General features: G+C 62.3%; 817 protein-coding genes, 6 tRNA genes, 2 other RNA genes and 37 pseudogenes (2 of these 862 cut by a window edge). 468 read left to right on the plus strand and 394 right to left on the minus strand.

All coding sequences use genetic code 11. From position 1 onward, the window contains the following. Window positions 1–71 carry the final stretch of an ABC transporter substrate-binding protein gene (locus tag ACVW16_RS19730; RefSeq protein ID WP_456700809.1) on the plus strand. It extends 1102 nt beyond the left edge of the window, so the window shows 71 of its 1173 coding nt (coding positions 1103–1173); its start codon lies off the left edge, out of view; the stop codon is at window positions 69–71. A 126-nt stretch (window positions 72–197) separates the two neighbouring features. On the opposite strand, the gene ACVW16_RS19735 is transcribed toward ACVW16_RS19730, so the two are convergent. From ACVW16_RS19735 to ACVW16_RS19755, 5 genes are all read right to left on the minus strand, one after another. Next, window positions 198–2069, minus strand: coding sequence for a bifunctional sugar phosphate isomerase/epimerase/4-hydroxyphenylpyruvate dioxygenase family protein (locus tag ACVW16_RS19735; protein ID WP_456736597.1), 1872 nt, complete (start codon window positions 2067–2069; stop codon window positions 198–200). Then, the gene (locus tag ACVW16_RS19740; protein ID WP_456736596.1) at window positions 2066–3124 is read right to left on the minus strand and encodes a Gfo/Idh/MocA family protein; all 1059 of its coding nucleotides are present in this window, start codon (window positions 3122–3124) and stop codon (window positions 2066–2068) included. The genes ACVW16_RS19735 and ACVW16_RS19740 overlap by 4 nt, the downstream gene beginning before the upstream one ends. Window positions 3125–3212: 88 nt before the next feature. After that, window positions 3213–4091 carry a shikimate dehydrogenase gene (locus ACVW16_RS19745; RefSeq protein ID WP_456736595.1) on the minus strand — a complete coding sequence of 293 codons (879 nt, stop codon included), beginning with the start codon at window positions 4089–4091 and terminating at the stop codon, window positions 3213–3215. Between the two features lie 144 nt (window positions 4092–4235). Further along, window positions 4236–5174 (minus strand): LysR family transcriptional regulator, encoded by a 939-nt coding sequence (locus ACVW16_RS19750; protein ID WP_456700813.1) that lies wholly within the window; start codon window positions 5172–5174, stop codon window positions 4236–4238. Between the two features lie 197 nt (window positions 5175–5371). Then, complete coding sequence (locus tag ACVW16_RS19755) at window positions 5372–5548, minus strand: hypothetical protein (RefSeq protein ID WP_456736594.1); 177 nt, start codon at window positions 5546–5548, stop codon at window positions 5372–5374. 167 nt (window positions 5549–5715) lie between these two features. Between ACVW16_RS19755 and ACVW16_RS19760 the strand changes: the two genes are divergently transcribed. The 7 genes from ACVW16_RS19760 to ACVW16_RS19790 all read left to right on the plus strand — a co-directional run bounded on the left by ACVW16_RS19760 (window position 5716) and on the right by ACVW16_RS19790 (window position 11023). Continuing rightward, window positions 5716–6444: a helix-turn-helix transcriptional regulator gene (locus tag ACVW16_RS19760; protein WP_456736593.1), complete on the plus strand. Its 729-nt coding sequence runs from the start codon at window positions 5716–5718 to the stop codon at window positions 6442–6444. Between the two features lie 82 nt (window positions 6445–6526). After that, window positions 6527–7186 carry an acyl-homoserine-lactone synthase gene (locus ACVW16_RS19765; RefSeq protein WP_456739006.1) on the plus strand — a complete coding sequence of 220 codons (660 nt, stop codon included), beginning with the start codon at window positions 6527–6529 and terminating at the stop codon, window positions 7184–7186. 1 nt (window position 7187) lies between these two features. Beyond that, entirely contained in the window at window positions 7188–7406 is a 219-nt protein-coding gene (locus ACVW16_RS19770; protein ID WP_456700817.1) for a hypothetical protein, read from the plus strand. Window positions 7407–7698: 292 nt separating this feature from the next. Further along, window positions 7699–8616, plus strand: coding sequence for a branched-chain amino acid ABC transporter permease (locus ACVW16_RS19775; RefSeq protein WP_456736591.1), 918 nt, complete (start codon window positions 7699–7701; stop codon window positions 8614–8616). Then, window positions 8613–9557: a branched-chain amino acid ABC transporter permease gene (locus ACVW16_RS19780; protein WP_456736590.1), complete on the plus strand. Its 945-nt coding sequence runs from the start codon at window positions 8613–8615 to the stop codon at window positions 9555–9557. The genes ACVW16_RS19775 and ACVW16_RS19780 overlap by 4 nt, the downstream gene beginning before the upstream one ends. Continuing rightward, a complete protein-coding gene (locus ACVW16_RS19785) occupies window positions 9550–10317 on the plus strand; it encodes an ABC transporter ATP-binding protein (protein ID WP_456700820.1) in 768 nt (255 codons plus the stop codon). Before ACVW16_RS19780 ends, ACVW16_RS19785 begins: the two co-directional genes overlap by 8 nt. Next, a complete protein-coding gene (locus tag ACVW16_RS19790; protein ID WP_456700821.1) occupies window positions 10310–11023 on the plus strand; it encodes an ABC transporter ATP-binding protein in 714 nt (237 codons plus the stop codon). The genes ACVW16_RS19785 and ACVW16_RS19790 overlap by 8 nt, the downstream gene beginning before the upstream one ends. A 118-nt stretch (window positions 11024–11141) precedes the next feature. Here ACVW16_RS19790 and ACVW16_RS19795 read toward each other — a convergent pair whose 3' ends face one another. Both ACVW16_RS19795 and ACVW16_RS19800 read right to left on the minus strand, forming a co-directional pair. Next, complete coding sequence (locus tag ACVW16_RS19795; protein WP_456700822.1) at window positions 11142–12578, minus strand: glutamine synthetase family protein; 1437 nt, start codon at window positions 12576–12578, stop codon at window positions 11142–11144. Between the two features lie 73 nt (window positions 12579–12651). After that, window positions 12652–14010 (minus strand): aromatic ring-hydroxylating dioxygenase subunit alpha, encoded by a 1359-nt coding sequence (locus tag ACVW16_RS19800; protein WP_456736589.1) that lies wholly within the window; start codon window positions 14008–14010, stop codon window positions 12652–12654. A gap of 112 nt (window positions 14011–14122) precedes the next feature. On the opposite strand from ACVW16_RS19800, the gene ACVW16_RS19805 reads away from it, so the two are divergent. Next, window positions 14123–14908: an IclR family transcriptional regulator domain-containing protein gene (locus ACVW16_RS19805; protein ID WP_456736588.1), complete on the plus strand. Its 786-nt coding sequence runs from the start codon at window positions 14123–14125 to the stop codon at window positions 14906–14908. Between the two features lie 229 nt (window positions 14909–15137). Beyond that, window positions 15138–16277, plus strand: a complete 1140-nt coding sequence (locus ACVW16_RS19810; RefSeq protein WP_456738249.1) for an amidohydrolase/deacetylase family metallohydrolase — start codon at window positions 15138–15140, stop codon at window positions 16275–16277. Window positions 16278–16283: 6 nt separating this feature from the next. Here the strand turns inward: ACVW16_RS19810 and ACVW16_RS19815 are convergent, their stop codons facing one another. From ACVW16_RS19815 to ACVW16_RS19825, 3 genes are read right to left on the minus strand one after another with little or no spacing between them, the layout of a single operon-like run. Beyond that, complete coding sequence (locus tag ACVW16_RS19815) at window positions 16284–16868, minus strand: TlpA family protein disulfide reductase (RefSeq protein WP_456736587.1); 585 nt, start codon at window positions 16866–16868, stop codon at window positions 16284–16286. Beyond that, window positions 16861–17322, minus strand: coding sequence for a DsrE family protein (locus ACVW16_RS19820; protein WP_456736586.1), 462 nt, complete (start codon window positions 17320–17322; stop codon window positions 16861–16863). The genes ACVW16_RS19815 and ACVW16_RS19820 overlap by 8 nt, the downstream gene beginning before the upstream one ends. Before the next feature lie 16 nt (window positions 17323–17338). Then, window positions 17339–17764, minus strand: a complete 426-nt coding sequence (locus ACVW16_RS19825) for a DoxX family protein (protein WP_456700828.1) — start codon at window positions 17762–17764, stop codon at window positions 17339–17341. A gap of 103 nt (window positions 17765–17867) precedes the next feature. Between ACVW16_RS19825 and ACVW16_RS19830 the strand changes: the two genes are divergently transcribed. After that, complete coding sequence (locus ACVW16_RS19830) at window positions 17868–18749, plus strand: LysR family transcriptional regulator (protein WP_456736585.1); 882 nt, start codon at window positions 17868–17870, stop codon at window positions 18747–18749. Between the two features lie 107 nt (window positions 18750–18856). Here the strand turns inward: ACVW16_RS19830 and ACVW16_RS19835 are convergent, their stop codons facing one another. Further along, the gene (locus ACVW16_RS19835; protein WP_456736584.1) at window positions 18857–19582 is read right to left on the minus strand and encodes an alpha/beta fold hydrolase; all 726 of its coding nucleotides are present in this window, start codon (window positions 19580–19582) and stop codon (window positions 18857–18859) included. Window positions 19583–19708: 126 nt separating this feature from the next. On the opposite strand from ACVW16_RS19835, the gene ACVW16_RS19840 reads away from it, so the two are divergent. Next, the gene (locus ACVW16_RS19840; protein WP_456736583.1) at window positions 19709–20689 is read left to right on the plus strand and encodes a helix-turn-helix domain-containing protein; all 981 of its coding nucleotides are present in this window, start codon (window positions 19709–19711) and stop codon (window positions 20687–20689) included. Between the two features lie 6 nt (window positions 20690–20695). Here ACVW16_RS19840 and ACVW16_RS19845 read toward each other — a convergent pair whose 3' ends face one another. Together ACVW16_RS19845 and ACVW16_RS19850 are read right to left on the minus strand one after the other, a co-directional pair. Next, window positions 20696–21841: an acyl-CoA dehydrogenase family protein gene (locus tag ACVW16_RS19845; RefSeq protein ID WP_456700832.1), complete on the minus strand. Its 1146-nt coding sequence runs from the start codon at window positions 21839–21841 to the stop codon at window positions 20696–20698. 138 nt (window positions 21842–21979) lie between these two features. After that, complete coding sequence (locus tag ACVW16_RS19850; RefSeq protein ID WP_456736582.1) at window positions 21980–22924, minus strand: SDR family NAD(P)-dependent oxidoreductase; 945 nt, start codon at window positions 22922–22924, stop codon at window positions 21980–21982. A gap of 72 nt (window positions 22925–22996) precedes the next feature. On the opposite strand from ACVW16_RS19850, the gene ACVW16_RS19855 reads away from it, so the two are divergent. Then, a complete protein-coding gene (locus ACVW16_RS19855) occupies window positions 22997–23653 on the plus strand; it encodes a TetR/AcrR family transcriptional regulator (RefSeq protein WP_456736581.1) in 657 nt (218 codons plus the stop codon). A 64-nt stretch (window positions 23654–23717) separates the two neighbouring features. Continuing rightward, the gene (locus ACVW16_RS19860; RefSeq protein WP_456736580.1) at window positions 23718–24395 is read left to right on the plus strand and encodes an alpha/beta hydrolase family protein; all 678 of its coding nucleotides are present in this window, start codon (window positions 23718–23720) and stop codon (window positions 24393–24395) included. A gap of 3 nt (window positions 24396–24398) precedes the next feature. On the opposite strand, the gene ACVW16_RS19865 is transcribed toward ACVW16_RS19860, so the two are convergent. Beyond that, the gene (locus ACVW16_RS19865; RefSeq protein ID WP_456736579.1) at window positions 24399–25373 is read right to left on the minus strand and encodes a ketopantoate reductase family protein; all 975 of its coding nucleotides are present in this window, start codon (window positions 25371–25373) and stop codon (window positions 24399–24401) included. A gap of 151 nt (window positions 25374–25524) precedes the next feature. Between ACVW16_RS19865 and ACVW16_RS19870 the strand changes: the two genes are divergently transcribed. After that, complete coding sequence (locus ACVW16_RS19870) at window positions 25525–26328, plus strand: enoyl-CoA hydratase-related protein (protein ID WP_456736578.1); 804 nt, start codon at window positions 25525–25527, stop codon at window positions 26326–26328. A gap of 31 nt (window positions 26329–26359) precedes the next feature. Here the strand turns inward: ACVW16_RS19870 and ACVW16_RS19875 are convergent, their stop codons facing one another. Beyond that, window positions 26360–27244 carry a LysR family transcriptional regulator gene (locus tag ACVW16_RS19875; protein WP_456736577.1) on the minus strand — a complete coding sequence of 295 codons (885 nt, stop codon included), beginning with the start codon at window positions 27242–27244 and terminating at the stop codon, window positions 26360–26362. Between the two features lie 110 nt (window positions 27245–27354). On the opposite strand from ACVW16_RS19875, the gene ACVW16_RS19880 reads away from it, so the two are divergent. Genes ACVW16_RS19880 through ACVW16_RS19895 form a run of 4 tightly spaced genes read left to right on the plus strand, consistent with a single transcriptional unit; the run spans window position 27355 to window position 31356 of the window. Next, entirely contained in the window at window positions 27355–28719 is a 1365-nt protein-coding gene (locus ACVW16_RS19880) for an FAD-dependent oxidoreductase (protein WP_456736576.1), read from the plus strand. A gap of 33 nt (window positions 28720–28752) precedes the next feature. Next, window positions 28753–29757: an ABC transporter substrate-binding protein gene (locus ACVW16_RS19885; RefSeq protein WP_456700840.1), complete on the plus strand. Its 1005-nt coding sequence runs from the start codon at window positions 28753–28755 to the stop codon at window positions 29755–29757. An 11-nt stretch (window positions 29758–29768) separates the two neighbouring features. Further along, window positions 29769–30542 (plus strand): ABC transporter ATP-binding protein, encoded by a 774-nt coding sequence (locus ACVW16_RS19890; protein ID WP_456738248.1) that lies wholly within the window; start codon window positions 29769–29771, stop codon window positions 30540–30542. Further along, window positions 30535–31356, plus strand: a complete 822-nt coding sequence (locus ACVW16_RS19895) for an ABC transporter permease (RefSeq protein WP_456700841.1) — start codon at window positions 30535–30537, stop codon at window positions 31354–31356. The genes ACVW16_RS19890 and ACVW16_RS19895 overlap by 8 nt, the downstream gene beginning before the upstream one ends. Window positions 31357–31480: 124 nt before the next feature. On the opposite strand, the gene gtdA is transcribed toward ACVW16_RS19895, so the two are convergent. Next, window positions 31481–32521, minus strand: coding sequence for a gentisate 1,2-dioxygenase (gene gtdA, locus ACVW16_RS19900; RefSeq protein WP_456736575.1), 1041 nt, complete (start codon window positions 32519–32521; stop codon window positions 31481–31483). A 169-nt stretch (window positions 32522–32690) separates the two neighbouring features. Here gtdA and maiA point away from each other — a divergent pair, with 169 nt between their 5' ends. Together maiA and ACVW16_RS19910 are read left to right on the plus strand one after the other, a co-directional pair. After that, window positions 32691–33323 (plus strand): maleylacetoacetate isomerase, encoded by a 633-nt coding sequence (maiA, locus tag ACVW16_RS19905; RefSeq protein ID WP_456736574.1) that lies wholly within the window; start codon window positions 32691–32693, stop codon window positions 33321–33323. Beyond that, window positions 33313–33825, plus strand: coding sequence for a MarR family winged helix-turn-helix transcriptional regulator (locus tag ACVW16_RS19910; RefSeq protein WP_456736573.1), 513 nt, complete (start codon window positions 33313–33315; stop codon window positions 33823–33825). The genes maiA and ACVW16_RS19910 overlap by 11 nt, the downstream gene beginning before the upstream one ends. A 24-nt stretch (window positions 33826–33849) precedes the next feature. Here ACVW16_RS19910 and ACVW16_RS19915 read toward each other — a convergent pair whose 3' ends face one another. The 4 genes from ACVW16_RS19915 to ACVW16_RS19930 all read right to left on the minus strand — a co-directional run bounded on the left by ACVW16_RS19915 (window position 33850) and on the right by ACVW16_RS19930 (window position 37489). Continuing rightward, window positions 33850–35007 carry an FAD-dependent monooxygenase gene (locus ACVW16_RS19915; protein WP_456700845.1) on the minus strand — a complete coding sequence of 386 codons (1158 nt, stop codon included), beginning with the start codon at window positions 35005–35007 and terminating at the stop codon, window positions 33850–33852. 194 nt (window positions 35008–35201) lie between these two features. After that, entirely contained in the window at window positions 35202–35411 is a 210-nt protein-coding gene (locus ACVW16_RS19920) for a hypothetical protein (RefSeq protein ID WP_456700846.1), read from the minus strand. Window positions 35412–35501: 90 nt separating this feature from the next. Next, on the minus strand, window positions 35502–36338 hold the full coding sequence (locus tag ACVW16_RS19925) for a cysteine rich repeat-containing protein (RefSeq protein ID WP_456736572.1): 837 nt from the start codon (window positions 36336–36338) through the stop codon (window positions 35502–35504). Window positions 36339–36487: 149 nt separating this feature from the next. Beyond that, window positions 36488–37489: an NADP-dependent oxidoreductase gene (locus tag ACVW16_RS19930; RefSeq protein WP_456700847.1), complete on the minus strand. Its 1002-nt coding sequence runs from the start codon at window positions 37487–37489 to the stop codon at window positions 36488–36490. Window positions 37490–37700: 211 nt separating this feature from the next. Between ACVW16_RS19930 and ACVW16_RS19935 the strand changes: the two genes are divergently transcribed. Continuing rightward, complete coding sequence (locus ACVW16_RS19935; protein ID WP_456700848.1) at window positions 37701–38996, plus strand: dicarboxylate/amino acid:cation symporter; 1296 nt, start codon at window positions 37701–37703, stop codon at window positions 38994–38996. 12 nt (window positions 38997–39008) lie between these two features. Continuing rightward, on the plus strand, window positions 39009–39926 hold the full coding sequence (locus tag ACVW16_RS19940) for an amino acid ABC transporter substrate-binding protein (RefSeq protein WP_456736571.1): 918 nt from the start codon (window positions 39009–39011) through the stop codon (window positions 39924–39926). Between the two features lie 47 nt (window positions 39927–39973). Here ACVW16_RS19940 and ACVW16_RS19945 read toward each other — a convergent pair whose 3' ends face one another. Further along, window positions 39974–40774 carry an ATP-grasp domain-containing protein gene (locus tag ACVW16_RS19945; protein ID WP_456736570.1) on the minus strand — a complete coding sequence of 267 codons (801 nt, stop codon included), beginning with the start codon at window positions 40772–40774 and terminating at the stop codon, window positions 39974–39976. 371 nt (window positions 40775–41145) lie between these two features. Here ACVW16_RS19945 and ACVW16_RS19950 point away from each other — a divergent pair, with 371 nt between their 5' ends. Then, the gene (locus tag ACVW16_RS19950; RefSeq protein ID WP_456700851.1) at window positions 41146–41919 is read left to right on the plus strand and encodes a ferredoxin--NADP reductase; all 774 of its coding nucleotides are present in this window, start codon (window positions 41146–41148) and stop codon (window positions 41917–41919) included. Between the two features lie 205 nt (window positions 41920–42124). Further along, window positions 42125–43834, plus strand: coding sequence for an FMN-binding glutamate synthase family protein (locus ACVW16_RS19955; protein ID WP_456736569.1), 1710 nt, complete (start codon window positions 42125–42127; stop codon window positions 43832–43834). A gap of 113 nt (window positions 43835–43947) precedes the next feature. On the opposite strand, the gene ACVW16_RS19960 is transcribed toward ACVW16_RS19955, so the two are convergent. From ACVW16_RS19960 to ACVW16_RS19985, 6 genes are all read right to left on the minus strand, one after another. Further along, entirely contained in the window at window positions 43948–45246 is a 1299-nt protein-coding gene (locus ACVW16_RS19960) for a hemolysin family protein (RefSeq protein ID WP_456802393.1), read from the minus strand. A 102-nt stretch (window positions 45247–45348) separates the two neighbouring features. Next, a complete protein-coding gene (locus ACVW16_RS19965; RefSeq protein WP_456736567.1) occupies window positions 45349–46662 on the minus strand; it encodes an ABC transporter ATP-binding protein in 1314 nt (437 codons plus the stop codon). A gap of 13 nt (window positions 46663–46675) precedes the next feature. Next, on the minus strand, window positions 46676–48409 hold the full coding sequence (locus tag ACVW16_RS19970) for an ABC transporter permease (RefSeq protein ID WP_456736566.1): 1734 nt from the start codon (window positions 48407–48409) through the stop codon (window positions 46676–46678). Between the two features lie 29 nt (window positions 48410–48438). Beyond that, entirely contained in the window at window positions 48439–50394 is a 1956-nt protein-coding gene (locus ACVW16_RS19975) for a carbohydrate porin (protein ID WP_456736565.1), read from the minus strand. 434 nt (window positions 50395–50828) lie between these two features. Next, complete coding sequence (locus ACVW16_RS19980; protein ID WP_456736564.1) at window positions 50829–51092, minus strand: hypothetical protein; 264 nt, start codon at window positions 51090–51092, stop codon at window positions 50829–50831. Window positions 51093–51231: 139 nt separating this feature from the next. After that, window positions 51232–52038, minus strand: a complete 807-nt coding sequence (locus ACVW16_RS19985) for a creatininase family protein (RefSeq protein WP_456736563.1) — start codon at window positions 52036–52038, stop codon at window positions 51232–51234. Window positions 52039–52169: 131 nt separating this feature from the next. Here ACVW16_RS19985 and ACVW16_RS19990 point away from each other — a divergent pair, with 131 nt between their 5' ends. From ACVW16_RS19990 to ACVW16_RS20025, 8 genes are all read left to right on the plus strand, one after another. Continuing rightward, the gene (locus ACVW16_RS19990) at window positions 52170–53192 is read left to right on the plus strand and encodes an ABC transporter substrate-binding protein (protein ID WP_456700859.1); all 1023 of its coding nucleotides are present in this window, start codon (window positions 52170–52172) and stop codon (window positions 53190–53192) included. 11 nt (window positions 53193–53203) lie between these two features. Beyond that, window positions 53204–54019 (plus strand): ABC transporter ATP-binding protein, encoded by an 816-nt coding sequence (locus tag ACVW16_RS19995; protein ID WP_456700860.1) that lies wholly within the window; start codon window positions 53204–53206, stop codon window positions 54017–54019. After that, window positions 54016–54834 carry an ABC transporter permease gene (locus ACVW16_RS20000; protein WP_456700861.1) on the plus strand — a complete coding sequence of 273 codons (819 nt, stop codon included), beginning with the start codon at window positions 54016–54018 and terminating at the stop codon, window positions 54832–54834. Before ACVW16_RS19995 ends, ACVW16_RS20000 begins: the two co-directional genes overlap by 4 nt. After that, the gene (locus ACVW16_RS20005; protein ID WP_456700862.1) at window positions 54834–55823 is read left to right on the plus strand and encodes a 2-hydroxyacid dehydrogenase; all 990 of its coding nucleotides are present in this window, start codon (window positions 54834–54836) and stop codon (window positions 55821–55823) included. Before ACVW16_RS20000 ends, ACVW16_RS20005 begins: the two co-directional genes overlap by 1 nt. After that, window positions 55823–56515 carry an AprI/Inh family metalloprotease inhibitor gene (locus tag ACVW16_RS20010; protein ID WP_456700863.1) on the plus strand — a complete coding sequence of 231 codons (693 nt, stop codon included), beginning with the start codon at window positions 55823–55825 and terminating at the stop codon, window positions 56513–56515. Before ACVW16_RS20005 ends, ACVW16_RS20010 begins: the two co-directional genes overlap by 1 nt. Window positions 56516–56689: 174 nt before the next feature. Further along, on the plus strand, window positions 56690–57097 hold the full coding sequence (locus tag ACVW16_RS20015; RefSeq protein WP_092233222.1) for a YciI family protein: 408 nt from the start codon (window positions 56690–56692) through the stop codon (window positions 57095–57097). A 31-nt stretch (window positions 57098–57128) separates the two neighbouring features. Further along, window positions 57129–58409, plus strand: coding sequence for an RNA polymerase sigma factor (locus ACVW16_RS20020; RefSeq protein WP_456802394.1), 1281 nt, complete (start codon window positions 57129–57131; stop codon window positions 58407–58409). Between the two features lie 227 nt (window positions 58410–58636). Then, on the plus strand, window positions 58637–58942 hold the full coding sequence (locus ACVW16_RS20025) for a YMGG-like glycine zipper-containing protein (RefSeq protein ID WP_092233215.1): 306 nt from the start codon (window positions 58637–58639) through the stop codon (window positions 58940–58942). 141 nt (window positions 58943–59083) lie between these two features. Here ACVW16_RS20025 and radC read toward each other — a convergent pair whose 3' ends face one another. Further along, window positions 59084–59797, minus strand: a complete 714-nt coding sequence (gene radC / locus ACVW16_RS20030; RefSeq protein ID WP_456736561.1) for a RadC family protein — start codon at window positions 59795–59797, stop codon at window positions 59084–59086. A 297-nt stretch (window positions 59798–60094) separates the two neighbouring features. On the opposite strand from radC, the gene ACVW16_RS20035 reads away from it, so the two are divergent. Together ACVW16_RS20035 and ACVW16_RS20040 are read left to right on the plus strand one after the other, a co-directional pair. Further along, window positions 60095–60535 (plus strand): antibiotic biosynthesis monooxygenase family protein, encoded by a 441-nt coding sequence (locus ACVW16_RS20035; protein WP_456700866.1) that lies wholly within the window; start codon window positions 60095–60097, stop codon window positions 60533–60535. A 64-nt stretch (window positions 60536–60599) separates the two neighbouring features. Continuing rightward, window positions 60600–61514, plus strand: a complete 915-nt coding sequence (locus ACVW16_RS20040; RefSeq protein WP_456736560.1) for a sigma-70 family RNA polymerase sigma factor — start codon at window positions 60600–60602, stop codon at window positions 61512–61514. 18 nt (window positions 61515–61532) lie between these two features. Here the strand turns inward: ACVW16_RS20040 and map are convergent, their stop codons facing one another. Then, window positions 61533–62351 carry a type I methionyl aminopeptidase gene (gene map / locus ACVW16_RS20045; protein ID WP_456700868.1) on the minus strand — a complete coding sequence of 273 codons (819 nt, stop codon included), beginning with the start codon at window positions 62349–62351 and terminating at the stop codon, window positions 61533–61535. A 171-nt stretch (window positions 62352–62522) separates the two neighbouring features. After that, window positions 62523–63839 (minus strand): mechanosensitive ion channel family protein, encoded by a 1317-nt coding sequence (locus ACVW16_RS20050; RefSeq protein WP_456700869.1) that lies wholly within the window; start codon window positions 63837–63839, stop codon window positions 62523–62525. A 211-nt stretch (window positions 63840–64050) separates the two neighbouring features. On the opposite strand from ACVW16_RS20050, the gene ACVW16_RS20055 reads away from it, so the two are divergent. Then, on the plus strand, window positions 64051–65844 hold the full coding sequence (locus ACVW16_RS20055; RefSeq protein WP_456736559.1) for a potassium/proton antiporter: 1794 nt from the start codon (window positions 64051–64053) through the stop codon (window positions 65842–65844). A 381-nt stretch (window positions 65845–66225) separates the two neighbouring features. Further along, window positions 66226–66486 carry a PepSY domain-containing protein gene (locus ACVW16_RS20060; RefSeq protein ID WP_456736558.1) on the plus strand — a complete coding sequence of 87 codons (261 nt, stop codon included), beginning with the start codon at window positions 66226–66228 and terminating at the stop codon, window positions 66484–66486. Window positions 66487–66597: 111 nt separating this feature from the next. On the opposite strand, the gene modC is transcribed toward ACVW16_RS20060, so the two are convergent. The 7 genes and pseudogenes from modC to ACVW16_RS20095 form a co-directional block, all read right to left on the minus strand. Then, on the minus strand, window positions 66598–67260 hold the full coding sequence (modC, locus tag ACVW16_RS20065; protein WP_456736557.1) for a molybdenum ABC transporter ATP-binding protein: 663 nt from the start codon (window positions 67258–67260) through the stop codon (window positions 66598–66600). 2 nt (window positions 67261–67262) lie between these two features. Continuing rightward, window positions 67263–67958, minus strand: coding sequence for a molybdate ABC transporter permease subunit (modB, locus tag ACVW16_RS20070; protein ID WP_456700872.1), 696 nt, complete (start codon window positions 67956–67958; stop codon window positions 67263–67265). 5 nt (window positions 67959–67963) lie between these two features. Next, a complete protein-coding gene (modA, locus tag ACVW16_RS20075) occupies window positions 67964–68749 on the minus strand; it encodes a molybdate ABC transporter substrate-binding protein (RefSeq protein ID WP_456700873.1) in 786 nt (261 codons plus the stop codon). 186 nt (window positions 68750–68935) lie between these two features. Beyond that, window positions 68936–69451 (minus strand): hypothetical protein, encoded by a 516-nt coding sequence (locus tag ACVW16_RS20080; protein ID WP_456736556.1) that lies wholly within the window; start codon window positions 69449–69451, stop codon window positions 68936–68938. 213 nt (window positions 69452–69664) lie between these two features. Continuing rightward, window positions 69665–70609 carry a penicillin-insensitive murein endopeptidase gene (gene mepA, locus ACVW16_RS20085; RefSeq protein ID WP_456700875.1) on the minus strand — a complete coding sequence of 315 codons (945 nt, stop codon included), beginning with the start codon at window positions 70607–70609 and terminating at the stop codon, window positions 69665–69667. A gap of 165 nt (window positions 70610–70774) precedes the next feature. After that, the gene (locus ACVW16_RS20090; RefSeq protein WP_456736555.1) at window positions 70775–71929 is read right to left on the minus strand and encodes an acyl-CoA dehydrogenase family protein; all 1155 of its coding nucleotides are present in this window, start codon (window positions 71927–71929) and stop codon (window positions 70775–70777) included. Window positions 71930–72041: 112 nt separating this feature from the next. Beyond that, window positions 72042–72179, minus strand: a pseudogene (locus ACVW16_RS20095) (glycerol-3-phosphate acyltransferase); the annotation flags it as partial. Window positions 72180–72318: 139 nt separating this feature from the next. Here ACVW16_RS20095 and ACVW16_RS20100 point away from each other — a divergent pair. Further along, window positions 72319–72735, plus strand: coding sequence for an SRPBCC family protein (locus ACVW16_RS20100; RefSeq protein ID WP_456736554.1), 417 nt, complete (start codon window positions 72319–72321; stop codon window positions 72733–72735). A 270-nt stretch (window positions 72736–73005) separates the two neighbouring features. Here the strand turns inward: ACVW16_RS20100 and ACVW16_RS20105 are convergent, their stop codons facing one another. The 3 genes from ACVW16_RS20105 to ACVW16_RS20115 all read right to left on the minus strand — a co-directional run bounded on the left by ACVW16_RS20105 (window position 73006) and on the right by ACVW16_RS20115 (window position 74760). Next, window positions 73006–73395, minus strand: coding sequence for a carboxymuconolactone decarboxylase family protein (locus tag ACVW16_RS20105; protein WP_456700878.1), 390 nt, complete (start codon window positions 73393–73395; stop codon window positions 73006–73008). Window positions 73396–73585: 190 nt separating this feature from the next. Then, window positions 73586–74443 (minus strand): L,D-transpeptidase, encoded by an 858-nt coding sequence (locus tag ACVW16_RS20110; protein ID WP_456700879.1) that lies wholly within the window; start codon window positions 74441–74443, stop codon window positions 73586–73588. Window positions 74444–74550: 107 nt separating this feature from the next. After that, window positions 74551–74760, minus strand: coding sequence for a hypothetical protein (locus ACVW16_RS20115; RefSeq protein WP_456700880.1), 210 nt, complete (start codon window positions 74758–74760; stop codon window positions 74551–74553). A gap of 181 nt (window positions 74761–74941) precedes the next feature. Between ACVW16_RS20115 and ACVW16_RS20120 the strand changes: the two genes are divergently transcribed. Continuing rightward, window positions 74942–75631: an aspartate/glutamate racemase family protein gene (locus ACVW16_RS20120; protein ID WP_456736553.1), complete on the plus strand. Its 690-nt coding sequence runs from the start codon at window positions 74942–74944 to the stop codon at window positions 75629–75631. A gap of 161 nt (window positions 75632–75792) precedes the next feature. On the opposite strand, the gene ACVW16_RS20125 is transcribed toward ACVW16_RS20120, so the two are convergent. Further along, window positions 75793–76017, minus strand: coding sequence for a hypothetical protein (locus ACVW16_RS20125; RefSeq protein ID WP_456736552.1), 225 nt, complete (start codon window positions 76015–76017; stop codon window positions 75793–75795). A gap of 437 nt (window positions 76018–76454) precedes the next feature. Here ACVW16_RS20125 and ACVW16_RS20130 point away from each other — a divergent pair, with 437 nt between their 5' ends. From ACVW16_RS20130 to ACVW16_RS20140, 3 genes are read left to right on the plus strand one after another with little or no spacing between them, the layout of a single operon-like run. Further along, window positions 76455–77540: a cytochrome-c peroxidase gene (locus ACVW16_RS20130; RefSeq protein ID WP_456736551.1), complete on the plus strand. Its 1086-nt coding sequence runs from the start codon at window positions 76455–76457 to the stop codon at window positions 77538–77540. Between the two features lie 24 nt (window positions 77541–77564). After that, on the plus strand, window positions 77565–77885 hold the full coding sequence (locus ACVW16_RS20135; protein ID WP_456736550.1) for a plastocyanin/azurin family copper-binding protein: 321 nt from the start codon (window positions 77565–77567) through the stop codon (window positions 77883–77885). Between the two features lie 27 nt (window positions 77886–77912). Beyond that, window positions 77913–79571: a methyl-accepting chemotaxis protein gene (locus ACVW16_RS20140; protein ID WP_456700885.1), complete on the plus strand. Its 1659-nt coding sequence runs from the start codon at window positions 77913–77915 to the stop codon at window positions 79569–79571. A gap of 95 nt (window positions 79572–79666) precedes the next feature. Here the strand turns inward: ACVW16_RS20140 and ACVW16_RS20145 are convergent, their stop codons facing one another. The 3 genes from ACVW16_RS20145 to ACVW16_RS20155 all read right to left on the minus strand — a co-directional run bounded on the left by ACVW16_RS20145 (window position 79667) and on the right by ACVW16_RS20155 (window position 80894). Beyond that, complete coding sequence (locus tag ACVW16_RS20145) at window positions 79667–79903, minus strand: hypothetical protein (RefSeq protein ID WP_456736548.1); 237 nt, start codon at window positions 79901–79903, stop codon at window positions 79667–79669. A 19-nt stretch (window positions 79904–79922) separates the two neighbouring features. Next, window positions 79923–80213, minus strand: a complete 291-nt coding sequence (locus ACVW16_RS20150) for a hypothetical protein (RefSeq protein ID WP_456736547.1) — start codon at window positions 80211–80213, stop codon at window positions 79923–79925. A 72-nt stretch (window positions 80214–80285) separates the two neighbouring features. Next, entirely contained in the window at window positions 80286–80894 is a 609-nt protein-coding gene (locus ACVW16_RS20155; RefSeq protein WP_456736546.1) for a DinB family protein, read from the minus strand. Window positions 80895–80942: 48 nt separating this feature from the next. On the opposite strand from ACVW16_RS20155, the gene ACVW16_RS20160 reads away from it, so the two are divergent. Continuing rightward, window positions 80943–81881: a LysR substrate-binding domain-containing protein gene (locus ACVW16_RS20160; protein WP_456736545.1), complete on the plus strand. Its 939-nt coding sequence runs from the start codon at window positions 80943–80945 to the stop codon at window positions 81879–81881. Here the strand turns inward: ACVW16_RS20160 and ACVW16_RS20165 are convergent. Further along, complete coding sequence (locus ACVW16_RS20165; protein WP_456700889.1) at window positions 81855–82085, minus strand: hypothetical protein; 231 nt, start codon at window positions 82083–82085, stop codon at window positions 81855–81857. The two genes, ACVW16_RS20160 and ACVW16_RS20165, sit on opposite strands and share 27 nt — an antisense overlap. Window positions 82086–82298: 213 nt before the next feature. On the opposite strand from ACVW16_RS20165, the gene ACVW16_RS20170 reads away from it, so the two are divergent. Beyond that, window positions 82299–82574: a hypothetical protein gene (locus tag ACVW16_RS20170; RefSeq protein ID WP_456736544.1), complete on the plus strand. Its 276-nt coding sequence runs from the start codon at window positions 82299–82301 to the stop codon at window positions 82572–82574. A gap of 1270 nt (window positions 82575–83844) precedes the next feature. On the opposite strand, the gene ACVW16_RS20175 is transcribed toward ACVW16_RS20170, so the two are convergent. Together ACVW16_RS20175 and lepA are read right to left on the minus strand one after the other, a co-directional pair. Continuing rightward, a complete protein-coding gene (locus ACVW16_RS20175) occupies window positions 83845–84048 on the minus strand; it encodes a hypothetical protein (RefSeq protein WP_456700891.1) in 204 nt (67 codons plus the stop codon). A 376-nt stretch (window positions 84049–84424) separates the two neighbouring features. Next, window positions 84425–86236 (minus strand): translation elongation factor 4, encoded by a 1812-nt coding sequence (lepA, locus tag ACVW16_RS20180; protein WP_092233146.1) that lies wholly within the window; start codon window positions 86234–86236, stop codon window positions 84425–84427. Between the two features lie 126 nt (window positions 86237–86362). On the opposite strand from lepA, the gene ACVW16_RS20185 reads away from it, so the two are divergent. Continuing rightward, window positions 86363–87988 carry a glycosyltransferase family 39 protein gene (locus tag ACVW16_RS20185; RefSeq protein WP_456738247.1) on the plus strand — a complete coding sequence of 542 codons (1626 nt, stop codon included), beginning with the start codon at window positions 86363–86365 and terminating at the stop codon, window positions 87986–87988. A 9-nt stretch (window positions 87989–87997) separates the two neighbouring features. Here ACVW16_RS20185 and ACVW16_RS20190 read toward each other — a convergent pair whose 3' ends face one another. The 5 genes from ACVW16_RS20190 to ACVW16_RS20210 all read right to left on the minus strand — a co-directional run bounded on the left by ACVW16_RS20190 (window position 87998) and on the right by ACVW16_RS20210 (window position 92069). Beyond that, a complete protein-coding gene (locus tag ACVW16_RS20190; RefSeq protein WP_456700892.1) occupies window positions 87998–88315 on the minus strand; it encodes an HPr family phosphocarrier protein in 318 nt (105 codons plus the stop codon). After that, window positions 88312–88713 (minus strand): PTS sugar transporter subunit IIA, encoded by a 402-nt coding sequence (locus tag ACVW16_RS20195; RefSeq protein WP_007597752.1) that lies wholly within the window; start codon window positions 88711–88713, stop codon window positions 88312–88314. Before ACVW16_RS20195 ends, ACVW16_RS20190 begins: the two co-directional genes overlap by 4 nt. A 207-nt stretch (window positions 88714–88920) precedes the next feature. Next, window positions 88921–89385 carry an HPr kinase/phosphorylase gene (locus ACVW16_RS20200; RefSeq protein ID WP_456700893.1) on the minus strand — a complete coding sequence of 155 codons (465 nt, stop codon included), beginning with the start codon at window positions 89383–89385 and terminating at the stop codon, window positions 88921–88923. Then, the gene (locus tag ACVW16_RS20205) at window positions 89382–91172 is read right to left on the minus strand and encodes a stimulus-sensing domain-containing protein (RefSeq protein WP_456700894.1); all 1791 of its coding nucleotides are present in this window, start codon (window positions 91170–91172) and stop codon (window positions 89382–89384) included. The genes ACVW16_RS20200 and ACVW16_RS20205 overlap by 4 nt, the downstream gene beginning before the upstream one ends. A 195-nt stretch (window positions 91173–91367) precedes the next feature. After that, the gene (locus tag ACVW16_RS20210) at window positions 91368–92069 is read right to left on the minus strand and encodes a response regulator transcription factor (RefSeq protein ID WP_027535781.1); all 702 of its coding nucleotides are present in this window, start codon (window positions 92067–92069) and stop codon (window positions 91368–91370) included. A 240-nt stretch (window positions 92070–92309) separates the two neighbouring features. Here ACVW16_RS20210 and ACVW16_RS20215 point away from each other — a divergent pair, with 240 nt between their 5' ends. The 4 genes and pseudogenes from ACVW16_RS20215 to ACVW16_RS20230 all read left to right on the plus strand — a co-directional run bounded on the left by ACVW16_RS20215 (window position 92310) and on the right by ACVW16_RS20230 (window position 96158). Beyond that, entirely contained in the window at window positions 92310–93056 is a 747-nt protein-coding gene (locus tag ACVW16_RS20215; protein WP_456736543.1) for a HugZ family pyridoxamine 5'-phosphate oxidase, read from the plus strand. 74 nt (window positions 93057–93130) lie between these two features. Next, window positions 93131–93458 (plus strand): annotated as a pseudogene (locus ACVW16_RS20220) (tetratricopeptide repeat protein); the annotation flags it as partial. Next, a pseudogene (locus tag ACVW16_RS20225) lies at window positions 93454–94259 on the plus strand (CHAT domain-containing protein). The pseudogenes ACVW16_RS20220 and ACVW16_RS20225, both read left to right, overlap by 5 nt. Window positions 94260–94541: 282 nt before the next feature. Beyond that, window positions 94542–96158: a phosphoenolpyruvate carboxykinase gene (locus ACVW16_RS20230; protein ID WP_456700897.1), complete on the plus strand. Its 1617-nt coding sequence runs from the start codon at window positions 94542–94544 to the stop codon at window positions 96156–96158. Window positions 96159–96252: 94 nt separating this feature from the next. Here the strand turns inward: ACVW16_RS20230 and ACVW16_RS20235 are convergent, their stop codons facing one another. Together ACVW16_RS20235 and ACVW16_RS20240 are read right to left on the minus strand one after the other, a co-directional pair. Then, window positions 96253–97068 carry an acyl-CoA thioesterase gene (locus ACVW16_RS20235; protein ID WP_456736542.1) on the minus strand — a complete coding sequence of 272 codons (816 nt, stop codon included), beginning with the start codon at window positions 97066–97068 and terminating at the stop codon, window positions 96253–96255. Between the two features lie 95 nt (window positions 97069–97163). Beyond that, entirely contained in the window at window positions 97164–99689 is a 2526-nt protein-coding gene (locus tag ACVW16_RS20240) for a glycogen/starch/alpha-glucan phosphorylase (protein ID WP_456736541.1), read from the minus strand. Between the two features lie 337 nt (window positions 99690–100026). Between ACVW16_RS20240 and ACVW16_RS20245 the strand changes: the two genes are divergently transcribed. Further along, window positions 100027–100458, plus strand: coding sequence for a hypothetical protein (locus ACVW16_RS20245; RefSeq protein WP_456700900.1), 432 nt, complete (start codon window positions 100027–100029; stop codon window positions 100456–100458). Window positions 100459–100556: 98 nt separating this feature from the next. Here ACVW16_RS20245 and ACVW16_RS20250 read toward each other — a convergent pair whose 3' ends face one another. Together ACVW16_RS20250 and pyrE are read right to left on the minus strand one after the other, a co-directional pair. Continuing rightward, window positions 100557–101324 (minus strand): DUF2865 domain-containing protein, encoded by a 768-nt coding sequence (locus tag ACVW16_RS20250; RefSeq protein ID WP_456705137.1) that lies wholly within the window; start codon window positions 101322–101324, stop codon window positions 100557–100559. Window positions 101325–101492: 168 nt separating this feature from the next. Next, complete coding sequence (gene pyrE, locus ACVW16_RS20255; RefSeq protein WP_456700901.1) at window positions 101493–102056, minus strand: orotate phosphoribosyltransferase; 564 nt, start codon at window positions 102054–102056, stop codon at window positions 101493–101495. Window positions 102057–102230: 174 nt separating this feature from the next. Here pyrE and ACVW16_RS20260 point away from each other — a divergent pair, with 174 nt between their 5' ends. Continuing rightward, a complete protein-coding gene (locus ACVW16_RS20260) occupies window positions 102231–102857 on the plus strand; it encodes a glutathione S-transferase family protein (protein WP_456736540.1) in 627 nt (208 codons plus the stop codon). 39 nt (window positions 102858–102896) lie between these two features. Here ACVW16_RS20260 and ACVW16_RS20265 read toward each other — a convergent pair whose 3' ends face one another. From ACVW16_RS20265 to ACVW16_RS20280, 4 genes are all read right to left on the minus strand, one after another. Next, window positions 102897–103532, minus strand: a complete 636-nt coding sequence (locus ACVW16_RS20265) for a LysE family translocator (protein WP_456700903.1) — start codon at window positions 103530–103532, stop codon at window positions 102897–102899. 96 nt (window positions 103533–103628) lie between these two features. Continuing rightward, entirely contained in the window at window positions 103629–104162 is a 534-nt protein-coding gene (locus tag ACVW16_RS20270; protein ID WP_456802395.1) for an NADPH-dependent FMN reductase, read from the minus strand. Window positions 104163–104172: 10 nt separating this feature from the next. Continuing rightward, the gene (gene polA / locus ACVW16_RS20275) at window positions 104173–107223 is read right to left on the minus strand and encodes a DNA polymerase I (protein WP_456700905.1); all 3051 of its coding nucleotides are present in this window, start codon (window positions 107221–107223) and stop codon (window positions 104173–104175) included. A gap of 100 nt (window positions 107224–107323) precedes the next feature. Further along, on the minus strand, window positions 107324–108166 hold the full coding sequence (locus tag ACVW16_RS20280) for a LysR family transcriptional regulator (protein WP_456736538.1): 843 nt from the start codon (window positions 108164–108166) through the stop codon (window positions 107324–107326). A 97-nt stretch (window positions 108167–108263) separates the two neighbouring features. Between ACVW16_RS20280 and ACVW16_RS20285 the strand changes: the two genes are divergently transcribed. Then, window positions 108264–109235, plus strand: coding sequence for a quinone oxidoreductase family protein (locus tag ACVW16_RS20285; RefSeq protein WP_456736537.1), 972 nt, complete (start codon window positions 108264–108266; stop codon window positions 109233–109235). A gap of 5 nt (window positions 109236–109240) precedes the next feature. Here ACVW16_RS20285 and ACVW16_RS20290 read toward each other — a convergent pair whose 3' ends face one another. Next, a complete protein-coding gene (locus ACVW16_RS20290) occupies window positions 109241–110311 on the minus strand; it encodes an acyltransferase family protein (RefSeq protein ID WP_456736536.1) in 1071 nt (356 codons plus the stop codon). A gap of 191 nt (window positions 110312–110502) precedes the next feature. Between ACVW16_RS20290 and ACVW16_RS20295 the strand changes: the two genes are divergently transcribed. The 3 genes from ACVW16_RS20295 (at window position 110503) to ACVW16_RS20305 (ending at window position 115097) form a co-directional block, all read left to right on the plus strand. Next, entirely contained in the window at window positions 110503–111819 is a 1317-nt protein-coding gene (locus ACVW16_RS20295; RefSeq protein WP_456700908.1) for a UDP-glucose dehydrogenase family protein, read from the plus strand. Window positions 111820–111968: 149 nt separating this feature from the next. Further along, window positions 111969–114446 (plus strand): ATP-dependent helicase HrpB, encoded by a 2478-nt coding sequence (hrpB, locus tag ACVW16_RS20300; protein WP_456736535.1) that lies wholly within the window; start codon window positions 111969–111971, stop codon window positions 114444–114446. A gap of 129 nt (window positions 114447–114575) precedes the next feature. Further along, entirely contained in the window at window positions 114576–115097 is a 522-nt protein-coding gene (locus ACVW16_RS20305) for a TIGR02281 family clan AA aspartic protease (RefSeq protein WP_456736534.1), read from the plus strand. A 32-nt stretch (window positions 115098–115129) separates the two neighbouring features. Here ACVW16_RS20305 and ACVW16_RS20310 read toward each other — a convergent pair whose 3' ends face one another. Beyond that, a complete protein-coding gene (locus tag ACVW16_RS20310; protein ID WP_456700911.1) occupies window positions 115130–115756 on the minus strand; it encodes a transglutaminase-like cysteine peptidase in 627 nt (208 codons plus the stop codon). A 400-nt stretch (window positions 115757–116156) separates the two neighbouring features. On the opposite strand from ACVW16_RS20310, the gene ACVW16_RS20315 reads away from it, so the two are divergent. Further along, entirely contained in the window at window positions 116157–117656 is a 1500-nt protein-coding gene (locus ACVW16_RS20315; protein ID WP_456700912.1) for a phosphomannomutase/phosphoglucomutase, read from the plus strand. A gap of 165 nt (window positions 117657–117821) precedes the next feature. Here ACVW16_RS20315 and ACVW16_RS20320 read toward each other — a convergent pair whose 3' ends face one another. From ACVW16_RS20320 to ACVW16_RS20360, 9 genes are all read right to left on the minus strand, one after another. Further along, window positions 117822–118331 (minus strand): Lrp/AsnC family transcriptional regulator, encoded by a 510-nt coding sequence (locus ACVW16_RS20320; protein ID WP_456736532.1) that lies wholly within the window; start codon window positions 118329–118331, stop codon window positions 117822–117824. A 67-nt stretch (window positions 118332–118398) separates the two neighbouring features. Continuing rightward, window positions 118399–119352: a sugar kinase gene (locus ACVW16_RS20325; RefSeq protein WP_456736531.1), complete on the minus strand. Its 954-nt coding sequence runs from the start codon at window positions 119350–119352 to the stop codon at window positions 118399–118401. A gap of 8 nt (window positions 119353–119360) precedes the next feature. Then, window positions 119361–120299 (minus strand): NAD(+) diphosphatase, encoded by a 939-nt coding sequence (gene nudC / locus ACVW16_RS20330; protein WP_456736530.1) that lies wholly within the window; start codon window positions 120297–120299, stop codon window positions 119361–119363. A gap of 11 nt (window positions 120300–120310) precedes the next feature. After that, window positions 120311–120730 (minus strand): HIT domain-containing protein, encoded by a 420-nt coding sequence (locus tag ACVW16_RS20335; protein ID WP_456700915.1) that lies wholly within the window; start codon window positions 120728–120730, stop codon window positions 120311–120313. A gap of 123 nt (window positions 120731–120853) precedes the next feature. Further along, entirely contained in the window at window positions 120854–121981 is a 1128-nt protein-coding gene (locus tag ACVW16_RS20340) for a muconate cycloisomerase family protein (RefSeq protein ID WP_456736529.1), read from the minus strand. Beyond that, a complete protein-coding gene (locus ACVW16_RS20345) occupies window positions 121978–122733 on the minus strand; it encodes an SDR family NAD(P)-dependent oxidoreductase (RefSeq protein WP_456736528.1) in 756 nt (251 codons plus the stop codon). Before ACVW16_RS20345 ends, ACVW16_RS20340 begins: the two co-directional genes overlap by 4 nt. Beyond that, window positions 122733–123527: an amino acid ABC transporter ATP-binding protein gene (locus tag ACVW16_RS20350; RefSeq protein WP_456736527.1), complete on the minus strand. Its 795-nt coding sequence runs from the start codon at window positions 123525–123527 to the stop codon at window positions 122733–122735. Before ACVW16_RS20350 ends, ACVW16_RS20345 begins: the two co-directional genes overlap by 1 nt. Then, a complete protein-coding gene (locus ACVW16_RS20355) occupies window positions 123524–124186 on the minus strand; it encodes an amino acid ABC transporter permease (RefSeq protein WP_456700919.1) in 663 nt (220 codons plus the stop codon). Before ACVW16_RS20355 ends, ACVW16_RS20350 begins: the two co-directional genes overlap by 4 nt. A 184-nt stretch (window positions 124187–124370) precedes the next feature. Further along, on the minus strand, window positions 124371–125225 hold the full coding sequence (locus ACVW16_RS20360) for a transporter substrate-binding domain-containing protein (protein WP_456700920.1): 855 nt from the start codon (window positions 125223–125225) through the stop codon (window positions 124371–124373). A gap of 183 nt (window positions 125226–125408) precedes the next feature. On the opposite strand from ACVW16_RS20360, the gene ffs reads away from it, so the two are divergent. The 5 genes from ffs (at window position 125409) to ACVW16_RS20385 (ending at window position 128937) form a co-directional block, all read left to right on the plus strand. Next, window positions 125409–125505: signal recognition particle sRNA small type (gene ffs / locus ACVW16_RS20365), an RNA gene on the plus strand. A 94-nt stretch (window positions 125506–125599) separates the two neighbouring features. Continuing rightward, window positions 125600–127441: a DNA polymerase III subunit gamma/tau gene (locus ACVW16_RS20370; RefSeq protein WP_456700921.1), complete on the plus strand. Its 1842-nt coding sequence runs from the start codon at window positions 125600–125602 to the stop codon at window positions 127439–127441. A 110-nt stretch (window positions 127442–127551) separates the two neighbouring features. Continuing rightward, a complete protein-coding gene (locus ACVW16_RS20375; protein WP_456736526.1) occupies window positions 127552–127872 on the plus strand; it encodes a YbaB/EbfC family nucleoid-associated protein in 321 nt (106 codons plus the stop codon). A 1-nt stretch (window position 127873) separates the two neighbouring features. Beyond that, the gene (gene recR, locus ACVW16_RS20380) at window positions 127874–128476 is read left to right on the plus strand and encodes a recombination mediator RecR (protein ID WP_011090836.1); all 603 of its coding nucleotides are present in this window, start codon (window positions 127874–127876) and stop codon (window positions 128474–128476) included. Between the two features lie 26 nt (window positions 128477–128502). After that, on the plus strand, window positions 128503–128937 hold the full coding sequence (locus tag ACVW16_RS20385; protein WP_456739010.1) for a hypothetical protein: 435 nt from the start codon (window positions 128503–128505) through the stop codon (window positions 128935–128937). A gap of 126 nt (window positions 128938–129063) precedes the next feature. On the opposite strand, the gene ACVW16_RS20390 is transcribed toward ACVW16_RS20385, so the two are convergent. Both ACVW16_RS20390 and ACVW16_RS20395 read right to left on the minus strand, forming a co-directional pair. Next, window positions 129064–130428: an AmpG family muropeptide MFS transporter gene (locus ACVW16_RS20390; protein ID WP_456736525.1), complete on the minus strand. Its 1365-nt coding sequence runs from the start codon at window positions 130426–130428 to the stop codon at window positions 129064–129066. 196 nt (window positions 130429–130624) lie between these two features. Then, entirely contained in the window at window positions 130625–131827 is a 1203-nt protein-coding gene (locus ACVW16_RS20395; protein WP_456736524.1) for a DNA recombination protein RmuC, read from the minus strand. Between the two features lie 170 nt (window positions 131828–131997). Here ACVW16_RS20395 and def point away from each other — a divergent pair, with 170 nt between their 5' ends. From def to truA, 3 genes are all read left to right on the plus strand, one after another. Then, a complete protein-coding gene (gene def, locus ACVW16_RS20400) occupies window positions 131998–132522 on the plus strand; it encodes a peptide deformylase (RefSeq protein ID WP_456700927.1) in 525 nt (174 codons plus the stop codon). 193 nt (window positions 132523–132715) lie between these two features. Further along, window positions 132716–133651, plus strand: coding sequence for a methionyl-tRNA formyltransferase (gene fmt, locus ACVW16_RS20405; RefSeq protein ID WP_456700928.1), 936 nt, complete (start codon window positions 132716–132718; stop codon window positions 133649–133651). Continuing rightward, window positions 133651–134388: a tRNA pseudouridine(38-40) synthase TruA gene (truA, locus tag ACVW16_RS20410; RefSeq protein WP_456700929.1), complete on the plus strand. Its 738-nt coding sequence runs from the start codon at window positions 133651–133653 to the stop codon at window positions 134386–134388. The genes fmt and truA overlap by 1 nt, the downstream gene beginning before the upstream one ends. 86 nt (window positions 134389–134474) lie before the next feature. Here the strand turns inward: truA and dapE are convergent, their stop codons facing one another. From dapE to rpmH, 10 genes are all read right to left on the minus strand, one after another. Beyond that, window positions 134475–135641 carry a succinyl-diaminopimelate desuccinylase gene (dapE, locus tag ACVW16_RS20415; protein WP_456700930.1) on the minus strand — a complete coding sequence of 389 codons (1167 nt, stop codon included), beginning with the start codon at window positions 135639–135641 and terminating at the stop codon, window positions 134475–134477. An 8-nt stretch (window positions 135642–135649) separates the two neighbouring features. Continuing rightward, window positions 135650–136495, minus strand: a complete 846-nt coding sequence (gene dapD, locus ACVW16_RS20420; protein WP_456736523.1) for a 2,3,4,5-tetrahydropyridine-2,6-dicarboxylate N-succinyltransferase — start codon at window positions 136493–136495, stop codon at window positions 135650–135652. A gap of 104 nt (window positions 136496–136599) precedes the next feature. Further along, window positions 136600–137289 (minus strand): pyrimidine 5'-nucleotidase, encoded by a 690-nt coding sequence (locus ACVW16_RS20425; protein ID WP_456736522.1) that lies wholly within the window; start codon window positions 137287–137289, stop codon window positions 136600–136602. A gap of 14 nt (window positions 137290–137303) precedes the next feature. Continuing rightward, entirely contained in the window at window positions 137304–138290 is a 987-nt protein-coding gene (locus ACVW16_RS20430) for a DUF1036 domain-containing protein (protein WP_456736521.1), read from the minus strand. A gap of 68 nt (window positions 138291–138358) precedes the next feature. Next, window positions 138359–139246 (minus strand): acetylglutamate kinase, encoded by an 888-nt coding sequence (argB, locus tag ACVW16_RS20435; protein ID WP_456700933.1) that lies wholly within the window; start codon window positions 139244–139246, stop codon window positions 138359–138361. A gap of 94 nt (window positions 139247–139340) precedes the next feature. After that, window positions 139341–139700 carry a DUF423 domain-containing protein gene (locus ACVW16_RS20440; protein ID WP_456736520.1) on the minus strand — a complete coding sequence of 120 codons (360 nt, stop codon included), beginning with the start codon at window positions 139698–139700 and terminating at the stop codon, window positions 139341–139343. After that, on the minus strand, window positions 139700–140353 hold the full coding sequence (gene yihA, locus ACVW16_RS20445) for a ribosome biogenesis GTP-binding protein YihA/YsxC (protein WP_456700935.1): 654 nt from the start codon (window positions 140351–140353) through the stop codon (window positions 139700–139702). Before yihA ends, ACVW16_RS20440 begins: the two co-directional genes overlap by 1 nt. 92 nt (window positions 140354–140445) lie before the next feature. Beyond that, complete coding sequence (yidC, locus tag ACVW16_RS20450; RefSeq protein ID WP_456700936.1) at window positions 140446–142293, minus strand: membrane protein insertase YidC; 1848 nt, start codon at window positions 142291–142293, stop codon at window positions 140446–140448. Window positions 142294–142309: 16 nt separating this feature from the next. Next, the gene (gene rnpA / locus ACVW16_RS20455) at window positions 142310–142714 is read right to left on the minus strand and encodes a ribonuclease P protein component (protein ID WP_456700937.1); all 405 of its coding nucleotides are present in this window, start codon (window positions 142712–142714) and stop codon (window positions 142310–142312) included. Between the two features lie 28 nt (window positions 142715–142742). Continuing rightward, a complete protein-coding gene (gene rpmH / locus ACVW16_RS20460; RefSeq protein ID WP_008542748.1) occupies window positions 142743–142877 on the minus strand; it encodes a 50S ribosomal protein L34 in 135 nt (44 codons plus the stop codon). Window positions 142878–143319: 442 nt separating this feature from the next. Between rpmH and ACVW16_RS20465 the strand changes: the two genes are divergently transcribed. Both ACVW16_RS20465 and ACVW16_RS20470 read left to right on the plus strand, forming a co-directional pair. After that, the gene (locus ACVW16_RS20465) at window positions 143320–144762 is read left to right on the plus strand and encodes a sensor histidine kinase (protein ID WP_456736519.1); all 1443 of its coding nucleotides are present in this window, start codon (window positions 143320–143322) and stop codon (window positions 144760–144762) included. 162 nt (window positions 144763–144924) lie between these two features. Continuing rightward, a tRNA-Arg gene (locus tag ACVW16_RS20470) sits at window positions 144925–145001 on the plus strand. A 6-nt stretch (window positions 145002–145007) separates the two neighbouring features. Here ACVW16_RS20470 and ACVW16_RS20475 read toward each other — a convergent pair. The 4 genes from ACVW16_RS20475 to ACVW16_RS20490 form a co-directional block, all read right to left on the minus strand. Next, window positions 145008–146162 (minus strand): tyrosine-type recombinase/integrase, encoded by a 1155-nt coding sequence (locus ACVW16_RS20475; RefSeq protein WP_456802396.1) that lies wholly within the window; start codon window positions 146160–146162, stop codon window positions 145008–145010. A gap of 183 nt (window positions 146163–146345) precedes the next feature. Then, the gene (locus ACVW16_RS20480; RefSeq protein ID WP_456802397.1) at window positions 146346–147179 is read right to left on the minus strand and encodes a hypothetical protein; all 834 of its coding nucleotides are present in this window, start codon (window positions 147177–147179) and stop codon (window positions 146346–146348) included. Window positions 147180–147233: 54 nt separating this feature from the next. Continuing rightward, window positions 147234–147473: a hypothetical protein gene (locus tag ACVW16_RS20485; protein ID WP_456802398.1), complete on the minus strand. Its 240-nt coding sequence runs from the start codon at window positions 147471–147473 to the stop codon at window positions 147234–147236. Window positions 147474–148021: 548 nt separating this feature from the next. Continuing rightward, window positions 148022–148513, minus strand: a complete 492-nt coding sequence (locus ACVW16_RS20490) for a hypothetical protein (RefSeq protein WP_456802399.1) — start codon at window positions 148511–148513, stop codon at window positions 148022–148024. A 169-nt stretch (window positions 148514–148682) separates the two neighbouring features. On the opposite strand from ACVW16_RS20490, the gene ACVW16_RS20495 reads away from it, so the two are divergent. The 5 genes and pseudogenes from ACVW16_RS20495 to ACVW16_RS20515 form a co-directional block, all read left to right on the plus strand. Next, entirely contained in the window at window positions 148683–148979 is a 297-nt protein-coding gene (locus tag ACVW16_RS20495; protein WP_456802400.1) for a hypothetical protein, read from the plus strand. Continuing rightward, entirely contained in the window at window positions 148976–149446 is a 471-nt protein-coding gene (locus ACVW16_RS20500) for a hypothetical protein (RefSeq protein WP_456802401.1), read from the plus strand. The genes ACVW16_RS20495 and ACVW16_RS20500 overlap by 4 nt, the downstream gene beginning before the upstream one ends. Window positions 149447–149469: 23 nt before the next feature. Continuing rightward, window positions 149470–149625, plus strand: a complete 156-nt coding sequence (locus tag ACVW16_RS20505; protein ID WP_456802402.1) for a hypothetical protein — start codon at window positions 149470–149472, stop codon at window positions 149623–149625. A 777-nt stretch (window positions 149626–150402) separates the two neighbouring features. Further along, window positions 150403–150927: a pilus assembly protein N-terminal domain-containing protein gene (locus tag ACVW16_RS20510; RefSeq protein WP_456802403.1), complete on the plus strand. Its 525-nt coding sequence runs from the start codon at window positions 150403–150405 to the stop codon at window positions 150925–150927. A 251-nt stretch (window positions 150928–151178) separates the two neighbouring features. Next, window positions 151179–151291: pseudogene (locus ACVW16_RS20515) on the plus strand (IS1595 family transposase); the annotation flags it as partial. A 1030-nt stretch (window positions 151292–152321) separates the two neighbouring features. Here ACVW16_RS20515 and ACVW16_RS20520 read toward each other — a convergent pair. The 8 genes from ACVW16_RS20520 to ACVW16_RS20555 form a co-directional block, all read right to left on the minus strand. Continuing rightward, on the minus strand, window positions 152322–152858 hold the full coding sequence (locus ACVW16_RS20520; RefSeq protein WP_456802404.1) for an ImmA/IrrE family metallo-endopeptidase: 537 nt from the start codon (window positions 152856–152858) through the stop codon (window positions 152322–152324). A 374-nt stretch (window positions 152859–153232) separates the two neighbouring features. Beyond that, window positions 153233–154390: a hypothetical protein gene (locus ACVW16_RS20525; RefSeq protein ID WP_456802405.1), complete on the minus strand. Its 1158-nt coding sequence runs from the start codon at window positions 154388–154390 to the stop codon at window positions 153233–153235. A gap of 152 nt (window positions 154391–154542) precedes the next feature. Beyond that, the gene (locus ACVW16_RS20530; protein WP_456802406.1) at window positions 154543–154860 is read right to left on the minus strand and encodes a hypothetical protein; all 318 of its coding nucleotides are present in this window, start codon (window positions 154858–154860) and stop codon (window positions 154543–154545) included. A gap of 224 nt (window positions 154861–155084) precedes the next feature. Further along, on the minus strand, window positions 155085–156140 hold the full coding sequence (locus ACVW16_RS20535) for a phage major capsid protein (RefSeq protein ID WP_456802407.1): 1056 nt from the start codon (window positions 156138–156140) through the stop codon (window positions 155085–155087). Beyond that, a complete protein-coding gene (locus ACVW16_RS20540; protein ID WP_456802408.1) occupies window positions 156130–156831 on the minus strand; it encodes a hypothetical protein in 702 nt (233 codons plus the stop codon). Before ACVW16_RS20540 ends, ACVW16_RS20535 begins: the two co-directional genes overlap by 11 nt. Next, on the minus strand, window positions 156791–157138 hold the full coding sequence (locus tag ACVW16_RS20545) for a hypothetical protein (RefSeq protein WP_456802409.1): 348 nt from the start codon (window positions 157136–157138) through the stop codon (window positions 156791–156793). The genes ACVW16_RS20540 and ACVW16_RS20545 overlap by 41 nt, the downstream gene beginning before the upstream one ends. Window positions 157139–157643: 505 nt before the next feature. After that, complete coding sequence (locus tag ACVW16_RS20550; RefSeq protein ID WP_456802410.1) at window positions 157644–158030, minus strand: hypothetical protein; 387 nt, start codon at window positions 158028–158030, stop codon at window positions 157644–157646. Window positions 158031–158627: 597 nt separating this feature from the next. Then, complete coding sequence (locus tag ACVW16_RS20555) at window positions 158628–159794, minus strand: AAA family ATPase (RefSeq protein WP_456802411.1); 1167 nt, start codon at window positions 159792–159794, stop codon at window positions 158628–158630. A gap of 191 nt (window positions 159795–159985) precedes the next feature. Between ACVW16_RS20555 and ACVW16_RS20560 the strand changes: the two genes are divergently transcribed. The 3 genes from ACVW16_RS20560 (at window position 159986) to ACVW16_RS20570 (ending at window position 163770) form a co-directional block, all read left to right on the plus strand. Continuing rightward, window positions 159986–160231 carry a hypothetical protein gene (locus ACVW16_RS20560; protein ID WP_456802412.1) on the plus strand — a complete coding sequence of 82 codons (246 nt, stop codon included), beginning with the start codon at window positions 159986–159988 and terminating at the stop codon, window positions 160229–160231. Window positions 160232–160906: 675 nt separating this feature from the next. Next, window positions 160907–162589, plus strand: coding sequence for a tannase/feruloyl esterase family alpha/beta hydrolase (locus ACVW16_RS20565; protein WP_456736518.1), 1683 nt, complete (start codon window positions 160907–160909; stop codon window positions 162587–162589). A 263-nt stretch (window positions 162590–162852) separates the two neighbouring features. After that, window positions 162853–163770, plus strand: a complete 918-nt coding sequence (locus tag ACVW16_RS20570) for a carotenoid biosynthesis protein (RefSeq protein WP_456736517.1) — start codon at window positions 162853–162855, stop codon at window positions 163768–163770. Here ACVW16_RS20570 and ACVW16_RS20575 read toward each other — a convergent pair. Both ACVW16_RS20575 and ACVW16_RS20580 read right to left on the minus strand, forming a co-directional pair. Continuing rightward, complete coding sequence (locus ACVW16_RS20575; RefSeq protein WP_456736516.1) at window positions 163699–164796, minus strand: glycoside hydrolase family 3 N-terminal domain-containing protein; 1098 nt, start codon at window positions 164794–164796, stop codon at window positions 163699–163701. The genes ACVW16_RS20570 and ACVW16_RS20575 overlap by 72 nt on opposite strands. A gap of 203 nt (window positions 164797–164999) precedes the next feature. Continuing rightward, window positions 165000–166310: an MFS transporter gene (locus ACVW16_RS20580; protein ID WP_456700942.1), complete on the minus strand. Its 1311-nt coding sequence runs from the start codon at window positions 166308–166310 to the stop codon at window positions 165000–165002. Between the two features lie 110 nt (window positions 166311–166420). Here ACVW16_RS20580 and ACVW16_RS20585 point away from each other — a divergent pair, with 110 nt between their 5' ends. The 3 genes from ACVW16_RS20585 (at window position 166421) to ACVW16_RS20595 (ending at window position 167807) form a co-directional block, all read left to right on the plus strand. Next, the gene (locus ACVW16_RS20585; RefSeq protein ID WP_456700943.1) at window positions 166421–167017 is read left to right on the plus strand and encodes a TetR/AcrR family transcriptional regulator; all 597 of its coding nucleotides are present in this window, start codon (window positions 166421–166423) and stop codon (window positions 167015–167017) included. A 99-nt stretch (window positions 167018–167116) separates the two neighbouring features. Then, window positions 167117–167338, plus strand: a complete 222-nt coding sequence (locus ACVW16_RS20590) for a hypothetical protein (RefSeq protein ID WP_456700944.1) — start codon at window positions 167117–167119, stop codon at window positions 167336–167338. 7 nt (window positions 167339–167345) lie between these two features. Further along, window positions 167346–167807, plus strand: a complete 462-nt coding sequence (locus ACVW16_RS20595; protein WP_456739011.1) for a hypothetical protein — start codon at window positions 167346–167348, stop codon at window positions 167805–167807. 116 nt (window positions 167808–167923) lie between these two features. Here the strand turns inward: ACVW16_RS20595 and ACVW16_RS20600 are convergent, their stop codons facing one another. The 5 genes from ACVW16_RS20600 to ACVW16_RS20620 form a co-directional block, all read right to left on the minus strand. Continuing rightward, a complete protein-coding gene (locus tag ACVW16_RS20600) occupies window positions 167924–168313 on the minus strand; it encodes a response regulator (protein WP_456700946.1) in 390 nt (129 codons plus the stop codon). Beyond that, window positions 168310–171003, minus strand: a complete 2694-nt coding sequence (locus tag ACVW16_RS20605) for a GAF domain-containing protein (RefSeq protein ID WP_456802413.1) — start codon at window positions 171001–171003, stop codon at window positions 168310–168312. Before ACVW16_RS20605 ends, ACVW16_RS20600 begins: the two co-directional genes overlap by 4 nt. A gap of 1939 nt (window positions 171004–172942) precedes the next feature. Beyond that, the gene (locus ACVW16_RS20610) at window positions 172943–173464 is read right to left on the minus strand and encodes a c-type cytochrome (protein ID WP_456736513.1); all 522 of its coding nucleotides are present in this window, start codon (window positions 173462–173464) and stop codon (window positions 172943–172945) included. 303 nt (window positions 173465–173767) lie between these two features. Further along, the gene (locus ACVW16_RS20615; RefSeq protein WP_456736512.1) at window positions 173768–174790 is read right to left on the minus strand and encodes an LLM class flavin-dependent oxidoreductase; all 1023 of its coding nucleotides are present in this window, start codon (window positions 174788–174790) and stop codon (window positions 173768–173770) included. Between the two features lie 293 nt (window positions 174791–175083). Then, on the minus strand, window positions 175084–177105 hold the full coding sequence (locus tag ACVW16_RS20620; RefSeq protein WP_456736511.1) for a YgiQ family radical SAM protein: 2022 nt from the start codon (window positions 177103–177105) through the stop codon (window positions 175084–175086). Window positions 177106–177286: 181 nt separating this feature from the next. On the opposite strand from ACVW16_RS20620, the gene ACVW16_RS20625 reads away from it, so the two are divergent. Beyond that, window positions 177287–177514: a hypothetical protein gene (locus ACVW16_RS20625; protein WP_456700950.1), complete on the plus strand. Its 228-nt coding sequence runs from the start codon at window positions 177287–177289 to the stop codon at window positions 177512–177514. 4 nt (window positions 177515–177518) lie between these two features. On the opposite strand, the gene ACVW16_RS20630 is transcribed toward ACVW16_RS20625, so the two are convergent. Both ACVW16_RS20630 and ACVW16_RS20635 read right to left on the minus strand, forming a co-directional pair. Then, a complete protein-coding gene (locus ACVW16_RS20630; protein ID WP_456700951.1) occupies window positions 177519–178184 on the minus strand; it encodes a GntR family transcriptional regulator in 666 nt (221 codons plus the stop codon). Between the two features lie 8 nt (window positions 178185–178192). Next, a complete protein-coding gene (locus ACVW16_RS20635) occupies window positions 178193–179605 on the minus strand; it encodes an FAD-binding oxidoreductase (RefSeq protein WP_456736510.1) in 1413 nt (470 codons plus the stop codon). 163 nt (window positions 179606–179768) lie between these two features. Here ACVW16_RS20635 and ACVW16_RS20640 point away from each other — a divergent pair, with 163 nt between their 5' ends. Continuing rightward, the gene (locus ACVW16_RS20640) at window positions 179769–180653 is read left to right on the plus strand and encodes a dihydrodipicolinate synthase family protein (protein WP_456736509.1); all 885 of its coding nucleotides are present in this window, start codon (window positions 179769–179771) and stop codon (window positions 180651–180653) included. Between the two features lie 9 nt (window positions 180654–180662). Here ACVW16_RS20640 and ACVW16_RS20645 read toward each other — a convergent pair whose 3' ends face one another. Together ACVW16_RS20645 and ACVW16_RS20650 are read right to left on the minus strand one after the other, a co-directional pair. Next, window positions 180663–181892, minus strand: coding sequence for an MFS transporter (locus tag ACVW16_RS20645; RefSeq protein WP_456736508.1), 1230 nt, complete (start codon window positions 181890–181892; stop codon window positions 180663–180665). Window positions 181893–182350: 458 nt separating this feature from the next. Beyond that, a complete protein-coding gene (locus ACVW16_RS20650) occupies window positions 182351–182539 on the minus strand; it encodes a hypothetical protein (protein WP_456802414.1) in 189 nt (62 codons plus the stop codon). Between ACVW16_RS20650 and ACVW16_RS20655 the strand changes: the two genes are divergently transcribed. Together ACVW16_RS20655 and ACVW16_RS20660 are read left to right on the plus strand one after the other, a co-directional pair. After that, window positions 182492–184726 carry a TonB-dependent siderophore receptor gene (locus ACVW16_RS20655; RefSeq protein ID WP_456802618.1) on the plus strand — a complete coding sequence of 745 codons (2235 nt, stop codon included), beginning with the start codon at window positions 182492–182494 and terminating at the stop codon, window positions 184724–184726. The genes ACVW16_RS20650 and ACVW16_RS20655 overlap by 48 nt on opposite strands. Before the next feature lie 37 nt (window positions 184727–184763). Then, window positions 184764–185912: pseudogene (locus ACVW16_RS20660) on the plus strand (PepSY-associated TM helix domain-containing protein); the annotation flags it as partial. On the opposite strand, the gene ACVW16_RS20665 reads toward ACVW16_RS20660, so the two are convergent. Beyond that, window positions 185904–186767 carry a LysR family transcriptional regulator gene (locus ACVW16_RS20665; RefSeq protein ID WP_456736506.1) on the minus strand — a complete coding sequence of 288 codons (864 nt, stop codon included), beginning with the start codon at window positions 186765–186767 and terminating at the stop codon, window positions 185904–185906. The pseudogene ACVW16_RS20660 and the gene ACVW16_RS20665 sit on opposite strands and share 9 nt — an antisense overlap. A 158-nt stretch (window positions 186768–186925) precedes the next feature. Here ACVW16_RS20665 and ACVW16_RS20670 point away from each other — a divergent pair, with 158 nt between their 5' ends. The 5 genes from ACVW16_RS20670 to ACVW16_RS20690 all read left to right on the plus strand — a co-directional run bounded on the left by ACVW16_RS20670 (window position 186926) and on the right by ACVW16_RS20690 (window position 193168). Then, entirely contained in the window at window positions 186926–187822 is an 897-nt protein-coding gene (locus ACVW16_RS20670) for an alpha/beta fold hydrolase (RefSeq protein WP_456736505.1), read from the plus strand. An 83-nt stretch (window positions 187823–187905) separates the two neighbouring features. Next, window positions 187906–189138: a rhodanese-like domain-containing protein gene (locus ACVW16_RS20675; protein ID WP_456736504.1), complete on the plus strand. Its 1233-nt coding sequence runs from the start codon at window positions 187906–187908 to the stop codon at window positions 189136–189138. Window positions 189139–189336: 198 nt separating this feature from the next. Beyond that, window positions 189337–190581, plus strand: a complete 1245-nt coding sequence (gene serA, locus ACVW16_RS20680) for a phosphoglycerate dehydrogenase (protein ID WP_456700959.1) — start codon at window positions 189337–189339, stop codon at window positions 190579–190581. 109 nt (window positions 190582–190690) lie between these two features. Continuing rightward, window positions 190691–191710: a patatin-like phospholipase family protein gene (locus ACVW16_RS20685; RefSeq protein ID WP_456700960.1), complete on the plus strand. Its 1020-nt coding sequence runs from the start codon at window positions 190691–190693 to the stop codon at window positions 191708–191710. A 3-nt stretch (window positions 191711–191713) separates the two neighbouring features. After that, entirely contained in the window at window positions 191714–193168 is a 1455-nt protein-coding gene (locus ACVW16_RS20690) for a GntP family permease (protein ID WP_456736503.1), read from the plus strand. Window positions 193169–193282: 114 nt separating this feature from the next. On the opposite strand, the gene ACVW16_RS20695 is transcribed toward ACVW16_RS20690, so the two are convergent. Then, complete coding sequence (locus ACVW16_RS20695; RefSeq protein ID WP_456736502.1) at window positions 193283–194899, minus strand: MDR family MFS transporter; 1617 nt, start codon at window positions 194897–194899, stop codon at window positions 193283–193285. Beyond that, a complete protein-coding gene (locus ACVW16_RS20700) occupies window positions 194847–196094 on the minus strand; it encodes an HlyD family secretion protein (RefSeq protein ID WP_456736501.1) in 1248 nt (415 codons plus the stop codon). Before ACVW16_RS20700 ends, ACVW16_RS20695 begins: the two co-directional genes overlap by 53 nt. A 91-nt stretch (window positions 196095–196185) precedes the next feature. Here ACVW16_RS20700 and ACVW16_RS20705 point away from each other — a divergent pair, with 91 nt between their 5' ends. The 5 genes from ACVW16_RS20705 to ACVW16_RS20725 all read left to right on the plus strand — a co-directional run bounded on the left by ACVW16_RS20705 (window position 196186) and on the right by ACVW16_RS20725 (window position 201401). Then, window positions 196186–196845: a TetR/AcrR family transcriptional regulator gene (locus ACVW16_RS20705; RefSeq protein WP_456736500.1), complete on the plus strand. Its 660-nt coding sequence runs from the start codon at window positions 196186–196188 to the stop codon at window positions 196843–196845. Window positions 196846–196890: 45 nt separating this feature from the next. After that, on the plus strand, window positions 196891–197364 hold the full coding sequence (locus ACVW16_RS20710) for a MarR family winged helix-turn-helix transcriptional regulator (RefSeq protein WP_456736499.1): 474 nt from the start codon (window positions 196891–196893) through the stop codon (window positions 197362–197364). A 12-nt stretch (window positions 197365–197376) separates the two neighbouring features. Then, the gene (locus tag ACVW16_RS20715; RefSeq protein ID WP_456736498.1) at window positions 197377–198147 is read left to right on the plus strand and encodes an enoyl-CoA hydratase; all 771 of its coding nucleotides are present in this window, start codon (window positions 197377–197379) and stop codon (window positions 198145–198147) included. 120 nt (window positions 198148–198267) lie between these two features. Next, window positions 198268–200349 (plus strand): methyl-accepting chemotaxis protein, encoded by a 2082-nt coding sequence (locus ACVW16_RS20720; protein ID WP_456736497.1) that lies wholly within the window; start codon window positions 198268–198270, stop codon window positions 200347–200349. 113 nt (window positions 200350–200462) lie between these two features. Then, window positions 200463–201401 carry a dihydrodipicolinate synthase family protein gene (locus ACVW16_RS20725; RefSeq protein ID WP_456700968.1) on the plus strand — a complete coding sequence of 313 codons (939 nt, stop codon included), beginning with the start codon at window positions 200463–200465 and terminating at the stop codon, window positions 201399–201401. Between the two features lie 64 nt (window positions 201402–201465). Here the strand turns inward: ACVW16_RS20725 and ACVW16_RS20730 are convergent, their stop codons facing one another. From ACVW16_RS20730 to ACVW16_RS20740, 3 genes are read right to left on the minus strand one after another with little or no spacing between them, the layout of a single operon-like run. Next, the gene (locus ACVW16_RS20730) at window positions 201466–202164 is read right to left on the minus strand and encodes a DUF1045 domain-containing protein (protein WP_456736496.1); all 699 of its coding nucleotides are present in this window, start codon (window positions 202162–202164) and stop codon (window positions 201466–201468) included. 18 nt (window positions 202165–202182) lie between these two features. Beyond that, a complete protein-coding gene (locus ACVW16_RS20735) occupies window positions 202183–203376 on the minus strand; it encodes an alpha-D-ribose 1-methylphosphonate 5-triphosphate diphosphatase (protein WP_456736495.1) in 1194 nt (397 codons plus the stop codon). After that, window positions 203373–204029, minus strand: coding sequence for a transferase hexapeptide repeat family protein (locus tag ACVW16_RS20740; protein ID WP_456736494.1), 657 nt, complete (start codon window positions 204027–204029; stop codon window positions 203373–203375). The genes ACVW16_RS20735 and ACVW16_RS20740 overlap by 4 nt, the downstream gene beginning before the upstream one ends. Window positions 204030–204203: 174 nt before the next feature. On the opposite strand from ACVW16_RS20740, the gene phnC reads away from it, so the two are divergent. The 4 genes from phnC to phnE (ACVW16_RS20760) all read left to right on the plus strand — a co-directional run bounded on the left by phnC (window position 204204) and on the right by phnE (ACVW16_RS20760) (window position 207815). Beyond that, on the plus strand, window positions 204204–205013 hold the full coding sequence (gene phnC / locus ACVW16_RS20745; protein ID WP_456700972.1) for a phosphonate ABC transporter ATP-binding protein: 810 nt from the start codon (window positions 204204–204206) through the stop codon (window positions 205011–205013). A gap of 63 nt (window positions 205014–205076) precedes the next feature. Further along, on the plus strand, window positions 205077–206006 hold the full coding sequence (gene phnD, locus ACVW16_RS20750; RefSeq protein ID WP_456700973.1) for a phosphonate ABC transporter substrate-binding protein: 930 nt from the start codon (window positions 205077–205079) through the stop codon (window positions 206004–206006). Between the two features lie 85 nt (window positions 206007–206091). Continuing rightward, complete coding sequence (gene phnE / locus ACVW16_RS20755; RefSeq protein ID WP_456736493.1) at window positions 206092–206976, plus strand: phosphonate ABC transporter, permease protein PhnE; 885 nt, start codon at window positions 206092–206094, stop codon at window positions 206974–206976. After that, window positions 206973–207815, plus strand: a complete 843-nt coding sequence (gene phnE / locus ACVW16_RS20760; RefSeq protein ID WP_456736492.1) for a phosphonate ABC transporter, permease protein PhnE — start codon at window positions 206973–206975, stop codon at window positions 207813–207815. Before phnE (ACVW16_RS20755) ends, phnE (ACVW16_RS20760) begins: the two co-directional genes overlap by 4 nt. A gap of 7 nt (window positions 207816–207822) precedes the next feature. Here the strand turns inward: phnE (ACVW16_RS20760) and phnF are convergent, their stop codons facing one another. Further along, window positions 207823–208551: a phosphonate metabolism transcriptional regulator PhnF gene (phnF, locus tag ACVW16_RS20765; protein WP_456736491.1), complete on the minus strand. Its 729-nt coding sequence runs from the start codon at window positions 208549–208551 to the stop codon at window positions 207823–207825. Window positions 208552–208659: 108 nt separating this feature from the next. Here phnF and phnG point away from each other — a divergent pair, with 108 nt between their 5' ends. The 11 genes and pseudogenes from phnG to ACVW16_RS20820 all read left to right on the plus strand — a co-directional run bounded on the left by phnG (window position 208660) and on the right by ACVW16_RS20820 (window position 217240). After that, the gene (phnG, locus tag ACVW16_RS20770) at window positions 208660–209124 is read left to right on the plus strand and encodes a phosphonate C-P lyase system protein PhnG (protein ID WP_456736490.1); all 465 of its coding nucleotides are present in this window, start codon (window positions 208660–208662) and stop codon (window positions 209122–209124) included. A gap of 4 nt (window positions 209125–209128) precedes the next feature. After that, window positions 209129–209737, plus strand: coding sequence for a phosphonate C-P lyase system protein PhnH (gene phnH / locus ACVW16_RS20775; RefSeq protein ID WP_456700978.1), 609 nt, complete (start codon window positions 209129–209131; stop codon window positions 209735–209737). 4 nt (window positions 209738–209741) lie between these two features. Beyond that, the gene (locus tag ACVW16_RS20780; protein WP_456736488.1) at window positions 209742–210857 is read left to right on the plus strand and encodes a carbon-phosphorus lyase complex subunit PhnI; all 1116 of its coding nucleotides are present in this window, start codon (window positions 209742–209744) and stop codon (window positions 210855–210857) included. Next, entirely contained in the window at window positions 210854–211762 is a 909-nt protein-coding gene (locus ACVW16_RS20785; RefSeq protein WP_456700980.1) for an alpha-D-ribose 1-methylphosphonate 5-phosphate C-P-lyase PhnJ, read from the plus strand. Before ACVW16_RS20780 ends, ACVW16_RS20785 begins: the two co-directional genes overlap by 4 nt. Continuing rightward, window positions 211755–212552 (plus strand): phosphonate C-P lyase system protein PhnK, encoded by a 798-nt coding sequence (gene phnK, locus ACVW16_RS20790; RefSeq protein ID WP_456736487.1) that lies wholly within the window; start codon window positions 211755–211757, stop codon window positions 212550–212552. Before ACVW16_RS20785 ends, phnK begins: the two co-directional genes overlap by 8 nt. A 22-nt stretch (window positions 212553–212574) precedes the next feature. Continuing rightward, window positions 212575–213274 (plus strand): annotated as a pseudogene (gene phnL, locus ACVW16_RS20795) (phosphonate C-P lyase system protein PhnL). Window positions 213275–213278: 4 nt separating this feature from the next. Next, window positions 213279–214442 (plus strand): annotated as a pseudogene (locus tag ACVW16_RS20800) (alpha-D-ribose 1-methylphosphonate 5-triphosphate diphosphatase); the annotation flags it as partial. Then, window positions 214434–215030, plus strand: coding sequence for a phosphonate metabolism protein/1,5-bisphosphokinase (PRPP-forming) PhnN (phnN, locus tag ACVW16_RS20805; RefSeq protein WP_456700984.1), 597 nt, complete (start codon window positions 214434–214436; stop codon window positions 215028–215030). The pseudogene ACVW16_RS20800 and the gene phnN, both read left to right, overlap by 9 nt. A gap of 26 nt (window positions 215031–215056) precedes the next feature. Beyond that, entirely contained in the window at window positions 215057–215668 is a 612-nt protein-coding gene (locus ACVW16_RS20810) for a pyridoxamine 5'-phosphate oxidase family protein (RefSeq protein ID WP_456736485.1), read from the plus strand. A 372-nt stretch (window positions 215669–216040) separates the two neighbouring features. Beyond that, window positions 216041–216274, plus strand: a complete 234-nt coding sequence (locus ACVW16_RS20815) for a hypothetical protein (protein ID WP_456700986.1) — start codon at window positions 216041–216043, stop codon at window positions 216272–216274. Window positions 216275–216286: 12 nt separating this feature from the next. After that, the gene (locus ACVW16_RS20820) at window positions 216287–217240 is read left to right on the plus strand and encodes an aliphatic sulfonate ABC transporter substrate-binding protein (RefSeq protein WP_456736484.1); all 954 of its coding nucleotides are present in this window, start codon (window positions 216287–216289) and stop codon (window positions 217238–217240) included. A gap of 8 nt (window positions 217241–217248) precedes the next feature. Here the strand turns inward: ACVW16_RS20820 and ACVW16_RS20825 are convergent, their stop codons facing one another. The 3 genes from ACVW16_RS20825 to ACVW16_RS20835 all read right to left on the minus strand — a co-directional run bounded on the left by ACVW16_RS20825 (window position 217249) and on the right by ACVW16_RS20835 (window position 220445). After that, window positions 217249–218031 (minus strand): alpha/beta fold hydrolase, encoded by a 783-nt coding sequence (locus tag ACVW16_RS20825; protein WP_456700988.1) that lies wholly within the window; start codon window positions 218029–218031, stop codon window positions 217249–217251. 4 nt (window positions 218032–218035) lie between these two features. After that, complete coding sequence (locus ACVW16_RS20830; RefSeq protein WP_456736483.1) at window positions 218036–219331, minus strand: O-acetylhomoserine aminocarboxypropyltransferase; 1296 nt, start codon at window positions 219329–219331, stop codon at window positions 218036–218038. A gap of 106 nt (window positions 219332–219437) precedes the next feature. Further along, on the minus strand, window positions 219438–220445 hold the full coding sequence (locus ACVW16_RS20835; RefSeq protein ID WP_456736482.1) for an LLM class flavin-dependent oxidoreductase: 1008 nt from the start codon (window positions 220443–220445) through the stop codon (window positions 219438–219440). Between the two features lie 111 nt (window positions 220446–220556). Here ACVW16_RS20835 and ACVW16_RS20840 point away from each other — a divergent pair. Beyond that, window positions 220557–220858 (plus strand): annotated as a pseudogene (locus ACVW16_RS20840) (cyclic nucleotide-binding domain-containing protein); the annotation flags it as partial. A gap of 78 nt (window positions 220859–220936) precedes the next feature. Here ACVW16_RS20840 and ACVW16_RS20845 read toward each other — a convergent pair. After that, window positions 220937–221269, minus strand: a complete 333-nt coding sequence (locus ACVW16_RS20845; RefSeq protein ID WP_456705361.1) for a hypothetical protein — start codon at window positions 221267–221269, stop codon at window positions 220937–220939. A 222-nt stretch (window positions 221270–221491) separates the two neighbouring features. Between ACVW16_RS20845 and ACVW16_RS20850 the strand changes: the two genes are divergently transcribed. After that, complete coding sequence (locus ACVW16_RS20850; RefSeq protein WP_456700991.1) at window positions 221492–221728, plus strand: DUF3551 domain-containing protein; 237 nt, start codon at window positions 221492–221494, stop codon at window positions 221726–221728. A gap of 1030 nt (window positions 221729–222758) precedes the next feature. Here the strand turns inward: ACVW16_RS20850 and ACVW16_RS20855 are convergent. Then, window positions 222759–222833, minus strand: a tRNA-Thr gene (locus ACVW16_RS20855). Between the two features lie 318 nt (window positions 222834–223151). Here ACVW16_RS20855 and ACVW16_RS20860 point away from each other — a divergent pair. The 13 genes and pseudogenes from ACVW16_RS20860 to ACVW16_RS20920 all read left to right on the plus strand — a co-directional run bounded on the left by ACVW16_RS20860 (window position 223152) and on the right by ACVW16_RS20920 (window position 231977). Further along, entirely contained in the window at window positions 223152–223340 is a 189-nt protein-coding gene (locus ACVW16_RS20860) for a hypothetical protein (protein ID WP_456700992.1), read from the plus strand. Window positions 223341–223366: 26 nt separating this feature from the next. Then, window positions 223367–225074 (plus strand): annotated as a pseudogene (locus ACVW16_RS20865) (FAD-dependent oxidoreductase). A gap of 118 nt (window positions 225075–225192) precedes the next feature. Further along, on the plus strand, window positions 225193–225501 hold the full coding sequence (locus ACVW16_RS20870) for an EthD family reductase (RefSeq protein WP_456700993.1): 309 nt from the start codon (window positions 225193–225195) through the stop codon (window positions 225499–225501). A 189-nt stretch (window positions 225502–225690) separates the two neighbouring features. After that, window positions 225691–226200: a hypothetical protein gene (locus ACVW16_RS20875; RefSeq protein ID WP_456736412.1), complete on the plus strand. Its 510-nt coding sequence runs from the start codon at window positions 225691–225693 to the stop codon at window positions 226198–226200. Between the two features lie 26 nt (window positions 226201–226226). Beyond that, entirely contained in the window at window positions 226227–227051 is an 825-nt protein-coding gene (locus tag ACVW16_RS20880; protein ID WP_456736411.1) for an alpha/beta fold hydrolase, read from the plus strand. Window positions 227052–227343: 292 nt separating this feature from the next. Next, window positions 227344–227793 carry a DUF2948 family protein gene (locus ACVW16_RS20885; protein ID WP_456738243.1) on the plus strand — a complete coding sequence of 150 codons (450 nt, stop codon included), beginning with the start codon at window positions 227344–227346 and terminating at the stop codon, window positions 227791–227793. Window positions 227794–227937: 144 nt separating this feature from the next. Beyond that, window positions 227938–229233 (plus strand): histidinol dehydrogenase, encoded by a 1296-nt coding sequence (hisD, locus tag ACVW16_RS20890; protein ID WP_456736410.1) that lies wholly within the window; start codon window positions 227938–227940, stop codon window positions 229231–229233. Then, window positions 229230–229728, plus strand: a pseudogene (locus ACVW16_RS20895) (UPF0262 family protein). The gene hisD and the pseudogene ACVW16_RS20895 overlap by 4 nt, the downstream one beginning before the upstream one ends. A gap of 6 nt (window positions 229729–229734) precedes the next feature. Continuing rightward, entirely contained in the window at window positions 229735–230202 is a 468-nt protein-coding gene (locus ACVW16_RS20900; protein ID WP_456700999.1) for an arsenate-mycothiol transferase ArsC, read from the plus strand. A 156-nt stretch (window positions 230203–230358) separates the two neighbouring features. Beyond that, window positions 230359–230988: a Maf-like protein gene (locus ACVW16_RS20905; protein WP_028151428.1), complete on the plus strand. Its 630-nt coding sequence runs from the start codon at window positions 230359–230361 to the stop codon at window positions 230986–230988. A 116-nt stretch (window positions 230989–231104) separates the two neighbouring features. Continuing rightward, window positions 231105–231287, plus strand: coding sequence for a DNA gyrase inhibitor YacG (yacG, locus tag ACVW16_RS20910; RefSeq protein WP_456736408.1), 183 nt, complete (start codon window positions 231105–231107; stop codon window positions 231285–231287). Between the two features lie 163 nt (window positions 231288–231450). Further along, a tRNA-Phe gene (locus ACVW16_RS20915) sits at window positions 231451–231526 on the plus strand. Between the two features lie 100 nt (window positions 231527–231626). Further along, window positions 231627–231977 (plus strand): Arm DNA-binding domain-containing protein, encoded by a 351-nt coding sequence (locus ACVW16_RS20920; protein ID WP_456736407.1) that lies wholly within the window; start codon window positions 231627–231629, stop codon window positions 231975–231977. 11 nt (window positions 231978–231988) lie between these two features. On the opposite strand, the gene ACVW16_RS20925 is transcribed toward ACVW16_RS20920, so the two are convergent. From ACVW16_RS20925 to ACVW16_RS20935, 3 genes are all read right to left on the minus strand, one after another. After that, on the minus strand, window positions 231989–232456 hold the full coding sequence (locus ACVW16_RS20925; protein WP_456736406.1) for a hypothetical protein: 468 nt from the start codon (window positions 232454–232456) through the stop codon (window positions 231989–231991). A gap of 552 nt (window positions 232457–233008) precedes the next feature. Then, complete coding sequence (locus tag ACVW16_RS20930) at window positions 233009–234010, minus strand: ABC transporter substrate-binding protein (RefSeq protein WP_456736405.1); 1002 nt, start codon at window positions 234008–234010, stop codon at window positions 233009–233011. A gap of 292 nt (window positions 234011–234302) precedes the next feature. Continuing rightward, the gene (locus ACVW16_RS20935) at window positions 234303–235478 is read right to left on the minus strand and encodes an acyltransferase family protein (RefSeq protein WP_456736404.1); all 1176 of its coding nucleotides are present in this window, start codon (window positions 235476–235478) and stop codon (window positions 234303–234305) included. Between the two features lie 248 nt (window positions 235479–235726). Here ACVW16_RS20935 and ACVW16_RS20940 point away from each other — a divergent pair. Next, window positions 235727–236360 (plus strand): annotated as a pseudogene (locus tag ACVW16_RS20940) (tyrosine-type recombinase/integrase). Window positions 236361–236581: 221 nt separating this feature from the next. Continuing rightward, the gene (locus ACVW16_RS20945; RefSeq protein ID WP_456736403.1) at window positions 236582–237340 is read left to right on the plus strand and encodes a bestrophin-like domain; all 759 of its coding nucleotides are present in this window, start codon (window positions 236582–236584) and stop codon (window positions 237338–237340) included. Between the two features lie 171 nt (window positions 237341–237511). On the opposite strand, the gene ACVW16_RS20950 is transcribed toward ACVW16_RS20945, so the two are convergent. The 3 genes from ACVW16_RS20950 to ACVW16_RS20960 form a co-directional block, all read right to left on the minus strand. Further along, entirely contained in the window at window positions 237512–237799 is a 288-nt protein-coding gene (locus ACVW16_RS20950) for a hypothetical protein (protein ID WP_456701029.1), read from the minus strand. Between the two features lie 91 nt (window positions 237800–237890). After that, window positions 237891–238151 carry a GlsB/YeaQ/YmgE family stress response membrane protein gene (locus ACVW16_RS20955; protein ID WP_456738242.1) on the minus strand — a complete coding sequence of 87 codons (261 nt, stop codon included), beginning with the start codon at window positions 238149–238151 and terminating at the stop codon, window positions 237891–237893. A 351-nt stretch (window positions 238152–238502) separates the two neighbouring features. After that, window positions 238503–238892 (minus strand): hypothetical protein, encoded by a 390-nt coding sequence (locus ACVW16_RS20960; protein ID WP_456736402.1) that lies wholly within the window; start codon window positions 238890–238892, stop codon window positions 238503–238505. Between the two features lie 1021 nt (window positions 238893–239913). Here ACVW16_RS20960 and ACVW16_RS20965 point away from each other — a divergent pair. The 6 genes from ACVW16_RS20965 to ACVW16_RS20990 all read left to right on the plus strand — a co-directional run bounded on the left by ACVW16_RS20965 (window position 239914) and on the right by ACVW16_RS20990 (window position 246522). Further along, on the plus strand, window positions 239914–240087 hold the full coding sequence (locus tag ACVW16_RS20965) for a hypothetical protein (protein ID WP_456748953.1): 174 nt from the start codon (window positions 239914–239916) through the stop codon (window positions 240085–240087). 183 nt (window positions 240088–240270) lie between these two features. Next, entirely contained in the window at window positions 240271–241995 is a 1725-nt protein-coding gene (locus ACVW16_RS20970; RefSeq protein ID WP_456736400.1) for a SulP family inorganic anion transporter, read from the plus strand. Continuing rightward, window positions 241992–243428 (plus strand): DUF2252 domain-containing protein, encoded by a 1437-nt coding sequence (locus ACVW16_RS20975; RefSeq protein ID WP_456736399.1) that lies wholly within the window; start codon window positions 241992–241994, stop codon window positions 243426–243428. The genes ACVW16_RS20970 and ACVW16_RS20975 overlap by 4 nt, the downstream gene beginning before the upstream one ends. A 77-nt stretch (window positions 243429–243505) precedes the next feature. Further along, on the plus strand, window positions 243506–244171 hold the full coding sequence (locus ACVW16_RS20980) for a hypothetical protein (RefSeq protein ID WP_456736398.1): 666 nt from the start codon (window positions 243506–243508) through the stop codon (window positions 244169–244171). 423 nt (window positions 244172–244594) lie between these two features. Continuing rightward, window positions 244595–245530: a glutaminase A gene (glsA, locus tag ACVW16_RS20985; RefSeq protein WP_456736397.1), complete on the plus strand. Its 936-nt coding sequence runs from the start codon at window positions 244595–244597 to the stop codon at window positions 245528–245530. Window positions 245531–245610: 80 nt separating this feature from the next. Beyond that, window positions 245611–246522, plus strand: a complete 912-nt coding sequence (locus tag ACVW16_RS20990) for a transglutaminase family protein (RefSeq protein ID WP_456736396.1) — start codon at window positions 245611–245613, stop codon at window positions 246520–246522. Window positions 246523–246639: 117 nt separating this feature from the next. Here the strand turns inward: ACVW16_RS20990 and ACVW16_RS20995 are convergent, their stop codons facing one another. Both ACVW16_RS20995 and ACVW16_RS21000 read right to left on the minus strand, forming a co-directional pair. Beyond that, window positions 246640–246807, minus strand: coding sequence for a hypothetical protein (locus tag ACVW16_RS20995; RefSeq protein ID WP_456701037.1), 168 nt, complete (start codon window positions 246805–246807; stop codon window positions 246640–246642). A gap of 394 nt (window positions 246808–247201) precedes the next feature. Then, window positions 247202–248752, minus strand: a complete 1551-nt coding sequence (locus ACVW16_RS21000) for a winged helix-turn-helix domain-containing tetratricopeptide repeat protein (RefSeq protein ID WP_456736395.1) — start codon at window positions 248750–248752, stop codon at window positions 247202–247204. Window positions 248753–248923: 171 nt separating this feature from the next. On the opposite strand from ACVW16_RS21000, the gene ACVW16_RS21005 reads away from it, so the two are divergent. Further along, window positions 248924–249220: a DUF1127 domain-containing protein gene (locus ACVW16_RS21005; protein WP_456701039.1), complete on the plus strand. Its 297-nt coding sequence runs from the start codon at window positions 248924–248926 to the stop codon at window positions 249218–249220. Window positions 249221–249350: 130 nt separating this feature from the next. On the opposite strand, the gene ACVW16_RS21010 is transcribed toward ACVW16_RS21005, so the two are convergent. Both ACVW16_RS21010 and ACVW16_RS21015 read right to left on the minus strand, forming a co-directional pair. Beyond that, window positions 249351–249881, minus strand: a complete 531-nt coding sequence (locus ACVW16_RS21010; protein ID WP_456738241.1) for an ABC transporter substrate binding protein — start codon at window positions 249879–249881, stop codon at window positions 249351–249353. A 66-nt stretch (window positions 249882–249947) separates the two neighbouring features. After that, a complete protein-coding gene (locus tag ACVW16_RS21015; protein WP_456738240.1) occupies window positions 249948–250751 on the minus strand; it encodes a COG4705 family protein in 804 nt (267 codons plus the stop codon). Between the two features lie 1014 nt (window positions 250752–251765). Here ACVW16_RS21015 and ACVW16_RS21020 point away from each other — a divergent pair. The 3 genes from ACVW16_RS21020 (at window position 251766) to ACVW16_RS21030 (ending at window position 254244) form a co-directional block, all read left to right on the plus strand. Further along, window positions 251766–252065 (plus strand): hypothetical protein, encoded by a 300-nt coding sequence (locus tag ACVW16_RS21020; protein WP_456736394.1) that lies wholly within the window; start codon window positions 251766–251768, stop codon window positions 252063–252065. Window positions 252066–252096: 31 nt separating this feature from the next. After that, window positions 252097–252312, plus strand: a complete 216-nt coding sequence (locus tag ACVW16_RS21025) for a PRC-barrel domain containing protein (RefSeq protein WP_456736393.1) — start codon at window positions 252097–252099, stop codon at window positions 252310–252312. A 267-nt stretch (window positions 252313–252579) separates the two neighbouring features. Further along, a complete protein-coding gene (locus ACVW16_RS21030) occupies window positions 252580–254244 on the plus strand; it encodes a methyl-accepting chemotaxis protein (protein ID WP_456736392.1) in 1665 nt (554 codons plus the stop codon). A 34-nt stretch (window positions 254245–254278) separates the two neighbouring features. Here ACVW16_RS21030 and ACVW16_RS21035 read toward each other — a convergent pair whose 3' ends face one another. Beyond that, window positions 254279–254506 carry a hypothetical protein gene (locus tag ACVW16_RS21035; protein WP_456736391.1) on the minus strand — a complete coding sequence of 76 codons (228 nt, stop codon included), beginning with the start codon at window positions 254504–254506 and terminating at the stop codon, window positions 254279–254281. A gap of 146 nt (window positions 254507–254652) precedes the next feature. Here ACVW16_RS21035 and ACVW16_RS21040 point away from each other — a divergent pair, with 146 nt between their 5' ends. The 3 genes and pseudogenes from ACVW16_RS21040 to ACVW16_RS21050 all read left to right on the plus strand — a co-directional run. Beyond that, the gene (locus ACVW16_RS21040; protein ID WP_456736390.1) at window positions 254653–254874 is read left to right on the plus strand and encodes a hypothetical protein; all 222 of its coding nucleotides are present in this window, start codon (window positions 254653–254655) and stop codon (window positions 254872–254874) included. Further along, window positions 254871–255128: a PilZ domain-containing protein gene (locus ACVW16_RS21045; protein ID WP_456701044.1), complete on the plus strand. Its 258-nt coding sequence runs from the start codon at window positions 254871–254873 to the stop codon at window positions 255126–255128. The genes ACVW16_RS21040 and ACVW16_RS21045 overlap by 4 nt, the downstream gene beginning before the upstream one ends. Before the next feature lie 549 nt (window positions 255129–255677). Next, a pseudogene (locus ACVW16_RS21050) lies at window positions 255678–255887 on the plus strand (BLUF domain-containing protein); the annotation flags it as partial. A 144-nt stretch (window positions 255888–256031) separates the two neighbouring features. Here the strand turns inward: ACVW16_RS21050 and ACVW16_RS21055 are convergent. Continuing rightward, on the minus strand, window positions 256032–257165 hold the full coding sequence (locus tag ACVW16_RS21055) for a YihY/virulence factor BrkB family protein (RefSeq protein WP_456736389.1): 1134 nt from the start codon (window positions 257163–257165) through the stop codon (window positions 256032–256034). 162 nt (window positions 257166–257327) lie between these two features. Beyond that, on the minus strand, window positions 257328–257594 hold the full coding sequence (locus tag ACVW16_RS21060) for a hypothetical protein (RefSeq protein WP_456736388.1): 267 nt from the start codon (window positions 257592–257594) through the stop codon (window positions 257328–257330). Between the two features lie 173 nt (window positions 257595–257767). Between ACVW16_RS21060 and ACVW16_RS21065 the strand changes: the two genes are divergently transcribed. Then, window positions 257768–257959 (plus strand): hypothetical protein, encoded by a 192-nt coding sequence (locus tag ACVW16_RS21065; protein ID WP_456736387.1) that lies wholly within the window; start codon window positions 257768–257770, stop codon window positions 257957–257959. Here the strand turns inward: ACVW16_RS21065 and ACVW16_RS21070 are convergent. Beyond that, complete coding sequence (locus tag ACVW16_RS21070; RefSeq protein WP_456736386.1) at window positions 257956–260661, minus strand: bifunctional diguanylate cyclase/phosphodiesterase; 2706 nt, start codon at window positions 260659–260661, stop codon at window positions 257956–257958. The genes ACVW16_RS21065 and ACVW16_RS21070 overlap by 4 nt on opposite strands. Before the next feature lie 299 nt (window positions 260662–260960). Here ACVW16_RS21070 and ACVW16_RS21075 point away from each other — a divergent pair, with 299 nt between their 5' ends. The 3 genes from ACVW16_RS21075 (at window position 260961) to ACVW16_RS21085 (ending at window position 262390) form a co-directional block, all read left to right on the plus strand. Next, on the plus strand, window positions 260961–261308 hold the full coding sequence (locus tag ACVW16_RS21075) for a DUF3088 domain-containing protein (protein ID WP_456701050.1): 348 nt from the start codon (window positions 260961–260963) through the stop codon (window positions 261306–261308). 87 nt (window positions 261309–261395) lie between these two features. Then, complete coding sequence (locus ACVW16_RS21080; RefSeq protein WP_456701051.1) at window positions 261396–261971, plus strand: cysteine hydrolase family protein; 576 nt, start codon at window positions 261396–261398, stop codon at window positions 261969–261971. Window positions 261972–262078: 107 nt separating this feature from the next. After that, window positions 262079–262390 carry a hypothetical protein gene (locus ACVW16_RS21085; RefSeq protein ID WP_456701052.1) on the plus strand — a complete coding sequence of 104 codons (312 nt, stop codon included), beginning with the start codon at window positions 262079–262081 and terminating at the stop codon, window positions 262388–262390. A 34-nt stretch (window positions 262391–262424) separates the two neighbouring features. Here ACVW16_RS21085 and ACVW16_RS21090 read toward each other — a convergent pair whose 3' ends face one another. From ACVW16_RS21090 to ACVW16_RS21125, 8 genes are all read right to left on the minus strand, one after another. Continuing rightward, window positions 262425–263693 carry a flavin monoamine oxidase family protein gene (locus ACVW16_RS21090; protein ID WP_456736385.1) on the minus strand — a complete coding sequence of 423 codons (1269 nt, stop codon included), beginning with the start codon at window positions 263691–263693 and terminating at the stop codon, window positions 262425–262427. A 4-nt stretch (window positions 263694–263697) separates the two neighbouring features. Next, complete coding sequence (locus ACVW16_RS21095; RefSeq protein WP_456802415.1) at window positions 263698–264399, minus strand: RibD family protein; 702 nt, start codon at window positions 264397–264399, stop codon at window positions 263698–263700. 254 nt (window positions 264400–264653) lie between these two features. Continuing rightward, window positions 264654–265841: an ABC transporter permease gene (locus ACVW16_RS21100; RefSeq protein ID WP_456736383.1), complete on the minus strand. Its 1188-nt coding sequence runs from the start codon at window positions 265839–265841 to the stop codon at window positions 264654–264656. Window positions 265842–265845: 4 nt separating this feature from the next. Continuing rightward, window positions 265846–267006 (minus strand): ABC transporter permease, encoded by a 1161-nt coding sequence (locus ACVW16_RS21105; RefSeq protein ID WP_456701056.1) that lies wholly within the window; start codon window positions 267004–267006, stop codon window positions 265846–265848. Further along, window positions 267003–267704, minus strand: coding sequence for an ABC transporter ATP-binding protein (locus ACVW16_RS21110; RefSeq protein WP_456736382.1), 702 nt, complete (start codon window positions 267702–267704; stop codon window positions 267003–267005). The genes ACVW16_RS21105 and ACVW16_RS21110 overlap by 4 nt, the downstream gene beginning before the upstream one ends. Window positions 267705–267723: 19 nt before the next feature. Then, window positions 267724–268674, minus strand: a complete 951-nt coding sequence (locus tag ACVW16_RS21115; protein ID WP_456736381.1) for an efflux RND transporter periplasmic adaptor subunit — start codon at window positions 268672–268674, stop codon at window positions 267724–267726. A 158-nt stretch (window positions 268675–268832) separates the two neighbouring features. After that, window positions 268833–270002, minus strand: coding sequence for a helix-turn-helix domain-containing protein (locus ACVW16_RS21120; protein ID WP_456736380.1), 1170 nt, complete (start codon window positions 270000–270002; stop codon window positions 268833–268835). A 311-nt stretch (window positions 270003–270313) separates the two neighbouring features. Then, window positions 270314–271006, minus strand: a complete 693-nt coding sequence (locus ACVW16_RS21125; RefSeq protein ID WP_456736379.1) for a phosphatase PAP2 family protein — start codon at window positions 271004–271006, stop codon at window positions 270314–270316. A 681-nt stretch (window positions 271007–271687) separates the two neighbouring features. On the opposite strand from ACVW16_RS21125, the gene ACVW16_RS21130 reads away from it, so the two are divergent. Continuing rightward, on the plus strand, window positions 271688–271939 hold the full coding sequence (locus ACVW16_RS21130; RefSeq protein WP_456701061.1) for a histidine kinase: 252 nt from the start codon (window positions 271688–271690) through the stop codon (window positions 271937–271939). Window positions 271940–272169: 230 nt separating this feature from the next. On the opposite strand, the gene ACVW16_RS21135 is transcribed toward ACVW16_RS21130, so the two are convergent. From ACVW16_RS21135 to ACVW16_RS21155, 5 genes are all read right to left on the minus strand, one after another. Beyond that, complete coding sequence (locus ACVW16_RS21135) at window positions 272170–273468, minus strand: spermidine synthase (protein WP_456802416.1); 1299 nt, start codon at window positions 273466–273468, stop codon at window positions 272170–272172. Between the two features lie 960 nt (window positions 273469–274428). Beyond that, window positions 274429–274734, minus strand: coding sequence for a hypothetical protein (locus tag ACVW16_RS21140; RefSeq protein ID WP_456701063.1), 306 nt, complete (start codon window positions 274732–274734; stop codon window positions 274429–274431). Window positions 274735–275170: 436 nt separating this feature from the next. Beyond that, entirely contained in the window at window positions 275171–275566 is a 396-nt protein-coding gene (locus ACVW16_RS21145; RefSeq protein ID WP_456736377.1) for a lysozyme inhibitor LprI family protein, read from the minus strand. A 316-nt stretch (window positions 275567–275882) separates the two neighbouring features. Continuing rightward, window positions 275883–276386 carry a substrate-binding domain-containing protein gene (locus ACVW16_RS21150; RefSeq protein WP_456802619.1) on the minus strand — a complete coding sequence of 168 codons (504 nt, stop codon included), beginning with the start codon at window positions 276384–276386 and terminating at the stop codon, window positions 275883–275885. 28 nt (window positions 276387–276414) lie between these two features. Beyond that, the gene (locus tag ACVW16_RS21155) at window positions 276415–276867 is read right to left on the minus strand and encodes a LacI family DNA-binding transcriptional regulator (RefSeq protein WP_456802417.1); all 453 of its coding nucleotides are present in this window, start codon (window positions 276865–276867) and stop codon (window positions 276415–276417) included. 316 nt (window positions 276868–277183) lie between these two features. Here ACVW16_RS21155 and ACVW16_RS21160 point away from each other — a divergent pair, with 316 nt between their 5' ends. The 5 genes from ACVW16_RS21160 to ACVW16_RS21180 are packed head-to-tail and all read left to right on the plus strand — an operon-like array spanning window position 277184 to window position 284058. Further along, complete coding sequence (locus tag ACVW16_RS21160) at window positions 277184–278476, plus strand: ABC transporter substrate-binding protein (protein WP_456736376.1); 1293 nt, start codon at window positions 277184–277186, stop codon at window positions 278474–278476. 35 nt (window positions 278477–278511) lie between these two features. Continuing rightward, a complete protein-coding gene (locus ACVW16_RS21165) occupies window positions 278512–279552 on the plus strand; it encodes a carbohydrate ABC transporter permease (RefSeq protein ID WP_456802418.1) in 1041 nt (346 codons plus the stop codon). Between the two features lie 10 nt (window positions 279553–279562). Beyond that, window positions 279563–280618, plus strand: coding sequence for a carbohydrate ABC transporter permease (locus ACVW16_RS21170; protein WP_456705142.1), 1056 nt, complete (start codon window positions 279563–279565; stop codon window positions 280616–280618). A gap of 16 nt (window positions 280619–280634) precedes the next feature. Then, entirely contained in the window at window positions 280635–281717 is a 1083-nt protein-coding gene (locus ACVW16_RS21175) for an ABC transporter ATP-binding protein (RefSeq protein ID WP_456701068.1), read from the plus strand. Between the two features lie 19 nt (window positions 281718–281736). Beyond that, entirely contained in the window at window positions 281737–284058 is a 2322-nt protein-coding gene (locus ACVW16_RS21180; protein WP_456736375.1) for a TIM-barrel domain-containing protein, read from the plus strand. On the opposite strand, the gene ACVW16_RS21185 is transcribed toward ACVW16_RS21180, so the two are convergent. From ACVW16_RS21185 to ACVW16_RS21205, 5 genes are all read right to left on the minus strand, one after another. Continuing rightward, the gene (locus ACVW16_RS21185; RefSeq protein WP_456736374.1) at window positions 284051–284629 is read right to left on the minus strand and encodes a hypothetical protein; all 579 of its coding nucleotides are present in this window, start codon (window positions 284627–284629) and stop codon (window positions 284051–284053) included. The two genes, ACVW16_RS21180 and ACVW16_RS21185, sit on opposite strands and share 8 nt — an antisense overlap. Window positions 284630–284858: 229 nt before the next feature. Further along, window positions 284859–285602, minus strand: coding sequence for a CoA-transferase (locus ACVW16_RS21190; protein ID WP_456736373.1), 744 nt, complete (start codon window positions 285600–285602; stop codon window positions 284859–284861). Beyond that, complete coding sequence (locus ACVW16_RS21195) at window positions 285602–286420, minus strand: CoA transferase subunit A (RefSeq protein ID WP_456736372.1); 819 nt, start codon at window positions 286418–286420, stop codon at window positions 285602–285604. Before ACVW16_RS21195 ends, ACVW16_RS21190 begins: the two co-directional genes overlap by 1 nt. Window positions 286421–286659: 239 nt before the next feature. Further along, entirely contained in the window at window positions 286660–287682 is a 1023-nt protein-coding gene (locus ACVW16_RS21200; protein ID WP_456736371.1) for an aldo/keto reductase, read from the minus strand. A 159-nt stretch (window positions 287683–287841) separates the two neighbouring features. Further along, on the minus strand, window positions 287842–288267 hold the full coding sequence (locus ACVW16_RS21205) for a PaaI family thioesterase (RefSeq protein WP_456736370.1): 426 nt from the start codon (window positions 288265–288267) through the stop codon (window positions 287842–287844). Window positions 288268–288339: 72 nt separating this feature from the next. Here ACVW16_RS21205 and ACVW16_RS21210 point away from each other — a divergent pair, with 72 nt between their 5' ends. Together ACVW16_RS21210 and ACVW16_RS21215 are read left to right on the plus strand one after the other, a co-directional pair. Then, window positions 288340–288966, plus strand: coding sequence for an NUDIX hydrolase (locus ACVW16_RS21210; RefSeq protein WP_456701075.1), 627 nt, complete (start codon window positions 288340–288342; stop codon window positions 288964–288966). 55 nt (window positions 288967–289021) lie between these two features. Continuing rightward, window positions 289022–290239 (plus strand): hypothetical protein, encoded by a 1218-nt coding sequence (locus ACVW16_RS21215; protein WP_456736369.1) that lies wholly within the window; start codon window positions 289022–289024, stop codon window positions 290237–290239. A 125-nt stretch (window positions 290240–290364) separates the two neighbouring features. On the opposite strand, the gene ACVW16_RS21220 is transcribed toward ACVW16_RS21215, so the two are convergent. After that, a complete protein-coding gene (locus ACVW16_RS21220) occupies window positions 290365–290667 on the minus strand; it encodes a hypothetical protein (protein WP_456738239.1) in 303 nt (100 codons plus the stop codon). Between the two features lie 195 nt (window positions 290668–290862). Between ACVW16_RS21220 and ACVW16_RS21225 the strand changes: the two are divergent. After that, a pseudogene (locus ACVW16_RS21225) lies at window positions 290863–291343 on the plus strand (hypothetical protein). 113 nt (window positions 291344–291456) lie between these two features. After that, window positions 291457–292263 (plus strand): SDR family NAD(P)-dependent oxidoreductase, encoded by an 807-nt coding sequence (locus ACVW16_RS21230; RefSeq protein WP_456736367.1) that lies wholly within the window; start codon window positions 291457–291459, stop codon window positions 292261–292263. 21 nt (window positions 292264–292284) lie between these two features. Here the strand turns inward: ACVW16_RS21230 and ACVW16_RS21235 are convergent, their stop codons facing one another. Beyond that, on the minus strand, window positions 292285–293862 hold the full coding sequence (locus ACVW16_RS21235) for a cation:proton antiporter (protein WP_456701079.1): 1578 nt from the start codon (window positions 293860–293862) through the stop codon (window positions 292285–292287). Between the two features lie 71 nt (window positions 293863–293933). Between ACVW16_RS21235 and ACVW16_RS21240 the strand changes: the two genes are divergently transcribed. The 4 genes from ACVW16_RS21240 to ACVW16_RS21255 all read left to right on the plus strand — a co-directional run bounded on the left by ACVW16_RS21240 (window position 293934) and on the right by ACVW16_RS21255 (window position 298712). Continuing rightward, window positions 293934–294707 (plus strand): hypothetical protein, encoded by a 774-nt coding sequence (locus tag ACVW16_RS21240; RefSeq protein WP_456736366.1) that lies wholly within the window; start codon window positions 293934–293936, stop codon window positions 294705–294707. A 156-nt stretch (window positions 294708–294863) separates the two neighbouring features. Continuing rightward, window positions 294864–296249 (plus strand): tetratricopeptide repeat protein, encoded by a 1386-nt coding sequence (locus ACVW16_RS21245; RefSeq protein ID WP_456701081.1) that lies wholly within the window; start codon window positions 294864–294866, stop codon window positions 296247–296249. 216 nt (window positions 296250–296465) lie between these two features. Then, on the plus strand, window positions 296466–298388 hold the full coding sequence (locus ACVW16_RS21250; RefSeq protein ID WP_456736365.1) for a propionyl-CoA synthetase: 1923 nt from the start codon (window positions 296466–296468) through the stop codon (window positions 298386–298388). 63 nt (window positions 298389–298451) lie between these two features. Next, window positions 298452–298712 carry a hypothetical protein gene (locus ACVW16_RS21255; RefSeq protein WP_092226968.1) on the plus strand — a complete coding sequence of 87 codons (261 nt, stop codon included), beginning with the start codon at window positions 298452–298454 and terminating at the stop codon, window positions 298710–298712. Between the two features lie 109 nt (window positions 298713–298821). Here ACVW16_RS21255 and ACVW16_RS21260 read toward each other — a convergent pair whose 3' ends face one another. After that, window positions 298822–299517, minus strand: a complete 696-nt coding sequence (locus tag ACVW16_RS21260; protein ID WP_456701083.1) for a DUF1013 domain-containing protein — start codon at window positions 299515–299517, stop codon at window positions 298822–298824. Window positions 299518–299784: 267 nt separating this feature from the next. Between ACVW16_RS21260 and ispH the strand changes: the two genes are divergently transcribed. Genes ispH through rnhA form a run of 3 tightly spaced genes read left to right on the plus strand, consistent with a single transcriptional unit; the run spans window position 299785 to window position 302204 of the window. After that, window positions 299785–300753, plus strand: a complete 969-nt coding sequence (ispH, locus tag ACVW16_RS21265; protein WP_456701084.1) for a 4-hydroxy-3-methylbut-2-enyl diphosphate reductase — start codon at window positions 299785–299787, stop codon at window positions 300751–300753. A 6-nt stretch (window positions 300754–300759) separates the two neighbouring features. After that, window positions 300760–301743 carry a homoserine kinase gene (locus tag ACVW16_RS21270; RefSeq protein WP_456736364.1) on the plus strand — a complete coding sequence of 328 codons (984 nt, stop codon included), beginning with the start codon at window positions 300760–300762 and terminating at the stop codon, window positions 301741–301743. Next, window positions 301740–302204 carry a ribonuclease HI gene (gene rnhA / locus ACVW16_RS21275; RefSeq protein ID WP_456701086.1) on the plus strand — a complete coding sequence of 155 codons (465 nt, stop codon included), beginning with the start codon at window positions 301740–301742 and terminating at the stop codon, window positions 302202–302204. Before ACVW16_RS21270 ends, rnhA begins: the two co-directional genes overlap by 4 nt. Before the next feature lie 133 nt (window positions 302205–302337). Here rnhA and ACVW16_RS21280 read toward each other — a convergent pair whose 3' ends face one another. The 4 genes from ACVW16_RS21280 to ACVW16_RS21295 form a co-directional block, all read right to left on the minus strand. Then, window positions 302338–302823, minus strand: a complete 486-nt coding sequence (locus ACVW16_RS21280; RefSeq protein ID WP_092226973.1) for a peroxiredoxin — start codon at window positions 302821–302823, stop codon at window positions 302338–302340. Between the two features lie 223 nt (window positions 302824–303046). After that, complete coding sequence (locus tag ACVW16_RS21285; protein WP_456701087.1) at window positions 303047–304732, minus strand: long-chain-fatty-acid--CoA ligase; 1686 nt, start codon at window positions 304730–304732, stop codon at window positions 303047–303049. Window positions 304733–304940: 208 nt separating this feature from the next. Beyond that, the gene (locus tag ACVW16_RS21290) at window positions 304941–306437 is read right to left on the minus strand and encodes a D-alanyl-D-alanine carboxypeptidase family protein (RefSeq protein ID WP_456736363.1); all 1497 of its coding nucleotides are present in this window, start codon (window positions 306435–306437) and stop codon (window positions 304941–304943) included. Window positions 306438–306637: 200 nt separating this feature from the next. Then, on the minus strand, window positions 306638–308458 hold the full coding sequence (locus ACVW16_RS21295; protein WP_456736362.1) for a glucan ABC transporter ATP-binding protein/ permease: 1821 nt from the start codon (window positions 308456–308458) through the stop codon (window positions 306638–306640). A gap of 296 nt (window positions 308459–308754) precedes the next feature. Between ACVW16_RS21295 and ACVW16_RS21300 the strand changes: the two genes are divergently transcribed. The 7 genes from ACVW16_RS21300 (at window position 308755) to ACVW16_RS21330 (ending at window position 314322) form a co-directional block, all read left to right on the plus strand. Further along, window positions 308755–309117 (plus strand): hypothetical protein, encoded by a 363-nt coding sequence (locus ACVW16_RS21300; protein WP_456736361.1) that lies wholly within the window; start codon window positions 308755–308757, stop codon window positions 309115–309117. A gap of 112 nt (window positions 309118–309229) precedes the next feature. Next, entirely contained in the window at window positions 309230–309634 is a 405-nt protein-coding gene (hisE, locus tag ACVW16_RS21305; RefSeq protein WP_456736360.1) for a phosphoribosyl-ATP diphosphatase, read from the plus strand. Between the two features lie 34 nt (window positions 309635–309668). Beyond that, window positions 309669–310271, plus strand: a complete 603-nt coding sequence (locus ACVW16_RS21310; protein WP_456701092.1) for a YqaA family protein — start codon at window positions 309669–309671, stop codon at window positions 310269–310271. 55 nt (window positions 310272–310326) lie between these two features. Continuing rightward, complete coding sequence (locus ACVW16_RS21315; protein ID WP_456736359.1) at window positions 310327–310863, plus strand: hypothetical protein; 537 nt, start codon at window positions 310327–310329, stop codon at window positions 310861–310863. Window positions 310864–310892: 29 nt separating this feature from the next. Further along, entirely contained in the window at window positions 310893–312293 is a 1401-nt protein-coding gene (locus tag ACVW16_RS21320) for an aspartate ammonia-lyase (RefSeq protein WP_456701094.1), read from the plus strand. Between the two features lie 275 nt (window positions 312294–312568). Beyond that, complete coding sequence (locus tag ACVW16_RS21325) at window positions 312569–313537, plus strand: NAD(P)H-dependent flavin oxidoreductase (RefSeq protein ID WP_456802419.1); 969 nt, start codon at window positions 312569–312571, stop codon at window positions 313535–313537. An 11-nt stretch (window positions 313538–313548) separates the two neighbouring features. Further along, window positions 313549–314322, plus strand: coding sequence for a thioesterase family protein (locus tag ACVW16_RS21330; RefSeq protein WP_456701096.1), 774 nt, complete (start codon window positions 313549–313551; stop codon window positions 314320–314322). A 28-nt stretch (window positions 314323–314350) separates the two neighbouring features. Here the strand turns inward: ACVW16_RS21330 and ACVW16_RS21335 are convergent, their stop codons facing one another. Next, on the minus strand, window positions 314351–315124 hold the full coding sequence (locus ACVW16_RS21335) for an AraC family transcriptional regulator (RefSeq protein ID WP_456736358.1): 774 nt from the start codon (window positions 315122–315124) through the stop codon (window positions 314351–314353). Window positions 315125–315221: 97 nt separating this feature from the next. Between ACVW16_RS21335 and ACVW16_RS21340 the strand changes: the two genes are divergently transcribed. After that, window positions 315222–316142 (plus strand): DMT family transporter, encoded by a 921-nt coding sequence (locus ACVW16_RS21340; protein ID WP_456736357.1) that lies wholly within the window; start codon window positions 315222–315224, stop codon window positions 316140–316142. Between the two features lie 354 nt (window positions 316143–316496). Here ACVW16_RS21340 and ACVW16_RS21345 read toward each other — a convergent pair. After that, window positions 316497–317721 (minus strand): annotated as a pseudogene (locus tag ACVW16_RS21345) (AMP-binding protein); the annotation flags it as partial. A gap of 110 nt (window positions 317722–317831) precedes the next feature. Here ACVW16_RS21345 and ACVW16_RS21350 point away from each other — a divergent pair. The 4 genes from ACVW16_RS21350 (at window position 317832) to ACVW16_RS21365 (ending at window position 320786) form a co-directional block, all read left to right on the plus strand. Beyond that, on the plus strand, window positions 317832–318797 hold the full coding sequence (locus ACVW16_RS21350) for an NAD(P)H-dependent flavin oxidoreductase (RefSeq protein ID WP_456701099.1): 966 nt from the start codon (window positions 317832–317834) through the stop codon (window positions 318795–318797). Window positions 318798–318920: 123 nt separating this feature from the next. After that, window positions 318921–319169 carry a hypothetical protein gene (locus tag ACVW16_RS21355; protein WP_092226984.1) on the plus strand — a complete coding sequence of 83 codons (249 nt, stop codon included), beginning with the start codon at window positions 318921–318923 and terminating at the stop codon, window positions 319167–319169. Window positions 319170–319302: 133 nt separating this feature from the next. Further along, complete coding sequence (locus ACVW16_RS21360) at window positions 319303–320064, plus strand: hypothetical protein (RefSeq protein ID WP_456701100.1); 762 nt, start codon at window positions 319303–319305, stop codon at window positions 320062–320064. Between the two features lie 86 nt (window positions 320065–320150). After that, window positions 320151–320786, plus strand: coding sequence for a hypothetical protein (locus ACVW16_RS21365; RefSeq protein ID WP_456701101.1), 636 nt, complete (start codon window positions 320151–320153; stop codon window positions 320784–320786). A 94-nt stretch (window positions 320787–320880) separates the two neighbouring features. Here the strand turns inward: ACVW16_RS21365 and ACVW16_RS21370 are convergent, their stop codons facing one another. The 5 genes from ACVW16_RS21370 to ACVW16_RS21390 all read right to left on the minus strand — a co-directional run bounded on the left by ACVW16_RS21370 (window position 320881) and on the right by ACVW16_RS21390 (window position 327047). Further along, window positions 320881–321114: a hypothetical protein gene (locus ACVW16_RS21370; protein WP_456736356.1), complete on the minus strand. Its 234-nt coding sequence runs from the start codon at window positions 321112–321114 to the stop codon at window positions 320881–320883. 296 nt (window positions 321115–321410) lie between these two features. Continuing rightward, complete coding sequence (gene edd, locus ACVW16_RS21375) at window positions 321411–323240, minus strand: phosphogluconate dehydratase (RefSeq protein WP_456736355.1); 1830 nt, start codon at window positions 323238–323240, stop codon at window positions 321411–321413. A gap of 70 nt (window positions 323241–323310) precedes the next feature. After that, window positions 323311–324789: a glucose-6-phosphate dehydrogenase gene (zwf, locus tag ACVW16_RS21380; RefSeq protein WP_456738238.1), complete on the minus strand. Its 1479-nt coding sequence runs from the start codon at window positions 324787–324789 to the stop codon at window positions 323311–323313. 51 nt (window positions 324790–324840) lie between these two features. After that, a complete protein-coding gene (locus tag ACVW16_RS21385; protein ID WP_456701104.1) occupies window positions 324841–325800 on the minus strand; it encodes a carbohydrate kinase family protein in 960 nt (319 codons plus the stop codon). Between the two features lie 8 nt (window positions 325801–325808). Beyond that, on the minus strand, window positions 325809–327047 hold the full coding sequence (locus ACVW16_RS21390; protein ID WP_456701105.1) for an ROK family transcriptional regulator: 1239 nt from the start codon (window positions 327045–327047) through the stop codon (window positions 325809–325811). 204 nt (window positions 327048–327251) lie between these two features. On the opposite strand from ACVW16_RS21390, the gene ACVW16_RS21395 reads away from it, so the two are divergent. From ACVW16_RS21395 to ACVW16_RS21405, 3 genes are all read left to right on the plus strand, one after another. Beyond that, window positions 327252–328271 (plus strand): substrate-binding domain-containing protein, encoded by a 1020-nt coding sequence (locus tag ACVW16_RS21395; protein ID WP_456701106.1) that lies wholly within the window; start codon window positions 327252–327254, stop codon window positions 328269–328271. 106 nt (window positions 328272–328377) lie between these two features. Continuing rightward, window positions 328378–329460: an ABC transporter permease gene (locus tag ACVW16_RS21400; protein WP_456736354.1), complete on the plus strand. Its 1083-nt coding sequence runs from the start codon at window positions 328378–328380 to the stop codon at window positions 329458–329460. Continuing rightward, entirely contained in the window at window positions 329436–330248 is an 813-nt protein-coding gene (locus ACVW16_RS21405; protein ID WP_456701108.1) for an ATP-binding cassette domain-containing protein, read from the plus strand. Before ACVW16_RS21400 ends, ACVW16_RS21405 begins: the two co-directional genes overlap by 25 nt. A gap of 213 nt (window positions 330249–330461) precedes the next feature. Here the strand turns inward: ACVW16_RS21405 and ACVW16_RS21410 are convergent, their stop codons facing one another. Next, window positions 330462–331340: a GNAT family N-acetyltransferase gene (locus ACVW16_RS21410; protein WP_456736353.1), complete on the minus strand. Its 879-nt coding sequence runs from the start codon at window positions 331338–331340 to the stop codon at window positions 330462–330464. A gap of 334 nt (window positions 331341–331674) precedes the next feature. Here ACVW16_RS21410 and ACVW16_RS21415 point away from each other — a divergent pair, with 334 nt between their 5' ends. The 3 genes from ACVW16_RS21415 (at window position 331675) to ACVW16_RS21425 (ending at window position 334645) form a co-directional block, all read left to right on the plus strand. Beyond that, window positions 331675–332598: a 2-hydroxyacid dehydrogenase gene (locus ACVW16_RS21415; RefSeq protein ID WP_456736352.1), complete on the plus strand. Its 924-nt coding sequence runs from the start codon at window positions 331675–331677 to the stop codon at window positions 332596–332598. A gap of 13 nt (window positions 332599–332611) precedes the next feature. Continuing rightward, window positions 332612–332968 (plus strand): cupin domain-containing protein, encoded by a 357-nt coding sequence (locus ACVW16_RS21420; protein ID WP_092226994.1) that lies wholly within the window; start codon window positions 332612–332614, stop codon window positions 332966–332968. A gap of 219 nt (window positions 332969–333187) precedes the next feature. After that, a complete protein-coding gene (locus ACVW16_RS21425; RefSeq protein WP_456736351.1) occupies window positions 333188–334645 on the plus strand; it encodes an NAD-dependent succinate-semialdehyde dehydrogenase in 1458 nt (485 codons plus the stop codon). A gap of 132 nt (window positions 334646–334777) precedes the next feature. Here the strand turns inward: ACVW16_RS21425 and ACVW16_RS21430 are convergent, their stop codons facing one another. Next, window positions 334778–335467 (minus strand): haloacid dehalogenase type II, encoded by a 690-nt coding sequence (locus ACVW16_RS21430; RefSeq protein ID WP_456705144.1) that lies wholly within the window; start codon window positions 335465–335467, stop codon window positions 334778–334780. Between the two features lie 344 nt (window positions 335468–335811). On the opposite strand from ACVW16_RS21430, the gene ACVW16_RS21435 reads away from it, so the two are divergent. Further along, entirely contained in the window at window positions 335812–337188 is a 1377-nt protein-coding gene (locus tag ACVW16_RS21435) for an aminotransferase class III-fold pyridoxal phosphate-dependent enzyme (RefSeq protein ID WP_456736350.1), read from the plus strand. Window positions 337189–337204: 16 nt separating this feature from the next. Here ACVW16_RS21435 and ACVW16_RS21440 read toward each other — a convergent pair whose 3' ends face one another. Together ACVW16_RS21440 and ACVW16_RS21445 are read right to left on the minus strand one after the other, a co-directional pair. Then, window positions 337205–337681: an Lrp/AsnC family transcriptional regulator gene (locus ACVW16_RS21440; RefSeq protein ID WP_027544593.1), complete on the minus strand. Its 477-nt coding sequence runs from the start codon at window positions 337679–337681 to the stop codon at window positions 337205–337207. A 113-nt stretch (window positions 337682–337794) separates the two neighbouring features. Next, window positions 337795–339120 (minus strand): NAD(P)/FAD-dependent oxidoreductase, encoded by a 1326-nt coding sequence (locus ACVW16_RS21445; RefSeq protein ID WP_456736349.1) that lies wholly within the window; start codon window positions 339118–339120, stop codon window positions 337795–337797. 686 nt (window positions 339121–339806) lie between these two features. Here ACVW16_RS21445 and ACVW16_RS21450 point away from each other — a divergent pair. The 9 genes from ACVW16_RS21450 to ACVW16_RS21490 all read left to right on the plus strand — a co-directional run bounded on the left by ACVW16_RS21450 (window position 339807) and on the right by ACVW16_RS21490 (window position 350753). Continuing rightward, entirely contained in the window at window positions 339807–341495 is a 1689-nt protein-coding gene (locus ACVW16_RS21450) for an ABC transporter ATP-binding protein (protein ID WP_456736348.1), read from the plus strand. A 9-nt stretch (window positions 341496–341504) separates the two neighbouring features. Then, window positions 341505–343169, plus strand: a complete 1665-nt coding sequence (locus ACVW16_RS21455) for a peptide ABC transporter substrate-binding protein (RefSeq protein WP_456736347.1) — start codon at window positions 341505–341507, stop codon at window positions 343167–343169. A gap of 73 nt (window positions 343170–343242) precedes the next feature. After that, complete coding sequence (locus tag ACVW16_RS21460) at window positions 343243–344193, plus strand: ABC transporter permease (protein ID WP_456701116.1); 951 nt, start codon at window positions 343243–343245, stop codon at window positions 344191–344193. A 39-nt stretch (window positions 344194–344232) separates the two neighbouring features. Further along, window positions 344233–345111, plus strand: coding sequence for an ABC transporter permease (locus ACVW16_RS21465; protein ID WP_456736346.1), 879 nt, complete (start codon window positions 344233–344235; stop codon window positions 345109–345111). A 54-nt stretch (window positions 345112–345165) separates the two neighbouring features. Next, a complete protein-coding gene (locus ACVW16_RS21470) occupies window positions 345166–346476 on the plus strand; it encodes an NAD(P)/FAD-dependent oxidoreductase (RefSeq protein WP_456736345.1) in 1311 nt (436 codons plus the stop codon). A gap of 112 nt (window positions 346477–346588) precedes the next feature. Further along, complete coding sequence (locus ACVW16_RS21475) at window positions 346589–347191, plus strand: hypothetical protein (RefSeq protein ID WP_456736344.1); 603 nt, start codon at window positions 346589–346591, stop codon at window positions 347189–347191. Then, window positions 347163–348020, plus strand: a complete 858-nt coding sequence (locus ACVW16_RS21480) for a GNAT family N-acetyltransferase (protein WP_456736343.1) — start codon at window positions 347163–347165, stop codon at window positions 348018–348020. The genes ACVW16_RS21475 and ACVW16_RS21480 overlap by 29 nt, the downstream gene beginning before the upstream one ends. Before the next feature lie 26 nt (window positions 348021–348046). Next, complete coding sequence (locus tag ACVW16_RS21485; RefSeq protein ID WP_456736342.1) at window positions 348047–349216, plus strand: alanine racemase; 1170 nt, start codon at window positions 348047–348049, stop codon at window positions 349214–349216. A 76-nt stretch (window positions 349217–349292) separates the two neighbouring features. Continuing rightward, window positions 349293–350753 carry an aldehyde dehydrogenase family protein gene (locus ACVW16_RS21490; RefSeq protein ID WP_456736341.1) on the plus strand — a complete coding sequence of 487 codons (1461 nt, stop codon included), beginning with the start codon at window positions 349293–349295 and terminating at the stop codon, window positions 350751–350753. Here the strand turns inward: ACVW16_RS21490 and ACVW16_RS21495 are convergent. Then, window positions 350747–356632 carry an AAA family ATPase gene (locus tag ACVW16_RS21495; RefSeq protein WP_456736340.1) on the minus strand — a complete coding sequence of 1962 codons (5886 nt, stop codon included), beginning with the start codon at window positions 356630–356632 and terminating at the stop codon, window positions 350747–350749. The two genes, ACVW16_RS21490 and ACVW16_RS21495, sit on opposite strands and share 7 nt — an antisense overlap. A 476-nt stretch (window positions 356633–357108) precedes the next feature. Between ACVW16_RS21495 and ACVW16_RS21500 the strand changes: the two genes are divergently transcribed. The 5 genes from ACVW16_RS21500 (at window position 357109) to ACVW16_RS21520 (ending at window position 362139) form a co-directional block, all read left to right on the plus strand. Beyond that, window positions 357109–357660: a nucleotide-binding domain containing protein gene (locus tag ACVW16_RS21500; protein ID WP_456736339.1), complete on the plus strand. Its 552-nt coding sequence runs from the start codon at window positions 357109–357111 to the stop codon at window positions 357658–357660. Beyond that, entirely contained in the window at window positions 357657–358661 is a 1005-nt protein-coding gene (pdxA, locus tag ACVW16_RS21505; RefSeq protein WP_456736338.1) for a 4-hydroxythreonine-4-phosphate dehydrogenase PdxA, read from the plus strand. Before ACVW16_RS21500 ends, pdxA begins: the two co-directional genes overlap by 4 nt. Continuing rightward, complete coding sequence (locus ACVW16_RS21510; protein WP_456739016.1) at window positions 358661–359716, plus strand: cupin domain-containing protein; 1056 nt, start codon at window positions 358661–358663, stop codon at window positions 359714–359716. The genes pdxA and ACVW16_RS21510 overlap by 1 nt, the downstream gene beginning before the upstream one ends. 519 nt (window positions 359717–360235) lie before the next feature. Then, complete coding sequence (locus ACVW16_RS21515) at window positions 360236–361558, plus strand: NAD(P)/FAD-dependent oxidoreductase (RefSeq protein ID WP_456748957.1); 1323 nt, start codon at window positions 360236–360238, stop codon at window positions 361556–361558. A gap of 320 nt (window positions 361559–361878) precedes the next feature. Continuing rightward, window positions 361879–362139 carry a hypothetical protein gene (locus tag ACVW16_RS21520; RefSeq protein ID WP_456736336.1) on the plus strand — a complete coding sequence of 87 codons (261 nt, stop codon included), beginning with the start codon at window positions 361879–361881 and terminating at the stop codon, window positions 362137–362139. Between the two features lie 137 nt (window positions 362140–362276). Here ACVW16_RS21520 and ACVW16_RS21525 read toward each other — a convergent pair whose 3' ends face one another. The 5 genes from ACVW16_RS21525 to ACVW16_RS21545 all read right to left on the minus strand — a co-directional run bounded on the left by ACVW16_RS21525 (window position 362277) and on the right by ACVW16_RS21545 (window position 367229). Next, entirely contained in the window at window positions 362277–363122 is an 846-nt protein-coding gene (locus ACVW16_RS21525) for an ABC transporter permease (RefSeq protein WP_456701130.1), read from the minus strand. Between the two features lies 1 nt (window position 363123). Next, complete coding sequence (locus tag ACVW16_RS21530; RefSeq protein WP_456736335.1) at window positions 363124–363972, minus strand: ABC transporter ATP-binding protein; 849 nt, start codon at window positions 363970–363972, stop codon at window positions 363124–363126. After that, window positions 363969–365015 carry an ABC transporter substrate-binding protein gene (locus ACVW16_RS21535; protein WP_456701132.1) on the minus strand — a complete coding sequence of 349 codons (1047 nt, stop codon included), beginning with the start codon at window positions 365013–365015 and terminating at the stop codon, window positions 363969–363971. The genes ACVW16_RS21530 and ACVW16_RS21535 overlap by 4 nt, the downstream gene beginning before the upstream one ends. Window positions 365016–365082: 67 nt before the next feature. Next, window positions 365083–366297, minus strand: a complete 1215-nt coding sequence (locus ACVW16_RS21540; RefSeq protein ID WP_456701133.1) for a CaiB/BaiF CoA transferase family protein — start codon at window positions 366295–366297, stop codon at window positions 365083–365085. After that, window positions 366294–367229 (minus strand): hydroxymethylglutaryl-CoA lyase, encoded by a 936-nt coding sequence (locus tag ACVW16_RS21545; RefSeq protein WP_456736334.1) that lies wholly within the window; start codon window positions 367227–367229, stop codon window positions 366294–366296. Before ACVW16_RS21545 ends, ACVW16_RS21540 begins: the two co-directional genes overlap by 4 nt. Here ACVW16_RS21545 and ACVW16_RS21550 point away from each other — a divergent pair. Then, window positions 367206–368225, plus strand: coding sequence for a GntR family transcriptional regulator (locus ACVW16_RS21550; RefSeq protein ID WP_456736333.1), 1020 nt, complete (start codon window positions 367206–367208; stop codon window positions 368223–368225). The two genes, ACVW16_RS21545 and ACVW16_RS21550, sit on opposite strands and share 24 nt — an antisense overlap. Window positions 368226–368771: 546 nt before the next feature. Here ACVW16_RS21550 and ACVW16_RS21555 read toward each other — a convergent pair. Next, a tRNA-Leu gene (locus ACVW16_RS21555) sits at window positions 368772–368856 on the minus strand. Between the two features lie 157 nt (window positions 368857–369013). Here ACVW16_RS21555 and ACVW16_RS21560 point away from each other — a divergent pair. Beyond that, window positions 369014–369556, plus strand: coding sequence for a disulfide bond formation protein B (locus tag ACVW16_RS21560; protein ID WP_456736332.1), 543 nt, complete (start codon window positions 369014–369016; stop codon window positions 369554–369556). Here the strand turns inward: ACVW16_RS21560 and ACVW16_RS21565 are convergent, their stop codons facing one another. Genes ACVW16_RS21565 through ACVW16_RS21575 form a run of 3 tightly spaced genes read right to left on the minus strand, consistent with a single transcriptional unit; the run spans window position 369557 to window position 373102 of the window. Then, on the minus strand, window positions 369557–370288 hold the full coding sequence (locus ACVW16_RS21565; RefSeq protein ID WP_456701137.1) for an ABC transporter ATP-binding protein: 732 nt from the start codon (window positions 370286–370288) through the stop codon (window positions 369557–369559). Next, window positions 370285–372054, minus strand: a complete 1770-nt coding sequence (locus tag ACVW16_RS21570; protein WP_456701138.1) for a branched-chain amino acid ABC transporter ATP-binding protein/permease — start codon at window positions 372052–372054, stop codon at window positions 370285–370287. The genes ACVW16_RS21565 and ACVW16_RS21570 overlap by 4 nt, the downstream gene beginning before the upstream one ends. Before the next feature lie 7 nt (window positions 372055–372061). Next, window positions 372062–373102: a branched-chain amino acid ABC transporter permease gene (locus tag ACVW16_RS21575; protein ID WP_456736331.1), complete on the minus strand. Its 1041-nt coding sequence runs from the start codon at window positions 373100–373102 to the stop codon at window positions 372062–372064. Window positions 373103–373279: 177 nt separating this feature from the next. Here ACVW16_RS21575 and ACVW16_RS21580 point away from each other — a divergent pair, with 177 nt between their 5' ends. After that, the gene (locus ACVW16_RS21580) at window positions 373280–373801 is read left to right on the plus strand and encodes a MarR family winged helix-turn-helix transcriptional regulator (protein WP_456701140.1); all 522 of its coding nucleotides are present in this window, start codon (window positions 373280–373282) and stop codon (window positions 373799–373801) included. A gap of 315 nt (window positions 373802–374116) precedes the next feature. On the opposite strand, the pseudogene ACVW16_RS21585 reads toward ACVW16_RS21580, so the two are convergent. The 9 genes and pseudogenes from ACVW16_RS21585 to ACVW16_RS21625 form a co-directional block, all read right to left on the minus strand. Further along, a pseudogene (locus ACVW16_RS21585) lies at window positions 374117–375401 on the minus strand (glycerate kinase type-2 family protein). Between the two features lie 201 nt (window positions 375402–375602). Then, window positions 375603–376832, minus strand: coding sequence for an ABC transporter substrate-binding protein (locus tag ACVW16_RS21590; RefSeq protein WP_456701142.1), 1230 nt, complete (start codon window positions 376830–376832; stop codon window positions 375603–375605). Between the two features lie 225 nt (window positions 376833–377057). Then, a complete protein-coding gene (locus tag ACVW16_RS21595; RefSeq protein WP_456736329.1) occupies window positions 377058–378284 on the minus strand; it encodes an ABC transporter substrate-binding protein in 1227 nt (408 codons plus the stop codon). 119 nt (window positions 378285–378403) lie between these two features. Continuing rightward, window positions 378404–379633, minus strand: a complete 1230-nt coding sequence (locus ACVW16_RS21600) for an ABC transporter substrate-binding protein (protein ID WP_456701144.1) — start codon at window positions 379631–379633, stop codon at window positions 378404–378406. A 41-nt stretch (window positions 379634–379674) separates the two neighbouring features. Continuing rightward, window positions 379675–380694, minus strand: a complete 1020-nt coding sequence (locus ACVW16_RS21605) for a branched-chain amino acid ABC transporter permease (RefSeq protein WP_456736328.1) — start codon at window positions 380692–380694, stop codon at window positions 379675–379677. 2 nt (window positions 380695–380696) lie between these two features. Then, window positions 380697–381575, minus strand: coding sequence for a branched-chain amino acid ABC transporter permease (locus ACVW16_RS21610; RefSeq protein ID WP_456736327.1), 879 nt, complete (start codon window positions 381573–381575; stop codon window positions 380697–380699). A 12-nt stretch (window positions 381576–381587) separates the two neighbouring features. Beyond that, window positions 381588–382301 carry an ABC transporter ATP-binding protein gene (locus ACVW16_RS21615; RefSeq protein ID WP_456736326.1) on the minus strand — a complete coding sequence of 238 codons (714 nt, stop codon included), beginning with the start codon at window positions 382299–382301 and terminating at the stop codon, window positions 381588–381590. Next, window positions 382298–383095, minus strand: a complete 798-nt coding sequence (locus tag ACVW16_RS21620) for an ABC transporter ATP-binding protein (RefSeq protein WP_456701147.1) — start codon at window positions 383093–383095, stop codon at window positions 382298–382300. Before ACVW16_RS21620 ends, ACVW16_RS21615 begins: the two co-directional genes overlap by 4 nt. Before the next feature lie 66 nt (window positions 383096–383161). Next, window positions 383162–384028, minus strand: coding sequence for an IclR family transcriptional regulator (locus ACVW16_RS21625; RefSeq protein WP_456701148.1), 867 nt, complete (start codon window positions 384026–384028; stop codon window positions 383162–383164). A gap of 130 nt (window positions 384029–384158) precedes the next feature. Here ACVW16_RS21625 and ACVW16_RS21630 point away from each other — a divergent pair, with 130 nt between their 5' ends. From ACVW16_RS21630 to ACVW16_RS21675, 10 genes are all read left to right on the plus strand, one after another. Beyond that, a complete protein-coding gene (locus tag ACVW16_RS21630) occupies window positions 384159–386255 on the plus strand; it encodes a 3-hydroxyacyl-CoA dehydrogenase NAD-binding domain-containing protein (protein WP_456701149.1) in 2097 nt (698 codons plus the stop codon). Between the two features lie 223 nt (window positions 386256–386478). After that, the gene (gene pimA, locus ACVW16_RS21635) at window positions 386479–388155 is read left to right on the plus strand and encodes a dicarboxylate--CoA ligase PimA (RefSeq protein WP_456739019.1); all 1677 of its coding nucleotides are present in this window, start codon (window positions 386479–386481) and stop codon (window positions 388153–388155) included. Continuing rightward, window positions 388152–389339 (plus strand): acetyl-CoA C-acyltransferase, encoded by a 1188-nt coding sequence (locus ACVW16_RS21640; protein ID WP_456701151.1) that lies wholly within the window; start codon window positions 388152–388154, stop codon window positions 389337–389339. Before pimA ends, ACVW16_RS21640 begins: the two co-directional genes overlap by 4 nt. 16 nt (window positions 389340–389355) lie before the next feature. Further along, entirely contained in the window at window positions 389356–390546 is a 1191-nt protein-coding gene (gene pimC, locus ACVW16_RS21645; RefSeq protein ID WP_456701152.1) for a pimeloyl-CoA dehydrogenase large subunit, read from the plus strand. Window positions 390547–390637: 91 nt separating this feature from the next. Next, a complete protein-coding gene (gene pimD / locus ACVW16_RS21650; RefSeq protein WP_456736324.1) occupies window positions 390638–391780 on the plus strand; it encodes a pimeloyl-CoA dehydrogenase small subunit in 1143 nt (380 codons plus the stop codon). Between the two features lie 123 nt (window positions 391781–391903). After that, complete coding sequence (locus ACVW16_RS21655; RefSeq protein ID WP_456736323.1) at window positions 391904–392677, plus strand: SDR family NAD(P)-dependent oxidoreductase; 774 nt, start codon at window positions 391904–391906, stop codon at window positions 392675–392677. Window positions 392678–392883: 206 nt separating this feature from the next. After that, window positions 392884–394389 (plus strand): glycerol kinase GlpK, encoded by a 1506-nt coding sequence (gene glpK / locus ACVW16_RS21660; protein ID WP_456701155.1) that lies wholly within the window; start codon window positions 392884–392886, stop codon window positions 394387–394389. A gap of 68 nt (window positions 394390–394457) precedes the next feature. Then, complete coding sequence (locus ACVW16_RS21665; protein ID WP_456736322.1) at window positions 394458–396905, plus strand: penicillin acylase family protein; 2448 nt, start codon at window positions 394458–394460, stop codon at window positions 396903–396905. A 33-nt stretch (window positions 396906–396938) separates the two neighbouring features. Continuing rightward, a complete protein-coding gene (locus ACVW16_RS21670) occupies window positions 396939–397532 on the plus strand; it encodes a GNAT family N-acetyltransferase (protein ID WP_456736321.1) in 594 nt (197 codons plus the stop codon). A gap of 280 nt (window positions 397533–397812) precedes the next feature. Further along, window positions 397813–398442, plus strand: coding sequence for a glutathione S-transferase family protein (locus ACVW16_RS21675; RefSeq protein ID WP_456736320.1), 630 nt, complete (start codon window positions 397813–397815; stop codon window positions 398440–398442). Window positions 398443–398458: 16 nt separating this feature from the next. Here the strand turns inward: ACVW16_RS21675 and ACVW16_RS21680 are convergent, their stop codons facing one another. The 3 genes from ACVW16_RS21680 to metF all read right to left on the minus strand — a co-directional run bounded on the left by ACVW16_RS21680 (window position 398459) and on the right by metF (window position 404097). After that, entirely contained in the window at window positions 398459–399025 is a 567-nt protein-coding gene (locus tag ACVW16_RS21680) for a YbhB/YbcL family Raf kinase inhibitor-like protein (RefSeq protein WP_456701159.1), read from the minus strand. Between the two features lie 281 nt (window positions 399026–399306). Then, window positions 399307–403173: a methionine synthase gene (metH, locus tag ACVW16_RS21685; RefSeq protein WP_456736319.1), complete on the minus strand. Its 3867-nt coding sequence runs from the start codon at window positions 403171–403173 to the stop codon at window positions 399307–399309. Window positions 403174–403179: 6 nt separating this feature from the next. Beyond that, a complete protein-coding gene (gene metF / locus ACVW16_RS21690) occupies window positions 403180–404097 on the minus strand; it encodes a methylenetetrahydrofolate reductase [NAD(P)H] (protein ID WP_456701161.1) in 918 nt (305 codons plus the stop codon). 388 nt (window positions 404098–404485) lie between these two features. Here metF and ACVW16_RS21695 point away from each other — a divergent pair, with 388 nt between their 5' ends. Then, a complete protein-coding gene (locus ACVW16_RS21695; RefSeq protein ID WP_456736318.1) occupies window positions 404486–405502 on the plus strand; it encodes an LLM class flavin-dependent oxidoreductase in 1017 nt (338 codons plus the stop codon). 37 nt (window positions 405503–405539) lie between these two features. On the opposite strand, the gene ACVW16_RS21700 is transcribed toward ACVW16_RS21695, so the two are convergent. Both ACVW16_RS21700 and ACVW16_RS21705 read right to left on the minus strand, forming a co-directional pair. Then, a complete protein-coding gene (locus ACVW16_RS21700; RefSeq protein WP_456701163.1) occupies window positions 405540–406400 on the minus strand; it encodes a prephenate dehydratase in 861 nt (286 codons plus the stop codon). Between the two features lie 21 nt (window positions 406401–406421). Beyond that, a complete protein-coding gene (locus ACVW16_RS21705) occupies window positions 406422–407162 on the minus strand; it encodes a 3-deoxy-manno-octulosonate cytidylyltransferase (protein ID WP_456736317.1) in 741 nt (246 codons plus the stop codon). Window positions 407163–407381: 219 nt separating this feature from the next. On the opposite strand from ACVW16_RS21705, the gene ACVW16_RS21710 reads away from it, so the two are divergent. The 6 genes from ACVW16_RS21710 to ACVW16_RS21735 all read left to right on the plus strand — a co-directional run bounded on the left by ACVW16_RS21710 (window position 407382) and on the right by ACVW16_RS21735 (window position 415886). Further along, complete coding sequence (locus tag ACVW16_RS21710) at window positions 407382–407936, plus strand: c-type cytochrome (RefSeq protein ID WP_456701165.1); 555 nt, start codon at window positions 407382–407384, stop codon at window positions 407934–407936. 211 nt (window positions 407937–408147) lie between these two features. Next, entirely contained in the window at window positions 408148–410049 is a 1902-nt protein-coding gene (locus tag ACVW16_RS21715) for an ABC transporter substrate-binding protein (protein WP_456736316.1), read from the plus strand. 14 nt (window positions 410050–410063) lie between these two features. Then, window positions 410064–411950, plus strand: a complete 1887-nt coding sequence (locus ACVW16_RS21720; protein ID WP_456736315.1) for an extracellular solute-binding protein — start codon at window positions 410064–410066, stop codon at window positions 411948–411950. 3 nt (window positions 411951–411953) lie between these two features. Next, window positions 411954–413063: a microcin C ABC transporter permease YejB gene (locus ACVW16_RS21725; protein ID WP_456701168.1), complete on the plus strand. Its 1110-nt coding sequence runs from the start codon at window positions 411954–411956 to the stop codon at window positions 413061–413063. Then, complete coding sequence (locus ACVW16_RS21730; protein ID WP_456736314.1) at window positions 413063–414241, plus strand: ABC transporter permease; 1179 nt, start codon at window positions 413063–413065, stop codon at window positions 414239–414241. The genes ACVW16_RS21725 and ACVW16_RS21730 overlap by 1 nt, the downstream gene beginning before the upstream one ends. Before the next feature lie 7 nt (window positions 414242–414248). Then, window positions 414249–415886 (plus strand): ABC transporter ATP-binding protein, encoded by a 1638-nt coding sequence (locus tag ACVW16_RS21735; RefSeq protein WP_456736313.1) that lies wholly within the window; start codon window positions 414249–414251, stop codon window positions 415884–415886. A gap of 1414 nt (window positions 415887–417300) precedes the next feature. Here the strand turns inward: ACVW16_RS21735 and ACVW16_RS21740 are convergent. The 6 genes and pseudogenes from ACVW16_RS21740 to ACVW16_RS21765 form a co-directional block, all read right to left on the minus strand. Then, on the minus strand, window positions 417301–417600 hold the full coding sequence (locus ACVW16_RS21740) for a hypothetical protein (RefSeq protein WP_456701172.1): 300 nt from the start codon (window positions 417598–417600) through the stop codon (window positions 417301–417303). A 112-nt stretch (window positions 417601–417712) separates the two neighbouring features. Beyond that, window positions 417713–417916, minus strand: a pseudogene (locus tag ACVW16_RS21745) (hypothetical protein); the annotation flags it as partial. Window positions 417917–418317: 401 nt separating this feature from the next. Beyond that, window positions 418318–418914, minus strand: coding sequence for a c-type cytochrome (locus ACVW16_RS21750; protein WP_456802420.1), 597 nt, complete (start codon window positions 418912–418914; stop codon window positions 418318–418320). A gap of 58 nt (window positions 418915–418972) precedes the next feature. Next, window positions 418973–419563 carry a c-type cytochrome gene (locus tag ACVW16_RS21755; RefSeq protein WP_456736312.1) on the minus strand — a complete coding sequence of 197 codons (591 nt, stop codon included), beginning with the start codon at window positions 419561–419563 and terminating at the stop codon, window positions 418973–418975. Between the two features lie 72 nt (window positions 419564–419635). Continuing rightward, entirely contained in the window at window positions 419636–420406 is a 771-nt protein-coding gene (locus tag ACVW16_RS21760) for an outer membrane protein (RefSeq protein ID WP_456736311.1), read from the minus strand. Window positions 420407–420430: 24 nt separating this feature from the next. Beyond that, a complete protein-coding gene (locus tag ACVW16_RS21765) occupies window positions 420431–421921 on the minus strand; it encodes a cytochrome C (RefSeq protein WP_456736310.1) in 1491 nt (496 codons plus the stop codon). Between the two features lie 302 nt (window positions 421922–422223). Here ACVW16_RS21765 and ACVW16_RS21770 point away from each other — a divergent pair, with 302 nt between their 5' ends. Then, window positions 422224–422847 (plus strand): c-type cytochrome, encoded by a 624-nt coding sequence (locus ACVW16_RS21770; RefSeq protein WP_456701178.1) that lies wholly within the window; start codon window positions 422224–422226, stop codon window positions 422845–422847. A 52-nt stretch (window positions 422848–422899) separates the two neighbouring features. Here ACVW16_RS21770 and ACVW16_RS21775 read toward each other — a convergent pair whose 3' ends face one another. The 3 genes from ACVW16_RS21775 to ACVW16_RS21785 form a co-directional block, all read right to left on the minus strand. After that, window positions 422900–423574 carry a Crp/Fnr family transcriptional regulator gene (locus ACVW16_RS21775; RefSeq protein ID WP_456701179.1) on the minus strand — a complete coding sequence of 225 codons (675 nt, stop codon included), beginning with the start codon at window positions 423572–423574 and terminating at the stop codon, window positions 422900–422902. A gap of 126 nt (window positions 423575–423700) precedes the next feature. Further along, entirely contained in the window at window positions 423701–423841 is a 141-nt protein-coding gene (locus tag ACVW16_RS21780; protein ID WP_456736309.1) for a phage integrase N-terminal SAM-like domain-containing protein, read from the minus strand. 257 nt (window positions 423842–424098) lie between these two features. Further along, a complete protein-coding gene (locus ACVW16_RS21785; RefSeq protein ID WP_456736308.1) occupies window positions 424099–425499 on the minus strand; it encodes an invasion associated locus B family protein in 1401 nt (466 codons plus the stop codon). Window positions 425500–426513: 1014 nt separating this feature from the next. Here ACVW16_RS21785 and ACVW16_RS21790 point away from each other — a divergent pair. Beyond that, window positions 426514–427521, plus strand: a complete 1008-nt coding sequence (locus ACVW16_RS21790) for a cytochrome-c peroxidase (protein WP_456701181.1) — start codon at window positions 426514–426516, stop codon at window positions 427519–427521. A gap of 47 nt (window positions 427522–427568) precedes the next feature. Here the strand turns inward: ACVW16_RS21790 and ACVW16_RS21795 are convergent, their stop codons facing one another. After that, on the minus strand, window positions 427569–427730 hold the full coding sequence (locus ACVW16_RS21795) for a hypothetical protein (RefSeq protein ID WP_456701182.1): 162 nt from the start codon (window positions 427728–427730) through the stop codon (window positions 427569–427571). Between the two features lie 293 nt (window positions 427731–428023). On the opposite strand from ACVW16_RS21795, the gene ACVW16_RS21800 reads away from it, so the two are divergent. Next, on the plus strand, window positions 428024–429031 hold the full coding sequence (locus ACVW16_RS21800; RefSeq protein WP_456705145.1) for a hypothetical protein: 1008 nt from the start codon (window positions 428024–428026) through the stop codon (window positions 429029–429031). A 2-nt stretch (window positions 429032–429033) separates the two neighbouring features. On the opposite strand, the gene ACVW16_RS21805 is transcribed toward ACVW16_RS21800, so the two are convergent. Beyond that, a complete protein-coding gene (locus tag ACVW16_RS21805; RefSeq protein WP_456701183.1) occupies window positions 429034–429390 on the minus strand; it encodes a methylamine utilization protein in 357 nt (118 codons plus the stop codon). Window positions 429391–429601: 211 nt separating this feature from the next. Here ACVW16_RS21805 and ACVW16_RS21810 point away from each other — a divergent pair, with 211 nt between their 5' ends. Further along, window positions 429602–432538, plus strand: a complete 2937-nt coding sequence (locus ACVW16_RS21810) for an EAL domain-containing protein (protein WP_456701184.1) — start codon at window positions 429602–429604, stop codon at window positions 432536–432538. 1068 nt (window positions 432539–433606) lie between these two features. Here the strand turns inward: ACVW16_RS21810 and ACVW16_RS21815 are convergent. Together ACVW16_RS21815 and ACVW16_RS21820 are read right to left on the minus strand one after the other, a co-directional pair. Next, complete coding sequence (locus ACVW16_RS21815; protein ID WP_456701185.1) at window positions 433607–434449, minus strand: C40 family peptidase; 843 nt, start codon at window positions 434447–434449, stop codon at window positions 433607–433609. After that, the gene (locus ACVW16_RS21820) at window positions 434442–435815 is read right to left on the minus strand and encodes a leucyl aminopeptidase family protein (protein WP_456802421.1); all 1374 of its coding nucleotides are present in this window, start codon (window positions 435813–435815) and stop codon (window positions 434442–434444) included. The genes ACVW16_RS21815 and ACVW16_RS21820 overlap by 8 nt, the downstream gene beginning before the upstream one ends. A gap of 189 nt (window positions 435816–436004) precedes the next feature. Between ACVW16_RS21820 and ACVW16_RS21825 the strand changes: the two genes are divergently transcribed. Continuing rightward, a complete protein-coding gene (locus ACVW16_RS21825; RefSeq protein ID WP_456701187.1) occupies window positions 436005–436208 on the plus strand; it encodes a hypothetical protein in 204 nt (67 codons plus the stop codon). Between the two features lie 275 nt (window positions 436209–436483). Further along, window positions 436484–437296, plus strand: a complete 813-nt coding sequence (locus ACVW16_RS21830; protein WP_456736305.1) for a tetratricopeptide repeat protein — start codon at window positions 436484–436486, stop codon at window positions 437294–437296. A gap of 130 nt (window positions 437297–437426) precedes the next feature. Here the strand turns inward: ACVW16_RS21830 and ACVW16_RS21835 are convergent, their stop codons facing one another. The 9 genes from ACVW16_RS21835 to ACVW16_RS21875 all read right to left on the minus strand — a co-directional run bounded on the left by ACVW16_RS21835 (window position 437427) and on the right by ACVW16_RS21875 (window position 446307). Beyond that, the gene (locus tag ACVW16_RS21835; RefSeq protein ID WP_456736304.1) at window positions 437427–438401 is read right to left on the minus strand and encodes a type II secretion system F family protein; all 975 of its coding nucleotides are present in this window, start codon (window positions 438399–438401) and stop codon (window positions 437427–437429) included. A 9-nt stretch (window positions 438402–438410) separates the two neighbouring features. Then, complete coding sequence (locus tag ACVW16_RS21840) at window positions 438411–439388, minus strand: type II secretion system F family protein (RefSeq protein ID WP_092227291.1); 978 nt, start codon at window positions 439386–439388, stop codon at window positions 438411–438413. A 16-nt stretch (window positions 439389–439404) separates the two neighbouring features. Next, window positions 439405–440868 (minus strand): CpaF family protein, encoded by a 1464-nt coding sequence (locus ACVW16_RS21845; RefSeq protein WP_456736303.1) that lies wholly within the window; start codon window positions 440866–440868, stop codon window positions 439405–439407. Between the two features lie 21 nt (window positions 440869–440889). Next, window positions 440890–442155, minus strand: a complete 1266-nt coding sequence (locus tag ACVW16_RS21850) for an AAA family ATPase (RefSeq protein WP_456701192.1) — start codon at window positions 442153–442155, stop codon at window positions 440890–440892. Further along, window positions 442152–442886, minus strand: coding sequence for a CpaD family pilus assembly protein (locus tag ACVW16_RS21855; protein ID WP_456736302.1), 735 nt, complete (start codon window positions 442884–442886; stop codon window positions 442152–442154). Before ACVW16_RS21855 ends, ACVW16_RS21850 begins: the two co-directional genes overlap by 4 nt. A 20-nt stretch (window positions 442887–442906) precedes the next feature. Further along, window positions 442907–444382 carry a type II and III secretion system protein family protein gene (locus tag ACVW16_RS21860; RefSeq protein ID WP_456701194.1) on the minus strand — a complete coding sequence of 492 codons (1476 nt, stop codon included), beginning with the start codon at window positions 444380–444382 and terminating at the stop codon, window positions 442907–442909. A gap of 11 nt (window positions 444383–444393) precedes the next feature. Then, a complete protein-coding gene (gene cpaB, locus ACVW16_RS21865; protein WP_456701195.1) occupies window positions 444394–445191 on the minus strand; it encodes a Flp pilus assembly protein CpaB in 798 nt (265 codons plus the stop codon). A 125-nt stretch (window positions 445192–445316) separates the two neighbouring features. Continuing rightward, a complete protein-coding gene (locus ACVW16_RS21870) occupies window positions 445317–445841 on the minus strand; it encodes an A24 family peptidase (protein WP_456701196.1) in 525 nt (174 codons plus the stop codon). A 301-nt stretch (window positions 445842–446142) separates the two neighbouring features. Continuing rightward, a complete protein-coding gene (locus ACVW16_RS21875; RefSeq protein WP_092227069.1) occupies window positions 446143–446307 on the minus strand; it encodes a Flp family type IVb pilin in 165 nt (54 codons plus the stop codon). 255 nt (window positions 446308–446562) lie between these two features. On the opposite strand from ACVW16_RS21875, the gene ACVW16_RS21880 reads away from it, so the two are divergent. Both ACVW16_RS21880 and ACVW16_RS21885 read left to right on the plus strand, forming a co-directional pair. After that, the gene (locus ACVW16_RS21880; protein ID WP_456701197.1) at window positions 446563–447390 is read left to right on the plus strand and encodes a sterol desaturase family protein; all 828 of its coding nucleotides are present in this window, start codon (window positions 446563–446565) and stop codon (window positions 447388–447390) included. Between the two features lie 129 nt (window positions 447391–447519). Further along, window positions 447520–448020, plus strand: a complete 501-nt coding sequence (locus ACVW16_RS21885; protein ID WP_456802422.1) for a pilus assembly protein N-terminal domain-containing protein — start codon at window positions 447520–447522, stop codon at window positions 448018–448020. Between the two features lie 320 nt (window positions 448021–448340). On the opposite strand, the gene ACVW16_RS21890 is transcribed toward ACVW16_RS21885, so the two are convergent. From ACVW16_RS21890 to ACVW16_RS21905, 4 genes are all read right to left on the minus strand, one after another. After that, window positions 448341–448553 (minus strand): cold-shock protein, encoded by a 213-nt coding sequence (locus ACVW16_RS21890; RefSeq protein ID WP_456701199.1) that lies wholly within the window; start codon window positions 448551–448553, stop codon window positions 448341–448343. Between the two features lie 264 nt (window positions 448554–448817). Then, window positions 448818–449105, minus strand: a complete 288-nt coding sequence (gene infA / locus ACVW16_RS21895; protein WP_008131890.1) for a translation initiation factor IF-1 — start codon at window positions 449103–449105, stop codon at window positions 448818–448820. A gap of 23 nt (window positions 449106–449128) precedes the next feature. Beyond that, on the minus strand, window positions 449129–450679 hold the full coding sequence (locus ACVW16_RS21900; protein WP_456736301.1) for a DEAD/DEAH box helicase: 1551 nt from the start codon (window positions 450677–450679) through the stop codon (window positions 449129–449131). Between the two features lie 202 nt (window positions 450680–450881). Further along, window positions 450882–451094, minus strand: coding sequence for a hypothetical protein (locus ACVW16_RS21905; protein ID WP_456736300.1), 213 nt, complete (start codon window positions 451092–451094; stop codon window positions 450882–450884). 89 nt (window positions 451095–451183) lie between these two features. Between ACVW16_RS21905 and urtA the strand changes: the two genes are divergently transcribed. From urtA to ACVW16_RS21980, 15 genes are all read left to right on the plus strand, one after another. Further along, window positions 451184–452506: an urea ABC transporter substrate-binding protein gene (gene urtA / locus ACVW16_RS21910; RefSeq protein WP_237863100.1), complete on the plus strand. Its 1323-nt coding sequence runs from the start codon at window positions 451184–451186 to the stop codon at window positions 452504–452506. 82 nt (window positions 452507–452588) lie between these two features. Then, the gene (urtB, locus tag ACVW16_RS21915) at window positions 452589–454199 is read left to right on the plus strand and encodes an urea ABC transporter permease subunit UrtB (protein ID WP_456701203.1); all 1611 of its coding nucleotides are present in this window, start codon (window positions 452589–452591) and stop codon (window positions 454197–454199) included. Then, window positions 454196–455359, plus strand: a complete 1164-nt coding sequence (gene urtC, locus ACVW16_RS21920) for an urea ABC transporter permease subunit UrtC (RefSeq protein ID WP_456736299.1) — start codon at window positions 454196–454198, stop codon at window positions 455357–455359. The genes urtB and urtC overlap by 4 nt, the downstream gene beginning before the upstream one ends. Window positions 455360–455364: 5 nt before the next feature. Then, on the plus strand, window positions 455365–456126 hold the full coding sequence (gene urtD / locus ACVW16_RS21925) for an urea ABC transporter ATP-binding protein UrtD (protein ID WP_456736298.1): 762 nt from the start codon (window positions 455365–455367) through the stop codon (window positions 456124–456126). 87 nt (window positions 456127–456213) lie between these two features. Further along, window positions 456214–456909, plus strand: coding sequence for an urea ABC transporter ATP-binding subunit UrtE (urtE, locus tag ACVW16_RS21930; protein WP_456701206.1), 696 nt, complete (start codon window positions 456214–456216; stop codon window positions 456907–456909). A 53-nt stretch (window positions 456910–456962) separates the two neighbouring features. Next, on the plus strand, window positions 456963–457805 hold the full coding sequence (locus ACVW16_RS21935; protein ID WP_456701207.1) for an urease accessory protein UreD: 843 nt from the start codon (window positions 456963–456965) through the stop codon (window positions 457803–457805). A gap of 24 nt (window positions 457806–457829) precedes the next feature. After that, the gene (locus tag ACVW16_RS21940) at window positions 457830–458132 is read left to right on the plus strand and encodes an urease subunit gamma (RefSeq protein WP_007605424.1); all 303 of its coding nucleotides are present in this window, start codon (window positions 457830–457832) and stop codon (window positions 458130–458132) included. A 9-nt stretch (window positions 458133–458141) separates the two neighbouring features. Continuing rightward, the gene (locus ACVW16_RS21945) at window positions 458142–458447 is read left to right on the plus strand and encodes an urease subunit beta (protein WP_456736297.1); all 306 of its coding nucleotides are present in this window, start codon (window positions 458142–458144) and stop codon (window positions 458445–458447) included. 218 nt (window positions 458448–458665) lie between these two features. Beyond that, window positions 458666–459205, plus strand: coding sequence for an HD domain-containing protein (locus tag ACVW16_RS21950; protein WP_456701209.1), 540 nt, complete (start codon window positions 458666–458668; stop codon window positions 459203–459205). 34 nt (window positions 459206–459239) lie between these two features. Then, window positions 459240–460952 (plus strand): urease subunit alpha, encoded by a 1713-nt coding sequence (ureC, locus tag ACVW16_RS21955; RefSeq protein ID WP_456701210.1) that lies wholly within the window; start codon window positions 459240–459242, stop codon window positions 460950–460952. A gap of 139 nt (window positions 460953–461091) precedes the next feature. After that, entirely contained in the window at window positions 461092–461391 is a 300-nt protein-coding gene (locus tag ACVW16_RS21960; RefSeq protein ID WP_456701211.1) for a putative quinol monooxygenase, read from the plus strand. A gap of 6 nt (window positions 461392–461397) precedes the next feature. Beyond that, complete coding sequence (locus ACVW16_RS21965) at window positions 461398–462006, plus strand: urease accessory protein UreE (RefSeq protein WP_456736296.1); 609 nt, start codon at window positions 461398–461400, stop codon at window positions 462004–462006. Continuing rightward, window positions 461987–462715 carry an urease accessory protein UreF gene (locus ACVW16_RS21970; RefSeq protein ID WP_456705146.1) on the plus strand — a complete coding sequence of 243 codons (729 nt, stop codon included), beginning with the start codon at window positions 461987–461989 and terminating at the stop codon, window positions 462713–462715. Before ACVW16_RS21965 ends, ACVW16_RS21970 begins: the two co-directional genes overlap by 20 nt. 40 nt (window positions 462716–462755) lie before the next feature. Continuing rightward, entirely contained in the window at window positions 462756–463379 is a 624-nt protein-coding gene (ureG, locus tag ACVW16_RS21975; RefSeq protein WP_456701213.1) for an urease accessory protein UreG, read from the plus strand. Between the two features lie 299 nt (window positions 463380–463678). Beyond that, a complete protein-coding gene (locus tag ACVW16_RS21980; protein ID WP_456701214.1) occupies window positions 463679–465337 on the plus strand; it encodes a CHASE domain-containing protein in 1659 nt (552 codons plus the stop codon). Between the two features lie 10 nt (window positions 465338–465347). On the opposite strand, the gene ACVW16_RS21985 is transcribed toward ACVW16_RS21980, so the two are convergent. The 6 genes from ACVW16_RS21985 to ACVW16_RS22010 form a co-directional block, all read right to left on the minus strand. Continuing rightward, a complete protein-coding gene (locus ACVW16_RS21985) occupies window positions 465348–465707 on the minus strand; it encodes a RidA family protein (RefSeq protein WP_456738237.1) in 360 nt (119 codons plus the stop codon). Window positions 465708–465766: 59 nt separating this feature from the next. Beyond that, window positions 465767–466375: a TetR/AcrR family transcriptional regulator gene (locus ACVW16_RS21990; protein WP_456738236.1), complete on the minus strand. Its 609-nt coding sequence runs from the start codon at window positions 466373–466375 to the stop codon at window positions 465767–465769. 101 nt (window positions 466376–466476) lie between these two features. Further along, window positions 466477–467619 (minus strand): OpgC domain-containing protein, encoded by a 1143-nt coding sequence (locus ACVW16_RS21995; RefSeq protein WP_456736295.1) that lies wholly within the window; start codon window positions 467617–467619, stop codon window positions 466477–466479. A gap of 189 nt (window positions 467620–467808) precedes the next feature. Further along, window positions 467809–468261 (minus strand): hypothetical protein, encoded by a 453-nt coding sequence (locus ACVW16_RS22000; protein WP_456736294.1) that lies wholly within the window; start codon window positions 468259–468261, stop codon window positions 467809–467811. 90 nt (window positions 468262–468351) lie between these two features. Further along, window positions 468352–468717: a DUF883 family protein gene (locus ACVW16_RS22005; protein WP_456701218.1), complete on the minus strand. Its 366-nt coding sequence runs from the start codon at window positions 468715–468717 to the stop codon at window positions 468352–468354. A gap of 79 nt (window positions 468718–468796) precedes the next feature. Beyond that, on the minus strand, window positions 468797–469909 hold the full coding sequence (locus ACVW16_RS22010; protein WP_456736293.1) for an AI-2E family transporter: 1113 nt from the start codon (window positions 469907–469909) through the stop codon (window positions 468797–468799). A gap of 208 nt (window positions 469910–470117) precedes the next feature. On the opposite strand from ACVW16_RS22010, the gene ACVW16_RS22015 reads away from it, so the two are divergent. Together ACVW16_RS22015 and ACVW16_RS22020 are read left to right on the plus strand one after the other, a co-directional pair. After that, the gene (locus tag ACVW16_RS22015; RefSeq protein ID WP_456802423.1) at window positions 470118–470888 is read left to right on the plus strand and encodes a L,D-transpeptidase; all 771 of its coding nucleotides are present in this window, start codon (window positions 470118–470120) and stop codon (window positions 470886–470888) included. Window positions 470889–470905: 17 nt separating this feature from the next. Next, window positions 470906–471559: a DUF2865 domain-containing protein gene (locus ACVW16_RS22020; protein WP_456701221.1), complete on the plus strand. Its 654-nt coding sequence runs from the start codon at window positions 470906–470908 to the stop codon at window positions 471557–471559. A gap of 6 nt (window positions 471560–471565) precedes the next feature. Here ACVW16_RS22020 and ACVW16_RS22025 read toward each other — a convergent pair whose 3' ends face one another. Continuing rightward, on the minus strand, window positions 471566–473659 hold the full coding sequence (locus tag ACVW16_RS22025) for a methyl-accepting chemotaxis protein (protein ID WP_456736292.1): 2094 nt from the start codon (window positions 473657–473659) through the stop codon (window positions 471566–471568). A gap of 234 nt (window positions 473660–473893) precedes the next feature. On the opposite strand from ACVW16_RS22025, the gene ACVW16_RS22030 reads away from it, so the two are divergent. Further along, entirely contained in the window at window positions 473894–474049 is a 156-nt protein-coding gene (locus ACVW16_RS22030; RefSeq protein WP_008546817.1) for a Thivi_2564 family membrane protein, read from the plus strand. A 62-nt stretch (window positions 474050–474111) separates the two neighbouring features. Here ACVW16_RS22030 and ACVW16_RS22035 read toward each other — a convergent pair whose 3' ends face one another. The 3 genes from ACVW16_RS22035 to cysD form a co-directional block, all read right to left on the minus strand. Continuing rightward, the gene (locus ACVW16_RS22035) at window positions 474112–476277 is read right to left on the minus strand and encodes a malate synthase G (RefSeq protein ID WP_456736291.1); all 2166 of its coding nucleotides are present in this window, start codon (window positions 476275–476277) and stop codon (window positions 474112–474114) included. A 288-nt stretch (window positions 476278–476565) separates the two neighbouring features. Further along, complete coding sequence (gene cysC, locus ACVW16_RS22040; RefSeq protein ID WP_456736290.1) at window positions 476566–478482, minus strand: adenylyl-sulfate kinase; 1917 nt, start codon at window positions 478480–478482, stop codon at window positions 476566–476568. A gap of 20 nt (window positions 478483–478502) precedes the next feature. After that, window positions 478503–479297 carry a sulfate adenylyltransferase subunit CysD gene (gene cysD, locus ACVW16_RS22045; protein WP_456705148.1) on the minus strand — a complete coding sequence of 265 codons (795 nt, stop codon included), beginning with the start codon at window positions 479295–479297 and terminating at the stop codon, window positions 478503–478505. A 245-nt stretch (window positions 479298–479542) separates the two neighbouring features. Here cysD and cysG point away from each other — a divergent pair, with 245 nt between their 5' ends. The 12 genes and pseudogenes from cysG (at window position 479543) to ACVW16_RS22105 (ending at window position 490748) form a co-directional block, all read left to right on the plus strand. Beyond that, window positions 479543–480967: a siroheme synthase CysG gene (gene cysG / locus ACVW16_RS22050; protein WP_456736289.1), complete on the plus strand. Its 1425-nt coding sequence runs from the start codon at window positions 479543–479545 to the stop codon at window positions 480965–480967. Continuing rightward, complete coding sequence (locus ACVW16_RS22055) at window positions 480964–481281, plus strand: DUF2849 domain-containing protein (RefSeq protein ID WP_456701226.1); 318 nt, start codon at window positions 480964–480966, stop codon at window positions 481279–481281. The genes cysG and ACVW16_RS22055 overlap by 4 nt, the downstream gene beginning before the upstream one ends. Before the next feature lie 11 nt (window positions 481282–481292). Beyond that, on the plus strand, window positions 481293–482948 hold the full coding sequence (locus ACVW16_RS22060) for a nitrite/sulfite reductase (RefSeq protein ID WP_456701227.1): 1656 nt from the start codon (window positions 481293–481295) through the stop codon (window positions 482946–482948). After that, window positions 482935–483450 carry a DUF934 domain-containing protein gene (locus tag ACVW16_RS22065; RefSeq protein WP_456736288.1) on the plus strand — a complete coding sequence of 172 codons (516 nt, stop codon included), beginning with the start codon at window positions 482935–482937 and terminating at the stop codon, window positions 483448–483450. Before ACVW16_RS22060 ends, ACVW16_RS22065 begins: the two co-directional genes overlap by 14 nt. Further along, a complete protein-coding gene (locus ACVW16_RS22070; RefSeq protein ID WP_456736287.1) occupies window positions 483447–484172 on the plus strand; it encodes a phosphoadenylyl-sulfate reductase in 726 nt (241 codons plus the stop codon). The genes ACVW16_RS22065 and ACVW16_RS22070 overlap by 4 nt, the downstream gene beginning before the upstream one ends. A 112-nt stretch (window positions 484173–484284) precedes the next feature. Further along, window positions 484285–485287: pseudogene (locus tag ACVW16_RS22075) on the plus strand (sulfate ABC transporter substrate-binding protein). A gap of 36 nt (window positions 485288–485323) precedes the next feature. Next, window positions 485324–486160 carry a sulfate ABC transporter permease subunit CysT gene (cysT, locus tag ACVW16_RS22080; RefSeq protein ID WP_456736285.1) on the plus strand — a complete coding sequence of 279 codons (837 nt, stop codon included), beginning with the start codon at window positions 485324–485326 and terminating at the stop codon, window positions 486158–486160. Window positions 486161–486170: 10 nt separating this feature from the next. Next, the gene (gene cysW, locus ACVW16_RS22085; protein ID WP_456736284.1) at window positions 486171–487082 is read left to right on the plus strand and encodes a sulfate ABC transporter permease subunit CysW; all 912 of its coding nucleotides are present in this window, start codon (window positions 486171–486173) and stop codon (window positions 487080–487082) included. Beyond that, window positions 487072–488109, plus strand: coding sequence for a sulfate/molybdate ABC transporter ATP-binding protein (locus ACVW16_RS22090; RefSeq protein WP_456736283.1), 1038 nt, complete (start codon window positions 487072–487074; stop codon window positions 488107–488109). The genes cysW and ACVW16_RS22090 overlap by 11 nt, the downstream gene beginning before the upstream one ends. A gap of 90 nt (window positions 488110–488199) precedes the next feature. Further along, the gene (locus tag ACVW16_RS22095; protein ID WP_456701234.1) at window positions 488200–488703 is read left to right on the plus strand and encodes a CAP domain-containing protein; all 504 of its coding nucleotides are present in this window, start codon (window positions 488200–488202) and stop codon (window positions 488701–488703) included. Window positions 488704–488782: 79 nt separating this feature from the next. Further along, a complete protein-coding gene (locus ACVW16_RS22100; protein WP_456701235.1) occupies window positions 488783–489958 on the plus strand; it encodes a DUF3734 domain-containing protein in 1176 nt (391 codons plus the stop codon). 1 nt (window position 489959) lies between these two features. Next, a complete protein-coding gene (locus ACVW16_RS22105; RefSeq protein WP_456701236.1) occupies window positions 489960–490748 on the plus strand; it encodes a 3-hydroxybutyrate dehydrogenase in 789 nt (262 codons plus the stop codon). A 134-nt stretch (window positions 490749–490882) separates the two neighbouring features. Here the strand turns inward: ACVW16_RS22105 and ACVW16_RS22110 are convergent, their stop codons facing one another. The 3 genes from ACVW16_RS22110 to ACVW16_RS22120 form a co-directional block, all read right to left on the minus strand. After that, a complete protein-coding gene (locus ACVW16_RS22110) occupies window positions 490883–491707 on the minus strand; it encodes a sulfite exporter TauE/SafE family protein (protein WP_456802424.1) in 825 nt (274 codons plus the stop codon). A 196-nt stretch (window positions 491708–491903) separates the two neighbouring features. Beyond that, window positions 491904–493271, minus strand: a complete 1368-nt coding sequence (locus ACVW16_RS22115; RefSeq protein ID WP_456701238.1) for a lipopolysaccharide biosynthesis protein — start codon at window positions 493269–493271, stop codon at window positions 491904–491906. 111 nt (window positions 493272–493382) lie between these two features. Then, window positions 493383–494222 (minus strand): protein-disulfide reductase DsbD domain-containing protein, encoded by an 840-nt coding sequence (locus ACVW16_RS22120; RefSeq protein ID WP_456736282.1) that lies wholly within the window; start codon window positions 494220–494222, stop codon window positions 493383–493385. A gap of 142 nt (window positions 494223–494364) precedes the next feature. Between ACVW16_RS22120 and ACVW16_RS22125 the strand changes: the two genes are divergently transcribed. Continuing rightward, a complete protein-coding gene (locus ACVW16_RS22125; RefSeq protein ID WP_456701240.1) occupies window positions 494365–495009 on the plus strand; it encodes a YqgE/AlgH family protein in 645 nt (214 codons plus the stop codon). An 89-nt stretch (window positions 495010–495098) separates the two neighbouring features. Here the strand turns inward: ACVW16_RS22125 and ACVW16_RS22130 are convergent, their stop codons facing one another. Beyond that, complete coding sequence (locus ACVW16_RS22130) at window positions 495099–495986, minus strand: TauD/TfdA dioxygenase family protein (RefSeq protein WP_456802425.1); 888 nt, start codon at window positions 495984–495986, stop codon at window positions 495099–495101. A 98-nt stretch (window positions 495987–496084) separates the two neighbouring features. Further along, window positions 496085–496864, minus strand: coding sequence for an SDR family NAD(P)-dependent oxidoreductase (locus ACVW16_RS22135; RefSeq protein ID WP_456736280.1), 780 nt, complete (start codon window positions 496862–496864; stop codon window positions 496085–496087). A 116-nt stretch (window positions 496865–496980) separates the two neighbouring features. Here ACVW16_RS22135 and ACVW16_RS22140 point away from each other — a divergent pair, with 116 nt between their 5' ends. Together ACVW16_RS22140 and ACVW16_RS22145 are read left to right on the plus strand one after the other, a co-directional pair. Beyond that, window positions 496981–497718: an SDR family NAD(P)-dependent oxidoreductase gene (locus tag ACVW16_RS22140; RefSeq protein ID WP_456736279.1), complete on the plus strand. Its 738-nt coding sequence runs from the start codon at window positions 496981–496983 to the stop codon at window positions 497716–497718. Window positions 497719–497792: 74 nt separating this feature from the next. Continuing rightward, the gene (locus tag ACVW16_RS22145; protein WP_456701244.1) at window positions 497793–498167 is read left to right on the plus strand and encodes a CsbD family protein; all 375 of its coding nucleotides are present in this window, start codon (window positions 497793–497795) and stop codon (window positions 498165–498167) included. A gap of 157 nt (window positions 498168–498324) precedes the next feature. Here ACVW16_RS22145 and ACVW16_RS22150 read toward each other — a convergent pair whose 3' ends face one another. Together ACVW16_RS22150 and ACVW16_RS22155 are read right to left on the minus strand one after the other, a co-directional pair. Continuing rightward, window positions 498325–500058 (minus strand): SGNH/GDSL hydrolase family protein, encoded by a 1734-nt coding sequence (locus ACVW16_RS22150; RefSeq protein WP_456736278.1) that lies wholly within the window; start codon window positions 500056–500058, stop codon window positions 498325–498327. 146 nt (window positions 500059–500204) lie between these two features. Beyond that, on the minus strand, window positions 500205–501596 hold the full coding sequence (locus ACVW16_RS22155) for a lytic murein transglycosylase (protein WP_456738235.1): 1392 nt from the start codon (window positions 501594–501596) through the stop codon (window positions 500205–500207). 201 nt (window positions 501597–501797) lie between these two features. Here ACVW16_RS22155 and ACVW16_RS22160 point away from each other — a divergent pair, with 201 nt between their 5' ends. Next, window positions 501798–502673, plus strand: a complete 876-nt coding sequence (locus tag ACVW16_RS22160) for a UTP--glucose-1-phosphate uridylyltransferase (RefSeq protein WP_456701246.1) — start codon at window positions 501798–501800, stop codon at window positions 502671–502673. Window positions 502674–502852: 179 nt separating this feature from the next. Here ACVW16_RS22160 and ACVW16_RS22165 read toward each other — a convergent pair whose 3' ends face one another. After that, complete coding sequence (locus tag ACVW16_RS22165; RefSeq protein ID WP_456701247.1) at window positions 502853–504349, minus strand: sensor domain-containing diguanylate cyclase; 1497 nt, start codon at window positions 504347–504349, stop codon at window positions 502853–502855. 143 nt (window positions 504350–504492) lie between these two features. Here ACVW16_RS22165 and ACVW16_RS22170 point away from each other — a divergent pair, with 143 nt between their 5' ends. After that, entirely contained in the window at window positions 504493–504762 is a 270-nt protein-coding gene (locus tag ACVW16_RS22170; protein ID WP_456701248.1) for a DUF7662 domain-containing protein, read from the plus strand. A 50-nt stretch (window positions 504763–504812) separates the two neighbouring features. Here ACVW16_RS22170 and ACVW16_RS22175 read toward each other — a convergent pair whose 3' ends face one another. Together ACVW16_RS22175 and ACVW16_RS22180 are read right to left on the minus strand one after the other, a co-directional pair. Then, a complete protein-coding gene (locus tag ACVW16_RS22175; RefSeq protein ID WP_456701249.1) occupies window positions 504813–507689 on the minus strand; it encodes an EAL domain-containing protein in 2877 nt (958 codons plus the stop codon). A gap of 156 nt (window positions 507690–507845) precedes the next feature. Next, complete coding sequence (locus tag ACVW16_RS22180) at window positions 507846–508844, minus strand: NAD(P)H-quinone oxidoreductase (protein ID WP_456701250.1); 999 nt, start codon at window positions 508842–508844, stop codon at window positions 507846–507848. Window positions 508845–508958: 114 nt separating this feature from the next. On the opposite strand from ACVW16_RS22180, the gene ACVW16_RS22185 reads away from it, so the two are divergent. Next, complete coding sequence (locus ACVW16_RS22185) at window positions 508959–509150, plus strand: DUF1192 domain-containing protein (RefSeq protein WP_456701251.1); 192 nt, start codon at window positions 508959–508961, stop codon at window positions 509148–509150. 372 nt (window positions 509151–509522) lie between these two features. After that, entirely contained in the window at window positions 509523–510032 is a 510-nt protein-coding gene (gene rcdA, locus ACVW16_RS22190) for a protease adaptor protein RcdA (protein ID WP_456701252.1), read from the plus strand. Window positions 510033–510181: 149 nt separating this feature from the next. Here the strand turns inward: rcdA and rpmE are convergent, their stop codons facing one another. Further along, window positions 510182–510409, minus strand: a complete 228-nt coding sequence (gene rpmE, locus ACVW16_RS22195; protein ID WP_011084323.1) for a 50S ribosomal protein L31 — start codon at window positions 510407–510409, stop codon at window positions 510182–510184. A gap of 200 nt (window positions 510410–510609) precedes the next feature. Here rpmE and ACVW16_RS22200 point away from each other — a divergent pair, with 200 nt between their 5' ends. Continuing rightward, entirely contained in the window at window positions 510610–512436 is a 1827-nt protein-coding gene (locus tag ACVW16_RS22200; RefSeq protein WP_456701253.1) for an ABC transporter ATP-binding protein/permease, read from the plus strand. An 11-nt stretch (window positions 512437–512447) separates the two neighbouring features. Here ACVW16_RS22200 and ACVW16_RS22205 read toward each other — a convergent pair whose 3' ends face one another. From ACVW16_RS22205 to ACVW16_RS22220, 4 genes are read right to left on the minus strand one after another with little or no spacing between them, the layout of a single operon-like run. Further along, window positions 512448–512729, minus strand: coding sequence for a hypothetical protein (locus tag ACVW16_RS22205; RefSeq protein WP_456736277.1), 282 nt, complete (start codon window positions 512727–512729; stop codon window positions 512448–512450). A 23-nt stretch (window positions 512730–512752) separates the two neighbouring features. After that, window positions 512753–513199 (minus strand): GNAT family N-acetyltransferase, encoded by a 447-nt coding sequence (locus ACVW16_RS22210; RefSeq protein WP_456736276.1) that lies wholly within the window; start codon window positions 513197–513199, stop codon window positions 512753–512755. Then, window positions 513199–514227, minus strand: coding sequence for a peptidoglycan -binding protein (locus tag ACVW16_RS22215; RefSeq protein ID WP_456701256.1), 1029 nt, complete (start codon window positions 514225–514227; stop codon window positions 513199–513201). Before ACVW16_RS22215 ends, ACVW16_RS22210 begins: the two co-directional genes overlap by 1 nt. 24 nt (window positions 514228–514251) lie before the next feature. Further along, window positions 514252–515274, minus strand: a complete 1023-nt coding sequence (locus tag ACVW16_RS22220; protein WP_456736275.1) for a flagellar motor protein MotA — start codon at window positions 515272–515274, stop codon at window positions 514252–514254. A 237-nt stretch (window positions 515275–515511) separates the two neighbouring features. On the opposite strand from ACVW16_RS22220, the gene ACVW16_RS22225 reads away from it, so the two are divergent. The 5 genes from ACVW16_RS22225 to ACVW16_RS22245 all read left to right on the plus strand — a co-directional run bounded on the left by ACVW16_RS22225 (window position 515512) and on the right by ACVW16_RS22245 (window position 522751). Beyond that, window positions 515512–516543, plus strand: coding sequence for an SAM-dependent methyltransferase (locus ACVW16_RS22225; protein ID WP_456736274.1), 1032 nt, complete (start codon window positions 515512–515514; stop codon window positions 516541–516543). 227 nt (window positions 516544–516770) lie between these two features. Beyond that, complete coding sequence (locus ACVW16_RS22230) at window positions 516771–517964, plus strand: efflux RND transporter periplasmic adaptor subunit (RefSeq protein ID WP_456736273.1); 1194 nt, start codon at window positions 516771–516773, stop codon at window positions 517962–517964. 6 nt (window positions 517965–517970) lie between these two features. Further along, complete coding sequence (locus ACVW16_RS22235) at window positions 517971–521129, plus strand: multidrug efflux RND transporter permease subunit (RefSeq protein ID WP_456739021.1); 3159 nt, start codon at window positions 517971–517973, stop codon at window positions 521127–521129. Between the two features lie 124 nt (window positions 521130–521253). Continuing rightward, window positions 521254–522381, plus strand: a complete 1128-nt coding sequence (locus ACVW16_RS22240; RefSeq protein ID WP_456736271.1) for an AAA family ATPase — start codon at window positions 521254–521256, stop codon at window positions 522379–522381. Between the two features lie 118 nt (window positions 522382–522499). Next, window positions 522500–522751, plus strand: a complete 252-nt coding sequence (locus ACVW16_RS22245; protein ID WP_456736270.1) for a hypothetical protein — start codon at window positions 522500–522502, stop codon at window positions 522749–522751. Between the two features lie 44 nt (window positions 522752–522795). Here the strand turns inward: ACVW16_RS22245 and ACVW16_RS22250 are convergent, their stop codons facing one another. The 8 genes from ACVW16_RS22250 to tkt form a co-directional block, all read right to left on the minus strand. Continuing rightward, window positions 522796–523581, minus strand: coding sequence for an inositol monophosphatase family protein (locus ACVW16_RS22250; protein ID WP_456701263.1), 786 nt, complete (start codon window positions 523579–523581; stop codon window positions 522796–522798). 108 nt (window positions 523582–523689) lie between these two features. Continuing rightward, complete coding sequence (locus ACVW16_RS22255) at window positions 523690–524784, minus strand: HcpA family protein (protein ID WP_456736269.1); 1095 nt, start codon at window positions 524782–524784, stop codon at window positions 523690–523692. Further along, complete coding sequence (locus ACVW16_RS22260) at window positions 524781–525461, minus strand: thiamine phosphate synthase (protein WP_456701265.1); 681 nt, start codon at window positions 525459–525461, stop codon at window positions 524781–524783. Before ACVW16_RS22260 ends, ACVW16_RS22255 begins: the two co-directional genes overlap by 4 nt. Before the next feature lie 3 nt (window positions 525462–525464). Continuing rightward, on the minus strand, window positions 525465–526490 hold the full coding sequence (locus ACVW16_RS22265; RefSeq protein ID WP_456736268.1) for a class I fructose-bisphosphate aldolase: 1026 nt from the start codon (window positions 526488–526490) through the stop codon (window positions 525465–525467). Between the two features lie 286 nt (window positions 526491–526776). Continuing rightward, window positions 526777–527844: a class II fructose-bisphosphate aldolase gene (fba, locus tag ACVW16_RS22270; RefSeq protein WP_092227131.1), complete on the minus strand. Its 1068-nt coding sequence runs from the start codon at window positions 527842–527844 to the stop codon at window positions 526777–526779. Window positions 527845–527895: 51 nt separating this feature from the next. After that, entirely contained in the window at window positions 527896–529092 is a 1197-nt protein-coding gene (locus ACVW16_RS22275; RefSeq protein WP_456802426.1) for a phosphoglycerate kinase, read from the minus strand. A 138-nt stretch (window positions 529093–529230) separates the two neighbouring features. After that, entirely contained in the window at window positions 529231–530238 is a 1008-nt protein-coding gene (gene gap, locus ACVW16_RS22280; RefSeq protein ID WP_456701268.1) for a type I glyceraldehyde-3-phosphate dehydrogenase, read from the minus strand. A gap of 143 nt (window positions 530239–530381) precedes the next feature. Continuing rightward, window positions 530382–532370, minus strand: coding sequence for a transketolase (gene tkt / locus ACVW16_RS22285; RefSeq protein WP_456736267.1), 1989 nt, complete (start codon window positions 532368–532370; stop codon window positions 530382–530384). A 327-nt stretch (window positions 532371–532697) separates the two neighbouring features. Between tkt and ACVW16_RS22290 the strand changes: the two genes are divergently transcribed. The 5 genes from ACVW16_RS22290 (at window position 532698) to ACVW16_RS22310 (ending at window position 535264) form a co-directional block, all read left to right on the plus strand. After that, window positions 532698–532988, plus strand: coding sequence for a DUF4164 domain-containing protein (locus ACVW16_RS22290; protein WP_092227135.1), 291 nt, complete (start codon window positions 532698–532700; stop codon window positions 532986–532988). Further along, complete coding sequence (locus ACVW16_RS22295) at window positions 532985–533368, plus strand: cell division protein ZapA (protein WP_456701270.1); 384 nt, start codon at window positions 532985–532987, stop codon at window positions 533366–533368. The genes ACVW16_RS22290 and ACVW16_RS22295 overlap by 4 nt, the downstream gene beginning before the upstream one ends. A 148-nt stretch (window positions 533369–533516) precedes the next feature. Continuing rightward, window positions 533517–533677, plus strand: a non-coding RNA gene (gene ssrS, locus ACVW16_RS22300) — 6S RNA. A gap of 188 nt (window positions 533678–533865) precedes the next feature. After that, window positions 533866–534462 carry a 5-formyltetrahydrofolate cyclo-ligase gene (locus ACVW16_RS22305; RefSeq protein ID WP_456701271.1) on the plus strand — a complete coding sequence of 199 codons (597 nt, stop codon included), beginning with the start codon at window positions 533866–533868 and terminating at the stop codon, window positions 534460–534462. Then, window positions 534440–535264: a TIGR00282 family metallophosphoesterase gene (locus ACVW16_RS22310; RefSeq protein ID WP_456736266.1), complete on the plus strand. Its 825-nt coding sequence runs from the start codon at window positions 534440–534442 to the stop codon at window positions 535262–535264. The genes ACVW16_RS22305 and ACVW16_RS22310 overlap by 23 nt, the downstream gene beginning before the upstream one ends. Window positions 535265–535440: 176 nt before the next feature. Here the strand turns inward: ACVW16_RS22310 and ACVW16_RS22315 are convergent, their stop codons facing one another. Next, entirely contained in the window at window positions 535441–537183 is a 1743-nt protein-coding gene (locus ACVW16_RS22315) for a methyl-accepting chemotaxis protein (protein WP_456736265.1), read from the minus strand. A 209-nt stretch (window positions 537184–537392) separates the two neighbouring features. Here ACVW16_RS22315 and ACVW16_RS22320 point away from each other — a divergent pair, with 209 nt between their 5' ends. The 7 genes from ACVW16_RS22320 to ACVW16_RS22350 all read left to right on the plus strand — a co-directional run bounded on the left by ACVW16_RS22320 (window position 537393) and on the right by ACVW16_RS22350 (window position 542533). Continuing rightward, window positions 537393–538139 carry a YebC/PmpR family DNA-binding transcriptional regulator gene (locus tag ACVW16_RS22320; RefSeq protein WP_456701274.1) on the plus strand — a complete coding sequence of 249 codons (747 nt, stop codon included), beginning with the start codon at window positions 537393–537395 and terminating at the stop codon, window positions 538137–538139. Between the two features lie 79 nt (window positions 538140–538218). Then, window positions 538219–538746: a crossover junction endodeoxyribonuclease RuvC gene (ruvC, locus tag ACVW16_RS22325; protein WP_456701275.1), complete on the plus strand. Its 528-nt coding sequence runs from the start codon at window positions 538219–538221 to the stop codon at window positions 538744–538746. Then, entirely contained in the window at window positions 538743–539360 is a 618-nt protein-coding gene (ruvA, locus tag ACVW16_RS22330) for a Holliday junction branch migration protein RuvA (RefSeq protein ID WP_456701276.1), read from the plus strand. Before ruvC ends, ruvA begins: the two co-directional genes overlap by 4 nt. 20 nt (window positions 539361–539380) lie before the next feature. Beyond that, window positions 539381–540415 (plus strand): Holliday junction branch migration DNA helicase RuvB, encoded by a 1035-nt coding sequence (gene ruvB, locus ACVW16_RS22335; protein ID WP_456738234.1) that lies wholly within the window; start codon window positions 539381–539383, stop codon window positions 540413–540415. 130 nt (window positions 540416–540545) lie between these two features. Beyond that, entirely contained in the window at window positions 540546–541469 is a 924-nt protein-coding gene (locus ACVW16_RS22340) for a metallophosphoesterase (protein ID WP_456739023.1), read from the plus strand. A 68-nt stretch (window positions 541470–541537) separates the two neighbouring features. Continuing rightward, window positions 541538–541987, plus strand: coding sequence for a tol-pal system-associated acyl-CoA thioesterase (ybgC, locus tag ACVW16_RS22345; RefSeq protein WP_456736263.1), 450 nt, complete (start codon window positions 541538–541540; stop codon window positions 541985–541987). A 78-nt stretch (window positions 541988–542065) separates the two neighbouring features. Then, entirely contained in the window at window positions 542066–542533 is a 468-nt protein-coding gene (locus tag ACVW16_RS22350) for a nuclear transport factor 2 family protein (protein ID WP_456736262.1), read from the plus strand. A gap of 41 nt (window positions 542534–542574) precedes the next feature. Here the strand turns inward: ACVW16_RS22350 and ACVW16_RS22355 are convergent, their stop codons facing one another. Both ACVW16_RS22355 and ACVW16_RS22360 read right to left on the minus strand, forming a co-directional pair. After that, complete coding sequence (locus ACVW16_RS22355; protein ID WP_456736261.1) at window positions 542575–543279, minus strand: type 1 glutamine amidotransferase; 705 nt, start codon at window positions 543277–543279, stop codon at window positions 542575–542577. A gap of 44 nt (window positions 543280–543323) precedes the next feature. Then, window positions 543324–544238 carry a LysR substrate-binding domain-containing protein gene (locus ACVW16_RS22360; protein ID WP_456701281.1) on the minus strand — a complete coding sequence of 305 codons (915 nt, stop codon included), beginning with the start codon at window positions 544236–544238 and terminating at the stop codon, window positions 543324–543326. Window positions 544239–544503: 265 nt separating this feature from the next. Here ACVW16_RS22360 and ACVW16_RS22365 point away from each other — a divergent pair, with 265 nt between their 5' ends. The 8 genes from ACVW16_RS22365 to ACVW16_RS22400 are packed head-to-tail and all read left to right on the plus strand — an operon-like array spanning window position 544504 to window position 552287. Then, window positions 544504–545541 (plus strand): ABC transporter substrate-binding protein, encoded by a 1038-nt coding sequence (locus ACVW16_RS22365; RefSeq protein WP_456736260.1) that lies wholly within the window; start codon window positions 544504–544506, stop codon window positions 545539–545541. Between the two features lie 27 nt (window positions 545542–545568). Next, window positions 545569–546609, plus strand: coding sequence for an ABC transporter ATP-binding protein (locus tag ACVW16_RS22370; RefSeq protein ID WP_456736259.1), 1041 nt, complete (start codon window positions 545569–545571; stop codon window positions 546607–546609). Continuing rightward, window positions 546606–547481: an ABC transporter permease gene (locus ACVW16_RS22375; RefSeq protein ID WP_456701284.1), complete on the plus strand. Its 876-nt coding sequence runs from the start codon at window positions 546606–546608 to the stop codon at window positions 547479–547481. The genes ACVW16_RS22370 and ACVW16_RS22375 overlap by 4 nt, the downstream gene beginning before the upstream one ends. Then, entirely contained in the window at window positions 547478–548284 is an 807-nt protein-coding gene (locus ACVW16_RS22380) for an ABC transporter permease (protein ID WP_456736258.1), read from the plus strand. Before ACVW16_RS22375 ends, ACVW16_RS22380 begins: the two co-directional genes overlap by 4 nt. 8 nt (window positions 548285–548292) lie before the next feature. Further along, window positions 548293–549429 (plus strand): NAD(P)/FAD-dependent oxidoreductase, encoded by a 1137-nt coding sequence (locus ACVW16_RS22385; RefSeq protein ID WP_456701286.1) that lies wholly within the window; start codon window positions 548293–548295, stop codon window positions 549427–549429. 19 nt (window positions 549430–549448) lie between these two features. Next, window positions 549449–549745 carry a (2Fe-2S)-binding protein gene (locus ACVW16_RS22390; RefSeq protein WP_456701287.1) on the plus strand — a complete coding sequence of 99 codons (297 nt, stop codon included), beginning with the start codon at window positions 549449–549451 and terminating at the stop codon, window positions 549743–549745. Beyond that, a complete protein-coding gene (locus ACVW16_RS22395) occupies window positions 549742–551160 on the plus strand; it encodes an FAD/NAD(P)-dependent oxidoreductase (protein WP_456736257.1) in 1419 nt (472 codons plus the stop codon). The genes ACVW16_RS22390 and ACVW16_RS22395 overlap by 4 nt, the downstream gene beginning before the upstream one ends. Beyond that, entirely contained in the window at window positions 551157–552287 is a 1131-nt protein-coding gene (locus ACVW16_RS22400; protein ID WP_456739044.1) for an NAD(P)/FAD-dependent oxidoreductase, read from the plus strand. The genes ACVW16_RS22395 and ACVW16_RS22400 overlap by 4 nt, the downstream gene beginning before the upstream one ends. Before the next feature lie 4 nt (window positions 552288–552291). Here ACVW16_RS22400 and ACVW16_RS22405 read toward each other — a convergent pair whose 3' ends face one another. Beyond that, the gene (locus tag ACVW16_RS22405; protein WP_456738233.1) at window positions 552292–553158 is read right to left on the minus strand and encodes a LysR family transcriptional regulator; all 867 of its coding nucleotides are present in this window, start codon (window positions 553156–553158) and stop codon (window positions 552292–552294) included. 170 nt (window positions 553159–553328) lie between these two features. On the opposite strand from ACVW16_RS22405, the gene ACVW16_RS22410 reads away from it, so the two are divergent. The 4 genes from ACVW16_RS22410 (at window position 553329) to ACVW16_RS22425 (ending at window position 558185) form a co-directional block, all read left to right on the plus strand. Then, on the plus strand, window positions 553329–554684 hold the full coding sequence (locus tag ACVW16_RS22410; protein ID WP_456739045.1) for an MFS transporter: 1356 nt from the start codon (window positions 553329–553331) through the stop codon (window positions 554682–554684). After that, window positions 554681–555181: a GAF domain-containing protein gene (locus ACVW16_RS22415; RefSeq protein ID WP_456736254.1), complete on the plus strand. Its 501-nt coding sequence runs from the start codon at window positions 554681–554683 to the stop codon at window positions 555179–555181. Before ACVW16_RS22410 ends, ACVW16_RS22415 begins: the two co-directional genes overlap by 4 nt. A 12-nt stretch (window positions 555182–555193) precedes the next feature. Then, window positions 555194–556441: an amidohydrolase family protein gene (locus tag ACVW16_RS22420; protein ID WP_456736253.1), complete on the plus strand. Its 1248-nt coding sequence runs from the start codon at window positions 555194–555196 to the stop codon at window positions 556439–556441. 133 nt (window positions 556442–556574) lie between these two features. Next, window positions 556575–558185: an ABC-F family ATP-binding cassette domain-containing protein gene (locus tag ACVW16_RS22425; protein WP_456736252.1), complete on the plus strand. Its 1611-nt coding sequence runs from the start codon at window positions 556575–556577 to the stop codon at window positions 558183–558185. A 196-nt stretch (window positions 558186–558381) separates the two neighbouring features. Here ACVW16_RS22425 and ACVW16_RS22430 read toward each other — a convergent pair whose 3' ends face one another. Then, window positions 558382–559710, minus strand: a complete 1329-nt coding sequence (locus ACVW16_RS22430) for a dicarboxylate/amino acid:cation symporter (protein WP_456701293.1) — start codon at window positions 559708–559710, stop codon at window positions 558382–558384. Between the two features lie 124 nt (window positions 559711–559834). Here ACVW16_RS22430 and ACVW16_RS22435 point away from each other — a divergent pair, with 124 nt between their 5' ends. From ACVW16_RS22435 to ACVW16_RS22455, 5 genes are all read left to right on the plus strand, one after another. After that, complete coding sequence (locus tag ACVW16_RS22435; protein WP_456736251.1) at window positions 559835–561154, plus strand: solute carrier family 23 protein; 1320 nt, start codon at window positions 559835–559837, stop codon at window positions 561152–561154. A gap of 72 nt (window positions 561155–561226) precedes the next feature. Next, entirely contained in the window at window positions 561227–562063 is an 837-nt protein-coding gene (locus ACVW16_RS22440; protein WP_456701295.1) for an SDR family oxidoreductase, read from the plus strand. 45 nt (window positions 562064–562108) lie between these two features. Beyond that, a complete protein-coding gene (locus ACVW16_RS22445; protein ID WP_456736250.1) occupies window positions 562109–562930 on the plus strand; it encodes an NAD-dependent protein deacetylase in 822 nt (273 codons plus the stop codon). Window positions 562931–563070: 140 nt separating this feature from the next. Next, on the plus strand, window positions 563071–565155 hold the full coding sequence (locus tag ACVW16_RS22450; RefSeq protein ID WP_456736249.1) for a hydantoinase/oxoprolinase family protein: 2085 nt from the start codon (window positions 563071–563073) through the stop codon (window positions 565153–565155). Window positions 565156–565157: 2 nt separating this feature from the next. After that, complete coding sequence (locus tag ACVW16_RS22455) at window positions 565158–566816, plus strand: hydantoinase B/oxoprolinase family protein (RefSeq protein ID WP_456736248.1); 1659 nt, start codon at window positions 565158–565160, stop codon at window positions 566814–566816. A 54-nt stretch (window positions 566817–566870) separates the two neighbouring features. Here ACVW16_RS22455 and ACVW16_RS22460 read toward each other — a convergent pair whose 3' ends face one another. Continuing rightward, a complete protein-coding gene (locus ACVW16_RS22460; RefSeq protein ID WP_456701299.1) occupies window positions 566871–567515 on the minus strand; it encodes a glutathione binding-like protein in 645 nt (214 codons plus the stop codon). A 107-nt stretch (window positions 567516–567622) separates the two neighbouring features. Between ACVW16_RS22460 and ACVW16_RS22465 the strand changes: the two genes are divergently transcribed. Next, entirely contained in the window at window positions 567623–568276 is a 654-nt protein-coding gene (locus tag ACVW16_RS22465) for a TetR/AcrR family transcriptional regulator (protein ID WP_456736247.1), read from the plus strand. A gap of 5 nt (window positions 568277–568281) precedes the next feature. Here the strand turns inward: ACVW16_RS22465 and ACVW16_RS22470 are convergent, their stop codons facing one another. Both ACVW16_RS22470 and ACVW16_RS22475 read right to left on the minus strand, forming a co-directional pair. After that, the gene (locus tag ACVW16_RS22470; RefSeq protein WP_456736246.1) at window positions 568282–570249 is read right to left on the minus strand and encodes a cache domain-containing protein; all 1968 of its coding nucleotides are present in this window, start codon (window positions 570247–570249) and stop codon (window positions 568282–568284) included. 78 nt (window positions 570250–570327) lie between these two features. Next, window positions 570328–571293 (minus strand): 2-hydroxyacid dehydrogenase, encoded by a 966-nt coding sequence (locus ACVW16_RS22475; protein ID WP_456736245.1) that lies wholly within the window; start codon window positions 571291–571293, stop codon window positions 570328–570330. Window positions 571294–571436: 143 nt separating this feature from the next. On the opposite strand from ACVW16_RS22475, the gene ACVW16_RS22480 reads away from it, so the two are divergent. The 4 genes from ACVW16_RS22480 (at window position 571437) to ACVW16_RS22495 (ending at window position 574193) form a co-directional block, all read left to right on the plus strand. Next, a complete protein-coding gene (locus ACVW16_RS22480) occupies window positions 571437–571805 on the plus strand; it encodes a YciI family protein (protein ID WP_456701303.1) in 369 nt (122 codons plus the stop codon). Beyond that, the gene (locus tag ACVW16_RS22485; RefSeq protein WP_456736244.1) at window positions 571802–573097 is read left to right on the plus strand and encodes an RNA polymerase sigma factor; all 1296 of its coding nucleotides are present in this window, start codon (window positions 571802–571804) and stop codon (window positions 573095–573097) included. The genes ACVW16_RS22480 and ACVW16_RS22485 overlap by 4 nt, the downstream gene beginning before the upstream one ends. A 77-nt stretch (window positions 573098–573174) precedes the next feature. Next, entirely contained in the window at window positions 573175–573711 is a 537-nt protein-coding gene (locus ACVW16_RS22490) for an SRPBCC family protein (RefSeq protein WP_456736243.1), read from the plus strand. Window positions 573712–573773: 62 nt separating this feature from the next. After that, on the plus strand, window positions 573774–574193 hold the full coding sequence (locus ACVW16_RS22495) for a VOC family protein (protein ID WP_456701306.1): 420 nt from the start codon (window positions 573774–573776) through the stop codon (window positions 574191–574193). Between the two features lie 65 nt (window positions 574194–574258). Here ACVW16_RS22495 and ACVW16_RS22500 read toward each other — a convergent pair whose 3' ends face one another. From ACVW16_RS22500 to ACVW16_RS22510, 3 genes are all read right to left on the minus strand, one after another. Further along, a complete protein-coding gene (locus tag ACVW16_RS22500; RefSeq protein ID WP_456701307.1) occupies window positions 574259–574414 on the minus strand; it encodes a hypothetical protein in 156 nt (51 codons plus the stop codon). 640 nt (window positions 574415–575054) lie between these two features. Beyond that, window positions 575055–575492, minus strand: a complete 438-nt coding sequence (locus ACVW16_RS22505; protein WP_456736242.1) for a hypothetical protein — start codon at window positions 575490–575492, stop codon at window positions 575055–575057. 38 nt (window positions 575493–575530) lie between these two features. Then, window positions 575531–576319 carry an SDR family NAD(P)-dependent oxidoreductase gene (locus tag ACVW16_RS22510; RefSeq protein WP_456736241.1) on the minus strand — a complete coding sequence of 263 codons (789 nt, stop codon included), beginning with the start codon at window positions 576317–576319 and terminating at the stop codon, window positions 575531–575533. A 196-nt stretch (window positions 576320–576515) separates the two neighbouring features. Here ACVW16_RS22510 and ACVW16_RS22515 point away from each other — a divergent pair, with 196 nt between their 5' ends. From ACVW16_RS22515 to ACVW16_RS22530, 4 genes are all read left to right on the plus strand, one after another. Then, complete coding sequence (locus ACVW16_RS22515; RefSeq protein WP_456736240.1) at window positions 576516–576920, plus strand: YciI family protein; 405 nt, start codon at window positions 576516–576518, stop codon at window positions 576918–576920. Between the two features lie 18 nt (window positions 576921–576938). Continuing rightward, entirely contained in the window at window positions 576939–577301 is a 363-nt protein-coding gene (locus tag ACVW16_RS22520) for a hypothetical protein (protein ID WP_456736239.1), read from the plus strand. 95 nt (window positions 577302–577396) lie between these two features. Continuing rightward, complete coding sequence (locus ACVW16_RS22525) at window positions 577397–578137, plus strand: TetR/AcrR family transcriptional regulator (protein WP_456736238.1); 741 nt, start codon at window positions 577397–577399, stop codon at window positions 578135–578137. A 120-nt stretch (window positions 578138–578257) separates the two neighbouring features. Further along, a complete protein-coding gene (locus ACVW16_RS22530; protein WP_456736237.1) occupies window positions 578258–578749 on the plus strand; it encodes a DUF2852 domain-containing protein in 492 nt (163 codons plus the stop codon). A 175-nt stretch (window positions 578750–578924) separates the two neighbouring features. Here the strand turns inward: ACVW16_RS22530 and ACVW16_RS22535 are convergent, their stop codons facing one another. Beyond that, window positions 578925–580088, minus strand: coding sequence for an acyl-CoA desaturase (locus ACVW16_RS22535; protein WP_456736236.1), 1164 nt, complete (start codon window positions 580086–580088; stop codon window positions 578925–578927). Between the two features lie 245 nt (window positions 580089–580333). Here ACVW16_RS22535 and ACVW16_RS22540 point away from each other — a divergent pair, with 245 nt between their 5' ends. Beyond that, on the plus strand, window positions 580334–580540 hold the full coding sequence (locus ACVW16_RS22540; RefSeq protein WP_456736235.1) for a hypothetical protein: 207 nt from the start codon (window positions 580334–580336) through the stop codon (window positions 580538–580540). A gap of 49 nt (window positions 580541–580589) precedes the next feature. Here ACVW16_RS22540 and ACVW16_RS22545 read toward each other — a convergent pair whose 3' ends face one another. Beyond that, window positions 580590–580853, minus strand: coding sequence for a DUF2231 domain-containing protein (locus ACVW16_RS22545; RefSeq protein ID WP_456736234.1), 264 nt, complete (start codon window positions 580851–580853; stop codon window positions 580590–580592). Window positions 580854–581326: 473 nt separating this feature from the next. Here ACVW16_RS22545 and tolQ point away from each other — a divergent pair, with 473 nt between their 5' ends. The 11 genes from tolQ (at window position 581327) to ACVW16_RS22600 (ending at window position 594123) form a co-directional block, all read left to right on the plus strand. Beyond that, on the plus strand, window positions 581327–582043 hold the full coding sequence (gene tolQ, locus ACVW16_RS22550) for a protein TolQ (protein ID WP_027532430.1): 717 nt from the start codon (window positions 581327–581329) through the stop codon (window positions 582041–582043). Between the two features lie 43 nt (window positions 582044–582086). Next, window positions 582087–582539 (plus strand): protein TolR, encoded by a 453-nt coding sequence (gene tolR, locus ACVW16_RS22555; protein ID WP_092227175.1) that lies wholly within the window; start codon window positions 582087–582089, stop codon window positions 582537–582539. A gap of 4 nt (window positions 582540–582543) precedes the next feature. Beyond that, window positions 582544–583506 carry a protein TolA gene (locus ACVW16_RS22560; protein ID WP_456701316.1) on the plus strand — a complete coding sequence of 321 codons (963 nt, stop codon included), beginning with the start codon at window positions 582544–582546 and terminating at the stop codon, window positions 583504–583506. Between the two features lie 41 nt (window positions 583507–583547). Continuing rightward, complete coding sequence (gene tolB, locus ACVW16_RS22565) at window positions 583548–584894, plus strand: Tol-Pal system beta propeller repeat protein TolB (protein ID WP_456738232.1); 1347 nt, start codon at window positions 583548–583550, stop codon at window positions 584892–584894. A 241-nt stretch (window positions 584895–585135) separates the two neighbouring features. Beyond that, window positions 585136–587466, plus strand: a complete 2331-nt coding sequence (locus ACVW16_RS22570) for a putative bifunctional diguanylate cyclase/phosphodiesterase (protein WP_456736233.1) — start codon at window positions 585136–585138, stop codon at window positions 587464–587466. Between the two features lie 172 nt (window positions 587467–587638). Beyond that, entirely contained in the window at window positions 587639–588364 is a 726-nt protein-coding gene (locus ACVW16_RS22575; protein WP_456701318.1) for an N-acyl amino acid synthase FeeM domain-containing protein, read from the plus strand. A gap of 291 nt (window positions 588365–588655) precedes the next feature. Further along, a complete protein-coding gene (pal, locus tag ACVW16_RS22580; RefSeq protein WP_092227179.1) occupies window positions 588656–589144 on the plus strand; it encodes a peptidoglycan-associated lipoprotein Pal in 489 nt (162 codons plus the stop codon). A gap of 188 nt (window positions 589145–589332) precedes the next feature. Then, a complete protein-coding gene (ybgF, locus tag ACVW16_RS22585; protein ID WP_456736232.1) occupies window positions 589333–590361 on the plus strand; it encodes a tol-pal system protein YbgF in 1029 nt (342 codons plus the stop codon). A 64-nt stretch (window positions 590362–590425) separates the two neighbouring features. After that, complete coding sequence (tilS, locus tag ACVW16_RS22590; protein ID WP_456736231.1) at window positions 590426–591523, plus strand: tRNA lysidine(34) synthetase TilS; 1098 nt, start codon at window positions 590426–590428, stop codon at window positions 591521–591523. 242 nt (window positions 591524–591765) lie between these two features. After that, a complete protein-coding gene (ftsH, locus tag ACVW16_RS22595) occupies window positions 591766–593691 on the plus strand; it encodes an ATP-dependent zinc metalloprotease FtsH (RefSeq protein WP_092227182.1) in 1926 nt (641 codons plus the stop codon). 12 nt (window positions 593692–593703) lie between these two features. Continuing rightward, window positions 593704–594123: a DUF3052 family protein gene (locus ACVW16_RS22600; RefSeq protein WP_456701321.1), complete on the plus strand. Its 420-nt coding sequence runs from the start codon at window positions 593704–593706 to the stop codon at window positions 594121–594123. 228 nt (window positions 594124–594351) lie between these two features. Here ACVW16_RS22600 and ACVW16_RS22605 read toward each other — a convergent pair whose 3' ends face one another. From ACVW16_RS22605 to ACVW16_RS22615, 3 genes and pseudogenes are all read right to left on the minus strand, one after another. Next, window positions 594352–594675 (minus strand): hypothetical protein, encoded by a 324-nt coding sequence (locus tag ACVW16_RS22605; protein WP_456701322.1) that lies wholly within the window; start codon window positions 594673–594675, stop codon window positions 594352–594354. A gap of 220 nt (window positions 594676–594895) precedes the next feature. After that, window positions 594896–596701: a hypothetical protein gene (locus ACVW16_RS22610; protein WP_456736230.1), complete on the minus strand. Its 1806-nt coding sequence runs from the start codon at window positions 596699–596701 to the stop codon at window positions 594896–594898. 11 nt (window positions 596702–596712) lie between these two features. Then, a pseudogene (locus ACVW16_RS22615) lies at window positions 596713–598228 on the minus strand (hypothetical protein). 353 nt (window positions 598229–598581) lie between these two features. Here ACVW16_RS22615 and ACVW16_RS22620 point away from each other — a divergent pair. From ACVW16_RS22620 to ACVW16_RS22630, 3 genes are all read left to right on the plus strand, one after another. Further along, window positions 598582–598746: a Flp family type IVb pilin gene (locus tag ACVW16_RS22620; RefSeq protein WP_092227186.1), complete on the plus strand. Its 165-nt coding sequence runs from the start codon at window positions 598582–598584 to the stop codon at window positions 598744–598746. A gap of 184 nt (window positions 598747–598930) precedes the next feature. Further along, a complete protein-coding gene (locus ACVW16_RS22625; protein ID WP_456736228.1) occupies window positions 598931–600286 on the plus strand; it encodes a metallophosphoesterase family protein in 1356 nt (451 codons plus the stop codon). 162 nt (window positions 600287–600448) lie between these two features. Further along, window positions 600449–601129: a helix-turn-helix domain-containing protein gene (locus ACVW16_RS22630; RefSeq protein WP_194479640.1), complete on the plus strand. Its 681-nt coding sequence runs from the start codon at window positions 600449–600451 to the stop codon at window positions 601127–601129. A 50-nt stretch (window positions 601130–601179) separates the two neighbouring features. On the opposite strand, the gene ACVW16_RS22635 is transcribed toward ACVW16_RS22630, so the two are convergent. From ACVW16_RS22635 to ACVW16_RS22645, 3 genes are all read right to left on the minus strand, one after another. Beyond that, window positions 601180–602556 (minus strand): SagB/ThcOx family dehydrogenase, encoded by a 1377-nt coding sequence (locus ACVW16_RS22635; RefSeq protein ID WP_456738231.1) that lies wholly within the window; start codon window positions 602554–602556, stop codon window positions 601180–601182. 92 nt (window positions 602557–602648) lie between these two features. After that, a complete protein-coding gene (locus ACVW16_RS22640) occupies window positions 602649–604895 on the minus strand; it encodes a TOMM precursor leader peptide-binding protein (RefSeq protein WP_456736227.1) in 2247 nt (748 codons plus the stop codon). 247 nt (window positions 604896–605142) lie between these two features. Continuing rightward, on the minus strand, window positions 605143–605637 hold the full coding sequence (locus ACVW16_RS22645; protein ID WP_456701325.1) for a hypothetical protein: 495 nt from the start codon (window positions 605635–605637) through the stop codon (window positions 605143–605145). A gap of 179 nt (window positions 605638–605816) precedes the next feature. Here ACVW16_RS22645 and ACVW16_RS22650 point away from each other — a divergent pair, with 179 nt between their 5' ends. Further along, window positions 605817–606689, plus strand: coding sequence for a VOC family protein (locus ACVW16_RS22650; RefSeq protein ID WP_456802427.1), 873 nt, complete (start codon window positions 605817–605819; stop codon window positions 606687–606689). 66 nt (window positions 606690–606755) lie between these two features. Here ACVW16_RS22650 and pyk read toward each other — a convergent pair whose 3' ends face one another. Continuing rightward, the gene (gene pyk, locus ACVW16_RS22655; RefSeq protein ID WP_456736225.1) at window positions 606756–608192 is read right to left on the minus strand and encodes a pyruvate kinase; all 1437 of its coding nucleotides are present in this window, start codon (window positions 608190–608192) and stop codon (window positions 606756–606758) included. After that, on the minus strand, window positions 608189–608785 hold the full coding sequence (locus ACVW16_RS22660; protein ID WP_456736224.1) for a DUF1036 domain-containing protein: 597 nt from the start codon (window positions 608783–608785) through the stop codon (window positions 608189–608191). The genes pyk and ACVW16_RS22660 overlap by 4 nt, the downstream gene beginning before the upstream one ends. Before the next feature lie 168 nt (window positions 608786–608953). On the opposite strand from ACVW16_RS22660, the gene ACVW16_RS22665 reads away from it, so the two are divergent. From ACVW16_RS22665 to ACVW16_RS22675, 3 genes and pseudogenes are all read left to right on the plus strand, one after another. Further along, complete coding sequence (locus ACVW16_RS22665; RefSeq protein WP_456701329.1) at window positions 608954–609259, plus strand: DUF1244 domain-containing protein; 306 nt, start codon at window positions 608954–608956, stop codon at window positions 609257–609259. A gap of 196 nt (window positions 609260–609455) precedes the next feature. Further along, entirely contained in the window at window positions 609456–609728 is a 273-nt protein-coding gene (locus tag ACVW16_RS22670) for a DUF2312 domain-containing protein (protein ID WP_014492426.1), read from the plus strand. 103 nt (window positions 609729–609831) lie between these two features. Next, a pseudogene (locus tag ACVW16_RS22675) lies at window positions 609832–610258 on the plus strand (DUF1801 domain-containing protein). 17 nt (window positions 610259–610275) lie between these two features. On the opposite strand, the gene ACVW16_RS22680 reads toward ACVW16_RS22675, so the two are convergent. The 3 genes from ACVW16_RS22680 to ACVW16_RS22690 all read right to left on the minus strand — a co-directional run bounded on the left by ACVW16_RS22680 (window position 610276) and on the right by ACVW16_RS22690 (window position 616248). Continuing rightward, entirely contained in the window at window positions 610276–611889 is a 1614-nt protein-coding gene (locus ACVW16_RS22680; RefSeq protein ID WP_456736223.1) for a DUF882 domain-containing protein, read from the minus strand. Window positions 611890–612168: 279 nt separating this feature from the next. Beyond that, entirely contained in the window at window positions 612169–614403 is a 2235-nt protein-coding gene (locus tag ACVW16_RS22685; protein WP_456736222.1) for a L,D-transpeptidase scaffold domain-containing protein, read from the minus strand. Window positions 614404–614751: 348 nt separating this feature from the next. Continuing rightward, window positions 614752–616248, minus strand: a complete 1497-nt coding sequence (locus ACVW16_RS22690; protein WP_456802428.1) for a sigma-54-dependent transcriptional regulator — start codon at window positions 616246–616248, stop codon at window positions 614752–614754. Window positions 616249–616375: 127 nt separating this feature from the next. On the opposite strand from ACVW16_RS22690, the gene ACVW16_RS22695 reads away from it, so the two are divergent. From ACVW16_RS22695 to ACVW16_RS22735, 9 genes are all read left to right on the plus strand, one after another. Then, complete coding sequence (locus ACVW16_RS22695) at window positions 616376–618271, plus strand: M3 family oligoendopeptidase (protein WP_456736221.1); 1896 nt, start codon at window positions 616376–616378, stop codon at window positions 618269–618271. A 207-nt stretch (window positions 618272–618478) separates the two neighbouring features. After that, window positions 618479–618631, plus strand: coding sequence for an aa3-type cytochrome c oxidase subunit IV (locus tag ACVW16_RS22700; RefSeq protein WP_018317799.1), 153 nt, complete (start codon window positions 618479–618481; stop codon window positions 618629–618631). Between the two features lie 144 nt (window positions 618632–618775). Continuing rightward, window positions 618776–619903: a Re/Si-specific NAD(P)(+) transhydrogenase subunit alpha gene (locus tag ACVW16_RS22705; RefSeq protein ID WP_456736220.1), complete on the plus strand. Its 1128-nt coding sequence runs from the start codon at window positions 618776–618778 to the stop codon at window positions 619901–619903. Between the two features lie 11 nt (window positions 619904–619914). Next, window positions 619915–620232 carry a proton-translocating transhydrogenase family protein gene (locus tag ACVW16_RS22710; protein WP_456701336.1) on the plus strand — a complete coding sequence of 106 codons (318 nt, stop codon included), beginning with the start codon at window positions 619915–619917 and terminating at the stop codon, window positions 620230–620232. A 39-nt stretch (window positions 620233–620271) separates the two neighbouring features. Next, window positions 620272–621669 (plus strand): NAD(P)(+) transhydrogenase (Re/Si-specific) subunit beta, encoded by a 1398-nt coding sequence (locus ACVW16_RS22715; RefSeq protein WP_456701337.1) that lies wholly within the window; start codon window positions 620272–620274, stop codon window positions 621667–621669. A 21-nt stretch (window positions 621670–621690) separates the two neighbouring features. Then, the gene (locus ACVW16_RS22720) at window positions 621691–622491 is read left to right on the plus strand and encodes an alpha/beta hydrolase (RefSeq protein WP_456736219.1); all 801 of its coding nucleotides are present in this window, start codon (window positions 621691–621693) and stop codon (window positions 622489–622491) included. A 60-nt stretch (window positions 622492–622551) separates the two neighbouring features. Then, complete coding sequence (locus ACVW16_RS22725) at window positions 622552–623649, plus strand: calcium:proton antiporter (RefSeq protein WP_456701339.1); 1098 nt, start codon at window positions 622552–622554, stop codon at window positions 623647–623649. Window positions 623650–623674: 25 nt separating this feature from the next. Beyond that, on the plus strand, window positions 623675–623959 hold the full coding sequence (locus tag ACVW16_RS22730) for a cupin domain-containing protein (protein ID WP_456701340.1): 285 nt from the start codon (window positions 623675–623677) through the stop codon (window positions 623957–623959). Window positions 623960–624050: 91 nt separating this feature from the next. Further along, window positions 624051–625025 carry a hypothetical protein gene (locus tag ACVW16_RS22735; RefSeq protein WP_456736218.1) on the plus strand — a complete coding sequence of 325 codons (975 nt, stop codon included), beginning with the start codon at window positions 624051–624053 and terminating at the stop codon, window positions 625023–625025. 90 nt (window positions 625026–625115) lie between these two features. Here the strand turns inward: ACVW16_RS22735 and ACVW16_RS22740 are convergent, their stop codons facing one another. Both ACVW16_RS22740 and rpsU read right to left on the minus strand, forming a co-directional pair. Then, complete coding sequence (locus ACVW16_RS22740) at window positions 625116–625769, minus strand: tetratricopeptide repeat protein (RefSeq protein ID WP_456701342.1); 654 nt, start codon at window positions 625767–625769, stop codon at window positions 625116–625118. Between the two features lie 128 nt (window positions 625770–625897). Then, window positions 625898–626200, minus strand: a complete 303-nt coding sequence (gene rpsU, locus ACVW16_RS22745; protein ID WP_456736217.1) for a 30S ribosomal protein S21 — start codon at window positions 626198–626200, stop codon at window positions 625898–625900. A gap of 259 nt (window positions 626201–626459) precedes the next feature. Between rpsU and aqpZ the strand changes: the two are divergent. Continuing rightward, window positions 626460–627183: pseudogene (gene aqpZ, locus ACVW16_RS22750) on the plus strand (aquaporin Z). A 91-nt stretch (window positions 627184–627274) separates the two neighbouring features. Here aqpZ and ACVW16_RS22755 read toward each other — a convergent pair. Further along, window positions 627275–628381 (minus strand): 5-(carboxyamino)imidazole ribonucleotide synthase, encoded by a 1107-nt coding sequence (locus ACVW16_RS22755; protein ID WP_456701344.1) that lies wholly within the window; start codon window positions 628379–628381, stop codon window positions 627275–627277. Beyond that, the gene (gene purE / locus ACVW16_RS22760) at window positions 628378–628866 is read right to left on the minus strand and encodes a 5-(carboxyamino)imidazole ribonucleotide mutase (RefSeq protein ID WP_456701345.1); all 489 of its coding nucleotides are present in this window, start codon (window positions 628864–628866) and stop codon (window positions 628378–628380) included. The genes ACVW16_RS22755 and purE overlap by 4 nt, the downstream gene beginning before the upstream one ends. Window positions 628867–629007: 141 nt before the next feature. Between purE and ACVW16_RS22765 the strand changes: the two are divergent. Further along, window positions 629008–629716 (plus strand): annotated as a pseudogene (locus ACVW16_RS22765) (GGDEF domain-containing protein). 1 nt (window position 629717) lies between these two features. On the opposite strand, the gene ACVW16_RS22770 reads toward ACVW16_RS22765, so the two are convergent. The 3 genes from ACVW16_RS22770 to ACVW16_RS22780 all read right to left on the minus strand — a co-directional run bounded on the left by ACVW16_RS22770 (window position 629718) and on the right by ACVW16_RS22780 (window position 630534). Continuing rightward, window positions 629718–629969, minus strand: a complete 252-nt coding sequence (locus ACVW16_RS22770; protein ID WP_092227206.1) for a hypothetical protein — start codon at window positions 629967–629969, stop codon at window positions 629718–629720. Between the two features lie 29 nt (window positions 629970–629998). After that, entirely contained in the window at window positions 629999–630205 is a 207-nt protein-coding gene (locus ACVW16_RS22775; protein WP_456701347.1) for a hypothetical protein, read from the minus strand. A gap of 122 nt (window positions 630206–630327) precedes the next feature. Beyond that, on the minus strand, window positions 630328–630534 hold the full coding sequence (locus ACVW16_RS22780) for a YdcH family protein (protein WP_092227208.1): 207 nt from the start codon (window positions 630532–630534) through the stop codon (window positions 630328–630330). Between the two features lie 328 nt (window positions 630535–630862). On the opposite strand from ACVW16_RS22780, the gene ACVW16_RS22785 reads away from it, so the two are divergent. Next, on the plus strand, window positions 630863–631045 hold the full coding sequence (locus tag ACVW16_RS22785; RefSeq protein ID WP_092227209.1) for a YdcH family protein: 183 nt from the start codon (window positions 630863–630865) through the stop codon (window positions 631043–631045). A gap of 188 nt (window positions 631046–631233) precedes the next feature. On the opposite strand, the gene ACVW16_RS22790 is transcribed toward ACVW16_RS22785, so the two are convergent. Next, window positions 631234–632337, minus strand: a complete 1104-nt coding sequence (locus tag ACVW16_RS22790) for an NAD(P)/FAD-dependent oxidoreductase (protein ID WP_456701348.1) — start codon at window positions 632335–632337, stop codon at window positions 631234–631236. A gap of 205 nt (window positions 632338–632542) precedes the next feature. Between ACVW16_RS22790 and ACVW16_RS22795 the strand changes: the two genes are divergently transcribed. Genes ACVW16_RS22795 through ACVW16_RS22820 form a run of 6 tightly spaced genes read left to right on the plus strand, consistent with a single transcriptional unit; the run spans window position 632543 to window position 640194 of the window. Beyond that, window positions 632543–635227 (plus strand): sensor domain-containing protein, encoded by a 2685-nt coding sequence (locus tag ACVW16_RS22795; protein WP_456736214.1) that lies wholly within the window; start codon window positions 632543–632545, stop codon window positions 635225–635227. A 39-nt stretch (window positions 635228–635266) separates the two neighbouring features. Then, a complete protein-coding gene (locus ACVW16_RS22800) occupies window positions 635267–636736 on the plus strand; it encodes a glycerol-3-phosphate dehydrogenase (RefSeq protein WP_456736213.1) in 1470 nt (489 codons plus the stop codon). A gap of 52 nt (window positions 636737–636788) precedes the next feature. After that, window positions 636789–637958: an ABC transporter ATP-binding protein gene (locus ACVW16_RS22805; protein WP_456701351.1), complete on the plus strand. Its 1170-nt coding sequence runs from the start codon at window positions 636789–636791 to the stop codon at window positions 637956–637958. Next, window positions 637955–638866 (plus strand): ABC transporter permease, encoded by a 912-nt coding sequence (locus ACVW16_RS22810; protein ID WP_456701352.1) that lies wholly within the window; start codon window positions 637955–637957, stop codon window positions 638864–638866. The genes ACVW16_RS22805 and ACVW16_RS22810 overlap by 4 nt, the downstream gene beginning before the upstream one ends. 1 nt (window position 638867) lies before the next feature. Then, window positions 638868–639680 (plus strand): ABC transporter permease, encoded by an 813-nt coding sequence (locus ACVW16_RS22815; protein ID WP_456736212.1) that lies wholly within the window; start codon window positions 638868–638870, stop codon window positions 639678–639680. Between the two features lie 16 nt (window positions 639681–639696). Beyond that, complete coding sequence (locus ACVW16_RS22820; RefSeq protein WP_456736211.1) at window positions 639697–640194, plus strand: DUF6622 family protein; 498 nt, start codon at window positions 639697–639699, stop codon at window positions 640192–640194. Here ACVW16_RS22820 and ACVW16_RS22825 read toward each other — a convergent pair. The 4 genes from ACVW16_RS22825 to ACVW16_RS22840 all read right to left on the minus strand — a co-directional run bounded on the left by ACVW16_RS22825 (window position 640191) and on the right by ACVW16_RS22840 (window position 645508). Then, a complete protein-coding gene (locus tag ACVW16_RS22825) occupies window positions 640191–641057 on the minus strand; it encodes a carbohydrate ABC transporter permease (protein WP_456701355.1) in 867 nt (288 codons plus the stop codon). The genes ACVW16_RS22820 and ACVW16_RS22825 overlap by 4 nt on opposite strands. Then, the gene (locus ACVW16_RS22830) at window positions 641054–641926 is read right to left on the minus strand and encodes a carbohydrate ABC transporter permease (RefSeq protein WP_456701356.1); all 873 of its coding nucleotides are present in this window, start codon (window positions 641924–641926) and stop codon (window positions 641054–641056) included. The genes ACVW16_RS22825 and ACVW16_RS22830 overlap by 4 nt, the downstream gene beginning before the upstream one ends. A 98-nt stretch (window positions 641927–642024) precedes the next feature. After that, window positions 642025–643410 (minus strand): ABC transporter substrate-binding protein, encoded by a 1386-nt coding sequence (locus ACVW16_RS22835; protein ID WP_456736210.1) that lies wholly within the window; start codon window positions 643408–643410, stop codon window positions 642025–642027. A gap of 208 nt (window positions 643411–643618) precedes the next feature. Continuing rightward, window positions 643619–645508: an AsmA family protein gene (locus tag ACVW16_RS22840; RefSeq protein WP_456705154.1), complete on the minus strand. Its 1890-nt coding sequence runs from the start codon at window positions 645506–645508 to the stop codon at window positions 643619–643621. Window positions 645509–645794: 286 nt separating this feature from the next. On the opposite strand from ACVW16_RS22840, the gene ACVW16_RS22845 reads away from it, so the two are divergent. Both ACVW16_RS22845 and ACVW16_RS22850 read left to right on the plus strand, forming a co-directional pair. Next, complete coding sequence (locus ACVW16_RS22845; RefSeq protein WP_456701358.1) at window positions 645795–646502, plus strand: CoA transferase subunit A; 708 nt, start codon at window positions 645795–645797, stop codon at window positions 646500–646502. A 10-nt stretch (window positions 646503–646512) separates the two neighbouring features. Then, on the plus strand, window positions 646513–647163 hold the full coding sequence (locus tag ACVW16_RS22850; RefSeq protein ID WP_456701359.1) for a CoA transferase subunit B: 651 nt from the start codon (window positions 646513–646515) through the stop codon (window positions 647161–647163). Window positions 647164–647256: 93 nt separating this feature from the next. On the opposite strand, the gene ACVW16_RS22855 is transcribed toward ACVW16_RS22850, so the two are convergent. Both ACVW16_RS22855 and ACVW16_RS22860 read right to left on the minus strand, forming a co-directional pair. Further along, window positions 647257–647544, minus strand: coding sequence for a hypothetical protein (locus ACVW16_RS22855; RefSeq protein ID WP_456736209.1), 288 nt, complete (start codon window positions 647542–647544; stop codon window positions 647257–647259). Between the two features lie 83 nt (window positions 647545–647627). Then, complete coding sequence (locus ACVW16_RS22860; protein ID WP_456701361.1) at window positions 647628–648665, minus strand: AraC family transcriptional regulator; 1038 nt, start codon at window positions 648663–648665, stop codon at window positions 647628–647630. Window positions 648666–648866: 201 nt separating this feature from the next. Here ACVW16_RS22860 and ACVW16_RS22865 point away from each other — a divergent pair, with 201 nt between their 5' ends. Beyond that, window positions 648867–649487: a response regulator transcription factor gene (locus tag ACVW16_RS22865; RefSeq protein WP_456736208.1), complete on the plus strand. Its 621-nt coding sequence runs from the start codon at window positions 648867–648869 to the stop codon at window positions 649485–649487. 3 nt (window positions 649488–649490) lie between these two features. Here the strand turns inward: ACVW16_RS22865 and ACVW16_RS22870 are convergent, their stop codons facing one another. Continuing rightward, window positions 649491–649790 carry a hypothetical protein gene (locus tag ACVW16_RS22870; protein ID WP_456802635.1) on the minus strand — a complete coding sequence of 100 codons (300 nt, stop codon included), beginning with the start codon at window positions 649788–649790 and terminating at the stop codon, window positions 649491–649493. On the opposite strand from ACVW16_RS22870, the pseudogene ACVW16_RS22875 reads away from it, so the two are divergent. After that, window positions 649675–651361: pseudogene (locus ACVW16_RS22875) on the plus strand (mucoidy inhibitor MuiA family protein). The gene ACVW16_RS22870 and the pseudogene ACVW16_RS22875 overlap by 116 nt on opposite strands. 70 nt (window positions 651362–651431) lie before the next feature. Here ACVW16_RS22875 and ACVW16_RS22880 read toward each other — a convergent pair. The 4 genes from ACVW16_RS22880 to ACVW16_RS22895 all read right to left on the minus strand — a co-directional run bounded on the left by ACVW16_RS22880 (window position 651432) and on the right by ACVW16_RS22895 (window position 655906). Beyond that, a complete protein-coding gene (locus ACVW16_RS22880) occupies window positions 651432–652334 on the minus strand; it encodes a carbohydrate ABC transporter permease (RefSeq protein WP_092227225.1) in 903 nt (300 codons plus the stop codon). After that, window positions 652327–653283, minus strand: coding sequence for a carbohydrate ABC transporter permease (locus tag ACVW16_RS22885; RefSeq protein ID WP_456736206.1), 957 nt, complete (start codon window positions 653281–653283; stop codon window positions 652327–652329). Before ACVW16_RS22885 ends, ACVW16_RS22880 begins: the two co-directional genes overlap by 8 nt. 137 nt (window positions 653284–653420) lie before the next feature. After that, entirely contained in the window at window positions 653421–654764 is a 1344-nt protein-coding gene (locus ACVW16_RS22890; protein WP_456736205.1) for an ABC transporter substrate-binding protein, read from the minus strand. 98 nt (window positions 654765–654862) lie between these two features. Beyond that, window positions 654863–655906, minus strand: coding sequence for a C-terminal binding protein (locus ACVW16_RS22895; protein WP_456736204.1), 1044 nt, complete (start codon window positions 655904–655906; stop codon window positions 654863–654865). A gap of 257 nt (window positions 655907–656163) precedes the next feature. Between ACVW16_RS22895 and ACVW16_RS22900 the strand changes: the two genes are divergently transcribed. Continuing rightward, a complete protein-coding gene (locus ACVW16_RS22900) occupies window positions 656164–657849 on the plus strand; it encodes a methyl-accepting chemotaxis protein (RefSeq protein ID WP_456736203.1) in 1686 nt (561 codons plus the stop codon). Window positions 657850–657929: 80 nt separating this feature from the next. Here the strand turns inward: ACVW16_RS22900 and ACVW16_RS22905 are convergent, their stop codons facing one another. After that, the gene (locus ACVW16_RS22905) at window positions 657930–658865 is read right to left on the minus strand and encodes a DMT family transporter (protein WP_456736202.1); all 936 of its coding nucleotides are present in this window, start codon (window positions 658863–658865) and stop codon (window positions 657930–657932) included. A 120-nt stretch (window positions 658866–658985) separates the two neighbouring features. Then, on the minus strand, window positions 658986–659918 hold the full coding sequence (locus ACVW16_RS22910; protein WP_456736201.1) for a DMT family transporter: 933 nt from the start codon (window positions 659916–659918) through the stop codon (window positions 658986–658988). A gap of 438 nt (window positions 659919–660356) precedes the next feature. Between ACVW16_RS22910 and ACVW16_RS22915 the strand changes: the two genes are divergently transcribed. Beyond that, window positions 660357–661649 (plus strand): adenylosuccinate synthase, encoded by a 1293-nt coding sequence (locus tag ACVW16_RS22915; RefSeq protein WP_456736200.1) that lies wholly within the window; start codon window positions 660357–660359, stop codon window positions 661647–661649. A gap of 37 nt (window positions 661650–661686) precedes the next feature. Further along, window positions 661687–663270 carry a hypothetical protein gene (locus ACVW16_RS22920; RefSeq protein ID WP_456701371.1) on the plus strand — a complete coding sequence of 528 codons (1584 nt, stop codon included), beginning with the start codon at window positions 661687–661689 and terminating at the stop codon, window positions 663268–663270. A gap of 72 nt (window positions 663271–663342) precedes the next feature. Here the strand turns inward: ACVW16_RS22920 and ACVW16_RS22925 are convergent, their stop codons facing one another. The 3 genes from ACVW16_RS22925 to ACVW16_RS22935 all read right to left on the minus strand — a co-directional run bounded on the left by ACVW16_RS22925 (window position 663343) and on the right by ACVW16_RS22935 (window position 664404). After that, window positions 663343–663714: a hypothetical protein gene (locus ACVW16_RS22925; RefSeq protein ID WP_456736199.1), complete on the minus strand. Its 372-nt coding sequence runs from the start codon at window positions 663712–663714 to the stop codon at window positions 663343–663345. Between the two features lie 181 nt (window positions 663715–663895). Next, window positions 663896–664123, minus strand: a complete 228-nt coding sequence (locus tag ACVW16_RS22930) for a hypothetical protein (protein ID WP_456736198.1) — start codon at window positions 664121–664123, stop codon at window positions 663896–663898. A 35-nt stretch (window positions 664124–664158) separates the two neighbouring features. Then, window positions 664159–664404: a hypothetical protein gene (locus tag ACVW16_RS22935; protein WP_456701374.1), complete on the minus strand. Its 246-nt coding sequence runs from the start codon at window positions 664402–664404 to the stop codon at window positions 664159–664161. Between the two features lie 146 nt (window positions 664405–664550). Between ACVW16_RS22935 and ACVW16_RS22940 the strand changes: the two genes are divergently transcribed. Continuing rightward, window positions 664551–664976, plus strand: a complete 426-nt coding sequence (locus tag ACVW16_RS22940; RefSeq protein ID WP_456802429.1) for a DUF5413 family protein — start codon at window positions 664551–664553, stop codon at window positions 664974–664976. A 59-nt stretch (window positions 664977–665035) separates the two neighbouring features. Next, window positions 665036–665614, plus strand: coding sequence for a DUF4112 domain-containing protein (locus ACVW16_RS22945; RefSeq protein ID WP_456705155.1), 579 nt, complete (start codon window positions 665036–665038; stop codon window positions 665612–665614). A gap of 139 nt (window positions 665615–665753) precedes the next feature. On the opposite strand, the gene ACVW16_RS22950 is transcribed toward ACVW16_RS22945, so the two are convergent. From ACVW16_RS22950 to napE, 10 genes are all read right to left on the minus strand, one after another. Continuing rightward, complete coding sequence (locus ACVW16_RS22950) at window positions 665754–666047, minus strand: hypothetical protein (RefSeq protein ID WP_027532521.1); 294 nt, start codon at window positions 666045–666047, stop codon at window positions 665754–665756. Between the two features lie 212 nt (window positions 666048–666259). Further along, window positions 666260–666424, minus strand: a complete 165-nt coding sequence (locus ACVW16_RS22955) for a DUF3309 family protein (protein ID WP_177243031.1) — start codon at window positions 666422–666424, stop codon at window positions 666260–666262. Between the two features lie 133 nt (window positions 666425–666557). Then, window positions 666558–666977, minus strand: a complete 420-nt coding sequence (msrB, locus tag ACVW16_RS22960) for a peptide-methionine (R)-S-oxide reductase MsrB (RefSeq protein WP_456701376.1) — start codon at window positions 666975–666977, stop codon at window positions 666558–666560. Between the two features lie 32 nt (window positions 666978–667009). Continuing rightward, window positions 667010–667711 carry a peptide-methionine (S)-S-oxide reductase MsrA gene (gene msrA / locus ACVW16_RS22965; protein WP_456736197.1) on the minus strand — a complete coding sequence of 234 codons (702 nt, stop codon included), beginning with the start codon at window positions 667709–667711 and terminating at the stop codon, window positions 667010–667012. Window positions 667712–668039: 328 nt separating this feature from the next. Next, window positions 668040–669155, minus strand: coding sequence for an ATP-dependent DNA helicase (locus ACVW16_RS22970; protein WP_456701378.1), 1116 nt, complete (start codon window positions 669153–669155; stop codon window positions 668040–668042). Window positions 669156–669243: 88 nt separating this feature from the next. Next, the gene (locus ACVW16_RS22975; RefSeq protein WP_456736196.1) at window positions 669244–669909 is read right to left on the minus strand and encodes a NapC/NirT family cytochrome c; all 666 of its coding nucleotides are present in this window, start codon (window positions 669907–669909) and stop codon (window positions 669244–669246) included. Then, window positions 669906–670376: a nitrate reductase cytochrome c-type subunit gene (locus tag ACVW16_RS22980; RefSeq protein ID WP_456701380.1), complete on the minus strand. Its 471-nt coding sequence runs from the start codon at window positions 670374–670376 to the stop codon at window positions 669906–669908. Before ACVW16_RS22980 ends, ACVW16_RS22975 begins: the two co-directional genes overlap by 4 nt. Then, a complete protein-coding gene (gene napA / locus ACVW16_RS22985; protein ID WP_456736195.1) occupies window positions 670373–672886 on the minus strand; it encodes a nitrate reductase catalytic subunit NapA in 2514 nt (837 codons plus the stop codon). Before napA ends, ACVW16_RS22980 begins: the two co-directional genes overlap by 4 nt. A 16-nt stretch (window positions 672887–672902) precedes the next feature. Beyond that, entirely contained in the window at window positions 672903–673217 is a 315-nt protein-coding gene (locus ACVW16_RS22990; protein WP_456701382.1) for a chaperone NapD, read from the minus strand. A 25-nt stretch (window positions 673218–673242) separates the two neighbouring features. After that, window positions 673243–673428, minus strand: coding sequence for a periplasmic nitrate reductase, NapE protein (gene napE / locus ACVW16_RS22995; RefSeq protein WP_456701383.1), 186 nt, complete (start codon window positions 673426–673428; stop codon window positions 673243–673245). A gap of 241 nt (window positions 673429–673669) precedes the next feature. Here napE and ACVW16_RS23000 point away from each other — a divergent pair, with 241 nt between their 5' ends. The 9 genes and pseudogenes from ACVW16_RS23000 (at window position 673670) to ACVW16_RS23040 (ending at window position 682804) form a co-directional block, all read left to right on the plus strand. Then, window positions 673670–674875 carry an LLM class flavin-dependent oxidoreductase gene (locus ACVW16_RS23000; protein ID WP_456802430.1) on the plus strand — a complete coding sequence of 402 codons (1206 nt, stop codon included), beginning with the start codon at window positions 673670–673672 and terminating at the stop codon, window positions 674873–674875. Between the two features lie 274 nt (window positions 674876–675149). After that, window positions 675150–676049 (plus strand): NAD(P)/FAD-dependent oxidoreductase, encoded by a 900-nt coding sequence (locus tag ACVW16_RS23005; protein ID WP_456701385.1) that lies wholly within the window; start codon window positions 675150–675152, stop codon window positions 676047–676049. A 289-nt stretch (window positions 676050–676338) separates the two neighbouring features. Next, window positions 676339–677385: a transglycosylase SLT domain-containing protein gene (locus ACVW16_RS23010; protein ID WP_456736193.1), complete on the plus strand. Its 1047-nt coding sequence runs from the start codon at window positions 676339–676341 to the stop codon at window positions 677383–677385. A 95-nt stretch (window positions 677386–677480) separates the two neighbouring features. Continuing rightward, complete coding sequence (locus tag ACVW16_RS23015; protein WP_456736192.1) at window positions 677481–678647, plus strand: cytochrome P450; 1167 nt, start codon at window positions 677481–677483, stop codon at window positions 678645–678647. 464 nt (window positions 678648–679111) lie between these two features. Further along, window positions 679112–680275 (plus strand): FMNH2-dependent alkanesulfonate monooxygenase, encoded by a 1164-nt coding sequence (gene ssuD / locus ACVW16_RS23020; RefSeq protein ID WP_456802620.1) that lies wholly within the window; start codon window positions 679112–679114, stop codon window positions 680273–680275. Then, the gene (locus ACVW16_RS23025) at window positions 680272–681078 is read left to right on the plus strand and encodes an ABC transporter permease subunit (protein WP_456736191.1); all 807 of its coding nucleotides are present in this window, start codon (window positions 680272–680274) and stop codon (window positions 681076–681078) included. Before ssuD ends, ACVW16_RS23025 begins: the two co-directional genes overlap by 4 nt. 20 nt (window positions 681079–681098) lie before the next feature. Then, window positions 681099–681949 (plus strand): annotated as a pseudogene (locus ACVW16_RS23030) (ATP-binding cassette domain-containing protein). Between the two features lie 33 nt (window positions 681950–681982). After that, a complete protein-coding gene (locus ACVW16_RS23035; protein WP_456736189.1) occupies window positions 681983–682564 on the plus strand; it encodes a flavin reductase family protein in 582 nt (193 codons plus the stop codon). A gap of 84 nt (window positions 682565–682648) precedes the next feature. Next, window positions 682649–682804, plus strand: a complete 156-nt coding sequence (locus tag ACVW16_RS23040; RefSeq protein ID WP_177243026.1) for a hypothetical protein — start codon at window positions 682649–682651, stop codon at window positions 682802–682804. 110 nt (window positions 682805–682914) lie between these two features. On the opposite strand, the gene ACVW16_RS23045 is transcribed toward ACVW16_RS23040, so the two are convergent. The 9 genes from ACVW16_RS23045 to ACVW16_RS23085 all read right to left on the minus strand — a co-directional run bounded on the left by ACVW16_RS23045 (window position 682915) and on the right by ACVW16_RS23085 (window position 692555). Beyond that, window positions 682915–684063: a M20 family metallopeptidase gene (locus ACVW16_RS23045; protein WP_456701392.1), complete on the minus strand. Its 1149-nt coding sequence runs from the start codon at window positions 684061–684063 to the stop codon at window positions 682915–682917. Window positions 684064–684321: 258 nt separating this feature from the next. Further along, window positions 684322–685704, minus strand: a complete 1383-nt coding sequence (gene flbD / locus ACVW16_RS23050) for a sigma-54-dependent transcriptional regulator FlbD (RefSeq protein WP_456736188.1) — start codon at window positions 685702–685704, stop codon at window positions 684322–684324. Window positions 685705–685758: 54 nt separating this feature from the next. After that, window positions 685759–686109: a flagellar motor switch protein FliN gene (fliN, locus tag ACVW16_RS23055; RefSeq protein ID WP_092239456.1), complete on the minus strand. Its 351-nt coding sequence runs from the start codon at window positions 686107–686109 to the stop codon at window positions 685759–685761. 3 nt (window positions 686110–686112) lie between these two features. Next, complete coding sequence (locus ACVW16_RS23060; protein ID WP_456736187.1) at window positions 686113–686733, minus strand: FliH/SctL family protein; 621 nt, start codon at window positions 686731–686733, stop codon at window positions 686113–686115. Continuing rightward, entirely contained in the window at window positions 686733–687827 is a 1095-nt protein-coding gene (gene fliG / locus ACVW16_RS23065) for a flagellar motor switch protein FliG (RefSeq protein WP_456701395.1), read from the minus strand. The genes ACVW16_RS23060 and fliG overlap by 1 nt, the downstream gene beginning before the upstream one ends. 15 nt (window positions 687828–687842) lie before the next feature. Further along, window positions 687843–689456 (minus strand): flagellar basal-body MS-ring/collar protein FliF, encoded by a 1614-nt coding sequence (gene fliF, locus ACVW16_RS23070; protein ID WP_456736186.1) that lies wholly within the window; start codon window positions 689454–689456, stop codon window positions 687843–687845. Window positions 689457–689648: 192 nt separating this feature from the next. Then, window positions 689649–689924: a CtrA inhibitor SciP gene (gene sciP / locus ACVW16_RS23075; protein ID WP_002714638.1), complete on the minus strand. Its 276-nt coding sequence runs from the start codon at window positions 689922–689924 to the stop codon at window positions 689649–689651. A gap of 272 nt (window positions 689925–690196) precedes the next feature. Further along, window positions 690197–690919: a flagellar hook assembly protein FlgD gene (locus ACVW16_RS23080; RefSeq protein ID WP_456701397.1), complete on the minus strand. Its 723-nt coding sequence runs from the start codon at window positions 690917–690919 to the stop codon at window positions 690197–690199. Window positions 690920–690932: 13 nt separating this feature from the next. After that, window positions 690933–692555: a flagellar hook-length control protein FliK gene (locus ACVW16_RS23085; protein WP_456739050.1), complete on the minus strand. Its 1623-nt coding sequence runs from the start codon at window positions 692553–692555 to the stop codon at window positions 690933–690935. A gap of 347 nt (window positions 692556–692902) precedes the next feature. Between ACVW16_RS23085 and mnmA the strand changes: the two genes are divergently transcribed. The 4 genes from mnmA to ACVW16_RS23105 all read left to right on the plus strand — a co-directional run bounded on the left by mnmA (window position 692903) and on the right by ACVW16_RS23105 (window position 695487). Beyond that, complete coding sequence (gene mnmA / locus ACVW16_RS23090; RefSeq protein ID WP_456701399.1) at window positions 692903–694084, plus strand: tRNA 2-thiouridine(34) synthase MnmA; 1182 nt, start codon at window positions 692903–692905, stop codon at window positions 694082–694084. A gap of 20 nt (window positions 694085–694104) precedes the next feature. Further along, entirely contained in the window at window positions 694105–694743 is a 639-nt protein-coding gene (locus ACVW16_RS23095) for a class I SAM-dependent methyltransferase (RefSeq protein ID WP_456701400.1), read from the plus strand. A gap of 46 nt (window positions 694744–694789) precedes the next feature. Beyond that, a complete protein-coding gene (locus ACVW16_RS23100) occupies window positions 694790–695152 on the plus strand; it encodes a hypothetical protein (protein WP_456701401.1) in 363 nt (120 codons plus the stop codon). A gap of 258 nt (window positions 695153–695410) precedes the next feature. Then, a tRNA-Met gene (locus ACVW16_RS23105) sits at window positions 695411–695487 on the plus strand. On the opposite strand, the gene ACVW16_RS23110 is transcribed toward ACVW16_RS23105, so the two are convergent. The 3 genes from ACVW16_RS23110 to ACVW16_RS23120 form a co-directional block, all read right to left on the minus strand. Then, window positions 695444–697102 (minus strand): recombinase family protein, encoded by a 1659-nt coding sequence (locus ACVW16_RS23110; RefSeq protein ID WP_456705156.1) that lies wholly within the window; start codon window positions 697100–697102, stop codon window positions 695444–695446. The genes ACVW16_RS23105 and ACVW16_RS23110 overlap by 44 nt on opposite strands. A 386-nt stretch (window positions 697103–697488) precedes the next feature. Then, window positions 697489–697573 (minus strand) — tRNA-Thr (locus ACVW16_RS23115). A gap of 758 nt (window positions 697574–698331) precedes the next feature. Next, window positions 698332–698616: a hypothetical protein gene (locus tag ACVW16_RS23120; protein WP_456701402.1), complete on the minus strand. Its 285-nt coding sequence runs from the start codon at window positions 698614–698616 to the stop codon at window positions 698332–698334. Between the two features lie 240 nt (window positions 698617–698856). On the opposite strand from ACVW16_RS23120, the gene ACVW16_RS23125 reads away from it, so the two are divergent. The 3 genes and pseudogenes from ACVW16_RS23125 (at window position 698857) to ACVW16_RS23135 (ending at window position 702025) form a co-directional block, all read left to right on the plus strand. Next, window positions 698857–699258 carry a hypothetical protein gene (locus ACVW16_RS23125; protein ID WP_456701403.1) on the plus strand — a complete coding sequence of 134 codons (402 nt, stop codon included), beginning with the start codon at window positions 698857–698859 and terminating at the stop codon, window positions 699256–699258. A 134-nt stretch (window positions 699259–699392) separates the two neighbouring features. Continuing rightward, a complete protein-coding gene (locus ACVW16_RS23130) occupies window positions 699393–699869 on the plus strand; it encodes a hypothetical protein (protein ID WP_456701404.1) in 477 nt (158 codons plus the stop codon). A gap of 1208 nt (window positions 699870–701077) precedes the next feature. Then, a pseudogene (locus ACVW16_RS23135) lies at window positions 701078–702025 on the plus strand (IS630 family transposase). Here the strand turns inward: ACVW16_RS23135 and ACVW16_RS23140 are convergent. After that, the gene (locus tag ACVW16_RS23140) at window positions 702015–702410 is read right to left on the minus strand and encodes a hypothetical protein (RefSeq protein ID WP_456701405.1); all 396 of its coding nucleotides are present in this window, start codon (window positions 702408–702410) and stop codon (window positions 702015–702017) included. The pseudogene ACVW16_RS23135 and the gene ACVW16_RS23140 sit on opposite strands and share 11 nt — an antisense overlap. Window positions 702411–702677: 267 nt before the next feature. Here ACVW16_RS23140 and ACVW16_RS23145 point away from each other — a divergent pair, with 267 nt between their 5' ends. Both ACVW16_RS23145 and ACVW16_RS23150 read left to right on the plus strand, forming a co-directional pair. Further along, the gene (locus tag ACVW16_RS23145; RefSeq protein WP_456701406.1) at window positions 702678–703298 is read left to right on the plus strand and encodes a recombinase family protein; all 621 of its coding nucleotides are present in this window, start codon (window positions 702678–702680) and stop codon (window positions 703296–703298) included. Window positions 703299–703452: 154 nt separating this feature from the next. After that, window positions 703453–703938 (plus strand): restriction endonuclease, encoded by a 486-nt coding sequence (locus tag ACVW16_RS23150; protein WP_456701407.1) that lies wholly within the window; start codon window positions 703453–703455, stop codon window positions 703936–703938. Window positions 703939–704111: 173 nt separating this feature from the next. Here ACVW16_RS23150 and ACVW16_RS23155 read toward each other — a convergent pair whose 3' ends face one another. Beyond that, entirely contained in the window at window positions 704112–704861 is a 750-nt protein-coding gene (locus tag ACVW16_RS23155) for a hypothetical protein (RefSeq protein ID WP_456701408.1), read from the minus strand. A 385-nt stretch (window positions 704862–705246) separates the two neighbouring features. On the opposite strand from ACVW16_RS23155, the gene ACVW16_RS23160 reads away from it, so the two are divergent. Beyond that, the gene (locus tag ACVW16_RS23160) at window positions 705247–705564 is read left to right on the plus strand and encodes a hypothetical protein (protein WP_456701409.1); all 318 of its coding nucleotides are present in this window, start codon (window positions 705247–705249) and stop codon (window positions 705562–705564) included. Between the two features lie 638 nt (window positions 705565–706202). Here the strand turns inward: ACVW16_RS23160 and ACVW16_RS23165 are convergent. The 3 genes from ACVW16_RS23165 to ACVW16_RS23175 form a co-directional block, all read right to left on the minus strand. After that, window positions 706203–707393 (minus strand): ImmA/IrrE family metallo-endopeptidase, encoded by a 1191-nt coding sequence (locus tag ACVW16_RS23165; protein WP_456701410.1) that lies wholly within the window; start codon window positions 707391–707393, stop codon window positions 706203–706205. After that, window positions 707380–708021 (minus strand): hypothetical protein, encoded by a 642-nt coding sequence (locus ACVW16_RS23170; protein WP_456701411.1) that lies wholly within the window; start codon window positions 708019–708021, stop codon window positions 707380–707382. The genes ACVW16_RS23165 and ACVW16_RS23170 overlap by 14 nt, the downstream gene beginning before the upstream one ends. A 169-nt stretch (window positions 708022–708190) precedes the next feature. Next, window positions 708191–709576 (minus strand): tyrosine-type recombinase/integrase, encoded by a 1386-nt coding sequence (locus ACVW16_RS23175; RefSeq protein ID WP_456701412.1) that lies wholly within the window; start codon window positions 709574–709576, stop codon window positions 708191–708193. Window positions 709577–710188: 612 nt separating this feature from the next. Here ACVW16_RS23175 and ACVW16_RS23180 point away from each other — a divergent pair. From ACVW16_RS23180 to ACVW16_RS23190, 3 genes are all read left to right on the plus strand, one after another. Beyond that, the gene (locus tag ACVW16_RS23180) at window positions 710189–710419 is read left to right on the plus strand and encodes a hypothetical protein (protein ID WP_456739051.1); all 231 of its coding nucleotides are present in this window, start codon (window positions 710189–710191) and stop codon (window positions 710417–710419) included. A gap of 1692 nt (window positions 710420–712111) precedes the next feature. After that, window positions 712112–712579, plus strand: coding sequence for a hypothetical protein (locus tag ACVW16_RS23185; protein WP_456701414.1), 468 nt, complete (start codon window positions 712112–712114; stop codon window positions 712577–712579). A gap of 807 nt (window positions 712580–713386) precedes the next feature. After that, window positions 713387–713650 carry a hypothetical protein gene (locus tag ACVW16_RS23190; RefSeq protein ID WP_456701415.1) on the plus strand — a complete coding sequence of 88 codons (264 nt, stop codon included), beginning with the start codon at window positions 713387–713389 and terminating at the stop codon, window positions 713648–713650. Window positions 713651–715360: 1710 nt separating this feature from the next. Here the strand turns inward: ACVW16_RS23190 and ACVW16_RS23195 are convergent. Continuing rightward, a complete protein-coding gene (locus ACVW16_RS23195) occupies window positions 715361–715606 on the minus strand; it encodes a hypothetical protein (protein ID WP_456701416.1) in 246 nt (81 codons plus the stop codon). Window positions 715607–715747: 141 nt separating this feature from the next. Between ACVW16_RS23195 and panB the strand changes: the two genes are divergently transcribed. The 3 genes from panB (at window position 715748) to ACVW16_RS23210 (ending at window position 721263) form a co-directional block, all read left to right on the plus strand. Beyond that, window positions 715748–716620, plus strand: coding sequence for a 3-methyl-2-oxobutanoate hydroxymethyltransferase (panB, locus tag ACVW16_RS23200; RefSeq protein ID WP_456701417.1), 873 nt, complete (start codon window positions 715748–715750; stop codon window positions 716618–716620). A gap of 13 nt (window positions 716621–716633) precedes the next feature. Further along, window positions 716634–717485 (plus strand): pantoate--beta-alanine ligase, encoded by an 852-nt coding sequence (gene panC / locus ACVW16_RS23205; RefSeq protein ID WP_456701418.1) that lies wholly within the window; start codon window positions 716634–716636, stop codon window positions 717483–717485. 676 nt (window positions 717486–718161) lie between these two features. Next, complete coding sequence (locus ACVW16_RS23210) at window positions 718162–721263, plus strand: efflux RND transporter permease subunit (protein ID WP_456701419.1); 3102 nt, start codon at window positions 718162–718164, stop codon at window positions 721261–721263. Window positions 721264–721532: 269 nt separating this feature from the next. Here ACVW16_RS23210 and ACVW16_RS23215 read toward each other — a convergent pair. The 3 genes and pseudogenes from ACVW16_RS23215 to ACVW16_RS23225 all read right to left on the minus strand — a co-directional run bounded on the left by ACVW16_RS23215 (window position 721533) and on the right by ACVW16_RS23225 (window position 724037). Further along, window positions 721533–722538: pseudogene (locus ACVW16_RS23215) on the minus strand (GDP-L-fucose synthase family protein). Continuing rightward, complete coding sequence (gene gmd, locus ACVW16_RS23220; protein ID WP_456701421.1) at window positions 722519–723604, minus strand: GDP-mannose 4,6-dehydratase; 1086 nt, start codon at window positions 723602–723604, stop codon at window positions 722519–722521. Before gmd ends, ACVW16_RS23215 begins: the two are co-directional and overlap by 20 nt. 124 nt (window positions 723605–723728) lie before the next feature. Next, window positions 723729–724037, minus strand: coding sequence for a hypothetical protein (locus ACVW16_RS23225; protein ID WP_456701422.1), 309 nt, complete (start codon window positions 724035–724037; stop codon window positions 723729–723731). Window positions 724038–724503: 466 nt separating this feature from the next. On the opposite strand from ACVW16_RS23225, the gene ACVW16_RS23230 reads away from it, so the two are divergent. Both ACVW16_RS23230 and glmS read left to right on the plus strand, forming a co-directional pair. Beyond that, window positions 724504–724752, plus strand: a complete 249-nt coding sequence (locus ACVW16_RS23230; RefSeq protein WP_456701423.1) for a hypothetical protein — start codon at window positions 724504–724506, stop codon at window positions 724750–724752. Window positions 724753–724899: 147 nt separating this feature from the next. Then, entirely contained in the window at window positions 724900–726726 is a 1827-nt protein-coding gene (gene glmS, locus ACVW16_RS23235; protein WP_456701424.1) for a glutamine--fructose-6-phosphate transaminase (isomerizing), read from the plus strand. 436 nt (window positions 726727–727162) lie between these two features. Here glmS and ACVW16_RS23240 read toward each other — a convergent pair whose 3' ends face one another. The 5 genes from ACVW16_RS23240 to ACVW16_RS23260 all read right to left on the minus strand — a co-directional run bounded on the left by ACVW16_RS23240 (window position 727163) and on the right by ACVW16_RS23260 (window position 733685). Beyond that, window positions 727163–727549 carry a response regulator transcription factor gene (locus tag ACVW16_RS23240; protein ID WP_456701425.1) on the minus strand — a complete coding sequence of 129 codons (387 nt, stop codon included), beginning with the start codon at window positions 727547–727549 and terminating at the stop codon, window positions 727163–727165. 86 nt (window positions 727550–727635) lie between these two features. Continuing rightward, entirely contained in the window at window positions 727636–728319 is a 684-nt protein-coding gene (locus ACVW16_RS23245) for a response regulator transcription factor (protein ID WP_456701426.1), read from the minus strand. Beyond that, on the minus strand, window positions 728316–730991 hold the full coding sequence (locus ACVW16_RS23250) for a PAS domain S-box protein (RefSeq protein ID WP_456701427.1): 2676 nt from the start codon (window positions 730989–730991) through the stop codon (window positions 728316–728318). The genes ACVW16_RS23245 and ACVW16_RS23250 overlap by 4 nt, the downstream gene beginning before the upstream one ends. A gap of 832 nt (window positions 730992–731823) precedes the next feature. Further along, window positions 731824–733146, minus strand: a complete 1323-nt coding sequence (dctA, locus tag ACVW16_RS23255) for a C4-dicarboxylate transporter DctA (RefSeq protein WP_456701428.1) — start codon at window positions 733144–733146, stop codon at window positions 731824–731826. Between the two features lie 344 nt (window positions 733147–733490). Beyond that, window positions 733491–733685 carry a hypothetical protein gene (locus ACVW16_RS23260; protein ID WP_456701429.1) on the minus strand — a complete coding sequence of 65 codons (195 nt, stop codon included), beginning with the start codon at window positions 733683–733685 and terminating at the stop codon, window positions 733491–733493. A gap of 550 nt (window positions 733686–734235) precedes the next feature. Between ACVW16_RS23260 and ACVW16_RS23265 the strand changes: the two are divergent. The 14 genes and pseudogenes from ACVW16_RS23265 (at window position 734236) to ACVW16_RS23330 (ending at window position 748827) form a co-directional block, all read left to right on the plus strand. Further along, window positions 734236–734915 (plus strand): annotated as a pseudogene (locus ACVW16_RS23265) (molybdate ABC transporter permease subunit). Window positions 734916–735497: 582 nt separating this feature from the next. Next, on the plus strand, window positions 735498–736610 hold the full coding sequence (ald, locus tag ACVW16_RS23270; RefSeq protein ID WP_456701430.1) for an alanine dehydrogenase: 1113 nt from the start codon (window positions 735498–735500) through the stop codon (window positions 736608–736610). A gap of 700 nt (window positions 736611–737310) precedes the next feature. Beyond that, window positions 737311–737514 carry a 4Fe-4S binding protein gene (locus ACVW16_RS23275; protein WP_456701431.1) on the plus strand — a complete coding sequence of 68 codons (204 nt, stop codon included), beginning with the start codon at window positions 737311–737313 and terminating at the stop codon, window positions 737512–737514. 443 nt (window positions 737515–737957) lie between these two features. Then, a pseudogene (locus tag ACVW16_RS23280) lies at window positions 737958–738198 on the plus strand (SufD family Fe-S cluster assembly protein); the annotation flags it as partial. Window positions 738199–738621: 423 nt separating this feature from the next. Continuing rightward, a complete protein-coding gene (gene nifD, locus ACVW16_RS23285; protein WP_456701432.1) occupies window positions 738622–740124 on the plus strand; it encodes a nitrogenase molybdenum-iron protein alpha chain in 1503 nt (500 codons plus the stop codon). A gap of 66 nt (window positions 740125–740190) precedes the next feature. Then, window positions 740191–741747 carry a nitrogenase molybdenum-iron protein subunit beta gene (gene nifK, locus ACVW16_RS23290; RefSeq protein WP_456701433.1) on the plus strand — a complete coding sequence of 519 codons (1557 nt, stop codon included), beginning with the start codon at window positions 740191–740193 and terminating at the stop codon, window positions 741745–741747. 86 nt (window positions 741748–741833) lie between these two features. Continuing rightward, window positions 741834–743480: a nitrogenase iron-molybdenum cofactor biosynthesis protein NifE gene (gene nifE / locus ACVW16_RS23295; RefSeq protein ID WP_456701434.1), complete on the plus strand. Its 1647-nt coding sequence runs from the start codon at window positions 741834–741836 to the stop codon at window positions 743478–743480. Between the two features lie 9 nt (window positions 743481–743489). Then, entirely contained in the window at window positions 743490–744899 is a 1410-nt protein-coding gene (nifN, locus tag ACVW16_RS23300) for a nitrogenase iron-molybdenum cofactor biosynthesis protein NifN (protein WP_456701435.1), read from the plus strand. Continuing rightward, window positions 744896–745291, plus strand: a complete 396-nt coding sequence (nifX, locus tag ACVW16_RS23305) for a nitrogen fixation protein NifX (RefSeq protein ID WP_456701436.1) — start codon at window positions 744896–744898, stop codon at window positions 745289–745291. Before nifN ends, nifX begins: the two co-directional genes overlap by 4 nt. Before the next feature lie 6 nt (window positions 745292–745297). Then, window positions 745298–745756 carry a NifX-associated nitrogen fixation protein gene (locus ACVW16_RS23310; RefSeq protein ID WP_456701437.1) on the plus strand — a complete coding sequence of 153 codons (459 nt, stop codon included), beginning with the start codon at window positions 745298–745300 and terminating at the stop codon, window positions 745754–745756. A gap of 12 nt (window positions 745757–745768) precedes the next feature. Beyond that, window positions 745769–745969 (plus strand): CCE_0567 family metalloprotein, encoded by a 201-nt coding sequence (locus tag ACVW16_RS23315; RefSeq protein WP_456701438.1) that lies wholly within the window; start codon window positions 745769–745771, stop codon window positions 745967–745969. Between the two features lie 11 nt (window positions 745970–745980). After that, window positions 745981–746277 (plus strand): ferredoxin III, nif-specific, encoded by a 297-nt coding sequence (gene fdxB / locus ACVW16_RS23320; RefSeq protein WP_456701439.1) that lies wholly within the window; start codon window positions 745981–745983, stop codon window positions 746275–746277. Between the two features lie 848 nt (window positions 746278–747125). Then, complete coding sequence (locus tag ACVW16_RS23325) at window positions 747126–747968, plus strand: host specificity protein (RefSeq protein WP_456701440.1); 843 nt, start codon at window positions 747126–747128, stop codon at window positions 747966–747968. Between the two features lie 460 nt (window positions 747969–748428). Continuing rightward, window positions 748429–748827, plus strand: a complete 399-nt coding sequence (locus ACVW16_RS23330; RefSeq protein WP_456701441.1) for a Rieske (2Fe-2S) protein — start codon at window positions 748429–748431, stop codon at window positions 748825–748827. A 9-nt stretch (window positions 748828–748836) separates the two neighbouring features. On the opposite strand, the gene ACVW16_RS23335 is transcribed toward ACVW16_RS23330, so the two are convergent. After that, the gene (locus ACVW16_RS23335) at window positions 748837–749427 is read right to left on the minus strand and encodes a hypothetical protein (protein ID WP_456701442.1); all 591 of its coding nucleotides are present in this window, start codon (window positions 749425–749427) and stop codon (window positions 748837–748839) included. Window positions 749428–749681: 254 nt separating this feature from the next. Between ACVW16_RS23335 and ACVW16_RS23340 the strand changes: the two genes are divergently transcribed. From ACVW16_RS23340 to ACVW16_RS23380, 9 genes are all read left to right on the plus strand, one after another. After that, window positions 749682–750002 carry a HesB/IscA family protein gene (locus tag ACVW16_RS23340; protein ID WP_456701443.1) on the plus strand — a complete coding sequence of 107 codons (321 nt, stop codon included), beginning with the start codon at window positions 749682–749684 and terminating at the stop codon, window positions 750000–750002. A gap of 217 nt (window positions 750003–750219) precedes the next feature. Further along, complete coding sequence (gene nifS, locus ACVW16_RS23345; RefSeq protein ID WP_456701444.1) at window positions 750220–751392, plus strand: cysteine desulfurase NifS; 1173 nt, start codon at window positions 750220–750222, stop codon at window positions 751390–751392. A 5-nt stretch (window positions 751393–751397) separates the two neighbouring features. Then, window positions 751398–751622, plus strand: a complete 225-nt coding sequence (gene nifT, locus ACVW16_RS23350; RefSeq protein ID WP_456701445.1) for a putative nitrogen fixation protein NifT — start codon at window positions 751398–751400, stop codon at window positions 751620–751622. Between the two features lie 728 nt (window positions 751623–752350). Continuing rightward, window positions 752351–753868: a nitrogenase cofactor biosynthesis protein NifB gene (nifB, locus tag ACVW16_RS23355; protein WP_456705157.1), complete on the plus strand. Its 1518-nt coding sequence runs from the start codon at window positions 752351–752353 to the stop codon at window positions 753866–753868. Window positions 753869–753878: 10 nt separating this feature from the next. Beyond that, window positions 753879–754103: a 4Fe-4S dicluster domain-containing protein gene (locus tag ACVW16_RS23360; protein WP_456701446.1), complete on the plus strand. Its 225-nt coding sequence runs from the start codon at window positions 753879–753881 to the stop codon at window positions 754101–754103. Between the two features lie 48 nt (window positions 754104–754151). Continuing rightward, entirely contained in the window at window positions 754152–754466 is a 315-nt protein-coding gene (locus ACVW16_RS23365; RefSeq protein WP_456701447.1) for a nitrogen fixation protein NifZ, read from the plus strand. Window positions 754467–754713: 247 nt separating this feature from the next. Further along, complete coding sequence (locus ACVW16_RS23370; protein ID WP_456701448.1) at window positions 754714–755073, plus strand: DUF3024 domain-containing protein; 360 nt, start codon at window positions 754714–754716, stop codon at window positions 755071–755073. A 33-nt stretch (window positions 755074–755106) separates the two neighbouring features. Continuing rightward, a complete protein-coding gene (locus tag ACVW16_RS23375; protein ID WP_456701449.1) occupies window positions 755107–755376 on the plus strand; it encodes a hypothetical protein in 270 nt (89 codons plus the stop codon). 1111 nt (window positions 755377–756487) lie between these two features. After that, window positions 756488–756835 carry a (2Fe-2S) ferredoxin domain-containing protein gene (locus tag ACVW16_RS23380; protein ID WP_456701450.1) on the plus strand — a complete coding sequence of 116 codons (348 nt, stop codon included), beginning with the start codon at window positions 756488–756490 and terminating at the stop codon, window positions 756833–756835. A 261-nt stretch (window positions 756836–757096) separates the two neighbouring features. Here ACVW16_RS23380 and ACVW16_RS23385 read toward each other — a convergent pair whose 3' ends face one another. The 6 genes and pseudogenes from ACVW16_RS23385 to ACVW16_RS23410 all read right to left on the minus strand — a co-directional run. Then, window positions 757097–758521, minus strand: a complete 1425-nt coding sequence (locus ACVW16_RS23385; protein ID WP_456701451.1) for an SLC13 family permease — start codon at window positions 758519–758521, stop codon at window positions 757097–757099. A 1-nt stretch (window position 758522) separates the two neighbouring features. Beyond that, window positions 758523–758768 (minus strand): anion permease, encoded by a 246-nt coding sequence (locus ACVW16_RS23390; protein ID WP_456701452.1) that lies wholly within the window; start codon window positions 758766–758768, stop codon window positions 758523–758525. A gap of 58 nt (window positions 758769–758826) precedes the next feature. Beyond that, window positions 758827–759663 carry a citryl-CoA lyase gene (locus ACVW16_RS23395; RefSeq protein ID WP_456701453.1) on the minus strand — a complete coding sequence of 279 codons (837 nt, stop codon included), beginning with the start codon at window positions 759661–759663 and terminating at the stop codon, window positions 758827–758829. Window positions 759664–759678: 15 nt separating this feature from the next. Beyond that, a complete protein-coding gene (locus ACVW16_RS23400) occupies window positions 759679–761022 on the minus strand; it encodes a CaiB/BaiF CoA transferase family protein (protein ID WP_456701454.1) in 1344 nt (447 codons plus the stop codon). Between the two features lie 119 nt (window positions 761023–761141). Further along, window positions 761142–761444: a hypothetical protein gene (locus ACVW16_RS23405; protein ID WP_456705362.1), complete on the minus strand. Its 303-nt coding sequence runs from the start codon at window positions 761442–761444 to the stop codon at window positions 761142–761144. A 16-nt stretch (window positions 761445–761460) separates the two neighbouring features. Further along, a pseudogene (locus ACVW16_RS23410) lies at window positions 761461–761787 on the minus strand (hypothetical protein); the annotation flags it as partial. 1267 nt (window positions 761788–763054) lie between these two features. Here ACVW16_RS23410 and nifH point away from each other — a divergent pair. The 6 genes from nifH (at window position 763055) to ACVW16_RS23440 (ending at window position 769298) form a co-directional block, all read left to right on the plus strand. Continuing rightward, window positions 763055–763939: a nitrogenase iron protein gene (gene nifH / locus ACVW16_RS23415; protein ID WP_092235830.1), complete on the plus strand. Its 885-nt coding sequence runs from the start codon at window positions 763055–763057 to the stop codon at window positions 763937–763939. Window positions 763940–764043: 104 nt separating this feature from the next. Next, entirely contained in the window at window positions 764044–764775 is a 732-nt protein-coding gene (locus ACVW16_RS23420) for a nitrogen fixation protein NifQ (RefSeq protein WP_456701455.1), read from the plus strand. A 486-nt stretch (window positions 764776–765261) separates the two neighbouring features. Further along, window positions 765262–765603, plus strand: a complete 342-nt coding sequence (gene nifW, locus ACVW16_RS23425; RefSeq protein ID WP_456701456.1) for a nitrogenase stabilizing/protective protein NifW — start codon at window positions 765262–765264, stop codon at window positions 765601–765603. Between the two features lie 933 nt (window positions 765604–766536). Then, window positions 766537–767646 carry an electron transfer flavoprotein subunit alpha/FixB family protein gene (locus tag ACVW16_RS23430; protein ID WP_456701457.1) on the plus strand — a complete coding sequence of 370 codons (1110 nt, stop codon included), beginning with the start codon at window positions 766537–766539 and terminating at the stop codon, window positions 767644–767646. A gap of 11 nt (window positions 767647–767657) precedes the next feature. After that, window positions 767658–768965 carry an FAD-dependent oxidoreductase gene (locus ACVW16_RS23435; protein WP_456701458.1) on the plus strand — a complete coding sequence of 436 codons (1308 nt, stop codon included), beginning with the start codon at window positions 767658–767660 and terminating at the stop codon, window positions 768963–768965. Between the two features lie 36 nt (window positions 768966–769001). Beyond that, window positions 769002–769298, plus strand: a complete 297-nt coding sequence (locus ACVW16_RS23440; protein ID WP_456701459.1) for a ferredoxin family protein — start codon at window positions 769002–769004, stop codon at window positions 769296–769298. Window positions 769299–769510: 212 nt separating this feature from the next. Here ACVW16_RS23440 and ACVW16_RS23445 read toward each other — a convergent pair. Further along, window positions 769511–769817: pseudogene (locus ACVW16_RS23445) on the minus strand (carboxymuconolactone decarboxylase family protein); the annotation flags it as partial. Between the two features lie 90 nt (window positions 769818–769907). Between ACVW16_RS23445 and tnpA the strand changes: the two are divergent. The 3 genes and pseudogenes from tnpA to ACVW16_RS23460 all read left to right on the plus strand — a co-directional run. Further along, window positions 769908–770330, plus strand: coding sequence for an IS66-like element accessory protein TnpA (gene tnpA / locus ACVW16_RS23450; RefSeq protein WP_456701460.1), 423 nt, complete (start codon window positions 769908–769910; stop codon window positions 770328–770330). Next, window positions 770327–770680, plus strand: a complete 354-nt coding sequence (gene tnpB / locus ACVW16_RS23455; protein WP_456701461.1) for an IS66 family insertion sequence element accessory protein TnpB — start codon at window positions 770327–770329, stop codon at window positions 770678–770680. The genes tnpA and tnpB overlap by 4 nt, the downstream gene beginning before the upstream one ends. Before the next feature lie 69 nt (window positions 770681–770749). Continuing rightward, window positions 770750–771190 (plus strand): annotated as a pseudogene (locus tag ACVW16_RS23460) (IS66 family transposase); the annotation flags it as partial. A 172-nt stretch (window positions 771191–771362) separates the two neighbouring features. Here ACVW16_RS23460 and ACVW16_RS23465 read toward each other — a convergent pair. The 3 genes from ACVW16_RS23465 to ACVW16_RS23475 all read right to left on the minus strand — a co-directional run bounded on the left by ACVW16_RS23465 (window position 771363) and on the right by ACVW16_RS23475 (window position 776278). Continuing rightward, on the minus strand, window positions 771363–771917 hold the full coding sequence (locus ACVW16_RS23465; RefSeq protein ID WP_456705158.1) for a peroxiredoxin: 555 nt from the start codon (window positions 771915–771917) through the stop codon (window positions 771363–771365). A gap of 2834 nt (window positions 771918–774751) precedes the next feature. Beyond that, the gene (locus ACVW16_RS23470) at window positions 774752–775471 is read right to left on the minus strand and encodes a hypothetical protein (protein ID WP_456701463.1); all 720 of its coding nucleotides are present in this window, start codon (window positions 775469–775471) and stop codon (window positions 774752–774754) included. 57 nt (window positions 775472–775528) lie between these two features. Then, entirely contained in the window at window positions 775529–776278 is a 750-nt protein-coding gene (locus tag ACVW16_RS23475; protein ID WP_456701464.1) for a hypothetical protein, read from the minus strand. 1520 nt (window positions 776279–777798) lie between these two features. On the opposite strand from ACVW16_RS23475, the gene ACVW16_RS23480 reads away from it, so the two are divergent. Beyond that, window positions 777799–777984, plus strand: a complete 186-nt coding sequence (locus tag ACVW16_RS23480) for a hypothetical protein (RefSeq protein WP_456701465.1) — start codon at window positions 777799–777801, stop codon at window positions 777982–777984. A 409-nt stretch (window positions 777985–778393) separates the two neighbouring features. Here ACVW16_RS23480 and ACVW16_RS23485 read toward each other — a convergent pair whose 3' ends face one another. The 9 genes from ACVW16_RS23485 to ACVW16_RS23525 all read right to left on the minus strand — a co-directional run bounded on the left by ACVW16_RS23485 (window position 778394) and on the right by ACVW16_RS23525 (window position 788188). Then, window positions 778394–778885, minus strand: coding sequence for a tetratricopeptide repeat protein (locus ACVW16_RS23485; protein ID WP_456802431.1), 492 nt, complete (start codon window positions 778883–778885; stop codon window positions 778394–778396). A 27-nt stretch (window positions 778886–778912) separates the two neighbouring features. Further along, window positions 778913–781030: a type III secretion system export apparatus subunit SctV gene (gene sctV, locus ACVW16_RS23490; RefSeq protein ID WP_456701467.1), complete on the minus strand. Its 2118-nt coding sequence runs from the start codon at window positions 781028–781030 to the stop codon at window positions 778913–778915. A gap of 8 nt (window positions 781031–781038) precedes the next feature. Continuing rightward, a complete protein-coding gene (gene sctY / locus ACVW16_RS23495) occupies window positions 781039–781449 on the minus strand; it encodes a type III secretion apparatus assembly chaperone SctY (protein ID WP_456701468.1) in 411 nt (136 codons plus the stop codon). A gap of 20 nt (window positions 781450–781469) precedes the next feature. Beyond that, the gene (locus ACVW16_RS23500) at window positions 781470–781823 is read right to left on the minus strand and encodes a hypothetical protein (RefSeq protein ID WP_456701469.1); all 354 of its coding nucleotides are present in this window, start codon (window positions 781821–781823) and stop codon (window positions 781470–781472) included. A 221-nt stretch (window positions 781824–782044) separates the two neighbouring features. Beyond that, complete coding sequence (locus ACVW16_RS23505; protein WP_456701470.1) at window positions 782045–782935, minus strand: SctD/MshK family protein; 891 nt, start codon at window positions 782933–782935, stop codon at window positions 782045–782047. Window positions 782936–783050: 115 nt separating this feature from the next. Then, complete coding sequence (locus ACVW16_RS23510) at window positions 783051–783284, minus strand: nodulation protein NopA (RefSeq protein ID WP_456701471.1); 234 nt, start codon at window positions 783282–783284, stop codon at window positions 783051–783053. A gap of 71 nt (window positions 783285–783355) precedes the next feature. Then, a complete protein-coding gene (locus ACVW16_RS23515) occupies window positions 783356–783652 on the minus strand; it encodes a hypothetical protein (RefSeq protein WP_456701472.1) in 297 nt (98 codons plus the stop codon). 864 nt (window positions 783653–784516) lie between these two features. Continuing rightward, the gene (locus tag ACVW16_RS23520) at window positions 784517–786316 is read right to left on the minus strand and encodes an HrpF/NolX family T3SS translocon protein (RefSeq protein ID WP_456701473.1); all 1800 of its coding nucleotides are present in this window, start codon (window positions 786314–786316) and stop codon (window positions 784517–784519) included. Between the two features lie 1170 nt (window positions 786317–787486). After that, window positions 787487–788188: a secretin N-terminal domain-containing protein gene (locus ACVW16_RS23525; protein WP_456701474.1), complete on the minus strand. Its 702-nt coding sequence runs from the start codon at window positions 788186–788188 to the stop codon at window positions 787487–787489. Between the two features lie 187 nt (window positions 788189–788375). Here ACVW16_RS23525 and ACVW16_RS23530 point away from each other — a divergent pair, with 187 nt between their 5' ends. From ACVW16_RS23530 to ACVW16_RS23580, 11 genes are all read left to right on the plus strand, one after another. Beyond that, window positions 788376–788885, plus strand: a complete 510-nt coding sequence (locus tag ACVW16_RS23530) for a nodulation protein NolB (protein ID WP_456701475.1) — start codon at window positions 788376–788378, stop codon at window positions 788883–788885. Window positions 788886–788947: 62 nt separating this feature from the next. Further along, window positions 788948–789754 (plus strand): type III secretion system inner membrane ring lipoprotein SctJ, encoded by an 807-nt coding sequence (gene sctJ / locus ACVW16_RS23535; RefSeq protein WP_456705159.1) that lies wholly within the window; start codon window positions 788948–788950, stop codon window positions 789752–789754. Between the two features lie 19 nt (window positions 789755–789773). Further along, window positions 789774–790394: a nodulation protein NolU gene (locus ACVW16_RS23540; protein ID WP_456701476.1), complete on the plus strand. Its 621-nt coding sequence runs from the start codon at window positions 789774–789776 to the stop codon at window positions 790392–790394. Then, the gene (gene sctL / locus ACVW16_RS23545; RefSeq protein WP_456701477.1) at window positions 790391–791014 is read left to right on the plus strand and encodes a type III secretion system stator protein SctL; all 624 of its coding nucleotides are present in this window, start codon (window positions 790391–790393) and stop codon (window positions 791012–791014) included. Before ACVW16_RS23540 ends, sctL begins: the two co-directional genes overlap by 4 nt. Next, a complete protein-coding gene (sctN, locus tag ACVW16_RS23550; RefSeq protein WP_456701478.1) occupies window positions 791014–792366 on the plus strand; it encodes a type III secretion system ATPase SctN in 1353 nt (450 codons plus the stop codon). Before sctL ends, sctN begins: the two co-directional genes overlap by 1 nt. Continuing rightward, window positions 792342–792878, plus strand: coding sequence for a hypothetical protein (locus ACVW16_RS23555; RefSeq protein WP_456701479.1), 537 nt, complete (start codon window positions 792342–792344; stop codon window positions 792876–792878). Before sctN ends, ACVW16_RS23555 begins: the two co-directional genes overlap by 25 nt. A gap of 57 nt (window positions 792879–792935) precedes the next feature. Continuing rightward, window positions 792936–793991 (plus strand): type III secretion system cytoplasmic ring protein SctQ, encoded by a 1056-nt coding sequence (sctQ, locus tag ACVW16_RS23560; RefSeq protein WP_456701480.1) that lies wholly within the window; start codon window positions 792936–792938, stop codon window positions 793989–793991. Beyond that, on the plus strand, window positions 793984–794649 hold the full coding sequence (gene sctR / locus ACVW16_RS23565; RefSeq protein WP_456701481.1) for a type III secretion system export apparatus subunit SctR: 666 nt from the start codon (window positions 793984–793986) through the stop codon (window positions 794647–794649). The genes sctQ and sctR overlap by 8 nt, the downstream gene beginning before the upstream one ends. 1 nt (window position 794650) lies before the next feature. Then, complete coding sequence (locus tag ACVW16_RS23570; RefSeq protein WP_456701482.1) at window positions 794651–794926, plus strand: EscS/YscS/HrcS family type III secretion system export apparatus protein; 276 nt, start codon at window positions 794651–794653, stop codon at window positions 794924–794926. 636 nt (window positions 794927–795562) lie between these two features. Further along, window positions 795563–796378, plus strand: a complete 816-nt coding sequence (gene sctT / locus ACVW16_RS23575) for a type III secretion system export apparatus subunit SctT (RefSeq protein ID WP_456701483.1) — start codon at window positions 795563–795565, stop codon at window positions 796376–796378. Then, window positions 796375–797412: an EscU/YscU/HrcU family type III secretion system export apparatus switch protein gene (locus ACVW16_RS23580; protein ID WP_456701484.1), complete on the plus strand. Its 1038-nt coding sequence runs from the start codon at window positions 796375–796377 to the stop codon at window positions 797410–797412. The genes sctT and ACVW16_RS23580 overlap by 4 nt, the downstream gene beginning before the upstream one ends. 187 nt (window positions 797413–797599) lie before the next feature. Here ACVW16_RS23580 and ACVW16_RS23585 read toward each other — a convergent pair whose 3' ends face one another. From ACVW16_RS23585 to ACVW16_RS23600, 4 genes are all read right to left on the minus strand, one after another. After that, window positions 797600–798232 carry a CpaD family pilus assembly lipoprotein gene (locus tag ACVW16_RS23585; protein WP_456701485.1) on the minus strand — a complete coding sequence of 211 codons (633 nt, stop codon included), beginning with the start codon at window positions 798230–798232 and terminating at the stop codon, window positions 797600–797602. Between the two features lie 13 nt (window positions 798233–798245). After that, window positions 798246–799664, minus strand: a complete 1419-nt coding sequence (locus ACVW16_RS23590) for a type II and III secretion system protein family protein (RefSeq protein ID WP_456739099.1) — start codon at window positions 799662–799664, stop codon at window positions 798246–798248. A gap of 69 nt (window positions 799665–799733) precedes the next feature. Continuing rightward, the gene (locus ACVW16_RS23595; protein ID WP_092235790.1) at window positions 799734–800423 is read right to left on the minus strand and encodes a response regulator; all 690 of its coding nucleotides are present in this window, start codon (window positions 800421–800423) and stop codon (window positions 799734–799736) included. Window positions 800424–802003: 1580 nt separating this feature from the next. Further along, on the minus strand, window positions 802004–802972 hold the full coding sequence (locus ACVW16_RS23600; RefSeq protein WP_456701487.1) for a hypothetical protein: 969 nt from the start codon (window positions 802970–802972) through the stop codon (window positions 802004–802006). Between the two features lie 587 nt (window positions 802973–803559). On the opposite strand from ACVW16_RS23600, the gene ACVW16_RS23605 reads away from it, so the two are divergent. Next, entirely contained in the window at window positions 803560–804000 is a 441-nt protein-coding gene (locus ACVW16_RS23605; RefSeq protein WP_456701488.1) for a VirK family protein, read from the plus strand. A 539-nt stretch (window positions 804001–804539) separates the two neighbouring features. Here ACVW16_RS23605 and ACVW16_RS23610 read toward each other — a convergent pair. Then, on the minus strand, window positions 804540–806972 hold the full coding sequence (locus tag ACVW16_RS23610; RefSeq protein ID WP_456701489.1) for a hypothetical protein: 2433 nt from the start codon (window positions 806970–806972) through the stop codon (window positions 804540–804542). 309 nt (window positions 806973–807281) lie between these two features. Continuing rightward, a complete protein-coding gene (locus ACVW16_RS23615; RefSeq protein ID WP_456701490.1) occupies window positions 807282–808184 on the minus strand; it encodes a hypothetical protein in 903 nt (300 codons plus the stop codon). 1735 nt (window positions 808185–809919) lie between these two features. Between ACVW16_RS23615 and ACVW16_RS23620 the strand changes: the two genes are divergently transcribed. The 8 genes and pseudogenes from ACVW16_RS23620 (at window position 809920) to ACVW16_RS23655 (ending at window position 818510) form a co-directional block, all read left to right on the plus strand. Continuing rightward, window positions 809920–810441, plus strand: a complete 522-nt coding sequence (locus tag ACVW16_RS23620) for an LLM class flavin-dependent oxidoreductase (protein ID WP_456802621.1) — start codon at window positions 809920–809922, stop codon at window positions 810439–810441. Further along, window positions 810423–811268, plus strand: a pseudogene (locus tag ACVW16_RS23625) (LLM class flavin-dependent oxidoreductase); the annotation flags it as partial. The gene ACVW16_RS23620 and the pseudogene ACVW16_RS23625, both read left to right, overlap by 19 nt. 44 nt (window positions 811269–811312) lie before the next feature. Then, window positions 811313–812116 (plus strand): ABC transporter substrate-binding protein, encoded by an 804-nt coding sequence (locus ACVW16_RS23630; protein ID WP_456701491.1) that lies wholly within the window; start codon window positions 811313–811315, stop codon window positions 812114–812116. Then, on the plus strand, window positions 812113–812481 hold the full coding sequence (locus tag ACVW16_RS23635) for a pentapeptide repeat-containing protein (RefSeq protein WP_456701492.1): 369 nt from the start codon (window positions 812113–812115) through the stop codon (window positions 812479–812481). Before ACVW16_RS23630 ends, ACVW16_RS23635 begins: the two co-directional genes overlap by 4 nt. Window positions 812482–812639: 158 nt before the next feature. Continuing rightward, window positions 812640–813475 (plus strand): annotated as a pseudogene (locus tag ACVW16_RS23640) (pantoate--beta-alanine ligase). Window positions 813476–813838: 363 nt separating this feature from the next. After that, a complete protein-coding gene (locus tag ACVW16_RS23645; protein WP_456701493.1) occupies window positions 813839–815080 on the plus strand; it encodes a cytochrome P450 in 1242 nt (413 codons plus the stop codon). A gap of 290 nt (window positions 815081–815370) precedes the next feature. After that, a complete protein-coding gene (locus ACVW16_RS23650) occupies window positions 815371–815715 on the plus strand; it encodes a hypothetical protein (RefSeq protein ID WP_456701494.1) in 345 nt (114 codons plus the stop codon). A gap of 572 nt (window positions 815716–816287) precedes the next feature. Next, window positions 816288–818510: a hypothetical protein gene (locus tag ACVW16_RS23655; RefSeq protein WP_456701495.1), complete on the plus strand. Its 2223-nt coding sequence runs from the start codon at window positions 816288–816290 to the stop codon at window positions 818508–818510. Window positions 818511–819362: 852 nt separating this feature from the next. Here ACVW16_RS23655 and ACVW16_RS23660 read toward each other — a convergent pair. Beyond that, window positions 819363–820673, minus strand: a complete 1311-nt coding sequence (locus tag ACVW16_RS23660; RefSeq protein ID WP_456701496.1) for an MFS transporter — start codon at window positions 820671–820673, stop codon at window positions 819363–819365. A gap of 1229 nt (window positions 820674–821902) precedes the next feature. Between ACVW16_RS23660 and ACVW16_RS23665 the strand changes: the two genes are divergently transcribed. The 4 genes from ACVW16_RS23665 to ACVW16_RS23680 all read left to right on the plus strand — a co-directional run bounded on the left by ACVW16_RS23665 (window position 821903) and on the right by ACVW16_RS23680 (window position 826729). Then, entirely contained in the window at window positions 821903–822202 is a 300-nt protein-coding gene (locus ACVW16_RS23665; protein ID WP_456701497.1) for a hypothetical protein, read from the plus strand. 140 nt (window positions 822203–822342) lie between these two features. Then, window positions 822343–823215: an integrase catalytic domain-containing protein gene (locus tag ACVW16_RS23670; RefSeq protein WP_456701498.1), complete on the plus strand. Its 873-nt coding sequence runs from the start codon at window positions 822343–822345 to the stop codon at window positions 823213–823215. A gap of 103 nt (window positions 823216–823318) precedes the next feature. Continuing rightward, entirely contained in the window at window positions 823319–823876 is a 558-nt protein-coding gene (locus ACVW16_RS23675; protein ID WP_456701499.1) for a hypothetical protein, read from the plus strand. 729 nt (window positions 823877–824605) lie between these two features. Continuing rightward, window positions 824606–826729, plus strand: coding sequence for a prolyl oligopeptidase family serine peptidase (locus tag ACVW16_RS23680; protein WP_456701500.1), 2124 nt, complete (start codon window positions 824606–824608; stop codon window positions 826727–826729). A 778-nt stretch (window positions 826730–827507) separates the two neighbouring features. Here ACVW16_RS23680 and ACVW16_RS23685 read toward each other — a convergent pair. Beyond that, a pseudogene (locus ACVW16_RS23685) lies at window positions 827508–828142 on the minus strand (helix-turn-helix domain-containing protein). Between the two features lie 321 nt (window positions 828143–828463). Between ACVW16_RS23685 and ACVW16_RS23690 the strand changes: the two are divergent. After that, window positions 828464–828730, plus strand: coding sequence for a DUF3551 domain-containing protein (locus ACVW16_RS23690; protein WP_456701501.1), 267 nt, complete (start codon window positions 828464–828466; stop codon window positions 828728–828730). Window positions 828731–829346: 616 nt separating this feature from the next. Here the strand turns inward: ACVW16_RS23690 and ACVW16_RS23695 are convergent. The 6 genes from ACVW16_RS23695 to ACVW16_RS23720 all read right to left on the minus strand — a co-directional run bounded on the left by ACVW16_RS23695 (window position 829347) and on the right by ACVW16_RS23720 (window position 837096). Beyond that, window positions 829347–829787, minus strand: coding sequence for a hypothetical protein (locus ACVW16_RS23695; protein WP_456701502.1), 441 nt, complete (start codon window positions 829785–829787; stop codon window positions 829347–829349). Between the two features lie 795 nt (window positions 829788–830582). Further along, window positions 830583–830975 carry an avidin/streptavidin family protein gene (locus ACVW16_RS23700; RefSeq protein ID WP_456701503.1) on the minus strand — a complete coding sequence of 131 codons (393 nt, stop codon included), beginning with the start codon at window positions 830973–830975 and terminating at the stop codon, window positions 830583–830585. 771 nt (window positions 830976–831746) lie between these two features. Beyond that, window positions 831747–833405, minus strand: a complete 1659-nt coding sequence (locus ACVW16_RS23705) for an outer membrane protein (RefSeq protein WP_456701504.1) — start codon at window positions 833403–833405, stop codon at window positions 831747–831749. Between the two features lie 893 nt (window positions 833406–834298). Then, window positions 834299–834427, minus strand: coding sequence for an SET domain-containing protein (locus tag ACVW16_RS23710; RefSeq protein ID WP_456802622.1), 129 nt, complete (start codon window positions 834425–834427; stop codon window positions 834299–834301). 960 nt (window positions 834428–835387) lie between these two features. Next, a complete protein-coding gene (locus ACVW16_RS23715; protein ID WP_456802432.1) occupies window positions 835388–836314 on the minus strand; it encodes a hypothetical protein in 927 nt (308 codons plus the stop codon). Window positions 836315–836784: 470 nt separating this feature from the next. Then, on the minus strand, window positions 836785–837096 hold the full coding sequence (locus ACVW16_RS23720) for a hypothetical protein (RefSeq protein WP_456802433.1): 312 nt from the start codon (window positions 837094–837096) through the stop codon (window positions 836785–836787). Between the two features lie 680 nt (window positions 837097–837776). Here ACVW16_RS23720 and ACVW16_RS23725 point away from each other — a divergent pair. Beyond that, window positions 837777–838136 carry a hypothetical protein gene (locus ACVW16_RS23725; RefSeq protein ID WP_456701507.1) on the plus strand — a complete coding sequence of 120 codons (360 nt, stop codon included), beginning with the start codon at window positions 837777–837779 and terminating at the stop codon, window positions 838134–838136. 469 nt (window positions 838137–838605) lie between these two features. Here ACVW16_RS23725 and ACVW16_RS23730 read toward each other — a convergent pair whose 3' ends face one another. Next, on the minus strand, window positions 838606–839007 hold the full coding sequence (locus tag ACVW16_RS23730; protein WP_456701508.1) for a hypothetical protein: 402 nt from the start codon (window positions 839005–839007) through the stop codon (window positions 838606–838608). Next, a complete protein-coding gene (locus tag ACVW16_RS23735) occupies window positions 838994–839254 on the minus strand; it encodes a hypothetical protein (RefSeq protein ID WP_456701509.1) in 261 nt (86 codons plus the stop codon). Before ACVW16_RS23735 ends, ACVW16_RS23730 begins: the two co-directional genes overlap by 14 nt. Before the next feature lie 188 nt (window positions 839255–839442). Between ACVW16_RS23735 and ACVW16_RS23740 the strand changes: the two genes are divergently transcribed. The 9 genes from ACVW16_RS23740 to ACVW16_RS23780 all read left to right on the plus strand — a co-directional run bounded on the left by ACVW16_RS23740 (window position 839443) and on the right by ACVW16_RS23780 (window position 848178). Continuing rightward, complete coding sequence (locus ACVW16_RS23740) at window positions 839443–840828, plus strand: ABC transporter substrate-binding protein (protein WP_456701510.1); 1386 nt, start codon at window positions 839443–839445, stop codon at window positions 840826–840828. A gap of 65 nt (window positions 840829–840893) precedes the next feature. Further along, on the plus strand, window positions 840894–841856 hold the full coding sequence (locus ACVW16_RS23745) for a carbohydrate ABC transporter permease (RefSeq protein ID WP_456701511.1): 963 nt from the start codon (window positions 840894–840896) through the stop codon (window positions 841854–841856). An 11-nt stretch (window positions 841857–841867) separates the two neighbouring features. Beyond that, window positions 841868–842728: a carbohydrate ABC transporter permease gene (locus tag ACVW16_RS23750; RefSeq protein ID WP_456701512.1), complete on the plus strand. Its 861-nt coding sequence runs from the start codon at window positions 841868–841870 to the stop codon at window positions 842726–842728. A gap of 14 nt (window positions 842729–842742) precedes the next feature. Next, window positions 842743–843666 (plus strand): ribokinase, encoded by a 924-nt coding sequence (locus ACVW16_RS23755; RefSeq protein WP_456705161.1) that lies wholly within the window; start codon window positions 842743–842745, stop codon window positions 843664–843666. Beyond that, window positions 843663–844433 carry an SDR family NAD(P)-dependent oxidoreductase gene (locus tag ACVW16_RS23760; protein ID WP_456701513.1) on the plus strand — a complete coding sequence of 257 codons (771 nt, stop codon included), beginning with the start codon at window positions 843663–843665 and terminating at the stop codon, window positions 844431–844433. The genes ACVW16_RS23755 and ACVW16_RS23760 overlap by 4 nt, the downstream gene beginning before the upstream one ends. Next, window positions 844426–845253, plus strand: a complete 828-nt coding sequence (locus tag ACVW16_RS23765) for an HAD-IIA family hydrolase (RefSeq protein ID WP_456701514.1) — start codon at window positions 844426–844428, stop codon at window positions 845251–845253. The genes ACVW16_RS23760 and ACVW16_RS23765 overlap by 8 nt, the downstream gene beginning before the upstream one ends. After that, on the plus strand, window positions 845253–846365 hold the full coding sequence (locus ACVW16_RS23770; protein WP_456701515.1) for an ABC transporter ATP-binding protein: 1113 nt from the start codon (window positions 845253–845255) through the stop codon (window positions 846363–846365). Before ACVW16_RS23765 ends, ACVW16_RS23770 begins: the two co-directional genes overlap by 1 nt. 57 nt (window positions 846366–846422) lie before the next feature. Continuing rightward, window positions 846423–846965 (plus strand): phosphoenolpyruvate hydrolase family protein, encoded by a 543-nt coding sequence (locus tag ACVW16_RS23775; RefSeq protein WP_456802434.1) that lies wholly within the window; start codon window positions 846423–846425, stop codon window positions 846963–846965. Next, complete coding sequence (locus ACVW16_RS23780) at window positions 846919–848178, plus strand: phosphoenolpyruvate hydrolase family protein (RefSeq protein ID WP_456802435.1); 1260 nt, start codon at window positions 846919–846921, stop codon at window positions 848176–848178. The genes ACVW16_RS23775 and ACVW16_RS23780 overlap by 47 nt, the downstream gene beginning before the upstream one ends. Before the next feature lie 3 nt (window positions 848179–848181). Here ACVW16_RS23780 and ACVW16_RS23785 read toward each other — a convergent pair whose 3' ends face one another. Beyond that, window positions 848182–848718 (minus strand): hypothetical protein, encoded by a 537-nt coding sequence (locus tag ACVW16_RS23785; RefSeq protein WP_456701517.1) that lies wholly within the window; start codon window positions 848716–848718, stop codon window positions 848182–848184. A 1310-nt stretch (window positions 848719–850028) separates the two neighbouring features. On the opposite strand from ACVW16_RS23785, the gene ACVW16_RS23790 reads away from it, so the two are divergent. Then, window positions 850029–850949, plus strand: a complete 921-nt coding sequence (locus tag ACVW16_RS23790; protein ID WP_456736171.1) for a DNA-processing protein DprA — start codon at window positions 850029–850031, stop codon at window positions 850947–850949. Further along, entirely contained in the window at window positions 850921–851571 is a 651-nt protein-coding gene (locus ACVW16_RS23795; RefSeq protein WP_456701520.1) for a hypothetical protein, read from the plus strand. Before ACVW16_RS23790 ends, ACVW16_RS23795 begins: the two co-directional genes overlap by 29 nt. Window positions 851572–851896: 325 nt before the next feature. Here ACVW16_RS23795 and ACVW16_RS23800 read toward each other — a convergent pair whose 3' ends face one another. Next, entirely contained in the window at window positions 851897–852346 is a 450-nt protein-coding gene (locus ACVW16_RS23800) for a hypothetical protein (protein WP_456701521.1), read from the minus strand. Between the two features lie 105 nt (window positions 852347–852451). Between ACVW16_RS23800 and ACVW16_RS23805 the strand changes: the two genes are divergently transcribed. The 6 genes and pseudogenes from ACVW16_RS23805 (at window position 852452) to ACVW16_RS23830 (ending at window position 858581) form a co-directional block, all read left to right on the plus strand. After that, window positions 852452–853702 carry a Tm-1-like ATP-binding domain-containing protein gene (locus ACVW16_RS23805; RefSeq protein WP_456701522.1) on the plus strand — a complete coding sequence of 417 codons (1251 nt, stop codon included), beginning with the start codon at window positions 852452–852454 and terminating at the stop codon, window positions 853700–853702. Next, window positions 853695–854558 (plus strand): phosphoenolpyruvate hydrolase family protein, encoded by an 864-nt coding sequence (locus ACVW16_RS23810; RefSeq protein WP_456705162.1) that lies wholly within the window; start codon window positions 853695–853697, stop codon window positions 854556–854558. Before ACVW16_RS23805 ends, ACVW16_RS23810 begins: the two co-directional genes overlap by 8 nt. After that, on the plus strand, window positions 854551–856326 hold the full coding sequence (locus ACVW16_RS23815) for an FAD-dependent oxidoreductase (protein ID WP_456763493.1): 1776 nt from the start codon (window positions 854551–854553) through the stop codon (window positions 856324–856326). The genes ACVW16_RS23810 and ACVW16_RS23815 overlap by 8 nt, the downstream gene beginning before the upstream one ends. Before the next feature lie 208 nt (window positions 856327–856534). Beyond that, window positions 856535–857308: pseudogene (locus ACVW16_RS23820) on the plus strand (IS3 family transposase); the annotation flags it as partial. Next, the gene (locus tag ACVW16_RS23825) at window positions 857230–858216 is read left to right on the plus strand and encodes a transposase (protein WP_456701524.1); all 987 of its coding nucleotides are present in this window, start codon (window positions 857230–857232) and stop codon (window positions 858214–858216) included. The pseudogene ACVW16_RS23820 and the gene ACVW16_RS23825, both read left to right, overlap by 79 nt. Window positions 858217–858371: 155 nt before the next feature. After that, the gene (locus ACVW16_RS23830) at window positions 858372–858581 is read left to right on the plus strand and encodes a hypothetical protein (protein ID WP_456701525.1); all 210 of its coding nucleotides are present in this window, start codon (window positions 858372–858374) and stop codon (window positions 858579–858581) included. 50 nt (window positions 858582–858631) lie between these two features. On the opposite strand, the gene ACVW16_RS23835 is transcribed toward ACVW16_RS23830, so the two are convergent. From ACVW16_RS23835 to ACVW16_RS23845, 3 genes are all read right to left on the minus strand, one after another. Beyond that, the gene (locus tag ACVW16_RS23835; protein WP_456701526.1) at window positions 858632–859078 is read right to left on the minus strand and encodes a hypothetical protein; all 447 of its coding nucleotides are present in this window, start codon (window positions 859076–859078) and stop codon (window positions 858632–858634) included. Between the two features lie 368 nt (window positions 859079–859446). Continuing rightward, the gene (locus ACVW16_RS23840; RefSeq protein ID WP_456701527.1) at window positions 859447–860064 is read right to left on the minus strand and encodes a type II toxin-antitoxin system RelE/ParE family toxin; all 618 of its coding nucleotides are present in this window, start codon (window positions 860062–860064) and stop codon (window positions 859447–859449) included. After that, the gene (locus ACVW16_RS23845; RefSeq protein WP_456701528.1) at window positions 860054–860332 is read right to left on the minus strand and encodes a type II toxin-antitoxin system ParD family antitoxin; all 279 of its coding nucleotides are present in this window, start codon (window positions 860330–860332) and stop codon (window positions 860054–860056) included. The genes ACVW16_RS23840 and ACVW16_RS23845 overlap by 11 nt, the downstream gene beginning before the upstream one ends. A gap of 1068 nt (window positions 860333–861400) precedes the next feature. On the opposite strand from ACVW16_RS23845, the gene ACVW16_RS23850 reads away from it, so the two are divergent. The 7 genes from ACVW16_RS23850 (at window position 861401) to ACVW16_RS23880 (ending at window position 868668) form a co-directional block, all read left to right on the plus strand. Then, the gene (locus ACVW16_RS23850) at window positions 861401–862264 is read left to right on the plus strand and encodes a branched-chain amino acid ABC transporter permease (RefSeq protein ID WP_456701529.1); all 864 of its coding nucleotides are present in this window, start codon (window positions 861401–861403) and stop codon (window positions 862262–862264) included. Then, entirely contained in the window at window positions 862261–863481 is a 1221-nt protein-coding gene (locus ACVW16_RS23855) for a substrate-binding protein (RefSeq protein ID WP_456701530.1), read from the plus strand. Before ACVW16_RS23850 ends, ACVW16_RS23855 begins: the two co-directional genes overlap by 4 nt. Then, window positions 863481–864551: a branched-chain amino acid ABC transporter permease gene (locus ACVW16_RS23860; RefSeq protein ID WP_456701531.1), complete on the plus strand. Its 1071-nt coding sequence runs from the start codon at window positions 863481–863483 to the stop codon at window positions 864549–864551. Before ACVW16_RS23855 ends, ACVW16_RS23860 begins: the two co-directional genes overlap by 1 nt. Further along, window positions 864538–865272: an ABC transporter ATP-binding protein gene (locus ACVW16_RS23865; RefSeq protein ID WP_456701532.1), complete on the plus strand. Its 735-nt coding sequence runs from the start codon at window positions 864538–864540 to the stop codon at window positions 865270–865272. The genes ACVW16_RS23860 and ACVW16_RS23865 overlap by 14 nt, the downstream gene beginning before the upstream one ends. Then, on the plus strand, window positions 865265–865960 hold the full coding sequence (locus ACVW16_RS23870; protein WP_456701533.1) for an ABC transporter ATP-binding protein: 696 nt from the start codon (window positions 865265–865267) through the stop codon (window positions 865958–865960). Before ACVW16_RS23865 ends, ACVW16_RS23870 begins: the two co-directional genes overlap by 8 nt. 80 nt (window positions 865961–866040) lie before the next feature. Further along, window positions 866041–867297: an amidohydrolase family protein gene (locus ACVW16_RS23875; RefSeq protein WP_456701534.1), complete on the plus strand. Its 1257-nt coding sequence runs from the start codon at window positions 866041–866043 to the stop codon at window positions 867295–867297. A 150-nt stretch (window positions 867298–867447) separates the two neighbouring features. Next, window positions 867448–868668: a substrate-binding protein gene (locus ACVW16_RS23880; RefSeq protein WP_456701535.1), complete on the plus strand. Its 1221-nt coding sequence runs from the start codon at window positions 867448–867450 to the stop codon at window positions 868666–868668. A 57-nt stretch (window positions 868669–868725) separates the two neighbouring features. On the opposite strand, the gene ACVW16_RS23885 is transcribed toward ACVW16_RS23880, so the two are convergent. Continuing rightward, entirely contained in the window at window positions 868726–869508 is a 783-nt protein-coding gene (locus ACVW16_RS23885) for an enoyl-CoA hydratase-related protein (protein ID WP_456701536.1), read from the minus strand. Window positions 869509–870199: 691 nt separating this feature from the next. On the opposite strand from ACVW16_RS23885, the gene ACVW16_RS23890 reads away from it, so the two are divergent. Together ACVW16_RS23890 and ACVW16_RS23895 are read left to right on the plus strand one after the other, a co-directional pair. Further along, complete coding sequence (locus ACVW16_RS23890; RefSeq protein WP_456701537.1) at window positions 870200–871525, plus strand: MFS transporter; 1326 nt, start codon at window positions 870200–870202, stop codon at window positions 871523–871525. A 198-nt stretch (window positions 871526–871723) separates the two neighbouring features. Beyond that, entirely contained in the window at window positions 871724–874360 is a 2637-nt protein-coding gene (locus ACVW16_RS23895) for a CehA/McbA family metallohydrolase (protein ID WP_456701538.1), read from the plus strand. Window positions 874361–874510: 150 nt separating this feature from the next. Here ACVW16_RS23895 and ACVW16_RS23900 read toward each other — a convergent pair whose 3' ends face one another. Next, window positions 874511–875590, minus strand: coding sequence for a LacI family DNA-binding transcriptional regulator (locus tag ACVW16_RS23900; protein ID WP_456701539.1), 1080 nt, complete (start codon window positions 875588–875590; stop codon window positions 874511–874513). A 264-nt stretch (window positions 875591–875854) separates the two neighbouring features. On the opposite strand from ACVW16_RS23900, the gene ACVW16_RS23905 reads away from it, so the two are divergent. The 4 genes from ACVW16_RS23905 to ACVW16_RS23920 all read left to right on the plus strand — a co-directional run bounded on the left by ACVW16_RS23905 (window position 875855) and on the right by ACVW16_RS23920 (window position 880924). Beyond that, window positions 875855–877057: a CaiB/BaiF CoA transferase family protein gene (locus ACVW16_RS23905; RefSeq protein WP_456701540.1), complete on the plus strand. Its 1203-nt coding sequence runs from the start codon at window positions 875855–875857 to the stop codon at window positions 877055–877057. 259 nt (window positions 877058–877316) lie between these two features. Then, on the plus strand, window positions 877317–878468 hold the full coding sequence (locus tag ACVW16_RS23910) for a hypothetical protein (protein WP_456737447.1): 1152 nt from the start codon (window positions 877317–877319) through the stop codon (window positions 878466–878468). A gap of 141 nt (window positions 878469–878609) precedes the next feature. Further along, on the plus strand, window positions 878610–879539 hold the full coding sequence (locus tag ACVW16_RS23915) for a dihydrodipicolinate synthase family protein (protein ID WP_456701542.1): 930 nt from the start codon (window positions 878610–878612) through the stop codon (window positions 879537–879539). A gap of 482 nt (window positions 879540–880021) precedes the next feature. Further along, window positions 880022–880924 (plus strand): hypothetical protein, encoded by a 903-nt coding sequence (locus tag ACVW16_RS23920; RefSeq protein ID WP_456701543.1) that lies wholly within the window; start codon window positions 880022–880024, stop codon window positions 880922–880924. A gap of 363 nt (window positions 880925–881287) precedes the next feature. Here ACVW16_RS23920 and ACVW16_RS23925 read toward each other — a convergent pair whose 3' ends face one another. The 4 genes and pseudogenes from ACVW16_RS23925 to ACVW16_RS23940 all read right to left on the minus strand — a co-directional run. Beyond that, entirely contained in the window at window positions 881288–882190 is a 903-nt protein-coding gene (locus ACVW16_RS23925; protein WP_456737448.1) for an NAD(P)-dependent oxidoreductase, read from the minus strand. Next, window positions 882187–882873 carry an HAD family hydrolase gene (locus ACVW16_RS23930; protein ID WP_456701545.1) on the minus strand — a complete coding sequence of 229 codons (687 nt, stop codon included), beginning with the start codon at window positions 882871–882873 and terminating at the stop codon, window positions 882187–882189. Before ACVW16_RS23930 ends, ACVW16_RS23925 begins: the two co-directional genes overlap by 4 nt. Continuing rightward, entirely contained in the window at window positions 882870–883751 is an 882-nt protein-coding gene (locus tag ACVW16_RS23935; RefSeq protein ID WP_456802636.1) for a hypothetical protein, read from the minus strand. The genes ACVW16_RS23930 and ACVW16_RS23935 overlap by 4 nt, the downstream gene beginning before the upstream one ends. A gap of 63 nt (window positions 883752–883814) precedes the next feature. Beyond that, window positions 883815–884372 (minus strand): annotated as a pseudogene (locus ACVW16_RS23940) (class II glutamine amidotransferase); the annotation flags it as partial. 848 nt (window positions 884373–885220) lie between these two features. On the opposite strand from ACVW16_RS23940, the gene ACVW16_RS23945 reads away from it, so the two are divergent. The 4 genes from ACVW16_RS23945 to ACVW16_RS23960 all read left to right on the plus strand — a co-directional run bounded on the left by ACVW16_RS23945 (window position 885221) and on the right by ACVW16_RS23960 (window position 891501). Then, window positions 885221–886399: a pyridoxal phosphate-dependent aminotransferase gene (locus ACVW16_RS23945; RefSeq protein WP_456738342.1), complete on the plus strand. Its 1179-nt coding sequence runs from the start codon at window positions 885221–885223 to the stop codon at window positions 886397–886399. A gap of 1040 nt (window positions 886400–887439) precedes the next feature. Beyond that, the gene (nodU, locus tag ACVW16_RS23950) at window positions 887440–889101 is read left to right on the plus strand and encodes a nodulation protein NodU (protein WP_456701548.1); all 1662 of its coding nucleotides are present in this window, start codon (window positions 887440–887442) and stop codon (window positions 889099–889101) included. A gap of 1078 nt (window positions 889102–890179) precedes the next feature. Next, the gene (locus ACVW16_RS23955; RefSeq protein WP_456701549.1) at window positions 890180–890503 is read left to right on the plus strand and encodes a hypothetical protein; all 324 of its coding nucleotides are present in this window, start codon (window positions 890180–890182) and stop codon (window positions 890501–890503) included. Next, entirely contained in the window at window positions 890503–891501 is a 999-nt protein-coding gene (locus tag ACVW16_RS23960; protein WP_456701550.1) for an AAA family ATPase, read from the plus strand. Before ACVW16_RS23955 ends, ACVW16_RS23960 begins: the two co-directional genes overlap by 1 nt. Window positions 891502–891821: 320 nt before the next feature. Here ACVW16_RS23960 and ACVW16_RS23965 read toward each other — a convergent pair whose 3' ends face one another. From ACVW16_RS23965 to ACVW16_RS23975, 3 genes are all read right to left on the minus strand, one after another. After that, complete coding sequence (locus ACVW16_RS23965; RefSeq protein WP_456701551.1) at window positions 891822–894077, minus strand: di-heme-cytochrome C peroxidase; 2256 nt, start codon at window positions 894075–894077, stop codon at window positions 891822–891824. A 69-nt stretch (window positions 894078–894146) separates the two neighbouring features. After that, window positions 894147–895448, minus strand: a complete 1302-nt coding sequence (locus ACVW16_RS23970) for a hypothetical protein (protein WP_456701552.1) — start codon at window positions 895446–895448, stop codon at window positions 894147–894149. A gap of 170 nt (window positions 895449–895618) precedes the next feature. Then, window positions 895619–898840, minus strand: coding sequence for a hypothetical protein (locus ACVW16_RS23975; protein WP_456701553.1), 3222 nt, complete (start codon window positions 898838–898840; stop codon window positions 895619–895621). 529 nt (window positions 898841–899369) lie between these two features. Between ACVW16_RS23975 and ACVW16_RS23980 the strand changes: the two are divergent. Both ACVW16_RS23980 and ACVW16_RS23985 read left to right on the plus strand, forming a co-directional pair. Continuing rightward, a pseudogene (locus tag ACVW16_RS23980) lies at window positions 899370–899612 on the plus strand (integrase core domain-containing protein); the annotation flags it as partial. A 254-nt stretch (window positions 899613–899866) separates the two neighbouring features. Next, the gene (locus tag ACVW16_RS23985) at window positions 899867–901675 is read left to right on the plus strand and encodes a S8 family serine peptidase (RefSeq protein WP_456701554.1); all 1809 of its coding nucleotides are present in this window, start codon (window positions 899867–899869) and stop codon (window positions 901673–901675) included. A 336-nt stretch (window positions 901676–902011) separates the two neighbouring features. On the opposite strand, the gene ACVW16_RS23990 is transcribed toward ACVW16_RS23985, so the two are convergent. The 3 genes from ACVW16_RS23990 to ACVW16_RS24000 form a co-directional block, all read right to left on the minus strand. Further along, window positions 902012–903091, minus strand: a complete 1080-nt coding sequence (locus ACVW16_RS23990) for a hypothetical protein (RefSeq protein WP_456701555.1) — start codon at window positions 903089–903091, stop codon at window positions 902012–902014. A 433-nt stretch (window positions 903092–903524) separates the two neighbouring features. Beyond that, window positions 903525–906086, minus strand: coding sequence for an NACHT domain-containing protein (locus ACVW16_RS23995; protein ID WP_456701556.1), 2562 nt, complete (start codon window positions 906084–906086; stop codon window positions 903525–903527). Window positions 906087–906090: 4 nt separating this feature from the next. Further along, window positions 906091–906639, minus strand: a complete 549-nt coding sequence (locus tag ACVW16_RS24000; protein WP_456701557.1) for a hypothetical protein — start codon at window positions 906637–906639, stop codon at window positions 906091–906093. 300 nt (window positions 906640–906939) lie between these two features. Between ACVW16_RS24000 and ACVW16_RS24005 the strand changes: the two are divergent. Then, a pseudogene (locus ACVW16_RS24005) lies at window positions 906940–908134 on the plus strand (IS256 family transposase). Window positions 908135–908449: 315 nt separating this feature from the next. Here the strand turns inward: ACVW16_RS24005 and ACVW16_RS24010 are convergent. From ACVW16_RS24010 to ACVW16_RS24035, 6 genes are all read right to left on the minus strand, one after another. Then, entirely contained in the window at window positions 908450–908950 is a 501-nt protein-coding gene (locus ACVW16_RS24010; RefSeq protein ID WP_456701558.1) for a hypothetical protein, read from the minus strand. Between the two features lie 152 nt (window positions 908951–909102). After that, window positions 909103–909696 (minus strand): hypothetical protein, encoded by a 594-nt coding sequence (locus tag ACVW16_RS24015; RefSeq protein WP_456701559.1) that lies wholly within the window; start codon window positions 909694–909696, stop codon window positions 909103–909105. Then, a complete protein-coding gene (locus ACVW16_RS24020; RefSeq protein ID WP_456701560.1) occupies window positions 909693–910571 on the minus strand; it encodes a hypothetical protein in 879 nt (292 codons plus the stop codon). Before ACVW16_RS24020 ends, ACVW16_RS24015 begins: the two co-directional genes overlap by 4 nt. A 602-nt stretch (window positions 910572–911173) precedes the next feature. Further along, a complete protein-coding gene (locus tag ACVW16_RS24025; RefSeq protein WP_456802436.1) occupies window positions 911174–912361 on the minus strand; it encodes a radical SAM family RiPP maturation amino acid epimerase in 1188 nt (395 codons plus the stop codon). Further along, entirely contained in the window at window positions 912282–912632 is a 351-nt protein-coding gene (locus tag ACVW16_RS24030; RefSeq protein ID WP_456802637.1) for a hypothetical protein, read from the minus strand. Before ACVW16_RS24030 ends, ACVW16_RS24025 begins: the two co-directional genes overlap by 80 nt. Before the next feature lie 126 nt (window positions 912633–912758). Continuing rightward, a protein-coding gene (locus tag ACVW16_RS24035; RefSeq protein WP_456701562.1) for a Nif11-like leader peptide family natural product precursor crosses the window boundary here: on the minus strand, window positions 912759–912926 show its 3' end. 207 nt of this gene lie beyond the right edge of the window; the window shows 168 of its 375 coding nt (coding positions 208–375); the start codon falls outside the window, past its right edge; its stop codon occupies window positions 912759–912761.

Consider the following 912926-nt stretch of genomic DNA (forward strand, 5'->3'; position numbering starts at 1 on the left):
CGCTGAAGACCGTCGCCACCATCGTCACTGCTGATCAGGACCGCTTCCACGACAAGTGCCCGATGAAATGAGGTCCCCACCTCTCCCCGCACTTGTCCCGCCGGATCGGAAGGCGGATGCGAGGAGAGGAGTTCACCGCGCTGTCTTTTCCGTCATGCTTCGTCGCGACGCTCCTCGCAATGGCGGTTGGATGGAACCTACAGCCGCGGTATGCTCGCGGGCCGCACCTCGCGCGCCTGCGCGGCGAGCCTGATGCCGGCATTGGCCGCACCAAAGCCCTGATAGTTCCGCCGCTCGACGATCTCGAAGAAGAAGCGCTCGTCGAAGATGTGGGTGTAGACCTGGAAGAATTCGCCGTCGCCCTCGCGGTCATAGAGGATGTGGTTGGCGCGGAGCTTGGCCATGACATCCGGGGCAAGGTCGTATTTGGCTTCGATGTCGTCGTAGTAGTTATCAGGAATATCCAGGAAGCCCGCGCCGCGGGCGCGCATGGCTGCGACGGCGGCGAAGATGTCCTCGCACGCAAAGGCGACGTGTTGCACGCCTGAGCCGAAAAACTCCGAGATGAAGCGCGCCGGCAGCGTGCGGTTGGCGGAGGACCCGTTGACGACGAAGCGCAGGCTCTGGTCGCCATTGACGAGGGCCTGACTCTGCACGAGGCCGCGGGGGTCCGCGATCTCCATCTGCGGCAGCCGCGCGAGGTCCAGGATGCCGGTATAGAACAACAGCCAGGACAGCATCTCGTCATAGGGCATCGACTGCGCGATGTGATCGACCGCGAGCAGCGCATCCGCACCTGCGTCGCCCGCGACGGGTTCGAAATCCGTGTCCCAGTTCTTGCCGGCCTGGTCGAGGAAATAGAGCAGACTGCCGCCGACGCCGTGGATCGCGGGGATCTCCAGCTCGCCCGGCCCGACCGGCTGATAGAAGGTGCGCGCTTTCAGGGTCTCGGCGCGCTGCATGGCAAGGCCGGCATTGTCGACGTCGAGCGCGATGGCGCAGACGCCGGGGCCGTGCGTGACATAATGCGAATGCGCAAAGCCGTCGGTCTCGGAGTTGATCACGAGCTCGACCTTGCCCTGGGACCAGCGCTCCACAGCCTTGCTGCGGTGCTTGCCGCTTTTGCGGAAGCCGAGCTGTGACAACAAATGCGCGAGCTCGCCGGCCTTGTTCTCGTTGACGGCGAACTCGATGAAGCCCGTACCGCTGCTTTTCGCCTTCGGCGCCAAGGGCTCGCCGACGAGCCTGGGCCAATGCGGGGCGAGTTGGTCCTGTAACAGGATCAGCGAGCGCAGGCCGTCGACCGCGGTCTGCCCGGCCGAGCCGGCGCGGAATTGGTCGTTGAAAATCTCCAGCGACCACGGACCGGAATAACCGGTCGCGGCAATCGCCTGCATGAACTCGCTGACCGGCAGATCACCCTGGCCCGGGAAGGAGCGAAAGTGTCGGCTCCAAGACAAAACGTCGAGTTCGAGCTTCGGCGCGTCGGCGAGCTGGACCAGAAAGATCTTGTCACCGGGGATCGAGGCCATCGGCCGTACCGGGAAGCCGGGCGCCAGCGCGTGAAAAGAGTCGAGGATGACGCCGATCGCGGGATGATCGGCGCGCCGCACGATCTCCCAAGCGTCCCGATAATCGTTGACGTGCCGGCCCCAGGCCAGCGCCTCGTAGCCGATGCGCAAGCCCCGCCTGGCGGCGTGGTCGCCGAGCTCGCGAAAATCATCCGCGGCGCGGTCGATGCCGCCGAGCGAGGCAGGCGAGACGTTCGAACAGATCAGCAGCAAATCGGTGCCGAGCTCCTGCATCAGGTCGAACTTGCGTTCGGCACGGGCGAAATTGCGCGAGCGCTGCGGCTCCGGCATGCCTTCGAAGTCGCGGAACGGCTGGAACGCGCAGATCTCGAGATTGAGGTCCTTGCAGAGTTTTGCGATCTCGCGCGGCCTCGCTCCGAACGACAGCAAATCGTTCTCGAAGATCTCGACCGCCTCGAACCCGGCGGATGCGATGGCACGCAGCTTTTCGTCGAGGGCGCCTGAAAGGGAAACGGTTGCGATCGAGCGCTTGTTCATGCGGCCTGCTCCATGATGTGGCCCGGCGATATTTTTTGACCCGTGCGCGCGGCTTCGCCGACGGATTCGACGACGGCGAGCGTGGCCATCGCGTCTTGCACCGAGATCAAGGGCTGTTCGCGACCCGCGATCACCGCGCAGAAATGCCGGAGTTGCTCGGCCAGGGGATCGAATGCGGCGGGCGCGATCGTCGCGCGCGACAGCGGCGCGTACCAGCCGGGCTGCTGCGCATAGGTCCACAGCTCCATATTGGGCACCGACAGCGAACCCGCGGTTCCGGAGAAGATGTAGCAGGGCTGGTCTTGCTTCGGGTATGCAGCGTTCTCGCCGGACGCGAGCTCCCAGCTCCACGGCGCCGGCGTCGCATCCGACACGGTCACCGTTCCCAGTGCGTCATTGGCAAAGCGCAGCAGCAATGCAGCGGTGTCCTCGACGGCAAAGCCGCGAACCTTGTTCGACGTCAATGCCTGCACTTCGCTGATTTCGCCGCAGATGAAGCGGAGATTGTCGATGTCGTGGATGAGGTTGATGAGCAGCGGGCCGCCACCGTGCTCGCGTCGCCACGCCACATCAAAATATTCGTCGGGCTTTTTCAGCAGCCACAACCCGACCACGGCCGTGAGTTGGCCGAGCTTGCCGTCTGCCACCGTTTCGCGAGCGGCCTTGATGATGGGATTGTGCCGGCGGTGATGGCCGACCAGCATCGGCACGCCGGTCCGTTTGACGGCTGCGCACAGACGTTGCGCGGCAGCGACGGTGTCGGTCACCGGCTTCTCGATCAACGCCGGCACGCCGGCCTCGGCGCAGTCGAGGGCCATCTGGAGATGCAGGGCGTTCGGGGAAGCAATGATCAGACCGTCGGGTTGTTCCTGCGCCAGCAATGCGCGGTGATCTGTGTAGCATGGCACGTTGCGCGCCCGCGCATGATCGGTCGCAGCGGGTGAGGGATCGGCAATGCCGGCCAGCACGCAGTCTTGCGAGGCCTCGATCAGTTCTATGTGGCGGCGGCCGATCAAGCCGGCGCCGGCGACCGCAATGCGCTTTCGCGGGCTCATGCTGCGTTCTCCTCCATGACGCCACCGACGAAGAGCTGGCCGATCCTCGGATCGTTCAGGATGGAGGCGGCCTCGTCGACCATCCGCCTCAAGCTGCCCGATAGGCGGCGCTACGTGCCGCCATCACGGCATCAAAAGCCTCTCCCATGACTTCGGTCGAGGGGGTGAGGCCCGTGAACAGTTCGAAGGCGTCGGCAGCCTGGTAGATCGCAAGCTCCCGCCCGGTCATGATCCGGGCACCCTTCTCTCGCGCTGCGGCAAGAAGCGGCGTGATCAGCGGCGAATAGACGGCATCGGCGACCCACAGATCGGCTCGGAGCAGCACCGCGGGCACCGGTGTGTTGCGGTTCGGCAGCATGCCGACCGGCGTTCCGTTGATAAGCCCGGTCGCACCATCGAGCGCGTCCTCGACGCTTCGGGCCACCCGTGCGCCACCGTGCTCGGCCAGCAGGGTGGCAAGCTTCTCGGCTCGCGCCGATTCGCTGTCGAAGATGCGGAGGTCGGCGACCTTCAGGCTCGCCAGCGCAAACGCAATCGCTTTGCCGACGCCACCGGTGCCGATGACGGCCACCGCATTTCCGGAAGGGGCCAGCAGGGGCTGAACGGCATGTGCAAAGCCCGTGGTGTCGGTGTTGTGGCCGATCAGCCGCCCGTCCTTGACGACCACGGTATTGACCGCGCCCATGGCGGCCGCGCCCGGCGCCAGCTCGTCGAGCAGCGGCACGACGGCCTCCTTGTAGGGGAAGGTGACGTTGACGCCGGCAAAGCCGAGCCGCCGCACGCCCTCCAGCATCATGCTGAGCCCGGCCGTGTCGGCGCCCGCGACCTCAATGAGCTGGTAGTGGCCGCGCAGGCCCAGTGCCTCGGCTGCGCGCTCATGCATCGCGGGGGAGGCGGAATGGGCGATCGGCGCGCCGATCAGGCCGGTCAGGAGCTTTTGGGAGGCGGCAGGTCCGCGGTTAGACATGATCCGTTATGGTCTCTTGGTCGTCTCTTCGGGGCGCGTTGATGTCAGGCCATTAGCGGGAAAATCCGCGCAATTCCAACAGGAACGATAGTCAATCTCCTGCCTGACTCAATTACCCTTTCGTCCCGCAAGCCTAACATAATGTTATTTCTTCCGGGTCCGCGCGGCCGCGGCCTTGCCGTTGCCGCGGGACGGCTCGACGGCGCGCATCTCGGCGCGCAGGGACTCGATGAAATGTTCGACATGGAGCGACAGCGGCGCGCCGCGCTTGACCGCGATATAGGTCTCGAAACGGGTCGGCTCGGTGATCTTCAACAGCTCGACCCCGGGATAGCCGCCATGCGCCACCGTGAACTGGTCGATGATGGCGATGCCTAGCCCCGCTTTCACCAGCGCGCAGACCGTGGTGCCGAACCGCGCCCGGATGGTGATGTTGTAGTCGAGCCGGTGGCGGGCAAACATCTCGGCCATGATCCGGCCGTAAGGGTCGTTGGGATCGATGCCGATCAGAGGGTAGCGGGTGATCTCGGCAGCCGAGACCTGCTTGCGCCCCGCCAACTCGTGGCCCGGCGGCACGACGCAATAGAGCTCGCCCGAAGCGAGCGGCATGAAGTCGAGCCCGGAATGGTCCAGCCGGTAGCTCATGGCGACGCACTCGCCGCGGCCGAGCATGAGATAGTCGATTGCTTCCTCGAGCTTCAGGATGTTGATGTCGATGCCCAAATCAGGATAGCGGCGGCGCACGCGTTCGATCGCGCGGGGCACCATCACCTGCGAGATGCTCGGCACCGAGCCGATGCGCAATTCCGACAATCCGCCGCGGCCGATCTTGGAGATGAGCTCGGAGAGGTCGTCGACCTTCTTGTAGACGCCGTTGATCTGCTCAAAGATGTTCTCGGCTTCCGGCGTCGGGAAGTAGCGGCCGTTCCGGCGCTGGAAGAAGCGGATGCCGAGCGAGCGCTCGGTGTATTTGACCAGCCGGCTGATCCCCGGCGCCGACACGTTCAACAGTTTCGCCGCGCCGCCAATGGTGCCCGTCACCATCACGGCACGGATCACTTCAACCTGGCGCAGCGTCATCATGGTCTTGGCATCCGAGAGAGCTCGTGGCGACGATCATCTCACGAGAGCCGGGATGTCATCCAGCGGCAAAGTGAGGCTGGGGCGGAGCAGGGCGAGAGGTTTCGCGGCGGGGGTGTTTCGACCAAAATCGGCGCGTTCACAGGGAAGGGCATCGTCGGGCGGTCCATTGCATCGGGCCGTCTGCCGCAGCCTGGGTCTCAGCTACAAGGCCCTTCCGGCGAAACGCTGCCGGGCCGCTCCGCACGCTCGCTTTGCAGCACGTCGCGCGCGTACTCGATGATTTTCTGCTTGTTCGCGATATCGCGGACGGCGAAAAACACGCGGTTCAATTCCAGGCCGAGCACGCTGTTGAGGGCGATGTTCTCGTCTTCCATCGTAGCTTCTCGCTCTTGACGCCTTAGGCGTAACTGGACGTTAGTTCCTCCACAAGTAGATTAAATCTTCGATGCCAGCGCCACACCGGGGAATTACAGAGGGCAGTGAATTGAGGCACCCCCCTAAGACGTGCTATATCGAGCCGCGAGTGGCAGGGAATGCACAAATGTCCGTCGTGGATTATGGCCGCGAAGCGCTGGACTTCATCGAAGGGCTGGGAGCCTATGACAGGGTTCCGGCCGCCATGAATGCGCTCGAAGCGGCGTTCGGTCGCTTCGGCTTCGAAACCATCATCGTGACGGGATTGCCGAATCCCGACCAGCGGTTTGCACAGATGGTGCTCGCCAAGCGCTGGCCGGCGGAATGGTTCAGTCTCTACACTCAGAACAACTACGACCGTGCCGACCCTGTGCTGCGGTTGTGCCGACAATCGGTCAATCCGTTTGAATGGTCGGAAGCGCCCTATGATGCCGACCTCGAGCCGGATGCGGCCGAGGTGATGAATCGCGCCACCGATTTTCGCATGTCGCGCGGCTTCATCGTGCCGATCCACAGCCTCACCGGTTATGCGGCCGGCGTTTCGCTCGGCGGCGTGCATCTCGATCTCAACGCGCGAAGCAAGCCGGCGCTGCACCTGATGGCGATGTATGGCTTCGACCATATTCGCCGTCTGCTCGAACCGGCGCCGCATCCCTCGGCGCGCCTCACCCCACGCGAGCGTGAGGTGATGCTCTGGGCCTCGCAGGGCAAGTCGGCCTGGGAAATCGGCCAGATCCTGCACATCACGCAGCGAACTGCCGAGGAACATCTTGCAACTGCGGCGCGCAAGCTCGGCGCCGTCAACCGCACGCATGCGGTTGTGCTGGCGATTCGCCACAAGATCATCAATCCCTAAGCGACGTACTGGGAAATTTCCCAATATCGACTTCGCGCCTTTTTGAGGAGGCTACCTCCATTGAGGCTGGATGGGGGTTTTCATGATTCACGCAATTTCCGCAGTCAATCGCCACCTGTACGAAGACGTACTCGAACAGCATTTCCGGCTGCGCCACGACATCTTCGTCGAGGAACGGCACTGGGAAACCCTCCGCAGGCCCGATGGTCGCGAGATCGACTCCTATGACAACGAGGACACCGTCTATCTGCTTGCGCTGGAGGGGCGCCGCGTAATTGGCGGTCACCGGCTCTACCCGACCACCAAACCGTCGATGATGAGCGAGGTCTTCCCGCATCTGGCTGCGGTTCGCGGCTGCCCTGCCGATCCACTGATCTGGGAATGGTCGCGCTACTTCGTCGTACGTGATCGCCGTGACGGCGCTCTTAACCTGCAGCTGATGGCGGCAGTGCAGGAGTTCTGCCTCGGCCAGGGAATTGCGCAGATCAGCGCGATCATGGAAACTTGGTGGTTGCCGCGCTTCCAGGAGGCCGGCTTCGTCGTGACTCCGCTCGGCCTGCCGGCGCTGGTGGAAAACGCGTGGACCATGGCCGCCACAATCGACATTCGCCGGCAGACGCTCGATGCCCTGCATGATCGCATCGGCGTGGCTTCGATCGTGCGCCAGGACGGACCGCGTCTCGATTGCATCGCCCGTGCCAACACCTGCGGCCTCGCTGCCGCGCAACGAAAGACCGCCTGACATGTCGAACATGATGCGAGACGGCCAGATCATGGCGCAGACCAAGGACGAAAATCTCGGCTACATGTCGGACATGGCGCTCGAACTCGCGCAGATGGCGGACGATGCCGGATTGGTGACGCTCGCCTATTTGTTCCGGATGGCCGCGCTGGAGGCCTCGACCGCCAACAGCGAGCTCAACGAGCCGAACGATCTTCCCCGTCACATCACGTCACATTAGACGTCGCTTCCTCATCCCGGCCTCAACAGCTCCCTCTTCCCGGCAACGGGGAGGGTTTTCGCTTGGGTGCGGCAGGCTGCCCCATCCAGCGCGGCGGCCTCCTTGCATGACCGGCTCTGGTCGCATGCACCGGCATGCAACAAAGTGCATGTCTGGTGTGGAATCGCTCTTGCTTCGGAACGATACTGCCATTACCCATTTTTCTGCCTTGAAGAGGCAGGGGGAGCTCTTTCACTGATGGCGACTGTGTTCGAACATCGGCGCACGTCTGCGTGCTCCTGAAAGAGCGTTGATGCTGCTCGTCGTCGAACAGTTCTTGAACGGATTGCAGTTCGGCCTGCTGCTGTTCCTGCTCGCCGCCGGCCTGACGCTGGTGTTCGGGATCATGGATCTCGTCAACCTGGCGCACGGCTCGCTCTACATGATGGGCGCCTATTTCGCCGCGACCTTCGCGGCCTGGACCGGGAGCTTCCTGCTGGGGGCGCTGCTGGCGTTAGGGGCGACGCTGGCGCTCGGCATCGTTCTCGAGGTGAGTGCGCTGCGGCATCTCTACGGGCGCGATCATCTCGACCATGTGCTCGCAACCTTCGGATTGATCCTGTTCTTCAATGAAGCCGTACGGCTGATCTGGGGGCCGGCGGGCCTCGCGCTGCCACTGCCGGCCTGGCTCACCGTGCCGGTGCCGATCCTGCCAGGCATTCACTATCCCGCCTACCGCCTCGCCATCATCGTGGTCGCGCTGCTGGTTGCGCTGCTGCTCTATCTCGGCGTGATGCGCACGCGCATCGGCATGCTGATCCGCGCCGGTGCCTCCAGCCGCGAGATGATCGGCGCGCTCGGCATCAACATCAAGCTGCTCTACACGCTGGTGTTCGGCCTGGGCGCCGCGCTCGCCGGCCTCGCCGGGCTGATGCAGGCGCCGATCCTCACCGTGCAGATCGGCATGGGCGAGAACATCCTGATCCTTGCCTTCGTCATCATCGTGATCGGCGGCATCGGCTCGATCCGCGGCGCATTCCTCGCCGCGATCTTCGTCGGCATGATCGATACGCTCGGCCGCGCGTTCCTGCCCAATCTGTTGCGGCAGGTGCTGAGCGGCGCGGCTGCCTCCACCGCCGCGCCTGCGCTGTCCTCCATGCTGATCTATCTGCTGATGGCGATGGTGCTGGTGGTGCGGCCGGAGGGGCTGTTTCCGGCCAACCGTCGATGAAGGGCTTCTCGGTGAGCAAGGCCGTCACGGCCCTGATGCTGGCGGGCCTCCTGCTGCTGCCGCTCTATTCGTATCTGTCCGGCAACATCTTCATCCTGACGCTGTTCACGCGCATCGTCATCCTGGCGCTGGCGGCCGCCAGCCTCAACCTCATCATGGGCTTCGGCGGCATGATGAGCTTCGGCCACGCCGCCTATCTCGGCATCGGCGGCTACGCGGTCGGCATGCTCGCGCAGGAAGGTGTTGGAAGCGGCTTCATCCAGTTTCCGGTCGCGCTGGCGGCATCCGCCGTCTATGCGCTGGTGATCGGCGCGCTGTCGCTGCGAACGCGCGGCGTCTACTTCATCATGATCACGCTGGCCTTCGCCCAGATGGCCTATTACGTCGCCTCGGGGCTCGCGCGCTACGGCGGCGATGATGGCCTCACCGTCTACAAGCGCAGCGATTTCTCCGGCCTGGTCAACCTGTCGAACCGCACGCAGTTCTATTATCTCTGCCTCGCCTGCCTGTTCGGCGTGATCTTCCTGATCTGGCGCATCGTCAATTCGCGCTTCGGCCTCGTCGTGCAGGGGCTGCGCTCCAACGAGCAGCGCATGCAGGCGATCGGCTTCCCGGCAAAACGCTATCAACTCGTCTGCTTCGTCATCTCGGGCACGATGTGCGGCCTCGCCGGCGCGCTGCTCGCCAACAACACCGATTTCGTCAGTCCGGCCGTGATGTACTGGACGCGCTCCGGCGATCTCATGGTGATGGTGATCCTGGGCGGCATGGGCACGCTGTTCGGCCCTGTGGTGGGGGCGGTGATCTATCTCCTGCTGGAAGAGTTCCTGTCGCAGATTACCGAATATTGGGCGCTGATCATGGGCCCGCTGCTGCTGTTGATCGTGCTGTTCGGCCGCGGCGGTATCATGGGTCTGCTGGGGAGGCTCAATCGTGGCTGAACCGCTGCTCCGCGTCGAAAAGCTGGTGCGCCGCTTCGGCGGCATTACCGCAACCGACAACGTCTCGCTCGACGTCGCGGCAGGCGAACTGCACGCCATCATCGGGCCGAACGGCGCCGGCAAGACCACACTGATCAGTCAGCTCACCGGACACCTCGAGCCGCATTCAGGCAGCGTCTCGCTCGGGGGCCGCGACATCACCTATCTGCCGGCCTATCGCCGCTGCGCGTTGGGTCTCGCGCGTTCGTTCCAGATCACCTCGCTGCTGCTCGACTTCACTGCCGCAGACAACGTCGCGCTGGCCGCGCAAGCGCATGCCGGCCACTCGTTCCGCTTCTTCGCCGATGCACGCAAGGAAAGGGGTTTGCGCGATGCCGCCCGTGCGGCGCTCGATCGTGTCGGCCTGCTCGATCGCGCCGACGTCGTGGTGAGCAGGCTCAGCCATGGCGAGCGCCGTCAGATCGAGCTCGCGGTCGCGCTGGCGAGCAAGCCAAAACTGCTGCTGCTGGACGAGCCTATGGCAGGTCTCGGCGTCACCGAATCCCAGGGCATGGTGAAGCTGCTCCAGGAGCTGCGCAAAGAGGTCTCGATCGTGCTGGTGGAACACGACATGCCGGCGGTGTTCGCGCTGGCCGACCGCATCTCGGTGCTGGTCTATGGCCGTGTCATCGCCTCCGGCGATCCCGCCGCCATCCGCGCCAACGAGGACGTCAAGCGCGCCTATCTCGGCGACCAGCACGTGGTGACGCGCCATGGCTGATACGCTGCTCGAGGTCGACGGCATCGAGACCTGCTATGGCCTCAGCCAGGTGCTGTTCGGCCTGTCGCTGTCGATCAAGCCGGGCGAGATGGTTTCGCTGATGGGCCGCAACGGCATGGGCAAGACCACGACGATCCGCTCGATCATGGGCCTGACGCCGGCGCGATCGGGCAGCATCCGCTTTGCGGGTGCGGAGGTGCGGCAGCTGCCTTCGTACCGCATCGCCAAGCTTGGCATCGGCCTCGTGCCCGAGGGTCGCCAGATCTTTCCGAACCTCACGGTGCGCGAGAATCTCGTTGCCGCCGCCGCCGATCGCTTTGGCAGCGCCAATCCCTGGACGCTCGCTGCGATCTACGTGCTGTTTCCACGGCTCGCCGAACGCGCCGCCAACATGGGCAACCAACTCTCCGGCGGTGAACAGCAGATGCTCGCCATCGGCCGTGCGCTGATGACGAACCCAAAACTCCTGATCCTGGATGAAGCGACCGAAGGACTTGCGCCGCTGATCCGCGAGGAGATCTGGAACTGCCTGTCGATGCTGAAGCGCCGGGGCCAGTCGATCCTGGTCGTCGACAAGAACGTCGATCACCTCGCCCGCATCTGCGACCGCCATTACATCATCGAGCGCGGCAAGACGGTGTGGAGCGGGACATCGGACCAGCTGATGGCTGAGCCGGATCTGCAGCATAAATATCTGGGTATTTGAGCCGACGCATTCTCCACGTCATTGCGAGCGCAGCGAAGCAATCCAGAATTTCTCTGGGGAGGGATCCTGGATTGCTTCGTCGCTCAGCTCCTCGCAATGACGGAAGCGAGAGCGCAGCTCAAAACACCTCGAAATATTCGCGATGCTCCCAGTCGGTCACCTCCGCCAGGAAGCGGTCGATCTCGGCGTTCTTGATGTGGGTGTAATAGTCGACGAACTCCGTGCCGAATTTTTCGCGGAAGAACGGATCGTCCTTCAGCGCGCTGACCGCATCCCGCAGGGACTTCGGCAACGACGGCGCCTTGGTCTCGTAGGGCGTGTCGGCCGAGGGGCCCGGATCGAGCTTGCGGTCCACGCCGTCGAGGCCGGCGAGAATTTGCGAGGCCATGTAGAGATAGGGATTGGCCGCGGGCTCGCCGACGCGGTTTTCCAGGCGTGTGGCGGCATCGTTCGCGCCGCCCAGCACGCGGATCATCACGCCCCTGTTGTCGCGGCCCCAGATCGCCCGGTCCGGCGCCAGCGAATAGGAGCGGTAACGCTTGTAGCCGTTGATGGTCGGCGTCGTGAATACGGTGGCGGCGCGGGCGTGATCGAGCAGGCCGGCGAGAAACGCCTTGCCGAACGCGCTGAGCGCCTCTCCGCCGTCCTTCGCCATGAACAGGTTTTCGCCGCTCGCGCGCGAGACCACCGACTGGTGCAGGTGCCAGCCGCTCGCAAACAAATTCGGCAGTTTCGGCCGGCACATGAAGGTGGCGTGACAGCCGTGCCGGCGCGCAATCTGCTTCACGGCGCTGCGGAACAGCACCATGTTGTCGGCGGGCTCCAGGCCCTTCTTCGGCGCGAAGGTGAACTCACATTGGCTCGGCCCGAACTCGACTTCGACGGAGCGCAACGGCAGACCGAGCGCGACGATGTCACGGCGCAGGATCTCCAGCACCGGCTCCATCTGATCGAAGCGCTGTTCGGTGAGGTATTGATAGCCGTGGGAGAGCAGGCTCACCGAGGGCGGCGTGCCGGGCTGTCCGGCGTCCTCCGCGCGCATATGCGGGTCGTCGAGCCTGAAAATGTGGAATTCGACCTCGAGCCCCGCGACGAAATCATGCCCGCGGCGGCCGAGCTCGTCGAGGACCTTGCGATAAAGCCCGCGCGTCGCGAACGGAACGGGACGGCCGTCATTGAAATGGAGGTCGCATAACACCCAGCCCGTCGCCGGCGCCCATGGCAGCACGCGAAACGTGGTGGGGTCGGCGACCATCAGCACATCGGCCGCGCCTTCCATTTCCTTCATGCCGAAGCCGCCGCCTGACGTGAACACCGGAAAAACCGTGCGGTGCGAGGTGTCCTTGGCGAGCATCGTCGTGGTGATGGAGCAGCCGCTCTCCAGCGAGGCGAGGGCTTCCGAGGCAATAATGGTCTTGCCCCGCAAAATGCCGTGCTGATCGGGGAAGGCGAGGCGGATGACTTCGAGGTTCTGCTCCTCGACGATGCGGCGCATGCGCGCTGCAGCGTCCTTCTGCTCATCCGACCACAGCGCGTGACGCGCGACGAAAGTCACGTTGCAATTCCTCCAGTCGTGAGGCGCGAGCATGCGCCACATTCTCCTGCGCTCGCAATGACGCGGATAGACCTCACTCCGCCGCCGTCAGCCGATGCACCTGGCCTTCGCTTTCCTTCGGCACCGGCGCAGTCCATGGCGCGCCGCGGCGGCGCTTGACGTCGATTTCCATCCAGTAGGTCTCCCAGCCACGCGTCGGCCCGATGCCGTCCATCGTCGCCGGTCCCTGAATGCTGCGTGCGTTGGCCTCATCCAGGAACAGCATCGGCTTCTCGCCGCCTCCGACCTTCTCGATCTCCTGCCGCAGCAGGCGGCGATACTGCACGATCGCCTTGTCGCTGGTGCCGAGATGCTCCTTGGTGCGGTCCTGGATCGCGCCCATCGATTCCACCGCCCACTGGTCGTGGACGTTGATGTCGCTGCCCATCCCGGTATAGGTCGCGGTCTGCTGCTCGTGCGGATCGAAGCCGTATTCGTTGCTGCGATTCTTCCGCGAGACGTAATCCGGCAGCTCATAGAGTTCGAGCCGCTGGTCGCGCATTTTCTTCTTGTCGACAGGGTTCGCATAGCTGGTGAAGATCGCGTACCAGTAGCAGTTCTCGTCATCGACAGGCACATGCCACTGCGTGATCGTCATCTCCGTGCTCATGGGAATGACGAAGCCGTGCGGAAACAGCTGGTTGGTGACGCGCACATGCGTGCGCTCCTCGTCGATCTCGCGCAGCGCGATCAGCCGGAGCCCATACTCGGTGTGCTCGACGTTGATGATGGGGCGGTCATATTCGCGCAGGATCTTCGTCATCGGCAAATCGCTTCCCGCGGAGGCGCCGCGGAATTGCTTGCCATAGGCGGTCGAGGTGTCCTCGTCCTGGAAGAAGCGGTGCAGATAGGAGGCGTGCGCGGGATCGATGCCGACCTCGAGCGCCTGCAGCCAGTTGCAGGCCATGTGGCCCTTGAATGCGAACGTATGGGTGCCGGGTGCGACGAAGCAGTCGAGCTCCGGAAATGCCGGCGGCTCGCCTTCGCCCAGCCAGGCCCACAGGATGCCGCTCTTCTCCACCACCGGATAGGAGCGCTGGCGGATGTTCTGGCAGAGCTTTGAATCCCTGGGCTCGGCCGGCGTCTCGATGCACTGGCCAGTCGCGTCGAACAGCCAGCCATGAAAGGCGCAGCGCAGGCCGCCATGCTCGAGCCGCCCGAAGGCGAGGTCGGCGCCGCGATGGGCGCAGTGGCGGTCGATCAGGCCGTAGCGCCCGGTCTCGTCGCGGAACAGCACCAGGTTTTCGCCGAGCAGCTTGACGGGGCGGATCGGCCGCTGGCCCTCGAGCTCATCGACCAGCGCCGCCGGCTGCCAATAGCTCCGCATCAGCTTTCCGCACGGATCCTTCGGACCGGTGCGCGTGATCAGGTCGTTCTGCTCCTGGCTCATCATGGCGGGTGCATCCCTTGTGGAGTGGCGATTGTTCGCCTATTGAACGAATGGGCGAATTATGACATGCCTTGGATCGGCAGCAAGCACTATTTTGCAGGACTATCCGGAAGCCATGCCCAAGCTGAAGCGTAGCGAGACTGACGAGCGCGCGACGGATTTCGTCGAGGCGCTCGATCGCGGCCTGCGCCTGCTGCAATGCTTCGGCACCCACGCCGGCCCGATGACGCTGAGCGATCTTGCCCGCGCTGCCGACCTGCCGCGGGCCACCGCGCGGCGCATGCTGTTCACGCTCCAGCGCGGCGGCTTTGTTGCCGGCGACGGCAAGCTCTTCACGCTGACGCCGCATGTGCTGACGCTGGCGGCGTCCTATCTGCGCTCCAACCAGCTCGTCACGGTGCTGCAGCCGGTGCTCGATCGCGTCGCGACGGCGGCGAACGAAATCTCCTCGCTTGCGGTGCTCGACGGCGACGAAGTGGTGTTCATCGCCCGCAGCAGTCCGGCGCGGATGTTCTCCGGCGGTCTGGAGATCGGCTATCGTCTGCCGGCGTTCTGCACCTCCGTCGGCCGCGCCATGCTGGGCGAGCTCGATGATGTCGCGTGTCTCGCGCGCCTCGAGGCGATGAAGCGCGAGGCGCTGACGCCGCAGACGGTGACTGATCCGAAGAGGCTGCTGGCGCTTGTCGCGGCCGACCGCGCGCAAAACTATTCGCTGGTCGATCGCGAGGCCGAACCGCATTTCCGCTCGATTTCGGTGCCGGTGCGCCGCTACGACGACGTGATCGTCGCCGCCATCAACATGGGCGCCCATGTCGACCGCGTGCCGGTGCAGGAGTTGATCGATCGATTCCTGCCGCTGTTGCGCGGGGGGGCGGAGTCGGTGCGGTCGCAATTGTTGTAACTGCAGCGCCCCGGAGCAATTGAGCAGCGGCCCCTGTGAAGTCGATGATGATGGATTCGATGGGATGCGCCGGAGCGGCTGAAAGAGGCGCCGAAGGCGGCCCGCAGGCGCAATCGGCATTGAGCTCGGTTGATTTGCTTCGTCAGCGTGAAAATTGCTAACACATGCGGCCGGGCTGGAAGCGCAGCTTCCGGCCCGGTCCAAGCGTTGCTGATGCCCGGAGACGATGATGCCCTTCGATTTGATCCTGCGCGGCGGACGGGTCGTCGACCCCTCGCAGAAGCTCGACGCCGTGACCGATGTGGCATTTTCCGGAGGCAAGGTGGCTGCGATCGGCGCCGGACTCAAGGTGGATGCCGGCACCGAGGTCCGTGACGTCTCGCAGTTCATCGTGACGCCTGGGCTGATCGATCTCCACACCCATGTTTATTGGGGCGGCACCTCGCTGGGCATCGATGCCGAGGAATTCTGCCGCGCCTCCGGCGTCACCACTTCTGTCGACACCGGCAGCGCCGGCCCCGGCAATTTCGCCGGCTTTCGCAAGCACGTGATCGAGCGGAGCCAGGTCCGCATCCTCGCTTATCTGCACGTTTCCCATGCCGGCATTTTCGGCTTCTCGCACCGGATCATGGTCGGCGAGAGCGAGGAATTGCGGCTGATGAATCCGATCGAAGCGGCCAGGGTGGCGGACGCCAACCGCGACATCATCGTCGGCATCAAGGTGCGGGTCGGGCTGCACTCCTCGGGCACCTCGGGCGCCGTGCCGCTCGATATCGCGCTTCAGGTTGCCGATGAGGTCGGCATGCCCCTGATGGCACATATCGACCATCCGCCGCCGACCTATGAAGAGGTGCTGGCGCGCCTGCGGCCGGGCGACGTGCTGACCCATGCGTTCCGTCCCTTTCCGAATTCGCCGGCCACCGCGCAGGGTACGGTGAAGCAGGCTGTGCTGGACGCACGCGAGCGCGGCGTGCTGTTCGACATCGGTCACGGCAAAGGCTCGTTCGCGTTCAAGACCGCGCGCGCCATGCTGGCCAACGGCTTCCATCCGGATACCATCTCCTCCGACATCCACCAGCTCTGCATCGACGGCCCGGCCTTCGACCAGGTGACAACGATGTCGAAATTCCTCTGCATGGGCATGTCGCTGTCGGATGTGATCGCAGCCTCGACGGAGAACGCCGCGATGGCGCTGCGGCGGCCGGAGCTCGGTAGCCTCAAGCCGGGCAGCGTCGGCGATGCGACGCTGATCTCGGTAAAACAAGGCCAGTTCGATTATGAGGACGTCGTCGGCGAGCATCTGATCGGCGACAGGAAGATCGTCTCGGAGGGTGTCGTCATCGGCGGCCGCTGGTGGCATCCGAACTGATCGAGGTTATCCCTGCTCGCGATAGAATCGCAGGAGACGCGCGCCTGCCGGTGAAAGCCAGTCGGGGGCGCCAGCGATGTAGCCCTCGAGATGGCCGCTCGTCCCGACGAGATAGGTGATGGGCATGCCGAGGAGGGGAAGCATCTCCCTCGACGCTTGCGCCGCTGCTCCATAGGCATCGATGTAGCAGCCGAGGTTTTTCGCGGCGAGACCGTCGAGGAACGCGGTGATCTTTCGCAAGTCCTTCGTGTCGGTGCAGACGGCAATGACATCCAGTTGGTCGCGTTGCGATCCCGCGAGGCTTGCCAGCACAGGGAGATCGAGCCGGCAGGCCGCGCACCACGTCGCCCAGAAATTGACGAGGGTGATGCGACCCGGCTTCGCCGTCACCACCACGTCTTTTCCATGCAGGTCCTGAAGCCGCAGCGGTGGCATCGCGGCGCGCGGCCGCACCACCGTGAACTGGCTGCGGCCGGCTTCGAACACCGGCGGCCAGTCGTGCTGCGCACGAGCCGTGCGCAGCACAGCGAGACAGGCCGGCGCGGCGATCAGAAGCGATCGCCGCGACAATGTGCAAGGCCTCTCACGCATGGATATAGGCCCAGCCCCTGAGTTGCAGATCAACGACGCGTCCGATACCGAACGGCACGAGATTCGCGCCCGGAATCAGCGCGATCGAGACCTGCTCCTTGGCTTCCGCAATCGCCTTCGATGAAGCGCACATGCTATAAGTGAGATCAGGCAGCGACTGGCGCAACGTTGCCAGCGGCTCGACCAGCGGGGTCTTGTCCGCCCTGAAGACGTCGATGCCCTTGCCATTGGCGACGACCTCGACCAGCAGCCGCGCGCCCTTGTCGGCAAAGTGTTTTGCGAGATTGGCCGAGTAGCTGATCGCGTGTCCCATGACATAAGGCTCGTTGCTGTCGACCAGGATCACGACGCCATCGGCGGGACGATCCTCCTTGGCCGCGGCGGCGCCGCAGGCCGTGAGGATCGACGCGCCTGCGAGCAGGCCCCTGCGGGACCATCCGTTGCCAGAGATCATGGCAGCAGCCTGCCGGTTAGAACCGGGGCGTGATCGGCGCCTTGCTGTTGCGCCCCCACAGCACGAACAGGCTGAGCGCGAGCAGGACAGCGTTGAGCGGCGTCACCTCGGCCTCGCCGCGCGAGAGGTGAAAGACCAGTGCAAACACTTGCAGGACCGAACAGCCCAGCGCGGCCAGCACGGTCAGCCGCGGCAGGATCCGCGTCAGGGCCGGCAGCAGGATGCCGATCCCGCCGGCGAGATCGACCAGCGCGATCGAACGAACGAAGGTTTCGGAATACTGGCCGGCAAAGGGCATCGCCGCGGCAAGCTGCGGAATGGGGGTCAGCAGCTTGTATAGCCCTGCCGAGATGAAGACGAAGGCAACGAGAGCCTGTGCAGCCCAGAGGCCGATGCGAAGGGCGCGCCCGGGGGTAGCGGTCGCGAAGGTGGTGGCGGACATGGTGGTGCTCCAAAATGTGAGGGTTGCCACCATTTGATAGTTTCTCCATTTTTGATCATTATCGGTTCCGGGATTAGTTTGTTTCCTGGTTGTTGATGATCTGATGGATACGCTGATCAGCATGCGGGTGTTTTGCCTCGTCGCGGAGCTGAAGAGCTTTGCGGCCGCGGCCGAGCGCCTGCGCATCTCGCCCGCCATGGCGAGCAAGCACGTGATGCAGCTCGAGAAGCGGCTGGGCACGCGGCTGCTCAACAGGACCAGCCGCCGCGTCAGCCTGAGCGAGAGCGGCACGCTCTACTTCGAGCAGACGCGCCAGATGCTGGATTCGCTCGACGAGGTCGAAGCCGCCGTCAGCAAGGCGACCGTCGTTCCGCGCGGCACCCTGCGGCTGACTGCGCCGGTGTGGATGGCCAACACGATCTTCGTGGGCGTGCTGGCGGACTACCAGGCGCGTTATCCGGAGGTGCGCCTCGACGTCGATCTCAGCGGACGGCTGGTCAACCTGGTCGAGGAGGGATTCGATCTCGCCTTGCGCGCGACCGGCGAGCCCGACGAAGCGCTGATCGCGCGTCCCATCACGCGCGTCCCGTTCCACATAGTGGCCGCTCCCGCCTTCCTCAAACGCGCGGGCCGCCCGGCGACCTTCGCCGATCTCGCCGGCCAGGCCCTGTTGCACTACGCGCTCTATCCCGGCGAAAGCTTCTCCTACACCGGCGAGCAGGGTCCCGAGACCGTCAAGCTCAATCCGGTGCTGCGCAGCGCCAACGAAACGCTGCTGCATGCGGCGGCTCTGGAAGGCATGGGCCTTGCGATCCTGCCGAAATGGCTGGTGGCCGAGGACATCGCCGCCGGACGGCTCGAGCACGTTTTGCCCGAGCACATCGGGTCCGTAAAGCTGTTTGCGGTCTATCCCAGCCGCAAATATCTCTCCGCGAAGGTGCGGACCTTCATCGACTTCATCGCCGCTGACAAGCGGATGAAATAGCGCGCGCTAGAGCATGATCCGGACGAATGTGCAGCGGTTTTCCGCAAAGGTCATGCTCAAACACCAATCTAAAGCGCGATGGGGATTCATCCCAATCTCATCGCGCTTTAGTCGCGTCCCGCCTCCATGATCGCCTTGGCGAGGCGCGCCGGATCGGAGAAGCACAGCTCGTGGCTGCCCCGCACCTGCACGAGGCGGAACAGGCCGAGCTTTTCCGATAGCCGCGGATGCCAACCATGGCTGTGCGGCAGCGCGGTGTCCTCGGTGCAGTTGATGTAGGACTTTGCCAGCGGCATCTCGGCCGGGTTGCTCTTCAGCGCGATCTTGTCGCTGAAGGTTGCGAGCGGGTGCGGATTGAGAACGTCATAGGCCTTCTGCGCAAGCTCGGGGTCGGCATCGTTGATGAAAGCCTCGCGCCAGATCGGGAAAGGCAGCACCACCGAGCCATCGCCGCGCTCGGCCGCGATCGCATCGAACAGCCCGACATAGTGCGGCGGCACCATGTCATTGAGGCTCTCGCCGTTGTCGGGCACGAAGGCGTTCCAATAGACCAGGCGGCGGATGCGTTCGGGCGCGAGGTCGGCGACACCGGTGATGACCATGCCGCCATAGGAATGGCCAAGCAGGATGACGTCCTTGAGGTTGTTCTCGGCGAGATAGTCCACGATCGACTGGATCGCTTCCTTCAGCCTGGTCGTCTTGGCGTCCCCTGGGCGGTTGCCTTTGATCGTCGGCGTGTGGACCTGATGGCCATGGGCGCGGATCGGGGCCGCGACCGGCTCGAACTCGGCACCGGTGTGCCAGGCACCATGGACGAGAACGTAGGTCGACATGTTGTGGCTCCTCCCGGGGGTGTGGTTAGATCGTTGTTAAGGCGTGTGGCCGTCCGGCCCAATCTGGACCGGCAACGGATTTCGCGCTTGGCTGGAAGTGAACCGGATTGGTCTCGGAGTGAACCGATGCAGAAAGTCGCGCGCGCCGCTCCGTCCCGCCGAGCGGCCTGGGATACCGCGGAGATCAGACCGGGTGAGCAATTCGCCTATTACCGTGAGGCGATCTGCCAGGCCTTCATGAAGCTCACGCCGGAGCCGGCGGTCGTCTCGGGCTTTCCGGCCGCCGTCGAGCACATCCGTCTCGGCGATGCCGCGATCAACCGCGTCAGCTTTCCCGAGCATGTGGTGCGCCGCTCCGCGGCCGACATTGCGGCGTCTGATCGCAGCTGCTTCTATCTCAACCTGAAGCTGGCCGGCCGGTGCCGCATCAGGCAGGACGACCGCGAGATCAGCCTGTCATCAGGACAGGTCGGCATCTTCGACAGCGATCGGCAATTCGCGCTCCTGCACGACCGTGGTCCGCAATTGAAGGTGGCCTCGTTCTGGGTGCCGGCGGAGGCCTTGCGCGAGCGCTTGCCGGCCTCGTTCGACGTCACGGCAGCCCGCCTCTCCGACGATCCCTTTGTCGGTCACCTCATCGTCGAAACGGCGCGCACGCTCAGCGATGGTGCGCTGCGCATGACCGAGCACGAGGGCGTGCATCTGTTCCGGGCGCTGATCGAGCTGGTCGCCATCAGCCTGTCGCGGCAGAGCCGGTCGCACACCGCGGAGGCCGAGAGCCTGACTGATGCGACCATGCTGGCGCTGAAACGCGCGATTCACCGCAGGCTGCGCGAGCCCGGCCTCAGCGTGGCCGATGTCGCCGAAGCCGTCGGCATCAGCGAACGCTATGTGCACAAGCTGCTGGCGCGATCGGGCTCCGGCTTCACCGACTATGTGATCGACCGCCGCCTCGACGGCATCGCCAGGGATCTCGCGGATCCCGCGATGGTGGACAGCGCGATCGGCGCCATTGCGTTCGACTGGGGCTTTTCGGACCTGTCCCATTTCACGCGGCGCTTCAAGCAGCGCTTCGGCTGCCGGCCGCGTGATTGGCGGGCGCGGTAGCGTCGATTAGAGCGATCTCGCGATCAACAGCTTCATGATCTCGTTGGTGCCGCCATAGATCTTCTGGATCCGGGAATCGATGAAGATGCGCGAGATCGGATATTCCTGCATGTAGCCGTAGCCGCCGAACAGCTGCAGGCATTCGTCGGCAGTCTGCACCTGCTTCTCCGAGCACCAGTATTTCGCCATCGACGCGGTGACGGTGTCGAGGTCGCCGGCGACCAGGCGCTCGATGCACCAGTCGACGAAGACGCGGGCGATCATCGCTTCGGTCTTGCGTTCGGCGAGCGTGAAGGCAGTGTTCTGGAAATCCATCAGCGGTTTGCCGAACGCCTTCCGCTCCTTGGTGTACTCGGTGGTGAGCCTGACCGCGCGCTCCATCGAGGCCACGGCCCCGACCGCGAGCGCGAGGCGCTCCTGCGGCAGCTGCTGCATCAGCTGGACAAAGCCCTGGCCCTCCTCCTTGCCGAGCAGGTTTTCCGGCGGCACGGTCACGTCGTCGAAGAACAGCTCTGACGTGTCGGAGGCGTGCAGGCCGATCTTGTCGAGGTTGCGCCCGCGCTTGTAACCCTCGGCGCCGTTGGTCTCGACTACGATCAGCGAAATGCCCTTGGCGCCGGCATCACCGGTGCGCGCGACCACGATGACGAGATCGGCAGCCTGGCCGTTGGTGATGAACGTCTTCTGGCCGTTGATGACGTAGGAATTGCCCTGCTTCTTGGCGGTGGTCTTCACCGCCTGCAGGTCCGAACCGGTGCCGGGCTCGGTCATGGCGACCGCGCCGACCATCTCGCCGGAGGCCATCTTCGGCAGCCAGCGCTTCTTCTGCTCCTCCGAGCCGTAATTGAGGATGTAATGCGCGACGATGGCGCTGTGCACGGAGACGCCGGTCGTCAGTTCCGGCACCGTGCTTTCGAGGTCATCAAGCACGGCGGCGTCGTAGGCGAAGGTCGCGCCCAGTCCGCCATATTCCTCCGGCACGCTCGCCAGCAGCGCACCCATCTCACCGAGCCCGCGCCAGGCGAAGCGGTCCACCATCTTCTGCTCGCGCCATTTTTCGGCATGCGGCGCCAGATCCTTGGCGAGATATTTCCGGAACTGGTCGCGGAAGACGTCGAGCTCTTCGGTCATCCAGGAGGAGCGATAGGACATGGTCACCTCGGTCGATCTTCTCGTCAACGGCGCGCATATCACGCGTGCCACGACGGCCAAGGCGGGCGCAAGCCCGCCCGTCGTGGTACGCCAAGCCCGGGTGCCGATAATTGCGTTTTCCGGCTGCTGGCCCCGCCGTTATCCGGCCTGCGCGGTCTTGCCGCCGTCGATGACGAATTGGCCGCCAGTCGTATAGGGATGATCGTCCGAGGCGAGCACGAGCGCGAAGGCCGCGATCTCCTCCGCCGTTGCAACGCGTTGCAGACCCGGAACATGCGACTTGGCCCATTGCGCGATGGCCACGTGCCAGGCTGCGTCCGGCAGGCTCTCCATGCCGGCGAGACGGCGGATGAAGGGCGTATCGGTCGTGCCCGGGATCAGCGTGTTGATGCGGATGCCGTGTTGGGCATATTCCAGCGCTGCAGCCTGGACCAAGCCGACGAGGCCGCGCTTGGCCGCAGAATAGGCGGAGCGGTTGGGCGAGGTGGCGATGGCGTTGGACGACGAGGTGACGACGATCGATCCGCCTTTCTGCAACATATGCGGGATCTGGTACTTCATCGACAGGAACACGCCGCGCAAGTCGGTGCCGATGACGTCGTCGAACTCCGTTGCGCTCAATTGATGCAGGGGCTTTTCGATGGAGATGCCGGCATTGTTGAAGGCGACGTCGAGGCCGCCGTACAGGCCGATGGTCTCGTCGACCAGCGCCCTGACGTCGGCCTCGTCGCGGACGTCGGCGCGCATGAACGTCGCCTGGCCGCCTGCGGCTCTCGCCTCTGCTTCCACCTGCTGGCCGCGTTCGACATTGCGTCCGCAGAAAACGACGCGCCCGCCCTCGGCGGCGAACATCAGCGTGGCGGCGCGGCCGATGCCGGAAGTGCCGCCGGTCACGACGATGACCTTATCCGTGAAGCGTTGCCGGCCGCTCGGCTTTTGCCGCGGCAGCGCGGCGCCCTGGCCGAGCGCCACACCGCCGGCGAGACCGCCGATCGCGCTCGCCAGCATGCCGAGTGCGGCGCCGGCGACCAGATGGCGCCGTTTCACCGGAGAGGTTGCGGTGCTATGCTCCGTTTCGGTCATTGCGAATCCTCCGGTTCTCGATCTTAACGGTGTTAAGATCATTAGGCCTCAATCTAAACAGTGTCAAGTTACATGAAGAAAGCCATCGCGCGCGGCAATCCGAAGGGCAAGGCCCCAGGCAAGTCGGATACCGGCTACCATCACGGCGAACTCCAGGAGGCGCTGATCGCCGCGAGCGAAGCGATCCTGGCCGAGCACGGCGCCGACGGATTCACGCTGCGCGAAGCAGCGCGGCGGGCGGGCGTGTCACCGGCCGCCCCGTCGCACCATTTCGGCAATGCGCAAGGGCTGCTCACCGAGGTCGCGATCCGCGGCTATGAGGCGCTGGCCGCCGCGCTGCTTCAGGCCGCGTCCGGCAAGCGGAACGCGCGCGACAGGCTGCATGCGCAGGGACTTGCCTATGTCGAATTCGCGCTGACCCATCCGGGACGCTTCCAGATGATGTTCGCCAACAAGCGTCTCGTTGCGGACGACGAGCGGCTCAGAGCCGCAATCAAGGCTGCAGGCCGCGAATTCGAGCGCGTCGTCGCGGAGCTCGCCGGCGGTACGCCGAAGCAGACCGGGACCGCCGCGGCGGCCGCCTGGTCGACCGTTCATGGTTTCGCCAAGCTCGCGCTCGAAGGAAAGTTCGGCGCTGGCAATGACGAGGCCGGCCGACGCGAAATCATGCGCATGCTGGTTCAGGTGCTGAACTATCTGTGGCCACGGGATGCGCGGAATACCGCCTGAACACTTGCGTTTCCGCGCGGCTCGATGAATCTAGGCGGGCCAGCAGCAATCGGAACGCCGGGAAATGACCGTCAGCACGCGCGAGCTCAGGCTCGACATTGAACGCATCGGTGCAGTCTCCGCGATTCTGATGGTGCCGGCCGATGCGCGCGCCTGCTGCATCCTGGCGCATGGCGCCGGCGCGGGGATGCGGCATCCATCCATGGACAAGATTGCTGAGGGGCTTGCGAAGCGCGGGATCGCGACGTTCCGCTTCAACTTTCCCTACATGGAAAACAAGCAGGGCCGTCCCGACCAGCCTGTTGTCGCGCACGCCACCATCCGCGCGGCAGTGGAGGAGGCGACGCGACTTTGCCCGGGTGTGAAGCTCGTCGCGGGCGGCAAGTCGTTCGGTGGACGGATGACGTCGCAGGCGCAGGCCAAGGCCGCGCTGCCCGGCGTAAAGGGCCTCGCCTTCCTCGGCTTTCCCCTGCATGCCGACAAGAAGCCATCGACCGAGCGCGCCGAGCACCTTCAAGGCGTCGCCGTTCCCATGTTGTTTCTCCAGGGAACGCGCGACGGACTGGCCGACCTCGGCCTGCTGAGGCCCGTCGTCGCGGCACTCGGAGCGACGGCGACCCTGCATGAGATCGAAGGCGGCGATCATTCCTTCGCGGTGCTGAAGAAGTCCGGCCGCACCAACGAGGAGGCGCTCGCAGAAGCGCTCGATAGGCTCGCGGCATGGATCGATGAACTCGGCTGAGGTTCAGGCGGAGTAAAGCCCCTTGTCCCGCGCCTTCTGAATCGCGAGCGCGGCAATCAGGTCGAGCGTTGGAGTAGACAGGCCGGCGGTTCGCGCGAAAGCGGCCGGCGCCTTGACCAGCACGTCGATCTCCATGGCGCGGCCGCGCTCGTAATCCTGCAGCAGCGATGGCTTGTGGTTGGGCGCGGGACCACTGCGTGTCACGCGCTTGACTTCGGGGATGAAGTGCTGCGCGATGTCGTTGGCCTCATTCAACATCCGCGGGATGAGCTCGGAGAAGGCGGGATCGTCGCGCACGCCGCGCGCGGTCTGGCCTGTCAGCAGGCACAGCACCGACAGCGACATGTTGGTCAGCAGCTTTGACCAGATTGCCTCGCGGATCTCGGCCACCGGCGGCGATTCCAGCCGCGCGTCGTTGAAGACGCCGCGCAGTTTCGTGATGCGCTCGCAATTGCGGTCGTCGCATTCGCCGATCAGGAGGCGATTGCGATCCGGCGTCAGGTTCTGCACCACGCCGGGCGCGACGATCTCGTTGGAGGAGAAGATCACGCCGCCGATGATTCGCTCTTTCGGGATGCAAGCACGCAGGCGCCCTCCTGGATCGAGGAAGGAAATATCCGGCGGCGTCGGATGTCGCGGCGGCAGGCCGATCCCATACCACCAGGGAATGCCATTTTGCGCGAACACGATCGCGGTCTCGTCGTGCAGCAGCGGCTTGATGCTGGAGACCAGCCCGGTCAGCGCGGTCGCTTTCAGCGTCGAGACCACGACGTCCTGCTGGCCGAGCTGGGCCGGATCGCCAGTGGCGTTCACCTTGACGCCGACCTCGGAATCGCCGACGCGCAGCTTGATACCATTGGCGCGGACTGCCTCCAGATGCGCGCCCCGCATCACGCAACTGACTTCATGGCCGGCGCGCGCCAGCCGGACCGCGAGATGGCTGCCGACGGCGCCCGCGCCGAAAATGCAGATGCGCATGTGGTGTCTGGTCCCTGATCCCTAGGTGTCGCCTGGCGGCAGCATGACACAAGCCGCCATGCGATGGGCGCGGCCGCCCACGCTGGAAAGATATGGATCAAGACGCATTGCCTCGTCCATTATGCGCCGTCAGAATGACCGGAGATCGCCGATGACTGCCAGCCCCGTCCTGTGGAGCCTTGATGAACGTGGGGTCGCGACCGTCACGTTGAATCGCCCGGAGGTCAACAACGCCTATGACGGCGCGCTGATCGCGGGCGTGCTCGCGGCCATGGACGAGCTGGCCAAGAAGCCGAACTTGCGCGTCGTCGTGCTCAGGGGCAACGGCAAGCACTTCCAGGCCGGCGCCGACTTGAAATGGATCAACGGCGTGCGGCCGCAATCGCCTGAGGCCAACCAGTCGGCGTCGCGGGCGACGTTCGAAGCCGTGCAACGGCTCAACACCTTGCCGATCCCGACGCTGGCGCTGGTGCAGGGCGGCTGCTTCGGTGGCGGCACCGGCGTGATTGCGGCCTGCGATGTGGTGATTGCGGCCGACAACGCGCTGTTCTCCATCACCGAGGTGCGCTGGGGCCTGACCGCCGCGATCATCATCCCCCAGCTCTGCGATGCCATCAGTGTACGGCAAGTCCGCCGTTACGCGCTGACAGGTGAACGCTTCGGCGCCGACGACGCCCGCCGCATCGGCCTGGTCCATGAGGTGGTGCCGCTCGCCGATCTCGACGCCGCAGGCAGCAAGGTGGTCGAGCAGCTGCTCGCCAACGGCCCCGAGGCGATGGCCGAGACCAAGCGGCTCGCACTGGAGAGCTCGTTCGGTGGAATGGCGGTGGATGATGCGACCTACGCCCGGCTCCTCCAGCTGCATTCGCTCAAGCGCCAGAGCGCGGAAGCAGCGGAGGGGCTGGCGTCCTTTGCCGAGAAGCGCGCGGCGAAGTGGGGCGGCGGGAAGGGCTGAGTCTCAGCAGCTCGGCTAACAGCGCCGCAATTCACAGCGACGGCGCGAGTGACGCCTTCAGCAAGGTCAGCAGCGCCTGCACCGCGGCCGCATTGCGCCGGCGTTCGGGGATAGCCGCCTTCACCCACAATTCCGGGATCGGAAAGTCGCGGAGCACCGGTCTCAGCGTGCCGTCGCGCAACGAGTCCGCAACGAGATAGTGCGAAATCAGCGTGATGCCGTTGCCGGCGATCGCGCTGCGCACCAGCACATGGCCCTCGTTGGAGGAGAGCAGGGGGCTGACCTGGATGCTGATGCGGCCGCGCGGCCCGTCAAAGACCCATTCGGGGCCCGTCGGCATGAAGCTGAGGCAGCGATGCTGGACGAGATCGCGCGGATGCTTTGGCGTGCCGTGCTGCCTCAGATAAGCCGGCGAGGCGCAGAGCAGGCGCTTCAACGGAACCAGCGGCTCGTCGACCACGCCGCCGAAGGAATGCGGGAAGGCGCCGATCGCGATGTCGAAACCCTCGGTGACGGGATCGACCGGACGGTCGATCAGCACGATCTCGAGCTTCAGCCGTGGATTTTGCGTCTGGAATGCGCTGAAGGCGTCCGCAAGCCGCGCCACCGTCAGCGAGGTCGGCGCCTTGATGCGGAGGTGATCGACGAGATCGTGGCCCTTCTCGCCCATGCGTGAGAGCAGGTCGGTGGCGTCAGTGACGACGCCGCGGGCGCGATGCACGTAGCGCTGTCCGGCCTCCGTCAGCCGCAATTGCCGGGTCGAGCGATGAAACAGCGGCGTACCGATCCGCGCCTCCAGCTGCGTGACGCGCTTGGCCACGACCGAGGTCGAGACATCGAGTTTTCGCGCGGCGGCGGAGAATCCGGCTGCGTCGGCGGTGGCGAGGAAGGCCTGGAGGTTCACGAGGATGTCCATGTCGACCTTTCTCGATTCGCGAAAGCTGATCGCATATTTTGGTGGATTGTAGCCTGCCGCGCGTTAATTCATAGTCGCCTCCAAGCAAAGGATTTTGGGAAGGACGCGCCATGCGGGCCACGACGATCAACGAACCGGCACGGCAAGTGCCGCTCTACGGCGAATACGAGGTCGTCGTGCTCGGCGGCGGCCCGGCCGGTATCGTCGCTGCCGCCTCGGCCGCGCGCGCCGGGCGCAAGACGCTGCTGATCGAGCGCTACGGCTTCCTCGGCGGCATGGGCACCGCGGCCGGCGTCACCAATTTCTGCGGCCTGCACGGCAATGTCCATGGCGAAGCCGTCAGGCTGGTGCAGGGCATGGCGTCCGATCTGCTGGCCCGGATCGATCATCTCGACGGCCTCAACGCGCCGCATCTGATCCTCGGCAAGGTGTTCGCCCAGGCCTATGACACTGCGGCGTACAAGATCGCAGCCGACGAGCTGCTCGCCAGCCACAAGGTGCACATCCTCTTCCACGCCCTCGGCGCCGGCGTCGTGATGGGCGATAACAGCCGCATCGACGCGCTGATGGTCGAGACCAAGGCCGGCCGCCAGGCGGTGCGGTCGGAGATATTCATCGATTGCTCCGGCGACGGCGATCTCGCCGTCTGGGCCGGTGCGCCGTTCGAGATCGGCGACGAGCACGGTCATCCAATGTTCCCGTCGATGATGTTGCGCCTCAACGGCATCGACCCTGCAAGGGCGGGCGATGCCTGGCGGACGATCCCGCAATTGATGGAACAAGCCACGGCCGCCGGCACCCACAAATTCCCGCGCAAGAGCGCGATCGTGCGGCCGCAAAAATCCGGCATCGAGTGGCGGGTGAATTTCACGCAAGTCGCGCGAGAGGACGGCCATGCCATCAACGGCGTCGAGCCTGACGATCTCACCCGCGGCGAGATCGAAGGCCGCAAGCAGGCGCTCGCCGCCTTCGAGTTCCTGCGCACGGTGCCGGGCTTCGAAAAGTCCTATATCGTCGATTTGCCGCCGCAGCTCGGCATCCGCGAGACCCGGCGCATCAAGGGCGGCTACCAGCTCAGCGGCAGGGATGTGCTCGGCTGTGCCTCCTTCGAAGACTCGATCGGCGTCAATGGCTGGCCGATCGAAGCCCATGTCGCCGGTGATGTCATCTTCACCTTCCCGCCGATCCCGGAATCGCGCGGCTATAACGAGCTGCCGTACCGGATGCTGGTGCCCGAGGGCGTCGACAACCTCCTGGTCGCGGGCCGCTGTGCCTCGATGACCCATGAGGGTCAATCTGCGGCGCGCGTCTCCGGTGCCTGTTTCGCGATGGGGGAAGCCGCGGGTTCCGCAGCCGCGCTCGCGCTCTCCGGAAACCGGATTCCACGCGAAATCCCCATTGAAAAATTGCAGGAAAGGTTGAAACAACAGGGCGCCTTCATCGGGCGGGATCAGCCCGTGCCGAAAGGCCTGTAATGAACTGCAAGAAGAACCATTGGAGGAAGCGGGATGATCGGGATTGCGCGGGTCGCGGCACTTAGCCTTTTGGCTATGATGGCGATGGGCACGGCCCAGGCCGAGGACGCACTGAAGGCCAAGATCGGCGTGCTCCGCCTGTCATCCTCCGCGCCCGTCTTCATTGCGCAGGACAAGGGCTATTTCCGCGAGGCCGGCCTCGATGTCGACCTGAAATTCTTCGACGCGGCGCAGCCGATCGCGGTCGCCACCACCTCGGGCGATGTCGATTTCGGCGTCACCGCCTTCACGGCCGGGCTCTACAATCTCGCCGGCAAGGGCGTGCTGAAGGTGATCGGCGGCATGAGCCGCGAGACATCAGGCTATCCCCTGATCGGCTATTTCGCCAGCAACAACGCCTATGCCGCCGGACTGAAAACGCCGAAGGACCTCGCCGGCAAGCGCATCGCGGTCACGCAGGTCGGGTCATCCTTCCATTATTCGCTCGGCCTGCTCGCGGACAAATACGGTTTCAAGCTTTCCGACGTGAAGATCGTGCCGTTGCAGTCGTTGTCCAACGCAGCCGCGGCGCTGAAGGGAGAGACCGTCGATGCGGCGCTGCTCCCGATCTCCACCGCGCGAAAGCTGATGGACGAGGGCGGTGCGAAGTTTTTGGGCTGGGTCGGCGACGAGACTCCCTGGCAGCTCGGCGCGGTCTTCGCTTCGCCGAAGACGCTGACCAACAAGGCGCTGGTGACGAAATTCCTTGGCGTCCTCGCGAAAGCCGACCGCGAATATCACGATGTGATCCTCGCTTCGATGAAGGACGGCGTTGCGCCGATCAACGACCGGACAAAACCGCTGCTGGAGATCATCGCGAAATACACCAACCTGCCGGTCGAGCAGGTGGTCGGGAACTGCGCCTATATCGATCCCGACGGCAAGCTCGACGTCAAGAACGTCGACAACCAGATCAAATGGCTCCAGGAGCAGGGTTTCGTCGACAAGGGCTTTGACGCCGATGCGATCATCGCCAAGGATTACGTGAAGGCGGATTGAAAGAGCAGCTCGTGGACCTGATCGCCAACCGGATCTCCCATCATTTCGGCGATCTCGCCGTGCTCGACGACATCTCCTTCACGGTGGGCGCCGGCGAGGTGGTGGCGATCGTGGGTCCATCCGGCTGCGGCAAGAGCACGCTGCTGTCGATCCTCGGCGGGTTGCTGCAGCCGACCTCGGGCGCGCCCGAGTTGCGTGGGGCGCCGCCGGCGGACAGTCTCAATCCGTTGACCTTCGTGTTCCAGGATTTTGCGCTGCTGCCCTGGGCGACGGTGGAGGAGAACGTCGAATTCCCGTTGCTGCACACCCGGCTTTCGGCCATGCAGCGCCGCGCGCTGGTCGAAGACGCCCTGCGCCGCACCGGTCTGGCCGATTTCCGCAAGACCTATCCAAAGCAGCTTTCCGGCGGCATGCGTCAGCGCGTCGGCATTTCGCGTGCGCTGGCGGTGAAGCCGGCGATTCTGTTGATGGACGAGCCGCTCTCGGCGTTGGATTCGCAGACGCGCGAGCTCTTGATGGAAGATTTCGTCCGGCTGCTCGCCGACGGCGGCATGGGCGCGGCCTATGTCACGCACAATCTCGAAGAGGCCGCGCGGCTGGCCGATCGCATCGTGGTGCTGTCCCGGCGGCCGGGTCGCATTCGCGAGGTCGTGACGGTACCGATGACGCGCGCTGAGCGCGGCGAGACTGCCGCGCGGGAGAAGCTGCTGGCGCTGCAGAACCAGATCTGGTCGCTGATCCGCAACGAGGCGATCGATGCCGAGCGCGAGGTCCAGCATGCTTGATCGCGCGACTGATACATCGGCCAAGGACGACACGACGCGGCGCGTCCGCTTTCGCGGCGCGGGCTTCGTGCCGGCGTCCAGCCGTTTTGGTGGTTGGATCGCGCTCGCACTGGTCATCGCGATCTGGCAGGCCGCCGGCAGCGCCGGTATCGTCAATCCCTTGTTCCTGCCGGCACCCTCGGCGATCGTGCGCGCGATTTACGAGCTCGCGATGTCCGGTGCGCTCTGGCAGCATCTCTCGGCCTCGCTGCTGCGCATCGGCGTCGGCTGGCTGCTCGGCACCGCGGCCGGCGTCGTCGTCGGCTTTGCCATCGGCCTGTCCAGGCTCGCGCGTAGCGTCGGCATCACCTTCATCTCGGCGCTGTTCCCGATCCCGAAGATCGCACTGCTGCCGCTTCTGATCCTCTGGCTCGGCATCGGCGAAGAGCCGAAGATCGCGACCATAGCGCTCGGGGTGTTCTTCTCGACCGCGATCTCGGTCTATAGCGGCGTCGACGCCGTGCCGCGCAACCTGATCCGCATGGCGCAGAGTTTCAACGTCCCCTTCGCGACCATCGTCCGCAAGGTGGTCTGGCCCGGCGCGCTGCCGGCGATCCTCGCCGGCTTCCGCATCACGGCTTCTGTTGCGCTGCTGCTTGTCGTCAGTGCCGAGATGATCGGCGCGCAATACGGCATCGGCGCCTTCGTGCTCCAGGCCGGCAATCTGATGCAGACCGATCAGCTGCTCGCAGGCGTTGTGATCCTGTCGGTGTTCGGACTGGTGGTGGGGAAGGTGATCGGCTGGCTCGAGACGCGGTTGTTGCACTGGCGGTAGCCAAACTCACCGCTGCCGTAGGGTGGGGCAGCGAAGCGTAACCCACCACTTCCTTCGACGCGGAGGGACCGTGGTGGATTACGCCTTCGGCTCATCCACCCAACGAGCCCACGCCACGGGCCCCTCACGCGTTGCCGCGATCCTCGCGAAACAGATCCAGCTTCTGCTGCACCGGCCGATCCGAGAAGCTGAACAGCACGGCGTCGTCATCCGCCTCGTGCGTCACCCAGTGCCAGCTCGGCACCACGAACAGATCGCGCGGCCCCCATTCGAAAACGGCGTCACCGATGCGGCTGCGGCCACGGCCCTCGATCGGGCAGAATACGGTCGCATCGGTCGCGCGATAGCGCGCGGTCTTGAATGCCTTCGGCAGCAGCTGGATGAACGTGCCGATGGTGGGCATCGCGAAATCGCCGGTCTCGGGGTTGCTGAATTTGAGCTTCAGCCCGTGGCAGGCGTCCCACTCCTGGCTCGTCCTGGCTTTCTCCAGCGCCTCGCGGGTGTAGGCGTAGGGGTAGCTGAAGATCGGCGAGGTCTTCGATGACCGCTTCACGTCGACCGGGAGCAGATTATGGCCATAGCGGGCAAAGCTGGCGCCGGCGGGCTTTGTGATTTTCTGCTGGTCCTCTTTCGAGCCCTCCGCGAAGGAGCAGTCGAAGAACTGCACCAGGGGAATGTCGAGTCCGTCGAGCCAGAACATCGGCTCATCGGTTTCGTTGGAGTGATCGTGCCAGGTCATCGACGGCGTGATGATGAAGTCGCCTTGCTCCATCGCAGTGCGCTCGCCGTCTACGGCGGTGTGGGCCCCCCTGCCTTCGAGCACGAAGCGCAGTGCCGACTGGCTGTGGCGATGGGCGGGGGCGACGTCGCCCGGCACCACCATCTGCACGCCCGCATAGAGCGAAGTCGTGATCTTGGACTGACCGCGCAAGCCGGGATTCTCGAGCACCAGCACGCGCCGCTCGGCTTCTTTCGCCGTGATCAGCTTGCCGGCCTCGGTCATGTAGTCGCGGATGATGTCGAATTTCCACAGATGCGGCCGGCAGGCGCTCCTTGGCTCCGGTGTGATCAGGTCGCTCATCACTGTCCAGAGCGCGGTGAGATTCTCGCCGTCGATCTTCTTGTAGAACGCCTCGCGTTCCGGCGTCCTGGTCACGGCTTCCATATGAGCCTCCCGTTCGTTTTGTTGATTGACAGTATACTGACGATCTGGGTAGCGTCAATGCATGGGAACGTCATTCCGGGGCGCCCGAAGGGCGAACCCGGAATCTCGACAGTCCGGGTTCGATGCTGACGCATCGCGCCGGAACGACAAAGCAACAGGGAGGGTTCCGATGAAGCTGCACGGCTATTTCCGCTCCAGTGCCGCCTATCGCGTCCGGATCGCGCTCAATCTCAAGGGTCTCGGCGCCGAGCACCTGCCGCATCATCTACGAAAGGGCGAGCAATGCGCGCCTGCTTATCTCGCCATCAACCCGCAAGGCCTGGTGCCGGCGCTGGAGAACGATGCCGGCGCGGTGCTGACCCAATCGGTCGCGATCATCGAATGGCTCGATGAGACCCACCCCAATCCGCCGCTGTTGCCGAAGGATTCGCTGCAACGCGCCAAGGTGCGGGCGTTCGCATTGGCGATCGCCTGTGACACCCATCCCGTGCAAAATCTGAAAGTGCTGGCGCGGCTGCGCGAGCTCGGCCTCGCCGAGGAGAAGGTTCAGGACTGGGCTGCCTGGGTCAATCGCGAGGGCCTGTCGGCCTGCGAGACATTGATCAAGGACGGGCCGGGCCCGTTCTGCTTCGGCGACGCGCCGACGCTCGCCGATCTCTGTCTGGTGCCGCAGCTTGCCAATGCGCGCCGCTTCGGCGTCGACGTCTCGGCCTATCCGCGCCTGCTGAAGGCGGAAGCCGCGGCCAAGGCGCTGCCGGCCTTCTCCAATGCCGCGCCGGAGAAGCAGCCCGATGCCGAGTAAGGCGCTTCCTTCGATCACAATAGACGCGATCTATGCCGCGCCCGGTTATCTGTTCCGGCGCATGCAGCAGATCGCGGTCTCGATCTTCATGGAGGAGTGCAAGGCGTTCGACCTCACGCCGGTGCAATATGCGGCGTTGGTTGCGATCCACACCCATCCCGGCATCGATGCGACACGACTGTCTGCCGTGATCGCCTTCGACCGCTCCACCCTCGGCAGCGTGATCGAGCGGCTCCAGGCCAAGGATTTTGTCGAGCGTAAGCCGGCCGCGGAGGACAAGCGGATCAAGCTGCTCTACCTGACCAGGCAAGGAACCGCGACCCTGCGCGAGATCATCCCCGCCGTCGACCGCGCCCAGGCGAGGATGCTGGACCCGCTCAAGCCCGCCGAGCGCAAGGCGCTGATGCGGTTGATGTCGCGGCTCGTCGATCTCAACAACGAGGCCTCGCGCGTGCCGCTGCGGGCCCAGGATGCGCTGGAGCATTTGGGCAAGGCGGGGTGAGGTCGCCGGATGACCGGCTCTGGCTCATGCCGAGGCCTCACCGAGCGCTTCTCCGCCGCCGTTCTTGCCGGCCTCGTAGCGGGCCATGAAGGCCGGCGACATCGCACGCAGCCGGGAATCATCGATGCGGCCGGAGCGGGTGATGTAGCTATAGGCGAAGTCGAGCAGGTCGAGCTGCATGTGCTGGGCGAAGTGCTCGTACCAGAACGCGCTGGTGCGCGCGGCATTGACGAGCTTCTGCACCACCGGCTTGCGGGCCGCTTGATAGCGATGCAGCGCGGTCGACAGATGGGCATCCGATTCCAGCGCCTTGACCAGCGCGATCGCGTCCTCGATCGCGAGCCGCGTCCCCGAACCGATCGAGAAATGCGCCGAGTGCAGCGCGTCCCCGATCAGCACGATGTTCTTGAACGACCAGTGCTCGTTCCAGACCCAGGGGAAATTACGCCACACCGATTTATTCGAGACCAGACAATGGCCGCCGAGCGTGTCGGCAAACACCTCCTCGCAGACGCCCTTGGACTGCTCGACGTCCTTGTAGGCGAAGCCATAGGCCTGCCACGTAGCATGGTCGCACTCGACCAAGAACGTGCTCATCGTCGGCGAATAGCGGTAGTGATGGGCGTTGAAGGCGCCGCGATCGGTCTTCACGAAGGTCTGGGACAGCGTGTCGAAGCGCTTCGAGGTGCCGTACCACACGAACTTGTTGGACGAATAGGACAGCGAGGTGCCGAAATCGCCTTCATAGGCGCGGCGCACCAGCGAGTTCAACCCGTCGGCGGCGACGATCAGGTCGTGGCCGTTGAGCTGGTCGATCGCCTGGATCTGGGTGTCGAAGCGGGGGGTCACGCCGGCATCGAGCGCACGCTGCTGCAGGAACTGCAGGAGCTCGAGCCGTCCGATCGAGGAGAAACCGACACCGTCAATGACGACGCTGTCGCCGCCGTGGTTCAGCGTGATGTTTTCCCAGCTCTCCATATGCGGCGCGATCGCATCAACGGTCTCGGGGTCGTCGGCGCGCAGGAACTCCAAAGCCTGATCGGAAAACACCACGCCAAAGCCCCAGGTCGCGTCGGCCGGGTTCTGTTCGAACAGGTCGACTTGATCCTCGGGGTGACGCTTCTTCCAGAGATAGGCAAAGTAGAGGCCGCCGGGGCCCCCGCCAATCACGCCGATCCGCAAAGTCATCCTCCTGAATTGACAGTATACTTACTATCTCAGGGCAGACTCATCTCATCAGCTGCGGTCGCCTACGCCGGCGGAACCATCCGCAGGCGTAGCGCACCGCAACACCACTGCGGGCACCCGTCATGCGCATGCCCGAAATCGTCAGTTACGAATCATAGCCAAACCATGTCGGCTTGACCACCCGTGCCTCAGACGCAGCGCTTCACGTAGACGCCGTTCACCAGCACTCTGGTACAACGGACCGCAGGATGGCGGACCACGACCGCACCTCGCGCTCCGGCGCAACCGGCGCGGTAGACGCCGCGGGCGCACACCACCGCGTTGGCGTCGGATGGTTCGAACGTCATGGTTGCCACCAAGGCGAGCAGCGCGGAACCGATAAGCGGGACTGAACGCATGTCTTCCTCCCGGTCTTGTCGTCACTGAAATCGCTGATCGGCAGAAGATTGATCATCGCGGGCGCAGGAAAATTCAACAGCACGCGGCGCCTATCGCGCCGCGAATGGTGCAAGCACGTCCTTGCAGGCGGGCGACAGCGATGCCGCATTGCCGGCGATACACTGCACCACGCGTCCACCACCGGGCTGGACACCCGCGCAGAGCGAGCGGATGTCTGCGCCGCAGGCAGAGCGGATGACGAACAACTCCTCGCGCGGCCGCAACGGGCGCAGAACGATCGCAGCTGGCGCGGCCGCCGGTGCTGCAGCACCAGTCGCCGGTGCTGCTGTTGTCGCTGCGGCACTGCCGCCGGCCACAGCGGCCACGGCCTTCTCGCAAGCCGGCGATACCTTGGCCTTGTTCCTCTCGAGACATTCCAGCGCGGGGGCGCCGCCCGGCGGGACGCTGGCGCAAACCTTGGGGTAATCCGCGCGGCACGCGCTCTTGACCGCGGCAATTTGCGCGCTGCCTGGCTTCTTGGCTGCGGCAGCCTTCGGAGCGGCTTCTGCCGCCGGCCTCGCCGCGGGTTCGGCGGCGGGGGCCGCCTCAGTTTCTGCCGGTTCGGATTTGGCCGGTTCAGATTTGGTCGGTTCGGACTTCGCCGGCGCAGCTTCGGTCTTCGGCGCAGCCGCCGGCTCAACCGCACGAACCGCGGTCTGGCAGCCCGCTGACAGGCTCGACATGTGGCTTTGGAGGCATTGATACGCTTCCACGCCGCCAGGCGTTACGCTCGAGCAATGCGCGATGAAATCCGAGCGGCATGCGGAGCGGATGGCACTCTTCTGTGCCTCGGTCGGCGCTTGCGCGAATGCGCTTGTTGCAGATGCGAAGAGTGCTGCGGCGAACAACGCGCGACGCGTTGATGCATGTTTCAAGACGTTGAACATTTGGATCAATTCCTGCCCTGCCGGCAACGCCGACGCTCATTAAAACTGATGCAAACAATCATCGCGGGCGATGCCGCGCGTATATCTTGGCCGCATTGGCCGCCACCGCGAGCAAATATTATCAGTTTAATTGCGACGTAACTACGTCGTCACAGCTTCACCATCCGCTTGCCGCGGTTTTCGCCGGCGAGCAATCCGATCAGCGCCTGCGGCGTGTTCTGCAAGCCGTCGATGACGTCTTCCTGTACCTTCAGCCTGCCTGATTTGACCCAGGCCTGGAGGTCGGCGAGCGCACGCCCGCTCTCCGTCATGTAGTCCATCACGATGAAGCCCTGCATCACGAGCCGCTTCACCACGATCAGGCCGGGCACGCCGCGCGGGCCGTGCGCGGAAGGCGCGCCGTCATACTGCGAGATCGCACCGCAGCAGGCGATGCGGCCGTAATTGTTCATCTGTGGAATGCAGGCTTCGAGAATGTCGCCGCCGACATTGTCGAAATAGACGTCGATGCCCTTTGGCGCGGCCGCGCGCAGTGCCTTGAACACCGCGCCGTCCTTGTAGTCGACCGCCGCATCGAATCCGAGCTCGGATGTCAGCCAATGGCACTTGTCCGCTCCGCCGGCGATGCCGATGACGCGGCATCCCTTGATCCTGGCAATCTGTCCGACGATCGAGCCGACCGAGCCCGCGGCGGCCGAGACCACGACGGTCTCGCCTTCCCTGGGCTTGCCGATCTCGAGCAGGCCGAAATAGGCGGTGAGGCCGGCGATGCCGAACACGCTGAGCAGATGCGTCATCGGCTCGAGCTTCGGCATTTTCGTCAAATGCTTTGCCGCGACTGCGGCAAATTCCTGCCAGCCGGTGTCGCCGAACACGATGTCGCCGGCCGCAAGCCCCTCGGCCTTCGAGCTCACGACCTCGGCAATGGCACCGCCGGCCATCACGCTGTTGGCTTCGACGGCCGAGCGATAGGTTGCGCCGTGCATCCAGGCGCGGTTGGCGGCATCGAGCGAGATGTAGCGCACGCGCAGCAAGGCCTCGCCATCCTTCGGCTCGGGCCTCGCGCCCTCGACCATCTTGAAGTGCTCGAGACCGAGCTTGCCGCTGGGCTTCTCCACCAGAAGAATTTGGCGATTGACGCTTCCGGTCATGGCGTTCCCCCTTTTGATTGTTTGACGATTATTGATGCACTTGCCGCAAACAAAACATGCAGGCCGCATCCGTTGTGCGCTGCATGAAAGCTAGATCGGCGCGCTCGGTTTCGCAACCGGAACATCGACCTCGATCGGCCGCACGCAAAGCGTGTTGCGTCGCTGTCATATCTGCGACATCATGAAGCGGCCGGAGCAGTGGGGATTGTCAATGTCGAACAGGTTTACGCAATACATTTTGGCGGCGATGGTGCTCGGCATCATCATGGGCTCGGCGATCTACAATTTCATGCCGGAGACGCGCGGCGACTGGGCCGCCTCCATCAACCTGATCGCCGTGATCTTCCTGCGCCTGATCAAGATGATCATCGCGCCGCTGGTGTTTGCGACCCTGGTCGGCGGCATCGCCCATATGGGTTCGGGCGCGAAGCTCGGGCGTATTTTCGCCAAGACCATGGGCTGGTTCGTCAGCGCGTCCTTTGTCTCGCTGATGCTCGGCCTCATCATGGTCAACCTGCTTCAGCCCGGCGCGAATTTTCCCGGTACGCTGCCGGACAAGGCGCAATCGACCGGCCTGCCGGTGTCCGCCTTCTCGATCGAAAAATTCCTGACCCATCTGATCCCGACCTCGATCGCGGACGCGATGGCGCAGAACGAGATCCTCCAGATCGTGATCTTCGCCGTGTTCTTCTCGGTGGCGATGGGCGCGCTGCCGGAGCGCTCCAAGCAGATCCTGTCCCTGATCGACGATCTCGGCCACATCATGCTGAAGGTGACGAGCTATGTGATGATGTTCGCGCCGTTCGCGGTGTGGGCTGCGATCACGGCGACCGTCGCCAAGAACGGTCTGCTGGTGCTCTGGAAGCTCATCGTATTCATGGGCGGTTTCTATCTTTCGCTCTTCCTGCTCTGGGGTATCCTGGTGATCGTCGGCTTCATCGTGATCGGGCCGCGCTACAGCCATCTCCTGAGACTGATCCGTGAGCCGCTGATGATCGCGTTCTCCACGGCGAGCTCGGAAGCGGCCTACCCGAAGACGCTCGAAGGCCTCAACCGCTTCGGCGCCTCGTCGCGGATCTCGAGCTTCGTGCTGCCGCTCGGCTATTCGTTCAACCTCGACGGCACGATGATGTACTGCACTTTCGCCAGTATCTTCATTGCGCAGAGCTACCACATCGACATGCCGCTCGGCACGCAGCTCGCGATGCTGGCGACCCTGATGATCACGTCGAAGGGCGTTGCCGGCGTGCCGCGTGCCTCCCTCGTCGTGATCGCCTCGACGCTGTCGCAGTTCAACATTCCCGAAGCGGGCCTGTTGATGATCATGGGCATCGACACCTTCCTCGACATGGGTCGCAGCGCCACCAATGTGATCGGCAACACGCTGGCAACCTCGGTGGTTGCGAAGTGGGAAGGCGAGCTCGGGCCCGAGCACGCGATGGGACCAGGCGATGCCGTACCCGGCGACATGGTGCCGGGCGAAGTGCCTGCGATGGCCGGCCACTGACGGGAGTGCGTCATGCGCCCTTTGACGGCGATTTCGAGCGGCCTGTTGCTGGCGGCCTGCCTGCTGACGGCAGCCTCCGCCCAGACCGGCGGCAGCGAAGGGCTTAGCCCGACGCTGCTTGCCATCAAGAATGCGCATACCGTGCGGCTCGGCTATCGCGAAAGCTCGCCGCCGTTCTCCTTCCTCGACCAGGCGGGCCGGCCGATCGGCTATAGCCTCGAATTGTGCGAGGCCATCGTCGAGGAGATCGGGGTCGAGGTCGACGACCCCGATCTGAAGATCGAGTACGTCAAGGTCACCTCGGATGATCGCATCGATGCGGTGCTCCAGAACAAGATCGATCTGGAATGCGGGTCGACCACCGCCAATTCCGAGCGCGGCAGGCGCGTCGCCTTCTCGCCGCTGATGTTCGTGGCCGGCACCAAGCTGATGGTGCCGAAGGCCTCCAGCGTCCAACAGCTGACCGATCTGAAGGGCAAGACCATCGTGGTGACCAAGGGCACCACCAACGAGCAGGCGATCCGGGCGGCCGAGAAGAAGTCCGCGCTGGGGCTGAACATCGTCGTCGGCGCCGATCACGAGCAGTCATATCAGATGCTCGCCGACGGCAAGGCCGATGCGTTCGCGACCGACGACATCCTGCTCTCGGGCCTGATCGTGCGCCACAAGTCGCAGGACAAGTTCCGCGTCACCGGCGACTATTTGTCCTACGACCCCTACGGCATCATGTTCCGCAAGGGCGAGCCGCAGCTCGCCGCCGTGGTCGAGCGCACATTCCGCAAGCTCGGATCCAACCACGATCTCGTGCCGCTCTACAACAAATGGTTCATCGCGCGCATGCCCACCGGCGAGAAAATGAACGTGCCGATCTCGCTGCAGCTCGAGGAAGCGTTCAAGGCGATGGACGATTCCGCGAGCGCGAATAATTAGCCACAGTCTTCCTTGCCCTCCAGGGGAGGGGAAGGGCCCCGCGGTCGCTAGCTTCCCCCAAACACCCGATCCAGCGCCGCATCATACGTCGCCTGCACAAGCTCTGGATGCAGCTTGCCCAGCGCCTCCATCATCACGCCGGAATTGATTTCCAGCACGCGCCAGGAGCCGTCCACACGCACGACGTCGATTGACGCAAAGGTGATGCCGATGGAGCGCGCGGCATCGATCGCGAGCTTCACGCACGCGGTTCGAACCTCGCCATCCTCCAGCAACACCGGCTTTGCGCCGGCATCGAGGTTGTGCCGCCAATCCGCACCACGCTGCTTGCTGTACACCACGAGGGGCACATCACCGAGCAGGATCACACGGATCTCTTCCGCAATCGCGACGTAGGGCGAGATCACGAGGCCGACGCTCATCGAAAAAACCTCGCTCGCAGCGTGGTCGAGTTCGGCCTCCGTCGTGACCTTGAACACTGAGCGCCCCGATGTTCCTTCATTCGGCTTCACGACCACGCCCTGTGGGTGGGCGCGGAGCAGCTCAAGCATTGCATTTCGCCAGTCAGGCCCGACAACATCCTTGCCCAGCTTCGGGTTGAGGAAGAGGTGATGCGGAATTGAGGACACGCCCTCAAGCCACAGCGCCTCTGCTGTCGCCGATTTGTCGTTGGCGAGGCGGTGTGCAATCGCGCTGTTGAGGCCGATGTCATAGCCGAAGGCGAAGCGGCGGGTCTCGCCGCGACGCATCGCGATCAGCCAGCCGCCGGCGCGGACATCGACGTCGATGCCGTGGCGCGCACCATAGGCCTTGATGGCCTGGACGAAGATCCGCTCGCTGGTTGCCATGTCGTCGTCGTCCCAGGCGCCAAAAGCCGCGGAAATGCGGGAAATGGCGCCAAGCCGGGTGAAAATCAGAGCTATTCTTAATGAAATTCTCGCGAGCGTGATGGAAATTAAGTGCTGCAATTGCACCCGCAAGGGAAAAGAAATTGCCCTCTGCGCGCCCCCGACAGCAGATCCGTTAATGCTGTGACCAATTCCGCCGCAAATGCATGATGGCGCGGCATCAATTGCACCCGGAACGAGGTTGATTATTGGTCTCGATGGCGTAGATCAAACACGCGAAATCCTCCGCCATGGCAATGGTGTCCGCCCCGTTCTCGGGGCCGGGCAACGCTTTTGCCCTAAAACCGCAGTCATTCGGAATATCGAAAATCATGAGCGCGTTTTACCGAGAGAAAGTTGTTTCCGTCCAGCACTGGACCGACACGTTGTTCAGCTTCCGCGCGACGCGCGACACCGGCTTCCGCTTCCAGAACGGCCAGTTCGCGATGATCGGCCTCGAGGTCGACGGCCGTCCGCTGTTGCGCGCCTACAGCATGGCCAGTGCCAATCACGAGGAAGAGCTCGAGTTCTTCTCGATCAAGGTGCAGGACGGTCCGCTGACCTCGCGCCTGCAGAAGATCAAGGAAGGCGACACCATCCTGGTCGGCCGCAAGGCGACCGGCACGCTGATCACCGACAATCTCATCCCCGGCAAGCGTCTGATGCTGCTCTCGACGGGCACGGGCCTTGCGCCGTTCGCCAGCCTGATCAAGGACCCCGAGGTCTATGATCAGTTCGAGAGCATCGTGCTGGTGCACGGCTGCCGCCAGGTCTCCGAGCTCGCTTATGGCGAGAAGCTCGTGGCGAGTTTGCGCGAGGACGAGCTGTTCGGCGAGCTGCTCGCGGACAAGCTGATCTACTATCCGACCGTGACCCGCGAGCCGTTCCGCAACCGCGGCCGCATCACCGACCTCATCAGCTCCGAGCAGATCTTCAACGACATTGGGCAGGGCCCGCTCGACATCGAGACCGACCGCATCATGATGTGCGGCAGCCCGGCGATGCTGGAAGAGCTGAAGGTGATGTTCGAAGGTCGCGACTTCGTCGAAGGAAGCGGCAACAAGCCTGGCCATTTCGTGATCGAGAAGGCGTTCGTCGAGCGCTAGGCCACGCCTGGTCCTCTCCGCGTCGTCCTGGCTTTCGCCGGGACGACCGCGTAGCCCTCCCCGTCCCGGTCCTGCTGCACTGCAAAAGGCCCGCCCATCGGGCTGATTGATTTGTCCCGGCCGAATTCGCTAGCCTGAAACAAGCGCTACGTCATATCCGTATGACAGGGGTAGGCGTATCGTATCGCCTCATGCTGGCGAGAGGATGGGAATCGTGGCCGACAACAACACGCAGGAAGCGTCCAACTCCCCCTCACCCAAGCGCCTGCCGCTGGCGCAAGAGGGGATCATGGAAACCCTGCTGCTTCCATTCTCGCCTCGCTTCATCATCCTGACGATCTGCGCGGTGGTCACCGCGCTGTTGATCGGGATCGCCATCGCGGACCGCCGGATCTTCGACATCCTGCTGGTCCCGATCGCGATCTTCGGCGCCCTGACGCTGCTCGGCGTCCGCGACCTCATGCAGAAGGGCCATGCGGTTCTGCGCAACTATCCGATCTCGGCGCACATCCGCTTCCTGCTGGAAGAAATCCGGCCGGAGATGCGGCAGTATTTCTTCGAGAGCGAAAAAGACGGCATGCCGTTCTCGCGCGACATTCGCGCGGTGGTCTATCAGCGCGCCAAGATGCAGCTCGACAAGCGTCCGTTCGGGACGCAGGAGGACGTCTATCGCCAGGGGTACGAGTGGATGCATCACTCGGTGTCGCCGAAGGCGCATGCCGAGGAGAAGTTTCGCGTCACGATCGGCGGGCCGGATTGCGCAAAGCCCTATTCGGCATCGGTCTTCAACATCTCGGCGATGAGCTTCGGCGCGCTCAGCCCGAATGCGGTACGAGCGCTGAATGCCGGCGCGAAGAAGGGCGGCTTCGCCCACGACACCGGCGAGGGCGGCTTCAGCCCCTATCACGCCGAGATGGGGGGCGACATCATCTGGGAGATCGGCTCCGGCTATTTCGGCTGCCGTCATCGCGACGGCACCTTCGATCCGGATGCATTCGCGCGCGTCGCGAGCCAGGACCAGATCAAGATGGTGGAGCTCAAGATCAGCCAGGGCGCCAAGCCCGGCCATGGCGGCGTGCTGCCGGCGGCGAAGGTCTCGGAAGAAATCTCCAAGATCCGCGGCGTAGCGATGGGCGAGGATTGCATCTCGCCGGCCTCGCATCGTGCCTTCTCCACGCCATCGGGCATGATGGAGTTCATTGCCGAGATGCGGAGGCTCTCCGGGGGCAAGCCGGCGGGCTTCAAGCTCTGCATCGGCCATCCCTGGGAGTTTCTGGCGATCTGCAAGGCGATGCTTCAGACCGGGATCTATCCCGACTTCATCGTCGTCGACGGCAATGAAGGCGGCACCGGAGCGGCGCCGCTGGAATTCATGGACCATCTGGGCATGCCGATGCGCGAGGGCGTCAATTTCGTCCACAACGCGCTTGTCGGCATCAATGCGCGCGACCGCATCAAGATCGGCGCGTCAGGCAAGATCGCGACCGCCTTCGACATGGCGCGCGCCATGGCGATCGGTGCCGACTATTGCAATTCGGCGCGCGGCTTCATGTTCTCGCTCGGCTGTATCCAGTCGCTGAGCTGCCACACCGACCGTTGTCCGACCGGGGTCGCGACCCAGGATCCGACGCGGGCGCGCGCGCTCTACGTACCGCTGAAGATCGACCGCGTGCACAATTATCACCACGCCACGCTGCATTCGCTGACCGAGCTGATCGCCGCGGCCGGCCTGGAGCATCCGCAGCAATTACGCCCGATCCATTTCACCCAGCGCACCTCGACGACAGACGTGCGGTCCTTCGCCCAGCTTTATCCGGCGCTCCGCCCGGGCGAACTGCTCGAAGGCACCGAAGACCCGCGGTTCCGCGACGCCTGGCGGATGGCGCAGGCGTCGTCGTTTCAGCCGGCGCTCTGAGGGAGGATAGTCCACCGCATGAAACCGCCCGATCCCGACGTCAACCAGACGCGAGCCGGCTGCACCTTAAAAGCGGATCGGCGTGAAGTTCGGGTGAGGCGGCGCGAGCTCGCTTACCCCGTCTCCAGCTCATTCACCCGGCTCGCCAAAATCTTGTCGATCCTCCTGCCGTCGAGATCGACCACCTCGATTTGCCAGCCGGCGAACTCGAATGCGTCGCCGACGTCGGGCAGCACGGTGAACTGCTGCAGCACGAGGCCAGCCACCGTGTTGTAACGGTGATGGGGCGGCAGCTCGACGCCGAGCAGGTCGCCGAACTCGTCGACCGGCATCCAGCCGGAGACGAGCAGCGAGCCGTCCGCGCGCCTGACATAGGCGGGCTCCGGCGGCCCTTCCTCGGAGTGGAAGGCGCCGACGATCGACTCCAGAATATCCGCTGCCGTCACCACGCCTTCGAACGCGCCGTACTCGTCATGGACGAGGCCGATATGCACGGGCGCCGCCTTCAGGATCGCGAGCACGTCGCGCGCATCCGCCGACGCCGGGATGATCGGGGTCTCGCGCACGAGCGCTCGCAGATCGGGCGCACGCTCGCGCATGTAGGCAATCAGCAGATCTTTGGCCTGGAGCACGCCGATCGGCTTGTCGCGATCGCCGTCGCAAACGGGGAAGCGCGAATGCGGACTCTTGGCGATCATCGTCTGGATCGCTGCCCGATCGTCGTTCAGGTCGATCTCGTCGACCTCCGTGCGCGGCGTCATCACCGCGCCCACCGGGCGGTCGCCAAGCCGCATCACGCCGGCGATCATCTCCTTCTCGCCGGGCTCGAGCACGCCCGCGCTCTCGGCCTCGCTGACGAGATGATGGATCTCGTCCTCCGACACCTTCTCCTCGGCCTTGCCGCCGCGGCCGAGCAGCTTCAGGATCAGCTTGCCGGAGATGTCGAGCAGGAACACCAGCGGGAGCGAGACCCGCGCCAGCACGTGCATCGCCGGCGCGACCTTGACCGCGATGCTTTCGGGGTCGCGGAGCGCGACCTGCTTCGGCACCAGTTCGCCGACGATCAGGGTCGCATAGGTGATGATGGTGACGACGATGCCGACGCCGACGATATCGGCAATGCCCGGGGACAGGCCGAGCTCGAGCAGCCATTGTGTCAGCCGCTGTCCGAGCGTCGCGCCGGAGAAGGCGCCGGAGAGCACGCCGACCAGCGTGATCCCGATCTGCACGGTCGAAAGGAACTTTCCGGGGTCCGCAGCCAATGTCAGTGCGCGCTCGGCACCGCGCACGCCCTTGGCCGCGAGCAGCGACAACCGCGCCGGGCGCGATGAGACCACGGCCAGCTCCGACATGGAGAGCAGGCCGTTGATGACGATCAGGACGACGACGATGATGAGTTCGACAGACAACATTGCGCGCAGGGGAGAGGGGACATCAGGTCGACCGGACCAAGCCCGTTATATATGAATCCGAAGCGCGCCTGCCCGGTTCCGGCGAAATTGTCGCAGGTGGGCTCAGGAGCTTTCGCCGGGGTTTTCGAGGCTGAATGTCTCCGACTGCTCGTCATAGGCGAACAGCTCGGCATAGCGCCCCCACGACACCACCGTCTTCAGCGTCTCGTCGGCATAATCCTCCGACATGTAGTCTTCGAGCTCGTTGCGGAACCGGGCCGCGGGCGCGGTATGCGAGGGCCGTTCGTCGAGCACGCGACGGATCAATCCCATCACCGGCACATAGGTGACGAGATGCTCGGCGAACAGCGTCTTGCGCGCGTCGGTCTCGAGATGGGCGAAGCGCTTGCCCGCGTCGGTGAGCATCAAATCGCCTTCGCTGAGCTGGGCGAAGCGCAGCAATTGCAGCGACTCGCCGAGATGAAGGATTTCGTCGGCCTCGAGCCGAAGCTGGCTCGCCAGCACCGGCAGGTCGGCATGTCCGTTGTAGGGCGCGCCCGCCAACGTCTCGATCAGGCCGGACAGGACGTTGGACGATACATGGTGCAGGGCCATGCCGACGCCGGTGCCGGGGATGCCTTCGATTGTCGGCGCCTTGGGTTCGGCGCGCTGGGTCATGCGGGCATAAATGCTGTCGACGAGCTGGCGGAAATGCGGATCAAGCCGCTTACGCGGATGCGCGAGCTCGACCTTGATCTCCACGGCGACTCGTCCCGGGTTCGACGAAAACACCAGGATGCGGTCGCACATCAGGACCGCCTCCTCGATGTTGTGTGTCACCATGAGGATCGATTTGATCGGCAGGCGCCCTTCCACCCAGAGATCGATCAGGTCGGTACGCAGCGTTTCGGCGGTGAGCACGTCGAGCGCCGAGAATGGTTCGTCCATCAGGAGCAGATCCGGATGCACGACCAGCGCACGGGCAAAGCCGACGCGCTGACGCATGCCGCCCGACAATTCCTTGGGAAAGGCCGACTCGAATCCGTCGAGGCCGATCAGGTCGATCGCCGCCAGCGCGCGCTTGCGCCGTTCGGCAGCATCGACGCCAAGCGCCTCCAGCCCAAGCTCGACGTTTTGCAGCACCGTCAGCCAGGGAAACAGCGCGAACGACTGGAACACCATGGCGACGCCGTTCGGCGGTCCGGCGATGATCTCGCCCCGGCAGGTCGCCTGTCCCGTGGACGGAGCGATCAGGCCGGCGATGATCCGCAGCAGCGTGGATTTGCCGGAGCCCGAGCGGCCGAGCAGGCCGACGATCTCGCCGGAGCGGATCGTCAGGTCGACCTTCTCCAGAACCAGCAGCTGCTCGCCGCTGCCCTTCGGAAAAGACCGGCAGACACCGCGGATGTCGATGAGCGCAGGGGGGTGATCGAGCATGATGAACTCCTCGTCAGCCGAGCCGCAGGCGGCGCTCGCCGAAGGCGTAGAGCGGTCGCCAGACCAGACGATTGAACAACGTCACCAGGATGCACATCGCGGCTATCCCGAGAACGACACGCGGGAAATCGCCCGCTTCAGTCGCAGATGCAATATAAGCGCCGAGCCCGCTGGCGTTCAGATGCGTGTCGCCCCAGCTGGCGACTTCGGCGACGATCGATGCGTTCCAGGACCCGCCGGAAGCGGTGATCGCGCCGGTGACGTAATAAGGGAAGATGCCTGGCAGGATCACCTTCAGCCACCAGCGCCAGCCGCCGAGATGAAGGCTGCTCGCGGCCTCGCGCAGATCGCTCGGAAAAGCGCTGGCGCCGGCGATGACGTTGAACAGGATGTACCATTGCGTGCCCAGGATCATCAGTGGGCTCAGCCAGACGTTCGGGTTGAGCTTGAAGCTGACGATGGCAACGACGAAGACCGGAAAGGCAAGGTTGGCGGGAAACGCGGCGAGAAATTGTGCCAATGGTTGGATGCGCTCGGCCAGTTTCGGACGCAAGCCGATCCAGACGCCGATCGGCACCCAGATCAAGGTCGCAAGGCTGATCAGGACAACGACGCGCAGCAGGGTTATCAGGCCGTCGCGGATCACGACGAGCACGTCGCCGAGGCCAAGACTGGCCGAAAGATAGCGGTAGGTCAGCCACGCCGCGTAGGCCGTGCCGGCGAGGATGACGGCAAGCCAGAGCCCGTCGATCAGTCGAGACGGCTGGCTTTTGCTCTTCGTCGATCCCGCCGGTCTGGGCAGCGAGATGCGCAAATTCGAAACGAAGCGATTGATGGCGGAGAAGGGCAGCGTCACCGCACGCAGAGCGCGGGTCCGGCGAAACAGGTCCAGCATCCAGGAGGTGGGTGGCTCGCCAGACGCGGTCTGCTCAAAGCGGAATTTGTCGGCCCAGGCGATGATGGGGCGGAACAGCAATTGATCATAGGCGATGATGACGAGCAGCATCGCCAGGATCGCGTAGAAGATCGCCGGCAAATCGCGCTGCTGGATCGCGAGCGCGACATAGGATCCGACGCCCGGCAGGGTCACGGTGGTATTGCCGACGGTGATCGCCTCCGATGCGACGACGAAGAACCAGCCGCCCGACATCGACATCATCGCATTCCAGATCAGTCCCGGCATCGCGAAGGGCACGTCAAGGCGCCAGAAGCGCTGCCACCCGGACAGATGAAAGCTCTGCGTGGCCTCTTCCAGGTCCTTCGGTACGTTGCGCATCGACTGGTACATGCTGAACGTCATGTTCCAGGCCTGGCTCGTGAAGATCGCGAACACCGAGGCTAGTTCAGCGCCGAGCACCTGGCTCGGAAATAGATTCATGAAGAAGACGACGGTGAAGGTCAGGAAGCCCAGGATCGGCACGGACTGGAGGATGTCCAGCACCGGGATCATGACCATCTCCGCGCGCCGGCTCTTGGCCGCGATCGCCGCGTAGATGAAGGTGAAGACCGTCGAGCAGACGATCGCAAGCAGCATGCGCAGCACCGTGCGCAGCGCGTAGAGCGGCAGGTTCGCCGGATCGAGCGAAACAGGCGTGCGCTCAAGCTCGGACAGCGGCGCGGTGGTCTGTTCGCCGCCATAGACGATCAGTACCATGGCGCCGATCACGAGGATGAGTGCGACCACATCCCAGATATTGGGGCGCAGCGCCCGGCCGAGCGCGGCCGTGCGGATATCTCTCGGCTTCATGGGCCCGCCTCTGGGCAACAATCCTGGGGCTAAAACTCGGCGTGGAGCCGGCCCGAGAAGATCGAGACCGGCCCGCGATCGGCGTTATAGGCCGGGTTTGTGATCAATTGATAGTCGGCGGTCATCGTCACGCCCTTGATCACCTGATAATTGTAGTAGGCCTCGAGGATGCGTTCGGGGCTGTAGTTGAGCCGGCCGTCGCCGATCAACAGACCGGTGCCGCCCGCCGCGAGGAAGTCGCGATGTGCGGATGACAGGCCGTTGATGGCACCGCCGATGCCGATCGTGTCGTCGGCACGTCCCCAGCTTCTGCCCTTGATCGACAAACCGCCCGACAGGCTGCGGTCGATGTCGGTGAAGGACAGGATCTGGTTCTGTCCGTCGTTCCAGCTCGCCCGCGCGAACAGTCCGACGTCCTTGACGATCTGCTGCTCGAGATTGACGTAGAATCCGTATTTGAGCCGGTCGCGCTGATCTGCGTTGGCAATCGCGTTGATATCGAGTCCCGGGTTCGCTGCCGCCAGATCGAGGACCTCGCGGTAGTTGGCGGTATTGCCGCTGTTGGCGAAGACGCCGACGCGCAATTTGCCGGGCTGCTCGAGGATCGTATGACGCTCCTCGAACTCGACGACCGAGCCGCCGGTCTTGAACGTCAGCACGTCGCTGTTGGGCGCGGACGGCACCTGGAACAGGCCGGCGCGGATGGCCCAATCCTTGCGGTTGAGCTCGACCACCGCGCCGCGGGTATAGCCGGGCAGGTCGGCCGGGAAGTCGTAGGCTCCTGACGACCACATCGCCCAGTTCATGAAGTCGGCGCGCGGGTCTTTCGCATAAGAATTGCCGTCGAAGAAATCGCCGACGGCGAAGCGGCCGACGATCAAGGTGACGCGGTCGACATCGTGCTTGCCGGCAAGCTGGTTCGGCCCGTCCTCGACCGTTTCCTGCTCGCCGCCGAGCCCGAAGGTCTGCTTGAGGTAGTAGCGCTGCGCGCGGATCTTGGGGAATGCCGCGCCGGCCTTCTGCGCTTCGCCATTGGAGAAGCCGGCGAGGCCGAGCGTGCCGTTGAGACCAAAGCCCTGCGCGAGCTCGGGGTTGAAATAGAATTCGCCGCCGTCCCAGAGCCGCGCGCCAAGGAAGGCCGTGGTCGTCCAGGTCTCCTGGAATTGGCCGCCGCCCGGCAGGCTCTGCGGGCTCGCATAGGGCGAATGAATCGGCCCATAGCCTTGCGGCAGCACGGTCGTCTGCGCGTGGACGTTCCAGTCGTCGGATTCCGGAAGCTTGGGCTTGCCGGCCGTCGGCATCCACGGCGTATCGCCGAACTGATAGTTCAGGCCGAGCTTGAACAGGTGAATGCGCGGATCGACGTTGACGGTGCCGAGACCGAAGCCGCTGAGGTCGTAAGTTTTGCGCGAGAGGTCCACATATTCGTATTCCGCCTTGGCGGTCCAGTTGCCGCTGACGGCGTATTCGAGACCGAGGCCCGCAGTCCATCCGGCCTGGTAGTGACCGACCGGGAAGAGCGGCGTGACACCGTCGGTGTCGTTGACGTTGATGTGCGTGTGGCCCCAGGCAACGCCGCCGGTGACGTAGGGCATGAAGCGGTCGAAGGCATAGCCGGCGCGGCCACGCACGGTGCCGACATAGTCCATCGTGGTGTTGAACGGCACCGGTGAACGCGCCAGTGCCGGACCATCCGTCGGGCTTGTGAACGTCGCATCCGCCTCGATGCCGAGCACCACGCGATTGGAAAGTTGCCGGTTGTAGCCCAGCTGGTAGCCGCCGCTGAATCCGGTCGCGCTATGAGGCAGCAGCGCACCCTGCTCGGGCAGGGGATTGGAGCCGGGCCCGAAGCTCGCGTCGCCGTAGGCGACATGACCGCCGACATAGAAGCCGGTCCAGTCGTAGACGGTTTTCGCGGCGCGCGCCTTCAGCGGCAGGTCGGCGGCGAGGCTGGCAGCCGGCAAAGCCAGCACGCCCGAAGCCATCGCCGCCGCCGTCCGCAAAGACCTGTAACGGTGACCTCTCAACGTCAAAACCTGCGCCCCCAAGTCGCGACCGTGCCCCAACCGCCCCGCCCGACATCCCTGCCAATTCGCGGCGATGCTGTCATCAGGGTCTTGGCCGTTTACGCGACCTGACGAGATGAGCTCGCACCGGTGCGATTTCACCCCAGGATCGTGCCAAGTCCCTGCGCTTGTTGCGAAGCTTATTGCTAATAATTCGCAATAGCAACTAATGCGCGATGTCGCGTAGGATGGTTCGCATCATTGTGTGACGGGACTGCAACAAATTCCCGGACATCGAAAAAGGATGACCCCGCCCGGGGGGACAGCCGGGCGGGGTCGGGGCGCGACACGGGGTGGATGAGGCGCCCGTGTCGGACGCAGGATCCACGTCAGATCGGCCTCAAATACTCAGATCAGTAGCAAGTACGAACGCGGCCGACGTACTGGCCGAAGCCGTTGTACTGGGCGACCCAGCCGCAGCGGTGATAGCCGTAGTAATAGGGTTCGTTGCTGGCGGCGATCGCGGTGCCGACAATGGCGGCGGTGGCGATGCCGGCGCCGACACCCCAGCCCCAGCCGAGCGGCTTGGCTTCGGCCTGCGACGTGGTGGCGGCGATGCTGCCGGTCACGGCGAGGGCAGCGAGCGCGAGTGCGGCAATTCTGGTCTTGATCGACATCTGAAACTCCATCCGGGTTGAAGGCGGTCCGTTGTGGTCCGCGTGCCCAGTTGGACGGAGCCTTGCCGTATCAGGTTCGAAGCCGCCTCAGGCGGTTCCGGACTTTGCCAATTGTCGAATGATTACAGCTGGATATGAGTTAGCCGAGAGGACCCTTGGCGAGCCTGGTCACGTCGAAGTTATCGACCTCGTCAAGCAGCTCGCAAAACGCGCGCGCGCCCTGGTCGAGGAGCTGTTCGCCTTTCTCGGCCACGGCCAGAGTCGCATTGCCGACGGCGCCGCTGGCGTTGAGATCCTGCGCCTGCCAGGCAAACGGCGCAGGCCGCTGCGTCGACAGCCAGCGATATTGTTTTTCCATCGCGATGCTGCTCGCGGGAAAATCCGCGATCGCATGGGCGCGCACCTGGTCTGGATAGCGCGACAGCATGATCGAGGTCTCGACCGCGCCGCCGTGAATGCCGTGGCGCACTTCATCTGCCGGGAACAGTTTGTCCGCACCCGACAGCCGCGACCACGACGTCGTCACCACGAATAGTTTTCGATGCGCGCGAAGATCCTGCGCCACCAGCATCATCGCCGCGCTGTTGCCGCCATGGCTGGTGATGATGACGAGCTTTTTCACGCCGCGTCGAGCAACCTCCTCCCCGATCCCTGTCCATCGCTTCAGCGCCACCTCTGTCGGCAGCGTTTGCGTGCCCGGATAATCGATATGCTCGGTGGAGATGCCGACGGGTTCAACGGGCAGGAATGTCACGGGGGCGGTCGCAGGCAGCACCTCCCGCACGCGCGCAAGATAGGCCTCGGCAATCAGCACGTCGGTCTCAACAGGCAGATGCGGGCCATGCTGCTCGGTTGCCGCCAGCGGCAGCACCGCGATCCAACGCGAAATATCCGTGCGGCTGGCATCGGCCCAGCGGATCTCCGTCCAGTCGCGGGAAGGCGTCATCGAGGTTTCTTTGCCCGGATTTGTCACGTAGTTTGGGGTATCAGGGGACGCGGGCCCGGCCGGCCAGCGTCCCCTTGCGGTTCTATCGCGTTGCTTTCACATCGGCCAGACACGATCGACGGAGTGCATTCATGAGCCCCTCCCACCTGCGGCGAGCGTTAACGGCGGGCTTGCTGGCCACTGTCGTATCGGTCCTGCCGGCGCGCAGCGAGACCCTGGACAAGGTCAGCTTCGGCACCAATTGGGTCGCCGAGGCCGAGCATGGTGGTTTCTTCCAGGCGGTCGCCGATGGCACCTACAAGAAGTACGGGCTCGACGTCTCCATCGTTCCGGGCGGACCGAACGAGAACAACCGGATGCTGCTGATCGCCGGGAAGATCGATTTCTTCATGGCCGCGAACACGCTGATGTCGTTCGACGCGGTCGCCAACAACGTCCCCGTGGTGACGATCGCTGCGATGTTCCAGAAGGATCCGCAAGTGCTGCTGTCGCAGCCGGACGCGAAGGTCACCAGGATCCAGGACCTCAAGCCGCTGACGCTGTTCGTCTCCAAGGAGGGCATGAGCAGCTACTTCCAATGGCTGAAGTCCGAATACGGCTTCAGCGAGAAGAACGTCCGTCCCTACAATTTCAACCCGCAGCCCTTCATCGCCAATCCCAGGAGCGCGATGCAGGGCTATGTGACGTCAGAGCCGTTTGCGGTCGAGAAGGCCGCCGGCTTCAAACCGAACGTGATCCTGCTCGCCGATGCCGGCTTCAACACCTATTCGACCTTGATCGAGACCCGCCGCGACGTGGTCGAGAAGAAGCCTGATATGGTGCAGCGCTTCGTCGATGCCTCGATCGTCGGCTGGTACAATTACATCTACGGCGATAATTCCGCCGGCAACGCCATGATCAAGAAGCTCAACCCGGAGATGACCGACGATCTGCTCGCTTATTCCGTCGCCAAGATGAAGGAATACGGCATCGTCGATTCCGGCGACAGCCTGAACGCCGGCATCGGCGCGATGAGCGACGACCGCTACACCTCCTTCTTCAACAAGATGGTGAAGGCGGGCGTCGTCAAAGGCGATCTCGACTTCCGCAAGTCCTACACCCTGCGTTTCGTCAACAAGGGCGTCGGGGTCGAGCTGCGCCCCGCCAAGCCGTAACGCGAGCGTTGATGTCGTCACCCAAACCTTCGTCAGGCGTCGAGGCGAGCCTGACGGCGCTCGCCGTCAGCCTGCGCGGCGTGACGAAGGTCTATGACAACGGCGTCATGGCGCTCGGTCCGCTCGATCTCGCCGTGCGCAAGGGCGAGTTCATCTCGCTGCTCGGACCCTCCGGCTGCGGCAAGTCGACGGTGTTGAGGCTGATTGCGGGTCTCACTGCGCAGTCATCGGGCACGGTACGAATGTCGCGCCATGAAGGCCCGCCGCAGCCCGGCCATGGCATCGGCTTCGTGTTTCAGGAGCCGACCCTGATGCCCTGGACCAGCGTGCGCGAGAACGTCCGGCTGCCGCTTAGGCTTGGCGGCGTCTCGAATCCCGAAGGGCGGGCGCGGGCCGACGCTGCGCTGGCGAGCGTCGGGCTTGCCGATTTCGCCGACGCCGTCCCGCGCGAATTGTCCGGCGGCATGAAGATGCGGGTGTCGCTCGCGCGCGCGCTCGTCACCGATCCAGACATTCTTCTCATGGATGAGCCGTTCGCGGCGCTCGACGAGATCACGCGCTTCCGCCTCAACAATGATCTGCTCGCGTTATGGCGCAGCCTTGGCAAGACCATCATCTTCGTCACCCATTCGGTGTTCGAATCCGTCTATCTCTCGCAGCGCGTCGTGGTCATGACGGCGCGGCCGGGCCGCATCCAGGCGGACATCCGCATCGAGACCGTCGAACCGCGCAGCGAGGAGTTTCGCACCTCGGCGGCCTATTCCGATTATTGCCGGAAAGTCTCGGCCGCGCTGGCGCCGTCGTATCAGGGACAGTCGATGCTATGAACGCGCAAGCCGCCATTCCCGCAAAGCCATCAGGCGGGCAAGCCGCGATGCGCTTCGTACTTCCGATCGCCGTATTCGCCGCCGGCGTCGCGGCGTGGGAGCTCGTGGTTCGCATCAGGGATATCCCGCCTTACGTCCTGCCGGCGCCGTCGCTCGTTTTCCTGACCTTGATCAAGGACTGGGCGGTGCTGTCGCAATCGCTCGCCGTCACGCTGTTGACGACGCTCGAAGGCTTCATCGCTGCGGGCATCGGCGGCGTTGCGCTGGCGTTGCTGTTCAACCAGTCGAAATGGGTCGAATATTCGTTGTTCCCCTATGCCGTCGTGCTCCAGGTGACACCCGTCATCGCGATCGCGCCGTTACTCCTGATTTATCTGGAGCAGCAGACGGCGGTTGTCGTTTGCGCCTTCATCGTCGCCTTCTTCCCGGTGCTGTCGAACACCACGCTCGGGTTGAATTCGGTCGACCGCAATCTCGCCGGCCTGTTCCGGCTTTACGGCGCCTCGCCGCCGCAAACGCTGCGCTTTCTGAAATTGCCGGCGGCGCTGCCCTATATCCTGGGCGGGCTGCGCATTGCCGGCGGGCTCTCGCTGATCGGCGCGGTGGTGGCCGAGATCGCCGCGGGAACTGCAGGTGCGGGCTCCGGCCTTGCCTACAGGATCGCCGAGTCGGGCTATCGATTGAACATACCCCGCATGTTCGCAGCGCTGCTTTTGTTGTCGTTGGCCGGGATTGTCATCTATGGGGTGCTGGCGCTAGTTTCCCACCTCGTTTTACGGCGCTGGCACGAGAGCGCGCTTGGAAAGGAAGCCTGATGTCTACCGGTTCGATTTCGTCCGACAAGATCGACCTTCTGATCTATGGGCCGGTGCGGCCGATCCTCGAGAACGGGTTTTCCGATCAGTTCGTCGTTCACAAGGCCGAGACACGCGGCGACCTGGAGCGGCTGACGCCGGCGATCCGCGACAGGATCCGCGGTGTCGCGGTGACCTATCACACCGTCCGCGCCGACAAGGATTCGCTGTCGCAGCTGCCCAAGATCGAGATGGTGGCAAGCTTCGGCGTCGGCTACGACCATATCGACGCCAAATACGCTGCCGAGCACAACATCATCGTCACCAACACGCCTGACGTGCTGACCGAGGAGGTCGCCGACGTCGCGATGGGCCTGCTGATCGCCACCGTGCGCGAATTCATCAAGGCCGACCGCTACGTGCGCTCGGGCCTCTGGCAGAGCCAGAACTATCCGCTCAGCGTCGGCTCGTTGCGCGACCGCAAGGTCGGCATCGTCGGCATGGGGCGGATCGGCCAGGCCATCGCGCGCCGGCTCGATGCCTCGCTGGTGCCGGTGGTCTATCATTCCCGCAATCCGTCCAAGGAGGTCTCCTACGAGCATTATCCTGATCTGATCGAGATGGCGAAGGCGGTCGACACGTTGATGGTGATCGTGCCTGGCGGCGCTGCTACGGAAAAGATGATCAATGCGGAAGTGCTGAAGGCGCTCGGCCCGCGCGGCGTGCTGGTCAACGTCGCGCGCGGCTCGGTGGTGGACGAACAGGCGCTGGTCCAGGCGCTGAAATCGGGTGCCATCCTCGCCGCCGGCCTCGACGTGTTCGCGGCCGAGCCCAACGTGCCTGATGAGCTCAAGACCATGCAGAACGTCGTGCTGCTGCCGCATATCGGCTCGGCCTCTGTGGTGACGCGCAATGCGATGGACCAGCTCGTGATCGACAACCTCAAGTCGTGGTTCTCCGGCAAGGCGCCGTTGACGCCGGTCGTCGAAACGCCGTTCAAGGGGCGCTGATGTCGGTTCTTCGGGTCATTGCATTCGCCGTCGTGGCCCCTTTGGCCTCGCTCTGCATCGCACATGCGCAGGATGCCAAGGCCCTGAAGAAGGAAATGATCGGGCAGTGGGAGCTTTCGACCACGGAGCGCAGCAAGACCTGCGTCGTCACGATCAAGGGCGATCCCGTGGCGCAGGGCTTCAAGTTGGAGCTGGAGCCGGCCTGCAAGACCGCGCTGCCCTTCACCAAGGACATCGTCGCCTGGAGCATCAAGGGCCTCGACATCGTCCGCTTGCAGGATGCATCGGGCGAATCCGTGATCGACTTCACCGAGGTCGAGGCCGGCATTTTCGAGGGCCTGCGGCAGGGCGAGGGCGTCTACATCCTGCAGGACCTCGCTGCCGCGCGCTCGATGGCCAAGTCGATGGACCAGATGATCGGCGACTGGGCGATGGTGCGCGGCAACGGCCAGCCGATCTGCGGGCTGACGCTGACCAACACGGAAGCCGATCAGGACAATTTCCAGGTCTTCCTCAAGCCGAAATGCGATGCGGCGATCGCCCAGTTCAACCCGACGCAATGGCGTCTCGAGCGCGGCCAGATCATCCTGATGTCGAAATCAGGCGAGGTCTGGCAGTTCGAGGCTGACGACAATGCGCAATGGCGCCGGGTTCCCGATACCGCCGATCCCCTGATCATGCTGCGCCAATAGGCACCTCTCCGTTCCTGCAATTTGTCTTGCTGCCCGATTTTTCTTGCCGCCAATTTTTCTTGCCGCCAATTTTTCTTGCCGCCATGTCGATCCGGTCCCTGCCGGATCGTCATCTCTTGTAGCGAGCTGATCGCGGCCGAACCGGCAGAGTCTCGCCTGATCCAGGAGTTTTGCATGCGCTTCATGTACATCGTCACCTCCAGCCAGCCCATGAAAGGCCCGTCTCCGGCGCTGATGGAGGCCATGCAGAAAATATCCGAGCGGGAAATCAAGGCCGGCCGGATGATCGACAATGGCGGATTGATGCCGCTTGCGACCGGTGCCCGCGTGCGGATCGTCGACGGCGAGCTCAGCGTCATCGATGGTCCCTTCATCGAGGCCAAGGAAGTCGTCGGCGGCTATGCCATTTTCGAGCTGCGCGACAAGGCGGAGGCGCTCGCCATGGCCAAGGAATTCATGCAGTTGCACCTCGATCACATGCCGGGCTGGGACGGTACCTGCGAGCTACGGGCCTTCGCCACGCCGGGCGTCGATGGCGCCTGCGAGGTCGATTCGCGCGCAGGGGTAGCCGCGCACGCCTGATGCCCAGCAACGCGCGTCACGGTCGGCGGCGATGACGGCCGCCGACATCGATCAAACCGTCCGTGACACGATTCACGCAACCTGGCGCGTCGTGCAGCCGCGGCTGATCGCGACGCTGTCGCGGATGCTGCGCGACGTGCCGCTGGCGGAAGAGCTGACCCAGGATGCGCTGGTGGCGGCGCTGGAAGCGTGGCCCGGCATCGGCGTGCCCGACAATCCCGGGGCATGGCTGATGACGACCGCGAGGCGCCGTGCGCTGGATCATTTGCGCCGCGGCAGGATGCTCGGCGAGAAGCACGACATGCTGGCGCGGGACATGTTGCAGGAGCAGGAGACGGTGCCGGATTTCGATGCCGCGCTCGACGACGACATCGGCGATGAATTGCTGCGGCTGGTCTTCACTGCATGTCATCCGATCCTGTCGCGAGAGGCGCGTTCGGCGCTGGCGCTGCGCATGATCTGCGGCTTGACCACGTCCGAGATCGCGCGCGCCTATCTCGTGCCTGAGGCCACCATCTCCCAGCGCATCGTCCGCGCCAAGCGCACGCTGTCGAATTCCGGCCTCGCCTATGAGACGCCGGGCGGCGAGGCTCTGTCAGAGCGTCTCGCCTCGGTGCTGGAGGTCGTCTATCTGATTTTCAACGAGGGCTATCTCGCGGCGCGCGGCGAGGAATGGCTGCGGCCGCGGCTTTGCGAGGAGGCGTTGCGCGTGGGCCGTGTGCTCGCGGGCCTGGCGCCTGATGAGCCCGAGGTTCACGGCCTCCTCGCATTGATGGATCTGAATGCGGCACGGGCCCGCGCGCGCACCGATGCGAATGGTGATCCCATTCTGCTGATAGACCAGGATCGCACGCTCTGGGACTGGTTGCAGATCCGCCGCGGCCTGCGTTCACTCGAACGTGCCGGCGAGCTCGGCGGCTCCAGGGGATTCTACGCGCTCCAGGCCGCGATCGCGGCATGTCACGCCAGGGCGGAGACCGCTGCAGCGACCGACTGGCAGCGCATCGCGCAGCTTTACGACGAATTGGCGAAATTGGTGCGCTCACCGGTCATCGAGCTCAATCGGGCGGTGGCGGTCGGCATGGCCGAGGGGCCGCAGGCCGGACTTGACGTGCTGGACGCGGTCGCCGGTGCGCCGGCGCTGGCGGCCTATCACCATCTGCCGGCGGTTCGCGGCGACCTTCTGCAGAAGCTCGGACGCATCGCAGAGGCGCGGCAGGCCTTCGAAGCCGCCGCGCATCTGGCGACCAATGGGCGCGAACGCGCGCTGATGCAGCGCCGTGCCGCGGCGCTCGACGCCCAGAATATCTAGAGCATGATCCGGAAAAGTGTGAAGCGGTTTTCCGAAAAGGTCACGCTCAAGTAAAGAGCCCCGATTGCGATCATTCCGGGAGTGCAGCCGAGTGCCGTCGGTTTGAGACGCAATCATCGGATGCTTGTCGCGACAGGCCCGCCTTGGGCGCGCCGGGCCAAGACGATTGTTCTGGCCCGGGGGCGCTCGAAACGCTATGACTGCGCCGTCGGTCGGGAGGATTCGGAATGCTTCGACGCCTTGGAATTGCAGCGTGTTTCGCGGTCGCGATGGCCGTCCCGGTCCATGATGCCGTGGCGCAGGACGCCGTCGGCGGCGCCATCATCGGCGGCGTGGGCGGAGCGATTTTGGGTGGCGCGCTTGGCGGTGGCCGTGGCGCGGCCATTGGTGCGGTCGTCGGCGCCGGCACCGGGGCTGCGATCGCCTCCGAAGGCGAGCGGCGCCGCTCCGGCTATTACGCCTATCAGCGCGGCTGCTACATGCAGCGCCGGGACGGCCGTTACGTGCCGGTCGATCCGCGATACTGCTACTGAGCAGCCAACCGGCGCGGGCACGGCCCGCGCAGTCAGCTTCGTCCAGCCGGGACCTCCGGCATGATCTGGCGCAGCGGCTCCGGCGAGGTCGATGAAGCGACCATGACGCGCCATCTGGGTCGCGCCATCTGATTTGAGGTTTCAGATCAGCCGCATCCCCTTCAAACTCGCATGCCCGCTCCTGCCCACGATGATGTGGTCGTGCACGGCAATCCCCAGCGGCCTGGCGATGTCGATGATCGCCTTGGTCATCTGGATGTCGGCTTGCGAGGGCGAGGGATCGCCGCTGGGATGGTTGTGCACCAGGATCAGTGCGGTCGCCGAGAGCTCCAGCGCGCGCTTGATCACCTCGCGCGGATAGACCGGGGTGTGGTCCACGGTGCCGGTCTGCTGCACCTCATCGGCGATCAGCTGGTTGCGCTTGTCGAGGAAGAGCAGGCGAAACTGCTCCTTGTCGGCGAAGGCCATGCTGCTGCGGCAATAGGCGATCACCTCGTTCCAGGACGACAGCGCGTTGCGGCCGTTGACCTCGCCCTTGGCGACGCGGTGCGCGGCGGCAGCGATCAGCTTGAGCTGGTTGATCGCGGCTTCGCCGACGCCATCGACCTCGCGCAAGCGAGCCACCGGCGCATGCACGACCTCGGCGAACGAGCCGAACACCTTGATCAGCAGCTTCGCCAACGGCTTGGTGTCGCGCCGCGGCAGCGCCGGAAACAGTGCCATCTCCAGCAGCTCGTAGTCGCTGAGCGCATCCGCGCCCGCGCTGTAGAAGCGCTCGCGCAGCCGTTCGCGATGGCCGAGATAATGCGGCGCATTTTCGGGCGTGCTGTCGTCGGCGTCGGGCTTGGCAGGCATCGTCCGCCAGCATCGCTGTGGATTCCGGCTTTTGCAACCGCCAATTGCGACGGGGCCGGCAACCCCGTTTTGCCCCGGAACCGGCGAGGCCAGCGAAGCTCACCGTCGTCGCCTTCACCCATACCGGGCTGGAGGGCGGTTTCGACACCATCCCGAACGAAATTCGCGGTGCGTCCATGGGCAAAGCGGCCGAACGAAAAAAATCCGCGCCGACCGTTTCCTTTTCACCGCCTCGTTCGTCTCTGCGCTGTGGGCCTCGACGAGCGGCCGGCAGGGTTTTCGCAAAGGAGAATATTGATGTCAGAGATCAAAGCCACGCCATCGCGTCGTGCGGTCGTTGCCACCGGGCTCGGTGCCGGGGCACTGTTCGCCGCTCAAATCGACCCGTCCTTTGGCCACAACAGGAGTTCGAACATGGAAGCCACCATTCGCACCGGAAGCGACGTCACGACCCTCGTCAACGTCTTCACGGTCGAGCCCGACAACCAGCAGAAGCTGGTCCTGCTCCTGAAGGAGGGCACCGAGGCCTTCTTCAGCAGGCAGCCCGGCTTCATCTCGTCCAGCGTCCACGCCGGCAAGGAGGGTGGCCGCGCCATCAACTACTCGCAATGGCGCAGCGCTGCGGATATCGAGAATTTCCGCAAGGATCCGAAATTCGCGCCCTACGTCCAACGTCTTGCCGCGATCGCCAAAGCCGAGACGATCCTGTGCGAGGTCGTCGAGGTCAATCATGCCTGACCTTCGGCGTGTGGCGCCCCGATCCGGATTGACGTATCACGCTGACAGATGACGGGGGATTTGCTTGGCAGACGATGCGAGCAATGGAATAGGGGCGGTCCGCCAGACCGCCCAGCAGGCTCTCGAGCGTCTTGCGGTGGAGATGCGGCCGCAACTGCATCGCTATTGCGCGCGCATGACGGGCTCGGTCATCGACGGCGAGGATGTGCTCCAGGAGGCGCTGCTCAAAGCCTTCGAGGCGGCGCCGCGAATCGGAACGCTCGATAATCCGGAAGGCTGGCTTTTTCGCATCGCCCACAACGCGGCGCTGGATTTCCTGCGCCGGCGCGCCCGCTACAACGCGGTCCACACCGATGAAGATCTGGACATGATCCCCGCTCCGACCAGCGTCGTGACCGAACGTGAGATCGTGGCCGCAAGCCTCGGGACGTTCATGCGCCTGCCCGTGGCGCAGCGGGGCGCCGTGATCCTGCGCGACGTGCTGGGCTATTCCGTCGACGAGGTCTGCGCCATCATGGGCAGCAGCGTCCCGGCCACCAAGGGCGCGCTGCAACGCGGCCGTACCCGGCTTCGCGAACTCGCGGCTGAAACCGACGACATCAGGCCTCCCGAGCTGGAAGCCGCTGAACGCGTCCGCCTGATGCATTATGTCGAGCGCTTCAACGCGCGCGATTTCGATGCCTTGCGCGACATGCTGGCCGACGACGTATGCCTGGAGATGGTCAACCGGACCCGTCGAACCGGCCGCCGCGACGTCAGCGAATATTTCCATCGCTATGAGCAGACCAGCCCCTGGCGCTTCGTGCCCGGCTTTGTCGACCGCCGCCCCGCCATCATCGCGTTCGACCCGCAGGATCCGTCAGGTCCGCCGCGCTACTTCGTCCTGCTCGACTGGGACAACGGCAGCATCGTCAACATCAGGGATTTTCTGTTCGCGCATTACGCGATCGAAGGCGCGGAGCTGTTCACGCTGGAATGACGCCGGGGCGGCGGGCCATCACCCGATCTGCCTCTCGCCGTGCCGCTCCGACAGCGTGAAGATCTCGACGCCCGTCGAGGTCACGCCGACGGAGTGCTCGAACTGCGCCGACAGGGAGCGGTCGCGGGTCACCGCGGTCCAGCCGTCGGACAGGATCTTCACATGCGGCTTGCCGAGGTTGATCATCGGCTCGATGGTGAAGAACATGCCGGGCTTGAGCTGCACGCCTTCGCCGGGCCGGCCGATATGGATGATGTTGGGCTCGTCGTGGAACATGCGCCCCAGGCCATGGCCGCAGAAATCGCGCACCACGCTCATGCCCTGCGGCTCGACGAAGCTCTGGATGGCGTGGCCGATGTCGCCGGTGGTGGCGCCGGGCTTCACCGCGGCGATGCCGCGCATCATCGCCTCATAGGTCACCTCGATCAGCCGCTCGGCCTTGCGCGCGATCGGGCCGACCGCATACATCCGGCTGGAATCGCCGTACCAGCCATCGACGATGAAGGTGACGTCGATGTTGACGATATCGCCCTCCTTCAACGGACGGTCGCCGGGCATGCCGTGGCAGACCACGTGATTGAGCGACGTGCAGGTCGAGTAGCGGTAGCCGCGATACATCAGCGTCGCCGGATAGGCGCCATGGCTGAAGGCGAACTCGCGGACGAACTGGTCGATGCGATCGGTCGGCACGCCCGGGCCGACGATGTCAGTGAGCTCGTCGAGACACTTTGCCACCAAAGCACCCGCCTTGCGCATGCCGGCAAAGGCGTTCGGCCCATGCAGCTTGATCTGTCCGGTCTTGCGCAGGGAGGTATCGGTGGCTTCGACGTAGCTCATGCGTGTCTTGTCTTCTGGGGGCGGCGGAAGGGCTTGAATTCAGGCCCCAATTTAATGATTGCGGGCTCTCGTGCAAGCAGCCATGGCGTTTTCGAGCGAAGTGGCTGCCGGTTCGCGTGAAGAAAACGCGTCAAAACAAGAATCCTGCCCGTCATGCGTCCGAAAGCGGTCTCAATTCGGGACTTCTACGGTGGTTTCGACCGGCAGCGCGCCGCCGCGGACCCGGATTTCGCGGACAGGATAGGGAACCCGGATGCCCTCACGCTTGAAGGCGTCCCACAGCGCCAGCATCACGTCGCTCTTGACGTTGTCCATGCCGTCGGGGTCTGCGAGCCAGAGCGTCAGCGAGAACTTCATGCCGGCTTCGGCGAACTCGGTCAGGATGCAGTTCGGCGGCTTGGCCTTCTGCGCGCGTGGATGGGCCGCCGCAGTATCGATGGCTAGCCTGCAGACCAGCCGGGGATCGGCGTCATAGTTGGTGCCGAAGGTGATCTTCACCAGCGTGTTCTTGTCGGTATAGGTCCAGTTGACGACCTTCTGCGTCACCAGGTCCTCGTTCGGGATCAGGAATTCGCGGCCGTCGCCGGCGGCGACGGAAATGTAGCGCGTCTTCATCGCGCTGATGCGGCCGGTGTTGTCGCCGATGGTGACGAGATCGCCCGGCTTCACCGATTTGTCGGCGAGCAGGATGATGCCGGAGATGAAGTTGGCGACGATCTTCTGCAGGCCGATACCGATACCGACGCCGACTGCACCGGAGAATACCGCAAGCGCCGAGAGGTCGATTCCGACCGCGCCGAGCGCGATCACGATCGCGACGGCAAGAAGCCCGATGCGGATGATCTTGATCAGCAGCACCTGCACCGACGGCGTCAGATCGGCCGCCGAGTTGATCTTGCTCTCGGCGAAATTGCTGGCGATGTTGGTGAGCCAGAGCGCGATGATCAGCAGGGCGCCGGCCTTGATCACCAGCAGCGGCGTCAGCCGCAGACCGCCGAGCACGATGGCATAGGAGTCGAGCAGCTCGACCGTGGCGTCGAGCTGGCCGAGGATGGACAGCGCGGCGAAGAACCAAGCGGCAACCGACACCAGCTTGACGATGAAGGCATTGCGCAGCACCGAGGTCACGAGCCGGATCGCGAGCCATGCCAGACCCAGCTTGGCGGCGACCATCAGGAGATAGCTACGGCTCGGCCAGGTCGCGTGATACATCACGATGCGGGAGACGATCACGAGCAGGGTGAACACGGCTGTCGAGGCGCTGGCGGCCATCACGTGGACGAAGCGGCGAAGCGGCAGCGGCCAGCGCATGGCGAGCGAGGTCAGGTCGACGCGGCTGTGCGCCGTGGCTTCCGCCGCATAGGCGATCCCCGCCGCCGCCAGAATGAGCCCGAACTGCAGGTAGAACCAGGGCGAGGAGATTTCCGCCCCGACGCTGCGCGCAGTCGTCTGCACGAACTCCATGAGGTCTTTGAGGTCCATGTCCATCTGATGGTCTCTGGGAAGCGGTCGGGCGGGTTGATTCGGAAGTGCCGCAGAATCCCACAAAGGCCGCGACCGGGCCACCGATACACCGTGAAGTGAAGCGCGTTAAGGCCGTAAAATACGGGCAGATTGCCGCGCGCCGGAGAAAATGGGTTGGCGCGCCCGTGTGGCGACGATAAGGATGCAAGTCCAGCGATTTGTACCCGGAAGGTGGATGGCCTCCCTCGACTCCTTCAGCATCGCCATTTTGCTCGGCGCCGTCCTCGTCATGGCCGGTATCCTGTCGAGCCTGCTCGCGCTGCGCTTCGGTGCGCCGTTGCTGCTCGTCTTCCTTGCCATCGGCATGCTCGCCGGCGATGCCGGCCCCGGCCGGCTCCAGTTCAACGATGTCGGCACCACCTATCTGGTCGGCTCGGTGGCGCTGGCCCTGATCCTGTTCGACGGCGGGCTGAAGACGCGCTTTGCCAGCATTCGCACCGTACTCGCGCCTTCGATGGTGCTCGCGACCGTCGGCGTGTTGCTGACCGCGTTGATCACGGCACCGTTCGCGAAATTCGCGCTCGATCTCAACTGGGCGGAGTCGCTGCTGGTCGGCGCTGTCGTCGCCTCGACCGACGCGGCCGCGGTGTTCCTGCTGGTGCACACCCAGGGCCTGCGCCTGCGCCCGCGCGTCGGCGCGACCCTGGAAGCGGAATCCGGCACCAACGATCCGTTCGCGATCTTCCTCACGCTCATGCTGGTCGAGTACATCTCGCTGGGCTCGAGCACACCAGGCCATGTGGTGATGGAGTTCTTCCAGGAGGCGGTGCTCGGCGCCGTCGTCGGCGTGATCGGTGGACGTCTCGTCGTCATCGGCCTCAACAAGGTCGCGCTGCCACAGGGCCTGCACGCGCCTTTCGTCACCACGGCTGCGCTCGTGATCTTCGGCGGCTCGCAGATCATGCATGCCTCCGGATTTCTTGCGGTGTATCTCGCCGGCATCATCATCGGCAACCGGCCGACGCGCGCGCATAATTCGGTGGTGGCGTTTCTCGACGCCGCGACCTGGCTTGCGCAGATCGTGATGTTCGTGCTGCTGGGCCTGCTGGTGTCACCGAGCCGGCTCGGCTCCAGCGTGCTGCCGGCGGTTGCCGTCTCGCTGGTGCTGATGCTGGTGGCGCGGCCGATCGCGGTGTTCGTCTGTCTGGCGCCGTTCCGCTTCAACTGGCGCGAAAAGATCTTCATCGCCTGGACCGGCCTGCGCGGCGCGGTCGCGATCTTCCTGGCGTCGATCCCGATGCTGGTCGGCCTGTCGAAAGCCTATCTCTATTTCGACGTCGCCTTCGTCGTCGTGATCATCTCGCTGCTGCTGCAAGGCTGGACCTTGGCACCGGCCGCGCGAAAACTGCACGTGGCGCTGCCGCGCGCCGAGCGTGGGCCGCGTCGCGTCGAACTGGATCTGCCCGGGCAGCTCGAGCAGCAGCTGGTCGGCTATCCGGTGCGGCCGAAGAGCCTCTATTTCCGCCGCGGGCTGATCCCGTCCTGGTCCAAGCCGACGCTGGTGATCCGCAAGGAAAGCATCTTGACGCCCGTCGAAGCCGAGCCGATCGCGCCCGGCGACTACATCTATTTGCTGGCGCCGCCGGAAAAGGCCGAGGCGCTCGATCGTTTCTTCGTCGACATGCAGCCGAGCACCGCGCCCGATCCGCACCTGCTCGGCGACTTCATGGTATCGGGCGAGCACACGCTCGCCGAGCTCGCCGGGATCTACGGCGTGAAGGTCAGCGACGATGAAGGCACGCTCACGCTGGCCGATTATTTCGACGTCCATCTCGACCGCGCGCCGAAGGAAGGCGCCGAGCTTGCGCTGGATGAGATCGTGCTGGTCGCGCGCAGCATCTCCGGCGGCCGCGTCAACGTCGTCGGCCTGCGTCTGCCGGAAGAGGACGAAACGCCCGCGCCGCTGACCCGCAGCCAGGCGCTGCGACGCAAGCTCGCGGAGCTGTGGACCTCGGTGGCGGGGGTCTGACGGTGCCGTTGTCCTGACCAAATCCAGGACCACCGTCCGCAGTTTGGCGGGCGCAGCTAGCCCAGAACTGGTCATTGCGGGGAGCCCAGCGACAAAATTGCGTAGCAATTTTGCGCGGATGCGACGAAGCAATCCAGAATGTTTCCGGGAAGGGACTCTGGATTGCTCCGCCGCGCTCGCAATGACGCTGTTTGCTGACGCGCCATGTCCCAACGACGGCGTCGTGACTCGCGGGAACGGTATGTCGCCCGCCAGACAACCGCCACCAAATCGCCGCATCAGCCGAAGATTTGCGCGGCTTCGTGATCCCGGTTCCGGAACGCTCCGCGGCGTTGTCAGTTCTTAGCCGCGTAACGGTCAACGCATCTACAGGAGCAACCCATGCGTAAATTCATCTTGCCCGCCATCGTGGCAATCAGCTTGGGAGCGGCCGCACCGGCGATGGCCTATGACACGGGCGATCAGATCTCGATGCAGGCCGCGCTCGATGTCGCAACCGATATCGGCGTGATGACCATTTCGCACACCGAGTTCGCGGGCGATGAATGGCAGATCGAGGGCCGCGACCGCACCGGCCGCTGGATGGAGGTCGATGTCGATGCTCGAACCGGCGACGTGCGCAACGTCGATCGCGGCTGGTAGCCATAGCTCGTCATTGCGAGGATGCTCGCACAAAATTGCGTAGCAATTTCGCGCCGATGCAAGAAATCCGGAATCTTTGCGCCGGACCCCCTCGCAATGACGGGAAAGGCCTCACGTCAGCACCTTCACCCCGCCGAACGATGTCACGCGTCCCTGCCTCAGCATCACGATCTGCGTCGCGAGCTGGCGCAGTTCGGCGACATCGTGGCTGACATAGACCATGGGGACATTGGCCTCGTCGCGCAAGCGCACCAGGTATGGCAATATCTCGAGCTTGCGGGCTTCATCGAGCGCGCCGAGCGGCTCGTCGAGCAGCAGCAAGCGCGGCTTCGACAACAGCGCGCGGCCGAGCGCGACGCGCTGGCGTTCGCCCCCCGACAGCTTTCCGGGGCGACGGTCGAGCAGCGTGCCGATATCGAGCAGCTCGATCACGCGCGCGTGCTGCGCCCGATCGGGCGCGAGCCGGTTCATCCGCCGGCCGTAATCGAGATTCTGCGCGACGTTGAGATGCGGAAACAGCCGCGCATCCTGGAACACGTAACCGATGCGGCGGCGCCAGGTCGGCACATGAATGCCCGACATGGAGTCGTCGAGCGTCTCGCCGTCGATGACGATGGTGCCGCGGTCGGGCCGCAGCAGCCCTGCGATCATGTTGATCAGCGAGCTCTTGCCGGCGCCGGAGGCACCGAACAGGCCGGTGACGCGGCCTTCGCTCGAGAAAGACGCCGAGAGCGAAAACTCGCCAAGCTGTTTTTCGACATCGACGCGCAGCATGGTCAATTTCCGTGCAGGCGCGCCGTGGCGCGGCGAGCGAACCATTCGGCGGCGATGAGCGCACCGAGTGCGAGCACAACGGAGACGATCACGAGCCGCCCCGCGGCGGCGTCGCCATCAGGTGTCTGGATCAACGAATAGATCGCGGACGAGATCGTCTGGGTCTCGCCGGGGATGTTGGAGACGAAGGTGATGGTGGCGCCGAACTCGCCGATCGCCTTGGCAAAGCCCAGCACCATGCCGGCGAGCACGCCCGGCAGCGCCAGCGGCAACGTCACCGTGAAGAACACCTTGGAAGGCGCGGCGCCAAGCGTCTCGGCGGCCTGCTCCAGCCTGCGGTCGATCGCCTCGATCGACAGCCGCATCGGCCGCACCAGCAGCGGAAACGACATCACGCCGCAGGCGAGCGCCGCGCCGGTCCAGCGGAAGGCGAAGACGATGCCCAGATGATCGGCGAGAAAGCCACCGACGAGGCCGCGGCGGCCGAAGGTGAGAAGCAGCAGATAGCCCGTGACGACGGGCGGCAGCACCAGAGGCAGATGCACGACGGCATCCAACACCGACTTGCCCCAAAAATCCCTTCGGGCAAGCAGCCACGCCAGCGCGATGCCGAACGGCGTTGCCACCAGCGTCGCGATGATTGCGACCCTGAGCGAGAGCAGGATCGCCGTCCATTCGGCGGGAGAGATGTCGAGCACGAAAATCAGGTGGTCGGGCTGATCAAAAATTTGAAGCCGTACTTTTCCAGAATGGCCTTCGCTGTCGAGGTGCGCAGGAAGGCGAGATAATCGCTGGTCTCGCGCTTCGCCGTCGTGGTCGCCGCGACGGGATAGATGATCGCGGGATGCGAATCCGCCGGGAAGGTGCCGACGATCTTCACGCCGGGCTCGACCTTGGCATCGGTGGAATAGACGATGCCGAGATTGGCTTCGCCGCGCGCGACCAGGGTCAGAGCGGCACGCACGCTCTCGGCCATGGCGAATTTCGGCTCGGCGGCCTGCCAGGCGCCGAGCTTGTCGAGTGCCGCCTTGGCATATTTCCCAACCGGGACCGACTTCACGTCGCCGGTGGCGATCTTGCCGTCGCCGGCAAGCTTGGCGAGGTCGAAGCCTTGCGCGATCGTGACGTTGTCGATCCCGGAATCCTTCGGCGCGATCAGCACGATGCTGTTGCCGAGCAGGTTGACTCTGGAAGGTGCGTCGATGGTCTTCCTGGAAACCGCGTAGTCCATCCAGTCGGTGTCGGCGGAGACGAACACGTCGGCCGGTGCGCCCTGCTCGATCTGTTTTGCCAGAACCGAGCTCGCGGCATAGCTCGCCGTGATCTTGACGCCTGTTTTGGCGGTGTAGGCGGCATCGACCTCGTCGAGTGCGTTCTTCATGGACGCCGCGGCGAAAACCGTGATGGTCCTGTCCTCGGCGCCGGCCGGCGAGAGGGTCGTGCCTGCGAGCATCACGAAGGCAGTGAACAGTCCGGCGAGTCGATACATGGATGGCGCTCCGTGCGAGGGCCGCGCGCGCAAATGTACGCGCAAATCTGGCGTTGGGTGAGTTCAGGTCGCGATGACGGAAGCGCCGTTCCGGGTCTCCCCGCAACGGCTTACGGCCGGCGGAGATATCGCAGCTGCGAAGATAGCAGGCTGAGCCCTCGGGTCAAAGGCGACCGTTTGTCTAATTTATTGCGCGGGCAGGATCGAAATCGACATCGAACTGTCCTTGGCGCCGCTGACCTGAAGCACGAACGGCTTGTCCGAGAGCTGGTATTTCATGGTCTTGCGGATGCCGTCACAGTCGGTGGCGCCGCTGAAGGCGACAGGCTTGAGGAATTGTCCGTCCTGGACCAGATCGACCCAGGCGCCCGAGGACAGGCTGATCGTGTAGAGCCCGGGCTTCGCGGTCTTGACGCTGGTGAAGCCGGCAAAGGTGCCGTCCTTCGGCGCCCGCTCCGGCGGCGAGGGCAGCTTGGCCTCGGCAGGCGCGACCAGGTCCAGCGTGATGGCCGATGACGGCAGCGCGGCCTGCTCGGCCCCCGAGGCCAGCTTGGCACGGTCAGGCGCGGTCAGTGCGGCCCGGTCGCGCTCGATCGGCCATTTGAACTTGTCGCAGCCGCTGGGCTCTTCCGCGGCGAAGGCGGAGGTCGCGCTGATCGAGAGCCCGGCAAGGACGGCAAGGACGCGGATGTCAAGTCTCATCGTTGGCCGCGCCTGGGCGCGGTCCTGTAGCAATCAGGTTTCGTTGGCGAACGGGATGCGCATCCCGGAATGAGGCGGGCTTACGGCCACGCGACGGGGTGATCCTAGCGCAGTCGAGGCAACGGACCAACTCTCCAGTTCGTCATCCCGGATCTGCGCTTACGCTTGTCCGGGACGACGGCTGCGTGGCGACAGCCCACCCATCCACGTGCGTTAAGGCTTCGCATCGGGCGCGTGCAGCACGGCTTTGCAGGCCGCCGGCATCTGAGCCAGCGTCATCGGCGGCTTCGGTTTGGGCGGCTCCGGCGGCGGCTTCGGGTGCAGCACGCCCTCGCTGAACCAGTAGGCGAAATCAGAGGGCTTGCAGCCTTCGTCCTCGGATTGCGACGGCTGGCCCTGGCAATCGCTGGCGCCTGCCGGGCAGCGCATGCGGATGTGGAAATGATAGTCATGGCCCCACCAGGGCCGGATCTTCGATAGCCAGGAGCGGTCGCCCTTGGCCTCGCGGCACAGCGCCTTCTTGATCGCGGGATTGACGAAGATGCGCTGCACCGCCGGCTCCTGCGCGGCGTCGCGCAGCACCAGCACGTGGGCAGGCGTGAAGACCCGGGGATCGACGTCGAGCCGGTCTTCGCGCACCATCATCACCGCCGACATCTCCTCGCGCTCCTCCCGCGAGAGGCGATGGTCCGGCATCGGCGTCAGCCAGATATCGGCATCCAGCCCGATCTGGTGGCTGGCATGGCCTGACAGCGCAGGGCCGCCGCGTGGCTGGCCGATATCGCCGACCAGGATGCCCGGCCAACCCGCGTCCTTGTGCGCCTTGGCGGCCAGGCGCTTGATCAGCGCGATCATGTCAGGGTGGCCCCAATTGCGGTTGCGCGACAGCCGCATCACCTGCCAGTTCTCGCCATTGAGCGGCATCTGCTGGGCGCCGCCGATGCAGCCCTTCACATAGGAGCCGATGACATGGGCCGGCCCCTTCGACGGCAGCAGTTTTCGTGCGAACAGCTCCTTGGCGCCGATCCTGGGATCATTGGGGTTGGCCAGCGGCGGCAACGGCTTTGGGTTCACGCTGCCCTTGTCCTGGGCCAGCGCGCCGCTGGCGGTCAGGAGCGTCATGACAAACAGGAGAGGGGCGATGCGGCGGGGACTCATGCGAACGCGATTATACCCCAATGCCATCTCAGGGTCACTGAACGATGCGGCGCTTCACCCGGCCGCGTTCCCGACCGGAGATCCTGACCTGATCGACCCGAAACCGTCGCGACATAATCCGTCGCCAGAACAGGTTGCGATCCCGACCGTTCGTGAACTCCGGCATCATCGGCTTTCCGCCAAAATCATCTTCCCGACATCCTCAAAATGGGTGTCGCGCGCCTGGATCTGCTGGGTGATGGCGTGCATGTCGCGAAACCGTCGCTCGAACGGATTGCTGCGGAAGACGGCGGTGGCTCCGGCCATGCGATAGGCGGTGTCGACCACGTCAGCCGATCGCTGGATGGTCCAGGTCGCGGCGAGCCTGATGGCGCTGCGATGGGCGGTGCCGAACGTGCCCGTTATTGAGAGGTCGCTCCACATCGCGTTCGCCGTCGCATAGAGATAGGCGCGGGCGGCGCGCAAATCGCCTTCGGTGCGGCCGATCAGGCCCTGGACCGCCCCGTTGTCGCGCATCGCGCTGGTCGCCAGCGACTGATGCTTGGCGCGCGCCAATGCGATCGCCGCATCCAGCGTCGCGCGCGCGACGCCGAGCGAGACCGCGGCAAAGCCGAGGCTGAAGGCCGAGCCGGTGGGAAGCCGGTAGAGCGGGCCCGGCTCGCGCAAGGCGCTCGGCACGTCGCGGAACACGGCGAAGCGATCGGGGATGAAGAGGTCTTTCACCTCGTAGGAATCGGTGCCGGTGCCGGCCAGCCCGATCGCCTGCCAGACGTCGTGCAGCACCGCACGCGCAAGCGGGAACAGGATGGTGCGCAGCTCCGGCGAACCATCGGCCGCCTTGCGCCCCGTGCCGTCGGCATTGACGATGCGGACATGCGCCCCGAGCCAGCTCGCCTGCCGCGAGCCCGAGGCAAAATCCCATCGCCCGGTGACGCGGTAGCCGCCCTCGACCGCGCGCGCCTCATGCGCCACCGCGCCCCAGGCGAGGATGCCGGGCGCGGTGTTGAAGATCTCGCGCGCGGTGTCGTGGTCGAGCGCGGCCGCGATCATCGCGCAGACGCTGCATTGGCCGAGACACCAGGCCGTGGACGCATCGGCCTTCGCGATCTCCTCCAGAATCTGCATGAAAATCTCCGGCGGCGCCTCTGATCCGCCCAGGCTCCGCGGCAGCAGCGCGCGATAGAGCCCGTTCCCGATCAGCGCGGCCACGACACCGGGCGTCAGCCGTCGCGTCCGCTCGATCTCGTCGGCCTCATCGGCAATCAGTGGCGCAATCGCCCGCGCACGTTCGACCAGGCCAAACCCCGGAGTTGCGTCCATGTCAGCCTTTCCTCGCCCATTCTGCCGTGAGCGGTAAGCGCGGCGATGGTGGGCCATTTCGCGGAAGCGATCAAGCGCGGCCAGGAGGCGACGAGGCAGGCTCCGCTGCGTGCACATTGGTGGCGCCGGTGGATCTGGAGCCGTGCTCACGGATGTCGATGCCTTCGAGCAGTTTGCCTGCGAGATAGCCCGTGGGGATCGAGCCGAGCAGATAGGCGATGATCAATCCAGCTGCGCCTGCGATCCACATTGACGGCGCGTCCTCATGTCGGCATGGACTGGTCTCGATCGTCCTTGGGTGGACATCTCCTCTGATGTGCGGTGGATGGTCCCCGCAGAGGTGAAGTGATGTCATCTCGATCCGTCGAAATCGAACTGGAGCAATACCCATGAGGATCACCGTCGAAACCAGCGTCGCCGCTCCCATCGATCAAGTCTGGCGAGCCTATACGACGCCCGCCGACATCGTGAAGTGGAACGCCGCGTCGGACGACTGGCACACGACCAAGGCAGCGGTCGATCTGCGCGAAGGCGGCGCCTTCTCGTCGCGCATGGAGGCCAAGGACGGCAGCATGGGCTTTGATTTCGCCGGCACCTACACGAAGATCATCGAGCACAAGCGGATCGAATATGCCTTCGGCGATCGCAAGGCCGAAGTCGACTTCGTCCCGGGCGCGAGCGGCGTCGTGGTCCGCGTCGTGTTCGATGGCGAGCAGACGTACTCGGTCGAGCAGCAGCAAGGCGGCTGGCAGGCGATCCTCGACAGTTTTGCGCGCTACGTGGAAGCGAAGCAGAAGAAGTCGTAAGGGCGCAGGGGAGGGGATGGGGCAAGAGCCGGCGGACTCACGACGGGCCGGGCACATGCCCGGTCTTTCGTAGTCGCGAGCCAATGAGCGGCCGTCTTGCTCCATCGCGGTCTACACTGCCGAATGTCGCCTAAACTTGCGATCCGAGGCCATTCACAGCGGCGATCATGGCAACGCCGATCCCGGCGGCGAAGAGGCTGTATTCAATGCGACACGGGAAGCTTTTGGACGAACGTGAAAAGGAGGCCGCCTTCACCTCGGCGGCCTCACTCATTTCAAAGTGAAGACCGAGTCGGCATCGCGGCCGCCGTCCGAGCCCTGCAGCATAGTGCTGTTGAAACGGACGAGCGCGGCGGTTGCAATGGCCTCCTTTATCTGAGCATCGGTCGCACCAGCGGCTTTTGCCAATTTGGTGTGACCGTAAACGCAATATGCACAAGGAATCTGTGCTGCCACGGCGAGGCCAATGAGGTGCTTCGTTTTTCCGTCCAAAGCTCCGTTGGGATTCATCACGGCCAGCTGTTCGTCCCAATGCGGCTTCAGTGCCTGCTCAGGAAGTGTCTGTTTCATCCATTCAGGGGTCTCCTGCGCGCTGACGCTTGGCTCCGTTGCCAAGGCCAACAACAGCGCAAGACCGGCACTCGCGAGTAGAGTTCTCATGACGGATCTCCCACTTGGTGGCACGGGCCCGGCAGTGCGTGACACCGCCCGAGCAAGAGAGTTCCTTATTACTAGCATTTGCCCCAAACTCACGCTGCACCGCGGGATTTTGGAGCGGTCGACGTCGGCTGTGGGTCTTCTGCGTCGGTCGGGCCAAGGGGCGGTCGGCTTCCGGGGGCAGAGGACCGGGCTACTGGACCTCGGCGATCCTCGGTCCGGATGACAGTATCTGCGCGTTGGTTGCCGCGGGACGGCTCGAGGGCGCGGCGGGGTCCGGCGATCGGGAGGCGGCGTCGGGCGCTCCCTGGGATGGGCGATGGGCCGCATTTGCCGGAAGCACGATCACTTTGGCCCCGACCTTCACCCGCTCATAGAGATCCGCGACGTCGTCGTTGGTCAGGCGGATGCAGCCCGACGAAACCCGCTTCCCGATCGTATCGGGCTTGTTGGTGCCGTGAATTCTATATTCGGTGTCGCCGAGATACATCGCCCGGGCGCCGAGCGGGTTGGTGGGACCGCCTGCCATGAAGCGCGGCAGATAAGGCTGACGCACGAGCATCTCTGCAGGCGGCCGCCAGTCCGGCCATTCCGTTTTACGGGCCACCGTCTGTTCGCCGGACCATGCGAAGCCTTCGCGGCCGACGCCGATGCCGTAGCGCATCGCTTGGGTGTCGTTCAGAACGAAATAAAGGAATGTGTTCTTGGTGTCGATGATCACGGTGCCCGGCGTCTGGTGACTGGCGTAGTCAACCACCTGCCGAACGAATGCGCCGGGACCGTCAGCGGCTTTGGGTGGTTCGACCAGCGGTGCCGGGGTCTGAACCGGAGCCGGAGCCGGAGCCGATGCGTGAACCGGAGTTGCCACGTAAACCGGAGATGATGATGCCTGGGCCTCGTGCACGGACGGCTTCCGGACCGGCTGAACGGTCGCCGGGCGAGACCACAAGCCATACCCCAAGGCGGCGACGGCCACGGCGCCAATCGCAACTCTCCCGGCCATCGGCAATGCGAGTGTCTCCGCCTTTCCACGTTTGGCCCGCTTGCCCATATCTTTCTCCGGATCACGATGACCGGAAGAGGTAGCCAGCAAATTTTAAGAAACCTCGAAGCGATCTCCGTTGAGGCCGGAACCGTTAAACATCGTTAACGCTGAACTCAGACCGATGCCTTGCGACCGATCAGGCCTAACACGATCATGACGAGACTGATGCCGCCGACGGCGCCCGAGACCTCTCCGACCGTGCGCATCAGTGCGACCGGATCATTGGACCACAGCGTCATGTCACGCATCGACAGGAAGAACAGCAGGGCCAGCACCAGCATCACCGTGCCCACCGCAATCAATCGCCAGTTTCGTCGTCGCATGCGAGATGCTCCCCCGTAATCGCCCATGGAGGGCGAGACCGTCCACTCTGCAGGAGATAGTGTCGCCCGGACCGGAACGGGTTCAACCCAGCAGATCGCAATCGAGGTGCCCTGTCGCGATGGCGGGCGACGGCGTCTTCGTCTACGATCCGGACAAATCCTGATTTCGAAAGGCGCGGCGATGCGTACCATCGGGCTGATCGGCGGCATGAGCTGGGAGAGCACTGCGCTCTACTACAAGCTCATCAACGAACGCGTCCGCGACCGCATGGGCAAGCTGCATTCGGCGCCGGTGCTGATGTATTCCTACGACTTTCAGGAGATCAAGGAGATGCAATATGCCGGCCGCTGGGCGGAGGCGGCGGCTGATCTGGCGAAGGTTGCGCAGCGCCTCGAAAACGCAGGCGCGCGCGCGATCGTGCTGTGCACGAACACGATGCACAAGCTGGCGCCCGAGATCATCTCCAAGCTGACGATCCCGTTCATCCACATCGGCGATGCGACCGCGCAGCGCATACGGGCGAAGGGATACCGGCGGGTCGGGCTGCTCGGCACCATCTTCACGATGGAGGAAGAGTTCTACATCGACCGGTTGCGCGCGCATGATCTCGACGTCCTGACTCCCGACGCGGACGCGCGGGCCGACGTGAACCGGATCATCTACGACGAGCTGTGCCTTGGCGTCGTGGCCGAGGCTTCGCGCCGCCGCTATCAGGATGTGATGGCCGCCCTGGTCGGGCGTGGCGCGGATTGCATCATCCTCGGCTGCACCGAGATCACGATGCTGGTCGGCGCTGCCGATACGTCGGTCGAGACATTCGATACCACGGCGATTCATGCGGAGACCGCGGCGGACTTTGCGATCGGGTGAGGATGACGCATCGGAGCGGCGCGCGATGGCTCAACCGCGCTGCCTGCGTCCGGACTCCGCAACGGCGCGAACAACCAACCTAATGCGCCGTTCGCGCGCCGCGGGCATCTCTCTGAAGCCCTCGATCGCAACGGGGCGGCGGACCGTCACCGCGTAGCGTGCTAACCCGGGGGCTTGCCGCGCTTCTTCGTGGTGATACGCAGCGCGATGCCGTGCTGCCAGGCCCGTATTCGGACGGCGGCCTCGGTACGCTTCAACAGCTTCGCGATCTCACCTGGTCGGATACCGGCGGCGGCCAGCTGCTTCAGCCTTTCGTGCTCCTCCGCCGTCCATTTCTTCAACAATGGGTAGCTGCTCTGCGAGGAGCCGTCGCGTGGACCGGACATCTCGCTCATCTAGACCGCAGGGAGACGGACGCTGTGCGTGGCCGCCACCGTGATCAGGCGGTGGCCGGTGTTGCCAGGAGTTCCCCAGCCGAATCGCTGCATGTTCTTCATCACGACAGCCTAGGGCGGCACACAGTCGCGCGTAGCTAACCTTTGTTAGGTGCTTCGGCTCGAACCGGAAGAAAATCGGAGCTGCAGATGACGTTCGGCCGGCATGCGTCGTCGCGTTTGTTCCCGAATTCGAACTTGCGCGCAACCCTCCGCTGCTGCCTGTTTTTCCCGCATCCCATGATTGCCGAATTACCGAAATCCGCGGGCGCATCGCGCCATCGGGAAAACATAACTTAACGGTTTGCCTCCAAATTAATCACGCGTTCCATTGTTTGATCGTCTCGAACTTTTGCCGGTGTCGCAAATGACATCGCTTTGGATGTTTCATGTCGATATCAGGCTCCTGTCGTTCGGCCGTCCTCGTTTGCGCGATCGCGGCGGCTGGACTTGGCGTTTTCAGTCTCGGCACAACGGGCCATGCCGCCGCCGTCGTCGGCGAGAGCCGCAAGGTCGAGGTCACCCAGAAGGCCCCGAGCAGTGTCGACGCGTTGAAGGCGCAATATCGGCGGCCGGCAACGATCCCGTTCCCCAAGGACAATCCCTACACGCCTGAGAAGGCGGCGCTGGGCAAGAAGCTCTATTTCGATACCCGCCTGTCGGTGACCTCGGCGCAGTCTTGCGCCAGTTGCCATAGCCCGGGCTTCGGCTGGGGAGACGGGCTCGCGGTCGGCGTCGGCCACGGCATGGCGAAGCTCGGCCGTCACTCGCCGACCATCGTCAACGCCGCATGGAGCGACATCTTCATGTGGGACGGACGCTTGCCGACGCTCGAAGATCAGGCGCTCGGCCCGATTCAGTCGTCCGGCGAGATGAACATGAAGCTCGACCAGTTGATGGAGCGCCTCGCAGCCATACGAGAGTACAAGCCGATGTTCGACGCGGCATTCCCCGGCGAAGCCATGACGAGCAGGACGCTCGCCCGGGCGATCGCCACCTATGAACGCACGGTCGTTTCCGAGCACGCGCCGTTCGATGCCTGGATCGAGGGCGACGAGAAGGCAATCTCCACCGAGGCCAAGCGCGGCTTCGAGCTGTTCAACGGCAAGGCGCAATGCGCCGCCTGCCACGAAGGGTGGAACTTCACCAACGAGGGCTTTCAGGACATCGGCCTGCCCAGCAAGGACGTCGGCCGCGGCGAATATCTGCCGGCCGTCATCAAGATGCAGCACGCCTTCAAGACGCCAGGCCTGCGCGAGATCAGCCGCCGCAGCCCCTATATGCATGACGGCTCGCTCGCCACACTCGAGCAGGTGATCGATCACTACGATCATGGCGGCGTCGATCGCCCGAGCCGTTCGGATCTGATGCGGCCGCTCGAGCTGACCGCCCAGGATAAGACCGATCTCGTCGCGTTTCTAAAAACGCTCTCCAGCGATCTCAGCCCGACCGCGGTGCCGGTCCTTCCCCGCTAGCCAGCGACATCAAAGGATAATCTCATGCGCACACTCGCTACGCTCACGGCCGTCATCATCTGCGGGTTTTCGGTCGGGGCTTACGCCGCCACCGAAGTGATTCACCAGCAAGGCCGCGCCTTCTCGTCCGAGAGCATCTCGGTCAGGAAAGGCGATGCGGTCACCTTCCTCAACGACGACACCGTGCCGCACAACATCATGTCGGCCAGCAAGGGCAACGAATTCAACCTGGGTTCGCAGGCGCCCGGCACCTCGACCGACGTCACCTTCAAGGAAGCCGGCGACGTGCAGGTGATCTGCGCCATTCATCCTCGCATGAAGATGATGGTCAAGGTGACGGACTAACAGGCCGCCAGGCACCGGAGTTTGATGATGTCGATACGTTACAAGATCTTCGGTGCCTTCAGCGTCGTCGTCCTGCTCGCCTGCGCGATTGCATTCTACGGCATTCGCACCATCGGCAATTCCGGCGACGCGGTGGTCAAAATGTACGACGGGCCGCTGATGGGCATCAACCATGCGCGTTCGGCGCACGCTGCGCTGCACGAGGCGCGGCTGGTGCTGCAGCGCAGCCTCGTCGCGGGCGCTTCGAGTGACATGGTCGGAAAATTCGAGAGCCTGGTCCACGGCAGCTTCGAGGATCTCGACGTGGTACGCGAGCGGGTGCCTTCGCCCGCCGTTGCAGCCGCACGCGAGAAGGTGGAGAGCGAGCTCAAGGCGTGGTCGACGGCCGCGCTGAAGCTGCTCAAGCCGTCGCCCGGCGGCGTGACCGAAATTCCGACGAGCTTCACGCTGGCCCAGCAGGAGAACAAGCTGATCGCGTCGATCGACGATCTCGTCGAACTGGTCGCCGCCTACGGCTACGAGTACCGCATTTCGGCGGAAGCAGCCGTGCAGCAGGCCCGCACCACCATGCTTTTCGTTGCACTGGCGACGGTCGCGATCGGATTGGCCATCGCGCTGGCGTTCTCCTATTCCATGAGCCGGCCGATCTCGGCGGCGGTGCGCGTCGCCGAACGCGTTGCCGCCGGTAATTTCGGCGACGACATCTCGGTGCGCCGCCGCGACGAGCTCGGGCGGCTGCTGAAATCGCTTGCCGTCATGCAGGCCAGCCTCAAGGCCCGCGCCGAGGAGGATCTCGCGTTGATCGCAGCCAAGGACGAGAGCGGTGCGGCGCAGGCCAGCCGCCGCCAGCGCCTGGAATCCGAAATCGATGCGTTCCGCTCCGCCTTCAGCGCGGTGCTGAGCAATACCGACCGCATGACCGGCGAGCTCACGGACACCGCGCAGAACCTCGCTTCCACCGCGCGCACGGCCGGAACGCAATCGACCGAGGCTGCGTCGACGGCGCAGGAGACCTCGGCCAACGTGCAGACGGTCGCCAGTGCCGCGAGCCAGCTCGGCGAGTCCGTGCAGGCGATCACCTCGCAACTTGCCGAAGCCACCACCATCGTGAACCGTGCCTCCGAAATGGCGGAGGCCGCCAGTCAGACCATTGGCAGGCTCGCGGCCTCGGCGCAGCAGATCGACGAGGTGGTCGGATTTATCAGGACCATCGCGGGACAGACCAATCTCCTCGCTCTCAACGCCACGATCGAAGCGGCGCGGGCCGGAGAAGCGGGTCGCGGCTTTGCCGTCGTCGCCTCGGAGGTGAAGGCTCTCGCGACCCAGACCGCGAAAGCGACCGAGGAGATTTCCTCGCAGATCGCGGAGGTACAATCAGCCACGCGCCAGGCCGTCGACAATGTCGGTGCGATTGCCCTGGTCATCGGCGACATCGACAGCTTCACGGGCCGAATCGCCGCCGCGGTCGGCCAGCAGAACGCCGCGACGGGCGAGATTTCCCGCAGCATCGGCCAGGCTGCTGACGGCACCGCGTTGGTTGCGCGCAGCATCGCGGGCACGGCTGAGGCAACCGATAATGCCAGCCGCTCGGCCGGGATGGTGCTCGCGACCGCGCACGACCTCTCCAGTCAGGCAACGCAGCTCCGCGCGTCCGTGGACCGCTTCCTCGCGAACGTGGCGGCCTGAGGCAGGCTCGTATTCGAGCGTGGGCTCATCCTTCGAGCCGCCCGCTCGCGATGGCGCTGCATTTTCGGCCAGACGTGAGGGTTTCCGCGCCGATACTAACCCACGACATAGGCTTTCAGCCGAATCACCTTCATGCTCCGGTGCATGCTGATGTCGATCCGCCGACCGTAACGGTCAGACCGCACCCCTCCTGCGACGATTGCAGGATGCCCGCGATATTCAGGACCGAGATTGCTCAGCCGCAGTTCAGGGCGCGAGCGGTGCGCCTCTACCGGTGCGGCAATTGCGCAAAGGTCATTGGGATGAGTGAGCCAAGGGACTTGCTCGTCCATTGAGCTCAGCACGCAGACGTCACAGCCAGTTGTCTTCGACAAAGCACCAGATCAATCCGCAGGTGAGCGCCAGTCCCGCCAGAAGCTTATGCGGGCTGACGATCAGGATGCCGGGGATCGGCACCGCCCCATGGGACAGAAGCAGCCAGATCGCGATGGTCGCCAGCGGCACCACCACGAGCCCTTCGACTCGCCTGAATCCAAGCAGCCGATCGGGCAGCCAGAACACGGCGACGACCGCGAGCCCGATCGCTCCGATCAGGATGACGAGATAGAGGCCGTATGCAACGGCCATGGCGAGCGTGTGCATCGGTCGGATCCGGTGAAGATCGCGGATATCGTGGTGGCGCACCGGTTAACGACGCGTTCATGCTCGCCCATGTCAGGGGCGTGCCGCCGCGGACCCGCCCAGCTGTTCGGCCAGATTGGGAGGTGGCAGTCCTCGCTGGAACAGCAACAGATCGAGCGGTGGCGGCTCCTGCTTGGTCACGATTGACAGGCATGCGTGCGCCTGACCGCGATGATGCGTCTGATGATTGAAAAGATGCATCAAGATATCCGAGAGCGGTTGCTCTTGTGGCTTTCCGGAGGTCGTCTGGTAGGCGTGCGGGCGCGCAAGCGTCGCTTCGTCGTAGCCGCTGACCACGGCGACGAGACGCGAGTCTTCCGCGAGGCGGGCGCGCGCGAGCTCCAATCGGTCGCCATAAAGAATTCCGTCGAGACGCTTCGGCTGTTCGCCGAGGCCTGTCAGTCGGGTCAGCCAAAGCCTGTCCGTGAGAAGGATGTGATTGAGCGTCCCGTGAAGGCTCTGGAAGAACACGCCGACATTGGCTCGATAGAGCTCGTCCGGCAGCGCCAGTGCTTCTTCGTAAAGGCGGGCATTGGCCCAGGCGTTATAAGCGGCAAGTTGCCGAAACATATTTCTCATCGGAGATAGCTCCACATCGTCGACGGTTCCCCGGCCCTTCGATAGCAGTTTGCGAGGCAGCAAAAGGGTGAGATAATCTCACGCAATCTCACGGCTTGGGATGATTCAGGCATGCTCCCATCGCTCAAAGGCCTGCAGGCGCTTTCTCTGCTTTCCCAGACCGGCAGTCTCACGGCAGCGGCAGAATCTCTTGGCGTCAGCCGTTCGGCGCTGTCACATCGCATCGCAGATCTCGAGCACCAGCTGGGCATTTCCCTCGTCCAGAAGCAGGGGCGTCTTGTCGGGCCGACCGATGATGCCGAGGCCCTCCTTTTGGTGATGGGCGATGCACTCGAGCGCATCGAGGCCGCCATCGAACCGATCCGCCGACGACGCAGCCAGTTGCGCATCAGCACGGTCGCGACGTTGGCATCGCATTGGCTTCTGCCGCGGCTTCCGGAGTTCCGCAACTTGCATCCCGATATCGAGCTCGCACTGACGACGACGCGAAGGGTCGTTGATCTGCAGGCCGAGGATTTCGATTGCGCAATCCGTTATGGGTTGGGACATTGGCCCGGGTTGACCGCGACCCTGCTGTTTCACGAGACCTTGGCTCCGGTCGCAGCGCCCGGCGTCGACCACACTCTTGAAGGCTCTTCCATCATCCGCGCCCGCTCTCGCTTCCGCGACTGGTCCCTTTGGTGGACGGCATGCCGGCGAGCGGGGAAGCCGAGCGAAGGCGGCATCATCGTCGAGTCTCGTGCGCAAGCCCTTGAGATGGCGCTTGCTGGCGGCGGTGCCGCGATGATCGACATGGCCTATGTCGGCGCGCACCTTTCGAGCGGAAGGCTACGGCTGCTCGGGCCGCCGATCACGCTTGGCGAGGGGATTTACCTCGTCCGCCGCCCCGTGCGGCGCAATGATCGGTTCTTCAACGCTTTCAAGCAGTGGATCATCGCAGTTTCGCTACCGCAAAGGTCCGAGGCGTTGCAGCTGCCCCGGCTTTCCCCTCCTGAACGATCACATAGCAACTCGCAGGGTGAATCATATCCGGGCCTTGGCGACGTATGACCCCGCCACGCATTTGTAGCGATCGATGTGCCAGTCGTCGGACCCGTAGATGGGGTGAGCGGTCTTCCATTGCGCCAGGCTCGCTTGGCCGAGCATGCAGCCCTGCAAGGTGACGCTCTGGTCCAACGCGGAATTCGTGACGACCACCTCAGTACAGTCTTGCGCGGAGAGGTGACATAACACGGCAACGACGGTGACGAACATGATCGGAATCCAAAATTCGAAACGGCCGGAAAATGAACTGAATATGCGCCGAATTTAACAGATGCGCGGCCCGCCCGACAAGGCGCCATGAAGCGCCGCTGCTGACATACCAGCGGAAACCGACGTATGGGCGCAAGAAGCCGCGATGTCTTTGGAACGCCGTATCAGGGCAATAATTGAGCAGGCGGGGCGAAGCCTTGGAGGAGTAAGCGGATGCGTTCGATTCTGGCCTTGAGCGTTTTGATCAGCCTGTGCGGTGTCGCGAACGCGGCAGCCATGCATGATGGGCACCGCCGGCACGCGGTGGTTCGTCCCCATCATCACATGTACCCATCAGGTCCGGGCGCGGGTTTTGCCTACGCGCCGCGCCCGTACTATCGGTCCGCACCATATGGCCGAAGCTACAGCGAACCATATTATGGCGCTTCGCAGGGCTACGCCCCGGGCGAAAAGGAGCGATTTCTCGAAAGTGTGCTCAGCCCCTATTGAGAGCGCGTAGCGCCTGGGATGGGCAGAGCGAAAGCGAAACCCACCAGACTTCCGTCTTGTCATCGGAGCGAGCTGGACACTGCGCTCGTCCGCAAAGGATCCTTTGCGTCGAGCGGCGAAAAATCAGCGCTCTGGTGAGGAGCGCCGGAATCAGCAGTCTTTGCAGATCTTACCGACCGTTCGGTCGGCCTTGTTGTTCTCCTGATCTATCTTCGCGTCGCTGTCCTGCTCGTTCGTGGTTGCGGGCCGGCCAATGCCGCCGGCAGGCGCGGTACCTCGAGCGCTGACGCCAGGAGACCCCGCGGATGCCGCAGTACCCGCCGCGTTGGTACCGGGCGCCTGTCCACGCGTGGTTGAACCACTGCTTTCGACCGTTCCCTGGGTCCCTCCGGATTGGCGGGGGGCGGAAGTATTCAGGTTGCCCGAACTGCCGTTCGCAGCGCTGGGCGAGTTGGCGGTAGGACTAGAACTTACACCGGGACCGGTGGCCGCGCCGATGGCGCCTGCGGGAGCCGATGCCGCTGGGGTGCCAGCGGCACCAGATGGCGCACTGCCGCCGGTTGATGTGGCGCCTCCAGTTGCGCCACCGCCTCCCGATCCGCCGCTACCGCCCCCGCTGCCGCCACCACCACCACCACTTTGGGCGAAGGCCGCACAGGGCAGGCAAACGGCAATGACAAGGGCAAAGCGGGAGGCTCTCATGTCGCAATTCCTTTTGCGACCAAGAGGCGCGCCCTGGTTTGGTTCCTATCGCGTCGTCTGATCTTGGAGTACGAGTTTGCCGCCCGGCCGGAAAGCCGACGTCCGAGCGCTTTCTAGACGAAGGACAGCGAAGGGCCGCAACCTGACATCGCTCTTCGGAGCGTCGCGAACCGCCGAGGCCGCCCTTGCCCTGGTCGGTTACTTGATTATCTGCGGCTTTCGTTATGCAGGCGCTGGGGCCTTGGCGAGGCGTGCGGACGGTGTCCTACAGCCCGAAGCCTCGGCCGATGTCCCGCATGAGCCGGAGCGCGGCTTCGGTATTGCGGCCATAGAAGAGCGCTCGATCAAGCTGCGAGAAGATGCCCATTCCGAATAGCGCTATGGCGATGCCTCTAAGCATGGTCGTGGACCGGGTTTGAACGATGCTGTGAGAGTTCAAAACGGCCCCAGCCGCAGGATGGGGTAAACAGCCGGGGCCGGCATTCCCATTCCAATGTGCCGCAATCGGCGGTGAACGGCACTCATCAAGTTAGCCACACAGAAGCTAACAAACTGTTTTGTTTCGCAGTCACTCCGCGGGTTGAGTGATACTGTGCTCTCCAGGAAGCGGTGAGCAAACCGAGCATTGGTCAAAATGATCGAGCGCCGCATCATTGGCCAAATGGTCCCAATACTCCGCTTCGGCCAGCAGTTTCCAACTGCGATCAGGATGGCGCGCGGCTGTCTGACGGCACAACACTGCCATCGCGCGCAGGCGACCCGCAGTATCCATGTACTCCTCCCACCATTTATTCTTGTTGATGAGAGCCTATTTTCTTTTTTTGCGTCGGAGTCATCACGGTTATGATCCTGAACTAATTTTCAGCCTCGAAGCGCGCCTCGGCTTCGTTACACCTTCAAATCGCGTTCCGCGCACAACTGCTGCGATTGCAAACTCGCCTGCCGTAGATCTACGGGTGATCAGACATCGTCGCCTGGAGGTTGCAGCGCTGGCATGATGCCATCATGCGCCTGTTTTGCCCGACGAGTCAAACGATATTCGTAAAATACGAAACCGGATGCCGCCAGCAAAGGGCGGCTACGGTGCATGGGGTTGTTTTCGAGATTTGCGTTATCCGGCCTGACGTCCCGGGCCGCACCTGATCACCTCAGCTATCGACCTTCAGCGCGGCAATGAAGGCTTCCTGCGGGATGTCGACCTTGCCGAACTGCCGCATCTTCTTCTTGCCTTCCTTCTGCTTTTCCAGAAGTTTCCGTTTACGCGTGATGTCGCCGCCGTAGCACTTCGCGGTCACGTCCTTGCGCAGCGCGCGGACCGTCTCGCGCGCGATCACCTTGCCGCCGATCGCCGCCTGAATGGGGATCTGGAACATGTGCGGCGGGATCAGCTCCTTCATCTTCTCGACCATGGCGCGGCCGCGCCCCTCGGCGCGGGTGCGATGCACCAGCATCGAGAGCGCATCGACCGGCTCGGCGTTGACCAGGATCTGCATCTTGACGAGATCGGCCGGCTTGTAGTCGGTGAGATGATAGTCGAACGAGGCGTAGCCCTTCGACACCGACTTCAGGCGATCGTAGAAATCGAACACCACCTCGTTGAGCGGCAGATCGTATTTCACCATGGCGCGGGCGCCGACGTAAGTGAGCTCCTTCTGCGCGCCGCGGCGGTCCTGGCACAGCTTCAGCACGCTGCCGAGATATTCGTCGGGGGTGAGGATCGTGGCTTCGATCCAGGGTTCCTGGATCTCCTCGATCTTGACGACGTCGGGCATGTCGACGGGATTGTGGATCTCGAGCTCGCTGCCGTCGGTCAGCTTCATCTTGTAGATGACGCTCGGGGCGGTCGCGATCAGATTGAGATCGAATTCGCGCGACAGCCGCTCCTGGATGATCTCGAGGTGGAGCAACCCGAGGAAGCCGCAGCGGAAGCCGAAGCCGAGCGCGGCCGACGTCTCCATCTCGAAGGAGAAGCTGGCGTCGTTGAGGCGCAGCTTGCCCATCGCGGCGCGCAGCGTCTCGAAGTCGTCCGCATCGACCGGGAACAGGCCGCAGAACACCACGGGGATCGCCGGCTTGAAGCCCGGCAGCATCTCGCTGACCGGCTTCCTGTCATCGGTAATGGTGTCACCGACCCGGGTGTCGGCGACTTCCTTGATCGCGGCGGTGATGAAGCCGATCTCGCCGGGGCCGAGCTCGTCGACCTGCTGCATCTTCGGCGTGAAGAAGCCGACGCGCTCGATGTCATAGGCCGCCCCCGTGCCCATCATGCGGACGCGGCTGCCCTTCTTCATGACGCCGTCGACGACGCGGATCAGCACGACGACGCCGAGATAGACGTCATACCAGCTGTCGACCAGCAGCGCCTTCAAGGTCGCATCGCGATCGCCCTTCGGCGGCGGCAGGCGGGTGACGATGGCTTCCAGCACATCGGGAATGCCGAGGCCGGTCTTGGCCGAGATCATCACCGCGTCGGAGGCGTCGATGCCGATGACGTCCTCGATCTGCTGCTTGACCTTCTCCGGCTCTGCGGCGGGAAGATCGACCTTGTTCAGGACCGGCACGATCTCGTGATTGTTGTCGAGCGCTTGGTAGACATTGGCGAGCGTCTGCGCCTCGACGCCCTGACTGGCGTCGACCACCAGCAGGGAACCTTCGCACGCTGCCAGCGACCGCGAGACCTCGTAAGCGAAGTCGACATGGCCGGGCGTGTCCATCAGGTTGAACACGTAATCCTTGCCGTCCTTGGCGCGGTAGGCGAGGCGCACGGTCTGCGCCTTGATGGTGATGCCGCGCTCGCGCTCGATGTCCATGGAATCGAGCACCTGCTCCTTGCCCGCCATTTCGCGGTCGGAGAGGCCGCCGGTCATCTGGATCAGACGGTCGGCCAGCGTCGATTTGCCATGGTCGATATGGGCGACGATGGAGAAATTGCGGATGTTGGAAATGGGGACGGTCGTCATGGGCGCGGGATACCACTCACATCCCCGTGCGGCAACCATATTGCTGTATTTTCAGGGTCTTTCTTCACGCCAAGCTGATTCCAAGCGAGGCCAAAACGCGCTACGCAAGCGCCCATGTCCAGGCTCATGTCAACGACCTCGATCCCCTCCGCCCGGGCGCGCGCGAAGACCCGCTTCAGGTTTGACCGTTTCCCGGCCTGGCTGGTTGCCTCCGCGACCCACCCCTCGGTCCGGCTCTGGCTGGTGATCGAATTCGCGATCCTGCATGCGGTGATCTGGACCTTCATCCTGATCAATCTCAAGACCGCGCAGGACGTTCACATGGACGTCGCAGAAGCCTGGGGCTGGGGCCAGAAATTCCTGTGGGGCTACGGCAAGCATCCGCCGCTGTCCGGCTGGATCGCCGGGCTCTGGTTCATGGTCTTCCCCGCCACCGACTGGGCGACCTATGCGCTCGCGATGGCGACGGCCAGTGTCGGTATGGTGATCTGCTGGCTGATCGCGCTGCGCGTGGTGGATCCGCGCCGCGCGTTCCTGGTCGTGGTGATGGTCGCGCTCTACCCGATCTTCAATTTCAAGGGGTTCAAGTACAATCCCGATCTGCTGCAGCTCGTCACCCTGCCGCTGGTCGTGCTCGCTTATCTGAATGCTTTCGAGAAGCGGAGCTGGCAGTCCGGAATCTGGCTCGGCCTCGCCGGCGCGCTGGCGCTGATGACCAAATATTGGGTGCTGACGATGATCGGCGCCATCGGCCTTGCCGCGCTGATCCATCCGCAACGGATGCGTTTCCTGCTGTCGCCGGCGCCCTGGGTCGCGATCGCGACGATGCTGGCGGCGATGATCCCGCACATCGTCTGGCTTGCGGATGCGCATTTCGTGCCGCTGACCTATGCCGGCGACACCTACAGCATCGAGGATGTCGGCCTCGTGCATCAGCTCGTGTTCGGCTATGTCCTGCACAACGCCGCGCTGCTGGCGTTGCCGGTGGCGCTTGCCGCGCTCGCTATGGCGCTGGTGCGGCCGTGGCCGACGCTGCTTGTGCGCGCACCGCTGCGTATCGTCACGCGGGCTTGGGCACGGGGGGGCAATGCGGGCGTCAATGTCTCGCAGGCGCTGAACGTCTGGCTCATCCAGGTCATCGTCGCGGCCGGGCCGCCGCTCGGCGCACTGGCCTTCGGCATCTACATCAAGACCGATTGGGGCATCTCGCTGTTCTTCCTGGTGCCGCTCGCGCTGGTCGCGATACCGGCATTGCGGGTGCAGAGGGCCGTGCTGTTCAACATCGTAGCGATCTGGCTCGTGCTCAGCGTCGCGACGCTTTTCGCTTCGCCGTGGATCGCGGCGCGCGAGATGGCGCTGAATGCGGACAACACGGCGACCTATGGCGCGCGCTCCGAGCTCGCGCGCGAGCTGACGCAAGCCTGGCATTCGCGCTTCGCCTCGCGCTGGGCGATCGTCGCCGGCACCATGGAATCAATCCAGCCGATGGTGTTCTACAGCCCCGACCATCCGGTTGCGTTCATCCCGAACGAGGCCTGGTCCTCCGGGCTGACGTCGCTTGATGAAGTCAAGAAACATGGCTTCATTGGCGTGTTCGATCCGACCGACGGTCGTCTGCCTGCATTCGAAAAATGGGTGTCGGAGATTGCGCCGAAGGCCGAGCGCATGGTGATGACGACGCGCCGCTTCACCCATGGCAAGGCCGGTCCGTCGATGACGTGGAACATCTATATCGCGCCACCGGCGAAGTGATCGAGCAGCCTAAACGCCTTCCTCGTTGAACTTGCTTTCAACGAGCTCGGTGATCGCCGCAAGCGCGGCCTCGGCGTCAGCGCCCGCAGCGGCGACCGTGATGGTCGTGCCCGGTCCCGCAGCTAACATCATCAGGCCCATGATCGAGGTGCCTCCGACGGTTTCGCCGCCGCGCGTCACCCACACCTGCGCGCTGAAGCGCTCCACCGCCTGGACGAACTTCGCGGAGGCGCGGGCGTGCAGGCCTCGTTTGTTGATGATCAGGAGCTCTTTGGAAATCGCGCCCGCGGGCACGCCCGTCCCCGCTTGTGGCACGTCGTCACTCATTTGCCGGCGAGCACCCGGCTGGCGATGGTGACGTATTTGCGGCCGGCTTCCTGGGCCATCGCGATCGCGTCCGGCAGCGGACGCTCCTCGCGGACCTTGGCGAGCTTCACCAGCATGGGCAGGTTGATGCCCGCGAGCACTTCGACCTTGGGCCGGCTCATGCAGGAAATTGCGAGGTTCGATGGCGTGCCGCCGAACATGTCGGTGAGGATCGCAACGCCGTCGCCGGAATCGACGCGGTTAACCGCTTCGATAATGTCGCTTCGGCAGAGATCGGAATCATCTTCGGCGCCGATCGTAATCGCTTCGATTTGCTTTTGTGGGCCCATGACGTGTTCAAGCGCTGCCTTGAATTCGTCGGCAAGGCGCCCGTGGGTCACAAGTACTAGACCAATCATCGGAAAACTCCCGCGGGCGCTTTTGGTGCGCCGCACGAACGCGCCACTTTGACCATCCAGAGCCCTCGCGCAAGAGGGGATGTTGCGTATCTCCCTGAATCTAGACGGATCGATGAGGGGAGGTGCGCCGGTCTACTCGGTCGCGAGTGTGGGGTTCATATGGTTACCATTTCCCTTCAAACAATCGGCTGGGGGCTTAGCAGAAGGTTAACTCTTGGTAGTGGTTAAGGCCGCGACAACCAGCGGCACGGGCGAATAGCCGCGGCCAACAGGGATTCGCGGTATTTCGACACCGAAAATGGTGGTTTTCAGCGCTTCGGCCGCAGGCAGGCGCTCGACGTCGGATGCGTCGAGATCGACCACGAGGCCGACCGTCGCATGCTCCGCAAAGTCGCAGCGGCGGATTCCCAGTCCCCGGATTTCGATCAAGCCGGCCAGCGCGGGGGCGGGACGGACCTCAATTTCCTTGCCGACTGTCGCCAGATGGACACGGTCGTCGCCGACCAAAACGGCGCTTTCGACCACGCCCGCGCGCCCCGCGATGATCAAATCGAAGGCAAGGCGCGACTTACCTGCGCCCGAGGGCCCGCGGATCAGCACCGCCATGGGCCCGACCTTGACCGCGGAGGCGTGCACGCTCGGGCCGACTTCGTTCAAGGTGCCTTGGCTCATAGCGCCGGCAGCCTCACCACGAAGCGCGCGCCGGCAACGGTCGGCGCCCCGTCTTCGTCGGTGGGACCGGCGCGATTCTCGGCCCAGATGCGGCCGCCGTGGGCGTCCACGATCTGTTTGGAGATCGATAGTCCGAGGCCGGAGTTCTGGCCGAAGCCCTGGTGCGGCCGGTCGGTGTAGAAGCGCTCGAAGATGCGTTCCAGCGCATCGTCGCGGATGCCGGGGCCGTCGTCGTCGACCACGATCTCGATCTCGCCTCGCACACGGCGGCAGGTCAGGCGCACCTTGCTGCCGGCTTCCGAGAACGATTGCGCATTGGAGAGCAGGTTGGAAACCACCTGCCCGAGTCGCGAATCATGGCCCGTGACCGCGAACGTATCGGTCGGGCTGCGGCCTTCGAAGCGGGCCTCGACCGCGACGTCGTGGCCGAGCTTCGTTTCATTGGCAACCGCGACCAGCGTGCCGAGCAGCCGCCTGAGATCGACCGGGATCGCGTCCTGCCGTTGCAGCTCGGCATCGAGCCGGCTCGCGTCGGAAATATCGGAGATCAGGCGATCGAGCCGCTTGACGTCGTGCTCGATCACCTCGAGCAGTCGAGCGCGACTGCTCTCGTTGCGCGCCAGCGGCATCGTTTCGACCGCGGAGCGCAGCGAGGTCAGCGGATTCTTCAGTTCATGAGCGACGTCGGCGGCGAACATCTCGATCGCCTCGATCCGCTTGTAGAGCGCATTGGTCATGTCGCGCAGCGCGCCGGAGAGGTGGCCGATCTCGTCGCGGCGGCGGGTGAAGTCAGGTATCTCGACGCGGGACTTGATGCGGCGGCGGACGCGCTCGGCGCTGTCGGCGAGCCGGCGCACCGGACCGGCGATCGTGCTGGCGAGCAGCAGCGACAGCATGATCATGACGGCGGCCGCGACGCCGCCCACTTTAAGGATCGCCAGGCGCTCGGCTGTGACCATCTGATCGATTTCGTCACCCTGCGTCGACAGCATCAGCGCGCCATGGATGGCGCGTGAGCGCTGCACGGGGACCGCGACCGAGACGATCACCTCACCGCGCGAATTGACCCGCACCATCGAGCGTTTCTGGCCCTGGAGCGCATCGGCTACTTCCACATAGCCATTGCCGTTTTCGCGCCCGAGCTCGCGATAGAGCGGCAGGTCGCCGCGATTGAGCCAGGTGCGCACTGCGACCATCGCGCGTTCGAGCAGCCCCGGCTTGTCCGACAGCGGCGGCAGTGGAATGCCCCGCACAGTATCGAGATCGCGGCTGTCGAGCAGCACAGTGCCGTTGGGATCGAAAATCCGCGCGCGGGTCTTTGTCGGCGAGATCAGCGTGCTCAAGACCGGCGCCACGCGCTCGGGATTGATCGGAAAATCCAGCGAATCATCCATTCCGCCGTAGCTTTCGCCCAATTTCAGGTCGAGCAGCCGCTCAGGGTCGACGGTGATTGCGTTTGTCTGCACCGTTGCCGACGCGCCGATGGCGCCGGCGATGATCTCGGCCTGCACCAGCAGGCTCTGTGCGCGCGCATCGATCAGGCCGGCGCGGAACTGCGACAGGTAAAGGATGCTCGCCACCAGCGCCACGAGGCCGGCGAGGTTGAGAGAGACGATGCGGCGGGTCAGGCTCGAGAAGGACAGCGCGAAGAAGAACTGCCCGGCGCGCTTGAGCCAATTCAACGGCCCCCAGCCGTTCACAACGGGCTTGTCGTCATGATCCGGGGCGCCGTGGGATGCGATGTCCTCGGCGTTCGAACTCTGGTCAGGCTGCGTTCGGTCCAGCAATGCTTACGCCCGCGTTAGGACAGCTCGTGCGACGGTCCTTGCATCCTAGAGCATGATCCGGAAAACTGTGCAGCGGTTTTCCGAAAGATCATGCTCAAACAATAGCCTGAAGCGCGATTGCGCTTCAGGGCATGCCCGGTTCTGATGAAATCAGAACCGGCGCAGCCCTCATCTGCTGGGAAGGCGGCAGCCGCCTCAGGCTTCCTTGAAGCGGTAGCCGACGCCGTAGAGCGTCTCGATCATCTCGAAATCGTTGTCGACCACCTTGAACTTCTTGCGCAGCCGCTTGATGTGGCTGTCGATGGTGCGGTCGTCGACATAGACCTGGTCGTCATAGGCGGCGTCCATCAGTGCGTTGCGGCTCTTGACCACGCCGGGCCGGGTCGCCAGTGCCTGCAGGATCAGAAATTCGGTGACCGTCAGCGTCACCGGCTCGTTCTTCCAGGTGCAGGTGTGCCGTTCCGGATCCATGCGCAGCAGGCCGCGATCGAGCGCCTTGGCATCGTTCTCCTTCGGTGCGACGGTCGGATCCTTCGGCGCCGAGCGGCGCAACACCGCCTTGACGCGTTCGACCAACAGGCGCTGCGAGAACGGTTTGCGGATGAAATCGTCAGCGCCCATCTTGAGGCCGAACAGCTCGTCGATCTCTTCGTCCTTGGAGGTGAGGAAGATCACCGGCAGATCGGACTTCTGCCTGAGGCGGCGAAGCGTCTCCATGCCGTCCATGCGCGGCATCTTGATGTCCAGGATGGCGAGATCGGGCTGGGTGGTGCGGAAACCGTCGAGCGCAGAGGCGCCGTCGGTGTAAGTCATGATGCGGTAGCCTTCGGCTTCCAGCGCGATCGAGACGGAGGTGAGAATGTTGCGGTCGTCGTCGACCAAAGCGATTGTGGGCATGAGCCTCTGCTTTCTGCTTTCCGTTTGGGTCGTGGCTTAAAACGGCGAGCAATCCAGTGATGCGCCGCATACATGGGTGCCGAACTGGCGTTCGAACCGGGTCACCGAGCAATGCAAGCTGGGCTGAAGTGTGACCAAGTTCCACGACACGCGGCAGATTCGCCGCATGTCGACCCATAACCGGGCTCGGGTTTACCCGAAAAAAGGCCCGCCTTGCAACCACCTGAGCTGAGAAAGCCAATGCAACCGACCCCCGATTTCGCTCCTCAAAAGCTCGCCAAATCGCTGCTGCGGCGCTCGCGGCAGGGGGCGCTCGCGACGCTGATGCCCGGCAGCGGCGACCCCTATTGTTCCCTGGTCAATCTAGCGAGCCATCCCGACGGCTCGCCGATCCTGCTGATCTCTCGGCTGGCCGTTCATACCAAAAACATTCTCGCAGATAACAGGGTTTCCCTGATGCTTGATGAGCGCGCCACCGGCGATCCACTGCAAGGCGCCCGGATCATGCTGTCCGGCCGGGCCGAGCAGGCCGAGACTGAGAAAGATCTGCTCCAGCGGCGGTATCTGAATGCCCATCCGTCGGCGGAAGCCTTTGTCTCGTTTGAGGATTTCTCGTTCTTTCGGATTCGCCTAACGGGAATCCATCTGGTCGCAGGCTTTGGCCGGATCGTCGATCTGAGGCCGGAACAATTCCTCGTCGACCTCACCGGTGCCGAGGACCTGCTGGTCGCGGAGGAAGGGGCGGTCGCGCACATGAATGCCGACCACCGTGACGCCCTGAGCCTTTACGCAACGAAGCTTCTTGGCGCGGCTGAAGGTGACTGGCGCTGCACCGGCTGCGACCCCGAAGGTCTCGACATGCAGGACGGTCAGACCGCGCTGCGGCTGGATTTTCCGGAGCGGGTCACCACCGGCACCGCGCTGCGCAAGATGCTTGTCCGGCTGGCCGGCGAAGCGCGCACCAAGATCGACCAGAAGCCCGACTAGCTCCGTCACGTTGAACGCCGCCCCCGATCGCAGCGACCCAAGATCGAGAACGTGTGAGGTTGGCAGCGAGAGGGGCCGCGCTTGATCAGCGGCAGGGCCGCTTTGCGGATGCCGAACCGCTGTTCAAGCGCGCGCTTGCGATCCGCGAGAGGGTGTTGTCGCGTGAGCATCCCGATGTCGGCCAGTCGCTGAATAATCTCGCCATGCTCTATGTGAAGCAAGGAGCGGTTCGCGGAGGCCGAGCCGCTGTTTCAGCGCGCGATCGCGATATTTCAGAAGGTCGGCGGTCCCGAGCATCCTGCGGTCGCGACGCTCCTGAACAATCTCGGCCAGCTTGATCGTGACTTCGGTCGCGACGCGGGGGCCGCTTGCGAGTGGTCGCGCCCGCCTGTGCGTCGTGCTGCCGATCCTGTTTGCGGCGGGTCAGCAATCGCTGCTGACACAAGACAAGGCGCTGGACGGGGCGCTCGCGGCGGTCGCCAACGAGTCTGCTGATCCTCGCGCACCACGGGGCAAGATTGCCGCGCGAAGCGTCGCGACGTCAGCCTGTACCGAGTTTTGGCGCGGCGCGGGCGTAGATCGCGCGCGGCTGGCGCAGGCGCTGCCGCAACTGCCCGACACCGCGGACGAGCTGAACGCCGTGGCGAAAGACGTCGGCGTGCCCACCGCCGACATTCATCTCGGTCGTGACGCCAGCGAAACGACGCTCAAGCGCGCACCGCTTGCTCAAAACAGCATCATCTACTTTGCAACCCACGGACTCGTTGCGGGTGGTGTCAAGGGTGTGGGCGAACCGTCACGCCGCTTTCGATTCCAGATCAACCGTCCGAGCTCGACGACGGTCTGCTCACGGCGAGTGAGGTCGCGCAGCTCAAGCTCAATGCAGATTGGGTGGTGCTGCCGGCCTGCAACACGATTGCCGGCGACAAGCCGGGCGCCGAGGCGTTGTCGGGATTGGCGCGTGGCTTCTTCTACGCCGGCGCACGTGCGCTGCTGGTTTCGCATTGGGCAGTGGATTCGGAAGCTGCCACCCGCTTGACCACCTCGACTTTCGATTTGCTCGAAAACGAACCAGAAATCGGGAGAGCCGAAGCTCTTCGGCGCGCGATGCTGGCGTATGTTGATGACACCTCCTCGCCGCGCCATGCGTATCCTGCGATATGGGGGCCATTCGCACTCATCGGCGAAGGTGCGGTCCGATAGCGCTGAGCTGTGATTGTGCGTCGCAAAACATCGAGCAACACCGAAAAAGCCATTTGGTTGCGCGATCATCGATGATTTTAGCATGACCTGCTCGGTGCGGACATGCGCGACGTTTGGCGCCCTCGTTGAATAAACCAAATCCTGCTGGATCAGCTTGGCAACGCCAGCGTTCATCAGTATTAGGTCGTCCAGCCGAGGCCGGCCGGCCTGTAATTCACGGTTGACTGCGAGGCGCTGGTGCTTGGTGGCGCCATGTGTCGCGGGTTTCTAGGAGGATTTTTCGTGCAAGAGACGGGCGTGCGCAACGGTGCCTTCGGCGCCGACAAATTCGGCTTAAAGAATCTCAAGCAAGTTCACTGGAACCTCGGCGCGCCGCAACTGTATCAGTATTCGCTCTCTGCAGGCGAGGCGGTGCTCTCTGCAGATGGTTCGCTCTGCGCCGACACCGGTGAATTCACCGGCCGCAGCCCGAAGGACAAGTTCACGGTGCGTGACGCCACCACCGACAAGAAGATGTGGTGGGCCGGCAATCAGTCGATCACTGCAGAGCAGTTCGAAACGCTCTATCAGGACTTCCTCAAGCATGCCGAAGGCAAGCGCCTGTTCGCGCAGGATCTCTATGGTGGCGCCGATCCGTCCTATCGCATCAAGACGCGCGTCTTCACCGAGCTCGCCTGGCACTCGCTGTTCATCCGCACGCTGCTGATCCGCCCGGAGGCGATCGAGCTCTCGACCTTCGTGCCGGAGCTTACCATCGTCGACATGCCGAGCTTCCGAGCCGATCCCAAGCGTCACGGCTGCCGCTCGGAGAACGTCGTCGCCATCGATTTCGCCCGCAAGATCGTGCTGATCGGCGGTTCTTATTATGCCGGCGAGATGAAGAAGTCGGTCTTTACCACGCTGAACTATTACCTGCCCGAGCGCGGCGTGATGCCGATGCACTGCTCGGCGAACGTCGGCGCCAATGGCGACACCGCGATCTTCTTCGGACTGTCAGGCACCGGCAAGACCACGCTCTCGGCCGATCCGAACCGCACGCTGATCGGTGACGACGAGCACGGCTGGGGTCCGAATGGCGTGTTCAACTTCGAAGGCGGCTGCTACGCCAAGTGCATCAAGCTCTCGCGGGAAGCCGAGCCCGAGATTTACGCCGCGTCGACGCGATTCGGTGCGGTGCTCGAGAACTGCGTGCTCGACGAAGACACCCGTGTGGTCGACTTCGACAACGGCTCCAAGACCGAGAACACGCGCTCGGCCTATCCACTCGAGTTCATCCCGAACGCTTCGCGCACTGGCCGCGCGCCGCAGCCCAGGAACGTGGTGATGCTTGCCGCCGACGCCTTCGGCGTGCTGCCGCCGATCGCCAAGCTCTCACCGGCGCAGGCGATGTATCACTTCCTGTCCGGCTACACCGCGAAGGTCGCCGGCACCGAGCGCGGTCTCGGCAATGAGCCGCAACCGGAATTCTCGACCTGCTTCGGCTCGCCCTTCCTGCCGCTCGATCCATCCGTCTACGGCAACATGCTGCGCGACCTGATCGCCCAGCACAATGTCGACTGCTGGCTGGTCAACACCGGCTGGACCGGCGGCAAGTACGGCACGGGTTCGCGCATGCCGATCAAGGTGACGCGCGCGCTGCTGACCGCCGCGCTCGACGGCTCGCTGCGCAACGTCGAATTCCGCACCGACAAATATTTCGGCTTCGCAGTCCCGAACGCGCTGCCGGGCGTGCCGAGCGAGATCCTCAACCCGGTCAACACCTGGAAGGACAAGGACGAGTTCGACAAGACCGCGCGTCGCCTGGTCGGCATGTTCCAGAAGAACTTTGCCAAGTTCGAAGCCCAGGTCGACGCCGAGGTGCGTGCGGCGGCGCCGGACGTGAAGCTCGCGGCGGAGTGATTGCCCTGTCTTCAATGCAAAAGGGGCGGCCGAGAGGCCGCTCTTTTTGTTTTGTGCGCTCTTCCTTCCCCCCTTGTGGGAGAGGGTAAGACAGTCAGGCCTTGAAATACGCCATCTGCGTGCTCGTCGCGAGCAGCCGTCCGTCCGGCGACCACAGCTCGGCGTTCTGGTCGGCGTAGCTCTTGTGCATGATCTTCGAATCAGCCGTCGCGAGCACGCGCGTGATGTCCTCGGCCGCGAGCTCTTCGGCATCGGTGTGGAAATAGGTCGTCAGCGACACTGTGCCGAACGGCACCAGTTCGCGTCGTGCGTGGAAGATGCGGCCGAAGAAGGCGTCCGACATCGACATCAGCGAGAGCATGTCGAGCTTGCGCGGCTCGCGATCCGCAATCCAGATTTTCGAATAGGTGCTGGCGAGCTCGGCCTGCGGCGGCCCGAGGCGCATCTCGCCCTCGACGAAGCGGAATTCATACTGGTTGGCCCAGGACGCCTGGATGTTCGGGAACGGCAGCGTCTGCTCGAACGGCTTTGCATCCGGGGCCTTTGCCACCCTGTGCTCCCATGAGGGGCGGCGCTCGGCGAACACGGCGGTGGCGAGTGTCGCGACCTCGCCGCCGTCCTGCGACAGTTCGACGCTCCAGTGCTGGCTGGAGCGGTTGCCCTTCACCAGTCGCAGGTCGAGATCGAACGGACCCCTGGCGATCGGCGCGCAATAATTGACCGTCAGCGCCAGCGGATCGCCGGCGCGTTGCGGGTGTTCGATCAGCGCGCGCAGGATGGTCGCGGCCGTGACACCACCGAACGGGCCGACAAAGGCCCAGTAGTCGTCGCTCGTTCGCCCTTGCCAACGTGAGTCACCGGCGGTGATGCGCGTGGCGTCGTCGAAGGGGTGCGGGAGCTTGGCGTGCATGATCATGTCCGGCGTTCGATGACGGACGTCATATCACGTCCGCCGCCGGTCCGTGCAATTACCTGCGGGGTAGCCGATTTCACGCTGCGGAAAAATCAGCTCGCCGCGTCCCGCATGGTCTCTGCCATCTGAAACGGTGGCGCCGCCGGATTGACCGGCACGTTCCAGATCTCTTCGGCATATTCGCGGATGGTGCGGTCGGACGAGAACCACGCCATGCGGGCGACGTTGAGGATCGAGGCGCGGGTCCAGGCCGGTGAGACCAGCCAGCGCGCATCGACCGCGCGCTGCGCCTCGTAATAGGAATCGAAATCGGCGCTGACCATGTAATGGTCGAGATAGCGCAGCGCGTGCGCGATCGATTCGAAGCGGCCCGGATCGCCGGGCGAGAACTCGCCGGTTCCGATCGCATTGATGGCGCGCTGCAGCTTCGGCGAATTGCGGATCACGTCGGAGGCGTCCAGCCCCTGCTTGCGCCGGATCATCACGTCGCCGGCTTCCATGCCGAAGATCGCGATGTTCTCCACGCCGACCTGGTCGCGGATCTCGATGTTGGCGCCATCGAGCGTGCCGATGGTGATGGCGCCGTTGAGCGCCAGCTTCATGTTGCCGGTGCCGGATGCTTCCATGCCGGCCGTCGAGATCTGCTCCGACACGTCGGCTGCGGGGATGATCACTTCGGCAAGGCTGACATTGTAGTCGGGCAGGAAGACGACCTTGAGCTTGCCGCCGATCGCGGGATCGTTGTTGACGATTTCGGCGACGTCGTTGATCAGCTTGATGATGAGCTTGGCGTAGCGATAGCTCGCAGCCGCCTTGCCGGCAAAAATCTTCACCCGCGGCACCCAATTGCCATTCGGGTCATCCTTGATCGACTGGTACAGCGCGACGGTCTCGATGATGTTGAGCAACTGGCGCTTGTATTCGTGGATGCGCTTGATCTGCACGTCGAACAGCGCGGTCGGGTCGACCTTGATGCCGAGCCGCTCGCCGATCAGGCGCGCCAGCGCCGTCTTGTTGTGCAGCTTGACGCTCCGGAACTTTTTCTGGAATTCGACGTCGCTGGCCCGCGCCTCGATCAGCGAGAGCCGGGTCGGATCGTCGAGCACGGCTTCGCCGCAAGTCTCACGCAGCAGATCGGTGAGCTTCGGATTCGCCAGCATCAGCCAGCGGCGGAAGGTAATGCCGTTGGTCTTGTTGGTGATGCGGCCGGGATAGAGATGGTTGAGATCGTGGAACACGGTCTCGCGCATCAAATCCGAATGCATCGCCGAGACGCCGTTGATGCGGTGCGAGCCGACGAAGGCGAGCTGGCCCATGCGGACGCGACGCCCGCTCTTTTCGTCGATCAGCGAGACAGAGGCCCGGAAGTCGATGTCGCCGGGAGCGCGCGCTTCGGCCAGCGCCAGATGCTGGACGTTGATGCGATAGATGATCTCGAGATGGCGCGGCAACAGCCGCTCGAACAGCTCGACCGGCCAGGTCTCGAGTGCTTCCGGCAGCAGCGTGTGGTTGGTGTAGGAGAGCGTGGCGACGGTGATCTTCCAGGCCTCGTCCCAGCGGAAATTGTGGAGATCGACGAGGATGCGCATCAACTCGGTGACGGCGAGGCTCGGGTGTGTGTCGTTGAGCTGCACCGCGACCTTGGACGACAGGCTGCGCAGCTGGCCGTCGGAGGCGAGATGCCGCTTGATCAGATCCTGCAGCGAGGCGGAGACGAAGAAGTATTCCTGGCGCAGCCGCAGCTCGCGACCCGCCGGGCTCTCGTCGTTCGGATAGAGGAATTTGCAGATCGCTTCCGCGCGCGACTGCTCCGCGCTGGCGCTGACATAATCGCCCGAGTTGAAGGCATCGAGCTTCAACGGATCGGGCGAGCGCGCCGACCACAGCCGCAACGCGTTGACGTGCTGGCCGCGCCAGCCGACGATCGGCGTATCATAGGCGATCGCCTGCACCGTCTCGCTCGCGTGCCAGAGCGCGCGGTCGCGACCCCTGTCGTCGACATGCTCGACGCTGCCGCCGAAATTGACGTCGTAGATCACCTCGGGGCGCTGCAGTTCCCAGGGGTTGCCGAAGCCGAGCCATTCGTCCGGATATTCCTGCTGCCAGCCCTGATTGATGATCTGTCGGAACAGGCCGTAATCGTAACGGATGCCGTAGCCGATCGCGGGGATCTGCAGCGTCGCCATGCTTTCCATGAAACAGGCGGCGAGCCGCCCGAGGCCGCCATTGCCGAGCGCCGCATCGGGTTCGCATTTGCGCAACTCAGGCAGCGACACGCCGAGATCGCCGAGCGCCACATCGAAGATCTTGAGAAGGCCCATATTGTTGAGCGCATCGGTGAAGAGGCGGCCGATCAGGAATTCGAGCGAGAGATAATAGACGCGCTTGCGGCCGGCGTCGTAGCTGCGCTTTTCGGCCGAGAGCCAGCGATGCACGATGCGATCGCGCAGCGCCAGCGCTGCGGCCTGGTACCAGTCGTGCTTGGTCGCCATGCCCGCATCCTTGCCGATGGCAAGGCGCAGCTTCGCCAGGATCGCGCCCTTGATCTCCGACAGCGCGAGTTCGTCGATAGGCTGACCGGGGGCGGGGACGTTGGGTTGGAACGATTGATCTTGCAAAGCCGTCACTTCCTGGTCGACAGAAACACCATTAACACCTACGCGTATTTCTCCCGAACCGGAACCATCGCTGGTCCGGCAAGGGCACTGCGCTGCCGTAAAATTATGCAAAGAACGGGCCGCTTTGGGAACCCGGGCCAGCACGGAGGAACGCTGATTCGGTGCCGGATCGGGTACCGATTCAGCTACCGCCGGGGAAAGCCGGGACGACGAGCCCAATCGTCAGCGGCGCATCCGGAACAAATTAAGAACAATTTAGCAAGTCTTTGATATATCATTGTGATTCGGCACCTTGCCGACACAACATCTAGGGTCTGACGTCAGTCGCGAGGACTACATGTCCACCATTGCCTTCGATCAATTTGCCCTCACCCGGATCGCCGATTTCGCGCGGTCGCTGTCACGGCTGCATCAGGCGGCGCGGCGCTATGCCGTCGATGACGACCAGTTCGACCGCGAGTTCAACGCGGTGTGCCAGTCGATCTGGGGCTACACCATCGACGACATCAGCGACGATCTGTTCGCGGCCGAGGATCACCACTTCCTCGACACGCTTGACGAAGCGCATGCGCGCATCTTCGCGGCCGAGCAGGGCTATGACCTCGTCGGCGAGACCGGCCTGCTGACCGATTGGTGGGGTTTCTGCTGGATGATCCTGGCCGAGAAGCGCGGCCTGCTGACGCCTGACAACCGTGCCGCCGCGCGTGCGGCGATCGAGGAGAAGTATCTGGCGGCGCCGAACGTGATCGGAGTGATTATCGGAAGATAGGGCCGCATCCACTGTCATTGCGAGGAGCTCGCGACAAAAATGCGAAGCAATTTTGCGCCCAAGCGCGAAGCAATGACGACTTGGATACGGTCCGGACCCTAATCCAATCCTGCTCGCTTCGCCGACTTCGCCGTCGTCTTCGGCACATCAGTCACATCAGGCAATGCCTCGCGCACGATCTCGGCCGCCGGGGCATCGGCTGCCACTGTCTCCGCGCGCACCGGCGCCACCTTCATTTCCCCGAGTCGGGCGCGGACCTGCGCGGTGAGGCCGGGATAGGAGGCCACCGGGGTGAACTCGGCGGTCTGGTCATTGCCGAGACGAACGCCCGTATAGGCGACGAGGCCATCGCTGGTGGCGATGACGTCGCCGGCCTTCAGCGAGCCATCCAGCGTCAGATCGACCGGAGCGAGGCCTGCCGGCTCGCGGCCGTTGCAGGTGCAGTCCGCGCGCAGCGCCTTGCGATAGGCGAAGGCGTTTTCGCTGTCGGCGTAGCGCTCGCCGGTCTGGCTGTAAGCGTAATCGATCGAGGAGCCGAAAAACACTTTCGTGGTGCTGGCGGGACAGAAGGCCTGACACATCTGCGCCGGCGAGGCGAGGCCGCGCATCAGCGGAAAATATTTGCCGTCGCAGCTGCGCACGCAGAAGGCCGGGCCCGAACCGCCAGCCGACGCCGAGCGTGTCGTCGGCTGAGTGGCCGGATTCTGCTGATTGCCGAACGGATCGACGAAGGAGCTCGACGGTTGCGGAATATCCCGTTGCGGCCGCTGTTGGGCGCCGCCGAAGAAGAAGTCGAACAGGCCTTCGGCCGCAACCGGGGCCGGGCTCGCAAGCAGCGGTGCTGCAAGGGTGGCGGCCATCAGCATCGCGCAACGCCGCAGGCGCGCATGGGACACATTCGTACGCAACGCTTACTCCACCCGACGCTACTGACCTGGCCGGAACCTCTGGGGTTTCGGCACATGATTTACCATAAAGCGGGATGGTAAACGAGGAGTTGCTCCAGCTCGCTCCGCTTGCGGGGAGAGGAGAGATCACGCCTTCAGGAATTCCGAGGCCTTGTACAGCGAGCGGAACGGCAGGCCGGCCGCGCCAAATGTGTCGGTAGCACCTTCCTCGCGGTCGACCATGGTCAGCACCAGCACGACTTCCGCGCCGGTCTCGCGCACGGATTCCACGGCCTTCATCGCCGAGCCGCCTGTCGTGGTGACATCCTCGACGATCACGACGCGCTTGCCGTCGAGCGTCTCGCCTTTCGGCAGACCTTCGATCGCGAGCCTGGCACCGTGCTCCTTCGGCTTCTTGCGCACGAAGAAGGCCGCGATCGGATGGCCCTTGATCCAGGAGATCTGCGCCAGCGCGCCGGCGAGCGGCACTGCGCCCATCTCGAGCCCGCCAATGAAATCGAGATTGTCGTCCTTCAGCGTCTCATAGGTCAGCTCGGCGAGCAGCGTTGCGCCCTCGGGGTCGAGCATGGTCGGCTTGAGGTTGAAGTAGAAATCGCTCTTGCGGCCCGATGCGAGCGTCACCTCGCCCCGGCCGAAGGAACGGCGGCGGATGATTTCGAACAGGCGGGCGCGGGAGGCAGATTTCGACACGGGGGTCCCTCGAACGGGGTTTTCAGAAGTGGCGGAATTTATCCGCGACGGCCGTGACATTCCAGAGGGGGGCGCCCCCGTCAACAGGGATCGGCCATCCCGGTCCGCCGGTTGTGGCTGTGCAACTATCTGGGGTAGGTGGATGCCTGGTATCCCGGGAAGGAAAACAGGCCAATGATCATCGAGCTGCACACCTGGAACACGCCGAACGGCCGCAAAATTTCGGTCGCGCTGGAGGAAATGGGACTGCCCTACAAGGTGGTCCCGGTGAACATCACCAAGGGCGAGCAGATGGCGCCGGGGTTCCTCAAGCTCTCCCCCAACAACAAGATCCCTGCGATCGTCGACCCCGAGGGCCCGGACGGCAAGCCGGTCAGCATCTTTGAATCAGGCGCGATCCTGCTCTATCTCGGCGAAAAGACCGGCAAATTCCTGCCCAAATCGCTCGGTGCGCGTATCCCCGTCTATGAATGGCTGATGTGGCAGATGGGCGGCTTCGGCCCGATCCCGGGCCAGGTGCATCATTTCATCGCGCTGGAGAACGAGCAGGACCGCGCCTACGGCTTGAAGCGCTACATGGCCGAGACGCGCCGGCTCTATGGCGTTCTGGACCGTCGCCTGGACGGGCGCGATTTCGTCGCCGGCGATCTCTCGGTCGCCGATTTCGCCATTCTGGGCTGGGCTTGGCGGCATCCCCGCCACAAGGTCGAGCTCGCCGACTTCCCCAACGTCAGGCGCTGGTACGACGCCCTGATGGCGCGCCCGGCCGTGAAGCGGGGCATGGACGCGAAGCTGGATTGATCTTCTCTTACCCTCCCCTCAAGGGGAGGGTGGGAAAGCTCACGCCTTCCGCGCTTCGACCGCCATCCGCACCGCAAGCCCGGCCAGCACTGTGCCCATCAGCCAGCGCTGCACCAGCATCCAGCTTGGCCGGCTCGCCAGGAACAGCGCGATCGATCCGGCCGCCAGCGCGATGATCGCATTGACGCTGACGCTGATCGCGATCTGGATCGCGCCCAGCACCACCGACTGCGCCAGCACGCTGCCGGCGGCGGGATCGATGAACTGTGGCAACAGCGCCAGATACAGCATCGCGATCTTCGGGTTGAGCAGATTGGTGACGAGCCCCATCGCGAACAATTTGGGCGGGCTGTCGATCGCGAGCTGCTTTACCTGGAACGGCGAGCGACCGCCCGGCTTCACCGCCTGCCAGGCGAGCCAGAGCATGTAGCCGGCGCCGGCAAAGCGCAGCGCGTCATAGGCGAAGGGAATCGCAAGCAGCAGCGCCGTGATGCCGAACGCCGCGCACAGCATGTAGAACACGAAGCCCAGCGCGACGCCACCGAGCGAAACGATCCCGGCCGCCGGCCCCTGCGTGATCGAGCGCGAGATCAGATAGATCATGTTCGGTCCCGGCGTGAGCACGAGACCGAGGCAGACGAAGGCGAAGCCGAGCAAGGCTGAGGTGTGGGGCATGATCCAACCGGTGCGGGAGCGGCGCTGGTTTTAATATGCACGGCGATGCGACGCCATCGCGCAATTGCACGGAGGACAATTCGTTTGGTCCGACGCCTAGGCCCGCGCGGTGTTGATGAAGGCCGCAAAACGCTCCATCGCCACGCGCAACGGTTCTGCGAGGGCGGGATCAGCGGCGATGCTGTGCTCGTCCCAGGCTCCGCCGAGCAGCGGCAACGTCAGGCAGGCGTCCGTGGCGAGCCGGGCCGACATCGTCTCGAGCGTCAGCGTCAGGGCGGCCAGCGCGTGTGTCGCACGCGGCGACGTGTTGATCAGCGCGACGGGCTTATCAGGAAATTGGTGGCTGCCGACAAGCCAATCGAGCGCATTCTTCAACACGCCAGCGACGCCGCGGTTATATTCAGGGCTCGAGATCAGGAGCCCGTCGACGCCGCCGATCATCTCGCGCATTGCGCCGACCGGTGCAGGCACGTTGTCGCCATCGAGATCCGGATTGAAGAAAGGCAGGCCTGCAATCCCTTCGAACTGGATCACCTCGACACCATCCGGCGCGAGCCGGGCCGCTGCGCGCAACACGGCTGTGTTGCTCGAACCCGCGCGCAGGCTGCCGGACATGGCGGCGATTTTCATCGGGACGGCCCTAATGCGCCTCGTCCCAATTGTTCGCCGCGCGCGCATCGACATGCAACGGCACCGACAGCAGCACGGCCGGGAACGGTGCGTCCTGCATCACGTGTTGCACGACGGGCAACGTCGCCTCGACCTCGGCGTCGGGCACCTCGAAGATCAATTCGTCATGCACCTGCAGGAGCATCCGCGCCGAGAGCTTCTTCTGCGCCAACGCATCCTCCACCCGCGTCATCGCGCGCCGGATGATGTCGGCGGCGGTGCCTTGCAGCCGCGCGTTGATCGCGGCGCGCTCGTTGAAGGCGCGCACCGAGGCGTTGGAGGCCTTGATGTCGGGGTAGTGGCACTTGCGGCCGAACAGCGTGGTGACATAGCCGTGGTTCCGGCAGAAATCTCGCGTCTCGTCCATATAGGCGCGAATCCCGGGGAAGCGCTCGAAGTATTTCTTGATGTAGGCCGACGCCTCTTCGCGCGCGATGCCGAGCTGGTTGGCGAGGCCGAACGCCGAGATGCCGTAGATGATGCCGAAATTGATCGCCTTGGCGCGGCGGCGGATTTCGCTCGGCATGCCCTTGATCGGAACGCCGAACATTTCCGACGCGGTCATCGCGTGAATGTCGAGGCCGTCCTTGAACGCCTGTTTCAGCACGGGGATGTCGGCGATTTCGGCCAGCAGCCGCAGCTCGATCTGCGAATAGTCGGCCGAGACGAGCTTGTGGCCCGGCGTCGCGATGAAGGCGCGCCGGATCTTTCGGCCGTCCTCGGTGCGCACCGGAATGTTCTGCAAGTTCGGCTCGTTCGAGGACAGCCGGCCCGTCGTGGTCGCGGCCAGTGCGTAGGTCGTGTGCACGCGATGGGTCTGTGGGTTGACATAGGTCGGCAGTGCGTCGGTGTAGGTCGATTTCAGCTTGGAGACCTGGCGCCACTCCAGAATCTTGCGCGGAAAATCATGGCCCTGCTCGGCCAGCTCGTCGAGCACCTGCGCGGTGGTCGACCACGCGCCGGTCTTGGTCCTGGTGCCGCCTGGCAGGCCCATCTTGCCGAACAGGATGTCGCCGATCTGCTTGGGGCTGCCGACATTGACCGGCTCGCCCGCGATCTGCTGGATTTCGGCTTCGACGCGCGCCGCGGTCTGGGCGAAGTCGCCGGATAGCCGCGACAACACCTGCCGGTCGATCGAGATGCCGCGCCGTTCCATGCGCGCGAGCACCGACACCAGCGGACGCTCGAGTGTCTCGTAGACGGTGGTCATGTGCTCGGCGACGAGTCGCGGCTTCAGCACGCGCCAGACCCGCAAGGCCATGTCGGCGCCCTCGGCGGACAGCGGCGCTGCCTTGTCGATCGGCACCTGGTCGAAGGTGATCTTGCCCTTGCCGCTGCCGAGCAACTCGCTCTCCTTCAGCATGGCGTGGCCGAACCAGCGCTCCGAGAGCGATTCGATCGCATGCGAGCCGCGGCCGGCGTCGAGCACGTAGGAGATCAGCTGTGCATCGTCGGTGTTGCGCAAGGTGATGCCGTGCTGCGCCAGCATCACGGCAGTGAACTTGACGTCGAAACCGATCTTGAGAATGCCCGCCGATTCCAGCACTGGCCTCAGCGCTTCGATGGCGTCGGAATGCTTGACCTGGTCCGGCGCAAGGCCGGCGTCGAACAGGCCGGCGCCGCCGCCGGACTGCTTGTGCGCGAGCGGTACGTAGCAGGCCTCGTTCGGCGCCAGGGCCAGCGCGATGCCGCAGAGATCAGCCTGCATCGGATCGATCGAGTTTCCTCTCGTCTCGATTGCGACATGGCCGGCGTCGTGAATGCGGCTGATGAAGGCGTTGAGCTCTGTGACCGATTTGATCGCCTGGTACTTGCTGCGGTCGACCGGCAGCTTGCGCAGCGCCTCCTCGCGCGCAACCGCGAGCGAAATCGGCGCGCCCTTCGGACTCGCCGCCTTGTCCTCCTTGCCCGCCGACGTGTTGCGCTCGCTCGGCCGGGCCTGCGCCGGAGTGCCGGCCCCCGGGGCGGGCACGACGTCCGAGGGCGGCAGCGGCGAGAACACGCTGGCACCGCTCGCATAGCCGGGATCGGCATCGACGCTGGCGAGGTCGATCTGCGAATAGTCGGCGACCCGGCGCGTCAGCGTGGTGAATTCCATCGCCTTCAGGAAGGCGACCAGCTTGCGCGCGTCGGGCTCGTGAACGGCGAGATCGTCCAGCGGCACCTCCAGATCGACCTTGTCGTCGAGCAGCACGAGCTGGCGTGAGATCCGCGCCTTCTCGGCATTCTCGATCAGCGCCTCGCGCCGTTTCGGCTGCTTGATCTCGGAGGCACGGAACAGGAGCTGTTCAAGATCGCCATATTCGACGATCAGCTGCGCGGCGGTCTTTATGCCGATGCCGGGAACGCCGGGCACGTTGTCGGTGGAATCGCCGGCCAGCGCCTGCACCTCGACGACCTTCTCCGGCGGCACGCCGAACTTCTCGATCACCTCGGGAATGCCGATGCGGCGATCCTTCATGGTGTCGTACATGGTGACGCAATCGGTCACGAGCTGCATCAGGTCCTTGTCGGAGGACACGATGGTTGCGCTCGCGCCGCGCTCGCAGGCCTGGCGCACATAGGTTGCGATCAGATCGTCGGCTTCGTAGCCGACCTGTTCCAGGCAGGGCAGGTCGAAGGCGCGGACGGCTTCGCGGATCAACGAAAATTGCGGGATCAGGTCATCGGGCGCCGGCGGCCGGTGCGCCTTGTAGTCGGGATAGATCTTGTTGCGGAAGGTGACCTCCGACTTGTCGAAGACGATCGCCAGATGCGTCGGACGGTTGTCCTCGGGCATGTCGCGGAGCAGCTTCCACAGCATGTTGCAGAAACCGAGCACGGCATTGACCTGCAGCCCGTCCGACTTGCGGTTCAGCGGCGGCAGCGCGTGATAGGCGCGGAAAATGTAGGAGGAACCGTCGACCAGGAAGACGTGGTCGCCTTTTCCAGCCGCCTTGGCTGCGACCGGTTTGGCAGCAGCTGTCGCGGCAGCGGGCTTGGTGTCGGCTTTGGCTGATATCTTCGAAGAGGTTTTTGGCATGGCCGCAATGTATGAATTTTTGCGGCAAAAGACAGCCTCGGCATCTAGCAATTTTGCCGACTCGCACAGACAAATCATGCGGCCGGCAAAGGCTGTGAGATCAGGCCAGGCAGCTTTCGATGAAACTTGCGACCGCGCGTATCGCGGGCGTACGGCGCAGGTCGCGATGCAGGACCAGCCAGATCTCGCGCCCGACGGGGCGCCCAGCGACGTCATGACGTTCCAGCCGTGGGTCGGGCTCGCCAAGGAATTTTGGCAACGCCGCGAGCCCAATTCCGGTCCTGGCGGCAGCGGCCTGGTTCTCCAGATCGTTGGTGCGAAGCACGATCTCGCGCGTGCCGGCGAAGCGCATCAGCCATCGCTGTTGCGGAACCTCGTCCATGCTGGAATCGTAGGCGACGAAAGCGAAAGCATGCGCGGGCGTGGCCTTCAGATAGTCGGGCGAGCCGTAGAGGGCGAACTCGAAATAGCCGACCTTGCGGGCAACCAATCCCGGCTCCGTCGGCCGCGACAGCCGAAGCGCCAGATCAGCCTCGCGGCGATTGAGTGAGGCCGTGCGCTTCTCGCCGATCAGCTTGATCCTGATGCCCGGATGCTGCTGTCGCAGCCGCACCAGCCGCGGCGCGATCAGGAGGTTGGCGAGCGACGGCGGCGCGCTGATCGTGATCTCGCCGCCGATCTCGGATTTCGAGGCCAATGCGGCGCGCTCCACCGCAAACGCCGTCTCGGCCATCGGTGCGCCGATCTCGGCAAGCCGCTTGCCGTCTTCGGTGAGCTCGTAGCTGCGCGGCCTGCGGTCCACGAGCTTGAGCGACGTGGAGGCTTCCAGGGCAGCGACGCGGCGCGCCACGGTCACATGGTCGACGTCGAGGCTCCTCGCCGCGGCAGACAAGGTGCCCTCGCGTGCGAGCGCCAGGAAGTGCTGCAGGTCGCTCCAGTCCATCTGTGCAAATTCTCACAACGTGATCTCAGTATTGAGCAGTTTCGCAGATTCGCGCGGGGTCCCATAGTCCTTCCGTCATCGACAGGAGGACTCGGACATGGCCGTGATCGTGAGATTGAAGGCGCCCGGCGGCGTCGAGCAGCTCGAACTGGCGAGCGCCGATCTGCCGCCGCCGGGGCGCGGCGAAATCCGGCTGCGGCAGACCGCGATCGGCGTCAATTCCATCGACATCTATCAGCGCATCGGTCTCTATGCGCTCCCGCCCGAGCGGATTCCCGGCGTCGAGGCGGTCGGCGTCGTTGCGGCTGTTGGTACCGAGGTGACCGGCTTCGAGCCCGGGGACCGCGTCGCCTACGCGGGCGCACCGGTTGGCGCCTATGCCTCCGAACGCAACCTGCCGGCCTGGCGCTGCGTGAAGCTTCCGGCGAGCTTGCCGGATGAGGCGGTTGCCGCGGCGTTCGTCAAGGGCATTACAGCCGACATGTTGCTCACGCGCATTTTCCCCGTCGGCCGGGCTACGACGATCCTCGTGCATAGCGCAGCCGGCGGGCTCGGTCAGGTGCTGACACGCTGGGCCAGTGCGCTCGGGGCGGTCGTGATCGGAACGGTCGGCTCGCCGGCGAAGGTCGAAATTGCCCGCGCTGCCGGGGCCTCTCACCTGATCGTCGGGCGCGACGCCGATTTCGCCGCAGCCGTCGCCGATCTCACGGCCGGACGTGGCGTCGATGTCGCCTATGACGGGGTCGGCGGGACGACGTTGCAGAAGACGCTTGGCTGCGTGCGGCCATTCGGCGTCGTTGCGAGCATTGGTCAGTCCGCCGGGCCGATCCCATCACTCAATGTCCATGATCTCGGGCCGCGGCGCAGTCTGATGCTGGCGCGGCCGAGCGTCATGGCCCACATGAACGATGCCGAGGCATACGGCCGTTCCGCCGGGCGTGTGCTGGCCGCGATGACCGACGGTGTGCTGCAGGTGAGCGGGACGGCCTACAGCCTGCGGGACGCCGCGCTGGCGCAGGCCGACCTGGAAGCCGGCCGGACGACCGGAGCCCTGTATCTCCGACCGTGAGCGGTCTATTCGGCGGCCTGCAACACCGCGCCGGCTTTGCGCGGGGCGATCCGGAATGCATCCGGGCGCTCGAACAGGAAGTCCGCGTGCAGCCGCAGCGCGGCCTGCCAGATCGCGAGCGATCCCAGCACGCCGAGAACCGTGACGATCAGCGACACCGTGCCGATGTCGGCGATGATGCCGCTGTGCAGCAGCAGCGTCCGCGTCGCCGCCATCGGCAGGAAGAAGGCGAGATAGATCACGATTGAATGCTCGCCGAAAAAGCGGAGGAAATTGCACCAATGCGCGCGTGCCAGCAGCGTGCCGATCGCGATGATTGCGCAGGCACCGGCAAAGCCGAGCATGAGCGAGACGATCTTCCATTCGCTGGCGCCTGATAGGACGAGGCCGGCATCGACCAGCGCCCACGTCGCGAGTGATGCAAGCGCAAGCGCGGGATGCTTCCTGGCGCGATCCGACAGTGCAAACACGTGAGGCGCGAACAGATAACCGGAATAGAAATAGACGAAGCGCGCGCAGAATTCGTCGATCGCGGTCCAGCCGGTCGTGACGCGGGCCGTCTCCAGCGCGGCAGCGGCCAGCCAGATCGCGAGCGGCGGGAATTGGCGTGTCACTTTCGTGACGATGAAGAAGACCGGCAACAGGTAGATGAACCAGAGCGTGCCGAACGGCTCGATGAAGGATTCGAGATACAAGAGGCCGACCTCGCGCCACCCGGTTTCAGCGGCGAAGGCGGGCGCCTTGAAGCCGAACTGGATTGTCACCCAGACGACATAAAAATAAGCGAAATGCACCACCTTGCGGTCGAGATAGGTTCGCCAGTCCCGATCGATCACCAGCGGCAGGAACAGGCCGGAAATCAGGAAGAAGTCCGGCATCCGGAACGGCTTTGCGAAGGCCACCAGAACATGCATGAAACCGGTCTTGCCGGCGGCAAGCTCGACCCCCAGCACCGAATGCATCGTCACCACCATGACGATGCAGATGCCCTTGGCATAGTCGACCCAATCGACACGCGCGGCAGCGGAGGCTTTGAAAAGCCCCCCGCTGGCAGCTGACGTGTCCGATGCTGTCATATGTCTCTTTTCGAGGCGTGTTCCGCCCGGTATGTACGGTTGTGGGGCAGTGTGGGCCCCAGTGGTTTCCGACTTCTTTACCGATACAAATCCCGTGCCGGTTTCTGAGCGCGGGCTCTTCCTTCCCGACGGGAAAATGCTAAACCGCTCCTGGATTGGGTTTCGTTAACCAAGCTAGAACAGGGATTTTCATGCGCATCGCGATGATCGGCACGGGCTATGTCGGACTGGTGTCCGGCGCCTGCTTTGCGGATTTCGGTCACGACGTCACCTGCGTCGACAAGGACGAGAAGAAGATCGCGGCGCTCCATCGCGGCGAGATACCGATCTACGAGCCTGGCCTCGACGAATTGGTCGCCACGAATGTGAAGGCCAAGCGCCTCGACTTCACGACGGATTTGTCGAAGCCGGTGGCTGATGCCGATGCCGTGTTCATCGCGGTCGGCACGCCCTCGCGCCGCGGGGACGGTCACGCCGATCTCTCCTATGTCTACGCCGCCGCGAAGGAGATCGCACAGTCGCTGTCCGGCTTCACCGTCGTGGTGACGAAGTCGACCGTGCCTGTCGGGACCGGCGACGAGGTTGAGCGCATTATCCGCGAAGCCAATCCCGGGGCCGATGTGGTCGTTGCCTCGAACCCGGAATTTCTGCGCGAGGGCGCGGCGATCCGTGATTTCAAATTCCCTGACCGCGTCGTCGTCGGCACCTCCGACGAGCGCGGCCGCAAGGTGATGGGCGACATCTACCGCCCGCTGTCGCTGAACCAGGCGCCGCTGATGTTCACCGCGCGCCGCACCGCCGAGATGATCAAATACGCCGCCAACGCGTTCCTCGCGACCAAGATCACCTTCATCAACGAGATCGCCGATCTCTCCGAAAGAGTCGGCGCCAACGTGCAGGAGGTCGCCCGCGGCATTGGGCTGGACAACCGGATCGGCACCAAGTTCCTGCACGCCGGTCCCGGCTTCGGCGGCTCATGTTTCCCGAAGGACACCAAGGCGCTGATCAAGATCGCGCAGGACTACGACGTGTCCTTGCGCATCGTCGAATCCGTACTGGCCGTGAACGAGAACCGCAAGCGCGCGATGGCGCGAAAAGTGAGCCAGGCGCTCGGCGGCTCCTTGCGCGGAAAGACCATCGCGGTGCTCGGCCTCACCTTCAAGCCCGACACCGACGACATGCGCGATGCGCCGTCGATCCCGCTGGTCACCGGCCTGCTCGACATGGGCGCGAAGGTGAAGGCGTTCGATCCCGTCGGCATGGAGCAGGCCAAAAGCGAGCTGCCCAGCATCACCTATTGCGAGGATGCCTATTCTTGCGCCGAGGGCGCCGACGCGCTGGTCGTGGTTACCGAGTGGACCCAGTTCCGCGCGCTCGATCTGGACCGGCTGAAGGCAACCATGGTGCAGCCCGTCATTGTCGATCTGCGCAACATCTACCGTCCCGAGGAAATGGCTGCGGCCGGCTTCGTCTATGAGAGCGTTGGGCGCCCGCCGGCACACGGCTGACGTTCCACCATCGTGCACAATTCCGTCGTGGCCGGGCTTGTCCCGGCCATCCACGTCTGTTTTCTAGGCGGGTCAGACGACGTGGATGCTCGACATTGTGCGAAGACGCGCTTCGCGCTTTTGGCCGGGCATGACGAACGGATAGAATCTTGCCCCGCAATTTCGACACGCCGCTCCCGATCGATGCCGTGCTCGGCGACCTCGCGCGCGCGCTGGAGGCGCACAACGCGGCCGTGTTGGTGGCTCCCCCCGGCGCGGGCAAGACCACGCGGGTGCCGTTGGCACTGCTCGATGCGCCCTGGGCTATCGGCAAGAAGATCATCGTGCTGGAGCCGCGGCGCATCGCCGCGCGCGCCAGCGCGGACCGGATGGCCAAGTCGCTGGGCGAGCGCGCCGGCGAAACCGTGGGCTACCGCGTCCGCTTCGGCTCGAAGATCTCACGCGCCACGCGCATCGAGGTCGTGACCGAAGGCATTTTCACCCGCCAGATTCTCGACGATCCCGAGCTCTCAGGCGTCGCCGCCATCCTGTTCGACGAATTCCACGAGCGTTCACTCGACGCCGACATGGGCCTGGCGCTGGCGCGCGATGCGCAACTCGGCTTGCGCGAAGATCTCCGCATCCTCGTGATGTCGGCAACACTGGACGGCGCGCGCGTCGCAAAGCTGCTTGGCGAGGCGTCGATCGTCGAGAGTGAGGGGCGCGCCTTTCCAGTCGAGACCCGTTATCTCGGCCGTAAGGCTGATGTGCCGATCGAGCGGCAGATGGCCGATGCGATTGCCTCGGCGCTGCGTGCCGACAGCGGCTCGGTGCTGGCCTTCCTGCCGGGCGCCGCCGAGATCCGCCGGACCCAGAATTTGCTCGGCGAGCGCGTGCAGGATGCCTCCATCGAGATCGTGCCGCTGTTCGGTGCGCTCGATGCCGCCGTGCAGGATCGCGCCATCTCGCCCGCACCGAAAGGCATGCGCAAGGTCGTGCTGGCGACCTCGATTGCAGAGACCTCGCTCACAATTGAGGGCGTCCGCATCGTGGTCGATTCCGGGCTCGCCCGCGTGCCGCGCTACGAGCCCGACATCGGCCTGACCCGGCTCGAGACCGTGCGCGCTTCGCGTGCCGCGGTGGATCAGCGCCGCGGCCGCGCCGGCCGCACCGAGCCCGGCGTGTGCTACCGGCTCTGGGACGAGCCGCAGACCGCCTCACTAGCGCCCTACACCCAGCCTGAAATTCTCAGCGCTGACCTGTCATCGCTCGTGCTCGATCTCGCGCAATGGGGCGTGAGCGATCCGGCCGCCTTGTCATTTCTCGATCCGCCGCCTCAGCCCGCGCTGAAAGAGGCAAAGAGCCTGCTTGCCGAGCTCAACGCGCTCGATGCCGATGGCCGTATCACGGCGGAAGGCAAGAGCCTGCGCGCGCTGGCGCTGCCGCCGCGGCTCGCGCGCATGATCGTGGATTCGCATCGCGCCGGTGGCGGGGAGGCTGCGGCCGAAATCGCCGCCATCCTCACCGAGCGCGGGCTCGGCGGCGACAGCGTCGATCTCGATCACCGTCTCGATCAATTCCGCCGCGACCGCTCACCCCGTGCCACCAGCGCCCGCGACCTCGCACGGCGCTGGGCCTCGCAAGTCGCGTCATTCGAGAAGGTGATGCCGGGGCAGGGCGACTTGCGAACGGGCATCATGCTCGCCTACGCCTTCCCCGACCGTGTTGCCCGCAATCGCGGCAACGGCAGCTTCGTGCTGGCCAACGGCCGCGGCGCGGTCGTCGAGCAGACGTCTTCGCTGGCGCGTGCGCCTTATGTTGCGGTGGCCGAGATGACGGGCGCGGCGGCGAGCGGGCGCATCCTCCTTGCCGCGCCGATCAGCGAGGGCGACATCGAAGGTCATTTCGCCGAGCACATCGAAACCTCGGACGAGGTTTCCTTTGATCGCGGCGCGATGGCGCTGCGCGCGCGCCGCAAACGCGCGCTGCATGCCATCACGTTGTCTGAGGCGCCCCTCATGCTCACGCCGTCCGAGACGACGGCCCGCATCCTCGCCGACGGCCTGATCGCCGCCGGCCTCGACCGGTTGCCCTGGTCGAAAGCCGCCCTCCAATGGCGCGACCGCGTGATGTTCCTGCGCAAGGCCGAAGGCGGGAGCTGGCCAGATCTGTCCGACGACGCCCTGATTGCGAGGCGCGACGACTGGCTGGTCCCTGCGCTTCATGACAAGACGGCGCTCAAGGACGTCTCCGCCGGCGACCTCTCGGAGGCAGTGATGGCGCTGTTGCCCTGGGAGCTGCGCGCGCGGCTCGAACGCGAGGCGCCTACCCATTTCGAGGCACCGACCGGGACGATGCTCGCGATCGACTATGAGGCCGAGCAGGGGCCGACCATCGCGGTGCGGCTCCAGGAACTGTTCGGCCTCGGCACCCATCCATCGATCGCGGGCGGCAAGGTGCCGCTCGTTCTGGAACTGCTGTCGCCGGCACAGCGTCCTGTACAGGTGACACGCGATCTGCCCGGCTTCTGGCGCGGCAGCTACGCCGCCGTGCGCTCCGACCTGCGCGGGCGCTATCCGCGCCACCCCTGGCCGGACGATCCCGCGAACGCGCTGCCCACCCGGCGGGCGAAGCCGCGCGGCACCTGAGACAGCACCGCCGCGCATTAACCGTACGCTCATCCTTTTCGTCAAAATAGCACCGGCCCTGCCGCGGCTTCGCTCGCGGACGAGCCTGCCGCGTGGTGAAATCGGGCTTTCCGGCTCGGAAGTGGTGTGATGCGTAACGTAGTGATCTTCGCGGTCGTGATGATCGGCCTCGGTACATTCATGGCGCAGATGGCGGACAAGATGAGCTCCGCGTCCGCCACCTCGGTGCCGCGCACCACAGTCGCGCTCGCGACGGCTGCGACGGCTGCGCCGGCCGGCGGCCGCAGCGTCAACATCCCCCGTGACGGCCGCGGTCATTTCCAGACCGAAGGCCGCATCGACGGTCAGCGCATCGGCTTCATGATCGACACCGGCGCTTCCGTGGTGGCGCTGAACGAGACCTCGGCTGCTCGCTTCGGCCTGCGGCCGTCGCGCGGCGATTACAACGCGAACGTCACCACCGCCAACGGCACCATCAAGGCCGCGCGCACCCGCATCGCCATGCTCGACGTCGGCGGCCTCATCGTTCGCGACGTCGATGCCATGGTGCTGCCGGACGGGGCGCTGTCGGAGAATTTGCTCGGGCTCTCCTTCCTGTCCAAGCTGAGGCGCTTCGAATACGCCAACGGCCAGATGGTGCTGGAACAGTAGGCGAGCGCCTCGGTCGAGCCGGACGCGGAGCCCTACACGGTGCGCGGAGCGACGATGTTCCAATATCGCGGGTTGCTCGGCGATTGAATTCGAAACCACCGGTAGGGTGTACGCGTCCAGGATACGATCTGCGGACTCAAACTATCCAGCACCAGGTCTCCGCGTTCCGTGCGAACGACCAGAACCAAGTGATGCTTGTCTCGGAAGGTCACGACCTCGGCGAGCAGAAGCGCCTGCTGGGGCCAGCCTCGGCTCGAAAGCCTGTGGCGCTTGCTGACGGCGTAGTCGTTGCAGTCGCCGCGCTTGGGATCGATGAGCCAGACTTCCGCTGCCAGACCCAGCTCGTTCGATTCCGGGATGATGGCATTGTTCACGGTCTCGTTGACCTCATTCAATTCTTTCCATCGTGCCTCGGTCAAGTGAACCGGGCCGCTACGAAACAGCTGGCGGGGGTGGCATTCGTCCGGGTACTGCAGACAGAACATCGTATGCGTCATCGGCGGAAGCGTCGGATCGCCAAACCTGAGGTGCAGAGTCGTCGGCGCAGGACTGATCGGCAGGTCCGACAACCTCTCGTTTGCCGGTTGAGCGTCCGTCATTTGGCAGATCGACGCGATCATGCCGGCCGCAATCGCAGCCAGGATCGAGGCCGTGCGCATGCTTTGTCACCTACGCGTCATGTCGTGGAGAGAGCGCGAGACAGGATTGAATCAACGCTCGGATTTGATCAGGCAGGCCGCATCTTGCGCCATGGCGATTGTGGAATGTTCACCGGGCGAGACGGAGTAATCCGGAGTGGATAAGCGCGTTGCGGCCGGTTGATGTCAAAACCAGACCGCGAGTTGCGGGCATGAACTGCGCATCCGCGATGGAGCGGGTCGATCGTGGCCGAGAACTTTGCCGAAGCTTTTGCGCGCTCCGAGCCGCGCCGAGTAAGGTTTCTCCGTTACCAAACCGCCGCAATTGCCAGCCATAAGCCGCCACTCCCGCCTTCCGCTCGGCCTGCGCATTCGCTGGCCCTGCGGTATATTCCTTCCGCCAGTGAACGAGACCGTCTCAATGTTTCCCAAGCCGAAATCCGTGTTGATGCCCAACACCTACGCCTTCGAATCCGAGCCGATGGTGAAGCCCACCGGCTTTCGCGAATATGACGCGCGCTGGCTGTTCCAGAAGGAAATCAACCTGATGGGGGTCCAGGCGCTCGGCATGGGGTTGGGCGCGCTGATCGCCGAGCTCGGTGTCCCCAGGGAGATCGTCACCGGCCACGATTTCCGCGGCTATTCTGCCTCGATCAAATATGCGCTGATTTCCGGCCTGATGGCTGCGGGGTGCAAGGTCCATGACATCGGGCTCGCGGTGACGCCGATGGCCTATTTCGCGCAATTCGATCTCGACGTGCCTGCTGTCGCGATGGTGACCGCCTCGCACAATGACAACGGCTGGACCGGCGTGAAGATGGGCGCCAATCGCCCGCTGACCTTCGGTCCCGACGAGATGACGCGGCTCAAGGAGATCGTGCTGAACGCCGAATTCAAGAACCGGGACGGTGGCTCCTACCAGTTCCACGAGAATTATCCGGCGCGCTACATCGCCGACCTTACCCATCGTCCGAAGCTCAAGCGCAAGCTGAAGGTCGTCGCGGCCTGCGGCAACGGCACGGCGGGCGCGTTTGCGCCGCAGGTGCTGGAGGCGATCGGCTGCGAGGTGATCCCGCTCGACACCGAGCTCGACCACACCTTCCCGAAATACAATCCCAATCCCGAGGACATGGAGATGCTGCACGCGATCCGCGACGCCGTGCTGCATCACAAGGCCGATGTCGGGCTCGGCTTCGACGGTGACGGCGATCGCTGCGGCGTGGTCGACAACACCGGCGAGGAGATCTTTGCCGACAAGGTCGGCGTGATGCTGGCGCGCGACATGTCGGCGATTCACAAGGACGCGCAGTTCATCGTCGACGTCAAGTCGACCGGACTGTTCGTCACCGATCCAGTGCTGCAGAAGCAAGGCGCAAAGACCGCCTATTGGAAGACCGGCCATTCCTACATGAAGCGCCGCACCAACGAGACCGGCGCGCTCGCAGGCTTCGAGAAATCAGGCCATTTCTTCTTCAACAAGCCCTATGGCCGCGGCTATGACGACGGTCTCGTTTCGGCAATCGCGGTCTGCGACATGCTCGATCGCGCGCCCGGCAAGTCGATGGCCGACCTCAAGAACGCACTGCCAAAAACCTGGTCGTCCCCGACCATGTCGCCGCATTGCGCCGACGAGGTGAAATACGGCGTCATCGACAAGGTGGTGAAGCACTTCGAGGACTTGCAGGCGAAGGGCGCCAAGATCGGCGATCAGGCGATCCGCGATCTCGTCACGGTCAACGGCGTGCGGGTCACCGTCGAGGACGGCAGCTGGGGCCTGGTGCGCGCGTCCTCGAACAAGCCCGAGCTCGTGGTCGTGGTCGAGAGCCCGGTCTCCGAGCAGCGCATGCACGACATGTTCGAGATGGTGAACAGCGTGCTGCGCACCCATCCGGAAGTTGGCGAGTACAATCAGAAGATTTGAGGTTTGGCCGCGGCGCTCGCGCCTGCCGCATTCGCTGCTGTCATCACCCGCGAAAGCGGGTGATCCAGTATTCCAGAGGCGGTCGTTGGATACGGAGAGTCACGGCGGACTGCATCGCCCGGTCAGGCCGGGCGATGACAGTTTTCGTGTGGTGAGCTCTGAAAGCTACGCCGCCACCACGGCCGGGATCGGCAACGCCGTGACCGACTTGATCTTCTCCATCGCGAAGCGCGAGGTGACGTTCTTCAGCGGCACGGCGGCGATCAGCTTCTTGTAGAACACGTCATAGGCCTGCATGTCGGCGACCACGACGCGCAGCATGTAGTCGACGTCGCCCGCCATGCGGTAGAATTCCATCACCTCGGGCATGGCGCTGACCGCTTCGGCGAACTTCTTCAGCCAGGCGTCGGAATGATCGGAGCTCTCCACCGAGACGAACACGGAGATGCCGAGCCCGATCTTGTTCTGATCGACCAGCGCCACCCGCTTCAGGATCACGCCATCAGCCTCCAGGCGCTGGATGCGCTTCCAGCAGGGGGTCGAGGACAGGCCGACGCGGTCGCCGATCTCGGCGACGGACAGGGAGGCATCCTCCTGGAGCACCATCAGGATCTTGCGGTCGATGGCGTCGAGGCGGCGGCTGGTCTCGGGGACCTGGACAGCGAGGTCAGTCATTTGAAGAACTTTGTTCCATTTCAGGGGTCAATTTCCCTGATATAGAGAAAATCCTTCTATTGCAAGTCTATAATCGTGTCGGCCGGCCATGCGTGCGCTGTCGGTGGTCGCGCAAAAGCTCTTCAACTTCAACGCGTTGCGGAGCGGCCAGACCGCCGCCATGGCGGGTGCATTTCAGAGCTGCGGCAGCCGCGGCGAATCGCAGCGCGTCCCTGAGGGCCCCGCCCTCGGCGAGCCGGAGCGTGAAGGCGCCATGGAAGACGTCGCCTGCGCCAAGGGTATCCACGGCCGCGATCGGAAACGCAGGCGTCTCCTCCAGCGTATCGGCCTCGCTCAGCCAGATCGTGCCGCGCGGGCCGCGGGTTGCGGCGAGGAAGGCGGGCGTCAGCTTGGCCAGGCGCTTCAACGCCTCGCCGTCGTCGGCGATTCCTGCGGTCTCCTGCACCTGCTCGCTGGCAAACAGCAGATGCGAAGCAGCCGTGAGCAGGCCGTCGGTGAGCGCCATCGCGCGATCGACGCTGACGATGACGGGAATGCCGCGCCGGCGCGCCTCGGTGCAGACATCGATGCAGAAGGTGCCGCAGCGGCTCTCGACCAGGACAGCCCCACAATCGGCGAGGAGTTCGTCCGCCTCAGGCAGCTTCACGCTCCACAGCGCTGGATCGCGATAGATCGTCAGCGTCCGTTCGCCTGATGCGTCGATGATGATCGCGGAGACGGGTGTGGCCGTACCGGATATGCGCACGATGTGCGCGGTCTCGATGCCCTCGCTGGTCATTCGCTCGAGAATGAAGCTGCTCGATGTCTCCCGCGCATCGCCCATCGGCCCTGCAAACGCGACGCGGCCGCCGAGCCGCGCCATCGCGATCGCGGCATTGAGCGCGTTGCCGCCGCAGATCTCGGCGAGGTGCGTCGCGTTGGCCTTGCTTCCGCGGTCCGGCACGGCCTCGACCCGAAAGCTGAGGTCGCGCACGGGAATGCCGATGCACAGGATGCGGGGCGCGATCCCTGATGCAGCCATCGGCGCTCCTAGCTCTTGTCGTGCACCCAACGGCCGAGCAGATGATGCGCGATTGCAAACGGGTGAGGTCCGGCGAGGCCGTCGGGATGGGTTCGCGTCAGCATCAGCGCGGCTTCCTCGCGCGTGAACCAGCGGGCGTCCTCGAGCTCGGAATGGTCGACGACGATGTCTTCGTTCAGCGCCCGCGCGCTGCAGCCGATCATCAGCGACGACGGATAAGGCCAAGGCTGCGTCATGTAATACTGCACGTCGCTGCAGCGAATGCCTGACTCTTCCAGGATCTCGCGGCGGACCGCGTCCTCGATGGTCTCGGCGGCTTCGACGAAGCCCGCGAGGCAGGAATACATGCCCGGCGGAAACTGCTTCTGGCGGCCGAGCAGGCATTTGTCACCGGAGGAGACGTGCATGATCACGACCGGGTCGGTGCGCGGAAAATGCTCGGCCTTGCACGCCGGGCACTCGCGCTTCCAACCGCCTTCCTTCATCGCGCTGCGCGTGCCGCAATTGGCGCAATAGCCGTGGCGCTGGTGCCAGCCGACCATCGACTTCGCCATCGCGATCGCCGACAGTTCCTCGGGCGGGATCGCGCCCTGCATCGCCATGCCGCGCAGCTCGGTGACGGTGTAATCCTCGCGTCCGACAAGCTTTTCGGCCGCAGCCTGCGCGAGGCCCATGCCGAAGATCGCGGCACCGTCGCGCAAGCCCAGAAAGATCGTGCCGGGATTGGCGCCGCACTTCAGCGCCTCCTCGATCGAGAGCAGTGCGCGGGCCTTGTCGCCGTCGCGCTTCACCAGCAGCGAGTCGCGGTAGACGACATAGGCGCGCGACGACGGCTTCTGCTCCATCGCGAACAGTTTTTCGTCGTCGCGGCGCAGATGCGCGGCGCGATCGAGGATGTTGCTGACGAAGGCCGGTTGTCCAAGCGGGAAGGAGTCGAATGCTGACATTTATTGTTCTTTCAACCCAACCAGATTTTTCGGCGAAGCGCGCTGATGAAATTCTGCACCTCGGTGGCGTCATGCGCCAAGGGGGGCATCACGCCCCACACCGGCCGCGGCCAGGCGGCGTCGCCGGTGCGGCGTGCGATGATGTGGACGTGAAGCTGCGGCACCAGGTTGCCGAGCGCTGCGACATTGAGCTTGTCGCATTTGGTGATCTCTTTCAGCGCGCGCGAGACGCGGGAGATTTCCGTCATCAATTGCGCCTGTTGTACCTCGTCGAGATCGATGATCTCGATCGCATCTGCGCGCCGCGGCACCAGCAGCAGCCAGGGATAATGCGCGTCCTTGATGACAAGCACTTTCGACAGCGGCAAATCGCCGATGTCGATGGTGTCCTCTTTCAGGCGGGAGTGCAGCGACCAGGCGGGATCGGACATGGAGGTTTCCGGATGGCCCGGCGGGAGGCGGGCGTCTTGGGTCCAACCATACGATACCGATTCCGGTAGGGGAAGGATCGGGCTGCGCAGGGGCCTTATGCTCAAGTTGTCGTTCCGGCGAACCTAGGCCTCTCCCAACACCCGCGCATTGGCGCGAATGGAGGCTTCGCTCACGCGAATCCCGAGTCCGGGTCCATCCGGCACGACGACGTGACCCGCGCGGTTGGCGACGCGTTCCTCGAGCACGTCCTCGGTCAGCACGTGATGCGGCATATAGAACTCGCAGCCGAGCGAGATGCCCGGCGTCGCTGCGATCAGCTGCGTACCGGCGGCAAGGCCGATGCCGCCCTCCCACAGCGTGCCGCCATAGCCGGGCAGGCCGGCGATGTCGGCGACCGCCATGATCGCCTGCGCCTCGAACAGGCTGCCAGCCTTCATCAGCTTGATCGAGACGGCATCGGCCGCCTCGCGGCGCACCACCTCCATCATGTCGCGGCGATCGAAGCAGCTTTCGTCGGCAAGCACGGGCGTTTCCAACGCCGCGGTGAGCTGCGCCATCACATCGAGAAATTTGCGCGGGACCGGCTGCTCGATGAAGGTCGGCGCGAACTCCTCGACGTCGCGCAGGATCTTGATCGCGCCGAACGGCGCCAGGGCCTGGTTGTAGTCGACGCGCAGATCGACCTTGTCGCCGAATTCTTTCCGGATCGCTTCGAGATGATCGAGATCCTCGCGATGCGGCTTCACGCCGGTCTTGACTTTGTAGATGACGTTGCCGTCCGGAACCATTTTCCGCATGCGTTCGAGGTCGGCAGCGAAATCGGGGTCGGCGATCGAGAACGACAGCGGTATCGTGTCGCGCACGCGGCCGCCGAGGAGATCGGCAACCGACAGCCCCGACGCCTTGCCGACGATGTCGAGCATTGCCATCTCGATTGCGACCTTGGCCTCCCCATGGCCGACCAATGCGCGGTCGAGCTCCGCCATCAGCGCGCGGATACGACGCACGGATTTTCCGCGCAGGATGGGCCTCAAGTAGATGTCGAGGGCGGAGAACGCCGCTTCAGCAGTTCCCGTGAACACCTCCCAAGGTGCCGCCTCGCCCCAGCCGGTCACGCCGTCGCTCGAGGTCAGTTCGATCAGCACGCGCTTCACGGTGCCCTTGACGTTGCCGACACCTTGCAGGCGCGCCATCCTGATCGGGCTCTCGATCAGGAACAGCCTGATGCGTTCGATGGTCGCTTCGGTCATGTCAGGCCTCCATCGACGTGCCAGACCTGGCCGGTGACGTAGGATGCTTTCGGGGACGCCAGGAAGGCGATGATCTCGGCGACTTCCTGCGGTCGTCCGCGGCGGCGCATCGGGATCAGCGCCTCGGTCGCCGCGATCTGCTCGGGCGACAGCCGGCTCTCGCTCGGCTTGTCCTTGACGATCAGGCCCGGTGCAACCGCGTTGACGGTGATCGCGTCTTTCGCGAGCTCGACGGCGGTGAGCCGCACCAGCGCTTCCAGCGCGGAGCGGCTCGCGGCGGTCGCTGCGAACGGCGCAAATTCGGGCCGGATCGCATGCGCGACGAAGGATGACACCGCGACGATGCGCGCGTCTTGCCCCGCACGCAGCAGCGGAAGCGCGGCCTCGACCATTCGCGTGAACGCCAGCGCCGATTCATCCATCGCCTGACGAAACTGATCCGCCGGCGTGCCGACGGCGCTGCCACGGCGGGCGTGGCCGCCGACAAGGATCAATCCGTCCAGTCGGCCGAAGAGGCGTTCGGTGGCGGCGATGGCATCGGTGACGGCTGCTTGCTCAGCGAGATCGCCGAGGCACTGTTCGACGACAGCGCCCGTCGCTTCGGCTTCCGCAGCGGTGGCATCGAGACCTTCTGCATTCAAGCGCGTGTGGAGCAGCAGAGCCGTGCCCGGTGCCGCCAGCAGCTTTGCGGTGGCGCGACCGATGCCGCTGGCGGCACCGGTGACGAGATAGGCGCGTTCGATATCTGGCATCACGGTGTCGCGTTGGCCGGCGGCAGCGCGCCGGTGCGGTGGAAATGACTGAGGAAGGCGCGCGTCGCGGCCTGCTGCGGATTGTCGATCACTTGCCGCGCCGGCCCTTCCTCGACGACCACACCGTCGCGCATGAAGATCAGGCGGTCGGCGACCTCGCGGGCAAAGGCGATCTCGTGAGTGACGATCACCATGGTCATGCCTTCGGAGGCCAGCTGCTGGATCACGTTCAGCACCTCGCCGACGAGCTCGGGATCGAGCGCGGAGGTCGCCTCGTCGAACAGCATCACGTCGGGCTCCATCGCCAGCGCGCGCGCGATCGCGACGCGCTGCTTCTGGCCACCGGAGAGCGTCGCCGGATACTGGTCCGCCTTCTCGGCAAGGCCGACCTTGGCGAGTTGCGCGCGCGCAAGCTTCGCGGCGGCCGCCTTGGCCATGCGCCGCACCGTGACGGGGCCCTCCATCACGTTCTCGAGCGTCGTCATGTGCGGAAACAGATTGAAGTGCTGGAACACCATGCCGGTGGTGGCGCGGAATTTTGCGAGTGTCTTCACATCGGGCAGCTTTGTGCCTGCGCCGAATGAAAAACTGGTATCGCCGACCCGGACGCTGCCGCCGTCGGGCACCACCAGAAGATTGATGCAGCGGAGAAGCGTCGACTTGCCCGAGCCCGAGGGCCCGATCAGCGCGACCACGCCGCCCTTGGCCACGTCGAGGTTGATGTTCTTCAGGACCTCGTTGCTGCCGAAGCTCTTGCGCAGGCCACGGATCTCGATGTTTTGCGTCTCGCTCATTCGCTGACCGCCAGTCGCTTCTCGCCGCGGCGGACGATGATGGTGAGCGGAATCAGGATCGCAGCGTAGGCGACCGCGACCGCGGTGTAGGTCTCCAGCGGCCGGTAGCTGTCATGGGCCGCGACCTGGCTCTGGTAGACGAGGTCAGGCACCGCGAGCACCGAGACCAGCGAGGTGTTCTTGAACTGGATGATCGACTGGTTCATCAGCGCGGGAATCATGCGCTTGATCGCCTGCGGCAGCACGATGCGGCGCATGCTCTGGCCCGGCGTCATGCCCAGCGCGGCGCCGGCTTCCGATTGGCCCTTGTCGATCGAGATGATGCCGCCGCGGATGATCTCAGAATAGAACGAGCCGCCATAGAGCGAGAGCGCCAGCGCGGAGGCCGTGATCGGCGTCATCTCGACGCCGGCGAGGATCGGCAGCGCGTAATAGAACCAGATCAGCTGCACCAGGATCGGCGTGCAGCGGAACGCTTCGATGAAGCTGAGGGCGACGAGACGCAGCGGCTTGAAGCGCGACAGGGCGCCGAACGCGCCGAGCAGGCCGAAGACGAGCCCGAGCAGCACGATCACCACGGTGAAGCCGACGGTGACGCCGAGGCCGTCGAGAAAGAGCCAGCGATAGCTCCAGAGGATGCCGAAGTCCCACTGATACATGCGTGTTCTCTTGCTTCACCTCTCCCGCTTGCGGGAGAGGTCGCATCGCATCGAAGATGCGATGCGGGTGAGGGCTCTTTCCTCCGGGGGAGTCTTGCCAGCGGAGACACCCTCACCCCGACCCTCTCCCGCAAGCGGGAGAGGGAGCGCAGCGAGGATGCCGATGCCGCGACGCTCAATCACCTTACAACGAAACGCCCGGCGGAATGTCCGCTTCGGTCACGCCCACCAGCTCCATGTTGGTGATGATGGCGTTGCGGATGAAGCCGAGGCCCTTGTTGAAGTCGATCCAGGTGTTGACGTAGTCGCGGAAGGTCTTGTCGTTCTCGCGGCGGAAGCCGGCATTCGAGGTTGTCGCGAAGATCGGCGTCGGCAGCACGAACTGGCCGAGGGACGGGTTCTTCTTCAGGACCGTCAGCGACAGCATGGTGATCAGGCACTGCGCGTCGACGCGGCCGGTCTGCAGCGCGGCGGTGGCATCGTCGGCGGTCTTGAGGCGTGAGATCTGCGCCTTCGGCGTCAGGCGGCTGACGACCTGGTCGTGCGACGAGCCCTGGTCGACCGCGATCTTGACGTCAGGCGAGTTCAACTCGGCCCAGGTCTTGGGCTTGAAGTCCTTCTTGCAGAGGATGCCGAAGGCGTTGTTGAACACAGGCACCGAGAAGTCGACCACCAGCGCGCGCTTCGGGGTCGGATTCAGGCCGAAGAAGATGTCGATCTTGTTGGACTGCAGATCGAGCACCGAATTGCCCCAGGTTGTTTCGGTGATTTCGAGCTCGGCCTCCATGTCGTCGGCGAGCGCCTTGGCGATGTCGACGTAAAAACCCTTCCACTGGCCGCTGGAAAGATCCTTCATGTAATAGGGCGCGCCGCCGCCGACCGCGCCGATCCGCATCTTCTTGGTGCGGCGGATGCGGGCAAAGGTCGATTCGTTGGGATCGGCCGCCTGGGCCACGGCCTTCGAGGCCAGCGCGCCGGCGGTTGCCGCGCCGATGGCGCCGAGTCCGACAATCGATGCAACATCACGACGTGTAACCATTGGGGTCAATCGCTTTTCTGGTTGGGTGGAGTTCCGGCAGGGTTCTTAGCAAGGCGGCGGAGCCCGCGAAAGCACAGCCTATCGGCTGGGCAGACCCGGAATTGCCCGGATGCTGGGCAAGATCAAGCTGGACAATGTGATACCCGCTTGCGTTCCGGTCCTTTTGGCTCCAAATAGGGACCGGGAGATTGGCGGTGGACGAGCCACTCGCCAACCGGGTCAGGTCCGGAAGGAAGCAGCCCTAACGAGGTCCGGATCGGGTCGCTCGTCAGTCTCCTACCTGTTTTTTCGAGCAATTGCGCCGGCGGGGGTGCCCCGCCTGCGCGCTCCTTTCCGCAAAAGCCGGTGAGAGACATTTCATTGCGGATCGACCGATGACCGACGCTGGCGCCCCTCCGAACCCTGACAGCGCCGGCCAGGCCGCCAACGCGCCTTACCGGGTCCTGGCACGCAAATACCGCCCTTCAAGCTTCGACGATCTGATCGGCCAGGAAGCCGTGGTCCGCACCGTCTCCAATGCGTTCGAGACCGGGCGGATTCCACAGGCCTGGATCCTCACCGGCGTCCGGGGCGTCGGCAAGACCACCACCGCGCGTATTCTTGCCCGTGCGCTCAACTACGAGATGCCGGACGGTTCGGTAAAGGGGCCGACCATCCACATGCCGACGCTTGGCGTGCATTGCCAGGCGATCATGGAAAGCCGGCACATGGATGTGCTGGAGATGGACGCGGCATCGCACACCGGCGTCGACGACGTCCGTCAGATCAATGACAGCGTGCGCTACGCGCCGGCCAGCGCCCGCTACAAGGTCTACATCATCGACGAAGTCCACATGCTGTCGACGGCGGCGTTCAACGCGTTCCTGAAGACGCTGGAGGAACCGCCGGAGCACGCCAAGTTCGTGTTCGCCACGACCGAGATCCGCAAGGTTCCGGTCACCGTGCTGTCGCGCTGCCAGCGCTTCGACCTGCGTCGTGTCGAGGCCGACGTGCTGATGAAGCACCTCGCCAACATCGCCGCAAAGGAAAACGTCGAGATCGAGCCGGAAGCGCTCGGCATCATCGCGCGCGCCGCCGAAGGCTCGGTGCGCGATTCGCTGTCGCTGCTCGACCAGGCCATTGCGCATGCGGCCGGCGCCGTGAAAGCCGATGCGGTCAGGCAGATGCTGGGGCTTGCCGACCGCACCCGCGTCATCGATCTCTTCGATTCGCTGGCGCGCGGCGACATCGCAGCCGCCTTCAGGGAATTCCGCGACCAGTATGATGTCGGCGCCGATCCGATCGTGGTGCTGTCGGACCTCGCCGAATTCGTCAATTTCGTCACCCGCGTGAAGATCGTGCCGGCGACCGCGGACAATGTCGCCTATGGCGAGACCGAGCGGGTGCGCGCGAAGGATTTCGCCTCGAAGATCTCGATGCGCGTGCTGTCGCGGATGTGGCAGATGCTGCTCAAGGGCATCACCGAGGTGCAGGCCGCCACGCGGCCTGCGGCGGCCGCCGAGATGGTGCTGGTGCGCATCGCCTATGTCGCTGATCTTCCGACGCCTGATGAAGCGATCCGGATGCTGGAGCAGAACGGTGGCAGCTCGCCGGTGGTGAACGCCGGGGGTGCCGCGGGTAGCGGTGCGCCGGCGGCTCCGATGGCCTCCGCGGCGCCGGTTGTCTCAGCCCCGCCGGTTCGCATGCCGACATCGTCGCCCTCCGCATTCGGCGGTGCGGCGCGGCCACAGATGGCGGCGCCTGCGCCGGATCCGCAAGCGGCTGCGCCTCAATTGCGCATCACGAGCTTCACCCAGCTCGTCGCGCTCGCCAGCCAGAAGCGCGACGTCATGACCAAGGCCGCGCTCGAAGGCGACATGCGCCTCGTTCGTTTTGAGGAGGGCCGGCTCGAAATCGCGCTCGAGCCGAACGCCTCAAAGACCATGATCACCGAATTGGCGCGAAAATTCGAAATGTGGACCGGCCGACGCTGGACCATCATCGTGTCCAACGAGCAGGGTCAGCCGACGCTGCGCTCGATGAATCAGGCGGCCAAGCAGGAGCATGCGCGCACCGCCGAGGCCGATCCGCGCGTGCAGGAGGTGCTATCGCGCTTCCCCGGTGCAAAGGTCGTCGAGGTCCGCAGGCTTGCCCCCGAGGCGCCGGACTCCAATATTAATGCCGACTACGGCTCTGACGATCCGCTCGACGGTTCCGACGCCGACGACGATCTCTAGAGCCATGATCCGGAAAACTGTGCAGCGGTTTTCCGATAGGATCATGCTCGAACAAAATGCTAAAGCGCGTTTAATCGCGCTTTAGCCACTCTTTCCAAGGACGGACACCCATGGCTGACTTTCTCGGCATGATGAAGCAGGCGGCGCAGCTGCAATCCAAGATGCAGGAGATGCAGGAATCTCTCGCCAACGTAGAGGTCGAAGGCATCTCCGGCGGCGGCCTCGTCGCCGTGCGCATGACTGCGAAGATGGACGTCAAGGGCATCAAGATCGATCCTTCGCTGATGAAGCCCGAGGAGCGCGAGGTGCTGGAGGACCTGCTCGTCACCGCGCTCGGTGATGCCCGCCGCAAGGCGGAGACCGCGATGCAGGAGAAGATGCAGTCGCTCACCGGCGGGCTCGGCCTGCCGCCGGGGCTGTTCGGCCAGTAAGATGGGCGCGGTTGCCGGTCCTGAAATCGAGCGGCTGGTCCAGCTTCTCGCACGGCTGCCGGGTTTGGGCCCGCGCTCCGCGCGGCGCGCGGCGCTGCATCTGATCAAGAAGCGCGAAGCGCTGATGATGCCGCTGTCGTCAGCCTTGCAGGTCGCGCTCGACAAGGTCCAGGTCTGCAAGACCTGCGGCAACATCGACACGCAGAATCCCTGTACCGTCTGCACTGACCCCAAGCGTGATCCGGCGATCATCGTCGTGGTTGCCGACGTCGCCGATCTCTGGGCGCTGGAGCGGGCCAATGCGACCCAAGGACGCTACCACGTGCTGGGCGCGACGCTGTCGCCGCTCGACGGCGTCGGTCCGCAGGACCTCACCATCGATGCGCTGGTCGCGCGTGCCCATGCCGCCGAGGTTCACGAGGTCATTCTGGCGCTGAATGCCACAGTCGACGGCCAGACCACGGCGCACTACATCACCGACCTGCTTCAGGACGCCAACGTCAAAGTGACCCGGCTCGCCCATGGTGTGCCCGTCGGGGGCGAGCTTGATTATCTCGATGAGGGTACGCTATCGGCCGCCATGCGGCAGCGGACCCTGTTCTAGCCATCCAGACTTACGGAACGGACGACATGACGAAACTTTTCGCCACACGCCTGGCTTTGCTCGCGACGATGCTGCTGGTCGTCACACCGGCCGTCTCTGCGCAGCAGGACGATGAGGCGACGCCGGCTTCAAAGCCCGGCAGGCCGATCAGCACCGGCGAGGTGCTCTCGGGCGAGCTGAACGCCATGAAGATTCGCGACGTCAAGAACGCCGGCAAGCGGGTTGCGATGTACCAGATCACCTCCGAGCCGCGCCGCCTGCCGGCGCCGAGCGGGCTGTGCGATCTCGAGACGGGGCCGGAGACGTTCCAGCTCGTCACCTCCAGCGACGCGCAGGCCTCGCAGCTGAAATCGTTCGTCGGCAAGGAGATCTCGGTCAAGGTCGATGAAATCGCCTGCGCCAGCGATCCCGGCCAGATGAGCGAGGCCGTCGTGACGAAGTGGAGCCTGGTGAAGAAGTAGGGAGCGCGACAGCTCTCGCCGTCGTCATGGCGAGGAGCTCTTGCGACGAAGCAATCCAGAGTGTTTCCGCGGAAAGTTTCTGGATTGCTTCGCTGCGCGCGCAATGACGACGGCGAGAAGGCGGGCCTACACCGTTACCGGCCCCAGCGTCTCGAAATGCCCGCGCTTCTGCAAGTACGTCAGCAGCACCAGGCTCGGGATCGCCACCAGCACGCAGATCAGGAAGAACAGCGGCCAGCCGGTGGTGTCAGCCACGAAGCCGGCGCCCGACGACAGATAGGTCCGCCCCACCGCCGCGAGCGCGGTGAGCAGCGCATATTGCGTCGCCGTGTGCAGCGGGTTCTGGCACAGCGCCGAAAGATAGGCGACGAAGATCACCGTGCCGATGGCGCTGGTGAAATTCTCCGCGCAGATCGCGAGCGCCAGCGCCCATTGATTGGTGCCGACCACGGCAAGCCAGGAGAAGGTCAGGTTGGCCAGCGCCTGCACCACACCGCCGATCCAGAGCGAGGTCGCCAGCGAGTAACGCCGCGCGACAAAGCCGCCGGCAAAGCCGCCGATCAGGGTTGCAGCGAGGCCGACGCCTTTCACGATTGCCGCATAGTCATTGCGGGTGAAGCCGAGGTCGATCACGAACGGCGCGGTCATGGTGCCGGAGAACGCGTCGGTGAACTTGAACAGCACGACGAAGGCAAGCGCGGCGAGCGCGTCCTTGCGCGACAGGAATTCGGAGAAGGCACCGATCGCCGCGTGCAGCACGCGCGTGAACGCGGTTTCTTCGTGCGTTGCGGCTTCCGCCTGCACTGATTTTTCGGGCTCGGTCGCGGCGAGAGCCGTGATGGTCCCGATCAGCACCATCGCCGCCATCACCACATAGCCCCACATCCACGCCGATGCGCGGGGAATGCCGGTCCCTTCGAAGCCGGACACGATGAACAGCGCGCCGGCGGTCGAGACCAGCATGCCGATGCGATAGGCGGCGACATAGGCCGCCATGCCGGCCGCCTGTTCGCTTTCAGGCAGGCTCTCGACGCGGAAGGCGTCGACCACGATGTCCTGCGTCGACGACGTCGTCGCCACCAGCAGCGCGCCAAGCGCGACGAAGAATGGCGAGCTTGCAGGATCGGTCATCGCCAGCAGCAGAATCGCCACGATCAACAATATCTGCGAGAACAGCAACCAACCGCGCCGCCGCCCGAAGGCTTGCGTGAACAGCGGCACATGCAGCGCATCCACCAGCGGCGCCCACAGGAACTTCAGCGTGTAGGGCGTGCCGACCAGCGCAAACAGCCCGATGGTCTTGAGATCGACGCCAGCCTCGCGCATCCACACCAGCAGCGTCGAGCCCGACAGCGCCAGCGGCAGCCCCGACGAAAAGCCGAGGAACAGCACGATCAGCACCCGCGGTTGCAGGTACACGGCGAGGCTGTCGCGCCATGAAGTCGCAGGGGCATCGGTGCCGGCGGGGGACGTCGCGTCGGGTGCGGTCATGGGGAGGTGTTAGCAGATTCTGGGGGCGCGAGGGACTGTCGTTGCCGCCGGCCACAAACGAGGTGTCGTCGCCTTCTCCGCTGTCATCGTCCGCGAAGGCGGACGATCCAGTAGTCACCAGCACCTCGGCTCAACAATGACCGTCACGGCGTACTGGATACCCCGCCTTGGCGGGGCATGACAGTGTGCCCCGAGGTCACTCCCCCGCCTGGAGCTTCCGCGGAAACAGCTCGCCAGCGCCCGTCGCCACCAGCCGCGGGCCCTCCGCCGGCGCATCGCTCTTGCTGAAATCGAGTTCCTCGATCCGTCCCGCCCGCTTTTCGATCTTGTCGGCGGAGATCAGGATCTGGCGGACGTCCTCGTTGGCGTCGGCAAAATGCTTCTGCAGCTTCAGCACGCGGTCGCGCAGGCGACCGAGATCGTCGCCGAGCTTGATCACCTCGGTCTGGATCTGGTCGGCGGCATCGCGCATCCGCGCGTCCTTCATGATCTGCTGCATCACCTGGATCGCGAGCATCAGCAGCGAGGGCGAGACCAGCACGACCTTGGCGCGATAGGCCTTCTGGATCACGTCGTCGAAGCCGTCATGGATCTCGGCGTAGACCGATTCCGACGGCACGAACATCAGCGCCATCTCCTGGGTCTCGCCGGGGACGAGGTATTTTTCGGCGATGTCGCTGACATGTTTCATCACGTCGCCGCGCAGCCGCTGCGTGGCAGTGCGTCGCTCCTCGTCGGTGCGGGCGTCGTGCAGCGCGGTCATCGCTTCCAGCGGGAATTTCGCGTCGATGCAGAGCGGGCGCTGGTCGGGCAGGAAGACGACGCAGTCGGGCCGTTTTCCCGTCGAGAGCGTGAACTGGAACTCGTAAGCGCCCTTCGGCAGGCCGTCCTGGACGATCGCCTCCATCCGCGCCTGGCCGAAGGCGCCGCGCGACTGCTTGTTGGCGAGCACGTCGCGCAAGGTCGTCACCTGCGTGGTCAGGTCGGTGAGGTTCTTGTGCGCGCTGTCGATGATGCCGAGCCGCTCGTGCAGCGCGCGCAGGCTCTCCATGGTGTTGCGGGTCGAGTGTTCCATCGACTGGCCGACGCGATGGGTCACCGAATCCAGCCGCTCGTTGACGGCCCGCGCCATCTCGGCCTGGCGTCCAGCCAGCGCCTCCGTCATGGCGTCGACCCGGCCGGAGGCCTCAGCTTGGGCGTGCAGCACCTGGGCGAGCCGCTCCTCGAGCTCGTCGGCCCGGATCGCCCCCGCCATCGCCAGTTCCGCGCCGCGACGCCCGGATCTGGCGACCACGACGGCAATCACCACCAGCAGGATGAGGACGAGGGTGCCGAAGCCGATCAGCGCATCGAACCCGCGCACCGGCCAGTCGCCCAGCATGAAAATGATCTCGTTCATGCCTGTCCTTCTAGCCGATTCGCCACGGGCCACGAACGAATAGCGAACATTTACGTTGATCGATCCCTCATTTTTTATGGTTAACCAAAGGTGAAGTTTATGGTTAGCGGAGGGTTAACGCGTTCCCGGCCGCATTGACCCGATGTCGCGCGCGGCTTAAATCGCCCGGCATGGCCCTCAGAGAAATCATCATCCTGCCCGACAAGCAGCTGCGTCTGGTCTCCAAGCCGATCGAGAAGGTCACGGCGGAGATCCGCAAGCTTGCCGACGACATGTTCGAGACGATGTATGACGCGCCCGGCATTGGCTTGGCGGCGATCCAGATCGCGCAACCGCTGCGGCTGATCACGATGGATCTCGCCAAGCCCAACCAGGACGGGGAGACCAAGCCGGAGCCGCGCGTCTTCATCAATCCGGAGATCATCGCCTCGTCTGAAGACCTGTCGGTCTACGAGGAAGGTTGCCTGTCGATTCCCGAATATTACGAGGAGGTCGAACGTCCCGCGAAAGTGCGTGTGCGCTTCACGGACCTCGACGGCAAGCTGCACGAGGAGGACGCCGAAGGCCTCTACGCCACCTGCATCCAGCACGAAATCGACCATCTCAATGGCGTGCTGTTCGTCGACTATCTCTCGAAGCTCAAGCGCGACCGCGTGATGAAGAAGTTCGAGAAAGCCGCCAAGCGCGCGGAGTAGAGTTTTTGGTGCTGCGCCACACTCCCCTGGGCTCCCTCCCCCCTTGTGGGGGAGGGCGGGGGAGAGGGGTAGCCGAGGAAATGGTCTAACGGGGAAGAAGAACCAGTCCGCACTCTCGTCGTGAGAGCGCGTCGTGTGGCACCCCCCTCCCTAGCCTTCCCCCACTGGGGAGGGAACGTACAGAGTCCCTGTCATGCCCCTTCGCCTGATTTTCATGGGCACGCCCGATTTCTCCGTGCCGACGCTGCTCGAACTGGTCGCGCATGGCCACGAGATCGTGGCCGTCTATACGCGCGCGCCGAAGCCGGGCGGCCGGCGCGGGCTGCAATTGCAGCCGACGCCCGTTGAAGAGGCCGCGCGAAAACTCGGTGTGCCGGTGCTGACACCGAGGACGTTGAAGACCCAGGAAGCGCTGGACGAATTCAGCGCCTTTGACGCCGACGCCGCCGTCGTCGTCGCCTATGGCATGATCCTGCCGCAGGCGATCCTCGATGCGCCGAAGCTCGGCTGTTACAACCTTCACGCCTCGCTGCTGCCGCGCTGGCGCGGCGCCGCGCCGATCAACCGCGCGATCATGGCCGGCGATGCCGAGAGCGGCGTGATGGTGATGAAGATGGATGTCGGCCTCGATACCGGCGATGTCGCCATGGCCGAGCGTCTCGCGATTTCAGACAACATGACTGCGCTGGATCTGCATGATCGCCTTTCCCGGCTGGGCGCCGATCTGATGGTGCGCGCCATGGCCGCCCTTGACCGCGGCGGCCTCCAGCTGAAAAAGCAGAGCGAAGAGGGCGTCACTTACGCCGCCAAGATCGACAAGGCCGAGGCCCGGATCGACTGGACAAAGCCTGCGCACGCCGTGCTGCGCCACATCCACGGTCTGTCGCCGTTTCCCGGTGCCTGGGCGGAGCTTGCCGGCGTCAGCGAGAATGCGCGAATCAAAATCCTGCGTTGTGAGCTTGCCAAGGGCTCCGGCGCGCCGGGCGAGGTGCTCGACGCCAAACTCACGATCGCCTGCGGCGAGGGCGCGATCCGCATCCTCGAGCTGCAGCGCGAGGGCAAAGGCCGGATGCAAGCGGCGGACTTTTTACGCGGCGTGAAGGTCGAGCCGCCGATGCGGCTCTGCTGATGCCCCGCTACAAGCTCACCCTCGAATATGACGGCGCGCCGTTCTTCGGCTGGCAGGTGCAGGACACGCTGCCGTCGGTGCAGGGCGCGCTGGAAGCCGCGGTGAAGGCGATGACCGGCGCGGATGTGCGGGTGCATGGCGCCGGCCGCACCGATGCGGGCGTGCACGCGCGTGGCCAGGTTGCGCATGTCGATATCGACAAGCAGTTTCCGCAGGGCCGTTTTCGCGATGGCCTCAATGCGCATCTGCGCCCGCATCCGGTGGCGGTGCTCGAAGCCGAGATCGTCCCTGACACGTTCGAGGCGCGCTTCTCGGCCGTGAAGCGTCACTATCGCTATCGCATCATCAACACCCGCGCCAATCTCGCGCTCGATGCCGGCCATGCCTGGCGCGTGCCGCGCCGGCTCGACTCTGAAGCGATGCATGCGGCCGCCCAACGCCTGCTCGGCAAGCACGATTTCACGACGTTTCGCGACACCGAGTGCCAGGCCAAATCGCCGGAGAAGACGCTCGACCAGCTCGACGTGCTGCGCGACGACCGCGAGATCATCATCGTCACCTCGGCGCGATCGTTCCTGCACAGCCAGGTGCGCTCGATGGTGGGATCGCTGGTCTGGGTCGGCGAGGGCCGCTGGAGCGCCGACGATCTCTCCGCAGCGCTCGCGGCGCGCAACCGCTCTGCCTGCGGCATCGTCGCTCCGCCCGAGGGGCTGTATCTGATGAAGGTGGATTATTAGAGCGTGATGACGCCCCGGCGTCATGGCGGCCGGGCAGGCGGGACAAGCCCGGACATGACGGCGGAGGGTTTGGCGATAGTGGTCTCTTAGCCAAAATACCGCGTCAAAATCCCGCGATAGACCTTGGTCAGGTTCTCCAGGTCCGTCACCGGCACGCGTTCGTTGACCTGGTGCATGGTCTGGCCGACCAGGCCGAACTCGATCACCGGGCAATAGCTCGAGATGAAGCGCGCATCGGAGGTGCCGCCTGATGTCGACAGCTCCGGTTTGCGGCCCGTCACCTCTTCGATCGCGGACACGGCGAGATCGGTGAACGGCCCCGGCTTGGTCACGAACACGTTGGAGTTCGATGGCTCCCAGACGATGCGAGCCTTGATGCGGTTGCCGCAGGCTTTGGCGAGACGCGACTCGACCAGCTCGCGCAAGGATGCCTGCGTATGGTTGTCGTTGTAACGGATGTTGAATCTGGCGCGGGCCTCGCCGGGGATGACGTTGAAGGCCTTGTTGCCGACGTCGACCGAGACGAATTCGAGATTGGAGGCCTGGAATTGCGCGCTGCCATTGTCGAGCGGCTCGTCGCTGATTGCCACGATCAGGCGCGAGATGTCCGGGACCGGATTGGCCGCGCGGTGCGGATAGGCGACGTGGCCCTGCACGCCGTCGACATAAAGCGTGCCGGATTGCGAACCGCGGCGGCCGACCTTGATGGTATCGCCCAGCGTCTCGACATTGGAGGGCTCGCCGAGCACGCAATGGTCGAACGTCTCGCCGCGCTCGGCAGCCCATTTCAGCAGCTTGATCGTGCCGTTGATGGAAACGTCTTCCTCGTCGCCGGTGATCAGGAACGAGATCGAACCCTTGCCGTCCGGGCGTGGCTTGCCGCCGTTCGCGGCGAGATGCTCCAGTACGGCGGCGACCGAGCAGGCGATGCCGCCCTTCATGTCGACCGCGCCGCGGCCGTGCAGAAAACCGTCCTTCACCTCGCCGGAGAATGCGCCGACGCTCCAGGCGCTCTCGTCGCCGGGCGGCACCACGTCGGTATGGCCCGCAAAGGTGATGTGCGGCCCTTCAGCACCGATCCGCGCATAGAGATTGTCGATATCGGCGGTCCCGTCCTCGCTGAAGGTCACGCGGTGACAGGTGAAGCCTGCAGCGTTCAGCACCCTTTCAAGCACGCCGAGTGCGCCGGCGTCTTGAGGGGTTACCGAGGGGCAGCGGATGAGGTCGCGGGCAATGGAGAGGGCATCGGTCATGTGCCGCCTTAATCCCGCAGCAGCTCGTTGATGCTGGTCTTCGACCGCGTGCGCTCGTCGACGCGCTTGACGATCACGGCGCAGGCGGTGCTCGGGCCGATCTGGCCGTTCTTCATGGGCTTGCCGGGCAGCGCGCCGGGGACCACCACTGAATACTCGGGCACCTCCCCCATGAAGATCTCGCCGGTCTCGCGATCGACGATCTTGGTCGAGGCGCCGAGGAACACGCCCATCGACAGCACGGCGCCCTTGCGCACGATGACGCCCTCGGCGACCTCGCTGCGCGCGCCGATGAAGCAATCGTCCTCGATGATCACGGGCTCGGCCTGGAGCGGCTCGAGCACGCCGCCGATGCCGGCGCCGCCGGAGATATGCACCCGCTTGCCGATCTGCGCGCAGGAGCCGACGGTGGCCCAGGTGTCGACCATGGTGCTCTCATCGACGTAGGCGCCGAGATTGACGAAGGACGGCATCAGCACCACGTTCTTGGCGATGAAGGCGGAGCGGCGCACCACCGCGCCCGGCACCGCGCGAAAACCGGCGTCGCGAAAACGGTTCGGGCCCCAGCCTTCGAACTTCGAGGGCACCTTGTCCCACCAGTTGGCCTGGCCCGGGCCGCCGGGAATGACGTCCATGTCGTTGAGACGGAAGGACAGCAGCACGGCCTTCTTCAGCCACTGGTTGACCTTCCACTTGCCGTCGGCGCCGCGCTCGGCGACGCGGGCCTCGCCCTTGTCCAGTGTCTCCAGCGCCTGGGTCACGGCCTCGCGGACTTCGCCCTTGGTCGAGGTCGAGATGGTCTCACGCGCGTCGAAGGCGCTGTTGATCGTGGACTCCAGGGCGGACAAGGACATCGGGATTTCCTCTAGGTATCGGGAATTTTGATGGATTGGGGGCTTTTTCGGGATTTGGAGGGGCGAAGTCAAGGCATACTCCACCACCGTCCCGGGCTACGACTCTAGCGAGACAGCCCGGCCAAAAACGCCGCCAGATCATCCGTGACATAGTCCACATGGGCGGCATCGCGGCCTTCCAGCTCCCAGTCCTCGCGTACCACTTCCTTGGTGCCGTCAGGCACCACCAGCACCGTGGTCATGCCGAGGTCATGCGGGACGGTGAGGTTGCGGGCGAGATCTTCGAACATGGCTGATCTGGTCGGGTCGACCGCATGGTGGCTGAGGAATTTCTGATAGGTCTGCGCCGCCGGCTTGGGCTCGAATTCGGCGGCGATGATGTCGAACACGCCGTCGAAATGCGAACCGAGGCCGAGCCGCGCCAGCACCGCATCAACATGGTCGACCGAGCCGTTGGTCAGGATCAGCTTGCGGCCCGGCAGCTTTGCGATGGCCGCCCCGAGCGCCGGGTTCGGCTCCAGCGGCGAATGATCGATCTTGTGGACGTAAGCCAGATAGTCGTCGGCGCGCACGCCATGCAGGGTCATCATGCCGCGCATGGTGGTGCCGAAGCGGCGGTAATAATCCTTCTGGATCTTGCGCGCTTGTTCCGGCGTGACGTTCAGCCAGTTGCAGACGAACTCGCCGATTCTGGCATCGACCTGCTGCCACAGGTTGACGTGATGCGGGTAGAGCGTGTTGTCGAGGTCGAACACCCAGGTGTCGACATGGGCAAAGGCGCGGGGCGATTTCATCAAAATTCTCTCGATCACGGCAACGCAAAGCGCAACGTCTTGCCGCCGCTCGACATGTCCACGGCGCCGAATCCGGTCGCTGCAAATCCGCGCGCGCCGCAATCGGTCTGCTCGACGGTCTCGAACTTGGTCTCGCGGGTGCAGAGCTGCTTGTCGCCGCCCCAGTTCAGCGGCCTGTCCTTCAGCTTGATGGCGCGGTTGTCGCCGTCGACGGCTTCCGCGAAGCTGAAGATCTGCTTCGGCTGCCCGGTCACGTCGGGATGCAGGCACGTTTTGGGGTCGATGCGATACCAGCCGCGGCTCGTCACCGCCTTGCCGTCGTCGGTGGCGACCGCTGCCATCACCTTGTGCGGCGTGTCGTTGCACCAGGTGAGACCACTCGGGGACGGCGTCTGCGCGGCTTCGACCATGGTCTTGAAGAGATTCGGCGAGGAGACCACGTCCGGGGACAATCCGCGGCTCTTCAGGAAGGCTGCGAGGGCGGCCTGCGTCTTCGGTCCATCGACGCCGTCGATCGCGCCGATATCGTAGCCCGCGATCACCAGCAGCCGCTGGATGCCGGCAAGCCGCGCCTGTTCGTCGTCATATTCGGAATCCTCGGCGAGATAGGCGACGAGATTGCCGTCGTCGCCTGTCGTCGGGGTGATCTGGGTAAAGGGTGCTTGCGTCTGGCCGCTGCGGCACTGGCGCGCCGCGGCGATGACGAAATTGTCCGGCGCCACGCACAGCATGTCGCTGCCGTTCTGCGGGATGGGAGACGCGCCATAGATGCCGAGCGCGCGGGCATTGAGGAGGATGCGGTCGGCGGTGAGCGTTCCCTGCACCACCACGCGGCAGGTCGCGGGATCGATCCTGAACCAGCCCCGCGTCGCGGTGGCCGCCCTGTCGTCGATGCCGATCGCGGCCTCGACCACATAGGACATGCGGTTGCAGATCTTGAGATCGGCAACGGCCGGTGCGGAGGAGAAGACGAACGACACCGCCGCGGCCGGCAGCGTCATGAGGAAGCGCGCGAGGGCAGAGCGGCGCGCGCGCCGCTCTCCCGGCTCCGTTCCTGTCCGCTCCCGCTTCACTTGTGGATCAGCGTTCCCGTGCCCGTGTTGGTGAAGAGCTCGAGCAGCACGGCGTGCTGCATCTTGCCGTCGATGATGACGACGCCCTCGACGCCCTGCTCGAGCGCGTAGATGCAGGTCTCGACCTTCGGGATCATGCCGCCGGAAATGGTGCCGTCGGCAATCAGCTTGCGCGCGTCCTTCACCGAGAGCTGCGGGATCAGCTTTTTCGACTTGTCGAGCACGCCGGGCACGTCGGTGAGCAGCAACAGGCGTTTCGCCTTGAGCGCGCCGGCGACAGCGCCGGCAAACGTGTCGGCGTTGATGTTCAGCGTCTGGCCCTCTTTCGAGGTCGCGAGCGGCGCCAGTACCGGGATCAGTTCGTAGCCGATCAGCTGGTTGAGCAGCGTCAGATCGACCTTCTCGGGGTCGCCGACGAAGCCGAGATCGACGGCCTTCTCGATATGCGAGTCCGGGTCGATGATGGTGCGCGTCGTCTTCGTCGCCTTCACCATGTTGCCGTCCTTGCCGGAGAGACCCACGGCCTTGCCGCCGGCTTCGTTGATGTAGCCGACGATCTGCTTGTTGACGGAGCCTGCCAGCACCATCTCGACGATCTCGATGGTCGCGGCGTCGGTGATGCGCAGGCCGGCTGCGAATTCCGAGACGATGCCGAGGCGCTTGAGCATGGTCGCGATCTGCGGCCCGCCGCCGTGCACGACCACCGGATTGATCGCAGTCTGCTCCAGCAGCACGATGTCGCGCGCAAAGTTCTTCGCGGTCTCCTCGTCGCCCATGGCATGGCCGCCATATTTGATGACGATGGTTTCTTCGTCGTACTGCTGCATGTGCGGCAGCGCTTCGGACAGGATGCGGGCCTGGTCGAGCGGGGAGATTTCGGTCATGAGGCGGATCTCGCTGGCGGGACAAACGCGGGTTCGCGTTCTATCTGATTGGCGGGCGAGGCGCAAAGTGGGGTTGGCATGCCGCCGTTACGGATCAGCGCGCAGGCACCACCGCCGCCAGCATCACCGCCAGCCAGCTCAAGATCATCAGCGTTCCGCCTGACGGTGCAGCCATCGGAAACAGCTGATGGCCGGCATATTGCCGCAAGGTGAGGTCGCCCGCGAACAACGCCGCGCCGATGACGAAGCCGAATGCGGCGATCAGGCCAATTCCGCCGTGCAGAAGGCCGCGCGCGAGCAAGGCTGTCACGGCCAATATGGCAGTTGCATGAAACAGCAGCATGGCGCTGGCCGAGGCAAGCCGGCCGGCGTCCGCGCCGTGGGCGGCGGCGGCGGCCAGCGCGACGCCGGCGGCGCCCATCAAGCCGGCGAGCGCGATCAGCAGGCGCGCCATCACTTGGTCCGCTCTTCCAGCAGCTTCGCCATCGCGGCGCGCAGCTCCGCCATGCCGGTCGATGAGCGCGACGAGGTCGCGATCACGTTCGGGAACGCAGCCGGATGTTTCGCGAGCGCGGCTTCCGTCTCCGTGATGCAGGACTGGAGTTCGGAGGCCTTCACCTGGTCGGCCTTGGTCAGCACGACCTGGTAGCTGACGGCGGAGCGGTCGAGCGTCTTGAGGACTTCGAGATCGACGTCCTTCAGTCCATGCCGCGCATCGATCAGCACATAGACGCGCGCGAGCGAGGCGCGGCCGAGCAGGAACGTGTGGATCAGCTCGGTCCAGGACGCGACCTGGCTCTTCGGTGCCTTGGCATAGCCATAGCCGGGCATGTCGACGAGCCGCAGGTCGGTCTTCCCTGGAACCTCGAAGAAGATCAGCTCCTGCGTGCGCCCGGGCGTATGCGAGGTGCGCGCCAGCGCGTTACGCCCCGTCAGCGCGTTGATCAGGCTCGATTTGCCGACATTGGAGCGTCCGGCGAAGGCGATCTCCAGCCCTGCCATCGGCGGCAGCGTCTGGATCGAGGGCGAAGCCCAGATGAACTGCCAGTCGCGCGCGAACAGCTTGCGCCCGGTTTCGATCAGCTTCGCATCTTTGTCGTCGGTCATGCGAAGGCTCGCTGTTTCCCCGCGTCATTGCGAGCGACTTGTCCGCCGTAGCTCGAACAGCCAAGGCGGAAGCGAGGCGCGCGCAATGACGGCTACGTCGCCTTCCTCGCGAACGTCGCCTTCAGATTGTCGAACAACTCCACCTTCACCCCATTGCGACGCATGATGAAGCTCTGCTGGAGCACGGAGAGCGTGTTGTTCCAGGCCCAGTAGATCACCAGCCCAGCGGGGAAGCCCGCCAGCATGAAGGTGAAGATCACCGGCATCCAGTTGAAGATGACCTGCTGCGTCGGATCCGGCGGCGTTGGGTTCAGCTTCATCTGGAACCACATCGTGACGCCCATGATGAGGGGCCAGATGCCGAGATGCAGATAGTGCCCGAACAGCGGCAGCGCGGTCGGATCGTAGTGCAGCAGGCCGAACAGCGTGAACAGATTGGTCGGATCGGGTGAGGAGAGGTCCTTGATCCAGCCGAAGAACGGCGCGTGCCGCATTTCGATGGTGACGAACAGCACCTTGTAGAGCGAGAAGAACACAGGGATCTGGATCACCACGGGAAGACAGCCGGCGACCGGATTGATCTTCTCCTTCTTGTAGATCTCCATCATCTCCTGCTGCTGCTTCACCTTGTCGTCGGGGTAGCGCTCTTTCAGCGCCTGAAGCTGCGGCTGGACCGACTTCATCTTCGCCATCGAGGCGTAGGACTTGTTTGCCAGCGGGAAGAACAGCAGCTTCACGATGACAGTCACGAGCAGGATCGAGATGCCGAAATTGCCGAAGAAGCGGTAGAAGAAGTCGAGGCCGAGGAACATCGGCTTGGTGATGAAGTAGAACCAGCCCCAGTCGATCAGAAGATCGAAATGATTGAGGCCGAGCGCCTTGTTGTAGCCGCCGAGCCCCGCGAACGGGAACACGCCGACGACGCCGGCTTCCTTGGCACCGGCGAACAGCCGCGCATTTGCGGTCGCGGTGCCGCCGATCGCGACCGTGACGGGGTCGAGCAGATAGTCGGTCTGGTAGGTGTGGACGTTGCCGGTGAGGTTCGAGGAGAACTTCGCCTGGAGCTGCGCACTGGTGTCGGGCAGCAGCGCCGAGGCCCAGTACTTGTCGGTCATGCCGAGCCAGCCATTGGTCGCCTTGAAGCTGACCGACTTGGCCTCGTCGATCTTCTTGTAGGCGTATTCCTGCAAGCCATCGAGATAGCCGATCAGGCCTTCATGCAGGATGTAGTAGCCGGAGACCTGCGGCGTGCCGTGACGGGAGATCAGGGCGAACGGATAGAGCGTCACCGGCGCGTTGCCGACATTGCTCACGTCGTCCTTGATGCTGAAGAGATAATGGTCGTCAACCGAGATGGTGCGGCGGAAGCTGAGACCTTCGCCATTGTCCCACTTCAGCACGACAGGGGTCGTCGGCGTCAGGCTGCCGCTGCCGTCCTGCTGCCAGACGGTCTGGGCATCGGGCATCTTCGACGTCACGCCCGTCGCGGCCACCCAGCCGAACTCGGCGTAATAGGGCTCTGCCGTGCCGGAGGGCGAATAGAGAATGATCGGCGGCGACTGCGGATCGACGGTCTCGCGGAATTGCAGCAGCGCGAGGTCGTCGATGCGGCCGCCCTTCAGCGAAATGCTGCCGGCGAGACGCGGCGTATCGATCTTGACGCGGGGGCTGGCGGCAATTGCGGCCTCGCGGGCCACGACCGGCTGGGCCGGCTGGTTTGCGCCCGGCGCGGTGGTCGGCGTCGTCGTGCTGCCGGCCTGCGGCGTGGCGCCCGGCGTCGCGGAGGCCGTCGGTTGCGGATTGGCCTTCTGCAGCTCGGCCTGCGCCTGTTGCTGGGCGCGCTGCTTCTCCATCGCCGGCACGTTGTAGAAGTACTGCCAGGCGATCAGCACCAGGCCGGACAGAATGACGGCGAGGATGGTATTGCGATTGTCGGTCATCACTATTGTCTCGTCATCAATCCGGTTTGCGGCTGGTCGCGGGAGCTGGACCGTCGGTTCTTGGGCCGCGTCGTTTTTGCGTATGCCGCGCGGGTTTCGCGAACGCCATGCGCAGATCGTCGAGCATGGTCGTGAAGTCGCGCGAAAGCGCGTCCCTGCGGCCGACTAGCACGTAATCATGATGGGGATGCATCGATACCGGATCGAGCCGCTTCACCAATTCGCGAAGCCGGCGCCGGATGCGATTGCGCTCGGGGGCGTTGCCGTTCTTTTTGGTAACGGTGAAGCCGATCCTGACGGGGCCAAGATCGTCGCGGTCAAGGCTTTGTCGGTCAAGGCTTTGCAGGACGAACGCGGGACTATTCACCCGCGCGCCATTGGCAACGGCGAGGAAATCCGCTCGCTGCCTCAGCCGATCCATGATGAAATCCCGGGAAAGGGGGTCCGGCTCAGGCGCTCAGACGCTTGCGGCCGCGGGCGCGGCGGGCGGCGAGAACCTTGCGGCCGCCGGCAGTCGCGAGACGAGCACGGAAGCCGTGACGGCGCTTGCGCACCAGTTTGCTGGGTTGATAAGTCCGCTTCACGGGTTTTTCTCCGCTGACCGGGCAATGTGCCTGTAGAATTGATGATAAAGTCCGGAAGATGCGGCCCCAAACGAGCCATTTCCGGCCCCAGAAGAGCCGCTCCCGGTGTCGCACCGGGTCATCGCGGACAATTTGCGCGGCTTATAAGCGAGCGTCTTGTTTTCGTCAACGCCGCAAGATCGCCCGGTTCCGTTGAATATCACTGTTTCGTTGGGGTTTTTAACTCTTGAGGTGGCGGATAGCCGGATCAGCGCCTACATCCCACCTCGGCAGATTAGCGATCCGTAATTTGACCGGCCCCCGGGCGGGTCGCATCCTCCACCAGCCAATGCCAGCAGGGGCGAATTCCGTGGCAGCGACGGACCTTCAGCAGCGGACCCAGGATCTGGAGCAAGCTCTGGACCAAGATCTGGATCGGCCAGCGGACCAGCCGGATTCGGCGATGCGGTCCCGTGGCCCGGGCGGGCTTGGGCTGTCAGGCAAGCTGTTGCTGCTGACCGTCCCCCTGGTGATGATCGCGGCCGTCCTGCTCTACGTGCCTGCGATCGCGAACTTCTGGGTCAACCGGCTCAACGACCGCGTCGCCGCGGCCAACACGGCGGCGCTGGTGCTCGATGCGGCGCCGCTCGGCATGGTGCCGGATTCGCTGTCGCGGCAGATCCTGAAGAGCATCAATGCGCGCGCGGTCGCAATCAAGATGGGCCAGCAGCGCCGCCTGCTCGCCAGCGACAATCTGCCGGCGACGATCGAGCACGACGTCGATTTGCGTGACCTGACGGTGTGGCAGGCCATCACCGGCTCGTTCCAGATGATGCTGGAGACCGGCAACCAGCCGATCCGCATCGTCGGCCCCGGCGTCGGCGACGCCCAGTTCATCGAGATCGTCACCGACGAGCAGCCTTTGCGGCAGTCGATGTACCGCTTTTCCCGCAACGTCGTGGTGGTCGCGCTGATCATCGGCGTCCTGACCGCCGGCCTCGTCTATCTCGCACTTCATTATCTCTTCGTGCGGCCGATGCGGCGGCTGACCGCGAGCCTGGTGGGCTTCCACGAAAACCCCGAAAGCTCGGCGCGGATCATCGTGCCGAGCCAGCGCAGCGACGAGATCGGCGTCGCCGAGCGCGAACTGTCGGACATGCAGCGCGACCTGATGTCGATGCTGCATCAGAAGAGCCGGCTCGCCGCGCTCGGCCTCGCCGTCTCCAAGATCAATCACGATCTGCGCAATCTGCTGGCCTCGGCGCAGCTGCTGTCGGACCAGCTCGCCAGCGTGCCTGATCCCAGGGTGCAGCGTTTTGCGCCGAAGCTGGTGCGTTCGCTCGAGCGCGCCATTGCCTTCTGCCAGTCGACGCTGTCCTACGGCCGCGCCCAGGAGGCCGCGCCCGATCGCCGCATGATGCTGGTCGAGCCTGTCGTGCTCGAGGTGCGCGAGACCGCGGGTCTTGCCAATGACGCAACGATCGCCTGGGTCGCCGCGATCGAGCGCGGCCTCGCGGTCGACGCCGATCCCGACCAGCTGTTTCGCGTGCTGCTCAACCTCGTGCGCAATGCCGCCCAGGCGCTGGAGAGTCATGCCTCCGGCGACGGTGGTCCGCAGCAGATCCGGATCACCGGAAAGCGCGAAGGCGCGGTTGCCATCCTGGAAGTCTCCGATACCGGCCCGGGCGTGCCCCAGAAGACCCGCGAGCACCTGTTCGAGGCGTTCCAGACCTCCGGCCGTCCCGGCGGCAGCGGGCTCGGCCTCGCCATCGCCGCCGAGCTGGTGCGCGCCCATGGTGGCGACATCCACCTGGTCGAAGGCACCATCGGCGCCACCTTCCGGATCGTCATCCCCGACCGCCCCGTGGAACTCCTCTCCATCCGCAACGAGCGGGCGCGGGCGTAGTCGGCCAGAGGCCGATCCAAAAACCGTCATCTCTCTGCAAAATCTCCCCCTCCCGGACCTTGCCAACGCCGGCAAGAGCGGTTAGTCAGAGCGCTCTTTCGCACCCCTCCGGCGCTGTCCGGAGGCTGCCTGCGGGCCCAGCCCGCACTGTCAGCGAAAAACGCGCCCGTAGCTCAGCTGGATAGAGCATCAGACTACGAATCTGAGGGTCGGACGTTCGAATCGTTCCGGGCGCGCCATCTACGCTATTGATGGGTATCATGTTTTCTCTTTCTGCCTGATGCCTTGGCGGTGCTGGTTTGCAGCTGGTTTGCAAACTTTGTTCGGGGGCTGTTCTCGAAATTGAATATCGCCTGCTCAGCGAGACCGCGCGTCCTAGCGAGGTAGCGCTCCAAAATTAGGTGCACCGTCTTTAGGCTGTGGCCCGTGATGGTCGCGATCTGCTGATGAGTGCAGTCAGCCTCCGACAATAGCGTGACGGCGGTTCCGCGCAGGTCGTGGAAGTGGAGTTCAACAGGCTGGTCCAATCCCGGCAGCGCTACAGTCTGCAGGCCGGCCTTGGTCATGGCCTTGTCCCACATCGCGGCAAAATAACGCGCCTTGAATGATTGCCCCGTCTTTGTCGTGAGGATCAACGGCGAGGCCCGCTCCATGCCGTCGAGCATCCGGCGCAGCGCGGCCGTACATGGGATCTGTATCAGTGGCGCCTGCTTACCGTGACGACGCGCCTTGCCCTGGCGCAACTCGATATAGTCGCCCTTATAGGCCGACCACGGCAGGCGCAGCAGATCGCCCTCGCGCTGACCTGTATGGAGGGCAAGGATCAACGCGCGCTGCATCTCGATGGGCGCCACCTTCATAAAGGCGGCAATGTGCTCAGGCAGCCAAATGACCTCAGAGCGATCGGCGTGATAGAGCCGCTTGAAGCCTCGAATGTGATTAGCGGTTATCGTTCCACGATCGACGCACCATGTGAGCATCGCCGATATTGCAGAAAGCCGGTTGTCGGCTTCGCGTTGCCCCGAATCGCGCGCAATCTTCTCGCGCCAGTCCAATAGATCTTTGCGGACGCGCGGATCATCGAGTGCAGTGTTCGGCATCGTGCCGAACTCGCTCTCCGCTTTTGTCAACATTCGCTTGTATTCGGCCTGAGTCGAGGGCGCGAGCTTCTGCTCGAATTCGACGGACGTTGTGTAGGATCTAACCAGTCCGTTGAACGTGCCGCTGTGGCGATCGCGGATAAGCTTCTCAGCCGCGGCGTAGTCCGCGATGAAATCAGGAGAACCTGGCTCTCCGCGGAGAGGTTTGCCCGTGGCGCGGTGATACCAATACCTTTTGCGCGTGCCGTCTTTCAGGTTCTTATATGTCGGGAAAACGCCCTGTATTTTAGCTCTTACCACGGCTAGCCCTCCACGCATCTAGCGCAGTCTTCTCCGGCTCAAGATCGACCACGCCACCAGGAATAACCACCACCTTGCCTGCGACATGGTCTATCTCGATCTTCCGAGTGCCGACACCTGCGGCCTGAAACGCCTTGAGCGTCCGGATGATTGCGGCCTGAGTGATAGCGGGGCGCCTTGACATCAGGCACCCTTCCAATTCGACAGGATTGTTTGCAGCGACTCCAGTTCGGCCGCGTTCACGACCTCGCAGCGCTTCCATGCGACCGGCTCAATCAGTTCCTCAATATGGCGTTCGACGCATTCACGCAGGTCGCGCGGGTCCATCGCGTCAAGCTCCCAGCAATGGTCGCCGGAGCTACCGACGAACCAGCTATGCCGCGGGTCCTTGCGTTTGTCGGTGGCTGGAAATGACGGCAGACCCAGCGTCTGGGACGGCGTTAGCGCAATGCGCTTGAATCTGATGTGCTCACCGCCGTAGCCGATGAGCCGCCGCGGTAGGTCGCACTCCGACATGTACAGGCCGCTAGGATCGAAGTCGCCGACGTAAAGCACGACCAGCTCGCGGCCGTCGTCGTCCTGGGCGACGTCGTTGACGTTGGTGGCGCTGGTAAATCCATGCATGACTCGAAAGCCGACAGCGTAATTGTCTAGGACCGGCTTCAGCACGCCGCGGATGGTGCCCTTCTCACTCCAAACCTCGACACGGTATGGCTGCTGATCCCAAAAATCGCGGCGATAGGATCTGGCCACCGCGCGCGCGTATTGGGCGGTATCACTCCAGGTCGAAACCCGCTCCAGCTCGCGCGTCTCGTCGACAATCCACTCCCACGGGATGGCGTTCTGCTCGCGGGCGATCCGCAGCAGGCGATAGACCTTCTGCATGTCGTTGGTTGACATCGAGGGTATCAGGCCAGCCGTGAACAGCTTATAGCCGATACCGCGTCCCGTGACCGGCTGAACCGCCTCGGCAATGTTGCGCATAGCCCCGATCAGGTCGAGCGAGGCTTGAGCCATGCCCCGCCCCCGCTTTTTTATTCCTGTTTGAAAATACTCTTCCGATCGAGACACCTAGGTTCGCCTCGCTGTGTTCAAACCCTTCGCTCGGGATTCAGCGTCTAGGCCCATGTCGACGAGACGACTAATTGCTTCGATCTGCGTCAAAGATGGATTCTGCTTCTTGATCCATTTCTTCATCCGCTTTAGCTGGTCTGGCCGAAGAACACGCTTCACGGCCTGCTCGTCCATTTTGCTAAGCACAGCTTCGGCGAGTCGTTGATGGACCCGGATGTCAGTTTCGAGATGCTTCATCACGCAACCTCCGGTGCCGTCGTGGGCGCGTGCCGCTCGGCTTCCATACGATGCCTAACTGAGCGGACGATTTCGGACGTCTGCGAACTGAGGTTGTATGCGGCCTCGCGCTCGAGCCACGCCTTCACGTCAGATGGCAGGCGAACTAGGAGGGTCTTAAAAGCTTGCGGTTCGTTCATCGCTCTTTCCTCTCGCTATATCTGAGTAGATCAGGCGGCATCTAATTGGACGTATGAGCCTATATGCCCTGCCGCGAAGAAAAGGGTCGGCCAAGCTCCTGGGTTATCCACACTCCTAACCGGCGATACTTTTTCGAAGCTCGCGAAAACAATGACTTAGATGGGCCTGTTCCGACTTCAGAAATATTGACGGGTGCATCGAGCTGGTGGGTGAACGGACGTCAAACTTAAGGCAAATGTGATTCGCGGATAAAAAGCCCACCGGCGGAAGAGCCGATGGGCCCATATGGCAATGCTACGTCCCATCGCTTGTCCGAAGATTGGACAAGCTGACCAAGACCTTCTTCCTGCGCGGAAGAAGGTTGGCACTCAGGCGAACTGGTCCCGCATCGATGCCGCCGCGTCCCCGCCAACGAGGTCGATCAGCAATTGGCGAGCCATCAGTGGGCGCCAATCCATCTCCTCGTCCCGATCTCGCCAGTCCATCACGCAGGCGATTAGGACCCACGCTTTTGCCTTTCGGCCGGCCTCGGCATGCGCGGGAATGTCCCACATCTTCTCGACAAGCCCGAACATCGCCGACCAGTTCTGATCGCTCAGTGTCACCAGCCGATCGAGTTCTTGGCCCTCCGGGGTGGCGTAGTATTGGAGCCACCGCTCGCGCTCATCGAGGTCTCGGCCTGCCGCCGACGCTTCCTCGATCAGGCGTCTGTGCACATCGCTGCGCGACTCGCTAAGCCGCGCGATTTCGTCGTTGTGGGCGTTAGCGGCATGCCAATGCTTGAAGACCTCCTCCTCAAGCCGCAGTAGTGCGCTGTCGTCGCCCGGCGCCGCGGCGAGCGAGGTTGCGGGTATGGCCACCGCACCCGCCCCAGCGCCCGCCGTAGCCGCCGCCAGCCATGTTGCGAATTGCCTGCGCGTGGTAGTTTTCGAATTAGCCTGCATCACGATCACTCCCGTGTTGTGGGTTAGAGCCGAGGAGGAAGCTGAACCCTTCCCCTCGGCTTGCTTTTAAGATAATCTTTTAATCATGGCGAAGTCAATAAAAGATAATCGTAAAATTGGACGCGGCCGGCCAGCCACTGGCACCGCGCCGCTGGTTGGCGTCCGAATGCCAAAGGAATTGCAGGTCGAGATCAGGGCTTGGGCGAAAGATCAGCCGGACAGTCCCAAACTCGCGACGGCCATCCGCCAGCTCGTCGAGATCGGTCTAGCGGCCAGCACGACGAAGGGGACGAAGCTTGACCCGGGCGCTCTAAAGAAAGCGGCGGATACAATGGCTCGGATGTCGGCTGCGATGGTCGAGATCGGACGGAAGGCGAAATGACCCTACCGCAATGGCTGATACAGTTGGGCTCGATTGGCGGATTGCTGTCTTTTTCTGTCACCGCGTGGGACCGGCTGTTCTCCGAGCGCCCGCTGGTCTGGATCAGTCCATCGGAGTATGGCAGCCGAAACCTTCACTTCAAGAACATGTCCAAGTCGGACGTTACGATCAGAAAAATAAAATGCCTCCCCGCAGGCGTTGGGGTTTCTGAAGACGATTCAATCCGATCGATCGCCAAGGCTGCAATTGGCGATTCATTCGTGGCGCTGTTGCGCACTGAAGAGGAGAGCCAATTTCCTATCATTTTTAGACGCGGTGAGCTCTTCGATGAAGACAACAGGGAAATGGCGCCTTTCTGCATCCTAGTTTTCTGGCGGAACCAGTCGCAGTGGCTCCCTCAAATACCGAAAGTAATCTTCTCATCCGTTCGCACATTGCGGCTGCTGCAAAAAGCCAAAAAGCTCTAAGGGCGTGTCGGTGTCCGAAAGGAATGAGCGAGCTTACCGGGCTGCTGCAGACGCTGGAGCCCGGACATTGGCTGATAATCGCGGGTGGCATCTTCGTGCTCATCGGCACATTCGGCCTGCTGATCGGGCGGTCTCGCCGGACTGGCTCTGAAGTCGATGATCCCGCAGAGGCGGATTAGGACACTCCGAAATGAGTGCTCCTTTGTTGCAATCATCGTTATGGCAGAAAGGCGTACAGTTTGGTGGCGTTCGGGCTCGGCAGCCCCAGAGCCCGTTGAGCAGGCGGCCCCGCCATGTGTAACAGCGTTGGCGGGGCCGCTGCTTTGGGCGCGCAGAGGGATTTTAGGACTCTCCTCTGGAGCGGCCTAGTTCCTCGTTAGAGGCTTCGACCGTTCTGCCGAGATCGTTTCCGTTTTCAGATGAGGCGAAAGATGCCTTTCAAATCGCAGCCCCTGCCGGTGCACGCGACAGGGGCTGCGGAGGTGGATGGCGCGAGGCTCGCGGACGAGGTGTCGCACCAAGGACCCGCTTCACGGTAACACAGGTCGGGGAAGCCTCGGGTATACGAAGGTTTGTTCAGATAAGTTGCAGCAACGACATGCGGGAACTAGAAGAAACGGCTGTGAGGCTACTGGAGGCCACCGCTCGGAAGCTTCCGCAGGGGCCGGACCGCGACGAATTACTGCGAGATATTGCCGGATTTCGTGCAGAGCTAGCGGCCGGGCTACCAACATCCTCGCACGCGCCGAGTGCTCCGAAATCCGAGCAAGGGTCCAAGTAGCGAGACTTAGCCGCCATTTGCCGGCAAATCTGAGTTACGCCGATTGCTCAATCGCAGGCCCGGCGGCCGTGAGGCAATGTCTGCCTGGGCCGATGTTCCGGTCGGCTTGGAAATCGTCCTCAACTATGAGCCCACGCTCGGCGGCTCATATTTAAACTGACTAGCGAGATCAGCCATGCGCCGTTTATTTCTCGGCTGCGCGGTCTGCGCCGCCATTTTCGTCGGCCAAGCGAATGCTCAGGCCCCCAAGGAGATCGTCTCTACCGATACTATCGAGGTTCGGGCCGATCAGTCTCGCACATTCATGTTCGATGAGCCCGTGGGCAGAATCGCGATGTCTGTCGATGGCGTGGCGCAAGTTACGCCGGATACTGATCGAACGTTTACCATTCGCGGGCTGCAGCCGGGCGAAACCCTGCTAACCTTCTACGGTCCAGATGGTCACGTCGTTCACCGCTCGAGCATTATCGTCCAGCAAAGCAGGGGTTTTGTTCGGATCTACGGGGTAAGGGACGGTCGGGGTGATCTGCCCCGTGAGTTCCTGGGCTTCTACTGCACCAGCAACGGCTGCGGGCGTATCGATCCCGACCGGGTGCCGGAACCCCAGCAGGTTACCCAAGGCCGTCAGTTGGGTGTCGACAGCACGACGATCGAACAGGAGCGCCGCGGCCCCGGTCCGGCCGGCGCCGGTAATCGCTAGGGCTTGCGCCTGGAGGGCTTGGTTTCGAAACGGCTACCGTTTCCGAATCGAGATCCGACGAATTTCTATGTCCAACGATCGCGCAACAGCACGGCCCTGGTTGCCGGAAAAAAGCTTATACTCTGCTCACACCTCAACGATGGCGTCCAAGCTGACGAAATCGCCAAACGCCTCGGAAGGGTCCCGCCAGGCGATATTCGGCCGTAAACTCAGCGCTTTCGCAGTGAACGACCGGCTATGGCTCGGCGCGAAACAACCGTCGCATCAGCAACGGCGAGCAGTTACTTTGATGGCTACAGACGCTGCCCTTCAGCATCCGGTTTCGCGTCGGTGGAAAGGCCACTGGCAGCGCCGCTTGCGCTAACACCTTCAACGGGCTGTACGATCTTTTCGAACGCGTCTTCTACGTTCTGCGGAATGCCACCCGTCCCATCGACTGGACCCGCGGCAGCATTCTCTGCTGCGCCCCGTTGTGTCTCTTCCTTCGCGAGCGGCTCCCACTGCGCGCAGAAATCTACGTATGCCTGCGGAAGCGGGGAAGGAGCACCCTCTAAAAGAAGGCTATCCATTTCCTCATCTTGCATAAATCTCCGCAGAAACTCTCCCAATTTCAGCGGTTTTATATTTCGGTTGATGGTGATGTCCATCTCCAGGTCAACAACGTGCCTGCGGACGGCCCTTCGTTCGGTGTATACGGCTACTATTGGATAAGGGCGTCCGTTCAGGACACCCTTCAATTCCTCTCGCCCGAGATAATGAAAGCTCCCCCGGAAAATTTCCGTCACGGAGATTGAATCACAAAGCTCTAAGGCGAGTTCTACCGACAACGTCAGTTTGTCAGCGGAAGAGAACTTCGCGAGGCGAAATCCACAGTCAATATTCTTGCCAAGAAAATCAAACCTGTGCGGAGTTTCATCGGCCACAAGCTCCATTTCTTCAGACGGGATGTCGAATGCCTCAACTCGCTCAATCGGAACGGTTACATTTGGCGCGGGAAAGGACGCGAGCCACGCCGTCCCCTTCACGTCAAGATGTTTGCCACGTTCTTCCAATCTATGTCCGTACTCTCGCAGAGCCTCGGTGAATGCCTGCACGATGCAAGCCAGATGATTGCGCGATAGGACGCGAACACAGAATACGATTTCATCGCCAATGGTTTTCCATAGGCGGGGCCAGTTTGATTGAATATCTTCGTCACCGTGGGTGACGTGGTTGTACCGTCCGCGCAGAAGCAGCGGGAAGTCAGCGTAGAATTTCCGGGTTTCATCAACCCATTTCGGGTAAGCGGCTTGGCCGGTAGGTTTACTGCCTTCCCCAGCCTTGAACGCTGTTGAGCCAACCAGGTCAACGGACAGAAATGCCCTCGTCCGGTATTTCGGACATTCCAGCAAGTATCACCACCCTAAACTTTTAGCCCTTACCTCAGCGGCTTGGACACTTACAGCGAAAATTTGGGCGGCTCTTTCAACCTGCTTGAACCTAGTCATGGTCTCAATGAACATCTGCGCAGGCATCAAAAACGCTGCCGCAAACCAATTCGCTTCCCATTCAGCGCGCTGTTGCTCGCGATCGTTTTCGTCCACCCAACGCGTTGCAACCATCGGAACGCCCGGGGCTTCCTCGGCTGCGCGGGGGTAATGCAAAAAGAAATGGCCAAGCTCGTGCGCGACCGTAAATCGATCACGTACCGAGGATGTCATAGAGGGCAGGAAAATCGTGAAATCATTCCGCGAGCGGACGACAATCGACTCTGGAAGTCCTACGTCACGAAACGAGGGATTCTTGTACTCAATCCGCCCACCCAAGCGAGCCACAACAGGCTCAACCGGATCTGCCGCCTTAAAGTTGAGCGCGTGCGCGACGCGTTCGGCATAGGACCAAACGCTCGCTTTGGTCGCGTTTAAAGGCTTCGGGCTTACTGAAGCCGACATGACACACAACCGATCATTGATTCGTCCCCGCCCGATGCGGAGACCCTAATTCCTTTAGTATATCAAATATATGCGTGTTCACCTTGCGTTCTCTGTCGTGCGACAATACGCCGCATCCCAATTAGTTGCAATGATTCACAGCGACTCCGCAAGGCTTAGCGTTCGGTCGACCAAAGCCTGTACTGGCCTGGCCACTTGGCTCGAACCGCACAATACCATTTTCTCGCTGAGTCTGAAGCGCGACTCAGACCCGCTTGGACGTCAACCGCAAGAGCCGCTGATGGTTCTTCTCCGAGGCCCTCTCCACCAGGAGTTCTGCGGTAACAGGCCGCCGGCATACTCCCACAAATGTCGTGGCGCCTACGTAGACAATTTCAGGACCCGATGACGTAGCCAACGCTTCCGCCGCCACCCCCACCGCCGCCAGACGTTCCGTCATCAAAGGACGTTCCGTCATCAAAGGCGCTGACGAGCAGCCCGACGTAATAGTGATCGAGACTTGAATTCGCGTTGGCAAAGGCGCCAGACGCTCGGCTAATGCCATATCCACTCGTGCCCCACGGATCGGAGACGCGTTGGCTCGCGCTCGCCACCGTCTTGTAGTAGGCGTTCACATTGCTAGATCCGGGCGTCAGCACCGCACCGATTGGTTGGTTCGCTGAAACGGAGTACGGCGAAGAGAACATTCGATAGAAAAAGCCGCTATTCGACGAGAGTGTTTTTGCGACGATCGACGCTGACTTCTGCGCGACTGGCGTACCGAGTGGGTCGGTATATAGATTTAGCGTCACGTCGTTGCTAAACGACCCCCAGCCGTACATTCCGAAAATCTTCATCGGCACAGGCATCTGGTATAGCTGCCCATATTCCTTAGTTGCTGAGCCGCTGTTCCAAAGTCTGGCGCTCATGGTCGACGCAACGTCGCCGCCCTGAAACCAGCCGGTGGCCCCGTCAGCAAACGTGATGAAGAGATTCGGAATAGACGCGGCCTGCCCTGTGTACGAGCTGCCATTATACGTCGTCACCGTAGGCGACATGGTTCCTACGGTAGCTGGACCGGGCAGATCGACGCGGACAATGTCTGACCCGCCACGTGCGGTCATCTGAATGGCGAAAGCAACCAAGTCACCGTGGGCGATCGTCTTAGATCCAGTGGTTGGCACGCTGGTCTGCCAGGCGCTGTCGGTGATTCCGCCACCGCCGCCAGCGTATACTGCTGCTACATCAAACGTAACCACGCCGGCTGAATTTACCGCGCGCCCTGGTTGACCATTGCTTGTATCGACAGCAGCTAGCCCGACTGAAACCGAGGTGCTCCCGCTGGCAAACGTAATGCCATCGGAGCGCCAACCGATCGATGAAGAACCGGTCGTGTTGATCGTGTGTGAACCCTGATCCGACGTTTCAATCTGGCCAATACAGATCACAGCTTGATTGAGCAAGCCCGCGCTAAAAGATCCAAGCCCGTTGATCGGGTTGAAGTTTGGACTAGGACCGAGAAACGTAGGTCTTGCGAGCGCTTGAAGCGTCATTTTTCTAGTGCTCCGTTAGCTAAGCAATTGATCTGGGATGGCGTTGATGTAGTGACTCCGGGCTGAGCTAAGCTTGCGCCCGGCTCAGCCCGGTCTACCGAGGCTGGTACATCCGCAGCCGCAGTTTCGTCCTGATGCTTGGCGATGGATCTCTAGTGCAGGACATCCGGCACGCTGTCCCACTCACGGCGGAAGCGTGCACGCTCGAGGAACGCGTCGACCTCGGCCCGACGATTGATGGTCGGACGTGAGGAGGACCAATTCACCGTGATCTTTTCCTTCGTCGCGCTCGCAATCAGCTCGCGACTGAACGCGCGATATCCATCAAGCCAGTCGTTCGGGGCTTTGCCGTTCTCGATACAGACAACGGTGTCGCGACTTTCAAAGTCGATGCGGCCACACCATCCGTCGGACATACGAACGGCAAGGCCCTTTCGCCTGCAGTTCAACTTGTATTGTCGTCGTCGCATGATCAGACCTCACGGAACCAATGGTGGAGGCGGCGAAGCAGGAGGTGGGTTGCACACCGGCCGCACAGGCGCACTCGGCGGCGGAACGACCTGCATATCCGGCATCGAAGGCGTCGGTGGATTTACATTGCCGAACACATTCGATGGATCTTTAGGCGGAATGGGGCCGTCAAACGTCGCCCTCCGCTTGGGCGGCATATTCCCGGCTTTAGAACGCCTCTTCATCATGCGGTCCCCACGAGCATCGCGACCGATCCGCGTGTGTTCGCGTCACCAACGGAATGATTGATGACGTCGCAGCGCTGGGTGCCCCGAACGAGAACCTGATCGGTGTCGAGCGCGCGGTCCCGGCTAATCGAAAGGATGGTCTGTTGTTGTCGTTCAACGAGAACGCTGGACTGCGACAAGTCGCCGAAGAACAGCATCGCTTTTCCAGTCAGGCTCGTCGTAACATCTGGCAGTTTGCTGCTGAACACGACGGGGAAGCCGAGATAGCAGGGCGTCAGCTTGCCGTCGATGATTCGCGTTTCCATATATCCGCCGCCGCTGGTGGCAAGACGGCATAATCCCTGGGCGTAACCCGTGGCCGACGTGTACCATGCCGCGCCCGGGATTGCGGTTGCGAGAACACCCGCCACCATATTGGTGAGGTCCGTACCGTCAATTGTCGCGAAGGTATTGTGGCCAGCGGCGGCTGCGATCGAGGATTTCATGCCGACCAGCTTCGTCGAAAGGCCACTGATGCCGGCAAAAGCCGACGTGCCATCGCCGTTGAAACCGCAATCATCTTCCTTCGCGGCGAACGCGTAACCGACTTCCGAAGTGATAAACTCGCCGAGATCAGCGGCGCTGTCCTCGAACAGTTCCGAACTAGCACGGCCTAGAATGGCAAGCTTTTTTAGAGCGCTCTCGACCGCGTCGAGTTGGAACGAACTTTCCGGAATGGTCGCGCCCTCGGCGACAAAACTAGCCGTGAGGCCACCGATGCGGCGCGGTCTGACTTGACCGTCGGACGCAGATGGTCGCTTGTCCGCTCCCCGTCGGAATGCTCCGACAGTTTCGCGCACCGCAATAATTGCGGCGTCGAAATCCACGGGCGCTAGGAAGCCTCCCATAGAGTTCACGGTCTCGTTTGTGGCCCTGGTGAAGCCAATGCCCTTCTCGACGCACCAATCGCGCGACTTTGAGACACCCAACACAGCCTTGAACCAGTGACCGACGCGCTCTGCGCGCTGCTCGGCATCTGGTCCCGTGAATGCTTTGACTCGATTAGCGTACATTGCTTGCCTTCTTGATATCCGCGTTGCTGACGATGCCTTGCTGTAGAGCTTCGGCGCGGTAGTCCGAGAGCGGATCGCCGACGCCCAGGATGGAGAACCCAGATCCGACCGTGCTCGCCATTGCGAGCTTCAAGCCGAAGCGCCCCACAATCGGCGCAAGCATCTCGCGTGCACGAACCTCGAGGCTTTCTAGCCGCACCGCAGTTAGGGTGATATCGCGACACAACGCGCGCCACTCGGCTTCGTGTTCGTCGACGTATTGCTGAGCTTCGCGATCGAGCGCGTCATCCAACTGCTTCGCCCAGTGACGTTCGGCAAATGCGATTGCATCGAGCTCGGCGCGGATTTGTTCGTCACGGGAGACCGCTGGCGTTAAGAAATGGGCCGGCGTAGCGCCGTTCATCAATTTCTGGAGGTGTTCGCCGACGCGCCGCTCATGGTCAGTAGCTGGCCGAGGTGGCGGGCTGCCCTTCAAAAAAGCGGCATAGTTCTGCGCGCCTTCGGTCTGAAGTGCACGCTGCCGCTCGGAAAGCCCGCGCAGGAATTGCATGATTCCGGCAGAGGTCGTCGGATGATGGTCGTTCGGTTCGGTGTGCTTCGCCATACGCCGAACATAGGCCGAGAAACTTCCGGAGAACGAACCGGGCTCGTTATTTTTTTCGAGGTCGCAGCCACGCTTTGCGACGCTCACGTCGCCGCGCTTTGCGATACCGCTGTGCCGCCATCTTGCGTTTGTGTGGGTCCCTGAACCTCTGCCTAGCGACCAGCATGGCGGCGTCGCGGCCGTTGCCGAGCGCCTCCATCCTAGCTAGCGCGCTTTCGGTCTCTAGCCGGTCGCGGTCGGATTTTCGCTCGCCGTCGTCGATAGACAGGATGATACGCTCAAGCCGCGCGACGCCGCGCGACAGAGCGACTTCCGGCGCAAGCTGCTTGCGGCGGACATCGTCGATGATATCTCGCACCGCATCCGCAAGGCGCGGGTCGCGGGAGTTGCTCATGGCGCGTGACACACTCAACTGTCGAAGAACTCATCGAGGTCTTCGGGCGGGTCGATGGCGCGCTTTCGTTCATCTGTGAGGCCTAACTCGGACATGTAAGCGCGCATTTGGCTGTGCTTCGCCGCCTGGAAGCGTGCTGGAGCCGCGCGCATCTCTGCCCAAAGTTCGCAGAACGCAATTGCGGCCGGCTCGCGTGACGTGTCGAGCCAAGATGCCGGCGCGATGTAGCGCTCCCATGCTTCTTTGGCGAAACGCCTCAGACATGTCGGCCGCGTCAGCGGACCGAATTCGCCAGCAGCCGCTGCCTTCAGCCGATTCGGCCCACCGTGCCGATCGGCTCGGTACGTCCCCTCCACGAGTCTTAGATGGGTCGGCCGAGGCTTACGTCCTCTAGTTGTCATTTTGAGCAATCCGCAATTTTAATTTGCCAACACATGCATGTTGGCGCCGGTCCCCGCAGGAAGCCGATCACAGGCAACAAACCGCCATCCGACTCTTATGCCGTTCATGGCAAGTGCTCATCTCGCTCAGGCCACGTTTCGCCTGGTGGCGGACCCGGATCGAACAGAGAAGCGAAATACTTTGGATGCCGCCACTTTGCTGAATCTAGTCCGGCAACGATGGCCTGCACGAGCATGAGATCAACTGGCGGCCGAACCGCGCGCTCATCGACAGCGATGTCAACCATCGCCTCAAGCTTCGCCGCAGCCAGCAACCGGGCTTCCGGCGGCCAGTGTGCGTCGCGAGCGATCTCGAAAAGCCGGTCAATATCGCTCACATCAAAAACGTCATCGATTGCGCGTCGCACCACGTCCAGCCGTTGCGGAGACTGCCCATCGTGAAGCCCGACACCCCGGTGGAGCGCGACGATTGGGATTCTATCATCGTTCATGCCTTACCTCCTGAAAGGATCCGAAGCGCCCGCCGAGCGACGACGTCATGCTGCTGTTGATCGCCCTTTTGCTGATCGCCGCCTTTCTGCTCCGCTACCAGCAATGCTTTGGCCGCCGCCACGCGCGCCGAAGCCGGCGCGGACTCGTCGGCCGCGATTGAGCGCAAAACGGATGTCGGGTCGACGGCTGCGATATCCACGCCAGCAAGCGCTGATTGGCTCGCTTCTCGGCGCGACGGCCGACCCCGCCGCCGCTTAACTCGCTTCGTCAACTGCGCCTCCTGTCATTTTCTGGGAAATTCCGCCGCGCGCGCACGTGGTACGCGTGACTGCCCATGCGGTTGCTGCTCCCAATGCTGAACAGGAAAAAGATACCGCCATCCCGGGAGGCCGATCTGGGCATTGCCCAGGCCAAGGCAGAGAAGCCGTCAGCGGCCCTCCAAGGCCGCGGCGGACGGCTTCGATCGCCATAGGGGTATGGGGGGATCGAACACACCCGATCGAAGGGGCGATCGAACCCGATCGAAGGGGCGATCGAATAGGCGATCAAATGGGCGTTTGAACCGATCGAAGACCGATCGAAGGGGCGATCGAAGATCATGTAATGGCCCTCGCGATGTGCTTGGTGCGCCTGCTGGGTGGGCCGCTCTCGACGATCTGGATCCTGCCAGCCGTCAATAGGCGGGCCATGGCGGCTCGGAATGCCTCGGTCTTGATACCGCCTGCGTCTGGTTCGTCGGCCATCTCGGCCGGTGCGCTGCCGCGGCCGGTGCTCGGCCTCACGGTGCGGCCCTGTGCAGTGAATCGGTCGAGCAGCCGGAGAAAGGCCTCGTCGACGTCACGATCAGCCGCAGCTCGGTGCGGGGATGCTTCGCCGGCCATGGCCGTGGTGAACGTCAACCCAGACCAGCGAAGCGTGACTTTCTCGCCAGAGCGGCCGTAGTTGCTCTTTTTCACCTCGAGCATCCGAAGGTCACGGTCCTCCTTATCCGGGTCGGAGAGGTGGAGCATCGAGCGAACCGAGTTGCGCCAATCCACCGAGTTCGCAGTGCCGCTGCCATCCGCCATGCCGCGAACGCTGGGATGATCGAGCAGCACGATCGCGACGTCGTGGTCCCTCGCAAGCTTACGGAGCATCGCCAAGAACGCGCGGACCTGCCGACGGGCGATAGCCTCGCCGTCGAATACCGCGGCGATGGAATCGATGACGACAAGGCGAGGCTTGTTCGCGGCGATCCAGCTTTCCAGCGCAAGAAACAGCGCGGTCTTGATCACACGGCCGAAGCGGTCGACCGTGACAAGCCATGTCTCCTCAAGGTCGGGAAAGTGGAGGTGAAGATCAGGAATTGCATGCGGATCGATGCTGCGATCCTTGCAGATGCGCTCGATGCGCTCCCTGATATTTTCTTCGGGCTCCTCGCAGGACAGGAACAGCGCCAATCCATTCTCGATGACGCAGCCAAGCCAATCGCCAAGTCCGGCGGCGAGATAGACCAGCAACTGAACGACGGTCTCCGTCTTCCCGGCGCCGCCGTTGCCGGAATACAGAGTTAGATCGCCGCAAGGGATACGGCCACTAGCCAGCCAGCGTTGCGCAGGCGGCTCCGTGCCTTTCCATGCCATGGGAGTGACTGTGATTAGGCATGGGGCAGGGATCTCGATATCGGCCGCCGGAGCCACCGACAGAGGGTCGGTAGCGCTCCGCGCAATATTCATAATCGCCACTTCCTGCTCACTGCCAGGCTCTCCAGCGAGGCCATGCATTTGCGCGACCTCGTAAATCTTGTCCTTCACAACGGCTGGATTAAGCCAGCCATCTGCAACGAACGGGCGCACGTTTGCTGCGGCCGTGTGGAGCGCGGCCAGCCGATTGTCCCGCGGAGCGATTGCCACGTCTCGAGCAACGTTCCTCAATGCGCGCTGAGCTTCGCTAACGGGTCCTGGTGCGTTCATCTTTGCACCTCCGAACCCGTGAACTGGGCAAGAACCTCTGCGGCCTGGAAAGCGGAATTTTCGTCAGCGATCGGCCGCGAGACGAAGGCGACATCGCCGCCGCGGGAAACGTGCCGAACCGTGAAGTGGGTCGCACCGTCGACGAAATCCCGGCCGGCTGCGATCGTGACGACGCCGCCGAGCTGGCGGACATCGCTCGCGAAGATTGGTCGTATGCGGCGGACGGTCATCGCACCCCCGCTGCATAGGCGAGCTCAGCGACGACATAAGCAGCGCTCGCTGTGAAAGCGTAGAGCCGACGAAGTCGTTGCGCCTGCAATTCAGTTGGGGTAATTTCCGGGTGCTGAATATCGTCTTTGCGATTTGCCCGTGCACGGTTGCGACCCGTGTGCGGGCTCCGCGTTTCCGGGCTAGACGGAGGCATACGGGGCCTCCATGTCAGCCACCGCGGCTGCAAAGTTCCAGGTCTCAAAATGAACGATCTCAGCGGTCCATTTTTGGTTTGCAAAGGTACCGCTAACCCATTGATCGATAGATGTTGGTTTGGTGCTCGGTTTGCAGCAATTACGAACGAGTTCAACGGCCTGGGTTAGACTACGAATCTGAGGGTCGGACGTTCGAATCGTTCCGGGCGCGCCATTTCGCAATTGCCGATTTTCCAAGCAGCAAGCGGGGTGGGGCTGTCACCGCAGGCCGCAGGCGGTGAATAAAGCCGCGTCTCGACCGCGCCATACGGCCGCTGCGCGGGCGCTCGCCAGGCGGAGCACGCGTAAAGCGCACTATTCCCGTCATTCACCTCATCCGGCGCGCGCCCCCCACCTCCATAAGCGGAATCATGTCGGGCCTTCAGATTCTGAACGCTTGTCAAAATAGCGGAGTGAAGTAATAATTATAGAAGATAATTAATATGGGAGGGACCCGCCGTGAAGACTGGCTTGATATCGACCGCCGCGCTGGTTGCGCTGTTGGGATCTACGGCTCTGGCCCGCGCTGATGGAGAGGCCTGCTCAAAGGTCACCACCGCGTCGCTGGCCATCGCCGGCGTCGAGATCACGGGATCGAAGATGCAGGAGGCCGCGAATGGGCTGGCCCGGCATTGCATCGTGACGGGGCTCGCCAACAGGCGCACCGGCGCCGATGGGAAATCCTATGCCATCCAGTTCGAGCTTCGCCTGCCGGCCGAATGGAACGGCCGCTTCCTGCATCAGGTGAACGGCGGCAATGACGGCATCGTCGTGCCGGCGCTCGGCGACAAGCCTGATGGATTTGCCTCGGGCGGCATGGTGCCGCTGGCGCGCGGCTTTGCGGTGCTGTCCTCCGACAGCGGACATTCCGGCGCGGACCCCGCGAACCAATCGTTGGGCCTCGCCGCGGGCGCGGCCTTCGGCCTCGATCCACAGGCGCGACGCGACTATGGCTATGCCGCCGACATGACGCTCGCGCCGGTGGCGAAGCAGATCATCGCGCTGCATTACGGCCGCAAGCCTGATCGCTCCTACATGGCCGGTTGCTCCAATGGTGGGCGCCACGCCATGGTCGCGGCCTCGCGCATGCCGGAGAACTACGATGGCTTTCTTGTCGGCAATCCCGGCTTCGATCTGCCGCGGGCTGCGATCCAGCACGCCTGGGACGTGCAGGCCTTCCTGAAGGCCGATACGGATCTGCGCAAATCGATTACGAAGGAGGACGCGCAGCTCATCGCGTCCCGCATCACGGAAGCCTGCGACGCGCTCGACGGCGTCAAGGATGGTCTGACCGCCAATCTCGCCGCGTGCCAGAAGGCCTTCGATCTCAAGAGCCTGACTTGCACGCCGGGCCAGACCAATGCGTGCCTGCCCGAGGCCAAGGTCGATGCGCTCAAGATGAGCCTCGCCGGGCCGAAGAACTCCAAAGGCGAGGCGCTCTATTCCGACTGGCCTCTCGATGGCGGCATCGGCACCGGAAACTGGCGAGCCTGGAAGATCGAGAGCCCGGTCGCGCCCTGGAACAATTATCCGATCATCGCCACCATGGGCGCCGCATCCTTGAACTACATCTTCTCCACGCCGCCGGTGGCGGTCGAAGGCAGCAACGACAAGCTGATCGATGCGCTCAAGGCCTATGATTTCGACAAGGACGCGCCAAAGATCTTCGCCAGGAACGATACGTTCACGGAATCGGCCATGGACTTCATGACGCCGCCCGACATCGACGATCCCAAGCTCGCGGCCCTGCAAAAGGCCGGCGGCAAGATGCTGATCTATCACGGCCAGGCCGATCCGGTGTTCTCGGTGAACGACACCATCCGCTGGTACGACCGTCTCGACAAAAACCTGCAAGGTCATGCCGACGGCATCGCGCGCCTGTTCACCATCCCCGGTGAAACCCATTGCGGCGGCGGCGTCGCGCTCGACAAGTTCGATGCGCTCACCGCGCTGACCGATTGGGTGGAAAAGGGCAAGGCACCCGACCGCATCATCGCCTCCGCCAATCCCGCGAACAAGGAAGTGCCGGCCTCCTGGAGCCCGACCCGCACGCGTCCGCTGTGCCCGTATCCGAGCTATGCCGCCTATTCGGGTCAGGGCGATAGCGAGGACGCCGCGAACTTCGTCTGCAAGACGCCGTAGCGTAGCCATCCTCGCCTCTCCGCTTGCGCGGAGAGGCGAGGATTGCATCGAGGTGCGATCCGGGTGAGAGAAGCTTTCGTCAGTCGCGCGCCCTCTGTAGTCGCTCCGCTCGCAATGACGGGAAGGCGCGACACCGGCCCTCTTATCCAGCCGTCCAATCGGGCAGCAACTCCGCCGCGTCGGTCCCTTTCTTGCGCTGCTTACCCGGCGCTACCCATGCTATGCACCGTTCTCTGCCATCGATAACTGACGGATCGCACGCAATGACACCACGCAATGTCGGCCGCAGCCGGCAGGACATCGCGCTTTGGCTGGCGATCGGCGGCATTCTTGCAACCGCTATCGGGTTTTCCTGGAATCCAACCCCGTTTGCGCAGGCGCTCGCGGCTGTTTTCATTGCCTGCGCACTGGTCCACGCCGCCTTTGCCTATGGCGCGCGGCGCGCCTTGATCCTGTTCGTTGCTTGCAATGCAATTGCCTTTGCGATGGAAAACCTCGGTGCCGCCACGGGCTTTCCATTCGGCGTCTATCATTTCGAGGTCGGCGCGGACTTGCCGCATGTCGGACTCATTCCGATCATCGTCGGTCCGCTATGGTTCGGGGCGGGCTATTTTTCGTGGGTGGTCGCGTCAGTTCTGCTTGATGGCGCCGACCGTCAGCTCGATCGCCCTTTCAACCTGATCGCGCTGCCCCTCGTCGCCGCGTTCGTGATGACCCAATGGGATCTCGTGATGGATGCCCCCAACGCGACGATCGCCAGGGTCTGGATATGGCACGACGGCGGCGGAGTATTCGGTGTTCCTCTCTCCAACTTTGTTGGCTCGCTTTTCACGTCATGGCTGATCTTCCTGGCCTTCGCACTCTACCTGCGCACCGGACTCCGGCCGGATGCAAGCATTGGCCACAGGTTGCCAGCGACCGGCATCCTTTTCTATGTCGGCGCCGGCCTCACGCACCTCGTGCCCTGGATCATGGGACAGACCGGCGAAGCCGTCGATGCCAGGGGGTATGGCTGGCAGGTTCACGACATCCGCGAAGCCACTGTCGCGATCCTGCTTCTGACGATGGTCTTCACCGCGTTGCTGGCGACGCTACGAGCCGGGCTATCCCTAGACGACCTCGACGGTTGCCGCCTCGAACTGGGTGCCGGCCGTACGATGGCGGGCGAGAACCTCGCCTGACAGCTCCGTGACCTCGTTCTGCGCGGTGCCGTCGAGCATGGTGCGGACGCGCCGGCTTGACGCCTCCAGCACATCAGGATCGAGCTTGCCGGAATCGACGCCGTTGATGATCGATTGCGCGAGGAAGCGGGCGCGTTCGGTGTCGGTCAGATGCGAGCAGATCATCAGCATGTCGTTGCCGGCAGCCATGAACCGCGCGCCGGCATCAGGCGCATCTAACCGGCCCGCCATCGCGCGCATGCCGACGTCGTCGGACACGATCACGCCGCGGAAATTCATCGCCTCCCGCAGCAGCCCCTGCGTGATCGCGCGCGACAGCGTGACGGGATCGTTGGGGTCGAGCTTCCGGTAGAGGATGTGCGACGTCATCATCATCTCGATGCCGCCCTCGATCGCCGCGGCGAAGGGCTTCAGCTCGCGCGCCTTGATCTGGTCGAGGTCGAGGTCGAGCACCGGCAATTCGTGATGCGAATCCACCTGGGTGTCGCCATGTCCCGGGAAATGCTTGCCGCAGGCCCGGACGCCGCGGCGTTCCATGGCCCTGGTGAACGGCAGCATCGATTTGATGACTTCGTCGGCGGTGCGGCCGAAGGCGCGCTCGCCGATCACAGGGTTGGCGGGATTGGAATGAATGTCCAGCACCGGCGCGAAGTTCAGGTTGCAGCCGAGCGAGGCAAGCTCGGCGCCCATGGCGTCGCCGACCTGCTCAGCGGTGCCGGCCCAGCGGGCCGCATAGGAAAAGCGCGTGATTGGCGCTGGCGTGCGGCACACGCGCCCGCCCTCGTGATCGATCGCGATGAACTGCTTGTCGCGCTGCGAGGCGTCGCGAATGGCGGCGATCAGGTCGCGGTGAACAGACAGCCAGTCCCGATAGGGCAGATCGTGACGGAAATTGCTCTTGTAGAGGATGACGCCCGCGGGCCTGAGATCTCTCAACAGCGCGCGATCGCGGTCATCGAGGACGCTCGCCGGCTTCAGGCCGATGAAGAAATGGTCACCGACCGTTGCAAGAAGGGAATCGCTCATCCGCCGGGCCGCCACAGATTGCTGGGGTTGATTGAGATGGAGCTGGACGCGACGCCAACAATCAGCTCCTGCACGAGCCGTCGAACCGCCCGCGTCGCCAGTATATTATTTCAAATTCCTTAACGGAATCAATCTTCAAATCAAAGGCGGGGACAGCTTCGCCGGCAAGGTCAGTGTTGAGTGGCCTGCCGGCGCAGCATTTTTCACGCAGCAGCGAGCGCCGGCTGCACCGGCTTGCGGCCGATCATCAGCGACAGCACGGCCGCGACGATGCCGGTTGCGCCGGCGATCATGAAGGCCTGCAGATAATCGCCCTGCGACGAGCGCATGAAGCCGGCGAAGAACGCGGCGCAGGCCGCGCCCAGCTGATGCCCGGCGACGACCCAGCCGAAGATCAGCGGCGCATTCTTGTCGCCGAAGGCCTCGTTGGCGATGCGCACGGTCGGGGGCACGGTCGCGATCCAGTCGAGGCCGTAGAACACCGCGAACACCGACAGGCTGACGAAGGAGAAATCCGAGTAGGGCAGGTAGATCAGCGAGAGCCCGCGCAGGCCGTAATAGAAGAACAAGAGCTTGCGCGGATCGAAGCGGTCGGTGAGCCAGCCCGACAGCGTGGTGCCGAACAGGTCGAAGAACCCCATCAGCGCCAGCAGGCTCGCGGCCTGCACCTCGAAGATACCGTGGTCGCCGCAGAACGCGATCAGATGGGTGCCGACGAGGCCGTTGGTGGTGAAGCCGCAGATGAAGAAGGTCGCGAACAGGAACCAGAAGGTCGGCGTCTTCGCGGCGCGCAACAAGTTGCTGATCGCTGCGACGAACGGATTGCCCTGCGCCGGCGCCGCGGGCTGGTCCTCGTGCGGGCTGCCGTAGGAGCGCAGGCCGATCGCGGCGGGGCGCTCCGGCACCAGAAAATAGACCAGCGGGATCAGCGCCGCGCAGCATGCCGCCACCGTCAGCACCACAGGCCTCCAGCCGCCCCATTCGACCAGGCTCGCAAGCCCCGGCATGAAGATCAGCGTGCCGGTCGCGGTGCTCGCCGTCAGCAACCCCATGACGAGGCCGCGATTGGTGGTGAACCAGCGATTGACGATGGTGGCGCCGAGCACGTTGGCGACCGCGCCCGAGCCGATGCCGGACAGCAGTCCCCAGGTCAGGAACAACTGCCAAGGCGCGGTCATGAAATAGCTCGCGGCCGTCGCGGCCGACATCAGCGCGAGCGCCCCGAGCACGGTGCGGCGGATGCCGAAGCGCTGCATCACGGCCGCGGCAAAGGGACCGGCAAGGCCATAGAGGAAGATGCCGATGGCGGCCGACGACGAGATCACGCTGACGTCCCAGCCGAAGGCTTTCTGCAGCGGCAGCATCAGCACGCCCGGCGTCGCGCGCAGGCCGGCGGAGGCGAGCAGCGCCAGGAAGATCACGGCAACGACGACGAAGGCGTATTTTGCGCCGAACGGCCGCCGCGAGACCGGCGAGGATTGAACCGGGGCTCGTTGAAAAGCAGGATTGGGCATGTTACTTACCGGTACGTATTGGGGTGCCGTAGTAATACGTACCGGTCAGTAACATTGTCAAGCCCAAGATCGAGCCAAATCAAGCCATGCCGAAGCACGAACAAAGCCAGATGCCGAAAAACGCCGAAAAGCCCGCACGCACGCCGCTCCGGGCCGCCGACCGGATCAGGGCCTCCGCCAGCGAATTGTTCTATCGCGAGGGCATTCGCGCCGTCGGCGTCGACGAGGTGGTGGACCGCGCCGGCGTGACCAAGCCCAGCCTCTATCGCAGCTTCGCCTCCAAGGACGATCTCGCCGCCGCCTATTTGCGCGATTACGATCTGAGCTTCTGGGAGAACTTCGAACGCCCCGGGGGCAAGACCTATAGCAATGCGCGCGACCACGTGCTCGCCTATATCGGCCAGCTTGCGCCGCGCGCCGTCGCCAAGGGCTATCGAGGCTGCGGCCTCAGCAACGCCGCGGTGGAATATCCCTCGCGCGACAATCCCGCGCGCCAGGTCGCCGAAGCCCACAAGAAGGTCTTCCGCAGGCGCCTGCGCGAGCTCGCGGCGCAGATGGGCGCGCGCCAGCCGAACGTGCTCGGCGATGCGCTGCTGCTCCTGATCGAAGGCATCTACGTCACCGGTCAGCAATCCGAAGACGGCCCGGCGCAGTCGGCGCTTGCGGCGGCAAAGCTGTTGATCGATGCGAGCGTGAAGGCGGGATGACGTATCCCGTGAACACCGCGTTAGGCAGCCGAACCGCGGGAACTTCCACTTTTTCCCGACGTTAGGCTGGCGGCACGTACGAGCGGCCGGCTTCGCGACATGAAGAACTTTGCCAACGCAGAATTTTCCCCGGAGGTGATCGAGCTCATGACAATCGCCCTGGAAGCCGCGGTCGCGACCCTGCCGGAACCCGTGCATTCCTCGCATGTCACCGCGCTCGCCGAATCCATCCTGCGCACAGCAGGCGCGGGAGAGCGTGATGTGGCGAACTTGCAAAGGGTCGCCTTGCTGGAGCTGCAACTGGCGCCGCGGAACGGATGAGACCGACATGAGGACGCTGGCCGCCGCTGTCATTGCACTCTCTGTCGGGTCGGCGGTGCCTGCCCAGGCGGACACCTGGACGACCTATCGCATTCCCGAATCCGGAACCTCGGTCGACATCCCCGTCTCGATCTTCACTGAACCGGCCGGGAAGCCCGACGGATATGGTCAGAAATTTCGTACGCCGGATGGCAGCGCCGATCTCACCATACAAGCCGTTCGCCGAGGCCGCGGCATGTCGCCCGCCACGTTCCTCGCTGCGAAGGACCCGCCGTCGGCGATCGTCTACAAGCGGGTCGCACCGGACTTCTTCGTGGTCTCCAGCATCAAGCGCGACAAGATCTGGTACGACCGCTGCAACTTCTCGCGCCGCTATGTGCATTGCGTGCTGATCAACTATCCAGCGGCCGAGAAGCGGCAATGGGACGAGGCCGTCACGCGCATCAGCCACAGTTTGAGCGGGGGCTGACCGTCACCGGCAAAGGGACTGCCGGCCCGGACCGCCGCGCTCGCGGATTACGGGCAAGCCGTCGGCCCGCATCAACCGGAACGCAACATCGTCATCGACCGCAGGGATGGTGTCGGTCATGCGGCCTGCTCGAGCCTCGCGTCAATCTCCTGGCGGAGCGCCGCGAAATCGATCGGTTTGGTCAATAGGCCGGTCGCGCCTTTCTCCAGCGCCTTGCGTTTGGTTTCGGCATCGCCATAGGCCGTGATCATGATGACGGGGACATCGGGTCGGGCCGAGCGCACGATCGGCAGCATCTCCAGCCCGCTCATCCCGGGCATGTTGATATCGGACAGGATCAGGATGAGGGTGGCATCGCGAATCTCGAGCGCGCGTTGCAGCGCGACCGAGGCCGAAGGCGCAAACTCCATGAGAAAACGGCCGCGCCGCAGATCGCCCCGGAAGTGCTGGCGGAACAGCATTTCCACGTCGGGCTCGTCATCCACGACCAGGATATAAACGCTCAACTCTTGCCTCCGGTCTGCAGCGGTGCGGTCGCGGTGCGCGGCAGCGTGATGATGAATTCGGTAAAGGCGCCAGGCTCGGTATCGACGTCGATCCGTCCGCCATGCTGCTTTACGATGATGTCATGGCAGATCGAAAGGCCGAGCCCCGTTCCTTCGCCGGCCGGCTTGGTGGTGAAGAATGGGTTGAATATGTTTTCCTTGACCTCGGCGGGAATGCCGGTGCCGTTGTCGCGAAACCGGATTTCAACGGCGCTGCCGAGATTTCTCGTTGTCGCGCTGAGCCTTGGCTCGAAACCGTCGCCTGCGCCTTCCTTGCGCTTGGTGGCTGCGTAGAAGCCGTTTGCAATCAGGTTGAGGAACACGCGCGTGACGTCCTGCGGGTAGAGATCGATCCTCTCCGTGCTGGGGTCGAGGTATCGCTCGAGCGTGATGTTGAAGCCCGGTTTCTCCGCACGCGCACCGTGATAGGCGAGGTTGAGACTTTCCTCGACGATCGCGTTGATGTCGGCGGGACGACGCTCGCCAGAACCTTGGCGCGAATGCTGCAGCATGTTCTTGACGATGGAATCGGCACGCTTGCCGTGCTGGACGATCTTGCCCAGATTGGTGCGCAGGGTGTCGGCCAGTTCCGTAATCTCGGAGCGCGCATTGTCGTCGAGCGTCACTCGGCCGAGCGCCTCATGCAGTTCGTCGATCAATTCCATCGATACGCTCGAGAAGTTGTTGACGAAATTGAGCGGGTTCTTGATCTCGTGCGCGATGCCCGCCGTGAGCTGACCAAGTGAGGCGAGCTTTTCGGTTTGGACCAGGCGATCCTGAGCCGCCTGCAAGTCACGCAATGCAGCCTCGGCGGCATCGCGTGCCGCGCGAATAGCTTCCTCTGCCCGCTTTCGCTCCGTGATGTCGGCATAGATCATCACGAAGCCGCCGTCCGGCACCGGATTGCGGCGCACCTCGACGACGCGACCGTCCGGACGTGTCCGCTCGTAACGCATTTCGTGCCTCGTATCTTCGAGGTAGCGGCTCAGTTGCGTTTCGAGTTCGGTCGAGCCGAACTCCCCGCGTGCAGCGAGATAGTGGAAAAATTCGGCCAAGCGCGGCCGTGCGGCAAGCAGCGATTCCGGCAGGTCGAGCATCTCCTGCAAATTGTAGTTCCATGCCGCCAGGCGACCCGTGGCGTCGAACATTGCAACGGCGTCACCCATGTTGTCGAAGGTGGTGCGCAGTTCGGCCTGGCGCTCGCGCAACTCGCCCAACAGCCGCGCATTCTCGATCGCGATCGCGGCTTGTGCGGCAAATCCCTCCAAGATGGCGATCGCGTCGTCGGTGAAGGGCCTGACTTCGCGTCGGCCGCACACGATCATTCCCAGAAGCGTCTCGTGGCGGCGCAGCGGCACGAACAGCGCGGTGCGAATCCCGGCAAATTCGACTGCGCCTTGCATCACCGGATGGTCGATTTCCGCGCAGTCGGTCAGGTGCACCAGGCGCTCTCCGGCGAGCAGGCGCCGGCCTACGGGATGATCCGATGCTTGAAAGCCCCGCCGCAGGATGTCGGCGAATTGTTCCGGCAGATCATGCACCGCGACGGCCCGGAACCGATCGCCGTCGAAGACCTGCAGGCTTCCATAAGCGACCTCGCAGAGGCGATGTGCCTTCAGCAGGATGGTATTGAACACCGGCGCGAGATTGCCCGGCGATGAATTGATGACTTGCAGCACTTCGGCGGTCGCGGTCTGTCGCTCGAGCGCTTCGCGCTGCTCGGTCAGGAGCCGCACATTTTCGATCGCGATCACCGCCTGGTCGGCAAAGGTTCGCACCAACTCGACGTGCCGCTCGGAAAACCGTTCGGGGCGCTGGCGTGCCAGCATGATGAGGCCGATCGGCTCGCCGTCACGCAGCAGCGGAACGCCGAGGACCGCGCGGACTTTCGCGAGCCTGAAGGTTTCGGGGAATCGGTATTCCGGATCGGTGGTGATGTCGGCGATTTGCACGGCGCCGCGTTCCGCCATCACCCGGCCGGTCATCGTGCGCCGGTCCGGAGCTGCGGAAACCGGATGACCAGCGAGGTACTGCTGGAATCTGATGGCATCAGCCGCCGCTTCTGACGTCGAGCCGACTGCCGTGACGTAGCGGAAGACGTCGCCGTCGCGCTGCGCGAGGAACGCCATCTCGGCCTCGCACAACTGCGCCGCGGTCCGGGCCACCGTTGCCAGCACGGGCTTGAGGTCGAAGGTCGAGCGGCTGATGATCTTCAGCACATCGGCGGTGGCGGTCTGGTGCTGCAAGGATTCAGTCAAGTCGGCCGTACGCTCGCGCAGCTCGCCCAACAGCCGCGCATTCTCAATGGCGATGACGGCTTGAGCAGCAAAATTCCGCACCAGCGCGATCTGCTTGTCGTCGAACGGGCGTACTTCCTGCCGGAAAAAGATCAGCCCACCGATGATGTTGCTCTCCTTGAGCATCGGCACGGCCAGGACGGTGCGATAGCCGCCGAGCTCGGCGGCTGCCACCGCCAGAGGGTCGCCTTGAAGGTAAGGCTGCTCGATGGTGATGTCTGTCGTTTGCGCAACCTGCTTGGTTGATGTCGCGCGGCCGAAGGTTATGTGCGGGACTGGGCCGCACCGGCGCCCGCAGCATGAAATCGGCGAATGCTTGCGGCGCGTTGTGGGCCGCGCCCAGTCGAAAAGCATCGCCTTCCGCCAGCATCAGGATGCCGAACTTGGCTTCGCAAATGCGTGAGGCGTTTTCCAGGATCGCAGCAAACACGGGCTGAAGATCGCCCGGGGAACGACTGATGATCTGGAGCACTTCGGAGGTTGCCGTGCGCTGCTCCAATGCTTCTGCAAGTTCATCGGTGCGCTGGCGCAGTTCGCCCAGGAGACGCGCGCTTTCGATGGCAATCAGGGCCTCCCGCTCATGTGCTTCTTTCAGCTCGCGGGTGCGCGCGGCTAGTTGCTGTTGCAGGTCGGCAATGGATGGGGCTGCGCTCGGCGGGTTGGGCACTTTGCGCCCGCTCGCGCGCCGCTCCTTGATCGGATGCTCACTTCCGCTGCGTCGCCGCATTCGCTCCCCCGGGTGGGTCAGAACGATGCTTGAGCTTACACAAATCCGGAGTTTCGCGCCATGGCCGGAAGCCGCTATGGGTCAAAAGGGTGGACGTGGGCCCTGCCGTTTGTAATTGGCCTTACGCCAAGACCACACGCGACGACAATCTGGCTCAGGGGCCGCAATGAGCCCGCTGCGGAGTCCGCATCGGTCTGAAATGAAAGAGGCTTGTTGACTGGGGCGGCCTTACTCCTTGGGCTTCGCTGTCGGGGACCCTGTCCGCTCCATATTGTCGGCCATCTTCCGGTACTCCTCCGCCATCTCGCGGAGAGTTTTCTTGGTCTGGGCGGAGGAACTGAGTGCGGCCTGCCGCTCGCAGTCACGTTGAAGTTGCCGGTAATTGTCCATCAGCGCCAATCCACAACCGGAAGCGACCGTTCCAAACTTAGCAGATTGGGACGTTGACTCATTTAACTTACGATATCGCGGATAGCCAATCTAACCTACGACGCTGGGGATAGAGGCGGACCGGCACGTCCCCACCTGCTCTTCGATTCAGGACGGGCGCACCCACGAATTGGCAGGGCCGCCTTCCCACGGCGCCAGTGGCCCTGCGACACGTCCCTCATTGAGACGGCGCCGTCCTCCAGTTGTGCAAAGCTGCTGGACTTCCGCTGAGGAGCCGATAGGTCGGCCCGACCGCAGCGGACGCTGGAAGCCTGCCAGGTCTAAGGCTCAGGTGCGTTCTGCTTTTCACGATGTTGGCGTTCGCCGCCGTCTCGTGGCCGCTCATCTATTTCTTCCCGGCTCCCCCTCGATTGTCACGATCGCCACCGCCTTCAAGGGCGCCAGCTTCGATTAGCCGCAACATCGAGGCTCGGCGATGCTTCGCGTTGAATTGTCGCCCTCACCGTCGATAATAACGGTAGGGCGGTTCGAATACGAAAGTCGAGCCATAGCGATACGGCAGGGGATCATAGCCAATCAAATATGCTGCTCTTATCCGCTGGTAGTGTCTGATCCGGAGCGTTCGGACCGCCCCAAATGATGTGCTGCATACGCACCGCTGCCGGGAGCTGAAGTCTGACAACCGACCGTGCTGCGTGCTCGTCTGAACTGCGGAAGCTGCATTTGGAACAATGCAAAAAGCGCAAAGTGCGGAAAGCACAAGCATCCGAATCATATCGCTCATCCCGATCACAACGGTGCACGCCGCGACAACGGCCTGGAAATACGTAAGTTCCACGCCGTCAATGCTGCGACGCCGGCGGGCCGGGGTTGCCGGCGGCGCATTCGGCGGGTGAACGAGAGCGGCTCCGGCTGCCTGGGGCCTGCAGGGAGTTTGCAAAGGGCCGGAGCCGCTTTCCGCCTCAGCGCGGACAGCTACCCTGCGCGCTTCCGGCTGAGCCGGCATTAAAGCAGGTGAAGCGATTCACAATTGCGCTGTCCGAGCTCGGTCCCCCAGCCGGACAGCGGCCATTCTGATGCCAAAGAGCTAAGCGCCTCACAAGCGGAACGCAGGGTGGGCACGCAGCAGGCAAGTGACGGCTAGCGTTGCGCAGCGGCGCAATACCCGTGCGTAGTTCATTTGACCGCTGGCGGCTTCGGCATGGAAGGAAAGACTTCCCCAGGGACGAGAACGAACGTCAATACGCTCGGTGCTTCATTTGGACTAAAGGGACCTGGCACCGCACGCCTCACCGCCGGAATGCTCTGGAGATAGGAGGCGATGGCATCCTTGTCTGCATCCGTCAGACGCGAGAAAGCCTCCCACGGCATGATCGGTGCCAGCTCTCGGCCATCTGGACGCTTCCCGGTTGAGAAAGCGGCGATGATCTGCTCTTTGGTCCAATTTCCCAGACCGGTTTCCTTGTCCGGGGTAAGATTTCGACCAACGTAAACCCCAGTCGGAAGAGACAGGCCGACATCCGACCCACCGAGGTATTGCGACATGTCCGGCTTTCCAAGGAAATATCCCGGAGTATGGCAATCATGACATCCGCCAAGATTGACCAGATATTTTCCTCGTTCGATTTGCGTTTCGTCGGCGATCGCTGGAGATGCCAAAGCAGTCGATGCAACTAACACGGCAAGCGCGGTCTTCATGGCTGTCCTCCTCTGGAAGCGTCGGCCGCCAACCTATGCGAACGGTTAATACCAGCGCACTCCGTTCCGGAGCGATAAAGAGGGTTACCCCGACCGCTCACTTGAAAGGTCGGGGGGTCAAGGCCGCCGTCGGTCGCCCCTTTTGAGCAAGATCGGTTCATCTCCCGGAAGCGGACATGCGTGCTCGGGACCGGCCATGGGCCAGAAGGGCATTGCGCGTACGAGCCAACGCCCCGGGCGCCTCAGCTCCCCTTGATCGATTGAGCGCAACGCCAAAGAGCTTTGCGCGGAGCCGCTGGCAAGTCAGCGCCACCCCAGCGCCGGCGCGACGTGCTTCAAAATCGCATCGAGCGCATGTGCGCAGTAATCAACGCCAAGCTGGTTGGGGATCGTCAGCAGCAGCGTGTCGGCTTCGGTGATCGCCTCGTCCTGCTTGAGCTGATCGATCAGCACATCCGGCTCCGCCGCATAGGAGCGGCCGAAGATCGCGCGGGTCTGCGGGTCGATGAAGCCGATCTGGTCTTGCCCGCCGCGCTCGCCGCCGAAATAGGCGCGGTCGCGATCGTTCATCAGCGCGAAGATGCTGCGGCTGACCGAGACGCGCGGCTCTCTGGCGTAGCCTGCCTCCTTCCACGCGGCGCGATAGGCGCGGATCTGCGCCGCCTGTTGCACGTGAAAAGCTTCGCCGGTCTCGTCGTTCTTCAGCGTCGAGCTTTGCAAATTCATGCCGAGCTTGGCTGCCCACACCGCGGTCGCGTTCGAGCCCGCGCCCCACCAGATGCGCTCACGCAAGCCCTGCGCATGCGGCTCCAGGCGCAGCCGCCCGGGCGGATTCGGAAACATCGGCTGAGGATTGGGCTCGGCAAAACCTTCGCCCCGCAACAGGTCGAGAAAGACTTCGGCATGACGCCGGCCCATGTCGGCATCGCTCTGGCCTTCGGCCGGGCGATAACCGAAATAGCGCCAGCCGTCGATCACCTGCTCGGGCGAGCCGCGGCTGATGCCGAGCTGCAGTCGCCCGCCGGCGATGAGATCGGCGGAGCCCGCGTCCTCGATCATGTAGAGCGGGTTCTCGTAACGCATGTCGATCACGGCCGTGCCGATCTCGATCGTGCTGGTCCTGGCGCCGACGGCCGCAAGCAGCGGGAAGGGCGACGCCAGCTGCCGCGCGAAATGATGCACGCGGAAATAAGCGCCGTCCGCCCCTAACTGCTCGGCCGCCACCGCAAGCTCGATCGATTGCAGCAGCGTATCTGCCGCCGAACGCGTCTGCGATTGCGGCGAGGGTGTCCAATGTCCGAAGGACAGAAATCCGATTTTCTTCATGGGGACATTCTATGGAGGGTGGGGAGGGGTTCGTCTTCTGACATTCAGGTGAGACGGACGATGCGCGACGGGGAAGCCTGCGTCCCCGATGATGTCACCATGCGCCTGTTTTGCCCGACGGGTCAAGAGCTCTTGCGGATTTTCGGAAGTGGGGGCGCCGGGGCAATGCGCCTTGGGCGCGACGACGGGCCGCATCGTGCCTTGAGCCCTCGGTTTGGCCGCCCCGGCTACTGTGCATGGGGTTGTTTTCGAATTCCTGCGCGGCGCGCCAGCCAATCGATCGCTCTCGCCCGCTACTTCATCAACCTGATGCCCTTGGTCGTGAACTTCTGCATCTTGCCGCCTGATCGAAGCGGACGCTTGGTGCCGGCGGCCCTGCCGGTGCCGGGCGGCTGGTGCGCTGGGACCAACTGGTGGGGCTGCGAGCCGATCAGGTCGCGGCGGCCCATCTCGATCAGGGCCTCGCGGAGAACGGGCCAATTGTCGGGGTCGTGGTAGCGCAGGAAGGCCTTGTGCAGGCGGCGCTGGCGCAAGCCCTTGATCGCCTCGACCTTGTCGCTGCCGCCGCGGCGCACCCCGCGCAACGGATTGACGCCGGTGTGGTACATCGCGGTCGCGGTCGCCATCGGCGAGGGCAGGAAGGTCTGCACCTGATCGGCGCGATAGCGGTTCTTCTTCAGCCAGAGCGCGAGGTTCATCATGTCCTCGTCGGTCGTGCCCGGATGCGCCGCGATGAAATAGGGGATCAGGTAATATTTCTTGCCGGCCCGTTCCGCGGCCTCGTCGAACATCCGCTTGAATTTGTCGTAGGCGCCGATGCCCGGCTTCATCATCTTGTCCAGCGGGCCGCGCTCGGTATGCTCTGGGGCGATCTTCAGGTAGCCGCCGACGTGATGGGTGACGAGCTCCTTGATGTATTCGGGGCTCTCGACCGCAAGGTCGTAGCGCACGCCCGAGGCCACCATCACCTTCTTGATGCCCTTGGTCTCGCGCACCTTGCGATAGAGCCTGATGAGATCGTCATGCGAGGTGTTGAGGTTCGGGCAGATCTCGGGGAAGACGCAGGACGGCCGGCGGCACGCGGCCTCGACCTTCGGGTCCTTGCACGCCATCCGGTACATGTTGGCGGTGGGGCCGCCGATGTCGGAGATCACGCCGGTGAAGCCCGGCGTCTTGTCGCGGATCTTCTCGATCTCGCGCAGGATCGAACCTTCCGAGCGGTTCTGGATGATGCGGCCTTCGTGCTCGGTGATCGAGCAGAAGGTGCAGCCGCCGAAACAGCCGCGCATGATCGTGACCGAGAATTTGATCATGTCCCAGGCGGGAATTTTTGCCTCGCCATAGGAGGGATGCGGCGCGCGCGCGTAGGGCAGATCGTAGACCGCGTCCATCTCCTCTGACGTGAGCGGGATCGGCGGCGGGTTGAGCCAGAGGTCGCGGTCGCCGTGGCGCTGCACCAGCGGCCGCGCATTGCCGGGATTGCTTTCACGGTGCAGCACGCGCGAGGCGCGCGCATAGGCGTCCTTGTCCTGCTCGACCTGCTCCAGCGCCGGCAGCCGGATCACGGTCAAGCCCTTCTGGCGCGTCGCGCCTTCATCGGCGGAATCGAGATCGTCGGCGTGCAGCTCGGCGTAGCCTTCGGGCACGCGGCGGAACAGCGCGACGCCCCTGATGTCGTCGAGCTCGCGCGGCGCTTCGCCGGCGGCGAGACGGTGCGCGACTTCGACGACGGCGCGTTCGGCATTGCCGTAAAGCAAGAGGTCCGCCTTGGCGTCGGCCAGCACCGAGCGGCGCACCTTGTCGGACCAGTAGTCGTAATGCGCGATCCGGCGCAGCGAGGCCTCGATGCCGCCGAGCACGATCGGCACGTCCTTGAACGCCTCGCGGCAGCGCTGGGCATAGACGATGGTGCAGCGATCCGGCCGCTTGCCGCCTTCGCCCCCGGCGGTATAGGCGTCGTCATGGCGGAGGCGGCGATCGGCAGTGTAGCGGTTCACCATGGAATCCATGTTGCCGCCGGTGACGCCGAAGAACACTCTTGGCCTGCCTAGCGCCTTGAACGGCTCGGCCGACTGCCAGTCCGGCTGGGAGATGATGCCGACGCGGAAACCTTGGGCCTCGAGCAGCCGGCCGATGATCGCCATGCCGAAACTCGGATGGTCGACATAGGCATCCCCCGTTACCAGCACGATGTCGCATTCATCCCAGCCGAGCGCATCCATTTCGGTGCGGCTCATGGGCAGGAACGGCGCGGGCTTGCGCGGGCGCGCCTGCGCCATCAGGGGCTTTTCGGCGGTGATGATCTGGGTGTCCATGGCGCCTACGCATAGGGCTCCGGGGGCGCGAATACAACCGACGGACGCGTGAAAGATTAACGTTCCGCGACGGTGCCGGACCTAGCCTGCGCAACAGTTCCCTCGCGACGTGCCGCGGTTCATCCCTAGGAACCATCCGCCCTCGTGAACATTTGACCCAAGGGATCGCACCGAGCCCGGCTTGCGCGCGCCCGCGTCCAGCATCTGGATGACCTCGATGTTCGCCTCGGGCGATGGGGGAGCTGTGAGTACAGTCATAGAGAACTTGCTGTTGCGAAAGCAGAAGCTCGTGGAACAGCTCGAGAAAGCGCAGGCGGTCGAGGACCGCGACAAGATTGAGCACCAGCTCGAACAGATCAACACGGCGCTGGATTTTCTGGACAGGCCGGGATCGAGAGACGCGCGTTAGCCGCTCAGTCCACTTTCAGCGCTTTGGCGTAGACCACGCCCGATCTGGTGATGTGCGTCGTCATCAGCGATTCGAACGCGTCGAACTCGCCGCGCGTGAACAGATCGAGCAGCTTGCGGTGTTCGTCGAATGACGATCGGGTGCGCACGTCGATCGGCGAGGTCAGATTGGTGCGCAGCGCGGCGACGCGGCCCGCGACGAGCTGATAGGATTCGGCGAGGTAGCGATTGCCGCAATGAGCGAACAGGCCTTCGTGAAAGCCGGCGTCAGCGCGGCCATAGGCGATGTTGTCGCGCGTCTCGAGCGCCGGCTCCATCGCTGCGATCGCCTCGCTCATCGTCGTGATCGCGGCGTCGCGGTCGTGGCGAAAGGCGAGCTCGGCCGCCTTGGGTTCGAGTGCAATACGGAAGGTGCACAGCGCGGTAATGTCCTCGGCGCTCGGCGTGAATACGAAGCTGCCGACCTGCGGCCGGATCACCACCAGGCCCTGCGCCTGCAGTTGGCCCATGGCCTCGCGCACCGGCGTGCGGCTGACGCCGAAGGAATTCGCCACCATCTCCTCTGAGATCGCGGCACCAAGCGCGAACTCGCCCTCGATGATAGCCTGCCGCAGCCGCAGCATCACCCGCTGCGACAGCGATTTCGGCGCATCGAGCTTCAGCGAGCGCATGGATGCTCTCAGATCACCTTGCCGGGGTTGAGCAGATGATCGGGATCGAGCGCGGTCTTCAGCGTCCGCATCAGCGCGATCTCGCCCTCGCTGCGGGCGTGTCCGAGCCATTTCTTTTTCAGCGTGCCGATGCCGTGCTCGGCGGAGACGCTGCCGCCCATATCGCGCACGAGTCCGTAGATGATCGCGTCGATCTCCTCCTTGGGCTGCTGCTCGACCGGGAGACCTGTGACCCAGGAGACGAGGTGCAGATTGCCGTCACCGATATGGCCGTAATAGACGCTCTCGCAGCCCTTGATGCCGGCAGCCAACGCCGCCTTGCAGCGCGTCGCGAACTCGTCCATCCGCGCAACCGCGAGGCCGATATCGTAGGAAATGTGCGGACCCAGCACCTGGCCGAATTCGGCGCAGATGTCGCGCACGCGCCAGAACGCCTGCGTCTGCGCCAGCGATTGCGCCACCGCTGCGTCCGCCAGCAGTCCGCGCTCCATCAGTTCTTCGAGCCAGGCCTGGAAGCGCGGCGCATCGACGCTCTCGTCGGTGCCCTGCGCTTCGACCAGCACGTAGAGAGCCTTCCCGGCGGCGACCGGCGGCTTGACGCCCGCGCGCGTGGTGATCACGTCCCAATAGTCCGGCCACATCACCTCGAAGGCCGACAGCAGCGGACCGAGCCCGCCGCGCGCAGCGCCGAGCAAGTCGATCACCGCGGCGTAGTCTTTCAGCGCACAGAGTGCAGCCATGGTCGAGCGCGGCTTCGGGAACAATTTCAGAACCACGCGGGTGATGATGCCGAGCGTGCCTTCCGAGCCGATGAAGAGATGCTTCAGATCGTAGCCGGCATTGTTCTTCATCAGCTTGTTGAGGCTGGTGATGATGGTGCCGTCGGGCAGCACCACCTCCAGCCCGAGCACCAGTTCGCGCGTCATGCCGTAGCGGATGACGCGATTGCCGCCGGCATTGGTGGAGAGATTGCCGCCGATGGTGCAGGAGCCGCGCGAGCCGAGATCGAGCGGAAAGAAGAACCCGGCTTCGTCCGCGGCCTTCTGGATCGTCTCCAGCGGCGTGCCCGATTTCACCGTCATCGTCATGGAGGCGCGATCGATCTCCTCGATGCCGGTCATGCGTTCGAGCGAGATTGCGACCCAGCCCGTTTCGGGCGAAGCGCCGCGGCAGAGCCCGGTCAATCCGCCTTGCGGCACAAAGGGCAGGCGTGCCTGCCGACAGGTCGCAATGGCATCAGCAACGCCCTGCGCATCGAGCGGGCGGATCACCGCGAGTGGGGTTTGCGGCAGGCTCGCGCTCCAGTCGTTACAATTGCGCGCGGGCACGTCGCTGCCGGTGAGCACGGCGGCCGCGCCGAGCTTGTCGCGCAAGGCCGCGAGCAGCGGCCCGGGATGTCCGATCGGGGTCACCATGTTCATGCGAGACCTCCTCTGGATTTGCGCCGTAACGACGGAAAGGATTTGCGTCGTTCTTGTATGTAAGGTACAACATGGAAAGTAAAGTAAAAACAAGGCCCGGCAAGTTCTCTGGGATTATTGGAGAACAGAGGCTCATTCGGGAGCCGCAGCGATGGATGGTGCTATGACCGAGGCAATTCGCGGGTTCTGGGTAGCGTCGGCGACGCCGCTGGCGGCGGACGGCAGCGTGGATTCCGCCAAGCTCGCCGGCCATGCCAAGCAACTCTTCAGCAAGGGCGTAGACGGCGTCGTTCTGTTCGGCACCACGGGCGAGGGCACCTCGTTCAATGTCACCGAACGGGTCGCGACCATCGAAGCCGTGCTCAAGGCCGGCGTGCCGGCGGAGCGGATCGGCGTTGGCGGCGGCTTCCCCGCCATCAGTGACAGCATCGCACTGACGCGCGCCGCGCTCGGCCTTGGCTTGCGCCACGTGCTGATCCTGCCGCCATATTTCGATCGCAGCGTCACGGCCGAGGGCATCGAGGATGCATTTGCTGCGATCATCGACGGTGCAACCGACGACCGCCTGCGCGCCTATCTCTATCATATCCCGCAGATCTCGGGCGTCGCGATCCCCACCACCGTCGCCGCGAACCTGCGCAAGCGTTACGGCAAGGTGCTTGCGGGTCTGAAGGACTCCAGCGGCGACTTCAAGCAGTTTCAGGCGTTCCGCGCGGCCGCGCCCGAGCTCGCCATCACGGTCGGCAATGAAACCGACATCGCCCGCGCGATCGCCGGCGGAGGTGCCGGCACCATCTGCGGCATGGCCAACATCACGCCGGAGCTGGTCAAGGCGATCATCGACGGCAAGGACGTCGAGGCGCGCATGCAGGCCGCCGTCGATATCGTGGTGAAGTCGGCATCCTTCCTGACGACGCTGAAGGCCATTCTCGCCGCGCAGACCGGTGATGCGGGCTGGTTGCGGGTACGCCCGCCGCTGCGTGCGCTGTCGGACGGCGCTGCGCTCAAGGCGAAGCTGGACGAACTGACCAGCCCGGCGATAGCGTAAGAACGCGTTTCATCTGCCTTGATCGTCGGCAGCGCGCGCTGACATGGTCCGAGCCGCGACGAGCGCGGCCGCAAACCCGGCCGCAGCACCGACGCCGAGCGCCCAGCGCGGACCGAGATTGTCTGCCACCCATCCGACAATGGGTGCGCCGATCGGTGTGCCGCCAAGGGCGACGCCGAGTCGCAACGCCATGACGCGTCCCCTCATCCGCGGCTCGGTGGAGAGTTGCATCATGGCATTCGAGGTGTTGGTCACCGTGAGCGCCGCCACGCCGATCAGGACGAGAGTGCCTGCGAACAGCCAATAGCTGGGCGCGAGCGCGGCCAACGTGCACCCAGCCCCAAACGTTGCGGCTCCAGACAGCAGCGAGACGAATTTCGGCTGCGCACGGCCGGCAGCCAGGAGTGCGCCCGAGATCGTGCCGACCGCCATCGTCGACGACAACAGGCCGAATCCGCGCGCATCCGTGTGGAAGACGCTGACTGCCATGGTCGAGATGAAGATCGGGAAGTTCAGCCCGAACGTGCCGATCAGGAACAGCATGATCATGATCGCGCGGAGATCGTTGCGCGACCACACGTAGCGAAAACCCTCCGTCATTCCGCCCGGAGCGCGGTGCGCCCGCGCATTCGGGCGCAACTCCGCGGTGCGCAGCAAGGCAAGCGAGCAGAGCACCGCCATGAAGGATGCAGCGTTGAGCAGGAAAGCCCAGCCGGTGCCGATCGAAGCGATGACCATCCCTGCGACCGCGGGCCCGACCATCCGCGCGGCGTTAAAGGACGTCGAGTTCAGGGCGATCGCATTGGAGAGCTCGCCGTCGCCGACGAGCTCGGCCACGAATGTCTGACGCACCGGGGCGTCGAAGGCCGCAGTGCAGCCAAACAGGAAGGCGAACACATAGACGTGCCAGAGCTTCACCAGGCCGGAGACCGTGAGAAGGCCGAGGACGAACGCCAGTGCGCCCATCGTTGCCTGGGTGGCGACCAGCAACCTTCGCTGGTTGAAATGATCAGCGGCAAAACCCGTCCATGGCATCAGCAGCAGTTGCGGTCCGAACTGCAGCGCCATCACCACGCCGACGGCCGACGCATTGTGCCGCGTCAGCTCGGTGAGAACGAGCCAGTCCTGCGCCGCGCGCTGCATCCACGTTCCCGTGTTGGACACCAGCGCGCCTGTAGCCCAGACGCGGTAATTATAGTTTCGCAGTGAGCGAAAGGTGCCCGCGACCGGCACGCTCACCAATCCCTTGCGAACGTGGTCCGGATTGGCTCCCCGCGCAGGCCGCTCACGCGCTTCAGCTTGCCCATCGGCGAATGGAGGTCTTCTGCGAGCGCGCCGGCGCGCGGACGAGACGGGCGTTGGTCGGACGAACTGGTCATGGTGGAGTGAATGACATCCATGAAGCTGATCTGTAAAGAAGAACTGTGCAGTTGACCTGAACAAAGACGTGAGCGGATCCGCCGGTTTGGGCGTCGTGAAGCTCACGCACCGCGCGGTCCTCGTGCGACATGGCGTCGCGCCGAGGGCGCACGATGAGCGTCCGATCTATCCGGCAACCGTGCTCATCTCGACTGCATTCAATTGCAATGCTTGGTTCCCGCTCAGGGCCCACCATAGTTCGGGTCGCAGCGATCGAGCGATCAAGGTTCTTAGAACGATTCGACACTAGAGCGATTCAAGTCGCCGCCATGTTCTCTTCAATCGCAGCGGCTGGTAGATGCGCCGGCTTCAACGCTGTGATCTGGAAGTGAATTGAAAGTGCATGCCTCTCTGCGGATGACCATCAGGTCGGTGCTCGTCGAAATCGCGCCGGCAAGGGCCGCGCTGGCCTTCTCGTCCTGCTGCTCGCCGAATGTCCCTTCAACACCGGCATCGCACAGGCGCAAACGGCCCTGCCGCCGGTGACTGTGGATGCGCCGGCGCAGCGGCCGAAGCCGGCGCGCGCTTCAGGGCAATCTCAACGCCGCACCCAGGCTGTACGCCGGAGCTCAGTTGCCGTGCTGCCCGCAGCCGCAATCCCATCCGAGCGGGCGGCGGCTGAGGCCGCCGCGCAACAAGCCGCAAGGCTCGGCTATCGCGCGCTGCCGAGCGCGTCCACGTTGCGCTCGGGCGCATCGCCGCTCGACACCTCGCAATCCGTCAACGTCGTGCCCGCACAGGTGCTGAAGGACCAACTGCCGCGCAATATCGACGATGCGCTGGTCAACATCAGCGGCATCACCCAGACCAATACACTCGCAGGCACCCAGGATGCGGTGATCCGTCGCGGCTTCGGTGACAATAGGGATGGCTCGATCATGCGCAACGGCATGCCGCTGGTGCAGGGTCGGAGCCTGAACGCGGCTGTCGACAGCGTCGAGGTGCTGAAGGGGCCGGCATCGCTGCTCTATGGCATCATGGATCCCGGCGGCGTCGTCAACACCATCAGCAAGCGTCCGGAGCTCTACCAGCACGGCTCGGTCACGCTGCTTGGCTCGACCTACGCCAACAACCGCAACGGTGCCGACGGTACCGTTGATGTCACCGGTCCGATCGGCGACGGCGGGCTTGCCTATCGCTTCATCGGCTACGGCGTCAGCGAGGATTATTGGCGCAATGTCGGCCGCCATCGGGAAATGCTGGTGAACCCGTCGGTCGCCTGGTACGGCGAGACCACAACGGTCCAGCTCACCTATGAGCATCGCGAGTTCATCTATCCCTTCGACCGCGGCACCGCCTTCGTCAACGGCGCGCCATTGGCAATCCCGAAGACACGGCGGCTCGACGAGCCCTTCAACAACATGTGGGGCACGTCGGAGCTCGTGCAGGGCTCGATCGAGCAGAAGCTCGACGATAGCTGGAAGGTCTCGGCGGCCTACAGCTACAACACCGAGACCTACACCGCGAACCAGCTCCGCATCACCGGCGTCAATACTGCCAGCGGCGTCGAGACCCGCAGCAATGACGGTACCCGGAACTCGCTGAGCAACGCCAGCTACGGCACCTCCTACATGCAGGGCGACGTGTGGGTCGGTGGCTTCCGCAACGAGGTCCTGTTCGGCGGCGAGGCGATGTATCGCACCATCGATCGCCGCGACCTGATTCGCCAGGCGACGGCGAGCTTCAATGTCTACAATCCGGTTTATGGGTTGGTCACACCGGGCAGCACTATTTCGCCTGTTGACAGCGAACAGACCGACAAGCTCGGCACCCGCGGCTTCTTCGCCCAGGACACGTTCCATCTGACCAACTGGCTGTCCGCAGTCGGCGGCATGCGCTGGATGCAATATGAGCAGCTCGCCGGAAAAGGCCGGCCTCTGTTCGTCACCAACACCAACCTCTCGGGCGACAAGGTGCTGCCGCTCGGCGGCGTGATCGTCAAGCTGAGCGAGGAGCTTTCTTATTATGTGAGCTATACGCAGTCGCTGAAGCCAACGTCGACGATCGCGGCGTTCACCAACGGCTTCGTCGTCGATTCAACCATCGCGCCCGAAGAGGCAACGCAATGGGAGACCGGACTGAAGTTCGACGTCAATAAACGGCTCTCGGGCAGCTTTGCGGTCTACGATATCCAGAAAAAGAACGTGTTGGTGCTGAACGACATCGGCGGCGGCAAGTCGGCGGCGCGCGCCTCCGGCGCTGCGCAATCGCGCGGTGTCGAACTGGACGTCAGCGGCCGGCTGACCGAGGAATGGAGCATGATCGGTAGCTACGGCTATACCGACGCGCGCCTGATCAACGATCCTCTCGTTGGTAACGCAAAGCTGCTGAACGCGGCGATGAATACGGCGTCGCTGTATCTCGTCTACGATTTCGGCGACCGGTTGCCTGGTCGCCTGCGGCTCGGCGGCGGCGCGCACTATGTCAGCGACCGGCCCGGCGACACGGCCAACACGTTCTTCCTGCCGGCCTACACCGTCGCGGACATCTTCGCGACCTACGACACCAAGGTCGACAAAGTGCCAGTGGCCTATCAGTTCAACGTCAAGAACCTGTTCGACAAGGTCTACTACACCTCCACCACCGCCAGCGCATTGAATGTCGCGATGGGTGAAGGGCGGCGTATCTCGCTGTCGGCAACGGTGAAGTTCTAGACAGTCATGCGACACCACCACGCGAGGGCCTGCGCCGATGCATAAGGTCTGGCCCGCAATCAAGGCCGCGCTGCTCCAGCTTCATTCCATAGCCGGTCTCCTGCTCGCCCTGTTGCTCTCCCTGATCGCGCTGACCGGCGCGATCATGAGCTTTGAGGACGAGATCGTCGAGCATCTGAACGCCGACATCATGCAGGTCGCGACACGGAGGACGCCGGCGCTGACGCCGGACGAGCTGGTGGCGCGCCTCAAGGCAGTGCCGGATGCCGGCAAGGTCGCCGCCATCACGTTGTCGAGCGATCCGTCGACCGCTGTGCACATCCGCTTCGTCCGCGACGAGCAGGGTTCGCGGCCATCCTCGTTCTATGTCGACTCCTATGACGGACACGTGCTTGGCGTGGCGCGTGGCGAGGATTTCTTTGCGACGGTGCGCCGGCTGCATCGCTGGCTGCTGATACCGGGCGATGCCAAGGGCTGGGGCCGCCGGATCACTGGCGTGGCCGCGCTGGGCCTGATCGTGATGCTGATCTCGGGTTTTGTGCTGCGCTGGCCGCTTCGGGCCAGCAGCCTGAAGATGTGGCTGAAGCCGGATCTTGGGCTCAGAGGCCGGGGGCTGCATCGCTCGCTGCACGCCGTCATCGGCACCTGGGTCCTGCCCATCTATCTGGCGATGACCCTGACCGGGCTTTGGTACTCGTTCGACTCGTACAAGGACGGCGTCCTCTGGCTGCTGTCGCGCCCACATGTGGCCGCGGCAAAGACGCAGCCGAAGCAGCCACGTCCGCCCGGCCGCGCCGAGCCGGCGCAGCCGATCGGCTTCGACCGCGCGTGGTCGGCCCTTCGGCGCGAGGAGGCCAACGGCTTCGCCAAAGCGCAGCTGGCCCTTCCTGCCGGGCCGGGCACAGTGATCCGGATCCGGGCGTGGGGAAAGGACTCCACACTCGAGTCCATGCGCGATGAGTTTCGCATCGATGCTGTGAGCGGCGAGGTCATCTCCGCGGAGCGCTATGCCGACAAGACGCTGGGTGAGAGGGCCATTGCTGGTGTCCTCGATATCCACCGCGGCGCTGTTCTGGGCTGGCCCGGCAGGCTCATCTTCATGATCGCAGCCGCGCTGATGCCGCTGTTCGCGATCACGGGCGTATTGTTGTACCTGTCGCGCCGCAAGCTGCGACCGTCACGCCAGCGCGCAACGCTCGGCGATAATGCCGCCGATCGCACGGGCGAACGGCAGGTTGCAGCTTTGAGCGACACCAAGGGCAAGCTCGACCGCGTTGAGCTGCGGCAGGTCCGCCAGATCGCTAGCGTGCCGCAGCGACTTGCGCTCGCCGAGCCTGACGGGCAGGGCGGCAAAGCCGAGGCCGGCCTTGACGGCGCCGACCAGCGCAGAGAGGCTGCGCGCCTCACAGGCGATGGTCCATTCGCGCCCGACCAGGTGCAGGCTGCGCAAGGCTTCGCCGCGATAGGCGCAACCGTCCGCGAAGGAGACCAACGGAACAGCATCGCGGGACCGGTCTGACCGTGCGGCCGTGCCGAACCAGGCCATCGGTTCGAACGCGATCGCGGCGTCGGCGGCGTTCGAGGGCAGACGCTTGTAGAGGGCGAGATCGAGGCAATCGCGACCGACGTCCTCGGCGAGCCGGGCCGACAGGTCGGTGTGCACTGATAGCCTCGCCTTGGGGAAGCGTGAGCGGATTTCGTCGACAGCCGACGTGAAGTCGCGCTCGAGAAAATCTGCGGGCATGCCGAGCCTGATCCGCTCACCCGATGCCGGCCGGCGCATCGCCGCGACCGCGCGCTCGTTGAGCGAGATGATCTCTCGCGCATGCGCGATCAGCTCCGTGCCTTTCACCGTCGGCCCGAGTACCCGGCCACGGGCCCGTTGCAACAGGGGATGGCCGACCAGGGCTTCGAGCCGGGCGATCTGGAGGCTGATCGCGGATTGCGATCGTCCCAGTTGATCCCCCGCACGCGAGAAGCTCTTCAGCTCGACGATGGCAAGCAGCGCCCGCAGGGTGTCGATATCAAGGGTCGTCGGCATGGAGGACTCCGGACGATGCGCCGGACAGGCTCCAGCGAGGGGGCAGTCAGAATGAGATTTATCAATCAACCGATTGCAGAAATCAATTTCTCGCGCGCGGGGCCTGCGCGCTATCAGTCAGGCAGCGCCGGCCGCAATCGAAGGCGCGGAGGAAACACATGCAACGTCGCGACGTTCTGAGAAGCCTGGGCCTGACGGCCGCTGCCGCCATGGCCACCACGCCGGCCTTGGCGCAAGGCTCGGGCACCGCGCGTGCATCGCCATCGGTCTGGCCGGCTCCGCAACTGGCGACTGCCAGCCGGCTCGGCCATTGCCGCTTCGGCAACGGCCCCGCGGTGTGTGTGGTGCTGCACGAATGGCTCGGCGATCACGTCAACTGGGAGCCGGTGCTGCCCTATCTCGACCCCGTACGATTCACCCTCGTGTTCATGGATCTCAGAGGTTACGGCTGGTCCCGCGGCATCAGTGGCGGCTACACGCTGGATGAGGCCGTCGCTGACGTGCTGCGTACCGCTGACGAGCTTGCGATCACCCGCTTTCATCTCGTCGGACATTCGATGTCCGGCTTGGTCGCGCAGAAGGTCGCGCTTCAGGCCGGAAGCCGGCTTCAAAGCGTGACATTGTTCTCGCCCGTGCCGCCCACCGGCTTTCGCGCCGACGAGGCCGCGATGAAGGCGCTCAACGCCGTCATCGACGAGGACGAGGCGGCCGGGCGTGCCATCACGGCCCGCACGTCCAGCCGCTACGGCGCCGGCTGGTTGCGCCGCAAGCTTACCATCGCGCGCGAGGCCTCGACCGTCGAGGCCAAGCGCGGCTATCTGACGATGTTCACGTCATCGGCCATCACCGGCGATACGCATGGGCTGGCGGCGCCCCTGCATGTCGTGACCGGCGCGCTGGACATCCCGTTCTATCGCGGCGAGCCGCTGCGGAATGCCTTTGCGCTCGCCTATCCCCGCGTGACGTTCGAGGTCATCGACGACGCCGGCCATTATTCAATGCTGGAAACCCCGGTGCGGGTCGCCGGCATCATCGAGAAGCGGCTGGCAGGCTAACGGCCTCCATGCGACGGAGTGGCTAGCCAAGCCTCTCGCAATCGTTCAAAAGCCCATGGCCTGTCCTCGTCAGGGTTCACGCCATGAAGCTTTCGACCGTCACTCCCGCCGATATCCGCCGCGCGCTGCTGCTCCGCGAGGAGATCGCGCTGCTCGATCTCAGGCACGAGGCGGCCTTCGCAACCGGGCATCCGCTGTTCGCGGCCAACATGGCCGTGGACCGGATCCCGGTCGAGGCGGCGGTGCGGCTGCCGCGCAAGGATGTGCCGGTCGTGCTCTTTGATGACGGCGAGGGACTGGGTGCAGAGGGCGCCGAACGCCTTGCGGCGCTCGGCTACAGCAATGTCTGTGCGCTCGATGGCGGGCTGAAAGGCTGGCGCGCGGCGGGCTACGAGGTGTTCGAGGACGTCAATTCCTACTCCAAAGCCTTTGGCGAACTGGTGGAGGCGCGTCGCCACACGCCGTCGTTCAGCGCCGACGAAGTGGCAAAGCTGATCGCCGACAAGGCCAACATCGCCATCCTCGACGTCCGCCGCTTCGACGAATACGCCACCATGAACATTCCCGGCTCGGTCAGCGTGCCGGGCGCGGAACTGGTGCTGCGTGCCGGCCAGGCCGCGCCCGACCCCGACACCACCATCATCGTCAATTGCGCCGGCCGTACCCGGTCGATCATCGGCGCCCAGTCGCTGATCAATGCCGGCGTGCCCAACAAGGTGCGGGCGCTGCGCAACGGCACGATCGGCTGGACGCTGGCGCGGCATCCGCTCGCCCATGGTGCCAACAGGCGCGGTGCAATCGGCTCGTTCGAGGGTGGTCCCGCCAACGCCCGCGACGTCGCCTATCGCGCCGGAGTCCGTCATATCGGCGCGAGCGAGATGTCGGCGCTGCTGGTGGATACCGATCGCACTCTCTATCGTTTCGACGTGCGCGATGCGGAGGAATATGCCGCCGGTCATCTGCCGGGCTTCCGCCACTATCCCGGCGGCCAGCTTGTCCAGGAGACCGACATGGCCGCGCCGGTGCGCGGCGCGCGCATTATCCTGACCGACGACAAGGGCGTGCGCGCCGACATGACCGCATCCTGGCTCGCGCAGATGGGCTGGGAGGTCTACGTGCTCGAAGGCGGCTATGGCGGCACGCTCGAGGTCGGCCCGCCGCTGATCCTGCCGAAGCCCGATCCGGCACATCGCTACCGTCGTCCCTATGAGGGAACCGATATCGCCGAGCGCGGCATGCAGGCCTACCTCGAGTGGGAATATGGCCTCGTCGACCAGCTCCGCCGCGACGGCACGCACGGGTTCTATGTGATCTGACTCTGAATTCCGTCACCCCCGCGCAACGGCGAAGCCGTTGTCGCTGGAGGTGGCCGCTTTTTCAGCGGCCCTCGAACGATGACGGAGCCAGTGGGATACCAAGCGGCGCCGCCATCTTCTCCCCGTATCCGAACCCTATTGTGCTGTACGGCGTCGGCGGTCTATGAGCTGCGGCAAAGCCGCCATTCAGGAGATTCCATGCCAGCCCCAGGCCAAAGCCCTGAGCGGAGCGCGAAGGCGCTGCTGCTTGAAGGTGTCAACGACAGCGCCGTGGACCTGTTCAAGAGCGCGGGTTTCACCAATGTCGAGCGCCTGACCAAGGCGCTGGATGGCGAGGCGCTGCGCCACGCGCTCAAGGGCGTCTCGCTGCTCGGCATCCGCTCGCGCACCCAGATCACCGACGATGTGCTGGCGGGCGCTGACGGGCTGCTCGCGGTCGGCTGCTTCAGCGTCGGTACCAACCAGGTCGACCTGCTGGCCGCGCGAAAGCGCGGCATTCCCGTGTTCAACGCGCCGTTCTCCAACACGCGCAGCGTCGCAGAGCTCGTCATTGGTGAGATCGTGATGCTCCTGCGGCAGATCTTTCCGCGCTCGGTGTCGGCCCACGAGGGCGGCTGGGACAAGTCCGCCGCAGGCAGCCGCGAGGTGCGCGGCCGTACGCTCGGCATCATCGGCTACGGCAATATCGGCTCGCAGCTCTCGACGCTGGCCGAAGCCATGGGCATGCGGGTGATCTATTATGATCGCACCGACAAGCTCCGCCACGGCAATACCGAGCCCGTCGAGAAGCTGGAAGAGCTGCTGGCGCAGAGCGACGTGGTCAGCCTGCACGTGCCGGAGACGCCGGAGACCGCGGGTATGATCGGCGAGAAGGAGCTGCGGGCGATGAAATCAGGGTCGTTCCTGATCAACAACAGCCGCGGCACGGTCGTGGATCTCGATGCGCTTGCCGGCGCGTTGCGTGATGGTCATATCGCCGGTGCCGCCATCGACGTGTTTCCGGTCGAGCCGTCGTCCAACTCGGAGCGCTTCAAGAGCCCGATGCAGGGCATCAACAACGTCATCCTCACGCCCCATGTCGGTGGTTCCACCGAAGAGGCGCAGGAGCGCATCGGCGGCGAGGTGGCGCGCAAGCTGGTCGATTATTTCATCACGGGATCGACCATGGGCGCCGTGAACTTCCCTGAGGTGCAGCTGCATCTGCGCCCCTCCGGCGTACGCTTCAGCCACGTCCATCGCAACGTGCCGGGGATGCTGCGCCGGTTGAACGAGGTCTTCCTCCAGCGCGACATCAATATCGCCGCGCAATATCTGGAGACGGCCGGGGATCTCGGTTACGTTGTGCTCGACGCCGATCTCGGCGGCCAGGACTCGGGCGCGCTGCTGGCGCAGATCCGCAGCCTCGAAGGCACGATCGGCGCACGCCTGGTATTCGAGCACTAGAGGCGTCACGTTCCGGTTGCGTCTCCTGGCCGGTGCTCGCTACACTGCTGTCGTTCTCGCGTGTTAGAAATCGCGCGGAATTTGAGCTTCAGTTGCGTGAGGGCCCGCCATGGAACGGGATTCCGTACTGATCGATCTTGCGCTTCAGGGCGGTGGCTCGCACGGCGCCTTCTCCTGGGGCGTGCTTGATCGTCTTCTCGAAGAGAAGTGGCTTACGATAGCAGCGATCTCCGGAACCTCTGCCGGGGCGATGAATGCTGCGGTGCTGGCGGATGGGTGGACGGCGGGCGGTGCCGAAGGCGCGCGTGACGCGCTTGCGCAATATTGGCGCCGCGTCTCGAGGGCTGCGGCCTTCAGTCCGCTGCAGCGCTCGCCACTCGACCGGTTGATGGGACGCTGGACACTCGATACGTCGCCGTTCTACGTCCTCACCGACCTGATGTCGCGGGTGCTGTCGCCCTACGATCTCAACCCGATGGGCTACAACCCGCTGCGCGCCGTGTTGGCCGAGAGCATCGATTTCGGGCGGCTTGCGCACTCGCCGATTCTGCTCTTCATCACCGCGACGCGGGTGCGCACTGGTCGCGGCCGCGTCTTCCGCAACGCCGAGATTACCGCCGATGTGCTGCTGGCATCGGCCTGCCTGCCGACCATGTTCCGCGCCATCGAGATCGACGGTGAACCGTATTGGGATGGCGGCTTTGCCGGCAACCCGACCATCACACCGCTGGTCCGCGAAAGCGACGCCCACGATACGATCCTCGTTCAGATCAATCCGACCGAGCGGCTGGAGCCGCCGCGAACGGCCGCGGAGATCCTCAACCGTCTCAACGAGATTTCCTTCAATTCACCGCTGATGAAGGAGCTGCGCATGATCGCGCTGTTGCGGCAGGCCGCCGATCCCGGTAGCGGCGAGGGCGCGCGGTGGGCCAAGATGCGGACACACCGGATCAAGAGCGACATGCTTGCGAAATTCGGCGCATCGTCGAAGCTCAACGCGGAATGGGAGTTCGTCTCGATGCTCCGCGCGGAGGGGCGCATGGCCGCGGAGGCCTTTCTCGCCGAGCATGGCGCCGACATCGGCCGGCGTTCGACGGCCGATCTCGATGTCCTCCTGGCGGAGTGCTGAGGCATGGGGCTTCTCGGCCTTCTCGTCGGACTCGGTCTGCTCGTGCTGTTTGCGTTTCGCGGCTGGAGCGTTCTCCTGCTCGCGCCCTTCGCGGCGCTGGTTGCGGCATTGTTCGGTGGTGAGCCGCTGCTGGCGAACCTGACGCAGGTTTTCATGGTGAATGCGGCGGGGTTTTTGGCACAGTTCTTTCCGATCTTTCTGCTCGGCGCCGTTTTCGGCAAGCTGATGGATGACAGCGGCGCGGTCAGGTCGATCGCCGCCTTCATGGCGAAAAATCTCGGCGAGCGGCGCGTGATCCTGGCCGTGGTGCTGGCGGGCGCGCTGGTCACCTACGGCGGCGTCAGCCTGTTCGTCGCGTTCTTCGTCATCGTGCCGATGGCACGTTCGCTGTTTCGTGCTGCCGGCATTCCGCGCCGGCTGATTCCGGCCACGATCGTTCTGGGCACCTCGACCTTCACCATGTCGGCCCTCCCGGGCACACCCTCGATCCAGAATGCGATCCCGATGCCGTTCTTCGGCACGACACCGTTTGCCGCGCCGGGCCTAGGCATCATCGCCTCTCTCATCATGCTCGGAACGGGATTGTGGTGGCTGCATCGCGCGGAAGCCAAGGCGCGGCGCGCCGGCGAGGGTTATGGCGACGAAGGCGAGGATCTGACCGAGCGCGCCGCATCCGACGAGTTCGTCCGCGAGCGCGCCACCGCGGCACGCGAGTTCGATCCGGCGGAGCTCAAGCACGGCCGCCGCAGCAGCGAGCCTGCGCCCGTCGTGAGCGCCATCCTGCCACTGATCGTCGTCGTCGCCGTCAATCTGGCGATGTCGCTCGGCGTGCTGCCGCGCCTCGATGTCTCCTATCTCGCCGAGCAACGCTTTGGCGGGACCTCGCTTGCCGCGGTCGCAGGCGTGTGGTCGGTCGTGGTCGCCCTGACCGCCGCCATCGTCGCGACGATCGTGCTGAACCGGGCGCGCCTGCCGGCGTTGCGGCAGACCATGGATGCCGGGGCCAATGCATCGGTGCTGCCTGCGTTCAGTGTGGCGAGCCTGGTCGGATTTGGTGCGGTCGTGGCCGCGCTGCCGGCCTTCACAACCGTGCGTGACTGGGTGCTCGCGATCGAAGGCGGGCCGCTGGTGTCGCTCGCGGTCGCAACCAACATCCTGGCGGCGCTGACCGGCTCGGCATCGGGCGGCCTGACCATTGCGCTTGATGCACTCGGAGAGACCTATCTGGATCTCGCCGCACGCACCGGCATCGATCTTGCTCTGATGCATCGCGTCGCGGTGATCGGCTCGGGAACGCTGGATATTCTGCCGCATAACGGTGCGGTGGTCAGCCTGCTCGCGATCTGCGGCCTGACGCATCGCGACAGCTATGTTGACATCGTCATGGTGGGCATCGTGACGTCGCTCGTGGCGCTGGTGACTGTCATCGCGCTGGGCAGCGCGCTTGGATCGTTCTGAAGCGATTGACGGGGCAGGGTGGTTTACCCCGCCGCCGTCGCTTGTGCGCCACCGGACGAGGAAGCGGCCCTCGATCGCGACGGCCGCCTCAAGCCGCGATCCATCCGCGAGGTCCTAGTGCGCGCCGCCCGCGCCCGCCGCCTTCACCCGCCGCGTCAGCAGCACCGCGATCGCGGCGAGCACCAGCACTGCGCCGATCACGGCGAACGCGTCGGAATAGCCCATCACCAGCGCCTGGCGCTTCACCGTCTTGCCGAGCGCGATGATCGCCTGCTCGCGCGCGGCGTTGGGGTCGGGCACGCCATGGGCCAGGAAATAGTCCGTCATCTGCGCGACGCGGCCGCGGACTTCCTCGCGGCCGAGCGTGACGGACTGGCCGATGATGTTGGAGTGAAACTGTTCGCGCTTGGTGATGATGGTGGCAAGCGTCGCCGTGCCGATGGCGCCGCCGAGATTGCGGAACATGTTGCTGATGCCCGAGGCCGCGGCCGCGTCCTGCGGTGCGATTCCGCCCGTCAGCACCGAGGTCAGCGGCGTCAGCACCATGGCCTGGCCCACGGCGCGCACGATGTTGGGGATCCAGAGCTGATCGCCGGCATAGTCGGCCGACATGCCCGTGTTCATGAAGCAGCTATAGGCGAAGATGAGCAGCCCGGTGATTGCGATGAGGCGTGTGTCGAAACGCTGCATCAGTTTCGGGATCAGCGGGATCAGCACCAGCTGCGGCAGGCCGGTCCAGGCCAGCACGTTCCCGATCTGCTCCGCATTGTAGCCCTGCGCCTGGCCGAGATAGGCCGGCAGGATGTAGACGGAGCCGAACAGCGCGAAACCGACCATCGTCATCGCGATCGTCCCGAAGCCGAAATTGCGTTGCGTCAGCAGGCGTAGCCGGATCAGCGGCTTTTCGATGGTGAGCTCGATGGTGACGAACAGCGTCAGGCTGATGGCGGCGATCACCGCGAGCTTGACGATGAAGGGCGAGGAGAACCAGTCGTCCTTGTTGCCTTCCTCGAGCACGGCCTGCAGCGCTGACAGCCCGATCGCCATGGTGACGATGCCGGCCCAGTCGCCTTCTTTCAAAAGTCCGAGCTGCATCTTCTGCCGCTCGAGCGTCAGATAGAGCGCGGTCACCATCACCGCGGTCGGGATCACGTTGACGAAAAAGATCGTGCGCCAGCCGTAGTTCTCCGTGAGATAGCCGCCGATCGTCGGGCCGATCGCGGGGGCAAAAGTGACAGATAGCGCGAAGATCGCGAGCCCAACCGGCTGCTGCGGCTTCGGCAGCCTGGTCAACACCAGCGTGAACGCCATGGGGATCAGCACGCCGCCGGCAAAGCCTTGCAGGCCGCGCATCGCGATCATCGACGGCAGGTCGTGGGTGAAGGCACAGGCGACCGAGAAGGCCGCGAACAGGCTCGCGCTCGCCAGCATGTAGCGGCGGAACGTGAACACGCGGCTGAGATAGTCGGTCAGCGGGATCACGATGATCTCGCCGATCAGGTACGACGTGGAGATCCAGGAGCCGTTGTCGGCGCCGGTGCCGATGCCGCCCTCGATGTTGGCCAGCGAGGCGTTGGTGATCTGGATGTTCAGGATCGCCATGAACGATCCGATCATGGCGGCAAGCACGGCGACCCAGACCGCGACGCTCGCGCGGTTGGAATCGACGGCGACGTGATTAGGCGTCGCGACCGGGGTCGCTTGCATCGAAAGTGAGAGGCTGTCTGACATGGCACGACCCTCCGGAAACGAGTGTTGCCTTTGACGCATCGGCCGCCTTCGCAGCCTGCGTATTCGAACGAGTTGCAATGGTCGGGATGACGGACATGCCGGGACGGAGCGCGATGGCGCGCCCGTACTCATCATCGAGCGCGATCTTGACCGGGATGCGTTGCACCACCTTGGTGAAATTGCCGGTCGCGTTGTCGGGCGGCAGCAGCGCGAATTCCTGGCCGCTGGCGGGCGCGATGGAGTCGACATGGCCGTGCACGATCTGGCCCGGGAACATGTCGACCTCGATAGCGACGGCCTGGCCCGATTTCACGTGGGTGAGCTGCGTTTCCTTGAAATTGGCGACGACGTAGGCACCCTCGGCCGGCACGATCGACATCAGTTGCGTGCCTGCCTGTACGAACTGGCCGACGCGCAACGAACGGTTTCCGACCACGCCGTCGATCGGGGAGACGACGCTGGTGTAGCCGAGGTTCAGCTCGGCCTGGTGCTGCACCGCTTCCGCACGCGCCGCCGCCGCCTTGGCCTGGACGATCTCGGCCTTGAGCAGGTCGACCTGCTTGAGGGCCGAAGCGAGATTGGCGGTGTCGCGTTCGAGCGTCGCCTGCGCGGAGGCAATGCGTGATTGCGCCTGCTGCGCGTTCTGCACGCTGCCGGAGCCGGTCGCGGCGAGATCGGTGTAGCGCTTGTTGTCCTGCGCGGCGAAGGTGAGGTTGGCCTGATCGACGTCGAGCGTGGCTCGCGCCGCCTTGATCACCGCCTGCTGAACCTCGATCTGCGCTTCCTTGCTCGATATGGTGGCATTCGCCGCCAGCACATCGGCCTTGGCCTGGTCGAGCGCGACCCTGAAGTCGCGGTCGTCGATCCGGGCCAGCACCTGACCGGCCTTCACTTGCTCGTTATCGGCGACCAGAACGCGATCGAGATAGCCGCCGACCTTCGGAGCGACGGTGGTGTTGTCAGCCTTCACATAGGCGTCATCGGTCGAGACGAGGTACTGGCCGACAGTCCAGTAATCATAGCCGTACCAGCTCGCACCGGCGACTGCGATGACCGCGGCTCCCATCAGCAATAGCTTGCGAAGACTGAGTTTTTTCCTGGTGGCGACGGCTGGTGTGCCGGGCAGGACACCCTCCAGCGCGGAAGCGGGCAGGGCGGTCTGGACGGCGGCAGATGGGGTGGTGTGGACGGTCATGGCCGGCTCCCCTGATTTAGGAAACTTGACGATTTCCAAAATGAGGCTAGCTTTGGAATTGTCAATGGAATGACAGGCATCATGTAAAGACATGGCTGAGGCAAGACAGGACAACGCATGCCGCCCGCGCGGGCGGCCCCCGGTGCGCAGCGACGAGGAGACGACGCGAATCGTCCTCGAAGTGGCGCGGCATACCTTCGCGGTCGAAGGCTACGCCGCGACCAGCACCGAAGAGCTCGCCCGCCGCGCCGGCATCTCGACCAAGACGCTCTATCGCCTTTTTCCAGGCAAGGCCGCGCTGTTCGAGGCCATGTGCGCAGACAGGCTCGAGCGCCTGCTCTCTGCCGTCGATCTCCAGGCCGGCGATGACGTCGATATCGAAACGGGCTTGCGCGCCGCTCTGATGGCCTGCGCCGATCTCGCGCTCGACCCCGAGGTCGTGGCGTTGCAGCGCATGGTGCTGCAGCAATCCGCTACATTTCCCGAGCTCGCCGCGAATTTCTACACCAACGGCATCGCCCGCACCGTCAGGACACTCGCCGGTTGGCTGCGCCTCCAGGTCAAGCGCAAGCGCATCGCCATCGGAGACGCCGAAGAAGCGGCCGGCATGCTGATCGGCATGGTCGCGTCGGCGCCGCAGCGTGCCGCGATCTATGGCGGTGCAGCTTTGCCGTCACGCAAGCAGATCGAACGACGCGTGGAGACCTGCGCGGCGCTTTTCCTGGACGGCTGCCGCGCCAAACCGGCCTAGCGGCTCCGTTTTGACAATCCCATTCGCTCCGGCTATGTATTTCGCATGCGAAATAAAATAGCCGCAGCGAGACATCATCGGCTGATCTATCTGCTGAACGTCGCGCAACGGCGCCTGCAGCGTTGGATGGCGGCACAGCCCTCGAGCGAAGTGACGCCGGCACAGGCCGGGCTGCTGTTCATCCTCGGCAAGCAGGATGGCGTCCTCATGGGCGAAGCCGGGGCGGCACTGGATATGGGCCCGGCCGGCATCTCCGGCCTGGTGGATCGCAGTGCTGCGGCAAAACTGGTCGAGCGGAGGGCCGATCGCGAGGACGGCCGTGCCTGGCGGGTGTGGTTGACGCCAAGGGGCCGCGATGTGCTGGCGCAGGCAAAGACCGACACGGCTGCAATCAACGCCGCGCTGACGGAGGGATTTACCGGTGCGGAGATCGAAATTGTCGCGCGCTGGCTGAGGAGCATTCAAGACAAGTTTCCAAGAGAGATTTCAAGAGACACCACAAGGGATCCAGAGGACTAAGAGGAGAAACCGATGACCGAGCATGTGCGCGTCGAAAACAACGGCGGAGTTCTCACGATCACGCTGGCGCGCCCCGACAAGAAGAACGCGCTGACGGATGCGATGTACGGCAAGCTTGCCGACACCGTCGAATCCGCCGAGTCCGATCCGTCCGCGCGCGTGCTGCTGATCCGCGGCGAGGGTGACATGTTCACTGCCGGCAACGACGTCGGCGAGTTTGCAGCCGTCGCCACCGGCAAGTCCGAAAGCAGCCGCAACGTCGGCCGCTTCATCCAGTCGCTGGCGCGTTGCACCCGTCCGCTGGTCGCGGCCGTGCAGGGCCGCGCCGTCGGCATCGGCACCACGATGCTCTTGCATTGTGATCTCGTCGTGCTCGCCGACAATACACTGTTGTCGACGCCCTTCGTCAGTCTCGCGCTGGTTCCAGAGGCCGCATCGAGCCTGCTGATGCCGGCGCGCATAGGCTATTCCCGCGCCTACGAGATGTTCGCGCTCGGCGAGACCGTGCCGGCCAAGGCGGCGCTGGAATGGGGCCTGGCCAGCCGCGTGGTGCCGCTGGACAAGCTCGACGCCGAGGCGCTTGCGTTGGCCCAGCGTCTCGCCCGCCAGCCGGCCGGTGCGCTCACTGCGACCAAGAAACTCATGCGAAACGGCGAGGCCCTGGTCGCTCAGATGCTGGCGGAGGGCGAGCAGTTCGCACGGCGCCTGCGCACCGCCGAGGCACGCGAGGCGTTCACGGCCTTTGCCGAGCGTCGGCCGCCTGACTTCACGAAGGTTTCGTGACGTCGAGGCGGTGTTAGGGTCTGGCAAACCGGGAATTCCCCGCGTTTGATTCAGCCTTAACGGAACGTTCGCATGTCGCGGTGCAAGGTGGCTTCTCGTGAAGTAGGCCCCTTGCGACCCATGTCCATGTTTAAGAAATCGGTAAGCTCGCTCCTCCTGGTGTTGATGGCTCTGCTGGCGGCCGGCGCGCTCGCCTCTACGGCGATCCAGATGGTCGGGGCCTTCGGCCGCTACAGCGACAGCCTCGAGACCGCGAGGCTGGCCGCCGCGGACAAGGCGATCTTTCATGGCGTGCTGGCGCTGCGCAGCAATCGCGGCGACGCCCAGAGCGCGCTGCTCGGCGAAGACGACGCGCGTCCCAAGCTTGCCGAGGCCGAGAAGGCGGAGCAGGGTGGCTATGATGGCGTCAGCGCCGCGATGGCCAGTGTCAACTTCGTCCGGCGCGACGAGCTTGCGAGCACGCTGAAGCAGCGCTGGGGCGAGGCCGCGCCGCAATTCCAGCTGTTCTACGACGAAGCCAGGCGTCCCCGTGCCGAACGCAAGATCGAGCGCACCAACTCCTGGTACGACGCCGTCTCCAAGGTCATCGACACCGCGAATCTCGCCTCCACCGCGGTGTCGAACCGCGCCTGGATGGACGATCCCTTCATTGCCCGCATGATCCAGGTCCGACGTCTCGCCTGGCAGGTGCGCGACCGCTATGGAATCCATTGTTCGGCATTGCGCTCGAACGTCAACAGCAGCAAGCCGCTCGACGACGCCCAGAAGCGCGCGCTGGCGCAATGGGACGGCACCATCGCTTCCGCCTGGTCCGGCATGGACGAGTTGTTGGCCTCGCCCGACGTGGCCGCGGAGTTGATCAGCGCCGCCACGGAGGCGCGTGGCAAGACGGACGGCGTGCTCAGGCAGATCGGCGATCTCACCAAGAATTTCGACGGCAGCGGCAAGCCGGCGATGGCGGCGGCGGACTGGAATGTGCTGTGCCAGTCGCCGTTCCCGCTCATTGTCGGGATCGCGACCAAGGCGCTCGACCAGTCGATCGCGCGCGCCGAGACCGTCCAGGCCAAGGCGCTGACCAATCTGATCGTGCAGTCGCTCGCGTTCCTGCTGGCGCTCGCCGTGACGCTCGCCGGTGTCTATGTCGTGCGAAATCGCCTGATGCGTCCGGTGCGCGCCATTCTCGACGCGATCGCCCGGATCAGCGCGCGCGACTACGCAACGTCGGTTCCGCAACCCCGCTATCCCGACGAGTTCGGCACCATGGCCGCCGCGCTGGAAAGCCTGCGCGAAAGCGCGGCCACCGCGGAACGTCTTGGCCGGGAACGCGAATCGCAGCAGGCGATGCAGCTCGCCCGCTCGGGCACCGTCGACGAGGCGTGCCGTAGCTTTGACGAAACCGTGCAGGCGGTGATTCAAAGCGTCGCGACATCGGCCAAGGAGCTCGATGCGACCGCGACCGACGTGCGCACGTTGGTGTCGGAATCGAGCAGCCAGACTTCCGCGGTCTCGTCCGCCGCCGAGCAGGCCACCAACAATCTCGAAAGCATCGCGGCCGCGACCGAGGAGCTCTCGGCCTCTGTCGGCGAGATCTCCGCGCAAGTGCAGTCCAGCGCACGTGATGCGCGCGAAGCGGTGTTCCAGGTCGAGCAGACCAATGCCACCGTCGAAATCCTCGACCAGACCGCAGGCCGCATCAGCGAAGTCGTGAAGATGATCCACGCCATCGCCGGCCAGACCAATCTGCTCGCCTTGAACGCCACGATCGAGGCGGCCCGTGCCGGCGAGGCCGGCCGCGGCTTTGCGGTGGTTGCCGGCGAGGTCAAGAGCCTCGCCTCGCAGACCGCGACCGCGACGGAAGAGATCTCGCGCCAGGTGGAGGAGATCCAGGGCGCGACTGGTCAGGCGGTCGCCGCCATCCGTTCGATCGGGGGCGCCATCAGCGGCATCGACGAAAAGATGACCGCCATTGCCGCCGCCGTCGAACAGCAGCGCGCGGCCACAACCGAGATCTCGCGCAACTTCCAGCATGCCGCCCAGGGCACCCGCGAGGTCACCGATACCATCGGCAGCGTGGCCCAGCTCAACCAGGAGACCGGCAATGCCGGCACGGTGCTGTTCCAATCCGTGACCAAGATGTCGGCCGACGCCGACCGCCTCCGTGTCGCGGTCGAGGGCTTCCTCGGCGCCGTAAAGTCCGCTTAAGGCTTCCATTCCCGGCTCGACGGAACGCGGATCGGCATTGCCGCGCCTGCCTGCGACCTGTAAATGGTAGCGGTACCAAGCTCTAACGACGGGACTACAGGGAGATAATTTCGATGCCGGTCACCCCCCACAAGGCCCAGCGCCCCTATCGCGGCGTGTTTCCGGTCGCCCCCACCATCTTCGACGAGCGCGGCGAGCTCGATCTCGAGGGCCAGCGTCGCTGCATCGATTTCATGATCGATGCCGGTTCGAACGGCATCTGCATCCTCGCCAATTTCTCCGAGCAATTCGTGCTGACCGATGCCGAACGCGAGAGCGTGATGCATGCGGTGCTGGAGCAGGTCGCCGGCCGCGTGCCGGTGATCGTCACCACCACCCATTTCAGCTCGGCCGTTTGCGCGGCGCGGAGCCGGCAGGCCGAGGCCGCCGGTGCGGCCATGGTCATGGTCATGCCGCCCTATCACGGCGCCACGTTCCGGGTGCCTGAAAAGGGCATCGTCGAATTCTTCAAGGTGCTCTCGGGCGCGATCAACATCCCGATCATGATCCAGGACGCGCCGGTCGCGGGCACGCCGCTGTCGGTCGAGCTGCTGGCACGGTTGGCGCACGAATTCTCCAATATCCGCTATTTCAAGATCGAGGTGCCGGGCGCGGCGTCAAAGCTCCGCAGCCTGATCGAGGCCGGCGGCAAGGATATAGAGGGTCCCTGGGACGGCGAGGAGGCGATCACGCTGATGGCCGATCTCGATGCCGGCGCGACCGGCGCGATGACCGGCGGCGGCTATCCCGACGGTATCCGCCAGATCATCGATCCCTATTTCGCGGGCGATCGGGAGAAGGCCAAGACCGCCTATGAACGCTGGCTGCCGCTGATCAATTACGAGAACCGTCAATGCGGTCTGATCGCCTGCAAGGCGATGATGCAGGCCGGAGGCGTGATCAAGTCCGACGCGGTCCGCCACCCGCTGCAGCCGCTGCATCCCGCGACGCGGGCAGGACTGCTCGAACTCGCCAAGGAGCGCGACGCGTTGGCGCTGCGCTGGGGAAAGTAATCCAAAGTCTCCGCCGTCGTCCCGGCCTTTGCCGGGACGACATTGAGAATGCCGCGCAGCCGCGCTAGCTCGCCAGCGTCCACTCGCCAATGACGCGAAACCTCGTCTTCGCGTCATCCTGCTTGAACAGCGTGATGCGATCGATCTCGAGCGTGTCGAGACCGAGCCCCGCAAACCGCGCCCGCAACATCTCCAGGATCGGCCCGCGCCGATCCGCATCCAGCCGCCCCGTCAGGGTCATGTGGAAGCGGAACTCCTCCATCACGTAGGGATAGCCCCAGCGATCGAGATAGTCGCGCTGCCGCTCGCTGAGCCTGTCGGGCTTGCGCCGCGCGCGGTCTTCCGCCGTCAGTGGTGGACGGAAGCAATCGAAATCGCGGGCGCAATCGGCGGCAAGCTTTTGAAGCGCATCGACCGGCTCAGCCGGGATCACAGCAATGAAGCCACTGATAGCACCGACCACAGGACGGATCACCGGAATCGGCCGGGCCTTGCCGGCAAATGCGGCACACGCCGCCGAGAGCTCCGCTTCGGTCCTGCCCGCCGCCAGCGCCATCGGCGCCTTGAGCGTGCCGTGAAAGCCGTATCTGCGGGGATCGGCGGTGATGTCGCGCCAGTCAGGTGCAACGCGTAACGCGTCGCCGGCAAAGGGTGGCTCCTCGCCCGTATAGGCATCATAGCCGAGCAGCTCGGCGCCAAAGCGCGAGAGCGCGCTGTCTGCGCCGGCGGCAAAATAGATCGCGTAGCGGGGGAAACCTGTCATTTCAGGAGCATAGCCAATTTAGGCCGCAACGACAGTCTCGCGCGGCGCCGCTGCTGTGCCGATCAGCCGGGTCGCATCGGCGAGATGCACGAGCTTGCCGGCTGAGATCACCGCGACCAGCCGCGGCCGCAACGGCGCACTGTCGTCGACGAGCAGGATGTCGGCACGAAGGCCTGTCGCGAGCGTGCCGCGATCGGTCAGCCCGGTGGCTTCTGCCGGTGCCGACGAGATCAGCTTCCAGGCTTCGGTCAGCGGCCGCACGCCCTCGGCGGCCAGGCGGAAGGCCGCGAGCAGCGGCGCCGGATAGTAGTAGTCGGAGGCCAGCACCGAGCAGAGGCCCTTCGCGATCATGTCGGACGCCTTGGTCCAGCCGGTGTGGCTGCCGCCGCGCACGACATTCGGCGCGCCGTAGACGATGGCGTCGCCGGCAGCCGCGGCCTCGCGCGCCGTCTCCTCATTGATCGGAAACTCGGCGAGCTTCACGCCCATGTCGCGAAATGACTTGCGCATCGCCGGCGTCGCATCGTCGTGCGAGAGCATCCGCACGTCGGCCGCGCGGGCCACTGCTGCGAGCCGGTTGATCGACGCCGGAACATCGGCGGCGCGCGAGACGATATGCGTGACGAGCTTGTCGAAGTCTTCGCTCGACAGCCCGGTGCGTTCCACCATGCGGTTGCGCTTGCGTGGATTGGAGATGTCGGCCACGACCCCGTCCATGTGGTCGTTGAAGGCGAACAGGTCGACGCGGCCCTCTCCGAGCCACTGGCTGATCTCATCTTCGGCATCGAGATTGTAGGTCTCGTGGCGCAGATGGAAACGGGTATCGGCGGCGAAGCGCGGACGCTGCCGCTCGATCGCCTCGAGCAGGCGCCTTGCATTGTCGCCGCTGCGCAGGCCCGGCTCCCACGACCAGGTGGTGGCGTGGAATACCGTTGTGATGCCGTTACCGATGACCTGGCGGTCGGTGTCGTCAAGCGCGACGTCGATCGGGAAGTCGACGCCGGCGCGCGGCATCATCTGCCGCTCGAAGGCGTCGCCGTGCAGATCGACGATTCCAGGCAGCACCAGAAGATTGCGCGCATCGATCGCCAGCCGTGCCCGGCCGCGGGATGCATCGATCTGCGCGATGTCGGTTCCTGAAACTGCGAGGGAAGTTTCGGCGAGCTCGGAGCCGATCAGCGTCCGGCCACCCTCGATGAAAATGTCTGTCACGCGACCGCGCTTCGTTTGCTGGAAGGGAAACTTGCCCCTGCTTCGTATGCTCCGAGGAAATCTTCAATCGCGAGCTTGCGGAAATCGGGCAGCGCTTCACGCAATTTGTCGTGATCCCAGTCCCACCATGCCAGCTTGGCAAGCCGCCCGGCAATCTCTTCCGAGAACCGGCGGCGGACGATGCGCGCGGGATTGCCGGCGACGATGGTATAGGCCGGCACGTCCTTGGTGACGATGGCGCCGGCTGCGATGACCGCGCCGGTGCCGATGTTGCGGCCCGGCAGCACGATCGCGCCATGGCCGATCCAGACGTCGTGGCCGATATGGACGTGATGCTGGCGTCGCCACTCGAAAAACTCGCTGTCGTCGCTCTCGCCGGGAAAGTAGGCGCTGGAGCGGTAGGTGAAATGCGCCTGCGTGGCGCGGTGCATCGGATGATTGCCGGGATTGATCCGCGTCATCGCCGCAATCGAGCAGAACTTTCCGATCGTGGTGTAGGTGATCTGCGCGTCGTTGACGACGTAGGAGTAATCGCCCATCGCCACCTCGTGCAGGATCGTTCGCGCGCCGACCTCGGTGTAGGCGCCGAGCCTGACCTCGTGCAGTTTCGCCGAAGGATCGATGGTCGGCTCGACCGAAAGCACCTTGGTCATGTTGTATCCGAAATTTCGAGGGCGGGCGCTCGTCTTCGAGCTGCCCGATGACATCATCATGACGATACAATGACAGGGGATGAGCTGTGTTGGATCGCCGCACCGTCGTGCTCATGTCACACAAGTGTCAACCGCCGGCGCTAGCGGTGGGCTCCAGCTACTCTGGAGCGCTGCATGCTGGTGGTTGAGGGTCTGACGTGCCGCTTCGGCGCAAAAGCCGCGGTGGACGACGCTTCGTTTCAAATCTCGCCCGGCGGCTTCGTCGGTGTGATCGGGCGCTCCGGCGCCGGCAAGTCCACCTTGCTGCGGACCATCAACCGTCTGGTGACGCCGACGCAGGGCCGCATCCTGTTCGACGGCCTCGACGTCACCGCGCTGCGTGGCAAGGAGCTGCGGCAGTGGCGGGCGCGCTCGGCCATGATCTTCCAGCAGTTCAACCTGGTCGGCCGGCTCGACGTGCTGACCAATGTGCTGATGGGTCGTTTGGCAACCATGCCGGCCTGGCGCTCGCTATCGCAGGTCTGGCCCGAGCAAGACAAGGCGCTGGCGATGTCGGCGCTCGAACAGTTCGACATCGCCGCGCTCGCCGCCCAGCGCGCCGACCAGCTCTCCGGCGGCCAGCAGCAGCGCGTCGCCATCGCGCGGGCGCTGGTGCAGCAGCCGGACATCATCCTCGCCGACGAGCCGATCGCCTCGCTCGATCCGCGCAACACCAAGATCGTCATGGACGCGCTGCTGCGCATCAACAAGCACTTCGGCATCACCGTGATCTGCAATTTGCATTCGCTCGATCTGGCGCGCAGCTATTGCGACCGCCTGATCGGTATGGCGCAGGGGCGGGTGGTGTTCGATGGCGCCCCGTCCGCACTGACCGACCTCGTCGCGCGTGAGCTCTATGATCTCGAAGCCGCCGAAATCATGGGCGGCGCGCCTGCGCCGGCGCCCGAGGGCGTCCCGGCGCTCGGAAGGGCCGCGGCTGCCTGAGCTGCGCCGCATCCATTATTGCCAGTCTTGCGTCAACCGATCCTATCACATGAAGAGGACATCATGATCACTCGCAGACTCATTCTCGCCGGCGCAGCCGCGCTGACCTTTGCCGGATCCGCCTCCGCCGAAGACTGGAGGACGAAATATCCGGAGATCACCTTCGCCGCGATTCCGGCCGAGAACGGCTCGGGCGTGACCGAGCGCTATGCCCCCTTCATCAGCTATCTGTCCAAGGAGCTTGGCATCAAGGTCACACTGCGTGTCGCCAACGACTACGCGGCTCTGATCGAGGGCCAGCGCGCCGGCAACATCCAGATCGGCTATTACGGTCCGGCTTCCTTTGCGCGTGCCCGCCTCACCGGCGTGAAGACCGACGCCTTCGTCATCGACGTCAATTCCGACGGCTCGAAGGGCTACTACTCGGTGTTCTACGTGTTGGCGAAATCGCCGTACCGGAAGATCGAGGATCTCAAGGGCAAGAACCTCGGGCTGGTCGATCCGAACTCCACGTCCGGCAACAACATGCCCCGCTTCAAGCTGAACGCGATGGGGATCGATCCCGATGCCTATTTCTCCAAGGTCGTCTTCACCGGCAGCCACGAGAACGCCGTTCTCGCGCTCGCGCAAGGAACCGTCGATGTCGCCGCCAACTGGTGGAACGCCGACGACGATTCCAACCTGACCCGCATGCTCAACAAGGGCATGGTGAAGTCGGCCGACGGCACGCCGATGAAGAAGGAGGATTTCCGCATCATCGTGAAGTCCGACCTCATCATCAACTCGCCCTATGCCTATCTCAGCGATCTGCCTGACGACATGAAGGCCGCGATCAAGAAGGCCTTCCTCGATGCGGCGACGAAGGACCCCGAGGCGTTCAAGAAGCTCTCCGACGGCAAGAACAAGCCCTGGGAGCCGGTCGCCACCGACGATTACAACAAGACCATCGAGCTGATCAAGTTCGTCGACAATCTGCGCAAGAAGGCGTCCTGACCTCGTCGGGACGATGTACTGGAGCCGGGTCGAGGGACCCGGCTCTTTTCTTGATGGATCTGTCTGTCCTGGATCTGTGCCTTCGATGACGATTGCGGTTTCGATCCTTCCCGAGCAGCAGCTCGCCGCCCTCAACGCCGCCTATCGCAAGGCGGTCGCACGCAAGCGCTTGCGGCTGCTGGCGGGCCTCGCCGTCTTCGTCGTCGCGCTGATTGTGGCCTCGATCGGCGCCGAGGTGAATTTGCGGACGTTCTTCAGCTATTTCGGCAACTTCGTCAGCTATTTCGACCGCATCCTGACCCTCGATAGCGGCGAGCGGGTCTGGACCAATCCTGGCGAGTGGTTCTGGGGCCGGCACAAATGGCTGAGACTGCTCGGCGAGACGCTGCTGATCAGCTATGTCGGCACGCTGATCGGCAGCGTTTTCGCCTTCGCGCTGAATTTCTTGTCCGCTGAGAACACCTCGCCCGCGGCCTGGCTGCGCTTCACGGTGCGGCGCTTGCTTGAATTCGCGCGCACGGTGCCCGGCATCGTGTTTGCGTTGATCTTCGTCATGGCCTTCGGCCTCGGTCCGGTCGCGGGTGTGCTGGCGATCGCGATCCACTCGACCGGCGCGCTCGGAAAACTGTTCTCGGAGATCGTCGAGAATGCGGACATGAAGCCTGCCGAAGGTATCCGCTCCACCGGCGCGAGCTGGATCTCCTGCATGCGATTTGCGATCCTGCCGCAGGTCTCGGCGGGCTATGCCAGCTACGCGCTGCTGCGCTTCGAGATCAACGTCCGCGAAGCTTCCGTCATGGGCTTTGTTGGCGCCGGCGGCATCGGGCAGGAGCTGATCGTCGCGATCCGTAAGTTCTACTACTCCGATGTCAGCGCCATCCTCGTCACCATCATCGTCACGGTCTTCCTGATCGACATCACCACCGGCTGGGTGCGCGGCCGCCTGTTTGGCAGGGAGGCGCGAAATTGAGCAAGCCGCCTGAAGTGAACACTGCGGAGTTCCGCGCGCGCTATCCCGACGTCTTCGACCGCCCGGCGTCGTCGCGCCTGGCGACGCCGATGATGCTGCTCGCTGCGCTAGCGATCTTCGTGTTCGGCCTGGTCGATCTCGATTTCTCGCCCTCGCGTTTCATCTCGGGGCTGAGCCAGCTCGGCTGGATCGGCATGATGATGATGCCGCCCGATCCCGGCTCGTCGCTGCCGCTTTATCTGAAAGCGCTGGGCGAGACGCTGTCGATCGCGCTGCTCGGCACCACGCTGGCCGCACTGATGGCGCTGCCGGTCAGCCTGATTGCGGCGCGTAATATCGTGCCTGAAATGGTCCGCTTCCCGGTGCGGCGGTTCCTCGATTCGATCCGCGGCGTCGACACCCTGATCTGGGCGCTGGTCTGGATCAACGTCGTCGGGCTCGGCCCGTTCGCCGGCGTGCTCGCGATCGCGGTGTCGGATTTCGGCGCCTTCGGCAAGCTGTTCTCGGAGGCGATCGAAGGCGCCGACCAGAAGCAGGTCGAGGGCATCCGTGCCTCCGGCGGCGGCGTGCTGCACGAGATCCGCTTCGGTTTGATGCCGCAGGTGCTGCCTGTCATCGCCGGCCAGGTGCTCTACTTCATCGAGTCCAACACGCGCTCGGCAACCATCATCGGCATCGTCGGCGCCGGCGGCATCGGCCTCCAGCTCGCCGAGCAGATCCGCGTGCTGGAATGGCAGAAGGTATCCTTCCTGATCCTGATGATCCTGGTCGCAGTCGCCGCGATCGATTTCATCTCGGGCAAGCTGCGCTTTGCGATCATTGGGCGGGCCGTAGCCTGAGCCTTCCCTACGGCTCCACCAGAAACTCCACCCGCTCGGCTGCAAACCGCGAGTGCTTGGTCAGCAGCGGCTTGCCGCCGAGATCGAGATCCGTCGCATCGACCACCAGGATCGGCCGCCCCAACGGCAGATCGAGCCGCGCGGCGTCGGTCGCGTCCACGATGCCGGCCGTGATCCTCGTGGCGCCGCGGCGGTAGTCGCTGATACCGTAATGCTCGAGCATCTTCGTCATCGAGCGCGTGGCGGCAAACACCGTGCCGGCGTCGGGAAACCACTCTGCCGACAGCCAGGTGGTGGAGACGCAGATCGGCCTGCGATCGGCGAGGCGGATGGCTTCGATCCTGACCAGCGGCGCGCCTGTCTTCAATCCGAGTTCCCGCGCGAGCTCCCGCGTTGCGACATCCTCCGACGCCTCGATCATCCTTCCATGCGGCTCGCGGCCGTCGGCGCCGACGATCTCCGAGAAGCGCGTGCGCGAGCGCAGGGGATAAGCGAGCTTCTGCGCCTCGACATAGGTTCCGCTGCCGCGCTCGGCACGCACGATGCCGCGTTCGGCGAGCGCCGCCAGCGCGCGCCGCACGGTGTGGCGGTTGACGCGATAGGTTTCGGCGATCTCCATCTCGCCCGGCAGCTTGTCGCCTATGGCAAGACGGCCGTCGGCGATGCCGCGCTCGATGCCGTCGGCAACGAGGCGCCACAGCGCGACGCCTGAAGAGGCGGTGTCCTGCATGCTCATGTCGGCGATCAGCCTAGCCCGAAAATCACACGTTTGTCACGAAACGGTCATGGCGTTTCCGTATCAAGTTGTCTAGTATCATAGACAACTTGAGTTCGACAAGAGTCGGTGGATTCGGTGACCCAGCACAACACCCAGCAAGCCCAGCGCCAGGCCGCCATGGCTGTGCTGGCGCATGCGGAGGCGGGCGAGATCGCCGCCCGCCTGCGCATGATCTCCTTGCCCGGCCATCAGGAGTTACGCGCGCCGGAGAACGGCCTGGTGATGTTGCGCGGCCGGATCGGTGGGGATGGCGCGCCGTTCAATCTCGGCGAGGCGACGGTGTCGCGCGCCGCCGTGCGGCTTGCGAGCGGCGAGGTCGGCTTCGGCTACACGCTCGGGCGCGATGGCGAGAAGGCGCGGCTGATCGCGCTGTGCGACGCGCTGGTGCAGTCGCGCGATTTTGGCGCGGCCGTCGAGCGCGACGTTATCGCGCCGCTGCGCGAGCAGCTTATGACGAGACGCAGGCGCGCGGCGGAAGAGACCGCTGCGACGAAGGTTGATTTCTACACCATGGTGCGCGGTGAAGGGTGAGGCCATGACCACGATTGCGGAACTGCCGCCGGGGTTCGCCGACAAGGTTTTGTCGGCGCAATCGACCTTTCGCTCGGTCATGGATGCGATGGCGCGGCCGGGCTCGGTCCAGCGCATCCTGCCGATGGCCGGAACACCTGAGACGATGATGCGTGGCACCGCCGCGATCGCGCTGACGCTGTTCGATCATGACACGCCGCTCTGGCTCGATGCTCGGATGGCGGAAAGCCCCGACGTCCTGAAATGGCTCAAGTTCCACAGCGGTGCGCCGGTGGTGCAGGATGCCTCGATCGCGGCGTTCGCTCTGATCAGTGACGGCGGTGCGTTGCCCCCGTTCGAGCGCTTCGCGCTCGGCACCAACGAATATCCTGACCGTTCGACCACGGTGATCATCCAGGTCGAAAGCCTGGACCGAGGACCGGGCTTCGAGCTGCGTGGCCCCGGCATTGACGGTGCCGCGACGCTTCAGGCCACGATCAAGCCCCCCGACCTGTTCGAACGTCTTCGTTGCAACGAAACCCTGTTTCCGCGTGGCATCGACGTGCTTCTGGTCGCCGATGATGCCGTGGCTGCGATCCCGCGCACCACGCGAGTCCTGGGCAAGGGAGGCTAGAGGCATGTATGTCGCAGTCAAGGGTGGCGAACGCGCCATCGAGAACGCTCATCGCCTGCTCGCCAATGCCAGGCGCGGCGACCAAAGCGTTGCGGAAGTCACGCTCGACCAGATCTCTGAGCAGCTTGGGCTCGCCGTCGATCGCGTCATGAGCGAAGGTTCGCTCTATGACCGCGAGCTCGCAGCGCTCGCGATCAAGCAGGCCCGTGGCGACCTGATCGAGGCGATCTTCCTGGTTCGCGCCTTCCGCGCCACCTTGCCGCGCTTGGGCGCCAGCGAACCGGTCGACACCGGCGCGATGAGGGTGCAGCGGCGGGTGTCGTCGACCTTCAAGGACATTCCCGGCGGTCAGATCCTCGGCCCCACCTTCGACTATACGCATCGCCTGCTCGATCCCTCGCTCGCCGGCGGCTTCGTGCCGGAAGCGCCGGCCCTGGCCGAGGCCTCGACGGCGCCGACGCCGCGCGTGACCGACATTCTCGGTCGTGACGGGCTGATCGAGACTTCGCCGCAGGCCGAAGACGGCGCCAGCGTCGGTGATCTCACCCGCGAGCCGCTGAACTTTCCGGCGGACCGCGATCTGCGCCTGCAAAATCTAGCGCGTGGGGACGAAGGCTTTCTGCTGGCGATGGGCTACTCCACCCAGCGTGGCTATGGCCGCAACCATCCCTTTGCCGGTGAGATCCGCTTCGGCGAGGTCGAGGTCGAATTCGCAGCAGAGGACGTCGGCTTCGCCGTGCCGCTCGGTTCGATCGAGCTGACCGAGTGCCAGATGGTCAACCAGTTCAAGGGCTCGGCGAACGAAGCGCCGTGCTTCACCCGCGGCTATGGCCTGGCCTTCGGCCAGAGCGAGCGCAAGACCATGTCGATGGCACTGGTCGACCGCGCGCTGCGTGCCCGCGAGCTCGGCGAAGAGGTCGGAGCTCCGGCGCAAGATGAAGAATTCATCATGTCGCATTCGGACAACGTCCAGGCGACCGGTTTCGTCGAGCATCTGAAGCTGCCGCATTATGTCGACTTCCAATCCGAGCTCGGCCTGTTGCGCAAGCTGCGCAAGGAATTCGCCGAAGCTTCTGCCGAAGCCAATGCGGCCGATGCCATGAAGGAGGCCGCGGAATGAACGCGCCCGCCTACAATTTCGCCTATCTCGACGAGCAGACCAAGCGGATGATCCGCCGTGCGATCCTCAAGGCGATCGCGATTCCCGGCTATCAGGTGCCGTTCGCCAGCCGCGAAATGCCGATGCCCTATGGCTGGGGCACCGGCGGCGTGCAGGTGACGGCCGCGATCCTGGGACCGCAGGACGTGCTGAAGGTGATCGACCAGGGCTCGGACGACACCACCAATGCGATCTCGATCCGAAAATTCTTCGCCAAGACCGCCGGCGTCGCGACGACGACTTCGACCGAAGAGGCGACGGTGATCCAGACGCGCCATCGCATCCCCGAGGCGTCGCTGCTTGCGAACCAGGTTCTGGTCTACCAGGTGCCGATCCCGGAGCCCTTACGCTTCCTCGAGCCGCGCGAGACCGAGACACGGCGCATGCATGCGCTCGCCGAATACGGGTTGATGCATGTGAAGCTCTACGAGGACATCGCCCGCTTCGGTCACATCGCGACCGCCTACGCCTATCCCGTGAAGGTGAATGCGCGCTACGTGATGGACCCGTCGCCGACGCCGAAGTTCGACAATCCCAAGATGGACAATTGCCCGGCGCTGCAATTGTTCGGCGCCGGCCGCGAGAAGCGCATCTACGCGATCCCGCCCTATACGAAGGTGGTGTCGCTCGATTTCGAGGACCACCCGTTCGAGCCCTATCGCTTCAACGCGCCCTGTGCGCTATGTGGCGCGGAAAATTCCTATCTCGACGAGATCGTCACCGACGACAAGGGCAGCCGCATGTTCGTCTGCTCGGACACCGACTATTGCGAGGGCCGGCAGGCCGCCGGCCATCACGGTGCCCTGAGTGCTGCACCCTACAAGGACAAGGCGCAGGGGAAAGCACAAGGGAAAGCAAATGGCTGATTTCGATACGCTCGAAGCTGATCAGCCGCTGCTGATCGCCGATAGCCTCAGCAAATCCTACGGCCGCATCGCCGCGTGCCGCGACGTGTCGTTCTCGCTCTATCCCGGGGAGGTGCTGGCGATCGTCGGCGAATCCGGTTCGGGGAAGTCGACACTGCTGCAGCTGCTGTCAGGTCAGCTCGCCGCCAGCGGCGGGCAGGTGTCCTATCGCATGCGCGATGGCGTCACGCGCGATCTCGCCGCGCTTGGCGAGGCCGAGCGGCGTCTGCTGTTCCGTACCGATTGGGGTTTTGTGCACCAGGATCCGGCGCAGGGCCTGCGCATGGCAGTCTCGGCCGGCGCCAATGTCGGCGAGCGGCTGATGGCCGTGGGCTGGAACCATTACGGCCGGATCCGCCAATCCGCCTCCGACTGGCTGACCCGTGTCGAGATCGACGTCGCGCGCATCGACGATGCGCCGCGCACCTATTCCGGCGGCATGCGCCAGCGTCTCCAGATCGCGCGCAACCTCGTCACCGGGCCGCGGCTGGTGTTCATGGACGAGCCGACCGGCGGACTTGATGTGTCGGTCCAGGCCCGCCTGCTCGATCTCTTGCGCAATCTCGTCGCCGAACTGCATCTCGCCGTCGTCATTGTCACCCACGATCTCGCGGTTGCGCGGCTGTTGTCGCATCGCGTGATGGTGATGAAGGGCGGCAGCGTCATCGAAACAGGTCTGACCGACCAGGTGCTGGACGATCCGCGCGAGCCCTACACCCAGCTCCTTGTCTCCTCGATTTTGCCGCCATGAGCCTTCGAACAAGAGCCTGCCTATGACCGTCATGATCGATATCGCCGACGCCGGCAAGACCTTTACGATGCACCTGCAAGGCGGCATCGAACTGCCTGTCGTGCGCGGCGTGACCTTCCAGGTCCAACGGGGTGAATGCGTGGTGCTCTCAGGTCCATCGGGCGCCGGCAAATCCTCGATCCTGAAGATGATCTTCGGCAATTACCGCTGTGATTCCGGCCATATCGGCATCCGGCATCGCGGCTCGCTCATCGATCTCGCCACCGCCGAGCCGCGGCGGGTCCTCAACGTTCGTCGGACCACCATCGGCTATGTCAGCCAGTTCCTGCGCGCGGTGCCGCGCGTTGCGACCATCGACGTCGTCGCCGAGGCCGCTGATCGTCAACGGCCGCAGCCGGGCCGATGCACAAGCGCGCGCCGGTGAGCTGTTGCATCGCCTCAACATTCCCGAGAGGCTTTGGCAGCTGCCGCCCGCGACGTTCTCCGGCGGCGAGCAGCAGCGCGTCAACATCGCGCGCGGCTTCATCCCGGACCTGCCGATCCTGCTGCTGGACGAGCCGACCGCATCGCTGGACGCCGCCAACCGCGCCGTCGTGGTCGAGCTGGTCGCCGAGAAGAAACGCCAGGGCGTCGCCATGGTCGCCATTGTCCATGACGACGAAATCCGCCATTTGATCGCCGACCGCATCGTCGACGTCACCAGCTTTGCCGCCGCGGCCTGAGGACATGGATATGAAGCCGAAGGACATTGTGATCGCCAACGCCAGGATCGTGCTGGCTGACCGGGTGATCGAGCAGGGCTGGCTTGCTCTCGCGGACGGACGCATCGCCGAAATCGGCGAGGGCAGGGCGCCCGCAGGAGCGGAGGATGCCGGCGGCGACCTGATCATGCCGGGTCTGATCGAGCTCCACACCGATCATCTCGAGGCGCATTACGTGCCGCGTCCAAAGGTGTTCTGGAATCCGGTCGCCGCTGTCGTCTCCTATGACGGCCAGCTCGCGACCTCGGGCATCACCACTGTGTTCGATTCGCTCCGGGTCTGGCGCGAGGATGGCGCCGAGGAGGTCGATGGCCGCGCCGGCGTGCTCGCCGCCGCGATCACGGCTGCGCGGGATGGCAATCTGCTGCGCGCCGACCACTTCCTGCATTTGCGCTGCGAAATCCCGATGCCGAGCGTGGTGGAAGAGGCCAGGGAGCTGATCGACCGGCCTGACGTCAAGCTGATATCGCTGATGGATCACACGCCCGGCCAGCGCCAGTTTCGCGACGAAGGCAAGCTCCGCGACTATTACCGTGGCAAGAACGGCGGAAAGACCGACGCCGAGCTCGACGAGCTCTTTGCCAGGCGCTTCGAGTACCAGAAGCAATATGCCGCGACCAATATGCGCGAGATCGTGGCGCTGGCGCACCAGTACAGGATTCCGCTGGCGAGCCATGACGACACCACGGAGGAGAACGTTGAGGATGCCGTGCGTGACGGTGTGGCGGTGGCGGAGTTCCCCACCACGATCGAGGCCGCGCGCGGCCTGCACCATGCCGGCATCGACATCCTGATGGGCGCGCCCAATGTCGTGCGCGGCGGTTCGCATTCCGGCAACATCGCCGCGGTCGATCTCGCCCGCGAGGGCCTGCTCGACATCCTGTCGTCGGACTACATCCCGTCCAGTCTGCTGCTGGGCGCGCTGCAATTGCCCGAGCATGCGCCGTCGATCAGCCTGCCGACCGCCGTTCGAACCGTGACGAAGGCACCCGCCGATGCGGTTGGCCTCACCGATCGGGGCGAGATCGCGATCGGCAAGCGTGCGGACCTGATCCGCGTGCATGTCGCCGGTAGCGTTCCCGTGGTACGCAGCGTCTGGCGTGAAGGGGGGCCGCGTCGCATGAGCGAGACCGTCGCGACGGCGCAGGGCGCGGCGGACGCGATCGGTCCCGGCCGGCTCGTGCTCGTCGTCGGCCCGAGCGGCGCCGGCAAGGACACGTTGCTGCGGCTCGCGCAGGCGGCCTGTGTCGACGATCCCGACGTCGTCTTCCCGCGCCGCGTCGTGACGCGCGCATCGTCCGCCGACGAGGACAACATCGCCGTGAGCCCCGACGACTTCGCCCGTGCGCGCGATCACGGCGTTTTCGCCGTGCATTGGGACGCACACGGGCATTCCTATGCGCTGCCGCGGGAGATCAATGACGACATCCGCGCGGGCCGCACCGTGGTGGTCAACGTCTCGCGCACGGTGATCCGCGCGCTGCGCCGGACCTATGCCAACGTTGCCGTGGTCGCGATCACGGCGCCGCCCGACGTGCTGGCGCAGCGTCTTGCCGCGCGCGCGCGTCACAGCGACGGCAACATCGCCGATCGGCTCACACGCAGCGTCGACGATGCCTCGGCCAATGCCGATCTGACCATCCTCAACGCGGGCAGCGCGGACTATCACAGTCGTCAGCTTGTGCGCGTGATCAGGAATGAGTGCTGGCACGATTAATCGCCGGCAGAACAGGAGAGAGCGGAATGACGGTGATCAAGACGGTCGAGGAACTCGAAGCCATCTACGGCGCCACCAATGACGCCTCGACCGTCAAGGTCGCCGACCACGTCACCCCACTTTACCGCATCTTCATCGAGAAGGCGCCTTTCGCGGCGCTGGCAACGATCGGACCCGAGGGCATCGACTGCTCGCCGCGCGGCGATCTCCCCGGCTTTGTCCGCATTCACGATCCCAAGACATTGATGCTGCCGGATCGGCGCGGCAACAACCGGGTCGATTCGCTGCGCAACATCGTGCGCGACCCCCGCGTGTCGTTGATGTTCCTGATCCCCGGCTCCGGCAACGCGGTCCGTGCCAACGGCCGCGCGCATCTCTCGGTCGATACGAATCTGCTCGCTTCGTTCAGGGTCGAGGGCAAGGCGCCGCGCAGTGTCATGGTGATGGGCGTTGACGAGATCTACTTCCAGTGTGCCCGCGCCATCGTCCGCTCCGACCTCTGGAATCCCGACAGGCGCATCGATCCGAAGACGCTGCCGACGCCGGGCCAAATCCTCGCCGAGATGAGCCAGAACAAAGTCGGCGGCGCGGAGTATGACCGCATCTGGCCGGAACGCGCTGCCGCGACGATGTGGTGAGCGCTGCTCTCTCGTCTACCTCGCCCGCTGGCGGGGCGAGGTGAAGAGGCAGCCCGCGTGAGATGAATCCGCCTGTCAGTGCGTGCAGTGAGAGAAGCGCCTCAGCGCGCCCGCCGCAAAATTTGGATAGCCATTTCATTGACCAAAGGCGCTGATCGCTCGATATTCGGAGCGTCGAAACTGCTCCTCGAGCCGAAGCCGCCACATGAGAACCGATCAGCAGCGCAATCAGAACGACACGCATGAATGCGTGACGCGGCGCTGTTTCTCGGCGGCATCAGGCGCCTGTTGTTGTTGCTGACGGTCTTCTAGCAACCTTCCATATCGCTATGTCCACGACAGGAACGCCGAGACTTCGGCGAATGAGCAGTCATGTCCCAAGCCCAACAGCAAGCCAAGTCCAACGCCTACATCATCGAAATCCACGATCGCGCCGCCGGCGTCGTCACTCGCACTGAGCGCGGCTTCCGCTTCTTTTCCTCCGAGCGTCTGTTCGACAGTCTCGAGGGCCGTCAATTCCGCTCTGCACGCGAGGCCGAGCGCGCTGCACGTGCCGTGTTCTCCGAGCGGAACCGGCGCGTGAAGTCTTCACCCCTCACCAACTGAAAGGACCGCAACATGATCGCACGACGACAACTCCTGGCCGCAGCGCTGCTGCTCACCACCGCTATCACTGTGCCCGTGCGGGCGGAGGACAAGCCGGCGGAGATCCGCATCGGCACTCAGAAGGGTGGCTTCTTCCCGGCTGTGCGCCAACGGCAGACGCTCGAAACCGCATTCAAGCCGCTCGGCATCGAGGTCAAGTGGATCGACTTCCAGTTCGGTCCGCCCCTGCTGGAAGCGATCAATGTCGGCAGCGTCGATTTCGGCTTTGTCGGCGACACCCCGCCGATCTTCGCGCAGGCCGGCGGCGCCAGGATCCGTTATGTCGCGGCCGTGAAGTCCGAAGGCGACAATCAGGCCATCGTCGTGCCGAAGGACTCACCGATCAAGACGATTGCCGATCTCAAAGGCAAGCGCGTCGCCTTCGGCAAGGGATCGAGCGCGCATAATCTCCTGGTCGCATCGCTCGAGAAGGCCGGCCTGTCCTGGTCCGACATCACTCCGGCGCCGCTCGCGCCGGCGGACGCGACAGCAGCCTTCGTCAAGGGCTCGGTCGACGCCTGGTCGATCTGGGACCCGTATCTCGCGCTCGCCGAATTGAAGGAGAATGCGCGCGTTCTGGTCTTCGACAAGGACGTTCACAAGCCGAACGCCTTCTACATCGCCAACACCGATTTCGTCGAACGATATCCCTCGCTGGTCGCGAAGCTCAACACGACCTTCGCGGCTGAAGGCGGCTGGGCGAATTCCCATCATGAGGAGGTGGCGAAGGCGCAGGCGGAGGCAACGGGTGTGGAGATCGAGGCCATCAGGCGCTTCGTGAATCGATCCACCTACAACGTGGTGCCGCTCGATGCCGAGGTGATCAAGACGCAGCAGGCCATCGCCGACCGCTTTGCCAAGCTCGGCCTGATTCCGAAGCCGGTCAACGTCTCCGACATCGCCTGGAAGTGGACGCCGGGCTCCTGAGTCGGGAGCTAGCCCCTGAGCGCCGCCAGTAGTTCATCCGGGCGCTCGGCCATAATCATATGGCCGGCGCCCGGCACCACGACGGTCTTGGCATGCGGGATCGCCGCCGCGAGAGCCTTGCCGGCCTTCACGGGTGTCATCATGTCTCGCTCGCCGAGGATCACAGTCGTCGGCACCTTGACGCTTGCGGCCGCGGTCAGTGCATTCGCGTAGGCATTGCAGGCCGACAAATCCCTGAACAGCACGCCCGGTTCGCAAGCCTGAAGCACCGCCTGTGCGCCGCCATGCATCCACAGGCCGGGCGCGAGGCTGCCGCCGAGCTCGGCGCTAAAGCCGAGGCCCCAGATCGAGACCATGTCGTTGGCGTCCTGCGAGTTGGCTTCGGCAGCCTTCAACAGATCCGCGCCGACAGTCATGGTTGCAGCCGTGCCGATCAGGCTCAGCGCGGAGACTTTGTCGGGGTGACGCGCGGCGGTCTCGAGCGAGATCAGCGATCCCATGGAATGGCCGATCAAATGCGCTTTCGTAGCTCCGGCCGCATCGAGCAGCGCCGCGGTCCAGTCGGCCATCTCGGCGATGCTTGTGAGCGATGGTCCGGCGGAGCGGCCGTGACCTGGCAGATCAGGTGCGAGCACGCCAAAGCCGTGATGGGCGAACCAGCGCGTATGCAGGGCCCAGGTCGCATGATCGAAGCCGGCACCATGGATGAAGACGACCGTAGTCAACGATTTGTCGAACTCGCGGCCGCCGGTTGCGACAAATATCTCGGTGCCGTTGACGGAGAGCTTCATCGTGTCAAACCTTCTGCGAGATGCGCAGCGCCTGCGCGAGATCGTCGATGATGTCGCTGGCCGTCTCGATGCCGACCGATAGCCGCACCAGCTCTTCGCCGATGCCGGCGGCCTTGAGCTGCTCGGCGTCCATCTGCTGATGCGTGGTGGAAGCCGGGTGGATCACCAGCGTCTTGGCATCGCCGACATTGGCGAGATGGCTGATCATGCGCAGGGACTCGATGAACTTGCGGCCTGCAGGCCGGCCGCCCTTGATACCGAAGGAGACGATCGAGCCCGCGCCGCGCGGCAGCAATGTTTTTGCGAGCTGATGGTCGGGATGGTTCTCCAGCGACGGATGCAGCACCCAGTCGACGGCCTTGTTCGACTTCAGCGCGTCCAGCACAAGATGTGTGTTCTGCATGTGGCGATCCATGCGCACGCCGAGCGTCTCCACGCCCTGCAAGAGCTGGAACGCGTTGGTCGGCGACAGGCAGGCGCCGAAATCGCGCAAGCCTTCGGTGCGTGCGCGCATGATGAAGGCCGCGGTGCCGAACTGCTCGTCGAAGACAATGCCGTGATAGCCGCCATAGGGCTCGGTGAGCACGCCGAACTTGCCCGACATGCGCCAGTCGAAGCGGCCGCCATCGACGATGGCGCCGCCGATCGCGATGCCGTGGCCGCCGATCCATTTGGTCGCCGAATGCATGACGATGTCGGCGCCAAGCTCGATCGGCCGGCTCAGATAGGGCGTGGCAAAGGTGTTGTCGATCAAGAGCGGAATTTTCGCCTCATGCGCGATCGCGGCGACCTCAGGGATGTCGAGCACTTCGAGCCCGGGATTGCCGATGGTCTCGCCGATCACCAGCTTCGTGGTCGGCTTGATCGCCTTCCGGAACGCGTCATGATCGCGCGGCTTCACGAAGCTCGTGGTGATGCCGAAGCGCGGGAGTGTGTGCGCCAGCAGGTTGATGGTGCCGCCATAGAGCGAACTCGACGCCACGATGTGGTCGCCGGCGTTGAGCAGTGTCGCGATGGCCAGATGCAGCGCGGCCATGCCGCTCGCGGTGCAGATTGCGCCGACGCCGCCCTCGAGCGCCGCGAGCCGCTCCTCCAGCACACCGGTGGTCGGATTGGAGATGCGCGTGTAGATGTGGCCGGCGCGCTCCAGGTTGAACAGCGCCGCGGCGTGATCGGAATCCTGGAACACGTAGGACGTGGTCTGGTAGATCGGCACCGCGCGGGCGCCGGTCGCGGGATCCGGATGCTGGCCCGCATGCAGGCTCAGGGTCTCGAAGGCGGGCGGTTTTGGCGCGGGCATGCGTGGCCTCGTTGGTCGGTCGGCGGAGGTCGCCCTTGTGCCACAGAATGGCGCTGGAAGTCAGCCCATTGACAGGGTCGCCTAATCGCGACAGGCGCGATCGCGCTCACACCACGGGCTGCACCGCCAGCCGATCCCGCACCTCGGCTGCGATCTCGAACGATCGCAGACGCGCGGCGTGATCGTAGATCTGGCCCGTGGTCATCAGCTCGTCCGCCGCAGTGTCGGCGATCAGCGCCTTCAGCTTGTCTTCGACAACAGCAGGCGAGCCGACGGCGGTGCAGGCCAGCGACTGCGCGACGCCGGCCTTCTCCGCCGGCGACCACAGCGCGTCCATGTCGTCGACCGGCGGCGGCAGCTGGCCGGGCGTGCCGCGGCGCAGATTGATGAACTGCTGCTGCAGCGAGGTGAATAAGCGCTGCGCCTCGGCATCGCTGTCGGCGGCGAACACGTTGACGCCGACCATCGCATACGGCTTGTCGAGCTGCGCCGAGGGCTCGAACCGCGCACGATATTCGCGCAGCGCCGGCATCATCATCTGCGGCGCGAAGTGGGAAGCAAAGGCAAAGGGCAGCCCGAGCATGGCCGCTAGCTGGGCGCCGAACATGCTGGAGCCCAGGATCCAGAGCGGCACCTTCGTTCCCATGCCGGGCACGGCGCGGATGGTCTGGTTCGGCTTGACGTCGCCGAGCAGGGCCTGCAACTCCAGCACGTCATGGGGAAAGTTCTCGGCGGCCGTCGCGAGGTCGCGCCGCATCGCCCGCGCAGTGAGCTGGTCGGTGCCCGGCGCACGTCCGAGGCCAAGGTCGATCCGGCCGGGATAGAGCGATTCCAGCGTGCCGAACTGCTCGGCGATCACGAGCGGCGAATGGTTCGGCAGCATCACGCCGCCGGAGCCGACGCGGATCGTCTTGGTGCCTCCCGCGACATGCCCGATCACCACCGAGGTCGCGGCGCTCGCAATGCCGGTCATGTTGTGATGCTCGGCCAGCCAGAACCGTTTGAAGCCCCAACGTTCGGCATGCTGCGCGAGATCGAGCGAATTGCGGAAGGCCTGCGCGGCGTCGGAGCCCTGCCTGATCGGCGCGAGGTCGAGCACGGAAAAGGGAATCATGAAGGAGCCACCGGATGAAGGCGCGGGAGGCGCGCCGGGGCCTCACATATAGGAACCGGGTCAGGAAATGTTAGCGCAGAGAAACGCTTCGATGTTCATCGTCAAGTCGGGGTCAAGTCGGCTCGGCTGGCGGCGAGCAAGCGGTCGAATGCGGGGAGCGCAATCCCGATTTCCGTTCTGAAGCCTGGCGGTTTCTTCGGCGAGATGACGCTGATCGAAATGCAGAATTGCTCCGCCACGATCGTCGCGGAGTCCCGACCCTGCTGAACGAACTGACGGCCCAGAAGCTCTGCGCCTGCGACAAGGCCGACATCCACGCCTATGTGATCGGCCTGCAAAACATCAATCGCGAGCCATGCCGGCGGCTTCGCCGCGCCGAGGCCCGCTTCATGGGCCACCAGCTAGGGGACGACGATCGATCGCCCGCGCGGAAACGCCGAAGAGACTGCCGGGCAGAACTCGGCAGCCTCTTTCTTCACGTGGCGGGAATGTCAGCGTCGACGACGGGTGGGATCATTGCTCCCGCCGGGACGAATAGTCTGGGGGCCGCCTAGGCCGCTGCTGCTTGCGCCCTGGCCGGCTGCGCCGGTGCCGGATGCCGCATTGCTGCCGCCAGCCCCCATGCCGGTCGTGCCGCCCGTTCCGTTGCTGCCTGCAGAGCCGGCTGCGCCAGCTCCCACGCCGGCACCGCCTGTTCCAGCGCCGGCGCCCGCACTGCCCGCACCGCCGGCGCCGCCTGCGCCGCCCGACTGCGCGTGGGCGAAACCGATCGACGCACCGGCAAGCAACGCGCACATGGCCATCGAAAAAATTGTCTTCCGCATTTTTCAGCTCCATTGAGGTTGTGGCCGTCAACCGAAGCTGCCTGCTGACGTTCCTAAAGAACTGCTGAGAGGAGCTTTCGCAAGCCGTTAGGAACGATCTCGCGTCACGACGGATTGGTGCTTGCCGCCGGGTGCGACAATTCGTAAGTCATGTCAGGCGACCGGCGACCCTTCAGGCTCCAGCTTTCCGGCGCCGCTCGGCTGACATCGTGGAGGATCGCAATGCGAGTTGCCCTGTTGGTTGTTGTCATGATGGCCGGGCTGGCTCCCGCAGCACACGCCGAACGTGACTATCCCTGGTGCGTGTTTGGCGGTGAGCTCGGCGCTTCCGGCGATTGCATGTATGAGACCCGGGAACAGTGCCTGGCCTCGGCATACGGGCGGTGGAATCTTTACTGCGACATCAACCCGCGTGTGAGGTTCAGGCAGCCGCCTCCGCCCCCGCGCCGGACGCGCTGATCGCAGCGCGCAGGCACACGCAGGGCGCACCGGCCGGCCAAGGTTCGCGATGGGGCGTTTGGCTGATCTTGGCGCACCTCCGCACAAGGTCTGCGCGTTCGATGAAGCGGGCGCCATCTCTCGTAAGGCAGTGAGGTGTGCCCTGGTCTTGGCCGGAGAGAGCAGGACGTCGAGAGATGCCTGATCCGGCTACAGCAGCGCCAGCGAGTGCAGCGAATTTCTGTGAAAGCCGAAGGCGACCAGGCCGGACAGAAGCAGCGCAATCCCAGTCACGATCAAGCAAAACGCAATCACTATCGGAGCCTCTGGTTCGTCAATGCACGACCGGAACGATAATGGATAAAATTTTACCGACAATCGAAAGGAAGAATTAACCTTACCTGCGCCGCGCCAATGCCGACCCGTCGGGCAAACACCCAGCTCCCGCCAAAACCCGTCAACCCTCTCTCACAAAAATATTCCGCTTTACCGAAATTCGGAATTGCGACATTCTTCCTGCATCCCGGTCCGATGGAGAGGGGCGATCGTACGTCGTCACGATTGTGGGTTGGGGAAGCGGTGGACGCGGCAGCGCCGGCGCGGATGTGAGGGCAGGGCGGGCAGAGGATTGAGCCGAAGCCCGTGAGCCCAGCGCAAGCCGTGTCGTACGAACGGCGCTGATGCGTACGGTAAAACCGTGTGGTCCTGGCCGTCGTCGCTACGGTCAAGCACTTGCGGAGGCGGCACTGGCGTCAACCGGCGCGGTGCCGGTGAATTCCGTGAGGCGACGGTGACAACAAGAATTCGTCGCCGGGGAGAGCACGGCATAAGCCGTCCGACCATCGCGCAGGGAAGGCCGAGTGTTCGGCGTCACCTGTATGCTGCTGTGCGGTTTCCTTGCGCTACATTGTCGCGCAGCGGACCGCGGGTGCCCGTCGGCACCTGGTCTTCCCTGCGCCCTTGTGTCCGCAGGAGGGCAATTGAGACGTGCAAAACTCGGGCGTTCAGTGCCGCGAGAATGCCGATCCGTGCGTATTTCCAGAAGATGAAATGGTGCTGCCAGACAGGATTGAACTGTCGACCTCTCCATTACCAATGGAGTGCTCTACCACTGAGCTACGGCAGCAATGCTGGGATAAGAATCGGCCCGCCACGGGGGCCTTCCAAGCGGGCCGATATCTGCCACAGGCCTCCCCGCTGTGCAAGCTTGCAAGGACGGTCAAAACGAGAAATCGGGGCAATATCGGGGATTATACGGCCGTTTGGGGCTCGAAACGCCCGACTTTCCGGCGATTTTTGTTCCGCGTCCCCCGACCAACTGGCCAGTTGGCCGCCGCGCCGGATTCGCGCCATTTTGGGCTTCGCAACCACCCCGGACCGCGCCGGCCTCTTGAGCTGCCGCAATCCCTGGGCAAGGTATCGCGGACCGTTGTAGGAATCCGTGATGGCCGACCAGACCGACAAGAGCGCAAGACAGGCGAGGGGGGCGCGGGACGACCGCCTGAAATCGGCGTTGCGGGAAAATTTGAAGCGACGCAAGGCCCAGGCGCGCGAACGCGCCGCGACCGCCGACCCCTCGCAGGACGACGATGGCTCCTCGACTGAGGGGACCGTCGGCAAGGCCGGGACATAGAATTTCTTGGAATGGATGGACAGGCCATGGGGCAGAACGAGCAGGATCAAACCGACAGAAGCGCGATGATGTCGCGTTTCACACGCCCCGAGCAGACCTTCCCGGCGCTGACGCCGGCCGAGATCGAGCGCATCAGGAATTTCGGCGAGCTCCGCACTTATGAAGACGGTGAGCTGTTGTTCGAGACCGGCAAGCCGGGGCCGGGCATGTTCGTCGTGCTCAGGGGTCACGTCGCCATCACCCAGCGCGACGGGCTCGGACATGTCACGCCCTTGATCGACCAGGGGCCGGGGCAATTCCTGGCCGAGCTCGGCCAACTCTCGGGTCGTCCGGCGCTGGTCGACGGCCGCGCCGAAGGCGATGTCGAGACGTTGCTATTGCCGCCGGAGCGCCTGCGCGCGCTGCTGGTTGCCGAGGCCGAACTCGGCGAGCGCATCATGCGCGCCCTGATCCTTCGCCGGGTCAATCTGCTTCAGGCCGGCGTCGGCGGAGTCGTGTTGATCGGCCCGTCGCATTCGGCCGGCGTGGTGCGCTTGCAGGGTTTCCTCACCCGCAACGGCCAGCCGCATCATCTGCTCGATCCCGAGCGCGACCGCGATGCCGCCGAGATGATCGCGCGCTATTCGCCCAAGTCCGAAGATTGGCCGCTGGTCGTCACGCCCGACGGCGCGGTGCTGCGCAATCCTGGGGAGACCGAGCTTGCGCGCGCGATCGGCATGATCGGCGGCCCGCGCAATGATCGCATCTATGACGTCGCGATCGTCGGCTGCGGACCGGCCGGGCTTGCGACCGCCGTGTATGCTGCCTCCGAAGGGCTCTCGGTCGCCGTGCTCGATATCAGAGCGTTCGGCGGCCAGGCCGGCGCCAGCGCGCGCATCGAAAATTATCTGGGCTTTCCGACCGGCATTTCCGGCCTGGCCCTCACGGCGCGCGCGTTCAACCAGGCGCAAAAGTTCGGCGCCGACATCATGATTCCCGTCACGGTGAAGTCGCTCGACTGCTCGCGCAAGGACGGCGCGTTTGCCGTTGCGCTCGACGGCAGCGAACCCTTGCGGTCGCGCGCGGTGGTGGTCGCAAGCGGCGCCCGCTATCGGCGGCCCGACATCGAGAACCTCGACAAGTTCGAGGGGCGCGGTGTGTGGTATTGGGCTTCCCCGGTCGAAGCCAAACTGTGCGCCGGCGAGGAGGTGGCGCTGGTCGGCGCCGGCAATTCGGCCGGGCAGGCGGCGGTGTTCCTCTCGGGTCACGCCAAACGCGTCCTGATGATCGTCCGCGGCGGCGGCCTCGGGGCCAGCATGTCGCGCTATCTCATCGAGCGCATCGAAGCGACGCCGAACATCGAGCTGCTGTTCAACACCGAGATCTCGGCGCTCGAAGGCGACGAGGCTTCGCTGCTGCGGCGCATCCGCTTGAAGAGCCGCTTGTCTGACGACGAAGAAACCGTCGACGTCAAGAATCTCTTCCTGTTCGTCGGCGCCGAGCCCGCCACCGGCTGGCTCGATGGCTGCGGGGTCGCGCTCGATCGCGGCGGGTTTGTCGTGACAGGCGCGCAGTCCGATCTGAATCAGGGCCGGCTGGTGGCGGCCGCTCGAGACGTCAGTCCCCGGCGTCTACGCCGTCGGCGATGTCCGCTCCGGCTCGGTCAAGCGCGTCGGCGGCGCCATTGGCGAGGGCGCGCAGGTGGTGGCCTCCCTGCACGGCTATCTCGGGGACGCCGCAAAACCGGCGCTTTAGCCACGAATGATACGAGCGCACGGCAAATTGAATGCGACTTGCCATCTTGCCGTGTCGCACGGACTATGGACGCGCCGTGACCAATCGCGCGAATACAAAGATTGATATGGGAGGACAAATGGCTGAAATCGTCGTGCTCTACAAAACGCCCAAGGATGTCGACGCCTTCGACAAGTACTATGCCGAGACGCACATTCCGCTCGCAAAGAAACTTCCGGGCCTGAGGAAATACGCCGTCAGCAAGGGACCCGTCAGCTCCCCCGCCGGCCCTTCCGGGATCCACCTCGTGGCCATCCTCACCTTCGATAGCGTGGCTGACATCCAGGCCGCATTCGGCAGCCCGGAAGGCAAGGCCACCGGCGCCGACGTGCCGAAATTCGCCAGCGGCGGTGCCGACCTCTTGATCTTCGACACCAAGGAAGTGTGAAGCCGAGATCAGCTTTCGCCAAAAGCTGCCGTCGTTTGTGACAGCGGTGCAAAAAATTCAGCCATGCGTTTTCAACTCGCACGAACACGCATGGCTGCACGCGCTTGTGTGATGCTATTGCAGATGGTAATCCTATGAGGGGCGTAATATCAATCTCCAGATCTCGATGCAGAGAGTAGGAGAGACGCCATGGTCCTCGGGCTGAGCCTTCCCGCCTTCACACTGCTCCACGTCATCATCAGCCTGATCGGTATCGCCGCCGGCCTCGTCGTGATGTTCGGCCTGCTCGGCTCGAAGCCGATGCCGGGCCTCACCGCGATCTTCCTGCTCTTCACCATCCTGACCAATGCGACCGGTTTCCTGTTTCCGTTCAAGGAACTGCTGCCCTCCTACATCATCGCCGGCATCTCCCTGGTGCTGCTCGCGATCGCGTGCATCGCGCTCTACGGCATGAAGCTCAGGGGCGTCTGGCGGCCGGTCTACATCGTGACTGCGATGATCTCGCTCTACTTCAACGTCTTCGTCCTGGTCATCCAGTCGTTCCTGAAGATACCGGCGCTGGCCGCGCTCGCGCCGGCTGTGCCACCGGCGCCGCCGTCAGGCCCGGTCTTCGCCGTGGTGCAGGGTCTCGTGCTGATGTTCTTCGTGCTCGTGACCATCGGCGCCTGGCGCCGCTACAGGCCGATGGCGTTCGCCTGATCGCATCTCGCTGAAGGAGTCCTTGAATGCCCACCATCACAACCAAAGACGGCGTCGAGATTTTCTACAAGGATTGGGGCTCGGGCCAGCCGATCGTGTTCAGCCATGGCTGGCCGCTGTCGTCGGACGATTGGGACGCGCAGATGATGTTCTTCGTCACCCGCGGCTATCGTGTCATCGCCCATGACCGGCGTGGCCATGGCCGCTCGGCGCAGGTGGGCGACGGGCACGACATGGATCATTACGCCGACGATCTCGCCGCGCTGACCGCGCATCTCGACCTCATGGAAGCGCTCCATGTCGGCCATTCCACCGGCGGCGGCGAGGTCGTGCACTACATCGCGCGCCACGGCGAGTCGCGCGTAGCGAAAGCGGCGATCATCTCCGCGGTGCCGCCGCTGATGGTGCAGTCCGAAGCCAATCCCGGCGGTCTGCCGAAGAGCGTGTTCGACGGCTTTCAGGCTGCGCTCGCCGCAGGCCGCTCGGCGTTCTACCGCGATATCGCCGCCGGCCCGTTCTACGGCTACAACCGTCCCGGTGCAAAACCGTCGGAAGCGGTGATCCAGAACTGGTGGCGCCAGGGCATGATGGGCGGCGCGAAGGCGCATTACGACGGCATCGTGGCGTTCTCGCAGACGGATTTCACCGAGGATCTGAAGAAGATCAACGTGCCGGTGCTGGTGATGCATGGTGACGACGATCAGGTCGTGCCCTACGCCGATTCCGCGCCGCTGTCGGCCAAGCTGCTCAAGAACGGCACGCTGAAAACCTACAAGGGCTTTCCACACGGCATGCCGACCACGGAAGCCGAAACCATCAACGCGGATCTGCTCGCGTTCTTCAAGGCGTGAGGCGCGCTGCCGCATGGCATCCGCTCAAAGAGGACCGGGGCGCGGGCGCTCGATGTCGTGACCTCGCCGCTGGTCGGTTCTGCGCCGGGTCTCGCCGGGGCTCCTAAGCTCGACGGAGCTGATGGGGTGCGCCACGATCCATGTCGCCGGGGTCGGCTATCCCGGGAAGGTGTTGCAGATGAGGGATACCAATAGGCTCTAGTTCGTGGTCCGCGGGGCCGCCAGTTTGCGAGGAAATTTCGGCAGCCCCGCGCGTTGTGTCCGGTCCGCCTCCGCAGGAGAAGTGTCGGTGATGTCTCCCCCGCTCAAATTGATCGCGCTCGATGCCGACGATCTCGCCGTGATCTCCACCCATGTGCAGGACGCCCGCATCCAGCCGTCGGATATCATCTGGCGGCAGGGTGAGAAGCGCCTCGTGGTCGGCATGAGCCGGCTGGACTGGGAGCAGACGCTGGATGGCGAGGCCGAGCCGCGCCGGCTGGTTTCGGCGCTTCGCTTCGACCGCGTGCTCGCCTGCAAATCGCGCAACATCGATCTCGCCGCGCCCGAGGCGGTCCTCGACCTCGTCGGCATCGAATTTCATCCCCAGGATGGCCGCGACGAGGAGCCCGGCGGCAGCGCGCTCCTGCTATTCGCCCAGGGCGGCGCCATCAGGCTCGACGTCGAGTGCCTGGAATGCGAGCTGACCGACCTCGGGGCGGACGACCTGGGAACGGGGCCGGGGATCGAGCAGGATGGGTGAGCCGGCTGTATACCAGCCGAACCGGCTCGGCCCGTCGTCGGAACGATAGCTGCCAAGGGTTGACGCAGCTGCCCTGCCGCGCCATTGAGCAGGGGGGCCGGTGAGCCAATCCGCCCCAGTGATCAGCCGGAAGCCAACCCAAGAATGCCCGTTCGTCTCGACCGCAGCAGTGCCGATTTTGACCAGCGATTCCAGGCGTTCCTCGCTGCCAAGCGCGAGGTCTCGGCCGATGTCGAGGCCGCCGCGCGCGCGATCGTCGACGACGTGGCCAGGCGGGGCGATGTCGCCCTGCTCGAGGCCACGGAAAAGTTCGACCGGCTGACGCTCGATGCATCCGGTCTTCGCGTCTCGGCCGCCGAGATCGAAGCCGCGACAAAGGCCTGCGATACCGCAACACTGGATGCGCTCGAGCTCGCGCGCGACCGCATCGAGACCTATCATCGTCGACAGCTGCCGAAGGACGAGCGCTTCACTGACCCGCTCGGTGTCGAGCTCGGCTGGCGCTACACCGCAATCGAATCCGCCGGCCTCTACGTGCCCGGCGGCACGGCGGCGTATCCGTCCTCTGTGCTGATGAATGCGGTGCCGGCCAAGGTCGCAGGCGTGTCGCGCCTCGTGATGGTGGTGCCTTCGCCCGACGGCAAGCTCAACCCGCTGGTGCTCGCCGCCGCGCATCTCGGCGGCGTCACCGAGATCTACCGCGTCGGCGGTGCGCAGGCCGTGGCCGCGCTGGCTTACGGCACTGCGACGATCGCGCCGGTCGTCAAGATCGTTGGTCCCGGCAATGCCTATGTCGCCGCCGCCAAGCGGCTGGTGTTCGGTAAGGTCGGCATCGACATGATCGCTGGCCCCTCCGAGGTGCTGGTGATCGCCGACGACACCGGTAACGCCGACTGGATCGCCGCTGATTTGCTGGCGCAGGCCGAGCACGATGCCAGCGCGCAATCGATCCTGATTACCGACTCGGCGCGACTCGCCGCCGATGTCGAGAAGGCGGTCGAAGCGCAGCTGAAGACGCTGCCGCGCGCTGCGATCGCCGGCAAGTCATGGGCCGAGTTCGGCGCGATCATCATGGTGAAGATCCTGGCCGATGCCGTTCCCTTGGCCGATGCAATCGCCGCCGAACATCTCGAGATCATGACCAGTGATCCCGACGCGCTCGCCGCAAAAATCCGCAACGCCGGCGCTGTCTTCCTCGGGGCGCATACGCCGGAGGCGATCGGCGATTATGTTGGCGGCTCCAACCATGTGCTACCGACGGCGCGCTCGGCGCGATTTTCCTCAGGCCTGGGGGTCGCCGATTTCATGAAGCGCACGTCGATTCTGAAATGCGGCCCGGACCAGCTGCGTGCGCTGGGACCTGCCGCGATGACGCTCGGACAAGCGGAGGGGCTGGATGCCCATTCGCGCTCGGTTGGATTGCGCCTCAATCTGTCATGACAAAGCCGCCCGAACAGGACGACTCGACCAATCGCATCGTCGCGGTCACCCTCGACGAGGACTCGATCGGCCGTTCGGGGCCCGACATCGAGCATGAGCGCGCGATCGCGATCTACGATCTGATCGAGCAGAATTTCTTTGCGCCCGAAGGCGCCGACGGCAACGGTCCGTTCACGCTGCATATCGGCATCCACCGGCAGCCGGCTGATGTTCGACATCCGCCGCGAGGACGGCACGCCCGTTGTCGCGCATCTGCTGTCGCTGACGCCGTTCCGGCGGATCGTGAAGGACTATTTCATGATCTGCGACAGCTATTACCAGGCGATCCGCACGGCGAGCCCTGATAAGATCGAGGCCATCGACATGGGCCGCCGCGGCATCCACGACGAGGGATCGCGCACGCTGCAGGAGCGGCTGAAGGGCAAGGTGCGGGTCGATTTCGAGACCTCGCGCCGGCTATTCACGCTCATCACCGTCCTTCATTGGAAGGGCTAGGCGCGGATGGCTGCGCCCCCACGCGCACGCGATCCACAATCGGTGCTGTTCGCCTGCGCGATGAACAGCGTGCGCTCTCCGATGGCCGCGAGCCTGCTCCAGCACATGTTTCCGCAAGGCCTCTACGTGAAATCGGCCGGTGCGAGAAAAGGCGAGCTCGATCCGTTCGCGATCGCCGTGATGGCCGAGCTCGGCCAAGACATCTCCGGCCACAAGCCGCAGAGCTTCGAGGAACTCGAGGATTGGGAGGGCCTGAACTTCGACCTCATCATCACGCTCTCGCCGGAGGCGCACCACAAGGCGCTGGAGCTGACGCGGACGCTGGCTGCCGATGTCGAATATTGGCCGACGCACGATCCGACCACGATGGAGGGCAGCCGCGACCAGAAGCTCGCCGCCTATCGCGAGGTCTGCGACCAGCTTTTGATGCGCATCCGCCGGCGGTTCGCGAAGGTGGGCGCGGCGAGCGGGTAGTGGGTGGTGCCCGTAACACCCGCGTCACAGATGACGGGCACATGCATGTCGGGCCGCTCGAACCAGCAAAGTCCGAGTTCCCGGTTGTGAAATCAGCCCCCTTCCGATAGGTTCCGCGCGCAATTCACCCCCTGCCTCGTCCCCAAAAATCACCTGATGCTAGGCCGCCCCAAATTCGTTCTTGCCTCCGGTTCGCCGCGGCGCCTGTCGCTGCTCAACCAGGCCGGCATCGAGCCCGACGCGCTTCGGCCGGCCGATGTCGACGAGACGCCGAAGCGGGGCGAACTGCCGCGCGCCTGCGCCAACCGCCTGGCGCGGGCCAAGGCCGATGCGGCGCTCAAATCGGTGCAGCTGGACGACGAACTGCGCGGCGCCTTCATTCTCTCGGCCGACACGGTGGTCGCGGTCGGCCGCCGCATCCTGCCCAAGGCCAATCTGGTGGACGAGGCCGCGCAGTGCCTGCGGCTGCTGTCGGGCCGCAACCATCGCGTCTACACCGCGATCTGCCTGGTGACGCCGCGCGAGGCGTTCCGCCAGCGCCTGGTCGAAACCCGCGTCCGCTTCAAGCGCCTCTCGGAGGACGACATCCAGGCCTATATCGGCTCCGGCGAATGGCGCGGCAAAGCCGGCGGCTATGCCGTGCAGGGTATCGCCGGCTCGTTCGTGGTGAAGATGGTGGGGTCCTACAGCAACGTCGTCGGCCTGCCGCTGTACGAGACCACGACGCTGCTCGGCGGCGAAGGCTTTCCGATTCGCTTCGGCTGGCTCAACGCCACCGCGATCTGACGAAAACAACCCCATGCACAGTAGAGCCGGCCGGCGAGGCGCATGCGCCTGTTCCGGAGGAACCCGTTTGCCGAGAGGCGCTTGAGCCTCGTCAGCTCGTGTAGACTGCCGCCATCATGAACGACCAAGCCAAAAAGCCCATCGGCCCGCTCAAATCCTGCCCGATCTGCGGCAAGCCGCAGGTGCAGGCCACCCGTCCGTTCTGCTCGTCGCGCTGCCGCGACGTCGATCTGAATCGCTGGCTGAAAGGCTCCTACGTCATCCCCGGTCGGGACGATGAGGTCGGTGACGTCGAATAACAAGTAATATCAACGTCTTGTCCGAATGTCCGGCAGGCCGCCCCAGCTTGTGCACAGCCGGGCCGGCTGCTTCGAAGCCGACCGCGCAGCGTGGGTAGACAGGCCGCCGCGAGCCCACTATAAACCGCCCGCTCGATGGGCTTTGGCCCCTCTCGTGGAGCACGCCCAGGTAGCTCAGTTGGTAGAGCATGCGACTGAAAATCGCAGTGTCGGTGGTTCGATTCCGCCCCTGGGCACCATACCGGTGTTCGCACCTGTTCGCTGACGTTCGTCGGCGTCTTTTCTGAAAATTCGCTGGCACCGAGCCCGCTTTTGTTCGGCGCTGCCAGCGAGGATACCATGTTGAACGACACCCGCATTCGCGATGCCAAGACCGCGGAGCGCGACTACAAGCTCACCGACTTCGACGGGCTCTATGTGCTGGTCTGCAAGAATGGCAGCCGGCTCTGGCGTTTCGCATACCGCTTTGAGGGCAGGCAGAAGCAGATCGCGCTCGCGGCCTACCCAGCCGTGACGCTGGCCGAGGCGCGCGAGCGGCGCGAGGCCGCCCGCAAACAGCTCGCGGCGGGCCAGGACCCGAGCCTGGCGCGCCGGCTCGAAAAGATCGCGCGCGGCGGGCGGCAACAGCTTTCGGGACGTGGCTGCCCACGTTGGGTTCTGAAGCGCAGTCCTGGGCACGGTAAAGCGTGAGCCCGCACCTCTCAGATTTCGCAGCCGGATAAATTCAGCGCCTTGCGCAAGCCGCCAAACGCCGCGAGCCTACAGGACACGGTCTCGCTGGCGAGCTTTGAACGGTCGGCAATGGCAGTTTGCTTGATGACGGTTACTTTCTTTGGTTTGGAACGTGCGGCGCCCGCGGCCGTCTTCGAACTGTGACGTTGGTGGGCGATCGGCCTTGAAGGCTCGGGCGAAGGGATACGGGCATCGTTCGGGGGAGCAATAGGCGCTTCGGCCAAAGCAACCTGGATCGGTGTCACGCTGCTCACCGGGGCGACGTCGAGGCGATCGCCTTTGGCCAGTGTGTCAGGCGAGGCAGATGAGCCAGCCTCTGGTGCGACAGGCGACTGGACGATCGCGACCGTGCCGCGCGGGGGAGCTCGCAGTTCGATGACTGACAGGACTCCTACGCCCAATACGATGAGGAGACCCAGGAAGCTCGCTCTCAGCATGATGCGCCTCTAACGAAGGTTAGTGCTGTTGAAAAAGTCTCCGCTCCAATGAGGCGATCTGTCGGCAGCGGACGTGCCGCGCGCGGATCATTTGCCGACAGCGTTAACGCCGGCGATGATGCTCCAGCAAATTCTGATAGGCCGCCTCGAGCTGGTTCCTGCGCGCAGACGGGACCTGGTTCAGGACACGGCGAATGGCTTCCTGGCGGGAAGGGGCCAACTTCAGCGTAGCTCGTGCGACACCTGCAAGTGGCCGTACTGGCTCGGACGGAACGGCAAGATCCCATCCCGACGACATAGCCGGGACGCATCGTCGGGATTGCGACGAGCAAGGTCCCGGTACCACTTAATTGGCAATATGCCCGCGCTCGTTTGTCGAAGGCAGCAAGCTAGAGCCTTGGCGCAATCACACGCCGGCCTTCTCACCGATACGTCGGCTCCGAGCCAAAAAAACACGAAGAACTTGGGTTGTGCAAATCGGGTCCGCTTAGGCACGATGAGCGGACCTGCGTCAGGCGCGGCCCAACTTCGCAGATGGGCCAATAGGCGACATCATTCGATCAGCTCGTCAGCACGCAATGCTAAGGACGCCGGGACTGCTAAACCCAGACGTTCGGCGCTTTTTGTATTGATGACTAGGCTAAGCTGTGAGGCTTGATAGATTGGCACGTCGCTTACCTTACTTCCGCGCAGCAATTCATCGACGCAATGGGCGGCGCGACGCCACAAATTTTGAATGTCAATCGCGTAGGCGATGAGCCCTCCTTCCTCAACAAAATCACGATATGGAAACATCGTGGGAAGACGAAGCTCGTTCGTAACCGCCACGACATCGCGACGAAACGTATAATTGGGCGCCGCATCACCCACGATGATGCCGTTTGCATTATCCAGACGCATTTGGTTCAGCACACGCCGATATTCGGGAGGACGGACAGGATCGTCGAGTGGAGGGCCAATGATACTAATTCCGATGTCGCGTCCGGCACGCGAGAGGCTTTGCCCCTGTGGTCCGTCCCATGAAGCTCTTATCGTAAGGAAGCCCACACGGGACACTGACGGGACCAGCTCCCGCAGGATCGCCAAACGCTTTCCCCACAGTTCAAGACCGGCATCAACACTGACCCCAGTGACGTTGCTATCCGGTCTAGACAAGCTGGTCGTCAGACCATACGCGATGGGATCAGCCGTGATGCCGACAATAGGGATAATTGAAGTCGCCTTCTTCAGCGCGCGAACAAAAGGAGATGTGTTTGCAACGATCACCTCAGGACTGCTTTTTATGATCTCGTCAGATAGCTCCGCGAAGTGATCAGTGCGACCGTCTGCCGAAAATCGAACAATTTCGAGATTGCGCCCTTCAAAACGTCCTAGTTTTGACAGCTCTTCAAAGAACGCATTTACAAGCGGGTTGTCGCCGTCAATCTGCAAATCCTTTACAGGGCTTGAAGCGTGAGCGATTGCAACTCGCCGCCTTGCAGGCGATTGCCCAAGGGCGGCTTCGGGCAATATTGCCGCGAGAAAGAGACCAGAAACGAACCCCCGACGTCTCATTCGAACCTCTTCGGCACCTTGCGACCGACCGTAGCAGTTTGTGGCGTCGCGTGGCGGTAATTGATGCCGCGGCGAGCCTCTTTTTGGTGTCAACAAGCCTGCATGCGTCGATCAATCGGGGACTACCATTATGATGCCGAAATGCCTGCAACGGGTCAAAACGCGAAGAACTCAAGTTGAGTAAATCTGGTCCGCTCTGACGCGGTGAGCGGACCGCCGTCATGCCCCGCGGAACTTCGCAGATGGGCCACAAGCAGACATCCTCCGTTGCGATCCCAAAAAAGGCGTTAATTCATCGGACTCCGGAGACTGGCGAGGTCTCACGGCCCGAAGTCGCACCTAGTACAGCTCTGATACCGGGCACCTGACGGGCTAGATGCGCAAGGGCAAAGGACGCGGCCGTCCCCAGCAGAGACACGAAGGCAAATTTGGCGAAGGCGCCCGGCGTCACGTCTGCAATTGCGGCTTGTAGCGCGACAACGATCGCAGGGTGCAGGATATACGCGCCGAAGCTCGCCGCAGCCATCAGCTTGAGTAGGCGATTGGGGCGATCAAATAGCTCGCGAAAGACAATGATGAGTCCAGTTGAAAGCCCGACCGCGATTACCGTCTCCCAGCTGCTTCTCATCAATGACTCTAGGCCAAGCCCGCCGGGCGCCATCTTCCACCACCCGAAGCCGAATGCAACGTAAATGCCGCCGGCCGCAATCCCCCCTATGGCGAGCCAGATCAGGCCGTCGGTCGTGGACATTCTGCGGAACCAGTCGCCGTGATACGCGACCGCGCCAACAGCGAAGAACGCAATGTACTGCGGCACATGGGCAAGTTCAGCGGGCATGACCAACAGGAACGGCACCCATTTATCGACCGGATACCAGATCCGGACGACCCATGTGACGAGCGCGAGCGCCGCAATGAACGACGCCATGGCAGCATGTCCGGGCAAAGGCAATTTCAGGACGCGTCCGGGCGATATGGAAATCCGCCGCAAGGCCGCGTAGGCGAAGCAATACAGCAGCAGATGTGCGACAAACCACAAATGCAGATAGATCGGCTGCCAGCCTCGCTCATAAAGACCGGTGAAGAATAGCCCCGGTTGGGGCCCTCCCTCAACTAGATAAACCACCGGCAAATGGACCAGCAGAACGAGGATTGCGAGGGGAATACCGATACGCCGCCATCGCCCCATGAGAAAAAGGCGCGGGCCTTTCCGATCATAAGACGGCGGCCCAAAATATCCGGCGAGCATAAACATCAATCCCATGCCAAATGCGGCGTTGGCTGTATAGAACGGCGTGAACCAATCGCTTTGTGCCCGATCGTGTACGGGCCAAAAACCGCCAGTGGGCCCGTAGGCTTGGCCGGCGTGATGAACAATCACGAAAATAATGGCCGCGACACGCAGTGCGTCGATGAAGACTAACCGCTTCTCCGCATTCCCGTGCATCAAACCGGATTGGGAATCCATGCGCCGAGCCTTTGAACGAAGCGGTTTACACTGCTCGCTCGTCGAGAAGGCGCGTTGATGCACATCAAAACCGGTGAAAACAACACGGTCGATCCACGCGGTCGCGTGTGGAATGTCCGCAGTGTGGTCAGAATCGGTCCTGTCGTCCCTCTAGTCGGTGGCAAGTCTCCAATCGTCTGCAAGCAGACGTGGGATTGGAAGGGCTCCGGGCTGAAAATGACCAGCTTCACTAGCTGAGGAGGTCAACCATGACCCATATCCCAAGGACCATCCCTGCCAACTCAAAACACGTTCCTTGGAACAAGGCGAAGATGGTCGGCGCAAAGCCGCCGCTCCGTCCGAAGCAGGTTTGGTCGATCCGCACCAAGCTCCAGGTCGAAGGCCGAATGCGTGATCTGGCGTTGTTCAACGTCGCCATCGACAGCAAGCTGCGCGGCTGCGATGTAGTCGCATCGAAAGTCGATGACGTTGCCCCAGGCGGGTATACGGCCGATCGCGCGATCGTTCGCCAGAAGAAGACGGGTCGGCCGGTCAAATTTTGAACTAACGGAATCGACCCGACAGGCTATCGATGACTACTTGCGGGTGACCGTCAAAAAATCAGGCGAATACCTGTTCACCGGACGGCGGAGGGGCGGACATATAACGACCCGCCAATATGCACGCCTTCTGTCCCGCTGGATCGCCGATATCGGATTGGACCCGCATTTGTTCGGGACGCATTCCCTTCGCCGGACCAAGGCGACTTTAATCTATCGCCGAACTGGGAACCTGCGCGCCGTACAGCTCCTTCTGGGGCACACCAAAATCGAGAGTACCGTTCGATATCTCGGCATCGAGGTCGACGACGCCCTTGCGATAGCAGAACAAGTTGACGTCTGATTTCGGGGGCAGAGCAGACCCGCTCTGCGCTGCCCTCACAGACGGCTCCGGGCCACAACCTGGCTCGCGCACTGCTGCAGGGCGTCGCTACTCGCGGCTGCCGCGCGGTGTTAGGCGGGCGTCGACGCATAGCAGCCGCGGTTTTGTTTGATCTGCGTCAATGGTGACGTGAGGTCAGACGCAAGCATCGGTTCCCGGCTTACATGCTCATCAGTTTCCAAATGACCGCCTCCTTCGATAATCCATTTTCCATTTTCGCGATTTCGCTGGTGGCCCAGATAGTCGGGGCGTTTGCGGGTGACCTGATCCGCAGGCACGCGGCATCCTTCAAACAGGGCGAGCGTCACGATTTCAGTATCGTGCAGGCCGCGACCCTGACCCTGCTCGCGCTGATCATCGGGTTTTCGTTTTCAATGGCGGTTAGCCGCTACGATCAGCGCAAGACGCTTGAGGAAGCGGAAGCCAATGCCATAGGCACGGAATATCTGCGAGTCGATCTGCTGCCGGGTGACGACGCCTCACGCGCGCGAGAATTGCTGAACAAATATCTCGATCTGCGCGTCGCATTCTACGAGGAGAGTGATGCAGTGCGGGTCGCCGAAATCGGGCAGCAAACGGCAAGAGTGCAGAGCGAGCTTTGGTCCGCGGTGCTGCCTGGCGCGGTGAGGCAGCCGTCGCCGGTGATGGCCCTCGTGGTGTCCGGCATGAACGATGTCATCAACTCACAGGGCTACACTCAGGCCTCTTGGTGGAATCGAATTCCCATCGGGGCATGGGCCATGATGGCGCTCATGGCTCTCTCGTGCAACGTGCTGATTGGCTACAGCGAACGCCGCAAAGGGCAAACGTTGCTCTTCATCCTGCCCTTCGTGATTTCTGTGGCGTTCTTTCTGATTGCTGACCTAGACAGCCCACGCGGTGGTGCGATCCGGGTGCACCCGCAGAATCTTCTGGCGGCTGCGCAATCCATGAAGCCCTGATAGGTAGGCCCTGGAAGAAAGAACCCGCGGTTTCCCGATGACCATCAGGGCGTGTTTGAAACGCAATTGCCAGAAAGCGTGCCAGGGTAAGCCGCACGTCTAAGGCCGGCGGAAAACCGGCGACGGACCGCCATCCGGCGAGTGGCATCCCATGCCTCGGCTCACAATTAGTCAGGCCGCGGCTCTGTTCTTGATAGCTCCAATGATCGCCGTCAATATTGCGCCGCCCGCGCCTCCAGCGACGACTTGCGAGACAATGCCGCTCACACTGAAATTTCCAGATTGAGCCGCCGCCAGGACCGAAGGCAGTAACAGGGTAGCGACTTGCCCAAGCAATCCACCACCCACTAAGCCAGAGATGACGTTTCCTGCCGTCCCAAGATCGAATGTGGGCGATGATTTGCCAGCGCCAACGCCTCCAAGTGCTCCCGCAATGAGGTTAATCAGGATCTGCTCCATGTTGTTCTCCCAATAGCTTGCGCGAGTGATTGATGACCTTCCCCGGTGCTTGCGGACGCCTCTAGGAGCTTCGGAGTCTGAGAGATTCAAGTCAGGCCGCGCGGCGTCCGGCCACAAGGCCATAGACAAAGAGAAGGATAATCGCGCCGACCACACCGCCGATGAAGCCCGCTGACTCTCCGGGGCGGTACCAGCCAACGGCCTGACCGAGGTAGGTTGCAGCGAAAGCCCCGACAATTCCCAGAATGGTCGTCAGGATGAAGCCCTTTGGTTCGGCCTTGTCGCCAGGCATGATGAATTTAGCGACTACACCAATGACAAACCCGATGATGATCGTCCAAAGAATGTGCATCTTGCTGTTCCCAACCTGATCGAACATTTGGCAAAGGCAGTCTGCGACACCGTCAAGCTGGATACGCTTGATCCAGATCAAAGGTCCCACCCAAGCCAGCTACGGCCAGTTCTTGCATCCTTAGCCATGTCCACTCTGAGCCGGTCTACTTCTGTGAGCCGCGCAGTCAGAAGTAGACATCACGCCCGGCGAGACGTTCGTCGGCTAATGGGATGGACCGGCAGCTTCCCCCGCCGGGATGGTCTTCAAGGACTGCCCCGCAGCATCCGGAGAAGCAGCCAACGACCACAGCTTTGGGCTTCTGGCTGACTGATGTCGCTTATGGGTGGTCATTCGCGACGGACAAGCAGACTAACGGAGTGGCGTGTCAAGGCCGCTCGGCAGCATGACTATGATGACGTTCTGTCCTTCCTCGGGATGGCGCGAGATGTGTCCCTTCCCGTGCGTATCCTCGACAAGAACAGCTTTTCCCGCCGGAAGGCGTCTCACCTCTCCATCGCTCGTTTCAAATTCCACGTGGCCGTCCAGCCATATAGCTAGGAGTCGATCCGGTGGCCGGTGAAAGCCCGCTTCGCGCAGCCCGGCGGGGATGTGAGTAAAACGGATGCGTGACGCCGGGTAGAAAGCCGAAATTTCAAACGGCGCTTCGTTGGGAAACGCCGGCTTCATCGTCATCGGGATGTCGGCTTCTCCAAAATGGGACTCCCCATCAGGTGTTGCATATATGCGCAGGCACTTCATCCCCGGCCTCCCATCGCACTCCATCTAACTCAGCGTATGGTGTGGCCTCTGTGCGTGCAATGCACGTCGGCTGGGTCAATCGCGACGGTTTGGGCCGGTTTAAGTTAGGTAAAGGGGGAGTGGCTGTATTAGGTGGTGATCAAACGAGCACTCATTTGACGAGAAAGCGCTATCTGCCACCCTGCGGCTAACCGGCGCTTCAACGCGGACGCGCTTACCACGCTCCGGGGGGCGGTTTAGTCGCCGAGGCCATTTCAGGATACGCACAAGTTGCCCCTTGCGCTCTTTTGAGCGTTCCTAATTTCCCCGTTTGCGATGTCAGCGAACTAGCTTCGCGCCGAATGCGCTCACTGCGCTATTGTCCCTAAGGGAAGCCAAAGCACTCCCGAGATTTGCGCCAGATCAATGACGGCGAGCGGCTTTTCGGCAGGCTCGCTGCCTCGCAACAATGGAGGGTTCTCATGAGATCGATAAGGAAATCTGCCATTGCTATCTCTGCATTCGCGTGCGCGACACTTTTCTCGTTTGGCTGGTCTGATCACGACGGCCCCTCGCTATCGGTAGAACGCGCGCAGGCGCGCGTCGGTCGTCCGCTAACACCGGTCAGCGTTGCAGGTGTAGCGCGTCGGCAGGCGCGGCGAGCTACGTACGGGTATGGATACGGTGCTGGCGTTGTGGGCGCAGGCGCTGCAGCAGTAGGGACCGCCGCAGCAATAGCGGCTACGTCGTCATACAGGGGATGGGGAAGTAGCCCCTATTACACCGGCGCATCGTACTACCAGGGTGGCCCTTACGAGGCTTATGGCTATTCAGCGGAAGACTATCGCCGGCGAAACGGAATGGTCTGCGAGCCCGGGACTCTGACAAAGCTCGACGACGGTCGGACGTATCTTTGTCAATAGAGCTTCGATCAGTCTTGAAATTGTCTTCGCAGTGGCGCGCTTACCCAGCTTACCTAGGGCCCCGGCTAACGCCGGGGCCGAACCGATGTACCGCTTTTGCAGTCTTTTTGGAGGCGATGATGTCTGGCATAAAAAAGCTCTCCGCCGAGAAAGCACTGGAAGAACTCCGGAAGGATGCGCGCAAGTCCAAAGGCGAAAAATGCGACGAGAAAATCGAAGCACTCGATGAAGAGATCAAGCGCATGAGAGCGCAGCGGCTTCGGCTCGAAAGGCACTCAACTAAGCGAGGTTGAGCCTGCATCGTCAACCCGCGACCGGGTGCAAAGCCTACGCCGTGCCCAGCTTTAACAACCTGGAGATTGGGCCCGCCAAGGTCGGCTGCCAGCAAGGCCGACAGAACTCGGTATTGATCTTGATCAATGGTTTGCATCGAGAACGAAGTGCAATGACTCGGCTCCTTTGCGGTGTTCTGCGTCATGCCGATTCCAGACCCGATTTCGTTGCCCCGGCGGCTTCTTCCGGTTCTCGCGTGGATTCCTGGCTACCAGCGCGAATGGCTTATGGCCGATGCTCTTGCAGGCGTCGCGCTGTGGGCGGTTATGGTGCCAGAAGCAATGGCTTATGCGGGGATCGTCGGTGTACCGCCAATCATGGGCCTCTACACGATCGTCCCGGCGTTACTCGCTTATGCGCTGTTTGGCACGTCTCGCCAGCTCGTAGTCGGCCCTGACACCGCGACCGGCCTGATCTCCGCCCTGACGGTGGGTGCGGTCGCGACTCATGGAACAGCGGAGTTTAATTCGCTCACCTCGACGCTGGCGGTGTTGATCGGAGTTCTCTTCCTCTTCTTCGGCCTCGCACGCATGGGCTGGGTGGCCAGCTTCGTGCCCACGCCGGTGATGCGCGGCTTTATCGAGGGCCTGGTTTACGTGACCATCATCGGCCAGATCCCTCATCTCCTCGGTATCAGCGCGGGCTCCGGCAACTTCTTCGCGAAGCTCTGGCACGTGTTGCAGCATCTTGCGGATGTATCGCTCGTACCAGCCGTGATCGGGATCGCGTGCTTGGCGGGAATGCTGTTGTTGCGCCAGCTGTCTCCCGGCATACCTGGGGCACTCGTTATCATGGCTGCGGCGACAATTATGGTGGGGCTGCTCGGCGGAGACGCGATTGGCGTGCATGTCGCCGGCCACATCCCGTCCGGATTACCAGCTCTCGTGGCGCCAAGCCTCGACACCACAACGTTGCGAGAACTCGCACCCGGTGCGCTCGCGATCGTCCTGGTCGGCTATGCCGAAGCATTGGGCGCCGCGAAGGCAGCGGCCATGCGGGATGGAAGCGATATCGATCCGAACCAAGAGTTAGTTGCGCATGGCCCGGCGAACATCCTGACCGGACTTTTCGGCGGATTCCTGGTGGTTGGCAGCCTTTCTAAGACCTCGGTGGCCATGGCGGCAGGCGCACATAGCCAGCTCGCCAACCTTGTTGCAGCGGTCCTGTGTTTCCTGACTCTGGTTCTGCTGACGCCACTGTTCCGAAACATGCCGGAGCCGGCCCTCGCCGCGATCGTCATTGCAGCCATGCTGCATCTCACGAACCCCGGCTATTTGCAGAGCGTGCTGGCGCGAAGCCGCTGGTCGTTCTTCATGATCGTGATCGTCATCGCAGGCGAACTGACGCTAGGGGTGCTGCAAGGCATCGGCATTGGTGTCGTGCTGTCAATCGCGAGGTTGATCTATGTTGCGAGTCGTCCCAAGGGAGCGCGTCTAGGGCAGCTTCCCGGTACGGAGGCTTATCGCGACGTCCGGATGCATCCCGACGCGACCACTTTCCCTGGGCTGCTAATTTGGCGGATTGGAGGTGACGTCTTCTTCGCAAGTGCTGGCAACACGACGATGGCCTTGAGGGCGGCGGTCGCCGCATCCCCGAAGTTGAAGCGGGTGCTTCTGGACTTCGGTTCGGTCGACTTTCTCGACGTCACCGGAGGCGACGAAGTGCTGCGGCTCGTTCGTGAGCTGCGCAAGAAGGGCATCGGGGTTGTCTTTGCGCGCGTACGCGACTCTATCCGGGAGGACCTGCGGCGCGCCGGGATCGAGGCTGAAGTGCCGCCAGGCAATTTCTACGAGCGAATTACCGACGGCGTGCTCGCTTGGCAGCAACAATCTGATCCGACTCCATCGCACGGCGGGACCAAGTCATGAAAGCCCGTAGCCTGCGACCACCCTCGGCGTTTTACCGCATGATCGAGGCGCATGGCGACCGAGCCCTGATCGAAAGCTTCTTGATGAAGCGACCTTCGGTCGACGAGCGTATGGCTGTAGGCAAGGCGCTTCGAAAGCATGTTCCGCGTTCGGCGCAAGCAATCTATGAAACCCGCGCCGACCGACCCGATGCGGTGGACATCCTCGAGCAGCAGGACGCCTCGCGCGTGCAGGAGCTGCTGCCGATCCGATATGACCGCATGCGCGAAAATCCCTTCGCGTTCTTTCGGGGAGCCGCGGCCATCATGGCGAGCGATCTGTCGATCTTGCCCATCTCTGGAACTCCCGTCATGGCGTGCGGCGACGCGCATATCAAGAATTTCGGGGTATATGCTTCGGCCGAGCGCAATCTGATCTTCGCCATCAACGACTATGACGAGGTGTATGTTGGGCCTTGGGAATGGGACCTCAAGCGACTGGCGGCCAGCGCAGCAGTCGCAGCGCGATGCTTGGGCGGTGACAAGGCGATCTGCGAAGAAGCCGCTCGTGAATGCGTGCGCAGTTATCGGGAGCGCATCTATCGCTATGCCCAAATGGGTTATCTTGAAACCTGGTATGATCGCATCGACGAGCGCGCCATCCTCGATGGCCTGGCGCCCAGATCACGTCGCATCGCCCTCGACATCATCGATAATGTCCGCCATATCCGCCCCCTCGAGAAGTTGACCGAATTGGTGGATGGGAAACACCGCTTCATCGAGGATATTCCGCTGATCGAGCACGTGGCGCGCAGTGCATCGGGGACGCCGGTGCGCCTGTTTCTGGACCGCCTTCTGCAGGCCTACATCGCTTCGATGACCTATGATCGAAAGCTGCTGTTGTCTCGTTATGAGCTCATCGACTACGCGCACAAGGTCGTCGGAATCGGAAGCGTCGGCACCAGGTGCTGGGTACTCTTGCTGCAGGGAGTCGGTGAAGACGATCCCTTGTTTCTCCAGATCAAGGAAGCTCAGCGATCGGTGCTTGCGCCTTATCTCACCTTCAAGCTCCCGTTCGATCACCAGGGGCGGCGGGTGGTCGTGGGGCAGCGTCTCACACAAGGGTCGCCCGACATCTTCCTCGGATGGGGGCGCGCCGACAAAAGGGATTTTTACGTTCGCCAGCTTTCGGAGTTGAAGGGCAGTGTCGCGCTCGAACACCTTGAGCTCTTGCCGGACTACTGCGCGATGTGTGGGTGGGCGCTGGCGCTAGCGCATGCCAAGTCAGGCGATGCCGCCGTGATCGCTGGTTATTGCGGCAAGAGCGAAGCGCTTGACGAAGCGATCGGCGCGTTCGCCATGCGATATGCCAAACAGACGGAGCAGGACTACGACGGGTTTAACAGCTCCAAACGGATCGGGCGGATCAGAGCGGTTGCCGTAACTTCGCGTTAAGCCTTGCGCAATCACCGCTGGATGGAAGCAAGCGCGATCGCTCTTGCTTACGGAAATAACCAAACGCGGGAGCAATCATGCGCGCTTCTTCCGATGACGGGCCAAGCTTCACGCACGCCCACCTGCGAACGCCGAGGGCAGCTGCCATCGCGGGCGTCGTCTTCTCCGTCCTGCTCTTTGCCGTGTTCCTGCTGATGCGACACTCGGTGCCTCGTGATCCGCTGGAGACGGGGGCGTGGCTACATACCGGAGCGAGCAACGTCGTGATTGCGCTCAATCTTGTGCCCTTCGCAGGAATTGCCTTTCTCTGGTTTGTCGGTGCACTGCGGGACAAGCTTGGACGCCGCGAAGATCAGTTTTTCGCAACCGTATTTCTTGGCAGCGCGTTGTTGCTCCTGGCCATGCTGTTCGCGGCTGCGGCTGTTGTGGGCGCAATAATTCTTGCATTCCACGGAGCCCCGGACGTCCTGGCCAACTCGGCAACGTTCCACTTCGGACGCAGTCTGGCTTATGGCATGATCAACATCTATTTGGTGAAAACGGCATCCGTCTTCATGATCACCACATCGACGATTGGCGTCTATACCGGCTTCACACCGCGCTGGCTGGCCTTCGGGGGGTATGTTGTCGCAGCCGTGCTTCTGATCGGCAGCTACTTCTTCGACTGGAGTTTGCTCGTATTCCCCGTTTGGGTTCTGTTGATCAGCGTCAGCATTCTCGCAGACAGGAAAGCCGCGAGCTGAGAGTGGTGACGATAAGCCGCGCGAAGTGCGTGGTTTGAATCGCTGGTCGCGCTTTTGGACTGGCCGAGCGTTTATCGGATAGCGCCGACCGAACCGGAAGATTTCAGCCTCGTCAGCCCCGAGTGGAGACAAATGGTGTACACAAAGGACAGAGAGCCAGACCAGCGAGAACCTTCAATGCCTGCCGCCGTCGCATGCTTACGTGCGACATGCTTGCAATCTCCTATCAGGGCGATCTGACTATGGATTACTTGATCTAGATCAAAGGTAATCGTTGCTCCGTCTCGAAGTTGATCGGAGTTCTGTATCGAGACGTGCGCCGGCCTGCGGGAGTCCACTGAGCAGCGGACGAGGACTTGTCGCGTTTGACAATGCTTCTACGCGCTGCCCGGAATTGGTCAGCAATTTTGACAGGAGAGATTGGTGGGCCCTGATCATGCCACGATCGCTGATGCGGTACAGGAAGCCCACGCGGTCGCGTTGCGTGCTTCGGGCGGGGCCGTCGCGGCCTACATCCCATTTCTCGCCAAGGTGCCGGCGCAGCTTTGCTCCGTCGCTGTGGTCACGCGCGAAGGAAGAGTCTTCGAGGCAGGCGACACTGATTTTAAATTTGCTCTCGAATCAATCTCGAAGGTATTTACTCTCGCGTTGGTTATGGAGCAGCGCGGCGCTGAGGTGGTACGCGAGAAGATTGGAGCGCGACCTACTGGCTTGCCATTTAACTCAGTACTGGCACTGGAGCTTCACGGCGCCAAGCCCCTTTCGCCGCTGGTGAACGCAGGGGCCATCGCAACCGTGAGCCTTGTAAAGGCCGCCGGTCGCGAGGACCGTTGGGCACAGATCCTCGACGTTCAACGCCGCTTCGCGGCAACCGACATAGCGTTTTCTGCGGAGATCAACGAATCCGAGCAGGCGAGCAACTTGCACAATCGAGCGATTGCCTGGCTCCTTGCCAGCGGAGGAAATTGTTTTTGCGATCCGCTCGAGGCTCTCGACGTCTACACACGCCAGTGCTCCACGCTCGTGACCTGCTCTACACTCGCGACAATGGCTGCGACGCTTGCGAACCATGGCATCAATCCGCTGACAGGAATTCGGGTTATTCAGCGACAAAATGTGCCGCGAATTCTTGCTGAGATGACCATGGAAGGGCTCTACGATAGCTCCGGCGATTGGGCCTTTGAGGTTGGGCTGCCCGGCAAGAGTGGGGTCGGTGGCGGCATCATGGCCGTCGCTCCTGGTCGGCTCGGCGTCGCTGCGTTCGCTCCGTCGCTCGACGAGTATGGCAACAGCGTGCGGGGGCAGATTGCCGTCGCCAGTGTGGCCAAGCGCCTCAAAATGAATCTGTACGACCAGTAAACAGTGACCACCATGCCACCTGAGAGCAGGTCTCAGGAGCAGCAGAGAAACCGGGACTTCGTCACAGTTGGAGCGAGTACATGGCGGTTCTTGGCGAGATAAGGCACACCACCACCTACAAATACGCAAGGCCGGTGACGTTCGGCACTCATCGGGCGATGTTCTTGCCAAGGCGCGGCTCGTCGGCCCGTCTTCTCAATTGGTCCGTGAGAACCAGCCCGTCTTCAAAGGTGAAGTGGATCAGCGACCCGCGCTCCAACACCGTGACCGTCATGGACTTCACCGAGTCAGCCAGCGAATTGACCTTCAACTTCAAGGTCCTCGGAATCTATTTCGGCATAAAGGGGATCGAAGCCTTCCCATTGGAAAGTCGTGCGGAGGAAGTTCCCATCCAATACACACCCGACGAGTGGAACGACTTGGCCGGCTATCTGCGTCCTCATGCCGAAGACCCGGACGCGAGCCTCGCTGCATGGACCAAGAGCTTCGTTGCCGGTGACAAGGACCAAACCACCGACGTCCTGAGCCGGATCCTTCACTCGTTTCGGGAGCGTTTCACGTACCGTGCGCGAGAATCGCAGGGCACGCAGTCACCCGGCGAGACGCTGCGTACCAAGTCGGGCACTTGCCGCGATTATGCTTGGCTCATGATCGAGACGTTGCGGCGGCTCGGGTTCGCCTCCCGATTCGTCAGTGGCTATCTGTACGACAGCGCGCTGGATGGCGGTGCAATAGGCATGGCCGGGTCCAGTTCGACCCATGCCTGGCTGCAGGTGTTTCTGCCGGGGGCAGGGTGGATGGATTACGATCCCACCAACCAAATTAATGCCGGATTTGATCTCATTCCGGTCGCCGTCGCCAGGCATCCGGGACAGGCAATTCCACTGGAAGGCTCGTGGTTTGGTGATGGAAAGGACTACCTTGGTATGTCGGTTACCGTTTCAGTCCATAAGGTGGATGATGTCCCCGATCCATTCCAAGGACAGGGTTGAGCGGTGTGGTAGAGAACGGCGCCATGTGATGGACGTCCCTAAGCTCACGGCCCCGATCACCCCATTCGTCTTGAGACCACGCGCATTTGCGAATGAGGAACGCCAGTGCCAGCGCGTTTATCTATCCTGGGGCAGATCTTCCTCTTGATGGCCGCTTGGCGACTGTACTCGCGCTAACAGCTTTGTGAGCAACCGTCGCTGTTTTTCCGTGATGTCCGGGTCGGCAAGCCGTCTCTTGAAGATGATCAGGTTCTCATAGCGGATGAAGTCTTCCATTGAGGTCATGCGGTCCTCCCCTGTGCCAGCACGGTGCCACATAGAGTACCTGCCTGCAGCAGCGGCGCCGCTGAGGAGGGCATAACGTGTGATACGCATCCTCATTGGAGCAGGACAACGCTTGGGTCTGCAATTGTCCTTTGAGACAAGCACCATGCCCGCTGTCGTTCTCGCCGAGCAACGGGCTCTTGGGTTTTGCGGTCGAGGCATGTGTCCGCAACGGGCTGCTTGACCAGTTGGGCGGCTCGTCGGATGCGCATCGGTTAAGTTACGTCCGGCCTACCTCCGATAGCCGACATATCTGGGGCCGTGGGATGCGGTAGCGATGGGCCATTTCCGGACTCATGGAGCGCAGCAAATTGCGTCCTGTCCCATCAACTCTGGCCGCGAGCACACGCGGGCCTCATTCGGGCAACCCGGCTTTCCGAATGCCCTCAATTAGCAGCTTTAGGGTTGTTTGCGTACTCCGAGAGAACCGCCCAGATATTGTAAAGGCCGGATCGATCTCAAGCAGACGTGCCGCCGCCTCACGCGCCTCGGCATCCCGTCCAAGATGCGCCAAAGCGGACGCCAAACCACGGAAAGTCATTGGATCGGAGGAGTTCTGACGAAGAGCCTTTCTGGAAACCGCGACTGCCTCGTCGAAGCGGCGAAGTTCGATCAATGCATGACCGATGCCAGCAAGATTAGTGTGAAGAACGGGGTCCAACGGGCTCACGCGAATGCCGCGTTCAAAGCTCAGGATTGCTTCTTCGTAGCGGCCTGCAACTTGGTAGACCCATCCTCTAGCGTTCCACACGCCGGGTTCATTTGGATTGGACGTGACCGCACGTTCAACATAATCAATGGCAGTCTCGTAGTCGTCGACAAGGAAAGCGGTAACCACCCCGGAGAGGGCCAGTACTGGCGCGCGATTCTCGTCGAGGCTCAACGCCAAGCGAGCCAGCCGAATTGCTTCACTGCGGTCGAATTGACTATCGGTAGAAAAGCCTTGAACAAGGTTGTTGAGGTGGCCGTAAGCCGCCAACATGGCGGCAAGACTAAAGCGAGGGTCAAGCTCCAAGGCACGATGCGCCAGTCGTATCGCTTCGGCGAAACCTTCTCGGGTCCTAAGATGAGATTTCTGTATGGCCCTTAGCCACAAATCGTAGGCGGTCGGGTTTTCCGATGGGCGGCGGGTCGCCATCTCAATTTCTGTTTGAAACAGCTTGGGGTGAATGGCCGAGATAACGGCGACCGTTATTTCGTCTTGCAGAGCGAAAACGTCTGTCAGGTCTCGCTCGAATCTGTCTGCCCAGATGTGCGCGCCCGTCACGGCATCAATCAACTGGCCTGCGATGCGCACCTTCCCTGACGCCTTGCGCACAGACCCCTCAAGGACATAGCGCACGCCGAGCCTGCGTCCGACCTCCTTGATATCAACGGCCTTGCCTTTGAACGTAAAGCTCGAATTGCGCGCGATCACGAACAGCAATTTGAAGCGCGATAGCGCAGTGATGATTTCCTCCACCAAGCCGTCAACGAAATACTCCTGCTCCGGATCACCGCTCATGTTCTCGAACGGCAACACGGCGATGGAGGGCTTGTCAGGGAGCGGAGAGGAACTCTCGGGCACGTCGCCGGGATTTGGGCGCGCAGCCTCTCGTGCCTCCCGTACCTGTCCGACGAAACGGAATCCCTTGCGCGGTAACGTCTTGATCAGGCGCTGTTCCTCCCCGGAATCGCCAATCGCGCTGCGGGCGACATTCATCCGGGTCGTCAACGCTGCATCCGAAACGCTGCGCCCATTCCAAATGGCGTTGATGAGGTCGTCTTTGCTGACGACGCGCTCCCTGGTGCGGATCAGGTAGTCGATCAGATCGAACACCTGTGGTGCGATGGAGACGACGTCCGCCCCGCGACGCAGCTCGCGCCGCTCAGTGTCGAATGCGTAGTCCTCGAAGAGATAGCGCAAATGCGATCCCCCTGGGATGAGGCCCCCCGTAACCGGGTGGCGCTACGGCCTCGCTGGAAATCGCAAGAATAAGCCGCCGGTGAGGAAAATGTAAGCAGCCGGTCAGGCGTGCCCACCGATCTCGCGGCACCTTCCTGCCGGTGAAAAAACACCGTCCCAGGAGAGACTGCAATGAGCACGACGCAGGGCACAGCATGGCTGGAACGGACGTCCGGATCGACCCGGCATGTCGCTAGCTTCTTCAGGAAATATTGGGATGCCTTTCAGGAGCGCCGCGAACGCCAAAAATTGCGTGCCAGCTTGTCCGCCCTAAGCGACAGGGAGCTGATGGATATCGGCACCACACGCGGCGAGATCGACTACGTCGCCTCGCACCGAGCTATTGACCCGGGAGGCATCCGATCCACCGAATGGCTGCGACAGCTGCCAACGGTTGACGGCCAAATTTTGCCCACCGACTTCCGATAAGGGTCAAAACGCCGAGAACTCAAGTTGAGCAAATCTGGTCCGTTCTTCCGCTATGAGCGGACCCGCCTCAGACGCAGCGCAACTTCGCAGATGGGCCAGCAAGTGATATGAGCTGCGGCAAAGCGCACGGTTATTGAATCACTTCGTCAGCTGGCAAAAGAAACCGGTCGGGTACCGTCAGCCCCAACGTCTTTGCGGTGTTGAGGTTGATCGCTAACGTGAACTTATCGGCTCGTTCGACTGGAAGGTCGCCCGGCTTTGCTCCCCGAAGGATTTTCGCCACCTGTCTGCCGGCGAGTTGAAAGCCATACTCTAGGTTGATCGAGTATGACATCAACGACCCGGCCTGCACGAAATCGCGGTACACACTGCAAATTGGCCTTCCCGGCTTTGCAACTGATGAGACAGTCTGAGGGATGTGGCCAAGGGTGACAAAGGAACCCGAAAGATAGAATGCGTCGACGCCATCGCGCGCTCCTGACGCCACGGCATCGTCGAGACCTTCGCGGCCGGGCCGTTCAAGGTCACATCTTAGAACCGCAAAACCAAGCTGCGAGGCCGCTTTCTTTAATGCGTTGTGTTCAAGTCTCGTTTGGCTCGTCTTTACGTCGCGTTCCCTAAACGCAATCATTCCGAGCCGGGTCAGGTTTGGTACCAGCACCTTGAACAAACGACCAAGAAGAATGGGCGACCGCCGACGTTGAACTTCTCGCCAGCATTGTCGACTTCAGGTTGCTTCCGTCAAGACGCGCGAAGATGGATGACGACCGGCTCGCTGGGGCAGGATCAGCACGAGCAAGACGATTGCTACGAGCATGACCGCCGAGGCCAAAGGTCGGCTCAGGGCAAGTCCGCCATGGCTCGTCGGCTTGTCCAGGAAATCGCCAACAGTCGCACCAAGCGGACGCGTCAGGATAAAAGCAGCCCAGAACAGGAAAATCCGCGAAATGTTGGTCCAGAAATACAAAGCTGCCAGGATGAGCAAGCCTGCGCCGAACAAGATCGCCCCGCCATCATATCCCAGTCCGGTGCTGTCGGCGGTCCAATCGCCGAGCGCGGTTCCAAGCGTCTGCGAAAAGGTAATCGTCACCCAGTAGAAAACCTCCGCTTTCGGCGATGCGACCGTTTGAACATCTACCGAACCGAGAGCGAAATACCAGATCGCCAACGAGGCCAACACGCAGGCCAGGAGCACCGACGAGCCTCCCGCATAACCGATGCCCAGTGAGCGGTCGAAGAAGTCGGCCATGGCCGTTCCAACGGTGGTCGAGGCCACGATTGCCAGCCAATAGACCCATTTGTTGAACCGTCTCGTCGATATCTGGGCGACCACCGCCCCGACAAACACCGCAAGGAACAAGGCGGTCCCAATCAAGTAACCACCGTTGTTGGCATTTTCATCAGCGTGCAGCCAGCTCATCGTCACCGTGTCTCCACCGGTCTCACCAAGCGTTGTCGCCAAGATCTTAATGATCCAGAATCCCAGCGTCACTTCGGGAACTTTGCTCAGGACATCAGTTCGTTCTTGCATGGTCATCTCGTCTGAAACTGCGGCCCAGTCGAACAACAGACGAAGCCCCGAACGGGGCGCTTGCAGCGCGATGAAATCTTCGCAATGTTCAGTGACCAGCCTTAGGCGCGACAAATCGATCATGCGGGCGCGCGTCAGTAGCTTGCTCATTCGAGTAAGAAGCCGCTAACCGTGCGCATTGCCGACCATTGAAAGTAGGACTGCATACGGTTTCTCCTTACCACTTAGCGCTCTAGTAACACCGGGGCCGCGACACTTACGCTTTTCACGGAGAGGCTGAGGTCATGAACGCGAAGGTGAAGATCAGGTGCCCGGCCTGCACACGTATGTTTCAAGAGAAAGCCAATCGAGTTCGTGATGGACTGCAGGTCAACTGCCACAATTGCAACAGGCTGATAACGCTGTCCAAAGAGACAGAAGATCCTTTTATTCGGCGAGCATTGAAGACTGCTCGGGAAATGCGAGCGGCAGAGGAGGACCGGATAGTCAGTCGGGTTTACAAAGGCGCTGCCGCCGCACCGCCACGCGATGCGCCTTAACAGGGGCGTGCTGCTTTAAAAACAGAGGTGTCGCGGCTTGTCTCTTCGGCGGCACGCGCGCCGCTTGGGAGGGGATGGCCGGTTGCGTCTGGCCTCCCGAAGCTGACCTGAGTTCAAGCTGACTTAAGTCGTACGTCAGCATCGCCATGCCGGACGGCTGGTCCCTAGTCCATTCCTTACATTCGGGGCTTCTGATAGGTCTCACTGTGCTGGTTTTGAGGCAACTCGGCCACGCGTGTCCCACCAACCTGGCCGCCCACAATCGCTGCGAGGAAGATGCCGCCAGCCACTGCCCACAAATCCGTAAAAGCGCCAGTCCCGATAACTCGTGATTTGCTCCTGACGACTAACGCGACGACAGGAGAAATGTTCTTGAGCGCGGACTCGCAGCTTCGGCCTTCTTACCGACTCGCCGCCACTGGAACTCATTTGTGCACCTGAGAGTTCTACGCTTGGTGTAAGGAGGCCGAGACCAGTGACTAGCTTGCGGCAAGCCATCGGCAAACTCGGTGCGTACCAATCGCTCACGCTGTTAGCCGTGCCGATCTGTCTGGTTGAGCCTTTGAAGCTCATCGCTGTGGCGGTGGCGGGCGAGGGCCACTGGCTCACCGGCACAGCCATGATCATCGCAGCGTACGCCGCCAGCCTACTCGTTGTGGAACGACTGTTCGCTGTGGTGAAGCCAAAACTGCTGCGGCTTCACTGGTTCGCGAAGCTGTGGGCTTGGCTCATTGTCATACGATACAAGCTCCCACGTCCATTTCAGAGCACATAAGCCTCGTGATGTTTATGTCCTTGTTACGCGCATGACCACGTCGAGCGCTGCTGAGGAGAGAGCCGTTAGCACCCTCCGGGAATTGCACGCTGCCGAGGACGAGTTGATCGGCAAGACTGTCGTCATGACCGACGGCAAAGGACGATTGATCATATCTATCTCGACGAAGTGCACGGACTTCGCATTTCAATCGCTGGGGCATGATGGTGAATGGCCGATTTCAACCGTCAAGCGCATCCAAAACTGATGGCAGGGGCACCAATTTCACCGACAAGGTCCGCCGGTTGTTCGCCTGGGCTAAGGTTCCACCCAGGGATCGGTTGGGCCGTATGGACCTCAATAGCCTCTAAGCGGAGTGGAAGGTGCAGGTGGGTTCCGATTTGCGGAACCAGCAGCGATTACTTTTCGGGTAAAAACGCCAGCGTATAAATACGGGGGCGTTCGGATAGTTAGCGATCCGTTTACGCTGATTGCCCATCCTTTAGGCATTGCTCAGCCGTGCCGGGGATGGACCATGTTTCGCCGCATCAACAAAGCCGTTCAAGACGCCATCGCTACGGCGCAGGCGATCGATCGCTCGCAAGCTGTAATCGAATTCGAGCCGAATGGGAGGATTGTCACCGCCAACGCCAACTTCCTCGCGGCCGTGGGGTACTCGTTACCTGAGATACAGGGCAAGCACCACAGCATCTTCGTCCCTCCGGCCGAGCGCGAGAAGCCCGGTTATGCCGAGTTCTGGAAGACGTTAGCTCGCGGCGAATTCCAAGCCGCGCAGTACCAGAGGATCAGAAAAGACGGCTCCCCGCTGTGGATACAAGCGACTTACAACCCCATCCTCGGAAAAGACGGGAAACCTTACAAGGTCGTAAAGCTCGCTAGAGACATCACTGCGGAGCACGTAAAAAACCTTGAGCAGAATGGGAAGATTGCCGCTCTGGATCGTGCGCAGGCCGTCATCGAATTCGACTTGAATGGCGTCATCATCACCGCAAACGAAAATTTCCTGCGAGTGATGGGCTATGGACTGGCTGAAATAGTCGGGAAGCACCATTCCATCTTCGTTGATCCAAACTTCGCGGCAAGCGCCGCCTACAAAGAGGGCTGGGCTAAACTAAACCGGGGCGAGCTTGTCAGCGGCGAATTCAAGCGCCTGGCCAAGGGAAACCGCGAGGTTTGGATATTGGCGTCGTACAATCCTATCCTCGATGAGCTCGGAAAGCCCATCAAAATCGTCAAATTTGCGACTGATGTGACGAGAGCACGCTTGGAATCGGCCGACACGAAGGGGCAGATCGAGGCCATTCGAAAATCGCAGGCGGTTATTGAATTCGCGATGGATGGTACCGTCCAATGGGCGAACGTAAATTTTCTTGGCGCGATGGGCTATGCCTTGGGTGAGGTGAAAGGCAAACATCACAGCATGTTTGTCGATCCTGCCGAGCGCGGCTCTTTCTCTTACAAGGAGTTTTGGGATCGCCTTAGAGCCGGTGAATATCAGGCCGGTGAATTCAAGCGGCTTGCGAAGGGCGGCCGCGAGATATGGATTGAAGCATCGTACAATCCAATTATCGATCCCAACGGAAAACCTTTTAAGGTGGTGAAATACGCGACTGACGTGACCGAGAAAGCTGTTGCACGAATGAAGGCTGAAGAGGCTAAGGGGCTCATCCATTCCGTCGCAGCCGGAAGCGAAGAAATGTCAGCTTCGATCCGGGAGATTTCCGAAACAATGGTCAAGGCGCGCAGTGTAGTAGACACGGCAGTGAGCCGAGTTGAAGGCGCAGATGGCCAAGCGCAGCGTCTGACGACGGCAACCGATGCGATGGGTGGGATTGTCGAGTTGATCGCGAACATCACTGGGCAGATCAATCTTCTGGCTCTCAATGCAACCATCGAATCTGCTCGCGCCGGCGAAGCGGGCCGCGGCTTTGCGGTTGTCGCATCGGAAGTCAAAAGCTTGGCAAGTCAAGCTAAGCAGGCCACTGACAAGATCAATGCTGAGATTGGCGCGCTAACCGGCGCGTCTGGCGATGTGCTCGGTGCGCTAAATGCGATTAAATCGGCTATCGTGAACGTTGACGAGTATGTCACCAGCACCGCTGCGGCGGTCGATGAACAAAGCGCGGTGACTGCCGACATGGCCTCGAATATGCAACGAGCGGCACTGGCTTTGGCCTAATAAGCTGCACGGCCGTGAGCTTTGAGCTGCCGTCTCAGGCGGCCGCAACCGATTTGAGCTGCTCGCGCGCATCGGCCTCTTGCGGACGCGATGCTTTCTCCTCCTCGATCATCCGGGTCACGACGCCGACTGGCATCGGCCGACCGACCAGATAGCCCTGCACACTGTCGCAGCCCTCCCCGCGGAGAAAGTCGAGACGGCGCGTCGTCTCGACGCCCTCGGCCAGCGCGCCCCAATCGGACCCGACGCTATCAAGTCCCAAGCGACTCATTCTCAATCAGCGCATTGTGCAGGAATACCCCCTCAGTAGCACGAGGCCATTTTTGCAACCGCCCGCCCACATTATTACGAGTATTTTAATTCTTATCCGTGATTGTAGGGAGCAATCTTTAATTGCGATATTATTTCATGCAGCTCATAGCCGAGCGAAACTATTCGTTTATCGCGTTCGAGTCGCTCGCGGAACGACAGGCGTGCGACAGCCTATTCCGGGTAGCCGAAGACGAGTTCGTTTTACACATGCAGTCCGACCAGGCCGCCGACGAAGAGCGGTTGATCTGGTTGGATAGCAGAGCAGCGCTGCTTTGGATCAACCAAACGCCCGATGAGTATGGAATGAACTGGGGGTGAAGCTCGTGGTGGAAACCAGAAGAGCGCCCCGCTATCGCGTTTCGAAGCCGGCGCAAATTCATTATGGGGCAAACAAGATTACCTGCGTTGTTCGCGATCTTTCCCTCACTGGCGCCGCTCTACAGCTTTCCGATGGAAGCGCAATAGTCCCGTCGGCGTTCACGCTGATCGTTCCTGAAGACAATCTGACGCTGCCGTGCCGAGTAGTTTGGCGTGGTCCCTTCAAGATCGGCGTCACGTTCGAATTGCCCTAGAGCGCCTCCGCCGGGAGTATTCCTGTCTTCCCTCCCTGAGGCCGGGCTTCACGAAGAAGGAGCATTATCTCGCTTCTGGTGATTGCGCGGGCCGGGGCGATCGTCCCATGTCACATACCCGCACAATCGGCACCGATACATCGTAACAGTCCCGTCGATGCGAGCGTTGAATAGTTCGCTTACGGTCACGTCGCTGCTGCCCCGGCACCGCCCGCAGCTCGGCAAGGATGCAGGTGTCTTGTTGAAGTCCGTCTCCCTTGCCACGCTGATAGCTCCAGAGGATGCCTCACCGCACGCTTCGCAGTGAACGGTCTAGTGGTATCGAAGTTCATCATTGCGTGTTTTGCTGCCGAAGCCACACCGTCCTTAGCGTCTCAAGCGACCTATGAACGAAGCCGCAGGTAATATGTTAGGAGGGAAGCCTGTCGCCTCAGCAGCAATCAGACACGATCCTTGATTCGAACCGGCAATTCGCGAATGCGCTTGATGGCGTCGTAGACGGCGTTCGCGATCGCGGCGTGGACGCACGAGGTGGATGTACCCGACGACATGCCTTCCAGTGCGGGGCCTGTCCCAGCGTTGGCCAAATTTGTGCTGCAGGCTGCTGCCGACGATCGCGCCAATCCCGAACTTGGGCTAACCGGTGTTTTGTTATTTTCTGGTCGCCACTTTGCTCAATTTCTTGAAGGCGCAGAGGCTGACCTTAATATCATGAAGGCGTCGATTTGTAGCGATGACAGGCATACGGGCATTGTAACGTTGCAGACACGGATCTCGAAGTCACCGCGACGCCTCGCTGCTCGTCCTCGCGGACGAGGTCGAAAAGGTCCGCCCCTTGCTGGGTGCATGAGTCCAAAGGTGGCCCATCGCGACATATTGCGCTCATCGAGATCGCGAGCCGATTCAAGATTTCGGCTTCCCGACTGTGTCGGCCATCCTGGCGCCTCTGACGCCGAGCGGCTCGGGTCTGCCGGTAGTGGTGTCGCGGGCGATCTGATGCTCCATCTCAGCGTTGAGTTCGGCTCCCAGCAGGACCACGATCGCCGAAATCCAGAGCCAAGTCATGAAGCCGATGACGGCGCCCAAGGATCCGTAGGTTTGGTCGAAGGTGCCGAAGTTGGCGGCGTAGAACGAGAACAGCCCGGATGCCGCAAGCCAGAGCAGGCTCGCGGCTGCGCTGCCCCAGGTGATCCATGACCAACGGGGCGCTTCGCGACTGGGCCCGAATCGGTAAATGCACGAGAGCGCGAGCGCAAGCGCGACGAAGAGTGCGGGCCAGCGCCCGATCCGGATCAGCAAGTCGGCGGATTTCGAGAGGCCTACGTATTGCAGCACTACGGGAATGACGACGACCCCGCCGAGCGCCGCGAGAACGAAGACGATGCCGCCAATGGTGAATCCTAGCGAGATCGCGTTCAGCTTGAAGAAGCCTCGCTTCTCCTCTTCGCCGTAGACGATGTTCAACGTGTCGAACAGCGACTTCATCGCGGCATTCGCGCTCCACAGCGAGATCAAAAGACCGGTCGCGAACGCGAACCCGAGGGTCCGATCGTCCTTCGTCGCGACGCGCGTGAGTTGTTCGCGCGCAACGTCGACTGCGCCACCCGGGATGAAGCCGGCGACATCGTCGAGGTGCTTTGCGATCGTGTTGGGATCCGCGAAGAGCCCGTAGATTGCGACGAGCGCTGCGATCGCGGGAAAGATCGCAAGCAGGCTGTAGTAGGTCATGCCGGCGGCCAACGCGAGGATTCGATGCTCGCCGATGTTGCCGTATACCCGCCAGAGGATGTCCTTCCATCCGCGCGCCGGGATCTCCGCGGGCGAGGTCGCCTGGCGTCCGCGATCACCGCCTTCGATCGCCATTGTCGCAAGCGTGGCGTCCCGGTCGGCTTCTCTGTGCTCCGGGAACTTGCCGCCCTCTGCAGGACGGGCGACATGCTCGGGCGGAACGAGGCGGCCCCACACCAGTGCGACCGCCATCAGCCCCAGCGCCGCAGCCATGCTCCATTTGCCTTCCGATGTTTCTGTTCGAGCCATTGAATTCCTCCGCGCAACTCAATTGCTCGTCGGAGATTGCGTTCCTGCATCGCAAGGCGGCGGGCGGCGCGTTCCCCCTCCTGGGTGAATCACCGCGTAGGGCGTCACGCGGCCTGTAGCGAGTTCGGCCGGAAAGCGCCCTTGAGGCGAAACTATTCGGCCCTACCGGAGTAGGCGCGGCCACCGCGCGAGCTTGCTTGCGGCGATGACGGCTGCTGCGGCGCGGCGACGGACGGCAATTCGCCTCCCTGCGGAACGCAGGTACCGACGGTCTGAGCAGCCTTTCGCCTTGCAAGTCGCGCGCCCGTGGTATTCGCGTCGCCGGTCGATGTTGGTGGCCGCCTTCAGGAACTCTAGTTCTCCGCCGGCGATTTTTCCGTCGGCGATTTTACGTTCATGAACAGGCGATATCCGCTTGTCCTGGAGCATCGCCCTTCCGATCCTCGTCCGGTACGGTATCTCGGCTTGCATCATGTTCGTTTGCGCCGTCCTCCAGATGGAGCTTCAAATGCAGACGGGCGCGCCGGGGTACTTCCTGCTGCTCCCGGGCGTGTTTCTGTCCGGGGCTAATCTTCGATCGAGGCTCGGGAATCCTAGCGGCCGTGATTGCCGTGGGGGTCGGAGCCTGCGTCAGCTTCGCGGGCGGCATCGGCCTCGATTTCCTGGTCACGAATTCGCTCTTCGCCATCACCGCGGCCGGTACAGCCACCATCGCCGAATTCCAGCGGGCCGAGCTCAGTCGGGTGAAGCTGGCCGACAAGACCAAGGCCGTGCTGCTGCAGGAGATGGCTTAGGCGACGGCCTGATCGGCCCCGATGCGAGACGTCCAGGCGATGTCGGCCAACGGCGCCGGTCTGCGAAAGAAGTAGCCTTGGCCCAGGATGATGCCGAGCGATCGTACCTCTTCGACCTGCCGCTGCGTCTCAATGCCTTCGGCAATGATCGACAGGTTGAGTGTCTTCGCTAGCTGGACGATCGACCCCAGCACGGCGAGAGTCCCGGGGCGATCGATCCTGTCAATGAAGGCCTTGTCGATCTTGACCTTATCGAACGGAAACGCGGTCAGATACGACAATGACGAATAGCCGACGCCGAAGTCATCGAGTGCGATGGAGATACCGAGCTCCTTCAGTCGCTCCAGCGTCTTCAGGTTCTCCTCGCTATCGGCGAGAAACACGCTTTCGGTGATTTCGAGCTCGAGGCGGTGCCGCGGAAGCCCGCTTTCGGCAAGCGCGAACGTCACGACATCAACCAGGTTGCTCTTGCTAAACTGCTCTGCCGACAGGTTGACCGCAATCCTGATGTCATCCGGCATCTTCATGGCGTCGCGGCAGGCCTTGGCGAGGACGAAGTTGCCGAGCTCGACGATCAGCCCGCCTTCCTCCGCAACCGGGATGAACTCGGCGGGCGCGATGAAGCCTCTGGTCCTGTGGTGCCAGCGCGCGAGCGCTTCGACCGCGACGGTCCGGCCCGTGCCGATCTCGACCACCGGCTGATAGAAGACCTCGATCTCCTCGCGCCAGATCGCCTCGCGCAGCTCGATTTCCAGAAGACTGCGCTGATCGGCCTCGGCCTTCAGATCCGGCGAATAGAGGTTGAAACAATTGCGCCCGAGATTCTTCGACTTGTAGAGCGCAAGATCGGCGTTGCGCAGGATTTCGTCGATGCGCGTACCGTGCTCCGGTACCACGGCGATGCCAATGCTGCACCCGATCGCGACAGGATGGCCATCGATGTCATAGGGCGCTGCGATCGCCGCGACCAATCGGCCGGCCAAAATTCCCGCACCGTCGGAAAGCGGCCCTTGCCCCGGGGCCACAATCAGCGCGAATTCATCCCCGCCCATCCGGGCCGCCGTATCGACCTCGCGGCTCTCGGCCTTGATCCGGGCCGCGACCCGGCTGAGAAGCGCGTCGCCTGCTTGATGGCCAAGCACGTCGTTGACGGACTTGAACTTGTCGAGGTCCAGCAGCAGGACGGCGAACGGCGTATTCATGCGCCGATACCTCGCCAGCGCCTCCTCGAGGCGCTCCTTGAACAGATTGCGGTTCGCCAGACCGGTCAGGCTGTCGTAATGAGCAAGCCTCTCGATCCTATCCGCGGACGTCTTGCGTTCCGTGATGTCCTGATGCGTCGCGACCCAGCCGCCGTCCTGGCGCCGGCCATAGGAAATGTAGATGATCCGGCCCATGGGAAACGTCACGGTATTCGACGTCCGTTCCGACAAGACGAGCCTGTCCTTCAGATCGCGCAGGTATGCGTCGAGATCGGAGACAGCATTCTGGCCGGCGAAGACCTCATGGAACGTCATGCCGATGCGGACCTGCTCCGGAGCAAGGCCGTACGCGTCCAGCCACTGACGATTGAATGCGATCAGGCGGTCCCTGCCGTCGAACATGCTCAATCCCTGCGGCAGATTGCGCAACGCGTCCTCGAACTTGCCGAGCGAGTCGCGCAACTCGAATTCCGCCCGATCGAGGGCCCGTTGTCGTCGCCAATGCAGTGTCGTGGCGATGGCGATCACCAGGGTGAGAAGAAGCGCGCAACCGAGATAGATCCACTTTCTTGATTGATAGCGCGCGTAGATTTCCTGTTCGGCAATGCCGACCGTGAAAATAAGCGGGAAGAGTGCCGAACTGCGCACGGTGATCAGTCTGTCGGTGCGGTCCGTGCGGCCTTCGCTCCAATATTGGCTATTGGTCTGCTGTAGCCGGCTCCGGATGTGTTCGGCGGACACCTGTCCGAGAAAATTGCCAAGGTCGATTCCACGCGCCGCCAGCGCGACATAATTCGCATTGCGTAGAACGAGAGTACCGCCGGCACCGAGCCTCGCCGTCTCGTAGAAATTCCCGAGCATGTCGACGCTGATCGAACCCACGACGACGCCCACGGGGACCCGGCTGAGGTCGAAGATCTTCCTCGCGATCTGGATCGTCCACTTGCCGGACACCCGGCCGAATACCGGCTTCGCCACATAGAGGGCGTCGTCGGTCTGCCGGAGCGTGTTGAGGAAGTGCTCCCGGTCGCCGAGATAAAGCAACGGGCCGGAATAGCCCGTCGTGGTCGCGAACATATAGCCGTCCAACCCGATCATGGAAAACTGGACCACGTCGCCGCTCGCAAGACGCGCCTTCTCGGCCCACGACTTCAGATCGAACCCGGACGGATCTTCCGCGTAGAGGGCCCGAACGATCAGCAACGACTGATCGACCCGCTCGAAGATCCGTTCGGTGTTTTCCTGGAAGAGCTTCGCGACGCTGTCTCCGTGCGACTTGGCCTGCTGGAGCGCCTCGATCCGCTCCGAGGACAAGATCGTGAAACAACTGATCCACACGAGCGGCAGAAAGACCAGTGCGAATTGCAGCGGCACGCTCCGCCGGACTTCCGTCGCGATCCTGCGAATGACATGCCGCACCTGCGTCACAGCCTGCCGGCCGCGCACGTCCTGATCGGGCGCGACACCTTCCGCCGACAGCTGCGGCAAGAAACGCGGCATCAACTCTTCCTCCGGCGCACCGGGTGACCCTCTCGCCACGACGACATGCGTGAGCGCATTCAAGCTTGACCGCAATCTAAGCTCGTGGCCTTAAACATTGGTTCCGCGGACAAAGCGGAATTGCACTTGAACGCCGGTAAGGTCTCGGTAACCGACCGTATTCGCGGCAAATCACCTCGGAGAGAGGTAAAATAAAACCTCTGTCATGATCGCGTTCGGCATACAAGGATCAGGCACGTGACGACAGTTCAGACGGATCGAGATTGGACACGCGGGACAGGCCCTCTTCGGAGCAACCCATGACGCGCGATCGCCTGTTTCTGCTGCGCCAAGGTTTCGAAGACCCTGCGCTTCCCGGCCGCCGCTTCTTCTGCTGGCACTGCGCACTGATCGAGGGCCTGCTCGCCTCATTTCCAGCGCTGACCGAAAAACTCGACGTCGAGCGCATCGCCTGGCCGAAGCCGCGGCGCGAGGTGATCGCACTGGTCGGCGAGGAGAACCAGTGGCTGCCGCTGCTCGTGCTGGCGGATGGAGCGACATCGCCGCATCAGACCGGCAGCCATCGGGGGCACGCGTTCATCAACGACAAGGACGCCATCCTTGCCGCGCTGTCCGAGCGCCACGGCTTCCCCGAGCCGCATCCGTAGAACTCGTCCCGAAACGAGGGATAATCGGCATTGCCTGCGCCAGCGAGCGCCTCGCATACTCGGCAGGCAAGCCCGGAATCCCTCGCCATGCGCAATCTCCTTCCCGCTCTCATCGTCGTGGACGTGCAGCGCGCATTTGACGAATGGGAGGCGGCGGGCAAGCGGCGCAACAATCCGGATGCGGTGGCGCGCATCGCCGATCTGCTCGCGGCATTCAGGACGAGCGGCGCGCCGATCTTCCACATCCGACACGAAGGCAGCAAACCGAACTCGGCGTTTTTGCCGTCGCGCACCGGATACGCCGTCAAGGACGAGGCGCGCGAGCAGGCGGGCGAGCCCGTGATCGTCAAGCGCGTCAACAGCGCGTTCATCGGCACCGACCTCGAGACGCGCCTGCGCGCAAGCAACATCGCCACGCTCGTGATCTGCGGCGCCACCACCAATCATTGCGTGGAGACGACGACGCGGATGGCCGGCAATCTCGGCTTCGAAACGGCCCTCGTGCGCGACGCCACCTGGACATTCGACCGCATCGGGCCCGATGGCGAGGCGCATTCGGCCGAATCCATTCACGCGATGACGCTGTCGAATCTCAACGGTGAATTCGCCCGCATCGTGACCACGAACGAAATCGTCGCCTCGCTCGCAGCGGTGCGACAATAAATCCCGCGATTGATGGTCGCTCGTCTGCGTCGTTTCGACGCCCGCTCTCGCCGGAACGCCAGCAACACCCACCTGTTGTCACTCGACATCTCAACTGGAGTGATGACATGAAGTATCTCTTTGTCGCGATGGCCATCGGCGCTGCTGCGCTCAGCGCGTCCGCAGCCCAGGCCGGCGGCGAAAAGGCCAAGCCGAACGCGCGAGTGAGCCAATCGACCGATATCAGCGCGCAGCACAGGCATGGCCATCACGGTCATCGCCAACACCATTGGCGCCCGCATCACCACGGCTATTATCGTCCGCACTATGGCCATGGCTATTATCCGCGGCATCACGGCTATTACGGTGGCGGCCCCTACGGTTATTACGGCGGCGGCGGCCCCGGCGTGACATTCAGCTTCGGCGGAAGCCGCTGGTGAGACAAAAGGCCCGCAGAGATGCGGGCTTTCTTTCTCATTCCCGCAAGATCCTTCCGGCCGTCTCCATCCCGCTCGCGAGCGCAGCCTCCACCGTTCCCATGTCGCGACCGCGATAGAGCGCCTCGCCGGAAAACAGCACAGGGCCATCCGCCTGCGCGAGACGCTCTTGCGCTGCGCGGCTCCGGGGCGTCGCCCAGGAATAGGCGCCGCCGGCAAAGGGATCGTGCGCCCAATTGGCAGCCGCGGCCGCAACGACGTCCCGCGCGATGGCCTCGCGCGACAGGCCGAAGATGGCTGAGAGGGAGTCGATCCCGGCATCGATCAGACCTTGCGGATCGAGGTGCGCCAGCTCCGCCGTTCGCGGACCGCCGAACCATCCCGTGAGCACGGGATGCGGATCAGGCTGCCGTGTCCACCACACCGGAATCGCCGCGTCGGACAGCAGGAAGAGCATGTCGGATAACTCCCGCCTCTGCTCGCGCCACCATGGCCGCGTGAACCGCAGCAGGATCTTGATGACACTTCCGAAGCCGATCTCGTCCGAGGCGGAAGCCTTTGCACGCGCGGCTGGTGGCAGCGCGATCTCGCGCAGCAGCGGCAGCGGCACGGTGAGGATCACGCGATTGCAACCGTGAGTCGCGCCGGCCGCACGGACAATGAGCTTGCCGCCGCTCTGCTCGATCGAGGTGACCGCGGCGCTGAAATGAATTGCAACGCCGGACCTGCGGCACTCCGCCGCTAAAAAGTCGACCAGGCCGCCGTAGCCGCCATCGATCCGCGCCTGTGTCGCGTGTCCGTCATTCATCCATTCGTCGCGCAGCGCCAGGGTCGAGGCGCGCTCAGGGTCGGCCGCGTCATAGCCTTCGACCATGCGCTCGACCGCGTGCTGCAAACGCGCATACTCCGGTCCGGCGAAATGCCGGCGCAGGAAATCGGCGACGGTGATATCCTCAGTCAGATCCTTCACCGCGGCGTGAAGTTGTTCGTCATAAGGATCGCGCCGGTTTTCCCGCGAGAATTCCGTGCCGTCAAAGCTCCATTGCGCGCCGCCGATTGTCCGCACCGTCAGTGCGGCCTCGCGCGCGAGCCCGCGCGTGAGCGGCGCCTCGCCATGGACGAATTCGGCACCAAGATCGGCGGGATAGCCGAACTCGGATGCCGGCAGCGGATAAATGCGCCCGCCGCAGCGCTCGCGCGCCTCCAGGATCGTGACCCGTTTGCCGCCGCGGGCGAGCTCGCGCGCCGCCATCAGGCCGGCTGCGCCCGCGCCGACGATGACGATATGCTCTGGCCTATCAGACATGCTGCTATCGGCGCGCCGGTTCGTTCTGGATCAGATAGCGCAGCAGCAACACGCCGCCGCCGAGTTGTCGCGTGCTCTCCAGCGTCAACGCAGTCAGTGGCGCGCGTTTGTCGCTGTCGGCTTCGTTCGAATCGAACACGAAGGGCGCGCCCCTGGCGCCGTCGATCGCGGGACTGAGGATCAGATTGAATTCGTCGATCAGGCCGGCGCGCAGGAACGCGCCATTGGCGACGCCGCCGCCTTCCACCAGCAGACGTTTCACGCCAAGCTCGCGATTGAGGATCTCGGCCGTCAAGGCGAGGTCGATCTCGGATTTTCCGGCAAAAATATACGACACGCCCTCGCCGCGGAGTCCCGCAAGATGCGAATCCGGCACGCTCTCGGTCAGCACCACCACAACGGGATCGCCGCCGATGTCGGAGCGGCCCCAGCCGATCTTGCCGTGCGCGTCGAGCACGACCCCATAAGATTTGGCATCACGCCGCACGAACCAGTTTTCGCGCGGCAGCTTCTCACTCGTGTCAGGATAGGGCTTTCCCCTGGCGAACTCCGAGCCAGTGACGCGGCCGATCACCCAGGCATCGCCGCCGAGTTCGTCATGGATCTTCTCGAACCAGTCGGTGCCGGCGCCCTTCGGACGACAGCGGCTGGGATGGGTACGGCCGTCGAGGCTCGCATGCATCAGACAGATGACGTAGGGCTTCATGTGAATTCTCCGTACCCGCATGACGCCGGGTTGCTGCCCTTCTCGTGATCGTTCGGGGGCACGATCTGTTAGGATGGCCGCGTCTCCATGATCGGCCCGGTCGCCGGCGGGGCAGCATTAGCACAAGGGCAGCGCGAAGCCAGCACGGTGGAACCGAAGGGCTGCCCCGCGCGATGTGGCGCCGGAGTACCCCGCTCCGCACCCCGCTCTGAACGATCGCACGTTCCTCGCACGGGGCCCCATCGCAAAATCGATCAGCCGTAGAGCCCGGCGACGATCGGCATGCGGGCGGCGCGGATGGCCGGAAAAACTCCGCCGAGCAGGCCGACCACGAGCGCGAGCAACAGGCCCTGGCCGATCAGACGCGGACTGAGCTGGAAGTTGAACACCACCTGGCTGAAGCTTGCGCCCATGGTCGAGGCGGTGAAGCCGTCAAAGACCAGATAGGTGATTGCCGCCCCGATCACGCCACCGATCACAGCCAGGATCAGCGACTCGACCAGCGTGCCGACGAAAGTCGAAAAGCCGCCGAACCCGATCGCGCGCAAGGTCGCGATCTCCGTCGCGCGCGACGCGACCGAGGAGTACATGGTGTTGAGCGCGCCCGCGAGCGAGCCGAACGCCATCGCGATCGCCAGCGGCCAGCCGAGCTTCTGGATCAGGTCCGACGTATTCGAGGCCTGCTGGGCGAAATAGGCCGCCTCCGACATCACGTCCAGCTTGAGGCGCGGATCGCTGTCGCTGTATGCGCGCAACGCCTCGATCGCCGCCGGGCTGGTCAGACGCGCGCGGACGGTCTGGACGGCGCCGGTGCGCTTGAACAGGCTCTGCAGCACCGGCAGGTCGGCCCAGATCTCCGACTCGAACACGCTGCCGTCTGCGGCGAAGATTCCGACCACCGTCCACCGCGTATTGTTGAAGGTCACCGTCTGGTCGAGTTCGAAGCCCTCGAATTCCTTGCCCAGCGCCCGACCGACGATGATCTCGTTGCTGCCCGGATTGAACATCCGGCCGGCGGTCATGACGATGCCGCGACGCAGCGCCGGCCCGTGCGAGCCGAGACCGCGCAGCGGCAGGCTCGCCTTGGTTCCGGTGCTGCGCTTGATGCCATTGACCGTGAGATAAAGCTCGCCGGAGGTCTGCGGCTTGCCGTCTGCCCCCCTGGCAATGCCAGGACCATCCTCGATCAGCCGGACCTGGTCGCGCAGAACCACGCTGTTGATCTCCGACAGCGACCCGCTGCGCAGCACGACGGCGATGTCCTCTGCGCCGGAGTCCTCGATCGTGCGCCGGAATCCGTTGGCCATGGCGAGGAACGCGAGCAATACCGTGACGACAAGGCCGACCGCGACGACAGTGGCCAGCGACAGCCAGAGGCGCTGCGGCAGGCTCTTGAGGTTGATGGTGGTGACGGCCAGTATCTGCAGGAAAATCGAGCGCATCGGATCAGCTCCGTCCCAGTGCGGTGACGATGTTGAGGCGCATCGCGTTGAGCGCCGGCACCAGGCCGGTGATGATGCCGAATACGACCATCAGCCCGACCGCCACTGCTGCAATATCGGGATATAGCGACAGCGTCGGGACGAAGCTCATCAGGCTGTCCTTCACTCTCGTGATCAGAAAAAAGGCGAGGCCGAGGCCCGGCAGGCCGCCGAGCAGCGCCAGCAGGATCGACTCGCCGAGCACCATGCGCAGGATGCGGCCACCGGAAAAGCCCAGCGTCTTCAGCACGCCTATCTCGCGTGTGCGCTCACGCACGGTCATCACCATGGTGTTGCCTACGATCATCAGGATCGTCACGAAGGCAGCCCCAACCACGAGCTCGACGATCAAAGCGACATTGCCGAGCTGGGCGGCGAACGCCTTGTTGAAGGCTTTTTCGCTGTCGGTCGTCGTTTCGTAGGGAGAATTGGCAAACATCCCGTCGATCGCGTTGGTCACGCGCTCGTTCGCGGCGACGGAGGTCGTCCGCAACGACATCCAGCTGATCAAATCCTTGCCGAACGAGCGCGTCTCGTTGAAATAGTCATAGCCCATCAGCATGACGTTGGTGTCGGCCTGCGGAATGCGGGCGGTGAAGCTGCCGACGATGATGAAGTCCCAGGCGTGCGAGCCGTTCTTTTGCGACCAGATGTTGCTCGAGATCGGAACATGATCGCCGATCTTCCAGCCCCACTTCTCCATCATGCGCGCCCCGACCAGAACGCCGGTACGCTCGCGGATGAAGGCGGCGCGCGCCTCGGGCGAGAACACGAAGTCGGTGTCGCGAAGCTTCATCCAGTTCTCCGGATCGACCGCAAAGGCGACGAGAAAATTCCTCGGCTCCTGATAATAGCCCCCGAACCAACTGAAGTGGGTGATCTGGGCGACGCCGTCGATGGCGGCGACGCGATTGAAATAGGAAATCGGCAGCGGCTGGGTGAAGTTGATCTTGTTGACGACCACCAGGCGGTCGGGCGTGGCGCGGTCCTGGCCGGCGTTGAAGGCGCGCTCGAAGCTCGCGAGCACGGCGAAGATCGCAAACGCGATCAGGATCGACACCATCATCAGGATCGCCCGCAATTTCCGGCGGAATAGATTCTTGCGGATCAGGATCAGGTCGTTCACGCCGCGAGCTCCTTCTCGATGAAGTGGCCCTTGTCGAGATGCAGCGATCGCCTGGCGTATTGCGCCGCCGCCGGATCGTGAGTCACCATCACAATGGTCTTGCCGAGATCGCGGTTGAGCACTTGCAGGATCGACAGGACCTCGTCGGCGGTGGCGCGATCGAGATCTCCGGTCGGCTCGTCGCACAGCAGCAACGCCGGATCGGAGACGATGGCGCGCGCGATGGCGACGCGCTGCTGCTGTCCGCCCGACATTTCCTTGGGATAGTGCTTGACCCGGTCGGCGAGCCCCACAACGCCGAGCGCGGTCTCGACCCGCTGGCGCCGCTCCCTGCGGCCGAGCCGCGTCAGCAGCAGCGGCAGTTCGACATTCTGCGCCGCGGTCAGCATCGGCATCAGATTGTAGAACTGGAAGATGAAGCCGATATGGGATGCCCGCCAGCGCGAAAGCTCGCTCTCCGACAGTCGGTCGAGGCGTTGACCTGCGACCTCGATCCGGCCCGTGTCGGACCGATCGATGCCGCCGAGCAGATTGAGCAAAGTGGTCTTGCCGGACCCCGACGGCCCCATCACCGCGACGAAATCCCCGCGTGGTATAGCCAGGTTGAGACCATCGAAGATGGTGATCGTCTCCTTCCCCTTGGTGAAGCGCTTGCACAGATCGGCGATGTCGATCATCGGGTCGGTCGGCGATGTCATGGGTCTTGCTCCCGCGTGCTTAAGGGGAATCGGACCGCGCCGCTGCGGGCGCGCCGTCGTCCAGGAATGTCACCTTGATCGCCATATCAGGCAGAATGCGCGCATCCTTCACGTTCATGCCGACACGGACCTTGACGGTCGCCTTCTCGCGATTGGCTGTTGGCACGATGGCAATGACGGCGCCCGGGATGCGCCAGTCCGGATAGGCATCGAGCACGGCCTCGACGCGGGTGCCGGCATGCAGGCGGCCAATCGAGGCTTCGTTGACGTCGACCTCGATCTCGATCGAGTCCATGTCGACGATGGTGCAGATTCCGGTGCGGGTGAACCCTCCGCCGGCCGACAGCGGCGAGATCATCTCGCCGGGTTGTGCGCTGCGCTCAACCACGACACCGCCGAACGGCGCGCGAATCCGGTGCTTGCCGAGCACCTCGCCAAAGCGCTGGGCCTCGAGCCTGGCCGCGGCCAACTGGGCCTCGGCCTGGCGGAGTTGGGCCCGCAGCACGCCGGCTCGCGCCTGCGCCTTGGTCAGATCGGCCTCCGTCGCATAATTTTTTCCCGACAACGTCTGGGTTCGATTGAGTATCCGCTCCGCGTCGGCCAGATCGGCGGCGATCGCGGCCATGGCCGCTTCGGAAGCCTCGGCGCGCGCCTGTGCCAACGAATAGTCCTTGTCCGCCAGGACATCGTCGAGCCTGGCGAGAACCTGGCCAGCCTCGACCACCATGCCCTCGTCGACCAGGAGTTCGACGACCTTGCCGGTGACCTCGGCCGCAACAGTGGCCTTGCGGCGCGCCACGACGTAGCCGGACGCGATCAGGCTGCCCGCGCCGGGCGCGGCCGGTTGGGCCGGATGCTCCGGTTGTGCGACCTGGGTGGATGGGGCTTCGGCAGTCGGCACCTGAGCGGACGGCGACGAGCCGCCGAGCCGGAACGCCGCGCCGCTTCCCAGCATGAGCAGGACGATCAATATCCCGATAACCGGAAGCAGCCATCGTCGCGGCCGTGACGAAGGCGCTGCCGGCGGCGACCGTTCGATCATGAGCGAGCGCAGCGATCGCGTCCTGTCATCCATCTCCATAGCTTGCCCGATCCGGCGAGGTCTTTCTCGCCCGATGCAGAATTCGGCTAGCCGATTTTCAATGGGATTGGCCGATTCTGAAGTTTTTCCTCATTTTCCAATGCAATGGCTGCCGAGCGGGCAAGTGCGTCGCGGCGGAATTCGGTCGGCGTCAGGCCGCTTTCGGCCTTGAATGCACGATTGAACGGGCCGATCGACTGGAAACCGGCGTCCATGGCGATGGTCAGCACGGCGACATCCCTTTGGCCCGGATCGGATAACGCCGCCTTGGCGTCCTCGATGCGATAACGATTGAGAAAGGCATTGAAGTTGCGATAGCCGAGGCCTTCGTTGATCGCCTGGCGAAGCCGGTATTCCGGCACGTCGAGCTTGGCTGCGAGCGCGCCGATGGTGAGGCCTTCCTGCCGGTAGATCCGTTCGACCGTCATCAAATTGTCGAGCCGGCGCAACAGCAGCGACGCCACGGCCTCGCGACCGCCCTCGGCTACCTTGGTCGGAGCCGCGCGATCCGCGTTTCCGGACGCAGTTGTCGACGCCATCGCGACCACAGCGGGAGTGGCCGGCGGCGGATAGAACAGGCCCCATCCGGCCAGCACCGCGATAGCCAGCAGAGCGGCGGCGGTGATCAGGCTGCCGGACATCCCGAAACCCTTGGCCGAGATCGACGTCAACTCCGGAACAGACAGCAAGACCACAATGAGCAGCGATAGAATCAGGACCGCGAGCCGCAACCGGCGCCGGCCGGCGACGAGGTCGGCCTTCCACGTCCTGACCGTCTGCACGGCCGCGGAAAGGGCCAGGACAATCGCCAGGCCCGACATCGATCGAACGCCGGCCTTGGCGAACATCGGCCATGTCGTCCATGTGGTGATCACCGAGAACCATGCGCCGGCGACCGCGAGCCACAGCACGCCATGCCAGCGCCGAACCACGAAATCGTCGTCGAAACTCGCGCGCGCCCACAACCATACGAGCACCGGATTGGCGCCCAGGATGGGCATGATCCACCAGACCGTTGCCTTCGGCACGAACGGTGCTGTCACGATCGCGTAGAGCGCACCCGAGGCGGCCATGGCGGCGCCGAGCCATTTGATCGTATCCAGCGGGCGGACACGCACCACGGTCACGGCCGTCATCATCAGGAAAAGGCCCGCAACTGCGCCGCGCAGGCCGAGGTCAAGTGCGATGGTTTGCATGCTGTCCGCGGTTTGAACCATCCCCACCACCGAAAACCAAGACGTTGCACGTGCCGGCGGATCGGCGCTGTCGAAGACCCGTTCGGCAGCCCAAATGCAGATGCCACAACCTGGAGGATAATCGGATACGCGCCTGGTGGCAAACCAAACGGGGGCGGTGCGCGTCATTCAGAACATCGCTGCGAAGCTCATACGTTATTGAAATGACTCACCTTCTGGCCAGTGATCCCGACAAAGGATCCGTCGCGCTCCTCGGGAAAGCGTTGATGGGCACCACGCTTACTTCGCCCATCGGCGTCACGAACAAGGAGTCCGGCCAAAGCGCGGATTCTTCATATGAACTTTTTGAGGGCGCTTGCGGCGATCCGCAGGTCGTTGAACATCGTCAAAAACTGGAACGAGAGAACAAAAAAGCCCGCATAAAACGGACCTCTACTCCTTTTTTCGGCGGCCCATACGAAGGGTCCGAGCTTGCCGGCAATGATTGGCGCGATGAAGGAGGCGACGACCACGCCGATGACTGCACCACCGATCACGTCGCTCGCATAATGATATCCTGCAAATATGCGTGGCATGCAAATGACGAGGAGTGACCAGGTGTATGCCGCAAGCCCCAGCCGCTTCGAGAGAAGCCACAGCGCAGTCGAGAGGGCGAAATACACGGCCGCATGGTCGCTCGGAAATGAGCTCCAATGCTCCAGGACGGTATCTTCGGGCGTGATCCCCAAGGGCGGTAGGAAAGCGGGATCACCGGCGTGGAGCGGACGGACCCTTTCGGGAAGAGCATCCTGAATTGCCCGGGAGAGCGCTCCCGCAATGAACATTGCGACGAAGCCCTCGAGGACCGCGCGGCGGTTTTCAGTCTCGTTGATGCTGAACCACAGGAGCCACAATAGGGCAAAGAGGGGAAGCGTCTTGAAAGTATCGAGCGAGAGAAGCTGGATGATGATTTTGTTGAGCAACACGGATTGCTGTGCCCAATAGGACATCAATCCCAACAGATAGTGATCAAAGCTGTCTATCAATGTGCTGTCCTGAATATCGAAAAGTCACAATAAATGGTTTCAACCCGAATTAGCCCATGATCACGACCACCGCACTAGGACTTAGAACCAATAGCGGACGAAGGCATACGGGGTTATTTCAGGACGATTTCGTCGCGCATCAAACCGTTGTTCCGTTCGTGGAACGCCCAGGTGTGTCGGTTTGAGCACGCCGCGGAATACTCTGTGCCAGGTGATTGCCTCCAATTCCAGACTCAGCTTTCTTCACCACGCCGGAATTGCGTCGATGGAGACTAGCGTGCACGGCGAAGCCGGGTGCATCGTTTGCTGCCAAGCCAGAGTGCTGATAGCGCTCTTTCCGGTGGCTGAAGGATGCGAGCTAAAGCTCTATGAATGTGCTGGCTGTAGTAGCAGCATGTGGTTGATCACCAAAGTATCCAGATCCTTCACACCACAGCGCGGAAAAAAAGAAGGGCAGCTCACGACCATCGACGCTGCGCTGAAATCCGCCTTGGGAGTACGCAGATGATCGGGCTAATCTTTCAGACCAGCATAGGGAGGGTGTCGACCCTCCGACACGGCAAGCATCTGTAGGCGTATACGGCGGGGAGGTTTGCAAGGTGTGGCAGCATTGCAAGAAAATCCTGCCGACTTTTTCGAGCCCGGCCGGTCGAACAAGCAAAAGGCAATGGAGGAGAAGACATGCTGCGTTCAGTCCTGGTATTCGCCACGGCAGCCGTGATGATAACGCCGACCGCGGTGCTGGCGGACAACAAATCCGATTGTCAGAAGGGTCTTGAGATGATCAAGGCAGAACTGAAGAAGAAACATCCGGCTCCAGTGATCGCAACCTTGCGCAAGGCGCTTAGCGGTGCCGAGACCGAGGTGACAGAGGAAGACTGGCCCGAATGCATGGACTACATCAAGACCGCGCGTGCCGCGCTGAAACAATGAGCGCTACGATCCACGGCAATGGCGCTGCGGCTGCGCGCATTGCAACCGAGCAAAAAGCCCCTCGTCATCGAGAATGATACCGGCGAGCCGCTGTACTCGAAGACAGCAGATTGATTGTACTGGCCCGGCTGGAGTTGCTCGCTGTGCGCCAGGCGGCCCAAACTGTGTCTGGATGCTTCATGGTGCCCCAAGTTGACGATGGGCCCCCGGTCGCTCGGTCATTCGCATCGTCAGAATGAGATCACCCGCCAAATATCGGCGCGCTGATCGGTCCAAAGGTACCGGGCTTCTGCCGCAGGAAGCGCTTTCCAACCATCCTTGTCGGAGAATGGGTCGAGAGTGCTATCCCGTCCGGCGACCACGACCGCTATCGCAGGCGACCGTTGGAGGATCGATGTTCCAGGCGGAGGGATGTCAAAAAGAATGCGCGCGGGGAGGCCGGCATTCGTTGCCAAGGCCCCGACCACCGGAGCCAGAGTTAGTCTCCGACTACTGACGTGGAACAGGATGTGCCCACCTGGGGCTAGTTTTCGCAGGTAAAGCGCTAAAGCCTCGCGCGTTAACAGGTGCATGGGGATGCTGTCTGAACTGAATGCATCGACAACCAGCACGTCATAAGCGCCGTCTGGTGCATTCCCGATGGTCATTCGAGCGTCGCCCAGGACGACACGCGAATGGGGGGCGCAGTCCTCCAGGAAATGGAAGCGATCCCTTGCGAGGTGCTCGACAACGGGATCGATCTCATAAAATGTCCAGTCCTGGCCTTCTTTAGCGTAACAAGCGAGAGAGCCTGCGCCCAGCCCAATAACCGCGACACGGCGCACTTTGCTTTGAGACAATGCATTGAAAAAGCGACCGAACGGACCTTCCCTCGTATAATACGTCATGAACAGAGTAGCCTCATCTGGTCGCAGGCTCTTGGCTCCGTGCAGGGTCGTGCCATTCATGAGTACGAGGGTCGGTGCCTGCGCATCCGAAGCCATCTCGACTCGGTAGACGCCGAAAAAGCTTCGCTCGGCGGCAATCAGCTTCCATGCCGTCTGTGACCTCAAGGGGAAAAGGAATACGAGAGCGACGGCTATAGCGAAGCGCCACCTTCGTTGGGAGAAATTTACCAGCGTCAACGCCAGCACCAGGTAAGGGACGCAGAAGATCGCCATCGTAAACGGCCCATGGTTTGCGGACTCGACGAGGGTGCTTCTGAGTACCAGCAGAACGGCTAAGAGCAGTAAGGGCAGAACGATATCCATCAGGGGCTTGCTTTGCCTGTCCGAGGGCATCGGCGGCCTCACCAGACAAGCTGCAATCAATGCTAGTGGATATTCCCATACGCCTTTGAAGATCAGCGGAGCGATCAATGCATTGAAAACGCCGCCCAAAACGCCCCCCAGGGAGAGGAAGAAGTAGAATTCGGTCAGTTGCGCGGAGGATGGCCGTCGCTTCGCCAGTTCGCCATGACAGGTCATGCTGATGACGAAAAAGCCAGCTGAGGTGGAAAGCCAGGGCGATTGGCAGAGGAACGAAAACAAAAATGCCGCCAGCGCCCATGGCCACGACCAAAATCAGTGCGACCGGAAACGCGCGCTTCATGATTGGATGAGGCAAAGGTGGCCGCCGCGCAAAGGCAAAAATGAACGTCAGTAGGTACAGCGTGAGCGGGAGCACCCACAGCAACGGCGCGGATACAATGTCCGAGGTGATATGTTGGGTGACTCCAAGCAACAGGGACGAGGGGATGAAGGCAAGCCCCGTCCAGATCAAACGATCGCGTGTACTGCTCGCTCTGCTTAATTCAATGACCTGCGTCGGCTCACCCGGGCGACGCCTCTCTGACAACATGATGGCGGCGCACGAAGCCACTCCCAGAGCCAATACTGCAAATCCAGCGGACCAAAACGTCGCCTGTCGATCAAGCGGCAGTTCCGGCTCGACTACCAATGGATATGCTAACAGCGCTAGAAGGCTTCCGGCGTTGCTCACTGCATAGAGAACGTAGGGATCGCGCGCCCCCTTGTGATCGCCATCCGCGAACCAGTGCTGCAAAAGGGGTGCTGTCGCCGAAATAGCGAAGATCGGGATCCCACACGACGAGCTGAGGCGCAACAACAGCCATAAGACCGCGGACTGGTCCGCTGACGGTCCGTCGGGTCCAAGCGTCAAGGGAAGTGCAATGGCCGATAACGGCAGAAGAATGCAGACGTGAACGCCAACTTGCGCTAAGCGCGATGATAGTCGGGTTAGAAGATGCGCGTACGCGTAGCCAAGAAGCAGCATAGTCTGGAAGAACACGAGGCAGGCGCTCCAGACCGATGCTGCTCCGCCGAGCTTCGGCAGCACCATCTTGGCTATCATCGGCTCGACGAGAAACATCAAGCCCGCGCTCAGAAACAGGGTGGCTGCAAATGTCGGTATCGCCAGCGAGGATCGAACGGGCAGCCGACCAACACCTGCTGAAACGTTCATTGTGGCCCAGAAATATTTCAAAGTATTCATTGCCCCTCGGCCTTGACCGGCGGCATCTGCGTGCCTTGGACGCTCTGGCTCAGCGACGCCAGCGCGGTCCTGAGGTCATCAGAAATCGGCGCGAGCCCCTTGATCTCTTCGAAGGCCTGGGAGACGCGCTCATTCGCTGATTTCTCGAATGGTTCGAAGCCGTCGGAGATGCGCGTTCCACCTCCGAGAACGAGGGCAGCGATCGGTCCGAGCACGAGGATCGTGGTCCAGACGCCGAGTCTGTGGTTGCTGCTGTGTTGCTGAAGTGTGGGCGATGGCTGCACAAGGTGGTTGTTGGCCATTGTCGTAGCTCTCGGCGAGTGCATGATCACCGATATTCGCGAACAACGACAGACCAGGCGACTGCTATTAAGTGGTAACCTGCTTGTGTTTGCGGGCTTTCGCGTCTGAAAGGTCTCCCTGGGTCGCCATGGATTTTGCGGGGTCCTGTCGTCACACCGGAGTAGTTATAAGTGCGCAGCCGCGCGGGGCGGGAGCGGCCCGGGCCTCCGGATGAAATTTTGATTGACTGGAAGCTCTCGCCCCGTGGACGGAATTACAGTGACAATGCACAAGACTCGTCGGCGGTCACGCGTCTCCACGATCCAGGCACCACATACACCGTTCTACAGTTGCGGTGATTCCAGGCCAACCTCCGCCCAGTACAGTTGGGCTATGTGACGCAGCATTCCTCTCATCGACGGCGAATGGGTCGCGGTGCCCGACGAAGCCGTCGCATCAAGGCGTCCCGTTGAGGCGGTTTTCAAGCTGCAGCGTTCGCTGGACCAGGTCATCCAGTTCATACGACTGCGACTCGAGGAATGCGACGGACCCATTGTCGGGATCACTCGCCAGCCGGTGGGTCTCGCTCAAATGATGCTTGAGCCAGGCCCTCTGCTCCTGCTGCAATTGCGCCCGCTTCCCGTCCGCGGCCCCATGCAGAAGCCTCTGATAGGCGGCATTCAGTCGCGCATCCCACTTGCCGATTTCGACTTTGCCGCAATCCAGCATCTTCGCGGACACGCCATCGGCATGCGCCGTGCAGGCGTCGAACTCCGCGCTCTGCTGCGCGCTTGCAGGACATGCGGCGATCGAGAGGACGGCTCCCAGAACGAGCGATGATTTCCAGACCATTGTGGCCGTCCCATGCATAGCTTTCACTGCGTAAAGCCTCATCCGCCTGTTGTGGCTTTTTCGCGATTGCCCTGATGAAGGCAGCGATGGCGGGGATCCACGCGCAGCCCGTCTTCGCCAGCAGGCTTCGCCGGGCAACCTCACTGCGTCGCTATCAGGGAGAAGAGATCGGCCGCGCCAAGCCCAGCTGCGAGGCTTGCTGGGCGCATTCAGAACCAAATTACGAACCGCTATATCATTGAAAGAACGATATGATCTCTTGTGTTGGTCAGGCGCCACGCATGCGCCCACCCGGAACGCCGCGAACGGCCACGTATCAGCCGAACTTGCAGGGAAGCAGGCGCTCGCCAAAAGCTTCGCCTCGCCAGATCAATTGCAGGCCCGCGACGATCTCCGCCCCGTAAACGGCGTAGGGAATTTCGATCGACTTCAGCCAGGGTGCAACCCACTGGTTGAGAGGCGTGCCGTCGATGCTGACAAGATCGCAATCGCCGGGAATCTTCAGGCCGTGCTCAAGGGCGCGCCGGTTCACGCCGTAGGCGATTTGGTCGCTCACACAGAGAATGGCGTCCGGCGTCTCGCTGCCGCGGAAAATTCGCGCGCCGGCATCGTAGCCTATTTGCAGATGCGATCGCCCTTCCCCGTCGGCCCGGATGATCGCCTCGTCGGACCATCCGCGCTCCCGCAGCCTGGCCACGAAGCCTGACACCCGGTCTCGCGATGCGGACGAGCCCAGCCGCGGAAAAACAACGGCCGGGGCTCGCCGCCCGAGATCGGCGAAATAGTCGGCGACGCGAGCACCCGCCGCGCAATCGTCGATTCCGACGAACGGACCGTTGCCGTTCGGATCACGGCGGGTTCACGAACACTATTGGGACGCCCGATGCCGAAAGCTCGCTCAAGCCGGGGCTGGGCACCGCGGCGACGAGGACGTAGCCGCTCACCATCTGGGCCCGCATCGCGTGGAGATACTCGTCCTGAAGCTCGGGCCGGTCGTGCGTATCGCACAAGACCATGACGTAGCCCGCCTCGCGCAGCGCCGCCTCGGTCGAACTTGCGATCGTCGCCATCGCCGGATTGTCGAGGTTGGCCGCGATCATCGCCACCAGCTGGCTTTGGCCGCGCTGGAGCGCGCGTCCCACCGGGTTCGGCCGGTAGCCAACCGCGTCGATCGCGTCGAGCACCCGCGCCACGGTGGCCGGCGAGGCGCGGCGCATCTCGCCATTGACGATCCGCGACACGGTCGAAACCGAGACGCCAGCCCGGACTGCGACTGTGGCAAGTGAGACGTCGTCTGACATAGGCCTCCGTGGGGTCCGGCCCGATCGCCTTTTCATTGTCATTTCCGACGTCCGTGGTCGAGCCCTTCCTGCACAGCTACCAAACGAAGAAATAGGGGTATTGACGCTTTGGCAAACGTTTGCCAAAGTCAGCTTAATCTTTGTTGGCGGTTTTACGCCAGCAGAAAAAGCGTGAATTCGTGGGACGCGGCATCCGACTTGGGTGGGTGCCGATGCGGAAGGAAACGTCGGCACAGAGGATCCGGCCGAGAACGGACCCGTGCAATTTCTCGCGGACCCGGATGCGGGGCCGCCGAGCGGAGAGGGAGATACGAGCATGCGCACCGCCACGACCGTGATCACGTCTTTTGCGCTGTGCTGTCTTGCCGCCGTTGTGTTCGGCGGACCGGCCGCCGCTGAGACCACCACGCTGCGAATGACCTGGTACTCGGATGGCAACGAGGGCGAGGTGATGGCTGACCTGCTCAAGCGATTCCACGACCAGAACAAGGACATCGAAATCGTCCTGGATCAGGTGCCCTACAAGGCGGTCAACGAAACCTTGCCGGTGCAGCTGGCCTCGGGCCAAGGCCCCGACATGGCGCGCGTCGTCGATATGGGCGGTCTGTCGCGGTTTGCACTCGATTTGCGCCCCCTCCTCAAGGACCCCGGTTACTGGGAAGCGAACTTCGGTCCCTTCCTCGAATGGATGCGCCCGGCTGGCGATACCAAGTCAATTCCGGGCTTCATGACCCAGCTCACCGTCACCGGCCCGTTCGTCAACAAGACGCTTTTCGATCAAGCCGGCGTCGCGATCCCGGGCGAGAAGTCGACCTGGGAGGACTGGGCCAAGGCGGTGAAGCAGGTTGCGGACAAGGTCCAGGCGCCGTTCCCGCTCGCGCTCGACCGCTCGGGCCACCGATTCTATGCGCTCGCGGTGTCGCAAGGCACGCAGGTCTTCGGCGCGAACGGCGAGCCGGAAGTCGTCGACGAGGGGTTCAAACGCGCGGCGCAGCTCGTCTACGACTGGCATAAGTCCGGCGTGATGTCGAAGGAGCTGTGGGGCTCGGTCTCGGGCACCGCTTATCGCGGCGCCAACGACGAATTCAAGAACGCGCAAGTCGTGATGTATCTGTCCGGATCGTGGCAGATCGGTCAGTTCGCCAAGACCATCGGCGACGCCTTCGATTGGGTGGCGGTCCCCAATCCCTGCGGGCCCGGCGGCTGTAGCAGCATGCCGGGCGGCGCCGGTCTCGTCGCTTTCAAGACGACCCAGCATCCCAAGGAAGTCGCGCGAGTGATGGAATATCTCGCGAGCGAACCGGTGCTTGCGGAGTTCTATTCGCGCTCGCTCTTCGTTCCCGGCCACCTTGGGCTCGCGAAGAAGGGCATCGACTATCCGACGGCCAGCCCGGATGCTGCCGCCGCGCTGAAGGTCTTCACCGCAAGCGCGGCCCAGATTTCCCCGCTTGCCTACCGCATCCAGGGCTACGGCAACAGCCGGATCATCCTGAACGCCGCCATCAGCCGCCTCGGGCAAGCTGTCTCCGGCGAGACGACGCTCGAGGACGCCTACAAGCGCATCACCGCCGACGTCGCGCAGCAGATCGCCGAGCGCAACAAGAAGTGAAGACAACTGGTTCATCGGACGGGAGGATCACTGCGATGTCGGAGATTCTGTCCGCCACTCGGCCGCAGCGCGGCTTAGCAAACGGAGCGCTCGCATGGCTTGGCGGCGTTGCCGCTCTGCCTGTCGGCGTCGCGTTGCAACTGCTCGATCCGCCAATGCGCGCGATGCAGCGCATGATCGGCGCGCGGCGCATGGCCTATGTGTTCCTGCTGCCCAACTGCGTCTTCTTTGGCCTGTTCGTGTTCCTGCCGATCGGCATCAACGTCGTTTTCTCGGTGACCGGGGGCACGGCCCTGTTTCCCTCGCAGCGCCCCTATGTCGGCGCTGAGCAGTTCGCCTATCTGTTCGACTGCGGATCCTATCTCGATCCGTCGAGTTGCCGCGAGGACCATTTCTGGCGCGGCGTCGCCAATACGGTGAAGTTCATCTTGTTTCAGGTGACGGCGATGGTGCTGTTTTCGCTCGTCACGGCGCTCGTCCTCAATATGAAGATCCGCGGACGTGGCTTTTTCCGGGCGGTGTATTTCTTCCCCGTCCTGCTGTCCCCCGTGGTCGTCGCGCTGATCTGGAAATGGATTCTGCAGCGCGACGGACTCCTCAACGCCGCCATCACCACATTTGGCGGGCAGAAGATCCTGTTCTTCGTCGATCCCGGCTGGGCGATGTTTTGGGCGGTGTTCGTGTCGGTGTGGGCGCATATGGGCTTCTACACTCTGATCCTGCTCGCCGGCCTGCAAGCGATCCCGGCCGACCTCTACGAGGCGGCCGAGATGGACGCGACGCCGCGCTGGCGCGTGCTGATGCGCATCACGCTGCCGCTGCTGTGGCCGAACATGATCGTCGTGATCGTGCTCGCGTTGATCAAGGGCGCGCAGACCTTCGACGAGGTCTTCGTGCTGACCGGCGGCGGTCCCGGCACCGCGACGCTGATGGTCGTCCAGTACATCTATGAGACCGCGTTCTCCAGCCAGGTGCAGAATTTCGGCCTCGCCGCGGCCGCCTCCGTCGTGCTCGGCGTAGTCCTTTTCGTCCTGACGCTCCTGCAATTCGCCGCCGCGCGGCGCAAAGAGGTCTGAAATGGCAACCATGCGCCTTTCAACTCTGATTGGCCAGCGTCGCAACGGCCAAGGGCGGCCGCTGCACTGGACCGACGTCGCGGCCTACGTCTATCTGGCGTTCGGTATCGTGCTGATGTTCGGCCCGGTGCTTTGGTTGGTGATGTCGTCGTTCAAGACCCAGAGCGCGCTGCTGGAATTTCCGCCCTCCGCGCTGCCATTCGCGCAGGTCGAGGTGACGGTACCGGGTCAGCCACAGAAGCTGCCACTGTTCCGCGTGGCGCTGCCCGATGGCACGGTTCGTGAACTGGCGCAGGTCCGGCGCATCGGACTCATCGCCCAGATGGTCGATCCCGCCGATCCCTCGCGACAATTCCGCGTCGCGATCGATAAGCGAGAGCCGGTGCGCCGCATCGCGCTTGCGACCGAGAATTACAGCGAGCCGCTCCAGCGCTTCGCCTTCCTGCGCTTCCTGTTCAATTCGGTGTTCGTGACTGTCGTCGCGACGCTGATCACACTGCTGATCAATTCCATGGCTGCCTACGGGCTCGCCGTCTACCAATTTCCCGGTAAGCAGGCGGCGACGCTGGCGGTGATCGGAACGCTGATGATCCCGATGACGATCATCCTGGTGCCGGTCTATCTGGTGGTGACCGAACTTGGCCTCACCAACTCGCTGTGGGCGGTGATCCTACCGGGGGCGGCGACGCCGACGGGGGTATTCCTGCTGCGGCAATACATGCTGACCCTGCCGAAGGATCTGATCGAGGCCGCGCGTATGGACAAGGCGTCCGAGTGGCAGATCTATTGGCGCATCGTGATGCCGCTGACCCTGCCGGCGCTGGCGGTCCTGGCGATCTTCTCGATCATGTGGCGCTGGAACGAATTCCTGTGGCCGCTGGCGGTCCTCACCAAGACCGAGGTCTACACCCTGCAGATCGCGCTCAATGCCTTCCAGGGCGAACTCCAGACCCAGTGGCACTACTTGCTTGCGATGACGGTCGTGACGCTCATTCCCGTCGCGCTCGTCTTTGTATTCCTCCAGCGTTTCATCGCGACGGGCATCGGCTCGACGGGAATGAAATGACCGATCGGACCATCCAATGGCTGAATTGAAACTCACGGGCGCGCGTAAATCCTTCGCCAATGTCGACGTGCTGCACGGCATTGATCTGGCGGTGAAGGATGGCGAATTCGTCGTCTTCGTCGGCCCCTCCGGCTGCGGAAAGTCGACGCTGCTGCGGGTCATAGCCGGCCTCGAAAACGTCACCAGCGGTGAGGTCCTTATCGACGGCGAGCGCGTCACCCACCTGCCGGCGTCCGAGCGCGGGCTCGCCATGGTGTTCCAGTCCTATGCGCTTTATCCGCACATGAGCGTGGCCAAGAACATGGCCTTCGCGCTCGAGAACATGGGGCTCAAGCCTGCGGAGATCCAGGCGCGAGTCGCGCGTGCCGCGGCCATGCTGCGGCTCACCGATTATCTCGACCGCAAACCGAAGGCGCTCTCCGGCGGCCAGCGCCAGCGCGTCGCCATCGGACGGGCCATCGTGCGCGATCCGAAGATATTCCTGTTCGACGAGCCGCTGTCGAACCTCGACGCCGAATTGCGCGTCGCCACGCGCAAGGAACTTGCTGCGCTGCATGCCAAGCTCGGCGGCACGATGATCTATGTCACCCACGATCAGGTTGAAGCCATGACGCTGGCCGACCGCATCGTGGTGCTCAACGCCGGCCGGATCGAACAGGTCGGCACGCCGCTCGAACTCTACAACCGACCCTCGAACGCCTTCGTTGCCGGCTTCATCGGTTCACCCCGCATGAACTTCCTGCCGGCTGTGGTGACGTCCGACGACGGCACACTGCGCCTGAGCGTTGGTGAGCGCGAAGTCGAATTGCCCCGGACGGCATCCGGCCTCGTTCCCGGAGCGGGCGTGACGCTCGGCATCCGTCCCGAGCATATCGACGTCGCACCCAACACGGGCATGCTCGCCGCCACCGTCGATCTCGTCGAACAGCTCGGCGGCGAGACGTTCATCTACGCCTCGGCGCCCGGCCTGCCGCAGATCACACTGCGCCAGGACGGCCAGTCGCAGTTCCACCGCGGCGACGCGATCGCGATCCGCTTCGCCGCCGACCATCTGCACATCTTCGATGCAACAACGGGCGCGGCCCTCGCGCGGCCCTGAGAGACCCGGAGCCTATCCCATGAAAGCCCTGACCCACGGCCGCTTCCGCGGCCTCGACGGCAATGCCGCGCTGTTCGAACTTTCGACCGGACCGGCGGCTGCCCCGCTCGCCACGCTCCGCATCACCCTTCTCGAGCGCGACATCGGCCGCGTCACCTTGCGCCGGCCGGAGGGCTATCGCCTCGATCGCGGCTGGGCGATCGCGCCTGATCGCTCCGAGCCGCCGTTCGAGGGACGGCCGCGCGACGACTTCGCAGGCTTTGCCAATCCGGCGCCGACGGTCTCGGAGGCCGGCGGCATCGTCACGCTCGCCGCCGCAGGTCTCAGCGCGCAGATCCGGCTCGATCCGTTCGGCATCGCCTGGAACCGCAACGGCGAGGATCAGCCATTCCTGCGCGACCGTCCGACCCAGGCTTATTTCCTGTCGCGCAAGACCGGTGCGTTGCTGCACGCGATGGAACGACATGAAGACGAACGCCATTATGGCCTCGGCGACAAGGCTGGTCCGCTCGATCGCACGGGGCGGCGCTTCGCCATCGATGCCGTCGACCCCTGCGGCTTCGACGCAGAGGTGTCCGATCCGCTCTACAAGATGCTGCCGTTCTTCATCGTCGACGGCGCGCGCGGTGCTCACGGCATTTTCTACGACAACCTTGCGCTCGGCTCGGTCGATCTCGGCTGCACGCTCGACAATTACCACGGCCTGTTCCGCAGCTACCGTGCCGAGGACGGTGACCTCGATTATTACGTGCTCGCCGGCCCGACGGTACCCGAGGTCACGCGCCGATTTTCCTGGCTGACCGGCGGGCAGGCTTTCGCGCCGCGTTGGACGCTCGGCTTCGCGATGACGACCATGACCATCGCGGACGCACCGGACGCGGACGCGCGGATCACCGGCTTCATCGAGGATTGCAGGCGCCACGGCATCCGCTGCGACAGTTTTCACTTCGGCTCGGGCTACACCTCGATCGGCAACCGTCGCTACGTCTTCAACTGGAATCGCGACAAGTTTCCCGACCCGGCGGCGACCATGGCGCGGCTCAAGGCCGCCGGCATGCAGCCGGTCACCAACATCAAGCCTTGCCTGCTCGACGATCACCCGCGGCTCGCTGAAGCCAGGGCCAATGGCATCCTGGTCGTCGATGGCGAGACCGGGGAGCCGGCGGTGGCGCAGTTCTGGGACGGCCTCGGCTTCCATGTCGACTTCACCAATCCGCAAGGACGGCGGTGGTGGGCGGACGGCATCCGTGACGCGCTGCTCGCCTTTGGCGTGACAGCCGTCTGGAGCGACAACAATGAATTCGAAATCTGGGACGAAGACGCGGTGTGCGATGGCGACGGCCGGCCGTATCCGCAGGCGCTGGCCCGTCCGGCGCAGGCGCTGTTGATGCACAAGCTTGCCTACGAGACCCAGGCCGCGCAGGCGCCGGACAAGCGTCCCTACACGATCACGCGGGCCGGCAGCGCAGGCATCGCCCGCTACGGCCAGACCTGGAGCGGCGACAACGAAACGTCCTGGAAGACGCTGCGCTACAACCTGACCCAAGGCCTCAACATGAGCCTGTCGGGCCTCTACAACATCGGCCATGACGTCGGCGGTTTCCATGGCCCGTCACCCGGGCCGGAACTGCTGTGCCGCTTTGTCGAGTTTTGCGCGCTGTGGCCGCGCATGGTGATGAATTCCTGGAAGACGAGCGGCATCGTCAACACGCCCTGGATGCATGAGAGCGTGCTTCCCGAGGTGCGATCGGCCATGAATTTGCGTCACAGCCTCATCCCCTATCTCTATACCCAGATGTGGCGCGCCGCGGCGGACGACGTGCCCGCGGTGCGCCCGCTGCTGTGGGATTTCGCGTCCGACGCAGTCGCCGCAGCCGTCGAGGACGCATTCATGCTTGGTCCCGATCTCCTCGTCGCTCCGGTGCTGGAAGAGGGCGCGACGACGCGCGAGGTCTATCTGCCCGCCCATCCTGGCGGCTGGTACGACTGGCATGATGGTACGCCGTTCGAGGGCGGGCGAACCATCACCGTCGCAGCACCGCTGGGCCGGCTACCGCTCTTCGCGCGCGCGGGCTCGATCGTTCCGATCGAGGACGAGAAGGGGCTGACGGCAATCGTGTTCGGGCCCCCCGATCATGGCGGCTCCGGCCTTGTCTATGTCGATGATGGCGAGACGGCGGATTGGCGCAGGACAGGCCGGGCAATCGAATTCCGTCTGCGTCGCGATGAGATTGGTTTCGTTCTCGACGTCTGTGGAGAAGAGTTGGCGGCACCCATCCGCGCCCGCGGCGTCGGCGTGCCGAAGCTGCGCCTCGACGCGAAGCGTCTGTCGCCTACTTGAACGGATCCTGGACCGACGGCGACGACTGCCTGATCCGGCGCACACTCACTGGCGTGCCGTCGGAGACGAACAGCAATTCATATGTCCGGCCTTCGCTGTCGATCGCAGAGCAGGTGACGTCGTTCACCTTCCTGGCGGCGAAATTGCCTGTTTGCCGGCAGGTGCCGGTGGAGGTCTGCGCAGCCGGGACCGGCAGGCCGTCAACCTTTGGCCTGTGCTTGGAGTTGAGCAGCATGCGGTCGATCGGCAGCTCATAGGAATTGTCGTCGGCCCGCTTGCCGTTCTGGCCGGAGAAGGACACGACGTGGTTCTCGTCGCTGGGGTCGTCGACGGCGACGGCGAAATTGACCCGGCCCTTGTCGTCGTGCGCGAAGGCCACGGTCTTGCAGGCAAAGGGACGCCCGGCGACCTTCAGCGTCTTGCAGTGGCCCGACATCAGAGCCAGCACGTCGACAAGTGAATTCTGTTGCGCCGGCGGATTGTTCACCGGGACCGTGGTGGAAGATTCGGCCAAACAAGGACTTGCGAGAGCAATGAGAGATGCAGCCAGAACCAGTCGGTGGAGGCGCATCGTCAGGCTCATGTGCCGGCGGGCCACGGAGGGGCGGAAGTTCCGTCCAGTAACCATCAGATCGCAAATTGGTTGCGATCCCGTTTGCTCCGTCACGTGTCCGGTCAAGCCCGTCTGCAATACCACCGCGCCACCCATCGGCGATTCGCCCTGACCGCCCGCCCCAATCGTGCCAGCAGGCACTTGCCGCCAAGCCGATGTTTTTTTCGTGGCAGCAACGAAGCGGGCGTCATGCCGCCTGCTTCATGGTCCGAGCAAAAGCCGGATAAGTCTCGGCAAGCTCATCGAAAATCCGGCCGCGGAGCAGCGCCAGCGTCGCGGCATCCGGCCGCGGGGTCTCGCGCACGACGTCCGGCTCCCGGTAGGCGAAGCCCGTGTTCTCCCTGATGTCGGCCGGGGTGAAGGGCGGGTGCACGGAGCGCAAGGCAAAGCCGCCTGCCTCGCGATCGAAGTCGAACAGCGCCATGCTGGTCAGCAGCGCATGCGGCCCGCCGCGGCGCGGCACCTCCGGCGTTATGGCACGCGCGCTGACGAAATCGACCTTGGGTACGAACACGCGCGGCGAATGCTCCTCGCGAAACAGGATCACGCGCGGCACGAGATGATAGAGATAGGCCGAGCCGAACGAGCCGGGCCAGCGCACGTAGCTCGCGGGATAATCGCCGGTGCCGACCAGGTTGATGTTGCCCTCGCCGTCGATCTGGCCCCCGCCGAGGAAGAAGGCGTCGACCCGGCCTTGCGCGGCACAGTCGAACAGCTCGATGCCACCATTGGTGAAGAAATTATGCGTCCGCGATCCCAGGATCGAGATACGCACCGGCGGCTTGCCACAGAGCTCGTTGCGGGCGCGCAGCAGCATGGCCCCGGCCGCAGGGATCGGCGACGACGCGCCGACCGCGACATGACGGATGCCGTCGAGCAGATCGGCAATGGTCGCAATCAGGATTTCGCGCCGCTCGCGCTCGGCTGACATCACGCCACCTGCTTGCGATGGGTCAGGAAGGTCGAGAGGTAGGCGCGAAAGCCGTCGTCGCTGCGCGCCATCGCGGCGTAGCGCGCAATCTCGGCCTCGTCGGCCGGATATTCGTCCCACAGCGCCAGCGGCCAGGCGCCGCGTTCGGCGACGGCGATGGTGTCGACATAGAGCGAAGGCAGCACACCGGCAGCGGAATCCTTGCCATCCAACAGATTGCGATCGACGATGCGCTCCACGGTGATCAGCGTGCGCTTCGACGCATAAGCGAGGTCGGCGAGCTCGCGATGCCGGCCGATGCGGACATTGCCGGCGCGGTCGGCTTCGGGTGCGTGAAACAGCGCAACGTCAGGCGAGATCGCGGGCACCACGACCACCTTGCGCGCCTCGCCGACGGGACTATCGATCACCTGCCAATCGGATCGCACCTTGAGGAGATCGCTGCCGATGATGCCGGCGATCGGCATGAACGGCACGCCTTTCTGCGCGGCGAGCAGCCCGGCATAGATCGCGGGGCAGGTGGAGTCGCGCATCGTGAAGGCTCGGCTCTTGATGCCGGCGGTGAAGCGCGGCGCGGCGCCGGCCTCGCCCAGCGACACCGCGCTGGTTTCCAGCGAGGCCACGGCCCCGGCACCGATCAGGAGATCGGCCTGCAGGCCGGAGATCGGCACGCAGATCAGCTTGAGGTCGCGGACTCCGGCCTCCAACAGCGCCGCGGTCGCCGTCATTGCCACGCCCGAGCCGTCGACGGGAATTGCCAGCGACCGGCCCGGTGTAACCCGCGCCGCCAGTGCCTCCAGCGCAACGATCTCGGTCATGGGCGTCCTCCGGCCCTGTTGTCTCCATCCTGCCTCAAGCCATCGCCGCCTGCCAGCGCGTCTCGCGCAAGGATTGCGTGCGGCCCGCATCGCCGTGCGCGCGCTCCAGCGTTTCCGCCGTGCCGGTCTCGCCCGAGAGCATCTGGTCGACGCGCTCGCGGGAGGCGGACGCCGCCTGTTCGGAGGTGGTGGAGAGCGGGAGGCCGTAGCGGTCCTTGCGCCATTGTCGTCTTCCGCTCTCACGCCGTTCGCGCGCGGCGTCCTTCGATCGGATAGGCGGGATCGTTGTAGCCCGGCGTCGAGGGATGACCCGGCACGACCAGCCGGTCGATCAATGCCTCGTCCTCCGCGGTGAAGCGGTAGTCGAGCGCGCGGATATAGCCGTCCCACTGCTCCTCGGTGCGCGGGCCGGCGACGATCGAGGAGACGAAAGCGGAATTGAGCACCCAGGCGACCGCGAACTGGCCGGCGGTGATACCGTTCTTCTCGGCGTGAGTCTTGATCTCCTGCGCGAGCTCAAGCGATTCCGGCCGCCATTCCGTCTGCATCATCCTGACGTCATTGCGGCCGGCGCGCGTCTCCTTGTCCGGCGCTGCATCGGGCTTGTACTTGCCGGTGAGCACGCCGCGCGCCAGCGGGCTATAGGGCACGATGCCGAGGCCGTAATGGGCGCAGGCCGGAAAGTGCTCGACCTCGGGCATGCGGTTCATCGCATTGTAATAGGGTTGGCTCGCCACCGGGCGGTCGATGCCGAGCCGGTCGCAGATGTTGCAGATCTCGGCGACGCGCCAGGCACGGTAGTTGGAGACGCCGAAGTAGCGGATCTTGCCTGATCGGATGAGATCGCCCATCGCGCGCACCGTCTCCTCCAACGGCGTCGCATGGTCTTCCTTGTGCAGATAGTAGATGTCGATGTGATCGGTGCCGAGCCGCTTCAGGCTTTCCTCGGCCGCCTGCAACACCCACCGTCGCGAGAGTCCGACGCGATTGGGATCGTTCCCCGTACCAGTGTTCATGGGATTGGCGAGTTTCGTCGCGAGCACCCAGGCATGCCTGATGTTGCCGATCGCGCGGCCGACGACTTCCTCGGAGACGCCCTTCGAATAGGCGTCCGCCGTGTCGATGAAATTGATACCGGCCTCGTACGCCTTGGCAATGATCCGCTGCGAGGTCGCCTCATCCGTCGGCCCGCCGAACATCATGGTGCCCAGGCAGATCGGCGAGACCTTCAGGCCGCTGCGGCCGAGTTGGCGGTATTGCATGGGCGGATCCTTGTTGCTTCTTGTGGCGCCAGCATAGCTGCCCGGTTCCGTCATTGCGAGCGGAGCGAAGCAATCCAGAACTGCATCTGCGGAAAGACTCTGGATCGCTGCGCCGCGCTCGCAATGACGCGGAGAGAGCGGGGGCAGCTCGACCGCAGCCTACGCCGGCCCCTTCAGGATCTTGAACACGCCGTTCGCCATCACCACGCAGCGGCCGTCGACGGTGACCTCGGTGCTCATGAAGATCAGGCTGCGGGTCGAGCGCACCACGCGGGGGCGGGAGATCAGGATGTCGCCGATCTGGCCGGCCTCGACGAAATGGGTGTCGAGCTGCACCGTGGCCATATACTCCTTGCCGGAGACATAACGGGCGCTCATGCCGCAGGTGCGGTCCGCAAAGGTCATCATCACGCCGCCCTGGACCATGCCGCGGCGGTTGTGGTGCTTGTCTTCGGTCGCGAGCGCGAATTCGTAGTGGCCGTCGACCTTGCGCTCCCACACGGGGCCGACCAGGTGCATGAAGCCCGTGGTCTCCAGGATGCTCCATCCGTCCGATTTGAGCATTGCGGCCGTTTTGCTGGTCATGGCGCCGTCCATCCTCGCAACGCTTGATCTCTCCTCGTTTCATCGAGCGCGGTCCTGGTGTAGTCAAGCATCATGAGAGCTTTCGGCGATGCCACCAGACGGAATATCGCAGAGGCCTGCGCCGCATTTGCGCGGCTGCCTGATGCAGCCGCGCCATCGGCGCTGAAGCGGGCCGCGGTGGTGCTGGCGCTGACCGCGTCCAATGACGGTCACGACACGGCGTTTCTGCTGACCATGCGCGCATCGAGCTTGCGCTCGCATCGCGGCCAGTGGGCGCTGCCCGGTGGTCGCTGCGACGCCGGCGAAACGCCGGTGGAGGCAGCATTGCGCGAGCTGGAGGAAGAACTCGCGCTCAGGCTTGCACCTGACGCCGTGCTTGGCCTGCTCGACGACTATCCGACGCGCTCCGGCTATCTGATCACGCCGGTCGTGGTCTGGGCCGACGAGAGCGCCGCCATCGTGCCGAACCCGGACGAGGTCGCCTCGGTCCATCGCATCGCGCTCGACACGATCGAGCGCGACGATGCCTTCGACTTCACTGCGATACCCGAAAGCAGTCGCCGCGTGATCCGCTTCCATCACCAGATGAGCTTGATCCACGCACCGACCGCGGCGCTCATCTACCAGTTCCGCGAGGTGCTGGCCGGGCGGCAGACCCGCGTCACGGACCTGGAACAGCCGGTGTTCGCCTGGAAATGAGATGGTAAACGGCGTGTTAACGTGACGGTTACCTGATGCCTGCTAAGACGGCAGCATGCATCATTCGATTCGAACATATCTGGCGCTGGTTCCACTCGCGCTCGTCCTGCTCGTTCCCGCCGCGCGTGGCGGCGGGTCCGACGCGCTGCCGTCCGCCGTTCGCAATGCCAACGCCCAGCTGCTGTCGCAGTTCTTCGCGCAAGGCGGCGGCGCATCGCCGGCCGTGCTGGAATATCGCCGCAAGCTGGCGGAGTATCAGCAGATCCGTGGCGCCTTCGACGAAGAGGCCGGCGCCTATTGGAGCCAGGTCACGGAAAAGCGGAAAGGCCGCAACGCCAAGCGGCGCAGTGGGCAGCAGATCACGCTCGACGACTACGTGCTGGAGCAGCCGCCTGTCTATACCGGCCCGAAGCGGCCGGTGAATCCGGAGCCGGAGGAAACGCCGAGCCGTCCTCCCCGCAAGCCGCTTCCGGTCGCCTCCGATCTTTTGCGCGCAGCGCAGGATCTCTATCAATTCACGCCGCAGCGGCCGACCTCCGAGGTCGAGTTCAAGCGTGCCTATGCGCGCTACGCGCTCGCATCCGGGCTGACGCGCGAGCAGGCGGTGCGGGTCTATTCGTTCGAGACCGGAGGTACCGGCAATTTCGACGTGCAGGCCGGCATCGAGCATGGTGGCAAGCGCGCGATCTCGACCGCGATGGGCTACAACCAGCTGCTCACCACCAACAGCGTCGAGCTGCTCGCCGAGCAGGGGCATGAGTTCATCCGCGCGCTCTCCGACAAGATCGCGCGCTCCTCCGGGCCGGCGCGGCAGTTGCTCGAGCACAAGCTTGGCGTTCTGAAGAAAATGGTGGCGCATGCGAAGTCGGTGCCGGACACCTGGTCGGAGCATGAGAAGATCGGCGACACCGCGCAGGGCTGGGCCATGCATGCGATGGTGCTCGACATCGACATCGGGCCGATGCTGCAAACCCACAAACTCTTGACCTCGGTGCTATTCGCCCGCGCCAAGGGCTACACCCGTCCACTCACCGCGGCCGAGCTCGAGATGATGAACCTCACGGGCGACGGCACCGGCCTGGACATGGTGACGATGCCGCAGGCGATGCGCGAGCAGGTGCCGACCTCGAACTTCTTCCAGCGCAGCGGCTACGAGCGCAACCCGGTCGCGATCCGCCACAACACGGTGGCCAAGCTGCTGGCGGTGACGGATGCGCGGATGGACAGCAACAGCTACAATGCCGGCGCAAGGGAGCTGGCGGCGGCGTTTTAGGACGGTGCCTCTTCCGGGTGAGGGGGTACAGGTCTCCCGACGATCTCATGCGCGGAGAGAAGCCTCTCGCCCCAACCGTCTCCCCGTAGGAACGGGGCGAGGGAGCGCGCCAGCGATCGTGGCCTCTACTGATCCGGCCCGAACTTGAACCGGCCGTCGCCTTCGAGATACTGCCCGCTGCGCATATAGAGCTGGCCGTTCTGGCCGATGAAGAACAGCGTGCCCCTGGGCACCTTCTTGGCGCCTTTCAGGAGTTCACCTGCATTGCTGGTGCCCATTTTGTAGGAAAACGTCTTGCCTTCCTTGTCATAGGCATAGCCGGTGTCCGGCTTGAGCTCCCACGGCGTTGCGGTGTTTTGCGCGAAAGCGGGCGCGGAGAGCGCGCCCAGTGCGGCTGCAATTGCAAATGTCTTGGTTGAAAATGCCATCATCCATCTCCCCACCATCGGTGGTGCCCGTTTTGAACAAATCACGAACGATGATGCCGGGTCAATCCGCAATGACGCCGCAGCGCATCACGCCTTGCCCAGCAGTTTGTGATTTTCCCTTCGTCCCCTCGCGACTATGTTCCGCTTTCAGTCTAGAACGCAACACGACCAAAGATAGTGGTGGGGGTGATTCGAATGCGTCATGTCATTAAATTCTGCTGGGCTGCCTTGGTGTCGCTGACAGCGCTGGCGCCGGCCCGCCCGGGCCGACGACTTCCAGCTCAGCCACAACCAGCGGATTTCGTGCAGCCGCGGACTTGCCCCGGGCAAGCTCAATACCGCGACCTGCAAGTCCTACACCTATCTCTTCAATACCAAGACCTCGGAATATTTCCGCTGCCAGGTCTCGCTGGCGCTGACCCGCGACAACAAGGAAGTCATCAACGTCCAGACCGACGGCGGCTGCACCAAGAAGCCGCGCATCTTCGAGACCGACGGTCACTATGATTTCGACGCGACGGAGACCGAGCCGCCGAACACCAACTCGTTCTTCGGCCCCGGCGGCTATTCGGTTTGGGCCGCCGACATGACCACGCAGAAGATCCGCGGCTGCATCACCATCTCCTCCGGCCTTGGTTCCGACATCTCCAAGTGCCTGGACATGACGTTCCAGTAAGGGTTTGCCAGCGACGGGTTCACCCTCTCAGCGTGCGGCGAGATGGTGTCCCCGCAAGATGCGCGCCGGCAAAGATCCGGGCTCCAACAAAGAACAAGATGGGAGAACACGCGATGGACCGGCTCAAGGGCAAGGTTGCGATGGTGGTGGGCGCCGGCTCGATCGGACCCGGCTGGGGCAACGGCAAGGCCACCGCGGTGACCTTTGCGCGCGAAGGCGCGCAGGTGTTTTGCGTCGACCGCAACGGCACTGCTGCCGAGGGGACCGCGGAGATCATCACCGGCGAAGGCGGCAAGGCGATCGCATTCACGGCCGACGTCTCGCGCGCGAGCGACATCGAGGCGATGGTCGCGGCGTGTCTCAAGGCCTATGGCCGCATCGACGTGCTCGACAACAATGTCGGGATCGCCGAGATGGGCAGCGTGGTCGAGGTCACCGAGGAAAGCTGGGACCGCGTCTTCTCCGTCAATCTCAAGAGCGCCTATTTCGCCATGAAGCACGTCATCCCCGTGATGGTGAAGCAGGGCGGCGGCTCGATCATCAACATCTCCTCGATCGCCTCGATCCGCCATATGGGAATTTCCTACGTCACCTACGGCACCTCCAAGGCTGCGATGAACCAGATGACGCGCACCACAGCGATCGAGTTCGCGAAGCATCACGTGCGGGTGAACGCGATCCTGCCCGGCCTGATGAAGACGCCGATGGTGGAGCATTCGGCGGGCTTGGCTGCGAGCTACGCCAAGGGCGATGTCGAGGCGATGTGGCGCGCCCGCGATGCGCAGGTGCCGATGGGCCATATGGGCGACGCGTTCGATGTCGCCAATGCCGCGCTGTTCCTGGCGTCGGACGAGTCGAAATATGTCACGGGGATCGAACTCGTGGTCGACGGCGGGATCACCTGCAAGGCAGGGGCTTGAGTTTCGCCTCGCGCGCCACGACTATCCGCCCGCACTCAGCTCCGCGCGATCCAGCTCCTCCTCGATCCGGTGAAACGCATCGTCGCCGATCACGTCGGTGGCGCGCAGGTCAAAAATCGATTTCCGTGCGGCGTCGATGGCGCGGCGGCGCAGCGGATCGGCGGGGAGTTCGCCGTTGGCGATGCCGCCGTGAGGATCATCGTCGGCCTGCATCAGGACGGCGCGGTATTCGAGCCTGAGGATTTCAGCCTCCTCCGAGGGATCGTCCTCGATGGCATCGAGTGCGGCGCGATAGGCAATGGCGCGGGCGCGCGCGACCTCGATGCCGACCGGGTCGTCGTCCTTGAGCGCGAAGGCAAGGATCAGCGGCCGCAGCGTCAGGCCCTGGATCACCAGCGAGCCCAACACCACCGCGAATGCGATGAAGACGATGAAATCACGATAGGGGAAGTTCGCCGGCAGCGCGAAGGCGGTCGCCAGCGTGACGAGGCCACGCATGCCGCACCAGGAGATGATGAGGCCGCCCTTCGGTGAAGCGACGGCATTAGGATCTTTCGGATGAAAGATCCCTTGGACAACCAGCACACGCAAGGTCGTGCGGTAGAACGTCACCCAGAGCAGCCGGACCAGAACCACGGTGAGCAGGATCCAGGCGGCCGCCACGCAATATTCCCATCGGACGTCCGCATCCAGCCGCGTCCAGATCGGCCGCATCTGCATGCCGATCAGCATGAAGGCGAGCACGTTGAGCACGAATACCGTGGTTTCCCAGACCGCATAGGACGGCACCCGCAGCCGCGCCGGCATGCGCAGCCCGGCCGAACGCGCGACCGTCATGGCATAGACCACGATGGTGAGGATGCCGGAGAGGCCGAGATGCTCTGCAGTGATCCAGACCAGGAAGGTGGTGGCGAACTGGACGATGATCGCGCTCGGCGCTTCCTTTACCCGTTCCATGAGCAACGGGATGATGCGTCCCGCGGCTAATCCGGCGACGACGCTGCCGACCAGCCCCAGCGCGATCGTCGGCGCGACCTCGCTCCATTTGAGGTGCTCCATGACAACGGCGCCGACCGCGATGCGATAGATCAGGAGCGCGCTGGCATCGTTGAGCAGGCTCTCACCCTCCAGCACCTTGACCATGCGGTAGGGCAGCTTCACCTGGCTCAGGATCGCGACCGCAGCCGCGGCATCCGGCGGTGCGACGATTGCACCGAGGGCCACCGCGGCGGCCCAGGGCATGTCCGGGAAGAGCCGATGCGCGACATAGGCGACGCCGGCCGTGGTCAGGCCGACCGCGGCCACGACCAGGGTCGAGACCGGAACCCAGTTCTTGCGCAGGTCGCGCAGCGAGGTGTCGAAGGCGGCATCCAGCAGTACCGGTGCGACAAAAAGCGCCAATGCCAGATCCGGTTCGAGCGTCCAGGTCGGGCTATCAGGCACGAAGGCGATCAGCGCGCCGCCGATCGCGAGAAAGGTCGGGTAGGGGACCTTGATCCGCCGCGCCAGCGCCGATAATGCAACGGCGCCGAGCAGAAGCGCGATGATCCATTCGAATGTCGACAAATTGGTCCCCAAAACCGGTGTGAGCGGCGCCACAAGCTAGCACCGATCGGGCCGTATGATGAATAATACGGCCTCAAGGCAAGCCTTTCCGACCCGCAACGAGCATGCGTTTTCAAAAGTTCATTCAGGTCTCGGCTGCAGCGCTGCTCTCGGCGCTCTCAGCGATCTTGGCTGGAGCGGCTGATGCTGCGGCCGGGGGCGAGCCGGCCGGAATCGTGCAGGTCGACATCGCGGCATGCCTTTCCGCAGCTGCGGCCGATGATGCGGACAAGGCCGGCGCGGCCTGCGCCGCCGTCATCGATGACGAGAAGACGGCAAAGCCCGACTTGATCAAGGCGCTGATCGCGCGCGGTGCGCTTTATGCGCGTCATGACCAGATCGACCGCGCCATCGCCGACGACAGCCGCGTGCTGCTGCTTGATCCCACGCTCGCCGATGTTTTCAACGCGCGCGGCGAGCTCTGGCTGAAGAAGGGGGACAAGCCCAGAGCGGTGCTGGATTTCGGCGCGGCGCTCCGGATCGATCCTAACCATGAAAAAGCCAAGGCCAACCACAAGGCGATGGCGCGCGAGATCGAGCGGATCGGCGCGCAGATGGCGGTTGCCGGCAAGCCCAGCTTCAACTGCGCAGGCGCGCACCGCCCTGTCGAGAAGGCGATCTGCGGAAATCGCGAACTCGCGGACCTCGACAGGGAGGTTTATGCCGCCAATGCGCGCGTACAGCGCGCGGCGCGCAACGAGGGCGAGGCGAAGAAGCTCCAGCGTGAGCAGGAAGACTTCATCGCCCGCCGGAATGCCGGGTTTGGCCGGCCGGGATATGATCTGAAGAAGGCGTTGCAGGAGCGTCTGCAACGATTGAATGGGCTGGACGGGTCTTGAGTTGACCCCATGGGAGGTCGTCACGCCCGGGCATACGTCCACGATGAAGGCGTGGATGGCCGGGACGAGCCGGCCATGACGGCGGAGACAGCCCCATTTGAACCCACTTACCCGTCGCCGCGACAACCGGAAAATCTGAGTCACGGAGTTATCGCCATGTGCGGCTCGCGTTCTTCCGCGCAAGCATTCCCGATTGCAAATGGCCGGGTAAGCCGCTTCCTTATCGGCGCTGCAATCAGCCTCGCTATCGCCGCTCCGGCATCTGCCGCCGCCGATTGCGTGATGGGCAGCAAGGCTGCGCCTGCGGACCTGATCTCGGTATGCAGCGCCGTCATCGACCAGGCCTCGAACCCGGCGTCCGATCGCGTCGCGGCGCTGCTGGTCCGGGCCGATGCCAATGCGCGGATATCAGGCGGTCTCACGCAGGCGTTGCGGGATATCGATCGTGCCATCGCGCTCGATGGCAAAAACGCGAGCGCCTGGCGGTTGCGAGGCAATTTGTTGCGGGAGGCTGGCGGCGATCTCAACCGCGCCGCGTCCGATCTCAGCAAGGCGATCGAACTCGATCCGACAGATGCCGAAGCCTATGAACAGCGCGGCGTCGCCTACACCAACCAGCACCGACTCGATCGCGCGCTCGCCGATTACGACCAGGCGATCAAGCTCAAGCCGGATTATGCGCAGGCCTGGTCCGACCGCGGAGCTACCTTTTATCTCAAGGGCGACTACGACAAGGCGGTGAGCGATCTGAGCGAGGCGCTGCGGCTCGATCCCAACCGGCCGCGCAGCTACACCAATCGCGGCGCCGCCTACAAGAAGCTCGGCCAGCTCGAAAAGTCCATCGCCGATGACGACGAGGCGATCAGGCTCGATCCGAAAGTGCCGGAATATTACGACAATCGCGGGCTCTCTTATGCCGCGACGAAAGACTACGACAAGGCGATCGTCGACTATAACCAGGCGCTTCAGCTGGCGCCGCGGCCGAACTTCTTCACCAACCGCGGCGATTCCTACCAGTTCAAGGGCGAGTTCGGCGCGGCGCTCAGCGACTACAATGACGCGCTGAAACTCGATCCTGACTTCGCGAAGGCCTACAACAACCGCGCCGTGCTCTACACCAGGATGGGCGAGCGCAAGAAGGCGCTGGCTGATTACGAGACGGCGCTGCGGCTCGATCCCGGCAACACCAACGCCGCGGACGGTCGCCGCACCATGATCACGGAGATCGCAAAGTTCGGCGCCGTCCCGCCGCAGCCGCTCGCTGCGAATTCCGGAAACGGACCGTCATTCGATTGCGCCCATGCCAGGCGCGAGGTGGAGAAGGTGATCTGCGCCGATCCACAGCTCGGCATGCTCGACCGCCAGCTCGCCGAGGCCTATCAGCGCGTACTGCGATCGATGAGCCGGCGCTCGGCCGCCGATCTGCGCAAATCCCAGCATGAATTCCTCGCCACCCGCGACGCCAGCTTCCGCCTCCCCGGCTACGATCTGAAGAAGGTCATGCAGGACCGGTTGCAGCGGTTGAATGCGATGGAGGGGTGAGGTTCTTCGCCTCTTCCCGCACGCGGCGCCAGCGAGCAGACCACCTGCGCAGCGCCCCTGCCTCCGCCAAAAGGCCGATCCTTTTCAGCTTGAACCGCAGCCCGTTCCCGGGAAAATACGTCTCAAACAAGGTCGGCATTTGATCCCTGTCATGGCGCGACTTCTACCCTGCCATCAGGTCAAGGCGAGGCCATCAAAGGGAACGGGAGCGCGGCAATGGACGTCCAGGGAACCGGTGGCGGGAAGAGCCGATATCACGAAGTCCATGCGCGCTCGCTGGCTGATCCCCAAGGTTTTTGGGCCGAGGCGGCGAAGGAGATCGACTGGATCGAGCCGCCGAAGACAATCTTCGATGGCGCGCAGGGCGTCTATGGCCGCTGGTTCGCCGGTGGAGTCGTCAACACCTGCTACAACGCGCTCGACCGTCACGTCGAACGTGGCCGCGCTGACCAGGTCGCGCTGATTCATGATTCGCCGCTGACGAATTCCGTCGCCAGGTTCACCTATGCGGAGCTGCTGGCCGAGGTGCAGGCGCTCGCCGCGATCATGCAGGACTTTGGCGTCGCCAAGGGCGACCGCGTCATCCTCTATATGCCGATGGTTCCGGAGGCCGTGGTCGCGATGCTGGCCTGCGCCCGTATCGGAGCCGTACACTCCGTGGTGTTCGGCGGCTTTGCCGCGAAGGAGCTTGCGACCCGCATCGACGATGCGCAGCCAAAACTCATTCTCTCCGCAAGCTGCGGCATCGAGCCTGGCCGCATCGTGCAGTACAAGCCGCTGCTCGACGAGGCGATCAAGCTGGCGTCTTCGAAGCCGAAGGCCTGCATCGTGCTGCAGCGTCCGCAGCTGACTTGCGACCTCGCGCCAAAGCGCGATTATGACTGGGCGAGCCTGCGCCGCAAGGCGATGAACGACGGCAAGCGCGCTCCTTGCGTGCCGGTTGCCGCCACCGATCCGCTCTACATCCTCTACACGTCGGGCACGACAGGCATTCCCAAGGGGGTCGTCCGCGACAATGGCGGCCATCTGGTCGCGGTGAAATGGTCGATGTTCAACCTCTATGGCGTCAAGCCGGGCGAGGTCTGGTGGTGCGGCTCCGATATCGGCTGGGTGGTCGGACACAGCTACATCGTCTACGGGCCGCTGCTCCACGGCGCGACCTCGATCATGTACGAGGGCAAGCCGATCGGCACGCCCGATGCCGGCGCGTTCTGGCGCGTCATCTCCGAGCACAAGGCGGTCGCCTTGTTCACCGCGCCCACCGCGTTTCGCGCGATCAGGAAAGAGGATCCGGAAGGCAAGTTCATCCGGCAATACGATCTTTCCCAATTCCGCACGCTGTTCCTCGCCGGCGAACGGGCCGACCCGCCGACGGTGGAATGGGCGGAGCAGCAGCTGAAGGTGCCTGTCATCGATCATTGGTGGCAGACCGAAACCGGCTGGTGCATCGCCGGCAATCCGGTCGGCCTCGGCCAGCTGCCGGTCAAGCACGGCTCGCCGACGGTGCCGATGCCCGGCTACCAGGTCGACGTCGTGGACGAGGCGGCAAAACCCGTCGGCCCCAACACCATGGGCTCGATCGTGATCAAGCTGCCGATGCCGCCAGGCTGTTTGCCGACGCTGTGGAATCAGGACGCGCGCTTCAGGGAAGCGTACTTGAGCGAGTTCCCCGGCTACTACAAAACCTCGGACGCCGGCTACAAGGACGAGGACGGCTACGTCTTCGTCATGGGCCGCACCGACGACATCATTAACGTCGCCGGCCACCGTCTCTCCACCGGCGGCATGGAGGAGATCCTGGCCTCGCATCCTGACGTCGCCGAATGCGCCGTGCTCGGCGTCAAGGATCCGATCAAGGGCGAGGTGCCCTGCGGCTTCCTGGTGCTGAAGGCCGGCGTGAAGCGCCCGCCTGATGAGATCGAGAAGGAGATCGTCGCGCTGGTCCGCGACAGGCTCGGTCCGGTCGCCGCCTTCAAGCTCGCCATCACCGTCGGCCGGCTGCCCAAGACGCGCTCGGGCAAGATCCTGCGCGGCACCATCAAGAAGATCGCCGACGGCGAGGCCTGGACCATGCCCGCCACGATCGAGGATCCAAAGGTGCTCGACGAGATCGGAGAGGCGCTGAAGGGCAGGGCGTGAGCGACGGCGACTTACAATCTCCTCATTCCGCGCTAAACAAGGCCCGCCAACAGGGGACCTCGTATGCCACTCGCCACCGCGCCGCGCCTGCTCGCAGCCGTTCTGCTCGCCATCGCTCTCTCCGCCTGCTCGGCGCGCTACCAGACGCCGGTGGCGATGGGAGGTGATGACGATGATGCGGTGTGCCAGAGCCGCGGCTATGCGCAGGGCTCACCAGAATACGTGGCGTGTCGCAAGGACCGCGACGTGCAGCGTAGCGCCGCCACCTCACGCGCCGACCGCCGTCAGCGCGATCTCGGCGAATACATGCTGAACCATCCGTAGCGGCCCTGATCGACGCTTCTTCCGTGATTGCGAGGTGAGGTTTTCGAAACAAAAACGCGGCGGGTTGTCCCGCCGCGTTTTGCGTTTCGATGACGAAAGGGAGGGGCGACTACTCCTCCTCTTCCTCGTGCTTCTTGCCGCCGAGGGTCTTGAGCTTGGCGAACACGGCGTCGACGTTGAGGTCGTCGCTCGACTTCTCCGACTGCTCGTACTCGTCCTTCTTGGTGGTCTCGGAGGCCGGCAGCAGCGTGGCGCCGCCATAGGCTGCGTCGATCGGCTTTTCCTTGGCCGCCCGCGCCACTTCGAAATCGAGCTCGATCTGCGAGCAGAGGCCGAGCGTCACGGGGTCGATCGGGGTCAGCTGGGACGTGTTCCAGTGGGTGCGGTCGCGGACGCTGGCGATGGTGCTCTTGGTGGTGCCGACCAGACGCATGACCTGGGCGTCCTTGAGCTCGGGATGGCTGCGCAGCAGCCACAGGATGGCGCTGGGGCGCTCGTGGCGGCGCGACACCGGGGTGTAGCGCGGGCCTTTGCGCTTGGGCTGCGGCGGCAGCACGACCTTGCTCTCCTGGAGACGGAGCCGGTAGTCCTGGTTCTTCTCGCCCTTCTCGATCTCCTCGCGGGTGAGCTGGCCGTTGGAAATCGGGTCCATGCCCTTGATGCCCTGCGCGGCGTCGCCGTCGGCGATCGCGCGCACCTCGAGCGGGTGCATCTTGGTGAAATCGGCGACCTGGTCGAAGGTCAGCGCGGTGTTGTCGAGCAGCCAGACGGCGGTCGCCTTGGGCATCAGAGGTGCGTTGCTCATGGCAAATCTCCTTTGTGCTTCGCCCACCCCTCTGGAGGCGAAACCGGTGGTCATCAGCGATGACAGGGAATTCGCGCTATATAAGCCCGGAGGGGGTAGCCACGCAATGGTTCTGCTATAGATAGTGCCTTGACAGCGCCCGAAAGGGGGCCCAATTCCCTCTCAAGCCGCTATATCGTCGAAGCAGACGGTTTTACGCCCTTTTCCATCCATCGACCCGTCCCGCGCCAGCAGGCGAATGGGGTGATTCGGTCCCGAGATCGCTCAATGTCAGCCAAACCAGACCTCAAGATCGTGCTTTGTTCTCCTCGCGGCTTCTGCGCCGGGGTGGTCCGGGCGATCGATACCGTGGAACGGGCGCTCGATAAGTATGGCGCCCCCGTCTATGTTCGCCATGAGATTGTGCACAACAAATACGTCGTCGACGGGTTGAAGAAGAAGGGCGCGATCTTCGTCGAGGAGCTCGCCGAAATCCCCGAGAATACCACCGCGCCGGTGGTGTTCTCGGCCCATGGCGTGCCGAAATCGGTTCCGGCCGACGCCTCGTCGCGCAATTTGTTCTCGCTGGATGCGACCTGTCCGCTGGTCACCAAGGTGCACCGCGAGGCCGCGATCCACTTCAAGCGCGGCCGCGAGATCTTCCTGATCGGCCATTCCCATCATCCCGAAGTCGTCGGCACGCTCGGCCAGCTTCCGGTCGGCGCCGTGACCCTGATCGAGACCGCCGAGGACGCCAAGACCATCAATCCGAAGGACCCGGATAATCTGGCCTTCGTGACCCAGACCACGCTGTCGATCGACGACACCGCCGAAATCGTGGCGCTGCTCAAGGAGCGCTTTCCGAACATCAACGGGCCGCACAAGGAAGACATTTGCTACGCCACCACCAACCGCCAGCTCGCGGTGAAGAAGGTGGCCCCGGTGGTCGACGCCCTCATCGTTGTCGGTGCCCCCAATTCGTCGAACTCGCAGCGCCTGCGTGAGGTCGCCGAGCGCGAGGGCTGCGGAATCGCGGTGCTGGCGCAGCGCGCCGCCGATATCGACTGGACGAGGTTCGGCAACATCAAGAGCCTCGGCATCACCGCAGGTGCGTCCGCCCCCGAAGTGATCGTCGAGGAGATCATGGACGCGTTCGCCGAGCGCTACACGCTGCATGTGGAGACGGTCTCGGCCGCCGAAGAGAACGAGTTCTTCCCGCTGCCGCGCCAGGTGCGCCCCGAAGCCGCCGCTGAGTAGATTTTCATGGCGGTCTACACCGACGTTGCCGCCGACGAGCTTGCGGATTTTCTGAAGCAGTACGATGTCGGCGAATTGCTCTCCTACAAGGGCATCGCCGAGGGCGTCGAGAACACCAACTTCCTGCTGCACACGAGTCAGGGCTCGTTCATCCTCACGCTCTATGAGAAGCGCGTGGCGAAGAACGATCTGCCGTTCTTCCTCGCGCTGATGACGCATCTGGCCGAGCACGGCGTGAACTGCCCGCTGCCGGTGAAGGCGAAAGACGGCGAGGCGCTGCACGAGATCCAGGGAAGGCCCGCCGCGATCATCACCTTTCTCGAAGGCATCTGGCCGCGCAAGCCGAATGCCGTGCATTGCGCCGGCGTGGGCGACGGGCTCGCGAGAATGCATCTGGCCGGCGCGAACTTTGCCGGCAAGCGTGCCAACGCGCTCTCGGTTGCCGGCTGGCGACCCTTGTTCAATGCGGCGGCGGACCGCGCCGACGAGGTGCAGCCGGGCCTGCGCGCGTTCCTCGCGGCCGAGCTCGACTATCTCTGCGGCGGCGTCTGGCCGGCGGATCTCCCCGAAGGCGTGATCCACGCCGATCTCTTCAACGACAACGTCTTCTTCCTCGGCGACAAGCTCTCGGGCATCATCGACTTCACCTTCGCCTGCAACGACATGCTGGCCTATGACGTCGCGATCTGTCTGAACGCGTGGTGCTTCGAGCCCGACCATTCCTTCAACGTCACCAAGGCCCGAGCCTTCCTCAACGCCTATGGCCGGGTGCGCAAGCTGAGCGAGGCGGAAGAGGCTGCGCTGCCGCTGCTGGCGCGCGGCGCTGCGATCCGGTTCCTGCTGACGCGGCTGGTCGACTGGCTCAATGTGCCGCCCGGCGCGCTGGTGAAGCCGAAGGATCCGCTGGAGTATTTTCGCAAGCTGCGCTTCCACCAGAGCGTTTCCAGCGCGCGCGATTACGGGTTGATAGCCTCAGGACTGGTCGCGTGAGCGAGCTCCCCAACGTCACGATCTTCACGGACGGCGCCTGTTCGGGAAATCCCGGGCCCGGCGGCTGGGGCGCAATTCTCAAGTTCGGCGACAAGGAAAAAGAGCTGAACGGCGGCCAGCCGCACACCACCAACAACCAGATGGAATTGATGGCGGCGATCTCCGCGCTCGAAGCGCTGAAGAAGCCGTGCACCGTCGATCTCTACACCGACAGCCAGTATGTCCGGCAGGGCATCACCGGCTGGATCCACGGCTGGAAGCGCAACGGTTGGCGCACCGCCGACAAGAAGCCGGTCAAGAACGTCGAACTGTGGCAGCGCCTCGATGCCGCGCTGAAGGCGCACGAGGTTCGCTGGCACTGGGTGAAGGGCCACGCCGGGCATCCCGAAAACGAGCGCGCGGATCAGCTCGCGCGGGATGGGATCGTGAAGGCAAGGACGCAAGCGCGGGTGGCGGAGTAGGGGCATACGCTCCCTCCGTTCGTCATGGCCGGGCTTGACCCGGCCATCCACGCCTTCCACACGCAGCCAAAAACGTGCATGCCCGGGACAAGCCCGGGCATGGCGTCATTGGTGGAACGAAGTGGCCTGAAGCTTACAGCTGCCCCAGCAGCGTATCGCCGCCCGACACCTCGACCTTGCCGGGCATCGCCTCCACATTCAGCTTCTTGACCACGCCGTCCTCGACCAGCATCGAATAGCGCTTGGAGCGGATGCCGAGGCCGTTGCCGGAGGCGTCGAGCTCCATGCCGATCGCCTTGGCGAAGTCGGCATTGCCGTCGGCGAGGAAGATCGCCTCGTCGCGCTGGTCGGTGTCGCGCTTCCAGGCATTCATGACGAAGGCATCGTTGACGGAGACGATCGCGATGGTGTCGACGCCCTTGTCCTTCATGGCATAGGCGTTGAGGAAGATGCTCGGCAGATGCATCTTGTGGCAGGTGCCGGTGTAGGCGCCGGGCACCGCGAACAGCGCCACTTTCTTGCCCTTGAAGATATCGTCGGTGGTCTTCACCTGCGGGCCTTCCGCCGTCATCACGCGGAATTTCGCCTCGGGCAGCTTGTCGCCAGTCTGGATCGCCATCGTCGTTTCTCCATGGAAAGGGCCGGGGCTGTTCTAGAGCATTTTACCGCCGGAGGGAAACGGCTTCAAACAGCCGTGACGAGGCCGCGGTGCCTTTTTCTCGTCCTTGCGAGGAGCTCTTGCGACGAGCCGATGCAGACTGCCTCCGCAGATACATTCTCGGATTGCTTCGCTTATGACGGAAGGGCGCGCAGACGCGCGCCGTTCCGGGACAGAGGCGGCCTTACGCCGCCTGGGCCTTCTTCTCGTCGCGCAGCTCGCGGCGCAGGATCTTGCCGACATTGGTCTTGGGCAGATCGCTGCGGAATTCGATGTGCTTGGGTACCTTGTAGCCCGTCAGCTGCTCGTGGCAGAATTTGATGACGGATTCAGCCGTGAGGTTCGGGTCCTTCCTGACCACGAAGGCCTTCACCGCTTCGCCCGACTTGGCGTCGGGAATGCCGATGACGGCGCATTCCAGCACGCCTGGATGGCTCGCGATTACTTCCTCGATCTCGTTCGGATAGACGTTGAAGCCGGAGACCAGGATCATGTCCTTCTTGCGATCCACGATCTTGGTGTAGCCCTTCTCGTCCATGATGCCGATGTCGCCGGTGCGGAAATAACCGTCCGCCGTCATCACCTTCGCGGTCTCTTCGGGCCTGTTCCAGTAGCCCGACATCACCTGCGGGCCCTTGGCGCAGATCTCGCCGGCCTGGCCGAGCGGCAGCTCGTTGCCATCGTCGTCGCGGATCGAAATCCAGGTCGAAGGCACGGGAATGCCGATCGTACCTGTGAACTCCGTTGCCGTCGCCGGGTTGCAGGTCAGCGTCGGCGAGGTCTCCGACAGGCCGTAGCCTTCGGCGATGAAGCAGCCGGTGATCGCTTTCCATTGATCGGCCACGGGGCGCTGCACCGCCATGCCGCCGCCGTTGGATATCTTCAGCTTGGAGAAGTCGAGCTTCTTGAAGTCGGGGTGATGCATCAGCCCGTTGTAGAGCGTGTTCACTGCCGGGAAGCTGTTGACCTGGTACTTCGCCAGCTCCTTGACGAAGCCTGCGATGTCGCGCGGGTTCGGGATCAAGAGATTGCAGCCGCCGGCGCGCACCGCGAGCAGATAGCAGGCCGTCAGCGCGAAGATGTGATAGAGCGGCAGCGCGCAGACGATCATGAGCTGCTCGACATGCGGCGGCGCATTGAGCGCCGGCTGCAGCCAGGCATCGTTCTGCAAGACGTTGGCCACGATGTTGCGATGGAGCAGCGTGGCGCCCTTTGAGACCCCGGTGGTGCCGCCGGTATATTGCAGGAAGGCGACGTCGCCGGGCGACAATTTCGGCTTGTTGAAGGTCTGGCCACGTCCGGCCGAGAGCGCGTCGTTGAACGACACCGAGCCCGGTAGTGACCAGGCCGGCACCATCTTCTTCACGCGGCGGACGACGAGATTGACGATCATGCCCTTGAAGCCGAGCAGATCGCCCATGCTGGCGACGATGACGTGCTTGACCGTCGTCCTCGCGACCACCTGCTCGACGGTATGCGCGAAGTTCTCCAGCACGATGACGGCTTCGGCGCCGGAATCCTTGAGCTGATGCTCCAGCTCGCGCGGCGTGTAGAGCGGGTTGACGTTGACCACGGCAAATCCGGCGCGCAGCACCGCGGCCGTGGCGACGGGATATTGCAGCACGTTCGGCATCATGATTGCGACGCGAGCGCCGCGCTGCAGGCCGCGACCCTGCAGGTAAGCCGCGAGCGCCAGCGACATCTGGTCGAGGTCGCGATAGGTGATGGCCTTGTCCATGCAGATGAACGCCTTGCGGTCGGCGAACTTCGTAAAGCTCTCCTCAAGCAGGTCGACCAGCGATGCGTATTGCGTCGGCTCGATATCGGCGGGCACGCCGGGCGGATATTGCTTGAGCCAGATGCGCTCCATGGAAACTCCCCTCTCTTGCATCAGAGCCCGTTGTGCCTCGGGCTTGCCTCATTGCCCGCAGTATCGAGCCTGCCGGAACGGCTGGCAAGCGGTCCAGGCTTGGAGGCCGAGGCTTAGGGCAAAGGCTGGAGAGTGGCTACTGGAATCGTCGCAAATCGCTGCCGCAGGTGCGAAGTGCGCTCGCAACCAACGGGCCGGCCGCGTGAACCTAGCTGTTGTTGGGCGCGGGCTTCGGCCTGGTGGCCGCCTTCGGCTTGGCCGGCTTGGCGGCAGCCTGGTCGCTGCTCGCTACAGGTTTGTCCGTAGACTTGGCCGCGGCATGCTTGCTTGCCGCCGGCTTTGCCGCGGCCTTGGTATCGCTCTTGGCATCGCTCTTGGCATTGCTCTTGGCAGCCGCGTCCGGCTTTGTGGCCGCGGGTTTTGCAGCCGCTGCCTTCGCATCGGTCTTGGCGCCGGTCTTGGCATCACTTTTGGCATCGCTGCCGGCGTCAGGCTTCTTGGCGACGCGCGGCTTCTTGCCACGCGCCTTCGGCGGACTCTGCTGGTCCGTGTCGGCGGCGACCGCCGCGACCAGGGCTGCGCCGGTGCGAGTCGGGCCGGTGTACACCACGACGGGCTCTGCGGCCGCAGGCGCTGAAGCCATCAGCTCGGAGGCCTTCATCAAAGGGGGCTGGAGGCCTGCGGTGAAGAACGTCACCTGGGCTGCGCCGCCGGTTGCGGAAGCCGGACCGCCCGTCGCGCCATTGGTCGCGATCAACGCATCGTCGTCGTCGCTGGCCGGATGCTTGCGATGACCGCCGCACATTTCCTCGCGCAGGTTCGGCGGAGAGGCATCGACCGGCACGAGGTTTTCGACCGTGCCGAGCGAAGGACGCAGCCACGACAGATTGTCCTGGCTGAAGCCGCGCTCGAGCAGCTGCGCGGCCTTCACCGCGCGCGCGGTGCCGGAGCTGGCGCCGAGCACCACCGCGATCAGGCGGCGGCCGTTGCGGGTGGCCGATGCCACGAGATTATAGCCGGAGGCGCAGATGAAGCCGGTCTTGAAACCGTCGGCGCCGGGATAGCGGCCGATCAGCTTGTTGAAATTCGGCGTGATGCGCTTGCCGAAGCGGATCGCCGGGATGTGCACGTAGGACTCGTATTCCGGCAGGTCGCGCAGGAACGAGCGCGCGAGAATGCCGAGATCGCGCGCCGAGGTGACGTGCCCGTCCGCGGGCAGGCCGTTGGGATTGACGTAGTTGGTCTGCGTCATGCCCAATCGCTTCGCGTTGTCGTTCATCATGTCGGCGAAGCCGTCGATCGAACCGCCGACGCCCTCCGCGAGCACCACCGCCATGTCGTTCGCCGACTTGACCATCATCATCTTCAGCGCGTTGTCGACGGTCACCTGTGTTCCCGGACGGAGGCCCATCTTCGAGGGCGACTGCGAGGCGGCCATCGGCGACACCGTCAGCAGCGTGTCGAGCGTGATCTTGCCGTCCTTCACCGCTTTCAAGGTCACATAGGCGGTCATGATCTTGGTGACGGAGGCCGGATACCAGGGAATGGTCGCGTTCTCGGCTTGCAGCACCTTGCCGCTGTCGGCTTCGATCAGCAGCAGCGCTTCGGCATTGGCCAGGCGCGGCAGGACAAGCGCACCGATGGCGAGCGCTGCAGCGAACAGGTTGAACAGGGACTTGCGAAGCAGCGGGCGAAAGGCGTGCACTATCCGATTCCGGTCCTGGGAGATCCGCCTGATACGGACGGTTCTCGTGTGATGTACGCTCTGAAATCCAGCGCCGCCGCTTGCGGCGGTCGCAAACCTATACCGGCTCGTGCGTCGAGAATAGGGGCTTCCGCCTGGTATTCCGCAATGAAATAGGCCGAATTTCGACGGTGCTGCGGGGACTTGTTGTGGGGACTTGGTCAGGAGGATTTGGCGGCGGAAGCCGCGGCCTCGGCGGCACTCGCGCCGTGCCGTGCGTTTGCCTGTCCCTGTGTTTGTTCCCGTTCCTGCACCATGAACTGAGCCTTGGCGAGCTCGGCAAAATGGCCGCCCTTGGCCACGAGTTCATCGAAAGTTCCGCTTTCGATCACGCGTCCGTTCTCGAACACCAGGATCCGCGTGGCATTGCGAATGGTCGAGAGGCGGTGCGCGATCACGAAGGTGGTGCGGCCCTTCATCACTTCATCGAGAGCGGCGTTCACCTTGGCCTCGGTGACCGCGTCGAGCGCGCTGGTGGCCTCGTCCAGGATCAGGATCGGTGGGTCCTTCAGCAGCGCGCGCGCGATCGACAGCCGCTGCCGTTCGCCGCCGGACAGCATGCGGCCGCGCTCGCCGGCATTGGTCTCGAAGCCGCCGCTGCGCTCGATGAAATCGAGCGCCTGCGCGCGCTCCGCAGCCTTGCGCATCTCGGCTTCGGTCGCATCCGGCTTGCCCACGCGCAGATTCTCCGCGATCGAACGGTTGAACAGGAGCGCTTCCTGAAACACGACGCCGATGTTTCGGCGCAGCGATGTCAGCGTGACGCCGCGCACGTCCATGCCGTCGATCCTGATGAAGCCGGATTGCGGATCGAAGGCGCGATGCAGCAGCGCGATCGCGGTCGACTTGCCGGCGCCCGTCGGGCCGACCAGCGCGATGGTCTGGCCGGGCAGCGCCGTGAAGGAGAGGTCCTCGACCGCCGGTCGCTTGCCGTCATAGGAGAAGGTGACGTCGTTGAACTCGACGAGACCCGACAGCCTGCCCGCATCGATCGCGTCATGCCGGTCGTGGACTGCCGGCACGGCATCGAGCACGCCGAAGAACTCGCGCAGGCGCGGGGCTTCCATGAACACGTTGTTGATGAAGCTCACTACCTGCTCGAGCTTCTGGATCAGCAGCGTCGCGAAGCTCACGAACATCACGATCTCGCCGACCGAGCTGAGACCCTGCCCATGCAGTGCGATGCCGAGCGTGAAGATCGCGAGCACGGTGATGGTGGTGGAGGCGCGCGTGATCACGGTGACGAGCGCCCACCAGGACAGCACCGGCATCTGCGCCGCAAGCAGCTGGTCGGCAACCGAACGCAGTCCCTGCACCTCGGATTCGACGCGCACGAAGCTCTGCACGAGCGCGACGTTCCCGAGCGCGTCGGATGCGCGCGCGGAGAGTTCGCTGTACTGCTCCTCGACCGCCATCTGCATGCCGAAGGTCCTGCGCACGACGAAGGTCGTCAACGCGGTGAAGACGATGCACAGCACGAAGAGAAGGATCGCGAGCCGCCAGTTCAGATACAGCGACAACGGCAGCAGCACCACGACCGACAGGATCGCGGCAAAATGCTCGCGGAAAAAGCCGAGCCAGAGCCGCCATAGCGCATCGGTGCCGTTGAGCATCACCTTCATCAACCGGCCCGAATGGGTGCCGGAATGGAACGTCAGCGGCAGCTGCAGGATGTGCTCGAAATAGCTCGTCAGCACCGCCTGACGCTGCCGGTGGGAAAGCCGGTCCGCTTGCAGTGCAACGAGCGCGCTGCAGGCGATTGTGAACAGCCCGAACGCCACCCAGGCCATCAGGAATGGCCATGCGGAATTCGAGCCCTGCACCGTCTTGCCGGAGAGCACGTCGACGATGCGCCCGAACAGCACCGGCTCGGCGAATTGCGAGGCGGCGAGCAGAAGATTTGCGAGGGCCAGCAACCAGCCCAGCCGCGCCTCCTTGCCGAGCAGCTCGAGAACGCGGGTATAGAGGCTGAAGATGGACATGAGGCGGCGCTGACCGGGACAGGCGATTTGACGATGGGATTGCATTTTAAGCAGGGATCGTCAGCGAGATACAGCGGAAGCTTTTGGCGTCTTTAGCCGATCTATCGAGTGGCCGAGCCTGTGCGGGGTCGGCGCGCATCCTTCAACCTGAACAGGAGATGAGCGGCGGTTGCGTCATGTTTACGCAACCCCGTTCAGCTTGTGTTTGGTTTGGGGAACCCAAGATGGGATGCAGGTGTTTGAAGGACTTGAGCCTGTCTCGAGGCACCCCAGAGGTCCCAAGGAGGGTCCAAATCATGTTCGACCGAGTTGCGAAATTTGCTGGCCGCAAGGCCGTTCTTGCCACCGCGGCGGTGCTCGCGCTGACCGCCGTCGCCCCCACCGCATCGTTCGCAGGCGGCCGCCATTGGCATGGTGGTGGCGGTGCGGCCTTCGCCGGCGCGGCCATTGCCGGCGCCATCGGCACCGGCCTTGCGATCGCAGCGACCCGTGACGCCTACGCCTATGATGCGGGTCCGGGTTACTACTACGACAGCGGCCCGGCCTACTATGGCGGCCCCGGCTATGGCTCCTATTACTACGGCTCGGGCTATCAGGAGCGCTATGGCGGCTACGACAAGGTCTGCGCCCACGGCTATTCCGGGTACGGTTGCAATTAACCGTTCGGCCATAAGCCATCGACCAAACAGGCCGGCGCGCTCGCGCCGGCCTTTTTGCCTTTATTGTCAAGCGTTAACGCGTCGACCATTTGTTTAGAGTAATTTTGCGTCCATGAGTGATTCGCTTGAGCGGCTATATCTGGCTGTGCTCGCGGCCAGGGACCTTGATCCCGCAATCTCGCGTACCGCGCGGCTGTTTCAGCGCGGCCCCTCCAAAATGGCGAAGAAGCTGGCCGAAGAGGCCATCGAGGTCGTGATCGATGCGGTCAACGGCGACACCGAAGCGGTGATCCGGGAAAGCGCCGACCTGCTCTACAATCTCACCGTGCTCTGGGCTTCCGCCGGCGTCCGCCCCGAAGATGTCTGGCGTGAAATGTCGCGACGGGAAGACATGCTCGGCATTGCCGAAAAGCTGCCGAAATCGTCGATGAAGCTGCCCAAGGTCGCGTCATCCCCTACCTCGGCCCGGCGTCCAATCGTCGCGATCGAGGGCCGTTCGGCACGGAAACGGCACTAAATCATCACAAACTCACGATGGACAAATCCGTCACATGGTGCTTGATCGCGGCGCCATGCTGAAACGTATCTACGATTGGTGCATCGACGCCGCCCACAAGCCCTATGCGCTCTGGATCATGGGTGCCGTGGCTTTCGCCGAAAGCTCGTTCTTTCCCGTTCCCCCGGATGTGATGCTGATCCCGATGTCACTGGCGCGCCCGCAGCGTGCCTGGGTCTATGCGGCGATCTGCACGGCGACGTCGGTGTTGGGCGGCCTGCTGGGCTATGCCATCGGCGCGCTCCTGTTCGACTCGGTCGGCCACTGGCTGATCCAGGTCTACGGCCTCGGCGACAAGGTCGATGCTTTTCGTGCCTCCTACGCCCAGTGGGGCGCGGTCATCATCCTGCTCAAGGGACTGACGCCGATCCCCTATAAGCTCGTCACCATCACCTCGGGCTTTGCCGGCTACAATCTCGTCCTTTTCATCCTGTGCTCGGTCGTCGCGCGCGGCGGACGCTTCTTCATCGTGGCGATCCTGCTCAACCGCTATGGCGACTGGATCCGCGAGCGGATCGAGAAGCATCTCGGCCTGTGGGTCGCGCTCGGCGCTGCCGTGCTGGTGCTTGGCTTCGTGGTGGCGATCAAGCTGATCTAGGATTTGAATCGGCGGCGGCTTTGCCGCTGGGCCGGCTTCGGCTACGCTTGCCTGCATGATGGTTCGATCCGGCAATCCGGTGGTGCGGCTCGGGACGCTGAAATCAGCAGTGCTGCTGTTGCTTGCTGTCGGTGGGGCCGGATGGGCGCAATCCGCGCCGCCGTCGCTCGGCTTGCAGGAGCAGGGACCGCTGGCCGCGCCGCCGTCCTCGACGCCGGCTCCCTCGGCCCCGCCCGCGCGGGAGGAAAACCCCGGGCTGTTCAACGAAATGGGCAAGCTGTTCGACAAGCTGCCATCGATCCTGCCGCCCATCAAAAGCCCCGGCGAGACCGTCAACGATCTGTCGCGCCTGGCACGGCCGGCCACCATGGTGTCGCGCCGCGCGGCCTGTCCGGTTTCGTCCAATGGCGCGCCCGACTGCAAGCCCGCCGCCGACCAGCTCTGCCAGAGCAAGGGCTACAGGGAAGGCAAGAGTCTGAACACCGACGCTGCCGAGAAGTGCTCGGCCAAAGTTCTCATTCCGGGCAGGCAACGCAAACCGGATGATTGCCGCACCGATACCGTCGTCACCAGCGCGCTGTGCCAGAACTAGGGACGTCGCGCGAGCAGCAAGGAGCGCCCATGAGCCGCACGGAGCAGGACTTCCTCGGACAACGTGAGATCGCCGACGACATCTACTACGGCGTCCAGACCATCCGGGGTAAGGAGAACTTCCACATCACCGGCATTCCGATGAACCAGGAGCCTTACTTCGTGAAGGCGCTCGGTTACGTGAAGAAGGCCGCTGCGATGGCCAACCGCGACCTGGGCGCGATCGACGCCAAGGTCGCCGATGCCATCATCCTCGGCTGCGACCGGGTCATCGCCGGCGACATGATGGACCAGTTCGTCACTGATTTTATCCAGGGCGGCGCCGGCACCTCGACCAACATGAATGCCAACGAGGTGATCGCCAATCTCGCGCTGGAATCACTCGGCTTCGTCAAGGGCGACTACCAGCACGTCAGCCCGAACGACCACGTCAATTACGGCCAGTCGACCAACGACACCTATCCGACCGCGTTTCGGCTGGCGCTGATCCTGCGGCTCGAGAGCTACATGACGGCGCTGCGCCAGCTTCAGGAGGCGTTCTTCGCCAAGGGCCGCGAATTCGATCGCGTGCTGAAGATGGGGCGCACGCATTTGCAGGATGCGGTGCCGATGTCGCTCGGCGCCGAGTTCAGGGGATGGGGCACCACGATCGGCGAGGAGGTCGACCGCATCTCGGAAGCGCGCGCGCTGCTGCGCGAGATCAATCTCGGCGCCACCGCGATCGGCACCTCTGTCACTGCCGCGGTCGGCTATCCCAAGCTCGCAGTCCGGCACCTGAGCGCGCTGACCGGGGTCGACTTCATTCTCGCCGGCGATCTCGTGGAAGCGACGTCGGACACCGGCGCCTATGTGCAGCTCTCCGGCGTGCTGAAGCGCACCGCGAGCAAGCTGACGAAAATCTGCAACGATATCCGCCTGCTGGCCTCCGGTCCGCGTGCCGGCTTCAACGAGATCAATTTGCCACAGCTCCAGCCGGGCTCCTCGATCATGCCGGGCAAGGTCAATCCCGTCATCCCCGAGGTCGTCAACCAGACGAGCTTCCTCGTCATCGGCCTCGACACCACGGTGACGCTGGCGGCGAGTGCCGGCCAGCTCCAGCTCAACGTGATGGAGCCGGTGATCTCGTTCGCGCTGTTCTTCTCGATCCGTACCATGGAGCGCGCGGTCAACAGCCTGCGCGAGAATTGCGTCGTCGGCATCACCGCCAACGAGGAGCACACCCGCAACATGGTGCTGAACTCGCTCGGCATCGTCACCGTGCTGAAGCCGCTGCTCGGCTACAAGCAATGCGCCGAGATTGCACGCGAGGGCTACAAGAGCGGCAAGTCGCTGCACCAGATCGTGGTGATCGAACGCAAGCTGCTGACGCAGGAGAAATGGGACGAGATGTTCTCGTTCGAGCGCCTGATCAATCCGGATTTGACCGGGTAGGCTCGCGCCATCCGCAAGTCTCTCCTCGTCCCCGCGAGGGGTCCTTGCGACGAAGCAATCCAGACTGTCTCTATAGAAAGACACTGGATTGCTTCGCTTCGCTCACAATGACGGAGAAAGACGGATAGACTGCACGCGGTCGGAATTCCGCGCGTTGGAATTGTGGCAAGGGCGTCCGCCGCGGCGTCGCAACGCAATGCTTGACAGTGGAAAGATTGCCTTGTTGGTATGGCCCCCAACCTTCAATGCGTCCGCCAGCAAAGGATCGTTCCACCATGTCCATGCCTGCTCTGTTCAAGGGGCGCCTGTCGATCCCGGTGATCGGTTCGCCGCTCTTCATCATCTCGGTGCCCGATCTCGTGATCGCGCAGTGCAAGGCGGGCGTGGTCGGCTCGTTTCCGTCGCTGAACGCGCGCCCGCCGGAGCTGCTCGACGAATGGTTGGCGCGGATTACCGAAGAGCTCGCGGCCTATGACCGCGCCCACCCCGACAAGCCGTCGGCGCCGTTCGCGGTCAACCAGATCGTGCACAAGTCGAACAACCGGCTCGACCACGACATGCAGCTTTGCGCCAAGTACAAGGTGCCGATGATCATCTCCTCGCTCGGCGCGCGCGAGGAGCTGAACCAGGCCGTTCACCGCTGGGGCGGCATCGTCTTCCACGACGTGATCAACCAGAAGTTCGCCCGCAAGGCGATCGAGAAGGGCGCCGATGGCCTGATCCTGGTCGCGGCCGGCGCCGGCGGTCACGCCGGCACCATCTCGCCGCTCGCTTTCGTCGCCGAAACCCGCAAATGGTTCGACAGCCCGATCGCGCTGTCGGGCGCCATCGGCAACGGCAAGGCGATCCGCGCCGCGCGCATCCTCGGTGCCGACTTCGCCTATATCGGCTCGGCCTTCATCGCGACCAAGGAAGCCAACGCGGTCGAGAAGTACAAGGAGATGATCGCGGGCTCGACGGCCGACGACATTGTCTATTCCAACCTCTTCACCGGCGTGCACGGCAATTATCTGAAACCTTCGATCCTCGCAGCCGGCATGGATCCGGAGAACCTGCCGACATCGGATCCATCGAAGATGAACTTCGGTACCGATGCATCAGGCGAACGCCCCAAGCCGAAGGCCTGGAAAGAGATCTGGGGCTCGGGCCAGGGCATCGGCAGCGTCGACGGCATCGTCCCCGCCGCCGATCTGATCGCGCGCTTCAAGAAGGAATATGAGGAAGCGATCGATCCGCCGTTGTGATCGGTCTCGCAATGAGCGCCATCTACAGCGTCGACGGCAACAACGTCGTCACCAGCCCCAATGCCGCAGGGCCATGGGATCGGCGCATGCAGCACGGCTCGGCGCCATCTGCGCTGGCGGCATGGGCGGCGGAGCGCATTCCGACGCCCGTGCCGATGAACATCGCGCGTGTCAGCATCGACCTGATGCGCCCGGTGCCGGTCGGGCCGCTCACGATCGAGACGGACATCTTGCGCGAGGGCCGCAAGATCCAGCTCTGCGGGATCAAGCTGCTCGCCGGCGGCGTGCAGGTCGTTGGCGCCACCGTGCTCAAGATCAAGCAACAGTCTCAGCCGCTGCCTGATGACGTCAGGGATCCGCCGGTCGCGCTGCCGCCGCCCGAGGATTCGCTGGTCGAGGACGGGCACGGCGCGACCAGTCCGTTCGCGGGCATGGTCTCCATGCGCGCGGCGCGCGGCCGCTTCGGCCAGGCCGGCGCCGGCGCGATCTGGTTTCGGCTGGACCATCCGCTGGTTGAAGGTGAGGCGGTCTCGCAGGCCGTGCGCGCCGTGGTCGCCGCCGATTTCTCCAACGGTACCGCCTCGACGCTCGACTTCGGCGCCTGGACCTATATCAACGCCGACCTCACCGTGAGCCTTGCGCGCCAGCCGGTCGGCGATTGGATTTTGCTCGACGGTGAATCCTGGATCGGTCCTGACGGTGCAGGGCTCGCGATGTCACGCTTGGCTGATCGGCAGGGCTATTTCGGCCGCGCGATTCAGAGCCTGGTGATCGAGAAGCGGTGAAGGCACTGATCGGGGGGCAGGCGGCGCCTCACCGGTAAAACATCGACGGCGGCACCCCGAAGTGCCGGCGGAACATTGCCGCAAATGCACTCTGGCTCGCGTAGCCGCAATCGAAGGCGACGTCGATGATCTTCTCGCCGGAGGCCAGTCGGCGCAGCGCGCGCAGCAGCCGCGCCTGCTGTCGCCATTGCGCGAAGCTCATGCCGGTCTGTTTCGCGAACAGGCGATGCACTGTCTTGGCGGTGACGCCGACGCGATCCGCCCATTGTTCGGCGGTTGAACTGTCGGACGGATCGTCGGCGATTGCCACGCAGATCGCTCGAAGCCTGGCGTCATCGGGAAAGGGCAGATGCAGCGGCAGCGCGTCCGAGACGCGCAACTCGTCGAGCAGCAGCCGCATCAGGCGGCCGTCGCGGCCAGTCTCGTCGTAGTCGATCGGAATGCGCGTGGCCGCGATGATCAGCTCCCGCAGCAGCGGCGATACCGCGAGTACGCAGTTCTTTTCCGGCAGATGCGGTGATGCCTGCGATTCGACGAACACCGTCCGGATCCGCACCTGCCCCGACATGATCGTCTCGTGGTCCAGACCAGGCGCAAGCCAGACCGCCCGGTTCGGCGGTACGATCCACGTGCCCGCGGCCGAACGCACCACCATGACGCCTTCGATCGCGTAGAGCAGCTGCGCGGTCGGATGCGCGTGCACGCCGGTGGAGGCGCCATCCGGATAATCCGCTTCCATCCCCACCAGGGGGCGATGGGTCGCGTGGAAGGCAAGATGGCGCGAGGTTAGTTCGTCCAGCATGTCTCAATCTCGACAGTCACGGTCAGTCTAGAGCGATACGGACGCTCGCGGAAGCGCTACGCCCGGCTTCACCATTTCGAGCTCAACGGTTGAAACCATGGCCACCAAGCCCGCTTTCCTCTATCCGTTCTTCGCCATCGCGCTGTGGGCAGGAAACGTCATCGTCTCACGGTTGTCCGCCCACGCCATCGGCCCCGAGGCGATCACGTTCTATCGCCTCCTGCTCGCGGTCGGATTGATGAGCCTGTTCGTCGGGCGGCCTGCTTGGTGCAACCGCGCGGCCATCTGGCCGCATCTTGGCCAGTTCGCCGTCCTCGGCTTTCTGGCGATGTGCCTGTTCCAGAGCCTGTCATATCTCGCAGCCGAGACCAGCACCGCGACCAACATGGCGGTGTTCACCGCGTTGACGCCGCTGCTCACGGTGCTGCTGAGCGCGCTGCTGCTGCGCGAGACGCCGACTGTGGGCCTGGTCGGGGGCGGCGTGCTGTCGCTCGCCGGCCTCGTTTATCTCGTCAGCGGCGGCGATCCGGCCGCGTTGCTGCGCAACGGCGTGCATCCGGGCGATCCCCTGATGTTCCTCGCCGCGCTGGTCTATGCGCTCTATGGCGTTCTGCTGAAGCGCTGGGATCTGCCCGTGGTTGGTTGGCAATCGACCTACATGCAGGCGCTGTGCGCGCTGGCCATCATGTTTCCGGCCTTTCTCGCAACGCCGGCGCCGATGCGCGCTCTCAATGCCGAGACGTTGCCGCTGATCGCCTATGCCGGCGGGCTTGCCTCGATCGTGCTGCCGTTCCTGTGGGTCCGCGGCGTGCAGATCCTGGGTCCCAATCGTTGTGCGATTTTCATGAATCTGCTGCCGGTGCTCACCGCGTTGGGTGCCATTCTGCTGCTCGGCGAACCCGTCCGCGCCTCCGATGTGATCGGTGGTGGTGTTGCGCTTGCCGGCGTCGGCTGCGCTGCGCTGTTTCGTCGGCCGCTATGGATGTCGAAGCCCGTGATGGGAGCGCCCGGCAATTAACCGGCAGGCTTCCGCCGCCGCGGAAGGGATGCCTAGCATCCTGCCAGTTCATAATCCGTAGAAGATCTTGATCTCCCACAGCACCACGATGATAGCCGTGATCAACGTGACCGCGGCGACTGCACTTTCCAGGGAAGCGACTCTCATGTCCCACTCCGCTTCCCCAGCCCCAGAAGCGATGTAGTTGATTCCCTGATTTGCCGGCAATCGGGCGGGGCGCACGGACGCGCACTCCGTCGCGCATTGTGGTGCCGGCGCCACAACGACACCGTAATATCCCGGGTGAAAACGCTGATTGTTTCGGAGGGTTCGCGCGATGCGTGTGGCCCGAACCCGGTGCTGCAATCAGGGAGATCACCCGACCATCCGGCCCCGGCCGCTCCAAAAGCCGGCGCGCAGCACCTTCTTGTCGATCTTGCACACACCGGTCATCGGCAGCTGCTTGACGAACTGGATCTGCTTTGGTGCATGCGCGGAGCCCTTTCGCGTCCGCACCATATTGATCAGCTCGTCCGGATCGGGCTTCGTACCCTCGCGCGGCACGACGATGGCCGTGACGGCCTCGCCCCATTTCTCGTCGGGGATTCCGACCACCGCGACCATCACGACATCTGCATGTTGCGACAGCACGTCCTCGACCTCGCGTGGAAAGATGTTGAAGCCGCCGGTGACGATCATGTCCTTCTTGCGGTCGAGGATGAACATGTAGCCGCGTTCGTCCTGGCGCGCGATGTCACCGGTATGGACCCAGCCGTTCTTCAACGTTTCGGCGGTTATCTCTGGGCCGCTTCCAGTATTTCGCCATGGCATGCGGCGCGCGCACGCAGATCTCGCCGGGGTCGCCCGCCTTCACCTCCTGGTCGTCGTCGTCGAGAATCCTGACCTCGCAGGCCGCGATCGGGAAACCGCAGGACAGGAACAGCTCTGGCGTCTTGGCGTCGTGATCCCGTTTGCGCAGCACCGAGACCGGATAGCACTCGGTCTGGCCATAGAGCTGCGAGAACACCGGGCCGATGCGCTCTATGCCTTCCACCAACCGGCTCGGCGACATCGCAGAGGCGCCGTAAAGCACGAGATCGAGCGAGGAGAGATCGGTCTTGCCGAGCGCGGGATGGTCGAGCAGCACATAAATCATGGTCGGCACGAACAGCGTGAAATTGATCCGCTCGCGGGCGATCGTCGCCAGCACGGCTTCGGGATCGAAACCCCCGAGCATGTGCACGCTGCCGCCGCGCATCAGTGTCGGCGGCACCTTTGTGCCTGCGACGTGGCTGATCGGCGCGACCGTGAGATAGCGCGGGGCGTCGGGGATTTCGAAGTCGGCGAGGATCGCGCCGGCAGCGCCGGCATTCTCGCGGTGATAGCGCAACGCCCCCTTGGACTTGCCCGTGGTGCCGCCGGTGTAGTTCAGCGTGGAGAGATCGTCGAGACCAGCGAGGCACCGCGCGCCGGCATGTCCCGCGCTCTCGGTCGCGGCCAGCAGATCGACGCCGTAATCGGCCGGCCCCGTCGTGAAGACAGCCTCGAGCAGCGTCGCCTTCGCGGCGAGCTCGCGAGCGCCCGTAGCGTCTGCGCACAAGCCGAGGACGATGCGTAGAGCGGATCGGACATATGTTTCCTCGTTGCTTTGTCATCGGCTTCTCGCGTGCCAATGTTGTCGAGGACTCTAGCAGAGAGAGGGAGGTCTGGGTGGCATCCGATCGACTGCAACATGTTCGCGATCGTCTGAGCTTGCCGCTGATCGCGGCGCCGATGTTTCTGGTGTCAGGCGTCGAGCTCATGGTCGCGGCTTGCCGCAACGGCGTGATCGGCAGTTTTCCCACCGTGAATTGCCGCAGTACGGAACGGCTTGATGCGTGGCTCACCGAGATCGCAACGCGGTTGCGGCAGCACGAGGATCAGACCGGCTGCAGGGCCGCGCCGCTCTGCCCGAATTTGATCGTGCATCGCTCCAATGCACGGCTGGAGCAGGATCTTGCCGTGCTGCTCAATCACCGGCCCGAAATCGTCATCACGTCGGTCGGCTCGCCCGCGCCGGTGTTGCAGCCGCTGCATGATGCGGGCGCGCTGGTGCTGGCGGATGTTGCTTCCATCCGCCATGCCGAACGCGCGGCGGCGGCAGGCGCCGACGGGCTTGTGCTGCTTACCGCCGGCGCTGGTGGGCAGACCGGCTGGCTCAATCCGTTTGCCTTCGTCCGCGCGGTGCGCGCGTTCTACGACGGCATCATCGTGCTCGCCGGCGGCATCAGCGACGGCCGCGCGCTGCATGCGGCCGAAGTGCTCGGTTGCGATCTCGGCTACATGGGCACCAAATTCATCGCGACGCACGAGAGCATGGCGGACGAGCGCCACAAGCAGATGCTGGTCGACAGCACCGCCGACGACATCCTGCTCACCACCGCGTTTACGGGCCTGCAGACCAGCATGCTGACCCCGTCGATCGTGGCGGCCGGACTTGATCCTGACGATCTGCCGGCACGCGGTGCCATCGACATCGGCAAGGACATCGACGTCGGTGCGCGTGAGAACCGGCCGCAGCGTTGGCGCGACATCTGGAGCGGCGGGCATTCGACTTCAGGCGTCGCCGGCGTGATGGCGGTCGACGAACTCGTGGCGCGGACGGTCACGGAGTACCGCGAGGCTCGCGAGCGGTAATTTTCTGCGCCCTGGTTCGGTTAATCTCGCATGGCTCCGCAAGCCGGCGCTTAACGGGAGATTAACCAACCCTCGCCAAGAATCCCCAACAGGGCCGCCAATCAGGACCGAGAGGGACAGGCGATGGATTTCGATTTTCTCAACAGCAAGACCTCGGCAACGCTGGACGAAATCCGCGTCCGCGTCGCCCATGCGCTGGCCCGCCACCCGCTGTGCCGCAATGTCCGCTTCGACATCGTCAGCGTCCCCCGGACCCGCCGGGGCGGCAATTGGACGGTGACGCTGCAGTCCGTCGAGCCGCGCGCCGTCTGGGAGGCCTCCGAGATCGTCGCCGACATCCAGGACGCCTATGATCTGGCGCTAGCTGCCTGATCTTACTTGGTATTCTGGATTCGTCGCCGCGGGCAGGGTGATTGTCGCCGCAAAGGCACACTCAAGCCTTAATTCGTTCCCTTTTGCTGGGCATCTCTAACAACAACGTGAAGCGGCCCTCCCGGAGAGACGTTTGTCCAGAGCCATCACCATCACCGTGCTGACCTGCTTGCTGGTCCTCGGTGCAGCCACCACCGCCATTCTAGGCCGTGACAGCGTGCCGAGCGCCGGTGCCGAGATGATCACGCAGGCACAGCCGCCGAAGCAGATCACCGCCAACCGCGCCGCCAAGGCGGACCGGCTGGTTCCGACACTGGCGCTGGCCTCGGCCGCGATCGAGCCCGTTCAGGTGCCGGCCGACAAGCTGTCCCAGGCGCCCGTTCTCACCGAGCCGCTGCGCCAGGCCTTTGCCGCGTCCACGCCCGCCGATTTCCCGATGCCCAAAGCTGTCGAGTCAACGGCTGTTGAGCCTAAGGCCGGCAACACCAAGGTGGCCTCGTTGGAAGCGCCTGTTGCCGCCGAGGTCACCGTCGCGCTCCACGACGCCCCGGCCAAGCCGAAGGTCGCCGCCAGGCCGCAGCCGCAAAAGACCTATTCGCTGCTCTCTGACGTGCAGATCGCCGGCATCAGGGATCGCCTGAAATTGTCGTCGTCGCAGGAATATTACTGGCCCTCGGTCGAGAGCGCGCTGCGCAACGTCGTCCGCAAGATCTCCGCGAACAAGCTCTCCAATCCGAACGGGCCGAACGTGCAGATCGATCCGAACTGCGACGAGGTCCAGCAATTGAAGTCGGCCGCTATGCCGCTGTTGTTCCAGTTGCGTGACGATCAGAAGGAAGAAGTGCGCAAGCTCGCCCGCGTCATCGGACTCGAGAAGGTCGCCGAGCAGATCTGACAGGACATTCCCTCACGGGGAACCTGTTCCATCAGGAACATCCGACAATCGTCGGGCGTTGCCCGCTCCGAACAGGGAGTGGACCTATGCGCGCCTTGACAGCGTATTTCGTCGGCGCCGGATCGATCATTGCCGCCATCGCCATTGGTCTCGGCGGCGGCATCGTTGCCGGCAACATCATGCATCCGATCGCGCCCAAGCAGGGACCCGATACAGCCAAGGCGGCGCAACGCGCCGAAGCCGCCACGCCGGTCACGACGAATGCGCCATCGGAACGTGTGCAATATCTCACGGGATCGCAGTCGTTCGGCGCGATGATCGCCGCGCCGGCTCAGGCACAAGGCGAAGCGAAACCCGATGCCGGAACTAGTCAGGCCAGCGCTGAGCCCCCCAAGCCAACGCCTTCACCATCTCCGCAAGCAACGAAACCCGCCGAGCAGCAGGCCTCCACAGAGCCGGCATCTCCTCCCGACAATGCCTATGCGAAGGCCAGCAATTCCGACGTGAAGCGCGCCGCATCCGAACGACGGCGGGCGGAACGGCACGAGCGCTGGGCGCGCCACCGTTACGAGCAACGAGATGCCCGCGGCATGCGCGATCAGACCAATTGGGATGATGTGGCACGCAACGTCCGCGAGGATTCCAACGCGCGCGACTACGCCAGCCGGCCACGCGGCGGCTTCCCGCAAATCCGGCTCTTTGGTCTCGATGACGACGACTAAAGGGAGACGGGATTGAGTTGGAGTCGCCGTCGCGCGTTCCGTGGCAGCCCGTTCCTCGAACGCTGCGCGCGCCCTGTCGCGTGACGTGTCGCGGCTAAAGCGTCTCCACCCGTGGCGGCGGATATCGCCGCACCAGCAGCGACAGCGGCAGGCGCCGCTCGTCCGCCGGCAGTTCCAGCCAGGCCAGCACCAGCGGCCGCTTCCAGTCACCGAGGCCGAAATCCATGTCGATCCATTTCTGCGGCTCGGGCCCGTCGAGCCCGCGGACCCAGACGAAATAGCGGGGCAGGTCGTCGGCGTCCGTGTCGGTCGTGCGTCTTCCGGCCATCACATGCTCACTGCATCGACACGCGTTCGCCGCAGGATATAGGTATTGCCGTGGCGAAGTCGAAGGTCGCCGAGCCGCCGATCGACCGGGCGCCTGGGTTTGGAGAACATGAGCGAAGCTGTGATCGATGCTTGGCGCGACGTGTTGCAGGTCGCGACGCGGCTGGCTGGCTCCCGGTTTTTCAACCGGGCGATCGAAGGCCAGGGAATCATGCACGGCCTCGCGATTTTCACCCGATTGGGCACGGGGAGCCTGGCTTACCGCGAGCAGAGATGCCGCGGACGCGTCTCGCGCATTCAACCGGCAAAAACGCTTGCGCCGGTATCGGCGCTACTGACCCGTTCGCGGAACAAGCCGAAGAGTTCACGGCCGACCCCCACATGCGCCCCGGAGAGATCTGCTTGCGTATGCACTCGTGTGGCCCAGTCGCCGGGATCGACGAGCACCTCGAGCCGGCCGGCGGCGGCGTCGAGCCGAACGACGTCGCCATCGCGAATCCGTGCAATCGCGCCGCCCTCGGCTGCTTCCGGAGTGACGTGGATGGCTGCAGGAACCTTGCCGGACGCACCTGAAAGCCGCCCATCCGTCACAAGCGCGACCTTCAGGCCGCGATCCTGAAGTGAGCCAAGAGGCGGCATCAGCTTGTGCAACTCGGGCATGCCGTTGGCCTTCGGACCCTGGAATCGGACCACCGCGATAAAATCACCCACGAGTTCGCCCGCAGCGAAAGCCTTTTGCAGATCCTCCTGGGAATGGAATACGCGTGCAGGCGCCTCGATGACCTGGCGCTCGGTCGAGACCGCGGATGTCTTGATGACGGCGCGGCCGAGATTGCCCGTCAGAACCCGTAGGCCGCCCGTTGTTTGGAAAGGCTCGGCGGCTCCTCGAAGCACGGCAGGATCGCCGCTGGCGACGGGGCCGTCATGCCACGTCAACGCTCCGTCGGCATCGAGCGCCGGCTCCTGCAGGTAGGCGTCCAGTCCATCGCCGCAAACGGTTGTGACGTCGCGGTGAAGCAGCCCCTCCGCCAGCAGTTCCCGTATCAACATGCTCATCCCGCCGGCCGCGTGAAAATGATTCACGTCTGCCGAGCCATTGGGATAGATGCGCGCGAGCAGCGGGGTCACCTGCGCGAGGTCGGCGAAATCGTCCCACGTGAGGCTGAGGCCGGCCGCGGCACCCATGGCAACCAGATGCAGCGTCAGGTTGGTCGAGCCACCTGTCGCATGCAGCCCGACGATGCCGTTGACGAAAGCGCGCGCGTCAAGCATCCGGCCAATCGGGGTATATTGATTGCCGAGCGCGGTGATGTTCAACGCCCGCTTGGTGGCTGCGCGGGTCAGTGCATCGCGCAAGGGCGTGTTCGGTGTCACGAAGGATGCCCCCGGCAAATGCAGGCCCATGATTTCCATCAACATCTGGTTGGTGTTGGCCGTGCCGTAGAAAGTGCAGGTGCCCGCGCCATGATAGGCCTGCGCTTCAGCTTCCAAGAGCGCTTCGCGACCGAGCTTTCCTTCCGCGTAGGCCTGCCGGATCTTCGACTTGGCATCGTTGCCAAGGCCTGAAGTCATCGGACCGGATGGAATGAATATCGCGGGCAAATGCCCGAACGAGAGCGCGCCGATGACGAGGCCAGGCACGATCTTGTCGCAAATGCCGAGAAACACCGCAGCATCGAAGGTTTGATGCGACAGCGCGACCGCGGTGGACAAGGCGATGACGTCCCGCGAAAACAGCGAGAGCTCCATTCCCGCTTCGCCTTGCGTGATGCCGTCGCACATCGCAGGGACGCCGCCCGCGACCTGAGCAACACCACCGGCTGCGCGCGCGCTTTGACGGATCAACTCAGGGAAGCGCTCGTAGGGCTGATGGGCCGAGAGCATGTCGTTGTAGGCGGTGACAATTCCGACGCTGGGAACGTGGCCATCCTGCATCGCCTTCTTGTCGTGCGTTCCGCAAGCCGCGAAGGCGTGGGCTTGATTGGCGCATCCCAATCGCCGCCGCACCGGCGTGGTGACCGCTGCCGTGATGCGGTCGAGATAGCGTGCACGGCTGTCGTGACTGCGGCGAGCGATGCGATCCGTCACCTCGGCGACCCGCGCATCGACCCTTGCATCGATCGTCATAGAAGGCTCCTGTTCAGGAATATTCCGTCTGCAATGCCCGCCTCTGCGCCATCGGCGGATCGAGCCGAGGTCATGGACCGTCCTCCGCCCATGTTCGGCCGTCGCGTTCGATCAGCGCGACGGCGGCAGAGGGGCCCCAGCTGCCCGCGACATAGGGCCGGGGAAGGTCATTCATCTGGCCCCACGCCCGGCGGATCGGATCAATCCAGCGCCATGCTGCTTCGACCTCGTCACGGCGCATGAACAGCGTCGCGTTGCCGCGGACCACATCCATCAGGAGCCGCTCATAGGCGTCCGGCACGGAGACGTCGAAGGCTTCCGCAAAGCTCATGTCCAGCGGGGTGTATCGCAACCGCATGCCTCCCGGCCCGGGCTCCTTGACCATGAGACAGAGCTTGATCCCCTCGTCCGGCTGCAGGCGGATCACGAGTCGCGTCTGCAAGACCTTTCCCGACTCCGAATCGAAGATCGAATGCGGGACTTTGCGGAAAGTCACGACGATTTCGGAGCTGCGCTGCTGCAGCCGCTTTCCGGTGCGCAGGTAAAACGGAACGCCGGTCCAGCGCCAATTCGCAACGGCAACCTTGAGCGCCACGAAAGTCTCGGTTGTACTTTGGTGATTGGCGATCTCGTCGGCGTAGCCGGGGACGGCGACGCCGTTACACGCACCGGCGCGGTATTGACCCGGCACAGTCAAGGCCGCCGCGTTCGTCTCGTCGATTCGCTCGAGCGACTTAAGGACCTTGAGCTTCTCATCGCGCACGGCATCGGCTTCGAGCGAATATGGCGGCTCCATCGCGACAAGGCACAACAGTTGCAGGAGATGGTTCTGCACCATGTCGCGGAGAGCGCCCGACGTGTCGTAGTAGGCGCCACGTTCTTCCACGCCGATGGATTCGGCGACCGTGATCTGCACATGATCGATGTGGGCGGCGTTCCACAACGGCTCGAACAGCGCGTTGGCAAAGCGCAGCGCCATCAGATTCTGCACGGTCTCCTTGCCGAGATAGTGATCGATCCGGTAGACGCGCTCCTCCGGGAATGTGCTGCCGATGGTTTTATTGAGCCGGATCGCGGACTCGACGTCCTTGCCGATCGGCTTCTCGATGACGATGCGAGAGTCGCCGGTTGCGAGGCCGTAACTTCCCAACCTCTCGCAGATCGGTCCGAACAGCTGCGGTGCAGTCGCTAGATAATGGACCTGAACGCGTTCGGCGTAGTGCGACAGGGCGGCTGCGAGTTCGGCCCACCCGTTTTCACCTTCTGCATCGGCGGCCATGTAGTTGAGGCGCGCAAGGAAGCGATCGAGTACGGGGCCGGTGGTTTTCGATTCCGGCACATGCTCCAAGATGGCCGCGCGCACCATTGCGAGAAATTCGTCCCGGGGCATCGGGCCGCGTGCAACGCCGAAAATGGTGGCCGCATCGGGCAGCTGGCCGGCGAAATCGCGGCGAAACAGCGCCGGTAACAGCTTGCGGCGCGCAAGATCGCCGGTCGCTCCGAAGACGGTCAGGACAAAGGGAGCAACCGGAATCACGCGGCCGGTCACGCTCGCCCGTTTCTCAATTCCAACAGATCCCATGCCGCCATCTTGCATTCGTCAGCCTCTCGGATGTGGATTCAGGCTTGCTGTGATGTCGTCCGCAGTCGGCAGATCGGCGCCGCTGCGGGAAACCGTGACTGCGGCGGCGATCGTCGCATAAGCGAGCAGGTCGCGGATGTCCGGCAGTTCGAGCGTCGCGATCGCCTCAGGATGGAGCCTTCCGGTCTTGGCGAGCTGCGCGAGCAGCGCGGCGTGGAAAGTATCGCCGGCGCCGACGGTGTCACGCACGACGACATGACGACCCGGCACGGAAACGCTGCCCGCGGCGGAAAACGCGGTCGCGCCCTTCGCTCCCTCTGTAACGACCACAAGGCGCGCCCCGCAGCTGAGCCAGTAAGTGGCGGCGTCGGCGATTGACACGCGACCGCCCCACGCAACGCGGATGTCCTCGTCACTCGCCTTGATCATCGTGGCCGTCCGGTAGAAGCGTTCCGCAGCGACGGCCCAGCGTTGCAGATTGCCAACGACGCTCAAACGCAGGTTCGGATCGACGCTGATGACGCGACGCCCCTGCTCGCGTTGGGCGAGCGCGGCATATGCGGTGCCGACCGGTTCAACCGCCATGCAATAGGAGCCGAAGGTCAAGGCTCGAATGTCGTCCGGCAGCGCCGCGGGCAGATCAGCAGGTTGAAGCGAACGATCCGCCGCGCCCTCGCCATGGAACGCGTAGTTTGGCTGACCGTCATCGGCAGTCGCCACGACCGAAATCGTGGACAGCCGGTCGGTGCGGACGACAAAGCGATCGTCGACTCCTTCGCGTGCGAGGGCCTCTGCGAGGAACACGCCGAATCGATCGCGCGAGATGCCACCGAGAAAAGCCGTTCGAACGCCAAGCCGGGCCAGGCCAACGGCGACGTTGAACGGAGAGCCTCCGGCAACGGCGCGGGCCGGCATTTCCGTTGCCTCGGGTGCCTTCACGAACAGGTCGATGAGTGCTTCGCCGCAAACGAGAATCACGATGCTGCTCACTCCTTGAAGAGCACGTCGTAGTCGCGGGCGAATGCCGCGAGTAACGGCAAGGCCGCGCCGCCAATCGCGCGCGCATCACGCCCGATCGAGCCTTCGACCACCACGGCATCGGTGAGGCCCTGACGATCCATGTCGACCCAATATGCGTTTGTGCGCGCAACGAGCCGTCGACGCACATCGAGCGGAAAGGCCCCGTCGATGATGACGGCTTCGAAGTCGATAACGGCCAGCAATGCGGCGGTCGCTTGTGCCAGCGCCTGGGCAGCTTCGGCAATCCAGCCTTCCAGCGGTTCATCGAAGCTCGACCAGTCGTCGGGCGACAGCCAGATATCCGTGCTCTGGCGGCCCGCGGCGATCAGACGTCGCTCCAGCCGGTAGATGGAGGCGGTGCGGATCAGCTGTTGAAGGCTTGCCGCGCCGTTGTCCTCGCGCCGCATGATCGGCATCGAGCCAAGCGCGCCGGCATTGCCGCTGCGGCCGGGGAAGAGGCTGCCGTTGAGAGCGATACCGCCGCCGACGAATGCGCCGATATAGAAATATGCGAAGTCGCGATAAGCAGCCCCCGCACCGAAGTTGAGTTCCGCCGCACATGCCGACGTTGCGTCGTTGCAGACGCGCACCGGCCAGGGGGCGAAGCGGCGCGAAAGCTCGGCGGCAACGTTGAAGTTCCGCCATTTGCCGAGCAGGCCCGGCGGCGTTTGCAAATCCGCTTCCCAATTCCACAACTCAAAGGGCATCGCGACGCCGATGCCGCTAATTCTGCGTTGCTGGGATTCAGGCAGTTCGTTGAGCAGACCCGGCATCTCGCGTTCTACAAACGCAACGATGTCTTCAGGGAGAGGAAAGGAATAAATCATGCGGCGCCTGGCGCGAATTCCGGCAGTGAAATCCATCAAGACCAGATCAGAACTGCGCCGGCCGATCATCAGACCGACTCCGAAGGCACCGTCCGGGTTGAGCGAATAAGGCACGGAAGGTTGTCCGATGCGCCCTCGCTGCGGCTCGCCCGCGAGCAGCAGGCCATCAGCCTCCAGCCGGTTGATGATCACCGTTGTGGTCTGAGTGGACAGACCGGTCATGCGCGCGATCTCGACCTTGGCGAGACCGCGGTGGCGCCGAATAAGCGAAAGGATCAGGCGCTCGTTGTAAAGTCTCACGCCCGACTGGGTCGTGCCGCGGCTCTCGCCCGACGAGACTGCCTGTGGATTCCCCGCAACCGATCCCGTTTTGTCCATCCGCGGCCTCCAAACTCCGTGTTCTCGCTGTGCGGTGGTCTTATGGCCGATCCCAAGCGGTTTCTCCTGACATGAACCCAGAATGGACGCCTGTCAATTAATAAGTCGGAATGATTTATTTATTGACAGGCGCGTTCCCGTGCTTCAGGATCGTCAGAACGCGGTCCGGCCGCGCCCAACAAAGTGTTCCAGGGAAGGGAAACAATGCGTCAGTCAATCAGTCTCGTCGCTGCGCTCGCGCTTACTCTCGGCGCCGGTAGCGCTCATGCGGCCGACAAGCCGATCGTCGGCCTGATCACCAAGACGAATACGAATCCATTCTTCGTGAAGATGAAGGCCGGCGCCGAAGAGGCGGCGAAGTCCAACGACGTCGAGCTGCGCTCCTTCGCCGGAAAGGTCGATGGCGACAATGAGAGCCAGGTCGCAGCAATCGAGAACCTGATCGCGGCCGGCGCCAAGGGCATCCTGATCACGCCGAACGATTCCCGCGCCATCGTGCCGGCCGTGGAGAAGGCGCGCGCTGCGGGCATCGTGGTCATTGCTCTCGATACCCCGCTCGATCCCGCGAATGCTGCGGACGCAACCTTCGCCACCGACAATTTCCTGGCCGGCCAGATGATCGGGCAGTGGGCTGCCAAGATGCTGGGAGCCAAGGCGGCATCCGCCAAGATCGCGCTGTTGGACCTCAACGTGAACCAGATCTCGGTGGACGTCGCCCGCGATCAGGGCTTCCTCAAGGGCTTCGGTATCGATCTCGGCAATCCCGCCAAGATCGGTGACGAGAAGGATGCGCGCATCGTTGGACATGATGTGACGCTCGGCAGCGAGGAGGGCGGCCGCAAGGCGATGGAGAACCTGCTGCAGAAGGAGCCGGGCATCTCGCTGGTCTACACCATCAACGAGCCGGCGGCTGCGGGTGCTTACGAGGCGCTGCGTTCGGTCGGCCGCGACAAGGACGTGCTGATCGTGTCCGTGGACGGCGGCTGTCCCGGCGTGCGCAATGTGAAGGACGGCGTGATCGGCGCCACCTCCATGCAGTTTCCGTTGCTGATGGCTGCGAAGGGCGTCGAGGCTGTGAAGGTCTACGCCACGGGCGGCGGCAAACCCAAGCCGTCGCCTGGTCTGGACTTCTTCAACACCGGCGTCGAACTCGTCACCGACAAGCCGGCCGGCGAACTTCCGTCGATCGACAGCACGGCAGCACTGAACAAGTGCTGGGGTTGATCGCCAAAGCGTCCCCGACACGGACAGGCGCCCGGAGGGCGGGCGCCTAAGAATGCCGCAAACGTCCGCTCCGAAGCTGGCTCGGTACGCAATGAGGAAACCGGTGATGACCGAAATCGGAAATGCCCACCCTGGTGGTCAGGCTTTCGAACTCGTGCTCGACAAGAGCGAAAACCGCGTGGCCGAATTCGAGGTCCGTGCGAGATCGCCGCTGCAGAAACTGCAGCACCTTCTCCACGCCAATCCCACGGCGGTCCCGGCGATCGTGCTCCTGCTCAGCGTTGCGGTGTTCGGATTGATCGTCGGGCCGCGCTTTCTGTCGCTGTTCAATCTGTCGCTGATCATTCAGCAGGTGACGATCATCGGCGTGATCGGGGTTGCCCAGACGCTGATCATCATCACCGCAGGCATCGATCTGTCGGTCGGCGCCGTCATGGTGCTGTGCTCCGTGATCATGGGCAAGCTTGCGATCGCAATGGGGCTCGCGGCGCCGCTGGCGCTGCTGATCGGTCTTGCCGAGGGCGCGGGCTGCGGGGCGATGAACGGCGTGCTGGTGACGCGCCTCAAGCTGCCGCCCTTTATCGTCACGCTCGGGACCTGGTCGATCTTCTTCGCCCTCAATCTCTGGTACTCGGCGTCCGAGACCATCCGCTCGCAGGACGTGGCGAAAGCCGCCCCGCTGCTGCAGGCACTCGGAACGCCGGTGGATGTGTTCGGCGCGCGCTTCACCTACGGCTCATTCTTCATGCTGGGGCTGGTTGGGTTCATTTGGTTCGTGCTCAACCGCACTGCCTTCGGACGTCACCTCTATGCGGTGGGTGACGATCCCGATGCGGCGCGGCTGGCCGGTATCCGGACCGGCCGTATCCTCTTCGCCGTCTATGTGATCGCCGGCATGATCTGCGCGCTCGGCGCCTGGGCGCTGATCGGGCGCATCGGCTCGATCAGCCCGCAAGCCGGCCAGACCGCCAATCTCGACAGCATCACGGCCGTGGTGGTCGGCGGCGCCAGCCTGTTCGGCGGCCGCGGTTCGATCATCGGCACGCTGATCGGCGCCCTGATCGTCGGCGTATTCCGCAACGGGCTCGCGCTGTCGGATGTCGACGTGCTCTGGCAGGAATTCGCAGTCGGCTGGCTGATCATCGTCGCCGTGGCCCTCGATCAATGGATTCGCAAGGTGTCGGCATGAGCATTGAAACCAGCACTCCCCAGCCGGTTCTGCAAGCGCGCGGTCTCGTCAAGCGCTATGGTCGTGTGACCGCGCTCGATGATGCCGATTTCGATCTCTACCCCGGTGAAATCCTCGCCGTCATTGGAGATAACGGCGCGGGAAAATCCTCGCTGATCCGCGCGCTGTCCGGAGCGCTCGTTCCCAATGCGGGCGAGATCAGGCTCGAAGGCAAGCCCGTCGCGTTCCGCTCGCCTCTCGATGCGCAGGCTGCAGGCATCGAGACGGTTTATCAGACGTTGGCGCTGTCTCCGAGTCTGTCGATCGCCGACAACATGTTTCTCGGACGCGAATTGCGTCGCACGGGACCACTCGGCACGGTCTGCCGCATGCTCGATCGCAGAGCCATGCAGCGCATAGCTCGCGAGAAGCTCACGGAGCTTGGCCTCATGACGGTGCAGAACATCAATCAGCGCGTCGAGACGCTATCGGGCGGGCAGCGCCAGGGCGTAGCGGTGGCAAGGGCTGCGGCCTTCGGCTCGCGCGTGGTGATCCTGGACGAACCGACTGCGGCGCTCGGGGTCAAGGAATCCCGTCGTGTGCTCGAACTGATCCTCGACGTGCGGCGGCGAGGTTTGTCGGTCGTCCTGATCAGCCATAACATGCCGCACGTGTTCGAGATCGCCGATCGTATCCACATCCATCGGCTCGGCCGGCGGCTCACTGTGATCGATCCAAAGTCCTATACGATGTCGGATGCCGTCGCCTTCATGACCGGCGCGCGCGCGCCGGCCGAAGCGGCAGCCTGATGTGTGACTTCTGACTTCCGGCCGGCGACGCCTACGCCTTCAGGTGCATTCGCGCAAAGTTCGCAGCCTCCTCGATCGAGGCCATGCCCTCGCCGGGCATCGGTGCGAAGAGCTGACAGCAATGGCACATCCCGTCCCAGACCTTGAGCTCTGCGGCGGCGCCGCGATCGGCACCATGGAGATCAGCCCCGCACGGAGCTTCGCCTCAGAGTCTCAGCTCAACGCGTGACCGGCTAGCCCGTACACCCACGGCTCGTTTTCCTTTCGGTTCAGGAATCGCCGACCCTTAGACATCGTTGTGACGGTCTCGGCTATCCCGAGGCGGCTCTGTTGAAGGAAGTCGGCAAACAGACCTGTCTGCTCCCGCGTATCGACGCGGACGAATTGCCCCGCGAGATCTTTGAGATGCACCGCCGTGAGATGGATCGCATCACAATCATTGCTGGCGATGATGGGGCCGATCACATGACCGCGCCCGAATTCGCGCTTCATGGAAAACCCGACCGCCTCCCCGCCGCGGCGCAAAACCGAGATTGAGGCACCTTCAGAAAGCAATGCGAGCACCTTCTGCCGGTTAGTTCCGAACGCGCGCTCATCCAGTGCCGCGATCTCTGCGATGTTCGCAGCGGAAAGCGAGCTCAATTCACCGGCCAGAGCCGGCACCGGCGGAGGGGGCGAGACGACTTCGCCTTGCCACTGATACACGGTGGCTTCCTTCGTGAACCCCAGCGACAGATACAGATGATAGGCGGCATGGGTTGAGTTGAGGGTCAAATTCCGATCGCCACAGCGCTCGAAAACCTGCTCCATGAGCCAGCGGCCGGTTCCTTGTGCCTGGGTTCGGGGCGATGTGATCACCAGGCCGATGGTCGCGAATTCCTGGCCACAAGGGAACCACATCGCGCTGCCGAACACGCGCCCTATGCCATCAACGGCGACGATGCCATGACCGATGCGGCGCAAAAAGTCCCAATCCTTGGGTCGATGCGGCCAGCCGACACCGATCGAAAGCGCGTGGAGGAGCTTCACATCAACGTCGTCGATGTCCTTGGCCGCCAGTTCAAAGGACTTCACGCGTACCGTTCGTCCCATTCAGCTCATCCGTTCCTTGCGGCAACACGCTTTCGGCCTATCGCCCTCGCCGGCCTTCTGCTGCGTGCTGCACAAGCCCGTTTTGCAGCAGCATAACGCGGAAGGCCAGCAGGTTTCGCCTGTTTGGCAGGCGGTATTCGGAATGTTCCGCCGCCAGCGCAAGTCGATTCAGCAGGGAAAGCTCCTGGTTGCGGCCTATCGATATCCGGCAACAGCAGGCAGGGTGAGCCCCAGTGAATGTTGAAGGCTTCGCTGGAGGCGCCGCCCTGCCAGCCCTCGGTGGTCGGCCGGGCCGGTCTCAACGCCCAGCATCCCGGGCGAGGACCTGAGATCGATGGCGTTCCTTTTCAATTCCGATGCTGCTCGAGGGGCAATCTTCCGGCAGGCCTTTGCGCGCGAGCTCCCTGATCTCGAATTCTATCATTCCGGTGAATGCGTTGATCCGGCAAAGGTACGCTACCTGCTGACCTGGAACGTACCCGATCATGTCGAGCGGTTTCGAAATCTGGAAGTGCTTTTTTCCATCGGTGCTGGGGTCGACCAATTCAAGCCGGAGACCATATCCGACCGCGTCAAACTCGTGCGCATGGTTGAAGACGGCATCATACGCATGATGCAGGAATATGTCGTGCTCGGCGTGCTGACGCTCCATCGCGAGATGCTGGCCTACCGGGAGCAGCAGAGAAAGGGCCTATGGCAAGCCCTTGCAAGCGTTCAGCCGACCGGTCGGCGCGTGGGCTTCCTGGGCCTTGGGATGCTGGCGCAAGCCGCGATCGACCGCTTGAGGCCCTTTCAATTTCCGCTCGCAGGGTGGAGCCGCAGCAAGAAAGAGGTCGACGGTGTCACCTGCTTCCATGGCGAGGACCAGCTCGACAGTTTCCTGCAAGGAACGGATATCCTGGTCTGTCTTCTGCCCCTGACGGGGCAGACGAGCGGCATCCTGAATGCAAGGCTCTTCTCGCTTTTGCCGGCGGGAGCGAGGCTGCTCCATGTCGGCCGCGGCCCGCAGCTTGACCACGGTGCACTCATCGAAGCGCTCGACAACGGGCATCTCGCGGCCGCCATGCTCGACGTCACCGATCCCGAGCCATTGCCAAAGAATGATCCACTCTGGTCGCATCCGAAGGTGATCATCACGCCACATATCGCGTCCGTGACTCAAGCGGATACGGCGGCACAATCCGTCATAGAGAACATCCGGCGCCACCGCGCGGGACTGAATCCGATCGGCCTCGTCGATCGAACACTCGGCTACTAACGGGAAGAATGCCATGTCGCTTCTGGTTACCATCGATACCAATCCGGATTTCGCACCGAAGAACGCCCTGCCTGCCCCAGAACGGCTCATTTCTGGCAATCCTTCCTTCAAGACCTGGGCACAGGACGCCTCGAAAGGCGAAAAGGTGCTGACCGGCGTATGGGAAGCCACGCCGGGCGAGACCCATTCCATCAAGGGCACCACCTTCGAGTTCTGCCACATCATCTCGGGCCTCATCGAAATCGAGGAAAAAGGCGGCGAGGTCAGGAGGTACCGCGCCGGCGACAGCTTCGTGATGAAACCCGGCTTTGTCGGCGTCTGGCGCACGATCGAAACCGTGCGGAAGATCTACGTCTGCCATTATGACTGAGACGATGGCGAGGACCGCTGTTAAGCGGTCCTGTTAAGCGGTCCTCAGAATTTTCGACTTGCGAAGCCGCGTCCGACCAGATTCAACGCGGCCAGTCACTTCATTCTCGATGAAAAATGCGGCGTGCGGTCCTGTACTGCTCGCATGAAACGGCTTCGCCTCGCCAAACGCAATTCCAGGCACCGACGGCGAGGTCGGGTGAAGGCAAGGAGCAAGCCCATGATTGCATTGAAGGACAAAGACCTGTTTCGCCAGCAGGCGCTGATCGGCGGCAATTGGCGGGATGCGAGCACGCAAGCCACCGTTGACGTCATCGATCCTGCGAGCCAGAAAGTGCTTGGCACCATCCCTGACATGGGTCGAGACGAGACCAGGGCAGCAATCGACGCCGCGGCCGCTGCGTTCAAGCCTTGGAAGGCAAAGGCTCACGCGGAACGTGCTGCGCTGCTGGAGCGCTGGTATGAGCTCATGCGACGCCATGAGCAGGATTTGGCGCTGCTGCTGACGCTGGAGCAGGGCAAGCCGCTTGCTGAATCGCTTGGAGAGATCCGTTACGGGGCCTCCTTCGTCAAATGGTTTGCGGAAGAGGCCCGCCGCATCAACGGATCGACAATCCCGGCGCCGACCGTTGATCGCCGCATTCTGGTGCTGAAAGAACCGGTCGGCGTCTGCGGGATCATCACGCCCTGGAATTTCCCCAACGCGATGATCACGCGGAAGGTGGCACCCGCGCTTGCTGCGGGCTGCACAGTCGTCATCAAGCCATCCGAATTTACGCCGTTTTCAGCTCTCGCCATCGCCGTTCTGGCTGAGCGGGCCGGCATTCCAGCGGGCGTGATCAACATCGTGACGGGCATGCCGGCGGACATTGGCGCGGAGCTGATGGCCAACGAAACCGTCCGCAAGATTTCGTTCACCGGCTCCACGCGTGTCGGCGCGCTGCTGATGAAGGGCGCCGCCGACAACATCAAGAGACTGAGTCTCGAATTGGGTGGCAACGCGCCGTTCATCGTCTTTGACGACGCCGATATCGACCGGGCGGTCGAGGGGGCGATTGCGTCAAAATTCCGCAATGGCGGGCAGACCTGCGTCTGCTGCAATCGCATTCTCGTTCAATCCGGCATCTACGATGCCTTCGCCGAGAAGCTCGGCGGCCGGGTCGCGAAATTGACGGTCGGTGCCGGTACGGAAGAGGGGGTCGCAATCGGGCCGATGATCAACAGCGCGGCGATCGAGAAGATCAAGCGGCACGTGCTCGACGCAATGGATAAGGGGGCGAAGATCATCTCGCAGAGCGCAGCCGTGCCGGAGGGGCGGCAATATGCCCGGCCTCTCGTGCTTGGTGGCGCGACGACCGAGATGCTACTCGCGTCGGAGGAGACCTTCGGGCCGGTCGCTCCGCTTTTCCGGTTCGAGACCGAGGACGAGGCGATTGCGATCGCAAACGGTACGCCATTCGGCCTTGCGGCGTATTTCTACACTGAAAACCTGAAGCGTTCCTGGCGTGTCGCAGAAGCGCTGGAGTTCGGCATGGTTGGCCTGAACACCGGCCTGATTTCGACAGAGGTTGCGCCGTTCGGTGGTGTCAAGCAGTCGGGACTGGGACGCGAGGGATCGCAGCTCGGGATAGAAGAATATCTCGAGACCAAGGCGCTCCATGTCGGCGGTCTGGACTGAGCGGTCCATCGGGTAATCTGAAACAAGAAAAGGGGGCGGCTGAACCGCCCCCTTTTTCCTTTGCAGCACAGATCTCTATCGAAGGTTTCCAAGAACTGAAGTTGCCGCGAGAGATCCCGAAGAGAACTGCGCTCACGCGCTTTTGCGAAGGGGCTCCAAGCCGACGGCCCCGGCAAGCCCATCGATGCCAGCGACCTCGGTGTATTCATAGAACGGGTTCGCTGGCTCATGACCCCGGTTCACCCAGACCTTGCTCTTGATGCCGAGATCGTAGGCGGTCATCAGGTCGTAGCGGAAGGAGGAGGAGACGTGGGTAATGTCTTCCGGCCCGCAGCCCAGCTTGTCCAGCATATATTCGAAGCCCTTCATCTGCGGCTTGTAGGCGCCGGTTTCCTCCGCCGTGATGACCATGTGGAACGGAGCGCCGAGCTTTTCGACGTTCGACATGATGAGATTCTTCATGGAGTTCGATAGGATGACCAACGGAATCTCCCTGGCAACTTTGGCCAGACCCGCCGGGACGTCGGGATGTGGACCCCATGTGTGGACCTCTTCATTGATGCGCTGGGCATCCTCGGGCCGAAATACGATACCGTTGCGCTTGCACGCGCGCTCTACCGAATTATGAACGACCTCGAAGTACGGCTTCCACGCGCCAAGAACCTCGTCCAGGCGATAGGCAGCGAAATCCTTGATGAAACTTGCCATCGTCGTGGCAGAAAGTTGAGAGCCGTAGACTCGCCTTGCCGCGCCGGCCATGTCGAAATTGGTCAGCGTGCCGTAACAGTCGAAAGTGATGTACTTGGGTCTGAAAGTTGCCATGACTCGATCCTTCTCGGTCCTCACGCACCGCATTCCGGTACGACAGGGATCATAGCGCGCAGACGACCGGATAAAGCACCGCCGTCGCGGCGACCGGGAGCAGATTGTATCGTATCGGCTCGGAGCCATGGCAGAGAGTTGCACGAAAAGACGCCCGCCGACGTGAGCGCCAATGCCTGACGCAGCCCGATGCCGGCATAACATGCGGCGCCGATCGTCAATGGCAGTCAAAATGCTCTTCGTCCATGTCTAGCGTGGGAGCAACTGCTGTCTTGGTCATCCTATGTTGACTGCGAAAGCATCGCGCTGGCTGCACAGGCGCTGCAGTTGATCTGGAGGACGACATGTTGAGCAACTCGCTGATTGAACTCGATCGCGCCCATCTGATTCATCCGGTCTCATCGTATCGCAGCCACGAGGCGACTGGCGTCCGCGTACTGAAGTCAGGGAAGGGCGCGACACTGACCGATGTCTCGGGCCGCCAATTGCTCGACGGCTTCGCCGGCCTGTGGTGTGTCAATGCGGGCTACGGACAGGATAGCATCGTTGAAGCGGCCACGAGGCAGCTCCGCGAACTGCCTTATGCGACGGGCTATTTCGGGTTGGGCTCCGACCCGGCTATCCGGTTGGCTGCAAGGCTGGCTGAACTGGCGCCCGGCGATCTCAACCACATCTATTTCACGCTGGGTGGCTCCGATGCCGTCGACAGCACGATCCGGTTCATCCGCTACTACCATCACGCCAAGGGCACGCCACAGAAGGACCAGTTCATCTCACTCGAGTATGGCTACCATGGATCGTCAACGGCAGGGTCTGGCCTGACGGCGCTGCCCGCCTTTCATGCGGGTTTCGGGGTGCCCCATAGCTGGCAGCACAAGATCCCGTCGCACTATGCCTATCGCAATCCGGTCGGTCCCCACCCGCGGGCGATCATCGATGCGTCCGTCGCGGCCCTGCGGGCGAAGATCGCCGAACTGGGCGCGGATCGTGTTGCAGCCTTCTATGCCGAGCCGATACAGGGCTCGGGAGGCGTCCTCGTTCCGCCGCCGTCCTGGCTGAAGGCCATGCACGCAGTTTGCAAGGAGCATGACGTTCTGTTCATTGCCGACGAGGTCATCACCGGCTTTGGCCGAACCGGTCCGCTCTTCGCCTGTGAAGAGGATGACGTCGTGCCGGATCTCATGACAACGGCAAAGGGACTGACGTCGGGATATGTGCCGATGGGGGCCGTTCTGATGTCGGACCGCGTCTACAACACCATTGCCGATGGCGCCGGCAAGGTGGCGGTCGGTCACGGCTACACCTATTCCGCGCATCCCGTCAGCGCGGCCGTCGGGCTCGCGTGCCTCGACCTCTACGAAAACGGCTTGCTCGAGAACGGCCGCAAGGCCGGGCACCGCCTCATGGAAGGTCTTCGCGCGCTGGCGGATCATCCGCTTGTCGGCGATGTCAGGGGCCGCGGCATGCTGGCCGCAATCGAGCTCGTTACCGATAAGGAACGCAAGACGCCCCTGCCGGCGGAAGCAGACGCGGCGCGCCGCATTTTCGATCGCGCCTGGGACAACGGCCTCGTCATCCGCGCCTTCGCGCAGGGCGTGTTGGGTTATGCTCCGCCGCTCTGCTGCACGGATGCGGACATCGAGGCCATCATCGAGCGGACAAAGGCCACGCTCGACCAGACGCTTCAAGACAAGGACGTCCGCGCGGCCATGAAAGGCTAAGCACCGCGCCCGTCCTCTAGCCGTTGAATATGCTTTCGAGAGGCAGATGGGATTTCACGATCGGCGACTTCAGCACGACGAAGCTGAAGTACTTGTCGATGCCGATATCCATCTCCACCAGGCGTTCCATGACCGCCTGGTATTCGCTGATCCCTGCGGTGATGAACTTGACGAGATAGTCATACCCGCCCGAAACCAGATGGCATTCGACGACGGAATCGATTTTCTCGATCGTCGTGAGAAAGCGGGCGAAATCGATTTGCCTATGATTCTTGAGCGTGATTTCCGCGAAGACCGTCAAGGTCTGACCGAGCTTGGCAACGTCGATCTGGGCGGAATAGCCGGTGATGAAGCCCTCCGTCTGGAGCCTTTTGACGCGCATCAGGCAGGGGCTCGGGGAAAGGTTTATCAGCTCTGCGAGCTCGACGTTGGAGATCCGCCCGTTCTTCTGCAGTTCGCACAAAATCCTGATGTCGATCTTGTCGAGCTTCATAGCATTGCCATGAGATGGAGGCCGACCACGGCGTCGAGGTTTTGCTTCAGCGTCATATGCATTGTCATAGCATCAATCGGCATTTTTTCCCAACCAAGGGCGGAAACTGGATTCTAGAAGTCACTGACTTTGCCCCAGGCGCTCATTTTCAGCCGCTCCGGCCTGTAGGGGTGTGGGTCGACGATGGGCGCACTGCCCGTAATGATGTCTGCGATCATGTGCCCGGCGCCTGGGCCGATCCCGAAGCCGTGGCCGCTGAAACCTGCGGCCAGGATGAAACCTGGAATCGACTGAACTTCGCCGATGGCGGGGATGCCGTCCGGCGTGCTGTCGATGTAGCCGGCCCAGACATTCGAGATTTCGACGCGCTCAAGTTCCGGCACGAGCTCGCAGGCTCGTCGATGCGTCGCGCGAATCTGCTTCATGTCCGGGCGCGGATCGAGCGTCCGGTTCAGCTCCATCGGCGTCACCTCATCCAGTCCCCATTTAGCCAGAGTCTCGTGGCCCTGCCGCAGCCCCTCGAAAGCCCCAGGGCTGAGACTTCGCCATCGACGCGCGAACAGAGGCAGGAATTCGCGTCCGAATCTGAATTGCTGCGGCGTTGGGTCAACTCGCGCACGCCCGCTGATGGCGAGCGTGTATCCGCCATCGCCCCGCCGGGTGAGCGAGACGAGCCCGGTGTGAAGAGCATCAGGCAGGCCGTCAGCACCAGGAGCCACGGCGAGAATGGACTGGCGCACGGACGCCTGCGGGAAGCGAATTCCAAGCTGGTTGCAGAACGACGATGCCCACGCACCTCCTGCCATGACCACTGTCTTGGTCCGGATCGTGCCGGCTTCGGTTACGACCCCGCTGACCCGGCCACCACTGAGCTCCAAGCCGCGCGCCGCGCATTGCTGGTGCACCGTCCCACCGGCCGCCATGATCGCACGCGCGGCAATGGGCACTGCCTTTGAGGTATCTGCCGTCCCGTCCGTCGGCGAGAAGACGCCGCCCTTCCACTTGCGACCCGTCGCCTTGCCCCGACCGCTCGCCTCTTCCGAGCTCAACATATGCGTCGTGACGCCGACGGTCCTGGCGAAGTCTCGCCACTTGGCCCAGCCTGCCAGCTCATTCTCGTCGTTCGACAAATACAACAGGCCGCAGCGGCGAAAGCCGGTGTCTTCACCCGTTTCTTGGGCAACTCGTTCCCAGAGATCGAGGCTCTTGGTCGCAAGCGACAACTCGCGTGCATCGCGGTTCTGTTGGCGGCACCATCCCCAGTTGCGGCTGGACTGCTCGGCGGCGACGCGGCCCTTTTCGAGCAAGGCAACCTTGAGGCCGCGACGCGCCAGATAGTAGCTCGTGAACACGCCCACGACGCCGCCGCCGATGACGACGACGTCCGCCTCACGAGGCAGGGACGGACTGGATTCGATATGCAGGAGCGGCGCGCTCATTGGGCAGGAATCTCCATATGGCTCTATCGTATCCGAGGAGGTTCGGCAGACACGCAGCGGACTTTCAGGCTCGGGCGGAATATCCTGCGGTTTGCTGCTTTTGGCATAGGCAATTGTTGCGGGATGCTTCGCTGGCGCGGCAAATCGTAGGCGAGGAATCCAATGGATAGTCTCTGCAATCGGATCAGCCCTTCGTCGTCGGCGGCTTGCCCCAACCCCGCGCCTGCATCGGCAGCCCTGGCAGCCGCAGACCGAAATGCCAAATCGGGCTTCGTTTTTAGAAGTTCGTGCTGCCTATCCGGCGCCTTTCGGCGACTCCGGGGTGATTGAAGCAGTCAGACTCGCGAATACCGGATCAATGTCGATCAAAGGGCAAAAGTTTAAAAGGTGACGCTTGATGAGCCTTGTCTGGGAGGAGACCTTTGCCGAAGCGATCCAGCGAGACGCCAATGGCAGGCACTCGGACCTCGATTCATTGTTCGAGCGGTTCCCTCGACTGATGGGCCGCGCTCGGCGACGCCTTTGCCGGTAGAGCAGCACTCTGAATCATGTCGGATTCATCGCGCGGAGAATGGCAGAATGACCGACGAGTTGTTGACCTGTCCGAGCGTAGTGGCGGCAAACGGGGCCGAAGAGCCGACCGACAACCGGATATCAGGACGCTGTTGAAAGGGGAGAATGCTCAAATGACCTCTGCTCCCCAGCCTGTAGCCTCGGAAGATGTGGTACTCGCGGTCCGGGACCTGACCGTGAGTTTGCCGGCGGGCATGGAGCGGGCGCACGCGGTCGAGAACGTCTCCTTCGAATTGAGGCGCGGTCAGATCCTCTGCATCATAGGAGAATCCGGATCTGGCAAATCGGTCACGGCCAACGCGATCATGGGGCTGTTGCCCAGGTCGATCCGCGTGTCCTCGGGAGCAATCCGTCTGGAAGGGATGGATCTGGTCGGACTCTCGCCGGAGAGGCTACGAGACCTCCGTGGCCGTATCGTCTCGATGATCTTTCAGGACCCGCTGTCCGCGCTCAATCCGTTGATGACCGTGGGCGCGCAGATCGAGGAAGTGATGGCGGCGCACGGCGTGGGGACGCCGAAATCCCGTCGTAGTCGCGCCGTGGAATTGCTGATCGAGGTGGGCCTGCCGGATCCGCCGCTCATGTATCATCAATATCCGTTCCGGCTCTCGGGCGGGCAGCGACAGCGGGTGATGATCGCCATGGCTCTGGCTTTGGAGCCTACGATCCTGATCGCGGACGAGCCGACCACCGCCCTCGACGTGACGACCCAGGCCCAGATCCTGCATCTGATCCGCGATATCCAACGCCGCAAGGGAATGAGCGTGATGTTCATTACCCATGATTTCGGAGTCGTGGCGGAGATTGCCGATTCCGTCGTGGTGATGGAGAAGGGACATTGCGTGGAGCAGGGGAGCGCCGAGCAGGTGCTGAAATCCCCGAGTCATCTCTACACGCGCCGCCTGATCGCGGCCGTGCCGCATCTGACGGGCAAGGACCGCCTCCCGGCGGAAGCTGCGGCCCCGTCCCCCATTCTGAAGGTCGAATGCCTGGTCAAGACCTATCGCAGCGGCAGTGCGCTGTTCGGTAGGCAGCGGATCGTACCCGCGGTCAATGGCGCGTCGTTCGACCTTTCGCCGGGACGCACCCTGGGCGTCGTCGGAGAAAGCGGCTCCGGCAAATCATCGCTCGGGCGACTGTTGATCAAACTCCTCGACAGCGACAGCGGCTCCATCCTGTTCGAGGGACGCGATATTGCCCGGCTGTCCGAAGCCGAGTTTCGGCCGCTTCGGCCGAAGATCCAGATGATTTTCCAGGATCCTTTTGCCTCGCTCAATCCGCGGTCGACGGTCGGGCAAATTTTGACCGTTGGTCCGATTGCGCACGGGACGCCTCACAAGCTGGCTTGCGAGCAGGCGCGAGAGCTCCTCGCCCATGTCGGCCTGGATGCGGGAACGTTCGATCGCTACCCCCACGAGTTCTCGGGTGGTCAACGTCAGCGCGTCGGCATAGCCCGGGCGCTGATGTTCAAGCCGAAGCTGCTGATAGCGGACGAAGCGGTTTCCGCACTCGACGTATCGATCCAGGCGCAGATCTTGAAGCTGCTGGACCAGGTTCAGCGAGAGACCGGCGTATCGATGGTGTTCATCACGCACGATTTGCGTGTGGCCAGCCAGATCTGCGACGAAATCGCAGTCATGCATCGAGGCCAGATCGTCGAGCACGGACCGCCGTCGCAGATCTTCCTGAACCCGAAATCCGCCTACACGCGCGAACTCGTCGCTGCCATCCCCGGCGAGCGGCAAAGCAGCGCCCGCGCCGCTGGAAGCCAATCGACCCTTGCCGGACATAGCCACAAATGAGGAGGCGTCATGACTGAAGCTCAGACTGCATCGATCTATTCGCGGCGTAGCGCACTCCAGTTGATGATCGCCGGAGCAGCCGGCCTTACCGGATCAAATCTGTTCGGCAAACCTGCCCACGCGCGCACCTCTCCGGCGAAACCGAGCGGCCGCGTGATCGTGGGGCTTGGGCAAGAGCCGACCGTCTTCAATCCGCTGATGGTACACATTGAAGTCGATGACGGTGTGCATTTCTCGGTTTTCGATGCGCTGTTCCGCATCGATCCGCAAGGCGTCATTCAGCCCAACCTGGCCGTGGAGGTGCCGGACCAACAGAACGGCGGCATCACGCCGGACGGCCTCAACTGGCGTATTCGCTTGCGTGACGATGTGCTCTGGCACGACGGCAAGCCTTTCAGCGCCGAGGACGTGAAGTTCACTCTCGAACTGATCATGAATCCCAACTTCCGCAGCTGGCGCACGGCCGGCCATGCTCTCGTGCGCGACATCAAGGTGATCTCGCCCACGGAGATCTCGTGGCGAATGGAAGAGGCCTTTGCGCCTTATCTGTCGTTCCTGACCGAAACTTTCATCGTACCGAAGCACGTCCTCGAGAAGGAGGCCAATCCGAACAGCGCCGCTTTCAATCAGGCGCCTGTCGGCACCGGTCCGTTCAAGTGGGGCCAGCGCATCGCCGGCGATCATCTCGAGCTCGTGGCGAACCGCGATTATTTCGGGGAAGGTCCTCATATCGAGACGTTGGTCTTCAAATACATCCCGGACCTCACGGTTCTGTACACCCAGTTCAAGAGCGGCGACATTGATCTCGTAGGTCAGCCCTACATCACGCCTGATCATTATGGGGAGGCCAAGACGCTGCCGAACCGTGTGGTGACGCTCGTCCCGAGGACCTCGTTCGAATCCTTCTACCTGAACCTCGAGCGCCCGCAGTTCAAGGAGCTTGCCGTTCGCGAGGCGCTTTACGCGGCGATCGACAAGGAGGCGATCATACAGGGTCTCTATTACGGGGTGCCTTCGCCGACAGAGACGTTCATGCCGCGGCAATCCTTCTTCTTCAACCCCAATCTGCCCTTGCACCAGTTCGACGTGAATCGCGCGGCCAAGATCCTCGATCAGGCCGGCTGGGCAAAGGGCGCGGACGGCATTCGTGCCAAGAACGGCGTTCGCCTATCCTTTGCCAATTCGACCACGTCGGGCGATCCCCTTCGCGAACAGGTGCAACAATACCTGCAGCAGACGTTTGCTCAATTGGGCATCGAGATGAAGATATCGAACCTGCCCGCCGCCGTGATGTGGGGCGATTTTTGGGTGCAATCGCAGTTCGATTCCGTGATCGTCGGCTCCTCGTTTCTGATCGGTGCGGACCCGGACGTCACCAATCGCCTGCACTCCCGCTCGATCGCAGCGAAGGGCGGCCGCGGCTCGAACAATGCACAATACGCAAATCCGGAGGTTGATGCCTTGCTCGACAAGGGCGCACGCACCTTCGATCCGGAAGCGCGGCGCCCGATCTACTTCCGCATCCAGGAACTCGTGCGTCGCGATTTGCCGTTCCTGCCGCTGTATCAGAACAACTCGGTCGAAGGTCTCAAGAAGGGGATCAACGGCTTCGTGCCGAACGGCAATACGCGCACCGAATCCTGGAATGCGCTGGCCTGGTATTGGGCGAGCTGACGTGCTGCCGGCCGGGGCTCGGTGGCCGAGGCCGGCGCGGGAGTGATGCTGCAACGCTAACATGGTGACTCGAATGTCCGGGTTCCTGCTCAATCGTCTCGTGCAAAGCATCGTGCTGCTGGTGATCGTCTCGATCATCGGTTTCACGGTTCTGAACCTCATGCCGGGTGGACCTCTTGCGCAATTCGGACTGGATCCCGGCATGTCCCGGCAGGACGTGCAGCGACTGACAGCTCAGCTGGGGCTGGACCGGCCGCTGTGGATTCAGTATCTCGACTGGGCCTGGCGACTGGTACGGGGCGACTGGGGGCACTCTTTCCGTGACGGCTCTTCGGTGCTGGCGGTGATTGGCCGACATCTCCTGGCGACGCTGCTGCTGATGGGCACATCCACCGCATTGGCAATCGCGGCCGGCACGTGGATCGGAATCCGTGGCGCCACCCATCGCTATTCCCTGTTCGACTACTGCGCGACGGTCGGCGCGATGGTGGCGCTATCGGTCCCGACCTTCTGGTTCGGCCTGATCGGCATCTACATCTTCACCCTGAAGCTGGGCTGGGTACCCGCAGGCAACATGTACACGATCGGCGACGGCTCGGTGCTGGACTATCTGCATCACCTGATCTTGCCGAGCTTGGTGCTGTCGCTCGTTCATGTCGCGATCTGGAGCCGCTATATGCGTACGGCGACACTCGATGCGCTCAGTCAGGATTTCGTCAAGACGGCGCGAGCCAAGGGCTTGAGCGAGCGTCGCATCCTGCTGAAGCATGTCGTCGGCAATGCGCTGCTGCCGATGATCACCCTGGCAGGGATGCAGCTGCCCAGCATTCTCACCGGGGCGCTGGTCACCGAGACCGTGTTCACCTGGCCGGGCATGGGGCGGCTGTTTCTCGACAGCCTCGGCTACAGCGACTATCCGGTCGTGATGGGGCTGTTGATCTTCTCGGCCATGCTCGTCCTGTTGGGCAACCTGATCGCAGACATCGTGATCGCGACCGTCGATCCGCGCATTCGCCTGGCCTGAGCCCTGCGGACTCACGCCAGATAAGAGGAGCCAGTAGATATGACCGCCATCGTCGCGCACGCAGCTCCGACCCGCTGGTGGCACAGCCGCGCTGTCAACCGCTTCATGCGTCACCATCTGGCACTCCTGGGAATCGCGATGATCACGCTGCTTGTGCTGGCGTGCGCCATCGGTCCCTATGCCTTGCCCTACGATTCGCTCCACATCGACCTGCGCGCCCGCTTTGCTCCGCCCCTGGCAGGCAATCATTACTTGGGCACGGATCCCTTGGGGCGTGACCTCGCCGTGCGGCTGTTGATGGCCGGTCGCGTCTCGCTCGCGGTGGGATTCTCCGCGATGTTGCTGTCGACGTTGATCGGTACGCTCGTCGGCGTGACGGCCGGCTATCGCGGAGGCTGGGTCGGGGCGGTACTGATGCGGACGGTGGATGGCTTCCTGTCCTATCCCTCGATCTTCCTCGTGCTGGCGTTGGCCGCAACGCTGCGGCCGAGTCCGGTGATGATCACCGTGATCATTGCCGTCACGAGCTGGATGGAGACTGCGCGAATCGTCGAGGCCGAGGTCCGTTCGCTGCGCGAGCGCGAGTTCGTCCAGGCTGCGCGCATGGTCGGGCTTGGCAGGGCGCACATCATGTTCCGCGAGATCCTCCCCAATGCCATGGGACCCATCATCGTCGCCGCAAGTCTGGCCGTCGCGCGCGCGATCCTTCTGGAGGCCTATATCAGCTTTCTCGGCTACGGAATCCAGCCGCCGCTGCCGAGCTGGGGCAATATGCTCAACGGCGCCCAGCAATATCTGGCCAGTGCTCCGTGGCTCGCCATCATTCCCGGCGCCGCGATCACGATCGCCGTGACGAGCTTCAACTTCATCGGCGATGGGCTCCGAGATGCTCTCGACGTTCGAAACGACAACTTCTGATCAGTGTGAGCCAAGTCGCGGCCGGACATAGAAGACATAAGAAGAGCACACGCCATGCACGCGCCCAGAATTGCCGAGAAGGCGACGCCCTACTGGTGGGAAGCTGCCCCGCTGAAGCCGCTGTCTCGGCAGCCATCGCCCAAAAAGCTCGACGTACTGATTGTGGGCGCGGGCTACGCCGGACTTTCAGCCGGCCTGGTATTGGCGCGCGAGGGACGCTCAGTTGCAGCTTTCGATGCAATGGATCCCGGAGAAGGGGCTTCCACGCGCAATGGTGGGATCACCAGCGGAAGCATTCGTCCGGATTACGCGACACTCTCGCGCCGCTTCGGTGAAGAGAAGGCGCTGGCGATCGAAGCAGAAGGCAAGGCTGCACGCGAGTTCCTCTACGAGTTCATCAAGACGGAAGGGATCGCATGCGACTTCCAGCCGGTGGGACAGTTCAAAGGCGCCTTCGGATTTGAACAATACGAGGCCATGGCGCGTACCGCAGAAAGGCTCGCGAAAAAACTGAAGATCGAGGCTTATGCCGTTCCGTATGTCGAGCAGCGCAAGTATATCGGCACCGATGTCTATCGCGGCGGCACGGTTCGAATGGACATCGGCGGATTGCATCCGGCGAAATTCCACGCCGAGCTGCTGCGCGTCGCGCTCGCCTCGGGCTTGACGGTCCACACGCGGACATCGGTCGTCTCAATAGAAAGAGATGACGGCGGATTTTGCGTCGTCACCGCGGCCGGTCAGGTGCAGGCGCGTCAGGTGCTGGTTTGTACCAACGGTTACACGGATGGCGCCGTGCCCTTCCTGCGCCGCAGGCTGGTCCCGGTTCGCAGCCGGATCGTTGCGACGGAGGAGCTTGCGCCCGACGTCATGGCGCGGCTGATGCCGAAACGGATGATGATCACCGAGAACCGGGAGGTCGGGTTCTATTATCGGCCCTCGCCCGATGGCAAACGCATCCTGCTCGGCGGCCGCGACAGCTCTCGGGTCGGCGATCCCGTTGCTCCGAAGCTGCTTCTGCGCAGCGGCCTGGTGAATCTGTTCCCTGAGCTGGAGAGCGCTCGCCTGTCACACAGCTGGTTCGGCAATGTGGCGATGAACCGCGACATGATTCCGCGCATCTTCCAGAAGGACGGCATCGTCTATGCGACCGGATTCTGCGGTTCGGGCGTTGTCTGGGCACCATGGATCGGCATGCATGCGGCCCACAAGCTGTTGGGACATGACGAGCAGGCGCGCACGGCCTTTGACTTCCGGCCGCCGGCCTTCATCCCGTTCTATCGAGGCAATCCCTGGTTCATGCCTGCGTTCATTCAGACCTATCGCATGCGTGATCGGATCGCGCTGTGGCGTGCCAGCCGCTGATCGCTGACAGCACCGGATCCAATTAGCGGCACGGCCGCCTCTCAAAAGAAGAGAATCGATGCACTAAGTCTCCACACGCGGTCATTCGGGTCGCAGGCAGTTCTGCGAGATATTGAGCGAAGGGCTCGCGCAGGATGGCGGGCTCTACGTTCCCGAGAGCCACCCTCGCGTGGACCACGCCACGCTGGATGCGTGGCGTACGCTGTCCTACGCCGACCTGGCTTTCGAGATCCTGTCGCTCTACGTCGACGATATTCCGCCGGCCGATCTGAAGGCCATCTGTGACAAGACCTATACGCCGGAGGTCTTCGGCCATGCGCGGCAAGAAAGGGGTGCGGGTCTTCATGCTCTCGCCCCGCGGACGAATGAGCGACTTTCAACAAGCTCAGATGTTCAGCCTCCAGGACCACAACATCCAACAATTGCGGCAAGATCGTTCTGGACTGGAAAGCGTGATTGCGGGCTTGCGAGGCACCTTCGAGAGCACGTGACGCGCACCCGCCGACAGCAGATTGGACCTTCTGCGGCATCACCAACGAAATACTATGCCGGACTTTATTCCAGCCTGATGCGTAATGCTGTCGGGCTCAAGCTACACAGTAGACCGTGCGGGGATCATCGGATGGTCCTTGCCTGGCAAGCGCTGGCGATCAGGCTGGCAATCCGAGCAGAAAAGCCGGCGTATCATGACAACCGCAGATTACCAGACGAATGAAGGCGTGGTCCTCGTCCCTTTCGCTACGTCACATCTGCAAGGCGCCCTGAAGCTCTCGCAGGAGATGTCCTGGCCCTATCGGCTCGCGGATTGGGATGTCGCGCTGCAGTTGGGCCATGGCTTTGTTCTGCAGCGTGCCGGAGCGGTGGTCGGCACCGCAGCCTGGTGGCCGTACGGGGAGACACATGCTTCCGCCGGGATGATCATCGTTGCGAAAGCCGCTCAAGGCCGTGGCTACGGTGCGCGGCTGATGGATGCGCTGCTTGCGTCCGCGCATCCACGGTCTATCGCGCTGAATTCGACGGCGGAAGGCATTACGCTTTACCGGCGTCGCGGCTTTGTGCCGATCGGGGTCATCCACCAGCATCAGGGAATCCCAAGAGGACGCCATGAGTTGCCGCCGGGGCTCGTCAGGCCAATGACTGCATCGGATTTCGGGGCGATCATGCGACTCGATCGCGAGGCCACGGGCTTGGAGAGACGACAGATGCTCGAAAAGCTGCTCCAAAGCGGTGATGGCTATGTCCTGCAGCGTGCCGGCATGGCCCGCGGCTATGCCGTCTCCCGGCTTTTCGGCCGCGGTCATGTCATAGGACCTGTCGTCGCCGAAACCGCGACCGACGCACGCGCGCTGATCGAGGCTGCGCTCGCGCGGCTCGGCAGCGTTTTTGTCCGCATCGACACCTCTGCCACGTCGCAACTCGGGGAATGGCTTCAAGGCATTGGTCTCGAGCGGGTCAGCGATGCCACCACCATGGTGCTGGGCACGCCGGCGTCATCGAGCGGGCCGGCGCGCGTGTTTGCGATTCCCAATCAGTCTTTCGGCTAGGAGAGATCGACGTGCGGCGCGGGGAGATGAGCGGGACGGATCACCGGGACGGCGAGGCGGCCGCAACGCTCGGCACGTTGGCCACGCCGGCTCTCCTGCTCGATGAGCATCGGCTCGATCGCAATCTCGCCCGCCTGTCCTCGCGCATGGCGGAGCGAGGCGTCGTGCTGCGTCCCCACATGAAAACCGCGAAATCCATCGATGTGGCCCGACGGGCCTGTCCGTCCGGATCGGGGCCGATCACCGTCTCCACCCTGGCGGAAGCCGAGTACTTCGCGCGGCACGGTTTTCGCGACATGACTTATGCCGTGGGTCTGGCGCCCCACACAGCTGAAAGAGCGATGCGTCTGCGGAAAGCGGGCCTCGACCTCAAGGTACTGCTCGATTCGACGGAGCAGGCGAGACTGCTTGGCGCCGCCGGGCGTGCCGCAGGCGTGACACCGTCCGCGTTCATCGAGATCGACTGCGATGGTCACCGCGGCGGGCTGACCGCCAACGATCCAAAGCTCATTGCAGTCGCGGTCGCGCTGGGCGAGGCCGGAGTCAGGCTCGCCGGGATCCTCACCCATGCCGGCGAATCCTACAGCCTCTTCACGCGCGAGGCTCTCGTCGCGGCCGCGGAGAATGAGAGGGTGGTGGCGGTTGCGGCGGCGGAGACCTTGCGGGCGGCCGGCCATGAATGTCCTGTCGTCAGCGTCGGCTCGACGCCGACCGCACATTTCGCCGATGATCTGACCGGCGTCACTGAAATGCGCGCCGGCGTCTACATGTTCTTCGATCTGGTCATGCAAGGCGTCGGTGTCTGCACGACCGACGACATCGCCATCTCGGTGCTCACCACCGTGATCGGCACGAAGCCCGAGAAGGGCTGGATTTTTGTCGATGCGGGGTGGATGGCGCTCTCGCGCGACCGCGGCACTGCGGCGCAGCGGGTTGACCAGGGATATGGTCTGGTCTCCGACGTGGCCGGCAAGCTCTATCCCGACCTGATCGTCTCGCAAGCAAACCAGGAGCACGGGATCCTCGCCATCAGGCCCGGGTCGGCGCACGCCTTGCCCAATCTTCCGATCGGCGCGAAGATCAGGATTGTCCCCAATCACGCCTGTGCGACGGCGTCGCAACACGAACTGTACAACGTCGTCTGCGCCGGCAGCGACGCGATTCACGCCCGATGGCCCCGGATGCGTGGCTGGTAGGGCTGACCGGCCATTCCCAACCCTTCCGGTTCCTGCCGCTGATCGGCGCCTGTTACAGGATCAAGGATTGCTTCCAATGACCTCGCCCCTTCGACGCCTGACGGAAGCCGGCTTCCTCGGAAAATTCTACATCGACGGAAAATGGCGGAAGCCGATCGGATCAGTCACGGCAGCAGCAACTGTCGTCAATCCGGCGACGGAGCAGCCGGTCGCCGACGTCGCCCTCGGCGATGATGATGACGTGGATTGCGCCGTCGCGGCCGCCAGACGAGCCTTTGGCGGCTGGTCCATGACGCAGCCGGCTGTGAGAGCGGCACTGCTCGACCGGATTCACGCCTTGCTCCTTGAGCGGCTGGAGCTGTTCGCGCAGGCCCTCACGGCCGAGATGGGAGCCGCTATCACCTACGCGCGCCGCGCGCAGGTGCCGCTGGCCGCGGAACACATCCGTGTCGCCCGCGACAATCTCGCGATTTATCCGTTCATCGCCGCGCGCGGGAGCACCGCGATCATGCGCGAGGCAATTGGCGTCTGCGGCCTGATCACGCCATGGAACTGGCCGCTCTATCAGATCACCGCCAAGGTGGGTCCGGCGATCGCAGCCGGCTGCACGGTGGTGTTGAAACCGAGTGAATTGTCGCCTCTGAGCGCCTTGCTGTTCGCTGAGGTGATGAACGACGCCGGTTGTCCACCCGGCGTGTTCAATCTCATCAACGGCACTGGTCCAATCGTAGGAGCCGGTCTGGCGTCGCATCCGCAGGTGGACATGATCTCGATCACCGGCTCGACGCGCGCCGGGGTTCTCGTCGCGCAAGCGGCCGCGCCCACCGTCAAACGCGTTGCCCAGGAACTCGGCGGCAAGTCGCCGAATATCATCTTGCCGGACGCCGATCTCAGCCGGGCTGTTTCGCTCGGCGTCGGCGCCGCGTTCCGCAATCTCGGCCAATCCTGCAGCGCACCGACGCGCATGCTCGTGTCTCGCTCACACATGGAAGAGGTCGAGACCTTGGCGGCAGCGGCCGGTTCAGAACTGGTGGTCGGCCATCCCCTTGCGGAAAGCACGACCCATGGCCCGATCGCCAACCGGCCGCAGTTCGAGCGCGTGCAGACCATGATCGGCGTCGGCCTGGAGGAAGGCGCCAAGCTCGTCATCGGCGGGCCGGGGCGGCCCGGCGACCTTCAGATTGGCTTCTATGCGCGACCGACCATCTTCTCGAACGTCCGCCCCGACATGCGGATCGCGCAGGAGGAGATCTTCGGCCCGGTGCTGTCGATCATTCCTTACGACACCGTGGACGAGGCGATCGCGATCGCCAACGACACCGTCTATGGCCTCGGCGCTCACGTGCAGGGCACTGATATGGAGACAGTGCGGGCCGTCGCCCGTCAGATCCGGTCTGGTCAAGTTCATCTCAACCATCCCGACTGGGACCCCAACGCACCGTTTGGCGGATACAAGCGCTCCGGCAACGGCCGGGAATACGGCCGCGAAGGCATAGACGAATATATCGAGACGAAGGCTGTCCTTGGATTCTACTGATCAGACGCCGTCTCGTCTGCGGGACGGACCGGCACGGTGAAGTGAAAAATCGCGCCGCGGGGCAGGTTAGGGGTCACCCATAAGCGCCCGGCATGAGCTTCGATGATCGAACGGCAGATGGACAGTCCCACACCGAGTCCGCCCGCCTTCGTCGTGTAGAAGGGGGTAAAGACGTGCTCGAGATTCTCCAGCGCCAACCCCGGTCCCGAATCCTGCACCTCGACAAGAACACGATCAGGCGCGACCGAACCGGTGGTGATAAGCACCTTTCTGGCGTCGTCCGCGACCGTGCCCATTGCCTGGACAGCATTGACGATCAGATTAAGGACCACTTGCTGCAGTTGGACGCGATCACCCTCGATACGCGGCAAGCTTTCTGCAAGTTCCGTCTGAACCGAGACGCCGTTTTTCATCGCTTCGCCGCGGGTAAGCTCAATCACATCCCGGATGGCCTCGTTGATGTCCAGATTATCCTTCCGGGGCGGTGCTTTTTTGATGTGATCACGAATTCGCTGGATGATGTTGCCGGCCAGAGCAGTATCGTTCATGACCCAATCCAGTGATTGCCTCACCCTCGCGAGATCGGGTGGATCTCTGTCAAGGAACCGGGCGGCCGCACCGGCATTCATGGATGCCGCCGCGACCGGCTGGCTTACTTCGTGGGCAATCGAGGCCGTGAGTTCGCCCATGGTGGCGAGCCGGTTGGCATGCGCCAACTCCCTCTGCATCTCGCGCAGAGCCTCCGTGGCGCGCTTCTGTTCGGTGATGTGCCGTCCCACGCCGCGGTAACCGATGAACCGACCGGACTTGTCGAAGACCGGCATCCCGGAGACGGAGACGTAGCGCTTGCGGCCGTCGCTCGTAGGGCGCGCGAGCTCGAAATCACGGAACGGCTGGTGCGCATCGAGCGTCTCCCGATGCTTGCGCCAAGCTTCCTCGTCGGGCTCCAAGTAGGGTACCTCCCAGCGCGTCTTACCAAGTTCAGAACCCGCTCCCGGAGCGTCAGCAATGGTTTCGGCGAACTCCTGGCGGATGAAGCGATGGTTCGCATCTGACTCCCAGTACACGTCGAAAGAGAACTGTACGAGAGTACGAAAACGTTCTTCGCTCTCCCGCAGAGCCTCCTCGGACCGTTTACGCTCGGTCAGGTCGACGACAAAGGAGACACCTTGGTCCCGTTGCTCGTCGAACGCAGCCATTCCGATCAGGACCGGCACGCGGCTTCCGTCCTTACGGAAATACTCTTTCTCGAACGGTTGTACGCTCCCCATCTTCTTGAGTTCCGGGATCCACCATCGTTCGTGGCGGTCGAGCCATTCCGGCGGCGTCAGGGCGGTCCAGAGCAGGCGGCCAGAGGCGAGATCCTCACGGTTGTACCCCACGATGCGCAGAAACGCGTCATTGGCCTCCAGAATGGGACCTTCAAGCTCCCAGATGACGATTCCGACGATGTTGGCGTCGACAAGTCGTCGGATTTTCGCTTCGCGCTCCCTCACATCGCGGTACAGCGTGGCATTTTCCAGCGCGATTGCAGCCTGGGAGGCGAGCAGCTTCAGCACCGCAATTCGCGCCGGTGCAAAAACGTGGGGCGTCAACGTATTCTCAAGGTAGAGTACGCCAATGAGCTTGCCATGGTTGATCAAGGGCAGGCCGAGAATGGAACGGGCCTTGAGCTGATTGACGTAGGGGTCCGTGGCAAACGGAGGCTCGACGGCGGCATCGTCGAGAACGGCACATTCTCTGGCTCGCAGGACGTAGTGAAGAACGGATTCCGGAAGCAGGTCCGCGGTCACGCGTGTTTCTCGCAGTTCGACGATGACTCTGTCGCCGTGGGTCGTAGCTTCCGCCTCGATGCGCGGCTCGGTGTCGTGCGACAGAATCAACAGACCTCGGTCAGCACCAGCTTGTTCAATGGCCGTGCGCATGAGAGTGTCGACGAGCTTCTCCAGCACCATCTCGCCCGACACCGCTTCCGACACCTTGATGACGGTGGCTAGGTCGAGGTGCTCGACCGGTCCCCCGATTGTGCTCATCGGGCCGTTCTCCGATCTCTCCTCCCTCAGGTACGGGTACATACGCTCGAGCTGCCTCACCTTGCCGTCGGCTCCCCAGCGCTGATAGCCGTATCGGGCATCCCGCAAATAGGCATGCGCGATGGTTTCGAATCCTCGCGCCGCGTAGAAGCGCGCAGCAAGTTCGCTGGCCAGCGCTTCATCCTGCACGAAACCGTTCTCGCGGGCAGAACGGATGGCGCGGTCGTAAAGACGCATGGCGTCAAGATCGCGGCATTCGATGCGTACTATTTCGGCTTGCACGAGCAGCGCTCGGCTTTCGAAGTTCTGTGGACAACCATGCGCCCAGCTATCGAGTTGTTGTTTGTGCTCGGACAGCAGCTGGAGATAATGCGAGCGCTCGTCGGCTGGAACCGTGTCCAAGAAAGCCGCAAGCGTCAGCGCGCGATAGAAATTGTACTCCGCAATCTCGAAATACGCGAGAAAAGACGGAGATACAAGCCGCTCCGCCTGAGCTGCTGCCTCGATGGCGGATGCATAGTCGGCGGCGTAGTAACGCGCTTGCAGCTTGCGGATCCAATAGCGCCAAGCCGCATATGCCAGCCGCCGGTCGCCCGTGAGATGCTCTTCAAATCGACGCTCGTCGAATTCGGCGTCGCTGAAGCAGCCAAATTCCGGTGTCAGTCCGCGCAGCGTGCGGATCAGCCCGAGCTGCGCCCTGATCACATCGGCGACGAGCCAGAACTGCGCTTTTTGCGCAAATTCGAGCGCGGCTTCCGCTTCATTCTGGATCTCCACCAGCGGTTCACCGCTTGCGATAAGGTGTGTGATCAAAGCGCCGCGCGCGATGTTCGCAAAGCTCACATCGCCTGTCTCCTGCGCGGCCTCGAGCGCGGTCCGCACCAGGGGAATGGCCGTGCGGACGTGCCGCGTCCAGGCAACAACGTGCCCGAACCCCAGGTAGACACGCGCTTTGAAGCCAAGGAGCCCGCCGTTCTCCACCAAATCCACGCCGAGTTGGCCGAAGCGAAATCCCGATTGGTAATCACCGAACCGGGGCCCGAGCAGCATTCCGAGCCAGACATAGGCGAAACATGATGCACCGCGATTGCCATGTTCGAGACTCACGTTGGCCATGCGAGCAATGACAAGGCAGTGCAGATTGGTATCGGTGAACAGGGCCGGTGGCAGCAGCTCCGCGAGCACGTCCATGGTCGCACACCATATCCCGTCACTCATCGCCGGCAAAGCGATGAGCGCCTCGATCGGCCGGCTTCCGAGCCGCCGCCACATCTCTTCGAATTCGCCCCGGACCTCCTCGTCCGTCGGATGCGGCGACCACGAGATGCCAACGTGCTTCAGATATTCGAGGCCCACATCGACGGCGCGGTCGCTCTGAGCCAAGGTCATGTAGAGCGGCACGCGCACACAGGTGATCGCTGCGAGATCGACCAGGTTTGCGGCGCGATGCGCTAGCATCGCAAGCCGCTGCTCCGCTGCCGCCAACGCGCCAGTGAGGAATTCGCATTCCGCGCGAAGCAGGTTGAGCGCAAAGGCGAGTTCGTGTTGTTGCTTCCAGCAGTCTTCCGGCAGCAGGCGTGCTCCATCGACCAGATATTTCAGCGCCGGCGCGTAAGCGGTCGAGCGTTTGGCGCGTTTGCCTGCGAGCAGATTGAGCTCGGCCAGCTGCTCGCGTTCATCTCGCGAGGTCATCAAGGTCTCGCCACGGTTTAGTTGGTTGACGATCTCGAAGATGGCCTTCTCACGCTCCTCCTGCAGAGTCTGCGCCAGAAGTCGGCGGCCAATTCGCAGATGGACCGACGCGCGTAGATCATCCGCGATCAGCGAATAGGCGGCTTCCTGCACGCGGTCGTGCACAAACCTGTAGGCTCCCGTCTGGTGCTCGACCAATTCCTGGCGAACGGCCTCCCATAGATCGGAATGAACCTGCGGATCGGAGCGCTCGAGCACGATCGAGAGTGTCGTACTTTCGGCGATGTTGCCGAGACAGGCCAGCTGCTGCAGCGTATTCAGTGTGCCAGCCGGCAGGCGGCTCAGCTTCTCGATCATCAGGTCCACGACATTGTCGGTATGACCCTTGAGGTGAATGCGATCCAGATCCCAGCACCAGCACCCTGCGTCATGATCGAATCGGACTAGTCCCTCTTCGGCAAGTGCGCGGAGGAACTGAATGACGAAGAATGGGTTGCCGGCCGTTTTCTCGTGGATCAGCTGGGCGAGCGGCGCGGCACGCTTCAAATCGCAGTGAAGCGCATCTGAAATCAATTGCGAAATGTGTTCGCCGGCGAGCGGCGCAAGGATGATCTGCTGCACGTTTGCGCCAGCGTTCCTTATGGCTTCAAGCCTCCGCCGCAATGGATGAGCGGCGGTGACTTCGTTGTCGCGATAGGCGCCGATCAGCATCAGGTATTGCAGATCGGACCGGGTCAACAGATCCTCAAGCAGGTCCAACGTAGCAGCATCGAGCCACTGCAGATCGTCGAGGAACAGCGCCAATGGATGCTCGGATCGTGCGAACACCCCTATGAAACGCCGGAGCACGAGATGGAAGCGGTTTTGTGCCTGCCGCGGGGGCAACTCGGCAACGGGCGGCTGCTCTCCCATGATCAGCCGCAATTCAGGGATCAGGTCGGCAACGAGCCGTCCATTTGCGCCCAGCGCATCTTGAAGGGCTTGGCGCCACCTCGTGAGTTCGGCGTCATTCTTGCTCAGAAGAGACCGCACGAGACTCTGAAAAGCCTCGACCAGCGTGGAATACGGAATATCGCGTTTGTACTGATCGAACTTGCCTGAAGCGAACAGTCCCTGCGACGGAATTAGCCGATGATGGAGCTCATTGACCACCGAGGACTTGCCGACGCCGGCATAGCCGGAAACCAGCACCAATTCCGGCGCGCCGCTCTTAATCATGCGCTCAAAGGCAGCCAGCAAGGTTTCAATCTCGCAGCCTCTTCCGTACAGCTTTTCGGGGATCAGCAACCGGTCGGGCGTGTCGTACTGCCCGAGTGCAAACTCTTCTACGCGGCGTCCGGCTTCCCATTCACTCAGGCAGCGGCTTAGATCATGCTCGAGGCCTGACGCGCTCTGATAGCGTTGCTCGGCGGACTTGGCGAGCAGCTTGAGGACTATGGCCGAGATTGGGGCCGGTACAGTGCTCACCCGCTCGCTGGGCGGCACCGGCTTTCTCGCGATATGGCAATGCACCCACTCCATCGAATGTGCCGCAGTGAACGGCAACGAGCCGGTCAGCATTTGATAGAGCGTCACACCAAGCGAGTAGAGATCGCTGCGGAAATCGATCGAGCGGTTCATCCACCCGGTCTGTTCGGGCGCCATGTAGGGGAGCGTGCCCACGATAAACTCGGGCGGTCCTGGCGTGCGTCGTTCCCGGACCAGGCGTGAGGCTGTACCGAAGCCGGTGAACCGGATCCGTCCATCCTCGCAATTCACCAGAATATGCGCCGGTTTGATGTCCTTGTGAATAAGGCCGCACCGATGCACCTTGTTCATGGCTCTCGCGATGCCGATCGCCAGTCGCAAGAAGCGTCCGATGTCCATGGGAGCGCCAAGCAACCGGTCGAGCGGCTGGCCGCCAGGATACTCGAGCAGCAGAACTGGATGACCGCCGGAGTACTCCAGCCCAAGCGGCCGCAGGGCCCATCCGCCGTCCAGCTGGTCCTTCAGTGCAAACTCGTGAGCGAGACGATCAAGGATGCCGGACGAAGCGTGCTTCACCTTGGGAAGTACCGCCAACACAGCTCTGCAGCCGCTATTCGAATCCGGGCGCAATGCCCGGCAAAAGATGCGGGCATCGTCCTCCCATAGCACTTGGAACCTGTTGTCCATACGCGTCGAACCGAAAACGATGGGTTCAACCGGAAGCCTCCAAGTGGCCCAACGCCCGGGTGAGGAGGTACTGTCCTAAGCGTGGAGTCTGCCACAAACGCGGGCATGTGCCCAGTGTAAGCTGCCGCGTCGGCCAACGCAGCTCGAAGAAGCGTCGCGGATCGTCTGCAGAGGTTTTCTCACAATCCTTGGTTTATCCCGGTTCGGCGCTATCGGAATAGGCTCTTTCGCGCCGTGCGCGTCAGGCGCTGACAGCACATCGCCTGGTCCTGCGCGTCTTCAAGCAACTTCGTGCCGAATTTCGCTTCGTTTGACCGCGCGTGCTTCATCTACGCTGGAGCCAATTGGCAACGGGATGCGTAGCTGCAGGGTGACCAAATTCCGCAAAAGGCGCTTGCGATGAGCCAGCGCCTTCGCGCCGGTGCGAGCTGAAAACTATCGCTTTTCATGCTACGTTGATTTGGCATGATTGATCCATGCGAACCGATCGTCCATGTACAATTGCCATTCTCGCCGACGACCTCGGCTCTCCGGGCCTGGCTCTGGCCTTGGCCAAGCGGCTTGCGCCGGTTCAGGTTGCGTCTGACGTGACGCTGGCCGGTGGCAGCGAGATTCTTGTTGTTGTCGGCAGTTCCAACCCGCACCGCCATCGTCAGGCCGATCGGATCGGGGTCGAGCGCGGTGTTGCCCTGTTACGAGCTCCGGTGGAACGTATCGACGACCCCGGCTCCATCCTGCGCGACATTGCGCAGGCTGCAGCTGGAAGTGTGGTCGACGAGCGTTTCGACGTGGTGATGGCCACTGGCGGGGATACAATGGAGGCGATCCTCGATGGCCTGGACATCTCTGCGTTCGAGATTCTGCAGGAGCTCGAGGCAGGGTTTCCGCTCGGCCGCGCGTCGCTCGGGAATGGGCGAGAGCTGCTCATCGCCATGAAGGCGGGCGGCTCTGGCGACGACGACACGCTGCGCCGTGCGATCGCGCGGCTCCGCGCCTGCGCCTCGATGTCAGAAAAGGTTCTGCGATGACCCAAATAGCTCCCCTTGCCATCACCATGGGCGATGCCTCCGGCATCGGCCCGGAGATCGTGGCCAAGACATTGGCGAAAAGCGCCGAAAACCTGGTCGTCTTCGGCAGCTCGGTCGTGATGGAGAACATCGTCGATCGTCTGGGTCTCGGCCTCAAGGTCAAGCGAATCGCCGGACCTCACGAGGCGCGGTCTGAGCCGCGGTCCGTCGAGGTCGTGGAGGCGACGCAAATCATCGCGCCGCCTCCGCTCGGGAGAGTCAGCGCCATGTCCGGCCAAGCTTCCTTCGACGCCGTCGTCGCCGCCATCGCGGCAGCCAAAACCGGCAAGGTCAGCGGCATCGTCACCGCGCCAATCAACAAGGAGGCAATGGCAAGCGCGGGCATTCGGTATCCCGGGCACACTGAGATTCTCGCGGAGTATGGTGGCGCGAAGCGCGTCGCGATGATGCTGGCCAACGACGAAATCCGCACGGTACTCGTCACGATCCATACGTCTCTGCGCAAGGCCATCGACGAGGCGGATTTTGATGCGCAGATGTCGGCCATTCGGCTCGCAAATGAGGGTGGGAAGGCTCTCGGAATCGCGGCACCGCGCGTTGCGGTGGCAGGGCTCAACCCCCATGCCGGTGAAGGCGGTCTCTTCGGCGACGAGGAAATCCGGATCATTGGTCCCGCGATCGAGGCGGCACGCGCAGAGGGCATCGACGTCAGCGGCCCGTGGCCCGGCGACACCGTCTACATGCAGGCCCGCAAGGGCCGCTTCGATGTGGTTGTGGCCCAATATCACGACCAGGGCCTGATTCCTGTGAAATATCTCGGCCTCGAAAAGGGTGTGAACATCACGCTGGGCCTGCCGTTCGTCCGCACAAGCCCTGACCACGGCACTGCGTTCGACATTGCAGGCCGAGGCATCGCCGATCCCGCCAGTCTCGAGACCGCGCTGGCTTACGCGCGAAGGCTCGTCGCCGCGCAGATTAAAGCCAAAGAAGGGGTAGTCTAATGGGCCTTCGCTTCATCTTCATGCTCACGCGCAACGATCGCACCGTCGAGGACGCATCTGAACAACTCAAGACCGCCCTGGGCCTCGGTGTTCGCCACATTGGCTTCAAGGACATCGGCCTGGCGATCGACAGACTCAAAGTGCTCAATCAGGCCATCAAGGCAGATGGCGCGACCTCCTATCTCGAAGTCGTTTCACTCGACCGGCAAAGTGAGATCGTTTCGGCGAAGGCGGCGGTCGAAATCGGCGTCGACGTCTTGCTCGGCGGCACAAATGTTGACGACGTGCTACCGATCCTTGCCGGCACCGGGATTCAATACTGCCCCTTCCCGGGTCGCATCTCCGGTCACCCGAGTGTGCTCGAAGGGACGATCGATGAGATCGTTGGGAGTGCCAAGGCGCTCGCCTCGCGGGAAGGCGTTTATGGCCTCGACCTGCTCGCCTATCGCTCCAAGGAAGACGTCCCGGCCCTCATCAAAGCGGTTTGCGCGGCGGTGCCCAAGCCCGTCTACGTGGCCGGCTCGATTGATACGCCTGAGCGGATCGCCGCGCTGAAGGACGCAGGAGCCGCCGGCTTCACCATCGGCACGGCCGCATTGGATGGCAAGTATCCGGCCGTCGACAAGGACGTCGCTCGCCAGCTCGGGGCCATCATTCGTGACGTGGCCGCTCTGAACCGGCATCTCTCGCCGCTCCACAAGAAGAACCTCGCCAACTCGTTCGGGCAGCTCGAGGAGACCTGGTCTCCGAAGATCGCCGGCCAGATCAACGACATGCAGATCAAGCTCGCCAAGTTCGCGGGCGAGTTCGCCTGGCGCTTTCACAGGAGCAGCGACGAGCTCTTCCTGGTGCACAAGGGCCGCCTGCTGATGAAGTTCCGTGATCGGGACGAGATCATTGAGCAAGGCGAGTTCATCGTGGTCCCCCATGGGGTCGAGCATTGTCCCGTCGCGCTGGACGACATCTGCGAGGTCTTGCTGCTCGAACCCGGCACAGCCTTGGATGCCGGCACCGCTCACGCCGGGCCGCCTGGTTTCCGGCGATCCGTCCTATAAGACCTGGGAGCAGGATTCCTGCCGCGGCGACTCGGTGAAGGCAGGAGTCTGGGAGGCCTCGCCTGGCGAGAACCGCTCGATCGAGGGCGAGACCTTCGAGTCCTGCCACATCGTTTCCGGCGTGGCGGAGCCTGACCGAGGAAGGCAAGAAGCCTCGCATTTTTCCGAGCTCACGCAGCCTCTCGGACAGACGGGTCGCCAGCTCGGGCGCGAGCTCAACAAAGACCATGTTGGACTGCGACGGTGTGACCGTCAGGACCTCGATCCCCATAATGATCCAAGCGGCGCACGAAGGCTTCGCCACGAGCGCGGTTCGACGGGTCTGCAGGCAGGCTGCGTCACCCTCAACCGAACCGGGACTCGATCGGGCTCGAGCAGCTTGTATCACTCAAGCGGTCAAAAACCCGAACATCTTGCGAAGTCTCGGATGATTTCAGCACATTCTATCGCGCGCACGATGCGATGAACGGCTGATCGGAAGCTTTGCTTCCGCATTTGGCAGCCGAGGTTTGTTGGAATATGTCGCCCCGCGTCGAGCGCATTCACAGCGACGAGCGTGTTCCGGCCGAGGCCGACGTCGTCATCGTCGGCGGCGGCATCCTCGGCGCTACGGCCGCCTATTACCTGGCGAAGCGCGGTGTCTCCGTGGCGCTCCTGGAGAAGGGCCACGTCGCCTGTGAGCAATCGAGCCGAAACTGGGGTTGGTGCCGCCAGCAGAACCGCGACCGGCGCGAACTGCCGCTCTCGGTGCTCTCGATGCGGCTGTGGGACGAACTCACGCGCGATATCAATCGGGATCTCGGATTTCGACGCTGCGGTCTGGTTTATGCGACCCATGACGAGGCTGTGCTCGCGGGCTGGGAAAAATGGCGCGAGGTCGCCAGGGAATACGACGTCGACACACGCGTGCTGAGCCGGGCGGAGGTCGCCGAGCGCGTCCCCGAAGCGCGGGACAAATGGGTCGGCGGCACCTATTCGGAGCGGGACGGCAAGGCTGAACCTGCGCTCGCCGCGCCTGGTATCGCCGATGGGGCCAGAGTGCTGGGCGCCACGATCCACCAGGGATGCGCCGCGCGGGCGCTCGACTTGGCCAATGGCAACATTGCGGGCGTGCACACGGAGAAGGGCTATATCAGAACCAGCGCGGTGCTGTGCGCCGCCGGTGCCTGGTCCTCGCGCTTCCTTCGCCCGCTCGGGATCCGTTTCCCCCAGGCGAGCATCCGGCAGACGGCGCTCCGTTCCACCCCCACGATCAACATCGGCGAGGCGGTCTCGACACCCTACTGCACGATCACGCGCCGACTGGACGGCAGCTACACGCTTGCGATCAGCGGCAAGGCGAATCTCGAAATCACGCCCCAGGCGCTCCGGTACAGCCGGGAGTTCATGCCGCAGTTCTTGCGTCGCCTGAAGAACGTCAGGCTCGGCGTCGGGCGATCATTCGTTTCGGGGCCGGATTCATTGCCCGCGCTGCTGACCAACGACGATCGCATCTTCGAACAGAATCGCGTGCTGGATCCTCCGCCTTTGAAATGGCTGATGAGCCAAGTGGTGGAGAGCGTCCGGAAGACCTTCCCCCAACTCGGCGAAATAAAGATCGACAGCGCCTGGGGCGGCTTCGTCGATTGCACGCCGGATGCAGTGCCTGTGGTATCGCAGGTGGACGGGGTGAAGGGCCTCGTCCTCGCGGCGGGCTGCTCGGGCCACGGCTTCGGCCTGGGCCCGGGACTCGGCTATCTTGCCGCACAGCTTGTCGTCAACGACACGCCGTGCGTCGATCCCACACCGTTCCGGCTGTCGCGTCTGGTCGATGGCTCCAAGCTGGACATCTCCGCCATCTGAAGATCGAGCCGGAGGTCAGGCCTGACGCGCGACAAGCGGCGCGCGATCGATCGAGCCGTCTCGGAGCAAAATTGGACGGAAAATTCGGGCCGTTGGACCGGGGCGGCCACTATGGCGACGCAACCCCTGTAAGCTCTCCAGGAATTAACTGGCGCGCTGTCGGCGCCGGATCTCAGGCTTGACGTCGTTCAGGGGACGGTTTCGGAAGGCTTCTCGTAGCTAGTTCCTGACCAGCGCGGATCAAATTCTCCATCGCCTGTGCGAATAGGGCGTCCTGTACCGCCAGCCACCGGTTGAGTGTGAAAACGAAGCTCGTGTAGATGAAGTTGGCGAGCTCCATGATCTCCGGGATTCGTCCTCGGGGCGTACATGGCCGCACGCAACCAATCTGCGTAGAGCAACAGGAATTCATGGTCCTTCTCTCGCGCCATGTGCTCCGCATGCGGACGGCGAAGCACATAGAGCGTCATTTCCTGCAGCGCGAGTTGCTCGCCTGGAGCTTTCTTGATTTCGCTCCAGATGAACTGCAGAAGATCCGCGAAGTCCTGAACAAGCGGCTCCAGCGCGGGTCCTCGGAATAGGTTCGGTGTTTGTCTTGACCAGTGCGACTTCGGCAATTCTTTCCAGGGTAACTTGCCCGGTGCTGGCGATGCACTCCCGCGAGGACCATGTGGTGCCGCCTTGCTTAAGTTGATCTTTCGGCGGTGGTGCCTGGCCCTTAATGCTCGAACTGCGGCTGCCAGCGCAGTAGATAAGACTGCAGTGCGCGGACGGCGACCGCCAGCAGGATTCCTACGAACATCATGACGAAGATGGCGACCATCATCTCGCTGGCGTTGGCGCGTGCCTCCGCCTCGATGATGAGCTTGCCGAGCCCGCGCTCGGCACCGATGAACTCGCCGACGATGACGCCGATCAGCGCGAATGAAACCGCCGGCAGCAACGAAGCGAACACCCAGGCGAGCGCGGAGGGAATCACGACCGTGCGCAGCACGGTGAATTCGCTGGCGCCGAGCAGGCGAGCAGCCGCGATCTGGTCGCGGTCGACCGCGCGCGTGCCCTCGAAGGTGTTGAAGAACACCACGAAGAACACGACGAGCCACGCGGTCGCGATCTTGGAGAGATCGCCGAGGCCGAAGATCAGGATGACGAGCGGCACCAGCGCAATGCGCGGGATCGAGTTTAGCGCCACGATGTAGGGCCCGAACACGCGCGCCAGAAAATCGGAGCGGCCGAGGATCAGACCGGCCGCAATTCCGCTCGCCGAGCCGAACAGAAATCCCCACCAGGTGTTCTTCAGGGTCACCAGGGTGGCGAGCCAGAGATTGTTGTCGTTGCCTTTGAAGCAAGCCGCAAAGCCGCTTGCATCGGATAAGCAGCCAAGACGGAGGAAGCTCTGCCAGATCAGCGACGGCTTTGCGACGAAGTAAGGATCGAGGATTTTCGGCACATAGGCCTTCGGCAGCAGCGCCTTGCTCCAGTCGAAGCCCCATTGCCAGATGATGAGCACGGCTGCGAGGATCGCGATCTGCCAGAACAGGATGACGGCGCGGCTTCTGCTCATATCAGTCGGCCCTGGTGCGGCGGAATTCTTCGCCGAGCGAATGCCAGATGTGGGAGTAGAGGCGGCCGAATTCGGCGGTCTCGCGCAAGGCGACAGGATCGCGCGGCCGCGGCAGCGCGATCTCGAAATCCTCCTTCAACCGCCCGGGCCGCGCCGAGAGCAGGATGATGCGGCTCGCCAGGGTAATGGCTTCGCCGAGATCGTGCGTCACGAACAGCACAGTCTGCCGTTCACGCTCCCAGATCTCCAGCAGCGTCTTGTGCATCTCGAGCTTGGTGTGGGTGTCGAGCGCGCCGAACGGCTCGTCCATGAGCAGGATCTCCGGCTCCAGGATCAGCGTGCGCATCAGGGCGGCGCGCTGGCGCATGCCGCCCGACAGCATGCGCGGGAAGCTTTGCGCAAAACCTGAGAGGCCGGCCTTCTCGATCGCCGATGCAACGCGCCGCCCACGTTCCGGCTTGGGCAGCCCGGCGATCTCCAGACCATAGCCGATATTCTGCTCCACGGTGCGCCAGGGAAACAGCGTGTCACGCTGGAAGACGTAACCGACCTTGCGGTTGACCTTGCCGGTGTCAACTGCGTCCTCGTCGATCAGGATGCGTCCGCCCGAGCGCGGCAACAGGCCTGCGACCATGTTCAGGATGGTGCTTTTGCCGCAGCCGGAGGGGCCGAGCAGCGCGACGAACTCGCCCTGCTTGACCTCGAAGGAAACGTCATCGACCGCGACGAACTCGCGGCCGGCCGAGATGAAGCGCTTGGCGAGACCTTGCACGGCAACGCGCGAGCGGGCCGCGGTCGCATCCTTGTCCTCTCGCGCGAGGGCGAGGCTCGGGCCCGGCGTGGCCATCATTTGGATTTCGCCCCCGCCGCCGCGAGGAAGCTCATGTCGACGACGTCCTCATATTTGGTTTCGGGAATATCGGTGCCCTTGCGATACCAGGGCTTTGCGCCGCGCTCGAACGCGGCCTTGTCGATCTGCCCGTCATAGGCCCAGGTGGATGTGTCGAAGCCGAGTTCGGCGCTGACCGCATCCGGATCGATGCCGGAGAAATATTTCGGCGTGACCAGCGCCTGCACCTCGGCGAGCGGAGCTGCCTTGACGTAGGCCATGGCACGCGAGATCGCGTTGACATAGGCCTGCACCATCGCCTTGTCCTGCTCGACCGTATCCTGCAACGTGTAGATCACGAGGACGGGCAGCGTGCCGCCAAAGTCCTTTTCGAACACGCCGGGCTTGGAGGTGTCGTAAATCGTCTTGCCGAATCCCTTCTTCTCGACTTCGACGATCCAGCTCGGCGGCGCCATGATGGCGTCGAATTGCTTGGTCTGCAGGGAAGGGAACATCGTGTTGGGGCCGCCGCCGGCAACCCAGTTCACCTTGTCGCCTAGCCCGCGCGCCTCGAACACATAGGTACCGAACACCCAGGTGCCCGAACCGATGGCGGTCGCGGCGACGATCGGCTTGGCGCCATCGGCGCGCTTGTAGGAGGCAAGCTTCTCGACCGAATTGATGCCGCTGTCGTAGAGGTCCTGCCGAACCATGATGTTGGCATAGGAGCATACCATCTCGGTCGCGAGCAGGATCTTGCAGGGCTTGCCACGTGCGCTGAGCTGGAGCGGATGGCTGGCATCGCCATGGGCGAACAGGGCTTGCCCCGCAGCGAGCGTCTGCCGGCCGAACGTGCCGGCGTTACCTGTGACGAGCTTGGAATCGAGCCCTTCGTCCTTGAAGTAGCCCTTCAGCTCCGCGATCATGCCGATGGCATAGACCGGCGACACCGGTCCGAATGCGAGCGAGACCTGCTTCGTTTCGGCGTGCAACCGTCCCGGCAGCAGCGACGCGCCCGCCCATGCGGAGCCCGCGATCAGCGCCTGGCGCCTGTTTATGCTCATGTGCTGCTCCTCCCTTGGTTCTTGCCTTCGTTCTTGCCTTGGTTCTTGTTGAGCCGGGCCGGCCGGATCAGGACGGCGCAACCTTGATCGTGCCCTGCTTGCGCAGCGCTTCGATCTCATCCGGCGACATGCCGATCTCGCTGAGGATCTCGCTGCTGTGCTCGCCGATCCCGGGAGGATCATAGCGATTGGGCAGACGCATTCCGTCCATGGAAACCGGCAACAGCGGCGTCTTGGCATCGCGGCCGTCAGGAAGCCGAATGTCGGTCAGACCACCCGACCGGTTGAGATGCGGATCGTCGAAGAGATCGCCGGGCTTGTTCACCGGGGCGTAAGGCAGATCGAGCTGCTCGAGCCGCGCGGCGAGATCGGCCTTGTCCCATTGCTTGAATATCTCAGCGATCTCCGGGATCAGCCAGTTGCGATGATCGACGCGGCCGTTGCTGGTCGCAAAGCGGGGATCGGAGAGCCAGGCTTCGCGACCGAAGGCGCGGCAGAACGCCTCCCACTGCTCTTCACCGACGATGGTGACGAACAGTTTCGAGCCATCCCTGGTGTCGAAGAGGTCGTAAACCGGCCACGGGCTGTCCTTGATCGAATATGGAACGGACGGCTGGCCGCTGACCACCTCGCACATCATCGCCTGCGCCATCAGGAAGACGTTGTTCTCATAAAGGGCGCTCTGGATGTAGCGGCCCCGTCCGGTGCGCTGCCGCTCGGCGAGCGCAGCCTGGATCGCGATCACCCCGAACATGCCGCCCATGACGTCGTTGACGGAAGCGCCCGCGCGCATCGGCCTGTCGGGCAAACCGGTCATGTAGGCGAGGCCGCCCATCATCTGCACGACTTCGTCGAGCGCGAGACGGTTCTCGTAAGGCCCGGGCAGATAGCCCTTGAGCGAGCAATAGATCAGGCGCGGTGCAAAGGTCGCGACGCTCTCGTAGTCGAGGCCGATCCGCTTCAACAGGCCTGGCCGGAAGTTCTCGATCAGGACGTCGCTGCTGGCAATCAGCCTGCGTGCGATGTCCTGGCCCTGCGCGCTTGATGTGTCCAACGCGATGCTGCGCTTGTTGCGGCTGTAGGTCGCAAAGAAGCCGGCCGCAGGCCCCTTGAAGGTGCGGGTGCGGTCGCCCTTGGGCGGTTCGACCTTGATCACGTCGGCACCGAGGTCGGCGAGGATCAGCCCGCAGCTCGGCCCCATAACCATCTGGCTGAACTCGATCACGCGAAGGCCGGCCAACGGTCGAAGCTCAGATGCCGTCTCACGCGCAGCCATGGTCATGCCGCCCTCCGCAGGACCTTGGGAATTCCGGCCTCGTGCAGATGGCCGGTCAGATGGTTCGCCGGAATGTGGCGGGCGAGAATCTCGCGCGTCCGCATCAGGCGGTCGAGGTCGATGCCGGTGGAGAGCCCCATACGCTCCAGCATGAACACCAGATCCTCGGTGACGATGTTGCCGCGCGCGCCCGGCGCGAACGGGCAGCCGCCGAGGCCCGACACCGCGGCATCGAATCGGCGTATGCCGGCTTCGAGGCCGGCGACGGCATTGGCAAGGCCCGCGCCGAGCGTGTCGTGCAGATGCAGCCGCAGCGACATTTGCTTTCCGACCTCACGCTGCACGGCGGCGACGATCTGCCGGATCGATGTGGGCGTCGCATAACCGACGGTGTCGGCAAGCCCGATCTCGTCGGCGCGGGCCTCCGCGAAGGCGCGCGCGACCCGGCATACGGCGGCTTCGCTCACCTCGCCCTCCAGCGAGCAGCCGAACGCGGTGGAGATCGCGCCCACCAGTTGCGGCCGCTGACCCACCGGGCGAGCATCGATCACGGTACGCACCGCGCGAAAGCCCTCGATCTGCTCGTCGATCGTGCGGCGCACATTGGCGCGGTTGTGCGTCTCGCTGGCCGAAATCACGAAATAGATGGCGTTGACGCCGGCCGAGATGGCGCGTTCGGCGCCCTTCACGTTGGGCGCCAGTGCGCCGATCGTCGCGGCATCGTGAGTGAGCGCATGCGCCATCACCGCATCGACGTCGGCGAATTGCGGCACGACCTTCGGCGGCACGAAAGAGCCGGCATCGATCTCGGGCACGCCGGCGGCCGCGATCACATCGATCAGCGCACACTTGGCTTCCGTCGGAACGAAGACGGCCAGGTTCTGCAGGCCGTCACGCGGAGCGACTTCGCAGATGTGGACGTCGGGCGCGCGCGCCATCGGGCTCTCCCTGCTCGATTGTATATTGTTGCGTTAAAGAACAATCCATGGGACAGTCTGTCAAGCCCTAAAACTGCGTGCAGTGCAATGACGGCCACCCAGAGTTCCCGACGTTCCCACGGCAAAGCCGGTTCCGAGCGCGCCGAGCACGTCGCCGGCCTGATCATGGCGCTCGCCCGTCGCGACGGCATGAAGGCCGGCGATCGCCTGATCGAGCAGAGGCTGGCGGATGCGCTCGACCTGTCCCGCGCGCCGATCCGGCTCGGGCTGAAGGCACTGGAAGCCGCAGGCCTTGCGCGCGGCGAGCCGCATCGCGGCTTCGTGCTGGCGAAGAATCCGACCAGCGGCGCGGCCCAGCCGGCGCTCGCGGCGGTCAGACGCGGCGAACAGATTTACGCGAGCATTGCCGGCGACGTTCTGACGCGGCGGCTCTCGGCCGACGTCACCGAGGCAGAGTTGATGCGCCGGTATGATCTGAGCCGGGCCGATCTGCAGCGTTTGCTCGATCGCATCGCGGCCGAGGGGTGGATCGCGCGCTTGCCGGGCTATGGCTGGCGTTTTGCGGAGTCAGTGTCGAGCCCGGCCGCGCAGGCGCAGGCGATGGCCTTTCGCGTGGTGATCGAGCCGGCGGCGATGGCGCAGCCGGGCTACGCACTATCGTATGAGGTGATCGCGCGGCTGCGGGAGCGGCAACAGCGGGTCCTCGACGGCGAATTCGAGAAGATGACCATCGGCGAGGTTTACCAGTCGGGCTGCGATTTCCACGAGGAGATCATCCGCGGTGCCGGCAATCCCTTCTTCCTCGAAGCGCTCAAGCGCGTGAACTCGATCCGCCGCTTGTTCGCCTATCGCAGCTTCGCCGACCGTGAAGGCATGCGCCGACACGTGCGCGAGCACCTGCGCTTGCTCGACCTGTTGGAAGGGCGCCACTTTCCGGAAGCAGCTGAGCTGATGACGCGGCACTTGCAGCGCCCGCTAGTCGAAGGCCTGTCTTGATGATCTTCGCGCCGCTGGGAAACTATTGATCCAAGCTGCCATGGGTCAACACACGATCACCAACCGACGTCAGCACTGATGGAGAAGCTTATGCGTCGAATCCCAGTCGCGATTTCGTTGCTTGCGCTCACAGGGGGCCATAAGCCCTGGAATCTCGACAGGGCACACCGAGCCCTCCCTGCTTCCGATCGGAGCGAGGGTCGGGGATTTGGACCTTTCACCTGTTTATCGTTGGTCCGACTCTCTGCCAGAGCGACCGGGGCTCATGCCGCGCAAGGAGACGGGGCCAGCACAGCCCGAACAACAAGCGCAGGTCTTGCCAACGGATCCTCTCATCGTTCCGGTGGGCCGTCTGCTCGATTTCGTCGTTCGGAATAAGAGAAATCAGCTGCGATCTCTGATTCTCAAGGCCACAAAAATACCAACAAATCGGACGGCGTGGGGCCAGTGTTTCGCTCGTGTCTTCAATGAGTCTTGGAGATTTTCCGAAAAAGATGGAAATCCAACCAATGGTTTAGGTTGCTGATAACATTAGCAATTTTTTCTTGGTGCCCCTGGCCGGAATCGAACCAGCACTCCTTGCGGAACTCGATTTTGAGTCGAGCGCGTCTACCAGTTCCGCCACAGGGGCCCTCGGTCGGCCCCTCCGATGGAGGGCGTCGCGAAGCCGGCGGACTATAGCCATGGGGAAGACGGGGTCAACCCGCGCCAAAGTGATACCCGATGTTCTCGACAGGGGCTTGGGTCGGGGCTAGAGCCTTGAAGCCAGCCCCACCTGAAGAGGCCCCGTGACGACCCAGAGTGCCGCAATGCCCGCGTTTCGCCCCGCTGTCGGCGGCCCGGCGCTGACCGCCGCGCTGGCCGTGACCGTGATCGCGGCTGCGACGATCGCGGGGGCCTGGTTTTTTCAGCTCGTTCTGGGGATCGTGCCCTGTCCGCTCTGCCTCGAGCAGCGCTACGCCTATTACCTCGCGATCCCGCTCGGGGCGCTCATGGTGCTGGCGGCGCGGGGCGGGGCGCCGCGGCCGCTGCTGCTGGCCGGGCTCGCGATCCTCGCGCTGGCAACGCTCGCCAATGCCGGGCTCGGCACTTACCATTCCGGCGTCGAATGGGGGTTCTGGAAAGGGCCAACCGATTGCTCCGGTCCGATCGTCAATCTCGGCAGCGCCGGCGACCTGCTGTCGCGGCTCGACACCGTCAAGGTGGTGCGCTGCGACGAGGTGCAGTGGCGCTTCCTTGGCCTCTCGCTTGCCGGCTACAATGTGCTGATCTCGCTAGCGATGGCCGCGATCGCGGCCTGGGGCTTCGTGCGGACGGCGCGGCGCGCCTAGCTAGATGGCGCTCGCGCCTTCGTGCTCGAAACCGAGATAGCTTGCCGCCACCCGTTCGTTCGCCGCGATATCGCTCGCCTTGCCGCTGAGCACGAACTCGCCGAGCTCCATCACATAGGCCTGGTCGGCGATCTTCAGCGCTGCCTGGGCATTCTGCTCGACAAGCAGCACGGAGACGCCGCTGGCCTTTAGCTCGGTGACGATGCGGAAAATGTCGGCGACGATGATCGGCGCGAGGCCGAGGCTCGGCTCATCCAGCATCAGCAGCTTCGGTTCGCCCATCAGCGCGCGGCCCATCGCAAGCATCTGCTGCTCGCCGCCGGACAAGGTGCCGGCGAGCTGTTTGCGGCGCTCCTTGAGGCGCGGAAACAGCGTGTAGATCCGCTCGATCGAGCCCCGCGCCCTGCTCCGCTCGATGCGGAAAGCACCTAACTCGAGATTGTCCTCGACATTCATGGTCACGAACAATTCGCGGTGCTCAGGGACCAGGCCGAGGCCCATCGCGACGCGATCCTCGATGTCGAGCCGGGCCAAATCCTGGCCGGCAAAGTTGACGCGACCCTTGAGCGGGAGGATGCCCATGATGGCCGATAGCAGCGTGGTCTTGCCCGCGCCGTTGGCGCCGACGATGGTGACGATCTCTCTCGCGCCGACTTCGAGCGCAACCGAGCGCACCGCTTCGACCTTGCCGTAGGCGACATGCGCGTCGGTGACCGATAACAGCGCGCTCATGCCGCCACTCCGAGATAGGCCTTGATCACTTCGGGATTGGTCTTGATCGTGGCGGGCGTTCCTTCCGCTATCTTGGTGCCGAAATCCAGCACCACGATGCGGTCGGCGAGGTTCATCACGAAGCCCATGTCGTGCTCGACCAAAAGGACGCTCATGCCGCCGTCGCGCAGATCGCGCAGCAGCTTCGCAAGCTGTTGCTTCTCCATGTGACGCAGGCCGGCTGCCGGCTCGTCGAGCAGCAGCAGCATCGGGTCGACGCACAACGCGCGCGCGATCTCGACGATGCGCTGCTGGCCGAGCGAAAGGCTGCCTGCAAGCTGATGCATCTGCTCCGCGAGACCCACGCGCTCGATCTGGCGGGCGGCCTCCGCCAGCAGTTTGGCTTCATCGGCGCGGTCGAGCCGCAGCATCGCGGCGAGCGGCCCGGAATGACCGCGAAGATGCGCACCGATCGCGACATTCTCCAGCACGGTCATGTCGGGCACGAGCTTGACGTGCTGGAAGGTCCTGCTGATGCCGAGCTTGACGATCTCCTGCGGTGGCGCGCGGTCCACCCTTTTGCCGAGCACCGAGATCGAGCCCGAGGTCGCCGACAGCACGCCGGTGATCAGGTTGAAGGTCGTGCTCTTGCCGGCACCGTTCGGTCCGATCAGGGCGACGATCTCGCGGGCCTGGACGTCGAACGAAACATTGTTGACCGCGACCACGCCGCCGAACTGTTTCCGCGCTTTTTCGACTTGGAGCAACACGCTGCCCTCGGCCCGCGAGCGGGTGCGCTGTTCGAGTTTCAGCGAGGTGTCAGGCTTCTTGCCGCCCCTGCGTTCGGGCAGCAGCGACATCAGCCACGGCCACACCCCGCCGGGCGCGAGCTGGAGCAGGGCCACCAGCATGATGCCGAACACGATGGTCTCGACTTGGCCGGAGCCGGGCAGGATCAGGGGCAGATAGCTCTGCAGCACCTCTTTCAGGATGACCACGATCGCTGCGCCCAGCACGCCGCCCCAGACATAGCCGGCGCCGCCGACGACCGCGATGAACAGATATTCAATGCCGGCCTGCGCGCCGAACGGCGTCGGGTTCACCGCGCGCTGGAGGTGGGCATAGAGCCAGCCGGAGAGGCCGGCGAGCACGGCGGCGTGGATGAACACCAGCATTTTTGCGCGCGGGGTCTGCACGCCGAACGCTTCCGCCGCGACATGCCCGCGCCGCAGCGCGCGAATGGCGCGGCCGGTGCGGGAGTCCAGCAGGTTCATGGTGACCAGCGCCGAGAGGATCACAGCGACCCAGATCGCAAAGTAGATCGAGGCGGGATCGAGCATCCTGAACGAGCCGATCGACAGCGGCGGGATCGCCGAGATGCCGTCGTTGCGTCCCAGGAATCCGAGCTTGCTGAAGAGGTAGAACAGGCCAAGCCCCCAGGCCAGAGTGCCGAGCGGCAGATAATGCCCGGAGAGGCGCACCGTGATCAGACCGAGCAGCACCGCGAGCAGCCCGCTGACCACGAGCGACAGCGGCAGCGTCAGCCAGGGCGACAGCCCGTAAGCGGTCGTGAGCAGCGCCGTGGTGTAGGCGCCGAAGCCGACAAAAGCCGCCTGGCCGAACGAGGTGAGGCCACCGACGCCGGTGAGCAGCACGAGGCCCATCGCGACCAGCGCGGAAAGACCGATATTGTCGAGCAGCACGATCCAGAACGGTGGCATGCCCGGAACGAACGGAATCGCCGCCATAACGAGTGCGAAGACGAGGATGGGAAGCCGGCTCTGCATGTTGGTGTCAGTCCTTCTCTTCCTCGACCGCAGGCGCCGCGAGCGAGCGCAGCAGCAGCACGGGGATCAGGAGCATGAACACGATCACCTCCTTGTAGTTGGAAGCATAGAAGGACGAGAACGCCTCGACGATGCCGACGAACAGCGCCGCGACGGCAGTCAGCGGATAGCTGACGAGACCGCCGATGATCGCGGCCACAAAGCCCTTCAACCCGATCAGGAAGCCGCTGTCATAGTAGAGCGTCGTAATCGGCACGATCATGATGCCGGACAGTGCGCCGATGACGGACGCCAGCAGGAAGGCGATCTGGCCCGATAGCGTGGTGCGGATGCCGGCCAGCCGCGCCCCTAACCGGTTGACGGCGGTGGCGCGCAGCGCCTTGCCGTAAAGCGTCAGGCCGAAGAACAGCCAGAGGCCGACGATGAAGGCGACGGTGATGCCGTAGACCGTGATGCTCTGGCCGGTGAAGCGCAGCGAGCCCGCGGTGAAGGCGCCGGAGAGCACGGCCGGTCCGCGCTGGCCCTCGGCGCCGAAGAACAAGAGCCCCAGCCCTTGCATCGCCAGATGGACGCCGACCGAGGCGATCAGCAGCACCAGCACCGAAGTGTGCGCCAGCGGCTGGAACGCGATGCGGTAGAGATAGAGGCCGATCATCGCCACGATCACCAGCGACAGTGCGATGCAGACCGCGACCGGCGGCTTCTGGGCGGCGAAGTAGATCGTCAGCCCCAACACGATCGCCGGCAGCACGATGTTGGCGAGCACGCTGCGCAGGATCAGCCGGCCATGTAGCGCCCTGCGCGCGACGAACAGGTCGAAGGCGCAGGCACCTATGCCCATGGCCAGCGCCAGCTTGGCCGTGCCCGGCATCTGGCCCGACGCCAGCGAGGCATAGGTCAGCGCGCCATAGGTGACGAACTCGCCCTGGGGGATGAGGATGACGCGGGTGACGGCGAACACGAGCACCAGCGCCAGGCCGAGCAGCGCATAGATCGCGCCATTGGTGATGCCGTCCTGTAGCAGGAACAGCATGATGGTGGTGTTCAAGACCGGACGCTCCCCCTCGAAGATTGGGGACCCGTCTCCGCGCTTGCGGTGGATGGTCCCTCACAGCCATTGAAATACGCTGACGATATTTGATATGATCCATAACAATTATCGAATATAACATCAAGGGTGGGAAACGACCCGTCCCGAATTTAGCGGGATTGCGAGCATGAGGCGATGACCGTTTCGAAAAGCGCTGAGAAGTCCTCCGAAAAACCCGGCGAGGCCACCAAAGGCCGTAAGGATGCGCCCGAGGGCCTGCCCGAAGCCCTCCAGCTGGGCGAGCTCTCCGAACAGCTCGGCTACGTGCTGAAACGGGCGCAGCTCAAGGTATTCGAGAATTTCCTGCGCTGCATGGCCTCGCTCCAGCTCACGCCGGCGCAGTTCTCGGTGCTGTTGCTGGTCGAGAAGAACCCGGGCCGGAACCAGACCGAGATCGCCTCCACCCTCGGTATCCTCAGGCCGAATTTCGTCGCCATGCTCGACAATCTCGAGAGCCGCGACCTCTGCGCCCGGATCCGCTCCACCAACGACCGGCGTTCGCACATCCTGGTGCTGACCGATAAGGGCAAGGCGGTCCTGACGCGCGCCAAGAAGCTCGTCGCCACCAAGCACGAGTCGCGGCTCAACGAGCTGCTCGGGCAAGCCAACCGCGAAGCGCTGCTGCACATGCTGTCGAAGATCGCCAACGAATTTTGAGGGTTACGCCGCTGCGAACCGGTCGGCCAGTGCAGGCGTCTCCGCGGAGAGGAAGCGGCGCACGCGAGCAGCTCGCCGAGCGCGAGCGGATCGAGGTCTGCCACGTCCTGGTCGCTCTCAGCCATGCGCGGTGTCCCCGAACGCGCATTAGGGCAGGCGACGGTGAAATGAGCCCCATCATTTGTCCAAACACCGGGCTTGCCGCGCGAGCTTACAGGCGGCGCGGCCAGCCGCCAGATCCGCGGCCTGCGGCGTGGATTCAGAGATCGCTCACCATGGCGACGCCTGGGACTCAACCGGGGCAGGCGGCAGGTATCAGTCGACCAGGATCACCCTGATGTCGTTCACATTGGTCAGCGTCGGGCCGGGCATCAGCAGATCGCCGGTCACCTCGAAGAACGTCGTCGCGTCATTGTTGTCGAGATAGGCTTGTGGCTGAAGTCCCTCCGCCTCCATCCTGGCGAAGGTCGCCGCGTCGATCAGCGCACCGGCGGGGTCGGTGGGGTTGCCCGCGCCGCCGTCCGCGCCGTCGGTGTCGCCGGCAAGCGCCGAGATGTCGGGCGTATTCTTCAACAGTGAGGCCAGCGCCAGCGCGTATTCCTGGTTTGGGCCGCCGCGGCCATTGCCTCGCACGGTCACCGTGAGCTCGCCGCCGGACAGGATCGCGGCGCGCTTGCCCTGCGCACGGGCGGCAAGCGCGAGCCTGGCGTGATCGGCGGCGACCTCGCGGGCCTCGCCCTCGAGATCGGCGCCGAGATCGATGGTCTCATAGCCCGCGTCCTTGGCGAGCTTCACCGCAGCGTCGAGCGATTGCTTGGGCCGCGCGATCAATTCGAAATGCGCGCGGGCAAAGGCGGCGTCGCCGGGTTTGCAACTTTCATTGGCGGGATCGTCGAGCGCGCGCCGTACGGCATCGTCGATGGCGAGCTTGTACTTTGCAACGATCGCGCGTGCGTCGGCCAGCGAGGTCGGATCGGGCACGGTGGGACCCGAGGCAATCGCGGAGGGATCGTCGTGCGGCACATCGGAGATCGCCAGCGTCACGATCTCGGCGGCATTCTTGCCGGCGCGCGCCAGCCGCCCGCCCTTGATGCGCGAGAGATGCTTTCGCACGACATTCATTCTCGCCGATCGGCGCGCCCGAGCGCAGCAGCGCCTTGTTGACCGCCTGCTTCTGCGCAAAGCTGATCCCATCGACCGGCGCGATCCAGTTCGCCGAGCCGCCCCCGGTGAGCAGCACCAGCAGCAGATCGTCAGGACCGGCTTCGCCTGCGAGCGCGAGCGTGTCGGCCGCCCCCTTCAGGCCGGCCTCATCGGGCACCGGATGGCCGGCTTCGACGATTCGGATGCGGCGGGTCGGCGCGCCGTAGCCGTGGCGCGTGGTGGCGATGCCGACGAGGCGCTCCGGAGCCAGCTTGAGGGCATCGAGATAGTGCCGTTCCGCGGCGGCGGCCATCGCGGCGGCGCCCTTGCCGGCGGCAAGGCAGATCACCCGGCCCTTCGGAGCGGGGCGCAGATGCGGCGCCAGGATCGTATTCGGATGGGCCGCGGCAACGGCGGCGTCGTAGAGCGCGCGGAGCAAGGGACGTCGGTCGGTCATGACGATGGCCTTCGGCAAACTCGTGAGCAGACTAGAGCTGTGGCGAGAACGTCGCCATTCCCCTGCCTAGCGCATCGGACGCGAAAGGGTAAGCTTGCTTTACCATCATTCGGTTGTGCAATCGCGTGATGATAATCGGCATGCAGCAAAACCCCCTGCGATCGTCTCGCAGGGGGGCTGCTTCTCTGCGCGTCGGAGCGGCTAGCCGCCGACGTCGGCGCTGATCACGTCGCCGAACAGATCCCACTTCTCGCCCTTGAACTTCTCGAGCTGAAGCTGGCTGATCGGCGCAAAGTCGGTCGGCGAGGTGTTGATCTGGATACCGGGCAGCAGCACCTCGGTGCGGAAGTTCTTCAGGCTGGCGGCCTGTTTCATGACGTTCGCGCGGGTGAGATCGTCGCCGCACTGCTTCAACACCTGGACCAGGGTCTGCGCCACGCCGTAGCCGACGATGGTGCCGTGGTCGAGCTTGTCGCCTTCGGGGAAGTATTTGGTCATGAAAGCGAGAAATTCCTTCATGCCGGGGTCGTTGTTCCACTGCGGATCCGAGACGTCTTTCAGATAGTCGGCGGAGATGATGTCCTGCGCATTCTCGAAGCCCGCGGGCTTGAGCACGCTGCCGACGGAGCCGGAGACGTTGTTGAGGAAATGCAGCGGCTTCCAGCCGACCTCCGCCACCTTCTTGATCGCCTGCGCCGCGAATTTCGGCGTCGTGATGTTCATGAACACGTCGGCGCCGGTCGACTTCAGCTTGACGATGTGGCTGTCGATGGTCGGCTCGGTGGTCTCGTAGCTTTCCTCCGCAACGATCATCGAGGACGCCTTGGAGCCGAGGCCGTCTTTCAGGCCCTTGAGATAGTCCTTGCCGTAATCGTCGTTCTGGTAGAGCACGGCGATCTTGGCGTCGGGCTTGTTCTTCAAAAGCCATTTCGCGTAGATCTGCGTCTCGCTCTGGTAATTGGGTTGCCAGCCCATCGTCCAAGGGAAATTCTGCGGATCGTTCCACTTGGTGGCGCCGGTGGCGACGAACAGTTGCGGTACCTTCTTGGTGTTCATGTATTTGTGGATCGCCGAGTTCGACGGCGTGCCGAGCGAATTGAAGATCAACAGCACTTCGTCGCTTTCGACCAGCTTGCGCGCTTGCTCGACTGCCTTCGGCGGCGAGTAGGCGTCATCGTAGGAGATGAAGTTGATCTTGCGGCCGTTGATGCCGCCCTCGTCGTTGATCTTCTTGAAATAGGCGGCTTCGGTCCGTCCGATGATGCCGTAGGCGGAGGCCGGTCCGCTGTAGGGCATGATGTTGCCGATCTTGATCTCGCTATCGGTCGCGCCGGTATCGTATTTCTTCTGGGCGGACGCGATGGAGGTCGAGGCCGCAATGAGCGCGAGCGCCAGTGACGCGGCCGCAAGCTTGCCGGTGACAGCGGGCATTCCAATCTCCCTTTTCCTTGGTGTGTGCGCTCCTTTTCTTGGCTTCATTGTTCTTGAGCCGCGCGAGGCCAATTCAATACGATTTGGCTTGGGCCTTCAACAGAAAGCCCCCCGCGAGGTCGTCGCAGGGGTTGCGTCTTTAGTAGTCAGGAGCGCCTGTGCAACTGCGAGAAGGGTGGGACCTTCCTGGTTGCTTCACATCCATCGAGCCATTCTGAGTTGCCGTTAACGACCGGGCTCGCTCGAAATGACGTCGCCGAACAATTCCCAGGCCTTGCCCTTGAACCGCATCATCTGAAGCTGCTCGATCGGCGCGAAATCGTCGGGCGCGGTGTTGATCTTGATGCCGGGAAGCAGCGTGTCTGGCGCGAAATCGTGCAGGCTCGCGGCCTGCTTCATGACGTTGTCGCGGGTCAGATTGTCGCCGCACATCTGCAGCACCTTCACCATGGTCTGTGCGGCGGCGTAACCGAACACCACGCCGGCGTCGAGCTTGTTGGCCTTCGGATCGTACTGCGCGACGAAGTCGTAGAACTTCCTCATGCCGTCATCCGCATTCCATTGCGGGTCGGAGCCGTCCTTGATGTAGCTCGCCGACAAGATGCCCTGCGAGATCTCGAAGCCCGCGGGCTCGATCACTCCCCCGACCGACGCAGACACGTTCGAGATGATGTGGACGGGGTGCCAGTTGATCTCGGCCGCCTTCTTGATCGCCTGCGCGGCGAATTTCGGCGTGGTGACGCTGATGAACACGTCGGCGCCCGCGGCCTTCAGCTTCACGATGTGCTCGTCGATCGCGGGCTCCGATGTGTCGTAAGCCTCCTCGAGCACGATCATCGACGCCTTGGCGCCGAGGCCGTCCTTCAGCCCGCTCAGATAGTCCTTGCCGAAATCATCGTTCTGGTAGAGCACGCCGATCTTTGCGTCCGGCTTCTCCGTCATGATGTACTTGGCGTAGACCTTCGCCTCGCTCGCGTAGCTCGGCTGCCAGCCCATCGTCCAGGGATATTGCTTCGGGTCGTTCCACTTCGAGGCGCCGCTCGCCACGAACAATTGCGGCACCTTCTTCTCGTTCATGTATTTGCGGATGGCGCCGTTGGTCGAGGTGCCGAGCGAGCCGAAGATCAAGAGCACATTGTCGCTCTCGACCAGCTTGCGGGCCTGCTCCACCGTCTTCGGCGGCGAGTACCCATCATCGTACGTGATAAATTTGACCTTGCGGCCGTTGATGCCGCCCTCGGCATTGATCTTGTTGAAATAGGCTTCCTCGGCCTTGCCGATCGCGCCGTAAGCGGAGGCTGGTCCGCTATAGGGCATGATGTTGCCGATCTTGATCTCGGTATCCGAGGCGCCGTTGTCGTAGGCTTTCTGCGCCAGGGCGGGATTGCCCATCGCAGTGCACAACGCGAATGCGGCCGAAAACGCCGCAACCTGAAATCGAACGACGCTCATCGCTCTCCCACCTCACCTGGATCGGCGCCGCATTGAACAAGATTGATCCGTGACGTCAACAAAAAGCCCCCACGATCGCTCGTGGGGGCCTCGTCAGTTTGGACCATTGCGACGACGCGTTATTCCGGAGCGACGTCGCCGTTCATGATGTCGCCGAACTGTTCCCACTTCTCGCCCTTGAAACGCTGCATCTGCAGCTGGCTGATCGGGGCGAAGTCGTTCGGACCGGTGTTGATCTTGACCCCGGGCAGGAGCGTGTCCGGCGTGAAGTCCTTCAGGCTCGCCGCCTGCTTCATCAGATTGGCGCGGGTGAGATCGTCCCCGCACTGTTCCAATGCCTTGACCAGCGTCTGAGCGGCGCCGTAGCCATAGACGACGCTGGAGTCGGTCTTGTCGGCGCCGGGCATGTACTTGTCGAGGAACTCGACCCACTTCTTCATGCCGGCATCGTCGGCCCAGCGCGGATCGGCGCCGTCCTTGGCGTAAGCCGCCGACAGCACGTCCTGCGAGGCTTCGAAGCCCGCAGGCTTCATCACGCTGCCGACCGAAGCCGACACGTTGGTGATGATCTGGAGCGGCTTCCAGCCGAGCTCGGCGGTCTTCTTGATGGTCTGGGCGCCGAACTTCGGCGTCGTGTAGATCAAGAGCACGTCGGGATTGGCGGCCTTGATCTTGACAATGTGGCCGTCGATCGACGGCTCGGAGACCTCATAGCTCTCTTCCATGATGATCATGGACGAGGCTTTGGCGCCAAAGCCGTCCTTGGTGCCCTTGAGGTAGTCTTTGCCGAAATCGTCGTTCTGATAGAGGATCGCGACCTTGGCGTCGGGCTTCTCCTTCATCAGCCACTTCGCGTAGATCTGCGCTTCGCTCTGGTAGGACGGCTGCCAGCCCATGGTCCAGGGAAAGTGCTTCGGGTCGTTCCACTTGGTCGCGCCGGTGGCGACGAACAGCTGCGGCACCTTCTTGGCGTTCAGATATTTCTGGATCGCGGTGTTGGAGGGCGTGCCCAGCGGGTTGAACACGGCGAGTACCTCGTCGCTTTCGACCAGCTTGCGGACCTGCTCGACCGCCTTCGGCGGTGAATAGCCGTCATCATAGGTGACGTAGACGATCTTGCGGCCGTTGATGCCGCCCTTGTCGTTGATCATCTTGAAATAGGCTTCTTCGGTCTTGCCGATGATGCCGTAGGCCGACGCCGGACCGCTGTACGGCATGATGTTGCCGATCTTGATCTCGGTATCACTCGCGCCGGTGTCGTAGGTCTTCTGAGCGAATGCTGCGCCGGAGGTGAGGGTCGCGAGCGCCGTTACAAGTGCGGCGGTTCGCAGTGTTCTTCCGAAAGGCAATTGGGTCTCCTTGGTTAGACAAACAGTGTTGACGAGCGTTTTCAGCTTTTTCTGAGCCGTCCGGCGAGTTGCTGGCCCATGATCGCGAGTTGCCTTGCCCCGTGCGGCACGAGGTAGATGACGAGGAACAGGAGCACGCCGAACACGGCGCCGGAGAGGCCCTTGGAAATGCCCTCCGCGATGTTGGGCACGAAGATGATGAAGGCGGCGCCGATGATCGAGCCGGGCAGCCAGCCGACGCCGCCGACGACCATGCCCAGGAACAGCTGGATCGCGAGCGTGATGGTGAAGCTGTCGGGCGCGACGAACTGCACCGCGATCGCGCTGAGGCCACCGGCGACGCCGGTGATGCCGGCCGAGACGCCGAAGGCGAGCGTCTTGTACAGCGCGACGTTGACGCCCATGGCCGAGGCCGCGATCTCGTTGTCGCGGATCGCCATGAAGGCGCGGCCCGAGCGGGAGCGCAGCAGGTTGACCGAGAAAATGTAGATCGCGAGCACGACGACGAGCGTAAAATAGTACAGCCACATGTCCTGCGACATCTTCAGGCCGAACGGCGCGTCGGGCTTGGTGACGACGAGGCCTTGCACGCCGCCGGTCCAGGGCTCGAGGAAGTTCAGCTTGAGGAGCTGCGGCATCGCAGTGGCGAGCGCGAAGGTGGCAAGCGCGAGATACACGCCGGAAAGCCGCAGCGCCGGCTGGCCGAACAGGAAACCCGCGCCAAAGCACAGCACGCCAGCGACCGGCAGGCACAGGAAGTACGGGATGTTGAATTGCTCCATCATGACCGCGGTGATGTAGGCGCCGATGCCGTAGAACGCGCTTTGGCCGAGCGAGAACTGGCCGCTTCCGCCGGTCAGGATGTTCAACGCCAGCACGGCGAGGCCGAGATAGAGCAGCTGGGTCAGCTGGAAGATCACGAAGTTCTTCGCAAACATGGGAACGACGAGGAGCAGCAGCAGCACCACCACGGAGGTGCCCGTGCCCAGCGTCATGGCCCGTTTCGGAACAGCCTCGACTGCCTCGTTGCCTTGGGCGGCGACTTCTTCTGCGGCGCTCATGATCAAACTCGCTTGACGATGTGCCGGCCGAACAGGCCAGCGGGTTTGACGACCAGGACGGAGATGATCAGCGCGAGCGCGATCGGGAGCTTCAGCTCATTGCCGACGCCGGGGATATAGGTGCCGGCGAGGTTCTCGAAGATGCCGACCAGGAAGCCGCCGACCACGGCGCCGAAGGGGCTGGTCAGTCCGCCGAGCACGGCTGCGGCGAAGCCGTAGATCAGCACGCCGCCCATCATGTTGGGCTCGAGGAACACGACAGGCGCAATCAGCATGCCGGCGATCGCGCCGATCGCGGTGGCCATGCCCCAGCCGAGCGCGATCATCCAGCTCGTGTTGATGCCGACGAGGCGGGCCGATTCAGGCACGGAGGCGGCCGCGCGCATCGCAAGGCCGATCCTGGTGTACTGGAAGAAGAAATACAGACCGAGCAGCAGCAGCACGGTGACGCCGATCATGCCGGCCTGGTGGGTCGAGATCAGCTGGCTGCCCAGGAACGGCGCGGAGCCGAACGGGGTCGGATATTGCTTGATGGTGAAGTCCCAGATCAGGCCGGCCGACGAGTTGATGATCGCGAACAGCGCGATGAAGCCGGCGACGTTGGTCAAGACAGGCGCTTTCGCCAGCGGCTTGAACAGGATGCGCTCGATGGCGATGCCGGCGACGAAGGAGAAGAGCAGCGTGATCAGGAAGGCGCCCCAATAGGGCACGCCCCACTGCATCAGCTGCCAGGAGATGAAGGTCGAGAACATCGCCATCTCGCCTTGCGCGAAGTTGAGATGGTCGATGGCCTGGTAGATCATGACGACCGCGAGCGCCATGCAGGCGTAGATCGCGCCCGTGGCAATGCCGGCCAGGACCTGGTTGGTAAACAGTTCCATCGTGCCGGCTCCTCAGTAACCCAGATAGGATTTGCGGATTTCTTCGTTGTTCGCGATGTCCTTGGCATTGCCCGACATCACGATACGGCCGGTCTCGATCACATAGGCCTGGTCGGCGAGTTCGAGCGCAAGCTGGGCGTTCTGCTCGACCACCAGGATCGACACCTTGTCCTCGCGGTTGATCTTGCCGAGGATGCCGAACAGGTCGCGCACGACGAGCGGCGCAAGCCCAAACGACGGCTCATCGAGCAGCATCAGCCGCGGCCGCAGCATCAGCGCACGCGCAACCGCGAGCATCTGCTGCTCGCCGCCCGAGAGCGTGCCGGCCTGCTGGGTATGCCGCTGCTTCAGAACCGGGAAATGCGCGTACATGCGCTCGATGTCGGAGACGATGCCGGCATTGTCCTTGCGCGTGATGGCCCCGAGCTGGAGGTTCTCCTCCACCGTCATGGTGGTGAAGGTGCCGCGGCCCTGCGGCACATGGGCGATGCCGAAGCGCACGATGCTTTCGGTGGATTTGTTGTTCAGCGGCTTGCCGTCGAACTCGATGCCGCCGGTGGAGCGCACCATGTTGCAGATCGCGCGCAGCGTGGTGGTCTTGCCGGCGCCATTGGCACCCAGCAGCGTCGTCAGCGAGCCCTCGTTGAGCGAGAAGGTGAGGCCATGGAGCGCCTGGACCTGGCCGTAATAGGCGCGCAGGTCCTTGACGTTGAGCAGAACAGTCATTGGTCCTTGCTCCCGAGATAGGCCTTGATGACGTCGGGGTCCGCCTGCACCTGGGCGGGCGTGCCTTCCGCGAGCTTCTTGCCGAAATTCAGCGCGACGACGTGGTCCGCGATCGACATCACGAGGCCCATGTGATGCTCGACCAGCAGCACCGTCATGTGGCGCTCGTCACGGATTTTGCGGATGAGGTCGCCGAGCACGTAGACCTCTTCATGGTTGAGACCGCCGGCGGGCTCGTCGAGCAGCAGGATCTTCGGATCGGCCGCGAGTGCCCGCGCCAGCTCGACGCGCTTCTGCGTGCCGAAGGGCAGGCCGGAGACGGTGGTGTGGGCGACCTCCTCGAGGTCGAGATAGGCGAGGATCTCGCGCACCTTGTTGTTCACGCCGGTTTCGCTGCGGCGAATCCAAGCCAGGCGCAGCGAGTCGCTGATGATGTCGCTGGAGGTACGGGCGTGGGTGCCGACGCGGACATTGTCCATCACCGACAGGTTCGGGAACAGCGCCACGTTCTGGAAGGTGCGGCCGATGCCGATCTCGGCGATCCGGTGCGGCGGTCGATTCAGGATGCTCACACCTTCCATCAGGATGTCGCCGGATGACGGCTGGTAGAGGCGTGAGAGGCAGTTGAAGAGCGTGGTCTTGCCGGCGCCATTGGGGCCGATCAGTCCGAGGATCTGGCCCTTATGCATGTCAAAGGACACGCCGTTGAGCGCGACGATGCCGCCGAACACGACGCTGACGCCGCGAACGGCAAGCAGGGGCGATGTCCCCTGCGCGAGCTGTGCCTGCGTCATGTCGTCTCGCCCACAGACATCAGTGGGCGAACGGGCGACGCGAGTCGCTCCCTGACACGACAAAGGCTATCTGAACCCCTCGGCCACACGCGCAACTTTTCCTCCTGATTTCAGCTTTTTGCTGACTTCATTTTTGGATTGCGGCATCAGACCCCCAAGCGCCGCTTCGATGTTCCTTACCATCGCCAGCAAGCGCGGTCCAATGTCGTTGATCAATCGCTCTTCCGTGAAGCGGAATGCGGGGGCGCCGCAATTGAACGCGTAGGGACCGGTTCCGTCGTTGAGCTTGAGCGCAACGCCGGCTGCGCCGATGTCGTCGTGCCAGTCGCCGACGGAGATCGCGAAGCCATGCTTGGCAACCGTCTCGCCGGAACGCTCCAGGCCGTCGCGCATCTTGGGCCACCGGCTGCCGTAATGCTCGCGCAGTTCGCGCAGCAATTCGGTGCGCTCGTCATCGTTCAGCGCCCAGAAATAGGCGCGCCCCATCGCGGTGGTTGCAATCGGCACGCGCGATCCGACGTCAAGTTGAACTCCGACCGTCTCGGTGCCGCGGCTCTGCCCGAAATAGATCATGCTTTGGCGATCGCGGCCGCCGATTGCGACGGCCCCCCCCGTCGCGCGCATCACGTCCTCGCGAAACGGTTCCGACAAATGCCGAACGCCGAGATTGGCCAGCGCGGCGTAACCGAGCGCCATTGCGGCGGGCGCCAGCTGATACTTTTCGAAACGGGGAACCGGTGTCAGATAGCCGAGCTTCGTCAGCGTGTAGGTCAGCCGCGACACCGTCGGCTTCGGCAGGTTGGTGCGGGAGGCAATCTCCTGATTGCCGAGAAGTCCGTCGCTCGGTTGGAATGCTCGCAATACATCAAGCCCGCGGGAAAGCGCGACGACGAAATTCCGATCGGTCGCGGTCTTCTTTCCTGTACGCTTCATCCCTGATCTGCTTCTTGCGCGGAGTCGTTGACAAGCCACGTGCTTCAAAATAACCCTGCCGTCAAGATGCGGAATTAAATTCCGCACCGCGAAATCGAACAAAAGTAAATCCCCACCAAGGAGGGAAGCCGTGAGCGAAGTGGTCAAGCTTGAGCGTCATGACGAAGTCGGGATCGTCACGGTCAATAGCCCTCCAGTCAATGCGCTGAGTGCCGCAGTTCGTGGCGGTATCCTGGAGTGCATGAAGGCCGCGATCGCAGATCCCGCCATCAAGGGCATCGTGCTGACCTGCGCCGGCCGTACCTTCATCGCGGGCGCCGACATCACCGAGTTCGGCAAGCCGCCGAAGGCCCCCGCGCTCAACGACGTGCTGGCGGAGATCGAGAACTCGCCCAAGCCGGTCGTGGCCGCAATTCACGGCACCGCGCTCGGCGGTGGCCTCGAAGTGGCGCTTGCCTGTCATTTCCGCGTGGCCGTGAAGGAAGCCAAGCTCGGCCTGCCCGAGGTGAAGCTCGGCCTGTTACCGGGCGCCGGCGGCACCCAGCGCCTGCCGCGCGCGGTCGGTCCCGAGCTCGCGGTCAAGATGATCGTCGGTGGGGATCCCATCGGTGCGGCTGAAGCGCTCAAGACCGGCTTGATCGAGGAGATCGTCGAAGGCCCGGCCTCCGGCGGAGAAGCCTTCGTGCGCAAGCTGCTGGCCGAGAAGCGCCCGCTGCGCCGGCTGCGCGACGATGATTCAAAGATCGCGGCAGCGAAGGCCGATCGCTCGATCTTCACCAATGCGGTCGCGGCCATGACCAAGAAGGCGCGCGGCCTGGAAGCGCCGTTCGCCGCTGCCGACGCGGTCGGCTACGCCATCGACCTCCCGTTCGACGAAGGTCTGAAGAAGGAGCGCGAGGGTTTCCTCAAGCTCGTCGCCAGCGACCAGTCCAAGGCGCAGCGTTACGCCTTCTTCGCCGAGCGCGAAGCCGCCAAGATCGCAGGCGTGCCCGAAGGCACCAAGTCGCGCCCGGTCAACCGTGTTGCCATTCTCGGCGCCGGCACGATGGGCGGCGGCATCGCGATGTCCTTTGCCAATGCCGGCATCCCCGTCACCCTGATCGAAACAGGCGAGGAGCAGCTCAAGCGCGGCATGGGGATCATGCAGAAGAACTGGGAAGCGACCGCCGCCCGCGGCGGCATTCCGGCCGATGCGCCCGCCAAGCGCATGGCGCTGATCAACGGCGTCGTCGGAATCGAGAATGTCGGCGATGCCGACCTCGTCATCGAAGCGGTGTTCGAGACGATGGCGGTGAAGCAGGAAGTGTTCGGCAAGCTCGACAAATACGCCAAGCAAGGCGCCGTGCTCGCGTCCAACACCTCGTACCTGAACATCGACGAGATCGCGAAGGCGACCAAGCGTCCACAGGACGTGCTCGGCATGCACTTCTTCTCGCCGGCCAACGTCATGAAGCTGTGCGAGATCGTGCGCGCCGACAAGACCGCACCGGATGCGCTGGTTACCGCCGTGAGCATCGCCCGCAAGATCGCGAAGGTGCCGGCCGTGGTCGGCGTCTGCGACGGTTTCGTCGGCAACCGCATGCTGGCGCAGCGTGGCAAGCAGTCCGAGAAGCTGTTGTTCGAGGGCGCGCTGCCGCAGCAGGTGGACGCTGTCGTCACAAAATTCGGCATGCCGATGGGCCCGTTCGCGATGGGCGACCTCGCCGGCCTCGACATCGGCTGGCGCTCGCGTAAGGACCGCGGCATCAAGTCGGAAATCGCCGACGCGCTGTGCGAAGCCGGCCGCTTCGGCCAGAAGACCGGCAAGGGCTACTACAAGTATGAGCAGGGCTCGCGCGCGCCGATGCCGGATCCCGAGGTCGAGAAGCTGATCGACGAGACGCTGCTGCGTCTCGGCCGCAAGAAGCGCGTCGTCAGCGACGACGAGATCCTCGAGCGCATGATGTATCCGATGATCAACGAAGGCGCGAAGATCCTCGAAGAGGGCATCGCGGCACGCCCCTCCGACATCGACGTGGTCTGGCTCTACGGCTATGGCTGGCCGATCTATCGCGGTGGCCCGATGTTCTGGGCCGACAGCGTCGGCCTCAAGCATATCGCCGACCGCCTTTCCTACTACGCCAAGGAAACCAACGACCCCAGCCTCGAGCCCGCCCCGCTGCTGAAGAAGTTGGCTGCCGAAGGCAAGACGTTCGCGTCGCTGGCGGCCGAGTCGAAGGCGGCGTGAACAGGTTGGGCTCGGTGATCACGAATGCCTTTCCAGGGCAGCGCTCTCTCCGTTCCGTCCCCCCTCGTGGGGGAGGGGCGGGGAGGGGGGAAGCCCCGGGCGAGGTCGGCGCTTGTGGCCACCCCCTTGCTCAACCCTTCCCCACAAGGGGGAGGGGAGCCCATCCGCCGGTGCCCACCTCACACGGCCCGGCTACTACCGCTTTGCAGAGTATCGATCGCCCATGACCCATCCCGGCGAACAGTTTTACCCTGAGGGCGTGCATTGGGACGACAGCATCGTCCAGGGCACGCTGCCCGACCTGCTCTCGACGGCCGCCGCAACTTACGGCCCGCGCATCGCGCTTGAATTTCGCGATCGTCCGATCACCTATGCCGAGCTGGCCGCTCAGGCCGAGCGCGCGGCGGCCGCGTTCCTGCGCGCCGGCTGCGGCAAGAACAGCTCCGTCGCGCTGTTCCTCGGCAATACGCCGGACCATCCCGTCAATTTCTTCGGCGCGCTGAAGGCAGGCGCCCGCGTCGCGCATCTGTCGCCGCTCGACGGCGAGATCGCGCTGACGCACAAGGTCTCCGATTCCGGCTCGCGCCTGCTCGTCACCTCGAACCTCCAGGCCTTGTTGCCGACCGCTCTGAAATTTCTGGAGAAGGGGCTGATCGATCGCGTGGTCGTCTGCGAGGACGACAGCTGGGGCAAGGCCGGCACGCCGCAGGCGGCGATCCCCGATGATCCCCGCATCGTCACCTTCAAGGCCTTCGTCGAGGGCGCGCCGCTGCCGGCACAATGGCCCGCAGTTTCGGTCGATGACGTCGCCTTGCTGCAATATACCGGCGGCACCACCGGCCTGCCGAAAGGCGCGATGCTTACGCATGGAAATCTCACCTCGGCGGTGTCGATCTACGACATCTGGGGCAAGCCGGCCCGTGCGGCGCGTGGCGACGTCGTCGAGCGCGTGATCTGCGTGCTGCCGCTGTTCCACATCTATGCGCTCACCGTGGTGTTGCTGTCGTCGCTCCGCCGCGGCAATCTGATCTCGCTCCACCAGCGCTTCGACGTCGAAGCCGTGATGCGCGACATCGAGGTCAAGCGCGCGACCTATTTCCCCGGCGTGCCGACGATGTGGATCGCGATCGCGGCACTGCCCGATCTCGACAAGCGCGACTTCTCCTCTCTCACCGCGATCGGCTCCGGCGGCGCACCGCTGCCGGTCGAGGTCGCGAGCTTCTTCGAGCGCAAGGTCGGCAAGAAGCTGAAGAGCGGCTGGGGCATGACCGAGACCTGCTCGCCCGGCACCGGCCATCCGCCCGTCGGACCCGACAAGCCCGGCTCGATCGGGTTGATGCTGCCCGGTATCGAGCTTGACGTCGTCTCGCTCGAAGATCCCACCAAGGTGTTGCCGCCGGGCGAAGTCGGCGAGATCCGCATCAAGGGCCCGAACGTCACCAGAGGCTACTGGAATAGACCCGCCGGATCCGCGGAGGCTTTCGTCGACGGCCGCTTCCTCACGGGGGATATCGGCTATGTCGACACCGACGGCTATTTCTTCCTGGTCGACCGCAAGAAGGACATGATCATCTCAGGCGGCTTCAACGTCTATCCGCAGATGATCGAGCAGGCGATCTACACCGTTCCTGGCGTGCATGAAGTGATCGTGCTCGGCATTCCCGACCCCTATCGCGGCGAGGCCGCGAAGGCCTTCATCAAGCTGAAGCCGGGCGCCAAGCCGTTCTCGCTCGACGAGCTGCGTGCGCAGCTTGCCGGCAAGGTCGGCAAGCACGAAATGCCGGCGGCGGTCGAATTCGTCGACGACCTGCCGCGCACGCCGGTCGGAAAATTGTCGCGCCACGAACTGCGCCAGCAGCAGAAAACATCACAATCCACGCAACCAGGAGGTCGCTCTTGACCGACGCCGTCATCGTTTCCACCGCCCGCACGCCGATCGGCAAGGCCTATCGCGGCATGCTCAACGCCACCGAGGGCGCGACGCTGCTCGGTCACGCCATCAGCGAAGCCGTCGCGCGCGCAAAAGTCGATCCGAAGGAGATCGAGGACGTCGTGATGGGCGCCGCCCTCCAGCAGGGCGCGACCGGCGGCAACATCGCGCGCAAGGCGTTGCTCCGTGCCGGCCTTCCCGTGACGGTCGCCGGCACCACGATCGACCGACAGTGCGCCTCGGGCCTGCAGGCGATCGCGCTGGCCGCGCGTTCGGTGATCTTCGACGGCGTCGAGATCGCGGTCGGCGGTGGCGGCGAGTCGATCTCGCTGGTGCAGAACGACAAGATGAACGGCTTCCACGCCCAGGATCCGGCGCTGCTCAAGATCAAGGGCGAAGTCTACATGCCCATGATCGACACCGCCGAAATCGTCGCCAAGCGCTACGGAATTTCGCGCGAACGCCAGGACGAATATTCGCTGGAGAGCCAGCGCCGCACCGCAGCCGCGCAGCAGGGCGGCAAGTTCAAGGACGAGCTCGCGCCGATCACCACGCAGATGGCGGTTACCGACAAGGCGACCGGCACGGTCTCGATGAAGGAAGTGACGCTATCCCAGGACGAAGGTCCACGCCCCGAGACGACGCTCGAAGGCCTTGCCGGCCTCAAGCCCGTGCGCGGCGACGGCTTCTCCATCACCGCCGGCAATGCCAGCCAGCTCTCCGACGGCGCCAGCGCCTCGGTGATCATGAGCGACAAGGAGGCGGCGAAACGCGGTCTCAAGCCGCTCGGCATCTTCCGCGGCTTCGTCTCGGCCGGCTGCGAGCCCGATGAGATGGGCATCGGCCCGGTGTTTGCCGTGCCGCGCCTGCTCAAGCGCCATGGCCTCAAGGTCGACGATATCGGCCTCTGGGAGCTGAACGAAGCCTTCGCGGTGCAGGTGCTCTATTGCCGCGACAAGCTCGGCATCGATCCTGACAAGATCAACGTCGATGGCGGTGCGATCTCGGTTGGCCATCCCTACGGCATGTCCGGCGCACGCCTCACCGGCCACGCCCTGATCGAAGGCCGCCGTCGCAAGGCCAAGTACGCGGTCGTCACCATGTGCGTCGGCGGCGGCATGGGCGCGGCTGGTCTGTTCGAAATTTTGCAGTAATTCATAGGAGGATCCGATGGATCTCGCATTCACGAAAGAAGAGCAGGCGTTTCGCGAGGAAGTGCGTTCATTCTTCCGCGAGAACGTGCCGCCGGATACGCGGCGCAAGCTGGTCGAAGGCCGTCACCTCTCGAAGGACGAGATGGTGACGTGGTGGCGCATCCTCAACAAGAAGGGCTGGGGCGTCAGCCATTGGCCCAAGCAGTATGGCGGCACGGGTTGGACCTCGGTGCAGCACTACATTTTCAACGAAGAGCTGCAGTCCTATCCGGCGCCGCAGCCGCTCGCCTTCGGCGTCAGCATGGTCGGCCCCGTCATCTACACCTTCGGCAATGAAGAGCAGAAGCAGAAGTATCTGCCGCGCATCGCCAATGTCGACGATTGGTGGTGCCAGGGCTTCTCCGAGCCCGGCTCCGGTTCGGACCTCGCCTCGCTCAAGACGAAAGCGGAGCGCAAGGGCGACAAGTGGATCATCAACGGCCAGAAGACCTGGACCACGCTGGCCCAGCACGCCGACATGATCTTCTGCCTCTGCCGCACCGATGCGTCCGCCAAGAAGCAGATGGGCATCTCCTTCATCGTATTCCCGATGAAGTCGAAGGGCGTCACCGTGCGCCCGATCCAGACCATCGACGGCGGCCACGAGGTCAACGAAGTGTTCTTCGACGACGTCGAGGTTCCCTACGAAAACCTGATCGGCGAAGAGAACAAGGGCTGGGATTACGCCAAATTCCTGCTCGGCAACGAGCGCACCGGCATTGCGCGCGTCGGCGTCTCCAAGGAGCGGCTGCGCCGTATCCGCGACCTCGCCGGCAAGGTCGAATCGTCAGGCAAGCCGATCATCCAGGACGCGGCGTTCCGCGAGAAGCTGGCGGCCTGCGAGATCGAGCTGAAGGCGCTCGAGCTGACGCAGCTGCGCGTCGTCGCCGATGAAGGCAAGCACGGCAAGGGCAAGCCCAATCCGGCGTCCTCGGTGCTGAAGATCAAGGGCTCCGAGATCCAGCAGACCACCACCGAGCTGCTGATGGAAGTGATCGGCCCGTTCGCCGCGCCCTACGATGTGCACGGAGACGACGGCTCGAACGAAGCCATGGACTGGACCGCCCAGATCGCGCCGAGCTACTTCAACAACCGCAAGGTCTCGATCTACGGCGGCTCCAACGAGATCCAGCGCAACATCATCGCCAAGGCCGTGCTGGGATTGTGACGCTCTCTCCTCGCCCTCTTCCCGTTCTTACGGAGAGGGTAGGGGTGAGGGGCCTCTCTCCGTGCGAGATTTATGACCTAGGGAAACAGAGATGGATTTTGATTTGACCGAGGAGCAGCGGCTCCTGAAGGACAGCATCGACGGCCTGCTGACCGATTGCTACGATTTCGAGAGCCGCAAGAAGTACATGAAGGAGAAGGGCGGCTGGAGCAGAGCCGTCTGGGGCAAGCTCGCCGAGCAGGGCCTGCTTGGTCTGCCCTTCAGCGAGGCCGATGGCGGCTTCGGCGGCGGCGGTGTCGAGACCATGATCGTGATGGAAGCGCTCGGCAAGGCTCTGGTGCTCGAGCCTTATCTCGCGACCGTCGTGATCGGCGGCGGCTTCCTGCGCCACGCCGGCACCGACGCGCAGAAGGCCGCGCATGTCCCCGGCATCGTCGACGGCAGCAAGACGCTGGCGTTTGCCCAACTCGAGAAGAACTCGCGCTACGATCTGTTCGACGTCGCCACCACGGCGAAGAAGAAGGGCGACGGCTGGGTCATCGACGGCGAAAAATTCGTCGTGCTCAACGGCGAGAATGCCGACACGCTCGTCGTCACCGCGCGCACCAGGGGCAGCCGCCGCGACACGTCAGGCATCGGCGTGTTCCTGGTCCCCGCGGATGCCAAGGGCGTCACCAAAAAGTCCTACCCGACACAGGACGGCCTCCACGCCGCCGACATCACCTTCACCGGTGTCGAGGTCGGCGCGGATGCGGCGATCGGCAATCCCGATGACTCGCTGGCCCTGATCGAGCGCGTGGTGGACGAAGCCCGCGTCGCGCTATGCGCGGAAGCGGTCGGCCTGATGGACGAATCGCTCAAGACCACGGTCGAGTACATCAAGACCCGCAAGCAGTTTGGCGTCGCGATCGGCTCGTTCCAGTCGCTGCAGCACCGCGCCTCCGACATGTTCGTCGCCGCCGAGCAGGCGCGCTCGATGTCGATGTTCGCGACCATGGCGAGCGATTTCGAGGACGCACACGAGCGCTCCAACGCGATCGCTGCGGCCAAGGCGCAGATCGGCAAGTCGCTGAAATTCGTCGGCCAGCAGTCGATCCAGCTCCACGGCGGCATCGGCATGACCATGGAGGCGAAGATCGGCCACTACTTCAAGCGCCTGACCATGATCGAGAACACCTTCGGCGACACCGACTACCACCAGCGCCGCGTCGCGGATTCGGGTGGGTTGATCTAGATCTCTGCTTCGTCATTGGAGCGGAGCGAAGCAATCCAGAATCTATCCGCGGAGATAGTCTGGATTGCTTCTCGCGTCGGTCCTTGCAATGACGGAACAAGCGGCATCAGCGGAGCAACGACAATGAAAAACACCCCGTTCGATCTCACCGGAAGAGTCGCAGTCGTCACCGGCTCCAGCCGCGGCATTGGCCGCTCCTCCGCCGAGCTGCTCGCCAAGTTAGGGGCCAAGGTCGTGGTGTCCTCGCGCAAGGCGGACGCGTGCAAGGAAGTCGCCGACGGCATCAATGCCTCAGGCGGCGACGCCACCGTCATCCCCTGCAACATCGCGCGCAAGGCCGAGGTCGAGGCGCTGATCTCGGGTGCGACCCAGCATTACGGCAAGATCGACATCCTGGTCTGCAACGCCGCGGTGAACCCGTATTACGGCCCGCTGCTCGACATCACGGACGAGGCCTTCGACAAGATCATGGGCTCGAACGTCAAGAGCAACATCTGGCTCTCCGCGCTCGCAATCCCGCAGATGGCGGCACGCGGCAACGGCTCGGTCGTCATCATCTCCTCGATCGGCGGCTTGCGCGGCTCGACCGTGATCGGTGCCTACGGCATCTCCAAGGCGGCCGATTTCGCGCTGTGCCGCTCGCTCGCCGGCGAATGGGGCCCGAAGGGCGTCCGCGTCAACTGCATCGCGCCGGGCCTCGTCAAGACCGATTTCGCCCGCGCGCTGTGGGAAGACGAAGCCAACCTCAAGCGCCGCACCGCGACCACGCCGCTGCGCCGCATCGGCGAGCCCGACGAAATCGCCGGCGCCGTCGCCTATCTCGCCTCGGATGCCTCGAGCTTCATGACCGGCCAGACGATCGTGATCGACGGCGGCGTCACCACGGCGGCGGTGTAGGCTTCGCGCCACTTGCGATTGTATCTCAGCGCCGCTTCGCTTACCCTCTTCTTGAGGGGGCGGGTCGAGCTACGCTGGTCCCGGACCCCTCCAGGGGAGGGTAAGCGAGAGCCAGCTTGACCTCTCCGCGGCAATCCCGTTTCTTTGGCGCGACAGAATGACCCCTCCCGGGGTGAGCGCCCAAGAAAACGCCAAGGTAAGCTTCCATGTCTTTCGTCCTCGCCATCGACCAGGGCACCACCTCCTCGCGCGCAATCGTCTTCCGGAGCGACATTTCGATCGCGGCCCGCGCGCAGCAGGAGTTTCAGCAGCATTTTCCGGCCTCGGGCTGGGTCGAGCACGAGCCGGAGGACATCTGGACCTCGACCGTGATGGTCTGCCGCGACGCGATCGAGCAGGCCGGCATCACGGCCAAGGACATCGCGGCGATCGGCATCACCAATCAGCGCGAGACCACCGTGGTGTGGGACCGCACCACGGGCCAGGCCGTGCACCGCGCCATCGTCTGGCAGGACCGCCGCACCGCCGGCATCTGCGCCAAATTGAAAGCAGATGGCCGCGAGCCGCTGATCTCGCGGAAAACAGGCCTGATCATCGACCCCTATTTCTCCGGCACCAAGGTCGCCTGGATCCTCGACCACGTCCCCGGCGCGCGCGCGCGTGCCGCCCGTGGCGAGCTGATGTTCGGCACGGTCGATTGCTACCTGCTCTGGCGCCTCACCGGCGGCAAGGTACACGCCACCGACGCCACCAACGCCTCGCGTACGCTGCTGTTCAACATCCACACCGGCCAGTGGGACGACGAACTGCTCGAGATCATCGGCGTGCCGCGCTCGATGCTGCCGGAGGTGAAGGATTCCTCCGCCCGCTTCGGCGAGAGCACGCCTGATTTGTTCGGCGGCCCGATCGCGATCGCAGGCATTGCCGGCGACCAGCAGGCCGCGACGATCGGGCAAGCCTGTTTCCGCCCCGGCATGATGAAGTCGACCTACGGCACCGGCTGTTTTGCGCTGCTCAACACCGGCTCCACGCCCGTGGTCTCCAAGAACAAGCTGCTCACCACCATCGCCTACCAGCTCGACGGCAAGCGCACCTACGCGCTCGAAGGCTCGATCTTCGTCGCAGGCTCGGCGGTGCAATGGCTGCGCGATGGTCTCGGCATCATCAAGCACGCGGCCGAGACCGGCCCTCTTGCTGATCAGTCCGACTCCATGCAGAGCGTTTATCTCGTCCCGGCCTTCGTCGGCATGGGCGCGCCCTACTGGAATCCGCGCGTCCGCGGCGCGCTGTTCGGCCTCACCCGCAACTCCGGCCCGGCCGAGCTTGCGCACGCCGCGCTCGAGAGCGTCTGCTACCAGACCTTCGATCTGTGGGCGGCGATGCGCGCGGACTGGCCGAGCTCGGAAACGGCGAGTGTCGTGCTTCGCGTCGATGGCGGCATGACGGCGTCCGACTGGACCATGCAGCGCCTCGCCGATCTCCTGGACGCCCCGGTCGACCGTCCCGTGATCCAGGAGACCACGGCGCTCGGCGCGGCCTATCTCGCCGGCCTCAATGCGGGCGTCTATCCCGAGCCGACGAAATTCGCCGACAATTGGCGCCTCGAGCACCGGTTCAGGCCGAACATGAGCCAGGCCACGCGCGATCGAAAGCTCGCCGGCTGGGCCCGCGCGGTGAGGGGTGTACTGGCAAGCGACGAGGGCGAGGAATAGGCGGGTTCTTGTACGGGCTACCGGGCCAAAATTAGCGGCACGCAAAAAGAACAACAACGGGAGAGAGAATGAACACGGATTTCAACCGGGTCATCCAAAAGTTCGGCATCGCGGCGATCTCCGCCGCGCTGCTCACGTCCACCGTCATCGCGCGCGAACAACCGAACCCGCTGCTCAGCGCGCGCCAGGTCAAGACCGACGTCGAGGGCCTCGACGCGCCCGGCCAGATCCTGGTCGATGTCTGGGGCATCCCGCACATCTATGCCGGAAACGAGCACGACCTGTTCTTCCTGCAGGGCTTCAACGCCGCGCGGGACCGGCTCTGGCAGATCGATCTCTGGCGCAAGCGCGGCCTCGGCCTGCTCGCGAAGGATTTCGGCCAGGCCTATGTCGAGCAGGACAAGGCGCTGCGGCTGTTTCTCTATCGCGGCGACATGAAGGCGGAATGGACCTCCTACGGCCCCAAGGCGAAGACCTATGCGGACGCGTTCGTCGCCGGCATCAACGCCTATGTCGCCGACGTGCGCGCGGGCAAGCGCCCGCTGCCGATCGAGTTCAGGATCGCCGGCACCATGCCCGACACCTGGACGGCAGACGATGTCGTTCGCATTCGCAGCCACGGCCTGACGCGCAACGTCTCCTCCGAGGTCAAGCGCTCGCTGGTCGCTTGCGCCGCCGGCCTCGATGCCGATCGTTTCCGCGTGAAGCTGGAGCCGGCCTGGACGACGAAGGTGCCTGACGGCCTCGATCCCTGCGCCGTGCCGAAGGCCGTGCTCGCGGCCTACGATCTCGCGACGCGCCCCGTCGCCTTTGCCGCGCCCAAGGACCAGAAGGCGGCGCTCGCGCACGATCCCGACAAATATCTCACCGAGGCCGACCAGCAGCGCGACACCATCGGCTCCAACAATTGGGTGATCGCGGCCTCGCGCACCGCGACGGGCCGCCCGATCCTCGCCAATGATCCGCATCGCGAGCACAGCGTGCCCTCGCTGCGCTATATCGTCGGACTCAATGCACCCGGTCTCTCCGTGATCGGCGCCGGCGAGCCCGCGCTCCCAGGCATCTCGATCGGCCACAACGGCACCATCGCCTTCGGCCTCACCATCTTCAACGTCGACCAGGAAGATCTCTACGTCTACGAACTCAATCCGCAAGATACCAACCAGTATCGCTATGGCAATGGCTGGGAGGACATGCGCATCGTTCACGAGACGGAGGAGGTGAAGGGCGAGGGCAATCGCGAGATTGAGCTGAAATTCACGCGCCACGGGCCCGTGATCTTCGTCGACGAGGACAAGAAGCACGCCTTTGCCGTGCGTTCGATCTGGTTCGAGCCGGGCACCTCGGCCTATTTCGGCTCGTCGGACTACATGACCGCAAAGGACTGGAGCGGTTTCCTCGCCGCCATGCGGCGCTGGGGCGCCCCGTCGGAGAACCAGGTCTATGCCGACACCAGGGGCAATATCGGGTGGGTCGCTGCCGGCAAGACGCCGCGCCGCCTCAATTTCGACGGCCTGATGCCGGTGCCCGGCGATGGCCGCTATGAATGGCAGGGATTTCTCTCGCTGGACGAGCTGCCGAAATCCTATCAGCCGAAGCAGGGCTATTTCGCCACCGCCAACCACATGAACCTGCCGGCCGATTATCCGGTCAACGAGCGCAGGGTCGGCTTCGAATGGTCCGACAGCGCGCGCTGGCAGCGCATCACCGAGGTGCTCGCGGCCAACAACAAGGTGACGCTCGCCGACGCCATGGATCTGCAGAACGACGACACCGCCATGATGGGACGGCGGCTCGTCAAGCTGTTGCAGCCCCTCACCTCTGACGATGCCAATGTGAGGCAGGGTCTCGATCTGTTGAAGCGCTGGGATGCGCGCGACGCCGCCGACAGCGCCGCGGCGGCCGTGTTCGAGGTCTGGATCGCCAATCATCTCGGACCGGTGCTGTTGAAGATCACGGCGCCCAAGGCCGCCGGCCTGATCGCGCCTGAGGCCTCCAGCATTTCGGCGCTCGTGGCCGCGCTGGAATCTCCGGATGCATCGTTTGGCGCCGATCCCGCTGTGACGCGCGACCAGATCCTGCGCGACAGCCTCGGTGCGGCGGTGGCCGATGTCATCAGCAAGCTCGGCCCTGATCCCTCCACCTGGCGCTGGGGCCGCCTGCATGTCGCACAGTTCGACCACGCGCTGATACCGCTCGCCGACAAGGCCACCGCGACGCAGATGTCTGTCGGTCCGCTCGCCTTCGGTGGCGCCGGCAACGTGCCGCGCGCCGCCACCTATCGCCGCTCGGATTACCGGCTCCTCTCGGGCGCCTCGTTCCGCATGGTGCTCGACGTCGGCAATTGGGACGCCAGCCGCACCATCAACACGCCAGGGCAATCCGGCGATCCCTTCAGCGGCCACTACCGCGACCTCGCGCCGCTGTGGGCGACGGGGCAATACGTGCCGCTGCTCTACAGCCGCAGCGCAGTGGAGGCTGCGACCGCGGAGGCAATCACGCTGACGCCGAGGTGACGTCGCGCTGACCTAAACTGAACGAGCCATTCCATGATCCTCCGCGACGGCTATTCCGACATCCCCGCCGGCAAGATCGCCGCAGTCGTCACGCATCTTGAGATGACCGCACCGCCCCCGCGCCGCGACGATCCGCCCGGCAAATGGTTGCTGCGCAGGGTCGAAGCGCCCGCACTTGCCTGGTACCGCGATCTCTTCCGGCGCGTCGGTGAGAACTGGCTGTGGTTCTCACGAGCCCGCATGAACGGCACCGAGCTTGCCGCGATCATCCACGCTGCAGGTATCGAGATCTACGCCCTCGTCGTTGACGGCCGCGAGGAAGGCATGCTCGAGCTGGATTTCCGCGAACCGGGCCAATGCGAGCTGGTCTATTTCGGCGTCACCGATAGCTTGATCGGCACCGGCGCCGGCCGCTTCCTGATGAACCGCGCACTGGAGCGTGCATGGTCAAACGGCGTGCATCGCGTCTGGGTCCACACCTGCACGTTCGATCATCCCTCGGCCGTCGCCTTCTATCAGCGCTCGGGATTTCGTCCGTTCCGACGGCAGGTCGAGGTCGCGGATGATCCGCGCCTCGACGGAACGGCACCGCGTGATGCGGCGAAGCACGTGCCGATCATCGAATAGCATTTGGGCCCCGCGGCCATTTATGGACGTTGTCGTCCTCTGCCAACCGCTCGCGGCAAAGGTCCGCGCCGGACGGCGTTGAAGTGAGTCGGCGCAGTCGCGGCAGGTGAATCCCCCGTGCCGCCAGTTCATGAGGGCGTCGCAGAACATGGTCTCGTCATCCGTTCGACGGTTGTCGGCGAAGAACCGGCAGGCGATATTGCGAGCGACGTCTTAAACCAATCGAGCGGTTCTGGCGTGGGCAGGCGGGTCAGGCCCCGAGAATAACAAGAGGTGCACCATGTTCCTGGTAGGCCAATATGATTCCCCCTTCGTCCGTCGCGTCGCGATTGCGCTGCGGCTTTACGGGATCACCTTCGAGCACAAGCCGTGGTCGACCTTCGGCGATGCCGACAAGATCGCGCCGTACAATCCGCTGCGCCGCGTGCCGACGCTGGTGTGTGATGATGGCGAGGCGCTGATCGAGAGCACGATCATTCTGGACTATCTCGACGAGCTTGTCGGAGCCGACAAGGCGATGCTGCCGCGAAGCGGCGCTGAGCGTCGCCGGCACCTGCGCATCTGCGCACTCGCGACCGGCCTCGGCGACAAGGCGGTCAGCCTGCTCTACGAGCGGGTGCTGCGGAAGGAGCAGCTCGCGCTGTGGGTCGAGCGCTGCCAGGCACAGATCGGCGACGTGCTGAAGGTACTGGAAGCCGAGCGCGCCAAGGTGAAGACGGCGTACTGGCTGGGGGACCGCATCGGCCACGCCGATGTCGCGGTCGCCTGCGTCGTGCGCTTCACCCGCGAGGCGCACCCACAGCTCTTCGATCCCGCACGCTATCCGGCGCTTGCGGCCCATGCCGAGCGCTGCGAAGCGCTGGCGCCGTTCAAGGAGATCGTCCAACCGCTCGCCCCGCCGAAAGCGTGAGCGTCGCCAGGTCACCTCATCGGCCGTAGAGACCGGTCAGTGTCGCTTTCGCAAGCGTGTGAAAGTGCAGATCGAAACCAACCAGCGCTGCCGACGCCGAATGATCCTTGGCGTCAGGTAGTTTTGCGACATCTACGGCGAAGACGGTGATCTGATAGTGATGCGGCTTGTCGCCGGTCGGTGGGCACGGTCCGCCATAGCCATCGCTGCCGAAGTCGGTGCGGCTCTGGACCGCTCCCTTCGGCAGCAAGTTCTTCTTCGGATCGCCCGCCCCCTTTGGAAGCGAAGCGACGGAAGCTGGAACATTGAAAACGACCCAATGCCACCAGCCGCTGCCGGTCGGCGCGTCAGGATCATACATCGTCACGGCGAAGCTCTTGGTGCCTGCCGGTGCACCGCTCCAGCTCAAGGCCGGCGAAACGTTGTTGCCCGTACAGCCGAATCCCTTGAATACCTGCTCGTTGGCGATGGTTGCGCCTTCGGCGATGTCCGGGCTGGTCAACGCGAGGCTCTGCGCACCAGCTTCGCCTGCAGAAAGCAGGAACGCGCACGATGCCAGCCATGAGAACGCAAACCTTGTCATGGAGACTCCCTTCGCAGAAGCATTCAAAACACCGGAAGGTAGCGCCCAAGGAACGATGTTTCAATCGGCCTGCCCCGTTGCTTTCGATGCTGCGGCGCAATCGGGCGCTGCGAGGCACTGGCACCGTTCAAGAAGATCGTCCAGCCTCTCGCTCTGCCGCAGGGGTGAATGCACATCCGCTGTGATGTTGCGTTGCGCTACTTGCAGCATCATTCCCACGATAGATCACGCGGTATGGGTCATGGCTTTCGCCAGGACGACACCGGATGTGCGGCAAGAGCCTAACCCGCCCCGACGCGCTTTTTCTGCCAGGCCAGATGCACGGCGCAGGTGCAGCCGGGGGGGTGCGCGGCGAGGTCGTTGGACGTGACGTCGTTCGCCGGTGTAGCCGCCAACGAGGCATTCACGTCCCTGGCGGCCGAAGTCTGTTGCGCCGGGATGTAGTTGAGGATCGGCGCCAGCCAGCGTTCGACCTCGGAGACGCTCATCTCCTTGCGCGCGGCATAGTCCTCGACCTGGTCGCGTTCGATCTTGCCGACGCCGAAATAATAGCTCTCGGGGTTCGCGAAATAGAGCCCGGATACGCTGCTGCCCGGCCACATCGCAAAGCTCTCGGTCAGCTTCACGCCGGCGGTCGCTTCCGCATCCAGCAGCGCGAACAGCGTCGCCTTTTCGGTGTGATCGGGCTGCGCGGGATAACCGGGCGCCGGGCGGATGCCCTGATATTTTTCCAGGATCAGATCCTCGTTCGATAGCGTCTCGTCAGGCGCGTAGGCCCAGAACTCGCGGCGGACGCGGGCATGCATGCGCTCGGCAAAGGCTTCGGCGAGGCGGTCGGCCAGCGCCTTGCACAGGATCGAGGAGTAATCGTCATTGGCCATCTTGAAGCGCTCCGCGACCGCGTCCTCGCCGATCCCGGCGGTGACGACGAAGCCGCCGACATAGTCGGGCACGCCCGCAGGCGCGACGAAGTCGGCCAGCGCCGCGTTGAAACGCCCCTCGCGCTTTTCGAGCTGTTGGCGCAGCGTGTGCAGCGTCGCGACCTTCTTGGTGCGGCTCTCATCGGCATAGAGCACGATGTCGTCGCCATCAGCGTTCGCCGGCCAGAAGCCGACGGTGGCGCGCGCCCGGAACCATTTCTCCTTCACGATGCTGTCGAGCATCCTGCGCGCATCGTCGTAGAGCGAGCGCGCGACTTCGCCGACCTTGGCATCGTCGAGGATGGCGGGGAAGCGCCCGGCGAGCTCCCAGGTCTGGAAGAATGGCGTCCAGTCGATATAGGGCACCAGCTCGGCGAGGTCGTAGTCGTCGAAGCTCTTGGTGCCGAGGAAGGTCGGCTTCACCGGCTTGCTGGCGGCGAAGTCGACCGGCACGCGGTTCTTGCGCGCGTCGGCCAATTTCAGCCGCTTCTTGTCGGCCTGCGCACGCAGATGCGCCTCGGAGATCTTGGCGTATTCGGCGCGCACCTCGGCAGCATAGGCCTCGCGCTTCTCAGGCGAGAGCAGCGAGGAGGCCACGCCGACCGCGCGGCTGGCGTCGTTGACGTGGACGACGGGGCCGGCGCGATAGCTCGGATCGATCTTCACGGCCGTATGCACGCGGCTCGTGGTGGCGCCGCCGATCAGCAGCGGCAGCTTCAGGCCCTCGCGCTGCAGCTCGCCGGCGAAAAACGCCATCTCGTCGAGCGAGGGCGTGATCAGGCCCGAGAGACCCACGATGTCGGCCTTCTCAGCCTTCACCGTCTCGACGATCTTGGATGCCGGCACCATCACGCCGAGGTCGATGACTTCGTAATTGTTGCACTGGAGCACGATGCCGACGATGTTCTTGCCGATGTCGTGGACGTCGCCCTTGACGGTCGCGAGCACGATCTTGCCGGCGGAGGAGGAGCCTTCGGCGCCGATGCCGTTGGCGAGATTGCGCGCCTTCTCCTCTTCCATGAACGGCATCAGCCAGGCCACCGCCTGCTTCATCACGCGCGCCGATTTCACCACCTGCGGCAGGAACATCTTGCCGTCGCCGAAGAGATCGCCGACCACGTTCATGCCGGCCATCAGCGGTCCCTCGATCACGTCGAGCGGGCGTGACGCGTTCTTGCGGGCTTCCTCGGTATCCTGCTCGATGAACTCGGTGATGCCATGCACCAGCGAGTGCGACAGCCGCTTCTCCACCGGCCATTCGCGCCAGGCAAGATCGGCTTCCTTGGCCTCGGTCTTCTTTCCGCGGAATTTCTCGGCCAGCGCCAGGAGGCGCTCGGACGCGCCCGCGTCGCGGTTGAGGATGACGTCCTCGCAGACCTGGCGCAATTCAGGGTCGATGTCGTCATAGACGATCATCTGCCCGGCATTGACGATGCCCATGTCCATCCCGGCCTTGATGGCGTGATACAGGAACACCGAGTGCATCGCCTCGCGCACCGGCTCGTTGCCGCGGAACGAGAACGACAGGTTCGAGACGCCGCCAGAGATGTGCGCGCCCGGCAGGTTCTGCCGGATCCAGCGCGTCGCCTCGATGAAGTCGACGCCGTAGTTGTTGTGCTCCTCGATGCCGGTCGCGATCGCGAAGATATTGGGATCGAAGATGATGTCCTCGGGCGGGAAGCCGACCTTGTTCACCAGGATGTCGTAGGCACGCTTGCAGATCTCGGTCTTGCGCGCGAACGTGTCGGCCTGGCCGACTTCGTCGAACGCCATCACCACGACAGCCGCGCCATGGCGGCGGGCGATTTTTGCTTCGTGGATGAACTTCGCTTCGCCTTCCTTCATCGAGATCGAATTGACCACCGGCTTGCCCTGCACGCATTTCAAGCCGGCCTCGATCACCGAGAACTTCGAGGAGTCGACCATCACAGGAACGCGGGCGATGTCTGGTTCGGCGGCGACGAGGTTCAGGAACGTCACCATCGCGGCCTCCGAATCCAGAAGACCCTCGTCCATGTTGACGTCGATGATCTGCGCGCCGTTCTCGACCTGGTCGCGCGCCACCTGGAGCGCGGCGGTGTAGTCGCCGGCGGTGATCAGCTTACGGAAGCGGGCGGAGCCGGTGACGTTTGTTCGCTCGCCGACGTTGACGAACGGAATCGCATCCGTCAGCACGAAGGGCTCGAGGCCGGAAAGCCTTAAGCGTGGCGCGATCTCGGGAACGATCCGCGGCTTGTGCGGGGCGACGGCGTGAGCAATCGCCGCGATATGATCCGGCGTGGTGCCGCAGCAGCCTCCGACGATGTTGACGAGGCCGTCGCGCGCGAATTCGCCGACCAGGCGGGCCATGTAGTCCGGCGTTTCGTCATACTGGCCGAATTCGTTGGGCAGACCGGCGTTCGGATAGGCGCAGACCAGCGTGTCTGCGACGCGGCCGATGTCGGCGATATGCGCGCGCAAATCTTCCGCACCGAGCGCGCAGTTGAAGCCGATGGTAACGGGCTTGGCGTGCCGCACCGAATTCCAGAACGCCTCCGGCATCTGGCCCGAGAGCAGGCGGCCGGACTTGTCGGTGATGGTGCCCGACACCATCACGGGCATGTCGATGCCGAGTTCTTCGGTGATCTCGGCGATGGCGTAGAGCGCCGCCTTGGCGTTGAGCGTATCGAAGATCGTCTCGACCAGCAGCAGGTCGACGCCGCCGTCGATCAGGCCGCGGATCTGCTCGCCATAGGACTTGCGCAAATCGTCGAAGGTGACGGCGCGGTAGCCGGGATTGGCCACATCAGGCGAGATTGAGGCGGTACGGTTGGTCGGCCCGATGGCACCCGCAACGAAGCGCGGCTTGCCGTCTTCGGCGGCGACGCGCCGGGCGGCATTGCCGGCAAGGCGGGCACCATCGCGCGCCATTTCATACACAATGTCGGTGAGGTCGTAATCGGCCTGCGCGATTGAAGTGGTCGAGAAGGTATTGGTCGCCACGATGTCGGCGCCGGCGCGCAAATACGCGGCGTGGATGTCCTCGATCGCCTGCGGCTGGGTCAGGATCAGGAGATCGTTGTTGCCGCGCAGGTCGCGATGAAAGTTCTTGAAGCGCGTGCCGCGGAAGGCAGCCTCGTCGAACTGCAGGTTCTGAATCATCGTGCCCATGGCGCCGTCGAGCACGAGGATGCGCTCGCGCGCGGCGTTGATGAGGGCGGTTCGTTCCGGCGAGGTGGATACAGACATGGTGCTTTAAGCCGCCTTCTGCGTGCTCTTGGCGCGAATGCCGAGCAAATGGCTGATTGCGAACACGAGATCGGCGCGGTTCATGGTGTAGAAATGGAAGGTGTCGACGCCGTGTTTTGCCAGTTTCTGCACCTGGCCGGCTGCCACCGTGGCGGCGACGAGCTTGCGGGTCTCGGCGTCGTCGTCGAGGCCTTCGAATTTCGCGGCGAACCAGTCCGGCACGGTGGTGCCGGCGCGCGTGACGAAATTGCGGGCCTGCTTGAAATTGTGCATGGGCATGATGCCCGGCACGATCGGGATGTTGATGCCTCGCGCATGGACGCGGTCGAGATAGCGGAAGTAGAGGTCGTTGTCGAAGAACACCTGGGTGATCGCGCGCGTCGCGCCGGCATCGACTTTTGCCTTGAGCGTATCGATGTCGGCGTCAAAGTCCCGCGCTTCGGGGTGCTTCTCGGGATAAGCAGAGACACTCACTTCGATGTCGGCATGCCGCTTCTTGATCCCGGCGACAAGCGCATCGGACGTCTGATAGCCGTCGGGATGGCTCGCATAGGGCGTGCCGATCCCGCCTGGGGGATCGCCGCGCAGGCCGACGATGTGGCGGACGCCGACCTCGTGATAGCGGTCGACGATCTCGTCGATTTCGCCGCGCGAGGCCCCGACGCAGGTCAGGTGCGCCGCCGGCAGCAGCGCGGTCTCCTTGAGGATGCGGGAGATGGTGGAGTGGGTGCGTTCGCGAGTCGAGCCGCCGGCGCCGTAGGTCACCGAGACGAATTTCGGATCGAGGGGCGCGAGCCGGTTGATGGTCTCCCAGAGATTCCGCTCCATATCTTCGGTCTTGGGCGGAAAGAATTCGAAGGAGATCGCAGGCCGCTTCACGGCGAGGTGCCCGTCGGCTGCCGCAGGCGTCGTCAAGTCGGTCATGGCACCACTCACTCCAGGGCTCAGCCAGGTATCTGGCGGCCGGGTCAAGCTTGGGAGGGGTAACATAGAGCAATGCGGCTGGGCTCAACAGCCCATCGCATATGGGAAATTGCCCACTTCCTGCGAATGTATCCCTGAAATTGGCGTTTCTGACGGTGTGAGTGGGATAATGAGAAGTTATATTTATTGCATTAATATCAGTCGTTTAGATAGGAGCAGGTGATTTTTGCAGCTAGGTTTGGCGGTGGGCATGGTGAATTCTGTGTTGCAAGCCTAGTGCTTGGCCCAACGGAACGGCAATTCCGGGCGTCCGCCTCCCGGCCGCACACGCCAGATCTGCGCTATGCACCCATTGTCGCCGCGCCGCCCTCCACTACGTTAGCGCGCGATGATCCCGCTCTCAGTCCTCGACCTCTCGGTCGTCACCACGGCCACGAAGCCCGCTGCGGCGCTGCGCAACAGCATTGACCTGGCGCGCCATGTCGATGGGCTCGGCTATGTTCGCTATTGGCTTGCCGAGCACCACAACCTCGCTTCAGTCGCGAGCCCCGCGCCCGACGTGATGATTGGGCAGATCGCGGCGGTGACGAAGCACATCCGCGTTGGCTCCGGCGGCGTGATGCTGCCCAACCACGCGCCGCTGGTGGTGGCGGAGCGATTCAAGATGCTGGAGGCCTTGTTTCCCGGCCGTATTGATCTTGGCCTGGGCCGCGCGCCAGGCACGGATGGGGCCACGGCCTATGCACTGCGCAGCCGGCTCGACCGGCGCGGGGGCGATGATTTTCTGGAGCGGCTGCACGAATTGATCCTGTGGGAGACGCGCGAATTCCCCGCAGGCCATCCCTATCACAACGTCGTCGCGATGCCTGACGACACCCCGCTGCCGCCGATCTGGCTGCTCGGCTCCAGCGATTATTCCTCTGAGCTTGCAGCCCAGGTCGGCATGGGCTTCGCCTTCGCGCACCATTTTGCATCCCACGATGCCATCGATGCGATGGTGCATTATCGTAACCGCTTCCAGCCCTCGGCCTGGCGCGCGACACCGCATGCGATCCTCGCCGTTGCCGTCATTGTCGCCGATACCGACGAGGAGGCGGAGAAGCTCGCGGCATCGTTCGATCTCAATCGTCTGCGCCGCGACCGTGGACAATATCTGCCACTGCCGAGCGTCGAGGAGGCGCTGGCCTATCCTTATACGGATTCCGAGCGCGTCTCGATTGCGCGTAACCGCTCGCGCCTGTTCGTCGGCAGCCCCGCGACGGTGCAGAAGAAGCTTCGGCCGCTGATGGATGCGAGCAAGCCGGACGAATTGATGGTGATCACCGCCGTGTACGACCACGAGGCGCGCAAGAGGTCGTATTCGCTGTTGGCGCAGGCGTTCGGGCTGACGAAGCAGGCAGCATGAGCCGCTGTTACCCTCCCCCTCCAGGGAGGGTGGCAGATCAATCCTGCAGCGTCTCGCTGAAGGTCGCGCGGAACGGGTGGCCCGGATAGACGCCGACGATGCGGAATTCGCGCGAGAAGAATTTCAGCTCCTCGATCGCAAACGCGAGACCCTTGTCTTCAGGGTGGCCGTCGACATCGGCGTAAAACTGCGTGGCGAAGAAATTCCCGTCGACCATGTAGCTTTCGAGCTTGGTCATGTTCACGCCATTGGTGGCAAAGCCGCCGAGCGCCTTGTAGAGCGCGGCCGGCAAGTTGCGCACCCGGAAGACGAATGTGGTGACCAGCGGGCCCGAACCCTGCGTGGCCCATTTCGGCTCGCGCGCCAGCACGACGAAGCGGGTGGTGTTGTGGGCCTCGTCCTCGATGTCCTCGGCGAGAATGTCGAGGCCGTAAATCTTCGCGGCGAGGCGCGAGGCGATCGCAGCGACAGTCTTGTCCTTGCGCTCGGAAATGTCACGGGCGCTACCGGCCGTATCCGCATGCACGATGGGCTTGATGCCGAGCTTCCGAATGACGCGCCGGCACTGGCCGAGCGCATGCACATGGCTCTCGACACTCTTGATGTCGGAAATATTGGTGCCCTTGACCGCCATCAGCTGATGGCGGACCGGCAAGAACCATTCACCGATGATGAAGAGGCCGGAGGCCGGCAGCAGATGGTGGATGTCCGCGACGCGGCCCGCGACCGAATTTTCGATCGGGATCATGCCGAGATCGGCCTCGCCCGAGGAGATCGCCGACAGCGCGTCCTCGAAGGTGGCGCAGGGCATCGGCTCCGCGTCGGGATAGGCTTCGACGATGGCGATGTGGGAATTGGCGCCAGGTTCGCCCTGGAATGCGATCTTCATCTTGCTCATGGCGGGCCTTGTAGCAGCGGCTCAGGATTTGGAAAGGATTCTGCGGGCGGTCTCCAGGTCCGCCGGCGTGTCGACCCCGCGGGGCACGGTGTCGACGATGGTGAAGTCGATCCGCATGCCGGCCTCGAGGGCCCTCAGTTGCTCCAGACTTTCCTGCAACTCCAGTGGAGAGGGCGGCAACGAGACATAGCGCTCCAGCGCCGCGCGGCGATAGGCGTAGAGGCCGATATGATGGTAGCGCGGTCCGTTGCCGGCCGGCGCGGTGGCGCGGGTGAAATAAAGTGCGCGCATGCGCCGGCCGCCGAGCGAAGTTCCGATCGCCTTCACGACGCTGGGGGCGAGGTCCTCCTCCTCGGTGTGGATCTGCGATGCCAGCGTGGCGATGTCGACGGCCGGGTCCTCCAGCGGCGGCAGCACGTCGCGGATATTGTCGGTCGTGATCGTCGGGAAGTCGCCCTGGAGATTGATCACGATCTCGGCCTGTCCGCCCGGATCGAGCTTCTGCGTGGCCTCGTGGATGCGGGCCGAGCCGTTGAGATGGTTGGGGCTGGTCATGACCGCCACGCCGCCATCCGCTGTGACGGCGTCGGCGATCTCCTGCGTATCGGTCGCGACCGCGACCCGACCGACTGCCGCTTCCTGCGCCCGGCGCAGCACATGGATGATCATCGGCAGGCCCACGATGTCCTTCAGCGGCTTGCCAGGCAGGCGGGTCGACGCCATGCGGGCCGGGATCAGCACCAGAATGCGGGGATTGGTCATCGGTTCAAGAGCCTGGAAACGGGGCGATTTCCGCACCGGGAAATGGGGTGGGGATCGGCTGAAAGCCGCATCGCTTATACGGGTTGCCAGACCCCGGGCAAACCGATATCTGAATGGCAAAACTCGGGGAAACAATAAGGAACGTGTGATTCTCCCGAGGCTCGTCCTGGCGGCCGCCCGGCCGCTTGTTCCTTCTTGCGGTGTGGGGCCTGGCCGGAAATGGACTCTTTCGAACTCAACAAGATTCTTGGTGCCGTGCTCGGTACCTGTCTCGTTCTGCTGGTGACGAGCTTCACCGCGAACGCGCTGTTCTCGCCCAAGATGCCGGAGAAGCCGGGCTTCGAGATCGCCGTGAAGGAAGAAGCTGGTGACAAGGGCGGCGCTCCCGCGGCCGCAGCCCCGTCCGAGCCGATCGAGAAGCTGCTCCAGACCGCCTCCGTCGAGAAGGGCGCGGCTGCCGCGAAGAAGTGCGGCGCCTGCCACACCTTCGAGAAGGGCGGCCCGAACCGTGTCGGTCCGAACCTCTACGGCATCGTCGGCGACAATCGCGGCGAGGACCGCGGCGGATTCAATTTCTCAGCCGCCATGAAGGCCAAGGGTGGCACCTGGACGATCGACGATCTCAACAAGTTCATCGCGAATCCGAAGGGCTTCATTCCCGGCACCGCGATGGGCTTCGCCGGCATCCCGAAGGACTCGGAGCGCGCCGACGTCATCGCCTATCTCAACAGCCTGTCGGACAGCCCGAAGCCGCTGCCCACCGCGGCGAAATAAGCCTGTCGGACCGACCTTGGACTGTGCGGCCAGGCCCCCAAGCCTGGCCGTTTCCTTGTCTGGAGCCTCGCAGTGTCGTTACCGGGGCGTTTGGCCGCAGCGGACTGGCCGCCTGGCCCTCCAAGATGAGGAAAAAGCAACATATTCCGTCGAAACCTCGCCTATATTGGGAACTTAAAGGAGTAGCCTCCTTCAAGACAGGGATGTTGATTTGGCCATTACCCGACGCGATCTCCTGCTCACCGGCGCGGCCGTAGCCGCGCTTCCCGCCCTCGGCTCTGCAGCCGGTGTTCCCATCGTCCGCACGGCGGCGGCGCAATCGGGCGGTGAGCTGCCTTGGCGGCATGCGCTGTCGCTGTTCGGCGACGTCAAGTACCCGGCCGACTTCAAACGGTTCGACTACGTCAATCCTGATGCGCCCAAGGGCGGCGCGGTACGGCAGATCGCGATCGGGACGTTCGATAATTTCAACTATGTTGTTTCCGGCGTGAAGGGCAATCTCGCCGCGCCGGTCCCCTTGATTTACGACACGCTGACGACCGCCGCTCTGGATGAGGTTTCGACGGAATACGGCTTGCTGGCCGAAGCGGTCAGCCGTCCCGACGATTCCTCCTTTGTGATCTATCGTCTGCGCGCACAGGCCAAATGGCACGACGGAAAGCCGGTCACCGCCGAGGATGTGATCTACTCACTGGACGTGCTGAAGAAGAATCATCCGTTTTATGCGGCGTACTATCGACATGTGGTCGGCGCCGAGAAGGTCGGCGACCGCGATGTCAAGTTTACGTTCGATGCGCCGGGAAACCGAGAGCTTCCGCAAATCGTCGGTCAACTCGTGGTTCTGCCCAAGCACTGGTGGGAGGGGACGGATGCCCAGGGCAAGAAACGCGACGTAACGGTGACCACGCTCGAAATTCCGCTCGGCGGGGGGCCATATCGAATCAAGGATTATGTCGCCGGCCGCAGCATCGTGCTGGAACGAGTCAAGGATTACTGGGGGAGCGAGGTCAACGTTAACATCGGGCGAAATAATTTCGACGAGCTGCGGTACGAATATTTCAGGGATGCCACCGTCGCGATCGAGGCTTTCAAGGCCGATCAGGTTGACTGGCGCGCCGAAAACAGCGCGAAGAACTGGGCGACGGCCTACGATTTCCCGGCTGTTGCCGAGAAACGCGTTGTTCTGGAGGAGTTTCCAAATCGCAGCTCGGGCGTGATGCAGGCCTTTGCCCCGAACTTGCGTCGCGCCAAGTTCGCGGATGCGAGGGTGCGCCGGGCCCTCAACTATGCGTTCGACTTCGAGGAGATGAACAAGCAGATCTTCTTTGGTCAGTACAAGCGCATCAGCAGCTATTTCGACGGAATCGAAGATCTGATGGCGACCGGCGTGCCGGAAGGAAAAGAGCTCGAGATTCTGGAGGGCCTCCGTGCTGAGATTCCGCCCGAGGTGTTTACGACGCCCTACACAAACCCTGTCGGCGGTAGTCCGGAAGCCGTACGCGAAAATCTGAGAGAGGCGCTGCGCCTGCTGAAGGAAGCCGGCTATGAGGTGCGCGATCGTAAGCTGATCGAAGTCAAGACAGGTACCCAGCTCTCTCTCGAATTGCTGGCTCAGGACCCGGCCTTCGAAAGGGTCATGTTGTTCTACAAGCCCTCCCTGGAGAGGCTCGGCATTGCAGTCAGCGTCCGAACGATCGATCCGACGCAATATGAAAACCGGCTGCGCGAATGGGATTTCGACATCGTCGTTGCCTCCTGGGGAGAGTCCTTGTCCCCGGGCAACGAGCAGCGCGAATCCTGGGGCTCGAAAGCTGCGGACATGAGCGGTTCGCGCAACGTCGTCGGTATCAAGAATCCGGCGATTGACAAGCTGATCGACCGGGTCATCTTCGCGAAGGATCGAGCGGAGCTCGTGGCCGCGACCAAGGCGCTGGACCGCGTGCTTCTGTGGAACCATTATGTGGTGCCGCAATGGAATTATCCAAAACTGCGCACGGCGCGATGGGATCGCTTCGGCCGGCCGGCCGAAATGCCGAAATACGGCCAGTCGGCCTTCCCCTTCATCTGGTGGTACGACGCAGACAAGGCGGCACGGATCGCGAAGAAGTCGTGAAGGACATTTCTCGCATGGCGCAGCTTTCACGCCGGCATGTTCTGGTCCTCGCTGCCGGCGGCATGGTCAGCGCTGCCGCATTGCGCAGCGCGGCGGCATCGGAGGGGCCCAGCGAGGCCCACGGCATGTCGGCGTTCGGCGATCTGAAATATCCCGCCGATTTCCACCATTTCGACTATGTCAATGTCGACGCCCCGAAGGGCGGCACGTTCTCGCTGATTCCGTCGACGAGGGGCTACAACCAGTCCTTCTTCACCTTCAACTCGCTCAACGCCTTCATCCTCAAGGGCGAGGGTGCACAAGGCATGGACCTGACCTTCGCCACGCTGATGGCGCATGCCGGCGACGAGCCCGACGCCATGTACGGCTTTGCCGCAAAGTCGGTGCAGATCTCTCCGGACAAGCTCGCCTATCGCTTCACGATGCGGCCCGAGGCGACGTTTCACGACGGCACCAAGCTGACCGCGCACGACGTCGCGTTCTCGATCAACGTCCTGAAGGACAAGGGCCATCCGCTGATCCAGATCCAGATGCGCGACGTCAAGGGCGCTGAGGCCGTCGACGACGCCGCCGTGATCGTGACCTTCGCCGCGAAGCGCGCGCGCGACGTGCCGCTTTATGTGGCGAGCCTTCCGATCTTCTCCAAGGCCTATTACGCGAACCGGACGTTCGACGAGACGACGACCGACGCGCCGCTGGGCTCGGGGGCCTACAAGGTCGGCAGGTTCGAGATCAACCGCTTCATCGAGTTCGAGCGCGTCAGGGATTGGTGGGGCGCGGACCTGCCGGTCTGTCGCGGCAGCAATAATTTCGACGTGGTCCGCTACGAATTCTACCGCGACCGCGACGTCGCGTTCGAAGGCTTCACCGGCAAGAACTATCTCTATCGCGAGGAGTTCACCTCGCGCATCTGGGCGACGCGCTACGACTTTCCCGCGATCAGGGAGGGACGGGTCAAGCGAGAGGAGGTGCCCGATCAGACGCCTTCGGGCGGACAAGGCTGGTTCCTGAACACGCGCCGGGACAAGTTCAAGAACCCCAAGGTACGCGAAGCATTGAACTACGCGTTCGACTTCGAGTGGACCAACAAGACCATCATGTACGGCGCCTACGCGCGCGCCCGCTCGCCGTTCCAGAATTCCGATCTCGTCGCCGAAGGGATGCCCTCGCCGGAGGAGCTGAAGCTGCTCGAGCCGTTCCGCGGCCAGGTGCCCGACGAAGTCTTCGGTGAGCCCTTCGTGCCGCCGGTGTCGGACGGTTCGGGGCAGGACCGCGCGCTGCTGCGCAAGGCGCAGCAATTGCTCCAGGAGGCGCAGCTTCCGGTCAAGGAGGGCAAGCGGCTGTTGCCGAGCGGCGAAGTCTTCGCCATCGAGTTCCTGACCGACGAGGCCTCGTTCCAACCGCACCACGCCTCATTCCTCAAGAACCTGAACATCCTTGGCATCGACGCAAATCTGCGCCTGGTCGATGCCGTCCAGTACCGCGCCCGCGTCGAATCCTTCGATTTCGACGTAGCCATCAACCGCATCACCATGTCGGCCACGCCGGGCGACAGCTTGCGAACCTACTTCACCTCGCAAGCGGCGATGACCAAGGGCTCCTACAATCTGGCCGGCGTATCCAGCCCCGCGCTCGACGCGCTGGTCGAGAAGGCGATGGCCGCCGAGACGCGCCGGGATCTGACGGTTGCCTGCCGCGCGATCGATCGCGTCTTCCGCGCCGGCCGCTACTGGGTGCCGCAATGGTACAATACCAGCCACCGGCTGGCGTATTGGGACGAGTTCGACCATCCCGCGAACCTGCCGCGTTACGCGCTCACCGACTATACGAGCGGCGTAGGGGAGCGGACGCTGTGGTGGTACGATGCCGCCAAGGCCGCCAAGCTCGATCAGGCGAAGTAGCTCATGAGCGCCTATATCGCACGCCGCCTCCTCCTGATGATTCCGACGCTGCTCGGGATCCTCTTCATTTCGTTCGTGGTCGTGCAATTCGCGCCGGGCGGTCCGGTGGAGCGCGTGATCGCGCAGTTGTCCGGCGCCGATACCGGCGGCACCTCGCGGATCTCCGGCGGCGGCGACTTCGCGCAGCGTGCGCCGGGCCAGGGCGGAGCTGGCAGTGATGCCATCAATTCGAAATACCGCGGCGCGCAGGGCCTCGACCCCGATTTCATCAAGAAGCTGGAAAAGCAGTTCGGCTTCGACAAGCCGGCGCCGGAGCGGTTCGCGTTGATGGTCTGGAACTACGCGCGCTTCGATTTCGGCAAGAGCTATTTCCGCGACGTCAGCGTCATCCAGCTTATCAAGGAGAAGCTGCCGGTCTCGATCTCGCTGGGCCTGTGGCTCACGCTGCTGACCTACCTGATCTCGATTCCCCTCGGCATCCGCAAGGCGGTGAAGGATGGCACGCGCTTCGACACGTGGACATCGAGCGTGATCGTGCTCGGTTACGCGATTCCAGGCTTCCTGTTTGCGATCCTTCTGATCATCCTGTTCGCCGGCGGCTCGTTCTTCAATTGGTTCCCGCTGCGCGGGTTGACATCCGACGGCTGGTCGCAGTTTCCCTGGTACTGGAAGATCATCGACTATTTCTGGCATCTGACGCTGCCGATCATCGCGATGGGACTCGGCGCCTTTGCGACCATGACATTTCTCACCAAGAACTCGTTCCTGGACGAGATCCGCAAGCAATATGTCATGACGGCACGGGCGAAGGGCTGCAGCGAGCGCCAGGTGCTCTACGGCCACATCTTCCGCAATGCGATGCTGATCGTGATCGCGGGCTTCCCCGGGGCCTTCATCAGCGCCTTCTTCTCGGGCTCGCTGCTGATCGAGACCATCTTCTCGCTCGATGGGATCGGGCTGCTCGGTTTCGAGAGCGTTCTCAACCGCGACTATCCCGTCGTGTTCGGCACTCTCTACATCTTTTCGCTCATTGGTCTCGTGGTCGGTCTGATCTCCGACCTGACCTATATGTGGATCGATCCACGGATCGATTTCGAGGCGCGGGAGGTCTGATGGCAGTCACCGCGCCCACCCCGGTCGAGACCACCACGAGGTCGCCGTTCGGCGAAGCCGTGCCGATCACGCGCAAGTCGTTCGCACCGTCGCCGCTCAACAAGCGGCGCTGGCAGAACTTCAAGGCTAACCGCCGCGGCTACTGGTCCTTCTGGATCTTCATGGTCATGTTCGTGGTCTCGCTGTTCGCCGAGCTGATCGCCAACGACCGTCCCTTCCTGATCAAATATGACGGCCATCTCTACTGGCCCGCCTTCGTCACCTATTCGGAAACGACGTTCGGCGGCGATTTCGAGACCGCGGCCGACTATCGCGACCCCTACCTGCAGAAGCTGATCAAGGACAAGGGCGGCACCATCGTCTGGCCGCTGATCCGCTACTCCTACGACACCCACAATCTCGATCTGCCGACGCCGGCGCCATCGCCGCCGACCTGGCTGTTGACGGAAGCCCAGTGCAAGCCGGTGGTGGAGAAGAAGGGCCTGAAGAGCTGCCGCGACCTCGAATACAACTGGCTCGGCACCGACGATCAGGGCCGCGACGTCGTGGCGCGGATGATCTACGGTTTCCGCATCTCGGTGCTGTTCGGACTGGCGTTGACGATCTGCTCGTCGGTCATCGGCATCATCGCCGGGGGCGTGCAGGGCTATTTCGGCGGCTGGACGGATCTGTTGTTCCAGCGCTTCATCGAGATATGGAACGCCATACCCTATCTCTATCTGCTGCTGATCGTCGCGGCCGTGCTTCCGCCGGGCTTCTTCATCCTGCTCGGCATCATGGTGTTGTTTCACTGGGTGTCGCTGGTCGGCCTGGTGCGCGCGGAATTTCTGCGCGGGCGCAATTTCGAATATATCCAGGCGGCGCGCGCACTGGGTGTGTCGGATAAGGTCATCATGTTCCGGCACCTGTTGCCGAACGCCATGGTCGCGACCATGACGTTCCTGCCGTTCATCGTCTCATCCTCGGTGATGACGCTGACGGCTCTCGATTTCCTGGGTTTCGGCCTGCCGCCCGGCTCGCCATCGCTCGGCGAATTGTTGTCGCAGGCGAAGGCGAACGTGCAGGCGCCGTGGCTCGGCTTCGCCGGCTTCTTCTCGGTTGCGAGCATGCTGTCGCTCCTGCTCTTCACCGGCGAGGCCGTGCGCGACGCCTTCGATCCGCGCAAGACGTTCAAGTGAGGGCGTGATGGACGCGATCAACCAGCCCCTGCTTGCCGTACGCGACCTCTCGGTGGCTTTCCACCAGGGCGGCGCCACCACGATCGCCGTCGACAGGATCTCGTTCCAGATCAAGCGCGGCGAATGCGTCGCGCTGGTCGGCGAATCCGGCTCCGGCAAGTCGGTCAGCGCGCTGTCGATCCTCAAGCTGCTGCCGTATCCCAGCGCCTCGCATCCCTCGGGCAGCATCCGCTTCAAGGGACAGGAGCTGATCGACCGGTCCGAGCGGCAGATGCGGGAGATCCGCGGCAGCGACATCTCCATCATCTTCCAGGAGCCGATGACCTCGCTCAATCCGCTGCACACGATCGAGGCGCAGATCGGCGAGATCATCCAGCTGCACAATCCGGTCAGCAATGCCGAGGCACGCAAGCGGACGCTGGAGTTGCTGACGCAGGTCGGAATCCCCGAGCCCGAGACGCGGCTCAAGAGCTATCCGCACCAGCTCTCCGGCGGCCAGCGCCAGCGCGTCATGATTGCGATGGCGCTCGCCAACGAGCCGGATCTCTTGATTGCGGACGAGCCGACCACCGCGCTCGACGTCACCGTGCAGGCGCAGATCCTGTCGCTGCTCGCCGAGATCCGTTCGCGTCTCGGCATGAGCCTGCTCTTCATCACCCACGATCTCGGCATCGTGCGCCGCATCGCCGATACCGTCTGTGTGATGAAGGGCGGCGTGATCGTCGAGCAGGGGCCGGTGGAGCAGGTTTTCAAGACGCCGAAACATCCCTATACGCGCGACCTGCTCGCGGCGGAGCCGAAGCCTGATCCGGCGCCGCCGCAGCCCAATGCGCCGGTGGTGATGTCGGCGGATGATCTCAAGGTGTGGTTTCCGATCAAGCGCGGCTTGATGCGCAAGACGGTCGGCCACATCAAGGCGGTCGACGGCGTCAGCGTCGCCGTGCGCAAGGGCGAGACGCTCGGCGTCGTCGGCGAGTCGGGCTCGGGCAAGACCACCCTGGGTCTCGCCTTGCTGCGACTGATCTCCTCGAACGGACGCATCGTCTTCCTCGGCAAGGACATCCAGGGCTTGCGCTTCAAGGAGATGCGCCCCTTCCGGCGCGACATGCAGATCGTGTTCCAGGATCCGTTCGGCTCGCTCAGCCCGCGCATGTCGATCGCCGACATCATCGCCGAAGGCCTCTCCGTGCATCAGCCGAAGCTGTCGCGCGAGGAGCGCGAGGCGCGCGTCGTCAAGGCGCTCGAGGACGTCGGCCTGCAGCCGGACACGCGCTATCGCTATCCGCACGAATTTTCCGGCGGCCAGCGCCAGCGCATCTCGATCGCGCGCGCGGTGGTTCTGGAGCCTGACTTCATCGTGCTCGACGAGCCGACCAGCGCGCTCGACATGCTGATCCAGGCGCAGATGGTCGATCTCTTGCGCGAGCTGCAGCGCAGGCGCGATCTCACCTACATGTTCATCTCGCACGATCTGCGCGTCGTCGCCTCGCTTGCCAGCCATCTCATCGTGATGCGCGGCGGCAAGGTGGTCGAGGAAGGCCAGGCCGCCGAGCTGTTCAGGAATCCGAAGACGGATTACACCCGCGCGCTGTTCGCGGCGGCGTTCCGGCTGGAGACGTCAGGCGGCGGCGAGGTGGCGACGTAGTTCTTCCTTCACCTCTCCCGAAGGGAAAGGTCGATTTGCTCCCGGCGATGCGCGGCGGGTTACCGGCATGAGAGCGGACGCGGGCTACGGCTTGCCCGACCGCCGCTGGCGAGCCATGGCGAAGATCCGCTTCATCCGGCTTCAGGCCGAGATGATATCGTAATACGATAGTTCAACGCGCAATTAACCTATGTGGGCGTCGGGGCATGATGACGCAGATACACTTTTCCTTCCCTCTGAATGACATGGAGCATGGGATGGGAAAGAAGCGAAGACGGTTCAAGCAAACAGACTCCCTGGAAACTCGCCTGCATCAATTCGCACTGGAGTTGCACGAGCAGGCCGTGCGGACGCCTCCGGGCGAGGAACGATCCGCGCTGTTGAAACGCGCGTATAACGCAGATCAAGCAATCGATCTGGAGCGTCAACTCCGCCGGGCTCAATAGGACCGCGTGTCTCAGGGTTTAGCCCAGGGGTCTCTATCTTCCCTGTTGCCCATGGGTGGTGCAACCATTCCCCGGCCATCACCGGCCAGGCTCTCGGGCGCCCGTTGCTGAGACGCCGACAGCGCTCCGGCCTGCAAAACCATGGGAGCGCGGTATGCGGATATCCTGCGCATGCGAGCGTTCCGCTACAGGAACACCGTAGTCTTCCGGGTCGTCTAACGTCGGGAAGTGGACAGAGCCGCGCACGCACTGCAGCGACACTGACGACGTTTTGATGCCGTAATCATATTGGCTGGCGCTCAGGCCCGGCGGTCGTAGGGGTGCGACTGCCGGGCCTGATTTGCGTTTGCTGTGACGTAGATCACCGGCCGCTCCGCCGCGCGGTACGAGCGGCCATGGACCGCACCATGCTGCAACCTCGCGATGGCCCGGCAACACGTCGTCCTCGGTGAAGAGGCAAGAGGCTCTGATCGCGGAGCTGGACCGCGATGGCCACGATGCCTCTGATGCTCTGAAGCTCCTTGCTGGACCGCAACCGGCAGAGTTGGCAGGCCGAAGCCATGCCGACGTTCCAGCAGGCCGAGAAGCGTCCGCTTAGCGGAGCCCACCTTGTGCAACCAAGAGGGCCGTTATCCTTATTCCTCCCTGCAAACGCCAAATTGACCAATCCGGTCGCAGTCTTCAGCAGCAGCGTTTGAGCCACAGTCGTTGCAGCGACATCGGAGAAGCCCGCTTGCGCAAGCGCGGCCTTCGTATCCTCCGGATCGCCGAACTGGAAGAAATCGGGCCCGTGTTTTCGAGGGCGACCGGAAGGGGCTGGCATGCGTCCCGACGGACGCGAATCAGCCTGAGTCTTGGTTGCCGAGGCGCGGCGTAATGCAGTGCAATTCATCGGACCAGAAAGAAGGCCGCCGGCAATGTGTCCGGCGGCCTCCTCGCTTGACGTGGTTCGCCGAGCGGCGCTCCGACTACAGATCGATGCTGACAGCGATATTACGGCCCGTTAGTTCCGCAATCTTCAGTCCATCCGCATACACCTGCGCGAACTCCGCGTCCTTTGACACGGCCTCCTGCACTTTACCGTAAACTTCCCAATTGGCGTAGCGCGTCGTCACCAGCAACTCTCCAGCCCACGGGCCGGTGTGGAAGCGGGACAGCCGAAGAAATTCCGCGCCGTGTTTCTCGAAGATTTTCTTCGCCTGCCTGACGACCCGGGTCATGTCCTCGGGCTTCTCGGTCTTGAAGCGAGTGAATTGAACGATCGGCATTGGCTACCTCCATCATTGTGTGAAATGTCCAAGAGGCATGTACGAGCTGACCTTGAGGAGCGAGCCTCAATGCAATCTCGATGAAGATTTGTCTTGCCAGATTGAGTTTGGTTCAAGCTTCGCAAGCGACAGCGACACTGCCGCATCTCGATGGAGGCGCTGCTTCAGTCATGATCCGATTGCGGTTGCAGATGCTGGCACCACTCTCGATGAGGTACAGCTGAAATAGCCGCATCTCGTCGGTGGTCGCCGTATCGGGCGACCGCTTGAGCCAGGCGGCAAACCGCTTGCAGCTTTGGACGTGACTGCGTTGCGTGTGCGGGTTGAGGCTGCTCTTCGATCATACGCTGACGCAGCGACTGACGGTGTTGGTCTCGCTCATGGAGAGTCCCATTCTGAGAGAGGTTGACGACACTTCGATTCTCAGGACGGGGCTCTCCAACGGCGATTGGGATGCTCTCAACCGACTACGCTCTCTCGCCTCTTGCCCCCGCGCAGCGGGCTGGAGCGCAGCGACTTTGTGCATTGGCCCGTCGCTGACCTCCGCCCACAGCGCTCCGATGTCCGCTTCCGACAGATGATCCGACCAAGGGCATGCTGGCTACCGAGGGCAGCCTTCGACCCAAAGCGGTCATCGGCGACAAACTCAGTTGCTCCGAGCGGGCATCCTGACATCCGTGAATTGCAATAGGCCCGACTAGTTGTCTCAATCGACACCTATCTGACGAAGCTGAGATAGGACGCGAGTGCCTCGATCTCGTTCGGGCCGAGTGCGCGCGCAACAATCGGCATCGGCGTGCCCGTGCCCGAATGATATCCTTGGCCCCACTGCTCGAGCCGCGCCTTGACATAGAAATAGGCAAAGCCACCGAGGCGGGGAATCTCCCGCACGCCTTCGGCGTTCGGGCCGTGACAGGCGTAACAGGACGCGATGTTGGCTTCGGGAATGTCATCCATGTAGATGGCCTTTCCCCTCGCCATCAGATTGCGGTCACCGTCATTGGCGGGCCTTGGCGGAATGGATGCGAAGTAGGCCGCGAGATCGCGCGCATCGCGGGAATCCAGCGCTGCGACGGCTCCCCACATGTACTGCTTCGAGAGGGGATTATCCCGCGTGTGCTCGCGGAAGCTCCGCATCTGGCTTTCGAGATAGGCCGGACGTTGCCCAGCCAGTCTGGGGGCCACCGTGTAGCCCTGCGCCGACGTCCCATGACACCAGGTGCAGTTGCGGAAGCTCGCACCGTCCCACGCCATTGCGGGCCCCATGCAGGCCAGCATTGCGAGCAGCGCTGTCTTCAGTCCGATGCGCTTCATGACCTCTCGTCCCCGCGCGATGTGGTCCGCCTGCTCTCTACCTTCGGCCTTGCGCCCCTCATTGCATGTAGCTCACATAGGCAGCCACCGCTTCGACCTGTGAGCGCGTCAGATTATGCGCGGTTGGTGCCATGATCGCGGAAGTGTCGACCGCCGATCCCTGGCCGCGCACTTTCGTCCAGCCGGTGAGCTGGCCCACCGTGTACTCGTACAGCTGGCCGGCGAGCCGCGGAATTTCGTTCTGCCCCTTGCCGTCACTCCCATGGCAGGCGGCGCAGGCCGGCACGTTGGATTCAGGAAGGCCTTCCTCGTAGATCCGCTTGCCTACCGCGGACGGGGCCCTCGGCGCCCCGCCGATCGGCTTCGGATCGAGAGCCTTTAATTGTGCCGCAAGCGCCGAGACCATCGACGGACTCAGCACGTGAGCGACATTCTGCATCACGGGATTGGTGCGCCGGCGCTCGATGAAGGCGCGGAGCTGATTCTCCAGATATTGCGGCTGCTGTCCCGCCAGACGCGGCATCGGAAACCATCCGCGGTAGCCTTGCGCTGACAGTCCGTGGCAGGTCTTGCAATATTCGATCTTGGCTTCGAAGCCGCTCCTGTCCTGTGCGTGAGAAGCGACGGAGCCGACCACCGTCAGGGCCATGGCGCACAGAACCACACGCAGGCGACCGACGTGCCGCGATGACGATCGCCCTGGTGCAGAAGGCGCGGTCATTTATTGACCCGCCCACATGTGGAAGTTCAGCCCGATCTTCACGACCTGGACTGTCTGATTGATGCTCACCGGACCTTGAGTCCCGGTGAGCGGATCAAACATATTCACGGTGCCGCGGCCGAACCCGTAATAGTCATATTCGAAGCTTGCGGACCAGTGACGCGTGAAGGCCCAGTCCACGCCCGCACCCACGGTCCACCCGACCCGGTTCTCGAGCCCGCGGAAATCAAATGGCACGCCGCCGATTGAACCGCTGACCTCGTACTTGTCGCCGGCCAGCGCAACGCCGCTCTTGCCGTAAAGAAGGACGTTGTCGAAGGCGTAGCCGACGCGGCCGGTCACGCTGGTCAGAAAATCAGTATTCGCCTGCACCATTGCGGTATCGGGAGGGCTGGCCGGGAGGTCAACGACCTTGCTGCGTTTCATGGTCGAGCCTGACGCGCTGCCCTCGATGCCGATCACGAAGGCGGAGGACGCGAGCTGATAGTCGCACCCGATCTGGCCACCGATAACGGCGCCGCTCGGCTCGGGATTGACGGTCGTTACCCCAACCGTGCCGCCCGGACCCGCGTTGTCCTGTACCAGCTGTACAGGGTCGGTGATGTTCTTCTTGGCGAAGCCGCCGCCAAGATGCATACCCCCGTAACAACCGGTCCAGTTGAAGCGCTCCGCGAAGGGTGCCGGTGGCGCCACGGCCAAATCGGCGGCCGTTGCGGCGCCAGCCACTGTCATCCCCAGCGCTGCGACGGTTGCGAACAGCAGATTCTTCATCGGACCATCTCCCGTGCGGTCTGCCTACATCGCGAACCAGGCGTGGAGGAACAGCGTGTTGTTGTCGTGGGCACCAACCGAAGTGCCATTGAACTTGTTGTAATAGGTGTATTGCAGGCCGACGCGGGCGTTGAACCAGGGCCAGCCGATCATCTTGCTGGCGCCGAACGGGATGTAGGCGATCTCGGCCTGGAAGCCGTCGCTATTGGGCGTGAGGGCCAGCCCGCTGAGAGGGTCAGGACCATAGAGGCTTATGTCGGGTGTCCCCCAGATCTTGAAGTACTGCCCGGTGAGGACAACGCGGTTGTCGGCACCCAGCGCCACGGAGCCTTGCAGCTTCAGACTGTTGACGAGGTTGGTGGGATTGGCCGCGGCAAAACTCGCAAAGCTCGAATCGAGCCGCTGGTATTCGCGGATATAGCTGCCGCGCAGTGTCAGCCAGAAATTGTCGCCTTGATATTGGTACTGCGTGTCGAAGCCGATGTCGGTGAATTTGTCCGACAGGGGGTCAACAGCGGTCGTCCAGGTGCCAAAGGCCGTATTGAGCCAGGGATGGAGCTCGGAATACATGCCGAACGTCCCGATCATCCATGTGTGTCTGTCCCAGTGCGGCTCAAGCGCGACACGCCAATAGGGCGCAATACCACTGAGTTGGCCGACGCCGAACGGATCGGTGCCGAGCGCATTCTGCTGGCTGAATGACAGCGTCTTGTAGCCCGTCACTTCGAGATACAGCAGATCGTTGATCATCGCGTAGGCGCCAACGCCGCCGACATGCGCGGCCAGCGCACCTTCGACGACGGTTTTTGTGGTCGGGGTGGCAGCAAGCGTCGACGCCACATACGGGAAAGACCATGCCGGCGTCGTGTTCCACAAATCCTGCACAGTCGGGTTGTTGTTGGCGGTGATGCCGTAGACGATGTCGAGCGGACCGACCATCGCGGTATTTGCGAAGCGGACGTCGGTGTTGTCCCAGGTCCAGGTATGTCCGAACGGATCGCCGAAGCCTCCGGCGGGCACTGCATTATATGTCACCTGCGCGAAGGCGCCGATATTGCTGGTGATCGCGCCGCCCCAGAACATGCTGAACGGCGACAGTACGGTGTTGTTGTTCGGGCTGTAGGGATCGGTCGGCGGCGGCAGATCCGCCTGCGTATGAGTGAAGCCGACGACCGCCATCATCGAGATCGGCGGTACCCATTCCTTGCTGTCGTCGCTTGCCGCCGGCTTGTCATTCGGCGCCTTCACATAGCCACGCAGCTTGTCGTACTCGGCGCGCGCGTTGATCGCGTCGTTTGATGAAAACGGCGTCGTGCGAAATTGCCCTCCACCCGGCGTATAGCCGAGCAGCTTGAACCGGCGTCCATAGGGGGTGAGTGCAGGAAAGTCGGTGTGGCACGTACCGCAAGGTTGCCCTGTCTGACGCGCGAAGCTCGGCAAGGCTTGCGCGGGCGGCGCAAAAGCGATCGTCAGCCAGATCGCTGAGCACGCGAGCGCAGCTGCCGCCAACAGCATCCGGATTGCACGGGACTCGAAAAGACGACCCCACTCGGCTCGCATCGCGCCATCCATCCCCTCGCAGCATGCCGCCGGCGCGGTCATGAACATCGAGGCACCGTCGAGCTAAAACCGGGCCAGCTCGAAGCGACTGTTCAAAACAGAACAGCGATTTTGATTTCGATGGTGTGAGACGTTTTAGCAACATGGATTAGGCGTAAACAAAGCAACGATGCCCACCACGCTTATCGCGGACAATTTTGCAAGTTGCACAACTACTATCATCGGGGGACATTATGAAGCTCCATGAACTGAGGCCGATGCTGCTGGCGGCATTCCTGATGACTGGCGTCTCCGCGCCGAGCCTTGCACAGGAAAAAGATACCTCCGTCCCTGCGCAGGAGCTTAGGGCCAAGACTGACTACTGCAAGACGTGTCACGGCCTATCGGGACAAGGTTTCCGGGGATCCTTTCCGATGCCGCGATTGGCGGGGCAACAGCCGGAGTACGTAAAGAATCAATTGCAGGCCTTCATCGAACGCAGGCGAACCAATCCGGTGATGTTCCAGGTGTCGCATGTCCTGACCCCGGCGATGCTCACAGCCCTTTCAACCTATTTCAAGGACCTCAACCCGAAGCCATTGGGGGGCGCGCCGAGGGACCAGCTGGCTGTCGGAAAGAAAATCTATGACGAGGGCGTTCCTGCCGCCGAGGTCCCGCCATGCGCATCCTGCCACGGACCGGACGCCAAGGGCGCCGATGCGTTTCCGCGCCTGGCGGGCCAGCTCCACGACTACATGATCAGAAAGCTGACGAACTGGGACAAGGAGCGCGGCCAGGACAAGGCCAACCCGGACAATTCGGCGATCATGCAACCGATCGCCCACAATCTCACGGAAGTGCAGATCAAAGCCGTCGCAGCCTATCTCAGTTATCTGGAATAGGTCGGCCCGTAGCGTGCGCGGCTCGCGCCGGTATGATTGATCACGCGACCGGCTAGACTCCCAACACCGAGACGAGGAGTGCGGTGTAGACTTGAATCTTTCGACCGTGGCTGTCGTAGCTGATGTATCCCTGCTCGCGAAACTTGTTCATGAAGGTGCTGATTCTGGATCGGGTCGTGCCGACCATCTCCGCGAGCGCTTCCTGGCTGAGGTTGATCTCATTCGGTCTTCCACCGTCTTCTCCCTGCTCGGCAAGGACCAGCAAAAGCCGCGCAAGCCGCTTTTCGCTCAGGTTCAGCAACTGGTCACCCAAGTCCTCCTCGAGCCGCGTATTGCGCGACAGAAGATGCGCCATGAAGAATTTTGAGAACTCCGGCTCAGCACTTAGGGTCGACAGCATCACTTCGTTCGTCACCGAGGTGATTAGGCAGTCTTCCAGCGCCACGACGGTTGCGGTCCGGAGGTTCGCGCTGCCCAAGCTGGTTTCACCGAAGAACTGTCCCTGCCCGATGATCCCAACGATAGCCTCCTTGCCCCGGTTCGAAAGCGTCGTAACCTTGACCCGCCCCCTGCGGATGTAGCCAACAGTGTCGGCGGGCTCACCCTGGGTACAAATCTGCCAGCCGGCTTCAAATCGCTCCAGCGTCACGCCGGCGGCGGGCTTGCTGAGGAATGCCTTAGGATCGAACGGCGCTTTGGTCGTTCTATCGAGCGGTGCATCAGACATGGCATGCACTTACCAACCCTGAAATCTTGCACAGCCATTGATAGACTGTTGGCAAGCGCGCGCGTTGCGACAGATCAAGGCCGATCTATCTGCAATTGCGAGGCTTTCCTAATTTCAGTATGCGCACTAACGCACCTCGTCGGCGGTCGCCGTATCGGGCGACCGCTTGAGCCAGGCGGCAAACCGCTTGCAGCTTTGGATGTGACTGCGTTGCGTGTGCGGGTTGAGCTTGCGCGCGGCCATATCTTCGATCAGACGCTGACGCACTCCTCAGGACGGGGCTCTCCAACGGCTATTGGAATCCTCTCAACCGACTACGCTCTCTCGCCTCTTGCCCCCGCGCAGCGGGCTGCAGCGCAGCGACTTTGTGCTTTGTGCCCGATGCTGCCTATCTCGAAGTTCGTCCAAGTGTCGGCTGTCGGGTGGAAAACCGGAAGCGCCGGGCGGTGGGCAGACCGCCGATTTTTGACCCGGAGCGGAAGTGGCGGTTTTCGCGAACGAAAGCCGTGATGGCGTGTTGCCCCTCACTCTTCATCCATGCCGAAGTCGAAAGTTTGCGTCGGCGCTCCCTTGCGCGCGGTTGCAAATTGATCGAGCGATAGCGTCAACGCAACGGTTGAAGAGTTCGGGTCGGTAAGTCCGAGCTTCAGGTTCTTGCCAGATTCCAGCTCCGCTATCAGATCCGGTTTCACCGCATCGGCTGCGATACAGATGTTGGTGAGGCACCAAGTGAACGGAATCTGGCTGGCTCGTCCCTGATCTACCGCCACGTTGACTCCGCGCTGCAGGTTCGCTCCTTGTGGAACGAACAACTGCAAGCGGGCCGGACCGTCAGCCCGCTGAATGAGGTCGACGCGCACCACGACTTGATTGTCCTCGTCGGTTCCGGTCCTTGTCGTTCGACAGATCGAAGTGCCATCAGACGAGTCAAAGCAAAGCTTTTGCCACTCCGAATACTCAATTTTCTGAGGGATGCGCACTCTGGGAGGCTTGGCCGGCCCCTCAGCCGAAGTATTGCTGCTCGTCTGGGGGTGGACGTCGCTGGTGGCTGAATGCTTGTCAAGAAACTGGGCGACGAACGGAGACCAAATCGGCACCGCATCAGGCGAATCGATCATGAAATGACCGTCGTTTCCGAACGCCGGCAGCATGCGATACTCCACATTTCCACCGGCCGCTACGAATGCGTCATACATCCGCTTCGTCAGCGCCGGCCCGAAATAAGTGTCGTTTTCCGTGTAGATCCACAGCATCGGAATTCGCGCCGTTCGACCGAATTCAGCTGTGGCATCGACGAGTTTGTCGGGGGCGCAATTGTTGTTTGGCTTACCGTCCACTCTACCTCCGCGTCCCGCCGCGAAGGTAATGATAGCCTGAACGGGTGAGGGATTGAGGCTGGCAAGGGCGATTGATCCCCATCCGCCGCCGGACTGCCCCACGACGACGACCTTGCCGGGCTGAATGTATTTTTTCCTGCTGATATTGTCGATGATCCACTGGTTCAGAGTGGCGATGGCAAGGCCTGGACCACGGAAGTTCGGGTTATCGCAGCTGCCGACATGAGCAAATACAGAGCCATAAATCCCTCGATCTTTGTTATCGAGGCTGCTGGCGCCATATCGTACGGGCGAGATGACGAAATATCCCTGGTTTGCAAACCACCGTGCGGCTTCCCGGTATTCGACGGTCGGGAACATCGTTCGTTCCTGAGCACCCAAACTAATTCCATGGTTCATGATCACGAGGGGAAACGGGCCTTCGCCAACCGGCTTCACCACGAAGGCAAGCACCGGTAGTGGGAATGGCAATGCCCAAATTTCCTCTTGGATTCTTCGCGATCCAGCAACGTCTTCCGCCAGGGCCGGGGAACGAACGGTCGGCAGAGATGCCAGCAAAATCAGGGGAATTAGAAGGCGCTTCAGCATCTTCTTGTTCTTTCCTAGCGAAGGGGAAAGATCCGGAGCAGGCGTTCGCTCCTTGCTCCGCATGGTCGGAGGCTAAGTATCTGGTGAAACGAGCTTCTTGACGTAGATCAAACCTGACCTGCGGCTGCCACCGCAGCGGCGGGTACAAGGTCGGAATTCTAGGTCTTGTTGATTGGTCGTTTCCGGCCCCCAACAGACATTGGCCGCTGCCGCTTCAATGTCGGCTTCCGAGAGAGCAAAGCAGACGCGCCGGAATTTCGATCAGGCATGCGACAGCCGTGTTCGCGGGCGATACGCTGCCCGGAATGATGGGAATAGGAGGTCCTGCGCGCTCAAATCAGTGGCCGGGTATGATGCCGGTTTTTGCGTTGCCCAAATCCTGAACAGCGTTGTTCATTGTACTGTCGTTGACAAAGCCACTGGCCGCCGATGATGAGCCAGAATTTTTTCGTTCGTTAGCGGTATTGCCGAGCCGACTTCCTGTCGTTCCGTGACTGAGGGCGTTGCTCGTGTTTGGTCCCGGCGACCCCCCGGTCCCGTTTACCGATCCAGGAGTAGACATTGACCCAGCAGCCGTGCTGCCCGAGCCGGCCCCCGCTGCCGAACCGGCACCACCGCCCGCGCCGGCGCCACCGCTGCTTTGTGCATAGGCGAGGGTGCTAAATGCGCTGACGCATAGTGCGACCAGTCCAACCCGAACTCTCATGGTGAGACCTTCCTTGTGCTACGCCGACAAGTGCGGGGGTTCGCAGCAGTTCCAAAGAGCAGCCGATGTGCGTCCAATATTGCCGGACAAAAGTGCAGGCGGTTGCGACGTAGGCCACAGCGTCGAACCGTGACTTTTGCCTTGTCGGCTGTTGCAGGAGGACCGGACGTAGTTGCTGGCGTGCTAAATCGACGCGAATGACCCGAAGGCGGTCTCCCGATAGGCTCGCGTTTCGACGCCAACCGGCCATTAAGGCTTCCTTGACCAACTTGTTCATATCATGAGCGGCTATTTTCCTGAGGAAGCCGATGAAAGTCTGGGCCAGCCTGGCTTTGCTTGCGGCGTTCGTACCGCTGGGGCAGCGCTTTGGCTCGACGGCGGCGGAGACATCAAGCGAAGCGGCGGAGATCCGCGCCAGCTACCGTCGGCCGGTGGCGATTCCCTTTCCTGATGGGAATCCTTACTCGGCGCAAAAAGCGGCTCTTGGGAAGATGTTGTTCTTCGATCCGCTGCTGTCGAGGTCTCGCACCGTGTCATGCGCGACTTGCCACAATCCCTCGCTGTCTTGGGGAGATGGCCTCGCGCGCGCAGTTGGGGAGGACCCGAAAGGCCTGCCGCTTCGCGCACCCACTCTGATCGATGTGGCGTTCACCGAGCCGCTGGGTTGGGACGGAAAGTTCAAGGATCTCGAATCCGTCACGTTTGGTCCGATCACGGGGCGAGCCAACATGAATCTGACCGAATCGGAACTGATCGACCGGCTCTCTGCCACGACGGGCTATGCAGAGGCGTTCGCGAGTGCGTACGGCGATGGTGCGATCACGCGTTCCAGGATCGAAGCTGCCTTGGCGACCTTTCAACGTACGATCGTCGCCGGGGAGTCCCCGTTTGATCGCTGGATCATGGGCGACGAAATCGCGATCAGCGCCGGGGCCAGGCGTGGGTTTGAGATCTTCAACGGCAAAGCGCGTTGCGCAAACTGCCACAGCGGACCGTCTTTTACGGATGGATCGTTTCAGGATATCGGCACAGCGAGAGACAGCGATATTGGCCGCGGCCGGCTATTTCCGAGCTCGCAAAAGCTGCGATATGCGTTCAAGACGCCGACTTTGCGCAATGTCGCGCAGCGCGCGCCGTACATGCATGACGGATCTGTCGCGACGCTCGAAGAAGTCATCGAGCTGTATGACCGGGGTGGCATCGACCGTCCAAGCAGATCGCCGTCGATCAGGCCTTTGTTTCTAACGACGAGCGAAAAGGCGGACTTGCTCGCCTTTCTTCAGACGCTTACTGCGGCGCCCCGTCGAGGCCTGTGACCGACCTCCGCGCTGAGGGGCCTTCTGATCGCGTTTGCGCGGAGGGCTCAGTAAAGGTGCGGCAATGCCGATCCGAGTAGGCCAAAGCCGAGGACCAGAACGGCGCCCTTCACGACTTCCAGAGTTTCGCTGCGCACCGCAAAGCGCTTTGCGCCACGGACAAGCAGCGAGGCTACTGTCGCACGCGCCGGTCCTGGTTCTCTGAACATGGACTGCTCCATCCAGCCATTTGTCTGGTGCGTTAATACGGCAGCGGAATTGAGGGCTCGTCCTCGAAACCTGTAAAATTTGAAAGGACTGGCGGGAGTTCTGGACTCTGATCGGGCCGGCTGCGCCTCATTAACCACCAAACCACCAAGGGCTGCCACGGAGATCCCAAAGCTTAAAATTTATGGTAAGGTGAACAAATCGTTAAAGCTGTCCCCTCCCAAGTGGGCGGATTTTTGAAATGTTCAGTTCTCAGCGACGAGACGCCCTAGCGGCGTCGCGAGCCGTTTCCTTGCTGTCGAAGTCGGTCGTTGGATTTGCCATCTGGATTCTCGGGACCGGTGCTGCGAGCGCCCACGTCAAATGGTTCTGCGCGTATGATGCCGCCGGCCAGCCGCGGGGCCTCGAGAACGTGCTGTGTCAAGATTTTGAGCTGCTCCTCGGACTTGCCCTGCTCTGGTTCTTTTCCGGCTGCGTCGCGGAGCGCACGTCGTTGGGAGAGCTGATGGTCCGCCCCCTTAACCGTTTCACGGAAGGCCTGCGGCTGCACACCGAAGTGATGATTCGTGCGGTCTGTGGCTTTTTCTTTATCTCGCTCTGGGCGATCGGCGGTATCATCCTGACTCCCGAATTGAAAACCACATCGCCCGAGGTGGGGATTTTGCAACTCGCCATCGCAGCCGGAATGCTATCGCGCCGCACGCTGCCGCTCTCGGCCGCCGGAATCGTGGTGTTGTTCGGGCTGGCTGTGCGCGACTACGGCACGTTCCATCTGGCCGATTATCCAATTTTTCTCGGCCTTGCCGGCTATTTGGCTCTCACCGGCTTGCAAAAGAATCTGTTGGGCATTCCGCCCCTGGACGTCGTGCGTTATGCGACCGCTGTCACCTTGATGTGGGCATCTGTGGAGAAGTGGGCTTATCCGGAGTGGAGCTTTCCGCTCCTGATCGAGCACCCCGGCATCACACTCGGCTTCAATAATGAGTTCTACATGCGGGCCGCGGGAATGGTCGAATTCACGCTCGCCTTTGCGCTGGCTTGGACGCCGTTGGTCCGGCGTGTCGCGGCGGCCATGCTGCTTGGAATGTTTATCGGCGCATGCTTCGAATTCGGCAAGCTGGATGTGATTGGTCACTCGGCGATTATCGTCGTTCTCGTCGCAATTCTTTCCGACAATCGGCCGATCGCGGCCGACTATCGTGCTCCGTGGCTCGCTCCTGCCGGCCTGTGTGCTGCACTGACGATTACACTGTTCACGTACTACGTCGGCCACGCCGCGATCTTCAACACTACGATCCTTTAGGCCTACTTTGTGACGTGCACGCCGAGTTTCATCTTGGGATGAATGCCGCACAGCACCGTGTAGTCACCGGGCACGGAAAATACGACGTCGAATTGGCTGCCCGGCTGCTGATCACCGCTGTCGAAGTTAAAGGTCTCCGAGCTCAAATAGGCGTGATGCAAGAGCTCGCCGTCGTCGTTAACAAACCGCAAGGTCTCACCACGCTTGACGATGATCTCTCGCGGCCTGAACTCGCGGTCCCTTTGCGAGATCATGTAGGGATTTGCGCCTAGCGCAACTCCGGTGATGAGCCCGCCAAGGATGGCGGCTGTGACCCCGAGACCGAACTTCCCCGCGCGGAATGGTACCAGCCTTGCCATCAATTTAGCCCCGCTGAAAACCTCAAGTTTACCAAAAAATCGAACCGGCTCGGATTCCCGGCCGCGCAACTACTCCTATACTTATTACAGCTTGATCTTAACGATTTCCGCATCCCTTCCGGTCATTACTAGGGAAATTTGAGGCGGAGGCAGCGAGGCTGCGTCCGCGCGGCGTGTTTGCGATAAGTTTTTTGCAGCGAAAGACATGGCGATGAGTCTTTTCATCGACAGAATTGCGCGTCAAACGCGAGCGGTCCCCGGGACGCTTCGGTCCATGGTCGGCTGCCTGTCGAATCTCCTCGCCTTGCGAGGTTCGATCCGAGTCGGAATCTGGACCTTTTGTCTCGCGATGAGCGCGGTAGCCGCAGCCCTGGGAGGCTATGCCACGCTTGGCATTCGGCATGCCGGCGACTTTGTTACCAGAACGTTCGACGAGTCGCTGATGTCGATCAACTATGCGCGCGCGGCTGGCGCTGACTTCGCGGCAATGCGTGTGGCATCGGCACAACGCCTGCTCACAAAAGATCCCTCGATCCGTGCTCGACTTGACGCGGAGATCGGCGCGCTTGCGAAGTCGCTTTCGGAAGATGTCACGATCGCCGCGGAACGCTCGCAATCGGCGCGAGCTGAAAAGGCAGCCGCCAAGGTCCAGGAGGCGGCTAGCGCCTGGATCGCGCTTCATCGGCCAATCCAATCAACAATAGACGAGCGCGCGTCGAGCAATGCGCAGGATGTCGAACTCGACCAGTACTCCAAGACTGTGAATCAGCAGATCGAACTGCTTGTCAACTACACCGCCGGTGATGGCTTTCTATTTCGTCAGCGTGCCCTGGCCGCCATCAAACGGGATCTCGAGGTCAATATCGCGGGGCTGGCGCTTGCGCTTTTGCTGTCCGCGCTGTTTTCGTGGATTTTGGTACGCCGGATCATCGGCCCAGTGGCGATCGCCTCTAAAGCTGCAACGAGCATTGCCGATGGCGATTTGAACACGGACATTCCGAAAGGCGGCGGGGACGAGTTGGGTACTCTCCTGAGCGCAATGGGAAGGATGCGGGACAATATCAGATCGATGGTCGATCGAGAGGTGGCCCAGCGACGTTCGGCCCAGGCGCGGCTGTCCGATGCACTCGAGAACTCCCGTGAGGGGGTTGTGCTCCTGGACGGGGATGGCGAGATCGCCTTAGCCAACTCCAGGGCCAGTGAATTCATTCGCTGCTCGCCTCAACTGGTTCATCCGGATCCCTGGCGGAGCCGCATGTCGACTGGGGGCAGCAGCTCATTGAGCCTCGTTCACAGGGACATCCCAGGTGATAGTGAGGGCATGGAAGCCGAAGCGCAGCTTCCGGACGGGAGGTGGCTCCGGGTCAGCCGCAGCTTGACGCAAGAAGGCGGCGTCATGCTCGTCTACAGCGATATCACCGGGTTAAAGCAGCAGAAGGCCGAACTGCACGCCACGAATCTGAGACTAGACGCGGCGCTCACCCATATGTCGCAAGGGCTCTGCCTCTATGGCAACGAGGGACGGCTGCAGGTCGTCAACCGTCGCTTCTGTGAGATCTTCGATATTTCGCCCGAGCTCGTGCGACCGGGAATGACGTTCGAAGACGTCCTCCGTTTAAGTGTTGCCGCCGGCAATCATGGCAGCCAAACGGTGGCCGATCTTCTGGCTGAGTGCGAGGAGTTCCTGGCTCGGCGCAAGAGCGGCAATTACCTCCAGAACCTCAGCGATGGACGTGTCGTGTCGATCGCCCGCCGCTCTACACCCGACGGCGGCTGGCTGATCAGCTGTGAAGACGTGACCGAACAGCACAGGGCTCAATCGCAAATCGCGTTCATGGCGCGGCATGATGCTTTGACCAGGCTGCCAAACCGGTCTCTGTTTGCCGAGCGGATCGAGCAGGCCCTCGCAGACACCGGCCCGGGCGGCGACTTCGCCGTGTTCTGCATCGATCTGGATAATTTCAAACAGATCAATGATACGTTGGGACACCCGGTCGGCGATGGGCTGCTTTGCGCGGTCGCAGAACGATTGGAGGCCTGCGTCCGAGAGGTTGATACCGTAGCGCGCTTGGGAGGCGACGAGTTCGCGATCATCCAGGCGGAAGTTCGGACAGCGGAAGAAACCGAGCGCCTTGCCCAGCGGATCGTGGAGCGCGTCGGTGCTCCGTATGACTTGAAGGGCCATCGCGTTAATGTCGGCTGCAGCATCGGAATCTGCCTGGCGCCATGTGACGGCACGACACGCGAGACGCTACTGAAGAACGCAGATCTGGCGCTGTACCGGTCCAAGATGGACGGCAGGGGAAGATGGCGCTTCTTCGAGCCCGCGATGGACGTCACTGCGCAAAACCGCCGAGCGCTCGAAATCGACCTTCGCGAGGCAATGGAGAAGGATGAGTTCGTTCTGTTCTACCAGCCGGTTTATAACCTGCGCACGGACCGGATCAGCGGCTTCGAGGCATTGTTGCGCTGGCAGCATCCGACGCGCGGACTGGTTCCCCCTGACCAATTCATCCCGCTCGCGGAGGAAATTGGTCTGATCGCTCCATTGGGGGAGTGGGTGCTGAATCGAGCCTGCGAGCAGGCGGCCAGTTGGCCGAACGAGTTCAAAGTTGCGGTCAACGTCTCGCCGACCCAATTTCGGGACCCGGGTTTGACGAACGTCATCGCCGACGCATTAGCCACGTCGGGGCTGGCGCCGCACCGGCTCGAACTTGAAATCACCGAATCGGTTCTGCTCGGCAACAACTCTGAAACTATCGCGATGCTGCACGAGCTGAAGGCGCGTGGGCTGCGCATCGCCCTGGACGATTTCGGGACGGGCTATTCGTCTCTGAGTTATCTCCGCAGTTTCCCCTTTGACAAGATCAAGATTGATCAGTCCTTTGTCCGTGACGCAACGGCAACAAAGGGATCGAAATTGATCGTGAGAGCCATCACCAGCCTCGCAAGAAGCCTCGGCATGACAACAACCGCAGAGGGCGTCGAGACGGTTGAGCAGCTGAACGAAATGAAGGCGGAAGGATGCAACGAGGCGCAAGGGTTCCTATTCAGCCGTCCGGTCCCAGCAACCGAACTCGCATCAACCATCCTGACGTTGCGGAAAGCCCTAAAGCGGAGTGAATGGAGCAGGGCGAGAGCCAGCTAGGACTTAGAGACTGCGAGCGTCGGCCCTGGGCGAACTTGCCAAGTGAGCTGGTGTGCCATGGAGCTCGGCTTGTTGGTGCGGCGCGCCGGGGCGCCGGTTCGACGTGTCTTGGCTCGCCAGTGAGAAATTGGTCGGAACAATGTCGATCAACTTGCCCGAAGCAAAGGCAGGTCTGCTGCCCTAGAGGGCGCCTTTCGCAGATCGGAAACGATACGAGCAGCGAGCGCGCGGGATTGCACTTTCGCCGCTGCGATGTAGGTTGCTTGGAACTTGCGTGTTTTGGCTAAGGTGAGATGAAATTGAGCGGCCGCCGGTTTGCCTTCGGCATCCTAGCAGTTGTCTTGATCGGCAATGCAGGGGCTCGCGATCGAGGCGGCCAATATGCCGGCTCGCCTCTCACCAAGAAGAGCGCATGGAAGTGCTCGAACGGGCCGGCCAGGAAACGATCTTAGCCCGCACGGTGCTAGAAACGTTTCCATCCACTCAACTGCAATTCGTTGCGCACCGTGATCGGATCGTCCGACAATTGCATGGCGCCCTAGGCGGCTAAGCGCGGCGTGACTATTGCACTTGCGCCGGCGGAGCTAGCTATCAAAGAAATCGGCCCACCAATGAGTGAGCCGACCCTGGGATCAGCGGCGTGGTTGTCCCAAAGAAAAAGGCCCCCGGGTGGGGGCCAAGTCTGGGAGGGACGCATCAATTGTAGAGCCAACCTCTCCCATCTCGCCGCGTTCCTACTGGTGCTGACGAAACTGCCGCTCCAACTCAATTGCTTGATCTGCGTTATAGACGCCAAAAATCAGCGAAAGACGCGTTTGGACCAAACGTTCCTAATTGCCCCGCATCATCAGCATAGGGACTTAACACAAGTAAACTCGCAAAGCCTGCTACGACAATACCGACAAATACTCGTTTGGCCAGGTCCATCATTGCCGCCGTTCTGGAGCTTTGGCGATAGTGGCAGACCAAGAGAGGAGGCGCATTCGCCTAGGTGAAGGAGAAACCCAGATCCTCCAACATGTCGCCTTCCGAGAGCAAAGCGGACGCGCCCGATTACGACCAGGCGCGCTACAGACGTTTGATCTCCACGACCTCACTACCCGCCGCCTTGATCCGCGCAATGGCCGGCGCGATCGGCTCGATCACCGTTGCCATGTGGTGCGCGTTGGCGTGCGCCATCGTACGGCCATCGCGCACGATGGCGACGTGGCCCTTCCAGAAGATCAGATCGCCGCGTTGTAGCGTATTCCGCTCATGCGGCTCCAGTGCACGGCCGAGACCGGCCTGCTGCATGTCGCTGTCGCGCGGGCAGCCGATGCCGGCTGCGCTCAGCGAGACCTGGACCAGGCCCGAGCAATCGATGCCGAGGCTGCTCTTGCCGCCCCAGAGATAGGGCGTTCCGACGAAGCGCTCGGCGACCGCGACGAAGTCGCCCTCGCGATGGTCGAGCGGCGCGAGATGGTTTTTTGGAACGAACGTGCCCTCGCGCGTGACCGCGAAAGGGCCATCCTCGCGCGCGATCGTGAGCTTCGATCCCAGCACTAGCGCATCGGCCGGCGGCAGCTTGATCGAGGGTCCGGGGAAGGCGAGCGTGCGCAGCGCGCTCACCTTGTGTGTCGGTGCGGCCGCCGGCTTCATCAGCGCGGCGTCGGGCAGCCAGCCGACATAGCCGTCACCGCCGAGCTGGCCCCACGCCCAGCCCTCGCCGTTGTGATCATAGACCGTGACGCGCTCGCCGCGCAGAGCTTCCGTCATCAGCATGGCGTTCGATGACGGCTGTTCGCGAACCGGCGCGATCGGTGCGATCACCTCGAATTCCTCGCCGGTCACGAAGCGGTCGGCCTGCACTTGGCCTTCGAGGTATTTGGCGGCGAGATCGCCGCGCGCCGGTGTCAGCCTGACATCATGCATAGCGCTCGCTCAGCACCTTGTAGATCGCGCGGGCCGCCTGGCATTCGCCGCCCTCAGGCCGCGCCGGCTTGGCCGTCGGCGTCCAGCCATAGATATCAACGTGCAGCCAGCTCTTGGCGTGCTCGACGAAGCGTTGCAGGAACAGCGCGCAGGTGATCGAACCGGCAAAGCCGCCCGACGGTGCGTTGGTGATGGTGGCGGTCTTGGAGTCCAGCCACGCATCGTAAGGCGGCCACAGCGGCATGCGCCACAACGGATCGTTCTCCTTCGCCGCGCAACGCGCGACGTCGGCCGCCAGCGTCTCATCATCGGTATAAAAGGGCGGTAAATCCGGCCCCAGCGCGATGCGCGCGGCACCCGTCAGCGTGCCCAGATCGATCAGCAGCTCCGGTTTTTCCTCGTCGGCCAGCGCCAGCGCGTCGGCGAGCACCAGCCGTCCTTCCGCGTCGGTGTTGCCGATCTCGACCGTGATGCCCTTGCGGGAGGCAAAGATGTCGAGCGGGCGGAAGGCGTTCCCGGCGACCGCATTCTCCACCGCCGGGATCAGCACGCGCAGCCGCACCTTCAGCTTCGCATCCATCACCATGCGCGCCAGCGCCAGCACATTGGCGGCGCCGCCCATGTCCTTCTTCATGATCAGCATGCCGCTCGACGGTTTCAGATCGAGCCCGCCGGTGTCGAAGCAGACACCCTTGCCGACCAGCGTCACCTTGGGATGGGCGGGGTCACCCCAGCCGATGTCGATCAGCCGGGGGGCGCGGCTCGAGGCCATGCCGACGGCGTGGATCAGCGGAAAGTTCTTTTCCAGCTCCTCGCCGATGGTGCAGGAATAGCTCGCGCCGAATTCCTCCGCGAGCGCTTGCGCGGCTGCGGCAAGCTCCTCCGGCCCCATGTCGTTGGACGGCGTGTTGATGAGATCGCGCGCCAGCATCGCGGCGCCGGCCATACGGTCGATCTCGGCGACGTCGACGCCGTCAGGCGCGACCAGCCGGACGTCGGGCCTCTCGGCCTTGCGGTAGCGGGCGAAGCGGTAGCACCCCAATGCAAAGGCCAGCGCGGCCAGCCGTGTATCATGCGGTGCATTGGCAAAACGATAGGTGCCCGGCGGCAGCAGGCCGGGTAGCGCGCCCGGCCGGAACGGATCGCGCGATCTGGTGCCGTCGTCCTCGAGGCCGAACAGCACCTGCGCGATCGCGCCGTCGGGCGCGGGCAGCGCGAGATAGCCGCCCGGCTTGGCGGCGAAGGCGTTCGCCATGGCGTATTGGCGCTGCGCTGGCGGCAGCGCCTCGCGCACGGCCTCCCAGCTCGACCTGGTGACGAAGGTGATCGGGGTGGCCGTGGTCGATGTCGCGAAAACGGAAGGCATTGGCAGGCTCGGAGGTCATTCGGTTGCAGCAGACTTCGCAGAGTTTGGCCGCGGCTGCAATCGGCTTTGCGGTCACCGCCGGGTGAGCCGCTACTCGCGGAGAAGCAGCCATGCTAGGTTCCGGCGGTGGTTGTTCGCTGCGCAGAGAACGCCGGCAACCGAAGACGAAGCGTGCCGGGAGGAATCGCCATGGAATTTGTGTGGAGCGGGATCACATTCGTTGGCCAGGTTGTCGAGGTGGTGTTTGGCTATGTCGAGCATCACCACTGGGTGTTCGCGTTCCTCGCAGGCGGTTACGTCTTCTATCTGCATGACCGTTCGATTCACGCGCGGTTCGATGCACTCGACAAGCGCATCGACGAAATCCGGAAGCGTCTTGCCATCGAATATTGATCGCGCCTCATGAAACAGCTGAGGACCTCCCGGATGAACGCGCCTATCATGGGATGGTCAGGCCCCGGCTGGGCGTCGAGCTTGCGGGCAGCATCTGCTGCGAAACCTGAATGATGAGGTGAAGGTGCTCGGTGTCGATCCCGGCCTGGGCGGCGCAACCCCACCAGATATGGCCGCCGGAGAGCGGCGGCTCCCTGCGTTAACCGGCCATTAGGGTTAACAGTCTATTGCTGACGCGTTCGGCTCGATCATCAGGCTCGAGAGTCAAAAGCGTCATGCGTCAACGGTTCCGCCCAGCCCGGCTTCTCGCCTCCGCTTCGCTGATCGCGCTGGTGGCCGCGAGCCTCGGCGGCTGCACGGCAACGTCGAAGCTCTCCGATGTCACCGGATCGATCGGGCCAAGGGCGGAAGCGGCGCCTGCCGATCCGGCGCGCGCCGTCGAAGTCTATGGCGAGCGCTACCGCGCCAACCCCAAGGATCCCGAAACGGGGTTGGCCTACGGGCAGGCCTTGCGTGCCAACGGGCAGCGCGCACAGGCTGCCGCCGTGCTCGAGCAGGCGACCATCGCCAACCCCGGCAACAAGCCGTTGCTGGCCCAATATGGCCGCGCGCTCGCCGACAACGGCAATTTCCAGCAGGCCTACGACGTGCTGTCGAAGGCGCATTCGCCCGACAATCCGGACTGGCGCCTGCTCTCGGTGCAGGGCACCTGCCTCGACCAGATGGGGCGCCACGACGAGGCGCGCGCCTATTATACGAGCGCCCTGAAGATCGCGCCCGGTGATCCCGGCGTGCTGTCCAATCTCGGCCTGTCCTACATGCTGTCGCGCGATCTGCCCAAGGCGGAAGAGACGCTGCGGCAGGCTTACGCTTCGCCGCGTGCGAGCTCGCGGGTGCGGCAGAATCTCGGCCTGGTGGTCGGCCTCCAGGGTCGCTTCGCTGAAGCCGAGAGCATCGTGAAGGCGGACCTGCCGCCGGACGAGGCGGCGGCGAATGTCGCCTATCTCAAGGACATGCTGAACCGCCACGACGGCCCGCGCGGCGCATCGAAGCGGACGCCGGTCGCCTCGCTCAGCCAGCCCGACTGATCCGCCGCCTGTGGCGCGATGAAGTGAATTTCGCCCGACGGTTCGAGGGTTTGCCGCGATCCAGATGGGCACGGCGCCGGCGGTGGCCGGCTACTGTGCATGGGGTTGTTTTCGCGCTTCTGGTCCGGCGTCAGTGTAGCTCGGAGATCTTGATACCCGTCGGTCCGAGAATGACGACGAACAGCACCGGCAGGAAGAACAGGATCATCGGCACTGTCAGCTTCGGCGGCAGGGCGGCAGCTTTCTTCTCGGCTTCGTTCATGCGCATGTCGCGGTTTTCCTGCGCCATGACGCGCAGGGATTGCCCGAGCGGGGTGCCGTAGCGTTCGGCTTGCTGAAGCGCAAGGCACACCGATTTGACGCCTTCGAGCCCCGTGCGCTTCGCCAGGTTTTCGTACGCCACCTTGCGGTCCTGCAGATAGGACAGCTCGGCGGTAGTCAGGGTGAATTCTTCCGACAGCGCGATCGACTGTCCCACGATTTCGGTGGCGACCTTGCGGAACGCCATTTCCACCGACATGCCGGACTCGATACAGATCAGCAGCAAATCGAGTGCATCGGGAAAGGCGCGCTTGATCGAGAGCTGACGCTTGGAGATCGCGTTCTTCAGGAACAGCATCGGCGCCTGCAGGCCGAGATAAGCCGCGCCGACGCAGATGCCGATCTTGAGCGGCATCGGGCGATCCATGTGGGCGATCAGGAACACGTAGAGGACCGAACCGATGAACAGCACGAGCGGCGTCACCATGCGTGCGAACAGGAAGGTGATGTAGGGTGCCTGGCCGCGATAGCCCGCCATGATCAGCTTGTCGCGCGCAGCCTCCTGCGCCAGCCATTTGGTGAGGTTGAAGTCCTCGACGACCTTGGAGACGAGCTGCTTGGGCGTCTGGCGCAGCGAGACCTTCTCGCTCTTGTGGAGGCGTTCGCGCTCGCGCTGCCGGATTCTCTCGCGCTCGCTCGCCACTGCCTTCATCCGCTTGGCGAGCCCTTCGCCGGCGAACATCGGCATGACCAAGGTATACACCGTGGCGCTGGCCGCGATGGCCGCCAGCAACATGGTCATGAAGTGGACGTCGTGCAGCTTCGTGACGAGCAAATCAACCATGCGGCACCATCAAAAATCGAAGTTGATCATCTTCTTCATCACCATGATGCCGATCGACATCCAGACGACGCAGCCGACCAGCATCAGCTGGCCGGTGGGATGGGTCCAGAGCAGCGAGATGTAGCCAGGCGTGGTGAGATAGACGAGGAACATCACGATCGGCGGCAGCGAGCCGATGATGCCGGCCGAGGCCTTGGCCTCCATCGACATCGCCTGGATCTTTTCCTTCATCTTCTTGCGGTCGCGCAGCACCTTGGAGAGATTGCCGAGCGCTTCGGAGAGATTGCCGCCCGACTTCTGCTGGATCGACACCACGATGCCGAAGAAATTGGCCTCCGGCAGCGGCATGCGGTCGTAGAGCCGCGAGCAGGCGTCGCCGAGCGGCATGCCGATGGCCTGCGTCTCGATGATGGCCAGGAACTCGCTGCGCAGCGGTTCCGGCGCGTCGGCCGCGACGACCTTGATGGACTCGAACAGTGGCAAGCCGGCCTTGATGCCGCGGACGATGACGTCGACGGCGTCCGGCAGTGCTTTCAGGAATTTGTCTTCGCGACGCTTCTTCAGGAAACCCAGCGCCCAGCGCGGCAGGCCGAAGCCGCCGGCAAAGGCCAGACCGGCAGCGCCGAGCAGGCCGCCGCCGCCGAACAGCGCACCGAAGAAAAACACACCCGCCACGACGCCGGACACGATCCAGAATTTCTGCGTCGTCCAGTCGAGGCCGGCCTGCGACAGGCGGATGTTGAGCGGAACGCTCTTCTCCTGTGCGCGCCTCGCCTCGAGATCCTTGAGCGAACTTTCGACTTGCTCACGGCGCGATCGCTGGCTTTTTTCGGCCTGCTTGGCTGCGGGCGCATCGGCCCGCCCGATCGAAGCGCGGCGACTTTCGGCCTTCCGTTCGCCCGACAGCATCGGGTAGAGGAAAACCCAGGCGATGCCGCCGACGGCGGCGGTGGCGAGGAAAGCGAGGGCAAGGACCTGCATGTTCATCGCTGTGCCGACCTGCTCACGACTTCGGTCCCGTTTCCGCGGCGTCGAGCGCCGCGGCCAGCCGCTTCTCTTCACCGTAATAGCGCGCACGTTCCCAGAATTTGGGGCGCCCGATGCCGGTCGAACGATGCTTGCCAATGATCTTGCCGTTGGCGTCTTCGCCGATCAGGTCGTAGAGGAAGACGTCCTGGGTGATGATGGTATCGCCTTCCATGCCCATCACCTCGGTAATGTGGGTGATGCGGCGCGAGCCGTCGCGCAGACGTGCAGCCTGCACGATGACATCGATCGAGGCGCAGATCATCTCGCGAATGGTGCGGGAGGGTAGGGAGAAGCCGCCCATCGTGATCATCGATTCGCAGCGCGACAGCGCTTCGCGGGGATTGTTGGCGTGCAGCGTTCCCATCGAGCCGTCGTGGCCGGTGTTCATGGCCTGGAGCAGATCGAATGCTTCCGGGCCGCGGACTTCGCCGACGATGATGCGCTCGGGACGCATACGCAGGCAGTTGCGCACCAGCTCGCGCATGGTGACCTGGCCTTCGCCCTCGATGTTGGGGGGACGGGTTTCGAGCCGGACCACGTGGGGCTGCTGGAGCTGAAGTTCGGCTGCGTCCTCGCAGGTGATGACGCGCTCGTCATGTTCGATGTAGTTGGTCAGGCAGTTGAGCAGCGTGGTCTTGCCAGAGCCGGTGCCGCCGGAGATCAGCACGTTGCAGCGGACACGTCCGATGATCTGGAGGATTTCCGCGCCCTCCGGCGAGATCGCGCCGAACTTGACCAGCTGATCGAGCGTCAGCTTGTCCTTTTTGAATTTGCGGATGGTGAGCGCAGGACCGTCGATCGCGAGCGGCGGCACGATGGCGTTGACGCGGGAGCCGTCGGCGAGGCGGGCGTCGCAGATCGGTGAGGATTCGTCGACGCGCCGGCCGACCTGGCTGACGATGCGTTGGCAGATGTTGAGGAGCTGCTGGTTGTCGCGGAACCGGATTCCGGTGCGCTGGATCTTGCCTCCGACTTCGATGAAGACGGTGCCGGCCCCGTTCACCATGATGTCGGCGATGTCGTCGCGGGCGAGCAGCGGCTCGAGCGGACCATAGCCCAGCACGTCGTTGCAGATATCGTCGAGCAGCTCTTCCTGCTCGGCGATCGACATCACGATGTTCTTGATCGCGATGATCTCGTTGACGATGTCGCGGATTTCCTCGCGCGCGGACTCGGAATCGAGCTTGGCGAGCTGGGCGAGGTCGATGGCCTCGATCAGCGCACCGAAGATGGTCGCCTTGACCTCGTAATAATTGTCCGAGCGGCGGCTTTCCATGGCCGGCGCGGGCCGGGACGGGGCGAGCGGCGGGGAGGCGACGGCCGGCGGGGGCGGCGCGCGCGACACCGTCGGCGCCGGAGCCGTGGCAGGCTCTGACGACACGGCGCCGGGCTTGGGAGCCCGAAAGTCGGTGTCTGTTGAGCTACGCTTACCGAACACTTAACAACTCCATGCGGCGGCCTATTTTCCCCGCAACTTCTCAATCAGCGGTGAAAGCAGGGACGACTTTTGTTTCTTCGTCTCGCTCCGGCCGGTCAGGCGTTGGGCGATCTGGAGGAACATTTCGATCGACTTGTGATTGGCGGAGATCTCCGCGATCATCTGGCCGTTGTTGGCAGCCGCGCCGAAGATCTGCGGCTCGAACGGGATCGAGACCACCGGTTGGCTCTCGATCGCCTTCGCGAATTCGGTGGCGGCGATCTCGGGCCGCTTGGGAATGCCGACCTGGTTCAGGCAGTACAGCGGCGGGCGGTCGTTCGGACGCGCGGCCTTCAGCAGATCGAACAGGTTCTTGGTGTTGCGCAAATTGGCAAGATCAGGTGCCGCCACGATCAGAATGTCGTCGGCGCCGATCAGGGCGCGCTTGGTCCAGCCCGACCATTGATGCGGGATGTCGAGCACGATGCAGGGCATGGTCGAGCGCAGCGTGTCGAACACGGCATCGAAGGCGTCCGTGCCGAAATCATAGACCCGGTCAAGCGTCGCAGGTGCTGCCAGCAGGCTGAGATGGTCCGTGCATTTCGACAGCAGGCGGTCGATGAAGGCGGTATCGACCCGGTCGGGCGAAAACACCGCATCCGCGATACCCTGCGGCGGGTCCTGGTTGTAATCGAGCCCGGCGGTCCCGAAGGCGAGGTCGAGATCGGCGACCACCGCGTCCATGGCGAGATCCCGTGCGATCGCCCAGGCGACGTTGTGGGAGACGGTGGAAGCGCCGACGCCACCCTTGGCGCCGACCACGGCGATGATACGGCCGACCGCCTTGGCTTCCGGCGCCGAGAACAGGTTGCAGATCGAGCGCACGACGTCGATGGCGCCGACCGGTGCAAGCACGTAATCGCTGACGCCGCGGCGCACCAGCTCTCGATAGAGCATGACGTCGTTGATGCGGCCGATCACGACCACGCGGGTACCGGCGTCGCACACGGTGGCGAGTTGGTCGAGCCCGGCCAACAAATCGTTGCGCGCATCGCTCTCGAGCACGATCACGTTCGGCGTCGGCGCCGAGCGATAAGCTTCGATTGCAGCTGTCATGCCGCCCATCTGGATTTTCAGATGGGCCTTGCCGAGACGGCGATCCTCGCCGGCCGATTGTATGGCCGCGGCGGTCTCCACGGTTTCGCAGAATGCCTGGACCGAGACACGCGGTGCGGGCGCAATATGCTCCTCGGCCGGCGACGGGGCCTCCGGCTGCTCTTCCTGAGTCTGGCGCGCGTAGCTGATCATTTGCCGGAGTCGCTGAGTTTGGCCTTCTCGGCCTCGGGATAGGTGGTCGTCGTCGTCGTGCCCTTGCGGTACTTCTCGAACGCGGTGATGCGCCGCGCCGTGTAGGCGGGGGTCTCAGGCCGCGGCTGCTCGAGGTCCGACGGATTGTCGATCATGGCCGCCATGTTCCGCTGATAAGAGCAGCCGAAATTGTAATAGTCCTTGTTCTCGAACCAGCTCTTGTTCTTCATGGAGGGGCCGACATCCTCCGGCCAGAGGCCGCAGGGGCCTGCGACCGCCGCGATCTTCGAATAGGTCAGGCGGATCGGCGGCAGGAAGTGCTTGTCTTCCGGCTGATAGGGGCGGGCGATGATGCCGCGCGGGGGAACGCCAGCCGCCGCCAGCATGGCCTGAATCTCGCGCATGGATTCCGCCACCGGACGCGCATTGGGCGTTCCCGTGGGCACATCGATGTGGATTGCGCCGGTGCCCTCGTGCATCCAGGTCGACGCCAGGCCCATCACGTCGGCGCGCTGGGCGGCGGTCAAACCGCCGCGGGCGTGGCCGACGAAAACGACGGTCGAGCGGTTCTGCTCCTCAATCGCGATCGGATGACGTTGCTTGTAGTCGTCGGGAATGGAGCCGGTGGCCACCTCGTCGTGCTGGCAGCCGCCGAGCGCGAGCGCGATACCGACGAGCACGCCACCGAGGCCGGCGGCGCGGTGGCGGGTCTGGGGTCGTGGTGTGATCATAACTAGGTCCCCGTTCCGCGTCAGTCGGTGATGAAGCCGTAGGTGCCGCGGTAGTTCTTTGCCGGTTCAGTCCGGCCCGGCACGCCATAGATGCGGTTGATGTTGCCGATCAGTTCGGCCTGCGGATCCGAGGGTGCCGCGAAGCCGTCATCCGGCCGCGACAAGTCCTTCGGCGACGCTGCGCGAACGATATAAGGCGTGACGATCACGACCAGCTCGGTCGTGTTGTTGACGAAGTCGCGGCTGCGGAACAGCGTGCCGAGAATCGGCAGCTGCATCAGGCCTGGCAATCCGCTGACAGCCTGCTTGGTCTGCTGCTGGATCAGCCCGGCCATCGCCATCGCGCCGCCGGAGGGAATTTCGAGCGAGGTTTCCGCGCGGCGGGTCCTGATCGAAGGTACCGTCAACGAGTTGACCGACGACGAGGTCACGGCCTGCGACAGTGTGATCGCATTGTCGTTGGAGAGTTCCGACACTTCGGTCATCACCCGCAGGCTGATCTTGCCCTCGGTCAGCACGACAGGCGTGAAGTTGAGCGAGATGCCGAACTTCTTGAAGCTGATCTGGGTTGTGCAGACATGCGTGGTGGGATCGCAGGCATAGCCTGCCGGCACCGGGAACTCGCCGCCGGCGATGAAGGTCGCCGATTCGCCCGAGATTGCGGTCAGGTTCGGTTCGGCCAGCGTGCGGATCACGCCCGCGGTTTCCATCGCGCGGAGCGTCGCCTGCACCGACGGGGTTGCGCCGAACTTCGTGGTCAGACTATTGCCGTCCACGAGATTGTGGCCGAGTGCGGTGAACGGATTGGAGTTGTTGAAGCTCACCACCGACGTGCCGTAGTTGAGGTTTGCGGAAAGGTCGATGCCGAGCTGCTTGACGATGTTGCGCGCGACTTCGGCAACCGTCACCTTCAGCATGACCTGGTCGCGGCCGCGGACCACGATCGAATTCACCACCTTGTCGGGCCCACCGGCAAGGCGTGCGGCAAGATCGTTGGCCTGCTGCGCTTCCACAGGATTGGCCGCCGTCCCGGTCAGGATGATGCCGTCGCCGAGGCCGTCGATCTGGATGTCGGAATTGGGCAGGATCTGCTTCAGCGCGGCGCGTGCACCGTTGAGGTCGCGCTTGACCGCGATGTCATAGGCCGCGATCTGCTGGCCGGCGGAATCGAAGAACACGATGTTGGTTTGGCCCACCGAGGCGCCGATGATGTAGGCGCGCTGGGCGGAGCGGACCACCGCATTGGCGATCTTGGGATCAGCGACCAGCACATCCTTGATGTCGCGCGGCAGGTCGATCACGATCGACTTGCCGACGCCGAGCGAGAGGAAGCGCGCGTTCATCTGGCCGTCGGCCGCAACCGGCGCTGCGGGACGGTAATCAGCGGCGATCACGGGCGTCAGCACGGGGTTGAGCGTCAGCGCGACAGCGGCCGAGAACGACAGGGCGCGAACCATCGTGGTCCGCATCGTCGTCGGATTTGCCCTGCATGTCATATCGACTGTCCTCATCGTGCCTTCGCCGCCTGGGTTGCGACGCCGTAGCGAATGATCGAAATGCCGTCGCGCTTCTGCGCGGATTCATCGAGCGTGATCTCGGTCGACTTGACGTCGGCAATGCTGCGCAGCGCCAGCGACAGCGTTCCCGCCTGGCGGGACGAGGCAAGCTGCTGGGCCTGCGCGGGATTGAGTTCCAGCGTCACGGTCTTGCCGAGCACCGTGTTCTGGCCGTCCTTCTCCTTCGGAGCCTGATCGATGGCGAGCACGCGGACGTTGACCAAAATGACTTCGGTGTTGATGATGTCCTGGCCACCGGCGGCCTGATCGGGGTTCTTGAGGCGGCGCGTCAGCAGCACGTCGACCCGATCGTTCGGCAGGATGAAGCCGCCGGCGCCCGTTTCCGGCGAGATTTCGGTCGAGATCGCGCGCATGCCTGACGGCAGGATCGCGGCCATGAATCCGGACCCATCGGCCTTGACAAGCTTCTGGTCGCGGATCGGTTCACCCTGGATGAAGGGGGCACGCGCGATCGACCCGGTGACCTGGGTCGCGCCGTCGGGGCGCTCGTTGCGGCGAATGAAGCTGGAGCTGGCAGTCGCGGTCGGCCAGGTCTGCCACTGCACGTCTTCCGGCTTCACGGTCTGGCCGAGACCGATGTCGTTCTTGGCGACCAGAACGTCGGTGGTGGGAAGCTGCGCGGCGGGAGCTGCTGGAGGCGGCGCAGAGTCCGAGCCGCTCGCCAGATACGCGGCGACGCCGCCGGCGCAGATGGCGACCGTCAGGACGACTATGCGTGCCCTATTCATACGCTTCACTTTCCACAGAACGCCGCGACGCTGCCGCCGCCGTATTCGGCAGTTGACCAGCTATTCGTCAAAGCATGGTTAATGAGGCGTATCTAAATCGCCTTAACGCCTGGTTATCGCGGCGTTTAGCGCAGCGCGAGGTGAGCGAGATCGATCGCCTTCACCCATCCGGTTTCCGGGTAGATCAGCAGCGCGCCGAGCGCGAGCGCGATGCCATAGGGAATGCCGGTCTGCTTGTCGTGCAGCCGTGCGAGCCAGGCCTGGCCGGCAAGCCCGTAAGGCAACGGCCATTGCCGGAACTGGAGCAGGAGCAGCGTCAGCGCTCCGCCGAACAGTGAAGCGTAGAGCAGGAAGTCCGTCAATTGCGCGAAGCCGAACCAGAGCGCCACCGCGGCCGCGACCTTGGCGTCGCCGCCGCCGATCCAGCCCATCGCGAAGCAGGTGAAGGCCACGACGAGGATCAGCGCGCCGGCGCCGAGGTGGCCGAGCAGCTCGTATGGTGCCATGCCACCGGCAAAGGCCAGCACGAAGAAGCCGGCGATCAGCGCCAGCGAGACGCGGTTCGAGATGGTCATGGTGAAGAGATCGCTGGCGGCTGCGAACGCCATCAGGGCCGGGAAGAGCAGAAGGCGCGCGAGGTCGAGGATCATTGGCTGCGTCTTGGGCCTGGGTCTATTGCCGGATCGGGGCGTCGGCGCATGCTAGAAGGCAGTGCTAAACAAACCGACAACGGGTGCCGGCGGCCTCACCACATGCTGGCGATGCGCATTGCGAGCGTGGCTACGGCGAGCAGCAGTGCAAGGCAGACCCAACACGCCGACGCGTCGATGCGCGCCGTGTCCGCCTCGCTCGCCGCAACCGCGGCAGCGGTCCTGTGTTTACGCAACGCCACTGGAACTCGCCCCGTCCAAAAAACAAAGGCCCCGGAGATCCGGGGCTTTTGCGGTTCGCCTACTTCAGCGAGGAGCTGATCGAGCCGAACTTCGTGTTCAGCGAGGTGCCGAGCTGGTTGACGACGGTGATGATGGCCAGCGCGATGCCGGCGGCAATCAGACCGTATTCGATGGCCGTGGCGCCGGATTCGTCTTTGGCGAAACGCGCAATCAGGTTCTTCATGGACTAAACTCCATCTGGGTGTGGTCGCCTCGTTCGGCGCTGCATTGACGCGACGACCATGTGAGCCGAGCTCTTTCGGTGGAGTTAACTGGATCGGTCAAACCCGCGTCTCGCGCGATGCTTTTGGCCAAAGTGAATTTCACCTTAAGGCGATCATCGCAATTCGTTCGGTTCGGAACGGGGCGTCAACTTCATCCTCCCTTAAATTTAGCGGAGTAGGCGTAGAGAGATCAGCAGCCAGGAAGAGAAGCGATGATGTCGAGCCTGCCCATGCAAGTCGCCCTGATGCTCGGCGAGACCATCGAGAAGGTGGTTCCCGTCACCTTCATGCTCGCAGTCCTGTTCACGGTGCTGGAGCATTTCTGGGCCTGCAATCCCGGTCCGTCCTGGTGGCGCAAGCGCGAGATCGTAACCGATATCTGCTACTGGTTCTTCGTTCCGGTGTTCGCCCGCACGATGCGGATCGGACTCCTGATCGTTACCGCGGGCTTCTTCTTCAACATCCACGACGCCGACGAGCTGATCGCCTTCTACGACAACGGGCACGGCCCGCTGTCGCAGCTGCCGCTCTGGCTGCAGGGTGTTCTGTTCCTGGTACTCGCCGACTTCATGCTGTACTGGCTGCACCGGCTGTTTCATGGCGGCGAGTTCTGGAAATACCATGCGATCCATCACTCCTCGGAGGAGATCAGCTGGATCTCGGCGGCCCGCTTCCATCCGGTCAATCTGATGCTCGGCACGATCGGCGTCGACGTCGTACTGCTGATGGCCGGCATTTCGCCGAACGTGATGATCTGGGTCGGCCCGTTCACGACCTTCCATTCGGCCTTCGTGCACGCCAACTTGAACTGGACCTTCGGGCCGTTCAGATATGTGCTGGCGACGCCGGTGTTCCATCGCTGGCACCACACTGCGCTCGAAGAGGGCGGCGACACCAATTTCGCCGGCACCTTTCCGATCTGGGACGTGCTGTTCGGGACCTTCCGCATGCCGGCTGGCGAACTGCCGAAGGATTATGGCAAGGACGAAGCGACCATGCCGAAGGAGATCGCCGGCCAGCTTGCCTATCCGTTCCGGCAATAGGCGGGTCCGTTAGAACAATAGTCGGCGAATTTGGGGAACGTTCACGAATTACAGGCAGGTTAACCGGGTCGGGCGCCGGCTCCGCTCCCTGATCGATTCTGCCGGTTTGTGACGTCCCGGGGTAAGAGTATGCGTAAAGTGTTCCTGCGCCGTCATGCGCGCATCTGTCTGCTGGTTACGGCAAGTGTACTGGCTTCGCCGTCCATTGGCCTTGCCGAGCCCACCATCGATACCATCGCCGTGAATGTCGACCAGGCCAAGCTCGTTCGGCTGCCCGGCAAGGTGGCGACGATCGTGGTCGGTAATCCCTTGATCGCCGATGTCACCCTCCAGCCTGGCGGGATGATCGTCGTCACCGGCAAAGGCTACGGCGCCACCAATTTCATCGCGCTCGATCGCGGCGGAGAGATCCTGGTCGACCGGCAGATCCAGGTCGAGGGCCCCAGCGACCGGCTCGTCACCGTCTACCGCGGGGTCGATCGGGAGTCCTACAGCTGCATGCCGCTTTGCCAGCGCCGGGTTACGCTCGGCGACAGCGAGACCTACTTCAACACCACGATGAGTCAGGCTGGTGCGCTGAACAGCAATGCCAGCGGCACCGGCGGCGCGGCGGCCGCCAAGACGAACTAGCAAGGCAAATCAACGGCCAATGCAGCCGCGTGGGACCTGTGGTCCCGCGCGGGCGCTGGCGCGTCGGTGACCGCGCAGCAGCCAGCGTGGTTAACAGGCCTTAACGGTTCGCTAGGGCGAGTTCGAATTGTCCAATCAGCAAAATAACCAGTTTCCGGTCCTGATCGGGCCCGGATGATCGCGGCCGCCGGTTCACACTCCGGACTGAAACCTATCCGTTCTGCAGCTACGAAAAAGGCCGTACGTCCCGCACGGCCTTTTCCATTGTTCCGAGGGCCGGCGCTGAATCCTTGCGTGTCCCGCGAGGATGCGCGCTGGAATCAGCCGGCGTCGCGCAGGTTGTCGGCGGCCGACTTACCGGACCGGCGATCGGCGACGATCTCGTAGGAAATCTTCTGGCCTTCGCGCAGCGAGCCGAGGCCGGCGCGCTCGACGGCGCTGATGTGAACGAACACGTCGCTGCCGCCATCATCGGGCTGGATGAAGCCATAGCCCTTGGTTGCGTTAAACCACTTCACGGTTCCCATGCTCACGGGGGTAGTCCCTTCTCAGATACACAATGTAAGAGCCCGCTCGCGCAGGCCGGTTAGATCGAATTTTGGAAGGGTCGTCAGCGTGTCTGAACCGGCTGTACCGGTGGATGCTAATATCGTCCGGCCGAAAATCGATGTGTTCATTTTATTGGAATCAAGGCGCCAAAACAATCCTGACGCGCACGATTTTTTGATCCACCGTGTTCGCCACGGCGGATCAGCTTCAAGTCAGCACCTTTATTCCACGCTTGCGCGCGGGAACCATTAACGGCGACGGAATTGGCCGCCGCGCTGTCCGGGACGGGGAGGTCCGCCCACCCCGCTCGGCCGTTCGTCCTTGTGGCGGAAAATCAGCCGGCCCTTTTCGAGGTCGTAGGGCGACATCTCCACCGTCACGCGGTCTCCCGCCAGCGTCTTGATGCGGTTCTTCTTCATCTTGCCGGCGGTGTAGGCGACGATTTCGTGCCCGGCGTCGAGCTGCACGCGGTAGCGCGCGTCGGGGAGGATTTCGGTGACCAGTCCTTCGAACTGGATCAGCTCTTCCTTAGCCATGAATTTCTCCAGGTCGTGGACGGCTAGTGCGAATGGGGTTTGCGGTTCGGGTGGCCGTTCGGCCGACTCTCACGGCGCAAAAAGGCCACGCCTTGTATCCCATCGGGCGCTCCGGCGCTATGCGTCGAGCGCTGTTCCGGGCGGTCGTTTGCCGAAGAATGCATCTTTCCACCGGAGCGACGACGGCGCGACCCCTTGGCATTGCTGCCGGGCCGTCCGTCGACGTGTCGCGCCTCGCCGTGGCGGCCCTCACCGGCCCGTCCGTCGCTCGGCTTGCCGGCGCTGTGGTGGCGTCCGTCGCCGTGCCGTTCATCGTTACGCCGTCCGTCGCCGTGGCGTGCGCCTTGCGGACGCTGGCCCGGGCGGGCGACCGGCCGGCCCTGCCGTTGCTGCGGTGGGGGAGCACCGGCATCGCGGCGGCCGGCATCGGTGCGGAGGTCCTCGCGCGGCAGCGCCACGCGGATCAGCTTCTCGATGTCGCGCAGATAGCCGAGCTCCTCGCCGCCGGCCACCAGCGAGATCGCGGTGCCGTCGGCGCCCGCGCGCGCGGTGCGGCCTATGCGATGCACGTAGGTCTCGGGCACATTGGGCAGGTCGTAGTTGATGACGTGGGTTATCCCGTCGACATCGATGCCGCGGGCGGCGATGTCGGTGGCGACCAGGGTGCGGATCTCGCCGGAGCGGAATTGCGCGAGCGTCCGCTCGCGATGGTTCTGCGACTTGTTGCCGTGAATGGCGCTAGCGGCGATGCCCGTCCTCTCGAGCGTCTTCACGACCTTGTCGGCGCCGTGCTTGGTGCGGGTAAAGACTAGCGCGCGGTTGATCGGCTCGTCCTTCAGGAGCTTGGTCAGGAAGGTGGCCTTGGCCGAGAAATCGACCTGGATGATGCGCTGATTGATACGCTCGGCGGTCGAGGAGACCGGCGTTACCGCGACCCGGGCCGGATCGCGCAGCATGGCGTCGGCGAGTTCGGCGATGTCCTTCGGCATGGTAGCCGAGAAGAACAGCGTCTGCCGCTTGATCGGGAGTTTCGCGACGATTTTGCGGATGTCGTTGATGAAACCCATGTCGAGCATGCGGTCGGCCTCGTCGAGCACGAGGAATTCGACGCTGCTGAGCTTCAGTCCGTTGCTCTGCACGAGGTCGAGCAGGCGGCCGGGGGTGGCGACCAGCACATCGACGCCCTGCATCAGGGCACGGACCTGGCGGCCCATCGGCACGCCGCCGATGGCGAGCGTCGAGGACAGACGGATGTGGCGACCATAGGCATTGAAGCTGTCGAGGATCTGCCCCGAAAGCTCGCGGGTCGGCGACAGCACCAGGACGCGGGCCGTCTTGGGCTGCGGCTTGATGCGGTTCTCGAGCAGGCGGTGCAGAATCGGCAGCGCAAAGGACGCTGTCTTGCCGGTGCCGGTCTGGGCGATGCCGACGACGTCACGGCCGGTCAGCGCCGTGGGGATCGTTTGGGCCTGGATGGGGGTAGGGGTGACGTAATTCTCTTCGGCGAGAGCACGTGCGATCGGTTCGGCGAGGCCGAAGTCCTGAAACGAAGTCAAAAGATGGGTTCTTTCCATGTCAAATGCGATCGGCCCTACGCAATCGGCGGGGCGCGCGCAAAAGGGTGTCGAGAGGACACCTGCGTGTTTGGGGTGTCGGATGGCTTGGGAGATATGGGGCAAGCCAGAGGCCCGTACGGGCTTAAGAACACGCGGCTCGCTACGACCGCTCGATTCGCGAACGATCTCCACCACTATATGGAACATTGAGGGGGCGCTTTCAAGGCACGCCCTCATCAGGTTTCGATTTGCGGTGCAAAAATAGTGGTGCCGGAAATTTAGCCAGCAGATGGATTTTGCTCATAAAATAATCTGATTGGCGCATAAGCATACATTTTACCCGCCCAATATTTGGGCGGCCGGACTGCGGCGAAAGTTTGTTTGCGGCAAAATTATCAAGACTGGCCAACCACTTGGCAGGCGCCCAGCCCATGGCACGGTTCTTGCGATTCCGTTAATCGCAGGCGGCCGTGGGGCCGTTTCGCAGCGTTTTCACGTCTGCGTCAGGGAGATGATACATCCATGCCTACCAAATCCATTCACGATATAGCGGCGTCATTTAGCCGCCGCGGCGTGCTCGCCGCGACCACCGGACTGTTGCTTGGTCTGGCGTCCATTTCCGGCGCGAAGGCCGCCGACGACACCATCAAGGTCGGCGTCCTGCACTCCCTCTCCGGCACCATGGCCATCAGCGAAACCACGCTGAAGGACACCATCCTCTTCCTCATCGACGAGCAGAACAAGAAGGGTGGCGTGCTCGGCAAGAAGCTCGAGGCCGTCGTCGTCGACCCCGCCTCGAACTGGCCGCTGTTCGCTGAAAAGGCGCGCGAGCTGATCACCAAGGACAAGGTCGCCGTGGTGTTCGGCTGCTGGACCTCGGTGTCGCGCAAATCGGTGCTCCCGGTGTTCAAGGAGCTCAACAACATCCTGTTCTACCCTGTCCAGTACGAGGGCGAGGAGTCCGAGCGCAACGTGTTCTACACGGGTGCCGCGCCGAACCAGCAGGCGATCCCCGCCGTCGACTATCTGATGAAGGAAGAGAAGGTGAAGCGCTGGGTGCTCGCGGGCACCGACTACGTCTATCCGCGCACCACCAACAAAATCCTGGAAGCCTATCTGAAGTCCAAGGGTGTCGCCCAGGAAGACATCATGATCAACTACACGCCGTTCGGTCACTCCGACTGGCAGACGATCGTGGCCGACATCAAGAAGTTCGGCTCGGCCGGCAAGAAGACGGCGGTGGTCTCGACCATCAACGGCGACGCCAACGTCCCCTTCTACAAGGAGCTCGGCAACCAGGGCATCAAGGCGAAGGACATCCCGGTGGTCGCGTTCTCGGTGGGTGAGGAAGAACTCGCCGGCATCGACACCAAGCCGCTGGTGGGTCATCTCGCCGCTTGGAACTACTTCGAGTCCATCAAGACCCCGGCGAACGAGAAGTTCATCAAGGATTGGCAGGCCTACACCAAGAACCCGAAGCGTACGACCAACGACCCTATGGAAGCCCACGTGATCGGCTTTAACATGTGGGTGAAGGCCGTCGAGAAGGTGAAGTCGACGGATCCGGACAAGGTGATCGACGCGCTGCCCGGCATCGAGGCTGCGAACCTGACCGGTGGCACCTCGAAGATGCTGCCGAACCATCACATCACCAAGCCGGTGTTCATCGGCGAGATCAAGGGCAACGGCCAGTTCGACGTGGTCTGGAAGACCCCGGGTCTCGTGGCTGGCGACGCCTGGTCGAAGGAGCTCGACGGCTCCAAGGACCTGATCGGCGACTGGGTCGGCAAGAAGTGCGGCAACTTCAACACCAAGACCAACAAGTGCCTCGGCTCCGGCTCCTGATCCGGACCTGACATTCGACTGCACGACGGGAGAAGACGGCTATTCCGCCGTCTTCTCCCCACTTCTGCCGGGGTGAACCAAAGTGCCAACCAATCTGTCCGCTCGTCTCTCTACCTTTGTCCTCTCGCTGTTCCTGATCGCGTTCGCGCTGCCGGCCTTTGCCGGTCCGTTCGAGGACGCGGTCGCCAAATTCGCCAACGACGATTTTTCCGACACGGATGAAGCGATCGGCGTCGTCGCAAGCAGCGGCAACAAGCTGGCTTTTCCGATCATCAATGCACTCCAGGACGGCCGTCTCATGGCCGATCCTGACACCAAGAAGGTTTACGTCACCGGCACCGACGGCAAGTCGATCGATGCCGCGACCGGTGAGTCCGTTGCCAGCGTGCCTGACAGTGCCAGCGCCGTCCGCCTCAACAACCGCCTGCGCCGCAGTGTCGACGCTGCGCTCGGCAGCCTGACGCTGCAGTCGCCCGATCTCGGCACGCGGCTCCAGGCTGCGCAGTCCGTCTTCAAGTCGCATGAAGAGACTGCGCTCGAGCCGGTCGAGACCGCGCTCGCCAAGGAACCCAACCGATCGGTCAAGGCCGCGCTCGGCGAGGCGCGCGCCGCGATCCTGCTGTTCAAATCCGACGCCACCGAAGTGCAGAAGCTCGAGGCCGTCGCCACCATCAAGGCGCGCGGCGATCAGGAAGCGCTGGCGCTGCTCTCCGACATCGGGACCGACCAGCCCGCCTCGGTGGCCAAAGCCGCGACGAGCGCCATCAGCTCGATCCAGAACTCGCTCGCGGTCTGGTCCGCGGTGCAGAATGCCTGGTACGGCCTCTCGCTCGGCTCGGTGCTTCTGCTCGCCGCGATCGGCCTTGCCATCACCTTCGGCGTGATGGGCGTCATCAACATGGCGCATGGCGAAATGGTGATGATCGGCGCCTACACCACCTTCGTGGTGCAGGAGGTGATCCGCACCCGCTATCCCGCCCTGTTCGACTATTCGCTGCTCATCGCCGTGCCGCTCGCCTTTCTCGTCGCAGGCGCGATCGGCGTGCTGATCGAACGCAGCATCATCCGCTTCCTCTACGGCCGGCCGCTGGAGACCCTGCTTGCCACCTGGGGCCTGTCGCTGGTGCTGCAGCAGGCGGTGCGCACCATGTTCGGTCCAACCAATCGCGAGGTCGGCAATCCCTCCTGGATGAGCGGCGCGTTCGAGCTCGGTCAGATCACCATCACCTACAACCGGCTCTGGATCCTCTGCTTCACCCTTGCGGTCTTCGTGATCCTGCTCGCCATGTTGCGCTACACGGCGCTCGGCCTCGAGATGCGCGCCGTGACGCAGAACCGCCGCATGGCGGCGTCGATGGGCATCGCCACCTCGCGCGTCGACGCCTTGACCTTCGGCCTCGGTTCGGGCATCGCCGGCATCGCCGGCGTGGCGCTGTCGCAAATCGACAATGTCAGCCCCAATCTCGGCCAGAGCTACATCATCGACAGTTTCATGGTCGTGGTGTTCGGCGGGGTCGGCAATCTCTGGGGCACCCTCGTCGGCGCCTTCACGCTCGGTATCGCCAACAAGTTCTTGGAGCCGGTCGCCGGCGCCGTGCTCGGCAAGATCGCGATCCTGGTCCTGATCATCCTGTTCATTCAAAAGCGGCCGCGCGGCCTGTTCGCGCTCAAGGGCCGTGCGGTGGAAGCATGACCCCTCACATGCTGACGCGATCACTGGACCGCGGCGCGACGATCTTCCTGTTGGTCGTCGCCGCCTGCGGCGTCCTCATCCCGCTCTCCAATTTGCTGCTGCCGGCGGGCTCGGCCCTGCAAGTGCCGACCTATCTTGTCGCGCTCTGGGGCAAATATGTCTGCTACGCCATCCTGGCGCTCTCGATCGACCTGATCTGGGGCTATTGCGGCATCCTCTCGCTCGGCCACGGCGCCTTCTTCGCGCTCGGCGGCTATGCGATGGGCATGTATTTGATGCGGCAGATCGGTACCCGCGGCGTCTACGGCAATCCCGTTCTGCCCGACTTCATGGTGTTCCTGAACTGGCAGAAGCTGCCGTGGTACTGGCACGGCTTCGACATGTTCTGGTTCGCGGCGCTGATGGTGCTGTTCGTGCCGGGCCTGCTGGCCTTCTGCTTCGGCTGGCTCGCCTTCCGCTCCCGCGTCACCGGCGTGTATCTGTCGATCATCACGCAGGCGATGACCTATGCGCTGCTGCTCGCCTTCTTCCGCAACGATTTCGGTTTCGGCGGCAACAACGGCCTGACCGACTTCAAGGACATTCTCGGCTTCAACGTCCAGGCCGAGGGCACGCGCGCCGCGCTGTTCGCGCTCAGCTGCCTGGCACTGATCCTCAGCTTCCTGATCTGCCGCTCGGTTGTGTCCTCCAAGCTCGGCAAGGTGCTGATCGCGATCCGGGACGCGGAATCGCGCAGCCGCTTCCTCGGCTACCGTGTTGAATCCTACAAGTTGTTCGTGTTCACGCTGTCGGCCTGCATGGCCGGCGTCGCCGGCGCGCTCTATGTGCCGCAGGTCGGCATCATCAATCCGTCCGAATTCGCACCGGGCAATTCGATCGAGGCGGTGATCTGGGTCGCGGTCGGCGGCCGCGGCACGCTGATCGGTGCGGCGCTTGGCGCGATCGTCGTCAACTACGCCAAGACGTTCTTCACCTCGGGCGTGCTGGCGCCGTACTGGCTGTTCATGCTGGGTGCGCTGTTCATTCTGGTGACACTGCTGCTGCCCAAGGGCATCGTCGGCACTTTCAGCGCCTGGCGTGAGGCGTTGAGAGAGAGGCGCCCTGCTGCGGCGAGTGCGGCGGCCGAAGACGGCATCACCGAACCAAAGATGGCGGAGTAGCGGTCATGAACGTCATGGATACCCGCGCGACCTCCGCGATGCTCTATCTCGACGGCGTGCACGTCTCGTTCGACGGTTTCCACGCCATCAACAATCTGTCGCTGACGCTCGAGCCCGGCGAGATGCGCGCCATCATCGGCCCCAACGGCGCCGGCAAGACCACGATGATGGACATCGTCACCGGCAAGACCAAGCCGGACGAGGGCACGGTGCTGTTCGACGGCGTCACGGACCTGACGCGCCTCGACGAGACCCGCATCGCCGAGCTCGGCATCGGCCGCAAATTCCAGAAGCCGACGGTGTTCGAGAGCCAGACCGTACAGGACAATCTCTTGCTCGCGCTCAATGTTGATCACTCGGTCCGCAGCACGTTGTTCTGGCGCGGCAGCAGGGCGGAGTCGGAGCGCATCGACAAGGTGCTGGAGACGATCCGTCTCACCGATTCCCGCAATCGCCTCGCCGGCAGCCTCAGCCATGGCCAGAAGCAATGGCTCGAGATCGGCATGCTGTTGGCGCAGGATCCGAAGCTGCTGCTGGTCGACGAGCCCGTCGCGGGGATGACCGACGTCGAAACGCATCTCACCGCCGAGCTACTGAAAGAAATCAACAAGACCCACACCGTCATGGTGGTCGAGCACGACATGACCTTCGTGCGCGAACTCGGGGTCAAGGTGACGTGCCTGCATGAAGGCACGGTGCTCGCCGAAGGAACCATCGACCAGGTCTCGTCCAACGAGCGGGTCATCGAAGTCTATCTGGGTAGATAGCGAATGGCGAATAGGAGTGCCGAATGAACGGGCTGTTCCTCGTATTTGCTACGGGCCATTCGCCATTCGCCCGCAAAGGTGTTTCCGATGCTCGAAGTTAAAGACATCAACCTGTTCTACGGCGCGGCGCAGGCGCTGCGCGGCGTCTCGATTGCGGCTGAGCCCGGCAAGGTGACTTGCGTGCTCGGGCGGAACGGCGTCGGCAAGACCTCGCTGCTCCGCGCCATGGTCGGGCAATACCCGATCTCATCGGGCGCCATCGTGTTCGACGGCGGCGATATCACCGGCCTCAAGCCCTATGAGCGGGCGCGCAAGGGCATCGGATTCGTGCCGCAGGGCCGCGAGATCTTTCCGTTGCTGACGGTCGAGGAAAACCTCAAGACCGGTTTCGGCCCGCTCAAGCGCCAGGACAAGCATATCCCGGACGACGTGTTCTCGCTGTTCCCGGTGCTGGAATCCATGCTCGGCCGTCGCGGCGGCGATCTGTCGGGCGGCCAGCAGCAGCAGCTGGCGATCGGGCGCGCGCTGGTGATGCGGCCGAAATTGTTGCTCCTCGACGAGCCGACCGAGGGCATCCAGCCCTCCATCATCAAGGACATCGGCCGCGCCATCTCATACTTGCGCAATCTCGGCAACATCGCCATCGTGCTGGTCGAACAATATCTCGACTTTGCCTGCGAACTCGGTGACAGTTTCGCGGTGATGGATCGCGGCGCGGTGAAATTCACCTGCGACCGCTCCAATCTCGACCGAAGCGAGATCAGCCGCCAGATGGCGCTGTAAGCCGGGACATTGTAGGCTGGAAAAATCCTGCCGCGGCCGGCTGGGGGAGACGGATGCGCAGCGACGCCTTGGTGAGTTCTTTGGCGACATCTTCGGTGTTCGAAGCCAACCGTGCGCGCGGCGCGGTCCACTTCGACGTGTACGCCCGCGACGGCGTGACGCGGCGCGGCGCGTTGCATGAATCCGGCTCGCTCCGCGTGCGCTTTCCCTCGCCCGAGGACGATGGCCTGTCTGGCGTGTTCGTCAACACGGCCGGCGGCGTTGCCGGCGGCGATCGCTTCGACATCGAGATCGCGGCCACTGACGCCGCGCGCTTGACGCTGACGACGGCGGCCGCGGAAAAGGTCTATCGCGCGCCGGGGGCGGCGGCGCAGCTCAACATTTCCTTGAAGGTCGCTGCAGGCGCGCACCTCGGCTGGCTGCCCCAGGAGACCATCCTGTTCAACCGTGCCCGGGTTCATCGCCGCTTCGAGATCGAGCTCGATGAGGCCGCCTCGCTGCTGCTTTGTGAAATCGTCGTATTCGGCCGCACCGCCATGGGCGAGCGCATGGAGCACGGCGAGTTCGTCGATCGCTGGCGGTTGCGCCGCGGCGGCAGGCTGGTGTTCGCCGAGACCATCAGGCTCGACGGCGATATCGGCGCAAAACTGGTTCGATCCGCGGTCGCCAAGGGTGGTGCTGCAATAGGCACCGCGTTGATCGCTCCCGGCGACGAGGCGCTGATCGGGCGCATCCGCGAAGCGTCGGACTCCTTCTCCGGGGAGGTCGGGATATCGGCCTGGAATGGCTTTGCATTGGCGCGGTTCTGTGCCCAAGATGCGGCGCGTTTGCGCGCCGACATGATGGCCGTGCTGGCGCGCACCGGTGCCGCGCTGCCGCGGTTGTGGCTGAATTGAAGTGTTGAACGGAAGAGATTCTTCATGAACCTGTCTCCCCGCGAAAAGGACAAGCTTCTGATCTCGATGGCGGCCATCGTGGCACGCCGCAGGCTGGACCGCGGAGTCAAGCTCAACCATCCCGAGGCGATCGCGATTATCTCCGACTTCATCCTCGAAGGTGCGCGCGACGGCCGCACGGTCGCCGAGTTGATGCAGTCAGGCGCCCAGGTGCTGACCCGCGACCAGGTGATGCCCGGCATCCCCGAGATGATCCACGACATCCAGGTCGAGGCGACGTTCCCTGACGGGACGAAGCTCGTCACCGTGCACGAACCGATCCGATAGGAGCGAAGCATGATTCCCGGCGAACTCTTCATCCAGGACGGCGAGATCGAGCTCAATGCCGGTCGCAAAACCGTGACGTTGACGGTGGCCAACACCGGTGATCGTCCGATCCAGGTCGGCTCGCATTACCACTTCTTCGAGACCAATCCCGCGCTGAAATTCGATCGCAAGAAGTCCCGCGGCATGCGCCTCGACATCGCCGCCGGCACCGCCGTCCGCTTCGAACCCGGCCAGACCCGCGACGTCCAGCTCGTCGCGCTCGCCGGCAAGAAGACGATCTACGGTTTCCGTGGTGAGGTCATGGGGAAGCTGTGACGTAAGCCGAGATGAGTGCCGTGATCTGCAGCGAGGTGAGCACGTCGGTCGGGCTCCCTCCCCCCTTGCGGGGGAGGGTTGGCGAGAGGGCTATGCCGCACGACAAAATCCCTCGGTTTCGAAGAACCCGCGCCAAGCAATTGCGCCGGGAGATGACGCGCGCCGAGACGTTGCTGGGGCGTCACCTCAAAGCGCATCGCATGGAGGAGAGTTGAACCATGCTCTCACCGGTCCGCCTTGTCTCCGAAGCTGCCGAACTTGCTGCGCATCGCCACAATGGCATGGCGCGGAAGGGACGCGGCAGTGAGCCCTATATCAATCATCTTGCCGAGGTGGCCAACCTACTCGCCACCGCGACCGATGGTGTCGACGCCGAGATCGTCGCGGCGGGTTGGCTGCACGACTCGATCGAGGATACCGATACCACGCGCGCGGAGCTTGCGCAGACGTTCTCTGAGCGCGTCGCTTCGCTTGTCGTCGAGTGCACCGACGACATGAGCCTGCCGAAGGCCGAACGGCGGCGGAAGCAGATCGAGGACGCTCCGCACAAATCTTCCGGCGCAAAGCTCATCAAGATTGCCGACAAGATCAGCAATATCGGCTCCCGCATTCGGTCCGATCCGAGCGCCGATGAGCGCGACGACCTTGCCGACTACACCGGTTGGGCCGAGCAGGTTGTCGCCGGCTGCCGCGGCGGTAACGCCTGGCTCGATACGAAATTCGACGATGCTGTGAAAGCAGCGAGGGCTTTGCTGTGACCAGCCAACAGTTCAATCGCAAACGGGGCTTGTGATGTCCGTCAAAATGAAGCGTTCCGTCTATGCCGACATGTTCGGCCCGACCATCGGCGACAGGGTGCGTCTCGCCGACACCGATCTCATCATCGAGGTGGAGAAGGATTTCACCACCTACGGCGAGGAGGTGAAGTTCGGCGGCGGCAAGGTGATCCGCGACGGCATGGGGCAGTCGCAGGTGACCAACAAGCAGGGTGCTGCCGACACCGTCATCACCAATGCGCTGATCGTCGACCACTGGGGCATCGTCAAAGCCGACGTCGCCATCAAGGATGGCATGATCTCCGCGATCGGAAAGGCCGGCAATCCCGACATCCAGCCGGGCGTGACGATCATCATCGGCCCTGGTACCGATGTGATCGCGGGCGAGGGAAAGATACTCACCGCCGGCGGCTTCGACAGCCACATCCATTTCATCTGCCCGCAGCAGATCGAGCATGCGCTGATGTCCGGCGTCACCTCGATGCTCGGAGGCGGCACCGGCCCCTCGCACGGCACCTTCGCCACCACCTGCACGCCCGGGCCATGGCATATCGCGCGGATGATCCAGTCGTTCGACGCCTTCCCGGTCAATCTCGGCATCTCCGGCAAGGGCAATGCCTCGCGGCCCGCAGCCCTGGTCGAGATGATCAAGGCCGGCGCCTGTGCGTTGAAGCTGCACGAGGATTGGGGTACCACGCCGGCCGCGATCGACAACTGCCTGTCGGTGGCTGATGACCACGACATTCAGGTCATGCTGCATTCCGACACGCTGAACGAATCCGGCTTCGTCGAGGACACCATCAAGGCGTTCAAGGGACGCACCATTCATGCGTTCCACACCGAAGGCGCCGGCGGCGGGCACGCCCCTGACATCATCAAGGTCGCCGGTCTGAAGAACGTGCTGCCATCCTCGACCAATCCGACGCGGCCGTTCACACGCAACACCATCGATGAGCATCTCGACATGCTGATGGTGTGCCACCACCTCGATCCCTCGATCGCGGAAGATCTGGCGTTCGCCGAAAGCCGCATCCGCAAGGAGACCATCGCGGCCGAGGACATCCTGCATGATCTCGGCGCGCTCTCGATGATGTCGTCGGACTCCCAGGCGATGGGCCGGCTCGGCGAGGTCATCATCCGGACCTGGCAGACTGCCGACAAGATGAAGAAGCAGCGCGGATCGCTGCCGCAGGACAAGGGCAAGGACAACGACAATTTCCGCGTCAAGCGCTACATCGCCAAGTACACGATCAACCCGGCGATCGCGCACGGCGTATCAAAGCTGATCGGCTCGGTGGAAAAGGGCAAGCTTGCCGATCTCGTGCTGTGGTCGCCCGCCTTCTTCGGCGTCAAGCCTGACTGCATCGTCAAGGGCGGCACGATCGTCGCGGCACCCATGGGCGATCCCAACGCCTCGATCCCGACGCCACAGCCGGTGCATTACCAGCCGATGTTCGGCGCCTTCGGCAAGGCGCGCACGGCGTCCTCCGTGGTGTTCACCTCGAAGGCCGCGATCACCGGCGGTCTCGCGCGAAAGCTCGGCATCGAGAAGAAGCTCTATGCGGTCCAGAACACCCGCAAGATCTCCAAGAAGAGCATGATCCACAACGACGCCACGCCTGACATCGAGGTCGATCCGGAGACCTATGAGGTGCGCGCCGACGGCGAGCTGCTCACCTGTCCACCCGCCGAGGTGCTGCCGATGGCGCAGCGATATTTCATGTACTGAAATAGCGCTCAACGCATGTCCCCGGCGCATGTCGCACTGCGTGTCCGGGGGCGGCTTTTCCGGTTTTGCGTTCGATCCCGGCTGGTCTAATGTCCCGCCCGGTTATCGTAACCCAGAAGAAAAGCCGGGAGGATTTCTCGTGATCTATGTCGTCGCCACCCTGACCATCAAGCCCGAAACGCGCGCCGAATTCATTGCAGCCGCCACCGCCTGCATCAGGGAGACGCGGAAAGAGCCGGGCAATATCGCCTACGATCTGCATGAGAGCGTCACCGATCCCGCCAAGATGGTGTTCGTCGAGCAGTGGGAAAGCGCGGAGGCGCTGGTGCCGCATCGCGGCCAGGAGCACATGAAGACGTTCGGCCGTGTCGCGGTGAAGTGCTTTACGGCGCCGCCGAAGATCGAGGTGATCACGCCAGAGAAGGTCGAGACGAGGTAACAACGCATGATCCGGGCGACGCAGGTTAGGGGACAGCACCGCTTCACGGAAACGCCGGCGGATACGGTCGTGCTCGATTTCGACGATCGGCACCGCCGTCGCATGGCCATGACGGGCACACGGGGGCTCGAATTCCTGCTTGACCTGGAGAATGCGGTCGCGCTGCGCGGCGGCGATGCGCTGGTGCTGGAGGACGGAAGGTTGGTCGAAGTGGTCGCGGCGCCTGAGCCGCTGCTGGAGATCCGCGGCCACGACCCGCACCATCTCATCCGTGTCGGCTGGCATCTCGGCAACCGTCATCTGCCGACGCAGATCATGGCCAAGAGCCTGCGCATCCGCCGCGACCACGTCATTGAGGCGATGGTGAAGGGCCTTGGTGCCCGCGTCGTCGAGATCGAGGCGCCGTTCGATCCCGAAGGGGGCGCCTACGCCGAGGCCAGCCATGTGCACGGTCACGACCACCATGCACACGACGATCACGGCCATCATCGCCATGATCATCATCATGATCGCGCCGCGCATGACCATGGGCATGATCACCACCATCACCACGACGGGCATTGCGACCATCCCGACCATCACCACGGCCACAAGCATGCTCATGACCACAAATGAGCCCGTCAGTGCCGCCGACCTCGCAGAGCGCGAGGCGGCGGCGCTATATCGGCTGATGACATGGTTGTCGCCGGCGTTTCCCGTCGGCGGTTTTTCCTATTCGAGCGGTATCGAGTGGGCGGTCGAAGCAGGTGATATCACCGATCTCGCAACACTCGCCGACTGGCTCGATGCCATGCTGGGGGACGGCTCGGGCTTTTGCGATGCAACGTTCCTGGTTCAAGCCTATCGTGCCGCAGAGGCCGGCGAAGACGCGGCTCTGAGCGACGTCGCCGAGCTCGCCGCCGCTTTCGTGCCGTCGCGCGAGCGCCAGCTCGAGACGACCTCGCAAGGGCGCGCCTTCATCGACATCTCCCGGTCCGCGTGGGATGCCGAGGGCCTTGCCGCCATGGTCGCGGCATGCCGCACGCCACCGGTCTATCCCGTCGCCGTGGGGGTCGTCGCGGCGCTGCATGGCGTGCCGCTGGCGCCGACGTTGCACGCCTTCCTGCATGCGCTGGTCTCGAACTGGATTTCCGCGGCGAGCAGGCTCGTTCCGCTCGGCCAGACTGACAGCCAGCGTGTGCTGGTGAAGTTGGAAGCCGCTGTGGCAGCGACCGCCAATCGGGCGCTGAACGCGACGCTGGACGATCTCGGCAGCGCAACCTTCCGCGCCGATCTCGCCAGCCTGCGGCACGAGACGCAATATACACGGCTGTTTCGCTCGTGAGCGGTGCGGCCTTCACTGACCAAGAGAGAGAGCAAGCCATATGTCGAAATCTCACGGCCCCCTGCGTGTCGGCGTCGGCGGCCCCGTTGGATCGGGCAAGACCGCGCTGATGGACCTGCTTTGCAAGACCATGCGTGAGCGCTACGACATCGCCGCGATCACCAACGACATCTACACCAAATGGGATGCGGAATTCCTGGTGCGCTCAGGCTCGCTGACGCCGGACCGCATCGCCGGCGTCGAGACCGGCGGCTGCCCGCATACCGCGATCCGCGAAGATGCATCGATGAATCTCGCAGCGGTCGCGGACATGCGCGCCAAGTTTCCGGGGCTGGATCTCGTACTGATCGAATCCGGCGGCGATAACCTCGCTGCCACTTTTTCCCCAGAGCTTGCCGACCTCACGATCTACGTGATCGACGTTGCCGCCGGCGACAAGATCCCGTCCAAAGGCGGCCCAGGCATCACCCGTTCCGATCTCCTGGTCATCAACAAGACCGACCTCGCGCCCCATGTCGGTGCCTCCCTCGAGAAGATGGACACCGACGCCAGGCGCATGCGCGGCGAGCGCCCCTTCGTCATGACCAATCTGAAGAAGAGCGAGGGTCTCGACCGGATCGTCGGGTTCATCGAAACCAAGGGTGGGTTGAAACGGGCGGGCTGACGGGCCGCGGCGACGTCGCGCAGGTCTATTCCGCCGTTAACCAATGAGGCAAAGCGGGCCGGACGGAACCAATTTCCGACACGGCGATTGTCTACCTTCGGTGCCCGGAGAAAAGCCGCTATTGGCCGGATCATCGGCCGGGCGGATTAAGCTTTTTGGGCGACCCAAGTTGCGTACAGATGCCTCCTCCGTCATTATCTCCGCCACTGGGCTCACCCTGTTTCGGCACATGGCCGTTCGAACGGCGTTGATATGCTCCGTGTTTATTGCCGACCTCCTGCCTTCGCCTGAGTAGTCGCGTGGTCCGGTTGGGTTTCATCATCGGCTTTATCGCTCTGCTCGGAGCTCTGCTCTCCGGGCTTGCAGCCTATCGCGTCCACGACCAGGAGCTGGCGCTGGATCGGATTGCGCTCGCGCGTGCGATCGACGTTCATGCCAGCCTCGTCCAGGACCGGTCAACGGAACGAGAGCTGCTGGCACGTGTCGCCTCAGGCCTGTTCCGCGCGCCATCGGTGCTGAAGCCAAATATGCTGGAGCCGCTGCGCTCGGCGATCTACGCCTTCAAGACCGATTTCGTGGTGGCCGGCTGGGTCGCCCGGCTGCGGCCCAGCGAGCTCGCCGCGGCACGAGCTGCTATTGCGGCCGCCGGCTTCCCGAATCCCGAGATACGCGACTACAGCGACAAGCCGATCGATCCGGCAAGCCTGACGCAGCCGATCGACGTGCTGATGGACCTGGAGCCACGCAGCGACGAGACCAAAGCGCTGCCTGGGCGCAGTTATGATGACGACCCGGTTCGCAATGCAATGCTCGCGCGCGCCAGGGTCGAGAAGCGGTCGGTCGCATCCGACCCCGTGCCGCTCTTGCGCGACAACGGACCGATCGGCGTGATCGTAGCTGCCCCGGTCATTCCTGAAGGTGCCACCGAGCCGGTCGGCTTCATCACGTTTTCCTACGAGCTCGCCTCGCTGATGCTGACCAATGACGACCTGTCGCTATTCTCCGTCGCACTGAAGGATCCGCGCAAGGAGGGCAGCGAGCTGGTTGCCAACGACCAGGGTGTCGTCTCCACCCGCATGACGACGCCTGACGGGCCGGCGCCGTCGGCGATACGCAACGTCAGCTTCGGCGGCCGCGACTGGCAGCTCGGCTATTACGCCAAGACCAATTCGGCGCGGCGGGCCGAGCAGACCGCGATCATCGTGGCGGCGATCGGCTTCGCCATCACCGCGATGGTGTGTGGCCTGTTCGGTTACGTCGCCTACAACAATCTGCGGCTCAGCCGCGAAATCCAGGTGCGGATCGGCTTCGAGCGGCGGCTGACGGCCGTCATCGACGAGCTGAATCACCGGGTCAAGAACATCCTTGCGGTGATCCAGTCGATCGTGACGCGCACGCTGCGCCACGGCTCGGACATCGACGTCGCGCGTGAGCTCCTGATCGGCCGTATCCACGCCATGTCCAACGTGGTGTCGCTGCTCAGCGAGAGCCAATGGCAAGGCGTCAAACTGAAAGGCCTGTTCGAAGCTCGCGCCATCCCGCATGCCGAGCGTATCGCCGTCAGCGGCCCTGACATCGCGGTCAGCGCGCGCGCCGCGCAGAGCCTGTCGCTGCTGTTCTTCGAGCTTGCCTCGCACTCGGACGAAGGCCTGTCGTTGGTCGGCAAGCATCCGCACATTACCGCGAACTGGACGGTGACGGGTGAGGAGCCCGAGGCGGTGTTTCATTTCCGCTGGGAGGAGTTCAACACCAGCGAGGCGACGCGGCGGCCGGATTCGGATTTCGGCTTGATCCTGCTCGATCGCGTCGCGCCCGAAGCGCTCGGCGGCACCGCCAAGCGCTATTTCACCGACGTCTCCTATGTCTACGAGCTGACCGCGCCGATGGAGACGGTCGTCGACATGACCGAACGCGACCGCACGGAAAAGCTCTCGCAGCCGGTGCAGCCGGTGCGGTAGACCATGCCGCTCAGCTCGGGGTCGATCGCGCGGCGATGGCGGTAATCTCGAGTTTGACGTTTGGACCGAGATCGGCCACGCCGACGGCGGCACGCGCCGGCAAATGAACTTCCGCAAAGTGCGCCTTCCAGGCCGCATTGAACGCAGCCTTCTCGCTGAGATCGGTCATGAAGATGGTCGCTTGCAACACGTTGGCCAGGTCGGATCCGAGAGCCTGGAGCAAACGCGATAGCTGGCCAAGCACATCGTTCGCCTGACCCGACATGTCCAGGCTGGTGTCCTCGGGGACGATGCCGCCGATGTAGAGCACGCCTCCATGCTCGACCACTTCGTGGAGTAAACCTTCGTATGGCAAGATGCGCTTGATCATGATGACAACGATGCTCCTGTCGAATGTGGCATGAGATAGGGTCGCGTCGAGCACCAGGCCTAGGCCTTGGGCCGCAACACAAGATCGACCAGATGACGCGCGTAGGCCGGGGTGATCGGCGCGATGCCGAAGATGTAACGGTAGAACAAGCTGCCATAGATCGCGTCGTAGAGATCTTCTGGCGGAGCCTCGGCCAGAATGCTGCCGTCGCGCTGGCCGGCGGCGATCATCTCGACCAGTGTGCCGCGGCGGAATTGCAGATACCGGGCATAGAACAGTTCGGCCGAGCCCGTCTTGGAAATGCATTCGGATATGACCGCGAGCTGGACCTTGCCGAATTCACCTTGCAAAGCTTCGGCATAGGCCGCGGCGTGGCGACGCGCGCGCGCCGCTGCCGTGCCTGCGCTCACCGGCGGCAGCGGAAGCATCTGGGCGGCGTGATGCAGGAAGGCGTCGATCAGGAGCGCCTCTCGCGACGGCCACCATTTGTAGATCGTCATCTTGGAGACGTTGGAGTGGCGTGCGACCGCATCGATCGTGGTTGCGGCAAGGCCGGTCGCGGCCATCAGGGCGTATGCGCTTTCGAGGATGGCGTTGGCGGTCTCGATCGAGCGTGGCCGGCCGCGCCGGGGCGCACCCTCGGCTGCTTCAGACGTGCCTTTCGCCATGACCAAGCCGGTCTCCTTGCAACGAACCGCCGTTCCCGCGGCCGCTCCGTCCCGCATAGCGCAGCTGCGGCGCCCGGCCTAGCGAAATCGCGTCGCCGCCCCTAGGCCCGCTGGCGCAAGGCCGCCGGTTCGTCCTGCCGCTTCGACCAGGAAATATAGTAAGCCACCGCCGTCATCGCCGCGAATCCGGCAAGGCTCACCCCGATCTGCATCACGACCAGATTGGCACCGGTGATCAGGATGAGGTGGCCGGCGAAGGACAGGAAAACGCCGATGCAGAACACCGCGAGCCATTCCTCGCCGCATTTGGTCACCATCTGGAGTGACTTCCGTTGCAGCCACGGATGGTCGGGCGGAACGAGATGGGTTGCGATGAAGGCCAGCGCAAGGAAATGGATCACGCGATAGGGTGCGAGGTATTCCTTGTCGGTCGGAGAGATGCCGTTGCGCACGATTTCCGGCAAATAGGCTGATAGCGCCGGCGAATGGCGCATCAGGGTGATGGCCATCGCCAGCACGAGATAGGCGCCGGCCGCGATGCGGAGCCAGGAGATTTTGTGTAGGCTCTGGCCTGAGACGCCGGTGACGGCGAACCAGCCACCCAGCACCATCAGCATTTGCCAGCACAGCGGGTTAAAGGTCCATTCCAGGTCGGGATAGGCGTGAAAATTCCAGCCGAACCAGCGTGCGGCGAGATATAGCGCGACCGATGCTGCGAGGGTGAGGTTAGGGCCGCGCAGCAGTCCCCACAGCACGAACGGGAAGAACGCCATCAGCGGAATCATCAGCTGAAGCAGGTCGAGGTTGAGCGGTTCTTCCTGAAGCACCAGTCCCTGGACCAGGGTCCGGAGCGGATGCTCGAGAATGCCGGAGATGTTGTAATCGCTGATGATCTCCGGTGCCATCGATTGCGAAGCGACATAGGCGATGGTGTCGATGTAGATCACGAACAGCACGACATAGGCGGCATAGAGCCGCCAGACGCGGCGGAAGACGCGCGTCGCCGCGACGACATAACCGCGCTCCAGCGCCATCCTGCCGTGGATGATGGCAACCCCGTAGCCTACCACGAACACGAACAGGTCGGCTGCGCCGCTAAAGCCGAAGTTGCGCAGCGTCAGCAGGTTCACGACATTGTTCGGGATGTGGTCGACGAATACCGACCAGTTGGCAATGCCGAGCGTCAAATAGAGCCTGGCGTCGTGCTGAAATGCGGCAAGGTTCGCCTTGACGGACGGTTTCATTGCGGAAAATAGCTTCTAGAATCAGGGGCGATGCTTTTAGCGGCAACCACCTGCTTGTCCGAGTAGCGTTTGCGTGAAGCAAGGCGGATTGGCCAGGCTTGATGAAGAATTGCGCAGAACAGCGCAATGGAATTCCAGCCGGCCGCTGGTTGAGGTCAGGGGCGCAACATTATTAACGCGGACCTGGCCTCACTCGGCCGGCTCGGCCGAAGGCTCGTCTGTCGCTCCGGCGCGGCTTGCCATGATTCCAAGCGCGACCCCGCCGACTGCCAGGATCGGCAACAGCCGCTTGATTCCGATGGCGCGCACGATCTGCAAGCCGGTGGCCAGCAGCATGGGATCGGCAAGCATGCTCGGAGCCGCCTTGGCGGCGCGCTCGGCAGCGATGCGCGCGCGAGCCCGCACCTCCCGCTTGTAGCCCCAATAGCTTCCCGCTGCGGCGATCGTCAGCAGGAAGAAGACGCCCGCCCCCGCGAGGCAGGCCTGCACGGGGCCGTATTTTTCGAGAACCGAGATGAAGGCTGCCGCGCAAAGGAAGCAAGTGGTGACGAAGAGCGCGAGCGCTGCACCCGCCGCCAGCGAGGCCAGCCGAACGGTCGTGCCCGTCGATGCGCTGATGCCGTCGATGATGCGCTGAAACACGGCCTTACTCCTCAGATCCCCACAGCCAATTCATCACCGGCAGGTCACGGCGGCACAGGCCGTCGTGACCGCAAAACCCATCGCGGCGCGTTACCGGCGCCAGGCGAACCCGATCAGGAAGCCGATGCCGAGCGCAACACCGACGGTCGCGAGTGGCCGTTGCGTGATGGCCTCTTCCAGCGTCTCCTCGATCGAGCCGTAGGCATCCTGCGCCGCGTCCATCATCGCACTGCCGCGCTCCGAGAAGTCGTCGAGCGTCGAATCCATGTTCTCGCGCGCCTGCTTGTACCCGCGGCGGGCTTGCTTGCCCGAAGCGTTGGCGAACGTGTTGAGTGCGTCGGTGATCTGGTCGGTGAGGGCGGCGATATCGCTTTTCACGGCTGCTACATCCTTCTCGAGACGTTCTGCGGTGGCTTTGTCGGTCCAGTCTCGCATCCCGGTTTCGCCATTGGTCATAGAGGGGCTCCAAAACTCGCATCGGCGAAGATAGCCGGAAAACGCCCCGTCTTCGGGGAAGTTCCCTTCGCACCAGCCATCACGCCTCCGGAAGCTGCGGCGAATTCTCGGGCAACAGATGCTCCTTCAGGATCAGCCCGACGATCAGCAGCGGAGATGACAGGAACGAGCCCATCGGGCCCCATAGCCAGGTCCAGAAGGCGAGTGCGATGAACACCGCGAGCGCATTCAGGGCCAGCCTCCGGCCGATGATGGTGGGCGTAACGAAGTGCCCTTCCAGGAAAGTGATGCCGGCGAAGGCGATCGCCGCGGCCAGGCCGCCGCCGATGGTTGGGAAGGCGACCAGCCCTACCACGACCAGCACGGCGAACATTGCAACCGGCCCGATGATCGGGATGAAGTTGAGGGTGGCCGCAAGCGCGCCGAGGCCGGCCGGATTTGGCATGCGGGTCACTGCGCAGACGAGGCCTGCCGCAATGCCCACGCCGATATTGATGATCGTCACCGTCAGCAGATAATTGCCGAGATGGACTTCGATCTCGTTGAGGATCCGCAACGTGCGCAGCCGCGCGTCGCGTTCGCCGAAGGTCATGATCAAGGCCCGCCGCAGGTCGCGCCAGCTCGCGATGAACAGGATCAGGGTGGCGAAGAACAGCAGGAATTCGGCGAAAGTCGGCGACAGGAATTCGAGCGTCGGCTGCACCCAATCGAACTTGGGAATCTGCAGGCTCGGCAAGCCCTCGGAGCCGCCGACCATGCTTTGCAGCTCACGCCAGAGCGCGAGCGGGCGATCGAACACGTGCAGCTTGTCCTTGAGCTGCGCAGCGAGTTCAGGCAAGCGCGAGCTCCATTCCATGACCGGTGCCGCAATCAGCGCGACGACGAAAGCGACCATCGCGGTCACAGCGACCACGATGAGTACCGCCCCGAGGGCTCGCGGTACCCTTTGCTTTTCCAGGAAGGTCGCGGCCGGCGACAGCATGGTACCGGCGACCACGGCCATTACGACCGGCAGGAAGAACGCCTTGGCGACATAGAGCACCGCGACGACGGCGATCAGAAGCAAACCGGCAAGCGCAAACGCGACGAACTCGGTACGCCGGATCACCGGTGGGAGTTCGCTATGGCTCTCGGGAAGCGGGGCACCTTCGCCGTCGCCGGAAATCAGTCGTTCACTGGGAAGGACGCGCACAATATCTCTCCCCGCACGGAAGGCTTCCGGGCGCCCATTGACGACGAGAAAACGCGTGAGGAGTGCCGCGGTTCCATCGCGCCTTCGTGAAGCCGTGCTCGCTTGACCGTGACGCGGCTGCCTCACGCGGCGGCGGAACTTGCATCAGCGCTGCTGCGTTTACGGGACAGCAGCATCACCCAGATGCATACATCCAACGGGGCAGCACATGACAAAGTTCTCTGTCGTCCGTCGCAGCTTTTCGCCGCGAATCATCACCGCTTGTGCTTTTACGACAGCTTTGCTGACGGTGCCGTTCGCGGCTCAGGCGCAAACGCTCGGCTATGCGCCGATGCAGCCGCAGACATATTCGCAGGACCAGATCTATTCGCAGGGCTCCACGAACGAGGCGCCGCAGCCTGCGGACGAGGATGCGGCGCTGCCGGATCGGCTCCGGCGGCAGATCGTAAGCTTCGACTGTAACGAGCCGGCCGGCACCATCGTCATCGATACCGCCAACACCTATCTCTATTTCGTCCTCGGCAACGGCCGCGCGATGCGCTACGGCGTCGGTGTAGGGCGCGAGGGGTTCACCTGGTCGGGCGTGCAGAGCATCAGCCGCAAGGCGGAGTGGCCGGATTGGCATCCGCCGGCCGAGATGATCGCGCGCCAGCCTTATCTGCCCCGCTTCGTCGCCGGCGGCCCCGGCAACCCGCTTGGCGCGCGCGCGATGTATCTCGGCTCCAGCGAATACCGCATCCACGGCACCAACGATCCCACGACGATCGGCAAGTTCGTCTCCTCCGGTTGCATCCGCCTCACCAATGAGGACGTCAGCGATCTCTTCAACCGCGTCGGCGTCGGCACGAAGGTTGTCGTGTTGCCGAAGAACGCACCACTGATGGCGCGCGGGGCCGATCCCGCCCGCAAGCGGCCGGCGGTGTCGACGCTGCACGCGGGGCGCCAGGCGCTGAACATCCCGGCGTCGTCGGTGGACTAAGGGTTGCGTGAGGTCAGATGATGAAACGTTCGACCAGCAAGTCGGCTTGCGCAACGGCCGCGTTCGTCGCGGTCGCTTCCCTGGGCCTTGCTCTGACGCCTTCCGCGCATGCAGAGGATTTCTTCTCGGCGCTGTTCGGTGGCTTCCACATGCGGCCGCCGCCTGAGATCCGCGTGCCGTTCCAGAACGACGACATGCCACGCTACGAAGCGCCGCGCCAGCGCGCGTCCTATGGCGGCGGCACCGCTTATTGCGTACGCGGCTGCGACGGCCGTTACTTCCCCGCGCAAGGCAACGACGCCGAGAGCAAGGCGCAATCCTGCAAGAGCTTCTGCCCCGCGTCAGAGACCTCGCTGGTCTACGGCAGCGATATCGACGATGCCACGACGGACAAGGGCAAATCCTATTCCGACCTGCCCAACGCCTTCCGCTATCGCAATGAGATCGTCGCGGGCTGCACGTGCAACGGCAGGGACCCGGTCGGGCTCGCCCAGGTCAAGATCGAGGACGATCCGACCCTGCGCAAAGGCGACATCGTTGCAGGTGCCAACGGCCTCGTCGTAGCCAATCGCAACGCCAATGATCGCCGCGGCGTCGCAATGAATTTCTCGCCATTGCCGGACAGGATGCGCGCCAAATTCCACCAGGTGCCGGTGGTGGCGAAGGAGTAGGAAGCTTTACGCCGCGCGGATCTTGCCGAGAAAATCGCTGACCTGATTGCCGAGCTGAAGGCTCTGGGTCTCCAGCATTTCGGCGGCCTGCTTGACATTGTCGGCGGCGCCGGCTGCGGTGTCGGCGTCGGTCTTCACGCCGGTGATGTTGTCGGAAACTTTCTTCGTGCCCTGCGCCGCGTATTGCGTGCTGCGGGTGATTTCCTGCGTGGCTGCGCCCTGCTCCTGCACGGCGGCCGCAATCGCGGTGGCGACCTCGTTGACTTCGCCGATGATGCCCCCAATCGCCTGGATCGCGTCGATGGCGTCGCCGGCAACCTTCTGGATGTCGGCGATCTGCTCCGAGATATCCTCGGTCGCCTTCGCGGTCTGGCTGGCCAACGTTTTGACCTCGGAGGCGACGACCGCAAAACCGCGGCCCGCTTCGCCGGCGCGGGCGGCCTCGATCGTCGCGTTGAGCGCGAGCAGATTGGTCTGTGCCGCGATGGTGTTGATGAGGCCGACGACCTCGCCGATGCGACCGGCGGATCGGGCAAGTCCTTGCACCGTGCCATCGGTCTGCTCCGCCTGAGCCACGGCCCGGCTGGCGATGCCCGCGGCATGTGCCGCCTGTTGGCTGATGTCGCTGATGGAGCAGCTCAGCTCCTCGGACGCAGCAGCGACGCTGTCGACGCTCAGGGAGGCGTCTCCGGCCGCCTTTTCAGCGGACCGAACCCGATCATTGGTCTGCCGCGACACTGCCGAGAGATCGGATGAGGTTTTCCGCATTTCGCCGGAGGCTTCACTCAGCTCCTCGAGTGCCTTGCGCACGAGCCCCTCGAATTCGCCGATGTGGATCTCCATGGCACGCTGACGGCCCGCGGCCGCGGCATTGCGCTCGCGATCCTTGGCTTCGATCTTCAGCTTGTCGGCGGCCTGCTGCTTGAACGTCTCCAGCGCGCCTGCCAGCGCGCCGATCTCATCCATCCTGTCTTCGTATCCCGTCTCGACGGAAAGGTCGCCACCCGCAACCTTCAACATGGCGTCGCGCATGTCGTGCAACGGCTTGATGACACGCCGGCTCACGGCCAGCATCGGACCAACGGCGAGGCAGATGGCGAGGAGAACCAGCGCCAATTGCAGGATCAGGGCGTGCAGAGCCGAAGCGCGCTGGGCGGAGATGTGTTCGCGGGCCGCATCAAGCGCTGCCTCGGCCACACCGACCGCGGCGACCAGCCGCGCGACGCTGAACGGGCTCCATTCGTTGGCTACCATCTCGGGCTTTTCGCCCGATGCCAGTGCGTTCATCAGGCGATCGCGCAGGTCCACATATTGCGGGTCGAAATATGCGCTCTTGTTCTTGGTGATTGCGTCCGATAACGCCTCCGGCAACTGCATGCCGCCGGTGGTGACCTCCAGCGCATGCCAGGCGGCCTCTACGCCTCCGACCAGCCTGATGTAGGATAGTCGTATTTCCGGGGTGACCTTTCCCGTACCGAGACCGTTGGAAACGAGAATTGAAGCGTCGCCCGCAGTGTTGCGAAGCAGCCATGCTGCCTGCTTGATGATCAGCAACTGATCGACCGCTGCGTCCTGATGGTTGATGGAGGCGGCGAGAATTCCAGACAACTTGTCGAGCAATACCACCAGTCCGGTTTCGGTATCCATGTATTCCTTGCCGAGAGCGACGCGGCGCGCGGCCTTGGGTTTCGCAATCTCCTGCCAGAATTGCTTCTGCATGCTCACGAGAGCGCGGAACAGTCGGTCGAATTCGGAGAGCAGCGCCGGCTTCTCGGCAAATTCGATGCTGCCGAGCAGATCGCGTGCCCTGACCATTGCGGGCATCTCGACGTCGTGCAGATCGCGCAGGTATTTTTCGATCGCCGGATCCAGCGATTGGTCGTTGTGAATCACGCGGTTCGAGGTGGAACGGTCGGCGCGCATCCGATCCATCGCCTTGAACATGTCGGCGGATGCGTCAGCGATGACGGCAATGCGGTTGGCGATCTGGAGACGTTGCCAGGAATTCCAGGCGATGAGCAAGGCTCCGACGACCACGCAGCAGGAGGTGGTCAGGATCACGCTTCTCAGCAGTGCGGATACCGTCAAGCGGTTCAACATGGCGCCCATCCCCAGCAATCATGAACTCCACCAGCGCCCCGAGTTCGAACGGGACGCGCAAAGCGGGCATTTGCGCGTCGCTCGGCGGCAGTCTCCGGGGCATTTGGCCACAAAAGAGTAAAAAACTTGGTCGCGACCGGAGGATCACGGCTTCGCGTCCGGTTTCAAATATGGAACCCGACGCGAAGCCTCGACGTTAAGCCACGGTACCAACTGGCCTGAAGGGGGTTACAAATGCTGGTCGGCGTCCTCGTCACATTCCTGGTCGTCATTCTCGTTCTTTATCTCATTAACATGCTGCCGATGGATGGCCGCGCCAAGCAGATCGCGCGCGTCATCGTCATCATCATCGGCATCGTGTCCCTGCTGAAATATCTCGCGGTGTTCTAGCTACGATTGCCGACAAAAAAGCCCCGGCCTGAGCCGGGGCTTCTGATGTTCGAACTGGGGCCTCAGCCCGCCGCTTTCGCCTCGCGGCGGCGCGCTGTGAGGATGTATTCGGTATAGCCGTTCGGCTGCTCGCGGCCTTTGAAGATGAGGTCGCAGGCGGCCTTGAAGGCGACGCCGTCGAAGGCCGGCGCCATCGGCTTGTAGATCGGATCGCCGGCGTTCTGCTTGTCGACGACGACAGCCATGCGCTTGAGCGATTCCATCACCTGCGCCTCGGTGATGACGCCCTGATGCAGCCAGTTGGCGAGGTGCTGACTGGAGATGCGCAATGTCGCGCGGTCTTCCATCAGGCCGACATCGTGAATGTCAGGCACCTTGGAGCAGCCGACGCCCTGGTCGATCCAGCGCACGACGTAGCCCAGAATGCCCTGGCAGTTGTTGTCGATCTCCTGCTTGACGTCATCGGGGGCCCAGTTCGACTTCGACACCGGAATGGTGAGAATGTCCGAGAGCTTTGCGCGCGGCCCGCCCTTGGTCAGCTCCTGCTGGCGTGCGATGACGTTGACCTGGTGGTAGTGCAGCGCGTGCAGCGTCGCCGCGGTCGGCGAGGGGACCCAGGCGGTTGTGGCGCCGGCCTGCGGATGGCTAAGCTTCTGCTGCAGCATGTCGGCCATCTTGTCGGGGGCAGCCCACATGCCCTTGCCGATCTGGGCATGGCCGGGAAGGCCGTCGATCAGGCCCATGTCGACGTTCCAGTCCTCATAGGCCTTGATCCAGGCCTGCGCCTTCATCTCGTTCTTGCGGATCATCGGACCCGCTTCCATCGAGGTGTGGATCTCGTCGCCGGTGCGGTCGAGGAAGCCGGTGTTGATGAACATGATGCGCTTCGAGGCGCGCTGGATGCAGGCCTTGAGGTTGACGGTGGTGCGCCGCTCCTCGTCCATGATGCCGACCTTGAGCGTGTTCTCAGGCAGGCCCAGCATCTTCTCGACGCCATCGAAGATCTCGCAGGTGAACGAGACCTCGTCCGGGCCGTGCATCTTCGGCTTGACGATATAGGCCGAGCCGGTGCGGCTGTTCTTGACCTTGGAGTTGCCCTTGAGGTCGTGGATCGCGAGCAGGCCGGAGACGGCGGCGTCGAGTAGCCCTTCTGGCACTTCCACGCCGTTCTCGTCGAGCACCGCGTCGGTGAACATGTGGTGACCGCAATTGCGCATCAACAGCAGGCTGCGGCCGTGCAGCTTCACTTCGCCCTTGCCGTCAGGCGTCTTGTAGCTGCGGTCGGCGTTGAGCGATCGCGTCAGCGTCTTGCCGCCTTTTTCGAAGTCGGCCGACAGCGTGCCGTTCATCAGGCCGAGTGTATTGCGATAGACCAGCACCTTGTCCTCGGCATCGACGGCGGCGACCGAGTCTTCCATGTCGAGGATGGTCGACACGGCTGATTCCATGATCATGTCGGCGACGCCGGCCGGGTCGTCCTTGCCGATCGCGCTGCTGCGGTCGATCTTCACTTCGACATGCAAGCCGTTGTTGACGAGCAGCACGGCGCTCGGCGCGGCCGCATCGCCCTGGAAACCGGCGAATTGCGCGGCGCTCTTCAGCGCGGTGGCGTTGCCGCTCTTCAGCTTCACGGCGAGCTGGCCCGCGACGACGCTATAGGCGGTGACGTCGGTGTGGCTGCCGGTCGCCAGCGGCACGGCGGCGTCGAGGAACGCTTTTGCTTTCGCGATCACCTTGTCGCCGCGGGCCTTGTTGTAGCCCTTGCCACCCTCGGATGGGTCATGCGGGATCGCGTCGGTGCCGTAGAAGGCGTCATAAAGCGAGCCCCAGCGCGCATTTGCCGCGTTCAGCGCATAACGTGCATTGGTGAGCGGCACGACGAGCTGCGGGCCGCAGATCTTGCCGATCTCCTCATCCACATTGGCGGTCTCGACCTTCTGTGTCGCCGGCTCCGGAACGAGATAGCCGATCTCCTTCAGGAAGGCGGTGTAGGCGTTGAGGTCGAATGCCTTGCCCTTGTGGGCCCGGTGCCAGTCGTCGATCTTGGCCTGCAGCTGATCACGGACAGCGAGCAGCGACCGGTTCTTCGGCCCCAACTCCCTGATGAGGCCCGCCACCCCGGCCCAGAACGCATCCGGCGCGATCCCGGTTTTCGGGGCGGCTTCCTTGGCGATGAAATCGAAAAGGACGGGGGCGATCTTCAATCCGTGGGCGTCAACGCGTTTCATGATGGTCTTTCTTGTTGGAAATGGCTGTTTTGGCTGCTTTTGACCCGCCAGCAGCAAAATGCGCCCGCGAGAGGCGGCTTTCGGGACCTATTAGCCCCAAAATCGGGGCGGTGAGAAGACCCCCGGCGGATTGTCAAAATGTCAAGGAGAGGTGGAGTGCCGCGCAACCTGTCATTCCCCGCGAAAGCGGGGAATCCAGCACGGCACGGCATCCCCGTATCCCAATGCTGTCTCTGGAACATTGGTCGCCCGGTCAAGCCGGGCGACGACCGCTGGGGTAGGACCGCCTCAAATATTCGCGGCGAGGTCCACGACTTCGTCGAACAGTACGCCCGATGTCTTCAGCATCTGTTCGATCTCATCCGCCGCTTCGGCGACTGTCCGTGTCGACGTATCGATCACGAGCTCGGCCGCTTCCGGCGCCTCGTAGTCGTTGCCGATACCGGTGAACGACGCCAGTGCACCCGCGCGGGCTTTCTTGTAGTGGCCCTTGGGGTCGCGCTCCTCGCAGATCTCGGCCGGCGTCGCGACATGGATCTCGCGGAACGCGGCGTCGGCGATGCGGCGCGCGGTGGCGCGATCCTCGCGCGCCGGGGAAACCGCGGCGACGATGGCGATATGGCCGTTCCGCGCCAGATGCGTCGCGACCTCGGCGAGACGGCGGATGTTCTCACTGCGATCGGCGGCAGAGAAGCCGAGATCGCCGTTGAGCCCGGCCCGCAGCGTGTCGCCGTCGAGCAGGATCGGCGAGCCGCCATTGGTGAACAGCCGCCGCTCCAGCGCCTTCGCCAAGGTCGACTTGCCGGAGGCCGGCAGGCCGGTGAGCCAGACGACCGCGCCGTTGTGTTGATAGCGCGCGGAGCGTTCGTCGGGACGGAGTGCGGATTCTACCGGAACGATGTCGACCGGCACGGCGCGCTGCCCGGCATCGACCGACAGCACCAGGCCGCCGCCGGCGATGCGCCCTGACACCTCGATCACGAGGCGGCCGGTGCGCGGATTCTCGGTATAGGGATCGGCTGCAATCGGATTGGACAGGGAGATATCGATCTCGCCGACATGATTACGGCCGATCGCCTTGTTCTCGCGGCTCTCGAGCTCGCCGGGATCGACCGCCTTTTCGATGGCCACCACGGTGGCCCGGCTTTCCTTCGGCCCCGAGCGGACCAGGATCTGGTCGCCCTTGGCGAGCGGCTTGTCGTGCAGCCAGAAGATGCGCGCGCGGAGCCGCCGCGTCTCGCGCGGGGCAGCGTTGGTGTGTGCGATGATGTCGCCGCGCTCGATGAACAATTCGCGGTCGAGCGTGATGCCGACCGACCGGCCGGCGCCCTGGCGCGTTGCGACCGGCGTCACCGGCCAGCTCTCGACCGTCTTGATCTTGGCGATCTTGCCGGCCGGCATGATCACGATCTCGTCGCCGGCAATCAGGCTGCCGGATTCGATGCGGCCGGCGACGATGCGGCGATCGTCGAACTTGTAGATCGCCTGCACCGGCAGCCGCAGCGCCAAGGCTTCCAGCGGTCGCGCCGGCTCGAGCCGATCGAGCGCTTCAACCACGGTCGGTCCCTTGTACCAGCCGATGCGGTCGGTGCGCTCGGCGACGCCGTCGCCGTCGCGCGCGGAGATCGGGATCACGGCGGCCGGCGTCACGCCGAGGCCGTTGAGATGCGCCGAAATCTCGTCGCTGATCTCCTTGAAGCGATCGGCGCTGAAATCGACGCGGTCCATCTTGTTGACCACGACAGCGACCTGCTTCACGCCGAGCAGATGCAGGAGATAGCCGTGACGCCGGGTCTGGTCGCGCACGCCTTCGAGTGCGTCGATGATCAGCACCGCGCCGTCGGCCTGCGACGCACCGGTGATCATGTTGCGCAGGAATTCGGCGTGGCCGGGCGCGTCGATCAGCACGATGTCGCGCGAATTGGTGCGAAAGCGGATCTGCGTGGTGTCGATGGTGATGCCCTGGTCGCGCTCGGTCTGGAGCGCATCGAGCAGGAACGACCATTCGAACGGCATGCCGCGCCGCGCGCTGACGGCCTTCAGCATTTCCAGCTTGCCGTCCGGCAGGCTGCCGGTCTCATGCAGGAGGCGGCCGACCAGCGTCGACTTGCCGTGGTCGACATGGCCGACGATGACGATGCGGACCTGCGGACGCGTGGTCCCGTTGGGCGTAGCGGACGAAGAGGGGGTGACGATCATGTTCATGGCCGTGATGCGTCCTTGAATCAGAGATAGCCGGCGACGCGCAGGCGCTCGAAAGCATCCTCGGTCTCGTGGTCGAGCGCACGGCCGGCACGCTCCGGCACCTTGGTCTGCTCGAGTTCGGCCAGGATCTCGTCGATGCTGGATGCTGTTGAAGCAACCGGATTGGTGATGTCCTGATCACCCAGCGAGCGATAGCGCTTGCCGTCCTTGGCGAGATACAGCGGGATGATCGGGATGTTCTCACGCTTGGTATAGGCCCAGATGTCCGCCTCGGTCCAATGCAGGATCGGGTGAATGCGCAAATGCGCCCCCTGCGGCGGCGATGCGTTGAAATGATCCCAGAACTCCGGCGGCTGATCGCGGACGTCCCAATTGCCTTCGAGGCCGCGCGGCGAGAACACGCGCTCCTTGGCGCGGGTGGCTTCCTCGTCGCGTCGAATGCCGGCAATCAGGCCGTCGAAGCCGTATTTCGCCAGCGCCATCTTGAGACCTTCGGTCTTGCGCGCGGCGGAACGGGCGGCCGGGGGCAGCGTGGGGTCGACGGCATCGATGGGCGGGCAGGGCTCGACGCGCAGGTCGAGCTCCCACTCCTTGCCGTAATGATCGCGAAAGCGATACATCTCCGGAAATTTCTTGCCGGTGTCGACATGAAGGGCCGGGAATGGCAGGCGCCCGAAGAACGCCTTGCGCGCCAGCCAGATCATGACATTGGAGTCCTTGCCGAGCGACCACAGCAGGGCGATCTTCTTCAGACGGCCGAAGGCCTCGCGGAAGATGTAGATGCTCTGCGCCTCAAGCTGATCGAGATGGTCCATGCTGGGTGCGGCATCAGCAGAAAAATCTTGCGCGTTCACGCGCTCGACGAGAGCCGGGTTGTCCAGCCTGTCCGCAGCGGAATTGTCCTTGAGAAGATGCATCTCTGCCACTTTGCGTTTGGAGGCGAAAATTCTATAGTTGCACCGCAGAAGAGAAGAAAAAATTTTCTCTTTACGCGCTCGAAACGACACATATATAGAAAATAATTCCAGTCAACCCCGTATGTGGGGCAAGCGAGTATCGAATGCGGTTCTTGCCGGTGTTCCTCGATCTCAGTAGCGGTCCAGTGGTCCTCATCGGCGCGGGTGAGCTTTTGCGCGCAAAATTGCGCGTGCTCGCTTCTGCCGGTGCGCGCGTCCGCGTGCATGCGATCGATGGCAATCGGGACCTGGGTCTGAATTCAGGCGACAGTGCGCGTATCGAGATCGCGACCGGCGATCCGCTCACATCTGATCTTGCCGGTGTCATCGCGATCGTCTGCGCGGGTGCAGGCGATGTCGGCGTTGCGATGTCGGCCCGCGCAAAATCGCTCGGCCTGCCCGTCAACGTCATGGACGATCTCGACCATTCCAGCTTCATCTTTCCGGCGATCGTCGATCGCGGCGATGTCGTGGTCGCGGTCGGCACCGGCGGAACGTCGCCGGTGGTGGCACGGCGCGTGCGCGAGAAGATCGAGGCGCTGCTGCCCTCGCGCATCGGCGAGCTGGCCGAGTTCATCGGTGGCTTCCGCAGATCCATCAACGAGCGCATCGCCGAGTTTCCGCTGCGCCGTCGCTTCTGGGAGCGCGTGATCGACGGCCCGATCGGCGCCGCCGTGCTGGCCGGCCGCAACGGTGAGGCCGATACTGCACTCAAGGCGATCTCCGATCCCTCGGCCTTCGCGCGCGCCGACAAGCCTGAAGGTTCGGTCGCGCTGGTTGGCGCCGGCCCCGGCGATCCCGATCTTCTCACCATCAAGGCGCTGCGCGCGTTGCAGGATGCCGACATCGTCTTCCACGACGAGCTGGTCTCCGCGGAAATTCTCGACCGCATCCGGCGCGACACCGCGCGCGTTGCGGTCGGCCGCCGCGTCGGCAAGCCCGGCATCGGCCAGGATGCCATCAACAAGCGCATGATCGAGGCCGCGCAAGCGGGGCAGCGCGTGGTGCGGCTGAAGGGCGGTGATCCCTTCGTGTTCGGCCGCGGTGGCGAAGAGGTGGAGGCGCTGCGCGCCGCCGGCATCGCCTATTCGATCATTCCGGGCATCACCGCCGGGCTCGGCGGCGCCGCCGATTTCGAGGTGCCGCTGACCTACCGTCATGAAGCCACCCGCATCACCTTCCTCACCGCGCACAAGGCGCGCGACGCGGAGACCGTCGACTGGTCGACGCTGACCGACACGAAAATGACCGTCGTTGTCTACATGGGCATGACAGCCGCGCCCGCTATTCGTGCCGGCCTGTTCGCCGCCGGCCGTTCGCCGGAGACGCCGGTCGGCGTGTTTGCCCGCGTCACCCGACCCGATGCGCAAGGCGCGATCGGCACGCTACGCGACTTGCCCGAACTTGTGCGGCAGACCAGTGGCGGTCCTGCCATCCTCATCATCGGCGACGTGGTCCGGCATGCCGGCTCGCTTCGCCGTCAATCCCCAAAGCAAATCATCTCTGACCTATTGGATGCAGCCGAATGACCTCCCCGCTCGAACAGAAGAAGATCAAGATCGCCGGCCCCTCGGTGGTGACCGCCAACCGCACCTGGGACGGCATCGTGGTGTACCGCACCGCCGCCAAGGGCTGGTCCGCGGAGCTCTCGGAAGCTGCGATCGTGCGCAACTCCGATGAAGCGAAAGCCTTGCTCGCCGAATCCGTCGCTGATGACCTCGGCGCCGTTGGCCCCTATATCGCTCCGGTGCAGGTTGGCGCGGACGGCAAGATCGAACCGGGCAATCTGCGCGAACAGATCCGCCGCACCGGTGTGACCATCGGACAGCAGGCCCAGGCTTAAGGCATTTTCTTATGTACGCTTACGACGAAATCGATCGCACGCTCGTCAACGAGCGCGTCTCGGAGTTCCGCGACCAGGTGAAGCGCCGCCTCTCCGGCGAGCTCACCGAGGACGAGTTCAAGATCCTGCGCCTCCAGAACGGCGTCTATCTGCAACTGCACGCCTACATGTTCCGCGTCGCGATTCCCTACGGGACGCTGTCGACGAACCAGTTGCGGGCACTCGCCCATGTCGCGCGCAAATACGACCGCGGCTACGGCCATTTCACCACACGGCAGAACATCCAGTTCAACTGGATCAAGCTCGCCGAGCTGCCGGATGCGCTGGCCGATCTTGCCAAGGTCGGTATCCATGCGATGCAGACCTCCGGCAACAACATGCGCAATGTCACCTCGGACCAGTGGGCTGGCGTTGCACCCGGCGAGATCGAGGATCCACGGATCTGGTCGGAGCTGATCCGCCAGCACACGACCCTGCATCCGGAATTCTCGTTCCTGCCGCGCAAGTTCAAGATCGCGATCACCGCCTCGGAGCATGACCGCGCCGCGATCAAGATTCACGACATCGGGCTCAAGCTGATCAAGAACGAGAAGGGCGAGACCGGCTTCGAGGTGCTGGTTGGCGGCGGTCTCGGCCGCACGCCGTTCATCGCCAAGACCATCAAGCACTTCGTCCATGGCCGCGATATCCTCAGCTATATCGAGGCGATCCTGCGCGTCTACAATCAGTACGGCCGCCGCGACAATATCTACAAGGCACGCATCAAGATCCTGGTGCACGAGCTCGGCATCGAGAAATTCTCGCGCGAGGTCGAGGAGGAGTGGCAGCACATCCGCAATTCCTCGCTGCAGATCGACGACGAGGTGATCGAGGACATCCGCTCGCGCTTCACTTATCCCGCTTACGAGAAGCTGCCGCACATGCCGGACGAGCTGCGTCAGGCCGCGGCCGATCCCGACTTCGAGGCTTGGCGCAAGAACTCGGTGGCGCCGCACAAGGCCCAGGGTTACTCCATCGTCACCATTTCGCTGAAGCCGATCGGCAAGCCTCCGGGCGATGCCACGGCCGAGCAGATGGATGCGCTGGCCGATCTCGCCGACAGATATTCCTTCGGCGAGATCCGCGTCGGCCATGAGCAGAATTTGGCGCTGCCGCACGTCGCCAAGCGCGACCTGCCGGCGCTGTGGAAGGCGCTCGACAAGCTTGGGCTGGCGACGCCGAACGTCAATCTGATCACCGACATCATCGCGTGCCCGGGTCTCGACTATTGCTCGCTGGCGAACGCGCGCTCGATCCCGATCGCGCAGGAGCTGACGCGGCGTTTCGCGAACCACGAGCTTGCCAATCTGATCGGGCGTCTGCACATCAATATCTCCGGCTGCATCAACGCCTGCGGCCATCACCATGTCGGCCATATCGGCATTCTCGGCGTCGAGAAGAACGGCGAGGAGGTCTACCAGATCACCATCGGCGGCCGCGCTGACGAAGGGGCTGTGCTCGGAACGCTGATCGGTCCCGGCGTGAAATTCGACGAGGTCGCGGACGTGATCGAGGACGTCGTGGAGGCCTATCTGGCGCTGCGCGAGCGGCCCGAAGAACTGTTCATGGACACGGTGAAGCGCCTCGGCGTCGAGCCCTTCAAGGAGCGCGTCTATGCCACTCGTTAACGGCGGAAAAATCGTCGACGACAGCTTCGTCAAGCTCGCCGTCGATACGCCGCTGCCCGTGAGCGGCGACATCCTGGTGCCGGCCGAACGTTTCATCGGCGAGGCCGACGCGCTGCTCGAGCGTCCGGGCAAGGTCGGCGTGATCTGGCCGAACAACCGCGACATCGACGAGCTCGTGCCCTATCTCGGCAAGGTCGCGACCGTCGCGCTGGTGTTTCCGACCTTCCGCGACGGGCGCGCCTACAGCCAGGCGCGGCTGCTGCGCGAGCGGCACAATTATCGTGGCGACTTGCGCGCCACGGGCCAGATCCTGCGCGACCAGTTCGTTTTCATGCTGCGCGCCGGCTTCGATTCCTTCGAGGTGAAGAAGCAGGCCGACGCGGAAGCCTTCATGCAGACCGCGAAACGCTATTCGGTGTTCTACCAGCCGACCGGAGACGGCCGGATTACGGCGCTGCACCGGCGCATGCAGCTGCGCCACTCCGAAGGAGTCGGCACATGAACGCCATCGCGCCCCAGGTCGCGTCCGTTTCAACGCTGCCTTCGGCGGCGGAGCTCGATCGTGCCTTGCGCGATGCTTCGCCTGCCGAAGTCATCGCTGCCGCGCTGAAGGCGGTTGGTCGTGACAAGCTCGCGCTGGTGTCGTCTTTCGGCACGGAATCGGCGACGCTGTTGAAGGTGATGGCGGATGTCGATCCGGCGATCCCGGTGATCTTCCTCGACACCGGCTGGCTGTTCGAGGAGACGCTGGCCTATCGCGATACGCTGATCGCGATGCTGGGCTTGAAGGACGTGCGCTCGATCAAGCCAGCCGAGGAGGCGCTGTCGCGCGAGGATCCCGACCGCGAGCTCTGGTTTTCCGATCCCGATGCCTGCTGCCGCATCCGCAAGGTGGAGCCACTGGCGCGTGCGCTGAAGCCGTTCGATGCCTGGCTCAATGGCCGCAAGCGCTTCCAGGGCAATGCGCGCGCCGACATTCCGGTCGTCGAGGACGATGGCGCACGGTTGAAGTTCAATCCGTTCGCCAATGTCTCGCGCGAGGAACTCGAGGCGATTTTCGTCCGCGCCAGATTGCCGCGTCACCCGCTTGTCGTATCCGGTTTTCGCTCGGTCGGGTGTATGCCTTGCACGAGCAGAACAGCCGAAGGCGAGGACGAGCGCGCGGGGCGCTGGCGCGGCCGTGCCAAGACAGAATGCGGCATTCATACGATGAAGGGTTCGTAGCACAGTCGCGCTGCGAGCCTGCGAACAAGAAAATCCGCTTCCGTTGACTTGAGAGCGTTTCGCCACGAGTTTCGCCTGCATGCCTTCGTCGACATCGATGTCGTCGAAGTGAATGGAGATGGACATGATGCGCCGTATCGCTCCGCTCGCTGCAGGACTTCTCTGGGCAAGCTCGGCTCTCGCTGCTGATATCAACCTGTTGAACGTGTCGTACGATCCGACGCGCGAGCTCTATGCCGGATTTCAACAAGGCGTTCGCCAACGCCTACCAGAAGGAGACCGGCAAGAGCGTCGAGATCAAGCAGTCGCATGGCGGCAGCGGCTCACAGGCGCGCGCCGTGATCGATGGCTTGCAGGCCGACGTGGTGACGCTCGCACTCGCCTACGACATCGACGCCATCGCCGGCAAGGGCCTCATCGCGGCCGACTGGCAGAAGCGGCTGCCGCAGAATTCATCGCCCTACACGTCGACCATTGTGTTCCTGGTGCGCAAGGGCAATCCGAAGGGCATCAAGGACTGGGACGACCTGCTCAAATCAGGCGTTGCCGTGATCACGCCGAACCCGAAGACGTCAGGCGGCGCGCGCTGGAACTATCTCGCGGCCTGGGGCTTCGCGCAGAAGAAATACGGCTCCGCCGACAAGGCCAAGGAGTTCATCGGCAAGCTCTATCAGCAGGTACCGGTGCTCGACACCGGCGCGCGGGGCGCCACGGTGACCTTCGTCGAGCGCGGCGTCGGCGACGTGCTGCTCGCCTGGGAGAACGAAGCTTATCTTGCGCTGAAGGAATTCGGCCCGGAGAAATTCGAGATCGTGGCGCCGCCGCTGTCGATCTTGGCGGAGCCGCCGGTCGCCCTCGTCGACAAGGTCGCGGACAAGAAGGGCACCCGCAACGTCGCCGATGCCTATCTCCAGTATTGGTACACGAAGGAAGGTCAGGAGATCGCCGCGCGCAATTTCTACCGTCCGCGCGATGCGGAAATCGCCAAGAAGTATGAAAATTCCTTCGCCAAGGTCGAGCTATTCACCATCGATGACGTTTTTGGTGGTTGGACCAAGGCGCAGAAAGACCATTTTGCCGACGGCGGCATCTTCGATCAGATCTACAAGAACTGATGGGGCGCCGTCGGAGCGGCTTTGGCAGGGGGCCTGGTGAGCGCAATCGCAGCACGACGCCGGACATTGCCGGGCTTCGGTCTCACGATGGGACTGACGCTGACCTGGCTCTCTGTCGTTATCCTGATTCCGCTCGCCGGGCTGTTCCTGAAATCCACCGAACTCAGCCTTGATCAGTTCTGGGCGATCGTCTCCAGCCGTCGCACCCTGAATGCGTTGCGCGTCTCCTTCGGTCTGGCTTTTGCTGCCGCCTGCGTCAACCTCGTGATGGGCAGCATCATCGTCTGGGCGCTGGTGCGTTATCGTTTCCCCGGTCGGCGAATCTTCGATGCCATCGTTGACGTACCCTTCGCATTGCCGACGGCGGTGGCCGGCGTCGCGCTGACCTCGCTGTTCGCCGAGAAGGGTTGGCTGGGTGCGCCGCTCGCCGCGCTCGGCATCAAGGTGGCGTTCACGCCGCTCGGCATCTTCGTCGCCATGATCTTCATCGGCATTCCCTTCGTTGTCCGCACCGTGCAGCCGGTGCTCCAGGATATCGACGCCGAAATCGAGGAAGCCGCTGGCAGCCTTGGCGCCAGCCGCTGGCAGACCATCATTCGCGTGATCCTGCCGTCGCTCGCGCCCGCGCTGCTTACGGGACTTGCGCTGGCCTTCGCGCGCGCGGTCGGCGAATACGGCTCGGTGATCTTCATCGCCGGAAATCTGCCCAACGTCTCCGAGATCGCGCCGCTCTTGATCGTGATCCGTCTCTCCGAATTCCGCTATGCCGACGCGACTGCGATCGCCGTGGTCATGCTCGTCGTCTCCTTCGTCATCATCTTCGCGGTGAACCGGTTGCAGCGCTGGGCGCAGGACCGGGTCCCGGTGCGTTGAGGTGGATGCGATGACGATGCAGATCGCAGATTCTGTCCCGCTCTCCGCCCCCAATGCCAGGACCCGTGCGCATGCGGCAGCCGCGCGCAACAATCTCCGCACCGAGCCGAAGGCGGTGCGCATCGCCATCATCACGCTGGCGGTATTATTCCTCTCCGTCTTCGTCGTACTGCCGCTGGTCCTGGTGTTCGCGCAGGCCTTCTCGAAGGGCATCCTCGCCTATTTCGCCGCGCTCGCCGAGCCCGAGGCGCTGGCGGCGATCAAGCTGACGCTCGTGGTGGCGGCGATCTCGGTCAGCCTCAATCTCGTCTTCGGTCTGGTCGCCGCCTGGGCGATCGCCAAGTTCGAATTCACGGGCAAGACCTTCCTGATCACGCTGATCGACCTGCCGTTCTCGGTGAGCCCCGTCATCTCCGGCCTCGTCTTCGTGCTGCTGTTCGGCGCGCAGGGCTATTTCGGCGGCTGGCTGCGCGACCACGACATCCAGATCCTGTTTGCGGTGCCCGGCATCGCGCTCGCCACCACCTTCGTGACGTTCCCGTTCGTGGCGCGCGCACTGGTCCCCTTGATGCAGGAGCAGGGCACGCAGGAGGAAGAGGCTGCGATCTCGCTCGGCGCCTCCGGCCTGCAAACCTTCTTCCGCGTCACGCTGCCCAACATCAAATGGGGCGTGCTCTATGGCGTGCTGCTCTGCAACGCCCGCGCGATGGGCGAGTTCGGCGCGGTCTCGGTCGTCTCAGGTCATATCCGCGGCGAGACCAACACCATGCCGCTGCTGGTCGAGATCCTTTACAACGAGTATCAGTTCGTCGCGGCCTTCGCGATCGCCTCGCTGCTCGCGATGCTGGCCCTGATCACGCTGGTCGCCAAATCCATTCTCGAACGCCACCTCGACGAAGGGCACGACGTCAATGACCATTGAAGTCAAAAATCTCGTCAAGAAGTTCGGCAGCTTTGCCGCGCTTGACGGCGTCGATCTCAAGGTCGCCGACGGCGAGCTGCTCGCCCTGCTCGGCCCGTCCGGCTCCGGCAAGACCACGCTGCTGCGGATCATCGCCGGCCTCGACTGGCCTGATTCCGGCGAGGTCGCTTTCAATGGCGAGGACGCGCTGGCGCAGGGCGCGCGCGAGCGCCACGTCGGCTTCGTGTTTCAGCATTACGCGCTGTTCCGTCATATGAGCGTGTTCGAGAACGTCGCATTCGGCCTGCGCGTGCAGCCGCGCGCGATCCGCAAGGACGAAGCGACGATCCGCACGCGCGTCAAGGAGCTGCTGGATCTCGTACAACTCGACTGGCTCGCCGACCGCTATCCGAGCCAGCTCTCCGGCGGTCAGCGCCAGCGCATTGCGCTTGCCCGGGCGCTCGCAATCGAGCCGCGAATCCTGCTGCTCGACGAGCCGTTCGGCGCGCTCGATGCCAAGGTGCGCAAGGAGCTGCGCAAATGGCTGCGCTCGCTGCATCACGAGATCAACGTCACCTCGATCTTCGTCACTCACGACCAGGAAGAAGCGCTGGAAGTCGCCAACCGCGTCGTGGTCATGGACAAGGGCAGGATCGAGCAGATCGGCTCGCCCGACGACGTCTACGAGAGGCCGGCGACCGCCTTCGTGCATGGCTTCATCGGCGAATGCATCGAGCTGCCGGTCCATGTGGCCGAGGGCGCGGTGCGGCTCGGCGACCGCCCGCTCAATCTTGCGGCGGACGGGCTTGCGCCTGGCGCGTCAAAACTGTTCGTGAGGCGACATGACATGCTGGTCGGCCCGCCCGGCTCGGGCGCCTTCGAGGGCGCGGTTCAACATGTCCGCAATTTCGGCCCGGTGCAACGGGCCGAGGTCGCACTGTCGGGTGGCGAGACCATCGAGATCGATGCACCCCGCGACCGGGAACTGCGCGCTGGCGACACGATCGGTCTAAACCCTCGCCGCTACCGGATATTTGCGGGCGCCTGAGCCGTCTCAAAGGCTCGAATTTTCCTCAAAATTCACCTTTCAGCCACGGTTGGTATGCAACAACGGCCCCTCATTTGGGGGCCCCTGAACATGCGCGCTGCGGCCGCAATTCTCATCATTTTGCTTCTCGCCGGCTGTGCCGGCAACGAAGCGCCGGTCCAGCAGCCGTCGATGTATGCCGACATGTCGGTGCCGGGCGCCAAGCTCGATGCGCCGGCCGCCGCGATCATGATCTCGCAATACCGCCAGAACAACGGCCTCGGCACCGTCGAGGTCGACCCTGAATTGATGCGGCTCGCCGAATCCCAGTCCAACGCCATGGCCGCCGCCAACAAGATGGACCATGACGTCCGTGCGCCCCTGGGCAAGCGCCTTGCCGCCGGCGGCTATCCCGCGACCGTGGCGGTCGAGAACATTTCGGCCGGCTATCATACGCTGGCGGAAGCCTTTTCCGGCTGGCGCGACTCGCCGCCCCATCGCGCCAACATGCTCAAGAGCGGTGTCACAAAATTGGGCATAGCGGCGAGCTATGCTCCAGGCACCAAGTACAAGGTGTTCTGGACCATGATCCTGGCCTCGACCGACCCCAGATAAGCCAGACTTGATCCCGGGATGCATTGACGCCGCGGCGAAACTGTCGCCACGGTGGCTCGCCTTTTGCTATTAGTCCCACATGACAGATCACAGCCCGGAAGTCGCAACAGTCCCCGCGAAGGCGCAGCGCGTCCTGGTTCTCCAGGGCGGCGGTGCGCTCGGCTCCTATCAGGCCGGTGCCTATCAGGCGCTCTGCCATTTCGATTTCGAGCCGGAATGGGTGGCCGGCATCTCGATCGGCGCGGTCAATGCCGCCATCATCGCCGGCAATGAGGGCCAAACCCGCGTCAAGCGGCTCAAGGAATTCTGGGAGATGGTGTCCGCGCCGGTGCCGTGGAAGCCGATCGGGAAGAGCGACCACGGCCGCGAGCTGTTCAATTCCACCAGCGCAGCGCTGATCGCGACCTTCGGCGTGCCCGGCTTCTTCGTCCCGCGTGTGCCGCCCGCGCCGCTCTGGCCGCCGGGGAGCAAGCAGGCCGAGAGCTATTACGATACCGCGCCGCTGAAGAAGACGCTGGAGCGGCTCGTCGACTTCGACCGTATCAATGATCTCAAGACCCGCCTGTCGGTCGGCGCCGTCGGTGTCACCTCCGGCAATTTCAAATATTTCGACAATTACGAGTTCAAGAAGCTCGGCAAGAAGATTGGCCCAGAGCACATCATGGCGTCGGGTGCGCTGCCACCGGGCTTTCCGTCCGTGGTGATCGACGGGGAGCATTATTGGGATGGCGGCATCGCCTCCAACACGCCGCTCGACTTCGTGCTCGATGCCGAGATCGACCGCGACCTCCTGATCTTCCAGGTCGACCTGTTCAGCGCCCGCGGCGACCTCCCGACCTCGCTGCTCGAGGCGACCGAGCGCGAGAAGGACATCCGCTTCTCCAGCCGCACGCGGATGAACACCGACAAGAACAAGCAGGTGCACAACACCCGCAAGGCGCTGCGCGCGCTGATCGACAAGCTGCCCGATTTTCTGAAGAACGATCCCTCGGTCGAGATCCTCAACAAGGCGGCCCGCGAGAGCACGATCACGGTGGTGCACCTGATCTATCGCAGCAAGAATTATGAATCCTCGTCCAAGGACTACGACTTCTCGCATGTCGCGATGATCGAGCATTGGGAAAGCGGCGTGCGCGACGTGCATCTGTCGATGCGCCACAAGGATTGGCTCGAGAGGCCGCAGTCCGGCGAGACCATGGTCACTTACGATCTCACGGGGGACGTCACTGCGCCCCCGCCACAAAGGAGCGAATAACATGGGTACACTCTCAGGCAAGAATGCCGTCGTGACAGGATCCACCAGCGGCATCGGACTTGCGTATGCGCGCGCTTTCGCCGCCGCCGGCGCCAATGTCGTCATCAATGGCTTCGGCTCGCCCGAGGATATCGAGAAGGAGCGCTCCAAGATCGAGTCCGATTTCGGCGTGAAGGCGGTCTACTCGCCCGCCGACATGACCAAGCCGGCCGAGATCGCCGGGATGATCGCGCTCGGCGAAAAATCGTTCGGCTCGGTCGATATCCTCGTCAACAATGCCGGCATCCAGTTCGTCTCCCCGATCGAGGAATTCCCGCCGGAGAAGTGGGACCAGATCATCGCGATCAACCTGTCCTCGGCCTTCCATGCGATCCGCGCCGCCGTCCCCGGCATGAAGAAGAAGGGCTGGGGCCGCATCATCAACACCGCCTCGGCGCATTCACTGGTTGCCTCGCCCTTCAAGTCGGCCTATGTGTCGGCCAAGCATGGCATCGCCGGCCTGACCAAGACCGTGGCGCTTGAGGTTGCGACCAGCAAGATCACCTGCAACTGCATCAGCCCTGGCTATGTCTGGACGCCGCTGGTCGAGAAGCAGATCCCCGATACGATGAAGGCCCGCAACCTCACGCGCGAGCAGGTCATCAACGACGTGCTGCTCGATGCGCAACCGACCAAGGAGTTCGTGACCTCCGAGCAGGTCGCAGCGCTCGCGTTGTTCCTGTGCAGCGACGATGCCGCGCAGATCACGGGTACCAATTTGTCGATCGACGGCGGCTGGACCGCGGAGTAAGGGCGCCGTTATCGTGGGGTGGGTTAGGCGAAGCCGTAACCCACCTCGTCTATTTCCACAGAGACAGGAGTGGTGGATTACGCCTTCGGCTAATCCACCCTACCATACCGAGGACGAGGCGGCAGCCCCACGCCTCAATGGCTCCAGGCCAGCGCCGTCACGATGGCGGATTGCACGTTCAGCTCGGTGAACATGATCTTGCTCGCGACCACCACGAGGACGCTGGCGAGCGCCACGCGCAGCACCGTCTCCGGCACGCGCGTCGCGCTGTAGCTGCCGATGACGATGCCGGGCAGCGAGCCCAGCAGCAGCACGCCCATGAGACCCCAGTCGACGGAGCCGAGCACCCAGTGGCCAATGCCGGCCACCAGCGTCAGCGGCACGGCGTGCGCGATGTCGGAGCCGACGATGGTCGCCATCGGCAGCCGCGGGTAGAGCAGCAGCAGCACGGTTACGCCGACCGCACCGGCGCCCACCGACGAAATCGAGACCAGCACGCCGAGCACGATGCCGGTAATGATGGTCGCAATCATCGTGGTGCGCTCGCCGACCTGCTCCATGCGGCGGCGATAGCGCTCCATGATCGAATTGCGGAAGATCAGCGACGTCGCGGTCAGCAACAGCGCAAAGCACAGCACGAGGTTGACCAGATTGCGTTCGGTATCGCCTCGAAGATCGAGCTTCCACAGCACCAGCAGCGTCAAAGCGCTCGCCGGAATGCTGCCGCAGGCCAGCCGCAGCACCGCCGGCCAGTGCACGCTACGCGACCAGCCATGCACCACGCTGCCGCCGGACTTGGTGGTTGCGGCATAGAGCAGGTCTGTGCCGACGGCCGTGGTCGGGTGGATACCGAACAGCAGGATCAGGAGCGGCGTCATCAACGAGCCGCCTCCCACGCCGGTCAGCCCGACGAGCAGGCCGACGCCAAAACCCGAGGCGACGTAAAGCGGATCAATCATGGCTGGGGAAATCTAGGTTTATCTCGTCAGTTGGGCAATATGACGTAGAATAAACTTTCCCCAGGGCGCAACCTGTTGGGTGGAATAAGAAAAATCGTGCTACAATCCGAAGATTGGCAGAAGTTTCGCTTTGTTCTGCGGCTTGGCGCGAAATAGTCCTTCCCCGCGTCAGCGACCGGGGACGGCGGCGCAGGACCTATTTACCAAACGCCAGCACGTGCAGCCCGAGCCGCTGCCGCACGATCCAGAACAGCAGCGCCGTCTCGAAGGTGAGCGAGATCGACGTCGCGGCCGCGGCGCCGTGGCCGCCGAAGCGCGGCACCAGCGCGATGCAGAGCACGACGTTCATCACGAACGCCAACGCGTAGGCCAGCGCGCAGATCTTCTGCTGCCCGAGCATGTTGAGCAGCCGCTCGACCGGCCCGATCGCAGAGCGGACGACCAATCCGACAGCGGCGACAAACATGATGTCGTAGCCGACAACGAATTGCGGTCCGAACAGCCAGAGCAGCGGCTTGCCGAGCGCAAGCAGCGCGGCGGTCGCGGCGAGCGAGGGCCAGAACGTCCAGGCGATGGCGTGCGCGACATAGGCCGACAGGCGCGCCTTGTCGCCGAGTGCGTTGTATTCGGCGAAGCGATGCGCCGTCGTCGCCGACATTGCGTAGTGGATGAACGACACCAGCGCCAGCGTCTTCACCACGGCGAAGTAGACGCCGACCTCGTCGGAGGGACGGAATTGCTGGAGCACCAGCACGTCGGTGTAAGACAAGAGCAGGTAAAAGCTCTCGACCAGCAGGATCGGCAGCGACACTGCAAGCCACCCCCTGATGTCGTAAGCCTTGGGGCCCGGCGCGATGCCGTCGGCGAGCTTGCGGTTCAGCACGACCATCTGCCCGGTCATGGCGATCCACACGGCGCCCGCGCTCGCGGCCATCGCGGCAACAGCGCCGAGATGATAGCCGAGCAGGAAGGCGCCGGCCGTGATGCCGATGATCAGCGCCTGGCGGATGATGAACTGCGGCATCAGGCCGAGTTGCATCCAGTCATGCGAGCGCGCGATGCCGTCCTGGGTGTTGGCGACGACGAAGGCCGGCAGGGTCATGCAGCCGATATAGAGCGGCAATTCCTCGCCCGGATCGATCCAGGACGACAGCAGCTTGACGATGCCGGCAAGGCCGAGCGACACCAGCGTCGAGACGGCGAGGGTGAGCCAGCGGCTGCCGGAGAGAAAGCCGCGCAGCAGCGCATGGTCGCCACTGGTGCGATATTCCGGAATGATCTTTTGCGCGGAGGCGGAGATGCCGAAGTCCATCATGCTGCCGAGCAGCAGCACCCAGGTCCAGACATAGACATAGATGCCGTAGTCCGACGTTCCCATCCAGCGCGCGAGCAGCACCTGCGAAAAATAGGCAAGCCCCGCGCTGATGACGCGAATGATGAAGATGGTGCCGGCCAGCCGCCGCGTCAGCGAGGCTTCGCTCGAGCCGCCGTTCAACCTGGCACGCAACCGCGCGATCAGCCCTGATGGTCCGGTCGTAGCGGGGTCTGCATCCATCACGGCCAAGTCGAAATCCCCAGGCGTCCCGCGTCTTGCGGTACCCCAAGGATTAGCAACCATTCCTTAAGATTCGGTTGGGTGTTACCAGCCCCGTCGTGGCGAAAGCCAGGACGATACCTAGTCCAAATTCGTATTGAACTCGTACGATTTCTCCGGCCCGACCAGCGTGAACTTCAGTGCTGCGCCGTCGGGCTTGACGCCCGGCGGCAGGCCGTCGAGTTCGAACGAAAATCGCTTCACGCCGGGCGGGCTATGCTCGACCGCGTCAGGAATGGGCAAAGACCATTCGGGACTCGGTCCTTCGACGAACAGATTGACCTTGCTGTTCTCGGGCGCGACGACATCGACCACCACGTTCTTCGGGCCGTCGCGCTTGACATCGCGGATGGTCAGCGGATTGGGATCGCCGATATTGGCGGGCTTCGGCACGGTGTCGAGCGCCGCGCGCAGATTGGCGTCTTCGGTCGACGCAACATTGTTGAAGCCGAGCTCGATATTGGCCTCGACGGGAATGCAGAGCTTTTCGCAGACGGCGTAATTGATCTCGGCACGCAGCGTCACAGTCTTGTCCGCGGCCTTGGCGACGATGCGCAAGGGCAGCACGATCTGGTCGTGATAGCCGATCGAATGGCCGCCTGCGCCGTCGTCGAATTTCAGCGGTGCCGGCCACATCACGGTCACTGCTTCGACATTGTCCGACTTCGAGAAGTCGAACCGCGGCGGAACACCGGAGTCGCCGGGCATGCGCCAGTAGGTTTTCCAGCCGGGCTGGAGCTGGAAAGCGATACCGCCGATCAGCACCGCGCCGGTCCGCGATCCCGCCAGCAACCGCACCGCGGAATGTCCGTCGCGCAGCCACGGCGACGCGTCGTCGGCATGGGCACCCATCGCCAATGACGACGCAATCAAGGTTGTCGCGACGCCGATCGCCGCATGCAAGGGAACTCTTGTCAACATGGCACGTCTTTACAAGGTCGCCCCGGGCCAAACCATTGAATTGCTTGTGATGGATGCACTCGATTCAAGTCTCTGCAAGCCTTGATTTGACACGGGATCGGCCCGACATCAGGATAGGAATTGAAACCGGAGTGCTTCACCGATGGCTCCCACAGGTAAACGGGCGGGCGAAAGCTCCCGCAGGGCAGGCCGCGCGCTCCCCAATTCGGCCGGTTATCTCGACGGCCGGCTCCTGATCGCGATGCCCGTGATGGGCGACTCCCGCTTCGAGCGCTCGGTGATCTATCTCTGCGCCCATTCGGCTGAGGGCGCGATGGGCATCATCGTCAACCATCCGGCCGGCAGCATCGATTTCCCGGAGCTGTTGGAGCAGCTCGGTATCATCAAGAAGGGCGAGCACATCAAGCTGCCGCAAAATGCCGAAAGCATGAAGGTGCTGGCCGGCGGCCCGGTCGACACCGGCCGAGGCTTCGTGCTGCATTCCAGCGATTTCTACATCGAGCACGCGACACTGCGGATCGACGACGGCGTCTGCCTCACCGCGACCGTCGACATCCTGCGCGCGATCGCCAACGGCTCCGGCCCCAAGCACGCCATCCTAGCGCTCGGCTATGCCGGCTGGGCGCCCGGCCAGCTCGAGACCGAGATCCAGAGCAATGGCTGGCTGCATTGCGACGCCGATGCGGATCTGATCTTCGGCGACGACGTCGACGAGAAATACGCTCGCGCCTTGCGCAAGATCGGCATCGATCCCGGAATGTTGTCGAACGAGGCCGGGCACGCGTAGTTGGTGCGGTAAACACAGCGCTGTCCTCCGGATCGGCGCTCCGCTTCGCTGCGCTTGTCAGGGACGACAGCGGGGTCTGGTGCGCCTTGCTACTCCGCCGCCTGTTGCTGCACCGTCAGCTCGGTTCCCGCCACCGTCGCCCTTCGCATGTCGCGCGGTTGCGATTGGTCGTAGCGGCGGACGCGGTGCATGGTCTGGCGGTTGTCCCACATCACGAGATCATGCAGCCTCCATTTGTGGACATAGACGAATTCAGGCTGCGTTGCGTGTTCGTTGAGGTCGCGCAGCAACAGCCGTCCCTCCGGCACGCTCATGCCGACAATCTTGCCGGCATGCGATGACAGATACAGCGACTTGCGCCGATGCACGGGATGGGTCCGCACCAGCCGCTGCAGCACCGGCTTGAACATGATCTTCTCCTCGTCGGTATATTCGGTGAAGCCGAGCGATCCGCGCGAATACATCAGTGAGTGCTCGCAGACGAGGTCTTCGATCTCGACCCGGGTCTCGTCGTCGAGCGCATCATAGGCCGCTCGCATATCGGCGAACTCGGTGTTGCCGCCCTTCGGGTTCACCACGCGCGCCGACAGCAGCGAGAATTTTGCCGGGATTGGGCGGAACGAGCTGTCGGAATGCCACAGGCAATTGCCGAGATTGAACAGATGCGCGCGGCTGTCCTTCGCCAGTGGCTTGCCGTCCTTGCCGAGATTGGAGACGTCGTTGAGGCCGGACTGGAGCCGGTAGTCCTTCTCCTTGGTCACGGTGCCGCCGCGCGCGTCCTCGCGCTGACCGAAGTTCAGCGCAAAAGCCATCTGCTGTTCGTCGGTGATGTCCTGGTCGTGGAAGACGAGCACCGCATATTTGTCCATGGCGGCCTCGACGTCGCGCGCCTCATCCGGTGTGAGAGGCTTTCGCAGGTCGAGGCCGGAAACCTCGCCGACAAAATGCTTCTGAAGCTGCCGGATGGCGATCGTCATGGTGTCTCTCCCGCGAACCGCGAGCGGTTGGGCCCGCTCTGCTGTCGAAAAAAGCTACTCCTGCGCTTGATGATGTCAACGCTCCCTGCGCATGGCTCTCACGCGTTTCGGGCCATCAGGCCACCATCGACAGGAATGACCGCACCGGTCAGAAACGCCGCCGCCGGAAGACACAGGCTCAGTGTCATATGCGCGACTTCCTCGGGATCGCCATAACGTCCGAGTGCGGTGCGGCGCTTGGCGTAGATGGTCTTGTGCTCCTCGGAGATGCGGTCGGTAATCGCGGTGCGGATCGGGCCCGGGCAGATGCAGTTCACGGTGATGCCCTCGCGGCCAAGCTCGACCGCGAGCGAGCGGGTGAGGCTCGCGACACCGCCCTTCGCGGCCGAATAGGGGCTGTGCAGCGCGGTGGCGCCGAGCGCCTCGGTCGAGGCGATGTTGACGATGCGCGGGGACTTCGACTTGCGCAAGTGCGGCAGCGCGGCGCGGATGACGCGCGGATGCGCCGTCAGCATCACAGCGATGCCCTTGGCCCAGGCATCTTCGTAACCTTCATCATCGATCGCGACGCGCACGGAGATGCCGGCATTGTTGACGAGGACATCGAGGCCGCCGAAATGCGCCGCGACATCCTTGACCACGCGCTTGATCTCGCCACCATCGGCGACGTCGAGCTTCCACGGTTGCGCCGAACCACCGCTCGCCGCGATCTCCTTCGCAACCGCATGTGCCCCTTGCTTGTCATAGTCGGTGACGGCAACGTTGGCGCCTTCAGCCGCAAACACGCGCGCGGTCGCGCGTCCCATGCCGCTTGCCGCGCCGGTGACGAGAACGGTCAGGCCTTTCACTGAGCGGCTGAGCTCTTTGAATCCGGACATGCTGTTTCCTCGCAATCTCTTGCTTCTTGTTATGAGATTGACGAGGCTGGCATCGGTCCCCAGACAGGTCAAACAAGCAAAACAGTCAAACAAGCACAGCAAAAGGAGAGGCTGCGATGGCGAACGAGCTCGATTTCTCTGGCAAGCAACTGCTGGTCGTCGGTGGTTCCAGCGGTATCGGCAACGGCATCGCGCAGGCCTTTCGCGCGAGGGGCGCCGATGTTGCGGTGTGCGGCACGCGCGCTCGCGCAGCCGACTACCAGGAGGAGGAGGGCTCCGATCTCACGGGTCTTGCCTATACGCAGCTCGACGTCAGCGACCCCGGTGCGGTCGAAGCGTTCAAGCCGTCATTCGAGAAGCTCGATATCCTGGTGCTCGCGCAGGGCGCGGTGCTCTATCGCCGTGACGAATTCGAGATGACGGGCTTCCGCAGGGTCGTCGAGGTCAATCTGATGAGTCTGATGGCGTGTGCGACGCGCTTTCATTCCATGCTGCGGCATTCCGGGGGCGCGCTGATCATGGTGTCCTCGACTGCGGCGTACCATTCCACCATGGGCAATCCCGCCTACAATGCGTCGAAGACCGGCGCGGTCGGATTGACGCGGACCTTGGGCGAGGCGTGGGCCGAGGACGGCATCCGCGTCAACGGCATCGCGCCCGGCCTTGTCGACACCAAGATGACGAAGGTGACGACCGACAATCCCAAGCGGCTCGAAGCCGCATTGTCACGCATTCCGCTGCGGCGATTGGGCACGCCCGCCGACATGGCGGGCGCCGCGCTGTTTCTGGCCTCGCCGCTGTCGTCGTACATGATCGGACAGACGCTCGTGGTCGATGGCGGGCTCATTCTCTGAGCCAAACTCTCGGTGGCCGTGGAACTGCGCTCCTCCTGATCGGTTACATGGGCAGACCCCCGAGGAGGAGCATCATGGACAAGGACAGGATCGTCGGATCGGCCAAGGAATTCGCTGGACGCGCAGAAGGCGCGGTCGGTGATCTCGCTGGCGATGGGCAGACCCAGGCGTCGGGCAAGGCCCGCGAAGCGGCCGGCACCGTGCAGAATCTCTACGGCCAGGCCAAGGACGCCGTGCGTGATGCGGCGGACACGGCCACCAGTTACGCCAAGGATGCCTATGACAACAGCGGCGAGACCTTCCGGGATGGCTCCAAGGCCATCGCGCAGAAGGTGCAGGACAACCCGCTCGGCGCGCTGCTCGTTGCGGGCGGCATCGGCTTCGCGCTCGCGCTCCTGATGTCGCGCCCCGCCCGTCGACCGCCACCGCGCTGGCCCTATTACCGCTGAACGATAAACACTGCTCTCGTGCCCCGGAACGCGCTGCAGCGCCAAAGCGCTGCTGCGCTGAGCCGGGGCCCGTTCTTTTGTGATGTTGTGAGAGGCTGGGTCCCGGCTGTGTCGCATCACCAAGAGGTGCTGCGCCGCGTCGGGGACACGGAGCCGATTACCGAATCACTTCCGCCGCCCGCCCGACATTGCCCGGGGGACGCGGGATCGCAGGATTCGGGTTCCGCGGCGCAGGCGCCAGTTGACGCGGCGCGGGCTGTGGCGAGCCGAAGCCGAAGAAATCGCGCAAGGATGGCGCGGCCTGTGCCGGCTGTTGCGGCGGCGCGGGCTTCTTCGCTGCGGGAGGCTTGGGCGGGGCGATCGCGGCGGGCGTGCCGGGCGCGACGGCGGCCGCAGCGCCGCCATCAGGCGTCGTTGCCGCCATTGGTGTGTCGCCCTTGGCCTGCTCGCGGCCGACTTCGCGGCGCGGCCAGGCATAATCGTCAGCACGGCCGGCGGGCGCGGCCAGCGGCTCGCCCTTGACCAGCGTTCTTGCGGCGAGCGCATCGACGGCGGCGGGGCGCGTGCCCGGTCCGCCCAGCAATTGATCGGTCGAGATCGAGGCTGCGACCAGGGGCACGATCGGCCCGGCCAGCGGCCGCGGCGCGGGCTTGCCGGGCTCGGCGTTGGTGTCGGGCGTTGCGGGCTCGCTCGGCAGCGCGATCGGGCCGGAACGTCCGGCCAAGAGGCGCGTGATTTCGCGCTCGACGTAGTGGGCAAGTTTTCGCGCGCCCGGCCTGGTGAAGTAGACGCCATCATAGCTGCGCAACTGGCGGATCTGGCCTTCGAAGTCGGGGCCCTTCTGCAGGAAGCGGCCGGCTTCGTCGACGAAGCCGTCCCAGACGTCGACATAGGTGATGCCGGCCTTGGCTGCGCCCTCGCGGTAGAGCGAATCCAGGAACAGCATGTCGGCGGTGCCCTTCGGCCCGCGAATCGCAGGCAGGCCGACCCAGAGCACCGGTACGCCCTTGGCCTTGAGGACGTTCGCAAGCTCCTCGATCTTCTTGCTGTACAGCTCGACCCAGTGGTCGTCGCGGAATTCGTAGACGCCGTTCGGGTTGCGTGCGGTCTTTTCGGGCGCGGCGACCGGCGCGTCGGCGTTGTCGGCGTCGTCCTGCGGCAGGTCGGGGTCTGCTGCCGCCTTGTCATCGGCTGCTGTGGTATCGGACTTCGCGGTATCGGACTTGGCGGTATCGGACTTGGCGACATCGGACTTGGCGTCGCCCGGTTTTGCGTCACCCTTTCCTTGCGGCTTGCCGCGCGCGCCTTTGTCGTTCTTCTTGTCGGCAGGCTTGTCGGATTTGTCGACCGTTTCGCGGATCGCGATGCGGTCGTTGAGGCCGAGCATGACAACGATGACGTCAGGCTTCTCGGTTTCGAGGATGCCCTTCGCGGCCGCCGCCCAGTCCGAGGGTTCACCCTTCGGCTGGTACTTGATCAGGCCTGACGTTGTCCTGTGCTTGCGGATCACGCCCATGTCGGGCTGCTCGGCGTAGGCGTCCTCTAAGCCATAGGCGAGCCAGTCGGCCATGGCGTCGCCGATCACCAGCACGTTCTTGTCGGCAACCGTCTCGCGCTTGGCCGGAGCCGGGGCGCGCGAAAAATCCTGGCGCGGGGCCTGTGGCTGCTGCTGCTGCTGGAATGGCGCGAAAAAGTCGCCGCCGAACCAGCCGCCACCACGTTGTGGCGGCGGTGCCGACCGCTGCGGCGGCGGCCTGCCGAAGCCGGGGAAGCTGAAGAACTGTGCGGAAGCCGGTCCCGCGACCCCGATCATGATCGCAAGCGCGGTCCCCAGCGCGATCAGCGGGCCGGTCTCGGTCAGCGCCTTGAAAAAGGATTTTGGCTTCGACATGCGATCTCGGGCGCGCGCAAGGGTCTGGAGACAGATCGATATAATAACGGAATCGGGCGCCAAACGGGCAAGTTCTCTTGCGGATTCCCAGGGAAAATACCGCCGAGCGGCCAAAATCCCTGATCAGGGTTAGTTTCGGCGCGTTTTTACCGCCCGCGCAGCCGGTCCAGCACGTCGGAGGTGGCAAATCCGTCAGCAGGCAGCCCGATCGAGACCTGGAAGTTACGCAGGGCGTCCCGGGTCTGGGCGCCGAACTGGCCGTCCGGAGTGCCCTTGTAGAAGCCGCGCTCGGCCAGAAGCTGCTGCAGTTCCAGCCGTTCGGTCCGCGATAGCTCTCGCTCCTGGCGGGGCCAGGGCTGTACGAAGGGCTGACCGCCGCGCAGGCGGTCGGCGAAATGGCCGATCGCCATCGCATAGGCCTCGGCCGGGTTGTATTTCATGATGACCCGGAAATTCTGCAGCATCAGGAAGCCTGGTCCTTGCGCGCCGGCGGGCGCCAGCAGATAGGCTTTCTCGGCCGGATGCGGGAAGGGCTGGTTGGTCGCCCGCTTGAGCCCGAGCTTCTCCCATTGCGCAATCGTCATCATCTTGGCGCGGTCGGCCAGCATGTAGTTGAAGCCCTGGGGCACCACGACCTCGTAGCCCCAGGTCTCGCCGGCCTGCCAGCCGTCCTTCTTCAGATTGTTGGCCGTGGAGGCGATCAGGTCGGTTGGATCGTCGACGACGTCGCGCCGTCCATCTCCATCCCCGTCCACGGCATAGCGCTTGAACGCCGTCGGCATGAACTGGGTCGGCCCGAACGCGCCGGCCCAGGAGCCGCGCATCTGCTCAGGGCGCAAGTCGCCGCGGTTGAGGATCTCCACCGCGGAGAGGAACTCGTCCTTGAAATAAGCCTGGCGGCGGCCGATGCAGGCGAGCGTCGCGGTCGATTGCAGCACGCTGCGGTCGCCCATCTGCGTCGAATAATTGGACTCGATGCCCCAGATCGCGGCGATGATATAGCGGTCGACGCCATAGGCCTTCTCGGTGGCATCGAACTGCGGCTTGTACGTGGCGAGAACTTCCTTGCCCTTGGCGAGGCGGTTGTCGTTCACGAGGATGTCGAGATAGTCCCAGATCGACTTGGAGAATTCCGGCTGCGAATCCATGAGATCCATGATGCGCAGGTCGGGCGCAAGCCCGGCGGTGAAGCGCTGAAAATTCTCCTGCGTGATGCCGCGGCGTGCGGCATCGGGCCACATGCCAGCGACGCAATTGTCGAAATTGCCGGCCGCCTCGCGGATCGCAGCCGCCGTCATCAGCGGATGGCCGGAGGCACCGTCCTCGCCGCTCCAGGGCTGAGGTCCGGCTTGGATGCCGCCTTGGCCGGGTGCGGGTTGCGACGGGTTCGACCCTGAGAAAATACCGCCGAACAGGCCCGACAGGCCGTTTTGTCCCTGAGCATGCGCGGACACGGGGAACAGCAGCGCGGCCGCAATCATTGTTGCGCCGGCAAGAGATCCCCCCCGTTTTGCCAATCCTGCCTGCGATCGCACCATGTCCCACCCGTCCAGCCAAAAATCAGCCATCAGGAGGCCTCGTTACGGTTGCCAATATCTTAAGAAAAGTGAAATTTCGCTGCCGGCCTTTTCTCAATTCGACGGGGCGGGCCCAACATCCGCCTTTGTTACCGGCTGCAACCCAGCTAGCAAGATGCCATTGCTTCTTTCACGAACGCTCAAGGGTATTCGATCAATCACATGAAAATCCGCAAAGCCGTATTTCCCGTCGCCGGCCTCGGCACCCGCGTCTTGCCCGCCACCAAGGCAATGCCGAAGGAAATGCTCACCATCGTCGACAAGCCGCTGATCCAGTACGTCTATGACGAGGCGAGGGAAGCCGGCATCGAGCACTTCGTCTTCGTCACCGGCCGCAACAAGAATGTCATCGAAGATCATTTCGACAGGATGTTCGAGCTCGACACGACGCTCGCCGCACGTGGCAAGAAGGCCGAGCAGGAGATTTTGGCGCAGAACCAGCCGGACGCCGGCGCCGTCAGCTTCACGCGCCAGCAGGCGCCGCTCGGCCTCGGTCATGCGGTCTGGTGCGCGCGCGACATCGTCGGTGACGAGCCGTTCGCGGTGCTGCTGCCCGACGAGCTCGTGCTCAATTCACCCGGCTGCCTGAAGCAGATGATCGAGACCGCTGCCACCCTCGGCGAGAAATCCAACCTGATCGCGGTCGAGGCCGTGCCCGATCATCTCACGCACCAATACGGCATCTGCGGCGTCGGAAAGCGCACCGGCAAGATGTTCGAGGTCGACGGCATGGTCGAGAAGCCGGCCAAGGGCACCGCGCCCTCCAACCTCTCGATCACCGGCCGCTACATCCTGCAGCCGGAGATCTTCAAGATCCTGGAGACCCAGGAGCGCGGCGCCGGCGGCGAGATTCAGCTCACCGACGCCATGATCGGCCTCGCCAGATCGCAAAAGTTCTACGGCGTCGAGTTCGAGGGCGAGCGCCATGATTGCGGCTCGAAGCCCGGTTTCCTCCGCGCCAACATCGCCTACGGCCTCAAGCGGCCGGAATTGCGCGAGGGGCTGATCGCGGAGATGAAGAAGTATCTGGGGCAGTAGTTTCCCTGCGACGTCCCGGCGAAGGCCGGGACCCGGAGCGCGTGATCTACCGCTTGCGAACGGTCGAAGTACCGAACGACGAGTCTTCGCCAAACCACGGCCTGTGCTGGGTCCCGGCCTTCGCTGGCACGACACCGAGCATGTGGCGGATGCTCGGCACTTGACGACGATAGCGTAGCTCACGCCACCAGCGAAAGCTTCGGCAGGCTCGCCACCACCGACTGATTCCGCCCACCGGCTTTCGCGGCATAGAGCGCCTTGTCGGCCGCGGCGACCAGCACGGACCAGTCCATGCCGCTGGTCGGCGCGAGGCTGGCGATGCCGCAGGAGACGGTCGATCCCGCCCCGCCATCAGACCAGCCCAGCACCTTGGCGCGGATGATCTCGGCGATCTTGAAGGCGTCGGCGGCCGACGTGTTCGGCAGCAGCACCGCGAATTCCTCGCCACCATAGCGCGCGGCGCAGTCGCCGGCGCGGCGCAGCGAATCGGAGATGCAGATGGCGATGCCGACCAGCAACTGGTCGCCGGCCTGGTGGCCGAACGTGTCGTTGTATGCCTTGAAATGATCGGCATCGATCATCAGAAGCGCGAGCTGTGTCTTCTGCCGCGCGGCGCGCCGCCATTCGCTGTCGATGACCTGGTCGAACTTGCGGCGGTTGCGCAGGCCCGTGAGCGCGTCGGTCGTCGCCATCTCCTCGAGCCTGCTCTCGGCGTCCGCGCGCCGGCTGATCTCGCGGGCGAGGACCAGCGTCGACGCCAGCACGAAGAGGATCAGCGCCAGCACCACCGCGCCGATGCGAAAGGCCTCCCTCTGCCAGAGTTCGAACACGGCACCGAGCGGTTTGCCCGCCACGACGAACAACGGACCAGAGCCGCTGCTGCGCACGTAGAGGCGCGGCGTTGCGTCCACCGGCCCCTTTCCGGCGAAGGATCCGCCAGCCTTGAGATTGTCGGGCTTCCACGCCTGCTGCGTTTCCAGATTCTTGCCGATGACGTCGAGATCGAATGGCCGCCGCATCATGATGGTGCGGTCGCGCTTGAGCACGGTGATGGTGTCCTCGGGATCGAGGTTCAGACGCTCGAACAGTTCGTGGAAATAGCTGAAGCGGATGGAGCCGGCGACCACGCCCATGAAGCCGCCGTCGGTGTCGCTGACGCGTCGGCTCAGAACGATCGAATAGGCGCCGCGGAACAGCATCGGCCGGCTGATGTAGAGACCAGCGTCGGGGCTGTCGCGGTGAATCCTGAAGTACTCTTCGTCGGCGCGGTTCTCCGGCTGCGGATCGAGGGTCGAGGCGTCGATGGTCAAGCGGCCATCCGCGTCGAACACCTGAATGGCGCCGAAATGCTTCGCGGTGGTGGAGTGGTCGAACAGGATGAGGTGGCGGATCGACCGCGAGACCGCGTTGATCTCCGGCAGCAGCATGTTGCTGGCGACCGCCTTCAGGGACAGATCATAGATGTCGATGTTGCGGCTGATGTCGGCGTCGATCGAGGTCGCCAGGTTTTCCAGGGTTTGGCGGGCCAGCGCCTCTTCGCCGCGGCGCATGTCCAGCATGACGTTGACGCAAATGGCGGAAAAGCCGATCACCGTCACGACGGACGAGATGATCAGCAGCTTCGCCGAAATACGCCAGGGCCGGCGGGCCGTGGCTTCACGCCATCCAGACAGCATCCTTTTGCTCCCGACCTTAACGGATGGGCCTGAAAGCTTGCGTAGTGTTTAAAACGCGACGGCGCTGCGCCGATGAGTTAAGAACTGGTTTCCGCCGGTATCGGTTTTGCGCAAACCGCCGCGGACAAATGCAGAGGACGACAGTGAACGACTACGACGCGCTACGGGATTACCTCATGCGGCAAAAGCAGATGGAATTCGTGCTGACCTTTGAGCAGATCGAGGAGATCATCGGCGCGGCGCTGCCGCGGGCGGCCAACCGTGCCTCATGGTGGGATAGCCTGCGCAGTCCGGACATCCAGATGCCCCAGCGCGAAGCCTGCCTCGCCGCGGGCTTCAAGGCGGTCCGGATGCCTGATGGCCAGAGCGTGCGGTTCACGAAGATGAAGAAGGATGGGCGCAGGCCGGGGTAGGGGGCGCGCGCAGTATCGCCCGCCCTACGAGACCACGACGCGGGGCGAGATCAACTCGCCGCTTCCAGGCGCACTTCCGTCAGCAGGCGCATCGCCGCGTCCGCGTCCATGGGCTCGCCGAAGGCAAAGCCCTGCGCGTATTCGCAGCCCAGTTGATACAGCTCGACCGCGTCCGAATCGGTCTCGGCGCCTTCGGCCACCACGTCCATGCCGAGATCGTGCGCGAGCGCGATGATCGACTTCAGGATCACCGGCCGGGTGCCGCGATTGGTGGTGCGGACGAAGGACTGGTCGATCTTGATGGTGTCGAACGGGAAGCGCTGAAGGTAAGCCAGCGAGGAATGGCCGGTGCCGAAATCGTCGAGCGACAGTCCGGTGCCGAGTTCGCGGATCCGCGCCAGCATTTGCGCGGCATGCTCCGGATTCTCCATCACCAGCGATTCCGTCAGCTCCAGCTTCAGCGTGCCGCGCGCCACCGAGGAGCGTGACAGCACGGTGCGGATATCGTGGATGAGGTCATGGCGCAGCAGCTGACGGGACGACACGTTGACGCTCGCGAAGATCGGCTCGCGCGAGCGCATCGCGCGCTGCCAGATCGAGAGCTGCTTGGCGGTCTGGTCGAGCACGAACATGCCGAGGTCGACGATCAGGCCGGTCTCTTCCGCGATGGTGATGAATTCCGACGGCGCCATGCGCCCGAGTTTCGGATGGTCCCAGCGCGCCAGGGCTTCGAAGCCGGCAACCGAACGATCCTCCAGCCGGACGATCGGCTGGTACAGGATGGTGAGCTCCTGCCGCTCGATGGCGCGGCGCAACTCGCTCTCCAGCGTCAGGCGGTCGGTCTTTCGCGCGCGCATCGCGGGCTTGTAGACGTCGATGCGGTCGCCGCCGATGCGCTTGGAGTGATACATCGCAAGCTCGGCGTCCTTGATGATCTCGTCGGTCAGTTGCGTCTGCGGATCAGACAAGGCGAGGCCTATCGACGCCGTCAGGAAAATCTCGCGATCGTTGAAGGCGATCGGCGCGCGAATGGTCTTGCGGATGGTTTCGGCAAAGGCGGTGATGCGGGCCGGGTCCTGCTCGGACAGCAGGATCAGGCCGAACTGGTCGCCGGCGAGGCGCGCCAGCGTGTCCTGCGGCTTCAGGATGCGGGTGAGGCGGCGGGCCAGCGTCAGCAGGATGGAATCGCCGACCGCGATGCCGACTGAATCGTTAACCTGCTTGAAGCGGTCGAGGTCGATCACCATCAGCGTCGGCCGCAGCGTCGGCATCGACTTGGCGAAATGCGCGACGGCGCCGAGCCGATCCATGAACAGCTTGCGGTTGGGCAGGCCGGTGAGGTTGTCATGCACGGAATCGTGCAGCATGCGTTCTTCGGCGTTGCGCAGGTCAGTGACGTCGGTGAGTGTGCCGACCACACGCGAGACCTCGCCGTCGGAGCCGACCACCGGGCGCGCCTTCAGCGCGAACCACATGAAGTGACCGTCCGGGGTGCGCAGGCGGAAATCCTGCACCAGGCGGCCACGGCGCTGGTCGAGCACGCTGTCGAGCGCGGCGCGGAAACGATCCTGGTCGAGCGGATGCAGCACTTCCAGCCACGAGGCTGCGGGCCCTTCCAGCGTGCCGCGCTTCAATCCGAGCAATGCTTCCGTCTCGGGGCTCGTAAAAACCTTGTCGGCGGACACGTCCCAATCCCAGATCAGATCGCCGGAACCGGCCAGCGCCAGCGCACGGCGCTCGATGTCGGAGACGACGCCGGTGGTGGCGCCGCCGCCGGCGAAGGCGTGCTGCATCACCGTGAAGCCGATCAGCATCACGATCAGTACGAGGCCGCCGAGCAGCGCCGGGCCGACGATATCGTTGGTGACGGAGCCCGCGACCGTCATGCCGGCCGCGACCACCCAGACCACCAGGAGGAACCAGGTCGGGATCAACAGCACCGCGCGGTCGAAGCCGTGGGTGGAAAGATAGACGATCAACGCGAAGCCGGCGAAGGCGATCAGCACCAGTGAGATTCGCGCGATGCCGGACGCCACGGCCGGATCGAACAAGGCGAGCGCGACCAGCGAGCCCAGGAAGGCCAGCCAGCCCACCGTGATGTGCGAGTAGCGCACATGCCATCGACTGAGATTGAGATAGGCGAACAGGAACACCAGCAGCGTCGCCGCCAATATCGCTTCACCCGCCGCGCGCCAGATGCGCTCGGCGTTGTTCGACATGTCGAGCACCTTGCCCCAGAAGCCGAAGTCGACGCCGATATAGACCAGCACCGCCCAGGCCAGCGCCGCCGCAGCGGGGAACATGATGCTGCCCTTCACCACGAACAAAATGGTCAGCACCAGTGCCAGCAGGCCCGAGATGCCGATCACGATGCCCTGGTACAGCGTGAACGAGTTGACCTTGTCCTTGTAAGCTTCCGGCTCCCACAGATAGAGCTGCGGCAGCTTGTCGGTGCGCAGCTCCGCGACGAAGGTGACGACGGCACCGGGGTCGAGCGTGATGCGGAACACGTCGGCGGTCGCGCTCTCCTGGCGTTCCGGCCGGTCGCCGATGGACGGCGTGATGGTCGCGATGCGCGACAGGCCGAGGTCGGGCCACAACAGGCCTGACGACACGATGCGGTAATGCGGGGCGACGATCAGGCGGTCGAGCTGGTCGTCGGTGTTGTTGGCGAGCGCGAACACCACCCAGTTCTGGCCGCCTTCGCGGGCGCGCACCTCGATGCGGCGGACGATGCCGTCGGTGCCGGGTGCGGTGGAGACCTGGATGCGGTCGGAATCGCTGCGCTGATGCTCGAGCACGCCGGTGAGGTCGATCGCGGGCGCATCGCTGCGGACGCTGACAGCGTCAAGCGCGCGTGCAGGCGACGCGGCGACAAGAATCATGAGGCCCAGCGCGATGGGCGCGAGGCACCTGATCAGACGCAAGGTCAGTTCTCCGCGTTCGACGCAAACTCTGCGTGCAGGAAGGCTGGCACGTAAATGCGATTTCAGACCGGACGGAAGTGGTTCGGCAGTTGGCGATAGATGCCACGAAAGCGAGGAGAATCAAAGGGTTTCCGCCCCGCTTGGTGGGTCAACGGCCTAGACCTCCAACACAATTTTGCCAATATGTGCGGAGGTCTCCATGCGCCGATGTGCGTCGGAGGCCTTTTCCAGCGGGAAAGCGCTGTCCATCAGCGGCTTGATCCGGCCCTCACGCAACAGCGGCATCACTTTCGCTTCAATGGCAGCCACCATCGCCGCCTTGTCCGCATTACTACGGGGGCGCAAGGTCGAGCCGGTATGGGTCAATCGCTTCACCATCACCTTGGCGATGTTGACGCTGACCTTGGGGCCGTTGAGGGTTGCGATCTGCACGATTCGCCCATCGACCGCGGCGGCATCATAGTTGCGGTCGACATAGTCGCCGGCGACCATGTCGAGGATCAAATTGACGCCGACCTTGTCGGTCTCTTCCTTCACCACGGCGACGAAGTCTTCGGTTTTGTAGTTGATGGCGCGATCGGCACCGAGCTTCAGGCACGCATCGATCTTGTCCTGCGATCCCACGGTGACGAACACTTTTGCGCCGAACGCCTTGGCGAGCTGGATCGCCATCGTTCCGATGCCGGAGGAGCCGCCATGGATCAGGAGCGTCTCGCCGGCCTTCAGGCCGCCGCGCTCGAACACGTTGTGCCAGACCGTCATCAGGGTTTCCGGCAGCGCACCGGCTTCCTTGATCGAGAGTGCCGGCGGCACGCTCATGGCCTGGGCGTCCTGCGCGATGCAGTACTGCGCATAGCCGCCGCCTGCGACGAGCGACATCACGATGTCGCCGATCTTGTGCCGCTTGGCGTTGCTGCCGACGGCGACCACTTCACCTGCGATCTCGAGGCCGGGCAGATCGCTGGCGCCGGGCGGGGGCGGGTAAGCACCGGAACGCTGCGCCACGTCGGGCCGGTTCACGCCCGCGGCCTGCACCTTCACCAGGATTTCGTCAGGACCGGGCTGCGGCAGGGCCCGTTGTTCCGGCACCAGCACTTCGGGTCCACCGGGTTGGGAGATGGCGACCACGGTCATTTGCGCGGGCAGCTTGTCCATGATGTGTCCTTGAGCAAAGGTGCGAGGAGGAACGAGGCCTTTGATTAGCCAGCGCAGTCCGGGCTGGCAACCGCCTCACCCGTGTGATGATCCGCGAACGCAGGAGGAACGACGATGCCGACGGAAGACGATGACCGCCCGCGGAAGAAAGTCACCCATGAGATCGGACAGGATCTCTCACTGTTGTCGGTCGAGGAACTGACCGAGCGCGTTGCTCTGCTGAAGACCGAGATCGGCAGGCTGGAGGAAGCTGCCACCAAGAAGCGCGCCTCGCGCGATGCGGCGAACAGTTTTTTCAAGTCGTAGGCCGAGAAACTCCCTTTCTGCCGGCGGAGCGCGCCCCGCTCGGCCAGTGACCGACATGGCTAACGAACCCTCAAAAAATTCGTTCGTTTACACGCCATTAAGCTTTCGAGTTTATGACTGGAACTGTCCTCGTTTGGACACCGAGTGGCTCCTGTCCACTCTGTTTGACGCCTCCCTGTTATCAACTTTCAAAGCCGCCGGTCTCCGGCGGCTCTTTTTTGCGTCTATTCCTGATTGAATTTCCCGGAATGACCCCCGGAAACCATATCCGCGCTTGCCGCTGGACTCCGCGGTTCGCTCGCGCAATGATTTGTTCATCATAAGCCGGCGCCAAAGCCGGACAGGTAAACAGTTGCGTAAGGGGCGTTAACCATGGAACGTTTGCAAGCCGAAGGTGCTCTCGTTCAACTCAGCGAGCGGTTCACCAATTCCGCAGCATTCGGCCTCCTGTTCCGCGAGGGCATGGATCTCGTCGAAGAGACCGCCGCCTATCTCGACGGCGCCGGCCGGACCGAGGCCAAGGCGCTCGACCGCGCCGTCAGCCTCACCTATGCGACTGAGAGCATGCGCCTGACCACGCGCCTGATGCAGCTCGCCTCGTGGCTGTTGCTGCACCGCGCCGTGAAGGAAGGCGAGATGACGCTGGTTCAGGCCAATCGCGAGAAGACCAAGGTCAAGCTCAGCGCCGCCGATCCCGGGCCCGCCGACACCCTCGAGAAGCTGCCGACGCAGCTCCAGGACCTGATCGATCGCTCGATGAGCCTGCAGACCCGCGTGCGCCGGCTCGACACCACCATCCACACCCCTCCGGCCGACCACATCGCGATCGGCAATCCGCTGGTGCCGCAGCTCAACGCGCTGAAGGCCGCGTTCGAGCGGTAAGATTGTTCGCAATCGTTCCGGAGCGCGCGAAGCGCGAACCCGGAATCTGGAGGTTCCGGTTTCGGCTCTGCCAGTCGCCCCGGAATGAAGCCAAACAAAAACGCCCCCGGTCTCCCGGGGGCGTTTTCGTCTCCAGCCCTGCGGCCGGATCAATCCTTTTTGAGGAAGCCCGAAAACTTCTTCTGGAAGCGCGAAACGCGACCGCCGCGGTCCATGATCTGGGCGTTGCCGCCGGTCCAGGCCGGGTGCGACTTCGGGTCGATGTCGAGGTTCAGCGTGTCGCCTTCCTTGCCCCAGGTGGAGCGGGTCAGGTACTCGGTTCCGTCGGTCATCACGACCTTAATCGTATGATAATCCGGATGAATTTCGGCTTTCATGGCAATTCCTGGGGCGCCCGGCGCCTTGCTTGAGTGACTATCGATGACGGATTTGCGGCGGTCTATACCGCACGGAGGCCCCTAAAACAAGCCATTGTCGGAACAGCAGAACCGGGTCCTCCCCTAAGGGACAACCCGGATTTGCCTCGCCTCCTGCCGGGGCCTATGTGGAGCGAAGTCTCTCTTTTGGTCGGATTCCAATGAGCGCAGTTGAACGGCTTGAAACCAGGCCCGCAGAAGCCCCGTCGATCGAGGTGGAACTGATCGAGCAGCCTGCGAAAGGCCGCGCCAGGCTGCGACCGCTGATGGCGCTCGCGCCTTACGTAGCCCGCTATCGCGGCCGCGCAGCGCTTGCTTTGGTCGCGCTGACGATCGCCGCGCTGACCACGCTGCTGGTGCCGGTCGCGGTGCGCCGGATGATCGATTTCGGCCTGACGCCTGAGGGCATCGCGCTGATCAACAGCTATTTCTCGGTGATGATCGCGGTCGTCGCCGTGCTCGCGCTCGCGAGCGCCTCGCGCTACTACCTTGTGATGACGATCGGCGAGCGCATCGTCGCCGATCTCCGGCGCGACGTGTTCGGGCACCTGCTGTCGCTGTCGCCATCCTTCTTCGATTCCGCGCGCAGCGGCGAACTGGTGTCGCGGCTCACCGCCGACACGACGCAGATCAAATCCGCGGTCGGGGCCTCCGTGTCGATAGCGCTGCGCAACCTGATGATGTTTTTGGGCGCGGCAGCCATGATGGTCATTACCAGCCCGCGGCTGTCAGGCTTCGTGCTGCTGGCGATTCCCGTGATCGTGCTGCCGCTGGTCGCGTTCGGGCGCTGGGTGCGGCGGCTGTCGCGCAACGCGCAGGACACGCTCGCCGATGCCTCCGCCTATGCCGGCGAACTGGTCGGCGCGATCCGCACCGTGCAGGCCTATACCAGCGAAGGGCTCGCCGCGAAGCGGTTCGGCGGCGAGGTCGAGCAGGCCTATGAGGCCGCCCGCACTTCGACCCAGGCTCGCGCGGTTCTCACCGCCATTGTCATCTTCATCGTGTTCGCTAGCGTGGTCGCGATTCTCTGGATCGGCTCGCATGACGTGCTGACAGGCGCGATCACGCCCGGCCGGCTCGGCCAGTTCGTGCTCTACGCGGCCTTCGCGGCCGCAGGCCTCGGCCAGCTCAGCGAGGTCTGGGGCGAGGTGTCGGCGGCATCGGGCGCCGCCGAACGCTTGTTCGAGATCCTGCACGTGAAGCCGGAGATCGCGGCACCCGCATCGCCGCGCGCATTGCCCGTGCCGGGGCGCGGCGAGGTCGGTTTCGATCACGTCAGCTTCGCCTATCCGGCGCGGCCCGACGTGAAAGTGCTGGATGCCGTGTCGTTCACGGTGCGGCCCGGCGAGAAGGTCGCGATCGTCGGCCCGTCCGGTGCCGGGAAGAGCACGATCTTTCATCTGCTGCTGCGCTTCTACGATCCGCGCAGCGGCGCGATCTCGCTCGATGGTGTCCCGGTGAAATCAGCCGATCCGCGCGATTTCCGGGCCCGCATCGCTTTGGTGCCGCAGGAGTCCAACGTGTTCGCCGCCAGCGCCCGCGAGAACATCCGCTTCGGCCGGCCCGATGCCGATGACGCCGAGGTCGAGCGTGCCGCCGATCTCGCGCATGCCAGCGAGTTCATCCGCCGCCTGCCCGAAGGCTTTGACACCCCACTCGGCGAGCGCGGTGTGACGCTGTCTGGCGGCCAGCGCCAGCGCATCGCGATCGCGCGCGCCATCCTGCGCGATGCGCCGCTGTTGCTGCTGGATGAAGCGACTTCCGCGCTGGACGCAGAAAGCGAGACGCTGGTGCAGACCGCGCTCGAGGAGCTGATGGCCCATCGCACCACGCTGGTGATCGCGCATCGCCTCGCCACCGTTCTCTCCTGCGACCGCATCCTGGTGATGGACCAGGGCAAGATCGTCGAGCACGGCACACATGCCGAGCTCGTGGCGGCGAACGGGCTCTATGCGCGGCTGGCGAGGTTACAGTTCGAGGGGGTGTGAGGTTTCACACCTCACGGGCACTTCGGCGAGCCCATCGGCACGTTCGGCCACGGCCAGTTCTTCCAGCTGCCGCCCTCGCCGATGCAGGCCGAGCCGCCGTTGGCCGGAGCCGGGCTGTCGGTCGGAGCAGGAGTGCTCGTTGGTGCAGACGGACCAGTCGTCTCACTTGCCGCCCCATTCGTCGTCTCGGACGGCGCCGCAAGCCGCTGATCAACGTAAACCGTCGACACATAGCCGGCGACGATGACGCCGAGAAACACCGAAGACCCCTTGGCCAGATCGCTCAGCCGCATCGATCCCCTCCATCTGCTTGCCGTCACGGCCGCCACACCATCTTCAGCACCGGCCGGCCCGATGTCGGGTTCACATCCTCGCCGGCATGGGCAAAGCCGTTGCGCTCGTAGAAGCGGATGGCCCGGGCGTTGTCCTTGTTGACGAGCAGCGTGACGCCTGAGGATGACAGGCGTTTTGCTTCGTCGACCAGCAGATGCGCCGCATCCGACCCCCAGTGATTGGGGTCAACCACAAGCTGGTCGAGATAACCGTCACCATCGATGGTCACGAAACCGGTCAGTGCGCCATCTTGTTCCGAGACCACGATTTGGGCCTTCGGCACCAGCTCGTTGCGCCAGCGCGCGCGCCACCAGTCCAGGCGCGCAGTGAAGTCGATCTGCGGATAGGCCTGCTGCCAGGTGCGAAGCCACAGCTCGATCGTCGCCGCTTCGTCGGAGTCCACATAGGGGCGAAGGCGAAGCGCGCTCACTACCGCTCCGTCAGCTTCAGCTCGATGCGGCGGTTGCGCTTGTAGGCCTCTTCGGTGTTGCCTGTGTCGAGCGGCTGGAATTCGGCGAAGCCGGCGGCGACCAGGCGCTGGGCAGGGACGCCGAGCGAGATCAGATATTGCACCACCGAGATCGCGCGCGCCGACGACAGGTCCCAATTCGACTTGAAGTTCGGGCCATTGACCGGCCGCACGTCGGTGTGGCCGTCGACGCGCAGCACCCAAGCGATCTCGCTCGGAATCTTCTTGTCGAGCTCGATCAGCGCGGCCGCCACCGTGTCGAGCTCGGCCTTGCCCTCCGGCAGCAGCGTTGCCTGTCCGGTGTCGAAGAACACTTCGGACTGGAACACGAAGCGGTCGCCGACAACGCGGATGTCAGGACGGTTGCCGAGAATGGCGCGTAAGCGCCCGAAGAACTCCGAGCGGTAGCGCGACAATTCCTGCACGCGCTGTGCCAGCGCCACGTTCAGCCGTGAGCCGAGATCGGCAATGCGGTTCTGCGATTCCTTGTCGCGCTTCTCGCTAGCATCCAACGCCTCTTCGAGCGCAGCCAATTGCCGGCGCAGCGCGCTGATCTGCTGGTTCAAAACCTCGATCTGCGCCAGCGCCCGCGCCGAGACCGCCTTCTCCGAGTCCAGCGCCTTGCCGAGCTCGGCGGTCTTTCCTTGCGCGTCGTTACCGGCATTGGCCAGGCCCTCATAGAGGCCCTTCATGCGGTCGCGTTCGCTCTCGGCCGAGGCGAGGCCGGCCTTGAGCTGCGACACCTGGTCGTCGAGCGAGAGCTTGCCGAGCTTCTCCAGCGACAGCAGTTCGGTGAGCTGGGCGATCTTGGCGTTGAGCTGCTCCAGTGCCTTGTCCTTGCCGGTCACCTCCTGCGACAGGAAGAACTGCACGACCAGAAACACCGAGAGCAGGAACACGATGGAGAGCACCAGCGTCGACAGCGCGTCGACGAATCCGGGCCAGTAGTTGAAGGCGCCTTCGCTGCGGCGGCCGCGGGCTAGAGCCATGCTCGCCTCTCAAATGCTGATTGCTTAACTCTTCTCGGGCTGGCGCGCGATGCGCTCCAGCAGGCGGCGGATCTCGCGGTTCTGCTCGCCCTGGCCGTCCGCCCATTCGCGGATCATCTGCTGCTCGGTGCGCATATGCGAGACCAGCGCCTGGATCGCTTCGGCGAGGCTCGCCATGGCCGCCGTGGTGCCGCGGCTGGCGCTGCCTTCCTCGAGCACGGAGCGCAGGCGCTCGACGGCCGCCTGAAGCTCGCCGCTGGCAACGCCGCCGCCACTGCTCGCGACGGCGGCGACTTCGCCGCTGCCGTATTCGCGCACGGTGGTGGCGAGCCAGTCTTCGAGGTCGGTGTAGAAGCGGTTCTGCGCCTGGCTCGATTGCAGATCGAGGAAGCCGAGGATCAGGGAGCCCGCGAGACCGAACAGCGAGCTCGAGAACGAAATGCCCATGCCGCCGAGCGGGGCGGCCAGGCCCTCCTTCAGCGTGTCGAACAGCGCGCCGGCATCGCCGCCGACCCTGAGCCCGTCGATCACCTTGCCGACCGAGCCGACCGTCTCGATCAGGCCCCAGAAGGTGCCGAGCAGGCCCAGGAACACCAACAGGCCGGTCATGTAGCGGGAGATGTCGCGGGCCTCGTCCAGGCGGGTCGCGATCGAATCGAGCAGATGCCGCATCGTCGTTTGCGTGATCGACATCCGCCCGGTGCGTTCACCGCCCAGGATCATCGCCATCGGCGCCAGCAGCTTGGGATGCCGGGCCGGTGCCAGGCCGGGATCGGCGATGCGGAAATTGTTGACCCAGGAGACCTCAGGATAGAGCCGGATGACCTGGCGGAAGGCCAGCACGATGCCGATGAACAGCACCGCCCCGATCAGGGCGTTCAGCCCGGGATTGGCGAAAAAGGCCTGGATGATCTGCTTGTAGAGCACCACGCCCACCAGCGCGCACAGCACCAGGAAAACCAGCATCCGCACCAGGAAGACGCTGGGGGAGGACAGTTTCGTGTACTCGATGTTGAGGGAGGAGCGGGGCGAGGCGCCTGGCGGCATGGCCGGTATCATCCGTTACGAAAGCTTGCTTGCATCCCCACACTATGGCACAGCGCCCGTCCAAAAAAAGCGCCGGATGTGCGGATTTCGGGAAGGAGCCGCGGAACCCAAAGCTGAAACCGGGCTTTGATACGCCACATAGGCTGCAAAACTTCGGCATCCCGTAGGCTGGCCTCGGCTTTTGCGCGGCGATCGTGCTGCTTCCGGCCGCCGGGACCTGGCCAGGGGAGGGGCTGCGTGAGCGTTGTTTCCGCGATCATGGGGACTGCCGAACGCGTGCGCTTGCCCGACGTGGTGGTCCGCGCCGCAATCCAGGGCCTGTGCTCCCGCACCGCAACCCGCCTCGCGGCGCTTGATGCGGTCGACGATGCCGCGTTCGCCGGCCGGATGATGTTGCGGCCGATCACCGGAGACGGCGCTGGCATTGAGATGAGGAATGTCGAATTGCCTGCGTCCTTCTTTGCGCAGGTGCTGGGCCCGAACCGCAAATACTCCTCCTGCTTCTACAAGACCGATGCAACGCCGCTCCAGGAAGCTGAGGAGGAGGCATTGCGCCAGACCGTCGCGCATGCCGGCCTCGCCGACGGGCAGACCATCCTCGAACTCGGCTGCGGCTGGGGCTCGCTGTCGCTGTGGATCGCGCGGCAGTTTCCGCATGCCAAGGTGACGGCGGTGTCGAGCTCGCGATCGCAGCGCGCCTATGTCGAGGAGATCGCGCGCCAGCGCGGCCTGCTGAACCTGCGCGTCGTCACATCAGACATGAACGTGTTCGCGCCGGAGGGCCAGTACGACCGCATCGTCTCGGTCGAGATGTTCGAGCACATGATGAACTGGCGCAAGCTGATGACGCGCGTGCGATCATGGCTGGCGCCCGACGGGCGCTTCTTCATCCACATCTTCACCCATCGCGCCGGCTCCTATGTCTTCGACCGCACCAATCGCGAAGACTGGATCGCGCAGCATTTCTTCACCGGCAGCGTAATGCCGAGCCATCAGCTCGTCAGGCAATATGATGATATCTTCCGGGTCGAGAAGGAATGGCGCTGGAGCGGCACTCATTATCAGCGAACGGCGAACGACTGGCTCGCCAATTTCGACGCGCATCGCGACGCGATCGAATCCTCCTTGCGCAAGATCTACGGTGAGGACATCGCGTCGTGGATGCGGCGCTGGCGCTGGTTCTTTCTCGCCACCGCAGGCCTGTTTGGTTATGCCGACGGAACGGAGTGGGGCGTCAGCCACTACAGGATGAAGGCGGCGGTCAACTGAACGCGATGTTCTGTCGCAGCGGGCCGTGACGGAACCTGACTCACAATCCGGTGAATCCAAAAAATCAGCCTGAAGTCAGCGCCATAGCGGCGTGTGACATTGAGCCGCCCGCGCGATCCGTTGCGTCGCGGCGCGTCCATTCTATTTTGGCGGCACCAGTCGCGATAGTCCAGAACGGGCTCGCGCGACGCTCGATCGGTTTCAACAATCTTGGGGCACGCTACTTCATGTCAGGACTTCGAGCGCGATCGGCATGCGTTGCAATGATGCTCGCGGCCTTTGCGCCGCTGCTATCTGCTTGCGACGAATCTTCGTCCGCCGTCTCTGCCGCGCAGCCTGTCGAACCCGATGTCAGCATCGTCACGGTCAAGCCGCAACCGCGCGCCGTGGTTCGTGAGCTGCCGGGTCGGATCTCGCCGACGCGCGTTGCCGAGGTGCGGCCGCGTGTGTCAGGCATCGTGGTCGAGCGGTTGTTTCGCCAGGGCGGCGAGGTGAAGGCGGGCGATCCGCTCTATCGCATCGATCCGCGTCCCTTCGAGGTCGAGGTGATGGCCAACGAGGCGGCGCTTGCCAAGGCCGATGCTGCGTTGAAGCAGGCGCAGCAGCAGGCGCGCCGCATCGCGACGTTGACCAGCCAGCGCGCCGCGCCCGAAGCCGAGAACGAAAAGACCATCGCCGCCGAGCTACAGGCCAAGGCCGAACTGGAAGGGCGCAAAGCCGAGCTCGCGCGGGCAAAGCTCAACCTCGATTATGCGACCGTGCGCGCGCCGATCGACGGCGTGGTCGGCGCGGCGCTGGTCAGCGAAGGCGCGCTGGTCGTGCAGAACGAGACCAATCTCGCCACCGTGCAGCAACTCGATCCCGTCTATGCCGACTTCACCCAGTCGGTGACGGAGCTCAATCAGCTGCGCCGCGCTTTCGAGAGCGGCGATCTCGATCGCATCGCGGCCGATGCTGCCAAGGTTCGCCTCGTGCTCGACGACAACACCACCTATGGGCTGGACGGCAAATTGCTGTTCTCCGATGCCAAGGTCGATGCCCATACCGGCCAGGTGACCTTGCGCGGCGAGTTCCGCAATCCCAGGGGCGAACTGCTGCCCGGCATGTATGTCCGCGTCCGCACCGAGCAGGGCCTCGATAGCGACGCCATCGCAGTGCCGCAGCAGGCCGTCCAGCGCAACGGCGGCGGCGGCAGCGAGGTGTTCGTCGTCAAGGGCGACAATCGCGTCGCGGTGCAGCCGATTCGCACCGGTTCGGTGCAGGACGGCGTCTGGTTCGTCACCGAGGGCCTGAAGGCCGGCGACAAGGTCGTGGTCGAAGGCTTCCAGAAGTTCGCAGCCGGCGACAAGGTCAAGCCGCAGTCCTGGTCCGAGGCCGAGGCGGGCGCGGACGTCAGGCACACGCAGCAGGCCACGCGGTAACGCCGCATGCCGAGCTTCTTCATCGACAGGCCGATTTTCGCCTGGGTCGTCGCGCTGTTCATCTGTCTGATGGGCGCGATCTCGATCCCGCTGCTGCCGATCGCGCAATATCCGATCATCGCGCCGCCCTCGATCTCGATCTCGACGAGCTACCCGGGCGCGTCGCCGGAAAACCTCTACAACAGCGTCACGCGGCTGATCGAGGAGGAACTGAACGGCGCCTCCGGCATCCTCAACTTCGAATCCACCAGCGACTCGCTCGGCCAGGTCGAGATTACAGCCAATTTCCAGCCGGGTACCGATACCAGCGCGGCCTCGGTCGAGGTGCAGAACCGCATCAAGCGCGTCGAGGCGCGCCTGCCACGCGCGGTGATCCAGCAAGGCATCCTGATCGAGGAAGCCTCGAGTGCGGTGCTTCAGATCATTACATTGAATTCGACGGACGGCAGTCTCGACGAAGTCGGTCTCGGCGACTTCATGATCCGCAACGTGCTCGGTGAAATCCGCCGTATCCCCGGCGTCGGCCGTGCCACGCTCTATTCGACCGAACGCAGCCTTCGCGTCTGGGTCGATCCGGCAAAACTCGTCGGCTATGGGCTGACCGCTGACGACGTCAACAAGGCGATATCCGCTCAGAATGCACAAGTTGCCTCTGGCAGCATCGGCGCCGAGCCGTCGGCCACGACCCAGCGCACCTCGGCTTTGGTGTTGGTCAAGGGCCAGTTGGCCTCGCCGGATGAATTCGGCGCCATCATCCTGCGCGCCAACGCGGACGGTTCGACCGTGCGGTTGCGTGACGTCGCCCGGATCGAGGTCGGCGGTCTCAGCTACCAGTTCAACACTCGCCTTGACGGCAAGCCGACCGCGGGTCTCTCCGTGCTGATGTCGCCGACCGGCAACGCGCTGGCGACCGCGAGCGCGGTCGAGGCGAAGATGAAGGAGCTGTCGCGCTTCTTCCCGGCCAACATCTCCTACGAGATCCCCTACAACATCACGCCCGTGGTCGAGGCCTCGATCAAGAAGGTGCTGTCGACGCTGTTAGAGGCCGTGGTGCTGGTATTCGTGGTGATGTTCCTTTTCTTGCAGAACATCCGTTACACCATCATCCCGACCATCGTGGTGCCGGTGGCGTTGCTCGGCGCCTGCACCACGCTGCTGCTCGCCGGCTACTCCATCAACATGCTCGGCATGTTCGGCATGGTGCTCGCGGTCGGCATCCTCGTCGACGACGCCATCGTCGTGGTGGAGAACGTCGAGCGCATCATGGCGGAGGAAGGCCTGTCGCCGAAGGACGCGACGCGGAAAGCCATGTCGCAGATATCAGGCGCGATCATCGGCATTACGCTGGTGCTGATGGCGGTGTTCGTGCCGATGGCGTTTTTTCCTGGCTCGGTCGGCATCATCTATCGCCAGTTCTCGGTGACGATGATTGCAGCGATCGGCTTCTCCGCCTTCCTGGCGCTCTCGCTGACGCCGGCGCTGTGTGCGACCTTGCTCAAGCCTGTCGCGGCCGGCCACGGCCATGCGAGGCGCGGCGTGTTCGGTTGGTTCAATCGCATGCTCGAAGGCGGCAAGGAAGGTTATTCCCGCACGGTCGGTTTCTCGCTCAAGCGCACCGGCCGCCTGATGCTGGTCTATGCTGCGCTGCTGGTTGGCCTGTCCTGGGCCTTCGTCAGCCTGCCCGGCGGCTTCCTGCCCGTCGATGACCAGGGCTTTGTCACCACCGACGTGCAGGCGCCGTCCGACTCCTCCTACGGCCGCACCGAGGCCGTGATCGAGAAGGTGGAAAAATATTTGGCGCAACGGCCGGGTGTCGGCAACGTCACCTTTCTTACCGGCTTCAGCTTTTCCGGCCAGGGCATGAACACTGCGCAGGCCTTCATCACCTTGAAGGACTGGTCGGAGCGCGGGCCGAAGGATTCAGCGGCGGCTGTTGTCAATGACATCAACCGCGATCTGTCCGCCTCGATCCGCGACGCCAAGATCTCGGCGCTGCAGCCGCCGCCGATCGACAATCTCGGCAACTCCTCCGGCTTCTCGTTCCGCCTGCAGGATCGCGGCCAGAAGGGCTATCCGGCGCTGATGAAGGCCGCCGACCGGTTGGTCGCGGAGGCCAATGCCAGTCCGGTGCTTCAGAAGGTCTATGTCGAAGGCCTGCCCGAGGCCGGCGTGGTCAATCTCGTGATCGACCGCGAGAAAGCCGGCGCCTTCGGCGTCACCTTCGAGGACATCAACAATACGATCTCGACCAATCTCGGCTCGAACTACATCAACGATTTCCCGAACCGCGGCCGCATGCAGCGCGTCGTGGTGCAGGCCGACAGCCGCGACCGCATGAAGACCGAGGACATCCTCAACTACAACGTCAAGAACAGCCGCGGCCAGCTGGTGCCGTTCTCCTCCTTCGCCACCGTCGAATGGTCGCGCGGCCCGACCCAGATCGCCGGCTTCAACTATTATCCGGCGGTGCGCATCTCGGGCGAGGCGAAGCCCGGCTTCACCTCGGGCGATGCCATCGCCGAGATGGAGAGGCTCGCCGGCAAGCTGCCGCGCGGCTTCGGCTATGAATGGACCGGACAGTCCCTCCAGGAGAAGCTGTCGGGCTCGCAGGCGCCGTTCCTGCTGGCACTCTCCGTTTTCGTAGTGTTTCTGTGTCTCGCGGCACTGTACGAGAGCTGGACCATCCCGCTCGCGGTGCTGCTCACCGTGCCGCTTGGCATCGTCGGCGCCGTGGTCGCGGCCATGTTGCGCGGCCTGCCCAACGACGTCTATTTCACCGTCGGCCTGATCACCATCATCGGCCTCGCCGCCAAGGATGCGATCCTGATCATCGAGTTCGCCAAGGATCTGCGCAAAGAAGGCAAGCCGCTGGTGGAAGCGACGATCGAAGCCTGCCGCCTGCGCTTCCGCCCGATCCTGATGACGGGTCTTGCCTTCATCTGCGGCGTGCTGCCGATGGCCATGGCCCACGGCGCCGGCGGCGCCAGCCAGCAAGCGCTCGGCTCCGTCGTGATGGGCGGCATGATCGCCGTCGTGATCCTGGCGCTGCTGATGGTGCCGGTGTTCTTCGTCTCCGTGCAGCGTGTGCTGGCGGGGGACAGGGAGAAGGAAGAGAAAAAGGCTGAGACGTATGGACCGCCTGCGCCGGCGGGAGCCGGCCACTAAGGTCCAACGGGCCTTCGGCTTGCTTTCCCTGAGGCGTCGATCCAGACTGCATCCCTGGATTGAAAGGATGTGCACTCGCGCACCACCGCGAATGCACGTAGAGCCTGCCCATTGAGAGCGTGTGATGCGTCTGACCGACATTGCGATCTCGAACTATCGCTCTATTAGGCGGCTCTCCATACCAATCCACCCGCTGTCCGTCTTTGTCGGCGAGAATGGCGTCGGCAAATCCAACCTCTACAAGTCCCTGTCGCTGTTGCGCGACGCGGCGACCGGGCGGATCACGCGCACGATCGCCGACGAAGGCGGATTGAATTCGGTGTGCTGGTCCGGGCTCCGCAAACGCGGTGAAGACGGACGGCTGCGGTTATCAGCCAGATTCGACAGCATCAGATATTCCATTGAGCTCGGATTTCCCGCGCCGCTCGAGGCGGCGTTTTCCGGCGAGCCGATGATCAAGAGCGAAAGCATCGAGGCGACGCGGGGCAAGCGCACCGTTCAAATGATGGAACGAAAGAATTCGCTCGTCAGCGTCCGCGGCGACAGCGGCGCATGGATCAACCACAAGGATGCGGTGTTGCCGTCAGAGACGGCGCTTGCGGGCTTTTCCGATGGCCAGGAATGCCCTGAAATCCAATTGGTCAGAGCCGCGATGCTGGGCTGGCGGTTCTATCATGACTTCCGTACGGATCCGGCGTCACCGATACGTAAGCCCTGTCTGGCGATCACGACGCCTTCGCTCAGCGCCGATGGCACCGATTTGGCCGCGGCGCTGGCGACACTTTATACCATCAGGGGAGATGCCACCGACCTGCAGGACGCAGTCGAGGATGCATTTCCGGGCGCTGAGCTCCGCGCCTGGGAGGAAGGCGGCCTGTGTGATTTTGACCTGCAACTGGCGGATATGCCGCGGCCGTTCAGGGCTCACGAATTGTCCGACGGGACGCTGAAATACATTTGCCTGCTCGCGGTGTTCATGGGCTATCGATTGCCGCCGTTCATTGCACTGAACGAACCCGAGACCAGCCTGCATCCGTCGCTGCTGGCGCCATTGGCCCGGTTGATCGTGAGGGCCTCACGCCGCGCCGACATCTGGATCGTCACCCATTCGGAGCAACTGATGGAGGCGTTGCGAAGCGAGAGCTCGGTCCCGCTTCGCCGGGTGATCAAGGCGAAAGGCGCCACGACGATCGAGGGCCTGACCCTCGGCGGTGAATATCGCGAGGAGGAATCGGAAGACGACGATTCTTGAGTTCTGCAGATCGAGCCGTCGCCCGTATCCTTACGAAAGCTCATCTTTTTCCGAGGGAACCGAACGCCGAGCAATCTGCTTGCACGCGGGTTCGGGGTTCCACGGAGAAATCGTCCGAATGTTGCAGAAGATCCTTGCCGCTGCCGCCGTCGGCACCGGCGTGCTTGTGATGTCGAGCTTCACCGCGTCGGCGGCGATCGTCTGCCGGGGCCACACCTGCTGGCATACGCATGAGGCCTACGAGTTTCCGCACGAAGCGGGTGTCGTCGTCCATGAGGACAATTGGCACTGGGGTCCGCGCGAAAAGTTTGCCTTCCGCGAGCACGACGGCCGCGGCTATTGGCACGGCCGCAAATGGGTGGCGTGGTAAGAGGCTGCGCGATGTGAGTCTGCAGGCCGCAATTGCGCGGCCTCCTACTTCCGCAAAATCTTCACCAGCTCCCCGTGCACGAACTCATTCCCGCACACCACATGCCCGGTCACCAGTGGATCGCCTGGGGTCGCGATATCGCTCACGGTGCCACCGGCTTCGCGCACCATCAGCACGCCGGCGGCGATGTCCCAGGATTGCAGATTGCGCTCCCAATAGCCGTCGAGGCGGCCGGCGGCGACGAAGGCCAGGTCGAGTGAGGCGGCGCCGAAGCGGCGCAGGCCTGCGACACGGTCCTGGATCGCGGCCATCTCGCGGCGGAATTCCTCGTGGTCGCCGCGGCCAATGTGGGGCAGGCCGCAGGCCACGACGCATTCGTGGAGCTGGCGCCGGCCGGCCACGCGCAGGCGCTGGTCGTTGAGGAAGACGCCCTTGCCCCGCTCGGCGATGTAGAGCTCGTCATTGGCGGGGTTGTAGATCACGCCGGCGATGATGGTGCCCTCGCGCACGAGCCCGATGGAGATCGCGAATTGCGGGATTCCGTGCAGGAAGTTGGTGGTGCCATCAAGGGGATCGACGATCCAGGTGTGGCTCTTGTCGCTGCCCTCGCGAGTGCCGCCTTCCTCGCCGATGAAGCCGTAGCCGGGCCGCGCCTTGGAGAGGTCCTGGTAGAGGATCTCCTCGGCGCGCTTGTCCGCGAGGGTGACGAAATTGGCCGGGCCCTTGAGCGAGACCTGGAGATGCTCGATCTCGCCGAGATCGCGCTTGAGGCTGCGGCCGGCGCGGCGCGCGGCTTTGACCATGACGTTGATAGTGGCGGAATACAGCATGAGATCAGTCTTTGACGGGGGAGGGGCGCGGAACCACGCCATTTGAGGAGATGGGGTGCCTCGCGAGGGGGCAAACGTCAAGTCATTGCGTCAAGTCATTGCCTCAGGTCATCGTGCCCCAAGCCATTTTTTGGCCGCGGCCTCCGCCTTGGCGCGGTCGTCGGCCGGCAGCTCGGAAAACTGCTTGTCGAGCTCCGGGTCGCCCTTGCCGGCGGTTTTGGCGACCAGATGCCATTTGAATCCCTCGACCTTGTCCACCGATGTGCCCATTCCGTTGATCAGGACCCAGGCGAGGCGGTTCTGGGCAATCGCGCTGCCCTGGCGGGACGCCTTGCGCAGCAACGCGACGGCTGCGGGCTGGTTCTGGGGCGTGCCGGTGCCGTTGAACAGGGCAATGGCATATTCGACCTCGGCATCCACATTGTCGGCCAGCGAGGCGGCCTGGAGCAGCCGCACCGACCGTTCGAGGTCCTTCGGCACTCCGGTGCCTTCCTTGTAGAAGGTCGCAAGCGCGTATTGCGCCTCCGGCAAGCCGGCATCGGCCGCCTGGCGCAACAGCTCGGCGGAGCGATTGACGTCCTGCGGCAGGGTTTGTCCGTCGAGATAAAGCAAAGCGAGGTTATAGGCCGCCTTGGGCTCGCCGAGCTTGGCGGCGGAAGCCATCAGCTTGACCGCCTCCCCCTTGTCGACCGGGCCGCCGCGGCCGGCGATGCGCAGCATGGCGAGCGCGAACATCGCCTCGCGGTCGCCGGCATCGGACGCGCGCTTGTACCACTCGATCGCCTTGGCGTAGTCGCGCCTGATCCCCATCGCATTGGAATAGAGCTCGCCCAGCATGGTCATCGCCTTGGCGTCGCCGGTCTTGGCGCGCGCGCTGGCGAGTTCGAAGGCGGTCTTGTACTGGCCGCGCTGATAGGCGCCGAACACCAGATCGACGTTGGGATTGTCGGGGGCTGGTGCGGGGATCACCGTCGCAGGCAGCGCCGGGGTCGGCGACGCCGACGGCTTTGGCGCTGGCGCGGCTTCCTTCTTCTTGGTGATCGTGTGCGGCGCGACCTTGGGCTTGTCCTTGGCCGGCTCTTTAGGCTTCGGCTTCTCAGCCGGAGCGCTCGGGATGGTGGCCGGCGGCGTGATCTGGAGCTGCGCGAGCGCGGGTGTCGCCAGCAGCAGCGTGGTCAGAAGGGTGATGCGCGGGAGCGTCATGCCGGGCGCTGGCTCTGACCCGCCGCAACAGCCGTGAAGGCCTTCTTGATCGCGCCGTCGGCCTCGATCAGCGCGGCCTTGGGCCCGCGCGGATCGGCCCAGATGAAATCGCCGACCAGCACGAAATCGGCGCCGCTGGCGGCGAAGTCGTGAGCCTCTTCCAACGAAATGGCGTAGCCGACGCAGGGCGGCTCGAACAGCTCGGCCCACCAGTCCAGCCGCTCCGCGATCGCCTGTGACGACGGCCGCTGTCCCTTCGCGTCCGGCTCGCCGAACAGCAAATAATCCGCGCCGATCTCGCCTGCATCCATGGAATGGTGTCGCGTCGTCAGCCCGCCGACGCCGGCGATGCGATCGGGTTTGAGCGATGGCAGCGCCTCTTTCAGCGCGGCGATACCGGGCAGATGCGCGCCATCGGCGCCGCCGCGCGCGACGATTTCAGGATGGCCGTCGACGAGCAGGGCCGCGCCCGCATTCTGCACGACCGGCGCCAGCGCCTTGATCCGCGAGATCATGGTGCGCTGGTCGGTCTCCTTCAGCCGCACCAGCACGGCCGCGACATCGGCTGCCGCGAGCAGGTCAGGCAAGCCGGCGAGGAGCGCGGCGGGATCATCGACCACGGGCGTCGAGAGATAGAGGCGCGGCGCCGGGCGCGGCGGAGGCGGTTTGTTCGACAAGATCTAGGCTGCCTTCTGTTCCAGGCTGCTTTGCCATTCGCCCCGGGAGGCGAGGCCGTTCATGCGGGCGCGATGGCTGAATGCGTTCTGCCCGGCCGTAACATTCTCAGGCCGACCCGACCAGGCCTTCTGCGGAGCGGCCTGCAGCGCCCGGCCGTAGGAGAAGGTCAGGCCCCAGGGCAGCGGACCGAGCTTGTGCATGGCGTTGAGATGCGCGGTCGCCTCTTCGTCCGACTGGCCGCCGGAGAGGAAGGCGATGCCGGGCACCGCCGCGGGCACGCAAGCCTTCAGCAGCTGGATCGTCTTCTCGGCGACCTCCTCGACGGAGGCCTGCTTTGCGCATTTCTTGCCCGAGATCGCCATGTTCGGCTTCAGCACCATGCCCTCGAGCGCGACGCGCTGCAGGCGCAGCTCCTGGAAGGTCTTGTTGAGCACGCGTGTCGTCACATCATAGCAGCGATCGATGTCGTGATCGCCATCCATCAGCACTTCAGGCTCGACGATCGGCACGATCTGCGCGGCCTGGCACAGCGCGGCGTAACGTGCCAGCGCGTGGGCATTGACGCTGATCGCGGTCATCGAGGGGATACCGCTCGCAATATCGATCACCGCGCGCCATTTGGCGAAACGCGCGCCGCGCTCGTAATATTTCTTCAAGCGTTCGGCGAGCTTGTCGAGCCCCACGGTGACGAGTTCGCCCGGGCACATCGGCAGGGCTTGCGTGCCCTCGTCGACCTTGATGCCGGGAATGGCGCCGCTACTCTCGATCAGCTTGACGAGCGGCGTGCCGTCCTTTGCATCCTGCCAGATCGTCTCGTCATAGAGGATCACGCCGGAGATGTACTGGCTCATGGCCTCCTTCGCGCGGAACAGCATCTCGCGATAGTCGCGACGGTTGGCTTCGGTCGATTCCACGCCGATGGCGTCGAACCGCTTCTTGATGGTGCCGGAGGATTCGTCGGCGGCAAGGATGCCCTTGCCCGGCGCGACCATGGCGGTCGCAACCCTGTTGAGCTCAGTCAGATTCATCGAGAGGTCCTCCCAAAACGATTCTGCCCTTGCCTGTGAAGTTAGACCGTTCTCGGGCAATTGCCGAGTTAACGTTGGTCGCAGGGTAACGGGGGGAGGCCGGGGTTGTTCGGCTCTCCCCGCTTGCGGGGAGAGGCCGGAATGCGCGCGATCAGCGCGGATTCCGGGTGAGGGGGACTCTCTTCGCGAGTCCACTGCCAGCGCCCCTGGGAAGACCCACCTCTCCCCGCAAGCGGGGAGAGGGGGAGGATAGAGCGGTTCAAGCTTACGCCACCTTCGCGATCGCTTACGCGACCTTGGGATCCAGCTCGCCCTTGGCGTAGCGCTTGGCCATCTCGGCGGGGGTCAGGATCTTCTTGAACTTGGCGGCTTGCCCCGCGGTATTGAACTCCTGGAGCCGCTGCTTGCACAGCTTGGTCATGGCCTCCATCGCCGGCTTCAGATACTTGCGCGGATCGAACTCTTCCGGATTGTCCTTGAGCACTTTCCGAATCTGGCCCGTCATGGCCATCCGGTTGTCGGTGTCGATGTTGATCTTGCGCACGCCGTTCTTGATGCCGCGCTGGATCTCGGCAACAGGCACGCCCCAGGTCGGCTTCATCTTGCCGCCATAGGCGTTGATGATGTCCTGCAGGTCCTGCGGCACTGAGGAGGAGCCGTGCATGACGAGATGGGTGTTCGGCAGCTTGCGGTGGATCTCCTCGATCACGTTCATGGCGAGGATGTCGCCGTCAGGCTTGCGGGTGAATTTGTAGGCGCCGTGAGAAGTCCCCATGGCGATCGCGAGCGCGTCGACCTTGGTCTCCTGCACGAACTTCACGGCCTCGTCCGGATTGGTCAGCAGCTGGTCGTGGCTGAGCTTGCCTTCGGCGCCGTGGCCGTCTTCCTTGTCGCCCATGCCTGTTTCGAGCGAGCCGAGGACGCCGAGTTCGCCCTCGACCGAGATGCCGCCGAGATGGGCCATGTCGGTCACCGTCTTGGTGACGCCGACATTGTAATTCCAGTCGCCCGGGGTCTTGCCGTCGGCCTTCAGCGAGCCGTCCATCATCACCGAGGTGAAGCCGGCCTGGATCGCGGTCATGCAGGTCGCGGCCTCGTTGCCGTGATCGAGATGCACGCAGACCGGAATGTGCGGATAGATTTCGGTGACCGCGTCCATCATGTGCTTGAGCATGACGTCGTTGGCGTATGAGCGGGCGCCGCGCGAGGCCTGGATGATGACGGGCGCGTCGACCTGGTTGGCCGCGTCCATGATCGCCAGCGCCTGCTCCATGTTGTTGATGTTGAAGGCCGGTACGCCGTAATCGTTCTCAGCCGCATGGTCGAGCAATTGACGCAACGTGATCCGAGCCATCTGTCATTTCTCCCTTTGGGCCCTCAAGGCCGCTTGCTTCTCGTCGGCGAATTACTTCGTGCGCAGAACTTCGACGCCGGGCAGAGGCTTGCCCTCCATCCATTCAAGGAATGCGCCGCCGGCGGTCGAGACATAGGTGAACCGGCCGGCAACCTGGGCCTGGTTGAGGGCAGCCACAGTGTCGCCGCCGCCCGCGATCGAAACCAGCTTCTTGGCCTTGGTGCGCTCCGCGGCGTGCTTGGCCGCCGCGACCGTGCCGCGGTCGAACGGCTGCATTTCGAAGGCGCCGAGCGGCCCGTTCCAGACCAGCGTCGCAGCATCGTCGATGGCCGCGTGGATGCGCGCGATCGACTGCGGGCCGACGTCCAGGATCATGCCGTCGGCCGGGATCGCATCGAGGCCGTAGGCGTGCGAGGACGCATTCGCCGCGAAGTGATAGGCGACAGTGGCGTCGACCGGCAGGATGATGGCGCAGTTGGCGGCGTCCGCCTTCTCCATGATCCGCAGTGCGGTCGGCGCGAGGTCCTTCTCGGCCAGCGACTTGCCGACGCCGACGCCCTGGGCGTGCAGGAAGGTGTTGGCCATGCCGCCGCCGATCACGAGCGCGTCGACCTTGGTGACGAGGTTTTCCAGGAGATCGATCTTGGTCGAGACCTTGGCGCCGCCGATGATGGCGATGACGGGCTTGGTCGGCGAGCCCAGCGCCTTCTCGAGCGCATCGAGCTCGGCCTGCATGGTGCGGCCGGCATAGGCCGGCAGCTTGTGGCCGAGGCCTTCGGTCGAGGCATGGGCGCGGTGCGCGGCCGAGAACGCGTCGCTGACCCAGATGTCGCCGAGCTTTGCCAATTCTGCGACGAAGGCCGGATCGTTCTTCTCTTCTTCTTTATGGAAGCGGGTGTTTTCCAGGCAGAGGATCTCGCCGTCCTTCAGGGCTGCAACCGCCTTGGCGGCAGGCTCGCCGATGCAGTCGTCGGCGAACGCGACAGGCTTCTTCACGACCTGCGCCAGCGCCTGCGCGACCGGCAGAAGCGAATCCTTGGCGTCGCGGCCCTTGGGCCGGCCGAAATGCGCGAGCAGGATGACCTTGCCGCCCTTGTCCGAGATTTCGGTGATGGTCGGCGCGACGCGCTCGAGCCGGGTCGCGTCCGTGACGCGGCCGTTGTCCATCGGCACGTTGAGATCGACGCGCAGCAGCACGCGCTTGCCCTTCACGTCGACGTCGTCGAGGGTGCGGAATTTGTTGGTCATCTCTGACTCTCTTGTCCCGGGCGCATTGCGGCACGAAGCGCCGCTGTGCAGAACCGGGACCTGCGCTGGAGGAACATGGGTCCCGGATCTGCGAAGCAGCGTTTCACGCTGCGTCGCGTCCGGGACACGAGAGCGGAGTTAGATCACCTTCGACATCGCAACGGCGGTGTCCGCCATGCGGTTCGAAAAACCCCACTCGTTGTCGTACCAGGACATCACACGCACCAGCGTGCCGTTCTGCACCTTGGTCTGGTCCTCGTGAAAGGTCGAGGAGTGCGGATCGTGGTTGAAGTCGATCGAGACGTTCGGCGCGTTGGTGTAGCCGAGCACGCCCTTGAGCTGCTGCTCCGAGGCGCGCTTCATCGCCGCGTTGATTTCCTTGGCGTCGGTGGCGCGCTTGGCGACGATCTTGAGGTCGACGACCGAGACGTTCGGGGTCGGCACGCGGATCGCAACGCCGTCGAGCTTGCCCTTCAACTCGGGCAGCACGAGGCCGATGGCCTTGGCGGCGCCGGTCGAGGTCGGGATCATCGACATCGCAGCCGCACGGCCGCGGTAGAGATCCTTGTGCAGCGTGTCCAGGGTCGGCTGGTCGCCCGTGTAGGCGTGGATCGTGGTCATGAAGCCGGTCTCGATGCCGACGAGGTCGTTCAGCACCTTGGCGATCGGCGCGAGGCAGTTGGTGGTGCAGGAGCCGTTGGAGACGACCATGTGATCTTTGGTCAGCGTCTCGTGGTTGACGCCGTAGACGATGGTGGCGTCGGCGCCGTCAGCGGGCGCGGAGACCAGCACGCGCTTGGCGCCGGCGGTCAGATGCGCGGAGGCCTTGTCCTTCGAGGTGAAGATGCCGGTACACTCCAGCGCGATGTCGACGCCGAGATCCTTCCACGGCAGCTTCGAGGGATCGCGCTCGGCGCTCACCTTGATCTTGCCATTGCCGAGGCTGATCGAGTCACCCTCGACCGTCACCGTGCCGGGGAAGCGGCCATGGACGCTGTCGTAACGAAGGAGATGAGCGTTGGTCTCGACCGGGCCGAGGTCGTTGATGCCGACGACCTCGATGTCCTTGCGCCCCGACTCCGCGATCGCACGCAGGACGTTGCGGCCGATGCGGCCAAAACCGTTGATTGCCACGCGGACTGCCATGTTTCGTCTCCTTCAATGACCGTTGTCATCCCGCACAGCGCGCTTCTAACGCGCCGGCGAGGGTTTTTTAGGGGCGGACGCCCGGTTCGGCCGGGCGGTGCTTGATCATATGGAAGACTACGTAGTCCTTTTTTCGGGCAAGCTCAACTCTCAGGAACGCGCTTCACGACGGCGTTAACCGCAGCCTCGGCGGTAATGCCAAAGTGTTTGAAAAGGTCCTTTGCCGGCGCGCTGGCGCCAAAGGAATGCATGCCCACGAATTCGCCATCCTGGCCGATCACGGCGTCCCAGCCCCAGCGCACGGCCGCCTCGATCGCGACCTTCACCGGCGCATGGCCGATGATGGCGGCACGCTTGGCCTCTGGTTGCGCTAATAACAGCTCGAGCGAGGGCACCGAGACCACCCGCGACGCGATGCCACGCTCGGCGAGCTGCTTCTGGGCGGCCACCGCGATCTCGACCTCGGAGCCGGAGGCGAACAGCGTCGCCTTGGCTTCACCCTGGGCTGCAACCAGTTCGTAGGCGCCTGATTGGCAGGCGTTCTCGTTGGCGGTGGTGCGGAGCTGCGGCAGGTTCTGCCGCGTCAGCGCCAGCACGGTCGGACCATCGATCCGGTTCAGGGCAAGCTCCCAGCACTCGGCGACCTCGATGGCGTCGCAGGGGCGGAACACGCGCATGTTCGGAATCGCACGCAGCGCTGCGAGATGCTCGACCGGCTGATGGGTCGGACCGTCTTCGCCAAGGCCGATGGAATCGTGCGTCATGACGTAGACGACGCCGGCGCCCATCAGCGCGGCCAGCCGCATCGCAGGGCGCGCGTAGTCGGTGAAGACGAGGAAGGTCGCGCCGTTCGGCGCGAAGCCGCCGTGCAGGAAGATGCCGTTCATCGCAGCCGCCATGCCGTGCTCGCGGATGCCGTAATGGATGAAGCGGCCCTTCGGCGTCTTGGCGGAGAAGGCGGTCGCCGACTTCGCCTTGTTGTTGTTGGAGCCGGTGAGGTCGGCGGAGCCGGCGAGGAATTCCATCGGCATCGCGCCGGCGATCACCTCGATGACGGCTTCCGACGATTTGCGGGTGGCCGCAGTCATCGGTTTTTCCAAAAGCTCCTTCTTGTAGGTGCGGAATGCCCTGGCGAGCGAGGCCGGTCGCTCATGACGCAGGCGGCGCTCGAACTCGGCGCGCTTGCGGCTGCCGAGTTCGCCGAGCCGCCCTTCCCATTCCTGCCGAGCGGCTGCGCCGCGGCTGCCGGCTGCGCGCCAGGCCTTCAGCACGTCGTCGGGCACGGAGAACGGCTCGAGCGAGATGCCGAGATTTTCCTTGGCGGCCTTGAGCTCGTCGGCGCCGAGCGCTTCGCCATGCGCCTTCGCGGTGCCGGCCTTGTGCGGCGCGCCGAAACCGATGGTGGTGCGGCAGGCGATCAGCGTCGGCTTGTTGGACTTTTGCGCGCGGGTGATCGCAGCCGCGATGGCGGCCTGATCATGACCGTCGATCTTCTCGGCGGCCCAGCCGGCCGACTTGAAGCGCTTCACCTGGTCGACCGAGTCGGAGATCGAGGTCGGGCCGTCGATCGAGATGCCGTTATCGTCGTAGAGCACGATCAGCTTGCCGAGCTTCCAGTGGCCGGCCATCGCGATCGCTTCCTGCGACACGCCTTCCATCAGGTCGCCGTCGGAGGCGATCACATAGGTGTGGTGATCGACGATCTTCCTGCCGAACTCGGCGGCGAGCATCTTCTCGGCGAGCGCCATGCCGACCGCGGTCGAGATGCCCTGGCCGAGCGGGCCGGTGGTGGTCTCGATGCCCTTGGTGTGGAAATTCTCGGGATGCCCCGGTGTCAGCGAGCCGAGCTGGCGGAAGTTCTTGAGCTGGTCCAGCGTCATCGCTTCGTTGCCGGTCAAGTACAGCAGCGCGTAGAGCAGCATCGAGCCGTGGCCGGCCGACAGCACGAAACGGTCGCGGTCGGGCCAGTCGGTTGCAGCCGCATCGTATTTCAGGAATTGCGTGAACAGCACCGTGGCCATGTCGGCGGCGCCCATCGGCAGGCCGGGATGGCCCGACTTCGCCTTCTCGACGGCATCCATTGCGAGGCCGCGGATTGCGTTGGCCATGCGGTTGTGGTCGACCTGCGTCATGTCTGAAATCCGTCTGAAATGAAGCGCTTGGCGGCGGTTCGCCCGCGCGGAAAGGAGCCTTTCGGCCTCGGAAGGTCGGGGCTGGGATAGCATCTCGGTTCCGGCAGGCCAAGGCAATCAAACGCGCCACGACCCGAAAAGCTGCTTATCGGTGCATAGTTTCGCGGCGACGTTGCGCTTGGCTAGCTTGCCACGTAAATTTCTGCTTCTAACCGCTTGCCGAACCGAGTCTTTTGCCGGGCGGCAGGCCCCCGAGGTAAAGGTTGCGCAAAGCCCACAGGTTCCGCCGCTGACTGCATGAACGATCGCGTTTCCAAAAGCTCTGCCATGACGGAGTCCTCCGCCGTCGAGATCGAGATCGCGACCCGCAGACTCACGGCGGCACTCGACGCGCTCGAAAGCGCGGTCGAGCGGCGGCGCGACGCCGACCGCGATGAGAACGAGCTTGCGACGCGAATCCAGGCGCTGGGCGCAGACCGCTCGCGCTTAGCCGACGAGCTCGATGGTGCGCTGATGAAGGCGCGCAAGCTCGAGCGCACCAACCGCGAGATCTCCGACCGGCTGGACTCCGCGATCGTGACGATACGCTCGGTGCTCGATACCGGAGAGGACGGATGAGCCACATCAACGTCACCATCAACGCCCGGCAATACCGCATGGCCTGCGAGGAAGGCCAGGAGGTGCGGCTGTTGAAGCTCGCCGAAAGCCTGGAGACGCGGATCCAGTCGCTGCGTGGGAAATTCGGTGAGATCGGCGATGCGCGACTTACCGTGATGGCGGCGCTGACCGTCTGCGACGAGCTGGTCGACGCCGGCAATCGCATCCGCACCATGGAGCAGGAGCTGGTCGAGCTCCGCGATTTCCGCAACGCCGCCGTCGAGCGCGCCCGGATCACGCAGACCGCCGTGGTCAACGCGCTGAACGCAGCGGCGGAGCGTATCGAGAAGTCGACGCAGGTGTTGAACCGGACCGTCGGGAATGGAATTGCGATCGGGTGATGGTCTCCTCTCCCTCTCCGCTGGGCGAGGACCCCCAAGAGGAGAGAACCGCACCCGCGCCTGCGGCGCGACCTCTCCCGCAAGCGGGAGAAGTGAGTAACCACCGGTTGGGCTGGCGATTCGTCAGTATCGTTGTTACATTGTGCGAGCGAGGCTGCGACGTGCGTCAGGAGCCATATATCCCCGGGGCCTTATCGATCCTTTAGGGAACTGTCCCTGGCCGGGCCCGTGGGCCCGGACATATGGTGCCCACCTACTTTCGTAGGGAACTCCGGGATCGAGTGCTTCAACGGCGTCCGCGGCTTCGCACTTTTGTTTGCTTGGTTCGTGCCTGTCGAAACGAGTGCGGCCAATTCGGCAGGTGTCATTCCCCGCGAAAGCGGGGAATCCAGTACGCCGCGGCTCTTGTGTGAATCGCCACCGCCTCTGGAATGCTGGATCACCCGCCCCGGTGCGCAAGGGTGCACAAGCGGGTGATGACCGTGGGGACCCTGCACATGTCCAACTCCAAATCCGAACTCCGCGCCAAAGCCCTCGCCGCGCGCGACGCACTCAGCGAGAAGAAGCGCAGCACCGCCGCGGCAAAGCTCGCCAAGCGTGGGCTGCCGTTCAAGCTGCTGCCCGGCAGCGTCGTCTCCGGTTACTCGCCGATCCGCAGCGAGATCGATCCGATGCCGTTGATGAAGAAGCTCGCGGAGGAGGGCGCCAGGCTGGCGCTGCCCTGCGTGACCGCGCGCGGCCAGTCGCTGATCTTCCGCATCTTCCATCCAAATGATCGCCTCATGCTCGGCCCGCTCGGCATCCCGGAGCCGTCGCCTGCGGCGAGCGAAGTCATTCCCGACGTTATGTTGACGCCGCTTGCGGCCTTCGACCGTCTGGGCCACCGCATCGGCTATGGTGCGGGGCATTATGATTTCACCTTTGCGCACTTGCGCAAAGCCAAGAACATCCTCGGCATCGGGCTCGCTTTTGCAGCGCAGGAGATCAAGGCGGTTCCGGCACTATCGCACGACGTGGCGCTGGATTATGTGCTAACGGAATCCGACGTGTTCGATTTCCGGAGTTCTGAAGTTGCGCATTCTCTTCGTGGGTGATATCGTCGGCCGTAGCGGGCGCAACGCCATCGCCGAATTTCTGCCCGGCATGGTCAAGGACTGGTCCCTCGATTTCGTCGTCGTCAACGGCGAGAATTCGGCCGGCGGCTTCGGCATCACGGAAGCCATCTATCAGGAGTTTCTCGACGCCGGCGCCGATGCGGTGACGCTTGGCAATCACTCCTGGGACCAGCGCGAGGCGCTCGTCTTCATCGAGCGCGCCGAGCGCCTGGTGCGTCCCGCGAACTATCCGCGCGGCACGCCCGGCCGCGGCGCCGCTCTGGTCGAGACCAAGAACGGCAAGCATGCCCTCGTCGTCAACGCGTTGGGGCGCGTCTTCATGACCCCGTTCGACGATCCCTTCGCAGCGCTCGAGCGCGAGTTGGGTGCCTGTCCGCTCGGCGTCGCGGCCGACGCTATCGTCGTCGACTTCCATTGCGAGGCGAGTAGCGAGAAGCAGGGCGTCGGCTTCTTCTGCGATGGCCGCGCCAGCCTGGTCGTCGGCACCCACACCCATGTGCCGACCGCCGATCACCAGATCCTGTCGGGCGGCACTGCCTACATGACCGACGCCGGCATGACCGGCGATTACGACTCCATCATCGGCATGCAGAAGGAGGAGCCGCTGCGGCGATTCACGTCCGGGATTCCGTCGGGGCGCTTCGAGCCGGCCGCGGGCGTTGCGACGCTGAGTGGCGTGGCGGTCGAGACCGATGACGCAACGGGCCTCGCGCTGCGGATTGCACCGGTGCGCGCAGGCGGAAGGCTGGAGCCGGCGACGCCGAAGTTCTGGTTGAGTTGAGGGCGAGTACTGCACAGTTCGTGTGGTCCCGGCCCAGTTGCGCAATTGCGCACGGGGGCGGGACCCATAGCCCCGGGGCCTCGACTCGGGGCCGACCATTGGCTCCGCGCGGCATTCCCATCCCGCGTTCGATCTTTAAGGATGATTCGCGCCCGGCGTGTTGGCCTGAGCGTGCACTACAGCTTGTAGGCCGTGCGAAATCCGCCCCAGTGCCGGCCCTGCACGCGGATCGGGACGTCGATTTCCCGCATCATCACCATGTTGCCGTTGCCCATGTCGCGCGCATAGCTCTGGATCAGGTACGAGCGCTGGTTGTGCGCCGCCGCCAGCCCCGCCGGATCGTTGAAGATGCGGCGGTTGCGGCAATTGGCCGTGTTCCAGGCGGCATCGCCCGGTCGCTGCGGATGCGAATAGATCTTGTTGTGGACCGGCAGGAAGCCGTTGCGGTCGACCATGGCGCAGAACGCCATGCGGGGCTCCTTGGCCAGAAAGGCTTCCTGGAATGGCGGCAGCGCGCGATCGGCCCAATCAAGATATCTCGTACGGTACTGCTGCGGATTGGTGCCTGATATCGCGGCGTAGTCGGTGTCGAAGAGGTCGTCCATCCTGACCTCGCCGCGCGCGACTGCCTGTTCGAATATCCGCGTCAGCGCGTTGCCGGCCTCCATCGCGCGGGTGACGAACTCCGTATTCTCCTCGTGGATCGACCAGAGCTTGTCTTCGATCCTTTCGCGCAGCGCGGCATTGGCGTTGACGAATTGCGTGCGCGCGCCGGCCTTGGACTGCTCGACCACGCGGAGGCGGCAGGCGCCGACGTCTTCGAGAATGCCGTCGAGGATCGCCTGCGGCGCGAGCCGGCTTGCGTCCGCGCCGCCGATCAGCACGCCGTCCATCGCGATCTCGTAGACCGGCAGCACGCCGCGCCCGCTCTCGAATTTGAGCTGGCAGGGCAGCCGCTCGGTCTTGCGACGGTCGTCGTGCTCGTTCTGCTTGAGCAGCACGGCGCATCGCGATTTCAGCTTCTGCGCGAATGTCGTCACCGCCTTGCCGGCGCTGGCGACGTTCTCGCCATGGGTCTCGGCCGCCTTGGTCGCGGCGTCGATCTCGGCCGCGCTCTCGCCGACCGAGATGATGAATTGCGATGCGCTGCTCGCGCTGCCGGAGACCTCGCTGGTGGTGGCATTCTGCTCGGCCACCGCGCCATTGACGGTGTCGAACACGGGACGGATCGCCTCGATGGCCTGCGAGATGCGGTGCACGGCGTCGGCGGAGCCTGCGGCGTCTCGCTGCAGCGCGTCGATCTTCTTGGAAATCTCCTCCGTCGCTCCTTGCGTCTGCACCGCAAGCGCCTTCACTTCGGTCGCGACGACCGCAAAGCCCTTGCCGGCGGCCCCGGCGCGCGCGGCTTCGATGGTCGAGTTGAGCGCGAGCAGCGTGGTCTGCCGCGCGATCTGGGCGATCAGATTGACGACGTTGCCGATCGCGGCGGAGGATTCGCGCAGGCGATCGACATTTTCGCGCGCTTCCTGGGCGGCGGCGCTGGCCTGGTCGGCGAGCTTGCCGGCCTCGCGGACCTGCGCGCCGATGCCTTGCGCGGATTGGGTGAACTTGTCGGCGGCCCGAGCAAAGCCCGAGGCATTCGATTGTGCGGCGTTGGTCCGGCCGGTCAGAGCATCGGTGCGCCGGCGGATATCGGCGAGCGTCGCCGCGGTCGCTTCGGCACCACCTGCGACCGAATTGGCGGCGCGCTCGAGTTGGCGGATCATGGCGCCGAGCTCGAGTTCCAGCAGTTCCAGGATTTCGCGGGCCGTATCGACCTCGGCGGCCGGGGCGGGCTCGGCTGCCGGCTGGGCGGCCGGCGAAGCGACCGCGGGCGCGGCCATGTCGGGCAGACGCTTCCGAAATAATGCGAACGCCATCGGCTCTACTCTTGTCGGGGAACGGGCGGACGCTATTTTCCCAGACCAGAGTGAAATCAGGGTTAACGGTGCCTGTTTCTTGGGCATCGTGCACTACGTCGATACCTTAAGGCATGAGAGGCCCTTTCATTCCGGTGGGTTGGCGGCCTATAAGGCCCGCGCTTCCCCACGCTCACCTTTGGCGCACGATTCCCTAGAGAAGATCACGCATGGCCGGACATTCCCAATTCAAGAACATCATGCACCGCAAGGGGCGGCAGGATGCGCAGAAGTCAAAACTGTTCGGCAAGCTGGCGCGCGAAATCACCGTCGCGGCCAAGCTGGGCACGCCCGACCCCAACATGAACCCGCGCCTGCGTGCGGCCATCATCGCGGCGCGTCAGGAAAACATGCCGAAGGACAATATCGAGCGCGCGGTCAAGAAGGCGCTTGGCAACGAAGGCGAGAACTATGACGAGATCCGCTACGAGGGCTATGGCCCCGGCGGCGTCGCGGTCATCGTCGAGGCGCTGACCGACAATCGCAACCGGGCCGCATCCGACATCCGTTCGTTCTTCACGAAGTCCGGCGGCAATCTCGGCGAAACCGGCTCGGTCTCCTTCATGTTCGATCGCACCGGCATCATCGAATATGACCGCAGCGTCGCTGACGACGATTCGGTGCTGGATGCCGCGATCGAGGCCGGCGCCGACGACGTGGTCTCGAGCGAGAGCGGTCACGAAATCTACGCCTCGACCGAAGGTTATCGCGACGTCGCCAAGGCACTGGAAGCCAAGTTCGGCGAGCCGCGCAAGGCCGCGTTGATCTGGAAACCGCAGAACACGGTCGCCGTCGACGATGAGACCGGCGAGAAGCTGTTGAAGCTGATGGACCTGCTCAACGAGCATGACGACGTCCAGAACGTCTACGCCAATTTCGAGGTGTCGGACGCGCTGGTCGCGAAGATGGGCGGCTAGGAACGCGAAACTCCTTTCCCCTGTTTACTTCTATTCTGTTTGTGTTTCGCTATCATGGGCCAACCGCTATCACTGGCCCATGACCGCGCTCCCGATTCGCCAACCCGTTCGCATCATCGGCATCGACCCCGGCCTGCGCCGCACCGGCTGGGGCGTGATCGAGGCTGAGGGCAACCGCCTCATCTACGTCGCCTGCGGTTCAGTGGAACCGCCGCACGATTTGCCGCTGTCGAGCCGGCTGCTGTCGATCCATGAGGGGCTTGCGGCCGTTCTCTCCAGTCACCAGCCGACGGAAGCCGCGGTCGAGCAGACCTTCGTCAATAAGGACGGCGTCGCGACGCTGAAACTTGGCCAGGCTCGCGGCGTCGCCATGCTCGCGCCCGCGATGTTCGGCATCGCTGTCGCCGAATACGCGCCGAACCAGGTGAAGAAGACCGTGGTCGGCGCCGGCCATGCCGACAAGCAACAGATCGCAATGATGCTGAAGATCTTGCTGCCCAAGGCCGAGCCGCCGTCGGCGGACGCCGCGGATGCGCTCGCCATCGCCATCACGCACGCCCATCACCGCCAGAGCACGGCGCTTCGGCTGAAGGTCGCGGGACTATGATCGGCAAGCTCAAGGGCCTGATCGATTCCTACGGCGAGGACTACGTTCTCCTCGACGTCGGCGGCGTCGGCTATCAGGTGCATTGCTCGGCACGCACGCTGCAGCATCTGCCCTCACCGGGCGAAGCGGCTGTATTGTCGATCGAGACCTATGTCCGCGAGGATCAGATAAAACTGTTCGGCTTCCGCACGGATCACGAGCGCGAATGGTTTCGCCTGCTCCAGACCGTGCAGGGCGTCGGCGCCAAGGTCGCGCTCGCCGTGCTCGGCACGCTGGCGCCGGCCGATCTCGCCAATGCGATTGCCCTGCGTGACAAGGCGGCTGTCGCGCGAACGCCCGGCGTCGGGCCCAAGGTGGCCGAGCGTATCGTCACCGAGTTGAAGGACAAGGCGCCGGCCTTCGCCAATGTCGATCCGGCGGTCGTGCATCTCGCCGGCGCAGTCGACGAGCAGCGCGCGCCACGACCGGTGACGGACGCGATCTCCGCGCTGGTCAATCTCGGCTACGGCCAGCCGCAGGCCGCTGCGGCCATTGCATCCGCGTCGCGCAGCGCGGGTGAGAATGCCGAGACGGCGCAGCTCATCCGCCTCGGCCTGAAGGAGCTCGCGAAGTGAGCGATCCCAAGCCCAACCGCATGGTCTCGCCCGAGCGCCGCAGCGACGATGTCGGCGACACTGCACTGCGTCCGCAGTCCTTGTCCGACTTCGTCGGCCAACAACAGGCGCGCCAAAATCTCTCGATCTTCATCGAGGCGGCGCGCAAGCGCGGCGAGGCGCTGGATCATGTGCTGTTCGTCGGCCCGCCCGGTCTCGGCAAGACCACACTGGCGCAGATCGTCGCCAAGGAACTGGGGGTCGGCTTTCGCGCCACGTCGGGTCCCGTCATCGCCAAGGCCGGCGATCTCGCCGCGCTCTTGACCAATCTCGAAGAGCGCGACGTGCTCTTCATCGACGAGATCCATCGCCTCAGTCCGGCGGTGGAGGAGGTGCTCTATCCGGCGATGGAGGACTTTCAGCTCGACCTCATCATCGGCGAGGGGCCGGCGGCTCGCTCGGTCAAGATCGAGCTGTCGAAATTCACCCTCGTCGGCGCCACCACGCGCGCCGGCCTGCTTACCAATCCCCTGCGCGACCGCTTCGGCATTCCCGTCCGCCTCAACTTCTATACGATCGAGGAGCTGGAGAGCATCGTCAGCCGTGGTGCGCGCGTGCTCAAGGTGGGTATGAGCGCGGATGGCGCCAACGAAATCGCGCGCCGCGCCCGCGGCACGCCGCGCATCGCCGGCCGCCTGCTCCGCCGCGTTCGCGATTTTGCCTCCGCGGCCGATGCCGACAAGATCGACCGCAAGATCGCCGACCACGCGCTGAGTGCGCTCGAAGTCGACGCCGCCGGCCTCGATGCCATGGACCGCCGCTATCTCACGACGATCGCGATGAACTATGGCGGCGGCCCAGTGGGCGTCGAGACGATGGCGGCGGCATTGTCAGAGCCGCGCGATGCGATCGAGGATATCATCGAGCCGTATCTCATTCAGTGCGGCTATCTGCAGCGTACCCCGCGCGGCCGCCTGCTCACCTCGCACGCCTTCCGCCATCTCGGCATCGCCGAACCGTCGCGGGATGCGGCGGCGCAGTTCGGCCTGTTCGGCTCGGACGAAACCGACGAGTGATCTGCGCGCTCGCGCAGTGCTCCTGACGTCGTGAAATTTCTGTAATCTCTGTGCAGATGATTTGCACAAGCGCACCCCAATTCCGCTCCATTCGAGCTGCATCACGGAAGCGCATCACGAGCAAGCTTCCATGATTTCTCGACGTCATCTCATCCGTTCTGTCGGCGGCCTCTCAGCGCTCGGCTTCTCGACGGCCGCCTACGGCGTCGGCGTTGAGCCGGAGCTGCGGCCACGGATCACCCGCTATCGCCTGGCTCCGCGGCAATGGCCCGCCGATTTTCCGCTCAGGATCGCCGTGATCGCCGATATCCATGCCTGCGAGCCCTGGATGTCGCTCGAGCGGATCGAGGCCATCGTCGATCAGGCCAACGCGCTCAAGCCCGATCTCGTCGTTCTGCTCGGCGACTATGTCGCCGGCCACCATTATGTCACGCGGCTCATTGCGGCCGATGAATGGGCCAGGGTGCTGACCGGCCTCAAGGCGCCACTCGGCATTCATGCCGTCCTGGGCAATCACGATTATTGGGACGACAAGGTCGTCCAGCGCGCCGGGCAGGGCGTGCCGGTTGCCCGACGCGCGCTGCAGGCTGCCGGCATTCCCGTCTATGAAAACGACGCCGTGCGCCTCACCAAGGACGGCCGCTCGTTCTGGCTCGCCGGTCTCGGCGATCAGCTCGCCTACGCGCCCGCCCAACGCTACGGTCGCGCGCGGAGCTTTGGCGTCGACGATCTCACGGCGACGCTGGCGAGGATCACCGACGATGCGCCCGTGATCCTGCTCGCGCACGAGCCCAACATCGCCTGGCGCGTGCCCGCGCGCGTCGCGCTGCAGCTGTCCGGCCACACCCATGGCGGCCAGGTCCGCCTGTTCGGCTGGTCGCCCGCGCTTCCGCCGGAATATGCCGCGCAACTCGTTTACGGCCACTTTCGGCTGAAATGCGACGTCGTCGTTTCCGGCGGTCTCGGTTGCAGCATCGTGCCGGTCCGCGTCGGCGTGCCGCCCGAGATCGTCGAGGTGACCTTGGGACGGGCGCCGGCCGCAATTGTGTCCTAGCCGCGCTTGCGCGGCCGGGCGTTTTTGCGCACAACGGGCCGGTAGCTACAAGCGAAGAGGCTCGCGACGTGACAGCCCATCTCGACGGCGAGATCCGCGACGGCCGCCACCACATGCAGGTCCGCGTCTATTACGAGGACACGGATTTCTCAGGCATCGTGTATCACGCCAATTACCTGCGCTACATGGAGCGTGGGCGCACCAATCATCTCAGGTTGATGGGCGCCGAGCAGCAGGCGCTGTTCGAGCAGGTCGAAACCGAAGGCGCAGGCTTCGCTTTCGTCGTGCGCTCGATGCATCTCGATTTCCTCAAGCCCGCGCGGATGGACGATGTGCTCGATGTCGTGACCTGGCCGGTTGCGGTGAAGGGGGCGTCGATCATGCTGGCGCAGGAGGTGCGGCGCGGTGAGGAGCTGCTGGTCAAGGCTGAGGTGCGCGTCGCTTTCATCAGCGGCGGCCGGGCGCAGGCGATCCCGAAATCGATCCGCAGGCTGATGAAGGCCGATCTGATTTCGTGATCGCCCGATAGGGGATGCCCTATCGACTCCGTCGCAAGCAGGAATAGATTGCGGTCCCGATCAACCGATGAGGCCACAATGTCGCGCCCACCGCTTCCGCCCTTCACCCGAGACACCGCTGCGCAAAAGGCGCGGATGGCCGAAGATGCCTGGAATTCACGCGATCCGGTGCGGGTCTCGCTCGCCTATACCGAGGACAGCCGCTGGCGCAATCGCTCGGAAGTGTTTCAGGGCCGCGAGGCCATCGTCGCCTTCCTTACCCGAAAATGGGAGAAGGAGCAGGACTATCGCCTGATCAAGGATCTCTGGGCCTTCGACCAAAACCGCATCGCGGTGCGCTTCCAGTATGAATGGCACGACGCCAGTGGCCAGTGGTATCGCTCCTACGGCAACGAGCAGTGGGAGTTCGACGAGCACGGCCTGATGCGGCGGCGCGAGGCCTCGATCAACGACATCGCGATTTCCGAGACGGACCGCCGCTTTCACTGGGCAGCGCCGGGGCCGCGGCCGGCTGATGTGCCGGGGCTGGGGACGGATCCGTTCTGAATTGCGCCTCTCCCTCTCCCGCAAGCGGGGGCGAGGTGAAATCAGCGCCTCGCCAAAAACCTCGTAATCGCGCCGCCGAGCTTCGCGCTGTCCATCGGCTCTGCCAGCGACGCCCTTGCCTTGGCAACAACATCATCCGGCGCCTTGCCCTCGCGCAGTTCGCAGCATACTTCCGCGAACGCCACATCGAACTCCGGATGCGGCTGCACCGTCAGCGTCGCGCCATTGGCGTAGAGCAGGCCGGCATGCGGGGTGAATTCCGACGAGAGGATAGTCAGCGCACCGGCGGGCGCTTCGATCACCTGGTCCTGATGCGAGCAGGCAATGGCAACCGCTTCGCCATCGACGACGCCGTTCTCCGGTAGCACGCGATAGACGTGCCGGCCGATGCCCCAGCCCTTGTCCGATTTGCGTACGGTCCCGCCGAGTGCCTGCGCGATCAGCTGGTGACCGAAGCAGACGCCGACCATCGGCGTTCTGTTGGCGTAGGCGCTGCGTACGAAATCTTCCAGCGGTGCGATCCAGTCGAGGCCGTCATAGACGCCGGCGGCGGCACCGGTGATCAGCACGGCCTCGAGCTTGCCCGGATCGGGCAGCGCATCGCCGTTCGGGATGCTGACGATGTCGACCGCGGCTGATGGATCCTCGGCGCGAACCATGCGCTCGAACATGTCCGGGAATGTGCCGTGTCGCTCACGATATTTTGGCGGGACCTGCCCGGTCTCGATGATGGTGATGCGTGCCATGTGTCCTCAGGTAGGAGATCGGCTTTCTCTCTGCAAGCGTTCGATCATCCCGACGCGGGTCGGGCGTCGAACTCCGCGAGCGACTTGCGCATCGTCTCGACCAGATCGAGCGCCACCGGCGAGGGGCTGCGCTGCGCGGGAAACACGGCTGAAAACTCGAAGTCGATGCGCGGCAGGAAGCGGCGCACGACGACGCCGCGCGTGGAGAACTCCTGCGCGGTGAAGGGATCGCAGATCGCGACGCCAAGACCTGACGACACCAGGCCGCACATGATCTCGGACAGCGCCGTCTCCACGCGCAGCACGCGGCGGACGTCGTGACGATGGAAGACCTGGTCGACGAGGTGCCGGCTCGACGAGCCTGATGACAGCGAGATGAAGGTCTCGCCCTCGAAGTCCCGCGGCTCCAGCACTTGCTTCTCGGCGAGGCGATGTCCTGTGGGCAGCACCGCGACACGTGCGGGTGCGGGAAGCTTCTGGCTCGGCAAGCCGGAATGCGCGATCGGCACCTCGGCAAAGCCGACATCGCACTGATTGTTCAGCACCCAGTCGACCACGATCGGCGAGATCACGCCGAAGAAGGCGAGGTTGAGATTCGGCCGTTCCTTTAGGAAATGACCTGTCAGCCGCGGCAGATAGCCGTTCGACAGCGCCGGCAGGGCCGCGATCCGCAGCGAGCCGGTGCGACGGCTGCGGATTTCCTCCGCTGCTGCGCTGATGCGTTCGAGGCCGACGAAGGACCGCTCGACCTCGGTATAAAGCGCCATCGCCGCAGCGGTCGGCACCAGACCCGTGCCGCGCCGCTCGAACAGCTCCATTTTCAACAGCGCCTGGAGGTCGCGCAGCAACCGGCTCACCGCTGGTTGTGTCACCGTCATCAGCGCCGCCGCCTCGGTCACGCTGCCGGTCAGCATCGTCGCCCGAAACGCTTCCACCTGCCGCGAATTGATCCGCGCCATCCCAAAAATCCATTCATAACATTCAGGCATGCAAAGGTTGCCATTATTCATTGGACGATGGAAGTCGTGGTTTGCGATCTTTTTCATCAGGACTGGAGACGGCCCGCTTTTTCGGCAGCTTGGAGGCGTTCCAACCTCCAGATCGCGCCCCAACCCGCAACGCAGGAGCCCTGCTGCGGGAGGGCGCAGAAGGAAACACGGCCACGCGCTTCAGCCAGGGATTTTTCGGCACGTCACCTCATTCCGGTATTGGAGATCGGTCCCCATGAAGACTTCCAGCCTTCTGACCGCGGTCAGCCTCGCAGCGCTCATCGTCTTCCCGTCGGCCGTCTCCGCCCAACAAAAGACGCTCTATGTCGCCGGCTATGGTGGCTCATTCGAGAAGACCATCCGCGATGAGGTGATCCCGACCTTCGAGAAGGAGAACAACGTCAAGGTCGAGTACGTCGCCGGCAACTCCACCGACACGCTGGCCAAGCTTCAGGCGCAGAAGGGTAACCAGCAGATCGACGTGGCCATCGTCGACGATGGTCCGATGTATCAGGCAATCCAGCTCGGCTTCTGCGGCAAGCTCGAGGGCCTGCCGGCCGCCGATCTCTACGACACCGCGCGCTTCAAGGATGATCGTGCGGTCGCGGTCGGCATCGTCGCGACCGGGCTGATGTACAACACCAAGGTGTTCGCCGAGAAAGGCTGGGCGCCGCCGACGTCGTGGAATGACCTCAAGGACACGAAATACGCCAAACAGCTCGTGATCCCGCCGATCAACAACACCTATGGTCTCGAAGCGCTGGTGATGCTGTCGAAGATGAACGGTGGCGGCGAGAGCAACGTCGAGTCCGGCTTCAAGATCTTCAAGGAACAAATCAACCCCAATGTGCTCGCCTATGAGCCGTCGCCGGGCAAGATGACCGAACTGTTCCAGTCCGGCCAGGCGGTCATCGCGGTGTGGGGCACCGGCCGCGTGCAGAGTTTTGCCAATACCGGTTTCCCCGTCGACTTCGTCTACCCGAAGGAAGGTGCTGCGACGCTGCTGACGACGGCGTGCCCGATCGCCAAGCCGAGCGCCTCGCCGTTGGCGTCGAGCTTCGTGAAAATGCTGCTCGATCCCAAAATCCAGCTGGTGATGCTCAAGGATTACGGCTACGGCCCGGTGCTGAAATCGCTGAAGGTGCCACCGGAGCTCGGCAAGATGGCGCCGATCGGCGAGCGGGCGGCAAAGCTCTATAATCCGGACTGGACTGTCATCAACGAGAAGCGCGAGGAATGGACCAAGCGCTGGAATCGCGAGGTCGAGCGCTGATCTGATCGTCCGAAGCGGAGACAGCTCATGGTCTATCTCGAGCTCGACCGGGTCGCAAAACAGTTCGGTGCGATGACTGTGGTCGATGACTTCAGTCTGACCGTGGGCAAGGGGGAGTTCATCTCCTTCCTTGGCCCCTCCGGCTGCGGCAAGACCACGACGCTACAGATGATCGCTGGCTTTCTCGATCCCACGCGCGGCGCGATCCGCCTGGAAGACAAGGATCTCGCCGCCATCCCTCCGGCCAGGCGCGGGCTCGGCATCGTGTTCCAGAGCTACGCGCTGTTTCCGCACATGACGGCGGCGGAGAACGTCGCCTTCGGCCTCGAGATGCGCAACGTGCCGCGCGCCGAAAAGGCCGAGCGCGTTCGCGCCGCGCTGGCCATGGTCGGACTTGCCGGCTACGAGGATCGTCATCCCCGCCGCATGTCCGGCGGCCAGCAGCAGCGCGTGGCGCTGGCGCGTGCGCTGGTGATCAAGCCGAGCGTGCTGCTGCTCGACGAGCCGCTGTCGAACCTCGACGCAAAACTGCGCGAGGAGATGCAGATCGAGCTGCGCCAGATCCAGCGCACCATCGGCACCACGACGATCCTCGTCACCCATGATCAGAACGAGGCGATGTCGCTGTCCGACCGCATCGTGGTGATGAGCCAGGGCAAGATAGCGCAGATCGGCACGCCGCAGGAGACCTATGAGAGGCCTGCTTCGGCCTTCGTGTCGCAATTCCTCGGCAAGACCAACGATTTTGCTGCGACGATCGATCGGACGGCGACGCCAGCAAAGGTGGTCGCGGGCTCCTGGAGCGCGCCGGCGCCGGTTGGGCTCAACGGGCCTGTCACCGTCAGCATTCGCCCTGAAAGGATTGGCTTTGGCGATGCCGGCCTCAGCGCAAAAATCATCACGCGCATCTTCCAGGGCAATCATTGGCTGTTCCAGTGCGACGGCGAATGCGGTCCCGCGATCGTGATCCGCCAGAATGACGGCAAGCCGCAGCCGAACGAGGGGGAGGCGGTCCGTCTCGTCTGGCGTCCGGAGGACATGAGCGTGCGTGCGAGAAGCCTCGCATGAGCGCGTCCGCCCAGGAGCGAAATGCGCGAGCGCCTTGGGCGTTGACTGCGCCTGCTCTGATGCTGTTCGTCGGCGTGTTACTGATCCCGCTGGCCATGACCGTCATCTTGTCATTCCACGATTGGGGCCAGTACAAAGGTATCGAACCCGTCTTCATCCTCAAGAACTGGAAAGAGATAGCGACCGACCCCTACTACGCCGAGATGTTCTGGCGGACGTTTCGGGTCGCGGTCCTGACTACGCTCCTGACCGCATTGCTCGGCGCGCCCGAGGCCTACATCCTCAACCGCATGAGCGGCCGCTGGAAGAGCTTTTTCCTGCTCGTGATTCTCGGACCCCTGCTGATCTCCGTGGTGGCACGCACGCTCGGCTGGGCGCTGCTGTTCGGCGGCAACAACGGCCTCGTCAACAAGCTCCTGATGTCGCTCGGCGCAATCCGCTCCCCCATTCCCTTCATGTTCACCGAAACCGGTATGGTCGTCGCGCTCGCGCATGTCATGATGCCGTTCATGGTGCTCTCGGTGTGGGCCGCGCTGCAGCGGCTCGACCCGCAGATCGAGAATGCGGCGATGTCGCTCGGCGCCGGCCCCGTCACGATCATCCGCCGCATCATCATGCCGCAGATCATGCCGGGCGTGCTGTCGGGCGCGATCATCGTGTTCTCGCTTTCGGCCAGCGCCTTCGCGACACCTGCGATCATCGGCGGCCGCCGCCTCAAGGTCGCGGCGACGCTCGCCTATGACGAATTCCTCAATACGTTGAACTGGCCTCTGGGCGCAGCGGTCGCGACACTCCTGCTGGTCGCGCTGGTGTTGATCGTGGTCGGTAGCAATGCGCTGATCGAGCGCCGCTATGCGGAGGTGTTCCGATGAGACGGAACGGCCCGCTGGCGCTGATCTTCCACACCGTCTTCGTCATCGTGATGGTGGCGCCGATTCTGGTGGTCTGCCTCGTCGCCTTCACCCCCGAAGGCTTCCTGTCGCTGCCGACCAGCGGCTTCTCGCTGCGCTGGTTCAGGGCGATTGCGGACTATCCGGAATTCATCCATGCCTTCTGGATCAGTCTCGGCCTCGGCGCGCTGTCGTCTTTCGTGGCCCTGTCGTTCGCGGTACCTGCGGCGCTCGCAATCGCGCGCTATCGTTTTCGCGGACGTGACGCGCTTGCGGCGCTGTTTCTATCACCGCTGATGATTCCGCATGTCGTGCTCGGCATCGCGTTCCTGCGCTTCTTCACGTCGGCTGGATTGGGTGGCAGCTTCGCTGCGCTGATCATCGCGCATGTCATCATCGTGTTTCCGTTCGCGCTGCGGCTGACGCTGGCGGCCGCGACCGGTATGGACCGCACCGTCGAGATGGCCGCGGTCTCGCTTGGCGCCGGTGGCTGGACGCTGTTCCGGCGGGTCACGCTGCCGCTGATCCTGCCCGGCGTGATCAGCGGCTGGGCGCTCGCCTTCATCCAGTCGTTCGACGATCTCACCATGACCGTCTTTCTTGCGGCGCCCGGCACCGAGACATTGCCCGTGCGCATGTTCCTTTATATTCAGGACAACATCGATCCGCTGGTGACGTCGGTCTCGGCTTGCGTGATCGCTGTGACCATGACCGCCCTGATTCTGCTCGACCGCTTCTACGGGCTCGACCGCGTGCTCGCCGGCAAGGGCGACACGGGACGATAGGAGAACCTATGCGAACTGAATACGACGTCGCCGTGGTCGGGGGCGGATTGCTCGGCTCCGCTATTGCGTGGGGCCTCGGCCGGCTCGGCAAGAGCGTGGCCGTGCTCGACGAGGGCGACGTCGCCAAGCGCGCCTCACGCGCGAATTTTGCGCTGGTCTGGGTGCAGAGCAAGGGCCTCGGCATGCCGGCCTACACGGTCTGGACCGTTCAGGCTTCGCAAGCTTGGGGTCGGCTTGCGTCGGAGCTGAAGCAGCAGACGGGACTCGATGTCTCGCTCCAGCAGAATGGCGGTTTTCATCTCACGCTCGGCGATGACGAATTCGGCCAGCGCACCGAGCTCGTCAAGCGCATGCACAACCAGACGGGCGCGGCCGACTACAAGATGGAGATGCTGTCGGCCTCCGAGGTGAAGAAGTCGCTGCCGCTGATCGGCCCCGAAGTTTCCGGCGGCAGCTATTGTCCGCTCGATGGCCACGTCAATTCGCTGCGCACGTTCCGCGCCTTCCATACCGGGTTCAGGGAATTCGGCCTTGACTATTTCCCGGAGCAGCCGGTTTCGGCGATCAGCAAGAGCGGCGGCGAATTCCGCCTGACCACCCCGAAGGGCGAGCTGCGCGCTGCCAAGGTCGTGCTCGCCGCCGGCAATGCCAACCAGACGCTGGCGCCGATGGTCGGCCTCTCGGCGCCGATGGGGCCGACCCGCGGCCAGGTCGTGGTGACCGAACGCACCATGCCGTTCCTGCCGCATCCGCTGACCACGATCCGCCAGACCGATGAAGGCACGGTGATGATCGGCGACAGCAAGGAGGACGAGCTGGATGATCGCACGTTGAAGCCGTCGATCAGTGGCGTGATGGCCGATCGCGCCCAGCGCATGTTCCCGCATCTGTCGCGGCTCAACGTGGTCAGGAGCTGGGCCGGCATCCGCGTCATGCCCCAGGATGGTTTTCCGATCTACGACCAGTCGGAGACGCATCCCGGGGCCTTCGTCGCCTGCTGCCATTCCGGCGTGACGCTGGCCTCCAACCACGCCTTCGAGGTCGCGCGCATGGTTGCGCAAGGCGCGCTCGAACCGGAGCTGGTCGGCGCATTTTCGGCAAGCCGCTTCGGTGGCGCGGGCGCGCTGAACAACAGCGGCTACTAGAACTATTGAAGGAACCAAGATGTTTCGACGATCCGAACAGGACGAGCGGCCGCCGGTACAGATCTTCGTTGACGGTGTTGCCGTCACGGCGCGCCAGGGCGACACCGTCTCCGCCGCGCTGCTGGCATCCGACCGCGACGTGCGCCGCTCGACCGCGGTGAGCGGCGCACCGCGTCTGCCCTATTGCATGATGGGCGTGTGCTTCGACTGCCTCGTCACCATCGACGGTGTCGGCAATCGCCAGGGCTGCCTCGTGCCCGTCGGCGAGGGCATGCAGATCGAGATCCAGAAGGGCAAGCGGGAGATCGGAAGATGAGCGTCGCTCCCAAGCGCGAAACCTACGACGTCGTGGTGATCGGCGCCGGGCCTGCCGGCCTCGCCGCGGCTGCGACATCGGCCCAGGCTGGCCTGTCCACGCTGCTGCTCGACGAGAACGCCGGCCCCGGCGGCCAGGTGTTTCGTGCCATCGACTCCACGCCCGTGACCGCGCGCGATCAACTCGGCGCCGACTATTGGGCCGGTACGGATCTCGTGCAGTTATTGCGCGCGACCAACGCCGAGGTCATCCATCGGGCTACCGTCTGGAGCCTCGATCGTAATCTCGATCTCGCCGTTTCGATTGGGGGCACGTCCGCCTTCGTCAAGGCCAAGCGCGTGATCGTTGCAACCGGCGCGCTGGAGCGGCCGTTTCCGATCCCCGGCTGGACATTGCCGGGTGTGATGACGGCGGGTGCCGCGCAGACGATGTTGAAATCGTCGGCCCTGGTACCTGACGGGCGCACCGTGATCGCGGGGCAGGGGCCGCTGCTGTGGCTACTCGCCGCACAGATCCTGCGCCTCGGCGGCCGCATCGACCGCATTCTCGACACCACCGAGCGCGGCAATTACTTTGCCGCGCTGCCTCACGCCTTGGCCTTCCTGACCTCGCCCTATTTCAGCAAGGGCCTGTCGATGATGCGCGAGGTGAAAGCCAAGGTGCAGGTCATCTCCGGCACCACGGAGCTTGCAGGGGCCGGTGATGGCCAGCTCGCCAGCGTGAGCTACGTCGCGGGCGGCAAGCGCGAGACTGTTCCGGCCGATCTGCTGCTGCTGCATCAGGGCGTTGTGCCCAACGTCAACCTGGCGATGTCCGCAGGCGTCGAGCATCGCTGGGACGATCTGCAATTGTGCTGGTCGCCCGTGTTGGACACGAACGGCAATTCGTCGGTGGCCGGCATCGCGATCGCCGGTGATGGCGCTGGCATCGGCGGCGCCAATGCCGCGGTCGTGCGCGGCCTCATCGCGGCACGCGCCGCGGCGGAGGCCCTGGTGCCTGCGTCCGCTGCGAAGCTCCCCGCAATGGCGGCGCTCCGTTCGGATCTCGCCAAGGCCGAGCGCGGTCGCGTGTTCCTCGACACGTTGTTCCGCCCGGCGCCGCAGTTTCGCATTCCTTCGGGCGATACCATCGTTTGCCGCTGCGAGGAGGTCACAGCAAAGGACGTTCTCGATTCCGTTGCGATCGGCGCGACCGGACCGAACCAGCTCAAGGCCTATCGTCGCACCGGCATGGGGCCGTGCCAGGGCCGGCTGTGCGGCCTCACCGTGACCGAGCTGATGGCGCAGGCGCGCGGAAAAACCCCGCAGGAGATCGGCTATTACCGGCTGCGCGCGCCGGTCAAGCCGATCACGCTCGCCGAGCTCGCCGCCGTTCCTAAAACGGAGGACGACATCAAGGCCGTGGTGCGCGGATGACTGCAAACGTGGATGCGATCGTCGTCGGTGGCGGCATCCACGGATGCTCGACCGCGCTGCACCTGTGTCTCGCCGGCCTGAAGCCGGTGCTGATCGAGAAGGATTATGCCGGCCGCCACGCTTCGGGCGTCAATGCCGGCGGGGTCCGCCAGCTTGCGCGCCATGTCCCCGAAATCCCGCTCTCGATCCGCTCGATGGGGATCTGGGAAAAGATCACCGAGCTCCTCGACGACGATTGCAGTTTTGAGAGCCATGGCCAGGTTCTGGTCGCGGAGAACGCGGAGGAGCTCGCGGTCTGCCGCGCCCGCGTCGCCGAACTCAATGCGCTCGGCTTCACCCATGAAGAGCTGATCGACGCGGCCGAACTGCGGCGCCTCGTACCGGCCGTGGCCGAGACCTGTCCCGGCGGCGTCGTCTCGCGGCGCGACGGCGCGGCCAATCCGGCGCAGACAACGACGGCGTTCCGGCGCAAGGCCGAGCGGCTCGGCGCGACCGTGCGCGAGGGCATTGCGGCCAGCAACATCAGGTACAGCGGGGGGCTCTGGCACGTCGACGTCGGCACCGAGGCCTTTGCCGCGCCGGTACTGGTCAATGCCGCCGGAGCCTGGGCCGGAAAGATCGCGGCCGCGCTCGGCGAGGCGGTGCCGGTCGAGACGGTGGCGCCGATGCTGATGATCACGTCGCGCGTGCCGCATTTCATCGATCCCGTCGTGATCCTGCGGGGGCGCAAGCTCTCGTTCAAGCAGTTCTCCAACGGCACGGTGCTGATCGGCGGCGGCCATCTGGCAACGCCTTACCAGGACCGCAACGAGACGGTGCTGGACTGGAAGGGGCTCGCGATCAGTGCACGCACGGTGTTCGAGCTGTTTCCGGTGATGCGCAGCGCCACCATCGTGCGCGCGTGGGCCGGCATCGAGGCCAGGATGAAGGACGACATTCCCGTGTTCGGGCCGAGCTGCCGCCACAAGGGCCTCTATCACCAGTTCGGCTTCTCGCTGCATGGCTTCCAGCTCGGCCCCGGCGCCGGGGCGGTGATGGCGGAGCTGATCGTCAATGGCGGCACCCAGACTCGAATCACGGATCTCGGCATCGACCGATTCCATACCCCGGCTCCGCTGAAGCGCTGATCGCTCACTCCGACCTCGCGAACATCCCGACCAGGGTCTCGCGCAGCCAGCGCTGCGCGGGGACAGTGTCGTTGCGCTGATGCCAGAACAGGCTGACGATGCGCGGCGGCGCCTGGAGCGGAAGCGGCATCGCGTGCAGGAACGGCGCATGGCGGGACTCCGAGCGGAGATCGCGCGGCAGCACGGCGATGAGATCGGACTGCCGCACGATCTCGTAGGCCGCGCTGTAATGGTTGACGGTCGCCACCAGATTGCGCGACAGCCCGCGTGAGGCAAGGAAGAGATCGTAAGACGGCTGCGTCTTTCCTGCGAGGCTCACATCGATGTGACGGGCGTTGAGAAAGGCGCGCGAGCCGAGCCGCTTGCCTGCGGCCAGCGGATGGCCGCGCCGCATGAAGCAGGCATATTCCACGGTCCACAGCGAGCGCGAGCGGATGGCAGCCGGTTGCTGCGCCTCGTTGACATAGACGCTCAAGACGCAGTCGACCCTGTTGTCCTCGAGCTGGTCGGCGATCTCCACGACGGTGTTGGGGACGGTGTGGATGCGCGCCTTCGGTGCGACCTGGCCGAGATGGTTCAGCAGGTCCGGCATGACCAGCGAAGCCACATAGTCCGACATCGAAAGCGTGAACTGGGTCTGGGCGCGGCCCGGATCGAACACCTGCTCGTCGAGCGCCCCGCGCACGCGCTCCAGCGCTTCGCCGATCGGCTCCCACAACACCACGGCGCGTTGCGTCGGACGGATCCCGGTGCCTGACCGTACGAACAGGGGATCACCGAGCGCATCGCGCAGGCGCGCGAGTGCATTGCTGACGGCAGGCTGCGTCATCGTCAACACGCTCGCGGCGCGCGTGACGCTGCCCTCGGTCATCAGCGCCTCGAAGACTTTCAGCAGGTTGAGGTCGAGCGCACGGAACGACACACATTCACCGTGGTGATGTCTTAGATCAAGATTATAAATTATGACGATAATGTCACTTTGTCTATGGTTCCTTCCCGAACGACGCGCGGTGTGCCGGGCCGCAATCGAGGGGGACTTCCATGTCAATGATATCGGCGCGAATCGAGCGCCTTCCGTTCGCACGCTTCCACGCACTCCTGCTCCTGATGGGCGGCCTCGGCTACATGTTCGATGCGATGGACGCGGCGGTGCTGGCGTTCATCCTGCCGGTGCTGCGCACGGCGTGGAATCTCTCCAGCGTCGAGATCGGCGTGCTCGGCAGCAGCACCTATATCGGCTTCCTCTTTGGCGCGCTGCTTGCCGGCACGCTCGGTGATCTGATCGGCCGCCGTGCGGTGATGATGTCGGCCTTGGCGCTCTACTGCGTGGCGTCCATCGTCAGTGCGATGGTCGATAGCTGGTCGGCCTTCTTCGTTGCGCGGATTGTCGCCGGCATGGGTACCGGCGCGGAGAGTGCGATCATCGCGCCATATCTTGCGGAGTTCGTGGCGCGGCGCTACCGCGGCAGCTTCACCGGCGCATTGGCCGGCTTCTTTTCCTTTGGCTTCGTTGCCGCAGCCTTGCTCGGCTATTTCATCGTGCCCGCCTACGACAATGGCTGGCGCATCGTGCTGGTGATGACGGCGCTGCCCGTTGTCATGCTGCTGTGGTGGCGGCGGGCCCTGCCGGAATCGCCGCGCTGGCTGGAAGCCCGCGGCCGGGAGAAGGAAGCCGCAGCCGTGCTCGACAGGATCGAGGCGGGATTTGCGCGCGAGGGTCGTGTGCTGCCGCCGCCGGTCGTCGAAGCCGCGGCGCCGACCACCGGTGGAACGCTGCTCGCCAATTTCACGGCACTCGTCGCCGCCCGCCAGGCGCGCATCACCGTCATGACCTGGATCATGTGGCTTGCGATCACCTTCAGCTATTATTCCTTCTTCGTCTGGATCCCCGGCCTTCTGGTCCAGAACGGCATGAGCATCACCAAGAGCTTTGGCTATTCGATCGCGATCTATTGCGCACAGATTCCCGGTTATTTCAGCGCCGCGTATTTCAACGAGCGCATCGGCCGGCAGGCGACGATCGCGAGCTACATGGTGCTTGGCGGCGTCAGTGCGCTCGGCCTCGCTTTCGCGCAGACCGACCAGCACATCATATTGGCGGGAATTCTCCTGTCCCTCTTCATGAACGGCACCTATGCGGGGGTTTATGCCTACACCGCCGAAGTCTTCCCGACGCCGGTCAGGACCACCGGCGCAGGGCTAGCCTCCGCCATCGGCCGCATCGGCGCGATCGTCTCGCCGATCCTGGTCGGTTACCTCTATCCCAATTTCGGCTTCGCCGGCGTGTTCGGCGTCACCACGACAGTCCTGCTGCTGGGAGCGGTCACCGTCGTGCTGATGGGCGTGCCGACGCGTGGCCGTTCGCTGGAAGAGATCGCGGCGGGCGAGGTTGCATGAGCCGGATCAGACCGCAGGCCGATCCCTGGCTCAGGGCCGTTGCGGCGGCACAGGGCGGGGCGGATCAGCCGGGCACGCTATTTGCGGCGCTGGACGACGCGCTGAACTCGGCGATCGGGCACAAGCTGTTCACGATCCTGACCTACGACGAGGTCACCGGCGAAGCCGCGCGGATCTATTCCAACCTTCCCGGACCCTATCCCACCGGCGGCCGCAAGCGGCTGGCGCCGGGGCCGTGGACCGAAGCCGTGCTCGACCGCGGCGAGGCCTATATCGGCCGCACGCAGGATGATTTGCGCGACGTCTTCTCCGACCACGAGTTGATCGCCTCGCTCGGCTGCGCCAGCGTGCTCAACATGCCGGTGCGCTGGCGCGGTCATACGCTCGGCTCGCTCAATCTGCTGCATGAAGCCGGCTGGTATGACGAGGACGACGTCGCCGCGTGTCTCCCCTTTGCCCAACTCACTTTGCCGGCGCTGCTTGCGCCGGCGCCCTGACAGGACATCACCATGCCGAGCATTCTCTTCAAGAACGCCGCTCTGCTCGACCCGCTCCAGCCGGAGTTGCTGACGGGCCATGACGTGCTGGTCGAGGGTACCTTGATCAAGGAGGTGTCGGACCGGCCGATCAAGGTCACCGCCGATCGAACCATCGATCTGACGGGCAAGACGCTGATGCCCGGCCTGATTGATCTTCACGTGCATACCATCGCGATCGAGCTCAACCTGGCGCAGCAGGTCCACATGCCGAACGTGCTGGTGACGCTGCGCTCGACGTTGCTGTTGCGCGGCATGCTTCGGCGAGGCTTTACGACCGTCCGCGATGCCGGTGGCGCCGGCCATGCGATGAAGCAGGCGATCGAGACCGGCCTGACCGACGGTCCGCGGCTGTTCGTGTCCGGTCGTGCGCTCAGCCAGACCGGCGGGCACGGCGACATGCGGGCGCGTTCGGATTATCTCACGAGCGACGCGGTCTGTCCGTGCTGCGTGCGCGTCGGTGCGCTGGCGCGCGTTGCCGACGGCGTTGACGGCGTGCGCAGGGCGGTGCGCGAGGAACTCCAGATGGGCGCCGACCAGATCAAGATCATGGCATCCGGCGGCGTCGCCTCTCCGACCGATCCGGTCGGAGCCTTCGGCTACTCCGAGGACGAGATCCGCGCCATCGTCGAGGAGGCGCGGGGCCGCCAGACCTACGTGCTCGCCCATGCCTATACCGCCGATGCGATCGCGCGCGCGGTGCGCTGTGGCGTCCGCACCATCGAGCACGGCAATCTCGTCGACGATCAGGCGGCGCGCCTGATGGCCGAGAAGGGTGCCTATGTGGTGCCGACGCTGGTTACCTATGAGGCGCTCGCCAATGAAGGCGCGCAGTACGGCCTGCCGCCGGAGAGCGTCGCCAAGATCGCCGACGTGCGCGATGCCGGCCTCCGCTCGCTCGAAATCTATCGCAAAGCCGGCGTGAAGATCGGCTACGGCAGCGACCTGCTCGGGCCGTCGCAGCGCCTGCAGAGTGAAGAGTTCCGCATCCGCGCCGAAATTCAGGGCGCGCGCGAGGTCATCGCCAGCGCGACGTTGATTGGTGCCGAGGTGCTCGGCATGGAAGGAAAACTCGGCCGGATCGCGCCCGACGCGCTCGCGGATCTGCTGGTGGTCGACGGCAACCCGTTGCACGACGTGACCTGCCTGCTCGGCCAGGGCGAGCACATTCCGCTCGTGATGAAGGCAGGAAAAGTTCAGTTCGACAGGCTGGCCGCTTAACCGCCATCTGCGCCAGGTGCAGCTTGATCTCCAGCCACCGCAGGACTAATTAGCAATTCTCACATCAAGGATATCAGCACCATGGATTTGACCCCGACCGCAACGCCCATCCGCATTGCTCACGGGGAATTCCATGTCTGCTTCCATCATCCTGTCGCGGCTGTCGCTGTCCACGCCTGACGGCCGCTCGCTTCTCTCCAATATCGATCTGACCTTCGGCGCGGAGCGTGCCGGTCTCGTCGGCCGCAATGGTGTCGGCAAGACGACCCTGCTCGCTGCGATCACGGGCCAACTCGTTCCGCAGTCGGGTCGCGCCATCGTCAACGGAACCGTCGGGCTCCTGCGCCAGGACGCCCAACTGCGCGCCGGCGTGACGGTCGCCGACCTCTTCGGCGTGCGCGACGCGCTTGACCTGCTGCGCCGGGCGGAGCTCGGTAATGCTTCGGCCGAGGATGTCGCTGCGGCCGACTGGACTCTCGAGACGCGGCTCGCGTCCGCTCTTGCCCGCGTTGGCTTCGATCTCTCGCCGGACACGGAACTGGATCGTTTGTCGGGCGGGCAGGTCACGCGCGTGCGAGTTGCCGCACTGCTCTTTACGGAGCCGGACTTCCTGCTGCTGGACGAGCCCACCAACAATCTCGACCGGAACGGGCGCCAGGCCGTGATCGAGCTCCTCGCCGGCTGGCGTGGCGGCGCGATCGTCGTCAGCCATGACCGCGCGCTGCTCGAGACCATGGACGCCATCGTCGAGCTGACCTCGCTCGGCGCTACGCGCTATGGCGGCAACTGGAGCAGCTACCGCGCGCAGAAGGCCCTCGAGCTCGCCGCCGTCAGGCACGACCTCGCCCATGCCGAAAGACATCTCTCCGAGATCGATGGCAAGACGCAGCAAGCAGCCGAACGAAAAGCGCGCAAGGACAGCGACGGAAGGGCGAAGCGTGCCAAAGGCGACATGCCGCGGATCCTCGCCGGCGCGCGCAGGGATCGCAGCGAGGACAGCGGCGGCAAGTTCGCGCAGATTGCCGAGCGGCGGCGCGCGGAGGCCGTCGATGCGGTCGAAACTGCGCGTCGGCGCGTGGAGATTCTTCAGCCGCTGTCCGTCAAGCTGCCGTCGACGCAGCTCCCCGCGGGGAGGGAAGTCGTCTGGCTCGATCGCGTCAGTGCGGGCTATCGGCCGGACCGGCCGATCCTGCGCGATCTATCGCTTGCGATCGTCGGGCCGGAGCGTGTCGCGATTGCCGGGCCCAATGGCTCCGGCAAGACCACGCTGCTGAAGTTGATTGCCGGTGAGCTACATCCTGTCTCGGGCACTGTGCGGGTCAGGCCGGACTTCGCGCTGTTCGACCAAATGGTCAGCCTGCTCGATCCTGCGATCTCGATCCTCGACAATTTCGCGCGGCTCAATCCGAAGGCGGGCGTCAACGAATGCCACGCCGCTTTGGCGCGCTTCATGTTTCGCGCGGATGCCGCCATGCAAGAAGTCGGCAGCCTGAGCGGCGGACAGCTGTTTCGAGCGGGCCTCGCCTGCGTGCTGGGCGGATCGACGCCGCCGTCGCTGCTGATCCTGGACGAGCCGACCAACCATCTGGATCTGGAGTCCATCGCCGCAGTCGAAGCGGGCTTGCGCGCCTACGATGGAGCGTTACTCGTCGTCAGCCATGACGAGGCGTTCCTGGAAGCGATCGAAGTCACGCGTCGTTTTGATTTCGCCGGTGCTGCGCGCGCCGATGGCGGGATCATCTGATCCGCCCGGCAGATCTTGGTGACAATTCTTCAAAAACCCGACGCTCTGCCCCCAGCGCGTCGGGTGGAATGGATAAGTATCAGTCCGTGATCCCAACGCCGTTGTTGTGACTCCGGTCGTACCAATTTTCTACTCCGGGAAAATACCGCAGGGAGAATCGCGGGCGGCGCATGCCCTCGATTTTCGTGCGGCGCTTCTACGCGGTTCCGCCAGGCTCAAGGGCCTCGCCCATCTCCAGCGGATGCGTCATGGTCTGGTGCAGCGCCTCGCGGTCGAGCTCGCCTTCGGAGATGCTGATGACGACGCAGGCGATGCCGTTGCCGATCAGATTGGTCAGCGCGCGGCACTCGCTCATGAACTTGTCGATGCCGACCAGGATCGCGATCGACTGGATCGGGATGTCGGGCACAATCGAGAGCGTTGCGGCAAGCGTGATGAAGCCGGCGCCGGTCACGCCGGAGGCGCCCTTCGAGGTGATCATGGCAATCCCGAGGATGCCGAGCTCCTGCCAGATCGTCAGATGGGTATTGGTCGCCTGCGCCAGGAACAGCGTCGCCAGCGTCATGTAGATGTTGGTGCCGTCGAGGTTGAAGCTGTAGCCGGTCGGGATCACGAGGCCGACCACCGAGCGCGAGGCGCCGAGATGCTCCATCTTCTGGATCATCTGCGGCAGCACCGTCTCCGACGACGAGGTGCCGAGCACGATCAAGAGCTCGTCCTTGATGTAGGCGATGAAGCGCAGGATCGAGAAGCCCGCAACCCTGGCGATCGCGCCCAGCACGATCAGCACGAACAGGATGCTGGTGAGGTAGAACGTGCCGATCAGGGCGGCGAGATTGAGCAGCGAGCCGAGACCATAGGCGCCGACGGTGAACGCCATCGCACCGAAGGCGCCGATCGGCGCCACGCGCACGATGATGCGGATGATGCCGAAGAACATCTTTGCGGCCTTGTCGACCGCCTCCGCGATCGGCTCTCCGGCCTTGCCGAGAAATGCGATGGCGAATCCCGAGAGGATCGAGACCAGCAGCACCTGGAGCAGGTCGCCGCGCGCGATGGCGCCGAAATAGCTGTCGGGGATGATGCCCATGAGATGGGCCACGATGCCCTCTTCCTTCGCCTTGGTGACGTAGGTCGCGACCGACTTCGGGTCGATCGAGGCAGGGTCGATGTTGAAGCCATGCCCGGGCTGAAGCACCTCGCCGACCAAAAGGCCGACAGCGAGCGCCACGGTCGACACCGTCTCGAAATAGACCAGCGCCTTCAGCCCGACCCGGCCGACGCGCTTGAGATCGCCCATCGAGGAGATGCCGTGCACCACGGTGCAGAAGATCACAGGCGCGATCATCATCTTGATCAGGGCGATGAAGCCGTCGCCGAGCGGCTTCAGGGCCTTGCCGAGATCGGGATAGAAATAGCCGATCAGCACCCCAAGTGCGATCGCGATCAGTACCTGGACATAGAGGATCTTGTACCAGGGCTGGTGCCGGCGGTGGACGGCTGGCTGGAACGCGACTTGTGTCATATCCTGAGCCCGGGAACGCGTTGGTCTCGCCTGATTCACATCATGTGATGATGTCTGTATAAGCAACAATCACATTTTTGTCGGATCGCACGAAGATCAATCGCTGCACCGCAAGGGGGGGAAGATGTCGAAGGCAACGGGCTCGGACGGGCAGGCGCAGGGCTATTTTCCGCGTTGGAAGCTGAAGACCTCCGGCGTGGTCATGCCGGAGGAACGGTTGCCATGGGGCCAGACGATCGTCTCCGGTCTTCAGCATTGCGTTGCAATGTCGGGTTCGACGATCATCGCGCCCTTGCTGATGGGGTTCGATCCCAATGTCGCGGTGCTGTTCTCGGGCATCGGCACGCTGATCTTTTTCGTCATCGTCGCGGGTCGCGTGCCGAGCTATCTCGGCTCGAGTTTCGCGTTTATCGCCGTCGTCCTGGCCGCCACCGGCTATGCAGGGCATGGGCCGAACCCGAACCTGCCGGTTGCGCTCGGCGGCATCGTCGGCGCCGGCGTGCTGTACGGCGTGATCGCGCTGATCGTGATGTGGTCTGGTGTCGGCTGGGTCGAGCGGCTGATGCCGCCGGCTGTGACCGGTGCCGTGGTCGCGGCGATCGGCCTCAACCTCGCGCCGGTGGCGGTCAAGGCGGTGAGCGCGAATGCGTTCGACACCTGGATCGGACTTGCGACCGTACTCATCATCGGCGTGGTCGCCGTCGCGGCCCCCGGCCTGTGGCGTCGCCTGCCCATCATCCTCGGCGCGATCGGCGGGTATCTTTTGTACCTGCTGCTCGCCAACGGCCTCGGCTTCGGCAAGCCGATCGACTTCACGCAGCTCTCGGCCGCGCCGTGGTTCGGCCTGCCGAACTTCACCACACCGACCTTCCACGCCGATGCGATCTTCCTGATCGCGCCGGTTGCGGTCATTCTCGTCGCCGAGAACCTCGGTCACATCAAGGCGGTCGGCGCCATGACGGGCCGGAGTCTCGATGCCTATCTCGGCCGCGCTCTGTTCGCCGACAGCCTGGCGACGATCGTGGCCGCCTGCGGCGGCGGGACCGGCGTCACCACCTATGCCGAGAACATCGGTGTCATGGCAGCAACGAAGGTCTATTCGACGCTGCTGTTTGCCTTCGCGGCCACGGTCTCGATCCTGCTCGGCTTCTCACCGAAATTCGGTGCGCTCATCCTGTCGATCCCCGGTCCCGTCATCGGCGGTCTCTCGATCGTGCTGTTCGGCTTGATCGCCGCCATGGCGGGCCGGATCTGGGTCGAGAACAAGGTCGACTTCGCCAATCCTGCCAATCTGATCACCGTTGCCGTGGCGCTGACGGCCGGCGCTGGTGATCTCACGATCAAATTCGGTGCATTCACCATGGGCGGGATCGGCACCGCGACTTTCGGCGCCATTATCCTGTATCAGATCCTGACCTCGCCACTGGCGCGACGCGCGGAATGAATCCCGGCGATGCGCCAGGGGATGGAACAAAATCCCCGTTCCATCGATGATGAGGCATCCCGGAGAGAACCCATGCCGCAAACCGATCGTTCGACCCCATTTCCCTCGCGCCTCGTCGGCCAATACGCGCTGGTGACCGGTGCCTCCCAGGGCATCGGCCGCGCCGTCGCCGTCAGGCTCGCCCAGGAAGGCGCGACCGTCGCCATCAATTATGTCGATCATCCCGAAAGGGCCGAAGAGTCGCTCGCGTTGGTGCGAACGGGATCGAACGATCGGGGGCACGGCAAGCTCGATCATCTCATCGTCAAGGCCGACGTCAGCAGCGAGCAGGAGGTCGCTGCGATGTTCGAGACGGTGCTCGCGCGCTGGAAGCGTCTGGACTGTCTCGTCAACAACGCCGGTTTCCAGCGGGAATCGCCGAGCGAGGCCCTCGATATCGATGCTTATCGCCGCATCATCGACGTCAATCTCAACGGCGCCGTGCTCTGTGCGCAAAAGGCGCTGGCGCATTTCGTCGCGCGTGGCGGGGCTGGCTCCATCATCAACTGCTCCAGTGTCCACCAGATCATCCCCAAGCCCGGCTATCTCGCGTACTCGATCAGCAAGGGCGGCATGGCCAATCTGACCCGCACACTGGCGCTGGAATTTGCCGGACGCGGCATCCGCGTCAATGCCGTCGGCCCGGGCGCGATCGACACGCCGATCAATGCGGCCTGGACCGGTGATCCAAAAGCGCGTGGCGTCGTCACCAGCCACATTCCGCTTGGCCGCGTCGGCACCCCGGAAGAGATCGCCGCCGTGTTCGCCTTCCTCGCCTCCGATGATGCCGCCTACATCACCGGACAGACCATCTATGCCTGTGGAGGGCTGACGCTCTTTCCGGAATTTCGCGAGAATTGGGCGAGCTAGCGGGGGGATCTGGCAAAATGCCGCGGCGGAGACTACATCTGCGCCATGACAAACGCTCCGCTGGCAGACTCTCGGCTCCAGGATTTCGTCGGCCGGCACGAAAAGCTGTTCGTTCTGACCGGCGCCGGCTGCAGCACCAATTCGGGCATTCCCGACTACCGCGACAGTAACGGCAACTGGAAGCGCACCCAACCGGTCAATTTCCAGGCCTTCATGTCCGAAGAGCGGACGCGCCAGCGCTATTGGGCGCGCAGCCTGATCGGCTGGCGGCGGTTCGGACAGGCCAGGCCGAACGATGCGCATCATGCGCTCGCCCGGCTCGAGGCGGGCGGTCGCTGCGCGATGCTGCTGACCCAGAACGTCGACCGCCTGCATCAATCCGCCGGCCACCGGCAAGTGATCGATCTGCACGGACGGCTCGACCTCGTCCGTTGCATGGGCTGCGGCCGCAAGACCTCGCGCGATGAATTCCAGGATAGGCTTGGTCGTCTCAATGCGGAATGGATGCAGCTCGACGCCGCCGACGCACCCGACGGCGATGCCGATCTGGAGCGCACGGATTTTTCCTCATTCGAGGTGCCGGCTTGCAAAGCCTGTGGCGGCATCCTCAAGCCCGATGTCGTGTTCTTCGGCGAGAATGTCCCGCGCGACGTCGTTGCCGCCGCGCAGGACCATCTGGCGCAGGCCGACGCCATGCTGATCGTCGGCTCGTCGCTGATGGTCTATTCCGGCTTCCGCTTCGTGCAGGCTGCGGCCGCGAGGCAAATCCCGATTGCCGCGGTCAATCTCGGCCGCACCCGCGCTGACGATCTCCTGACGCTGAAGGTCGAGGAGCGCTGCGAGGCAGCACTGGCTTTCCTGCTCTGAAGGTGCCGTGCGGCGTGCACTCTCCGGTCGCATAGGTGCCCCGCAAAGGACGCCCGAGACTTCACCATTTGCGTGGTCGCTGATATGAAAATTGCTGTGGTTTCGACCGCGGGTTGACGATCAGCACGGAGTGTTCAGGAATGCTTGAGGGAGCCGAGGTGAGGCTTGCCGTGGATATTGGCGGCACGTTCACCGACATCGTGCTTGACGTGGGTGAGGTGCGCAAGACGCGCAAGGTGCTGACCACGCCGCAGCGGCCCGAGCAGGCAGTGCTGGATGGCATGCGCCTCATCCTCACCGACGCGCACGCGCATGTCAGCGATATCGATGTATTCATTCACGGCACGACGCTCGCGACCAACGCCATCATCGAACGGCGCGGCGCCAAAACCGCGCTGATTGCGACCGAGGGTTTTCGCGATGTGCTCGATATCGGCACCGAGAGCCGCTACGACCAGTATGATCTCTCGATCGACAAGCCGAAGCCGCTGGCGCCGCGATCCCTGCGCTTCACCGTGCCCGAACGGATCGACGCTCACGGCGTGGTTCGCCTCCCGCTGGACGAAGCCGCGGTGCGCGCGCTTGCGCCGAAATTGCGTGAGCTGAACATCGAGAGCGTCGCAATCGCCTTCCTGCATTCCTATGCCAATCCCGAGCACGAGCGGCGCGCCGCTGCGATCCTCGGCGAAGCGATGCCCGGCATCTCCATCACCTTGTCCTCCGCCGTGTGCCCTGAGATACGCGAATATGAGCGCACCTCGACGGCGGTCGCCAATGCCTATGTGCAGCCGCTGATCGACGGCTATCTCGCCCGCATGGCGGACGCTTTGCAGGTCGAGCAATTCCGCGGCGCCATCTATCTCGTCACCTCCGGCGGCGGCGTCACCTCGATCGAGACGGCGCGGCGCTTTCCGGTGCGCCTGGTCGAGTCCGGCCCCGCCGGCGGCGCGATCTTCGCGGCGCAGATCGCAGCGCGACTCGGTGAGAACAAGGTGCTGTCCTTCGACATGGGCGGCACCACGGCAAAGATCTGCCTGATCGAGAAATTCCAGCCCGAGACCTCGCGCGTGTTCGAGGTCGATCGCGCCGCGCGCTTCCTGAAAGGCTCCGGCCTGCCGGTGCGCATTCCCGTGATCGAGATGGTCGAGATCGGCGCCGGCGGCGGCTCGATCGCCCATGTCGATGCGATGAAGCGCGTTACCGTCGGCCCCGAGAGCGCTTCCTCCGAACCGGGACCGGCCTGCTACGGCCGGGGCGGGCAGCGTCCCGCGGTGACGGACGCCGATGTGGCGCTCGGCATGATCGATCCCGATGCCTTTGCCGGCGGTACGATCAAGCTCGACCCCGAGCTTTCGAAGAAAGCGCTGCTGAGTAACGTCGGCGAGCCGCTGGGCCTGTCGGCGGAGACTGCGGCCTATGCCGTCCACGAAGTCGTCTGCGAGAACATGGCAAGCGCGGCGCGTGTGCACGCCGTCGAGCGCGGCGAGATCGTCGGCCAGCACACGCTGATTGCCTTTGGCGGCGCCGCACCTTTACATGCGGCCCGCGTTGCCGAAAAGATCGGCGTTTCCAGGGTGATCGTGCCGTCGAATGCCGGAGTCGGGTCGGCGGTGGGCTTCCTCGCGGCGCCCATCGCCTATGAACTGGTGCGCAGCCGTCATGTCCGGCTCGATGATTTCGACACGGGCGCGGTCTCAGACCTCTTGCAGGAGATGGTGGCCGAAACGCGCGCGCTGGTCGAGCCAGGTGCTGCCGGCGCGCCGGTGCGCGAACGCCGCGCCGCCTTCATGCGCTATGTCGGTCAGGGCCACGAAATCACCGTCGAGCTGCCGAACCGGCCGCTGACATCGGCTGATCTTCCGGGCCTGCGCCAGAAGTTCGAGGCGGATTACTCGGCGATGTTCGAACGCCCGATCCCGGGTGCTGCGATCGAGGTGTTGAGCTGGTCTGTGCTTGCGACCACCGAGGCGCGCAATCCGTCGACCGTGTCAGCCGTGACGCGCAAGCCTGCGGCAAAAGCCTCGGGCAGTCGCAAATTCTTCGACGGCAGGGCAGGCGAGGTCATCGAGATCCCGCTCTATCGCCGCGAGGACATGGCACCCGGTGCGACCATCGCAGGTCCTGCCGTGATCGCAGAGGACGAGACCTCCACCTTCGTCTCCACCAGTTTTGATGCCCATATCGATGGTGCCGGCAGCATCGTCATGGAACGGAAGGCAGCCTGATCATGAGCAAGGCAAATGGCGCGAGCCTGATCGACCTTCAGATCATGTGGCACCGGCTGATCGCGGTGGTCGAGGAGCAGGCGCAGGTGCTGCTCCGCACCGCGTTCAGCCCGATCGTGCGCGAATGCGGCGACCTTTCGGCCGGCGTGTTCGACCTCAAGGGGCGGATGCTGGCGCAGGCCGTCACTGGTACGCCCGGTCACGTCAACTCGATGGCGGAATCGGTCAAGCACTTCATCAACCACTTCCCGCTCGAGACGATGAAGGAGGGCGATGCCTACATCACCAACGATCCCTGGATGGGCACCGGGCATCTCAACGACTTCGTCGTCACCACGCCCTGCTTCAAGGATGGCAGGCTCGTCGCGCTGTTCTCTTGCACCAGCCATCTCATGGACATCGGCGGCATCGGCTTCGGCCCTGATGCGACCGACGTGTTCATGGAGGGGCTCTACATCCCCATGCTGAAGCTGATCGACCGGGGCGTCGTCAACGAGACGCTGATGGCGATGATCCGCACCAACACGCGCCTCCCCATCGACACCGAGGGCGACACCTATTCGCTCGCCGGCTGCAACGACGTCGGCTGCGAGCGCCTGGTCGAGATGATGACCGAGTTCGGCATCGATACGCTCGACGAACTCGGCGACTACATCTGCGACCGCTCGCGCGAGGCCGTTCTCGCCGAGATCGCAAAACTGCCGAAGGGGACCTGGCGCAACAGCATGGTCGTCGACGGCTACGACGCACCGGTGACGCTCGCGGCGACGCTCACAATCTCGAACGAAGGCATCCACGTCGATTTCGACGGCACCTCGGCCGCGTCCAAGTTCGGCATCAACGTGCCGCTCTCCTACACCACGGCCTATACCGTGTTCGGCCTCGGCTGCGTCGTCGCCTCGCAGATCCCGAACAATGCCGGCTCGCTCTCGCCGTTGACGGTGTCGGCGCCTGCGGGCGCGATCCTCAATGCGCCGAAGCCGGCGCCAGTCGCCTCGCGCCACATCATCGGCCAGATGCTGCCCGACGTGGTGTTCGGCTGTCTGCGCCAGATCATTCCCGAGCGCGTGCCGGCGGAAGGCACCTCGTGTTTGTGGAATCTCAACGTGCGCGGCCAGACGCGTTCCGGCGTCGGCGGCAATTACGGGTTCTCGATGGCGGTGACGTCCAATGGCGGCACCGGCGCGCGCTTTGCGAAGGACGGGCTTTCGGCGACCGCCTATCCCAGCGGCGTGCGCGGCACGCCGGTCGAGATCGCGGAGACGCAGACCCCATTGATCTTCTGGCGCAAGGAGCTGCGTCCGGATTCCGGCGGCGCGGGGCGCACCCGCGGCGGTCTCGGCCAGATCATCGAGGTCGGTACCGGCATCGATGCGCCCTTCGACATTCTTGCGGCGTTCGACCGCATCGATCATCCGCCGCGCGGGCGCGATGGCGGCCAGAACGGCGAAGCCGGCTATGTCGGCCTCAAGTCCGGACAGAAGATGCGCGGCAAGGGCTTTCAGACCATTCCGCCTGACGACCGGCTGGTGGTGATGACCCCGGGCGGCGCCGGCATCGGCGCACCGGGTGAGCGCGATCGCATGGCGGTCAAGGATGATGTCGAGAGCGGGCTTGTCTCCGCCGGCCACGCGACCGCGCTCTATGGCTATACGCGCTGACGAAAAAACTCGTCCCGGCCTTGCCGGCCGGGACGATGTCTTGTCGAGCGTGGCCTACGCCGCCGCTTTCTTCCGCGCCTGCTCGGCCTTGTACAGCTCGAACTCTTCCGCGACCGCCTTCGCAACCGACGGGCGCTGACGCAGGCGCTCGTAATAGGCCTTCACATCAGGCCACTTCGAAAGCTCGATCGGTGGTGTCGCCATCGTCCAGTTGATGACCGTGACGAGATAGGCATCGGCCACGCTGAAATGGTCGAGCAGGAACTCGCGTCCCCCGAGGTAATTATCGAGATAGTCGAGCCGCGACAGGTTCTTCTCCAGTGCGTAGGCTTTGACCTCCTGCGGCGCCTTGCGGTCGAGCACGGGAATGAAGAGGCCCTTGTGCAACTCGGTGCCGATGAAGCAGAGCCATTGATGCAGTCGCGTGCGATCGATCCCCTCAGCCGCGCCGAGTCCGGATTTCGGGAAACGGTCGGCGACATATTGCAGGATCGCCGCGTTCTCCGTCAGCACCACGCCCTCGTCGGTGCGCAGCGTCGGCACCAGGCCGATCGGGTTGACGGCGCGGAAGTCGGAGCCGTCCTTCAGCACCGTCTTGGTCGGGGAATCGACCTCGAGGTAGTTCGCCTCTGCACCGGCTTCGTACAGCGCGACGCGCGTCGCCATGGAGCAGGCGAGCGGCGAGAAATAAAGATCCATCGTGGGCCTCCTTGGGCAATTCTCGTGATCAGTGTCGCTCAACCCGGCCAGATTGATTTTTGTACTGTGTTGCATAATATGGAGCGGGTCAAGGATTAATGTGCGAAATGGTACAAAAATCGAAACCGCCAGCTGCTGCCAGTGAGCCCGACCGCCCCAGGCGCCGCGGCCGTCCGCGTGCCTATGAACCCGACATCGCGCTCGGCAAGGCGCTCGATCTGTTCCGCAGGCAGGGCTTTGCCGCGACCTCGCTCGACGATCTCAGCGAAGCCACCGGGATGAACCGGCCGAGCCTTTACGGCGCCTTCGGCGACAAGCGCGAGCTCTACATCAAGAGCTACCAGCGCTACCGTGAGGACGCGCGCGGATCGATGGTCGAGATCTTTCGTCAGGAGATGCCGGTGCGCCAGCGGCTGGAGCGCATCTATGCAGCGGCGCTGAACATCTATCTCTCGGGCGACACTGGCCCGCGCGGCTGCTTCACGGTGGTGACGGCGGCGTCGGAAGCGGTCGGCGATCCCGAGATCCGTGCCATGGTGCTGGAGGGACTCACCGATCTCGACAAGGCTTTCGCCAATTGCTTCCGCCGCGCCAAGGAGAAGGGCGAGCTGCCCGCGAGTGCCGATCCGGCCGCGCTGGCGCAACTCGCCTCCGCCACCATCCACACCATCGCCATCCGCTCCCGGGCACGCGTGCCGCGCAAGGAGCTGGAGGCGATCGTGAAAGGCGCGATCGACGTGATGCTGGGGGCTAAATCCTAGTCTGACTACGCCGCGCGAATCTGCGCGAGGAAACGATCGACCTCGTCGCGCAGCCGCTGCGACTGCTTCGACAGTTCGATCGCGGAAACCAGCACCTCTTCTGCGGCCGTGCCGGTCGCTGCGATACCCTCGGTGACGCCTGCGATGTTCTGCGAGACCTCGCCGGTGCGCGCGGCGGCCTGCTGGACGTTCTGCGCGATTTCCTGCGTAGCCGTGCCCTGCTGGCCGACCGCCGCGGCGATCGCGGCGGAAATTTCGTCGACTTCGCGGATCGTCGCGCAGATCGACTGGATGCCTTCAACTGCGCCTGACGTCTCGCCTTGAACCGCCGTGACCTGTGCGCCGATTTCTTCCGTCGCCTTCGCGGTCTGGGTCGCGAGCGCCTTGACCTCGGAGGCGACCACCGCAAAGCCGCGGCCGGCCTCGCCCGCACGGGCCGCCTCGATCGTCGCATTCAGCGCCAGCAGATTGGTCTGTCCGGCAATGCCGTTGATGAAGGAGACGACGTCGCCGATTTTCTGCGCGGCGTCGGCGAGACTCTGCACCCGTTCGTTGGACCGGCGTCCGTCGCTCGCGGCCTTGCCAACCACCTCGGTCGCATGCGCAAGGCGGCGGCTGATTTCGGTCATCGAGGAGGACAATTCTTCCGCCGCGGCGGCCACCGTCTGCACGTTCTCCGAGGCGAGCGCGGAAGCCGACGACACCGCACGGGTCTGATGGCGCGACTGGTCGACGATATCGGACATCGAGCGCGCGGTGTGCTCCATCTCGACCGCGGCCGAGGACACCGTGGTGACGACGTCGCGGATGGAGGCTTCGAAATTGTCGGCGAGCGCGGCGAAAGCGCGCCGCTTTTCCGCTTCCGATTGGGCCTTGGCCTCCAGCTGATCGGCCTGAAGTTTGCTGAAATTCACCGCATTGTCCCGGAACACCGCGACCGCCTTCACCATCGCGCCGACCTCGTCATGGGCCCGGCTCGCCGGAATGGCGACGTCGAGACGGCCGTCCGCGAGCTCACGCATCACGTTCGTGATGGCCAGGATCGGACGCGAGATTCCGCGAGCGATGAGATAACCGACGATCGCCGCGAGGATCAATCCGAGGGCGGCGATCCCGATCGACAGCCACCAGGCGCGATCGGCGGAGGCCACGTAATCGGTGTTGTCCATCACCAGCTCGACGGCGCCGAGCGGTTTTCCGGAGAAGTCCTTGATCGGTCCGAGCAGCGCGGCAATCGGCGCGCCGTCGAGCTTTGCCTGGCGCACGGTGAAGTCGCCACCGGCGGCGCGGCTGTAATCGGCCGCTTCGAAGAAGCTTTTGCCCTTCAGTGTGCCGCCGAACAGCCTGAAGCCCACGCCGTCGGCGAGATGGAAGGCAATGTCGACATGGCGGTTGAGCTTGAAATCGTCGAGGAAGGACTGACCGAAGGTCAGGCCGAATTCCACGGAGCCGAGATGCTTGGCGCCTTGCGCGATCGGCACCACGCCGCGGATGCCGAGCCCGGCGACGCCGCCCTCGAGGCCGACCACGACCTTGTGCTCCTGATTGGCGTCGACGACGGTCTTGCGGAAGCTCGAGAGGTCGTCGCCGAACTTGGCCGGCTGGTGCACGCGCAGGAAGGAGGTGGCCGGCGGCGTGTGGAACTGGAACTGCTCGACGCCGTAGTCGGATTTGGTCGCGTTAAAGACAGGACCGAACAGAGCGATCAGGGCGTCGCGGTCCTGTTTGGCCATCGCCTCCTGTGTCGCGGGCATTGCCGCCACGACCGTGCTCATGGCGGCGGCGCGGTGGGACTCCTCGGCGATTCGTGACAGCAGCGCGTCATAATGGCTGCGCAATTCCCGCTGATCGGCGCGGTCGATGATCCCTGCGATGATCCACATCGCGCCGAGCACGGCAATCAGCGCAGTCGCTGCCGCCGTCACGGCCAGCGCCACCGTGATCCGCATCCTGAGGCCGAGGCTCGTCCGCATGTCCGACTCGTTCGTTGAGCGTTGATTAACAACGCCTATCAACTTCTCGCTAAGAGACGGTGAACGGAAGCGCTGGCCTTAATAGCCCCTGCCGCGATCCACCACATTCTCCAGTGCTCCACCCGCCTCGAACCTTGCGATCTGCTCGGCGACATAGGCCGAGATTGCGTCTGCATCGGTGTCGGCGGCGTTGTGCGGCGTCAGCACCACCTTGGGGTGGGTCCAGAACCGGCTGTTCGCCGGCTGCGGTTCCTGCACGAAGACGTCGAGCGAGGCGGCGCCCAGCGTGCCGTCGTCGAGGCAGGCCAGGATGTCGGCCTCGTTCTGCAAGCCGCCGCGGCCGGCATTGATCAGTACGGGCACGCCGAGCGGGCTCTTGCGGTTGAGCTTGGTGAAGACCTCTCGGTTGAGAATGCCTTGCGTATCCGGCGTCAACGGCAGCAGCGACACCAGGATGTCGGTCTTGCGCAGGAAGGCATCCATTCCGGCGCTGCCATGGAAGCACTCGACGCCGGGGAGGGCCCGCGGGCTGCGGCTCCAGCCGGCAACGCGGAAGCCGAGCCGCCGCAGCACATCGGCGGCATCAGCACCCAACGTACCCAGACCCATCACGCCCACCGTAACGGCGCTCGCCGGCCATTGATAGAGCGGCTCCCAGCGCTTCGCGCGCTGGGAGTCCCGCAAATACAGCTCCTGACGGTGGTGCATCAGCACATGCAGCACGACATATTCGGTCATGCGGTTGGTGAGATCAGGCACTGCGACGCGCACCAGCGGCACGTCAGGCAGACTGTTGTCCGCCATCAGCGCGTCGACGCCGGCCCCCAGATTGAAGATCGCGCGCAGGTTCGGGAACGTCTTGAGATCACCGGGTGCCGGCTTCCACACGGCGGCATAGTGCACGTCAGCCGGATCGGGCGAGTCATCCGGCAGCAGCGCCACGGGGCGACCGCCGCAGACCGCATCGAACCGGGCCTTCCAGCGCTCCGGCGACCAGTTCTGCTGCATGCTGTTGATCAGGACGGCCAGTGTACCTGCGGTCATTCGAAGTGCCTCACAAGGTTCCGCTTTTGGTGCCTCTCCTTGGCACGATCCGACGCAATTTTCTCGCAGATTTTTTCCGCAGCCCTGTCGGGGCGGGGCATAGTGGATCGTCTTCGAAACAAGCGTCCAGGAAGGTGCTGCCCATGCTCTATGCGATCCTTTGCTATCATGACGAGGACTTCGTCGGCTCCTGGAGCAAGGACCAGGACGAGGCCGTGATGAAGAAGCTCGCCGTGGTGCAGGAGAAACTTACCCGGCAGGGGCGCCTCGGCCCGGTGGCACGGCTGCTGCCGACCACTGCGGCGGCGACGCTGCGCAAGGAAGACCCGCCGCTGGTGCTCGACGGCCCCTATGCCGAGACCAAGGAGCAGCTGCTCGGTTTCTACATCGTCGACTGCAAGAATTTGGACGATGCGCTCGACGTGGCGCGCGACCTTGGCGCCGCCAATCCCGGCGGCGCCTATGAGGTGCGCCCGGTCGGCGTGTTCAGGCCCGGAGGCATTTCGGCGTGAGCGACACTGATACCGCCTGGATCGAGACTGCGCTGACCTCGGCGCGGCCCCAGGCGGTCGGCGCGCTGCTGCGCTATTTCCGCGATCTCGACACGGCTGAGGAAGCCTTCCAGAACGCGTGCCTGCGCGCGCTGAAAACCTGGCCGCAGAACGGGCCTCCGCGCGATCCCGCGGCCTGGCTGATCATGGTCGGCCGCAACGTCGCGATCGACGAGGTTCGCCGCAGTCGCAAGCAGCAGCCGTTGCCGGACGACGATCAGGCGATCTCGGATATCGACGACGCCGAAGGCGCGCTTGCCGAGCGGCTCGACGGCTCGCACTACCGCGACGACATCTTGCGGCTGATGTTCATCTGCTGCCACCCGCAGCTGCCGGCGACCCAGCAGATCGCGCTGGCGCTGCGCATCGTCTCGGGTCTGACGGTGAAGCAGATCGCGCGCGCCTTCCTGGTTTCGGAAGCCGCGATGGAGCAGCGCATCACCCGCGCCAAGGCCAAGGTCGCGCAAGCCGGGACGCCGTTCGAGGCGCCCGGCGCGATCGAACGGTCGGAGCGGCTGGCCGGGGTGGCCGCGATGATCTACCTGATCTTCAACGAGGGCTATTCGGCGAGCGGCGATACCGTCGAGATCAGGAAGCCGCTCTGCGAGGAGGCGATCCGGCTGGCGCGGTTGTTGTTGCGCTTGTTCCAGAGCGAGCCGGAGATCATGGGGCTGACGGCGCTGATCCTGCTGCAGCACGCCCGCAGCGCAGCGCGCATTGCCGCCGATGGTTCGCTGATCCTGCTGGACGACCAGGACCGCGCGCTGTGGAATCGCACCATGATCGCGGAGGGGTTGGCGTTGATCGACAAGGCTATGCGCCATCGTCGCAGCGGTCCCTACCAGATCCAGGCCGCGATCGCTGCGCTTCACGCGCGGGCGGCGACGCCTGATGAGACCGACTGGACCCAGATCGATCTCCTCTATGGCGCGCTCGAGGTGGTGCAGCCTTCGCCGGTGGTGACGCTCAACCGCGCAGTCGCGGTTGCCAAGGTACGCGGACCACAGGCCGCGCTCGACCTGATCGAGCCGCTGGCGCCGAAGCTCGCCAATTATTTCCATTTTTTCGGCGTGCGCGGCGCGTTCCTGATGCAGCTCGGCCGCAACGACGAAGCCCGCATCGCCTTCGACCGGGCCATCGCGCTCGCCAACACTTCCGCGGAAGCCGCCCATATCCGCATGCACATTGACCGCCTGATCCGGGACAGCCAGCCGAAGAGTGGCAGTGCCCGGCAGGGTACGAAAGCGAAGTGACCGCCGAAAATTCGTTCTATCACATGTCGGCGCGCGCCAATCCGCTTCGTCTTATTCCCGTATCAAGGGAGCCATTCATGCTGAAAGCCATTACCATCATCGCTGTCGCGATCGCGGTCGGGATCGCGGGCGTCCTCGCCGTCGCATTGACAAAACCCGACACGTTCCGTGTCGAGCGCTCGCTCGTGCTGAACGCGCCGGCCGGCGCGATCTATCCGCTTGTCTCCGATTTCCACTTCTGGACGGGCTGGTCGCCCTATGAGGATCGCGATCCCGCGATGAAGCGCACCTACGGCGGAACGGCGGCCGGGAAGGGCGCGACCTATGCATGGGACGGCAACAACGATGTCGGCGCCGGCCATATGGAGATTATCGAGGCGAACCCGTCGTCGAAACTGCGCATCAAGCTCGACTTCGAACGGCCCTTCGAAGGCCACAACACCGCAGAGTTCACTTTTGTGCCGCAAGGCGATGCCACACTGGTCACATGGGCGATGTCCGGTCCGGCTCCCTTCCTGTCCAAGGTGATGCAGGTGTTCGTCAACATGGACACCATGATCGGCAAGGATTTCGAGATTGGCCTCGCCAGCCTGAAGAAGCTCACCGAGAAGTAACGCCGGCGGCCGCCCGAAGAACTGCCGGGAAACGGTTAGCGAAGAGAAGAAGGAGAGAGACGATGCTCAGTGCCTATCTGTTCTATCAGGACACCTGCGAAGCAGCGTTCAACTATTACGCCAAGGTCCTCGGCGGCACGATCGACGCCATGATGCGTCTCTCGGATACCCCGCCATCGGATATGCCCCCAGGGCCGCCCGGGCGCGAGAAGACCATCATGCATGCGCGGATGACGTTGCCAGGCGGCGCCGTGCTGATGGCCTCCGACACGCCGCCTGAGCATTATCACAAGCCGCAGGGCTTTTCGATCTCGCTCACGGTCGTGGACCCCGCGGAGGGCGAACGCAAGTTCAACGCACTCGCCGACGGCGGCACCGTCACCATGCCCTTCAGCAAGACGTTCTGGGCCAAGGGCTTTGGCATGTGCGTCGACAAATTCGGCATTCCCTGGATGGTGAACTGTCCGGCCGAGGGTATGTGACAGGCGCGATCGCCTGATTTGCCAGGATGTCCCTCTCTCCGATATCGCGAGAGAGGGGCACCTCGTCAGCGGATCGATCCGGTGACGTCCTCGCTCGGCGGCTTCGCCACGCAGCTGGGACAGATCACGAGCTTCGAACCAAGCTGCTTGTCGTTCTCGGCTTCGATCTCGTCGTGGACGGCCCACCATGCGTCGGAATAGGGACGCAATGTGGAAAGCACTCTTTGCCGATCCAGATTGGAATCGCTGTCCGGCGGAGCATGATTGGCAAGCCGACGTTTTGTGACAACGGGTCGATTGGGATCCTGACCGAGCCCGTCCCATGCGATCGGACGATGCTCCGCTGCCGCCGCGGCAGCACACCCTGCGAGCGCTGCGCAAAAACTGAGCAAGACGATAACGTGCCGAGCCATGCCGGACCTGCCGTACGAAATGGAAAACGTTGCGTCGCAACGCTTACGCGGCACTTGAGGGAAATCCGCGTCGACGGCATGGCCGAATGGAGATTCCTTCCCCTCCCATTTCTGCGAGAGCAGTTCGAGCGGCTTCGTGACATGAGGCGGAACTGCATCGCACAAGAATTGGCGAAAGATTGGGCTGTAAACTACGTGCCGGAATCGCTAGTTTGGGTCATAATACCTACAAATCAGGGTGGACGTGACGGGGAAGGGAGCGACCGATGGCGGCGGCGCTACAAATCAATTTTGCTCTATGGGGAATGCTCATCTGCGCCAGCGTGAAGCTCGCGCCGATGGTGCAGATCATGTTCCACTAGGGAACAGCCAGGTCGTGACGGCAATGTTTGTGACGACGACGGCTCCCTTTACGAGCATGTAGAGCCGGCAGACTGTCGTCGAGGTGTCATCGACAGCGCGGGTAGATCGCGGCGAGGTCGCGCCCCTTCAGCAAGATCAGTCGTGAGGTGAGACCGCCGTGGCGGCTGATCCAGTCGCGGACCGGGCCGGGATAGGCTGCAAGCACGGCTTCGGATGCTTCCGGCTCGGCATAAAAGCGTCCGCGCCGGTCGACCGAGCGCGCGGCATGGAAACCCAGAACGGCGCGCTTCGTGGTGCAAATGCGATCGCCCGGCACGATGCTGAGCACCAGCGTGCAGGCGGAGAGGCAGGGGCCGTCGATCACCACGCGTTCCCCGCTTTCGCGCACCTTCTCGAAAAGGTCGAGGAATGGTCCGACCTGTCCGCCGGGGCTTTGGATGATGCGGATCTCGGCTTCGGCGGTTGCGGAGACGAGCAGCGCGGCTGCGAGCATCAGGGCTTTGAGGACGGTGATGCGCCGCATCGAGCACTCCACGAAATCGCGAACCCGGTTACAAGGCTCTACCCGTTGCGCCGCTCGCCGCGCAGCGTCGGCAGACCGATACCCGCAGCATCGAAGCCGCCATCGACGGCCAAAATTTGACCGGTGATGTAGCTCGCGTTGTCGGAGCACAGGAAATAGATCGCTGCGGCGAGTTCCTCCTCCAGGCCGTAGCGGTTGAGCGGGATGGCATCGTGATAGTCGGCGCGAATCTCCTTGGTGTGCACCTGCTTCGCCATCGCGGTGTCGACCGGACCCGGTGCGACCGCGTTGACGCGGATGTTGAGCGAGGCGAGCTCGACCGCGAGCTGCTTGGTGAGGTGCGCGAGCCCCGCTTTGCTGGTGCCGTAGGCCGAGCGCAACGTCGAGGCGCGCACCGCCGAGATGGAGGTGATATTGACGATCGCGCCGCCATTGCCGTCGCGCATCAAGGGCACCGCGGCCTTGGTGCAGAGGAACGGACCAGTGAGATTGACCGCCATGATCCTGTTCCAGTCGGCGTCGCTGGTCTCCAGCACGGGCGCGAACACGGCGACGCCGGCATTGTTGACGAGCGCATCGAGCCGGCCGAAGCGGCTCATCACCGCCGCCATTGCAGCGCCCACGGCGACCGCGTCGGACACGTCGCAGGTGATAGCCAGCGTGTTGTCGGGATTTTTCAGCGCCGCAGCCGCGCTGGTCTGCAGCTCGCCCTCGACATCGAGCAGTGCCACGCGCCAGCCGTCGGCGAGGAAGCGCTTCGCCGTGGCCAGGCCGATCCCGCGTGCGGCACCGGTGACGAGGGCTACTTTGGCAGGGGAGGAGGTCATGGCGCGGTCCTTTGCTGGAGCCCGCGCGGCATGACAGTTTCGTTGGTCCCGTGCAAGGCGCTCATTTCGGACAGAGGGCGCCGCCGGGGAGCCACAATGATCTGCCGAAAAATTTTCTCGGGCCGTGTCGGCCTGGCAAGAGCTCGTTCGTCTTGGAAGTGAGCGCGGGGGCTACAACCGCGTCGCAAGGAACCGCATGCGATTCATGATGCTGATGATCCCGCTCGGCTACGAGACTGCGCCGGCGGACGAGCAACTCGATCCCGAACGTGTCGCCGCGATGATGCGCTATAACGAGGCGCTGAAGGATGCGGGCGTGCTGATCACGTTGGATGGCCTGCATCCGCCGTCGACGGGCGCCCGCGTCTCGTTCGCCACCGGCGCACCGGTCGTGACCGATGGCCCCTTCGCGGAATCCAGGGAAGTGCTGGGCGGCTACTGGATGATCGAGGTCGGCTCGCGCGAGGAGGCGATCGCCTGGGCGAAGAAATGTCCGGCCTCGGTCAACGAGATCATCGAGATTCGCCAGGTGCAGGAAATGTCCGACTTTCCGCCTGACGTGCAGGCCGCAGCCGCCGGTTTTGACGATCTGAAGCAGTAGACAAGGGAGAAACGACCGATGAGCACTGACACCTATCTTGCCGTCTTCCTCGGCAGCAAGAGCAGTCCGAAGTGGGCGGCGTGGACTGCGATGCCCGACGCAGAGCGCAAGGCCAAGGAGATGGAGGGCATGGCGGCCTGGAAGGGCTGGGTCGAGAAGCACCAAGGCGCGATCCAGGCCATGGGCGGTCCGCTCGGCAAGACCAAGAAGGTCGATGCCAACGGCATCGCAGACATCGCCAACGAGATGGGCGCCTTCACCGTCGTCCGCGCCGCCTCGCACGAGGCTGCCGCCAAAATGTTCGAGAACCACCCGCATTTTGCGATCTTCCCCGGCGAGCGGGTCGAGATCATGCCGGTGCTGCCGATCCCGGGCGGCTAGGGCCGATCGGAACGTCGGATCCGTGGAAGTCCGGGTTCACCAAACCCGGTTGCCGCTAGTGACCTTCGTGCCCGGCTCATGTAAAGCTCGTTCACATGAGCTGGCGCAAGGAGCAGCGCCGCGCCGAGCGCGGCTATCACCACGGCAATCTGAAGGAAGCCCTGTTGCAGGCCGCCCTCGGGTTGATCGCCGAGAAAGGTGCGGCCGGCTTCACCTTCGCCGATGCTGCGCGCATGGCCGGCGTCAGCGCGGCGGCGCCTTACCGGCATTTTCGCGACCGCGACGAGCTGTTGTCCTCGATCGCCCAGCGCGGCTTCGAACAGTTCGAGCAGCGGCTCACCGCAGCCTGGGACGACGGACGCCCCGACACCGTCACCGCGTTCGAACGCGTCGGCCGGGCCTATCTCGCCTTCGCCGGCGAGGAGCCCGCCTTCTACAACGCGATGTTCGAATCGGGCCTGCCGGTCGACGCCAACGCGGCGCTCCAGGCCGCCAGCGAGCGCGCTTTCAACGTCATTCGTGCTGCAGCCGAGCGTCTTGCCGCGCTCGCGCCGCCCGGCGCGCCGCGGCCGCCGGCGATGATGATGGCCCTGCACATCTGGTCGATGGCGCACGGCGTCGCCTCGCTGTTCTCGCGTGGCGATGCCGCGCGACGAAAACTGCCGATGTCGCCGGACGAGCTGCTTGAGGCCGAGATGCTGATCTATCTGCGCGGCCTCGGCTTCCCCACCGATCGGCGGTCGCCCGCGACAAGCGCCGAGCCTCCGCCGGTGCCACCGGAGGCATCCTCCGGTTCCGGCGTGCCGCCCGGCGGCCCCTGGGGCAGGCCGAAATAAATCGCGCAAATAATCACGCGGGCGTGTCAGGCCGCCAGCTTGACAAAATCGCGGGATGGTCTAGCTATGTAAATGTTATTTACATTCACAACGGCGCTGATGCCGTGATGGAGAAGGGAAATGGCCTACACCGCTGATGTCAATCGCTGGCGCGGCCCCTCGGACCAACAGCAACAGTACGCGCGGCCCCACATGCTCGATACGCCCTGGCATCCTGGCTGGATTGCCGTGACCATTCTCGGCTTCATCATCTGGTGGCCGATCGGTTTAGCCCTTCTCTTTTTCACACTCGGGAGCAGAAGAATGTCGTGCTGGAGCAACCAGGATCGCTGGCAGAACAAGATGGAGCGGATGCAGTACAAGATGGACCGCATGCGTGACCGCATGGAGCGCCGCGGCTTCGGCTTCGGTTTCGGCCCGCCGTCCTCCGGCAACCGCGCCTTCGACGAGTACCGCTCCGAAACGCTGCGCCGGCTCGAGGAAGAGCAGGTCGAGTTCAAGAACTTCCTCGATCGTCTGCGCCACGCCAAGGACAAGGAAGAGTTCGACCAGTTCATGGCCCAGCACAAGACGCGCCCGACCCCGCCGCCGACCGACCAGCAGCAGGGCTGATCCAAAAAAGGGCCTGATGCCTCTCAAAGCCTTCAGGCGCATGCCCCCAAAGTCCTGATGGCCCCGAGCCGCCCGCCTGCGCACGCCGCAGGCGGGCGGTTTGGTTTGTGGGGTGGCTTCGCGCTCGGCCTCGCGGAATGACCCTGCGCAAGCGAACCCGGTCGGGTGGCGAGATTCAGCGCACCGTCACGAGCTGCGCGCGAACCGACGTCAGGAAGTATTCGTAGGCGTGATCGACGATCTCGTTGAGTGATCGCGTTCGCGCAAACATCGCGCGAGCCTCGGCGAGAAACTCCTCGCGGGTCGGAATCTTCGGCAGGTGCAGATGCGTCAGCGCGTCGACGCCGTCATGGGCCCGATCGAGGATGTCATGCAGCGTCGGCAGGTGCAGCTGGGCGAGATCAGCCCGGTGCAGCGCCGACGAGATCGCGTGCGCCAGCGCGTGCGCGTCGAAGCGACCGGCAAGCTCGCGGGCCGCACGCTTGATGACGCGTGCACCGAGCGGCTGCTCGTTGCGCAGCACCAGTTCGGGCGGCGCCTTCATGTTCCAGACGATACCGAACCAGGACAGGGCCTTCAGAACGTAGTAGGTCGGGTCGATCTCCCACCAGTAAAAGCCCTGTCGCACGCTGCTCTGGTAGGCGTGGTGGTTGTTGTGCCAGCCTTCACCCATGGTGAACAACGCCAGCAGCCAGTTGTTGCGGGAATCGTCGCCCGTCACGTAGCGCTTGCGTCCATGTACATGGGCGAGCGAGTTGATGCAGAAGGTGGCGTGATAGACCAGCACGGTGCTCCACAGGAAGCCGACGACCAGACCCGACCATCCCGCGACGAGGAAGCAGAGCACCGCGAGCGTCACGGCCGGCAGCAGCTCCAGCCGATGCAGCCACATCAGCTCCGGACAAGCTGCAAGATCGCCGACCTTGACGAGGTCGGTCGTGTCGTGCTGCCGGTAAAAGATCCAGCCGAGATGGCTGTACAGGAAGCCGCGATGCCGCGGCGAGTGCGTGTCGTGCTCAGTGTCGGAATGCAGATGATGGTGCCGATGCTTGGCCGCCCACCACAGCACGCTCTTCTGCGCACTACTTTGCGCAATGAAGGCCAGGATGAACTGAAACACCCGGCTTGTCGCATAAGCCTTGTGCGAGAAATAACGGTGGTAGCCCGCCGTGACTCCGAACATGCGCACGACATACAACGACGCGCAAATCGTGAGGGCCTGCCACGTGATGCCCGACCAGATCGCCGCAACACAGCCGAGATGGACCAACAGGAACGGCACGGCCGAGGGGTACATGATGTCGTCGTGCTGGTCGTCGGCGGGCGCGTTGGGCGACATGTCCTGGCGTGACCTTTCTTGGCGTGACCGCGAGGGGGCGTGTGACGGCAACAGCGCCGCCGGGTACGAAAAACCCGCGGATGGCGGACCACCGCGGGCTTGAAATTTCGACGGACTATATGGTCGTGGATGCCGCGCATGCAAGCTCGTAGCCTCACGGGGGCTGCGGCATGGTGCGCGGGTGCCGCCGGCGCGGCGTCGCCTAATATTCGACACGCGGAAGCATCCAAATACCGGAGGCGACGATGGGCAACTTCGCGACGAGGCGCAGCGCGCCGCCGCCGCTGATCCGATTTGGCAAGGCCAGCACCGGTGTGATTCTTGCGGTGATCGCCGATCTGATCGGACGCCGGCTTGGCGGCAGCGCCGCCGACGTGAACGCTTCACTGCGTTCGTGTGAGCATCGGCCGTCCAACACGCAGGGTCTACGCCGGCTGCACGGCCCTCGGTAATCCCGCGCGGCTGACCAACTGCACCGAGCCTGCTTCTGCAGCGTGAGCCTTAGGCGGCGCGGCGGTGGCTCTCGCCATGCGACGACGACCAGGGAAAGCACCACGCCCCAGGGCTTGATCGCGACCTCAGCGCCTTGCGCGTAGCGAGATGGAAATTGATCAACGCCAGCACGACCGCTGCGCGGTTGCCGACCATGTGGTACCAGGCATCATTGAGGCGGCGAATGCGCCGTTCACTGAAGAAGTCGGTAAAGCCGGCCGCGGCAGCAACGAGCGCCATCACGATGCCCGCAACCGGGAACGGGATGATCATGGGTGGAGCGGGTGATCCCCGAGGGGCGGCGGTCGTCTTGGGTTGATGCTCATGGCAAATCCTCGCCAAAAGTGATTTTCGGGACAATTGACCGGGGCAGGCCGGTTGCTCCGGCCATTCGTGGCGCGTCGGGTGATGCCAGACGATCCACGCGCCCCTCAAATACCGGCCTGGCGCCTGCCTTTCCCGCAGCCAAATTCGCGGGTGGTAACCCGGCATTAACCATCGCCGGGCACTGGTAATTATGGACAATCGCGCCCGGAGCTGTCGTCGAGGCCCTTAGTTTTGACATCTTGGCAGGGAATGCAGGCGGCGGCTTTGGACCAGCCCCTGTACCCCAGAAAGACAAGGCTTTGAACAGGCTTGCCGGCTGCGGCGGTTCTACCGCGGCTGTTAGGAAACCGGCCGCCATATGCGGGACGGGACGAAGGTAACGATCGCCAGAAAACGGTCGTCTTGAGAGGATATTGCTGATGAATCCGGCCGACGTGGCTCAGTCCGCCCTTCCGGTTGCCGCTTCCGCCGACGTGTCGCTGATCGCGCTGTTCTGGCAGGCTCACTGGATCGTGAAATGCGTCATGCTGGGCCTGTTGTCCTGCTCGGTCTGGGTTTGGGCCATCGCGATCGACAAGATCTTCCTTTACGCCCGGACCCGCCGCTCGATGGACCGGTTCGAGCAGGCATTCTGGTCCGGCGAGTCCATCGAGGAGCTCTATCGCACGCTCTCGGCCAAGCCGACCCATTCCATGGCGGCCTGTTTCGTAGCGGCGATGCGCGAATGGAAGCGATCTTTCGAGAGCCACGCCCGCTCGGTCGCCGGCCTCCAGATGCGGATCGACAAGGTCATGAATGTCTCGATCGCCCGTGAGGTCGAGCGGCTGGAACGCCGCCTCCTGGTGCTCGCGACCGTCGGCTCGGCCGGCCCCTTTGTCGGCCTGTTCGGCACGGTTTGGGGCATCATGTCGAGCTTCCAGTCGATCGCGGCGTCGAAAAATACCTCCCTGGCGGTGGTGGCGCCCGGCATCGCGGAGGCGCTGTTTGCGACCGCCGTCGGCCTTATCGCCGCCATACCTGCCACTATTTTCTACAATAAGTTCACCTCCGAGGTGAATCGGCAGGCCCAGCGGCTCGAGGGCTTCGCTGACGAATTTTCAGCCATCCTGTCCCGGCAGATCGATGAGCGGGGCTGACGGAGTGGATGGATAGCGTGAAGGCGGGATTGGGCATCAAGCCATGGGCATGAACGTAGCCAGTTCGTCCGGAGGCGGCGGCCGTCGCAGCCGGCGCAAGCCGGTCATGGCCGAGATCAACGTCACGCCGATGGTCGACGTGATGCTGGTGCTGCTCATCATCTTCATGGTGTCGGCGCCGCTGCTCACCGTGGGCGTGCCGCTCGACCTGCCGCAGACCCAGGCCAAGAGCCTCGATCAGAGCGACCAAAAGCCGATCCAAATGTCGGTCGACATCAACGGCAAGGTGTTCATCGCCGATGCCGAGATCGCGATCAACGAGCTGATTCCGAAGCTGAAGGCGATCACGGATGCGCGCGGTGGCCTCGAGGAGCGCATCTATCTGCGCGCCGACAAGAAGGCGGACTACGGTACGGTGGCCAAGGTGATGGGCCTGCTGTCGGGCGCGGGCTTCAAGAAGCTGGCGCTCGTCACCGAAGCGGATCAGGGGTCTTAAGATCGTGAAGGTGAACGTCGACAAGACACTGGTTGCGTCGATCGCCCTCCACGTCCTCGTGATTGGATGGGGGCTGCTCACCTTCAGCAGCAAGGCCTTCATCGCGCCGGAAGAGTCGCTTCCGGTCGACATCATCTCCACCGATCAACTGGCCCAGATGATGTCGGGGCAGAAGACCGGCGATAAGAAAGAGCCCAAGCCGAAGGTCGAGAAGATCGCCGAGGCCAAGCCCGAGGAAGATTCCGTCGGCAAGGTCACCGAGAAGAAAGAGCTGATCAAGACCAACTCGACCCCCGACACGCCGCCGCCGAAGCCCGTCGAAAAGCCGGTCGAGAAGAAGCCCGATCCGCCGAAGCCGGTCGCCGAGACCAAGCCGAAGGAAGAGCCGAAGCCGCAGGAGAAGAAGCCTGATCCGGCCAAGGAAGATCCGATCGCGGAGCTGCAGAAGAAGCTGGAGACCAAGAAGCCGCCGCCCAAGCCGGTGGAGCAGAAGGTCGCGGCGGTGCAGCCGCAGCAGCAGCCGAAACCGAAGGAGCGCACTTTCGACCCCGCGCAGATTGCCCGCGACCTCGACAAGCGCGCTGCGACCCGGCACGAGCTCACGGGAGCGGCGCTGAACGCGTCGGCGTCGTTGGGTTCGACATCGGGGACGTCCGCCAGCAACGTCGCGACTTGGCAAGGGGCATTCATGTCCGCGGTCAGGCGCTGTTTCACGCCGACCTACAACGGACAGGATGCCGATCAATATGAAGTCGACATCGATATTTCCATGAAGATCGATGGAACGCTGGCATCCGAACCAGTCGTCGTTGCGGCGAGAGGACCATCGCGGTCGATCGCTGAGGCGGTGGCGGAGAGTGGCAAGCGAGCCATCGTGCAGTGTCAGGTCTATTCATTCCTGCCGAAGCAGCAGTATGACACCTGGAAGACCATTCCGATGCGCTTCGGACTGAAAGACATGTTGTGACATCCGAACAAAAGAATTTTGCAATGAATGACGTTCGATCGATGAACCGCCGCCGCTTCATGACCCTGACCGGATCGACCCTCGCGTTGCTCGGGGGCGGACAGGCCTTGGCGCAGGGGCAGCCGCGGCTCCGCATCGATCCCACCGAATTTCGTCCGATCCCGATCGCGATCACCAATTTCGTGCCGGGCTCGCCCGCCGACGGCGACGTCGGCAACGGCGTCACCCAGGTCATCACCAACAATCTGAAACGCTCGGGCTTGTTTTCCCCGATCGATCAGGCCGCCTTCATCGAGCGCATCAGCAACATCGACGTCGCGCCGCAATTCGATAATTGGAAAACCCTCAACGCCCAGGCCCTCGTCACCGGCCGCATGACGCGGCAGCCGGACGGTCGCCTCAAGGCCGAATTCCGCCTGTGGGACGTGGTCACCGGCCAGCAGCTCGCCGGCCAGCAATATTTCACCTCGCCGGAATATTGGCGACGGATCGCCCACATCATCTCCGATCAGATCTACGAAAAGTTGACCGGCGAGAAGGGCTATTTCGACAGCCGCGTCGTATTCGTCGACGAATCAGGGCCGAAGGAGCGCCGCGTCAAGCGCCTGGCGATGATGGACCAGGACGGCGCCAATGTGCGCTATCTCACCCGAGGCGCCGACCTCGTGCTGACGCCGCGTTTCTCGCCGAACTCGCAAGAGATCACCTACATGGAGTTCGGCCAGGGCGATCCGAAGGTCTATCTGTTCAACATCGAGACCGGCCAGCGCGAGATCGTCGGCAATTTCCCCGGCATGACCTTCGCGCCGCGCTTCTCTCCGGATGGCCAGCGCGTCATCATGAGCCTGCAGCAGGGCGGCAATTCCAACCTGTTCGTGATGGATCTGCGCTCGCGTTCGACGACGCGTCTCACCGACACGCCGGCGATCGACACGTCGCCGTCCTACTCGCCTGACGGCACCCGCATCTGCTTCGAATCCGATCGCGGCGGCCGATCGCAGATCTATGTGATGGCGGCCGGCGGCGGCCAGGCGCAGCGCATCTCGTTCTCCAAGGACGACAACAACGCCACCTATTCGACGCCGGTGTGGTCGCCGCGCGGCGACTACATCGCCTTCACCCGGCAGGGCGGCGGGCAGTTCTCGATCGGCGTCATGAAACCCGATGGCAGCGGCGAGCGGCTGCTCACCTCAGGCTTCCACAATGAAGGCCCGACCTTCTCGCCGAACGGCCGTGTGCTGATGTTCTTCCGCGACCCCGGTGGCAACAGCGGACCATCGCTGTTTTCGGTCGACATCTCCGGCCGCAACGAGCTGAAGGTGCCGACGCCGGGCTTCGCCTCCGATCCGGCATGGTCGCCGCTGTTGTCCGCGACCGCGGGTCAGTAGAAGAGATCGCGGCTGCGACGCGCGATCTTTTCAAAAGAAAGCGCCAGATTTTTCGGGTTTGCGCGCGCGCGGCAATCCTTCCTTCACCTTGTGCCCGGCAAGGCTTGCCTAGTTGCTTGATTTTGCAGCGGAAATAGATTCGCTATTGCCGAAAAACAACTCGACTTTAACGATGTTCCCTCAGAAAGGCTTCATCTGGTCCGGGTAAAAGTACGCGCTAAACAGGACGCGTAACAAGCCGATGCAGCTGGCCGACCAGAAGCAGAGTGATCGAGACGAGCTGGAGCCCATACTCTACGCCGCTCTCATCAACTCCATGGTTCAGAATTTCTGGGCGATCTTCCTCGGCTCGGCCTCCGCCGCCGTGGCCGCGGTCATGACTGCGCTGAAGACCGGCGACGCCAGGCTTTGGCCGATCGCGTTCCTGCTGATCGCCATCGGTACCGCGCGCGCGTTCCAGATGCGCAGCTACGAGAACCGAACAGAGGCGCTGTCATTCGAGGAGGCCACGCAGCTGGCGCCGCGTTACTGGGCCGGCGCGCTCAGCTATGCCGCGGTGCTCGGCCTGTGGGCCTTCGTCGTGATCTATCTCAACGAGGATCCCGTTGCCGACATGCTCTGTGTCGCGATCGGCATCGGCTATACGGCGGGCGGCGCGGCCCGCAATTACGGCCAGCCCCGGGTGGTCCAGTGGCACGTCGTGCTCGCCTGCGGACCGATGTCGCTCGCGCTGCTGATGCATGGCGGCCTCTACCACATCGGACTCGCCATCCTGCTCGCGTTCTTCTTCGTCGGGCTGAAGAACATCAACCTCAGCCTGCACGCGATCTTCGTCAAGGCATTGACCTCGAGCTTCCGCGAATCCGCGCTGGCGAGCCAGTTCGATACCGCCCTCAACAACATGCCGCACGGCCTGTGCATGTTCCGCGCCGACGGGCGCCTGGCGGTGATGAACCACCGCTTCGGCGAGCTGATGCAATTGCCCGAGGACCTGGTCAAGCGCGGCGCTACCGCCGTCGACATCGTATCGGCCTGCGTCGCGGCGGGCACCATCTCGGTCGAGAGCGGCAATCAGGTCATCGCCGAGATCGAGCAGGCGCGGATCCGCGAGATTGTCAGCGCCGACCCGGATACGACGCGCGGCCGCGCGCTGGCCTGGACGTTCCAGCCGATGGCCCGTGGCGGCACCGTGGTGCTGCTGGAAGACATCACCGAACGCACCAATGCGGAAGCCCGCATCAGCCATCTTGCCAGATATGACGAACTGACGGCGCTGCCGAACCGGGTCTCTTTCCGCGATGAGATCGAGCGGCTCCTCGCCCATTCGCACCATTCCGAACGGCTCTCCGCGTTGCTGTTCATCGACCTCGACCAGTTCAAGCAGGTCAACGACACGCTCGGCCACCCCTGCGGTGACCAGCTCCTTTGCGCGGTCGCCAACCGCTTGCGCGAGATGCTGCGGCCGGAGGATTTCGTCGCCCGCTTCGGCGGCGACGAGTTCGTCGTGTACCAGCAGAACATCAATTCGCCCGAGGATGCCGCGAGCCTCGCCCGCCGCATCGTCGAGCGCCTGAGCGAGCGCTACCGTATCGACAATCATCTGGTCGAGATCGGCGCCAGCGTCGGCATCGCGCTGACCTCGCCCAAGGGCACCAGCGCCGACACGCTGCTCAAGAACGCCGATATGGCGCTCTACCGCGCCAAGGCCGACGGCCGCGGCACTTTCTGCTTCTTCCGCGACGAGATGGCGGCGACCGTCGAGGCTCGCCGCATCCTCGAGCTGGACCTGCGCAAGGCGCTCGCCAATGAGGAGTTCGAGCTGTTCTACCAGCCGCTCGTCAACCTCAAGTCCGGCAAGATCACCACCTGCGAGGCGCTGCTGCGCTGGAATCATCCGGTGCGCGGCACGGTCTCGCCGATCGACATCATCCCGGTTGCCGAGGACATGGGCCTGATCGTCGATCTCGGCCGCTGGATCCTGCGCCGCGCCTGCATGGAATGCATGAAGTGGCCCGAGGGCGTCAGTGTCGCGGTCAATTTCTCGCCGCAGCAATTCCATCAGCGCGACGTGCTGAGCGAGATCCGCTACGCGCTCGAAGTGTCGGGCCTGCCGGCCCATCGCCTCGAGATCGAGATCACCGAATCCTCGTTGCTGCGCAACACCCAACTCACCCACGACATCCTGTCGCAGCTGCATGCGCTCGGCGTGCGCATTTCACTCGACGATTTCGGCACCGGCTATTCGAGCCTCAGCTATCTGCACAATTTCCCGATGCAGAAGGTCAAGATCGACCGCTCCTTCCTCGAGGGCATCGACACCGATCGCCCGCTGACGCTGCTGCGCGGCGTGGCACGGCTGTCGGCCGATCTCGGCATGTCGGTCGTGGTCGAAGGCATCGAGACCAACGAGCAGCTCGAGTTGATCAGTGCCGACGGCACCGTGTCCGAGGCGCAAGGCTATCTGTTCAGCCGCCCGGTGCCCGCGGTGCGGATGCGCCAGCTCCTGAACGCCTCGCATGGACGGCGCGGCGAGAACCTGCTCCAGGTTGTCGGCGCGCGCTCGTTCGCCTAGCCGCTGCTTCCCCGAATTGCCCGCCGTTTCACGCTGTTGCGGCAGCTCCGTAGTCCTACGGTCGGTTAACCCTAACAGTTCGATTGCTTTGCTTCGTTGTTAAGAAGCTGTTAATAATTGGTCACGCGTGGAGGTTGTCCTGCGCGTATGCGGTGGTGGGTCAGGAGTAGGGATGCAGTCCTCAGCCAGAGCGATCATTTCGGCTGTTGGACGGGGTGCAGAGCTCCTGACCGACGTCGACTATCATCTTGCCGAGACGGTCGAGGAGAAGGAGGAGATCTACAACCTCCGCTACCGCGCGTATTTGCGCGAAGGTGCCGTCAAGGAATCTGCCGAGGCACGCGTCACCGATAAGTATGACGAGCTGCCGAACGCGTGGACCTTCGGTGTCTATCTCCGCGGCGAGCTCTGCAGCTCGGTGCGCATCAGCGTGCTGACCTCGGAATGGCGCTCATCGACCTCGGCCGACGTTTTTCCCGACGTCGTGCTGCCGCGGCTCGATCGCGGCGAGGTCATGATCGATCCGACGCGGTTCGTCGCCGATCCTGATATGGCCAAGCGCGTCCCCGAGCTGCCTTATCTGACGACGCGTCTCGCCTACATGGCGTGCGAGCATTTCAATGCCGATCTCGGCCTTGCGATCGTGCGTCCCGAGCATCACGCGTTCTATCGCCGGGTGTTCCTGCACGCGCCGATTGCCGAGCCGCGGCAGGTGCCTGGCCTCACCAAGGCGTTCGGGTTGATGGCGGCCGATTTCCCGACCTTCCGCAAGAAGGTGTTCGAGCGCTATCCGATCATGCGCTCGACGGCGTTCGAGCGGCGCATGCTGTTCGGGCGCGGCGGCCAGCGCCAGGTTCCGCAGCGGCCGGTGCTGGTGGCCGAGGCCGCTCACGCCTGATTCTGCGGCGGCCCTGTGACGGCCGGAGCGGCCTCCGGGCAGGGGGAGTTCGCGTCGTCAGCCATATCGGGGCCAAAATTCCGGCGATATCCAGCGTTTTTGCCCGGCCCCCCGGCTTGCCTTCACCCTCGCGCCACATTTACAACCCATTAACCATGATGGGTGCTTTTCGCTGGTTGGGGGCATTTGACCGGCTGAGGCAAGGTTCCGTCAAGGTTGACGGAACGTTCGCTTAACCAACCCCCTGTAGACCGGACAGCAGTGGACGAACGTGAGCGTGGAGGCTCCGGAATGAAATATCCTATGCGTATCCTCCAGGGATTGAAGCTGGCCGCGGTGCTTGCCATTGCCCTGTCGATGGGCGCCTGCGCCAACAAGAACATGGGTATGGACGCGAATGCGAGCGCGGCGACGCCGGGCAGCCAGCAGGATTTCGTGGTGAACGTGGGCGACCGCGTGTTCTTCGAGAGCGACCAGACCGATCTGACCCCGCAGGCGATCGTGACCCTGGAGAAGCAGGCCCAGTGGCTGCAGACCTATCCGCGCTACTCCTTCACCATCGAAGGTCACGCCGACGAACGCGGCACCCGCGAATACAACATCGCCCTCGGCGCCCGCCGCGCCCAGTCGGTGCGTTCGTTCCTGGTCTCGCGCGGCATCGATGCGAACCGCATGCGCACCATCTCCTACGGCAAGGAGCGCCCGGTGGCCGTGTGTAACGACATCTCCTGCTGGTCACAGAACCGTCGTGCCGTGACCGTGCTGAACGCGAGCTCCTGATCTCTGGTCAGCCGCTGTTCATCTTCAGGAACCGATGATGCCGGCGCCCTCACGGGCGCCGGTTTCGTTTCAGCGACCTGTGACTGAAAACCCCTTGGTGGTAGTCACAGTTTTGGCGTACTCCCCTTCAATGTGTGGCGCGTCGCATGTTCCGTCGCAGGCCATTTCGCTTTCGTCGTCAGGGCAAGATGTCATCCAGATTTAAGGTCTTAACCGGCACCGCGGCCGCCGCCGCGCTGCTCTCCTTGTGTTCGCCGGCCTTCGCCCAGTCGGACGATGGCGACCCCGAGATGCGGATCGAGCGGCTGGAAAACCAGCTGCGCCAACTCACCGGCCAGAACGAAGAGCTGCAATATCGCAACCGCCAGCTCGAGGATCGCATCCATCAGCTCGAGGGCGCGACACCCGGCCAGGCGCCGCTGCAGCCCAACGTCGCAGCCGTGCCGCCGGCCCAGGTCGCCCCTGGCTATCGCCAGCAACCGCCGCAGCAGCAGGGCATGCAGCCGAATTACGAGCAGCCGCAGGTCGCCGCTCCCGCGCCGATCGTTCAGGAGCAGCCTGGCCCCGGCGCGCCCGGCAGTCGTCGCCGTGGCGATGCGTTCGACCCGAGCCAGGCTCCGAACGCTCCCGGCGCGCCGCGCGCGCTCGGCGGCGGTCAGCAGCCGCTCGATCTCAGCGCCAATGGCGGCCGCTATCCGCAGGCCGCAGCGCCGCCCCAGCAAGCCTATCCGCAGGCGACCGCGCCCCAGGCGGTCCAGCCCGGCTATCCGCCCGCCCAGCAGGCTTACCCGCCGCAGGCCGGTGCTCCGGCTCTCGCGACCCTGCCGCCCTCGGCCACGCCACGGGACGAGTTCGACCTCGGCATCGGCTACATGCAACGCAAGGACTATGCGCTGGCCGAGCAGACCATGAAGAATTTTGCGGCGAAATACCCGAACGACCCGCTGCTCGGCGATGCGCAATACTGGCTCGGCGAGAGCTACTACCAGCGCCAGCAATATCGCGATTCCGCCGAAGCGTTCCTCGCCGTCACCACCAAATACGACAAATCGGCGAAGGCGCCGGATGCGCTGCTGCGGCTCGGCCAGTCGCTGGCCGCGCTGAAGGAAAAGGAAGCCGCCTGTGCCGCCTTCGGCGAGGTCGGTCGCAAATATCCGCGCGCCTCCGCCGGCGTCAAAGCCGCCGTCGACCGCGAGCAGAAGCGGGTGAAGTGCTGATCCGCTGACAAAGCGGATGGTGTTGCGCTAAACAGTCGATCCATCCGCGGACGATTGCAGCGTCATGTCAGACGACGACGATTCACCGATTTCGGCGCGCGCGGCGAAGCAGCTCTTCGCCGGGCTGGAAGCTGCGCCGGCGCTGGTGCTGGCGGTGTCTGGCGGCCCCGATTCGGTCGCGCTGATGTGGCTCGCGGCGCGCTGGCGGCGCAGTTTTACCCGCGGACCTGAGCTCACGGCCGTCACCGTCGATCACGGCCTGCGGAGCGAGGCCGCGCGTGAGGCGCGTGAGGTCAAACGGCTGGCCGCTGAGCTTGGCCTTGCGCACCGGACTCTGCATTGGCGCGGCGCCAAGCCAAAGACGGGATTGCCTGCCGCCGCGCGTGAGGCCCGCTACCGCCTGCTCGCGAAGGCCGCGCACTCAGCCGGCGCGAGCCATGTGCTGACCGCCCATACCCGCGACGACCAGGCCGAGACCCTGCTGATGCGGCTCGTACGCGGCAGCGGCATCGCCGGGCTGTCGGCGATGGCGCGCCTGACCACGCGCGACGCCATCGTGCTCGCGCGTCCGCTGCTCGATGTTTCGAAATCGCAGCTCATCGCGACCCTGAAACGGGCCGGGATCGGTTTCGCCGACGATCCCACCAACCGCGATGCCACCTTCACACGACCGCGATTGCGGGCGCTGTTGCCGCAGCTTGCCGCCGAGGGCGGCGATGCCCGCACGCTGGTGCGGCTGTCGGCGCGGCTTGCCCGCGCCAATGCGGCGGTCGAGGTGCTGACCGACGGCGCCGAGCGCTTCCTCGCCTTGCGGGATCGCGGCGGTGCGCCGCATCGGGGCGTTCGCAGCTTTGAGGCCGCGGCCTTTGCAGCCCTGCCGGAGGAAGTCCGGCTGCGGCTGTTGCTGCGGGCCATCGATGCGCTCGGGCATGAAGGGCCCGCGGAACTCGGCAAGGTCGAAACCCTTCTGGCGGCGCTCGACCAGGCCGTCCACGGCCAGGCGGTCGCGACGGCCGCCCGCGCCCCCGCAAATGGCCGTCCGATTCTGAAGCAGACCTTGGCGGGCGCCTTGATCAGCCTAGCGGGCGGGCGTATCCACATCGCGCCTGCGCCGGCCCGGCGGTCGAAAGGGGACGGCGAGGCGGCGAGGGGCGGACCATGACACCGGCCGTTTGCCCCGGATGCCGTCAGGACACCTTAACCAGGCAGGAAAAAGCCCGGCTTTGACGCCATTATTTCAGCGGGAATCGCTCTAAGATGGGATAAATAGTCCCATCTCGTTCCCTTGGCAGCGACCCGGGTGGCACCTAGATTGTATCCATCTAACCGAGAGGATTCCTTGGGGATTTTCTCTAGCTTGCCCAAGGATGAGGCCGCGATCCGCGCGACCACGAAGGAAGATCGATGAACGCCAATCTGCGCAATTTCGCCCTCTGGGTCATCATTGTTTTGCTGCTGTTGGCGTTGTTCACGCTCTTCCAGAATCCGGGTCAGCGGGCCTCCTCGCAGGACATCGCCTTCTCGCAGCTCCTCAGCGAAGTTGACCAGGGCCGTGTCCGCGACGTCGTGATTCAGGGGCCTGAAATCCACGGCACCTTCACCACCGGCCAGAGCTTCCAGACCTATGCGCCGAACGACCCGACGCTGGTGAAGCGCCTCTATGACAGCAAGGTCCAGATCACCGCCAAGCCGCCCGGCGACAACGTGCCGTGGTTCGTCTCGCTGCTGGTCTCCTGGCTCCCGTTCATCGCGCTGATCGGCGTCTGGATCTTCCTGTCGCGGCAGATGCAGGGCGGCGCCGGCAAGGCGATGGGCTTCGGCAAGTCGCGCGCGAAGATGCTGACCGAAGCGCATGGCCGCGTCACCTTCGAGGACGTCGCCGGCGTCGACGAAGCCAAGCAGGACCTGCAGGAGATCGTCGAATTCCTGCGTGACCCCGGCAAATTCCAGCGCCTCGGCGGCCGCATTCCGCGCGGCGTGCTGCTGGTCGGCCCTCCCGGCACCGGCAAGACCCTGATCGCGCGTGCGGTGGCGGGCGAAGCCAACGTGCCGTTCTTCACCATCTCGGGTTCGGACTTCGTCGAGATGTTCGTGGGCGTCGGCGCCTCTCGCGTGCGTGACATGTTCGAGCAGGCCAAGAAGAACGCGCCCTGCATCATCTTCATCGACGAAATCGATGCGGTCGGACGTCATCGCGGCGCCGGTCTCGGCGGCGGCAATGACGAGCGCGAGCAGACGCTGAACCAGCTGCTGGTCGAGATGGACGGCTTCGAGGCGAACGAGGGCGTGATCCTGATCGCCGCGACCAACCGTCCCGACGTGCTCGATCCCGCGCTGCTGCGTCCGGGCCGCTTCGACCGTCAGGTCGTGGTGCCGAACCCCGACGTCGTCGGCCGCGAGCAGATCCTCAAGGTCCACGTCCGCAAGGTGCCGCTGGCGCCCGATATCAACCTCAAGACCATCGCGCGCGGTACGCCGGGCTTCTCCGGCGCCGATTTGATGAACCTCGTCAACGAAGCTGCCCTGACCGCTGCGCGTCGCAACAAGCGCATGGTCACCCAGGCCGAGTTCGAAGAGGCCAAGGACAAGGTGATGATGGGGGCCGAGCGCAAGTCGCTCGTCATGACCGAGGAAGAGAAGCTGCTGACGGCCTATCACGAGGGCGGCCACGCCATCGTCGGCCTCAACGTGCCCGCGACCGATCCGATCCACAAGGCGACCATCATTCCGCGCGGTCGTGCGCTCGGCATGGTCATGCAGCTGCCCGAACGCGACAAGCTGTCGATGTCGCTGGAACAGATGACCTCGCGCCTCGCCATCATGATGGGCGGCCGTGTCGCCGAAGAGCTGATCTTCGGCCGCGAGAAGGTCACCTCGGGTGCCGCCTCCGACATCGAGCAGGCCACGCGCCTGGCCCGCATGATGGTGACGCGCTGGGGCCTGTCGGAAGAACTCGGCACCGTGTCCTACGGCGAGAACCAGGACGAGGTGTTCCTGGGCATGTCGGTGTCGCGGACGCAGAACGCCTCCGAGGCAACGGTCCAGAAGATCGACTCCGAGATCAAGCGCCTGGTCGAGGAAGGCTACAAGGAGGCGACCCGCATTCTCACCGAGAAGCATGCCGACCTCGAGACCCTGGCCAAGGGCCTGCTCGAGTTCGAGACGCTGACGGGAGATGAGATCGTCGATCTCCTCAAGGGCAAGAAGCCGAACCGCGAGTCGGTGCTCGAGCCGACCACGCCGCGCGCCTCCGCGGTGCCCCCGGCCGGCAAGTCGCCGCGCCCGCGGCCCGATCCGGATCCCGGCCTGGAGCCGCAGCCGCAGGCGTAAATCTCGCCTGCCATGGCCGGATATTCCGGCAAACCCATTGTGCAAAAGCTCGGTGTCAAGCCGGGCTTTTGCATTTTCGTGGACGGCCTCGCCACGCCCTATCGCGACGTCGTCGGTGAATTGCCTGACGGTGTGACCATCGCGAAGGCGATCAGGCCTCCGCTCGACATGGTGCATCTCTTCGCAGCCGAAGCCAAAGGCCTCGCCGCAAAACTGCGCAGCTCCCGCAAGGCGATCGCGCCCGACGGGATGATCTGGGCATCGTGGCCGAAGCAGGCATCGGGCGTCCCGACTGACGTGACCGAAGCCCTGGTGCGCGAGACCGCGCTCGCGAACGGCCTCGTCGATATCAAGATCTGCGCGGTCAACGATGTCTGGTCCGGCCTCAAGCTCGTGATCCCCCTGAAGGATCGCGCGAAAGCCGCCAAATAGCTCCGGTCCCGTCGGGTGGGCACAGGCGCCCTTGCGCCGTGTCCACGATCTCTCGCCCATCGCGGCAGGTGGCGGGCACGCCTCGCGGCGTATCAGGAAGGCACGTCATCGCTCCACACTGCGTCATTGCGAGCGCAGCGAAGCAATGACGACGTGGATGAAGTTGCGCTCAGACTGAGCGCTCGTCCCCCGGACACGAACAGGAGCCATTCAGCGCCGGCTCCGCATTCACGACGCCAGCCGAAGCCAGACGTCGTTGCTCGCCAGCGTACCGTCGGGCGTGGCGATCTCCAGGTCTACGACGTGCAGGGAGTGGTCTCCGTAGACATATTTCAGGTGCCAGATCAGCCCGAGGTCCGGCGTGATGATGAAATCATCGAGTCCATCGGTGATCGCTCGAACCGCCTCCCGGTGCGTCAGCGGCGCCGAAAACATCGCATCGATCAGATTGGCGAGGCTCATGCCTTCGACCAGCATCATGCGCGCGATGTCGTCGCCATGGACCTGGCGGAGCGCTGAGACGATGACGGCAATGGCGTCCGGATTTTTCATGACACGGTTTGCTTCAGGCCATTTGCATAGCCCGATCTGACTGCATTGAGCCGCGTCAGGCACGAAGCTGACGTAGCCCGGATGGAGCGTCAGCGTAATCCGGGATCGCTACTTTAGAGAAGGCCCCGGATTGCGCTACGCTCCATCCGGGCTGCGGCCTCCCTTGTCGCTGGGCCGGTGGGGTCATCGTCGGGCATGTGCGGAAGGCCCGGACGAGCTCTTACCGGCGCACGCGCCAAACAGTCCAGCCGGGTTTCGACACGGCCCGCACCGCCTCCAGATAGTCCGGAGCTTCGCCGCGGCCGAGATGCGCGGCGAGGCCCTCCGGCGCGATGCGGACAAGATCCTCCTGATCGATGGAGCCGTTGCACGTCAGGATGTAGTCGACCTGCCGTGCGCGGAACATGTCGCGCGCGGCTTCCGGTGTTTCCGTCATGGTGTGGACCATGACGAGGTTGCCGTCATTGTTGCGGTGGTAGGGAGCAGCGAAGACGGAATGTTCCGTCGCGGCCAGGATCGCAGGACCCGAATCGATCGGCGCCATCACCCGCCCGGCCGGCAGGAAGGCGAGCGGTGCGGCGCTTGAGATGGTCTGGCAGGATTCGGCGGGATCTGGCATCGCGATCTTTTGTCCGCCCGTGCCGGCAGCGAGTGCCGGCCAGACCGCAAAACCCATGCCGCCGAGTGTGGCGGGCGACACCAGTACCGCCGCACGTACCAGCCGCCAACCGGCCACGACCTTGGTGCGAAGCCGGGTGATTCCCGCGACGCATAGCGGGGCCGCCACGATGTTCGCGGCAGCGGCGCCGCGCAATTCCCACAGGCTCTCGCCGAACAGCGTTGCGAGCGTGATGGTCGAGACGATCCAGCGAAAGCGCGTTTGCGGCGTGCAGCCAATCATGGCAGCCACACACAGGCCGAGCGTCAGCAATGGAAAAGCGTAATAGCCGAGCAGCTTTTGCGGCTGCAGCTGGGCCAATTCCGTCATCGGCATGGTCTCGATGACGCGGCCAAGCCAGAAGCTGACGAGCAGGGGGTCAACCTGCGCATAGGGCGATGCAACGCAGCTCGGGTATGACCTGAAGAATGCGCCGAGCAGGAGAGCACCGGCGAGAGCGCTCGCCGTCAACCGCACCCACAAGCCCTCGCGCAGCCGGCTAGCACCGGCGATCACAAGCAGCGCGATGCCGCCCCCTGCGGCCAGGAGCAGGATGGGTCCGCCGAAGGCATCGCAGACCGGCGTGAGGAGACTGTTCATCGGGAGCAGAAGCAGCGCCAGCAGCAGCGACGACCCGGCAAGGCCTGCACCGAAGGCGCAGGCTGGGCGCAGGGCTTCCGCGCCTTTCCACACCAGGAGTGCCACGACGGCCGCGCTCGCCACAGCGATGGCAGGAAGCATTTCCAATCCGACCGATAGCGAAAGCGCTGCGAGGAATCCTGCCAAAGCCGCCTTGGCTGCACGGTATTCCAGGTCGCAGATGTGGAGCACGAAGCCGAGCAGCAGCACGATCTGCAGATTGTGATGGTCGATCGCGCCGGCGCGGAAGTGGATGAGGGCAGGGATCGACAGCGCCGCAAGCAGAATCGCCGCGAGCTGCGCCCGCGGCTTGTCCGCCGGAGCGCTTGCCTGACTTGCGATCCTCGCCGCGAGCCATAGCGCGGCCCCCAGCAACAGCGACGGCCACAGCACCAGCGTGAGTGCTTCGGCATGATGCTGGCCGAGGAGCGGGCGGAACAAGAGGATCAGAATGGCCAGGGGCGCATCGACGATGCGGGACCAGTGCATGGCGATTCCGGGCGGGTCGAGCCGGTATTGAGTCAGGTCGAACCAGCCCTGGCCGGAGAGAAGATCGCGCACTTCGACCAGACGCATGGCGTCGTCGGTCGACAGCGTGTCGAACACGCCGGTTTTGATCGCCGGAAGCGCGAGCACAGCCACGATTGCGGCCCAGATTATCGCGAGCACGATCGCAGGCTTCGGCTCCGCGGTCGATCGTTGCACGGTCGATGGGGCGAGCGGCGGCATTGTCGGGCGTCTCAGTTCGATTGGGTCGGCACGGGCGTGTTGCCCGCGCCCGTTGCGCCATCACGCACATGGATCACGGCGATGTTGTCGCCATAGAGCCGCTTCCAGCCCTTGATGTGATCGAGCACCTGGGCGGCCGGGCTGTCGGCCACCATCAGCGTGGCGTCGATCTTGTACTCATCGAGCAGCCGCGTCAGATTGTCGAGCTTCTTGACCTCGACCCCCTTGAAGAAATCCATCACGAAGGTCTCGCCATAGAGCTCGGCGCGCCCGTCGATGAACACGGGCATGTCGCGCGAGATCAGATAGCCGCCGAACTGGTAGGCGTTGAAGATGCGCTGCGCCTTGCGTTGCTGGAGCAGGTCGACGGCAGCGACGGGCGTCTGGTCCATCGTGAAGGTGAACCGGTGATGCGACATGTAGATCGAGGTCGAGGTCCAGGCCGCAGCCGCGATCATCAGCGCGGCAGTGATTGTGACGTAGCGCGCCGCCCAGCTCTCGGCGGCCTTCTCACGACCTTGTGCGTCCGTTTGCGGCAGCGGCGGTCTTTCGCCGAGAGGCTTGGCCAGCGCCAGCGGCACCAGGAAGGCAAAGGCCTCGATGCTCCTGACATGCGTGAGCCCCATCCAGGTGAAGAGCACGATCAGCAGAATGCGTGGCGGCGACAGCGTGAGGCCGCGAAACAGGCCGAGTGCGATCAGTCCGAGGATCGCGGCCCTCGAATGCGGAGAACGAGGCGAAATTCGCCGGCATCCATTCCGAGATGACGGACAGCAGCTCGCCGAGATTGAGGATGTTGGTCGCGCCCAGCAGCGTGCGCCAGCCATAGGGAGTGACGCAGGCAGCCGCCGTGGCGGCGACACCGAACAGGAACCAGCGCGCGAGCAGCCGGATCTGCTTGCCGGAATCCAGCGTCCAGATCGCCTCCAGCGCGATCGGGCCGATCAGCGCGAGGCCGAGCACGAAGCCGCCATGCAAATTCGCCCACAGCGACATCAGCGGCAGCCAGACCCAGGACGGCGTGGCCTTGCGGTCGGCCGCATTCATCAGCACGCCGACCCAGGCGATCATCACCGGCAGTGCCAGGATATGCGGCCGCGCCAGGACGTGATGCAGCGACAGCAGCACCGCGAGCATCGCAAACAGCACCGAGCGCGGGATCTCGAGATGCGCATCGAGCAGATGAACCAGGATCGCTGCGGATGCGGCGATCCCGAGCGCGGTGAGGATCACCGGTCCCGCCCAATCCCATTGCGTGTAGGAGATCGAGAACAGGATTTGCGACAGCCACGACGTCGAGATCCAGGGCTCGCCAAACCGTGTGAACGAATAGATGTCGGTATAGGGCAGGGCGTGATGGTCGAGAATCCACTGACCGATCTTGATCTGCCAGAACGAGTCGGAATCCTGAAGCAGCGTGTCGCCGATATAAAGGAAGAACAGATAGGCGCCTGCGCCGACACACAGCGGCACCAGCGCGCGAGCGCGGCTCTGCACTGCGATGCTGTTGGTGAAGGAAAGAGACATGCCGCCTCGTGGTGTTCTTATCGGGTTGATCGCGCGGGCGGCATTGGACCACGGCGGTCATAACTTCCAGTAAATCAGCGGGGCTACCCAAAGCGTTTGCGAGCGAAGGGGATACCGGTGCGCGTCAAGCAAACGCGTCCGGACGGGACCCTTCCGTGTGTCCGCGCAATTTAACCGGTTGTTTTAGATTTCGGTTTACCATCGACGAATACATGCAATCCGTTCCATGTTTGCGCAGTCGAATTAACTGCGGTGCAAGTCTTTGCCTCTACGTTCGGTTCCATGGTCGGGCGGCGCTGGGAAGCCGAAAAGACCGGACCAGTTGAAGCCACGTGAATCCTTTGGAGCAGTCTATGAAGAACCTCGTTTCGCGTTTCGTGAAGGACGAATCCGGCGCTACCGCCATCGAATACGGCCTGATCGCCGCTGGTATCGCTCTCGCGATCATCACCGTCGTCAACCAGCTCGGCACCTCGCTGAACACCAAGTTCGGTTCGATCTCGTCCAGCCTCAAGTAAGCTGAGACGATCTCGGAGTTCAAAGAGCCCCGTCCTCGGATGGGGCTCTTCTTGTTTGGGGCGTGCATCTCGGCAGAGAACGCATCTGCGGGAGTTGCGGCTTCGATCGATTTTTGCGCGTTGCTCCCGCTTCCGGAAATTGCCATTCTTCCATCGGACGTTTGCAATGGAAGGTCGCTGATCGGTGAAAGATTCCATCTCCGCGCTGTTGCCGCGCGGCGAGGGCCACCAGTTTCTGCTGTATGGTGACTCCTGCTCGGGCGTGCCTGGCGCATTGCACGAAAAGACCTTCGCCGCGGTCAACGCCGTCGTCCAACGCCTGCGACCGCAGCCTGAGTTCATCGTCTTTCCGGGCGATGAAATCATCGGCCTGACGCCGGATGCGGACGCTCTTCGCGCGCAGTGGCGATATTGGCTGGATACGGAAATGGCATGGCTGGACCGTGTCGCCATTCCCATGTGGCACACGTCCGGCAATCACACGACCTACGATGTGATGAGCGAAACCGTGTTTCGCAGCGTTCTCGATCTGCCCGACAACGGACCGTCAGGGCAATCAGGTCTCTCCTACTTCGTGCAGCGCGGCGACCTTCTGATGGTGTTCGTCAACACGCTGTGGAGCGGCCTCGGCGGCGAGGGACATGTCGAAATCGAATGGCTCGAGGCGACGCTGAAGCAGCACGGCGATATCAGGCACAAGCTCGTCATCGGTCATCACCCGGTGTTTCCCGTCAACGGCTTTTCCGGCGCATATCAACGCGAGATCGGCCACGAATACGCGCGGCCGTTCTGGGATATCCTCGTGAACGAAAACGTGCTGGCCTATCTGTGCAGCCACATCCTGGCCTTCGATGTGCAGGCGCATCGTGGCGTCCTGCAGATCTGCACTGCGGGTGCCGGAACGGCACACCGAATGCCCGAGGATGTCGAATATCTCCATTGTGTGCAGGCCGCGCTCGATACGCACGGCCTGCGCTATCAGGTGCTCGATACCAATGGTGCGGTCAGAGAAAGGCTGGAATGGCCGGTACCTGATCCTGATCCGAACCGGTGGGCGGCGCTGCCGTCCGGCGAAGCCGAGGCGCTGTTCAGCGGACCTGTCCGGAGCGGAGCCAGCATCGAGCTGAGACTGACCGGGCAGAGCGCGACGATCGATGCCGCATCGGCGCAGACGATCTTCACGGCTTTCGGGCCCGGCGCGATTGCACCCATCTGGCTTGGACTTCGCGGGCCTGCGCAAACCCTGACCGTGATTGTCGGTCGCGATCCAGGGCGCAGTCCGGCGTATTGGATCGGCCCCGACCTTGCCGTGGATGCGCCGTTTGATATCCACGTCAGGATCTATCCGGACATGGGGCCGGGCGGTCTCTTGTATCGTCACCACGACGATGCCAGGTGGTCGTCCTTCAACGCGGCGACGGCGCGCGGGGTGGAAGGTCTGTCGTGGCCCGAGCGCTGGGGGATCGGTCACGGACAAGGTGGCCCTGAAGATCGTCCCTTCAGAGGTGCGGCGCTCAGTGTCCAGATTGCGCTGATGTAGCGCCTCCGCCAGCGACCTCGATGACGCAATGCACGCCGATGCATTTGCTTCTTGTCATCCCTCCTGAATAGTTGTTCAGTCCTTCAGGGACGATTTGCTCGATTGCAGTGACGAAGCGCTCGGCCGCGGCGTGCGGCAGGCGTGTGGGATGGGAAGCGCGCCATGGTTTATAGGCGGACGCATCAAGTGGTTAAGCGCCTTGCGGCTCGGCGCAGCGCCATCCTGGCGGCGGCAAGGGAAGCCGCAGCCGAAGGTGGCATGGCGGCGGTGCAGATCGCGCCGGTAGCTATCAGGGCCAATGTGGCCGCCGGAACCGTCTATCGCTACTTCCCCTCCAAAGCCGAGCTGATCTCCGAACTGATTTCCGAGGTCTCCCGCGACGAGCTGGCGGCGATCCGGCGCGCGGCCGATGCCGCGCCAGGGCCGTCCTCTGCGCTGGCGGCGGCCGTGACCACCGTGGCGGTCCACACGCTGTCGCAGCGCCGGTTGGCCTGGGGAATTCTGGCTGAACCCGTCGATGTTGACGTGAGTGCCTCCAGGCTGGCCAGCCGCCGCGAGATCGCCGGGGAGATCGCCGCCCGGATCGATGCGGCGGTCCGGGCCGGCCATCTGCCCGCCCAGGACACGTCGCTTGCCGCGACCGCTCTGCTCGGCGCCCTGCACGAAGCGCTGGTCGGGCCGCTGGCGCCCGACAATCTCGAGGATCCCGCCAAGATGCGCGACGCGGTCCAGACCGTGACGCTGCTGGCGCTGCGCGCCGTCGGCGTCATGGACGCCCGCGCCAGGGGTCTGGTGGTGCAGCAGACGCTGCTGCCGACGACCAAAGCGCTGGTTGGGGCCTGAAAACGCCGCTGCGATCAGGGCTGTGGGCTGAGCCGATAGATCAAAAGGCTCTAGGTCGGGATTGGCCGCTTCGCGCTCCGTCCAAGCGCGAACTGGCCAACCGGGCTCTCGATGTGGAATTCGAGTCCCGTCATTCTTGCAAACAGTTCAATATTGCTGGTGCCGATGGCGCAGCCACCAAGGCCCATGTCGGCCGCCGCCAGGTAGAACGTCTGGATCATGCAGCCGACATCCTTCAGGATCAGCGAATAGGCGATCGAGCTGTATTTCCAGGAAACCCTGCCGAACCGTGCGGCGATCGTGATCAGGATCTGCGGCGGCGCGGATGCGTCCATGGAAAATTCGGCCGCCGTCACAAGCGCCCGGAGTTGCTCGGCGGAAGCGTCGAGCGCGACGAGCGCGTGGCCTCCCGCGTCGTAGTGGTAAAATCCGCGTGCCAGACCTTCGCAGTTTGAGACCGCCAGATACAACTCCAGCTCATACGCACTGCCTGCGGCCGGATACGGCCTCGAGGTGTACGTGACCTCCGGGATACCCTCGACATCTGCGCCGCTCTTCCATTCCGACAGCACGTGGGCCGTGGTGTCGAGAAACCGCGAGAGCTCGGCGCGCGTGACCGGATGCTGATCGTCGAAATCCCGTACTGAACGGCGCGCGCGTAGCAGTTTCGCGAAGGGCGACGCCAGTTTCGGCGAGGCGAATTTGCCGAGGGCGATCCTCTTGCCTGGCCAGGGCGGACGCACGGCGGGCAGTGGCGGAACAGCCCCGGCATGCGGGTATGTGCCACCGAGCGGATTGGTATGCCGGCCCTCCGTGCTCCGCGTGTGGAACACAAGATCGTGGAAATCCCAGAGAGCCAGATCGCGGTCGCCTTCGTTCGCTCGATGGCCGCCTCCGTTTGTCGCATCGAGCTTGATCAGCATCCCGCTGTCGAGCAGCAACCCGAGCAAGTGGAGGTTCAGGGAAGCCCATTGCCTGCGAAGCCTGCTGATCTTTTGTGGCTGCGACAGGGTCGCCAGCGTGGCGGCGACGGCGGGATCGCAAATCCGGAACAGCGCGCCAGCGCGCGGCGATTCCAGTACCATTTCGTTGCCGCGCCGTCTCAGATAGGCGAAGCGCGACAACGCGAGGGTGTCGTCGTTCGATAGCTTTGTGGGCTCCGGCCAGTATTCGGCGACCTGTGGCTCGATGACAACCACGTCCTGCGCATTACTGGACGAGAACAGGCGATAGTCTAGCAGCCCGTGACGCGCCAATCGCCGCACAAGAGCATCAACCTGCCTCGTGAGGACACTCTTGCCGGCAAGGGAGGCGAGCGGAAACCCAGTGGCGAGGGGGCCTGCGCGCTCGATCGCGGCGACGCTGAATTGTCCGAGGTTGAGCGAATAATTGCCGGACACCGCGGCAATGCTTCCGTCGGCCTGCATGTGAAGGGAGAAACGGCCGTTCAGCCGGGCGGCGATGATGGGTATGACTTTCCTGGGCGGTTTTTTCCGGGGAATGCGCACGCAAGCAGCCTTCAAGTGTGCGGCAGGAACGGCGTCAGTTCGCTTTCCAGGCGCGGGCGCTCCAGCAGCCCAAGCTTCACCGGCACATCGTAAAGCCGGCCGGGTCCGAAGCGGCGATAGAAATGCCGCAAGCCCGGGACGAGCACTCTCACGACGGGGACCTCGACGTCGGGCCGCGTCTGGTCGAGCACGAGAAAATCGTATCCGGCTCGGACTGCGGTGTCGACGCAGGCATTGACCTGGTCACGCGTATTGTCGTGAAGCTTGATGTCAGGCGCCGGCGGGACGACCGGATTTTCGCTGGGAGTCAGGAAAGGATAATCGTCCAGCCGCAGCGGCGTGACACCATCCAGGGACGGCTTCTCGCCGCTGCCGCCGCCCATCATGCCAATCGACATGAACTGGGTCAGCTCGGTGAGAGAACGCAGCAGGGCTATGCGGCGATCGAAATGCGAGCCTGAGCCAAACTCGATGTTCTCGTGCCCGTTTTGTATCCAGTGCATGATCGCAACATAGGAAGGAATGCCGAGATCACTGGTGATGTCCAGCACCCACAGCCGGCGCCCCGCGTCGGCAAACTGGCGCTGCAGATCGCGAACGTAGGAATCTTCGAATTGTGTGAGATCGACTTCCGCACGTCGAACGCGGTTGTACCACCAGATCGCGTAGGCGTCGCGTTCGACCAGTTCGAGGAAGCCTTGAACGATGGCCTCCTCGCGGGTATTGCCGGCCGCGCATCCGTTGGAATCCGTGTGGAAGCCGCCATAGAAGAAATACAGCAGGCCGGTCGGAAGATATTTGAAACGCTTGTCGCGCAGCGACCAGACCGGCGACCACTCGGTCTTGGTCGCGGGATCGAACGGTTCGGGAACCGGATGTGAATCGTCCGGCTGAGGGACGTGCCTGTTTTGAAACTGCGTGTTGCTGAAGAACTGGATGTCGTTGGGAAGAAGAGCGTCACCGGTAGCAAAATCGGCAAAGCGGCGCGTCGTCCTGATCTCGTCGCCCTGGAAGATGCCCGAATAGCGCTCGATCGCCTCCATCAGCGCACTGGCCTCGCCCTGCTCGGCCGTGGAGCCCTTGCCGAAGCTGCCGCCGCTCAGCCCGGACCTGAGCTGATCGACGTTCCAGGCCGGCGCAGAGAAATTGTGGTGCGCAAAAAAATTGGTGTTCATCGGTAGATCCGCCTCGATCCGCTCGAGCCGCGACACCACCCCGGTCAGCGGGCTGACGTGTTTGCGAAACCGCGCCACGGTCGCTCGAGACGTCACGGTGCGGTACCCGCCGCTGGTCATGATGAGCTTTCTGCCCTCGGCAAGCTCGATCGGCACCGCTGCACGCCGCGGATTCCGGAGCTTCTTGCTGCCGCATGTCGAGCACTGCGGGCGCTTCGCGACGTAGTGCTTGGCGATGGCAGCCCCGGTCATGTCGAAGCTTGCGAGGTGATCGCTCAGATCAGTACGAAATCCGGAGGCAATTGCCTTCGCGATCTCAACAGCAGCGAAGTGGATCGCGGTCTCGCCGACGGCGTCGCTGACCAGTGGTGATATTGCAAGCGCTCGCGCCGCCCTGCGGTCGAGAAATCCCTTGATCTCGCGATTGCGGATCATGCGATCGTGCAGGCAGGTCCAGCAGGCGCTCTCGCCCGGCTTGAACACCGGCCCCACCAATGGAAAGACGCCGGAGGGCTGGACCAGCACCCAGGGCGTCCCGGCGGTGACGCGCTCCCCGTTCAGTTCGGCGAGTCGCGGTTCGAGGTAGTCGTTCACCAGCGTGACGACGAGCCTGGGGGCCCGCTTGGCGATGTGAACCCCGAGCTTGCCCAATGCCGCGCTCAGTTCACGCGCGCCTTTGACATCGATCGATTCGACGCGCACAGGCCAATTTCGCAGGTTCTCTTCGGCGACCTCCGGAGGCAGGCCGAGGCTCGCCCAATAACCATCAACGGCGCCTGCGTAGGCGTGCGGTGCTCCGCTGATGACGTAGCGGCGCTCGAGCAGCCGCCGGATCGCTTCCTCGATCTCGGGGACGGAAAAACTCTTCGAGAGCTGGCGGACGATCTCCGGCGCAGTCGTGCCGTTCTTCCCGATTACGTTCGCCACGGCGCAATAGAGATCACCGTGCAGGAAGAACTTGCGGTTCTCAGAATAGAGACAGACCACATTGGGGGGCAGCAGGTAGGCCGTGAAGTTTGGCGCGAAACGCAGAACGTTCTTGCGGGTCGGCTTGGCGGTGCGGCTCTTTCGCTTGACAGTCATCGGGGTCGCACGCTGATCCTGTTTGCGTCTTCTGCGAGCGTTGGTGTACGACGAACGCCTTGCCGGCCCGACTTGTGTCGAGCACTACCGGATTGCTTGATATGAGTTGGAACACACTCGTTCGCCGTCGGCAAGCCGAGCAGGGAGGCGAAGCGAACGCGGAGGCCGGGACAGCAAATTGGCCGGGTCGCGTGCGAGCCCGGCCAACGCAATTGCGCCATGTCGATGTCGAGTCAGATGCTCAAGCCTAGCACCAGCGGCAACGGCCCCACGAGGCGCAGCACCCCGTGCAGGCTACTGGCAACGGGACGCCGATCCAGCCAACACCGCAGCCGCCACAGCCGCCGCAACCGACGCCGCAGCGACAGGCTCGGCAACCTGCACAGCCTCGGCAGCCACCACACCCTCTGCAGCCTCCGCAGCCGCGACAACCACCGCATCCGCGCGCAAGCAGCACGCCGCTGACGGTTTTTTCGTCATAGGCAAGATGGAAGGTCGCGAGATTGACGTCGGCGAGTTCTTCCTCGCTGAGCGCACTGAACTGGCCGGGCGTAAAATTCAATCGTTGTTGCGGCTCGTCCGCCGGCACCGCGGATGCCATCGCGCTTCCGGCCATCGAAAAAGTCAGTCCGGCGAATCCGAGCGCCGGTACTGCGGCTTTGGTCATTCGCTTGTTTTTCGAAGCTTGCTTCGTTCGTTGCATGGCCGCATCCTCCATGATCCGAAGAACGATCTTCTGCAATGATCGTACGCCGAGCAATCAGAGCGGGCAAGATTGACGTGAACACGAAACGGAATGGGGCTCGTTCAGATTGCATTCATCTTCATGAATGGCATTGCTGCAAATTCCTGTCGATGCCAGTGGGCAGTGACGCATGATGCAGTGCGCAAGCGTCCGTCCCTCCGAACGGGAACACTAGCGTGGTCGATCAACTCGGATGCTTCGTTTGGTATGAGCTCCTGACGACCGATATGCGGTCGGCATCTGCTTTTTACGCCGGCGTGGTCGGCTGGGCGGAGAAAGATGCCTCGAGCCCTGAACTGGCCTACACGCTGCTGACTGCAGGCGGCACTCCGACCGTGGGCCTCATGGATCTCCCCGAAGAAGGGGTGCGCATGGGAGCAACGCCGAGATGGCTCGGCTACGTCGCGGTCGACGACATGGATGCGCGTGTCGCACAAATCCGCCGGCTCGGGGGCGCGATTCTGGTCTCGGCGACCGACAGCAATATCGGCCGTATCGCGGTGGTCGCCGATCCGCAAGGAGCGACGTTCGCGCTGGTCACCGGGCTGACATATCGCCAATCGCAACATAGCGCGTTGGAACAGCCCGGGCGCGTAGGCTGGCACGAGTTGCTGGCCGAAGATCGAAGCAAGGTCTTCCCGTTTTACCGCAAGCTTCTCGGCTGGCAGCAGGCCTCCGCTGAAGCGGACCCGGCAAGCGTGTACGAATTGTTTTCGGTGGCCGGGGAGACGATCGGCGGCATGCTCACCAAACTGCCGAGCGTACCGCAGCCGTGTTGGCTTCATTATTTCAATGTCGAGGACATCGGCGCGGCGGCCCGGCGGGTCCATGATGGCGGAGGCCGGGTACTTCAGCATCCCATCGCGTTGCCCGACGGCGGCTGGATCGTGCGATGCGTCGACCCCCAAGGCGCCCTGTTTGCGCTGCAAGGCGGGTGGGATCGCGCGGGCGTCGAGGGATCATCCTCCCCCTTGGAAGTCAGCTGGTCCGCCGAATGGGGCGGCATTGCTTCACAGGGCCGGATGGTGATCCACAAGCCGAAGCGCTAGGTCGCACCGGCGGGCTACGGTGCATGGGGTTGTTTTCGCATTTTGATCGGCCGGGTGCCGGCCGCCTCAAATATTGGCGTCGCCCTCGGGGCCGACGGAAGCGATACGCACCATGTTGGTGGTGCCGGGAATGCCGAGCGGCACGCCGGCGACGATGATCACGCGCTGGCCGGCGCGGACGAAGCCGTCGCGGAAGGCGATCTGGCCGGCGCGGCTCACCATGTCGTCCTGATCGCGCGCATCCTCGGCCACCACGCAATGCACGCCCCAGACGACGGCGAGCCGGCGGCCGGCTGTGATGTTCGGCGTGATCGCCACGACCGGCGGCTTCGGGCGCTCGCGCGCCACGCGCGTCGCGGTCGAGCCGGAGCTGGTCCAGCAGATCAGGGCCGGCAAGTCGAGTGTCTCGGCGATCTGCCGCGCGGCGTCGGCGATGGCGTCGCCCGCCGTTGATTCCGGCGCGGGGCGCTGGGCGGTGATCACGGACCGGTAAGTCGGGTCGCGCTCGACCTCCTCGCCGATGCGGTTCATGGTCGAGACCGCCTCGACCGGGAATTTGCCGGCCGCCGATTCCGCCGACAGCATGATGGCGTCGGCGCCCTCATAGACGGCGGTGGCGACGTCGGAGACTTCGGCGCGGGTCGGCACCGGCGCCTGGATCATCGATTCCAGCATCTGGGTTGCGACCACCACCGGCTTGCCGGCGCGGCGCGCCATGCGCGTCATCTGCTTCTGCAGGCTCGGCACGCGCTCCAGCGGCAGCTCGACGCCGAGGTCGCCGCGCGCCACCATCAGCGCGTCGGAGGCCTCGATGATGTCGGCAAGGCGGTCGATTGCCTGCGGCTTCTCGATCTTGGCCATCACCGCGGCGCGGCCGCGGATCATCTTCTTGGCCTCCAGCACGTCGTCGGCGCGCTGCACGAAGGACAGCGCGATCCAGTCGACGCCGGTAGCCAACGCGGCCTCGAGGTCGGCACGGTCCTTCGGGGTCATCGCCGAGACCGGCAGGTCGGTATCCGGAAGGCTGACGCCCTTGCGGTCACTCATCTTGCCGCCGACCACGACGCGGGTCACCGAGTGCTCCTTCGTGGTCTCCTCGGCGATCAGGCGCACCTTGCCGTCGTCGAGCAGCAGCGCGTGGCCGGGCCGCAGCGCAGCCAGGATCTCCGGGTGGGGAAGATTGACGCGCGTGGCGTCGCCCGGTGTCTTGTCGGAATCGAGCGTGAAGGTCTGCCCGTTCTGGAGCTGGACCGCGCCTTCAGCAAATGCACCGAGCCGGAGCTTCGGGCCCTGGAGGTCGACCAGGATGCCGATCGGGCGGCCGTAGCTGCTCTCGACATTGCGGATCGTCGCCACCAGCTCCCGCATCTTGTCATGCGGGGTGTGGCTCATATTGATGCGGAACACGTCGGCGCCGGCCTCGAACAGGCGGCGGATCATTGCGAGATCCGAAGAGGCAGGTCCGAGGGTTGCGAGAATCTTGATACGACGAAGACGCCTCATGGCTTATTCCCAGACGGTGGCGAGGGGGCTGGCGGGAGCCCAGGTGCGGCGGGGGGCGTACCACCGGGCGGACTATTGGGCAAACCGGGCACGCCGCCACCAGGGCCGACAGGGCCGGGCATGCCGGGTACGCGGGGTTGCGCAGGCTGCTCGTTGGCGTCGGTGAGTTGAACCGTCCAGGCCCGCTGCTCGCCCGTATCGACCTCGAAAAAGCCGGTCCGGTCGTAGCCGCGCGCCAGGCAGTCCTCGGTGCCGCGGATGGTGAATTCCTTGTCGCGCGAGCACATGAAGGCCTGCCCCGACCATTCGCCGCCGCGGTCATAGTCGATCCCGTAGATGTAGTAGTACCGGGCGACGAGCGTCCCCCTGAGCAGGGTCTCGCACGCGCGGGACGAAATGTTCCACCAGCCCTCGGTGGTCCAGCCCTCGGCGTCCTTGTAGCCGAGCGCGATACCGACCCGGCTTGAGGTGTTGTTGCAGAGCCGGAAGTCGGCCGAAGCCGGGCTGGCCCAGAAGCACAGCAAGGCAACGACCAGCACCGGGACCAACCGGGCGAGCAGGCGAAGGAGGGGGCGAGGAGATTCGGCGATCATTGTCGCGGAACGTATACCAGATGATTGACGATTTGGCGTAGGGGCAGGGCAACTGCCCCACGATGGCTCAGCCGGCCGTTTGCGCCGTGATATGGCAAAATCTGTGACAGGACCCTACCTGATCCCGTAAGGGTGACCATCATCGAGGGCAAGCCGCGAGGTCCAGCCATGGCAATCGACGACAAAACCAGAACTGAGCTCGAGGCGGCCGCTTTCCGTCGCCTTGTGGACCATCTCAAGACGCGAACCGACGTCCAGAACATCGATCTGATGAATCTGGCCGGCTTCTGCCGCAACTGCCTGTCCAACTGGCTCAAGGACGCCGCCGACGCACGAGGCGTCGTGCTGAGCAAGGACGAGAGCCGGGAAGCCGTCTACGGCATGCCCTACGAGACCTGGAAGTCGAAGTACCAGGGCACGGCAACGCCCGGGCAGCTTGAGGCGATGAAGAAGGTCCATCCCCACAATCATTGAGCGACTGTCCGAGAAGCGGCTTGAGTCGCACCACACAACAGCTTTCTCTGCGCCCCCGCAGGAAGGTGTGGGCGCGCTGTGGACGAGCGCGATGCTTGCTTGAACGTGACAGGTCCGAACCCTAAGGGTCTAGCCAGCACGCGCGGTGAGGATGCCGGCGTCACCTCGTTTTGCCAGTTCCATTGGGAGTACCAAGATGGCCACCTCCGCCGCCGTCCGCGACGATGAGCCCGCGACGAAATTTGCCAAGGACCAGCTCAAATCCATCATCGAGCGCATCGAGCGGCTGGAGGAAGAGAAGAAGGCCATCTCCGACGACATCCGCGACGTCTATGCCGAGAGCAAGGGCAACGGCTACGACGTCAAGGCATTGCGCACGATCGTGCGTATGCGCAAGCAGGATCCTAACGAACGCGCCGAGGCCGAGACCATTCTCGAGACCTATATGCAGGCGCTGGGGATGCTCTGAGGCGTTTTGCGCCTCACTCACTGCTGCCGTAGCCCCGGGAAGCGAAAGCATCGTCCCTGTTGCAACAGGGCTTGTTGCACTTCGTTTGTGAACGGAGACGCCAGTGACTGCGCCGCCGCTACCGCGAGAGGTCAACCGTGCCTTCGACGCCCTTCCGGCGCCGATCAGCAAGCGGCTGCTTCAGGTGCGCGACTTGATCTTTGCGACCGCGGCGAAGCATGACGAAGTGCGCCAACTCACCGAAACGCTGAAATGGGGCGAGCCGGCTTACCTGACCGATGAGTCCGGCAGCGGCTCGACGATCCGGCTCGGCCGCCTGAAGGATTCCGAGCACGCCGCCATTTTCTTCAATTGCAGGACGACGCTGGTCGACACATTTCGCGAGCGCTTTCCCGGTCAGTTCGAATTTCGGCAGACGAGGGTACTGTTGCTGGCCCGCTGCGGGCAAGTTGCCGAAGCAGGAGCTATCGATCTGCCTGTCGCTGGCGCTGACCTATCATTTGGATCGGCGGGCCAGGAAGGTGCGGTAGGTGATCCGCCTCACGCCTCAGCGCAGCGAGGCGGTGCGCATCATGAACGAAGTCGTCGGGAGCTTGGTGGTGGCGCTACCGGAGAAACTGTCGCACGACAGGCCCTGCATGGGATCGTCGGTAAAGCCCATCGCGATGACAGCTTGCGGCTTGACGAAATAGGCGCGCATCGCCGCCATATCGAGCTCGCCCATCAGCGTCACCGACATCGCGCGGCTGGCGCTGGGCGACAGCATCACGATCTTGAGCCAGATGCTCTCGCCCTTGGCTGCGGAGAGCCGGGTTGCGGTGGCGATCATGCCGTCGGTGCTCTTGCCGACGACGCTATTGATCTCGGTGGCCGGCGCGGCGTTGCGGGCTACGGACAGGGGTCGTGCGCCGCGCGGGACCGGCGCCGAGGCGGCGACGACGCGAGCGCGGTCGACTGGCGAGGCGGAAGCCGGTGCAAACGCCAACGCCTCGTATGCGGCATTGGAGACGCTCGCGGTGGCCTGCGGATCAGTGGCGGCGGCAAGCGCCTGGCGCGCCTTCAGGGCTGCGATTTGCGCCGGCGTCGCCTGCTGCGGCGCGGGCGGGGTATCCCAGAAGCCGCGGGCGTTGATGATGTCGGCAGGGGACTCGAACTTGCCTGCCGGCATGTCAGCCACCGGCTCGGGCTTCGGCTTGGGCGGAGCGGCGAGTTGGGCGTCCGCCGAGGCGAGCTGGATCGCGGCGGCGATGTGCGGCTTGGCCCGGGGCGTCGGCACCGGATCGGCCGGCTTCGTGGCGGCTGCGACGCCGGTCGGTGCTGCCGGCTTCTCGGTGATTGCGGGCGCGCCCTCGTCGTCCTCGTCAGCGCTGGCCGCCGGGGCCTGTTTTCCCCTGAAGAGGGCGGCGAAGAAGCTCGGCTTGCCGATGGTCGCAGCGCCATCGTCGCCGCCGCGGCGCTCGATGTCCGCCTTGGCGAGCTCATAGCCCTTCAACGGGGTGCCGTCGCTCGGGATATGGACCGTGCGTCCGTCCGGGAAGACGCGGACGAGCTGGTCATGCGTCATCCGCGGCCAGTGCCTGACGTTGCCGGTATCGAGATGCACGAAGGGCGAGCCTGATGTCGGGTAGAAGCCGACGCCGCCGCGCTGGAGGCGCAGGCCGGCGAAGCGGATCTGCTCCAGCGGCACGCCGGGAATGTAGAAGTCCATCGCATGGCCCAGCATGTGCTGGCTGAAGCGCGCCACGCCGGTATGGGCGGAACGGCGGCGGAGCATCGCGTTGGTCGCGGGGGAGCGATAGGAGGAGATGATCTGGATCGGCTGCTTGCCGTCGACGTCGCGATAGACTTCCCAGAGAATGTCGAACAGGTGACGGTCCATGACCGTCTCGTCCTGGGTGCGCCAGTCGCGCAGGAAGTGGTTGAGCGTCTTCAGCGCGGCTTCATCGTAGCGGCCATCGCGCTTGAAGGTGACCGTGAGGTCTTCGCCGGAATGGGTGTGGTGGAAGGAGAGCGTCTTGGTTTCGTTCAACGCGGCAGCGTTGTGAACCGAACCGGCAGCCGCGAGCAGCAGCAGCGAGGCGAGGCCGATCCGAGATCCGACCTTCACTCCCGCATGGGACAACGACAACGCAGCGAATTGGCGTGCGAAACCAGCCAGCACGTATGAGCCCACCCAGTCGACGAGCGTTCAAAATGAACTCTCCCGCCAACCCCGTTAGCGCGCGAAAGAGGATGAACGCTTTGTTAAAGCGAGAAGGTTAATCCGAGGTTGACCTTCCCGCCCCCAAACCAAGCCAGACCACAATCCTAAGCGGCTGAGTGTGGCGAAAAAACGCCCGCTGCCCGAACACGGATGACGAATGGTTAAAGTTAAGCGACCCCATCCATGGGACGGGGTCGCTGATTTCATTGAAGAATCTCAGGAGGAGCGGGCCTGGCCTCAGCGGGTGAACACCCGCCGGCGGCCGATTGGAGCCGGCGGCTGGGCCGGGGCGCCACCGCCGAACAGGCGCTCGAAGAAGTTCAGCCCGGACGAGCCGCCATTGTTGGCGACCGCCACGCCCGATGGCAGCGTCGTCGCCGGGCGCGAATAGCTCGGCTGCGAGTGCGCAACGACGCTCTCGAGATCCTTGCCGCGGCTGTTCTTCAGGATGTTGATCATGGTAGCGTCGCGGCCGTAGACGTCCTTGCGGAATTGCAGCTTGCCGCCGTCGTCCACGAACGCGGTCTGGTAGGTGATGTTGACCGGGATCGGCGTCGGGAATTTCAGATCGATCTCACCCGAACCGTACATGCCGCGCACGCGTTCCGGCGTGTAGTGCTCGTTCGGCATGGCGATGTTGAGCAGCACCGATGCGTACTGATCCGGATATTGCACGCGCATGCAGCCATGGCTGAAGGCGCGCTCGTCCTTGGCGAACAAATACTTGTCCGGCGTGTCGTGCTGATAGACCAGGAACTTGTTCGGGAAGTTGAAGCGGATGCGGCCGAGCGCGTTGGCCTCGCCGGGCGGCTGCGAGATGTGCACCGAGCCGTCGCGGTTCTGCTCCAGCTTCAGGCCCATGCGCTGAAGCACGGTCGGGTCCTGCTGGAGCGCCGGCAGATATTCGCCATAGACGATCGATGGCGGCACGTTCCAGGTCGGGTTGACCGTGATGTACTTCATCGTCTCGGTCAGCAGCGGTGTGGCGTGCTGACCGGGCTTGCCGGTGACGACGCGGGTGGTCCAGACCTGCTGGCCGCGCTGCATCACCTTCAGCGTATAGTCGGGAATGTTGAGGATGACATAGGCATCGCCCAACGAGGGGGCGCCGAGGTCGCGCGGCAGCCAGCGCCAGCGCTCCATGTTCACCACCACGGTGTCGATCTGCTTGTCCCGCTTCGGGCTGTTCATCGCCCTGACAGTCTGGGCGTCGAGCACGCCGGTCGCCTTGATCTCGGCGCCGTCCTGGAATTTGCGCACGGCCTCGGCGACCGTTACGTCGTAATGGTCGTCGCTGGCGTTCTCGGAGATGCCGAGCTTGGCGCGGAGCTGCGGCACGCGCGGATCCTGCACGACGATCTCAGCCTGCTTCTTGCCCCTGGCAGGCGTGTATTTCAGCGCGGGACCCTCGGCAATCTCGATCGCCGGACCGTCGCCCTGGCCGCGGAGCTGTGCGAGCTTTGCCTTCAGCTCCTTGTAGAGCTTCTGCGGCGGGTTGTAGCTGTCGAGCGCGGCTGAGGCGTCGGCTGCGGTCGTGACCTTGGCGAGCACCTCGTTAGGGTCGACCGGGTGCTCGGGATACTGGATGTCGGCGCTGACCTGGGACCAGTGCATGCGGCCGCTCTGCGCCTGCCGTGCATAGTCGAACATGCTGGCAGTGAGCTTCAGCTCGGCGTCGGCGAGCGCATCGGGCGTCGTGGCGGCGGCGAAGTCGGGCACCGGATAATCGGCGGGATTGAGACCGTCGGACGCGGCATCCTTCAGCCGAGCGATCACGCCCTTGGCAGCAGTCGTCAGGCTGCCGGCTTGGGTCCAGACCGGCGCGTAGTCACGGGCGCCGTAAAACTTCTCGATCGCGGCGCGCTCATTCTTGCGCTCGAAATGGCGCGAGGTCTTGGCGTTGATCAGGTCCTTGAGCTTCTCGGCGACCGGCTGGTCGGCGGCGGGCACGTTGCTCGCGGCCTTCACCGGCTCTGCGGCCGGCGTTGCTGCTGCGGCTGCAGGTGCGGCGGGAGCAGCCGCCGGGGCTGCGGCGGCGTCGGCCTTCGCAGCTTCAGATTCGGCCGGTTCGGATTTGGCGGCTTCGGATTTGGCGGGCTCGGTCTTCGCAGGCTCGGTGGTGGCCGTCTCGCTCTTCGGCGCGTCGGCTGCGGGCGTCGTGGCGACGTCGGACGGCTTGGTCTCGACCTTCTCCGCAGCCGGAGCTACCCCGGCCTTCGCCGGCTCAGTTGCGGCTTCCTTCGGCGTGTCCTGGATGGTGGCGGTGGTGTCGGGCTTGATGTCGGAGGCGGTGGGGGGCGGGACGTTTGCAGGCTCGGGGCGCGGGATCGCGGCTTCGATCGCAAGCTCGGCGGCGCTGCTGCGCGCCTGATCCTGCGCCAGCGCCGAGCCGGCCGATACCGTGAGGAAGGTCGCTGCGACCGTCATCAAGACACGGTCAAAGCCCGCACGGTGGTTCAAACAGTCACGCATTGTGTGGCACCCCTCGGGTGAACTGTCCCCCGTGGAACAGCTTTCGTTATCGCCTAATTGAGATTCGGCTCGATCGCGCCGGCCTCTCGAAAGTCGAACGCCTGCACGCAACCGATTCCTACGCAGACGATATACAGGCCCCGTTTTCGCAGCTAGCGCTACCCGGGAAACTCACGACAAACTGACCTCAACACAGCCCCTTTTGCAACGGATTGTGCGGCTTTACCGCGCGCTTTTCCCGGTGTCTGTCACTTCCAAGTCACGGTTTCGGCCGGAGCCGAATTTTGCCGTAATTCAACGGCTTGCGTGTGCATCGTCGGGCCGCGCGAGGCTCTGTTCGGATGAGGTTCAGTGCGTCTCCTCGCCGCTTTTGCCGCCATGGCCGGGAACCCCGGCTTCGTCGAGTTTGCGGTACAGGGTGGACCTGCCAATTTTGAGGCGGCGGGCGACCTCGGACATCTGTCCGCGATAATGCGAGATCGCAAAGCGGATGATCTCGTTCTCCATGTCCTCGAGCGGCCGGACATCGCCAGTGGAGGTCAACATCGAGAGCGAGCCCGCCATGGGAAGCGGTACGATCGGTATTTCGCCACCGGACACGACGGTGGGGGCAGCGATCGGGTCGATCATCAGCGGCGCGGTCGGAATCTCCGTTTCGGAATGCGGATGCGACGCCAGCAGCGGGAAATCGTCCAGACCGAGCTGGTCGCCTTCGCTCATCACCACCGCGCGGTAAACAGCATTCTCGAGCTGGCGGATATTGCCTGGCCAGTCGAGCTGGGCGAGATGCGCGACGGCCTCGCCAGTGACGCCGGAGATCGGACGGTTTTCCTCCGCAGCGAAGCGCGCCAGGAAATGCCTGAGAAGATGCGGGATGTCCTCGCGCCGGGCCTTCAGTGAGGGGATGGTCAACGGCAGCACGTGCAGGCGATAGAAAAGATCTTCGCGGAAGTGGCCCTGCTTGACCCGTTCCAGCAGCTTGCGATTGGTCGCGGAGATGATGCGGACGTCGACCTTCACGGGCTTGCGACCGCCCACGGCCTCCACTGCGCCCTCCTGGAGCGCGCGGAGCAGCTTCACCTGCGCGGTCAGTGGCAGCTCGCTGACTTCGTCCAGAAACAGCGTGCCGCCATGGGCCTCGACGAACTTGCCCGCATGCCGCTCGGTCGCGCCGGTGAAGGCGCCTTTCTCGTGGCCGAACAGAATGGACTCGACGAGATTGTCGGGAATCGCGCCGCAATTGACCGCGACGAAGGGCTTTGCCTTGCGCTCGCCGCTGCCATGGATGGCGCGCGCGAACATCTCCTTGCCGACGCCGGACTCGCCTTCGATCAGCACGGGAATTGATGAATTGGCGGCCTTCTGCGCCGCGCGCATCGCGCCCGTCATCGCTTCGGAGCGCGTGATGATGTCGGCGAAAGTCAGCCGGCCCTCGCGGCTGTGACGAATGCGCTGCAATTCGCCCTTGAGCGCGGAGGCGTTGAGCGCGTTGCGCAAGGAGACCTGAAGCCGCTCCACGCCGACCGGCTTGACCACGAAATCGGCCGCGCCGGCGCGCATGGCCGAGATCACATTGTCGATGCCGCCATGAGCGGTCTGCACGATCACAGGCACGCTCAGGCCTGCTTCGCGGATTTTCGTCAGCACGCCCATGCCGTCGAGGCCGGGCATCACGAGGTCCAGGATCACGGCGTCGATGGCAGGTGCGTCGGGGGCGGTCAGGGCTGATATTGCAGCGTCGCCGGACTCGACGACGATCGTCTCATAGCCGCATTTCTGCACCATGTTCTCGACCAGGCGGCGTGCCACGGCGTCGTCATCGGCAATCAAAATACTGGCAGCCATGGTGCTCCCCGCACGCTACTACTATCTGTCTCGAATCGGGTCACTCTGGCCGAAGCCGCTTAACGCACTCTTAAACCTTGATGCCCCCGCCCGCCGCAGCGATTGTTGAACACAGGTTTCCCACACAATGACTTCGCGCTCCAAGAACGCTCTCGCAAAGAACGCCCTTCGTAAGCCCGCCGCCAAGAAGTCCCCCGTCACGAGATCCGTCGCCAAGGCAAAGCCCTCCGCGAAGCCTGCAAGCAAGACAGGCAAGCTTCCGGAGTGGAACCTCGCCGATCTCTATTCCGGGATCGATGCGCCGGAAGTGGCGCGCGATCTCGAAACGATGGCTGCCGATTGCGTCGCGTTCGAGACGGACTACAAGGGCAAGCTCGCAACAGGCACAGCAAACGAAGATGGCGGAAAATGGCTCGCGGAAGCCGTGCGACGCTTCGAGGCGATCGACGATCTCGCCGGCCGTCTCGGCTCATACGCCGGTCTCGTTCATGCCGGCGACAGCGTGGACCCTGCGATTTCAAAGTTTTACGGCGACGTTTCCGAGCGGCTGACCGCGGCGTCGACGCATTTGTTGTTTTTCGCGCTCGAGCTCAATCGCATCGATGACGATATTTTGAACCGTGCCATGCAGGCGCCGGAGCTTGCGCATTACCGTCCGTGGATCGAGGATCTGCGCAAGGAGAAGCCTTACCAGCTCGACGACAAGCTCGAGCAGCTGTTCCTGGAGAAGGCGCAGACCGGCTACTCCGCCTTCAACCGGCTGTTCGACCAGACAATCTCCGGCCTGCGCTTCAAGGTCGGCGGAAAAGAACTCGCGATCGAACCGACGCTCAATTTCCTGCAGGACCGTGACGGCGCCAAGCGCAAGGCGGCGGCGGAAGCACTGGCGAAAACCTTCAAGGCCAATGAGCGCACCTTTGCGCTGATCACCAACACGCTCGCCAAGGACAAGGATATCTCCGACAGCTGGCGCGGCTTCAAGGATGTCGCGGATTCCCGCCATCTGAACAACCGCGTCGAGCGCGAGGTGGTGGATGCGCTGGTCGCGTCGGTGCGCGCGGCCTATCCCAAACTGTCGCATCGTTATTACGCGCTGAAGGCGCGGTGGTTCGGCAAGAAACGGCTCGCCTATTGGGACCGCAACGCGCCACTGCCCTTCGCTGCGACTGACGTCATCGGCTGGCCCGATGCGCGCAACATGGTGCTGTCGGCCTATCGCGGCTTCTCGCCTGAAATGGCCGACATCGCCGAGCGTTTCTTCACAGATCGCTGGATCGATGCGCCCGTGCGCCCGGGCAAGGCCCCGGGGGCGTTCTCGCATCCGACCACGCCGTCAGCGCACCCCTATGTGCTCATGAACTACCAGGGTAAGCCGCGCGACGTGATGACGCTCGCGCATGAGCTCGGTCACGGCGTGCACCAGGTGCTGGCCGCGAAGAACGGTGCGCTGATGGCGCCGACGCCGCTGACACTGGCTGAGACCGCAAGCGTGTTCGGCGAGATGCTGACCTTCCGGCGGCTGCTGGCGCAGACCAAGAGCGCCAAGCAGCGCCAGGCGCTGCTCGCCGGCAAGGTCGAGGACATGATCAATACCGTGGTGCGACAAATCGCGTTCTATTCGTTCGAGCGTGCGGTCCACACCGAGCGCAAGAACGGCGAGCTCACGGCGACGCGACTCGGGGAGCTCTGGCTGTCGGTGCAGGGCGAAAGCCTGGGACCGGCGATCGAGATCAAGGCAGGTTACGAGAACTACTGGATGTACATCCCGCACTTCATCCACTCGCCGTTCTACGTCTACGCCTATGCCTTCGGCGACTGCCTCGTGAACTCGCTCTATGCCGTCTACGAGAAAGCGGCCGAGGGCTTCGCCGAGCGCTATCTCGACATGCTCGCCGCCGGCGGCACCAAGCATTATTCCGAGCTGCTGCGGCCGTTCGGCCTCGACGCCAAAGACCCCAAGTTCTGGGATGGCGGGCTCAGCGTCATCGCCGGCATGATCGATGAGCTGGAGGCGATGGGCTGAAGACCGCTTGTGCCCGAATTTACAGCAGGGCGGCGCCGGGTATCCGATGAACCGCGGTTCAGTAGCCGCAATTGGGCGCTTTGGATCCACGATAATCGGAATTCCAAATGAGCCTATTTGCTGGAAAACCGCGCCTCCGTGCCGTTGCCCTGCCCGAAGCTTTAAGGTATCCCAGCCGAGGAATTCGACTTTCGACTGGGGACATCCATGGCAGATCATAGCGAAGTTGCATACAGCACCGCCGACGGCAACGACTACGTTGCCCACGAGCAGACCTACGAGGGCTTCATCAAGCTGGTGAAGTATGGCACGGCGTCGGTCGCGCTGATCGTGATCCTGATGGCGATCTTCCTGACCTAAATCGACCTCGGCAGCTGCCCGCGGTTGCGGCGGCAGCTGCTCACAAAATCTGCAAACAAGCCGGTGGCAAAGCCGGTATGCAACGCTGCGGGAGTAACGCTACTTTTTTGCGCATGCGCGCTGTCCCGCGCCGCCGGAGGACCTATGAAGATCGCCGTTGCCAAGGAAATCGATCCGTCAGAGCCGCGGGTCGCGGCTTCGCCTGATACGGTGAAGAAGTTTAAGGCGTTGGGCGCCGAGATCGCCGTCGAGCCGGGCGCCGGCATCAAGTCGGGCCTCCCCGATTCCGAATTCACCGCGGTGGGCGCCACCGTCAGCGCCGATGCGCTGAAGGACGCCGACATCATCATCAAGGTGAAGCGTCCCGAGGCTTCCGAGCTGTCGCAGTACAAGCGCGGTGCACTGGTCATCGCCATCATGGATCCCTACGGCAACGAGGCCGCGCTGAAGGCGATGGCCGATGCCGGAATCTCCGCCTTCGCGATGGAATTGATGCCGCGCATCACGCGCGCGCAGGTGATGGACGTGCTGTCCTCGCAGGCGAACCTCGCCGGCTACCGCGCCGTGATCGAGGGCGCCGAAGCCTTCGGCCGCGCCTTCCCGATGATGATGACCGCCGCCGGCACGGTGCCCGCTGCGAAGGTGTTCGTGATGGGCGTCGGCGTCGCCGGCCTCCAGGCGATCGCGACCGCGCGCCGCCTCGGCGCCGTCGTCACTGCAACCGACGTGCGGCCGGCGACCAAGGAACAGGTGGAATCGCTCGGTGCGAAGTTCCTCGCCGTCGAGGACGAGGAGTTCAAGAACGCACAGACCGCCGGCGGCTACGCCAAGGAAATGTCCAAAGAGTATCAGGCCAAGCAGGCCGCGCTCACCGCCGAGCACATCAAGAAGCAGGACATCGTCATCACCACGGCGCTGATCCCGGGACGGCCCGCGCCGAAGCTCGTGTCGGGCGAGATGGTCAGGTCGATGAAGCCGGGCTCGGTGCTGGTCGATCTCGCCGTCGAGCGCGGCGGCAATGTCGAGGGCGCCAGGGCCGGCGAGGTCGTCGAGACGGATGGTATCAAGATCGTCGGCTATACCAACGTCGCCGGCCGCGTCGCAGCCTCGGCCTCCAGCCTCTATGCACGCAATCTGTTCTCCTTCATCGAGACCATGGTCGACAAGAAGGAGAAGAGGCTCGCCGTGAACTGGGACGACGAGCTCGTCAAGGCGACCGCGCTGACAAAGGACGGCGCCGTCATCCACCCGAACTTCCAGCCGAAGGTTTAAGGAGAGCTGTCATGGAACATGCTGCGCAGGTCGTCGACCCCTTCATCTTCCGGCTGTCGATTTTCGTCCTCGCCGTCTTCGTCGGTTATTTCGTGGTGTGGTCGGTGACCCCGGCGCTGCATACGCCGCTGATGAGCGTGACCAACGCGATCTCGTCGGTGATCGTGGTCGGCGCGCTGCTCGCGGTCGGCGTCGCAAGCGTCTCGAGCGGTTCGGGCTGGGCGCGCGGCTTCGGCTTCGTCGCGCTGATCTTCGCATGCGTGAACATCTTTGGCGGCTTCCTTGTCACCCAGCGCATGCTGGCGATGTACAAGAAGAAGTCGAAGTAAGCGGCCACCTCGGGCTGATGGGATCAATGGGGACCTGAGATGAGCGCTAACCTCTCTGCATTTTTGTATCTCGTGGCGGGGGTGCTGTTCATCCTGTCGCTGCGCGGACTTTCGAGCCCGGCTTCGTCGCGCCAGGGCAATCTGTTCGGCATGATCGGTATGGCGATCGCGGTCGCCACGACGCTGGCAAACCATCCGCCGGCGGATGGTGTGGCCTGGCTGCTCGTGATCGTCGCCATCGCGATCGGTGGCGGCATCGGTGCGGTGATCGCCCGCCGCGTGCCGATGACGTCGATGCCGGAACTGGTCGCCGCGTTCCACTCGCTGGTCGGCATGGCCGCGGTGCTGGTTGCCGCCGGTGCGTTCTACGCGCCTGAGGCCTTCGACATCGGGACTTCCGGCAACATCCATTCGCAAAGCCTGGTCGAAATGTCGCTCGGCGTCGCCATCGGCGCGCTGACCTTCACCGGCTCGGTGATCGCGTTCCTGAAGCTGTCCGCGCGCATGAGCGGCGCGCCGATCATTCTGCCCGCCCGTCACGTCGTCAACATCGCGATTGCCGTGGCGCTGGTGTTCTTCATCGTCCGCCTGGTCATCACTGGCGGCGCGCTCGACTTCTGGCTGATCGTCATCCTGGCGCTGGCGCTCGGTGTGCTGATGATCATCCCGATCGGCGGCGCCGACATGCCGGTCGTGATCTCGATGCTGAACTCCTACTCCGGCTGGGCTGCGGCCGGCATCGGTTTCACGCTGGGCAATTCGGCGCTGATCATCACCGGCGCGCTGGTCGGCTCCTCCGGCGCGATCCTGTCCTACATCATGTGCCACGCGATGAACCGGTCCTTCATCTCGGTCATCCTCGGCGGCTTCGGCGGCGAAACCGCGGCGGCCGCCGGCGGGACGGGTGAACAGAAGCCGGCCAAGCTCGGCTCGGCTGACGACGCAGCCTTCATCATGAAGAACGCTTCCAAGGTCATCATCGTGCCCGGCTACGGCATGGCGGTGGCGCAGGCCCAGCACGCGCTGCGCGAAATGGCCGACATGCTGAAGAAGGAAGGCGTCGAGGTGAAATACGCCATTCACCCGGTCGCAGGCCGCATGCCCGGCCACATGAACGTGCTGCTCGCCGAGGCCAATGTGCCCTACGACGAGGTGTTCGAGCTCGAGGACATCAACTCCGAATTCGCGCAAGCCGACATCGCCTTCGTGATCGGTGCCAACGACGTCACCAACCCCGCGGCCGAAGAGGACAAGACCTCCCCGATCTACGGCATGCCGGTGCTGCAGGTCTGGAAGGCTGGCACGGTGATGTTCATCAAGCGGTCATTGGCGTCCGGTTATGCCGGTATCGACAATCCGCTGTTCTATCGCGACAACACCATGATGCTGCTCGGCGACGCCAAGAAAGTCACCGAGAACATCGTCAAGGCGATGTAACGCCGGGGAGCCGGCGCAGCGATGACAGCCCTGAAATGGATCGCCATCATCGTTGTCGCCGGCTATCTCGCGGGTCTCATGCTGCTTTTCGTCAAGCAGCGCACAATGCTGTTTCCGATTCCGACTGCCGAGCGCACCGCGCCGGCTTCCGCGGGGTTTCCGGAAGCGGAGGAGCACGTTCTCACCACGTCCGACGACGCGAAGGTCATCGTCTGGCATGTGCCGCCAAAGCCCGGTCATGCCGTGGTGCTGTTCTTCCACGGCAATGGCGATTTTCTCGCGGGGCGCGTGAGCCGCTTCAGGGGTATCACGGCCGACGGCACCGGCCTCGTCGCGCTATCCTACCGCGGCTATGCAGGCTCGACCGGCGCGCCGAGCGAGCAGGGCCTGTTGCAGGACGCCGCAGCCGCCTACGCCTTCGCAACGCAACGCTACAGTGCGGCGCGTGTCGTAGCCTGGGGATTCTCGCTCGGGACCGGTGTTGCGGTCGCCATCGCCTCCGGGCATCCGGTCGGGAAATTGATTCTGGAGGCGCCTTACACGTCGACGGTCGACGTTGCGGCCTCGCTCTTTCGTTTCGTTCCGATTCGCCTGCTGATGCGCGACCAGTTCCACTCCGACGTACGGATCGGGGGCGTCACTGTGCCGCTGTTGATCATGCACGGCACGAACGATCAGGCGATTCCCATCACGTTCGGCGAGCGGCTATTTGAGCTCGCACACGAGCCGAAGAAGCTGGTGAGGTTTCCCGGCGGCGGACACGAAAATCTCGATGATTTCGGAGCGTTGGAGACCGCGCGGCAATTCATCGACGGTTCCTGAGTGCTGACGTGCGCGATCTTCTCGCGCATAATCGCTCTGCCCAACGAAGGAATCGCCTGCATGAGTGCACACGGACCGATGCCGCGGTCGTCCTGGATCTTCCCCGCTTTGGCGGTGCTGCTGTTCCTGATCGTCACCGTGACCGGCTACGGCTTCACCCTGTCCGCCGGCGGCGGCCTGTTCGCGATCGTTCTGCTGGTCATCCTGTTCGGCACCGTGTTCGCGGCCGTGCATCATTCCGAGGTGATCGCGGAACGGATCGGCGAGCCCTTCGGCACGCTGCTGCTCACGCTCGCGGTGACCATCATCGAGGTCGCGCTGATCACCACGATCATGCTCGGCGACAAGCCGGCGCCGGAGCTTGCGCGCGACACCGTGTTCGCGGTGGTGATGATCGTCTGCAACGGCCTCGTCGGCCTTTGCGTCTTCATCGGCGGGCTGCGCTACCGCGAGCAGGGTTTTCAGCTCTCCGGCGCCAACGTCTATCTCAGCGTGCTGATTGCGCTCGCGACGCTGACGCTGATCATGCCCAACTACACGCTGACGACGCCGGGGCCGATCTACTCGACACTTCAACTCGGCTTCGTCGACCTCGTGACCATCGTGCTCTACGGCGTGTTCCTCTACACCCAGACCGTCCTGCACAAGGACTATTTCGTCCATGAGGGGGCGGAGGGCGAGAGCGGGAAGGCCCACCTGTCGGGCACGATGCTGGCACTCAGCATCGCGCTGCTCCTGATCTCGCTCCTGGCCGTCGTGCTGCTCGCCAAGAAGTTCTCGCTCGTGGTGGACGCCGTCGCCGACCGAATCGGCGCCCCGCCGGCCTTTGCAGGCCTCCTGGTCGCGCTCCTGATCCTGATGCCGGAAGGCGTCTCGGCGATCACCGCGGCCCGCAAGAACGATCTTCAGAAAAGCATCAACCTCGCGCTCGGGTCCTCGCTGGCCACCATCGGCCTCACCATCCCGGCAGTCGGGCTCGCCACCTACGTGATCGACCAGCCGCTGGTGCTGGGGCTTAATCCCCAGAACACGGCGCTGCTGTTCCTGACATTCTTGCTGAGCATGCTGACCTTCGGCACGGGCAGGACCAATGTCCTGTTCGGACTGGTACACATGGTGGTATTTGCTGTCTACGCGTTCATGGTATTCGTGCCCTGAACCGATTCCGCGAAAGACACTCCGGATGCTTGCCGCCAGGTCCGAGATTCAGGTCGACAATGACGAGGTCCGGGTGACGGAATGGCGGCTCGCCCCGGGCAGTGCCACCGGGCATCACACCCATGGGATGGACTACGTGATCGTTCCCGTCACACCGGGCGAAATGACCATCGTCGCTCCGGGCGGGGAGCGTTCCAAGGCGCGGCTCGCGGCGGGAAAATCCTATTTCCGCAAGGCCGGCGTCCAACATGACGTACTTAACGAAACCTCAACCGAGATCGTGTTCCTTGAGATTGAGTTGAAGGCGTAAGACACGCGTCACCTTTGCCATCGATCCGTCGCAGTTGATCCCTTACAATGCCCCAAAGTTCCCGCATCAGGTCGCGGGGAGTGGCCGAGAAATGCTGAAATACCTCGCTAAAATTTCGATGGATATTTTCCCCTCGGTGCTCGCGACGATCATCGGGGCCTACATCGTTAACCACTACATCAACGCGAGGCCGGCAGCGGATGCACCGGCCGCCGTGTTGGCGCCTGCCGAAGCCGCCAAGAACGGCAAGCCGGCCGATGTCGCCAACCTGCCGGCCCCCGGCGTCAAGGCCAAGGGCGTTTCCGAGAAGGGCGTCTCCGAGAAGAGCGTCTCCGAGAAGGGCGTTTCCGAGAAGAGCGTTTCCGAGAAGAGCGTTTCCGAGAAGGGCGCGCCTGTCGAAACCAAGGCTGCCGAGACCGGCGCCGGCGAGGCCAATTCGCACGGCCACGCCCCAGCGCATGAGAAGGCAGTTGCCAAATCGTCCCCGGCGTCCCCGGCAGCGCCCGGCGCTGCGCCCGTGGTTGAGGCCAATTCGTCGCCGGCTGCTCCGGCTGTGGGCCCCGACGCCAACGACCTGGCGCGGGCCGCCATCGAGCGCCTGCGCAAGTCCCCTGAGGGCAAGGCAGCTGAGAAGGCTGCCGAGGCCAAATCTGCCGAAATCAAGCCTGTCGAGGCCAAACCGGTTGAGAGGGCGCCCGAGCCTTCGGTGCAGGAAGCCTCCCGCGTGCCCGAGGCTCCCCGTGTCGTAACAACGGTGCCGTCGACGGTGCGCCCATTGCCGCCGCCGATCAATGTGTCGACGCCGTCCCCGGAAGCCTATGGCAATGGCGGCGCGTCGCAGGCGTATCCCCCCTACACGGCCTCCGTCGGCAATGATGATCCGAATCGGCTGACACCGCCGGCCGATATTCCGGTGCCGGTGATCGCACCGCCGCTCGACCTGCGCGCTGATGCGGGCGCAACCATGCCTGCGCCACGGCCCAAAACCAATGTCGCCGACGAGATGCTGTCAGGCATGAAGTCGATGTTCCACGCAGTTCTGCCGAAGAGCGCCGCTCCCGACTAAATCGGCGCCTCCGCCCTCCCAAAGCGTTTTCGCGCGACGCGGCCCCCGTTCGCGTTCAGAAAATCCGTCAGCCAAGGCTGAGAGAGACCGTTAGCCGCCGACGCGGGCCAGGCCGCTGCGGGCGGCGTCATCGCGTGGGCGCAACGCGACGGCCTTGTTGTAGGATGCCGCGGCCTTGGCCTTGTCGCCCAGCCGTTCATAGGCCTGGCCCCGAATCGTCCAGATCTGGGCGTTGTGCGGATCGGCTTCGGAGGCCTCGTCGAGGTCGGCCGCCGCCTCCTTGACCTTGCCGATGGCGAGATAGCTGACGGCGCGGCCGAGCAGCGGTTCGGCCTTCTGCGGATTGAGCCCGCTGGCTGCGCCGAAATCGGCGATCGCGAAGTCGTGCTCGTTATTGGCCTGGTAGAGCAGCGCGCGGCCGTAGAGCGCCTGCGCGTTGTAGGGATCGAGTGCGACGGCGCGATTGAACTCGTCCAGCGCGGCCTGCGTCTCGCCCGACTTGGCCAAGCCTTGCGCTTTTGCCGTGTGGGTCTGGGCCTCGGCGACGTTGCCCGGACTGACCGCGCTGCTATCCGGGGTCGCCGCCGCATGGGGCGCTTCCTGCGGCTTGTCCTTCTCCGGCATCAGCGATCCGAGATCGAAGGAGCAGCCGCACAGTGCGATCCCCAGCAAGGTCAGCGCGAGCGGTTGGCGCCAGATTTGGCGTAGCCGCGCCAAGCCGGGCTCGGGGAAAGGGGAGGCCATCTACGGTTCGCTCGCGCTGGTGCCGCATCTGTAGTGCCCCGTCCCAGAAAAGGCACTGCTTTACAAACTAATGACGCGGGCCTGGGCCCGCGTCATTGAAAACTCAGTCCTTCACACTATCGGCAAGATCAGCGCGGTCCGCGCGGGCCTGCACCTGCGCCGGGGCCGCCGCGGCCGCCACGATCACCACCGGGGCCAGTGCCGAAGACCGGCTTCGGCTTCATCGGCAGCAGGCCTTCGCGCTGCAGCTTCTTGCGGGCCAGCTTGCGCGCGCGGCGCACGGCTTCGGCCTTTTCGCGGGCCTTCTTCTCGGAGGGCTTCTCGTAGTGACCGCGGAGCTTCATCTCGCGGAAAATGCCCTCGCGCTGCATCTTCTTCTTCAGCGCCTTGAGGGCTTGGTCGACATTGTTATCGCGAACGAGAACCTGCACGCGGCATCCTCTTCAGTGGATCGGATTTGAATTCTGGTAAGTCAAAGGGGATGGCAAAAAGCGCAAGCCCTTAACCTTGAGGGCGCGGATGTATCAGACAAAACCTGGGATGTCCACCTGCCAAGCGGCATTTCGGGCCAAGTTCAGCCACTAAATGCGGCGAAAATGCTCCCGTGCGGCCCCGATTGGGGAGAATCGGCGGCAAGAACGGCAGCTGCGGACATTGTTCCAGCGTCTTTGAAATCAGGGGAGACATCTCATGGACATGAAGAAATACGCGGCCGAGGCCATCGGCACGTTCTGGCTCACATTTGCAGGCTGTGGCAGCGCCGTGATCGCGTCCGGCTTTCCGCAGGTCGGCATCGGCCTGGTCGGCGTGTCGCTGGCCTTCGGCTTGAGCGTTGTCACCATGGCCTACGCTATCGGCCATATCTCGGGCTGCCACCTCAACCCGGCCGTCACGGTTGGCCTCGCCGCGGGCGGTCGCTTTCCGGCAGGCCAGATCCTGCCGTACGTGATCGCGCAGGTCTGCGGCGCGATCGTCGCGGCAGAACTGCTCTACGTGATCGCCAGCGGTGCGCCCGGCTTCGACCTCGCCAAGGGCTTTGCGTCCAACGGCTATGCTGCGCATTCGCCCGGCCAGTACAGCTTGGTGGCCTGCTTCGTCACCGAGGTGGTGATGACCATGATGTTCCTGTTCGTCATCATGGGGGCGGACCCACGGCCGTGCGCCGGCGGGTTTTGCCCCGCTCGCGATCGGGCTCGCGCTGGTCATGATCCATCTCGTCTCCATCCCCGTCACCAACACTTCGGTGAACCCGGCACGTAGCACGGGTCCTGCGCTGTTCGTCGGCGGCTGGGCGCTGTCGCAGCTTTGGCTGTTCTGGGTCGCACCGTTGATCGGCGGCGCGCTGGGCGGGGTGATCTATCGCTGGCTCAGTGAGGAGCCCGCCGGTGTCGTCGCCGGCGTGAAGACGGCGTAGCGCGTTTTCGAGCGAAGTGGATGCCGGTACGCGCAAAAAAAACGCGTCAAAACAACACCAAAAATGGGATCGCAGCTCTGCTGCGGTCCGCTCACTTGCGGTTTGAAGGCCTGACCTCGGTGACGTGGCCCATCTTGCGGCCGGGGCGCGGGGCGCCCTTGCCGTAAATGTGCACGGTCGCGCCAGGCACGCCCAGCCACTTCTCGTAATCGTTGATCTCGTCGCCGATCAAGTTGGTCATGGTGACGACCTCACCGTGCCGCACCGGCTTGCCGAGCGGCCAGCCGGCGATGGCGCGGATGTGCTGCTCGAACTGCGAGACCGATGCGCCGTCGAGCGTCCAGTGGCCGGAATTGTGCACGCGCGGGGCGATCTCGTTCACCAGCACCCTCGGCCCGGAACCGTTGCCGAGCACGAACATCTCCACGGCGAGCACGCCGACATAGTCGAGCGCGGTCGCGATCTTGCCGGCGATGCTGCGCGCCTCTTCGGCCAGCGCATCCGGAATCAGCGCAGGCGCGCGGGAAATCTTCAGAATGTGGTCGCGGTGCTCGTTCTCGGTGACGTCGAAGCACTCGACCTGGCCTGTGGCCGAGCGCGCGGCAATCACCGAAATCTCGCGCTCGTAAGGGATGAAGGCTTCCAGGATAGCCGATTTGGTGGCGAGACTGGTCCAGACCTTGGCGATGTCATCGCCCTCGCGGATGATGGCCTGGCCTTTGCCGTCATAGCCGAAGCGGCGGGTCTTCAGCACGGCGGGCAGGCCGATCTTCGCGATCGCCTCGCGCAACGACGCGACCGAGGTGACGTCGGCGTAGGCAGCGGTGCCGATGCCGAGCCGCGTCACGAAATCCTTTTCGGCCAGACGGTCCTGCGTCGTCTCGAGGATCTTGCGGTTGGGCAGCACGGGGCGGCGCGCGTCCAGCACCATGGCGGCCGCAGCCGGTACGTTCTCGAATTCATAGGTGATGACGTCGACGTCGTGAGCGAACAGCTCGAGTGCCTCGACGTCGGCATATTCGGCGCAGGTTGCGTTCAGCACGACGTCGAAGGCCGGCGAATCAGGATCGGGCGAGAACACCTGGCAGCGCAGGCCGAGGCGTGCCGCGGCCATGGCCAGCATGCGACCGAGTTGTCCCCCGCCAAGGATTCCGATGGTGTCGCCGGGGTTCAGCTTCACCTGCTTTGCGTCAGTCACGCCTTGTCCTCCGGGCGCTCGGCGATCGCCTCGGTCTGCGCCTTGCGCCAGGCGGCGAGGCGATCGGACAGGGCCGGATCGGACAGTGCCAGCACGGATGCCGCGAGCAGCGCCGCGTTGATCGCGCCGGCCTTGCCGATCGCGAGCGTGCCGACCGGAATGCCGGCGGGCATTTGGACGATCGAATAGAGCGAATCGACACCCTTGAGCGTCCTGGACTCCACGGGAACGCCGAACACCGGCAGTTCCGTCAGCGCCGCGGTCATGCCCGGCAGATGCGCGGCGCCCCCGGCGCCGGCGATGATGACCTTGAAACCTGCGGCCTTGGCGCCTTTGGCAAAGCCGAACAGCCGGTCGGGGGTGCGGTGTGCCGAAACGATGCGATTGTCGGAGGCGACGCCAAGCGCGGCGAGCGTGTCGGCGGCGTGCCGCATCGTCTCCCAGTCCGACTGGCTTCCCATGATGATGGCGATCGGCGCGGTCATGACGTCAATTATGCTCGGAAAACAGAAAGATAGGCCAGATTAACGGTTCCGGCCGGCGGCTCGCAAGGCGGTGGCAAGGAGAAGGGAATGCACTATCCTGACTTGGTGAATCCCCGCAAGCCTTCATTGAGCAGGAAGCCCATGAAGAAACCAAAAAGGGCGACCGCTGCGAAGGCCAAAAAGGGCCGGAAAACCGGCGGGACCCGAACCAAAACTGCTCCCAAGCGGGCCAGGCCCTCCGCGCCGTCTCGCGCGGCCACAGCCGGCGCGGACATCAGCAAGGCGACCATCCGCGGCCTGCGGATCAAGCTGACGCAGGCGCTGCGCCGCGTCGCCGAACTCGAAGCTGCGGCCGACACCGACTTCCTGCTCGATATTCCCAACCGGCGCGGCTTTGAGCGCGAGCTCCAACGCGCCGTCGCCTACATGAGGCGCTACCGCGCCAGCGGCGCGCTGATCGTGCTCGACGTCGACCGGCTGAAGCCGATCAACGATTCCTTCGGCCATGCCGCCGGCGACGAGGTGCTGAAGGCGATCGCCACGACGCTGAACCCGGCAGATCCGCGCCTCCGACGTGGTCGGCCGCCTGGGTGGCGACGAGTTTGCCCTGCTGTTGTGGAATCTCGGCGAGGCCGATGCGAAGGCGAAGGCTGTTATCCTCGAACAGGCGATCGACGATTTGTCATTCACCTTTCGTGGCCAGCAGGTGATGGCCGGCGCTTCTGCCGGTGTCGCGCTGCTCGGTGCGCAGTCCGATGCCACCCGCGCGCTGGAGGAGGCCGATGCCGCCATGTATGTGCGCAAGGCGCACCGGCGTCACGAGCCGCGGATCAGGCTCGTCAACAGCTAAATTAAAGGGTCGCGAGATCTTCCGGCACGTTGCCGAATTTGCGCAGCAGCGTGGCGTCACCGAATTCACCGGTCATCGGATCGCCGCTGCGACTGAACGCGACCGCGCCGATATGGCCGGGACCGTGCGCCAGAGCCTCTGCGCGCCGTAAGGCGGCCGTCGGGCTCTGGCATTCCTCGGCGGCGCCCGCGACAGGCGATCCGTCGGCATCAATCAGGAACGGCATTGCAACGTAGTAGGTCACATCAGACATGGCGTTGCTCCAATGGTGCGCCTCGAGGTTCAGGCCGCGCTGCTTCTGCTACGCGAGGATTCCGGAATGCAGCCGGCCGAAATCGCTGCCTGCAATTCCTCCAGTTCGGCTTCCAGATATTCGTTGGCCATGATCAGCGCCTTGATGGTGCTGCGCAGATTGCCGTCGCACATCGCGATCGCCTGATCACAGGCTTGTTCATAGTGGCCGTTGTCGAGAGGGGCGGGGACTGGCATCTGCGGTGTCCTTGCGGGTTGTCCTTGGGTGTTTCCGGCATATTGGGGCCGGGACAAATGTTCTTATTTTGTTCTTTTTGAGTCAAGCGGATTCGACTCCGCACTTCCGCAGCCGCTGTGGATCAGGCGATGATGTCCGGCGTGATCTGGTCTTCGATGAAGGCGATACGGTCGCGCAACAACAGCTTGCGCTTCTTCAACCGCTGTAACCGCAACAGGTCGGGGGCGGGCGATTGATGCAGTGCATCGATCGCCGCATCGAGATCTCGGTGTTCCTGCTGCAACCGGGTGAGCTCGGTTTCGAGCTCACGCTCGTCTTCATGGGTCATGTCTGCGGTGGCCGAAAACCGATAGGCTTGAGATCAAGGCTGTGGATGCCCTGTGGAAATTATCGTCCTTGCGCGGCGTGATCGCAAGCGATCTGCACCTCCACGCACCGCTCCATCTCAAGATATTTCAACGATTCGGAAGCAGTGTCGCGCGAGCACATTGATATCATGGATTTTTCGTCTCGTGGTTCCTTACTCACGGTTCGTTACATATGAATTTTCAAAAATGACGGCGCGACGACGGATACCCATCGACAGAACGAATCGGTGATGTAGAGTCCCTCGTCCGGATCGAATCCAAGGTTCACCCCTACCGAGGAGGTTTCGAATGACAATTCAGGCACATCTGGTTGAATTGGAACGGAAGCATAAAATTCTCGAGAACGAATTGCACGAGGCTCTCGTGCACCTTTCAACAGACGACCTGCAAATTGTTGAGTTGAAGCGCCGGAAGTTGCTGGTCAAGGACCAGATCGAACGTCTGAAGAACACTGGCGATACGCTTCACTAGTAACCCCTGTAACAGTGTAGAGCTTAATCGCATCCTTTCACGCAGGGATCAGCGCGTTTGTGCTCATCCCTGCGGCAGGATGCGCGCGCTGCGCGATGATCGTCGCGCAGCTTGTTTGTTTGGACGCGTTTTCGTGACGCGACCCGGTCCGCGCTTCGCTCGAAAATGCTCCCTAGATGTCCGTCAGCCTAGATGTCCGTCAGCTCGGCGACGTGGTCCGCGATCGCGAGCGACGACGTCAGTCCCGGCGATTCGATGCCGAACAGATTGACCAGGCCTGCGACGCCGTGGTCGCGCGGACCCTGCATCAGGAAATCCTGCGTAGCGACCGCCGGCGGCACGATCTTCGGGCGGATGCCCGAATAGCTCGGCATCAGCGCGCCATCGGGAAGCGTCGGCCAATATTTGCGGATTGCCGGATAGAAGCGCTCGGCGCGCGACGGATCGACTTCATAGTCGATCGTCTCGATCCATTCGACGTCGGGGCCGAAGCGCGCCTGTCCTGCCATGTCCAGCGTCAGATGTACGCCAAGCCCGCCGGGCTCGGGCACCGGATAGATCAGATGCGAGAACGGTGCGCGCGCATTGCAGCTGAAGTAATTTCCTTTGGCGAGATAAGCAGGCGGAATCCGATCGACCGGCATGCCGTCGATGTGGCGCGCCACTGATGTCGCCGAGAGCCCGGCGGCGTTGACGAGCAGGCCGCATTGCAACGTCATCGGCGCTTCGCCGCCGGCTTCGATCTCGATCATTCCGGCCTCCGCCTTGGCGCGGATCAGCGGCGTGTGAAACGCAAAGGCCGCGCCTGCTTCCTCGGCCTCGCCGCGCAGCGAGAGCATGTAGGAATGGCTGTCGATGATTCCGGTCGATGGCGAGAGCAGTGCGGCATCGCAGGCCAGCGCCGGCTCCAGCGCGCGCGCCGCCTCGCCCGATAGCAGCTGCAAGTCGAGGACGCCGTTGGCCTCGGCATGGGCCTTGATCGACTGCAGCTTCTCGGTTTCCTTGGCATTGGTCGCGACGATCAGCTTGCCGCAATTCTTGTGCGGGATACCGCGCTCGCCGCAGTAGCGATAGAGCGCTTGCTTGCCGGCGACGCACATGCGGGCCATCCAGCTTCCGGCACGGTAGTAGATCCCGGCATGGATCACCTCGCTGTTGCGTGAAGAGGTGATGGTGCCGATGGCCTCGGCTTCTTCGAGCACGATCACCTCGCGCCCGGCCTGGGCCAGCTTCCGGGCCACCGCGAGCCCGATCACGCCGGCTCCGATGACGACGCACTCGACCCTATCCATGGTGATGCAGAAGTCCTGCTGAGGGTGCCGACGACGTCGGATTGCCTGGGAAACGCGCCGGGCGGGCATTTTCCGTTAAGAAAGCATTTATCATGTCAGGGCAATTGCCGTATTTCGCGTCACATTTTTCTGTTGGGCGTACAGGCGTTTACCCGATCCAAACCGCTGAAGCCAGACAATCCGCAGTTGAAATCGCGGGTGGCTGATGGCTGAGAAGAACTGGCAGGAAGGCAGCATGCTTCCGATTGCTGTGCAGGCCGTCGTGTGCCTGACCAGCGCGGTGGCGCCTTCGCGTGCCCTCGCGGACAGTTTCGCGGCGCCGAGCCATTTTGGCGATCTCGACCCCAATCTGATCTGGGAAGCCCTCATCGGCGGCATTGTCATCTGCGCGTTCCTGGTCGCGATCGCGCTCTGGATCCATTCGGCGCTGCGCCGAAGCAGGCGTTCGCAGTTGCGGCGCAACGCCTTCGTGTCCTCCGCCATGAACAATCTCAATCAGGGCGTGGTGATGACGGATGCGCAGCGGCGCATCATCTTCTGCAATGACCGCTATCTCGACATCTACGGTCTGACGCGCTCGGACCTGTGGACCGGCATGACCGGCTACGACATTCTCGAGCTCAGGCGCAAGCGCGGCGTCCTTGGCATCTCCGACGAGGACTTCTACGAGAAGGCGGCAAGCCCCAACGGCCTCATCACCGAACTGCCTGACGGCCGCGCCATCCTGGTCAAATATTTCATCCTGCCCAATGGCGGATCGGTGGCGACCCATCTCGATGTCAGCGAGCAACGCAAGCTGTCGCGGCAGCTCGCCTCGACCAAGCAATTCCTCGAGACGGTGCTGGACAACGTGCCGGCCTGCGTGGCCGCGAAGAACATCGAGGACGGTCGCTACATCTTTGCCAACAGGGCCTATGAGCGGTTCTGGGGCTTTTCGCGCGACCACGTCGTCGGCAAGAACGCGCGCGAGCTGTTCGGTCCAAAATCGGCCGAGAGCATCGAGGCGACCGACCGCGCTGCCCTGCTGGCCCCCGAGGGACAATATCGCAACGAGTTCGAGGTCGAGGTCGAACGCGACCATGCCCCGCGCAAGGTGGCCTCGATCCGGATCGTGGTCCGCAACGAGAGCAACAAGCCGGAATTCCTGCTGCTGGTGTTCGAGGACATCACCGATCGGCAATCGCTGTCGATGGAGCTGGAGAGCACCAAGAAGTTCCTCGAGCTCGTGGTCGACAACATTCCGGTCGCGCTGATCGTCGAGCAGGTCAGGGATGGCCGCTACCTGCTCGCCAACCGCAGCGCCGAGACGATCCTCAATCGCAGGCGCGAGGAAGCCACGGGCCTGACTGCTTCCGACATCTTCAATGCCAAGGAAGCCAAGCTGATCATCGCGCGCGACGAGGCCGCGATCAAGAAGCGCGGGATGATTACCGAGGAGCATCCGATCTCCACCAAAGACGGCCTGCGCCTGTTCCTGACCCGGCGTGCCACGGTGCTCAACGATTCCGGCGAGCCGCAATACCTGATCAAAACCCACGAAGACGTCACCAACCGCAGGCAGACCGAATCGCGCATGGCGCACATGGCCTACCATGACGGTCTCACCGACCTGCCGAACCGCGCCGCCTTCCTTCAGGCCTTGACCCAGATGATCGAGGCCTGCGAGGGGACCGACGAGGAATTCGCCGTCCTTTGCGTCGATCTCGACGGCCTCAAGGAAGTCAACGACGTGTTCGGCCATGCGCTTGGCGACAAGCTGCTGGTCGAGGTGGCCCAGCGGCTCCAGGATGCGGCACGCGGCGGCCTGGTCGCGCGTCTGTCCGGCGACGAATTTGGTTTGATCATCGACGGCAAGCAGCCTGACGCGGGCCTCGCATTGGCGCAGCAGCTTGGCCAGGCGCTCGCGCCGGAGTTCCACATTGACGGCCGCGCGGTGCGTGCCGGCATCACGTCCGGCATGTCGGTGTTTCCGCACAATGGCCCCGACGGTGCCTCGCTGCTCGCCAATGCCGGCGCCGCACTTTTCCGCGCCAAGCAGAAATCGCGCGGCACGATCAGCCTCTACCAGCCCGAGATGGACCAGCAGATCCGCGACCGCCGCGTGCTGCACCAGGACCTGTCGATGGCGATCAAGAACGGCGAGCTGTCGCTGGCCTTCCAGCCGCAAGGCATCGCGCGCAACAGCATCGTCGAAAGCGAGATCATCGGCTTCGAGGCGTTGGCGCGCTGGCAGCATCCGGTACGCGGCCAGGTCTCGCCCGCCGAATTCATCCCCATCGCGGAGGAAAGCGGCCTGATCGTCGAGATGGGCGAATGGATCCTGCGCGAGGCCTGCCGCGAGGCGGCGTCGTGGCCGAAGCCGCTTCAGGTTGCGGTCAACCTGTCGCCGGCGCAGTTCATGCACGGCGACGTGGTCGGGCTCGTCCATTCGATCCTGATCGAGACGGGCCTTGCGCCCGGCCGGCTCGAGCTCGAGATCACCGAGGGCGTGCTGATCGAGGATTTCGATCGCGGCCTCGCGCTTCTGCGCCGCCTGAAGGCGCTTGGGGTGCGCATCTCGATGGACGATTTCGGCAGCGGCTATTCCTCGCTGAGCTATCTCCAGGCGTTCCCGTTCGACAAGATCAAGATCGATCGCGCCTTCATCATCAATCTCGGCCGCAATCCGCAGTCGGCCGCGATCGTCCGGGCCGTGATCGATCTCGGCCACGGCCTCGAAATGTCGATCATCGCCGAAGGCGTCGAGACCATCGACCAGCTCGCCTTCCTGGCCAGGGAAGGTTGCGACGGCGTGCAGGGCTATCTGCTCGGGAAGCCGCTGCCGATCGGGAAATATGCCGATCTCGTCGGCCGCGGCGAGGCTATGGAGCTTGCGCTCAAGACCGGCTAGTGGTGTGCGGGCGCACACTCGCTCCCTCTCCACGGTTTCATGGCGGATTACGATCTTGCGATCATCGGCGGCGGCCTGAACGGTGTCAGCCTCGCGCGCGATGCCGCCGGCCGCGGCCTGCGGGTGATCCTGATCGAGCAGGGCGATCTCGGCAGCGCGGCCTCGTCGGCGACACCGCGACTGATCCATGGCGATCTATCGGTGCTGGAGCGGCGCGGCTTCTGGCGGGTGCGCCGGGCACTGGTCGAGCGCCGGACGTGGCTGCGGATCGCGCCGCATCTGGTGCGGCCGATGAATTTTGTGATCCCCGCCCATTCCGACGAGCGACCGCCATGGCTGCTGCGGGCTGGACTCTATGTTTATGACACGCTGACGAACCGTGGTGGGCTGCCACGATCGACCACCCTCGACATCACGCATCATCCGGTCGGCAACGCGCTCAGGCGTCCGTTCGGCATGGCCTTCGAGTATGCCGACTGCGTCGTTGACGATTCCCGCCTGGTGGTGCTCACGGCACTGGATGCGGCCGAACGCGGCGCTGCGATCCTGACCGGTGCGCGCTGCGTGCGTGCGGACAGGACCGACATCTGGCGGCTCGTTTTGGTCGACCGCGGCCATCGCCGGGCGGTCACGGCGCGTGCGCTGGCCAATGCCACCGGCGGGTGGACGTCGATGGTCGCCGAAACCGTGCTGCGGCAGCCGCAACCGCCCATGGCCGCCATGCAGATGAGCCAGATCGTCGTGCCAAAACTCTTTGAATCCGACAATGTCTATGTGTTCCAGAATAATGACGGACGCCTGATCTTTGCCAGCCCGTTCGAGCGCGATTTCACGCTGCTCGGCACGGTCACGCGCGATTTCACCGGCGATCCCGCAATCGTCGCGATGCCGGGCGCGGACGTCAGCTATCTCTGCGATGCCGCGAGCCGCTATTTCCGCGCGCGCGTCGCTCCCACCGACGTCGTGCGCGCGGTCTCCGGCGTCAATTTGATGCCCGCGGCCGCGCGGCGACGTGACGGCACGACGCTGTTCCACGCGCGCCGGCGCAAGGCACCCCTGCTGACGATGTTCGGCGGCGATGTCACGACCTCGCGCTTGCGCGCGGAGCGGGCGGTGACGCGTTTGACGCCGTTCTATCCGATGTCGCGGCCCTGGACTTCGGGCGCGGCCTTGCCTGGCGGAGATTTCGCCTGGGATCGTTTCGAGACCGAGATCGACCTCGCGCGCCACCGCTGGCGCTTTCTGGATGAGCCGCAAGCCCGCCGCCTGGTTGCGGCCTATGGCTCACGCTTGGCTGATGTGCTCGGCGAGGCGAAGACCCGTGACGAGCTTGGCCCCGCCTTCGGTCCCGACCTGACCGGCGCCGAGGTGGGCTATCTCATGAGGCGCGAATGGGCGCGCTTCCCCGAGGACATCCTGTGGCGCCGCTCCAAGCTCGGCCTGACCATGCCCGCGGCGGGCCGTGACGCGCTGGCTGCGTTCATGACGAACCAGCCTCGAACCGGTTGAGCAAAGGCCGATCCGCCGCTAGCGTGCGGCGGCATTGGGGTTGGCAGGGACCATGACTGACGAATTGCCGAGAATGGATGCCGCGGCCCGTGCGGCTGGAGACGCACATCCGGCGGCGGGCGAGCCGCTGCTGCGCATCGACGGCGTGGCCAAGACGTTCGGGACGTTCCGTGCGGTCGACGGCGTATCGCTCGATATCAAGGCCGGGGAGTTCTTTGCGCTTTTGGGTCCGAGCGGATGCGGCAAGACCACGTTGCTGCGCATGCTTGCCGGCTTCGAGGCGCCGGACGAGGGGCGGATTCTGCTCGGCGGCAAGGATATCGCGCAGGCACTGCCGCATGAGCGCCCGATCAACATGATGTTTCAGAATTACGCGCTGTTCCCGCATCTTTCGGTCCGCGACAACATCGCCTTTGGTCTCAAGCGCGGCGGCATGGCGCGTGGCGATATCGCGGCGCGCGTCGCTGAGATGGTCGCGCTGGTGAAGCTCGAGGGGCTGGAGAAGCGCAAGCCCGACCAGCTCTCCGGCGGGCAACGACAGCGCGTCGCTCTGGCCCGAGCGCTGGCGCGCCGGCCACAATTGCTGCTGCTCGACGAGCCGCTCGCGGCGCTGGACAAGAAGCTGCGCGAGAGCACCCAAGGCGAGCTGATGGAGCTGCAGCGGCGGCTCGGCATGACCTTCATCATCGTCACCCACGACCAGGAAGAGGCGATGACGATGGCCAGCCGGATCGGCGTGATGAAATCAGGCAAGCTCGCCCAGGTCGCGCCCCCGCGCGAACTTTACGAGGCGCCGCGCTCGCGCTGGATCGCGCAGTTCGTCGGTGACATCAATCTGTTCGACGCCGAGACCAATTTGCGCGACGGTCACCGTCTCGTCGTCGGCACACACGATGCGGGCACGCTGGTGGTGGCCGAGCCGCGCCAGCCGGTCGGCGAGGTGAAATTCTCGGTCGCGATCCGCCCCGAGAAGGTCAAGCTGTCGCGCCGTGGCCCCGCGAGCGAGGCCGGTCGTGAAACTGCGATCAACGCCCTCGACGGCGTGATCGCCGATGTCTGTTATCTCGGCGGCACCACCATCTACAAGGTGAAGCTCGATACCGGCGGAATGCTGCAGGCGTCGGTCGCCAACACTGCGCGTCTCGATGTCGATGCCTATAGCCTGCATCAGCGCGTCGTCGCCTGGTTCACGCCCGACGATTGCGTGGTGCTGCCGTCATGAGCGCGCGCCGGATTTTCGCGAGACCGGCGCGCTTCGCCGCCATCGCGCCCTATGTCTGGATGGTGCTGTTCTTCCTGGTGCCGTTCGGCTTCGTGCTGAAGATCAGCCTGTCGCAGACGGTGATCGCGCAGCCGCCTTACGAGCCGGTGTTCGACCTGACGGCGGGTTGGACGGCGATCCGGGCAGCCTTTGCCGCGTTGTCGATCGACAATTTCAAGCTGATCGTTTCCGACGACCTCTATGTGTTCGCCTATCTGCGCAGTTTGACCGTTGCCATCACCGCGACCGGACTGTTGCTGTTGATTGGCTACCCCATCGCCTATGGCATGGCGCGGCTGCCGAAGCGCTGGCAGGCCGTGGCGATGGTGCTGGTGATCGTGCCGTTCTGGACGTCGTTCCTGATCCGCATCTATGCCTGGATCAACATCCTCCAGCATGACGGCCTGCTCAATCGGATCCTGCTGGGGCTGCACCTGGTCGGCGAGCCGGTCGTCTGGCTGTCCACCGACACTGCGATGTATATCGGCATCGTCTATTCCTATTTGCCGTTCATGATCCTGCCGCTCTACGCCACGCTTTCCAAGATGGAGCCGGTGCTGGAGGAGGCGGCCGGCGATCTCGGCGCGCCGCCCTGGCAGGTGTTCTGGCTGGTGACTTTCCCGCTGTCGCTGCCGGGTGTCGGCGCTGGCGTTCTTCTTTGCTTCATCCCTGTTGTCGGCGAGTTTGTGATTCCGGATCTTCTCGCCGGCTCCAATTCGCTGATGATCGGCCAGACGCTGTGGCTGGAGTTCTTCACCAACAAGGATTGGCCGGTCGCCTCAGCTGCGGCGATCGTGCTGCTCCTCGTGCTGCTCTTGCCGCTGCTGCTCTACGAGCGGCTGCAGCGCCGGCAGTTGGAGGAGCGGTGAGATGCGCAAGTCCTCACGTCTGTCCCGCTTCAACATCGCGTCGCTGGCGCTGGGCCTCGCCTTCCTCTATTTGCCGATCCTCATCCTCGTGATCTATTCCTTCAACGCCTCGCGGCTGGTGACGGTGTGGGGCGGCTGGTCGCTGCGCTGGTATCACGAATTCTTTGCCGATCGCGCCATGATCGAGGCAGCCTGGATGAGCCTGCGCGTGGCGGTCGCGTCCGCAACCGTCGCCACGCTGATCGGTACGCTGGCCGCGGTCGCGCTTTCGCGTGGCGAGCGCTTTCGCGGCCGCACCTTGTTCTCCGGGATGCTCTATGCGCCGCTGGTGATGCCGGAGGTGATCACGGGCTTGTCGCTGCTGCTGCTGTTCGTGGCGCTGAACGCGGAGCGCGGCTTCTGGACGGTGACGATTGCCCATACCACGCTGACGATGTGCTTCGTCGCCGTCGTCGTACAGTCGCGCCTCGGCTCGCTCGACCGGTCGCTGGAGGAGGCGGCAATGGACCTCGGTTGCGACCCTGCCCATGCCTTCCTGTCCGTGACGCTGCCGCTGATCACCCCGGCGATCGTCGCCGGATGGATGCTCGCCTTCACGCTCTCGCTCGACGATCTCGTGATCGCGAGCTTCACCACGGGCCCGGGCACGGCGACCCTGCCGATCCGGATCTATTCCGAGGTGCGCCTCGGTGTGAAGCCTGAGATCAACGCGATCTGCACGCTCGTGATCGCCCTGATCGCAGTCGTGATCGTCATGGCTTCGCTGGCTTCGAAACTGTCGAGCTCGCAGGGCGAAAGCGCGGCACCTCTCTAGATGGGAATAGTTCGAGATGTTCGCCTATCAGATACTGGTCCATACACCGCCCTGGGTCTGGATACTGCTCGCTTACCTGGTTTGGCAGGGCATCAAGTCGATGCGGCCGCGCAAGGCGCCGATCTGGCGTGCGCTGATCGTACCGGTCGTTTTCATCGCCTTAGGCGTTTCGAGGATCGGTTTCGGACATCAGGACAGCCAATGGCCGCTTGTCGCCTGGATCGTGGCGGCGCTGATGCTGCTGCCGCCCGGCATGCTGACGCCGCGGCCCTTCGATGTCGATCACAAGACAGGAGAGATCATCCGCCCAGGCAGCGCATTCGCCCTGATTCGCAATCTCGTCGTGTTCACCCTGCAGTATACGGTGAGCGTGATCTCCGCCATCGACGCAGGCGATCGAGCGCTCGCAATCATCGTCGGCCGCGCCATTTCGGGCGCGACCGCCGGCTATTTCTTCGGCTCGATGATCGCGCTGCTGATTGCGTATCGCAGGAAGCGCGTTGAAGATTTTTAGGACTTCACCGCACCCGCCGTGAGCCCGCCCACCATGTAGCGGCGGAAGGCGTAATAGACCGCGGCCGGCGGCAGCGCATAGATGAAGCCTGTGGTCATCAGCAGCTCCCACGGCGAATCGTCGGCGGCGAGGAAGTTGCCGAGTGCGACGGGAAGCGTGATGTCCTGGTCGTTCGACAGCAGCAGGAACGCATAGAGATATTCGTTCCAGGCGAGCAGCACCGCATAGGTGCCGATCGCGACCAGCGAGGGCATCATCAGCGGCAAATAAACCAGACGGAAGATCTGCAGCGTCGTGGCGCCGTCCATCACCGCGGCCTCGTCGAGCTCGACCGGCAGCTTGTCGGAGGCCTGCTTCAGCACCCAGATCGCGTAAGGGCTGGCGATCGTCACCATCGCCAGGATCAGCGACCAGCGATTGTTGAGCAGGCCGTAATTGCCCATGGTGCGGTACATCGGCACGGCGAGGAACGCCGCCGGAATGAAGTAGGTGAAGAGCGCGAGATTCAACACCATGCGTCCGCCCGGCACCTTCAGCCGCGAGATCGAGAACGCCGCGGCCGTCGCGACGACCAGCGTCATCACGCCGACCGCGGCGGCGATCACCAGCGAATTCCAGAACTGTACGTAGAAGTCGCGCAGGAAGTAATGCTGCTGCTTGAACACGATCTCGAAATTGTGGAGGGTCGGATGATCCGGCCACAGCTTGCCCGAGAACGCGTCTTCCTTCGGGGAAATCGCGAACAGGAACATGTGATAGATCGGAATCATCGTCCACAGGAAGACGGGAATTCCGATCAACAGCAATCGCGCTTCGGTCGCGACGTCGCGCCAGGAAAACTCGCTTACGCCAGGAAGCTTCATCGCGACAACCGTTTCATCATGAAGTACACGAGCGGCAGGACGAACGGCATCGCGCAGACGATGGAGGCCATCGCGAGCGAGAGCTGGTCGAGCCGCAGATAGCGAATGCCGAGCGTCGACAGCACGTGCGTGAGGTCGGCGGGGCCGCCGCCGGTGAGCAGATAGACGCTGTTGAAATCGCCGAGCGTCCAGATCATCGAGAGCAGCGTGCAGGTGACGTAGAGCGTCTGCATCGACGGCCAGGTAATGAAGCGGAATTTCTGCCACCAGTTGGCGCCGTCGACTTCGGCGGCCTCGAACAGGTCCTGCGCGATCGCAAGGCGGCCGGTGATCAGGATGAGCGTCCAGAACGGCAGCGACTTCCAGATGTGCACGGCGATCGCCATGGTCAGCGCCACCGTCGGGTCGTTCAGCCAGTTCGGGCCGTCATCGCCGGTGAAAGAGAAGATGAGGTGGTTGATCACGCCCCATTCGGGGTTGAGCATGAAGCGCACCGACAGGATGGTCGGGATCGACGGCACCGCCCAGGGCAGGATGAAGATCACGGAGAGCCATTTGATCCAGGTGCGCTGCTGCGCGAAGAAGCCGGACAGGAACAGCGCGATCAGCATCTTGATGTTGATGCCGATGACCAGGAAGATCAGCGTGTTGACCGCGGCGCGCGCGAAGATCGGGTCGTTGTAGAGCGCGACGTAGTTCGACGGAGACCGCGCCAGCCACAGCCCGTAGCAGACGGGATAAACCACGAAGGCGAGGAAAACGAGCAGATAGGGCACGAGCAGGACGATGCCCCAGACCTGCGCCGTGGTCAGCCGCGCCGACAGGGGTGGAGCGGGGATCGCCTGATCGCCAGAGAGCGTAATCGCCATTCTTCGGGACTCTTTGAAAGGACTTCCGGCCGCACGAGGCGGCCGGTATTAGCGTTTCACCTCTCCCCGCACCAGCGGGGAGAGGAAGAAAAGAGCAACTAGCCTGCAACCTGCTTGACGCGGGCGATCAGCTCGTCGACGGCCTTGTCGACCGGGACCTTCTCGCTGACGATCCGGTTCATGGCCTTCGCCCACACGTTCTCGTTGTTGAGGATGGTGAACTTCCAGTTCTTGGTGAAGTCGAACGGCGCGGTGCCGCCCTTGAACTGCGCGTACACGGCCCGGCGGTGCTTGTCAGCCTGCCAGAACGGGCTTTCCTGGCTTTCCTTCGTCACCGGGAACCAGCGGCCGAGCGCGCCCTCGATGTAGGGACGGACATTCTCTTCCTGGAGCAGGAAGCTGATGAACTGCTTGGCCTCGGGCTTGTTCTTGGCCGCCGTGAAGATCAGCCCGGTCTTGACGTCGGAGCGGTAGCGGATGGTCGAACCATCGGGGGCCTTCGGGAAGGACGCGGTGATGATGTCCTGCTCATAGGCCTTCTTGCCGGCGTCGCGCTGTTCCTGCGTGAGGGCCTGGTTCTGCGAGTCCTCGTACCACTTCGCCGCGATCGAGATCGTGAAATTGTGGGTCATCACGATCGTCTTGTTGTGGAAGGCGACGTTGTTGTCCGGATCCTTCCAGGTCGTCGAGGACGGCGGGGTGCAGCCCTTGATGTAGGTATCCGTGTAGTCCTTCATCGCCTTGATCAGGTTGTCGCGGACGTTGGGATCGTCGACCGTGAGCTTGCCGTCATCGTCGACCAGCTTGACGTGATAGGCGTCCATAAAGGTGTAGAACGACTGGAATGCGTCGGTGGATTCGACGCCCATCGGCTGGCCGACGGCATAGATGCGCTGGCCGGTGGCCTTGCGGATCGCAGGCTGCACCTTGTCGCACCAGAACGACCAGTAGCCGTTCCAATCATTCGGGATGTCGCTCTGCTTGAAGCCGGCCTTCTCCAGCATGTCGTTCCAGATCTGGACGTGCATGCTCTGCTGCTTCAGCGGGAAGCCGTAATAAGCCTTCTTCTTGGCCACGTCGTTATAGAGGATCGAGGCCTCCAGCGTATTCTGGACGAACCGGTCCTTGATCGGATCCATGACGTCGGTGAGATCCTCGAGCTTGCCCTCGTAGGCCCACTTGCCCTGCGCCTGCACGTCGTAGGAATCGGAATAGGCGACATCAGGCACGGTGCCGGCATCGAGTGCTGCGACCGTCTTCGGAATCATGTCCTGGATCGCGTACTGCGACAATTCGACCTTGATGCCGGTCTTGGCTTCGAACTTCTTGATCGTCTCGATCAGCGCGTCGTCTTCGGAGCGATAGAAGCCCTTGCTCCACCAGACCGTAATCGTCTTTTGCTGCGCAAATGCGGGTGCAGCGGCTGCAAACAGCCCAGCTGCAGCGACCGCGATTGAGATTGCGCCAATAACCTTGGATTTCACGTTTTTCTCCCTCAAGCCGCCGGTGTTTTAACCGGTCGGATAAAACACTAGCCCATGGCCGCTATCCGATCTAGCGGCATGTTGTCAGACATAGGTCGAGGTGTATCGGGCGCTCGGAGATGCTTAACGCGCGCATCGATCCAATCACCGCATCAATTCGCCCCGATCAATTCGCGTGATCGGCGGACTCGATCCCCAGTTGGATACCTCAGTTTGATTTGGCGCCTTCTTTGGCGTTTTCCGCCGTCGGCGATCCCTCCGGAGCCTGTCCCTTTCCGCCGGTGATGCGCTGTTTCAGCAGGTCGAGGAAAGGAGACGCCGCGGGCGACTGGCGGATCAGGGCTTCCGGATCCGGGAAGATCAGCGGGTCGTCCCAGGGACCCTGCACCATGAACGGGAGTTGGAAGCCAGAGGTTGTATTGAGGCTCGCCACACCCTTCATGTCGTATTCGCGCGTCGGCACTGATGCGGTGCCTGTCAGCGTGATCTTCGCGGCCGGCCCTTCGATGCGGATGTCCTCGGCGGTGGCTATCCCATCAGCGAATTTCACCGCGATGGTGAGATTGTCGTAGGGCGTCGAGCCGTTGCGAAAATTGCCGCCGCCCGACAGCGGCCGGCGCTCGAGCCGCTTCAGCAGCTGCTCGGCATTGAAGCCCGCGATCGCGCCGTCATGGCCTGTCACGGTGGCGGTGCCGTCGAGCGACTGCACCAGGCCGAACGGGCTCGAGCCGGAGGCGACGAGCGACACGTTGATGTTGCCGCGGCCGGACAGCTTGTTGACGCCGAACAATTCGGAGGCGCAGGCCTGGAGGTCGACGTCAGTGAACTGGAGTTGCGCCTTGATGTCGGCGACCGTATCGGCGCGCGAGATGCCGAACGAGCCCTTGGCGATACCGCCATAGACCTGAGCCTCGCCGACCGAGAGCGCCAGCGTGCCGTTGCGCAAATTGGCACCGATCGCGGTGCGGCCGAGCTTCGAAGGACCGACCGTCAGCCTGGCTGCCGACAGGCGCATGTCGAGGTCGGTGCTCGACAATCCGTTGAGATCGAACAGCTGCCTGTTCCAGTCGCGCGCGCCGCTCGCGAGCAGGCGGAAGGTGGAGATATAGGGCGTCAGGTCGAGCGCGTCGGCGGCAAGCGTCGCTTGCAGCGTCTGCCGGCCGTTATTGGCATAGGTGATCACGCCCTCGGCGGTGTTGCCGTCGAGCTCGACATTGACGTTGGTCAGCGCGATGGAGGCGCCGACGACATTGGCACGCGCCTTCAGCGCGAAGCGGCCGAAGCCGCCGCTGCCTGGCTGCGGCTGGCCGGTCCAGCGCAGCGCGTTGCGCAAGGACGGGCTGTCGATGGTGAGCGTGCCTTCCATCATCGGGCTGGTGCGGTTGGCGACGCTGCCGTCGAAAGCGAGCTTGAGCGGCGCGCTGGCGATCCGCGCCTTCAGGCCCGAGCGATCGCCCGAGAGGGCCGCGACGAAATCGGCGAAGCTGATCGAGCCGTCGACGCGCTCGCCGCGCCAGTCGAACTGCCCGGTTGCGGCAAAGGAGCGCGAGATCGAAGGCCACGCCAGCGACAGGTCGATGTCCTCGAGTTTCTCGGTGGCGTTCGTCGCCACGTCCTCGTAGTCGAGCACGCCGTCCTGGATGCGGATCTCGGAAAACGACACGGGGTTGTCGGCGCCGGGCTTCATCGTCCGCGCGATGGTCTGGATGAAGGGGGTCCAATTGCTCTCGCCATCCGGCTTCAGGCTGACATGGATGTGTGGCCGCAGTAGCGTCAGGTCGGCGATCTCGAACCGTTGCAGCAGCAGCGGCAAAAGCCTGAGATTGGCCGTGAGCACGTCGACATGGAGCGCAGGGTCGCTGGTGCCGCCACCCTTGAGGCCGACGTCATGGAATGAGATGTAGCTCGCCGGCAGCACCGAGATGTCGATGTTGCCCGCCACGCTGAGCTCGAGTCCGGTGACGTCGCGGATCTGTGCTTCCACGGCCTTGCGCAGCGCATCGCGGTTGATGAGCCAGGAGGTCGCGATCAGCGCGATCAGCACGACGCCGAGCAGCGCCGCGATCGGCGTCCCGAGGCGCTTCATTCCTTGGGCCATGGTCAATGGCGTGTCCTGATCGGGTTGGACGTTGGAGCCAGAAGGGCGGGGTCGGGAAACCTGCGCGTCCCCACGCCCAATGCCTGTTATGTTAAGTGCCGCAACTTGATGGGTTTTCTTGTCGCTTTCAAGGCCGGGGACGGGCCTGCCCACGGCGTGGGCAGCTTCTAGCACCGGCCCTCGGAATGGAGAACCCCGTATCATTGACGGCTTTGGAGGAATTCGCCTAATAATCGCCGCCGACAAGGCGCGACGCCTGCCGCAGATTTCAGTCGAGGGTTTTTGCATGAATAAGGTCTATCCCGACGCCAAGTCGGCGCTCGAGGGTGTTCTCAAGGACAACATGATGATCATGTCGGGCGGCTTCGGCCTCTGCGGCATCGCCGAGTCGCTGTCGGATGCGATCCGCGACTCCGGCGTCAAGGGTCTGACTGTGGTCTCGAACAATGCCGGCGTCGACGGCATCGGGCTCAGCCGCCTGCTGGAGACCCGCCAGATCAAGAAGATGATCTCGTCCTATGTCGGCGAGAACAAGCTGTTCGCCCAGCAATTCCTGGCCGGCGAGCTGGAGCTGGAATTCAATCCGCAGGGCACGCTGGCCGAGCGCATTCGCGCCGGCGGCGCCGGCATCCCGGCCTTCTACACCAAGACGGGCGTCGGCACGCTGATCGCCGAAGGCAAGGAGGTGAAGGAGTTCGACGGCGAGAAGTATCTGATGGAGCGCGGCCTGTTCGCCGACCTCGCCATCGTGCACGCCTGGAAGGGCGACACCGCCGGCAACCTGATCTATCGCAAGACCGCGCGCAACTTCAACCCGATGATGGCGACCGCGGCCAAGGTCACCGTGGCCGAGGTCGAGCATCTGGTTCCGGCCGGTGAACTCAATCCCGATCACATCCATACGCCCGGCATTTTCGTGAAGCGCATCGTCGAGGTCGGCACGGCCAAGAAGCGCATCGAATTCCGCAACACCCGCCCGCGTACTGCCGCCTAAGGAGAGTCACATGGCCTGGACCCGTGAACAGATGGCTGCGCGCGCCGCGAAGGAATTGCGTGACGGCTACTACGTCAATCTCGGCATCGGCATCCCGACGCTGGTCTCGAACTACATCCCTGAAGGCGTCGACGTCAGCCTGCAGAGCGAGAACGGCATGCTCGGCATGGGCCCGTTCCCCTATGAGGGCGAAGAGGATGCCGATCTGATCAATGCCGGCAAGCAGACCGTGAGCGAGCTGCCCTCGACCTCCTATTTCTCCAGCGCGGATTCCTTCGGCATGATCCGCGGCGGCCACATGGATCTGTCGATCCTCGGCGCCATGCAGGTGGCCCAGAACGGCGATCTCGCCAACTGGATGATCCCGGGCAAGATGGTCAAGGGCATGGGCGGCGCGATGGACCTCGTCGCCGGCGTCAAGCGCGTCGTCGTGGTGATGGAGCATTCCGCGAAGGACGGCCCCAAACTCCTGAAGAAGTGCAGTCTGCCGCTGACCGGCGAGCGCGTCGTCGACATGGTCGTCACCGATCTCGCGGTCTTCACCATCGACAAGCACGGCGACGGTGGCATGGCCCTGATCGAGCTCGCCGACGGCGTCACGCTCGACGAGGTCAAGGCCAAGACCGAAGCCGAATTCCGCGTCGCGTTGAAGAACACGTAAGGTCTTCGCGAAGGGGGCGCGCATGACGATACGGTCTGCGCGTCCGCAAGACGCCGATTTCATCGCAAGAATTATCCTGTCATCGATGCGCGGCTACCGGTCGCGCGGCTGATTCGACATTGCGCTCGGCTGGCCTGAACCCAATTGCCTCGATTTCATCGCGCGCCTTGCCACGGCGCGCGCGATATCGACGTGGCACGTCTCGCAGTTCCTGGTCGCGGAGATTGACGGAAAGCCGGTCGCGGCGCTGTGCGCCGTGCCTGCGGCGAACACCGGGATTTTGGCCTGGCGCGCGATTGAAGAGGTTGGTTTCGCGACCAGGCTTCGCACCATCGCCTCTCGACCTTTGGGCGTCAAAGGCGCATTCTTGTGGACGTTCATCTGGTCTCTCCTGGAACACTGAAGCTTCGCAACCTCAGCTTCCTCGGTTCAGACCAGATGGACAACCTCCTGAGAGACCACAGCTAGGCCGCGGAGGTTGACGGCACGTCGGCCGGCCTGGCCCGCGGCCGCATGCCCTTGCGCCATTCCGTGATCGTGCAAGCGAAGTGGCTGCGGAACCAGCGGGCCATGGCGCTCTGGGCAGAGAAGCCGAGCTGTGCGGCGATGTCAGCCAGCGGCCGGTCGGGATCCTCGATCAGCTGGGTCACGAGATCGGCGCGCTGCGCCTCGAGAATCGCGGAGAAGCTGGTGCCGGCTTCTGCGAGGTGACGGTGGATGGTGCGGCGGGTGCAGGCGAGATGCTCAGCCACGCGCTCGACGGTGCAGTCGCCGCTCGCGAGCAGGATGCGCACGACCTCGTCGACCTTCTCCTCCCAACTTGCCGGCCGGCTTTCGATCGCCTCGATCCGCTTGCGCAGATAGCTCGCGATCAGGGGATGCGCGCTCGGAATCCGCCGCTCCATGTCGTGCGCCGACAGCAGGATCGCATCCTCCTCCGCGTTGAAGATCACGCGGCCGCCGAAAAACTCGTGGTAGCGCTTGCGATCGCGCGGCGGCGGATAATGCAGGCGCACCTCCAGCGGCCGCCAGTCGCTGCTGAACAACGACCGGATGATGCGATGGATGCTGCCGAGCGCCATGTCGATCGACTGCCGCGGCGCGGTCGGCTGCCGGCCGCGCAGATGCAGCGTCAGCGTCACGGTCTGCTTGTCCCTGGCGACGTCGAGCTTCATGCCGTCGTGGTGGACATGGATGAAGCGGGAGAAAGCTTCGATGGCCTCGCCGACGGTGGCCTGTTCGCGTACGATCAGGCCGACTGCGCCGAAATTGGTCAGTCCGCCGTGCTCAGCGAGCCGCAGGCCGAAATCTTCAGCACCGGAGGCTTCTGCCGACATTTCGAGCAGGCGACGCAGACTTGCGACGGCGATCGGGGTATCCGGCTTGTCGAGAACGGCCAGCGGCAGCCTGGCCTTGCGCATCATGTATTTGGGGTCGAGCCCGACCGACCGGGCGACGTCCGGGTAATAGCTCAACCCTGCGCTGCGAATGAGGTCGGTCATGCGACACGTTCCTGTCAGCCATTCCCGCAGATGTCCCGAAATGTAAAGTTTCTGTCCCGATCCGTCAAATCCGAGGATGGGCTGGAACATACATAGGGGAAAGCGAAGCACCGGCGCGAATGCGGTGCGGATGACGGCGGGGCGCGATGAAGCCCTCGGCCGTCTCGCTTCATTTGACCAAGACATTGCTGGATCGGGATTATGCCGGGGAATATGTTTTCCAAGGGTGAGGTATTCGTCATCGAAACCGACGCCGCCTCCCGCGAACAATTGTCCGACGCGCTCCAGCGGAGCGCCTATAACGTGATCTGCTTTGCCGACGGCGCATCGCTGTTGTCGGAAGCCAAGGCGCGGATGCCGGCCTGCGTTGTGCTCGAGATGCCGCCGGATCGCTCCGCGCTCGATGTGCTCAAGCGCCTGCGCGAGGAAAATTGCATGGCGCCGGTGCTGGTGACGTCGGCGAACGGCAGCATCGCGATGGCGGTCGATGCCATCAAGAGCGGTGCAGCCGATTTCATCGAGAAGCCGTTTCGCACCCACGAGGTGGTCGATCGGATCGATGCCGCGATCGACGAATCCGTGCAGCCGGATTCAAACCGGCGACGCTGGCCGCCCCATTGCGAACCCCTGACCGCGCGCGAAGGCGACGTGCTGGCGCATCTGGCCGCCGGCCTGACCAACAAGGAGGTCGCCCGGCGCATGCATCTGAGCGCACGCACGGTCGAGGGCTATCGCGCCAGCATCTTGAAGAAGGCCGGCGCCAAGAACGTGACCGACCTGCTTCGCCGCATCTTCGGCCAGGGTTCGCCCACCAAGGTCTGAAAGTTAATGTCCAAGCGAGTTGTGGCGCGGCGTGATGACGCGTTCCGCGGCCATCGTGCTGCCGCAGCTGCGCCCAACGGAAACCCCAATCGAACCGGTTCCTTCGCTGCCGCGTCTTACCACGATGGCGCGGCGCGTTTTCGCGCGCCCAGTTGGCTGCGCGACGACATCGGCAGGGAGAAATTGGATGCGCACGATCGCAAAATGTCTGACGACGACGAGCCTGGTTCTGATGGCCACCGCGCTCGCCTCGCCCTCATGGGCTGCCGATGTGGACGCCACATCGGCCATCGACACCGTCACCGTCTATCCCGACGGTGCCACCGTCACCCGCCTGATCGCGATCGACCTCGCGTCCGGCGACTCGACGCTGGTCGCGAAGGATTTTCCGCTCTCGCTCGATCCGTCCTCGCTTCGCGTCGAAGGTGGAGGCCGGCGCGAAGCTCACCATCGGTACCGTCGATGCGCGGCCGCCGCGCGCGGCGCCGCCGGTCAACGTCCCCGAGCTCGACAAGCGCATCGAGGCGCTGAAGGACGAGCGCGCGGATCTGCAAGGCGCGATCGATGCGGCCACAGCCCGGCGCAAATTCGCGCAACGCTTCGCCGAAGCCTCTCCCGCCGGTCTCGGCGACAAGGGCGAGGCGCGCCCGATCACCGAATGGCGTGCGGCCTTTACCGCCGTGGCTGACGAAGTCGCGGCCGCAGACACCACGATCCGTGATGCCGCGCGAAAGCAGCGCGAGATCGATCGCCAGATCGCGCAACTCGAAGCCGATCGTTCGGCCAAGCCGCCGAGCAAGCTCGAAGTTCGCATCGATGTCGCCTCCGTAGCTGCGACCAAGGCGACGCTGCGGGTGACTTACGCCGTGCGCAATGCGCGTTGGATTCCGCTTTACGATGCCCGGCTCGACACCGGCGCCAAGGACCGCAAGCCGCAGCTCGAGCTGGTCCGCCGCGCCGAGGTCACGCAATCGACCGGCGAGGACTGGTCGAATGTTGCGCTCGGCGTTTCCACGGTCCGTATCGCCCGTGGTGGCAGCGCGCCAGAGCTGGGCTCGCTGGTCGCGCAATATCCGCAACTGCCGAAGCCGCGCGCGCTGGGCTCGGCCACGGATACGGCCATGCCGGCGCCTGCATCTGCGCCGGCATCGCGAAAGATGGAGGCGGCACGAAGCAGGGAGGAATTTGATCTGCCGGCCCAGCGTGCCGATGAACAGCAAGCCATTGCCGAGATCGGCGATTTCCAGGCCACCTTCAAGATTCCCGGCCGCGTCAGTGTTGGTGCTGCCGAGGGCGCGAAGAGCCTGCGCATCGCCTCGATGAGCGTGCCTGCTGATCTCGCGGTACGCGCCGCACCGGTGCAGGACCCCACCGCCTTCCTCGAAGCCAGCTTCAGGCCGACCGAAGACACCGCGTTGTTGCCTGGCAAGGTCGCGATCTACCGCGACGGCATCTTCGTCGGCCGCGGCAAGCTCTCGGCATCGGCCAGGGACGACGTCGTCCGGCTCGGCTTCGGCGCCGACGACAAGGTCAAGATCGAACGCGCGGTGCTCAGGCGCAACGAGGGCTCGGCCGGCCTCCTGGTCACGACCTCGAAAACCGACGAGCGCGCGTTCAAGACCACTGTCCGCAACGGCCACGACTTCCCGATCCACGTCGCGATCGAGGACCAGCTGCCGGTCAGCGAGAACGAGGACATCGTCGTCGAGATGCTGCCCGCGACCACGCCGCCCACGGCAAAGGATATCCGCGACAAGCGCGGCGTGCTGGAATGGTCGTTCGACGCCAAGCCCGGCGAGGTCCGCGACATCAACTTCGCCTGGCGCGTCCGCTGGCCGAAGGACAAGAACGTGGTGCTCGTCCCCTCGGGCTAGGTTGTCACCGTTGAGCGGCGCTTGTTCACCTCGCCCCGGAGGAACGGGGAGAGGTGGACGGGAGCGCAGGCTATTCCTTCACCGCGCCGGTGAGCGAAGACACGTAGTAGTCCACGAACAGCGAGTAGAAGATCGCGACCGGCAGCGAGCCGAGCAGCGAGCCCGCCATCAGCGCGCCCCATTGGTAGACGTCGCCGGTGACGAGCTCGGTCAGGATCGCGACCGGCACCGTCTTGTTGGCGCCGCTCTGGATGAAGGCGAGCGCGTAGATGAACTCGTTCCAGGATAGCGTGAAAGAAAAGATGCCAGCCGAGATCAGGCCCGGCACCGCGAGCGGCAGCGTGATCCGCCGCAGTATCTGCAGCCGCGTCGCGCCGTCGACCAGCGCGCATTCCTCGAGCTCGTACGGTATCGACTTGAAATAGCCGATCAGCAGCCAGGTGCAGAACGGCACCAGGAAAGTCGGGTAGACCAGGATCAGGGCCAGCGGCGAGTCGAACAGGCCGAACTGCACCACCACCGTGGCGAGAGGGATGAACAGGATCGACGGCGGCACGAGGTAAGCGAGATAGATGCCGAGCCCGACATAAGCGCTGCCGCGGAAGCGCAGGCGCTCGATGGCGTAGGCGGCAAGCGTGCTCGCGACCAGCGACAGCGTGGTCGCCCCGATCGCCACCAGCATCGTCGTCCACAGCCAGCGCGGATAGGACGTGTCGAACAGCAGGTGCTTGATATGCGCCAGCGTCGGGGAGGAGATCCAGAACGGATTATGCTCCCGGTAGTTCAGCAGCTCCGCGTTCGGCTTGAACGAAGTGATCGCCATCCAGTAGAACGGAAACAGCAGGATCAGGACGAAGCAGCCGAGCGGCAGATAGATCATCATCAGTCGGCGCAGCCCGGAATCCCACGCCATGGTGTCGGGTGCGGCTTTGGCGTCAGCGACGGCGGCGCGTTGCGCGACGGTGTCAGTCATTGGCCTCTCCCTGCTGCCATTTGCGGCGCGCCAGGCCGAAATAGGAAAACAGCGTCGCGAACACCAGGAAGGGGATCATCGACACCGCGATGGCCGCGCCTTCGCCGAGCTCGCCGCCGGCGATGCCGCGCTGGAACGCGAGTGTGGCCAGCAAATGCGTCGAGTTGCCGGGACCGCCCCGGGTGATTGCGTAGACCAGCTGGAAGTCGGTGAAGGTGAAGATGATCGAGAAGGTCATGACGATCGCAAGGATCGGCATCATCATCGGGAAGGTGATGTAGCGGAAACGCTGCCAGGAACTGGCGCCGTCGAGCATCGCAGCCTCGTAGAGCGAGGGCGAGATGGTCTGCAGCCCCGCCAGCAGCGAGATCGCCACGAACGGAATGCCGCGCCAGATGTTGGCGGCGATCAGCGAGAACCGCGCCGGCCACGGCGAGCCGAGGAAGTCGATATTGCTGCCGCGCCAATGCAGCACGTCGACCAGCAGGTAGGAGATGATCGAGAATTGCGGATCGTAGATCCACCAGAACGCCAGGGCCGACAGCACCGTCGGCACGATCCAGGGCAGCAGGATGATCGCGCGCAGCACGCTCTTGAACGGAAAATGGTTGTTGAGCAGCAGCGCGAGCCAGAAGCCGAGCGCAAACTTCCCGAAGGTCGCGATACCAGTGTAGACGACGCTGTAGAACACCGCGTTCCACCACAGCGGATCGCTGAGCAGATACTGGAAATTGTCGAGGCCGACGAAGATGCCCTTCTGGCCGATCGTGGTGTCGGTAAAGGCGAGCCAGATGCCGAGCCCGAGCGGATAGGTCAGAAACACCGCGAGCAGTCCGATCGCAGGCGCGAGACACATCACGATCAGGAACGGCTTGTAGTCGAACAGGCGCACGAGCCAGTTCGGTTGCCGCTTGGCCAGTGCAGGGGAGGAGAGGGTGGTAACGGACATCGGGGCGTCGTCTTGTCTGAAGTGTCACCGCATCGTCATTGCGAGCGAAGCGAAGCAATCCAGTCTGTCTCCGCGGTTACAGTCTGGATTGCTTCGTCGCTTCGCTCCTCGCAATAACGGTTGCTCGTCGTCGGCAGTTACCTCTGTCGCCGGAAGTACCGCTTGCAGCGCTGCTCGGCTTCGGCGGCCGCGGCTTCCGGCGTGGCCGCGCCGGTTGCCACGGATGCGAACATCTGGATCAGCACGTAATCGGCGCTGACGGCGCCCGTCGCCGTCGAGATTGGACCCGCATAGCCGTCATAATAGGTGCTGTTCATGGTGTCCTTGAATATCTTCACCTTGGGATCCTGCGACCACACGGCGGCGTCCGCGTAGGCGGCGAGCGGTTGGGCCCAGTAGCCGGAGTTGGCGTTGAGCCACGGCTCGTACTGGTCCTTTTCGAGCATGAATTGCAGGAAGGCCTTTGCCGCGTTGGGGTACTGGCTGTGCTTGAACACCATGGCGTTCAGCGTCAGGCCGGCCATCGGCGAGATCTTGGCAACGCCCTTCGGCAACAATTGATGCTCGGTATCGTCGGCGATCGGCTTGGTTGCCGGATCGTTCTTCAGCGAGAAATACAGCGAGACGCCGTTGGCGGTCAGCGAGATCTCCTGCGCAGCATAGGCGCGGTTGTTGCTGACGTCGTTCCACGAGGTCGTGCCGGCGATGAAGGTCGGGTAGAGTGCCTTCACCCAGTTCAGCGCGGCGATCGTCTCCTTGCTGTTGATGGTGACGTTGCCGTCTTCGTCGAGCAAGGCAGCATTGTGCGACCACAGCGCCCAGCTGGCAAAGCCGTTGCCGTCTCCCTTGGCGTTGCCGAGCGCAAAGCCCGCCGGCTTGCCGGCCTTTTGCAGCTTCTGGCAGAGGTCGAGAATGCCCGCGTGATCTTCCGGCACCTTATCGAAGCCGACCGACTGCAGGATCGATTTGCGGTAGACCAGAGGGCCCGCGGTGGCGCCGAACGGCAACCCGATCCAGGTGTCGCTCTTGTTCTTCTTGCCGTAGCGCTGGGCCAGCGGCAGCCAGCCGCCGTAACGCTTGCCGACATAGTCGGCGACATCGGTCAGCTCGATCAGCTTGTCGATATAGATGTGCGGCGCATCGGAGAAGCCGATGATGATGTCGGGGCCGGCGCCGGAATTGGCGGTGACCGCGGTCTGCTGGTTGATGTCCTCCCAGCCGACGAAATCGACCTTGACCTCGACCCCGGTGTCCTTGGTGAACTTGGCCGTATTGGCGCGGAACACGTCTTCGTCGGCCTGGACGAAGCGCACTGGCCGCAGCATGCGAAGCGTCGCGCCCTTCTCGATCGGCAGTTTCGGGGCAGGGACATCCGCTGCCTTGATCGTCGATTGAGCATTCGCCGGCGCGCCTGATGCCGCTACAGCCGCAGCGGACAGGCCCAACGCCAAGGCATCACGACGTGTGATGTCGTTCCTCATCCGTTCCTCCCTGTGATGTCTCCCTTCCCGGCGTTGATCGCCGGTGAAGGGCCGTCTCGGTCTTTTGCCGTCCCGCGGCGCGCGTTGCGCCGGCCGCCTCAGCTGTTGGGCCCGCGATCCATGCTGACGGGCTGCCAGCGGCGGAGCGCGGTGTCTTGCAGCACCGACGGATTGACACAGCTTACCGGCCACATGCCCTGAAGCACCAGTGACAATTCGTAGCCCACCCGGCGCTTGCGCGCTTCGTCGAACCGTGCCGAGGCCGAGGCGACATGGGCGGTCAGGGTCACGTTCTCCATGCTCAGGATCGGGTTGTTGTGCGACGGCGGCTCCCTTTCCAGCACGTCGAGCGCGGCGTGCGCGATCCAGCCCTCCTGCAGCGCCTTGATCAGGCTCTCCTCGTCGACCGTGGCGCCGCGCCCCGTATTGATGAAGACCGAGCCCTTCTTCATCTGCCGAAAATGCTTCTCGGTCAGCATGTGATGCACTTCGGGCCGGGCGGGGGCGTGCATTGACACGAAGTCGGACTGCGACAGCACCTCGTTGAGCGTTGCCGGCATCACGCCGTGGTCGTACATCAGCGTTTCCTGGATGAAGGGATCGTAGGCCATCATGCGCAGTCCGAAGGGAGCGGCGCGCTTCGCAACCGCACGCGCGACGCGGCCGAACGAGATGAAGCCGAGCGTCTGACCCATCAATCGCGGGATCTTCAGCAGCGCGGGCCGGCCCTCGGACCAGCGGCCCGTGCGCACCATCTTGTCCTGCTCGATCAGCCGGCGGAAGCCTGCCAGCAGCAGCATCATGGCGTGGTCGGCGACTTCCTCGATGAAGGTATCGGGGATGTTGGTGACGGGAATGCCGCGCGCGGTCGCGGCCTTGATGTCGACGCTGTCGACGCCGACCGAGCCGAGCGTGATCACCTTGCAGTTCTCCAGCGAGTCGATGATGTTCTTGGTGATCGGGATGGCCTTGGCGTAGATCGCGTCGGCATGTCTGGCAGCGGCGATGAACTCCGCCTCGTTGGCCGGCGCCTCGACGATCTCGGCATCGATCGGATCGAGCGCCTCGCGCTCGTAGGAATAATCGCTGCCCGCGACCGTGAAGCTCGCGCCCTTCGGCGTCACCACCCTGTATTTCGGCATGTCCTGCTCCCGATTTGGTTTGTCGGTTCTTGTTGCGGCTCGGCCTCGTGGGGCCTTTGCGTCTTTTACGCGAAATCGGCGCGAGTGCGTACAATTCCCGGTTGACGCCGCCGCGATTGTTCACCGTTGTTCCCGGCGGCCTAGGGGCTTCTACGGAGGCCTGTAAGTAACTTGCTAAGGGGTCTCATACTAAATGCTGAGTCAATTTCGATCGATTCACTCGCGTGCCCGTATCCCTTTTCTCCGGAGTCCATCCCGTGAAGTTGAGCAATCTGAAGATCGCCCCCAAGCTTGGCATCCTCGTCGGCGTCACCCTGTTCGGTTTGTGTATCTCCGGGGTTCTCGCCGGATATCTGATGAAGCGCGAGATGGTGAATGCGCGCATCGACCAGACCAAGTCCATCGTGGAAGTGGCGCTCAGCTTCGCGGGCAATCTGAAGAAGCGCGTCGATGCCGGTGAGCTGACCAAGGATGCGGCCATGGCCGAGCTTCGTCGCTACGGCAACGCGATGACCTACGACAACGGCACGGGCTATCTGTTCGGCACGTCCTATGACGGCATCACCCAGCTCGCGCCTGATCCGAAGCAGGTTGGCCAGAACCGCATGGACATTCTGACCAATGGCCGCAATCTCTCCAGGGATTGGATGGACGGCGTCAAGGCCAACGGCTCGATGCTGCTGTTCTACGAGTACATGAAGCCCGGCCAGGAAAAGCCGATCCGCAAGGTCGGCTATTCGGCGGCCGTTCCCGGCTTCGACATGTATCTCGGCACCGGCGGCTATCTTGAAGATATCGATGCCAAGATGGTTCCGATCTACTGGTTGCTTGGCCTCGCGATGCTCGTCATCGTCGTTATCGCCGGCAGCGTCGCCTGGATGCTCGGCCGCAGCATCAGCCGCCCGCTGGCCCTGCTCGGCGCCCGCATGAAGGACCTCGCCGACGGCAAGCTGGAGGGCGACATCCCCGGCGTCGGCCGCGGCGACGAGGTCGGCGCGATGGCTGCGACCGTCCAGATCTTCAAGGACAATGCGCTTCGCATCCGCGACCTCGAGAAGACCGAAACGGCGGCGATGGAGCGTGCGGCGGCGGAACGTCGCAGCGCGATGGAAGACATCGCGAGCGACTTCGAACGCAGCGTCAACGGCATCGTCCGCTCGGTGTCCTCGGCCGCGGCCGGCATGCAGTCGACGGCGCAGTCGATGACCGCGACCGCCAGCGATGCCTCCTCGCGGGCAGCAACGGTCGGCGCGGCCTCGCAGAAAGCCTCCGGCAATGTCGGCACGGTCGCCGCCGCCGCCGAAGAGCTCTCGAGCTCGGTTGCGGAAATCTCCCGCCAGGTGACGCGCTCGACCGAAGTGGCGAGCCGTGCCGTCAGCGACGCCGAACGTACCAACGCCACGGTGCAGGAGCTCTCCACCGGCGCCGAGAAGATCGGCGAGGTGGTCAAGCTCATTCATTCGATCGCGGCGCAGACCAACCTGCTCGCGCTCAACGCCACCATCGAGGCCGCGCGTGCCGGTGAATCCGGTCGCGGCTTCGCCGTCGTCGCCTCCGAGGTCAAGGCGCTGGCCAACCAGACCGCCAAGGCGACCGAGGAAATCTCCGCCCAGGTCGCGGCGATGCAGACTTCCACCAGCGATGCCGTCGCAGCGATCGGCGGCATCACGCAGACCATCGCCGAGATGAGCGAGATCACCGCCGGCATTTCGGCCTCGATCGAGCAGCAGGGCGAGGCCACCCGCGAGATCGCCCGCAACATCCAGTCGGTTGCGGCCGGCTCGAGCGAGATCAACGCCCATATCGGCAGCGTCACGTCGGCCGCGCAAGCGACCGGCGCTGCGGCCGGCGACGTGCTGACCAACGCGCGCGAGCTGGATCACCAGTCCGGCGCGCTGCGCAGTGCGGTGGACGGCTTCCTCGCCAAGGTTCGCGCGGCCTGATTCCTGGCGCTGAATTCGGTCGGTGGGCGATGACGCGCAAGCGCCGCGCCCACCTTTTCCTTTTTTTGAGCAGTCGCGATTTATGTCACCGCAGACCCCTGTCGTGACGCGATGACGACGCCGGCGAGCACCAGCGCGTAGCCGATCAGGTGAAACGGCTGGAGTTTCTCCCCGAGCAGCAGGATCGCCATCGCCGAGCCGAACACCGGCACCAGATGGAAGAACGGCGCGGCGCGGTTCGGCCCGATCAGCGCGACGCCGCGGTTGAAGAAGAGATAGGCGAGGGTCGAGGGAAAGATCAGGATGTAGCCGAGCGTCATCAGAGTCTCGGTGTCGAAATGCAGCACCCGGCCGCTCCATCCTTCCCAGACCGCCGTGGGCACCAGCATCATGGCGCCACAGCATGTGGTGAAGGACAGAAACGACAGCTGATGAACCTTCGGCCGCCGCGGGATGAAGGCGGAGTAGATTCCGAACGCGACCAGCGAGGAGGCGAACATGATGTCGCCCCTGTTGAACGAGATGCTCGCCAGCGCAGCGAGATCACCGCGCAGGATGATGATCAGCACGCCGATCAACGATGTCGCGATCCCGGCAAGCTGCCCGCCGGTGAGCCGCACGCCGAACAGCACCAGCGACCACAGCGCCACGAACAGCGGACCTGCCGACTGGATCAGCAGCGCGTTCAGCGCCTCGGTATATTGCAGGGCCCAGTAAGAGATCGCATTGTTGAAGGCGAAGCCGACGAGCGACAGGAACAGCATCAGCGGCAGGCTGTTCCGCAATGCGGGCCAGTCGCGCTTCAGGTGCGGCCACGAGAACGGCAGCAGGATCAGGAACACGCCGAACCAGCGGATCGTGGTCACCGTGAGCGGCGGCACATGCGCGCCGACATGGCGCGCGATCACGATGTTGCCGGCCCAGAACAACGAGCTCAGGCTCAACAGCAAATAGGGCTGGTCGTTGAGCCAGCTGGCGGGATTTGATGCGGGGGGCGCGGGCGAGGCGATCGTCATTGGCGTCGATCGCGAGCTTGCGCCGGTTCGCCGTCACGACACAAGTCACACCGCCGCAATGCTACGATGCAGCTGCGACCCGAGAGGTGCCATTGGCGGTCAATATATTGAACAGTGAAACTAGGTCGCCTGCTTGCGTGACGCCACGAACACGCCCGACAGCACCAGCGCGAAGCCGATGAAGTGGAAGGCCTGCGGCCGCTCGCCCAGGAAGGCCATCGCCATGATCGAGCCGAACACCGGCACGACGTGGAAGAACGGCGCGGCGCGGTTAGCGCCGATCAGCCGGACGCCACGGTTGAAGCAGAGATAAGCGAGCGTCGATGGAAACACCGCGACATAGAACAGGGTGAGCAGATTCGGCTCGTCCAGCTTCATGACGGGGCGCGCCGATAGCTCCCAGATCTCCAGCGGAATGAGGCACGCCGCGCCGGCGCCGAAGGTGAAAGCAAGGAACGACAGGCCGTGGATCGGCGGCCGCTTCAGGGTCAGCACGGAATAAAGCGCGAAGATGATCAGCGCGACCATGAAGATCAGGTCGCCCTTGTTGAAGGCGATGTTCGACAGCGTGGTGAGATCGCCATGCAGCAGGATGATCAGCACGCCGCACATGGAGAGAGCCACGCCGAAGGCCTGCGCCGCAGTCAGACGGATGCCGAGGATGGCGAGCGACCACAGCGCCACGACGAGAGGCGCGGCCGACTGCAGCAGCAGGGTGTTGAGCGCCTGGGTATGTTCCAGCGCCCAATATTGCAGTGTGTTGAAAGCGCCGATTCCGGTGATCGAGAGCGCGATCATCAGGCCGAATTTGCTGCGGATCGCCGGCCAGTCCTGGGCGAGGTGCTTCCAGGCAAACGGCAGCACCAGCAGGAAGGCGAAGGTCCAGCGCAGGAAGGACAGCGTCACCGGCGGGATGTGTCCGGCGGCCATCCGTCCCACAATCGCGTTGCCGGCCCAGCACAGCGCGGTGATGCCGAGCAGGAGATAAGGCTGGTTGGCAATCCAGTGCTGGCCGGATGTTTCGGCGCTCGTGGTCTGGCCGGTGGCGGACATCGTGATTGTTATGGCCCCGCGGTGGAATGCACCAAGAAGAACGCCAAGGCCTGCGGCCCGGCTTCGTCCGGACCGGTTGAGAGCCGGCACCGTTCAAAGACATGGAAATCGAGGTTGCATCAACGGCGGCAGGTGCAACGCGACCATGCAGCGGCAGGTGCTGCGCCTAGCGCTTTGGTCGAGATCTGCGCATGGCCGGCGAAGATTTCCGGATTTTCGGGGGATATCAAAGGCTTGGATCGGGCATTGGATCCTCAAAACGCCCCGTTCTTGCTTGCTTAGGAAGGCCGCTTCCTTTATCCGGTGGGGCTGCCCCGCGTACGAACGGCACCAGGCCGGGAATTGGGCTGGGCGCAGGCATGATCCCGGAAAAGTGGGTACCGGTTTTCCGATTGGATCATGCCACTTAGAGAGTATTCTTCGAAGGATTACCCGCGAATGGCCAATGTTGTCGTCGTCGGCGCCCAGTGGGGCGACGAAGGAAAGGGCAAGATCGTCGACTGGTTGTCGGAGCAGGCGGACATCGTCGTTCGCTTCCAGGGTGGCCATAACGCCGGCCATACGTTGGTCATCAACGGCGCGACCTATAAGCTCGCGCTGCTGCCCTCCGGTGTGCTGCGCGAGGGCAAGCTCTCCGTGATCGGCAACGGCGTGGTGTTCGATCCCGCGGCCTTCCTCGACGAGGTGACCAAGCTCAGGGCGCAGGGCGTTGCGGTTTCGCCGGAAAACCTGCGCGTCGCCGAGAACGTCACCCTGATCCTGCCGCTGCACCGTGAGCTCGACGCCTTACGCGAATCCTCCAATGCCGCGACCGCGATCGGCACCACCCGCCGCGGCATCGGACCCGCCTATGAGGACAAGGTCGGTCGCCGCGCCATCCGCCTGATGGACCTCGCCGATCTCGATACGCTCCCGCACAAGATCGACCGGCTGCTTGCGCACCACAACGCGCTCCGTCGCGGCCTCAACCTGCCGGAGTTCGACGGCAAGGAGATCCTGAAGGAGCTGAGCGCGCTGGCGCCGCAACTGTTGCCCTACGCGGAAACCGTGTGGCGCCTGCTCGACATCGAGCGGCGTGCCGGCAAGCGCATGTTGTTCGAGGGCGCGCAAGGCGCGCTGCTCGACGTCGACCACGGCACTTATCCTTATGTCACCTCGTCCAACACGGTGGCGGCGCAGGCCGCGACCGGCGCCGGTCTGGGACCGAGCGCAGTCGGTTATGTGCTCGGCCTGTGCAAGGCCTACACGACCCGCGTCGGCCAGGGCCCGTTCCCGACCGAGCAGGACAACGCGGTCGGCCGCAAGATCGGCGAGCGCGGCCGCGAATTTGGCACCAACACCGGCCGGCCCCGCCGCTGCGGCTGGTTCGATGCCGTCCTGGTCCGCCAGACGGTGCGGACCTGCGGCATCAACGGGCTGGCGCTGACCAAGCTCGACATTCTCGACGGCTTCGATTCGATCGACGTCTGCGTCGGCTACAAGCTCGACGGCAGGGAGATCGACCATCTGCCGGCCGGCGAGGGCGCCCAGGCCCGGGTCGAGCCGATCTGGGAGACCATCGAGGGCTGGAAGGAGCCGACGGCCAACGCCCGCTCCTGGGCCCAGCTGCCGGCCCAGGCCATCAAATATGTCCGCCGGATCGAGGAATTGGTGGGGTGCCCGGTCGCGCTGCTTTCCACCAGCCCCGAACGCGAGGATACTATCCTGGTGCAAAACCCGTTTGAGGCTTAACGATCTCTTACCAGGACGCGGATATAGTTGAGTAGAAATGGCTGATTACTATCCGCTGATCGCCCGCGCTATTGCCGCCCTGGACCCTAACGCTCCCGGCGAAAGCCGGCGCGCGCTCTATGAGCGTGCGCGCACGGCCCTGATCGCCCAGTTGCGCAGCGTGCAGCCGCCGCTGTCCGAATCCGAGATCACCCGCGAGCGGCTGTCGCTGGAAGAGGCCGTCCGCAAGGTCGAATCCGAGGCCGCCCTGCGCGCCCGCGAGGCCTCGCGCCCGGGCGGCGGCGCCCGCAGTGGGGGCGGGAGCGGCGATGCGTTCCGCCGCGCCAGCGCCCGTGCCGCCGAGACCAACCCGTCCGCACCCCCTCAGCCGTCCGCGCCGCCGCGGGCCCGAACTGCGGCGCCGCGCAACGACCGTCCGCCGCTCGGCAGCGACGACCAGGGCGAGGCTCCGCGTCCGCCGCGCGCTCCGCGTTTCGATGCGCCACGCCAGCCGTCTCCGCCGGAACCGCCGGCCGGGCGCGATCGCTCGCCTCCGCGCCGTCCACAGGACGGCGGACCGCCTCCGCTGCCGCCGGCACCGGGCGTGCGCGGGTTCCGCGACATCACGGCCGACGTCAACGATCTCGGCGGAGCCGCCGCGCAGGCCAATCGCGCGGCGCGCCGGACCTACGCCAACGTGCCCTCGCCCACGCCGGAATTCGACCGGCTGGAGCCGAGCCTGGAAAATCGCGCCGCCGAGCCCGATGCGCCCTATTCCTATGACGAGTCGATGGAGGAGGCCGAACGCTACACGCCGCCGTCGCCGCGTCCGCGCATCGCGCCCAATCAGGACGCCAAGAAGCGCGCCGGCAGAGGCTCCGTGTTCCCGTTCAAGAGCGCGATCGCAATCGGCATCGTGCTGATCCTGGTCGGCGCCGGTATCCTTTGGGGCAAACAGCTGGTCCAGACCGCGACCAATATGTTCAAGTCGTCCCCTACCCAGGTGGTGGAGGCGCCGAAGGATAGTTCGCAGCCGCAGAGCAAGCCCAAGATTCCAGATCGCGTCGGCCAGCCCTCGGCCAGCGACCAGCCTGCCGCGCCGGTGGCGCAGAAGGTCGTGCTCTATGACGAGGATCCGTCCGACCCGAAGGGCAAGCAATATGTCGGCTCGGTGGTGTGGCGGCTCGAACCGATCAAGGCGTCGGGCAACCAGAAGGCCGACGTCGCCGTGCGTGCCGACATCGAGATCCCCGAGCGCAAGTTCAAGATGACGATGTCGTTTCGTCGCAACACCGACTCGTCGCTGCCGGCGAGCCACACGGCCGAGCTGACCTTCATCCTGCCGCCGGACTTTCCTGGCGGCAGCGTCTCCAACGTGCCGGGCATCCTGATGAAGTCGAATGAGCAGGCGCGCGGCACGCCGCTCGCGGGCCTCGCGGTCAAGGTCACCGACGGTTTCTTCCTGGTCGGCCTCTCCAACGTCGATGCCGACCGTGCCCGCAACGTCCAGCTCCTGAAGGAGCGTTCGTGGTTCGATGTGCCGCTGGTCTACGCCAACCAGCGCCGCGCCATCATCGCGATCGAGAAGGGCGCCCCCGGCGAGCGCGCCTTCAACGACGCCTTCGCCCAGTGGGGTGACTGAGGCTTCTCACCTCCCCCAGGGGAGAGGTGAGACCTCCAGCGGGCAGCTGCTGCTACCTGAAATTTGCCGGCCTTACTCCGCCGCCGCCTCCCGCTTGCGGGCCGCGGTGGCGGCTGCGTGCTCGCGGTCCATCACGGCGCGGCAGCCGGGGCTGAGCTGGGCCTTTTTATGCACCATGCAGGCGGTGATGCGCCGGATGTCAGGGATTTCATAGGAGCATAGCCGCATCGCATCGCCCGAGCACATCTGCTGCGCTTCGGACGAGAAGGCGAGGCTGGGTGATGCCTGAAGGGTGAGGGCGGTGGCGGCGACGGCCAACAGCGAAGCCGTGGCCTTAAGTGGCGAAGCGATGGTCTGGTTGCGTGTCATGAAGGATGCGTCCCCGAGTTCCGTGGATTGAACCACTTGGTTTTGGGGCGCCGCACGCGGCTTGAAATGTCGCATGTCACAGCCTTCACGCCGGGGACTCCAGCCCCCGCATGTGGTCGCTCGATTTCTTGATGTTCGAATCGAAAAGTGCTGCGCCGCCCGAGCGAAGTATGCGCCAAAGTCGCGAAGCTTCAATGGGAGGCGCGAAGGAATTCGCAGATGTTGCGCGTCCGTCACGCAATATGGGGTTACGCGCTCAGGTCGATTGATCGGACGATGCGCTCGTCGGTCCGTCGCTCGCCGCGAGGGCGGCGGCGTGCTCCTCGACAGCCGTGATCCCCTTGGCGGTCAGCTCGAACAGGTCGCCATCCTTCGTCACGTAGCCGTCCGCGATCAGCTCGCCGACCTTGCCGTTCCGATCGTCGGCGAAGGCGACGGACTGGCTGATGTCCCTGAGGATCGAAAGCTGTTCCTCCCGCAACATCACGTCGTTCTCCGTTCGCCCGGGTCGGCGGACCCTCACATGCCGTGGCTCTCGAACACCTTGCTGCAGGATCGCGACAGCTTCGCACGATGGGCCTGCAGGCAGCCTTGCACTGCACCGTCATTGCCGAGATCCTTGCGGCACAGCCGCGAGGCATCACGCGAGCAGGCATTCTGTTCCTGCGGTGAGCCCATATGGCCTTGGGCGAGCACGGGCGTGTTCGACAGGCCGCCGAGGGCCGAGAGCGTGATCGTCGCCAGCAACAACAATTTACGAGGCATCGGCGGCTCCAGATCTGACGGTGAATTTCAAGGTCCTGTCTGAACTCGTCGCCTTGCCACTTGTTCCTCCTTCGAGCCGCGGTAACCCGCTATCCAAGGTTCCCGGCGCGCTGCTATAAAATCCGTCGGCGGATGAGGAGTCCTCGATGAAACGCTATCTGGTGTTTGCGCTCGTTGGTCCGTTCGTGGGCGGATTCCTGCTGCTGCTGACGACGACCTACCAGTCCGGCTACTGGACGCAGACGAGTCTCGACGAGGTCGGCAAGCTGTTCGCCGTGTTCTTCAAGAGCCTGCAATACAGCTATCTGTTCGGCTTGCTGCCCTCGCTGATGATCGGCGCGGTCGACGACATCCTGATCCACGTCAGGCGGGTCCGGCCGGGGCTGCGGATGCTGCTGGTCGGCCTGTTCGCTTTCATCCTGGCTGCGTTCACCTATGGCTCGCGCGGGCCGGATTCCGGCGCGGTGCAGTTCATCCTGTACGGCCTGGTCGGTTTCGTGCCGTCGGTGCTGTCATCCTGGATCGTGCATCACTATGTCGAGGAGCCGCAAGCGGCAGCGGCGGCAAGCTGAGCGCGACTTCCTGACGCGACGCAGCAACCTCTGCTGCGTCACTGCGTTCTCCAATGGCCATGACCATGCCTGATGACGACATTCTCGCACCACGCAAGCCCCGTTCCGGGACGCATCCGCGCGCCGACTTCTCGGGCCGCCAGACGCGCGCGCCGATCATCGACCAGGAGGGCCATGAGATCCGCCCCGAGACCCTGGAGCAGGGGTTTCGCGAATTTCGTTTCGAGTTCGGGGAAGGATCTGGCCGAGGATTTAGCCGAGGATTCGGCAACGCCAATCCATTCGGCAATCTGACGCGCGAGCAGCGGATCGCGCGGTTCGAGGCGATCGCAAAGCTGCTCGACGTCGCGTTCGTCCTGCCCGGCACCAATATCCGCTACGGCATTGACGGGCTGATCGGTCTGATCCCCGTCGTCGGGGACATCATCAGCACCGCGATCTCGCTGTGGCTCGTGCGTGAGGCCCGCGCGCTTGGCGCGCCCTGGTACATCACCGCGCGCATGCTGGGCAATGTCGCAGTCGACGGCGTTGTCGGGATCGTGCCGTTCGCCGGCGACGCCTTCGACGTCATGTTCCGCGCCAATATGCGCAACGTCCGCCTGCTGCGCCGCTGGCTCGACAAGCAGCCCCGGATGTAGGGCTCCTTGCTTCCTCGGCCTTCCTTCTCTCGTGTCCGGGGCACGAGAGTCTTGGTCTTGCTTCTGAACCAAAACGCAAAAAGCGCGATGACCTTTCAGCCATCGCGCTGTCCGCGCACATCGGGGTTTTTCGGAAAATTTACGCCGCGTCGGCGTCGGTCTCGGCCACCGGCTCCGGCTTGCGGTGGCGCGGCAGCGGGAATGCCTCGCTCTCATACAGCGAGCGGATGCCGTTCTGGTCGAAACGGGCTTCCTCGACCTGGAGATAGGCGCCATTCAGCGAATCCGTCGGCAGCTGCTCCATCGCGAACTGCACGGCCTCGGCAGCAGTGCCGAACCGGCGATAGGTGAAGCCCGCGCGCTTCTTCTTGCGGATGGCAGCGGGGAAGAGCTCGGCGGAAGTGTTGAAGTTGAACGGACGCAGTGGACGCATGGTCAAAGACCTCGTGATCTTGTCTGGGGCTTTAAGCGCGTGGGGTTTGGGAGGGCGGAGGCTGCAGTCAAGCGGGCCCGCCGCATGTCATTTTCGTCCTCTAATATAGGCCGTTTTGACAAAAATGCGACCCCTGCGATGCGAGATGATGAATCCACGCATGGCAGCTCCGCAGAGCAAAAAAATCGAGCGATTTCAGTAGTTTATATGGTTTATATCTTCCCAAGAAGCACCAGGACGAGCAGCACCGCCAGAATGACGCCGCCGATCCCCATGCCGGAATGGCCCATGCCGTAGCCATATCCGCCGATCCGGCCGGACCAGCCGCCCAAGAGATAGATGATCACCAGGATGATCAGGATGGTCCCGAGTGTCACGGTGTCCTCCTTGGCGCCCTCCTTTGCATCCTTCCCGGCGGCCGCCCGAAAGCGCTCATCGGCTGCACCGCCGGACGAGAAAAGCATATCGCGCGGCCGGGTTCCATCGGGGCAACCCGGCGGCGCGCAACCTTTATTTCGGCTCGAGCTTCAGCGCCGCTGAATTGATGCAGTAGCGCAGGCCGGTCGGTCCCGGTCCATCGGGGAAGACATGGCCAAGATGACCGCTGCATTTGGAGCAGAGCACCTCGGTGCGGATCATGCCGTGCGTCGTATCCCGCTCCTCGTCGATATGGCTCTCGACGGCAGGCGCGGTGAAGCTTGGCCAGCCGCAGCCGGAATCGAACTTCGCGTCGGATTCGAACAGCACGTTGCCGCAGCCGGCGCAGACATAGGTGCCGGCACGGTGGTCGTGCTCATACTCGCCGGAGAAGGGGCGTTCGGTCGCCTTCTCGCGCAGCACCGCGTACTGCATCGGCGACAATTCGCGCCGCCACTGCTCTTCGCTCTTGATAACCTTGTCGTCGGTGGTTTTCATCTTGGTGTCGGGCATGGGTCTCCCGTTTTGTCTGGTGATCTCTGGGATCAATTGGTGGCCTTGCTGGCATTCACCAGCGTCGGCTTCTCGATGTAGTTATCCGCGAACAGCTTTTTCAGGTTCTCGACCTTCGGGATGTCGTTGTAGGCGATGTAGGGCTGGGTCGGGTGCAGCGTCAGATAGTCCTGGTGATAGGCCTCGGCCGGGTAGAACGCCTCCAGCGCGCCGACCTTCGTCACGATCGGCTTGCTGAAGACCTTGGCGCCGTTGAGCTGGGCGATATAGGCCTCCGCGACCTTCTTCTGCTCGTCCGAGGTGGTGAAGATCGCCGAGCGATATTGCGTGCCGGTGTCGGGCCCCTGGCGGTTGAGCTGGGTCGGGTCGTGCGCCACCGAGAAGTAGATCTGCAGGATCTTGCCGTAAGAGATCTTCTTCGGATCAAACTTGATCTCGACCGACTCGGCATGACCGGTCCGGCCGGTCGAGACCGTCTCGTAGTCGGCCGTCGCCTTGCTGCCGCCGGCATAGCCGGACACGGCGTTGACGACACCGGCGGTGTGCTGGAACACGCCCTGCACGCCCCAGAAGCAGCCGCCGGCGACCACCGCGGTCTGGACGCCGCTTGCCGAGGTTGCGTCCAGTGCAGGGGCGGGAATGACCACGGCGTCTTCCGCGGCCCGGGTCGGTGCGGCGAAGGCCAGCGTCAAGGCGGTGGTGGCGGCGAGCAGGGACAGGACGGAGCGGCGCATGGCGGATCCTCTTTCGGAAGGCCTGACAGTTTAGGGCGGTTGGGGGCGGGCGAACAGCCTGCCTGGCGTTTTCAGACACCTGGAGATACGGGCCGACCCGGCGAATGTTACGACACGAGTCCGTGAAAAAAGCCGCTGCCGCCGGTCCGGCTTGGCGACACTGGGAACTCCGGGGTACCTGACAGCATGCTGCGCATGGTCTCCCTGATATCGGCCACCTTGTCGCCGGCGTCGCGATGGCCGAGCCCGAACCGCAAGCCGGCGACGACCTGGCCATTTGATCGCGCCGGATTTTGATTTCGTGGCGGGGAAGTAGGGGATTTCCGCTCTAGACGACGATACTCAACCTTCTCGCCGCGCGCGTGATGCCCGTGTACAGCCACCGCGCTCGCGAGTCCTGAAACGCAAAGCTCTCGTCGAACAGCACGACGTCGTCCCATTGCGAGCCCTGCGACTTGTGCACGGTCAGCACGTAGCCGTAATCGAATTCATCGTAGGGCTTGCGCTGCTCCCAGGCGATCTGCTCGATGCCGCCCTCGAAGCAGTCGGCGCGCACCGAGACTTTCGTGACCTTGTGGCCAAAGTCTTCATCGGGCGACAGCCGCATGGAGAGGATGCGCGACTTCGAGCGCGAGGTGTTGCGCGACTTCACGCGCCACAGTCCGCCGTTGAACAGGCCTTTCTTGCGGTTGTTGCGCAGGCACACCAGCTTGTCGCCGGCGACAGGGAAGACATCCTCGATGTTCTGGCGCTGCCGCACCCGCATGTTGTAGGCGCGTCGCGTGTTGTTGCGGCCGACCAGCACCTGGTCGGCGCCCATGACGCGATCAGGATCGAGCTCTTTGCGCGATACGACCTCGCTCTCGCCGTAGCGGCCGATGTCGAGCTCGCGGCCCTCGCGCACGTCCATCGACATCCGAACGATCGGATCGTCCTGCGCCTGGCGGTGCACCTCGGTCAGCATCGCATCGGGCTCGGTGTTGGTGAAGAAACCACCGCCCTGGATCGGCGGCAGCTGCGCGGGATCGCCCAGCACCAGCAGCGGGCAATCGAACGACATCAGGTCGCGGCCCAGCTCGGCATCGACCATCGAACATTCGTCGATCACGATCAGCTTGGCCTTGGAGGCGGGCGCGTCGTCCCACAATTCGAAGCTCGGCTGCTCCTCGCCGGACTCGCGGGCGCGGTAGATCAGCGAGTGGATGGTGGAAGCCTCGTCGCAACCCTTGTTGCGCATGACCAGCGCGGCCTTGCCGGTGAAGGCGGCAAATTTCACCTCGCCATCGACGCCCTCGGCGATATGCCGCGCAAGCGTGGTCTTGCCGGTGCCGGCAAAGCCGAACAGGCGGAAAATCGGCGGCGTGCCGTTGCGGCCGGGCTTGGCCTTGAGCCAGTCGCCAACGGCCTTGAGCGCGGCATCCTGATGCGGAGAGAAGTTTGTCATGTCTGTCTTGAGGAGGGGCGAAACGATGCGATTCGCATCCCCCAAAACTAACCATTCGCCCCGCCGGTTCAAGCGGCCCGGATCGGTCCTACTGCCAGCCCGGAACGCCACGCATGTCGGGCAAATGGTGCGCGATGCCCTTGTGGCAGTCGATGCAGGTCTTCTCGCCCGTGAACAGGAAGCGCTGATGCGCCACCGAGGCCCGCGGCGACTGCTTGGTGATGTCCATGGAATCGGCGCTGTGGCAGTTGCGGCATTCCAGGGAATCATTGGCCTTGAAGCGCGCCCATTCATGCGCGGCGAGCTCGAGCCGATGATCGAGGAATTTCTCGCGGGTGTCGATCGTGCCGAAGATCTTGCCCCAGACCTCCTTGGAGGCCTGCATCTTGCGCGCGATCTTGTCGGTCCAGTTGTGCGGCACATGGCAATCCGGGCAGGTCGCGCGCACGCCGGAGCGGTTGGTGAAGTGGATGGTCGATTTCAGCTCGGCGAAGACATTGTCCTTCATCTCGTGACAGCTGGTGCAGAATTTTTCGGTGTTGGTCAGTTCCAGCGCGGTGTTGAAGCCACCCCAGAAGATCACGCCGGCGGCGAAGCCCGCCAGCACGAGCGTGCCGAGCGCGAACACGGTGCTCGGCCGCGACAGCACGCTCCACAGCTCGAACGCGAAATCCCAGGCTCGCGCGATGAAGCCGCGCTTGGGCCCCAGCTTTTCCTTCAGTTTTTCATTGGGCTCGTCGGCGGTCGTCGTCATCGCCGGCCACCCGGGCTTGCGCGCGACAGCAGCGTGTCGATGTCGACGAAGTCGTTGCTCACGGGCGGCGTCGCCGTGTTCTGCGGCACGTGGCACTCGGTGCAGAAGAAACGGCGTGGCGAGATCGAGGCCAGGAACTGGCCGTCGCGGTCCATGAAGTGGGTGATCGAGACCATCGGCGCCTGCGATTCCGCCGTGCGCGCCCGCGCGTGGCAGGACAGGCATTTGTTGCCGTTGAGGTCGATCTGGTAGCCGTCGATGGTATGCGGGATGACAGGCGGCTGCTCCGGATAGTTGCGCGATTCCCTCTCCGAGGTGTTGCGGTTCGGCAGCATCGGCGGTGCCGGGCCCTCGTCATTGAGCGGGGTCGGGCCGCGCAGGTCCGACGTCACGGTCTGCGCAATGAGCGGGTTCGCGCCGGCGGCAATCGCGCAGGCGAGCAGGGCCATGCCAAATCGTTTCATCATGACTGGGTCACCCGCTCGATGCGCACGGCGCATTTCTTGAAGTCGGTTTGCAGCGAGATCGGATCGGTCGCGTCCAGCGTCACTTTGTTGATCAGCTTGGATTCGTCGAACCACGGCACAAAGACGAGGCCTTTCGGCGGCCGGTCGCGGCCGCGCGTTTCGAGGCGGGCGCGGATGAAGCCGCGGCGGGAGACGACCTTCACCTCGTCGCCGCGGCGAAGCTTGGCTTCCGACGCATCGTCCGGATGCATGAAGCAGACGGCTTCCGGAAAAGCCTTGTAGAGCTCGGGCACGCGACGCGTCATGGTGCCGGAATGCCAGTGCTCCAGCACGCGGCCGGTCGAGAGCCAGAACGGATAGTCGTTGTCGGGCGATTCCGCCGGCGGCTCGTAAGGCAGCGCGAAGATGCGCGCCTTGCCGTCGGGGTAGCCGTAGAACTGCACGTCGGTGCCCTGCTTGACGTAGGGATCGCTGCCCTCGCGGAAACGCCAGCGTGTTTCCTGGCCGTTGACGACAGGCCAGCGCAGGCCGCGTTCTTTGTGATAGCTTTCGAACGGCGCGAGGTCGTGGCCGTGGCCGCGGCCGAATTGGGCGTACTCTTCGAACAGTCCCTTCTGCACGTAGAAGCCGAACGCCTTGGATTCCTCGTTGGCGTAGCCTTCCTCGATCTCCGTCACAGCAAACTTGTCGACCTGGCCGTTCTTGTAGAGCACCTCGAACAGCGTCTTGCCGCGAACCTCCGGCTTCTTGGCGATCAGCTCCTCCGGCCAGACCTCATCGATCTTGAACCGCTTGGAGAACTCGATGAGCTGCCAGAGATCGGATCTGGCTTCGCCCGGCGCCTGGACGAGCTGGTGCCAGAACTGCGTGCGCCGTTCGGCATTGCCGTAGGCGCCTTCCTTTTCCACCCACATCGCGGTCGGCAGGATCAGATCGGCGGCGAGCGCCGTCACCGACGGATAGGCATCCGAGACGACGATGAAATTGTCGGGATTGCGGAAGCCCGGATAAGTCTCCTCGTTGATGTTGGGACCGGCCTGCAAATTGTTGTTGACCTGCACCCAATAGGCGTTGATCAGGCCGTCCTTCAGCATCCGGCTCTGCAGCACGGCGTGGGCGCCGTTCTTGTCGGGAATGGTGCCCTCCGGCAGCTGCCAGATATGCTCGGTCTTGTCGCGATGCTCCTTGTTGGTCACGACCATGTCGGCGGGCAGGCGATGCGAGAAGGTGCCGACCTCGCGCGCGGTGCCGCAGGCCGAGGGCTGGCCGGTCAGCGAGAACGGGCTGTTGCCGGGTGCGGAGATCTTTCCGGTCAACAGGTGGATGTTGTAGACGAGGTTGTTGGCCCACACCCCGCGGGTGTGCTGGTTGAAGCCCATGGTCCAGAACGAGACCACTTTTGTTTTTGGATCGGCATAGAGCTCCGCCAGCGCCTCGAGCCGGTTCACCGGTACGCCGGACATCTGCGCCGCCTTCTCCAGCGTGTACCCGGAGACGAACTCGACGTACTCGTCATAGCTCATGTCAGTGGAGTCGTTGGCCTTGCCCGCGCCCGTTGCCTTCTTCTGCAGCGGATGCTCCGGCCGCAGGCCGTAGCCGATGTCGGTCTGGCCGCGGCGGAAAATCGTATGGGCGGCGACAAAGTCCTTGTTGACGCGGCCGGTCTTGATGATGTGGTTGGCGATGGCGTTGAGGATGTAGAGGTCGGTTTGCGGCTTGAACACCATGCCGATGTCGGCAAGGTCGAACGAGCGGTGCTCGAAGGTCGAGAGCACGGCGACGCGGACGTGCGGCGCGGAGAGCCGTCGGTCGGCCAGACGCGTCCACAGGATCGGGTGCATCTCCGCAATGTTGGAGCCCCACAGCACGAAGGCGTCTGTCGCCTCGATGTCGTCATAGCAGCCGGCCGGCTCGTCGATGCCGAAGGTGCGCATCATGCCGGCGACGGCCGAGGCCATGCAGTGGCGCGCGTTCGGGTCGATGTTGTTGGTGCGGAAGCCGGCCTTGAACAGTTTTGAGGCCGCGTAGCCTTCCCAGATCGTCCACTGGCCGGAGCCGAACATGGCAACGCCGTTCGGCCCGCGCTTCTTCATCGCCTCCTTCCACTTCGTCTCCATGATGTCGAAGGCTTCGGTCCAGGGAACAGGCGTGAAGTCGCCGTTCTTGTCATACTTGCCGTCCGTCTTGCGCAGCATCGGCTGTGTCAGGCGGTCGTGGCCGTACATGATCTTGGAGAGGAAGTAGCCCTTGACGCAGTTGAGGCCGCGATTGACCTCGGCCTTGATGTCGCCATGGGTGGCGACGACGCGGTTGTCCTTGGCTGCCACCATTACCGAGCAACCGGTGCCGCAGAAGCGGCAGGCGGCCTTGTCCCATTTCAACTCGGATGTGTCGCGCTCGGTGACGAGATTGGCGGCCAGCGCAGGCGCGGACATGCCGGCCGCGGCGGCCGCAATCGCGGCGGCCTCGAGCTTGAGCATCTGGCGGCGGTCGAGCTTCGGCGATGTCATGATGGCTCTCCCGACCTCAAGTCGTTTCGATGGCGTGAAAGACGAGCGCCGCGGAATAGACGTCGCGCAGCGATTGAATGGTGTTGAGCATGGTGCCGAGGCTGCCGGCATCGGGCGCCTCGGTCACGACGACGAGCTTTCCTCTGACGTCGCGGCCGTGGATCTCACAACCCGGCAGCGCGCTGATCTCGGCCTCGACTTCGGTGAGGCGCTCGGGGCGGGCCTGCACGATGATGCTGGCGATCTCGTAACCCGGAGGGCCGACGACGCGGTCGGCGCTGAGCACCCGGCCTGTGATCAATGCGCGGCGGTTGAGTGTGGCTGGAGTCATGACGCCTGTCTTTCGCTTCGCGGGATCAATGCGGGGCGCTCGGCGGACCGGGAGGACCGGCGAACATCTGGTAGATCCAGACGCCCAAGCCGTAAGAGCCGACGGTTCCGACCGCGAGGACGGGCATCACGACCGCGGTCAGGAACAGGAACGCAAAAATCTCCATGCGCTTGCGGCGTACGCGCGGGGTCGTGTCGTCAGGGCCCGACATATTCGGTCTCTTCGAAATGGTTTGGGGAATCGGGACGGCATCCGGGCCGCTGCCTTGCCGCACATTAAATGCAGCAGACCGGCTGACGCGTTGATCTGGATCAATCGTCCAGGTTGTCATGATGGCTGCCGCTCCGCACACGGCGCCTTCTCCCGCATGGCGGAATTGTGGCCGCGTGGACAGTGGCGTCCGGCGCATTAAGATGCCCGCGACGAGAAACGAACAAGCGGGGAGTGGCGCCATGAAGTTCGGCATCTTCTATGAGCTGCAGTTGCCGCGGCCCTGGGTCGCCGGCGACGAACTCGCCCTTTACCAGAATGCGCTCTCGCAGATGGAACTCGCAGACCGTCTCGGCTACGACCACGCCTGGGTCGTCGAACATCACTTCCTCAAGGAATATTCGCATTCGCCCTCGCCGGAATCCTTCCTCGCCGCCGCGAGCCAGCGCACCAAAAACATCCGGCTCGGCCACGGCATCCTCCAGCTCACGACCAACCATCCCGCGCGCGTCGCCGAGCGTGTCGCAGTGCTCGATCTGCTCTCCAACGGCCGCTGCGAATTCGGCATGGGCGAGAGCGCCTCGATCACCGAGCTGACGCCGTTCGGCCGGGACATGGAAACCAAGAAGGAAGTGTTCGAGGAAGCCGTCGCCGCGATCTTCCCGATGTTCAAGGACGCGGGAAGCGAGCATCACGGCAAATATTTCGACATCCCCTTGCGCAATGTAGTGCCGAAGCCGGTGCAGAAGCCGCATCCGCCGCTGTGGATGGCCTGCTCGCAGCTGCCGACCATCGAGCGGGCGGGTCGCCACGGTTTCGGCGCGCTCGGCTTCCAGTTCGTCAGCGCCGATGCCGCCCATGCCTGGGTGCATGCCTACTACAACGCAATGACGAAGCGGCTCACCAAGCTCGCCGATTACGAGATCAATCCGAACATGGCGCTGGTGTCGTTCTTCATGTGCGCCAGGACGGATGAAGAGGCTCGCGAGCGTGCCGACGGCGCCACCTTCTTCCAGTTCGCGCTGCGTTTCTACGGCGCCTCGCAGAACCGCCAGCGTCCCGCGCCCTACACTGTCAACATGTGGGACGAATACAACAAATGGAAGCGCGACAATCCGGAGGCGCAGGAGGCGGCCTTGCGCGGTGGTCTGATCGGCTCGCCCGAGACGATCCGCAGGAAGCTGAAGCGCTTTCAATCGTCGCATATCGACCAGGTCATCCTGCTCAATCAAGCGGGCAAGAACAGCCACGAGCACATCTGCGAATCGCTGGAGCTGTTCGGCCGCGAGGTGATGCCGGAGTTCCAGAACGATCCCGACCAGGCGGCCTGGAAGAGAAGCGTGATGAGCGGCGAGATCGAGCTGGAAGAGATCGACACCGACGCCTTTACCGACCGCTACGGCAAGCTCGCGATCAACGTTGCGCCGGTGAAGGCCGCGGCGGGGTAGGGCGCTCCCGCTGCGCCGACATGGGGGCCACAGGCTCGGAAGCGCACCGTGTCACGCTGCGCTGCTGCGTAGACGCGGGACTCGGGGAGCCGCCCCGTCATTGCTGACTTCCAGCCAAATCCCCTTGCCTGAACTAGGCTCCTTCGACGTCCGCGACCTCGCAGACGGCCCTTCGGTCACACCTGGTCCGAGGAACGAGCAAAGCGCTGAACGTTTGATAGCGAGGTGAGCGCGGCCTTGGCGTCGTGAGCCCTAGCCCGGAACTAAGGTGCCCATGACGCCCTCTTGCAAACCAGACGTTCTCGATTGCCTCGTCATCGGAGGCGGGCCGGCCGGGCTGACAGCCGCGCTTTATCTGGCGCGCTACAACAGGTCCGTCACGGTCTTCGATGCCGGCCGCAGCCGGGCGGAATGGATACCGAGGAGCCGCAACTACCCCGGATTTCCCTCAGGCGTCTCCGGCCATGAACTCCTGGTTTTGCTGAGGAAGCAGGCTTCCTCCTACAGCATCTCCCTCATCAATGCCCGCGTGGACGGTCTCGACCGGAACGGCGAGTTCTTCGAGGCCAGCTTCGAGGGTGGCACGGCAAGGGCGCGGACCGTTCTGCTGGCCACGGGCATCGTCGATCTCGAGCCGGCGATCGAAGGGCACGACGAAGCGGTGCATCTGGGACTGATCCGCTATTGCCCCGTTTGCGACGGGTTCGAGGCTGCCGACAAGCGCATCGGCGTTTATGGTGCCGGCAGCGGCGCCGTGAACAAGGCCAAGTTCCTGCGTAGCTACTCGCGCGAAGTTGCTTTCGTGCCTTCGGCTGACGACGCTCTCGATGAGCATGATCTGCGCGCATCAGGGATCAAGCTGGTCTGCGCTGGTTCCGGATTGCGCATCGAACAGCGGGGCATCGTCGTCTCTTGCGACGACGGCGACGTTGCGGTTGACGTTCTTTATCCGGCGCTCGGCTGCAAGGCGGGCTCGATCCTCGCAACCCGGCTCGGGGCGCAGAGCAACGATGCGGGATGTCTCGACGTCGACGCGCATCAGCAGACGACTGTGCCGGGCATCTATGCGGCAGGCGATGTCGTGTCGGACCTGCACCAGATTGCGGTCGGGACCGGTCACGCGGCCATCGCAGCCACTCACATTCACAAGACGTTGCCGCCCAATCCGCGCTGAGGCGCACCTCGCCGCTCGCGGGAAGATCGAACATCGAAAGCCCCAACCCGGCTCGGCATCGCCCCGCAGAACTGAGCCGGCCTGTTGGCCCATCCGTACGTCCTGAACCTAAGGAGGTGGGAGATGGGGCCGGGAGACCCAAGGCGGGACATGTCCGATGATTGGGGAGCCCGAAAGCCTTCTCACGTTCACCACATTTAAACCATAAGGTTCTACGAAGAGGACTCAACCACAGGCCGCAGGACATGCGAATAGCCTTCATACAGAAGCCATCCGTGGACTTCGGGCAATGAAGGTTTGGCAGACCGGCTGCATCATGGCTGTTATCGCATCCGTGGGACTTTATCTGGCCGGCGGAAACAGACCGGCCGCGACAGTGCCTGAAGTCATGCCGGAAGCGGCAGCGAACGTGACGGCTCCCGCGAGCATGGCGGCCCCGGCGGAGATGGTGACGCCTGCGTTGTACGCCGAGGCATCGCAAAGACTTGCAGCAGCGCTTCGGGCAGAAAGAGCAGAGCTTGGCTCGGTGACCCCGGCTGGTTCAACGCCGTCGAGCGCCGGAGCCGAAAGCGCCGATAATGCCGTCGCGCCGAAATTGGCGTCGCTGGGACAGGATATCGTCCAGCCGCTGCCGGCAGCACGCGATGGATCCGACGCTGCTCCGAAACCGGCGTCGACGCAGGATTTCCGTTATCTGATCTACTACGTCTGGTCCGAACTACCGCCCGCCGAGAAGCCGGCGGAGATCGTGTTGCGTGCGTTCAAGGACATTCCGGTCGGAACGCCCGCCGAAGAGATCAAGCGCGCTTCCGACGCGTTTGGTCTCGACGTCAATTTCATGATGGCGGTTGCCAAGATCGAATCCGGCTTCAACCCCAATCAACGTACCGGCTCGTATATCGGCCTGTTTCAGCTGAGCCAATACGAGTTCGGGAAGTTCGGCTTCGGGCAGATTCGCAGCCCGCGGGACAACGCCGTTGCTGCCGCCTACAAGATCATTACCGAAGGCATCCAGTTCGAGTGGATCACGCACCGGAAGCCGGACATGAGCGATCTTTACCTGATCCATCAGCAGGGCTGGGAAGGCGCCGCTGAGCACATCAGCCGGCCCGCTCGCACCGCCTGGAAATCGATGTGCGCCACCAGCGAAGGCAAGGAGAAGGGCGAGAGGTGGTGCAAGCGTGCGATCTGGGGCAACGCACTTCCGGCATTCAAGCGCACCTGGAAATCGGTGGACAACGTGACTTCAGAGGCGTTCGTCGGCATGTGGCGCAGCCGGGTCGCCGAATTCTACACGAAATACGTGGCGACCGCCGCTGCGGCGACAAACCAGTAATTTCGTCGTGACTGTCGTCAGTCCCGATCGCCAGGGACAGACGCGGGCGGCTGAGTTCGCTAATCTCGCCCCAAAGCCATCCAGGGGAGACCGCCTTGAGCACTGCGCCGCGCATCGACATCGACCCCGTCGCGTTCTGGGCCGACCCCTATCCGATGCTTGCGAAAATGCGCAAGGAAGCGCCGATCGCGTTCGTGCCGCAGCTCGGCTCGACGCTTTTGACCGGCCGAGACGATATCTCGATTTCAGAGAAGCAAGTCGATGTGTTCTCCTCGCATCAGCCGGCCGGCCTGATGAACCGGCTGATGGGCCACAACATGATGCGCAAGGACGGCGAGGCGCATCAGGTCGAGCGGCGCGCGATGTTTCCGGCGGTGTCGCCCAAGACGGTGAAGGCGCACTGGACCGCGCTGTTCCAGGCCCATGCCGACCGCATCATCGATGCGATCGCGCCTGGGCGCATCGACCTCATGCACGACTTCGCGCTGCCGTTTTCAGGCGAATGCCTGAAGTCGATCACCGGCCTCACCAATATCGGCTTTGCCGACATGGATGCCTGGTCGCAGGCCATGATCGAGGGCATCGCCAATTACGGCGGCGATGCCGCGGTCGAGGCGCGCTGCCGCGCCGCGACATCGGCAATCGATGCCGCGATCGACGATATCCTGCCGGTGACGCGCAAACATCCCGACCAGAGCATCCTTGGCGTTCTCCTCGCCTCCGGCATGCCGATGGAGAGCGTGCGCGCGAATGTCAAGCTCGCGATCTCGGGCGGCCAGAACGAACCGCGCAAGGCGATCGCCGGCACGGTGTGGGCGTTGCTGACGCATCCCGCGCAGCTCGATCTCGTGCGCGAGGGCGAGGTGACATGGCTGCAGGCGTTCGAAGAGTACGCCCGCTGGATTTCGCCGATCGGCATGTCGCCGCGGCGCATCGCAAAGCCGTGGACCATCCGCGACATTTCGTTCGAGCTCGACGAGCGCGTGTTCCTGATGTTCGGCTCCGCCAACCGCGACGAGAAGCATTTCGAGCGCGCCGACGAATTCGACGTGCGGCGTGATACCTCGAAGAGCGTCGCCTTCGGCGCCGGACCGCATTTCTGCGCCGGTGCCTGGGCGTCGCGCGCGATGATCGCGGACGTCGCGCTGCCGACGCTGTTCGCGCGCGCCAGGCAGATCGAGCTCGCCGATGACGAGCCGGTGCGGATCGGCGGCTGGGCGTTCCGCGGCCTGCAGAATCTGCCGGTGACATGGCTGCAATAGTCGGGCAGCGCCTTCCAGCTGCACGCCTCCACAATGCCATCCTACTCCTGTTTTGCCCGACGGGTCAAATTCATTTCGGATAATTCGTAAGCGATCGTCGTCGGACGGCCGGCTACTGTGCATGGGGTTGTTTTCGCATTTTCGCTCCGCGCCACGCGTCTGAGGTCAAGAGCGCGCGGTCTTCACATCCGCGTGCAGAAAAATTCCATCCTCATTCGCTTCGCCCTTTGAAAGATTAATCATGCGCGTCGCCGCACGCGCAGTGCTGGCATCGCTATTTTTCCCGATGTCTCGACAGCTCCGAAAGGGCGCACCATCATTCCCGCAAGGTGATCTGATCCTGCCACAATCTCCCCGTTCATGGAGGCCCCACATGAGACGCATCGCTCAACGCGTTATCGCAGCCATCGCGCAGTCGATCGGCATTGTCGCTGCCGCCGTCGGCACGACCTACGGCTAGGAGCCTGTCCCTGAGCAAGAGCAATATCCTCTGGTTCCTGCCGACGCACGGCGATGGCCGCTATCTCGGCACCGGCATCGGCGGCCGCGAAGTCAACTTCAACTATCTGCGCCAGGTCGCGCAGGCGGCCGATCAGCTCGGCTATTACGGCGTGCTGTTGCCGACCGGGCGCTCCTGCGAAGATTCCTGGATCGTCGCCTCTTCAGTGGCGCCGTTCACCGAGCGGCTGCGCTATCTCGTCGCCGTCCGCCCCGGCCTGCAATCGCCGACCGTTGCCGCGCGCATGACCGCGACGCTCGATCGCGTCACCAATGGTCGATTACTCGTCAGCGTCGTCACCGGCGGCGATCCCGTCGAGAACAGGGGCGACGGCATCTTCCTTGGTCATGACGAGCGCTACGAGGTCACCCGCGAGTTCCTCAACGTCTACAGCGGACTGCTCGCGGGCAAGACCGTCAATGTCGCGGGCAAGCACATCCGCATCGAGGACGGCAAGCTGTTGTTCCATCCCCTGCAGTCACCGCGGCCGCCCCTCTATTTCGGCGGCTCGTCGGATGCCGGCATCGACGTTGCCGTCGACGCCGTCGACAAATATCTCACCTGGGGCGAGCCGCCGGCACTCGTCGCCGAGAAGGTCGCGAAGGTCCGGGACATCGCGGCCGCGCGTGGCCGCAGGCTCTCCTTCGGCATCAGGCTCCACGTGATCGTGCGCGAGACCAACGAAGAGGCCTGGCGCGCGGCGGACGAGCTGATCAAGCATGTCAGCGACGACACCATCGCGGCCGCGCAGAAGAATTTCGCGCGGATGGACTCGGTCGGTCAGCAGCGCATGGCGCAGCTTCATGGCGGCAAACGCGACAAGCTCGAGATCGCGCCGAACCTGTGGGCCGGCGTCGGCCTTGTGCGCGGGGGCGCCGGCACGGCGCTGGTCGGGGATGCCGAGACCGTGGCCGCCCGCATCAGGGAGTATCAGGACATCGGTATCGATACCTTCATCCTGTCGGGCTACCCGCACCTGGAGGAAGCCTATCGGTTCGCCGAGCTGGTCTTCCCGCTGCTCTCGCTGGAGCAACCGAGCAACGTGACCAGGTTGCACTTCAACGGCGGTCCCTTCGGCGAAACGGTCGGCAGCGATTACCGCCCTCAGCATCGGGTGTCGCAATCATGAGCCTCATCGCCAGCGATTCTCGCCCGCGCAATTTCCGCCTGCCCGGGATCGACGGCCTGGTCCAGTGGATCGTGCCGCTTGCGATCATCGTGCTCTGGCAAATGGCGAGCGTCACCGGCTTGGTGCCGGTGCGCGTCTTGCCGGCACCAAGCGATGTTGCGCTCGCCGGCTGGAAGCTGCTGCTGTCGGGTGAGCTAGGCCGCAACATCTGGGTCTCGTTTTGGCGCGCCTCTATCGGCTTCCTGATCGGCGGCGGCATCGGCTTCGCTTTCGGGCTCGCCAACGGCCTGTCGCAGCTCTCGGCGAAGCTCACCGACACCACGCTGCAGATGGTACGCAACGTGCCGCACCTGGCGCTGATCCCGCTGGTCATCCTGTGGTTCGGCATCGACGAGAGCGCCAAGCTGTTTCTCGTCGCACTCGGCGTGTTCTTCCCGATCTATCTCAACACGCTGCACGGCATCCGCACCGTCGATCCACAACTGATCGAGATGGGCCGCGTCTACGGCATGACCGACAGCGAGCTTTTCCGCCGCGTGATCTTCCCGGGCGCGCTGCCGTCGATCTTCGTCGGCATCCGTTTCGCGCTCGGCATCATGTGGCTGACGCTGATCGTCGCCGAGACCATCGCGGCGTCCTCGGGCCTCGGCTACATGGCGATGCAGGCGCGCGAGTTCATGCTGATCGACGTCGTCGTGCTCTCGATCCTGATCTACGCCCTGCTCGGCAAGCTCGCCGACAGCGCCTCCCGTGTGCTGGAGCGGGCGACGCTCGCCTGGCATCCCGGCTTCCAGAGAAATTGAGCAGAAATATTGGGACTCACATGCAGACAGCGTTTCGTACGATCCTTCCCGAGACCGAGCTCGCCATTGCTGCCAAATTCGCGCCTCACGCCCGCGTGGCGCGCGAGGAGCGGCAAGAAGAACGCCGAGTTCAGGCAAGCGGCCTGCCGCTGAGCATCCGGGGCTTGCGCAAATCCTTCGGCAACAACGAGGTGCTGCGCGGCATCGATCTGCACATCCCGGCGGGCCAGTTCGTCGCGATCGTCGGCAAGAGCGGCTGCGGCAAGAGCACGCTGCTGCGCCTCATCGCCGGCCTGGAGAAGATCGACGCCGGCAGCATCAGTTTTGGCGCCGACGTGCGCGGGCCGCAGACATCCGCGTGATGTTCCAGGAGCCGCGGCTGCTGCCCTGGGCACGCGTGCTCTCCAACGTCGAGGTCGGTCTCGGCCGCGATCGCGCCTCCGATGACGCGCAGTCGCGCGCGGAGAAGGCGCTCACCGAGGTGGGGCTCGTCGACAAGCGCGAGCAGTGGCCATCACTGCTGTCGGGCGGCCAGAAGCAGCGCGTCGCGCTCGCGCGCGCGCTGGTCTCCCGTCCCCGCGTGCTTGCTTTCGACGAGCCGCTCGGCGCGCTGGATGCACTCACCCGCATCTCGATGCAGCGGCTTCTGGAGCGCGTCTGGCGCGACCAGGGCTTTACGGCGATCCTGGTGACCCACGATGTCTGCGAAGCCGTCGCGCTGGCCGACCGGGTGCTGGTGATCGAGGAGGGCCGGATCGCCCACGACGTCATGGTTAATGCCAGCAGGCCGAGGGTGCGGGGTTCGGCCGAGCTCGCAGGTCTCGAAGGCTCGATCCTGAGCCACCTTTTGTCCGCGGACGATCGTACCTAGATAGAGGGGGAAGCCCCACTTGGGCAGCATGCCATGAATGTAGTCCCTCGCGAGCTCATGACCGAAATCCCCGTCTCGTCCGCCGATTTCCGCGGCGCCATGCGCCGCCTCACCGGCGGCGTCAGCGTCATCACGGCCGGGCGGGGCAAGGACATCACGGGCATGACGGTCACCTCGGTGACCTCGCTCTCGATTGATCCGCCGACGCTGCTGGTCAGCATCAATCGCGATGCCTCGTCCTTCCCGCTGATCCGCCGCTACGGCGCCTTCGGCGTGAACATCCTCGCCGCCGATCAGCTCGATGTCGCCGAGCGCTTCGCGGGGAAGGGTGGCCTGAAGGGTGCGGATCGATTTGCAGGCAGCCAATGGATCACGGCCGTTTCCGGCGTGCCGCTGCTGGTCGGCGCATTGTCATCGGTCGATTGCGAGGTCGAGGACATCATCGAGCGACATTCGCACGGCATCGTCATCGGTCGCGTCAGGATTATCAAGAACTCGGTGCGCAGCGCCGCGCTCGCTTATTGGCACGGCCAGTATGTGGCGGTGGATCAGGACGAGGACGTCGCGAGGCTCGCCGAGGTCAGCGTTCCCGCACGCAGCCGCCGCGGCGTTTGATCGCCGCGCTCAGGCTGGTCTTTTCTTCCCCATCGCTCTAGAACCGCCCCTGAGCTTTCCCGCGGGAAGCAATGGAGCGGAAAGATGAAGCGCGTCGGGACCTGGGCTTTCTATGCCGTCGGCGCGCTGGCGATCGTCTATCTCGCGCTCTATGCCTATGCGATGTTCCGCGGCCAGCCGTTCGTGCCCGGCGATCCCATCCACATTTTCCGGAAGCCGGACGCGCCGAGTTATTCGTAGGGTCTATCCTCGTCATGGCCGGGCTTGACCCGGCCGTCCACGCGCAACCGCGATTGGAGAGAGACATGGATGCCCGGGACAAGCCCGGGCATGACGGAGTGCAGGGCTGACTATCCCTTCAAAATCGCGAGCGCCAGCGCCTGGGCGCGCGGCACGATGCTGTCAAGCTCGAGATATTCCTCCGGCGAATGCGCAAGCCCGCCCACCGGTCCGACTCCGCAGATGGTCGGCGTTCCCACCGCGGCGGTGAAGCCGGAATCGGCGCAGCCGCCGGAGAATTCGCCTTGCAGCGTGGTGAGGCCGGCCTGCCTGGCCGCGGCCTGATAAGTCTCGAACAGCGCCTTCGAGCTCTCGCTCTGCACGACCGGCACGAACTCGCCCCTGATCGTCAGCGTCGCGCTGGTGCCCGGCACGTAAGGCGTCGCGATGATCCTGTCGATCTCGGCCATGACGGTGGCGCGATCCTTCGGATCGACATAGCGCATGTCGATCTGGCCCTCCGCGTAAGGCGCGGTCGTGTTGACCGACTGGCCGCCCGAGATCAGGCCGACATTGAGCGTGATACCCTTGGTGAGGTCGGTCAGCGCATGGATCTGGATGATCTTGTGTGCGAGCTCGCCGATCGCACTGATGCCCGCGGCGAAATTGGCACCGGAATGCGCCGCCTTGCCGCTGACGGCCACATGCATGAAGATCCCGCCCTTGCGGCTGGTGACGACGTTACCCGTCGGGCGGCCCGGCTCGGAATTGAACACGGCGCGTGCAGAGCGCCCCTCGCGTTCGATCACCGGCCGCGACGAGGGCGATCCGATCTCCTCGTCCGAGGTGATCAGCAGCTTGATCGGATGCGGGTTGCCGCCGAATTTGTGGAAGGCGGTGGCGACGAAGACGTTCATCACGACGCCGGCCTTCATGTCGGCGACGCCGGGCCCGTAGGCGCGCTTGTCGTGAATCGTGAACGGGCGGCGTCCGGCCTCGCCCTTGGAGAAGACGGTGTCGCGATGCCCCATCAACAGTACCGGCTTCTCGTTGCTGCCGGGTTTTGCTACCTCGGCATGGATGGCATCGCCGAAACGATCGTGGCTCTCGCGTCGGAACGGAATGCCGTGCTCGGAGAAATGCTGCTCGAACCGCGCACCGACCGCATCGACGCCTTCCTTGTCATAGGAGCCGGAATCGATGTTCACGACGTCGCGTAGCAGATCGATCATGGCCTGCCGCTGCGATGCCAGCCATTCCGTGATTTGAGCCTCAGACATGTGTTTCCTCGCGTGGGTTCTCGCGAGCGGTTATAGGGCCGGGTGTCGTCATGGCCTAGTCACGTAACGCGCTCCCGTTATGCGGCAAGCTCTCCCAACCCTTCATTGCGAGCGCAGCGAAGCAATCCAGAGCGTAGCTGCGGTGGCAGTCTGGATTGCTTCGCTGCGCTCGCAGAGGTTGGCAGCGTGGCCTCCGAAACAAAAATGCCCGGGACTGAGCCCGGGCATTCGCATTCTCTCGATCAATATGACAGCCGATTACGCCCCCATCGGTATCCGCGGATACTCGCCCGGCGCGCCCGCCGGGGTGATCGGAATGCCGCCGTCGGCATATTCGTTGAGCTTGTTGCGCAGCGTGCGGATCGAGATGCCCAGGATGTTGGCGGCATGGGTCCGGTTGCCGAGGCAGTGTTTGAGCGTCTCCAGGATCAGGTCGCGCTCGACGTCGGCGACGGTGCGCCCGACGAGCGCGCGCGTTACCTGTTCGGCGGCCATGGTGGCATGCGCCACCGCCGGTGCCGTCCTGGCGAGGTCGAGGCGGTCGCCGTCAGGCGTCAGGATCGCATCGGGTCCGATCTCGTCGCCCTGCGCCATCAGCACGGAGCGGTGCATGGTGTTTTCGAGCTCGCGGACGTTGCCCTGCCAGCGGTTGGCGGAGAGCACGCGTTTGGCCTCACTCGAGATGGGGCGCATCGGCACGCCGTTGGCCTCGGCATATTTCCTCACGAAATGCTGGGCCAGTTCCATGACGTCGGCGGGCCGCTCGCGCAGCGGCGGGATCTTCAGGTTGACGACGTTGAGCCGGAACAGCAGGTCCTCGCGGAACGTACCTTCGCGCACGGCATCCGCCAGATTGCGGTTCGAGGTCGCGATGATCCGAATGTCGACCGGCACCGGCCTGGTGCCGCCGACGCGGTCGATCACCCGCTCCTGGATGGCACGCAAGAGCTTCGACTGCAGGCGCACATCCATCTCGGAGATTTCGTCCAGCAGCAGCGTGCCGCCGGTCGCCTCCTCGAACTTGCCGATGCGGCGGGCGATCGCGCCGGTGAAGGCACCCTTCTCATGGCCGAACAGCTCGGATTCCAGAAGGTGCTCGGGGATGGCGGCGCAGTTGATCGAGATGAAAGGCCGCTTGGCGCGCGCCGAACGAGCGTGGACATAGCGGGCCAGCACTTCCTTACCCGTTCCGGATTCGCCGGTGATCATCACCGAGGCGTCGGAACCTGCGATCTGCTGGGCGAGCTTGATGACCCGCGCCATGGCTTCGTCGCGATAGACCAGCTCGCGAGAATCATTGGCCACGGCCGCCAGCACGGCTGCGATCAGCTCCGGCTCCGGCGGCAGCGGGATATACTCCTTTGCGCCGGCGTGGATCGCGGCGACCGCCGCGCGGGCGTCGTTGGTGATGCCGCAGGCGACGATCGGCGCGTGGATGTGCTCGGCCTCGAGCCGCATGACGAGGTCGCGGATATCGAGGGCGACGTCGACCAGCAGGAGGTCGGCGCCCTTGCCGCCGCGCAACACGCGCATCGCCTGCTCGTGATCCTCGGCGTGGGTCACGGTGGCGCCGTTCTCCATCGCTATCTTGGTGGCGGTGGTGAGCTGGCCCTTCAATGTGCCAACGATGAGAAGCCGCATGTCAGTCTCCTGTCCGTCTGTTCGCGCTGCCGCGCGTCATTCTTTATGCGTGCCTTAGCCGCGTTCGGTCCTGATGATTTCCGTCATGGTGACGCCGAGCTTGTCCTCGACCAGCACGACCTCGCCGCGAGCGACGAGCTTGTTGTTGACGTAGATGTCGATGGCCTCGCCGACGCGGCGGTCGAGCTCGAGCACGGTGCCGGGTCCGAGCTTCAGCAGCTCGCCGACATCCATCTTGGAGCGGCCGAGCACGGCCGAAACCTGCACCGGCACGTCGAAGACGGCTTCCAGGTCGGCGGCGACGCGCGAGGCATATTCGTCCTCGTTGTAGCCGACGTCGGCGCCGGCAGGCGGCAGCGGTCCGTTGAGGTCGGGCAGCGGGACCTGTCCGTCATTGTCGCTCATGGCTTAACTCCCCCTGCGGGACGCGATATAGCGTCCGACCATCTCGTCGATCCTGGCCGCGATGGCGCTGCGCTCCAGCACGACGCCGCCGTCGGCCCATTCGATCCGGCAGTCGCCGGCGGCAATTTCGGGTTCGGCCAGGATCACCAGCCGTCCTTCGAAACCGCTCTGCTTGGCAAGCCGCTCGATCTTCTCGCGCGCGCTGTCGTAGAGCGCGTCGTTGATGCGGACGACGAGATGCGGCGTCGCCACCAGATGCGAAAAACAGTCCTTGACCAGCGCCATGATCTCGCCGAGCGGCTCGGCGGCAATGAGGTCGGCGCACAGCTTGCGGGCGACGGCGATGGCGACCTCGACCGCCTCGGTCTCCATCTTGGTTTCGATGTTGCCGATGCCGGACGCGACGCCCCTGATGCCGATACTGATCTCTTCCATCGCGAGGGCGACGCGGCGGTCGCTCTCGGCCTTGGCCTCGCGCTGGCCTGCGGCAAAGCCGTCCTGATAGGCACGGGCTTCGGCTTCCGCGACCTTCTGCGCGATCTCGGCCGCCGTCGTGGCCTTCTCGCGCGCCCGGTCGGGCGCGGCGAAGTCGGTATCGAACAGGAATTTGGCCGGAGCGCCCATCAATACACCAGTTCGTCGTCAGCGCGGTTCTTGGTCAGCATGATCTCGCCCTTGGCGGCGAGATCCTTGGCGAGGTTGACGAGCAGCGCCTGGGCCTCATCGACGTCGCGCAGGCGCACGGGGCCCATCGCCGCCATGTCGTCCTGCAGCATCTTGGCCGCGCGGGAGGACATGTTGCCGAAGAAGAAGCTGCGGACATCCTCGTTGGCGCTCTTCAGCGCCACGCCGAGCTTGTCCTTGTCGACGTTGCGCATCAGCGTCTGGGCCGATCCGGAATCGAGCTTCACGAGATCGTCGAAGGTGAACATCAGCGCCTTGATGCGCTCGGCCGATTCCCGGTTGTCCTCTTCGAGCGAGGTGATGAAGCGGGTTTCGGTCTGACGGTCGAAATTGTTGAAGATTTCCGCCATCACCTCGTGGGCGTCGCGGCGGCGGGTCTGCGACAGGTTCGACATGAATTCGGTGCGCAGCGTCTTCTCCACGCTCTCGATCACCTCCTTCTGCACCGCCTCCATCTTCAGCATGCGGTTGACGACATCGAGCGCGAGGTCCTCGGGGAAGATGCCGAGCACGCGGGCGGCATGTTCCGGCTTCAGCTTCGACAGCACCACCGCGATGGTCTGCGGATATTCGTTCTTGAGGTAGTTGGCGAGAACCTCTTCCTGCACGTTGGAGAGCTTCTCCCACATGTTGCGCCCCGCAGGGCCGCGGATCTCGTCCATGATGCCGTTGACTCGCTCCGGCGGCAGGTATTGCTGCAGTAGCCGCTCGGTGGCGTCGAAATTGCCCATCAGCGCGCCGGAAGCCGACATGCGCGAGACGAATTCGAGCAGCATGTCCTCGACCGTGTCGACCTCGACGGTGCCGAGCGTCGACATTTCCAGCGAGAGCTGCCGCACCTCGTCGTCGTCGAGCAGCGACCAGATTTTGCCGCCATATTGCTCACCCAGCGCCAGCATCAGGATCGCGGCGCGGCGCGGGCCGGTCAGTTGCTCGGCGCCCTTGCCGTTGGCGCGGTTGCCGGCTCGCTGGCCGAGCGTTGAGATCACGCTGGTGATGTCGTTCGAGTTGGCGTTTTGCAGGGATGCGGCCATGTCAGGTTCACTCGATCATTTCGCGGGTTCGGTCAGCCATTGCCGGATGATGGCGACGGTTTCGTTGGGATTGCGTTCGGCGAGCTCGCCGACGCGATGAACGGACTGGGCGTGGACCTGGCCCTGGATGGTGGCGACGTCGATGGCGCTGGCGGCGCCGCCCGGCAGCAGCGGCTGGCCGGAGGGCGGGGCGGCCTCTTCGGAAGCTGCGGGGCCCGAGAGCACGCCGGAGATGGCGGCGGCGACTTCGTCGGAGGCGAGGATGCGCTTCACCAGCGGGCGGATCACCATGAACATCACGACCAGGCCGAGCAGCAGCATCACGCCGAGCTCGACGAAGTACATGACGTCGTCCTTGGTGAATTGCAGCATGCCGAGAAAGCCGGAGGGCTCGACGATCGGGGCGGTGGAGGGGGCGTCGGCAAAGCGCAGATTGACGACCTCGACCTGGTCGCCGCGCTTCTGGTCGAAGCCGATCGCCGAGCGCACCAGGGTGGCGATGCGGTCGAGCTGCTCCTTGGTGCGGTCGGTGTAGGTGAGTTCGCCCTTGTCGTTCTTGGTGTAGATGCCGTCGACCAGCACCGCGACCGAGATGCGGTTGACCCGGCCGGCCTCGGTCACTTCGGTCTTGGTGGTGCGGGAGATCTCGTAATTGTTGGTCTCTTCGGTCTTCTTGCTCTGGTCCTTGGCGGCCGGGCCGCTGTTCTGCTGCTGACCGGGAAGCTCGTTGTTGACCGTGACCTGGCCGTTATTGTCGGCCGTCATGCTCTGCTCTTCGCGGGTCTGGGTCGAGCGCAGCACGCGGCCTTCAGGATCGAACTTGTCCGAGGTCTGGGTAATCTTGTTGAAGTCGAAATCGGCGGAGAGCTGGACCCGGGCGCGGCCGGAGCCGACTACGGAGGAGACGATGTCCTCGACCTCCTTGCGCAGCCGCTTCTCGAAGGCGATGCGCCGGTCGTCGCCTGCGGCCTGCTCCGGATCGGTGGCGGCGCCGTCGGCGAGCAGCTGGCCGGCTTCATCGACGATCGAGACCCGCTGCGGCTTCAGACCGTTGACAGCGGATGCGACGAGGTGGCGGATGGCGCGGATCTGCTGGGCTTCGAGCGCGCCGCGAACCCGGACCACGATCGAGGCCGACGGCTCCGGCGCGTCGCGCGCGAATAGCGGGCGCTCGGGCAGCACGAGGTGGACGCGGGCGGCCTGGATCCGGTCGATGGCCCTGATGGTGCGGGCGAGTTCGCCCTCCAGCGCGCGCAGATGATTGATGTTTTGGACGAAAGAGGTCGTGCCGAGCGCGTCCGACTTGTCGAAGACCTCGTAGCCGACGCCGCCGCCCTTGGGCAGGCCGCCCTCGGCGAGCTTCATGCGCAGACGCGTGACCTTGTCCTTGGGCACCATGATGATGGTGCCGTCATTGCGCAGCTCGTAGTGGATGCCCTGGCGTTCCAGGTCTTTGATAATGCTGGAGGAATCCTCCATGCTGAGGTCGGTGAACAGCGTCGTCATCTGCGGCGTGGTGACCCGCATGATGACGAACGCAAAGAAGCCGATGAGGGCGGCGGTGACCGCGATCATCGCCCCGAAGCGGGCGGCGCCGATACCTTTTAAAAAGTCCGCAAGACCCTGCAAGCAACCGCCCCGACAGATTCGACCCGCAACCCAAGAGCGGCCGACTGGGCAATTATTGCCTAGGTGATGGTTTCGATATGGTTAACGAACATTAAGAGCTCGGACAAAAGTCGCGCCAGAAGCAAACATGAAAAAAATCGGCCTCGCAAAGCGGGGCCGATTTTCGTCAAAGGCAGCAGATTTCCGGATTGCTTACTGGCGATATTGCTGAATGCGGGTGGTGCGAAGCCCCGCCAGACCATGCTGGTCGATGGAAAACTGCCAGGATAGGAATTCGTCGACCGTCAGGGTGTAACGGCTGCAGGCCTCCTCCAGCGAGAGAAGTCCGCCGCGAACCGCGGCTACGACTTCGGCCTTGCGGCGGATGACCCAGCGTTTGGTGCCGGGTGCGGGCAGATCTGCAATCGTCAGCGGACTGCCGTCCGGCCCGATGACGTATTTTACCCTCGGGCGATGGGGTTCTGTCATGGCGTACTCACAAACTCTCAACCACTGAACTCACTCAGGAACCCTACGCCGGCCGGCTTAAAAATCCGCTAAGCCTAAGGCTTCAATACAATTCTCGTTGAAACTGGCTGGAGCGACGCTGGCCCGGCGGGTTGAAAACAAGATTTCAACCGGCCGGGCGGGGTCTGGGTAAATACTTTACTAACTGACGAGAGCTGCGTGGACGTCGCAGAGGCCTTCAAATGTGGTCCCGGCGAACGCCACGGACCGTACTTCAATGCGCGGGCGCCGGCTTAGTTGCTGGTGCTCGTGCTCGCGACGACGCTCTTCACCTGGCTCAGCGTATAGCTGTTGCCGTCGATGGTGAGCAAAGGCGGCGACTGGGTCAGGTCGACTGATGACACCGTGCCCTGCACCTGGGCGGCGACGCCGACAGTGTTGCCGGAGGCGTCCTTGCCGGTCGCCGTGATCGTGTACTTGCCATCGGGCCATTGCGTGCCGTCGTTGCCCTGGCCGTTCCAGGTGAAGGGAATGTCTGCGCCGGCACCGGCGGAATATTGGCCGTTGAAGACGGTCTGGCCGGTGGAATTGGCGATGGAGATACTGACCGTGGCGCTGGAGGGCACGTTGAGATGCCAGGTCGCCGAGGACTGCGACATGGTCGCGGTGGTGCCGTCGACCACCGCGCTCTTGCCGACAAAATCCAGTGCCTGGGTTGCCTGCGTTGTCTGCTGCAGGGTCACGAGCTGCGACAGCGAATCATTGGTCTTGAGCTGTTGCTCGACGCCGGCGAACTGCACCAGTTGCTGGGTGAACTGGTTGGTGTCGAGCGGATCGAGCGGGTTCTGGTTCTGCAGCTGCGTGGTCAGCAGCGTCAGGAAGGTCTGGAAGTTGCCGGCGAGCGTCGCGCCCGTGGACGAGCTCAGGCTCGCGCTCGACGAGGACGAGGAGGATGACGAGGTCTGCGTCGTGCCGGAGACGACTGATGGCGCGGTGGCGGCATTCGTGGTGGTCATGGCCTGATACTCCTCACACTCTGATATCGACGCCGCTGCTCGATCCGAGCATGCGGCCATAACTGCGGCTGACGGGCGCGGCTGGCGCCTGGTCATCCTCGCTGATGATCAGCCGGCGGGAATTGCCAGAGTTGTCGTTGTTCTGGCCGGTGTTCTGGCCCGATGAATTCTGGTCGCGCAGGCTGAAGGAGAGCCCGCTGCTGCCGGTCTTGAGGCCTGCATCGTCGAGCGCGCGCTGCAATTGTGGTGCGTCCTGCCGCAGCATCTGAAGCGTCTCCGGCTTCTCGACCGTGAGATGCGAGGTGACCTGGCCGTTGCGGTCGACATTGATGCGGACGTCGATACGGCCGAGATCGACCGGATCGAGGCTGATGTCGAAGCGGGTTTTTCCGGAGCGCGCGGCGGCCGCGATCTCGACCGGGATGCCGCTGATCGGCACGGCATTCGCATTGGCCGCGGTCGCGGTGAGTGTCGCGGTCGAGGCGGTGGCGGCCGACGTCGTGGTGGTCAGCGGCGCCTGCACGGCGTTGCCGGCCTGAGTGCTGGCATCGGTCGTGGCAGCAACCGCTTGCGTATCGGCATGGACGTGCGTGATCGATGCGGCCGGGGTGGCATCCGCCTTGCTGTCGGCGGCGGCGGGCTTGCCATCGGCAGTCGTCGTATCAAGCTGCGGCTTGGCGGTTTGCGGATGGGCGGCGATGGTCGTCGTCGCGGCCGCCGGATTTTGTGCAGGCGTTGTCGCCTGCGCGGTCTTGCCGGTGTCCTGGCCGATATTGGAGACGTCGGTCTGACCTTGCGCTGTCGCGGCGGCCTTGAACGAGGTTTTTGGCGTGCCCTGGTCGACCGCGGTCAGCTGCACGGCGTTGACAGTCGCATCGGTCGCGCTCGCGTCGGTCGTCGTAGCGGCCGCATCGGTGAGCGCGGCCTTGCCATCAGTGGTGGTCTTGCCATCGGTCTTCGTGGCCTTGCCGGTCGCATCCAGCTTGAGGCCGGATATCTGCGCTGCGGTCGAGGTGCTGGCGGCGATGCCGGCAGCCGCGATCGTCAGCGGCGAGGACGCCGTGCCATTAGCCTGGGCCGCCGCGGCATTTGGATCAACGGCAACGACGGGCACGGCAACGGGAACGGCGGTCGGATCAGGCGTCGCTGCCGGCGTTGCAGTCTGCGCCGCGGCCGTGGCGTCCACCGCGGCGGCGAGACCCTCGGTGCCGTCGGTCTTGGCATCCTTCGTGCCGTCGGATTTGTCGCCCTTGAGGATGGTGGCGTCGGTCTTGCCCTTGGATATCCCGTCAGCCTTGGCAGGCGCGGGCGGTGCGTTGCTAGCCGGCGGCGCGGAATCCGCGGCGTCGCTCGGCTTGCTCTGCGAGGATTGATCGCTCGAGGCGGTGTTGTTTCGTTTCGACGAGGAGGAGGATGACGACGGCGCGGAGGATGACGACGAATCACTGCGCCGCGGCGCGTTGTCCTGGCTCGAGGACGGCGGCGCGCTGTTGCTGATGGCCTGGGTGTTGCTATCGATCAGCGAACCGAAGGAATCGCCGGGCGTGGTGTCCTGGGTGTTCTGCGGCCGGACAGGCTTCTGCTGCGCGCTCGACACCTGCGCACTTGCCGCTACGTCTGACGTGACACCAACCACAGGCGACCCCTTGAAAACATCTTCGGACCAGAAGGTCAGCAAGGAGCGGGCCAGTCCGGAGTCTTCCGATTTTATGATGTAAAATCAACGTCTTGATTGGAAGTCGCCGACCCGCCGGCCGGCTTTCAGCCCCGTCATTTCTGCCGCCCCCGGCAAGAATTGCCCTCACGTCCGGGCGGGCATGATTGCTTCACCGGAATGCCGCCTATATTAAAGGGTAGCTCTCAGCCGCTTTCGACCGGGCAAGCCAGTGCCCCCGAGGGAACAAGGGTTCCCGGGGACCGCTGACGTCCCGGTCAGAGCATCAGCAATCGCGGCAAACGCCGCCGTCACGTCAGCTTAGGCCCATGCTCAACAGTCTGGATCTCGAAGGCCGTCCTGAGGATACCAGGGTCGTCGTTGCCATGTCGGGCGGCGTCGACTCCTCGACGACGGCTGCGCTGTTGAAGGCCGAGGGCTACGATGTCGTCGGCATCACGCTGCAGCTCTATGACCACGGCGCGGCCACTCACCGCAAGGGTGCCTGCTGCGCCGGCCAGGACATTCACGACGCCCGCGACGTCGCGGCCAAGCTCGGCATTCCCCATTACGTGCTCGATTACGAGGATCGCTTCCGCGAGTCCGTCATCGACAACTTTGCCGATTCTTACGCGCTCGGCGAGACGCCGGTGCCCTGCATCGAGTGCAACCGCTCGGTCAAGTTCCGCGACCTCCTGAAGACCGCGCGCGAGCTTGGCGCGCAGGCACTCGCCACCGGTCATTACGTCGCCTCGCGGCGCTGCGACGATGGGTCGCGCGCGCTGGTCTGCGCCGCCGACAGCGACCGCGACCAGAGCTATTTCCTGTTCGCGACCACGCAGGAGCAGCTCGACTTCCTGCGCTTCCCGCTCGGCGACATGACCAAGCCGGAGACGCGCGAGCTCGCGCGCCGCTTCGGCCTTAGCGTCGCCGACAAGCACGACAGCCAGGACATCTGCTTCGTGCCGACGGGGCGCTACACCGACATCATCACCCGTCTGCGTCCGAACGCGATGGAAAGCGGCGACATCGTCGATCTCGACGGCCGCGTGCTCGGCCAGCATCACGGCATCGCCAATTTCACCATCGGCCAGCGCCGCGGTCTCGGCATCGCGGCCGCCGCGCCGCTTTTCGTGGTGCGGCTCGACGCGGCCAACCGCCGCGTCATGGTCGGCCCGCGCGATGCGCTGAAGATGCACCGCATCGCTTTGCGCGACGTCAACTGGATTGGCGGCGGCGACATCGACCGCGCCATCGGGTCTGGTCTCGAGCTGTTCGTGCGCGTGCGTTCCACGCGTGCGCCCCAGCCAGCCTGGCTGCGCGGCGCCGACGGCCATTACGAGGTCGAGCTTGTCGCCGGCGAAGAGGGCGTCTCGCCCGGCCAGGCCTGCGTGTTCTACGACGCACCGTCAGGGCAGGCGCGCGTGCTCGGCGGCGGGTTCATTCAGAGCGCCGCCGCGAAGGTGGCTACGAGCACGGCGAGGCCGCTCGTCGAGGCGGTCCGCGGCTAGGAAATTTCCGGGGCAGGGGCATGGCAGCAGACATCTCGCGGGCCGGGGTCGAGAAGGCCTATGGCCGCTGGGCGCCGGTCTATGATCTCGTGTTCGGCAAGGTGTTCGATGCTGGCAGGCAGTCGACCATCGCCGAGGCCGACCGCATCGGCGGCCGCGTCCTCGACGTCGGCGTCGGCACCGGCTTGTCGCTGTCGGATTATTCGCGCACCACGAAAATCTGCGGCGTCGATATTTCCGAGCCGATGCTGCGCAAGGCGCAACAACGCGTGCGCGCGCTTCGCCTCTCCAATGTCGAAGTGCTCTCGGTGATGGACGCGAAGAACCTCGCCTTCCCCGACGCCTCCTTCGACGCGGTGGTCGCGCAATATGTCATCACTGCGGTGCCCGATCCCGAAGGCACGCTCGACGAGTTCGTGCGCGTGCTCAAGCCGGGCGGAGAACTGATCCTGGTCAACCACATCGGCGCCGAAAAAGGGCTGCGCAAACTCTCCGAGCTCGCCTTTGCGCCCTTGGCGCGCCGTCTCGGCTGGCGTCCGGAATTCCCATGGGCCCGTCTCGTCAACTGGGCCGCCAAGCACGGCGGCATTACGCTCGCCGAGCGCCGCCCCATGCCGCCGATGGGCCATTTCTCGCTGATCCGCTACCATAAATCGTAATGTTCGGCCGGGGGAACGGGGCGCGGGTTCCGCGCGTTTCCTTCCCATGCGCACGACATCATCAATCATCCTGGCCAGCCTCGTGATCGCAGCCTCCGGCGCGGCGATCGCGCAGGCCCCGCCCGCCCCGGCGACGCCGCCGCAAGCGACCGCGCCGCCATCCCCGCAGCACACGGCGGACTGCGCTCCGCAGGACCGCCCGAACCGCGCCACCGCGCCTGACGGCACCACGACGGGTCAAGCCCGGGAACCGCTCGGCGACAAGCTGGCCAAATCCGACGGCGTGCTCTGCCCGCCATCCGGCGTCGACCCCGAAATGCACGCCCCCGCGCCGAGCACCGACGGCAGCATGCCTGTCATCCCGCCCCCCGGCAGCCCCGGCGGCGACCCCACGATCAAGCCGAAATAGCGTAGTTCGTCGCCCTGCTTCGCCTCTCCCCGCCGGGGAGAGGCCGCAATCCGCGCGCAGCGCGAATGTCGGGTGAGGGGCCTCCCCGCGGGTCCGGCGTCCGAAAACGGGCGAGTCCGCCGCCGAAATCGGCCCTTTTCCACCCTCAACCGCCTTGTCCCGCCAAAGCTTTAGCGAAGGCGGATTGACTTCCCACCGCCCCCTTCCTTATATGCCGCGCGTTCGCGAGATCGGCCGTTCAGCCGTTCGCGACCCTGTGGCGGGGTAGCTCAGCTGGTTAGAGCACGGGAATCATAATCCTGGGGTCGGGGGTTCGAGTCCCTCCCCCGCTACCACCTTTCCCCACACTCCTTTGACTTGGTTTGGATAGTCCTTTTCCCCGAGCAGGGCGTTTAGCCGGCCTGCTATCTCCACGGCTACACCACCTGGGCGGCCTGGATCGCGGAACACAGTGATCGTCTCGACCAAGTCCCTAATGGCTTCTGCGGCCTCTGCGTCGCCCGCACTGACACCTTTACCCAGTGCTTCTTCAAGCCGACCGAGTTGCTCCTCATATCGTTTGAGGATGGCCGGATGCAGCGCGACTTCCTTCACGGCGGGTGGTTCACTCTGCAACTCCTCAGATATCCGCTTTCGTTCGGCATCTAAGGCAGTCGATCGCGGTCCGAGAACGGATGGATCGCCATGTCCTTTCGCGATCGCATCCACCAGTCGTTCGATTTCCCGGTTTAGTTGCCCAAGCTGCTGCTCAAGGCGCTGCCGTTTCGCATGTGAGGTGGCCGCGAGGCGCTTCCGCTCCTCAAGATACGTGCGTACGTATTCCGAGATAACCTTCGGCGCACGCAATTCGGCCTTTAGACCGTTGAGGACCGCGCTCTCGACGGCGTCCAAATAAAAAGTCTTGGCGTCTGGACACGTGCCGCTCTCAGTCGCCGTCGAGCAGCGAACGCGAACGCGCCCTGATTTGTCGCGACCATTGGTCGCCATGCCCGAGCCGCACGAGCCGCAACGGAGCAGGCCAGATAGCATCCGACGAGGCCGGCGTTGATGGCTGGGGTGGGTGTGACCGCGATCCGCTTTGCGCTGCTGAGCAGATCGGAATAGCTCTCGATTGACAATTGCAAGATGCGGCACTTCAGCCACCTGCCAGTCAGTCTTTGGATTTGGTCGTGAAAGGCGCTTTCCCGAGTCGGGATCTTTCACCATCCTGACTTTGTTCCAAACGAGGCGCCCTACATAAAGCTCGTTTTGCAGAATGCCGGCTCCCCTCTCGAGATTGCCATTGATAGTTGAGGCATTCCATGTCCGCCCTCGCGGAGGTGATACCCTCTCCTTGTTGAGATCGTGCGCGATTTCGCGAGGTGTCCGACCGTCCACGTATTCCTGGAAGATGCGCCGGATCACTTGTGCCTCGGCCTCGACGATGACTCGTTCGCCACTCTTTCCAGCGACCGCAGCGTATCCGTATGTTAGACCACCTCCCGCCAAACCCTGCCTGACCCGACCTGCTTGGCCACGCCGCACCTTGTGCGCGTTGTCCTCGCGATAGAGTTGTCCGACCAGGCCGCGAAGACCGACTAGCACGGTGTTCACGACGCCTTCGTGGACTGCCCGGATCTCGATGCCGAGAAAAGATAATCGTTTGTGAATACCTGCGAGATCTTCCATGTCGCGAGAGAGGCGATCGAGCGCTTCGACGATTACTACGTCAAATGATCTCTCCCGCGCTCGGTCTAACATCCGCAGAAGGCCTTCGCGGCCCATGACAGAGCCACCTGAGCGAGCCCGATCTTCATGGGTGCTGACAACCGTTAAGCCTTCGCGCTCTGCATAGCTTTGACAAAGTGAAAGTTGATCTTCAATCGAACGCTCGTTCTGAAGATCGGTTGAAAATCGAGCGTAGATCGTCGCTCTCTTCCTTGTCTCTTCGATCGGCAAGCTCTCTTTCATGATCTTCCCTTGCCGCCAGACGAGCAAGTACGCGTGCAAGGCGTAAGATCGCCTTGTCTGGTTTCGTCTGCAAGGACAATTCGCGAGGCGCTTCACGCACGGTCGAATTCTAGGTGATTTGCCAGCCCAACGAGGTGCACGCACCTGCGCTGGCGCCAGTCCGTGTTCATCCAGAGCATCATACTTGTGCGGTGCATAAACCGAATGGCCGCTATGAGCTCGTCGTGTAATTGGATACCGCGGCGACGAAAATGAGATAGAGTTCAGAAGGCCCTCACCGCCGAGTGCGTGCTGCTAAGCAGGACTACATCAGCTCTCTGGCACGTAGCAGATGGTGGGCCGACAAACCGGCACCACCGGGCGCGTCAGTAAGTTGTTGAAATCACTGGCGCTCCCTAGGGGAATCGAACCCCTGTTTCAGCCGTCACTAACAGAGTGCGACCTCGTTGCTAGTTCGACCCGAATTAACCTGCAACTAGACCGTTATGAGCGGCGGATAACGACTGTGGTCTCGTTCGTTCCGCCTCGCCCCGATCGTTTCTGCTGCGAAACTGGTGCTGTGAGGGCTGCTCATGCAGACGAGCCGGGCCGACCTCCGCAAGGTATCCCATCGCATGACCATCAGCGGATCGACCTTACCCTCTCAAGGAGGTTACCGAACGTCCCCTTCCGTCGTCTGAAAGATAGAGCGATACGCTGGCGGTCCTGTAGGAGGAAACAGCCTCGTCGATGTGTTTGTCGAGGACAAAGTGCTTCGACCCGTTTGCTCACTGCTGACAAATGGCGAGTTCACGGCTTTGCTTTCTCAGCAGGGAGGCAAGAGGCTCCGAACCATGGCACTCGAGTTTGGACTTTCCGTTCGAAATCGCTCGCGTAAGTCAGGGGCAGCCACACTCCAGACCCAGTCGCAATGCTCCAGGCCGTCACTGCGCAATTGAACGCCCGGTAGGACGCGATAGCCTCCTCGTCTATAGGAAGACCAAGTTGACCGATTTCCCAATGAAGTTTCGCCAACAAGTCCGTTGGGCTATTCAATCCAAGACGCTTCCTGTCAGGCATCGGGGGCGGCTCCTCAGTTCAACGCACATCTTGACTTGGGGCTGGAGCCCTCTGGTGAGCCTGAATTGTACGAGTACGCGCGATAACGAGATTCCGAAGAGCCGTGCGCGTCTGATGCCGAGCTGCCCTGCGGCCTATTCGTCTGTCCCCCCATTTATTAGGAACAGTGATCAGCGCTGATCGCTTATGAGCGAAATGGTCATTCCGCCATTGCCGTCAGGCTGCACGCTATAGGATCTGCGCGAGTAGACCTTCTGGCCGGAAACCAGTCCCGCGCCCCCTTGCACTCTTTGAATATCCTCTAAGACCTTGAGGTCTTTTTGGCTCATCTCAACTCCAAGCATGCTAAACGCGGCAAGGTTTAAAGTGTAGTCTGCCTGACAGATCGTGCGCCTCAAATTCGGGTCGTGCTGGACAGCCGTGCTCCCGGTAACGACGATGTACTCGTCGGCCATCTGGGGGCAGCCGGTCCAACTGAGTTAAGAACTTCGCGGCATCTGGAGCGTTTTGGAGCTCTTTGAATGAACGCTCGTAGCACTGATCCTCGGTCAATCCGGAACAGTAACCCGGATTTTGTTTCGCCTTCACCGCCACGTTCAAGTAGGCCACTGCCGACAAGGCACTGCCGGCATTCTTGATCCCTGCGATGAGGCCTAGCCAGATCCTGAAAGCCATTAACAATGAGAACCTTGCGGATGGCTGCCGTCATGTTCAACAGCGCCTGCGAAGTGTCGATCAGCGGGTCGCGCACGTCGGCTTTCGTCTTGAAGCAGTCTTCGTTGGGATCGGCGCTCGCCAGGGAAGGCATGGTCGACAGCAAAGCGAGCGGAACCAGAAAAGCAAATCGCATCGGAAATCCTCAAAAACAAATTGATGCCAGTTGCGCGACCGCTGTGCAAGGTGCGAGCGTGAAGCCTTGGGCAATTCGCACATCGATGCGGCGACCGAACTCAACGCCGGCTTACGAGCTAGAGAACCACATGTGCTGCAAGGACTGCTCAGAGGTGCGCGGCATCGGTACAAGCGCAGCCATCTGGTGCCATGCGACCGAACAAGCTTTCGGCGAGCGATCCGCCGTCGACGTGATGGCCGGGTGAACGATAGGACGAGCCCCTGATCACTGCAACTTTGTGGATCGGCTGCCTTCCATCAGTCCTTTTGGCAGAAGACGTGGTATTTTTCGGCAGTGGTCCATACCGGACCGGTCCAAACAAGCAGGGGTGGAAAAAGGATGGTGGCCGAGGTTTTCGCAGGTCTGAGCGCGTTTAATTCGATGTTCAACATTGCGAAGTCAATGAAGGACATGAACGATGAAAACGTTCGCAATAAAGCTGTATCTGAGCTTTGGGAACACATCTTTACTGCCCAGACAAGATACGCCGAAGCGGCAGAAAAAATTCAGGAGCTGGAAGCGAAGCTTAAGACCTTCGAGGATTGGGAGGCACAAAAAACGAATTACGAGCTTGTTGAACTGGAGCCAGGCATCCGGGTTTACCGCACCAAGCAAGCAGAGGCGGAAAATGGATCATCCGTTGAGGTGTGCGTCAGTTGCTTCGGTGACCGGCACATCGGGATATTGCAGAGCCAGACTTGGAACCCCGGTAGATGTGACGTGATGGTTTGCAACGACTGTGGGTCCGTCCTTTATCTAAGCGGAAGTCCCCATCCCGACCACAAGACATATAGGCCGACGCCATACAAGACCTGACTAGTCAGCGTCCTGATGTGCAATCTCACAGCATCACCACCAACCAAGCCGCGATCATCAGCCTGTTGCGGGTGATCAGCGGCTAGGTCGGTAATCTCGCGCCGATGCCCGGCGTGTTTCTGATTGTCCCGGTCTAGTGATGCGCAATTCCAACGCCGGGTGCGATATGGCGTTCATGCGTTGGCATGCCGCCTCCACCGCGCACGGATGGGCCGCCGGTCACCAACACCCGCAACACCAGCTCGCCGCACCGGCACGCTGGCTCAAGCCTGAGAACCGCTGTTTGGTGCCGGCCACCCCTTCGTCGAGTACGCGCCAGAGCCGAACCCTGAGACGAAGAAGGACTTTGAAATAAAAAGTCACAGTTGCGTGAGTAGCCCGATTTTCTGAGGGTTTGAATTACTCATCGGGCGAAACCAGCGGTGGCGTAGGAGGACTGATCAGCCAGCGCGTGTCGCGGGCGCTTTCCGGTCCTCTTTGACAGCCTCGGCAAAGATCGCGTGAGGTCCGACGCACAGAACGCTGGGCACGCGCTCGATGAGCGCGAGGCAGCGGGGCACGACGCGGATGTAGCGGTTCGCGCGCGCTCTTCACGGTCGCCTTGACGTAGGCCTCTTCCGCTTCCTTGCGCTTGTTGTCGTGCTCGTCCAGGAGCTTGCGAGCAACGGCCCAGGACGACCTCGCCAGGGCCGCTGTCGTCCCTCTCGTGATACGGGACGGTGGGAAAGTTGTGCCAATCGGTAAACGGGCGTAGCGCCCGGCGCGAACGAATTGCAAAGATGTCGATCGACCGATCCTGTGCACGTCGAATCATGTTCAGAGGGAGATCTACTTTTATGAAGAGGCAAATTGCTGTTGCCCTAACCTTTCTCTCATTTCTCTACCCTTCAGCAACAATCGCCGCGGACTACTCAATTTCGAATGCTTCGCCGGTAGGAAAAGTTGCAATTCACAAACATAAGAAGCCGAAATTCCATAAGTCCGACGATGACTATTTGTGTCACGAGGCACCACTCGCGCCTTACTGTCGATGCGACAACCCGCAGTATTGCGAGACCTGGTGCCAAAACCCCGATAACTTTTATTGTGATCCAAACGGCTATTGCGAGTGTCGCTAGAGCGGTTCACGAATTTATTGAATCGGAAGGGATTCCGGATCAGAGACGAATATGATTCAAGATGCTGGCTGGGATGGAGGCCAGCATCCGATGGTCCGACCAATTTCCAATGATCTGCGTAAGCGTGCGGTTGCGGCGGTTGTAAAGGGCGAGAGCTGCCGCTCGGTAGCAACACGGTTTGGGGTTGCGGTTTCGTCGGTTGTGAAGTGGTCGCAGCGTTATCGGACGAGCGGCTCGGTAGCGCCCGGAAAGATGGGCGGCCATCGCAAGCCCGTGCTTGAGCCACATCGCGCCTTCAGCAAGGAGCGGATCAGTCAGACGCCGCATTGACGCTTCACGCCCTCAAGGACGAGCTTTTCGCGCGCGGGGTCAAGGTCTCCCACAATGCGGTTTGGCTGTTTCTACGGCGCGAGGGACTGCGGTTCAAAAAAAACGCTGCTCGCCCTCGAGCGAGCTCGCTCCGACATCGCGCGTAGACGCCAGCGCTGGCGCTCATGGCAGGCCAAACTCGATCCCCGGCGCCTGGTCTTTATCGACGAGACCTGGATCAAAACCAATATGGCCCCACTGCGCGGATGGGGACCAAAAGGCGAGCGGGTGCGCAGCTTCACGCCACATGGTCACTGGCGGACGCTGACATTCCTTGGCGCATTGCGCTGTGACCGTCTCACCGCACCCTGCCTGTTCGATGGCCCGATCAACGGCGAATGCTTCCGCGCCTATGTCCAGCAGGTTCTCGTCCCGCAGCTTCAGCCGGGTGACATCGTCATCTTGGACAATCTCGGCAGCCATAAATCGGCTGCCCTGCGCAGCCTGATCAAAGCCGCCGGCGCCAGGCTCTGGTACCTACCGCCATACTCCCCCGACCTCAATCCGATCGAACAAACCTTCGCCAAGATCAAGCACTGGATGCGCTCCGCCCAGAAGCGCACGATCGACGACATTTGCCGCCATATCGGCGGCCTCATCACAACCATCCAGCCCAACGAATGCAGCAACTACTTCGAAAACGCCGGATACGCTTCCATCAAAACGTGAAACGCTCTAGCATCAAGAACTCGGCTTCACCATCAGGCTGAACTACAGTGGCAGCAACGAGCGGCTTGCCGTCGACGGTTTTGGGCTTCCGTATCCAGGAAGCCGCGCTTTTCAGCGCGGTGGCTTTGCAGAACTTCACCCAATAGGAAAACGCGACCGCCGTGCCCTCCGGCAAGAGCTGTATGTCTTCCGCCGAGGCTGACAAGATGAGAAAGGCCGGTTTTCGGAGCAAGTCCGGATGCAGCGGCTGAACCCGCAGGCTAAAGCGCAGAGCCGAACCCAGCCTGCGAACGACCGCTCTCGTCGGCAGAAACGCGCCTAGGGGCCGGTCTCTCTGAAATACTTGACGCGGAGCCGCATCACACAAAACCTTGGCATGGGTCATGCAGACTAATCGTCACCGGGGAATTGCCCATTTCCCCCCTCCCGGGGGCTGGAAAGCCGCCGCTCGCGCGACATTTAAGCGGGCGGCGTTTTTGCTTCATGCACCCGCAAATTTCACAGTGTTCTGAATCGATTTTCCCGGTGTCCTACGACAGTACCGAGCGCTGCACCGGTGGTTCGATTTCCGCGCTGGTTCACTAATTCAGTTTGAAAATTCAAAATGAACCAATATTATATGAACCATCCAAAGTGAACCGGAGGGGTCGAGATGTTCGTTCGGGCTTACCTCAGAGCGTCGACCTCGGAGCAAGATGCGAACCGAGCGCGGAGCCAGCTTAAGTCCTTCGCCACCGAGCGCGGACTCACGATCGCCGCGTGGTACGCCGAGAACGAGAGCGGCGCCAAGCTCGCCCGGCCGGAGCTGTTCCGCCTGCTCGCGGATGCACACCCGGGCGACATTCTCCTTGTCGAACAGGTCGACCGTCTATCGCGCTTGACCGCTGAGAACTGGGAGCGCCTCAAAGCGGAGATGACCGCGCGTCGCGTGCGCGTCGTGGCGCTGGACCTGCCGACGTCATGGATGATGGCGACCAACGCAGGTGACGAGTTCACTGGCCGCATGTTTGAGGCGATCAACGGCATGCTGCTCGACATGCTCGCGGCCGTGGCGCGGAAGGACTATGTTGATCGGCGTCGACGGCAGGAACAGGGCCAAGCGAAGGCGAAGGCAGAGGGCCGCTACAAGGGCCGCCCGGAAGATACGGACCGAAATGACGGCATCGCCAACATGCTTGCCGCTGGCCAATCGTGGGGATCAATCCAGAACATGACCGGCTGCAGCCGCGCGACAGTGGCGAAGATCGCGAAGCGCATCAAGCAAGCCGCCTAACTTCGAAAAACCGGACAAGCACGAACCCATGAGTTCTCCAGTCACCTGTTCGAGTTGTGGCGAGGGCGTCCCCGACGATCTCGATCGCCCGTCAAGATATCCCTGTCCGCGCTGCGGGTCGACGGTGAGAACGGTACACGCGGTAGCCTCCTCTATGGCGGTCTCCACCGCAATCGCGACCGTCACGCTCGAAGAGGTTCGGGCAGTAACAGCGAGCGCCAGTCTGGTGATGCAGGCGGTTGTCATCACCGGCGACAAGACCAAAGAAGGGCTCTTGATCGAAGCGGTTACTGTGCCCTGGCTCGATATCGTCAAATTGTTGGGGGCCGATCCGAATGCGGCTTTTCAGATTCCTCCTCGAAAATGGGAAGAAATCATCGCTGGCGCGTACAAGAAGGCTGGGTTTGACGAGGTAACTCTGACCCCGCATTCGGGTGATTATGGTCGAGACATCATTGCCGTTAAGAAGGGGTTGGGCAGTATCCGGGTCATTGACCAGGTTAAGGCCTATAAGCCGGATCATTTGGTTACAGCCGAGGATGTGCGAGCGCTCATGGCGTGCTTCAGGGGGATACCGCTTCGAAAGGCTTTCTCACGACCACCTCTGACTTTGCGCCTCGTCTACGACAGGATCCGTTGATTGCTTGTCATATGCCGTCGAGGCTCGAGTTGATCGATGGCAAGATGCTGCTCCAGCGATTGGAGCAACTTGCGAAATCTTCCGGCTCAACGTGAGGCGGTCCGATGATCGCGCCGGTTGGAGACCTCCGTCACGCGGCCGGTCTTGGCAAACGCTACACGGGAGCGACGCCGCTACTCCTTCACAAACGAGTTCACTAGGCCAGCGATGTGCTGCCAATCCTCGCGCTCGTCCAAGGGACTCGATTTTCGGCCTTTGAAGTAGTCGGGGCCGGCGGGATCGAATTTGTCACAAGTGTGTTTGAAGTAGTTGAGAGTAGCCGAAAGGCGCCTGCGCCATGCGGGGTCAACGATTAATGGATTCCGTCCGATAGGAATATAGCTTCTGACCGTCTCCACTGTTTCGGCCAACTCTTTGAGGTCGATTTTGCGCTTGGCGTCGAACTCATCTGACATCGACAGGTCTTTAAGCTGTTTGATCCACTCATCCCACACACGGGAATCGTCGAGCGGAAGAAGACTGAAGATCAACCGTGTCCCTCGCTCAAGGTCGCCACCCTGCTGCATTTTTTCCTCAACGCGCCAAACTTCGTTGAAGCAGTCAGCGATAGTACCAATTCGCAGGTGAGCAACTTCCAAGGCGCGCAATTCCCTTGCGCGGTTGTCGTCGATTGTTTTCATCGCCGCGAGCCACGCCATCATTCCCGCTATGATTGCCCCAGCGGCTCCGATGAGGCCACCGGCAAGCTCGCCGTGTCTGCTCAAAACGCAGCCAAGCCACTGCGGGAGTTGAGTGTCGCAACGCTCACTCTCGCCGGCCTTTAGGGGACCCCAGGCATCGGCCATCCAGAGCAAGCCAACCACGGCGCACATCATGCCCACAATGACGGCGACCATTGGCAGAAGGATGGTGCGCTTTTTCATGTAGCTATGATGTCGCGCGCACACCCAAGAGTCGAGTAAGGGTCTCGGAGCGCAAGCACGCCATGTGGTGGTAGCCCGAAAGAGCAACGTCTGCACCGGACCGAAGAAAAAACGATCAGACCTTGATCGGCTTCCTCGACGAAGCCGCGATAATCGGCCGGTATGGCCTACTCGGCGCGTTATCGTCGCGAACTTGCGTTCAGGCCCGGCACCGAGCACTCGACAACAATGCCGGCAGTATGGCGACCGCCATCGTCCGCCCAGCACGGACCCAGCGAGTGCGACTTCAATTCAACGTTTACAGGTTGCAAGCGGAGAGGTAGTATCAGTGCGCTTTAGCGCACGTCTATTTTACCAGATCAGTCCTTAGATGACGGAGGTAATTATGCGTACGCACCCACTCTATGCAGCATTGCTCATCCTCGTTGGGATGACGAACATAGCTTTCGGACAGACAGTTCAACCGGCTGCCGTTTCGTCAACCTCGGATGCAAATCAGTTTTTGAAGGCGGGAGTTACCCGAGTAATCGTGAGGTACGAGTGGCAATGGAATTCCGGCGCTTCTGGCGGCGGTTACTGGCTTGCCGAGCAAGGAGTCGTAACTGCTGTCGGTCCTAGTTGGATCGTGTTAAGCCAGGATGTAAGTAACAAGACTCATTTCATCCCATTTTCTGCTTTTAAGCACCTCGAACTGCTGAACTGAATCCGCGGCACCTAAACGCGATCTTCTTTCCCTTATAGGCGCGCTAAAGCGTTCGATCGGCCTCCGCATCCGATGGCGACGCGGGGGCCGACGGGTGTTTGCATTGACGGCGGCGGGCCTTTTTGATTGTCTAATTAGCAGTTGCTATAATAGCCCTCATCCCACCGCTTCTGGCTTCTTGTCGGATCAAGACAGAACATTCTCTCTTAGCGGCTACATGCTATTCGAGAATGCGGTGCAAGGAAAATTTGACGCCGGGGCAGAAATGTCCGCGCACTGCGAGGAGGGCGCGGTCGTGGGATCCAAACGGCACGTCGGAGCGGCCTTCGCGAGGCTCCGCTACGATGCAGCGTGAGGGCGTGACTAATGCTGCTTCTGGATTGAAGGCGCGGCTCGTCTGAGAACCCGTTCGTAAAACTCCAGACAATAGATCAGCCACGTTTCGCGGTGGGGAACGTCCTTGCTGCGGCGGCGGGTGAGGGCGGGCATGCCGCCATGAAAGCGACGCCGGCAGCGGCGCGCAAATTATCGATTCGTGGTGGCATGGATCGGCGGTGAAGTACTGCCCGTCGTGGGTTGGAAAGAGGCCGCTAATTGAGGCATACGCAGGCAACGCGCCGATGCGCTCCTCATGCGATCTACTTGAGTGTCGGCTCGACCGGAGATTGGCCGGGGCCTGCAAGAGTTCCCGGCGTAAGAGCGCAGAAGATTTCAATCCACCCGGCGCTGAGCGCGAGCTCATTCAGGATGTCTTCTGGATGTTTTTTTCCGCTCTCAAGCACAAGTTCTACCGCGCGCTTCAACAGACGCGGTTGCTCGACCGGGATCTTGCGAGGATCGTCGAGCGGCTCTTTTTTGCGCCAGCGTCGGAAGGATATCTGCTTGTAGAGATTGAGGGCTTGGTCGGCGTCGATCACTTCCAGATCGCGGCATCGATACACCATGGCCTGTATCGACACCTTCCAGCGCTCCTTAAGCGGCACGAACGCGTCAAGCCGAGTGGTGTAAACCTCATTGGGGAACGAGTTGCTCGGCAACAAGAAAGCACCAGCGAATTTATCAGCCTCGGCTTCTATTGCTTTCAGCGTGGCTTTGTCCTCCAGGTCCGATTGCTCGACCCATCGATGTAAAACGAGGTGACCAAGCTCGTGGGCTAGGTCATAGCGCCTCCGGACGCCGGCCTCCTTCTCGGAGGCCATGAAAATAAATGGACGAGCGCCATTCCAGAACGAGAATGCTTCGACGTTCTCTCCCTGCATTTCGTATCGGCAAATCACGATGCCCTTTGCTTCCAGCAGAGCGAGCACGTTTGAGATCGGACCAGGCCCAAGACCCCATAGCTTCCGGAGATTGAGCGCGATCTCATCGATCTCTTCAAATTCATAGCGGCCGGACGAGTTCGCAGGCGCACATTCCGGGAGTGAGGGAGGCGGGTAATTGACAAATCCGTCGAAGTATTTTGCCGTTTGAACAAACCAATCGCCTAGCACCGCGGCTGCCTCGTTGCGACGGAGCGTTTCAGGTCCGAATTTGCGATAGAACCGCGCTCCCGCGGATCCGAATGGGGGGCCGTCTGGACTAGTGAAAAAGTTGACGGGCTGGCCCAGGACATCTGACATTTTTTGGAAGGTGGATGGCTCCGGCGATTTGTCGCCGCGCTCGTAGGCGGAAACCGCCTGCCGAGACACGCCGATGCGATCGCCGAGATCGCCTTGCGACATCCTTGCGACCTTCCGCGCATCGCGCAGCTTGGATGGAATCAAAAGCCGCCCGGCTTGGTGTGCGCGGGCGGCAGGAGCGGGAAACTGGACTACTCTATCGGTCCCCATTGTCTCTACGCCACTTGTCGATTTCTTCTTTGAGGGTCACCACGGCTTCGATGTCGGTGTCTTCGGGCGGCGGTTCGGGTGAAGTTACAACGTGAGGCATCAGCATCAGGTTGGGGGTCCTGTAGTGATACCCCTTCTGCTGATCCTCCCGCGGGAGCCCAAGATGGGCGAAGTTCAAAGTCTGGTAGCCGTGAAACAGCAAGATGTGCGGGGTGCCTCCCGCTTCTTCGCCATCCGGCTTCAGCCCTGCCAACCAGCCCTGGCCGTTCAAGCGTTTGTTCGCTCGGAATGCAACGTCGCGAGGCTGTTTCGAAGGGTCAGAAACCTGGCTGATTGTCACCGCGGAATGTGAAGGAAGGATTTCCAGATACCGGCCGGTCGGGCGTTCGAACCAGCGCCAGCGGAGATCAAATGGCCACTGCCCGCTCCTGCAAAGTCGCTCGAAGCCGAGATCGACGGCCCATTGGATGATGCGGCCTCGGTTGTCCTGCGCGCTGGTGACGTTCAGGATCGGCTCATCCGCGATGAGAAGAGCGGCGGCCTCATAGGCAGTTTTAAGTGTGGCGGGAATGAAGGACCGCAACGCCAGCGGGATCTGGTCTCGGAGAAAGGCTTCTGCGCAATCCACGTTTTTCCTCGAATCTGGTTGCCCCCTGACGTGCGCAACCTTATCCGAAAAAATGGCGTTTTTGTCAACCGTGATCTTTGATGTTGCCCCGGTCCGGCGAAACGACCTTGATGCACTCGCTGTCCAGGTACTGACGCTCGCGCTTGACCTGCGATCCTTTAAGCACTCGTCACGCCCGCCTTTTCATTGGTGCCACATTCCCTCCGTCCCGCGGCACAAGCGGCACAACTGCTGCCCTGGCGAGGTCTTCGAGAGCCGTTGCAATGTATTTGGCATAGTGCCGCTCGATCATTTTGACCGAAGTGTTGTGCAGCTTCGCGACCTGCTGGATGGGAAGGCCCTTGCGGAGGCCGCGCACGATGCTGGAGTGCCGGAAGGCGTACGGAATAACTTCTGGCATGTCGGCGCGATCGCGAATGGCGCTCCAAGGACGGACGAGTTCGCCCCGTTTCCACGCGCTCCGCTCGGACTTCTTCCACGCGATGCTACCCGGCTCCTGTTCGTGGAACCACCGCTCGAACAGGATTGCATCGCCGGCTCGTTCGACGATCGCGGGCAGCAGCACCGCGATCACGTCGTCGCCGACCGGAACGGGGACGGATCCGCCGTTGCCGCCACGGCCCTTGTAGGAGCCGGGCACCATCAGGCGCCGTTCCGCGACCTGCACGTCACGAACCCGCATTCTTCTGACCTGGGCGTAGCGGGCTCCCGTGGCAGCTAGACAGACAACGACGAGGTACAGATCCAAATCGAAGCCTTGTTCCTCATCGATCTCCCGCGCAGCTTTGAGGATGGCGCCAATTTGCTCGTCCGTAAGGACCTGATTATCTCGAGCAACCGACACCTCATCATCATCGTCGACCCGCTCGGCTTTGAAACCCGCTTTCACGATGGCCAGAAACGTCGGGTTGAGCATTTTTCGATCGGTCGAAAGCCTTGGCCATGCAGCATTGAGCGCGGCCTTCAAATCGTTCGCAAACCGCTGCTTGGTCGTGACCTTCAGGTCTGTCGGCAGGCCCTCGCGCCACGTCCACAAGTGATCCTCTGTGAGCGCATGCAGAGCCACCGCTGCCAGAGGAGCGGGCTCGATCGCTTCCTGATTGCCGCGCTTTTCTTGGCCGAGAACGTATCGCCGCAGCTTAATGCTGGCATCGGATCGGATCTCGCGGCCTGTGCGCCGCTTTTCTCGCTCGTCGCGTTCCTTGATGTAGACCTCGACGGCCGTCCGCACCGTCGGCGCAGGGCCGGCTGCCTGGGCCGCCCCTTCCGTTCTGGCCTGGTCGACGGCTTCGCGCGCGGCCTTCATGGCCTGTTCGAAGGTTAGGGTGCCATCCCTTGGCTTGTCGTTGAGGTCGTTAGCAACGCCCAGGGGAGCCTGCTTGTAGTTGCCGCCTTCGTAGTGATTCCGCCAGCGGACGAACCGGACGCCGCTTTGTTTGCCCTTGCGATAGCCCAGATGCGCCTCGGCATCGAGACGGCGCCAATGCACGCCAAGCTCAAGCCTGTCCCGGGCCTTTGCCGTCGTAACCTGAGCCTCGGTGAGCGTCTTTGACATGTCGCTTCGCCCTGATGAACGTTGAATATTCGTCAAATATGCAGCGGTGCATGACGGCGGACAATAGTGAACTACTTTTATTCAACCTATTGATCTAATTGGATGTTGGTGGACGCCAGCGGACAGGCGTTGGCCGTCAAATTGGCCCTCTCAAGGCTGAAACAGGGGTCCGATTCCCGTAGGGACCGCCAGCGGCTCCAGAAGCCCTGCTAAATCAAAATCATCACGCAAACTATGGCTTTGTCTGCTGTCAGGTGGCAGCACGAGCCCGTAGCATTTGATGCGCGTGATGGGACTAGTCAAAGATAGAGATGGGACGTTCTACGCTCAACAGCGAGTGCCCGACCGGCTGCAAGAGGCTGTGGCCCGCGTCCTCAAACTGCACAAGCCGTGCCTCGTTTCCTGAAGAGATCGCTGGCGACGAAGGTTCGCAACGAAGCAAACGTGCGTGCCAAGCCCGTCCAGATGGATTTTGATCGCACACTTGAGCGCGCTGACCGCTAAGCCAGTTCGCGAGAGCCTCAGCGCCATCGAAATCAGGAGAATGACCGGGTTCTAATGCCCAGCGTTCTCCAAGGCGATGACTTGGACCGGCAAAGAGGGCCTCGGGCGTTGAGCAATGAAGGCAGCGCGTCACTCAACAGCTTCGATCTCGACGGTCATTCGTCAGATGAGTTTGAGGTTGGTGAGATACTGGACCTCGCCCAAGACGCCTTCGCAAAGGCGGACGTAGGCCACGTCAGGGCTGAGGTCGCAGAGCTACTGGAGACCTTCGGCATCAACTTGGACGAAGCCTGCGACGATTACCGAAGCTTTCTCTTGCGGTACTTCAAGACCAAGTAAGGGCCTACAGATTGAACGGACCGGGCCGGGGATAGTCCCGTCCAGTTTGGTCGACGGCGGGGCGCGTAGCCCGTATATATCTGCCTTCTGGTGCCGCAGGTATCTCCGGCGGCACAGATGAGTGTGTGTTATCGTTTTCTTGCCGGAAGATAAGGCGCGAACTGCCCTCCCGGCTTACCCTGCATCATCTCCAGCGCCAACCGAATGGCGGAAGGAGTTTCCTTGAGCTTCACGCCGCAAGCCACTTCGCTGAATTGGCGTGAAGGAAGTTGATGTCTTTGGCTGAATCATCTCAACCACTCAAATCTGGCAGGTGCCTTGCGGGCCTCTCGGCGTTAAAAGGCAGAGCATCCTTGAGCAGCCGCCCAAGGGTGCGAGGTGGCAGCGTTGTGGTACCGTGACGCTGGCGAACGAATTTAGCGGCGTAAGTGATAGGGACAGCGCTTTCCAAGGGCCTCTCCACGGGCGCCGAGTCACATCGTCAGTAAACTTCGCTCACAGCGCGGAGCCGGTAGTTTTCAGAGCCGCTTTGAACAGCGTGGAGAGCCGGCCCGCGCTGCCACGCTCGCCCTAAACCTTCCGGGCTCGAAATGCTTCAGGATGCAGCGAGAGCAAATATCACAGATGAGACGAGATCTTTGGCGAGAGCCAAGGGGAAACTCGTACGTCAAAATACTCTATCGCAGCAGTGCGCAGCGCAAGTACGCACTTTGCGATTATACTGATTGTTATGCCGGTTCCCTACGAAGGTAAATGGTGGCACGCTTTGACGATCCCGCAGACGCGAATTCAACGCTACACCGAAGACGGATAACACCAAGACAGATCGCCTCGCAGCCTCCGCCTGCGCGAAATCTTGAAATCCATCGCGAAAGATCTGCGGAATTCAAAGCGTCGCGCGGACCAAAGCAAAAGGCCCCCTTGCAATGAGCCACGCATAGCAGTCATTGCGTTGCTCTCGCAACTTCGTTTCGGGAGCGCAAGCCGTTTGTCGCCTGCGAGAGAAGGAGATGACCGATGCTCAATGGCAAGAGGAGGACGCGGACGCTTGCGCCTCTCTGCAACCCAACGGCTCTGCATGAAATCGAACTGCTCGCTGCGAACTCCGTCGCGCAACTGCGCTCAAGCTTGCCACAAACTTCGGCCCGAGTAATAAATGCTCCGATCCAACGGTCGCTGCCGCAGTCCGTACTCGATTGCACATTGGTCTCGGGAACCGATAAACCGCCAGAATCGCCAAAGCGCCGGGAGGTATATCCGCGACAAAGGCCGCGATGTAATGAGCAGTGTCCTACGCTTGTATGTAAAGATGCTCTGATTAACGGCGCTCTGCAGCGCCCGAACCAGATCTCGGCATGAACAGTGCTGCCACCATGCAAGCTCAGAAGCTCACGGCTGGACGGCGAGAACGGGGTTTCTGGCGCTCGAACTTGAGACATTGGTTTATGAGCTGAGCTGAGGAGAACCCTGCTGAGGTGACCACGAAAACCCGATGGCGCGACGCAACGGCGTGTCGTGCACTGTGTCGCCCCTCACCCGGCCTCGACCGAGCGAGTGGTAGGGCAGGCGACATCCCGACGAACCCGAAGAAAATGATTTCGTTCGCGGCCGAGCGGCAGGTGCGAAAAGCGAGGAGCGAGTTTCGCTTAATCGCGCGATCTCCGGTTCCGTGAAAGGTCGCGAGTTTCTCTCATGGCTGAGGGTCGAATTATCGTTTTCCGGGAAGACCGCAACAATCGGAGCCGGCACTACGGCTATATCGTCGACGCAGCGCTTGGGCAGGGGTGCGACCGTGAGCTAACCGTGTACTTTGACGAGCGCGATCTTGTCGGCTGCGACCCGAGCCAAATCGACGCGCCGCATACGAGGGTTGGCTTTGAGTACGGCATACGAGGTGTCGGTCGAAACCCGCGCGCGCGTCATGTCCGGCTTCTGCCAATGCCTGAAACGCTCGGCCGAGTCGTCAAGGTCAAGCCGAACGATCGCGGCTACTATGGCTTCCTTCATGCGGATGGCGAGACGCGCGATTATTATTTCACCGACCGAAGCGTAATAAACTGCGATGTCCCGCTTTTGGTTGGGGCGCGAGTGCGGTTCTGGTATGACAACGGCCGCTTAAATGAACGCGCATACCGCGTTGAACTAGTCGAAGAAGAATAAAGCCATTGTCAAACATGATCCACGGCTAAGATTTGGCCGAGCACTCGGATCCTCAACGGCTTACACAAACGCGCTGCGAGCGAAGAGCGGTTTGCATCGCTAACAAACGATCTTTGTTGCCGTTCCTCACTTGGACGGCTTCACGATGGCAGGACATCCCAGTTAGCGCCATCCGCGTTGTGACGAGATGCTGAGTTTAGCCGTTGCTTTAGGGTGCGCTCGGTCTCTTTTACTTACGGCAACTGAAACGGAGATAGGGAATATAGTGGCGCTCAGGCGTCATCTGATCGCTCTGGAGGACTAAGCGGCGTGAATTCGCTCGGTCGTCAAGTTTGGCCACCAATTTCTCGATTGGTGTGCATGACCATCAATGTTGGTAGGTCACCCAAGGCCGCTTTCTCGCTAAAGTCGCACTGTACCCTGAGGCTACGAGCCTCACGGGAAGCGGGGTAGGCTAGCCTTGTGATCCCCCGAGGCTGCCTACTGAGCCGGCGGCACGTGATAGGAACAGCGCCTTTCCACCTCGGATGGCGGCGCCAAGTCATGTCGCCCTAAGTATCCGGCGAAGCGGATGCGGCAGAGATGGCGCCTTTAACCATCCTCCCCCGGTGGAAAAACGTGCTGAGTCGCATCCGCGCTGCCTTCTCGAACGCGCCGATTGACTAGTTTTAGCGCCTACCGGTTGATTGGCGTGATACACCCTGACAACCTCATATTGAGGATCGAACGCACCTTCTTCGATACGAAAAACCAGCGTGGAGCGCGCCCCCGGTGAACGGCGGGAGGTTTTTGGGTCGAAAGCAACTCATGCGCGATCCGATTGGCCAATCCTGCTCCGCCGAAGAGCCGCACCGGCCGAAGCTTGAAGTCATAGCGGCGATCAGTCTTGAACGTGCAGTGGACTGGCTGAGCGCCAATTCGGGGCGGAGGCCCCTGCGGCTGCCGGTGATTGCAAGTGCGCCAATGGGCTATCGTCTAAGCGAAAACGTCGAATTACTCTCCTCGGCAAGTGGCGCCGATGGGCCGCTTTTGTTTGTAAAGTTGCAGTTCAAGTCTGTCAGCTTTCGGTAAGCCAGCTTCGATAAAGAATGGCTGGGTTTAGCGGGGGCGTGGCAGGGACAGCGCATGAGCTGAAGGACCACCATGTGCCGAGTTACGCTTCCGTTAAGCTCATTGCAGTGCGGACGCGGCAGGGATAGCGCCTCATGATGCCCCCAGGCCTCCAGGCGCCGAGCCGCGTTCGCACTGCTTCCAACTCACGGGTTAGGTCTAATTCTGGCTATTTCGCTCGTTCTCCGAGCGATGCGCGCCCGATCTGGTTGTTGCCGCCGCGTGAGGCTGAATTTTGTGCTTAGCTGAGTGGCAGGGACAGAGCGCTGCCCCTGTGTATGCTTGGGGGATAAACACCGAATTAAGTTCCGCCAAGTTGAGCTGACGGTCCGGGCGGGCAGGGACTGCCTCTTCTCCAAAGCAACCACGGGGGCGCCGGCCCGCGCCTGCACTGCCTCCGATGAATCATCAATAACCTTCTGGAAGAGAAGGAGCAGGCCTGGCTGAATGCGTTGCTGTTGTCTTGGTGCAATTATGTCCACCATTGGGAGACTTGACCGACAGCGCCGCCATACTTCAATCGGTAGTCCCTCTCGGGCTTCCGAACTCTCGGACAATCATACCAACGAACTTCTTCCATCGCGCTCGGACTGGATTTACTCCGCCAACTTTTGCTCATGCGCTTGGCCTGTCATTCTCTTCAATGCAACGCCCCCGTGTCTGGACATGCGGTGCCAATTTGTTCAAAGACAGAGACCCACCTAGGAGGCCGCCGACGAGGATAGGATCAACCAATTTTGGTAGGTGCCCTTCGATACTTCTCCAAGTTACTACTTTGTGGCCCTGAGAATTTGAGCCTCATGGGAGCAAAGGTGGCCAGCCCCGATCTTCGTGACTGGGTTGGCCACCAGCGCTTGCGACATGAGCCACAGGGCAGCTATAGGCCGAGAGATGCATATGTTCCAGCGGCATATCGCCTCCCTGCGGTCGCAAGCGCTTGCGGTACTTGCAGCTAATCAGGCTCGTGCCGTCGATCAGTCTGTGGGTCATCAGACCGCCAAGTCACCACATTCAACATCGAAGAAGTTCAGGCGATGCTCGCCATACTCGATTGCGTGAAACACAACCTGCGGCCGAAGGAAGCACGACAGATCGCTTCGCGCATACGCGCGGTGTAGAGGGGCCGCACCGGCGGAAGCCAGTTCGGGTAGGATGTCTTTGAGACCAGATGTGGGCTTTCGCAGGTCGGCCAGCAGATCATGAAAGAGAATCGAAGCTTTACCTCACGCAGGCAGGATCAAATGGACACCTAAACAAATTGGCTTCTGATCCCGAAGCCCGAGGGAGAGGCTATTGTGCCGAGCGCGATCGTAAGTGGCCTGAGAGGATGCAGCCGCGCTGCAATTTAAAATCCCGGCCAACATCGTGCAGCCGAGCGTTCCCACAAGGAACGGGTGGATGGATTGCGATTGATCAACACAAAGCCAAATCCTGCCTGCCACACGCGCTGACGAGTGTCACAAGGGGCCATACTGGAAAATAAATCGCAACCGACGTCAGCACGCAAATTATCGATGCAGACCCGAGTGGTCGCCGACTTTGGACGGCCGGCCAGCGAGTCGGTCGAAGCGGAACACGGCCGCCTGAAAACCTGCAAGCCAAGAAAGTCTTCTGGCCTTGATGGCGCAACCAAATGGCATTTTTATCCATCAGCAAGCCTTTTTCGAGACGTCAATTTCTTTTCCTCTTGCCGATCTTGACAATTTTCTTCCACGCTCCGTAGGAAGGTACCGAGCTGCGCGGAACCTCAACGTTCTTCAAATGAGAAAAGTATTCGCTGCCAACCATGAGAGGGAAGCCAACCTTCAATGTCGCGGCGCGATCACCCTCGATCCACAGCCCGATTTCAGCGGCCATTCCACCAATGAGATTCGTGAAGATCCGGAACAAGAACTCCGGGGCGCCGATTTCGGCCAAGGTCAGTCTCGGCACACGCAGGCCGCGTCGTTGTGTTCTCAATGGCTCAACCCGACAAGCCCGTGACCAAATCATTGTTTGCTGTTCGTCCTTTGGGCGAACTGAGTTGAGGCCGAAGAGCAAAATCAAACTGAGGTCCAAATGAGCCACGTTTCGGAGCAGCTGATCGACCGAATTACAATTCCCTTTCTGCAGCGGTGGAAGCAAGACGGCCGGCGTATCGTCATGACAACGGCCTACGACGCGGTTGCGGCGCGTATCGCGGACCCTACAGTAGATATTATTCTCGTCGGTGACAGTGTAGGTAACGTTTGCCTTGGCTTCGAAAACACGCTTCCAGTGAGCGTTGCGATGATGAATCATCATCTGGAAGCCGTAGTACGCAGTAAGCCTCGTGCTCTGCTCGTCGCCGATATGCCTTTCCTTAGCTATCACGTCAGTGTCGGGGAAACCATACGCAACGCCGGGGGATTTCTGCAGCGAGGTGCGGCTGCGGTGAAACTCGAGGGCGGCGGCAAGAGAATCGACATGGTGCGTGCCCTTGTCGATTGCGAGATTCCCGTGATGGGCCACCTTGGCCTTATGCCCCAGAGCGTCAATGTCATGGGTGGCTTCAAAGTGCAGGGCCGAAAAGCGGACGAAGCGCTGCGTCTTCTCGATGATGCTCATCATCTGCAGGAGGCCGGCTGTTTCGCTTTGGTACTGGAGGGCATTCCGGCCGAGCTCGCCGCTCGAGCGACCGATTCCTTGACAATACCAACGATCGGAATCGGTGCTGGCCCGTACTGTTCGGGGCAGGTCCTCGTGTTTCACGACGTGCTCGGTCTGACTGAAGGTCATCGGCCCAAATTCGTCCGCGCCTATGCGGAAGGCTTTCAGCAGTTGCAAGATGCGCTTTCTCGCTGGGCCGCGGATGTCCGCTGTGGTGCATTCCCCGGAGCGCAAGAGTCCTATCGACTTCCGGAAGGGATCGGCGAGGCTATTGCCAACTGGGTGCCGTCTAATTCAATTTAATGTAGAGTACGAAATGCAAACAATCACCACCGTCGCTGAACTTCGCCATACCCTTGAAAAATGCCGCAGTGCCGACCAACGGGTCGGTTTCGTGCCGACAATGGGCTATTTGCACGATGGTCACCTGGCGCTAATCGCGGCGAGCCAGGCGAAATGCGATGTGACCGTCGTAAGCATCTTCGTCAACCCGACTCAGTTCGGACCAAATGAAGATCTCAGCAGCTATCCACGCGACTTCTTGCGTGATGAAGAACTGTGCCGCGGTCGGGGTGTCACGATCCTCTTCGCGCCCGGTGCGCATGAAGTTTATCCGAGCTATTTCGAAACCTTCGTTGAACCGGGCGATCTCGCGAAGCCACTGTGCGGAGCCTTCAGGCCTGGACATTTTCGTGGCGTCGCGACTGTCGTATGCAAGTTGTTCAACATGGTGCAGCCCGATGTCGCGTTTTTTGGGCAGAAGGATTTTCAGCAATGCGCCGTCGTGCGTCGCATGGTAGTTGATCTCAATCTCCCGATCGAGATTGTCACCGTACCAACCGTTCGCGAGCATGATGGCCTCGCAATGAGCAGTCGCAACCGCTATCTCAGCGAAGCAGAGCGTCAGCAGGCCCTTGCGATCAGTCGCGGACTGTCAGCAGCGCTCGATGAATTTCGCTCGGGAGAGCGCGAAGTTGAAAAGCTGATTGCAGTCGCGAAGAGGCATTTAAAGGCTGTCGACAGACTACAGTATCTTGAACTTGTCGACGGTGACACGCTCAAAACCGCCGACAGTCCACTGCGGCGCCCCGCGGCGCTTTGTGCGGCCGCTTACGTTGGCTCAACGCGGCTGATCGATAACGTCATATTGACTTTGCCAACCCTGTAGCGCAATGCGTAGCTATGCCGCTTGCAGCATATTAAGCTGAAGAAGCACTCAAGGCTTTGTTCCGACACCGCATTGTGGCGGCAGCAGAGAGCAAGCTCCCACGCGACCTTGTTCGGCGAGTTGGCGAAGCGATAGCGCATGCGCACGTTTTATATCAGCCGTGAACTTCGTGTCGCTGGCAAACCCGCAAGTCGTGCAGGTGATCAGCGGGCCCTTCGGCAAACCTTCGTATAGTGCTTCACAGCCGACGCTATATCACCTACTTACCTTTGTAGAGTTGAGCACCAGTCAGATCGTTTGTAATTTCAATGTTGAACCTGGATCGTCCGATCTAAGGGGCCGTGCGAAGTCTGAACTGATGCCTTGCAAAGGAGTCGGCGCGTTCCGATCAGGTGTTGAGCCGAACATCTGGGTCAACCGCCTTTTTGGTCTCATAGAAGGTGCCGTTATTGAGATCGCGATAAGCCGCGAGATCGGCGGAACAGCATTCAAAGAGCCACGAAGAGATTGGAAGCGGAGAATAGGGCGTCTGCGCTCGCGGACGTGTGGGCGACTTGGAGCAGCCAATAGCTCGTCGCTCGTATTAGCGTCTTTGGTACAGTCGCCGTCTTGATAATTATCGCCCTGGTGTAAGTTGCCGGCGAATTTGCAGCCCACTCTTGAAGGATAAGTCGACATGGCATTTACCGAGCTTTTCATCAAGCGTCCGGTACTGTCTATCGTCGTCAGCCTCTTGATCTTGCTGACCGGCCTGCGTGCCGCTACCCTACTGCCGATCCGGCAATATCCCAAGCTATCGAGCACGGTCGTTGCTATTACCACCTCCTACCCTGGTGCCTCCGCCGAAATGATACAGGGGTTCATCACCACGCCCCTCGAGCAAGCAGTCGCCTCCGCAGAGGGCGTTGACTACATCACTTCCTCGTCTGTGCTTGGCAGTTCGACGATCCAAGTGCACGTCAAGCTTAATTTTGATCCGAACGAAGCGCTCACGGAGGTGCTCTCCAAGGTTAACTCAGTCAAATACCTAATTCCTAAGGAATCAGACGATCCGGTTGTCACAAAGTCAACTGGCCAAGCCACTCCTGTGATGTTTGTCGCCTTCTCAAGCGAGGAACTTCCGGCCAGTGCGATCTCCGACTACCTCTCGCGCGTAGTACAACCCGTTATTTCAACGGTCGACGGTGTCGCAACAGCAGAGATGCTGGGCGGCCAGAGTTTTGCGATGCGACTTTGGCTCGATCCTACGAAAATGGCCGGGCACGACGTGTCGCCGGCTGAAGTTTCAGCTGCAATTGCCGCTAACAACTTCCAGGCTGCGGCCGGCCAGATCAAAGGCTATTTCACTATCTCTGATGTTACGGCCAATACTGATCTTCGAAGTGTCTACGATTTTAAGCGGATGATCGTCAAAGCCAATGACGGCGGACTTGTGCGCATTGAGGACATTGCATCAGTCGAGCTTGCCGCCCAGGCGACAGACACTAGCGTCACGATGAACGGTGAGCATGCGGTTTTTATAGGCGTGCAGGCAAGTCCACAGGGCAATCCGCTAAAGATAGTGCAAGGCGTACGCGCGTTGTTTCCGGAAATTGAGCGTAACCTGCCGCCATCCATGAGGATGAAAGTGGCCTACGACTCCACCACATTTATTCAATCGTCTATCGACGAAGTGGAGAAGACGCTCGCTGAGGCAGCCGCCGTCGTGGTAGTTGTGATCGTTCTGTTCCTGGCCTCGCTGCGGTCGGTCATCATTCCTGTGGTCACTATTCCGTTGTCGCTGATTGGCGTCTGCGGCATGATGCTGGTGCTGGGGTTTTCGTTTAATCTGCTGACTCTGCTTGCGATGGTTCTCGCGATCGGTCTCGTTGTCGACGACGCGATCGTGGTGGTGGAGAACATTCATCGCCATTTAGAAGAAGGTGAGACGCCCCTACGGGCGGCGACAAGCGGCGCGCGCGAGATCGTCGGTCCCGTTATCTCTATGACGATTACCTTGGCCGCGGTATATGCCCCAATCGGATTTCTCGGCGGCCTCACTGGCGCCTTATTCCGCGAATTCGCGTTTACGCTAGCAGGAGCGGTGATTGTGTCGGGGGTGATCGCTTTGACGCTGTCGCCCATGATGTGCTCGCTATTTCTGAGGCGCGCCGACGGGGGGCGATTTGCGCGGGTTGCGAACCGCGGCTTCGGCGCCATAACGCTATGGTACGGCCGCAAGCTCGACCGCTCGCTTGACTATCGCCCAGTTGCCGGTCTGTTCGCGCTGACCATGCTGGGCCTTGTTGCCTTTCTCTATATGAATATTTCCAAGGAACTTGCGCCGGAGGAGGATCAAGGTATCGTATTCGTGCTCATGAAAGCACCGAAATACGCCAATATCGACTACCTCGACTATTACGGTACCAAGCTTGGAAACATGTTCAAGAAGTTTCCAGAGACTGACGTGAGCTTCGTGCTTAATGGCGCTAGCGGAAAGCAGAGCGGCATGGCGGGTATGTTGCTCAAACCGTGGGGCGAGCGCACGCGATCATCGACTGCATTAAAGTCGCTTGTCCAGACGGAACTATCGAAGATTGAAGGCATTAACGCGTTTGCCTTTAGCTTGCCTCCCCTTCCAGGCGGTACGGATGGCTTACCAGTGCAGATGGTCCTCAATTCGACGCTTGGCTTTCAATCTATCTACGAGGAGATGTCGAAGCTAAAGGATGCCGCGCAGAAGAGCGGTCTGTTTGTGGTGAGCGACTCGGATCTCGAGTTCAACCAACCGGTGGTACGAATCAAGGTTGATCGTTCCAAGGCTAACGAGCTTGGGATTACCATGCAGACTATCGGTAACGCGCTCGCTACCTTACTTGGGGGAAACTACGTCAACCGCTTCAATTTGCAGGGCCGCTCTTACCAGGTGATCCCGCAGGTGCCACGAGAGGAACGCTTGGCGCCGCAAGCAATAGGCAGTTATTATGTAAAGACCGCGACCGGATCGATGCTTCCGCTGTCTACTATAGTCTCCATCGAGACTGCGATCGATCCGAACGCGCTCACCCACTATAACCAACTAAATTGCGCGACCTTTCAGGCCGTGCCAATGCCCGGAGTCACGATGGAGCAGGCTTTGGATTTCCTAGAAGCCGAGGCGAAGAAACTGCCCTCGGGCTTCAGTCACGACTTCCTGGCCGATGCTCGCCAGTATGTGCAGGAGGGCAACCAACTCGCGATTACATTTGCGTTTGCACTGATCATCATATTCTTGGTGCTTTCAGCCCAGTTCGAAAGTCTGCGGGATCCGCTCGTCATTATGATCAGCGTGCCGATGGCAATGGTCGGTGCCTTGCTTCCGCTATTCTTTGGCTGGGCAACCATGAACATCTACACGCAGGTTGGACTGTTGACACTTGTCGGGTTAATTTCTAAGCACGGCATCCTAATGGTTGAGTTCGCCAATGAGCTTCAGCTCAGGGAGAGACTCGACCGTCGCTCGGCCATCGAGATGGCCGCGCGCGTCCGATTGCGCCCAATCTTGATGACCACGGCGGCAATGGTGGCGGGCTTTATACCCTTGTTGACTGCAACGGGAGCTGGCGCGGCGAGCCGCTTCTCGATCGGGCTCGTCCTCGCCGCCGGCATGTCTGTTGGCACGCTGATCACGCTATTCGTGCTCCCAGCGCTCTACGTCACGATCGCATCCAACCATCGTGGCCCTGCGAGCCGCGACCGCGCGAACCTTGCCGAGCTTCACTTCACCAACGCTCCTGATGCCGAGATGGCCAAGCAATGACCGCCAAACCATCAGGTGTGCTCCGCACTCGGATCACTTCTCGTTCCATGCGCGTCGAGAATTCACGCCCTATGGTGCAAAGTTGGATGTCTCATTTGCTCGGCGCAGCACGTTGATGATCCGCTGCCGCCTGCTAAGTTGAAGCTGGGCCGGATGTTTACGGCCAGCGAACGCGTAAGCTGGATACTTCGGAGCCAAAAAGAATCAGTACTCTCTTCTTGAAAAGGTGGACTAGCCATCCGCGGAACGCTCTGCCGGCTCATTGCTTGTTATGATTTATTAGGGACGCAGACTGCTTTACCGAGATCAAGAAGATCACTCTGACACCGTCGATCGCTCTCAGCGCGAAAAGCCCGATATGCCAGCTGAATGCCGTTATTGAGCGAGGTGGTGGCACGCCAGCCGAGCGCCGACAGCCGACCGACGTCAAGCAGCTTCCGCGGCGCTCCGTCGGGGCGCGAAGTGTCGAAGCTGATCTCACCGCGAAAGCCGACGGCGGCGGCAACCATGAGTGCCAACTCGGCAATGCTGATGTCCTCGCCGGTGCCTATATTGACCGGTTCTGGGGAGGAATAGGTCTTCATCAAATGGATGCAGGCGTCGGCGAGATCGTCGACGTAAAGAAATTCGCGGCGCGGCGCGCCGGTACCCCCACACCACGACGTTGCTGGCGCCCGATATTTTCGCCTCGTGGAACCGACGGATCAGACCGGCAAAAACGTGACTGTATTCAGGGTGATAATTATCTCCGGGGCCGTAGAGATTGGTTGGCATCACGCTGATGAAATCGGCGCCATACTGGATGCGATAGGCCTCGGCCATCTTGATGCCAGCGATCTTGGCGATGGCATAGGGTTCGTTGGTCGGCTCCAACGGCCCAGTCAACAGCGAGTTCTCTCGCAGCGGCTGCGGTGCCAAGCGAGGATAGATGCACGAGGAGCCGAAGAACATCAGCTTCTCGCATTTGTTGGCATAAGCCGCCTGGATCACGTTGCTTGCTATTGCCAGATTGTCGACGAGGAAGTCGGCGCGCAGGGTATTATTGGCGACGATTCCGCCGACCTTGGCGGCCGCCAGGAAGACGACCTGCGGCCGCTTCGCGGCGAACCAGGCATTCACTGCGGATTGATCGCGCAGATCGAGCTGGCTGCGTGACGGCGTTAAGAAATCGACCTGCTCGTGCGCCAGCCGGCGCATTAGCGCCCCGCCGACCATGCCGCGGTGGCCTGCCACGAACACCGTCTTGCCTTTGAGCTCAAACGCCGCACCCGCCATTTGCTGCGTCCTTTCTGGCTTGTATGAGATCGCTGGCGACCATTTCCTTCACCAATTGCGAGAACGGCGTCTTCGCTGCCCAGCCGAGTTTCGCGCGCGCCTTGCTGGGGTCGCCGATCAGGAGATCCACTTCGGTCGGACGGAAATAGGTCGGATCGACCTGCACCAGGGTCTTGTCTGTTGCCTTGTCGACTCCGATCTCCTCGACGCCCTTGCCGCGCCATTCGATGCAGCGATCGACCTCAGCAAACGCCAGCTCGACGAACTCTCGGACCGACTGCGTCTGGCCGGTCGCGAGCACGAAGTCATCGGGTTCGTCGGCCTGCAGGATCCTATGCATGCCCTCAACATAGTCGCGGGCATGACCCCAGTCGCGCTTAGCATCGAGATTTCCGAGATAGAGCTTGTTCTCGAGGCCGACCTCGATGCGGGCGACACCGCGCGTGATTTTGCGTGTCACGAACGTCTCGCCTCGAATAGGGCTCTCGTGGTTGAACAGGATGCCGTTGCTCGCGAACAAACCATAGGCCTCACGGTAGTTTACCGTGATCCAATAGCCATAGAGCTTGGCGACGCCATATGGCGAGCGCGGATAGAATGGCGTGTTTTCCTTCTGTGGCACCTCTTGCACGAGGCCGTAAAGCTCCGAAGTCGAGGCTTGGTAGAAGCGCGTTTCCTTCTCAATGCCGAGGATGCGGATGGCTTCCAACAGCCGCAAAACACCCACGGCGTCGGCATTGGCCGTGTATTCCGGGCTCTCAAAACTGACCTGAACGTGGCTCTGAGCGGCAAGGTTGTAGATCTCGGTCGGCCGAATCTGCTGCACTAGGCGGATCAGGTTGGACGAATCCGTCATGTCCCCATAGTGCATCAGGAACCGCACATCGCCGGCATGAGGGTCCTTGTAGAGATGATCGACGCGCGCGGTGTTGAAGGAGGACGACCGGCGCTTGACCCCATGCACGGTGTAGCCGAGACCGAGCAAATGCCGAGCGAGATATGCGCCATCCTGCCCGGTGACGCCGGTGATCAGCGCAATGCGCCGGTTTGAATTGTGAGCTGCCATGGTCTCCCTTAATTGCACCGGAAAAGTCCTGCTCTGAAAAACAATCGCGAAGCCGCTTCCGGAAGAATCTAGACGCGCACGTGCGCTCCAAGCTCAAATAAAGGAGGCCTTCGTTAGCCTCAAGTCATACACGCCACGAAGGAATACACACCATATACATTGATTTAGAGGTGGAGCGATTGATGCCAACACATTGATCTAAAAAATGAACGCCAGCCACGTCGCAACGGCCATGATCCTGAGCAGGCGAAAGAAAATTGTAATCGCCGTACGTCCACCAGGCGCGCTTGCCGCCTGCCGATATTTCCAATGAGAGTGCCAACTGTCTGCTGCTTTCTCCTCTTGCGTCTGTATGCATTCTGGCAGTCTCATGATGACGCGGAAGAGCGAGGGTGCAGGCTTTGAATAGAAGAGCAGTCTTGACGGTCGACAAATCGCACGTCCTAGGCAAATTGCGGCAGGCAATGGACGGCCGGCGGAAAACAGTGAGATAAGGGCTGACAAACGTTGGTATAGACCGCGGAACCTTTCGATATCTAAAGTTTACGTTCGTACAATGGAGCTTGGGCCCCGATCCTCTAACTTGACCGAACGCAAGTTGTCTCAGTCCAAGCATGACAAGTCTCTTAAACGCGCGCCGGAGCAGCCTTTCCAGGAAGACTGGACAATTGAAGCTCGAACACCGCTGCGCAGCTGTATCACCGCCAGACCATGTGGAGGACTTGGCCAACTTTCGTTTTATATCTGAAAGAGAGAAGCCGAGACGAAACGAGCCTCCTCTAAGAGTCTATCCGTAAGACGCACCGACTCAGTCGCTGCCGCACCAGCGTCGTTCGGTAGGGCCAGTATTGCTGCGTTCGTTTTGGAAACTTAAAGCGGGGGTGGCGAGATGACTAATCGTGAAGGGCGATCTGTTCGAATATCCTCGATTATGGAGCCAGACTATTTGGTCGACATCTTCACTGCGGCTTGAAACGACGACAGCCATCGGTGCTACCGAGCGAGTCTGTTTGCGCGGAGCTGCATGTCCCTATGCAGGCCCACCAAAACGTTTGCCTCTCGTCGAGGAGGTCACGCTGTGGGCGGCACCGTTGCAGTTTCTGCTCGATCGCGAGCTAAAAGGTGGAATGAATTTGGATGAACGATGATTGGTGAGACAGAGTTAAATCAGGCCAACGAAGCGGCCGCCGAACATCCCGAACTTGAAACCCGTCGCCTTCTGGCAAGCGAATTGTGCCACGGGGCTGCCATAGCGCGAACGCCGGACTCGTTGAAGTTGGGCTGCATGGATTGATATGTGTGGAATTATTGGTATTTTGGGCCGCGGTCCGGTCGTTGGGAAGTTGGTCGCGGCGCTCAAGCGATTGGAATATCGTGGCTACGACTCAGCGGGTGTCGCGACTCTCGAAAGTCTGCGTGTCGAGCGCCGCCGCGCTGAAGGCAAGCTGAGAAACCTTGAGGAGCAGCTGCGCCATAGCACTCCGGCGGGTCAAAGCGGCATCGGCCACACCCGCTGGGCGACTCATGGAAAGCCGACGGAGAGCAACGCTCATCCGCATGCGACGGAAAGTGTAGCAGTCGTTCATAACGGGATCATTGAGAATTTCCGCGAGCTCCGAGCCGAGTTAGAGCGGAATGGAGCTGACTTCAAATCAGAGACGGACACCGAGGTGGTGCCGCATTTGGTCGAGTCGTATCTCAAGAATGGCTACTCGCCTCAGGATGCGGTACAGGCGTCGCTGCCGCGGCTGCGCGGTGCCTTCGCCTTAGCATTCCTCTTCAACGGTCACGACGATCTTTTGATCGGTGCGTGCAAAGGCTCGCCCCTTGCGATCGGACATGGCAGCGGTGAAGTGTATCTAGGATCCGACGCGATCGCGCTCGCGCCTTTGACCGAGACGATTACCTATCTTGAAGACGGTGACTGTGCCGTGCTTACGCGCACGACTTGCGTGATCTATGGCGCACACGGCTCTGTCGTCCAGCGGGAAACCTCAAAGTCCGTTGTATCGTCTCTCCTTGCGGATAGGGCGAATTATCGCCACTTCATGGCTAAGGAAATTCACGAGCAGCCGGCAGTAGCCGGCAAGACTTTGAGCCATTATCTGGATAGCGCAGCCAAGCGCGTCGCCATTCCGCTGACATTGCCGTTCGACTTCAATTCCATTCAGCGTATCTCAATTGTTGCGTGCGGCACGGCAAGTTACGCTGGCCACATCGCCAAATATTGGTTTGAGCGGCTGGCGCGTCTATCTGTCGAGATCGATGTAGCCTCTGAGTTCCGGTACCGGGAAGCGCCTTTGCGTCCTGGCGATCTCGCGATTGTCATCTCGCAGTCGGGTGAGACCGCCGACACGCTAGCTGCGTTGCGATACGCCAAGGACCAGGGCTTACACACGATATCTGTAGTTAATGTTGCGACATCGACAATCGCACGCGAGAGCGAATCCGTTCTCCCGACGCTGGCTGGACCGGAAATCGGCGTCGCGTCCACCAAGGCATTCATTTGCCAGCTGATGGTATTGGCGGTGCTTGCTGTCACAGCAGGTAGAGAGCGAGGCAAGCTGTCAAGGATCGATGAAGCGAACCTCGTGCGAGAGCTCGTTGAAGTGCCGCGTTTGATTGCTGCGGCCCTGTTGGCCGAGCCTCAGATTGAAAAGCTCGCGCGTTATATGGCCGGCGCGAGGGCCGCAATCTATCTCGGTCGTGGCGCATCGGCGCCTCTGGCGTTTGAGGGCGCGCTTAAGCTAAAGGAAATTTCCTATATTCCCTCGCAAGGCTACGCCGCCGGGGAACTCAAGCACGGGCCAATCGCGCTGATCGATGAGGCTATTCCGGTAGTCGTGATCGCGCCTTACGACCGCGTCTTCGACAAAACCGTCTCGAACATGCAAGAAGTGGCCGCTCGGGGCGGCAAGATAGTCCTGATCACCGATGCGAAGGGGGCTTCGGAAGCGACGGTGGATACACTCGGCACCATCGTGCTGCCGACAATGGCCGCAAGCTTTACGCCGATGGTCTATGCTATTCCGGTCCAGCTCTTAGCTTACCATACCGCTGTCGCAATGGGCGCGGACGTGGATCAGCCGCGAAATCTCGCGAAATCGGTCACTGTGGAATGAGGCTGAAATGTTTTTGTCCAGGCCTAGAAGTCTCGGTCGACCCGCTCGGGCTTGCGTTTCGTTACCTCGGTTGGGTGATAGAATTCAACTAGTTTCTAATCCGGGAAATTGCTCGTAGCTGGCCACATCAACCAATGCGGCTGTCAGCCCGATTGGTCTGATATCTAAACGCTCGGCCGGCTCGCTTTGTGCTGATAGCCTCATTTCAAATTAGGTCGCTACATCCGTCGGCGGACATGAGTGGCTGTTGCTCACTGGCGGGAACTGCTGCGCGTCAACGCGAGCGCGGACCTGAAGGGGACTGCGCGTGGCCAAATCGCTGCTAACTGGAAGTATTCAGAGCGAGTTGCAGTTCCGTGCGAAACGATGCTCGGTAGTGGGGATCTTCGTTCCGATGTGTTTTGGATCAGACATGAACTCAAGCCTGGGGGTGGAATCAGATGCCGCCTCGATCGCCATATGCCTTCAGCGCGTTGTCCAGACACTTGAGTAGCTCTTTTCCGCCAAGCGGTTTGGCGAGAAATCCCATCGCTCCCGCGTCCATAGCCGAGGCGCGCACGCGCTCGTCGGGGAAAGCTGTAATGAAGATGAACGGTGCGTCGTAACCACGCGTCCGCACCTCTGCCAAAAGATCCAGCCCGCTCATCGCTGACATCTGCACATCGGTAATGACACAGGATGTCTCGGCCAACTGCGGCGACAGCAGGAGTGCCTCGGCGGACGAAAATATTTGCACGTCGTAGCCACGCGATTTCAAAAGGTTTTCTGTCGCCGCACGGACCGAGGCGTCGTCGTCGACGACAGAAATCAAAGGCGTGGACAAGATGAGCCCTCCCAACGCAGTACAGCGGCTATCGAAGCGCTAGCCACTTTCGGCGAAAAGTGGGCTTAAGTGATAGACTTGTAAAATCATACTTGGGTTTGTTCAGGACGATTGGAACTAATTCCCAGCGTCTCGCTCATCCTGATCAAGTCGGCCAGCGAGCGGGCACGCATTTTTTTCATGACGTGTCCGCGATAGATTTTGACGGTAATCTCCGCGAGCCCGAGTTCGGCGGCTATCTGTTTGTTCATCAGGCCGCCTGCGACAAGTCTCATCACTGCCTGCTCTCGGGGGCTTAGGGTCTCAAATAGCGACTGCAGGTTCGCGACGGCTCGCTGAGCTTCCCGTCTCTTGCGATCGCGTTCAGTCGCCGCAACGACGGCATCAAGCAGCTCCTGATCGCGGAATGGCTTGCTGAGAAAATCGACGGCACCTCCCTTCATGGCCCTGACAGTCATGGGAATGTCGCCATGGCCGGTAATGAAAATGATCGGGATGTGTATGTTCAACCTGGCCAGCTCGGTCTGGTAGTCAAGGCCGCTCAGGCCTGGCAGTCGAACATCAAGAACTAGACAGCTGGTGACGTCCGGAATTTGGGTCTGCAGCATCTCCCGGGCCGATCCGAACGCGATGACCTCCAACCCCACCTGTTTAAAAAGGTTCGTAAGCGAACGGCGCACGGAGATGTCATCCTCAACGACAAAGACGATCGCCTTCGTCGAGGCCTCGGCATTGCTGCCTTCACCTGGCGAATCAAATCGTTCTGTCACAACACGGCCTCCTTATGCAGCGGCAGGGTGAACTGGAAGGTCGCGCCCGGTCCATTTTTGGGGACCATTGACAGCCGTCCTCCATGAGCTTCCACGATCGAACGGCAGATCGAAAGGCCCATTCCAAGGCCGGTCGACTTGGTAGTGAAGAAGGGATCCAGGACGTGGTCCGCGTCCTTCTCGGCTATGCCGACGCCGCAATCGGCCACAGCGAGCTGCACGTGTCCCAGATCGTCCTTGGATGAATGAATCAGAAGTTCGCGCGGCCGGTCTGTAACTGCGTCCATCGCCTCGATTCCGTTCATCACCAGGTTAATGATCACCTGTTGTAGCTGAATTCGATCACCGAGGATCATAGGCAACGCGGCCGTCAACTCGGTTCGCAACCTCACCCGGTGGCTCACCAGCTCTCGTGTTACCAGCGCAATGACGTCCTTAACTACCTCATTAATATCGAGCGGCACCATCTCAATTTCGCCTTTCTTCGCGAGCGCGCGAACGCGACGGATCACCTCGCTTGCCCGAATTGCGTCTTCGATGATCCATTCCACGGAGGAACGCGCGGCGGCAAGATCAGGAGCCTCGCGACCCATCCAGCCGAGGCACGCCTCGGAGTTGTTGATAATAGCGGCGAGAGGCTGGTTTATTTCGTGGGCGATCGAGGTTGTCAGTTCTCCTAACGCTGTTACTCGCGTCACATGTGCAAGCTCCGCTTGCGCTTTCCGTAGTTCTTGTTCGGCTTGATCGGCGCGAATGGTAGCGGTAATGTCAGTGCTCACGCCACGGTAGCCAAGGAAAGTACCATTTCCATCGAAAAACGGCTTGCCACTCGTGCGGACATATATTGGAGATCCAAACCGATTCTGCGTACGATAAACGAGGTCCCTAAATGGCTGGTGCGCCTGCAACGTCGCCCGATGCTGCCGCCACTTCTCGGGTTCCTCTTCGAGGTCGCACGCGATGTCCCAGCGAAAGAGGCCCGTCAATCCTGTGGCCAAAATTCCCGCAGCGCTGGTGTGCTCAGACACGTGAGTGACCTGGTGATCCGGCCCGGTCTCCCAGAGCCAGTCGGAAGCTGTTTCGGCGTAGTCGCGAAAGCGCTGTTCGCTTTCGCGCAACGCGGCAAGTGTGTTTTCCAGGCGTTCCTTAGCTGCGTGTTGCTCGGTCACATCCATATGCGTTCCGATCAACTCGCGGACCATACCATCACTGCCGACCACCACGTGCGCAACGGAGTGTATGCGTCTTATCCCGCCATCTGGTACAAGGATACGGAAATCATATTCGAACCGCCGCTCCTTAAGTTCAATCGCTTGGCGCTGCACCTCCTGTAGCCGCGGCAGGTCGTCCGGATGGATGCGTGATCGAATGGTCTCGATCGATACCGGCTCTTGTGGGCTAAAGGCAAACAGACGATCGACCTCGGCGGAGCGATACACGAAATCTAGACCGTGGACATCCCAGGCCCAACTTCCTGTGTGAGTGAGATGCTGGGCCTCTGCCAGATACGCCTCGCTGCGGCGCAACTGCTGTTCGGCTGTCCTCGCTGCCGTAACGTCGGTGGCTGCGCCAACAAACTCAATCTCGCCAGAAGCGGTTCGCGTGGCACGTGCCTGCGCGTGAATGTGCTTAATCGAGCCGTCCGGTAGCAGAAGCCGGTATTCGTGCTCGAAATCGCTCTGGTCTCGCATCGCGCGATCGATAATTTCTCTAACCGAAGCCCTATCATCTGGATGAGTGCGCTCAACGACGAGGTGCGGCTCGGGTTGCACGGTCTCAGGATCCAATTGGAAAATCCGAAATGTTTCCTTTGACCAGAAAGCCTCACCCGTAGTTGTGTTCCAGCTGAAGCTACCTGTGTGACTCAACTCCTGCGCCTGGGCCAAATGTGCTTCGCTCCGCTGTAGCGCAAGTTCGGTCCGCCTTCGCTCCGTGATATCTTCGCAGGCGATAAGCACAATGGGCCGCTGATCCGCCCAGAGCATGGCTTTGGCGTTTTCACGTACCCACAAGACCGAGCGGTCCTTCCTGACTTTCTGGGCATCCCACGTGCGCGTTTGTCCGACATTCTCAAGGCAGCTGCGAACGCATTCGCGAGCGAACGCGCGATCCTCCTCGAGAAATACGTCCAGCACACATCGGCCGATCAGTTCGGCACGAGTATAGCCGAGTTGTGTCGCGCCGAGCGTATTGACGTTGAGGATAGTACCGGCTTCATCGACCATGACGTACATGGCCGGGTTGTGCTCGAAGATCGCGCGCCAGAGTTTTTCGCGATCCTCCAAATCCGCCGCACTCCGCTGAAGTTGGGCTGCGGCCCCACGCGCAGTCTCTCGTTCCTGGCGGAGCTTGCCCATCAGGTACGTTCCCGCAACGGAGACAATAAAAAATGCAACGACGACTGGAAGATCGTGGGGGTCATCGAATCGCAGACTGAACGCCGGCGGCGCAAAGTAGTACGCGAGAACAGCGATCGCTGCGACGCAAAGCGCGGACGACGCGATGAAGATGCCCATTAACGAAAATAGCAATACTACTAACATATAGGCGAACGCCGCCGCGGCAAAATGCGCCTGAAGGTATACGCATATCAATGTAACGGCGGCGAGCGTCATGCCGCCGAAGGTGAACTGCGGGGCTGAACGTTTACGACTGCTGATCTGGACAAACATTTTGAGACCGTCCGGCCTGTTCTCCGGCGAGAGCTATAGCATTTTCGGCAAAAATGGGGCAATCTTCAACGCTTGGGTTTAGCGTGTGCGAGATTGGTCACCTCCGACCGAACTCAGCACGCGCCGGGAAAAAACGCATTATAAACATACGTATAATTGTCCTAAACTTTCCGATGGGTGTCACTGACGGGGCTGCAGGCGAAGCTTAAACGTCTGCTTTGCGCCGCCTCCGGTAGCCATTCGGCGCACTCGCTCGCTCGTTTGGCCGATGCACCCTCTACACCCGCTGCGTACTGCCGAACCACTCACCTCGCCGGCAAGGCCGCTTCTACGAAGAACTGCAAGTTCAGGCGCCGAAACAGACGCCGGCGTTACGTGAGTGCTACCTATCGGATCAGGCCATCACGAGTAGTCGCAAAAGACTCGTCTCCAACCGGTGTCGCTGGAATTGAGCGCCGACGCCGAAGCCAGCGCAGCCTTATATGACCCGCGACTGCTCCGTCGAGTGCCATCTAATCCAAGCTGATCACCGCCATGGCTTGAATGAGGCAGCGCGCATGAGGAAATGCCGCTTATTAAGAGTATTCGTCGGCGGAGAAATTCCCAGTTCGGCATGCGGAAATCACTCTTGATCTGGTTCGCCAAACGCTCCCCAAGCATTGCACCGCCGGTAGCCCCTGACCGCGAAAGAGAAGCCGCGAAAGGAGCCTCTACTTCTTTGCTCGCCTGCCTCTAGGATAAGCTGCCTGGCAGCGGTGCTGACCGAGGGCCCTACGCCAGAAGCGCACGGGATAAAGTTCGTGTCGGACGGGCGGCGGATAAGTTCCGGAACCTACCTCGTTGTGCTTGTCGAGTCGCTAGTGGTGGAAACGTTAGGCTGGTTGAGCCGAGACTGCAGCGTTGCGTGATCGAGCTCGCCTTCCCACCAGGATACGAACACGCACGCGATGCCATTGCCGATGATGTTGGTAAGGGCGCGCACCTCGCTCATGAACTTGTCGATCGAAAACACGATCGCCATGCCGGGCACCAGAGCTGGGTTTACCACCGACAATGTCGCAGCGAGCGTGATGAACCCTGCGCCGGTGACGCCGCTGGCTCCCTTCGACGTTAGCATTGCTACGAGCAAAATCGTGAGCTGCTGGCCAAACGTGAGATCGACGCCGAGTGCCTGCGCAATGAACAATGTTGCAAGTGTCATATAGATATTGGTGCCGTCGAGGTTGAAGGAGTAGCCAGTTGGCACCACCAGCCCGACCACCGGCTTAGAGCAGCCTAGCCGCTCGAGCTTCTCCATCAATTGCGGCAGCGCGCTTTCGGAGGACGAAGTGCCGAGCACGATTAGAATCTCGTCCTTGATATAGACAAGGAACTTGAATATCGAAAAGCCAACGAGGCGGGCGATTAGACCAAGCACTACCAACACGAATAGCGCGGCCGTCACGTAGAATAGCGCGATCAGACCGATGAGATTGCCGAGTGCTCCGGGCCCGAACTTACCGACTGTGAAAGCCATGGCGCCGAAGGCACCGATCGGAGCCGCTTTCATTATGATAGCGATCACCCCGAACGCCGCGTGCGCGACGTCGTCAATCATGCCGCGCAGACGCTCTCCCCGCTTTCCCAGCGCCATCAGCGAGAATCCGAAAAGGATCGCGAAAAGGAGAACTTGCAGAACATCGCCGCGAGCGAAGGCGCCGACCACGCTATCGGGAATGATGTTGAGAATAAAGTCGACGCTCTTCGAGGCTTCCGCCTGCTTGACGTAATTGGCGACCGCCGCAGCATCTGGCTTGACCGCAAGGCCATGGCCAATTCGTACCAGATTGCCCATAACGAGGCCCAACAGTAAGGCAAAGCTGGAAACAATCTCGAAATAGAACAGCGCCTTGACGCCGACGGACCCGACTTTCTTTGCATCCTGAATATGGGCAATGCCAGATGCGACGGTGCAGAATATAATCGGCGCGATCACCATCTTGATGAGCTTGATGAACCCGTCACCGAGCGCCTTAACCCAATCGTTGGTGGCGACAGACGGCAAGAGGCAGCCGAGCACCGCGCCAATCAAGATTGCGATTAGCACTTGCACGTAGAGTATCTTATACCAAACTTGCGACGCGCGTAGAGGCGATGCAGCTGCCATGGTAGTCATGACGCTTCCTTCCCGAAAATACTCGTTGAGACGCCGAGTCGCTGCGAGGCGACAGCGTCATACGAGACTCATCATTTTAGCCGTGTCCGATTGAAGGCAGTTCCGGGAGCCGGTGCGACCATCTAAAGGCAGGCGTTTAGTTGCGTTATCCATTTTCCGTAAGCAAGATCTGCACCAGATGTCCGAACTGGGCCGATCAACTAGCGGCCGACAACTCTTCTTTCGTCAGCGGCACCGGCTCACTGGTATGACCTCGTTCCCAAGGTCGAGCACAAAAATGGAGCATAGCGGGCTCAAGCGGCGTAACTTCCCGGCCGTAGGTGCGGAGTGCTGAGATCGATGCATCAATACGTAGCATCGGTAAAATTGATAATTTGGATTTCTGTATTTGCTGTATGGAAGCCCGGTTTAAGCACTATCTTGCGCGAAAAATTCTTGGCATGAGCTGCGTTGTGGCTAGCGGCTAAGCTCGTTCTTGCAAGGAGGGCGCCAAGGCTGCGCTGACGATCCGCATCAGCCAAGTCGGTCAGAAGCGGCATTCACTGGCGGGCCGTCGCACCCTTTTGCCAAGTCGCAGAAGCAGCCTACGGCGTTTCTTAGCTGCACCCTTTGTGTTGCCGCCATACACAGGCTTCCTGCGCGGCGCGAACCGTCTACCATTCTTAGTAACATCTTTTCGGGAGAAAAATTCCGATGCTTCGTTGTGCGGCTGTCGCTGTCTGCTCAGGAACAAAGGATGCCGGAACCCTGACAGAGCGTCGTTAGGTCCGCTCCAAAGCGGCATTGGCACGAACCCGACTTTCTCTCACATTTGAGGATAGAGACCTCAAGGTTCGTAAGCGGCACAAGAATTGCTGATGACAGTGAGAAACGACCTGTCAGATGAATCGAGGCGGACCCGCCACCGGGGTTGTCGATGAAGCTCGCGATGTTGGTCTTTCTCCTAGACGAGGCGCGCGTGAATTTGGCCGCGGCGACGACCTGCGGCGCGAGCAAATCGCGATTCGCGCCACATCACCAGGTGAGACCGGCGTACAAGCGATCGATGTCTCGATACGGTGACCTGCGCCCACCTGTGAGCTGACGCACGTGGATGTCGTTTGGGCAAAGATTTCGCAATCTGTTGTGCTCACGATCGAGCTCGCCAGCGTAACGACCGTGATCCTTCTCATGGTTGGAGTGCCCCTCGCTTGGTGGTTGGCGCGTTCGAAGACTCTCGCAAGTGAGGCGGTGGCCGCGGTTATCGTCTTACCGCTAGTGCTACCGCCCACGGCTCTCGGCTTTTGCGTAGTGGTTTTGCTTGGCCCCCACGGACCGGCTGGCGTTATCGCCTTTTTCTGAGGCGAGCGCACGCTCTCCTTTACTTTCGCAGGAATCGTGGTCGGATCGGTCCTGTCGGCGCTGCCGCTGGTCGTGCAGCCGATCCGCAACGCCTTTGTTGCGATGGACGATTGCCCGTTGGAAACGAACCGGCGCGTTTCGCCGTTGCATGCCTTCGGCGCCGTGAGCGCGCCGCTGGCGCGACTGGAGTTTGTCAAAGCCGCCCTAATTGGCTTTTCTCATACGATCGGCACATTTGGCGTGGTGATGATGATCGGGGCAATATTCCTGGGCGCACCAAAGTGCTGTCGGCTTACGTCGTAGACTACGTCCAGGCGGCGCGCTGGCGCGAAGCAAGCGTGCTTGTGGGTGGTATGATGATGTTCGCTTTGGCCATAATCTTCACTTTGGCGCTGCTCAACAGACATAGTGCCGGCAGGATTACCTAATCGTCTTAGATCTGCCGCCCGACGTATCTGAGCAAGCAGCGGTCTTGCAAACCGGCCCATCGATCCTTGTGAGCTTGCAATGAACAAGCTAGTTGTAGCCGCAGCCGCTGCTGGAATCGATCTCAAATCAATGCACTCCGCGCCTCTGCCCGAGCGACGGCCGATGAGGTTGGCGTTTCTCAGCAGCGCCTTGGCAAACTAGACGAGTTCTGCGCTAGCGAGATCGCGAGCAAACGCGTGCCGGGTGCGGTGATCGCAATTGCCAGAGGCGGCAAGCTGATTCACTATAAAGCGTGCTGGCAACTCGATGCGGCAACGGGACCGTGGATGCGGAACTTCGTCAAGACTGGAGTTGGTTGTTGGTCTTCTGGGAGCGGAGACCGCAAATTCGCACCGATGTATCCCTATCGCGCAGTTTTGACGGTCGGCCAATATGTCGCACGATCCGCTCGGCACACGCGGGTTTGAAATCCTGCGAAGGGTGTCAAATATCGCTTAATTCCTGCGTCATTTTGGCCGGGTGCGTCGCGATATCGCTGCGCACTTCCGATAAGAAGGGCGCATCAGGCTGGGAGTGTTCAAATGAAGGTCGGAGTCCCGAAGGAAATCAAGACGCACGAATATCGCGTGGGTCTTACCCCTGGAGCTGCCCGCGAGTATGTGGCAGCGGGCCACCATGTGGCGATCGAGACCAATGCCGGTGTTGGCATTGGTGCAACCGATGACGATTATCGCAAGGCTGGCGCGACGGTTCTGACCTCGGCAGCTGAGGTATTCGCATCGAGCGAGATGATCGTAAAGGTCAAGGAGCCTCAGCCGTCGGAGTGGGCTCAGCTTCGTGAGGATCACATTCTGTTCACTTATCTGCATCTGGCTCCCGACCCTGATCAAGCTAGGGGCCTCTTGGAATCTGGATGCACCGCGATCGCGTATGAGACCGTAACTGATGCGCATGGCGGTCTTCCACTGCTGGCGCCGATGAGCGAGGTCGCGGGTAGGCTTGCGATCGAAGCAGCGGGTAGCGCACTGAAACGCAGTACAGGCGGACGAGGGCTGCTGATCGGTGGGGTGCCCGGTGTTCAGCCTGCCCGAATCGTAGTGATCGGGGGTGGCGTGGTTGGCACTCACGCGGCACGCATGGCGGTCGGCCTGGGCGCAGAAGTCACCATCATCGATCGGTCGATAATCCGGCTACGCGAGCTGGACGAGCTATTCGAAGGGCGCGTTCGCACCAGGTTTTCGACCATCGAGTCCATAGAGGAAGAGGTATTTGCGGCGGATGTGGTGATTGGTGCGGTGCTCGTTCCAGGTGCGAGCGCGCCGAAGCTGGTCAGCCGGAGCATGCTGCGCTCAATGCGCAAGAGGGCGGTGCTCGTGGACGTCGCTATCGATCAGGGCGGCTGCTTTGAGACATCGCACCCGACCACTCACGCTGAACCAACTTACGAAGTAGATGGCGTTATTCATTATTGTGTAGCCAATATGCCCGGAGCGGTGCCGCTTACGTCGAGCCAGGCACTGAATAACGCGACTCTGCCGTTTGGTTTGGCTCTGGCCAACAAGGGGTTTTCCGCCGTACTCGAGAACCCACATCTGCGCACAGGCCTCAACGTCCATCGGGGCCGGCTAACTTACAAAGCGGTGGCCGAGAGTCTCGGGCTGCCCTTCTCACCGATCGAACAGGCTGCTGCCTGATCCCAGAGGCCCTCATGGGCGTTTCCTCCCTGACTTAAGGCCACCTTTCGGGGTGGCTTTTTTTTTGGCTGCATCAATCGGCTACATCAATCCGATGACCTCCGCATATTTGAAGTGCGGAGCGAAGCAGAGGATCACCAGACTAGCGCTCGCCTCACCTGCCACCAAGATGAAGACAAATGTTCTGACCCCTGCAGACAACTGAGAATGCATCCCTAGGTCCAGGGGATGCCCAGGACCGGCGCGACTCTACTTGAGGCAATCGCTGCGGCCATTCTGAAGGGGCTTTGGAGACGCGGTCCCGACCTGCGATGACCAGCGTGATGCTGTCGCCTAAGTCGCAGCTGTCCTGGTGACTGGAGCCGACGCGATGCGCTCGGGGCAGACCTGATCCTCCCCGGACCACTTTTTGATGTGGCTTGATGCGTCGATTGTAGTCGCGATACGGTCCCCTTGGAACAGTCTCAGATCGTATCCGTGAGGCTAGCATGGTTCACGTGACCGCGGTGCCGTGACATCGATCATGTGCAAACCCCAGCATCAAGATCAAGCTGTCGTGTTTCGTTGTAGGATTTGCGACACGTGTCCACGCGGCGACTTGCGGCAACGAAAAGACTTCGGACGATTCAAGCGTAAACTGCCTGGCACAAGACTTGATAGCGAGAAACTGTCCCGCACCTTTGCTTATGGAACCGCAGTGATGGCCTACAAGATAATTGCATCCCAGTGCACCGTCTGCGGTGCGTGTGAGTTCGAGTGTCCAAATGCTGCGATCAGCTTGAAGAACGACATATATGTGATCAATCCGTCCCAGTGTACCCAGTGTGAGGGACATTTTGACGCGCCCCAATGCGCCGTCGTTTGCCCCGTGCCAGATACCTGCGTGCCAGCACAGGTGGGCTAGCCGATGGGCGGATCTCCTGCACGACACATGATGAAGGCGCTTTCGACAAAACGCCGGCTTTCCGATCGGTCTCCTGCTTTTCCACTCACTAGCCCCATATTCGAAGTGACTTGCGGGAGCCGCTCTCGCAATCCTCGCTGGCGGGGAGCTGCCGTTGCGCGAGTGGAGCGGGCAATGGTAGCTGACCGAGCGATGGTCGAGCGCGTCAAGCGCATCGACGTCGATAGGTATCGTTATGGGTTTGCGGCCCTGATCGAGTCCGACAAGGCCCCCGAGGGGCTAGCGGAATAGGCCGTTGAGCTGAAGAAGGCCGGCGTGCCTTTCATGCCGATCTCGGAGGCGATCCGAACCGGTGCAGAAATATCTCGGCTCGGCGGTTCCGCCCTCAGATAATTTCTACGCGACGCTGAACTCGGCGGTGTTGTCCTACGGCTCGTTCATCTACGTGCATCCTGCGCGGCGATAACTCCCGCGGTGAGCTCTACTCCATCGCGATCTCGAACGGCTTCCAGCAGGTCGACTCGGGCACCAAAACGATCCATCTCGGCAAGATCACGTCGAGCCACATCATCTCCAAGGTCATCGCCGCCGGCAAGTCGCTGAACACCTGTCGTGACCTCGTCACCGCGCACCGCAAGGCGGTCGGCGTGCGATAACTTCACGGTCTGCGATTCCCTGATGATCAGCGTGCGTGCACTTATCAACGCGGAAACTGCTCACGTGATTGGTGGCCCTACGCATCTTGCACTGTGATCGGACCTATGAGGTCGCGTGCGCAGCACCTGAGATAGACGCTTGGCAAGCCTCGGTTGGTAAGCGCGCATTGCAGGCAAGTTCCCCCTTTCGTCGCATGAGGCTGCTGCCGCGGGCAAGCGCGAAGAAGAGTGACCCACGACGCGCCTTCTTCCATTTCGAACAAGGCAAAGCGAGAGTTCTCTGACAAAGCGTGATGTCGGATTTGCAACAACACCTCGGTTACGGGACTAAGCGCACTAAGCAATTTTGATTATTTGACTTTTTGGTGCTCGCGGCTCGCTGGCATGCTGGTTGCAAAAGTCTTGGATCAAGAAGCCTCCCTCGCAACAGCTAACCTTTGAAGGACATCAGATGAGTCTGGCCACGACCCGGAGCACCGCAGAAATCAGGGCTCGCAACAAGGAGCTGATCGAGGAGGTGCTGAAGGTCTATCCGGAAAAAACCGCGAAACGGCGTGCCAAGCACCTCAACGTTCACCAGGCCGGCAAGGCCGATTGCGGCGTGAAGTCTAACATTAAATCCATACCTGGCGTGATGACGATTAGGGGATGCGCTTATGCAGGCTCAAAGGGGGTGGTCTGGGGACCCATCAAGGACATGGTCCATATCAGTCATGGCCCGGTAGGCTGCGGCCAGTATTCGTGGGGGTCCCGGCGCAACTATTACGTTGGGACGACGGGCATCGATAGCTTCGTGACTTTGCAGTTCACCTCCGACTTCCAGGAAAAAGATATTGTATTCGGCGGCGACAAAAAGCTTGTCAAAGTCCTTGATGAGATCCAGGAGCTCTTTCCCCTCAACAACGGCATAACGATCCAATCGGAATGCCCGATCGGCCTGATCGGTGACGATATCGAGGCCGTCTCAAGAGCGAAATCCAAGGAATATGGAGGCAAGACCATCGTTCCCGTCCGTTGTGAGGGTTTCCGGGGCGTGTCGCAATCATTAGGCCATCACATTGCAAACGATGCGGTGCGCGACTGGATTTTTGATCATATCGAGTCCGACGGAAAACCGAAGTTCGAGCCGACGCCGTACGATGTTGCGATCATTGGCGACTACAACATCGGTGGTGACGCCTGGTCGTCGCGAATTATGCTGGAGGAAATGGGCCTGCGGGTAATTGCTCAGTGGTCCGGAGATGGTTCACTTGCAGAGCTCGAAGCAACCCCTAAGGCAAAACTCAACATTCTGCATTGCTATCGTTCCATGAACTACATCTCGCGTCACATGGAAGAAAAGTTCGGTATCCCTTGGTGCGAGTACAACTTCTTTGGACCCTCAAAAATAGCGGAGTCGTTGCGCAGGATCGCCGGATATTTCGACGACAAGGTCAAGGAGGGTGCCGAGAGAGTGATCGAGAAGTACCAGCCGCTAGTGGACGCGGTGATCGCAAAATTTCGCCCGCGCCTGGAGGGCAAGTCGGTGATGCTGTACGTCGGTGGCCTCCGTCCACGTCACGTGATTGGCGCATACGAGGATCTCGGCATGAATGTCATTGGCACCGGATACGAGTTCGGTCACAACGACGACTATCAGCGCACAGCTCAGCATTACGTGAAGGACAGCACGCTCATTTACGACGACGTCAATGGCTACGAGTTCGAGCGCTTCGTCGAAAAACTCCAACCCGATCTTGTCGGCTCGGGCATCAAGGAAAAGTACGTTTTCCAAAAGATGGGTGTGCCGTTCCGGCAGATGCATTCGTGGGACTATTCGGGGCCATATCACGGGTACGATGGGTTTGCGATCTTTGCGCGCGACATGGACATGGCCATCAACTCGCCGGTTTGGAAAAAAACGAAGGCTCCCTGGAAGAAAGCGCCGATCGCCGAGCTCCAGGCTGCAGAATAAAGCCATTCATTTCGCTCCGTGGGAAAGCCCGGGCGATGCCAATCTCGATAGTGAAGGATTTCACCAATGGCGCAGAGTGCCGAACACGTGCTCGATCATGTCGAACTGTTTCGCGGTCCAGAATACCAGCAAATGCTGGAGAAGAAGAAAATATTTGAGAATCCTCGCGATCCCGCCGAGGTCGAACGTATAAAGGAATGGACGAAAACGGCCGAATACCGCGAGAAGAACTTCGCGCGGGAGGCGCTAACTGTCAATCCGGCCAAGGCGTGCCAGCCCCTTGGCGCAGTATTCGCTTCTGTTGGCTTTGAGCGCACGTTGCCCTTCGTCCACGGCTCGCAAGGCTGTGTGGCCTATTACCGCAGTCATTTGTCGCGGCACTTCAAGGAGCCGAGCTCCTGTGTCTCTTCATCAATGACGGAAGACGCCGCCGTATTCGGCGGTCTGAACAATATGACCGATGGGCTCGCGAACAGCTACAACATGTACAAGCCCAAGATGATTGCGGTCTCCACAACCTGCATGGCCGAGGTGATCGGCGATGACCTTAACGCCTTCATCAAGACGTCGAAAGAAAAAGGCTCGGTTCCGGCGGACTTCGACGTGCCGTTCGCCCACACGCCGGCGTTCGTCGGCAGCCACGTCACGGGCTATGACAACGCGCTCAAGGGCATTCTGGAACATTTTTGGGATGGTAAGGCGGGAACAGCGCCGAAGCTGGAGCGCAAACCTAATGGAGCGATCAACATCATTGGTGGGTTCGATGGCTATACCGTCGGGAACCTTCGCGAGATCAAGCGCATCTTAGAATTGCTGGGCATCCAGCACACGGTTCTCGCCGACAATTCCGACGTGTTTGATACTCCTACAGATGGCGAATTCCGGATGTATGACGGTGGCACGACTCTGGAGGACGCCGCGAGCGCGATTCACGCCAAGGCGACGATCTCCATGCAGCAATGGTGCACGGAAAAAACGCTAACCTTCGTGGCGGAGCATGGACAGGACGTCCTATCCTTTAATTACCCGGTCGGCTTATCCGCAACGGATGACTTCATCGTCGCGCTGTCACGCATCAGCGGCAGAGAAATTCCCGAGCAGCTCGAGCGAGAACGTGGTCGCCTGGTGGATGCCATTGCCGACTCGAGCGCTCATGTACATGGCAAGAAGTTCGCTATCTATGGCGACCCGGATCTTTGCTATGGACTGGCAGCGTTTCTGCTCGAACTCGGCGCCGAGCCGAGGCATGTGCTGTGCACCAACGGCAACAAAGCGTGGCAGGAGAAAATGCAAGCGCTGTTTGGAAGCTCGCCATTTGGGCAGGGCTGTCAAGCTTATCCGGGCCGAGATCTCTGGCATATGCGCTCACTCTTGTTCACTGAGCCGGTCGATTTTCTGATCGGCAACACCTACGGGAAGTACCTGGAACGTGATACCGGAACACCGCTGATTCGGATCGGCTTTCCGATTTTTGATCGGCATCACCATCACCGCTCCCCAGTATGGGGCTACCAAGGCGGCCTGAATGTGCTGGTGAAGATCCTGGACAAGATCTTCGACGAGATCGACAAGAACACTAACGTTCTTGGCAAGACGGACTACAGTTTCGACATCATTCGCTGAGGCGCGTTGGGCGTGCCATCGCCCAACGCAATGGCACGTTCGATGCTACGCGACGGCTTTCATTGTTTGCCCTGAGAGGATACCGGATGACTGCACTAGCGGCCACGGTCCAGAATGTGTTCGATGAGCCGGGCTGCGCCAAGAATGGCAGTAAGTCGGAGGCTGAGCGCAGGAACGGCTGTACCAAACAGCTGCACCCGGGTAGTGCTGCCGGCGGCTGTGCCTTCGATGGCGCCAAGGTTGCGCTACAGCCGTTCACCGATGTCGCTCACTTGGTGCATGGTCCCATCGCCTGCGAAGGTAATTCCTGGGATAATCGCGGTGCGGCGTCATCGGGTTCGAACCTATGGCGCACCTCATTCACAACTGATTTGACCGAAACCGATATTGTATTCGGCGGCGAGAAGCGGCTCTGCAAAGCGATCAAGGAGATCATCGACAAGTGGGATCCGCCCGCCATCTTTGTCTATCAAACCTGCATCCCCGCGATGATCGGCGACGACATCAACGCAGTTTGCAAGGCAGCATCTGAAAGATTTGCCAAGCCCGTCATCCCAATCAATTCCCCTGGATTCGTCGGCTCGAAGAACCTCGGTAACAAGCTCGCGGGCGAGGCTTTACTCGATTATGTGATCGGAACGCGTGAGCCTGACCACGTGACACCGTATGACATCAATCTGATCGGAGAATACAACCTTTCGGGAGAGCTCTGGCAAGTGAAGCCGTTGCTGGACGAGCTTGGAGTGCGGATCCTCTCCTGCATCTCTGGCGATGGCAAATATCACGAAGTCGCTTCATCTCATCGCGCGCGGGCAGCGATGTTGGTGTGCTCAAAGTCCATGATCAACGTGGCACGCAAGATGGAGCAACGATACGCGATCCCATTCTTCGAGGGGTCGTTCTACGGTATTCAAGATTCAAGTGAAGCGTTACGGCAGCTAGCCCGCTTGCTGGTGGAACGCGGCGCCCCGACAGATCTGGTCGGGCGCACCGAAGCGGTGATTGCGCGCGAGGAAGCGCGGGCCTGGGCTGCCATCGAGCCGTACAAGCGGCGGTTCGAAGGCAAAAAGGCGTTGCTGATCACGGGCGGTGTCAAATCATGGTCAGTCGTTGCCGCACTCCAGGAATCCGGGCTGGAGTTAGTCGGAACCAGTACCAAGAAATCGACCCGAGAAGACAAGGCGCGCATCAAGGAGCTGATGGGGCAGGACGCCCACATGATCGAAGACATGACCGCCCGCGAAATGTACAAGATGTTGAAGGACGCAAAAGCGGATATCATGCTATCGGGTGGCAAATCGCAGTTTGTTGCGCTGAAGGCGGCGGTGCCATGGCTTGATATCAACCAGGAGCGTTGCCACGCCTATATGGGCTACGTCGGAATGGTCAAGCTGGTGCAGGAGATAGATAAGTCGCTCTCCAGTCCGATGTGGGAGGAGGTACGCAGACCAGCGCCATGGGAGGCTTTGGCCAAGGCGAGGGAGCAGATGCAATCTCGCATGGTCGCGGTCACCCCCGATCCGGCGCACGCCGAAGCGGCGCGCCGCACGCGAAAGATCTGTGAGTGTAACAACGTTGGTCTGGCTACGATTGAGGATGCAATTTACCCGCACGGCTTGAGGAGCGTCGCGGCGGTCCGAGAGCATACCAATGCGGTCGGTGGCTGCTGCCAGAGGCGCATCGAAGGCATGTCGGTGTGTGAGCCATCTGATATGCGACAAGCTGCGGAGTAGGGAATCGTCATGGCCCTGCTCCTGCCGCCATCAAAAGCCTGCACTGTCAACCCGCTCAAAATGAGCCAGCCGATCGGCGGCGCATACGCCTTCATGGGGCTGCGCGGGGCGATGCCGCTTCTGCACGGCTCCCAAGGGTGCACATCCTTTGGATTGACGTTGTTTGTTCGGCATTTCAAAGAAGCAATACCCCTGCAGACCACCGCGATGAGTGAGGTGGCGACCGTCCTCGGCGGCTACGAGAATCTCGAGCAGGCGATACTGAATATCTCTAACCGCACCAAGCCGAAGGTCATCGGAATCTGTTCGACCGGTGTCACCGAGACCAACGGCGACGATGTAGATGCTTACCTAAAACTAATCCGGAGCAAGTATCCGCAGCTTGCAAAGTTGCGGCTCGTATATGTATCAACGCCTGATTTCAAGGGTGCGTTCCAGGATGGCTGGGAGAAGGCGGTCGCACGCATGGTGGAGATGCTGGTGGCCGGGGCCAGCGCCCATGGCCTGCGGGATCCATCAAAGGTCAATGTTCTACCGGGGTGTCACCTGACCCCCGGCGACCTTGATGAACTCCGTGTCATCATGGAGGATTTCGGATTGTGCCCCTCCTTCCTCCCTAACATTGCGGGATCGCTCGACGGGCATATCCCCGATGAGTTTACGTCAACGACCCTGGGCGGCATTGACATCGACGAAATCGCGAGCATGGGGCGCGCGGGCTGGACGATTGCAGTCGGCGCGCAGATGCTGCGGCCAGCTGAGGTCATGCAGGCCAAGACCGGTGTGCCTTTTCGTGTGTTCGAGCGGCTGTGTGGTCTCGGTCCGAACGACGAATTCATGACGTTTTTGAGCGAGATTAGCGGTCGCCCCATACCCCAAAAGTATCGACGTCAACGCGGTCAGCTCGCGGATGCTATGCTTGACGCTCACTTCCACATTGGTGGTCGGAAAGTCGCGATCGGTGCTGAGCCAGACCTTCTATTTGATTTGTCCGGCATGCTGCACGATATGGGCGCGCAGGTGACCGTCGCCGTGACAACCACTCAGTCGGAGGTGATCGAGCGGATTAAGACCAAGGAAGTTCTCATTGGCGACCTCGAAGATCTGGAAGGGCTTGCCAAAAAGAGGCATTGCGACCTGCTGATCACGCATTCGCATGGAAGGCAAGCGGCGGCCCGGCTGAAAGTGCCCTTCCACCGTGCCGGCTTTCCGATGTTCGATCGAGTTGGCGCTGGGCATCAGGTATCGGTGGGCTATCGTGGTACCCGGAATCTGATCTTCGAAATTGCCAATCTCGTGATCGCGCATCGCGAGGAGAACGAAAGGCCTACGCCACATAGCTGGCGGACGCCCCCCGGACTACCGCAACGTTCGCCGCATCACCGCTCCGCCGAGGCGACTGAAAGGTCATTTGCATGAAGGTCGCTTTTGCCACTCAGGACCTGAGACGCGTCGACGCTCATTTTGGTTGGGCGAAGAATATCGCAATCTACGATGTCTCGCCCGACGCCCATGTGTTCCTAAATGCGATAGAGTTTGAGGGTGATCTTAAGGAAGACGGCAGCGATGATAAGTTGACGCCGAAGATCGAGGCAATCAAGGATTGCGCAATCCTCTATGTCGCTGCCATTGGTGGTGCCGCGGCCGCGCGAGTGGTGGCTAACAAAATCCATCCTATCAAAGTGGGCAAACCGGAAAGCATTCTGGTGTTGCTAGAAAAGCTCAACGGGGTGCTGAAGGGTACGCCACCTCCTTGGCTGCGCAAGGTCCTGGCAAAGGACCAACCGCGAACGTTCGAGTTCGACGAATGAGGTGATATGACCACAAAAAGTGAGCATGAGAGCAACGAGGCAGCGTTCCTCATCGAACTGGCCAAGATTTGGCGTGCTCAGGACACTAACGGAGCTTGGGGCGGGAAGAGCGATCTTGATCTGCTTGAACCCTATATCTTGAACAAGGAGAAACGGCGCGCATTGCCGATTATTGGTGATCCAGATCCCAATACACTGTGGCGAATTGAGCTGTTCTTCAATGCGGTCGCGCTGTCAATAGAAAGGGAAACCGGCATTATGATCCAGCCGATACTGAAGCTGCATCCTGAAGGGTTTGGCCGCGTAGTGCTCATCGCAGGGCGGTTGGTGGCCGTAAACAAGCAGCTTCGCGATGTGCATCGCTTCGGATTCGATAATTGCGCCAAGCTGGCTCAGGGGGGCGACAAATATGTCAGCGAGGGAATCGGCCTGATCAGGAAATTTCCAGACGTGGCGAACTATTGAGGATACTCGCTGATGGGCGATCGTGAAACACTTAAGGCCGAGCTAAGAAAATTGTCCGTCAAGGCGATACAAGCCAAGATGGATCTGCACGACCTTTCGGAAGAATTACCTACCAACTGGATCTCCATCATGGCAGTGGCGCAGAAGGCGTACGATGCGTATGCCGAACTTGAGCGCAAGGCTTGCGACTTGAAGGCGCTAGAAAATACCTGAAGGGGCAACGCATGTCGTTTCAAACACGAGACGGGCGCGACTGGATACCACAATACCTGATCTCGATCGATCCCAAGAAGTGCATCGGATGTGGCCGCTGTTTCAAGGTGTGCGGCCGAGATGTCATGAATTTGAAAGGAATCGGTGAGGACGGCGAACTTGTCAACGCCGACGACGAAGACGATGAGATCGAAAAGAAGATTATGGTTCTGAAAGATCAGGGCGCCTGTGTCGGATGCGGTGCATGCGCCAGGGTTTGCCCGGCCAATTGCCAGACTCACAGTTCGGCCGAATCTGAAGCGGCTTGAGCGAACACTCGAGTCGCAGCCGGCGAGATATAAGTGTGCGAAAGCTCTATTGCGATCAGGTGAACTCATGGCGAGGCGGCGCGCCAGGAAGGTGTCGGTCAGACATCGAACATCAGGATCGAGCGAGCTAACGCGCTCGCAAGGACCGGCAATGGTTGGGCGCGAGCCACGCATGCCGATACCATAACCGTTGCCCAGAAACACTCGGTCTCTGATAGTCCCACGTATTCGTGGAAAGCGAACTGCGCCTCGCGCAACTATAAGTCGATCAAAGTGCTGTCAGGATGAGCAGAGTTCAAAAGTAGTTAGCCACACATCAGGCGGTCTGATCGAAGCCGATGCTATGCACGTCCGCTTGCGGATCGGGAGAAGGCTAGTTGGCCGCAGCTGCCGATATGTCCGCCTAGATGGTTGGTTGATTCCTTGATAACGTGAGCCAGAAACGCCTCAGTTGGTCTATGGGCGCGTCTGGGCGGCACGACATTTCGCTGGACAGCGGTCCTTGCAACAAACAGCGGGCATCGAGAGCACATTGCAAAATCTCGACACGGTTCGCACGCTTGTTTCCAAATCTCCGTTGCGCGCATTCTTGGGCCAATGTGCCTACTTGGCCGAGTACCATGGGCTATCAGGAGAGGGGCGGGTCATCGCCATTAAGCGTTAGCTTCTTGGAAGGACCCGGTTTAGGGAGCCCCTACAATTCACGCGCAGATTGCATCCGTAGTCGCGACCAGGCGCTCAGGAAGCTCTGGTCAGACTGTGGTCAGCTAGGATTATTATCCTTGTCGGCAGAGCTTGCACGGCACGAGCTCGATTGCGTGCAATTTTGCCGATAGGAGAGCGGTCTGATGTATGGCAGAATCGTTGGCTCATCCAGCCAGTTCACAAGCGGTAACCAAGCTGACGATTCGTCAGAGGCGGGAGATAGTCCTCGCTTTGCGGATACAGTTGCGCGGATGGGGCTGGCGGGCTCTTCATCCGAACCAGCGCCGTCATACTCTCTCGTCCCCGAACCGCCCATTCGAAAGATCGACCGCAAAACGTTCAACGATGAAGTTCGCAGATACTTGGGCAGTGATATCAGGCACATCGCCGAGAACCCAGAAGAGTACTCGCCATTCGTGGCTAACAAGGCTGCGCGTGCAGCAATGGTTGCTGGAAGCTACGCTAACACCTATGACGATCCAGATAAGCCAGCACGATTTTTCGGCTACCATTTGGGCGACGAAATTGTCGGAGTTCTAAGAGCCGGAGGTCCGGCGCGGATTAAAGGAGATCATTTTAAACAACAGTTTGGGCGCAACGATATCACATCCGTCGTAGATCTTAGGCTGACTCATCCACTTGTCGAGAACGCTGGCGACATCCTGCTAGAACATCAACTGCGAGAAGACGGCGAACATCCGCTCATCATGTCGCGGCCGGCCTTAGCAGGCATGGAACCGCGTCTTGCCGAAATGGGGTTTGTTCCCGTAGGTCGAGACCACTGGGTGCTTGATCCTCACCAGAACCCGGATGCCTGGACGAAGAACGAAAATGACCAGTGGCAGCGGGTAGGCAAGCCTACGCAGTATCTTTCGAAGGCTGGGGGCGATGACGTCGGTCCGCAAAGAAGCTACGAAACGGATTCGTCGGACGATGATCCTGCATTCTACTTGGAGCGGGCTCTTAGTGGGATGCGCATGGATTGAATTGGCTGCATACAGCAACGGTTTAGGAGTGACGGATTTCACCGTTCTAACCGGGCTCGGTGGTCTTGCTTCACAGGGGGGACGCACGCTCGCGGCGTCCTCCCTCGTTGGCTGAAATGACTGTTCAATCCTTCTCAGAAGGCAGCTATGGCGCTGCCGCGAGATGCACGGTCCGCGGTCATAACGGAGCTTGGTGGCATTAATGGGAAGCAACGACTAGCCACGGCGTCAGCTACCCGGCCAACGGAGTAGAATGCATAGAGCTCAAAGCCGCAGTTGCGCAGCCATCATGGAAAGGGCATCCAATCGCCGAACAAGTTCGGAGTTTGCGCCGGATAGTTGGATGAGCGACCAGACTAGTCGGGTTGGGTCACCACGGACACGAAACGCTCCAGGACTTGTACGGTTCTTGCAAGTCGATTGCACGCCGACATGAACAGCGTCTTCCAACAAACGTGCGATGAAGCAGACCATACCAATCTACGCCATTTGCGGCTTTAAGGACATTCCGAGCCGCCAGGCCATAGGATTCCATCTTATGGTCGTCGAACATGACGGCAAGCAACGGCCGTGGCCCGTTGTCGTAGTTCGGTGGGGCAAAAACGTGCTTGGCTATGTCAATGAATGCCCGCACAACAGCGTCCGATTGGATTGGGAGCAGAACCAATTCCTCGATCCATACGGTATCCGGTTGATGTGCGGCAAGCACGGTTCGACCTTCGAACTCGGCAGCGGCCGGTGTGTCGAAGGTCCATGTCACGGTAGAGCGCTCACGCCGATCGCGTTGGCCGTTCTGGAGGGCGATATCTGCGTCGTGGGTGTTCATCTTGTCGAAGACGATGCATCGACCATCGACTGAAAAGCCCTCTCAGACCGGTCGGTTCTCATTGCGGTTTTTCACAGCGTCCATCCTCTTTAGTCCATCCTCATACGAGATGTCATCATAAGACAGATCGATTTTGTTTGCAGCATCGAGGAGGATATCTAGCTTGCCGCCCGGGTCCAGCCTCTTGATGTCGTCCCTGTTCAGCCCAGTCAGGTCCATCATCTCCTTCCAAACTGTGGACTCGTCGCACGGTAAGACGTGGAAGTTTATATCGCCAAACTTGACTCGGTACTTCGCCAGCAGATCGACGTTGTTGCAGAACATAAAATAGCTGCCTGTGGGGCTTAAGGCGCCGTTAAGAACGGTCGAAACGTCTCCGAGATAGGCAAAGGAGTGTAGGTAGCCGGCCAGCACCGGAATGGTGTGTTCTCCGTCCTGCGCGATGGTTAGAACTTGCTCGATCGAGTAGTCCGGCGGTCGTTTCTCATCCGCGAGCTGAGTTTGGAACTTCAGCGCGATGTCACCGCGAAAACCGAATCGACCCGGCTTGGTAGTCGCGCCTTTGAGTACGGCGTTGAGCAGGCGGCCCTCTCTCTCAAGTCTGCCGAGTGCGGTATTTTCGATTGAAGTCATCAATTTGGTCCTCGATCTAAGGTCTTCACCGGCCCACGGGCCAGGAAGCCAAATGCGATGCAATTTGCCTGCCGCCGGATGTGGAGCGGCCGAGCTTGAAAGAAAGCGGGTTGGTGACTTCGGGCGCCGCAACTACTTGTCAGGAATCTGACTGTTGTTCCAAACCTTACGGCACCGAACCAAGTATCAATAAGAAGCTGCGCGGTGGCACGTGACTTGCTCTTTGCGAGGTCCACTATTGATGAGGCAAAGACATGATCAACCTGACCGACAGTGCGGTGAATGCGATCAAGGGCGCGATGTCATCATCGACGCACTCGCCTGGCGGTCTGCGCGTCGCGATTGAAGCGGGCGGCTGCAATGGATTCAAATACAAAATGGGTCTGGCGGAAGAGCCAAAGCCTGACGAGACCGTGATCGAGTACGCTGGTCTGAAGGTGTTCGTCGATAACAACAGTCGAGAGTATCTGGTCGGTACGACCATTGATTTCGTGCTGGCAACGGAGAGCCCTGGATTCACCTTTCACAACCCGAACGCGACAGCGAATTGCTCCTGCGGAAAATCGTTCAGATGATGGACGGACCTGATCGGCCGATGAGGATGAAAACATTGAACCATGTTGACGGAGCCAGAGCAACTGAAGAAGTTGTCGCTGTGGCGAGGCCGGCCAGTGCTTGTACGTCGTCAAAGATTTCGAGTGTACGGTTTGCAGGTATTCAGGCGCAATTGGGGCGTGAGATCGGAGGATTGGATCGCCTGGTCCTCGTTGCTGCTGCAGACGAGGTGCTGGATTGAGCAAAAATCAAGCACCGATTTACCTCGATAACAATGCAACAACGCGGACTGATCCATCCGTCGTGCAGGCCATGTTGCCGTTCTTTACGGAGCAATTCGGCAATGCGTCGTCCACGCACGCCTTCGGCAACGAGGTCGCAATCGCTCTGAGGCAGGCCCGGAGAGGCTTGAGGCGCCTGGTAGGTAGTGCATACGATCACGAAATCGTCTTTACCTCGGGAGGGACCGAAGCCAATAATGCGGCAATTCTTTCTGCGCTTGCGACGCAGGAAGGTAGAGACGAAGTGGTCACCACTTCGGTTGAGCACTCGGCTGTACTTGCGCTGACGGAGCAATTGAAGACAAGGGGAGTCAAGACGCACATTGTATCCGTAGATGCCTGCGGCCGGCTAGACATCGAGGCGTTTCGCTGTGCTCTTGGACCACGGACAGCGATTGCCTCTGTTATGCTGGCCAATAACGAGACCGGAACGATCTTTCCTGTGGAGTTTTTGGCCGGGTTGACCCGAGAGGCAGGCGCGCTGTTTCACACGGATGCGGTCCAAGCCATTGGCAAGGTGGGTTTGAACCTAAAGGACAGCGCGATCGACATGCTGTCGCTATCCGCGCACAAGCTGCACGGTCCCAAGGGCGTCGGCGCGTTATATCTGCGCAAAGGGACGAAATTCCGGCCGCTGATCCGCGGCGGATCACAGGAAAGAGGGCGTCGCGGGGGGACCGAGAATGTTCCCGGAATTATCGGCCTGGGAAAAGCTGCCGAGCTTGCGGCGGAACGGCTTGAACCTGAGCGCATTCGCATCGGCGCTTTGCGCGACCGCCTTGAACAGGGGATTTTACACAATGGCGGGTGCGTTGTGCTCGGCGACGTCACCAATCGGCTCGCTAACACGACCAATATCGCCTTCGACCATCTTGAAGGCGAAGCCATCGCGCACCATCTCAATCAGGCGGGCATCGCCGTGTCGCTCGGATCAGCCTGCAGCTCCGGCTCAATGCAGCCATCGCACGTCCTGCGCGCTATGCAGGTGCCTACCTGGCGGATGCACGGCGCCGTGCGCTTCTCGCTTTCGCGTGAAACCTCGTTCGCTCAAGTCGATGAAGTCGTTTGCGCAGTGTCAGATATCGTGGCTCGCATGCGCGCCAACTCCCGCCTTACAGTCGGAGAGTAGACTCTATGAAAATCATGATCCGCCGTTCTCCGGATACGGGTCTGTCGATCTACGTACCAAAAAAAGACCTCGAGGAGCCAATCATAGCCTCAGAGTACGAAACCCTTTGGGGCGGCTGGATCAAGGTAGCTAACGGCTGGGTGCTCGATCTGCCCGAGATGGCGAGCGACACGCGATTACCGATTACAATCGACGCGAAGAAGCGGGACGAAAACGGCGGCGATCCGTGAAGGACTCACGCAAATCACTTTGCTGATGCGGATGCAGAGGTCACTGTCGTGGGCCCGGCGCTGGGCCTTCGGACTGCGAGCATTGCACCTATGTCGTTCGGGCATCAGGGAATTATGCAGACGCGATGGACTGAAGGCCGGCCAGGCGCGTCAGCCTGCCTTTGCGCTGGCAAGTTGGCGAGATCCCGCCGTCTCTGGGGAACGAATGGCTCTCGTCGTAGCATATTGAGATCAGCAGAACTACTCCACGACGGCGTTGATGATACAAGGTTTGCTTGGCCATCGGGCAGAAGGGATCGCACTATCATCTTTGGCCCTCATTTCTGCCTGTCAGCGTAGGGCGCGTCGTAGCGGTATTGGCCTTACAAGTCCGAGGCGGCCGGTTCGGATCCGCTTGTTGTGAGAGCGGCAACGCGTGAACCCCATTTAGCTGGAGTCAGGTCGGGCGATCGCAGCGCGAGAATGAAAGCACAAGCATGGAGCTCTGGGTGAGACTGCGACCCATCTGTCGCTTTGATAACAAGCTCATCATTGCTGTTCCTGCAAGCGCGAGTGCGAGCTACGCTAACTCGATAGACCGCGACCTTAATTACTTAATTCTTGCTATGGCATGCAAGTTGCTACCTGGGTTCCTGAGGCTCGCTCGAGGATGATCTTGGGAGGGCGATGATGGTGGGGAAAATAAAATGATCGCGGTCGACGGACGCGGAAAATATGTCGGAGCTGCAATGAACAGCAGCGAGAGGACGCGATCCGCCACCGAGCACGGGGGCTGCAGCGCTTCTGCTAAGACTGGACAGGCGAGCTGCGGCTCCGCAACCGGCCAAGGCGGGCTCCCGACCAAAATTTGGGAAAAGGTCAAAAACCATCCCTGCTATAGCGAGGATGCGCACCATTACTTCGCTCGCATGCATGTCGCGGTTGCGCCTGCCTGCAACATCCAGTGCAATTACTGCAACCGAAAATACGACTGCGCCAATGAATCGCGCCCGGGCGTGGTGAGCGAGAAACTCACCCCTGAGCAGGCGGCAAAAAAAGTGATCGCAGTCGCGACGGCAATTCCGCAGATGACAGTGCTTGGCATTGCTGGTCCCGGCGACGCCCTGGCCAATCCCGCAAAGACGTTCAAAACGTTCGAGCTGGTCACCAAGGCTGCTCCCGACATAAAGCTGTGTCTGTCAACCAACGGACTCGCGCTGGCAGACTATGTTGACACCATCGCGAAGGCCAAAATCGACCACGTCACCATCACCATCAACATGATCGATCCGGAAATCGGAGCCAAGATTTATCCTTGGATCTTCTTCAACCACAAGCGATATACCGGCGTCGAGGCGGCAAGGATACTCACTCATCGTCAGCTGAAAGGCCTCGAGATGCTTACCGATCGGGGCATCTTGTGCAAGATCAACTCAGTGATGATCCCCAACATCAACGATGACCACCTAGTCGAGGTCAACAAGGCGGTCACCTCACGCGGTGCCTTCCTCCACAATATCATGCCGCTGATCTCCGCGCCCGAGCACGGCACCGCGTTTGGCCTCAAAGGTCAGCGCGGGCCGACGGCACAAGAACTGAAGGCACTGCAAGATGCTTGCGAAGGGCAGATAAGCATGATGCGGCATTGCCGTCAGTGCCGCGCCGATGCGGTCGGTCTACTCGGCGAGGATCGCAGCGCAGAGTTCAGTACGGATCAGGTGATGAAAATGGACGTCCGTTATGACTTGGAGAAGCGCGAGGCGTATCAAAAGAGAATAGAGGATGAGCGAGTTGCCAAATTCGCGGTCGGCCAACAGGAGCTGATCGAAACCTATGGAAACATGAGCGCCATAACCGTTCTAGTGGCTGTCGCAACCAAAGGCTCTGGGTTGATCAACGAGCACTTTGGACATGCCAAGGAATTCCTGGTGTACGAGCTTTCCACATCCGGCGCCAAGTTCATCGGTCCGCGTCGTGTGCAGGGGTACTGTCAGGGCGGGTATGGTGAGGAAGATAGGCTATCCTCCATCATGCGCGACATTAGGGACTGCCATGCTGTCTTCGTGGCTAAGATTGGCGGCTGTCCGAAAAACAATCTGATAGAGGCGGGCATTGAGCCGGTGGATCAATTCGCCCATGAGTTCATTGAGAAATCGATGATCGCGTGGTTCAGAGCCTATCTAGGCAAGGTAAAGCGCGGTGAGATCCACCACATGCACCGCGGAGAGCACGCGTATCGTTTGGTAGATAGCATCTCTACGGCCTAAGGAGGAATATGTGCCATTCAAAATCGTAGCCTCGCAGTGCACGGGCTGCTCAGCTTGCGAACCTCTATGCCCGAACATTGCTATCTCTGAGAAGGGCGGGAGCTTTGCTATTGAAGGGGCCAGATGCACCGAGTGCGTTGGCCATTTTGATGAGCCGCAATGTGTCGCTGCCTGCCCGGTCGACAATACCTGCGTGGTTGACAGATCCTTGCCTCGCTACCAACCGCCAGTTTAAAGCGTGAAGCTGAGCGGTGCCCCAAAGCGTTGGCATGAGGAGTGGCAGATGAGCAGAATTCCTCGGGACAGCGACATCGTCGAGCTAAGCGGCCCGCCAGTCTTCAGCTTTGGCCAAAAGCTTCGAGCCAATCGCGTCATCCGAAATGATGGCACCTATCGCGGGAGGGAGGTCGGCGAGGTCTTAGTAAAAAGGGGGGAGATCGGTTACGTCGTCTCGATCGGAACATTCTTGCAGCAATTCTATATCTACGGCGTGGAGTTCTTGGAGAGTGGCCACCGCGTTGGCATGAAACGCAACGAACTAGAGACAATGGATGCCTACGAGGAGGTCGATGATTTGCCATTACCGGAGGAGTCATGACTCAGCAGAAACTTCCGAAAGATCGGCGAGGCGCGCGGACCCAAGCCGCAGTCGACCTTGTCCAAGACTGCTCATTGGCAAAACGGAACACTGGAGTTTCGCTCCCCGTCGGAGCAACGCGCAAGACCATCATCGCCGTTCTCAATAACGAAGCTCACGAGCCAATCTATGTTGTTCGATTCTGTTCAGGCGTCTCATTGGGTGTCTTGAAGAGGAAAACACGGTGCTTTGAAAGGAGGCCTTCGCGATGAATGGCGAGCTGATGAGGAAAGTGAAGGCGGGGCCGGTGTCTCACCCCAACGAGCTTGATCGCAAGCGCATCGAACGCGGCTTGTGCGAGCGCAAGCGTTATCTCTATGTCTCACCAAGCGTGAGGCTGGTGAGGGGTGGCTATCTCATCGAGAGCCCTTGTTGCTCGCGCAACATCGACAAGGATGGCGCTCTCGTCGATGTAGCTCTCATTCTTTATGATGCCGTGAGCGGCATCTGGAAGCTGTTTCGCAAGAATCACGCGGTCGGAATCTGGGAGATTTACAGCCTTTACGATCGCTTGACTCCTGCTATCGAGGAATTGAGCGCGGATCCAGAGCGCCTGTTCTGGCAGTGAGGGACAACCGTCCTCGAGGCATAGAGAGCGACGATGGCACTCACCACGGAGGAACTGATCGAAATGGAGCGACTGCTTTCTGCCGATGGAGCCGAGGTCGGGAAATTGTCTGAGCTGCGCCGCCGCTTTCCGCAGCTTGCTTTTGTGCGGTGTGATGCGTCGGACTTGTCAGATGTGCCGTTTCGGCAGGCTCCTCGCTTCGATCTTCATCTGCTCGATGGATCGAATCACTGCGCGCAGATAACGGGCGAACCAACGCGAGCGAGTGGGATCGTATTGGCCAAAAGGAAAGATACGAGGTGAGTACCGGGCCCGCAAGCTTTTCGATGAAGTCCTAGAGTGGCGTCGAATGGCCGAGCAGCATTCCGAGCGCATCTGCAGCTTCCGGTGCCCGAAATCACCTTCAACTCCGGCCGTCACGCGGCCAATTCCTGGATTGGATCAGATGTGCGATCGCGTCATGGCACGCCCATTTCGTACCGGTCCCATGAACAAGTGGCTCGAGTTCATCGTTTAGAGCGGGATGCATCGACAGACCTCGCGATCGAGCAAGAGTCTCGTCCCTAAGATACGGAAGCACGGGGAGTTCATTGTGATCATTGTAGGGTTTATCAGGGGGAGGTGGCAAGCTCATGAGTAATGTGTACCAGCGTCGCCAACCTTGAAGTACGCGCCAACACCTCCGCAATCAAACACATTAAAAGGGAGATTGTCGGTGTCCGGATCGTGATCGTAAGTGACCAAAAGCAGGGACCGATATGGACTCACAAGAAATCATAATCCACCTCCGCTTCGCCCCGAACGGGAGGGTGATACAGATCAACGAGCGTCCAGCAAAGCTCAGTCCTAACCAATGGTTTGATGTCCTAAACACCCGTGACGCCTCGGCTTATCGGCCGCTGTCTCGTGGCCGCGGGGTGTTTCGGTTGAGCCGGACTGCCGTCGATGATTTCAAGCAGCAAACCGAGGGGCTTGGATGAGAAAACCGAGGCCCGGCGACTTGATGAGCCGATCTGTCGGACCGATGCCACCAGTCTAGGTGAGAGGAAGGGCTTTTAGCACGTCTCGGATCGCTCATAGGAGCGATGAGCGCCGGCAATGGCAGCGCTAAATTGTGAAGAATGTGCGGGACGCCTCTGGTGTTAGGCTTCCCTTGGAGCAGATCGACCATTAGTGGGTGATGCGGGTGATTGCAATGATGGACGAACAGGTTGGTCGCAATCAGGACTTCGAACGGGAATGTATCGCTCGCTCATCATGCGCGAAGAGAATGACTATAGCGCCTGATGGCTCTCAGCGGCTTTCGCAAGCGAGAGCGAGAACCAGTAACATATACCGGCCAACGGTCGTTCAATCATTAGGCATTGTGGGCCGCCATCGCTTCAGCTGAAGTTGAGTAGCAGAGGATAGTCGCGTGAGCTCAGAAACTGAAATTGCTCCTCCCCAGATCTACAGGCATCATGTCTTTGCGTGCAACACGCAACGTCCGCCAAGCCATTCCCACGGCAGTTGTGGTGCCTCGGGGGCGCAAGCGTTGTGGGATCGAATGAGCAAAGCGATCGAAGCGCAACGATTAAACGATATCGGTTTCGCGACGGCGGGGTGCCTCGGCTTTTGTAACTCTGGTCCCTTGCTGGTTGTCTATCCTGACGGAGTCTGGTATCGCGCGAGCACGCCTGAGGACGTCGACGAGATCGTCATCTCGCACCTCAAGCAGGGCAAACGTGTCGATCGACTTGTCATGGTGCTCAAGCGAAGCTAAGGGCGTGGCTTGGCGGCGTCGCTTGCCGGTCTCGGCAAGCATGGACGGCTTGCTCGACCATGAGCCTGCCGTTGGGAGCCGCTGGTCTGAGCTAGCCTGGCACTTCGCGCTTACTATGCCGTTTACCTATAAGCTTGGCGGCGTCATATGACTGCTGACTACGTCCGCTTCGCTCCAATTGCGAGCGAGAGCGAGCGGCGGCGTGATATGTCGCGATGGCCCACAGCCGACGTTCTGATAGCGCGTTCGTATCGAGGTCGCTCAGATCATGCCGAGCCACCGCCAGTACGTCGATGCGCAAATCGCATAGACGATGCAGGCGAGTAGGCTGACCGGGACACCTACCTTTGGGAAGTCGAGGACCGTCAAGCGGCCCGTGCCGTAGACCATGATATTCGGCAGCGTGTTGTAGAACATCAGTACCGGGTAACCGCCAATGATCATGCCGGCCGGCAGGACGAGCACACGAGGATCCACCTGAGCGGTCTCCGCGAGAGCCAACACGATCGGAATGATGCCTGTCGCCATCGCAGTTGTCCCGACGAAGAGCACATGGAGCAGCTGCAGGACGATCATGACAATAAGCAGCATAGTGACCCGGCCTGCCCCGCCCAGACCGAGTCCATGAAAAATCTCCACTGCAAGCCAGTCCGCAGCCCCGGTCTTGATCAGCAGATCGCCGAGCGTGATGCCGCCTCCGGATACGAGGATGACTTGCCAAGATATCTGTCGGTTGGCATCGGCCCAGTCGATCACGCCGAGTTTCGGCAGGAACAGCAAACCGGCACCGGTCAGGCAGATGACGGTCGTGTCGAGTTTCGACCATCCCTGGGTCACCCACCCGACTACGACTAGAACGAAGATCACAAGGGTTCGCCATTCCGCGGGGGTGGTGCGGCCCATCTCGGAAAGCCGCTTTGCGATAGCATCGCCGGCCAGAGGCGCGTCATGTCGTTCTTCGGTCCCGACGACCACTTGAACGACGAACAACGTCAGGAAGGTCATGATCAGCGCCGGCGGAAAGCCGTAGATCAGCCAGTCGACGTAGGTCACTGGCCGTTCCGCCTCGGCAAGAAAATCGGCGGTCACCGGATTTGGTAGCGTCGCGGTCAGGATTCCGGCGCTGATCGTCGCATTCGTGTAGGCAAGCGTCAGGAGGAGACTCACGACGAATCGGATGCGGCCTTCGCCTTCGATCACAGAGGCGATGCCAAGACACACCGGGAGCAGCACGGCAGTTCGTGCGGTTGAGGACGGGATCAGGAAGGCAAGCACGATATTGGCGATCGTTACTCCGAGAGTAGTACGGGTCGTTGTCCCGCCGGCGACCTTGAGAATTCCGTATGTAATCCGCTCGGCGAGCCGCGTCTTGACCATCGCTGCGGCGAGAATGAATGCGCCGAGGATGAGATAGACGGATGACGAGGAGAATCCACTCAAGGAACTCGCCGGCGTCGCAATGCCCAGAAGAACGGCCGCTGGCGCGATGACCAGGCTGGTGATCGCGAGCGGGATGGCTTCCGTGAGATAGAGAATGAACACCGCCGAGAACAGAACGAGCGCGCGATGACCCAACGGCGAGAGCCCCTCGGGCGCGCCAGCCGTCCAGACGGCAAGGCCTATGCCCACCGCGAGCGGAATACCCACCCCGCGCCGTATCGCGTCGAACGAGGCATGATCCGTCAAATCAAAGCGCTCTTTGCGCGTCGCAGATGACAACCGTCTCATTGTATGGCCGCAGAATAGAACCCACGAAAGCTACAACGTAGACCGCGAACAGACGCCACCGTTCTAACGTCAACCCGGCAGGCATCGCGGAGAGCAACACGATGCCCGGCGCGAGAATGCAGGCCAGGAGCCGCCATTGGCCGAGCGCTTTCTTGAGCAAATTTAACTTTAGAACGGCCTGTAGCGCGATATCAATGGACGACATTTAATGATCCCTAGCGTATTTGGCGACTGCGCTTCTTTTGGAGCCTCGTTCATGATCGTTAGGCCGGGCTGAAGTCGCGTGGTGGCTTCCCTGTGTAAGAATAGGGGACGCCTGGAGGCATCGGCCCCTTGATACGACCGCCCTGCTGCTTCTGTTCCCAGGCATGCGCGAGAATGCCCACCGAGCGCGACAAGATGAAAAGTCCTCGCCCGAGTGCCGGCGCGAAACCGAGTTCGGAGTAGATGACGGCGGTGGACCCGTCGATGTTCATCGGGACCTTGCGGCCCTTTCCCTTTTCGAGATGGGCTTCTACCGCACGGCCGATGTCGGCAAACTTGCCGGAAATCACGCCGCGCTCATGAGCGGCATCGACCAGAGACAGCAGCTTCGGTGAGCGAGGGTCGATCGGGTGAAAGCGATGGCCAAAACCGGGCAAGACTTTCCCGTGTGTTCCGACGGAGGCTGCCATGCCGGCCTGCGTCGCCGCTACAAGCGGCGTACCTTCACTCATCCGTCGCGCGATGTCGGCGTACAGCTCCATGCATTGTTGACCGGCGCCTCCATGAACGTCGTCGAGCAAATTGATGGCCGACGCCATTGCTCCGTTGAGCGGCAAGCCGCAGGTGATGGACATCCGGCCGACCGCGATCGAAGGCGCCTGCGGTCCGTGATCGACCGCAGCCACAAGGGCTGCTTCAAGCAGAGCGGCATGATCGGGCGACGGGAGGTCGCCGCGCAACAGAAGCCATATCATCTGTGGAAAGCTGATCGAGCCAATCATCTGCTCGATCGGAAAGCCACGAAAGCGGATGACGCCCGGCTTCATGTCGATAATGTCGGTCGACCACCATTTGGTTGCCGCGGTCAGGAGATCCGCGGGAGTGGATTCGGACATGGCCAGGATTCCTTTTCATGCGACGCGCACCACGCCCCGTTCGGCCATTTGATCGATCTGCGCGCGCGTGTAGCCGAGCCGTCCGAGCCATATCGCCGTGTCGGCGCCAAGTAACGGGGGAACGGACGGTTCGGGAAAGCCTTCGTCCAGAAGGAAGCCTGGGCGCGTCACCTGTAGCTGTCGCCCTTCGGTCGGTTCGAGAGGCAGCCGCTCGACGAACCGGCGTTCGACCAGCTGCGGCTGCTGCAGTGCGTCCTGGACCGAGAGCACGCACCCGGCCGGAACGCCGGCGGCGTTGAAAACCTCCTCCCATTCCTCGGCGGATTTCGACTTGAGCGCCTTGTTGATCTCGTCCCTCAGGGCTGCGCGATGCAGCTTGCGCGTGTGGCGTTCACCGAACCGTTCCTCACTCAGCAGATTGGGTCTTCCGATCAGTTCGCACAGCTTCTCGAATTGCTTCTGTTCGTTGGCAGAAATGTTGAGCGGACCGGTCTTCGTCTTGAACGTGCCGGATGGGGCCGCCGTGAAATTCTCGTTTCCCATTGGCTCGGGGAGCATGCCGGCGTTGAGGTGGTTAGAGACCACCCAGCCCATTGCCGCCAGAGTCGATTCCAAGAGTGACACATCGATGAACCGGCCGCGGCCGGTCAAACGCTGAGCGACCAGCGCCGCCGAGATTGCGAAGGCTGCCGTGATACCGGCCATGGTGTCGGAGATCGGAAAGCCGGTGCGCAACGGCGCCGATCGGTGATCGCCGGTTACGCTCATCGCGCCCGAGAGACCTTGCACGATCTGGTCGTAGGCGGGCCGGTTTGCCCAAGGGCCTTCCTGACCGAAGCCGGATATGGCGCAGTAGATCAGCCCGGGGTTGCGCTTCGCGAGGACCGCATAGCCTAGGCCGAGCCGCTCCAAGACTTTGGGTCGGAAGTTCTCGAGCAGCACGTCGGCCTGGTCGACAAGTCGAAGGAATGCATCCCGACCCTCCGGCGATTTCAAGTCGATCGCGATCGATTGTTTACAGGCATTCACCGCAACAAAGGACAGGCCGAACAGGCGCTGTGCCATCGCCGGATCTGCCCCGAGACGACGAGCCAGATCGCCGCCCTTCGGATTTTCGATCTTGATCACTTCGGCGCCGATCCGGGCCAAGTTGTAGCCACAGAAGGGTCCGGCGAGCACGTTGGACAGATCGAGGACGCGTACGCCGTGAAGCGGCAAACTCATGGCGATCTCCCTAAGGCAATCTACCCTACGCGGAACGTGAACGACCGGTAGCAACTGCCATTGTCGGTCATGACGCGGGTGGCGGTGACGCCGAGGCTTTTGTGGTAGGCAGCCACGGCTGCTTTGAGAAGCCAACGGCACTGTCGGTCGGCTTGTCCGGCTTGATCTCGGAGAACGCGAGGCGGGAGTGGTCGTCAATGCAGACGTGCACGAAATCCAAGCCAGCGCCGCGGCTCTTCTTCGGATCACTCGGATCACCGGTGATCCGGTGGCCGACCCGCCGGAAACGCCCGAGCTTTTTTGATGTCGATGTGAATGATCCCGCTGGGGTTCTCGCGCTCATAGCGGCGCTCCGGCTCGAGCGACCTCCAAATGCGTATCCGGTTCAACCCCAGGCGGCGTAGGACGCGGCTGACGGTAGCCGGCGAGATCTCGACCCCGGCTGCAATCTGCTTGCCCGTTTGGCGCTGCCGGCGCAAGGCCTCGATGGCGGTGCACGTGGCTGCGGGGGTTGGCTGGCGATGAATGAAGTCGCGACGTGCGATCGAGCAAGCCATCCACACCTTCTGCGCGGAAGCGCTTGGTCCATTTGGCGACGGTCTTCGGCATCCTGTTGAAAAGGTCAGCCGCGCCGGCCTGGCTCAACCCATTCCAGACTACGCTTCGCATCATCGCCTCTCGACCTTTGGGCGTCAAAGGCGCATTCTTATGGACGTTCATCTGGTCTCTTCTTGGAACACTGAAGCTTCGCAACCTCAGCTTTCTTGGTTGAGACCAGATGAACAACCTCCTGACAGACCACATCCTAGTACGCCGAAACTTCCGTGTCGCGTACCGAATGTCTATTTGGATAACAAGGAAATTGCGCCCTTGCAGCGTGCGACAAGGCAAACATCTCATATGCGGTATCGATCTATCTGTTGTCGGTTACCTACGCGCGGCGCGATCCCTTAATGGGAAGCGCGAACGATGCTACGAACCGTTCTCTCTCTCTCTCTCTCTCTCTCTCCCGTTCGCGAGCGAGCTGAGGCGTTGACGCGTCAGCCGGTCTCCAACCACGCTGCGGTAACGAGGAGGAGACGCGCTCGACGAGCTTGCTGCGTTCCGAGTTGATCAAACGAAGTCCTCTTTCTGGCCCATTCTGGCGTCAGAACTTGTAAGCGACGCCGCCGCTGACGAGCCATGGATCGATATTGGCGCGTCCGCTAACGGCAACCGCATTGTTCACAGTTGCGGAGTACTCCGGCCGCAGCCACAGCTTTTTCACGTTGGCGCCACAGGAACATTAACCGAACTTCCTCCGGTATCCGGCAAAACGCCGAGCGCGCGCAGGCGGATCATCCACGGGTTGGAGGGTTCGATTGGAGGCGCTTTATAGTAGACCGGATTCGACCCCAAATCCGCACCGCGGACCGAGTTGCTGGCCAACGAGGTCGCTAGCGCGAGGGTCGATGCCGTGGCCAGAACTGTTCTTGCTCTCATCGAATTCTCAATTCCAAGAGTCGCGCGAGAAACCGCGCAAGGTCGCTGTTGCGCATACGGAAGACTGAAGAGTTGATATTGTGAAAAAAACTTCGCAATTCGTCCGCTTGCCATGGCTTCTTCAAGACGTCTCGAATGACCATTGCGCGGCGCTCCTGCATCCGCGAGCCGCTTCGAACTGTCTGCCGGCCAGCTCCGATATCGGCGTGCCGAGTGTCACAATGCATTTGCGAGAATCCCTGCTGGTTGGGATGATTGGAGCGCCTCCGGCATATTCACTCTTCTCGAATTGCTGGCGTTGCGAGAGGATCAGCAAGTTCCGTTCCATAACTGCAGACGTCGAAATGGTCCGACCCCCACCATTTCTTGCGCGTTGATGCTTGCAGTTTTTTGTTCGTTGTCTGACAGCGACGCAGATACTCTGTCAGATCCAAAACGCTCAACGAACACGCAAACTGCTGGCTGCATTTTGCAGTGCAATCATAAACTTAAGGTACGTAGTCGAGTGTTGGCACAGCCATTGCTACCAAGGGGCAGCAACACTGAGTGAGGGCTGAGTGCACGCCGACGCGCAAAGCGAGCGATGCGCTCCTTCCCTTGATCCCGTGTGCCCGCGCTTTTGTGAGAGAAACAAGCTCGCACAAGAAACGCGCAACTTTTGGCAAATCGGTTAATGGAGAACAACATGTCTTCACTAAGACAAATCGCGTTCTACGGGAAAGGTGGCATCGGGAAGTCCACCACTTCGCAGAACACGCTGGCGGCGTTGGCCGAGATGGGGCAGAAAATTCTGATTGTGGGCTGCGATCCGAAGGCGGACTCGACCCGGCTGATTCTGCACGCCAAGGCGCAAGATACGATTTTGAGCCTTGCGGCCAGCGCCGGCAGCGTGGAGGATCTAGAACTCGAAGACGTAATGAAGGTCGGCTACCGGGACATTCGTTGCGTGGAGTCCGGCGGTCCTGAGCCAGGTGTCGGCTGTGCGGGTCGCGGCGTCATCACCTCGATCAATTTTCTGGAAGAGAACGGCGCCTACGAGAACATTGACTATGTCTCATACGACGTGCTTGGCGACGTCGTATGCGGCGGCTTTGCCATGCCGATCCGCGAGAATAAGGCGCAGGAAATTTACATTGTGATGTCCGGTGAAATGATGGCGATGTATGCCGCAAACAATATCTCGAAGGGCATCCTAAAGTACGCCAACTCTGGAGGGGTGCGGCTGGGGGGACTGATCTGTAACGAGCGGCAGACCGACAAGGAACTGGAATTGGCAGAAGCGCTGGCCAAAAAGCTGGGCACTCAGTTGATCTACTTCGTGCCGCGTGACAACGTGGTGCAGCATGCAGAGCTACGCCGTATGACGGTTCTTGAATATGCACCCGATTCCAAGCAGGCCGATCACTACCGGAAGCTCGCTCATAAGGTTCATAACAATGGCGGTAAAGGTATCATCCCGACCCCGATCTCCATGGATGAGCTGGAGGACATGCTGATGGAGCACGGCATTATGAAGCCGGTGGATGAATCGATCATCGGGAAGACCGCCGCCGAGCTCGCAGCCTCGTAAAGGTCGCGAGTCGCGGCCTTGTAAGGGCGCGCGACAGATGCCGGTCTCCTCACCGTCCCCTCCCGGGAGACCGGCATACTGACGATCGACCGTCGCCAAACTCAATGCGCGCCCATGCAGACCTCGCGATTGTGAAAACTCACAAGATTATGTCCGACCCGCACGTCGCTTCGTTCATGGCTGTAGGCCCTGCTGCTTGCATCAGCCAGCTGCACGTGGGAGTTGCCGCCTACCGTTTGCTCACCGGTGAGGCTCCTGCGGATGCTAATATCGCTACAGACGCTAACCTCGATCGCCATGTCCTGGCGTCCATCCTGGCGGCTGCCGCTATGGACGGTGGCTCCCTTCTTGAGAAGGTTGGCCTCTCCGGCGTTGAACTGGCGGCCCTGCTGGAGAAGTACTTCCCCTCAACCACGATCAATGCTGCGCAGCAGGCCTCGCCCTCCGAGGGCGCGGATCACGAGGAGATCGCAATGCTTCGCGATCTTTTACTCAAGGAGCGCTCGACGCAAGGGGACATCGGACGATGGCTGGCTGCAATGATCGCACGTCGCGCCATGGAGTCGGACCATTTGTGGGAAGCTCTCGGCTTGCGCAATCGTGGCGAACTCGTTCTCGTGCTGAGCCGTCATTTCGGGCCGCTCGCCGCGCGCAACGTCAATAATATGCGGTGGAAGCGTTTTTTCTACCGCATGCTTTGCGAGAACGATGGCGTTGTGATGTGTACGACACCCGTGTGCGACCAATGCAACGAATTCAACGTCTGCTTCGGTGAAGAAAGCGGCGAGAGCCGGATGGCCGAGCGGCGGCGCGATTTGCAAGAGCCTGCTCGGTAGGTTGTGGTCGGCGACCCCTCATCTGAACAGTCGAAACGGTCGGAAGTTGCATCGTCATCCGAGAAGGCCACGCCGGATCTGTAGGCAGCGCGGGGAGGAGCCTAGTTATGACGTTTGGCTGCAGGCGCATGGCCATGCGTCCAAGGCGGCAGCGTGAGGACTGGCGATCGGAACACGATACGCGCCGTGAAGCCTGGCGCGAACCGCGCATCGGCGAGGCGGCCGGGAACACAGGGCTTAATGAACTCGCGGTGACATTCGACCAGAGTTACCGGAGGCCCGCGTCATGCTCCCGAAGTTCAGGAGCGCGCCCAAGCGCTAGCCAGCCACACCGCATGTGCGACGGTCATGAGCACTGCGGAGTCGGCGAGTGCGTATTTGCGCAGGGATCCGGCGGTCATTCCATTCCAAAGTCCAGCACACCTATCTCGCTTGATCATTGTTTGCTTGAGCGCGACCCAGAGGTAATCGGAAGGAGATTGCTTGATGATCAACTCGTCCCCGGCAGCCGGTATCCTGGATCGGCTCGGCAAGGCTTGTGCGGCAGAGGAGTTTTTTTCGCTACTTGGCGTCGAATACGATCCTAAGATCGTCAATGTCGCGCGCCTTCATATACTAAGGCGAATGGGACAATACTTCGCCCAAGAGCAATTCGCTGATGCATCAGAGGCGGAAATAAGAGCGCGGTGCAAGGCGATGCTGGAGCAAGCCTATGCCGATTTCGTAGCTTCTTCGCCGATCGAGCAGCGGGTATTCAAAGTGTTAAAGGATGCTGTCGCAGATCCTAAGAAGATTGGGGCCTTTGTTCCTTTGAGCGAGTTGAAGTAATGAGCACTCCACTGTAAGCCAACTGCGCCCCACGGACGCCGAGGCACTTCGTTCGCGTGGGCGTTCTCTTCATCGGCGCAAGTCTCTGCGGCCCGAGCGGTGTTTGTTGTATTCCTGACCTTGTCTGGATTGTCGTGCCAACGATATCAGGGGCTGTATGAAGTGCCGCGCAAGCGATTACGTCTCTGCTGACGTTCTATCGTCTTTGCGACTGGTACGACACTTGCTTTTGTTGTGCCGATCGGATCATCGATGCGACCGACGGTAGCGTCCTTGATGAGTTCGACGGAGGACCTATGATGCTGCTTTTAGTGCCTGCCGTGCCGCCCCGCGCCATCACGTCGAGGCTTATGATTCCGTCAGGTACGTTCGCAGTAGACTTAGGCGCGGCCGCAGTCTCGCAGCGGCGGTGAGACGGTGGTCAATGAACAAGTGTCCCCTTCGCGCTACTCCTGCAACGGGTATGACAGTGGCATTTGCATCAAATCAGCCTTCGATTCCGATCAGAGTTGTCTCCATCTCATGGCGGAAAGAAACCACGCCACTAAGAGCGGGAGCACCGACCCGTGCGGATTGCTGCTAAAGGCCCAGCATGGCTTGCGTGGCAGACGCGTTGCCAGGATCGCCCTCGTTGCGGTCGCCAGTGTGGAGCCGTTGCAATTACTCCGCAGCAAACGGTGTCGCGGGTTCGGATCCGAAAGCGATCGGTCAAGATCATTGTGCCGCCCTAGCCAGCCGCGGTCGTGCTCGTCAAACCGGCGTGCAATGGCTCGGTTTGCAATAACCCTCCAATCCGCCTGAACGGGCGCGTCTGTCGCGACGACATGTTGTTGTGTGACCCGGTCCGAGTACGCAGGGAAAATGCTCTTCAGTTTACGAAAGCGAGAAAGCAACCGTGGCGCGGGGGCGCCTATTGTTGAAAGGAATTTCGATATGAGCAACGTCAGCAAAACGGGCATGCCAGCGGGGGCCGGCCGCGCAGCAGCAAAAAAGGAACTGCCGGAGCACTTCAAGTCGTACAAACACGTCTGGGTTTTCGTCGAGCTGGAGCGTGGCCAGGTGCATCCAGTTTCCTGGGAGCTCATGGGTGCGGGGCGCACCCTTGCTGACAGGTTAAAGGTGAATCTTGCCGCCGTCGTACTCGGTCCGGAGGGGCAGCACACACGTAATGCCGCGCTTGAAGCGTTCTGTTATGGCGCCGATCTGGCCTATCTCGTAAGCGACAATGTTTTGTCGGACTATCGTAACGAATCCTATACAAAGGCAGTAGCCGAACTCGTCAACACCTACAAGCCTGAGATCCTGCTCTTGGGTGCGACGACGCTTGGTCGCGATCTCGCAGGTTCCGTTGCGACGACCCTGTCTACGGGGCTGACTGCCGACTGCACCGCGCTGGACGTCGATGCAGATGGTTCGCTTGCGGCGACGCGTCCGACCTTCGGCGGCTCGCTGCTCTGCACAATCTATACCTTGAATTATCGTCCGCAGATGGCCACCGTCCGGCCGCGAGTCATGCCGATGCCTGAGCGCGTTTCACGCGATGCCGCTCATATCATCGTTCATCCGCTCGGCCTTATGGAAGAAGATATTGTCACAAAAGTACTGTCGTTCCTAACCGACCGCGATGCGGAATCGTCCAATCTGGCCTATGCCGATGTAGTGGTTGCGGGTGGCTTAGGACTTGGATCGCCCGAGAACTTTCGTTTCGTTCGCGAACTCGCAGCTCTTCTTGGCGCTGAATATGGCTGCTCGCGTCCTCTTGTGCAAAAGGGCTGGCTTACGTCTGACCGGCAAATTGGCCAGACAGGCAAAACCATCCGCCCGAAGCTCTATATTGCCGCGGGCATCTCGGGAGCGATCCAGCACCGGGTTGGCGTCGAGGGCGCGGATCTGATCGTTGCTGTCAACACTGACAGGAACGCTCCGATCTTCGACTTTGCTCATCTCGCGATCGTCAGTGATGCAATACAATTGCTGCCCGCGCTGACTGCCGCGTTCCGCGCGCGGCTTTTGCCGGAGTCGCACGCCCGGATCGCGGTTTAGAGGAGATAATGATGATTGAAGAGAGATTCGATGCAATCGTGGTCGGAGCCGGTATGGCCGGCAACGCAGCGGCATTGACGATGGCCAAACGGGGCATGAAGGTGCTGCAGCTCGAGCGGGGAGAATATCCTGGCTCGAAGAATGTGCAGGGCGCAATACTGTATGCCGATATGATGGAAGAGCTAGTCCCAGAGTTTCGCGAGGAGGCGCCGCTCGAACGTCACCTGATTGAACAGCGGTTCTGGATGATGGACGATCGCTCCCATGTCGGCATGCACTACCGTTCGGAAGACTTCAACGAGGAGCGGCCGAACCGCTACACGATTATACGCGCCCAGTTCGACAAATGGTTGTCTTCCAAAGTTCGGGAGGCTGGCGCGATCGTGCTGTGCGAAACCACCGTCACAGAGCTCGCGCAAGACGACCGTAAAAGGATCATCGGTGTCCGTACAGACCGCCGAGACGGCGAAATACATGCCGACGTCGTCGTCCTGGCGGAAGGGGTCAATGGCCTGCTCGGCACGCGTGCAGGTCTGCGTGCGCGCCCGACCCCCGATAACGTGGCGCTTGCGGTGAAGGAAATGCACTTTTTACCTCGCGAGACCATCGAGGCACGCTTTAATCTCAAGGGCGATGAAGGCGTCGTGATCGAGGCGGCTGGTACTATTTCCCGCGGCATGACCGGAATGGGATTCATCTACACCAACAAGGAGTGCATTTCGCTCGGCATCGGTTGTCTCGTCGCCGACTTCCAGCGCACGGGCCAAACGCCGTACGGTCTACTCGAACAATTCAAGAGGCATCCGTCGGTGGCGCCTTTGATAGCAGGGTCCGAAGTGAAGGAATATGCCGCTCATCTCATTCCCGAAGGCGGTTACAAGTCAATTCCACAGCTCTATGGAGAAGGCTGGGTCGTGGTGGGCGATGCAGCCCAACTCAACAATGCCATTCACCGAGAGGGCTCCAATCTCGCGTTGACCTCCGGTCGTATCGCTGCCGAAGCGATAGGTCTAGTAAAATCGCGCGGCGCATCGATGAGCGCAACAAATCTGTCAATCTATAAGAAGATGCTAGATGAATCCTTCGTCATCAAGGATTTGAAGAAGTACAAGGATATGCCGCCCCTAATGCACACCCACTCCCAAAATTTCTTTCTTACCTATCCGCAGCTCATCTCGAAGGCAATGCAGAACTTTCTGCGCGTCGATGGTACGCCAAAGATGGAGAAGGAGAGGGCAAGCCTAAAATCCTTTGTCAAGGCGCGGTCGTGGTCGGGTCTGGTCGGCGATGCTTGGCGCTTTGCCCGCGCCTGGCGCTAACCGCAACTGGAGAAGTTCAACAATGGAAGACCAAACATGAATTGCGATACCCCAGTGCGTGTCGAAGACAAGCTGTATTACAATCGTTATCTCGTCGACGTCGGACACCCCCACGTCAAGGTCCGTCCGCACACGACGCCGTCCCCGCAGTTACTTGCACTTCTGAAAGTCTGCCCCGCGAGATGTTACGAGCTCAACGACAACGGACAGGTCGAGATAGCTGTTGACGGCTGCATCGAGTGCGGTACCTGTCGTGTGATCGCCGAGCCGACCGGCGACATCCAATGGAGCCATCCGCGCGGGGGATATGGCGTGTTGTTCAAGTTTGGGTGATGGTAGACGATGGCCGAGCGACTGGGGCTAGGCGACAGGAACTCGTCCTTTCCGAGCCGCATTCGTCGCTCGCAGGCCGGCCGGAATTCGACGACGACGTTATTCCCTAGACGGCTAGGCTGCCGAAGTGGCCGCAAAGGGCTCGATGTGGTGCCACTCAGCGGCACCCAAGCTCCGTTGATCGGAATGTGGCGTAAAGATCAGCCCCTCGCCTAAGGGCGCACAGGCTCAGGAGTTTCGATTGCGATTGCCACTATTTGGGTGATCGCAGCAAAGCGCACGCCCGTGTGTATCGCTTCGGATTCGGCACTCGCGGCTCTCAATGTCTTCCTCATGGGCATCAATGCAGGCACCGCAACCGTTTATGACGGAGACGGCAAGCGACGATAGCTCGAAATCGGCTTGGTCACGCCGGGATTGCCGGTCACATCCATATGTATCCGTAACGGCATCGTCTTGTATTCCGGACGCGGAAACGAGGTGAGCGAAGCGGTAGTGGACGTTGTTCATCCCCTCCACTGGGACTGTGGGTAAGCGCTAAGTGGGAACCCTTGCTTCGGGACTGGGATAGCTGTGCGAAGAAGCCTCCGGCTGGGACGGAGGCTTGGGATGGGATTGGACAGCAAAAAGGACGTCCATTTGGACGGCTCATCGGCGGGGTCGGTGAGCCGGCTGGAGGTTCTGGAAGGGCCGTCAGGACGTCGTGTGCGGTCGGAAGCTGAGAGAGCTCGGATCGCCGCCGAGAGTCTGTTGCCGGGCGCCCAGGTATCCGAGGTGGCGCGCAAGCACGGAGCGACGCGCTGGCAGGTCTACGATTGGCGACGGCGGCTTCGACAACGAGGTATGTTGCCGCTGTGCGAGGCGTCTCCACCAACGTTTGCGCCTCTGGTTTTGGAAGATGCGTTGGAGCAGCGTCAGCCTCCGGCGGTCAAGCTTGAGATCGCGATCGGCGATGTCGTGCTGCGGACGGACACAGCCATAGATGCTGACCAGCTATGCCGGGTGATCCGTGCGGTGCGAGCGTCACGATGATCGCGGCCGGTACTGATCTGAAGATTTACGTTGCCACGCGGCCGATCGACTTCCGCTGTGGCCACGACGGGCTTGCGGCGAAGGTGCAGGAGATGCTTCGTCTCGATCCGTTCAGCGGCGCAGCCTTGGTATTCCGATCGAAACGAGCGGACCGGATCAAGATTTTGGTCTGGGATCGAACGGGCCTGGTGTTGGTGCACAAACGCCTCGAAGGTTGCAAGTTCGTTTGGCCAACGATCGCGGACGGCGTGATGCGAATGTCGCCGGCGATGTTTGCGGCCTTGTTCGAAGGGCTGGATTGGAGATTGGTCCGCCCGGAAGAAGCACGGCGCCCGCAGGTCGCGGGATAACTGCGGCAGAATGACTCGGCAGCTATTTTGATCGTGGCACGCGCGGCGGCGATGTGCTCGAAATAGCGCATGAGCATCGCGGCGCTGCGCGACGAAAACGAACGCCTGAAGGCGCTTCTGGCGCAAACGCAGGCGGCCTTGAGCGAGCATCAGGGGGCGCTGGCGGCGTCGGAGGAAGCGCGGCGTCGGCTAGAGGTCATTCTCGGCGAATTGCGGCGCGACAGGTTCGGCGCGAAATCCGAGAAGCTGCGGCCAGATCAGTATCACTTACCGTTGGAAGACGTGGAGATCGCGCAAGGCATCCTGGACGCGGCGCAGGAGAGAGCCGAGGCTGTGATCAAGGGCCGATCGCGGCGCGTGCCGGATCAAGGTTCTCATCGCAATCGCGGCTGCTTGCCTGCCCATTTGCCGCGCGTGGAACGGATCATCGAGCCTGCAAGCACGCACTGCCCGTGCGGTTGCGGCGCCATGACGAAGATCGGCGAGGACGTCAGCAAGCGCCTCGATGTGATCCCGGCGCAATGGCGCGTGCTGGTCACGCGCCGCCCGAAATACATCTGTAGCCGCTGCTCGGGCCCTGTCGCGCAGGCGCACGCACCGGAACACGTCGTGCCCGGCGGGCTGCCGACCGAAGCGGCTATCGCTCATGTGATCGTCTCCAAGGTAGCGACGACATGCAGCGTCAAGCAACTTTTAAGATTTCGCCGCCAATTTCGCGGTTGCAGGCGCAAAGCTCGTCCGTTTGCAGCGCGTCGAGAACGCGGAGCGTGTCCTTGGGACTCCGCCCGACACGAAGATTGTTCGCATAGACGTGCTGAATCGTGTTCTGGGGGTCCACAATAAAGGTGTAACGGTAAGCAACCCCTTCGGGTGATCGCACGCCAAGGCCGTCCACGAGCGTTCCCCTTGTGTCGGCAAACTGCCAGATTGGTAGTTTGTGCAAGTCGACATGTGAGCGCCGCCAAGCAAGCTTGCAGAACTCGTTATCAGTCGAACCACCCAGTACGACCGCATCGCGGTCAGCAAATTCCTTAGCAAGCCGGGCAAACTCAGCAATCTCCGTCGGACAGACGAAGGTAAAGTCCTTGGGATAGAAGAAGATGATTTTCCATTTTCCCGGAAAGCTCATTTCAGTCAGGGTCTCGAATGCACTCCGCCCTTCTTCTTCCTGCGCTTGAAAACCTGGCTTGACGCCCGTGATGTCGAATGACGGCAACTGACTTCCAATTCCGAGCATGCTGTCCTCATAAACTTGCGTTCTGTAGATCGTGAGTTCACCGTTGAAGCAATCCATATGCCATCCGTTCTCGCGAAAGGAATCAATCGGGTTTAGACCGGCATGCTCGCGCTGGGCGCGTCAATCAGCGCTCTTACGACGTAGCCAATCGCTTTCTTTGCTAAACCCAACAAGTCGTTGGTTGCGGACAGCGCGCTGACCGGTGAGAAACTCTAGCTTCGCGGCGAGCGCCTGAGATGTTCGCGTACAAGCGTTGATCTGCCGTTATAAGGCTTGCGTCAAAACCGCCAGATCTAGCGCCCCGCAGACGCTCGCTGACATTGTTCAACAGCAGATTTTCCGTCTTCAGCAGGCTGAGCGGCGTCAGTTCCGCTGAAACAGGTTAGCTAGATCCTCCACCTTTGTATTTGTCGTGGAGCTTCACTAAATAACAGAGCGCAAATGCGCTGAGTCCAAAAAAGGCTGCTAGGAATTCGACGACATGCAATGTCGCCGGCTTCAGGGTTCCCAGTGGATTGCCGCATAGATAATTGTCTATCCCAATTGGGATATTATTGGCGCCACTTAGTTGCGTTCGATAGCGCCAGCCTAAGACGGTGCGACATCGTGGGTTAATCAAGGATCCCTGGGCTTCAGTAGCTGATTTGACACTTGGGTTGGGAGCGATAGTCATGCCCTGCGCATTCTCGGATGCGAGCAGGGTCAAAGCTAAGTCCAGCAGGATGAATCGGATAAGTCTCATTTGGACCCCGCGAATCTACTCGACGTTTACGCGAGCAATTCGCGTGCCGTTTGTTGGAGTATCGGCGCCCCTCACTCGAACGACGCCTTAACGCTCTCGCCTGCAGCGTTCACCCGCCGCAACTCGCTGTAGGGCTTTAGACGCTCGCGTCGCCAACCGCACGTGTAAGACTACGCGATGAAAGTGAGGTTGATCTACCGCCGTTGTATTGGAGATGGAGCTTCCGCGGGTAGTGCTGCCCGTGTGCCGTGTAGACGCAGCTTGTCATCGATCGGGTCGATGGATGCCCTATGCACCTTGACCCCGCAATCGGCGAAGCGTCATCCGGGAAATTTGAGACTTTTGGAAACGAGAGCAGGCCGTCAAGCCTGGAGGCGTTGGAATTCATTGTACCGCACCCCAAGTGGGGCCACGTCTAAGAATATATTTACAATTGCCGAAAGCTAAAAAAGGCTTGAATCGATCGTAGCGTCAGGTTGTACTCCTTCCGTAGGAGAGCGCGATGTATCGAGGCGAGCATTGCCACACAAGCGTGCTGACCAGGTTGTGTCAGTCTTGCCAACGACCGTGTTGCGCTTGTCGATGATGATTTCGGATGCCTTATTCAGGAGTTGCCGCACAGCGAGACGGCCGCAGCCGAGGCGGCCAAATCCGGTGAACTGAACATGCGGGGGAGAAATAGGTACAGTGAAGGACATGCGGCCTAGAACAGGATGCGTGGATCAAGAGCTACGAATGAGCTGCGTCCGCTATGCACATCCGCGTGTGGTCGCCGTTGCTGTGATAGTGATTGCGGCACCATGGTGGATAGGATGCGCACATGCGCGAGACGGTCGGGCTGTGCAGGTCTTGACGTCGTGCAGATCAGAAGTGACTCGCTTCTGTGGCCAATTTACACAGCGTGGCGATGAGGACGTGGCCATTTTATGCCTTAGAGACAATTTCGAGAACTTGCGAGATAAATGCCGCCGCATGGTGCCGACGGCGGCAGCGAAAGGTGATGGACCGGTACCGCGTATCAACAAGCTTCCGCTCGTCCTCCACCGAGGGAGCGATCGGTCCGGGCGGCAGTTGCAAAAATCGAGCGTCACTGAGGCATTCAGACGACGAGCGCCGGAGTTTGGCCAGCTTGGTAATTAAGCTGATCTGTCTCGAGTCGGCGTCCTGTCCAGCTTCGAATCCTCAACCGGAGGACTGAGCTCCGTGCATCAAATTGGTCTCGATCACGGCAGTGGGGAACAAGGTGCCATGACGATCGTCTCCTGCACGGAGATCCTCAGACGACGAATATGGGACATTTGGTCTCATGTCTATGTGACCAAGGTGTCATACGTCTATCTCCAGCCGGACTGGAACTGGCTATCTTGCCGGGGTTTTGTAGCACGGCTGATGCAAACCTGACTGGCTCGCTGCTGGTCCGAATTATTCGACGTGGAGATCGAGCGCGCCCTCCATGCGGGCGACGTATTCGCCATCGACCTCCGGAATGCACCCATGTCCTTGCGCCCAGGCTTACCGTCATTCTCTGCCAGACGTCACGGACTGCCTTGTGCCTGGCATTGCGCGCTCTTGATCGCAGGCTCGGCGGCAATCGGCTCCCTCGATGGCAGTGCTCTTGGGCGACTGTACTTTAGAACTCAAGGTCAAAGGGAATGCCGTCGACAAGAGCCGTTCAAAGGCAAAAAGATGTTCAACCAGACGCTTCTCAACGGCGATACGCTCAGCAACAGGCGAGCCACTTTTAAGTAATCGACGGCAGCGCCAGATTTCGTTCCGCAACCATCTGATCTCACTTAGTGTATCGTCAATTGAAGTCATCACGGATGTGGTGGTCCTGGAGCGTCAAGCAAGCTTTATCGCGCGGCACACGTTTGTGCCAGGTTCAATATCACCATCACGCCACGACCGTGGCGAGGAGTCTCCGCAGACCATAGCGTTTTACGGCGCTCCGGTTGGGTGATTTGCATAATTCCTGCGCGGCAAATCATTGATTGGTGTGCGAACAAATAACCAAGAGCCGGAGAACCGGTGATCGAGCTCCGACAACGCAGAGAGCTCGGCAGAACGACTGAACGCCGAGCAGATCGGAATCTCAAGTAGCCCTTGTGTAACGTAGACTGTCGATATCTGTCCCCCGGGATCGAAAGGTCGTTCGCAGCATCACGCTCGCATCTAGGTCGCGAAACATGCTGTAATTCTGACGGATCCACTGATGTAGCTCGGTTGACCAGTCCTTCTCGTGGCGCAGATACCCAGTAAAGGAAAAGCCAAGCCGATCTATATATCTGTTGAGGAACGGCGGAAGCGCGGCGATCCGAAGAATGCGTTCGCCGTCAATCGCTTCAGATAATCCGCCACGTAGCACGAATTCATTGTGAATGGTGACCAGCGAATTGGCCGGAATTCGCCGCCGCAGCATTTCGTAACCGCGAAGAGAAATGCGTTCAGCGCCTGAAACGAAGAGTATCATGGGAGCGACATAACGGCGCTCCGTCTCCTTCATGAAGCCAATCTCCTCGCACATCTTGAAGAACTCATCGAAGGCGTGAAAGCCGAGATCAATCACCTTCGGCACCCGATCGTGGATGACAAGAGGGTCCATCAGCTGCATCTTGCTGTAAGTGTCGATCAGATCTGCGGTTTCAGTGATGTTTGGCAGGTAGTCGAGCAGCGATGGCTCGTTCAAGTTGACGTCGATCGACAGCGCTGTGCCGTGTTTGAGCAACAAGAACTCGCTCATAATCCGGGCGATGAGAGTTTTACCGACCTGCGGGCTAGGAGAGCATATGATGTAGATGGGCGTCGCTAACATAGCCAGCAAGTCAGTTTTAGTTCGTACGCGGGCAGCCGAAGCTTACCGAATATGCGCCTAATCGTCGCCGGCCCGGGTGCCGGACTTTGCCCCGGCCAATTCCGTCAAGTTAATCCGGTCAAATTCGCTCCAGACGTTTGCCAGCCAGTGGCGGACATAGCCTCGAAGCACGAAGGAGTTGTTCGCAGGTTCATCGTTACGCCCCTTGTTTGCGACGAAGTCTATAAAAGGCACGGATGCTACTTCCACCTGCTCGTATGCCATCTCGTTAAGTTTTGGTATTACCAGCTCTGTCGCATGTTTGATGCGGTGAAAATACGAATTATACGTCGCTTGATCCCACTGGAAGAATTGAGTGTCGTTGATGAAGTTCTTGACTAGATAGTACTTTGCGCCGCTCATGAAGGTCGCGGTTTCCGCGATCTCGTCCAGTGAAGCGATAGATGATCCAAGAATATGGAACACAGCAAACGTAATCTGGCCAGACCGCGCCGAGTCCAGAAATCCGATGTCGCGTAAAGAAGCCAGCGCAGACGATAGTAATCCTGCGCGAGCATCAATGACAGTAACGGACAGACCTGCGTTTAGCGTGTCGAATATCTTCATCTGGTCCGCCGTCGTCGTCATGTCGACGATCTCGGTGATCCCGGGATAAAAGCGCTTCAGCGTTCCCCGTGGAGACTCCGTGTCAAAGGCGCGAGTTTGAACTTTGTTGACGCTGAAGTAGTCCAGTAGCGTTCGTGATACGGTCGTTTTACCCACTCCACCCTTATCCGCACCTACCACAATTACAACTGGCTTCACCATAGGAATCTCCTGAGACACTCGCTTATGCCGTGCGCAGATGCGCAACCGACGCGGCTCTGCTTTGGGTGCGAACGTGGCAGAAAGAAGGGGCGATGAACCGCATGCGCAATTGATCTGCGACTGATGGACGTTTTTCAACATCAACCGATTGACGTCCTTGGATTGCAACGACTATGGAGGCCGAGATGGGGCGTAAATCACTCGTACTGGTGGTCTACGTGAGGTTTGTAAGCGGCTGTAATGCGCGCCGCCGCCATATCTCTGCCCCGCCATCTAGATTGGCATGAAGCGACCGAATCCTACGTAGGGTCGGATTACGAGCGCGGGGAAGCGCAATCGAGTCGGGCGGCGCTGTCCCCGTGATAGCTCGGAAATCAACACAGGTGTGATGGATCAGACCGTTTTCTGTTCGGCAGACAAGCGCCGAGAGATGAGGCTCAACAACCGATCTCTCACTCTGCTGAACAGTATTGTGATACGCGGCGTGCGCAAAGAACCGCGGAGGTGATCATGGGTCGAGTGAAAATGCAGATCAATCGCGCGAGGCCGGGCCGCTCAGGAAGGGTCTTGAAGACATGTCCGGCAGAACCTTCCCTGAGCAGGCCAGCAACCATGTGGCTTGCGGGAGGTATTTGAATGCGCTCCTGAGTCGCGCCGCCTGTGAGGGCAGATTCCATCGCTATCAACGGGGCAGTGGAATCCTGCACGATCCGGGCTTCAATACCGCAAGACGAAGCTCTTCGCTAATCCTGGTCCGGGCAAGCGTCCTCGCGGCGGCGAGCGAATTTGCCGAGCCGAGCATCGCGATTGGGAGCGCGGCTCCCGGAGGAGGATCTCACGTCCTGTGCAAGGATGGATCATGAGCGTCTCCCCGTGTGAAGGTGGACTCTTTGATAAGATAGCGGGCCACCGACCGTTTCTTGTCGAGCCATTTCCACATGGCCTCGTGCAACTGCTGTACACCGACGGCGTGGATGCGGTCTGGCCAGCCCCGAATATCGTCAATGGATAATCTTGTCAGGCCACGGCCATGCAGCATTTCGGTTGCGAATGGCCGAGGTAAACAATTGGTCAATCTCCGCTAGCGTCGATGAGACGGAAAAAGTCATAGTTGTGTGCGCGATGCTGTTTCTGGAGGCAAGGGATGCGGACACAAAGGACCGCTGTCCGCCTTCGAATCATCACTAAACGAATTGCTCAAATTGGTTAGTGAGGATTCCAAGACAGGGCAGTTCACAGCCATCCTGATTGAGATTGCAAATCGAAACGTGCTTAGTTCGGCCTAGCTGTTGCTACACTCCGCTATCCGGCCAATAAACTGAGCCAACGGGCTGCAGAAGCGCCCGAACGGAGCGCTGCCGAGCCGGGATTTCATGTCGATGTGCTCCTTGTGGCTATCGGCCACCGCCATGTCGGCAACGTTCTGCCAACCATTCACAGCCTCCACTCCGAGCGCTAACAGATCGAAAATGGTTTTCGAGCAAGTTCTTGCCCGAGATTGCAGGGGAGGAGATCCACACATGACAGGACCGGCCGTTATGGAAGATGTGCGCCGTTATCGCGCGATAGCTTCGTTGTGCCGTCAGTCCGCGGCATTCCGGCCAACCCAACGAGCCTCATTGCTAGCGCAAGCTACAGAGTGGGAGGAACGCGCGATCGCGGAGATCGAGACATACTTTAGTTGTTCTGCTGCACGTCCTGCTTGATTGCGCTCGACGATCAAAAAAGCGTCGCGATCTGGTCAATAGGCCGGATCATGAAAGGCAATGCTAGCTAAACGATCCAGTCGGCAAGCGGGCGCGCTGGAAATTCACGTGAGAGCTTCGAATAGAACGATCTACACCTCAGCTCTGCGAACGCTTTCGCCTCGCAGACGCTGTGCCAAAGTCGCCGCTACGACGAGGTCGCGGGGCTGGCACCGATTGAATATTCCGCGCGGATGGTAAGCCTAGCTTTCGGCAAGCTAACAGCAAAGCCTCAAGACGCTACCATTCCGAGCCGCTCCCGCATTGGCCCGTTCGAGATAGCGCCGCGAAGTGCCGGCCGTCCTCCTGCGGTGCTGGGTTGGCGCCGCTGGTCTCCGTCTTACCTTCAAGGGCCAGGGACAGGTTTAAATTATTGCGCAGCATCAGGTTTTGCGGGTTCCGCAGCGAGAGCTTGGCGGTACAGTTCTTGCGCCTCTCGATGCTGGCCTTCGTGATCGAGAACAACTGCTTTGGCATTCAATGCGCGCAGGTCGCCAGGGGCTGCCGATAAGATGCCGTCGAGGACCTCAAGCGCATCGTTCGGGCATTTGCGAGCCATCAAGGCCCGCGCAAGAGGAATGGCCGCATCCACATTGTCAGGTTGTTGCTTCAGCGCATCGCGTAAGGCTTTCTCGTCAGCATCGCGACCGAGGGCGTGAGCGATGCGCTCGCGCATAGCAGGATCGAGCTCCTTGGCCCCGAGCAGCTCTGCCGTGGACGCCGGCTGATGTGAAAGACCAGACTTGTGTGAGCCAGCGCAACCTGCGAGCAGCACGATGGCAATCATGGGGAGAACGGCCAAGCACGAATGGCGAGGAAAGTGACGCCAGCGGCGCAGAATGTCAGCCTTATGTGAATTCATAAGCGATCTCACCCACAACTACGCTCGTCAGCCAGCCGCAGGGAGGAGGTCACGATGGCCGCCTGTAGGAGCCTTGTCCTTGCCAGGCGCAAGTTTTACGGAGCCAATCGGCTGGACGGTGAAATCCGGGGCGAGATCCTGATACGAGAGAACGGGTAGGTCTATTCCATTGCGGGTGAGAAAGCCGCGGATGAAGCGCCGGATATCCATCGAGCCCAGGATCACCGGCTGGTTCTGACTGCGTGCGATGCTCGAATGGATCTGACGAAATTGCGCAAGCAACATCTCGCTTTGCCGATCCTCCAAAACGAGGTAGGGACCGACAGCGGTCTCGCGCACCGCACTGCGCACGATATCCTCGGTCTCACGCTCGACGATAAAGGCCGCCACAACACGATGGACGTTGGCGTAGCGGTGACAGATCTGTCGCTTCAGCGCGGAGCGCACATATTCGGTGAGCAGTACGGCGTTTTGCTCGCGTTCGCTCCATTCTGCTAGCGCCTCCAAAACCAGACGGGTGTTCCGGATCGGAATGCCCTCGTCCAGCAAGCGACGTAGGACATCCGCGATGCGAGGGATCGGTGTCGTTCGCAGCACCTCTTTCACCAGATCGGCATATTCCAGTTCCATCCGGCCAAGCAACTGACGTGTCTCCTGAATGCCCACCAGGCGCTGTGCATAGCGTGTCAACGTGGACTGGATCCGCAAGGCGATGATTTCGCTCGGACGGTGATGCCCTATTCCGGCAGCTTTGAGAGCAGGCGCATGGCGTTGTTCGATCCAGATCCGATTCGTGTCTTGCTCGTGCCAAAAGGGGATCCCGCTCAAATCAATGTTCGCCACGTCGTCGTTAAGTAAGAGTTGTGTAGGTTTAATGCCGCCCTCTTCCACGGGCACTCCTTCGACATCCACCCGGAATTGCGACTGGGCCAGGTGCGTTGCGCTTTGGGCGGGAATGCGTGGAATAGTGATGCCCAGATCAGCTGAAACCCGCGCCGAAACCCGAGCGACGCACTGCTCCAGTTCCCCTACGTCGATCGCCTGCATCAGGCTCGGCGCTAGCAACAGCGTAATCGGAAGTGCTTCCGCCGGCACGGCTTGCTTCTGACCCTGTGCGGAAGCGGGAGCCGAACCCGTGGGACCAGCGCCAGCCTTGGGAGCGGTCTTGCCCTCTTGCACGCCAACCTTGAGAAAGCTGGCGGCGGAGAAGAGGGCGGCCAGTATGATAAAGGGGAGCAAAGGGAAGCCAGGAACGAACCCCATCACAAGCAAGACACAGGACGCCAAGCGTAGCGCTTGTGTGCTGGCCGTAAGTTGGTTGACGATATCGGCGCCGAGATTGAGTTTGGAAGGACCGTTGACACGAGTGACAATGGTTGCGGCGGTAATTGACAGCAGCAGGGCAGGAATCTGCGAAATGAGGGCATCACCGATCGTCAGGATCGTGTATTGATGCATCGCCTCCTCGAGGGACATGCCCCTGGACAGCGATCCGATCGTGATGCCACCCAGCATGTTGATACAGATGACTATGAGTCCGGCTATGGCATCGCCCTTTACGAATTTCATAGCGCCGTCCATTGCGCCGTGCAGTTGACTTTCTCGCTCCAGCGCGCCGCGCCGGCTGCGGGCTTCGTGCTGATCGATATGGCCGTTGCGTAGCTCCGCGTCGATCGCCATCTGCTTGCCCGGCAACGCATCGAGGGTGAAGCGCGCCGATACCTCCGCCACCCGTTCGGCGCCCTTGGCGAGAACCATGAACTGCACCATGGTCACGATCAGGAATATGACAATGCCGACGGCGATGTTGCCGGATATGACAAAATCGCCGAAGGTATGAATGATGCTGCCGGCATCGCCCTCGGCCAGGATCAGTCGCGTCGTTGCAACTGTAAGAGCGAGACGAAACACGGTGGAGATCAGTATGACCCCCGGCAGGGACGAAAAGTCGAGTGGCGTGTTGAGATACAGGGCTACCATCAACAGCAATATGGCAAACCCCAGATTGAAGCCGATCAGCATATCGATCACCACGATCGGGATCGGCATGATCATCATTCCGATTGCCAGAAGAAGCATCAACGCGACCATCAAATCGGGGTGAGCCGGCGCGCGCGTGATGAGTTTTCTTAGAAGGTTGGCCATGGGAAGCCTTATTGTTGTTCGATTGCAGCTGTGCTGCCACGCAACAAAACATAGCGTTTGAAGACGGCTCGCGCTTCGGTCATGCGGCCAGCGTGACGCAGGGCGTGGCTGCGCATCAGCATCAAGGGCAGACACGAAGACGGCTCATCATCCAGTCTGTCAAGCTTGTCCAATACCGACAGTGCTTCGTCACCGCGACGCTCCGAGATGAGAGCGTAGGCTAGGATGCGGAGCAGGCCGATGTCTTGAGACTGTTCGTGGGCGATCAGCCGTAACAGAGTCAGGCTCTTGGCGCTTTGTCCACACGCAAGGTGGGCATAAGAAAGCACGCAGAGCAAATCTCGCTCAGGCCCGGAGATCAGCTCGACAGCGCCGGCTTCGGCAACGATTGCCGGCTGTGTAGATGTGGAGTGTTGCACTTTGTCTGACCCGGCCTTTACTAGCCTTTGATCAAGCCGTTGTGGCTCTGTCGGAGCAGGATTAATCGCTTCAGCTCCAGTTGCAGAAGCGCGGCGCCTTCACGTGAACCCAAATCTTCGGGGGGCGCGGCTGATAGCGTATCAGCCAAACGCTCCAGAAGAAGGCCGTGTTGCTCTGGACGCAGAACATGCGAATGACGTAAGCGCGGTGTCACGAAGGAGAGGAGACTTTGCGCCAGAGTGGGCTCATTAAGCCAAGCGAGTGTCGAGCCCGGTTCCACTTGACCTGGCGAGGCGCGCGCCTCGTCGAGATTGATGCGCGAAACTGCATCGATCGAACTGAGCTCGAGCGCGCTCTCGATCGTGGAGTCCACCAACCGATCCAGCACGTGGCTATGATGAGAAATTGAGGTGTGGCTCTTGTTATCATTCCCCCGTGTCCGATCAATCCAGATGGACTTGGCTCGAGAATTAACCGGAGTGTTGTCAGATGCATGATGGTCAACGTTTGGCTCCTGAAAAGAGGTGCCAGGCTCGAGGGCATTGGGGGGAAGCCTAGTCATGGCACTTTCGTTCCTTACCTGCGGCCTAAAAACTAATAGGGTAGAGTGGCAAGCCGGCCATCCCGGCTCAGCAGAACACGCCCTTTCTCAATCCCGTAGACGGTCCATCCATTGGTCAGGAGCGCGCCGACGAAATACTTTTGACCAGCAATGACAATATAGGGATCGCTCCCGCGCCAAACAGCCTCGACCCCGATTGTGGGGGGCGTCTTCTCATCCTTGATGGCGACCGCATTGACGAGCGTATAAGCCCCATGGCTATTGTGATCAAACCGCTGCTGGACGTCTCGCCATGTGGGGAGCGAGGCGGGTGTAACGGTGCCGTCGGCAGTGACAACGCCCGCCCCAGAGCCGATCTTGATCCCGACAAGGCCTGCTCTATCAACCTCCTCTTGCAGCCGCCCGGCAGCTGCATCGGTGGCGAGAGCATCAGGAGCGCTGAGCGCCAGTTTTGGTGCAATGTCGCTAGCTGGGGACGACGCACTTGATGCCATGCTGCTGTCGGTCTGGACAAAACTGGATGCGACTGCGGCAACGGCGGCAGAGCTGATCAGGGCCAGGGCGAGCACTGCGAGCAATATACGCCGGCGGTGGATGGAGCCAGCTTGTTTGTAGTCCTCGATTGTCCAGCGAATTGACATCGCGCCGGCATGCAAAGTGACAGGAAGAGCGACAACAATTGGCTCATTTGGTAAAATTGTCTCGTGCCCCTCGATCCTGACGTCCCCCGCAAGGGCCTCGATCTCGATTGCATTGGAATGCGGGGTGACACGAAGATGGCGCGGTTCGAGGCCTTGTTCGACGAAGATTAAGTCTGCATCGAGGCTGCTGCCAATCAGGCACGATCCGGTCCCTACTTTACCTGTCAGCCCGGAATAACACCCCGACAGCACTTCGAAATGCGGGCAATTTGGTTCATTCACGGTTGGTTTCCTGAACAGCGAACGGGACCGTACGGCAAAACCGTACGGCCCGTTGCGACTTCACAGACTAAGCAGCCGGGGAAGGTGGGGCGGCGACGCCGCCCCGTTTCGTCCCTTACTGCACCCGTTCGTCGGCCGCTTTCTTGACAGTCGAGAGCTCGGTCGAGACGACGCGAAGTTCCACGTCCCTCTCAGCAGCCTTTGTGCTGGTCGCAGTCAGAGCTGCAATTTGCCGTTGGAATGCCGCCTCTCCAGCAACTTCAGCGGCGGTGGAAGTGGCTGCAGCAGTTGCGGTGCCGGCTGCCCCACCTGCGGCTGAGGTATGAGACGCACCAACATTTTTAGTCATACTATTCTCCTGTGTGCTCGAATTTCGCCGCTACATGCGGCGACTATTTCCTAGCGTCGCAATATGCGGCGTCAGGAATCCTCGTCTGTCTCGGCCATGACATCGTCGAAATGGCTCATTGCACTATTCGCAAATTGGAGAGCAACGGCTCCCAGAGCGACGTTGAACGCTTGCTGCATGGCGGCTTCATGCGAGTTGCCGCCTGGAGTGGAGGCGCCGCTGTTTACGGGAATGTTTGCATCAGGCGATCGGCCATGATTCTCGCGCTCGCCCGGCTTGTGAGATCCTGTTTTGCCGCCACTTTTGCCGCCGGCGGCGTGGAGGTCAGCATCAGCGTGCCCAGCGACGTTAGAGCTCGTAACGCGCATCGGGTTCTCCTATGTCAGTTCGATGTGCCAATGGAGGCAATTTCCACCCTTCAGTATGCAAGTCTTAGCTTTCGACAAGCTGACGAGCCGTAGAAGTGCAATGAGCCGATCGTCGATCCTCATTAAACGTCTTCACCAGCACGCCGTATTTGATAGGTCGCCGGCGAAAGCTGGAGATCAGATGGATAGAGACAAGCGATGGTCTGTGAAGCTTGATCGGGTGAACACGTTGCTCATCGCTTCGAAAGCGTTCAAAGGCGGAATATCAAAGGCACTACTAATAAGAGCGTTTTGGGGCCGACGTGCTGCAAGCTCGGGCTCACGTTCGTTGCGATGCCTCCGAGCTCTTTTCAGCGATTTGCTTGCGGTCAGGCGAAGCGGCGCGGAGCCTGACCCGGTCGGGAGCGAGGCGGACAGTCAGAGTGACGGCTGATTTAGCACCGGAACGATCCATCGATCCCGAGGCAGCCTTATGGCAGATCCGTCGATCGCGACCTTTCACGGAGAGCGATTAGGAGCCCGCCGCTCGACTAAAAGCCCATCGGTTCCTACCGCTCGCGACCAAGGTGCTCTCGATCCTTGTGCAATCGACAGGCTTGGCGCTGCGGCCAGTCTGTGGCGCAATGTTATTGCATCGTGTGTTGAGAGGCGGCGTCAGCGGCAGACTGGGTTTGAGGTCGGACTTGGGCGATCGAGTGCGGCCAACATACATGCGCATTGAAGTACCGAAATCAGTTCCCCGGATTCCGGGGCGGTCTCAAGTATCTGGTAGAGCTTGCGCCACCTACTGCTCGGCAGAGAGGCCCAACCGCGCGGAGGCCGCGCAAGCTCAGTTTCCAGCGTGATGAGAGGATAGCTCTTGGCCTAAGCGTAAGCGCCTGCAGCTTGCAAGCGATCGGACTCGATGCGGGCCTTCAGGCTATTCAGATAATCCTCCGCGTAGGACTGGGCCACCGAAACCGGCAGGTTGATGCCGGCGGTCGCGGCTTCTTGAATTGCCTGCTTCACCAGGCCTTCTCGCATTGCTAATTTGACCTCAGGTCCCGCGATGCAGCCCACCGCCTGTGCCGCAAGGCTCAGCCCGGCTTCTTCCAGCGCTTGCTTTATGTTGCCGCCACTGATCGCAGTGTGAAGAAGATTTGCAGCTTGCGCCTCGGCCTCGAGCACCATTGACGCCAGATCGGTCAATTCACCCAACCCTGGAATGAAGCCAAGTACACCGACTGCAGTCGCGGCCCAGTCGAGTACCTTAGAGCCAACTTTGAGCACGTCATTAAGTGCGTGCATGAAGGCGCCACCGTTCTTTTTGGGGGTTTTGACATCGGGCTGGTCTGTCACGCCCATCGTCATGTCCGCGACCGCGTCTTGCTCGGCAGGCGTTCGGGCGGCATGCGTCTTCACCTGATGGACGGTGCGGTTCGCGCCCGACATGTTGTTGAAGAACTGCTTGAAGTCGCTGTTGCTGATGTTGCCGGAATCGACCGTATGCCCGCCGCCGAAGTCGAAGAACTTGTGGTGGGTTTTGTAGCCCGTAATAGCGTTGTTCATCAGCCCGAACAACACAGGATCCGAGAGCAGCTGGGAGGCCGCCTTTCGCACCTCGGGCGCGAGGCTCTTATCATCGACCATGCTCGCCAGATTTTCCAAGGTCAGGTCGCCCTTCCCGAAGAAAGCGTTTTGGTTCGTGCTGATGGTATTGAGAGTATCGAGCTCGGACTGCGTGAGATTCATCGATGATGAAGCAACCTGCAGGAAGTCCTCCTTGTGAACCTTGTCTATCGAGCCACCGTACAACTGCTTCCATTCATCCGGGTGGTCGAGGAAATATTGAGCGGCCGCCAGGACCTGCGGCGGGCATTTGCCAGTTTTAGCTTCGCCGTCGACGATCCGCTTGAAATCCGCAAGGCTCAGGGTCCTAGGGAGGTTGTCGGAATACCGATAGAGCTCGCGCAATGCATCGGTCTGGGTCATAACGGATGGCTCGCCATTCCGGGTGCCATCGGAAGGGATGTAGTTTTGCGTATAGCTCTTTGCCCGCTGCTCCTGGAAGGCAGCAACCTGCGGATGGTGGTCGGAGAAGCCGGAGAGATCATCTGCTTTGATCTTCCCGCCGCAGCGGCCGTCACCTTGCGAACCTATCGCATAGAAGAGCTCTGGGTCCTGTTGCAGAGCCTCAATCGCCGCCTTTAGATCGGGCGGTGTGGACGGATCGTTGGCCAGATCTCCAAGAGATTTCCAATCCAGCGGACATTTGTCTTTGTGTCGGTTCAGCACTGACACAATCTGCAGCTCGGAATCGGTCAGCGTACCGCTGTTCCACGTAATCCTGGAGCTTTGTACGGGTGCCTCTGCAATCTTCGGGACGCTCACAGTGGTGGAGGAATCGGGCGAGGAAGACTCTGGGGTCTCTTGACATCCGTCCAGTGCGGCCTTGATCTCCGGCGGGAGGATGTTCCGCACCTCCTGCGTAAGTTCCTCGGTCAGCTGCTTGGCTGGGTCCGTAGCCGCCGGATCCTGCGGTGCGGAATGGGCCTCGGTTTTGTCTTTCAACGAGAAACTAGCCAGCATCGCCTCGAAATTTGAAAGATCCCGCGCCGATGATGGCCCCGGGGCCAGTGCGGATAAAGTCGTGCTGGCGGTTAGCGATACGTTGTTGACTGACATTATACGTCCTCTGATTTGAGATCGCACCACAACCGGTCATGTGGCGCAGCCCGAGAATGGCGACGAACCGCGAGCAAGAAATGTCGATAGGCGTCTGGCTCCTACCGCTTGCTTCCGATTGCTCCGTGCGCCTCCAGCACTCAGTTTCCCTACAATCTATAGGCACATCGCCCCTAGACATTCACGCCGTATGATAGGTTTGATTAGCTTTCCAAAAGCTGACGGCGCGCAGAGGTTTCACGACGAGACGCAAAATGACAGTTTGTGAAAGACGGCGATGGGGCCTCGATATCGGAATCGGCCTGCTTGCTGTGCCCGATCACTCGCCTCTCCGGGCCAACTACCCGTCCTGGCTGTGCCTCACATGACCGAATGCGAGAGAGGGTTTTATTCATCTCAGACCCTCGCTGGACCATACTCTTTGACTGGCGCTTCGAGCGAACACTCGCCAAGCGGCTAAGCATGATGACATGAAGAATGCCTGGCGCGTCGATCCGGAAGAATACCGTCGGACTATCTCGATTATCATTCGGTATATAGTTCAACGTCCCAGGCGCCGTCGGTACAAGATCGCGGTTCCCTAGCATTTCGATCAGAGCATACCTCGCAGTTTGGCCAGTGAAGAACCACTTGGTCTGGCGCGACGACATTTCGTCAAGGCGAAATCTCCAATCTCCAGCGGAGCAACCGGTGCGCGCAACGTGGGCTATGCCCGCGTTAGCCCAGGATCTATAATTGCCAAACAGGGTCGTTGCCGAAATCGGAGGCGTCCGCGGTATTGAGCGATCGGCTGTTGGGATGTGGGCCGCTCGCTGATGGCTCGAGACGCGATGATCTGCCTCCGAGGACCAGTGGGACGCTGGGCTGTTGTCCACCGGGCTTAGCACGGCAAAGTCCATCCTGTTCGTCCCTTTGAAAAACCGGCTGGCTTTCATTCTTGTGCGACGAAGCTCATTTGCATGACGGATTTCGTAGAGTTGTTCAAAAGCTCGCGTGAGGCGCTAAAGTGCAAAGCGCGACCGCCAATGCTGCTGGCCAAAAGTCTGGGTCGCATCCGGCTGCGGTCTGGACTTTTATTGCGCCGTGCTGCGGCAACGGCCATCTACACACCCGAGCTCTGACATTGGCAGCAGTAGCTTTCGTAAAGCCGACACAGGTCATAAGCATAAGTCATTTATTAGTTGAATCGGGTGTGTGGACCACGCCCTCTTGATGTGATACCTCCGGCGAAGGATTGTCATTCGGTCGTCCTTCGCGAACGACCACGCTGGAAGATCCCCGAAATAGCATCAAAACAGAGTCGTTCGGTGGCTTTCCGCTACCGCTCGGGTTTCGTCGTGCCTGTGCCTCGGCCACAAGTCCTTTCAGTGTTTGCTCCACGAGCGCGACAAAGCGGGGTGGACCAGAGGCGAAGACGAGGCCATCCCCCGGTACTGCTCTGACAATGTAACGCTCGTCTGAGATGTTGAGTGCATCGAGTGCCGCCTTGAACGCATCAAAGTTGATTGGGCTCGAGACCAAAAGGCGGCTCTGCGCCTCATGCGCGTCGGATACGTAGAGCACCAGCCCATCGTAGTACCATTGGAGATTGTACAAATTGATCAACCGTTCGAGGAAGTCTCGCGGTGGGAGATCGGGCATTCGCCCGCGAATCCGCCCCTTCACCCCGGTGCTGACATTGACTCTGATATTTAGGTTGTTGCCGAATTCCTGCAGCGCGGCCGCGAGGTCCTGATCCAGAACTGTGTAACTATAAGGCGTCGACGGCAGCGCCAGGGGCGCGCCGAGCGCCTCAACGACGCCCAAGGAAATGAAAACACCGGCATAGAGAACTTTCTTCAAGTTGTGCTGTCCTGTGGAGGAGATGAGCATTTCTGCTCTTTTACACATGAAAACGAGCACCGGATGAAAGCCGATGCTTCCCCCCAAATTGGAAGCTGACCGTGATCATTAAATGGCAGCTGCTCGTCAGTTTTCGGTCAGCTTGCTTTTCTAAGGTCCCGCCCCATTCGTGTGAACAGATGGCTCATCTCACTACGGGATAGCAATGATTTCCTCCATGTTGTTCGACATCAAGTCGGTCTCTTCCAATTCGGTCGAGTGTGCCGCCGGCGGATGCTCGCCGGCACATGCCCAGTTCGACGAGAGTCTTGCGCAGGCCGCCTCGAGCCAAGGTGCTGGCTCTTCTGTGGCCGAGCGCACGCCGGCTCCATCGCTGCCGGAAGTCCAGCGCGCTGTCACGCCGGCGAGCCCGTTCGGCGATCGCATCCTTCAGAGCATTTCTGCTATGCACCAGGTTACACCATTTCCGTCGAGTGCAGTTTCGCCGACGATCGTCGACGAGCCTAATCCTACCAAGAGTCTGCAGCTTGGCCCGGCGGCGCAACCAGTCTTGCGTGTACAGCAAATCGAGGTACGTCCAGCGGGCAAACCGGAAGGTGTGGATCATTTCGAATCGGCGCTGGTGAATCTGCGGGGTGTTTACAACGGCGTCATCCAGGTTTCGCTCCTCTCGAAGGGGACAGGTGCTGTTAGTTCATCTCTGAATAAGCTTCTATCGGCGGGCTGAGCGACCCTTTGGCTGTCTTGACGAAAGATAAGCTCAGGAGCGGCTGTCCCGCAGGAAAGCGGATTTATGCTCTCGTTCTGTTGCCGCTCTTGCTGAGCCTGGCCGGCTGCAAAGCTGACCTGTATACCAAAGTTCAGGAGCGCGAAGCTAACGAGATGCTTGGGCTGCTCCTGAGCAAGGGTGTCGATGCCATTCGTGTCGTGGGTAAGGATGGGACCAGCACAATTCAGGTGGAGGAAAAGCAGCTCGCCTACTCAATCGAGCTGCTGAATGACCAGGGCCTGCCGCGCCAACCGTTCAAGAGCCTTGGTGAGGTGTTCAAGGGGGCGGGCCTTGTTGCCTCTCCGGTTGAGGAGCGAGCTCGCTACGTCTATGCTCTCAGCGAAGAATTGTCGCGCACGATCAATGATATCGATGGGGTTCTCTCCGCGCGTGTTCATGTCGTTCTGCCGAAGAATGATCTTTTGCGACAGGATGCAACTCCGTCCTCGGCGTCGGTGTTCATTCGACACGCCTCGAACGCCAAGCTCTCAGCGTTGCTACCGCAGATCAAGATGCTCGTCGCCAACAGCATCGAAGGTCTATCATACGACAAGGTGGCGGTCGTGTTCGTGCCGGTTGAGCGGGCTCAGCATGAGGTCTCCGTCGTGCCAGCAACAGCTTCCGCTGGTCCAAGCAAGTTGATCGCAACCCACATCGCGGTCGGTGCAGGAGGTGCGCTCGCCGCGTTGGCCATGCTATCTTTGCTGCTGAGCACACGTGGGCAACAGCTTCGTCAATCCTGGCGCAAAGTGACAAGTCTCGGCAGAGATGCCGGCAAGCCGACGGTCCGGTCCGCCGGCAAAAAGCTCTCCTCCGACCCGAAATAGTGGCAGCAGGTCCGTATCGATGGCATCCACTGACCCAAATTATTCATTCAACCCGCATTCCGATCGCCTGCGCGGGCTTGCCGCTTTGATCCATCCCAGCCGGTTTGCCCGCCATCTTGATGGGCCGCTGTCGGCCGACACAGTGCTGCGGTTACAGAAGACTCGGAGACTGCAGCAAAGACTAGTAGAATTGCTGCTAGGCAATGAGCTGGCCTCGAACGGAATCGATTGGGGTAGGGACGTTCTGCTCGGGCATGATCCGCGTACGGCGGCGCTGCTCGCTGGCAGTATCTGGCATGCCCGTTCGGTGCGGAAGCTTGTGTCAAGGCATGATGTCGCGATTCTGATCGAAAATATTGGTGCGGAAGCACATGCTTTCGCAATCCGACACTTATCGAGCGCCGTTGCAACCACATCGATTGACGATCCGCAGAAGCTTGCGAGCCAGATTGAACATGACGGATGTGCCTGCCTTGGCGCTTGGCTCAAGGACGCGTCAGAGCTTGACCGTGTGCGCGTTCTTTTCCGCTTACCCGTGGGGACCACCGCCGAATCCCCCGCAGCGGAACACCACAACTCAGCGGGTCAGTTACTGGCTTTGGTGGTGGCCCACTTGGCCACGGAGGAGCCTGCGGCATGACTGACAATGAAACAGCCTTGCCAGATAGCCCGCGGATACGGCCGCTTGGTCCCCTCATACCAGCCGCGGAACTTGGTATCTGGTCCGATGCGGTGCAGACGCGCGCGCTAGCCGAGCGATACCTGCGGCAGGCTCGCAGTTGGGCAAGGAAAGCCTATCAGCAGGAGCGGGAGCGCGGCCACTGCGAGGGTCTTGGGTCAGGCTCGGAGGAAATGGCGCAGCTGATCGCCCAAGTTGCTTCCGATGTGGCCCGGCGAAAAGCCGTTCTGCAGCGAGAGTTGCCGCAGCTCGTCATTGAGATATTGACCGATTTATTGGGCTCCTTTGATCCGGGTGAAATGTTGGTAAGGACCGTTCGTCACGCGGTCGAGCAAAGATATGGCAGCGCGGAACTATGCCTTCACGTGTCTCCTGTGAACGCTGATGCACTAAGGCATGAATTTCTGGCGTTCGATGGAACGGATGGTCGGCCGAAAGTCAGAATTAATCCGGACCCGGCCGTAGCGTCGGACCAGTGCGTTCTGTGGAGTGAGTTCGGCAGTGTCGATTTAGGACTCGCCGCCCAGCTCCGCACATTGCGTCTCGGCCTTAATCCATCCTCTCAGGAACTCTATCCGTGATGACCCAACGATCAGGCCATGATCAAGCGGCCGGAGAAGGAGATGTGCATGCGGCGATAACATCTCTACGAGTCGCAGCAAAGGATGTCGATACGCGTGCCGTGCGGGGACGGATTACGCGCGCGATTGGCACCTTGCTTCATGCCGTGTTGCCAGGGGCTCGTGTTGGAGAACTTTGCCTGTTGCAGGACCACGCTTCCGGATGGTCACTTGAGGCCGAAGTCATCGGTTTGCTGCCGGACGGGGTGTTGCTGACGCCCATCGGCGATATGGTAGGCTTGTCCCATCGCGCGGAAGTGCTCCCGACCGGACGCATGCAGGAAGTGTCAGTTGGGCCTGACTTGCTAGGCCGCGTGATCGATAGCTTCGGCCGTCCACTCGATGGCAAGGGGCCGATAAAGACGGTCCAGACCTATCCGCTCCGCGGCAAGGCGCCGAACCCGATGAGGCGGCGTGGCATCGAGCAGCCGTTTCCGCTCGGCGTTCGCGTGCTGGATGGACTTCTGACGTGTGGCGAAGGTCAGCGAATCGGAATCTATGGAGATGCCGGTTGCGGTAAGTCGACGCTGATGTCGCAAATTGTGAAAGGCGCGGCTGCCGATGTCACCGTGGTTGCGCTCATAGGAGAGCGTGGACGCGAGGTGCGTGAATTCATCGAACGTCATATCGGCGATGCCCTCGCTCGCACCATCGTTGTCGTTGAGACATCCGATCGATCGGCAATGGAGCGGGCGCAATGCGCTCATATGGCGACCGCACTCGCTGAGTATTTTCGTGATCAAGGCTTGCAGGTCGTTCTGATGATGGATTCGCTGACGCGATTTAGCCGTGCGATGCGCGAAATCGGCCTTGCCGCCGGAGAGCCTCCCACCCGGCGCGGTTTTCCTCCTTCCGTCTTTGCTCTGCTTCCTGGTCTGTTGGAGCGAGCCGGTATGGGCGAGCGGGGCTCGATCACGGCATTCTATACTGTGCTTGTCGAAGGTGACGGCACGGGCGATCCGATCGCCGAAGAGTCGCGCGGCATTCTCGATGGTCATATCATTCTTTCGCGCGCGCTGGCCTCGCGAGAGCATTTTCCCGCCATCGACGTGCTGTCGAGCCGAAGTCGTGTCATGGATGCGGTCGCCTCTGGTCCACATCGCAAGGCGGCATCCGTCTTCCGCGATTTGCTCTCGCGCTACAATGAGGCTGAGTTCCTGATTAAGGTCGGTGAATACAAGCCGGGCAGCGATCCACTGACTGATCGGGCAATCGATTCAATTGAGGAACTGCGCGCATTCTTGCGCCAGGGACAGGACCAGCCGTCTAGCTTTGAGGAGACCATTTCATGGATGTCGCGTCTGGCGGCCTGAATCTCGTGCAAGCGTCGAAATTGCGACAGGTGAAAGACATCAGAGAGCGAAGCGCGCTTCGTGAATTGTCGAACATGGAAGCCAGACTCCAAACTGCGATCAATGCGCTGCAGCGAGCGTGTGAGAGTCTTAAAGCCGCGGAGAATCGTCGCGCCAAGGTCGAAGCTGAACTTTATCAGGAGTTGGCGTCGCTCGAGACGATGTCCGTGACCGAGCTCGACCGTCGCTGTCAACTAGTCCTTGGGCGGCTGGCAGCAGAGATCGAATCGACACGCCAGGAGCGCGAGCAGGCGCACATCGCGCACGAGCAGGCCCAGCAGGCAGTGAACGAGGCGCGGAACATATGGGCCAAGCGTTCGACTGCGAGCCAGAAATGGCAGGAGATCGAGGGCGATGTCCAGCGCACTACCGCTCTCTGTTCGGAGTTTGCAGCCGAAATCGAGGCCGACGACGAGGTCTTGCTCCGATACAAGGGTGGTTCGCGCTGCCAGGCGGTCGGTAGCTCGAACTGATGGCTAGTTATCTTAATGCGTCGCGAGCTGCGCCCGCGGAAACTGTCGGTAAATGCTATGGGTGAACTCGCACCATTTCAGCCAGCGGCAAAGCTGTCGCATGAAGTGATCTCGTTGCTCAACGAGATCGCCGCACCGCGCACGGTTTTTCAGGGCCGCACCGGCGATAGGCCGCTATCGATCCGTATGAGTCGACTCGTTTGGCGGGCCGAGCCATATGCCATGTCGATGCTCGACTGCGTATTTTGCGTCGGAGGCGAGACCGCTGTGTTGTCCCTGCCCCGACTTCTCGTCGAGGCACTCATTTCAACGGTCCAGGATGGCCTTACTTTACCTTCCGATCCAACCCGCTCGCTTCTTCTCGAACTTGCACTGGAGCCTTGGATCGCTCAATCAGAGATCGTGCTCGCGCGAAATTTGCAGCTAATCCGGGTCGAAGACGCAACGGCCAAAGACCCCTATTTGGAGCTCGATGTTACTTTCGGGCCGCTGAGGGCCAAGGCCCGCCTGTTCTTGTTCGCGCCTCTTGACGGTCTGGTTCCGCCTGCGTTTCGTGCCTTGGGCGAGTTGATCGGCCAATTACCGCGAGACTTATGCAATATTTCTTCGGAATTGCCGGTCGTAATTGCGAGAGAGATTGGCTCGCTGCGCGCGCCCATCAAGCTTCTTCGCCAAGCGCAGCGCGGGGACGCGCTGCTGCCCGACGTCATTCCATTTGCCCATGGCCAGCTCATCCTCGCTGCCGACAAGTTGTGGGCGCCCGCGCAAGCCGCGGGCGACAGACTTATCCTTCGGGGGCCATTCCGCCTGCAGTCCAATCCTCTAAGGTATGCAAATATGACCATACGCCCCCAAGCTGAGCAAGCAATCCCACCCTCGGAAGCCGACCTCGACAGTGTTGAGATCACGCTTGTGTTCGAATGCGGCCGCTGGCCCATCCCGCTGGGTACGTTGAGAAGCATCAACGAGGGGCACGTGTTCGAGCTTGTGCGGCCGGTGGACGCTCCGGTCGATATTGTTGCGAATGGTCAATTGATCGGCCGCGGCGACATCGTACGTGTCGGTGAAGCGTTGGGTATCCGGTTACGTAGCAAGTTGGCGGTCAATGGTTGACATTCAACCGAGCATCCTTGCGCTTGTTGCGGCGACCGCTGGCCTTGGCCTGCTGGCGTTCGCAGTCGTCACAACAACGGCGTTCATCAAGGTTTCTGTCGTTCTCTTCCTGATCCGTAACGCGCTCGGCACTCAGTCCATACCACCAAACATCGTTCTGTATGGCGCTGCCTTGATCCTTACCGTGTTCATAGGCGCCCCAGTATTCGAGCAAACCTACAACCGCATCACCGATATGCAACTTCGCTACCAAACCGCCGATGACTGGTTGACCGCCGCAAAGGAGGGCAGCGAGCCGCTGCGCGCCCATCTGAAAAAGTTCACGACTGAGGAGCAGCGCACGTTCCTCCTGTCATCGACGGAACATATCTGGTCGGAGGAGATGCGCGCCAACGCAACAGCCGATGATTTTGCGATCCTCGTGCCGTCTTTTTTGATCTCGGAGCTCAAGCGTGGGTTTGAAATCGGTTTCCTTCTCTATCTTCCCTTCATCACAATTGACCTAATTGTGACGACAATTCTGATGGCCATGGGCATGTCAATGGTGTCACCAACAATGATATCCGTTCCTTTCAAGCTCTTTCTGTTCGTCACAATCGACGGCTGGTCGCGGCTCATGCACGGGCTGGTCTTAAGCTACGCATCTCCGGGGAGTTGAGATGGACGAGGCCAGCATCCTCACCCACTTGAGCCGATCACTGGTCCTGTTCATGATCTGGGTTCTACCGCCGCTCCTGGCAGCCCTCGTGGCTGGATTGGGTGTCGGCATCGTGCAGGCAGCAACTCAGCTCCAGGATCAAACCTTGCCGCTTACTGTGAAGCTCCTCGTGGTCGTCGCCGTGCTCGTTCTGTTTGCTCCGGTGCTGAGCGCGCCGCTGATCGAGCAAGCCCAGCATATCTTCACTGAGTTTCCCGCTCTCACAGCGAGGTATTAGTGCGCGGAACGCAAGACTTCGCATATGTCGTGTTTGTCGGCCTTTATGATGAACCGCAAGAGGACGAGTTCGTCAGCTTATTGAAAGCTCGCCTCACTAGCATGAGACGGATAGATATCCGAACTGTCGTGTTCGGCTCCCTGGGCCGGCCGTATTCGGAGGAAGAATGATCCCATTTGGAATTTTTATCAATCCGATTGAGACGAATTACCTGCTGAGACTCTTTGCCTGGCGAGTTGTCGCGCAGTGAACGGGCGAACCGCTTTGATTGCAAGCGGCTCAATGATTCTGGCGTTCTTGGGAATGAGCCTGCGAATGAAGAGGCCGCTCGAAACCGACCCCATAGAATGGCGAGATTGATGAAAGATTCGAGGCTCTCAGACCTCCAAACAGCGCTTCGAGCGGTGAGTGTGGAAGAAGCCTGGTGAGTCCGCCGGTCCTTTCATCGGATGGTCATACCTCGGCTTCGAATGGCTATAGTCATGTGGACAGTTGAATTCGAAGTCACCTGCGTTGTGGGGTGGCATGTCGCTCTCCAGCCTCTGGGAAGCGAGATCTGCAGAGTTCTTGACATCTCACATGTGGCGACGCAGGTGCGACATTGCATTGGCTGATTTAACCACAAGCTGAGCTCAGATGGATGCGTTGTCACCCACCGATACGCAAGGTCTGATTCAGACTGCTGTCGAGTTCGTCGTTGCGGCCGGACTTGGCGCGGCCCGGCCGCTCGGCATTATGCTGGTTCTTCCGGTATTCACGCGACCGCACATTAGCGGGGTTATCCGCGCAAGTGCGGCGATTGTGATTGGATTGCCTTGCTTGATGCAGATCAGGAACGGCTTGCAGACACTAGATCCGGGCACTCGTATGATTGCGGTCTCACTCCTGGGATTGAAGGAGATGTTTATTGGCCTGCTGTTCGGCTTTCTCGTTAGTATACCGCTTTGGAGCATCCAGGCCGTTGGTGACATCATTGACACCCAGCGCGGCATCTCCAGTCAGGTGGACGATCCTGGTACACGCAGTCAAACCGCCCCGATGGGGCTCTTTCTCGGGACTGCCGCGATCACTATCTTCGTTGTATCAGGAGGTCTGCAGACCATGGTCAGATCCCTCTATGGAAGTTACCTGATCTGGCCCGTGTATCGGCTGCTGCCGCCCCTGACCCACCAAGGAGCGATGGAGTTTATCGGGCTTCTCGACCATATCATGCATACGACGCTCGTGGTCGCCGGGCCCGTGCTGGCTCTGCTGCTTCTGATCGACGTATCTCTCATGCTGCTCGGGCGCTTTGCGCCGCAAATCAAGCTGAACGATCTCTCTCCGACCATCAAAAATGCTGCCTTTGGCATCATTATGGTCAGCTACGCCGTCTTCCTGATCGACTATATGGAAGCAGAGATCAGTCAGTTCAACGGCGTGCTGGAGTGGCTCGAGAAGCTCTTGAAATGAACGACACGAGCGAAGAGAAAAGCCTTCCACCAAGCCACAAGAAGCTGAGGGACGCGCGCAAGAAAGGGCAGAGCCCGCGCAGCGCCGACTTTGTGACTGCGGCAAGCCTTTGCGCTGGTTTCGGCTGCCTGTGCTTCAGGGCCGGCCCGATCGAAGACGGATGGCGCGAAGCCGTGCGGCTGATCGACAAGCTGCAGGAACAACCCTTCAACAGTGCGGTCCGGCAGGCGTTGCTCGGATTGTTGGACCTTTCTATAAGTGCCGCGGCTCCCATCCTAGGTGCCGCGGTCGTTGCGGCGATGCTGGCTGGTGCCTTGGCCGGAGGCGGGCTGACGATTTCGGTTGAGCCGCTTAAACCCAGCTTTGAGAAGTTGAACCCCGTCAAAGGGCTGAAGCGGATTGTCTCCCAGCGGTCGGTTGTCGAGCTTGGAAAGTCTATCGTTAAGGTGTTGGTTCTCGGCGGTGCGTTCGTGTTCACCGTGCTCGCAAGTTGGAGGGCACTGGTATACTTGCCGGTTTGCGACTTGAGCTGCTTCGGTTTCGTCTTTGAGGAGCTCAAAGTTCTGATCGCCATTGCTGCCGGCGCTCTTCTGATTGGCGGCTTGGCCGATCTGCTCATTCAGCGTTGGTTGTTCTTGCGCGACATGCGCATGACGCAGAGCGAAGCCAAGCGCGAATCCAAGGAACAGGATGGTAATCCGCAGATCAAGGGTGAACACCGCAGGCTCCGCCGGGAGTCGTCGAACGAGTCTCCGCTCGGAATTCAACGGGCGACAGTGATACTGAGGGGGCGCGCGACATTGATTGGGCTGCGCTACGTTCGAGGCGAGACCGGCGTCCCGGTGCTGGTGTGCCGCGGTGAGGGCGAAACGGCCTCACAGCTACTGGCGGAGGCGCGCGCGAGACGTCTGAGCATTGTCAAGGATGATGTGCTGGCGCGTCAGCTGATCCGAAAAGGTGTCATGGGGAAGGCCGTTCCGATGGAGTGTTTCGAGAGGGTTGCAAAGGCGGTCTTTGCCGCCGGCCTAGTTTAGCGTCCGTACCAAACCAGCTATGGCTAAACTCTCTTGTCAACGACCCCACTGTCCGAGAACCTGATCTGCAAGATCCCAAGAAAAGAACCCGGGGAATTGGAGTCCAGATCGCTCGTCGGCGGATTCCAAGACTGATATGGACAAGAACGCCAACCAACGGCCATGCTGCTTGGGTCTCACGAGCCGCTTATTGGTTCTCTTGCGCAACCCTGTTATGGCTTTCATCGTCCGAATTGCTCCTGTTGCCCGACGACGTGGCCCCACGTTGGGTAATGGGAAGTACTGCACGATCACCACTGGTCGGCATGACAGCGCTATTGCCTAACAAGTCGCCAGGTTCATTGATCATGACGGCAAGGTTATTTCGGACTGAGCAGCCAAGGGTTGGACTGAACGAATTGTCGTTCACTGTAGGACCGACGATGGAGAGCGACGGGCAGACCGGAGGATGGGCTTCGAAGGTAATGGCTTCGATCCTCACCCCGGAACGAGCCGGCAAATCCATACGAGAGGCGAACAGGCGGATGTTGTAGTTGGCAACGCCCATGGCGCGAACCTCGTGGGCGACCTGTGCAATGAGTCTTGGTGCGCCGATGATACCCACATGGAGCGCATCCGGCCGGCCGCGACTAGTCATTGCAATAAAGCTTCGCAACCGATGCCGTTCGGGGCCACGAAGGCTCTGCAGGAACAATACGCTACTCTTCTGCTCGACCTCGATCTCTTGGCCGGCGGGCGCGGGACGGATCGAAGCAGTATTGGCGCAGCCCCCCAATGTTGCTCCGATAACGATGGGGTAGCACAGATATCGCAAACTCATTGTTTAGTGATCCTCATTCGATAATAAAACCGGCGCTGCCGGTCAATCCTGGTGCGCTGGCGCGAGGCGCATCGCGGTCTCGCGGCGGTCTGGCCACCGTGTTCGTCAAAATCCGCCCCGCGTCTGAAGGCGGTGAGATGCGCTCGCTCGGAGTACTCATCCGGTTCGGATTCGGTCCGGGCCGCACGATGTAGGGGGTGACAATAATGACCAGCTCGGTTTCACGTTTTTGAAACGATGAGGAGCGAAACAGCGCGCCCAGGATCGGCACATCGCCGAGCCAGGGAAACTCGTCGACATCAGTGTTGAAGTTCCGCCGGATGAGGCCGCCGATTGCAAAGCTCTGACCGCTGGCGAGCTCGACCACGGTGCTCGCCCGCCGAGTCGAGAGGGCAGGGACCGCCATGCCGTTGATTTTGACTTCGCCTTCGCTCGACAGTTCGCTGACTTCGGGCTTCACACGGACATTGATCTGATTATTGTTGAGAACCGTCGGAACGAACTCGAGGCTCACGCCGAACTGGCGAAATTGGACCGAAACCTGCCGGTTATCCTGCATCACCGGAATGGGGAATTCGCCTCCGGCAAGGAAGCTTGCGGCTTCGCCGGACATCGCTGTCAGATTCGGCTCAGCCAGGATTGAAGCGAGGTGCTCGCTCGCGAGCGCGTCCAGAACAGCGCTTAAATTCGTTTTTCCAGCGCTAAACCCGATCCCGATAGTGCCGCCGCCGGCCGCCGCGCCAGCTGCCGCGCTGGAGCCGCCCGGTTTGCCGGTAACCAGGAAAGCGCCGTTTGGACCGGAAGCGGAGAAGTTGATATTGAGATCCTTTACCGCGCTCCGGGAGACTTCTGCCACCCTTACGCTGAGATTGACCTGCAACGAGCCGGCGACCTGGATCTTATTGACAACCAGCGAGCCCGCCCCAAGAAACTGCTCAGTAACTTTCCTGGCTAGCTCGACGACATCGGCACTGGGTGCCGTGCCGCTAAGCATTGCGCCACGCGGGGTATAGCTGACCTGGATTGGATAGTCGCCGACCTCAGCCTTTAGTGCGGCTCGCAGATCTTCAATCGGTTGGGTAACGACAACGCGCAGCTCGGCCAGAGCCTCTCCCTTGTCGTTCAGAGCGAACAGGCTCGTCCGCCCGGACTTCTTGCCGAACACGAAAATCGTCGTGTTCGACGGCGCCTGATAATCAGCAATTGCGGGGTCGGCAACAAAGATGCTCGCTGCCGGTCCGTTCAGACGAACCGTCTTACCCTGTGAGGAGGTAAGATTGAGCGTGCCGGTGTTGCCGTCAGGCGCAGCACGTTGCGGTTCCCCACTGCTTTTTGTTTGAGCTGTGACAGCAATTGGAAATAACAGAGCAAGCGCGCATAGAGCGCGTGCGAGGCGGAGAAGCGGGACATGATGGGAGCCGCTGGCGACCATCGACGGCGCATCAGAGCCGTGGTCCATTTTAAGGAGCTTCAAGGGAGTGTTGCTTTCAAGTTAGATCGGCTAGGCGGCCGATGCTGCGCTAATGAGTTCAAGGGTGTAGCCGACACCGCGCGCGGTCTTGATCCTGAGCGTTGCTCCCGCCTGGCTTAAATGCGTGCGTAAGCGATAGATCCCGACCTCCAGCGCATTGGTCGAGACCTCGTCGTCAAATGCATACAAGCTATCTTCGAGAGATGTGCGCGGCACGGTACGGCCCGCGCGGCTGAGCAGATGTTCAAGAATGCACACTTCGCGGCGCGCAATTCTCAGCACTCGGCCACCGACCGAGACTTGTCTCGCGATGGGATCAAAATGCAAATTACCGAATGTCACCACCGGCGCCGTCATCTGCGTTGACCGTCGCAGAATAGCCCGCATGCGAGCAATGAGTTCGTCGATAGAAACAGGCTTGGGCAGAAAATCATCCGCGCCGGCATTGAAGATAGCAATCCGCTGACTGAGATCATTGAAATTACTCATCATCATGGTCGGCATAGACCGCCCGTCGCGCCGTAACTGCTTCAGCCAGTCCAATCCGTCTCCATCCGGCAGAGCCAATTCGAGCAGGACCATATGGTAATTCGCGCAATCGAGCGCTGCCGCGGCCTCATCCAGCGTTCGTGTCACGTCAACGGCGAAGCCGCAATTTAACAGTTCGTCCTTCACGTCACGAACGAAGTCCGCGTGATTGTCAACCAGAAGAATTCGCATTGCATCGCCTTTCGTCCACCACACCACGACCTGAGCAAGTCACATCTACCTCTGGGATTCGATGAGCCTGAGAGGCGGTTGCACTGATGTGAATACGAAGAGTTCGAAGCGAGAGGACGGAACAGACCCAAGGGCCATCAAAGCTTGCCGATCTGTCGTCTTCGACTCGACTGCTGAGCGCGGCCTTTTTACACCGTCGGCGCTGCTCGGCATGCCTGCGGTGTCAGCGACAGACCTGCTCTTTTTTGAGGACATCAAGGCCGCAGCGGCCTGCCGACTGGTTTGTAGACCGATCACAGCCCCTCTTCCATCCGCTGGCGGGGCGCCCGCAGGGCGAATAGCGCCAAGTGGCGCGATCGAAGCCAAAGCGCGAAAGACGATTGCATTTGTGGCCGAACGAAAGAATGAAACCGACATGTTAGAAACTTTCCTATTTCGTTGGGTCCATGGCGATGTTGCTGGGTTGTTGAGCCGTCGTGCCGTGGAGATCACGCCAATACAACAGCACCGGGCTTGCGACACGGATCTGGCGATGACTCGGACCGAGATGCACGATACGAGAGACCAATGCAGTATTCGGCTTGAAGAGGGCGCTCGCGGTAGATCTGGACGGCGCTAAAAAGATACGGCGGTCTAATTTGACATAGCTTGGTGCACGGCAGACGCGAGATAGAGATCTCAAGCGAATTGCTCACGTGACGACTCCTCTTTTTGCCAGAGTAGCAGCGTGAGGTCTTCTGCTCCCACATAAGCGATGTCGGGTGGACTTTGTGATTTTCAGACGTTCGCAATTTCGCTACCTGTCAGGAACGGTTCACGCGTGCGGGGGGTGTGTCGCGGTCTGTCGGAAATGCTACAATCTGACGCTAGGTGAGATTCAAGTGGATTTGGGCGCTGGTCCAGCATTGTCGAAACCGCGACGGTTATTTAAGCGAGGGCGACACGGTCCGAAGCCAGACTATCGACCGCCAGGTAACACTCGCGTCTCTCGCCATGTCATGAGAAGCTCGTCGACCCGATCAAGGCGTCGCTTGATGACAGCCGATTACAGCATTTGGCGCTAGTCGTCTTTGCTGGCGCTAGGGACGTGACGTCTCGGTGTTAGGTCAAGCCCGTGCGTCTCATTTTTGGTGAGCAGACGCTGACGAGCGGACTGACGCCCCTATGAGGAAGCGAGTCTTGGCATCGTGGACGCGCGAGCGCGCGAGCCGAGTTAAGCGGCAGAGAGCTGTAAGAGAATCGATTGCCACGCGACATTCTTGAATGCTGCCTCCATAGGTCGCGATCGATTATGAGACGTTTGGGTAAGATCGGCAAAATCGATTGTTTTGATGGAACACATCCAGGTAGCGAATAGGGGATGTGTGCGACGAAAAGCGGTGCGCGCGTTTCCTCCAGGAAGCAGCAGCGACCTCTTTGGATGTCGGCGCGCTTCATCCCTTGCTCAGGGTATGGGGTGATGTAGTCGCTAAGTGTTACCCGGGTCGTGAAACGGCACTGCTGGGGCAAGGAGTCGTTAGCGTGGGCGTTATGGCGAAAGGGTGGAATGCCCGAGAACTGCTCGTTTGCCGCCTGTCAAATCACTTCTCGCCCGTTTTCCGCTGGTAGGGGTTTTCTTGGCTGGCGGTTCGGTAGCTGTCCAAATTGCCGCCCAGGAACAAGCGTTCGGTCTCTTGGGTCGGCGTTCTGCCCAGCGAGCACATCAGTTCCACATCCGCATCGACGTTGTCCTGGTCTCCCGCATTCATTCCGATAGCGATACTGCTCAGCACGTCGTCAGGTGTCCAGACCGCAGATTTCGGTACCACATAAGTGTGCAGCGTTTTGGCATTGTTGGCTATCGCTCTCGCCCAGTGGTCACGCGAAACGCTCAGTTTGGCGGGCTCTTCGACCAAAGACACGAATGGAGAAGTTGTCGTCTTGCCGCGCATATGCCATCCAGCCTGGCGTGCCCGATCCATGGGATACCGTTCCAGAGGATCTCCAACGGAAGCATGATCCCGAGCCGTGCTTCGAACATGAGATATTGCGCTTGTGTTTTCTTCGGTATGGGGCTTGCAATCAGTGTCCCGATTCTGAAAACGACGAAGTATGACATATGACGATCCCGCAACGTCGTCGAATACGCGGTCTCGATCATTGGCAACTTCGGTCTCCGATGACCAACGTGCTGCTTGCTGTCGGGCGAGTTCGATTTCCTTCTGAAGTGCTTCGAGAGTGGCACCTGTCAACGTTGCGGCAAGCTGAGCGCGCGCACTGACGAATGATGAGGCTGGATAGCGACTGAGTTCAGGGGCCGCCTCGCTTGGCGCAGACCACGGCGCTGCCATCGCGGAATTTGACGCTAAGGAGACTGACTCCAAGGTTGGGGCGGACGAGTCCGAGTCGGCTAGAGCCAAGTCATTTAGCTGCTGCTCAAAGCTCGCTTGAGCTTCTGAACTTGCCGGTGCGCTCGTCTGCACGCTAAGCTGGTCCTGCTGTCCACCGATGTAGCGCGGCTGCTGAATCTCAAAGGAATTGTCGGCGGCATTCCTCGGATCGACGTTCATCTCTCTTTCTCCCTTCCAAGTGCCGCCTGTCAGCGTTGACTGTTGCAGGTGCAGCTTTCGAGAAGCTGACGGTCGGAAAGAGGCCATTGAGCTTAACCGCTGCCTTCTGTTTCTGCCACTTCCGATTCGACTAGGCTTAGATCGGGATCGCGGCGTCGGGTTCGCTCCGCCACCTTGTTGCGGATGCGTCGCCTATCGCAGACAGTCCTTGACGAAGATGTACAAGCAATCGCATGCGGATGATCGAGTGATTCTTTCGTGCATCATCTGATTCCACAGATGTGACGGCTTCATCTCCTGGCTCGTTAGGCCTGCAGCGGACTAGCGCGACCGCTCGTCTTTTTTTTGTGGGTTCCAAGCGGCCATCGAGCAAATCCTTCTAGTCGACGCCCACGAGGTGGAGCCCCTCAAAATCCTGACCTACGATCTTGTGATGTCTGAATAGCCGTTACAACGACTTGCGCCTGATTGCGGGACGCTGCTTTTGTACAGGCGTGAGCGCGCTTGCTGAATGAAAGCCAAACAGCTTGCCAGCACGAACATCTTGAAGAACGTAAGCTGTGGTACTTATCGAGGGAGAAGAGAATATGAAGATCACCGGCAAAGGACTGACTATCCTGTTGTCCTTGCTTTCGGTCGCGAGCGTTAGCGCGGTCGCGCGAGCCGATGAGCCCTCGCCGAAATACACCGAGGTTCTCAATGCCCTGCAGGCGGGGAAGAATGTGAAGCTCGTACTGGATATGAGCCGCTGTAACTCCGCTGAGGGCGGCAAGCCTGCATCGGCGACGCAGGCCGGTCTGGTCATCAATGCATTCAGGGTGACGGTCCAGAACGGAATCAGTTTCGCCAATGCTCACCAAACAGTCGACAGCTCTGGACATGCCGTGACCGAGTACATCCGCCATAGCCTTAGCCGCGAAGGCAAGCTGACGGTGCGAGCCTCGAAGCTTGTTGTCGGAACCACGGAGCTTGTGAACCAGGGCGAATTCATCTGCGAACTGCCGGATGGCGCAAGGTTCATCTGGTAAGGAAGAGCACAGGGGCGCTCAGGGGTTTTCTGGCTGTCTTTCCGCTCTGGGAAAGTTCGAGGTGCGCCAACTTACTACGGTTCGACCAAGGTAAGTCATGAGGGCCGTCGATCTCCAGTCCATCTCAGCGATTGGAGGATCGGCGGTTCGCCCTGTCACCAGATGGTTGGTGCCAAGGCTTCTCAGCAGAACACTTCAGATGAGCCGGGTAAGAAACGTCCGCACTCCCTCCGGCCTGTTGGGTCGTGTATTCATAAGCCGATCAAGCCGCGGGCTCGGGGATGATTTCGCTTGACCCGCGGCCACCCCAGGATGCGCTCGTATCTTTCATGCGCGGCTTTGTCTTTCAATTGAAAGGTCCGCGCTGCCGAATGCAGTCGTAGGGTTGGAGCACCGGCTAAAGATCATTTTATGAATGGCCGCTACGGGGCTTGCTCACCGTTTCAATTGTCGTTCGGACGCGACTCTGATTTCTGAAAATAACATGATCCGACCTGGATGCGGGACCTTTAGCGGTTGCCCGCGGTGCCGCCGAGCAGTCAGCCAAATTGCGGCCGATGGAAGAGAATAACGCGCCCTCCGGGTAGGCTTTCAGCCGTGTAGGGCTGGCCGTGGATCAAAAAGCCGGTCATCGGGACGCCTTGGCTCGGCAGAAGGCCCAGGTTTTGGAGCATGTCAATCACGAGAGGCGAAGCTTCTCGCGGACCGTGCCTCCAGTCGTGCCCGAACAACTCTCCGAGTTCACGCAATTGCGGAACCAGGGGGTGGCCGGAGAGCGGCACTGCGGTCGGCAGTTGGAGGTGCGGCGCGGGCGATTCGAACCAGGAGGGTCGATCAAACCCAGATGCGCGGCCGTCGTAAGTATCGGGGGGAGCCGCCGGCGTCGCAGGCGCAGCTTCTCTCCTCGAAACGAACCTTGGGTGATGAATCAGTTGAACGTCATTGGATCCTCTTGGCCCCAGCACGGCCGTATAGCGTTCGCCGTCAATCTCATAGTTCATGAGTGGATATTCTGCGTTAGGCAAGAAGTCCCACTTGCCCAACGTGGAAAGCATCACGTCGGGGGCCAGTTGCGTGCAATGGGAAAAGTCCTTTCGTACGGCGAACGAAACATCAAATGTATCGCCGACAGGAGGAGACTGCAGATGGATGAGCTGAACATCATCACGCCCACGCGGTCCTAACACGGCCGTATAGCGTTCACCGTGAATGTCGTAGGTCTTTACCCGCTGTGCTGCATCCGGCAACAGACCCCAGCGTCTGAGCTCAGAGCGCAGCATGTCCGGTGCCGGCTGGGTGCCATGGAAGAAATTCTCGGGAACGGCGAAGGAGGCGTCAAAGCTCTCGCCGGCAGCGGAGAATGTCGAATCAAGTGTAGGCGGGGCCGCAGCATCTCGATTCATCATTCGTCCAAAGTCTTCTTCAGGGGCAGGACTCGGCGACTGAGCGCTGGGCTGCCGGATCGCCGCATCGAAAAGCGCTTCCTGGGCGACATTTTGCACGAGCAAGGGGGCGACGGCACTCATTGTTGGCCAAACCACCAGAGCATCGAAAGCGGCGGCTGTCTGCAGGTCCTGGCGATCTGCGGCATCGAAAAGCTCTTCCTGAGCGACACTTTGCGCGGGCGAATGGGCGACGGAACTCATTCTCGGCCAAAACACCGGAGGATTGAGGGGCGCGCCTGGCAGCAGGCCCTCGCGATCCGCGGCATCGAAAAGCTGTTCCTGGGCGACACTTTGTACAGGCGAGTGGACAACCGAACTCATTGTTGGCCAAGGCACCGGAGCATTGAAGGGTGCGCCTGCCAACAGGCCCTCGCGATCCACGGCATCGAAAAGCGCTTCCTGGGCGACACTTTGCCCGGGCGAGTGGGGGGCCGAACTCGTCGTTGGCCAAAGCTCCCGTGCATCGAAGGATATCGCTGGCAGTAAGCCTTCGCGATCGGCGGCATCGAAAAGCGCCTCCTGAGCGAAACTTTGCACGGGCGAGCAAGCTGGGCCACGCATTCCCTGCCAAAGCAAGGGGGCATTGACGCCGAAGGCTGGAAGCTCGTCGCTCCGTTCCGCGTCGAAAAGCACGTCCTGGGCGGCACTCTGTATGGCAGAATGAGCGGCTAAACCTATTTCGTGTCGAACCGGCAGAGGATTGGAATTGCCAGCCGGCGGTGAACCCTGATCCGCAGCATTCCCCAAATGATGATCAACGAGAACCTGCATGGAAGAGCGGGCGGCCGGATCTGTTGCCACACTCGAGCTGACTCCTTGTCCTCCCAAATTGTCCTGACCGGTGATCTCCCGATACTCGCGAAGCCTGTTCAAGGCGTAGATAAGGTTCTTGTCATTCCGAAACAAAGTGGCGGCATGACCGCGCAGCGCGTCGTCGCTGAGCTCAGTAATTGACGAGGGTCGCAGTGCTGCCGCTAGCTTCCGTAGACAGCTAGCATAGTTTAAAGCCGTTCTGGGGTCGATTGCTCGACCGAAGCCTGCCTCAGCGGCCACCTTGATGAGGCGTGCATCTTCCTTGCAAGGACGGTAATGTTCAGTGGACCAAGCGATGGCGTCAGGCTCGCGGTAGCGGCTGACCATCAACAATGCTGAAGCGATCACCTTGTCATTTGGCAGCAGTTTCTTGGCGTAACCGAGTAACGCATCGTCATCGAGCCCAGCCATTGAATTGCCTGACTCCTTCAGCAGCAACTCGGCTAGTTTACGAAGTCGACGATCATAAATGCTGACAGTGGTTGGACCTGGCGGTGGGCCTCGCTCGAGCGCAGCGGTGGACGCTGCCTGGATCAAGCGATCATCTTCCTCAGAGACATCATAAAGCTCCCTGTGCGGATATATTGGGCCAGCCGAACGCGCATCTCCGACGTGCTGCTCAAAATCGGCTTGCTGCCGTTCGGGTTGCTCTACGGTGGCATCGAACGCGGCCGGTTCCTTATCGGCGGGGTGGATATTGTTGAATTGGTCCATGGTCTCGTTCGCTAGCGTCGCCCTCGTGTTCTTTCGCTACTCACGTCAGCTTTCCAAAACCTGACCGCCTGGCCGGGCGGAAAGCTGAATGAATAATGGTCGGTAAGTGCATTTTCTAACCCACGACAAGTGCGGCGAATTTAAAGAGATGCAGGTTTCAGCTGAAAACCCCGTCCAGTGCGCTACGCGCCGGCTCCTTCCCCGCTGGCCAGGCGGACGGAGTGTTGTAGATGGCGCGAACGCCGCTTTCGATTTTTTGGAGTGTCGGAAAAAGGCGAATCGGCCTTTCAGGTTCAGGAGCTCCTACTCTCAGCTTTTCCCCGACTTTCTGTATGGATTCGATGCGCTAGCGGTCCGATAGTTATCCAGATCCCCGCCCAGAAACAGTACCTCGCGCTCCTCAGTTGGGGTATCGCTCACCCAGGCCAGATTGGGTTCATCATTCTCAGTCCCGTCCTCAAGAATACTGACGATCTCTTCGGCCGTCCATGTGGTGACCCTTGGCACCGTGTAGGTGTGCAGCTCGCTTGCGTTTTCCGCGATTGCCTTGGCGCCATGCTCGTTATCGTCGTCCGGCGAAAGGAGCAGTTGAGAGGCCTCTTCGGACAGTGATACAAAAGGCGAAGAATGGGTATCGCCCCTCATGTGCTCTGCGGCTGCGCGGCCGAGATCAAGTTGTTGGCCTCCCCAGATATTCCAGGGCGCGACGTCGTAACGCAAAGCCGCCATGGAACGCAAATGGGCCATCGCGCTTTGACCGTCCAACACGTGGGGCTTGCAATGGCTGGCGTGGTTTTGAAAGCGCTGCAGCTCCGCGTAGGACGATGCCACCAGGTCGTCGTAAACGCGGCTACGATCCACGCCGCCGGCCAACGGCCCAGTCTCGCTTGCCCATTGTGCTGATGTTTGCGCAGCGAGTTCGATTTCTCTTCTGAGTTCCGCAATGTTCGCGCAGGTCAGCGTTGCGGCGAGTTGAGCGCGCGCTTTTACAAAGGATGCGGCTGTGCACCGTTCGTCCTTTGGGATAAGGTGCGCTCTCCTATTGCCGTCCGTTGCAGTTCGGCTCGATTCAGCCCCGGCTGAGGCTGGTGCGGACAGGATTGGCGGCTGCTCCCTAAGCCGCAGCTCAAAGTCTGCTTCGGTCTCTTCCTGTTGCGGATCGACGTGGCTCATGCGAGCCGCGGACGGATTCAAGTTGTCAAATGGGCCCATTGCTTTCTCCCATTGGTTGCCTCGTCAAGGTCGTTCGAGCAAAGTTGGTCCGAGAGATTCAGAAGCCGAGCGGCAGTTGATAAAATTTCCAGCGGATATGATTCTCGAACGGGTGGGTATGTTGAGCGCGTACGGATCGGGCTGACCCAGGATCCAGGTCCTTCCTTTCCAGGTCTTGAACGATCAAGCGGGCCTGCTAGTCCGGATAGAGACGTTTGCTTATGCTAGAGGGCTTAGCTGTCGAACAGCTGACCAGGCCCATTGGTTGAAACAAACTTCGGCCCTTGCGGCTGTGCTGGCGTGCCGGTTGGTCACTGTAGAGTTGAGTTTGGGCGAGATGGTCCCTTCGCCCCTGTCCAGCCCCACGGCAGGCCCGAGCGATGGGGCCGGGCGAAGCAGGTCGCGAAAGCGATGCAATCGCTGATCGTGCGCTGCGTGGATAAGCCTATCTGGGCCAGGTTTGCATTTTGCGCGAGTGGATCTCGTTGAACGGTGCGTCGAGATGCCAGCTCCGATCCGAGTGGCCGGTGCCGCAGCCACCTGGCTCGTGATTTCGCCGCCGTGGGACGAAGCTCATTGTGCTTTGTTGGGACGGATTGGGGGTGAGGAGTCGCGCGGACGACCCGGAAGCTGGTCGCAGAACACGACCCGGTCGACGCAATTTCAATCCAGCATCCGACATGAGACGTTGAGTTGCCAGCCAGACCTGGCAAGACCACGAACGATCCATCTCAAGAGACGCCCCACTCTCATGTATGTAAGTGACGTGATTTCGTCGACGTTGATGCGCCGCCATTTTTGATGCTCAAGGGCGGCTGTGTCCAAGATAGCTGAGTCCGCGCACATATCGGCGCGCTCCGGGGCCGCGAAGACGGGCGCTCGGCAAATTGGGGTCCGCCATCATACCCGTACGCGAGGACATGCGCCGCGCGCGAGAATTAAGGAGATCGCAGCATCCTCGTATCCGCAAGACCGCGGGCGTGGTGCAGAACGAAGTGCAGCCTCGAATTGTTGCCGTTGCGAGGCATCCATAATCTAAAATGTTTCATCGCAATATTATATGGTGGGCTTGGGAACGCCTTATTGATTGGATGTCACTTTGCAGCGCGGCAGCAAGCCGTTGCCTAATCATGTCGCCAAATCTGCTCCGTGTTCTCGAATGCATCCAGTCATCTGGTTCGCTTCGCCGGTGCCGCCAACTGCACTCGATGCAATTAGGTAGCGTGTCCGACGAACCCGATCAGAGAACACGTTGGAATAAGCGGCTGAAAGTTAAACAGCGCAATAGAAGAGGATGCCAAGGGACGATAGTAGATTGAAATACTCAACTACTGCGTTTGCATGGTTTGGACCTCTAGAGGTCCCTAGCTGATGATTGCTAGCTCGGTCGGAAGTCCAAAGGTTTCGATAGCGAATGCAATCCAAAACATCTTCGTGAAAAGGGACAGCTTTTTGATGAAATCTGGAGAGCCGATGTGAGTGTACGCGTGTGGAAGCAACCAGCCGCTGGAGGCAAGCTATCACCTCGGCGTCAATCGGCAACCGACGTGCTCGGAGCGCGTCTCATCCCAAGGCCTAGCAAAAGCGTCTTTGGTGTCGTTCAACTCACATCAGCCGACTGTTTGTTGTCTATCCCTCAAATTGGCTGCCCGAAGCACGTTCAGGGTGAGCATGCACGAAACGCTGCCGAGATCAACTTGTGCACAAGGCCGCTGAGTGGCCCAGCGGCCACCGCATGAGGGGCTGTGATGTCTTCCCGCAACTCCATGCTTCATCTCGGCTTGAATCTTCATGGTGCCGGTGGTCATTCTGCCGCGTGGCGCTGGCCAGGCACAAATCCAAGCGCTCTTTTTCGACACCGCTACGTCCGCGCTGCGAAGCTTGCGGAGCGCGGTCGCTTAGACGCCGTATTCCTGGCCGATACCCCGCGATAAGCTTCGACATCACCCACCAGCCGCCGCTTAATGGGCTTGAACCAACGCTGGTCCTGGCTGCGATCGCACGTGAAACGAAGCGGATTGGGCTAATCGCCGCCGCATCGACCACCTACAATGATCCCTACAATCTCGCCCGGCGTTTCCAATCGCTCGATGTCATCAGCGGTGGCCGTGTGGCGTGGAACGCAGTCACGACCTCGAGCCCCGCGACGGTAGCTAATTTGGCGGACCAGAGCTCGCACGAGCGGATCGCTACCGGTGCGCTGAGGACTTTGTTGAAACTGTTCGGGCGCTCTGGCTCAGCTGGAGTGGCGAGATGATCATCGCGGACCAAGCAGCGGGAGTTTATGCAGATCAGCGTCTGTTTCGGCTGCTCGACCCTGAAAAGAACAGTTTTGGCATCCGTGGCCCACTCACACATCCCGCTTCGCATCAAGGTCATCCAGTCATCGTTCAGGCGGGCGGTTCGGATCCTGGGTTGCGGCTCGGCGCCCGCAGCGCAGATGTCGTGTTCGCGGCAGCCGGCGACTTGAGAACTGCGCTGCAAGAGGCCGAGCGCCTGCGTACTCTGTCTCGTCAATTCAGCCGCCCTACGGCTCCGCTGATCCTTCCAGGTCTTGTCATCTGTATCGGCGGGACTGAAGAAGAGGCGGCTCGCCGCAAAGCGCAACTTGACGAGTTGCAAGACCTGAATCGCGCTGTCGCCGCTCTTGCACGAAGCATGGGCTTGGCGGTCGAGAAGCTTAACCTCGAAAGGCCCATTCCGGAGGAGATTTTGCCCGATGCAGACAGCGTTCCGTTTTCTGTTGGGCACCATCGCACGGTCGAAACTCTGGCGCGTCGAGGCCTTACAGTTCGCGAGATCATCACCAGCGTTCAGGCGTTTGGCCACCGCTTGCTGGTGGGCGCACCCGAACAGATCGCAGATGCGATCGAGGCTTGGTTCCGCGCCGGCGCGGTGGATGGCTTCAATATCATTCCGGACGTGCTGGCTGACGGGACTGCGTCCTTTGTCGACCATGTCGTGCCTCTCCTTCAGAAGCGCGGTCTATTTCGCACAGAATATCAGGGGGAGACATTGCGCGAGCATTTGGGAATTCCCCTCCCCATCGAACCGGCGAGTACGTCGCGTTCCTCAGTGGTGTGACGCTGCATTCGGCCTTTCCGTATTCATTGTCCTGGAGCTCGGACATGTCTGTATCCAATACGCGTTCATCGATGCGCTTCACTTGCCGGCCAAACTGTCTCGCAAGAAAAGTAGCCGCGAGTCTATTGGTGCTGCAAAGCCTGTCACAGTTCGCGCCGAGCGGCCATGCTCAAGAGTCGCCAGCGGTCAAACGAGGAGGGGTTGTTCGTTATGGGCATTTTCAAGAGCCACCGTGCCTCTTCGGAGGGTGGGTGCAGCAATGGTATTTGCAACGCCAGTACAGTGACAATCTGGTCGCCCGCAGTGAAGATGGCCAGATTGTGCCCTGGCTGGCCGAGTCATGGACAATTTCCGATGACAAAAGGGTATACACATTTGAAATAAAGCCGAATGTGAAATTCACGGATGGCACGTCTCTGGATGCTCAGGCCATCGCCGACAATATCAACGGGTGGCTCAGCAACGACCCTGATCGCCGTAATCCAACTGCCGCTCCCTATCTCAGTGATAGCTTCGAATCGGCAAGTGCAATCGCTCCTCTGAGATTACAGGTCACCTTGAAGGCGCCATTTCAACCCTTGCTGAACGTGTTAGCCCAATCCTCACAAGGCATTCTCTCACCCTCCGCGCTCAAACGCGGACTTACGGTAAATTGCGAGAGTCCTGTCGGCTCAGGTCCATTCATTGTGGACAAATGGCGCCATGGAAGGGAGGTCACTTTCCGCCGCAATCCCGACTACAACTCGGCGCCTGCGACCGCCAGGGTTTTTGTGGCCGCTGTGCCTTTCTGCGCGACTGCGATCTTGAACACGCAGACCTCTCTAAGGCCTATCTCTACAGGTCGATGATCACCGGTGATCCCCCGCAATCAATGGCGTTGAACCACGCAAATCTTGAAGGATCCAATCTTGTTCAGGCGTATCTTGCCGCGGGAATGGCTAAGAGCAACCTTGAGGCAACGCGTGCCGCATACGTTCGCATGAATCAATCATCCTTGCGCGGGGCGAACCTCAGTGGGATGTCACCGTTCCAGGCCAGCTTCGTGAAGGCCGACTTTTCGGACGCCAAGATAACCACATTCGAGCCGCCATTCTTTGCTGACCGATGTCCGGGCCTGCAGGCTGCTCTGAAGGGGCAGGAGCGGCGTGAGCCATCAAGCTATTTCGCTGAATTGTCATCGTTGATCAGACGGGGGCGAGAAGGATCCACCTGACCTGTTTGGACTGCACAAGGACGGTTTGGGCGATCATCGGAGCTGTGCGCGGAGCTCTTTGAGATTCGCGGTCAGGACGAGACGCGAGGGCAGAACTTCTGCGCGATCGGACCGACTAGATCGCCTTTTTGGCATTCAAAAAACACTGGAGTAAGAAAATGCATCTGGCAGGTCTTTCCGCAGGTAAAGCGTTCATCCGCGAGGTGGCGAGAACAGGGCAGACAATCGGGACGGTACATACGCTCGGCGCCCTACATCGAGGGCATGCAGAACTGATCAGAAGGCGGCAGTCGAAAATGACGTCCCGATTGCCACGGTGTACCCGAACAAGATCCAGCTTAGGCCAGGTGGGGGTTACGATTTCAATTTAGATGAGGATATTGGGGTCGCGTTACGGTCGGGCGCAACTGCCGTAATTTCGTCCAACGACACCGAGATGTTCCCGCCCGGCTATCGAACCTTTGTGTCGCAGGGTGAGGGTCATTTGCGGTTAGGAGGGCGTGATGCCTATTTGGAAGAAGCCGTTACTGGAGCAGTCCGCTGCATCTGCTATGCGCGACCAACACGCAGCTACTTCGGCCTGAAAGATATCGGCCAGGCGATCATGGTGAAGCGCGCCGTCGCAGACCTCCTTCTGGATTGCGAGATAAGGTTTGTGCCGACGGTGACATACAAGAAAGGAGTGCCCATCTCGTCGCGTTTGAGGCGATTTAACCGCTCTGAGCTTGATGAGCTGTCGTGCCTTTTCACGGCACTCAACCATGCGAGGAAGGAGGTCGTCCGAGGGATATCTAGCGCCAAGATCTGGTTGCATCCGCTACGTCTCAGATCAAGTTCCGCCACTTTAACCTCGACTTTGTTCGAATTATCGACGCTGACAACTTCGAAGACCTGGAGCATGCCAAGCTCCCTTTCATCATTTTTGGAGCGGCAACGGCTCATGGTCTTAAGATCTTCGATAATATCTACGTTCCAGATCAGGATACTCTCCTGAAAGGCCCTTCGAACATCTGGATCGACCTGCCGGATCAGCCCTAGCCAGCCGATTGTTCATCCATGACTTGAACACAAGGCATCCGCCGTATCCGAAGACCGGCTATCTTGTGTAGGTGCAATCGGCTTGATGTGTTGCGCTCCAGAACATAGCGATCTCTCTCACCAGCGCTGAGAGCCCTCACTGATCCACTGAGTAGATCGAGTTGTCAATGCGTTCCTCCCTGCCCGACACGGTAGGGTAGGCTGGTTGCCGTTTGAGGTATACTGGTCCAGCGGCCCACCATAGCCAGCGCTGCGGCAGCTCGAAACGATGGCGCCTCCAGACGGTAAACTCTCGAGAGCAACATCTGCAGAGATAACCATGACAACGCTATCGGAAGATCACCGGACGGACGATTCGTATGTTATCCCGCTGAGGAAGTTGGATGTAAGCGATGGCAAGCGCTTTCAAGACGACAGCATATGGGTTTGCTTTGAGCGACTGCGAAAGGAAGATCCCGTTCACCACTGTCAAGACAGCGCTCATGGTCCATATTGGTCCATAACGAAATACCGGGATATCGTCGCCGTAGACACAAACCACCAGGCGTTCTCGTCAGAACAAGGGGTCACTATTGTCGACGTGCCTTGCGAGCACTGGACCCCAAGCTTCATCAAGATGGGGCCTCCCAAGCACGCCGAGCAGCGCAATACCGTAAGCCCGATCGTCGGACCGGAAAGCTTGAACAAGCTCGAAGGTTTGATTCGGTCCCGTGTCAGGGCGATCCTCGCGGGCCTGCCGCGCAATGAAGTCTTCAACTGGGTGGACAAGGTCTCAATAGAGTTGACGACGCAAATGCTCGCCACGCTATTCGACTTTCCATTTGAGGATCGGCGACTGCTGACCTATTGGTCGGATGTAGCTGTTACAGCTCCGAAAGCAGGCCATGCAATTGACAGCTGGGAGAAGCGAAGCACCATCTTGTCCGAGTGCCTAGCCTATTTCACCCGACTTTGGAACGAGCGCATCAAAGCCGAGCCGCGCCTCGACCTGATCTCCTTGATGACGCATTCGGCGGCCACGCGCCGCATGGTGCCAAGTGAGTTCCTCGGAAATCTTATCTTACTCATTGTTGGGGGCAATGACACCACGCGCAACTCGATTACTGGCGGTCTCCTGTTCATGAATCAGTACCCATCCGAACGGCGAAAGCTCATTGACAATCCCAAGCTGGTCTCGAACGCCGTGTCCGAGATAATTCGGTACCAGACGCCAATTGCACATATGCGCCGCACTGCCGTGATCGACAGCATTGTAGGCGGAAAGCAGATCAGGAAGGGCGACAAGGTCGTCATGTGGTACATCTCGGGTAACAGGGACGAAGAGGTCATTGAGAGTGCCAACAGTTTCGTGATCGACCGCAAGAATGTGCGGCAGCATCTCTCGTTCGGATTCGGCATCCATCGGTGTCTTGGCAGACATCTTGCGGAGCTGCAGCTGAGGGTCCTCTGGGAGGAGATTTTGTCCGCGGAATTGTGGTTCGAAGTTGTCGGCGAACCCGAGCGGATTGCGTCTAACTTCGTGCACGGCTATTCGGCTCTCCCTGTGCGGATTACAGCCTAGGCCCACATTGCGCTGCTCACGCAGACGGCAGGCGGCGGAGCGGGCTTGTCCTAAACCATCTTGCGTTTCTGCAAGGAGCGCAGATGGGTGATCGACGCGAAACGTTGTTGCATGCGGGGAGCTGATTGCGGGCCCGCAGACGCTTGGAACGAGACCCGCAAGAAGCGATAGGTGAGGCGTACGTCCGCCTCGCACGCGCTCGGCAGGTGGATAATTGAACCTCAACGGCTACTCCGATGCAGGTGTCTGGGCTGCCTTAATAGTCGGAACCGTAAAGGCCGATCACCTTGATGTTGAAAATTGTAGCTGTGGCAGCGATCTTTCTTGGAGAAGCGCTTTCGATACTGGCCGAGTTGATTGCCTCAAGACAATTCGGAAAAACAGGTGGCCACATGGCGATGCTGTGGCCGATGTTTCTCCTGGCATCCTTCGCCGGCATCCTCCTCGTATTCGGATACGCACTTGGCTACATGCATCTGAAGAATATCTGGATCATTGTCGCGATATCCGTTGGCGCCATCCTGGTGCTGGAGCCGATACTCACGCTTCTGCTCTTTAGAGATGTACCGACCGTCGGTTCGCTAATTGGGCTGCTTCTGGGTGCGTTTGGCGCACTCGCTGCCATATTTCTATGAAGGTAATTTGACGGTGGCGAAAATGGCCCCGCGGCTTTTGCGAAATGCAGTCTGAGGAGCTGCGGAGGGGCGAGTCTGCCGGTTCGGACGAGGATAAATATCGATACTGGTTCAGCATCTCTTCACCGGTATACGGCGGCTGGCTCTCGGCTAGCTCTATTGAGCGCTTCTGTCAAACTCTACTTAAAAGTTCGTAGGATGCCGCCGCAAGGCTAGCTCTGTCAGTCGATTTGAGCTGGCCATTTCTCCTTGACAATAATTCGCCGTTTAAGGGCGAGGTTTGTCCCAACTACCCATTTACATCGACGGAGCCACCGGCAAACGACCAAGACTCGTACCGGATGGCGACGCGGCCAAGGCGCCTCAGCGGCCGTGACGTGTCTGATCAAACCGCAATCGAGGCATTACCCACATCGATCTCTTCAGAATCATTGGAGGTCCCATGGAAATGAAACTCCAGGTGACATCGACTTTCTTTTGCGTTCGCAAGAACGGTTTTTGGTCAGGTAGTCGTCAGTCGGGCGGTCTACCCAGACGGCCTGCACATTCGTAACTTTTATCGGAGACGAAGTATGACAGGCATTGGCCGAGCTGGCGCATCGGATGTGGGGGCCACAGGAGTCGGTAGCAGCGGGGACATAAGCCGTTCGAGGCCGGAGATTGGCCTGCTTCCCGGAGGAGGCAGACAGTCCTTCGATGCCGTTATCGAGCGGCTGCGCTCTGGGCCTCAAGACAGAAGCGCGGTGCTTGGCAAGCCGAATCTCCCGGCGCCAACGCGCAACGAGATCAGGGCAGCAAGGCAAAAGATGGACAGCCTGCTTGCCGAGCTTGATGCTAGCCGTCGAGCGGCCACGCACCCCCCGAACCTACCAGAGGCACAAGAGCTGATCGATCGAGTCGTCAAAGCAGGCTCAACAGTTCTGGAGTACTACGCGGATCTGCCGGCCAATTTAGCGCGTCGCATTATGCCCGACGACCAGGCTCGCAGGCTCCGCGATGACACGCTGGCCGCGGCCGACCGGTGTAACGAGGTGGCCACCCATATTATCTACGAGCTGGAAGACAAAAGAAAGGAAGCAAAAGGCTGGCTCGTGAGGATCAGAAGCACCGGTACGCCTGCCCAGGTGGACCGCGCGCTTGCAAGTGTGGCGAATCGTTATGCAGCCTGCATGGAATGGTGGGGAAAGAAGGTGTTGCGCCTGGAGCGGGTTCAGTCTGCCTGTGTGGCTACTGCCAATTTGCCGAGTAGCACGCCCGAGATGCGCAAGGCCGAAGAGGCCGCACTAAGGCTGCACACCGGCGAGGCTCTCAATATGAAGTGCATGTTCCTGCAACAGAGGATCGCTCTCGCGGAGCTCTTGATTGACTCGCGAGCGAGCACGTTCGATCCAGGCGTGCGCGAGGCCCTCATGGACGAGAGCGGGCGGGTGCGTCTGCTCGGGAGCTTTATCGGAGATATTTTTCCGGCGTTTGTTTCCACGGCCGATGCCGTTCTGAAGAGCAATGGAGCAGCGCTCGACGCGGAGCATCGCGCCGTGCTGGAAGGAGTGATGGAGCGGCTTTCGGAATTTGCGTCGGGGGTGAGCGGCATCGTTGCCAATGTGAGGGGGACCGGAACGGGGGCTGACCTTCCGCTGCAGCTGCTGGACGAGATTGTAGAGAGTGCGTGGGCGACAGCGAACGAGGTCATGCGGCTGCTGGCATTACAGCCAGCAACGCCTGTCACGCTTGAACGGGCGGGTTCGGCTGCGTTGCCAGAGAATATTGCTGGGGCGAGCGAAGTCAATCCGGGCCGCAGAAAGGGCAAAGGGAGGCGCGCAGCGGCCGGAGGCGAGGGGAGTTCAACGATCAGCTTATCCGAGCCGCAACTCGCAAGGCCCGCTACCGCTCCAGCTCCTACGCGCAAGGTTATCGTGCGCTCCGATCTCGGGACGAAGAAGCTCGCCACCGCGGAGGAAGCACGCGCCTCTTCCGCTGCAACCGAGCACCTACAAATGTGGCAGGCACCGCCGTCCAAGGAAGCACTGGCGGGATTACTTGAGCGGCTGGACAAGCTGCTGCAGTTCGATCTGCCGGCTCAGCAAAGGACCGTCTCGCAAACGCGCCAGATGAATCCCGAGGACGCCGAATACGTCTTGGATCGCGTAATTACGCGGTTGCAGACCCAGGCTGACGAAAGTGAAGCCTGTGTAACCGCGCTGCACGAGCCTCGCCGACGTGGCCTGCTTACGCCTTCGCAAGTGCCCGAAGTGCACGATAAGTTAGTCCGGCTCAACGGGATGCTGTCCGAGCTGCACGGACAGGCAAACTCCTTGAAGGCGCGGAAGGTAGCAATCACGAGCGATTGCATGAAGACCTACTCCTTTCCATCGCAAAAGTATCTCGAAAAGTTGCGCGCGGCGGGGGAGCTGGAGTCAGTGGGGCCCCCGCACCCACTGAAGGGCGAGCCAGGTCAGCTATTCGAGATCAAGCTGCAGCCCAAGGCGCTGCGCAGTGGTGCGATGCCAAGGCCTATGTGGGTGCACATCCATACCGAGCGCCCAGTTCATGCCTGGCAATTAGCAACGCTTGGCGATCGCGAATTTGCCGCATGCCACGTGAAATCCGACGAACAGCGCGGATACAATCGACATTGGCAGAACGCTCGAGCCGCCGAGGGCCACGACAAAGTCGTGATCCACCGCGGCAAGCTCACTCCTGGGTTTTGTAGGTCCTTGTTGAGCAACGCCGCTGGCCAGCCGTGGCAACCCCATCCGGAGCTCGTTTCATCGCAGATGGCTCAACTAGGGATCTAGTGTGCTGGTTGTCTTGCTGCGGTCAGCAATTCTTGGCGGCGTGCATGCCTCCGGATCGGCTCGGCGCATTGCATTAGCAGCGCCGAGCTCCTTCGGCTTAATTTTACAAAAGAATGGAGCCCGGAAAACGCCTGCAATCATTAGCTCCGACAGAGCCATACGATACCCGAGCTTATTCGTCCCGTAGATAGATCTAATCAAGAAAATCAATTTTACCGCTCCCACCGTAGTCATATAGACCTCGAGGAAGGTTGGGGCCAACCAAGGGAAGCGATTTCTCGGATGAAAAAGTCTGTGTTAGTGACAGTCAGCGCCCTCGCGCTTGCAACGGCGGCGGTGCCGCCTTTTGCTGCGACGGTGACCGCGCAACCGGTCACCCCCCGGCTGCAGGTAGCCGATACATCATATCCGCAGTGCGCCGATGACCCGTTGGATGGCATCTGCGACCTGTTTTTTTGCTTGACCGATCCATCGTGCGTGCGACGCTGATAGCGGAAAACCAATCAAGCAGAGAATGAGGATAGAGCCTCGTGCGGCCGCTTGCTTGGGGAGCGGCCGTTTCCTCAAGCCGTAGGTTTATACTGGCAGACTAATTGATTGCTTTCAGTTCGTCGGTGATGCCGCCAATCGCTCGTCTGTAGCGCCGGAGACGGCTCATTAAACGGGCAAGTCGATTTGGACCACAGCACTGTTCCAAGTGCGAGCCGCCGCTCGATCTAAAACTGGTCCGATATATTGCTTTTTCATGCCCTCCGACGCCCTTCAATTCGATAATTTGCATTCGGACGTCATGAATGTCCATTCTTACCGCCATGCCTAGGTAGTGGTCGTGGCGTTACAAACGATCGTTTATCAGTCGGGCGCCAAATCGAGCGGTGCCGTCTCCGGCATCATGAGCATGGCAAAGAGCCCGGCGGCGCTCGCTAAAAGCATGTACCAGGCAGGGACGAGTGCGCTCCCTGTAAGGTGGATCAGCCAAGTGACGATCGGTTGGGCTGTGCCTCCGAAAATCGCTATCGCAAAAGCGTAGATCGTCGCGAAGGCGCCACCACGAATGTTCCTGGGTAAACCTTCGGCCATGCTCACGTAGAAGGCGCTATACGGAATCATTCCGATCAGAGTGAGTGCGCCGAGACCCCCTAGAATTGCGAAGGTGCTGCGGCTCTCTACGATCCATAAGAATACCGGATAGATCATTACCAATGCCATGACCTGCGGCCATATCATGACCCGCCGCCGGCCCGCGCGGTCGGCGAGCAGACCGCCCAGCAGTGCGGCAGCAATTCCGACCGCATTGCTGATGAGCGTGGCACCAAAGGCCAGAGGCGCTGAAACATGCAGCGTGTTCATCGCGTAGGTGGTCATATACCCAGTAACGTAAGTGGTGATCGTGCAGCTGGCCAAGATAACAAATCCCAAGCACATGATGCGACGGTCGTCAGACGATTGACCTCCAGGCCGGGCGACCAGAACGGGCACTTGGTGCAGGTGCAGCGTTTCGGGTAGTGCGCTTCGCAACCAAAGTCCGAGCGGCAACGTCACCGCACCCAACAAAAGCGCGATCCGCCATCCGTACGCATTGAGCGCATCGCTTGTCATGCTGAGCGAGAGTATTTCTCCAACCAAGGCTCCGGCGGTCGCAGCTAGCTGTTGGCTCGCGGGCTGAAAGGAGACAGCAAGACCGCGACCTCCTTCGGGGGCCGCTTCCATCAAATAGGCTGTCGTCGGGCCCACCTCACCCCCGAGAGCAAAGCCTTGCAGCAAGCGTGCGAAGACGACCAGTGACGGAGCGGCTAGTCCTATTGTCTCGTACGATGGCGTAGTAGCTAACAATAAGGCTGCGGCACTCATCATGGTAAAGCTGGCGGTCATCGCGGGCCGGCGGCCAGCCCGATCCGAATACGAGCCCAGTACGATGGCCCCGATCGGTCTGGTCACAAAACCTGCGCCGAAGGTTGCGAGTGACAGCATAAGGCTGGCGAACGGGTCGTCTGCCGGGAAGAACGTCTGACCGATCTGTATCGCAAAAAAGCTGTAGGTCCCGAAGTCGTAGAATTCGAGAATATTGCCGATGGTTGCGCCCAACACGGCGCGGTTCCTCAGGCGTTGGTCTGCGGGATCGAGGACAGGCTGCAGCCTCTCTCGAGCAAATTGCCTCGACATCCTCGACCTATCTGACGCGCGACCCCAAGACCCAAACATTTTCGCCAGGTAGAACGCACCGTTGCATTCCACTTATCCGAACTCGTCCCTTACGTCACATTACGCCAGTCAACATGTAGGCTGAAGCGTGTCACGACGAAGTTCACCGCAACCTCTGCAATAAAAATGCCTGTCGCTGCGCCACGATAGCCCTTGATCTGATCGCTGGCCTGTCTGGCAAGACGATTCTGAGAACCTGCTGAGTTCGGCGGATGGCTGCAGACGTTTGAAGCTGCTCTGGCGGGAGTGGGACAAAATTGACGGACGTCACACACGACTGACGACGATTCGAGTCATTCCGCCTCGGTCAGGCAGCCGAATTAGTCGAGGGTGGGTTCGTTAAGCTTAGGCGGGTATAAGACGCAGCCGACGGTGAAGTGATCGCGCGGGACTGGAGCCCTGCGGTCGCTCCGATTGTTCTTACCTGGATGGACAATTCACCGCTTAGAAGTGGATTGCTCGCCCCACCAGCGGGTGTGCTTCATCGCGTCCGCTGGCAGCCCACGAAATGAACGGTTATCCCGGCCCTCTCGTCCGAGTGGTGCCGACCTATTGTCCGGGCTGCGATATTGCCCCCGTTGTCGGGCACGTGGAAAATTGACCCCCGTATTGCCTCACCTGAGAATGTTACTTTCTCCTGACCGATGTAACTCCGGTTATCGGCCAGTCCGAGTTGCACACAGCACCCAGGATCAGAGACTGGAGGACGTCGCGGAATGCCGAGTACATGCGCTCAGCGCCGCACCTGAGCCGAGCGCGGGATGATCGTCTCGGCTGCTTTGCTTCTGAGCGATCCCACGCGCGCTGCACGACGGTGTGCCGCGGCGGGCGAACTGTCGAGATATTGTTCAGCGAGGCGGAGATGTCCCAGCGCGCTCAGACCGCGCTTGCCTGCCAAATCGGCGGGCGTCGGCGCGGTTCGCGCAAAATGGGTAAGCCAAACCGGTGACCGTGGAGCGCATACTCGGGCTGGGCGTAGTCTTTGCCGGTGTGAACCTACATAGTCCGCTAGCCGCAACCAACCATCGCAAGTGGTGCGGTCGCTTTGCTAGCAGTGCGACTGCGTGAGCTCATTTATCGGACTGGTTGGCCCTACCAGATCTGGGCGTTTTTCAAGCAGCACCTCCACCATAGGATCACGTTAGATAGCATGCACCGTGCAGCCAGCTTCGAAACGCGAGACGAGGGGCATGGCCAACATCAAGCTTTATCATTCAATTACGGATGCGCACGCACAGCGAATCAGCTCCGCTCAAAAGATGAGATGGAGAGCGGAGGCCCCGAGACTTCGAGGCGTCCAGATGATACGCGACATGAAGCCGATGGCGCGTATGGTTTTAGCAGCAAGGCGCGCGCTTGCCATTTCAGATCTCGACCGGTGCTGCGCAATCTGGTGGCTCTATCGCATTCATTTCGGATTCACGGGCAAGGTGATATTGGGGCTCGCTGCGGTCACTGTTGCCCAGGAGACATCCCGCTGCGGAATCTAGGAATCGTGGCATCGAGCGCATTCCGGCTCGGTGTCGCGCGTCATGGAAAACTGCCCCCCGCATTGCCTCACTAAAAATGTTACCGGACAACTTTCCTGTCGTGTCTGGGGCGGAGCTGCCGAATCAGTTCGGTGGCGGGTATGGCAGGGAAGATCAGCATGCGCGCAAAGCGCGAGATCACATCAGCGCTGGTGGAGCGTTATCGGGCGAGCGGACGGCTCGAGAAGGCACGGATCCTGGACGAGCTGTGTGCCCTTACGGGATGGCATCGTAAGCACGCGATCCGAGCACTGTCGGTGGACGGGGCATCGGGATCGGCCGTGCCGCGGCGACGGGGCCGCAGTTACGGAGCTTCCATTCGCGTTGCACTGATTGTGCTCTGGGACGCCTCTGACCGGCTCTGCAGTAAGCGGCTCGTCGCGATGATCCCGTTTTTGCTTCCGGCACTTGAACGGCACGGCAGATTGAAGCTTTCTGCCGATGAGAGGTCGAAGGTTTTGAAGGTGAGCGCGGCGACGATCGATCGCCTGCTGAGCGACGTAAAGATCGCAGCAGCCGGAGGGCGCCGACGGCGGGCGGGCTTTTCTAGTGCCGTACGGCGGCAAGTCCCGGTGCGTACATTCAATGACTGGGGATCACCTCCGCCGGGGTACTGCGAAGCGGATCTGGTTGCGCACGGCGGCATGTCCGTATCTGGCGCGTTCATTCAGACGCTAACAATGGTGGATATCGCAACGGGGTGGACCGAATGCTTTCCGCTCGTCGTGCGTGAAGCAGCTCTTGTGATCGAAGCTCTCGAGCGGGCGCAGAACCTATTTCCCTGGCCCATTCGGGGGCTCGATTTTGATAACGACAGCGCCTTCATGAACGACACGGTCGTGTCGTGGCGCCGTTCTCACGATGTCGAAGTCACTCGTTCCAGGGCCTACAAGAAGAACGATGAGCATTCGTTGAACAAAAGAACGGAGCTATCGTTCGCCGCCTGGTGGGCTACGGGCGGTTTGAAGGCATGATGCCGCTCGCTCATTAGCTCGCCTGTTTGCGGCGGCACGGCTGCACATCAATTTCTTCCAGCCCTCGTTTAAACTGAAGGAGAAGCACCGCGAAGGTGCCAAGATGATCAAGCGCTATCTTCCTCCCGCTACGCCGTACGAAAGAGCATTGGTCCACCCGAGGCTCAATGAGGCATTCAAAGGTCGGCTGCGGGAGATTTACCGGACGCTTGATCCGGTGGCATTGCTGACACAGATGCGGGACGCTCAGAATGAGCTGGGTAAGCGCGTCGATCAACGGGCTGGAAAGCCAGCGATGACTGTCGCGCAGGGGCATAGCGACTTATCGGCCTTTGCCCGAGAGCTCGGCGACGGTTGGAAACAGGGTGAGCAGCGGGGCATTCATCGTCGTCGCTATGTGCGGCGCAAGCCTGTGCCACGTCGGCCATCGATGCTCGACCCCTACATTCCCATCATCGAGGAATGGCTCGCCGCGGCTCCGCACTTGTCCGCGGTCGATCTTCTCTCCCGGCTGGACGCGCATGCGCCCGGTCGGTTCAGCGGCCATCAGCGGCGCACGGTGCAGCGATTGGTCAAGAATTGGCGATCAAAGGCCGCTCGACAGCTCATCAGCAGCACAGAGATCACACTACCGGTCCAAGCCTCGCATCTTCGTATTTAATCCTGACAGGTTCTTTCGCCGAAGCACCGCAAGCCGCTCGCTCGCTACGGCGCTCTGTAGGGCGCGCTTCGCGAGCAGCTTGCTCCGACTCGCGGCAGCCGATCCAGAAAAACACCAGGGTGCGCTTCGGTAACATTGTCATCTGAGGCAATATGAGGGGGCAGTTCCGGATGGCGTTTGACAGGCTCGGCACCGAACCTACCCAGGTTACGCGTCTGGTTGGCGGACAAAAGCGTTGCCCAACGCCAGTCGCCTCAAGTCTCTCCAAGCCAGCACAGCCGCTAATCGCATCAAAAACGGCGGCCGGCGCGGGGCACTGATGGTGCCTCCAACGCGAGCAGCCTGCCGTCAAGCTCGAACCCGTGCTCGCACTTCACGCCACAACTTGAACTGTTTCGATGGATGATGCTGCCAAAGCAGAGTTGTGAGCGGCCGAACGGAAGGCGCAGGCGATCGTTCAGGATGTTTCGCGTAACCGACACGGAGCAAGGTGATCGCTGCGTAACATGCCGTCGTTGCTAAGAACCCGATTGTCAGTTTTGAGACCGACGTCAAAAAGCTGACACTTCAGGGGCTGGGGACGACTGGACAACCTCCAAGTATCAAGCGGCACACTCCTTGCACCATCGAAAGCCAGCGGACCTAATTCCCGAGTACGCATCTTCCGAATGCTTCCAGCCCACCTAGCGAGACGCCCAAGTCCGGCTCGCTAACGTCAGGACAACTTCCATGAAAAATTCGCCTTTTCTGGCAGCATCGCTATCCCTGAGTTGTTTGATGTCCGCTGGACTGTCCCAGACGCTAACCCCTGCGAGCGTGCCTGAGGATCCTTTTCTTTGGCTCGAGGAGATCGAAGGGCCGCGCGCATTGGCTTGGGCTCGCACCGAGAACGATAAGACACTCAGTGCTCTCCAATCCGACCCCCGTTACCAGCGTTTCTACGGCGAAGCGCTCCACGTTCTCCAGGCTAAGGACCGGATTCCCTACGTTTCGCTGGGAAGACTTGGTCTCGAAAATTTCTGGCAGGACGAGAACCAGGTGCGCGGCGTCCTGCGGCGTACCACGCTTGAAAGCTATCGCACGCAAAGCCCACGATGGGAGACCATTCTCGACGTGGATGCTCTGGCGCATAGGGAAAAGAAGAACTGGATCTATAAAGGGGCGAGCTGCCTTCCGCCCGAAGAGCGCCTGTGCTTGCTCCACCTTTCAGAAGGCGGAAAAGACGCTGTGTTCGTCCGGGAGTTCGACGTAGCCTCCAAAACCTTCGTCGCGAACGGCTTCAAACTTCCCGAGGGAAAACAGGAAGTCACTTGGGTAAATAGCGACACGCTCCAAATTGCACGAGATTGGGGCGAAGGCACCATGACGCAAGCCGGTTATCCTTTCGTGGTGAAGGAGCTCAAGCGCGCCCAGTCGCTCGCCGAAGCGCACGAGGTGTTCCGTGGCGAGCAGACGGATGTCGGGGTCACTCCATTCGTGCTGCGCGACAGTGAAGGGAGGATCCATGCGACCGGCGTAGATCGCGGCATCAGCTCGTTCGAGCATGAGTATGTGCTCTTTGGCCCGGAGCCAATTAAACTCAATCTGCCAAAGAAGGCGACCATCGGCGGTATCGCGAGTGGTCGCCTGCTGGTGACGCTGAACGAAGACTGGTCGCCACCGTCCGGACAAAACCCCTTTTCAGCCGGCTCGATTATCTCTTATGACCTGGCCGAATGGAAGAAGAATCCGCTGCGCGCCACACCCACGCTTGTCTTCAAGCCCGGGCCTAAACAAGCGGTCAGCAGGTTCACCGCCACAAGAAGCTTGTTGATCCTAACGATTCTCGACAATGTTCAGAGTAAGGCGTTCGTCTACAAGTATCATCAGGGCGCCTGGCGTGCCGCGCCGATCCCGCTTCCCGAGAATGCGAGTATCGGTCTTGCTGCGGCATCGCATGATACGGAGGAGGCGATGTTCACTGTCTCAAGCTTTCTTAGCCCGACGACGCTGTGGTACTTCGACGCCGCAACCGAACGCCTTGAGACAATGAAGACGACCCCTCCCAGGTTCGATGCCTCGCGACTTGTCGTCGAACAGTTCGACGCAACGTCGTCCGACGGCACACGCATTCCATATTTTCTGGTACGACCCAAGAGCGCGAGGTTTGACGGATCAACTCCAACACTTCTCTATGGCTATGGGGGGTTTCAGATACCGCTCACCCCCTCTTACGTGGGCCTCATGGGACGACTCTGGCTCGAGCAGGGCAACGCGTATGTTGTCGCGAACCTGCGCGGCGGCGGTGAGTTCGGGCCAGAATGGCATCAGACTGCCCAAGGAGCAACGAAGCAGCGCACATGGGATGACTATATCGCCGTCGCGGAGGACTTGATCCGGCGTAAGATCACGTCTCCCCGCCGGCTGGGCGTAGTCGGCGGTAGTCAAGGAGGTCTGCTGGTAGGAACCGCAATCACTCAACGACCCGAACTCTTCAATGCGGCCATTGTCCGGGTTCCGCTGTTCGATATGCTTCGGTTCACCAAGCTGGGCGCTGGAGCCTCTTGGGTCGGTGAGTATGGCGATCCCACCAACCCCGAACAGCGCAAGTCGCTCGAGGCCTACTCGCCCTATCAGAGCTTGGTGCCGGGCAAGACCTACCCGGCCCCCTTCATTCTCACCTCCACCAAGGACGACCGAGTGCATCCAGCGCATGGCCGCAAAGCAGCGGCGAGGCTCGCTGCATTGGGTCAACCGTATCTCTACTATGAGAATACCGACGGGGGGCATAGCGCGGCCGCCAACCTCATAGAACAAGCACGCCGGATCTCTTTAGAATATACTTACGCATGCCGGCGGCTCGTCGATGAGTGATGTTGAGTATCGAAGTTACATTCAATGGTAACGCTTGGCGGACGTTATCGGCAGCGGCCTGGGCAGGCTCAGTTTTTGCTGAGTCCGGCAGAGTTGGTATCTCCCCGATTGGATCCGAAAGATCAGCGTTGCCCTCAGTCTCGCCTGTCAGTCCGGGTCCAAGGCCAATTTCCGAGGTATTTCGTCGGAACAGCGTTAGGCCAGAGCCGGTGCGTTAGCCTCTCGATCCCGTGGCTGAGTTCATTGGTAGTGCGGAAGTGGATAGGGAGGGGGTTTTCGCATCAGTCGTGACGAATGACGGCAGTGAGAGCATGTCTGAGGGGATGCGGGACTTTCGTGGCAGATCGAGCGGAGGTTGATAGCCCACACGTAACATTGACCAATTGCACCCAGGCCAGTCAGCTTGCGGTAAGCTAACACAGATACAGAGCCTTCGGGGTTGACGGGATGTGGCAGGGACAGCGCTATTGCTCCAGATCGATCAGCGCCGAGTCACCTTTCGGCTAATCTCAACGGCAGTGCGGATGTGGTAGGGACTAATCGGCCTGGAATCAGCCCCCGGGTGGATTAGCACGAGCCGCGCCCGCACTGTTTTACATCTCGCTCGGCCGATCGCCGCGGCTATCTCGACAATTTGCAGATACTCTAGCGAAAGGTCAGTACACCGCCTTATACTGCGACGAGCGCAATAAGAGAGCGTTGGGCACGACACACCCCATGAGAGTCGCGCCGCCTTATGCTTGTCCCAAGTTATGGTTTGTATGCACTCGGCCGGCGCTCAACTTTGCAGATAGAAGCTAGCTAGCCGGTGCCGATCTAGAATCATGATCTCGCGTTGAGTATTGGCGACGAAATCAACATCGCCATCATTATGCAATTGCGACACTGCACGTGAGACGTTCTCGATGGTTAAGCCAAGGTAATCCGCGATGTCTCGTCGAACATCGGCAGTGATATTACATCAGCAGCGATCAGCCGCGCATCCATCTCATGCAAAAAAGCCGCAACGCGCTCGAGAGCTGTCTTACGATCCAAGCAGCATCATTTGGTTCTCCGCGTGCTGCAATTTAGCGGTGGTCACGCTGAGTAATGTGCGCCAGACAACAACGTCAGTCTGGACGATCGCATCAAGAGTGTGCCTCTTGATCAGCCGAGAGTGCTCTGTGTAACAGCTTCCGCCGTAAATCGGTGTAGCCCACTGTTCTCGAAATCCAAAAATTTCACCGGCTAAATGAAACGCGCCAATCTGGCGTCGCCCATCGCCAGCAGCTTGGAGGCCCGTACCGCTCCTTTTATAGCCGGATAGACGTACTCGGCGGGTTCGCTCTCGATGTGGATCGTCCTACCCTTCTTGTACGTGAATTGAGTGCTCTCGTCGTAAAGCCTCGAAGCGTCTCGAAAAAGATATTCGATCTTCGTGAGAGATGCGGCTAATGCTCTATGTTCTTCACTCCCGAGAACGTCTTGTTGTCGGGCGCAGTATTCATCACAGGGGGAGGCGAATGAACGGTCGTACAATTGTCCTGCTACGCGGGCCCGCAAAAACATGCGGAAACGTGCCCATAAAGGTCGTTTTGCCAAAAAGCTCGCAGGAAAACTGCGCCCGGGTTTGCTCGATGTTCGAGAAGCCTCATTCCGGGGTTGGCCCGCGAGCCGGCACTCTGCCATTGACTTATATCAAAGCGTGCAATTCATGTTTATTCTCTGGTGAAGTTAACGGAGGCAAGAGGTCTCATGCGCTACCTTCTCGTTATCGGAGTGCTCGCACTCCCTATCCTTGTCGGCTCAGGATCGCCTTCGATCGCCGGTTCGCGGGCTCATTCGAATAAGCTACCGGTACGCCAGGACGTTTATTGCCTGCAGGGACGCCATTGGGGATATCCGGGCAATTGCCAGTTTTCGACCTATGACCAATGCACGGCTACTGCATCAGGTACGGACGCCTATTGCGGCATCAATCCGACCTATGCTTTCGAGCGACAAGGAAGACAATTGCGCTGATCTGAAGCAGAATTGCCGTACGCCAAGCGGCGGGCTGCAATTAACGTGTGCTAGTGCGGGCTCCTGTTGCCCTTCCTCCGCCTGACCTGTTCTGCGCTGGATCGCCTTTTTTCTCAAATGCCGGCCAGGCAATGCGGATGATCAAAGCCCTGGGTTTCTCCCGCACAAGCAATTTAGAGTATACCATCTTTCGTGAGGCAGTGGCCGAGCTGAGATTCATCAACACGGCCATCCGAGAATGCAGAAAATCATCAGGCGATAGCATGAGGGAGCCGGCTGCGGCTGTCGATTGGGCTGGCGGTTGTAAGCAGATTGGCAACGGGTCGTTCTGTGCGTTGAAACAAGGCGGCCCAACTTCTGTGCTGCCCGGGTGTGGATGCGCCCGGCCGCCCCGGGTGGCGACTACGGAGCAGAATGCGCAGAAATGTGGAATGTTTGCTTTTGCAATTGCCGATGGGTTGATGTTGCACCGCCATATTCGTAGTAGAGATCGGCTCTTGGTTAGATGGTTCTAACGGTGCTTCTTTTGGGCGCCCTCGAACCGCCTTTCTACTCTCCTCGTAAGGAGCCCTTCCAATCGTCGCACCGATTGGTCTCATTCAACTTAGCGCTGCTGTTAGTTGTGGTCTTGCGTCGGCCCGAAGTTGCTCGCCAGGAATTGCTCTTGGGTCCATCGCTTTAGTGCATCGTTGTTGAGTACCGACTCCACCAAGGCGTTCCAACTCTCACCAGCCTCTCTCCATTTAAGTTTTCGGTGCGGAATATTCCGTAGCAGTCGAAATGCTGTCGGTGCGATCTTGCTTGCCTCTTTTCCTTCAGAAGCCTGCCGGATCAAGTCTTTGAACAACTGTTCGGGAAAGGTCCAGCTGTCGCTCGTGAAGCGGTCGGAAAACAGGTATTCGAACGAGGCGCGAAACACGACCGCCGCTAAAGCGTCCTCATGTTCCGAGCCTGCGCTGCGCAGGTCGAACCATTGCAGCAGCCGCCGAACGGCTGCAGCAGGCGAAAACTGGCAGTCCCCCAGCGTCAGAGAAACGAACATATACGCGATGTCCATTTGAAGTTCGCCGTCTAGGGACATGTACCAACTTTTAATGGCTCTAATAGGGGTCATGTGAAATTACTATGAAAGCGCAAGAATGCGGAATGGGCTCGATCCGGAGCGCTTGTTAACGTATGCCACGGCTCTTGCGATGCCAGATTGTCCGCAGAGGGCCAGCTGCCTAGAAATCTGCTTTCCTGCTGCAAAGCATCGACGTTGGAACTGCTGCTGAGTCACATAATACGTGCCGCCTCCCACAAGGCATCTCGGTCAGACGTAATTCGATTGGACGGTGAATCATTCTTGCGCTTCGTCCGAACCGCGCAACCGACGATGCGACGAGCTGGCAAGGATTGCCAAGACCCGCTGGCGCAGCGCAGGATACCGCGCTCCAAGCAAAGCACCGGCAAGATACCGAAGAGTTCTCGGTTATCACCGATCGCACTGAAGAAGATGAGTTCGCAGCACCGGATTTCATCGAGAGGCTCCGGCCCGAGCTGTTGCAGGGCGGCAGAGCAAATTTCAGGCTGCGGTCCTTAGATTTCGGTCGTGCTCGCTGTTTCGCAGCGACGAGGAGGTTCGTCTCTCAAGCTGTTGACCGGCTCGGGGCGGCCACTGCTTCTCTCTTGATAGTTCTTGCACCTTCAACGGCGTGCAGAGCGGCTTTGCGAACCATTGCCTTTCCGCTAGGACAACTAGCCAGCTTTGCAAGGTCTGCAGATAACCAGAAACAAATCGTAGAGTATCTGCTGCCAGGCACGCTGCTCGGCAGCCTTCTGCGAAACCGTCGGTGCCCATTGATCGGCACAGTTACCAGACGCGTATGAATGTATCAGTCCCCTTCGTCTTGCTCGGCTTGCCGTGTTTGTCAACGTAGAACAGCGTCCAGGACGTAGGAATGGTCGACCCGTTAACCGCGCCAATCCACCTGGTAAACGAATTGCACTGGGCAAAGGTAACCACAAAATACAGCCCGGTTGAATTGACGGCTCCGGATGCCGGATACGGAATCCCTTGACACGAAAATCCTTGGGCGCGGTTCGTAAAAGTGGCTTGTATTGCCCCGCTGTTGACCGACCAAACAAACAGTTCTGACCCCCGTTCATTCTTCCAATACGAGGGCGCAGGAAGTCCCTGCGCCGTGGCCTGAGCGGACACAAACAACAAATGGGCGAAAAGCATGAATCCCAGAAATCTCGCCATATCGAAGCTCCACTAGAAATCGATCAAAGCAGCAACTTAGATCAGGAGTTTGGTGCAGGTTGAGTTCACGTTCACTGCTTTTATCTGAGGTTCGACAGTGGAATACGGCTCATATAGCAACTTTGCGCTGAATCTCGGCTTAGGTGGATTCATCAACCACGCAGGGCTTCTCACGGTGGCTCCGGGCCAGCTGAGGCGTTACAGTGGTCCACCGGGGCAAAGTCCCGATCCTTCTTTTTTCCGTACTCTAATCCGCAAAACATGCTTCAGATGAGCATCTACGACACGACGCATGCGGGTGAGGACATCTGGACCGTCAAATGATGGGTCCTTCCGCTCCGGGCGCCCTCTCTCCTCAATTATTTGCGGAGAGCGCGATTGTCGTGAGGCTAAGGGCCGTGTTTCCATGACGCGCGACGATATGCCGTTCGCACCTGCCGGCAGCGCATCCTGCTCACGTTTCGCGCCGCCCGATGAGACTTGTGATCTGGACTTCCCGCTTCCTGGCGCTCTCAGAAGGAGACCGCAAGTTGGCTCCGCATCCGAAATCCGTAACCCGTTCACTGATCGAGCTGTTTTCTGTCGAAAGACGCTCTGGTCCAGTGTACGAAGCTGTGGTCTTCTCGTTTGCGCAAGGTGATACGCAACGAAAGCTACCCGGGCGTGAACGCGCAGGTCGGATCGCCGCGCGACAGCCGACGCCCGTGATACTCAGCAAGGTTCAAAATGGCTTGCAGGGATCTGAAATATGCAGCCTCGCTCCACTAGCGTTTAGTTGAGCTTGTAAGAGGCCTGTAAGAACATACCCCAACGTTCCATGCTGTACTTCGCAAAGCCTCGGGAGTGTCTGATGCAACCGTTTCCGCAGTCCATGGACTCGGCACCTGTTTTCGTCCACATGGCCCAATAGCGGCCACCAACTCCGACGCTAAAGTTGTCGCTGATGAAGTAGGACAGGATGCCTTCCAGCTGGACTCCCCCGCCACCATTGCCGCGTTGTTCGGCAAAGGTCGTTTTGGGACGCAACAGATGATAGTCTCGCCCCAAGAAGGTGGTCCAGGGCAGGTAAGCGACATCGGCATTCAGGCGCCAACGCTCGGTCAGCATGGCTTCGGCGCTCACGCCGATTCGAGGCGCATTCCATTGAGTATCCTGGCTGCCAACGATCCTGTCGTCGCCAGGAGCGAGACTTAGATCTGGATGAGTAACCCCAACGAGGCCAGTCGAGTCTGAGGTCTGGCTGTAAGAGGCCCAGCCTATAAAACTGCCGATCTTGTAGGTCGCACCGCGAAGGAAGTCGTAACCGGCGTCGGCGGTGTAATACGCGAACCTACCGTTAGACTGACCCGAAAGGGTGTTCTGGTAGGAAACTCCTAGGTGCGGAATCCAGTCTTCATCGTTAATCTTCCCTTTGTTGAAGCCTCCGATGCCCAAGTTGCTCTTCAGGAACACTCCCCACGGACTATCGACACGGCCGAATATCTCCCCCGAGAGGCCATCCAGCCCATGATAGGTGAGCCGGGATATTAGTATGCTGGGGTCTTCAGTCGAACCGTACGGAATTGCGCTGGGATCCCACTGGAATCGCCCCCGGCTCAGCCAAAGCCGCGAGCCGGCTTCGAACGACCAACCGGGCGCGTAAGAAACGGGTTGTCCGCTGCCAGCTGATTTCGCATACAGCGGCGTATCGGATTTTGGTGCGCCCGCGGGGTCCGCACCAAAGTGGTAGTTTAGACCCACTTTCCCGATATGATAGCTGCTGGACAGGTTGGTAGCGTTCGCCGGGAGAACCGCAAACGGAGGGAATTGCAATGTCGAAGCAGTCGGGACGCTTGGTCCGCCAAAGTGCAAATAGTCATACTCGACATTCACAGACCATGCAGGCGTAAGGGTTTGCTCGACGCCGAGCCCGATGACCCCACCAATTCGGCCATAGTCGAAATGAGTTTTCTCCTGTGGCAGGTCGCCACCTTCGAAGTTGTTGACAACATCTCCCTGATTGTTTTGCCAGGCTACACCTGCCTTGAGATAGGCAAGTGTCTGCCCCAGTGCGCCAAAGGCGTAACCAATGCGGCCGGCCCCGGCCGCAAACAAGTTCGGACCTGCGTTGCAGTTTGCGCTTACAAACAAGTGGGACGCGGCGAGGCAGGTGTTTGAGCCGCCCCCGACCGCTGTGCTGGCATCCAGTTCGAGGCCGAACACCCAGCGGTTGTTCTGCCAGTTGTAGCCGATCTGGCCACCTGCGATGAACGATGGAACATCGACGACGTCGCCGTAGATCGAGGAGCCGAAGGGATTGCTGAAGGAGGTTTGGCCATACCCGCCGCCTACGTGGCCTCCAATGTACCCACCAGACCAGTTCCACACTGCCGCTGGGAGTGCTTGTCCCCCGAGGTTCGCCATGGCTGTCCCGGCGGTGACGAGTGCCATCGTCACAGTACCCAAAAAGAGAACTCTTGATCGCATAAAGATTGTACTTCCTCCGGGCAGAGCCCGGCTCTCTAAGCTCCCCGAAGGGCAAACCATCGGAGCCAGCCAGCAACGCCATGATGTGCGAAGGCCGCTCCGAAGATCACCCCACGAAGATTGGTGACGATGTCACGGCGGGAGCAAACCGCGTGCCGAACTAAATCGCGACCCCGCAAGGCCTTTCCGAGAGTGTGTCGCGTCAGCTATCCGACAATGGTTTTGAGGCCGACAATTCAACTCGACAGCTCCTATATGGCGCGACAGTCCTGGGCACGGCGCTAGTTTCAAGTCCTTCGAGCATGCACAAAAGCGTTCAGCTTGGATCAACGTAGTGATTTGAAGCACAACGGTTTCTTTCAATGCGCGAGCTGGCGCCCGCGCTACGAATTCAGCGCATGCTAGTGTCAGTTCCGGGAAGAGTGACTGCCGGCGAGGTGAGGAGTGCTGCCTCTGCTTCAAAATCGACGCGCTGATCGTCTTCGAGTGCGATGGAAGTTAGCCGAACGTGTCAAGATCGCACCTGGCGAGCAAGTGCGAGATCGGGCGCGTTTGCTACTATCTTGCCGAGTAGGCTCTACAGATCCAGTGAACTCAAGCTCACACGCTTGCAATTTTGCAAGCGCGTCCCGGCTATGTCACCCCACTCTCCGCGCGGAGTGATCTGCCTCGAAACCTGCGTTCCCTTGTCATCTTAAGTTCGTCGAGCATCTTGGAAAAGTCGCGTCGGTCGATGGCCAGAACCAGCGCAGAATGCCGCCATGCAAAGTCGTCGGCAATCACATCGTCAGACCGCAAACTCAATACACAGCCACTTAGACCGTTGCGGCACAAACGTTCGGCGATTCCTCTTTATTTCACGATAAGTCACAGCTTGGATCGAACGACAAGTAATCACACGTCAGTTCTTCACCAGGTTTAATGTCACGGGTTGTGAAAATGCGGCAATGATCGTCTTGATCTGTGTTTTGGGTAACTGCTGTGATTCATGGACCGAGCGTTGTCAGCATTGTACTCGACAACGCCGTCATTAGCTTTGTGGTCTCTTGGATAGGCATGTTTATCAAGCAGAGCTTGAAATGTTGGAGCTAGAGCCTTGTATTGCTCGGGCGTGACGGCGATGTCAACGATCGGGTTGTGAATCCAAACTAGAGCATCTTTTGGCAAATGAGTGGGGGAGAAAAGACCGATGCCGCCAAACTGGTCGGGCTTCAAAATAGTACAACGATCAACATCGAAGAAAGCTCCGAAATCACTAATGCCTGCAAGCTAGCTCGCGTCAGGTGCGAAATCTCCTCCATGGATTGGTAGGCCTTTATAGCGCTTCCATCGCACCTCGGAGTTCCTCAGCATTCGTTCGGCGGCTTACGGCGGATCGCGATACGCAGCACCGCCATCGTGCTGACAGCTAGAAGGGCTGTGAATCAATGGGGCTCCGAGCATAGATCGACGTCGATCGGTTTAATGCCGCGTGACGTTGAGCCGGACCTCTCAGCGCGGCGCCACGCTAGAATTTCTCGCGGCCAGGCAAGCTACATGTCCTGGATCAGGGCTTCGAAGAGCCGCCACCTAACGCGTCGATCCCAACCGTTCCTGGCCTCGGGCGTCCAGAGAAAAGTGGAGATATGGGCCGATATTGCACCAAAGAGCGACCGTTGGAGATCGTCGGCAGGACCGTCGATCTCGTCGTACAACGCCTCGTTGCGACTAGGCCGCCAACGTGATCACGCTCCGAGCAAGCAACAAAGGAGGGAGAGCTGTTCGCCGTGACAGGGAGTCGCTAAACGGTGACGTTGGCAAGCGTATCCCGGGGGCACGCCGCTTATCCGCAACGCCCGGTGCCCCACTAAGTCTCGCAAGATTGGCTGAAGCGAGTTATAGTCCACCAACATGTCCTTACACGAGCTGTGGGGATTGGCACCTCGTGGGACGGCTGTCGCTGGCGTCTACATTTGTGGGTGATGGATGAGCCGAATGTCATTGGGTCCTCCCGGCCCCCGGAGGGCCGTGTAAAGCTCACCGCGAATGTCGTATTGCTTCATCGGCTGCGCTGCGTCAGGCAAGAGGCGCCAGCGGTCGAGCTTCGAGATCATCGCGATTGGTGCAGGTTGGGTGCCATGTAAAAAGCCCTCAGGAACGGCGAATGAAGCGGCGTAGATCTCGCGGGCCGGGGGCGTGGTCTCAGCTATGCCGGAAGCCGGAGCGCCTTGCTCCGTCATCTGTGTAAGCAGTGCTGGCGACGGCCGATTCGCCGGCTGTGCGCTCGGTTGCGATCCGCTTTCCGGTCGAGATCCGGAATGAATGGTTGCGCCTGACAAATTGAGTGGAACCCCGCTCCTCATCGCCACCTCGGGCACGAACAGCGCCGTGAAGCGGTCATTGTGGAATATGAAAGGAGCAGGCGGAGTGTCCTGGCTCGGCACGGCGCTACGTCCCTCGGGCGCAGCTGACATGAGTCGGTCGCCGAGGCGCGGATCGAAGGAGCGGACGGCCACTCCCAAATCCTCGGCGCGGTCATGACGCTCTGTTGGCGCGACAGATGAAGATGGGGGCGTGGTCTCAGCTATGCCGGAAGCCGGAGCGGCTTGCTCCGTCATCTGTGTAAGCAGTGCTGGCGACGGCCGATTCGCCGGCTGTGCGCTCGGTTGCGATCCGCTTTCCGGTCGAGATCCGGAATGAATGGTTGCGCCTGACAAATTGAGTGGAACCCCGCTCCTCATCGCCACCTCGGGCACGAACAGCGCCGTGAAGCGGTCATTGTGGAATATGAAAGGAGCAGGCGGGGTGTCCTGGCTCGGCACGGCGCTACGTCCCTCGGGCGCAGCTGACATGAGTCGGTCGCCGGGGCGCGGATCGAAGGAGCGGACGGCCACTCCCAAATCCTCGGCGCGGTCATGACGCTCTGTTGGCGCGACAGATGAAGATGGGCCGGCGCTCTCCATCATAGGCCATAGCAGATCCTGATCGTAGCTTTCCGAAGGAACGACCAGCCGATCGCTAGCCCGAAGGGGTGTGCCCATGTCTTCTACTATGTGGCGAGCGGCGGAGTTATCAGGGGGATTGAGCTGGTGCTCAATCGCATCTCCGTCCGTCGGGCTGAGCGTCCTCTGCCTCTTCGCAGGCCTCAATTGCAAGTTGGAATTCTGGTCCGTGAGAACATCGCGACCAGAAAGGGCAGCGATCTCCGATCGCTTGTTCGCAACCGGCTGGTAACCGTCACTCCCGTTAAAGTGTCGAACGGCTGAATCTGGTTCCTGGTGATGGGGCACGGGTGAGTTGAGAGACGTGAGCGCTTCGAGCAGATTCCGGTCGACACGTCCCGCAGCAAGCTCATTCAGCCAATTCAGAGCTTCCGACGGTGCGCTATGCGGCGCAGCAGCGTTTTCGCGTCCGACGAGGGCGTATTCCGGATGAGGGCCATCGGACCTCTGGTGCTCAAGACCCGGCAACTCGGCGAGCCTACGCTTTTCTCTTCAGACACGTGAGGTTGGTAAGCATCTTGACAAGCTGGGTTGTCTTCGTCGGCGGTATCAGGCTGAGGCACTTCATTTAAGTACGGCTCGAACTTCGCTTGCTGCTGTTGCGGTTGTGGCGCCGCGGCGTTGTAGATAGCGAAGTCTCGGTCGAATGGATTGACATTGTTAAATGCGTCCATGGACCACCTCGTTGGAGTGTGTTGCTGTCTGGCTCCCTCTTTATGAAGATCAGCTGTCGGTGAGCTGACGTGCCTAGACCCAAAGGTTAAACTGCCCTAGCGCGATCGCTGTACGTCATTTGAAGACGCGAGAAGTGCTGCTTGCTACGTTTGCCTATACTGTTCTGAAAGTTGGAGCCGCGCGGATTCACCGCCTGTGCCGAGAAATGATACGACGCAATGAGCCTCAATGAACCTGTCGCGGAGCGACTCATTACGGCCATGCACCTGTGCTGGCCGTGCACCTATGTCGCAGCGGTGTATAAGCGCGCCATTCCACACCCTCACAATCCTTCCGCTTCCTTCCGTTTGCAATCTTGCAGGGGGCCCGGGTAAAGACTGTCGGTCCAAAACCAAGAACGGGCCCAGGCGACATGATATTCAGCGGACATTTGTTGTCCGATGTTTTCGCCGGGGGCAAAGCCCTCGGATCCCCTTCACGTCCGCTCAACGAGTGCTGCCCAACAGGCTACATTCGCGCGGCGAGTGGAGAGCGAAAACCGCGACACGCAAGGGCTGATCGCGTTGGCTATTTCCTTGATTCTTGTTAACGATGAGCCGGCTCCTCGCGCAATAGAACAGCGTCAAGCTAAATCGCAGCGGCCTAATGGCATCCTAGCTGTAGTCACACAGGAGGCGCCATGCTGGGGTTTTTTGAAAAGCTGCTGGAATATGCAAACCGAAATCCGGGAGAGTTTTTAACCGGGGTGGCTACGTTACTGCTGGTTGTCGCTACCGCTTTGCTGGTCAGAGCAACAAATGTTCTGTTCGAATCAGCTAAGGAAGATAGCCGCAATCGCAAGATACAAGCAACGGTAGGTGCTTGGATGAAGGTTAGAACCGAGCTAGATTTAGCTCATCTCTCCAAAGAGAGCCCCGAGAAAGAACTCCGCGCCCAACTGAGAGCTCTGGAGGCGTTTTCAGTTGGTGTAAATTCCGGCGTCTACGACCTAACAACGTTCAAGCAGATGTCTGGTAATTGGTATTGTTCAGCAATTTAATAGGATAAAGCCGATCATCGATGAGCGACAAAAAACAGCCCGGATGCGTACAAGGAATTAACGAGTTTAGGGAAAGCAGTTGAGGAAATGCGTCTAGACGCCGCCAAGAAACCTGCCGGGAAGGCGTGCTCGCAGCGCTCGTAGAGACGAAACGCAAAGTGTGCCCCGGCTCGCGAGCCGGGGCGTGCTAGGCAGCGCGCAACTCGTTGCAGGCCACCCGCATCCCGAGCGCGTTCGCAATGCTGCGCATCCAATTCGATGTCAGCATAATCACGGCCCGTCGTTTGCGCCGCTACCAACGTCGAGCCGACCCGCGAAACGATTCGAAAATCAGTCGGTTGGCAGGACAGAATGCTTCAATATGCGGCTGAAATACTTTGATTGGCTTTTGGGATGGATGAAGGCGATTACCGGTGTAATGCCAAACGCGGACGTCATCGATTGGATGCAGAGGACGGGCGGGTTCGCCCTAGGCGAGCAGGCAAGCCTGCTCGTGCTTTGCTCTCGACGAAGCGAGTGAATGAAGCCATCCCTTGGTGAAAACGATATGGCCCACCATGCGGAATCCCGCAGCGCGCCACGCGCCGATGAACTTGTCGGCGGCATTCCAGCTGCAGAAGCTCTGGCATAAGGAGCCGGGCTTCAGTACGCGATGCATTTCAGCGAAGGCGGGCACAAGCCAGTCGTCGCGGTCGTCCTTGGCGATGGTCTGCCGATCGCGGGATTGGCCGCGACAGAGGTAGGGCGGGTGGGTGAGAATGAAATCCACCGAAGCGGACTGCATCCGGCGCATTACGTCGACATAGTCGCCATGGGCGACCGTGTCTGAGGCTGGTGCTGATGACCGCACCTCCCGATCAAGAACCTGCACGGGCCAGGACTCTTTCGCCGCTGTCGTTGACCGAGAAGTCGGCCAGACCGTCGATGTCGTAGAGGGCTTTGCCCTTGGTGATGGCTTCGCGCTCGTTCTTGGCGAGGACAGCGGGGCTCATCGCCGCGTCTGTGACGAACGGCGAGATCAACTGAGCATTTGAACCAACTGCTGAAGAAACAGTCCGAGCAGTCGACGCTGCCTCGAGCCTTGACTGGCAGCACGGGGCCAGAACATGCGCCTGCATTGATCATCTCCCCATGGCTGTTGAAACGGGCTTCCGTGAGTTGTTTCTTGACTTACCCAATAGTACCCAACTTCGATCTGAATGGGCGCATATAGGCAGACAATCACGGCTAGCGTTTCCAACACTCGCGGCCCTCAAGGACGAGAGGCACGTGAATTTGAGGGCCAAAGAGCCCAGAGGAGGGACTGATGCCAAGGACGCTAACCGCATCGCGCGGCCATTCTTCTCACTTTGTCAAAGCCGCTCTGATTTGCTCAACTCTATTTGCCGGTGCGGCCGCATCTTTCGGCCAGGCCAAAGCGGATGAGATCAACTGGCGACAGTTCGAGGGCGCTTCGATCGTGTGGGCTTACGACATCCATCCGTATGCTGACGCCGTTGCCGCACAGCTGCCTGAGTTCGAGAAGTTGACGGGTATCAAGGTGACGCCCGAGCTTTATCCGGACGACGCCTATTGGAATAAGCTGACGATCCAGCTGAGCACGAAATCCCCCTCGTGGGACGTCGTCGGCACTGGCATTCAGCCGGCTTGGGATCTCGCGCCCGGTCAACTGCTTGAGCCGCTCGACCGCTATCTGAACCACCCTAAGCTCACATCGGAAACTTATGACTACAAGGACTTCTTCCCCGCATTGCGTGAGGCGCTGACCTGGCAAGTCAATGGCGGGCAGATCGAAGCGGGCGGGGGCCAAGTATGGGCCATCCCGCACGGGTTCGAAAACATCCAATTGTTCTACCGTAAGGACATTCTGGAGAAACACGGTATCAAAGTTCCGACGACCCCGCCGGAAATGTCGGCGGCATGCGAAAAGCTGAAATCTGCCGATCCTAGCATCACGCCCCTGGGCGTGCGGGGAGTGCGCTTTTGGAGCAGCATCCACACGGCCGCGATCTCGATCGCCAAGTCGTACGGAGTGCACGACTTCGTCGTGAAGGACGGCAAGTTAGAAACCGGTCTCGATTCGCCTGAGTCGATCGCCTTCCACAAGGACTACGTGGAGATGATCAAGAAGTGTGCTGCCCCATCCTTTGCCAATGACAATTGGTACCAGGTGGTCGATGGCATCAATTCGGGTCGGACAGCGATGGCGATCGATTCCAACATGTTCGGGTTCTGGAACGATGTTGCCGGCAAGCCCGCCTCGGGCAAGATCGCCTTCGCTCCCCCGCTGCGCGCTCCGAGCGGCAAGACTTTCGAATCGAACATCTGGATCTGGTCGCTCGCCATGAATGCTGCTTCCCAGAAAAAGGGAGCGGCCTGGCTGTTCATTCAGTGGGCGACGTCAAAGCAGGTCGACCTAAACGGTGCAATCGCAGGCAAGCTCGTCAACTCGCCGCGTGCTTCGACCTGGAGAGACAAGGTTTGGCTCGACTATGCGGCTAAACCGGAATTCACAAATTTCGTCGACACGTTCAACACCGTGCAGGATAGGGCTGCGCTCGCCTTTACACCCCGCGTGGGCTTTGCAGAGGCCATGAACGCCTGGGCAGTCGCCATGCAGAAAATGGTCAATGGCGCGGACGTGAAGTCGACATTGACCGACCTCGCCTCCGAGATCCGTTCCTCCATGTAAGGCGCGGGGGCGGCATCGGCGGATTGCGGCCCCGCCACGAGCGAATATCTTTCGAGAAGTGAGCGATGAACTTTCGAGGCATCGACGCAACCGTGACGCTACAATCATCGCTAGGCCAACTGGCACCGCACAAAAACGAGCAGGTGCAAAACGCCGAGCAGCATGCTCTTGACTGGTGGAGCCTTGCTGCGATTGCTCCCGCGATCATCATACTGCTCGGATTTCTTTTGCTGTTTTCCTATGGCGTCTTCCAATCCTTGACTGATCTCAAGTTTGGCCGCCCCCTCGTTCGCTTCATTGGATTCACCAACTATGAAGCGGCAGTCAAGACCCAGGATTTCTGGAACAGCGTGCGTGCGACCATGGCGTATGCCTGTTCTGCGGTGCTCGCGGAAGCGTTCTTCGGGCTTGCGCTGGCCAAATTGTTCGTAAGCCGCGTGTTGCTTGCTCGACTGATGCGGCCTGTCATTCTCCTTCCGCTGGTATTGCCGCCGATGAGCGTCGCCTTGATGTGGACCACCATGATGGATCCGCAAAACGGGATCCTCAACTATTTGCTCTCGCTTGTTGGGATCGGCCGGTTCACATGGACTTCGGACGCCAGCACGGCGATGTTCTCGCTGGTTCTGATCGACATTTGGACTTACACACCATTTTTTACGTTAATCATCTTCGCCGCTTTGCAAGGCATCAACGAGGAGATCAGAGAAGCCGCGCGGGTCAACGGCGCCAAGGGTTGGGCGACGTTCCTCCATGTCGAGCTTCCGCTCATCGCGCCCTATATTCTGATCGCCGCAGTCTTTCGTTTTATCGAGTCGCTCAATCAGTTCGACATCATCTTCGGAACAACCCAGGGCGGCCCGGGTGACAGTACCTCTGTGCTCTCGGTCCGTGCCTACATTACGGCCTTTCAAAATCTCGCCTTCGGCCGTGGTGCTGCGCTCATGGTTGTCAATTGGTTGATCGTGCTTGTTGGGACCTTGGCCATGGTGAAATTGTGGCTGCTCGTCCGGCAGCGCGTAAGCTAGGCGAGGCAAAGATGCGTTTCCATCGCTCAACGCCTGCAAGCTTGTTCCTCAATGCGTTGGTTGTTGCCTGTACGCTGGTCCTGACATTTCCGCTGGTCTGGATAGTCATGATGTCGCTGAAGCAGCAGGCTGAAGTCACGACCTGGCCGCCGCGCTTTGTCTTCACTCCAACATTCGAAAACTTCCGCGTCTTATTCGATGCCGCCCAAGCGGGGGCAACAAGCTACGGCACCATCAAAGTTGATTTCCTGACACCGGTCACCAATAGCCTGGTGATCTCGCTTGGTGCGGTGCTGGTATCGCTGATCGCAGGGGTGCCCGCAGGCTACGTCCTGGCGCGGCGTGATCTCCCTATGAAGGAAGACATCGCATTCTTCATTCTAGGCTTCCGCTTCGCCCCCGCGCTCCTTGTCGTCATACCGCTGTTCAGCGTGTTCCAGAGGGTCGGCCTTTATGACACTTATTTTGGCATGATCTGGGTTTATCAGGTCGTCACGCTGCCAATGATCATCTGGCTGAGCCGTTCATATATCGAGGACATTCCAAAGGACATAGAGGAGGCGGCCGCCATGGATGGTGCAAAGCCATACCGTGTTGTCTGGCACATCGTTCTTCCGCTGCTAAAGCCGGGCCTGATAGGCGCTTCATTGCTTATTTTCTTGCTTGCCTGGCACAACTTCGCTCTCGGCGTGATCCTCAGTTCAACGAAAGCACCGGTAACCGTCGCCCTGCTCAAGCTGCTTAATCCGGGCGTTCAGTTCTATCCAGTCATGGCTGCGGGTCTGGTGGTGACCATGATCGTGCCGGTCATCCTGATCATCCTTGGCCAGCGTCATCTCGAACGTGGTCTTACCTTTGGGGCCGTGAAATGAGCCCCAGGCCATTGATGTTCTTCGGAACGACCAATCTCGACCTCTGCTTCAACGTCGAGCGGCTCCCAACGCCTGGTGAAAGCCTTATGGGAAGCTTAAAGCAGAATGCGGGAGGCAAGGGCGCCAATCAAGCGGTGGCCGCCGCTCGATTGGGACTTCGGCCGAGCTTCTACACCCGGCTTGGCGATGACGATGCCGGTCGATCGTTGCTGCAAGCGCTGCGTGAGGCCGGCGTCCGTCTCGACGCCATTGAGGTAAGCCCTGGGGAGATATCCGGTTCTGCTCTCGTCCTCGTCGGTGACGACGGCTCCAACATGATTGTCATAGACCCGGGAGCAAATGCAAACGTCACATCAAGCATGGTCGAGAAGGCGGCCGAGTTTATTGAGCGGGACGCAATCGTCGTTGCGGAGATGGGCATGCCGGTCGCCGCGCTCAATCACCTCTTTGCATTGAAGAGCGCCAAGGGATTCGATCTCATTTTCAATCCCGCCCCAGTGCGGACGGGCCTGTCGTCGGCGGCGTGGAGGAGTGTCGATTTCGTCACCCCAAACCAGACAGAAGCTTTCGAGCTCACCGGTGTCGAGGTGCATGACTTCGACAGCGCCGCCCATGCGGCGGGAAAGCTTCTCGATCTGGGGCCCAAAGCGGCGCTGATCACCTTGGGTGCGCAGGGAGCTTATTACGCCGATGCCAGTGCGACTTTTGCGCTGCGGGCATTTCCTGTGAAGGTCGTCGATACGACCGCGGCGGGCGATGCTTTCAATGGAGCTTTCGCAGCCTCACTTGCTTACCGGTTGCCGATACGAGAAGCGATCAAAAAGGCGCTCGCGGTTGCCGCCCTATGTGTGACGCGACGCGGCGCCCAGAGCTCGATGCCCAGCAGTTGGGCCGTCGACGAATTTCTGAATTCTCAATCGATCTTGGAGTTGGAATGACCGAGCAGTTCTCAGTTGAACACAGGACCGTGCTGGTGACCGGTGCAGGGGGAGGCATTGGCTCAGCCATTGCCAATGCTTTCCGCCAAGGCGGTGCGAACGTCCTGGCAACCGACGCAAATGTGGAAAACCTCCGGGACATTCTGACACGCTTACCGCACGGCAATGGTATCCTGCCGATGAGCATGGACGTGGCACGAGAAGATGATGTTGGCAGGGTGCTTGATGAGATCGCCAACCGCTTCGGTAGGCTCGATGTCCTGGTCAACAACGCCGGAATAAAATCGGCTCAGCCCCTACTCACGGGCGACGCCGAGAAGATCGAAAAAACCATACAGATAAACTCCGTCGCGGTGCTTCGCTGTGCCAAGCAAGCGATCGAGCGCTTCATGAGGAGCAAGGGCGGCCGCATCGTCAATGTCGGGTCCTCATTGTCATCTCAGGGTGCTGTTTTCAACTACCAGGCTGGCGGCGCCGACTATTGCTTGTCAAAAGCGATCGTGCACGACGTGACAAAGCTGCTTGCTTATGAATGTGCTCCGCTCAAGATCAACGTCAACGCTATCGCCCCCGGGATTATTGATACGCCCATGCATGGTCGTCCGCGGGAGGAAACCGAAGCGCGCCATAGTGGCCGAATTCCGCTGGGTCGGGTCGGACAGCCGGAAGATATCGCAGGGCTTGCGGTGTTCCTGGCCAGCCCCGCAGCTTCCTATATGACCGGGCAAATTGTCCATGTGAATGGCGGGATGCTGATGAATGGTTAGCGTCGGCTCCAACATCAACTGGCCGCCGATAGAAGGGATTATCTCCGATCTGGATGGCGTCATCTATCGTGGCAGCACCGCAATCGCGGATGCCATAGAAGCATTTACGGCGTGGCGGAAAGCCGGGGTGCCATTCTGTTTTGCGACGAACAATTCAACGCATACTCCGGAGGACGTCGTCCGCAGGCTGAGAGGATGTGGTCTTTCGATCGAGCCGTCGCAGGTCGTTACAAGCGCTATTAGCGCCGCGGAGCTCGTTCGAACGAGATATCCGGACCTAACGCGAATCTATGTCATCGGCGCTCCCTCGCTTGTCACGGCCATGCGCGATGTCGGGCTTGAGATCACCGAGCAAAGGCCTGAAGCGGTTGTGATGGGGCTCGACCGGGGTATCACGCACGAGAAGATGCGAATTGCCGTTGAGGCGATCCTCGATGGAGCTGTGTTCATCGGAACTAATCCCGATCTACTGCTGCCGACAGGCAGCGGGTTCGAGCCTGGGGCGGGTGCGACGATTGCAGCTGTGACTGCCGCTACGCAAGTGAAGCCTTTGATCGTCGGAAAGCCGCAAGTGCCGATGATCGAGACCGCACTCTCGCGCCTGGGGACGAACCGCGCGTCAACGATTATGATCGGAGACCAAGTTCCGACGGATATTCAAGCCGGGAAGAGAGCGGGCCTTTCGACGGTGCTTGTCACAACGGGCGTGCCCACCCGTCAGGATCCGTCCCTCATGGCCCCTGACTTCATTGTATCGAGCTTGCGCGAAATTCAGGTCAGTGCTGCTCGCGCGGCTCAACCGAGACAGAGGAGGGCATAATGGCAGAGGTTCGCCTGGAGGGCCTCAGGAAGTCCTTTGGAACCATCGAGATCCTGCGCAATATCGACCTGACCATCGATCACGGCGAATTTGTCGTCTTCGTTGGTCCGTCCGGGTCAGGCAAATCCACGCTGCTGCGTATGATCGGCGGGCTCGAGCCCATCAGCGGTGGGCGGCTCCTCATCGACAACGAGCTCGTCAATGACATCGATGCGGCCGATCGCAACCTCGGCATGGTCTTTCAGAGTTACGCTCTCTATCCGCATATGACGGTGAAAGAGAACCTGGCCTTTCCCCTGCGCATGGCGAAAGCCCCGAAAGCCGAGATCGCCACGAAGATAGCCAAAACGGCGTCGCTATTGCAGATCGACCATCTATTGGATCGCAAGCCTCGACAACTTTCGGGCGGGCAACGCCAGCGCGTCGCAATCGGGCGCGCCATCATGCGAGAACCAAAAGTATTCCTGTTTGATGAGCCTCTGTCCAACCTGGACACCGAGCTGCGCGTACAAATGCGAGTTCAGATCGCCAAGCTCCACAAGCAGCTCGGAAATACCATGATCTATGTGACGCATGACCAGGTAGAAGCGATGACCATGGCCGACAAGATCGTCGTCCTCAAGGACGGCAACATCGAACAGGTCGGCAGCCCCCACGATCTATATCACAATCCGGCCTCGCGCTTTGTGGCAGGCTTCATCGGCTCGCCAAAGATGAACTTCCTGGGCGGCAAGGTCGAGGCCGCTCACCAACATGGCCTGGACATCCGACTGGAGGCCGGTTCTACGATATCCGTTCCGGTCCAGCCGGACCAAGGACTCATTGGTAAGCCGGTTACCGTTGGAATTCGCCCGGATGATTTTTCCTCGACGACGCCCGGGCTGCAGGAGATCTCCATTGCACTCGACGTGGATTTCGTTGAGCATTTCGGTAGCGTCACGTACATCTACGGTTCGGCTGGGGACGAAACGGTCGTCGCCAGGGCGCCAAAATCCGGCTCGCGCAAGGACGCGGCAAAGCTCACTCTCACAGCCGCTCCTGCCGATTGCCATTTGTTCATGAGCAATGGAAAATCGGTGCGGCGGTTGCAAGCGCCTGCAACTTGGAGCTAGTCTTGACGCCAGCCGTGCGATGATGCCGGCTCAGGATCGACACGCGGACAGCTGAAGGTGAAGGGAGCCGGCATCAGGCAGTTCTTCCGCAATTCCCGTTCGTTTGTCCTTGGTGCGGGGATCGGATCGGGCATGACGGCCAGGGCCGCGGAGCGGGCGGGCGCCGATTTCGTGCTCGCACTCAATGCTGGCCGTTTTCGCGCCATGGGCGGGGCATCGCCCGCCTCCATTCTTCCAATCCGCAATAGCAACGAGTTCGTAGCGGGGTTCGGGCGGACCGAGATCCTGCCGAACACAAAACTGCCGGTTTTCTTCGGCGTCTGTACATTCGACCCCGAGCTTGATCTGGATCGATGGCTCGACCGGATCATCAAATGGGGATTTGCAGGTGTAACCAACTTCCCTTCGGTCATACACATCGACGATCACCGCAGGTCATTGCTTGAGAAGTCCGGCCTTGGATATTCCCGGGAGATCGAGCTCCTTGTGAAGGCCGCAAAACGCGGCGTGATGACGATCGGGTATACGCGTAGTCAATCCGAAGCCCGCCCGAATGGTCGAAGCAGGCGCCGAGGCCATTTGCATCAACTTCAATCTTAACCGCGGGGTTGAAAGCGAATCCGATCCGTCGATCAGCCTGGCTGAACTTGCAGCGCGTACCAGTGCCGTTGCGCGTGTTGCTCAATCGGTCAACAAGAGCACCATCTGCCTGCTGGGCGGCGGCCCGATCACAAAGCCGGACGAGCTCCTGGACATCTGCCGTGAGACCGGAATCCAGGGGTTTATCGGAGGCTCTTCGCTGGACCGCGTGCCTCTGGAGATGTCGGTCCTCGAGGTGACGTCCGGTTTCAAAACTATCCACCTGTTGCGCGAGAAGGTGGATCTGCTCGAACGACAGCTACAGTTGAGCGGCTTCAGGCACGGCGTCATTGCGCAGTCCTCGGCAATGAAGCGCATCCTGGAAACGACCAAACGCGTTGCGGTCACCCCCCGTCCAGTTCTCATCTGGGGAGAGGTAGGCTCCGGCAAGCGTCGAATAGCAAGCCTGGTTCACGCGTTTAGCGACCGCAGGCACGCCAAGGCGGCGCTGTTTCATTGCCGACCCGGTCCGGCGATGGATACACTCGGCCCGTTGTTCGGCGCCGAGCGCCTTGAGAGCGGCAGACGTCAATTGTCGCTCCTGGAGACATCGAGCGACGGCGCTGTCTTGCTGCTGCATGTTGACCAGCTTTCGCGTGAAGGTCAGGAACGTCTCGCCGATTATATGGAGACAGGTGGGTTTACCCCTCTGAACGGGCTAACTGTCATGCGTTCCCGTGCGCGGATCATTGCGACCGCGACGGTGGCCCGAGGCGCTGGTCTTGAAAGCGTTCTGTCCCCGCGGCTTCTTGCGCTCTTTACCGGGCTGGATGTCCAGCTACCTTCGCTTCCCGATAGGCTTGAAGATCTGCCGCAACTCGTTCAACATTTTACGGTCGAAGCCAAGGGAGATTCCAGCGCCCAGACGCTCACGATAGAAAACTCTGCATTCCTGGCGCTCGCCGGTCACGATTGGCCAGGCAATTTGCGCGAGTTGCGGCAGATCGTGAATCAGCTTGTGACCCTGCCATCAAGTCACATTACCGGTGAGGTGGTAAAGCCCCTTTTGCAGGGACCATCAGGGCCACGGCCGGCGGCCTCGCTGTCCGAGCGGGACTGGATTATCGAGGGCCTGAAGAGAAACCGGCTTCACCGCGGCAGGACTGCTCGCTCTCTCGGGCTTTCACGCAAAACCCTCTACAACAAAATTAAGAAGCTGCGGATCCTCGAATAAGCCTCATGCCGTTCGGAGCGGCTGCTTGGCCAGGCAGAACTTCGGTATCGACGATGATCCATGAAAGCCGATGCTTACGAGCGCAATGTCCGATCCAATCGAGAGAGCAAAATCGTCGGGGCTCAAATAGACGAACGCATCGACCTGCGCACCTAGCCGTTGCTCTGCTGCTTTCATCTTTGCCTCGTCCGACGCAACAAATAGGACTTTGAACCCGCGGCTTGCAAACCACTCCATGCGCCGAAGCTCGAGTTCCTGACCGCTATCGAGCGGCACTCCGGCCGGTGTCCGTTCAATCATGGCGGCCGGCGGAAAATTCGTTACTCCGGTCACCTTTGCATCTTCCAATAAATCCCCAAGATCTTCCCAGCACGCAAACGGATCGATCATGACCATCGCCGTGTAGCAGAAAGCGGGGAGTATGGGGCTCGCTTGCAGGTCTCGCAGGAGACAGTCGTTCCAATCGATAACGGGAAGCGTGGCCATGACGAGCGTGGCGTTCTGTGGAAGGGCTCGCAGCGACGGCGCATAGATCGTCATCTGATCATCGCGAGATGAGGTAAGACTTGCGGCAAGGCGGCCTACGACCTTGGCTCTCATGGTTTCTACCCAATCCTACCCAGTTCAACCTTCCGGCGATCTTACACGCGGCTCCCTCCAGGTCTAGACCATCACTGTTGATCATGGGGAGCAAGGTAATATCTATCTTCGACGCCGGAGCCGGGCCGGCAGGAAGCGAGAAAGGCGAACGGCGTCATCATCAGTCTTACCTGCGGTTTGCTTTGAGTGACCTCTTCGCGTCCACGTCTACTTGCATATGCTGCTCGAGCTGCGAGCGTCATCAAAGGGCTCGTGAAACGTATTGTCAGAAATGCTTGCGAGCCATCAGCGCCATACGAATCCGCTAGCAGACCGGCTCGTCTGCTCCTCCCTGACTAGAGCCGCTGCTGGAAAACGCCGGCAGCGGCATCTTTTTGTCTCGGAGCGCGCCTCGGCTGAGATGAGGAAAGCGAGGACGTGACGAGCCGCATTGTCCGGTCGATCACAATATGGGATGGCATCGACATGGCTGCTTCGGGGGCGGACACGGCGTGGCGTGATCACCTGGACGCCGAGGGCCGTATCCGACCGTGAGCGCTACGCGGTCTCGCTTCTGCCGATTGGTTTGGCTCTCGCGCGCATCGTCAAGCGCAGTTCGCGAAGATCACTCCCGACGGCTGCTCCGACTTCGGCGGCTGCATTCAGCTCGAATTACGAGCTCCAGCTCTAGGCCTTCGGACATTTGGGCTGACGGCGAAAAACATACGCAAGCTGCCGCTCGAGATGCGCAAGGTGACTCCGACCGGCGCTGGGCCGCTACCCGAGAGGATCTTCCTGGCCCGTTCGAGATCGCGAGATCGGGCCAACTGTTACGCAAGGGGGCTGCAAATTCAGGCTGGAGAGCATCGTGTCGAAGCGCGGCGAGAGGCCCGATCGAGCCCGACGGTGCGGCACTGGCGCAAGGTGGAGAACCGGGACACGCGCCCTATGCTCGGGTACTGGATTAAGTCCCCTTCAACCGTCGCCGCTACCACAATCAAGGCGTTGACGTGTTGTTCTTATTTTGTACTTATCTGGGGTGCGACGCTGCTTTTACGACCTCCGCATTACTGACATTCTCGTGGTTCCCGGTCTGCAAAAATTGGAAGTTGCCCTAAAGCCACGGCTATGGCTCTGCTTTAATCGGCCGCAGAGCGAAAACGATGCTTTAGGCATCTTTGCGCCCGGATGCGAACGGCCCGATTGAAAGTAGTCCACACCCTGCCTTTGCTATTCCAGAATCGAAGGGCAAAGATGATCATGGAAACCCAATGAACGCCGCTCTTCTCGCCAGAAACGATGATGGTCCAGCCATCGCACCCATTTCACCGTCGCGCGAGATGGGCGCGTACGAGGAGCTGTGGCTTCAGCAAGGGGCGACTTTCAAGACCATAGCTGATCGTTTTGCTGCCGATCCGACAGCGATGCCATCCGACTTTGTGCCTCCTAGCATAGCGGAAACCCGCGCTAGAGAAGTAATGACAAAACTGTCGAAGGCAGGAGTTACGCGGTTCGGCGTCCGAATTCATCACGCTGGTAATTACCCAATGCGGCTGCGCGATGCGAAGCATCCGGTCGAGCTCCTATACTTTCAGGGAACTTGGGAGCTATCGGAGACACGCTCTGTAGCCGTGGTTGGTAGCCGAAAGCCAAGCGATGATGGTATCGCGCGCGCAAAGAAAATCGCGCGGGAGCTAGTTGCTCAGGACTTCACGGTCGTCTCTGGATTGGCGTACGGCATCGATACGGCTGCCCACACCGCGGCTTTGGATGCTAAAGGAAGAACGATTGCGGTCATAGGTACGCCACTTGGCGTTTATTACCCCAAGGAGAACACAGACCTTCAGAAGCGAATAGCAACGGATTTCCTTTTGATATCGCAAGTGCCGGTGCTTCGATATGCGAGCCAGGCGGTCCCCCACAACCGGCTATTCTTTCCTGAGCGCAACATCACAATGAGCGCGATGACAGAGGCGACTATCATTGTCGAGGCGGGTGAGACGAGTGGAACTCTTACCCAAGCCAGGGCTGCGCTTCATCAGAGGCGCAAGTTGTTCATCCTCGACTCATGCTTCCAGCGGAAGGACATTACGTGGCCCGCGGCTTTTGAGGCCCGCGGCGCCATTCGCATCAAGAGCATGGAAGACGTTTGGGACGCCCTAAGTGTCAGCAGTCCGCTTCCAAAAAATTGAAGACAAGAATAGGGCTGATCACTACTACATCACCGAAGGTGATGAGTGCCTTTTCCTCTACGAGTATACGGCTGGAATGGGTTACGCCCACAGCGAGACCAATTCGCTCATTCTGAATCTGAAAAAGAAGAAAGGTGCAGGGGGATACACCTGGAAAGCAATAGCCATCGCGAGCTGCGCGGCCGCTCTCGGCCCGGCCATTAACCCCAAATGGCTGGCAGAAGCTGTTCTGGTACCTATCCCACCCTCGAAGATCAAGTCCGATCCAATGCACGATGACCGCATGACGCAGGTTTGCAAAGCAATTAGATCTGAGGCGACCGTCGATGTTCGAGAGTTGATCGTTCAAATCCGATCAACGAAGGCCGTTCACGATGGAAACAGACTCAAGCCGGAAGAGATCGAGGCGAACTATCGGATCGACGAAGCGCTCTGCTGCGCGGCAGATCCCAAATACATAGGCGTCGTAGACGACATCCTCACCGCTGGCGCGCACTTCCGCGCCGCCAAGAATGTACTTTCGAAGCGGTTTCCGAGCAGCAGGATCACGGGCTTTTTTATCGCCCGCAGGATATTCTCGAACCCGTTTGGTGAAGTGTCGCTGGACGATTTGCTGGCTTAACTTCCCTCCACGCTCGCGCAAACGCGGCCTGTTCGGGACCTGCGGCCCATTCGTCGTTCTCCTCGGCGGTCGCATCGAAGTCGCCGTTCATCGCGCGCCTGCGCAGCACCTGTCATGGCGGGATGGCAAGTGGCGGCGGCTTCGGCAAGATCGTTCATGAACTGCACCTGAGGCATCGCCAGCGGCGACAGGTCGTTTGGTAGTAGCCGCTCGCAGCGGGCTCGGCCAGGCCTTCGAGGCCAAGGTCCCGTAAACGCTTCGGGCAGCATCTCCGGCTCCGGAGCCCATGCCGGCGCTCGGTGCGAACGGTGTTAGGCCGCGCCGTTCATGGCGATGAGAAACAGCATCGACGTGGCCCTCGGTCAGATAGCCGATTGAGGCGGCGCAGCAGAGCTTTGACGTTTTGATGACCCATCCAGCCGGCCCCGATCTCCAGCAGCACCTGATTGAGGAACTCCGCGGCGATGTGGAGGACGTTCGCCACCTCCTGCGCGGCTGGAGATGTTGTGCGCGGGACACGCGACGCCCAAACTGCGCCCTGACCGAGGATCGCCTTTAGGCGGTGCTGGCTCATCTCGCGGAGCAGGATCTGCGCGTTGTTCCGCGCCTGTGCTCGGTGAGATCGTTGATGTTCGACCCGTCGCTTGGAGGTGCCGACCACGTTCTGAATGCTGGTGGTGCGCAGGAGGTCCGCGCAGACTGGATTGCCCCTACTGGTTAAGCCAGGCCCTGCATAGGCCCGGAACGGACTCTTGATGTTCTGGGGCTGCCGCATTGCGCGCCTACCCAACTTTACCCAGTCGCGCTCGGATCCGGGCTTATGAGCCATTTCACTTCGATCTAGACCTCCGAATGTCCTGAAAGGTCTAGGAGGAAGATCGTGTCTAACCATCGCGCGGACGACCAGACGTCGATCCGGGATGGTCATCCGTCCGATCGTGCCGGCAAGGTCGCGATCGTCGCAACCCTGGACACAAAGGGCCGCGAAACCTCTTATCTCGCGCGCGTCATCGAACATTGCGGCCGCAAGACTCTTACGATCGATGTAGGCACATCAAACGGAAGGGCCAGAAGCAAGCCCGGCGGTAGCGATGCGCGGGTCGCTGCACCCGCCGAGCTCTTGCGGGCGATAGCTCAAAGCGCGCGTGAGGAGGTCAATGAGCTGCTGCGAACAAGTGCGATTGACGCGATCGTTGGAGTGGCAGGCGGCAAAGGCAGCGCAGTCTTTGGTGAACTTGTATCGGATCTGCCATATGGATTTCCGAAACTGCTGGTGAGTAGCGCCAGGCCGGCCCTCCTGGCCGAATTAGCCCTCCACAATGACATTATCCTCTATCCAACCTTGGTCGACCTTTTCGGAATTAACGCGTTCACCGAACGTGCTCTCGAGAATGCAGGGCGGGCAGTGGCAGCGATGCATTATGTGCCCGCTCAAGGTCGGCGGGAGAGAAAGACCGTTGCAATCACGGCCTTTGGGGTCACGACGCCGGCGGCAAATCGCTGCGTAGCGCGGCTCGGAGAGGCAGGGGTCGACGCGATCGTCTTTCCGGCCAATGGCGCCGGGGGACGTAAGATGGAGCAGCTCGTATCCGCCGGTGAGTTCGATGCGGTGCTCGATCTGACCACGACCGAGCTTGCTGACGAGCTGGTCGGCGGCACTGCCAGTGCAGGTCCAGACCGGCTAAAGGCTGCTTCTCTCCGGATGATTCCGCAACTCGTCGCCCCGGGGGCCGTCGACATGGTGAATTTCGGCCCTCCCTCGAGCGTGCCTGCCGAGTTCAAGGGCCGCCAATTCTATTTCCATACGCCCTTCACGACGCTCATGCGCACGAACGCTGAGGAGAACGAGCGCATAGGCAGGCTTACAGCAGAGCGCCTCGCGCAAGCAAAAGCGCCCACCGTCGTGTTGTGGCCGGCCAAGGGGGTGTCTGACTATGACCAGGAGGGTGGCATCTTCCGAAATCCTGAAGCCGATAAAGCCTGGTTCGACGCAGTCAGGCAAAACCTACCGCCCTCGATCGTCGCCCGCGAGTTGAATTGTCACATCAACGATCCGGAATTTGCGGAAGCGGCGTCTTCGTGGATCGTTGAACGATTGACGGCAGGAGGGGCATGCCGTGCGGATGTTTGATCGGGCCGAAATACTCGCAAAGATCACAGCTCAAGTTGCTGCCGGAAAGGCAGTTCTTGCTGCGGCAAGCAGTTGCGGGCTCGTCGCAAAATGCGCATCTCTCGGCGGAGCCGACATGCTTGTGGTCTACAGCACCGGGCTGTCACGGTTGATGGGATTGCCGACGAGCCGGATCGGCGATTCCAATGCGCGCACCCTGGAGCTCGCGGCCGAGATCCGCAACGTTGTCTCCTCTGTTCCTGTCATCGGCGGGATCGAGGCTTGGGACCCTCTCCGACTCGACCTCGATGATCTTCTGGACAAGTTCTGGGCTGCCGGCTTCTCCGGCGTGATCAACTACCCAACCATTTCAACGATGGGCGAGAAGTGGCGCGAGCGGCGAGGCCGCATCGGGCTCGGCTTTGAGCGCGAGGTTGAGATGATCGCGGCGGCCCGCGAGAAGAACATCTTCTCGCTCGCCTATGTCGCGAGCCCGCACGATGCCAAAGCGATGGCAACCGCGGGAGCCGACTGCATCGTCCCACATGTCGGCGCAACGCGCGGCGGGCTTGTGGGGCATGAGGAGGGACAATCGATCGAAGAGGCCATCAGGCGCATCAACGAGATCAATGCTGCGGCTCAAGCGGTCCGCCCGGACGTGATCCTTCTTTGCCATGGCGGGGCAATCGCTGAGCCCCAGGATACCTCGGAAGTCTACCGATCGACCGGATGTGTCGGCTTCGTTGGCGCCTCCTCCATCGAACGGATCCCGATCGAGCGGGCAGTGAAGGCTGCGGCCGAAAAATTCAAAGCCGTTCCGCTCCCGCGAAAGCATCAACATCCTCAGCAGAATCCGCACCGAGACACGAATGAATAGCCCGATCACCAAATTCCAGCCCAATACAGCTCCGTCCTCCAAAGCGAGCAAACCATCTCACGATTGGGAGACGGACGTGCTCGTGATCGGCAGCGGCGCGGCCGGACTGTCCGCAGCGCTCTACGCAGCAAAGGCAGGACTTCGCGTCACGGTCTGCGAAAAGTCCGCCAAGCTCGGTGGGACGACCGCCCTCTCGAACGGCATGATCTGGGTTCCATGCTCAATGCAGGCTCGGGCGGCGAAAATTGATGATTCGATCGCGAAGGCGAAGACCTATCTGCAACACGAACTCGGCAATTATTATCGCCCCGAGCACGTCGACGCCTATCTTGAAGACGGACCAACAGCGCTCGCCAGCTTGGAAAATGGAAGTGAAGTCAAGTTCACCCTGGCCTCCGCTCCCGATTATCATTCGAACCAGATCGGCGGGGTCGACAAGGGTCGGGCGCTGAGTCCTGCACCTTACGACGGGCGGCTTCTCGGCAAGGATTTCGATTTGATCGGTGATCCGATCCGCGTGGTGCTCGGCGGCATGATGATTTCATCCGGCGAGGTCAGAAACTTCCTCAATCCGTTCCAGTCGGCTGCCTCGCTCAAGCACGTGCTGCGCCGGGTCAGCCGCTACGCAGGCGATCGGCTGCGCTACAGGAGGGGCACTGAACTTAGTGGTGGGAATGCGCTGATCGCGCGGCTATTGGTCAGCCTGCGCAGATATGGCGTTGAAATCTGGCCGCGCTGCCCGGCGATAGAACTGACCAGGGATGGCGGGAGAGTTACTGGCGCAATCCTGAAGCGTGATGGCGCGAATCTTCGCGTCCGCGCCTCGCACGGAGTGGTCTTGGCAACCGGTGGCTTTGCGCGGAACGGTCAATTGCGCGCTCGGCTGAGTGGAGCTCACCAGCACAATGATACGCTGGCGCACAGCGATGTCACGGGTGATGGCCTTGCGCTCGCAGGCAAGCTCGGGGCTGCAATCGATAACGACGTTGCATCGAGTGGCTTCTGGACGCCGGTGTCAATACTCAGGAACGGTCGCTCCTCGCAAGTTGTGCCGTACGGCTGGCTCGATCGTGGCCGTCCGGGTGTCATCGCCGTCGGACCAAATGCCAAACGCTTCGTCAATGAATCCAATTCGTATCATGATATCTGCCTTGCCATGTTCAACAACGGTTATCCGGCGGACAAACGGTTCTATTTTATTTGCGACAAGGAGTTCGTCCGCCGCAGGGGGATGGGGCACCTGCTGCCCTGGCCATGGACATTGAGCATCAAGAAGTATGCCCGTTTGGGGTACATCGAGATCGGCCGGACGATTACGGAGCTTGCGGGCGAATTGGGACTCGATCCTAACCAGCTCCAAAAGACTGTTGAAGAACACAATGCCCACGCGGCTGAAGGACGCGATCCGCTCTTCAACCGCGGTGAATCAGCTTTCAACCGTACCCTAGGAGATCCGGCGGCCGGAAAGAAAAACCCGAACCTTGGGCCTATCAAAAACGGCCCATTCATCGCGCTCCCAATTGTCCCGGCAACGCTTGGAACAGCCACCGGCCTTTCGACCGATGCAGAGGGACAGGTCCTGAATGAAAATGGGGCGCCGATCGCAGGTCTCTATGCCTGCGGCAACGACATGACCTCGCCGATGCGCGGAATTTATCCTGGGGCGGGCATTACGATCGGCCCGGCCATTGTGTTTGCCTACCGCGCGGTCGACAGCGTCGTACGGTCGGCGCGACAGGGACAGCCCGCGGCGGCATCGCAAGCGTAAGCCGAATGTTCTCTCCTGTTCGCCCTGCGACGACTGACTTCCGGCAAGGCAAGGGCGTGCGACGCGCGATTAATGCAAAGACACATTCGGACTATAGGAAGATTGAGGTAATCGCTTTCAGGCACATCGTGCTCTAAAATCATAATGACCGGCCACTGAGTATTTCCTCCAGAAGGAGCTAGAGTCCGCCCTGAAGAAGGACGGACAGATGAAGCGAGCACGGTTCACGGAAGAGCAAATTATTGCGGTGCTGAAGGAGCATGAGGCCGGGGGCGAAGACGGCCGATCTGGCTCGCAAGCACGGGATCTCCGAGGCGACGATCTACAATTGGAAGGCCAAATTCGGCGGCATGGACGTTTCCGAAACGAAGCGGTTGAGGGCCTGGAGGAGGAGAACGGAAAGCTGAAGAAGCTTCTGGCCGAACAGATGCTCGATGCAGCCGCACTCCGTGAGCTCCTTTCAAAAAAATGGTAGGGCCCGCCGCCAAGCGCGCTGCGGTAGCGCATCTGCAGGCCGTCATGAGCCTGTCGGAACGGCGGGCCTGCTCGATCGTGGGTGCGGATCGGGAGATGATCCGCTATCGCTCCAGCCGCAGGACGCAGTTCTGCGGGGCCGGTTGCGCGATCTCGCCAACGAGCGGCGGCGTTTCGGCTATCGCCGCCTGTTCGTCCTGCTGCGGCGGGAGGGCGAGCCATCGGGGCTCAACCGGATCTACCGGCTTTATCGCGAGAAAGGCTCACCGTCCGCAAGCGGCGGGCTCGCCGCAAGGCCGTGGGGAGCCGGGCCCCGATCCTAGTCGAGGCCAAGCCAAATGCCCGCTGGTCGTTGGACTTCGTCCACGACCAGTTTGCCAATGGCAGACGCTTCCGCATCCTCAACATCGTTGACGACGTCACCAAGGAATGCCTGGGCGCTATTCCGGACACGTCGATCTCGGGGCGGCGCGTGGCCCGCGAACTCACGGCAATCGTCGAGCGACGCGCCTTGACCGCCGCTTTACTCGTAACCAGAACGGCAAGCGCAAGGTTGTTGTGATCGTTCGCGAGCGCGACGGCAACTCCGTCCCGGCCGTCTTCAACTCGGAAAGCCAAGCCGCCTCATTCATCCGGTCCCGCATTGCCAAGGGTACGACGGTTCACGCCGACGAAGCCTCAGCTTGGGACCATCTTCATGAGCGTTTCGAGGTGAAGCGCATCAACCATCAGGAGGCGTACAGCTTTGACGGCGCCTGCACCAATTGGGCCGCAGAATACTTCTCCCGCCTTCGTCGCGCCGAAAAAGGCATTCATCACCATGTCGCTGGCCCGTACCTGCTGCGGTATGCTCAGGAGTCCTCATGGCGCGAGGACAACCGCAGAGTCTCCAACGGCTACCAGACGCAACGGGTCGCGGTGCTGGCTTTGAAGCGGGGCAAGTCGGTGGACTTCACTGGCTACTGGCAGCGGCAACCCGTTTCAATTGCGAATGCGACAAAGGTAATGAAGCAAGTATTCAATAGAATAGTCGGGTTTTGCAAAAACCTATTTATAATTTGCTATGGATCATCCGACAAGGTCGGTACTTGGCTGATGAGTGTACTTGCGTGCCTAGCGCTTCCCTGTCTTCCTCTGCTTGTTGAATTACTCAAGAAGGGTCAGATTGACCTAGGAAACATTATGATAACTGCGTCAATACTTTCGGCGACCTTTATTTTTACTGCTGGACACAGAATTGCCCAAGTAATTTACTCATTATTATTTGTAATAGCGTTACTCTTGGACGCCGTATCGGGTGGCCTTGCGGAGCAAATGGTTCATCACTACTCTGGAACTTTACTCGCAGCAGTTGCGTTTCTGCATACCTCTGAGAGATTCCGTTGGCATGTAGTTTTGGACAGGCCATTTCCATAGCGGGTCAATGACATGATCGACTCAGAAAATCTTCTATCGCTTGTGTCGGTCGCAGTTTCTTTGGCGGCCGGGGCAGCGTCTGCCAAAACTTTTTTTGAGGGCTTAAAAGTCTTAGGGCCAAGAAGCGCGCGGAGCGCTACCTCCATAATAAAATTATGTCCGACGCAGTATTGGCCGCGATGGTTAGTCGCGCCTCCAAGGCACCTCTGGACCACCAAGAATTAGAAGCGGTGACAAAGAGCATCGAGGCTGCAATATCGGCTATGTCAGAATCCGATAAAAAGCTAATCGGAGAGGGTCTTCACCAAGACAATCCGCGCGGCACAAAGCGTTATGTGCGCGATTTATTGACCGCCTCCGCTTGAGGGGGTAGTCATTGAAGAGGCGCGCGCTTAAACGTTGCTCGCGGCTTCTTTCAGTCGCCAGCGGGCCGGTCTAGCCTCGCCAACCTTCTCCCCCCCTGGCCGTCGTGGTTGGCAAGGCTGTGCTGTATCCCCAACGCGACGTTCTGCACGTCCTCCTTGGAGGCGTCCTGCACGCCAGGAGCGGCGAGAATGGCGGCGGCTAGCTCTTGCGCCGTTATGGGTTCCGGTGCCGTCCGGAGCACGTCCACGGCCTTCCTATACAATGTGCTCCGCTTGAACCACTTGTTCGGCTTCCGCCGCTTCACGGCGATGCCAGCGAGGTTGTAGTTCGGGTCCAGCATCTTGATGACGGCTTCCACTTGTCGCATCTGCTCGCTCATCTCATCGTACTTCTGCCGGTTCTCAAGGATGGCCCCGCCTAGTTCGGCATGAAGCCACTCAAGGGTGAAGATAGCGGGGCGAGTGTACAGGTTCTGCGTAGGTCTATGGCGGGCCATGGTCGTGTCCGGTTGATCTAGGTCAAAGGCTCAGAGGCGAGCCGCCGGATGCTCCGACTATGGTAAGAGACAACTGGATGTCTTGGGCTTCAGTCGTCTGGGCGCTGTTGGTGGCCAGCGCCTCCATTACTTTGTCGTTACTGCCTAGCGGCTGCGCCGGACAGCTAGGCAGTCCCCTTCAAAATTCTTGTGGCGTTTGCGCCATAATACCGAAAGTTCGCTGTCGGCGTCAGCGCACCATCCGCGACCATTTTGATCATTGCTCAGTCTGCTACGGCCGCAGGGCGAGCAGCAGGAGGAGGAATGGGCTGCCGAGTTCGTCCCTAATACGGTCCGGCGACGCAGACTGGCTGTACCTCGAAAGTGGCTCAAACTAATCTTTGGACTTCGCAGCGCGCGAGATGGCTTCCTGCACGCGGCGCCTGCTGCCGCGCGGCAATGAGGGTGACAGTGCTTCCCACCCAGATTGTCGCGCTATAGCCTGCCTCGGCCTGTTGTCTGAGAAGGGTTGCCTCTGCTGTGCCAAGCTCCTGCTTGATCCGGTCATGATTGGCGATAGCGTCGGCGAGTTCGCGGGGCAGAGTGGACTCGCGGCCCTGCGAAAAATAGACATGGGGGTTCTCCTTCTCCCGGACGGACCGAAAGGTTGATTGATCGATGATTGAACTGAATTGGAAGGTTACCCGCTGAAAATCACAGCTTAATCGAGATCGGCCGGTGCATTGTCGCGGGCACCATGCAGTACCCGGACGATTTCGGCGCCATTCGGGAATGCTTCCGTAATTGCCAACCGCGAAGCTGCGGATGCTCCTACCCAGTTCAGGACGTTGGCGGCCAGCCTGCGGATTCTCGGCGAGCATCTGAAAGGTGTTGCAGATCCGGTCGATGGGACGATCCGCCGCCGTGATGTTGTCTGATGCGACGAAAAGCCAGATTTCCTCAAGGTAGGTTTCAACCCGAGGACGCCTGGCCAGATTACCCGCCACGCTTGCTGGCTTTCAGCCGTTCACGTCCTCGGGCCTTGACCCGCTCGACGAGTTCGCCGGGCTCGAACGGATCGGCCGGGCCGCTGTCCAGCCTTTCCTGAACGGGAGCGCGCAAGGCCTCAAGCTTCGCCTTGCGACGCTCCTCGCGTTCTTCGATCAGGCGCAGGCCATCACGCATAGCCTCACTGGCTGTGCTGTAGCGGCCGCTATCGACAAGGTCGTTGACGAAGGTCTCGTCGTGCTTTCCGATGCTGTAGCTGGTTGCCATGCCAGGTTCCTCTTTCCTCATAAAGTAATATTCAATGATATCCCTGGCGAGGGGTACTGATATCCTGGCCGATGGCGACTCTCGTTCAGGAAAGATCCGCGATTGTGCGTTCAGCCAGTGCGAAAACGCTGTCCTTCCGGATTGTAAGACCCACTGGAACGAGGAGCTTTGCCGGCGTGGTGAGATTCTCGGCGTGAATCGCACTCGATCGCCCGGACGATTGTCTCATCGGTTAAATCGAAGTCGATATGGCCCCAGAATGTTCCAGGCTTGGTGCCATGTCGCCATTGTTGCCATTCATAGAGGAATTGCTGGACCGCGCGGTAGCCGCAGTGGCGGTTGGAAGGAGCGGCTTGGATCTGGATCGATGCGGCTAGCAGGTGTCCACGCGAGCGAAGGCTAAGGTGCATCAAGGCGCCTGGGAAGGGATGTGGATTGGTCGCTCAAGCAATCCACCAGCGGTTGTCATCAGGCGGCTGAGAATAGCGCTATAACCAGCCGCCCGCGTCCGGCGAGTTGCTTGAAATGTCCTAGGATATGTTTGCGGCCTCTTTGGCGCGCTACGTTGGACGAAATGACCTCGTCGTTTTGGTGCGGATGAACCATAAGCGGCCATCGTCATCTGGTGCATCTTCTCGTCTGGTTTGCTTCGATGGTTCGGTATCGTTGGCGCGGCACGCGATTCCGCCCGTACGGGACCCAGTCAGAGATACGGATAGCTCTCCCATCGCCTTCGACCGCATCGAAATTGGGCTGGCGAGAACGTGGGCCGTCACCGGAGAGCGGTCATGAGCGCGGGCGCAATTTCATCCGCCCAGCGAACATTACCCAACATTACTCAGATCTTTCCTACCTTTCTCTAGGCAATCTCCCGCTGCATGTCGTGAATGAAGAGGAGGCGGGCCGCTCGCGAAGCCCACCATCGCCTGCAACTCCCATTGCCGGGATGACCTTCCAGGAGCGCTCTTGTGACAGCAGCCCTTCGCATTCCAACGAGTAGTTCACGCATTGCAGCAGTGGACGTGAAGAGGCTGTGCTCGCAATCTCAGGGAATGTGACGCAGCGGCAATGGATACGCTCCTTATCGCGTCATTCGAGATCCTGAGTTTTGGCGCCATCGTGGTGCTGGTTGTGCTCGGTCTCGGGATCATTGCCAGCATGATGGGTATCTTCAACTTTGCCCAGGGCGAGTTCGTGCTGCTCGGCGCCTACGTCACTTATCTCGTGCACAGCGTTGGTTTGCCGGTCCCGCTCGGCATGCTCGCCGCGCCCGTCGCGGTCGGCGCGCTTGGGTTCGTGTTGGAAAAACTCGTGGTGCGACGGTTCTATACCGCTCCAATCGTGGCCATGCTTGGCACCTATGCACTTGGGTTGATCATTCGCGAAGCCGTGCGCGGGCTGACCGGCGGACTCTATCTCTCGGTGCCGGAGCCAATCAGCGGTTCTATCACGATCGGTAGTCTGCACTTTGCGACCTGGCGCGGCGTCATTGTCATCATCACTTTGCTCGTGATGGCCGTGAGCCATGCATTGCTCGCCTACACCTCGTTCGGCCTGCGGGTTCGTGCCTCGCTGGAGAACCCGTCCCTGGCGCGTGCCTCGGGCATCTCCACTGGCATGATCTACAGCGTCACATTTGCATTTGGCGCGGCGCTCGCGGGCCTTGCCGGCGCGCTGATCGTGCCGGTCTTTTCACTGTTCGCCGATCTTGGCATTCGCTTTCTCATCCAGGGTTTTGTTGCCGTGATGGTCGGCGGCGTCGGGTCTTTCGCGGGGCCGGTTGCTGGCGCCAGCCTCATCGGCACGTTCAGTGCCTGGCTGCCTTGGCTGATGTCCCCGATGATCGCCGACGTTCTGGTGTTCGTGCTCGCTATCATTTTTGTCAAGTTCCGGCCGCAAGGCCTCATTTCAGGAAGAGGGGTCAACCGATGATCAAGGCCAACCGACAACTGAGCCGCCGTCGCTTTCTCGGCAATGTCGCCCTCGCATCCGCGGCCATCGCGGTCGGTCCGGGTAGCTGGGTGATCCGCCCAGACTGGGCAAATGCTGTGGAAGGCCCAATCAGGCTCGGCATTGCTACCGATCTTACCGGCTCGCTCGGCTTCGCCGGCAATACCGACGCCAACGTGGCTCGCATGCTGGTCAAGGAAATCAATGACTCCGGCGGCTTGTTGGGACGCCCGATCGAACTGTTGATTGAGGATACTGCCTCCGACGAATCCGTTGCCGTGGGCAATGTGCGTAAGCTGATTCAGCGAGATAAGGTCGACCTGGTAATTGGCGGTATTTCGAGCTCGATGCGCAATGCGATCAAGGATGTCATCATCTCTCGCGGCAAGACCCTCTATATCTATCCGGAAGGTTACGAAGGCAAAGAGTGCACGCCCTACCTGTTTTGCACCGGGCCGGTACCGGCTCAAAATTGCGACCAATTCATTCCCTGGTTGATCAAAAATGGTGGCAAGCGCTTCGCGCTGCCTGGCTCCAATTATGTTTGGCCACAAACTATCAACGCCTATGCGCGCAAGGTGATCGAGAGCAGCGGCGGCGAAGTTGTCTTTGAAGAATACTACCCGCTCGATCAGATCGACTTTTCCTCCACGGTTAGCCGCGTCATATCCAACAAAGTCGACGTGGTTTTCAACGCCATTGTCCCGCCCGGCGTTAGCCCGTTCTTTAAACAGCTCTATCAAGCTGGCTTCTCAAAAAATGGCGGGCGGCTGGGCTGCGTCTACTACGACGAAAACTTCCTGGAAATGAACCAGGCCCACGAGATTGAAGGACTTGCGAGCAGCCTCGACTATTACAAGGTGCTCGCGGCGGACGATCCAGTGAGCGCCAGGATTCAGTCGGCCTACGACAGGCAGTTCCCTGCCAAATTCCGGTTCTCGGCAGGTAGCGCCGCTACGGGCACCTACCGCGGGCTGAAACTGTGGGAGGCTGCGGTGAAGGAAGCCGGGACGATTGAGCGCGACGCGGTCGCCGCCGCCCTTGACCACGCCAAGATTGCGGAAGGGCCGGGCGGGCCTGCGGAGATGGCGCCCGGCAAGCGCCACTGCAAAATGAACATGTACATTGGGGTGGCAAAGGGTGGCCAATACGAGATCGTTGCGCGTAGCGCCGGCTTGGTCGATCCGAAGGAATGCTGATGTCATCCACCGACACTGGCATACAGCCCACGCCAAGCGTCGTTGAAGCGGCTCGTTCGCCCGTCAAGGCATCCGCCTTCACCGGGCGACGGCTTCCGAGTCTCGAGCTAGCGTTGTTGATTGCCGCTTCCATCGCACCCCTGTTCCTGCGGGATTACATCACGGTCTATGCGACACGGGTGCTTATTCTGTGCCTCTTCGCCTTGTCGTTCGACCTGGTGTGGGGCTATGCGGGGATCTTGAGCTTAGGTCAGTCGTTGTTCTTTGGCATGGCCGGCTACGCTGTGGCGCTGCTTTCGCGCGATTTCGGGGTTGGTTCGATTTTTGCGGTTCTTCCCGTCGGAACTCTTGTAGGTTTTGTAGCGGCACTCTTGCTGGCGGGTTTCCTTCTTTTGGGTCGTCACCCCTCCAGTGTGGTCTTCGTTTCGCTGGGCACCATGACCGGAGCTTATGCGGCTGATCGGTTGGCGCGAGGGTCTCAATATCTTGGCGGTCAGAACGGTATCCCTTCGATTCAACCGATGACGATCGGCTCGCACGAGCTGAACGAGGGGCTTGGCTTTTACTACTTGGTGCTCGTCATTCTTGCTCTGATCTACCTTCTGTCGCGATTTCTGGTGCGGTCGCAGTTTGGGCTCGCGCTGGCGGGCCTGCGAGAGAACGAGCAGCGCATCGCCTTCTTCGGGTACAAAGCGCAGCATTTGAAGGCGATCATCTTCGCAATCAGCGGCGCGATTGCAGGTACCGCGGGCAGCCTTTATGCGTTCCACGAGGGATTTGTCTGGACCAACATGCTGGGCGTCGTGATGTCGACCCAGGTCGTGCTCTACGTCTTATTCGGCGGCTCCGGGACATTGATCGGTGCCGTGATGGGCACCGCGATTGTCGAGGGTCTCAGCTTTTGGCTCTCCGACAATTATCGCGATATCTGGCCGATCATCCTAGGCGTTCTGCTGTTACTCGTCATTCTGTTCCGGCCTCTCGGCTTGATCAGCCTCGTGCTCGGCGAGCGGGAACGTGTCGGATATTTCGGCCCGAGCCTCAGGGGGAGGCGCAATGCCGCTTCTTGAAGCCGCCGGCATTTCCAAGGTGTTTGGCAAGCTGACCGCGCTGGACGGCGCGGCGCTCACGGTCGGCGAGGGCGAGTTTCATGGCCTGATCGGGCCGAATGGATCGGGCAAGAGCACGCTGATGAAGTGTCTTGCAGGAGCGCTAATGCCGACACAGGGCAGGGTCAAGTTCATCAATACGGACGTCACCTCGCTTACGCCGCCAGAGCGTGCGCGAGCCGGTATGAGCCTTAAATTTCAGATCACCGCCGTGCTGCCGACCCTGACGCTCTACGACAACATTCTGCTCGCCCTGCAGGCCCGGTCCTCACTCCTGGACCTGGCATTCTCGCGCACTCGAGGACAACTGCACGAGCAGGTCATGACGATGCTCCTCCAGTTCCGCCTGGCCGATCGCGCCTACGATGCTGCGGCGACCCTTTCTCACGGGCAGCAGCAATGGCTGGAGATCGCGATGGCGCTCGCATGCAGACCGCGCCTGCTGCTGCTTGACGAGCCCACCGGAGGCATGAGCCTGGAAGAGCGCCGCGTCACTGGCGAATTGCTGCTGCCGATCAAACAGCATTGCTCCCTTGTCATCGTGGAGCACGACCTGGATTTCATCCGTGATATCTGTGACCGTCTGACCGTGCTCGATCAGGGCAAGGTGCTGGCGTCAGGAACGGTTGCCGAGATCCAGGCCAACAGAAGCGTCCAGGAGATTTATCTGCGCCGTGCCTGAATTCCTCAATATCAAGAATCTCGACGCCGGGTATGGACGCAGCCAGGTTTTGTTCGGCGTCAATATGGCCGTCCCGCCGCGCGGCGGTGTAGCCGTCCTCGGCCGCAACGGCGCCGGAAAGAGCACGCTCATGAAAGCGATCGTGGGCGAACTAGCGGCATGGAAGGGCGGCCTTCAATTCAACGGCCAAGACATCGGTCGCCGCCGGACCGAACAGCGCGTGCGGGCCGGTATTGGATATGTGCCGCAAGAGCATTCAGTGTTCGCGCGCCTGTCCGTGCGCGACAATCTCGCCGTCGGATCGCTTTTGTACCCCGATGGATCGGCTGTCGACCGGGTAATGAGCATGTTTCCAAAACTCGGCGAACGCCTGGACCAGCCGGCCGGAACGCTCTCCGGTGGTGAACGCAAGATGCTCGCAATCGGTCGAGCGATGCTCGGAAAGCCTAAGCTCCTCCTGTTGGATGAGCCGACCGAAGGTGTCTGGATCGGCGTCATCGAGGAAATCTGTGAGCGCTTGGTCGAGCTAGCCGCAGAGATCGCCATCATCATCGTCGAGCAACATCTCGATCTGGCAATGCGCGTCGCGGAACACGCCTATGTGCTGGATCGCGGCCGTGTCGCGCTGTCAGGCCCATCGCAAGAGCTGCGCAACGACCCGCGCCTGTTGACATATCTAGCGCCCTAGAGGCGTCCGCGGCGGCGGCCATCTCATAGCCAAAGGTGGCGCTTTCGAGCTCCTTAACGATGGCTGAACAGAGAGGGAAGATGTCTGAAACTATAGGCAATTTTGTAAATGCATGCCAAGTCGTCGATGTCCATGAACATCACATGGCGGAGGTCGCGCATAGCCGGGACGTAAATCTGTTGAAGCTGTTCCAGCAGAGCTATGCGGCTTGGACCAGCCAGGTGCTGCCATCCGAGCCCAAGGCAACGAGCAATATGATATTTACCCCGACAGAGCCGACCACCTGGGAGGCCCTTGCGCCGTTCGTGGAGAGGAGCGGATCGAACGCATTCGTCCGCAATCTCGTCCGCGGGGTTGCCGATCTTTACGGCGTCGCCGACATTGGAATTACTCGCGACAATTGGGAGGCGGTGGATGCTAGCGTGCGCTTGCGCCACATGGAAGCGACATGGCCAAGCGAAGTAATTAGGCGCGCCGGTATCGGGAGGATCGTAACGGACCCTTTTCTCGATCCGTTGACGGATCCGCGGCCGGTCCTAGGGCAAAGCTACGATGCGGTTCTGCGGATTAACGCATTCGCTCTCGGCTGGCACGCAGAATCCCGCGATCACAATGGAAATTGCGGCCATAAGTTGCTGCGGCGCCTCGGCATGGAGGTGAAAACCTTCGACGATTATTGCGATGCAATCCGTGAGCTCGTAGCCGGCTGCTCCCGGCGCAATCACATCGCGCTTAAAAACGCACTCGCCTATGACCGTGATCTAAGCTTTGACGAACCGAACGAGGAACTGGCTCGGCAGGCCTGGGGACAAATTTCACCGTCACCGGCAGCGCGCAAGGCATTCTGCGACTTTATCGTCGACCTGTTTTGTCAACTCGCAGGCGAGGCCGACCTGCCGGTGCAAACTCACCTTGGAACGGCAATCATAAGGGGCTCCCACCCGCTACGTATGACCGGGTTGATTGAGCGTCATCCTCGGACGCGTTTTCTGCTGATGCATTTGGCCTATCCTTGGAGCCGTGATTTGTTAGGAATGGCTTTTGTGTATCGAAATGTCTGGCTTGATTTGTGCTGGTCGTTTCTGCTGAGCCCGTCACATTTCAAGCTCGCCCTGCACGAGGCCATTGAAGTCTTGCCGGATGAATCCCGGATGATGATCGGTGGAGACTGCCTTCACGTCGAGGAGACGTTTGCCGCGATAAAGGGCGCACGCCAGCTCATCAGTGAGGTACTGAAGGAAAAGGTCGCGAGCGGTTACTTTGGATTTCGAGACGCAGAGCGCTTAGCCGTCAGAATCCTTGGTGAGAACGCGAGAGATTATTTCAGACGGTCCTGAATGCGCCCCTTCGTTACGCGATTTTACCCAAAAAATGGGCCGAAGAGCCTGCTCGCTCCCCCAAATTGACGGATAGCGTTCCGGCTGCCGTGCCCCTGAAAGAGCGGGGCACGTCGATCTTACGCCATCAGCCAAGGGGAGGTCAGTTTGATGTCGAAACGTCACCGACAGCTTAGTCGCCGCCGCTTTCTCGGAAATTTCGCCTTTGCGTCTGCGGCGATTGCGGCCGGCCCGGGCAGCTGGGTCATCCGTCCTGACTGGGCCAACGCCGCCGAAGGCCCGATCAGGATAGGCATTGCCACCGATGTTACCGGGGCACTCGGCTTTGCTGGGAATACCGACGCCAATGTCGCTCGCATGGTGGTCAGCGAGATCAACGAAAATGGGGGTCTCCTGGGGCGCCCCATCGAGCTCCTAATCGAGGACACCGCGTCCAACGAGTCGGTCGCCGTTGCCAATGTCCGCAAGCTGATTCAGCGAGACAAGGTCGACCTGGTGCTCGGTGGCATCGCGAGCTCCATGCGCAACGCCATAAAGGACATCATCATCGCTCGTGGTAAGACCCTCTACATCTATCCGCAGGCCTACGAGGGCAGGGAATGTACGCCCTATCTGTTCTGCACGGGCCCGGTACCGGCGCAGAATTGCGACCAGTTCATTCCGTGGTTGATCAAGAACGGCGGCAAACGCTTCGCGCTGCCTGGCTCCAACTACATCTGGCCACAGACAATCAACGCCTATGCGCGCAAGGTGATCGAGAGCAGCGGCGGGGAGGTGGTGTTCGAGGAGTACTACCCCCTCGACCAAATCGATTTTTCATCCACCGTGAGCCGCATCACCTCCAACAAAGTAGACGTGGTATTCAACAGCGTCATCCCGCCGGGCGTCGGCTCCTTCTTCAAACAGCTTTATGAAGCGGGCTTTTCCAGGAATGGGGGAAAGCTGGGCTGCGTCTACTATGACGAGAACACGCTCGAGATGAACCAGGCGCACGAGATCGAGGGCCTCGCCAGCAGCCTCGACTATTACAAGGCACTTGCGGTGGAAGATCCGGTGAGCGCCAAAATTCAGTCCGCCTACGAAAAGCAGTTTCCTGGCAAGTTCCGGTTCTCAGCAGGGAGCGCCGCGACCGGCACTTATCGAGGGCTGAAGCTGTGGGAAGCCGCAGTGAAGGAAACTGGTACAACTGACCGCGAGGCGGTCGCTGCCGCGCTCGACCACGCAAAGCTTGCGCACGGGCCTGGCGGCCCGGCGGAGATGGTGCCGGGCAAGCGCCACTGCAAGATGAACATGTATGTTGGCGTGGCAAAGGCGGGCCAATACCAGATCGTCGCCCGTAGCGCCGGCCTGGTCGAGCCGAAGGAGTGTTGATGGCCCATGCTGGACGGGCCAGCTTGGCTGGCCACGCATGTGAGCAGATCGCGGCAGTCAGTTTCCGCGATAGTTCGGCGGCCTTTTCTCAAAGAAGGCGTTCATCCCTTCCTGCTGGTCAGCTGTGCTGAACGCAAAGCGAATGGCTTGCCGTTCAAACTCAAGTCCGGCGTCCAGCGTGGTCTGAAAAGCGGCGAGAACGGCCGCTTTGGCAAGTTCAGCCGAACGGGGGGGCTTTTGCGCTATCAGATCGGCTAGTTCGAGCGCACGATTCTGCGCCCTGCCACTTTCGACAACTTCCGCCACCAGGCCGGCCTGCATCGCCATCCGCGCCGTGATGGATTGGCCGCTCAGGATCATCAGCATGGCCAGCGATTTGCCGGCCACGCGCGTCAGCCTTTGCGTCGCGCCATCGCCCGGCAGTATCCCGATGTTAATCTCAGGCTGTCCAAATGCCGCCCCTTCGCCTGCAATCACGATATCGGCGAGAAGCGCCAATTCGTGGCCGCCGCCAAAGCAAATGCCCTCGACTGCGGCAATGAGAGGCTTGGGGAAATTGGCGACATCCCGCCAGGCAGAACGTCGTGCAGAATTGTCGATTGCCTCAAAGCCGCGCTCTCGCATCTCCTTGATGTCTGCCCCCGCAGAGAAGAACGCATCACTGCCACAGAGTACGACACAGCGCACATCTTGGTCGATTGCGGCCTCGCGCAAGGCGGCGCCCAGCGCCAGAATCATGTCGTTGCTCAAGGCGTTTCGCTTCGATGTCCTATTCAGCGTCAAGAGGCGCACATGGGACGCGACGGATGTCGACAGGATGAGATCGGACGTCTGGGTCATGCAAGTTCTCCCGATATGAATATGAAGCCAGCCTTAGACTGAAAACGATTTCTTAGCAAACACGATGGACGAGGCGGCTTTTTGGTGCAATTTCGTCCGAAGCGCTGGCGCGCCTTGCTCGCGCACAGCGGACCGTGGCCCACAATGCTGCGTCTGGCCGCAAAAAAAGGCTTGACTGATGGTTTCGGATTTCTATTGTAACTGAAATCGATTTCAGAAGCGTATTGAAATGTCCGTCCTGCGGTGAGCCGGAAGTGCAACTGGCCGAGAGGCGGGGCGCATCTCAGGGGTCCCATTGACGCTGAGACGGCCTTGTGACGCCGCGGTGCCCAACAACAATGTCAGCTTCTTCAGAAGCGCGCTTAGAGCAACAGGAGGAAGGCTAGCCATGGGAATGGCACGGAATGTCGCGCGCGTTTTATGCGCGCCGCCGCACAAGTCAGGCGCGAGGATGGAGGCGTCCTGCGCGCAGACGGCGGGCGTGAGGCGAGGCGCGCAAATACGCCGAGCCAGGCGTGCTTCCCGCCGGCTTCCCCCGCACCTTGTGCCCAAGCGCTTGGGCACTCCGGTCGGTTCTAAGACAGCCACACTCGTAGCCGCCACAGCGGCGAGCGCAGTTGAGCCGACGAGCGGCTGCTCGTTCTCGCGCGCACCCGCAACGCATGAACGTCATCAATAGAGCCGAGAACCCATGAACATCATTGCTCAGCCTAGCGCTTTACCTATCCAGCTTGATAAGCCAACCGCCAACAAGCGGATGACGGCCGGCCTTGGAGGAGGGGTGGCGCTGGAGTGGTACGACTGGAATGTCTACGGCGTCATGGCTGCGTTTCTCTCGCCGCACTTTTTCCCTTCAGATGATCCTACCACCTCGCTGCTAGCGGGACTGGCCGTGTACGGGGCGGGTTTTTGCGCGCGGCCGCTGGGCGCAGCTTTGCTGGGTCCGGTCGCAGATCGCATCAGCCACAAGCGTGTGATGCTGATCTCGGTCACCGCCATGGCGGTTTGCTCGCTTTTGATATCCTTGTTGCCCACCTACAAGGATATCGGCGTCACGGCGGCCGTAGCACTGCTGATCATGCGCCTGATTCAAGGACTTGCCACAGGCGCTGAGGCTGGTGTTGCAAACGCCATTGCCATTGAATTGGCGCCTCCTGGCAAGGAGGGACACTACCTCGGTCTGATCGGTGGCACATTCATCCAGTTGGGAAATCTTGGATCTAGCCTGGTTGCCTTCCTGGTGAGCGCCTCCGTCGCGCCTGAAGCCATGCGGGAGTGGGCATGGCGCATACCCTTTGCAGTCGGGGGCGTGCTCGGCCTTCTGATCATCTATCTGCGCACGACGGTGCCGGAGACTCTGATCAATCAAGCCATGCATCGGCATGATGATTCTTCGCGCCTTCAGGAGACGACTGGCGGCGTGTGGAAAACGCTATGGAGTGTCCGCCTATCCTTGCTCGCAGTCATCCTGGTGATCGGGTCCGTGCAGATCGCCAACTATGCCTGGAATACCGGCCTGCCCAACATGGCCAACACGGTCTTCAAGGAAAACAGCACGTATGTGTACGGGATCATGACGCTGATGGTCCTGATCTGGATGTCGACGGCACCTCTCGTCGGTGCTTTCGCGGACAAGGTGCGACCCTCGCGCGCGTTCACGCTGCTGCGCCTTCTGCTTATCCCGTGTTTCTTCCTGACGATGCTCTATTCTGAAAAAGGCATTGTCACGTTCTTCTTTGTCACGGTATTCGGCGGCGCGATCGTCGGCTTCAACATGGCTCTCTATAACTTCATCGCCACCACGCTGATGCCGCGCGCCGTGCGGACCACGGGAGTGGCTCTCGGCTATGCGCTCGGTGTCTCCCTGTTTGGCGGGACGTCACCCTATCTGCTTGTCTGGCTGCAACGCGAGCACATCGCCTGGATGTTTCCTGTCTATGGATCGGTGATCGCGCTCCTGAGCGTGCTGGTCTATCGGATCGCCAAGAAGCGCGGCCGCCTCTACATCGGTGAATGAACGCGCTCTGCCCATGCCCTTCGCCGTGCCCCGAGGCTGCGGAAGGCGTTCGCGTCAGCGCAAGCTCGTATGGGGTCGCGCGTATCTCGTCATGCTGGGCATGAGCATGGGGCGGCACAAGCGTTCTTGCGGGCGCGGCCATTCACAAGACGAAGACTGCTTGCGATGCACTGAGTTGCCGAAACTGGAGTCCGAAGCATGAAAACACCTTCATCGCCGCACTTCACGCCAGTGGACTTGAAAGCCTACTTCAACGCCAGGCGCGCAAATGCGCCCGAAGGTTTCGCAAGCCGTCCGGGTGACACGGGCTGGATCAATTCGCTTCGCGGGCTCCAGACCCATCGCGGCATGCCCTTTCTCTTCGGCAGCGATACAGGGCCGGATGTGCTGGAGCTGCGCCCCGGGGCGCCTCCCGCCGTCATTGCCTTGCCGCCGACAATGGCGAGCTATTTGCTGTTTGTGCAAGTGGCGGCAGACCGCACGATTGCAAGCCCCGAGGGTTTCGGAGAGATTGGCCCGGCTACGCTGCCTATAGAAGGCAATCCACTCGGTGATTGCATAGCGACATACGGGCTCCGCTATACCGACGGCAGCGAAAGCGACGTGCCGGTGCTGCGCCGCTTCGCGGTCCAGCAGAACCATATCTCCTGGGGTGCGAGTCCATTCGCTGCCTTGCCTCTACGCGCCCCCATTGTACATGCAAGCACCGGCGAGGATTTCATACTCGGCAGAGCGCCGGGGGCGAGCTTCTTCCAGGGCGAGGCCCGCAACCAATCGGGACGCATGGATCGGCAAGGCGAGAACCTGTGGCTTTACGCGCTGCCCAATCCTTATCCGGACAAGGAGCTCTCGGCGTTAAGTTTGCGCGCGGAGCAGGAAATCTCTCTTGTGTTTGCGGTGACCACGACAGCGCTCGCCCAGCACCCGCTTCGCCTCCAGTTCCGTCGCAAACTGAAAGTGAGCCTGCCGCCCGGGGTCCATCTAAATAAGCTTGGCGAGCTCGATGTTGACGATCGAGGCGAGCAGATCGGCATGGACCTTGGCGCCGTCATCTCCGCCCGCGCAGTGCTCGAGTACTCCAGAGCGGATTGGCTAGGCGCCAAAGTTGATGTGCAGCCCGTGCGCTCCGAAAACGAAGTCATCATCGAGTACTCGGCGCATCCTGATGCGAAGCTCTATCTGTGCTCCGAGGATGGCCGCTTGCATATATTTGACCTTCGATCGCTGGAAAGTGGCGGCAGCGCAGGCGGCGCCTCGTTCGAGATGGCAGCAGTCGAGCCCGCCACAAGGCCGGTCAAGATCCGCATCGTGGAGAAGGGCAGCAGCGCGCGTGTTGCCGCGCGGCTGCATGTCCATGGTGCGCACGGCGAATATCTGCCACCAAAGGGACATCACCGCAAGGTCAATACCGGCCGGTTCGAGGACTTCTCGGGCGAATTTGCCAATGGGCTAAATCAGTACGCTTACGTGGACGGCAGCTGCGAGGCAGACCTGCCGCTCGGGCCCGTGTTTGTAGAGATCTGCAGAGGGTTTGAGGTGCGACCGCTACGCACCATCGTCGAAATCACTCCAATGACGGACAATCTCACCTTTGAGCTCGATCGTGTGCTGCGCTGGCGCGAACGGGGATGGGTGAGCTCTGATACGCACGTCCATTTCCTGAGCCCGCAGACAGCCCTGCTTGAGGGCAAGGCGGAGGGTGTCAACGTCGTCAACTTGCTCGCCGCACAATGGGGCGAGCTATTCACCAACGTCGCCGATTTCGACGGACGCACGACGATCGGGGCAAAGGATTTCGGCGGAGACGGAGAATTTCTGGTTCGGGTCGGCACCGAGAACCGGATGCAGGTTCTAGGGCACATATCTTTGCTTGGTTACGAAGGCGAGATGATCAATCCGCTCTCTTGCGGCGGGCCCAACGAAGCTGCGATCGGCGATGTTCTGGAAGCGACCATGGCCGATTGGGCGGAGCGCTGCCGCCAGCAAGGGGGACTGGTCGTCATGCCGCACGCGCCGAATCCGCAAGCGGAGCGGGCGGCCGACATTGTGCTCGGTCTTGTCGACGCCATCGAAATGATGTCGTTCAACCCGCGGACTGCACAGATCAGCGCATTTGGACTCGCCGACTGGTACCGTTACCTCAACATCGGCTACCATCTGCCGCTGGTAGCCGGCTCCGACAAGATGGACGCGGCCGCACTCCTCGGGGGCTCGCGGACGTATGTGCGGCTTGGCGAACGTGACTTTACGTATCGCAACTGGATGGATGCCGTACGTCATGGCGACACGTTCATTACTGTCGGGCCTCTGATTGAGATGACCGTTGAAGGACGGCGCCCTGGAGGCACGGTGGAGCTTCCCCGTTCAGGCGGCATCCTCACGATCGACTGGCGGATCGAATCGGTCAGCGTGCCGCCAGCGCGCCTGGAGCTGATCCGCAACGGCAGCGTCGTCGAGCAGGTTCGATGTGGCGGCTTATCTTGCAAGGGACAGCTCTCGCTGCCCGTCAGCGCGTCATGCTGGATCGCGCTACGCGTTCGGGGCAGTGTCGCCGGACGCGAAGCCGACATTGCGGCGCATACCAGTGCGGTATATGTCCAGGTAGGCGACATGCCCATCTTTGCCACCGCGGACGCAGTGTCGGTCCTTGCACAAATCGAGGGATCGATCGCCTATATGGACACGCTTGCTCCCAAGTCCGATGAAGCCCGGCACTTGCGGCTGCGAGCCGCCCTTGAACTTGCGCATCATCGCCTGCACCATAGACTGCACGAACTGGGTGCGAGCCACCACCACGCGCCCGTTCACTCCGTTCACGTTGAACGCGAGCATTGAGACGCCTTCGGCGCTATTGACGGTCGCTCGGCGCACTGCCTGCTCGGCAGGCTCTGCTTACGGGCAATTGTTCAATGAAATGCCCACCGGCTGCCTGGGGCCGCGAAGGATAGGCCGCGGTTCTGAAATGATTTCAGGGACGTTGCCTGCTCAATGATCTCGACTGCGCCCGCGACGGGCGCCAGACCGCGGCGGCGCGCTCGATGAGCGCATGACCAGCCGGTACGGCAGTACGACACTTTTCGGGACAGGACTTCCGGCGATGGCATTGATGAGATAATCGGCGGCTCCCCGGCCGATTTCTGCTGCGGGAACACTGACCGTTGTGAGCGGCGGGTCCATTTGCGCCGCCAGCTCCACATCGTCAAATCCTGTGATGGATAGCGTAGCCGGTACGGCCAGACCCATCTTGCGAGCCTCTGCCATTGCTCCGATGGCAAGCGTGTCGGTGGTGCAGATAACTGCTGTCGTGTCCGGGTGATCGGTGAGGAGTTGACGAAGGGCACTACGGCCCTGGGCAAGCGAATAATCGGCCTTGACGATCTGGGTTGGCTTGAGCGGGAGGCCGGCGTCGGAGAGCGCGCGCTGAATTCCCTCGAGCCTGGCGCGGGATCTGTCGTTCGACACGGCAGCGACGTTGGCGATCGCGCCGAAGCGGGCGTGTCCAAGCCTGAGCAGATACTGCGTCATCTCGCGGGTGGCGCTTTCGTTGTCGATTCCGATCGCGGGCATGCCGCCGGCCTTGGCAACATAGGTGGTGATGACGGGTACGCCTGACTGTTCGATCAGGCTCCTCAGCTCCCGTCCGTGGGAAGCTCCGACCAGCACGATTCCATCGATGCCACGTTCAATGAGGCTGCGCAGTTCCTGAAATTCCCGCCGGTGGTCATATTGCGAATTCGCAATGAACAATGTGTAGCCGCTCTCGCTAAGGCGGTTCTGGAGCGCTTCGACGCCTTCTGCAAAGATACCGAGTGCCAGCGTCGGAACGATGATGCCGATGGTCCGCATGCGTCCCGATTTCAATGCTCGCGCTGCGCTATCGCGCGTATAGGCGAGATCATTGATATGCCGCATGACCCGGTCACGAAGCTCCGGCCGTACGATATCGGGGTGATTGAGCACTCGCGATACGGTCGCCGGCGACACATCCGCCTTCCGGGCGACGTCCTCGATCTTCACCCGCGGCTGCTGGCGGCTTTTCGGCGCGATCACGTGTTTCTTGTCCATTTGCGTTGGTCACCAGGAGCCGGAGAGAGTTTCCTCTCACAAGGGTTAAACCATCACCAGCGCCACTTTCTCAAGCCCTGGATGCGGGCCGTGCGCGCTATTTCTGACCCACTCAGGCGCAGATCAAGCGGGACGAGGCCAGGCTCATTTGAAAGTTGGGTGATTCACTTGACTCCGCTTCTCGCATCGCTTAACTCTGAAATCGATTTCAGAAATCGAAGACCAAAGCGCTCGTTTCAGCGAAAAACCGAAGGCTAGGATGTGATGGTCGATCTCTTGAAGGGCGTTCGTGTCCTCAGCCTCAATCACTTTCTGATGGGTCCGGTCGGCGTGCAGTTTCTCGCCGACCTCGGCGCGGACGTGATCGCCGTAGAACCGCCCGGAGGGGCCTTTCAGAGGAAATGGGGCGGGGCCGACAAGCAGGTTGATGGCCAGTCGATGTTGCTTCTCACGGGAAACCGCAACAAGCGCAGCCTCGCGCTCGATCTGAAAAAACCCGAAGCCGTGGTCATCGCCAGACAACTGATCGCGAAATCGGATGTGATCGCAGAGAACTTCCGCCCGGGTGTGCTCGACAAGCTTGGTCTCGGCTACGAGGATGCAAAGAAGATCAATCCGCAGATCATCTATGCCGCTGCGTCCGGCTACGGTCCTGACGGGCCCTACGTCAACCGCCCGGGCCAGGATCTGCTGATCCAGGCGCTGTCAGGACTTGCGATGATTACCGGAAGTCGCGAGCAAGGGCCTCGCGCCGTCGGCGTTTCCGCCATTGATCATCACGGCGCCGCCTTGTTTGCGGCGGGCATCCTGGCTGCGCTGGTGAGGAAAGCGCGCACAGGGCAGGGCTGCCGGGTCGATGTTAGTTTGCTGTCGGCTGCGCTCGATCTCCAGATGGAATCATTTACCTGCTACTTGAACGGCCAAAGGCCTGACGACGTCCGTCAGCCGGGCCCGGTCGCGGGCTGGTATTATGGCGCGCCTTACGGCATCTATGCGACGCACGATGGGCACATTGCGATTTCTTTGGGATCCCTCGAGGCGCTCTCAGACGCGCTTGGCCTTCCCGCCGACCGGCGGATTCCTGACGAGGATGCGTATCGCCGGCGGGATGAGGCCTCCGCCATGATCGCGGCCAATGTCGCCGAACGCACAACGAGCGAATGCATCGGCTTGTTCGAAGCCCATGGAATTTGGCACGCTGCGGTGAACGATTATGCCGACGTGGTTGCGGATCCGCAGATCGCGCACAACGGACATTTTCAGGTCGTCACCGGCGCGACCGGCGCTCCCATTACCCTTGTCGGCCATCCCGTGCGCTACGACGGCGAGCAGCCGGACGTGCGTTTGCCGCCGCAAAAGCTCGGAGCGCAAACCGAAGAGATTCTGAAAGAGCTCGGCTATGACGACACGAAATTGAAGGATCTTTACGATACAGGCGCCATCGGCGCTGCGGACTCGCATCACTAAACGAACAAAGAGATTTCTTGGAAGTAGCAAGCTTTCCAACGGGGGGGGGGGCATAGTGAGAGGCCTAAACGTTGCGCGCGGCGTCGGTCCCTCGCGGTGCTGCTGACGAGGTTTGCTGCTCGGCGGCGATGCAACCAAGCACGCTTGGAAGTCGCGTGAACACTCACCATTCGCGCTAGCCCAGGATCTGTTGGTAAAGAGCTTTGAGTTGTCGCCAGGCCAAAGGCCGCGCGGCGAGTTTTATGATGGACCGGAAGCCATGTCGGACAACCAATATCTGCTCGCGCGCGGGCGCATGCTCAAGCGCATTGCTGAGACTCGGGACATTGCACGCTCGGGCTTGCCACACTGGGCGAGTGCCGCAGACGGAAAATGGACCTTCACGCCCGATGGTGATTGGACGGGCGGGGCATTTGTCGGCGAGCTCTGGCTCGCGCATCTCGCTGATCCCCGGCAGTTCCCAATCGAAGACGCCCGTGCTGCGCTAAGTCGAATGTTGCCGCGTGCCGAGCGGCTTACGGCCTTCAAAGGCTTCGGCTTCTATCATGCTGGCGCCCTCGGCAGCATCTTGTGCAAAGACGAAAACGCACGCGACGCTGCTCTGACAGCGGCGAGGTCGCTTCGTGATATGTTCGATCCACATCTCGGACTGATACCGTTGGGCAGCGATGCCGAGGAGGCGAACGCAGTCGGAGCCTCCGAGAGCAGCATCGACTCGCTCCAGGCGACAGGCCTGCTCTATTGGGCCGCGGACGAGCTTTCCGATGCCGGGATGGAGGAGGTTGCCAATGCACATCTGCGGCGTGTTCTGGACATCCATGTGCGGCGGGACAATTCAGTTATCCAGTCGTCCACCCTCTATCCCCACACCGGGGAGGTACTCAGGACGCACACGCACAAAGGATATAGCGATATCAGCACCTGGGGCCGGGCGCAGGGATGGGCGATGCTCTACACCGCTCACGCCGCCATGGTCCGCCCGGACGAGGAGCTATGGCGCGACTACGCCGTGCGCCTTCTTAACTGGTGGATCGACCACGTCCCTGCGGATCTCGTTGCCTTCTGGGATTTCGACGATCCGGCGATCCCCAACACTAGCAGGGATACTGCGGCCACTGCTATCGCTGCTGCCGCAGCGCTGCGCCTCGCATCCGCACTTGGTCCTGAGCGGGGCGCCAAATATAGATTATTTGCCGAGCGCACAGTTACTCAGCTGATCTCAAAATACCTGACGCCGACTGGTCCCGATGACCGGCGACCGCCTGGAATGCTCACCGGCGGTTGCTTCACCCGAAAGGCAATCGTGCGCGATATCGATGCGGCCCAGAACGTTGAACTGATCTTCGGAAGCTACTTCCTGTTTGAATGTCTTGCCATTTTGACGGACCTGGTGCCGCCTGGCTGGGTCTAGGGGGTGCCGAAACGCTCCGACCAAGACCTCAAACCAAACTTGTTCGTGACGCCACGGCAGTCAATCTCCAGTCCTTGGAGGTTTGCGATGGGCTGACCGAGTTCGAGAGCAATTGACTGCCTCCTGTCCGGAATCCTCTACATGAGAAATGCGAAAACTCCCATTTATCGCGGCTTGTTCCCGGTTGCTCCGACGCCGTTTACGGACTCGGGAGATCTCGATCTCGAAGGGCAGCGGCGCGTTCTCGATTGCATGATTGATCAAGGCGTGGACGGGATCTGCATTCTGGCCAATTACTCCGAGCAGTTCCTGCTCTCTGATCAGGAACGTGACATTCTGGTCGAGCTCTGTCTTTCGCATGTTGCGGGCCGCAAGCCGGTCATGGTGACCTGCAGCCATTTCAGCACGCAGATTGCGGTGCAACGGGCCCGCTATGCGGCCGAACGTGGCGCAAGTCTCCTCATGCTGATGCCGCCGTATCATGGTGCAAGCCTCAAAGCGGACGAAGGCGCCATGATCGAGCATTTCGGCCGGGTCGCGGACACAGCCGGGATTCCGATCATGGTCCAGGACGCTCCGCTGTCCGGCGTTACATTGACGGTCCCGTTTCTCGTTCGGCTCGCTTGCGAGGTGCCGCTCGCCAGATATTTCAAGATCGAGGTGCCGTTTGCGGCTGCCAAGCTGCGCAGTCTGATCGAGCTCGGAGGTGAGATCATAGTTGGTCCTTTCGACGGGGAGGAAGCCATCAGCATGATGGCAGACCTCGACGCCGGTGCGAGCGGAACAATGTCAAGCGCGTTGTTGCCGGACCTGCTGGGCCCCGTGCTCGCTCATCACAGAGCGGGCGACAGGCAGCAGGCCGCTCTGGCGTATGCAAAGGTGCTGCCGCTCATCAATTTCGAAAATCGCCAGTGTGGCCTGCGCGCTGCCAAGAGCGTGATGGCTGAAGGTGGCGTGATCAAATGCGAAGCCGTACGGCATCCGCTCGAACAGATCCATCCCGCGACGAGAGCTGGCTTGATCGAGCTTGCGAATGAGGTCAACCCCCTGGCTCTTCGCTGGGGACATTAAGGTGCGGGCATCACGCGGCGGGAAAAAGCGGCGGAAGCTGTGTACCCGGAAATTTGGATGTTCATCGCTGGGGAATGGACAGAAGGGCGTTCAGATCCCTCGGCATCCTCAAAACGGCGAGCGGATAGCCAATTGACGAAATCTTTTGGCGCCCAAACGATTTCGATCGTGCGATCATGGGCTCCTAAGGAGGGCTGGGCTTGGCGAAAGCGTTCGACATCGACCGATCCAGGGTTGGACCGTCCTGAGGTTCTGGGAGCACGAGATTGAGGACAACAGAGGCGTACTGGTGAGACAGGTAAAACGCGCCGTGAAGGGATCGCGCAAGCGCGGACGGAAGCCGTAGGCCAGAACTAAAACCGGCGGACCTTCTCATCGATGCCACGGCGCGGCGTAGTTTTAGCCGAGCCCCTTTCGTGATTTCCGATTTAAGTTGCATTGCAATATTTTCGCAACTGACTTGCTGGTCGAGATGCTATATCGTGGACGAAAGTTTATTTGCGACTTTTTATTTAGGCAAGCCGATGATCATTTTAGATCGAAAAGTGGCAGCGCTCGTTTCAGCAGCTTGTTGCTTCATGGTCGGGGGATGCGGGACCTATCTCCCGGATATCGTTGCACCAAACGAGCCGCACGCTACGGCGTTCTTGATCAACCGGATCTTGAATCACGCGAAATGCGAACTGCGCGATGCCGTGATCGCGGCTCACAACAACGATCTCAAGAACGCTCTGCGATGTCACACGCGACGACTGACTTGGCTCGATAAGGCCAAAGCCAAGATCACGATCAAGCTCATCGCCGAGGAAAAGGGCAGCCTAAATCCGGGGCTCAGCTTCAAGCAGCTGCTCCCCAGTGCAACAACGAATTTTAGCAACAGAACGAGTATCTCAACGCCTCAATCGACAGCTCTAGGACTGGGAGGACTCCTGCAAGCCGACGCTACGCGCACGGAAAACATCGACTACACTTACGACGTAGCTGCCGACTTCCTCAACAATCAAACGCATGACCTTGTCGAGCCCCGACCTTGCATTGAAAAAGGCGGCATTTTTCTCGACGCCGATCTAAAGGTCCAGGACTGGCTCGATGGCGCGACGCTGCCGTTCTTAATTTCAGCCAATGTACCCTCTGAGGTCGGGACCACTGCGCCCGACGTTCTGACGCACGAAGCAAATTTCGTCGCGATGGCGAACGGTAACATCACCCCGAGTTGGACCCTCGTAAACGTATCCGCAAACACGGCCGCTAATCTGATCGCAGCAGGCAGAACAACGACCGGCGACATAATCATATCGCTGGGCGCACCGAGCAAAGTTCCGCAGGCTCATGATATCGCGAAGCTGAATTCAGGATTCACGGCAGCGGTAAAATCAGGGAGCTGAGATAGAAGATGAAAAAGGTCCCCAGGGTCTTGAGCGCTTCAAAAAAGATGGGGCATCCGAAGGTTGCGAAGCCCAAGTCTTTGACCAGTGGCATACACTTCGCTCAACAACACGCTGCGCCGGGGGACGTTGCATGGATAGGACCCTGCAACAACGGCACACGGATCGTCTGCTATTATGATGAGAATATGGATCCATCGGAATGCAGAAATCAGCCTTGCTGATTTTTGTCCAACGGTCTCGGGCGGGAGTTTTCTCCAGGCTGTGATGAAAAACCAACTTGATTTCATTGGCTGCGAAGCCCAGCAGGGAGAAGGAGAGGGCATGCTTGAAAGATGGTCCGCTTGAAGTCATAATAAGCGTTCATGATCGAGCCAAATGTGGTAGGGTCAGTTCACCCTTTCCTGCGATAACCGAGACGCTGAATTCCACCGCGGCAGCATCCAGAACCGGCACGCACACCGCGCTTTCGCGCGCTAGGCGCACCGCACACTCGATATCCTTTGCAGCATTCCCAATCGAGATTGCCAGTGCATCTGGTCTCTCTCCCAACAAAAAGGCAGCGAAGGCTTGAAATATTCCACTGTTAGTAGAACCCCGACTGACCAGGGAACGCAGCGTTACAAGATCAATCTGAAGACGATCTGCCAATTGGCAAACCTCAGCGGCAACCGCAGCTATGCCCATAGTCATGCTGTTGTAAACGAGCTTCAGCTTGTGGCCTTGTCCGACATCGCCAGCATGCAGGACGGTCTCGCAAAACGCGGCCAGAATGCGTTCGGCGACGGGAAAGAGTGTTGCATCTGATCCAACCATCGCATTGAGAAGGCCGAGCTCAGCTTGCTCGGGGCTTCGTGTCACTGGAGCGTCAATAAAGCTTAGACCTCGTCTTTGCGCCTTTTTGGCCAATGCAATGGTAGAGGCAGGATAAGAGGTCGTGCAATCAATTATCAAACCTCCTCGGCTCATGTGCGCAAACAGCCCATCGTGACCGAGACACACCGTCTCAACCTCGCGGCTGGAGGGTAAGGACAACACCACCACACTTACGTGCTGCGCCAACTCAGCGAGCGACTTGTGCTCTCGGGCTCCGGCACCTGTCAGGCGATCAGCACCGAGCCGGTTCTTGTTGACTTTGATGTGGAGCTCGCTTTGCTGACGCAGCAGGCTGATGCCTATACCCGTTCCCATGCGCCCTGCTCCGACGAGACCTATGCACTGCTTGATCGTTGTGGAGGGCGCGTTCACTGATGATCCCTTGCTCATGATTCAACATCCTGAAAAAAGCCATGCCTTTGCAGGATGGGCACGAGCTCGTGGTGGTTGTTGATCGTGTAATCTGGATGGGCGGCTTGCAGGCGGGAGGTCGAAACAAATCCCCCGGTAATAGATATGCTCGTCAGCCCGAGGTCTCGTGCAATATTGGTCTCGACCGGCATGTCGCCGATGATGAAGGTGGACGATGGCTTCAGGTTGTGGTTGTCCATATAAAGCCGAAGTCGCTCTCCTTTGCTCATCGATTTGTACTGCGTGGCGCGACTTTCGAATGCGAGCACATCGGTGATGTAGTTATCCACCCCAAGCCTTCTCAGCTGGGATTTCAGAGGCGCAACTATGTGGTTGCTAAGAATGATGAGCAGTGCTGATTCTCGTTGCGCCAACTCCAGTACTCTGCGCGCCCCCTCACGTAAATCGGCTTTGGCCGCAAGAGGCTCGTATGTGTCGTGAAACAGTGCGCCTTCGTCATGCTCCACTGCCTCAACCTCCTCCTGCGGCATTCCAAGGCTATGATAGAGACGAGAGAGGGGAACATCACAACGATCTCGAAAGGTCTTTATATCGATGCTCGGGCGACCAAAGCGGTCCAAAATGACATTGGTCGTTTCGAGCAGCGCATAGGTGTCATCGAGCAGTGTTCCGTTCCAGTCAAACACGAGAACGGGTTTCATGATCTTGACCTCGAACGGGTATTGATAGGAAGGGTGGCCAGCAACGCTTCCAAGTGACTACGCGCGAGCTGCCGCCCAGCGGGGGTCGGCATGTCGAACGTGAAGGGTGACAGATCGATGCCCTCTAGCCTGTTGGCCAATACCGATACAAGGGCGCGGAAGGGCAGATAGGTTATCGATGCTGCTTGGATCCCCGTCGCAATATTGCTCTCAACGATTCTGAGCGCTGGCGGCTCCATCCTGTGGAAGCGGAGGCATTGGGCGAGCAGTTCGGACGGCAGCCGCTTCAATGCCTGCCAGAATGCGAGCTCGTCTAGCGTATCAATACCCATGCCGTAGTAGTTTGGCGCAACTATAGGAGGAGAACCAATCGCCCAATGTACAGCTTTGGCTCCAGCGGCAAGAAGCATCGTCGTGACGGCTTTGCTGGTATCACCTCGAATGAGCGCCTCGTCGACAATTATTACGGTCCGCTCAGCAACGGCGGGTTCGGACACTCGATACTTCCGGGCGATGCGAGATTGCCGGGCGTTGGTTCTGCCGAGCAGCGTTCGCTCAAAAAATTGCGTCGCCACTACGTCAATACGGTCGGTAACCACGCCCTGTTCGGCGAGAGAGTCAAACAGACCATCGGCGTATGGCCCCCCTGTATTTGGCATGGAGGACACGATTGGCGGCATCAAGAGATCTGTTTTAACTCGCTCCGCAACAATTCTCCCCAAAGAGAGTCCGATGTTGTAACGGGTTTGGCGATGTGAATGGCCGTCGACCGACGTGTTCGGGCTTCCCAAATAGAGGGCTTCGTAGGCGCAGAGCTTGGCCCTATATCCTCGGCAGTTCAGGGCATGGTCAACGCTGGCGCCGGTCTTAGCATCCACGCGCTGTATGCTCCCAGGCAAGAGCTCGCTGGTTTCACCTTCCAAGCCTGCGAAGGCACAATTTTCAGAAGCAAAGAGCAACAAGCCATTACGTGCTCGCATAGTCTCCAATGGTCGCAAACCGCTTCGACTGCGGTATGCAACAAGATCTCCGTCCTTATCTAGCAAAAGCGCACTAAGGGCACCATCGATACGGTCATCAAGATCGCGAAAGATAGCTTCGTAGTTTACGGGCCGGCCGTGACGCCAATATTCTCGTTCGCAAGCGTGTTCAATCCACCTCAGCAAGAGCTCGGCGTCAGTGCTCGTATCTAGCAGCCGGCCTCGAGCGAGTAATTCGCTCCTGAGTTCATGAGCGTTCACCAAGGCGCCGTCCAGCGAAATGGCGAAGTGGCGGCTAGGAATTGACTGGACGCCGCCGCCATCTCCAGTTCCACAGGATCCGCTACGGATCTGCGCAATTGCAACATGAGGCTGAAAGCCCGGGTCCTGGTCGATGCAGTCAATGCGTACCGAACTATCGTTTGATTGAAACGCCCTACCATGCCGGAGTCCGCGCCCTTGCATAACGGCAGACACTACGACACCAGCTTGCCCACGGAGTGCAAGGGTGGGAATCATTTTGTTCAGTTGATCAACGACACGCGGCGATGGTTCACTTGAAAACGCAGAGAAACGCACCGGCGACACCGGACATATAGTCACTCACTTGTTAAGGATTAGCTCTGGCGGGGTATCTCGATGGCTCTTCGCTTCATCCTTAAGCAAGCGTCGTACCAGCCTTTTGCATGTGCTGGCTGGCATTTCCGGAGCGAGGCGAGTTGGAAGACAAGCCATTCTAGCGATCGAGTGGGCATTGTGTGCCGCTTAAGCACCCACGCAATGTTCGGGATGCTACGACCATGTGCGAAAAGCGCCACAGCGGACGAACAGATGCGGGCTTAAATAGGCGAGAGCTTTCTGATCTTTCACTCATGTCTTTCATTTTGCGTCTAGCCATTAAAGCGGAGAAGGATGACCACCAAGAAGAAGGGCTCTGTGCAGGCCAAAGAGTGGCTTTGATGCTCGCCTTATCAACTACTAACACTGGCAATTGATCTGGATTAGCCATGACGCACAGTGGTCGCTCGCGCGGACCCGGACGATGCACCATCGGACAGTTTGGTCAGAAGCTGCAATATGTCACCTTCAATGGTCTTTGCCCGGCGCGCGCTGCCTTATCCTCACGCTTGCGAAATCCTTTGGCTCGGAATGACACAGGCATAGAGGCGCTATCGGCAGAACGATTCGCAGGGAGGACAACGGCAGGTGCCCCTATTTGCAAGCAGTCCAGAACAAGTTTCTGTGTTGCCATTGTTGAGCCAAGGATCAGTCCGACTTGATGTTGAGCCACAACGGCGATCGCGAGCGTCAGCTCGCCGTTCGAGGTCGACTGCCTTATGAGGGTCACTTTGCCGCCCCTCCGGACAATGTTCTGTGTTACCGGGCAGGCGCCCGGCGCCCAAGACGTGGCGTCGAGCTCTGCATTTTGCGGCGAACATCAGTTCATCGATCTCGCGAATGAGGAGGTCTTCCATACATCCTCATCAGTGCTCGACAGGACGGTGTATACAGGCGAATCTGAGGCGAGCGGCGTCGTGGATCCCGCTGGCCACCTGCCGCTCCGCAAAGCTATTGCGGAGAGGATGGCGGCCGAGACAGGTTTTGATTGGTGTCCGGAAGAGATCGCAATCACCGCTGGTTCAGATGAAGCGCTGCTTTATGCAGTGTTGGCTGTTCTGGAGCGAGGCGACGAAGTTATCATTATCCGGCCCTGGCAGCCGTCGGTACCAGCGCTCGTTCACGGCGCTGGCGCGATACCGGTGTTCGTCGATGCTCAGCGACCACGATATACCCCAGATGTCAGTTCGATCCGAGCTGCCGTCACATCACGCACGAAAGCGATGATGATCAATTCACCCAACAATCCAACGGGTGCAGTTTACAATCGAACAACATTGCAGGAGTTAGCCGAGCTTGCTATCGAGTTCCGGATATGGATTATTTCGGACGAGCGCTACTCAAGATTAGTATTCACAGGCTTGCAGCGCCATGAGTCGATCGTCGTGGTGCACCCCGCCTTGAGATCACGAACGATCATCGTCAATCCATGTTCACAGGCACTGGCAATATCTGGCGCTCGCTTGGGTTATTTCGCGGCTCCCCGGTCCATCGTTTCCACCGCAAGCAAGCTTCGGGGCTATTCAGCGATGACACCAAGCCAAGAGGTGCAGCGCGCCACGCTAAGCCGCTTTCGCGCCGGCGGTCAGGTTGAGCGGGAGACATACGAACGGCTTTTCAGCGCTCGCGACTCAGGTCTTAATATTCTTTCTAATCTACGCGATGTAACCCTATCTCGCGCCGACGGCGCATTCTTCTTCTATCTTGATCTAAACAGGCTTGCATCTGCCTTGAGGGACGAGGGGCAAGTTGGAGTGACGGATGATTTTGCAAGATGGCTTCTGAAGAAAACTAATGTGGCTTGCGCCGCGGGAGAAGCGTTTGGCGACGTCAGCGGCCTGCGAGTCTCATTCGGCGCCCCACCAGGGACATTGGCGATCGGACTGAAGCGCATCGTCCAGGCGCTAAATAGCCTTAGGCTCAGATAATCGCTGGTCGAGGCTCAGATGAAGGCATTGGTATGAATATCTCCGCTTCAGCTCTTAACTACTTTCACTGTGCACTGTAAGCAGCTCCTGTGTCCGTGAACGGCGAGCATCGGTTAAGGTGTGACATGAAGGGACTGCGATTCCTAGTTGCTTCGGGCCACGTCTCCTGATCTTAGAAATAGAAGGACCGGTCGACGAGTCAGTATGCGGATCGAAAGGATGAGAGGTCGGGGCTGTGCCAACTCGCCCTATTCCAGCGGCAAGCGGAGCCCAAGGAAGGACGGCGGAGATGCGTTCCATCTGATGATGGTGACGGTCAAATCGGCTCGACTGGCGGAGCTGAGATAAACGGTGGTTAGGCGGATATGTTGAGCCGCCATGATCCCGGATCATGTGCTGCCTACCCTTTAGCCGTTCGGGGCATCCGTGTCCGGTGTCTTCACGCAACACGGGCGGCGATGCAACGATCGGCGGCTGTTCGCGAGGTTGAGCGAGCACCACTCCAAAACGAGCATCTGTGTTTTTCTCAACGTGCCTTCAGCGCCAAATCGGTGCAGACGAGCGCATCGGTGTTCCCGACACTCCCGGGCATCTCGGCACAGTTGCCAATGATACGCGCAGTTCGCTACGATTTATGCAATCTCGTCCTAGCGCGATTGCCTAGGCGCTAACTGAATTGCGAAGCGCGTTCGTTTGGCGATGAGCCATTCCGTGCATTGCGCGGCGACGATATCGTTTATCTGCTTGTGAGTTTCGCTGCACTCGTTCGCCCGACGTCGAAGGCACAAGGCGCCGCAGGTCGTGCGCATTGAGATTGTTGCCGCAGGGGCGAGTGCTTGGTCCGAAACCGAACGCGTTCGGTGTCGCGAATCGGTCAAGTCGCGTCCAACCTGCACTTTGGTCAGACAGTTGCCAGCGATTCCTCTGATTGGAACTGGCCCGGAGCGTGCATCGTGACTGTGGGAGCCCATCTGAGTCTCGCGACATGAGCAGCAGTTGGGACGCAAATCGATGTATCTGACGTTAGGTGCGGAGACTGTATGCGAATCTGCGGTATCAAACTGACCCATGACGGAGCAGTCGCGCTTGTCGAGGACGGACGGCTAGTCTTTTGTGTCGAGCAGGAGAAGCGGGACAATAATCCACGATATCAAAAACTCCACAATCTCGATGCGGTTGTTCACGCCTTGGCAGAGCACGGTTTTGATCCGGGGGACGTTGACCAATTCGTTATCGACGGATGGTGGGGCGAGGTTGAGTCCCAATTTCAGGTTCTCAGCGGGACTGCACCCATCGCCCTTAAAGCGGCGCCATATGTTGAGAGCGATGCCGAAGGACTCCTCATAGCGCACGACGGCGCTGGGCTCATGCTCAAGGAGAGCGCCTTCCCCTATAAAAGCTATCCGCATGTCGCAGCCCACGTGGCTTCCGCTTTTTGTACTAGTCCTTTCGCCAAAGCCGGGGAGCCCGCGTTCTGTCTGGTTTGGGACGGTGCCTCCTTTCCACGGCTCTACCATGTAGAACGTCGGGCAGCCAGGTTCCTCGAGTGTCTCTTCCCGCTGATAGGGCATGCTTATGCTGCCGCGGGTTATCATTTCGGGCCATACAAGCAGGCGAACCGGACCAAGTGGGACCTGGGTGTTGCCGGCAAGTTGATGGCCTACATCGCACTCGGTTCAGTCGATGAAGGCATCGTCGAGGATTTTCACCAGCTCTACGCAAAGCACTTTAGCACGTTTACGGAGCCCGTCGGTCGTTGCAGCGAGGACGTCGCGCTTGAGCCTGTCCATGCTTTCTTCGATGCCTGCGCGCTTCGGCTAAGGGCCAAACCTTCCGCAAATGTGCTTGCATCCTTTCATTGCTTTCAAGAGCGATTGCTCGTTAGCAAGCTCGCGAGTGCCATACAGAGACATTCGAGCCTTCCCGCGCGTAATCTCTGCATAACCGGCGGCTGCGGTCTCAACATAAAATGGAATAGTGCATTACGAGCGACCGGCTTGTTCGATGCTATCTGGGTGCCCCCCTTTCCGAATGACAGTGGCTCCGCAATAGGTGCTGCTTGCTCCGCATTGGCGGCGGAACAAGGTTTTGTACCCTTGGAATGGTCCGTCTATAGTGGTCCAGCCGTGGAAAGAGGGGACGTGCCGTCCGGATGGAGCGGCGCACCATGCAGCATGCGCGAACTCGCGACCATTCTTGCCAGCAACAAGCCTGTCATTTTTCTTGCGGGCCGCGCGGAGCTTGGACCTCGGGCTCTGGGTAGCAGAAGCATACTGGCCGCGGCGACAACGCCGCAAATGAAGGACCGTCTCAACGACATCAAACATCGCGAGCACTTCCGGCCAGTGGCGCCAATATGCCTGGAGGATCGGGCGACGGATATTTTTAGTCCCGGAACGCCAGATCCTTACATGCTCTTCGAGCACCTAACACGACCAGAATGGCGGGATAAGATTCCCGCTATTGTACATCTGGACGGATCTGCCCGATTGCAGACTATTTGCAGGACCTCTCAGCACAAAGTTGCCGAGCTTCTCGTCGAATACGAAGGCCTCACGGGAATTCCTCTACTATGCAACACCAGCGCCAATCACAATGGACGCGGCTTTTTCCCGAATGCGGCATCCGCCTGTCAGTGGGATCGCGTTGATCACGTGTGGTGCGATGGCATGCTGTGGACGAAACCAGGGGGCGGCGACTGAGCGCCGCCGGATACTGCTAGCTCTTCTTGATTGCCGAGGCCTCCGCCGCATCAGAAGTGATGAGACGCAGCACAAGTCATCGGACATTGCGGTGGATTGGAGGCGAGGTTGTTAGCTTAGTTCGATCGAATCCTAGCGCGGAGGGTCCATCGCTAGCTTATCGAGGAGAAATATCGGTTGCAAAAAGTCCGGCCGGAGTACGAGCTAGTGCTCGGCAGAACCGCGACGGCGTGGATTTCAGCTCGCTAATCTGGCGACTCGCGAGCTTGAAGAAGAGAGGCTCATGCCGAGTTCTGTGCAAGGCACATTTGAAAGTCGTTCTCGCAGCCGGCATGCAACCTGCTGAATATCCGGAAACGAGAGAGGCTGGATGACAAGCAGTGACATCATTCGCCTTTTACACCAACACGGGCGCGTATGGACTGTAGGAGAGAGCACAACTGTGAGGATACTGACAAAGCCCAAGCATGACGCGCAATTGTGCGTCTGGTCAGCTGGGGCCTGCGTGTCCTTACTCGGCTATCTGCGTCGATTGCGCCATTCGGCCCAATCGACGCCGGCCTTGATGGGCGCACCGTGAGCCGCCAATGAGTTCTCCGGCAGTCCATGCGGCCAAATGGCGCCTGGAAGGCAAAGCGCAAGTTCCCTTAACAACCGTGCGACGAATGGAGCGCATCAGGCGAAGTAAGACCAATGACAAACCGTTTCACTCATACTAGGAACTTCAAATGGATCATCAAGTACTGCCGGTTTTTCAAGATGGCGGCAAGACACCGCGGGTTTCGTGGTGGATCTATTCCGAAAGGTGTTCGGCAGACATCAGCGCGATGCCTACGCCCTTTCCATGTTGATCGAACGGCAGGACAAGGTCGCGTGAGGCCCCTTCCCACCGTCAGTTGCAAAGGCGCTCTTCGATGCGGCGCAGGAACGAATCCGAGCTGAAGGACATACGCTGCAAATCACCTCCGAGCCTGCTGGTGAAACAGAGGCGCGAGATCCGTCCGAAATCCAGTTCGAATGGGCCCGTGACACGGTTGCCTGGCATTTCGCCGATATCCCGCCGATCAGGCTCGTGACTATGGTGCGGCAATTTGCCGGCCACATGCGCGCGGACATCCAGATCGCAATCGACAAGCTATTCGCTTCGCCGGTCCGCTTCTTTGGCCTGCACCAGCAATGGGCTATGGAGAAGCTGTCATTCGCGCACCTCCGGCGTGCCGGAGACTATCGCGTCTTGCTGGCGTCGCCACAATATTACCATATCGACATCGGCGAGGGTACGCCAGTCAAATGCTTGCACAATGGGCTTTGGCTATCCGAGACGAACGAGTTTCGTTACGCTGTCGTGCTGTTCTACTACCGCCAGCCAGTGCAACAATGCGGACAGACCCAGAGGAGATGATGCACATTGACATCGCGGTGCCCGCCGGCGGGGCCGGCGAGTCTTTCGCCCATGACTGTTTCGTTGAACGGGAGAGAGCGGTACAATCCGCCGGATCGTACCGTGGTAAGATCCTGTCCCTCGAGAGCGATCCGTACTACAGCGGCCGTTCGCGCGGCCTTACGGTGCATCGTTGGCCCCGGGTAGACGGTGCGGACGTGATCCTGCCCGAAAAGGTGCTTAAACTGCTCGATAGAAATGTATTGAGCTTTGTCGGAATGCGAGATGCGCTGCGCCGGCTCGGCCAATCGACACGCAAGGGCATCTTGCTTTATGGCCCGCCCGGCACCGGCAAGACCCACACGATCCGATACCTCGCAACTAACCTGGCTGATCAGACCACCTTAATAACGGCAGCCGGGGAGGTCGGTGCGCTCGGTGTGAATATGAATCTCGCCCGGCTGTTGCAGCCGGCATTAGTGGTGATCGAGGACGTCGATCTTATCGCGCGCGACCGCATTGAGATGCGAGACGCGCGCGAAGAATTGATGCTCAACAATCTGCTCAATGAGATGGATGGGCTGAAGGAGGACGCCGACATCCTGTTCTTACTTACCACCTACCGACTGGAAGAGCTTGAGGACGCGCTCGCGGCGCGACCTGGCCGGATTGACCAGGTCATCGAGGTGCCGTTACCTGATGCCGGTGGCCGCGACAAGCTGGTGCGGCTCTATGGCAAACACCTGCCACTCACTGAGCCGTTGTCAATGAAGCCGTGCGACAGAGCGAGGGCCTCAGCGCCGCCTCTATCAAGGAGTTCGTGCGGCGCATCGCGCAATCGTCCATCGCGCGCAATGGCGGCAAAACGGTCATCTGCAATGATGTCGATCAGGCACTCGACGATATGCTACCGAGGAGGGGGTACACATCGGCTGCCGCGTAAGTTTGATCATGAGCCGCGACAAGGGAGCAGGAGGCCCGTCCCAACCGCGCTAAGGTCGCGCATCTGCAGGAGCTGACGGGCCTGTGGGAACGGCGGAACTGCTTGTTCATTGGGGCGGATCGGAAGATGATCCGCTATGGCTCTAGCCGTCCTCTGGACGCGGCTCTTTCGTGTCGCCGCCACCGAGGGCGACGTTTTCTCGCCGCCCGGCCAAATTGCCAAATGAAGAGGCCCTTAAAGTCAGCTGAAAATCGCGGCCCCGGGCGCGAAGCCATTACCATCTGCGCAGAATGAATGAGGCTGGCAAATGGCACGCGCACTAACGGCGCGCGGGCGACCCGGGCGGAATGTCGAAGGTCGCGGCGCCGACACACAGGTCGAAGGACTACGCATCGCTCATAAAGTCTTGAGATACTCAACAAGCGCTCGGCGCTCGGCTCCGGTCAATTCTGGTCCGATGACGCCAGGGGGCAGCTTCGTTAAGTCGGTCTCCTTGCCCTCGAACGAATGTCCGCGGTTGCTGTTGCCAAGCAGCGACACATCAAAGTTTGTAAGGCCGGCCGCACAGCTCTCGATCGCCTTTGCTTTCGTAACAAGTCCGACCTTGACCGGGTCGAACGCACGGCTGCCGACGCAAAACGACTTCGGCCGTTTGTCTTGCGGCACCAACATGTCTCTCAGTGTCGGAACGGACCCATTGTGCAGATAAGGAGCTGTTGCCCAAACACCGTCCAACGGGCGCGCCCGGTACTGAGGCTCAAGGGCGAGAACTATTTCGTTCTTGCCGTTGCGGCTTGCACGCGCCTCGACATAGACTCGCTGGTTTTGGCAGTTCTTTCTCGGCCCCCACATTTGCCGCTTGATTTCTTCAGAAGTTCCGTTCGCAATGACCCATTGGTCGATCGTTTTGCCCACCACGTCCATCAGGGCGAGTACAAACAGAGGATCTGCGCCTTTATCGGCCAGTAGGCCGCAACCTCCGGCTTTGTTGAGGTCGTCTGCAGGATTCAATCCGAGTTGCTCGGGTAGGTGAACGCGTCGCGTCGTGAGGACGTTAGATTGTTGGCGGTCGGTGCCGATCGCAGAGACCGGCATCTGGACGACATTAAAATAATGCCGACCGCCGATCTCTACCCAATTCTTCTCGTCTTTGGCCGAGCGATCCGGGTTCTCTGTGCGCCAGAACGAGTCTTCCGGCCATTTTTTGTCGAAGGCAGCATCTTTTACCGGGCCTCGGTGGCATTCAAAGCAGTGAGCACGATAAAGATCGCGACCTTGTTCAACGAGCTTTTCATCGATCGCCCAGGCCGGGTCACCGCGAAATTTCTCCTGCGCGTCCTTCCATCGCGGTGCTACGAGCCCGGTGAAGTTTCTGCCGCCTGCATCTTCGGACGAAAACGGATCCGTGCCGCGCAGAAGATCTTCGAACCTCGCGATGTCGGATAGATGTATGGATGAGGCAAAAAGCGGCCTTCCGGGCGCGGCCGCGGTCATATTGATTTTCGCGCTGACACCCAGCGCTTCACCTGCATTGCGAACGAGCTCGTTGAGAACAGAAGCGTCATACTGAGCCCAAAGGAAATAAGGCGTGTCCCAGATCGGCGGAAAGCTCACGGGCGCATCATGGCGCGCAAAGTTGCCCTTGAGCAGTGGCTCGGAGAGCTCGCCGGTTACGGGATCGAGTAGATTGCTATAGAAAACCTGGTTCCCGATCCGGTTCAGCGCATCAAGTCGACCGAACCCTTCATCGAGATCGGACACTCCCAGTCCCGTCAAAAGGCGGTCGGTCTCTGCCTTTTGGAACTTAATCTTCTGAAGTGCTCGCTCAAGATCGCTTCGCAGCTGCTTCCGATCGACGCTCTGCCCTTTGATCTGCTCCAGCTTGCTGGCGAAACGCTCGAATCGCCATGGCAAGATCAGCGTGTAGCCAATCGACAGCCCAATGGCTCTTTCTACCTCGCCCAGATTGACCATCGCCGGCCCGCCGTCGAACCGTATGCTGACGTTCTTGTATTCGAGATGACCCGTATGACAGGCGGCACAGGTCAGACCTATCTGATCTTCATACGGGGCGCCGGTCGTCGGATCGACACCGCCCTTGAGGATGGCAAAGCCGACGGGGAGAGCATTTGGGTTCTCGGGCGCGCTTGGAGTCCAACCGGGCGCGGCTGTATTCCCATTCGGCGCATCATCGTGATAACCGTATGCGGGGGCATTAGCGGCGAAGTCCGTTGAGCTGGGGCTCGGAATGAAGCCGAGGCGGCGCAGGTAGTTCTCGTCCGTTAAGCTCATGTAAGAGAAGGATAGCTCCGGGCGTTCCAGGGCCAAAAACCACTGATAAGGGACAGGGATTGTCGCTGTGCCCTGCGATGTGTGGTGAAACCAATAACGCTGGCGGGAGCTCCAATTTTGCGGGAGCCAATAAGCGCTTTCGATTTTTGATGGCTCAGGCAGGGTCGCAGGTAACAATTGAGCGACCAGATTAGCATCGTTTTTGATCTTTAGCGCTGCGTCGCGAACCTTCTGCGGGGCGAAATACACTACGCCGGCGGCCACGATCACGACAACGACGATTGCTAAAAACAGGCCGGTGATATGAGGCCAGCGCATCTGCCAGGAAAAAAGACGAGAGCCAAAAGAAGGTCTCCCCATAGCAGGACTCCATCCATCTTTCGTGCGTCTAGCCGGCCGGCAGGCTACCGGAAACGGCGACGGCCCCTGTTACTTGTTGAGCAATTGGCTATTGATGAAGGCGACGACGTCGGCCGTCTCAGCTGCCGCGCGCCTGGTTATGGTCGCCGCTGCCGGGCCGCCGTGCAAAAAGGATGGGAACCAACCGAAGTTGCGCAGATTCCAATCTTCTTTCGGCCAGACCGCCCGGTTCACGCCAGGGATTGCGAAATTTGGAATTCTCCTGGCGAGTGGCTGTGCCGTCTCGGTGTGACAGCTCACGCAATCGGTATTGAAGAAGTGGCTCTTTTTCGTATCAGCAATGGTATTGACGATCTCGATGATGCCGCTGTTGGGCACGTTACCATCGATGAACGCGGAGGTCGAAACACCCTTACGATCAGCTTGTGGCAGGGGCGGATTTTGCAATGCCGCGTGTCGACAGGTGATCGGATTCTGATTGTTCGTACCCGGTTGCGGGACCACGTGCTTTCCGCCGATAGCGCTAAACATCTGTGCCACGTGCATGCCATCAAGCGTTGGGCCGGGGACTGGGATGAGGCCTGCTCGCGGGACCCTCAACATCGACACGAAAATCCAAGGTTCAGGCGGTACGATGCCCATCACCGCCATGGTGTTGAGGCGCTGGGGTGAGAGATGCTTCTCAATCAGTGCCTTGAGTGCATCGCGAAACGCCTTTGCCGATGCCCCCACAAGACCCGGATGCACATTCAGATCACCTGCAGTCGAGACTCTGAAATTGCTAAACTGTCCGGCCGCAAGCTGATCGCGCAAGGTCGCGACGTCACGAACGATCGCCTTGAACGCTTCGTCGTCCGGTTTGAAGCGAGGGAACGGCCCACAGCCGTCCAGAGCTGGGTCCGGGTCGAGGGTGAAGCTGAAGATAAGGTGGCCTGCAGTGTCATGGACCTTGAAGCCCTCCGGCCCATTGGTCACCGGCTGAATAATGAGCCGGATTTGTGGTTGTCGGCCAAACTGCGCTATGATCTCCGGCGACAATCCCGGCGCGCCCGGATCGATCCGGATGCCAGCCACAAACCAGGCCTCGATCTTTTTGACGGCGTCGGGAAACTGAATGTGCCGTGCACCCGAATCCGGAACGCCCGGATGCTCCGGATTTTCGGCGTTGGCGATAAAGCGCGCGAAATCGGCGTCGGAAAACAGCCGCTGCGGCGATCCCGAAGGTCCCGCAAGATCGGACACGGCGATCAGATTGGGGAGGTCGGCCGATGACTTCGGCGGAGGAAAGAGAATCGACACGTCATTGGGCGCGAGCGGCTTTGAGGCCGCTTGCGCCGGAGCCGGTCCTACCTCCAAAACTGCGGCGAACATCACCCCTGCCGCTAACAAGCTTGCAAGCCGCCGCGGAAACAGAGATCTATTGATTTGACCCCTCGCGATCATTGGAAATCCCCCGTAAGACCAAAAGTTTAAACATCAGCTGTCGAGCAATCCCGCGCTACGCGCCTTGCCAAGGCAGGTGCGCGACCGGATCAAACCCTTCATTCCTCACCGTAGAATTGGCTTTGCAAAGTCTTCAGTTTCGTCGGATGCAAGGCCTCCTCGATACAGGCGAGGAACATCTCACTGCGTGCATTAACCCGCGCGTGGTCGGCTGGATGCGCCATATCCGTTTGCAGCGCGCGCACGGTTGTCCAGTCGTTCGCACGATCCTTGAGCAATTCGAAGAGCGTTTGGCGGTTGTTCGGCGGGGATAACCGGTCGTCCTTATATCGGTGGAACCGGAAGTGAGCGAACGTAACCTTAGCCGAGATCTTTGCATCCCATAGCGCGTCGGGCAGCGTTAGCAGATCAAGTCCTTGTAGCTCGCCCAATTGCTGGATTTGGTTCTGGGCTTCCTGATACTGCTCACGTCCGATCAACTGATACATTCCCCGCGGTCGAAACAGCCAGCCGTCATCCGTCCCGGGCTGGTTGCCGAAGTCGTTGCCCTCGTAACCGAGCACGAAATCGGCAAGTTCCTTGGGACGATTGAGCAAAGCATTCACGTCGACCAGGGGCTTGTTTGCGGCCAGAAGTCTTGCGTTATTGACGTCAATGCGATCGCGCCATTTCTGCGGGAGTTGAGAAACCGCGCTATAAGAAAAGTTCTCGCTGCTGCGAGTAAAATCGGCGCTGTCGTAAGAGACGGATCCCAAAATATAGGCGAGGATACGCGGATCCGTTTCGTCGACGCGATCCCATTCCTGCAACAAGGCTTTGACCTGCTCGGACTGATAGTAGGCCATATAGCTCTTGCGATATGGAGGAACGGGTGGAGGGGCCGGCGAATGATCTTTGCTCGATTTGCTCAGCTGATGCTCGTAGTCGGCGACTTTTTGCCGATATTCATCATAACCGCGCTGTTGCAACCAATTGCTCTCATAACACGCAAGTAATGGCTGCGGCTTGATCTTTGGGGTTGGTTGATATTCCTTCGCTAGCTCGTCGGCGTAGGCAGCCTTCGCAAGCTTGGCATCCTTCAGCGTTTCGAATGCGGTCGCGACCGATCCATTCAGAAGATGGAACAACTTCACCTGCAGGCAATCTGCATTGCTCTGCCGTTCGCGGGACTGATCGAAGTCGTCCTTCGGCACGCAGTCCCAAAAGCGGCCACTGCTCAATGAGATGATATCCTCGGTTTTCTGGGACAACGTCCAGCCGAGTGGAAGGCTATAAAACAAGCCTGTGATGTCCGTCCGGCCGAACGTTGGAAAGCGCTGAACACTTGGCGTCACTTCGGCGTCAGGCCGACGGTCGATGCTGGTTGCGTGATTGAGGGCGACATAGGTTCGGGAAGTTCGCGTGCTCAGGAGCGCGCGTACCGGCTCCATGAGCTCACCGAACATGAATGAACCATGGTCACCGAACTGGCCACTGACGAGGGACAGCAGGTAAATCCTGAATTTCGGCGCATCGGAGGTACCCTTGATAGCGTTAAGCTTCTCGATCAGGTCGAGCGCGGTCTCAATACCAGAGTTCTCCACGTATCCGCCGTCCACCAGGCGCGCCTGCGGATGAGAGGTTATGCAGTCATTTTTGACTGAGATGGTCGCCGCCGGCGTCACCCACGGGAAACGTGCGCTTGTGAAAGCGGCTGTGCTGAGCGGAATACGCAGCGAGTGGCTCTTGACCGTTTGGTCCGTCCCAGTGCCCGCCCGTTCAAGTGCTGCAAGAACACACAGGTCCGTGTCTTTGGGGTGCAGCGTATCGAAATCAAAGGGAGAGATGACAGCCCGTTTGCCGCTGCCCGCATCAGTCGTGTTGAACAACAGCGCCGGCATGTTGTTACCGGGCGCCCAATGGGACTGAAAATCAGCCCTTAGCAGATTGGATTGATTGCCGCCGCCCTTGTTGCTGCCAAAGATTCTGTCACCAGCGTTCTCCAAAGTGTATTCGAGAAAGCGCGCGCGATCGAAAGCAGGGATCGCGAACGGTGAAAACATCTGAGTGAAGTCAGTAAACAGAAAGCCGGCAACCAACGGCGACAGAAAATCGGTTGCCAAGACGCTTGCAACGCGCTGCTCGACCGGACCAGGAGCATCAAGATCTTGCACCCGCCCAACACCCGCCAGGAAATCAGCGATTTTTGGGCATGTCTTGGCGTCGACGGCATTCGTATCAAGGGACAAGTTTTCGGCGTGGAGCGCAGCGGCGAAGATTGCCGAACCGACGCTACCCCCGGATACACCGCTTATCGCAAACAGATGTTGGCGAAATGCCGGACAGAGATCCTGCATCCGTGCAAGAAACCGCGCCGCATTATTGGCGGCATAGATCCCTCCGCCTTGAGCCGCCACAATGAAGACAGGGTATTCGCCGAGCCTCTTGGCTTCCTCCACCCGGGGCTTTTGTAAAAGCCACTCGCGGAACGCGGCGGCTGCGGACATGCGCGCCTTCTCCGGCTGGCCGTTTGCTTCAGAGACAGTGCGCAGTTCGTGGTCGTCACCTCCCAACAAAGAGGCAAATAGAAACAAGCTGCCAAAGACAATCGGAATGAACGGAAACGTAAATCTGATTGTTAAGAGAGCGAAATGGACCGTCAGACCGATGACACAAACCGCAAAAAGGGCGATCACGCCGAACGAACCGAGAAATTGTGCGAGCCTATCCGGAAGTATGAGGAATGCTGCCGTCAACAGCACGATGCCGCCGATCGAGAGCGCGAGAAACCTGTAACGGATGAAGTAAGCGTTGTTGGCACGGCTCGCGAGATTGATCGAGCGATCTCTTGATCCTATTCGCCAAGTCAATGCCACGAAACAGACGAGCATGATCAGCAAGGCAAGTGCGAGGATGAACAGCATGTTTCGCTCAAACGCGAGCGCCTGATCCTGAATGCGGAAGATACTTCCGACTTCCTCGACCTCGCCAAGCTTTCGCGCCGGCCGCGAGGCGAATTGACCTGCTGTGGCGGCGATGATTGGCAGTGCTCCAAGCAACACGGGAGCAAGCTTTAGATAGAAAGCCAGGCGCCCCGAAGGCTTGGGGACTTGTGGCAGGGATGCAGTTGTGAGCTGAAACGCGCCTGCCCAAATAGCCAGGGCAATCACGCCCAAGGCAGCGAACTCTTTGAAGGTCACCCAACCAAAGTCGTCGGCGGCTATCCGGTAGAGCTCCTGAATCTGGTCTGGCAGGTAGAGCAATGCCGAGATAGCTACCGATAGGACAATTATCCATCGAAGGTTGCGCAACAAAGTAAACAGCTGCTCCCGCACAATCATCGCGTGATCTCCTCACACTTTATGGAGGTTGCTGGCAAGCTAGTACATCAGGCTCGCGTAGCAGGCATTCGCGCCAGCTCACATTGAAAGCATCCCAAGCATTAGGGGGCCTGAAAAAGATTGAATTACGGTCACGCTCTTAGGTAGCGCTTGTAATATTGCGCACTTCCCTACAGGAGTGTTCCAGGTTTGTCGATGTCTTCTATGCAGCAATCGCAGGATTTTCCTCCGAATGGCCGCGAGTTGCTAATCGCAGCGCACTCGATGGCTGACGTGTGACTCCCGTTGAGGCGGATGGCAAAGCGTGATCGCAAGCGCTCAGTACGAAACGCGCCGTTGCCAGTTGGAGGAATGCGCGCTTTGCCAGCACAGGACGCGAGATGGCCCGCGACTAAGCTGGGATCGAATGGTCCTTCCGAGAGCGACGTCTTGCGGCTTGAAAAAGGGGCCTCGCGCTCTTGTTCAGCGTGACTCTGGGCAGAAACGCAAAAAACCGGCGCCGGTGCTGCTCTAGGCTGTGGGGCTATGAAGTGAGACGCTGTTCACTTCGCTGGCCCAGGCCCGGGTCGAACTCGGACATTGGAGCGTCGACTACAACGATACGCGACCCCACTCGCAACTCGGATGGAAAACACCATCGGAGTTCGCCTTCACCTGCAATCCGCGACGGGATCTGGCGCTGCGCTTCGCCGATGGCTCCGCATCAGCTCCCGTCGCTACCACCGCCCATTCGGGTAAATCCAACAGCCGGGGCGAACTCAGGACTGGATAAAACTTGGGGGCAAGGTCAGACGTAAAGGTTGACCTGAGGCATCCCCTTTTGTTCAGATCGCGTCAAAATCGTATTGCACGACGACGACAACGAAACTACTCTTGAGGGAATTGTGATCTCGTGCCGACCTGATATTGCGCAGAGTCGCCCTTGCAAGAATGCGCGAGCGACCGATGCTACTGGACTGGGCCGCATTCGGGGCAATGAAAGATTGGAGTGTTCCCGAGGCGCCCGAAGACTCCTGAAAGATCGGTATGAACTCTGGGATCAGTAAAGAAAACCGAACTCTCACCATAGCTGTTATTGATGCTCCATACGACGCGACCGCATTGGCAGGTGCACTTGCGAACAGTCCTGTCAGCCTCGCCGACGGAAGCTGCGACAGTAGTCCGAATAGTGCGTGTGATCACGGCACATTCATCGTGGGGCTACTGGGCGCCCGTCCAGACACCTTGATACCCGGCTTGTGCCCTAACTGCCGGCTCCTGCATTATCCATTGTTCGTCGATGCGAATTCGCCATCCGCCAGCGTTGACGAACTTGCGACTGCGATTGCAGTAGCTGTTAACAAAGGGGCTCGGCTTATCAATCTCAGCCTCGCGATCGTCGGTACAGAGTCCGGCATCAACCGGCGGCTTGCGGCCGCCTTAGATTTTGCCGAAGCAAATGGGGTTCTCTTGCTAGCGGCAGCCGGAAACCAGGGCGGTCTCGCCATTGGACAGCTTTTGACCCACCCAGCCGTCATACCGATCGTTGCTCTGGATGCGTCGCAGAGCTTACTGCCGGAATCCAATTTCGGTCCCGAGATATCCAATCGCGGGGTTGCCGCGCTTGGACGAATGCCGGGCTATGTTCGCGGCGGGGGCATTACCGTGATGTCGGGGACGAGCGTCGCTACCGCGGTTGCAACAGGCATTCTGGCGCAAGTGTGGTCGGCGCGACCGCATATTGATAGCGCCACGCTACGATCCGTCCTGGCAGGCCTTAGTCCGCGCAACGGATCGAAGCCGCCCATGTTGACCCGCGAAATCGTGTCGGCGACGCTCGATCGGATAGTTCCGACTGCACTTGCCGCCACCGGAGCTGTCGAGGTGAGAAATTATGCGAGCCTGCAGGGAGCGACGACAATGGCCTATGGAAGTGAACAACCGGCTCTATCTCAGGTGGCTGGCTTGATCGTAAAACCGCAGACGGTGACACCAGCGGGATGCGGCTGCGGGGCTCCAGGCGGAGCTTGTACCTGTCATGGAGGCCAGCCTGGACGCAGCGGCTTTGTCTACGCGATTGGCACGATCGAGGCAGACTATCCAAACGCGGCCATCGAGCGGGAGATGCAAGCGCTGGCTCTCCATCTGGGCGTGGTGTTCTCGCCCGATCGAGACCTCACCAAAAGACCGACCGAGGATCGACAATGGCAGCATGCGGTTTTGTCGAAGGACCCAAAGCTAACCAGGTATATCGCGCGGCAATTGCGTTGGCGCCTGACGATCGAGGATTTTCCTGTCTTCGTGCTCAATCCGAGCGACCCGAGCTACTTCGACGACCTGATCGACGCCTTAGAGCGGCCTAAATACACCAAACCCGAACGCCGCGGAGGCAAGAAAGCCGCGAAGGAAGCGCCGCCGGTTGAGGCCCCCTCGATCAACGCCGAGGACCTGGACGTTGTAATCGGTGTCGCGGGGGCGCAGACGCCGGACGGAATCGCGGTTCAGGTGGACCAGATTTTTCAAGTGAAGCGTAATCAGCTTAGCGTAGACGGATTGCCCTCTTTCTCGCAAGTGGCCGACAATCATGGTCTATCAGACCAAGATCGCGCCTATAACTTCCTGGCGGCGCGCTACACGCCACCGGCGAGCCAAATTGATGGATACGAGCTATCGGGCATGCGCGTGATACCGTCGCGGCTCGGCGCCGATATTGGCCGCATTATGAGAGCTATTTATACGTTCAGGAACGCTACTGCGTCCGAAAAGGAGTACTTCGTACGCGTCGATGTGACCCACGAATTCCCGATGATTGTCAGCCCGATGCAGCTGTATCTGGAAAGAGGAGAGAGATTATGAGATTGATGCCTACGATCGATGACAACATGGTTGTTCAATTTCGGCGCACAGGAAAGCAGCGCGGTTCATATCGACCGGTACGAGGCGGCCACGTGGCTGCCGCCCAACGCGTTGTGATGCAACGAAGCCCCGGATGCTCGTTTGCCGGTCAGGGATGCATCACACGCAGGGGAGAGGCAGGTATTTGTGACGGGCACCTCAATTGCATTGCTGATCCATTTCCTGGCGGGTTTCAACTCTAGCAAGATCGCCGCGTTCCCGCCGGCCTCAAGGCAGGCTTTCCTCTCGCCGGAAGATTCAAACCACCTCCTTGCCTGTCCTTGGAGGCGGTCTTGCTTATGGAGAGACGCGTGTTATCAGTTGCAATTCACGGCTCTTCAGTTGGTCGATCGCCAAGACGGCTAGCTGCTCGGCATAGCTCGTGGTCGTGGCGGTGACGCGATTTAACACGAGAAGATCGCCTCTAGCCTTTGAGCCGATCGCGACGCGCGTTCCCCCAAGCGCCGCGCCGGAAAAGACAAAACCCTTGAGCGCCGAAAGAGCCGCCAACCCCTTGCCTTTGGGAGCAAGGGCAAGGCCTACGGTGACTTGGTGAGCGTCCGTACGCCTCAAGGTCCCTGTTGCCGAAGCATCCGCGACCTGGAACGCGTTCCCGACCGGAGCAAATACCACTTTCGGCATCGCGATGAGGTCGATCATAGTCGTGAAAGTAAGCTTGTCAGCCATGACCGGAGCGCCACTACCGCCTGGATCGGCTTTGTTTGCTGCCAGACCATCAAAGAAACTCAGTTCAAAGAAGGTGTATACGGTGTTATAGATTCCTACGCGGCCGGCGATCGGATAGATATAATTCGGGCTGAAGGCAACGTGTCCGTCGCAATACTGATCTCCGTTGGGTTTTGGCGTGTTCAATTCCCGGAGCAGAAAACCGACCGTGTCGGTTATCGTAAATGTTCGCTCGTTTTGCCGCGTCCGGTTACCGTCCCCAGTGAGGCCGAGCGTAAATTTATTTAGCCATGGCCCGACGAAGTTGGCGGTTGCGCCGAGATTGTTATCTTCGGTCATCGTAAGATCGAAAGTGTACCCGACGCCGGCGGAGTAGATGACCTCGAAAACATTGCGAATCTGAGCATGGGCGGCGTCAGGAAATGAACGACGCGCGTCGAAGCTAGCCATCGAGTCGCGGTTCTCATTAAATTGCGCGACAAGATCGGCGGCGATCGCACTATTGCCATGGACAGCCAGATCCGTGAGATATTTGATTATAACATCCCTTGCAGCATCGCGTGTTTCGCATCGGATTTGCTTTACGATGTCGGCTGTACTGAGCCCGGTTACGTCCTCGGGCACGGGGTGAATGGCGCAGCCAATCAGCAGCGCCGCCGCGACAATAGCCGCAATCAGCCGGATCCACATTTGCTGGACGCTCCTAATAATAAGACAAACTAACTTTAAAATACATTCCCAACCTTGCCGGTTGCGATGAGATACTATTCTCCCTCTGCGAGCAACACGCGCGGATGGAACGAACTTTGAAAAGTGCGAAATGTTGCCGTGAAGCAACATTAAGCGAGACCTATGACCTTCGTCTCACGGCGCCGAATGAGGGGGCTTATCTCAACGACACCGGTTTGTGTCTTATGTGGAGCGCTTGCAGTCGAGAGACGTTGAATTGCTCGCAACCTGGCTCCGCCAATTCCTTCGACTTCATTGACTCAACAAAGAAGTTTGCCAGCTCTTTAAACTGGACATCGTCAAGGAGTATTTTCCGGAACGCTGTGAGCGCAGGGTCGCTAAATGTCGGGCTCATCGCGTTTTCGTTGCCTCTTCGGTTGCACCCTCTGGCCAACTAGGGCTCGCGAAGGGCTTCGACCAGGAGCGCCCAATCGGCCGCCGTGACATCGAACGTGTTAGCTGCAATTTCGAGCGTGAATCGTCCTTCAATGGGGAAGGTACGATTGGCCACCATTATCTTCGGTCGATGAGTCTCGTAAATTTCGTTCAGCATACGCCCAAAATCAACGAAGAGTTGGGGCAATCCATCAGGTCCATTTTCGGCTGTTGCCCGACAACAATTTACGATTAGAAACTCAAAGAAATTTGCTCTTGTAACAGCGATTCTCAGCCGGCCCGCGCCCTTTTTGACGCTTCGCAAGTGTGGAAAGCTGACTCTCGACATCAGGTGCTGAACAGTTGCTAGCGTGGCGTCGCGAAACTGCGGAGCGTTAAGGTTGAACATAATGGTGTCGATTATAAAATAGAGCGCATTGATCCCCCGCTCATGCATTCCTCCTTCAGAGGCGCGCATCGGCAAATCGGTCGTGATCAGCGAATCTAGCGTTGCGAGAGCACCGCGTTGGTTCTCAGCATCGTACAACGGCAGTGATTTGAAGAGGAGATCAATGTGCTGCTGATTCATCAATTGCCGTTTGTCATATCCCGTCGAAATCATGAAATCGTGCGCCACATTCAACAGCATCAACTTCAACTCGCCGGCGTACCGACGCATCTGATCGAGAGCAAATTCAACGAACCTCGCGAAATGCTTTCCCGACTTGAGGAAATCAACAATTTCGTTGTTAATCGTTGCGTCTATCGTGCCCAGTGTAAGGCCAGCTTGTGCGGCGTTTTCAAATCTCTTCGCCACGAAGAACTCTAAGAATGACCGATGAGCAAAGTAAAAATTGTCTCCAAATTTTCGTTCGATGAATGCGCCTGAAAAGAGCTCTCTTAAGACGCCCTCATCAGAAGTTTCATATTCCACAGGGACGACACGCCTGATTATCGTGGTTGGCACCTCGCGTGGGTTGAAATTGAGGGCTCGGCCACCTTCCTTTTCCCATAGCCACCACGCTACATCTTGAAGGAATTTTGACCGCTTGCCGCCGTCTATGGGGAGCCTTTCTTGCTTCTCCATTTCGCGATCTAGGGTGAGTTGAGTCGCGATTTCATAAAGCTCGTAGACGCTGAAGTCCTTTAGAACCACGCTTCGATTGGTGGCGATATCTGCGAAGATGCGTAGGTGCACCGGTCGCTTGAAGTCGTCTCGGTGAGTTAGGGCTTCAAATTCGCGAACGCGAGATTCGACCCATTCGGCATTCGCGCCCTCGACGCTTTCGCCGGATCGCTTCAAGTGCTTGGTGAGATATCGTCGCAGGAACAATTGAGCTTCAGACTTCGAAAATGGCTGGATAGCTAGCTCGATATATTCTGGGCTCCCAGGGATACGAATCGTTTGCTCGCCAGATATCCGAGTGCCGCGCAGTGCCCAACTGTGCTCTTGGTCGGAAAGAAACGCGTTGGGCCGACCAGCAACGATGACGCGGGAATTCTCTACTACGGTGCGGTTAATCTGACCGAAGTTGAATTTAAACAAATCCCAGGAGAGCGCATGCTTCATTTCGTCAAAGCCGTCGAAGATGAAAACGAACTTGCCACGACGATTGAGGTTCATGATGTCTTCGAAGAAGTAGTTCGATAGACGGTAGCGTGCGGCCAGCATCTTTCCAAGCAGGCCCTCTAACTCCTGCTCTTTAGCAATCTCGGAGAGCCGCACATAGATCGGCACACGCTTCGAGACGTCGTTGAGATACTCCGTCCCGAGTTGGTGAATGAGATACTTGCAGAATGAGGTTTTTCCCATTCCGTATCCACCAAGTATCGCGAGCGGCCTACCGTCGTCACTGTCGATCCATGAGCGGACCTTCTCGATAAGAGGTTGATCGCCTGCCACGCGTTGTTCTACGTAATAGGCTTCAAGGTCTTGTTCTCGAAATATTTCGATCAGTTGTCTGACGTAACGGCTGAAGCCGAATTGGCGCTCTTCAAATTCATCGATCGTAAAAAGACGGAAGCCAATCTTCGCCTTTGCAAGATTCTTTGCGTCCGGGGTGAAATCTTTTCGTGCAATCAGCCATACGGCGTCAACGTCCTTGGGAAGGAGAGTTTCATACTCGGTGTAGACGAGGGCAACGTCCTGTTGGCCTAGGTTACGATCGATGTTTTTACATTCGATCGCAATACGCCTTCGTTCAAGTTCGTCCTCGAAAACCGCTAGGACATCGACGCGCTTTACGCCGATCCGGATTTCTCGTTCGACCTTAACTCCTCGCGCCTCAAGCAGGGCGATGACGTGGTCACGCAGATCGTCTCCGACCGCAACAGGGCTGCTGCGTTCAGCGTTTGAATCCTCTTTACTGCCTGCATCCATCTCCACGGTCTCCCCCGCTGCCAAGTCTGGTTTGGGCAATCTATCATAGTTCACAGGCCCGCCCCCAGACCGCCGTTGTGCGGGCTTGAAGAATCGTGCAGAAGTTGTTTGGCTAGGGCGAGCGGTTGACGGATCATCGCGGCATGGAGGAATGGCAAGAACGAAACTCGTCGAAATCGTTTCCGCATTGATGAAGGCCATGAAGTCACCAATTGCAGTGCTGCATTCTCTGGTCGCGGGTGCATTTGGAGGTTACCCAGAGACGGCCGAGTAGCGGGCCGAAGCGTGGTCCGGCCGAGCCACTCCTGCGATCTCTGCCGGAACTGTCCTTGAAATTTTTGTTAAGCAGGAATTGGCCTCGATCGAACGAGCTTAGGAAGCTGTATGCCATAACTGCGGAATAATCGGGATTGGTTTGGTCATTGAGTGCATCTGCATACGCGCGACTCGCATCGGCAGAGATAAAGGCGGAATCGAACAGAAAGCTCGCAGAGGCGTTGGATCGCGCGGCATCCGCTGAAACGGAGCTCGTGAAGTTCAGGATGTCTCGACGGTCTCTGTTCGCTGTCGAAGCAAAGAAGCTCATCGCTAATGCTCTCAAGTCGTTTGAACGCCGTTCGATGTGGGGTTTGGTGAAGGGGGTGGGGAGCAAGCCGATTGTGCGTGGAACATCGAGGAAGTCCTGAGTGCGGCCGGGTGGGATCAAATACCTTGGGGGCATGCGGTGGGAATTGCCGTAATTCAACGCAATCAAGCACCCCTCGCCAGCTCTGTGAGCGCGCAGAACGTTTAAAAATCCAGATCGACCAAAGCTGGCGCCAAGCGCGTCTGCCCGCCATTGAAGCGCTGATGGACGCGTTGAAGACAATCTGGATTGTCAACACCGCGGCTTCGAGGATGGTTCGAAGCCAAACCTTTCGCAAAGGCTTCTGTGCCCGAGCGCTACTGCTTGTGGTAGTGTGTGGAAGGTTCTGCAAAAGCTGAGAGGCTGAAGCGCCCATGGTAAGTCCGGTGATTGAGAAGATCAGCGCTCGTAGAGGAGCTTGGACCCGCCATGACCGTGACGAAGATTAGGACGGATGTCTCCGCAGTCAAAGAGTTGTTGAGGTCGGACAAGGAGTTCTTGAAGCCGCTGATCCAAAGTGCGGTGCAGGACATTCTCGAAGCCGAAATGAGGGAGACGCTGGGTGCGGAGAAAGGCGAGCGCAGCGAGGGACGGCTTGGCTATCGCTCCGGCTATTGTCCGCGCTCGCTGATCACCCGGGTTGGCATGATCGAGCTGAAGGTGCCGCAGGACCGGCAGGGGCGGTTCTCGACCGAGCTGTTCGAGCGCTATCAGCGTTGGGAAAAGGCGCTGGTTGCGGCCCTGGCCGAGATGTACGTGCAAGTCGTCTCGACACGGAAGGTCAAGCAGGTCACGGAGGAACTAGTGGGCCATGCCTTCTCGGCCTCGGCGATCAGCGCGATCAACAAGCGGCTGGATGGGCGCTGAAAGCGTTCTGCGAGCGCAAGCTCAAGGAACCGTTTCCCTATCTGATCCTGGATGCCCGCTATGAGCGGGTGCGCGAGGACGGCGTCATCGCCAGCCAGGCGGTGCTGATCGCGATCGGGGTCGACTGGGACGGCCGGCGCCAGGTGCTCGCGGTCGAGCTCGCCAACCGGGAGAGCCGGTCGAGCTGGAGCGAGTTTTTGCAAGGCCTGAAGGCCGCGGCCTGCATGGCGTCGATTTCGTCGCCTCCGACGATCATCCCGCCTTGAAGAAGGCGATCGCCGAAGTGCTGGCCGGCGTGTTCTGGCAGCGCTGTTATGTGCACTTCCTGCGCAACGCGCTCGACTATGTGCACGCAAGGTCGACGACGATTGCCTGCTCGAGCTGCGCTGGATGTACGACCGACACGATCTTGGCGAGGTACGGCGCGATCTGGCCGCCTGGCCTGCCAAATGGGGCCGCAAATACCTCAAGCTCACCGGCTGGGTCGAGGACAACATCGAGGAGACCTTGACCTACTTCCGTCTGCCGCTGGGGCACCGCAAGCACATGAAGTCGACCAAAATGCTGGAGCGCCTCAACGAGGAGATCCGGCGGCGCACCTATGTGGTGCGAATCTTCCCCAACGCCGAGAGCTGCCTAAGGCTGGTGCGGGCGCTGACGGTCGAGTGCCACGAGGGCTGGCTCGAGGACCAATCGGTATCTGAACATGGACCTGTTGAAGGAGCACAAGAAGGAGACGCTGCGTCAGGCGGCCTGACGATGCTCAGGCCCACCAAAGGGATGGACGCCACCCCTCTCCGCCGCCGCCGCTTGCCAGCGCTGCGCTTGGGCGAGCGAGCGACGGCGGCTCCGAGGGGATGGCTTGGCCGGACCCCATGATCAATTTTGCTGAACTTGACGCACAGAACTCTGCTTGTGCGGGCATAGTCTTACGGCAAATGAACACTGTGATCAGGTTTATGAGAGAGTGCTAGCGGGTGCGGGAGGCTGTTTTGAGGGGGGTTCGTCAGGTTGCGGCGGTCCTGCGAAGTCTCTGGATGGAACTTTCGGCTTTGTTTTGAGAGGGGACAGATCAAGCCGCTCTGACGAATTCGCCGGCTGCGGATCGTTCATTGAGTCGGTGAATCAGACCGTCTCGGAAGTCCACGACCTCGATCCTTTCGGCCGCAATGAGCCGATGAAGGGTCACGTTGCAGTCGTGCTCGAATTGGCGAGCCGTGACGGGTGGCACGTACATTCGTCGCGCCAAAACGATGCCGTGGGTCGGAACAGGCGCGAGACCCTGCTCAAAAATGCGGGGTACTGTCTGATCGTAAACGCAGAACGCGCGAACACGCGCGTTGTTGTAAACAATCATCTCCTGCCGCACCGACACGCACACAAATCTGAAAATCGCTAGGACTTTTTTGGTCGGCTTTCCTGGCTTTGTTGAGAGAATATCAATCGCCAAAGCTTCGACCTCCGCATCATTCGCGCGTTCACGTACAATGCTGAGCCCATCTTCATAAGCCTTGGAAAAGGCCGCCCGCGCGAGCCTTCCATCTGAATCGACGTCCACAGGATCGACGAACATTCGATAGAGCGTCTCGCCATTCTGGACGATGCCCGGCGAACCATCGCCTACACTATGCTGTTCGCATTCGCAGGCCGGACAGTGCTCTTCCAAATCCCTGGCGAGCCTACGCCCTGTGCCGCCCAGCCATTTTCGACACTCCGCGCAACGCATCAGACGATGGTGGGCAGATTCATCACGGTGGTCAGAAACGCGTTTACGTCAGCCGAATTGGGCGGCCCACTGACGAACTGCGATGGCTCGCCATCTGCCTTCGAGTAGAGTTCGACATTATCATCGGGAAGGAATGTGATCGAGTTGAACATGCCATCTTCTTCGAATTCGAGAATAGCACTGCCGTCTCGCCCTAGGGTCGTCAGGGGAGCGGGATGCCAAGGTTCCAGCTCGGCCACATAGGAAATCGCGCGATCAATAGCAGTCTGGCTGGGCGCCGCTGCGCCGTTGCCGTCCCAATCCTCATTATAGCCACGGAAGTCACGAAGCCGCGCGATACCACGATCGAACCCTGTCGGCGTCTGATACCTTAGCCGCTCATCGAGCACTTCCGAATTCCGCGTCGCAATCGGGCCGCGAACAGCCGAAGGGGCTTGCGATGCCTCGCTCACCACCGGCGCCGTCCCGAGCAAGAAAATCATCGAGCCCGCGACAGCGTAGGGAGCAAGACGTTTGCGCCTCGCAAAAGCAGGCGAGCTGCTGGGGGAGTCAATATCGATTGAAAATGGGGCCGCCGTCGAAATGCCGGTCATGAATCAAGTCCTACGCGCATGGCTATATCGGCGCTTACGATTTCCCTAAAAATCTCAATACAACGATCGTGCATAGATCTGAACGTCGACAACTGAGATATAGCTGTTTCGCCTTCATTTTCAAGCGCTTCAGAAGAACCTTCGAGCAGGTTGCTCTGTACAGCCGTGCCGATCGAGATTACTCGAACGGAAGTGTCGGGTGTAACCTGATGTGCTAGATGCATCATGCTCGCGTCAATATTGACCTGCACCAGACGCTCCCTGCATCCTTGCGCGGCCTCGAAAAAGCCGGTATGAGAATGCCACAACCTCTCATTGTCAAAAGCATGCGGCACAATAAGCTTGGAATCCGCATTGAGCATCTTGCGAGCTGTTGGTTTCCCCGTCCCCGCGAAGCGAAAGTTATCCTTGTATTCAAGCCGCAGATTATCGACGCTGATCGAATACAGAGCGCTCCGCAGCGGCGGCTTGATCAACTGCTCGAGCCGCTCGGCAAACGCGGCCCAGCTCGTATACTGCATCGCCTGATAGACCAGGCCGGTCCGCCCCACCTGCAAGCTTTCGAGAGGGCGCTTCTGCATCCCTGCTCCCGGCATCGAAACGGCAGCTGTGCGTAGGAAGATCATCGCCTCGACGGCTGGGGCGCCCGGAGGCGCCTGGGGAGCCTGATTAGGACCCACCATAAATTGGACCGAGTTAAGGACTTGCTTTTCGGTCAGGCCGGCGGCCCTGCAAACGGCATCAGCCTCTCTGACGGCTCTCTTCCAAGCGACTTCGGTCAGCGGCTCGCGGAAATTCACCGACGCTGCCACGGTCTCGATCGAATTCGCTTCGTTGAAGGGCGTCCAGTCCAAATCTGGGGCAATATCGTTCATGGGGCTTCCAGGCAGGATCGGTGTCGAGCGTGTCAGCTTCGGACGCTCGTGTAAACTTACTGTTAGATCTGGGTGCAGGTTATCGGCGCAGTGCTTGCTTGGAGAGGCTCCTGTGTACGGCCGGGGCCCGCCATCCGTTCACAGCCGAAAACCTCTCAAACGACGGATTTCATTAGAGTACTTGTAGCAGAAGGTGCGCGCAAGTAGGGTCAAAAGCCCGCTGGGCTGCGGGCTCAACCGTATTTTCGGGTACGCGACCCCGCCAATTGGGCCCGCAAACAGCTTGGGATCAGGCAAGATACGCCAACAGCCAGAGAAAGCCGGCGAAGGCGATCCAGCCGAGTTTCACGCAATATGCCGGCGATATTAATTTTACATCATATTTTGAAGGCATGAGTTGAAACTAGTGCGAGTGAATCAGCGCTCGTCTAGCTGCGCCGCGACGGCCGGAGCGCAGTGATCTGAATGACTTCGACGCGCGGTTGCGGGTCGTGTCGGCAGAGACGAGCGATTTGGTCAGACACAACTTACCTGCGCGTCAGTCGCGGGGCTGGCAAAAAAATCCGAGACTCTAAGCGCTCGGATGCAAGCCGGGTGACAGGTCAGCTGGTCTGCCAAGCGAAGCTGTCGTCTAAGTCCTCCTCAATCACCCCGGCCGCGTATAACTGATCGAGCAGGTCAGCTACTGCGAACACGCTTGTTCCGTCGGTCGTGACCTGCCTTACCAGCTCCGAGGCTGTGCAGTTGCCGTACGCGATTAGATGTCCAACGGAAGCCCCAGCGGCGTCGTCGAGTATCCGGTGTTCCATATGAGGTGAGCGGAGACAAAAGGATCGGTTGCTGGCCTTGAATTGCAGGTCCCTCCGGAAGCGGATTGGCAGTTCGGGAGCCGGACTCTCGAGCATATGCTGGTCAATCATGCTCTGCAGCCCCTCCCGGAACTCGTCAGGCGTCCTGAAAAAGCGTTCACTCAAAATGCGGTAGCCGAGGGGCCAGCGTTTGCTACCCGGCACAGGCGTCACCAATTGTATACGTCCCTGCAGCATATTTACGAGAAAGCCGGAAACACAGGCGATCGTCGTGTGATCTTTCTCCAGCAAGGCGATTGCATCATCTTTTTTGGCCCTCCTAAATTTCTCGCCGCGATCACGCGCGCGCCCGGCAAAAGCCTTTGCCGTCATCGCCTCCTTACCCTGCAGGACAAGTTCGACACCGATCAGCTCCTCAGGCGAAAACGCCATGTGAATCTGGTCTAGATGTCTTGTGCTTAGCACGGAGAAACGATTAGTCACGGTGCGATGGCGCTTGAACACTTCGAGCACGCGCGTGGTGAGTGCGCGATCCTTGAGCGGTGCCGCCGTCGTTGTTTGCGGCATCGCGCCTGTGATCTGATAGTAGTCGAATAGAAAGCGGTCGTAGTGTGGGTTGTCCATAGGCTCTGTGGCCCAGTAGCAGAAACCAGTACAGGCCGCCGAACCAAACATCTCGCTCGTGATACCGACCACGCCGCGCCAAAGCGCTGCATGCTCTTCGCTATATTCGTAGTAGCCCTTGAAGCGATCGGCCGAGAGGCCGCAGAACCAGCAACCGACGGTGCAGCCATAGCTCAGCTCGAAAGCGATGATGGGGTACGTGATCGACCCTGCCGTTCCGCCCAATTCATCGCTGCAGCGCCGGATTTGGCGCTCGCGCCATGCATGAAAGCGAGGGTTAATCGTCGACATTCCGCCCTGTTCGCGCAGGAGATCGCGGTGCCGCAACATCTCGCAGAGAAACTCGTCCCACATCATCGCGAGGGGCCACGGCTTGGACTCCGGGTTGAAGCGGTGTTTCAGGTAGCCGCCGGTGCCAGAGCGGCAGCATCTTCATTGGGTCAACTTCGATGCCGTAGCGATCAGTTACCACTCGAGGAAAATCAACGTTCTCCGAAAGCGCCTTGCGGAAATCCAAGTCACCGGCCAGCCTCTCCATGAAGCGCTTGACATGTGACAGCGTGCGCAGTTGCTCGGGGGTGCGGCGGTCAAAGATCTGTCGGAAGTGTTCGGTGGCTGCGTTCGTCATGCCGTTACGGGTGAGCCTGAAGTGGGGCCCGAAAACAATGATTTCACTCCTGTCGGGGCGTGCTTTCAGTTCTCTTCGGACCTGATTGCTTCCTTGAGGAAGCCTATTCGACCAGAGTTGAAATTGTCAGACCGTGACCGCGACAACAACTACAATAAGAAGAACCATAGCGACTAAGTTTCGGCCCCCGTCCGCGGTTTGAATGGTGGCTGTGCGTACCTGCGAGTTGGAACGGGTCAACGCAGTGGTATGCACAATCTCACTCAAGCCAGCACCGCTCGAATCTTGCTTGCT

It is taken from the genome of Bradyrhizobium sp. USDA 4474, assembly GCF_054057515.1.

Coding starts and splice junctions, on each gene's coding strand:
- ACVW16_RS20250 (WP_456705137.1), bottom strand. CDS start 101,324: ATGCTGATGGCCGCCACCCTTGCAGCACCGCTGCTTGCGAGCCCGGCC.
- ACVW16_RS22710 (WP_456701336.1), top strand. CDS start 619,915: ATGGAACATGCTGCGCAGGTCGTCGACCCCTTCATCTTCCGGCTGTCG.
- ACVW16_RS21175 (WP_456701068.1), top strand. CDS start 280,635: ATGGCTGAATTGAAACTCACGGGCGCGCGTAAATCCTTCGCCAATGTC.
- ACVW16_RS21655 (WP_456736323.1), top strand. CDS start 391,904: ATGAAAAACACCCCGTTCGATCTCACCGGAAGAGTCGCAGTCGTCACC.
- ACVW16_RS20715 (WP_456736498.1), top strand. CDS start 197,377: ATGACCGAGCATGTGCGCGTCGAAAACAACGGCGGAGTTCTCACGATC.
- ACVW16_RS21730 (WP_456736314.1), top strand. CDS start 413,063: ATGGCAGTCACCGCGCCCACCCCGGTCGAGACCACCACGAGGTCGCCG.
- ACVW16_RS23885 (WP_456701536.1), bottom strand. CDS start 869,508: ATGACCCAGACGTCCGATCTCATCCTGTCGACATCCGTCGCGTCCCAT.
- ureC (WP_456701210.1), top strand. CDS start 459,240: ATGTCCGTCAAAATGAAGCGTTCCGTCTATGCCGACATGTTCGGCCCG.
- ACVW16_RS23990 (WP_456701555.1), bottom strand. CDS start 903,091: ATGTGGATCCGGCTGATTGCGGCTATTGTCGCGGCGGCGCTGCTGATT.
- ACVW16_RS20685 (WP_456700960.1), top strand. CDS start 190,691: ATGGAACGGGATTCCGTACTGATCGATCTTGCGCTTCAGGGCGGTGGC.
- ACVW16_RS23960 (WP_456701550.1), top strand. CDS start 890,503: ATGCACATTGACATCGCGGTGCCCGCCGGCGGGGCCGGCGAGTCTTTC.
- ACVW16_RS19760 (WP_456736593.1), top strand. CDS start 5,716: ATGTCCGTCGTGGATTATGGCCGCGAAGCGCTGGACTTCATCGAAGGG.
- ACVW16_RS19800 (WP_456736589.1), bottom strand. CDS start 14,010: ATGATGAGCCAGGAGCAGAACGACCTGATCACGCGCACCGGTCCGAAG.
- ACVW16_RS19745 (WP_456736595.1), bottom strand. CDS start 4,091: ATGTCTAACCGCGGACCTGCCGCCTCCCAAAAGCTCCTGACCGGCCTG.
- ACVW16_RS22705 (WP_456736220.1), top strand. CDS start 618,776: ATGAAGATCGCCGTTGCCAAGGAAATCGATCCGTCAGAGCCGCGGGTC.
- ACVW16_RS24030 (WP_456802637.1), bottom strand. CDS start 912,632: ATGACGAACGCAGCCACCGAACACTTCCGACAGATCTTTGACCGCCGC.
- ACVW16_RS21720 (WP_456736315.1), top strand. CDS start 410,064: ATGGCGCAGCTTTCACGCCGGCATGTTCTGGTCCTCGCTGCCGGCGGC.
- ACVW16_RS20815 (WP_456700986.1), top strand. CDS start 216,041: ATGTCCCAAGCCCAACAGCAAGCCAAGTCCAACGCCTACATCATCGAA.
- ACVW16_RS19955 (WP_456736569.1), top strand. CDS start 42,125: ATGGGAATCGTGGCCGACAACAACACGCAGGAAGCGTCCAACTCCCCC.
- ACVW16_RS22600 (WP_456701321.1), top strand. CDS start 593,704: ATGGCCGGATATTCCGGCAAACCCATTGTGCAAAAGCTCGGTGTCAAG.
- ACVW16_RS19775 (WP_456736591.1), top strand. CDS start 7,699: ATGCTGCTCGTCGTCGAACAGTTCTTGAACGGATTGCAGTTCGGCCTG.
- ACVW16_RS23140 (WP_456701405.1), bottom strand. CDS start 702,410: ATGACCCATGCCAAGGTTTTGTGTGATGCGGCTCCGCGTCAAGTATTT.
- ACVW16_RS19855 (WP_456736581.1), top strand. CDS start 22,997: ATGAAGAAAGCCATCGCGCGCGGCAATCCGAAGGGCAAGGCCCCAGGC.
- ACVW16_RS22365 (WP_456736260.1), top strand. CDS start 544,504: ATGAAGACTTCCAGCCTTCTGACCGCGGTCAGCCTCGCAGCGCTCATC.
- ACVW16_RS22855 (WP_456736209.1), bottom strand. CDS start 647,544: ATGAACGTCCACAAGAATGCGCCTTTGACGCCCAAAGGTCGAGAGGCG.
- ACVW16_RS21340 (WP_456736357.1), top strand. CDS start 315,222: ATGGCCACCAAGCCCGCTTTCCTCTATCCGTTCTTCGCCATCGCGCTG.
- ACVW16_RS21025 (WP_456736393.1), top strand. CDS start 252,097: ATGACCACGTCGAGCGCTGCTGAGGAGAGAGCCGTTAGCACCCTCCGG.
- ruvC (WP_456701275.1), top strand. CDS start 538,219: ATGACCGCGCTCCCGATTCGCCAACCCGTTCGCATCATCGGCATCGAC.
- ACVW16_RS21945 (WP_456736297.1), top strand. CDS start 458,142: ATGATTCCCGGCGAACTCTTCATCCAGGACGGCGAGATCGAGCTCAAT.
- ACVW16_RS23865 (WP_456701532.1), top strand. CDS start 864,538: ATGCCGCTTCTTGAAGCCGCCGGCATTTCCAAGGTGTTTGGCAAGCTG.
- ACVW16_RS19805 (WP_456736588.1), top strand. CDS start 14,123: ATGCCCAAGCTGAAGCGTAGCGAGACTGACGAGCGCGCGACGGATTTC.
- ACVW16_RS20100 (WP_456736554.1), top strand. CDS start 72,319: ATGAGGATCACCGTCGAAACCAGCGTCGCCGCTCCCATCGATCAAGTC.
- ACVW16_RS23720 (WP_456802433.1), bottom strand. CDS start 837,096: ATGGACGCATTTAACAATGTCAATCCATTCGACCGAGACTTCGCTATC.
- ACVW16_RS22915 (WP_456736200.1), top strand. CDS start 660,357: ATGGCCAATGTTGTCGTCGTCGGCGCCCAGTGGGGCGACGAAGGAAAG.
- ACVW16_RS20990 (WP_456736396.1), top strand. CDS start 245,611: ATGGCGGTTCTTGGCGAGATAAGGCACACCACCACCTACAAATACGCA.
- ACVW16_RS23790 (WP_456736171.1), top strand. CDS start 850,029: ATGAACGCCGCTCTTCTCGCCAGAAACGATGATGGTCCAGCCATCGCA.
- ACVW16_RS19920 (WP_456700846.1), bottom strand. CDS start 35,411: ATGCGTTCAGTCCCGCTTATCGGTTCCGCGCTGCTCGCCTTGGTGGCA.
- ACVW16_RS22440 (WP_456701295.1), top strand. CDS start 561,227: ATGCCGCAAACCGATCGTTCGACCCCATTTCCCTCGCGCCTCGTCGGC.
- ACVW16_RS22025 (WP_456736292.1), bottom strand. CDS start 473,659: ATGTTGAACCGCTTGACGGTATCCGCACTGCTGAGAAGCGTGATCCTG.
- ACVW16_RS21535 (WP_456701132.1), bottom strand. CDS start 365,015: ATGAGCATAAACAGGCGCCAGGCGCTGATCGCGGGCTCCGCATGGGCG.
- ACVW16_RS23530 (WP_456701475.1), top strand. CDS start 788,376: ATGTTGTTCGACATCAAGTCGGTCTCTTCCAATTCGGTCGAGTGTGCC.
- tolB (WP_456738232.1), top strand. CDS start 583,548: ATGAACCGCCGCCGCTTCATGACCCTGACCGGATCGACCCTCGCGTTG.
- ACVW16_RS21580 (WP_456701140.1), top strand. CDS start 373,280: ATGACCGTTTCGAAAAGCGCTGAGAAGTCCTCCGAAAAACCCGGCGAG.
- ACVW16_RS20955 (WP_456738242.1), bottom strand. CDS start 238,151: ATGCACATTCTTTGGACGATCATCATCGGGTTTGTCATTGGTGTAGTC.
- dapD (WP_456736523.1), bottom strand. CDS start 136,495: ATGTCCTTGTCCGCCCTGGAGTCCACGATCAACAGCGCCTTCGACGCG.
- ACVW16_RS21970 (WP_456705146.1), top strand. CDS start 461,987: ATGCTCATGACCACAAATGAGCCCGTCAGTGCCGCCGACCTCGCAGAG.
- ACVW16_RS22740 (WP_456701342.1), bottom strand. CDS start 625,769: ATGGCCTCCCCTTTCCCCGAGCCCGGCTTGGCGCGGCTACGCCAAATC.
- ACVW16_RS20695 (WP_456736502.1), bottom strand. CDS start 194,899: ATGTCAGACAGCCTCTCACTTTCGATGCAAGCGACCCCGGTCGCGACG.
- ACVW16_RS20080 (WP_456736556.1), bottom strand. CDS start 69,451: ATGAGACTTGACATCCGCGTCCTTGCCGTCCTTGCCGGGCTCTCGATC.
- ACVW16_RS22570 (WP_456736233.1), top strand. CDS start 585,136: ATGCAGCTGGCCGACCAGAAGCAGAGTGATCGAGACGAGCTGGAGCCC.
- gtdA (WP_456736575.1), bottom strand. CDS start 32,521: ATGGAAGCCGTGACCAGGACGCCGGAACGCGAGGCGTTCTACAAGAAG.
- ACVW16_RS21855 (WP_456736302.1), bottom strand. CDS start 442,886: ATGATCACACCACGACCCCAGACCCGCCACCGCGCCGCCGGCCTCGGT.
- ACVW16_RS23120 (WP_456701402.1), bottom strand. CDS start 698,616: ATGGCCGACGAGTACATCGTCGTTACCGGGAGCACGGCTGTCCAGCAC.
- ACVW16_RS22510 (WP_456736241.1), bottom strand. CDS start 576,319: ATGACCTCCTCCCCTGCCAAAGTAGCCCTCGTCACCGGTGCCGCACGC.
- ACVW16_RS21205 (WP_456736370.1), bottom strand. CDS start 288,267: ATGACCAGCAAAACGGCCGCAATGCTCAAATCGGACGGATGGAGCATC.
- ACVW16_RS22665 (WP_456701329.1), top strand. CDS start 608,954: ATGGCAATCGACGACAAAACCAGAACTGAGCTCGAGGCGGCCGCTTTC.
- ACVW16_RS20975 (WP_456736399.1), top strand. CDS start 241,992: ATGAAAGCCCGTAGCCTGCGACCACCCTCGGCGTTTTACCGCATGATC.
- ACVW16_RS22950 (WP_027532521.1), bottom strand. CDS start 666,047: ATGCGTCCACTGCGTCCGTTCAACTTCAACACTTCCGCCGAGCTCTTC.
- ACVW16_RS23210 (WP_456701419.1), top strand. CDS start 718,162: ATGGCATTTACCGAGCTTTTCATCAAGCGTCCGGTACTGTCTATCGTC.
- ACVW16_RS23835 (WP_456701526.1), bottom strand. CDS start 859,078: ATGGCCCGCCATAGACCTACGCAGAACCTGTACACTCGCCCCGCTATC.
- ACVW16_RS21355 (WP_092226984.1), top strand. CDS start 318,921: ATGGATTTCGATTTTCTCAACAGCAAGACCTCGGCAACGCTGGACGAA.
- yacG (WP_456736408.1), top strand. CDS start 231,105: ATGAACGACCAAGCCAAAAAGCCCATCGGCCCGCTCAAATCCTGCCCG.
- ACVW16_RS20730 (WP_456736496.1), bottom strand. CDS start 202,164: ATGACAGGTTTCCCCCGCTACGCGATCTATTTTGCCGCCGGCGCAGAC.
- ACVW16_RS22850 (WP_456701359.1), top strand. CDS start 646,513: ATGGCCTGGACCCGTGAACAGATGGCTGCGCGCGCCGCGAAGGAATTG.
- ACVW16_RS21530 (WP_456736335.1), bottom strand. CDS start 363,972: ATGATGGCCACGCCGGGCCCGAGCCTCGCCCTCGCGCGAGAGGACAAG.
- ACVW16_RS21420 (WP_092226994.1), top strand. CDS start 332,612: ATGTCGCTTCTGGTTACCATCGATACCAATCCGGATTTCGCACCGAAG.
- ACVW16_RS19830 (WP_456736585.1), top strand. CDS start 17,868: ATGGATACGCTGATCAGCATGCGGGTGTTTTGCCTCGTCGCGGAGCTG.
- ACVW16_RS23770 (WP_456701515.1), top strand. CDS start 845,253: ATGGCAGAGGTTCGCCTGGAGGGCCTCAGGAAGTCCTTTGGAACCATC.
- ACVW16_RS23260 (WP_456701429.1), bottom strand. CDS start 733,685: ATGCCGCTTCTGACCGACTTGGCTGATGCGGATCGTCAGCGCAGCCTT.
- ACVW16_RS22840 (WP_456705154.1), bottom strand. CDS start 645,508: ATGGCCCAAGGAATGAAGCGCCTCGGGACGCCGATCGCGGCGCTGCTC.
- ACVW16_RS20880 (WP_456736411.1), top strand. CDS start 226,227: ATGCCCACCATCACAACCAAAGACGGCGTCGAGATTTTCTACAAGGAT.
- ACVW16_RS21480 (WP_456736343.1), top strand. CDS start 347,163: ATGACAACCGCAGATTACCAGACGAATGAAGGCGTGGTCCTCGTCCCT.
- ACVW16_RS23370 (WP_456701448.1), top strand. CDS start 754,714: ATGAATGGCGAGCTGATGAGGAAAGTGAAGGCGGGGCCGGTGTCTCAC.
- ACVW16_RS21440 (WP_027544593.1), bottom strand. CDS start 337,681: ATGAAGCTCGACAAGATCGACATCAGGATTTTGTGCGAACTGCAGAAG.
- ACVW16_RS21195 (WP_456736372.1), bottom strand. CDS start 286,420: ATGACCGAGATCGTTGCGCTGGAGGCACTGGCGGCGCGGGTTACACCG.
- map (WP_456700868.1), bottom strand. CDS start 62,351: ATGAGCTACGTCGAAGCCACCGATACCTCCCTGCGCAAGACCGGACAG.
- ACVW16_RS22990 (WP_456701382.1), bottom strand. CDS start 673,217: ATGACTCCAGCCACACTCAACCGCCGCGCATTGATCACAGGCCGGGTG.
- ACVW16_RS23045 (WP_456701392.1), bottom strand. CDS start 684,063: ATGTCTGAGGCTCAAATCACGGAATGGCTGGCATCGCAGCGGCAGGCC.
- ACVW16_RS22120 (WP_456736282.1), bottom strand. CDS start 494,222: ATGTTGACAAGAGTTCCCTTGCATGCGGCGATCGGCGTCGCGACAACC.
- ACVW16_RS22970 (WP_456701378.1), bottom strand. CDS start 669,155: ATGACAAACTTCTCTCCGCATCAGGATGCCGCGCTCAAGGCCGTTGGC.
- ACVW16_RS19990 (WP_456700859.1), top strand. CDS start 52,170: ATGAGCCCCTCCCACCTGCGGCGAGCGTTAACGGCGGGCTTGCTGGCC.
- ACVW16_RS20995 (WP_456701037.1), bottom strand. CDS start 246,807: ATGACCTCAATGGAAGACTTCATCCGCTATGAGAACCTGATCATCTTC.
- ACVW16_RS22100 (WP_456701235.1), top strand. CDS start 488,783: ATGACAGATCACAGCCCGGAAGTCGCAACAGTCCCCGCGAAGGCGCAG.
- ACVW16_RS20835 (WP_456736482.1), bottom strand. CDS start 220,445: ATGATTCCCTTTTCCGTGCTCGACCTCGCGCCGATCAGGCAGGGCTCC.
- ACVW16_RS22340 (WP_456739023.1), top strand. CDS start 540,546: ATGATTTCTCGACGTCATCTCATCCGTTCTGTCGGCGGCCTCTCAGCG.
- ACVW16_RS23465 (WP_456705158.1), bottom strand. CDS start 771,917: ATGCTCGGAATTGGAAGTCAGTTGCCGTCATTCGACATCACGGGCGTC.
- ACVW16_RS20845 (WP_456705361.1), bottom strand. CDS start 221,269: ATGCGGAAGACAATTTTTTCGATGGCCATGTGCGCGTTGCTTGCCGGT.
- ACVW16_RS22235 (WP_456739021.1), top strand. CDS start 517,971: ATGCCGAGCTTCTTCATCGACAGGCCGATTTTCGCCTGGGTCGTCGCG.
- ACVW16_RS20335 (WP_456700915.1), bottom strand. CDS start 120,730: ATGTCCGATCCCGCCTGGTCGCTGCACTCCCGCCTGAAAGAGGACACC.
- ACVW16_RS21670 (WP_456736321.1), top strand. CDS start 396,939: ATGATCCTCCGCGACGGCTATTCCGACATCCCCGCCGGCAAGATCGCC.
- ACVW16_RS23125 (WP_456701403.1), top strand. CDS start 698,857: ATGGCTGCCGTCATGTTCAACAGCGCCTGCGAAGTGTCGATCAGCGGG.
- rnpA (WP_456700937.1), bottom strand. CDS start 142,714: ATGGATCGGCTGAGGCAGCGAGCGGATTTCCTCGCCGTTGCCAATGGC.
- ACVW16_RS23315 (WP_456701438.1), top strand. CDS start 745,769: ATGGGCGATCGTGAAACACTTAAGGCCGAGCTAAGAAAATTGTCCGTC.
- ACVW16_RS23190 (WP_456701415.1), top strand. CDS start 713,387: ATGCGCGATCCGATTGGCCAATCCTGCTCCGCCGAAGAGCCGCACCGG.
- ACVW16_RS21260 (WP_456701083.1), bottom strand. CDS start 299,517: ATGAGCAACGCACCTCTGATGCCCAAGGCGACCGCCGTCTGGCTGCTC.
- ACVW16_RS21565 (WP_456701137.1), bottom strand. CDS start 370,288: ATGAGCGCGCTGTTATCGGTCACCGACGCGCATGTCGCCTACGGCAAG.
- ruvA (WP_456701276.1), top strand. CDS start 538,743: ATGATCGGCAAGCTCAAGGGCCTGATCGATTCCTACGGCGAGGACTAC.
- fliN (WP_092239456.1), bottom strand. CDS start 686,109: ATGAGCGACAATGACGGACAGGTCCCGCTGCCCGACCTCAACGGACCG.
- pal (WP_092227179.1), top strand. CDS start 588,656: ATGAAATATCCTATGCGTATCCTCCAGGGATTGAAGCTGGCCGCGGTG.
- ACVW16_RS22795 (WP_456736214.1), top strand. CDS start 632,543: ATGGCTGAGAAGAACTGGCAGGAAGGCAGCATGCTTCCGATTGCTGTG.
- ACVW16_RS20020 (WP_456802394.1), top strand. CDS start 57,129: ATGACGGCCGCCGACATCGATCAAACCGTCCGTGACACGATTCACGCA.
- ACVW16_RS22305 (WP_456701271.1), top strand. CDS start 533,866: ATGTCCAACTCCAAATCCGAACTCCGCGCCAAAGCCCTCGCCGCGCGC.
- ACVW16_RS23995 (WP_456701556.1), bottom strand. CDS start 906,086: ATGGCCTTCATCAATGCGGAAACGATTTCGACGAGTTTCGTTCTTGCC.
- ACVW16_RS21990 (WP_456738236.1), bottom strand. CDS start 466,375: ATGGCGAAAGGCACGTCTGAAGCAGCCGAGGGTGCGCCCCGGCGCGGC.
- ACVW16_RS23635 (WP_456701492.1), top strand. CDS start 812,113: ATGATCACCGGTGATCCCCCGCAATCAATGGCGTTGAACCACGCAAAT.
- ACVW16_RS23040 (WP_177243026.1), top strand. CDS start 682,649: ATGAAGCGCGTCGGGACCTGGGCTTTCTATGCCGTCGGCGCGCTGGCG.
- ACVW16_RS22410 (WP_456739045.1), top strand. CDS start 553,329: ATGTCAATGATATCGGCGCGAATCGAGCGCCTTCCGTTCGCACGCTTC.
- ACVW16_RS19840 (WP_456736583.1), top strand. CDS start 19,709: ATGCAGAAAGTCGCGCGCGCCGCTCCGTCCCGCCGAGCGGCCTGGGAT.
- ACVW16_RS19880 (WP_456736576.1), top strand. CDS start 27,355: ATGCGGGCCACGACGATCAACGAACCGGCACGGCAAGTGCCGCTCTAC.
- ACVW16_RS21760 (WP_456736311.1), bottom strand. CDS start 420,406: ATGAAGAATCTGCTGTTCGCAACCGTCGCAGCGCTGGGGATGACAGTG.
- ACVW16_RS20875 (WP_456736412.1), top strand. CDS start 225,691: ATGGTCCTCGGGCTGAGCCTTCCCGCCTTCACACTGCTCCACGTCATC.
- ACVW16_RS20315 (WP_456700912.1), top strand. CDS start 116,157: ATGTTTCCCAAGCCGAAATCCGTGTTGATGCCCAACACCTACGCCTTC.
- ACVW16_RS20000 (WP_456700861.1), top strand. CDS start 54,016: ATGAACGCGCAAGCCGCCATTCCCGCAAAGCCATCAGGCGGGCAAGCC.
- ACVW16_RS21060 (WP_456736388.1), bottom strand. CDS start 257,594: ATGCTCCAGGACAAGCGGATATCGCCTGTTCATGAACGTAAAATCGCC.
- ACVW16_RS23650 (WP_456701494.1), top strand. CDS start 815,371: ATGTTGAAAATTGTAGCTGTGGCAGCGATCTTTCTTGGAGAAGCGCTT.
- ACVW16_RS20465 (WP_456736519.1), top strand. CDS start 143,320: ATGCGGTCCCGTGGCCCGGGCGGGCTTGGGCTGTCAGGCAAGCTGTTG.
- ACVW16_RS19750 (WP_456700813.1), bottom strand. CDS start 5,174: ATGATGACGCTGCGCCAGGTTGAAGTGATCCGTGCCGTGATGGTGACG.
- ACVW16_RS21445 (WP_456736349.1), bottom strand. CDS start 339,120: ATGAGCGCGCCGCTCCTGCATATCGAATCCAGTCCGTCCCTGCCTCGT.
- ACVW16_RS23810 (WP_456705162.1), top strand. CDS start 853,695: ATGTTTGATCGGGCCGAAATACTCGCAAAGATCACAGCTCAAGTTGCT.
- sctN (WP_456701478.1), top strand. CDS start 791,014: ATGACCCAACGATCAGGCCATGATCAAGCGGCCGGAGAAGGAGATGTG.
- ACVW16_RS19960 (WP_456802393.1), bottom strand. CDS start 45,246: ATGTTGTCTGTCGAACTCATCATCGTCGTCGTCCTGATCGTCATCAAC.
- ACVW16_RS20160 (WP_456736545.1), top strand. CDS start 80,943: ATGCTCCCATCGCTCAAAGGCCTGCAGGCGCTTTCTCTGCTTTCCCAG.
- ACVW16_RS23930 (WP_456701545.1), bottom strand. CDS start 882,873: ATGAAACCCGTTCTCGTGTTTGACTGGAACGGAACACTGCTCGATGAC.
- ACVW16_RS20630 (WP_456700951.1), bottom strand. CDS start 178,184: ATGCGCTCGCTGAAGCTCGATGCGCCGAAATCGCTGTCGCAGCGGGTG.
- ACVW16_RS21620 (WP_456701147.1), bottom strand. CDS start 383,095: ATGACGCAGGCACAGCTCGCGCAGGGGACATCGCCCCTGCTTGCCGTT.
- ACVW16_RS22445 (WP_456736250.1), top strand. CDS start 562,109: ATGACAAACGCTCCGCTGGCAGACTCTCGGCTCCAGGATTTCGTCGGC.
- ACVW16_RS20675 (WP_456736504.1), top strand. CDS start 187,906: ATGAAGCTTTCGACCGTCACTCCCGCCGATATCCGCCGCGCGCTGCTG.
- ACVW16_RS22920 (WP_456701371.1), top strand. CDS start 661,687: ATGGCTGATTACTATCCGCTGATCGCCCGCGCTATTGCCGCCCTGGAC.
- ACVW16_RS20305 (WP_456736534.1), top strand. CDS start 114,576: ATGCGTAACGTAGTGATCTTCGCGGTCGTGATGATCGGCCTCGGTACA.
- ACVW16_RS22910 (WP_456736201.1), bottom strand. CDS start 659,918: ATGTCCGCCACCGGCCAGACCACGAGCGCCGAAACATCCGGCCAGCAC.
- ACVW16_RS20860 (WP_456700992.1), top strand. CDS start 223,152: ATGGCCGACCAGACCGACAAGAGCGCAAGACAGGCGAGGGGGGCGCGG.
- ald (WP_456701430.1), top strand. CDS start 735,498: ATGAAGGTCGGAGTCCCGAAGGAAATCAAGACGCACGAATATCGCGTG.
- ACVW16_RS20610 (WP_456736513.1), bottom strand. CDS start 173,464: ATGAAGACCGCGCTTGCCGTGTTAGTTGCATCGACTGCTTTGGCATCT.
- ACVW16_RS21805 (WP_456701183.1), bottom strand. CDS start 429,390: ATGGCAAGGCTGGTACCATTCCGCGCGGGGAAGTTCGGTCTCGGGGTC.
- ACVW16_RS22255 (WP_456736269.1), bottom strand. CDS start 524,784: ATGACGCTCCCGCGCATCACCCTTCTGACCACGCTGCTGCTGGCGACA.
- ACVW16_RS23780 (WP_456802435.1), top strand. CDS start 846,919: ATGGTCGAAGCAGGCGCCGAGGCCATTTGCATCAACTTCAATCTTAAC.
- ACVW16_RS20885 (WP_456738243.1), top strand. CDS start 227,344: ATGTCTCCCCCGCTCAAATTGATCGCGCTCGATGCCGACGATCTCGCC.
- cpaB (WP_456701195.1), bottom strand. CDS start 445,191: ATGAATAGGGCACGCATAGTCGTCCTGACGGTCGCCATCTGCGCCGGC.
- ACVW16_RS21190 (WP_456736373.1), bottom strand. CDS start 285,602: ATGTCAGCCGAGCGCGAGCGGCGCGAAATCCTGATTGCGACCATTGCC.
- ACVW16_RS23925 (WP_456737448.1), bottom strand. CDS start 882,190: ATGAGCAAGGGATCATCAGTGAACGCGCCCTCCACAACGATCAAGCAG.
- ACVW16_RS23110 (WP_456705156.1), bottom strand. CDS start 697,102: ATGAAAGAGAGCTTGCCGATCGAAGAGACAAGGAAGAGAGCGACGATC.
- ACVW16_RS20015 (WP_092233222.1), top strand. CDS start 56,690: ATGCGCTTCATGTACATCGTCACCTCCAGCCAGCCCATGAAAGGCCCG.
- ACVW16_RS22520 (WP_456736239.1), top strand. CDS start 576,939: ATGAGCACTGACACCTATCTTGCCGTCTTCCTCGGCAGCAAGAGCAGT.
- ACVW16_RS22695 (WP_456736221.1), top strand. CDS start 616,376: ATGACTTCGCGCTCCAAGAACGCTCTCGCAAAGAACGCCCTTCGTAAG.
- ACVW16_RS21180 (WP_456736375.1), top strand. CDS start 281,737: ATGAAAGCCCTGACCCACGGCCGCTTCCGCGGCCTCGACGGCAATGCC.
- ACVW16_RS22420 (WP_456736253.1), top strand. CDS start 555,194: ATGCCGAGCATTCTCTTCAAGAACGCCGCTCTGCTCGACCCGCTCCAG.
- ACVW16_RS23985 (WP_456701554.1), top strand. CDS start 899,867: ATGAACTCTGGGATCAGTAAAGAAAACCGAACTCTCACCATAGCTGTT.
- ACVW16_RS20385 (WP_456739010.1), top strand. CDS start 128,503: ATGACGAAACTTTTCGCCACACGCCTGGCTTTGCTCGCGACGATGCTG.
- ACVW16_RS20545 (WP_456802409.1), bottom strand. CDS start 157,138: ATGAGCAACTCCCGCGACCCGCGCCTTGCGGATGCGGTGCGAGATATC.
- ACVW16_RS22125 (WP_456701240.1), top strand. CDS start 494,365: ATGGCTCCCACAGGTAAACGGGCGGGCGAAAGCTCCCGCAGGGCAGGC.
- ACVW16_RS21725 (WP_456701168.1), top strand. CDS start 411,954: ATGAGCGCCTATATCGCACGCCGCCTCCTCCTGATGATTCCGACGCTG.
- ACVW16_RS22430 (WP_456701293.1), bottom strand. CDS start 559,710: ATGACACAAGTCGCGTTCCAGCCAGCCGTCCACCGCCGGCACCAGCCC.
- cysD (WP_456705148.1), bottom strand. CDS start 479,297: ATGGACCATCTCGATCAGCTTGAGGCGCAGAGCATCTACATCTTCCGC.
- ACVW16_RS20190 (WP_456700892.1), bottom strand. CDS start 88,315: ATGAGTGACGACGTGCCACAAGCGGGGACGGGCGTGCCCGCGGGCGCG.
- ACVW16_RS23700 (WP_456701503.1), bottom strand. CDS start 830,975: ATGGCGAGATTTCTGGGATTCATGCTTTTCGCCCATTTGTTGTTTGTG.
- ACVW16_RS20670 (WP_456736505.1), top strand. CDS start 186,926: ATGCAACGTCGCGACGTTCTGAGAAGCCTGGGCCTGACGGCCGCTGCC.
- ACVW16_RS21495 (WP_456736340.1), bottom strand. CDS start 356,632: ATGGACAACAGGTTCCAAGTGCTATGGGAGGACGATGCCCGCATCTTT.
- ACVW16_RS23860 (WP_456701531.1), top strand. CDS start 863,481: ATGTCATCCACCGACACTGGCATACAGCCCACGCCAAGCGTCGTTGAA.
- tnpA (WP_456701460.1), top strand. CDS start 769,908: ATGGGATTGGACAGCAAAAAGGACGTCCATTTGGACGGCTCATCGGCG.
- ACVW16_RS22620 (WP_092227186.1), top strand. CDS start 598,582: ATGAAGAACCTCGTTTCGCGTTTCGTGAAGGACGAATCCGGCGCTACC.
- ACVW16_RS20390 (WP_456736525.1), bottom strand. CDS start 130,428: ATGACCGCACCCGACGCGACGTCCCCCGCCGGCACCGATGCCCCTGCG.
- ACVW16_RS22880 (WP_092227225.1), bottom strand. CDS start 652,334: ATGACTGACACCGTCGCGCAACGCGCCGCCGTCGCTGACGCCAAAGCC.
- ACVW16_RS19815 (WP_456736587.1), bottom strand. CDS start 16,868: ATGCGTGAGAGGCCTTGCACATTGTCGCGGCGATCGCTTCTGATCGCC.
- yidC (WP_456700936.1), bottom strand. CDS start 142,293: ATGACCGACAATCGCAATACCATCCTCGCCGTCATTCTGTCCGGCCTG.
- cysC (WP_456736290.1), bottom strand. CDS start 478,482: ATGAACATGATCGTCACCCCCTCTTCGTCCGCTACGCCCAACGGGACC.
- ACVW16_RS21080 (WP_456701051.1), top strand. CDS start 261,396: ATGCGCAATCTCCTTCCCGCTCTCATCGTCGTGGACGTGCAGCGCGCA.
- ACVW16_RS21280 (WP_092226973.1), bottom strand. CDS start 302,823: ATGGCGATCCAGACTGGCGACAAGCTGCCCGAGGCGAAATTCCGCGTG.
- ACVW16_RS20145 (WP_456736548.1), bottom strand. CDS start 79,903: ATGGACGAGCAAGTCCCTTGGCTCACTCATCCCAATGACCTTTGCGCA.
- ACVW16_RS22895 (WP_456736204.1), bottom strand. CDS start 655,906: ATGCCGAAATACAGGGTGGTGACGCCGAAGGGCGCGAGCTTCACGGTC.
- phnC (WP_456700972.1), top strand. CDS start 204,204: ATGCTGGTGGTTGAGGGTCTGACGTGCCGCTTCGGCGCAAAAGCCGCG.
- ACVW16_RS21390 (WP_456701105.1), bottom strand. CDS start 327,047: ATGGACAAAACGGGATCGGTTGCGGGGAATCCACAGGCAGTCTCGTCG.
- ACVW16_RS21710 (WP_456701165.1), top strand. CDS start 407,382: ATGGACTCTTTCGAACTCAACAAGATTCTTGGTGCCGTGCTCGGTACC.
- ACVW16_RS22775 (WP_456701347.1), bottom strand. CDS start 630,205: ATGCCAGTCCCCGCCCCTCTCGACAACGGCCACTATGAACAAGCCTGT.
- ACVW16_RS21545 (WP_456736334.1), bottom strand. CDS start 367,229: ATGGCGCGCGCGCCCGACGTCCACATCTGCGAAGTCGCTCCGCGTGAC.
- ACVW16_RS21850 (WP_456701192.1), bottom strand. CDS start 442,155: ATGATCAGCTACGCGCGCCAGACTCAGGAAGAGCAGCCGGAGGCCCCG.
- ACVW16_RS20120 (WP_456736553.1), top strand. CDS start 74,942: ATGCGTACCATCGGGCTGATCGGCGGCATGAGCTGGGAGAGCACTGCG.
- ACVW16_RS20125 (WP_456736552.1), bottom strand. CDS start 76,017: ATGTCCGGTCCACGCGACGGCTCCTCGCAGAGCAGCTACCCATTGTTG.
- ACVW16_RS20370 (WP_456700921.1), top strand. CDS start 125,600: ATGACCGACGCTGGCGCCCCTCCGAACCCTGACAGCGCCGGCCAGGCC.
- ACVW16_RS23630 (WP_456701491.1), top strand. CDS start 811,313: ATGTCTGTATCCAATACGCGTTCATCGATGCGCTTCACTTGCCGGCCA.
- ACVW16_RS20870 (WP_456700993.1), top strand. CDS start 225,193: ATGGCTGAAATCGTCGTGCTCTACAAAACGCCCAAGGATGTCGACGCC.
- sctL (WP_456701477.1), top strand. CDS start 790,391: ATGACTGACAATGAAACAGCCTTGCCAGATAGCCCGCGGATACGGCCG.
- ACVW16_RS22165 (WP_456701247.1), bottom strand. CDS start 504,349: ATGCTGTCTGGATGGCGTGAAGCCACGGCCCGCCGGCCCTGGCGTATT.
- ACVW16_RS19825 (WP_456700828.1), bottom strand. CDS start 17,764: ATGTCCGCCACCACCTTCGCGACCGCTACCCCCGGGCGCGCCCTTCGC.
- ACVW16_RS22735 (WP_456736218.1), top strand. CDS start 624,051: ATGCTGAAATACCTCGCTAAAATTTCGATGGATATTTTCCCCTCGGTG.
- ACVW16_RS20135 (WP_456736550.1), top strand. CDS start 77,565: ATGCGCACACTCGCTACGCTCACGGCCGTCATCATCTGCGGGTTTTCG.
- ACVW16_RS21140 (WP_456701063.1), bottom strand. CDS start 274,734: ATGGCCAACAACCACCTTGTGCAGCCATCGCCCACACTTCAGCAACAC.
- ACVW16_RS23155 (WP_456701408.1), bottom strand. CDS start 704,861: ATGAAAAAGCGCACCATCCTTCTGCCAATGGTCGCCGTCATTGTGGGC.
- ACVW16_RS21875 (WP_092227069.1), bottom strand. CDS start 446,307: ATGAAGAACCTGATTGCGCGTTTCGCCAAAGACGAATCCGGCGCCACG.
- ACVW16_RS21200 (WP_456736371.1), bottom strand. CDS start 287,682: ATGCAATACCGCCAACTCGGCCGCAGCGGCCTGAAGGTCTCGCCGATC.
- nifB (WP_456705157.1), top strand. CDS start 752,351: ATGAACAGCAGCGAGAGGACGCGATCCGCCACCGAGCACGGGGGCTGC.
- ACVW16_RS23915 (WP_456701542.1), top strand. CDS start 878,610: ATGAGAAATGCGAAAACTCCCATTTATCGCGGCTTGTTCCCGGTTGCT.
- cysG (WP_456736289.1), top strand. CDS start 479,543: ATGCGGTTCTTGCCGGTGTTCCTCGATCTCAGTAGCGGTCCAGTGGTC.
- ACVW16_RS23130 (WP_456701404.1), top strand. CDS start 699,393: ATGGTGGCCGAGGTTTTCGCAGGTCTGAGCGCGTTTAATTCGATGTTC.
- ACVW16_RS21055 (WP_456736389.1), bottom strand. CDS start 257,165: ATGGCTCGAACAGAAACATCGGAAGGCAAATGGAGCATGGCTGCGGCG.
- dctA (WP_456701428.1), bottom strand. CDS start 733,146: ATGACTACCATGGCAGCTGCATCGCCTCTACGCGCGTCGCAAGTTTGG.
- ACVW16_RS22535 (WP_456736236.1), bottom strand. CDS start 580,088: ATGTCGCCCAACGCGCCCGCCGACGACCAGCACGACGACATCATGTAC.
- urtE (WP_456701206.1), top strand. CDS start 456,214: ATGCTCGAAGTTAAAGACATCAACCTGTTCTACGGCGCGGCGCAGGCG.
- ACVW16_RS22060 (WP_456701227.1), top strand. CDS start 481,293: ATGTACGCTTACGACGAAATCGATCGCACGCTCGTCAACGAGCGCGTC.
- ACVW16_RS20270 (WP_456802395.1), bottom strand. CDS start 104,162: ATGAAAATCGCCGCCATGTCCGGCAGCCTGCGCGCGGGTTCGAGCAAC.
- recR (WP_011090836.1), top strand. CDS start 127,874: ATGGGCGCGGTTGCCGGTCCTGAAATCGAGCGGCTGGTCCAGCTTCTC.
- ACVW16_RS19740 (WP_456736596.1), bottom strand. CDS start 3,124: ATGAGCCCGCGAAAGCGCATTGCGGTCGCCGGCGCCGGCTTGATCGGC.
- ACVW16_RS19910 (WP_456736573.1), top strand. CDS start 33,313: ATGCCGAGTAAGGCGCTTCCTTCGATCACAATAGACGCGATCTATGCC.
- ACVW16_RS23555 (WP_456701479.1), top strand. CDS start 792,342: ATGGATGTCGCGTCTGGCGGCCTGAATCTCGTGCAAGCGTCGAAATTG.
- ACVW16_RS23325 (WP_456701440.1), top strand. CDS start 747,126: ATGTATGGCAGAATCGTTGGCTCATCCAGCCAGTTCACAAGCGGTAAC.
- ACVW16_RS20590 (WP_456700944.1), top strand. CDS start 167,117: ATGAAGAACTTTGCCAACGCAGAATTTTCCCCGGAGGTGATCGAGCTC.
- ACVW16_RS21120 (WP_456736380.1), bottom strand. CDS start 270,002: ATGGTTCAAACCGCGGACAGCATGCAAACCATCGCACTTGACCTCGGC.
- phnK (WP_456736487.1), top strand. CDS start 211,755: ATGGCTGATTTCGATACGCTCGAAGCTGATCAGCCGCTGCTGATCGCC.
- ACVW16_RS21840 (WP_092227291.1), bottom strand. CDS start 439,388: ATGAACATGCAGGTCCTTGCCCTCGCTTTCCTCGCCACCGCCGCCGTC.
- ACVW16_RS20500 (WP_456802401.1), top strand. CDS start 148,976: ATGACCCTACCGCAATGGCTGATACAGTTGGGCTCGATTGGCGGATTG.
- ACVW16_RS19885 (WP_456700840.1), top strand. CDS start 28,753: ATGATCGGGATTGCGCGGGTCGCGGCACTTAGCCTTTTGGCTATGATG.
- ACVW16_RS23800 (WP_456701521.1), bottom strand. CDS start 852,346: ATGCGGCAGCCCCAGAACATCAAGAGTCCGTTCCGGGCCTATGCAGGG.
- pimC (WP_456701152.1), top strand. CDS start 389,356: ATGGATCTCGCATTCACGAAAGAAGAGCAGGCGTTTCGCGAGGAAGTG.
- ACVW16_RS21285 (WP_456701087.1), bottom strand. CDS start 304,732: ATGGAGCGCATCTGGCTCAAGCAATATCCGCCCGGCGTGCCCGCCGAT.
- ACVW16_RS22800 (WP_456736213.1), top strand. CDS start 635,267: ATGGCGGATTACGATCTTGCGATCATCGGCGGCGGCCTGAACGGTGTC.
- ACVW16_RS20720 (WP_456736497.1), top strand. CDS start 198,268: ATGTCCATGTTTAAGAAATCGGTAAGCTCGCTCCTCCTGGTGTTGATG.
- ACVW16_RS19935 (WP_456700848.1), top strand. CDS start 37,701: ATGTCGAACAGGTTTACGCAATACATTTTGGCGGCGATGGTGCTCGGC.
- ACVW16_RS22450 (WP_456736249.1), top strand. CDS start 563,071: ATGCTTGAGGGAGCCGAGGTGAGGCTTGCCGTGGATATTGGCGGCACG.
- ACVW16_RS20640 (WP_456736509.1), top strand. CDS start 179,769: ATGACCGAGGCAATTCGCGGGTTCTGGGTAGCGTCGGCGACGCCGCTG.
- ACVW16_RS23945 (WP_456738342.1), top strand. CDS start 885,221: ATGTTCTGTGTTACCGGGCAGGCGCCCGGCGCCCAAGACGTGGCGTCG.
- ACVW16_RS23610 (WP_456701489.1), bottom strand. CDS start 806,972: ATGGACCAATTCAACAATATCCACCCCGCCGATAAGGAACCGGCCGCG.
- mepA (WP_456700875.1), bottom strand. CDS start 70,609: ATGAGTCCCCGCCGCATCGCCCCTCTCCTGTTTGTCATGACGCTCCTG.
- ACVW16_RS23010 (WP_456736193.1), top strand. CDS start 676,339: ATGAAGGTTTGGCAGACCGGCTGCATCATGGCTGTTATCGCATCCGTG.
- ACVW16_RS20320 (WP_456736532.1), bottom strand. CDS start 118,331: ATGACTGACCTCGCTGTCCAGGTCCCCGAGACCAGCCGCCGCCTCGAC.
- ACVW16_RS19835 (WP_456736584.1), bottom strand. CDS start 19,582: ATGTCGACCTACGTTCTCGTCCATGGTGCCTGGCACACCGGTGCCGAG.
- ACVW16_RS20525 (WP_456802405.1), bottom strand. CDS start 154,390: ATGACGCTTCAAGCGCTCGCAAGACCTACGTTTCTCGGTCCTAGTCCA.
- ACVW16_RS22435 (WP_456736251.1), top strand. CDS start 559,835: ATGTCGAAGGCAACGGGCTCGGACGGGCAGGCGCAGGGCTATTTTCCG.
- ACVW16_RS20480 (WP_456802397.1), bottom strand. CDS start 147,179: ATGGCTCAAGCCTCGCTCGACCTGATCGGGGCTATGCGCAACATTGCC.
- ACVW16_RS20360 (WP_456700920.1), bottom strand. CDS start 125,225: ATGGTTACACGTCGTGATGTTGCATCGATTGTCGGACTCGGCGCCATC.
- ACVW16_RS21455 (WP_456736347.1), top strand. CDS start 341,505: ATGACTGAAGCTCAGACTGCATCGATCTATTCGCGGCGTAGCGCACTC.
- ACVW16_RS22180 (WP_456701250.1), bottom strand. CDS start 508,844: ATGGACAAGCTGCCCGCGCAAATGACCGTGGTCGCCATCTCCCAACCC.
- ACVW16_RS21415 (WP_456736352.1), top strand. CDS start 331,675: ATGGCGTTCCTTTTCAATTCCGATGCTGCTCGAGGGGCAATCTTCCGG.
- ACVW16_RS20850 (WP_456700991.1), top strand. CDS start 221,492: ATGCGAGTTGCCCTGTTGGTTGTTGTCATGATGGCCGGGCTGGCTCCC.
- ACVW16_RS21615 (WP_456736326.1), bottom strand. CDS start 382,301: ATGACTGTTCTGCTCAACGTCAAGGACCTGCGCGCCTATTACGGCCAG.
- ACVW16_RS23175 (WP_456701412.1), bottom strand. CDS start 709,576: ATGTCAAAGACGCTCACCGAGGCTCAGGTTACGACGGCAAAGGCCCGG.
- ACVW16_RS22925 (WP_456736199.1), bottom strand. CDS start 663,714: ATGCGACATTTCAAGCCGCGTGCGGCGCCCCAAAACCAAGTGGTTCAA.
- ACVW16_RS19850 (WP_456736582.1), bottom strand. CDS start 22,924: ATGACCGAAACGGAGCATAGCACCGCAACCTCTCCGGTGAAACGGCGC.
- ACVW16_RS23680 (WP_456701500.1), top strand. CDS start 824,606: ATGAAAAATTCGCCTTTTCTGGCAGCATCGCTATCCCTGAGTTGTTTG.
- ACVW16_RS20935 (WP_456736404.1), bottom strand. CDS start 235,478: ATGGATTCCCAATCCGGTTTGATGCACGGGAATGCGGAGAAGCGGTTA.
- ACVW16_RS20620 (WP_456736511.1), bottom strand. CDS start 177,105: ATGGACACCCAGATCATCACCGCCGAAAAGCCCCTGATGGCGCAGGCG.
- ACVW16_RS23035 (WP_456736189.1), top strand. CDS start 681,983: ATGAATGTAGTCCCTCGCGAGCTCATGACCGAAATCCCCGTCTCGTCC.
- ACVW16_RS21230 (WP_456736367.1), top strand. CDS start 291,457: ATGGACCGGCTCAAGGGCAAGGTTGCGATGGTGGTGGGCGCCGGCTCG.
- ACVW16_RS23645 (WP_456701493.1), top strand. CDS start 813,839: ATGACAACGCTATCGGAAGATCACCGGACGGACGATTCGTATGTTATC.
- ACVW16_RS22715 (WP_456701337.1), top strand. CDS start 620,272: ATGAGCGCTAACCTCTCTGCATTTTTGTATCTCGTGGCGGGGGTGCTG.
- sctV (WP_456701467.1), bottom strand. CDS start 781,030: ATGGCCAACCTTCTAAGAAAACTCATCACGCGCGCGCCGGCTCACCCC.
- ACVW16_RS21365 (WP_456701101.1), top strand. CDS start 320,151: ATGCGCGCCTTGACAGCGTATTTCGTCGGCGCCGGATCGATCATTGCC.
- ACVW16_RS23525 (WP_456701474.1), bottom strand. CDS start 788,188: ATGCTCATCTCCTCCACAGGACAGCACAACTTGAAGAAAGTTCTCTAT.
- sctQ (WP_456701480.1), top strand. CDS start 792,936: ATGGGTGAACTCGCACCATTTCAGCCAGCGGCAAAGCTGTCGCATGAA.
- ACVW16_RS23880 (WP_456701535.1), top strand. CDS start 867,448: ATGTCGAAACGTCACCGACAGCTTAGTCGCCGCCGCTTTCTCGGAAAT.
- ACVW16_RS23620 (WP_456802621.1), top strand. CDS start 809,920: ATGAGGGGCTGTGATGTCTTCCCGCAACTCCATGCTTCATCTCGGCTT.
- ACVW16_RS21835 (WP_456736304.1), bottom strand. CDS start 438,401: ATGGTTGATTTGCTCGTCACGAAGCTGCACGACGTCCACTTCATGACC.
- ACVW16_RS22490 (WP_456736243.1), top strand. CDS start 573,175: ATGCTGAAAGCCATTACCATCATCGCTGTCGCGATCGCGGTCGGGATC.
- ACVW16_RS22375 (WP_456701284.1), top strand. CDS start 546,606: ATGAGCGCGTCCGCCCAGGAGCGAAATGCGCGAGCGCCTTGGGCGTTG.
- ACVW16_RS20495 (WP_456802400.1), top strand. CDS start 148,683: ATGGCGAAGTCAATAAAAGATAATCGTAAAATTGGACGCGGCCGGCCA.
- ACVW16_RS20210 (WP_027535781.1), bottom strand. CDS start 92,069: ATGCCCACAATCGCTTTGGTCGACGACGACCGCAACATTCTCACCTCC.
- rcdA (WP_456701252.1), top strand. CDS start 509,523: ATGGAACGTTTGCAAGCCGAAGGTGCTCTCGTTCAACTCAGCGAGCGG.
- ACVW16_RS21825 (WP_456701187.1), top strand. CDS start 436,005: ATGGAATTTGTGTGGAGCGGGATCACATTCGTTGGCCAGGTTGTCGAG.
- ybgF (WP_456736232.1), top strand. CDS start 589,333: ATGTCATCCAGATTTAAGGTCTTAACCGGCACCGCGGCCGCCGCCGCG.
- ACVW16_RS21430 (WP_456705144.1), bottom strand. CDS start 335,467: ATGGCAACTTTCAGACCCAAGTACATCACTTTCGACTGTTACGGCACG.
- ACVW16_RS21155 (WP_456802417.1), bottom strand. CDS start 276,867: ATGTCAGACGACGTCTCACTTGCCACAGTCGCAGTCCGGGCTGGCGTC.
- ACVW16_RS20110 (WP_456700879.1), bottom strand. CDS start 74,443: ATGGGCAAGCGGGCCAAACGTGGAAAGGCGGAGACACTCGCATTGCCG.
- ACVW16_RS22845 (WP_456701358.1), top strand. CDS start 645,795: ATGAATAAGGTCTATCCCGACGCCAAGTCGGCGCTCGAGGGTGTTCTC.
- ACVW16_RS19995 (WP_456700860.1), top strand. CDS start 53,204: ATGTCGTCACCCAAACCTTCGTCAGGCGTCGAGGCGAGCCTGACGGCG.
- ACVW16_RS22635 (WP_456738231.1), bottom strand. CDS start 602,556: ATGCAGGCCGACGGAAGCATTGCCGCGGTGTCCGGCAATTATTCGCTC.
- ACVW16_RS21110 (WP_456736382.1), bottom strand. CDS start 267,704: ATGACATCGCCGACCGACCCGATGATCGACATCGCCGATCTGTGCAAG.
- ACVW16_RS23330 (WP_456701441.1), top strand. CDS start 748,429: ATGAAGCAGACCATACCAATCTACGCCATTTGCGGCTTTAAGGACATT.
- ACVW16_RS21605 (WP_456736328.1), bottom strand. CDS start 380,694: ATGAGCGCCGCAGAAGAAGTCGCCGCCCAAGGCAACGAGGCAGTCGAG.
- ACVW16_RS23725 (WP_456701507.1), top strand. CDS start 837,777: ATGCTGGGGTTTTTTGAAAAGCTGCTGGAATATGCAAACCGAAATCCG.
- nifX (WP_456701436.1), top strand. CDS start 744,896: ATGAAGGTCGCTTTTGCCACTCAGGACCTGAGACGCGTCGACGCTCAT.
- nifH (WP_092235830.1), top strand. CDS start 763,055: ATGTCTTCACTAAGACAAATCGCGTTCTACGGGAAAGGTGGCATCGGG.
- ACVW16_RS20945 (WP_456736403.1), top strand. CDS start 236,582: ATGACCGCCTCCTTCGATAATCCATTTTCCATTTTCGCGATTTCGCTG.
- ACVW16_RS20570 (WP_456736517.1), top strand. CDS start 162,853: ATGACACCACGCAATGTCGGCCGCAGCCGGCAGGACATCGCGCTTTGG.
- ACVW16_RS21740 (WP_456701172.1), bottom strand. CDS start 417,600: ATGCCGATCGTTCAATTCACTCGCTTCAAGACCGAGAAGCCCGAGGAC.
- ACVW16_RS21590 (WP_456701142.1), bottom strand. CDS start 376,832: ATGCCCGCTGTCACCGGCAAGCTTGCGGCCGCGTCACTGGCGCTCGCG.
- ACVW16_RS21410 (WP_456736353.1), bottom strand. CDS start 331,340: ATGGGACGAACGGTACGCGTGAAGTCCTTTGAACTGGCGGCCAAGGAC.
- ACVW16_RS21700 (WP_456701163.1), bottom strand. CDS start 406,400: ATGAGCAAGATGAAGATCGCATTCCAGGGCGAACCTGGCGCCAATTCC.
- ACVW16_RS23475 (WP_456701464.1), bottom strand. CDS start 776,278: ATGGTGAAGCCAGTTGTAATTGTGGTAGGTGCGGATAAGGGTGGAGTG.
- ACVW16_RS19845 (WP_456700832.1), bottom strand. CDS start 21,841: ATGTCCTATCGCTCCTCCTGGATGACCGAAGAGCTCGACGTCTTCCGC.
- ACVW16_RS23590 (WP_456739099.1), bottom strand. CDS start 799,664: ATGGTCGCCAGCGGCTCCCATCATGTCCCGCTTCTCCGCCTCGCACGC.
- ACVW16_RS22155 (WP_456738235.1), bottom strand. CDS start 501,596: ATGGTGCGATCGCAGGCAGGATTGGCAAAACGGGGGGGATCTCTTGCC.
- ACVW16_RS22630 (WP_194479640.1), top strand. CDS start 600,449: ATGGTTTATAGGCGGACGCATCAAGTGGTTAAGCGCCTTGCGGCTCGG.
- ACVW16_RS23910 (WP_456737447.1), top strand. CDS start 877,317: ATGTCGGACAACCAATATCTGCTCGCGCGCGGGCGCATGCTCAAGCGC.
- ACVW16_RS23895 (WP_456701538.1), top strand. CDS start 871,724: ATGAAAACACCTTCATCGCCGCACTTCACGCCAGTGGACTTGAAAGCC.
- ACVW16_RS22640 (WP_456736227.1), bottom strand. CDS start 604,895: ATGACTGTCAAGCGAAAGAGCCGCACCGCCAAGCCGACCCGCAAGAAC.
- ACVW16_RS22290 (WP_092227135.1), top strand. CDS start 532,698: ATGACGGAGTCCTCCGCCGTCGAGATCGAGATCGCGACCCGCAGACTC.
- ACVW16_RS21610 (WP_456736327.1), bottom strand. CDS start 381,575: ATGGAACTGTTTACCAACCAGGTCCTGGCCGGCATTGCCACGGGCGCG.
- ACVW16_RS21245 (WP_456701081.1), top strand. CDS start 294,864: ATGTGCGGCTCGCGTTCTTCCGCGCAAGCATTCCCGATTGCAAATGGC.
- ACVW16_RS20575 (WP_456736516.1), bottom strand. CDS start 164,796: ATGAGCGATTCCCTTCTTGCAACGGTCGGTGACCATTTCTTCATCGGC.
- purE (WP_456701345.1), bottom strand. CDS start 628,866: ATGACCGCGCCGATCGCCATCATCATGGGAAGCCAGTCGGACTGGGAG.
- ACVW16_RS19945 (WP_456736570.1), bottom strand. CDS start 40,774: ATGGCAACCAGCGAGCGGATCTTCGTCCAGGCCATCAAGGCCTATGGT.
- ACVW16_RS20665 (WP_456736506.1), bottom strand. CDS start 186,767: ATGCCGACGACCCTTGATATCGACACCCTGCGGGCGCTGCTTGCCATC.
- ACVW16_RS23365 (WP_456701447.1), top strand. CDS start 754,152: ATGAGCAGAATTCCTCGGGACAGCGACATCGTCGAGCTAAGCGGCCCG.
- ACVW16_RS22240 (WP_456736271.1), top strand. CDS start 521,254: ATGCGTCTGACCGACATTGCGATCTCGAACTATCGCTCTATTAGGCGG.
- ACVW16_RS19965 (WP_456736567.1), bottom strand. CDS start 46,662: ATGCTCGATCACCCCCCTGCGCTCATCGACATCCGCGGTGTCTGCCGG.
- ACVW16_RS21330 (WP_456701096.1), top strand. CDS start 313,549: ATGAGCGCCATCTACAGCGTCGACGGCAACAACGTCGTCACCAGCCCC.
- ACVW16_RS22380 (WP_456736258.1), top strand. CDS start 547,478: ATGAGACGGAACGGCCCGCTGGCGCTGATCTTCCACACCGTCTTCGTC.
- ACVW16_RS22320 (WP_456701274.1), top strand. CDS start 537,393: ATGGCCGGACATTCCCAATTCAAGAACATCATGCACCGCAAGGGGCGG.
- ACVW16_RS22215 (WP_456701256.1), bottom strand. CDS start 514,227: ATGGCTCTAGCCCGCGGCCGCCGCAGCGAAGGCGCCTTCAACTACTGG.
- ACVW16_RS22475 (WP_456736245.1), bottom strand. CDS start 571,293: ATGACCGCAGGTACACTGGCCGTCCTGATCAACAGCATGCAGCAGAAC.
- ACVW16_RS23430 (WP_456701457.1), top strand. CDS start 766,537: ATGAGCAACGTCAGCAAAACGGGCATGCCAGCGGGGGCCGGCCGCGCA.
- ACVW16_RS20605 (WP_456802413.1), bottom strand. CDS start 171,003: ATGCTTTTCGACTGGGCGCGGCCCACAACGCGCCGCAAGCATTCGCCG.
- ACVW16_RS23660 (WP_456701496.1), bottom strand. CDS start 820,673: ATGTCGAGGCAATTTGCTCGAGAGAGGCTGCAGCCTGTCCTCGATCCC.
- ACVW16_RS22540 (WP_456736235.1), top strand. CDS start 580,334: ATGGGCAACTTCGCGACGAGGCGCAGCGCGCCGCCGCCGCTGATCCGA.
- ACVW16_RS23470 (WP_456701463.1), bottom strand. CDS start 775,471: ATGTTAGCGACGCCCATCTACATCATATGCTCTCCTAGCCCGCAGGTC.
- ACVW16_RS22670 (WP_014492426.1), top strand. CDS start 609,456: ATGGCCACCTCCGCCGCCGTCCGCGACGATGAGCCCGCGACGAAATTT.
- ACVW16_RS23250 (WP_456701427.1), bottom strand. CDS start 730,991: ATGTTTGTCCAGATCAGCAGTCGTAAACGTTCAGCCCCGCAGTTCACC.
- ACVW16_RS23335 (WP_456701442.1), bottom strand. CDS start 749,427: ATGACTTCAATCGAAAATACCGCACTCGGCAGACTTGAGAGAGAGGGC.
- sctT (WP_456701483.1), top strand. CDS start 795,563: ATGGATGCGTTGTCACCCACCGATACGCAAGGTCTGATTCAGACTGCT.
- ACVW16_RS21870 (WP_456701196.1), bottom strand. CDS start 445,841: ATGATCCTCGACCTCGCGCGCCTTCTGCTCTTCCCGGCCCTGATGGCG.
- urtD (WP_456736298.1), top strand. CDS start 455,365: ATGAACGTCATGGATACCCGCGCGACCTCCGCGATGCTCTATCTCGAC.
- ACVW16_RS19875 (WP_456736577.1), bottom strand. CDS start 27,244: ATGGACATCCTCGTGAACCTCCAGGCCTTCCTCGCCACCGCCGACGCA.
- ACVW16_RS22725 (WP_456701339.1), top strand. CDS start 622,552: ATGAGTGCACACGGACCGATGCCGCGGTCGTCCTGGATCTTCCCCGCT.
- ACVW16_RS22250 (WP_456701263.1), bottom strand. CDS start 523,581: ATGCTGTATTCCGCCACTATCAACGTCATGGTCAAAGCCGCGCGCCGC.
- ACVW16_RS21320 (WP_456701094.1), top strand. CDS start 310,893: ATGAGCCGCACGGAGCAGGACTTCCTCGGACAACGTGAGATCGCCGAC.
- radC (WP_456736561.1), bottom strand. CDS start 59,797: ATGCCTGCCAAGCCCGACGCCGACGACAGCACGCCCGAAAATGCGCCG.
- ACVW16_RS23510 (WP_456701471.1), bottom strand. CDS start 783,284: ATGACTAAAAATGTTGGTGCGTCTCATACCTCAGCCGCAGGTGGGGCA.
- ACVW16_RS21500 (WP_456736339.1), top strand. CDS start 357,109: ATGCGAACCGATCGTCCATGTACAATTGCCATTCTCGCCGACGACCTC.
- ACVW16_RS22465 (WP_456736247.1), top strand. CDS start 567,623: ATGGTACAAAAATCGAAACCGCCAGCTGCTGCCAGTGAGCCCGACCGC.
- phnN (WP_456700984.1), top strand. CDS start 214,434: ATGAGCGAGACCGTCGCGACGGCGCAGGGCGCGGCGGACGCGATCGGT.
- ACVW16_RS20060 (WP_456736558.1), top strand. CDS start 66,226: ATGCGTAAATTCATCTTGCCCGCCATCGTGGCAATCAGCTTGGGAGCG.
- ACVW16_RS21770 (WP_456701178.1), top strand. CDS start 422,224: ATGCTGCTGGCGGCATTCCTGATGACTGGCGTCTCCGCGCCGAGCCTT.
- ACVW16_RS23605 (WP_456701488.1), top strand. CDS start 803,560: ATGAAGATCACCGGCAAAGGACTGACTATCCTGTTGTCCTTGCTTTCG.
- msrB (WP_456701376.1), bottom strand. CDS start 666,977: ATGCCCGACACCAAGATGAAAACCACCGACGACAAGGTTATCAAGAGC.
- hisE (WP_456736360.1), top strand. CDS start 309,230: ATGAGTGATTCGCTTGAGCGGCTATATCTGGCTGTGCTCGCGGCCAGG.
- ACVW16_RS21250 (WP_456736365.1), top strand. CDS start 296,466: ATGGACGTCCAGGGAACCGGTGGCGGGAAGAGCCGATATCACGAAGTC.
- ACVW16_RS22865 (WP_456736208.1), top strand. CDS start 648,867: ATGCCGGGGAATATGTTTTCCAAGGGTGAGGTATTCGTCATCGAAACC.
- ACVW16_RS19765 (WP_456739006.1), top strand. CDS start 6,527: ATGATTCACGCAATTTCCGCAGTCAATCGCCACCTGTACGAAGACGTA.
- ACVW16_RS22660 (WP_456736224.1), bottom strand. CDS start 608,785: ATGATCGCCGAATCTCCTCGCCCCCTCCTTCGCCTGCTCGCCCGGTTG.
- ACVW16_RS21315 (WP_456736359.1), top strand. CDS start 310,327: ATGATGGTTCGATCCGGCAATCCGGTGGTGCGGCTCGGGACGCTGAAA.
- ACVW16_RS19930 (WP_456700847.1), bottom strand. CDS start 37,489: ATGACCGGAAGCGTCAATCGCCAAATTCTTCTGGTGGAGAAGCCCAGC.
- ACVW16_RS21090 (WP_456736385.1), bottom strand. CDS start 263,693: ATGTCTGATAGGCCAGAGCATATCGTCATCGTCGGCGCGGGCGCAGCC.
- nifN (WP_456701435.1), top strand. CDS start 743,490: ATGGCCCTGCTCCTGCCGCCATCAAAAGCCTGCACTGTCAACCCGCTC.
- ACVW16_RS20585 (WP_456700943.1), top strand. CDS start 166,421: ATGCCGAAAAACGCCGAAAAGCCCGCACGCACGCCGCTCCGGGCCGCC.
- ACVW16_RS20960 (WP_456736402.1), bottom strand. CDS start 238,892: ATGAAGTGCCTGCGCATATATGCAACACCTGATGGGGAGTCCCATTTT.
- ACVW16_RS22940 (WP_456802429.1), top strand. CDS start 664,551: ATGAAACGCTATCTGGTGTTTGCGCTCGTTGGTCCGTTCGTGGGCGGA.
- ACVW16_RS21490 (WP_456736341.1), top strand. CDS start 349,293: ATGACCTCGCCCCTTCGACGCCTGACGGAAGCCGGCTTCCTCGGAAAA.
- ACVW16_RS20965 (WP_456748953.1), top strand. CDS start 239,914: ATGTCTGGCATAAAAAAGCTCTCCGCCGAGAAAGCACTGGAAGAACTC.
- argB (WP_456700933.1), bottom strand. CDS start 139,246: ATGACCGAAATCTCCCCGCTCGACCAGGCCCGCATCCTGTCCGAAGCG.
- cysW (WP_456736284.1), top strand. CDS start 486,171: ATGACGATGCAGATCGCAGATTCTGTCCCGCTCTCCGCCCCCAATGCC.
- ACVW16_RS22770 (WP_092227206.1), bottom strand. CDS start 629,969: ATGTCTGATGTGACCTACTACGTTGCAATGCCGTTCCTGATTGATGCC.
- urtC (WP_456736299.1), top strand. CDS start 454,196: ATGACCCCTCACATGCTGACGCGATCACTGGACCGCGGCGCGACGATC.
- ACVW16_RS23675 (WP_456701499.1), top strand. CDS start 823,319: ATGATCAAGCGCTATCTTCCTCCCGCTACGCCGTACGAAAGAGCATTG.
- ACVW16_RS22525 (WP_456736238.1), top strand. CDS start 577,397: ATGAGCTGGCGCAAGGAGCAGCGCCGCGCCGAGCGCGGCTATCACCAC.
- ACVW16_RS22790 (WP_456701348.1), bottom strand. CDS start 632,337: ATGGATAGGGTCGAGTGCGTCGTCATCGGAGCCGGCGTGATCGGGCTC.
- ACVW16_RS21950 (WP_456701209.1), top strand. CDS start 458,666: ATGCTCTCACCGGTCCGCCTTGTCTCCGAAGCTGCCGAACTTGCTGCG.
- ACVW16_RS23005 (WP_456701385.1), top strand. CDS start 675,150: ATGACGCCCTCTTGCAAACCAGACGTTCTCGATTGCCTCGTCATCGGA.
- ACVW16_RS20325 (WP_456736531.1), bottom strand. CDS start 119,352: ATGGCTGCATCAGGGATCGCGCCCCGCATCCTGTGCATCGGCATTCCC.
- ACVW16_RS20165 (WP_456700889.1), bottom strand. CDS start 82,085: ATGTTCGTCACCGTCGTTGCCGTGTTATGTCACCTCTCCGCGCAAGAC.
- ACVW16_RS22220 (WP_456736275.1), bottom strand. CDS start 515,274: ATGCCGCCAGGCGCCTCGCCCCGCTCCTCCCTCAACATCGAGTACACG.
- ACVW16_RS21425 (WP_456736351.1), top strand. CDS start 333,188: ATGATTGCATTGAAGGACAAAGACCTGTTTCGCCAGCAGGCGCTGATC.
- ACVW16_RS20970 (WP_456736400.1), top strand. CDS start 240,271: ATGCCGATTCCAGACCCGATTTCGTTGCCCCGGCGGCTTCTTCCGGTT.
- ACVW16_RS21100 (WP_456736383.1), bottom strand. CDS start 265,841: ATGCGCTCGATTTTCCTGCAGATACTGGCCGTCACCACCATCAACCTC.
- ACVW16_RS21405 (WP_456701108.1), top strand. CDS start 329,436: ATGGATTCGCAAGGTGTCGGCATGAGCATTGAAACCAGCACTCCCCAG.
- ACVW16_RS20290 (WP_456736536.1), bottom strand. CDS start 110,311: ATGACAGCATCGGACACGTCAGCTGCCAGCGGGGGGCTTTTCAAAGCC.
- ACVW16_RS21170 (WP_456705142.1), top strand. CDS start 279,563: ATGCGCCTTTCAACTCTGATTGGCCAGCGTCGCAACGGCCAAGGGCGG.
- ACVW16_RS20260 (WP_456736540.1), top strand. CDS start 102,231: ATGATCATCGAGCTGCACACCTGGAACACGCCGAACGGCCGCAAAATT.
- ispH (WP_456701084.1), top strand. CDS start 299,785: ATGTCAGCCAAACCAGACCTCAAGATCGTGCTTTGTTCTCCTCGCGGC.
- ACVW16_RS22545 (WP_456736234.1), bottom strand. CDS start 580,853: ATGATCATCCCGTTCCCGGTTGCGGGCATCGTGATGGCGCTCGTTGCT.
- ACVW16_RS23435 (WP_456701458.1), top strand. CDS start 767,658: ATGATTGAAGAGAGATTCGATGCAATCGTGGTCGGAGCCGGTATGGCC.
- ACVW16_RS21210 (WP_456701075.1), top strand. CDS start 288,340: ATGAGAGCTTTCGGCGATGCCACCAGACGGAATATCGCAGAGGCCTGC.
- ACVW16_RS23310 (WP_456701437.1), top strand. CDS start 745,298: ATGACCACAAAAAGTGAGCATGAGAGCAACGAGGCAGCGTTCCTCATC.
- ACVW16_RS21030 (WP_456736392.1), top strand. CDS start 252,580: ATGTTTCGCCGCATCAACAAAGCCGTTCAAGACGCCATCGCTACGGCG.
- ACVW16_RS23585 (WP_456701485.1), bottom strand. CDS start 798,232: ATGAGTTTGCGATATCTGTGCTACCCCATCGTTATCGGAGCAACATTG.
- phnE (WP_456736493.1), top strand. CDS start 206,092: ATGACGATTGCGGTTTCGATCCTTCCCGAGCAGCAGCTCGCCGCCCTC.
- ACVW16_RS23145 (WP_456701406.1), top strand. CDS start 702,678: ATGTTCGTTCGGGCTTACCTCAGAGCGTCGACCTCGGAGCAAGATGCG.
- ACVW16_RS22805 (WP_456701351.1), top strand. CDS start 636,789: ATGACTGACGAATTGCCGAGAATGGATGCCGCGGCCCGTGCGGCTGGA.
- ACVW16_RS22885 (WP_456736206.1), bottom strand. CDS start 653,283: ATGTCCGTTACCACCCTCTCCTCCCCTGCACTGGCCAAGCGGCAACCG.
- ACVW16_RS20425 (WP_456736522.1), bottom strand. CDS start 137,289: ATGAAATCGCCCCGCGCCTTTGCCCATGTCGACACCTGGGTGTTCGAC.
- nifW (WP_456701456.1), top strand. CDS start 765,262: ATGATCAACTCGTCCCCGGCAGCCGGTATCCTGGATCGGCTCGGCAAG.
- ACVW16_RS23395 (WP_456701453.1), bottom strand. CDS start 759,663: ATGTCCGAATCCACTCCCGCGGATCTCCTGACCGCGGCAACCAAATGG.
- ACVW16_RS22980 (WP_456701380.1), bottom strand. CDS start 670,376: ATGATGAAACGATTTGGCATGGCCCTGCTCGCCTGCGCGATTGCCGCC.
- ACVW16_RS21830 (WP_456736305.1), top strand. CDS start 436,484: ATGCGTCAACGGTTCCGCCCAGCCCGGCTTCTCGCCTCCGCTTCGCTG.
- ACVW16_RS20130 (WP_456736551.1), top strand. CDS start 76,455: ATGTCGATATCAGGCTCCTGTCGTTCGGCCGTCCTCGTTTGCGCGATC.
- ACVW16_RS22515 (WP_456736240.1), top strand. CDS start 576,516: ATGCGATTCATGATGCTGATGATCCCGCTCGGCTACGAGACTGCGCCG.
- ACVW16_RS23705 (WP_456701504.1), bottom strand. CDS start 833,405: ATGGCACTCGTCACCGCCGGGACAGCCATGGCGAACCTCGGGGGACAA.
- maiA (WP_456736574.1), top strand. CDS start 32,691: ATGAAGCTGCACGGCTATTTCCGCTCCAGTGCCGCCTATCGCGTCCGG.
- ACVW16_RS24010 (WP_456701558.1), bottom strand. CDS start 908,950: ATGTTCGTCGATCCTGTGGACGTCGATTCAGATGGAAGGCTCGCGCGG.
- ACVW16_RS21750 (WP_456802420.1), bottom strand. CDS start 418,914: ATGAAGCGCATCGGACTGAAGACAGCGCTGCTCGCAATGCTGGCCTGC.
- ACVW16_RS20690 (WP_456736503.1), top strand. CDS start 191,714: ATGGGGCTTCTCGGCCTTCTCGTCGGACTCGGTCTGCTCGTGCTGTTT.
- ACVW16_RS22685 (WP_456736222.1), bottom strand. CDS start 614,403: ATGCGTGACTGTTTGAACCACCGTGCGGGCTTTGACCGTGTCTTGATG.
- ACVW16_RS23735 (WP_456701509.1), bottom strand. CDS start 839,254: ATGCAGGCGCATGTTCTGGCCCCGTGCTGCCAGTCAAGGCTCGAGGCA.
- ACVW16_RS22425 (WP_456736252.1), top strand. CDS start 556,575: ATGTCTGCTTCCATCATCCTGTCGCGGCTGTCGCTGTCCACGCCTGAC.
- ACVW16_RS20550 (WP_456802410.1), bottom strand. CDS start 158,030: ATGAACGATGATAGAATCCCAATCGTCGCGCTCCACCGGGGTGTCGGG.
- ACVW16_RS23690 (WP_456701501.1), top strand. CDS start 828,464: ATGCGCTACCTTCTCGTTATCGGAGTGCTCGCACTCCCTATCCTTGTC.
- ACVW16_RS23600 (WP_456701487.1), bottom strand. CDS start 802,972: ATGAACGTCGATCCGAGGAATGCCGCCGACAATTCCTTTGAGATTCAG.
- ACVW16_RS23745 (WP_456701511.1), top strand. CDS start 840,894: ATGAACTTTCGAGGCATCGACGCAACCGTGACGCTACAATCATCGCTA.
- ACVW16_RS19865 (WP_456736579.1), bottom strand. CDS start 25,373: ATGCGCATCTGCATTTTCGGCGCGGGCGCCGTCGGCAGCCATCTCGCG.
- ACVW16_RS22005 (WP_456701218.1), bottom strand. CDS start 468,717: ATGACCAATGGCGAAACCGGGATGCGAGACTGGACCGACAAAGCCACC.
- ACVW16_RS22415 (WP_456736254.1), top strand. CDS start 554,681: ATGAGCCGGATCAGACCGCAGGCCGATCCCTGGCTCAGGGCCGTTGCG.
- ACVW16_RS21510 (WP_456739016.1), top strand. CDS start 358,661: ATGGGCCTTCGCTTCATCTTCATGCTCACGCGCAACGATCGCACCGTC.
- ACVW16_RS20285 (WP_456736537.1), top strand. CDS start 108,264: ATGGCCGTGATCGTGAGATTGAAGGCGCCCGGCGGCGTCGAGCAGCTC.
- ACVW16_RS22905 (WP_456736202.1), bottom strand. CDS start 658,865: ATGACGATCGCCTCGCCCGCGCCCCCCGCATCAAATCCCGCCAGCTGG.
- ACVW16_RS22370 (WP_456736259.1), top strand. CDS start 545,569: ATGGTCTATCTCGAGCTCGACCGGGTCGCAAAACAGTTCGGTGCGATG.
- ACVW16_RS23825 (WP_456701524.1), top strand. CDS start 857,230: ATGCCTGGGCGCTATTCCGGACACGTCGATCTCGGGGCGGCGCGTGGC.
- ACVW16_RS19895 (WP_456700841.1), top strand. CDS start 30,535: ATGCTTGATCGCGCGACTGATACATCGGCCAAGGACGACACGACGCGG.
- ACVW16_RS23440 (WP_456701459.1), top strand. CDS start 769,002: ATGAATTGCGATACCCCAGTGCGTGTCGAAGACAAGCTGTATTACAAT.
- ACVW16_RS21775 (WP_456701179.1), bottom strand. CDS start 423,574: ATGTCTGATGCACCGCTCGATAGAACGACCAAAGCGCCGTTCGATCCT.
- ACVW16_RS20785 (WP_456700980.1), top strand. CDS start 210,854: ATGAACGCGCCCGCCTACAATTTCGCCTATCTCGACGAGCAGACCAAG.
- ACVW16_RS23875 (WP_456701534.1), top strand. CDS start 866,041: ATGTCTGAAACTATAGGCAATTTTGTAAATGCATGCCAAGTCGTCGAT.
- ACVW16_RS21520 (WP_456736336.1), top strand. CDS start 361,879: ATGAAGTTGGCGAGCTCCATGATCTCCGGGATTCGTCCTCGGGGCGTA.
- ACVW16_RS22785 (WP_092227209.1), top strand. CDS start 630,863: ATGACAATTCAGGCACATCTGGTTGAATTGGAACGGAAGCATAAAATT.
- ACVW16_RS22455 (WP_456736248.1), top strand. CDS start 565,158: ATGAGCAAGGCAAATGGCGCGAGCCTGATCGACCTTCAGATCATGTGG.
- ACVW16_RS21540 (WP_456701133.1), bottom strand. CDS start 366,297: ATGACCATGGCTGCGCGTGAGACGGCATCTGAGCTTCGACCGTTGGCC.
- ACVW16_RS22265 (WP_456736268.1), bottom strand. CDS start 526,490: ATGAATCTGACTGAGCTCAACAGGGTTGCGACCGCCATGGTCGCGCCG.
- ACVW16_RS22055 (WP_456701226.1), top strand. CDS start 480,964: ATGACCTCCCCGCTCGAACAGAAGAAGATCAAGATCGCCGGCCCCTCG.
- ACVW16_RS22975 (WP_456736196.1), bottom strand. CDS start 669,909: ATGACGACGACCGCCGACGAGCCCAATGAAAAACTGAAGGAAAAGCTG.
- ACVW16_RS22935 (WP_456701374.1), bottom strand. CDS start 664,404: ATGCCTCGTAAATTGTTGTTGCTGGCGACGATCACGCTCTCGGCCCTC.
- ACVW16_RS20440 (WP_456736520.1), bottom strand. CDS start 139,700: ATGGCGCGCCTGCTGATCGCGCTCGCCGGCTTGATGGGCGCCGCCGGC.
- ACVW16_RS23785 (WP_456701517.1), bottom strand. CDS start 848,718: ATGACGATCTATGCGCCGTCGCTGCGAGCCCTTCCACAGAACGCCACG.
- ACVW16_RS22825 (WP_456701355.1), bottom strand. CDS start 641,057: ATGAAGCTTCCTGGCGTAAGCGAGTTTTCCTGGCGCGACGTCGCGACC.
- ACVW16_RS21860 (WP_456701194.1), bottom strand. CDS start 444,382: ATGACATGCAGGGCAAATCCGACGACGATGCGGACCACGATGGTTCGC.
- tolR (WP_092227175.1), top strand. CDS start 582,087: ATGGGCATGAACGTAGCCAGTTCGTCCGGAGGCGGCGGCCGTCGCAGC.
- ACVW16_RS21755 (WP_456736312.1), bottom strand. CDS start 419,563: ATGGCCCTGACGGTGGTCGGCTCCGTCGCTTCTCACGCACAGGACAGG.
- ACVW16_RS20350 (WP_456736527.1), bottom strand. CDS start 123,527: ATGAGCGAGACGCAAAACATCGAGATCCGTGGCCTGCGCAAGAGCTTC.
- ACVW16_RS19950 (WP_456700851.1), top strand. CDS start 41,146: ATGAGCGCGTTTTACCGAGAGAAAGTTGTTTCCGTCCAGCACTGGACC.
- ACVW16_RS20295 (WP_456700908.1), top strand. CDS start 110,503: ATGCGCATCGCGATGATCGGCACGGGCTATGTCGGACTGGTGTCCGGC.
- ACVW16_RS22390 (WP_456701287.1), top strand. CDS start 549,449: ATGTTTCGACGATCCGAACAGGACGAGCGGCCGCCGGTACAGATCTTC.
- ACVW16_RS21460 (WP_456701116.1), top strand. CDS start 343,243: ATGTCCGGGTTCCTGCTCAATCGTCTCGTGCAAAGCATCGTGCTGCTG.
- ACVW16_RS22105 (WP_456701236.1), top strand. CDS start 489,960: ATGGGTACACTCTCAGGCAAGAATGCCGTCGTGACAGGATCCACCAGC.
- ACVW16_RS20200 (WP_456700893.1), bottom strand. CDS start 89,385: ATGAGCCAAGGCACCTTGAACGAAGTCGGCCCGAGCGTGCACGCCTCC.
- ACVW16_RS20005 (WP_456700862.1), top strand. CDS start 54,834: ATGTCTACCGGTTCGATTTCGTCCGACAAGATCGACCTTCTGATCTAT.
- ACVW16_RS24025 (WP_456802436.1), bottom strand. CDS start 912,361: ATGATGTGGGACGAGTTTCTCTGCGAGATGTTGCGGCACCGCGATCTC.
- ACVW16_RS23815 (WP_456763493.1), top strand. CDS start 854,551: ATGAATAGCCCGATCACCAAATTCCAGCCCAATACAGCTCCGTCCTCC.
- ACVW16_RS23740 (WP_456701510.1), top strand. CDS start 839,443: ATGCCAAGGACGCTAACCGCATCGCGCGGCCATTCTTCTCACTTTGTC.
- ACVW16_RS21070 (WP_456736386.1), bottom strand. CDS start 260,661: ATGCCGCGTTTCTTGCCGCAGCTGTCGGCGGAAGGTGTCGCGCCCGAT.
- ACVW16_RS22245 (WP_456736270.1), top strand. CDS start 522,500: ATGTTGCAGAAGATCCTTGCCGCTGCCGCCGTCGGCACCGGCGTGCTT.
- ACVW16_RS20530 (WP_456802406.1), bottom strand. CDS start 154,860: ATGCGACGACGACAATACAAGTTGAACTGCAGGCGAAAGGGCCTTGCC.
- ACVW16_RS23485 (WP_456802431.1), bottom strand. CDS start 778,885: ATGAATTCACATAAGGCTGACATTCTGCGCCGCTGGCGTCACTTTCCT.
- modA (WP_456700873.1), bottom strand. CDS start 68,749: ATGTATCGACTCGCCGGACTGTTCACTGCCTTCGTGATGCTCGCAGGC.
- ACVW16_RS21485 (WP_456736342.1), top strand. CDS start 348,047: ATGAGCGGGACGGATCACCGGGACGGCGAGGCGGCCGCAACGCTCGGC.
- ACVW16_RS21130 (WP_456701061.1), top strand. CDS start 271,688: ATGCTGCGTTCAGTCCTGGTATTCGCCACGGCAGCCGTGATGATAACG.
- ACVW16_RS20830 (WP_456736483.1), bottom strand. CDS start 219,331: ATGCCCGCGCCAAAACCGCCCGCCTTCGAGACCCTGAGCCTGCATGCG.
- ACVW16_RS20035 (WP_456700866.1), top strand. CDS start 60,095: ATGTCAGAGATCAAAGCCACGCCATCGCGTCGTGCGGTCGTTGCCACC.
- ACVW16_RS21310 (WP_456701092.1), top strand. CDS start 309,669: ATGGTGCTTGATCGCGGCGCCATGCTGAAACGTATCTACGATTGGTGC.
- ACVW16_RS21295 (WP_456736362.1), bottom strand. CDS start 308,458: ATGTCCATCTTCAGCCTCTATACCCGCGTTCTCGAGCTGCTCGGCAAG.
- gmd (WP_456701421.1), bottom strand. CDS start 723,604: ATGGCAGCTCACAATTCAAACCGGCGCATTGCGCTGATCACCGGCGTC.
- ACVW16_RS23695 (WP_456701502.1), bottom strand. CDS start 829,787: ATGGACATCGCGTATATGTTCGTTTCTCTGACGCTGGGGGACTGCCAG.
- lepA (WP_092233146.1), bottom strand. CDS start 86,236: ATGACGACCGTCCCCATTTCCAACATCCGCAATTTCTCCATCGTCGCC.
- ACVW16_RS20340 (WP_456736529.1), bottom strand. CDS start 121,981: ATGACCGAAGCGACCATCGAACGCATCAGGCTGTTCCTGATCGAGAGC.
- ACVW16_RS23570 (WP_456701482.1), top strand. CDS start 794,651: ATGGACGAGGCCAGCATCCTCACCCACTTGAGCCGATCACTGGTCCTG.
- ACVW16_RS20050 (WP_456700869.1), bottom strand. CDS start 63,839: ATGGACATGGACCTCAAAGACCTCATGGAGTTCGTGCAGACGACTGCG.
- ACVW16_RS22295 (WP_456701270.1), top strand. CDS start 532,985: ATGAGCCACATCAACGTCACCATCAACGCCCGGCAATACCGCATGGCC.
- ACVW16_RS20535 (WP_456802407.1), bottom strand. CDS start 156,140: ATGTACGCTAATCGAGTCAAAGCATTCACGGGACCAGATGCCGAGCAG.
- ACVW16_RS21705 (WP_456736317.1), bottom strand. CDS start 407,162: ATGACCAATCCCCGCATTCTGGTGCTGATCCCGGCCCGCATGGCGTCG.
- tkt (WP_456736267.1), bottom strand. CDS start 532,370: ATGACGCAGGTCGACCACAACCGCATGGCCAACGCAATCCGCGGCCTC.
- ACVW16_RS22945 (WP_456705155.1), top strand. CDS start 665,036: ATGACCATGCCTGATGACGACATTCTCGCACCACGCAAGCCCCGTTCC.
- ACVW16_RS21570 (WP_456701138.1), bottom strand. CDS start 372,054: ATGCAGAGCCGGCTTCCCATCCTCGTCTTCGCACTCGTTATGGCGGCG.
- ACVW16_RS21160 (WP_456736376.1), top strand. CDS start 277,184: ATGCGCACCGCCACGACCGTGATCACGTCTTTTGCGCTGTGCTGTCTT.
- ACVW16_RS20930 (WP_456736405.1), bottom strand. CDS start 234,010: ATGAGACGTCGGGGGTTCGTTTCTGGTCTCTTTCTCGCGGCAATATTG.
- glpK (WP_456701155.1), top strand. CDS start 392,884: ATGTCTTTCGTCCTCGCCATCGACCAGGGCACCACCTCCTCGCGCGCA.
- ACVW16_RS20980 (WP_456736398.1), top strand. CDS start 243,506: ATGCGCGCTTCTTCCGATGACGGGCCAAGCTTCACGCACGCCCACCTG.
- ACVW16_RS23595 (WP_092235790.1), bottom strand. CDS start 800,423: ATGCGAATTCTTCTGGTTGACAATCACGCGGACTTCGTTCGTGACGTG.
- ACVW16_RS20025 (WP_092233215.1), top strand. CDS start 58,637: ATGCTTCGACGCCTTGGAATTGCAGCGTGTTTCGCGGTCGCGATGGCC.
- pimD (WP_456736324.1), top strand. CDS start 390,638: ATGGATTTTGATTTGACCGAGGAGCAGCGGCTCCTGAAGGACAGCATC.
- ACVW16_RS20725 (WP_456700968.1), top strand. CDS start 200,463: ATGCCGGTCACCCCCCACAAGGCCCAGCGCCCCTATCGCGGCGTGTTT.
- ACVW16_RS23890 (WP_456701537.1), top strand. CDS start 870,200: ATGAACATCATTGCTCAGCCTAGCGCTTTACCTATCCAGCTTGATAAG.
- ACVW16_RS20355 (WP_456700919.1), bottom strand. CDS start 124,186: ATGTATCAGTGGGACTTCGGCATCCTCTGGAGCTATCGCTGGCTCTTT.
- ACVW16_RS22230 (WP_456736273.1), top strand. CDS start 516,771: ATGTCAGGACTTCGAGCGCGATCGGCATGCGTTGCAATGATGCTCGCG.
- ACVW16_RS21145 (WP_456736377.1), bottom strand. CDS start 275,566: ATGGTCTGGAAATCATCGCTCGTTCTGGGAGCCGTCCTCTCGATCGCC.
- fmt (WP_456700928.1), top strand. CDS start 132,716: ATGCCCCTTCGCCTGATTTTCATGGGCACGCCCGATTTCTCCGTGCCG.
- fba (WP_092227131.1), bottom strand. CDS start 527,844: ATGGCTCGGATCACGTTGCGTCAATTGCTCGACCATGCGGCTGAGAAC.
- ACVW16_RS23755 (WP_456705161.1), top strand. CDS start 842,743: ATGTTCTTCGGAACGACCAATCTCGACCTCTGCTTCAACGTCGAGCGG.
- ACVW16_RS22700 (WP_018317799.1), top strand. CDS start 618,479: ATGGCAGATCATAGCGAAGTTGCATACAGCACCGCCGACGGCAACGAC.
- tolQ (WP_027532430.1), top strand. CDS start 581,327: ATGAATCCGGCCGACGTGGCTCAGTCCGCCCTTCCGGTTGCCGCTTCC.
- ACVW16_RS23420 (WP_456701455.1), top strand. CDS start 764,044: ATGCGCGCCCATGCAGACCTCGCGATTGTGAAAACTCACAAGATTATG.
- ACVW16_RS23975 (WP_456701553.1), bottom strand. CDS start 898,840: ATGATTGTGCGGGAGCAGCTGTTTACTTTGTTGCGCAACCTTCGATGG.
- ACVW16_RS22505 (WP_456736242.1), bottom strand. CDS start 575,492: ATGCGGCGCATCACCGTCCTCAAAGCCCTGATGCTCGCAGCCGCGCTG.
- ACVW16_RS19870 (WP_456736578.1), top strand. CDS start 25,525: ATGACTGCCAGCCCCGTCCTGTGGAGCCTTGATGAACGTGGGGTCGCG.
- pimA (WP_456739019.1), top strand. CDS start 386,479: ATGACCCATCCCGGCGAACAGTTTTACCCTGAGGGCGTGCATTGGGAC.
- ACVW16_RS22815 (WP_456736212.1), top strand. CDS start 638,868: ATGCGCAAGTCCTCACGTCTGTCCCGCTTCAACATCGCGTCGCTGGCG.
- truA (WP_456700929.1), top strand. CDS start 133,651: ATGCCCCGCTACAAGCTCACCCTCGAATATGACGGCGCGCCGTTCTTC.
- tilS (WP_456736231.1), top strand. CDS start 590,426: ATGTCAGACGACGACGATTCACCGATTTCGGCGCGCGCGGCGAAGCAG.
- ACVW16_RS20280 (WP_456736538.1), bottom strand. CDS start 108,166: ATGGACTGGAGCGACCTGCAGCACTTCCTGGCGCTCGCACGCGAGGGC.
- ACVW16_RS20430 (WP_456736521.1), bottom strand. CDS start 138,290: ATGACGCTGCCGGCCGCGGCGGTGTCGTTCGTCTTCTCCTCCGCACCG.
- ACVW16_RS23850 (WP_456701529.1), top strand. CDS start 861,401: ATGGATACGCTCCTTATCGCGTCATTCGAGATCCTGAGTTTTGGCGCC.
- ACVW16_RS23900 (WP_456701539.1), bottom strand. CDS start 875,590: ATGGACAAGAAACACGTGATCGCGCCGAAAAGCCGCCAGCAGCCGCGG.
- msrA (WP_456736197.1), bottom strand. CDS start 667,711: ATGCGCCGCTCCGTCCTGTCCCTGCTCGCCGCCACCACCGCCTTGACG.
- ACVW16_RS19925 (WP_456736572.1), bottom strand. CDS start 36,338: ATGTTCAACGTCTTGAAACATGCATCAACGCGTCGCGCGTTGTTCGCC.
- ACVW16_RS20090 (WP_456736555.1), bottom strand. CDS start 71,929: ATGGACGCAACTCCGGGGTTTGGCCTGGTCGAACGTGCGCGGGCGATT.
- ACVW16_RS22095 (WP_456701234.1), top strand. CDS start 488,200: ATGCGCGCTGCGGCCGCAATTCTCATCATTTTGCTTCTCGCCGGCTGT.
- ACVW16_RS23095 (WP_456701400.1), top strand. CDS start 694,105: ATGGCAGCAGACATCTCGCGGGCCGGGGTCGAGAAGGCCTATGGCCGC.
- serA (WP_456700959.1), top strand. CDS start 189,337: ATGCCAGCCCCAGGCCAAAGCCCTGAGCGGAGCGCGAAGGCGCTGCTG.
- ACVW16_RS23665 (WP_456701497.1), top strand. CDS start 821,903: ATGGCCAACATCAAGCTTTATCATTCAATTACGGATGCGCACGCACAG.
- ACVW16_RS20555 (WP_456802411.1), bottom strand. CDS start 159,794: ATGCATGGCCTCGCTGGAGAGCCTGGCAGTGAGCAGGAAGTGGCGATT.
- ACVW16_RS22720 (WP_456736219.1), top strand. CDS start 621,691: ATGACAGCCCTGAAATGGATCGCCATCATCGTTGTCGCCGGCTATCTC.
- ACVW16_RS21695 (WP_456736318.1), top strand. CDS start 404,486: ATGATCCCGCTCTCAGTCCTCGACCTCTCGGTCGTCACCACGGCCACG.
- fdxB (WP_456701439.1), top strand. CDS start 745,981: ATGTCGTTTCAAACACGAGACGGGCGCGACTGGATACCACAATACCTG.
- ACVW16_RS22690 (WP_456802428.1), bottom strand. CDS start 616,248: ATGGCTGCCAGTATTTTGATTGCCGATGACGACGCCGTGGCACGCCGC.
- nodU (WP_456701548.1), top strand. CDS start 887,440: ATGCGAATCTGCGGTATCAAACTGACCCATGACGGAGCAGTCGCGCTT.
- ACVW16_RS23845 (WP_456701528.1), bottom strand. CDS start 860,332: ATGGCAACCAGCTACAGCATCGGAAAGCACGACGAGACCTTCGTCAAC.
- tnpB (WP_456701461.1), top strand. CDS start 770,327: ATGATCGCGGCCGGTACTGATCTGAAGATTTACGTTGCCACGCGGCCG.
- ACVW16_RS22135 (WP_456736280.1), bottom strand. CDS start 496,864: ATGTCCGGATTCAAAGAGCTCAGCCGCTCAGTGAAAGGCCTGACCGTT.
- ACVW16_RS21815 (WP_456701185.1), bottom strand. CDS start 434,449: ATGCATGATGTCAGGCTGACACCGGCGCGCGGCGATCTCGCCGCCAAA.
- ACVW16_RS22185 (WP_456701251.1), top strand. CDS start 508,959: ATGCCGACGGAAGACGATGACCGCCCGCGGAAGAAAGTCACCCATGAG.
- ACVW16_RS19820 (WP_456736586.1), bottom strand. CDS start 17,322: ATGATCTCTGGCAACGGATGGTCCCGCAGGGGCCTGCTCGCAGGCGCG.
- ACVW16_RS21040 (WP_456736390.1), top strand. CDS start 254,653: ATGCAGCTCATAGCCGAGCGAAACTATTCGTTTATCGCGTTCGAGTCG.
- ACVW16_RS22315 (WP_456736265.1), bottom strand. CDS start 537,183: ATGGCGTTCGCATTATTTCGGAAGCGTCTGCCCGACATGGCCGCGCCC.
- ACVW16_RS22275 (WP_456802426.1), bottom strand. CDS start 529,092: ATGACCAACAAATTCCGCACCCTCGACGACGTCGACGTGAAGGGCAAG.
- ACVW16_RS22890 (WP_456736205.1), bottom strand. CDS start 654,764: ATGAGGAACGACATCACACGTCGTGATGCCTTGGCGTTGGGCCTGTCC.
- ACVW16_RS23185 (WP_456701414.1), top strand. CDS start 712,112: ATGGCTGAGGGTCGAATTATCGTTTTCCGGGAAGACCGCAACAATCGG.
- ACVW16_RS22575 (WP_456701318.1), top strand. CDS start 587,639: ATGCAGTCCTCAGCCAGAGCGATCATTTCGGCTGTTGGACGGGGTGCA.
- ACVW16_RS20140 (WP_456700885.1), top strand. CDS start 77,913: ATGTCGATACGTTACAAGATCTTCGGTGCCTTCAGCGTCGTCGTCCTG.
- ACVW16_RS20950 (WP_456701029.1), bottom strand. CDS start 237,799: ATGGAGCAGATCCTGATTAACCTCATTGCGGGAGCACTTGGAGGCGTT.
- ACVW16_RS21255 (WP_092226968.1), top strand. CDS start 298,452: ATGCCACTCGCCACCGCGCCGCGCCTGCTCGCAGCCGTTCTGCTCGCC.
- ACVW16_RS22810 (WP_456701352.1), top strand. CDS start 637,955: ATGAGCGCGCGCCGGATTTTCGCGAGACCGGCGCGCTTCGCCGCCATC.
- ACVW16_RS23760 (WP_456701513.1), top strand. CDS start 843,663: ATGACCGAGCAGTTCTCAGTTGAACACAGGACCGTGCTGGTGACCGGT.
- ACVW16_RS22830 (WP_456701356.1), bottom strand. CDS start 641,926: ATGGCGATTACGCTCTCTGGCGATCAGGCGATCCCCGCTCCACCCCTG.
- ACVW16_RS23750 (WP_456701512.1), top strand. CDS start 841,868: ATGCGTTTCCATCGCTCAACGCCTGCAAGCTTGTTCCTCAATGCGTTG.
- phnH (WP_456700978.1), top strand. CDS start 209,129: ATGACCACGATTGCGGAACTGCCGCCGGGGTTCGCCGACAAGGTTTTG.
- ACVW16_RS22200 (WP_456701253.1), top strand. CDS start 510,610: ATGAGCGCAGTTGAACGGCTTGAAACCAGGCCCGCAGAAGCCCCGTCG.
- yihA (WP_456700935.1), bottom strand. CDS start 140,353: ATGACCGACGACAAAGATGCGAAGCTGATCGAAACCGGGCGCAAGCTG.
- sciP (WP_002714638.1), bottom strand. CDS start 689,924: ATGACAGAACCCCATCGCCCGAGGGTAAAATACGTCATCGGGCCGGAC.
- ACVW16_RS20195 (WP_007597752.1), bottom strand. CDS start 88,713: ATGATTGGTCTAGTACTTGTGACCCACGGGCGCCTTGCCGACGAATTC.
- ACVW16_RS19975 (WP_456736565.1), bottom strand. CDS start 50,394: ATGGCTTCGGGCGTGCTGGCTTTGCCGGCTGCCAGCCTCGCCGCCGAC.
- ACVW16_RS20485 (WP_456802398.1), bottom strand. CDS start 147,473: ATGAAGCATCTCGAAACTGACATCCGGGTCCATCAACGACTCGCCGAA.
- ACVW16_RS21790 (WP_456701181.1), top strand. CDS start 426,514: ATGAAAGTCTGGGCCAGCCTGGCTTTGCTTGCGGCGTTCGTACCGCTG.
- ACVW16_RS19770 (WP_456700817.1), top strand. CDS start 7,188: ATGTCGAACATGATGCGAGACGGCCAGATCATGGCGCAGACCAAGGAC.
- ACVW16_RS23160 (WP_456701409.1), top strand. CDS start 705,247: ATGCGTACGCACCCACTCTATGCAGCATTGCTCATCCTCGTTGGGATG.
- ACVW16_RS22205 (WP_456736277.1), bottom strand. CDS start 512,729: ATGCGGCTGAGCGATCTGGCCAAGGGGTCTTCGGTGTTTCTCGGCGTC.
- ACVW16_RS22400 (WP_456739044.1), top strand. CDS start 551,157: ATGACTGCAAACGTGGATGCGATCGTCGTCGGTGGCGGCATCCACGGA.
- ACVW16_RS20115 (WP_456700880.1), bottom strand. CDS start 74,760: ATGCGACGACGAAACTGGCGATTGATTGCGGTGGGCACGGTGATGCTG.
- ACVW16_RS22015 (WP_456802423.1), top strand. CDS start 470,118: ATGACAAAGTTCTCTGTCGTCCGTCGCAGCTTTTCGCCGCGAATCATC.
- ACVW16_RS20780 (WP_456736488.1), top strand. CDS start 209,742: ATGTATGTCGCAGTCAAGGGTGGCGAACGCGCCATCGAGAACGCTCAT.
- ACVW16_RS19780 (WP_456736590.1), top strand. CDS start 8,613: ATGAAGGGCTTCTCGGTGAGCAAGGCCGTCACGGCCCTGATGCTGGCG.
- ACVW16_RS22930 (WP_456736198.1), bottom strand. CDS start 664,123: ATGTTGCGGGAGGAACAGCTTTCGATCCTCAGGGACATCAGCCAGTCC.
- ACVW16_RS23855 (WP_456701530.1), top strand. CDS start 862,261: ATGATCAAGGCCAACCGACAACTGAGCCGCCGTCGCTTTCTCGGCAAT.
- ACVW16_RS20215 (WP_456736543.1), top strand. CDS start 92,310: ATGCAACCGACCCCCGATTTCGCTCCTCAAAAGCTCGCCAAATCGCTG.
- ACVW16_RS22110 (WP_456802424.1), bottom strand. CDS start 491,707: ATGATTGATCCGCTTTACGTCGCCTCGGGTTTTGGCGTCGGCCTGCTC.
- ACVW16_RS21400 (WP_456736354.1), top strand. CDS start 328,378: ATGACCGAAATCGGAAATGCCCACCCTGGTGGTCAGGCTTTCGAACTC.
- infA (WP_008131890.1), bottom strand. CDS start 449,105: ATGGCTAAGGAAGAGCTGATCCAGTTCGAAGGACTGGTCACCGAAATC.
- ACVW16_RS20520 (WP_456802404.1), bottom strand. CDS start 152,858: ATGTCGGCTTCAGTAAGCCCGAAGCCTTTAAACGCGACCAAAGCGAGC.
- ACVW16_RS21470 (WP_456736345.1), top strand. CDS start 345,166: ATGCACGCGCCCAGAATTGCCGAGAAGGCGACGCCCTACTGGTGGGAA.
- ACVW16_RS22030 (WP_008546817.1), top strand. CDS start 473,894: ATGCTGGTCGGCGTCCTCGTCACATTCCTGGTCGTCATTCTCGTTCTT.
- ruvB (WP_456738234.1), top strand. CDS start 539,381: ATGGTCTCGCCCGAGCGCCGCAGCGACGATGTCGGCGACACTGCACTG.
- ACVW16_RS21595 (WP_456736329.1), bottom strand. CDS start 378,284: ATGAGCGTCGTTCGATTTCAGGTTGCGGCGTTTTCGGCCGCATTCGCG.
- ACVW16_RS21270 (WP_456736364.1), top strand. CDS start 300,760: ATGGCGGTCTACACCGACGTTGCCGCCGACGAGCTTGCGGATTTTCTG.
- mnmA (WP_456701399.1), top strand. CDS start 692,903: ATGCTCAACAGTCTGGATCTCGAAGGCCGTCCTGAGGATACCAGGGTC.
- ACVW16_RS20055 (WP_456736559.1), top strand. CDS start 64,051: ATGGCCTCCCTCGACTCCTTCAGCATCGCCATTTTGCTCGGCGCCGTC.
- phnF (WP_456736491.1), bottom strand. CDS start 208,551: ATGAGCATGCAGGACACCGCCTCTTCAGGCGTCGCGCTGTGGCGCCTC.
- nudC (WP_456736530.1), bottom strand. CDS start 120,299: ATGTCAGCATTCGACTCCTTCCCGCTTGGACAACCGGCCTTCGTCAGC.
- ACVW16_RS21665 (WP_456736322.1), top strand. CDS start 394,458: ATGAACACGGATTTCAACCGGGTCATCCAAAAGTTCGGCATCGCGGCG.
- ACVW16_RS22605 (WP_456701322.1), bottom strand. CDS start 594,675: ATGAAAAATCCGGACGCCATTGCCGTCATCGTCTCAGCGCTCCGCCAG.
- ACVW16_RS21370 (WP_456736356.1), bottom strand. CDS start 321,114: ATGGCCGGAAGACGCACGACCGACACGGACGCCGACGACCTGCCCCGC.
- ACVW16_RS22090 (WP_456736283.1), top strand. CDS start 487,072: ATGACCATTGAAGTCAAAAATCTCGTCAAGAAGTTCGGCAGCTTTGCC.
- ACVW16_RS20810 (WP_456736485.1), top strand. CDS start 215,057: ATGACGGTGATCAAGACGGTCGAGGAACTCGAAGCCATCTACGGCGCC.
- ACVW16_RS22610 (WP_456736230.1), bottom strand. CDS start 596,701: ATGCCGCCGCTCGCCCCATCGACCGTGCAACGATCGACCGCGGAGCCG.
- ACVW16_RS20820 (WP_456736484.1), top strand. CDS start 216,287: ATGATCGCACGACGACAACTCCTGGCCGCAGCGCTGCTGCTCACCACC.
- urtA (WP_237863100.1), top strand. CDS start 451,184: ATGCCTACCAAATCCATTCACGATATAGCGGCGTCATTTAGCCGCCGC.
- ACVW16_RS22020 (WP_456701221.1), top strand. CDS start 470,906: ATGATGAAACGTTCGACCAGCAAGTCGGCTTGCGCAACGGCCGCGTTC.
- ACVW16_RS19755 (WP_456736594.1), bottom strand. CDS start 5,548: ATGGAAGACGAGAACATCGCCCTCAACAGCGTGCTCGGCCTGGAATTG.
- ACVW16_RS21905 (WP_456736300.1), bottom strand. CDS start 451,094: ATGGGCTGGGCGCCTGCCAAGTGGTTGGCCAGTCTTGATAATTTTGCC.
- ACVW16_RS21085 (WP_456701052.1), top strand. CDS start 262,079: ATGAAGTATCTCTTTGTCGCGATGGCCATCGGCGCTGCTGCGCTCAGC.
- ACVW16_RS23100 (WP_456701401.1), top strand. CDS start 694,790: ATGCGCACGACATCATCAATCATCCTGGCCAGCCTCGTGATCGCAGCC.
- ACVW16_RS22140 (WP_456736279.1), top strand. CDS start 496,981: ATGGCGAACGAGCTCGATTTCTCTGGCAAGCAACTGCTGGTCGTCGGT.
- ACVW16_RS20185 (WP_456738247.1), top strand. CDS start 86,363: ATGTCAACGACCTCGATCCCCTCCGCCCGGGCGCGCGCGAAGACCCGC.
- ACVW16_RS20615 (WP_456736512.1), bottom strand. CDS start 174,790: ATGAAGAAAATCGGATTTCTGTCCTTCGGACATTGGACACCCTCGCCG.
- ACVW16_RS21985 (WP_456738237.1), bottom strand. CDS start 465,707: ATGATCAAGCGCATCTTGCCATACGAAGGTTTACTCCACGAAGTGGTC.
- ACVW16_RS20925 (WP_456736406.1), bottom strand. CDS start 232,456: ATGCTGAGAGCGAGCTTCCTGGGTCTCCTCATCGTATTGGGCGTAGGA.
- ACVW16_RS20635 (WP_456736510.1), bottom strand. CDS start 179,605: ATGAACATGGTGACCCCGATCGGACATCCCGGGCCGCTGCTCGCGGCC.
- ACVW16_RS23970 (WP_456701552.1), bottom strand. CDS start 895,448: ATGTTCGCCGCAGTTTTGGAGGTAGGACCGGCTCCGGCGCAAGCGGCC.
- ACVW16_RS21880 (WP_456701197.1), top strand. CDS start 446,563: ATGTCGAGCCTGCCCATGCAAGTCGCCCTGATGCTCGGCGAGACCATC.
- ACVW16_RS22160 (WP_456701246.1), top strand. CDS start 501,798: ATGAAAATCCGCAAAGCCGTATTTCCCGTCGCCGGCCTCGGCACCCGC.
- ACVW16_RS23060 (WP_456736187.1), bottom strand. CDS start 686,733: ATGGGCGCTCCGGCCAAATTCCTGTTCGATACCGACTTCGCCGCGCCC.
- def (WP_456700927.1), top strand. CDS start 131,998: ATGGCCCTCAGAGAAATCATCATCCTGCCCGACAAGCAGCTGCGTCTG.
- pyk (WP_456736225.1), bottom strand. CDS start 608,192: ATGAGGCGTCTTCGTCGTATCAAGATTCTCGCAACCCTCGGACCTGCC.
- nifD (WP_456701432.1), top strand. CDS start 738,622: ATGAGTCTGGCCACGACCCGGAGCACCGCAGAAATCAGGGCTCGCAAC.
- metH (WP_456736319.1), bottom strand. CDS start 403,173: ATGTCTGTATCCACCTCGCCGGAACGAACCGCCCTCATCAACGCCGCG.
- ACVW16_RS21900 (WP_456736301.1), bottom strand. CDS start 450,679: ATGGAAAGAACCCATCTTTTGACTTCGTTTCAGGACTTCGGCCTCGCC.
- ACVW16_RS23150 (WP_456701407.1), top strand. CDS start 703,453: ATGGCGGTCTCCACCGCAATCGCGACCGTCACGCTCGAAGAGGTTCGG.
- ACVW16_RS22480 (WP_456701303.1), top strand. CDS start 571,437: ATGCTCTATGCGATCCTTTGCTATCATGACGAGGACTTCGTCGGCTCC.
- ACVW16_RS23965 (WP_456701551.1), bottom strand. CDS start 894,077: ATGGGGAGACCTTCTTTTGGCTCTCGTCTTTTTTCCTGGCAGATGCGC.
- ACVW16_RS19970 (WP_456736566.1), bottom strand. CDS start 48,409: ATGAAGCCGAGAGATATCCGCACGGCCGCGCTCGGCCGGGCGCTGCGC.
- ACVW16_RS21820 (WP_456802421.1), bottom strand. CDS start 435,815: ATGCCTTCCGTTTTCGCGACATCGACCACGGCCACCCCGATCACCTTC.
- ACVW16_RS24020 (WP_456701560.1), bottom strand. CDS start 910,571: ATGAACGATATTGCCCCAGATTTGGACTGGACGCCCTTCAACGAAGCG.
- ACVW16_RS21680 (WP_456701159.1), bottom strand. CDS start 399,025: ATGACAAGGTTTGCGTTCTCATGGCTGGCATCGTGCGCGTTCCTGCTT.
- napE (WP_456701383.1), bottom strand. CDS start 673,428: ATGTCGGGCCCTGACGACACGACCCCGCGCGTACGCCGCAAGCGCATG.
- nifK (WP_456701433.1), top strand. CDS start 740,191: ATGGCGCAGAGTGCCGAACACGTGCTCGATCATGTCGAACTGTTTCGC.
- ACVW16_RS23375 (WP_456701449.1), top strand. CDS start 755,107: ATGGCACTCACCACGGAGGAACTGATCGAAATGGAGCGACTGCTTTCT.
- ACVW16_RS20345 (WP_456736528.1), bottom strand. CDS start 122,733: ATGCCAGATATCGAACGCGCCTATCTCGTCACCGGTGCCGCCAGCGGC.
- ACVW16_RS22530 (WP_456736237.1), top strand. CDS start 578,258: ATGGCCTACACCGCTGATGTCAATCGCTGGCGCGGCCCCTCGGACCAA.
- ACVW16_RS21325 (WP_456802419.1), top strand. CDS start 312,569: ATGTCCATGCCTGCTCTGTTCAAGGGGCGCCTGTCGATCCCGGTGATC.
- ACVW16_RS21015 (WP_456738240.1), bottom strand. CDS start 250,751: ATGCAAGAACGAACTGATGTCCTGAGCAAAGTTCCCGAAGTGACGCTG.
- ACVW16_RS21395 (WP_456701106.1), top strand. CDS start 327,252: ATGCGTCAGTCAATCAGTCTCGTCGCTGCGCTCGCGCTTACTCTCGGC.
- panB (WP_456701417.1), top strand. CDS start 715,748: ATGAGCCACGTTTCGGAGCAGCTGATCGACCGAATTACAATTCCCTTT.
- ACVW16_RS23025 (WP_456736191.1), top strand. CDS start 680,272: ATGAGCCTCATCGCCAGCGATTCTCGCCCGCGCAATTTCCGCCTGCCC.
- ACVW16_RS23080 (WP_456701397.1), bottom strand. CDS start 690,919: ATGACCACCACGAATGCCGCCACCGCGCCATCAGTCGTCTCCGGCACG.
- ACVW16_RS20510 (WP_456802403.1), top strand. CDS start 150,403: ATGCGCCGTTTATTTCTCGGCTGCGCGGTCTGCGCCGCCATTTTCGTC.
- ACVW16_RS22150 (WP_456736278.1), bottom strand. CDS start 500,058: ATGTCGAAGCCAAAATCCTTTTTCAAGGCGCTGACCGAGACCGGCCCG.
- ACVW16_RS23340 (WP_456701443.1), top strand. CDS start 749,682: ATGATCAACCTGACCGACAGTGCGGTGAATGCGATCAAGGGCGCGATG.
- edd (WP_456736355.1), bottom strand. CDS start 323,240: ATGACGATCGATGCAAGGGTCGATGCGCGGGTCGCCGAGGTGACGGAT.
- ACVW16_RS20375 (WP_456736526.1), top strand. CDS start 127,552: ATGGCTGACTTTCTCGGCATGATGAAGCAGGCGGCGCAGCTGCAATCC.
- ACVW16_RS24015 (WP_456701559.1), bottom strand. CDS start 909,696: ATGACCGGCATTTCGACGGCGGCCCCATTTTCAATCGATATTGACTCC.
- ACVW16_RS20920 (WP_456736407.1), top strand. CDS start 231,627: ATGTTGAACGACACCCGCATTCGCGATGCCAAGACCGCGGAGCGCGAC.
- ACVW16_RS21940 (WP_007605424.1), top strand. CDS start 457,830: ATGAACCTGTCTCCCCGCGAAAAGGACAAGCTTCTGATCTCGATGGCG.
- metF (WP_456701161.1), bottom strand. CDS start 404,097: ATGACCGACTTGACGACGCCTGCGGCAGCCGACGGGCACCTCGCCGTG.
- ACVW16_RS23615 (WP_456701490.1), bottom strand. CDS start 808,184: ATGGGCCCATTTGACAACTTGAATCCGTCCGCGGCTCGCATGAGCCAC.
- ACVW16_RS22820 (WP_456736211.1), top strand. CDS start 639,697: ATGTTCGCCTATCAGATACTGGTCCATACACCGCCCTGGGTCTGGATA.
- ACVW16_RS22495 (WP_456701306.1), top strand. CDS start 573,774: ATGCTCAGTGCCTATCTGTTCTATCAGGACACCTGCGAAGCAGCGTTC.
- ACVW16_RS20700 (WP_456736501.1), bottom strand. CDS start 196,094: ATGACCGTCCACACCACCCCATCTGCCGCCGTCCAGACCGCCCTGCCC.
- ACVW16_RS21765 (WP_456736310.1), bottom strand. CDS start 421,921: ATGCTGTTGGCGGCAGCTGCGCTCGCGTGCTCAGCGATCTGGCTGACG.
- ACVW16_RS22070 (WP_456736287.1), top strand. CDS start 483,447: ATGAACGCCATCGCGCCCCAGGTCGCGTCCGTTTCAACGCTGCCTTCG.
- ACVW16_RS21785 (WP_456736308.1), bottom strand. CDS start 425,499: ATGCTGAAGCGCCTTCTAATTCCCCTGATTTTGCTGGCATCTCTGCCG.
- ACVW16_RS21075 (WP_456701050.1), top strand. CDS start 260,961: ATGACGCGCGATCGCCTGTTTCTGCTGCGCCAAGGTTTCGAAGACCCT.
- ACVW16_RS23480 (WP_456701465.1), top strand. CDS start 777,799: ATGACAGGACCGGCCGTTATGGAAGATGTGCGCCGTTATCGCGCGATA.
- ACVW16_RS21935 (WP_456701207.1), top strand. CDS start 456,963: ATGCGCAGCGACGCCTTGGTGAGTTCTTTGGCGACATCTTCGGTGTTC.
- ACVW16_RS22860 (WP_456701361.1), bottom strand. CDS start 648,665: ATGACCGACCTCATTCGCAGCGCAGGGTTGAGCTATTACCCGGACGTC.
- ACVW16_RS21240 (WP_456736366.1), top strand. CDS start 293,934: ATGCGTTTTCAAAAGTTCATTCAGGTCTCGGCTGCAGCGCTGCTCTCG.
- ACVW16_RS23765 (WP_456701514.1), top strand. CDS start 844,426: ATGGTTAGCGTCGGCTCCAACATCAACTGGCCGCCGATAGAAGGGATT.
- ACVW16_RS23655 (WP_456701495.1), top strand. CDS start 816,288: ATGACAGGCATTGGCCGAGCTGGCGCATCGGATGTGGGGGCCACAGGA.
- ACVW16_RS19940 (WP_456736571.1), top strand. CDS start 39,009: ATGCGCCCTTTGACGGCGATTTCGAGCGGCCTGTTGCTGGCGGCCTGC.
- ACVW16_RS21435 (WP_456736350.1), top strand. CDS start 335,812: ATGTTGAGCAACTCGCTGATTGAACTCGATCGCGCCCATCTGATTCAT.
- ACVW16_RS23905 (WP_456701540.1), top strand. CDS start 875,855: ATGGTCGATCTCTTGAAGGGCGTTCGTGTCCTCAGCCTCAATCACTTT.
- ACVW16_RS22360 (WP_456701281.1), bottom strand. CDS start 544,238: ATGGCGCGGATCAATTCGCGGCAGGTGGAAGCGTTTCGGGCGACGATG.
- ACVW16_RS23830 (WP_456701525.1), top strand. CDS start 858,372: ATGTCCGACGCAGTATTGGCCGCGATGGTTAGTCGCGCCTCCAAGGCA.
- ACVW16_RS20505 (WP_456802402.1), top strand. CDS start 149,470: ATGAGCGAGCTTACCGGGCTGCTGCAGACGCTGGAGCCCGGACATTGG.
- ACVW16_RS20235 (WP_456736542.1), bottom strand. CDS start 97,068: ATGCACGCCAAGCTCCCGCACCCCTTCGACGACGCCACGCGCATCACC.
- ACVW16_RS20710 (WP_456736499.1), top strand. CDS start 196,891: ATGCGAAATAAAATAGCCGCAGCGAGACATCATCGGCTGATCTATCTG.
- ACVW16_RS21625 (WP_456701148.1), bottom strand. CDS start 384,028: ATGAAGCGTACAGGAAAGAAGACCGCGACCGATCGGAATTTCGTCGTC.
- ACVW16_RS21735 (WP_456736313.1), top strand. CDS start 414,249: ATGGACGCGATCAACCAGCCCCTGCTTGCCGTACGCGACCTCTCGGTG.
- napA (WP_456736195.1), bottom strand. CDS start 672,886: ATGACATCGCCGAAGCTCGACCGCCGCCAGATGCTCAAGCTCGAGGCC.
- ACVW16_RS23165 (WP_456701410.1), bottom strand. CDS start 707,393: ATGGGGACCGATAGAGTAGTCCAGTTTCCCGCTCCTGCCGCCCGCGCA.
- ACVW16_RS19735 (WP_456736597.1), bottom strand. CDS start 2,069: ATGAACAAGCGCTCGATCGCAACCGTTTCCCTTTCAGGCGCCCTCGAC.
- ACVW16_RS20265 (WP_456700903.1), bottom strand. CDS start 103,532: ATGCCCCACACCTCAGCCTTGCTCGGCTTCGCCTTCGTCTGCCTCGGT.
- ACVW16_RS23540 (WP_456701476.1), top strand. CDS start 789,774: ATGGCATCCACTGACCCAAATTATTCATTCAACCCGCATTCCGATCGC.
- ACVW16_RS23520 (WP_456701473.1), bottom strand. CDS start 786,316: ATGTCAGTCAACAACGTATCGCTAACCGCCAGCACGACTTTATCCGCA.
- ACVW16_RS20900 (WP_456700999.1), top strand. CDS start 229,735: ATGGCTGCGCCCCCACGCGCACGCGATCCACAATCGGTGCTGTTCGCC.
- ACVW16_RS23275 (WP_456701431.1), top strand. CDS start 737,311: ATGGCCTACAAGATAATTGCATCCCAGTGCACCGTCTGCGGTGCGTGT.
- ACVW16_RS20245 (WP_456700900.1), top strand. CDS start 100,027: ATGTCCACCATTGCCTTCGATCAATTTGCCCTCACCCGGATCGCCGAT.
- ACVW16_RS21450 (WP_456736348.1), top strand. CDS start 339,807: ATGACCTCTGCTCCCCAGCCTGTAGCCTCGGAAGATGTGGTACTCGCG.
- polA (WP_456700905.1), bottom strand. CDS start 107,223: ATGCCAAAAACCTCTTCGAAGATATCAGCCAAAGCCGACACCAAGCCC.
- sctR (WP_456701481.1), top strand. CDS start 793,984: ATGGTTGACATTCAACCGAGCATCCTTGCGCTTGTTGCGGCGACCGCT.
- ACVW16_RS23670 (WP_456701498.1), top strand. CDS start 822,343: ATGGCAGGGAAGATCAGCATGCGCGCAAAGCGCGAGATCACATCAGCG.
- ACVW16_RS20905 (WP_028151428.1), top strand. CDS start 230,359: ATGCTAGGCCGCCCCAAATTCGTTCTTGCCTCCGGTTCGCCGCGGCGC.
- ACVW16_RS21095 (WP_456802415.1), bottom strand. CDS start 264,399: ATGAAGCCCTACGTCATCTGTCTGATGCATGCGAGCCTCGACGGCCGT.
- ACVW16_RS21995 (WP_456736295.1), bottom strand. CDS start 467,619: ATGAAACCGTCCGTCAAGGCGAACCTTGCCGCATTTCAGCACGACGCC.
- ACVW16_RS22130 (WP_456802425.1), bottom strand. CDS start 495,986: ATGACGATCGCCATCCGGCAGCTTCAGAAGCATTTTGTCGGCGAGGTT.
- ureG (WP_456701213.1), top strand. CDS start 462,756: ATGTCGAAATCTCACGGCCCCCTGCGTGTCGGCGTCGGCGGCCCCGTT.
- ACVW16_RS19790 (WP_456700821.1), top strand. CDS start 10,310: ATGGCTGATACGCTGCTCGAGGTCGACGGCATCGAGACCTGCTATGGC.
- ACVW16_RS20825 (WP_456700988.1), bottom strand. CDS start 218,031: ATGAAGCTCTCCGTCAACGGCACCGAGATATTTGTCGCAACCGGCGGC.
- ACVW16_RS20595 (WP_456739011.1), top strand. CDS start 167,346: ATGAGGACGCTGGCCGCCGCTGTCATTGCACTCTCTGTCGGGTCGGCG.
- phnD (WP_456700973.1), top strand. CDS start 205,077: ATGATCACTCGCAGACTCATTCTCGCCGGCGCAGCCGCGCTGACCTTT.
- ACVW16_RS20175 (WP_456700891.1), bottom strand. CDS start 84,048: ATGGATACTGCGGGTCGCCTGCGCGCGATGGCAGTGTTGTGCCGTCAG.
- ACVW16_RS19980 (WP_456736564.1), bottom strand. CDS start 51,092: ATGTCGATCAAGACCAGAATTGCCGCACTCGCGCTCGCTGCCCTCGCC.
- ACVW16_RS20010 (WP_456700863.1), top strand. CDS start 55,823: ATGTCGGTTCTTCGGGTCATTGCATTCGCCGTCGTGGCCCCTTTGGCC.
- ACVW16_RS22350 (WP_456736262.1), top strand. CDS start 542,066: ATGTCGCGCCCACCGCTTCCGCCCTTCACCCGAGACACCGCTGCGCAA.
- panC (WP_456701418.1), top strand. CDS start 716,634: ATGCAAACAATCACCACCGTCGCTGAACTTCGCCATACCCTTGAAAAA.
- ACVW16_RS21185 (WP_456736374.1), bottom strand. CDS start 284,629: ATGCGCCTCCACCGACTGGTTCTGGCTGCATCTCTCATTGCTCTCGCA.
- fliG (WP_456701395.1), bottom strand. CDS start 687,827: ATGGCCGCATCCCTGCAAAACGCCAACTCGAACGACATCACCAGCGTG.
- ACVW16_RS22145 (WP_456701244.1), top strand. CDS start 497,793: ATGGACAAGGACAGGATCGTCGGATCGGCCAAGGAATTCGCTGGACGC.
- ACVW16_RS21525 (WP_456701130.1), bottom strand. CDS start 363,122: ATGAGCAGAAGCCGCGCCGTCATCCTGTTCTGGCAGATCGCGATCCTC.
- ACVW16_RS22460 (WP_456701299.1), bottom strand. CDS start 567,515: ATGGATCTTTATTTCTCGCCGCTCGCCTGCTCCATGGCGACGCGCGTC.
- ACVW16_RS22470 (WP_456736246.1), bottom strand. CDS start 570,249: ATGCGGACGAGCCTCGGCCTCAGGATGCGGATCACGGTGGCGCTGGCC.
- ACVW16_RS21005 (WP_456701039.1), top strand. CDS start 248,924: ATGAGCACGACGCAGGGCACAGCATGGCTGGAACGGACGTCCGGATCG.
- ACVW16_RS21675 (WP_456736320.1), top strand. CDS start 397,813: ATGTTCCTGGTAGGCCAATATGATTCCCCCTTCGTCCGTCGCGTCGCG.
- ACVW16_RS20395 (WP_456736524.1), bottom strand. CDS start 131,827: ATGAACGAGATCATTTTCATGCTGGGCGACTGGCCGGTGCGCGGGTTC.
- ACVW16_RS20170 (WP_456736544.1), top strand. CDS start 82,299: ATGCGTTCGATTCTGGCCTTGAGCGTTTTGATCAGCCTGTGCGGTGTC.
- ACVW16_RS23390 (WP_456701452.1), bottom strand. CDS start 758,768: ATGTCGTCCATTGATATCGCGCTACAGGCCGTTCTAAAGTTAAATTTG.
- nifT (WP_456701445.1), top strand. CDS start 751,398: ATGAAAATCATGATCCGCCGTTCTCCGGATACGGGTCTGTCGATCTAC.
- ACVW16_RS19860 (WP_456736580.1), top strand. CDS start 23,718: ATGACCGTCAGCACGCGCGAGCTCAGGCTCGACATTGAACGCATCGGT.
- ACVW16_RS22730 (WP_456701340.1), top strand. CDS start 623,675: ATGCTTGCCGCCAGGTCCGAGATTCAGGTCGACAATGACGAGGTCCGG.
- dapE (WP_456700930.1), bottom strand. CDS start 135,641: ATGACCGATGCCCTCTCCATTGCCCGCGACCTCATCCGCTGCCCCTCG.
- pdxA (WP_456736338.1), top strand. CDS start 357,657: ATGACCCAAATAGCTCCCCTTGCCATCACCATGGGCGATGCCTCCGGC.
- ACVW16_RS22405 (WP_456738233.1), bottom strand. CDS start 553,158: ATGACCGAGGGCAGCGTCACGCGCGCCGCGAGCGTGTTGACGATGACG.
- ACVW16_RS22385 (WP_456701286.1), top strand. CDS start 548,293: ATGCGAACTGAATACGACGTCGCCGTGGTCGGGGGCGGATTGCTCGGC.
- ACVW16_RS21165 (WP_456802418.1), top strand. CDS start 278,512: ATGTCGGAGATTCTGTCCGCCACTCGGCCGCAGCGCGGCTTAGCAAAC.
- ACVW16_RS21220 (WP_456738239.1), bottom strand. CDS start 290,667: ATGGCATTTTCAACCAAGACATTTGCAATTGCAGCCGCACTGGGCGCG.
- modC (WP_456736557.1), bottom strand. CDS start 67,260: ATGCTGCGCGTCGATGTCGAAAAACAGCTTGGCGAGTTTTCGCTCTCG.
- ACVW16_RS20310 (WP_456700911.1), bottom strand. CDS start 115,756: ATGCGCACGGCCTCGATCCTGGCTGCGATTGCGGCCGGCATGATCGCG.
- ftsH (WP_092227182.1), top strand. CDS start 591,766: ATGAACGCCAATCTGCGCAATTTCGCCCTCTGGGTCATCATTGTTTTG.
- ACVW16_RS21795 (WP_456701182.1), bottom strand. CDS start 427,730: ATGTTCAGAGAACCAGGACCGGCGCGTGCGACAGTAGCCTCGCTGCTT.
- ACVW16_RS22035 (WP_456736291.1), bottom strand. CDS start 476,277: ATGAAACGCGTTGACGCCCACGGATTGAAGATCGCCCCCGTCCTTTTC.
- ACVW16_RS21885 (WP_456802422.1), top strand. CDS start 447,520: ATGCGTAAAGTGTTCCTGCGCCGTCATGCGCGCATCTGTCTGCTGGTT.
- ACVW16_RS21965 (WP_456736296.1), top strand. CDS start 461,398: ATGATCCGGGCGACGCAGGTTAGGGGACAGCACCGCTTCACGGAAACG.
- flbD (WP_456736188.1), bottom strand. CDS start 685,704: ATGCGGCTTCTCATCGTTGGCACATTGAAGGGCCAGCTCACCACCGCC.
- ACVW16_RS21465 (WP_456736346.1), top strand. CDS start 344,233: ATGACCGCCATCGTCGCGCACGCAGCTCCGACCCGCTGGTGGCACAGC.
- nifE (WP_456701434.1), top strand. CDS start 741,834: ATGACTGCACTAGCGGCCACGGTCCAGAATGTGTTCGATGAGCCGGGC.
- ACVW16_RS22065 (WP_456736288.1), top strand. CDS start 482,935: ATGCCACTCGTTAACGGCGGAAAAATCGTCGACGACAGCTTCGTCAAG.
- ACVW16_RS19810 (WP_456738249.1), top strand. CDS start 15,138: ATGCCCTTCGATTTGATCCTGCGCGGCGGACGGGTCGTCGACCCCTCG.
- ACVW16_RS21215 (WP_456736369.1), top strand. CDS start 289,022: ATGCATCATTCGATTCGAACATATCTGGCGCTGGTTCCACTCGCGCTC.
- gap (WP_456701268.1), bottom strand. CDS start 530,238: ATGGCAGTCCGCGTGGCAATCAACGGTTTTGGCCGCATCGGCCGCAAC.
- ACVW16_RS22780 (WP_092227208.1), bottom strand. CDS start 630,534: ATGACCCATGAAGACGAGCGTGAGCTCGAAACCGAGCTCACCCGGTTG.
- ACVW16_RS21515 (WP_456748957.1), top strand. CDS start 360,236: ATGTCGCCCCGCGTCGAGCGCATTCACAGCGACGAGCGTGTTCCGGCC.
- glmS (WP_456701424.1), top strand. CDS start 724,900: ATGTGTGGAATTATTGGTATTTTGGGCCGCGGTCCGGTCGTTGGGAAG.
- ACVW16_RS23955 (WP_456701549.1), top strand. CDS start 890,180: ATGGTGCGGCAATTTGCCGGCCACATGCGCGCGGACATCCAGATCGCA.
- ACVW16_RS23515 (WP_456701472.1), bottom strand. CDS start 783,652: ATGCGCGTTACGAGCTCTAACGTCGCTGGGCACGCTGATGCTGACCTC.
- ACVW16_RS22395 (WP_456736257.1), top strand. CDS start 549,742: ATGAGCGTCGCTCCCAAGCGCGAAACCTACGACGTCGTGGTGATCGGC.
- ACVW16_RS21810 (WP_456701184.1), top strand. CDS start 429,602: ATGAGTCTTTTCATCGACAGAATTGCGCGTCAAACGCGAGCGGTCCCC.
- ACVW16_RS20740 (WP_456736494.1), bottom strand. CDS start 204,029: ATGACCAAGGTGCTTTCGGTCGAGCCGACCATCGATCCTTCGGCGAAA.
- ACVW16_RS22355 (WP_456736261.1), bottom strand. CDS start 543,279: ATGGCACGCATCACCATCATCGAGACCGGGCAGGTCCCGCCAAAATAT.
- ACVW16_RS20705 (WP_456736500.1), top strand. CDS start 196,186: ATGGCTGAGGCAAGACAGGACAACGCATGCCGCCCGCGCGGGCGGCCC.
- ACVW16_RS21335 (WP_456736358.1), bottom strand. CDS start 315,124: ATGCTGGACGAACTAACCTCGCGCCATCTTGCCTTCCACGCGACCCAT.
- ACVW16_RS23000 (WP_456802430.1), top strand. CDS start 673,670: ATGAAGTTCGGCATCTTCTATGAGCTGCAGTTGCCGCGGCCCTGGGTC.
- ACVW16_RS19985 (WP_456736563.1), bottom strand. CDS start 52,038: ATGACGCCTTCCCGCGACTGGACGGAGATCCGCTGGGCCGATGCCAGC.
- hisD (WP_456736410.1), top strand. CDS start 227,938: ATGCCCGTTCGTCTCGACCGCAGCAGTGCCGATTTTGACCAGCGATTC.
- ACVW16_RS23405 (WP_456705362.1), bottom strand. CDS start 761,444: ATGGCTTGCTCGATCGCACGTCGCGACTTCATTCATCGCCAGCCAACC.
- rpmE (WP_011084323.1), bottom strand. CDS start 510,409: ATGAAAGCCGAAATTCATCCGGATTATCATACGATTAAGGTCGTGATG.
- ACVW16_RS20105 (WP_456700878.1), bottom strand. CDS start 73,395: ATGAGAACTCTACTCGCGAGTGCCGGTCTTGCGCTGTTGTTGGCCTTG.
- ACVW16_RS20150 (WP_456736547.1), bottom strand. CDS start 80,213: ATGCACACGCTCGCCATGGCCGTTGCATACGGCCTCTATCTCGTCATC.
- ACVW16_RS23580 (WP_456701484.1), top strand. CDS start 796,375: ATGAACGACACGAGCGAAGAGAAAAGCCTTCCACCAAGCCACAAGAAG.
- ACVW16_RS20580 (WP_456700942.1), bottom strand. CDS start 166,310: ATGCCCAATCCTGCTTTTCAACGAGCCCCGGTTCAATCCTCGCCGGTC.
- ACVW16_RS21300 (WP_456736361.1), top strand. CDS start 308,755: ATGTTCGACCGAGTTGCGAAATTTGCTGGCCGCAAGGCCGTTCTTGCC.